Source organism: Methylophilus sp. OH31 (assembly GCF_000576615.1).
Taxonomy (GTDB): domain Bacteria; phylum Pseudomonadota; class Gammaproteobacteria; order Burkholderiales; family Methylophilaceae; genus Methylophilus.
The window spans coordinates 55,335-978,080 of sequence record NZ_BAUS01000002.1 but is presented as its reverse complement, the minus strand read 5'-3'; the positions used below and the strand labels follow the sequence as shown (position 1 = coordinate 978,080).

Sequence of the window (922,746 nt, the reverse complement as noted above, 5' to 3'; positions counted from 1 at the left end):
GATCCACATGCGCTAAATGCCGCGCCAGCAAGTGCGGCAGTGATTGAATAATTGCAGGCTGAGGAGTTTACGATGAACAATTGGCAACAATGGATGGGGAAAATGGACGGACGAGCAATTGCCGCGCCACTCATTATTGTATTGCTGCTGGCCATGATGATCCTGCCGTTACCGGCCATCATGCTCGATGTATTCTTCACCTTTAATATTGCACTGTCTATCCTGGTCTTGATGATAGGCCTGCAAACCACCAAGCCGCTGGACTTTATCGCCTTCCCTACCGTGCTGCTGATGACCACCATGCTGCGCCTGGCGCTCAACGTGGCCTCTACCCGCGTCGTGCTGACTGAAGGCCATGCTGGCCCGGATGCGGCCGGTAAAGTGATTGAAGCGTTTGGCCACTTTTTGATTGGTGGTAACTACGCCGTCGGTATTGTGGTGTTTGTGATCCTGACCATTATTAACTTTACCGTGATCACCAAAGGTGCTGGCCGTATTGCTGAAGTCGGCGCCCGTTTCACCTTGGATGCGATGCCTGGTAAACAAATGGCGATTGACGCTGACCTGAACGCTGGCCTGATTGGCGAAGACGAAGCACGTCGCCGCCGTAAAGAAGTTGGCCAGGAATCAGAATTCTACGGCGCGATGGACGGTGCCAGTAAATATGTGCGTGGTGATGCCATTGCCGGTATTTTGATCATCATCATCAATATTGTTGGCGGCCTGATTGTTGGCATGGTGCAACATGACCTCGCTTTTGATGAAGCGGTTAAAAACTACACCATGCTGGCGATTGGCGATGGCCTGGTGGCACAGATCCCTTCACTGGTGATCTCAATCGCTGCCGGTGTGGTGGTTTCCCGCGTGGCCAACAACGAAGACATCGGCGGCCAACTGATTAGCCAACTGTTTGAAAATCCACGTGTGCTGACCGTGACTGCCGGCATTATCGGCGGCATCGGCCTGATCCCAGGCATGCCACACCTGGCTTTCCTGGGTCTGGGTGGTTTGCTGGGTGGCCTGGCTTATAACGTGAAACAAAAACAGGAAAAAGCCAAACAACAAGCCGTGCTGGAACCACAGCCAGAAGACAAACTGGCGCCAGCCAGCGAAGCCGAAGAAGCAACATGGAACGATGTGCTGCCAGTTGACACCATTGGCCTGGAAGTCGGTTACCGACTGATTCCTCTGGTGGATAAAGGCCAGGGCGGCGAACTGCTCAAGCGTATCAAAGGCATCCGCAAAAAGTTTGCCCAGGAAATTGGCTTTTTGGCGCCAACGGTGCATATCCGCGACAACCTGACCCTGAAACCAAACGCCTATCGCATCACCATGAAAGGTGTAGAAATGGCCAGTGGTGAGTCTAACTTCAGCCAGATGCTGGCGATTGACCCAGGTGCCGTCACCGGCGAGCTTGATGGCGCGAAAACAACCGACCCGGCATTTGGCCTGCCAGCGGTATGGATTGAGCCAGACCGTAAAGAATATGCCCAAAGCCTGGGCTATACCGTGGTCGACGCAGGCACGGTGATTGCCACCCACCTCAACCATATTATTTCACTGAATGCAGGCGAACTGCTGGGCCGTCAGGAAGTACAACAGTTGCTGGACCATATGGGCAAAGACTCCAGCAAGCTGATTGAAGAAATCGTGCCAAAAATGATTACGCTGTCCAGCCTGCAAAAAGTATTGCAAAACCTGCTTAACGAAGGCGTGCATATCCGCGATATGCGCTCCATCCTTGAAACACTGGCTGACCATGCACAATACACCCAGGACACGAATGACCTGACTTCCATGGTGCGTATCAAACTCGGCCGCGCCATTGTGCAGGACCTGTTCCCATACAGTAATGAAATTACCGCCATGACGCTGGATGGCCAACTGGAAAGACTGTTGTTGCAAGCCTTGCAAAACAATCAGTCCAACCAGAGCGTGATTGAGCCTGGCATTGCAGAAAGACTGTCGCAACAAACTGAAGTCGCTGCCAGACAACAAGAGCAAATGGGCCTGACACCCGTTCTGCTGGTCGCTGCCCCGCTACGCCAGGCTTTATCCAGATTTTTAAGAAGAACCGTCCCGCATCTCAGAGTGCTGTCGCATGATGAGCTGCCAGATAACAAATCCATTCGTGTCACCAGTTTAATCGGAGCGCAATAATATGAACATCAGAAGATTTTTTGGCAAAAATGCACGTGAAGCATTGGCGCAAGTCAAACAGGCATTAGGGGACGATGCCATTATTGTCGCGAACCGTAGTGTCAATGGCGGCACCGAAATCATGGCTATGCTGGAAACGGATATTGCATCCAACGCCAGCTCAGCGCCGACCGATATGGGCACGGATCAATCTCGCAGCTTGCTGGACTTTGTGAATGCACAAGGCCAGCCGACTCGCCAGGCAGCGCCGCAAGCGGCGATGCCTGCACCTGGCGTGCAAAATAACACGCCAGTGGCTGAAGAGCCCCCCGCCAATGAAGGTGCCATCATGGATATGCTGAAACAGCATAGCGAACAACAGGAACAGGCTTACCAGGTGGCGACGCAAACACTGGAAGACAAAATGATGGGCATGATGCAGGAAATGCGTCAGATGCGTAGCCATTTTGAAACCCAGATGAGCGCGATGACCTGGCAGCATCACTTGCAACACAGCCCGGCTAAATCCAAAGTGCTGAGCACCCTGCTCTCTGCCAACTTCAGCGCCTCACTGTCACGCCAGATTGCTGAAAAAATGCCACAACACATTGATGTCAACAAAGCACCAATGTGGGCCAAAGAAGTGATTAGCCGTAACCTGCATACACTGGACGACGAGGATGCATTGCTGGACCGTGGCGGCATCTACGCCCTGGTTGGCCCGACAGGTGTGGGTAAAACCACCACCACAGCCAAACTGGCCGCACGTTATGTGATGAAACATGGCACCCAGAACCTGGGCCTGATCACCACCGACAGCTACCGTATCGGTGGTTACGAACAACTGCGTATCTACGGCAAGATCCTGGGCGTAATGGTGCATGCCGTCAAAGACGAAGAAGACCTGAAAATTGCGCTGAATGAACTGAAAAACAAACATATGATCCTGGTAGACACGGTAGGTGTCAGCCAGCGTGATCAAGCCGTGACTGAGCAGCTTTCCATGTTAAGCCGTGCCGATAGCCCAATTCAGAAATTGTTGTGCCTGAATGCCACCTCTACCGGTGACACGCTGACCGATGTGATGCGTAGCTACAAAAAACATGATATCGCTGGTTGTATCGTCACCAAGCTGGACGAAGCCGCAGCGATTGGCAACGTATTGGATGTATTGATCCGCGAACGCATGCGCTTGTTTTACACCACCAGTGGCCAGCGTGTGCCTGAAGATATTGAAGTGGCCGACAAACCAGCACTGATCGAACGCGTGCTGACGCCGCATCAGGCCAGTTTGCCTTACCAGTACCTGGACGAAGAGTTGCCGCTGGTGATTTCCAGCATGATGCAAACGGCTGGCCAGGAGCAGCAACATGTTTAATTACCGCGACCAGGCAGATGGTTTGCGCCGCATTATGGCCAAGACGTCGGCACGGATTATCAGTGTGATCGGCGCCAATGGCCAGGCTGCCACGCCGTGGATGCGCAATCTGGCACTGGGCATGCTCGCCCCTGAGCAACGCTTGCTGTTGATACACGCGAACCGCCAGCCAGCGCTCGCGCACTCATTACAGTCGATTGTGACGCACAACAGTGCACTCAAACGCGCCATTCTCAAACATCCGCAAGGCTATGACCTGACCTGTTTGGCTGAAAATGACCTGTTAACCTCGCCTTTATCTCAAGATTTAAAAGTGCAACTGGACGGTATAGTGAAGCAACTTTCGTACGATTACGATACCGTCATGATAGAAGCACAGCTGGATACACAAGACCACAGCTTGATGATGCCATTGATTGCCGAGCATGAACTGGTGATTCAAATGGACAGATCTGAAGCGGCCATTAAAGCCGCCTATACGACGATCAAGCATATCAGCCAGCAACATGGCCAGATTCCTTTGGGTGTGGTTGTCACAGGGGCCAATCATGATCAGGGTCAACAATACTTTATGCGTTTGAACCAGGTATGCAAACAGTTTCTGGGCGTCACCCTGGACTTTATCGGCGCGATGCCGCTAGAAGAGCCAGCGGGTGCCGCGCAGAAAAAAACAGGCAATGCCAAGACAGAGGTCGCCAAGGCTGGACAGACCGCATTGGCGTTTAAATCAGTGGCACATCGTCTCGAAAAACAACGGATCACCACGCCATCGCTGGCTGTTGCCTAAAGTAAAAAGAGGAAAAACATGTATACCGCTAAAGGCAAGACTCAAAATACAGATCAAATGCTGAAACAGCATAGCGGCTTGGTCAAAAAAATGGCTTATCAGTTAAAAGCCAAGCTGCCCTCCTGTGTCGAGCTCGATGACTTGGTGCAAGCCGGCATGATCGGCCTGATGGATGCGATTCAGCGTTACGAAGATAATCACGGCGCACAATTTGAAACCTATGCGTCACAGCGCGTGCGTGGAGCCATGCTGGATGAGTTACGCGGCGCTGACTGGCTGCCACGCGGCATTCGCAAAAATATGCGCGATATCGAAGTCGCCGTACAGCAACTGGAACAAAAGTTTGGCCGTCCGCCAACTGAGTCCGAGATTGCCAAGCATATGAACTTCACGCTGGATGACTACTATGACGTCTTGAGCGATTGCCAGGGCCACCAGCTGATTTACTACGAAGACTTTCAGGACGACGATGGCGGCGAGCACTTTCTTGACCGTTATGTCGATGATGATACCAGTGACCCTGTCAAATCATTGCTGGAGAGTGATTTCCGCGAGGCATTGATCGACTCGATCGACCACTTGCCCGAGCGCGAAAAAATGCTCATGGGCTTGTATTACGAGCAAGAGCTCAACCTGAAAGAGATCGGCGCCATTATGAGCGTCTCAGAATCACGCGTCTGCCAGTTGCATAGCCAGGCAGTGGCGCGCTTGCGTGCCTCTATGCGCGATAAATCCTGGACCGGAGTGGCCTGATGGATTGGGGCAGTATCGCCGGGCTGGTCATCGCCCTCGCCGGACTGGTAGTTGGTCAAGTCATCGACGGCGGTCACCTTAACTCGCTGATGCAGCCTGCAGCGTTTGTCGTCGTCATTCTCGGCACGACTGGCGCGGTGTTGCTGCAAACCGAATTCAAGCAATTCATCAAAGGCATGCGCATGCTACGCCTGGTGTTTGTGCACCCACAGGACGATAGAAAAAAACTCGCCATTAAAATCAATCAATGGAGCTTGCAGGCACGCAAGGAAAGCGTGTTGTCGCTAGAAAGTTATATCAAGCGCGAGCAAGATCCTTTCGTACGCAAAGGCTTGCAATTGCTGGTTGACGGTACGCCCGCTGACCGTATTCGCGAAGTATGTGCCATTGATATGTACTACTATGAATTACAGGAACGCGAAGCCGTCAAAATCTGGTCGGCTGCTGGCGGTTATGCGCCAACAGTTGGTATTCTGGGAGCTGTACTGGGCCTGATTCACGTCATGGAAAACTTGTCTGACCCGGCCAAGATCGGTAGTGGCATTGCGGTTGCCTTTGTGGCCACCATTTATGGTGTGGCATTGGCTAACCTGGTATTTTTGCCGATTTCAAATAAATTAAAAGGCCATGTCCAGCACGAAATGTCCAGGCGTGAGATGTTGCTCAATGCCTGGGTATCGATTGCCCGCGGGGATAATCCTAAACTGGTCACTGAGCGCCTTGAGTCCTACCTGCACCTGCGGGAGTCCTGATGTACAGACGCCACAAGCTGGACGAGGACGATGAAAGCCACGAACGCTGGCTGATTTCTTACGCCGACTTTATCACCCTGCTATTTGCCTTTTTTGTGGTGATGTACGCGACCTCGACCATCAACCTGAATAAATACCGCGCACTCTCCAGTGCCGTGGTCACTGCGTTTCAAGGCAAACCGGGGCAAACGGATGCACCTGAAGCCCAGACACAAGCCACGTTGCAGAACCAGAGCTCCGTGCTCAAGCCCTTGCCATTAAGCTATTTATATCAAGAGAAAAAGCTGCGCGACCAGGAAAAGGTACGCGCGATCGGCCAGCAAGTGGCGAATGCACTCACGCCATGGATAGAACAGAAACTGATCACGGTGTACCAGTCTGAACTCGGGATTGAGGTTGATATTCAAAGCAACCTGCTGTTTAACAACAATCAGACGAGCTATAGCGCACAAGCACCAGCGATCTTGAATGCACTGAGTGCGCAGCTAAAAAACGAATACCGCACCATACAGGTCGAAGGCCATAGCGATAAACAACTGTTTAGTGGTCAGGCAGATGCAGAAACCAAGCGTTGGGAATTAACGGCAGCACAAGCCGCGCATATCACCGCCAGCCTGGTCGCGCAAGGCATTGCCAGCAAACAACTGACCGCCATCGGCATGGCAGAGACCAAGCCTGTGTCGAGCAGCGACAATGCGCTGGCACAAGCAATGAATACGCGCATGACTATCCGTATTTTAACGGCTGAAAGCAGTGCCCAGCAAACCAGCAATGTGGCTAACAGGCAAGAAATACAGGCTGGTGCAGTGGATGTCACATCACCGTCAACAGAAGCCGCACCTATTTCAGCGCCGGCACCAGAAGCAAGCCAAGAGACAACCAGCGCAGCAACACCATCAGTCCGCTAAACCAGCGCTTCCTGCAACCAGTCGTTAAACTGTTCAATCGGCATCGGCTTACCGAATAAAAAGCCCTGATAGCGGCGGCAGCCGTTATTCAATAGCAACTCCATCTGCTCTTGCGTTTCTACCCCCTCAGCAATCACACTGAGGTACATACTTTGTGCCATGGCAATAATCGTCCGCACAATCGTACGATCATGGCTATCGGTGACAATATCATTCACAAACGAGCGGTCGATTTTGAGTTGATACAGCGGTAACTTTTTCAAATACTGTAGCGACGAATAACCGGTGCCAAAGTCATCCAGTGAAAATTGAATCCCCAGTTGGCTCAGTTCGGCCATGATACGCACGGCGTCATCCACGTTTTCGAGCAAGACGCTTTCTGTGAGCTCCAGGCGCAATGCATTGGGGTTAATCTGGTGGCGCTGAATACAGGCTTTGACCATCGCCACAAAATTGGCCTGGCAAAATTGGCGCGCGCTGATATTGACCGATAAACTCAGCTCGCGGGTATTTAATGAGCGTTGCCAGAGCGCAACTTGGGCGCAAGCCTGGTCTAGCACCCACATGCCGATTTCGATAATCAGGCCGCTGGTTTCAGCCACGGCAATAAATTGCAACGGTGAAATCAAGCCCCGCTGCGGATGCAGCCACCTTAACAAGACTTCTGCACCAAACGGCCGACCGGTATGGTCGACCTGCACCTGGTAATGCAAACGCAACTGTTGCTGGGCGATGGCTTCACGCAGCTCTGTTTCAAGCATGACTTGCGTCGCAATTTCAGTCTGCATGCCTGGCTGATACACACAGGCATGGTTACGTCCGCCCTGCTTGGCTTTATGCATGGCAATATCGGCGGCTTTCACATAATCGGTGTCGTCCGTGCTGATATCGTTAAAGCTGCATAAGCCCATGCTGGCCGTAATCGGCAATTTTTGGCCACTGACTTTAAACGGGCGCTCAAACACCTTTTGCAGTTTACGCTGCATCGATAATAGCTGCTGCAACGCTTTATCTGCGGATGCCGCCAAGCCTGAAAGCAAGACCAGAAACTCGTCGCCGCCCATGCAGGCAGTAAAATGCGGCTCGGCTACTTTTTGTAACCGTTCTGCCACTTGCTGTAACAAGCTATTGCCTGCGGCATGGCCATGCGCTTCATTAATCCATTTAAAGTGATCGAGGTCGATATACACCACGCCCCAATGCGCATCGGTAGCAGGCTGCGCTCGTAATTGCTGCAGCACCTCATAAGCCCTTTTGCGGTTGGGCAAGCCAGTGACAGGCTCCAGGTACGCCAGGCTTTGAATCGACTCTTGTGACAAGTGGCGATCAACCACCAGGCTCATCAGTTTGGTCGCCTGCTCTATCATGGATTGCTCAAGCGCACTTGGCGTTTGTGGCTGGCGATAATAGATGGCAAACGCACCCAGTACCTCACCATCTGCATTTAAGATAGGCTCAGACCAGCCTGCCTGCACGCCTGAGGCCAATGCAGCCTCCCGGTGATTGCCCCAATAAGGGTGCGTCATCACATTTTCGACAATCACCCGCTGCTTGATTGCGATGGCAGTTGCCAGGGAGCCATTACCGGCTTCAAGCTGCAACTGGCGCAAGGTTTGCAACAATGCTTGCGGTAAGGAGGGGGCAATCACGGTTTGTACCAGTTTGCCCAGGTTTTTTGTCAGCACCAGCGCGCAATACACATCGGCGTGCATCGCTTCAATATCACGCACCATTTTCTCTAAAATTCTGACCGCATCCTGTTCTTTTAGGATCAACTCCAGAATAGAAAATTGGAAGCGCTCATAGGCAATCGCGCGTAATTTCTCTTGTTGAAACGCCAAAGCAGACTGCTGTTCATTGGTGATCTCCCGCACCAGCAATAGGCTGCGCGGTTCACCAGTCTCCAGGCTAAAGTAATGGGCACTGCATTCCAGCCAGCGGTTTTGGCTGTCATGGCAGGCAATCTGTATCGTACGCTGAGTAATTTCTGGCGCAGGCTGGGCCAGGATGGATTTAATCGGGTCATGTGTGATCAGTGGCAGGCAAGCCCACAAGTCACACCCCGACTCAAGTGTATGGCAGACCATAACCGAGCGGCAATTGCCGAGAGAATCAGTCTCTGCTGCAATATAAAAACCGGAATAATCGACCAGTGAGCGCCACTGATCAAAGGCGTGACTTACGCCCAAAGAAGCGCCAAGGCCCAAAGAAGCGTTCAAGCGCGCAGAAGCCTCCGAACTGCGTGACGCACTCAAGACCTGACCTGCCAATACCACTGCATTTGGCTCGATATTTACTATAGACATCGCATACTTTCACAACCGCAGTGCAAAATCTAACTGCCGACAACTAGGCACCCTCTGCCCGTCGGTTGTTAAGATGACACACCCCCGAAGAATTTTAGTTGGGAGTCAATCCAGCATTGATTGCTCCCTTTTATATTTACGATGATGTGTCAAAAAGCAAATTGATGTCAAGACAAATTCATGGCTAAGGCCAGACATTAACAACTGTCATCGACGACCGTCACATAGATGTGACAACAGGCGGTCAGAACTTCATTTTCCGGCCCCTTGCGTCACCAGAGGCAACAGCATCAACAAGTAAATCAGGGGCAGTTTGTAGTTACCAAACCCATCCCCCTCCACGTCCTCAAAACGGTAACCGTTGAATAAATCCGCCATACTGCTCCAGTGCTCTGGCCAATGCACGCTGGCAATCGCTACCACGGTCAACACCATCAGGCTGAGGCTAAAAAAACGTGTAAACAGTCCCAGCAGTAGCGCAGCAGCACCGACTAATTCAAAGGTCATGGCAATATTCCAATTGACCTCCGCGGGCAACAAATCAAACGGGAAAGGAAATTGCAAATCTGCAAACCAGTTTTGACCGTGCAGTTTGGCCCACCCTGCTTCACCGAACTCCCAGGCCAAGATCAGGCGCAAGAGCAAACCCGGTAGCCAGTCATTCACCGTGTGGAGCGTTAAAATCAGGGATTGATATTTGAGAACGAAAGAGTGACGAACGAAATGTTGAAACATGGGCGACTGCCTTTCCAGAATTGAAGTTGTATTGCTTAGTCTTCAATCTAGAAAATACCTTACATATTACCGCTAACTTTTTCTATTATTTGAGAAAGGTAGCCAACGAAGTGCTATCAACAGCGCAAATACCAGACTGTAAATCACAGGCTCAGTCACATCTTTTTTCACCAGCCACCAAAAGTGTAGCAACACCAGTACGCCAATCACATACACCAGCTTATGCAAGATTTTCCAGCGTTGCTTGAGTGCTTTTATCGCGCGCTGGTTAGACGTTGCTGCCAGGGGCAAGGTCAGCAACAAAGCAGCAGCCCCCACCAGCACGTAAGGGTGCTTGACGATATCTTTCACAATATCGGCCCAGTCAAACTGGTAATCCAACCAGAGATATGTCGTCACGTGCAGGCAGGCATAAGCAAACATCCATAGCCCCAGCAAGCGACGCACCGCAATCAGCCAGGCTTGTTGCGTGAGATGCCTGAGCGGCGTGATGCTGAGCGAGAGCAGTAAAAACACCAATGCCCAGGTGCCGGTAGAGCGCTCAATAAACTCGACCGGGTTGGCGCCAAGACCATCGGTAACACCCAGGTAAATCAAGCGCGAAACAGGGATAAGTGCACCCAGCCAGATCAGGCACTTAAGGGACTTGATTGCAACCTTTGCTGACCATGCAGAGAACCATTGCGGCATAGTCATGCTAGAAATTTTTCTGTAAATCCATACCGGCATATAACTGCCCTACTTCATCATAGCCATTAAACAACCTGGTTTTAATGCGCCCGGCAAATAAGCCTGCGCCGATGCGCTTTTCGGAAGACTGTGTCCAGCGCGGATGATCCACCTGCGGATTCACATTGGCGTAAAAACCATACTCGCGTGCACTCGCCTTCATCCAGGCGGTATTCGGCATCTGCTCAACAAAACGAATCGTACTAATGGCCTTGGCCCCTTTAAAACCATACTTCCATGGCACCACCAGGCGCACAGGCGCCCCATTCTGGTTAGGCAACACCTTGCCATACAAACCAACCGCCAGAATCGTTAATGGCTGCATGGCTTCATCCATGCGCAAACCCTCGTTGTAAGGCCAATCCAGCACCGGAATACGTGCTCCAGGCATATGGCGTGGATCGTTATAAGAAATAAACTCAATATATTTGGCATTGCCGGTTGGCTGCGCCCAGTCGATAAGCGCTTTGAGCGGCAACCCGACCCACGGAATCACCATAGACCAGCCTTCCACACAGCGCATGCGGTAAATACGCTCCTCCAGCGGTGCCAGTTTCATCAGTTGCTCAATACTGATGGTCTTCGCCTGCTTCACCGCGCCTTCAATCCTGATCGTCCACGGCGTCGGCTTAAACAACACCGCCTCGCGGGCCGGGTCTTCCTTGCCTGTGCCAAACTCGTAATAATTGTTATAGCTGGTCACATCTTCAACGCTGGTCAGCTTCTCTTCTTTGCCATAAGCTGTTTTATGGAAATCCAGCGTTTGTGCCGCGTGCGCCTGCGTAGGTAGTAAAAGACTGGCTGCCGCCACGCCCGCCGCTTTTAATACAGTACGGCGCTGCTCAAACACGGCTTGTGGCGTGATTTCTGAAGGCAAAATACCGCTAGGATTGCGGCGATTGTTGTCCAGTAGCATAAAATTTCCTGTCTGCCTGATTGTGTATGCTTATTTGTCGCATATGACAGGGAAACCTTACAGAGGATTCCAGGGAAAAGGTAAATCTTTTGCAAGTGAGGCGTTAGGACGATAGAACAGGCTTTCAAAAACAAAAAAAGGCGCCCAAGGCGCCTTTTCACTGCGTGCTTAACCGAATTAAGCGCGCTTGCGTTGCACTAAAGAAACAACTGCAAGGCCTGCCAGCAAAAAGCCTAAAGTATCTGGTTCAGGCACGACACTGTTGCTCACACTCGCCTCTGTATTCACACCTAATGCAATAGAACCCAGACCGCCCGGCACTTCATTTTTCACAACCAGTGCCAGCGAATTGAATTCGCCAGAGATCGCAGCAAAGGTATAGCTCAAATATGTCAGGCCGGTACCACTGGTGCTTGTCCATGACCAATCGCCTACATCAACACCATTGACCAGCACATCCCAATCTACTGACGCGCCTTGTGACAGCACATTCTGAGTGACATTCAATTCCAGTTCCAGGCTGGTCGCGCCAAACAGGCCGGATCCGCTAAACGTTTCACTCACTTGATCACCACGTGAAACAGACCAGAAATAGCCGATATCTGTTGCAGACAGAGAGCCGACAGAACTCACCACATTGGAAGTGTAGCTTGGAAAATTAAAGTTGTATGTGGCGGCATGTACCATGTTTGTGCCTGCCAGCATAAATGCAGACAATGCAGCACCTACGATGCTTTTCATAGCGATCGCTTTCATTGAAAATCTCCCCTTATATATACATTAATTAAATTGATGCCGGCGAAATGCTAGTGCATTTTAATGGCAATGTCGAGTGACACTCAGACTAGGTCATCTTTAGTCATTGTTCATGGATCAATATGCAGACATCACGGCGTTGATTGTTGCGCGTAACCTATTTGGTTTTCGCCAGCAACTCATCCAATTCAGCATCTTTCAACTTGGCAACAATCGTCTCAGCTTGTTGTATTAATTGCTGCGCGCCAGCCACATCGCCTTGCGCACGTTTGTTTTCTGCCCGATAAATCGCGGTTTTAGCTTCATAAAATTCGCCACCATTGTCGTGGGCATATTCCATCAGGCGCTGGTAGGTTTTGTCTGCACTCACGTAATCTTTTTTTGCTGAAAACAGCTGACCCAAGGTCAGGCTGGCTTCTGCGTATTGATCAGGGGTACCAGACTTGCGCAGCATCATGACGCCTTTAAGTTGATGCTCAATGGCTTTGTCGCCTTGTTGCAGTTGCTGGTAGGCCATGGCTTCGTGAATGAAACTGTCAGCGCGCTCGTCGTCGTTCATAGCGAGTTTCTCGCCAACTTCAAATGACTTGAGTGATTCAGCGTATTGGCCAATCTCGAAATAAGCTTCGCCAATCAGGTTGTGTGCAATGCGCGCATAGCGGCGCATATTTTGCTGCTCGCTGAATTTGAGGGCTTGCTGGTAGCTTTCGAGCGCGGCGTCATGCACCTTAGCTTCAAGCTGTGCGTTACCAAGCAACATATGGGCAGAAATCAAGTCCAGCCCAGTCGGCTTCAGGCTGATGGCCTGTTTAAAGCTTTGTTGCGCAGCGGCATTTTGGGCCAACCCGGATTGTGCACGGCCTTTACACAGCCAGAACTCTGCCTGGCTGGCGTGTTGCTCGGCGACCTGGATGGCTTGCGCATACTGCTGTTTTTTTACTGCGCTATCGCAAGTTTCCAACGCAGCATCTTTAGCCATTGATTCATTAATAATCAATAAATTAAAAAATACTATTAAAGTTAATTTTGAATTCATATCAAAATAAATCCGATTGGGTGAGTGAGGTTTCTGAGAGTGTTAACGCAGGTGCTTCAATTAAGTCTGTCGGCGTTGCAGAGGGTTGCAACATAGTAAGTAAAGCAGATTCATCCAGCACTGGTATATTCAGTTGCTGCGCTTTTTCCAGCTTACTGCCTGCCTCAGCGCCAGCCACCACATAACTGGTTTTGGCTGAAACGCTACCGCTGACTTTACCACCAACGGCTTCAATCATCGCTTGCGCCTGATCGCGTTTGAGCGTGGGCAAGGTGCCAGTGAGTACAAAGGTTTTTCCGGAAAATGTGGCTGATGTGGTTGTTTTGGCAATATCGGCCCACTGCACGCCAAGTGCCCGCATCGCAGCAATGACTTCACGGTTGTGTGGTTCCTGAAAAAACTGGTAAGCGGCTTCAGCCACAATCGGGCCGACATCGTTGACCTGCATCAGCGCTTCCACATCTGCGGCCATCAAAGCATCAAGATTACCGAAATGCTGTGCCAGATCCTTGGCTGTCGCTTCACCGACATTGCGTATGCCTAGCGCGTAAATAAAACGTGGCAAGGTGGCCTGTTTGCTTTTTTCAATGGCGGCCAGCACATTCTGTGCAGACTTCTCGGCCATGCGCTCCAATTCGCTCAATACGGGCAAGCTCAGGCGGTAAACATCATCCAGGTGATGCACCAGGTCGCGTTCAACCAATTGATCCACCAGTTTTTCACCCAACCCCTCAATATCCATGGCGCGGCGGGAGGCAAAGTGCGTAATCGCCTGCTTGCGCTGCGCCGGGCAAATCAAGCCGCCGGTACAACGTGCCACTGCTTCGTCTTGCGGCCGTACAACGTGTGAGCCGCATTCCGGGCATGTGGATGGCATGATAAACTCACGTGCATCTGCCGGTCGCAATTCAGGCTTGGCAGCCACCACTTCAGGAATGACATCACCTGCCCGCCGCACAATCACGGTGTCGCCAATATGAATATCTTTACGGCGTAACTCGTCCTCATTATGCAAAGTGGCATTAGTCACGGTGACGCCACCGACAAATACAGGCTTCAGGCGCGCCACTGGTGTAATCGCGCCAGTGCGCCCTACTTGCACGGTAATATCTTCCACCACCGTGACAGCCTCTTCGGCGGGAAATTTATGTGCGATTGCCCAGCGTGGTGCACGTGAGACAAAACCGAGTGCATCCTGCAGGCTAAAAGCGTTCACCTTGTAGACCACGCCATCAATATCAAATGGCAGGCTACTGCGTTTGGCGCCAATCTCTGCATAATAGTCACGCAAGCCTTGCGCACCAGTTTTAACGCCGCGTAATTCAGAGACAGGGAAGCGTAAATCGGCCAGGTATTGCATCGCCTCAGCATGCGAATGCAACGTAGGCACGCCTTCACTAGCCCCCAGGCCATAAGCAAAGAAATGCAAGGGGCGCTTGGCGGTAATATTTGAGTCTAACTGGCGCAGGCTGCCTGCTGCGGCATTACGTGGATTGGCAAATAGTTTGCCACCTGCAGCCGCTTGTTGCTGGTTTAGCTTTTCGAAGTCTTTTTTCAGCATGAGCACTTCACCGCGAACCTCAAGCAATGCGGGTGGATGTGCAATATTCAGGCGACTGGGGATGGCACGGATGGTTTTCAGGTTATGTGTCACATTCTCACCGGTATACCCATCGCCACGCGTCGCGCCTTGTACAAACACGCCATGCTCGTAAGTCAGCGTGATCGCCAGGCCATCGAATTTTGGTTCCACTGCGTAGTCTACTTGCGACTGGTCTGCGCCTTCACGTACACGCCGGTCAAATGCCTCTAGCTCTTCGTCACTAAAGGCGTTATTGAGCGACAGCATGGCCTGCCGGTGCTGCACACTGTCGAATGCAGCCAGCGCCAGGCCACCTACACGCTGGCTGGGCGAATCTGCCGTAATCAGTTCGGGATATTGCTGCTCAAGATCAAGCAGCTGGCGGTAAATGCCGTCATACTCATTATCACTGACCAGCGGCGCATCAAGCACATAGTAGTGATAATCGTATTCGGCAATGCGCTGCTTAAGCTGTTGTAAAAGCAGCGCAGCTTCTTGAGCTGGCATATTAAGAGAACAGGCGTTTGGCGTGGCTGCTGCCAGGGGTGATTCCCTGCGCAGCCATGGCATTGGAGATATTTTTCAGTTGCTGGCGGATCTTATCCAGCTGTGCATCGCCGATGGCCTTGCGGTTAACATCAATCATGCTGGCACTTAAACTGCTCGCCATGCTTTCAGCAATATCCACCATATGGTCAAACACACGCAAGCTATTTGGCGTGGTCGGGATATCCAGCTGGAAGGTGACACCAGTCATCACGGCCGTTTTCAGCATATCCGCCGAAAACGGTTTACCTTCATAGTTACGCACAGAGAACTCCAGCTGGCCTTCTGTGTTGAATGACTCAAAGCGGCCATCTACACTCAGTTGCATACCACAAGCCTCGGCCAGGCCACGTAACTTGGTCGCGTGGAACATGCCCTGATTAGCCAGTACATGAAATTCGACTGCTTTATCGACTTCAATACAAAATGCGTCAATAGATTGCGATTGTTGTGACGGCTCGTAACCGCCTTGCCAGTGCACAGTGAGTCCAAGCGCACGCGCCAGGGTTTCCATGGATTTCTGGAATCGTTTAAGGGTTTCTTCATCCACCGGGCCACCACGGTCGGCCAACTGCAAACTACAGGCAACCTGGCTGGCGGGTGTCTGGTCTTGCAGGGCTTTGGCATCCAGGGCCAACACATCCTGCCAGTCACCGGTGGTAGAGCTTTGCGCCCACAACGTTGCATGTTGCGGAAAGGTTCTGACTTCAGCTTGCATGTCTTCTAGCTCTGCCAGCATCACGCCCAACGGTGCATCGATTAGCCCGACCCAATCCATGGATGTGTGTACCGCTGCTGGCAGCACAGACTCTTCAATGTGCGCAGCCATAACTGACTCATCTTCATCATCTACTGAAGGCTCTTCAGGAAAATCTAAAGTAGGCTGTTCAAAGGCTGGTTGCTGAATGTCATCAAAAGATTGCGCGACAGGGGCGCTTGCCTCAGGCTTGGCTGAAATAACCGGTTCGACCTTCACAGGCTCAATCCTGGCAGGCGCTACCTTGGCTGGCGTCACTTTTGAAGACGCAGCGATTGCCGCTTCACCAGGCTGCTTGTTTAAATTTAAGCCATTTTTATCGAAACTTGCCGTTGTCGCTGCATTAATTCTGGCTTTGGCGGATTCACCTACCGTGAAGTCAGGTTCAACTTTGGCCGACTGGCGCACGCGTGGCTCAGACATCCAGCCTTCGACGTCTTCCGAAACCTCACTTTTATCAGTGCTGGCTTTTTTAAGTGGCTCTTTTTTCAAACCATCTGCTTTAGCAGCATCACTGGTTTTCACAGAAGAAGTGTCGCTATCCAGCACATCACCACGGGTATGGCTAAAACGATATTCAACATCTCTGCGATATTTTTTTTCCTGCCACCAGTTAAAAACCACCACTGCCAGAACGATGCTGACTCCAAGCAACACCAATATCATCCACAAATCAGACATGTGACCTTACAATCCTTAATAACGCTTGCATAATAATACAACAAAACTGGCATTAAGCCGCATGCATGCGTATCGCTTCATCGATATCCACATCGACAATTCGCGATACACCAGACTCCTGCATGGTGACCCCAATCAACTGTTGTGACATCTCCATGGTGATTTTGTTATGCGACACAAACAGGAATTGCGTTTTTTCTGACATCACACGCACCAACTGGCAAAAACGCTCAGTATTACTGTCATCCAGCGGCGCATCCACTTCATCCATCAGGCAAAATGGCGCCGGATTTAATCGAAACAAGGCAAACACCAGCGCCATCGCCGTCAGTGCTTTTTCGCCGCCGGAAAGTAGTTGTATCGTCGTGTTTTTTTTGCCTGGCGGCTGCGCAAACACCTGTACACCAGTATCCAGAATCTCGTCACCAAGTAATTCAAGTTTGGCATTGCCGCCATTGAACAAGGTCTGGAACAACTCGCCAAAATTGCGGTTGGCTTCATCGAAGGTCGCACGCAGCTTGCCGCGCGTTTCCCTGTCGATTTTCTGAATGGCCTCTTCCAGCGTTTCACTGGCAGTCAGCAAATCTTTTAACTGGCTATCCAGGTAAGCTTTGCGCTCTTTCTCCACCGACAACTCTTCAATCGCCGCCATATTGACTGGCCCCAACTGCTGTATCTGTTGCTGTAGTTTTTGGGTATTTTGCGCCAAGGCCTGCGCCTGGCTATCCAAGTCCAAGCCTTGCTGAATCAGCACCTCATCCAGACCGGTGTCAGCCAAAGCGGACTGGCATTGCTCCACTTGCAGGCGGCACTCCTGCTGTTTAAGGCGGCGTTGTTCTACGGCATCCCGCAGTGGATGCAATTGCTGCTCGATTTGCAATCGATGCCGCTCTTGCGCCTGTAATGCACTTTCCTGCTCGGCAGACTGGTTTCGCGCTTGCGCAAGTGCCTGTTCACAGGTGTGCTGCTGCGTCAACGCGTGGGCCAGATTGGCCTTGAGCGCCTCCATATTACTAATCGCCAGTGCCTGCTCAGTTTCAAGCAGGCGATGCTGCAAGTGCTGGCTTTCCTGTTCGTTCTGCGTCAATCGCTGTTGTAAATCGCCCACCGCATTTTTAAGCAGTGTTTGCTCAAACACTTGTGACTGATGTGCTTTTTCGGCCTGCTGTACACTATCACGCAAATTAAAATAGGTTTGCTCGGCCTGCTGTTTTTGTGCCTGCGTTTCACGCGCGGTTTGCTCTAGCTCGGCAAATTGTGCTTGATGTTTGGCAATCGTTGCCTGCGCCTGTGCAACTTCCGCATTCAGTCCAGCCTGGCGGCTTTCAGCCTGTGCAATATCTTGTTGCAAGGCGGTCTGGCGGCGCAAGGCATTATCATGCGCCTGTTGCAGGCGTGATACCTGCAGTTGCGCTTCGTGCATGCTGCTCGTTAGCTGCTTAATACGCTGGTGACTTTGCTGTTGTTGCTGGCGCGTTGCCTGCAAACTGGTTTCCAGTAATTGTACTTGCTGCTGCGCAGCTGTGACGTCGTCTTGCGACTGGCTCAAACCTGCCTGCAATGTATCCAATTGCTGCTGACGCTCTAGCACGCCTTGCATTTGATTTTGGCGTCCATGAAAAACGGCACTATATCGCTGGTAAACATCGCCATTTTTGGTCAGCAAGCTTACCCCTGCTGGCAATGTGGCTTGATAATGCGAAAGTTGCTGCACGTCATCCAGCACATAAACCCCAGCCAGCCAGTGCTGCAAGGCCGCAGAGACTTCTGCTTGCTTGATCGTCAATAAACTATACAGACTAGGCAAACCATGCCATTGCTCTGGCAATATTTCAGTCGCGATCGCCGCTTGGGCAACGGCCAAAGCCGCTTGCGGATGCGGCAATTGCGACCAGTCAGGGTGATTTTCCGGTAATACCGCATTTAACTTATGCCCCAGGAACACCTCCAGGGCGGGCTGCCACTGGCTATCAAGCTGTATCGCCTGCCACAAGCGCGGCGCTGATTGCATGCCTGTCTTTTGCAGCCACGGACCTAATTGCTGATCCTGCTTCATACTTTGCTGCAATTTGTGCAGCGACTGAATCTCGGCTTCTAATTGATGCAGCGCGCGTTGGGCCTGTTGCCAGTCATGGCGCGCCTGCTGCAAGGCCTGTTGCTGCGTATTTTCTTCTGTACGCAAATGTACCAATTGCAGCTCGTCATGCTGCAAGGCCGCTTGCTGCTCAGCTAACTGCTGCTGATGCGCGCCCAAGGCCTGCATGTCCGGCAAGGCCCACTGCCCCAGTTCATTCTGCAATTGCTGTAAACGTTGCGCGACTTCAGCCAGGTTACGCTGGATAAAATTCACATTATTTTGTTCCAGCTGCATGTGCTGGCGGCTTTGCTGTACGGCTTGCTGTGCCTGGTTCGCAGCTTGCTGAACCACCTGCAATTGGCTCGCTTGCTCTGGCAAGCCTTGCTGCATACTGTTCAAATCAAACGCATGCTGCGCTACCGAGTTTTCGCTTATGCTCAGTGCACTATTTTTTTCTACCAGCTGCATTTGTAGCTGTTTGTGCTGCTGCGCCCTGTGCTCCATCTGCCGCAATAATTGCTGCTGTTCTTGCAACAAGCGATCCCGCGCCTCTTCAGATTGCTTCACCTGCAGCCCAAGGGTGGAGACCTGCGAATTCGCCTCATAAAATGCGGCTTGTGCGGTATGTAACTGATTGGAAGTTTCCTGATGTTGCTGGCGTAACTGCTCAAGCTGCAGCTCGTGATTGCGCAAGCTGGCCATTTGCGCCTCTAAGGCATTCACGGCTTGTTCAACCGCTTGTGAGGCCGTTTCATGTGCTAATACGGCGTCGCGTTTACGTAGCCACCACCATTGCGCCTCGGCTAATTGATGTGCCTGTTGCAAAGCCTGAAATTTTTGCGTCACTAACGCCTGCGCTTCCAGCTTGATAATTTGCTTGTTCATTTCACGCGAAATATCTTCTACGCGTTCAAGATTTTCACGCGTATCCCGCAAACGCAGCTCAGTCTCACGCCGGCGCTCTTTATATTTGCTGATGCCGGCGGCCTCTTCCAGAAATACACGCAACTCTTCCGGCCTGGCTTCTACAATCCGTGAAATGGTGTTTTGACCGATAATGGCATAAGCACGCCCGCCCAGGCCAGTGCCTAAAAACAAATCAGCGACATCGCGTCGGCGCACTGCAATATTATTGATGTAATAGGTCGAGCCCTTATCGCGCTCAATCACCCGTTTGACGGAGATTTCGGCATATTGGCTCCATTCGCCATTGGCGCCACCCAGGCTATTATCGAAAATCAGTTCAACACTGGCCCGAGAGATCGGCTTTCGATTGGACGAGCCATTAAAAATAACGGCATCCATGGCGTCGGCACGCATTTCCTTGGCAGACGACTCCCCCAGCACCCAGCGCACTGACTCCATGACATTCGATTTGCCACAGCCATTGGGGCCAACCACACCCACACGTTGCCCATGCAGATGTATGGTGGTCGGATCGACAAAAGACTTGAACCCCGCCAGTTTTAAATGAGTCAGACGCAAAGTAAGAAAACCGCTTATAAGAATTTGAATGGTTGCTTAAGCGGTATAATACCCATTTTTATCAAGAAACAATCAACAAACATGAGTGCAATGAACGAACATTTACTCGGTGGCAAGCCAACAGCCCAAGCGGCAAAGACGCTGGAGACTTTTGATAACCCGAATCCTAACCGCGATTTTCATATTCATATGGAAGTGCCGGAATTTACCTGCCTGTGCCCGAAAACCGGTCAGCCTGACTTCGCGGTGATTTACCTGGACTATATTCCTAACAAATTGTGCGTGGAATTAAAGAGCCTCAAACTGTATATGTGGTCATTCCGTGACGAAGGCTGTTTTCATGAAGCCGTTACCAACCAGATTCTGGATGACCTGGTCAGCGCGATCGATCCGAAATTCATGCGCGTGACTGCCAAGTTTTATGTGCGTGGCGGAATTTTCACCAATGTGGTGGCAGAACACCGCGCAGCCGGCTGGCAGCCTCAGCCATATGTAGAGTTATCGCAATTTTCTGCGCAAAGTAATATCCGCGGATAAAAGCTTAAAGCGAAGAAATATCAAGCCCGGCCTGCCGGGCTTTTTATCGCCATGTGATATCACACAAGAATCTAGCATCCCCTTTATACGTTCAGGCGTATCTTCGCAATACGCATAAAAAAGCCCCACATTAAGTGAGGCCTTTTATTTCAGCTGACTACTCAGGACTATTTCTTTCTAGCCACGATCACGCCAATCAGCCCTAAACCCATGGCAATCAAGCTCATGCTTTCGGGTTCTGGTACGGAGAGTGGCTCAGAGGCTGCATAAGCCACCGTTGAAATCAGCAGCCCTGCAAGTAAGGTTATTTTCGATAGCATATTTATTTCCTTCTATTTTTATGAATGCCGAATCCCATCATGGGTGCACGTTAATAGCATTAACGTTCGATAAGCCTTAAATCTTTAATAGTTAGCGTCAAAGATATGTTGAGTATCAGTTTGAGATATAACTTCACTCCAACAAAACAGGATGTGTCATACATGAGCCCATACGGAGAAATCCCGAGGACTTTTTGTATAACATTGCTATTGAGAATAGTATTAAGAAATAAAACAGATTTTTCGCATATGTGCGATACATCAGCACATATGGATTTTCTACATAATTGAATTTACTGCTAGAAATCACTAAGTGATTTTTGGCGTCCCCACGGGGATTCGAACCCCGGTCGCCTCCGTGAAAGGGAGGTGTCCTAGGCCTCTAGACGATGGGGACCTAAGAAATTTAACAACCTGCGCATTATACCAGTTTTTCAAATAATTGAAATATTTATTTTTAAAAAAATTCAATATTTTCAATCACTTGGTGGAGATAAGCGGGATCGAACCGCTGACCTCTTGCATGCCATGCAAGCGCTCTCCCAGCTGAGCTATACCCCCGAATCTCTGGTATTGCAGTTCTTCGTTTTGCAGTGCAATTCAAAGAAGGCGCCATATTAATGATGGCTAGAAGTCTTGTCAACGGCTTTCAACATAAATCTTTAAAAAAACTGCATATCGTTTTGTTTACAGCGCTGACCTGCTGAAAAAATCAGCAAATCAGCCCGCGATGACGAAAACTATTTGAGGTAGGGCTTGATCTTGCTCATGATCTCTTCGCTCTCTGGCCGCGTCATGCTATTAAATGAATACACTTTTTGGCCACCAGGCAGAATGACATATTTATAAAAATTCCATTGCGGTGCCTGCCCGGTTTGCTTGATTAACTGTTGATACAAAGAATTAGCACTACTGCCGGTGACACTGGATTTCTCAACCATGGGGAATTTGACAGAATAAGTCAGCTTACAAAAGTCACCAATTTGCTTGTTATTGCCTGGCTCTTGCCTGAAGTCGTTAGACGGAAAGCCAATGATGACCAGGCCTTTGTCCTTATATTGGTCATATAAAGACTCCAGTGCTTCAAATTGTGGCGTGAAGCCGCACTTGCTGGCCGTGTTCACAATCAGGATGGGTTTGTCCTGGAATTGACAAAAATCGACAGTTTGCCCTTGCAGGGTCTTAAATTGGTGTTGATATATTGGCAGACAGTCAGCCTGCGCCAATGAATAGCCTCCCAAGCCCAACAACATGAATATCACACCTCGCATTGCATCTCTCCTGAAACTTTTGTTTATGTTATGCCTTTACAGACAGTCAGTTAGCTTGATTGTTCTGTATGAATGGCGCATATTTTACTTTTTTTAATAGTTGCCGTTAATAAAATTGTAAGGAACAAAAATGATCATTGGCATAGTCTATGCTAATGCATTATTAAGAACAGTAAGGACTGACATGTTTGAGTAAATTAACGATGTACTGGGAGACCACCATGTTACAAAAAGCAACGCCTACCGACAAATTTAAAAAAATTGATCAAATGCTGGAAGATTTTGCCGGCGATGAAGTCGATGATTTCGAGTCTAGCTATGGCAGCTATGAGAAGAGCCACAAGCACTACTCTGCTGACGAAGATGCTTTAATGAATATTGACGATCTGTATTAACCTGCCCGAAGTATGAATGCAGGCGCTAATGCCTGATGCAATCATCACGCACAGCGTGCACCATTGCTTACTGATATCACGGTGGTTACTGATTATAGTTGCCTGATATAATGCCGGGATGGAAATTACTACACGCTTGGAATTCGATGCCGGTCATCGTATTCCTGATCATAAAAGTCAATGCCGCAACCTGCACGGCCACCGTTACGCCATAGAGATTACCCTCTCGGGCGACATCATTCACGCTGAACACGCTTCAGAAAACGGAATGGTGATGGACTTTGCCGACGTCAAACGCATTGCCCGTGAAACTATCGTTGACCGCTGGGACCATGCCTTCCTCGTCTACCGGGGAGATGCTGCAGTTCTGGACTTTCTCAACAGCCTGCCAAATCACAAAACCATTGTATTCCCGACCATTCCAACGGCCGAGAATATGGCTGCAGAGGCCTTCAGATTGCTCAAAGCGCAATACAGGGACACTTTTGGCAACCATCTGAAACTGATGAAAGTCAGGCTCTACGAAACGCCCAATAGCTGGACTGATGCGTTTGACCAGGTTTAACCAGGTTCAAACGCTCTAGGTTAAATCGAATTAGTCATTCAAAACAGGTTAATCAGTCGCGCCGACGGCCAACTCAGCCATCACCTGATTTAAGGCGATTGACCATTCCGGCAAGGTCACACCAAACGTTTGCTCAAGCTTGGCGGTTGAGAGCCTTGAGTTTGCCGGGCGTTTAGCTGGCGTAGGATATTCGGCTGCCGCAATAGGCTGCACCGCTTGCACCGCTAAAGCTGGCCAGCCGCGTACACTCTCTAATGCGTGATACTGCGCCACGATTTCACTGGCAAAACCAAACCAGGATGTTTCTCCGCTATTCACCAGATGATACACACCCCTTTGTGTATCATCTTCCTGATGCCAACGTGTGACTAATTCTGTCACCGCTTTGGCAATGGCAGTATCTGAAGTCGGTGCGCCGTACTGGTCTGCCACAATGCGCAAGTTTTCGCGCTCTTTGGCTAAGCGAATAATGGTTTTTAGAAAGTTTTTACCATAACTGCCATAAACCCAACTGGTACGTAAAATCAGGTGCGGCAACCCAACTTGGCGAATCGCCTCTTCACCGGCCAGCTTGCTAGCGCCATAGATGCTGATCGCGTTAACGGTATCGCTTTCTACATAAGCAGAGTGCTTTGTGCCGTCATAGACATAATCGGTTGAAAAATGAATCAGCCCAGCGTTGAGCCTGGCGGCTTCTTCCGCCAATACGCCTGGCGCAACCGCATTAATGGCATAAGCCAATTCACGCTCAGACTCCGCTTTATCCACCGCCGTATAGGCCGCCGGGTTAATGATCAAATCTGGTGCAATTTCACGCACGATGCGCCTGATATGATCAGGCTGCGTTAAATCCAGCTGGTGGCGGTCACAGGCCACCACCTGCCACTCATTGGCTAACTCTAAAGCCAATTGTTGCTGTAATGCGTGACCCACTTGACCGCTGACGCCGGTTAACAGAATTTTTTTCATGGACGTCTTCAATACTGGTCAAATGACATCAAATTTAGGTGCATCTGCCCAGGATAAGCCCTGCTGGTCTTTGGCCGACAGGCTAGGCGCCTGAGTCAAGGGCCAGTCTACGCCCACAGTAGCATCATCCCATTTCAGGCAAGCCTCATGCTGCGGCGCATAATAGTCGGTGGTTTTATACAAAAAGTCTGCCGTCTCAGACAACACGACAAAGCCATGTGCAAATCCCGGCGGAATCCACAGCTGACGGTGATTTTCTGCATTCAAATGTGCACCCGTCCATTGGCCAAAGGTCGGCGAGTCACTGCGCATATCCACCGCGACATCAAATACCTCGCCCTGCACCACCCGTACCAGTTTGCCCTGCGGTTGCTGTATCTGGTAATGCAGGCCGCGTAATACGCCTCTACCAGACCGCGAGTGGTTATCTTGTACAAATTGCACATCCAGCCCGGTGCAGTCTTTAAAGGTGTTGGCGTTAAAGCTTTCCAGGAAAAAGCCACGGGCATCGCCAAATACTTTAGGCTCCAGAATCAATACTTCTGGAATGTTTGTTGCCACCACTTGCATTAAAACACCTGCTCTTTGAGAATTTGTTTCAGATACTGCCCATAGCCATTTTTGGCATATTTATCAGCCAATTTATCCAATTGCTCGGCATTGATAAAACCCTGGCGGTAGGCAATTTCTTCCAGGCAGGAGATTTTCAAGCCCTGGCGTTTTTCGATGGTTTGAATAAAGCCACTGGCTTCAAGCAGAGACTCATGCGTGCCGGTATCCAGCCAGGCCATGCCTCGGCCCATCACCTCAACATTGAGCTCGCCCCAGGCCAGGTATTGCTTATTAACGTCGGTAATTTCAAGTTCACCGCGTGGGGAAGGTTTGAGGTTTTTGGCAATCTCAACCACGCGCTGATCGTAAAAATACAAACCCGTCACTGCATAGCGGGATTTAGGCTGTGCCGGTTTTTCTTCCAGGCTAATCGCCGTTCCATCAGCATCAAACTCCACTACGCCGTAACGCTCGGGATCGTTTACCGGATAGGCGAATACAGTCGCGCCCTGCTCGCGCTGACCCGCGGCCATGGCCATTTCACCTAACTCGTGCCCATAAAAAATGTTGTCGCCTAGTACCAGTGCGCTGGTATCGTTGCCGATGAAGGACTCACCAAGGATAAACGCCTGCGCCAGGCCATCTGGAGACGGCTGCACCTGGTATTCAATACGCATGCCCCACTGGCTGCCATCGCCCAACAACTCTTTAAAGCGAGGCGTATCCATGGGCGTGGAAATAATCAGCACCTCGCGTATGCCTGCCAGCATCAATGCCGACAAAGGATAGTAAATCATGGGTTTGTCATACACGGGCAACAGCTGCTTGGAAACCACTTGCGTTACCGGGTACAAGCGTGTGCCGGAGCCACCGGCTAGTACAATGCCTTTTCTTGCCATTATGCGAGCTCCTCTCCACGTTCGTGGTAATTCTTGTTTAACCAGTGCTGATACTCACCGCTGGTGACACGCGCCACCCAGGCATGATGCTCCAAATACCAGCGCACGGTTTTACGGATGCCGGTTTCAAACGTTTCCTCTGGCTTCCAGCCCAGCTCTTGCTCAATCTTGCTGGCATCAATCGCGTAACGCGCATCATGGCCAGGTCTATCCTTAACAAAAGTCATCTGGTCACGGTAACTGCCTTGCGCTTTTGGTCGCTCCTGATCTAGGATGTCGCACAAGGTATGCACCACATCGAGGTTGGTTTTTTCATTCCAGCCACCGATGTTGTAGGTTTCCCCTACCTTGCCTTTGGCCAATACCTCGCGAATCGCACTGCAATGGTCTTCGACATACAACCAGTCGCGAATATTGCTGCCGTTACCATAAATAGGTAATGGTTTACCAGACAAGGCATTGTGTATCACCAGCGGAATCAGTTTTTCCGGAAAGTGATACGGACCATAATTGTTGGAACAGTTGGTGGTCAGCGTCGGCAAGCCATAAGTGTGGTGATAGGCACGCACCAGGTGGTCAGAGGCCGCTTTTGAAGCTGAGTATGGGCTATTCGGCTGATAAGTATTGGTTTCCTTAAACGCCGGATCATTTGGTCCCAGCGAGCCGTAGACTTCGTCAGTGGACACATGCAGGAAGCGGAATTGCTGTTGCTCCTCTTGCGGCAATGCCTGCCAATAAGCGCGCACTTCTTCCAACAAGTTAAAAGTACCCACGACATTGGTTTGAATAAAAGCATCCGGCCCATGGATAGAACGGTCCACATGGCTCTCGGCCGCAAAATTGAGCACCGCACGCGGCCTATGCGTCTCGAGCAACGCTTTAACCGCCACACGATCACCAATATCTGCATGCACAAAAATATGGTGAGGATTTTGACTGATCCCGGCCAGGTTTTCCATGTTGCCGGCATAGGTCAACTTATCCAGATTGATCACGGTTCCCAACTTGTGCCTGACCCAGGCATTGACAAAGTTACTACCAATAAAACCGGCGCCGCCGGTAACCACGATTGTTTCTGTGAGCATAAAAGACCTAAATCCAGAATAGTTTTACCGATTGATACCTACTGCATATTAGCTTATGGCGTCTTATCTCAAATGCCCGATAAGCAGCCATGACATCATGTTAATGCTGTCGCTACCATGAAGCTGCACCGGCCTTGGCAAGGCCGCTGATGTATTGTTGATGCGCGTCCAACTCTTCTGCATCTGCCGTGACCAGCTTTAATGCAGAAAAATCTACTGCCAGATGCGTATGCGTCGTTTGCTCTACCGGGCTGGATAACTCCATCAGCAAGCTTTCCTGGCCACGCGTCATGGCGATATAGACTTCAGCCAGCAACTCCGCATCCAGCAAAGCGCCGTGTAAGGTACGTTGCGAGTTATCAATGCCAAAGTGGCGGCATAAGGCATCCAGATTGTTACGCTGCCCTGGCCGCATTTCCTTGGCCATTTTCAAGGTATCGATAATCCCGCTGACATAGGTCTCCAGCTTGTCCTGGCCGAGCTTAGCGAGTTCCATATTAAGAAAGCCAATATCGAACGGCGCATTATGGATAATTAACTCGGCACCCCGGATAAACTCGACAAACTCTGCGGCAATACTTGCGAACAACGGTTTGTCCTGCAAGAACTCCAGAGAAATACCATGCACCTCTTGCGCGCCTGGATCAACTTCACGTTCTGGATTGATGTAGATGTGGAAGTGGCGCTGAGTCGGCCTGCGGTTAAAGATTTCTACTGCCGCAATTTCAATAATGCGATGGCCCTGGTCCGGATATAAACCTGTGGTTTCCGTATCGAGAAAAATCTGTCTCATGCAATCCCCCTGTTAACCCGCTACAACCGTCAGCACGCCCTGATTGGCCAGTGCATCGGCGCGCTCATTGCCTTCATTACCGGCATGTCCTTTTACCCAGATCCATTCGATCTGGTGGGTGACTGCCAGTGCGTCCAGCATTTGCCACAAGTCAGCATTTTTGACCGGTTTTTTATCTGCTGTTCGCCATTGCTTTTTTTTCCAGCCTGCCAGCCACTCTGTCATACCTTTTTGCACATAGCTGGAGTCTGTATACACCTTCACCTGAGAGGGCTTTTTTAATGCTTGCAGCCCTTGAATCACCGCCATCATTTCCATGCGGTTATTCGTGGTCAGCGCTTCGCCCCCAAACAGTGACTTTTCATGCTCACCTGCTTTGAGCCATACGCCCCAGCCCCCGACGCCAGGATTGCCTTTGCAGGCACCATCAGCGTACATTTCTATCCATTGTTGTGTCGACATCCGCGCATTCTAACTGTTTTTGTGCCTGTTTTTGTATGCTGGACTGGCCTTTTCGCACTTGCAACGCATGGTTGAGCGGGGATTTTTTCCATTCAGGTTTCAGCAAGCGCACATTCAATACCCTTTTTTTGGCAATCAGGAAATAGACGCCGCCGGTCATGCCACAAGTGTGCCGCCCCCAGCGCTCAAGGCAAGATTGCCGCGCCAGCCACAACGGGTCATTCACCGGCAAGGCATGCACCAGGCTACCGCTATGCACCACTTCAAATCCCAGCACGTTGAGCCAATCACGTATACGCCAGGCAGTGAACAAGCGCTGAAATCGTCCAGCCTGCTTAAACTGGCCGACCCGGGCGCGCAGCCCTAACCCACTCAGCGGTGTGATGCCCGTCAGTATCAGCGTGCCTTCAGGTACCAACACGCGGAATACTTCACGTAGCGTCTGTTGCGGGTCGGCACACTGTTCCAGCACATGCGGCATGCACACCAGGTCCACCGACTGTTCGGCAAAAGGCAAAAACTCACTTTCACAAAGCAATGAAGCATTTGGCGCAGCGGTGAGTTGCAAGGAGTGTTTGTAGGGGATGCGGCATTGCTCAAGCAAGTCATGCGTCGGCCAGCCGATCTGCAAGGCATGAAAGCCAAACACATCAGCCACCGTTTGCGCATAGAGCGGAATCTCGTGCTGCGCGATGTAGCTGCCCAAAGCCATGGCTTCAAAAGCCGTTGTACTCAAAGTAACAGGCTGGCTGGATTGCAAGGTAGACTCCCCAAAATGCCAGAGTTAAAACAAAGCGAACAAATAAGCGCTTAAACACGATTGTGCCTTGACAATCATGACCATTTTTTCAATGATGCGGGATGCACGTCACTTCTGCAAGCATAGAGATCACCGCACTCCCCGCTTTTAGCGATAATTATTTATGGCTGATTCACTGTGGTCAACATGCGCTGGTGGTCGACCCTGGTGATGCCGAGGTCGTAGCACAAGCGCTACAGGATCGCCAGTTGCAGCTTGATGGCATCTTGCTGACCCACCACCATGCAGATCATGTTGGCGGGGCCGCAGCGCTACAGCAGCGCTGGCAATGCCCGGTCTATGCACCGGACAGCGACCACCCGGCTTATCAGTCATTGCAGGCCAAGCGCGTCAAACAAGGTGATCACCTCACATTTGCACACTTTGGTAACTTAACTGGCACTGACACATTAACTTGCGATGTGCTGGCCTTGCCAGGACATACCCTGGACCATGTAGCTTACTACCTCAACCACCAGCACCTGTTTAGTGGCGACGTATTGTTTGGCGCAGGCTGTGGCCGTTTGTTTGAAGGTACGCCCTCACAAATGTATGCCTCGCTGCAACACATCGCTGCACTGCCTGCTGACACGCTGATTTATCCGGCGCATGAATATACGGCCCACAATATCGCTTTTGCACAAACAGTGGACCCCGACAATACGGACTTGCAGCAACGTGCGCAAAATACCGCGAATTTACGCGCACAAAACTTGCCCACATTGCCCACCACCTTGGCCCTGGAATTAGCAACCAACCCGTTTCTTCGCTGCGAAGCCTTGTCAAAACAAGCCGCCTTTCAGCACTGGTCGGCCATTGATGTGTTTACCGAACTGCGCGCCCGGCGCAACCACTTCTAATGCAGGTAGCCTGTGCAGACATAAAGACTTGTCTCACTGAAAAATTAACGTAGAATGATGTCCTCCTTAAAGCGCTTGTATGCGTTACGTCAATCACGTGCTGGTTGGCATGGCCACCTGGCCGCCCGGTTTCATCAATGCATGCGCAAGTTTTTTCGTGTATCCGCTTGCGCGACAGTCTCAGGATTAAGTATTACCGTCATGCGTTTTAAAAAATTACTGCTATGTGCCGCCCTTTCAGCCTTTCCATTCATGGCATTGGCTGAATACGTAGAGCCAGCCAGCATGTCGGATGACAACGGCAGTTATGATGAAAGTTATGGCGGCCCAGAATCAGAAAACTATAATTCCAGTTACCAGTTTGAAGACTCGTTAACCCTGCAAGATAGCCTGTGGGATCGCGTACGTGACGGCTTTAACATGCCCGACATAGACTCCACCTACACCAACAAACACGAGCAGTGGTATGCCTCACGCCCGGACTATGTGTCACGCATGCTCGAACGCAGCAAGAAATACCTTTACCATATTGTGGTTGAAGTCGAAAAAAGAGGCATGCCGACTGAAATCGCGCTGCTACCCATGATTGAAAGCGGCTTCAACCCGAAAGCGCTTTCTACCAGCAAAGCCTCGGGTATCTGGCAATTCATCCCCTCTACCGGCAAAGACTTTGGCCTCAAGCAAAACTACTGGAAAGATTCACGTAAAGACGTCACCGCGGCGACGCAGGCTGCGCTTAACTACCTGCAAAAACTCTACACCATGTTTGGCGCCTGGGATCTGGCGCTGGCTGCTTACAATGCTGGTGAAGGCACCGTGGCACGTGCGATTGAACGCAACCGCCAGTTAGGTTTGCCAACCGACTACCAGCATTTGTCTTTGCCTGACGAAACACGTAATTACGTACCAAAATTGCAGGCGATTAAAAACATTATTTTCCGCCCTGAAAACTATGGTTTAACACTTAATGAAATCCCCAACAAACCATATTTCACTACGGTGCAAGCGCCTAATAAAATCGATGCCAAGCTGGCGGCTGAACTGGCAGGGATTTCTCTGGAAGAATTTAACGCGTTGAATCCAAGTTTTACGCGCCCGGTGCTGATTACTGAAAACAGCCATCAAAAGCTATTGTTACCTACCTGGGCTGCCAGCAACTTTACCAACAACCTCAGTGGTTACAATCGGCCATTATCTAACTGGCACAGCTACCAGCCCAAGCGCGGTGAGCGCCTGGGTGCGATTGCCAGCCAGTTTGGTATCAGCATTTATGAATTGAGCGCCACCAATAACCTCAAGCCTAACCGTAACCTGATTGTGCGCAGACCACTGCTGGTCCCTGCCAGTGTGCAATCCGGTCTGACGCGCCCCATTGATGTCGCCGCGATGGCACAATTACCGATTGAGATACCAGTTGAAAGAGAATCTTCAAGCAAATCCGTATCCATCTCGCATAAGGTGAAACAAGGTGATACATTGGCAAAACTGGCGAAACGTTATGGCATCACTAGCAAACAAATCATGCAACAAAACCACCTGAAATCGAAAAATCTGGCCGTTGGCCAGGTATTGCAGTTCGAAAAGCAGGAAGAGACAGCCAGCAACACTAGCCAAACACGCGGATCAAAAACAAGCGGAAAATCTAGTCACAAAAAAACAACGGCCTCTACTAAAACGCGCACGAGCACATCCTCTGCCGCACATAAAAAAACGACCACAACCCATAGTAAAAAAAACACAAGTAAAAAAACTAAATCGACCCACTGACACGGCCCCACACCATGACAAACCAACCATTGTCCGGCATGCATGACATTCGCACCAAGCGGCATGTGTCGACCGGTCAACGATTTGCCGTCGGCGTGTTGTCTAGCTGCTTGATCGCTTGCGGCTCAGATCAACCGGATAAAAACACCCCAGCCCTTAACCAGACCTACCCGGCGCAGCCTGGCGGCACCATGATCAGCGCCATGCCTTCAGACCCGAGCAGTATGATAGGTATGGTTGCGGGTGAGTCTGCCTCTCTGGCGATTGGCGCTTACCTGTTTAACTCAGTGCTCAAGTATGACCAGAACCTGGATCTGACCGGTGAGCTGGCTGAGTCATGGCAAGTGGCCGATGACAAGAAAACCATTACCTTTAGATTGAAACCCGGCTTGCAATGGGCCGATGGCAAACCACTTACTAGCGCGGACATCCTCTTCACCTGGCAACTGATTACCGATGAAAATACGCATAGTCCGTATGCCTCAGACTACCAGCTCGTGACCAAAGCCGAAGCACCGGATACACGCACGTTTATCGTGCATTATTCACAACCGTTTGCGCCAGCACTCGAGAGTTGGGCCAGCTTGCAAGTATTACCCAAACATAAACTGGCCGGACAGGATATCCGCACCACCAGTTTTGCGCAAAAACCTTTGAGCAGCCATTATTACCAGTTAAAAGAATGGCGACATGGTGAATATATCAAGCTGGAAAAAAATCCTAACTCCGTATTGGGCCCGGCCAACATTGACCATTTGATCGAGCGCATTATCCCCGACCCGGCGGCACAGTTTCTGGAGTTGATGGCGGATAATATTGATAGCATGAATATGGACCCAATTACCTATGCGCGCATCATTCCATCGCGCCCTGCCCTGCAAGCCAGACTCAACCAATATAAAGAACTGGGCAACAGCTATACCTATCTTGGCTTTAACCTTAAACGCAAACCCTTTGATGATGCACGCGTACGCAAAGCGATCAACTTCGCCATAGACAAGCAAGAGATTATTGACGGTGTTTACCTGGGCTTAGGCATTACCATTGCCTCCCCTTACAAGCCCGGCACCCGCTGGAGCAATCCACAACTGACGCCCTACCCATTCGACCCAGCGAAAGCAAAACAACTGCTGGCAGAAGCAGGCTACCAAGACAGTGACGGTGACGGCATTGTGGAACGCAACGGCAAAAAATTATCGTTTGAAGTGCTGACTAACCTCGGCAATAAACAGCGCGAAAAAACAGCGGTGATTATCCAGCGCCGTTTAAAAGAAGTGGGCATTGAAACGCATATCCGCACCCTGGAATGGGCCAGCCTGCTGACCAACTTTATTAAACCAGGCGACTTTGACGCGGTCGTCATGGGCTGGGGCTTGGGGTTAGATCCGGATCAATACACCATCTGGCACTCCAGCCAGCAAAAGCCTGGGCAATTCAATTTTATTGGCTACAATAATCCAGCCGTCGATAAATTACTCGAGCAAGGCCGTCTGGAATTTGACCCGGAAAAGCGCATGCAGATTTATCATGATTTTGCCAAGGTGCTTTATGATGATAGCCCATTGGTGTATTTATCTGCAGGCTACGGCCTGACGGCCATCCATAAGCGCATACAAGGTATTATGAGTCCGGTACCACCTGCAGGCGTCAGCTACGACTCACAAAAATGGTATCTCCCTGAGCCACTCAGGCGCACGCAAATACAGGCAGAATAAGCATGTTAGCTTACTTAATCAGGCGCGTATTATGGATGATTCCGATGTTGATCGGCATCAGTCTGATTTCTTTTTTCATCATGCACCTGGCTCCGGGCGATATCACCAGTAGCGAAGCGGCGTTTGATCCCAAATCATCTGAAGAATCGCGCCAAAAACTGCGCGAACTCTATCATTTAGACAAACCCATCATCGTGCAATATGGCTTATGGCTGCAACGCATGGTGCATCTGGACTTTGGCCACTCGTTTGCCAGCCACCAAAAACCAGTGTTTTGGGCCGAGACCGACCAGGAAGGTAATACCACGCCTGGCATGATTCAAGAAGCATTGCCTATCACGCTGCTGATGAATATCGTCGGCTTGTTGTTGACCCTGACACTGGCCGTGCCGCTGGGCGTCATTGCGGCCAAGAAGTATGGGCAGTGGCCAGACCGTAGCATCACGCTATTTAACTTTATTGGTTTCTCTATTCCCGGTTTTTGGCTGTCTTTATTATTGATGTATTGGCTAGGCGTGATTCACCCCTGGTTTCCCATTTCTGGCCTGCATAGCCTCAACTACGCCCAACTCGACGCCTGGCAAAAATGTCAGGACCTGTTTATGCATTTATTTCTGCCCGTGGTGATTCCAGCTATCACAGGCCTCGCCGGTGTCACCATGTTTGTTAAAAACGGCATGCTGGATGTACTGAGCCAGGATTTCGTCACCACCGCGAGGGCAAAAGGCCTCAGTGATCGCACCGTCACTTACCGCCATGCCTTGCGCAACGCGCTATTACCGCTGATTACCCTGATCGGCTTATCCCTGCCCGGCCTGATTGGCGGCTCCGTCATCGCTGAAACCATTTTCGCCATCCCCGGCATGGGTAAATTATTTTACGAAGCCGTCATGATGCGTGATTTTCCCGTTGTCATGGGTATTTTGACCATAGGCTCCGCGCTCACACTGATGGGCAATTTGCTAGCCGACCTCGCTTATGCCTGGGCAGATCCACGCCTGCGCAGAGGCGTCATGCCACAACGCTAAAATAGAGAACGATAAGCAGAGAACATACAATGCAAAGAATCCTGCAAAATCCGTTGGCGCTGACCGGGCTCTGCTTCATCGGCGTCATTCTGCTGCTTGCGCTGCTCGCGCCATTGATCGCGCCCTATGACCCGGATGCGATTCAAGTCAAACAAATCCTGGTTGCGCCTTCAGCCGAACACTGGATGGGCACCGACGGCCTTGGCCGTGATGTTTGGAGCCGCATGCTGTTTGGCGGCCGCGTATCCTTGTTGGTCGGCTTAGTTGCCGTGGGTATTTCAACCGTGATTGGCGTCATTCTCGGCGCCCTGGCTGGTTACTACCGCGGCTGGGTAGACACCGCCATCATGCGCCTGGTCGACATCATGCTCTCCATCCCCAGTTTCTTCCTTATTCTTGCGGTGATCGCCTTTTTAAGTCCTTCGATTACCAACGTCATGATCGTGATTGGCCTCACCTCATGGATGAGCGTCACACGCCTGGTCAGGGCCGAGTTTCTGAGTCTAACCCAGCGCGAATTCGTCACCGCTTCAACCGCCTTGGGCGCGCAAGACTGGCGTGTCATTTTTAAACATTGCCTGCCTAATAGCCTCACGCCTGTTTTAGTCAGTGTGGTGTTAGGCATTGCCAGTGCCGTGTTGCTCGAATCCGGCCTGAGCTTTCTGGGCCTCGGTGTGCAACCGCCACAAGCGTCCTGGGGCAACATTCTCACCGACGGCAAGGAGTATATCCAGTTTGCCTGGTGGCTCTCGCTCTACCCCGGACTTGCCATATTAATTACCGTGTTAGGGTATAATCTGCTCGGCGAAGGTTTGCGTGATGTGTTTGACCCGCGTTCTCACACCCGCTAACCCAATTAACTGAACCAAATTACCAAACAGGAACAAGCATGGCATTTCTTGCTGGAAAAAAAATTCTGATTGCCGGTTTGCTGAGCAACCGTTCAATCGCTTATGGCATTGCTGCCGCAATGAAGCGTGAAGGCGCTGAACTGGCCTTTACCTATCAAGTCGACAAACACGAAAAGCGTGTACGCGACCTGGCTGCTGACTTCGAATCCGACATCGTTTTACCCTGTGACGTTGCTGAAGATGCGCAAATCGACAACCTGTTCGTAGAGTTGGCCAAAGTCTGGGATGGTCTCGATGGTTTGATACACTCTATCGCCTTCGTGCCTAAAGTCGCCCTTGATGGTGACTACCTGGACAATATCAGCCGCGAATACTTCCATATCGCGCACGATATCAGCTCCTACAGCTTCTCCGCCATGGCTAAAGCAGCTTACCCAATGATGCAAGGCCGCAACGGCAGCCTGCTCACACTGAGCTACCTGGGTGCAGAACGCACCATGCCTAACTACAACGTCATGGGCGTGGCTAAAGCCAGCCTGGAAGCCAATGTCCGCTACCTGGCACAAAGCCTCGGCCCACGTGGCATCCGCGTTAACGCAGTGTCTGCAGGCCCGATCAAAACGCTGGCTGCTTCAGGCATCGCCGACTTCGACAAGATGATCGGCTTTAACGAAAAACACGCAGCCCTGCGCCGCAACGTCACGATTGAAGAGGTAGGTAACGTTGCCGCCTTCTTATCCAGCGACCTGGCATCTGGTGTCACTGGTGAAATCACCTACGTCGACGGTGGTATGAACATCACCGCTGCAGGTCAAATCGACTAAGTCGCCAACAAACAAAAAACGCCTGTACTGTAAAAAGTCAGGCGTTTTTTTTACAGCTCAATGCTGAGCACTTGCATGATTTAACAATAATGCAGTAAATTACTTAGAACTTATTCGTCACTATCTAAAACGGTAAGCAAAGACAAGGTGCACTAAAATATAAATAGAATTAAAAGTGGTGCACGAAAAAATAGTAACCATATGATTATTAAAAAATAATTAATAACTTTATGTTTATATACACTATCCCCAATAAAATATTAAGTTCGCTTTTGGTGTCTAATTTACGTTAGAGCCAATATGTCTGAGTACACTGTGATCCGCGATGCGATTCAAGAACTAGGTGCTTCGGTCACCGAAGAACAGATGCAACCTGAGATTTTTGGCAGTGCTTACTGTGTCTTTGAAGGCACAAACCATACATCGTTCCGCTTGGTGTGGGATGGTAAGGAAGGTTATGGCTTTTTGCAGTCGGCAAAGTCTGCTGGTCTTTGGCAAGATGTTGGCCCGCATGTTTCTGGTACATCCAGAAGTAATTCTAAATTTTCCGAGTTACTTTCAATTGCAAAAGGGTTGCTTCATAGCAATGCTTAGCTCTAACCCATCAGTCAAGCGGGACTGGCGAAAAGATGCTTTTATGAAAAGTTTATTAATAACGAGGGTTGATCTACTGGTGTCGCCAGCCCCTTACTTCAAACGTTAGCCGCCATGGGACTACTCGCATTTATCGCCATAAATGTCATTTTAGTTGCAGCAGTCTGCGCAGCACTAAGAAGGCCTGCCTCAATCCTTGAGTTCCTTCGCGAATTCGTGGGTAAACCCCTTGCGTTCATTGTTCCGTTTGGCTTTATTGCTTCCTGCCTCATTGCTGGTTGGGGCATTCTGAGTGGTGGTCGCATGTCATGGCTCATACACACGCCTTGGGGAACCATTCAGTCATGGCAGTTAGCTGGTCTTATCGCTATCGGTTTTGTATTTGGCTTTTTCACATATTCAGTTTACGAAAATGACTTCAAACACAAAGACTAAGCAAATCCTTCAAGCCAGCTCTCACATGGCGTTCACGAAATTCTTTGTGCATGCTGTAACGGCTAACCCATCCATCAAGCGGGACTGGCGAAAACAAGTATCTATGAAAATAATTTTAATAACTTTGGCTGTGCCACCATCCCCGCCAGCCCTTATCTCAAACGTTATGCCGCCATTAAGGAAGCCCTGTGACAACAACAGCATATCGCCACTTTAGGGAAGACCTCATAAGGGCTCGAAATCTCAAGACTCATGCAGACACTCAAATCGAACCGCTGAAAAGCGACCTTTATAGGTCTGCATGGATGCTAGCCGTAGGTGCACTAGATGCATATTTCTGCGATGCATTTGCAGACATTCTTGCCAAAATACTATTGGCCAAGAACTATCAAAGCAACATCAAGCTGAATGACAAAATAAACTCTATATCACTCCCAGTAAGCACCCTTTTGTCCACTCAAAATCAGCGAAGCAACTGGAAGTGGAGAGTTGCCGCAAGAGGCCTTGTTGAAAAAGACAATGTCCTGTCAATAAAGAAAATAAAAGACCTCTTCAATCACATCATGGATGATAGCAACAAGATTCTTAACCAAGATATGGCAGAGGATTGGCTTCTTAATAAAGGTGCAAGACAGCGTATTTTAGGAATAACTGCAGTAAACTACAGAAGACTGAACCAAACTGATAAGAACAAACGGAAAAAGGCCATGGTTGAGAAAATTGGTGAAAGATTTACTCAGATCATTCAAAGACGGCATGATTGCATTCATACATGCGACAGACCGAAAAATTCTCTCCAGCCCCTAGCGGCCATTGATGTTGATAAAGCTATCGAAGATATTGAGTTTTTGGTAACTAATCTTGACCCTCACATAAATAAAAATCTTAGGCGCCACCTTCTTAGTATCGGCTGCTCTCGCACCACAGTCAGGCGAGTTAATGCATAACAAGTCAATCAACCGGACTCGCTAAAGCGAGCCGGTTATTTCCAACGTTAGCTAACAAATGTCACGATTCGATGTGTTGCTTGGCAACGTTGTAATTGGGCATACCGATTTAGATATGGGTGACCCTGTGAAGGGCACAGTTATGGGCACACTTGAGCCAACTACTGAGTACTCATCAAGTCAGGCGATAGAGAGCTCGAAATTGTCAGTCCGTCTATTTGGTAGCGAAGATGAATTCCTTAACGGGATTGTAGCAATAGATGACTACTCCGCCGATATTGGGCCGAATGTAACTGCAATTGAAGTGAGTGTCACTGGTATTTCTAAACAAAACTTTCGGCACTTTTTCCCCACTCACTTCGCCATTTATCAGAAGAAGTATATTGGTTCAGTTACCTAAAGTTAATTTGACAGACGAGCCATACATTTAAAAATGTTAGGTAATCGTGTTATGCGCTATCAAGGCAAAGTCACCTCTTGGAAAGACGAACAAGGTTTTGGCTTTATCACACCGCATGGCGGCAGCAACCAAGTGTTTGTTCATATAACGGCTTTTACGAACCGTTATCGCCGACCGATGAATAATGACATTGTGACTTACACAGTCAAAAAGGCTGCAAATGGAAAACTGCAGGCTGAGCACGTTAAATACATTGATGATCTAGTACCATCCAAAGATGGTACCTTTCTGTTACTTCTTGCCATTGTTTTTCTTGCCTGCATGGCTACCGCGGTTTTTTTGAGCAAACTACAGCCACTTATCTTTTACCTTTATATCGCAGCAAGCATTTTGTCGCTGATCGTCTATCAACGAGATAAATCAGCAGCCAAGCGAAATCTGAGACGCACACCAGAAATTACATTACATATACTGGCATTGATTGGTGGCTGGCCGGGCGCAATCCTGGCACAAAGGTGGTTTCGCCACAAATCGAAAAAGCTTTCTTTCCAACTCTTATTCTGGATGACGATTACTCTTAACTGTGCCGCGCTTGCTTGGTTGCTTTCATCTGGTAGTACAACCGCTTTGAGTTTTCTTGCCAGTTCGCAATAAAAACCTCTCTATACAAAATAAAAAAGGAGGGCAATGCCCTCCTTTCTTTACTTCAGCTCGCTAAATTATTCATTACCTTTTGATAACAATACTTTCGCATTGAACTGAATATCTTTCTTGGCTTTGAGTGAGCCGACATAAGCGTGGGACATTTCATCGCCCAATGCTGCCTGATAGGCTTTAAACGCTCTGTCGGCCACGTCTGGCTGGTCTTTGAGCTTCTGGTTAACCGCAATCACTTTAATCACGGTGTAGCCCTTATTAGCCTCATTAAAACCATAGTAGGCTGGCAAGGTATGTGTATTCACCTTAAACACATTTCTCATCACGCCATCGCTTAAACCTTGTGCATTTCTGCGATCAATTGTCACCGGAGTGATCCAGTCAGTGTCCGCCGCTTTACCTGCTTTAAGGTCTGCCAGCAGTGCCTCACCTTTTTGTTGTGCCAGTTTTCCTGCGGCTTCGGCTTTCAACAGTGCCTCAATGCCACCCTTCACTTCATCAAAACTACGTGGTGCTTCTGGCGCATACTCGACCACGCGTCCGGCGATCAAGTTGTTTGGTGACACTTCAACCGCTTCGGTATTGCGCTTTTCTTTCAACACTTCGTCAGAAAACACCAGGGTCGCAAAACGATCACTCTTGAAGAACTTAGAGATTTCGTCTTTGCTCATCGCCGGGGAAGTTTGTACTTGTACATTAAACTTCTTGGCCACTGGATCCAGGCTACCAGACTGTTCGTACACGGTGTTACCAAAGTCATCTGCCAGTTCAGCATATTTGGCTTGCGCCTTCTGGAACAGCAATTCTGCTTTCAGTTTGAGTTTCACAGAGTCAAAGTCAGAAGACTCACCAGTAATGCCGGTCAGCTTGATAATGTGGTAACCAAACTCGGACTCAACCAGGTCACTGATATCACCGACCTTCATCGAGAACGCGGCATCTTCAAACGGTTTCACCATGGCGCCACGGCCAAAGCTGCCCAAATCGCCGCCTTTACCAGCAGAGCCCGTATCTTGAGAGTTTTCAATCGCCAGTTTTTCAAAGCTCTTCGGGTTGGCTTTGACTTGTTTAAGAATAGTCTCGGCTTTCTCTTTGGCGGCTGCTTTTTCAGCTGGCGTTGCTGTGCTGCTGAAGCCAATCAGGATATGACTGGCTTGACGCTGCTCGTCACCTTGCAATTTAGCCGCATTTTCGTCGTAGAACTGCTTCAGCTCTGCATCCGTCACACTTACCTGCCCCATCAAACCAGCGGCCGTCAGCAAAGCAAATTGCAGCTTCACCTTGGCTGGCGCGATGAACTTGGTTTTATGCTGATTGTAATAGGCTTGCACTTGCTCTGGTGTGACGTTGACCTGATTGACGAAATCAGACACTTTAACGTCAACCACAGTGACTTCACGTTGCTCAAACTCTGACATGAGTGATTGCTCAGCCACTTTTTTCGGCATAAACACCAGGTTAGTCAAACCATCACGCACCTGCTGTACAGCCAGGTCCTTACGTACGCTTTGTTCAAACTTGGCTGGGGTCAGTTTATTTTGCGTCAGCAGCTGATTATAAGTCTCTTCAGAAAACTTACCGTTGCTCTGAAATTCTGGCATCCCTAATACGTGTTGGCTCAATTGCTCATCACTGATCTTGAAGCGATAGTCCTGAACTGCGCCTTCTACCAAACGGCGGGTAATAATGCCATCCAGCACAGATTGCTTGAATGCCGGGCTTTCCAGCATGGCTGGATCAACCTTCTGTCCTTGTGACTGCATGTAGTTACGTGCATTCTCAACGGCGTTAGAGAACTCCTGTAAAGAGATCTTTTGGCCATCTACTTTGGCCACAGCGACTTGACCACCGGCCTGATTTAAATAGGAGTCGATCCCAAACAATGCAAATGGCACCACAATCAGCGCCAGAATGATTTTTGCCATCCATCCTTGTGTATGTTTTCTTAGTGCTTCCAACATTTTATAGTTTCCATTACCTGATTTTTTTGCAACGGTAAACTATACCATAAACCTGCCAATATCGCCGGATTCCAGCCTGGTGTTCATACTTTGACAGCTGCCTTATTGGCAGGTCAGAAATGAGCATATCAGTACGGGATGCTTAGAATGAAGCATTATTAAATGTGCATGCCGAAAGCTCAACAACCATGCATGACGCAATGCAAAAAATATCGATTTAAATATTCAATCTAAATTGAAAGACGAAGCTGAAAGGCGGATATGAATAGCAAAGAGATGTCAGAAATGCAGAAAAGAAAAAAGCCCTGAATAATCAGGGCTTTTTATTTGGCGGAGCGGACGGGACTCGAACCCGCGACCCCCGGCGTGACAGGCCGGTATTCTAACCAACTGAACTACCGCTCCCGGTAATCGTTAAGCTGAAATTATAACATCGTTTTTTATAAAATCAACAACTATTTTTTAATTATTAATCAGTACTTAGCTTCACTAATTAAAGTAACTTCTCAAGTACTGCGTCACTCAAAAAATTAAGAGCGCATACTTCGCACTCTTAATTTTAATTGTTTGGTGGGTGCTAACGGGGTCGAACCGCTGACATTCGCCTTGTAAGGGCGACGCTCTACCAACTGAGCTAAGCACCCGTAACAACCACTTGTGTTGCTACTGCTGGCAGAGCAACTAACGCTGCTCAACCAAAGAATGCTAGTTTACAGCATCTTTAAGGCCTTTACCAGCCCTAAATTTAGGAGATTTTGCAGCTTTGATATTAATTGTTGCGCCGGTACGAGGATTACGGCCAGAACGGGCAGAACGCTCACCTACATAGAATGTACCAAAACCAATCAAGGTTACCAGATCACCTTTTTTCAATGCGCCGGAAATAGCCTCAGTTGTTGCATCCAGAGCACGAGCCGCAGCGGCTTTAGAAATACCAGCAGCACTTGCAATATGATCTATCAATTCTGATTTATTCACGTGTTTCCCCTAATAACTAGTTAAAAAGACAGGTACATCCTGTACCGTCTTTATATCAAGCCGCAAAACGAGCTGTCAAGCGCTAATCCGGCCTTTTGACAATAATTCGCATCAATTTTACTAATGCGTGACAGCTTGCTCCGAATTCGCGTCGCCAGAAGCGACAATCTCAACAGCTGGCGCATCGATTACCAGAGGTTGCGGCGCACTTTCGAGGGCCAAATCCAGCACCTGATCGATCCATTTTACGCAATGAATCTCCAGATCCTTCTTGATATTGGCCGGAATTTCGACCAAATCTTTTTCGTTGGCAGAAGGAATTAGCACTGTTTTAATCCCACCTCTATGGGCTGCCAACAGTTTCTCTTTCAATCCACCAATCGGCAAGACTTCGCCACGTAGCGTAATTTCACCGGTCATCGCGACATCAGCACGTGCTGGAATGCCAGTGAGTACCGATACAATCGCTGTTGTGAGGCCAATACCAGCACTTGGACCATCTTTAGGGGTCGCCCCTTCCGGCAAGTGAATATGGATGTCCTTCTTCTCGTAGAAGTCGGTTGGGATGCCCAAGCCTTCTGAACGGCTACGCACAACGCTCATCGCAGCGGTCACAGACTCTTGCATCACATCACCCAGCTTACCAGTGGTAATGGTTTTGCCTTTACCTGGCAAAGTCACGGCTTCAATGGTCAACAACTCGCCACCGACTGAAGTCCAGGCCAGCCCTGTCACCTGCCCTACCTGATTCTCTTTGGCAGCAACACCAAAGTCGTAGCGTTTTACGCCCAGATATTGCTCAATGTTTTTGCTAGTAATATTGACCTTCTTAACCGTTTTGCTTTTACCTTTAGCCAGCAATTGCTCTTTAACGGCTTTACGGCAAATTTTGGCGATCTCTTGCTCCAGACGGCGCACACCGGCCTCACGCGTGTAATAACGCACGATATCGCGCAACACACTCTCGGCCACAGAAATATCTGTGGTTTTCAGCGCGTGCGCTTTTAATTGCTTAGGCAGCAAGTAGCGTTGAGCGATATTAATCTTTTCGTCTTCGGTGTAACCGGACAGGCGAATGATTTCCATACGATCCAGCAATGGCTCAGGAATATTCATACTGTTAGCCGTTGCCACGAACATGACATCGCTCAGGTCATAGTCCACTTCAACATAGTGATCGGCAAAAGTATGGTTTTGCTCTGGATCCAACACCTCCAGCAACGCTGAGGATGGATCACCACGCATGTCTTGCCCCATCTTGTCGACTTCGTCGAGCAGGAATAAAGGGTTTTTCACGCCAACCTTGGTCATGCTCTGCAGCACTTTACCCGGCATAGAACCAATGTAGGTACGACGGTGGCCTCGAATTTCGGCTTCATCACGCACACCGCCCAATGCCATACGCACAAACTTGCGGTTCACGGCTTTAGCGATGCTCTGCCCAAGCGAGGTTTTACCTACCCCTGGCGGGCCCACCAAACATAAGATGGGGGCTTTGAGCTTGCCTACGCGTTGTTGTACCGCCAGATACTCCACAATCCGCTCTTTGACTTTGTCCAGGCCGTAATGGTCTGCATCCAGAATCTCTTCTGCGGTTTGCAGGTCTTTGCTGATTTTGGTTTTCTTTTTCCAAGGCAGGTTAAGCAAGGTATCAATGTAGTTGCGCACCACGGAAGCTTCAGCTGACATGGGGGACATCAATTTGAGTTTCTTGAACTCGGCAGTGACTTTAGCCAAGGCCTCTTTAGGCATGGCCGCATTTTTGATGCGTTGCTCAAGCTCTTCCATCTCGGCATTTTCGTCTTGCTCGCCCAACTCTTTCTGAATCGCTTTGACTTGCTCATTCAGATAGTACTCACGCTGGCTTTTCTCCATTTGGCGTTTCACACGGCCACGGATGCGTTTTTCTACCTGCAAGATGTCAATTTCAGACTCCATCAGGAACAGCAAGTGCTCCAAACGCTCGATGACGCTGAGCATTTCCAGCACTTTTTGCTTTTCCTCGAGCTTGAGGGTCAAATGTGCAGAAATGGTGTCCGCCAAGCGGCCTGGCTCGTTAATCGTCGCCAATGAGGTCAGAATTTCAGGGGGAATCTTTTTGTTCAGTTTGACGTATTGGTCAAACTGGGTCATGACTGTACGCATCAAGGCTTCAGCCTCTTTGTCGTCCTGGTCGGTTTGCTCAACCTCTACGCCCAATGCCATGAAGCAATCATCGGTTTCCATAAAGTCGGAAACACGCACACGATGCAGACCTTCAACCAACACTTTCACGGTACCGTCAGGCAGCTTCAGCATTTGTAATACGGTTGCCAGCGTCCCGATTTCGTACAGGTCTTCTGCCGTAGGATCGTCTTTGTTGGCCGATTTCTGGGCCACCAGTAAAATCTTTTTATCGCCTTCTGAGGCGCGTTCCAGCGCTTTAACCGACTTGGTGCGGCCAACAAACAGCGGAATCACTAAATGCGGGTAGACAACGACATCGCGCAATGGCAATAACGGGATTAAAGCGTTTTCTTCGGGTATCTCGGAGTCAAGCAAAGTGTGTTCTGTCATAGCGTCTTTCAAAAAGTGTCAAAGGAGCCAGTCCTTTGCATTTAGATGGGAACATTCTTTGAGAATTCAAGAGAGCAGGCATCTAATGTTGTAGATGCTATCTTGCAATAGCCGGGTGGCTATTGCAAGGGGGATTTAGTTTGCGTTTTCAACGCGTTTTTGCGCATCCTGATAAATCAGAATTGGTTCGGAAGTGTGTTCAATCACGCCAGCATCTACAATCACCTTAGCCAGGCCCTTGAGTGATGGCAATTCATACATGAGGTCAAGTAATGAATGTTCCATGATAGAACGCAAACCACGTGCACCGGTTTTACGCTCAAGCGCTTTTTTAGCGATCAAAAGCAGTGCGGAATCTTCAAACTCCAGCTCCACGCCTTCCATCTTGAACAACTTCATATACTGTTTGGTCAATGCATTTTTCGGCTCGACCAAAATCGTCATCAAGGCCGCTTCATCCAGAGACTCCAGCGTTGCCACCACTGGCAAACGACCAATGAACTCAGGAATCAGGCCAAACTTGATCAGATCTTCTGGCTCAACTTCGCGCAGGACTTCGCCAACAGCACGTACATCCTCTTTGCTCTTCACTTCAGCGCCAAAACCAATGCCGCCTTTTTCCGAGCGATGACGAATGACTTTTTCCAGGCCATCAAATGCACCGCCGCAAATGAACAGGATGTTAGTCGTGTCAAGTTGCACAAATTCCTGATTAGGATGTTTGCGGCCACCTTGTGGTGGTACAGAGGCAATCGTGCCTTCGATCAGTTTCAGCAAGGCCTGCTGCACGCCCTCACCTGACACATCACGCGTAATAGATGGGTTGTCAGATTTACGGGAAATCTTGTCAACTTCATCGATATAGACAATACCGCGCTGCGCTTTCTCAACGTCGTAGTCACACTTTTGCAGCAATTTCTGCATGATGTTTTCAACGTCTTCACCCACATAACCAGCTTCAGTCAACGTGGTGGCATCGGCCATGACGAATGGCACATCCAGCAGGCGAGCTAACGTTTGTGCCAGCAAAGTTTTACCTGAGCCCGTTGGCCCGATCAGCAAAATATTGCTTTTTTGCACTTCGATGTCATCTTTACCGGTCTGATTGGCGTCAGACAACGGGTTGTAACCCAGGCGTTTGTAGTGGTTGTATACCGCTACAGCCAGATTCTTTTTCGCCTGTACCTGACCAATAACGTATTGATCCAGAATCAGGCAGATTTCCTGTGGTGTCGGCAGTTTTTTATCTGCGGACTTGATTTCGTTCAGGCTCTGGATTTCTTCGCGGATAATGTCGTTGCACAAATCAACGCATTCATCGCAAATGAATACAGAGGGACCAGCAATCAGTTTTTTGACTTCGTGCTGGCTTTTGCCACAAAACGAGCAATATAAAAGCTTTTCGCTATCAGATTTGTTTGCCATGCTATTCCCCTGCTGGTTGCTCGCTGATTAAACAGCGCTACGTGCGGCAATCACCTGGTCTACCAGACCATAAGCCTTGGCAGCGTCAGCACTCATAAAATTGTCACGATCGGTATCGTTGGCAATGGTTTCAATATTTTGACCCGTATGATGAGCCATGATGCCATTCAATTTGTCTTTGAGGTACAAAATCTCTTTAGCGTGAATCGCGATATCAGACGCCTGGCCCTGGAAACCGCCCAGTGGCTGGTGAATCATCACGCGAGAGTTAGGCAGGCAAAAGCGCTTGCCCTTGGCGCCTGCAGTCAGCAGAAACGCACCCATGCTGGCCGCCTGGCCAATGCACAATGTGCTCACGTCCGGCTTGATAAACTGCATGGTGTCATAAATTGACATACCGGCAGTCACAGAGCCGCCTGGAGAGTTAATGTACAAGGAAATATCCTTGTCTGGATTTTCTGCCTCAAGGAACAACAGCTGCGCCACTACTAGGTTGGCTGTCATATCATTGACAGGACCCACCAGGAAAATGACGCGCTCTTTGAGTAATCTTGAATAGATGTCATACGAACGCTCACCGCGGCCACTTTGCTCAATGACCATTGGGATATAGCCAAGCCCTTGCGGCTCCATTCTTTGTTGCATCATGCCCTCGTTCGCGTTCATATAATTCATGGTTTAAGCACCTGCCATCATCAATTCATCAAATTTAATTTTTTTGTTAGTGACTTTGGCTTTATCCAGCACCCAAGCCACTACATTCTCTTCTGTTGCCAATGCTGCAGGCTCATCCAGACGTTTAACATCTGCATAATACCAGCTGACCAGCTCATCAGGCTTCTCAAAGCTTTGCGCGAAGCTATCAACCATCGCACGTACTTGATCAGCTGACGCTTGCAAGTTATTGGTATTCACCAATTCAGTCAATACCATGCGCAATTTGGCGTTACGTTGCGCCTGTGTTTCAAACACAGAAGGCTCCATTGGTACTTGCGCTGGATCTACACCACGTTGACGCAGATTTTGTGCCGCTACTTGCATCAGGCGGTTGGTTTCAGCAGACACAATCGCTTTTGGCAATTCGAAGCTGGTTTCATCCACCAGGGCCTGGAATACAGACTCTTTGACGCGCGCTTTGATACGCTTGTCAACTTCTTGCTCCAGACTTTGTTTGATTTCAGACTTCATGGTGTCAAGGTTACCGTCTTCCACGCCCAGGTTTTTAGCAAACTCAGCGTCGATTTCAGGATAAACCGGTTGTGACACGGACACGAACTTCACGTCATAAGTCACTGTTTTACCTGCCAATTGTGCAGGATTGTGATCAGCCGGGTAAGTAATGTCGAATGATTTCTCAGTACCCGCTTTACCACCGATCAAGGCATCATCAAACTCTTTGACGCGGCCTGGCTCACCAATCACCAGGTCAATACCACGATCGCCTGTGCTTTCAACCTGTTGACCATCGATAGAAGCCGTCAATGTGATATTAATACGATCCGCTTTTTTAGACGCACGTTTCACAGGCTCGTAACTGACGCGCTGCTTCACCAACACATCCAGTGTTTTTTCTACGTCAGCATCGGACAATTCCAGTGCCGGGCGCTCGATTTTCACTTTGCTCAGATCACCCACGGCTACTTCCGGGAAAATCTCAAAAGTAGCAATGTATTCAAACTCTTCTGCAGCATCTTTAAATGGCAGGTGTTCAATATTCGGGAAGCCAGCAACACGCAGTTTGTTCTGCTCAACAGCATCGCCAAAGCTGGTCTCAACCGCTTTGGAGTAAACCTCGTCACGCACCTGATCACCATAGTGCTGATTAACCAGGCCAATAGGCGCTTTGCCCGGACGGAAACCAGAAAATTTGGCTGTACGAGAAATTTGCTGTAAACGTTGTCTGATTTGCCCTTCCAGCGGAGCTAAAGGGACTTTGATAGTCATGCGACGTTCCAAGTTGCTGACTGTTTCAACAGATACTGCTGCCATGCTGAACTTCCTGTAAAAATCGTTTTAATAACGATGGGTTATGTAAGTAGACGCCTGCTTGTGCGTCTTAATAAATGTTTAAACACAACCTGACCACACTCTAAAGGCTTTTAATGGCGATCAAATTATGAAAAAAGAGCCTAAAAATATAACACAAGTCTCAATTGAAATAAACTTCAAGCCGATGCCTATGCAATAAGCGTATCACTTCGCTTCATCAAATAGAACGAAGCTCGCCAAAAAGCCTGTGTTTGAGTGTTATATGGCGCCAGAAAAACAGACTTCAAGCACCACTTGCCAGCATTATTTTAAAGCAACAATAGCTTCAATTTCCACCAATACATCGCGTGGCAACTTGGCCACTTGCACAGTAGAGCGCGCAGGCGTATGTGTCACAAACGCTTCAGCATAAGTCTGGTTCATCGCAGCAAAATCATCCAGGTTTTTAAGAAACACCGTTGTTTTAACCACTTGCTGCAAGCTGCCGCCTGCGGCTTCAATAATTGCTTGCAGGTTTGCCAACACCTGGCGGGTTTGTGTCACGATGTCACCATCATTCAAACTGCCGTCCGGACGCAATGCAATCTGGCCAGAGGTATAAAGAATATTACCGACGACAACCCCTTGCGCATAAGGGCCAATCGCAGCGGGTGCATTTGGTGTTTGTACAATATTCATATGTCATCTCTTTCTGCTCATTATCCAACGCTAAAAACAATAAAGGCCTCCTGCAACGGAAGCCTGTTATTTCGTTCATGCACCACCCGATTATATAAGGTGGTGCGAAAGGAGAGACTCGAACTCTCACGCCTCGCGGCGCTGGAACCTAAATCCAGTGCGTCTACCAATTCCGCCACTTTCGCATCTTGCCAGCCAACACCGACAATTCGCTATTATAGCCCATTTTTAAGCGATTCCACAAACTTGGGGCGTTCACATTGACAAGCCTGACGTTCAACTGCAAGATGCTGGATTAAAGATCATAAAGAAGTTGTTGATGGGACAGGATATGCATTCAGCCGAAGAAAATATGCTTAGAGCGGAACTTGAGCTTTTAATGCGAGAGCGTGAGATTTTGCTCAAGATTACTGGTGTGGCTGCCGGTTTAATCGCAGAACTCAATACAACCGACTTGCCGATTCGCACAGTCGAAGCAGCGGATTTGCTGGCAACCACCATCAATCAGTTGCCAGAAGAACTGTTGCAAGACGCGCTGGATGCTGTCCACGCGACCATCGTCGAATAAACTCTCGGGTGCTGGTGTGTTTGCACCAGCCCTGCAAACGCCATGCGTCTGCTCGCCTACCTTTCCCCGCTGCTGTTAACGGCGTGCGGTATTGCCTTTCAGGCCAAGCCTATTCCGCAGCAACAGAATATTGATGCCATTCAACAGGCAACACCTGCTGCAGATGGCTTTAAAACCTTTATTGAATCTCAATCGCCAGCCATGCCGTGGCCGATTAATGCATGGGATCTGGATAGCCTGACGCTGTCAGCGCTCTACTTTCACCCTGCCCTCAAAGTCGCCAAATCTGACTACGCCGTGGCCTTGGCAGGGATTACCAGCGCCGGTTTGCGCCCGCAAGTTGGCCTGAATGGCCAGCTATCGCACAGCAATCGTGCCAATGGTGATATTAATCCCTGGTCTTACGGTTTGCAGGTGGATCTGCCGGTGATTACCGCCAACAAGCGGCAGATCAATATCGACATTGCACAATACCAGGCCGACATTGCCAAAATAATGATTTCGGAAACTGCCTGGACTCTGCGGCAGCAACTAAGCCTGGACTTGATTTTGCTGGCTGAACAACAAGCCATGCAAGGCAACTTGAGCAGATTACAGAAAGCCCAGCAGACACTGCTTGCTGCCTACCAGAAGCGGCTGGATTATGGTGTAGCGGGCAAATCGGATGTACTGCCCATCCGCCTGCAACATGACCAATCCGCCTGGCAATTGCAGCAACTGACCTTGCAAATCAGGCAAACCGAGCAAAAGATTCTGCATGATGCCGGCCTGACCGAGCAACATAATCTGCCACTTAATATCGCCCCACTTCAGTTGTCGCAGATATTGAAAGCACGCTTTGCACAGTCGCAGGCCTACGCAGATGCGTCCACCATCCAGAATACCGCCTTAACCAACCGCATGGATATCCAGCGCGGGCTGGCACAATATGCAAAAGCTGAATCACAACTCCGATTGGAAATGGCCAAGCGTTACCCGGACCTGTCACTCAACCCGGGCATGATTTATGAGTATGGCGACAAAATCTGGTCTTTGGGCATAGGCACTATGCTCAACCTGCTCAACAAATCTTCTGACCTGTGGGCACATGCCGAGCAGGTGCGACAGAATGAAGCGGTTCGCTTTTATGCCTTACAACACCAGGTCATCCAGCTTTCCGAGCAGACCTTTATCAAGTATCGCGATGCTGCCAAGCTGTTAGTAACATTAACCCACGAATATGAACAGCAATCCGGTCGCAAAGTACAATTGGAAAAGCAGTGGCATCAAGGCCTGATCGATAAAACAGAATACCTGCAAATAGAAATTCAGTTTTATAGTGCACAGCAGCGCCTGATCACGCAACAGGCCAATGTCATGCGTGCATTGCAGGACATTGAAAATGTGATGCAAAAACCGATTGCGCTATCACAACGTGCAACGGCTTTTGCCAACCAGCAACAAGAGGCGCCAGCAAAATGAATAAAAAAGCACTCTGGATCATCGGGGCCCAGATTATTTTAATTGTCATTCTGATTTGGGCCATCGTGTTTGTTGGCCGCGATGAATATGAGTCGATTCAGGATGACACCGAAGAAGAAATTGAAGGACCGGTGCGCGTCACTGAGCAAAACGGCCTGCAAGTGGTGCAACTCAATCTGGCGACGCAACAAAACAGCGGCATCAGTGTGCAACCATTACAGCCCTATGATTACCACGGCAATATCAAAGTGCTGGGTTCTGTGATGTCAATTCAAACCCTGGTCGACTACAACAGCCAATATCAACTACTTAAATCACAACTGGCGCTGGCTGAAAGTGTGCTTCCCAACCACCAGTTACAATATCAACGCTATAAACATCTGAATGAAGACGACAAGAACGTCTCTGATAAAGCCGTGCAGGAAGCACAGGCATTGGTGATTAACGACCAGACCCAGATCAAAACCGCACAGGCACAGCTGAAAGCACTCACCGACACCATTATTGCGCAATGGGGCCAACCACTGGCCATGCTGGTGACGCAGCACCCGTCACCCGGCCCACTGCATGAGTTGCTAATGCAAAAGAAAGTCTTGGTGCAGGTCAGCTTCCCGCTCAACTTCAAGGCGCCGGAGGGCAACTCCAGCCTGTATATTTCGCCTATCCAAGACGAAATTGCGCCGATTAAAGCCGATTACGTGTCGCAATCCATCCAGACCGATATCAGCAATATTGGTAAAACCTATTTCTATAGTGCGCCAGCAGACTATTTGCGCGTCGGTATGCGTGTCAATGTCGTGCCAGCACAATCTTCTTCTGCCACCATGAAAGGGGTCATTGTGCCTAACCAGGCCATTGCCTGGCATGGCGGCATGGCCTGGATTTACGTTAAAACCAAGCCGGATACCTTTTTGCGCAAACCGGTTGCCTCTGATATTGAGCTGGACAATGGCTGGTTTGATAACAGTATCGCGCCAGGCACTGAAGTGGTGACCCGCGGCGCGCAGCTATTATTGTCAGAAGAATTCAAGTTTCAGATCAAAAATGAAAATGAAGACTAAGCTGAGAATGCGAATAAACCATAGAGGCCTGCAAACATGATGGCGGCACTGGTCAGGTTTGCCATCCGCTTTTACGGCGTGATGATCGGGCTCGCCCTGCTGGTCATTGTCTATGGCGCCTACAGCCTGACACAGAGCGACCTCAACGTATTCCCGGAGTTTGCCCCAACGCAGGTGGTGATTCAAACCGAGTCGCCAGGACTCTCGGCTAGCCTGGTCGAGAAACTGGTCACGCAGCCGATTGAAAATGTCATTTCGGGAGCGATCGGCATTAAAAGCCTGCGCTCGCAGTCGATTCCCGGTCTGTCTATTATTACGGTGATTTTTCAGGATAAATCAGACATTTACCGTAACCGGCAAATCGTCGCCGAACACCTGAATATGCTGGGCAGCCAGTTGCCGCCTGGCATTGTGCCCAATATCACCCCGCTCACCTCCTCGGCCAGCACGGTGATGGGCATCGGCGTCACGTCGGACAAGTTGTCACTGATGCAGCTACGCACGCTGGTGGATTGGCATTTAACACCACACTTAATGGCGATTCCTGGCGTCGCTGATATCAACGTCTACGGCGGCGAAGTGCGCCAGTTCCAGATCAAGATTGATCCGCGCAAACTGATGTTGTATCAGTTGAATGTGCAAGACGTCGTCAATGCGGCCAGCCGTGCCACCGGCGTACGTGGCGCAGGCTATATTCAAAACGACAACCAGCGCATTATCCTCAACAGCCAGGGCCAAACGACAACACCACAGCAATTGGCTAATATCACGCTTCTGCGTAAACTGGGCCGTACCATCCGCATCAGTGATGTGGCAGAGGTCGCCGAAGGGGCTGCCCCTTCTATCAGCGCAGCGGCCATCAATGGCCATCCCGCGGTCTATTTATCAGTACAAGGCCAACTGGGCGCCAATGTCTATGCGTTGACCAAGCTGCTGGAACGCAAACTGGCAGATATCAAGCCCAGCCTGACCGCACAAAAAGTGACCCTGCATGAAGGCTTGTTCCGTCCGGCCAACTTTATTGAAACCGCCATACACAGCTTACGCACGGATATTTTAATCGGCTCGTTCCTGGTGGTGCTGGTGCTGTTTGCATTCCTGTTTAACGTGCGTACTGCAGTCATTTCAGCAACAGCGATTCCATTGTCGTTGCTGACCGCGATTGTGGTGCTGTATCAATACGGCGTTGGGCTGAACATTATGGTATTGGGCGGCCTGGCCATTGCCTTGGGCGAAGTGGTCGACGATGCCATTATTGATACGGAAAATATTTTCCGCCGCTTGCGTGAAAATCGCTTACTGTCGCAACCGCTGCCTGCGGCGCAAGTCGTGTTCCGTGCTTCCATGGAGGTCCGTAGCTCAGTGGTCTATGCCACCATTATCGTGGCACTGGTCTTTTTACCATTGCTGACCTTGTCTGGCGTGGCGGGTAAATTATTTGCCCCTTTGGGCTACGCGTATATTTCAGCCATCCTGGCCTCACTGGTGGTTGCCCTCACCCTCACGCCCGCGCTTTGCTACGCCTTGCTGGCCAACGCACCATTGCAAAATGAAGACTCACCGGTGTTGCGCTGGCTGAAACAGCGCTACGTGAAACTGCTGCACCAGATTGAACATCGTTACCAGTTGATCCTGATGACCAGCTTTGTCTGCATTGCACTGGGCCTGGCGATTCTGCCTTTATTCAGAAGCCAGTTTATCCCGGCGCTGCGCGAAGGCCACTATATCCTGCATATGACGACTGTGCCTGGCACTTCGGAAATACAATCACTCAAGCTGGGCAACCAGGTCACCAAAGTACTGCTGGAGATTCCTGGCGTGAAAAGTGTCGCACAATGGGTAGGCCGCGCGCCCAATGCCGCCGATACGTTTGGCACGCATTACAGTGAGTTTGAAGTCGAAATCGGCACCGTATCCGGCAAAGAGCAGGAACGTATTTTTCACGACATTCGCGAAGAACTTGCCGGTGAAACAGAAGATGACGATGGTGATGGCAAAGTGGAATTGGGCTTTGTCGGTGCCAACTTCGCCATTAATACGTTTTTAACCGAGCGCATTGAAGAAACCATCTCAGGCTATGCGGCAGGCCTGGTGATTAATATTTTCGGCCAGGACCTGGATGCGCTGGACAGGGATGCCCAGAAAGTTGCCAACCTGCTCGGCAGCATACGCGGTGTCCGCGATGTCATGGTGCAATCGCCGCCAGAAACGCCTGAGATTGTGATTCGCCTCAAACAGGAAAAACTGGCACTATGGGGTTTGCAACCCGTGGACGTGCTGGACACGGTCAAGGCCTGTTATGAAGGTGTCCCGGTCAATCATGTGTTTATGGGCAACCGCTCCATCGGCGTCAGCGTACTGCTTAATGATGCCTCGCGCGACGATATTGCAGACATGCGCAATATCCCGATCTTCAACCCTGAAGGCCAAATGCTCAAATTGTCCGATGTCGCCTATGTGGCGCAAGAAGGTGGCCGCTCCAAGATTCTGCACTCGGGTGCCAAACGTATTCAAACCATCACCGCCAATATTGTTGGCCGCGACCAGGGCTTATTGCTCGAAGACATACGCAGTACTTTGCATAAAAAACTGCAATTAAACAGCGGCAACTACCTCGAGTTTTCTGGTGAAGCAGAAGCCAATGCGCAATCGCGGCAAGACTTGATTATTCACTCGCTGGTGGCTGGCGTAGCGATTTTCCTTATGCTGTATATCGCGTTTGGCCGCTTGCGTAACCTGATGCTCACGTTCGCCAACCTGCCGTTTGCGCTGATTGGCGGCGTGGTAGCCACCTTCTTTACCGGTGGCTGGATTTCGGTCGGCACACTGGTGGGTTTTGTAACCCTGTTCGGTATCACGCTGCGCAACTCCATTATGATGGTGTCGCATTTCCAGCATCTGGTAGATGTAGAAGGCTATGAATGGAATCTTGATACCTGCATCCGTGGTGCCTCTGAACGCTTGCCATCAGTATTGATGACGGCATTGGTGACAGCCTTGGGTCTGTTACCGCTGGCGATTGGCAGTGGGGAACCGGGACGGGAAATTGAAGGGCCGATGGCGACGATTATTGTCGGTGGCCTGATTTCTTCCACCATCCTCAACTTGCTGATTTTACCGACCATCATGTTGCATTTTGGCCGTTTCGAGAAAAGTGATGCAACAGTCTCCTGAGGTGGTTAAATAAGCACTTTAAGCGAGCTTGTTACTCGCTTTGCAAGAGGCGGTCTTTTAACAGCTTGGCCATTAAGGCTCCCCCGGCAAATCCCCGCTCAAACAGCGCATACTCGCTTTGGTGCACCACATAAGTCTGGAATTTAGCCTCTGCGAGCAAGCCAGATAAGCCCTGATCAACAATATCCATGGACTGCAACGCTTGCAGCGCTAGAGGCATCTGCCCATCTAGCAATCTGTCATCTGATTTGACCAGCAATACATATTGCGCCTCCAATTGCCAGGCGAGCCATGCAGCCAGGCTATCTGAGGTCACATCCCAACTTTCGGCTAGCACATGCTCATTGGCAAACGTGGTATTTAGCGCCATCTCGCTAGGCAGCCAGACCAGTCCGCGATGCTGCCAGCCGCTTTCTGCAATTTCAAGTGGATTTCTTACCAAGGCAAGCTCAGGTACCATGGCGACCAGGCTGCGCGCCATTTGATCCATGGCATAGATGGCCAGTGCATGCGCTTGCTGATCATCGATATGGCCGTCCGGGTGTACAGCCCGCATACGCTGAAAATCACGCACGGCATCAGCATACAAGCCGCCGCCAGGCACAATAATGACTTTGCCATCGCCCCAACGGACAACCAGTCGCAGCCACTGTACCAGGCTGTCGTAGTGTGTCACGCTCCCCCCTAGCTTGATCACCCACATATCCATGTTCCCGAGTATTATTTTGTCATTTTAAAGTGGGCGGCCAACTTGAAAAATTGCGAGGCTTTATCAAATGTTTCTTGATATTCCCTGGCGCAATCCGAATCAGCCACTACACCACCGCCAGCAAAAAAAGTCATCCTTCCATTACGTATCACAGCAGTTCTTATCGCGATATTTGTATCCATACTACCATCAAAACCAATATAGCCAATACTGCCACAATAAATGCCTCGCCGGTGCGGCTCCAGCTCTTCGATAATCTCCATGGCACGCAACTTGGGGGCGCCAGTAATAGAGCCACCAGGAAAACAACCACGCAATAAATCCAGCGCATGAAACGTTGGTGCCAGCAAGCCGCGCACGATACTCACCAGATGATGCACATTGGTAAACCGCTGCAATTTAAACAAGGCATCGACTTTAACCGACCCTACTTCGCACACCTTGCCAATATCATTGCGCAATAAATCCACAATCATCAGGTTCTCGGCGCGGTCTTTGATGCTATGCGCTAACTCCTCGGCGGCTTGCGCATCGGCACTAGCGTCCTGGTGCCGTGGACGCGTACCTTTAATCGGCCGCGTTTCAACTTTGCGATCAATGACCTGCAAGAACCGCTCCGGCGACATAGACAAAACCGCCAAGGGCTTACCTGCGCCATCTTCAACTTGCAGATAAGCCATAAATGGCGCGCGGCTCAATTGACGGAAATGGTCATAAGCTTCGCAAGCATCTCCTGTCACATCCACGGCAAAACGCTGTGCGAGATTGATCTGATAGCAATCGCCCGCACGGATATAGTCTTTTACTTTTTGGAAGGCGCTGGCATAGGCTGCTTGATCCATATTCGGCTGAATCCCGCCAGTGACCTTAAACGCCGCCTCGTGCTGCTCAATGGATGGTTGTATTAATTGCTGGTGTAATGCCTGCAGCGCTTGGTGATCACTAAAACGAGCGTGCGACACCAGCTTGCTGATGCCCAAGTGGTGATCGACGATAATCGCCCAATCATAGATACCGACCAGTAATTCAGGCAGCGGCATATCCTCAGCAGCCAACGTTGGCAAGGTTTCGATACTGCGCCCCAGATCATAGGCAAAGTAACCCAGTGCACCGCCTGCAAATGGAATATCAGCGATACGTTCAACCGCATGCGGCAACAACCATTGCTGGATAAGCTGGAAAGGATCCTGCTGCGATTTTTCTATGATGGTCTGGTTCGTTTGGGCCTGCTGCGTATGTACTTCAGTATCAGGGTGGCGATGTATGATTTTGGCCACGGGCGCAGCCACCACAATATCAAAACGGGCACCCAGGCTGATCTCTTCATCTACACTCGTTTGCAGCTGGGACTGGCTGGCTTCCACCCGGCCGCTTTCCAGCAGCATCGGCCATGGCAGATGCCTGACTTGCCGCAGCCAGTGCATGCCTTCTGCATAAGGTAAATCAAATTTAATTAATGCCATGCTTGCCATAACCTCGCCACCGCATAGGCTGGAAAACAAACCTCTGCATCTTGTTTTAATTGTAAATTACCTGCGGACATCCATGCCGTGGCTGGCTGATAAACCAGGCCCAGACGATGCGCCAGTGCTGCCACCAGAAAACTGCCCGCCCCCAGCCCTACCATGATCTGCGGTGGCCTTGGCGCCCGTGCCATGGTTGATTGTATGGCCTGTTGCAAGTGATTCAATTGCGCGGCTTTAAACGCAAGGGCCAGCGACTGCCAGACATCGTCCGTTTGATCTTCAACATCATGCCCCACCATCCGTGCCAGGCGGCGCATACTGTCAACCATAGCGCGCCCTTGACCGTCCGCAGTCTCGGCCAGGTCATAACTGGGGGACAACTCGCCAAGCACGCGATAAACGTCCGCAGTCGTGGCAAAATATTCTGCGGCGATATGGCGCGGCTCTGGCTGCGCCTGCCCGGGCGCTAACCAAGTGATTAACGGTCCCAGCGCCATCAGCGGCGTGCGCACGACGCCGGTATAAAATAAACCCAGCTTCGCCATACGCTCCGCGTCAGACCAGCCCACAGGCACGACCTGCCGCTGCTCACACAGCGTGATATCACAAGTCGTGCTACCAATATCCACCACCAACATAGCGGCATCTGTCATGCTGGTCGCCAGGCACTGCGCCGAGGCATGCCAGTTCATCGAGGCGATGTCTGCCTCCTGCCCTGCTACGCTGGCCGTAAAGCCTGCGCCTTGCGCCGCTGAGGCCAGGTAGAACTCGGCGTGTGGCAAATAGCGCTGCACCGTCTCGGCAATCGCTCGTACGCCCTGCAAACGGTTATCAAACAAATCAACTAGCTCACCGGTCATGGTCACCGCATGGTCACAAGCCTCTGCCTCCATTTGCCATTGATGCAACACATATTTGATGGCATCTTCCAGTAACGGCAGGCCTTTCCATAAGGCACAGGCTTGCTGTAATACGCGCACAATCTCACCTTGCCCATCCAGCATCACCGCTTTCACATGCGCACCACCGATATCCCACCCTATGACAGCGCGTTTCATGCGGGCAATACCTCAGTACGGCTTTTTGTCGACAAGGACAAAGTACACGATGCCTGTGCTTGAGCAGTACTCAATTTATTTTCTAAAATAGCATCCAGGATCATGGCGGCAGGATTTTCTGTGAGTAATGGCGATAAGGCGATATAAGGCGTGGTGAGGCGCGGATTCACTTCAACCAGCATCAATTGATCGTCTGGGGTCAAAATCATGTCGGCGCCCCAGTAGCCTAGCAGACCAGGAATCGCACCGTGTATCTGTTCAGCCAATGTCTGCATTGCGGGCAGATAGGCGACAGCTTCGTTCACGCCAGCGCCATCAAAATGGAAACATCCCTGCTGGATATCTATCCGTTGCCGATGCCCGGCAATCACCTGTACACGCTCTTGTGTCGATAACACCGACATGCTCAGCGCCAAGCCTGGCACATAAGGCTGCAGTAAAATCTTAGCGAACAACAAAGGATTTTCAATTGATATTTTTAATTTAAAATCAATAAGTTCATTGATATTTTTAAAGTAATAAGTGAATTCACAACCTGCGCCATCATCGGGTTTCACTACCCAGCCAGTCGTCGTAGCATCGTAATACCAGTTCAGGCTTTCCAAGGCATCGGCTTGCGCTAAAAACACATGCGGCAACACGGTAATCCCCGCCTGCTGGCAAATCTCAGCCATGATCGATTTGGCACTGGTCTGCGCGATCGCGTCGGCACGACAGCCTATCCAGACTTTGCCAGCGGTTTGTACCAATTGCTGCATATGCTGCAAAATGCCTCCTGTTTCAGGCGCAATTACCCAGCAAGCATCTACGTCATCAGATGATAATTGCTGGCGCCAAAGCGCATCAGCATCCTCACCGGGATGTAATGGCAGGCTATTGGCATGGATGGGAGCTGCAACGCGGCTATCGTGGCTAGTGATACAATCAACGCCCAGCACTGACAAGTCTGCCAGCAAGGCATCGCGCATGAGTAAGCCTTCCTGCAACAAGCTGGCAGGCAATGTTTCAGAGGCCAGGCCACCAGCGCTGACATATTCACAGACCCAGATTTTCAAGCGAGATTTATTGTGCATATTATTCCCGTCATCGATTTGATGCATGGCCAGGTAGTGCAAGCCATACAAGGGCAACGCCAGCACTACCGTGCGATCCAATCGCAGTTAACCGATAGCCATGCCCTGCTCGATGTCATCACTGCTATTTTACAAGTTTATGCCTTCGACTGCGTGTATATTGCCGATTTAAATGCAATCACCGGCCAGGGTGACCTGCCCAATCACCTGCCATTGATTAAACAGGTCATGACTGCCTTCCCGAACCTGCAATGGTGGGTGGATGCCGGACTCAATAGCACCGAAGCACTCAAGCCCTGGCTGGACGCTGGTATCCGCCCGATCATTGCCAGTGAAACCTTAACGGATATCGAAACCTATCAAGCCATGCGTGAAATAACGGCGCATAGTATTTTATCGCTGGATTTCTTTGAGGATGGCTTTCATGGCCCTGGTCGCCTGCTGACTGAAACAGGTCTCTGGAGCCAGCCGACCATATTGATGAGCTTACCCAAAGTAGGCGCCAATCAAGGCCCAGAGGTCGAGAAAATCACCGCACTGAAAAACCAGCATCCACAACAGGCCATCTATGCCGCAGGCGGCGTCAGGCACGTCGCAGATATACAGGCACTGGCACAAGCAGGTGCTGATGGCGTATTGATCGCCAGCGCACTGCACCAGAAACAGCTCACCGCCAGCGACCTCGCAATATTCGCGCAATAAAAAAACCGGCCTGATGGCCGGTTTTTTGACAGCAAAGCTTCGTAAGAAACTTATGCCACTGACACTTACTCCAGGTTTGCGTGCAATGCGCGCATGCCTTCTTCTGTCAGGCCTTTAGCGTGGATCAATTCAGAAATGGCGCCTTCCAGGAATACCAGGGTAGACAATTCAAATTGACCGCCCATAGGCATGCCTTTAACCAATGGGAAGCTGTCATCTTGACCGACTTGAACAACCAGATCAGCCACATCAGCCATGGCTGAAGTTTTCTTCATGGAAATAACCACCAGTTTGGCGCCCACTTCTTTGGCTTTTTTCACGAATGGCAACAAGGTTGCTGTACCGCCGGAACCTGAAACCAGGATCAGCAGATCACCTTTTTTGATCGCTGGTGTCACCACTTCGCCGATCATGTAAACGCTGTAGCCAGAGTGTACCAAACGCATTGCAAAGAAGCGTGATACCAGCAGTGAACGACCTGCGCCACCGATAAATGTTGAACCAGCCTCTTCAACCAGTTTCAGCAATTCAGCCGCTTTTGACTTGTCAGTCACGTCCAGAATACGCTTTAAGTTGTCCAGAATAAATTGTTGATGATCCATGTTTTGTCCTGTATTCAAAAAGTTTAATAAAAAACCCGACTCATTGCTGGGTCGGGTTTTTTGTCTCGCTGATCAATAATTACTTATTGATACTTAACTGAATTAAGCGTGAGCGATAGCAGTGATTTCTGCAGCAGCAGCAGCTGGGTCAGCAGCGCCGTAGATAGCAGCACCAGCAACGATGATAGTCGCGCCAGCGTCACGTACTTGACCTGCAGTAGCGGCTTTAACACCACCAGCAACAGAGATCTCAACGCCCAGGTTCAAACCAGCAACAGCAGCCAGGTCAGCAAAAGGAGTTTGGCCAGCAGCTTGTTGGTCCAAACCAGTGTGGATACCGATGATGTGAGCACCAGCAGCAGCAACTTCTTTAGTTTTAGCAACTTTGTCTTCAACGCTGATCAGGTCAACTTGAGCTTTTTTGCCGTATTTGTTAGCAGCTTTGATTACGCCTTTGATTGTACCGATGTCGGATACGCCCAAAACTACGCAGATGTCAGCACCGGCTTTGTAGAATGGCTCAGACTCGTACTCGCCTGCATCCATAGTTTTCAGGTCAACCAGGATCTTGTTGTTTGGGAACTTAGCGCGCAAAGTTTCCAGCAATTTGATACCGTTGTGCTTGATGCATGGTGTACCGATTTCCAGAATGTCAACGTGTGGAGCAACTTTTTCTGCCAAAGCGATAGTTGCGTCGAAATCCAATGAGTCTAATGCCATTTGTGTTAATGCCATGTTTTTCTCCAAAAATTAAAATTTAAATGCTATTACTAGCGTACTACCAATTCAAGCTGGTCGCTCATAGTAAGCTGGCAGCCAAAATAAGTCAATGTTGCAGGCCGATTTATGCCTGACTTAAAAGCCAAACGGGCAGGTCCCTGCCCGTTTGCATTATCGCATGGCGATATTACAGTTTTGCGGCTAATGCAGCTTCCAGTTTATTCTGGTCAGCCACGAAACCACGGATACCTTCAGCCAACTTCTCAGTGGCCATTGGATCTTGATTTAGTTCAAAACGGAACTCTTCTTCTGTCAATTTAGCTGGCAACTCTTTGGTTTTGCCGCCATCTTTCAACACTTGAACCAAAGTACCTTCAGTTGCAGCCAGGTCTTGCAGCAAGTTTGGAGAAACGGTCAAACGGTCACAACCAGCCAAAGCAATCAGCTCGCCAGTGTTACGGAAAGAAGCACCCATCACAACAGTTTTGTAACCGTGCTCTTTGTAGTATTGGTAGATCGCGCGTACAGAAACCACACCTGGGTCTGTTTCTTGTGTGTACTCAGTACCTGGGTTTTTCGCTTTGTACCAGTCAAGGATACGGCCCACGAATGGAGAAATCAGGAATACGCCAGCTTCAGCACAAGCACGTGCCTGGCCAAAACCGAACAACAATGTCAGATTACACTGAACGCCTTCTTTTTCCAGGATCTCGCCGGCTTTAATACCTTCCCAGGTAGAAGCCAGTTTGATCAACACGCGGTCTTTGCTGATGCCAGACTCTTGGTACAGGCTGATCAGTTTACGGCCTTTAGCGACCATCGCGTCGATATTGAAAGACAGACGTGCATCTACTTCTGTAGAAATACGGCCTGGAACCACTTTAGTGATTTCAGCGCCAATCAACACAGCCAGTTTGTCAGCTGCGTTTTCAATTTGTTGCTCTTTAGAACCACCTTGTGCTTTTGCGTAAGCAATGGCAGTGTCAATCAATGGTGCGTATTCTGGGATTTGGCTAGCCTTCAATACCAGAGATGGGTTTGTGGTTGCGTCCACAGGTTTAACACTTTTGATTGCTTCAACGTCACCAGTGTCAGCCACGATGGTTGTGATTGCTTTCAACTGATCTAATAAATTTGCCATGCGATTGCTCCTATAAATTGCAATAATCGTTTACGTATAGTTATACATAGAAACCTTCAACATTATAACTGAATTTATTCGAGTTAGTTAAGCGTCCTTTGCACATTCCAGCGTGTCCACTGCTTGCATCCAGCCGCCAGCCGATGCAGTTTTATTGATTAGAATCAAACAATTGCTGCCGCTTCACCAGGCACTTTTGCCTGTTTCGTCTTTTCAATATGCCCCTTTTCGGGCACAATTCACCTTTTTTGCAAGTGATTAATCAGTTAGGCATATGGGTTCTGTCACCTCTTTAAATAAAGAACAAAACCAGACTCGCTTCGCACAACTCCCTGTTGACTGGTATCTGCATCCGGATGTGTATGCGCTGGAGCAAACGCATTTGTTCTCTCTGCTGCCGCAATATCTGGGGCATGAACGCATGGTTCCCAACCCGGGCGACTATCGCGCCCTGGACTGGATGCACAATGCCACAGCCCTGGTGAATCAACATGGCCAGCCACAACTGATCAGCAATATCTGCCGCCACCGGCAAGCGGTGATGCTCAATGGACAAGGCAACACCCAGCATATTGTCTGCCCGCTGCACCGCTGGACCTATGATTTGAACGGCCAGTTACTGGGCGCCCCGCATTTTGAACAAAACCCGTGCCTGCACCTGGAGAAGCAAGCCCTGACTGCATGGCAAGGCCTGCTGTTTAAAGGCAGTGACACGGCATCCAAACAAAAAGGCCTGGACATCGCCCAGTTGCTCAAGCAACTGGGCTGCAAGCAGGACTTTGACTTTACCGGCTATCACTTTGAGTCAGCCATTGTTGACCATTACGATTTCAACTGGAAGACCTTTATCGAAGTCTATCTGGAAGACTACCATGTTGGCCCGTTCCACCCTGGCCTCAACCAGTTTGTTGACTGCGGCGAATTGAATTGGGAATTTGCTGAGCATTACAGCGTGCAAACCGTCGGTTACAAACCGCTACCGGATTACAGCCTGTCACCAGTGTACAAACAGTGGCAACAAGCCGTTACCGATTACCAGCAAGGCACACCACCCAAGTATGGCGCCATCTGGTTTGTGCTCTACCCATTCCTCATGATCGAATGGTACCCCAACGTCTTGGTCGTTTCGCACATTATCCCGACCGGCACAGAGTCTTGCCAGAATGTGGTCGAGTTTTACTACCCGGAAGACATTGCCCTGTTTGAGCGTGAATATATCAAGGCACAGCAAGCGGCTTATTTTGAAACTGCGGTTGAAGACAAAGAAATTTGTCAGCGCATGCAAGATGGCCGCAAAGGTTTATTTATGCTAGGTAAAGATGAGCGCGGCCCTTACCAGCACCCGATGGAAACCGGCCTGGAACACTTCCACCGCTGGTATCGCAGACAGATGGAAGCACATCTGCCTGAACACTTGCAGCGCTAGGCAAGTTCCTTTTGTTCAAACATCGCTATACTACCTTCCGGCACCCCAAACACTGGCAGCTAGGCAGCTACTGGATGCTGCTGGCAGGTTTGGGCTTTGCCGTGATGGGCGCCTGTGTCAAAGCCGGTGCAGCGCGTTTTACCGCAAGCGAACTGGTATTCTATCGTTCAGCCTTTGGCTTGCTCATGATTGCAGCCATTGTCTGCTGGCATGGCAAACCGTTAAAAACACCATTATTAGCCATGCAAATGCGTCGTGCCCTGGTTGGTTTTACGGCCCTATTGCTGTTTTTCTATGCCATCGCGCACTTACCGCTGGCCACCGCGATCACGCTCAACTACACCTCGCCCATGTTTTTGGCACTGCTGTCACCATGGCTGCTTAAAGCAGAACGTCCACTCAGCCGCCAGCAACGCTGGAGACTGAACCTGTGCGTCATCGGTGGCTTCGCCGGGGTATGCCTGTTGTTGCAGCCCGCATTCAATAGCAACCAATTACTGGCGGGCGGCGTAGGTTTGCTGTCCGGCATAGGTGCCGCTTTCGCTTATGTGCACGTCAAACAACTAGGCATTGAAGGCGAACCCGACTGGCGCACCGTGTTTTACTTTACCCTGGTATGCACCATCGCCAGTGGTGGCTGGATGCTGATTGACCATATGGCAGTACTGCGCTGGCAGGATTTACCGCTACTATGCGGTTTAGGATTATCAGCCACCTTTAGCCAACTGGCCCTGACGCGCGCCTACCGTACTGGCAACACCTTAACCGTTGCCAGCCTGGCGTATAGCACCGTAGTGTTTGCGACCTTGATAGGCGTCATCATTTGGGGTGAGACCCTAAGCACAAACGAGATTGCTGGCATGTTGCTGATTGTGGCGTTTGGCATCTTAAGCTCACGCAGTACAAGATAAACGATTGATCCCAATAAAAAAGCCATTCTTGCAAGAATGGCTTTTTTATTTCATCCGGCTAACTTACGGCTCAAGCAGCCCGCAACGCATGGCAATCAGGGCAATCTCTGCCGAGTTTTGCGCATTGAGCTTTTGCTTGATATTGTACAAATGCGTACCCACCGTGCGCGGGCTCAGGAACAAGGTTTCAGCAATCTCGTTGGTAGATTTGCCGCGTGCCAATGACATAAACACCTCAAACTCACGCTCACTGAGCACATCCACCGGATTTTGCTCACCGGACAATTGCTGAATCGCCATTTGCTGTGCCACGCTGGCCTCGATGTATTTTTTACCCTGGGCTACACTGCGGATGGCTTTAATCAACTCTTCAGCCGCGCTGCGCTTGGTGACATAGCCCATGGCACCGGCATTGAGCACACGTTTAGGATGCACGGAATCTTCATGCGCAGACAACACCAGAATACGGGCATGATTGTCTTTGGCCAGAATGCGTTCTATGGCCTCCATGCCACCAATCCCTGGCATGGTGATATCCATGACCACTACTTGCGGATGGTGCTCGACATAGGCCTTTATCGCAGCTTCGCCGCTTTCAGCCTCCGCAATGACCTTAATTTCCTGGTCTGACTCGAGCAGCATTTTAAAGCCCATCCTGACCACTGCATGGTCATCTACCAGCATTACACTTATCACGCTTGTTTCTCCCCTGATTTATGCTGATTGCATAGGCAATCGAATTTCCAATGTGGTTCCACGCCCAGCCTCTGGTTGCGAAACCACTTTAAACTGTCCATGCAAGGCCTGTACGCGCTCGCGCATACCGAGCAACCCAAAATGTTTGCTCTGATCCACCGCATCCAGTTGCATGCCTACACCGTCATCGCAAATCATCAGGCGCAAGCCTTGCGCATCAGTCAGCATGTGCACATTGATACATTGCGCATGCGCATGTTTGATGGCGTTATTGACGGCCTCTTGCACCATGCGGTAGATATTGATATTGACGTTTTCACCCATGGGCTGAAACTCGCCTGATAAATGCAACTGAATATTCAATTCAGGATGTTGCACCTGGTAACCTGACACCATATCACGCAAGGTTTCCACCAAACCCATATTATCCATGGCTGCCGGACGCAACTGGCGAATAATATTATGCATGCCGTCGTAAATATGGTTGGCGGCAGCCACGATGGTTTGCGCATTGGCCGCAATATCTGGCGCGCTTTCTTTGGTTTTATTCACAATGGCCACGGCAAAGGTCTTAATCGCTGTCACATACTGTCCCAGTTCATCGTGCAACTCACGTGCCAGACTGCGTCGCTCGTCTTCAATGTGCTGCTGAATCAGTTGCGTCAACTGGCGGTTTTGCTCTAATTGACGCTCAGCATCCAGCGACAAGGCCATCTGGTTTAAACTGAGGCCAATTTTGTCAAACTCAGGCACTGAAAAACGCTCCAGTCGCGTGGTCAAATCGCCCTGCTCTATGCGGTTAATGGCATGCAAAATATGTCGGACCGGGCGCAAAGCGTGGCTGAGCAAGCCATACACCAACAAGTTGAGCAAGACAAAAAAACCAACGCCCATCACTATTAACTGCAGAAAGCCTGACCAGGCCTCGCGGATAGAGCCTTCGGCATTAGAGCTAATGGTTAACACGCCATAGCGCACACGCCGTGTCACGGTTTCCACCTTGGGCGCGACCAGTTTGGTAAACCACTCCGGCGGGTTGATTTCAGACTTGAAAGTTGAAGTCGGCGAAATATATAAAGGATTATTGGCGTAATCGTAGAGCTCAATGCGGCTACTGCGCACATAGCCCAGCGAACGCAGGAAATCTTGCAGCACGTAATGAGTGGGACCCAGACTGGGATTCATCGCCGAACTGACAATCACCGTATCCAGCAATTGCACCGTCACCCGCGTGGCGGCCTCTACCCGTTCACGGATGCTGTCTTTGGTATCGCGCACCAACACCACCGCGGCGGCCACCAGAAAGGCCAGCGACAGCATGGTGACTAACAAGTTGAGTCGAAAGCGTAAGCTCATGTTTTAATCGAGAATGAAAACCCAGCGTTATTAAACTGTAATACGGCCATCTATACACAGCGTAAAATCATTAAATTCACGTGTCTATGACTAATCTCTACGATTAATCTTTAATGGTGAGCTGATCCCACTCATTAGGCTTGGCCGGATACGCTAGTGGCAATTGATTCAAACTCTCCAGCAAAATCTGGGAAACCAGTAAATTACGGTTGGTTTTAGAGTCAGCAGGAATCACATACCAGGGCGCATACTTAGTGGACGTCTCTTTCAGCGCCAATTCATAAGCGTCCATATAGCGGTCCCACAAGGCACGCTCATCGAGGTCCTTGGGGTTAAATTTCCAATGCTTGGTTGGATCATCCAGACGCTCTTGCAAACGCTCCTTTTGCTCGTCTTTAGAGATATGCAGAAAGCATTTAATAATGGTAGTGCCAGTTTCACTGAGCATGCGCTCGAAGTCATTAATTTGCTGGTAACGACGTTTGCATTCTACGTCGTCTATCCAGTCATGCACTTTCACAATCAATACATCTTCATAATGGCTGCGATTAAAAATAGTCAATTCACCCTTGGTCGGCACCTGATGATGCACGCGCCACAAATAATCATGCGCCAGCTCATCCGCACTTGGCGCCTTAAAGCTGGCCAGGCGAATACCTAAAGGATCACAGGCGCTAAACACATGCCTGACCGTGCCATCTTTACCACTGGTATCCATGCCCTGCAAAATCAGCAAAACCTTATGCTTGCCTTGCGCATGCAGAATATCCTGCCTGAGGTTAATTTGATGGGTTAACTCGGCCAACAAACTGGCATCACTTGCTTTATCACCGGTGCGGGCAGACCGGTCGTCCGCCTTGAATTGCTTTAAGGAAAATTTTTTCGGATTAACACGGTACTGCTCTAGTGTAGCGGTCATAGACATGATCTGGTAATGGCTTGTTGGCAAGTGTATCGCAGTTAAATTGCAAACACCAAGGTAGCTTAACAAACCGATAAACCGCCGCCCGGAACACCGATATAAAAAAACAGCCCCTGACGAGGCTGTTATTAGGGGAGATTTCCGTTGTTAATGATTAATTGCGGCCAAACAGTAAGCCAAACACACCACCAGACAATACACCTGAGAATGCAGAAACGATTGCCGGGCCCGATGGGCCATTTAACACCTGGCCGAGAGTGGTTGCGACACCACCAATACCGCCCACCGCCGCGATCAGTACATTGCCAGCAGCCACTGTTTCTTCAGGCATGCCAAAAAAACCAATGCCCGCACCAAAACCACCAGACACGGCATCCACTTCGACGACATTTAATTCACACATTGCCATTACATTTCTCCTTAATTGATATTAAAAATAAATTTTTCACGGCGTTAACTCAGATCGGCTAGCCAGCCACCAATGTGTTAACTTTAGTTATTTTATATGTTAATTATATCAACTATTAACATATGTGAGAATTAAATAATATTAAAAAACTAACAGGATGTTGCAGGCAATAAAAAAGCCAGCTTCTGCTGGCTTTTTTACCGATCAATCCTAATTACTTGCTGGAACGCTTACGCTCATGCTCCAACAGGAAGCGTTTACGCAGGCGAATTGTTTTTGGTGTAATCTCGACCAATTCGTCATCATCAATAAATTCCACAGCACTTTCCAGGCTGATGGAGATAGGCGGCACCAAACGCACCGCTTCATCAGTACCGGAGGCGCGCACGTTGGTTAACTGTTTACCCTTGATCGGGTTAACCACCAGGTCATTGTCACGGCTATGGATACCGATAATCATGCCTTCATACAAACGGTCACCCGGGCTGGAGAACATTTTGCCGCGGTCTTGCAGTTTCCATAAAGCATAAGCCACCGCTTCACCCTGCTCGGCTGAAATCAGCACGCCATTACGGCGGCCTGGCATATCGGCTTTCAATGGTGCGTATTCGTCAAAAATATGCGCCATCAAACCGGTACCACGGGTCAGTGTCAAAAACTCGCCCTGGAAACCGATCAGGCCACGCGCTGGAATACGGTATTCCAAACGTGTACGGCCATTACCGTCAGACTCCATATTTGACATTTCACCACGGCGACGACCCAACTCCTCCATCACCGCACCCTGGTTTTCGTCTTCCAGGTCCACAGTCAGGATTTCATATGGCTCACATTTTTCGCCATTGATTTCTCTGAACACCACGCGTGGTTTACCCACGGCAATTTCAAAACCTTCACGACGCATGTTTTCCAGCAAAATAGTCAGGTGTAACTCACCGCGGCCGGATACACGGAATACATCCGTATCTTCAGTATCTTCAACACGCAAAGCCACGTTAACTAGTAACTCTTTAGTCAAACGGTCACGGATCTGACGTGAGGTAATAAATTTACCTTCTGTACCAGCCAATGGTGAAGTGTTCACCATAAAGTCCATGGTCAGGGTTGGCTCATCTACACCCAAGTGTGGCAAACCAACTGGCTTGTCGCGATCACAGATCGTAAAACCGATACCGATTTCTTCAATACCTGAAATGATGACGATGTCACCTGCTTCAGCTTCGTCTACCGGCACGCGCTCCAGGCCTTTAAAACCCAGCACCTGGTTAATACGGCCTTGTGCTACTTGTTCATCTTCGCGCATCACGGCGACGACCTGGCCTGGCTTGATACGGCCATTGGTCACACGGCCAACGCCCAGGCGACCAGTATAAGTAGAATAATCCAAGGCAGAAATTTGTAGTTGCAATGGTGCTTCGCTATCACCTTTAGGTGGCTCAACATGGCTTAAAATGGTGTCAAACAAAGCACGCATATTGTCTGAAGGTTTGCTCATGTCTAAGGTGGCAAAACCATTTAAGGCTGAGGCGTAAACCACCGGAAAATCCAGTTGCTCATCGGTGGCACCCAGGTTGGCGAACAGATCAAACGTATGGTTAATCACCCAATCAGGACGCGCACTTGGACGGTCAACTTTGTTAATCACCACAATTGGCTTCAAACCCAGGGCCAGTGCTTTTTTGGTCACAAAACGCGTTTGTGGCATTGGGCCATCCACGGCATCCACCAACAACAATACGCCATCCACCATGCCTAATACGCGCTCTACCTCGCCACCGAAGTCGGCGTGGCCCGGTGTGTCGACGATATTAATATGTGTGCCTTCGTAGGTTAAAGCAGTGTTTTTGGCCAGAATCGTAATGCCGCGTTCTTTTTCCAGATCGTTGCTATCCATCACACGCTCAGTCACCGCTTGGTGTGAGGCAAAAGTACCTGACTGTTGAAGTAGCTTGTCAACCATGGTTGTTTTACCGTGGTCAACGTGGGCGATAATTGCGATATTTCTAAGGTTGCGTGCCATGTGAACTGCCATCTGTTTGGAAAGGGCGCGATTTTATCACAAATCAACTTAAATATTTGACTTTTAAAATAAAGTGGCTATACTGCGAGCAACTTTAAAACACGGCTGGTACTAGACCCGCCACATTTGTTTTAAATTCATTGCCCTGACCTGTCGATAACTCGCGAAATTTTGAGGTTATCATCTTTAGATGAAGTCTTAATGACACCATCTTCTTTTATCGGTTAGTGGCCATGCCCAAGCGCCGGTAAAAGCATCCAATCTTAAATGTTGCTTTGGCTTAGTTGATATTGCACCACTCGCATTCTTGAGTGCCATGCTGCTTCATTGGCTTTGCTTTATTGCTTTACTTGCGCCCTTTTTAATTGTTGATGAAAGGGACATTCCTTGTCTTTTGCAGATTTAAATCTCGACCCCTCCATTTTGCGCGCATTGACCGACGCAGGCTATGAAAACCCAACACCTATTCAGGCGCAATCTATTCCTGAAGCTTTGCAAGGCCGTGACATCATGGCCTCTGCCCAAACCGGCACTGGTAAAACCGCTGCCTTTACCCTACCAGCATTAAACCTGCTGGCGACACAACACCCTGTTCGCAGCCGCGGTCCACGTATCCTGGTGCTGACACCAACACGTGAGCTGGCAGCACAAGTGAATGATGCTGCACGTAAATACGGCAAGTTCTTACGCGCCCGCTGCATCAGCATCGTTGGTGGCATGCCTTACCCATTGCAAAATAAACTGCTGTCACAGCCACTGGACATTCTGGTTGCAACGCCAGGCCGTTTTATTGATCATCTGGAACGCGGCCGTATTGATTTGAGCCGTTTGCAAATGCTGGTACTGGATGAAGCTGATCGTATGCTGGACATGGGCTTTATGCCTGATGTTGAGCGCATTTGTGAAGCATTGCCTGCCGAGCGCCAAACCTTGCTGTTCTCAGCGACACTGGATGGCATTATGGATATCGGCAAACGTTTCTTGCGCGACCCACTGACAATTCAGGTGGCAGGCCAGAAAGAAAGACACGCCAACATTGAGCAACGTTTGCACTTTGTGGATGACATGAACCACAAAAACAAACTGCTGGAACACTTGCTGATTGCACCAGATGTCAACCAAACCATTATTTTCACCAGCACCAAGCGTCACGCTGACTTGCTGGCTGAAGACCTGTATGCCGCTGGCCACAGCACAGCAGCCCTGCATGGTGACATGACGCAAGGTGCGCGTAACCGCACTTTGACCAAACTGCGCCATGGTGACGTGAAAGTACTGGTTGCAACCGATGTTGCAGCCCGTGGTATCGACGTTCAAGGGATCTCACACGTCATTAACTATGACCTGCCGAAATTTGCAGAAGACTATGTACACCGTATTGGCCGTACCGGCCGCGCCAACAACACTGGCGTAGCGATTTCATTTGCCTCTAACGCTGACCGTCACCTGTTGCGCAAAATTGAGCAATACACTGGCCAAAAGCTGCAAGCTGAAGTGATTGCAGGTTTTGAACCAAAACGTGCTGCGCGTATGGATGATGGTGGTGATGGCAAACGTGGCGGCAGACGCAACGGCAAACCACAGGGCAAAGGCGGTTTCCGCCGTGACGATAGACCAGGTCAGAACAAATCATTTGGTGAACGCGTCGCCCGTGAAGGTAACCGCGAGAACAATCGCGATGCACAGGCCAACAAGCCACGCGCACCACGCACAACCGAGCCAAAACAGGACAAAGAAGTCAACGGTAACAGCAAGCACTATAATAAAGATACCGACTTCCAGTTTGCACGCGCATTGGCTGACGAATTTGGTCAACGCCGTCCACGTCCGGCAGGCAACAACCAGGAGCGTTTTGGCAACCCTAACGGTAGCCGTGGCAATAACAAACCACGTCCGGCAGGCAAGTCATTTGGCGACAATGGTGGTGCCAAACGCCCACGTTCATTTGCCTAAGACTCGCCTATGTCTGAGCAAACCACAGTAGATTTTCGTGCGCTCGGCCTGGCCGAGCCGCTGTTAAAAGCGATTGATGAGTCTGGCTATACCACACCAACGCCGATTCAAGCGCAGGCCATACCGCTGGCTTTACAGCGTATGGACTTGATGGCAGGTGCGCAAACGGGTACCGGCAAAACGGCAGCGTTTTCTTTGCCGATTTTGCATACCCTGCTGCCGCTTTCCAGCAGCAGTACTTCGCCTGCCAAGCACCCTATCCGGGCGCTGGTATTGGCCCCTACGCGTGAATTAGCGATACAGGTCTATGACAACATCAAAACCTACGCCAAACACACGCATTTGCGTAGCCTGGTGGTGTATGGCGGCGTGGATATCAAAACACAAACGCCTATCCTGAAAACAGGCGTGGAAATTTTGGTGGCCACACCTGGCCGCTTGCTGGACCATGTTGAGCAAAAAACCTTGTCTTTGAGCCAGGTGCAGTTTCTGGTGCTGGACGAAGCAGATCGCATGCTGGACATGGGCTTTATGCCTGACTTGAAACGCATTCTGGCATTGCTGCCTAAACAGCGTCAGAACCTGATGTTCTCAGCGACTTTTTCTGATGAAATAAAAAAACTGGCGGATGCCTTTTTGAACAACCCGACCTTGATCGAAGTGGCGCGCAGCAATGCGACCAATGACAATGTCGAGCAAAAAGCGTATCTGGTGAATAGCGACCAGAAACAGCGCTTCCTGGTGCAGCTACTCAAGCAATACGCCAACCAGCAAGTGATTGTATTCACGAAAACCAAGCTCTCGGCCAGCAAGCTGGCGCGTGCGCTGGAACGTGACCAGATTCCATGCAGTGCGATTCATGGCGACAAGTCCCAAAAAGAACGTATTGAAGCCCTGGACGCGTTTAAAGCAGGCACTATTCACGCGCTGGTTGCCACCGATGTGGCGGCACGCGGACTGGATATCAGTGACTTGCCACTGGTGGTTAACTATGAAATCTCGACTGCACCGGAAGACTATGTGCACCGGATTGGTCGTACCGGCCGCGCAGGCGCCAAAGGGATTGCCATCTCGCTGATCGACGAAGATGAAACCAAATACTTCGACGACATCGAGAAGTTGATTAAAAAGCAGATTCCAAAAGAAAAAGCCACGATCAACACCGCTAGCCGACCACGCACGTCAAAAGCCACAAGCGCAGACGAAGGCTGGTTCCAGCAACCTTATCAACCTGCGGCAGCGGCAGCACCAAAAGAAGTGCCAGCCAAGCCCTCTACTGCCAAGCGTAAAGTCGTTGCAGCCCTGCTAGGAGGCTTTGGTTTTAAGGCCACACCGCAGACACGCAATCAGGCCAAGCGCGGCACAGGGAATAAACCGCGGCAGAAAGCCCAGGCTAGCGACATTGCCCAGGCTGAAGTCGTAGAAGCAATCAGCGCCCAGTCGTAAAAAAGCCCCGTTCGCGGGGCTTTTTTATTGTGCAACGAAATGCGCAAGCAATATAACGATGAGGCGATCAAGGCCGCTAGCCTTCGCGATTACGCATAAAGTCTGCCACGCCGTAGAGCTGGTTGGCAATATGCTTCATGAGCGACTCTTCAAACTGCAGCGTATGCATGGCTTTAATCATGCAGTACATCCACTGATCACGCGCCGACTCGTCAATCGGGAATGGCATATGCCGCGCCCGCAAGCGCGGATGGCCATAGCGCTCAATATATAACTGCGGGCCGCCGGTCCAGCCCATTAAAAACATAAACAGCTTCTCTCTGGCCTCGGTTAAATCCGGCTGATGAATGGCGCGTAAACCAGCCGCTTTAGGGTCTGTATCCATGGTGTCGTAAAAGGTCTCGACCAGGTTGCGTATGGTTTCAGCGCCCTTTTCAGCCCCGCCCAGCCATTCAAACAAAGATTGTTTGGCCGCATTAGGCTCTTGTATCTCTAATGCCATGCTATTAGCCTGCGACTTTTGGCGTCACCAGAGCAGCCGCTTGCTTGGCCAATTCACGCGCCGCTTCGGTATTGTCTGCTGTTGCCAGCGCAACCCCCATGCGGCGGCGCACAAATGACTCCGGTTTGCCAAACAGGCGAACTTCACTATTGGGCACAGACATCGCAGCTTCCAGGCCATGATACTCAAGTGCCTGTGCATCTGCACCGCCATAAATCACGGCGCTGGCCCCAGCTTCGCGCTGCGCCACATCTACCGGCAAGCCTAAAATCGCACGTGCATGCAATTCAAATTCATTCAGGCGTTGCGTACACATGGTCACCATCCCCGTGTCATGCGGGCGCGGGCTAACCTCAGAGAACCAGACCTGCTCCCCTTTGACAAACAACTCGACGCCAAACAGGCCTTGTCCGCCCAAAGCATCGGTCACTTTTTTGGCAACGTCTTGTGCATTTTTTAACGCTTGCGGATGCATGGCTTGTGGCTGCCAGCTTTCTACATAATCGCCCTGCTTCTGCACATGACCAATCGGCGCACAGAAGTGTGTTTCAATCTGGCCAGATACATTTTTAGCCCGCACCGTTAACAAGGTGATTTCATAATCAAAGTCAATCTGGCCTTCTACAATCACCACGCCCTGATTCACGCGGCCGCCACTGGCGGCATATTCCCAGGCAGTTTTCACCTCAGACGCTTGCGTAATACGAGACTGGCCTTTGCCTGATGAAGACATGGTGGGTTTGATAAAACACGGATAGCCAATACCGCCGTCAATCGCGGCCTGTAGCTCGGCTTCTGAGCGTGCAAAAGCGTACGGCGACGTTGGCAAACCTAATTCTTCAGCCGCCAGTCGACGGATACCTTCACGGTTCATGGTCAATTGCACCGCACGCACCGTAGGCACCACGGTCACACCCGTCGCTTCGATTTCAGCCAATGCTTGCGTATTCAATGCCTCGATTTCAGGCACAATATAATGTGGCTTTACCTGATTCACCAGGGCTTTTAAAGCCGTGGCATCCGTCATGTCAATGGCGTAAGCATGATGCGCAACCTGGTGTCCCGGTGCATGCGCATAACGATCCACCGCAATGACTTCCACCCCCAAACGCTGCAAGGCAATAATCACCTCTTTACCAAGCTCACCACTGCCTAACAACATGACTTTGGTCGCATTTGCGCTCAACGGGGTACCAATCATTTTCAGCTCCACTGTAAAAGTGCAATGATACCATGGGCGATTTCGCTGGCGCCCGATCAGGATTGATTTATGTCACAAGACAACCACGCGGCAAAGCCCAGGCCAATAACAAAAAACCTCGCTAAAGCGAGGTTTTAAATACAGTAACATGCCATTAACGCGACTTACGTTTCGCTAATAGGCTGATCGCCGCCAAACCGGCAAACAACATGGCGGCATTTTCAGGCTCAGGCACAGTCGTCACATTGACCGCAATCTTGCCGGCATTGTCGCCGAAATTTGAATCCCAGTAATACAACTTTAGTACACCACTCTCAGCCGCAACGCCACTATAACTGGTGCCTAGCGCGATATAAGTACTGCCGATGCGGCCAACCAGCTGGCCGAAATTGGCTGTAAAACCATCCATCGTCACTGGGCCATAGTTAATTCCGATCAACGTACCCACCGCCTCACCGGAATCATCCGTTGCCGTGGCATACAAATTACCATTTAAGCCATCGGCAGTAGAAAATCTTGGCAATGCGCCAGCACTCCACAAATCATCGACACTTACAGAAATATTGAACACATCGCCTGCGTTCAGCGTAATCGTATCCAGGCCACTGCCTACACCTTGAGCAATACTGTTGTCATAAGCATCCACATTGTAAGTGGCTGCATACGCCTGATGACTAACTGTTAATGCGAGCAACAATGCACTACATAATCGACTGACTGACATACCCCGCTCCTCATCAAATATTATAGAAATGTTTAATGACGTTATGCTCAATCCTGAGCGTTGTCAATAGCCCATCAAAACCGGGCCATGACAACTAAGTCATTGAGCAAAAAGGATTCTGCGATGGAGGCGGATGCTTATTTATACTGAGATACCATGCTTGTCCATGCGATAGCGCATGGTCATTCTGGTAATGCCCAACAATCTGGCCGCTTTGGAAACATTGTGGCGTGACTGTTCCAGCGCATTCAACAGCATGGCTTTTTCCGCATCATCCAGCGTGACTTGTGCCTCGCCTTGCGTTGACGAGTTTGTATTGACTGCCGCCATCTGCGGCAGGCCCAAGTCATGCTCTGAAATCATCGCCTGCGTACACATCAACACGGCACGACTGATCTGATGACGCATTTCACGCACATTACCAGGCCAGTGATAGCCTTGTATCGCCATTAATGCCATCGCGCTAAATTCATGATGTGGCAATGCATAGCGCTTCTCGGTCATCTGCCTGAAGTAATTTGCCAGCAGCAACACATCCTGGCCACGGTCACGCAGCGGCGGCATCTGCATGGTGATGACGTTTAAACGGTAATAGAGGTCAGAGCGGAAACGTCCTTCACTGGACATCTGGTACAAATCACGATTGGTGGCCGCAATAATACGCGCCTGTACCGGGCGCTCTTTGGTTGAACCCAGGCGTCGCACCATTCTGCGCTCCAGCACATTCAGCAACTTGGCCTGTAAGCCCAAGGGCAACTCACCGATTTCATCCAGAAACAAGGTGCCATCTTCGGCAGACTCAATCAAGCCCGGACGTGAAGCCACGGCATTGGTAAATGCGCCCTTCTCATGGCCAAACAACTCGCTTTCAATCAGCTCGGCTGGCAATGAAGCACAATCGACATGCACAAACGGTTTGTCATGATTGGCACAACTGGCGTGCAAGTAGCGCGCGACTACATCTTTTCCGGTACCAGTTTCGCCGGTAATCAACACCGTTGGCTGAACAGCGTCACTCAGCGCGCTCAACTGCGCAATACGGGTAATCTGCTGCCGCACGCTTTGCATGGCAGCACTCTCACCAATCAGCTGCACAGACTCATTGACGATAGTATCGCGTTGTCTGGAGTAGTCCAGGCTGGTTTGCAAATCGGTGGTTTTCTCATTCTTTTGAATAATGAGCAGTAATTCTTCAAGGTCGATAGGCTTTTTCAAGTAGTCTATCGCACCCATTTTGATCGCATTGACCGCATCAGTCACATCGCCAAAAGCGGTCATGACGATGGTATTGATATTCTTGGCGACAAAGTCTGATAACAAATCCAGGCCATTGCCATCGGGCAGGCGCATATCCAGCAGCGCCATATCCGGTTCAAACTGTTTCACCAGCAATCTGGCATCATGCAAAGACTCTGCGTGCTCACACTCAAATCCGGCTTTTTGTAAGCGTTTAACCACCGCCTTGGCAAACAGCACTTCGTCTTCTACCAACAAGATTTTTTTCTTGAATGGTAAAAAAACCGATTTATCCGTAGATGATGAAATTTGTGAAAGCACGCTTCGTCCTTAGTTATTATTATTTAGTCACGGTCGTAACTGGCTAATGATGGTTTGGCACCAAATTCATAACGGAAGCCCAGCCAGCCAGCGCGAGGTGCACCGATCATCAGCAATTTAGAAGGTTCTTCATTGCCTGAGAACTGACCGCCCTCAATCCAGTTTTCGCCCAACAAGCCACCTGTCGCATATTCTTTGTCAAAAATATTGATGGCTTTAGCAAAGAACTGCCAGCCACTGTTACCAAAGCGATAACGAGTATCAATGTTGACGATGGTGAAGCCACCCACTTTGCCAGAGTCCTGCACGTGCTCATCATCCCCATCATTGGCGCGATGTTTGTTGTTCTCGTTACCACGTACATACACGTCTGAGTAGGTATTGATGTTGCTGCCTACCGTCCATTGTGACGTCACTTGATATTGCAAACGCAATTTCAAGGCATGCTCAGGCAAGTTAGGCAGTCGATCACCTTTACCCACCTGGATAGCGGTACCATCAGAAGACGAGTTCACTTCATTGGTGATTTCAAAAGGTGTTTGGTAAGTCGCCCGCACAAAGCTGTAGCCAACATTCCATGACAAATCACCTGTCACGCCATTTAAACCGGCATCGAGGCCAACGCGGCGGGTTTTACCAACGTTGTCAAAATAGCCCATGCCATTGGTGGCATTGGTGGCAATAAACTGAATATCGTCGTGGTTCTCAGTGCGGTAGACCGCGGTAGACCAGCGAATATTGTCAGTTAACTGGCCACGGGCACCGACTTCAAAGGTTTTAGCCACCACTTTTTTCAGCGGCGGATCCCCTGCCATCGCATTCGGCAACTTGCATGGTACAGCCGGGTTTGCGCAACCCAACTCCATAGAGGTTGGCGCGCGCATACCTTCGTTATAGCTACCATACATGGTCAACGCTTGTGTTGGCGTAAAGTTCAGGCCAACCGCCGGGTTGAGTCGGTTAAAGCTATGATCGCCAGACAATGTTTCCGGGTCAGTCACATCTGGAATCAGGCGGTCACGGTTTTCAACCTTGATATGGTTGTAGCGGCCAGACATGGTTAAATGCCATTGATCGGTCAAGGACAAAGTATCCGTGACAAATGCACCCCAACTGGTGGTTCTGCCATTCAGTTTCACTGCCGCTTCGTCACTCAACTCACCCAGTGCATCTACACCACGTGAGGCGTTAATCAAGCCATATTCGGTAGACTGCGAAAACTTGATTTTTGAAAAATCATAGCCACCGCCAACAATTAACTGGTTTTTCTTTTCAAACAGTGGTTGGTTAAAGGTCAACTGAGTATTAAAACCATGGCCTCTTTGACGCGTATTACTACGATTCAAAGCCCCTGAACAGTTTTCTTCAGAGTTGTTGCCTGCCTGGCAATCAGCAAGCGCTGTCGCCAGTTCTGCACTATCGATTTCACCATCCGCATTCAGATCCAGAGCTCCTGAGCCGTTAAAATCATCATTGACATCCCCGTTCAGGGTTTTACGGTTGGATTGACGGAAATAAACATTACCCGTCAATTGCACGTCATCATTAAACCAATGACTACCGTTCAAATTCAAGAAATTCATGCTGTTTTTGGTTTGATCTGGACGCGTATTGATGGCGCTACGGCCAAAATCCTGAATCAGCTCTTTTTGAACCAATCCATTACCAATCATATTGTTATCAGCACCGGTGTAGCTCAACTCCAGGCGCGTGGTCTCATTTTGCCAGCCCACCTTGCCAAACAGTTGCTTCACCGTGCTTGGCGAGTAATCACGCCAGCCATCTTCGTCAAAATAATTGCCTGAGATAAAGTAATCAACAGAGTTATCTTCTGACACTCCACCAAATTCGGCAGAGGTATTCTTGCGTCCCCATGAGCCAAAGCTTGACTCAATGGCGCCACCCTTATGGGTACGACCGTTTTTGGTCGTCACAGACAAAGCACCACCCAGTGTGTTCAAACCATATACGGGGTTGGAGCCCGGAATCAAATTCATGTTTGCGATCGCATTCACCGGGATCAAATCCCAGTTGACCACGTCACCAAAAGGCTCGTTAACCCGCACACCATCAACAAACACAGACAACCCTTGTGGCGTTCCTAACAAAGGAGACGCCGTAAAACCACGGAATAACACATCAGGTTGAAACGGGTTGTTCTGTGACTCATTCACGCTCACCCCCACCATATTGTTATTCATAAAATCAGCGATCGTATTGCTGTGCTGATTCACAATTTCCTTACCCTTGGCTGACTGCACGTTCGCAGGTACTTTTTCCAGTGGCAAACCCACGCCAGGCAGCGGTGTCGTCCCCACAATTTCAACCTTCTCCAACTTAACGTCTTCAGCATGCACTGCCATCGCCTGCGCTGCATAGGCAGACACAATCGCGAGCAGCAATGGCTTGATAGTATTTTTATTCATAACGAATGATCCTTTTTCCCGAGAATACTTTTATTGAATAACTTTTTACTTAAAAGTACTTATTAAGAGCAATAACTGTTCCGTTTATGCCCACTGAAAAAAGATCATTTAAATCAATTAAATAGGGGGTTCTTGGTGGATATAAACCATTAAAATGGTTCATTACAACCAATTTTATGGTTTAAATTGGTTTATTACAACCAATTTTAATTTAGCGAGGCTGAAGGAAGATTTCGAGACCGTAAGCATTACGGCCAGGGCGCCAGGCTTCATCGACTGCAATGGCAGCGAGAGCAACCAGCGTTTGTGATGTGCTAGGCTGAGTAGTGGTTACTTGAACCACGGGGTAAAAAGCACGTTGCCAGGGTGGAATCCCCAGCATTTGAAAAATCACTTTTAATTCACGTCTTGGACGTTTAGCATCGCGCTGCAACGCTTCACCGCCCATTCTGGGTGACACCAACAGCGCCAGCCCCTCTGGCAATGGAATCGGCTGGCCATAACGCTTGTTCAGCGTAATGGCTGCAGGAGCAATCCCAAGCCTGGCGAGGGCAATTCCACGCCCTTTGCTGACTTTGAATTGTACCTGCCAGTCGCCCCAGATTTGCGTTTGATGGCCCTGCCAGACGAGCGGCGTTTGCGGCAATGCGGCCGGTTTGGCGACACAATACAGGCGCTGCTGATAATGATGCAGATAAGCGCGATGATCGGCAGCCTGGCCTTGTAAGGGCAAATGTAAATAACGGTGCGGCTTCACTGAGGAAAGCTGCTTCCAGTAATCGTGCAATTGTTCTGTATTCGGCATACGCAGTTGGCGTTGCTGAAACCAGAAGCGCAACAGGTTTTTTGCACGCACGTCGCCCAGCGTGTGCAGATGCGGGATAGCGATCGACTGTCCCAGCCACTCCTCCCGCACATCGCATTGCAGCAAGTCTTGCTGCGCGAGCGTGTCTAGTAAAATTTGGGCATCTGCAAGATGACTGGCACTACGCAGCAAGGCGCTATCCAGTTGCGGGTAGCGCTCACGCAATACAGGCATGGCTTTTTGGCGCATAAAGTTGCGGTCATAGCTAATGTCGGCATTGCTTTCGTCTTCTACACATTTTAGCTGTTGGGCCGTCGCATATTGCAGTAGCTCAGCCTTGGGCACTGTTAACAGCGGCCTGAGCAAATAACGCTCAGCATCCCAATGGCTCATGGCGCTGAGGCCTTTTACCCCCGCACCACGCATCAGCTGCAACAATAAGGTTTCTGCCTGATCTTGCATGTGATGGGCCGTCACAATCGCATCCGCGGCCAATTGCTTGCGTACTCGCTCTAATGCCTGGTAACGCGCGTCGCGTGCAGCGGCCTCAACGCCCAAGCCGCTTTGCAAATCAACATGCACTTTTTCACTATAAAAAGGGATGTTGTTATCAGCACACAGCTGTTCGCACATCAGTAGCCAGCTGTCAGCATGCGGGCTGAGGCCATGGTGTACATGCATGGCAGACAAGGTAAACGATAACGGGGTCGTCAGTTGTGACAAGGTGTGCAGCAGCACAATGGAATCTACACCACCACTAAGCGCAAGCAATAAATGGGGTGGCTGAGAATGCGGGGCAGACTCCCCAGCCAGAAAGGTCTTAATGACATTTTCTAACTGAGATAGTAAAGACATGCTATTTTTCACTGCTGGTTTTAAATTTACCGTAACTCATCAAACGCTGGTAACGCGACTCCAGCAATTGCGGTACTTTTTTAGCTTGTAACGTTTTGAGTTGCTGACCAATGGCCTGGCCAATACGCTCCATCACTTCTTCGTAGTTACGATGGGCGCCGCCCAATGGTTCACTGATAATATTATCGACCAGGCCCAGGGATTTCAGGCGATCTGCAGTGATGCCCAAGGTTTCAGCAGCGTCAGGTGCCCTGCTCGCACTCTTCCACAAAATAGAAGCACAGCCTTCAGGCGAGATGACTGAATAAGTCGAATATTGCAGCATGTTCAAATGATCCACGACGCCCAACGCCAGCGCGCCACCTGAACCGCCCTCGCCGATGACTACGCCGATAATCGGTGTTTTGAGTTCAGCCATCACATACAGGTTACGTGCAATCGCTTCGGATTGGCCCCGCTCTTCGGCACCGATACCAGGATAAGCGCCCGGGGTATCGATAAAGGTAATAATTGGCAGATGGAATTTTTCGGCCAGGCGGAATAAGCGCAAGGCTTTACGATAGCCCTCAGGACGCGGCATACCAAAGTTGCGGTATTGACGCTCTTTGATATCACGGCCTTTTTGGTGGCCCATGACCATGACAGGAATGCCTTTGAAACGGGCAATGCCACCGACAATCGCCGGATCATCAGCAAAGGCACGGTCACCGTGCAGCTCTTGAAAGTCAGTAAACAAGGCGCTGATGTAATCAATAGTGTAAGGACGTTGTGGATGACGCGCCACCTGGGAAATTTGCCAGGCACTCAGGTTTTGGTAAGTATCTTGCAGCAGCTTGGTATTTTTCTTTTGCAGCAAGTCCAACTCTTTGGAAATATCCAGCGAGTCATGTTCATCGTGTGAAACTTGCAAAGCTTCAATACGCTTTTCGAGGGCAGCAATGGGCTGCTCGAAATCGAGATAAGTCAGTTTACTAGGCGTGAGACGTTTTGCACTCATAATGAATTCCAGTGTGAATTCTTAGAAAAAAAGTTTAGGCATTATAAAGGATTTTGACGTTTTCTTTTGACAACCAGCCCTGCAAATTCTGCAACAGGTCGTCATGCAGCACGACTTGCCAGTCATCGCTCAGCATCAGGCTCACTTGCGCCGACTGGTTATGGTAGTCCACCTTGATCGGGCAGCGCTTTTGCTCTTCGCCCGCGTAACGGTAAGGCGTCAGCACATTCATCAACCTTTGCACATCAGAAGTGCCATTGCAATTCAGGGTGAGCATTTGCGCAAAGCGGTTGCGCACGGCCGCCAGGTCATAGAGTTTTCTGGCGCTGACACGAATACCGCCTGAGAACTCATCATTGCTGATGCGGCCTTCCACCACCAGCAATTGGTCATCTTTAATCCATTGTGCGTGTTGCATGAGCAGCTCTGAGCCAACCACCACATCCACCCTACCCACAGCATCATCCAGCGTGACGATCGCCATCTTGCCGCGCTGGGTCATACGCACGCGCACGCCCATCACCACACCCGCCAGTAATTTGGGCTGATCCTGCGGTGCCAGTTCGCTGAGATTGCCTTTAATAAACGGCCCTAATTGTGGTTTATAGCTCAAATACGGGTGGCCACTCAGGTAAAAACCAAGCGCCGTTTTCTCTTCTATCAATGCCTGTTCTGGGCTCCAGGGTGCGATACCAGGCAAAGCGTGACGGGTTTCAACCACGCCGCCAAACAAGCAATCCTGCCCGGCATGCGCCGCACTTTGTTCGGCGACACTAATCGCCGTATCCAGCCCGGCCAGTAACGCGGCCCGATTCTGCTCCAGCTTGTCGAAAGCCCCGGCGCGAATCAGTGATTCAATTACCCGGCGATTGACTTTGCGCAGATCCAAACGCTGGCAAAAATCAAAGATATCCTTGAATGGCCCTTGTGCCTGACGTGAGGCCATGATCAGCTCGATCGCCGCCAAACCAGTGCCTTTAATGGCACCCAGCCCATACAATACTTGCTGCGCACTCAGCGGCTTAAACTGGTAAATACTGGCGTTCACATCCGGCGGCAGCACATCGACATGGTTAGCCCCGCAGTCATCGAAAAACGTATGCACGTTATCGGTGTTGTTCATATCGGCCGACATGGTTGCCGCCAAGAATGCAGCCGGATAATGCGCTTTAAGGTAAGCGGTATGATAAGCAACCAGCGCATAGGCCGCCGCGTGTGACTTGTTAAAGCCATAGCCGGCAAATTTTTCCAGCAAGTCGAACAGATCGTTAGACTGCTGCAGGGTTAAGCCATTTTTCTGCGCGCCTTCGTTGAAAATTTCGCGCTGTTGCACCATTTCTTCAGGTTTTTTCTTACCCATGGCGCGCCGCAGCAAGTCAGCGCCACCCAGGCTATAACCGGCCACCACCTGCGCAATCTGCATCACCTGCTCCTGATACACCGCAATGCCGTAGGTTTCTTTCAGGATAGACTCGGTGGACGCATGCGGATACTCCACACGCTGCGTACCATGTTTACGGCGGCAGAAGTCAGGAATCAGGTCCATAGGACCCGGTCGATACAAAGCTACCAGGGCAATAATATCCTCAAACAAGTCCGGCTTGGCCTGTTTGAGCATGTCTTTCATGCCGCGCGATTCCAGCTGGAATACCGCGGTGGTATTGGCCGTTTTCAGCAAATGGTAACTGCGTTTATCGTCTAGCGGGATGGTCTCGAAACTCAGCGGTGGCAACTCTTCTTGCGCGCGCTGGGCATTGGCATTTTCCAGTGCCATATTGAGAATGGTCAGCGTACGTAAGCCCAAAAAGTCGAACTTAACCAGGCCAACGGCCTCCACATCGTCTTTATCGTATTGACTGACCAGGCTATCACCATTCGGCTGACAATACACCGGTGAAAAATCAGAAATCTTGCCTGGGGCAATCAAGACGCCACCGGCGTGCATACCGATATTACGCACCAAGCCCTCAAGGCGGAGCGCCAAGGAAAGTAATTCTGCGACTTCTTCCTCTTTTTCGCGGCGCTCTTGTAACTGCGGCTCTTTTTCCAGCGCCGATTCCAGCGTAATGCCTAACTCCAGCGGGATCAGCTTAGCGATGCCATCGACGAAGTTAAACGGTAAATCCAGCACGCGGCCCACATCGCGGATCACCGCTTTGGCCGCCATGGTACCGAAGGTGGCGATCTGCGACACCGATGCCAAGCCATATTTATGCTTGACGTAATCGATGACGCGATCTCGTCCTTCCATACAGAAGTCAATATCGAAGTCGGGCATGGAGACCCGCTCAGGGTTGAGAAAACGCTCAAACAGCAAGTTGTATTTGAGCGGATCCAGATCGGTAATCCCCAGGCTGTAAGCAACCAGCGAGCCCGCACCTGAGCCCCGACCCGGCCCAACCGGCACGCCATTATTTTTGGCCCAGTTAATAAAATCAGCCACGATGAGGAAGTAGCCAGGGAAGCCCATCTGCACAATGATGTTGCACTCGAACTGCAAGCGGTCTTCGTATTCCTGGCGCTTGGCTTCGCGCTGCTGTTCATCCGGATATAAATAAGCCAGGCGGTGCTCCAGCCCCAGTTTTGACTGGTCTACCAGGTACGCATCCAGGCTTTCGCCATTCGGCGTCGGAAAGTCTGGCAAATAGTTTTTACCCAGTGTCAGCGCTAGGTTGCAACGCTTGGCAATCTCCACCGAGTTCTGTAACGCCAATGGCATATCGGCAAACAGGGCCTGCATCTCGGCCTGCGTTTTCACATATTGGGTCGCGACAAACTTGCGTGGACGCCGTTTATCGGCCAGCACATAGCCTTCAGCAATACAGGTACGCGCCTCATGCGCCATATAGTCGTCTGCGGTTTGAAATTGCACCGGGTGCGTCGCTACCACCGGCAGATCCAGTTGCTGCGCCACCAGCACGGTTTGCTGTATCAGTTGCTCTTGCGCGTAGCCTTCGGGCGTGCCAGCTTCATGCACGCGCTGCACTTCAAGATAATAACGACCAGCAAATACCTGCGCCCATTGCTGCGCATATTGCAAAGCCACTGCCTGATTGCCTGCCTGCAAGGCGAGTCCAACATCGCCTGCCGCGAAACCTGAAAGCACTAACAAGCCGGCATTTTTCTCCACCAGCCACTCGGCCTTGATTTCTGCGCGTTCGCGATACTGGTTTTCGAGATAAGCACGGGATAGTAATTCGCATAAATGGCGATAGCCTTGCTGATTCTGCACCAGTAATAGCAAGCGCTGCGGTTGATCGCGCTGTACCGTATTTTCAATCCAGACATCGCAACCAAGCACAGGCTTCAAGCCTTTACCACGAGCAGCTTTATAGAATTTGACTGCGCCAAACAGATTGGAGAGATCAGTCAGTGCGATAGCGGGCATCGCATCGTTTTTGGCGGCTTTGACATAGTCGTCAATGCGCACTGTGCCATCCACAATGGAATACTCACTGTGACAGCGCAGATGAATAAATGCTGGTTGAATGGTGGGAATTTCAGACGCTTCCATGGCTTTATTTTAACCGCCAACACACTTTTTTGTACCTATGATGGGTGCAAATAATCTGGTTGACAGCGTTAAAATTCCCACGAAGGAAAGGAGACGACTCTGGCAGCGCAAACAATAAAAAATTTAATTCGCCAGGCATAATGCTCTATGATGTCAGGCGTTTTCGTGAATAGATGACTGATCATGCCTAATGCCACCGCTTTACTGGATGACCCGATACTGGTTGAGGATGACTTGCCCAGACTTGGCCAAACCCTGCCGTTCTTTCAACTGGTGAACCATGCGCTGGAAGATGTTTCATTAGACACCTTTCGTGGCCAGCGTAAAATCCTGCATTTTTTCCCAGGCATAGACACCTCTACCAGCGCCAATAGCGTACGCAGGCTGGACGGCATCGGAGCAAGCCTGGAGAATACCGTCATTCTGCACATCTCGCCTGATTTACCCTTCACCATGACACGTTTCTGCAGCGCAGAAAATCTGTCTGCAGGCATTCATTTATCCACCATGCGTGGCCGTGACATGCTTAAGAACTACGGTGTGCTGATGATGACCAGCAAACTGGCCGGATTACCTGCGCGTGTGCTGATGGTCGCTGACGAAGATGACCGCGTATTGCATGTGGAACTGGTCAAAGAATTAACCAGTGAGCCCGACTACGATGCTGCCCTGGCTGCCCTGCAAAAATGATTCCCTTACTTTTTATGTGGTTGATTGACATTGGCTGACAAGTTAAAGTGCTCGTTTAACACTCATTCATCATGTTTTGGAGAAGATTATGGCAAGCGTAACGCTTAAAGGTAACCCGGTCGCCGTTGGCGGTAAATTTTTGGCTGCAGGCGACGCTGCCCCGGCTTTTCAACTGGCAGATGCCAAACGCAATCTGGTTGGCCTGGATGCCTACGCCGGCAAGCGTAAAGTACTGAACATTTTCCCTAGCATTGATACACCAACTTGCGCGACTTCAGTACGCACATTCAACAAAGAAGCCAGCAGCGTGAACAATACCGTTGTATTGTGTGTATCCGCTGACTTGCCATTTGCACAAAGCCGTTTCTGCGGTGCAGAAGGCCTAGAAAACGTAGTCACCCTGTCCACGTTCCGTGACACTGCAAAATTTGCCACTGACTACGGCGTATTCATCACTGACAGCAGCCTGGCGGGCTTAACTGCACGTGCGGTTGTAGTGCTGGATGAAAACAATCAAGTATTGCATAGCGAACTGGTGGGCGAAATCGCTGACGAGCCAAACTATGCTGCTGCGCTGGCTGTATTGAAATAAGCAATTAGCATGCAATAAAAAAGCCAGCAGATGCTGGCTTTTTTATTTGGCTAAGACGACGCTTAAACGCGCTTGAACAACAGGCTGCCGTTAGTGCCGCCAAAGCCGAAGTTGTTTTTCAGGGCATATTCGATCTGTAGATCACGTGCGGTGTTGGCACAGTAATCCAGATCGCATTCCGGATCCTGATTAAACAAGTTAATAGTAGGCGGTGAAATCTGATTGTAAATAGACAATACAGTAAATACAGACTCCAAACCACCAGCGCCACCCAGCAAGTGACCCGTCATCGACTTGGTGGAGTTCACCACCAGTTTATAGGCGTGGTCACCAAACGTCGCTTTAATCGCGTTGGTTTCGTTGGCATCACCCAACGGCGTCGATGTGCCATGTGCATTCATAAACTGCACCTGATCAGGGTTAACGCCTGCATTTTTCAGAGCGTTTACCATGGATCGACGTGGGCCATCCATATTTGGCGCGGTCATGTGATAGGCATCGGCACTTAAACCATAGCCGGCAAGTTCAGCATAAATTCTGGCACCACGGGCTTTGGCGTGCTCATACTCCTCAAGCACCATCACACCGGCCCCTTCACCAATGACAAAGCCATCACGGTCTTTATCCCAGGGACGACTGGCTGTTGCCGGATCATCATTGCGACTAGACAAGGCGCGCGCAGAGGCAAAGCCACCAACGCTCAGCTCGGTAATCGCTGCTTCAGCGCCACCAGCCACCATCACATCGGCATCGCCGTACTCAATCATGCGTGCTGCTTCACCAATGCTGTGCGTGCCTGTGGTACAGGCCGTCACCACGGCGATATTCGGGCCTTTTAAGCCCAGCATAATCGACAGGTTGCCAGAAATCATATTGATAATGGTGCCTGGAATAAAGAATGGCGAGATCTTGCGTGGGCCACCTTCGTCATAACTGTCGTTGGTGGACTCAATCAAGCCCAAACCACCAATCCCGGAACCGATGGTGACACCGATGCGCTCGGCATTGGCGTCAGTCACCTCCAGGCCAGAATCACGGAAGGCTTCCAGGCCTGCTGCCAGGCCATACTGGATAAAAGTATCCATACGGCGGGCATCTTTGGCCGGAATAAAGTCTTCAGCGTTAAAGCCTTTGACTTCGCCTGCAATTTGCGAAGCGAATGGTGTGGGATCAAATTTGGTGATGCGGGTAATGCCTGATTGACCAGCAACCAGATTGTCCCAAGCGGTTTGGGTACCAATCCCTACTGGAGACACCACGCCCAAGCCAGTTACTACTACTCTGCGTTTCGTCATAATAGAAAATCAGCCCTCTTGCGAGGGCTGATTGAAGAATGAAGTCAATGAATTACTTGAGGTTTGCGTTGACGTAGTCAATCGCTTGCTGCACGGTTGTGATTTTTTCTGCTTCGTCGTCAGGAATTTCGCAATCGAATTCTTCTTCCAAAGCCATCACCAATTCTACGGTGTCCAGAGAATCTGCACCCAGATCATCTACGAAAGATGATGTGTTTTTAACGTCAGCTTCGTTTGCACCCAGTTGTTCACAAACGATTTTCTTTACGCGTTGTTCGATGTCGGACATCTAAAATACCCCTTTGTTGATAAGTGTCGTGTTCAATAAACCGGTATTCTAGCAAAACTTGCCCAGAATACCAAAGAAACTATATATTAAGCGCAGTACATACCACCATTGACATGGATGGTTTCACCAGTAATGTAAGCAGCCGCAGGCGACGCCAGGAAAGCAACCGTGGCGGCGATTTCATCGACCTGGCCCAAACGGCCGACCGCAATGCGCTCCAGCATTTTGGCTTTAATCTCTTCTGGCAGTTCGGCCGTCATGTCGGTTTCAATGAAACCAGGCGCGACACAGTTCACCGTAATGCCACGGCTACCAACCTCTTGCGCCATGGACTTGGTAAAACCGGTCATGCCTGCTTTCGCGGCAGCATAATTCACTTGCCCGGCATTGCCCATATGACCTACCACGCTGGAAATATTGATAATGCGACCCTGGCGCGCCTTCATCATCGGACGCAACACCGCCTGGCTCATACGGAACACGGACTTCAGGTTGGTGTTCAATACAGCATCCCAGTCTTCATCCTTCATGCGCATCAGCAAGGTATCTTTGGTGATGCCAGCATTGTTGACCAGAATAGAAACTTCACCATACTGTTCTGCTATCTGCTTTAAAACCGCTTCGATTTGTTCTGGCTGGGTCACATCCAGCGCCAAACCAACGCCATTCACACCGGCGGCCTGCAGGTGGGCAGTAATCGCCTCTGCCCCGCTGGCCGAAGTCGCCGTACCAATCACGGTTGCGCCCTGCTTACCCAAGGTCTGCGCAATCGCTGCGCCAATGCCACGGCTTGCGCCAGTCACCAATGCTACTTGTTGATTCAACATATCCACTCCTTATTGCGCAACAAATGCTTGCACAGATTCATCATTGACCAGTGCGACACAAACCATATCAGCTACAATGCGCTTGGCTAAACCAGCCAGCACCTTGCCCGGGCCACATTCGGCAGCACTCAACACCTCTTGTGAGGCTAATTGTTGCACGGTCTCTACCCAGCGGACCGGGCTATGCAACTGGCGCACCAGTGCGTCTTTAATTTGCGCGGCATCGCTATATGCCACCACGTCCGCATTGTGCAATACCGGCACCACAGGCGCTTGCACATCTACATTTTGTAAATATTCACGCAGCTTATCCGCCGCAGGCTTCATCAGCCCACAGTGCGATGGCACGCTAACAGGTAACGGCAAAGCACGTTTAGCACCTTTAGCTTTGGCCAACTCCATGCCGCGCTCAACCGCGGCCTTGTCACCGGCAATCACTACCTGGCCTGGCGAGTTAAAATTCACGGCCTGCACCACCTGGCCCTGGGCCGCTTCGGTGCACACGGCACGCACGGTGTCATCATCCAGGCCCAAAATAGCGGCCATGGCGCCCTGACCTTCTGGTACCGCTTGCTGCATGACCTGGGCGCGAAACTTGACCAATGGCAAGGCATCTGCAAATGAAATGGCGCCGGCAGCCACCAACGCGGTATATTCACCCAGGCTGTGGCCAGCCATGGCTGTTGGCAGCTTGCCACCAAGTGCCTGGTACACGCGCCAGCTAGCAACCCCTGCAGTGAGCATGATAGGTTGCGTATTTTCGGTCAGGTTAATTTCGTCATTGGCTTCTGTCGCCATTTTCCAAAAATCGACACCCAGCACAGAAGAAGCCTCATCAAAAGTTTGCTTGACGATGGCATGTGCCTCCAAGCCCTGCATCATGCCAACGGACTGTGAGCCCTGGCCTGGAAAGAAAAAAGCAAATTTAGACATAATGTTTGATCGCGTATTGACTAAAAAATAAGCAGGTCATCACATACATGACGCCTGCACACAGAAATTGCACAGGTTTTTAATACTTGACCAGCGCAGAACCCCAGGTAAATCCACCACCAAACGCCTCCATGAGCAGAATCTGCCCGCGCTGGATGCGGCCATCACGCACGGCAGTGTCCAGCGCCAAGGGAATAGACGCTGCAGAAGTATTACCGTGTCTATCTACCGTGATCACCACTTTTTCCATAGGCAGATCCAGTTTCTTGGCGGTTGCTTGCAGAATGCGAATATTGGCCTGGTGCGGCACCAGCCAGTCAATGTCAGACTTTTGCATATTGTTCGCTGCCAGCGTCTCATCCACAATCTGGTCCAGCGTATTCACCGCCATTTTAAACACAGCATTGCCTTCCATCACCACGGTATCCGGACCACCATCCGTATTACGTGGCACATGCAGGTACGTTTCGTAATTACCGTCGGCATGAATATGTGTAGACAGTACCCCTGGTTGCTCGCTGGCTTGCAGAATCACCGCACCAGCGCCATCGCCCCATAAGATACAGTTGCTACGGTCGGTGTAATCAGTGATGCGGGTAAACGTATCTGCACCGATGACCAGCACGTTGCGGTACTGGCCTGACTTGATAAATTGATGGGCAGTGGTCAGCGCATAGACGAAGCCGCTACAGACCGCCTGCACATCAAATGCAGGACAGCCGCTGACGCCTAATTTGCGTTGCACCATCGTCGCTACGCTGGGGAAGATTTTGTCTGGTGTGGTCGTCGCCACAATAATCAGGTCAATATCCTGCGCCTGAATGCCTGCAGCCTCAATGGCATTGCGTGCCGCATGGGTAGCCAAATCACTGGTGCGCTCATCGGTGACACGATGGCGTTGCTTGATACCGGTCCGGGCAAAAATCCACTCATCGGTGGTATCGACCATCTTTTCCAGATCGGCGTTGGTTAAAATAGTGGGTGGCAGATAGCTGCCAGTGCCTGCGATGCGTGCGTTAATCATCCGTACGATTATGCCTTAATTGGGTCAAATTACCTAGCCGAATGCAGCTCAGGACTGCTCGGAAGTCGTCAGGTGCTCGATCTCAAGCTGTGCCTGAATACGCTTCAAAATACCGCTCTGCGCCTCTTCCATGGCGACATGAATCGCATGGTAAAAACCGACGCTGTCCGCTCCACCATGGCTTTTCACCACAATACCGCGCAAACCTAAAAAGCTGGCGCCATTATAGCGACGCGGATCCAGGCGTTTTTTGAACGCTTTTAATACCGGGAAAGCGCCCAGTGCCATCAACTTGGTCAACCAGTTGCGCTTGAATTCCTGCGTCAGGAACTTGCCCATCATGTGTGCCAAGCCCTCAGTGGTTTTTAATGCCACATTACCGACAAAGCCATCGCAGACCACGACATCGGTCGTGCCTTTGAAAATATCATCGCCTTCAACGTTACCGTAAAAGTTCAAATGGCTACCACGCAGCAACTCCGCCGCCTGCTTGGCCACTTCATTACCCTTGATATCTTCAGAGCCAATATTAAGCAGGCCAACAGTAGGATTGGGTTTATTGCTGATACAGCTCACCACCATCGCTCCCATAATGGCAAACTGGTACAGGTGCTCTGGGGTACAGTCAGCATTGGCACCGAGGTCGAGCATAAACGTACTGCCATTTTCAGAAGGCAAAGTCGAGGCAATGGCCGGACGGTCAATACCAGGCAAGGTTTTAAGCACAAAACGTGCTGTCGCCATGAGGGCGCCGGTATTGCCTGCGCTGACACAGGCTTGCGCCTCGCCGGTTTTGACCATATTGATGGCCACGCGCATGGAAGAATCTTTTTTATTTTTCATCGCGCTTTGTGGCGATTCATCCATCAACACCACTTCGCTGGCATGATGCACACGCAAACGCGGATTAGGCGATACATGCAATGCTTTTAATTCGGCCTCAACCGCATCTTGCAAGCCAACCAGAATAATATTGAGATTAGGATTTTCGTTCAAAATACGCACTGCCGCAGGCACAGTCACATGTGGACCGTGATCTCCCCCCATGGCATCAATGGCAATCACTACTTCTTGTGAATGCACGTGTTGACCAGTTGTCATGTCATTTCCCAAATTTACTTTCCATGCACGGCACCTGTTATTAAAACACAGTGCTCAATTACTCAGATGCAGGCAAGTGCAGGCTTACGCCAGATACACAAACGCCGCGCATTTTAGTGCGCGGCGTGTTTTAAAGCTTGACGCTTTAATGCAGCGATTATTCGCCTTTAGCTGGCATCACTTTACGGCCACGGTAAAAACCGTTAGGGCTCACGTGATGACGCAAATGTACTTCACCAGTCGTTGGCTCAATCGCCAAAGGTGGGTTTGTCAAAAAGTCGTGTGAACGGTGCATACCACGCTTGGACGGTGTCTTTTTGTTTTGCTGAACTGCCATTTATATACTCCAAAATCAAACCGCCACACCTCAGAGAATGAAGTTAAAGGGCAGTTATAAATAAACTTAAAATGCTACCTAATCCGCAATTATAAAATATTCCAGAGACAACTGCAAATAAATCCTGCAAATATCGCTTTTGATTTGCTTTTTTGCGTTTTCAGCGTGCACAAACCAAACGCTCAGCGATCATTTATCCAGCTTTAACTGCTTGAGCGCCGCAAACGGATTAGGTTTTTCACCGGCAGATTGCTGCAAACTGACGCACGCTTCTTCATGCATCACCGCAATGGGCAAAGCCATCAACAACTCATCTTCAACCAATGACTCAATGATCGTTTCATCCCCCTCTTCCAGCCAGTCTACGTGCTCATCTTCAAGCAGCGCTTCCGGCGGCTCATCGCACAATGCAAACTCAAATTGCAAATCAAGCGCTTGCGGCAACGGGGCAAAACAACGCTGGCACACCAACGGTAACGCCGCCTGCACCGCTAAGGACAACATAGGCAAGGCAGTCTCGCTAAAAAAACGCGACGGCAACCCTTGTAATTGATAATGCACGCGCAACGCACCCAATGCAGCGGCATCGGTGACACCCAATGCATGCAAAGCCTCTTGCAAGCGCGGCAAAGATGACAGTGTCAGCTCACCCTCACTGTTTTTTTGCTGCCGGGCCAGCTCCTGAAATCGCGTCATAAGCTAAGAAAACTCTAAATATAAACAAGCATGACACTATAGCAAACTCGGCCGATCTTGACGACCAGCCACGGCCAAAAATGACGTTCTACTTTTTAAGACCTCGGTTTGTTGTTATAATGACGTCGCATCACGCGGCGCTCTTTATCAAGGGCGCACTCATGGTGCCGGTTTGCATAATCGGCCATCCGCTCAGGCGGCCTTGTTAGTGCAAAACCACAACCAAACCAACTCAAAGCGCTTTAAATACAAGCAGTTGCTAACTAAATAAACGGTTGAGTTACTAAAAGACTCTGTCCTTTTTTCTTGCTTTAAGGGTAATGTGTGTTTAAGAAAATTTTAGTCGCGAATCGCGGTGAAATTGCGGTACGTATTGTGCGCGCCTGTTCAGAAATGGGCATCAAGTCGGTGGCCATTTACGCGGATGCCGACCGTCATGCCTTGCATGTCAAGAAAGCTGACGAAGCCTATAATATTGGCTCTGACCCGGTGGCAGGCTACCTGAACGCACACAACATTGTGAACATTGCTGTGGCTGCAGGCTGTGACGCCTTGCATCCTGGCTATGGCTTCCTGTCTGAAAATCCTGAGCTGGCTGAGGTCTGTGCCCGCCGCGGTATTAAGTTTATCGGCCCTGAAGCTGACGTAATTCGCCAGATGGGTGACAAGATTCAGGCACGTAACGCCATGATCAATGCGGGTATTCCCTGCGTGCCAGGTAGTGATGGCAACCTGGAATCTCTAGATGCCGCTGTGCAACTGGCTAAAAAGATTGGCTATCCGGTGATGTTAAAAGCCACCAATGGTGGTGGTGGCCGCGGCATTCGTCGTTGCGATAGCGAAAAAGAATTATTAAGTAATTACGACCGCGTGATTTCCGAAGCCAGCAAAGCCTTTGGCAAACCTGAAGTCTTCCTGGAAAAATGTGTCGTACATCCTCGCCATATTGAAGTACAGATTTTGGCCGATGCGCATGGCAATGTCATCCACTTGTTTGAGCGCGACTGTTCTATCCAGCGCCGTAACCAGAAACTGATTGAAATTGCACCCTCGCCACAACTGTCGCAAGCACAACGCGATTACATTGGTGGTCTGGGCGTCAAGGCCGCGAAAGCAGTCGGTTATGAAAATGCCGGCACGGTCGAGTTCCTGCTCGATTCAGACAACAATTTCTACTTCATGGAAATGAACACCCGCTTGCAGGTGGAGCATACCGTGACTGAAACTATCACTGGTGTCGATATCGTACAGCAACAGATTCGTGTCGCTGCTGGGTTGCCACTGCAGTACAAGCAAAGCGAAATCGCCTTCCGTGGTTTTGCCATGGAATACCGTATCAACGCTGAAGACCCGCAAAAGGATTTTCTGCCCAGCTTTGGCAAGATCACGCGCTACTATGCACCGGGCGGCCCCGGTGTACGTATGGATGCAGCAATTTACAGCGGCTATGTCATTCCGCCCTACTACGACTCCATGTGCGCCAAACTGACAGTTTGGGCTTTGGACTGGGAAGGTGTGATTGAGCGCGGTCGCCGTGCGCTGAACGACATGGTAGTGTATGGCGTCAAAACGACGATCCCTTACTACCAGCAAATCATGCTACACCCAGATTTCCGGGCGGCCGATTTCAATACCAGCTTTGTGGAACAACATCCCGAGCTGACAGAATATGATGTCGGATTACCGAAAGAGTTGATGGCCGCAGCAATTGCTGCCGCGATTGCTGCCCACGAAGGCATTTGATTAACCGTATTGCAGATATTAATTTAGATCGACAAGATTATGAGCAAAATACATGTCACCGAACTCGTTTTAAGAGATGGACACCAATCCCTGATCGCGACGCGCATGCGTACCGAAGATATGCTGCCGATTGCCAGCAAACTGGATGAGATTGGTTTCTGGTCCCTGGAAGCCTGGGGCGGTGCCACCTTTGACGCCTGCGTGCGCTTTCTGAAAGAAGATCCATGGGAGCGCTTGCGCAGTCTGCGTAAAGCATTACCTAATACACCTATCAACATGCTGTTGCGTGGCCAGAACTTGCTGGGCTACCGTCACTACTCTGACGATGTCGTACACGCCTTCGTCAAACAGGCGGCTGACACGGGTGTCGATGTGTTCCGTATTTTTGATGCGATGAACGACATCCGCAACCTGAAAACAGCGATTGAAGCCGTTAAAAACGTTAAAAAACACGCGATTGGCACCCTGTCATTCACTACCAGCCCGGTGCATGACATCAATTACTTCGTAAACATGGCCAAAGAGCTTGAAGGCCTGGGTTGTGACAGTATTGGTGTCAAAGACATGGCAGGTTTGCTAACCCCAACCCTGGCAGGCGATCTGGTCAAAGCATTGAAAGCCGCCGTCAGCGTACCGATTCATATGCATAGCCACGCCACCTCCGGCCTGGCCAGCATGGTGATGCTGAAGAGCGTTGAAAACGGCGTGGATATTATTGATACCTGTAACTCATCCTTCTCTGAAGGTGCCAGCCATCCGACCACTGAGAGCCTGGTCGCCGCATTAAAGGGCACCGAGTACGACACCGGCCTCGATTTGGGCAAACTGCAGGAAATCACCGCTTACTTTAAAGAAGTACGCAAGAAATACTGGCAGTTCGAAAGCGAATTCACTGGCGTAGATACCCGTGTCTTGGTTAACCAGGTGCCAGGCGGCATGATTTCCAACTTGTCTAACCAGTTGAAAGAACAAGGCGCACTCAACCGTATGGATGAAGTGCTGGCTGAGATTCCGCGTGTACGCCAGGATCTTGGTTACCCTCCGTTGGTCACACCGACCTCACAAATCGTGGGTACGCAGGCTGTATTAAACGTATTAACTGGTGGCCGTTACAAGTCCATCACCAACGAAGTGAAAAACTACCTGTTGGGCCAATATGGTAAAGCACCTGCTGCTGTAAATGCAGACGTACGCAAACAAGCGGTTGGCGATGCAGAAGTCATCACTTGCCGTCCGGCAGACTTGCTGCAACCAGAACTGGCAAGACTGCAATCTGAAGCTGAGCGTTTCGCCAACAATGAGCAAGATGTACTGACCTACGCCATGTTCCCGGATATTGGCCAGACCTTCTTGCAAGAACGCAATGCCGGTTCATTGACACCAGAACCGCTACTTAGCAAAGACGCCGTGACTCAGCAAACGGCTGCCGCACGCTACGCGCCTAACGAATTTAACATCACACTGCACGGTGAAACCTACCATATCAAACTAACAGGTAGCGGTCACGCCGGTGAAGAACGCAAGCCTTACTACGTTAAAGTCGATGGCATTTCGGAAGAAGTATTTGTAGAAACGCTGAGCGAGATGGAAGTCAGTGGTGGTGCGAATAATGGCTCTGCTGGCGGCAAGAAAAAAGCATCTGTGGCAGCCAGCGGTCGTCCACGCCCTAGCCACCCAGGTTGCGTCACCACCGCCATGCCAGGCACCATTGTTACCGTCAAAGTCAATGTCGGTGACAAGGTCAACGCAGGTGATGGCGTGCTAGTGATTGAGGCGATGAAAATGGAAAACGAAATCCAGGCCAGCAAATCAGGCACCGTGGTTGCGATCCATGTCGCCAAAGGTGACAGCGTCACCCCGGATGAAACACTGATTGAAATTCAACCGGAATAATCCAGTGCACAAAAATCCCTGAAGCAATTCAGGGATTTTTGCTTTTAGCCATGACAAAATCTATCATTCTCGCCTCTTCTTCTCGTTACCGCCGCGAAGTGCTGCAAAAGCTGCATATCCCGTTTGAGTGCATCTCGCCCGAAATTGACGAAACCCCGCTTGATGGCGAAAGCCCTGAGCACACCTCGTTGCGCCTGGCCGAAGGCAAGGCACGCAAAGTAGCCGAGAGCCAGCCTCATGCGCTGATTATTGGCTGCGATCAGGTGGCAACAGTCGATGGCTTGCAGATAGGCAAACCTGGCAATCACGAGAATGCGGTCAGACAACTGACCATGCTTAGCGGCAAAGAAGTGATTTTTCATAGTGCGCTGTGTTTGTACGATAGTAGCAGCCAGTACATGCAATCGACTAATGTGCCCTACTTTGTTAAATTCAAAGTATTAACGACCCTGCAAATTGAAACCTACTTGCGGCTGGAGCAACCCTACGACTGCGCAGGCAGCGCCAAGTCTGAAGGCATGGGCATCGCGCTGCTAGACTATATGCGTGGTGACGACCCCAATGCGCTGATTGGCCTACCAGTGATCGCACTGGTCAATATGCTGCAACAAGCTGGCGTTGATGTCTTGTCCACCTCTAGGATTTAACCCCGCTACCTCTGGCGCCGAATAAAATCGTGTGTTAACTTTTGAACGGCTGTTGCGTTAAGGCAGTCTCAAGCGTGTACGCTTACATACAAAAAACGAGAGGATATTCATGCGATTCAGCTCCCTGCTGTTATTTTCCCTGGGTAGTGTTTCATTGTGCAGTAGTTCATTAGCACAAGCAGAAGTGACGACGACCAGTCCGCAATCAGACCAAACCAGCGTCGCGGTGACCATCTACAACGAAGACCTGGCGCTAGTAAAAGATAACCGTAAACTCAGTTTGAATAATGGCTTATCTGCCTTGTCATTCCGTGATGTCAGTGCGCAAATCAAACCTGAAACGGCCTTGTTGCGTAGCCTGTTGCCCAATACCAGCCTGCAAGTGCTGGAGCAGAACTTTGACTTTGACCTTCTCACCCCACAAAAACTGCTGGAGAAACACGTAGGCCAGCAAGTCACGATTATCCACACTAACCCAAGCACAGGTGCCGAGACGCAAGAAACCGCAACCGTGTTATCCGCACAAGATGGTGTCGTGCTCAAAATCGGCAACCGCATTGAAACTGGCATCTCTGGCCGCATCGTTTACCCTAACGTGCCAGGCCAACTCAAAGACCGGCCAACCCTGACCACGCAGGTGCAATACAAGGGCGCAGAACAAACCAGCCTCGAATTAAGCTACCTCACTGGCGGCCTGCAATGGAAGGCCGACTACGTGGCCGAGCTAAGCAGCAAAGAAGACGCGATTGATCTCTCCGGCTGGGTCACACTCACCAATACCAGTGGCACGGCTTATCCTAATGCCAAAGTGCAACTGGTGGCAGGTGACGTTAACCGTGTGTGCGAAACCATCCGCCCCAAAACCATGATGATGCGTTCTGAAGCCATGGTGGCTGATGCAGCCATGCCCAGCGAGCAAGGCCTGCTTGAATATCACCTGTATACGCTACCTCGCACGACGACCATAGGCGAGAATCAGACCAAACAAGTCGCCCTGCTTTCTGCCCAGCGTATTCCTGCACGTAAAGAGCTGGTATTAACGGGCGCCGATTACTACTATCAAGGCCAGTACCGCGACGTTGAGAAAAAACAAAAGGTGCAAGTGTTTGTCGAGTTTGAAAATAAGGAAAGCAGCAAGTTAGGCCTGCCTTTACCTAAAGGCACGATGCGGGTGTATAAAAAAGATAATGATGGCACCGCACAATTTGTCGGTGAAGACCAGATCGACCATACGCCGAAAAACGATACCGTACGCCTTAAACTCGGCAACGCGTTTGATGTCACCGCCGACCGCGTGCAAACCGACTTTAAAAACCTGAGCAAACCAAACCAGACGCAACTTTATGAAAGCGCTTATGCCATCACCCTGCATAACGCTAAAAAAGAAGCCGTGACAGTGACGGTGCAAGAGCCGATCAATGGCGACTGGAAAATCCTCAATGAATCACACGCGCATAAGAAAACCAACGCGCATCAAGCCACCTGGCAAGTCAATGTGCCTGCTGAAGGTGATGTGACGCTTAAATATCGTGTACAAGTGAAGTATTAATCTCTCGCCATCCAAGCAGTCTCAGAAAAAGCATTCTTGCAAAAGAATGCTTTTTTTATGCCCTGCATGGGATAATCCGGCTTTTAAAAACCTATCGATCATATTATGGCTGCCGGCACTTTATACTTTATCCCCGTCCCTCTCGCTGAAGGCACCACCCCGCAACAAGTGCTCCCGCCAGAAGTCGTGCAACGCATGCACAGCCTGCGCCACTTTATTGTCGAAAATGAAAAAACTGCGCGCCAGTTCCTAGCCGCCAGCGGCCATCCGGTGCCTATCCGCGAATTAAACCTGTCAGTGCTCACTAAAGATACACCGAGTAAAGACCTGGCTAAATTATTGCAACCCATACAGCAAGGCACTGACGTAGGGTTAATGAGCGAAGCTGGCTGCCCGGGCATTGCTGACCCTGGCGCCGCATTAGCGGCAGTTGCACATCACAAAGGCATACGTGTAGTGCCTTTAATCGGCCCTAGCAGTTTGTTACTGAGCTTGATGGCCAGCGGCCTCAATGGCCAGCGGTTTACGTTTTTAGGCTATTTGCCCAGCGATAAAAACGAGCGTATCAAAACCATCAAAGGCATTGAGTTTGACTCCAGAAAACAACAGGCCACACAGCTGTTTATCGAAACGCCTTACCGCAACCAGCATGTGCTGGAAGACCTGGTTGCCAACCTGCAACCGCTCACGCTGCTATGCGTGGCATGCAATATCACTGCACAAGATGAATTGATTGTGACTAAAACCATCGCCGACTGGAAAAAATCAGCGTTGCCGGATGTGCATAAAAAACCTACCGTATTTTTGCTACTTGCATAATGAATAATTAAGTGCATAAAAAAGCCCCGCATCAAGCGGGGCTTTTCATAGCCAGCGATCAATCAGACTGAGCGACGTCTAACAACAGAGGCCATCAGGCCAAACCCTGCCAGCAACATGCTAAAAGTGTCAGCTTCGGGGACTGGTAGAGTTGGCGTCATGGTTACCCAATAAACGCCCAACCCATTGTTTTGATAAGCCTGAAAAAATGGAAAAGTCACTAATACCTTGCCATAGTTACCTGCATCCGTTTTAACCGCGAATACTGAGTTAGCCGTTAGCAAATTCCCGACATCGCCACCGCTAATCCCTGTAGAAGAATACGTCAACGCCTCAAGATCACTCACCGTCAATGCATTAAAACTCAAACCACCAACACCTACTTGGCCGACATAAGCGAGTTGAGCCGTTGAATAAGGCATCAATACGCGGCTCGTTGACGTAATTTGCTCCCACCACACATCTGCACCAGGACCAGTTGTTAATGACCCTGTATCAAAATCGAATAAATAAGTACCCGGAATCACCGTGACGCCTTCTGAAACAGACGCGGCCTGTGCACTGGTGGCAACACCGCTCGCCATCGCCAAAGCTAATAATGCAGTGGCTATGCCACGCTTGTATGCATGTTTAAACAATCTCATCTCAGCTCTCCAAATTAATATAAAAGTCCACTATTATTAACTTATTTTAACTTAATTTGCAACAGGTTAAATTGAAATATCACCCGCACATCCATATGATTTTCAGGCACGGCCTGATAAAAGCGGGTGATAAATTCACAAATAATGTGGCATCCTTACACGCAATCAATATTAAAGGCCAGAGATGCATCCTCGCATAACTCAACACGCACTCGTATGGGCGGCCCTTTTCTGTCTCCAGAACGGACATGCGGCTGAAGGGTTGATCGAAATAGAAGGTCATGGCTGGCATATTGCCATCACGCCTGAACAGCTGGCCCTGGTTGGCAACAAACAAGACCTCACCACGTTCAAATTAATCCAGGCCATCATCGCGGGCGAAGAGCAGTCTACTTTTCTGGCAAAAACGCTACAAGCCACCTACCCGGAACGTCAGCTATTTTATGATTACGTAACCAACCGGCGCGGCAACCCCGCCAACACCCCTCATATCCTATTTACCCAAAAGCCGTCTTTGCTTGCGCTGGACATACAAGACTCCCCCGCATACATGCTGATAGGCACGCATGAGGCTGATTATCTGGCAGGAGATGAACGCGATAACTGGCTCGCTGGACTCGCGGGCATTGATAGCTATGACGCGGGCACAGGAGACGACATACTGTTGGTGGAAAATCCTGAGTCGCATATTAAAGGCGGTGAAGGCATAGATAGCGTGGTCTTTACCTCACCACAAAGCAATGTCTTGAATCTGGCACAGTCAGACATTGAGATTGCATTTGGCCATCGTGGCAATGATATTTTAATTGGCGGCGGTAGAAGCTCCGTCTACATCAACGCAGGTGCAGGCGATGATATCGTGATCGGCGGAGCCGCAAATGATGTACTGGTCGGAGACGTGGGCAGTGACCTGGTAGATGGTGGCGCCGGCAATGACCTGATATATGGCGGGGAAGGCCAGGACCAGCTACTCGGCGGGACTGGAGATGATATTCTGCTTGGGCAGCAAGGTGACGATAGGCTCAACGGCAGTACAGGTAACGACGTACTGGAAGGTGGCGCTGGCGACGATACGCTGGAGGGTAGCGAAGGAGTGGACATGGCCGCTTTTACCGGCAACCTGGAAGAATACCGCTTACAAAAACTCAACGACGCCAGTTGGCGCATCAGCGACCGGATAAATGCGCGTGACGGGAGCGATATACTGGTCAATATCGAAACGCTGTACTTCAAGAACACCGGCTGGGTGGACCTGACCATCCCTGAGCCTATCCCAGTCGCGGATGCGATCACTTTGCATGACGGTGACTTTCAGATCATGAAACCGTTTGGCAATCCAACCAAGGTCATGGTCATAGATGCGAATCGCCTGACAAATAATGACTTCAGCATGCAACCTGGACGACTGAAAATACAAGCCATTACAGACAAATATGGTAAAGAAATCCGCTTAGACAATCTGGGAGATATTGACGCAGGCAGCATTATGCTCACATCTGACAACAAGATTGTGTTTTCGCCTACCATCGCTAACAACTTTTCCTTTAGCTTCAATTACATACTTAAGGCTGTGAACCCAGAAAAACCAAGAACCATTTACCATCTGCTGTACAAACAATCCCACCGCATGGCTGCAAAAGTCACGCTTTCAATGGACGGCCCTTCCCGCACAGCAGAAACGTCTACGAACTTTACATGCGAACAACATTGCGTACTGCCTGAGGCGTTTAAAAAGCTTCAATTATTAGGAAACCGCCACATCAACGGCAATGGCAATTCACTAGATAATCTCCTGATCGGCAACCCGGCAAATAACATACTGGATGGCGCTGAGGGGGAAGACATCATGATAGGTGGTGCTGGTAACGATACCTACTATGTCGACCATGCACATGATATGGTTAAAGAAAATGCAAACGATGGCAATGATACGGTCTACAGCAATACAGACCAATATCAGCTACCTGAGCACGTTGAAAATCTAATATTGCTGCCAGATGCCACAGATGGCAACGGCAATCAACTGGATAATATTATCTTTGGCAATGCCAGAGATAATACACTCACAGGCGCAGAGGGAAACGATATCCTCGACGGCCAAGAAGGCAACAATACGCTGGTTGGCGGAAGAGGCAACGACCATCTCATCGCCCTCAAAGGCAAAACGCACATCATTTTCACCCGTGGTGATGGACAAGACAGCGTACAGCAAAATAACCAGTCACAACTCACGCTAGCGCTCGGGCAAGATATTCCAGCCAGTGAAGTGGCTCTCGCGCGCAACAAGCAAAATCTGCACATCAAGCTTGCACACAGCAGCGACGAAATCACCCTACTCAACTGGTTTGTCAGCCAGGGAACTCTCACTATTCAGAGCGGGGATGCTAAACAATTACACAACGCACAGGTCGATGACTTTTTTCATACATTCCCAGATGTGGAAAAACAGCAGGCGTCTGCTGAAGAGTCACCCGAAGCATTAGAACGTCAAAAAGAAAAATTACATGCTTTATGGCAAACGCCCAGGTTATCCGCTGAATAACCACACGGCCAATGCATGGCCTCTACCCATAAGGACTATTCCACATCAAATTAAATCCATGTTAAATTTAGCAACCTTTTTAAAGGTTAATTAAACAAAAACATAGGGAGACTAAAATGAAGAAGTTAATAATGGGGATGGCACTGATCGGTGCTATGGTGAGTTATGATGCATCAGCCGTAGAAGTAAACGCAGCCATCACAGGCCAGGATATTGAGTGGAGTCAATTCGGTATCGGTGGCGTTACCAGCGGCACCGCATTTACCTACACAGGCGGCACTGGTAGCGTATATTCAACCGCAGGCACACTGCAAGCTATACAACAGGGCACAGGCTGGAATGGCAACATGCCTGCCAATGAGCCTCTGCTGTGGACAGGGTCCGGCGCAGGCCCAGAAATCTCACTCAACTTCGATAGCGGTATTTTTGGCGCAGGCGCATATATCCAGTCAAACTATTATGGTAGCTTTACCGCCCTGATCCAGGCTTATGACTTCTCCGGCAACATTCTGGAGTCATACACTGAAGATGGCCTCTCAGACAGCAATACCGGCACGGCTATTTACTTAGGCGTTGCGCGTAACAATGCAGATATTTTCAAAATCACTTACACACTGACATCAGCCCCTTTCAACGCGTTGAATGACTTCGCCATTTCCGGCGTCAATGTTGCTCAAACTGGCATCAGCACAGTACCAGAAGCAGACACCTATGCATTAATGATGTTTGGTCTGGCCTTGGTCTCCTTGATCAGCCGTCGTAAACAACACTAATCATTCGCACCCCGCAAAAGGCCAGACACCTGGCCTTTTGCTTTTGCAGTAGCCTGATCGCTACTGCCCGCGCATAAACATCTTGTCCAAATCATTCAGACTCACCTGAAACCAGGTCGGTCTGCCATGATTACACTGCCCGCTGCGCTCTGTCGCTTCCATATCCCGAAGTAAGGCATTCATTTCAGTAATCGTCAGTTGTCTATTTGCACGCACCGCTGCGTGGCAGGCCATCGTACCTAGCACCTCGTTCTGGCGTTCCAACAGCACACGGCTGGCACCATATTCGTTCAGGTCGCGCAATACCGCGCGCGCCAACGCCACGGCATCTGCACCTTGTAGCATGGTCGGTATGGCGCGGATCGCGATCGTGGTTGGTGACAAAGTCGCTAGATCAAACCCCAGCTGTTGCAAAGTATCGCTACCTTGCAGGCTTTGCAGGGTGGCGACCTCGACTTTCTCAGCATAAAAGCTGATCGGAATCAGCAAGGGTTGCGTGGCAATCGCCTGTTCACTAAGCGCATTTTTCAGGCGCTCATACATAATGCGCTCGTGTGCGGCGTGCATATCGACCACCACCATGCCTTGCGTGTTTTGAGCAAGGATATAAATGCCATGCAACTGTCCCAACGCAAAGCCCAGCGGGTATTGTTGTGGCGCTTCGCTTGTTGCTTGAATTAACTCGGCTACGGGCATTTCCTGCAAACCGACAGAAGAATGACTTTCTTCCATATTCCCAGCCGTTGTCGCAGATTTTAAATCACCATAGAGCTGGCCGTAAAACTGCTGAGCCAGCGCAGCGCCATTGCTCACACTTGGTTGGTAATTGCCAGCAAACACCGGACGACTTTGCAAAGGCATTTCAACCTGTTCACGTGGCATGTTAAAAGCCGGCGCATTGCCAGGTCGGAACGGGTTAAACGGCGCTTGCACGGGCTGGCTAGCCTGAATTTCGGCTGAGGTTTTACCCAAGGCTTTATGCAGGCTATGGAAAATAAAACGATGCACGGCTTGCGACTCGCGGAAACGGACTTCGGTTTTGGCCGGGTGTACGTTGACATCCACCAGCGATGGATCGAGCTCTAAAAACAGCACGAACGCAGGATGTTTGTCCCCATGCAGCACATCCTGATAGGCTTGTTTAATGGCGTGGGCGATCAACTTGTCGCGCACAAAACGGCCATTCACAAACACATATTGGCTATCACGGCTGTGACGCTGGTAAGTCGGCGACGCCGTCATGCCCCACAGGCGCAGGCCACCGCTCTCTTCTTCCAGCCAGACGCTTTGCGAGGCAAACTCACTGCCCAGCACGTCGGTGATGCGTTGTTGCGGCGTACTCGCCGCCAGACGCGTCATCGCCTTACCATTATGCTGCAATAAGAAGCCGACATTGGGCCGTGACAAAGCGACACGCGTAAACGCATCTTCGCAATGACCAAACTCGGTGTTTTCAGTTTTCAAAAACTTGCGCCGGGCCGGTGTGTTAAAGTACAAATCATGCACCTCAACGATCGTGCCGGCATCCAATGCGGCTGGGCTCACGGTTTGCCCTTGCGTGCCCTCGGCGGCAATTTGCCAGGCATGACTAGCCGCTTGCTGGCGACTAGTGAGCACGGTACGTGAGATTGAGGCGATACTTGCCAGCGCTTCCCCCCTAAAACCCAAACTACCCACTTGCTCCAGGTCTTCCAGGCTTTGAATTTTGCTGGTGGCATGCCGCGTCAGCGCAAGCTCTAGCTCGTCTTTGGCAATACCATGGCCGTTGTCAGTCACTTTGAGTAACTTCATGCCGCCTTGCTGTAAGGCCACCTGCACTTGCGTGCTGCCTGCGTCAACGCTGTTTTCCAGCAATTCTTTCAGCGCCGAGGCCGGGCGCTCGACCACTTCTCCAGCAGCAATTTGTGAAATGAGTTGGTCAGGCAGTAGTTGGATTTTCATCCTGCCATTTTAAACCGTTTGGTAGAATGACTGCATGTTCGCCAACGAATTTCAGCAATATTTATCCCGCTTTACGCTCGCCCGCCAGTTGGGTCGCCAGCATCACTTTTACGTGGGCCCGACCAATTCCGGCAAAACCTACCAGGCACTTGAGACCTTACGCCAGGCTGCGTCTGGCGTTTACCTGGCGCCATTACGCTTACTGGCGATGGAAGTGCGCGACCGCCTGATGCAGGCTGGCGTACCGTGTAACCTGGTCACTGGCGAAGAACGCGTGATGGTGCCTGGCGCCAAACATACGGCCTCGACCATTGAAATGTTACGGCCAGATATGGCGGTAGAGATCGCTGTGATTGATGAAATCCAGATGCTGATGGATCCGGATCGTGGCAGCGCCTGGACCGCCGCACTGGTTGGCGTGCCTGCTAAACAGGTATTTATCTGTGGCGCCAATAGCGTGACAGAAAGCTGTACGCGTGTGCTGGACGCCTTAAATGAGCCTTATACCCTCACCCACTTGCAACGCATGACACCGTTGTTGATTGAAGACCACAGCATTTGTGGTGCACGCTACCACGCGGCCAAATTACACAAGGCCCTGCAACCCGGCGACGCGATTATCGCCTTTAGCCGCAAAGATGTGCTGACACTCGCAGCACGCATTCGTCAATGCGGCTTAAGCGTCGCCACTATTTACGGCGCGCTATCGCCAGAAGTCCGCCGTGGCGAATCTGCCCGCTTTGCCAATGGAGAAGCACAAATACTGGTGGCAACAGACGCCATTGGCATGGGCCTCAACCTGCCTATCCGTCGCGTGATTTTTGCCAATATCCATAAATTTGACGGCATCGCACCGCGCCCGCTCAACGCCACCGAAATGCGCCAGATTGCGGGTCGTGCAGGCCGTCACGGTCTCTATGACACCGGCTATGTGACAGTACTGGAAGATGACGAGCAATGGCATTTGCAAGCCATGCTGCAAGTCGATGATACGGTGCCGTTATTTGCCCTGCCAATCGCGATGGGGGGTGGCGATATTGAAGCCCTGAGCCAGAGAATCCCGACCTGGCGACTGGCTGAGTGTGTAGAGTATTTGCATAACCAATACGCCAGGCAACACGACCAACAGCACTTGCAATGGCAAGTCACCGCATTGCAATATCAACAAGCCTTGCTCATAGACGAAGTAGCGCCCACACTCAGCATGCGCGACAAATACCGCCTCATGTGCGCGCCGCTGGCGATACAAGTGCCGATTGCAAGGGATTATTTTATGCAATGTGTCACCGCTGTCGCCACGCAACAACCGCGGTCGTTACCCAATATGCCGGATTGGCTGAATGGACAACAGGCACAATACCTGGAGCAGGCCGAACTGATTTGCCAGCATTTGAGTTTGTATAGCTGGTTGTCGTATCAGTATCCGCAGGTTTTCCCGGATAGAGTGTTGATTGATGATGCGAGGAAAAAGCTGAATGCTTATATCAGCAGAGCGTTGCGGGTGCAGGCGGGGTATGGGAAGACGCAGCGGGAAGCGGAGTTAGCGCAGTATCGTTAAATCGCATTGAAACTAAAAACATCTTTTCGCCTTGTCGGCGAGTTACTTTCTGGTGCTTGTCCCCCAGAAAGTAACCAAAGAGGAAGACACCCAGCCATCACGGCCTTGCGGCTCCCTTGCGTTGCTCGACCAAGGACTTTCGTCCGTACCGGACTCCAGGTGGGCGTCCATCGAAACTCGCCCTAGCGGCTTGCACAACCCGCAAGCCACCGCGGAACTCGAACAGCCGATGGCCGAAAGCCCCCACTTCGCCTGCGCTACTCAGCGTGATGGAATGGGATTTATCTCGCCAAACTCACAGCGTAACAATTTGAACCATTCAAAAAACAGATTGGTTTGTTAAGAGCATTAATGGTGGCACTCACTAGGTGTTCGGGGTCCCCATCTGCCGCGCCGAGTAGCGCAGGCAAAATAAGGAGAAAGGGAGCGACTGTTCGAATCCCGCAGTAGCTCACGTTGTGTGTGAGCTACCAGGTTGAGTTTCGTGACCGCTTATTTTGACGAGCAACGCAGGAAACAAGCGGAAGCTGGGGTGCATTTCTTTTGGTTACTTATTCTTTGGGCAAGCAAAGAAAAGTAACTCGCCATAAAGGCGAAAAGAAACCTCACCTAAACGAACAAACCTAAAAATTACCTTTTCAAACAACCCCAAAACTTACTTCTTAGCAAACGAAGGATTCGTCGCCACGTACGACTTCACACCCGATAAAATCGCATTCACCAATTTATCCTGGTAACCATCATCATTCAACCTCGACTCTTCATCCGGGTTACTGATAAACGCCGTTTCCACCAGAATGGACGGAATATCCGGTGATTTCAACACCGCAAATGCTGCTTGTTCCACATACTTCGAATGCAGGGTATTGATTTTGGCAATGCGCCCCAGCACGGCCTTACCCATGCGGATACTGTCGTGAATCGTCGCGGTTTGTGATAAATCGAGCAGCGTACGCGCTAGGTCCATGTCGCGTGTATCCAGCGAGACACCGCCAATCAAGTCCACCGCGTTTTCCTTTTTCGCCAGGTAACGCGCACCAGCACTGGTGGCGCCACGCTCAGATAACGCAAACACCGATGAGCCTTTGGCGGTGCTGTTCACAAACGAGTCGGCGTGGATGGAAATAAACAGGTCAGCTTTGGCGGCACGGGCTTTTTTCACACGGTCCCCCAAGGGCACAAAATAATCGCCATCACGGATTAAAATCGCCTGCATATTATCTTCGGCATCTATCTGCTGCTTGAGTTTGCGCGCAATCGCCAACGTGATGTTTTTTTCATGGCTGCCATTAGCGCCCCTTGCACCAGGATCTTCACCACCATGGCCGGCATCAACAGCAATGGTAATCAGCTTTTGGCCGGGCTTGGCTTGTTTCGGTTTATCAGCAACGACAGGTTTTTCTACTGGCTTTTCACTATTCGCCGTAGCGGCTGGCGCTTCACTCGCAGGCTCTTTGGCTGCCGATGGCGGGGTCGCCGGTTCAGCTGCCTTTTCTTCGCTATTGGCTGGCGGAACTTCTTGTAACTGTTTTGAGGGCGTCAACACGGGTGTCGCGACCGCAGGCTCTGCATTACCAGTTGCTGGCGCAATACTAATGGCCAGGCGTTGTTGCGAGCTGCCTGCATTCATATCAGTCACTAATGGTTTGATGTCGGATTTGATATCAAATACCAGGCGGGTAGTATGTTCAGTAAATGGTGCAATGCGGATTTTGGACAAATAAGGATGCTGCGCATCCAGTTGAAATGGCAAGGCTTTGAGTGTGGGGCTGATCGCCACTGCATCCATATCAATGACGACACGGAACGGGTTATCCAGTGTGAATACGCGGTATTTGACCTGCTGATCTAACAGCAATTCCACCTGCACCTGGCTGCCATGTTGTTGCAGGTTAGCCAGAATCACTTCGGCGGCGTGCGCCACGCCAATAAGAGAACACACGGCTGTGAGCAGCCATAACGTTAAAATCTTGCGCATTACTGGCATAGTCCTTCCAACGCCAGCGCGTGCTGACTAGTGATATGCAGCACGCGGCCGTGCGGCAAAATATCAAATCGAATCTCTATATCGGCTTGTGGCAATACTTGCTCGGCACGCTCAGGCCACTCAACCAGGCAAATACTGTCGGCATTGAAATAATCGCGGAATCCGGCAGCTTCCCACTCCTCGGGGTCCTGAAAGCGGTACAGGTCAAAATGGTAACATGCAGCGATGGCCAGATTGTATGGCTCGACAATGGTATAAGTCGGACTCTTGACCTTGCCGATGTGACCCAGCGCGTGCAAAATGCCGCGCACCAGCGTCGTCTTGCCCGCACCAAGGTCGCCATGCAGGTAAATCACCTGCCCCGGTCTCAATTGCGTTGCCAGCACTTCTGCGGCATGCACAGTCGCTGCTTCGTCTTTTAAAATCTGTGTAGAATACGTTTCTGTCATGTCACATCAATCACATCCCGTCCCCATTCAATTGCCTGATGATCAAGCCGCCGCACAGATGGCAGCGACTATCAAAGGCTGGGCGCGAGAATTGGGGTTTGGCAGCATCGGCATCACCGATACTGACTTATCTGCCGCTGAGCCCGAGTTTTTAAACTGGCTGGACAAACAATACCACGGCGACATGGATTATATGGCAAAACATGGCACCAAGCGAAGCCGTCCGGCAGAATTGGTGCCAGGCACGCTGCGGGTGATCTCGATCAACCTGAATTATTTGCCTGAAAACGCAGCTGACGGCTGGCAGGTGCTGGAGAATCCAGACAAAGCTTATGTTGCCCGCTACGCCATGGGCCGTGATTACCATAAGGTGATGCGGCAAAAATTGCAGCAACTGTGTACGCGCATCACCGAGACTTATGGCAGTTTTGAATACCGTGTGTTTGCTGACAGCGCGCCGGTACTCGAAGTGGCATTGGCCACCAAGGCTGGCGTTGGCTGGCGTGGAAAACATACTTTGTTGCTCAACCGACAACAGGGTTCATGGTTCTTTCTGGGCGAAATTTATACCAACCTGCCCTTGCCCATCGACCCGCCAACAAGCGCGCATTGCGGCAGTTGCTCAGCCTGCATAGAGATCTGCCCTACCCGCGCCATTGTGGCGCCTTATGAGCTGGACGCCAGGCGCTGCATTTCTTACCTCACCATTGAATACCAGGGCAGCATTCCACTGGAACTACGGCCACTGATTGGCAACCGCGTTTATGGCTGTGATGACTGCCAGCTGATTTGCCCATGGAACAAATTTGCCGTGAAGAGCCAGGAAAGTGATTTTGCCGTCAGACATGGGTTGGACAGTAGTGATTTGGTCGATTGCTTTGCCTGGACAGAAAGCGAATTTCAAGCGCGCATGGCGGGTAGCGCCATTTACCGTATCGGCTATACACAATGGCTGCGCAATATCGCTATCGGGCTGGGCAATGCGACGAGTTCTTCAGCCGTCGTTGCCGCCTTAGAGACACGGCAAGACGATAGCAATGCACTTATCAGGGAGCATGTTGCCTGGGCATTGGCACAACACCAGAAAAAAGCGGGTTAAACCGCCAATAGTGTTGTCGCCAGCAATGCAGCACCCAGCATGCCCGCAACGTCGCCCGAGCGCGTAGTATGTATCTGGATTTTACCGCGCAGCACTGGAATCAAGTCGTGTTCCAAGCGTTGCTGAAATGCGGCTGACATCAATGACCAGGCAGCCACCACACCACCACCGATCAGCACACTTTCCACATCGACCACTTTCAGCACGCTGGCCAGCATTTGCGCCAGTTTACTGCCAGCATCAGCATAGACTACCTGGGCATGACTATCGCCTTGATCAGCAGCCACAGCAATCGCCTGGGCAGTCAGTGTCTGGCCAGTGAGGTCAGCATAGGCTTGGCTGATACCTGTGGCAGAAGCATATTGCTCAACGCAGCCCTGATTACCGCAACCACATAAACGCCCCTCTGGCACGACAATAATATGGCCCGCTTCTAACGCATAACCATGATGCCCGGCCCACACTTTGCCATTCACCACCAATCCGGCGCCCACACCTGTACCCAGGCCGATGTAAAGCAGACCCCCCGCTGGTTGGCCTAATTGGCCATACTCGCCATAGGCAGCCGCATTAGCGTCGTTTTCAACGCGGACTTTGATCCCCAGCAAGTCAGTCAGGTCATGGCCAAGATTGACATCCCGTAACCCTGGCAAATTGGGCGATTGCGCCAGTATGCCGGTTTGCGGGTTAATAAACCCGGGAAAACCGATGCCTATGGATTGAATGGCTGGATATTTGTTTAGCAAGGGGCGAATGGCATCTGCCGTCACCTGCAAAATGGTTTGCCAGGCTTGCGCTGGCGGATATTGTTTGCAAATGGCAGAGTAATTGGCCTGGAAGCGTGTCTCTTCAACCAGCACCAGGTCAGAAAATACGCCCAGGCGTAAATTCGTCCCGCCTACATCCAAGCCCAAACGATACACAGCACTTGCTTCAGGCATGCACGCGGTCACTTTCTTCTACTAATTGTCTGAAAGAGTGTAGTTTATCATCGCTTAACTGTGCCCATTGCATGCGCCAGGCCCAATTGCCCTCTATGGTGCCCGGCGTATTCATACGTGACTGGCTGTCTAGTGCCAGAATATCCTGCATGGGCACAATAGCCAGGTTAGCTACACTATTAAATGTGAGTTGTATCAGCGCTGTTGGCATGTCAGGCTGTTCTTGATTTAAATGCTGACTTAAATAGTGATGCAAGTGGTTGCGTACATGTTCTGGCGCAGCCTGATACCAGCCTAACGTGGTGTCGTTATCGTGAGTGCCGGTATAAGCAACACTATTTTCTTCGATATTCTCTGGCAAATAGGGATTATCCTCATCGCCACCAAAAGCAAATTGCAAAATTTTCATACCAGGCAACTCAAACGCATGTCGTAAAGCATCGACTTCGTCAGTAATGATGCCCAGGTCTTCAGCCACCAGGCTAAGTTGTGGAAAGGTCTCGGTAATGGCTTGCAACAACGCATGCCCAGGTGCTTCCTGCCAGGTACCATTGATGGCAGTAGGTTCCAGTGCAGGAATCTCCCAGGCGGCCTGCAAACCGCGAAAATGGTCAATTCGCAATATATCAAACAATTGCGCCTGGGTATCAATACGCCCCAACCACCAGGCAAAGCCATCATCCTGCATCACCTGCCAGTCATAGTGTGGGTTACCCCAGCGCTGGCCGGTTTCAGAGAAGTAATCAGGCGGCACGCCAGCCACCACCGTCATATTGAGTTCGGCATCCAATTTAAACCACTCAGGATGTGCCCAGACATCGACACTGTCGTAGGCGACAAAAATCGGGATATCGCCAAATAATTTAATACCGCGCTGGTTGGCATACAGTTTAAGTTGCGCCCATTGCTGAAAAAACACGTATTGCGTAAATTTAATCAGTGTCAGTTGCTCCTGATGTGCGGCAGTAAAGGCCTGCAGGGCCAGCACATCATGCAATCTGTAAGCCTCCGGCCATTGCTGCCAGCTTTGCTGCGCATGCTGCTCGCGCAAGCTCAAAAATAAGGCAAAGTCTTCCAGCCAGTAATGTTGTGTCTGACAAAACCGGGCAAAACCCGACCAGGTAAGGCCGCGACCGTCCGCTTTAGACGGCGCGCTGCCAGACTGCACACGTAACATGATTTTAGCGATTAACGCGGGTAATGGCAGCTCAGCCTCTTCAGGCTGGCACCAGCCCTCTTGCAGCAACTGCCTGGGACTGATCATGCCGGTATGCCCGGCATGCGCCGACACGCTTTGGTAAGGCGACTGGTCACCGTGTGGCTGGTTGACTGGCAAGGTTTGCCAGATGGCCACGCCCATTTCCACCAGTTTATCGACGAAACGATAGGCATCCGGCCCAAGATTGCCTTCAGGTAATGAAGTGATGTGCAGCAACACACCTGCTTGTCTAGCTTGTGTCATGAGATTGGCATTCAGAAAAAATAAAATCGGTCAGGATTGCCCGCGACGCATGGTGCCGGCATTTTCGGCGTCACCGCCGCCCAGGCTAATGGGCTGAGACAAATGCGCTGGCGGCGTCAGGCCCAGTAACTGATAGAGGTTGCTCAAATTGCGGCGGTATAATTGGTCAAAACTTTGCACGCTTTGCGCATTGTTGTAGTCGCCAAACCACCAGAACCAGTCAGAGCCTTCACACAAGGCCAATTGTTGCTGGCATTTCTGTTTGGCAGTCGCAGATAACTCATGCACATGCTGGTCATATTGCCGTTTGGCTTCACACAGCAAATCCCAGGCACGGTTTTTCGCCGGTTCGCCGATCCAGGTGCTAAAGGTGCCATAAACCCAGCTACCGGCACAAATATCATTCAACAACTTGGGCTCCGGCAGTTGCTTGGCTTGCTGCATGGCCAGCACATCACTAAACGTGGTCATCTGGATATCAGCATGCGTCGCCAGGGCGTGATATAGCTCCTGCAAAAAGTAAAAACCGTTGTATGGGTAATACTCCCAGGCATTTTCGCCATCCAGAATCACACTGACCACCGGCGTTTCATCTTCGCTGTGGGCAAGAATGTGCTCCAGCGACTGCACAAAATCATGTACCGCTTCGCTGGCATATTGCTTGGAGTACTCAAAACCGATTTTGTCAGACAGGTGATCGTCGCGGAAAAAGCAGACGATATCTTGCTGGCCATTGGTGATTTTGTATGGCTGATAGAGGTAATCTTGCGGCTGCTCATGCGGCAGGCCCAATTTGCGCAAACTGTTGGCCAGCACACCCTGCCCGGTCGCGGCCCAAGCGACACCTTGTTCGGCTAATAGCGACAATGCCGCATGCGAAACAGCGCCTTCGGCGGGCCACATGCCAAGCGCCTTTTGGTGAAAGATCTTTTCATGATAGTGCTGGGCGGCCTCTACATGGGCAATGGCCCGTGTATACCCATCAGGATAATTCGCCGAATGTGGCAAAGGCGCTTCTGGCATGGCATCGCGTGTGCTCTTCAAATCGATGAGCAAGGGTAAAATCGGGTGGTAGTAAGGCGTGGTAGACATCTCGATCTGCCCTTTTGCCAACAAAGCCTGGTAGCGCGGCAAAATGCCCTGTAAGGTTTCGCTGATCACACCCAGCAATGCCTGGCGGTCTTTGAGCGTAAACAGCAGACCCTTTTGCATGAGTGCCTGCACGGTTTTGTTTTTGCGCCGCAACCCCTCGCCCGTCCACGCCAGGTGGTACCAGACCAGCAAATCCGCTTTATATTGCGCTGAGAGGTAATGAAACTGCCCGTTTTGCATGATGGGCGCTACCAGTTCGTACAATTTCAGCAGGCGCTGGTAATGCGGAAACGGGCTCAGCATCTTTTCATGATGCGCCTTGAAGCAACTGTCTACAATGAGCTGGCATTCGGCATCGGTAATATTGTCCAGATCCGGGTTCGCCAGCAAGCGCAACAAGGGGTCACGCCATTCACCTGTGCGCGACTGGTCAGCGTAATCCTGTAACTGCTCAACCAGAATCGGCACAAAATTGAAACTCACCCTGGCCGCCGTATTCTGTTCCAGGTGATAGGCCATATCGCTATAGTCTTTGAGTGCGTGCAGGTAGGTCCACGGCAGTACATACTCGCCGGTGACCAGGTCGCGATAGTCAGGTTGATGCATGTGCCAATACAGATTCAACAGCAATTTTTTATCGGACATCCCTCAACCTCTTTTCCATCGTTACCTCATCTCAATTGATATTACTTCACACGGTACAAATCCTGTCCTAGCATGTCTGGCGTTACCAGGACAATGCCTTTTTCAGACACATAAAAACGCTTTCTGTCACGCTCAAGATCCACGCCAATATGCATACCGGCCGGAATCTCGCAACCGCGGTCAATCACGGCATTACGCATGACCACGCCTTCATTGATCTTGACTTTTGGTAGTACGACCGCACCATCCAGATCGGAATAATCAGCGACATGCACGCCTGAAAATAATACCGAGTTAGAGACACATGAGCCGCTGATCAGGCAACCGCCAGACACCAGTGAATCCGTTGCTTTACCAGTACGTCCTTCGTCTTTAAACACAAACTTGGCCGGTGGCAATTGCTCCTGATAAGTCCAGATCGGCCAGTCGCTGTCATACAGGTTCAGCTCCGGAATCACTTTGGTCAGCTCCATATTGGCTTCCCAGTAAGCATCGATCGTACCGACATCGCGCCAGTAATAATTATCGCTTTGCGCCCCCACACAACTATCGACAAAGCGGTGTGCCTGCACTTTATATTTCTTGATGATATAGGGAATAATATCCTGGCCGAAATCGTGGTTGGACTTACGGTCGTAAGCATCCCGGATCAACTGTTCATAGAGAAATTTGGCGTTAAACACATAAATACCCATGCTCGCAAACGCCACCTCAGGGTTATTGGGCGTCGGCTTGGGATGCGCCGGTTTTTCATCAAACGCCACCACCCTGTCGGTACTATCTACCTCCAGCACGCCAAAGCCTTTGGCGTCTTCCAGTGGCACATTAATGCAGGCAATCGTCATATCTGCATTGCTGCGTGCATGCGTGGCCAGCATTTTGCCGTAGTCCATTTTATAAATGTGGTCGCCAGCCAGCACCAGAATGTATTCGCCACCATTTTCGCGCAACAAGTCGATATTTTGGTATACGGCATCTGCCGTACCTTTGTACCACTCTTCGCCTAAGCGCTGCTGTGCCGGGATGATGTTGACGTACTCGTTAAACTCGCCACGCAAGAAGCCCCAGCCACGCTGCACGTGCTGAATCAGGCTCTGCGCCTTGTATTGTGTGGCGACATTAATGCGGCGGATGCCGGAGTTAATGCAATTAGATAGCGGGAAATCGATAATACGGAACTTGCCGCCAAACTGCACTGCCGGCTTCGCTCGCCAATCAGTCAGGTTTTTCAATCGGCTACCACGGCCACCGGCCAAGATAATCGCGACGGTATTTTTTGTCAGGTTACTGATAAAGCGGTCAGAAGGACGTTCTTGCCGCCGGTTGCTTTTACGACGTTCGATAAACTCTGCTGCTTGAGACATGATGCTGTTCCTGTTTTTCTGATCCTGAAAATCAGCCCGAAGTCATGCGCAGCGATGTGCGTTCCGGTAGAGACGACACAACGCTTGGTAACCGCAGGTCCGACACCCACAGTCTGCATGATAATTCGGGTAAAGACAACGATATTTTCAGCGATAAATGACGTAAATCTTAACTTTTTTTGATAGGATTGAGGCTAGTCAAATGGACATTGCTAGCATGACAGTCAAACCTTCAGCCACTCCCCATCCCGACACCTTGCATCTGCAACGTATTTTAGACGCGACACATCACAACCCTTTTGAATACTTGGGTGTACATGCAGATAGCCAGCAAGGCCCATGGCATGTACGTGTTTTTCTGCCGAATGCCGACAAGGTTTGGGTGAAGGCCGATGATGCCTGGCAAGCCATGACACTCAACCATCCGCAAGGCCTGTTTCTTTACAAGTCAAACACAGCTGTCAATACGCCGGTTGCACTCAAAATACAATTGCATAAGCAGGCATCCAGCTATGAAACGTTCGACACCTACAGCTTAGGCAGCACCCTGTCAGCAGACGACTTGCATCTGTTTGCCGAAGGCAAATTATTTGAGGCCTACAACACACTTGGCGCCATCCCCATGACGGTCAATGCTGTGCCTGGCGTCAGGTTCGCCGTATGGGCCCCGAATGCTGAGCGTGTCAGCGTCGTTGGCAGTTTTAACCAGTGGGATGGCCGCGTACATGCCATGCGCGTACTCGGTAGCAGTGGCGTGTGGGAATTATTTATTCCACACTTGACCGAGCACGATTTATATAAATTTGAAATCCGCAATCGCGAACACGGCCATGTCATGGTCAAGGCCGACCCGTATGGCAAGGCCTTTGAAGCCAGGCCAGGCACCGCCAACCGTATCTGCGAGAGCCACTACACCTGGCAAGATGACAGTTGGCAGCAACAACGCCAGCAACGTGACTGGTTACATGCGCCTTTTAACTGCTATGAGGTACATCTGGGCAGCTGGCAGCGCGACCACAATGGCCACTTTTTAAGCTATCGCGCCATGGCAGATGCGCTGATTCCGCATTTAACTGACATGGGTTACACCCACATTGAATTATTGCCCATTGCCGAGCATCCGCTCAATGAGTCGTGGGGCTATCAAGTCACGGGATACTTTGCCCCCACCCAACGCTATGGCAACCCGGATGATTTGAAATATTTTATTGATCGCTGTCACGCGGCTAATATCGGCGTCATCCTTGATTGGGTGCCAGGGCACTTCCCCAAGGATGACTGGGCACTGGCGCGTTTTGATGGCACGGCCCTGTATGAGCATGCCGACCCCAGGCTGGGCGAGCATATGGACTGGGGCACCTATATCTTCAATTATGGCCGCAATGAAGTGCGCTGCTTTTTGCTCAGCAACGCCTACTATTGGCTAAAAGAGTTCCATGTTGACGGCTTCCGCGTGGACGCAGTCGCCTCCATGCTCTATCTCGACTACTCACGCAAAGACGGCGAGTGGTTGCCAAATGCTTATGGCGGCCGCGAAAACCTTGATGTGATTGAATTTCTGAAGCAACTCAACGTCATGGTTGGTGAACGTTTTCCAGGTGTACTCACCATTGCTGAAGAGTCGACTGCCTGGCCGGCAGTATCCCGCCCGGTGTATGCAGGCGGCCTCGGATTCAGCATGAAATGGAATATGGGCTGGATGAACGACATCTTGACCTATATGCAACTGGATCCGGTATACCGCCAATATCATCACAATCGCCTGACTTTTGGGCAGATGTATGCTTACTCCGAGAACTTTGTGCTGCCGTTCTCGCATGATGAAGTGGTGCATGGCAAAAAGTCCTTACTGGAGAAAATGCCAGGGGATGCCTGGCAAAAATTCTCTAATTTACGGCTGTTACAAACCATGCAAATGACCATGCCTGGCAAGAAATTGAACTTTATGGGTAACGAATTTGGTCAAAGTCGCGAGTGGAGCGTCAACCAGAGCCTGGATTGGCATTTGCTCGAAGCATCGACCCCTGACCATGCCTTGCATAGAGGCATACAGGCATTAAACCGCGACCTGAACGCACTTTATCGCCAGCATCCTGCCCTGCATGCGCATGATTTTGACGCGCAAGGCTTTCAGTGGATAGATTGCGAGGATGCTACCCAGTCAATATTGAGCTACATCAGACGCGGCAATGACCATAGTTTTGTTATAATAGTGTTAAATTTCACACCAGTACCGCGCCATCAATATCGTTTGGGCGTACCACAATCGGGTTACTATCAGGAAGTGTTAAACAGTGATGCCGCTTGTTATGGTGGCAGCAATTTTGGTAATGGTCACGGCTGTCAAAGCGACCCCGTTCCATGGATGGAACATCCGGCCTCTATCAGCCTTAACTTGCCGCCGCTGGCTGGTGTCATACTTCAGTTACAATAGCTGGTTAAACTGGCTAAAAATGCAAGCTTGCAGTACAGATTTTGGCAGCGCAGACTGAATGTTTGCGCGCCCTATAAAATTAATTGACTTGAAAACGATAGCAACAACATAACATGGCAAAACTAACCACACACCCGAGCTGGCACGCGCTGAACCAGCATCAAATTGAAATGCGCGATATTCAAATGCGCGACCTGTTCAAACAAAATCCAAAACGCTTTGAAGAGTTCAGCTTAACCGTCGAAGATATCCTGCTCGACTACTCGAAACACCGTATCACCAAAGAAACGCTGGCACAACTATTCCAGTTGGCCCGTGACTCCAATATCGAGCAATGGCGCAGCCGCATGTTCAGCGGTGAAAAAATCAACATTACTGAAAACCGTGCCGTCTTGCACACGGCCCTGCGCAACCGCAGCAACACGCCTGTATTGGTCGATGGCAAAGATGTGATGCCTGACGTCAATGCCGTGCTGGCACAAATGCGCAGCTTCACCGAGCAAGTGCGCGGCGGTCAATGGACAGGTTATACCGGCAAACGTATCACTGACGTGGTGAATATCGGTATTGGCGGCTCCGACCTCGGCCCGGTCATGGCCTGCGATGCATTGAAGCCTTATGCCAGCCCGGACTTGAAAGCACATTTTGTCTCCAACATTGATGGCGCGCACCTGATGCGTGTGCTGGAGAACTGCAATCCTGAGACCACGCTATTTATTGTGGCGTCTAAAACCTTTACTACCCAGGAGACCATGACGAATGCACATTCTGCACGTCGCTGGTTCCTCAATGCAGCCAAACAAGACCAACACGTGGCCAAGCACTTTGTGGCGCTGTCTACCAACGCGACCGCGGTGCAAGCCTTCGGCATCGATACCAACAACATGTTCGCTTTCTGGGACTGGGTTGGCGGTCGCTATTCCCTGTGGTCTGCGATTGGTTTATCCATTGCGCTGTATGTCGGCATGGACAACTTTGAACAGTTACTGGCTGGTGGCCACGCCATGGACCAGCACTTCCAGACTGCACCGCTGGAACAAAACATGCCAGTCATCATGGCCCTGCTAGGTGTCTGGTATAACAACTTTTTCCACGTCGATACACACGCTATCCTGCCTTACGACCAGGGTATGTCACGCTTTGCAGCTTACCTGCAACAGGCAGACATGGAAAGTAATGGCAAATTCATTTGCCGTGATGGCAGCCGTGTCAGCTACAAAACCGGCCCGGTCATCTGGGGCGAAGCAGGTACTAATGGCCAGCACGCGTTTTACCAGTTGATCCACCAAGGTACGCAAATGGTGCCAGCGGACTTTTTGATGCCAGCTAACAGCCATTACAAAATTGGCAGCCCGGATGACCAGCACCACAAGATTTTGCTGGCTAACTTCCTGGCACAAACCCAGGCACTGATGTTGGGCAAAACGCGTGAAGAAGCTCGCGCCGAGTTGGAAAAACAAGGCTTGAGTGGCGAAGCGCTGGAAGATCTGCTGCCTCACAAAATATTCGAAGGTAACCGCCCAACGACGTCCATCGTGTTCAAGCAATTAACGCCTTACACTTTAGGTAAGCTGATCGCGCTGTATGAACACAAAATCTTCGTACAAGGCATCATCTGGGACATTAACAGCTATGACCAGTGGGGCGTGGAATACGGCAAACAAATTGCCAGCCAGATCCTGCCACAGTTGACCACACCGGATGCGGTGACCAGCTTTGACAGTTCAACCAATGGCTTAATCAATTACGCGAAGAAAATATCCTAGTAAATTGATTCAAAAATAAAAAAGGCCTCTTTTAGAGGCCTTTTTTATTGCTTGTTAACAATCAAACCAACTGATTTTTAATCGCATAATGCGTGATATCCGCATTGTGTTTCAGTTGCATTTTTTCCAGCAAGCGCGCGCGATACATGCTGACAGTCTTCACCGACAAGGCCAGCTTATCTGCAATTTCACTCACCGAATTCCCTGAAGCAATCAGGCGCATGACCTGGAACTCGCGGTCAGACAAGGCTTCATGCGGCGCCACGGCATGGTCATTCCCCACCTGCTCCGCCAGGATTTCTGCCACGTTGGGCGTAATGTATTTTTTGCCTTTAGCCAGCGTGTGAATCGCGGTCAGCAATTCCTCAGAAGCCGTATGCTTGCACAAATACCCCGAAGCACCGGAGCGTATCGAACGCACGGCATATTGCTCTTCCATATACATGGACAACATAAGAATATTCAGCGCGGCATTTTCACGTTTAATCAGCTTCAGCGCCTCGATGCCCGTTTTATCCGGCAAAGAGATATCGAGCAACATGACATCAGCCGCGAGCTCACGGACACATTTAATCGCCTGCGCCACATTTTCTGCCTCACCAACGACCTCAATATCGCCACTGGCGATCAATATCTGCTTGATCCCAGAACGTAAAATAGCATGGTCATCCACAATAATGACTTTAATTTTTTGTATATCCACCCTGATCCCTCTAATTCGCTCGCGCGGCTGTCATGTCATGCATGATCTAATTGATTGTAAATCGGATACGTACTTCTGTCACGAAGCAACCGCGACCAATGGCGCGCGTACATGGATGCAGGTACCTGGCCCACTGGCAGAAGCATCGATATGGCATTCACCACCCAATGCCGCCGCCCGCTCCTGCATACCGCGCAGGCCGAACGAATTGGGTTTGATTTTATCCGCAGGTGCAATGCCAATGCCGTTATCAACAATACGCATCAACAGCACACCCTCTTCCAGTGACAACTCGACGAATACCTGATCTGCCTGCGCGTATTTGGCGATATTGGAAAGGGCCTCCTGGCAAATGCGGAACAAGGCCATGGACTGATCGGCATCACATTCCAGGTCATGACAGTTAGTGACAAACTTCGCTGTCACGCCCAGCTGTTTTTTAAACTGGCTGACTTGCCATTCCAGCGCATCCACCAGGCCCAGATCCAGAATATTCGGACGCAAATTGCCAGAGATTCTATGCACGGCATCAAAGGTCTGATTGATAATGGCCTGTAACATGGTGGCCTGCTCCAGGTTCACGGGCAAGCCGCCTTCAATCTGCTGGATAATGGTAGACAGCCCCAGCTTCATCGCCGTCAGGTTACCGCCCAGATCATCATGAATCTCGCGCGCAATACTGACGCGCTCTTGCTCCTTCACCTGGTGAATGTGCGCCGTAAGCGCCTGTAAATCACGTCGGGCCTGTTCAATTTCATGTTTTTCATGTTTGCTCTGGCTAATATTCAGCATAATGCCGTCCCACTGCACGGCACCATGGCCTAAATCCTGCACGGTGGCACGAATATTGACCCACTTCATGTCCTGCCAGTCGGCAATCCAGATTTTGCCTTCCCAATCCAGCCGTTTATGCTGCCTGGCAGACTTTTGCAGGTTATGCCTGAATTGACTGGCTGAATGCTCTTCCATCGCATTAAACAGCGTTTGCGCGTCTTTTAACAACGCCGCTGCAGGGATGCCCAGCAAGGCCTCACAGCCCTCACTCAAGTATGTAAAGACCACTTGCGCATCGGCAGTCATATGCATTTGGAACACCAAGCCGGGGATGCTGGACACAATCGCAGAAAATCTGCGCTCGCTTTCATGCAAAGCATCTTTAACACTATCGGCAGGTGAATTGACGCCAGCAGAGCTGACGGCAGCAGAATGGATGGCAGGAGTGGACACTTGGCACCTCGCTTAAGATGCCGATTAGCATATCATGCCCGCGCCAGGCTGGGTATGTCTGTCATGACTGGCATATCCCGCCAGTCATGAGGTTCGTTAAGAATTTGCTTGCAGGTCGATTTCCGTCATGACGCGATTCTTACCGCGTTTTTTAGCCAGGTACATGGCCTGGTCGGCGCGCGCCAGAATCGAATTAACGTCATCTTCAGTTTTAAATAAGGCCACACCCGCACTAAAGGTAATCAGCAACTTCTGATTATTACCAAGGAAATATTCTTTGGTGAGCGCACGCTGCAAGCGGCTCATCGTCACGACGGCCTCCTCCAGGTTGGTATTCGGCAAGATCACAACAAACTCTTCCCCGCCCATCCTGGTCACGATATCGGTCGGCCTGACGGCGCGCTTGACTACACCCGCCAGATGTTTGAGTGCAGAGTCCCCTGCCGCATGCCCATGCTGGTCATTCAGCATTTTAAAGTTATCAATATCCAGTAAAGCAATGCTCAGCAATTCTCCACTGCGGCGATAGCGGGCAATTTCAGTACTAAACGCCTCATCCATACCGCGGCGGTTGAGCACACCTGTCAGCTGGTCGATACGGACAACCTCACTCAACTGTTGTAATTCTTCCTGCAGTTTCTCCATGCGTTGCTGGGTATCGGTCGCCACCCGTTGCTGGTTCAGCAAATCATCACGCGAACGCATGATATCCGTCTGCATCACAGAAGTATCTCGCATCAAGTGATTAACCAGCTCATTGATTTTAATCAGGTCATCGGTCTGCGAGAGCTCCTGGGCATAATTTTCAATTTTGCCGCTATAGAGTTCACTCGCTTCGCCCATGTATTTCAGCTTGTCAATAAAAGTACTGATCAAGGTTTTAAACGAGTTTCTGGCTTCCACCAGGCTATGTTTTACCAGGCCTTGCTTGTAGACCACCTCTTTCAGGCTTTTTTCTGCCTGCTTAAGCTTGGCTCGATCGAGCGGGCCGCTGATAATTGATTGCACGGCATAGACCTGGCCGCTCAACCAGCTATCCTCCGCCACCAGTTCACCAATATTGGATAACAGCAAATGCAGCAAATCAATAATGTCTCCACGCACATCATCCTCTTTGGCACCAATCACTTCCACGCGCATCAACAAGGCTTTGAGTGATTTGGCCAGCGCCTCCCACTCTTTAACCTTTTTAGCGCGTTCGGTGCTTTCCTGCAATGCGACCGCCTCTGTTTGCAAGTCAGGATAGCCCTCCAGGCGCGGGATCAACCCGAGCTGCAAGGTTTGTTTGAGCAAGGTTTGCAAGATGGTAAATGCACCATGAAACTGCTGCACATCACTCGGCAACCCCTCAGTGCTGGCAGGCTCAACCGCAGCTAAGGGTGCCGCAGTCTCTGTGCCATCCGTTAAAGGAATGCCGTCACCACCTGCATCAGACGGCAGCCAGTGATTCGCCATACCAATCAGTTTGTCAGACAGTGACTCGTCGTTACCAAAGTTGATCAGCACGCGCTCCAGCGTTTCGCGCTTTCTGGCGATATCAACCCCGCTACGCTTGTCGTCCCAGGCTTGCAGCAGTGTGCGTATGGCTTTGGGCCATTTGGTCGAATGACTTAATTGTTGCTGCATGGACTCAGTAAGCAACTCACCCAACCCTTGCCAGTTATCTTGTTTGAGCAGTTTTTCCCAACGGTTGATCCAATTGGTCTGCTCCAGGGAATCATGCGGCAGTTGTTTAAGCGCTTTGCGCAATGCGCCAACGGCATCTTCTTTCACCGGCTTGCCGGCAACCTCAAAATAAATTTGAGTGTAATTGTCCGGGGTCGGCTCTACGCGGCGAACGGCCATTTGCTTAATGGTTTCGCGGGCAATTTCCGACGCGGTCATGGAGGGTCCGTTGGCTGCCATAGTCTTAAGTCACATCCTTGAATCACATCATAAATGAATGAAAAATATGCCTCATTATGCAGTGAAAAATCGGGGCGTTATGCCACTATAAGAAGGTAGATTATTGGTCATTTCCACTGCTTGAAAAAGCAGCGCATGTCATGGTCAATTTAAAAAGAAGCTTATGCCAAATAGTTTTTGCGTTACAATAGCAGCCGCGGGCCTCCCCGCATTGTAAGGTAGCCAACCTGGTCAGGTGCGGAAGCAAGCAGCCACAACTATCAAGCAAGTGCCGGGGGTTGGGCTCGCCCCTTCCCATATTGCCCTTTGATTGACCTACACCAGACACGCATTCATTTAGCGCGCATTAATTTAGTTGGTATCGAGTCAAGCATGAGCAGGCAATTTAAGCTAAAGTACGGGTTTGCCTTATAGCATTTAATCAGTAGAGTGCGCGATGTCTTACCAAGTATTGGCGCGTAAATGGCGCCCAAAATCCTTTAGTAGTCTGGTCGGACAAGACCATGTGGTTCAGGCCTTAAGCAACGCCCTGAGCCAGCAACGTCTGCACCATGCCTATTTATTTACCGGCACGCGAGGTGTCGGTAAAACCACGCTGTCACGTATCCTGGCCAAATCCCTCAACTGTGTGACTGGTATCACGGCCACCCCCTGTGGTGAGTGCGAAGCCTGCCGTGCTATTGATATTGGCCGCTATGTCGACTACGTGGAGATGGATGCGGCGTCTAACCGCGGTATTGCCGACATGGTCAGCCTGCTCGAACAGGCGATTTATGCGCCCTCTTCCGGCCGCTTCAAAGTCTATATGATCGATGAAGTGCATATGCTGACCAAGGAAGCGTTTAATGCCATGCTGAAAACGCTGGAAGAGCCACCTGCCCACGTCAAATTTATCCTGGCGACCACTGATCCGCAAAAAGTACCGGTCACTATCCTATCGCGCTGTTTGCAGTTTAACTTGCGCCAAATGGCCAGCAGCACGATCACCGCACATTTGCAGGATATTCTCGGCCAGGAGCAACTGCCGTTTGAACCACCAGCATTGCAACTGATTGCACGCGCCGCCAATGGCAGTATGCGTGATGCCTTGTCGCTCACCGACCAGGCGATTGCTTATGGTAATCAATCTGTGCGCGAAAGTGATGTACGCAGCATGCTGGGCGCAATTGACCAAAGCTATTTATACGAACTGCTACGCGCGCTGATTGCTAATGATGCGGTAAGTTTGCTTGGCATTGCCCAGCAGATGGAGTCACGCAGCATTGGCTTTGAAAGTGCATTGAATGACCTGGCGGCCTTGCTGCATTTACTCGCTGTGGCGCAATACAGCCCGCAAGCCATCGCCGATGATCACCCGGAACGCCAGACACTGCTAGACCTGGCCTCACAGCTCACTGCGGAAATGCTGCAACTGTATTACCAGATTTGTATTCTGGGCCACCGTGACATTGGCCTGGCACCTGACGCTTATGCCGGCTTTACCATGACCTTGCTGCGGCTGCTGGCGTTTAAAGCAGACGCCATGACACCATCAGCCGCACCCGCCACTGGCGGCAGCGCGCCCACAGAAGGCACGCCTCGTGGCAATGCAGGCGGTGGCGCCCGTGCAGCACTGGCACAAAGCCGCCAGATGAGTGCGGCAAGTGAGCCTACTCAAACAGTTGCACCGCCAGTCACGCCCGCTACACCGAATATGGCAGCGTCTGCGTTAAAAGCAGAAACGTTTACAGCTCCGGTACCCGCTGCAGCGCCAGAAGCTATGACGACGCATGTAGCAGACATGCCTGAGCAAGCGATACCTGATATCGAACAGATTCCACAACAAGCCTTTTCACAACCGGTAGTCACTCAGAGTGACTCAGCCTCACTCGCATGGGATGGCAACTGGCGTGCGCTGGTTGAAAACCACCTGAGCAAGTTGGGGCTGGTGCGTGCACTGGCGCAGAACTGCGAACTGGTGAGCTACGATGCAGACAATATGACCTTGCGTATCGGTGAAGCCCATAAACATCTGGCCAGTGCCAATTACCTGGAAAAACTTAACAGTGCCTTAAGCAGCCATTTTGGCCGCCGCCTGAAGTTGAATATTGTCACTGGGCAAGAAGCGAATACGCCTGCCAGGCAATTAGCCGTTGAGCGTGCCGAATTGCAGGATCAAGCCACAGAAGCCATTATGGCTGACCGCTTTGTGCAAGGCCTGATGCAGGAAATGGGCGCGACTATCGTGCCAAACTCAATAAAACCCTTACATTAACCACAACACTTTAGGAGCAGACAATGATGAAAGGTGGCATGGGCAACATGATGAAGCAGGCCCAGATGATGCAGGCCAATATGCAGAAAGCACAAGCCGAACTCGCAAACACTGAAGTCGAAGGTATCGCCAGTAACGGCATGGTCAAAATCACCATGACCTGTAGTAATGATGTCAAACGCGTGCAAATCGATGACGCCGCGATGGACGACAAAGAAACACTGGAAGACCTGATTCTCATCGCACTCAAAGATGCCAGAACCAAGGCCGAAGCAACCAGCACAGCCAAAATGGGCAACGTGATGCCCGCTGGCTTCAAACTGCCGTTCTAAACGCAGGAAACCCCGCTTGAACAATCCCGCCGTACTTGAACAGCTGATTGGCGCCCTGCGCTGCTTGCCGGGCGTCGGCCCCAAGTCGTCTACGCGCATGGCCTATCACCTGTTGCAGCGGGATAGAGAAGGCGCACAGAAACTGGCGGCCAGTTTGCAGCAAGCCTTGGACAAACTGGCGCATTGCGATTACTGCAACAACTTTAGCGAACATAGTGTATGTAGCCTGTGCCAGGATAGCAGCCGCGACAAGTCCATTTTATGCGTGGTGGAAATGCCTACCGATCTCATGATGCTGGAAAATACGCGCAGCTATCAGGGCCAGTATTTTGTATTAATGGGCAAACTGTCTCCCATGGATGGCATAGGCCCTAAAGATATTCACCTCGACACTCTGCTCAAGCGCGCACAGGACAGCGCGATTCACGAAGTGATCGTCGCTACCAACTTCACCTCCGAGGGCGAAGCCACTGCCCACTACATTGGCCAGATGCTCAAATCACGCGGCATCCGCGTTAGCCGTATCGCGCGCGGCTTGCCGATGGGTGGTGAAATTGAGTATGTCGACAGTGGCACCTTATCCACGGCTTTGCTGGAACGTAAGTCAGTCACTTAAACAACTCACCCAGCCGTTTCCATCCCAAGCAACAGCGCTTCATCTGCACACGGCCTAATACGCGTGCGCTTTCCGCACCAATTTGATGCAGACAATTAGATTGTTTCGTGGCTTTTATGCCCGCTCTTCACGCAAATAAACTCCATCCCCTGTCGTTATAGTAGTGATGCGACCTGTCATAGAACCAGCACAGTATTTGTCTGACTCTGTGAGGTCTAGCCATAAGCAAGCCTGCACCCAACTTCTCACAAGCAAAGTGATTTTTCATGGAACTATTTCTGCATATTTTCGATGCCAACAGTCATGCCAACATGGAAAGCCCGCGCTTTTCAGGGCAGAATCAAACATCGTTGCGTTATCACACTGAAGCTGAACTATTGCAGATATTAGATCAGATGATCGCCGAGGAATCCGCGCATACGCTTAAGGACACCTGGGTGCTGGTTTCTGAGGACAACCAGCCTATCGGCCCGATGCAAGCGTTACAGGCCACCATGCCGTTTAATACCTTTTACGCACGGCACAAATATCCGTGGTTATTGTCTGAGCTTGAGCCGCATGTGCAAATGCATTACCAGCCGATTGTCGACTTTGGCCAAGGCGGCAAAGTATTCGGCTTTGAAGCGTTGTGCCGCCTTAAAACACCAGAAGGCAAGTGGCTCAACGGCATGGAAGCATTTGCATTGGCCGCCGAGGTCAAGCGCACCCACGAGTTAGACCTGGCTTGCCAGCGTCTGGCCCTGATTGGTAAGTCACAATCCATTTCTGCGGAAAAACCCATTTTTATTAATGTGTTGCCACAAACCATTATGAGTCCTGGCTGGCTCGATTTCATCTTACAAATTCTGCTACAGCAAAACATTGATAAACGTGATGTCGTCATAGAAATTGTCGAAAGCGAGAAAACCAACCCTGAGGTACTGGCACGCTACTGCGATGAAATTCGCATGCATGGCCTGCGCATTGCCCTGGACGATATGGGCTCAGGCTTTAACGGGCTGCGTATCCTGGCAGAAGTCCGCGCTGATTTCATTAAAATAGACCGTGCAATTGTGCATGAAGCACAAGGTAGCCGGGTGAGAACCGTGCTGCTGGAAGCGATTATTTCCATGGCTCAACGTTTGGGCTGCACCATTATTGCAGAAGGCCTGGAGCGCGTAGAAGATATTACCTACTGCCAGGATTTAGGCCTGCATTACGCACAAGGGCATTATTTTGCCCATCCGCAAAGCATCCCCAGCGACCAGGTAGCCGCGCTGCCTGCACGTGACGAATCGCATCGCTCGCACGTGCCGGATGACTTTCACATTGGCGAGTTCATTAGTCACGGCCTGACCATTGATGTCAGCAACTCGATTGCCGAAGCCAGAAGCTTATTTAATATCCATATTGATGTCGCTATCGCCGTCGTTCTCGATGGGAAAACGCCCCTTGGCGTATTGCGACGTGGCAAGGTATTCTCCAAAAAAGTCACCGGACTAGGCGCATGCTGCGACCCTCTGCCTAAGGTGATTAATCACCTCATCCCCTCTTCTGTGCTTGCGCGACTGTTTTATCTCGATCGCGCCAATACTGATATATGGATTACGGTGAACGAAGAAGGTGCCTATGTCGGCATTCTGCAACCCATGGAAATCATGGCCCAGTTGATCAGCCGTAAAGCCTCCACCGGCAATCTACACCCGCTGAGCCACCTCACTACCGGGCCGACCTTAAGACAGACCCTGGACAATAGCTTGCGTAACAACCCCAATACGCAGTTAGTGTATATCGACCTGGATCACTTTAAGGCTTACAACGATCGCTACGGTTTCATCCGCGGCGATGCCATGATCCGATTATTGTCTGAAATCATCCGCCAGGAATTTCAAGACAAAACCGGCGTCATGGTCGGCCATATTGGCGGCGATGATTTTGTACTGATTTACGATCACAATGCCCCGACACTCACCGATATCCTGCTGCACATTATTAGCCAGTTCCAGGCCTTAGCGGTTCACCTGTACGATGCCAGTGACCTTGAGCGTGGATTTTTCACGACCGAAGATGGTAAAGACCACCCTGTCGCCAGCGTGTCTATCGCGGTGGTGAATGGCAAACAAGGCTTGCTGGAGAATAGCGTCATGGCTGCCGAGCGAGCGGCCGTGCTGAAGAAAATCGGCAAAGCCAATCTTGGCAGTATCGTGGTGGTAGAAGATACGCCGCCACAAACCATTTTGCCTAAAAAAGAGTTTTACTCTGACTGGCAACAGAGAGCCCTATCCGCCCTGCAATCGCTATTGAAAATCCAACGCTCAACAGGTTCACATGATCTGGATAGCTGCTTTGCTGAATTCCCTTATTTTGAAGTGATATTTGAGCTCGAACCAAATGGCGTGCAACGTTACGCCAACTGGATCAACCCAAATATGTATGGAAAAATCAAGGCAGGTGGTGCTGGCATAGACAGAAGCCAGCAAGCCTACTACCAGAGAGTGGCTGAGTCACATGCGCCTTACATTTCCACCATTTACCTGTCTACGGCGACTGAAGACTTTTGCCTCACCGTCTCATTGCCTATTATCAATGAACAAGGCACGCTGGAAAGCATCCTGGTCGCGGATATTAATATTGCGGCCATGGCTGTGCTGAGTAGCGCACGCAAGTAAGGTGCAGATCATCGATTATAAATACGCGAGCAAATCCTGAGGCTGCTGGATGCAGCCATCGGCACCCCACGCCTGTGGATTGTCAGTGCTTGCCAAATAGCCAAACAAGGCTACCAGCGTCTTCATACCAGCCGCCTGGCCAGCTTGTATATCACGCTCGGCATCACCAATATACAACACGGTTTGCGGATCTATATTCATACGCTCGCAGGCCAGCAGCAGGGTTTGTGGTGAGGGTTTGGGTTGTGGCGCATCATCGCCACTGATCACGGCCCCGGCACGGACATCTAACCCCATGTGGGCCACCATCGGCATGGTAAAACGGCGTGGTTTATTGGTGACGATGCCCCAACGCAAGCCGCGTTGCTCAATCGCCTGCAAGGCCTCGGCCATGCCGTCAAACAATACAGGTTGACGCGTCATCACTTGCGTATACAAGTCCAGATATTCCGTACGCATGGCTTCAAAATGAGCATCGGTAGGCAACAAGCCAAACCCTATTTCCAGCAGCCCACGTGAGCCATGTGATGCATACGGGCGGATGGTCGTCTCTGGCAAAAATGCCAGGCCATGACGCTCCCGTTGCAAATTAAGGGCATAGCCTAAATCGGGGGCGGTATCGACCAGCGTCCCGTCTAAATCAAACAATACAGCTTGCATTTAACGTCCTGTCAGGCTTCTTTAATCGCATGTAGCATGTAATTCACGCTGGTATCCAGCGTCAGCGCATATTGTTTGCTGAACGGGTGGTAAGTCACACCGGTTTGGTGTTGTAACTCCAGCCCGGATTGACGCATCCATGCCGCTAATTCGGAAGGTTTGATAAACTTGCTGTAATCATGTGTGCCTTTTGGCAGCAAATTCAGCACATATTCTGCACCAACCACCGCCATCAAATAGGCCTTGGCATTACGGTTTAAGGTCGAGAAGAAAACATGACCACCTGGTTTCACCAAGGCAGCACAGGCACGCACAACACTGGCAGGGTCCGGTACATGTTCCAGCATTTCCATGCAGGTCACTACATCAAAAGCCTGCGGCTTTTCTTGCGCCAGAATTTCAACTGCGACATTACGATACTCAAGCGCCACACCGGCTTCCAAGGCATGTAATTGCGCCACCTGCAGAGACTTCTCTGCCAGGTCGATACCGGAGACCTGGGCGCCGCGCTGTGCCATAGACTCGCTTAAAATACCACCGCCACAGCCTACATCCAGCACTTGTTTACCTGCGAGGTGCGCGCGACTATCGATATAATCCAGGCGCAACGGATTCAATTGATGCAATGGTTTGAATACCCCTTGCATATCCCACCACTGATGCGCCAACTCTGCAAACTTGTTTACCTCTGCAGCTTCTACATTCGCCATGCTCACTCCTTTTGCTTGATCTTTATTTGCTGCGATTAGCTATGCGCGGATTGCAGCTTGAGTTGCCACTGCAATGCAATAGACCGTAATTCTTCAGTTTCCATGCCTGCAAACTGGCTTTGACCGTCCACGGTGCGCTGATAACGTAATTCACCATCTACCCAGGTGTGGGTAACCTGCTCGCGCCCCGCAACATAAACCAAATGCGAAATGGGATCAAAGCAAGGCAAACTGTTTAAATCGTCCAGCCTTATTGCCACCAGGTCAGCCTGTTTACCGACTGCAATACTACCAATCTTGTCTTGCAAGCCCAAAGCACGTGCACCATGCAGGGTAGCCATTTCCAATGCCTGATAAGCAGGCAAGGCTTCTGCATTCTGATCTGCGACTTTGGCAAGTAATGCCGCCGTGTGCATTTCTTGCCACATATCGACGCGGTTATTACTGGCGGCACCATCCGTGCCCAAACCGACATTGATACCAGCCCTTAATGCAGCGGCGACCGGCGCAATGCCGCTGGCCAGCTTAAGATTTGAACTCGGGCAATGCGCGATATGTGCACCTAATGTCGATAATGATTCGAGCTCTTGTGTTTCAAGATGCACACCATGCGCTAATACAGTGGCCGGGCCAATCACACCCAGTGCTCGCAAACGTTGCAATGGTCTGATGCCATATTGCTCCAGACTGTGCGCGATCTCGGCCTGTGTTTCGTGCAAGTGGGTATGAATACCCAGGTTTAGCTGTTCAGACAGGGTTGAGATTTGCTCAAAGGTCTGGTCACTCACGGTATAAGGGGCATGTGGCGCAAACGAGAAGCTGATATGCGGATCGGTTTTATATTGGTCTCGCACCTCAGTGCCTAGCCGGATGTAATCATTAGCTGTTGCTGCATAATTGGTCGGAAAATCTAATACGGTCAGGCCAATATGGGCACGCATGCCTGCTCGCTTCACCGCCTCAATCGTAGCTTGCGGGAAGAAATACATGTCATTGAAGGTGGTCACACCGCCACTCAACATTTCTGCACTGGCCAGCAAGCTACCATCATGCACAAACGATTTAGATACCCAGTGCTTTTCTGCCGGCCAGATATGCTCATTGAGCCAGGGCATCAGTGCATAATCGTCCGCATATCCCTTTAACAGGTTCATGCTGCTGTGTGCGTGTAGATTAATCAACCCTGGAATCAATACATGCTGGGAGCAGTCAACCACTGGCCAATCAGCAGCCCATGCCGGGATATCAGTCTTGGGCACAATGGCTTTAATTTGCCCGGCCTCCACCAACACGGCATGCTGCTCTAAGAGGGTATGGTTCGCGTCTACGTTCGCATCTATGGGAATCACCCAGCGTGCTTTAATAATAAAGTGTGTATCAACCATTGCAGAATTATAACTGAGCCAGTCATGCAAAAGGCTGACTCAAAACAACAGGCATAAAAAAAGCCACGCTGACGCGTGGCTTTTTACTCAGAAGCTAGTTCTGATTATTGGCAACCAACTTGTTTGGTGCCTTCAGCGCGGATGTCAACGCGGCGGTTTGGTTGCAAGCAAGAAATCAATTTTTTGCTTACTTTTTTGCCATCGCATTGAACTACTGGCTCAGTTTTACCTTTACCTTCAGAAGTGATGATATTGCTATCAACACCTTGAGCGATCAGGTAATCAGCTACTTGCTTAGCACGACGCTCAGACAACTTTTGGTTGTAAGCGTCAGAACCGATACGGTCTGTATGACCTGTTACGATCACAGCAGTAATTTCTGGGTTAGCCTTGATCTTGGCAGCTGTTTCTTCCAGAACTTTACGGCCTTCTTCACGCAGGTTAGCCTTATCGAAACCAAACAGTTTTTCAGCACTTACTGTCACTGTTTCGTTTTGCGGCTTACATACTGGTGCTGGTACCGGAGCTGGTGCTGGTGCCGGCGCTGGTTCAGCGGCTGCCAATGGTGCTGGTGTTGGCTCTGGTGTTGGCTCTGCAACCACTGGTGCTGGTGCGCCAAAGCGGAAGATACCACCCAGGTTAACCAAAGTATTACCAATCGTTTCGGTATCGCTACCTACGCCAGCAATATCAATTTTTGCACGGCTCCATTGATGACGCACATCAGCTTGAATACCAAACTTATCGTTAAACAAGTATTGAGCACCCAAACCTACATTGGCCATCCAGGAATTTTTCTTACCATCAATATCGGCACCAGGAGCAGAGTAATCAACATCATTACGTGCTGCGCCAAGACCTGCCAACAGGAATGGACGGAATTTTTCGCGGCTGAATACATACAATGCATCCAGACCTAAAGCTGTTTGTTTGTATTTACCACTCACACCGGCAAGATCATTATCAGCACGGTTGTAGCCCAAACGACCTTGAATGTCCCAGTGCTCGCTCAGCTCTTTACCGATAGACAGAAAACCGCCACGGCCATTGTCAGCTTCGAGATCATTGTCAGTGTTCATGTAGGTTGCACCTGGAACAACATACCAAGCGCCACGGTACATGTCTTCAGCTTGTGCAACTTGCGATGCAAACACAAATGCAGAAGCAATTGCCAAGCCTAAAAAACTTTTTTTCATTCATCGACTCCTTCGTTATTGGGCTTTTTTGCCACATCTTTGAAAAAACTTACAAATTGAACTATACGCAAAGGTCGCTACAGACGCAACCCTAAGCGCCATCTCAAAGGCGTATTTATTAGGTTTGAGACCAATTATTCAACAAATTTCTGACACTCGTGCAATCAGCTCGTGCACGCGCTCTGTCAATAAGCCTCGCGCTCTTTGTGCACCTTCGCACAAACCACTGCGAAATCCCAGATAATCTGGCGCCAATGTAGACAGCGGCTCGATATGCGCCAGCAATAATCCGCCGGCTATGCCGACGAATAAGCGTGCTGATTTTGCCGCCCGCACAAAATCAGCGAGCGCAGCGATAGGTACGATCTCTAGCAATGCGCATGATTTTTGTGTCGTATCCACCATCACGCCCCAGTACCCTTGTTGCGCCAAAGTCTGTAGTCGCTGTTGCATATTGGCAGCCATCAGGCTGTCAGGATGCATCACAGCAATTAATTTAAGGCCCTGCGCAAGCAAGGCAACAATTGTCGGCTGATAGAGAGATTCAGCCCAGATAGCTTCTGGCAACTTGATCACCTCAACCCCGATTTGCAGGCGGCTTGTAATCATCTGCATAAGGTCGTCAACCGTGCCACCGTAGTCGCCCACCGTTGCGCTGATGACAATATCTGTCGCCGCGGTTTGTTGCCTATGCTGGAGAATCGCTTCAATAATCGCGGTTGAACGATCTATATCCAATGCCGCCAATGCACCATGACTGGTCTCTTTGAGATCGATTAATGGTACTCCGGCAGACAGCACGAGTTGTGCCTCGACAACGGAATTCACACTCACAAGTACTTGCATAGACTGACTCACGCTTGTTGCATGCCGCTTTGTTGCGCCAAGTGGTTGTTAACGCAATCGACCAGCCATTGCCAGGCTTCTTGCTCGCGTGGCCCGGCCGTTTTATCAATGGCGATTTGCAGATACTGCATTTCCTGGCTGATTTTTTCAACCGGCAACATATGCAAACGGCTGACCAGCACGGCCAATTCAATCACCGCTGCCTGTGCGCGGTTAAATCCCATAAATGGTGCGTGCGATGCACTTTCCACTACTTGCATCCACAATTTTGGACGTACATCATCCTCTTCAATCTGCTGCAAACTGAGTACATGATGCGCCAAACAATCTTTGAGCCTGACGCCTTGACCGCTAGCGATCGCCTCGGTAGCAAAGGCGGTTTTCCTGGCAATTGCCGCAGCAAACACGCGTACGTCGTCAGTTAGATTCAGGACAGCAAAGCCGGTCTGCAAGATATTCTGCAAAGTAGTAGACGGTTTAAAAGGCATGATGAGTACTCTGCCCTCATGCCATTGAATACCAAATGGTGCGACATGCACATCACCATCCACCGAACAGCTAGTCACTATCGTTTCATAAATCATGAAAATTATTCCGTGCCCGATGTAGGGCTATCAGGCGTTGTATTGTCATTAGATTTGGTGCGCGCGTTCTCCAAACGTTCCTGGATAGAGGCCTCGCGGTGGGCTACTTTGGCCTTCTTGTTTTGTTGCAGCGAGGCCACGCCCCATTCCAGCAATTCGTCTTGTACATAGCGCTTTTTCAATTGCCAGGCGATTTGCGCGCGCGCCAGTTCAACACCCAGGTAAAACGCGTGCGATGCGTCATCCTGCACATTTAATGTCGGGTAAAAACGGTATGGATCCGTGTCGTGCTGAATGCCATCCCGATTATAAACATGCACACCCTGCTCGCTCACCATAATGCGAAAGCTGGGATCTTTGATCTGGCTCGCCATTGCCATGATTTCTTCAGCACTATAAGGGAACGGCTTGCGATCATGTAAGCCAAGCAAACCATTCGAATAGCCGCGCGGCAGGCGCTTATCCTGGCTGGCACGATACATGACGCGACGCGCCACATCTGCCTCAGCCACCGCTTCGCTGGCATGTGGACTCACTGACGTTGCCAGTACGGCGTTGATATTCAACTCACTGATCATGCCAAACAACAAGGCATTGACGCCAGTAGTATCGGCATCGGTCAGCTCGGTCAGGTTGCCTACGCCCATCATGATGGCAATATCAGGGTATTTTTTGCGCAATTTGTGATAGCGCACAATGGAGTCAGTCAGACCAAAATGAATAGGATCCAGAATCGGGTCAGCAATAAAACGTCGGCCGCGCTTTAAGCAATGCTCAATCGCACGTTGCAAGCTGGCAAAACTGCCAGGTACTGCCGGAATTAAGATCGGCGTGGCCGCGACTTCATCAGCAATCCACAAATTCTTTTCATGCAAACTGAGCAGGTAATCGGCACCCGCCTTCCCCGCCGCCAGTAAGTCCTCATCGCGCATGGAATCTACACTGACCTGAAAACCTTGCGTTTTCAGTGCCTGTACTGCGTCTGTCATATGGGCAAAGGCTTTACCCGGCAGACAGCCCAGGTCGATCACGTCCGCACCCTGTTGCTGAAAATGGCTGGCCTTAGCCACAATTTGCGCAACAGTGAGGTCTGGTGCATCGACAATTTCAGCAAAAATGGTGACGCTATGTTGCGTCAGGTCTGGCGCTTTACCTTGCTGGCCAAAGTATTGTGGCAAATCTTTCAAGTCTTTTGGTCCTCGTTCCACCGGCACGCCCCATTGCGCCTCAAGCAGTGCCAAATCGCCTTGGCATAAGCCAGGCAAAATGACCTTGTCTATATTCTCCACTTTTGCCAGACGTCGTGCAATTAAAGGCGGCGTCATCAAAGCAGCAACAGACACGCCAATTTGTTTGACTTCATACTCGAAAGGAGACTGTTTACTGTCAGCCTGAATGGACTGCAATATTTGGCGCAGACTGTGTTCTGCCAGTTTTCCGGTGAGGAACAGCAGCCGTGTCATGGGTTTACTCTGTGAGCGTATCTAGCACCTGTATGCCATCGTGCAAATGCAGATCATGGCATGCAGCCAATCGCTGCATAATGGCATTTTGCAAAGCAGCCATATCCTCGACCACCGTGGTATCAGCAAACTGCTTTAACTTAGCCACGTTGTCGAGGTCAATCTGGCGCGGGAATACTTTTACGACATGATCGCGCGGCGCTTCAGATTCCAGCTCTGGGGCAGTATCACAAGCAAACAAAATGCTGTGTACACGTGTTTTACCCGCTTGCGCGAACAGGTTGGTCACCAGGCTGTCAGAAAATCCGTAGGCCATTTTGGCGATGGTATTAGAGGTTGCTGGCGAAACCACCAGTGTGTGATACACACCTTCATAAAAGCGTTCGACTGGCACACTGCTGGCCGTTTTGTCCTGATAAACCTTGTGACCCGTGGCTTCCAACGCGGATTGGAACCCGTATTGCTGGATGATTTCAGACGCAGCGCGACTGAGATAGATATCCACGTCCTGCAAGGTTTGCAGGATCGCCAATGATTCACGCAAGTAGTGGCCAGAACCCGTAATTGCCCAGGCCAGTCGTTGTGCACTCATATCAACGGACTCTTATGCTTAAGCAAAAGGATGTTGCAGGACAATAGTTTCGTCACGCTCTGGGCCGGTAGACACAATCGCAATCGGCACACCGCAGACAGCTTCCAGGCGCTTGAGGTAATGCTGTGCATTTTTAGGCAGTGCATCCCAGGTTTTTGCGCCAAAAGTCGTTTCAGTCCAGCCCGGTACAGTTTCGTAGATAGGCTCACAACGCGCGACATCATCAGCACCAACTGGCAGCATGTCAACGATTTTGCCATCCAGTTTGTACCCGGTACAAATATCCAGTGACTCAATGCCATCCAGCACATCCAGCTTGGTAATGCACAAGCCGGTTAAACCGTTGATACGGGCTGAGCGACGCAAAGCGGCGGCATCAAACCAGCCACAACGACGCTTGCGACGTGTCACGGTACCGATTTCCTGGCCTTTGTTAGACATCTGGTGACCAGGCGCGCCTTCGGTATCGATATCCAGCTCGCTCGGAAAAGGGCCGCCACCCACACGGGTGGTGTAGGCTTTGGTAATCCCCAATACATAATGCAACATATTGGCGCCGACACCAGTACCCGCTGAGGCTTGGCCAGCGATACAGTTACTGGAGGTCACATAAGGATACGTACCATGGTCAACGTCGAGCAAGGTGCCCTGCGCACCTTCAAACAACAGGTGTTCGCCGCGCGCATTGGCTTCATACAAAGCCGCTGAAATATCCGCCACCATAGGCTTCAACGCAACTGCGTGTTGCATACTGGCATCATATTGCTGCTGAAAATCAACAGCCGCTGCGCCCAGGTAATTAGTCAATACAAAGTTATGGTAGTCCATGACTTCGCGCAATTTTTCGGCAAAGCGTTCCGGATGGAACAAGTCGTATACACGCAAAGCACGTCTAGCGACTTTGTCTTCATAAGCAGGGCCGATGCCTTTGCCGGTGGTGCCGATCTTTTTCTCGGCGCTACGCTTGGCTTCACGTGCCAAATCCACGGCAACGTGATGTGACAGAATCAATGGGCAGCCAGGGCTGACTTTCAGGCGGTTTTTAACATCCAGGCCGCCTTGCTCCAAGGTAGAAATCTCATGCAGCAAATGCGTAGTATCCAGCACCACGCCATTACCGATATAGCAATTGACGCCATCACGCACAATGCCAGAAGGCACCAGGTTGAGCTTGTACACTTTTTGTGCAGCGCCCTGACCAACGACCAAGGTATGACCGGCGTTATGACCGCCCTGAAAGCGCACCACGCCCTGGGCGTGATCCGTCAACCAGTCTACGATTTTACCTTTACCTTCGTCGCCCCATTGGGTACCAATCACAACGACGTTTTTTGCTTGCTTAAATTGTGTCATGTTCAATCAATATCTTGTAAAAACAAAAAAGGGTGCGCTGTGTTACACAGCCACCACTTGCCAGTGGCCATCTACTTTTTGCAAAGTGCGGTCACAAGCCAATTCAGAATAGTTCACAGGCATATCGGGCAATGCTTCCACCACAATCTGACCCTGAGAACGTAAGGTATCTATCAGTGACAATAATTCGGGTTCTATAGCCGCCGGCGCCAGAATCCCTTTATGCAATGTTGCCGGGCCCAATGCTTGCAATGCGCCACGCAAATCCAGGCTAAATCCGGTTGCCGGACGCGCACGCCCAAATGCCGCGCCTACTTCGTCATAACGCCCGCCCAATGCGATCGGGCCTGCATAGCCTTTGGCGTATGCCGCAAACACCATGCCGCTGTGATAGTGATAACCACGCAGCTCGCTCAAATCAATGGTGACGGTGACATCATCCGTGGTCAGCGTTTTGGCCACGGCTTCCAACTCACGTAAAGCCTGCTCAATCTCTTCAGATTCAGGCAACACATCACGCGCCTGGTCCAGCACCTCAATACCACCGTTCAACTGCGTCAGCGCAATAAAAGCCTGGCGGGATTTTTCAGGCAAACTAATGACTAGCTGTTCTACCAGGGTAATGTCTTTTGCCTGTAAAGCCGCCTGCAAAGCCTGCTCCTGCTGTACACCCAACTGTGCCATATGCGAGAGGCTGGCAAAAACCGCTGCGTGACTCAGGTCTACGAACAAAGTGCGCATGCCTAACAACTGCAAGGCTTTCACCATCAGTCGCTGTACTTCAATATCGCTCTCAATCCCGGCGTGACCATACAGCTCAGCGCCTAATTGCAATGGCTCGCGTGTGCGTGCCAGGCCATCGGGCTTGGTACGTAACACCGTACCGGCATAGCACAGGCGCGAAACGCCTTGATGGTTCAACATATGCGCATCGATGCGCGCGGCTTGTGGGGTGGTATCCGCACGCAAACCCATCAGGCGACCAGTTAACTGGTCAACCACTTTAAAGGTCGCAATGTCCAGATCATGGCCAGTGCCGGTCAATAAAGACTCCACGTATTCCATCATCGGCGGCACCACATATTGGTAACCATGGACGCGGAACAAGTCCAGCAATTGTCGGCGATAAGACTCAAGACGCGCCGCTTCAGCAGGCAATACGTCTTCAATATATTCAGGAAGTAACCAATTATGCATCCCGCCATTATACCCGCAAACCCCTATCTAAAGCACGGCTTTAGCAATGGCGATCTTCAGGTCTTGCGTAGAAAACCAATAAAAAAGCACGCCATCATGCGTGCTTTTTTACTTCAAGCTGGTATTTAACGGTTCAGCCACAAAATAAGCAGGCCGATCGCCGCGGAGGCAAAGCCAACAAAGCGTATCTGGCCATCTTGCAACTGCAATAGCTTTTCAAATGTTTGACGCCATGCGCGGGTAAACAGCAGTGGCATCAAGCCTTCAATCAGCAATACACCACCAATCAGCCACCACCAGTTCATCGACAAGTCAGCTAAGCAGCCACAGGCAAGAAATTACTTCTTGCCACTGCTACGCATATATTTAAAGAAGTCAGAGCTTTGATCGATGACCATCACGTCAGACTTGCTCTTGAAGCTGTTTTTATAAGCTTCCTGGCTGCGGTAAAAAGCATAGAACTCGGGATTTTTACCGAATGCCTGTGCGTAAACTTCAGACGCCTTGGCATCGCCCTCGCCCTTGACCTTTTGCGCATCACGGTAAGCTTCGGCAATAATCACTTCACGCTGTCTGTCGGCATCCGCACGGATTTTTTCAGCCGCCGCGGCACCTTGTGAACGCAACTCGTTGGCCACCGACTTACGCTCGGCTTCCATACGCTGATACACAGACTCACTCACCTCTTTTGGCAAGTCGACGCGGCGCAAACGTACATCCAGAATCTGGATACCCATCTGGCGGCTTTCTTTGTCGGCACGCTGACGCAGAATCTCCATGATTTCGGAACGCTCACCAGATACCACATCATGAATCGTGCGCTTACCAAACTCGGCACGCAAACCATCATTCACCATTTGCGACAGGCGACGCTCAGCTTGGACTTCATCCCCACGCACAGACACATAGTATTTGGATGGGTCAACAATGCGCCACTTCACAAATGAATCCACCAAGACGTTTTTCTTCTCGCTGGTAATAAAGCGGTCTGGCTCTTCCCAGTTCAGGGTCAGAATGCGTTTGTCGTAATAGCGGATATTTTCCACCATAGGCATCTTGAAGTAGAGGCCGGGCTCGCTCTTGACAGACACGATCTCACCCAGACGGAACACCAGTGCATATTCACGCTGGTCAACGGTATAGGCCGAAGAGGTAATGATCACCAGTAGAACAAACACCCCGATTAACAGACTTCCAATATTTCTCATAATGTATATTCCTTCAGGGCAATCTAGCGATATTCACGATCGCGGCTTCTCATCGCATCACGCGAGCGATCCGAGGTGCTTGCGTCGGCTTGTGGTTCTTGCACAGGCTTGTCAGCCGTTGTCGCAGGTGCAGATGCCGCATTATTGCCTGCACCACTCATGGTCATGAGTTTATCCAGCGGCAAATACAGCAGGCTATTGCCACCCTTCTGATCTACCAGCACTTTGCTGGTATTGGCTAATATATGCTCTTGCGCATCCAGATACAGACGCTGGCGTGTCACTTCCGGCGCTTTGTTATATTGCGACAGCACCTGCTCGAATCGGTCAGCATTACCTTTGGCTTCGTTTTCTACACGCAATTTGTAACCTGCCGCCTCTTCGGTCAAACGAGAGGCAGTGCCTCGCGCCTTAGGAATTACGTCATTCGCATAGGCCTGGCCTTCGTTCTTCTGGCGCTCCAGATCCTGCTTGGCTTTCACTGCATCATCAAACGCGGCTTGCACCTGCTCTGGTGGTTGCGCATTCTGCATGGTCACGTTAACCACATTGATGCCGGATTTATACCTGTCCAGCATGTCCTGCATCAGCTTTTTGGCTTTGGCCGCCACATCATCACGGCCTTCATACAGCACAAAGTCCATTTTGCTTTTACCAACGATTTCACGAATCGCGGTTTCTGCTACGCCACGTACGCTTTCTTCAGTCGAACGGTTGCTAAACTGGTAATCCTCAACAGACTTCAGGTTATATTGCACCGCAACTTGCAAGTCGATGATGTTTTCATCATCGGTCAGCATCAAAGACTCTCTGAGCTCTTTGCTGCGGCCAGACTCGCCTTCAAATGAGCGATAGCCCATTTCAATGGTACGCACCTGCTCCAGGTTCACGTTTTCGATGGTTTCAATCGGGAAAGGCAAATGCCAGCGCGGACCAGGCATGGTGGTCTCAACATGCTGGCCGAAACGCAATACCACACCACGCGAACCCTGATCAACAATATAAAAGCCTGAGCCCAGCCAAATAAGCGCGACCAGGCCTAAAATAGGCGCCACTGGCAATGGTTGCGGTGCAGGTGAACTGCCACGTGGGCCACCCTGTCCGCCTTTGTTGCCAAACAAACGATTCAGCTTTTGATTCAAATCCTTGAATACCTCATCCAGGTCAGGCGGGCCTTCGTTATTCTTATTCCAAAAGCCGGGGAATTTTCTCATGCTAGTACTCCGTGTTTTTTTGATCTTTTAAACATAAGCACGCTCTTCAGTGCTCAGTTTTTTCAAATATTGCTGATGTTCCAACAGCGCCTGGCGTAAATCATCAATACCAGTACCCTCTCGTGCCGAGACGCGCACTGTACGGATGTTACCATACTCGTCTCTATCAATTCCTGGCGCCATGCCCATGCGGTCTATCTGGTTCAACACCAGAACCTGTGGGACATTGGCGGCGCCAATCTCGTTCAGCACAATGTTGACCTGCTCAATTTGATTATCGCGGTTAGGGCTGGCGACATCGACAATGTGCAGCAATAAATCTGCTTGTGCCGCTTCTTCCAGCGTCGCACCAAAGGCTTCAATCAGCGTGGTGGGCAAATGCTTGATAAAACCAACCGTGTCTGAAAGCACCACGGGATAGCCATCAGGCAGATGCATTTTGCGTGAAGTGGTATCAAGCGTGGCAAATAGCTGATCTGCCGCATAGACGCCAGAATGCGTTAAACGGTTAAACAAGGTCGATTTACCAGCGTTGGTATAGCCGACCAGAGACACGGTCATCAGGTTGGAGCGTTTGCGTGCACGCCGCTGCATCCCGCGCTGCTGCTTGAGTTTGTCCAGTTTTTCACGCAGTTGCTTGACGCGTACGCGCAGCATACGTCTATCCAGCTCCAACTGTGTTTCACCTGGGCCGCCACGCACACCGATACCACCTTTTTGGCGTTCAAGGTGGGTCCAGCCACGCACCAGCCGTGTAGACAGATGCTCCAGCTGCGCCAACTCTACCTGCAACTTACCCTCGTGCGACTGCGCACGCTGGGCAAAAATATCCAGGATGAGACCGGTGCGATCAACCACGCGTGCTTCGAGCAGTTTTTCGAGGTTGCGCTGCTGCGACGGGCTCAAGTCATGATTAAAGGCAGCCACTTTGCTATCGTGCGCGGCCAACAATGCCTTGAGCTCATCTGCCTTACCAGAGCCGATAAAATATTTGGGATCGGGTGCCTGACGCTTGCCTTCCAGCGTCGCTGAGATATTCAATCCGGCAGTGCCGGCGAGGTGGCGGAGTTCTTGCAAACTTTCTTCGTAGTCAGCATCACCAAAATTGACGCTGACCAGAACGACGGCATCTCCGCCGCTTGGCCTATCAAACATGCATTAAGATTCTTGTGCTGTTTCGTGTGGCGCCAAACTGACTGGACGCGCTGGAACGATGGTTGAAATGGCGTGCTTGTACACCATTTGGGTCACTGTATTTTTTAACAAAATCACATATTGGTCAAAAGAGTCAACCTGACCTTGCAACTTGATACCATTAACCAGATAAATAGACACTTGCACGTGTTCTTTTCTTAAGGCGTTCAGAAAAGGGTCTTGTAACATTTGGCCTTTATTATTCATAGAATTGCTCCTTGTTTGTTTTAATCGTATTGGAGTTTTATTATCTTGAACACCAATCCCTCATAATGACTATGATTGTACTAATTTGTTCCAATTTCAATCCCCGCACCTTATTTTTTTGGAAATAATGCGCGAATACGCTGCAAACAGGCCTCTTTACCCAATATTGACATCACCTGATCAATGCTGGGCGACTGTGCAATCCCGATTAAAGCGACCCGTAATGGCATGGCCAATTTGGGAAATTTAATCTGTTGCTCAGCCACGACCTGATTTAGCGCATCGTGTAAGTTATCGGCAGTCCAGGCAGAATCTTGAGTCTTTTGCAAAAAGCTTTCGATATAGGCAGACGTTTCTTCCTGGATATGTTTGGTCGCATCTGCTTCATTGATCGCAGGCATCTGGTAGAAGAACGCAATTTCTTTTGCCAGTTGATTCAGGTTGTTAGCCCGCTCACGGTATAAATTCAACACCGCCAGCAAGTCTGGCGACTGCGTTTCCGTGATACCCAGCGCAGCCAGGCGCGGCTTCACTTCGTCCGCAATTTGCGCTAGTGGCAAGCTTTTAATGTAATGTGCATTGAGCCAGTTGAGTTTCTCGGTATTAAACTGCGCCGCAGAAGGCGTGATATGGTCCAGATCGAACCACGCACAGAACTGCTCCATGCTGAATACTTCATCATCACCATGTGACCAGCCCAAGCGGGCCAGGTAGTTAAGCACCGCTTCACGCAGATAACCGTCTTCGTGATACTGCATCACACTCACCGCACCATGGCGCTTGGATAATTTCTGGCCGTCATCACCGAGGATCATGGACAAATGCGCATATTGAGGCACTTGCGCGCCCAAAGCCTGCAACATATTGATCTGACGCGGCGTGTTATTGACGTGGTCATCACCACGGATCACCTGCGTCACGCCCATTTCCCAGTCATCGACCACGACACAGAAATTATAAGTGGGCGTGCCGTCAGCACGCGCAATAATCAGGTCATCCAGCTCGGCATTGGCAATCTCGATACGGCCTTTGACCATATCGTCCCATGCAACCACACCAGTGGTCGGATTTTTAAAGCGCACAACAGGCGGTACATCTTTGGGCGCCTCCGGCAAGACCTTACCGGCCTCCGGGCGCCAGCGGCCATCATAGCGCGGCTTTACGCCCTGCTGCATTTGCGTTTCACGCAAGGCATCCAGCTCTTCTTTGCTGCAATAGCAATAATAAGCATGACCCTCATCCAGCATTTTCTGGATGATTTTCTTGTAAGTATCCATGCGCTGCATCTGGTAAAACGGACCTTCGTCATGATCCAGTTGCAACCATGCCATGCCATCCAGAATCGCCTGCACCGCCTCTGGTGTTGAACGCGCGACATCGGTATCTTCAATACGCAAGATAAATTGTCCACCATGGCGCTTGGCATACGCCCATGAAAACAAGGCAGTACGTGCGCCGCCAATATGAAGATATCCGGTAGGGCTAGGTGCAAAACGGGTTTTAACAGCTGGTGACATGATGACTCTCTGAACGCTCAAGCCTGCCATTTTAACATGGCAGCCGCACTCCTGCCTGACTCCTAAGCTTGGTGCAAAACAGCCGCAACCAGATTGAAGCCAGCAGGCAAACGCGATATGATGCAGCCATGACGCAATCCCCTACTTTCAGCAACGATATTCATGTCGGCGAGCTTTATGGCAAACCTGCCGCACTTGGCCAGACCAGTGCGATTTATCATGTGGTCGCCGTGCACAAGCTAGGCATTACCTTGCAAAATATGGATAACCCGTTGAGCCAGTTTGAAACCACGGCCAGCAAATTGCTGCAATCCGGCTATGTGCGTTTAAGCCAAACGCCTTACGTCAACCTGCAACAGGCTGGCAAACGCAAAACAGCGCAACAAAAGCTCAAGCGCTGCCCGTTTACGCTAGATGTATTTGCCGAGCGCGCCGATTGTGAACGACCGGCAGTGATCGCCTAAGCGACATCAACAATAAAAAATGCCGCAATAGCGGCATTTTTTACGACTTGATCCAGCGGATAACATCCTGGCTGCTTAATCCTCTGGCGGCGCACCGATCAAATCATGCCCTTGCGAGTCCACAATCTGCACATCGACAAAATCACCCGGATTCAAGCCATCTGCATCCTGCAGATAAACAATACCATCAATTTCCGGCGCATCACTTTTCGTCCGCGCGATAGCAATGACATTGCCCTCATCATCTTCAGTCAGCTCATCCACCAACACGGTTTGCAGGCTACCGATCTTAGCAGCTACTTTAGCGGCGCTGATACGCTCTTGCACCTCCATAAAGCGGCTTAAACGTTCCTGCTTGATTTCTTCAGCCACCTGATCCGGCAAGGCATTCGCCACTGCACCATCGACGGCAGAATAGGCAAAGCAACCCACACGATCCAGCTGTGCCTCTTCCATAAAGTCGAGCAGCATTTTAAAGTCGTCTTCGGTTTCACCCGGGAAGCCGACGATAAAAGTACTACGGATGGCGATTTCAGGACAGATATCGCGCCAGGCCTTGATACGCGCCAGGTTGTTCTCGCTACTGGCCGGGCGTTTCATGGATTTGAGAATGCGTGGACTGGCGTGTTGCAGCGGAACATCCAGATACGGCAAAATCGCGCCCTCCGCCATCAACGGAATCACATCATCCACATGCGGATAAGGGTAGACATAATGCAAGCGCACCCACACACCCAGCTCGCCCAGTGATTTACTGAGTTCAGTCATATGGGTCCTGACCGGACGGCCGTTCCAGAAGCCTTTACGGAACTTCATATCCACGCCATACGCTGACGTATCTTGTGAAATCACCAGGATTTCTGACACACCGGCGTTGACCAGGCTTTCGGCTTCGTTGAGTACATCACCAATCGGACGGCTGACCAGGTCACCACGCATACTCGGGATAATGCAGAAGCTGCAACGGTGGTTACAGCCTTCTGAAATCTTGAGGTAAGCATAATGCTTAGGCGTCAGGCGGATGCCTTGTGGCGGCACCAGGTCAATATAAGGATCATGTGGCTTGGGCAGATGTGTGTGGACGTGGCCCATGACTTCTTCCAGCGCATGCGGGCCAGTCACCGCCAGCACGCTGGGGTGCGCACCGGTAACGACGTCTTTTTTGGCGCCCAGACAGCCAGTCACAATCACTTTACCGTTCTTGTTGAGTGCCTCACCAATTGCATCCAGTGATTCCTGCACGGCAGAATCAATAAAGCCACAAGTATTGACCACCACCAGGTCAGACTGCTCATAACTATTACTGATTTCATAGCCCTCAGCACGCAGCTGGGTCAAAATGCGCTCGGAGTCAGACCCGGCTTTAGGACAACCTAGGGAGACAAAACCGACTTTAGGCGAACTTTGCATAATGATTCTCTCTTAACCTTCTACCAACCATTTGGTCAGGGCGACCGATGCCACACCCAACACAATTAACAATAACTGACTCAGGGTATCGCGCAACGCCGTGCGTTTATGCAAGCCCGGAATCAAATCGGCCACGGCCACATACAGCATGCTGGCGGCAGCCAAACTGAGGATATATGGCACCCATTGCTGCACCAGGTTTAAGGCCAGATAGGCCAGTAAACCACCTGCCAGGGTTGCCAGGCTGGACCCTATATTAAACAAGAATGCTTTTTTCTTGCTGTAGCCGGAGTGCAGCAAAATCAGGAAATCACCCACCTCTTGTGGAATCTCATGCGCAATAATCGCCAATGCCGTCACCAACCCGACTTGCATATCAACCATAAAGGCCGCACAAATCAGGATACCGTCGACAAAATTATGAAAGGTATCGCCAACCATAATCATCAAGCCACTGCGGCCGCCATCGTGCGCATGACCATGATTATGCCCGACGACCTGCGCTGGCTGAGCCTGTGGCAATTTAAATTTGATCGCACCTTGTGGTTTCTTGCCCGCCAGCTGTTCCGGATGTAACTCAGGGCAATGCGCTTCATCATGCATGGCATGCATTTCACAATGCTCACCATGGCAATGGCGCCATAACACCAGTTTTTCCAGGGTAAAGAACAACAACACGCCAAACAGCATGGTGGCGGTCATGGCTTCTATATTGGGGCTGGTTTCAATCGCATGCGGCAAGATTTCGAGAAACACGGCAGCCAGCAAGGCACCAATGGCGTAACTTACCAACAAAGGCACCCAATGTTTTTTGGCATTGAGCGCAAAGATCGCGGCGACACAGACGCTTAAGACTCCGCCCAGCAAACAAGCCAGCACCATGCCGGTAAAGGGTGAAATGTCAGAAAGTAATGTGGTCAAGGCAATCATGCAGTGTTTATCGCTGGAAGGCGCGCATTATACGTGAGTTATCAAAAAAACAAAGCATAAACAAATAGTTAACCTTTACCAGAACCTAGGTTATAGCAGGCGATCAAGCGCTAAATAAACTGCGCCACGATATAGCCAATGACAATACCGATCAATAAGGCCATGGTCAGTCCGCGATAAGTCAGCACATCACGTGAATAGCCGCGCCGGATCACGACATAAGAAACCAGATAACCCATCGCATTCAGCAACCAGATAAAACCGAAACTCAGCACTTTCACGATAATGGGACCAATCAGTGGCACCAGGCCGATCAAGCCTACCAGCCAGACAAACAGCCCGGACACCAAACCGACCAGCACGGCCACGCCTGCTAATACGCGGGCATCCCAATCCAGATACATGCCCGCAGCGATTAATGTCGTCAGACTAACCACCAGCAAAATATTCGGCCAGACCCGTTGACCACTCAACAAAGGGTCAACACCCGTACTAAAGCTTGCCGGATGGCGCCGAACACGTAATCGTTTGAGCATAATGAAAAAGTCTATAAAGTTGAGATTAAACCAGCAAGGTCCTGCACCTTGGCGCAGTTTTGCCAGTGTGGTTTACGCATGGCGACATCGCCCGCATAGCCCCAGCTCACCAGCGCAAAATCCATCTGGTTGGCATCGGCTGACATGCCGTCTTCCAGACGGTCGCCAATATACAAACAATCGTCTACCGCCAAACCGTTGTCTGCCACCACGCGCCCTATCATCTCAGCTTTGGATTTAAGTGGCGGGTTAAAATAATCCAATGCATACACGCCGGTGAAAAACGCCTGCCAGCCAAGATGCGCCATAATTCTTTCGGTCGGGTAAAAGCGCTTATTGGTCGCAATATATAACTGGTAGCCCTGTGCTTGCAGTTTCTGCAACATGGCTGGCACGCCATCAAACACCACGGACTGCAAGCAACCGGCGGTATCGTAATGTTGCTTGAAAGCCGTCGCCAGTGTGTTTAATAAGGTAGCATCCTCGCTACCTGAAAGCCGCTTCAGTGTTTCCATCAGCGGCGGGCCGATCACATCATGCGTCAACGGTGCTGCCAAAGGCGTATTGGTGGTGCTGAACGCCAGGCCAAAACAATGCAGGATGCTTGGCGCAGAATCAATCAATGTGCCGTCTAAATCAAAAATTAAATGCTGTTTCATAAAATACTGTGAGTGAATCGTAAGAATGACTTTTTTATTATTTAGCCACAGAGGTCGCAGAGAACACAGAGGAAAACCTAAAGACCATCTTTATGGTGGCCTCTCCTAGGCAGCTTCACTAAAAGTGCTTTTCTCTGTGCGCTCTGTGACCTCTGTGGCAAGAAATTTATTCAAGCCAGATAAAGCTACCCATGCGGCCAGTATCCCCATCACGCCTGAAGCTGAAGAAAGTCTCCGGCTCGCTATAGGTGCAGCGTCCGCCACCATATACCTGCGTCACGCCTAATGTTTGCAAACGCTGCCTGGCAATGGTGTATAAATCTCCCAGCCATTTATCGCCTTTGGCCTTAAAAGCAAGCTCGGTTTGAGTATCTTGCGCCATAAACTGCGCCCGCACTTCACCGCCCACTTCAAATGCTTCCGGGCCAATGGCGGGCCCCAGCCAGGCCATGAGTTGATTAGCCGACACCGGCATGGCAGCGATGGTCGCTTCAATCACGCCATCGCACAAACTTCGCCAACCCGCATGGATGGCTGCCACGGCCGTTCCGGCCTGGTCACAGAGCAACACTGGCAGGCAATCTGCGGTCATGGTCACACACACCACCTGTTTACGGCTGGTGAAGCTGGCATCTGCACTTTCCAGGCAGGAGGACAAAGCGGCGTCAATCACCCGCACACCGTGCACCTGGTTCAACCATACCGGTTCGCTGGGCATATAAGCGCTCAATAATTGCCGATTGGCCGCCACATGCTGTGGCTGGTCTTTGACATGATCGCCTAAATTCAAACTGGCATACACGCCCATGCTCACCCCACCATTGCGTGTAGTTTGCAAGGCTTTCACATTGGCAGGCGCGGGCCAGTCAGGCGTGATGAATGCTAAGCCAGTCATTATTCGTCCTCGTCAGCCCAATCCTCACCATCCAATTCGGCGTCATCATCAAAGTCGTCGTCGCCCCAATCTTCGTCATCGTCGCCAACAAACAGGCCGTTTTCATCGACATTAAAATCCGGGGGCGGCAGTTCTTCCACCGGCTTGACCACGCGCATGGCTTCGAGCAACTCACGCATATCGTCGGCCAATTCAATCTGCCATTCCATCGGCTCATTGGTGACCGGGTGGATCAAGCCCAATTTAATAGCGTGCAACGCCTGGCGTTTAAAGTTGCCAATCACCTCGCGCAGTTCTGGCGTCATCATTTTGTGCGGAATAATATTGCCGATGCCATACATCGGATCCCCCACCATGGGCGCTTTCAGATGCTGCAAATGCACGCGGATCTGGTGCGTACGGCCAGTTTCCAGGTTACAGCGCAGATAAGTGTTGGTGCCAAAGCGCTCAAGGATTTCGTAATGCGTGATGGCCGGACGGCCGCGACGGATCACCGCCATTTTGGTACGGTGATGCGGGTGGCGGCCAACCGGCTGGTCGACCTTGCCGTTACGCCACAACTGCCCCCACACAATCGCGCGGTATTCGCGCTTAACAGTACGGGCCTGCAACTGGCGCACCAGGCTGGTTTGCGCTTCCAGCGTTTTGGCCACCACCAGCAAACCGCTGGTATCTTTATCCAGCCGGTGCACAATACCTGCCCGCGGCACTTCTTTGAGTGACGGCCAGTGAAACAGCAAGGCGTTGAGCAGCGTGCTGCTCCAGTTACCGGCAGCCGGATGCACCACCAGCCCGGCTGGCTTGTTTATAATGATCAGGGCATCGTCTTCATAGACAACATTCAAGTCAATATCTTCAGGCTCAAATGCGTTTTCCTGTGCATTTTTAGGTGGCGTGACGACCAGCGTCTCACCGCCCCAGACTTTGGTTTTAGCTGTTGGTGCTTTGCCATCCAGCAAGACCAGCCCTTCTTTGATCCAAGCCTGTAATCGGCTGCGAGAATGATCCGGCAACATTTGCTGCAAAGCCAGATCGAGACGCTGCCCGCCAAGATTGCCAGGAACGACCAGATGTAAGGAGGCGCTTTCTTTCATATTTTCAAACAGCATCAGTTATAATGCCCTGAGTTTCCTTTGATAAAACAACATTAAACAACATGCTTCGCATTTTACCGCTTAACACCCTGTTCACGCGTGCTTTTATTTTGATCACCGCGCTGGCTTTGAGTGCTTGTGCCATTTTCGGCAATCCGAACCCGCCAGATGAGACCAAGGGCTGGGCAGAACAACGCCTCTACGCTGCAGGCCAGGAGAAAATGGCCGACAAAAACTACGACAAAGCCATTGAATATTTCCAGAAACTGGAAGCACGCTATCCGCATGGCGCCTATGCCACGCAAGCGCAGTTGGAAGTGGCTTATGCCTACTATAAAAAATCTGAGCCAGTGCTGTGCTTATCCGCCGTTGATCGTTTTATCAAGCTACATCCTAACCACCCCAACCTCGATTACGCCTATTACCTCAAAGGCCTGGCGACATTTAACGAGCGCGGCATTATGGAGAAATACACCAAGCAGGAAATCAACGACCGCGACCCGAAAACCCTGCGCGTGTCATTTAACGCATTCAAGGAACTGGTTGAGCGTTTTCCGACCAGCCGTTATGCCAAAGACTCGACCCAGCGCATGATTTACCTGGTGAATACCTTGGCCATGCACGAAATGCACGTGGCACGTTACTACATGCAACGCAAAGCCTATGTCGCAGCACTCAACCGCTCCAGATATGTCTTGGAAACCTACCCGAACTCCAGCTCAGTGGAGGACGCCCTGGTGACCATGATTAGCGCCTACGATGCGATGGATATGGCTGACCTGAAAGGTGATACATTGCGTATTTTGAAAACCAATTACCCTGAAAATCCGATGATCACCGGCAAAATTAATGAAGATGAAAAAGTCTGGTGGAAATTCTGGGAAAGTTTGTACTAAACCTGTTGATTTAGTTGCTTATTTAGCACCCCAAAAACGCCAGTCAAGCTGGCGTTTTTTATTACGTCAAACAACACTACTCAACCCCTTTTTGATCACAAGCAAAACCTTCCGCGCGCTCTGCCGCAAAAGCTTCTCTCTCAAACGGATGATCATAGTAAGCATGTCGGCCACGCGATAGCTGCCACAACCCTGCCAGCAAATAAGCTGGAATAAACAATATCCCCCAGCGCTCAGCTTGCTTGACATGCACATGTTCGTGCGTGCGCAACTGATCCAATACGCTAGGCGAACAGCCGATAATCACATGCCCCAAGGCCATGGCAGCGAACCCACCCAGCTGTAACATACACGTTGCCATCCGGCCACCATGCACCTCAACCACGCCATGGCTGATGCGTACCTTCGCCCCCAATAATATCCACAGCAGACCAGCAGCCAGGCCTATCAAGGTCGTTGGTAATGTCCACAGAAAAACAAGCATGCGTATCATCATAGATGCCAATCATACAGAATGCCTGTCACCCGTGCTTGGTTGACAGTCGTATGCTCCATGCATATTATATGAGAATAGTTATCATTACATCAACAAACCCTCATGCCCGCAGCGGATGCTACTCCTCAACAAGCGCTACGCACTTTTTATCATGCGCACCACACTTGGCTGGTCAATTGGTTAAAACGACGTCTTGGCTGCGTTCATCATGCGAATGATCTTGCACATGATACGTTCCTGAAGCTGGTTGCCAAACCATCCACATTGACGCACATTCAGGAGCCACGGGCTTTTCTGAGCACCGTGGCGCATGGGCTGATGGTGGATCAATTTCGCAAAAGCGCATTAGAACAAGCCTATCTGGACGCGATCAGGCATTTACCAGTATCCTTGGCGCCCTCCCCAGAAGAGCATCTTGCCATGCTTGAAATCCTGCTACAGATAGATCTCTTATTCCGTGGACTAAAACCGAATGTGCGCAATGCTTTTTTACTGTCGAAACTGGAAGGACTGACCTATCCTGAAATTGCAATGCGACTCGGTATTTCCTTGCGTACGGTTGAAACTTACATGGCCGAGGCACTACGCCACCTATTAACCGTGCCGCGCGCTTAATACATCCCAAGCAAACTACGCCCCATGCCTACACTCAACGCTCGCCCAATCAGTACATCTGCCAGCATCCCCCCTGACATTATGGATGAATTGATCGCCTGGTCAGTCAAGTTAAATTCAGGTACAGCAAGCGATGTTGACCAACAGCGTTTTCAGGAATGGCGGGCTTTTGATCCCATGCATGAGCACGCCTGGCAAACACTGCATGCCATGGAGCAAAATTTCACAGCTATTCCAACGCAATCCAGGCAGCTTGTCGCGAACACCATTGCGCGTGCTGATGCACAAACTATCACGGCAAGGCAGCGCAAGCCTAAACTCAAAGCGTTGGCGATGACGACGGTCACACTGCTTGCAGCCGCCTTACTGATCAATCAAGTTTCGCCATGGCAACAGCCAATACACTATGCCACCCACATTGGTCAGCGCGCGACGTTCCAACTGGCAGATGGCACGCAACTCATGCTGAATACCAATTCCAGTGTAGATGTGCGATACACCCTGTTGAAACGTGAAATTGTGCTCAACCACGGTGAAGTCTATCTCATCACCGGCCACGATACTGACGCGTTGTTTGGACGTCGCCACTTCTGGGTCAATACGGCGCAGGCAAAATTTGAAGCCATAGGCACCCGCTTTTCGGTATACCAGCAAGCAAACACCACTCAACTGCATGTGGCCGAGGGGATTGTGGCCATGCATGTCGCGCAGCAGCCAGAAGTCAGAGCATACGCCAATGACACCTACCGCATGCAAGGGGCAAGCGCTTTACCAATTAAAGCTGAGACACCGCATTCTGATCCAATGGCTTGGGTAGATGGCGTCATTATCGCTAAACAAATGTGCTTAGAGCACTTGATGACCGAGCTCTCACGTTATCAAGCGCTGCCACTCAGCTATGAAGACAATACCGGCAACCTGGTTGTATCTGGCGTATTTCAGCTCAATCGTAATGACCCGGCCGAACATGCTTTACAAACATTGGGCCACACCTTGCCTATCCACATCACCCGGCAGCACGGGCAATTGCTTATCAGAAAAAAATAATTCCAATAAATCTGCGGGTTTTTGCCCAGTTATTCGGCATAGGGTTATTTCTCTCATTTACACAGAGGTTTAACGCAATGCCCGGGCAATCACATCAACAAAAACCATTTTTCCGCAAACATATTTCAACCGCCTTGCATGCGGCATTGATTGCAAGTGTGAGTGCTGGTTTCACCGTCACCTACTCCAACGCGGCCTATGCCGAAGAAAATCAGGTATTTGACTTCAAATTACCAGCAGGCAAGCTTGAAGATGCTCTCAATGCCTTAGCAAAACAATCAGCAATTACCCTGACCTTTGATGCAAACCAGGTCAAAGGCAAAACGGTGCCTGCCATCAAAAAATTGTTAACGCGCGAGCAAGCCCTGCAACAATTGCTGAAAGATACCGCTTTAGAAGCCAAAGCCACGAATGGCGCCATCATTATTGTGCCAAGGCCAGTCGCTGCACACACCGACACCTTACCCGAAGTCAATGTCAGCGCAAGCCGTTCACGCGCCACTAACACCCTGTCTCAGCCCTTTGCAGGTGGCCAAGTGGCAAAAGCCAGCCGCATGGGTATTCTTGGCAATGTCGATATTTTCGAAACACCGTTTAGCACACAAAGCTACACTGAAGAATTCGTGCTTGACCAACAAGCAAGACGCCTGGCTGATATTATTGCTGCAGATCCTTCTACCCGCAGCGCCATGGCGGAATATGGCGACAGTGAAACCTATCATATTCGCGGGTTCCCTTTATTTACCAACCAGGTGGGCATCAATGGTTTATATGGCATGACCGACCTGCGCCGTATTGCGCCTGACTTTTATGAACGGGTCGATGTATTAAAAGGCCCGGCTTCCATGCTCAATGGCAGCAGCCCATTTGGCGTCACGGGTGGCAATATCAACCTGGTCTCAAAACGCGCTGGCGACACACCGCTTAATCGCTTTACCGCCAGTTATATTTCAGACAGCCAGTTTGGCGGACACCTTGATCTGGGTCGCCGATTTGGTGAAGACAATGCCTGGGGCGTACGCCTGAATGTGCTGGCACGTGATGGCGACACGCCGATCAGCCGCCAATCAGACCGCATGCATATTGGCTCTTTGGCGGTGGATTACCGCGGTGAAAAACTCACCGCCAGCTTCGACCTGGCAAGCCAGGATCGTTTAACCCGTGGCTATTCAGCCAATATTACTTATGACACGGGTTTTGCGTTACCGCGTGCCCCGCAAAATGATAAAAACTTTGTCAACGACTGGGAGTTCTTTAAAGGCGACTCACATTACTGGATGACGAAAGTCGAATACGAATTCACGCCCGCCCTGACTGCTTACATTAACTACGGGCAAGCCAAAGGCAATGAAGAATATTTTTATGCGGGCTCACAAGGACGCCGCATCATCAACAGTGCGGGCGACTTCACCGCACGTGTCGGTGGTTATCGAGGCTGGTATGAGGTTGACACCTACGAGGTAGGTTTGCGTGGTTTTAAGCAACTGGGCAGTGTCAGCAACAATTATGCACTTGTCTACAACGACTTTAACCGTACCGCTGGGGGTGCCGTCGCACATGCCACGGCGCAATACACCGGCAATATCTATCAAAGTCCTAACCTGCCCAAACCTACCGTTAACTTTGGTGTGATTCCACAAAATGGCGACTTGCAATTAAACAGCATTGGGCTCATCAACACCTTCGGTTTTGTGCAAGACAATGTGTTGCTCACCTTGGGTGCACGTCAGCAAACACTTTACAGCGGGATTTTTAAAAGCGGGGTTAAAGTGGACGCTTATGATGAAAGCAAAGTGACCCCCACAAGTGCGCTACTGGTCAAACTCGGCAATTACTCTTTGTATGGCAATTACAGTGAGGGCTTATCTCAAGGCGCCATTGCACCCAGCACAGCGGTCAATCATGACGAACAATTGCCGCCTTTTGTCGCCAAGCAACATGAGATTGGCGTCAAATACAATGCAGGCACCTTTGGTGTCACCGCTGCCGTTTTTCAAATTACACAGCCTAATACATATACCATATCCAACCGTTTGGTCGATGACGGCGAGCAACGCAACCGCGGCCTGGAGCTTTCAACGTTTGGCCAGCCCTTGAGTGGATTACGCCTGCTTGGCGGCGTCACTTTCATTGATGCCGAACAAACAAAGACACAAGACGGTATCAACAACGGCAAAGATGCGATTGGCGTGCCGAAAGTCAATGTGGTGATTAACGGTGAATATGATATTTTTGCCGTGCCTGGTCTCTCGCTGACTGGCCGCATTTCTGGCTTTAGCGAAGCACAGGCAAATGCGGGTAATACACAAAGCATCCCAGGCTGGACTACGTTTGATGCTGGCGCGCGTTATGTCACACATATCTCTGGCAACAAAGTCACCCTGCGTGCCAATGTGATGAACCTGGCTGATAAAAACTACTGGAACTCGGTATCACGCAGCTTTATTACCATGGGCGCCCCACGCACGGCCCTGCTTTCAGCAACAATAGACTTTTAATGCCACACAAAGGCCTGCCGGGCAGGCCTTTGATTATCTGGCCTGGCATTGAATAGGGAGCATGCGGCCAATCTCTACCGTCAAAGCATTGCCTTTGCCACGGATGGTATTCGGCCCATTGCTGTAGATAAATCCAGAGCCACTAGGCTGCTGCGGCAAGCTGATTTCACTTTGTGCACGCATCAGCACCGCGCTGGCAGGTTCGGCCACAAAGCGCACCCGTAAGACTTCGCCATTCTGGCAATCAAACACCACTGCCTCGGAGCTTACTACCGGCACCTTGACAGCACATCCCGCAAGTACCGAGGCAACACATGCACTGCGCAGCAAAATCATCACCAAACTCATACTGGCCTCGGCGCAAACATGATAATAGCCATACCCAACATGGCGACTGCCACCCCCAGCATATCCCAGCCGGAAGGTTTAATGCCATCCACCAGCCACAACCAGATAATCGCGACGCCGATATACACGCCGCCATAAGCGGCATAGACACGGCCAGCCGCCGTTGGGTGCAGCGTCAGCAACCAGGCGAACAATGCCAGGCTGAGTGCAGCGGGTACTAATAGCCAGGCACTTTTACCAGCCCTTAACCACAAATAAGGCAAATAACAGCCAACAATTTCAGCCACAGCGGTCAGTGCAAATAGAAATAGTGTTTTCAGCAAAAGAATTCTTTTCCAGAAGATGAATGGAGCAGCTAAATGACCACGCGGCCTTTATGCACACCCTGCCGCATCGAGTATGCCCTTTGCAACGCGCCTGTATTGCAGCCAGTAAAGTAATACGCCAGCCGCAAGATTAAACACCGCCTGCAATAAGGGCAAAAACAGAAAAATCAGCCCTTCCTGTGCATCAGGATACATGAGCAAGGTCTGGCCATATACCCATGCAACAACCAGCACCTCGAACACGGCAAACCTCAACCATTGTTTCTGGATATCACAGCGGTGAAAGAAATACCTGCCAGCAAACAGAATGACATAAGGCATCACCGTCCACAAAGTGATGAGTAACCCTGCGCGCTGGCTTAAAAAACGTAAACTGCTGGCGGCAATAATCTCGAAGCAAACCGCCAATATGGCGCCAGCCAAGGCCACCAGAGATAGTTTTTGCGTAGGTTTCATCACACGTTCAAGAAATTTGCAGCCATCGGTAGTTGCTAATTTTGCCTGGTGGCAAATCAAATGAGCGCGCACCGGACAGGGTAAATGACGCGCCAAAAGAAACAGAAACAGGGGCATCCAGCACTGCAGTTGGCCGGGTTTTATCCACCACGATAACTTCCACCTCGCTTGGCTCTGACTGGTTACCTGCGTCGTCTTCGACCACCAGGCGGAAGCGATGCCGCCCCGGTGGCAGAGAATTCGTCGCATCTACCGTGACTTCAATGCTAGCCGTGTTGGTTCTGATTTCCTGCCCTGGGATAAACTTTGCCATACCACCCTCCCCTTTGTCGCAAAAGACGTGTGAACTTACCTGCTCACAATGTATGACAGATTGCATGCCCGGGCAAGGGACAGTTTTGCAAGCAGCGGCGCAAGCCGAATTACTCCTGCTCTGAAATCAGCAGTTGATTATGGTCAGTCTTGAGGTAGAAGGTGCCATTCTGGTCAATCTGGATGGCACGTATACGATAGCCGCTCAATACCGGCTCGGCATAGACCAGCGAAGTCCCCTCTTTGCGCACGCGGTACAAGGTGGTATTGCCCATGCCTGCAACAAACAGATCGTTATCCCAGAAGTCATTGCGGCCGGTAGAGGGATATTTCACCAAGGGACCAATACCGATCGAAGGCACAAACGTCATTGCTGGTTTTTCGTAGCCTTCATGGCTATTAAACTTGTTACCATAATAGCCGCTCATGCCATCGCGCTCATAGATCGTGCCATAACTGACAATCGGCCAGCCATAGTTTTTGCCGCGTTTGATCAGGTTAATTTCATCACCGCCACGGGGGCCATGATCAGTGAGCCATAGCTCATTGCTTTCACGGTCAAAATACAAGCCGCCTGAAGGCGAGCGGAAACCGGAAGCATAGACTTCAGCATTCAGGCGCTGCAAATCAATACGCACCACTTTGCCTAAGGAGGTCGTTTTGTCCTGCACACGGTCTGGCTTGGAAAAATCGCCGAGGCTAAGGTATAAAGTACGCTCATTCTCACCCAGCGCCAACTTGCCGCCTACCTGATGGCCTAAAATAGGCTCTTTAATGGCTGGGCGGCTGATATAAATCTCACGGTCAAAGCTGACTTCACTATTCTCGACATCGACCTCAAACTCGCTCACGGCCAGCCGCACACCATTACTTGCCTCATCCCAGGCGGTATAAGCCACATAGAGGGTTTTCCCCACCAGCAAAGAGTCTTTAACGCCAGACAATTCCCGGCAATACACCAGTTGCTTGCTGCTGCTTTCGTCAGCCGAGGTTTCGCCGCCAGGGATAAACTTAGCCAAGGCTTTGCCTGGCTTCACCAACTCCATGCTGTCGTTCTGGCGCACGAAAAACACTTCGCCACACTTGCTGATAAACAAGAATAGTTTTTTATCCAGCCGCTCAAAAGGGCCGGACGGATACTGATCTTCAAAGGGTAGTTTGTATTCCTTGAGGGTTTGCGTGCCAAACACAGAACTGATCCTGGGTGGCTCGGGGGCTTTGTTGGCTTCTTTGTCAGCCTCAGCCGCCTCGCTTCCAGACAGCAACAATCCGGGCACCACATCTTCACCGGCCAACGCCGTGACTGGCAATACACAACTTAGACACAAAGCAATAATGACACTGAATGCCCCAAGGGCAGCGTTCGCGATTGAACATCGCTGATTAGAATAATGCAAAACAAGACTCTCCGTTAGCTAGCTTCTTTTCGAGTCCCCCATCCCAAAAAAGTTTACAAAACCTTATTATTTAGGATTTAATACCAATATAAATCAACAATTTATTTATTTTTATTAATGTAATTTGTAGCTATTATTTTCAACAGCAAGGCCAAAATCATTACGCCCCAGGCAGCCAATGTCAGCTTGATAAACGCCGCAAATGCATCCTGCTGACAAACCGCTTGCAAGAAAGAAAATGCATCCTCACAGCCAAAGGCAACCACCGCAAAAGCGAAGCCAGGCCCCAGATGCAAAATACTTAAACCATAAATCAAACCACGTAACAACTCAGACTCCAAGCACAAAAATTTAAAACGCTTTATCTTTAAAGACAATATGCCTCTGGGCAACAGTGATCTACTGCATGCCTTTAAATATCTGGTAAGTGCCACCCGTGTAATTACCTTGAAATGAACTGGCCCTGACGCCGGCAGCGACTTCCATTTCGAACGGCACACGCTCATAAGAATAAAAATAGCGCCCTTTTTGCACGCAACGATCACAAGGGCTATTGTCGTAACTATACACGTCAACCTGTGCATCGCCGACCCCTTGAATGCGCTGTTGGTGATACCCGGCAAGAATCACTTTCTCAATCACCACGCCAGGCGTGGTGTTAATCTGCCAGGTGACGCCCTCATAAGCCATCAAGCCTAAAATAATCGGCGTCGTCTCATCACTGACATTCACGGTAATCGTGCGCTGATCTCGTCCAGGATTTAACAATGCCTGGCACGTATTCATAATGGAAGGTTCTGATTTAACTGCGGCCTCGTTCATCGCCTGGCACTGCGCCCACCATGGTCGTTTATCCGCGGTTTCCGGCAGCTGCCCCTGGTAAACGCCGATCACATGCAAAGCCGCTTGTGAGGCGGATTTGGGCTTCACAACAGGCGCCTGGATGATCGTGCTAGGCACTGTGCTGCAACAACTAGCTACCAGCAGTGGCAGGCAGGCAACAAACAGATAGGCCATTAATCGACGCTGATTCGTCATTCTTACTCTTTCTGGTCTGCGAAAACAGATCACTCATTCAAAGTGATTGATATCATAAAAAAAGCCCCTGCCGGGGCCACATGGTTTGCAATAGCCAACCCTGTTTATAAATGAATCTCCCAGCTTTGCAATAGCCAGTTTGAGCTATGCCTGTGTGAATGTGTCGCTAACGTTTGATTGCCAGCACCAGCACACCGACAGCCACCAGCGCTAAGCCCAGCCACTCACGTGCATTTAAGCGCTCGCCCAAAAACAGGCAGGCAAACACCGCGACCAGCACCAGGCTCAACTTATCCACCGGCGCGACCTTGGAGGCTTCGCCCAGTTGCAGCGCACGAAAATAGCAAATCCACGAGCCTCCAGTGGCCAAAGCGGATAAGCTGAGAAAAACCAGTGAACGGCCGGGTAGCGTGAATGGATTACTCCATTTACCCGCCAGCCAGACGAACGGGGCCAGCACCAGCGTAATCAGCACCGTGCGAATCAAGGTCGCAAAATCAGAATCTACGCCCTGAATACCAATCTTGGCAAAAATGGCCGTCAGTGCAGCAAAGCAGGCTGACAGCAGCGCCCAGAACAACCATTGACTCACCATAAATGCAACTCCCAAATTTTGTAAGAGACCAGTATAGCAAGTGCGCTCATGGCTGTTAAAGAGATGACGTTTGTTTGCATAGCAATAAAAAAGACCGGCCGTAGCCAGTCTTTTTTAACTAAAACGTGATTAGGCTTTCTCGCTACCGATAAAACGGTAAATGACCGCCCCTAACACTGCGCCTACAATCGGCGCCAGCCAGAATAACCAAAGCTGTGAAATCGCCCAGCCATCAACAAACACGGCCACGCCAGTGCTGCGCGCAGGGTTCACCGAAGTATTGGTAACCGGGATGGAGATCAAATGTATCAAGGTTAAGCACAAGCCAATCGCAATCGGTGCGAAGCCTTGTGGCGCGCGCTTGTCGGTGGCACCCATAATCACCACCAGAAACATCATGGTCATGACCACCTCAGTGACAAACGCCGCCAGCAGGCTGTAGCCGCCAGGAGAATGCGCATCATAGCCATTAGAGGCAAAGCCTGCGGTCACATCGAAGCCCGCCTTGCCGCTGGCGATCACATACAATACGCCACCGGCCACAATCGCGCCCAATACCTGCGAAACAATATACGGCAGCAATTCTTTGGCCTGAAAACGGCCACCCGCCCACAACCCGATAGACACGGCCGGATTCAAGTGACAGCCAGAAATATGCCCAATGGCAAATGCCATGGTCAGCACGGTCAACCCAAACGCCAGCGATACCCCCAGCAAGCCGATCCCTACATCCGGAAAAGCCGCTGCCAACACGGCACTACCACAGCCCCCTATCACCAACCAAAATGTGCCAAAAAACTCTGCGACATATTTTTTCATTGCGCCCTCTCCTTTTTTAAATAGCCGATGGTTTACTCAACATGCCCGTGTGTTGACTCGACACCTGATACCGACTCACAGCATGCTGTGCGCTCAATATAGCAAACTATCGCCCCTGCAGATGCGATCTGTTAAAAAATATTAAATAGCACTATCCCAATATCACATGCCAGGCATCACACCCGCCCAAAATAAAAAAGGCCGGCAACTGCCGACCTTTAAAAATCCCTTAACCATCATATGTTTAATGATCAATCCACATTTTGCCCAATACGCCATAACACGCCGGATGGATCGGCAATACAAAAATCGCGCATGCCCCAGCTTTGCAACTGAATCGGCCATACTTTGACACCATAGGTCTGAATAATGCCGCTCTCTTGTATTTTGTCCCACCAGGCGTCGACATCATGCACCAGCAAATGCATCATAAAATTCTCGGCCAGATTATCCGCACAAAAATCCTGCAACAAAAAGCTCACATGCGCGTAATGAAAATAAGCCACGCCGCCGCCTTCTGATGCCATGGTAAAACCCATGTCTTTATAAAACTGCTTGGAAAGCTCGAAATTCTTGGAGGGAACGAAGGCTTTGATTTCTGTAACGGTGAGATTAGACATGATGAGATTTCCCGGATTTTTTGCTGATTAGCCCGCTAGTTTGAACGAATTCTATTTTAAAAAAATTATGCCACCTCAACAACCCAGGCCGGGTTCCAGACCACTTCCCAGACATGCCCGTCCGGGTCCTGAAAGTAGCCCGCATAGCCGCCCCAGAACGTCTCGTGTGCGGGTTTGATCACTCTGGCACCAGCCGATAATGCTTGCGCCATGACATGATCGACCTCTTGTGCCGAAGCCACATTATGCCCCAGCGTAAACGCAGTCGCGCTGGCAGGCGTCAAAGCCAGCCCGGTATCATGGCTAATGCTCTTGCGTGGCCACAGCGCCAGCTTTAAACCAGAGACAAGCTGAATAAACACCACGGCACCATATTCATACTCCTCGCCAACAATGCCTTCGGTTTTAAAGCCCAGTCCCTCTCGATAAAACCGTAATGACCGCTCAAGATCCTCTACGCCCAGCGTAATCACGCTAATATACGGCTTCATTGCCATGGCCTAGTGCTTGCGCGCATGCTGGCGGCTCACCTGTTGGCAAAATGCAGCGGTTTTCGATGTATCTTCAGGCTCGATATCCGCTTCAAACGCATCCAATTTATTCAGAATCTCTTTTCTGCCACGGTATTTGCGCTTGAGTTTGGCGAGCTTGTCATCCGTCCCTACACAAGACTGGCACACCGCATGATCAATATCGGCTTGCCGTTCTTCATCGTAGCCATATTCTCCGCGCCAATGGTCACAAGCCTCGCGCTGTTCCACAAACAGCGTCACGTCTTTGGGTAATGCACTACCTGCACTTGCTGCACCGCAAAAACATAACAAAGCGAGTGAATAAACGCTCAAAGTCTTAGCCATCAACAGGGTGCTCCGGTGTGTCGAGGATATATTGGTAAAAACCCAAATCCAGCCAGCGGCCAAATTTGAACCCCGCTTGCCTGATCGTACCAGCATGGGTGAAGCCTAGCCGTTCGTGTAGCGCAATACTACCTGCATTTTCTACATCTATGCCGCCCACCATCACATGTACCTGTTGATCTGAGGCCACTGCCATCAACTGCTGCATCAATGCCAGCCCCACGCCTTTGCCGCGATGCGCCGGATGTACATAGACTGAATGCTCTACCGTATATTTATACGCAGGCCAGGCACGGAAGGTGCCATAGCTGGCAAACCCTAGCAGCACACCCTTATGATTCACCGCGCCAATCACCGGAAAACCATGCAAGGCTTTGGCCTCAAACCACGGCAGCATGGCATCGAACACACGAGGTTTGTAATCATACAACGCCGTCGAATGTAGAATCGCATCATTGAAAATATCGAGGATTTGCTGCGCATGCGCCTCATGATTGCAAACAACAAACTGCAAGTGGCTCTCCCAAACAACACCAGCGCATGTGCGCTGGTTATTTTTGAATCACAGGGAGCGTATCACGCCCCCCTTCAATAAAGCTTACGCAGGCGTTGCAAACTTCAAGCCGATAATGCCGGCCACAATGAACGCCAGGCTGACCAGCCGTAAAGGATGTGCCGACTCACCTAGCAGCACAATGCCAAGGATCACTGTGCCAACCGCGCCCACGCCTACCCAAATTGCATAAGCCGTGCCCATAGGCAGCGACTTCATCGCCACCCCGAGTAAACCAAGGCTAATCAACATAGAAAGCACCGTGCCCACCGTCGGCCATACACGCGTAAACCCTTCGGTGTACTTCAGCCCCACTGCCCAGCTAATTTCAAACAATCCTGCAACCACGAGAATGACCCAGTTCATAAACACCTCACAATGACATAGGGCCGTCCCCACTTGAAGAAAAGCAATGAGGTCGTCCCCACGCCATGCGAAGCATATCACCTCAAACAGCATAGGCGAAGTGCACTTATGCGAGCTTGCTGAGCACGCGCGTCAATCTATCCAGATTTTGTTCATTGGCTGGCACGACAATATGCCTTACAGCCTCGGCAGTCTCAACATCCGCAAACGCTTGCGCCCAATTCACCTCAGTGCCATTGGCGACGGCAGTCAGCTTCACAGTCAGTGTAAATAATGGCGCACAAACATGCTCAATCACGATCTGGCTATTCGACTCAAGCGCAGCAAACACGCTCTCATTCGGATAACGCTTACCATCCGGGCCATGCATCACAAACTTCCACTGCCCGCCTGCCTTAAACTCGAATACCTCAAATACATTATTGAACCCTTCCGGTCCCCACCATTGAGCAAGCAACTCTGGAGATGAAAAGGCAGCATAAATAGCCGCTGGGGTGAATGGTAAAACCCTGGAAGTAAAAATGACGCTTTCTTCAACTGGCATATGATCACTCCGAATTTATCAAAACTAGCGAAGCTTAACGTTTGACATAAGGGGTGCGCTTTAGCGCGTCCCACGGGTTAGGTCGCAAATTATTGTGCATTAACAAGCCCAGACCATGCAAGAGTTGCAATGGCACCATTTAGCTGAGCAGGCCAAACTGCTTTGGGTGTTGCTGCACACAAGAGAACGCAAGCCTTACCACGCTCATCAGATTCATCCCCGTACAAAAATAAGCGATCTCCAAAAGCCAACTCAATTTCTGACAAGTCCAAATCGTCTTCTGGATTGGTTATATCTTGCTGAGAGGCTTCAACGTAGTAAGGGTATGCCTCTTCGATATTTTTATGGGCAAATGCTGCCATTTCATTGCTAGAAACCGCCAGTTTATCTTTTATCCCTTTTAATATGTTATTAACAAAATCTGATGGAATCCCTGAAGTCTCGACGGCATGCATTGTTGCGGCCACAGACAGTAGAAACAACTCATTTAAAAAATCAGATCTAGTAATTGTTGCCGTTGAAAAGAGATTTACATCTCTTTGGGTTACAAAAGAGTCGAACGGGAATTCAAACAAACCGCCAATAATGATTTCGCCGATTTGATAGGGAGATGGTTTGATTTCAGGTTCTTGAGAGTTCACGGTAATACCTAATGTATTAATTAAGAGGCGTCGTTAGGCCTCACGCTTGAGTGGTGAGTTATATAACACCAAACCACTGCCTCATTATTTCGATGTCATATTTTAATAGCCAATTGTTGAATTGCTTATATAGTCTTTTTAACATGAATTTGTTGGCTCCTACTACATCCATACCTCTGTCATCGTATGGGTGTAATAGAACCATTAGGTCAATGTTATATATGTATAAATCAAACCAAAAAGATGGCTTGATACCCAATTCGGCACCAAGCTTACCGAACAAAAGTTTTTGTAGCTGTGATTTATTCGTTTTAAAGAAAATATAATTTCTATAATGCTTATCTTCTTCAACCCATTCCTTTAGGGTGTGAGCGTTCCTAGGTATTTCTATTTGTAACTTTTTTAGCTCTTTGAATACACTAAAGTTTGATAGGTAAGAGTTACCAGGGAACGCCAAACAGACTGAAAGTTCTTCAGTACTTTCAAACACGGTTTCAAATATTTTTGTACCTTTATTCAGTGCGGTAGTGAACATGTTCACATAGCTGCCCTCATCCCCCTGTGAAAGCTCAAATCTTAGGCAGTTTTCATTACTATAGAAAACTGCATGTTGAAATGAGTTTTTCCCAAAAGCTTGGAATGCCTGATCTATCATTCTAGTGTTCTCTAACGTTTGAGTGATGGGTTAGGCGGTAACTGTTCGCCGAGGTGAGTGGAAATGATATACACCTCGACACTACTCATAGAGCACTCTTCGTTCGATGCGTCATTATTTGTGATTACTTTAATAGTTTCACCAGACTTTTGGGTGAATGTAACCAGATGAATTTGGCGATAAAGGTCTTTTCCGATTTTCTCGGATGCCAGCCTTACCGTCCTTGTTTTGTCAAAATCCAGCTCATCGTTGGTAGTAATACCAGCATTTTTTAGCTCAACAAATGCCATCGACGTTGGCCAACGCTCAGGGCCAGAACAATCGGGCACCGCAGCCAAAGACTGAGTTGATGGCAATAGAAGCGCAAAGATGGCAATGACTGTTTTCATGACGCCCGACGGCTGAGTTAAGGGGCTGGCGAGGATGGTGGCACAGTCAAAGTTATTAAAATTATGTTCATAGTCGCTTGTTTTCGCCAGTCCCGCTTAATTGATGGGTTAGCCCACATGCTTAAGCATAGAGAGCAAATGGCAGACTCTCTCAGCGGAAAGTGCATGAGTTAGTACTGGGTTGGCAAGTTCGTAAAGAACCTCGCTAACGACAGGCTCGGATAATGCTAAATCATCTCTGCACTCAATGGCGTTGGCCCAAACATCTACATCCGATGCCGTGAGAAGAACCTTCGACGAATAAACTTAAAACTCGCTCTAGGTCTTCTGGTGTTAAGACGGCTAAATACTCTTCACTGTCCCATGCAAATTGGGACATGCGTGCAATTGCCTGTGCAATTGGCAACTCAGCTTCTACAAGAGCTTTGAGAGCCTCTATGCGGTTCATATGCCTAACGTTTGAATTAAGGGGCTTGCTTTAGCAAGTCCCGCTTGATAGAGGGGTTAAGCATTTTCTTAATTAGCCCCATAGATATCCAAATCAAGGAGCACGCCTCTATCACTTAGTGTTTTTAAAGATATTGGAGAAATACTCATTCCTTCCATACCTTCCTTCATAAAAATACCGCAAAACAAATAGATTTTGTATTTTTTATTCAATGACATCCAGATACTCAAGTCCGATGAAAGCTTATCAAGAATTTCTGATATTTGAGCATCAAGATTTTCAGGCTCACGACTTTTGGCATTAATACGCCACTCACCAGAACTAGTAATTCGTATATTACCAGTTTTATTAATTTCAACTTTCTCGCCTTTTGTATGAGAACTATCTGGCTCACAGCCTAAAAGTATTGTTATTTCTGAAGGAACAAGATTATCTCCAGTAACTATTAGAGATGCTTCTGAACGACTGATTTGAGGCATATTGTTATTGCTGCCTAACGTTTGAAGTAAGGGGCCAGCTTTAGCTGGTCCCGCTTGAATGAGGGTTTATGCTTAAATGTTAACGTATACACCATAAACGTAATTGAGGTCTATAGGGTTTTGATTAGGTTCTAAAAACACCAATTTTTCATTCAAAGTTGGGTTTGTTTTTAATAAGTGTTTGTTGGCTTCACGAATTGAAGGTAAATCAAGAAACGCCATAAACTTGAGAACGTCCTGAGTTAGCATTGAAGCTTTGCGTTTTCCATTAATCAATGCATCAATATCAGAAATTATTCCTTGTTTTTGTTGCGCCCCGTATTTATTACCTCCATTTACGGGAATATTGCATTTAACCTCAGCAACAAAAGTTATGGGATAACCAAGCCAGACATCAAAGCCATTTGAATTTGGTTTTGTTTTTAGAATACTTTTTCTAAGTTCATTTGTAGCTGATTCGTTAAGTTCGAATTTTTGTGAAACCCAGTCAGCCAAGCCTAGCGATAGTTTTAATGTAATTGTGTTGTTTATATCTGATAGGACAGTTTTTAAATTCAGTAAGGCTAACAAGCTAAGATTAACTGCATAGTCTTTTTCAGAAAGGTTAAACTCTTTGACAAAGAATTGATTTAAGCGAGCCTGTAGTTCGTGCTCTCTATCATACGGTATAGCAGGCTGAGATTTTTTAGGCATAACGTTTGAAGTAAGGTGCTGGCGACAATGGTGGCTCAGCCTTAGTTATTAATAATTGGTACATTGAAGCTCCTTATCGCCAGTCCCGCTTGACTGATGGGTTAGCCAAGACTTTTGACAACGCAGAGCAAATGATGCGCTCTCTCTGCCGAAAGTGCATGAGTTAATAATGGGTTGGCAAGCTCGTAAAGAACCTTGCTAACGGCAGGTTCAGATAAGGCCAAATCATCTCTGCACTCTAGGGCATTGGCCCAATCCTCAACATCTAATTCGGTGATTGAACCCTCAGAAAATAAAGTTAAAACCCGCCCTAGATTTTCGGGGGTTAAGACCGCTAAATATTCTTCACTGTCCCATGCAAATTGAGACATGCGTGCAATGCCCTGTGCAATTGGCAACTCAGCTTCGACAAGAGCTTTAAGAGCTTCTACGCGGTTCATATGGCTAATGTTTGAGTTAAGGGGCTGGCTTTAGTCAGTCCCGCTTGAATGATGGGTTAGCGTGCATATTTTCTATTAATATTATTATCAATTTCTTTGTATTGCGACTCACTTTGTATATTGAGGGATAGCTCTACATACGGTGATAAACCCTTATAACTACACATTGCCTCGATAAGAGTGTCACTTGATTTTCTCATGAGTGTTGAACTGTTTATGTCTTTAACAGATGTGCCATAAAGCGGAGCTAATAGATTACTTACTATCCTTAAACTCTCAAGGCAACCATTCATTTCAGAGTACTGCCTTGTGCCTCTTACGTAGTAAACAGCATGAGTGCTGTTATTAATTGCAACCTGATAATCAACGAACGGTAATTTGGAGTTTGATGAGTTGGGTGCATTAAAGGTATAGAAACCAAGTTGGCTAGCCATGCTATCAGAGGCGCCAGGAAAAGCTGCTGTGTAAGGAAAGGGCTTACCGATTTGCACTTGCAACATATCAATAGGTTTTGGTGATGGGTTTGATTGTGCTGCATGGCAAATGCAAAGCATCAGTACTCCCAAAATATAAAACACTGAAATTTTATGGATCATATTTACGCTAACGCTTGAATTAAGGGGCACGCTTTAGCCAGTCCCACTTGAATGATGGGTTAGAGCACATTGCTAGTTACCTCGTAACCTAGGCTTCTGGATGCTTGGACAAAGTTTTCTCTAAACAGCGTTGCATTAAAACCGCCAAGCTTCTTCTGTTTTTCAAGTAAGACTGTTGTAGATTCATAAATCAAATTCACTACGTAGCAAATAAGCGCGTCATTCTGTAGGGTTGTGATTTTATGGAAGTCTGGCTTGACGCTGTAATGCCCAACGTTATAGCTATCTGATATGGCAGGAAGACCCATGCGAGAGTAACCAGATACACGCTTCTGAAACCTGAAAGAGTGGAGACTTTTTGCATCGGCTTTGATACGTGATTCCAATAATTCAAGATCAATCCATAAATGCTCCATTAGGCCACCATAATCTCCTTGAAGAAGCCTCCCAAGCTCTTTGAACGGTAAATGTAATGCTTTTGCCACATGCGATGTGGTTTGGTCACAGACATTTGCATGAAATCTTACTTTCATCTGATGCGCTCTAACGTTTGAATTAAGGGGCTGGCTTTAGCAAGTCCGGCTTGATAGATGAGTTAGGATTCATTGCCAATAGCTCCTTCGACGCTTAAGCAGACCTGGATAATCAGTGCCTTCAAATGTCCCTCGCAGTCCATTAGGCGTAATTTGACCTGTGAATGTTGCCACTGGGCAGTGACTTAATGGATCGTTATGTGGCTCAAACTTGACTGTAGTACCATTGATTAATGCACTCACAATAACTGGCTTGCTTGGTGCACCTTCAGCGCATTGCATTATCGCGTAATAGGCAGAATCACTATAGACAATAAAAACTTCAGTGCCTATCACATCGCCTGCCTCACTAATGTAATGCATGTCTGAGAATAACCCAGTGACTTTGGTTTTCGTTGCGCTAAACGCTAAGTTTGATACCAACAATAAAGCCAGAATGATGAAAAACCTGAACATCAAAGCCCTAACGTTTGAATTAACGGGCGCGCTTTAGCGCGTCCCTGTTGAATGATGGGTTAGGTAACTTAAACATTAGATTGCCTCTCATAAATAGCAAAATGAGCTGGAAAGAAATGACGAAACTTTTCTTGAGAAATACCTGTAACACTAACCTCTATCGCTATTACATTTGTGCCAATATCAGTAGAGTAGTCGTCTATAACAACAACTCCATTAAGAAACTCGCCTTCACTCCCAGATAAACGAACTGATAACTTTGAACTTTCCATTGGTTGAGTTGATGAGTACTCAGAAGTTGGCCTGAGGGAACCCAATGCCCTACAATTCACGGGGTCACCCATTTCCAATTCGGTATGTCCAATTACAACATCGCCCAACAACACATCAAATCGAGACATTTGTTACCTAACGTTTGAAGTAAGGGGCCTGCTTTAGTAGGTCCCGCTTGAATGATGGGTTAGCCACTTTTAATTCTTTCTAGCCATTTTTCAGCAAACAATTTTGCATTCTGATGCGGAGCACTTTTTATTGCAGACTCCACAAGTTCAATTGATGCTTCTTTCTTATTTAAATACATTAGTAGCCAACTATACTCTTCATACTTCAGTAGTGGATTAGGTTGGTTTTGATAAAACTCAAGCACTCCCTCTAGGGTCCTAAATTGCTGAAGTATAGCTAAACCGTAATTAGAAACGACATGTTTAACTTCGGTGCATATTTCAAGCAAAGTTGCTTGAGAAGTTTCAAATCCAAGTGACCAAAACCTAGTTGAACCTTTACTCAGGCCTCTTAAACTCACTTCAGCAAGTGGAGGGTAGTTTTGTCCTATCAGTCGACTTGAGAAACTCTCTGAGTGCTGTGGGTATCTGAAAACTAAATAATCATAATGGGTAACTGTAGCAAAAATCTGAAATTCATTCCCCGGTTGGTTTGACCAGCATAAAATAGCTCGACTCAAATCGCCTTCATTTATTTGGCTTCTAAGCCCATCTTTCTTGAAACCTAAAGGCTTTAAAATCTCATAGTGCAGAGATTTAAAAACTTCATCCTTCGTTTTTCCGAAACTTGTAGACATGACTAACGTTTGAATTAAGGGGCACGCTTTAGCGTGTCCCGCTTGAATGATGGGTTAGGGTTAATTATAGTTTTGATGGACATATTTTAGATGGCTGTTTTGAATTTGCTCTTTAGTGTAAACGCTAGCTTCTTTTTCAATTGATGCCAATTTTGTTAATAGACGAGAAATGTCGCGTTCTGATAACTCAGTTTGATTTGGGAATAATGTTTCTGGAGAAAAGTTGAAGTCTAACCAACTCCCATCGTCATCAAATTCGACATGAGCTCCAGATTTTAAAACTACTAGCTCACCGTCTCTATCGTTCCAAACTACGCTAACTTGATAATAGTATCCATCAACGTCAAATGTAACAGAGTACGGAAAAATTTCACCATCGTCAGTAATAAGTGTTTTGTCGTAAGCCAAGCAAAAGCCCTAACGTTTGAAGTAAGGGGCTGGCGACATCAGTGGCTGAGCCCTTGTTATTGATAAACATTTCATAAAAACTCCTTTTCGCCAGTCCCGCTTGACGGATGGGTTATGCATGGTGCTTACGAATGCTTGCAAAAGAATTATTCACAAGCTTACATAGAAAATAAACGCCTGCAAACAGCAAAAACCCAATGCTAAAAAATAGAACAATAGACCACGGGTAGTACATGACGTGAAGCATTAGGAATGTGGACAAGAGCCCAAGAGTTAGCAGCCCACCAACTAAGCCAGAAAATATAGCTTGTTTAGCATATGATTGCAGCTTAGGGTGCAGCATACAAGCCAATGAAATTAACAAAGTTGCCATGGCAAGTGCCGTTACTGAGTAAAAGATTATGTTGCCATCCATGGCACCCAGCGAAGGGAATATTTCCGTGGTGACTTTGATGGGTTGATCGATATTCACAAGTGCCTAACGTTTGAATTAAGGGGCGCCGTTAGGCGTCCCGCTTGAATGACTGGTTAGGCATAATCTTCAAAGTAAATTTTTTTATATCTGTCATAGCGACGAATCTTCTTTTTTTTGTTTAAAATTTGGGGTATGTCTTGCTCATTTATATTGTATTTGTAGTGTAAATAATCATCAGTTGCTATGGCAGTAATGGCTAAATCACCTCCATGCATTTGTTCTTCTGAGTGGTGTTGCCATTCGTACACTTTCTTGCATTTTGTGCATATCACCAAAGTCCATTCGTTCCAATCTTCATTGAGTGGATTTGAGCGTTGTCCAATAATTGTCATGTCATCAATGTTACAAAGATGTTCGAACATTATTATGCCTAACGTTTGAGATAAGGGGCTGGCGACGATGGTGGCACAGCCGATGTTATTAAAATTGTATTCATCGAAGAAAGTTTTCGCCCGTCCCGCTTGATTGATGGGTTAGGCGCTGAAGGCTACGAAGAGCCTTGCTACATGCACCCCAAGCCGAGTAAAACGCTTTTTCATCTTTAGCGAATATGTCTGAGAGGCTGCCAGGGCCAGTGTATTTGGTGTTGCTATACGAGTGAATAGCCTCTGCAGTTTTTCCCGTTTCTAGGTTTGTGACAATTATTTCAAACCGCTCAGCCCAACTAAATAATTCCTCAGCCCGCAATACACCCACAAATGCTCGCGTAGCTGTCAGAGCATCCGTAATTTCGGGACTGTTTTGGCTTTTCATTGTTGTGCCTAACGTTGGACATAAGGGGCGCGCTTTAGCGCGTCCCGCTTGATGGATGGGTTAGCAGATTTAAGCATAAGCAGCCCGTAAATTATTGTTTTGGGATAGGCAGCCAAATAAAACTTCTAATGCGGCTCGAACCAGTGCCTCATCACGCCCAGGTGGAGAATGTGGCGAGTGTTTACCGCCATGAAATAAGTTATGTCGAACTCTCTGAGCTGCATCCAGTACTGTTGCTATTGGCGTGGCCCCTCTTAGTGGGACGGGCTGCCAGTTGTGAGCTGATGTTTGGACTTCGGGCGGCTCGCGGTTCAAAAAATCCATAGCTTGAGCGAGCGCTGAGTTTGGAACGGGTTGAAGAATAGCGGCAGCAGCGAATGAATCCCAGTCAGGCGCAGCACGACCGTAGCGATTTACATAAAGAAAGCCTGACACTTTTAGCGCATACTCGAAGCGAGAAAATACTGCGAAGAATTCACAAGCCAATTCTCTAGGCATTTGCAGTGAATCAAACGGTAAAGGTGTGTGCATTTCCTACCTGCTAACGTAAATTAGACCCCAAAAACGACAATAATAATTTATTTAGTCTAGGGGCTATAAAATTTACATATTTATTTATAATAATAAAATCAATGAGGAGTATATTTATATTACACCTTAGTTTAGGAGTTGCGCTATGGATAACACACCTGAGGTAAAACCGGCACCTAAGTTATTTCCTTTAATCGTCGAGCGTTTGCGGGTGGAGCATTACAGCCAGCGCACTGAGGCGTCCTATATAGCTTGGATTAAACGCTATATCCTGTTCCATGACAAGCGGCATCCCCGTGACATGGGTGCCATGGAAGTGGCCGCATTTTTGAGTTATTTGGCGACCGATAAGCAGGTGGCAGCCAGCACGCAAAGCCAGGCGAAAAGCGCCCTGCTGTTTTTGTATGACGAGGTGCTGGGGCAAACATTGCCAACGCTTGAAAATGTCACCAAAGTGGCGGCAAAAAAGCAATTGCCGGTGGTGCTAAGCACACAAGAAGTGCAGGCGATACTTTCGCGGCTGGATGGCAATATGTGGTTATTGGTGAGTTTGCTCTACGGCAGTGGTTTGCGGGTGATGGAGTGCTTGCGCTTACGGATTACGGATATTGATTTTGCCAAGCTGGAAATTTTTGTACGCGATGCGCAAGGCCACAAAAACCGCATCACACTATTGCCCGCCAGTTTGGTGAACCCTTTAAAAGCGCACCTACAGTCTATCGAGGCGTTGCATATAGCCGATTTAGCCAAAGGCTTTGGTGAGGTGTGGATGCCAGCAAGCCTGGCAAAAAAATATCCGAATGCGGGCAAGGATTGGGTGTGGCAGTATGTGTTTCCATCAAGCAGGTTGTCGGTCGAGCAACAGTCCGGCGTGGTATATCGCCATCACGCCGATGAAAAACCGATACAGCGTGCGGTGAAAAAAGCGGCTGCGCATGCTGGCATTAAGAAGGAGGTGTCGCCCAACACCTTGCGCCATAGTTTTGCGACGCATTTGCTGGAGGGCGGCTATGATATTCGCACAGTGCAAGCGCTACTTGGACACGCAGATGTCTCAACTACCATGATTTACACGCATGTAATTAACAAGGGCGGACGGGCCGTGAGTAGCCCGCTAGATGTGACTTAAAACCAGATGTGATTTAAAACCAGTATTTGGGGTAGCTTCCCTCACGCGTGAGGTTGTTATATACCAGCGCGACAACGGTGATCACAATGGCACCAAACAGGGTGGGAAACCACAAAAACTGCCAGCTCATGACACCCTGGCTGGCAATCAACCAGACGATGACTGGATTGGAGCCTGCGGGAGGATGTACGGTCCGTGTGAACATCATGGCCGCAATCGCAAGGCCTACCGCAATCCCTAGCGCCCACCAATCGACCCCGAATTGCGACACCACCAGCAGACCGATCAACGAACTTAAAAAGTGGCCACCAATCACATTGCGTGGCTGGGCAAACGGTGCATCCGGGTAAGCAAACAAAATGACGCATGACGCGCCAAATGAACCCAGCACCAGCAACTGATCTAGGCGCGCACTCATCAGCGCGGCAATACTGATGGCAATCATGCCACCCAACCCAGCCATGAGGATGGCTTTGCCAGTGAACTTTGGCGGTAATGCCGCGTGCTCACCGGCAAGTTTATCTAACAGTTTCATGTCTCTCTCCCTGAGATATTGTAGTGGACCATTCGTCCGCAATGTTGCCAGAAAGAGAGCCTGCCCGGCAAGGATAGGTTAAGCCGCCGATGAATACTGGTTAAGTCCGATCAGTTGCGCAAACTGACTTGCAGGCATAGGCTTGCCAAACAACTCGCCCTGCCCCTCTTCACAGCGTTTGGAGCGTAGATATTCATATTGCGGCTGGGTTTCTATGCCTTCTGCAATGGCTTGCAAATCGAAAGCATGCGCAATGTCCAGCGTCGCGCTGACCACGGAATCGTCTTTCTTTTGCTCCAGCATACCTTGCACAAAGCTGCGGTCAATTTTAATACGTGTGAGTGGATAGGTTTTGAGCTGACTGAGCGATGCGTATCCGGTGCCAAAATCATCAAACGCAATGCCAACGCCATAGGCTTTCAGCCTGTGCAGAATATTCAGCACCACCTCATCGCCATCGAGCGCAATATTTTCTGTGACTTCCAACTCCAGGGCAGAAGGCGGCAGGCCATGCCTCGCCAGCGTGGAGACCACCTCGGCATATAAATCCCCCGCCTGGAACTGCGCGCCAAACAGGTTGACGCCGATACGCAAATCAGCGCCTGTATGCCTGCGCCAATAAGCCACTTGCGCACAGGCCTCATCCAGCACCCAGGCACCGACGGTGGCAGCCAGCGTGCCATTTTCGAGGGCAGGTAAAAATGAAATCGGGGCCAGAATGCCGCGTTTGGGATGGCGCCAGCGTATCAGTGCCTCAGCCCCGGTCACAGTGCCAGTGGTCAGGTTAACCTGCGGCTGGTAATAGAGCAGGAATTCGCCTTCATTGACTGCGCGGTACAACTCCATGGCATACAGGCGCCTGGCGACAGCCTCCAGGCGCAATACCGGGCTGAACACACAGGCGCGCCCACGCCCCATGGCTTTTGCTTTAAACAGGGCCAAATCAGCATCGCTAACCAGTTCCAGTGTTTCGTGGGCATGCATAGGCGCCAGCGCCACACCGCAGCTTGCAATGACGCGTACTTCATCTTCACGTATCACCATCGGCTGGGCAATTAAATTAATGGCCTGCTCCGCGAGCGCCAACGCGTACTCAGGGCTGGCTACATCAAGCAGCACAATGGCAAACTCGTCGCCACCTATGCGTGCCACCACGCCTGCTGCACCCACCATCTGGCTCAGGCGGTGAGCCATTTCCCTAAGAATACTATCCCCACAGGCGTGCCCCAGAGTGTCATTGATATCTTTAAAGCTATCAAAATCAATCATGAGTACCGCAATCGGGATATTGGCAATAATCGCGTCTTCGACGACTCGATAATATCTGGCGCGGTTAGCCAACCCAGTGAGCGGATCCAGCGTATTTTGCTGATCAGTCACAGGCGCTGTCAGTCGCTGGGCCGTAATGTCTTTCAGAATCACCTCAAAACGCATTTCACCTTCGGCTTTCCAGCCGAACAGCGAGAAGCCGAGTTGAAACTCGCTGCCGCCTTTACGTAAACCGCGCGCTTCAAAAGACATATCAAGGTCATCAAGAGATCCGGCAGCCACGGCGCGCGCGACCATGTCACGGAAAGTCGCGCGGTCACGCTCGACCAGAAGCATCTCAACCGGCTGGCCGATACCTTCTGCCAGACTGTAGCCATGAGATTGCGCTGCAGCCGTGTTCCAGGCGGTGATTTGGCCGTGGTCATTAAACCAGACCACGGGTGTAGAAGAATGCCCGGCATAAGAGGCAAAGTCGGGTCGGGAGCGATTGGTATGGGTTTCGATGCGCTTAAGCTCCAGACGGTCAGAAACCATCTGTGCCAGTTCTTGTAAGCGGCGTTGATCATCAGGAGAAAAATCAAAATGCGGCTGGTTATCCACCACACACAAAGCACCTAAGGCCAAGCCATCGGGTGAAAGCAAGCGGACACCGGCATAAAAGCGTAATTGCGCCTCGCCAGTGACCAGCGGATTATCATGGAAGCGCTCATCCTGCCTGGCATCAGGCACCACCATTACTTCCATCTGATTGATAGCGTGCGCACAAAAAGACACGTCGCGACGCATATCAACTTCACCGACACCGGTGACCGCGGCAAAAAAGACATGGTCACTGCCTATCATATTGACAGCAGCCACTGGCATATCAAACATGCGGGCGGCGATCTGGACCACGGGGTCCAGGCTTTTCACTAAACCTTCACTATTCAAACCATGGTCATACAAGGCTTGCAACCTTGATTGCTCATTGGCCAGTATTGCAGGGCACTTCATCACAATCTCCTTATTTGAGAGCTTTTGACTGATGTCTTGGCGGTTTAATTTAGCATAAATATAATTATTTTAAATGATGCCCTACAAAAAAAGCCGCAGCGGATGCCTCAGCGTGATGTTAGTCGTGATGCTTTTGCACATCCCCAATGTGGCTCTGGCCGCGCAATCTGGCCAGTTTGACTTGCTTCTGGCGCTCACGCAGCGACTCTTTTTTGTCTGCGGATAACTTATCAAAACAATAAGGGCAAGAGATACCTGCTTCATATTGTTCGCTTTGCATTTCTTCCTGGGTGAGCGGCATGCGGCAAGCATAGCATTGGTCATGGTCGCCCACTTCCAAGCCATGTTTGACGGCCACGCGCTGGTCAAACACAAAACAATCCCCTTCCCACAGACTTTGCTCTTGAGGAATGGTTTCCAGGTATTTGAGGATGCCACCTTGCAGGTGATACACCTCTTCAAAGCCCTGCTGCTTCATGAAAGAAGACGCTTTTTCACAGCGGATGCCGCCGGTGCAGAACATGGCCACTTTTTTGTGTTTGTTTTTATCCAGGTTATCGGCCACATATTGTGGAAACTCGCGGAAGGTCGTTGTCTTCGGATCGATGGCGCCCTTGAAGGTACCGATATGCACTTCGTAATCATTGCGCGTATCCAGCACAATCACGTCCGGGTCGGAAATAATGGCGTTCCAGTCTTCAGGCTTTACATACGTGCCCACCACGTCATTCGGGTCTACGCCCTGCACACCCATGGTGACGATTTCTTTCTTCAGTTTGACCTTCATGCGGTAAAACGGATGACTGTCCGCCCATGACTCTTTATGCTCCAAATCCACCAACCGTGGATCCTGGCGTAAATGCGCCAGAATGGCGCGGATATCCTCAGGCGCGCCGGCAATGGTGCCGTTAATGCCTTCATTTGCCAGCAGTAAGGTGCCTTTGATATGCAGCTTCTGGCAAGCCTCTAAAATCGGTTGTTGCAGGTCTTTGTAATCATCCAGGGTGACGAATTTGTAGAGGGCGGCAGTGAGAAATTGGCTCATGTGAGAATACGGTTCATTGCAAAAACGCGATTTTACCACTGTAACTCTATGATGCAAAAAGAAAAACGGGCGCAAGGCCCGTTCATCAATCATCGCAAAAGCAGTCTCTTAAGGCTGGATCACCAGAATTTCAGCTTTGCCCAGGCCGCCCATATCGCCCATCCAGCGCTGCACGCGTTGGCTGCTGACCTGTGCAAAGCGGCTATCCAGTCGCTTGAAAGACTTATACAAGATATTGAGGAAAGGCAGTGTGTGAAAACCACAGTCTATCCAGGTCGCTTGCGCGGCCGGTGTGTTCGCCAATAACAAGGTACCACGCTTCATGCCATAACCCAGGTATGCGCCCGTTGTACCAAGCACACCCAGCGTGCCAGCCATCATGTCAGAAGCACAATAATCACCGGCGTTACCTTCAATCAGCAACATGCCACGACGCATACGGTCGCCTGCGCGGGCGCCGGCGTTACCTTTGCAAATCAACACGCCGTTTTGCAGTTGCGAACCTAAAAAATCTCCGGCATCCCCTGTCACGTTAATTTGTCCGCTGGTCATGCCAAAGCCAATATATTGATGGGCAGAAGTGGTGTTTTTAAATGTCACGGCTGGCGCTTCTGAAACCGTATCTACATTGACTTCAAACACATCAGCCACGCTTAAGTTTGCAGCCAGTTTCATGGCTGCAATCTCAGCCACGGTTTTGCCTTGTAAGGCTTGTGGCAATAAAGTGTGGCAATCGACACTGCGAGAGACAGCTTTCGCCGTTAAAGTGATGTGACTCATGCGGTGACCTCCCCGCTTAAAATTGGCCGCAGTTTAAAGTGATGTTGACCTAATTTGCCGCCGTAATTACCGGCAGAAACACGAAAAATGCCGTTCTCCTTGCCCAAGCGACAGGCCGCTTCAATACCTGCTTTCATGGAAAGCGCAATATCTTCAAACGTCAGGCCGTTGACCACAATTTCCATCACGCTTTCGACGCGCGGATCGAGCTCGCTTTTCACGACGCCTTTGAGCGTCGGGCAGAATGCATCATTGGTACTGGCGAACATTTTCGGGTATTTACTACCCACCTTGGAGCCAGAGCGCACCACGCCGCCCGGGAAAGGCATAATCACGTTAGGCAGTTTACGCATGGCATCGATCGCTGCTTCGCAGGCAGTGAGCACCTGTGCCTGGCTGGCACCTAACACCAGGAAGTTGCCGCCGCCAATGGCACGCACCATACCGGTGGTTTCTTCTGTTAAAAATTCACCATCCATGACCGGGATACGCCAGTAGCGCTTGAGTTTGCCCGAAGCATCCGGGATTTGTTTGGACACCTGGTGGCCATCGCCAAAAAAGCGTAAATGCTTACCCAGGCTGATCATGTCTTCAGACTCTATACCGGCAAACGCAGCCGCTGTCGGGCAAGTCAAAATACATTGTCCCATGCGCGTTTCCAGTTGCTGCATCAGCACTTTGCTGCCCATGGCGAACATCAGCACGCTAAGGCCTGGACGGCCATCCGGCGTTTCATCTGCAGTCAATTCACGCTCGATGCCCGCCTCTACGCCGCAGCCAATCACGCTGGTGGCAAAACCAGTCATGGCATTGGCGGCGTTATACGCCCAGCGCAGATTTTGCGCGGTAATCAGGATACGCGTACCGCGCATATTGAATGCTTCGGCAAAGGTATCGTCAATCTCTACTCCGTTAATAACCATCATGACCCCTGCGTATGGTTAATGACATGGTTGCGGCCATCTTCCGCAATCTGGTCATTGGAAATTTTAAAATTATTCATTTGCATGGTGTGGTAGCGGTCAAAATACTGCTTGATGTCTTTTTCAACGCCCACATCAAACGAAGGCTTGGCGGTATGCGTTGCGCCCCACACTACTTTCACCACCTTGCCCTCTTTTACCACCAGTTCTCCGTCTTTAAACACCAGGTCAGGTTTGGCAAACATGGCTTCTTTATCGGCCTGATCGGTATACACCGTAATATCTGCCGCTGCGCCTATGCCCAGATGACCGCGGTCTTGCAGGCCAATCAATTTGGCTGGTGCTGAACGTGTCATGGTAGCGATTTCATACAAACTGTATTCGCGATCCAATGATTTCAGATTACTCATGGCCTGCGCATCCAGATTGAGCTTATCAAAAGCATCATTACGGAAGGTTTTATCCATGAGCAAACGGATCAGGTGCGGATAGCTGGTAAACGGTGCGCCATTCGGGTGATCGGTAGTCAGGAACACGCGCCAAGGATCATCGACACTCAAGAACACTTCGAGGCCAATCGCCCATTGCAAGGCATTGACGTAGTTTTCATCGCGGTATTTAAATGGCACGACACCACAGCCAGCATCGCACTCAATGTCCATAATCACCGACTTTTTCGGATTGGCAACTTTGGCGTTTAAATGCTGCATCATATTGTCACCAGAGGCGGTGACTGTTTGCCCGAACAGGATCTGGCCGACATCGGCAGTAATGTGTTTGTTACTGTTGATCGCTTCCGCAATATTGGCCGCAGCAGAAGAAAACTTTTTGTCACCCTCGGTGCCGTAGCTGTGAAACTGGATATGCGTCAAATGCATGGGCAAGCCATCGCTGGCCCCCATGGTATCCAGCGTAGTCTGGAAGTTACCGGCCACGCCCAGGTTGTTACAGTGCACATGCAAGGGCTTGGCAATGCCAATCTCGTTCACGGCGCGGCTCAAGGCCTGCAAGATACGGCGCGGCGTAATGTGGTAATAGCTATGTTGCTGGTCTAAATCCTGGCGACGCTCATTAAACTTGAAAGCAGAAATACCGCCGGGGTTGACCACTTTAATACCGATGGTTTGCGTCGCGTGCAAGGTCCACGCCACGTAGTCATTAATGGTTTTCTGGTCGGCGTTCTGGCTCAGCAGGCGCAACAGGTAATCATCGTTACCCAGCATGGCGTAACCGCCTTTATCGATCATGGGCGTATCACCCATCTCCATATGCGCCTGACGTGCATTCACCGCCAGAATTGCCGGTTCAAACGCCGCGGTGTAGCCCATCTCGATATAGCGCATACCGGTATCAGTGGTATTCGGCGTCGCGTGGTGGCTACAGTTGGCACCACAAATATGTGCTTCAGGTTCGTCCAGTTTGCGCATGGCCTGATATTCCGGCAGCAGCATACGTGCGATATTGACCTTACCGCCGCCAATATGGCTATGCATATCAATGGCACCGGCCATGACGATTTTGCCATTGAGGTCGTGTACCTGGCCGATTTTTTCACTGTCGGCCGGTTTGGCGATAATACGGCCATCGCGGATATAAATATCCTGTACCACGCCATCTTTGTGGTGGGCAGGATCAATCACTTTGGCATTTTTGAGTAGCGTAATCATGCCAAATCTCCTTTTAATTGGGCTTCTATCAGGGCCACTACTTGCGACAAAGTTGGCAAGTCAGAAGGCTTGGCTGCGGTCAGTGGCAAAGTCACCGAACCGTCGACACGAAATTGTTGGCCGTTACAATCCAGGCCTGGCGTCGCCACCGGGATAAACACGGCAGGTGTCCTGTCAAATGTGCTGTCAGGCGCGCCCAGTACAATCACTGGGGCTGTGCCTGCAGGCGGCATGGCATTGGGGCTGTAGCTATTCACCCACACAACGGCATCATGACTTTCCCATTCCGGCGCATCAATAATGACGCCGTTGAGCCAGGTATGCACATAATTCACACTGGTGTCACCATCACTACCGCCCATGGATAAGCCCATGGCACGGCTCTTCTGGTTTAGCGCAACCACAGTTTCAGTCATATTTTCAATCGTGAGTTCAGCGTGCGCGTAATGCAGGTCTTTGGATACCCATACCAGCGTCGCATATTTGGCGGTTTTCAAAGTGTCCGCCAGTGATTTCAAACTGCTCACCGCCACACCGGCGACGGTTTCAGCCGTCACGGGCTTACCCATCACCAGCGCGCGCAAAGTAGCGACGACTTCTGGCAAAGACTCAGAAGCACAGGCAATCACCTCAGGGGCACGCCCATCTGGCGCAACGCCAGGCTTGGTATTCAGCTTATCGCCACCCAGGTAAATAATCTTGCGTGCAGCGGGTTCGGTAAACATGGCTTCATCCACCCACACCACGCGTTCAAAGAATCGGGTGTTATGGCTAACGACATCCGTGCCTATCATCAGAATCACATCAGCGCGGTTGCGTACTTCTGTCAGCGTCGTCGTCTGCCAGCCGCGATGTTGCAACACCTTCATATTGCGCAAAGTGCTGCTGGCGTTGATATGCGTCATGGCCGCACCGGTCGCATGAGACAGGCTGACCAGTGCGCGTGCCCCATGGACATCAGTACTGCTGCCCGCCACCAGTGGTGCGCTTGCCTGCTTGAGCAAAGCCGCTGCCGACTTCACTGCTTCCGTCAGTGACGCAGCACGGCCACCCACCGCTGGCGCTGCACCTGCGCTCACCCGCGCATAGAATTTTGCTGCCTTACCACACGAAAACTGCTGTCTGGCAATGGCATCCCCCGAAATATCGTCACATAGCAAGCCACAGGCCGGGCATGCATGCATACTGTCTTGTTGATTTGTCATGGCTTATAGGTCTCTCGTTTTGATCGTCCATCTCAATGGCGAATATGCACGTGATCGTTAGAAACCATCACATCATAAAACAACTCGCTTAGCACATCATAAAACAACTCACTGGGATAGATAAAAAAAATAAAGCAATGAATGCCTGCTATTTAAAGCAATAAACGGATACAAGTCATCACTTAGGTGTGTGAATACGACTTAGGTGCATGAATGCGGTTTATCAATCACGTTAAAAATAGTAGAATAGTCGTTTGTTTTTCTTGTTAATTAATTATTTGGAGTTCTCATGGCTTTAGAGCGCACACTCAGCATTATCAAACCAGACGCAGTTGCAAAAAACGTGATTGGTCAAATCTACACCCGTTTTGAAAACGCCGGTTTGAAAATCGTGGCTGCTAAATTCGCACAATTGACACAAGCAGAAGCTGAAGGCTTTTACGCTGTGCACAAAGAGCGTCCTTTCTTCAACGACCTGGTGAAATTCATGATTTCCGGTCCAGTGATGATCCAAGCGCTGGAAGGCGAAAACGCAGTATTGAAACACCGCGAACTGATGGGTGCAACTAACCCTAAAGATGCAGCGCCAGGCACTATCCGTGCTGACTTCGCTGAAAGCATTGATGCTAACGCTGTGCACGGTTCCGATTCGCTGGAAAATGCAGCCATCGAAATCAAATACTTCTTCGGATAATCAATTAATCTTCGTCATGATACGGCGTTGCTTGCAAAAAATGATTTCCTTGCATACTCACATGTATGCGGCGTCATCATTTTTTACGCGCGCCTTGTCTCATTTAGAAGCTTAATTGATTTTAGTATAAGAAATGAACCCGGTTAACTTACTCAACTTTAACCAACCGCAACTCGCCGAGTACTTTGCAAGCCTCGGCGAGAAGCCTTTTCGCGCCAAGCAATTGATGCGCTGGATGCATCATTTCGGGATTCTTGATCTCGAACAGATGACCGATATTGCCAAAACCCTGCGCGAAAAACTGCGCCAGGAAACCGAATTCAAACTGCCGGATATCCAGCTGGAGCAAGTGTCTGATGATGGCACGCGCAAATGGCTGGTCGGCACCAACAACCTTAAAGACGGCACCAGCAATAGTGTAGAAACCGTTTTTATCCCAGAAGATGACCGTGGCACGCTGTGTATTTCCAGCCAGGTGGGCTGTGCATTGGAATGCACATTCTGCAGCACGGGTCGCCAGGGGTTTAACCGCAACCTCAATGTGTCCGAAATCATCGGCCAGTTGTGGATTGCCAATCATGCCTTGCGCCAGGCGCCAGGCTACGATTTGCTGCCACCCGGCGAGCGCATCATTTCCAACGTGGTGATGATGGGCATGGGTGAGCCGTTGGCCAACTATGACAACGTGGTCACCGCCATGCAGATCATGCTGGATGACAGCGCCTATGGCCTTAGCCGCCGTCGCGTGACACTCTCGACCAGCGGCATGGTGCCAGCGATGGATCGCTTGAAAGAAGACTGCCCGGTCGCTTTGGCTGTTTCCCTGCATGCGCCTAACGACGCCTTGCGCGACGAGATTGTGCCCATCAATAAGAAATATCCGATCAAAGACCTGATGGCTGCCTGTGAGCGTTACCTGGTCAAAGCACCACGTGACTTTGTGACGTTTGAATATGTGATGCTGGATGGCGTGAATGACACGCTGGAACATGCCAAGCAATTGATTAATATTGTGCGCAATGTGCCGTGCAAATTTAACCTGATTCCTTTTAACCCGTTTCCTAACAGCGGTTACGGCACGTCCAAACCGATGCAGGTGCGCGCGTTTCGTGATATGTTAATGCAGGCAGGGTTTGTCGTGACTGTGCGCAAAACACGCGGCGATGATATTGATGCTGCCTGCGGACAACTTGCTGGCAAGGTGCTGGACAAAACCCGACGTACAGAAAAAACCATTGCGATTCATCCGGAACAGTAAGCCATGAAAACAACCTTCTTCACGCCATCCGCGGTCATGCTTACCCTGGCCTCTGCGCTGTGGCTGACAGGTTGTGCGCAAAACCCATCGTCGAATAGCAATAACTCACCGTATGAACAGCAACCCATCGGCCGCGAAACCGGCGATGTGGAATCTGCACGCGTGCACACAGAATTAGGCGCAGAATATTTTCGCCTCAGACGTTATGAAGTCGCCCTGGAAGAGTTCAACACGGCCGTTGAGCGTAGCCCCAACTATGCACTTGCTTACAATGGCCTGGGCCTGGTATACGCCGCCCTTGGCGAACAAGGCCGCGCTGAAGAAGCGTTTAAACGCGCGATCCAGCTACAACCGGCAAACTCCGAATCGCATAATAACTATGGTCGTTTTTTGTGCGACCAGGGCAAATATGACGCCTCACAAAAAGAATTTATGCAGGCGGTGAAAAACCCGCTGTATAAAACACCACAAATTGCGCTTTACAATGCGGGCGTCTGTGCCTTGCGTGCACAACAGAAAACCCAGGCAGAGAACTATTTCTTTCACGCCTTGCAAGTCGATCCATTGGCGCACGCCAGTGCCTATCAACTGGCCAATCTGCAATTTTCACGTGGCGAACCAGCACTGGCGTTGAATACCTTGCAAAATAGTGTAAACGTTGCCCCCACACCAGAGTCATTATTTTTGGCAGTACGCATTTGCCGGGCATTGCAAATGCCGGATGATGCCAGCTACTACAGCGTTCAATTGCATAAATTGTTCCCCAATGCCAACGAAACCAAACAATTGCTGAAAATGGAGTAAATGCACGTGACGTCAGAAGACAAAACCAACGTCAATCCTGTACCGGCAGAGGCAACAGACAAGCCTAAACGCGGTCGTAAACGCAAGGCAGAGACCGACCAGGTATCTGGCCAGGCCTACCAGGTGGCCATGGAGAGTCAGCAGGGACAAGCCAGTGATGAATTTATCCAGACGACAACCTCTGCCGAACACACGCCGGCATCTGATGCCCCTGAAGAATATGGTGCTGCGATGGCATTAGAGAGCGCCCCACAACCAGCAAGTGCCACCCTGGCCTATGGTTCAGGTTGCGGCAACGTGCTGAAAGCGGCGCGTGAAGCACAAGGCCTGAGCATACATGAGGTATGCAGCCAACTGAGACTGGGCATCAAACAGATTCAGGCGATTGAGCAGGATGACTTTGAGAAATTGCCACAGCCAAGCATTGTGCGTGGTTTTATTCGCAATTATGCGCGCTTGCTCAATATCGACGTCAACCCAATTCTTGAAGCCTATCAGCGCATCGTGCCCAACAAAGCACCGTTGCCACTCAGCGTACGCTCTAATGCCAGCCGATCAGTGATCGATAAGCCGGTACCTGTGTTTCGCCCGCAACGGCTGTTAACATTCCTGATCTTCCTGATTCTGGCAGGCATTGCGGCCTATTTTTATATCAACCATATCAAGCCTCAAGCCTTGAAAGATGCCGCTTTAGCACTTGATGTAGATGAAATCGGTGAAACCACCGGCCAGGAAATTGCCATCCCGGCACCTGAAGCTGCGCCCGCGCCAGCCACAACAACAGTTGCTCCAGTCACAGAAAATGTAGATGCCAGCACGACAACGACTGTCGACAACGCAGTGCCGGCAGCAACAGTGACTGGCAATGACGCAACAAGCAATGCAGCCAATACACTGTCTGCGAATAACGCGATTGCCAATAACACCATTGTGAGCACGCCTACGCCAGCCACCACGCAGGCCGCAGAAAGTACCACCCTGCAAGCCAGCGAGCCGCAAAAAGCCAGCCTGGTGTTTAAAGTCAATGAAGACTCCTGGGTTCGTATTGAGGATATGCAAGGCAAGAAAGTATTTAGCGAAGTAATGCCTGCGGGTTCTGAGCGTCAGGTCACAACCGAAAAACCGGTCAATATCACAGTTGGTCATGCCAGTGGCACCCAGCTGACGATTGATAACCAGCCTTATGATTTAACGCAGGCTACCCGTGGCCGCGTTGCACGCATTCAATTGAAATAACCATGATATCCCGTAGAAACAGCCTTCAGGTCATGGTTGGACACGTTGCGGTTGGCGGTGGCCTGCAAGGCTCGTCCACCGCATCCGTGGTGGTGCAAAGCATGACCAACACTGACACGGCAGATGCCGCAGGCACGATCGCCCAGGTTTATGAACTATGGCAAGCCGGGTCAGAAGTAGTCCGTATTACCGTCAACAGCGCCGAAGCGGCAGCACAGGTCGCAACCATTCGTAAGGGCCTGGATGCACTTGGCTGCAATGTGCCGCTGGTAGGTGACTTTCACTTTAACGGCCACAAACTGTTGCAAGCCTATCCGGACTGCGCCGAAGCACTGGCAAAATACCGCATCAATCCAGGCAATGTCGGCAAAGGCAGCAAGCGTGACGAACAGTTTGCCGCCATGATTGAAGCCGCCATCCACTATAAAAAAGCAGTGCGTATTGGTGTGAACTGGGGCAGTCTGGACCAGGCCAAAATGGCGCAGATGATGGATGATAATGGCAAAGCCGCCAATCCCTTATCTGCCGACGCATTGATGCGTGAAGCACTGATTCAATCTGCACTGGAAAGCGCGCAACAAGCGGTCGATCTAGGCTTAAGCCCGAATCAAATCATTATTTCTTGCAAAGTGAGCAATGTACAAGACCTGGTGCTGGTATACCAGGAACTGGGCAAACGTTGTGATTACCCTTTGCATTTAGGCCTGACTGAAGCGGGCATGGGCTCTAAAGGCATTGTTGCATCTACCGCAGCGTTAGCCATTTTGTTACAGCAAGGCATAGGCGACACCATACGCGTGTCATTAACGCCTGAACCGACCGAATCCCGTACCAAAGAGGTGGTGGTTGCGCAGGAAATTCTGCAAACTATGGGCATACGCTCATTTACACCATTGGTCACGGCCTGCCCTGGCTGCGGCCGCACCACCAGTACTTATTTCCAGGAGCTGGCATTACAAATCCAGACCTGGTTACGTAATCAGATGCCGGTCTGGCGCGCCCAATACCCTGGGGTGGAAACCCTGAATGTGGCCGTCATGGGCTGCGTGGTCAACGGCCCTGGTGAATCCAAGCTGGCCAATATTGGCATCAGCTTACCTGGCACGGGCGAAGTCCCTGTCGCGCCAGTATTTGTCGATGGTGAAAAAACAGTCACCCTCAAAGGTGACCATATCGCCGAAGAGTTTCAACAAATTGTGGACGAATACGTCCGCACACATTACGCCGATGGTGGCAAGCTGCGCGCTGCCAAATCCAGCATCATTCCCATCGTCGCACTCTAGAATAATCGCACTTTAGTATCTCATGACACAAAAATTTCAATCGATTAAAGGCTTTTACGACATTCTGCCGGAGGCCACGCCGCTCTGGTTCAAACTGGAAGATACCGCACGCCGTATCCTGGGCCAGTATGGTTACAACAATATCCGCATGCCGCTGGTCGAACCCACCGAGCTGTTTGTGCGCAGCGTTGGTGAGCACACCGATATTGTTGAAAAAGAAATGTATGCCTGGGAAGACAAACTCAACGGCGACAAACTGACCCTGCGTCCGGAAGGCACTGCAGGCTGTGTACGCGCGGTGGTAGAACACAACCTCACCTACAATGGCCCACAGCGCCTGTGGTATATGGGCCCGATGTTCCGTCATGAAAACGTGCAAAAAGGCCGCCAGCGCCAATTTCACCAGATTGGTGTTGAAGCATTTGGCTTTGAAGGCCCGGATGTCGATGCCGAGCAAATTGTATTGTTAGCACGGCTATGGCAAGCACTAGGGATTGCCGACGTTGAATTACAGTTAAATAGTATCGGTGATGCGGATGAGCGCGCGCAATATCGCCAGACCCTGATTGCTTATTTTGAGCAGCACGCAGACCTGCTGGATGAAGATGCCAAGCGCCGCCTGCAAAGCAACCCTTTGCGTATCCTGGATACCAAGAATCCACGCATGCAAGCCATGTGCGAAGCAGCGCCTAAATTGATGGATTGCCTGGGTGACACCTCCAAACTGCACTTTGCACGTCTGTGCGCCCTGCTCGACCAGGCAGGCATTGCTTATACCATTAATCATAGACTGGTGCGCGGGCTCGATTACTACAACCGCACCGTGTTCGAATGGGTCACCACCAAACTGGGCGCCCAGGGCACCATTGCCGGTGGTGGCCGCTACGATACTCTGGTAGAACGCATCGGCGGTAGCGCAACGCCTGCCTGTGGTTTTGGCATCGGCCTGGAGCGTGTTTTCCTGCTCATGCAAGAATACGGCGTCACTGCAAGTAACCAGGCAGATATCTATCTGGTCAATGTCGGTGCACTGGCCGAGCAGAAAGCCTTTACCGTCGCCGAAAGTCTGCGTAGCATGGGCTTGAACGTGCTACTGCACGCCGGTGGTGGCAGCTTCAAATCGCAGATGAAAAAAGCGGATCGCAGTGGTGCCAGATTTGCGGCCATTTTAGGCGATGACGAAGCGGCAGCCAATGAGCTCAGCCTGAAACCCATGCTGGGACAAGGCGAACAAGCACGTGTGAGTCTTGATCAGGTATTGAACATCGTACAATCCAGTTAATTGTTTCATGCCATAGGAGGCCGGATGTCAGAGCAAAAACACTTTTTTAATGCCATGACGGCATTAGGCCTGCTTCTGGCAGTGGGCATGGCGTCCGCAGCATTTATTCTTGGCGTGCAGGCAAAACATGCCGTCTCCAGCCAGCAATCCATCACCGTCAAAGGCCTGGCAGAAAAACCAGTCAAAGCCGACCGCGCGCAATGGACGATTAATATCGGCGTGGTCGCCCCTACGCAGGCAGAAACGCTGCAAGCAATTGATCGTGAGCGTGCCGTACTGGCAAACTTTTTAGACCTGCAAGGCCTGGATTCCAGTATGCGTACCGTGGATGTACAAACGCTGGGGCCGCATTACGAAGAAGAATATGTACATGACAGCCCGCGCCAGGTACAACGTGGCTTTGAGGGCTACCAAAGTGTGCATATCAGTACCAAAGACCTCAAAAAAATCGCGGCCGCCAACCAGGCTATTTTAAGTTTGCGTGCAGACAATCACCCAGTGACTTCACAACCGCCAGAATTCCTGGTCAGCAATCTGGAAACCGTCAAAATGTCACTGATTGCCGATGCAACCAAAAATGCACGCACGCGGGCGACCGAGTTTGTTAAACAAGATGGCGTCAAGGTAGGCGTCATGAAGTCTGCCAGCCAGGGCGCGTTTTATATTTTGCCTGCCACCGGCGGTGAAGACAGCGACAACAGCTATGGTGGCATTTACGATAAATCTACTGTAGATAAAATTGCGCGCGTGGTCGTGACTGTGGTCTATAACATCGAATGACAGAAATCCTGCGCATCCATCAACTCAGTATCAGCCCAGCGCAATCACCTGAGCGCAAGCTGGTCAACCAGGTATCACTGACCCTGGCACGTGGCAAAACCACCTGCATCGTCGGTGAGTCTGGTAGCGGTAAAAGCCTGACTGCACTCAGTGTCATGAAATTACTTTCACCGCAATTGCGCATGCAAGGGCAAGTGTTTTTTCAGGGCCAGGATATCAGCCAGCTCAATGAAACCGCCATGCAGCACCTGCGCGGCAGACAAATGGGCATGATTTTCCAGGAGCCGATGACTTCGCTGAATCCGGTGCTGACCATTGGTTTTCAAATCGGCGAACCGTTGCAAACACACTTGGGCCTCAAAGGTCAGGCGCTCAAACAAAAAGTAGCCGCATTGCTGGAGCAAGTTGGTATAGATCCCACACGGGCAGACAGCTATCCGGATGAGCTTTCCGGCGGCCAGCGCCAACGGGTGATGATTGCCATGAGCATTGCCTGCGAACCTGTATTACTGATTGCGGATGAACCCACCACAGCCCTGGATGTCACAGTACAGGCGCAAGTATTACGCTTGCTGGACGATTTGAAAAACCGCCTGCAGATGGCCATGTTATTCATCACACATGATTTCGGTGTGGTCGCCGATATTGCTGACGAAGTCATCGTCATGTTCAGGGGTGAGATTGTCGAATTCGGCAGCGTGACGCAAGTGCTGCAATCGCCACAACACCCTTATACACGCGCCCTGCTTGCCTGCGTACCAGATGCCGAAGGCAAAAAAGTGTTGCAGCCCATGACCTATGACTGGCTGACGCCAGCCTGATGGAACCACCATGACTGATATTTTGCTGCAAGTACGCCATCTGCATAAAACCTATCGCCAGCGCACCGGCACCTTGGGCCTTCACGCGCATACCATACACGCATTGGACGATGTCAGCCTGCAACTCAAACAAGGCTCTACTCTGGCAGTGGTTGGTGAATCCGGCAGTGGCAAATCTACTCTGGCACGCGGCATCTTGCGTTTATTACCGTTGGATAGCGGTGAAGTCATTTTCGACGGTCAGGACTTCCTGGCCCTGGATAAATCGGCATTACGCACCGCGCGCCGCCATATTCAAATGGTGTTTCAGGACCCGTTTGCTTCACTCAACCCCAGAATGCGGGTCGGCGAAATTATTGCAGAAGGCCTGGTCATCCATGGCATCGGCAATACACAGCAACAACAGGACAGCGTCCTGCAGATGCTGGAAAAAGTCGGCTTGCAAGCTGAGGATGCACACAAATATCCGCATCAGTTCTCTGGCGGCCAACGCCAGCGTATCGGCATTGCCCGCGCCCTGATACTGCAACCAAAATTATTGATTTGTGACGAACCGGTATCCGCACTGGATGTGTCGGTACAAGCGCAGATATTGCTACTGCTCAAGCAATTACAGCAGGAAATGGGGCTCAGTTATTTGTTTATCACCCATGATTTACGCGTGGTCAGGCATATTGCAGACGACGTACTGGTGATGCAAAAAGGCAAAGTAATTGAGCAAGGAAGCGTAGAAACCATTTATAATGCTCCCCAGCAAAAATATACACAACAGTTACTTAGCGCGATTCCCGGCCATGGGTTACGCGCTGTGACAGCTTAATCTCACCTTCATTCAATAAGAACACGCAGGAACATTGCAATGGCATACGATTTGGAAGAACAGGAACAACTGGACGAGTTTAGAGCCTGGTGGAACAAACATGGAAAACTGGCCACTCGCCTGGTGATTGCCGCCGCAGTGGCATATGGTGGCTGGCAAGGCTACCAATCCTGGATGAACAGCAAGGCTACCGCTGCATCAACCGCTTACCAAACCCTGGTCAGCACATCGCTGCTGGATGTTGACAGCAAAAAAGCCGAGCAAATCAGTAAAGATGCGCAAGCCATTGAAGCAGACTACAGCATGACACCATACGCTGGCCGTGCTGCGCTGTTTGCTGCCCGTGCATTGCATGAAGCCAAACAGTCAGACGCTGCAGAAAAGCAACTGCGCTGGGCTTTAGCCGAAGCTAAAGAGCCAGCCATCAAACAGATGGCCGCGGTTGAAATTGCCGGTTTGCAAATTGAACGTAACGCGCTGGATGACGCCCAAAAAACCTTGTCCGCAATTGACGACAAAGGTTTTGATGGCATCAAAAACGCCTTGCTTGGTGATATTTACATTGCTAACAAGCAAGAGAAAGAAGCCAAAGACGCTTACAACAAAGCTCTGCAAGGCTTGGACCCAGAAGGCAAACTGTTTTACCTGACCCAGCAAAAGCTGGATGCCTTGGGATAATTGCCAATGAGGTCTCTCTTGCCTGCTCTGCGCAACCAGCCGCACTCACTTAAACATGCCACGCTCGCCGCCTTGTTTTTACTTGGTAGCGGGCTGTCTGCATGCACGGCATTCAATGATGTTAAAACCAATATCAGTGAAAGTATTTTTGGCGCAGAACCAGCCAATCCGCCCGTCGAGCTGGAAGAGATCAAGTCCTCTTATGAAACACGCATTCAGTGGTCAGTGGATGTAGGTTCCCCCGGGCGCTTCACTTATACGCCAGTGCTGGCAGACAACCTGCTTTACACCGTCAACGCTGAAGGCAGCGTAATGCAATTGTCGGCTGAAACCGGCAAAACAATCTGGGAAACCGAACTTGGCGAACCCATTAGCAGTGGCGCAGGGCTGGGTGGTGGGCTGGTATTGGTCGGCACCAGCAAGGGACACTTATTTGCTTTAAACGTCAATGGTAAAAAGCTTTGGAGTGCCGTACTCAGTAGCGAAGTACAAGGCCAACCCCGTTATTACGATGGTACGGTCATTGTGCGCACCAGCGACCACCATATTTACGGCATTGACGCCGCAGATGGTCGTCGCAAGTGGTCTTATGAGCGCGCCACCCCGTCACTGTCACTCAAGACACAAGCGGGCATTGTGGTTGATAGCGGCGCTGTGTACGCAGGTTTTCCCGGTGGCAAACTGGTCGCCATTCGCGCTGACAATGGCAAACTGGTATGGGAAGCGACCGTTGCCCAACCTAAAGGCGTGACAGAAATTGAACGTATTGCCGACATCACCAGCCTGCCATTTGTCGATGGACCATTAGTCTATGTGGTCGCCTACCAGGGCAAAGTGGCCGCCGTTGACCGCCAGCGTGGCCAGGTGGTGTGGAACCGTGACATTTCCAGCTATGTCGGCCTGACCGCAGAAAATAACAAAATCTACCTAAGCCATACCATGGGTTCAGTCTATTCACTGGACAGCACCAATGGTAAAACCTTCTGGCGCCAGGGCAACCTGGGCTACCGCCATTTGACAGTGCCGCTGCCTTTGAGCAATGTGGTCGCTGTCGGCGATCTCGAAGGTTATATCCACTTACTCAGCCAGGATGATGGCAGTTTTGTTGGCCGACTACAATTGGGTTCCAAACCCCTGATGTCGCTGATTGCAGGCAGCAATGCCAATCAGTTCTTTGCGCAGTCGCGTGACGGCCACCTTTACGCAGTCACATACAAATAATGCTACCTACCATCGTACTTGTTGGCCGGCCTAACGTCGGCAAATCCACCTTATTTAATCGTTTAACCAGATCGCGTGATGCGCTGGTTGCCGATTTACCTGGCCTGACACGTGATCGTCACTATGGCCGCGGCCTGGGTGCCAGCCAACCTTACCTGGTAATTGATACCGGCGGCTTTGAGCCAACCGCAGACACCGGCATTCTGAAGGAAATGGCCAAGCAAACCCTGCTGGCGATCGACGAAGCCGATGTCATTATCTTTTTGGTGGATGCGCGCGCTGGCCTGACGCCACAGGAATTCACCATTGCGCAAACCTTGCGCAAAGCGCAGCGCCCTATCCTGCTTGCCGTCAACAAAACCGAAGGCATGCGCAAAGCCATCGTCAGTGCAGACTTTCATGAACTGGGTATGGGTGATCCTTTATCCATTTCATCTGCCCACGGCGAGGGTGTGCGCGACCTGATCGAACTGGCACTGGAAACCATCAGCGAAAAAGAGCCCGAAGCTGCTGAGCCAGTCAATCATGACACGCCTAGAATTGCGATTGTTGGCCGCCCTAACGTCGGCAAATCCACACTGGTCAATGCCCTGTTAGGTGAGGATCGCGTGATTGCGTTTGACCAGCCGGGCACCACACGCGATTCCATCGAAATCGCGCTCGAGAAGAATGGCAAGCAATACACCATTATTGATACTGCCGGTGTACGCAAACGCGGCAAAGTGTTTGAGGCTGTTGAAAAATTCTCTGTCATTAAAACCATGCAGGCAATTGAAGACGCCAATGTGGCTATTCTGGTGGTGGATGCCAAGGATGGCATTACCGAACAAGATGCACACGTGGCCGCTTATATTGTTGATGCCGGACGCGCACTAGTAGTTGCCATTAACAAATGGGATGGCCTGCAAGATGATGAGCGCGAGTGGATCAAGCGCGAAATTGACCGGAAATTACAGTTCCTCGACTTTGCCAAGTTTCACTATATTTCAGCGCTACGCAAAAAAGGCCTCAATGAGTTGCTGGCTTCAGTAGACGTGGCCTTTAAGGCCGCTATGATCGATCTGGCCACGCCGCAGTTAACGCGTGTATTAGGCGAAGCAACAACGCAACATCAACCGCCAATTAGCCGCGGCATTCGCCCCAAGTTACGTTATGCGCACCAGGGCGGCTCAAACCCACCTATCGTGGTGATACATGGTAACCATATTGATGGCATTAAAGCCAGTTATACGCGCTATCTTGAAGGTATTTTCCGCAAGGCTTTCCAATTAGTGGGAACCCCTTTACGCGTGCAATACAACCAGGGTGAAAACCCGTTTGACAAAGAAGAAGAGCGCAAAAAAGGTGAAGGCCTGGTGACCATGCGTCGTCGCAAAAACGAGATGCGCGCCAAGCTGAAACAGCGTAACGAGCAAAATAAAACTAAAAAATAATACTGATGTGGTGAGCAGTCGCCCTGCTCACTCATCTTGGCATCAGTTTAATATCGGCAATTTAATTTCATAAGTCTGCCAATGCGTGTGTTCAGCCAGCTTGTCATAACAGGCTCTTGCACGCAGATTATTTTCTGCGGTCATCCAGCGAATCACTGACCATTTATTTTCCCGTCCAATCTGGGCAACTGCCTGAATCAATTGCTGCGCAACACCTTGCCCTCTGGCTTCCGGCACGACAAACAAATCATCCACATAAGCGCCCAGTGACGCCGCTAATGGCCGCGCAAATACGCGGTAATGCAAAAAACCTAATACCTGCCCCTCAACATTCTCCGCGACCAGCGCATAAATCACGGGTGGAGATTGTTGCAGCCATTGCCAGACCTGGTCGCGCATGGCGGAGGTTTGTCTGACTGCATAAAACTCCGCATAAGCGGCATATAACAGGCACCAGCTTTCATAGTCTTCTAACGCGATTGGTCTAACTGTCACGAGTGGTTGTTTAAGCATCTCTATTTTCGCCTGGTAATATGTTAAAGATATGGGCAATAAAAAAGGGACCACGAGGTCCCTTTTAAATATATGGCTCAGGTTATCGCAGTGTCGGTAACAGGTTCTTCGCACTCACGCCCAGCTCCTGCGCCATACTGGCACCCAGCTTCTTGGCAAAACGGTCCACCACGGTTTCCTGATAAGTGAAATCAACAATATCAGACTCTTTAATCACCTCACGCGCGACATACTCAGCACTGCCCTGCGCATCTGCCAGGCCCAATTTGATACTTTCTTCGCCGTTCCAGAACAAACCACTAAAGGTTTCTTCATTTTCTTTCAGGCGACTGCCACGACCTTCACGCACCACCGTAATAAATTGTTGGTGAATCTGATCCAGCATGCTTTGTGCAAAAGCCTGTTGCTTAGGATTCACAGGCGAAAACGGATCCAGCATGCCTTTATTAGAACCGGCCGTCATCAGGCGGCGCTCAACGCCGACTTTTTTCATGACTTCGGTAAACCCATAGCCATCCATCAGCACGCCGATAGATCCGACGATACTGGCTTTATCGACAAAAATTTTGTCAGCGGCGACGGCAATGTAGTAACCACCAGATGCACAAATGTCTTCCACCACCGCATACACCGGAATTTCCGGGTGTAATTTACGCTGACGGTGAATTTCGTCATTAATAATGCCGGCCTGTACTGGGCTGCCGCCCGGACTATTGATACGCAAAATAATGCCTTTGGTGCCTTTGTTATCATAGGCATCATTCAGGCTGCTGATCACCGCATCAGCATTAACCTGGCCACCTGCCTCGATCACGCCGGAAAGGTCAATCAAGGCTGTATGCGCAGTAGAGGCATTTTTGTTTTGGCCAACCCAGCCCAGAAACGTCATGAGCAGGAAAAACAGGTAGATAAAGGTCAGTGATTTGAACAATACCGACCAGCGTCTGGCAGATTTTTGCTCTTGCAGCCCGGCCAGCGCAATTTTTTCCACCGTACGAATGGCCCAGTCCGGCGATTGATTCGCTTGTTTCGGGTCAGATGACTGCTGATTTTCTTCTTGCATAACTCAACTTTCGTCAATAAATTTTAGCTATTCTAACAACTTTTAGCGGTTTGCCAGGATTCTATTTTTAATCGCGAAACAACCCACTAGAATTGATCCACGTGCACTTTAATGACACCCGCTTCTTCTGTCACCGGGATGGCAGATAAACGCTTGCCCTGGCAAGGGCCCACCACACAGTGCCCGGTTTGTGGCGCATACATCGCGCCATGCGTGGCACAAATAATCCATTCCTGCGTCATATTAAAAAACTTGCCATGTTCCCAGTCTAGTTCGACCGGCACATGGGCACAGCGATTGACATAGGCATAGGCCTTGCCTTCAAAACGCACCAGAAAACCGGTCGCATGCGGCCCTAACATGGGCATGGCAAACCGCAGGCCATCGCCTTTTTCCTGCAAGGTATCGCTGTTAAACGTTAAAGCAGTCTCACTCATGCTTGTTCCAGCAACCAGGCGCTTAATGTTGCCACATCGTGAAACAGGTAATCTGGCGAATACTGCTGTAAATGGCTGGCTGTTTGCGAGCCATAACTGACTGCCGCTGTGATGACGCCAGCATTTTTACCCATTTGCATATCATATTGCGAGTCGCCTATCATCAGCGTCCGCTCAGGCATCACCACCAGATCGTCCATGAGCTCATCCAGCATTTGAGGATGTGGCTTTGAAAAGCATTCATCGACGGTTTTGGTCGCATTAAAAAATTTGGATAGCCCTGACTGCTGCAATGCGGTGTTTAATCCACGCCGCCCTTTACCGGTCGCCACCGCTTGCTTGCAACCTTTACGGTCTAAGGTGGCAATCGTGTCTGCAATACCAGCAAACAATAAAATATTGTTTTCGTTGGCGTAATAAAGACGCTGGTAGTTGTTTGCTAACGCCTGCGCCTGGAACTCGGGGATATCGCCATACAGCACCTCGATCGACTCCCGTAAACCGAGGCCAATGATGCTACGGGCGCGCTCTTCGCTCAGTGCGGGCAACCCGGCCTCATCAGCCGCTTTGATCAATGCCTGCGTAATCATGCCAGTCGAGTCGGCAATGGTGCCGTCCCAATCCCAAACCACTAAATCAAACTGTTTCACTGAATTACTTTCCTAATATACTTTACGGGCAACGCTGACCACGTTGTCACACATCACTAACAGTTACTTTACTGACTTAAGTTGACGTTGTTGTTGCAGAAAATGTTCCAGTTCTGCTGGCAATGGTGCGACCAGGTGCAGAGGCTCGCCGGTTAACGGATGGGCAATACGTGTTTCACTGGAATGCAAAAACATCCTTTTTAAGCCCTGCTTGCTTAACAGCTTGTTCAAGGCAAAATCACCATATTTGTCATCGCCCAAAATCGGGAATCCCAAATGCGATAATTGCACGCGCAACTGATGGGTGCGGCCAGTGATTAACTTGGCTTGCAAAAAGCTGCATTGCCCCAGCACCTCCTGCAAATAAAACCAGGTTTCAGAGGTCTGTGTTTCTACCTCAAACTTGCCTTTTGCAGCATGGCGTTTGGCGACCAGGCCACTTGCTTTGAGTGATTTTCGGCCGCCGGGTTCTGCATTGAGCAAGGGCTCATCAACCACCTGCACGCGACGTTCGCCACTTTCCGTCACGTATTTTTGCAAATCCAGCGTGACTTTCTTTTTGGCCTCTTGCCATTGCCCCTGTACCAAGATCAGGTAACGTTTATCCATGTGGTGATGACGCATGGCTTCATGCAGTGCAATCAACGCCGAGCGTTTTTTTGCAATCATCAATACGCCTGAGGTTTCACGGTCCAGCCTGTGCACCAGTTCCAGGAACTTGGCTTGTGGCCGCTCCAAACGCAATTGCTCAATTACGCCCAGGCTGATGCCGCTACCACCATGTACGGCCATGCCAGACGGTTTATTCAGCGCCAGCATGGCATCATCTTCATAAATCACTTGCTCAGCCAGTTTAGCTTTAATCGCAGGCGCATCCGGTTTTGCAGCGGCTTCGGCCGTGCGGATAGGCGGCACCCTGACTTCATCACCCAGTTGCAAACGATGTTCGGCGTCGACACGTTTTTTATTCACGCGCACTTCACCACTACGCAAAATCCGATAGATATGACTCTTGGGCACACCTTTGAGCACTTTGGCTAAAAAGTTATCCACGCGCTGTGTTTCCGAGGCTTCATCCACCAGCAAGTAAGTGACACGATCACTGGCGGGTCCAGCCTCAGAACCAAGGCTGGAAGCCGTTTCCGCAGGCGGTAATGACGAGGGTCGAAATTGTGAGCTCATAGTTGCAGGTCGTGCTTTGCTTTATCAGGACTTATAGATATACTGTCGAGATTCTGAATCATCGCTCTTTCAGGCGATAGCGGTCATATATACATGCAGGCTATCGTCATCACTGACATTCAATCCCAGCGTTTTCAGGGCCCAGATTTTAAAAGCCAGGTTTTCCTGGCTAGTCAGCGCATTCAGAATCAAAAAAATTTTGGTGAATACCGCTCGCCATCAAGTAGCGATAATTAATTAGAAATGATTTAACGCGAAGCTCACGCAGAATAAACAAAGAAATGAGCTCGGCGTTTGCCAAACCCGAATTTTAACGAAATTACCCTCTGTTTAGGGTTTTATTTTTGCAGTCAATCGCGGTGGATAATACAGGTGACAACCTACCTGCCACGCACTCACTGCACCCTTGCAGAAACCGAGTATCCAGCGGGCAGTCACACACTGCGCTTTGACACTCAAACGTGTGCATATTGATGCCTGTCATGCTGTGCTGAGACCCAGACACTAGCATCGCTAAAGCCATTGCACACACCTCCTCGTTAAGTTCTGGTGGTTAATTCATAACCACGGCCCGCCCTGCGCTCATGTCTATTCTGTGGCTTCGATTAGGAGCCTTACATGAAAAGAATGTTGTTTAACGCAACGCAATCAGAAGAATTGCGCGTTGCGATTGTTGATGGACAAAAACTCATCGACCTCGATATTGAACACGCTGGCAAAGAACAGCGCAAAAGCAATATCTACAAAGGCGTAATCACACGCATTGAACCCTCACTGGAAGCCGCATTTGTCGACTATGGTACCGACAGACACGGCTTTTTGCCTTTTAAGGAAATCGCCCGCAGTTACTTTCAGGACAAGCCTGAAGGTCGCGCCCGCATTCAGGATGTGATTAAAGAAGGTCAGGAAGTCATTGTCCAGGTTGACAAAGACGAACGCGGCAGCAAAGGCGCGGCACTGACCACCTTTATCTCACTGGCTGGCCGTTACCTGGTACTGATGCCAAACAATCCACGCGGAGGCGGTGTTTCCCGTCGCGTGGAAGGCGAAGAGCGCAACGAATTGCGCGACACCATGGCACAACTGGACGTGCCTAACGGTATGAGCATTATTGCGCGTACCGCCGGCATTGGCCGTAACGCCGAAGAACTGCAATGGGACTTGAACTACTTGTCACAATTATGGCAAGCGATTGAAGATGCTTCTAATTTCCAGCCTGGCGCCTACCTGATTTACCAGGAAAGCAGCCTGGTGATTCGTGCCATTCGCGATTACTTCAGCGCGGATATTGGTGAGATCCTGATCGACACTGCTGACGTGCATGAGCAAGCCTTGCAGTTTATGAATCACGTCATGCCGGGTAACGTCACCCGTGTCAAATTGTACCAGGACGAAATTCCGCTGTTCTCCCGCTTCCAGATCGAACATCAGATCGAATCTGCATTTGCGCGTGAAGTGCGTCTGCCTTCCGGTGGCGCCATTGTGATTGACCATACCGAAGCCCTGGTGTCTATCGACGTCAACTCCGGTCGCTCCATCAAAGGGGCCGATATTGAACAAACGGCGTTCAATACCAACCTGGAAGCCGCTGAAGAAGTCGCGCGTCAAATGCGCTTGCGCGACCTGGGTGGCCTGGTGGTGATCGACTTTATCGATATGGAAAACCAGCGCAACCAGCGTGACGTGGAGAACGCCTTGCGTGATGCCCTGCATCATGACCGTGCACGTGTCCAAATGGGCAAAATCTCTCGCTTTGGCCTGCTCGAAATGTCTCGCCAGCGCTTGCGCCCAAGCCTGGGTGAAACCAACCACATGACCTGCCCACGTTGTAACGGCACTGGTCATATCCGCGGCATTGAATCGACGGCATTGCACATTCTGCGTATCACGCAAGAAGAAGCGATGAAAGACAACAGCGCCATTATTCAAGTGCAGTTGCCAGTGGAAGCCGCAACTTTCCTGCTGAATGAAAAACGCGCTGACATCCACAAAATCGAGCAACGCACTGGCGTTGAAGTGGTGTTGATTCCAAACATCCACCTGGAAACCCCTAACTACAACATCCTGCGCATTCGCCTGGACGATGTGAATGAAGACACCATGCAGGCCAGCTACAAAATGGTAGACCTGCCTAGCGAGTCCGATTACCAGCACAGCCTGCAACAAGCCGCTGCGCCAGCCAAGGCTGAAGCCGTGGTCAAAGGCATTACGCCCGCCACTGCCGCACCGATTGTTGAAGAGAAACCTGCTGCGGCCCCTGTGACCGAGCAGAAAAAATCATTCTTTGGCGTGATTAAATCCTGGTTGGGCCTGGAAGAAAAAGAAGCGGTGCAAGAAGTTGCAAAACCAGCACGCGAAACCAAAGAGCCTGGTCGTGACCGTAACAAGAATCGCAACCGCCAGCGTGATCGTCAGCGCGAACGCCAACAAGACCGTACCGATCGCCCAACAGGTGAGCGTCAACCTAAGGAACAACAGGAAAACGCGTCTAACAAGCCTCGTCAGGAACGTCAGCAACAGGAAAGACCGGCCCAGAAAGAAAGACAGGACCGTCAACAGCAACCGTCCCAGGAAGTGAAAGCAGATGCCAATCAACCGGCATTAACTTCACCAACTGGCGAAAACAAACAGGAGCGTGGTGAACGCGGCAATCGTCGTAACCGTCATGGCCGCCGTGATCGCCGTCAACGTGAAGATGCGCCAAACCAGGCAAATGCTGAAGCGGCAGTCAACACCACAGCCACTGAGGCAGTTGCACCAAGCAATGCAGCACCGGTGGTGGTCGCGGAAACTGCAGCGCCAGTAGCTAAAACAGAAGCCAAACAGGCCGCCGCTGAACCAGTGGTAAAAGCAGAAGTTGTAACAGCCAGCACTGAAACGGTTGATACACCAAACACGGCTAAAACGGATGCGCCTCAAGCTGATGAAGCTGCCGCAGAAAAAACGCCACGCAGTCGTTCACGTGGCGGGAAAACCAGCAAAGCACGCGGCAAACGCGCGCCAGAAGGTAGTGATGCGCCAGCGATCGAGCTGGTTGAAACTGCCGCAGCGGCCACTGTAGAGACTGAAGCAACGGCAGAGACCGCACAGAAAAAACCTGCGCGCAAACGCAAAGCCACCACCAAGGCAACTGCTGCAAGCACCAATGAAGGTGCCACAGATGCAGGCATTCAATTGGTAGAAACCAAGTCTGAGCCTGTCTCAGCTTCAGCAGAAACCGCAGCCAAAGCGAAAAAACCACGTAACGCTGCCAAGTGGAAGAAAGATGAAAAAGCGTCCGAAGAACCAAGCCTGGTGATGGTTGAAACCCAGAAGTAACCAGTCCCTGGACTAGTCGCCATAAAAAAGAGGGCCATCAGGCCCTCTTTTTTTACACCATCGATGGGCTTATGCTGCTTGCCAGCGCATGACGCACCAATAGCCGATAATCGTCAGCAATACAGACACCACAACATGCGTGAAGATATGCAACCCAACCCACACATAAGCTTGTTTTTGCAGTAACACAAATGCTTGTGCCGAGAATGTAGAAAAAGTAGTTAAGCCACCTAAAAAACCCATTGCAATAAACAAGCGCCACTCATGGCTTAATTGTGGCATGGTCTGAAAAAGCGCTAACGCAATGCCCATTAAAAAACCACCGATGGCATTTGCCATCAAGGTACCCAAGGGAATCATCCCTATCGAATTGAGCCAGATAGAGAGCCCCCAACGCGCCCATGCACCCAATGCCGAACCTAATCCGACCATCAACCAAGATTTCATTTTATTACCCTTCTAAAACGTTAGCAGGCAATGTATCATAAGTTTTAAAGCATTCAGCTCCCACCGCCTGTTGATTTAAAGAGATTCCCTTGCGTTTACTATTTGTTACCTCAGAAATTTTCCCATTAATCAAAACAGGCGGTTTGGCAGATGTCAGTGGTGCACTCCCAGCAGCCTTGGCCACTACGGGCCTGGATGTTCAAATTTTGCTGCCCGCCTACCGCGGCATCCTGGCACAGTGTGATGCGCCGCGCTTACTTGGTTCACTACAGGCATTTCACGATATACGCTGCGAGCTCTACCAAACCACCCTGCCCGGTACTGACATCCCGCTGCTATTAATTGACTACCCGGCGCTGTATGACCGTGAAGGCGGCCCTTACCACCACCCGCAACATGGCGAGTGGCAAGACAACCCCTTGCGTTTTGGTTTGTTATCAAAGGTGGCCGCCATGCTGTCCGTCCCCAATATGCTACAGCCATGGCTACCAGACCTGGTGCATTGCAACGACTGGCAAAGCGGACTGACGCCCTACTACTTGCAGCAACTGGCCAGCCCGGCCAAATCGTTGTTCAGCATTCATAATCTGGCGTTTCAAGGTAATTTTCATGCTGACTGGCGGCATAGACTCATGCTCGCCGAGCAAGACTTTCAGCCCGCAGGTTATGAGTTTTATGGCCATCTGTCATTTATGAAAGCCGGGCTATATTACGCAGATGCGCTTGCCACCGTGAGCCCAACCTACGCCAAAGAAATCCAAACCGAGCAGTTTGGCTTTGGTTTCCAGGGTTTGTTGCAGCACCGAACCAACGATTTAACCGGCATACTGAATGGGATAGATACCCAAGTGTGGGATCCGGCAAGCGACCCTTATTTACCGGCGCATTACACCAGCAGCGCCTTGGCCAATAAAAAACAGGTTAAACAGGCCTTGCAAGCAGAGCTAGGATTACACCAGGACGCCACTGGCCCATTACTTGGTGTCGTCAGCCGACTCACGCACCAGAAGGGTCTGGATATGCTGGCCGACATCGCGCACGAGCTGCTGGCCAGCGGCTGTCAGCTAGCAGTGCTTGGTAGCGGCGAGCCCGCGCTGGAGCAGCAATATCTGGCATTGATGCGACAATATCCCGGGCAAGTGGTAGTCACCATCGGCTACAACGAACCGCTGTCACATCGCATCATGGCCGGGACAGATATTTTTGTCATGCCTTCGCGCTTTGAACCTTGTGGATTGAACCAGATGTATGGCTTGCGTTACGGCACGATTCCGCTGGTCGCCAATACGGGCGGCCTGGCAGATTCTGTGCACGGCGGCGCCCTCATGGAAGATGGCTCATTGCCTGAAACGATGACAGGATTGGTAATGCCGGAAAATAATCCATCGACACTTTTGGTCACATTAAGGCAAGCCGTACATCTTTATGCCAATTCTGGTCAGTGGCGACAACTGCAAAAACAGGCAATGCAACAGGATGTTAGCTGGGAAACAAGCGCAAAACACTACTTTGAGCTATACGAAAAGTTACGAGATGACTTGTTAGATATTTAAAAACAATTACTTACAGATATTGACGAAAAAGTGAGGAAAAGTTGGCACAGAAGCTGCTAATTACTAATCAAGCTTCTCCAAAGCTAACTTCTCCTCCCTCAAGACGCCAATTTGGCGTCTTTTTTTTCGCGGTGACTTTTTTGGGAAATGCAGACTTCTTGAACCGTTACTCAGCCTTGGCTGGCGGAGTCATATTCAAAAAGTGTTCACGGTAATACTTCAGTTCATCAATGGACTCATAGATATCAGCCAATGCTTCATGACGGCTGGCCTTTTTAAACCCGGCATAGATATCCGGGCGCCAGCGACGGGATAATTCTTTAAACACACTCACATCCAGATTGCGGTAGTGAAAGAACGCCTCCAGACGCGGCATATAACGCGCCATAAAACGCCTGTCCTGACAGATAGAGTTACCGCACATCGGCGATTTGCCTGCTGGCACATGCTCTTTTAAAAATGCCAGCATGGCATCGGTTGCGGCCTCTTCATCCAAAGTGGAAGCTTTGACCTTATCGATCAAGCCACTGCGGCCGTGTGTGCCTTTGTTCCAGGCATCCATGCCATCCAGTACGGCATCCGATTGATGGACGACCAGCACCGGAGATTCTGCAATCACATTCAGTTGCGCATCGGTGACGACGGCGGCCAGTTCGAGAATGCGGTCTGTGTCAGGCAGCAAACCACTCATTTCCATATCCAGCCAGATTAAATTGTCCTGATTACTTGCCAATTGTGTGCCTCTCGTCATGATTTCCATTAAAATGAAACATTATATTCAGTTCAGTGAACAAGGTGGATATAAATCCATCAAAATAGCCATCTGATATCACTTACAACTCACCCATTGCTATGTCCGCACTCTTTACTCAAATTTTTGTCGCTGTGATTGTCGTTAGCCTTGCTATCCGTGTCTGGCTGGGGCTGCGTCATATCCGCCACATTCAGCAGCATCGTCAACAAGTGCCCGCAGCATTCAACCAAACCATCAGCCTCGAGGCCCATCAACGCGCAGCTGATTACACCACGGCCAAGGTCAAATTACGTTTGAACGAAACAGTGGTGGAATCTGTTATTTTACTGGCCCTGACACTGGGCGGCGTGTTGCAGATGCTCGACCAGGCCTGGCAACAATGGTTGCCAGCGCACGAGATCATTCGCGGCGCATTGGTCATTTGCTCCGCCATGTTAATTTCTGGCGCAGCGACTCTGCCATTCGATTACATCCAGACCTTTAACGTAGATGAAAAATTCGGCTTTAATAAAATGTCACGCAGCATGTTTTTTGGTGACTTGATAAAACATACCATTGTTGGCCTGCTGCTTGGTGGCCCTATCCTCTTTATTGCGCTATGGCTCATGCAAGGGGCTGGCGACTGGTGGTGGCTCTATCTGTGGCTGATCTGGAGCGCATTTAACCTGTTTATGCTGGCAGTGTACCCGATCTGGATTGCGCCCTTGTTTAACAAGTTTACGCCCATGCAAGATCAATCCCTGAAAGCACGCATTGAAGCCTTATTGCAAAAATGCGGTTTTGCCAGCCAGGGCTTGTTTGTGATGGACGGCTCTACACGTTCAGGTCATGGCAATGCCTACTTCACTGGCTTTGGCAAAAACAAGCGCGTGGTGTTTTTTGATACCTTGCTGGAAAAACTCAGCGCCGACGAAATCGAAGCCGTGCTGGCACATGAATTGGGCCACTTCAAGCATCAACATGTGATTAAACGCATCATCATGATGTTTGGCCTGAGTCTGCTAGGCCTGGCGCTGCTGGGTTACCTGATCAAGCAAGAGTGGTTCTTTACCGGCCTGGGCGTGGCTGAAGCCAGTAACCATATGGCATTGCTGCTGTTTGTACTGGTTTCGCCTGTGTTTATGTTCATTTTGCGCCCGGTGTTAGCCGCTTATTCGCGCACCAACGAGTTTGAGGCCGACCACTATGCGGCACAACAATCCAGGCCACAATTCTTGATTGATGCACTGGTCAAACTGTATCGCGACAATGCGTCTACGCTGACACCTGATCCATTGCATTCTGCGTTTTACGACTCGCACCCACCTGCCAGCCTGCGCATTGCCAAACTGCAAACTTACGCATGAAACACATCCTGCTGATCAGCCTGCTCCCGGCGCTTGCCAGTTTCAACGCAAGCGCTGCGGATAGCCCGCTGCAAGCAGGTAAAAAACTGGTAGACGCACATTGTATCAGTTGCCACGCCAGCAGTTATGGCGGAGATGGCAGTGGTATTTACACACGCGATTACCGTAAAGTGCGCTCCCTGAATGGCCTAAAAGCCCAAGTCACCAACTGTAATACCATGCTTAACCTGAAATGGTTTGATGATGAAGAGCAGCAAGTGGTACAGTACTTAAATCACTCCTACTATCATTTCTAGCATGTCTCAAGAAGGTCTCATTGTCGCTGCCTATGGCAAGCGCTATAACGTTGAATTGCCAGATGGCCGCATTCTCAGTTGCGTCACCCGCGGCAAAAAAGTCGATAACGCGGCAGGCGACAGGGTCACAGTGACCTTAACGGCTGATAAGGAAGGCGTGATCGAAAAAACCGCAGAACGCAATACCCTGCTCTATCGCAGCAATGCATTCAAAAGCAAAATCCTGGCGGCTAACGTCACGCAAATCCTGATTGTATTGGCCACCCAGCCCAGCTTCTATGAAGACCTGTTGAATCGTTGCCTGGTCGCGGCTGAGGCCGCGGGCATACGCGCGGTGATTATCCTCAACAAATGTGATTTACCTAATCCGCAAGCCATGCAAAAGCTGACGCAATATGCGGCGCTGGGTTATCACACCTTGCAACTCAATGCCAAAGAGTCTGTAGACAGCTTAAAACCTTTACTGAGCGGCCACACCAGTGTGCTGGTTGGCCAGTCTGGCATGGGCAAGTCAACCATCATTAACAGCCTGTTACCTGAGGCACGTAGTAAAACGCAGGAAATCAGTGCCACCCTCGATAGCGGTAAACATACCACCACGGCGACGCATTTGTATCATCTGGATAGTGAAAGTGCCATTATTGACTCGCCCGGATTACAGGAGTTTGGCCTCTACCATATTGATGAAGCTGACCTGGAGTATGCATTTGTCGAATTCCGGCCGTTGATTGGCCATTGTAAATTCAATAATTGTACGCACACCCATGAGCCGGAGTGCGTCATTTTACAAGCACTGGCGTCTGGCAACATCGCGCCTGAACGTTTGCAGATTTTCCAGCAAATCCGCGCTGAAAACACCGTACAAATCTACGGCTAAACGCCACACCGTCACTTTCTATCATCCTGAGCACAAATAAAAAAACACCCTGCCGAAGCAGGGTGTTTTTTCGCCACACGTATTGCTACGTGTGAGCTTACTGTCGCATTACAGTGAGAAAACGTTCAGTGCACCGCCGCCAGGCGCAGCGTTGTACTTAGTCAACTCTTTGTAACCACCAGCAGCACCCAGTGCATCGGTGTCAGTGGTCATACCCAAGTTCATCGCAACGCCAGCCCAACCACCGATACCAGACAAGATACCGACGTATTGCTTACCTTTGTTGCCATAGGTGAAGGCGTTACCAATCGCACCAGAACCAACCTGGAATTTCCACAGTTCTTTACCTGTTTGTGCGTCAACCGCTTTGAACCAGCGATCCAAGGTACCGTAGAACACGATGTTAGAAGCTGTCGTCAAGGCACCACTCCAGGCAGAGAACTTCTCTTTGTTGTACCAGACTTTTTTGTTGGTCATTGGGTCATAAGCAGCAAAACCGCCCATCACACCGTCTGGACCTGCAAACATGGTCAATGTCGCACCAACCCATGGTTGACCAGCAACGTATTTGGACTCAACTGGCTCGTATGTCATACATACGTGGTTCAGTGGAGAATACATCAAACCTGTTTTTGGAGAATAAGCAGCAGGCTGTTGGTCTTTAGTACCCAAAGCCGCTGGGCAAATGCCTTTAGCGTTGTAGTCCTGGTGCGTAGAAGCTGCAGCCAGTTTGTCAGGCACACCTGTTTTCAGGTCAACGTTATTGGCCCAGTTAACAAATGGATGTACTTTTTCAGCAGCGATCAATGAACCAGTGTTTGCGTTCCATGTGTATGCAAAACCGTTACGGTCATGGTGCCATGCGTAAGTTTTACCAGCCTTATCGAACAGGATCACTTCGTTTACGCCATCATAGTCCCACTCATCGTGTGGCGTCATTTGCATCGCCCATTTAGCGACACCAGTGTCCAGATCACGTGCAGTCACGGTCATAGACCATTTGTTGTCACCTGGACGTACGTCTGGGTTCCAAACAGATGGGTTACCTGCACCGTAGTAAACCAGGTTTGTACGTGCATCATATGGCCACCAGCCCCATACGGAACCGCCACCATGTTGCCAGCCGTCTTTGATCGCTTGTGGTTTCAACCAGGTACGTGTACCCAGCTCTTTTTCGCCACCTTTGATTTGGTCAGCAGACAGGCGTTTGAAAGAACCACCCTCTTTGTTACCACCGTTCACGTCTTGGTAAACGGACAGAGCGTTGTACAAAGGATTGTCTTTGTTGGTGTTTGCGTCATGCAATGTTTCAGCATCCGGGCCAGTTGAGTAGGCTTTCCATGCCAGAGAACCGTCTTTCAGGTTGTATGCCGCGATAAAGCAACGTACGCCGAACTCAGCACCTGAACAACCGGTCAATACTTTGTCTTTGATCACGTGTGGCGCGTTAGTGTTAGTTGCACCCACTTTTGGATCAGTGTTTTTCACTTCCCATACTTTTTTACCATCTTTGGCATCCAAAGCAACCAGCAAGCCATCGTTCTGTTGCAGGTAGATCTTACCATCACCGAAACCCAGGCCACGGGTCACGTTGTCACAGCACAGCACCGCTTGAACGCTTGGGTCTTGTTTCGGGAAATAGGACCAAACGATTTTTTGATTGTCGTTCAGATCCAAAGCATAGACGTTATTAGGGAAAGCTGTCACGATATACATCATGTTGCCCACAACCACTGGTGAACCTTCGTGACCACGGTTTACACCGGTCGCAAATGTCCAGGCCATTTTCAGGTTTTTGATGTTGCCTTTGTTGATTTGTGCCAGTGCGCTATAACCCTGGTTATTGTGCTGACCACGTGGATGTGCCCAGTTATTTGAGTCTTTCATTGCAGCTTCCTGGTCAGCAGCAGCATAAGCCATTGCTGGCAAAGCAAGCGCGACGCTGGCTGCAATACCAAAAGCAGTTTTAATTTTCATCATAGTTATATCTCCGGAAGAAAAATCCCAAAAGGATCCATCACAAATTGCAATTAAAAATTGCGCTGTGCTTAAGTTTGCCACTGGCACTAGGATTTCCAGAGCTGTAAATTATCCCGTCAGGGATAGATGTCACTTGATTAAGCGCTTGTAACTGTAATATAAATAGCCCCCCGAAACAGCCAGCCAGTTTTGGGTTTTATTCATGGGCCAGATAAGGAATTTTTCCGAAAACTTTATAGAATTGCTTTTTTTTTGTATCATTTTGCAATCGAAGGCCATGTCCTAGTGTGCCCTTCAGGTAATGGTGTCGCCCAATGTGAATGGCGGCGCCTGCTTACTTGATTATGAAGGTAGACACTGACTGTGCTGAGACCCTGGCATTACTCGCTGGTATTGGACAAAGCTTCCCCGCATTCCATCCACCAGCAACTCATAGAACATTTCCGCGCCATGATAGAAGGCGGTGCCTGGCTAGGCGGCAGCGCCCTGCCCAGCTCACGCGACATCGCGCAACGTTTGGGCATCAACCGGAAAACGGTTTCGCGGGTGTATGAAGAGCTTTCTGCACAAGGACTGATTTACACCCAGCCCAAGCGCGGTACTTTTGTCTCACAGACGCCACGTTCTGAAACACCTGGCCCACTGCGTCCGCGCGCATTGATACATACGCGACCAGAACTCGACAGTGCCTCCAGCAGTATTTATCAACTAATCCAGAAGACCACGGTGCACCATATTCGCCGGGTGGCCTTGCACATGCACAAATTACGGCCGCACGACTATGACGTGACTGGCCTATTCAATCTCAAACATATGTTGGCCAACCTGCTCGCACACGAAAGACGCTACCTGGTTTCACCTGACCATATCACCTGTGGCACCTGGCCTGTATTGCAGGCAGCACTGATGCATCACCTGAGCCTGGCAGACGGATGCCTGTTATTAGACCATCGCGCAAGCATAGAACTGGAAAGAAGCCTGGTAAAACATGGCATACAGGTACTGCGCCTGCCTGACATCGCAGACGGCCAGGCACACGGTTTTATAGAGCAAGTTGAGAAATATTGCATCAACTATCCAGTGTCCGCATTATGGTGCGACACATCGACATTGTTCGAGGCGCAGACAATAGAAGGTGCACAGGCACTGGTTGCACAAAAACTGGCCGATTATCGCTTGCTGCTGATTGATGATCAGCGTTCACATTTGCCGTTTGTGCAACAAAACCAACCACTATCCAGCAGATACGCCAAAAGCATATTGCTTGGCAGCTTGTATGGCGAGTGTTGCGACATGTTTAACTTATGCTACCTGGCCAGTAACCTTGGTTTTTCAAGCGATTTTATTAACGAACTCAATGTGCAGCAACAGCAATCATCCCTACTCAATATGCTGGCGCAAAGCGAACTGATCAAACGCGGAGAATATAAAAAGCTGCTGACGACCATTCATCGCTTTTTGCAACAAACTTAGGCTGACGGCAAAGAGATTACCGGCTCACAGCATTCAAACAACAACCAATCTGGCTGATATCAACCACCAAAAACTCAGGAAAAACTCCTATTTACACAAAAAATAGGCTTTCCAATCATTCAGTTAAATTTTGTTCGCGGCGTGGCACGCTAAATGCTAAACAGTGACTGGGAGTGAGCTATCACTAGGACCGATACCAGCAGACTGCATATCAGCTGGTATCGGGGTAGACACTCCCTCACTTGCATATTGATCTCATGCAAAAAAGGCACCGCAATTGCGGTGCCTTTTCATTGGCAACAAGCAGAGGAATCAGAGATTACTCTTGGCCGATTTGGTACACTTCGTAGCTGGTTTCCACGATTTTACCGGTGGTTGCATCTACTTCTACTTTAACTTCTTCGTTGTCAGCTTCCAGGATGTCAAATTCGTAAGAGGCTTTGCCGTCTGGCTCTAACTCATACTCAACTTCAACCACTTTACCTGGATGTGCCGCCAATGCTGTCGCTTTGGCATCTGCTTCAGAAACTTTGGCCAAAGCCTTGAATCTTTCGTCATCTGCAGTGACTTCTTCTTCTACTTCAGTGATTTTGCCAGTTTTCGCATTGCACTCGATGTCCCAGGCCTTACCATCGTTGGATTGCACGTCAAACTCGTACACCAACTGCTTGCGCTCAGACTTGGCTTCAAGCTTAACGATTTTACCGTCGTGCTTGGACAATGCGGCTTTCACGCACTTACCCAGGCTGTCGTAAGCTTTTGGTTTAATGGTTTCGTGGTCGGCGAATGCTTGACCGGATAACACACCGCATAACGCGGCTGCCAGTAATGACGCTTTCATTTGCATAATGATCTCCTTGTTTAAAGTCATGAATGAAAAACGCGAAAAACGCGCTAGGGACGCATGCTTCGTGAATTCATAACGCGAAAAGGATATCAAAAACGCAGTAAGCTTTTGAAAATATTACACCTTGTTAACAAAATGGCTACAAACAGCCATTTAACAATCAGCCAGCAGGCTGGACTACACCGCGACTGGCGCCTTGATGGCCGGATACGGGTCGTAATTTTCCAAGCTGAAATCTTCAAACTTGAAGGCGAAAAGATCTTTCACCTCAGGGTTAATGCGCACGTTTGGCAAGGCGCGCGGTGTGCGCGACAATTGCTCTTTGACCTGCTCCATATGGTTGCTGTAAATATGTGCATCGCCCAGGGTATGCACAAAATCGCCCAGTTGCAAGTTACACACCTGCGCCACCATCATGGTCAACAAGGCATAAGACGCAATATTGAATGGCACGCCCAAAAAGATGTCCGCACTGCGTTGATACAACTGGCAGCTCAACTTGCCATCAGCGACATAGAACTGGAAGAAGGCGTGGCACGGTGGCAACTTCATGCGCTCAACGTCTGCCACGTTCCAGGCTGAAACGATTAAACGGCGCGAATCAGGTGTGTTCTTAATCTGGTTAACCACTTGTGTGATCTGGTCGATGTGTGTGCCGTCCGGCTTGGGCCAGTTGCGCCATTGGTAGCCATATACCGGCCCCAGGTTGCCTTGTTCGTCTGCCCATTCATCCCAGATTTTAACGCCATGCTCTTTGAGATAGGCAATATTGGTACTACCCTGCAAAAACCATAACAACTCGTGAATAATCGACTTTAAATGGACTTTTTTCGTCGTCAGTAACGGGAAGCCTTCAGCCAGATTAAAACGCATCTGGTAACCAAAAACCGAAGTGGTGCCAGTGCCCGTACGATCCGTCTTCACATGACCATGCGCAAGTACGTGGTTCAATAAATCATGATACTGCTGCATAGACCGGCTCCCGCTAAGCGTTAAGTATTGGCGATGATAAAAGCTTTAATGGCGTCTACACTGACATCCATTACCGTTGAGGTTTGTGGCAAGTCTTCCAAGCCCGCCAGGCTGGCAGGACGCTCAGGTACTTCGCCCAAAGCCTCAACAATGGCATCTTCAAACTTGGCCGGCAACGCGGTTTCCAGTACCAGCATGGGCACATCTGTTTTGCGATGCTCCAGCGCTACTTTCAGGCCATCCGCCGTGTGGGTATCAATCGTCACGCCATACTTTTCCTTGGTCGCGCGTATGGTTTGCATGCGACTGACGTGATTGCTATGGCCAGACACAAAACCAAAACCAGCCACCTTAGCAAAATAACCTTGCGCATTTAAATCAAAATTGCCGCCAGCATCCACCGCAGACCATAACTCGCGCACTTTATCACCATCCTGGCCGACCAAATCATAGACAAAACGCTCGAAGTTAGAGGCTTTGCTAATATCCATGGACGGGCTGGAAGTATGGTAAGTATTGGCTGAGCCACGCGGTGCATAGACACCCGTATTAAAGAACTCGTCCAGCACATCATTTTCGTTGGTGGCCACCACTAACTGGTCAATTGGCAGCCCCATCATGCGCGCAATATGTCCGGCGCAGATATTGCCAAAGTTGCCGCTAGGCACGGTAAAGCTGACTTTTTGGCTGTTGCTACTGGTCACAGCCAGATAGCCTTTGAAGTAGTACACAATCTGCGCCGCAATACGGCCCCAGTTGATAGAGTTCACGGCACCGATTTTATATTGCGCCTTGAACGCGTGGTCATTGGACACGGCTTTCACCATATCCTGCGCATCATCGAACACGCCCTTCACAGCAATATTGAAAATATTGTCGTCTTGCAGGCTGAACATCTGCGCGGTCTGGAAACGGCTCATTTTCTGGTATGGCGACAACATAAAGACGCGCACGCCTTGTTTGCCACGCATGGCGTATTCAGCGGCGGAGCCAGTATCACCTGAAGTCGCGCCCAGGATATTGGTGGTCTGGCCGGTTTTAGCCAACACGTATTCAAACAGGTTACCCAGCAACTGCATGGCCATGTCTTTAAACGCCAATGTTGGGCCGTTGGACAGGCTTAACAGGTAGAGATTATCTTCCAGCTTGAGCGTTGGAGTGATGTCTTCAGCGTTTTGACCAGCACGTGCGTATTGATAGACTTCGGCACGATAGGTTTTATCAATGATCGCCTTCAGGTCTGTATGCGGAATATCACTGTTATCCACCAGGCGTGACAGGATGGCAAAGGCCAGTTCACGGTAATTCATGCCACGCATGGCGTTCAGATCAGCATCACTGAACTGCGGATATTGCTCGGGCAGGTACAAACCACCATCCGGCGCCAGGCCACCCAGCAAAATTTCACTAAATGTTAAAGCAGGCGATTGCCCACGGGTACTGATATATTTCATTACATTTAACCTATGGCATAAAACATGGCATCAAAAATGTCAGTTAGCGTGACAGTGCTTCCATGCGGATTTTCGTCACACCGGCTGCGATGGCAGACAGCGCCTCAATATTGGCAATCGCTGCATCCATGATTTTCTCTTGCGTGGTGTGCGTCAGAATCACGATATCAGCCTCTGACTCGCCCTCGGCAGGTTCTTTTTGCAGCATGGCATCAATCGAGATTTGCAAATCCGCCAGCACCTTGGTGATATCTGCCATCACGCCTGGTTTGTCAGAAGCACGCAAGCGCAGGTAGTAGGCCGAATGCACTTCGGCAATCGGCAAAATCGGTAACACTTGCTGCTGGTCTAACTGATAGCCCAAATAAGCCACACGCTGTTCAGCCTTGGTGCCTTGCAAACGCGCAATATCCACCAGGTCGGCCACCACTGCGCTGGCAGTCGGCTCAGCACCAGCACCGGCACCGTAATACAACGTTGGGCCAACCGCATCACCTTTAACCACGACAGCGTTCATGGCGCCATCCACGTTAGCAATCAGGCGCTTTTCAGGAATCAGCGTCGGATGCACGCGCAGTTCAACACCGGCTTCAGCTTTTTTGCTGATGCCCAGCAACTTCACGCGGTAACCCAACTCCTGCGCATATTGAATATCTTTAATGGTCAGCTTGGTAATACCTTCGGTATACGCATGCTCAAATTGCATCGGCATGCCAAAGGCAATGCTGGCCATGATCGTCAGCTTGTGCGCGGCATCAATGCCTTCCACGTCAAAGGTCGGGTCGGCTTCGGCATAACCCAAACGTTGCGCTTCTTTCAGCACATCGGCAAAGGCCAGGCCTTTGTCACGCATTTCAGTCAGGATAAAGTTGGTGGTACCGTTGATAATACCTGCCACCCACTCTACCTTGTTGGCGCTCAGGCCTTCACGTAGCGCTTTGATGATAGGAATACCACCTGCCACCGCTGCTTCAAAGGCGACGATCACGCCTTTATCAGCCGCGGCTTTAAAAATCTCGTTGCCGTGCACGGCTAGCAAGGCCTTGTTGGCGGTCACCACGTGCTTGCCATTGGCAATCGCGGTCAACACCAGCTCTTTAGCCACGGTGTAGCCGCCGATCAACTCGACAACGACATCGATTTCCGGGTTATTCACCACCGCGAAGGCATCGTCAGTCACGGCCACCTGGCCGCCAGTCACTTGCTTTGCCAGCTCAATATTGCGGTCAGCTACTTGCACAATACGGATATTGCCACCAAGACGGCGTGCGATATCTGCCTGGTTACGCGTGATCACGGTATACGTACCGCCACCCACTGTGCCTATGCCCAACAACCCTACTTTTAATTCTTTCATACTCATACTCACCATTAATGGCTTGCGCGCACGCTTACCTTATTTTGAATGTTTCTTTATTTTGCATGCTTCTTGCGATAGCTATCCAGATAGCGGCCTATGCGCGTCATGGCTTCAGTCAAGTCGTCTACATTGGGTAAGAAAACCACCCTGAAATGATCAGGTGTTTTCCAGTTAAAACCGGTACCCTGCACCAGCAATACTTTCTCTTCCAACAACAGATCGAGAATAAACTGTTGATCGTCCTCAATCGGATACATCTCTGGATCGAGCTTGGGGAACAGGTACATGGCCGCCGCCGGTTTGACACAGGTCACACCCGGCATGGCGGTCAACATGTCATAGGCCAAATCACGCTGCTTACACAAGCGGCCGCTAGGTGCCACCAGGTCGTTAATACTCTGGTAACCACCAAGCGCAGTTTGAATGGCTAACTGCCCGGGCACATTGGCACACAAACGCATGGAGGCCAACATGTTTAAGCCTTCGATATAATCTTTGGCATCTTTTTTATCGCCGGAGATAATCATCCAGCCTGAGCGGTAGCCACAGGCGCGATAGTTTTTAGACAAACCGTTAAAGGTCACAAACAGCACATCATCGGCCAGTGAGGCGATAGAAGTATGTGTGTTGCCGTCGTACAGCACCTTGTCGTAAATTTCGTCAGCAAAAATCACCAGACCATGATGACGCGCGATCTCGATAATGCCTTCCAGTGTTTCCTTGGGGTATAAGGCACCGGTCGGGTTATTCGGATTGATAATCACGATGCCCTTGGTGTTGGCCGTGATCTTGTTTTCAATATCAGCCAAGTCAGGCAACCAGCCGGATTGCTCATCACAGACATAATGCCGCGCCGTGCCGCCCGCCAGGTTCACCGCTGCCGTCCACAAAGGGTAATCCGGCATAGGCACCAAAATCTGGTCACCATTATTGAGCAGGCCCTGCATGGCCATCACAATCAGTTCGGATACGCCGTTACCGATGATGATGTCGTCTATGGTCACGCCCGCAATATTTTTTTGCTGGGTGTAATGCATGATGGCTTTGCGCGCCGCGAACAACCCTTTGGAATCCGTATAGCCTGAGGCGTGATCCATATTGTGGATCACGTCCTGAACGATTTCTTCCGGCGCATTAAAGCCGAATGGCATCGGGTTACCGATGTTCAGCTTGATAATGCGCTGTCCGTCTTCTTCCATCTGGCGCGCGCGTTGCAATACCGGGCCGCGGATGTCGTAACAGACATTACTGAGTTTGCTGGATTTATTGACTGGCTTCATCGCTGGTTAACAAACACATCTGGCGTGTGTTAAGCTCTTAAAGTAAAACTTTCATTCTACCTGCAAACCCTTGCTACATCAATGAACCTTAGACCTTTGCCAAGCTCTGAATCGGTAGATTTAAACGGAATTTTCATCATGGGCAATTTGCAGGCGCGTCACGATTACAGCTTATGAAACTACACCTACATACCAGCGAACAGCAATATCAAATTAATGGCGTCGATAGCGACGCGGTGATCATTAATCGCCAGCGCTATACGCAACCGGTGATTGTCAGCGAACAGGCCTTAAGTACAGACTGGTTTCAGGGGGCATGGCAAACACTGGATGCAGCGCAATTAGCTGCGATACTGGATTTTAGTCCGGAAGTGGTATTGCTTGGTACGGGCGATAAACAGCGTTTTATTCATCCCCGGCATACGCAAGCGTTTCTGTCAGCAAACATCGCCGTGGAATGCATGACCACGGCTGCGGCCTGCCGCACCTTCAATATCCTGACCGCAGAAGGCCGCAAAGTGGTTGCGGCCCTGCTGCTGGAATCCCACCTGGCAGAATCCGTATAAACGCCTGACTACTGCGGCTTGAGCGTCACCTGTAAACCATCAGGCGTCACTTGCAAATCAGTTGGCTGATATTGGCGCCCCGCGTAGCTTAAATCCTCGGGCTTGACTTCATATAACACCAACTGGTTCAGCCATTTGCCACTCAGACTTTGCGCCAATTGCTGCACCAGGCCATTCCACTCGCTATTGGCGCCATCCAGCTTGAAGGAATCCACGGCAGGCTGGTCAAGCACAACCGCATTGCGTGCCTGGTCAAACTTGACCAAACCCGACACACCCAGTTTGCCGGTGGTGGCACTGGATAACAAATCACTTTGCACACTGGCATCCATCAAGGTATGAATTCTGCCCGATGCAGGATCCAGTGAAACCAGCGCGTTAGACAATTGGACATGAAACACCTTCATCACGGTAAGTGGCTTTGCCAGCTTGTGATTGAGTTTTTGCTGTAACTGGGCGGTATTCATTTTCACTGTACGATCGCCCATACTCACACAGTGAGTAAGCAATAACCCTAGCAAAACTACCGTACAGAAGCCTTTTAAAAGACGCATTTGTAAGCCTTATTTAACACTTGCAACATTCGACAAAAATTGACAATCATGCAGACTGCATACGATAAGATCGCGTGCAATGAAAAAAATTTCACGCATCCAATCTGGTTTTACGCTGATCGAAATGATCGTCGTCATGCTGATTCTATCAGCGCTAGCGGTGACTGCCTATGCACGCATCTCGCAGATTGATACACAAGCCAGGCTGGCAGCCTTGCAATCGTTCAAAGCCACTGTGCTGTCGGTCGCGACGATGGCCAAGGGTGTATGCATGTCAGACCCGCAATGTGACGGCAATCAGACTACACCGTCGGCCGTCATCGAAGGCAATACGATCTATTTTAGTCACGGCTACCCGGTCGGCTGGCTGGGCAATGAAGATGGCGCTGGCAGCTTGTCTCAACTGGTGGATGCTGGCAAATTCTCGGTGCAAGCAGCGCTGTCTGATACCAATCGCGCCACCTACATCCTGCAAGGCGCCAGGGATAGCGACCACTGCAAACTGGAATACATTATTTCCACAGGGTCAGCCAACACGGCCGGTCTAAGTGTCTCCATAGACAGCACTGGCTGTTAACGAACCAAGCCTACAAAAAGAAAGGCAGCGTGTTTTATCAACACACTGCCTGTTCAATGCTTGTTGAGACTTTACAGATTTTTGGTCGATAAAGTCAGTGTGGCATTGGTGCCGCCAAAACCAAAACTGTTGGACAATGCAGTTTGAATCCGCGCAGAAGCAATCGGGCTACGCACGATATTCAAGCCTTCTGCTGCCGGATCCAGCGTTTCAATATTGGCAGATGCCGCAATAAAACCGTGTTGCATCATGAGCAAGGTATAAATGGCCTCATTCACGCCAGCTGCGCCCAAAGCGTGGCCGGATAAGGATTTTGTTGAGGCAATCGCTGTCTTGCTGTTATCACCAAACACCGCACGAATCGCTTCCAGCTCCTTGGTGTCGCCCACCGGCGTGCTGGTGCCATGCGTATTGATGTAATCAATCTCTTCAGGATTAATGCCCTGCAATGCCTGTTGCATGCAGCGCACAGCGCCTTCACCACTTGGTGCGACCATATCGTAACCGTCTGAGGTTGCACCATAGCCAATCACTTCGGCATAGATCTGTGCGCCACGTGCTTTGGCGTGCTCATACTCTTCCAGTATGACAATACCGCCGCCGCCAGAAATCACAAAACCATCACGATCGGCATCGTAGGTACGCGACGCTTTTTCAGGCGTTTCGTTATATTTGCTCGACAATGCACCCATGGCATCAAACAGATAGCTCATGGTCCAGTGTTCTTCTTCACCACCGCCAGCAAACACGATATCCTGCTTACCCAGCTGAATTTGCTCAACACCCGCGCCAATACAGTGCGCACTGGTTGAACAGGCAGAACTGATGCCGTAATTCACACCCTTGATTTTAGCGCCCGTCGCCAGGCAAGCGGCAATTCCGCTGCTCATGGTTTTAGTCACCATATAAGGGCCAACACGACGAATGCCTTTTTCTGCCAGTGTATTGGTGCCGTCCAGCATACTTTCAGTAGACGTACCACCTGCACCGACGATCAGGCCGGTACGCACATTTGAAACCAGCTCTTCCGGCAGGTTTGCATCAACAATCGCTTCCTGCATCGCCAGCCAGGCGTAAGCATGACCCTTGGCCATAAAACGCAACAGCTTGCGATCAATCAAGGCTTCAACATCCAGATTTTTGATCGAGCCTGCCACATGCGAACGCAAACCGCGCTCGGCATATTCAGGTTGATAAGTAATACCGGAACGGCCTGCTTTGAGGCTATCCAGTACTTCCTGTTTGTTATTACCAAGACTTGATACGATACCAAATCCTGTAATCACTACGCGACGCATTGCGCCTCCCATTCACTTCAAAAACTGTAAAGACGACTAGAAATTGTCCGTGCTGGTAAATAAACCGACACGCAAATCACTGGCATTATAAATCTCACGGCCATCCACTTCCATACGTGCATCGGCAATTCCCATCACCAGCTTGCGCATGATCACACGTTTTAAATCAATGTGGTAGCGCACCAGCTTGGCTGATGGCAATACCTGGCCGGTAAACTTCACTTCACCAGAACCCAGGGCACGGCCGCGGCCAGGACCACCTTTCCAGCCCAGGAAGAAGCCAACCAGTTGCCACATGGCATCCAGGCCCAAACAGCCAGGCATCACCGGGTCACCGGTAAAATGGCATTCAAAAAACCACAAATCAGGACGAATATCGAGCTCTGCAATAATTTCGCCCTGGCCGTATTTCCCACCCTCGTCAGAAATCTTTACGATACGGTCAAACATCAGCATTGGTGGTAATGGCAATTGTGCGTTACCTTCGCCGAACATTTCGCCGCGGCCGCACGCCAACAAATCCTCTTTGCTGAAACTACTTTTTCTAGTCATGTATTTTTAGATTTTTAGTATAAAACAATATTTTCGCCGGAAATTGCGTTTAGTGAAAGCTTTTTGTCATCCAATAACTATACCGACCTGTATACTTTTTAGAAGAATATAGGTAGTATTCACTAAATTGTTACTGAATTTTACAACTTGATAATGACCAGCCTATCAGGCTTTCAAGGATAATTTCGCATCATCAAGCCGTTTTCAATTACAAATTAGTTACAATTCAGCGCAATCTATACATTCAACCTTATCAGGAAATCAGGCATGCAAGATCAACAACTAAACGATTGGCGTACCCATGCGCTCACATTAGAGTCGGAAGTTAACAAAGTCGTCGTCGGTCAGGAAAATCCAGTACGCCTGATCACCACTGCCGTGTTTGCACGCGGCCATGTGTTACTTGAAGGCGATGTCGGCGTGGGTAAAACCACTTTGCTGCGCGCCTTTACGCGCGGCATTGGCGGCGGTTACCAGCGGATTGAAGGTACGATTGATCTGATGCCGAATGACCTGGTGTATCACACCTACCTCGGTGAAGATGGCAAACCGCACGTGAGCCCGGGCCCGTTGCTGATGTCTGGCCAGGATTTATCGATTTTCTTTTTTAACGAAATCAACCGTGCTCGCCCGCAGGTGCACTCGCTGATGCTGCGCGTGATGGCAGAGCGCACGTTGACTGCCTTTAATAAAGAGCACTACTTCCCGCACATGCTGGTATTTGCTGACCGTAACCAGGTGGAGCGTGAAGAAACCTTTGATATCCCGTCTGCAGCGCGTGACCGTTTCATGATGGAAATTCCGATTGTGGTGCCGCCTGCGCATGACATTATGGAATCATTGATTTTTGATACGCGCTTTCATGATGTGGATCAGTTGATTTCCAACGTGCCCGCCGATGTCCTCAAATTTGACCAGTTGAACAGTTTTGCCAAGGTCATCCAGGAAAATATCCAGGCCAGCCCTGCCCTGCGTAAATATGCGCTGGACTTGTGGCTGGCGACTAAAGACCCGGTGGCTTACGGCGTCAAAGTATCCAATGTCGATATGAAACGCCTGGTACTAAGTGGCGCCAGCCCGCGCGGCATGGGTATGTTGCTGCGCGCAGCCCGCGTCAACGCCTGGCTCAATAATCGCCAGGCCGTGGTGCCAGAAGACATTCACGCCGTGTTCCACGAAACAATCGCACACCGCCTGGTATTTAGCCCGGTCTACGAAATGCGTCGTACCGAAATCGCACGCGAATTGCTGACTGGCATTACCAATGCCGTCGCAGCGCCTTAAGTTTTTGTTGCTGGAACGTTATGGAAACCATTAAGGAATTCAGCTACCACATTGGCTGGCGTTCCCGCTCGCGTCGTCCAGGCCGCCATAAAAGCAATCAGCGCGGCATGGGCATGGAGTTTCGTGGTCACACCACGTTGCTGTCATACCCTGACCCGCGCCGGATCGATATTCGCCAGACCATCCGGGACCCGATGGAACAGGTCTATGTGCGTATTTTCAACCAGAAAAGTGCCACGCCGGTGTTTGTGATGTGCGATATGTCAGGCTCCATGCAATATGGTACACCGCACACAAAGCTGGTCACCGCCGCCCATATTACGCGTTCGGTGGCACAATCCGCCAGCCGTAATACTGATCCGGTTGGATTTATCGGCTTTGATGATGATGTACATGACGAATGGCTGAGCACGCTCTCACTGCGTCCTCATACCATGTTCGACCTGGCGGACCGTCTGGAAAACCACCTGCCGAATGAAGTCGGTGCCGGTGCCTTGCTGGAAAGCGTGCGCCTGCTGCCACGCGAACGAGCATTGATCTTCCTGGTATCTGACTTTCATATGCCACTGGAGCAATTGGAAGAGGCGCTATTGCTGATGCTGCGCCATCATATTGTGCCTGTCATTCTGTGGAACAGCACTGAATACAAACAGTTGCCAGAATTTGGTATTACCAGCATCAACGACCCGGAAACCGGCGAACGACGCACCTTATTTCTGCGCGCCTCCTATCGTGAACGCATCCTGGAAGCATTTGCTGCGAGACGCCGGGCGATTGAAGATATTTTTATGAGATTTGATATGCAGCCATTTTTTGTGGAAGACACGTTTGATGCAGACCTGCTCACCGATTACTTCCACCAATATGTGCCTGCCTAAGGAAAGCGACCGATGAAAGCGCGCAACCATTTATTGTCATTATTTCTCGCATCGACCTTGTTCTGCATTGCCTTGAGCAGCGCAGCCGATGTAGTTCTGCCTTCGGTAGACAGCAAGTTTGTCAGCGTCAAGGAAATCAATCCCAGCCGTGATGCCGGTTATGTGGTGGGCGACAAACTGCAACGCACCATGATACTCAGCGTGAAACAACCTTATGCGTTGATTAAGGAATCGTTGCCGATTGTCGGTTACGAACACAGATACCGCGGCCAGGTATCGGGCATTGAGTTAACCGCGATTGACGTCAAAGAGCAGCATGAAAGCAAGCAATCCGTGTATACCATTCACCTTGAATACCAGGTGTTTAAAAGCGGCCGCGTCGCCAAACCCGCCATTTTAAGAGGCGAGATTGTCAAACTGCGTCAGCAAGGCAGCAAAGACATCAAACAATTCCGCATGCCGTCGTTTAACTTCCGCACCTCACCGCTTTCGGTGTATGGCGAAGTGAACCTCAAAAATGAAATGAGCCCCTATGTCGCACCGCTCAAACTGCACGCAGACAAAGAGCAATTAGCCCTGAAAATCGCCGCAGGCGTGTTGGCGGCCAGCCTATTGGCTTTGCTATATATATTGGGTGCACGCACCTGGTTGCCCTATATGGGAGGTGCTTTTGCCAAGGCTTACCGCAAAATCGGCAAGCTGCCTGAAGATGCACAAGGTTTACAGCAGGCCATTTCAACTGTGCATGAAGCCTTGCATCAAGTGGCAGGCCATAGCGTGTTTGGTAATGGCGTTGAGCGACTGCTGCAAGAAAAACCTGCTTTCGCCGTCGCTAAACCAGAGATCGAACGCTTTTTTGCTTTGTCGCGCCAGGTGTTTTTCGATGCCAAAACGCCGCTGGACTTAGGCATGCCGCCCAAACAATGGCTGAAAAAATTCTGTCGCCACATGCGTGACTGCGAGCGCGGCTTACGCCCAGAGGTGCAAACATAATGGCATTCACACATCCTTGGCTGTTATGGGCGCTGCCATTGGCGTTGTTGCCGCTATTGCTGGAGCGTGCACACAGCAAGCATTATTCATGGATAGGTTTGCTACCACCGGATCCGCTGTCCAGCATGATCGGTTTTTTGCTCAAAGTGCTTGCCGTGCTCAGCATCGTCTTTATCATTTTGGGCCTGGCCGGACCGCATAGCCTGGAACAGCAAATCGAGCGTACCGGCATCGGTGCGCAGATCGGCCTGGTACTGGACCGCAGCGCCAGTATGGACGACCCGTTTGCGGGCGACAAAGATGGCCATGTCGGCGAAACCAAGTCTGTGGCCGCGGCGCGTATCATGACCCAGTTTTTACAACACCGTAACAACGACATGATGGGGCTGATTACATTCAGCAACTCAGCCATGTACGTGTTGCCATTGACCGAAAACAAAGAGGCCATGCTATCGGCCATTCAGGCCACGGCGGGCAACTCCCTGTTTCAAACCAATATTGGTGGCGGCCTAACCAGCGCGGTTGAATTATTTAAAGATGTGCCGGACTCCGGTTCACGCGTCATCATCCTGATTTCGGATGGTGCTGGCCGTGTCAGCGATATGGTGCAGCAAAAACTGCGTGATTGGCTACAACGCTACAACATCGGCCTGTACTGGATTGTGTTGCGCCAGCCTGGCGGCGTCACCATCTTTGACCCCAAATACGCCGAAAGCAGCTACGCCGGCCCTATGCCGAGTGAAGTGTTGCTGTATCAGTTCTTTCAAACCTTGCGCACCCCGTTTAGTGCTTATGAAGCGGCGGATCCAAAATCACTCGAAGCGGCGATTGCCGACATTAACAGCAAAGAAAAAAAACCGATTCAATACCTGGAAAAGATCCCTGGCCATGATTACACCAATGTGTGTTACTGGATTGCATTTGTCATGATTGCCTTCCTGCTGGCTGTTAAATATCTGGAGATACACACATGGCGCTCAGCGTAAATAAACTGGTAACCGGTCTGCTGGTCGTGGCAGTCGCATCTCTCGCCACTATGGCTTATAGCTGGCAACGCATACAGCAGGTAGAAGCCTTTAATGAAGCAGTGACATCCGCCAAAAGCCCACAAACCGACCAACAAAGTTTTGAGGCAAAATTTGCCGTCGCCTATTGGCTGGGCAAAAACGAGCGCTACAAAGAGTCTACCTTGCTGTTTACCAAGCTGATAGACCAGGCCAATGCCAGCCAGCGCGCGGCCATTTTGCACAATGTAGGCAATATGTTCTTTTTGCGCGCAATCCAGCTGACGGGCGGTAACGACAACAGCACGCGTGACGAACTCGAATACCTGCTGTCGCAAGCGGCTACCTCTTACAAAACGGCCCTCAAGGCAGATAACAGCAATTGGGGGACGCGCCGTAACTTTGATCGCGTACTGGGCCTGCTACCTGAAAAACCAACACCGGGCGTCGGCGAATCAGACAACCCGGGGCTGATCATGGGCAATATCCCTAACGGCTTGCCATAACAAGTTGTGTGTAACGCGTGAATCATTTGACTGAATATTATTGACTGGCACTCCATGAAGATCTGGCTAAGACACTTTATCAAGCACCGTGACACCGCCCTGCTCGGACTGGCCCTGCTATGCTTGCTGGGCGCCATCCTGCGGCCCAGTATCCCGTTCAAGCATAATATCTACGCTTACTTTTTGATCGCAGATATTTCGCAAAGCATGAATGCTGAAGACATGACACTCAACGGCAAAAAGGTCACGCGCATGGCCTATATGCAGAATATGATGCATGAAGTCGTCGCCTCCCTGCCCTGTGGCACCAAGGTCAGTATCGGCATGTTCGCCGGCAACTCGGTAGCAGCCATGTACTCACCGATTGAGGTATGCAGTAACTTTGCCGCCATTCAGGATACGATTGCACACCTGGACTGGCGTATGGCCTGGTCGGGCAATAGCCGCGTACGCGAGAGCCTGTTTGTGACGGCCAAAGTGGTGCGCGCCATGCCTGAGCCTGCACAAGTGCTGTATTTTACTGACGGTGAAGAAGCGCCCAAATTGCACGCGTTTAACACCAAAAACCTGGAAGAGTTTCAGGGCGGTGATGAGTGGTTGTTTGTCGGCATTGGCTCAGAAGAAGGCGTGGCCATCCCCAAACTCAGCCCTGAGAATCAGGTGATTGGTTACTGGTCTAACGAGAGCTTTGCCATGCAGCCCGGCATTGCCCAGATTTCAGAAAGCACCTTGGGTGTGCGCGATGACAATATTGCCTATGGGGATAACGACAGGTTCATTTCGAAATTGTCGACAGAATACCTGGAAAGCCTGACCAAAGAGATTGGGGCAAAATATATCAAAGGCGACAGCACATACAACGTGCTACAAGCCATGAAGGCGCAGAAACCTGCCCGTCACGATATTGCCCCGCTACCGCTCAGTTGGCTGTTTGCCATACTGGCAGGGCTATGTATATTGGGCACCTATGCCAGTCGCCACCCATGGCGTCAAATCAAACAGAACCTGCATCTATATCGTAACCAGATCCGCTCAAAATTCTCGGTACGCGCGGAATCTGTGGCGCACGACAATCACTTTCAATAAACACCTTCAATCAATAAGGCGCTTACTCGCGTATCCCCCACTTTAACCAGACACGCAAGGCCTGCAAAGCTTGCGTGTCTGCCTGATCAGGCAGGATTAACAAGCGTTTAGGCCTAAACCAGCGCGTCATCAGCGCTGAAGGTGTTTTAACCAAGGTAAGCTCGTCCTCTTGTGGCACTAAGGCCGTGAGATGTAAAACGATACAAGCCGGATGTACCACCGAGTCAGGCAACACGGCAAACGACCAGGTATGGCCGCGCTTATCAGTTAAAGTCATCTGCCCAAACACATCTACCCTTAATGACTGCACGCTCCATGGCCAACGCGTGGCGGGTAATTGTGTCCATTGCCAAACACATACCAATATATAGGCCAATACAGCCAGCGCAGCCCATAGCAATGGCAGGCTATAGACAAGGCTAAACACCACCAGCATTGAAAAAAGCCATCCCCACCCCCATAAAGATTTAGAGGGTCTGAGACGCAGACCGATTTCACTTGATAGAATAGCTTTTTTCATCGCAATCATACGGGCAGCCCATACAAGCTTGTCCTGCCCCGGAAGGAACCCCTTTTATGTCCAGCCCAGCAAACGCCTGGCAATCTTTTTTGACCTCACAAGGCGCACAATTCAATGCCCTGGGCGAAGCCGCATTCACAGACACCGGCGCCAGTGCACAATTGTTTGACCTTTCCAGCCATGGTCTGATTGCCATCAGTGGCGCAGACAGCCAGACCTTTTTGCAAGGACAAGTGACTAACGATATTAAACTGCTAGCCCAAGGCGCGCAATTCAATGGTTACTGCACGCCTAAAGGCCGTTTACTGGCACTGTTCTTCAGTTTCACGATAGATGACGTCATTTACCTGCAATGCCCGCGTGACTTGATCCCTGATTTGGTCAAACGCTTGCGCATGTACGTGCTGCGTAGCAAAGTACTGGTGGAAGACGCCAGTGAGCGACTCGTGTCTTTAGGACTGGCCAGTGACACACTGGCGGCAACCATTGAAGCGTTACCTGTCACGCCATACCAACAAGCGCAGACGCTTCACGGCACCCTGATACGTCTGGCCGATGCAGGCGCGCAACAACGTGCTTTATTAGTCGTTGCTAGCGAGCAGGCACAAACCAGTTGGCAATCACTGTCTGCCACCTTCACACCAGTCAGTACTGTGCAGTGGGAAGCCCTGGAAATCCAGGCAGGTATTCCACAAGTGTATGCAGCAACCAAAGAGCAATTTGTGCCGCAAATGGTGAATCTGGATGCGCTCAATGGCATCAACTTTAAAAAAGGCTGCTATACCGGCCAGGAAATCGTAGCGCGCACGCACTATCTGGGCAAGGTCAAACGTCGCACGCTACTGGCACAACTCACTGGCGGGCAAGTGCCACACGCTGGTGATGTATTACATGATGCCCAGCAGCAGGAAGCCGGGCAACTGGTACGCGTAGCACCAACGGCCAACAATGGCTGGTGGGTATTGGCCGAATGCCGACTGGAAGCCAAAGAAGCTGGTGCCATCAACTGGCAAGGCCAGACGCTAGACTTTAAAGCATTACCTTATGTCCTGCCGTAACAAGTTTCAGCAATAAAAAAGGCGCCCTAGGCGCCTTTTTTATTAGTCAGGTTTTACATCGGTATCTACTGGCTTCACATCCAGCGGTTTAGCCTCTAGCTGCTTTTCCGCCGTTGGCTTCGCTTCCAGTGGTGAGCTTGGTTTGTTCGTCACGGACTGCTTATTCTGGATCACCTGGAAAAATACTTCATCCTGTTTCACCAGCCCCAGCTCACTACGCGCACGCTCCTCAATCGCTGATTGACCTTGCTTCAGGTCGCGTACTTCTTCACGTAAAGTGTCGTTACGCTGCCGGTAATATTCATTACGCTTTTCATGTGCCTCAATCTGCTGCGAATACTGCCAGACACGCAACCAGCTGCCTTTGCCCAGCCACAATGGATATTGCAGCAGGGCAATCAGGACCACCAATACGACCGTCAGTTTACGCACATTGACCTATCAGTGACCTGACTTCACCCAGCTTACTTGAACAACTGGTAGAACGCAGACAAACCTGCGTAGCTAGTGGCGTCGCCCAACTCTTCTTCAATACGCAGCAACTGGTTGTACTTGGCCACGCGCTCTGAGCGGCACAGGGAGCCAGTTTTGATCTGCAACGCATTGGTCGCCACAGAGATATCAGCAATAGTGGTATCTTCAGTTTCACCGGAGCGGTGTGAAACCACTGCCGTGTAGTTGGCACGTTTAGCCATCTCGATAGTCTGGAAAGTCTCGGTCAAAGTACCAATCTGGTTCACTTTAATCAGCACAGAGTTGGCCACGCCTTTCTGGATGCCTTCACGCAAGATTTTCGGATTGGTGACGAACAGGTCATCACCCACCAATTGCGTGGTTTTACCCAGACGTTGTGTCAACAGATCCCAGCCATCCCAGTCAAACTCGTCCATACCATCTTCAATGGTGATGATAGGATATTTGCCTGCCAAGGTCGCCAGGTAGTCGCAGAATTGTGCAGAAGTTAGTGCAGCACCTTCTGACTCCAGATGATATTTACCATCTTTGTAAAACTCGGTACTGGCGCAATCCAGGCCCAAGTAGATGTCTTTACCTGGCTCGTAACCTGCTGCCTCGATTGATTCCATGATCAATTGCAAGGCAGATTCGTTGGATGGCAGGTTAGGCGCAAAACCACCTTCATCACCCACAGTCGTTGCCAGGCCTTTGGCATGCAAGGTTTTCTTCAAGGCATGGAATACCTCGGCACCTGCACGCAAGGCTTCACGGAACGTTGGCAAACCGGCTGGCACAATCATGAACTCCTGGATATCTACGGAGTTATCAGCGTGCGCACCACCGTTGATGATATTCATCATCGGTGTCGGCAATTGCATGAATGCAGAGCCACCCAGGTAGCGATACAAAGGCAAACCGCTTTCTTCAGCCGCTGCACGGGCGCAGGCCATAGACACGCCCAAAATAGCATTCGCGCCCAAGCGGTCTTTATTGTCAGTACCGTCCAGCTCGATCAGGGTCTTATCGATAAAGCTTTGCTCTTCAGCGTCCAGGCCGATAATCGCTTCGGTAATTTCTGTGTTGACGTTTTCAATCGCATTTAACACGCCCTTACCCAGGTAACGGCTCTTGTCGCCATCACGCAGCTCTACGGCTTCTTTGGCACCGGTAGAAGCGCCTGAAGGCACTGCAGCACGGCCAATCACACCACTTTCCAGCAATACATCGACTTCAACGGTCGGGTTACCGCGTGAATCCATAATTTCGCGGGCGATAATATCTACAATAGCGCTCATGATTTATCCTTATCTTAAGATGTCAAAAAATTATAGGGTTTGTTCTGCGAAACCGGCTTTTTTCACCAGTTTGTCGAGGTCGACCAGCAGATGCAGCAAATCTTCCATTTTGCCTAATGGCCAGGCATTCGGGCCGTCTGACAAGGCTTTGCTTGGGTCTGGATGCGTTTCCATAAACACACCGGCAATGCCGCTGGCAACCGCTGCACGCGCCAACACTGGCACGAACTCACGCTGACCGCCACTCTTGTCGCCCTGCCCACCAGGTTGCTGCACTGAGTGGGTAGCATCAAATACCACCGGGCAATGGGTTTCACGCATAATGGCCAGGCCACGCATATCAGAAACCAGCGTGTTATAGCCGAAAGAAGCCCCGCGCTCGCACACCATAATGTTGTCGATGCCACCGTTAGCCTCTTTGGCCTTATTGACCACTTGTTTCATATCGCCCGGGGCCAGGAATTGGCCTTTTTTGATATTGACCGGTTTGCCGGACTGGGCACAGGCCACAATAAAGTCGGTCTGGCGACACAGGAAAGCTGGTGTTTGCAATACATCAACCACCGCTGCCACATGTGGCACTTGCTCTTCAGTATGTACGTCGGTCAGGATAGGCACACCGATTTGCGCACGCACCTCGTCCAGAATTCTCAAACCTTCGTCCATGCCAAAACCACGGAAAGTTTTGGTCGAGCTACGGTTGGCTTTGTCATAAGAGGACTTATAAATAAACGGCACGCCAATACGCGCAGCCATTTCTTTTAACTGGCCAGCGGTATCAATCGCCATTTGTTTGGATTCGATGACACAAGGACCCGCGATCAAAAACAGCGGATGCTCCAGGCCAACGTCAAAACCACATAATTTCATCAGTATTCCTTACTTTTTGGACGCTTTTTGCGCCAATGCCGCTTGCACGTAAGCCTTAAACAACGGGTGGCCGCTACGAGGGTTAGAGGTGAATTCCGGGTGGAACTGGCAAGCCACAAACCATGGATGTTCTGTTTGCGGCAATTCAATCATTTCGCACAACTCTTCGCGTGGTGTACGCGCAGAAATCACCAAACCTGCAGCTTTCAACTGATCCACGTAATGGTTGTTGACTTCATAACGGTGGCGATGACGCTCATTCACTTCATTGCCATAAATGCTGGCTGCCAGCGTGTTTGGCACAATAGGACAGCTCTGTGCGCCCAAACGCATGGTGCCGCCGAGGTCAGAGTGCTCGTCACGCTTCTCGATCTTGCCGGAAGCGTCTTGCCATTCATCGATCAAGCCAATCAGTTTGTGCTCAGTTTTCGGGTTGAACTCGGTACTGTTAGCATCTTTCAAGCCAGCGACATTACGTGCATATTCAATCACCGCCAGTTGCATGCCCAGGCAAATGCCCAGGTAAGGCACTTTGCTTTCACGTGCATAGCGAATCGCAGCAATCTTGCCTTCGGTCCCGCGCACGCCAAAGCCACCAGGAATCAGAATCGCATCCATGCCATTCAAGCCATTGGTGCCATTCTTTTCAATATCTTCACTATCAATATAATGAATTTTGACTTTGGACTCGGTATGGATACCGGCATGGATCAGGGCTTCAGTCAGTGACTTATAAGACTCGGTCAGGTCAACATATTTACCAACAAAGGCAATATCGACGATCTCTTTTGGATTGGCCTGCGCGTGGGTAATTTTTTGCCAGGCAGACAAATCAGCCGCTTTGGCCAGAATATTCAGTTTATGGCAGACGATTTCGTCCATCATCTGCTCATGCAGCAAGCCTGGAATCTTATAAATAGAATCGCTATCGATAGCGCTAATCACAGCCTCAAAAGGCACGTTGGTGAACAAGGCAATCTTGCGCTTTTCATCTTCCGGGATTTCACGCTCGGCACGACACAACAGGATGTCTGGCTGGATACCAATCTCGCGCAACTCTTTGACTGAGTGCTGTGTCGGCTTGGTTTTTAATTCGCCTGCAGTCGGAATCCATGGCAACAGGGTCAGGTGCACATAACAGGCGTTATTTCGGCCTTCTTCAAAGCCCATCTGGCGGATGGCTTCCAAAAACGGTAAAGATTCAATATCGCCTACCGTGCCACCGACTTCAACAATCGCTACATCTGCGCCTTCGGCACCACGTTTGACGTGTGCCTTGATTTCATCGGTAATGTGCGGAATCACCTGCACGGTTTTGCCCAGATATTCACCGCGACGCTCTTTTTTAATCACAGTTTCGTAAATCTGGCCCGTCGTAAAGTTATTACGCTTGGACATCTTGCTACTGATAAAGCGCTCGTAATGGCCAAGGTCAAGGTCGGTTTCGGCGCCATCGTCGGTGACAAACACTTCACCATGCTGGAACGGTGACATGGTGCCGGGGTCGACGTTAATATAGGGGTCGAGTTTCAACATGGTGACTTTAATGCCACGGGACTCGAGAATCGCGCCAAGACTGGCGGCTGCGATACCTTTTCCAAGAGAAGAAACAACACCGCCGGTTACGAATACATATTTGGTCATGGATAAGGTACTTAGAGATTGTTACAGACGGGAGAACATTTTACCGTAAAGCCCCTTCGCCGACAATGAACACGAGGGATAAAATCTTGCGTGGACTCGCCAATCTGACATCACAAGCATACAATTCATCCATGCCCGACCCTCTACTCAACACGCCAGCACAATGGCAACACTTACTCCCCCAGCCGGATGCCCGTAGCCACAAATACAATCGCGGCTACGTCCTGATTCAAGGCGGTTATCCAATCACGGGTGCCGCCAGGCTATCCGCACTGGCTGCGGCACGCACAGGCGCAGGTATGACCACAATTGCCGTGCCCGACAGCGCCTTGCCTATATATGCCAGCCAATGCCTTAGCATTATGGTGAAACCCTACACCCAGCCAGATGAACTCTACGCGCTGATTGCAGACCAGCGCGTCAGCGCCTGCCTGATTGGCCCCGGTGCTGGCGTAAGCGAACAAACACTGGCAACAACCCTCAACATGCTGGCCAGTGGCAAACCGGTAGTGATAGATGCAGATGCTATTAGCGGCCTCAATGGCCAGGTTGATCTACTCAAAAATAACATCCAATCTACTTGCGTCCTGACTCCGCATGATGGTGAATTCGCGCGGCTATTTGGCCAACGGCCAGATGAATCACTACCCACCCGCCTCAAACAAGCACACGAAGCCGCCCGACTCAGCCAGGCCATCGTGCTCCTCAAAGGCGCCCACACGATCATTGCCAACCCGGATGGCAGACTAATCGTCAATGACAACGCCCCAGCCACCCTGGCCACCGCTGGCGCAGGGGATGTGCTGGCAGGCATGATCACGAGCCTATTGGCGCAAAGCATGCCCGCCTTTGAAGCCTGTGCCGCTGCCAGCTGGCTACATGGCGCAGCGGCCAACCTGTTTGGTGTAGGCTTAATTGCGGATGATCTGCCGGATCTGATTCCAGCCGCACTACGCAGTGCCATGGCCACGCCTGCAGCCAATTAGTTTTTAATTTTGCCAACAAAAAACCTCACCGCAGTGAGGTTTGTTAGATTGCCGTCACGCCGGGTGATTAAACCAGCTGGCGACGGCGCAGCACGGCACCCATCAAGCCCAGGCCCACCAGTATCAGGCCACTACTTTCAGGCTCGGGCACGGTAGTCACATGATATTTCATCGCAGATGCAAAATTTGCAGCAACTACCGTATCTATGTCGGTACCATCCCTAATAGTCGCCTGCCCGACCAGGCTGTTGTCCCGCCCCGCGTTTGTCGCAAAGCCAAAAGCACCGATCTGCCAGCGCTGAGGTGCTGCACGGGTATTGGTCAACTGTTGATTGACAGTATCAAAGTTAAAAATGAAGTCGACCCGTGACTGCAAATCAGACAGCACATAACCGAAAAGCGGCGTCGCAGGATCCGCTTTGGCAAACACATCATACTGAAAACTGAGTAACTCAGTCTTATCCACCATGGTACCGGCGGTAGTCGCATCGTAGCTAAAGTTACCTGCCAGGTTAAACAAGGTCGAACCAGTGTAGTTAAAGTTGACGGTCATCACTGCAGCCTGCGCACCGAGGCTGGCCAGGCTGAGGCTCAAGCTCAAGCCTAGAAAAAGCGTTTTGATTGTTTGATTGATAGCCACGTGAGCGTTCCTCTCATGCAAGTTTTTTATTTGAATTAATCGTTACCGTGATAACGATTTGCGAATTATAGTGGAAGATATTTAAAGGGCAATGACCCTAAAGCACTATCGCAAAAACCCTATCGCAGCGCACAAACGCAACGCATTTACCAGCAATTCTGAAGCACACTCACAGTAATAAAAAAGCGCCATCACATCAGATGCAATGGCGCTCTCTTTTACAGCTTAAATTTAGAATGGACGTGGTGTCGCAATGCCCAATGCTTCGTTCAAGCCCAGTGCCAGGTTAGTACCGGCAACGGCAATGATGTAACCAGCGCCAGTCAGGATAGTAGCGATACCGCCTACCAGACCCAAGGATGTTGGATACTCAGGAATAATGGAAAAACCACCAGAAACCACTTCAACTTCAGTCATTGTTAATTCACGCATAACTTCTTCCTTATTTAAATTGTTAATGAAAATAGTTGGGCCTTAAAACAAGTGAATCTCCTCCACTCAAAGCGGCACCAACCAATTTAGATTAACACAATTTAATTACATTAAAACAACTTTTATTAATAAAAATTAACATTTAAGTTTGCAAGTGAAAAATTCCATTCATTGAAAATGGATGGAGAGCAAATACAAAAAAGTTGAAAACGCACGCATCAGCACGAACGGACAAGTGCAGGGAAAAGTCCGTAGAGAATAAAATGAAAACGCACCATGAATGATGGTGCGAATAACAGGGACTGACCTGGGTTTAACGACTGCGTTGCTTGTTTTTTAACAGCTGATTCTGCTCACGCTTCCAGTCACGTTCTTTTTCAGTATCGCGCTTGTCGTGCTGTTTTTTACCCTTGGCCAGGCCAATCTGGATCTTGATGCGGCCACGTGTAAAGTGCATGTCCAGCGGCACAATGGTGTAACCGGCGCGCTCAACTTTACCAATCAGCTTGTCAATTTCTTCGCGGTGCAACAACAATTTACGTGTACGGATAGCATCAGGACGGATATGGGTGGAGGCAGCACCCAGCGGCGTCACATGGCAGCCAATCAGATATAATTCGCCGCGCATGACCACCACGTAAGCCTCTTTGAGGTTGGTACGGTTATCGCGTATAGCTTTGACTTCCCAGCCTTCAAGCACAAGGCCGGCTTCGTATTTTTCTTCGATAAAGTAATCAAAAAACGCTTTTTTGTTTTGCGCGATGCTCATAACGCTGGTGTGCAGACTTAAATCACTTAAAATAGCATTTTAACTCAAAACCCAATTCCGTTCTGGAACCATCGCTGAAATGGCTTAACTCAATGGCGCAAGTAGAAAAAACCGTTTTAGTCATGCACTCTTGTGCCGCCATGTTTCAATTGGTCGATGCGGTGGAGGATTATCCGCAATTTTTGCCCTGGTGTGGCGGCAGTGAACTCATAGAGCGCACAGAGCTGGTGACGCAAGCGACGATTCATATTCGCTACCATGGCATTCAGCAACACTTCACTACGCGCAACCACAAACAAGCGCCGCATCATATGGATATCACCCTGGTCGATGGCCCGTTCAAGCACCTCACCGGCCACTGGCACTTTATCGCCCTGCGGGAAGATGCCTGCAAAATTGAATTCAAACTGGAATATGTGTTTGCCAACAGCCTAGTCGAACGCATTATCGCGCCGGTGTTTAGCCACATTGCCAATACCTTTGTGGATAGCTTTGTCAAACAGGCCGACAAACTGCATTTGAAATAGCGCGAATGCCAAACACGCAAGCCGAGATGATGACTGTGGAAGTTGCCTACGCCCTACCGCAGGCGCAAACGATTATTGCATTGACGGTGAGCCCGGGCACGACTGCACTGGAAGCCGTTATCCAATCAGGCATTGCACAGCAATACCCTGATATTTCGCTGGATCACTTAGTGCTGGGGATTTTTGGCAAGAAGACAGAACACGGGACGATACTGAAAGCCATGGACCGGGTAGAAATTTACCGGCCATTGCTGGCCAACCCTAAAGAAGCGCGCAGACAACGCGCAGCTGCCAAAAATGGGAAGTAAAAACGCCAGCCTTGAATAAAAGCGAACGCTTTTGGTTACTCAACTGGACAATTTTCGTCAATTTCCTGCTGCGCCCTGGCCTGGCCTTCTCTGATTTGATCATCCGTCAGATACTCTTTCTGGCCATTTTCATTGACATTTTGCATGCGGCCGCCAACGGCATAGTTACGGTAGTTAGACCTTGCGGCAGCACAGTTCTGTGCCTTCAAGCGCTCTTGCATGGCTTTAAGCGCCTCAGCTTCGGCTGACTGCCCATTACCGGCAGCCTCACGGTTATCAAGTGATCTTTTGCTGTTGGACGCGCCTTCTTCGCGCTGATAAGCATCCGAGCGCGTCAGCGGAATATCATTAGGCACCGTGGCGGCCTTGATTTTTTGCGTACTATTGGCCCCTGCCTGTGGTGGCACATCAGAATAATTCATCACGCCTTTTTCATCGCGCCATTTATAGATTTCAGCGCTGGCCTGCCAGCTGCACAGCAGACATCCTGCCAAAATCAGTTTCAACATCATCTTCATCACTCACGCCCTGCTCTTAATTAAAAAACATCCATGCACAAACCATGCCAAACACTACCAGCATCCCGGCAAAAAATGCAAAACGCTTTGTCAAGGCAAAACGAAATCGGTATAATTATATTTTGGAGATAAGGAATTCACATGCGTTTGTTGCAACAAGCCCTGACCTTTGATGACGTTTTACTCGTTCCAGCCCATTCGAATGTCATGCCTCGCGAGGTCAACCTCAGTACCAAGCTGACCAAAAGCATCACTTTAAATATCCCGCTGTTATCTGCTGCGATGGATACAGTTACCGAAGCACGCATGGCAATTGCGCTGGCACAACTGGGCGGCATGGGCATCATTCACAAAAACATGACGATTGAGATGCAGGCTTCCCGTGTCTCCCGCGTAAAACGTTTCGAATCCGGGGTCGTCATTGACCCGGTGACCATCCACCCCGCCATGAGCGTGCGTGAAGTGATGGACATTACCAAACAACAAAAAATCTCCGGCCTGCCAGTCTTGCAAGATGGCAAAGTCGTCGGCATTGTCACCAACCGTGACCTGCGCTTTGAAACCAACCTGGACCAAGCCGTCAGCAATGTCATGACACCGCAAGACCGTTTGGTCACCGTACCAGAAGGTGCCAGCCGTGAAGAAATCATGGGCCTGCTGCACAAGCACCGCCTGGAGCGCCTGTTGGTCGTCGGCCAAAACTACGAACTCAAAGGCCTGATCACCGTCAAGGATATTCAAAAATCGCACGATCACCCATTAGCTTGTAAAGATGAAAAAGGCCGTTTGCGCGTCGCCGCAGCGGTGGGCGTGGGCGAAGGCACTGACGAGCGTATTGATGCGTTGGTTGAAGCTGGCGTAGACGCCATTGTCGTCGACACCGCACATGGACACTCGCAAGGCGTGCTGGACCGCGTGCAATGGGCGAAAACCAAATATCCAAAACTACAAGTCATTGGTGGCAACATTGCCACCGCTGAAGCCGCGCTGGCTTTGGTGGACCACGGTGCCGACTGCGTGAAAGTCGGTATTGGCCCAGGCTCTATCTGTACCACCCGTATCGTCGCTGGTGTCGGTGTGCCGCAAATTACGGCTATCAGCAACGTGGCCAAAGCGTTGGAAAAATCCGGCGTACCATTTATTGCTGACGGCGGCATTCGTTTCTCTGGTGATATTTCAAAAGCCATCGCAGCCGGCGCATACAGCGTCATGCTGGGTGGCATGTTTGCCGGGACCGAAGAAGCACCGGGCGAAGTCGAACTGTTCCAGGGCCGCTCGTACAAGTCTTACCGCGGCATGGGTTCTATCGGCGCCATGCAAAAAGGCTCTTCTGACCGTTACTTCCAGGACAACACGGCGAACGCTGACAAACTGGTACCAGAAGGCATTGAAGGTCGTGTACCTTACAAAGGTAGTGTATTCGCCGTCGTGCATCAGTTGATGGGCGGCTTGCGTGCCTCCATGGGCTATGTCGGTTGTGCCACCATTGAAGACATGCGCAATAAAGCTGAGTTTGTACAAATCACCAGCGCCGGCATGCGTGAATCGCATGTGCACGATGTACAAATTACTAAAGAAGCCCCTAACTATCGCGTAGATTAAGTCTCACTGACCATTATTAAACCAAGCCACAGAGGACACAGAGGACACAGAGATTTTTCTCTCAACCTTCTGTGTCCTCTGTGCACTCTGTGGCTAAAAAAATGTCTCACTCAAAAATCCTTATTTTAGATTTCGGTTCACAAGTCACCCAACTGATCGCCCGTCGCGTGCGTGAAGCGCATGTATATTGTGAAATCCACCCTTGTGATGTGTCTGGAGAATTCGTCAAAAGCTTTGGTGCCGATGGCATTATCCTCAGCGGCAGCCACGCCAGCGTCTATGAAGAAGAAACCGACAAGGCACCGCAGGCTGTATTTGAACTGGGCGTACCAGTGATGGGCATTTGCTACGGCATGCAAACCATGGCGCAACAACTGGGTGGCAAGGTAGAAGCAGGCACCAAGCGTGAGTTTGGCTATGCGCAGGTGCGCGCACGCGGCCACTCTGCCCTGTTCCGAGACATCCAGGATGCCACCAACGCAGAAGGCCATGGCCTGATTGACGTCTGGATGAGTCACGGTGACAAAGTCACCGAGCTGCCAGCAGGCTTTAAAGTCATCGCCAGCAACGACACGACGCCGATTGCTGCCATGGCCGATGAAGACCGCCGTTTCTACGCCGTGCAATTCCACCCTGAAGTCACACACACCAAACAAGGCCAGGCCATGCTGGAGCGCTTTGTACTGGATATCTGTGCGGCGAAGCCAGACTGGATCATGGGTGACTACATCAGCGAAGCAGTGGCAAAAATCAAGGCCCAGGTTGGTGACGAAGAAGTCATTTTAGGCTTGTCCGGCGGCGTTGACTCCTCCGTCGCAGCCGCCTTGATTCATCGCGCGATTGGCGACCAGTTGACCTGCGTGTTTGTAGACCACGGCCTGTTACGCCTGAATGAAGGCGATATGGTGATGGAAATGTTCGCTGGCCGCCTGCATGCCAATGTGATCCGCGTGGACGCTACTGAGCAATTTATGGGCAAACTGGCTGGCGTCAGTGACCCGGAAGCCAAACGTAAAATCATCGGTGCCGAGTTTGTGGAAGTATTTAAAGCTGAAGCGGCCAAGCTGAAAGCCAGCGGCGCTGGCCACAAAGGCGCGACTTTCCTGGCGCAAGGCACGATTTACCCGGATGTGATTGAATCCGGTGGCGCCAAATCGAAAAAAGCGGTGACCATCAAGAGCCACCACAACGTCGGCGGCTTGCCTGAACAATTAGGCCTGAAACTGCTGGAGCCATTGCGCGACCTGTTCAAGGACGAAGTACGCGAGCTCGGCGTTGCACTCGGCTTACCGCGCGACATGGTCTATCGCCACCCGTTCCCAGGCCCAGGCCTGGGTGTACGTATTTTAGGTGAAGTGAAAAGCGAATTTGCCTTATTGCTGCAACGCGCAGATGCTATCTTTATTGAAGAGCTACGCAACACCGTAGACGCTGCCACAGGTAAAACCTGGTACGACCTCACCAGCCAGGCATTTACCGTGTTCTTGCCGGTGAAGTCAGTCGGCGTGATGGGCGATGGCCGCACCTATGACTATGTGGTCGCGTTGCGCGCCGTCGTCACCAGCGACTTTATGACCGCGCACTGGGCAGAGTTGCCGTATAGCTTACTGGGCAAAGTCTCCAACCGCATCATTAACGAAGTGCGCGGCATTAACCGCGTGGTGTACGACATTTCCGGCAAACCGCCTGCCACCATCGAGTGGGAATAACCTTCATTCACTAACCAATCTCAGACCGATTAGAGCACAATACGATGAGCACACAATCCATTATCCTCACTGGCGACCGCCCGACTGGCCCGTTACACCTGGGGCATTTTGTTGGTAGCTTGCGCAACCGCGTCAAATATCAGCATGAATACAAGCAATATGTGATGCTGGCCGACGCACAGGCGCTGACCGACAATATGGATGATATTGATAAAGTGCACCGCAATGTGGTGGAAGTGGCGCTGGATTACCTGGCTGTTGGCATTGATCCTAAACTGTCGACCATTTTTATCCAGTCACAAGTGCCTGAACTGACTGAACTGGCGTTTTATTACCTCAACTTAGTCACAGTGGCGCGTCTGGAGCGCAACCCGACTGTGAAAGAGGAAATTCGCCTGCGTGATTTTGAACGTGATATTCCGGCGGGTTTCCTCACCTACCCTGTCAGCCAGGCCGCTGATATCACGGCGTTTAAAGCCACGCTGGTGCCAGTGGGTGAAGACCAGATTCCGATGATTGAGCAAACCAACGAAATCGTGCGCCGCTTTAACCGTACCTATAAGAATGCCAGCACCAAACAAGAGATTCTGGTTGAAACCAAAGCGCTGGTGCCAGAGCTTGGCCGCCTGCCAGGCATTGATGGCAAGGCCAAAATGAGCAAATCACTGGGTAACGTGATTAACTTGGGTGCGACGGCTGACGAAGTGACTAAGGCAGTGAAGCGCGTTTACACCGATCCGCTGCACTTGAAAATTGAAGACCCGGGCCATGTTGAAGGCAATATCGCTTTCACCTACCTGGATGCGTTTGATACTGACAAAGCCGCCGTCGCTGAGCTCAAAGCACACTATACACGTGGCGGCCTGGCAGACAGCATCGTTAAAAAACGCCTCGAAGCCGTGTTGCAGGAAATGCTGGAACCGATTCGCAGCCGTCGCGCCGAACTGGCAAATGACAAGGGCTACATTTTGCAATTGCTGCGTGAAGGCACCGAACAGGCACGCGAAGTCGCGGCAAACACCATGAGTGAAGTGCGGGCTGCGCTGGGGCTGACGTACTTCTAAGCGTTGTAACTTTCAGGTGATACAACACACAGCATGAGTCGCGGTTTTGTTAAAGAAGATGATCTGGAGCTGGCCGGGACTGACTTACCGGAACGCCCACTGAGCCCGCATGCGAACTATGTGACGCCAGAGGGTTTGCAACAATTACAGCAAACCGTCAAAACGCTGGAAACTGCTCGCAGCCAGTACGTTGCGCGCAAAGAAGACCCAAGCGCGCAGCAAAAGCTGGCTGAAATTGACCGCGACCTGCGTTACTTTGTCGCCAGGCTGGACTCTGCACAATTGGTGGATCCGGCACAGCAGCCGCAGCACACCGTATTATTTGGTGCCAAAGTGCAGGTAGAAGACGAAACCGGTGAACAATCCGTTTTCCAGATCGTCGGTGAAGATGAAGCAGATATTGCGCAGCAAAAAGTCAGCTATGTGTCACCAGTGGCGAAAGCCCTGCTCGGCCGCAAAGCCGGCGACAGCACGGTCTGGCAGCGCCCGGCTGGCCCTTTGCAGCTGGATATTTTAACTATTGAGTATTGATTAACACACAACATGAACGTATCACAAGCCATACAGGAACGCCGCTCGATCAAAGCTTACGACCCTGCCCATCGCATGACAGAAGCAGAAATCCAGCAATTGTTCTCGCTGGCCATGCTGTCGCCGACCGCTTTCAATATTCAGCACTGGCGGTTTGTGGCGGTGACTGACCCGGTATTACGTCATCAAATCCGCGCCGTGAGCTGGAACCAGGCACAAGTGACCGATGCCTCATTGCTGGTTGTCCTGACGGCAGACCTCAAAGCCTGGGCAAAAGACCCGGCGCGCTATTGGGTGAATGCACCGCAACCAGTAAGCGACTATCTGGTGAAGGCGATTCATGACTATTACACTGATCACACGCAGGCTGAGCGTGATGAAGGCATGCGCTCGGGTGGCATGGCCGCCATGACGCTGATGCTGGCCGCCAAGGAAATGGGCTATGACACCTGCCCGATGGATGGTTTCGACTTTGACGCCGTGGCCAAGCTGATCAACCTGCCTGCCGACCATGTGCCAGTGATGTTTGTGGTAGTGGGCAAAGCGCTGGAAGAAGCCAAACCACGCGGTGGTCAGCTACCTATGGATGAAGTTGTCATCTACAACACATTTTAACTAGCAGGCATGTTGCGACCTGTTCGCCATGCATTTTTAAAGCATTTATTTATCCGTACTCAGTTGCGGCAAAACTTTTGAAGGTTGTTCATGTTAATTGCTAACAATATCACCATGCAGTTTGGCTCCAAGCCGCTGTTTGAAAATGTCTCTGTCAAATTTGGCGACGGTAACCGTTATGGCCTGATTGGCGCCAACGGCTGCGGTAAATCCACCTTTATGAAAATTTTGGCTGGTGTACTCGAGCCTACCAGCGGCAACGTCAGTCTGGACCCTAACGAACGCATGGCGTTCTTGAAACAGGACCAGTTTGCCTACGAAGACCAGCGCGTGCTGGACGTAGTGATGATGGGCCACGAACAAATGTGGAAGGCCATGCAGGAGCGTGACGCCATTTATGCCAACCTCGAAGCCACGGAAGACGACTATATGCGCGCGGCTGAGCTCGAAGGCGTATTTGCCGAGTATGACGGCTACACCGCCGAAGCGCGTGCGGGCGAATTGCTATTAGGCGTAGGCATTCCACTGGAGCAACATACCGGCCCGATGAGCGCAGTCGCACCTGGCTGGAAGCTGCGTGTATTGCTGGTACAAGCGCTGTTTGCCAACCCGGACGTATTACTGCTGGATGAACCCACCAACAACCTGGATATCAACACCATCCGCTGGCTGGAAGACGTGGTCAACAATCGTGACTGCACCATGGTCATCATTTCGCATGACCGCCACTTCTTAAACCAGGTATGTACGCATACTTGTGATATGGACTACGGCAAGATTACCTCTTACCCTGGCAACTACGATGATTACATGGAAGCCAGCATTGCTGCGCGTAACCAGCAAGCCAAAGACAACGCCAAAGCCAAACAGCAAATTGCCGATTTGCAGGACTTTGTGCGCCGCTTCTCTGCCAACGCCTCTAAGGCCAAGCAGGCCACCAGCCGTGCCAAGCAGATTGATAAAATCAAGGTGGAAGAATTCAAGCCTTCCAGCCGCCAATATCCGTTTATCCGCTTTGAATTTGACGATAGGGAAAAACTGCACCGCAATGCCGTGGAACTCAAAAAACTCAGCCATGGCTTTGATAAGACCTTATTCAACGATATAGAACTGATGTTTGAAGCCGGTGAAAAAGTCGCCATCATTGGTGAAAACGGTATCGGTAAAACCACGTTCCTGCGCTGTTTGGCCGGTGATCTTGCGCCTAAACATGGCGAAGTCAAATGGGCAGAAAAAGCCAAGCTTGGCTATTTTGCGCAAGACCATGAATACGAGTTCGAAAAAGGCGAAGATCTATTTGAATGGATGACCGCACAACGTCAGCAAGGCGATGACGACAATACCGTACGTAGCATGCTCGGCCGTTTGCTGTTCCCGACCGAGGCGACCAGAAAGTCAGTCAAAGTGCTCTCTGGTGGTGAAAAAGGCCGTATGCTCTACGGCAAACTGATGCTGGCAAAAACCAATGTGTTACTCATGGATGAGCCAACCAACCACATGGACATGGAATCGATTGAAGCGCTGAACACTGCGCTGGATAAATACAAAGGCACCCTATTCTTTGTCAGCCATGACCGTGAATTCGTCAGCTCGATTGCCACCCGTATTATCGAAATCAAAGCCAATGGCATTGTCGACTTTACTGGCAACTATGAGGATTACCTCGCCAGCCAGGGCATCGAATAAGCAGATACACTCTGTTACATAGCCAGTTTCATCAGACAAACACCCGATACATTCGGGTGTTTTAATGTCAACATTGCAATTTCGCAATAATGATTAAAGGATACATCATGAAACTGAAAAAACTGGCATTCGCAGGTCTTCTGGTTTTGGTGTGCGGCACCGCCTTTGCCGAACCCGGCCATGGTTGCGACAAAGGTAAATTTGACAAAACCAACTGGCAGGAACACCGCCTGGAGCATTTTGAAAAGCACCAGGAAAAATTGCATACCATTTTGCAACTGACCAGTGTCCAGGAAAACGCCTGGAAAAACTATCAGGCGCAAATCAAGCCACAAGACAAAGCTGAGCATCCAGATGTGGCTGAGTTAAGCAAACTCAATACGCTGCAACGTCTGGATAAAATGGAAGCCTGGGACAAAGAGCGTGATACGCGTCAGGCTGAACGTGCTAAAGCAGTGCGTACTTTTTATGCGCAATTGAACGATGCCCAGAAGAAAGCATTTGATGAAAATGCCTTTCCTCAACATGAAGGACCACATCACGGTGGTCCACGTCATGAAAAATAAAACCATCCTGATTTAATGTGCAAAACCGGCCACAATGGCCGGTTTTTGTGCTCCAATATTCAATCTTGTAAGCCCGAGACTTTGTTTATGACTGACGGCCATCCCGACACACATGTACTGGTAGTAGATGACGATGATGCGATTCGTGATTTGCTGTGTGATTTTCTGCAAGACAATCAACTGATCACCCATCAGGCAGCCAATCACGCACAAATGTGGCAAGCGCTAGAGCGGCAACTACCAGACGTGATTATCCTCGATATCAATATGCCGCAACGCAGCGGGATCGAGCTGTGTCGTGAGTTGCGTGAATCGCCCAAATACCGCTTGCTACCTATTATTATGCTCACCGCGCGCACCAGTTCGCTGGATACGATTATGGGCCTGGAAACCGGTGCTGACGATTATGTGGCAAAACCGTTTGAGCCGCTGGAGCTGTTATCGCGTATCCGCAGTGTCATCCGCCGTTCGCGCATGCATGCAGAAAACCCTGGCAAGGCGCATCACGAAGAACCTGCTGACAGCGGTATTTTGCGCTTTATTGGCTTTAATGAATGGACGCTGGATATCCAGAACCGGACCTTGATCGACCAAAGCAACACCAGCATTCCACTGTCCAATGCCGAATTCAAGTTCTTGCGTTTTATGCTGCTGCACGCCAACCGCACCTTGAGTCGCGATCAGTTGATGGAGGAAATGCATGGCCGAGAAGCAGGTCCATTTGACAGGTCAATAGACTTACAAATCAGTAGATTAAGACAGAAACTTGAAGTGGATACTAAGAGTCCATCCATGATCAAAACGCTACGTAATGAAGGCTATCTGCTCACCGCAGACGTCCGTTATCTTAAATAAAAGAGTACCTGACTATAAAGAGCACTAGAGTGATGATAAAGAAATTGCTGGGCACCATGTCGGTCCGTATCTTCCTGATTACCGTCATTGGTATTCTGCTCACCGCGACGGTAGTGAGCATGCTGGGGCAACGCGACTCACGCGAAAATGAAACGCGCCTGCGCGACCAGTTCGCATTTGACCGCATTGAAAGCATGATCCGCATCCTCGAAGCGACCGTGCCCGAAAAACGCTCCGAGATTCAGGACGTGTTTAAACGTATGGGCAGCCATGTCACATTGGGCGTAGAACCACCGCAAAATGCGCCGCTGTTGCCTGCAGAATTAGCCAACCTCAACAACTTGCTGGTGCCTGAAGTGGCAGACTTTATCAGCCTGTCCAAGGCCAGCCATTGCGCGCCGCGCCGCCCTCCGCCACCACCGCCCGGCTTTGGTGCACCACCGCCGCATCCTCATGGTCAATGCCTGGCGGTGTACACGCACCTTGAAGACAATACATCTGTGTTGATCGAACTGCATTACGGCGGTCATCGCCCACCGGCCGGGCCACCACATGAACGCAACCCGCTCACCATTGTGCTGGCATTCTTTGGCTTGATTAGCATTATCTGGGCCGTCGCCTCCGTTGCCACCCAGCCATTGCGCAAGCTGGCAAATGCCGCCTTACAACTGGCACACAATATCGAGCACGCACCTTTGCCTGAAAACGAAGGCTCCACCGAGGTGCGTCATGCTGCCAAAGCCTTTAACGAAATGCAGCGCAGCATCCTCAAGCATATTCAGGAGCGTGGCTTTATTCTGGGTGCGATTGCGCACGACCTGCAAACCCCCCTCACGCGTTTGCGTTTACGCCTGGAAAAAGTCAAAGACCAGGAGTTGAAACAAGGCTTGATCAAAGACCTCACCGCCACCCAGGCCATGGTGCGCGAAGGCCTGGACTTTGCCCGCCTGTGCGGTGAAAACATCCATAAAAGCAAAGTCGACCTGACCGCGCTGGCAACCGCCGTATGCGATGACTTTGAAGATGCTGGCCATGCCATCGCCAGCAGCCTGCCCACACAGTCCATTACCACCCTCGGCTCGGCACATTTGTTAACACGTTGCCTGACCAACTTGCTGAATAACGCAATTGCCTATGCGCAAACTCCTGCGCTGTCACTGCACGCAGAAGACAAACAGGTCATTTTCGTGATCTCTGACGACGGCCCCGGCATCCCGCCCCAAGAACTGAGCAATGTACTGGAACCATTCCGCAGATTGGAAGATTCACGCTCACGGCAAACAGGCGGCACCGGCCTCGGCCTCGCCATCGCCCGCATGATTGTTGAAAAACATGGTGGCAAACTATCCATTAGCAACAAACCATTACCCGCTTCTGGCCTGGTGATCCAGATCGCATTACCACTGCAATAATCTACCAATCATGGCTATGAGATTTTTATTGAACAGCACGCGCGCCACAGTGTAGACTAATCGCCCAGCAACCTTTTGGAGTGCCAAAAGGTTGCAAAACATCCCGGAGAAGTGGCAGAGCTGGTTGAATGTACCTGACTCGAAATCAGGCATACGTGAAAGCGTATCGAGGGTTCGAATCCCTCCTTCTCCGCCAACAAGCCTTAGAGCCTTATAGAATAAACACCCCTATCTAAATCAATGACTTAAAGAGTAATTTACCGCAGTGTGTGTTACACCGAACATATGAAAGAACCTATGTGTGCACATCTTGCTAAACGCGGCTCAGCCTACTATTACAGACGAAAAACTCCTGTCGAACTTGTCCACCTCTTCGGCAAAGAAGCCATGAAATCTTTGGGTACAAAAGAACGCAAATTAGCGGAAACTTTAGTGCGTCAGATTGCAACAGAATATGACATGCTTTTGCTGCTGCTTCCGCAAACCTTGTGCTTGAGCCTGACCCACTTCACAGGAAGATACACAGACCACGTCAAGAGCAAAAGAATCCATTGGTAAAGGCCTTTACCATTAATGACTCAGAAATATACGCTTATTTAAGGTCAAACATAATTGATACAATAAGTTAAGTTTACTGAGTCTAGTTAGCCAAATACTGAGCAATGCAGGGCCTTTATCGCACTATTCGGTTCTTGATGGTTAGTTCGATAATGCTGCTTATACTTAAATAATCTGCACAACCCTAGTTACTACTTCAGCACTAGCTGACGCATATCAAGGTAAAGTTGTTGGTACACCAAGGATATACAAATGACACAGAACACCGCAAAAAGTCCAAGTCGGGAAGAACTAGATTCTTTTAATATTCATCAAGCAGATAACAGGAATCGAGCTACACAGCTGGTTAACTACGCATTCATTTTAGCTGGAGGTACGTTCACAACCTCGGTGACCGTATTTGCAACTAAACCCAAAGCGGAGATTACTCCAGCAATGGCGGGTTATCTACATCATGGTTGGTACTACTTATTTACAGCCACAATGTGCTTTTTCTTTATGATAATGTTAATTATTCTAAGAGACTACTTCATGGCAGAGGTTTCATGGAGACCAAGGCTTGACGGAAAAGAACCGTATCTCACCGAAAAGACATACAAAACAATCTACATACTTTTTGAGTTAGGTATTCTAGGTTGTGGCATTTGGGGGACTATCAACCTATGCAGAGGTTTAAATCAAACAATGTTCGCAGCGATGGCACTAATAGGCTGATTAAGCTTGCAGAGGGGCTGTGGCCTTCAGTCAATCCAAATAGGTTTGCTACCCTGTTGCATGTACAAGACCCATCAACATGACGCCTGCCTTCTGGTAGTATATGTCCTTTTATAAATCTGCTTAAACACCCATAAACCAGCGCGTATTGTCTGCTAAGGGCTATGACTAGATGCTGGAAAAGGAACTGCAAGGCTTGCACCAAAGTACACAGCTTTATCAAATGGGCTGTTCTTCAAGGACAAGTAAACAACATTAGCGTAGCGCCTTTGCTTACGCAAGCTTGCAATAGCATTAGATGCATGAAAGCTTACCGCTTCTTGTAGCTCCGTCATCCTGATAGCAAACTAAAGGGTAAGTTGATTGCTAGTCAAGTCACAAATACACTGCATATACTGTGCAATTAAAGAATCTAGATTTATTTAAAAGAAGGCTGAATGAATTTACATAAGCAAAACAACCGACCAATTGGCATCGATCTATTTGCTGGAGCTGGTGGGTTATCACTTGGTTTTGAGCAAGCAGGATTTGATATTGCAGCTGCCGTCGAGATCGATCCAGTTCACTGTGCAGTACATGAATATAACTTTCCAAACACAACAGTCATTTGCTCTAGTGTCACCGAACTGACTGGAGATGTGATTCGCCATAGGGCTGGACTTAGAGATAAAGACATCGACTGCGTTTTCGGTGGAGCGCCATGCCAAGGCTTTTCAATGATAGGTAAGCGAGTACTGGAAGACCCTCGTAATCAGTTGGTTTTTCACTATGTCCGCCTAGTTCAAGAGCTAAATCCAAAGTATTGTGTCTTTGAAAATGTAAAAGGTCTGACTTTAGGAAAGCACAAACAGCTATTAGACGAGCTGATTGAGGCTCTTGGTCAAATTGGCTACAATGTTTTACGACCCTATAAAGTCTTAAATGCTGCGGACTATGGCATTCCTCAAGATCGCCGTCGTTTGTTCTTGCTAGCAGCTCGAAATGGAGAAGCACTGCCGGAGTACCCTAATCCACTTGGTAAAGTAAGCGTAATGGAGGCAATTGGTGATCTACCCGATGCGGATGAATTTGATGAGCTACTAAGCTCTGACTCTGTAGAAGTAGAATTCAATACTGAGAGTCGCTACGCTCGCATACTTCGCGGCTTTGATTTTGATGCAGAAGATGTAAGTTACCCACGTGACTTCGACCAAAATGTGCTAACAGCAAGCATGCGAACAGAACACACTGCGCTTTCACAAAAACGTTTTCTCGAAACTGAGCATGGTAAATCAGAGCCTGTTAGCAGATTCCACAAACTAAACCCTCACGGAGTTTGCAACACGCTAAGAGCTGGTACAGACAGTGCAAGAGGTGCATTTACCTCACCGCGCCCGATACATCCTTTTAAGCCAAGAGTCATTACTGTCAGAGAGGCTGCACGGCTTCACTCCTACCCCGACTGGTTCCGCTTCCATGTAACCAAGTGGCATGGTTTTAGACAGATCGGCAACAGCGTCCCACCCTTGCTGGGCAGAGCAGTAGCAAGGCAAATAGTTAAAGCTCTAAAGCTTAAGCTCAAGAAACCTTTGGCTACCTTAGTGCTTGGCTCAGGGGGCGAGGAGCTTCTTAGCTTGAACATGAGTACAGCGGCAAATTACTTTAGTGTTTCAGCATCTGTTATTGGCCAAAGAACTCGAAAAACCCGCGTTAAAAAAGATGAATGGGAGACTGCTAGTGTCTAAGCCAAAAACGATAAATCGATATGATGCAATTATCGAGAGTATATTTAATAGTCACCACTCTAGAAGGCTAGAGTCATTTGAATTTACACGCTTAGAATTTGAAGAAACCGCAACTAAATTAGGTATCGTACTTCCCAAGAACATTGGGGATGTCTTGTACTCCTTTCGCTATAGGAATAACTTGCCGAAAGGAATTACAAAAACTGCGACCAAAGGTAAGGAGTGGATTATAGAAGGTGCTGGCCGCGCTAAGTATCGTTTCAGGCTTGCTTCTGCTAATCCAATCACCCCTAGTCCAAGCCTAGTAACGATAAAGATACCTGATGCTACTCCAGAAATTATAACGGCTTACGCCCAGTCCGACGAGCAAGCGCTTCTTGCAAAGGTTCGTTATAACCGCTTAATCGACATTTTTCTTGGTGTTACCACCTACTCCCTCCAGAACCATCTGAGAACAACAGTAAAGTCAATCGGACAGATTGAGATTGATGAAATTTACGTTGGTGTCGATAAATACGGAAGGCAATTTGTTATTCCGGTGCAGGCTAAGGGCGGTAGTGATAGGCATGGAGTTGTACAGACCCAACAAGACATCTCGTGCTGTGCCGAGAAATTTCCTACACTTATCTGTCGAGCTGTATCGGCTCAGTTCATGCAAGGCAACAAGATTGCACTGTTTGAAATGACCGTAGAGGACGGGGATATAAAGGTAGTTGAAGAGCGTCACTATCAGCTAGTGGCTGCTTCCGAAATATCTGCAACCGAATTAGTTAGCTACAATGTTCGCGGAGGTTAATACCTCGTTCAGCCTACAAACCAGACAGATGCTTACCCAAAGTGACACTGAGTCTAAAGAACGGTAGCGTACTTATCTGTTACACTTTGCCATTACAGGTGTTATACCCACAAACATATAAGTTATTTGGTATAGAACGAGTAAGAGTCCCTCCTTCTCCGCCAACAAGCCTTAACCCTATGAAATTATCAGCATCGATCACCGCTTTATTCTCCCTGTTATTCATCGTTCTATGCGCTCAAAGTGCTGAAGAGTTTGGTGCTGAGCAAAGAGTCAAGAACCCAGTTAAGATTCCCTCCTCCCTCATTACTCAGCTAAGCAAAAAAATCGCTACAGACGGCATAAACGCTTGCCAAGAGGTTAAGCTCAATGACTTATTTGAAGCGCAGTTAGTGAGCTTGAGCAAATCCACAAAGGCGTATTTGGTGAAACCTGCGCATGCCTGTTTATGTAGTGCGCATGACTGCCCTATGTGGCTATTTAAAATGAACAAAACGACGGCAAAGCTGATATGGGATACGCCAGCAACCAGTTTGTTAGAGATCATGGATAAGAAGTTGAATGGCTATAGCAAACTAAGAGAAGTGAGTGCGCTTGATGGTCAAGGGCATGAAACCATCTGGGCATGGAATACCTCTAGTTATACAGAAATTTATCACGATGTATGGGTGTTGGATGCCGACAAGAAGTGTCGCTTGGGAGAAGAAACGACACAACTCATGGATGGAAAAATGGTACAACATACAAAAACCTGTATTCAAGATTAACCTATCCCAGCCCCCCCTCTGCCGCCAGCGTTCTGGCTTTAGTTTTCACAAGCAGGCCTAAACATGATAGATTTTTAAAAAATATAAAAATCTATCATGTCCATGCAAGCAGTCTCTCCTGTTCCACGCGGTCTCAATCAACGCATTCTTTTTCTATTAGCCATCACCATTAGCAAATCGGCAATTGCAGAAGAGGATGTGTACGAGATCGAATTACCCGATGTTGAAGTCACTGCCGTCAAAAGAAATGCCTCGACGCATCACACGCCATTAATGGCGGAGGTGATTGCAGACGACAGCTTGCAAAACGCACATGTGAGCCAGATCTCTCAGCTGAACACTTTGCTGCCCAACTTTTCCATACAGCAATATGGCGTCTATAAAAGTGCGTATATTCGCGGCGTAGGTGGTGGTGGCAGAAATGCCGGTTTTGATGCACGTACTGCGATATATGTGGATGGCGTGAATGTTGGCCCCACGATGTCGCTGGAAAGCCTGTTGTTTGATGTTGATGCAGTGGAGATTGCCAAAGGCCCCCAGGGGTATACACATGGCAATCAATCCGATACCGGGGCGATCCGCATCACAACACAAGAAGCCACGGCCACACCCCAGGCACAGATCAAGTTTGGGCTTGGTCATCTCGATTATCGCGAAACCACAGCGGTCATGAATATGCCTCTCGCAGAGCATATCAACAGCCGTATCGCGATCAGAAAAGAAACGCGTGACGGCTATGTCGAGAATGACCATACCAGTCAATCGCTGAAAGATCAGGACAATACATCCGCCCGGGCCCAGTTGCAGATACAAACCAGTGAGCAGCATCGTTTGAAGTTGTATGCAGACTATGCAGACCTCAACAACCAGAACTTTCTGGCCCAGCCACTCACCGGTATGTTTGGTCAACCAGCGCAAAGTGGCAATTCATTCTCACGCGTGTTTGTAAATACGCAGCCCGTTTCACACACCTTGGCGCAAGGATTCAGCATCCAGAGTGAACGGCAGTTGGCCAATCTCGCGCAACTGGAGGTAATCGTGGCGGCCAGGGACCACAGACATGACCGGCAAACGGATAATGACTATAGCAGCAATGATGTATTGGCAACCTACTACAAGGACCGCCAGCAGTTGACCAGCCAGGAGTTTCGTTACAGCTCGGATACGCAGGCGGCGCTACACTACGTAGCTGGCCTGTATTTCTCGCAGGAAGATCAATCAAATGACAGGCGTGCGGTTTTTGGCAACGATATGGCAACGCTGGTGAAACGGCCATCAGCCACTGTATTCACCCCATTTGGTGCCACTTTTGGCGTGACGGCAGGTGCTGTGGTGCCTCTGCAGGCCAAGGTAAACACACAGACCCAGGCTTTATATGCCAATGCCAGTTACGATCTGGACCCTTTTACGCTGCACATAGGTGGCCGCTATCAGTGGGAGCAAAAGCAGCTGGATTTCAGCCTGGATGGTTCACAGAGTGGCGCTTTTCGTATCGGCACCTTGAACCAGCAAAAGCAGGCCATGGCTAACCACTTTTTTTCTCCACTGCTGGCGGTGAGCTTTCACCCCAACCAAAGAAATACCCTGTTAGCCAAATTTGCACGGACTTATAAAAATGGGGGCTGGAATGTAGATTTTCTGAATCGGGCACAAGTGCAGGATGGCTATGCGTTCGCACCGGAGTCTGTGGATAGCCTGGAGCTGGGCTGGCATTACCAGCACAGGGCGTTTGATTTCAACACGGCACTGTTTGTGAATCATTACGACAACTACCAGGTGTTCCAGTTTTCCCGGCTAGGCGCAAACACGCAAGTATTGCAGTTGCGCAATGCCGCCAGCGTGAGAACGCAAGGGCTGGAGTTCAGCGCGCTAGTCCCGATTGGCCTGGCATGGCATATCAACTCAACACTGGCTTATCTGGATGCCAGCTACCTGCGTTTTCCCAGCGGTGGTGCCAATGGCACCGATGCCTCTGGCCAGACGCTGCCTGACGCGCCACGCTGGAGTATGGCCAACACGCTAAATTATGGTTTTTACTCAGGCATGCTAAAAGGCAAACTCGAAGCCAGCCTGCAACACTATTATCAATCAGCCACTTATAGCGGTATCAGTAATGAGCCAGAAACCAGCCAGCTTGCCAGGAGGAATTTGCTCAACAGTTGCCTCAACTACACCACGGATAAACAGCACTGGCTGTGGAGCGTATGGGTAAGAAACCTGACCAACCAGCAATTTGCCGTGGCCAAGGGAAAAGACTTTTTAGGCAATCAGATCGCGATTTATAACGAACCCCGGCTATGGGGTGTCAGTGGCGAATATCGATTTTGAGAATGAAGTGCCTGAATAACGCAAGCACTGGCATGTCAACACTAGGCTTGCAACGCGCGGATTTCTGGCAGATTTCGCCACCAGCTATACACATCCATGCCACAGCCAAACACATAGCGGTTAGGCACGGTGAGTCCGACAATATCGGCCTGCAGTGGTTTTTGCAGGCCGTTATCTTTTTCGGTGAGTACTGCAGTCAGCACGCGGCTGGCGCCCGCTTGCTGGCAATACACCACCACCGCAGCCAGCGTAATACCTTCATCCAGAATATCATCCAGTACCACCACGGTTTGCCCGGCCAGATCCAGTTCTGGCTGTTTGCTCCAGACGATTTCTTGCCCGGCAGTGCCGTGATAGCGGTTGGCTTGCAGGTAATCCAGCCGGGCTGGCAATGGCAAACGACTCATTAACTGGCCCGCCAGATACAAGCCGCCACGCATCACACACAGCAAGATCGCAGGCTGGCCAGATAACTGATCACGCAACTGCTCAGCCATGCGATCAATGGCAAGGCCGACTTCTGCCGCTGTAAACACGACATCTGAATGGGCGATCCAGAAATCTGGCGACTGCGCTTGTGCCGCGAGCATGCCTGATTAGATTGCCAGTGATTTCAAATAGCTTCTGAAGCTATCGGCGATTTCAGGATGCTTTAAACCCAGCTCAACGTTAGCCTGCATAAAGCCCAGTTTGCTACCGCAATCATAGCGTTTGCCTTTGTAGCGATAAGCCATCACTTTCTCGTATTCCATCAAGGCAGAAATACCGTCCGTGAGTTGAATTTCGCCGCCTTTGCCAGGTTTGACATGCTCCAGGCAATCAAAAATACGTGGGCTCAACACATAACGGCCAACCACTGCCAGGTTAGAAGGCGCTTCTTCTGGTTTAGGTTTCTCCACCATGCCTTTTACTTCGAGCAAATCATCTGTTTTAGCAATCGCATCAACCACGCCATAGCTGCTGGTTTCTTCCGGCGCCACGGTTTCAATGCCCAGTACTGAGCATTGTTGCTCGGCATAGACATCTACCATTTGCTTGGTGATAGAGACATCACCCACCAGCAAATCATCTGCCAGCAACACGGCAAATGGCTCGTTACCCACGACCGGCTTAGCACACAATACCGCATGGCCAAGACCCAGTGCTTGTGATTGACGGATAAACACGCAACTCACACCTTTTGGCAAAATGCTGTGCACGATATCGAGTAGTTTTTGTTTGCCGGCGGCTTCCAGTTCGGCTTCCAGTTCATAGGCCTTATCAAAATGGTCGGCAATCGAACGCTTGTTACGGCCCGTGATAAAAATCAGCTCAGTCGCACCAGCGGCGATGGCTTCTTCGGCCGCATACTGAATCAGCGGTTTATCAACAACAGGCAGCATTTCTTTTGGGCTGGCCTTAGTCGCCGGCAAGAAGCGGGTGCCTAACCCCGCCACCGGAAAAACGGCTTTTGTAATTTTTTTCATGGTCGTATCCTAAACAAAATAATTATAAAAATAATCAACAATCAATCTTAATTTAACGGCTTAATACAGATTTTAATTTTAACCAAAGAACGACGCCAGCCAGTATCGCGGTGATCGCATTGGCAATGATCACAGGCCAATCCTGCCTCAATATGCCGTAGATCAGCCATAACAATACGCCGGTCGTAAATATCGTATACATTGGCAGTGATATTCCGCTTAAATCTCTGGTACGCCATGATTTAATCACCTGCGGCACAAATGCTATCGTAGTGCACACAGCGGCAATCGAACCAATACACAGATTTAACGCGGTCATTTCAAATCTTCTACTTCGGCACCAAACGCCTGTAACTTAAGCTTCTTCAACTGGTCACGATATTGGGCCGCTTTTTCAAACTCCAGGTTCTTGGCCGCATCATGCATGGCTTTTTCAACCCGCTTAAGCTCTTTAGTCAAGGTTTTCTCGCTCATGTTTTCATAGCTGGCCTGCTCTTGGGCGGCTTTGCGTTCACGTTGTGCTTCGTCTTTATCGTAAACGCCGTCAATAATATCCTTGATGCGCTTGGTCACACCCCTAGGCGTGATGCCATGTTCGGCGTTAAACGCCAGTTGGATTTTGCGTCTGCGATCGGCTTCGTCCATCGCCAGTTTCATGCTGCGGGTAATTTTGTTGCCGTAAAAAATCACCGTACCATTGAGGTTACGCGCTGCACGGCCCGCGGTTTGAATCAATGAGCGTTCAGAACGCAAGAAGCCTTCTTTATCAGCATCCAGTACGGCGACCAGCGACACTTCAGGAATATCCAGGCCTTCGCGCAGCAGGTTAATGCCCACCAGCACATCAAACTCGCCCAGGCGCAAGTCACGGATAATTTCGACGCGTTCTACCGTATCAATATCACTGTGCAAGTAGCGTACTTTGACGCCATGCTCGCTGAGGTAATCGGTCAAATCTTCAGACATGCGCTTGGTCAACGTCGTCGCCAGCACGCGCTCGCCCACAGCCACGCGTAGTTTAATTTCACCTAGCAAATCATCGACCTGCGTATCGGCCGGTTTCACCGTGATTTCAGGGTCAACCAGGCCAGTCGGGCGCGCAATCATTTCCACCACTTGCTGCTGGTGATTTTTTTCATAATCCGCCGGGGTCGCCGACACAAAGACGCACTGGCGCATAATGCGCTCAAACTCTTCAAACTTGAGTGGCCGGTTATCCATAGCCGACGGCAGGCGCCAGCCATAATCCACCAGGTTAGATTTACGCGAACGGTCGCCCAGATACATGCCGCCGACCTGCGGCACGGTGACGTGGCTTTCATCAATAATCATCAATGCCTGCTCAGGCAGATAATCAATCAATGTTGGCGGTGGATCGCCCGGATTGCGCCGTGTTAAATGGCGACTATAGTTTTCAATGCCTTTGCAAAAGCCAATTTCATTCAGCATTTCGAGGTCAAACCGCGTACGCTGTTCAATACGCTGCGCTTCAACCAGTTTGTTTTCGCTGAGAAAAAAGCTCACGCGCTGGCGTAACTCTTCTTTAATCGTATCCATCGCCCGCACCGTGGCTTCACGCGCGGTCACATAATGGCTGGATGGAAAAATACGGAAGTTATGGATTTTGTTAAATACCTGCCCGGTGAGCGGATCAAACAACTGGATACTATCAATCTCATCATCAAACAGACTGATGCGTACCGCTGTTTCACTGTTTTCAGCCGGGAACACATCGATAATATCGCCGCGCACGCGAAAACAGCCGCGGCTAAAATCAAAGTCGTTACGGTCATACTGCATATTGATCAGTTGCGTCACGATGTCTTTTTGCGCAACCTTTTTACCCTGATGGATATGCAGCACCATGCCATGGTACTCACCGGGATCACCAATACCGTAAATGGCCGACACAGTCGCCACAATGATCGTATCTTCACGCTCCAGAATGGCTTTGGTCGCCGACAAGCGCATTTGCTCAATATGCTCGTTAATGCTGGAATCTTTTTCGATAAACAAATCGCGCGAAGGCACGTAGGCTTCTGGCTGGTAATAGTCGTAATAGCTGACGAAATACTCCACAGCATTATTCGGAAAAAATTCCCTGAATTCGCTATAGAGTTGTGCGGCCAGTGTCTTGTTCGGCGCCATGACAATGGCCGGTTTGCCAGTGCGGGCAATCACATTGGCCATGGTATAGGTTTTACCAGAGCCAGTCACACCGAGCAAGGTCTGAAATTTCAGGCCATCATCAATGCCTTGCGTCAGCTTTTCAATCGCCTGTGGCTGATCGCCAGCAGGTGGAAACGGCTGGTGCAATTCGTATTTACTGCCAGGGAAAGTAACGATCACAAGAACAATCTGGAGACAAGAATGGTATAAATCATATTTTAACTGTTTTTGCGGCCACAGGCGCAGGATTTACAATTTTCGGAGATGCCTTTCGCCCGAACTTTTATCGCAAGAATCAGTCACTTCAAACACATCAAAACAGGCACCAGGGGGATTCCGTGAAACACTTGTTTTTAGCATGCCTATTGCTCGGCACATCCGTTGCCAATGCTTACAACCAGCAAGCATTGATGGAGGCCTATTTTGGTGTCGTCATGATCCGCGGCTACAACCTGGATGGTGGCATGGCCTATGGTTCCGGCGTGGTGGTTGCTGATAACAGCGTCGTCACCAACTGCCATGTACTACGCGCCACCAAACAGCCTTGGATTTCACGCGGCGAAGACAGTTACCCGATCACCAGCGTACGCGCCGATGCCTGGCACGACCTCTGCCTGGTCACCACCCACAATATGCCCTTCAAGCCCGTCCTTCGCGGCAATAGCCACGACCTGGTACGCGGCCAGGAAATCACCGCCATCGGCCACTCCAATGGCGTACCGGCACCCATCACCTCTGTGGGTGAAATTCAGGGCCTCTACCCCACGCAACCTGGCAATATGATACGCAGCAGTGCCAAGTTTTTAATGGGCGCCAGCGGTAGCGGCCTGTTTGACATGGAAGGCAGGCTGGTCGGCATTAACACTTTCAAAACCGCAGGCAATGGCGGCAGCATCCACTTTGCACTGCCGGTTGAATGGCTGGATACACTGGAGAAAATGCCCGCCACCACCGAATTCCCGGTGCATGGCAAAGCCCTGTGGGAAGAAGACGAAGACAAAAAGCCTTTTTATATGCGCGCAGCAGTACCTGAGTCCCGGCAAGACTGGGCAGCCCTGCAAAAAGTGAGCAGCTTATGGACACAGCAAGAGCCCACCAGCGCAGATGCCTGGTTTAGCCTGGGCTTGGCGAACCTCTCGTTAAAGCAATTCGCATTGGCCGCCAGTGCGTTTGATCAAGCCGTCCGCCTGGATAAACAATTTGTCGAAGCCTGGTTCAGACGTGGAGAAGTCGCACAACAACTCGGCGACCAGCAAACCGTGCACCAGATCGAGACCCAATTGCAGCAAATTGATCCCTTATTGGTTTCCGTCTACCAGGCTTATCTCGGCTGCGAACAACATTGCCAGAAATAACGGCTTGATTTTTTTAGAAAAACCGCTTGCACCAGCTTCCACAGCCGTGGTTTTTTGCGTAAAATATTGCGTTTTTCAATTTTTTGCAGGTCGCACCCGGCGGCCTGTTTGAGCATAGTCGACCCAACAAGGAAGCAATCTTGAGCCAAGCTGCCGCCAACGTGCTGTCTGCACGCGTGTTATCCATTAAAGAATCTCCAACTTTGGCCATTACGGCCAAAGCTGCCAAATATAAATCCGAAGGTCGCCCGATTATTGGCTTGGCCGCCGGTGAACCAGACTTTGATACGCCGCAGCATATTAAAGATGCAGCCAAAGCAGCGATTGATGCCGGTTACACCAAATACACGCCGGTCAGCGGCATTCCAGCGCTGAAAAAAGCCATCGTGAATAAATTCAAAAATGAAAACGGTTTTGACTACGCCTTAAACGAAGTCATCGTCGGTGTTGGCGGCAAGCAAACCATTTTCAACCTGTGCCTGGCCGTATTAAACCCGCACGATGAAGTGATTATTCCAGCGCCTTACTGGGTCAGCTACGCCGACATCGCCATGGTGGCCGAGGCCAAGCCAGTGATTCTCGAATGCGGTATCGAACAAGGTTTTAAGCTGCTGCCAGCACAACTGGAAGCAGCCATTAACGCCAAAACCAAACTGGTGATGTTCAACTCCCCTTCCAACCCAACCGGCGCGGTCTACACGCTGGACGAGTTAAAAGCATTGGGTGAAGTGTTGCTGAAGCATCCACATGTATTAATCGCCACCGATGATATGTATGAACACGTCAACCTGACGGGCGACAAATTCCATAACATCCTCAATGCAGCGCCAGGCCTTAAAGACCGCTGCATCGTATTGAATGGCGTATCCAAAGCCTACTCCATGACCGGCTGGCGTATTGGTTACGCCGCAGGCCCGGCTTATATCATCAAAGCCATGGAAATCCTGCAAAGCCAATCCACCAGCAACCCAACCTCGATTTCACAATATGCTGCCGAAGCAGCCTTGAGTGGTTCACAAGACTGTATCAAGCCGATGGTGGCCGCGTTCCGCGAGCGTCACAAATATGTGGTTGACCGTTTCAACGCCATGCCAGGCCTGAGCTGTTTAATGGCAGGCGGCGCATTCTATGCTTTCCCGGATGCACGCCAGGCCATCGCAAGCCTGCACCAGGCTGGCAAAATCAAAGACGCGTCAGATATGGCGTTGGCTGAATACTTGCTGGAAGAACACAATGTGGCCGTGGTACCAGGCTCTGCCTTTGGTGCCGAAGGCTACTTCCGTATCTCGTTCGCCACCAGTATGGAAAACCTGCAAGAAGCACTGGATCGCATTGAAAAAGCGCTCAACTAAATAGCATTCGCCTGAAAAGAAAAAAGCGCCCAAGGGCGCTTTTTTCTTTTCTGCATTCAAGGTTAATCTTTGATGAAGTCCTTGAGCAAGCTCTGCTGCAAAGCCACCTCACTCGGCAAACCGGTGCTTGCCATCAAATCCACCGCACCAGCACCTAAAGTAGACGACTGGCTGGCTGCATGATCCTGAATCAGATCATCAATATGAAGAGCGGCGGTCACTTCATCAGGCAATACTGTCGCTGCAAATGCAGAAAATGTGTTTTCTACAGGCAACTCCGCCAGTAAACCAGCGATATCCAGCACGTCCTCGCCAGACTGCACTGAAGCCAGCACATGCTGCAACAACCACGGGTGTATCGCGTCATCACTCGCATCTGCAACGTATTGAGCGGTAAGTTGCGTTGTCATGGTAATGGTTTGCTGCCCATTAAACTGAATCAGCTCACCCGTCATTGCCTCCAGTGCCAATGTTGCACCTGAAGCTGTCACTACCTGATCGCCTTCACGCAACAAATCGCCAGCAACCAGCGCGCGATGCTGCCCACGGGCATCAATCACTTCTGCCACGCCATCCACACTCGCAATTTTACCAACCATGGTTCGCATCGTATTCTCCTGACACATATTATAAGTCAGCACCCTGACAAACCCGCCGCTGTCAAGGATCAGCGGCGCGAATATTACAAAAATTTGCCTAAAAATAGCCACAGATCATGCATTTTGTTTGGGCCATTCCCTCACCACAAAAAATATAAAATATTTCGCAAAAAGTAGTTGACCAAGGGGCGAGGCCTCAGTAATATAGCGCCTTCAAACGACGTACCGATTCCTCAATAGCTCAGTCGGTAGAGCGCCGGACTGTTAATCCGTAGGTCCCTGGTTCGAGCCCAGGTTGAGGAGCCAAATAAAAAAGGCCTTGCAGAAATGCAAGGCCTTTTGCTTTATTCGCCGTACTGAATAATGGTTTTCTAAAAAGACCACCTTTACCCTAGCTTCACGCAACCTACTCCGCGTGAATAAAAGCCATCTGCCGATCCAAACACTGCTGCACTCTTTTCATCAGCACATCACTGCCGCCTAACCTTTCAACAATAGGCAATAACTGTTGACGCGTTTTATCTTCAATATCGTCAATGATTGCTTTGGCAATATTTTCGTTAATACCGAAATGTGAAGCCGCACGTATGGCCAAGCTGAGCTTGGAAAGATTGTTGCCGGGGAAAATAGCCAGCGCTTGGTAATGCACGTTCGTCAGTTGCATGACGACGTCAAACGCGGGAGAAAGCTGATACTGATTACCTTTGACATGCAACATGCCATGGTTTTTCACGTGATCATCGGTATTGTCGATGATAAGGTTGAAGACCATTCTGCGATAGAGCTGATTCAAATCGCACTCGGGTTGGTCTGAAATCTTTCTGATCACTTGCGCAAATTCAATATAACTGCCGCCATTTGAGTTGTAGGGGACATTAAGTAACGCAGATGCCGAGAGGTAATGTATGCGTGTCTCGTCATCGACATTACCAACCCGGTCAAAACGCTGCACTAACAAGGCATGCCCGCGATGTATCCGCTCCAGTTTGTACGGCGACACGTCAATACCGCATAAGGCGGCCAATTCCAGTATCGCAGCTTCGAGCAACTCGACATCGTGGTCATCGCTGCTTGCCGGGAATTTTGCGATCCATCGTTTATTGTCGTGGATGAAATCCGCTTTGGGCCTGGCGCCACCGAGGCTGCCGCCTTTATTGAGCAGTCGACGCAGGTGTAACGGTATCTCCATGGCAACTTCTAACCGCTTTACCGCCTCCGACATCTCATTGAGGGAAAACAACTCACTGTCAGCGGCTTGAAGCTGAATCGGCAAGCTTTCAGCGAAGGTCATTGCGCCAACACGGTTGGCATTTGTTAATAGCAGCACATCAATATCGTCGAGTGTGCGGCCCTGCTGAGATTCCAGCACTTTGCGCCCCCAGGCATCCGGCAACGCGTCACACAAAGTCAAAGGTAACGCGCCGCCGTCACGCACGCGACGCTCGGCCACGCTGACGACTTCATTTTTAAGCGGTAGATGTAGCGGATTTAGTGCAAAGGCATCAGGCGCCGCCAAAAATCCGGTGCCATAAGCTAATTGGCTGGACTCAATCACGCCTCTGCGCGCAAGTTTCAAAATCGCCGCGGGCCTGACATCGGTATCGAACCTGGCAGCCAGGCCTATATAAATGGTACGATTAGAAATCACGCTCGTCCTCTGAAATGAATGCGGCATCGGTTACGCCAGGTTTTTTTCTGGCGCGAATAGACGCACTAGCACTCACGGAGACAGGCGCAACAGCCTCCAGATTGTCCAATTGGCCAAACAGCCACAGTGCATTGGCAATAATGCCCACACTCGCGCTAGGCTTGCCAGCCTCAATCGCCCGGTAAGTATTCTGTGAACAGAGCAAGCGGGTTGACATCTCCTTCACTGTCCAGCCCAAAGCCACGCGGTTGGCACGCAGGCGCAAGCCTAGCGTTTCTAATGCCTTTAGCACATCCGGGTTAGCACTCGCTAGTGAATTTGTTTTTTTAGACATCAATAAATTAATATTTAATAGACTTAAAGTTCATTATATTGCGTTTTCATACGAAATCAATTCATTTTTAAGCAGCGTGATTAGGCCGCATTTTGCATCATTCACAGGAATAGCCAGCTCGCCCGTAAAACTTATTGCCAGCAATACGAGTCAACGCTGATAATATTCCTCGGCGAGTTAATATTTCCTGGCGAGTAATTTCCACGCAAGTGAGCGCAAGCACGTGACGTCACGCCTATGCGAATATTGCCAGTGTTGTAAAAGGATAAGCATGTCTGATTTGGCATTGACCTTGGCAAGAATCCAGTTCGGGTTCACCATTTCTTTTCATATCGTGTTTCCGGCGATTACCATCGGTCTGGCCAGTTATCTGGCCGTGCTGGAGGCGAGCTGGTTAAAAACCAAAAATACCGTCTACCTCGACTTATATCACTTCTGGGTCAAGTTATTTTCACTCTGTTTTGGCATGGGTGTGGTCTCTGGCCTGGTCATGGCCTATCAATTCGGCACCAACTGGTCTGGTTTCTCCAGCGTTGCGGGCAGCGTCACCGGACCACTGCTGGCTTATGAGGTGCTAACGGCCTTTTTTCTTGAGGCTGGATTTTTGGGCGTGATGTTGTTTGGCTGGAACAAGGTCGGGCCAACGCTGCACTTTGCGGCCACCGTCATGGTGGCGATCGGCACACTGGTGTCGGCGACCTGGATATTGGCATCGAATAGCTGGATGCACACACCGCAGGGCTTTGAACTGATTGACGGCAAAGTGATTCCGGTAGACTGGTTCAAGATTATATTTAACCCGTCGTTTCCATACCGCTTAGTCCATATGGTGATAGGCGCTTATCTGGCGACTGCGCTATTTGTGGTCGCATCGGGGGCATGGCAGTTGCTGCAAGGAAAAGACAATGCCAGCGTACGCAAAATGCTGTCTATGGGGCTGTGGTTGATATTGCTGCTGGCGCCTTTGCAAGTGGTGGTGGGCGATATGCATGGCCTGAATACCTTGAAACACCAGCCGGCAAAAATTGCGGCGATTGAGGCCCACTGGGAGAATAAAGGCGACAAAGCGACCCCATTGGTACTGATCGCCTGGCCGGACATGGCGCAAGAAAAGAATCACTTTGCTTTAGAGATCCCCGTGCTGGGCAGTTTGATTTTGCGCCACTCCTTCACTGAGCAGATTCCAGCACTGAAAGACTTCCCGCCACAAGACCGCCCCAATGCCACTATTATTTTCTGGACCTTCCGCATCATGGTTGGTTTGGGCATGCTGATGATGTTGCTAGCGGCCACCTCATTGTGGTTACGTTACAAAAAACAGTTATACCAACATAAGCCTTTCCTCACATTTGCCACCGCCATGGGCCCTGCCGGGGTGATTGCCATTCTGGCGGGCTGGTTTACCACAGAAATCGGGCGCCAGCCGTGGGTGGTGTATGGTGTGTTACGCACCGCGGATGCCGTGACACCGCATACCGCCAGCGAAGTTGGCCTCACGTTGGCTTTGTTTGTCATTATCTACCTGGCTGTATTTGGCATGGGCACGCTGTATGTCTTGCGGCTGGTAAAAATCGGGCCAAAAACGGATGAAGCGCTGCAAGGTGATGCCATCTCGGTGAACCCGGGCGACGTGGATGCATTTGCACTGGCACCCGAGTTTCATCCGGATGCCAAGTCACCGGCTAACACCAAAGATCAATAAAGGGGCGACGCAATGGACTTATCACTGGTGTGGGCCATCATTATCCTGTTCGGCATCATGATGTATATCATCATGGATGGCTTTGATCTCGGCATAGGCATACTCTACCTGTTCTTTAAAGAAAAAGAGGACCGAGACCTGATGATGAATACGGTCGCCCCGGTATGGGACGGTAACGAAACCTGGCTGGTATTAGGTGGTGCTGGCTTGCTGGCGGCATTCCCTCTCGCTTATTCGGTGATTTTAAGCGCCCTCTCCCTGCCCTTGCTGTTTATGCTGATGGCCTTAATTTTTCGCGGTGTGGCGTTTGAATTCCGCTTCAGGGCACATGATGCAGAACGCCACTTTTGGGACAAAGCCTTTTTGTGCGGCTCTATTGCCGCCACTTTTTTTCAGGGCGTGACGCTAGGCGCCTATCTGCAAGGCATTAAAATGGTAAACCAAGCCTACGCAGGCGGGCCACTGGACTGGATTTCACCGTTCTCGCTCTTTACCGGGCTAGGTTTATTAGTCACCTATGCCTTACTAGGCAGCACCTGGCTGATTTTCAAAACCACAAGCGAACTGCAAACCACCTGTTACAAGCTGTCACAAGGTATTTCTATGGCATTGCTAGTGATTATTGCAGTCATCAGCCTGTGGACACCATGGATGGACAGCCGCATCGCCGAGCGCTGGTTCAGCTTGCCCAACCTGCTGTGGTTATCGCCTGTACCCTTGCTGGTGATATTTTTCTTTTACAAATTGCAACGCGCACTCAAGGCCAAAGCCGAAACCAGCCCGTTTCTTTATACGCTGGGCCTGGTATTACTCGGCTATGCTGGCCTGGGTATCAGCATCTGGCCTAATATCATCCCGCCGGAAATGAGCATACATGCTGCTGCGGCCCCTCCACAAAGCCAACAATTTGCCCTGATAGGCGCCGTGATTATTATTCCGATTATTCTGATTTATACCGCCTGGGGCTATTACGTGTTTCGCGGTAAAGTGAATAAGGGCGAGGCTTACCATTAATGACCCACAAGCAAACAAACATCCTGAAACGCCTGGGCTGGTTTTTCCTGATCTGGCTAGCCAGTATTGCAGCCCTGGCGATCGTCAGCATACTCATCAAGGGACTGATGGCGGCGGCAGGCTTTCATCACTAAGCCATGATGGATCTGGCATAGCGCAACACCTCCGCTGGAATTTTTCTTGCGCGTTCAAATCCAACCCGTTTACCATGCTTATGAAAAGCCCACCCAAACAGTCAGGTCAATCCATTCTTTATCCATCCGCATGACGACCCAGCAAAATACAAAATGGCGAAGATTGCGGGCCTGTCGTGCTTGCGACATGGTCAGTGCGATCCCGGTGCTGCGCCCAGGTGAACACGCCAGTTGCCCGCGCTGCGGGCATGTATTGGCCAGGCGCCATTTGCATCCTGTTCAACGCAGCATTGCGCTGGCCATCAGCGCATTGCTGACCTTGCTGATTGCGGTCGCTTTCCCGTTTATCAGTATGGATACCAATGGCCTGGATACGCAGATTGAATTGCCTCAGACGGCGGTGACGCTGGTCGATGTGCATCAACCACTGGTGGCACTCATCGTCAGCTGTACGGCGTTCGTATTGCCCGCTTTATACCTGATCGGTGTGATCCTGATGCAGGCCAATGTCTTACGCCGGGTGCCGCGTGCCTATAGCGATGTGATTGCACGCCTGTTCTCACGTCTGCACCCCTGGATGATGGCCGATGTATTCATGGTTGCAGCGCTGGTGAGCCTGGTGAAACTCACCGAAATTGGCGAGGTGCAGTTGGGCGCTTCGTTCTGGGCCTATTGCGTGTTTGCCCTGCTGCTGCTCATGACCACGCGCTCGGTGGATATCGACTGGTTATGGTACAGGTTAGCCGGTGAGCCGCCACCAGATACCAGCATCCGCTGCGGCATCAATGCAGCAGATCAACATGCCACGGGCTGCGCCACCTGCGGCCTGGTCAACACCATTTCGGCCGCTGCGGCCAGCCATGAATGTGGCCGTTGCGGTAGCACCTTGCATATGCGTAAACCCAACAGCCTGGAATTTACCTGGGCCTTGTTAATCACCGCAGCCGTGCTTTATATTCCGGCCAATGCTTACCCGATGATGATTACCACCTCATTGGGTCAAACACACGCCTCTACCATTATTGGCGGCATGCTCGAGTTATGGCAGCATGGCTCAGAGCCCATTGCGGTGGTCATTTTTGTCGCTAGCGTACTGGTGCCTATTATCAAGATGCTGATACTGGTGGTGCTTTCATTGCTGGCAAAATACCCTGGCCCGTTAACGGCACAGCAAAAAACCAGGCTGTATCGGCTCACAGAGTTGATTGGCCGCTGGTCCATGGTCGACGTGTTTGTCGTCGCCATCATGGTCGCGCTGATACAATCGGGCAACCTGATGTCAGTATTGCCCGGCCCGGCAGCGCTGGCATTCTGTGCGGTGGTGATTACCACCATGCTGGCCGCCATGGCCTTTGACCCGCGCCTGCTATGGGATACCCAAGGAAACACGCATGACAGAGAATAACCAAGACAACAACCAATTGCTGGCCAAAGTCAGCAAGCAAGCCCGGCTGTCGCCGATCTGGATCGTGCCTATTGTCGCCCTGCTGATTGGGCTGTGGCTGATTTATGACAACTACACCAAAGCGGGCAAGCAAATCACCCTCTCCCTCACCAACGCCGAAGGCATAGAGGCCGGTAAAACCAAAATCAAGGTGCATAGCGTAGATATCGGCCTGGTGGAACAAGTCACCCTGTCTGAAGACCTGACGCATATTGAAGTGCTGGCGCGCATCACCCCAAAAGCGCAACCCATGCTGGTGCAGGATACACAATTGTGGGTGGTCAAACCACGTATCGGGCTGGAAGGCATCAGCGGCCTGAATACGGTGATTTCCGGCGCCTATATTCAATTACAACCAGGCAAAAGCCTGGAAGAATCGGACCAGTTCACCGTGCTGGACCAAGCGCCCATCTCACTCAATGGCGCCCAAGGCGTGCATGTGAACCTCATCGGTAAAGTCGGTAATTCTTTGCGTGTGGGGGATCCGGTCAGCTACCAGGGCCTACGCGTGGGCAGGGTCGTCAGCGCCGTATTCGACCCCAAGCAACGCCAGATGCAGCATGAGTTATTTGTTGAGCACCCTTATGACGTACTGGTCACTGAGAACACGCGTTTTTGGACGACCGTAGGCATTGATGTCAAACTGGACTCAGAAGGATTCAAGGCCAATATTCCCACCGTCGAATCCCTGATCGCAGGCGGCGTCAGCTTTGGCCATGTCGATGACAGGCCGATGGGGCAACCGGTGCGCTCCGAAGCTACCTTTGAATTGTTTGCCAATGAAGATGCCGCACGCCAGCAAACCTACGACCAATACCTGGAATATGTGCTACTGGTGGATGATACCGTACGTGGCTTGTCCAAAGGCGCGCCCGTGGAATTCCGTGGTTTGCGCGTGGGTACGGTGATCAATGTGCCATGGAAATTCAACTCGCCGGAACGCAAAAAAGATTTCCGTTACGCCATCCCGGTATTGATTCATTTGGAACCCGGCCGCCTGGCAGATAATGGCAAGGCTGATCTGGAAGAGTGGAAAAGCCGCATTGCGCAGATGCTGCAACGCGGCCTGCACGCGACGCTTAAATCCGGCAACCTGATCACAGGCTCCGTGTTTGTCGACCTGAATATGGACCAGCATGCGCACAAAACCTATCAACGCGAGCGTTTTGAAGGTTTACCAGTGATGCCGACCACCGCGACTAACCTGGCGCAGATTGAACAGAAACTGTCTGACCTGCTGGATAAACTCAATGGTTTGAAAGTGGAGCCTGTGTTGTCCGGCCTGGATAAAAACCTGCAGCAGTCAGAAAAAACCATGCAGGAAATCCGCGCCTTGAGCCAGCAAGTGAATCAGTTACTCAGCCAGCCTGATCTGCAACAGATGCCTGCCAATATTAACCAGACCATGCAAGAGTTACGTACCACATTAAAAGGCCTGTCACCCGAGTCGCCAGCTTATCAGGAGCTGACAACGACCTTGCAACGCCTGGATAAAGCCTTGCGCGATATCCAGCCATTGGCGCGCACCTTGAATGAGCAACCCAATGCCATCCTGTTTGACCGCAAGCCTGGCAATGACCCAATACCGATGGCACCGGCCAACCAGTAAGGAACCTGACGCATGATGATCGAGAAAAAACAATTAAGGGTTGGGCTGGCTTTATTGCTGGGGCTCAGCCTGACCGGCTGCTTCAAATCGAATCCGCCAGTCAAAACTGAGCGTTACAGCCTACCGGAAGTGACCACACCGCAACCTGCCACGACGCAGACACGCACACTGGTCTTAAACCGTATCCAGTTGGCGGATTACCTGGATACAGACCGCATCGTCATCCAGACCGACGACATCACCATGCAACCAGCGCGTGACCATCTTTGGGTAGACAATCTGGCGCAGGAGTTGCGGCGCGGCCTGCGCGCACGCCTGGCCAGTCGGCTCAACAATACAATCGTCGTCGACCCGCAGCCTGGATTACCTGCTGCCAACACCCTGCAGCTGACCATAGAACAGTTTCACGGCCAGATGCGTGGTTATGCCGTGCTGAGTGGTCAATGGCAACTGATTGGCGCGAACCATGTGGCAGGCGCCAGCCAGTCATTCAAGTTCAGCACACCTTTGGCTGAAAATGGCTACCCCGCGCTGGTGCGAGCCTTGGGCCAGAATCTTGACTTGCTCAGTGACCAAATTGCCAGCCAATTACAAACTTTGCCATAACGGCCACATTTTTAATGCCAATAAGTAGTGACCGCGTCGCCAATTTGCTATGATGAAATTTCTTTTCATAAAATAACAAGTCAGGAGCAAGCGATGGGATTATTTTCTTTTATTAAAGAAGCAGGTGAAAAACTGTTTGGTGCCGGAGAAGCCAAAGCCGCGCAAGAAACAGCAAGCAAAGCCCCGACCCCGGTCAATGTAGACGCTGCAAACGCGGCGGCAGCCAAGGCCATTCAAACCTATATCGCTAAAAACAACTTACCAACGACTGGTTATGACGTGAAGTTTGATGGCGCCAGCGGTACCGTGATCGTGCAAGGCAATATCGACACGCAAGAGAATAAGGAAAAAATTCTGCTGTGCTGTGGCAATGTGGCTGGCGTTGAAGCAGTACAAGATCAGTTGCACGTCCCTAGCCCTGAGCCTGAAGCAAAGTTTTATACCGTAGTCAAAGGCGACACCTTGTCTAAAGTAGCCAAAGAAATGTACGGTAATGCCAATAGCTATATGAAGATTTTTGAGGCAAACCGCCCCATGCTGAGCCATCCTGACAAAATCTACCCAGGCCAGGTACTGCGCATTCCGGAATAAGCGTTACACACAATAATAGCCAACCACTCATCTTACAAAGGACACGACTATGTCATCATTCATTCGTTTATTACTGATCGCTACCTTGAGCAGCACCTTGCTGGTCGCTTGTGGTGAAAAAGAGCCACAGATTGAACAAGCGGTCGAATCTGCACAAGAGCATGCTGAAGCTGCTGCCAGCGAAGCCAAAGATGCTGCCGCTGATGCAGTGCAGGCGGCAAAAGAAGCCGCAGCAACCGCTGAGCAACAGGCAGCAGAAACCGCCGACGCCGCTAAAGCCGCGGTTGAAAACAAATAATTGTTTTCTTAACACAAAAACCCGCATTTATGCGGGTTTTTTATCGGCTATTTTCTACACTTTATTAGTAATTCTTTGCCTTCTTTAATGCGTTAGCCTAAGCGTTCCACGGAATGTTTCATGTAAACTGCGTCGAGATTCGACATTTTCACTGGATAATTAGGCTTGCAACGTTTCTTCTTCTGGATGCTGATCTCGTTATGGGTTGCCCTGATGCCACCGGCCTCAGCGACCCCGACTTTGCTCGGCACCACCTGCATGAACAGCAAGGGTGTGGTGATTGCCAGCATCCCGTTGCAAGGCGGCAAATTCGTCTGCCAGAGCGTGCTCAAAATCTCGCATGCAGACCAGTATGTGATCGACTTCAAAAACACATCGACCATTGCGCATTTTCAGCACGAAATCACAGATAGCAAGCAGCAAACCAGCATTATCAAAGGCGGCTTAAGCAGCCAGGAAAATGATCCCTTGCTACTGAGGCACGGCCGTATTATCCACCTGGAGCCTGGCACTTATCGATTGGCCACCTGGTTGCAATCGCCCTACTACCTGGCGCAACCTGAGATTTTCGTCTCCGAGCTAAGCACCTACCAGCAACAAACCAACCGCACTACAGCTGCCAGCTTGCTGTTACTAGGTGTCTTGTTCGGCATCTTCACCTATTACGCTGCCATTGGCATGACGCCCGGGCACACCACCGAGCGCATGTATGCATTGTTTATTTTGGGCAACCTGATTTTCCAGAGCGCTGCGCTAGGGGTATTTAAACAACTCTTTGCATGGCACTGGTTTTACCTGACCAGCTTACCCATCCTGCTCTCCAATCTGGCCTATATCAGCTTTGTCTGTCACTTGCTGGGCATCAACCCGTTACATCATGCCAAGCTCTATTACTTGTCTATGGTGGCACGCACGGTCCTGGTGGCATTGCTGGTGTTTGCCATGATCTTCCCCAACTGGATGCTGGAAATGGACAGGTTTGGCGTCGCCGTTTTCCTCATGTTTGGCCTGGCCTGCGGCATCCGCCTCAGCCTGCAAAAAAATCGTATCGCCCAGCTTTACCTGTTTGCAATCTCGGTGTTTGGTATCCTGGGGGGCTTATCTATCACGGCTGAGCGCTTGACCTCTAATGCCTGGACCATCGAGCAATTCGGTTTGATCGCGGTGGCGGTAGAGGCCATCTTGCTTTCGCTGCTGGTTGCCTATCAAATGAACCGCCTGCATAAAGAAAAAGAGCATATGCTGGTCGAACTGCAAAGCACGCGTTCCATTGCCATGACAGACCGGCTGACCGGCGTGCCTAACCGTCATGCGCTCGAAAATCAAATGGTGCAGTTCCCCGAGCATGGTTGCCTGATGTTTCTTGATATGGACAACCTGAAATACGTGAACGACCATTTTGGTCATGACGCAGGCGATCACCTGTTAAAAAGCTTCAGTCAGATTCTGTCTAAAAAACTGGATACCAGCGGCCAACTTTACCGGCTGGGTGGGGATGAATTTGCCATTCTGTGTCATGAAGATGATGTGGAGTGGTGCCAGCACCAGCTTGAATACACGCACTTGCAGATGGAAAAAGAAGGCTCAGTCAGCACAGGTGCCAGTGTAGGCATCGTCTTTGCGCATGAAGCCAGCGAGACAGAAGAACTCATGCGCATTGCCGATAAACGCATGTATGCCAACAAGCGCAGCCGTAAAAATCGCAAAGAAATGATGCAAGTGCTTGCCAATTAATGGCTGGCAGACCGCTCCCTCTCCTCAGCACCGCAGTACCAAGCTAATTTGCAAGCAAGCATGTCACTATTGGCATAAATGCATTACACTGCCAATAATCATACATACAAGAATGTATTTTTACTGTATGTTATGTATGACAGATAGAACCATCTGACGCAGGCAGCTGTCATGTGAAAAAAACCAAGAGAACATCATGCCGTTACTGACTACCTTGCTTATCCTCATTGTCACTGCCCGCCTGCTAGGCCAAGTATTCAGCCGCTTAAACCAACCCGCCATTATTGGTGAAATGCTGGCAGGAGTGATTCTGGGCCCCAGCATTTTCAACCTGATCTCTCCCACACCAGCACTATCTGGCATTTCAGAGTTCGCGGTATTCCTGATTGTGCTCTCTGCCGGCTTGGAGATGAACTTCAAGGAAGTGATCGACTCCATGCGTGGCAAAGGTGTGGTCATCGCGCTACTGGGCTTTCTGTTACCGCTTACCGGCGGCATCTTGGTCGGCGTCGGTTTTGGCCTGGATGTCAGCCGCACCATTTTCCTCGGTTTGTGCGTCTCGATTACCGCGCTGCCTGTCACCATCAGCATTCTGCAAAGCTTCAAATTACTAGATTCAAACATTGCGCGCTATTCAGTCGCGACGGCCATTTTTAACGATATCGCTGCCCTGCTGGTGTTGGGGGTGATTCTTAACCTGCCAGAACAAAAATCCTACCAGGCCGTGGGTGGCGCTATTTTTCACGCCAGCTGGAAACTGATTCTGCTCATTGTATTGATCGTCAGTGTCAGCCTCATCATCAAAAAAGTCATTGAAAAAGGCATCAGCATAGACCAGTGGTCAGAAAAACTGGTCGAGTTGATTGGCAACGAAGCCCTGTTCGGCCTGCTACTGCTGCTGGTACTTATTTTTGGCTCAGTCAGCGCGGCACTCGGCTTTCATTTCGTGATTGGCGCATTTTTTGGCGCTTTGCTCATAGACCGCAAGTTTTTCTTGCCCTCACGTTACAAAGAACTCGAGCTGACATTAAGCTCGATTACTGGTGGCTTTCTGGCGCCGGTATTTTTCGCCTACCTCGGCTTGGAATTCAAAGTCCAAGTCATCGACTCCTTCTGGTTTGTTGCCGTCGTACTCGTCGTGTCTATCTTGACCAAAATCCTCGCCGGCTGGGTGGGCGGACGGCTTATTGGCCTATCCAAAAGTGACTCCCTGGGCATAGGCTTTATCCTCAATGGTCGCGGCGTGATGGAACTGGTCATTGCCAGCATTGCCTACGACCGCGGTTTTATTGGCCAGGACCTGTTCTCGGTACTGGTGCTGATGGGGGTAGTCACCACCATGATCACGCCACTGATGTTCCGCAAATGGGTGATGCCGCAACTGGAAAAGCAGGCCCGCTAATTTAAGGACTATTGACATCAATTGACAAAAGAGGAACACTGGTTAGCAAACAAACCATTCTCTAAAAGACTGGACACTCCTTTGAGCGCATACCCGACTATTTCAGCGTCATCGGTTGTACCCCCTCCCTGCCTGGATAGCGGCCTGCTGTCTATTGAAGAACAAAACCAGTTGCTTACCTTGCAACGCACCATCCTCGAATCCGTCGCGCGCGGGGCCGATCACATGGAAGTGATCAACCAGATCTGCCGCCTGGCAGAAAACCTGCTCACCAACGCCTTCAGTTCTGTCATGCTGATGGACGACAACAATGAGCTGCTCAATGTCTATGCAGCGCCCAGCCTGACACCCGTACAAATCCAGAAAATCAACGGTTTGCGGCCCAGCCCTGGGGGCGGCTCTTGCGGCAATGTCATCTATCAGCAAAAAGTACAATATGTCAGCAATACCTTTACCGACGAGCGCTGGCAAGATATCCGCCACCTCGCGTATGAGTTTGACGTCAGATCCTGCTGGTCGATCCCGATTTTTTCTGCCGAAAACAGGGTGATTGGCACCTTTGCCCTCTCCAGCTTTGAGCACCGCGAGCCCAGCCAGTTTCACCGCATGCTGCTTGAAATCGGCTCGGCCATTATCGGCATTGCGCTCAACCGCAATAAATACCAGGAAAGCCTGCGCCAGTTTGAAAAAGTGTTCGAAGGCAGCGAACAAGGCATTATGGTGACCGATGTGCACCATGTGATTTTGTCTGTGAATCCGGCATTCACCAGGATGCAAGGCTTTACCATCGACGACATTAAAGGCAAAACGCCTAAAGTCCTCTCCTCTGGCCTGCACGATGCAGGCTTTTATCGCAACCTGTGGGAAAGTGTCACCAACTTTGGTCATTGGCGCGGCGAAATCTGGAACCGGCGCAAAAACGGCGAAGTGTTCCCCGAATGGCTGTCTATTACTGAAGTCAAAAATACCGTCGGCGAAGTCACACACTATGTTGGCACCTTCAGCGATCTCAGTGACCTCAAGTCGGCGCAAAAAGAGATTCAGTACCTCTCCTCGCACGACGCCCTCACTGGCCTGCCGGATATTACATTGTTTAGAGACCGGCTGGAAAACGCGGTCTCTATTGCCGCAGCAGCTAACAGCAAAATCGGCCTGCTTGCGCTCAACCTGGATAACTTCAAGTTCCTCAATGACTCATTGGGCTATGCCTCGGGCGACAAACTGCTGCGGCTATTTGCCGAGCGTCTCAAAGCCTGTTTGCGTGAAACAGACAGCATCTGCCGCCATGGCGGGGATGAGTTCATTATCCTGCTCAACAATATGCACGATGATGAATCCATCAGCTATATCGTCGATACCCTGCTCAACGAAATCTCGTCGCCGTTCGCGTTTGCCGGTAACAATATTTCCACCTCCTGCTCAGTCGGCGTCGCCGTTTACCCCACCGATGGCAACGACTTTGAAAAACTGTTTGGCCGCGCGCGCAAAGCCATGTCGCAAGCCAAAGAAGAAGGCCGTAACACGGCCCGTTTCTTTACCGAAAAGCTCAACAACGATAGCCTGCACTATTTGAATATCGCCTATGGCCTGCGCGAAGCTCTGGCGCATCACCAGTTTGAACTACATTACCAGCCGCAAATCAACCTTAGCAGTGCGCAAGTGATCGGCGCCGAAGCACTTATACGCTGGCATCATCCGCAAAATGGCCTACAACCCCCGGCGCAATTTATCGCCATTGCCGAGCAAACCGGCCTCATTGTCGATATCGGCGAATGGGTGATAGAAGAAGCCTGCCGCCAGGCGATGGAATGGCAAAAAAATGACCTGCCGCCACTCAGGATTGCCGTCAACGTCTCGGCGGTGCAATTCCGTCGCGGCAATTTGGACAAGGTGATTATTAAAGCGCTCGAAAAAACCGGCCTCGAGCCGCGTCTGCTGGAACTAGAGCTTACCGAATCCATCCTGCTCGAAGACATAGACCACCTGCTCGCCCAGCTCGACACCCTCAAACAGCTAGGCGTCAAACTCGCCATCGACGACTTCGGCACAGGCTACTCCAGCCTCGCCTACCTCAAAAAATTTAATATCGATCGCCTCAAAATTGACCAATCCTTTGTGCGCGACATCAACACTGACCCCAACGACGCCGCCATCGTCCGCGCCATTGTGCAAATGGCACATACCTTGAATCTGGATGTGATTGCCGAGGGTGTTGAAGACGAAGCCATGCTCAAGCATTTACGTGAATCCGGCTGCGATGAAGTACAAGGCTATTTATTTTCGAAGCCGCTGCCTGCGGCAGATTTCGCAAAGCTTATCCAACATGACTAGAAAAAATCCTCTTCACGCTGGTGCCTTACAGCCACAATGGTGATTGTTTGGTTGTCCTCAATCTCAAACAAAGCGACATAGCCATAAGCGCCAAAATGAATGACAAGCTCTCTTAAAAATGGATTGTCACCTAAGGCTTTGCGACAGGTATAGGGGAAAAACTTGACTGCCTCAATGGCCTGATGAATGGCTTTTAACGCTTGTCTGGCAGCCTGCCGGTCTTTATTTAATAAAAAAGCATACAAGCGCTTTAAATCTTCACGCGCCTCTTTAGTAAAGCGTATGCGGTACATCAAGGTTTTGCCGTATCCAGCATCGCCTGCAACTCATCCAGCACACTCTCCGCACTGTAATATTCCTGATTTTGCCTGGCGATAGCTGCAGACTCTAAGCCACGTGCAATAAATGCCTGCTGGTGCTGCCTGCGCGTGATATTCGCCTTAAGCGCCTCCTCCATGAAACTTGAGAGCGTTTCTCCTTCAGCCAATACGCCCTCCACTGCATCACGTAATTGCGGCTCTACCCGTAAAGCCGGAATGGTCGCAGTTTTCATCGAGCACCTCACATGTAATTCATTTGTAATACAATCTTAATGAAACCCGCTAATGATTGCAACGCTTATCTAAAAGCCACGGCTATCAGGTATGCGAACAAAACCAATAGTCACGACCCATTAGCCAGAAAATGCTTTGCGATAACTTGCCGGTGAGAATCGTGCGGTAAGCAAGGTGATGAAGAAGACTGCCACAAACACGCCTATCCATGCCCATGACAAGTGCGTAAATTCGCGCTTCACCCAACCCGCCAGGAACGGCATTAAACTGGCGATCATATAACCACCACCCTGCACAAAAGCCGCCAGGTCGCCAGAGAACCTCGGATCATCCACATGATCCATCGCCAAAATCAGTGACAACGGGAATAACGCCCCGACCCCCAAACCTAACAACACCATGGCCGCGAATGCCATGCTGATAGGTGCCACAATCATCACCGCCAGCCCGGCCAGGGTGCAACCCAAGGCGGTAAAGAGTAATGGGCGGCGATCATGATACTTACCCACCACGCCTGACACAATCATTCCCGCCAGCACTTCGGTCAATGTCAAACCCGCCAGTAAATCTCCTGCCAATTGGCGGCTTTGGCCAAGCTCGACATAGAACGGCGGCAACCAGGCAAGAATCAGCGTATATACGCCTGTGCCAATGCCGAAAAACAGCATCAGCGCCCAGGCTCTGCGATAGCGCCAAAACTGGATGGGCGCTTGTTGCGTTTGAATCACTGCTGGTTGTTGACGTTGCGCAGAGGCAGTGATCCAGATAATCAATGCCAGCAATGCGGGCAAGGCCCACCAGGCCAATGTCTGCTGCCAACCCAGTGTTTCATTCAGCCGGGCGGCACTCGCGGCGGCCACAGCAGCGCCGCCCATAATGCCGGTGGTATACAAACCCATCATGCGGCCAGTGGCTGCCCCAAAGTGGCATTTGATCAGGCCGGGCAATAATGCCTGCACCAGCGCAACCCCTACGCCAACCACCGCAGCGCTGGCTAACATCGCCAACGCGGAATCCCAATAACCGCGGGCGGCACAAGCCAGCATAATCAATACCACCCCCAAGGTAACACCGTTCACCTCACCCAGTTTTTGACGTAAAGACTGCGACAACAAGGCCCCCAAGCCCATCAAAAATACAGGCAACGTGGTCAGCAAACCCGCCCCTGTCGCATCCAGGCCAGTGCTATGTTGAATTAAATCCAGCAACGGGCCAAGTGCCGCCATCGCCGGGCGTAAATTGACGGCGACTAACAGAATTGCAACCATCAACCACCAGCGCCCTGCTTTCATCACACACGTCTCCCACAGTAGGTTAATATCACATATATCTTGAGTTCAAGATATATTCAGACTACGGTTAATTTATCTTGAAGTCAAGATAAATACAGGAGCAGAAATGAGCAAAAAAGAAGATGCTGTCGACCACATCATGAACCAATGGCGACGCGAACGCCCTGACCTAGACCCAAGCCCCATGGGCTTGATTGGCCGCCTCGCGCGCTGCGAAATGTTGCTGAGACGCAAGCTCGACCAAACCTTTGAGCGCTTTGGCATGACCAGTTGGGAGTTTGATGTGCTAGCAACGCTCAGGCGCGCGGGCCACCCTTACAGCCTGGCGCCTACTGCCCTTTACTCATCCTTGATGGTCACCTCAGGCACCATGACGCATAGGCTACAACGGCTTGAAAAAGTCGGGCTGGTAGAGCGCGTGAAAAGTAATGAAGACCTGCGCAGCATGCTTGTGCAGCTTACAGAAGTTGGGCTAACTCTGATCAATCAAGCTGTGGAAGCGCATATTGCCAATGAACAAGCCATACTCGATTTATTACCTGCTGAATCGCGCAAACAATTAGATAAACACTTGGTGACGCTGCTATCAGTACTCGACGTGGAGATTAATAGGCCCACAACCTCATCAATAAAACAAGAAAGTTGAAAAGATTGACGCGCTCACAATTTTGCATATACTATTTGTATATGCAAAAGGAGCCTATGCCATGCCTAGTTTATCCAAAACCTCACCTAATAAAGAAGTAAAGCTGTTTCGTAACAACCGCAGCCAGGCTGTGCGCATTCCGGTTGAGTTTGAGCTACCGGGTGATCGCGTTCTGATTCACCGTGAAGGCAACAAGCTGATTATTGAACCGGTACTGCGACCCACCAACCTCGCCGAACTGCTGGCCGAATGGCGTAAAGAGCCTCCACTAGCGCCAGAAGATCAACTCCCAACTATTGACGATATGCATACCAAGCCAGAGGACATATTTTGAGTGGCTACCTGCTGGACACCAACATCATCAGTGACTTGATCCGTAACCCCTCAGGAGCAGCCGCCCGTCATATTGAGCAAATCGACACCAAGGCTATATTTACCAGCATCATCGTCGCCGCAGAGTTGCGCTATGGTTGTGCAAAAAAACAATCCCCCAAACTCACACAAAAAGTCGAGAACCTGCTTGCAACCATCCCGGTGCTACCGCTAGAAATCCCAGCGGATGCCGAGTATGGAAGCATCCGAGCCGAACTGGAAGCCGCAGGTCAATCGATAGGCATGAATGATTTACTTATCGCCGCACAGGCTCATACTTTGAACCTGACGCTGGTATCGGATAATTTGCGAGAATTTAGTCGTATTCGCGGCCTTAAAGTTGAAAATTGGCTGGAACGATAAAAGGTTTTATTTTACTCTGACCCTAATTATTTGATGGCCGAGACGCTGACTAAAATAAAACCGTTAGCGCAGAAGGCAGCTTAGAAGATTTTAATTTTTACTCTGACCCCAAAACATCTATGCAAATAGTACCTGCATCAATACTTCTTCAAATTTCGAAAGACTTTGTTGATCATCGGTCTAGACGAGAAGAAAGCTGGTATTGGTATTCCGAAGGAGATTACGGAGGAGCAATCCCGTTTGCTGTTCAAAGTTTGTATCGTGGGCAAAATAAACGCTACGTGCCGATGTTGCCTTCTATCTCTAGGGGAATGAGCTCTCAAGATACAGGGGAATTATGGAAATATGCTATTTCTGATCAAGCTAAAATTGTACTTAGACTTGCTCAGTCGTGGTGGTTCTCCCGAGAGCTTGATCATCACCCAATTACATCCCATGCTGCTAATCAAAAACTAGAACTTGATCGAATTGCACTTGCACAGCACTATGGCATACCAACTGGATATCTTGATCTTACAGATGACTTCAATGTAAGCGCATTTTTCGCTACTTGCTACGAAACTAAGAGTGGCTGGCAACCAGTCACCTCAGGAACGGGAATCATCTATCGAGTACACCCCTTAGAAATTAGTAATTACTTTCCATTAGGCCCTCAGGCTTTACCAAGGCCAACAGAACAATGTGCTTGGGTTACTGAGCTTCCGTTGTGCCATGCTTTTGATGGTTGGCCCGATGTCAAAATGATGCAGTTTAATCATGAAAGACATATCGGCGAATACTTTCTTGAGATGTTTTCTGGAGGAGAGAGATTGTTTCCACCTGACCCACTAGCTGACGTTGCTTTGGAAATCCTTGCATGCCGAGAGATTCCTGCCGATCTTATCGAAAAAGCATTGGAGTCGTTCTCAAATGACCCTCATGGAATTCGGATCAGACATTTAAAAGCAATACGTAAAGAACTGGCGAAGATAACGACATTAAATAACTACAGAAGATTATTAACAGATGAGAAGGTATCTTTACTTCTTGCCGATATTGAATGGCGCAAAAAAATGCTGCAAGACGTCAAAGCCAGAGCTCGCGCCATTCGTCGAGTACCAATCTAATAGAAGACAATAATTTCCCAATCCCTTGCGATTTGCTCCTGCACCTCCATATAAGTCGAAACACTTAGCAATCCCAACATTCATCCGCGTTAAAATACCGCCACACTCGTTTTATTAGAATTTATATGGATAAACGTATTCCCGTCACGCTGCTCACTGGTTTTTTGGGCAGCGGTAAAACTACCCTGCTTAACAAACTGCTGCATAACCCCGCGATGAAAGACACCGCCGTGATTATTAATGAGCTCGGCGAAGCAGGGTTGGACCAGATTTTTGCCAATAGCCAAATTTCTCAAACCATTGAGAGCGAGCATATTGCCGATAACACGGTGTTGTTGAGTTCTGGCTGTTTGTGCTGCTCACTTAAAAACGAGCTGGCCGATACCATGCGCGATTTGTTTTTTAAGCGCAGTTTGCAGGCGGTGCCGGAATTTAACCGCCTGGTGATTGAGACCACCGGCATGGCCGACCCTGGCCCGATTTTAGCCAACCTGATGAATGAGCCGGTGATTGAGTCGGTGTATCGCCTGGATGCGGTGGTAGTGACGATTGATGCGGCTTACGGCTTACATCAGATTGCAGAGCAGAAAGAAGCACTTAAGCAAGCTGCCGTCGCAGATGTATTGCTGATTACCAAGTCTGACACGGCGACGCCTGAGCAGATCGGCGCGTTGCAAGCCAAGTTGAGCGAGATTAACCCAAATGCAACGCAGCAGTTTGTGTTGCATGGTGAAATTGACCCAATGCAGATTATTGACGTCGGGTTGTTTGACTTCGCCAGCAAGCAGGCGAATCCGCAACGCTGGTTACGCGCACCCGCCAGCGGTTTTAGCGCGGGCAAGAAAGGCACCTTACCCAAAGCGCCTGCGCATGATGATGTGAACACATTTACCGTCTACTTGCCCAAGCCAATGACGTGGTCTGACTTTAAAGGCGTGATTCTGAAACTGTGCCAGACGCACGGTGAAAAGTTGCTGCGTTTAAAAGGCATTTTGCACGTAGAAGATGCACCTGCACCCTTGGCGATACACGCGGTGCATTTTACGCCCTACCCACCCACGCTGCTTGAGGGTTGGGACGAAGAAGAGCCGATTAGCCGCATTGTGATTATTGGTAAGGGTATTGATGAGCAGGCTGTGCGCGATATGCTCACTCAGTTCTAAAGTAAGCCTCTTAGCAGGAGAATTACGGCGTATAAAGATTACGTAGTAACAGTTATATTAGAAATGGAGTAAATATGGGACGTTATTTAGAAAAGATTTTAGAAGGCTGGATTTTCCAAAGCCGCTGGTTAATGGCGCCGATGTATCTGGGCCTGGTGGGTGGCTTGTTTATTTTGCTGGTGAAATTTGGCCAGGAGTTCTTTCATATCGCCGTACACTTGGCTAGCTTCTCCGAACAGGAAACCGTGCTTTCCCTGCTGGCATTAGTAGATATCACCCTGGTGGGCAACTTGCTGATTATGGTGATTTTCAGCGGTTACGAAAACTTTGTGTCGCGCATTGATACTGCGGATAGCGAAGACCGCCCGGAGTGGATGGGTAAAGTGGATTACTCTGGCCTGAAGCTGAAGTTGATCGGCTCTATCGTCGCCATTTCTGCCATCGACTTGCTGAAAGCCTTTGTGCACCAGAGCTCAGGCACGGCCAGTTTCACCACCGAACAAATGGCATGGCTGGTCGGCATCCACCTGACATTTATCATCACCGGCGTGTTGTTTGCCTGGATGGATAGAATTGCCGGACATGGCAGTAGCGACCATTAATGCTATTTTTTATCGCAGAACCCGCCACTGGCGGGTTTTTTATTGCCTATTGCATTGGTTGATTACAACCAACTTCGCAATAAAAGGTAAATCTCGGCTGCTTATTCAAGAAATGGCCCTAAAACACTGTTTTCTTTCATCAATTATATTGGCGACAATCTTGGTTTAATGCAGGAAGATAATTGTCACGATACCTATTTAATTGTTGCAGTACCCGGAGAAAAAAACCATGCGCCTGGCCATACTGAATAAACTGAAGAGCACCTCATCGACCGAGCAACGACAGCCAACGAGTGACCTACGTGGGCAAATTGACGCCATTAGCAAAGTCATGGGGGTGATTGAGTTTGACCTCAAAGGCAATATTATTGCCGTCAACGATAATTTTGCTGCCGCCACTGGCTACAGCAAACAAGAGATCATTGGCCAGCATCACAGTATGTTTGTCACCGCGGCGGATAAAAGTAGCCAGGAATACAAACAGTTCTGGGACAATTTAGGCCGTGGCGAACCGCATGAAGGCCAATATAAGCGCCTGGGTAAAGGCGGCAAAGAAGTCTGGTTACAAGCCAGCTATAACCCGATTTTTGATGCCGAAGGCAAGCCATTTAAAGTCGTCAAATATGCAACTGACATCACGGCTGACAAACGCAGAAATGCCAACTTCTCCGGGCAAATTGACGCCATTAGCAAAGTCATGGGCGTGATTGAATTCGACCTCACAGGCAAGATCACCGCCGTCAATGATAACTTTGCCGCTGTCACCGGTTATAGCACACAGGAAATCATTGGCCAGCACCATAGTATATTTATCGAAGCCGCCGACAAAAACAGCCAGTCATACAAGCTGTTTTGGGAAAAACTGGGCAGCGGTAAAGCCGACGAAGGCCAATATAAACGCATAGGCAAAGGCGGCAAGGAAATCTGGCTGCAAGCCAGCTATAACCCGATTTTTGATGCCGAAGGCAAGCCATTCAAAGTGGTGAAATATGCGACTGACATTACTGCCGAGAAACGCCGGAATGCGGACTTTGCCGGGCAAATCAGCGCCATTAGCAAAGTCATGGGCGTGATTGAATTTGACCTCACGGGCAAGATCACTGACGTGAATGATAACTTTGCCGCTGTGACTGGTTACAGCAAACAGGAAATCATTGGCCAGCATCACCAGATGTTTGTTGAAGCGGCTTTTAGAAACAGTCCTGAATACACGAAATTCTGGAACAAGCTCGGCCGTGGTGAAGCGGATGAAGGCCAATATAAACGTGTAGGCAAAGGCAGCAAAGAAATCTGGCTGCAAGCCAGTTATAACCCGATTTTTGATGCCGAAGGCAAGCCATTCAAAGTGGTCAAATATGCGACCGATATCACCGCCGAAAAACTGAGAAATGCAGACTTTGCCGGGCAGATCAGTGCCATTAGCAAAGTCATGGGCGTCATTGAGTTTGACCTCACAGGCAAAATCACTGCCGTGAACGATAACTTTGCCGCTGTCACCGGCTACAGCAAACAAGACATCATTGGTCAGCATCATCAGATGTTTGTTGAATCCGCTTATAAAAGCAGCCCGGAATATAAACAGTTTTGGGATAAGCTGGGCCGCGGCGAAGCCGACGATGGCCAATATAAACGCGTAGGTAAAGGCGGCAGGGAAATCTGGCTGCAAGCCAGTTATAACCCGATTTTTAATGACGAAGGCAAACCATTCAAAGTGGTGAAATATGCCACCGACATTAGTGCCAAAGTGGCTGAAGCCCAGGCCATGTCACAAGCGGTACACGAAACCGCCGAAGTAGTCGCAGCGACCAAGGCACATGACCTGACCCAACGCATTGCGACCGCGAATAAGCAAGGCGAAATCAAGCTGCTGTGTGAAGGCGTCAACGAGATTGTCGACACCATGAGCAACATCTTGTCGACCATCAAGGCCGCTGGCGAAACCATTAACTCGGCGGCATCAGAAATCTCGCTCGGTAATAATGATTTGTCACAGCGCACCGAAGAGCAAGCCAGCTCGCTGGAAGAAACCGCCTCCAGCATGGAGGAAATTGCCACCAATGTGAAAAATAATGCCGAGAACGCCAAACTGGCGCATGGCATGACAGACCAGGCCAACGACATTGCCACCAAAGGCGGCGAAGTGTTTGGCAAAGTGGTGGCCACCATGACCGAAATCACGGAAAGCTCCTCACGCATTGAAGAGATTATTTCGGTGATTGACGGCATTGCCTTCCAGACTAATATTCTGGCGCTGAATGCCGCCGTAGAAGCTGCCCGCGCGGGTGAGCAAGGCCGTGGCTTTGCCGTGGTTGCCAGCGAGGTGCGCAATCTGGCACAGCGCTCTGCCAGCGCAGCAAAGGAAATCAAGGTATTGATTAATGACTCGGCCGAAAAAGTCGCCAACGGTTCACAGTACGTAGAACAGGCAAGTGGCACGATGGAAGAACTTGTCAGCGTCATCAGCAAGTTTTCACAGCTGATCGGCGAAATTACCGTCGCCTCAGTTGAACAAAGCAGTGGTATCGAGCAGATTAACCTGGCGGTGTCGCAAATGGATGAAGTCACCCAGCAAAATGCGGCACTGGTGGAAGAAGCGGCTGCCGCGGCCATGTCTCTAGTGACACAGGCTGAGAAGCTGCAAGACACCGTCAACCAATACCAGTTACTGGAGACTGACACTATCAGCCGGGCACCGCAACAGCGCGTCAGCCTGGGCAGAACTGGCACGGATAATTACTAAACGCAGCCTGTTAATAAAAAACCCGCCAACTGGCGGGTTTTCTTTTGATGCTTAAACGCACGCCATTGGCATGCGTATTTATATTTGCACGCGGCTACCCAATTCAATCACGCTATTGGCCGGGATATTAAAATACTCGACTGCGCTGCTGGCATTGCGTGACATCACGGAAAACAGTTGGTCACGCCAGCGTGGCATGGCACCACCCACGTCTGGCACGATAATATCGCGGCTCAGGAAGTAGGAGTTGGTAAACGGATCCAGTGTTTGCCCATCCAAATCCAATTGCAACAAGGCTTGCGGAATATCGGCATGCTGCATAAAACCATAACGCAATTGCACTTGCCAGAAACCATCGGCCAGGCGCTTGGTGGTGATGCGCTCAGCGGTATTCATAAACGGCACGTCTTCAAACGACACATTCACAAACAAATTACGCTGATGCAGCACCTGGTTATGCTTGAGGTTATGCATCAAAGCCTGTGGTACTGTGTCGAGGTTAGACACCATATACACCGCTGTTCTCTGCACCTGCGGCAGTGTGCTACTGGCGAGGGTGGCGAGTAATGGCTCCAGTTTAGGGTCCGTCTCAGCCATGCTATTCAGCAGTGTATAGCGGCCTTTTTTCCAGGTGGTCATCAGCACAATCAACAGTATGCTCAACGCAATCGGAAACCAGCCCCCCTGCAAAAACTTCATGGAGGCTGAGCTAAACAATACGGCATCCACCACGCCCAAGGCGCCGGTCAATAACCAGACCAACCAGGCCGGATACTGCCAGCGATGACGCATAACAACAAACAGCAAAATAGTAGTAATGAACATGGTGCCGGTGACAGCGATACCATAGGCAGACGCCAGCGCCGAGGAGCTTTGGAACGCCAGACAGACGATGATGACGGCCAGCAACAATGCCCAGTTCACTGCGGGAATATAAATCTGCCCGGATTCACTGGCAGAGGTATGGATAATGCGCATCCGTGGTAAAAAGCCTAATTGAATCGCCTGGCGGGTCATGGAAAATGCGCCGGAAATTACCGCTTGCGAAGCAATAATGGTCGCCAGTGTGGCCAGAATCACGGCAGGAATCAGCAAGGGTTGCGGAAACGATAAATAGAACGGATTGCTGACCGCATCAGGATGTTGCAGCAGCAACGCGCCCTGCCCCAGGTAATTTAACGCCAGACAGGGGAACACCAGCCCCAGCCAGGCCAGCTGTATCGCGCGGCGGCCAAAGTGGCCCATATCGGCATACAGCGCCTCGGCCCCGGTCACCGCCAGCAATATCGCGCCGATAGCAATAAACACACCGGCACCACGCGCTTGCAAGAACTGCCAGGCGTATTGCGGATGCAGTGCCTGCAACACTTGCGGTGCTTGTGCAATTTGCCACACACCTATCGCCGCCAGCGCCAGAAACCAGACGATCACAATCGGGCCAAAAAATCGGCCAACCGCATGTGTGCCATGCCGCTGAAACCAGAACAGACCGATAAGTATGCCTATCGTAATCGGCAGAATCTGCGCGGCCAGCACAGGAGAAGCCACTTGCAGGCCTTCGACCGCAGACAATACGGAAATGGCTGGCGTGAGCACGCTGTCACCATAAAACAAGGCAGCACCGAGCACGCCCAGTAATAGCAAACCACCGGTGCGCTTATCTTGCGGCCGCAGACTGGACACCGCCAGTGACAGCAAGGCCATCACACCGCCCTCGCCTTTGTTGTGTGCGCGTAACACCAGCAGCACATATTTAAAGGTCACCACAAACATCAGCAACCAGAAAATAGACGAGATCGCGCCCAGAATATTGGCCTGGGTGAGCGGCACGCCAGTGCTCTCGCTAAAAATGACTTGTACGGTATAGAGCGGGCTGGTGCCAATATCGCCGTAGACGACGCCTATTGCCCCCAGCGCCAGCGCAGCCAAACTGCTTTTTTGTATGGAAAGATTGTCCATCACATCCCCTTGTGGTTGATTGATGGGAGCAGTGTGAGGCTAACGGTATATCAATCGCATAAACAAGAACGACTGACTCAAGCGAGTCGATAGCCGATGCCGAGCTCAGTCAGAACGGTTTGCGGTGCAGAGGGATGGTCTTCGAGTTTGGCGCGTAAACGGCCAATATGGATACGCAGGTAATGCGTGTCATCGATATAATCCGGCCCCCACACCTGCGCCAATAGCTGGCTGTGGGTAAAGATGGTGCCGGGTTTGCTGGCCAGTAACATCAGCAAGGCATGCTCTATGGGGCTCAAATGCAACTGCTCGCCATGTTTGGTCACCAGGCCGCTGGCACGGTTAATCACTAATGACTGATGTTGATAAACGTGGTCACGCATCTGCATGATGGCTGTGCGCCGCAGTGCCACCTGTATCCTCGCCAGCAACTCCTGTAAGCCAAATGGCTTCATCAGGTAATCATCTGCGCCCAGGTTCAGGCAGTGCACTTTATCCAGTTCATCCTGGCGGGCAGACAGTACCAGGATCGGCACATCCGAATAAGCACGCAGCTGCGGAATAAACTGCTCGCCCTGCCCATCCGGCAAACCCAGGTCGAGAATGACCATGGCAAAGCCGCTGGCCTCACGCGCTTGCGCGAGATCTCGCGCATGTTGCACGCGATAGCCGTGCGCAGACAATGCAGGTAACAGAAACTGGTACACACCCGGGTCGTCTTCCACCAATAATAACGTTGCCTGCTGGCTCATGTGTCGGCCTTGATTAAGTCAGCCGCGTATACAAACGGGAACAACAGGCGCACCTCCGTGCGATGGTCAGCACTAGTGCCCAACTGTACTTGCCCGCCATGCAGTTGCATCACGGTATCTACAATCGATAAACCCAGCCCAAAGCCACGCACACCGGCCATCGCTGGTGTGTGCGCATCAAAAGCGGAGATCACAAAACCTGGTGGGAAACCTGGCCCCAGATTGAGTACTGACAAAACCAGCGACGAGGATTCTATGTACATGGCGATTTCAATGGTGCTACCAGCCTCTCGCCATTGCAAGGCGTTATCGATCAGGTTGGCCAGCGCATGCGCCACCAATACCGCATCTGCTTTAAACAGTATTTCTTGCTGCGAATCGGCCTCAGGCAATGTCACTTGCAACAACACCGCAGGCGTGCGTTGCAAATAGCGCTGCACGACGTGCTGAATAATTTCCTGAGGCGATGCCCAGTCCAGGTGCAAGCTGCTGCTACCTGCGTCCAGTTTCACCAGTGTCAGGATGTTCTCAGTAGCCTGGGTCAAATAGCTGGCTTCAGCTTGTATGCTATGCAATAACTGCGCAGACTGCACTGGCGCCAATACAATCTGGCGATCCGTCAACACATTAACGGCACCGAGAATGGCGGTCAGTGGTGTGCGCATATCATGCGACAAGGCGGTCAGTAGCGTCTTTTTGAAATTGGCCTCACTGGCATCGCGCGCAGCTTGTGCCAGGGCCATTTGTTGGCGTAACTTCATCGTCGCTTGCGCGCATTGGTGGGTCAGCAAACGTAAAAAATGCAGGTCAGGCGCTGCATGGCTTGCCACCACCAGCACTTCGCGTTGCGGAACGCCAAACGGCAACAGGCAGACGCCCAGATTTGGCCAGTCTGCGGTGCCCGCACCAATCGCGCGCTGGTAATCCAGCGCCCATTGCACACTTGAGGCTTCAAGGGTCGCCACCGGTGCACCCGCCAAATATGTTAATGCACCAGCATCAGACACTTGAACCACACCGACTTGCCAACCAAACACTTCTTGCACATGCTGGCAGGCGGCTTGCAACAAACCCTCAACACTGGACTGCATGGCCAACAACTCGGCCAATGACTGGAAAAACCGCGACTGCAAGGCCGCCTGTTGCGCCTGTTGCCTTTGCTGCTTGAGTTGCTGCATGGCGCGACTCACCATCAGCGCCAGCGCCGCAAATACTGACAACATCAGCCAGGATTGCAGGCTGGCAATACCAAAGGTGTAACGGGGCTCGATAAAAAGGTAATTGATCAGCAGTACGGCGATGATCGCCGTCAGCAAAGCATGAAAAAAGTGCAGAAAATAAGCCGCCCACAGCACGCACAACAGATACAGCAGCGTGATGACGGCCACCCCCAGTGCGGAGAAATAATACAAGCCTATGCCTGAGACCAGCACCAACCCTGTAACCAAGGCGGCATAGCTTTGCCAGTGTGACGGTTTCGATAAAACAGGATGATCGAAGTTGCCTGGCATGATCACTGAAAATGACTAGCGCCCGTAAATATCCAGGTTTTTATAATTGGGCCCGAAGAATTCCTTCATCATAAAATCTTCGAGGAAAGCATTGTCCGCTGGCCTTGCCGACAATGAGATCGTGCGCCCCAGGCGGTTGGATATCCAGTCGAAATCACCATTGTAGTGCTCACGGATAATCGCAATCATGCGCCGCATCATGACCAGCCGGATATCTTCACCATTGCGCGCCTCGACTTCGTAATACTGTGTATTGGCCGAGGTGTAATCGTTGACCCAGCCTTTAAAGCTGAAGGTCGCGTTATACGGGTCCATGCGCCGGATCTGGAATAAACCATTGGTGCCGAACTTGAGGTTATTCATGATGTTTTTGGTACGGCGCTCATCCTCTGAGGGCCCACGCTCGGCAGCCGCAGCGGCATCATTGATCTGTTTGGCGGCCATTTCATCTGAATTACGGTCCGACTGCCTGCGTTTGATCATACTCGAGAAGTCCTCCACCGGCGGCGGCACAGGCGGTGTTGGCTCAGGCCGGTTCTGCGGCTTGGGCTCAGGCAATTTGAACGGGCTATCTGGCCGTTGTGATTGAATGACTTTTTTCGGTAATTTTGGCTCAGCCTTGGGCTGTGGTTTCGTTTTGGGCTGCGGCTGAGGCGGTGGCTCCGGTGGCATTTCTGGCGGCGGCGACACTTTAGGTGTTTTAGGCGCAGGCACCCCAAGATCCAGCACAATATTCAAGGGCTCTTGTGCAGGCTCTTCGAGTGGGTTGAGCAAGTCGAGTAAAAATCCCCAGAACAAAATCGCGTGAAATACCAGCGACAGTAATACGGCCCACATCAGGCGTGCCGGGATACGCAACACGCGATCGCGTTGTTTCGGCTTTAGCCAGTTTGGCGTACTAAAGGGTTCAAAAGGAGAAGGCTGCATCAACTGAATGAATTAAAAATAGCGGACGTCACGCATCACGATTGTATTTCGAGCCAGAGTTTTTCAAGACGTTTGATTGAGACAGGATAAGGTGTCCTTAATTCCTGCGCAAATAATGATACACGTAACTCTTGCAACTGCCACGTAAAGTCTTGTAACTGGCTTGTTACAGGCAAATGCGCCTTGCGCAATTGCTCGACCTTTTGCTGCCAGCGCTGCTCTAGTTGTGCCAGTGCCTGCGCATGGCGGCCATCGCGTTCGATACTGGTAGGATATTTATCAATACGCATTTTAATCGCCTTGAGGTAGCGCGGCAGATGCGGCAATTGTTCCCACGGCGTCTGGCTGAAAAAGCCATGGTAAAGCATGCCTTGCAACTGCTGCTCGCACTCACGTTTAATTTTTTGCGTGACTGGCGTCATTTTTTGCAGTAGCGCCGCCAATACCTGGTATTCATTGGCGATCAACTGCGCTTGCCGGGTGAGCGCCTCTGTCACGGCTGGCAGGCGCGTGCGTGCACGTGCTTTCAACTGCATAAATGCGACATTGGTACGCGGCAATTCATCCTCGGCAATAAAGGCACGGTCGGCAATCGCTTGCAGCATATCTTCGCGTAACTGGTCCGGGTTCATGATGGCGCGTAACAACAAGGCATACTGGTTAAAGCCCGGCAGGCCTTTTTCCAATTGCTTGATTTGCTCTTTCAGCTCAAAACGCATCAGGCGACAAACGCCTTTGCGGTGCGAAACCGCTGCCGCTTCCGGTGTATCAAATAGCTTGATGGCGACGCTATCGCTATTGTCTTCAAGACCCGGATAACCCGTCAATTGGCGGCCATCTTTGCTAAAGGTGAGCGTTTGCGGCAAATCGCCGAAATCCCATTGTTTGAGGCCAGACTTTTCAATGCCTGGTGAACCGGTTCTGAACGTCAACTGTGCTGCCGAACCCAGTTGTTTTTTAAGCAGATGCCAGTCACGGCCCATACCCAGTTCACGGCCTTTTTCATCCACCACGCTGAAATTCATCAGGTGATGTGCGTCCAGGCCAGCCAGGTCAAACTCCTCTGGCTTCAATTTGAGCCCAACCTTGTGCTGGATAAACTCTGCCAGGGCCGGTAATAAAGGCGCAGTGGCAGTCTTGGCTTCGAGAAAACCGGTCACAAAATCCGGCACTGGCACACAGACGCGACGCAGGGTCTTGGGCAAGGCTTTAATCAGCGCGGTGACCTTGTCACGCACCATGCCTGGCACCAGCCATTCTGTCACTGTGGCGTCCAGCTGGTTTAGCAAGGCCAGGGGGATCGTCGCTGTCACGCCATCCAGCACATGCCCAGGCTCAAAACGGTATTTGAGCGGTACTGTTTCACCGTCTATCACCATCTGCTCCGGGAACTGCACCTCGGTAATCGCACTGGCACCATGGCGCATGAGGGACTCACGCGTCAGGTGCAGCACTTTGGGATTCACTTTCTCCGCATCCTGACGCCATTTTTCAAACGCGGCACCGTTATAAATGCGGTAAGGCTCTTGATGACCAGGCTCCGTAATCTGTGGCACAACCTTGTCGTAGAACACAAACAACTGATACTCATCGACCAGTACATCCTGGCGGCGCGCCTTGTGCTCCAGCGCTTCAACTTCTGCGATTAAGCGGCGATTAGCCTCAAAAAATGGCGCTCGCGTATCGAATTCCATATTTGCTAGGGCTTCACGGATAAAAATCTCACGTGACTCCGCCGGGTTAATTGGCCCGTAATGCACACGCCGCTTGGGCACAATGGTCAGGCCATATAAGCTTACGCGCTCCCAGGCCACCACTTGCGCGGTTTTTCTATCCCAGCGCGGGTCGGTATAGTCACTTTGCGTCAGGTCGCGGCTGCCACCCTCATTGGCAATCGGCTCTATCCAGTCCGGATCAATTTTTGCGACAACGCGCGCATACAGCTTGGTGGTGTCTACCAGTTCAGCAGCAATCACCCATTTCGGCCGATTTTTCTTCAGCGCCGAGCCCGGCGCAATGGTAAAGCGGATACCGCGCGCGCCGGCATAGGTCTCGCTGTCACCATCCTTAAAGCCAATATTCCCCAGCAAACCGGATAGCAATGCGCGATGTACCTGCTCATAACTGGCTTCCTTATCGCTGCGCTTGAAGTCCATCTCCTCCACCATCTCCAGCAGTTGCTGATGCAACTCACGCCACTCTTTCAAGCGCAAGAAAGACAGGAAGTTTTGGTGACACTGGTTAAGCAAGTCGCGATTGGACTTTTTAGTCTTTAATGCCTGCTCATACCAGTCCCACAACTTGAGATAGCTCATAAAATCGGAATCATCCGCTTTGAACTTGGCATGTGCGCTATCTGCCGCTTCGCGCTTGTCCATGGGGCGCTCGCGTGGATCCTGCATGCTCAAGACACTGGCAATAATCAGGATTTCGCGCAAACAGCTTTCTTTTTTCGCGGCCAGAATCATACGTGCCACACGCGGGTCCAGTGGCAAGCGCGCCATCTGGCGGCCCAGCTCGGTGATTTCTCGACGCTCGGTGACCGCACCCAGCTCTTGCAACAACTGATAACCATCGCTGATCAGCCGTGATGAAGGCGCTTCAATAAACGGGAACTCGGCGACATCGCCCAGGCGCAAATCAGCCATACGCAAAATCACGCTGGCCAGTGAACTACGCAAGATTTCAGGATCAGTAAAGGCCGGACGCTGGTTAAAATCCTCTTCGGAATACAAACGCACACAGATACCGTTAGACACGCGGCCGCAACGCCCTGCCCGCTGCTTGGCAGCCGCCTGCGAGATTTTCTCAATCTGTAATTGTTCAACCTTCGCCCGTGGGCTGTAGCGGTTAACGCGCGCCAGGCCGGCATCGATCACATATTTAATGCCAGGCACCGTCAATGAAGTCTCTGCAACGTTGGTCGCTAGCACAATGCGGCGCTGGCCGCCCGGGCGGAAGATTTTTTGCTGATCTTCAATGCTCAGTCGCGCAAACAGCGGCAGTATCTCTATCGATTTGAGTTTGGGCGAACGTCCCTGGTATTTACGCAAATGATCTGCCGTATCGCGAATTTCACGCTCACCAGGCAAAAACACCAGAATATCGCCATCGCCCAAACGCAGCAAATCCTCAGCCGTATCGAGGATGGCATCCTCCATCACCTCCTCTTCGTCATCCTCTTCCAGCCAGCGCGTCTCGGTGCGTGGCGGCTTGCGTTTGATGCCCATCAAGTCCTGCGCAAAACGGTCAATATCATCCAGACCATCATCCACCGGTACCTCAACCGCCACCATGGTGGTTTTATTACCCAGCGGGCGGTAACGAATCTCAACCGGATAAGTACGGCCACTGACCTCAATCACGGGTGCGCCGTTAAAGTGATTGGAGAAGCGATTAGCATCAATCGTCGCTGACGTGACAATGATTTTTAAATCTGGCCGTTTAGGCAATAACTGTTTGAGGTAGCCCAACAGGAAATCAATATTCAGGCTGCGCTCGTGCGCCTCATCGATAATGATGGTGTCATAACCGTTAAGGAATTTATCGCTCTGCGTCTCCGCCAGCAAAATCCCGTCGGTCATTAATTTGACATAACTGCGCTCCGACAATTTGTCATTAAAACGCACCTTGTAACCCACCACCTCACCCAGCGGGCTCTGCAGCTCCTGCGCAATCCGCGAGGCCACCGAACGCGCCGCAATTCGGCGCGGCTGAGTGTGGCCAATCAGGCCGGAAACACCGCGCCCCAGCTCCAGGCAAATCTTGGGCAACTGCGTGGTTTTACCAGAACCCGTTTCACCACAGACAATCACCACCTGATGCTTGGCAATCGCCGCTGCGATCTCGTCTTTTTTACCACTAACGGGTAACTCTTCGGGATATTGCGGCTTGGGTAATGCGGCTAATCTGGCTTGCAAACGCTGCTGGGATGCTTGGACTTTATGGGCAATATCAACCAGCGCTTTATCAACCGGCTTATTTTGTTTCAAGGCATCGCGTAACTGCTGCAAACGACGTTTAAGCGGAAAGCGATCTGCCAGCATGCACTGGGCAAGTTGTTTTTCGAGCTGGGCGATGAGTTGTACAGGAGAGGCGGCAGTCATAGGGAGGAGATTTTAACATGGCAGGCGAAATGACATGCATTCTCGCAGCTTACATATAGCTTAAGTTTGTCTTGCTTGATACGTTGTTTTTCGCCTTGTTGGCGAGTCACTTTCTGGTGCTTGTCCCCCAGAAAGTAACCAAAGAGGAAGACACCCAGCCATCACGGCCTAAAGGCTCCCTTGCGTTGCTCGGCAAAGTGGGCGTCCATCGAAACTCGCCCTAGCGGCTTGCACACCCCGCAAGCCGCCGCGGAACTCGAACAGCCGATGGCCGAAAGCCCCCACTTCGTCTGCGCTACTCAGCGTGATGGAATGGGATCTATCTCACCAAACTCACATTGCGTAAATGCGGACGGTTCAAAAACAGATTCTTTTTTCTTCAATTCACTAATGGTTGCAGTCGCATGGTGTTCGGGGCCCCCATCTGCCGCGCCGAGCAACGCAGGGTTGGCGGGAGTCTTCGGCCATCGGCTGTCTGAGCTCCGCAACAAGCCACGTTCTGTGTGGCTTGTCAGGGCGAGTTTCGATGGACGCCCGGCAAACCGAGTAGCGCAAGGAAGAAGCGGAAGTTGGGGTGTCTTGTTCTTTGCCTTCTTTCTTATGGACAAGCATAAGAAAGAATGGTCGCCGAGAGGCGAAATAGATCGATCATAGAATAGTCTTCGCTTTGAGCAAGCAAAGAAAAGTAACTCGCTGAAAAAGCGAAAAGCAATCTCTCACATCCTAGTCGACGCTGAGAAAACAAAAGAATTACTTTCTTACACACTCCTCTACCCCTGTATTTCCTCCCTTGAACCCAGGCTCAAAATAAAACTTCCTGAAGCTCAGCTGTCCTTTGGCATTTGTCTTAAACTCGGCAATGCCAGTGCCATAATCATGCGTCTTGCCACCATATTCGCCATTCTCTGCTGGTAAGGCAAAGTGCATGGCAGCGTGCATACCATGCGCCGCTGCGTGGCCTTTATAAACGCCATAATCCGGCACTTCAAGCTGGAAGTCATAACTGGCATCGGCGCCTTTGCTATGTTCCGGGCGTAATTTCATGGTCACTGTACCCGTGTACTTTCCTTCATGCGCATCATCGCCCGTGCAGGCGTAAACGCCGCTTAAATCAAGCGCGTAGGCATTTGCTGCCATCCAGCAGCTTAATAATCCTGCGAACCACTTCATATGATTTCCTTTCACTATTCAGGCGAACGTATGCGTAAAAAACTGGCAAACTTGGGTTTACCTGTTTTGGTCACATCACGGTAAGTATAAGTGACCTGGCAGCCGATGGGCGGTGGATGCGCACGCTCCGCGTCGCTAAATCCGGTGCCCAGTTTAAATTGGATACCTGCCGGGGTCTCCACTAACAGCGCGCCCATTTTACCTTGGTATTTGCCTTTGCCGGGCACATGGGCGATCACTTTGGCTTCTGCATCAAGTTGTGGCTTGAGTTTGAGCAAGACATGGCTACGGCCTGTGAGATATGGTGCATCGGCGCGGTGCAGCATCAGGCCTTCGCCACGCTGAGCCACAATGTGATCCAGCGTTCTTTTAAGCACTTTCCTGTCTTTAACACGGAATTGCGGCAGACTTTTGAGATAAGGGCTATGCGCTTGCCGGGCAATTTTCACAATTGTCTGCGCTCTGTGGGCGAAGTCACCGCTGGCGTCTGGCAACTCAAACACATAATAGGCGACTTGCCGCCAGGCAGTATCATTCGGTTGCGTTTGTCTGACAGTGGATGAAAGCGTCTCGAATTGACCACGGCCTATCCATAATTCGCCATCCAGTGGCCGTGGCGGAAAGTCTTGAGTAAACCAGGCTGGCGCATGAATAGGATGACCCTGGCGGCTGGTGAATTGCTGGCCATCCCAGATGGCACGGATACCATCCAGTTTTTCGCTGACCAGATACTCTTGCACCTGGATATCGTCATGGTAAATCTGCGCCAGCAAAATGGCAGGCGCTTGGGCGTAGCTGTGCGCAACCCATAAGGACAAGAAAACAAACAGTAAATATCGCATTGGCCTCAGCATGACGCCTCCAACTGTTAAATTAAATTAACAATTGAAAGTTACAGTGCGCAGGCAATAAAAGCAATATTTAGAGGAGTTGGCACCACAGTTTGTCGTGATGCATGACGTCCATCCATAAAGCGACCACGCTGAGGGCGATGAGCAATACGCCACTCAGGCGCATCCCCGTCGACTCTTTAAACCAGCCGGGTATGGATTGCTGGCCGGCGCGCCATAGGACAGGTGCCAGTGCCAGCACGGTGGCTGAGCCACAGGCAAAGGCCATCATCACCAATGCCCCCTGTAACCATTGCGATTGCAATGAGGCCAGCATCACCGCTGAATAGAGCAAACCACACGGCAACAAAGCCCAGACCATACCCGTGAGCAAATAGCCGAATTTGGCATGTTCGGTGCGCTGCTTAATCCAGGCCCAGACTTGCTGTGCCCGCTGCACGGCCCATTGTGGTTGTTGACCGGTGACCACTAATAACACGCCCCAGGCAAAAATCAGCGTATGAGAGAACGTCCACAATGGCTGGAACACATGGCTCTGGTTGGACAACCAGGCCAGGCCGCGCAGGGTTTCTGCCGCAATTGCGCCCAAGATGCCATAACCCAGCATGCGCCCGAGGTAAAAACTCCAGGGAATGGTCTTGATGACACGTAGCGGAATCGAACGAAATTGACTGCTGGTTTGAGGGGATGACTGCATGGCGCCGCAAGCTGCACCACACATGGCAATGCAATGCGGGCCGCCTGCCAGCCCCATGACAAAAGCGGTCAGGAGTAAGCTGGCTAACATGCCGAGAGTTTAAAGGATTTTGGAGAACCTTGCACGATTGGCATCGTGCTGCAAATAACGGTCAAACACCATGGCAATAGCACGCACAAAGTACCAGCCCATTTCAGTCACTTTCAAGCCATCGTCCTCCAGCATCACCAACCCTTGCTTTTCTTTATCTGCAAGTTGTTGAATCTCTGACTTAAAGTAATCCCTGAAATTCACCATATAAGAGAGCTCTATTGACTCATAGCTAAGCTCACCATGGCACATGATGGCCATAATCACCGCGCGGCGGATCAGGTCATCACGGCTAAGCGCTAGCCCACGCACAATCGGCAACTGACCCTGGTCCAGAAAGTCGTAATACTCTTCCAGCGTTTTGGCATTCTGGCTATAGGTCGCGCCCATTTTGCCAATGGCAGACACGCCCAGCGCCAGAATATCCTGGTCAGCCATGGTACTGTAACCCTGAAAGTTGCGATGCAACCTGCCCTGCTGCTTGGCAATCGCCAGTGCATCCTCAGGCAAAGCAAAATGGTCCATGCCGATATACACATATCCCGCCTGCATCAATTGCTGAATCGCCTCTGACAGCATCTGGATTTTGTCTACGGCATTGGGTAACTCATCTTGCAGGATACGGCGCTGCGGTTTGAAGCGGGACGGCAAATGCGCATAGCCATACAGGGCAATACGATCTGGGCGCAATGTGGTAATTTTAGCGATTGTTTCGCGGAAGGTTGCCGGGGTTTGCTTGGGCAAGCCATAAATCAGGTCGGCATTGATAGACTGGTAACCCATCTCCCGCGCTTGTTGCATCAGCGTTTCCACTTGCGTATAAGACTGCACTCGATGCACCGCTTGCTGCACATCGGCATCAAAGTCTTGCACACCAAAACTCAGGCGGTTAAAGCCCAGGTCGCGTAAATGCTGCAAGCGTTGCTGGTTCACCGTGCGTGGATCAATCTCAATCGAGTATTCACCCTCTTGGTTAAACACAAAGGCTTTTTTCAGCATCTCCACCAGGCGGGTTAGCTCGTCATCACTGAGAAAGGTTGGTGTGCCGCCGCCTAAATGCAGCTGGTTCACGGCCTGCGCTTGCGAAAACTTGTCCAGATGCAGATTGAGTTCGCGTTGCAGATAGTTGAGGTAAATAGCGCTCTGCTCATAACGCTTGGTGACGATTTTGTTGCAGGCACAATAAAAACACAGCGACGCGCAAAACGGGATATGTACATACACCGACAACGGTTGTGTCCAGTTGCTGATATTGCGCTGCTCTGCGGCCTTGACATAGGCCGCCGCATCAAACGCCTCGACAAAGCGGTCAGCAGTGGGGTAAGAGGTATACCGCGGCCCCGAAACATCATAGCGCTCGATGTGCTCTTGAGTAATCGTCAACGGTTGTTTCATGGTATCTAGCAAATGCTTTCCTGTCTGCACAAGTGAGACATCTCGTCCCGGGAGTCATTGACGGCTACTTTGCCATAAAGCAAACCATGACTTCTTGATGCATATCAAATAGTCCGGTCAGCTACGCGTGCATAATGCAACGCACTATAATAGGGAAGAGTAAAAGCATCATGTTAAATGCCATTGCAGCACATGAAGTCGCCACGGATGAAATCACCACCCATGAAATCAAGGCGCAGGAGGCGTATAATCAGTCGCAAGATCAACGACTGCCAAGGACATCTCCCATGCAAGCCGAATCCAGTTTCAAGGTGGCCTGCTCTAACTGCAACCTGCGTGAGCTGTGTCTGCCCATAGGTTTAAGCACGGACGAGATGAGCCAGTTGGATGGCATGGTTGCCACCAGAAAGAAAGTCAAACAAGGGGGGCACCTGTTTAGCAGCGGCGATCCGTTCACCACCTTGTATGCGATTCGTACCGGTTTCTTTAAAACCTGTGTGGTATCTGAAGATGGCCGCGAACAAGTCACCGGTTTTCAAATGGCGGGTGAAATCATGGGCCTGGATGGCATCGTCAGTGACAAGCACAATTGCAATGCCATCGCTCTGGAAGATGCCGAAGTCTGCGTGATGCCATTTCACCACGTCGAAGACCTGTCACGTCAAATCCCCATGCTGCAACGCCATGTGCACAAAATCATGAGCCGCGAGATTGTGCGCGAAAATGGCGTCATGATGTTGCTGGCCAATATGCGAGCCGAAGAACGCCTGGCGGCTTTTCTGCTCAATTTGCTGCAACGTTTGCACGCACGCGGTTACTCAAAAAGTGAATTGATTTTACGCATGACCCGCGAAGAAATCGGCAGCTACCTGGGCATGAAGCTGGAAACCGTGAGTCGCACCTTCTCTAAATTTAGCGACGAAGGCATTATTGAAGTGAAACAAAAGAATATCCGCATTCTTGATCACGACAAACTGAAGACCATCTTTAACGCCAGCACTTGCTAGTCCAAGCCCACCGTTAACGCTTATCACGGCGGCGTACAAATGCAGACCTCTGCCCTCTTTGAGGCCTTAAGCGAATTTGCGGCCACTCGCGCATGGCGCTATATTTACCCGGTGTGGTCACGCCGGGCGCAAGGCATTTCCATCGGCATCAACCTGCACCCCAATCATTGCTGTAACTGGCACTGTGTGTACTGCCAGGTGCCCGGTTTACAACGCGGCCCTTCGCCCGTCATTGATAGCCAGCTTCTGCAACAAGAGCTGGCAGACTGCCTGGGCTGGGTCACGCACCATATCCACGACAGCATTTACAGCCTGCATGACTGCGTACAGGATATCGCCTTTGCGGGTGACGGTGAACCAACAACTTCGCCGCAGTTTGCAGACATCCTCGACATGGTTGCCCACCTGATGCAGCAACGCAAACCACATGACCGCCCGGCTTGCCTGCGGCTCATCACCAATGGCAGCCAGTTGCAGCACGCGCATATACAGCATGCACTCAAACGCTTACACGAGATGGGCGGAGAGGTATGGTTCAAACTGGATGCAGGTAATGATGGCGAGATGCTGGCTGTCAACGATACGCATTTGCCTCTGGCCTTGCATTTGCAGCGCCTGCAAACCTGCTGCACGCTTTGCCCAACCTGGGTGCAAACTGCCATTTTCAGTAGAACACTGCACGGGGAGACCGTGACCACGCCAACGCTGCCAGGCTATATGGAAGCTTTATTGCCATTGAAACAGCGCATCAGCGGCATCTTGCTATACGGCATTGCCAGACCCAGCCAGCAAGACCTACGAGGCTGCATTCAGGCCACTTCAGAGAAAATATTAGAGAAATATGCCAGCACATTGCGCACGCATGGATTTCGCGTGCGCATGTTCGTCTAGGCGGTAACGTTAAGCGGCTATTCTTCAGCTGGTTTAAGGCCGGTTTGTGCATGGTTGCGCGCCTGAATGGCAGGCGCCATGGCTTCGTCCTGCACATCATGGCCTTGCGCATCCAGCGTTTTATTGATTTCTATGCCCTTGCGGTAATAGTCATCAATGGCCGGATCCGGATGCGTAATGGCCAGGTACAAGGTGATAAAAGACGCCACCACGACCAGGGACGGACCGCCAATAATCAGCCAGACATACGCATTCTGGTACCATTTTTGTGTTTCAACCATCGGTATTCCTTTATCTATGCTGTTTTATGCCACCCTGCGCGACGCCATGCCTTAACCGCTAATTACTGGGGACAATAAAGACAGATTTTTCCTTAATTGTTTCTTTGGCTTCAATGTCAGTCAACTCAAAGAAAATCTTGTGTGATCCGGCACGCGTTTCAGCTTCAGGCACCTGTATCTCGACTATGACATTGCGCTTTTCAAAAGGTTTGAGTGCTTTGAGCTGCTGACTGTTATTGTCTGAAAAATGGACGGCGAGCGCGGGTAAACCTGTGACTTGCAAATCATAATCGCGCACAGATTCGGTTTCATTTTCCAGCTTGAGATTGTAAACATTCTCAATATTGCCATCGTTGGTGTAACGCGCCATCACCGAGCGATCACGCAACACATCCAGCCGGAAATCGGGTTTAAAGTAGATACCGACCCCCATACCGACCACCATGATCACCAAAATGGTCGAATAAATCAGCACGCGTGGCCTGAGCAAACGCGCAAGCATCTGCTGACGGGTCCAGCGATTTTCCATGCCATTTTGCGTCGTATATTTAATCAGGCCTTTGGCATAGCCCATCTTATCCATCACATCGTCACAGGCATCAATACAGGCACCACAGCCGATGCACTCGTATTGCAAGCCGTCACGGATATCGATGCCGGTCGGGCATACTTGTACGCAAATACTGCAATCAATGCAACTGCCTAATCCATTGGCATTCTCACCCGCTTTTTTAGAGCGTGAACCACGTGGCTCACCACGTGCTTCATCGTAAGTCACCGTCATGGTGTCGCCGTCAAACATGGCGCTCTGGAAGCGTGCATACGGGCACATGTATTTACAGACCTGCTCACGCATGTAACCTGCGTTACCATAGGTCGCAAAGCCATAAAAACATACCCAGAATGTTTCCCAGCCACCGGCTTGGAATTGCAACAAGCTAGGGACCAGTTCACGCATGGGCGTAAAGTAGCCGACAAACGTCACACCGGTCCACAAACCAAATCCGATCCAGGCCAACTGTTTCAGGGATTTGCGTGTAACTTTGTTCAGGTTCCACTTGCTGTCATCAAGACGCATGCGAGCGATACGGTCACCTTCTATTTTCTGCTCCATCCACATATAGATTTCGGTATATACCGTCTGCGGACAGGTGTAACCACACCACAAGCGCCCGGCAATCGCCGTAAACAGGAACAGGGAAAGTGCAGAGACAATCAACAGGAATGCGAGGTAAATCAGGTCCTGCGGATGGAAGATCAGGCCAAACACATAAAACCGCATGCCTTCCAGGTCAAACAGCATGGCCTGTCGACCATCCCATTGCAACCACGGCACACCGTAGAAGAACAGCTGCGTTGCCCACACCATCACCCATCGCCAGTTATTAAATAAACCGGAGACATGGCGGGCATAAATCTTATCTTCGGACTTATAAAGTGACAAAACCACCTCCTGTTCACGGATGGTGGTTTTGTTCACAGCGCTTTGTTTAGTATCGCTCATGTATTTATCTGCATTCGCTTACTTGTTGGAGAGGCCCCAAACATAAGCGGTCAGCAAATGAATTTGCTCCGGGCTGAATTTCTCTTGCCAGGCTGGCATCTGGTTGGTTTTACCTTCGTGAATACGCTTGATAATCGCGGCTTCACCCTGGCCATGCAACCAAGTGTTGTCTGACAGGTTAGGTGCACCAATCATCTGGTTACCTTTGCCTTCAGGGCCGTGGCAAGCTGCACACACGACAAATTTGTCTTTACCGGCATTGGCACGACCAGAGTCATGAATACTGCCAGACAGACTTAATACGTAGTTAGCCACGTTTTTCACGTCTTCTTCATTACCGACAGCGGCTGCCATCGGCGGCATCATGCCGATACGACCACCCGTAATGGTTTCTTTAATACGCTCTGGGCTACCGCCATACAACCAGTCAGTATCCGTCAGGTTAGGGAAACCGCGGCTACCCTTGGCATCTGAACCATGGCAAGCAGCACAGTTGTTGAGGAAAATACGCTTGCCAATATCACGGGCTTCCGGGATTTTGGCCACTTCTTCAACCGGCATTGCCGCGTATTTGGCATACAGCGGTGCAATTTTTTCGTTGTTTTTGGCCACTTCAACTTCGTACTGCTTAACGCCTGTCCAGCCGAATTTACCATTGTAAGTACCCAAGCCAGGGAACAGGTACAAATAAGTCAGGCCAAAAATAACGGTAATGATAAACAAGCCCACCCACCACATTGGCAGCGGATTGTTCATTTCTTTAATGCCGTCCCACTCGTGACCATTGGTGTTGTCACTATCCAGAGGCACTTTGACGCGGCTTGCGAAAATCAGCAAACCGACACAAAAAGCGATCCCACCCAAGGTAATGGTCGAAATCCAGATCGGCCAAAATCCATTTACAAAATCATTCATGATGTTTTCCTTAACATGTCCGCACAAATATTAGTCTTGATCGAACGGCAGGTTCTGCGCGTCCTTGAATTGTGCGGAGTGACGATTGCGCCATGCCCAAACCAGGATTGCGATAAACAGGACAAAACTCAGTACTGTAAACAATATGCGTAACAGGTTGATGATATCCATGGCGCGTCTCCTTATTTCAGGTGTGTACCCAGTACTTGCAGGTATGAAACCAGTGCATCCATCTCGGTTTTACCCTTGATATCTGCGCCAGCAGCCTTGATCTGCTCATCGGTGTAAGGCACGCCCACTTTACGCAGCGCAACCATATGGTCACCAATCGTTTCATCGTTCACCAGGTTTTCATTCAACCATGGGTACGCTGGCATGATGGATTCCGGTACAACGTCACGCGGCTGATTCAAGTGCACACGATGCCAGTCGTCACTGTATTTGCCACCGACACGGTGCAAGTCAGGACCGGTACGCTTGCTGCCCCACTGGAACGGGTGGTCATACACGTATTCGCCCGCTACAGAGTAGTGGCCATAACGCAATGTTTCAGCATGGAACGGACGGATCATCTGTGAGTGGCAGTTGTAGCAACCTTCACGCAGGTAAATGTCACGACCAGCCAATTGCAGCGCAGTGTATGGCTCCAACCCACGGATAGGTTCAGTCAGGGATTTTTGGAAAAACAAAGGCACGATTTCAACCAAACCACCAAAGGAGATTGTAATGAAGGTCAGTACGATCAACAGGAAGTTATTGGTTTCAATCTTTTCGTGCAGATTGCCACTATTATTTTGATGCGTTGCCATAGTGAGCTCCTTAAGTGTGTGCAACAACAGCTGGTACTTCTACCGTTGCTGGTTTGCCATTAGTTGCTGTTTTATATGTGTTCCACAACATGATCACCAAACCGCTCATATACAGGAAACCACCCAATGCACGTGTGAAATAGTATGGGAACTTGGCTTTCACACTCTCAACGAAGGTATAAGCCAATGTACCGTCAGCGTTCATTGCACGCCACATCAAGCCTTCCATCACGCCAGAGATCCACAACGCAGCGATATATAACACCACGCCAATGGTTGCCATCCAGAAATGCACTTCAATCGCTTTCACGCTGTACATAGTCTTCTGACCGAACAAACGTGGAATCAGGAAGTACAGGGAACCGATAGAAATAAAACCAACCCAGCCCAGAGCACCAGAGTGCACGTGACCTACGGTCCAGTCAGTGTAGTGAGACAAAGCGTTCACAGTCTTGATCGCCATCATCGGGCCTTCAAAGGTACTCATACCGTAGAAAGACAGGGAAACGATCAGGAAGCGCAAGATAGGGTCAGTGCGCAGTTTGTGCCAGGCGCCGGACAAGGTCATGATACCGTTGATCATACCGCCCCAGCTTGGTGCAAACAGAATTAAAGACAACACCATACCCAAGGACTGTGTCCAGTCAGGCAAAGCGGTGTAATGCAAGTGGTGAGGACCCGCCCACATGTAAGTGAAAATCAGTGCCCAGAAGTGCACGATAGACAAGCTGTAAGAGTACACAGGACGCTCAGCTTGTTTAGGCACAAAGTAGTACATCATGCCGAGGAAACCCGCTGTCAGGAAGAAACCTACCGCGTTGTGACCATACCACCACTGCACCATCGCATCTTGCACGCCTGCATAAGCAGAGTAAGACTTGAACCAGCCAGCAGGAATTGCAGCACTCTCAACGATGTGCAACAAGGCCACCGCCAGAATAAAGGCACCGTAGAACCAGTTAGCCACGTAGATATGCTTGACCTTACGGATACCGATAGTACCGAAGAACACAACCGCGTAAGAAATCCATACGATCGCAATCAGGATGTCAATTGGCCACTCCAGTTCGCCGTACTCTTTACCCTGGGTATAACCCAATGGCAAGGAGATGGCTGCGGCGACAATGACAGCTTGCCAGCCCCAGAAAGTAAAACTGGCCAGTTTGTCGCTAAACAAACGGGTCTGGCAGGTACGTTGCACGACATAGTATGAGGTAGCAAATAAAGCACAGCCACCAAATGCGAAAATCACTGCATTGGTATGCAGTGGTCGTAAACGGCCAAAAGAGGTATACGGCAAGCCCAGGTTAAGCTCTGGCCACACCAGCTGAGACGCGATAATCACGCCCATCAATGTACCAACAACACCCCAGACCACTGCCATGATGGCAAACTGGCGGACCACGGTATCGTTATAGGTCGCAGCCTTCACGGTTGCATTTTGCATGGATTTCTCCCAATGATTAAAACAAACACCCAACACTAAAAAAATTCTAAAAAATTTAGTTGTTCAACCTGATCATCTCAGACTCGTCACACATCTGATTTGACACATATCAATCCTGTTCAAAAATTCTTAATCCTGCTCAAGAATTCGGGAACCTTCTTCTTCCAGGTCTTCAAACTGCCCGGTCTGGATTGCCCACCAGAGGCCACCCAGAATGACAAACACCAGCAACACTGCCAGTGGGATCAATAAAAATGCAATTTCCATAACGCTATGCCTGACCTTTCTGCCAGCCCGACTTATTCCAGTCGGTCAAACGTAATGCATTCAGCAATACCAAGAGCGAACTGGCCGCCATCCCCAACCCGGCTAACCAGGCAGGCAATAAGCCCATAATCGCCAATGGCACACCAGCTGCGTTATACAACGCAGCCCACAACAAATTCTGTTTTACGATGAGAATGGTTTTTTGACAATGCGAAATGAGCGAAACCAGCACACCGATATCATTACCCAACACCACCATATCGGCCTGTGCCTGCGTCAAAGGGACGCCGGAACCCATTGCAATAGAAGTATGCGCTGCTGCAATGACAGGGCCGTCATTCAAACCATCACCAACCATTAATACTTTCCGCCCCTGTTGTTGCAACAACTTTACATGCTGCAGCTTATCTGCTGCTTTTTGTAACCCGAATGCGCGTTGGATTCCCAGTTGCGCTGCGAGGTTTTTAACGGGCGCTATTCTATCACCAGATAACAGTTGAATATCAAGCCCATTTGCAATTAATTGTGAAATCGCTGCCTTGGCATGTGGTTTTACCTGCTCGGACAACGTCAGTCGCATCAGCGTGATTTCGCCTGTGGTGACATACACCTGGCGCAACGCTTCGCCCTCCGACTCATCCCTTACACCACAAAATTCTGCATTGCCTAGTTTCACCGGCAGTAATGCGCCGTTTGGTGCATGAAATGTAGCAGACATGCCGCCACCGACAATCTCTTGCCAATCCTGCATAGGCAGCTGATCTTGCGCATCATGCTGCAAGGCAAAGCCATGCAAGGCCTGCGCCACCGGATGCAAGGAATCCCGGCTCATACTGGCAATCACATCAAGCAGCCATTGCGAATCCCAATCGGCGTGACTGTCTGCCAATGTCACTTGCTGCACATTCTCAGTCAGGGTGCCGGTTTTATCAAACACAACGGTGTCCACTTCACTGATTGCCTGTATCGCTTGCAAACGGCGGATCAGCACACCGCCTTTGGCAAAAGTACCAGCACTGGCCAGCATGGCCGCGGGCGTTGCCAGGGATAATGCACATGGACAAGTCACGACAAGTACAGCCACGGCCGACATAATGGCCTTGGCAGGATCGGTGTTCCACCAGTAAAAAACGGCATAAATGGCCGCTAATAATACGGCCCACAAGAATGGTTGCGCGACTTTATCTGCCAGCAAGGCAATGCCGGGTTTTTCAGTGGAGGCCGACGCCATGAGGTTGACCAGCGCATGGTATTGCGTGCCCTCGCCTACCTGCTCCACCTGCATTTCAATGGCAGACGTTAAATTGCCGGAGCCAGCGATGACCTTTGCGCCAGCGGGTTTCATCACTGGCTCGGATTCACCCGTCAACATGGACTCATCAGCACTTGTGCTGCCACCCAAGATCAGGCCATCGGCCGCAAACACTTCGCCGGGACGCACATAAAGCACATCGCCGACATTAATATTAGTCGCGGCGATTTGCACCCACTCACCGGCGGCATTTTTCTTAAGCACCGCATGCGGCAAGCGGCGCATCATGCTTTCCAGGGCACCAGCCGTGCGGTTGCGCAACTTAACATCCAGCCAGCGACCAATCAGCAGAAAGCTGACAAACATGGTCAGCGAGTCATAGTAAACCACGTCACCCCACCAGCCGCCTGGCGCAAACGTGGCCAGTGTGCTCATCACAAACGCTGCCAGAATACCCAGCGACACAGGCACATCCATACCCAACTGGCGTTGCTTGATGCTTGCCCAGGCCTGGGACAAAAACGGTGTAGCTGAAAACAGCATGACCGGCAGGGTCAGCACCCAGGAGGCCCACTTCATGAGCTGCACCATATCTGGCGCCATATCATTGCTATCAGACCAATAAGTCGGATAGGCATACATCATGACCTGCATCATGCAGAACACGGCCACGACCAGGCGCCATAACATCTTGCGTTGCTGGACAGTACGATCCGAAATCGCGCTGTATTCGTTAAGGGGTAATGCCGGGTAACCAATCTCGTTTAAATTGGCAAACCAGAGAGAAGGGGAAGTTTGTTTCGCATCCCAGACCACGCGGACACGTTTGGAAGCGGCGCTGGCTTGTACGGCAAGCACGCCGCGCTGTTGTTTGACGGTTTGTTCAATACGTCCGCTGCAAGCGGCGCAGTGCATATTATCGACCCATACATGAGAGGTCCATACCTCAGCAGAGGATGCATCGCGCTGACTAAATCGCTCCCACTCAGACTGGATATCCAGCCCTTGCCAGGGATTCGCACTGCTTGCTGCTAAAGGTTTTGCCATTGGGTGATGGACCGTCCGTCAACAATATATAACTTTATATTATATGATTGAATATAATATAAATCAATGTGTTAGCCGTTTTGTGAAAAGCGCCACGCTCTTTCAAGGTGCCACACTTTGCTCAAATATGATTAGAACAGCCAACTGCCGGTGAAGCTTTGATATAGCACAATAAACGACACGCAAAAAGAAGAGAAGTGCCAGCACAAACTTGCGCCAGCACCACTCATTTTTATATTCGCCTTACTTCACGCGCATGCCTGCTTGCGCCCCACTGTCTGGCGACAGAATATAAGGACCGCCACCCTCATCACTGGCCGCCAGCACCATGCCTTCGCTCATGCCAAACTTCATCTTGCGCGGCGCCAGGTTAGCCACCATGACAGTTAAACGTCCTACCAGCGTGGCCGGGTCATAGGCAGACTTAATACCGGCAAATACCTGACGCGGTTTTTCTTCGCCGATATCCAGCAACAGTTTGAGTAGCTTTTCAGCACCTTCCACATGTTCGGCACTGACAATGTGCGCAATACGCAGATCGACCTTGGTAAAATCTTCAATCGAAATATACGCGCCCTCTTCTACCGCTGGCGTATCCGCTTTCGCCTCACTCTTGGCCGATATTTTCGCAGCCGTTTCTGTGTTAGCCGGCGTAGACGCCGCTTGCAAGCTATCTTTATTGGCTTCCACCATGGCTTCGATCTGCTTGCCTTCCAGGCGCGTCACCATATGATTATAAGGTTGTATCGTTTGCGCGCCCAAGCCCTGGCCAACATCGGACCACTGCAATGGCTGCACATTCAGGAACGCTTCCACGGCCACGGCAATATTGGGCAACACCGGTTTCAGGTAAATCGTCAGCAAACGGAACATCTCCAATGCATTGCTGCAAATAGTATGCAACTCAGCCGCTTTACTGTCATCTTTGGCAACCACCCAGGGCGCAGCTTCGGCTACATAAGCATTGGCAGCATCCGTCAGCTTCATGATCTCACGCAACGCGCGCGCGAAGTCACGGGCGGCATATGCCTCGGCAATTGCAGGGGCCGCAGCGCGCATCTCATCAATCACCGCATGCTGGGCATCAATCAGCTTGTTATCAAACTTTTTAGCCACGAAACCGGCCGTGCGACTGGCAATATTAATGTATTTACCGACCAGATCACTGTTCACACGGGCGACAAAGTCCTCCAGGTTGAGATCAATGTCTTCCATACTGCCATTCAATTTGGCCGCATAGTAATAACGCAGGTATTCCGGATTCTTCACATGTTCCAGATAGCTACGTGCAGTGATAAACGTGCCACGCGACTTGGACATTTTCTCGCCATTCACGGTCAAAAAGCCATGCGCGAATACTTGCGTTGGCGTACGGTGACCAGAATATTCCAGTGTCGCAGGCCAGAATAAGGCATGGAAATACAGGATATCCTTGCCGATAAAATGATACAACTCTGTCGTCGAATCCTTTTTCCAGTATTCATCAAAGTCTATGTCCGCTTTGGCACACAAGTTCTTAAAGCTGGCCATATAACCAATCGGCGCATCCAGCCAGACATAGAAATATTTGCCTGGCGCATCCGGAATTTCGAAACCGAAATAAGGCGCATCGCGCGAAATATCCCAATCAGAGAGTTTATTCTCGCCTGCCTCGCCCACCCATTCACTCATTTTATTGGCAGCTTCGGCTTGCAAGGTACCAGAGCGCGTCCAGTCACGCAAAAAGTCTGCGCACTCGCTCAGTTTAAAAAAGTAATGCTCGGTCTCTTTACGCACCGGCGTCGCGCCAGACACGGCCGAGAATGGGTTAATCAACTCCGTCGGGCTATAAGTCGTGCCACAGACTTCGCAGTTATCGCCATACTGGTCTTTGGCATGGCATTTCGGGCACTCGCCTTTGATAAAGCGGTCCGGCAAGAACATGTTTTTGACCGGGTCAAAATATTGCTCTATGGTTTTGGTCGCAATTTTGCCGTTTGCCTTGAGCGCACGGTAAATATTGCCGGACAACTGGCGATTTTCTTCCGAGTTAGTCGAGTAATAGTTATCGAACTGCACCAAAAATTCGGCAAAATCCTGACTGTGCTCGGCATGCACTTTCTCAATCAGCGCTTCCGGCGTGATGCCTTCTTTTTCTGCACGCAGCATGATAGGCGTACCGTGGGTGTCGTCCGCGCAGACATAGTGCACAGTATGGCCCTGCATTTTCTGAAAACGCACCCAGATATCGGTTTGAATATACTCAACCAGATGCCCCAAATGAATGCTGCCGTTGGCATATGGCAAGGCGGACGTCACCAGAAGTTTGCGTGTCATGAAAACAAGACCAAGATAAAAACGATCATTTTAGCAAACCATCCACAGTTGAGCGATGGCAAAGGCAGATATTCTTGATCAAGCCAAATTTCTTCCACATGGTTTGGCTAATTCAGGTTTGGCTAGTTTAAGCCAACCTGGCTGATTACAACCAACCGGATTATTTCCATTTACCCAAATCAGTTATTAAAAAAGCTGACTAAACAAACAGTTATCAATCACCATATAAAGCACAGGCGTGGGAACAATCCTTGCGTATGGTTTGCCATTTAACATTACCTCACAACGCACACGGCATGTTTTGGCATGGTATCAACCTACATTGGGCGTATACGACGCTGCTACCAGGCATACGTCGCAAAACCGTTTGTCCACATCAAGCAAAAGATATTTTGCACGATGGCTTTTTACGCTTTGCGCTGACCACCAGCCCGCATCGCAACGAGGAGCCACATGCCTACCTGCGAACCATTGTGCAAAACCTGCTACTGGAGCAATACCGCAAAGACAGCTACTTTGCCGACTACCAGCAACAGGCAGACCTTGAAGAACCTGCCTCAGTGTCAACTGAGCACCTGGCAGACATCAAACAAAGGCTGGCACTAGTCACACAAATCATCCAGGACTTACCGCCGCGCTGCCGTCAGGTGTTTATCATGTACCGCATTGAGGGGCATGCACAAAAAGACATCGCCGAGCAGATGCAGATCAGCCTGAATATGGTTGAGCGTCACCTGATCCGCGCCTTGCTGGATCTCCGCGCCGCACGCGAAAAGTTTCTCAAATAAGCGCATGAGCACGCACAACAAAATTTCAGAAACGGCCGCACGCTGGTTTATCCGCATGCAAGAGGCCTCGCCTGACGCCCCCGAGCGCAGCCAGTTTGAAGCCTGGCTCATGCAAAGCCCATTACATCAGCAGGAATACCTGAGCATCAGCCATGCCTGGCAAGGCATAGACTCAGTGAGTGAATTGCAAAGTTTGGCACAAGCTAAACAAACAGATGTATTTCTCAAACAAAACGAGCGCAAGAAAACCAGGCAAAAACTGGCGGGGACCGTGGCTGGCGTGGTGGCTGCCATCTGCATTGGCTGGGCAGGCTTTCATCAATATCAGGTTTGGCAAAACACCCCCATGCTGCAATTAGCATCAACAACCGCGCGCGCGCAACTTATGACGCAAACATTAGATGACGGCAGCCGCGTGACGCTCAATGCTAATTCGCATATTGAAATCAAGTTTTACCGCCATCAGCGTCATATTGACCTGCTGCAGGGAGAAGCCGTATTTGAAGTGCAACAAGACCCTGACAGGCCTTTTGTGGTTGAAACCAATCGCCTCAAGGTCACCGTACTGGGCACTCGCTTTGCTATCAACAAACTCCAACAGCTTGAACGCATCAGCGTTGATCACGGCAAAGTAGAAGTCATCAGCAAAACCGGTGGTACAAAGATCATCCTGCACAACAACCAAGTCGCAGAACTAACCGCGGCAGGCTTACAACCACGCACCAACGTCACGGCACAAGACTACTTCAAGTTCATCAGCAGCACCTTGGTCTTCAACCAGGCTGAGCTCGCAGAAATCGCCGAAACCCTCTCGCGCTATCGGCCGACACCTGTCACAACGGACGGCTTATCCAAAGAAAAGATCAGCGCAGTCGTCGCCATTAAAGACAGTAACAACTTTATCTCTACCCTACCGCGTATCGCCAATATCCATATCAAGCAAACAACAACAGGCACCTTGCTTGAAACCGACCAACCCTCAAAATAACGCCTACCCTAATTCATTACATTTTTTTGCAAACAACACATCAGGGTTTCAACTCCCCATGCATTAAGGCAATAACAAGCCATAAAAATAACGGGGAAGTCAGATGCATGCACCAAAAAAGTTGATCCTAAGCGCAGCGATTGCAGCCTGCTTTGCCAACCAAGCAGGATTGATGCCTCTTGTACAGGCCGCTGAGTTAAACACAACACTACCTCAGCCAGAGGAAGAGATCCTCTTCACACGTACGATCTCCATTGAGCTACCCAGCCAACCACTCGCTACTTCTTTAAAATCAATTAGTTCAAAACTAGGGATTAACATCACCTTTAACGATGCTCTCGTCAGTGGTAAAAATGCCCCTGCAATTCGCGGCACCATGCTCACCAGAGAGCTTTTCAAAAAGCTACTCGCCAGCGCGGGTCTTGAGGCCAAGCTCAACCAGTCTACGCTTTATATTCAACCCGCAACCAAAACATCCAAAGAATTAAGAGATGAAAAAACCAGCCTTGAGCTGGATAAAGTTGAGGTGCGTGCCAAGAAGTTTTATGAAGTAGGGCCGATGCCTGGCTTGGCACTGACTAAAGAGGAAATTCCTGGCAACGTGCAATCACTCTCTGCCAAAGATATTAAAGAGGCGCACACCTTAACGATCACCGACTTAATGAATCAGAAACTGCAGTCAGTCACTGTCAATGATTATCAAAGCAACCCATTTCAGATGGACTTGCAGTATCGTGGCTTTACAGCTTCGCCCCAACTGGGTACGGCACAAGGTATCTCAGTATTTCTTGATGGCATCCGTGTGAACGAGCCTTTTGGTGATGTAGTGAACTGGGACATGATTCCGATGAATGCGCTCTCCAGTCTCGAAATCATTCCGGGCTCCAACCCTATTTATGGATTGGGCACATTGGGTGGCTCATTAACGATGCGCACCAAAAGTGGTTTTGATGGCAAAACACTAGATGCTGAAGTGCTGACTGGTTCGTTTGGTCGCAAACAGTTGCAAATATCGGCAGGCGATAACAACGGTGTAGTGGCTGGCTTCTTATCGGGGAACTTCTTTCTGGAAGATGGCTGGCGGGATAACTCACCGAGTAAGGTCAATCAAATCTTCGGTAAAGCTGAATGGCAAAGTGAACGAGCCAGGGTGAGTTTTTCAGGTTTGTATGCAGGTAACAAGTTAACCGGTAACGGTTTGTTGCCACAGCAAATGGTCGATCAAAACCCCAAGCAGGTTTACACCTCACCTGATGAGAGCAAAAACAACCTATTTCAATTCCAGCTATCAGGTATCTGGGATGTGACAGATACCTTCAACATCACTGCGCAGGTATATAACCGTAACAGCAAGCGCAAGTCACACATGTCAGATGTGAATGAGAACTTTGGGGGGACGAGTGGGAGACCGAATAGTGCAACAGAAAATGATCCTAGTCGCCAGTTACTTTATGGCTTGCCAGATATCAACCGTGACGGACTGCCCGATTATAACAACTATGCCTATAACGTCGCGGCAGATGCATCAGGAAGAGCGTTGGATGTAAATGGGATTGCCGATGGCGACCCTGGTTTTGATGTAAATAACTTAGCTTATGGGGCGAATTTTAATACGCAAGCTAACGCCAATCAGGCACAAGTGACTGCTGCAGATGGTTCTGGTAATACAGTCTGGAACTGGACATTTGATCCAAGAAGAAATAATGACGATATAAATCAACCTTCAACGATCCCGAACGCATTCAATGCTCCAGTTACTTCAGATTATGAGGGTAGGGTTCGCTTTGGTTTTGAGAATTATGGAAAAATTCTGGCGGGTATTAATAACAATTACGGACTGTCGACAGATACTCTTCATCCTGGTACAGGAAACAAACTTTATTTTTATGACATTCCAACTGGGCAAGGCCTTACAGGCACATTAAGCGGTTATACAGACACTAGTGGTTTCTATCATGACTATTGGGAGTTGGTTACCCCAATTAATGAAGCGACTATTTCCAACTCTTCTGGCAGTGTTGGCGGGTTATCTCAACAGTCAACTCGAGGGCCGTTGGTACTAGACGCTAATGGCAATGCGATTTTTAGAGACGGTAGGTATGCAAGTGGTCCTTTTGCTACAACTGGTTATATAAATGGTACTCCAACTGCAATATTCACTGATACGGAGGTCGATCAATTAGGAAAAGGAGCGTCATTACAATTTAACTGGAACCTTGATAAACATAAGTTCATGATTGGTAGCTCTATTGATAAAGCTGATACCACCTATGAAAGTAAGCAATATCTGGGAATGCTTGATGCGAATCGACGAGCCTATGTTGCGCCTGAGCTTTTAGGTTGGGAGTATTACGCAAATAGTCCTGAGCGTGGATATGGTTTAAATGACTTTAAAGGAAATAGTCTAACAAAAAGCATTTACTTTAGTGAAACATGGTCGCCTACAAAGGCGCTAAATTTTACGTTTTCTGCTCGCTATAACCGTAGTTATGTCGATAATCAGCTCGCAGTAGCGAGATTGTCTTCATTCACTGATGTGAACTCAATACTGAATTATATAAACCTAATCACATTATGTACCGACAACAATAATGACGGCACGATAGAGGCGTCAGAATGCCCCAATGGCCTTGGTGCCATTATTCCCTTTGACCCTAGCACTTTTCCACTTGACGCTAATGGGCAAAATATTGCCACCTTGCGTCCTCCCGAAAAAGAAAAATTTAAATACCGTTCGTTCAATCCCTCGCTTGGTGTGACTTGGCAAGCTACAGAAGATTTGAACCTCTATGCCAATCTGGGACGTGGGGCCAGGACTCCGACAGTCATTGAATTAGGTTGTGCCTATGACCCAACACCGGTTTTCCAAGGTAATGATGCCAATGGAAATCCGTTGTATCGACCAAGATCTACAAGTGAGCAGCGTGTATGTAATTTGCCAGGTGCACTATCAGGAGACCCTTATTTAAAACAAGTACGCTCGACCAGCTATGAAATCGGTGGGCGTGGTCAACTGACGGACAGTATTCAATGGAACGCAGCGTTGTATCAAACCGATCTGACCGATGATATCTATTTTGTAGCAATTAATGCTACCAGTAGTTATTTTCAGAATGTGGGAGACACTCGCAGACGAGGTCTTGAAATGGGACTTAAAGGGACATGGGGCAAAGCAGGCTGGGGTGTTAACTATGCACTAACAGACGCTACCTTCCAGTCCAAGTTCAAGCTTGCTAGTCCTAGTAACAGTAGTGCAGGGAATGTCTACGATATTGTGACCCAGACAGGCGAGGGTAACTATCAGCAGATTACAGTAACCCCAGGAGATCGTATGCCTGGGGTTGCGTTGCATAACCTCAACGCAAATTTTACCTATGATATTACCAATGCCTGGCGTGTTGGCTTAAATGTAGTCGCACATTCCGATGCATTTATTCGCGGTAATGAAAACAATAAACATAGAGCGGGTCCCGCTTCTCCTATTACAGGTCCGTTTTGTAATGGTGGTACCACCACTTGTACCGTACAGCGTGCCGAATTTGGTGAAGGTAAAACTGATGGCTATGCCGTCGTTAATTTCAATACAACCTACAGGCTTAGTCCCGAATGGACATTGGGTTTACGTATTAACAATCTGTTAGACAAACAATATGCCAGTGCTGGGCGACTAGGTCTAAACGCATTTTCACCTTCTATTCGTGGTGTGATTGGAGAGAGCGGATTCAACTACAACAGTGCTGATTGGCAAGGAACGAGCTTTCTTGGAACGGGGGCACCAAGGTCGGCTTTTGTGACTTTGAGCTATGAGTTTCAGCCTAAAAAGCTGGATGGGTTGATAGAGTAGCCCTTCTCTAAACAACTGAAGCAATTCAAGCACCTGGATTGTAATAAAAGCTGATTGCAATCAAATTTTTAATGTAATCAGACACTTTTCCAATACCATCTCTCACCCATTACAACAAAATCAAACACTTATCAGACCAAGGGGTCAGACTCCTTTGAAAGTACCAATTTTGTTGCCCCTGGCGCCCCGCGCGGTGTCTGGCTCAGCCTGAACCATCACTTCGTCCCCGACTAGAAAAATGCCTCGCTAAGCGAGGCATTTTGACGCAATCGTTTGCTAAAAAGTTAACTTTTAGGCATCAGCACGGCACTCACTGTATGAATCACACCGTTATCGGCATTAATTTCATCGCCAACCACTTTCACATTATTCACTTTGACGCCATCGGTGACGGATAGCTGCAAATCAGCGCCCTCCAATGACTTCACCTTACCCGCGCTCACGTCCGCCTGGGTGATTTTGCCAGGGTAAACATGATAGGAAAGTACTTTCTTGAGCGCCTCGCTATTGGCCATGAGTGCATTCAGCTTGGCTTTGGGCAACTTGGCAAACGCAGCATCATTGGGCGCGAACAAGGTAATCGGGCCGCTGCCATTGAGTGCGCCTTCAAGGCCGGCCACTTTAACCGCTTTGGCAAAGGTCTGAAAGCTACCATCTTGCTGCACTGTTTGTAGCAAGGAATCAGCACTAGCCGCACCAGAGAAACTGATGGCTAACAGCGTGAATGCGAGAATTTTTTTCATATGATGTCTCCTGATAAATGTAAAAACTAAATGTCCGGTTTAAAACCACGACTACCGACCTGCTTACACTATCTGCTCAGGCTTACGCCTAGCTTACCCAAGCGCGCCCGCAGCTTACAGCCAACTTACCAATCGCATGATGGATACCGGCCAGCGACAAATCCCCCGCAGACAACATGACGAAGAGGGTCTGTTGGAGTAGAATTCCTGATTCATTTAGTCAGGCATTTCTGCAGGAACCTCAAGCATGGCCATTAGCGAATTAATCATTCAAAGCACCTTAAAACTGTGCATAGACCCCAATACCGGCAAAGACTTCGTCAGCACGAAGTCGATCAAGAACATTCAGATCAATGGCAACGATGTCAGCCTGGATGTGGTGCTGGGCTATCCGGCAAAGAGCCAGCTGGAGCTGATTCGCCAGCAAGTGACTGACGCACTGAAAAGCATTGATGGCATCGGAAAAGTCGCTATCAATGTGGGCAGCCGCATCGTGGCGCATGGCGTACAACGTGGCGTCAATTTATTACCGAACGTAAAAAATGTGATTGCCGTGGCCTCGGGCAAAGGTGGCGTCGGCAAATCCACTACCTCAGTGAACCTGGCGCTGGCGCTAGCCGCCGAAGGGGCTACTGTGGGCCTGCTGGATGCCGACATTTACGGCCCTAGCCAGCCTCAGATGCTGGGCATTTCCGGCCGCCCGGACAGTGCCGACGGCAAAAGCATAGAACCCATGCGTGCGCATGGCATCCAGGCCATGAGCATAGGCTTTCTGGTCGACACCGATACACCTATGGTATGGCGCGGCCCGATGGTCACCGGTGCGTTAGAGCAATTATTACGCGACACACGCTGGCAAGACCTGGACTACCTGGTGATTGACCTGCCACCGGGCACTGGCGATATCCAGCTGACTCTGGCACAAAAAATCCCGGTAACCGGCGCCATTATCGTCACCACCCCGCAAGACATTGCCCTGCTTGATGCGCGCAAAGGCTTGAAAATGTTTGAGAAAGTCGGCATCCCGATTTTAGGCATCGTCGAAAATATGAGCACGCATATCTGCTCCAACTGCGGCCACGAAGAACATATCTTTGGCACGGGCGGCGGCGCCCTGATGGCCAGCGATTACAATATAGACTTATTGGGCAGCCTGCCGCTGGATATTAACATCCGCATGCAGGCCGATGGTGGCCAGCCCACTGTCGTCGCCTCCCCTGACAGCACCGTTGCGCAAAGCTATAAAGAGATCGCGCGCAAAGCCGCGAGTAAAATCGCCATCGCCAGCCTCGACCACAGCGCAAAATTCCCTAATATTGTTATTCAAAAAACCTGATCGCCTATTAAGCCTAACCACCGAAGGACGTTGCGTATGACAACCCGCAAGCACCATATTGCAGAAGGCCTGATGGGCGCGCAGTACGAGGCCATGGATGAACATATGCAACGTGTCGCCCGGCATATGACCGAGCGCCATCCGGTTTCGCGCAACCTGGCCGTGCATCACACCCACGAAACGCCCAGTCGTGGCCAACGTGCGGCTGATGCCATGGCGCGCTTTGGCGGCTCCTGGTCATTTATTTTCATTTTTGTGCTGATTCTAGTGAGCTGGGTGATTCTGAATTCCGTCATTCTGCTGCACTATGACCGCGCATTCGACCCCTATCCCTATATTCTACTCAACCTGTTTTTATCCATGTTGGCGTCTATTCAGGCACCCATTATCCTGATGTCGCAAAACCGGCAGTCAGAAGTTGACAGACGCCAGGCTGAGCACGACTACGAAGTGAATTTAAAAGCAGAATTAGAGATTTTGCTGCTCCATGAAAAACTGGACGGCCTGCGTGAACAACAGTGGCAGGAACTGATTCAGTTGCAACAACAGCAAATCAGCTTGCTTGAAAAGTTACTGGTCGAGAAGAACGAAAAGTAATCTTGGCCACGAAAAATATAGCGTACATAAAAAAGGCCACAAAGATTTGTCTCTATGGCCTTTGTTTTCTGTGGTGATCAGGCTTTAATTAAGCGTCACACCAAAGCAATACACATCCACGCCATTTGGTGACTGGATCAATGTGGCCGGAATAGCCACACCATTACGCCAGTTATCGACAGCCTCCTGCTTACCTGCGCCCGTCACCAGGAACATGACTTCATGCGTATTATTCAGGCGGTCCTGGCTAATCGTAATGCGGTCTGCCGGTGGCTTGGGAGAGTTGAATACCGGCACGGCATCGGCGGTGTTATTCACCACCTGGCCCGGGAACAGGCTGGCAGTATGACCATCTTCACCCAGGCCTAAAATCACCAGGTCAAACGTACGCACACCTTTAAGCGTTTCCGCATACGCCTTGGCGCCTTCAATATTGCCCAATTCAGCCGGAATATCATGAATCTGGCTCTCGGGAATCACCACATGACTTAACCAGGCATCACGCGCCATCTTGCTGTTACGCTCGACATGATCGGCTGGCAGGCAGCGGTCATCATTATGATACACATGCCAGTTGGCCCAGTCGGCATTTGCCTTGGCTAATAATTGATAAACGGCTTTGGGGGTGCTGCCACCCGCCAGTACAACCAGAAAACTACCGTGTTTGGCGATGGCTGCATCCGCTGCTGCCAGCACTCTATTGAGTGCTGCCTGGTTAATTTCTTCCTGAGATTGAAACGAGTGCCAACGAGTTTGAGAATTCAAAGACATAGAAAACCTGTAAAAAAACAATACAAAAAAGCGTGCGCAGCCTTTTAGTGCGTGACTGCATTTGCTATAATTATATCTGACTCGACATGATAATTCTGCAAAATTATCCGAAGCACTGATCGAGTTCATGCCATCCAAAAGATGGGTGTCTCTTAAAACTATCCTCACACCATAGGAAAATCCGAATGAAATTAGCAATGATTGGCTTGGGCAAAATGGGCGGCAACATGGCTGCACGCTTGCTGCGTCACAAAATTAACGTGGTTGGTTTTGACTTCAATACCGAATTCGTTAACAGACTCGTAAAAGAAGAAGGTCTGGAAGCAGCAACCTCAGTCGCTGATGCAGTCAGCAAACTCGAAGGCCAAAAAATTGTCTGGTTGATGTTACCAGCTGGTGAAATCACCGAAAATCAAATCAAAGATTTGATCCCTCTGCTGAACAAAGGCGACATCATCGTCGACGGCGGCAACTCAAACTACAAACACAGTCAGCGCCGTGGCGCAATGTTAGCTGAACATGGTATCGGCTTTATTGACTGTGGTACTTCCGGTGGCGTTTGGGGCCTGGACAACGGTTACTGCCTGATGTACGGCGGCGACAAGCAATACGCAGACGTATTGGCACCTTATGCACAAGCACTGACACACGCTGACCGCGGTTGGGCGCACGTGGGTCCAGTAGGTTCCGGTCACTTCACCAAAATGATCCATAACGGTATCGAATACGGCATGATGCAAGCATTTGCCGAAGGTTTGGACCTGATCAAAGGTAAAGAAGACTTCAACCTGGATCTGGCACAAATCACTGAATTGTGGCGCCATGGTTCCGTGGTACGTAGCTGGTTGCTGGACCTGACAGCCGAAGCATTGAAAGGTGATCAGACACTGGAAGGCATCGCTCCTTATGTTGCTGACTCCGGCGAAGGTCGTTGGACAGTAGTTGAAGCCGTTGAGCAAGGCGTTGCAGCACCAGTGCTGACAGTCGCATTGCAAGCGCGCTTCCGCAGCCAGGATGCAGATGGTTATAGCTACAAGCTGTTGTCCCTGATGCGTAATGCATTTGGCGGTCACGCAGTAAAATCATCTAAGTAATCAATATGAGCCTCTCGTGACGAGAGGCTTTTTGCTTATTATTTAGAGCGACTGTGAGTACTCATAGAGTGAGAACTTACGGTAGCAAATATATGGGAAAGGCTTGCCCTTTCCCGTTTACATTTTTATCTTAAGGTTAGAAATGACGAATAAAATTGATCCATGCACACTGGTGCTGTTTGGCGCTAGTGGCAACCTGGCCCGCGTAAAACTTTATCCTGGCCTGTTCAGACTGGACTCATTGGGCCGCTTGCCAGCAGACCTGAAAATTGTAGGCGTTGGCCGCCAAGTGGTTGACCTGGAAGCCTGGCGTGCAGACATCAAAAGCATGCTGGATGCCAAATTTAAAAAAGGGTATGACCAGGCTGTGTTTGAGCGCTTTATCGCGCGTAACTTCTACCACGCCAACCCACCGACTGACCCGGATGCATTTAGCAAACTGAAAGCCACCCTCAGCGACGAAAGCGTTTTCCCGCAAAACCTGGCTTACTTCCTGTCCGTGCGTCCAGTTGACTTCGCCCCAGTGGTGGAATCATTGGCCAATGTTGGCCTGACACAAGAAGACAAATACTGGCGCCGTGTGGTGATCGAGAAACCATTTGGTACCGATCTGCCATCTGCGAAAGAGCTGCAGGCTGCAATCACCAAGCACCTGAAAGAAAGCCAGATCTACCGTATCGACCACTACCTGGGTAAATCAGCACTGCAAAACATTTTGCTGCAACGCTTTACCAATACCGTGTTAGAGCCAATCTGGAACAACCAGTACATTGACCACGTACAAATCACCAACACCGAAATGCTGGGTGTCGGCGACCGTACGCAGTTCTACGATAGCACTGGCGCATTGCGCGACATGTTGCAAAGCCACATTCTGCAAACATTGGCACTGACTGCTATGGAACAGCCGAAAGACCTGTCCCCTGAAGGCGTGCGCGATGCAAAAATCAAACTGCTGGAAGAAATTCGCCCGATCCCGGTGAGCGAACTGGAAAAACATGCCTTCCGCGCACAATATGCTGCTGGTGAGATCAACGGTGAAAAAGTGCCTGGTTACCTGGAAGAATTGGGCAACAATGACAGCGTAGTTGAAACCTATGCCGCGCTGAAATTGTTTATCGACAATCCACGCTGGAAAGGTGTGCCGTTCTACATCCGCACCGCCAAGCGCCTGCACGAAGCCGATACCCGTATTTCTATCCGCTTCAAAAAAGCACCGCTGCAGATCAATGACCAGGATCAAAACTGGCTCATCATTGGTATACAGCCGCGCGAGTGTATTAAGCTGGAAGTCCAATCCAAGATTCCAGGCCTGGATGTACAAACCCGTACCATTCAGCTGGATGCGGCCAACCGTTGGGATAGCGACGACTCCGTAGATGCATACGAAGCCCTGCTGCTGAACCTGATGCAAGGTGACAACTCCAACTACCTGCACATTTCTGAAGCCGAAGCGCAATGGCGCCTGGTGGATCCAGTGGTCAAAGCCTGGGCTGAAGACAAGAAGCCGGTACACCAGTACCCAGCTGGCAGCCGTGACCCTGAAGCCTCAAAAGTTATTTTTGAAGCTGAAGACCAGTTCTGGCGTTACAGCATTGAATTAGGCGGCGACAAATAATAGCTGGCGGCTGCAAATGCCGCTGGTGAAATAAATCGCCAAAAATTCATAAAAAGTTTGCGAAACTGACGACATTTGTTGTTATTATTTGCACTCATTAAAAGCGGAGTTTAAACTCCGCTTTTTTCTCTTTATTGCAAGCAATCTTGCACAGATAAGCAACGCTAAGACTGGATAAGGCAATGAGCATTAAGTCGGACAAATGGATACGCAGAATGGCTGAACAACACGGCATGATTGAGCCGTTTTCACCAACGCTGGTGCGTGAAACCAATGGCGAAAAAATCGTGTCTTACGGTACGTCCTCTTACGGTTACGATATCCGCTGTGCTGACGAATTCCGCGTGTTTACCAATATCAACAGCACCATTGTTGACCCTAAACAGTTCGACCCGCAATCTTTCGTTGAAGTCTCAGGCAAAGGCTATTGCGTGATTCCGCCCAACTCGTTTGCATTGGCGCGTACGGTTGAATATTTCCGTATTCCGCGCTCTGTGCTGACCATCTGTTTAGGTAAATCCACCTACGCACGCTGCGGCATCATCGTCAACGTCACGCCGTTTGAGCCAGAGTGGGAAGGTTATGTCACACTGGAGTTCAGTAACACAACGCCCTTGCCTGCCAAGATTTACGCCGGCGAAGGCTGTGCCCAAGTACTGTTTTTTGAATCTGATGAAGTTTGCGAAACCAGCTATAAAGACCGCGGTGGCAAATACCAGGGCCAGGTTGGCGTGACTTTGCCAAAAATATAGCCTCACCCAGAATTGAAAAACGACCCATTTCACCACAAAGGCACCGAGTAAAAGCATGGCTTTCTCAGTGCCTTTGCACTTTGAGTTACACGTTTCAGTGACAAGTTAAGGATTCATTGAATGAAATTTAGATTTCCCGTCGTCATTATTGACGAAGACTTCCGCTCCGAGAACTCTTCTGGCCTCGGCATCCGCGTATTAGCCAAAGCCATCGAGGATGAAGGCGTTGAAGTGCTGGGCGTGACCAGTTATGGTGACCTGACGTCGTTCGCACAACAGCAAAGCCGCGCCTCTGCGTTTATCTTATCTATTGACGATGAAGAAATCGTCGAGGAAAAGCCGGAAGCCATTGAGCAATTGCGCAACTTTGTGGCCGAAATCCGCTACCGCAATGAAGAAATCCCAATTTTCCTGCACGGTGAAACGCGTACTAGCCGCCATATCCCGAATGATGTGCTGCGCGAATTACACGGCTTCATTCACATGAACGAAGACACGCCAGAATTTGTCGCGCGCCTGATTATCCGTGAAGCGAAAGCTTACCTGGATAGCCTGCCACCGCCGTTCTTTAAAGCACTGACCCACTACGCAGCTGACGGCTCCTACTCCTGGCACTGCCCTGGCCACTCTGGCGGCGTCGCTTTCCTGAAATCGCCAGTGGGCCAAATGTTCCACCAGTTTTTTGGCGAGAATATGTTACGTGCAGACGTCTGTAACGCGGTCGACGAATTAGGCCAGCTGCTAGACCATACCGGCCCGGTCGCTGCCTCTGAGCGCAACGCAGCCCGTATTTACAACTGCGACCACTTATATTTTGTCACCAACGGCACCTCGACGTCCAACAAAATTGTCTGGAACTCCACAGTGGCGCCCGGAGACATCGTCGTCGTCGACCGTAACTGCCACAAGTCCGTGTTGCACTCGATCATCATGACCGGTGCGATTCCTGTTTTCCTGATGCCGACACGCAACCACTTCGGCATTATCGGACCAATCCCGAAGAGCGAATTTGCCTGGGAAAACATCCAGAAGAAAATTGAACGCAACCCGTTTGCCAGCGACAAAAATGCCAAGCCACGTGTCTTGACCATCACGCAGTCCACTTATGACGGCGTGCTGTACAACGTCGAAGAAATCAAGGAAATGCTGGATGGCAAAATTGACACCCTGCACTTTGACGAAGCCTGGTTGCCACACGCCACCTTCCATGACTTCTACGGCGATTATCACGCCATTGGCGCGGATCGTCCGCGTTGTAAAGAATCCATGGTGTTCTCTACCCAGTCCACGCATAAACTGCTGGCCGGTTTGAGCCAGGCCTCACAGATTCTGGTGCAGGACGCGCAGGACAATCACCTGGATAGAGACCTGTTTAACGAAGCCTACCTGATGCACACCTCCACCAGCCCGCAATACTCGATTATTGCCAGCTGCGATGTGGCAGCCGCCATGATGGAAGCCCCCGGCGGCACCGCCTTGGTGGAAGAGTCACTCAAAGAAGCGCTGGACTTCCGCCGCGCCATGCGCAAAGTGGATGAAGAATGGGGCACCGACTGGTGGTTTAAAGTCTGGGGTCCTACTGACTTGTCCGAAGATGGCCTGGAAGAGCGTGATGCGTGGATGCTCAAAGCCAACGAACGCTGGCACGGCTTCGGCAACCTGGCCGAAGGCTTTAACATGCTGGACCCGATCAAAGCCACCATCATCACCCCAGGGCTGGATGTGGATGGTGAATTTTCTGAGGAATTCGGCATACCCGCCGCCATTGTGACCAAGTATTTGGCTGAACACGGCGTGATTGTTGAAAAAACCGGCCTCTATTCGTTCTTTATCATGTTCACCATCGGCATTACCAAAGGCCGCTGGAACACCATGGTCGCGGCTTTACAGCAGTTTAAAGATGACTACGACAAGAACCAGCCCTTATGGAAAGTACTGCCGGAGTTCGTGCAGAAACACCCACGCTATGAACGCATTGGCCTGAAAGATTTGTCTACACAAATCCATGAAGTGTACAAAGCCAATGACGTGGCGCGCCTGACCACTGAAATGTACCTGTCAGACATGGTACCGGCCATGAAGCCAACCGATGCCTTCTCAAAAATGGCGCACCGCAAGATTGAACGTGTTGCGATTGATGAGTTGGAAGGTCGCGTGACTGCGGTATTGTTAACGCCCTACCCGCCGGGCATCCCATTGCTGATTCCTGGCGAACGCTTTAACAAGGTGATTGTGAATTACCTCAAGTTTGCGCGTGAATTTAACGAGAAATTCCCGGGCTTTGAGACCGATAACCATGGTTTGGTGAAACAAATCGTGGATGGTAAAGCAGTGTATTACGTGGATTGTGTGAAGCAAGAGGATTAGTTTCTAGTAATGTTGCATGAGGGAAACGCCAAAGCGTTTCCCTTTTTTGTTTTTAAGGCCATTGCGATTGCATGCATTCTTGCTTTTCGCCTCTAGGCGAGTCACTTTCTGGTGCTTGTCCCCCAGAAAGTAACCAAAGAGGAAGACACCCAGCCATCACGGCCTAAAGGCTCCCTTGCGTTGCTCGGCAAAGTGGGCGTCCATCGAAACTCGCCCTAGCGGCTTGCACACCCCGCAAGCCACCGCGGAACTCGAACAGCCGATGGCCGATATCCCCCACTTAGTCTCCGCTACTCAGCGTGATGGAATGGGATTTATCTCGCCAAACACACAGAGTAACAATTTAAACGATTCAAAAAACAGATTGGTTTGTTAAGGGCAATAATGGTGGCGCTCATTAGGTGTTCGGGGCCCCATCTGCCGCGCCGAGCAACGCAGGCTTGGCGGGAGTTTTCGGCCATCGGCTGTCCGAGTTCCGTAACAAGCCACGTCTTGTGTGGCTTGTCAGGGCGAGTTTCGATGGACGCCCGGCAATTCGAGTAGCGCAGGATACAAGCGGAAGTTGGGGTGCACTTTCTTTTGGTTACTTGTTCTTTGTGCAAGCAAAGAAAAGTAACTCGCCGAAAAGGCGAAAAGCAATCCCCCAACCTTACGATGAAAGAATGACCTTCCTAAGACTATCTCTATCTGGTCAAATCATCTCAATCAGCGGCGCTGATAAACCATATCACTATAATGCAAGCCATTCACCGAGGTATGCCCCTCCTCGCTCACCAACGCCCAATCATGCATCTCCATCTCAGGAAAAAACGCATCGCCGCCTACATGCGCATATACGCGCGTAATGTATAGCCGCGTGACATAAGGCAAACCTTGGACGTACATCTCTGCCCCGCCAATCAAAAATGGCTCATCATCGCCTGCGCACGCCGCCAACGCTTCCGGCAATGAGTGAACCACTTTCGCGCCTTCAACCACATATTCAGTATCGCGCGTCACAATCACGGTGGTGCGTCCCGGCAGCAGTCGTCCCAACGATTCGTAAGTCTTGCGGCCCATAATAATATGATGCCCCATCGTGAGTTGCTTGAAGCGTTTGAGGTCTTCGGGCAAATGCCAGGGCAATTGGTTATTGTGACCAATTACCCGGTTGTCGGCATGGGCGACGATGAGGGAGAGTGCTTGCATAAAAACCTCTTAAAATGCGGATAACCGTTTGAGGTCATCAATAATGGCTTGGCTGTGTCCATCCGGATTGACGTTGCTATAGGTCTGCGCAACCATGCCTTGCGGATCGATAATAAAGGTCATGCGTTTGGCGGCCTGCAATATGCCCAGGTTAAACAACGCGCCATAAGCATCTGCCACCTGGCCATTGGTGTCAGCCAGCAAGGGAAACGATAAACGGTGTTTTTGTGCAAACTCGGCATGGCTGGCAACAGTGTCTACGCTCACGCCAACGACTTCCGCCCCCATGGCATGGATTTGCTGGATATCATCACGAAAATGGCAGGCTTCGCGCGTGCAGCCTGGCGTATCATCTCTGGGATAAAAGTACAGAATCAACCACTTGCCTTGCCAGTCAGCCAGCCGGCGCGTATTACCTTGCGCATCCGGCAACTTGAAATCCGGCGCTTTCATGCCGACACTGACGCGGTTTGAGGGCTGCTGATACTGGCGATAACCCCAGATGGCCAACCATAATATCAGTCCGTACATGATCAGTTTGATGAGCATTGCTTGATTTCCCCTTTAGACGTAAATGACTTAAAAGTGAGCCTGATGACCGTTTGGCCGTTGACGCTTTAAGCCGCTTATTGTACCTTAATCCGCCATCTGTCATTTTAAGGTCATACGCAAACGTTTGAAGTGTTGCAGTCTCTCCCATGAATAATGAAGCCATTGCAAAACTGCTCAAACTAATTGCTGACGACCCGCTGCGCTGGGACGCATACCAGAAACTGGCTGGCCTGATGTTAAAGAATCAGGAGTTTCATGCCGCTGAGCAGTATTTACTGCAAGCGATTAGCCTGCAGCCCAAAATACTAGAGTTGCATGTGCAACTGGCCAATCTGCATATGCGCACGCAGCAATTTAAAGCGGCGCATGAATGTTATAAACAAGCGATCGCCCTGGATGCCAAACAGGCACAACTGTATTCTCTGGACGCCCGTGCACTGAAAAATATGGGGCGCACGCAAGAAGCGATTTTACGCCTGCGTACTGCAACCAAGTTAGATCCGCAACAATCACAGGCATTCAGCGAATGTGTAGACTTGATGCTGCAAGCACAACAACTGGAACCAGCAGCCAATATGCTCAGGCAAGCGGTAGCCGCGCATCCTGAACACGCACACTTTCACTATCGCCTGGGTGTGTTATGCCAGCAGTTGCATGCGACTGACGAAGCCCTGCAATGTATGCAGCAGGCGATCAATATCCAGCCGGACTTTGCTGAGGCCTATCATCAGCGCGCCCTGATGCTGCAACTCCAGGGTAAAACACAAGCCGCGCTGGATAGCTTTAATGATGCGATTACCCACCAGCCGAATTTGCCGGTGCCGTATAACAACCGTGGCGTGGTGCTTTGCCAGCTCGGCCAATATCCAGCGGCCATCGCCGATTTCAGGCAAGCGATGCAATTGAATCCAGGCTATGCCTCTGCTTACTGCAACCTGGGGCTGGCCTTATATGAAAATGGCGATGCGGACGAAGCTTATACCTGCCTCGAAACCGCTTTGCAGCATGCGCCTCAACACGCACAGGCACGCTATTACCTGAGTATGCTCAAACTGGCCAGGGGCGAATATGAGACTGGCTGGCCCATGCATGCTTCGCGCTTTGAGGTACTCCCTGACAAGCAGCGACCGAACACAGACTTGTTATGGCGTGAAACCGGCTCACTGGTGGGCAAAACCATCCTTATCCAGGCTGAAATGACACTGAGCGACACCTTGCAATACTGTCGCTATATCCCGCTAATCAAGGCCTTCAAGCCTAACCAGATGATTATCGCGGTGCCCGAGGCCTTATTTGATCTGTTAAATGAGTTTTGGGCACAGGATGCCGGCATTCTGGTGATTCGCCAGGATGGCCGTCCTTTACCGCATTTTGATGTGTATTGCCCGATGCTCAGCCTGCCAGCGGTCTTTAAAACTCTGATCGACACGGTGCCTGCCAACCTGCCCTATCTCGCCATTCACGAGCGGCATAGCCAACCGTGGCAACAATTGCTGGGGCCGACCAGACGTTTGCGTATCGGCCTCAACTGGTGTGGCGATGCGGATAATAAATATGACAAGCTACGCAGCATTCCGCTCTACCTGATGGCGCCATTACTGCAAATGGAAGTCGAATGGCACAGCATGCAAAAAGAGTTCCGGCGTGAAGACCACATCATGCTCAAGCGTTTTCCGATGCTGGAATGCCATCACCCGGCACTGACTGATTTTACACAGACGGCCGGGCTAATCATGCAAATGGATCTAGTCATTACGGTGGATACAGCGGTCGCGCATCTGGCAGCGGCACTGGGCAAACCGGTGTGGTTATTGTTGCCACACCAGGCGCATTTCCGCTGGCTGCAACAGCGTGAAGATAGCCCCTGGTATCCGGGCATGCGGCTATTCAGGCAAAATGCTACAGAGCCGTGGGAACATGTGATTGACCAGGTGCATCAGGCGATTACCGACCTGCTGGCAAAACGCACAGCAGACGCCTGATCAAGCGCGGGGAATGCTAGTAGTGCAACAGCGCTGGAAATATTAGTGCGGCACGCCCACAATATGCATTACCCGCTCAACATCCACATGTAGTAACTGGGCGATATCTTTGTAGTCATCTGGCAGGGCCGCATTGGCCCAACCATCGGCAGAATGCCTGGCCAGGTTGACAGCCAGTTGCACATTGCGCACCCTGGGCAGATGCGCGCGCTGCTCATCCATTAAATCGTTTAACAACGATGGCAGGTTAAATGCCTGCACCAGTTCCGCCTGCAACTCCAGGATACGGAAACCAAGTACTTCTTGCTGCACGACACGACTGCGCAAGGCTTTATCAGCGGCCTGGCGCTTGCTGATTTCACCCATGGCTTCTGGATTAAAACACCACATCAGCATTTCGGCAAAGTCGTACAATGAGGCCGCCACACGCAACTCTTCTGCGTGCAAATCCATCAAATGTGAGGCAAATTCGGCCGCAAAATAACCGGCACGGTGTGCACGTATCATGAGTTTAAGCAAATCCACCAAGGCAGGCACATGCTGGTTCAATACATCTTCGACATGCGGCACAGCAGGAATCTCGGCAAAAAAGGTGCTGGTACCCATCATGATAATTGCCTGCTCCACCTGTACCAGGTCTTGTAACTGGTGGCGGCTGCGGTGATTGTTGGCATAGGTCAGCACTTTAAACATCATCAGTGGGTCATTAATCACCACGCGTGTAATGTCACGTGCACCCGTGTCGTCCCCTCGCTCTTGCAGCGCAGTCAGCTCCCTGGCGGTTTGCCGCAATACCGGGATATCTGCCTGCTTTAAAAAAGCGACCCAGCCATTCACGGTCCGGTGTTGCCTTGCTTCGGTGAGTGTCACCATCTGTTCGCTCCAGCTTGATTCATGCGCCCGAGTATAAAACATTGCCGCCGCATGCGATGTTGTGATCAATCGCACAAATCAGCGCCTGTTTGTTTTTAGGGTATATCCGTTTGAATGCAATCATTAAGTTTAACGCCACAAAAGGCGTGTTTCTTTAGTCGTGACTGATAAATGCCTATGTTAGAATGACATTTTAGTTATTGATTCCCAAGCCGGATCCTGAAAAATCCGGTTTTGTAAGGTCATCAGCATATGGCAATCATTCTGCACACCCCCGAAGAAATCGAAAAAATGCGCATCGCCGGTCGACTGGCCTCCGAGGTGCTTGACTACATTACGCCCTTTGTTGTGGCTGGCGTGACGACCAACAAGCTGGACCAGTTGTGTCACGATTATATCGTCAACGTGCAACAGGCGATTCCTGCCCCGCTCAACTATGCGCCGGATGGTCATACGCCCTATCCCAAATCAATCTGCACCTCCATTAACCAGCAGATTTGCCATGGTGTGCCCAGCGAAAAAGAGCTAAAACAAGGTGATATCGTCAACCTCGACATTACCGTTATCAAAGACGGTTACCACGGCGACACCTCACGCATGTTTATGGTGGGTGGCGTGACGCCACAAGCCAAACGCTTGTGCGAACTGACCTATCAGGCCATGTGGCGCGGCATTGAGAAAGTAAAACCCGGCAACACGCTGGGTGATATCGGCTACGCCATTCAATCGTTTGCCGAAAAAAATGGTTACAGCATCGTGCGCGAATTCTGCGGTCATGGCATTGGTAAAAAATTCCATTGTGAGCCGCAAGTACTGCACTACGGCAAACCTGGGGCTGGCCTGACACTCAAACCTGGCATGATTTTCACCATAGAACCCATGATTAATGCCGGTCGTCGTGACATCAAATTCATGTCAGATGGCTGGACGGTGGTCACCAAAGACCGTAGTCTGTCAGCACAATGGGAGCACACCGTACTGGTCACCGAAGATGGCTTTGAAATCATGACCGTGTCTGCCGGTACGCCACCGCGCCCAGCCCTGTAAACACCTGACGATGGTGACCATTGCTACATGACAGTGATTAGCAAGGAACAGCTCAAACACTGGCGCGAGTCGCTCCAACTGGCGCGCCAGCAGATTGCCGATGCCTACCAGGCCAATCCGCAAGCAAAAACCTTACTGCAACAACATAGCCGTGTGCTGGACCAACTGCTGCGAGATCTCTGGCGCAGTTATGCTTTACCGGCCAGTGCCAGCCTGATTGCCGTTGGCGGTTATGGCCGTGGCGACATGTTTCCCCAATCCGATATTGACCTGCTGATCCTGATGCCGGAAAACAGCGACAGCCAGCTACAAACCGCTGTCGAATCGCTGATTGGCACCTTATGGGATATTGGCCTGAATATAGGCCACAGTGTGCGTACCTTGCAAGAATGCCTGGACGAAGCCAAGCTGGACGTGACCATCATGACCAACCTGCTGGAAGCACGCTGGCTGACCGGTCACCGCCAAACTTTCAGCGGCCTGATGCAGTCATTGCACACGCAATTGGACCAAGCGCGGTTCTTTGCCGAAAAACTGCGTGAACAACAAATTCGCCACGCCAAGTTTCACGATACAGCTTACAACCTCGAACCCAATATCAAGGAAAGTCCGGGCGGACTGCGTGACCTGCATATGATTTTGTGGGTCGCACAAAGCCAGGGGCTGGGCAATGACTGGAACGATCTGGTGCATGCTGGCCTGCTCAACCGCAGCCAGGCCAGCCAGCTCAAGCGACACGAGCGCTTGCTGCAAAACCTGCGCATCCGCTTACATCTACTGGCCAAACGCCGCGAAGACCGCCTGGTATTTGATTTTCAAAATACTCTGGCCGAGCAAATGGGCTATAAAACCACGGCACAAAAACGCGCCAGTGAACAACTGATGCAAGGCTTTTACCGCAGCGCCAGGGCGATCATGATTGAGAATGAAGTGCTGCTCAAACGCATGCACGCGCGCGTGAGCCCGCCCACCGAAGCGCCCAGCGTGATAGACCAGGATTTCACATTGTCACAAGGCCTGTTGAACGCACAAATGCCAGACTTGTTCCAGCGCAAGCCTGAAGCCATCTTGCGCTGTTTTCAGCTATTACAGCAACACCCGGCCATCACCGGCTTTAGCGCCACACTGGTAAGAGCCTTGCAGGATGCGCAACCACTGATCGACCGCAGCTTCCGGCAGAATGCTGCACATAAAGCCTTATTCCTGCAGATACTGCAAAGCCGTGAAGGTGTACACCGCAGCCTGCGCCGTATGAACCGTTACGGCATCCTTGGCCGCTATATCCCGGTATTTGGCCGCGTCATTGCGCAAATGCAGCATGACTTGTTTCATGTCTACACCGTTGATGAACATACGCTCAATGTTTTGCGTAATTTGCGCCGCTTTGCCAAGCCAGACCTGCGCCATGAGTTTCCGCTATGCAGCCAGCTGTTTAATGAATTCAGCCAGCCGCATTTGCTGTATTTAGCCGCGATTTTTCATGATATTGCCAAAGGCCGTGGCGGCGATCACTCACAATTGGGCACCATTGATGCCGGACGCTTCTGCCAAAAGCTGGGGCTACCCAAAGCCGATACCGAATTGGTGGCCTGGCTGGTCGAAGCGCATTTAAAACTATCGAGTACGGCGCAGAAAAGTGATTTGTCCGACCCGGATGTGATTGAAGCGTTTGCGCAGATGGTCGGCTCAGAATATCGCCTGACTGCCTTGTATTTACTCACGGTGGCCGATATCCGCGGCACCAGCCCGAACGTGTGGAATGCCTGGAAAGCCAAGTTACTGGAAAGCCTGTTTTTGCAAACACGCCGCGTATTGCAGCAATCACTCAATACCGAAGCGCAACTGAGTTTGCGCAAGCAGGAAGTGCTACAAAAACTCAGTAGTTTCAACCTGAAAGAAGCTTCAGTACAACCGTTGTGGCAAGCCTTTGGCAGCGGCTATTTCAGCCGCTTTGAGAGTGACGAAATCGCCTGGCAAAGCCGCTTGCTGATCCCGCACCTGCGTGCTGAAAAACCGATTGTGCGGGCCCGGCTCAGCCCTAAAGGTGACGGTATACAAGTCATGATTTACAGTCGCGACCAGAAAGAGATTTTTGCTCGTATCTGCCATTTTTTTGACAGCATGCAATACAACATTGTGCAGGCCAAGATTTACACCACGGCGCATGGCTACGCGCTGGATAACTTTATCGTGCTGGAACCAGACACGCGCCAGATCAGTTATAACGGACTGCTCAAGCACATTGAACAAGGCCTCAACGACCAGCTGCTCAGTGCCCAGGCCATGCCCGACCCGATACGCGGACGTGTCAGCCGCCAGGTCAAACACATGCCCATCCCGACACAGGTCAATCTGCGCCCGGTAGAGGCGCATCCGGCGTCAGGCCAGATGGCATTTCAACAACTGGATGTTATTGCTAACGACAGACCAGGCTTGCTGGCGAGCATGGCGCTGGTGTTTCTCAACCATGGCATCGAACTACACAATGCAAAAATCAACACCTTGGGCAACCGTGTAGAAGATAGTTTCCTGATTTCTGCCTGCCATGGCCAAACCATAGACGACGCACAAACTGCCGCCCTGACACAGGCGCTGAGTGAGCTCTAAGCAAACAAGCTACTCAAAATGATAATGTTTGCGTAGCGGTTTTTTTACTTCCCACACGCAATCCAGGCCACTGGCAAACGTCACCAGATCCCCTGCCGCAAAACTCACGGGTGCACCATTGGCTGGCGTCACCGTCACTTCGCCTTCGAGAATATAGGCAATTTCAGTGCTGCTGTATTGCCAGGTAAAGGTCGACACTTCTTTCGACCAGGTTGGCCATTGCTTCACCCCCAAAGCAGCCAGGGTCATGGCACTCGGTTTTTCTACTTTGATCTGACTCATAGCGGCTCCTTTGCCATGGGATAAACATGCAGACGATGCTTGGGAAAAATACATGGCACTGCAGCTTCTTGCTGGCAACATCATGCCAGCTCTTATTTTTGCGGATTATGCGTCACAGTTCAATCTTTTTAACACATGTCTGACCTCTGATTTAAATCAGTGAAAGCGACTATTTCTTATCAAATCTTTTCACTTCTCCTATCTTAATCCACATTGATTATGCGATTTCTAAAGCACATAATGTGATTAACATACGTAAAGAAATTCCTGTTTCTTGCCGAAAAAGAATAAAGACGTGTGTCATGCCATACAAAAATGACTACGAACAGTATTGGGGGTAGTTATGATCAATCAGGTATCCGGGGCCTTGCCCCAATATTCCATCCTGGACGATATTGATGTGCCCGAAAAGGTACTGCAGAGCTGGCAAATCACCACAGACTTGCTCGCTTATATTGCCCATATTCCTGCAGCACTGATCATGCGCGCGCATGCGCACGAGATAGAAGTGTTTGTATCCAGCCATAGCGAAGGTAATGTTTATCATCAGGGTGAGCATGCCAGTTTAAATACAGGCCTCTATTGTGAAAATGTGATCAGTACCCACCAGGCACTGCTGATCCAGAATGCGCTGACTAGCCCGGGCTGGGAGCAAAATCCAGATGTCGCCCTGGGCATGATTTCTTATTATGGCTTACCGCTTAACTGGCCGAATGGCGAGGTGTTTGGCACCATTTGCATTCTGGACACCAAGGAAAACCATTATGACCAGGTGGTGAAAGAGCTGATTGGCCAGTTCCGCGACAGCATCCAGCTCAGCCTCTACCATATTTACCACTCCAGCCTGGCCACCGAACAAAGAGATCAGGCCAGGGAAGCCCTGCGGGATAGCGAGGCCTTATTCCGGGCGGTGTTTGAACACGCTGCGATTGGCATTGCACAAGTGGATTTATCTGGCCGCTTTTTGCAAATCAACCGCGAATTTTGCCGCATCATCGGTTACAGCCAGGACGACATCCTGTTGCAACACATGACTTACCAGCAAATTACGCTGCCTGATGACCTGATCAAGGAAGCGGAAACCATCGCGCATTTGTTAAACGGCGACATTGACCAATATATTGTAGAGAAACGCTACCTGCATAAAATGGGGCAAGTGGTGTGGGTGAATTTGTCAGTGCATTTATTACGCGATGATCAACAGCAACCTCTGTATTACATCAGCGCGGTGCAAGACATCAGCGAAAGAAAACTGGCAGAAGAAGAGCTGAAGCTGGCGGGCCTGGTCTATAACAACAGCAGTGAGGCGATGGCCATCACAGATGCCTATGGCGCGGTTTTGGCGATCAACCCCGCATTTACTAAAATGACGGGCTATGCGCTGGAGGAAATCAAGGGGCAATCCATCACCCTCTTGCGCTCTGATCAGCACGATGCCCCTTTTTATGCCGCGCAAAGCCAGGCCATTCAGGCCTGTGGGCAATGGCAAGGTGAAGTCTGGAGCAAACGTAAGAATGGCGCTATTTTCCCTACCTGGCTAACGATCAACACCTCTTATCAGGCTGACGGCGCAGTACATAGACGCGTCGGCCTGTTTTCTGATATTTCTGCCATCAAAGATGCAGAGGCGTTAATACTCAAGCAGGCCAATTTTGACCAGCTAACCAAGCTGCCTAACCGGCAACTATTTCAGGACAGACTGGAACAAACCCTCAAACTGACGCAACGGGAACACCAGAAATGCGCCCTGCTGTTTATCGACCTCGACCGCTTTAAAGAGATCAATGATACGCACGGCCACAATGTCGGCGATACCCTGCTGATTGAAGCGGCTGCCCGCATCGTTGCTTGTGTGCGCAAATCCGATACCGTCGCCCGCCTCGGTGGCGATGAATTCACCGTGATTCTGAGTGATACCCACGACAATATGATGATTGCGCATATTGCACAAAACATTATCAACCACTTGTCAGAGCCATTTATCACAGTGAAAAAAGAGGCTTTTATCTCGGCGAGTGTCGGCATTGCTATTTACCCTGAAGATGCCTCCGATGCGCAACAACTGCTCAAAATCGCAGACCAGGCCATGTATGTGGCCAAGAATGCCGGACGTGGCTGCTATCGCTTTTTCACCAAGCTGATGCAGCAGGAGTCAGATTTCCGCATTCGCCTGTCTACCGACTTGCGCCAGGCATTGTCACGCAAACAGTTTTCTGTACACTACCAGCCCATCATTGAGCTCTCCAGCGGCCGCATTAATAAAGCAGAAGCTTTGCTACGCTGGAAACATCCGGAACTGGGGTATATCAGCCCGGATATTTTTATCCCCATTTGCGAACACTACGGCACTATCCATGAAATTGGTAACTGGGTATTTATAGAAGCCGTCAAACAGGGTGCCAGATTTAAACAACTGCTGGGGCGCGACTTTGAAATTGCCGTCAATAAATCGCCGGTGCAATTCAAAGCGAATGAAGAAATGATGCATAACTGGATTAGTCTGCTGGATCATATTCATTTCCCGACCAAGTGCGTCGTGATTGAAATTACCGAAGGCGTGCTGATGGACCTGGTCGGCAACATTGAAGAGAAGCTGATGGGATTTCACAATGCCGGCATTCATATCGCCATTGATGACTTTGGCACCGGTTACTCCTCTTTGTCCTACCTGAAAAAATTCAACGTCGACTATTTGAAGATTGATCGTTCATTCACAGCCAACCTGGCGCCAGACTCCAGCGAACTGGCGATTTGTGAAGCCATTATTGAGATGGCGCATAGACTCAAAATTAAAGTCATTGCGGAAGGCATAGAAACGGAAGCGCAATTGCATTTGCTCGAAGAGATACATTGCGATTTTGGCCAGGGCTATTTATTTGCCAAACCAATGCCAGCGGATGCATTCGAGAAGTTACTGATTGATTTAGGCTAAGGATCTCATCTGCCTGACTTGTCACGGCGTCTACCTACAAGAGGTAGACGCATCGCGATGATCAGATGATTTAAACCGTCTGATGATTTAAAATGACTCGCTTAAATGTTTACCTATCCCCTACTCACTCCCGCCGAACAAGCCAGTTTGCCTACACTGGTTGCCGAGCCTGATCCCATCCAAGCCAAGTTTGAGGATAGCACGCATCAGCTGTTTTATTGCCAAACGACGGATGGCGAAATGGTGCTGAAAGTGTGTCATGAAGCGACCATTAGAAGCTCTCACTTCTGGCTAGGTGCAAACCATTTATTTGCAGCCAACTTCCCTGACAGCCTGGGCGATATCCATCTAACGCATCATTTTTTGCAGAAAAACGGTGCACTGACAGTGCCTGGTTTTGTCGCCGCCAATGCTCAACGATTTGTGCTTACCCGTTTTTTAGCCGGCAAGGATTTAGATGCTGAACTTATTGCTGATGCTTGGGTAATACAGTTAGCCGAGCATATTGTAAAACTGCATCAATGCACTTACACCAGCTGGGGCCAGCTGCATGCGCCACAGTTGCCTGCCATTGAATGGTCCGGCCGCTTGCACCAAACAATTACTTTTCTGGCCAAACAACAAGGCACGTTGATTGATAAAACGTTATTGGCTGAAGTATTAACCAACGCAGAAAATATCCGCGAAACCGAATTCGTGCCGATGATGCTGGATTTACGTTGGGATCAATTCCGTTCAGGCACCAATGATTTGGCTTTGATTGATCTGGATGCATTTTTCATCGCACCGCGTGCGCTGGATCTAGTGCTGCTTGAATATGTATTAACACCCACGCAATTGGCTTTATTCAAACAGCACTATATTCAAACACACAACTGGCCCGAGCATGGAGCATACAAACCCTGCTATCAGTTGCTGTTGTTTTTGATGAATATATTAGGTGAGACTGATTTGGCAAAATGGATGCAGCAAATATAAACGCTGCATTCCGCTCACCGTCATGATGAGTTGTTTAAGCCTTTTGTTGCCGGTAAAGCTTCACCCAGCTGATAAAGCCGACAATCGCCAGAATCGTATTCAACACAAATAAAACGGCTGTGGCGTAATAACCTGTTTGCACATACAAGAGCGTGGCAGCGCCATCAATCACCGCCCAATATAGCCAGTTTTCCAATACTTTCCTGGCGATCAGCCAGGTGTTCATCACAGAAAAAACCGTCGTATAAGCATCTAACATCGGACTCTGCGATTGTCCGTTTTTTTGCAAATAGGCACTGACCAAAGCACTGACCACAACACCTACTGCAATAAAACCAACATGCCAAAGCCATGGCCAACGGCTGATCTGTAATGTATCAGTTTTAGCACCGTGTTTATGCCATGCCCAAAAGCCATAAATCGCCATGCCAATATAGTAAAAATTCAGCAGCGCTTGCATGGGAAGCTGACCTTCCCAAAACAGCATGGTGTATACCAGCGTGCTGAAGAAGGCAAACAGCCAACACCATTGTGACTCTTTTGCCGCCAGCAAAATATAGGCCACGCCCATCAAGGCCGCGGCGATTTCCCAATTGGACATTTGTTGAAATGCAGTCAGGATGGGCTGGAAATTATCTTGGTTCATGATCGATAAACACGCAAGAGATTAATGAGACGGTCTTATACATCAACCACATCGGCCCTGTCTGTACCAATAAACTTCATCACAAATACACTGTGCGGCAGCGCATTGAACACTGCTTCCATCTCTGCATCCAGGCAATCCATCACGTCACGGTATTCACCAAATACTTGGGTCGCCAGGCTATTGCGCTTCACCACAAGATTTTTATTCGCTTCGAGCTTGTTAATAAACTCCAAAATAGGTTCTACATAACCTTCGGTTAAGGGATACAAACTAATATCGACTGAAATACGCATATAAACTCCAAAATCCTTAAACTAAAAGAGGGCAATCACTGCCCTCGTAATTTAATAATCGTAACTCACAGTAACCCCAGCTACGCGAGGCTCGGCATACTGCACATATTTTTCTTGCGTATAGCCATTTGCTGGATTGTTACCAAAGAAAAAGCCACGTGTTGCATAATCTTTATCCAGTAAATTCCTAGCCCAAACATTCATTTTCCAATGCTTATTGTATTTAAATTCAGCACTGGCATTGACTAAAGCATACCCACTGGATCTTGCATTGTTGCTATCAGAGAAATAGAAACCATCTTTTCCTTCTACATTAGTGCGAATTGTCCAATCGTTGCTCGGGTACATTTCAGCACCTACACTAAAGGTATAATTCGGCGCCTGAGCAACGTCCCTACCGTCATAATTGACAGCCTGGCCAGTCAGATTATTGACAAAGCGACGCTTATCAAAAGTAGCATCTAATAACCCAAGCGAAGCAAGCAAACGTATTTGATCCGTTACAAACCAATCAAGCCCAAATTCTGCGCCTTTATGAGTTGCGCTAGAGGCATTATCGACATAATCAACAAATTGTTGGAGACTGTACTCATATGAGTTTTTTACTTGAGCGTTGCGTCTATCTGTGTAAAAAACTGCAACTGTAGTATTCAGGCGACTATCAAACCAACTGGATTTAATGCCAGCTTCAAGTGTCACATTATATTCAGCATCAAAAATGCGCTGATTTAAGGTTAGCCTGCCATCGTTATTCACACCACCGGACTTATAACCTCTCGACAAAGACGTATAAAGCAATTGATTCTTATTAAGTTGATAATTTAAACCTAACTTACCACCAAAGAGCGTTTCGTTTTTATTCAGGCGTAAAGCATTTGTATCATCATATCTAGCCTTGAAGTACTCAATTCGGCCGCCTGTAATCAAGGTAAGACGATCTGTTAAATGGGTATCCAATTGACCATACAAAGCACTATTTTGGGTGTCATAATCTCCTCTTCTTCTTGTCGCACCAAAAACACCGAAATCTGAGTTCTGCTTAAAAGCTTCGTCTTGATCTATGAAAAATAAACCGATGGTCCAGTCGGTCGTATCACTAAAAATACGTCCAGCCTTGTCAGAGAGCACACGCAAGTCTAATGAGTAGTTTTCGCGTTTGCGATCAAAACGCTCAAATCCAATATACGGTCCTAACAAAGGATCAAATTGCCCATCAAATCCCCAATCCGCATCATAGCTATAGACGATATCACTTTTAAGATAAGTCGCCTCACTTTGCACTATCACTGCATCAGACGCCTGCCAATTCGTTTTGATTGCGAAGGCATTGGTCAGTTGTTTATCTTTACCAGGATGATCAGCCAAACTATTCCGGCTATTATCCAAAGTAAATCCGTCATATCCATTATTAATATCCAAATGGATATAGCTTAAATCAATCGTTAAATCCTCAGTTGCAAGCAATTTCAACTTTCCGCGAAAGGTGAGCTCATCCTGATTTTGTGTATTGTCACGATTCAAATAATCGTTATCAACGTAACCATCTGATTTATGGGAATAGATAGAAGCACGCCCTAATAACTTGTCTTCAACAATCGTCCCGCCTACTGCTGCACCAAAATTGCGAGTGTTGTATTCAGCAAAACCAGTTTCAGCATGCATTTGGAAATCTTTGGTAGGCTCTTTACTACGCATATTAATCGTACCAGCTAAGCCATTAGTGCCAAACTTTGTGCCTTGTGGCCCACGTAAAATTTCAACGGTATCAATATCGAACAGGGTTGCTGCACCACCTGTCCGACTAAAATCGATGCCATCAATCACCAAACCTACCGATGGATTTAACGGTGCACTGTATTGACTACGTTGACCCATGCCACGTATTTGGAAAAACTGCCCACGAGAAGCACCACTGGTGAAATTCACGTTAGGTGCAATATTTAACACCTCTTCCAGATGTTGAGCTCCGCGCGCCTCAATCGTCTCATTATCGATCTCAGTCAAGCTAACTGCAGTGGATTGAGCTTTTTTTGGACGAAAATCCGCGCTGACCACAACTTCCGAGAGTTCAACAGCTTTATTGTCATCTTCTACGCCCAACGCAGGCATAGCCAGTAACAGCCCGATGAGGGGTAATGGTTTTGTAATCGGTTTCAAGGTAATCCTTTCTATCAAGATACATAAAAAGGACAGGGGGAGAGTGACAATGACGTGAGTAGGTTTGTTGATGAAACAACAAACCAAAAACATTTGCGTTGTAGAGGCTCTGCCTGTCCCTACGCCAGCATTATCTGGGTCAGGTTCATTGGGTTTCTCACTTGCGCGAGATCTCAGGCGGTAGCCACCCCAAGGCGTTTTGATTTTTCAATCAGGGTGAGATTGTATTTTAATATCAACAACTTGGCTAGAGAGCGATGTTGAATGACGTTTGGATTTAAAGCACAATTTGCAAAGTTTAATGATTACAGCTTTAAATCTCAGTGTTCTAAAAACAAAAAACCCTGCAATGCAGGGTTTTTTATTGAATACTGGCTACAACAAATCAATTAGAAATGTTTGTAGTGTTTTTTCAATTGTTTAACCACTTCCCACTGGGATTTCAGGCCTTTTGGAAACTCAACATAGTCACCAGCCTTGATCGTTACAGTGTCGCCACCTTGTGGAGTCACTTTGAATTCGCCTTCTAATACGTAAGCTTTTTCAGTCGCTGTGAAATCCAAAGGGAATTTAGATGGTGCGCAATCCCATGTGTTCCAGCTTTTTACGCCCAGTTCTTTCAGCTTCTCTTCTGATGGGTTATGGTCGATGATGATTTGAGTCATGACGATTCCTTAAATTGAGTAATTAAAACCTGCAAATAGAAATGCCGCAAAAACTGCGGCATGACATGTCTGGCGGAAGAGGTGAGATTCGAACTCACGGAGGGCGTGAACCCTCGACAGTTTTCAAGACTGTAGCATTAAACCGCTCTGCCACTCTTCCGGAAAGTCGGCATTATAGCAAACAATCAGTCATCTGGAAGCGTTATTCCAGGAAAAAGTACATCATTAAAGCCAAATTTTGTCAGATCACGGATACGCATGGGGTAAAGTATGCCAAACAAGTGGTCACACTCATGCTGGACGACACGCGCATGAAAGCCGCTCACGGTACGGTCAATCACGTTGCCTTGCGGATCAAAGCCGCGATAATGCAGATGCTGGTAACGTGGTACCACACCGCGCATGCCGGGGACAGACAGGCAGCCTTCCCAGCCCTCTTCTTCAGTTTGGTCGACCGGGGTCAATTCAGGATTAATCAGAATAGTGAACGGGACTTCTTCCGCATCCGGATAACGCGGATTCGCGCCGACGCCAAACATCACCACCTGCAAGCTGATGCCAATTTGTGGTGCGGCGATGCCTGCCCCATTCATCTGCGCCATGGTGTCGTGCATGTCCTGAATCAGCGCATGCAACTCAGGCGTATCAAACTGGGTGACTTTATCTGCGACGCGATATAACAGTGGCTCGCCCATACGCAATACCGGTTTCACCGCCATCGTTGTCTCCTCCCCTACGCTATCGAACAGTCGTTATCAGCCAAATAATGCGCAATCACTGTGCGTACTTTATCCATGGTTTGCTGCAACAACGGCATCACTTGCTCAAACTGGATAGACTGCGCACTATCACCACGGCCAGCGGCAAAGTTTGCCACCGGACAAATGGCAGCATAAGCCAAGCCAAGTTCGCGCGCCAATACTGCCTCTGGCATACCGGTCATGCCAACAATGGTGGCACCATCGTGCTCGTAGCGGTTGATCTCAGCTGCCGTTTCCAGGCGCGGGCCTTGTACGCACGCATAGACACCGCCATCCACCACGCTGTAGCCAACGTCTGTCGCTGCTTGCAGGCAGCGCTCGCGCATGGCCTGTGAATACGGCTGGGTAAAGTCGATATGGCGCACAGGCAGCTCAATGCCATCGTGATAAGTGTTACTGCGGCCGTAGGTATAATCCAGAATCTGGTTCGGCAACACAATATCACCCGGGATCAGGTTGCGGGCGATGCCACCGACGGTAGCGACCGCCAGCAAGTTGCGCACGCCGACAGAATGCAGCGCCCAGATATTCGCCCGGTAATTCACCGCATGCGGTGGAATGGTATGACCGCCACCATGACGCGCCAGAAACACCACTTCTTTGCCATTTATCTCGCCAAACACCAATGGCTGTGAAGGTTCGCCATACGGTGTACGTACGATCAAGCGTTTCGAAATATTTAAATTATCCAGCGCGGTCAATCCGGTACCGCCAATAATGCCTAACATCCTGTCATCCCCAACTTTGATTTCTCTTTAGACTTGTTCATCTGCAAGGCGTAAGCGTATCACGGATTTATGGCATACTTAAGCCATGCAAGCCTTTTCCAAGCCAGCCGAGCCATCTCCCAGCCTGACGCTGGCGCAAACGCACTATGAAAACTTCCCGGTTGCCTCCCTGCTGTTACCCGCCCATTTGCGTCATGCAGTCACGGTGATTTACCAGTTCGCGCGTGAAGCGGATGATATTGCTGATGAAGGCGATGCGACTGAAGCGTCACGGCTGCAAGCATTGCAAGCGTATGAAGACGAGTTATTGCTGATCCAGGCCTATATCAAGCCAGCTAAGCCCTTATTTATCGCCTTGCAGCAAGTGGTTAACACCCACAAACTGGACGTGCAATGTTTGCTAGACCTGATAGATGCTTTTAAACAGGACGTGGTTAAAACCCGCTATGCCAATGTTGATGAGGTGCTGGACTACTGCCGCCGCTCGGCCAACCCGGTAGGCCGCTTGATGTTGCAACTATATGGCAGCGATACGCCGCAACACCGGCTGTGGTCTGACCAGATTTGCAGCGCCTTGCAACTGATTAATTTTTATCAGGACATCGCACCAGATCTGCAAAAACACGGTGCGGTTGGGCGCATTTACCTGAGTCTGGACGAGATGCAGGCCGCAGGCATCAGTGAGCAGGATTTACGTCAACAGCGTGTGGATGCGCCCTGGCAAGCTTTTTTCATGCACAATGTGATGCGCGCAGAAACCATGCTGCTAGCCGGTAAATCACTAGGTCGCGCCTTGCCAGGCCGCATCGGTTTTGAGTTGCGCATGATGATTGCAGGTGGCGAACGTATCCTACATAAATTAAAATCCTGCCGTGGCGATATCTATCATCATCGCCCGACCCTGAAAGCCTATGACTGGCCACTGATTTTGCTGAAAGCCCTGTTTAAACAATGACACCGCAACAATATTGCCAACAAAAAACCCGTGAAAGTGGCTCCAGTTTCACGCTGAGTTTTATGTTCTTACCTAAAGACAGGCGCGAGGCCATGACCGCGCTGTATGCGTTCTGTCGCGAAGTGGATGATGTGGTGGATGAATGCACCGATTACCAGATCGCGCAAACAAAACTCGCCTGGTGGAAACAGGAAATCCATAGACTGTTTCATGAAACCCCGCAGCACCCGGTCACCCAGGCCTTAAAACCGGTGGTCAATACTTTTCATTTGCAAGAAGCGCATTTCGTTGAAATCATCGACGGCATGCAAATGGACACACAATACAACCGCTACGCCGACTTTGAGCAACTGGCCTTGTATTGCTACCGGGTTGCCAGCGTGGTCGGGCTGCTTTCTGCACAAATTTTTGGCTACAAAGACCAGGCGACGCTGGAATATGCGCATGACCTTGGCATGGCGTTTCAACTGACCAATATCATTCGCGATGTCGGTGAAGACGCCCGACGCGGCCGTATTTATATTCCTCTCGATGAACTGGAACGTGCGGGTGTGACTGAAGATCAGTTACTCAACAGTCAAGCTTCGCCACAAACACAGGCGTTGCTGCTTAAGCAAATTGAACGCGCGGAAATGTTCTATGACAAAGCGCTGAGCCAACTCCCCAAGGCTGATACCAAACCGCAATTGCCGGGACTCATGATGGCCGCTATTTACCGCGCGCTGTTGCAGGAAATTAAACCTGAGCCCAACCTGGTGCTGACGCATAAAGTGGTGCTGCCTCCCTTCAGAAAGCTCAAACTGGCGCTGGGCGCATGGTTTAACTATCGCAAAGCATGATCGCTACCGCGTCTACTCACCGTAAAATTGCGATCATCGGTGCCGGGCTGGCTGGCGTGTCTGCAGCGCTCAGGCTGTTGCAACATGGCCACCAAGTGTGCGTGTTTGAAGCCGCACCACAAGCAGGCGGCCGGGCACGTGGTGTCCCCCATGACGCCACCACCTTGGATAACGGCCAACACCTGTGTATAGGCGCATATCGCGCTACGCTGACCTTGCTGCAAGAGGCCCACATAGAGGCAGAACAAGTGTTTATGCGCCTGCCACTGGCCCTGCATATGCACAATGGTGCCCAACGCATGTCATTGGTCACACCCACGTGGCTACCCGCACCACTTCATTTGTTGTGGGGTTTGCTGACCGCACAAGGCCTGGACTGGCATAGCAAGTGGCGCGCGATCTGCTGGATGCAGCAACTCAAGCAACAGGCATTTGCACTGCCTCATGATTGCACCGTTGCCGCCTTGTTGACTGAAGGTCAGCAAACATCTATCGCGATTAGCACTTTGTGGGAACCTCTCTGTTTGGCGGCGCTGAATACACCGATTACCCTGGCCAGCGCCCAAACTTTTCTCAATGTACTACGCGATAGCTTCCAACACCGCCGTCAGGACAGCGACTTGCTGGTGGTGAAAAGCGATTTATCCACTGCATTGATACAACCATTGCTACAGCGGATTAAAACATTAGGTGGTGATGTCAGGCTACGCACCCCTGTCACCGCGATACAGTCCAAGGAAGACAGCTGTGAAGTATCGACAGCGACAGGCACAGAAACATTCGACAATGTGATTATTGCAGCAGGCCCGCATCAACTCAAAACCATCGTCGGTGAACTGCCATCCAGCCCGGCATTCGACTATCAGCCAATTACCACGGTTTACCTGCAATACGGCGCCGAGACGCGCTTGCCTTACCCCATCATGGGTTTATGCCATGGCCTGGCACAATGGGTATTTGACCGCGGACAATGTTGCGATCAGCCAGGATTACTCGCTGTAGTCATCAGCGCGCATCCCCCACTCATCACCGATAAAGCCGCCTTGGTGAAGCAATGTATTGATGAAATCAACCAGGCGCTATCTGCCTATCAGATGTCACTGCCTACGCAACCTCAGTGGTCGCAAATCATCACCGAAAAGCGCGCCACTTTTAGCTGTACACCAGACTTGCCACGCCCGGCGACACGCACCTCTAATTCGCAAATATTTCTGGCCGGTGACTATATCGCCGGGCCCTACCCTGCTACCATTGAGGGCGCGGTCACCAGCGGCTTCACGGCCGCGCAGGCGATCATAAGCGGCGTATAACCGTTAACCTGCCGAATCTTTGCACACGACCGCGAGGTGATTATTCGCTGGCCGGTAAATACCATCCCCACTATCAGGAAAACTCTCTTTAAAAGACAATTGTTTGTCCACCTCATAACCCTGTGAACACAGTGCACCCGCCTTGGACTGGCACTGCTCCCATGTCGTATTGAACTCGCTACACGTCAATGTATAGCCCATCTTGCCTTGTTGCGTCGTATATTGGTGAGGAGTCACGCTGGCACATGCAGAGACGATCAGTGGTAAAAGAAAAATGATTTTTTTCATTATTTTTGCTCCTGATGCATTTTTTATTAAGTGTCATCTTATTGTCACACCCATGTGATAATTGACACCCAGTTTGGGCAAGCACTTGTTGCGAATAGTTGCATGAAGTTTTTGTGACTAAATGGCCGCGCAGTGGCGCAAAACATGGATAGCTTTCCCCTGTATCGAAGTCGCTACAAATTGCTACAAAACCCCACCCGTTTGTAACTGACAATCCCGCCCCCGTTTTTTATACTGCATGCATCGTTCATCGCAGAAAGGCAATCACCGTGAAATACGCCACCGTGATGACCACAGGTTTGCTCGTCAATATATCGATTTTTGCATCAGCTACGCCATCTACAGAAAGCTATGCTGAATTGATGGATAACAAACAACGCATTATTAAACAACTGGCTAAGCAGGTGGAATGTGTCAGATTAGCCAGTGATGACCAGGCGCTACGCGCATGCCAGGCGACATTAACGCGTGTAGAAGTAAGTGTGATGGATAAAACGGCGAAGAATGCCCAAAAGTTAAAAACTGACAATCCGAAACAAACTGAGTTTTTTTAATGATTTAGCCTAAATACAGGCTCACAACCGCTTCCCTGTGGCTGTCCTCCCTCTTCTGGGCAGCCTCACTCTCTGGCAACGATTGCATTCCCGGCAGTCGTTGCCATTTTTTTATGCGCGCAGCACGTCTATCGCTTGCTCTAACCGGTCCACCGCATCAATATGCAAACCGGCCACACCGCCTTTGGGGGCATTGGCTTTGGGGATAATCGCATGTGTGAAGCCCAGTTTGGCCGCTTCTTTCAAGCGCTCCTGGCCGCGCTGTACTGGCCGCACTTCTCCAGCCAAACCAACCTCACCAAATACAATCAGCTTATTGGCCAGTGGTTTGTTTTTCAATGACGACACAATAGCCAGCAACACGGCCAAATCAACCGCAGGCTCACTGATTTTGACGCCGCCGACAGCGTTGATAAATACATCCTGGTCGAAACAGGCCACACCTGCGTGCCTATGTAATACCGCCAGCAGCATAGCCAGGCGGTTTTGCTCAAGGCCGACACACAGGCGTTTGGGATTAGGTGCATGTGCGGTATCTACCAGCGCCTGAATTTCAACCAGCAAAGGACGCGTGCCTTCTTGGGTAACGGTAATGCAGGAGCCAGGCACTGGCGACTCATGATGCGATAAAAACAGGGCCGAAGGATTGCTGACCTCGCGTAAACCTTTTTCAGTCATGGCAAATACGCCCAACTCATTCACGGCGCCGAACCGGTTTTTAAAGGCGCGGATCAAGCGGAAACTTGAATTCTGGTCACCTTCGAAGTAAAGCACGCTATCGACGATATGCTCCAGCACGCGCGGCCCAGCGAGAGAACCTTCCTTGGTGACATGGCCCACCAGGATCATGCTGATGCCCAGTTGCTTGGCAATGCGCGTGAGTTGCGCACTGCATTCACGCACTTGTGCCACAGACCCCGGGGCCGACTGCAAGGCCTCAGAATACACGGTTTGAATTGAATCGATCACGACTACATCTGGCTTGTGCTGTTGCAGCACCTGGCTGATTTTTTCCAGGTTGATCTCGGCCAGCACATCTACCTGGCTAGCATCCAGCCCTAGGCGTTGTGCACGCATGGCAATCTGCTGCGCAGACTCTTCACCGCTGATATAAAAAGACTTCAGGCTTTGCGACACCTTGCATACAGTTTGCAGCAACAGCGTCGATTTACCAATCCCGGGGTCGCCACCAATCAGCACCACACCGCCTGCCACCAAACCGCCGCCCAATACACGATCAAATTCGGCGATACCTGTCGCCTGCCGCGATACATCCTGCGCTTCGACCTCAGCCAGTTTCTGCAACTGTGCGGTGGGCGCCAGGCTGGCAAAACGGCTTTGCGTCGCCGTTTCGGGCACTGTTTCTACCAGCGTATTCCAGGCATTGCAGCTCGGGCATTGCCCTTGCCATTTAGGCTCAGACGCACCACATTCGGTGCAGGTATATTGTGTTTTTGCTTTAGCCATGAATTTTAAAAGGCACCCTGGCCGTGACGGCACATAACAATTCGTAGCCTATGGTACCGCTGGCATGCGCAACCGCATCTACCGGCACTTGCTCGCCCCACAGCTCGACCGTACTGCCGATGGCAGCCTGTGGAATATCGGTAATATCGGCTGCCAGCATATCCATGGAGACCCGCCCCAATGTGCGGGTTAAATGACCGGCTACGGCAATGGGCGTGCCCGTAGGCGCATGCCGTGGATAACCGTCCGCATAACCACAAGCCACAATGCCCACGCGCGTAGGTTTGTCTGCGGTAAACAGGCTGCCATACCCCACGCTCTCACCCGCGGCAATTTCCTGTACGGCAATCAAGCCTGACTGCAATGTCATTACCGGTTTCAAGCCAAGGCTGCTGGCTGATTTTTCAGCCACAGGCGTCGCGCCATATAGCATGATGCCAGGGCGCACCCAGTCGGCATGCGTATGTGACTGCTGCACAATCGCAGCAGAATTGGCCAGCGAGCGTGCATAGGAGGCTGGCATCACCTGCGCCACAACTTGCATGGCAGCACCCGTGCCATCGGCCACATCTGCGTTGGCGAAATGGGTCATCAATATCAGTTCACGCACATTCACTGAACTGGCCAACTGCTGTAATGCGTGACCGTACTCATGCGGCTGAAAGCCCAAACGGTGCATACCACTATCCAGCTTCAGGTAAACCCGCAGCGGAATATTGGGGGCACTCTCCAGCACCCACGCCAACTGGGCTTGATGGGAGACCACCGTATCCAGATGATAGCGGTCAACCAGTGCCATTTCGTCAGCCGAGAATACGCCTTCCAGCAATAGAATCGGGTGCTGGTAACCAGCATCGCGCAAGGCAATCGCCTCACTGATGTTGAGTACGGCAAAGGCATCTGTTTCCTTCAGTCCACGCGCGGCATTGAGCAGGCCGTGGCCATAGGCATTGGCCTTGACGACGGAAATGACTTTGGATTGCGGCGCATAGCGCCGGACTTGCGCCAGGTTATGCGCCAGCGCAGCTTCTGAAATATGAGCAATAATAGGACGCATATATAATGCCAGCCAGATTAATACTCGTCAGGCATATACGCGGCGTTGGCGTAATCCATAAAGCGTGTATGCGCGCCCATAAAGGTCAGGCGCACGCGGCCAATCGGGCCGTTACGCTGTTTGGCGATAATGATTTCGGCCGTGCCTTTTTCAGCACTGTCCGGGTTGTAGTACTCATCCCGGTACACGAACATGATCAAGTCGGCATCCTGTTCAATCGCGCCAGATTCGCGCAAGTCACTCATCACCGGACGCTTGTCCGGACGCTGGTCCACACTGCGGTTTAACTGCGAAATCGCAATTAATGGCACGTTTAATTCTTTAGCCAAGGCTTTAAGCGAGCGCGAGATTTCTGAAATTTCTGTCGCCCGGTTTTCACCCTGGCGGCCAGCTGGTGAACTCATCAACTGCAAATAGTCGATGACGATCAGGCCTAGCTCACCAGTCTGCCTATGCAAACGACGCGCACGGGCGCGCACGTCAAAGCTGCTTAAACCAGCACCTTCATCGATATAAATCGGCGCTTCGTTGAGTTTGCCCAGGGCTGTGGTCAGTTTTTCCCAGTCCTCGTCTTCGAGGTTACCGTTACGCATCTTATGCTGGTCCAGGCGACCGATCGAACCAATCATACGTGTGGTCAGCTGCGTGGCGCCCATCTCCATGGAGAAAATGGCCACGGCTTTATTGGTCTCCAGCGCCACGTTTTCGGCAATGTTAATCGCAAACGCCGTTTTACCCATGGACGGACGACCGGCAATAATCACCATATCCCCGCCTTGCAGGCCAGAGGTCATGGAATCAAGGTCGCTAAAGCCGGTCGGGATACCCGTCACATCAGAATGATTTTCACGTGAATACAGGTAGTCAATACGGTCTGCCACTTGCGGCAACAACACTTGCATGCCCAAAAAGCCCTGGCTCTTGCGGTTACCACCTTCAGCAATCTGGAAAATCTTGGCTTCGGCTTCGTCCAGCAATTGCTGTGCATTACGGCCATTCGGCAGATAAGCGCTTTCGGCAATATCGGTGCCGACAGTGACCAGTTGGCGCATGACAAAACGTTCATGCACGATTTCCGCATAGCGGCGAATATTGGCCGCGGTCGGCGTATTTTGTGCCAGCGCGCCCAGATAAGCGACACCACCCACGGTAGTCAATTCATTGCTGTTTTCCAGCGACTCAGCCACCGTCACAATATCAGCAGGCTGGTTGCGCTCAATCAAGCGCGCAATATGCTCATAAATCAGCTTGTGGTCGTGCTGATAGAAGTCCTGCGGGGCCAGGATATCGGCGATCTTGTCCAGCGCTTCATTGTCGAGCAACAGCCCGCCCAAGACCGATTGCTCAGCTTCGATGGAATGTGGAGGGAGTTTTAAGAATTCGAGTTGTTCATCAGCCATCTGGTGATTATACCGAAAAGCAGTCTGGCTTTTTGAGCTTTCAGGACAGATGAAAGATTAAAATACTTTAGCCACAGAGATCTCAGAGGACGCAGAGAAAAATCTCATACACTATACTTGTAAGTTATCGAGTAACTTTATACAGCACGAGCCACAAACGCTGTGGGCTCTGTGGCTAAAAAGAAAAAAGGCTACCGAAGTAGCCTTTTCTTGTACTGCATGCAGAGGCTTGATTAAGCTTCTGGCGTCACTGTCACAGTGATGTCTACAACCACGTCGTGGTGCAGCGCAACACTCACAGCGAAGTCACCGATGTTCTTCAGTGGGCCGTTTGGCAGGCGCACGTCAGATTTTTTCACTTCGTGACCTTGTGCTTGCAAGCCTTCAGCGATGTCCATGTTAGTCACGGAACCGAACAAACGACCATCAACACCCGCTTTTTGAGTCACGGTCAGGCTGAAACCAGCCAGTTTTTCGCCACGTGCTTGCGCAACGGCCAACAAGTCGGCTTGTTGCTTTTCCAACTCAGCGCGCTGTGCTGCAAAAACAGCTTTGTTTGCTTCTGTTGCACGTTTAGCTTTACCTTGTGGAATCAGGAAGTTACGGCCGTAACCGTCTTTCACTTTAACCACGTCACCCAATGAGCCCAGGTTTGCTACTTTTTCCAATAAAATTACTTGCATGTTGTTCTCCTAAGCCGCCAATTAACCTGGGTGTTTGTCTGTGTAAGGCATCAGCGCCAGGAAACGTGCGCGTTTAACCGCGGTTGTCAGTTGACGTTGGTATTTAGCCTTGGTACCAGTCATACGGGCTGGGATGATTTTGAAGTTTTCAGAAACGAAATCTTTCAACAGATCTACGTCTTTGTAATCAACTTCTTTGATGCCTTCTGCGCTAAAACGGCAGTAACGGCGACGTTTGTACATATCTCTTGCCATTTGAAACTCCTTAAATTCTTTAATACTGTATTCGCTGTAATTCTTGTATATGCAGTACCACTTGCGTGCTTTTTGCACTGCGCTGTGCCAAAAACCCTTTGACTTTGATGTGATCGCCGCTTTGCAATGACAGATTGGCTTTTTCACCAATCAGCACCGCAGGTAATAGACACTGCACTTTCCGATTCAGGCCAGCTTCGCTTTGCTCTGAATCATGTTGCAATTGCAATCGCAACAAGGGTAAGCCTGCCGGTGTGTAACGCAACGCTTCAATAGATTGAATGGTTGCCGCAATCACCAGCGTATTCACAACACTTAAGCAGCAGCCTCGGTGGTAGCAGCAGGTGCGTCACCAACGATGGTTTTGGATTTTTCCTCTTTCATCATTGGGCTTGGTGCTGTGACTGCTGTTTTCGTCGCGATTGTCAGGTGACGTAATACAGCATCGTTAAATTTGAATCCGTGTTCCATTTCTTCCAGTACTTCTTGGCTCACTTCGATGTTCATCAACACGTAGTGGGCTTTGTGTACTTTTTGAATTGGATAGGCAAGTTGACGACGGCCCCAGTCTTCCAAACGGTGGATGTTGCCGCCATTGCCAGTGATTTGAGCGCGGTAACGCTCGATCATTGCTGGCACTTGTTCACTCTGGTCAGGGTGAACAATAAACACGATTTCATAGTGTCGCATGAGATTTCCTTGTGGTTATTAGCCACCTTCAGAACCAATCAACGTTTGCTGGGAGCATACATTGCTTGCGATCAAAGTGTGGCAAGGTTGCAAAGCACGCGATTATAAACCGGATTTCATGCTGCAATCAAGGACTTATTACTTTTTGGGCGGATTCTCTAACGTCTTGTCTTCTTTTGGCAGGTAATAAGGGTCAGACACATAGCCCGGCCCTTTCATAATAATGATCACGATCAGGCCGATGGTCATGGCGCCAATAAAAAACCAGAAGGTAAACAGCAAACCAAGAAACATGGCCGTACGTTCAACGTCCCGTGTCAGCAAGTCGCCATGTTGCCACCAGGCATGCACTAAGGGTGTCGCAAACACCAGAGTGCCCAGCAGCCACCATTTAGGCAGTTTTTTCAACAACTGCCACTCTTTATGACTGGGATAACGCACACCATTTGGAAGTTTATTTAATCTACCCATGTGTTTCCGCTCCAACCCACGCATCCATACGATTATTTACCTTTGCATTTTAACGCAAGTATGACCCTGTTTTAAAAGGAAAAATTCAAGATCTGACAGCAATTGATTTATATCAAGCATATTTTCCGTCATCCACAGAGACTATCATATTAAAGAAGCTGCAAATTACGCCGTAAAACCCTTGAGACCATAAAGACACAGCGGGCAAAGTTCGCCCTGCGCAAGAATAACTTGAGGTAACTGCATGCTGGTACAAAAAAAACAAACCCATTGGGAAGGCATCCTGCAGGCCATACAGAACTCGTATGCGATCAAACGCCATATTGAATTCTTTAACTGGCTGAAACAAGACATTCATCCGCTGATGCGGCACGATGTATTGTTGGCGGCATGGGGTGACTTTAGCAGTGGCGAACTACATTTTGATGTGTCGTCTTCCTTGCCGGAAGCGTCCACACAACGTTTGCTCGAAGACTCTGCCATTGTGAATTACCTGATGTGCAATCTCTATAAGCGCTGGGTAGAAAATGACGACAAGTGGTATGTCATTAATCGCTTTGACGCCAGCGGCATTCATGCGCAATCCCCTAACCCGTTTACACAGCAACTGCTTAAGATGCACTCTTTAATGGTGTACGGTGTACGCGATACGCGGGGTAAAGCCGATTGCATCTATGTCTTTTTCGATCGCACCAAAGAGTTTACTGTGCCAGACCAGATGCTGGGCATGATCATGCCACACCTGGATGCCGCTATCCGCCGTGTTGGCCATCTGGCACCCGTGGTTAAAGATGAAGACTTGCTCGATAACATGGCGCAAGGCGGACTGTCTGACCGCGAGCAGGAAATCTTGCATTGGGTACGCAGTGGTAAAACCAATTTCGAAATCGGCATGATCCTGAATATCAGCGCCAATACGGTCAAAAACCACCTCAAACGTATCTTTCAGAAACTGGATGTGTCTTGCCGGGCACAGGCTGTGGCGAAAACAGGCATGCCTGCTGGTGCACGCCGCCCTAGCTAGGGAAAATCTTAAAGCTAAGCGTTATTCAACCTCGCCCGGTAAAGCGCTGGATATCCCGCATCTGTCGCTTGGTCGGACGCCCCAGGCCACGGTCACGCTCGGCAAATTGATCAGCGCCCGTTTCCTGCGCCTGCCGACGCACACGCTGGCTTTCATCTGTTTCGCGGTAGAGCAGCGCAGCCTCTGGCGCGCCACGGCGCACATTGCTTAATGCCAGCACCTCAACTTCGATCTGCATATCCTTATTTTTGATGCTGACGCGCATGCCTGGCTTCATTTCCCGCGCATTCTTGGCGCGGTCACCATCAATACGCACCTTGCCGCCATCGACCGCTTCTGCGGCCAGACTGCGGGTTTTAAAAAAACGGGCAGCCCACAACCATTTATCCAAACGACAACCATCGTCTTTTTCTGGTGGCGCTTCCTGTTTACGGTGATGCGTACGTGGCATAAAACTTAGAGATTAAGATGATTGTCTTGATGTTGCTGGAAATAAGCCATGCGTGCCTGATTACGTTCCAGGGTATGACGGTAACTGGCCAATGCGCTTTGCGCACGTGCCATCAGGCTGTCACCCGCATAGGTGCCATCCGCCTCTTGCGTGCCTGCTTCACACTCGGTGAGGTGCGCAATCCCTTCCAGCACATGGTCGATAGCAATAATTTTAAACATGCCATTATTGACCGCGGTCACCACGCTTTCATCCAGTATCAGGTGGCGCTGGTTGCGTTTGGGGATAATCACCCCCTGCTCGCCATTCAAGCCCAGCGCTTCACAGACGCGGAAATAACCCTCAATTTTTTCGTTGATGCCACCAATCGGCATCACTTCACCAAACTGATTCAACGCGCCGGTGACGGCCATGCCTTGTTTGATTGGCAAGCCAGTCAACGCAGACAGCAAGGCAAACAGCTCGGCACAGGACGCTGAATCGCCTTCGACACCGTTATACTCCTGCTCAAATACCAGCGAAGCACTCAAGCTTAACGGCGCCAGCGCCCAAAAACTGGCACTGAGCCAGTTTTGCAAAATATAAATGCCTTTGTCATGCGTGGGGCCACTCATATTCACTTCGCGGTCAATGTTGATCACCCCACTGCGGCCTGGGTAACAACGGGCAGTAATACGGATAGGCGAACCAAAACTGGCATCCCCCAGCTCGATATGGGTCAAACCATTGACCTGGCCAACCACGTTGCCATGGACCTGAATCAGCAACTCGTTATCAATAATCGAGTCACGAATCTGCGCCTCAAAGAACTGCTGGCGGAGCAAGCGTGCGGACAGCGCTTGTTTCACATGCGCATCGGTAATCAGGCGTGCATTGTCGGCAACCGCCGCACTTTCGTGCATCAACTGGTCCAGATGCGCAAAGTGCGTACTGATACGGCCTTGGTCTTCTTCCAGCCTATGCATAAACTGCAGCAACACATTCACTGCCGCACCGCTAAAATGAGACAGCGCTTGCTGCTGGCATTTGCGTGCAATATAGCCGGCGATCCAGGCATAGTTATCCAGCGTCGCCGTGACGCGATCTTCGAACTCAACTTTAATGGGGAAAAAATCAAAGAAATCCGGTTGCGCTTCCAGACAATCGTAATAATCTTCGCGGCTGGCAATCATGACAATCTTCACATGTACCGGCAGCGCAGCGTGGCGGTTACCACCGGCGCCTTGCTGGGCGTGATTGGCCCAATCTTCAATCTGCACTTCACGATTACGCATCAGGCGATACAACTTCTCCAGCAAGGCGCTGCCGTTGCCTTCATCCTGCATCAAATCACGCAAATGCAGCAGCAACATCCCGCCATCGGCCTGATGCAAGCTACCGGCACGCAAGCGTAAAAACTCCGGCCATTGCGCCGCCTCACCCACGGCAGTTTCCAGCATGCCAAACAAGGCTGCAAACCCAGGGTCTTTTTCCTCAACTACCGGTTGCTTCACCCCTGATGTCAGGTTAGCGCGCTGGTCCACCAGCAAATTGACGCGAAAACGTGACAAGAAACTATCGTTGATAATACTGTCCGAGCCATTGTCGCCATCATTCCCTACTTGCTGCCAGGCTTGCAAATAGGCCAGCACTTCCGGTTTGATGATATTAAAGAATGACGACAATTTGGCACTGCTTAACTGTGAGCGCAAACCATCCACACGCTCTTCCAGCCAGGTTTCGGCTTTAGACAGATTGACCTGGCCGCTGGCATCAAGCCATTGCTGCATTTCAGCAATCAGCCCTTTGATAAAAGACTCCATGACCGTGCGCAACTGTGCACCCAGCCCAGCGGGCAATTTGATATAGTTCACGCAAGCCTGCTGGCTAAAGTCATACAGCGCCACCAGGTCCGTCAGCGAACTATCAATGCCAGTGACTGCGGATGCCTTCATCGCCGCCATGGTTAGCCCGGCCCGGCCAGAGCCTGGGGTGCCCAGCACCAGCACATTGCTGCCAGCCTGCTGCAATGACAAACCCATCATCAATGTTTTTTGTGCTTCGGGCTGCAGTTTCCAGCCGTAATCGTTGAGACCCAAATCCGCAGCGTCCAGTAGCTCTTCGGTAGATTCAAACGACATGGGTGACAGTTTGTAAGAAACAGTCATTTCATTGGGACTAAGTACTTGCATCATTTAGGCAGTTTCCACTGTTGTTTTGCTTGTTCATCAGATGCACGGGCTTCTACCCAGTGCTGACCAAAATCACCGACTTCTTTTTTCCAGAAAGGCGCTTCGGTCTTTAAATAATCCATCATAAAAGCACAGGCCTCAAACGCCGCTTGCCGATGCAAGCTGGTCGCCGCCACCAGTACAATCTGCGCCTGCGCCGTGAGCGAACCGACGCGATGTATCAAGCGGATGCCGAGCAATGGCCAGCGCTGCGTGGCCTGTTGCGCAATCTGCTGCAAGGCTTTTTCGGTCATGCCCGGATAATGCTCAATCACCATTTCGCTCACTTGACCGTCAGTGGACACATCGCGCACCAAGCCGACAAAATTAACCAGCGCCCCCGCTTGCGGCGTGGCCGCTCTCAATTGTTGCAACTCGGCGCCGACATCAAAATCGCCAGGCTGCACAGACACTTTGAGATACATGGCTTCGCTCAACCTATCCTCCGGTCACCGGCGGGAAAAACGCCACCTCATCGCCCTCATCAAACGTCGCCATGTCATCAACCAGTTCATGGTTAATCGCAGCGCGTACCACACCACTGCCATCAAACAGCTTCTGCCAAGTCGCACCACGGCCAGATAACCATGACTTAAGCGCGATGATGGTCTCCACCTCTTCTGGCAACACGACATCCTCAGATGAGTAATTCACAACCTCTTTGATGCGGGCGAAATATAAAATGGTGATCTTCATGGGTTGTTCTTTCCGGCCTCGTCTAATTCATCCAGCATGTCCAGCGGCTCCAGGCCGGCGGTCTGCGCCAATTCTACTTTTTCAATCTGGGCAAAGCGCCTGGATATTTTCTGGCTGCTGATATGTACGTCCTGCGCGTTTTCATGCGCCTGGCGGATATTATCGGCCAGTTTCTTCATGCGGGTATCGAAACGGTCAAAATCTTTACTCAGTTTGCCCAGTTCGTCTTTAATAATATGCACTTGCTTGCGCATCTCAACGTCTTTAAGCACAGCGCGGGCAGTATTGAGCACAGCCATCAAGGTCGTCGGCGACACCAGCCATACGCGCTTTTGCATGGCGTAATCCACCACATCGCCATGGTAGGCATGAATCTCGGCAAACACCGCTTCGGCGGGAATAAACATCACGGCACCATCTGAGGTTTCGTTGGCGATGATGTATTTGCTGCTGATATCGTCGATGTGTTTCTTGATATCGGCCTTAAACAATTTGGAAGCCTGTGCCTGCACCAGTTCGCCCAGGCTGCTGTCTATCATGCGGTGATAGTTTTCCAGCGGAAACTTGCTATCTACCGCCACCGTGCCGGTCGGCTCAGGCAGGAACAAGGCACAATCGACGCGCGCACCATTGCTCAAAGTATGCTGCATGGCAAAACTGTTGACGGGTAACACATTGCGCACCAGGCCTTCCAGTTGCACCTCACCATAGGCGCCACGACTGCGTTTGTCGCCTAGCAACTCCTGCAAGCTGACCATATTGACACTAAGGCCATCGATTTTCTTTTGCGCCTCATCAATGGTGGCCAGGCGCTCCATCACGCTAACAAAAGTCTCGTTGGTCTTTTTAAAGCCCTCTTCCAGGCGAATAGACACCTTGCCACTCATTTCTTCCAGGCGGCCATCGACCACTTTGGTCAGCGCTTCAATGCTTTGGGTCAGGCTTTGAGTGGTGGTTTGCAAAGCAGTTTTCAACAGGTTTTGTTGCAACATGCCCTGTTCGGACAAGCCGTTACGCAAACTCAAGCTGAGTTGCTCACTGCTCTGGCTTAAATGGTCGCGCTGCGCCACTTGCAGGGCTTGCATCGCTTCACGCGTCGCCGTCAGCTCTTGCGACAATTGTGCGCGCAAACGGTCTTGCTGATCCGCATTCAGGCTTTGTAAACGGTCGGCCAATTGATTCAGTGACTGATGCATCTCGCTCATCATCAAGCGATGTTTTTCTTCAAGCTGTTGGGAAAGTAATTGCGCCAGTGCCTGTTGTGCGGCGTGTTGCTGTGTGCGCCACTGCCAGACCAGCATGGCAATCACCAGCAGCAAGAGGAATAACTGAATAATTTGTAGCGTCATGGCGGCATTATAGCCGATGACCGTGTACGCCACATCGGCTCGCAGCAAATTCGGCTGCGAGGATGCGGGTGTATTGAAACAACGATTAAGCTAAAGCATTAATGTTCATGCGCATGTAAACCAGGCGCGCCGTGCGCTTTGGCCAGCCATTGCATTTCCGAAGGATTGTGCTCCATATCGCCCAGGTCGGCATAATCCACATGCTGGTAATTGCTAAGTGCCGTCAGTGAGGTGCCAGGCGCGATTTCTACGGCCTGCTCAGACTTGGCAGCTGGTTGCAACGATTGCAACTGGATGCTCACCGTGTGCTGCGGGTAGGTATAAGCGACTTTATAAGGTAATTTTAATGCCGGAATCCACCATACTTCGCTGCGGATACCATCGCCTAAAGTACCCACATATTTCTCTATCGGGTAGCCATATTGCGTGGCAGACGCTGCGTCTACTTTCTGCAAGCTGGCCAGTTCGCTATCTGTCACCAACTGTGATTTCAGTTGCCAGAACTGTTCATCGGTTTTGATGGACAACAGTTTTAAATCCACATCGGCATAATCAATGGCGCGACGCTCATCGTGCATCAAATACACATAATTCATTTGCCCGGCCGGTTTTTTCAGCCACAGGCTGCTGTGATGCGCCGGTTCACCGTTTTGATACAGATTGCGTATCTCCACCTGATTCGTTTCACGCATCAGCCACCATTGCACATGTTTGGCCTCTTCTGCCTTGCACGGCAAAGCGCACTGCACCGTTTCATAACGCGCATTCACCACGTCATCTGCCATTGCGCCAGCACTCATCAACATCAATGCCAGGCATCCAGCTGATTTTTTAAATATCATTTTATTCCATTCCGACTAAAGGGATCAGGGCAGCCTGAAGCTGCCCTGCAATCACTCGCTATGCACCAGCATACCGCAACTTAGAAGCCAAAAGCATCTTTCATCACTTGGTAGATATAGCTTTGCTCTTGAACACCGTGTACCAGGTAGGCTTTAGGGCCAATGGCGTAAATTGCTACCTCTTCACCGGCGTGGGTTTCTGAGCTCAGTGGTACCAGTGCTTCCTGATGGAAATCAGGATCTTCAGTGTCCACACCAGACATATCTACGACACGACCTGCAGCGATAGACTCGTTATACACAGCATCGCCTGGAGAGTTAACGTGGTAACCTGGGCCGTTGGCGAAACTCACAGTGGTGTAAGGCTTGCCATCTGCTGCCAGTGTTGGTGTGGTTTTGCCTGGCTCAACCACTTTACCCAAAATCGGGTTGCCGCGTTTTGGATAACCGCCAATGGTCAAAGTGTGGCTATGGTCAGCCGTCACAATGATCAGGGTGTCGTTCAGATTCACCTTGGACGCTGCTTCACGCACTGCATCAGACAATGCCACCGCATCCTTGAACGTACGATAGGCGTTACCGGCATGCGAAGCATGGTCGATACGACCGCCTTCTACCATCAGGAAATAACCGTTCTGGTTTTTCTTCAGGATATCGATCGCTTTACCCGTCATGTCAGCCAGTGATGGTTCGCCAGCGATGTCATTCGGGCGGTCTTGCTCATATTCCATATGGGATGGATTGAACAGGCCCAGCACTTTGTTCGTGGTCACTGGATTCAAAGCATTAAATGCAGTCTGGTTTTCGATATACACACCACCAAACTTGCTCACGTATTCTTGTGTCAGGTTACGGCCATCAGTACGGCGGCCTTTGGTGCCTTCGATATCGGTAATGCTGTTAGGCAGGAAGTAGCTACGGCCACCACCAAATACTACGTCAATGCCATCACCAATTTTGCCGTTGCCAAAGTTATCAATCAGTTGCGCAGCGATGTCTTTCACACCATTGCTGGCAGCGGCGGCAGACAGGTTCGCATTCGCTTCCCAGTCGCGGTTAGAGATATGCGCGTAAGTAGCTGCTGGTGTGGCGTGTGTGATACGTGCAGTTGAAACCACGCCAGTGGATTTGCCTGCCTGCTCGGCTTGCTCCAGCAATGTCGTCACTTTGTTAGCGTTCAATACTGTTGGGCTAGGCTCATTACGCGCCACAGACTGGTTAAGTGACAAAATGCCATCGTTGGTTTTTACACCAGAAATCATGGCCGTCATGGTTGGTGCAGAGTCAGCCGTTTGCTGGTTAGTAGAATATGTTTTAGACAAGGCAACATATGGGAACTCTTCAAAAGACAATTTGTGACGTTCGCCGTCAATGCCTTTCAGTTGACCTTCAAAAATACGCGCACCAGTCACGGTAGAGATACCCATACCGTCACCCACGAACAAAATCACGTTTTTCGCTTTTTTGGCATTTGGTACCAGCTTCTTGCTGTCATTCAGGCTGGCAGCACCATCGTTCAGCCAGAACTGGGCATCTTCAGCCATCGCCGCGTTAGAAAGAAGTTGTGAGCCCAGCAGCATGGCGACCATGGCCGTGCGTTTCAAGTTAAACAGTTGCATGTTGATTCCTTTATCAGCTTTTAATATTGTAAGTTATGAATAACGACGACGCATCACCGCCGCAATCATGCCAAGACCAGCCAGCATCAAGGCATTTGTATCCGCCTCAGGCACAGATGAAACAGCTTGCAGACTGACGTTATCAACACCCAGTTGCAATGAACTCTGGTTGGCTACGGTGGCAAAGCGCAACACATAGCTGCCACCAGCAGCCAGGCTGGAAGACAAGTCAAACTGGTAGTTGATATAGTTATTGACTGCCAGGCTGCCGTTAGCACCGCCCACATACAGGGTTTGCAAGATATCTGCGCTATCGGTCGAGAACGGGTCACTGCCAGCCTTCAGCAAGTCCACACGCACATGCTGGTTAGGATGATCGGTCGCATCCACGCTGTAATCCAGGCCAGCGGCATCAATCTCAGTCGTCGCATTCTGGTTATTGACAAACATCTGGAACGACAAGGTTGCCTGGCTCACGGCAGCCGTAGTAAAGGATTGGTACAACACATTGCCAGCCAGGCCGTAGTTATCCAGCAAGCCATAGTAACTGCCCTGATAAGCGCCTACAGTAGCATTGCCTGTCACTTCTGACACATTGCCTGATTGTGACAATACGCTGCCGAAAAAGCCTTGCTCGGCCATCTGCCAGCCGGAAATGTCGTAGCTATCTACGCCCTGCACTTCGAAACCACCATTTTGAATCAATTCGGCAGCTTGTGCCTGAGACAGCATGGCTGTGCCCAGCAAACCTGCCATTAGCCAAGGTTTAAGTTTCATTCTGAATTCCTCTCTTAAGTACGCTTACGATGTCGCTCACTGTTTTTAAACACAGGGCCTGCGCACTGTGTCGCTTTGAGCATTCTTGAGAAACTGTATGTCAGAAAGTTTTCACTGGCATGAAGCTTATATGACGGGCCTGACTACGCCGATTGAGAGTGACCGGAAATAAAAAAGAAAAAACCCCGCATTGGCGGGGCTATAAAGAGACTTTAAACTTGAAAAACACAACACAATGACATAAAGGCATCCTGGATGCTGACAATCAATCAAACAAACATCTAAAACAAATTCAGATTTAAGTAGATGATGATCGCTGCGTCTTTGTGATGTTGCTAGAATACTGACGACGACTCATGGTCACAATGACCCGTTCGGGTCATCTGACATAAAGATCAAGCGAAACACAAGCAAAGAATAACAAGGGAGCGATATGTTAAAACTCAAATTGATGCTGGGCTTCTGGCTGGCCAGCCTGACCCGCAAGTTAAAAAATAACTTTTACCTGTATCTGGCCCTGTTATTCAGTGTGGTGATTCTGCTCGATGCGGCTGTATTTCACGTCGGCCAGAATATGCGCGATAAAGCGTTTGACCTCATGGTCAAAAACCGTATCCTCAAACCGGCAGCTGATCAGAGCATTGTCATTATTGATATCAATGAAGCCAGCCTGGACGCCATGGCCAAGGAATATGGCCGCTGGCCGTGGCCGCGCCAGGTGATCGGCGAACTGGTGGAAAATATCCAGCAGCAACGACCGAAAGCCATCGTCTTTGATATTGTGTTTTCAGATGCCGACGTCTACAACCCGGACAGTGACAGCTACTTTAATGATGTGATTAGCGAATGCCAGCACTGCTTCTTTCCATTGCTGCGCCTGGACGCCAGCCAGGATAGCCAGAGCCAGCTGAAGTATGCGCAAATTCCTGGGCTGGTCGCAGCAACCGATGCGGACAAACAAGCCACGTTTGCCGCAATTCCACCTTATTTCAAAGGTGCCTGGAAGCCAGGTCGCCTGGGCACGCATAATGTGTACCCGGATAACGATGGCGTGGTGCGCCAATACCGCATGCGCCACCAGGATAGAGGCTGGACCTTACCCGCGCTGCCACTGGTGGTTGCCAATGCCCAAGGGGAGATCAGCCATAATACGCCGGACGAAATGCTGCTTAACTGGCGTGGCAAACCGTTCACTTATGCCTACGTAAGCTTTAGCGACGTTTACCGCGACCTCACCAGTGCACAACCCAAGCGAGGCAAGGATGAGTTCAAGGACAAGACTGTCATCATCGGCTCCACCGCCCCCGCCCTGTTTGATATCAAACCCACCGCCATGGACAAGCAGTTTCCAGGCGTTGAAATCCTCGCCACGGCGCTGGATAACAGCCTGCACCAGGATTACCTCAAGGTCTGGCGCGGCAAGCTGCCTTATATCCTGCTGAGCTTTTTACTGGTGTGGCTGACCACGCTGGCGTTTTACTTCAAGATTGACCGCGACCGCTTTAACGGCGTGTTTACCGGTAGCCAGATTGGTTTGCTGGTGTTGTCTTACCTGGCCATCAACCTGTTTCATACCTATTTGGACCTGGCCGCGCCTATCTTCTGGGCCGTGGCTTATTTCGGTGTCGCCAAAATCTATGCGCTGGCCACCGACCGTGCACTGCAACGCTGGCTAGCATTTGGCCTGACCTCCAGTAGCAACGAGCTGGAAGTGCTGTTGATGCCGATTGCCATCGAAAGCCAGGAAACACTGGGCGATGCGGCTATGAAACGCATTCGTCGCGAAATCGAGCAAGCCTGCCGGGCACCGACGCAGATCGATATTCTCACCGGCACGCAAAGCGGCATCTGGGGCCTGTTTGGCGATATGGTGATGGTCAGCTGGCAATATGCGCCGGAAGCAACTTACCGCGAAGCGGCACAACAAGATGCGCAGCAACTATCGGCACAATTACAAGCATTAATTAATCAACTGAGTCTACCTGGCCAGCCCGTCGTGCGTTATGGGTCGCATCAGGGCAAGATTGCCAACAACGCATCACAACTGGCCGCACAGTGGCGCATCTTGTTTGCACAAGCCATGATACAGCTGGAGATGGCCGCTTTAAGTCATTCGGACTTATCTAGCGATCAAAGCACTACACATAACAACAATCAGGAGAACAAGGCATGATCAAAAAAAGCTTATTCTGGCTACTGACGGCATTCGCATGCAGTCAGGCAGTCGCAGCGGAGACCGGGGTCGCCCTCAAAGCGGACCAGTTACGGGCGGATACCTTTAGCGACGCCAAGGTCGTCGGCAGCGTTAATAAAAACGATGCTGTCGAAATCCTCAATAAAAAAGGCGCCTGGCTACAAATTAAAGCCGTCGGCAAAACCGGCTGGGTACGATTGCTCACGGTTAAACGCAACAGCGCGGGTGGCAACAATGTCGCAGGCGTGGTCGGCGTGGCTACCGGCCGCAGTGGCACCGGAAAAGTCGTATCGACCACCGGTATTCGCGGCCTGAGTGCCGAAGATCTGAAAACGGCATCATTCAACGAAGTAGAAACCAAGAAGCTGGAAAGCTACACGGTGAACGCAGAAGACGCCAAGCAATTTGCCAGCAACGGCGGCCTCAGCAGCCATCAATATCCATACTTTACGGGAGGCGCACAATGAACAAGACCTTAACACAAGCGATGGCGCTTGCATTATGTAGCAGCCTGGCATGGGGCACCGCGTCTGCGCTTGACCTTAAAGGCGTACTCAAAGACGCCGTCAATGAGCAACTAGGCACCACCAACAAAACTGAAGCAGCCGCCACGACCACGTCACAAAGCACTCCGTCAGCGCAGGACAAGCTGGCCAATATCAACTGGAAAAATCCTAGCCGCGAAGACGAAATTGCGGTTGGCCGCAATGTCACCGGCACCATTCTCGGTGCTGCGCCCCTGGTCAATGACGCACAGTTACAGCAATATGTGAACAAAGTGGGCCGCTGGGTGGCCAGCCAGTCCGAGCGCGCAGACTTGCCCTGGCATTTTGGCGTCATTGAAAGCACAGATGTCAACGCGTTTGCCGCGCCAGGCGGCTATGTGCTGATTACCAAAGGCTTGTATCAACGCTTAAGCAGTGAAGCGCAACTGGCCGGTGTCCTGGGGCATGAGATCGCCCATGTGGTGCAAAAACACCACCTGAAAGTGATGCAGAAACAGGCCTTGCTGGATGCGGGCACCTCATTCTTAAAAGAGAAAATCAGCAAAAACAAACTGACCCAGCGCGCAGTCTCCACCGGCGCAGAAATCAGCGCCCGCAACCTGGATAAAAGTGCCGAATTTGAAGCGGACAGCATGGGCACAGTACTGGCTGCACGCGCTGGCTACGAAGCCTATGGCCTGGCGGAGGTGCTGCAGGACATGGAAACCATCAATAACAATGATGGCAGTGTCGCCCTGTTGTTCCAGACCCACCCACACCCGGACGACCGGCTGGCGCAACTAAGCCTGGTCAGCGGCGACCAGATGGACAACATCAGTGGTGGCAAGACGCTGGAAAACCGCTTGTATAAGCTGAAATAAACACGGCTGCAAACGCATAAGGCTCGCCACGGCGAGCCTTATTTTTTGATCAATCACAGCTGATTTTTATACCCAGTCCCGCGCCCTGCACTCACTCTTGATATAGGCATAATACACAGGGGCCGCCACGATGCCGGGCAAGCCAAAGGTCGCCTCCATCAGCAACATGGCCAGCAGTAACTCCCAGGCATAAGCGCGAATCTGGCCACCGACAATACGCGCATTCAGGAAGTATTCCAGCTTGTGGATCACAATTAAAAACGCCAGCGAGCCCATGGCCACCATAAATGAATGACTGGTGCTGACAATCACAATCACGGTATTGGAAATCAGGTTACCGATCACGGGCAACAAGCCAACCAGAAAAGTAATGGCAATCATGGTTTTGGTAAACGGCAAATGTACGCCACACAGCGGCAAAATCACTGCGAGGTAAATCCCGGTTAGCGTCGCATTCACGGCAGAAATTTTCACCTGTGCAAATACAATATTCTTGAATGCCTGCGCAAACAAGGTGATGCGCTGCAACAGGCTTTGCGCAAACGGTTTATGGTTGACCTTGGTTTGTACGTCATGCAAGGCGATCATCGCACCGATAACCATGCCGATCAGGATATGTGCCAAATGATGCCCGGCTTCCTTGCCCAGCAGTTGCCAGTCGGCTGAATGCGCGCGTAACCAATCAATGACCGTTTGTTGCAGCGTAATGGCATCATCGGGCAGGCGTTCATTCAACCATGGCGGCAACACCTTGCGTGAGTCTTCAATAATTTTGGCCAGTTGGTCAAACAGCACCGCCAGGCCACCAGCATCACTGCGAATCAAGGTGACGATGCCCATGCCCAATGCGACCAGCAAGCCAATCACCAGCGTGGCAATCAGCACCACAGCCAGCCATTTAGCGTATTTTCCCGGCAATTTTCGTGCAATTAACGGCGAAATGACGTGAATTAACTCAAACACTAACAGACCAACGAGCAATGCTGGCAGCAACTGCACTTGCAATACCAGCCACATCAACACCGCCATCAAGATGTAGGTCGCAATATCAAATCGTTGGGTTTGGGTCACTACAGGCTCCGGTTGATGAGGTTCAGGTAGAAATAAGATTGGTTAAAATTTGGCTTGTATTTGCCTGGCAGCATCCAGCGGTAATTTAAGCAAAAAATGGACGGCTTCATCAAACTTCTTGTCCAGAATTTCGCCATGGCACTTTTGCACTTCACGCGTCAACTCATCCACACGCTTGTAGCTGGTCGATATCTTGAGCTGCACCATTTCCACAAAAGGCATGCTGCCTGCCTGGTCCATCGCCTGTTTGGCAGTGCCGCCATAAGCACGCACCAGACCACCAGTGCCCAGGTTAATACCGCCATAATAGCGCACGACCGCCACACAGCAATTGACATAATTCTGGCCATCCAGCATTTGCATGATGGGCTTACCCGCAGTGCCAGCAGGCTCACCTGCATCAGAAAAGCGCGCCACGATGCCTTCTGCCGTTTTCATCCTGAACGCATACGCCAGGTGCCCGGCCGTTTGATGGTCACTGGCAAACTGGCGCAAAAACAAAGCAAGCTCGCGCTCATCTTCACAACGCTTGGCGCGGGCAATAAAACGGGATTTATTAATGGTGTGATCGGCCTGGCCGAGCTGGCTAAAGGTTTGCATGACAAGTACTTCAGGAAAGTCCCACTATTCTACCATTGGCATCCACGCTGATGCGCGCACTGGCGGGCTGTTTAGGTAAACCCGGCATGGTCATGATGTCACCACAAATCGCCACCACAAAACCAGCACCGCGCGACAAACGCAACTCGCGCACATGCAGGACATGATGTTGCGGCACATTGCGCAGCTTAGCATCGCAGGACAAGGAATACTGTGTTTTAGCGATACACACAGGCAGCCCCTGGCTGGCATCCTTGATCTGTTCCAATTGCTGCTGGGCCAACGCACTGTAAGTGACGCCACTGGCACCATACATTTTCTGCGCAACAGTGGTCAGCTTTTCCGCTAGCGATAGATCATCGGCATACAGCAAGTGTGGCGTGGCAGCCTGTTGCACTTGTGCAGCCACCGCATGCGCCAGATCCAGCGCGCCTGCGCCGCCTTGCGCCCAATGCCGACACACATGCAGACTGGCACCCAGCGCCTCAACGGCAGCTTGGACCAAAGCGACTTCTGCTGCGGTATCGGCCGTAAAATGATTCAGAGCCACCAGTACCGGCAACCCAAAGTGCTGGCGCAAATTGCTAATGTGCTTTTCCAGATTGGCAACACCAATAGCCAACGCCGACAAGTTTTCGGTATTCAAATCAGCGACTTCCACACCGCCGTTATATTTCAAGGCGCGCACGGTGGCCACAATCACTGCCACATCCGGCCGCAAGCCAGATTGACGACATTTAATATCCATGAATTTTTCTGCGCCCAGGTCAGCGCCAAAACCAGCCTCGGTCACCACGTAATCGGCCAGGCGTAAAGCGGTTTGCGTCGCTACCAGTGAGTTACAACCATGCGCAATATTGGCAAACGGGCCACCATGCAACAATGCAGGCGAACCTTCCAGCGTTTGCACCAGGTTAGGCTGAAAAGCATCTTTGAGTAAAGCCGCCATCGCGCCTTCAGCCTGCAAATCACTGGCCAGAATTGGGGTTCCTTGCTGATTTAACCCCACTTGAACCTTCCCCAGCCTGCGTGTTAAATCCGACAGGTCGGTCGCCAGGCAGAAAATAGCCATCACTTCACTGGCGACCGTAATATCAAAGCCGGTATGCACGGCATTTTCCAGCGTGATTCGGCGCAAGGCGCGGTCGTTCATGTCCATGCAACGGCGCCAAGTCACCTGATCGAAACCCAATGCATTGCCATGGTAAATATGATTATCAATCAGCGCTGCCAGCAGATTATTGGCGGCACTGATGGCGTGAAAGTCGCCGGTAAAATGCAGGTTGATATTCTCCATCGGCACCACCTGCGCATACCCGCCGCCGGTCGCCCCACCCTTCATCCCAAACACCGGTCCTAGCGAAGGCTCACGCAAGCAAGCAAGCGCGTGATAACCGGCCTGATTCAAGGCATCGGTGAGGCCAACAGTCGTGGTGGTTTTACCCTCTCCGGCAGGCGTCGGATTGATCGCCGTCACCAGGATCAGCTTGGCTTTGGCTGGCTGGGCATGCAGCCGGTTCACCGTGGCTTGCGTCAGTTTGGCCATATGCTGACCATATGCATGCAAATCGTCCGCCGACAATCCCAACTTGCCAGCCACCGCCACAATCGGTTCCAGCGTCGCGGCCTGGGCGATGTCGATATCACTTAACATGCAGGATTCCTGACTTCATTCACTTATCAAAGCTGATAATCAACACCATGGTTAACGCTTGGTCTTGCTACCCCCAAGAATCGAGCCCAACACGCCGCGGATAATGGCGCGGCCCAATTGAGAGCCGATCGCGCGCGCAGCTGATTTGGCAGCAGATTCCAGCACCGAATCCGAGCGGCTGGTTTTGCCACCTAAAATGCCACCGAGGTCAAAACCAGAGCCCTCTTCTTCTTTTTGCGTTTGTGCCTGCGTGGCTGATGCCGCCTGATCTGCACGTTGTTTGAGAATTTCGTAAGCCGATTCGCGGTCGACCAGCTTATCGTATACGCCAGCGACCAGCGATTGCGCCATCACCTGCTTGCGCTCCGCGTCCGTGGCCGGGCCGACACGGCTTTCTGGTGGACAGACAAACACCCGCTCAACCGGGGTCGGCGCGCCTTTTTCATCAAGGAAAGAAACCAGCGCCTCGCCCACCCCCAACTCGGTAATCGCAGTTGCCACGTTTAATTTGGGATTAGCGCGGAAGGTTTGCGCCGCTACTTGCACGGCTTTCTGGTCGCGCGGCGTAAACGCACGCAGCGCGTGCTGCACGCGGTTACCTAATTGGCCCAACACGACATCTGGAATATCCAGCGGGTTTTGCGACACAAAATACACGCCAACCCCTTTGGAACGCACCAGGCGCACCACTTGCTCAATCTTTTGCATCAGGATGGCGGGCGCGTCGTTAAATAACAGGTGCGCCTCATCAAAGAAAAACACCAGTTTGGGCTTTTCCATGTCGCCGACTTCAGGCAATTTTTCAAACAGTTCGGACAGTATCCACAGCAACAGCGTCGCATAGACACGAGGCGAATTCAGCAATTTATCCGCTGCCAGGATATTGATAAACCCTAATCCTTTGGCATCGGTTTGCATCATATCTTCCAGATTCAAGGCCGGCTCACCAAACAGGACATCACCGCCCTCGGTTTCCAGTTGCAGCAAGGCACGCTGGATGGCGCCGACGCTGGCCGTGGAAATATTGCCGTATTGCGTCTGGTAAGTGGCCGAATTTTCAGCACAATGCTGCGCCATCGCACGCAGGTCTTTCATATCAAGCAACAGCATGCCATTGTCATCGGCGATCTTGAAAATCGCATTCAATACACCGCCCTGCACATCATTCAGGTTGAGCATGCGCGCTAATAGCAACGGCCCCATTTCACTTAAGGTGGTGCGTACCGGATGGCCTTTTTCACCGAACATATCCCAGAACATTGCCGGATAGGCTTTATTGGTATAGTCAGTCAGCCCCAATTGCTGCACGCGCGCTTCGACCTTGGCATTGCCACCGCCGACCTGGCTCATGCCAGACAAGTCGCCTTTGACATCTGCCATGAACACCGGCACACCGATGCGTGAAAACTGCTCAGCCAGGCTTTGCAAGGTCACTGTTTTACCAGTACCGGTTGCACCGGCAATCAGGCCATGACGGTTAGCCATTTTTGGCAGCATGACGCTGTCGACGTCATTATTTTTTGCGATGAGCATAGGTTGCACCATGGAATGTACTCTTAACAATGAAAGTTAAGTTGAGTATAGGGGATGGCTCTAAAAAGGGGAAGATTGTTGTTTTGCCGGAAGCGCGAAATGGTTTAAAAAAACCTTTAGCCACAGAGGACACAGAGACCACAGAGGGAGCAACATCAGTCCGCTATATTCTGATGTGCTGTGGCGTACACTCATAGCTTTTCTCTGTGCGCTCTGTGTCCTCTGTGGCTAAAGAATGTCTTGATAATAAATACTAAAAATCTCCACGACGGGCTTTTTCCATCAGTTCGATCAAGGCATCTTCAAGCTGCTGCGCCGAGGCTTGTGCGCGGGCAGTCGGCTGTTTGATATTTTTCAAATCATGCGTGGGCCGGTCCAGGCCAAGATATAGTTGGCGTTTGCCGCTGGCGTCCGCTTTTTCGTAAATAGCCAGGCGGCAAGGTGCAAACACCAGAAACTCAGGATGATCGAGAATAATCTCTGTGCCCATACTTAAATTACAAAAAGTGCGTACTTCTTTCACGCCTTGCGGATCCTGGCCACGAAGCTTCATATGCTCACCAATCGGGAAATTGGCCGGATTGACGAAATTCATGCCTTCCGAAATGGATTTCAGGCTATCGATTAAATCCTGATAAGTCACACCGGCCTTGACCGGCACTTCATAAATCGCGTTATCCAGGTCTACATCCGGCATGCCATGGCCAATGACACGCACATGCGCCGGTGCGGCACAGGCTGGCAAGCTCATGATCAAACCCAGGCAACACAATACCTTCAATATGGATAAACGCATGACCAACCCCTTAATGTCTCACACAGATAAAGGCATTACAGCATGTCACCATGCACATCGGTGTGACTGCGATCACAGGTCTTGATGAAATGCACGTTGCACGGTGCGCTTGTCATATTGCGGCGACAACATGGTAATGAAATTCAGCATGTAATCACGCAGAAAAGCATCACGGCGCACCCCCAGATAAGTCGTGCTATTCGGGAACAGATGGCTGCAATCCAGGCTCTTGAGTGGCGCGTCACGCGTTTCTTCATATGCCATATTGGCGATCAGGCCAATGCCCAAGCCCAGGTTGACGTACGTTTTAATCACGTCGGCATCAATCGCGGTAAATACTACATTCGGCTGCAAGCCAGCGTCGTGAAACACCTTAGACACCAACGTGCCGCCCGTGAAGGCAAAGTCATAGGTAATTAAAGGATAATCGGCCAGGTCTTTTAGCGTCAGCACCGCTTTAGCCAGCAGAGGATGCTGTGGCGGCACTACCAGGCAACGGTTCCACTCATAGCAGGACAAGCAGGACAAACGCTCGTCATTACTAATATTTTCTGTCGCAATGCCTACATCAGCCTCACCGGAAGCAACCAGCTCGGTCACTTGCGCTGGGTTACCCTGGTGGATGGTCAATTTCACATTGGGATATTGTGCAATAAACTGCTTGACCGCAGACGGCAAGCGGTAGCGCGCTTGCGTGTGGGTGGTGGCAATCGTCAGTTCGCCGCTATCTTCACGGCTATATTCATCGCCGACCCGCTTGATATTTTGCATATCCAGCATGACACGCGCTGACAACTCAACGATTTTACGGCCTGGCTCGGTGACACCGATCAGACGTTTGCCATTGCGCTGAAAAATCTGCAAGCCCAGCTCTTCTTCTAACAGCTGAATCTGCTTGCTGACACCAGGCTGTGAGGTGTGCAATACTTCAGATGCCGCAGAAATGTTTAATTGCTGCCGCACAACTTCATGCACATAGCGCAACTGGTGGAATTTCATCACCCGACCTCATATAACCAAATGCTATATCATAGAACATCTGATTATTAAATCAATCATTAAAAACTTGATACTATTCCGCGGTTTATAGTTTTACAAGATACTCCTCATGGAATTCGGATACATACTGGCAGGTTTTGTGGTTGGCTTTTTGGTTGGACTCACCGGTGTAGGTGGCGGCTCGTTAATGACGCCTATCCTGCTATTGATTTACAACATCAAACCGGCTGTGGCCGTGGGCACAGATTTACTTTACGCCTCCATCACCAAGTCCGTTGGCATTTTTGCCCATGGCAAACTTGGCAACATTGACTGGGTAATCGTAAAACGTCTGGCCATGGGCAGCGTCCCCGCCTCCATGCTGACCTTATGGGCGCTGCATAGTATGGATCTGCAATCAGGCAATGTCGTGTCTACCATCAAATTCTGGCTAGGCGTGGCCCTGATTGTGACGTCAGTCGCCGTGCTATTGCGCAACAAGCTGATGTCTCTGGTCGCAAAAGAGGAGTGGATTCCAGCACGCTACGTGCCAGGTGCGACCGTCGTACTGGGCACGGTGCTAGGCGCACTGGTCACGCTGACTTCGGTGGGTGCTGGCGCGCTGGGTGTCACCGCGCTGATTCTGCTTTATCCTAAAGAAAAAATCACCACCATTGTCGGGAGTGATATTGCGCATGCCGTGCCGCTGACTCTGGTCGCAGGCCTCGGTCATGCCTCTTTGGGCACCATAGACTATCACTTGCTGGGCACTTTGCTGATAGGCTCCATTCCTGGCATCTATCTCGGCAGCCACTTGAGTTCACGCGTGGCAGAGCACTGGGTACGGATTGCGCTGGCTATGATATTGATTTTTGTAGGCTTTAAGCTGATTTTCCATTAAAATATTGCCTCTTCGCTTTTTGCGAACAAAGTGACTCAAGCATGTACAAATACGACCCTATAGATCAACAAATTGTCAACGAACGCGTCGCCCAATACCGCGACCAAACGCGCCGCTATCTGGCTGGCGAGTTAACGGATGAAGAATATCGCCCGCTGCGCTTGCAAAACGGCCTGTATATTCAGCGCCATGCGCCCATGTTGCGTATCGCCGTGCCTTACGGCCTGATATCCAGCAAGCAATTGCGCAAGCTTGGTGATATTACCAAGCAGTACGACCGTGGCTACGGCCACTTCAGTACGCGTCAGAACCTGCAATTAAACTGGCCTAAACTGGAAGACACGCCAGACATTCTGGCCGAGTTGGCAACAGTTGAAATGCACGCCATTCAAACCTCTGGCAACTGCATCCGCAACATCACCACTGACCAGTTTGCCGGCATTGCACCAGATGAAATTATTGATCCACGTGCGATTGCCGAGATCATGCGCCAATGGAGTACGTTCCACCCTGAATTCGCCCTGCTGCCACGCAAATTTAAAATTGCGGTGTCAGGCACAGAAAAAGACCGCGCGATTGTGCAAGCGCACGATATCGGCCTGGAATTCTACAAAGACGATCAAGGCCAGATGGCGATTAAAGTCTGGGTAGGCGGCGGCTTGGGCCGTACACCAATTCTGGGCACCGTGATTCGCGAGCATCTGGAATGGCAGCACGTGCTGTCCTACTGCGAAGCCGTGATTCGTGTCTATAACATTCATGGCCGTCGCGACAACGCGTATAAAGCGCGTATCAAGATTTTGGTCAAAGCCCTGGGCATTGAAGAATTCAAGCGCCAGGTAGAAGAAGAGTGGGCGCACTTTAAAGATGGCCCATTGACCATCACGCAAAACGAACTGGATCGCGTTGCCAAGTATTTTGAACCAATGCCATACAAGGACTTGCCTGCGCACGATGCTTCTTTCGACGCGGCAGTGGCCAGCAACCCGGCCTTTGCGGCCTGGGTAAAGCGTTGCGTACAACCGCACCGCGTGCCTGGTTACCGTGCTGTCACGCTGTCGCTTAAACCACACGGCAAAGCGCCTGGTGATATCACCAGCGAGCAAATGCATGTGGTCGCAGACCTGGCAGATGCCTACAGCTTTGGCGAATTGCGTTCCTCGCACGAGCAAAATTTGATTCTGGCCGATGTGCAATTGTCTGACCTGTTTGCTGTATGGCAAAAAGCCCATGCAGCCGGTTTGGCAACGCCTAACATTGGTTTGTTGACCGATATTATCTGCTGCCCGGGCGGCGACTTCTGCAGCCTGGCCAACGCCAAGTCGATCCCGATTGCCGAAGCGATTCAAATGCAATTCGACAACCTGGATTACCTGCATGAAATCGGTGACCTTGAACTCAATATTTCAGGCTGCATGAACGCTTGCGGCCACCATCACGTCGGCCATATCGGTATTCTGGGCGTCGATAAGGATGGTTCCGAGTGGTATCAGGTCACCGTCGGCGGTAAACAAGGTAATGACGCCAGCATCGGCAGCGTGATTGGCCCTTCATTCTCGGCAGAAGAAATGCCAGGTGTGGTACAGCGCCTGATTGAGGTCTATGTACGCGAGCGCCAGGACGAAGAGCGTTTTATTGATACCGTACGTCGTCTGGGCGTCGCGCCATTCAAAGCCCATGTCTACGCTGAAAAGGAAACTGCATAATGAGTCAACTGATTCAATTGGCCGCCAATGGCCAAGCCAGCATCGTAGCCGATACCTGGACCCGCGTGGTGCCGCCTGCAGCCGGTGAAGAGTCTGTGCGTAAACAGGCCGGTAAAGTGGTGCTGTTTAAACTGACAGGCGAACAAACCTACACTGCCGAGCAAATTGCCAACACCGAAATCCCTGCCACCGGCAAGATTCTGGTACCACTGACCATCTGGCAGGCACGCAAAGCAGAGTTGCAATCGCGCCTGGCAACTGGCGAACTGGGCATTATCCTGGCGACCAATGAAACCGCCGAAGCTTTGCAGGCAGAATTTGCCGACCTCAACAGCCTGCCTCTGATTGCAGTGTTTGTAGAGCGTTTTGCAGATGGCCGTATTTTCACCCTGGGCAACTGGCTGCGTACCCGCTTCGGCTTTAAAAACGAACTGCGCGCGATTGGTGACGTATTGCGTGACCAATTGTTTTTCCACAAACGCGCCGGTTTCAACAGCTTCCTGATTCGTGCCGACCGCTCAGCGGAAGATGCGCTGGCCAGCCTGAACGACTTCAGCCAGCCCTACCAGGGCGGTGTGGCAGATGTGCCGGTATGGCGCAGGATCAGCCGCGCATGAGTTTCGGCGTCAGCATGCTCAAACCGGCCGCCAACAACCCGGCCATCCGTCCACAGCTGACAGATGCGCTGATTGCCAGCGTCCACACCAAGCGTGCGCAAGCATTGGCTTTGCTGCAATCTGCAGCGGCCGAATTTCCTGCGATCACCTTTGCCAACAGCTATGGTGCTGAAGACATGGTCTTGACGGATCTGATCAGCAAGGAAAACCTGTCCATTGAGATATTTTCACTGGACACCGGCCGCCTGCCTGCTGAAACCTATACGCTGATGGGCGAGGTTGAGCAAACTTACGTGATCAAACCGCTGGTGTTTTTCCCCAAACACGAAGCCGTGGAAAATTATGTGCGTACGCAAGGCATCAACGCCTTCTACGAAAGCATAGACCTGCGTAAAGCTTGCTGCCATATGCGCAAAGTGGAGCCATTACAACGTGCGCTGGCAAATAAGCAAGCTTGGATTACCGGCATGCGCGCCGAACAAGCCGCAACCCGTGCCAGCTTGCCAGTACGCGAGTTCGATGCAGGCAACAAACTGGAAAAATTCAACCCGCTAAGTGACTGGACCGAAAAAGAAGTCTGGGCCTACATTCGCTTGTTTGAGGTGCCCTACAACGCCCTGCATGAGCAGTTCTATCCCAGCATCGGTTGTGCGCCGTGTACGCGCGCCGTGGCCATGGGCGAAGATATCCGCGCTGGCCGCTGGTGGTGGGAAAATCCCGACAGCAAAGAGTGCGGATTGCACGTAAAGAAATAGTGATCTGTCGATAAATGCGGATGAACGCTGATCAAAAGAACAATATTTCTTTTTAGTCTCAGGCCATTTAATGCTCCAAGAATGACCAAGGCCTAATCAGCATCACTCTGTGTTTATCGACGGTTTAAAAATTTGATTGGTTTTTTAAAGATGACAATGAAACAACCTTTATCTCATCTCGACTGGCTGGAAGCAGAAGCCATTCATATTCTGCGTGAAGTCGCAGGCCAGTGCGCCAACCCGGTATTACTGTTTTCCGGCGGTAAAGATTCACTGTGCATTTTGCGTCTGGCTGAAAAAGCATTCCGCCCTGGCCGCTTTCCGTTTCCGTTGTTGCATATCGATACCGGCCACAACTACCAGGAAGTGGTTAACTTCCGTGACCAGCGCGCCGCGGAATTAGGCGAACGCCTGATCGTGCGCTCCGTGGAAGACTCCATGAAACGCGGTACCGTGGTACTGAAATCACAAGATGAGCCACGTAATAAACACCAATCGGTGACCTTGCTGGAAGCGATTGAAGAGTTCGGTTTTGACTGCTGCATTGGCGGCGCCCGTCGGGATGAAGAAAAAGCCCGTGCCAAAGAACGTATCATGAGTTTCCGTGATGAATTCGGCCAATGGGATCCGAAAAACCAGCGTCCGGAACTGTGGAACCTGTATAACGCTCGCGTGCACAAGGGTGAAAACATCCGCGCCTTCCCGATCTCTAACTGGACCGAGATGGACGTTTGGCAGTATATCGAGCGTGAAAAACTGGAATTACCTAGCATTTACTTTGCTCACCAGCGCGATATCGTCATGCGTCATGGCGCCATTTTCCCGGTGAACGTACCTTTATCAAATGGCGAATTGATCAACCAGCCTAAAACGGGTGAAGAAGTGATTAATATGCAGGTACGCTTCCGCACTGTGGGTGACATTACCTGCACCGCCCCTGTGATTTCAGATGCGGTTGACGTCAGCAAAATTGTGCTGGAAACAGCCACGACCACCATCACTGAGCGCGGGGCAACCCGCCTGGACGACCAAACGTCCGATGCATCGATGGAGCAGCGCAAGAAAGAAGGTTATTTCTAATATGACAACACAACACAACGACTCTTTGCTGCGCTTTATGACTTGCGGCAGCGTGGATGATGGCAAGAGCACCCTGATTGGTCGCCTGCTCTACGATACCAAAACCATTCTGGCCGATACGCTAAACAATATCGAGCGCACCTCGCAAAAGCGTGGCATGGAAGCGGTAGACCTGTCACTGCTGACTGATGGCCTGCAAGCCGAGCGTGAGCAAGGCATCACCATCGACGTTGCTTATCGCTATTTCAGTACCGGCACGCGTAAATACATCATTGCCGATGCGCCTGGTCATGAACAATATACACGCAACATGGTGACTGCGGCGTCTACGGCTAATCTGGCGATTATCCTGATTGATGCGCGTAAAGGCGTGCTGACGCAAACGCGTCGCCACAGCTACCTGGCGCACCTGGTGGGTATTCCACATATCGTCGTAGCCGTGAACAAAATGGACCTGGTGAATTACGACCAGGCCGTCTATGAAAAAATCAAGGCAGACTACATTGCTTTTGCCACCGAAATTGGCCTGGCACAGGCGCGCGATATCAAGTTCATGCCGATGTCTGCCCTCAATGGCGACATGCTGGTAGACCGTTTGGACAATATGAACTGGTACCAGGGTGAGACTTTGATCGACATTCTGGAAGCGGCGCCAGCGGCACATAGCGAACAGAACGAAGCCTTCCGTTTTCCGGTGCAGTTTGTCTGCCGTCCGCATGATTCTGCCAATCCTGAACTACATGACTTCCGTGGTTTTATGGGCCGCGTCGAATCTGGCGCGATTACCGTCGGTGATGCCGTGACTGTGTTGCCAAACGGTTACCAATCAAAAGTAAAAGCCATTCAACTGGGTAACGAGCAACTGCAAAGTGCACAAACTGAGCAAAGCATCACCCTGTTGCTGGAAGACGAAATTGACACCTCACGCGGCGACATGATCGTTAAAACCAGCGAAACCACAGAAGCCGTCAAACAAATTGAAGCACATGTGTGCTGGCTGTCTGAGACACCGCTGTCCCCTGCCCGTACTTACATCGTGCGTCATACCACACGCGAATCTAAGGCCAAAATTGGCAGTATTCAATATAAGGTGGATGTGAACACTTTGGAGCAACAAACTGCGACAGACCTCAAAATGAATGATATCGCCCGTGTCAGCTTTAAACTGGCACAGCCACTCATGGTCGACAGCTACGACAAAAACCGCGCCACGGGTGCCTTTATTATTATTGACGAAAGCAGCAACAACACCGTTGGCGCTGGCATGATTGTCTAATCCACCACTGTCTAATCACCACCAGGGTGAGGAAAGACAAGCCAACACATCGTCAAGTTGGCCAAATTGCAATAAAATATCGTTTTGGCTGAAATAGCCGGCAAAGGATTTAAAACATGACTTATGTAGTAACCGAAAATTGTATTCAGTGCAAATATACCGACTGCGTAGATGTTTGCCCGGTAGATTGCTTTGTTGAAGGCCCGAACTTCCTGGCGATTAACCCGGATGAGTGCATTGACTGCACCCTGTGCGTCGCTGAGTGCCCGGCAGAAGCCATTTTCTCTGAAGATGATGTGCCTGCAGACCAGCAGCACTTTATTGAACTCAATGCGCGCCTCTCTACCGTTTGGCCAACAATAACGGCACGTAAAGAGCCGCTGCCAGATGCAGATGCCATGAATGGTAAAGCAGGCAAAACAGCACAGTTGATTGAATAAGCCGTTAGCATTCAAGCCAAACACGTAAAAGCCGCTCATTGAGCGGCTTTTTGTTTGATTGCCTGGCCCCAAAAAACGAGATGGCCAGACAATTACCGTCAATGAGGGAGAGTTACCTTAAGCAGAAACCAATGGCCGTTGGCTGGAATTGATGCCCGCCCCCCGTGTAATATGCGGTACCACTGGCGTAGCCAATCAGGGCGCGATCCGAACTGGTCAACTGCACGACGTAACCACACTTGGTCATGCCGGTGGTTTCTAAACGCCAGGTGCCAGACTCATTGCTTGATGTGAGCGCAACGGGTGTTTTAGTTAACACGCCTCCCGGATTACCAAGAATCGCAATCGAAACGCCGCCCAGAAAATCGTCTGCCGCGCTATAACTGCCGGTAATGGCATCACCGACTTTAATATCAGAACATGGCCCTTGATCCATGGTAATAGTGGCGGTCGGCGCGGTGTTATCCACCCGCACCTTAACCGTATTTGAGACATAAGAGACCGTCGGATTAAAAGCATCCATGACTTCTACCTGTAACCAGCGGTAAGGGCTGGCATCGCCTGCCGTGTGCAAAACGCCCAGAATATCCAGGTTGACAAAGGTTTGTAGCGGCGCAATCAAATCTTCCTGATATTCAATATAGCCATCTGCCAGCGGTGCTTGCGTGACGGGTGCCGGGAAGGTCCACGTACCGCCACTTAACTGCTCCAATGCCAGTTTGAATGCGTTAGCAACCGGTTTAAAGGTGACACCATCGGTGCTGTAGTTCAAGCGATACTTGAGTTTTGTTACCCCACTGCTGGCATCTGGCGCATTGCCAATATGGCCACTGATCCAGAGGCTGTTGCCAAACGGTGTATCGCTGAACGCGGCGTTGGTCAATGTCCCCGTCGTCGGATGGATGTCGGCAACACTTTGTCCGCAAATGGCCGTGATCACCGGTGCTGGCTTTCCGCTCTGATCAGCGATGCCGGGCGTTAACATCACTGTGGTATTTTCAGCATTTCCCCACACAGGTTTATAGTCAGGCGTATTGGCGGGTGGCGGTGAACTCCAGGAAAGGATCGCGCGCATTTTGGCGTAAACGGGCCCCTGCTTGCAGGGTTGCTTATATTTGCTCAAATCGACAGGTAAAAACACCGCATAGTTAAAGCCATCTTTAGGCAAGCTATTGATATCATGCACTTGCACAGAGGTGAGGCCCATGTCTTGCCAGCCCGCGCCAAAGTCGAGGTAAAAACGCACATACTCTTGGCTGCCCTTGGTGCACAAGCTGCCTGAATAACCCAGTGACTTCTTGATTTTCAAAATGCCAACCAAATGGTCCAGCGTTGCTTTGGGTTGCAGGCCGATACAATTCAGCTCTTCAAAGTCGATATTGCCATCGGTATTGGCAATGCTCTCTACGACGTTAGACCAGTCAAACTTCAGCGGACCAAACGAGTGTTTTACCTGCGCCTGCAAAGCACTGAGTTGAGCAGGCTGCGCCATCAATGTTTGCACTAAAGGATAAGCCAACCGATGTGGGGCTAACTGCGCCTCTTGATAGCTTTGCTCCAGGGCAACATAATTAACAGGCAACACGGCAGTGGGAATTTTCAGATCCAGATCGATCAATTCACTCACGTCTTTCAAGATTGCACTATCAATCACATCTTTAAGCAGCAGGCTTTGTACTGGCTGGGCCAGGATATGTGCATTCACCACATTGCCCCACACTGGTGTGTAATGTGGGGTATTGGCAGGCGGCGCAACCCCCCAGGACAAAATGGCGCGTGCCAAGAGCTGATTTGCTTTTTTGCATGAATAGCGCTTGATATCCACCGGCATCTCTACCGCATACTCCAAGCGACCTTCATGCTTCACATCATGGACATTTAAGCTGGTCAGGCCCTGATCAACCCAGGTGGACCCATCGTCAAATGATAAATAAAACCTGACATATTCTTGTGAGCCTGCCGAACACAAACTGCCTGAGTAACCACTGTCCTGGTTGATATAAACAATGGCTTTGAGTAGGTTAAATTGCGGCTGCAATCCCAGACAACCCAGATTCTCATAGTGGGTATTGCCTTGTATTTTTTGCACCGCTTTGGGAAAGCCAGCGCCCGGCAAATGACCAAAGTAATTAGCATTGCCTACAATCAGGGTTTGAAAATGACTCCGCAATTTGCTTAGTTCAGCGGAAACGACTTGGCGTTTAAATGGTTGATTTTGCATGGTGCTTCATCCTCAGTCAGGTTATGATTGAATACATTTGAAGCATTCAAATTACGCAACTGAACGAAAGAAGACCATACTGCAATTGCATACATTTTCTAAGAAAATAGATGCAATTGATATGATTTAATGCTTTTTTGACGATACTTCCAGCCAACCATTTTCCTCAGCAGTTTTAAGTGCTGCATAGCGTGAGTTGACGTTCATCAGTGCCATGGCGCGCTGAAACTCGGTGCGCACGGTGGCCGGTGACTTGTTTAAATGGACGGCCAACACCTTGGATTCTGTGGTTTTAAATTTCTGGCAGGCTTTCATTAAATCAGATAGCGCCGGTGTCAATGGATTATCATACATAATCAGGCTCTCTCAATCAGGTTAAAGTAATATATCCACACTCAAAATATGATGCTGATAAATACAATAACATAATATTATTAACTTTTATTAACATTTAAAAGTCAATCGGCATAAAGAGCGTGCTCGTACAACGCGCGCGATCATCGCCAGAGAAATTTAAACACTGGATTACCGACGAGAATACGCCAGAACAAGCGCGTGAATCAGTTGATGCAGGAACCTGGGCAAAACCGCCCAAGTTACGCTAGGAGTTTTTTAACCGGACCGTAGCTACGCCTATGTTCCGGCGTGATGCCATATTGCGCCAAACGCGCCAAATGCAAGGCCGTGGGATAGCCCTTATGCTGTGCAAAACCGTATTGTGGATACTGGGCATCAAGCACCAGCAAGGAAGCATCCCTGGCCGTTTTAGCGAGGATAGAGGCTGCAGAAATTTCAGCGACTTTACTATCGCCTTTGACAATTGCTTCACAAGGTAACTCAAATTTCGGGCTGCGATTACCGTCGACCTGGATGAGTGTTGCATGCACCCCGAACTGCGCCACCATCGCCTGATAAGCACGCTGCATGGCCAGCAGGCTGGCTTGCAGGATATTGATCTCATCGATCTCCTGCGCACTGACGCTGGCAATGCCCCAGGCCAGTGCATGCGCCTTAATCTCAACGGCCAACGCATCACGCTTGGCTTCAGACAGTTTTTTTGAGTCTGCCAGGCCAGCAATCGGCCGTTCAGGGTTGAGGATCACCGCAGCCGCGTACACCGCACCAGCCAATGGCCCTCTGCCCGCTTCATCAATGCCACACAATCGTTGCATCAGCATCAAGCCTGTAAGAACTGTTTGACGACAGCCGCGGCTTTCTGCGCGCTGTTTTGTTTGAGCTGTGCATGAATATGGCGATATTTTTCCTGCAACACAGCGAGACCGGTTTTATCTGCCAGTAAATTGTAGAGTGTCTGTGCGACACCTTCTGGCGTCGCTTCTTTTTGCAACAACTCAGGCACAATAAATTCGCCAGCCAAAATATTGGGCAGGCCAACATAAGGCTGCAAGCGCATACGTTTAAGCAACTGCCAGCTCATATTAGACATTTTGTAGGTGATCACCATAGGCTTTTTCAGCAAAGCCGCCTCCAGCGTGGCCGTGCCTGAGGCCACCAACACGGCATCTGCCGCGGTCATCGCATCATGCGCATGGCCAAACATAATTTGCAGGTCTATGGCAGTATCAGGTTTTTGCGTTAATAGCTGGTGCCAGGCACTGGTAAAAATGTCACGCGTTTCGCGCGTCACCAGCGGCACCAGAAACTGGACCTGCTGCCCGTTCTCACGCATCAAGCGATCAAACACAATGGCGGTTTCCAGCAATAACTCGGCATGAAAATTCACCTCAGACTGGCGACTGCCTGGCAACATGGCAATCACCACGTGATTTTTCTTCAATTTGAGCTTTTCCCTGGCCTGGCCAACATCCGGCTCCATAGGCAAAGCATCCGCCAGCGGATGACCGATATAGGTTACCGGCACACCGACCTGCTGATACAGCGCAGGCTCAAATGGGAACAGCGCCAGCATGTGTGACACAGCGCGTTTGATTTTATGGATGCGGTTTTGCCGCCAGGCCCAGATCGAAGGGCTGACGTAATGGATGGTCGCGATGCCCTTGGCTTTGAGCTTACGCTCTAACCAGAAATTGAAGTCCGGCGCATCAATGCCAATAAACACATCCGGCCGTTCTTTCAGGATATGCTTGTACAACTGCTTGCGCAGCTTTAACAAACCCCACAGATGCCTGAGCACCTCGAGATAACCACGTACTGACAGGCGTTCTATCGGAAATAATGATTTGGCGCCCAGGCCCATCATTTTAGGACCAGCAATGCCAAAAATCTCAACGTCAGGATGCAGTGATTTCAGCTCCTGAATGAGGTGATAGCCCAGCAAGTCTCCGGAGGCCTCTCCCGCCACCATTGCAATCTTAGCCATAGTTTCTTTGAATTAACGTACAATGCCGCGCGTTGTTTGCGCGAGAAATCGAGTCATGAGGCCGATTTCAGGGCAGGATTTTTCCATCTCGGCCAACGCAATCTTGGCCTCTTCAAACGATAGCCCCTGACGGTATAGCACCTTATAGGCGCGTTTGATTTGCTGAATGCTCTCAGCACTGAAGCCACGACGTTTGAGGCCTTCTGCATTGATACCATGCGGCGCGGCATCATAACCAGCGGCAGTCACGTAAGGCGGAATGTCTTTAAACACCACAGAACCGACCGCAGTAATAATATGTTCGCCGATCTGGCAGAACTGGTGAATCAGCGTGAAGCCACCCAATATCGCGTGATCGTAAATGGTCACGTGCCCGGCCAGCGATGAGTTATTAGCCAAAATAGTATGGTTACCGACGATACAATCATGGGCGATGTGCACATAGGCCATAATCCAGTTATGGCTGCCAACTTTGGTGGTGCCTTTGTCCTGAACCGTGCCACGGTTAAAGGTACAAAACTCACGGATGGTGTTATGGTCACCAATTTCCAGCAAGGTTGGCTCGTCTTTGAATTTCTTATCCTGAGGCTTCGCGCCCAGTGAAGAAAACTGGAAAATTTCATTATGTTTGCCGATGGTGGTGGGCCCTTCAATCACCACATGCCCGGCAATCTTGGTGCCTGCATCAATGCGGACACCCGCACCAATCGTGGTATAGGGACCCACCTCTACTGAGCTATCCAGCTCAGCTTTAGGGTCAATCAATGCGGTAGGATGAATCAGGCTTTGCATGTTTACGTGTATGGCCCGCCTTTAAGGGCAGGCGCATCTATGGTTATTTTTCAATGGCTTTCAGGATACACATCATATTGGCTTCAGCGACCACTTCGTCACCAACTTTGGCAACGGCGCTATATTTCCAAATACCTTTTAAGATACGATCAATTTTGACGTTCAAAATAATCTGATCTCCAGGGGAAACCGGTTTTTTAAAGCGAGCACTATCAATACCAGCAAAATAGTACACAGAATCACTGGTAGGCTTGGTGCCCATTGTTTTAAAAGAGAGTAAAGCAGCGGCTTGTGCCATGGCTTCAACAATCAACACGCCTGGCATCACTGGGTGATATGGGAAATGGCCAGGGAAATATGGTTCGTTGACCGAAACGTTTTTAACAGCAGTAATCTCTTTACCCAGTTCCATTGACAATACACGGTCAACCAGCACAAATGGATAGCGGTGCGGCAGGTGTTCCAAAATCTCATGAATATCCATGCTATTCATTGTGTTTTCAGCCATAAATTCTCTCAATCTTCCGAATGTTTTTGTATGTTGCTTATTGCTTGCTCAAGCTGCTTGAGCTTGAGGTTGTGTTGTTCCAAATGGCGGATGTTTGCGGCCGTCCGCAGCCAGTCTTCGTGCTTCTGAAATGGCATCAGCGCCGTATAAGTGCCGGCCTGCTGTATCGAGCGCATAATCATGGAGCCGGGTGAGATGGTCACACCATCAACGATGTGCAAGTGACCCAGTATCATGGCCGCCCCGCCAATTTTGCAATGTGCGCCGATCACGGCACTACCCGCAATACCAACGCAGCCCGCAATCACAGTATGCGCGCCAATACGAACATTATGGGCGACCTGTATCAAATTGTCCAACTTCACACCGTCTTCGATCACCGTATCATCCAGTGCACCACGATCTACCGTCGTATTGGCACCGATATCGACATGATCGCCGATGACCACGCGGCCAATTTGCGGTATTTTAACCCATTGGCCCTGCTCTTCCGCATAGCCAAAACCATCATTACCAATGACGCAGCCGGAAAATAAATGGCAATGGCTGCCGATAACCGTGCCATGCTTGACGACAACACGCGGCTCGAGCACGGTATGTGCACCAATGGTGACATCATCTTCAATCACACACCCGGCGCCAATACGCACATCACGCCCTAATTTCACGCGATCGCCGATGCTCGTCATGGCATCTACCGTCAACTCTGACGGCAAATGGGTATCAAAACCAATTGCGGCGCTGGCATGCACATGATTCACATACTGCCGCGGCGGATTCATCAATGCGGACAGCTTGGCAAAGTATGCATATGGATTATCAGTGAGGATACATGGCAACATCGTCAAGTGACGATGCTCTGGCCGCAGGATCACCGCCGCTGCTTGCGTGGCTTGCAATGATTGTGTGTATTTGGTGTCATTAAAAAACGCAATGGCAGCAGACTGCGCTTGCGCCAGAGAGGCCAGGCGAGACACCTTTAACGTTGCATTCGCATGCGTGCCGATATCAACCTGTCCACCCAGAGACGCAACAATCTCTTGTAATGTAAAGTGTTGCGCCATAGTGAAGTACTACCCTTGAGAATAACTTGAGAACGATGATCGCTGGTTATTTTTTACCCAGCAATTTAAGGACTTTATCTGTAATATCGATACGTTTGCTGGCATACGCCACGCCGCTGTAAGCGACCAGGTCATAGCCTTCGCTTTCGGAAACCGTTTGCACCGCCTTGTTAATACGCTCCTGCAATAAAGCCAGCTCTTCATTCTTGCGCAGGTTGATATCCTCACGCAATTCACGCTGCTTGCTCTGAAATTCAAGACGCAGGTTATTTAACTGTCGCTCTTTTTGACGACGGTCAGACTCAACGATATTGGCCCGGTCATGATCCAGTTGAGATTCCAGGTCACGAATTTGCTTTTGCAACTTGTCCAGCTCCAGTGAGCGCGGGCTAAACTCTTTTTCCAGCTTTTTGCCAGTTTCAGCCGTTTGCGGTGCTTCCTGTAACAGCTTGTCTACCTGCACATAGCCTACCTTGAAATCAGCAGCCATCGCCTGGCCGCAGCACAGCAAGAGGCCCAGCAACCCTACCAGAATCCTTCTCATGCGATCACTCCCTTCCGAGCCTGCCTTGTCACAACCTGATGCTGTTCAAACATTAGAATTGCTGACCAAACTGGAATTGCAACAATTGTGTATCATCGCCACTCTTATCGTTCAACGGTTTGGCCAGCACCAGTTTCAATGGACCGAATGGAGACACCCAGGTCACGCCCACACCGGTCGAGAATCTCAAGTATTCAGAATTAATTGAATCATCTTTACCATAGACACCACCGCCATCGACAAATGCACTCAGCCTGAACTGGTTGGATTGCGACACAAATGGCACCGGCATAAACAACTCAACGTTACCAACGAAACGCTTGGTACCACCCACGGCAAAGTCTGAACCTGTGCTTGGGTTGATTTGGCGCGGCCCCAAGGAGGAGTTCAGGAAGCCACGTACGCTGTTCACACCGCCGGCATAGAAGTTCTTGAAGAACGGATAGTTCTTGCCGCCATAACTGTCAGCATAACCAGCTTCACCGTTCAGCATCAGCGTGAAGTCTTTACCTAAGTCTTTGTACCAGCTATGTTGATAGCTGACTTTGTAATATTGCAAATCCAACCCTGGAATAGATACATCCCCGGACAGACGTTGCAGCACACCACGACGCGGGAAGAGAATGTTGTCACGCGAGTCATACGTCCAACCTGCGTTAAACACAATGGAGTTACTGCTACAACCATTGTTATTGCCACAGAAGTTCAGGTATTGAATCGGGCTGCTGCTGGACAACTCAACATCGGTAAAGTCCAGCGTTAAGCCAGCACTGATAAAGTCCATTTCGGACATTGGCATACCAAAACGTACACCAACCCCGTAAGACTGGCTGTTATAAGTACCAACGTTCAAGGTACTGGAGTTTCTGCGGCTGGTATCGACGTCACGGCGATAGATATCGAAGCCACGGCTGATACCATCTGGCGTGTAATAAGGGTCAGTATAAGACAGTGAATAAACCGTATTGTAGCTGCTGGTATTCACTTGCAAGGCCACGCGATTACCAGTGCCCAGGAAGTTAGGCTGGTTAATGTTAAAACCAAGCACCACACCATCACTACTCGATAAACCTGCACCAAACTGCACGCTACCAGTGGCTTTTTCGGCCACGGTCACATTCATGTCCACCTGATCATTGATGCCTGGAACGCCCGGCGTTTCCAGCTCAACCGTATCAAAGAAGTTCAAGCGCTGAATACGCTCTTTAGAACGTTTGATCTTATCGCCAGCATACCAGGCCGACTCCAATTGACGCATTTCGCGGCGGACCACGGCATCTCGTGTACGCGTATTACCTTGCACGTTAATCCGCCGGACATAGACTTTACGGCCTGGGTCAACGAAGAAAGTAAATGCAACCGTATGCTCCAGCTTGTTGATTTCAGGCACTGCGTTCACGTTAGCAAAGGCGTAACCCTCTTCACCCAGCTTGTCATTCATGTTCTTGCTGGCATCTGTCACCTTCTGGCGGCTAAATACTTCGCCATCCTGGATATTGATCAGCTTGCGCAAGTCCTCTTCCGGCAGCAGCATATCGCCAGCCAGTTTGGTCTTGCTGATATTGTATTTTTCGCCTTCTGTGAGGTTGATATTGATATACACATCACGTTTATCAGGCGAGATTGACACTTGTGTCGAATCAATCGAAAACTCCAGGTAGCCCTGATTCATATAAAACGAGCGTAAAGCTTCCAGGTCAGCCGTCAGTTTTTGCTTGGAATACTGGTCATCTTTATTCCACCAGCTCATCCAGTTTGGCGTGGTCAGCAAAAAGTTGGCGCGCAAATCTTCTGTTTTAAACAAATGGTTACCGACAATATTGATGTCACGGATCTTGGCAGCCGGACCTTCGGTAATTTCAAAGCGAATCGCCACACGGTTACGCTCTAACGGACTTGCCGTTGCTTTTACTTCCGCGCTGTATTTACCTTGTGACAGGTATTGGCGCTTGATTTCCTGCTCGGCTCTGTCAAGTTGGGATTTATCGAAAATCTGGCCTTCTGCGATACCAATTTGCTTCAGGCCGTCCTTGATTTTGTCTGTCTGAAAGGATTTATTACCACTAAAGTCAATTTGCGTGACAGAAGGACGTTCCTGCACGGTCACGACCAGCACATCGCCTTCATTTTCGATACGCACATCTTTAAAAAAACCAGTCGCATACAGGGATTTAATCGCCTGCGCGGCTTTTTCGTCACTCATGACATCACCTACCTGCATGGGTAGATAATTAAATACGGTCCCGGGTTCGGTGCGCTGCAGGCCTTCGACACGGATATCGGTAATCACAAAAGGCTCTGCGGCATACGCGCTGACGTGCATCACCCCCGCCAATAAACACAACCACAATTTGGAACTGGATTTTATTCTCATTAACTATGCTTTCAACCTATCAGGTAACGATTGATGTCATTAAAAAATGCAATCACCATCAATGCCCCTAAAATACCTAAACCCAGACGCTGCCCAATCGCCAACACCTTGTCAGGTAATGGTTCTCCTCGTATCAATTCCGCCATATGATACAACAAATGACCGCCATCCAATACTGGAATCGGTAGCAGATTCATGACGGCAATACTGATACTCAGTAAAGCAATAAATCCTATATAGGGCTTGAGCCCCATCCCGGCCGACTCGCCCGCGGCATCGGCGATGCTCACCGGCCCGCTAATGGCTTTGAGTGACGCCTGACCAGTGACCATTTTGCCTAGCATTTTCAAGGTAAATGCGATGGTTTCCTGCATTTTATCCAGTGCGCGTATGGCTGCTTGTGAGGCACTGTACTGGCGAATCACCTGATAAGGCGTCAAATCAACGGCATCCATATTGACGGCAGCCCCCAAGCGGCCGATTTTTTGCCCGCCTTGCTGTATAGCCTCGGGTAATAACTTCACCTGCAACAGGCTATCCCCACGCTGATACTCGACCTTCAACGGCTGCGCCGGGCTGGCGCGTACCAGTTTTACAAATTGTTGCCAGTCTGCAATCGGTTTCTGATTGACTTTGAGGATACGATCGCCCGCTTGCAAGCCACTTTGCTCGGCAACTGAGTCTGCCATAATGTCGCCAATCACCGCTGGCACCACTGGCATTAATACTGCTAGCCCGGCTTTTTGCATCACGTCACCATCCGGCTCGCCAGCAAGCTGGTTCAGCGGCAATACCTGCTGATGCACTTCACCTTGTGGCGTTCTAGTGACTACCGCCACCGGCTTATGCACCATCCAGCTTTCAAGCAACTGCCATTGTGCCTCCTGCCAGGTAGCAACAGACTTACCATCCAGCGCGACGATGAGGTCACCTTGGCGCAATTTGGCAACTGCCGCTAATGAGCCCTGCTCTACCGGGCCAATATAGGGTTTGAGTCCAATTTCCCCCTGAGCAATCAAGCCCCAATAGCAGACAAATGCCAGCAAAAGGTTGGCTAACGGGCCAGCAAATACGATCCACATTTTCGCAGCGATCGACTGCTTGTCAAACGCTTGCGACCAGTCAGTGCCAGGCACATGTTCCACATCCGTCTCGCGACTATCCAGCATTTTGACGTAGCCGCCCAGTGGAATCCACGACAATACCCACTCGGTGGCTTGCGCATGTGCCTGATATTTGAAGATAGGCTTGCCAAAGCCAATAGAAAATTTAAGCACTCGCACGCCACAGCTGCGTGCCGCCAGGTAATGGCCAAATTCATGAATGGTGACCAACACACCAATGGCAACGATAAACGCCCAGATGGAGGTCATACGCTGACAACCTTGCGCACCGGGGCAGTAGTCATATTGGCAATGGCTTGGGTCACAAACGCTCTGGCTTCTGCATCAATCGCCAGCAATTGCTCAATCGATTGCACCTGCTCAGCAGGTAATTGCTGCAAAGTCATTTCCAGCAAACGTGGAATGTCCAGATATTCAATCTGCTCACGCAAGAAGGCAGCCACCGCCACTTCGTTGGCCGCGTTGAGGATAGCGGGCGCCGTGCCGCCTGCGGCCAATGCGTCATAGGCTAATCGCAGACATGGAAAACGCTGGGTATCAGGCGCCTCAAACTCCAGCTTGGCCACTTCTATCAAACTCAGCGGTTTCACACCGGAGGCAATGCGCTCAGGATATGCCAGACCATAGGCAATCGGCGTACGCATATCAGGGTTACCCAATTGCGCCAGAATGCTGCCATCGACATAAGACACCATGGAGTGAATCACACTTTGCGGATGCACCACGACTTCGATCTGCTCGGGACGCGCATCAAACAGCCAGTGCGCCTCAATCACTTCCAGCCCCTTGTTCATGAGCGTAGATGAATCTACGGTGATTTTTGCCCCCATCACCCAATTCGGATGCTTGAGTGCCAAGGCAGGTGTCACTTCCTGCAACTGTGCCTGCGTGTAGCCACGGAAAGGGCCACCGGATGCCGTAAGGATAATCTGGTTAACGCCGACATCACGCAAGTCGCTGTAAGCTTGTCTTGGCATGACCTGAAAGATGGCATTATGCTCGCTATCAATCGGCAACAAGGTAGCTTGCCCTTGTTTGACGGCATCCATAAACAATTGGCCAGCCATCACCAGGGTTTCTTTATTCGCCAGCAAAATCTTTTTGCCCGCTTTCGCCGCGGCCAGTGCAGGCAACAAGCCTGCGGCACCGACAATCGCCGCCATCACAATGCCCACCTCGGCATGTGCAGCCACTGCAGTCAGGCCTTCCACCCCGGCCAACACTTCTATGTTGAGCTGCTCGGCCTGCACGCGTTGCTGTAACAAACGGGCGGCTTCGGCATCCTGCATCACGGCATAACGCGGCTGATATTGCGCACATTGCTGCAACATGGCCTCCACATTACTGTGGGCCGTAAGCGCAAACACGCCATAGCGGCCAGGATGTTGTGAAATCACATCCAGTGTCTGCTGACCGATGGTGCCGGTGCTGCCGAGTATGGTGACGTATTGCAAAATAACCTCTTAAAACGAATAAGACTGTTGCCAGTAATGAAACCAGAACAGCAGGCACATGCCAATAGGCAATGCCGGAATCACACCATCAACACGATCAAGCAAGCCCCCATGTCCGGGCAAGAATTGGCCACTATCCTTAAGATTGGCGCGACGTTTAAAAAAGGATTCAAACAGGTCGCCATAAATACCGGCGATGGTCACCACCCACAATCCTGGTAACACCCACCAGGTTGCAACGGCACCGGTGATTTTCAAGCCAGCGGCATAAGCAGCCACAGCCAGCAATGCACCAGCCACGCCCTCCCAGGTCTTGCCGGGGCTGATGGCAGGGGCCAGTTTATGTCGCCCAAACTGCTTACCTGCAAAATAAGCCGCACTGTCTGCGAGCCAGATGGTGGAAATAATCACCAGCAACACATAGGGATTCACTTCCTTGGCAGTGACCAAGGCCATCCACAATGACATCATCAAGCCCCAGCCCAACAACAGGTTGAGCGCTTTGTGTTTAAAAAAGTCATTAAAAAACAGCGCAACAGGCACGACCAATAGCCAAAACACACTGGCCGCAGCAAACACTTGTAACGCGCGATAAAAAAACCAGTGAAAACCAAATTGGTGTAATAAATATAGCAACCCTACGCCAGTCACAGCAGACACAACCAGGAAAACACGCGTTTGTGCCACACTGAGTTGCAAGAAGCCCGCCCATTCACGCAAGCAGACCAGCGTCAGCGCCAGCATCACCGCAGCCCAACCCATCAGCGGCAAGCAAAACAGCGCTGGCAAAAACAAGCCCAGCAATACAATTGCGGTAATGATTCTGGTTTTTAACATAGTTTATTAAGAGATACCGCTATCGGAAGTCAGCTGCTCACTGGTGCGGCCAAAACGTCTTTCGCGTTGATGGTACGAAGTCAATGCAGCCTCAAATGCCGCATCGTCAAAGTCCGGCCACAAGGTAGGGGTAAAATACAGCTCGGTATAAGCCAGTTGCCACAGCAGAAAGTTACTAATGCGAGTTTCGCCGCCGGTACGGATAAACAAATCCGGTTCTGGGGCATAAGGCATGGATAAATAAGGCGCCAGGTCTGCTTCGCTGATGGCAGTCACATTGCCCTTGTCAGCCAGCAACTGATTCACCGCATGCACCACATCCCAACGGCCGCCGTAGTTGACGGCAATCGTCAGTGTCAGACCGGTATTACTGGCCGTTTGCTGCTCAGCCTCCAGCATTTTTTGCTGCAGGGCCTGATTAAACGGGCTGCGGTCGCCAATCAGCTTTAAAATCACATTGGCCTCATGCAACTTCCTGACTTCCCTATCCAGCGCCTCCAGAAACAGGCTCATCAAAAAAGTCACTTCATCCGGCGGTCGGCGCCAGTTTTCACTGCTGAAAGCAAACAGGGTCAGGTATTTGATATCAAGACGGACACAGGCTTTCACCAGCGCACGTACAGATTCCAGGCCACGCTGATGACCAGCCACGCGGGGTAAAAAACGCTTTTTTGCCCAACGTCCATTGCCATCCATAATCACCGCAACATGTTGCGGCACTTCCTGAATAGGCGGAACTTGCTTGGTAGAACTGGAAAATAAACCCAAATCGATCCCTGATTCCCTGATCGCGGTTAAACCGCCATCAAATCTGTTTCTTTTTGCTGCAAAATTTTGTCGACTTCGGCCACGGCCTTGTCGGTCATTTTCTGAACTTCGTCTTGTGCACGACGCTCATCATCTTCAGAAATCGCTTTATCCTTGATCAATTTTTTCAAGGCATCGTTCGCATCGCGACGTACGTTACGGATCGCCACCTTGGCCCCCTCACCTTCGGAGCGCACAATTTTGGTCAAATCACGGCGGCGCTCTTCAGTCAGCATCGGCATAGGCACGCGGATCAAATCGCCATTGGTGGCTGGGTTCAAACCCAGGTCACAGTCACGGATTGCTTTCTCAACCTTGGCAATCATGTTTTTTTCGTAAGGCTGCACGTTCAGTGTACGCGCATCGCCCAGATTGATGTTGGCCACCTGGCTAACGGTCACCATAGAGCCGTAATATTCCACCATCACGTGATCCAGCAAACCGGTATGGGCACGGCCTGTACGGATTTTCGCCAGATCGGTTTTCAACGCTTCCAGCGATCTATGCATTTTCTGCTCAGCAGATTTCTTAATTTCTTCAACCATCGTTACTCTCCAATCTTCATGCCAGGCTTAAGCCATGACACGCGTTCCTTCATTTTCGCCCAGAATCACGCGTTTCAATGCACCTTCTTTAAAGATGCTGAACACCGCAATCGGCATTTTCTGGTCACGGCACAGCGTAAATGCCGTGGCATCCATGACTTTTAAGTTCTTGTTGATCGCCTCATCATAAGAGACGATATCATAGCGTGTCGCCGTCGGGTCTTTTTTCGGGTCCGCCGTGTAAATACCGTCGACCTTGGTCGCTTTCAATACGATTTCCGCATCAATTTCTACGCCGCGCAAGGCTGCCGCAGTATCGGTAGTAAAAAACGGGTTACCGGTGCCGGCACCAAAAATCACCACTTTACCCTCTTCCAGGTAACGAATCGCTTTGCCGCGGATATAAGGCTCAGCCACGGCTTCAATATTCAGCGCACTTTGTACGCGCGCAGCCACACCAGCGTGCTTCATGGCATCTTGCAAAGCCATGGCGTTCATCACCGTGGCCAGCATGCCCATGTAATCGGCAGTTGCCCTGTCCATGCCTTCAGCTGCGGGGGCCACACCACGGAAAATATTGCCGCCACCGATGACGATGCCTACTTGCACGCCCATGCTGACGACTTCTTTGACTTGCGCCACGATGGCCGTCACTGTTTCGCGATTAATGCCATAGGCATCATCACCCATCAGCGCCTCACCAGACAACTTGAGCAATATGCGCTTGAAAGCAGGTTGTGCCATGATAATTTTCCCAAACTCAAAATGTGCTTATTTAATCACAAAACGCGCTTTCTTTGGCGTCTTGCGCCCGTTTTGGGCATAAAAAAAGTGGAATCCTCGGATTCCACTTTTTGGGATACCGCTTTAAAAAGTCAATTAGACTTTAGCAGCAGCAGCCACTTCAGCAGCGTAATCAACCACTGCTTTTTCAATGCCTTCACCTACCACGTACATGCTGAACGAAGCCACGCTTGCACCTTTGGATTTCAGCAATTGCTCGATGCTCAGTTTGTCATCCTTAACAAAAGCCTGGCTCAACAAAGTCACTTCTTTCAGGAACTTCTGCACAGTACCTTCAGCGATTTTTTCCAGCATAGCTTCTGGCTTGCCTGCTTCTTTGGCTTTTTCAATCGCAACACGGCGCTCAGCGTCGATCAGCGCAGCATCCACACCAGTGGCATCCAGTGATTTTGGTTTAGCTGCAGCAATGTGCATGGCGATATCTTTACCCAATGCTTCATCGCCACCAACCAGGTCCAGCAACACACCGATTTTGCTACCGTGTACATAGCTAAACAACTGGCCTTGTGCTGGTGTACGTACAAAACGACGTGGCGTAATGTTTTCGCCGATTTTACCTACCAGTTGCGCGCGCACAGCTTCAGCGGTTTCGCCACGCAGTGGCAATGCACCCACCGCTTCAATATCAGCCGGGTTATTTTCATTCACAGTTTGTGCCAGATCGCCTACAAATTTGAGGAATTCTTCGTTCTTGGCACAGAAGTCAGTTTCGGAGTTCACTTCAATCAGTGTACCCAGTTTGCCGTCAGCAGAAATGCTGATGCCGACAGTACCTTCAGCCGCAACGCGACCAGCGGCTTTGCTGGCTTTGTTACCAAAACGCACACGCAGAATTTCTTCTGCACGGGTCATGTCGCCTTCAGCTTCAGTCAACGCTTTTTTACAGTCCATCATTGGGGCATCGGTGCGCTCACGTAAGTCTTTCACCATGCTTGCAGTAATTTCAGCCATTTATTGCTCCTTTTATTCAACGACTCTGTTATTCAACGACGCGCTTGTTTACGCACAAGGCCGTCGCAGTCAATATTCTTTTCAGTGTATCAAGGCTGTGTGACAGACAGATTGCGACATCACACACTCAACACCAATAAACTCAGCACAATAGAAAAAGGGGCGATGCGCCCCCTTTTCAAGCCATCCGAAATTACTCGGCAACAGCCTCAGCTGCTGGTGCAGTTTCTTCCTGAGCAGCTTTTACGATTTCAGAAATCGCGTTTGCGCGACCTTCCAATACCGCATCTGCCATGCCACGAGCATACAAACGAATCGCACGTGAGGAGTCATCGTTACCAGGGATCACGTAAGTGATGCCGTCTGGAGAGTTGTTAGTATCCACGATACCGATCACTGGAATACCCAGTTTGCGTGCTTCAGTAATCGCGCCGCTTTCATGACCAACGTCGATCACGAAAATCGCATCTGGCAAGCCACCCATTTCCTGGATACCGCCGATAGAACGCTCCAGTTTTTCGATTTCGCGCTTGATACCCAAAGCTTCTTTTTTACCGAACTTGTCGATGCTGCCGTCTTGGATCATGGCTTCAAAGTCGTTCAGACGCTTGATAGACTGTTTTACTGTTTTGAAGTTAGTCAGCATACCGCCCAACCAGCGGTGGTTGACGTAAGCACAACCAGCGCGTTGCGCTTCTTCTTTGACGATGTCACGGGCTTGACGCTTGGTGCCCACGAACAGAATACGACCCTTGTTTGCTGCCAGTGTACGCACGTATTTTTGTGCTTCTTCAAACAGTGGCAGTGTTTTTTCCAGGTTTACGATATGAATTTTGTTACGATCACCGAAGATGAACTCAGCCATTTTCGGGTTCCAGTAACGAGTTTGGTGGCCAAAGTGAACACCGGCCTCCAGCATTTGACGCATAGTCACAGACATGATTTTAGTCTTTCCATTCAAAGGGTTATTCATTAACATGCAATCAAAAACACCCGATTAAAGGCACCCAATGTGATTGCATGCAAGTTAATTGACATGAAAGTCAATCCAAAATTATAGCGCTTAAATCAATTGCTTTCAAGCACTTAACTGTTTTATCAGCATCGCTGGCGTCCCCGTCAGGACTCGAACCTGAAACTAGCCCTTAGGAGGGGCTGGTGATATCCTGTTTCACCACGAGGACCGCGGCGCTATTTTAAACGCAAGCGACCAAATCGCCTACCCTGAAAACAACAAAATCAGACTTGCCGACGCAGCAGGCTTGTGAGTAACATGCGGTTTTCAGTCTCTTTAAGCTGCCGACAATGCACAGTTCAGTCATCAACCGTTATGCCGCCGCCATCCGTGATGCCATTCTGGCCCACGAAGCCGATATTGAATGCCTGGACCGCGAGATTGGCGATGGCGACCATTACATCAATATGAAGCGTGGCTGTGAAGCGATTGCTGGCCTGGCAGATGAACTCAACACCCTAAGCGCCGCTGATGCGCTGAACAAGATCGGCATGAAGTTACTCAGCACCATTGGTGGCGCCTCCGGTCCCTTATTTGCCAGCTTTTTTATGAGCATGAGCAAATCACTTAAAACCAGTGACACCATCACCACATTACAAATCGCACTGGCGTTTGAGGCAGGCGTGCAGGCGATTATGCAACGCGGCAAGGCACAAGCCGGTGAAAAAACCATGCTGGATGTCTTGATCCCGGTGGCCACCGCATTCAAGCAGCTAGCAGAACAAGGTCAATCCAGCAAAGACATCGCCGCAGCATTGAAGCCCATCGCCAGCGACGGCCTGGAATCTACCCGCAATATGCTGGCGACGAAAGGCCGTGCTTCAGGCTTGGGCGAGCGCGCCATCGGCCACCTGGATGCTGGCGCAAAAAGCTGCCAGGTGATGATAGATACCATCTGTGACCTTGTGCTATCGAAACAATAAAACAAGGTCACTACAAGAAAACCACGCCCAGCCGGGCATTACGCCATACGCTCACCAAAGAACAGGGGCATTGATATGAAAAAATTCGTCAACAATGTTGATCATATGCTGATTGAAAGCCTGACTGGCTTTGCCACTGCGCATAGCGATCTGGTCGAAGTGCAATTCGACCCCACTTTCGTCAGCCGCAAACACAAATCACATAACAAAGTTGCCATCATTTCTGGTGGCGGCGCTGGCCACGAACCACTACATGCAGGCTATGTGGGCAAAGGCATGCTAGATGCGGCCTGCCCCGGCCAGGTATTCACCTCCCCGACACCTGACCAGATGCTGGCAGCCGCAGAAGCTGTGCATGCCGACAAAGGCGTGCTGTTTATAGTGAAAAACTATGCCGGTGATGTGATGAATTTTGAAATGGCGACTGAAATGCTGCCGTTTGAACATGCAACGGTGCTCACTTCAGATGATTGCGCCGTCGTCAACAGCACGTATACCACTGGCCGCCGCGGTGTGGCAGGCACAGTGATTATCGAAAAATGTGTCGGCAGCCTGGCAGAAACCGGCGCTGACCTCGCCAGTTGCAAGGCGCTGGGCGATAAAATCAACCTGCATACCTCCAGCATAGGCGCAGCGCTCACCAGTTGTACTGTGCCTGCCGCCGGTCGACCAACATTCAACATCAGCGACAGCGAAATCGAAATGGGTGTCGGCATCCATGGCGAACCCGGCCGTCGCCGCGAAGCCATGCGTGCAGCGGATGCCATTGTCGCCAACATGGTAATGCCATCGTGCACGACTTCGAAGCCAAACAATTACCGACCCAAGGCGAGATTTTACTGCTGGTCAATGGCCTCGGCGCCACGCCACTCATGGAGTTATACCTGATTTACAACACGGCGGCTAAATTGCTCACAGAGAAAGGATTCAGCATTGCCCGCAGCCTGGTCGGTAACTACATTACCGCCATCGACATGGCAGGCGCTTCACTCACTGTTTGCCTGCTGGATAACGAGATCAAACAACACTGGGATAGCCCGGTACACACGGCCGGTTTACGCTGGGGCTGCTAAAAGCATCTACCCTCTCTCTCCGAACCGGCCTGCCAGGGCCGGTCTGCCAAACTCGGCCTACCGCAAGTGCAGTATTTTCATTTTCGGGCCGTCACTGTCAACCATCCACGCTTATGCCCGTTTTCAACAAAATCAGCATAATTGCAGTAATCTGCAACACGCGACGTCATTAGGGCTATTTAGTCATTGCGTCTCCGTGAACGCAGGAGTATGTTGATTCTCAGGGCTGCGAAACAATCCTTGCCACAGGCGGATTGATATAAAACAAAACAACATAAATATAAGATTTGAGCGTGTATGTCTGCAACAACCATCTGCTATTCCTCCTGAATTCACATTCAGCACGATTTCCACTGTCTCCAGAAATATAGCTTTCCCGGAATGATTATGCGTTTCCCGAACTACAAACAATCGTTAACCATGGATGTGATGTTGCAGATGGCCGTCAGGGTCAGCATCGTCATTATTGTCGTCAGCGCACTCACCTACTGGCATATTTATAAAACACTGGTCAGCTCAACCATAGACGGCCTGGAGCATTACATTCAGGAGCGCGGGCAACGCGAGAGCGGGATTTTCCAGCTGGCGGAGTCGAATCACCAGATTTTCAGGGCGACTTACCTGGCGCACTGGCAGCAGGATTTTTTCTATAACGATGCGTTCTTTTGGCACGTATTTGAGAGAAGGCCAGACCAGACCATACACTTGCAGAAAAAAGCCTATGATGGTTATTTCAACCATTCCGGCCTGATCAGCAAAGATGTCACCGCCTATATTGGCGCCAACGCCCCGATTGAAAACAATGCCTTTAGAAAGAAACTGCTGCTAGCCTACACCATGGTCGATCACTTTGGCGTGGCCTGGACACGGCAGTTTGCCAACCTCTATGTTTCCATGCCGGAGAACGTCAACATTGTGTATTGGCCAGGCGTGAGATGGGCGGATAACACCACCAGCAAATTGAATGTGCTGAGTGAAGAATGGGTCTATATCACCACGCGGCAAAACAACCCTGAGCGCAAAAGCGTATGGACCGGGCTTTACTACGACCCGACTGCGCTGGAGTGGATGGTGTCACTGGAAACGCCAATTGATATTACGCCGACCAGCACACTGAATGTTGGCCATGACATTTTGCTGAATGCATTGTTCGACCGGGTATTTAACGACCATTTGTCAGGCACTTATAATTTTATCTTCAGGGAAGACGGCCGCCTGATTGCGCATCCGGCCAAAACCAAAGAAATGAACCGTACGCGCGGCATGTTGATGATTTCACAGCTGAAAGACACACAACTGCATCACTACTTTCAAACGCTGCAATCCAATATCAAGAACAAACAAAAGGATTACTTTATTGTCGAGTCGGATGACGAATTTCTCGCCGTGACAAAAATCAATGGCCCGGGCTGGTGGTTTGTCACCGTATATCCAAAATCCCTGCTCTCCTCCCCTTCACTCAAGGCAGCCAGATTCATCCTGATTGTCAGCCTGTTTGCACTGGTAATTGAACTCATCATGCTGTATCTAGTGATGATGAAGAAAGTGGTTGGTCCACTGGAAACCTTTATGGACGCGTCTAGCGCCATTGAAGGGCAACGTTACGAAAAAATCACCAGCAATGTGCTGCCTTTGCCTGACCATCTGGATAATGAAATTGGCAAACTGGCCAAATTGTTTAAAAGCATGTCTGGCAGTTTGCAGCACTTCCGCAGCGACATGCAGCGCCTGACCCACTCCTTAGAGGATCAGGTCAAGGTGAGGACACGTGAGTTACAACGGGCAAAAGACAAAGCCGAAAAAGAAGCCACCATCGATAGCCTGACGCAAATCCCCAACCGCCACTCCTTTTACAATCGGGCAAAAGCGATGGTGCAACAGGCAGATCATGCTGGCGAGCCGCTGTGTTTCCTGATGCTGGATATCGATTTCTTCAAAATCATCAATGATACGTACGGCCACCCACAAGGCGATCAGGTGCTGGTCGCTTGCGCGCGCACCATAGAAAACACCATCCGTGAAAAAGACCTGCTGGGCAGATTGGGCGGCGAAGAGTTCGCCGTGGTATTACCCAACACCAGCCTGGAAGAAGCGCGCGTGATTGCCGAGCGCATACGTGTCAGGATTGCCGAATTGTCGTTTTATACCACACAACGTACGCAAAGCTTCCACACCACAATCAGCATTGGTATTTCGTGTGCAGCAGAGACGATTTATGCCTACGAATTGCTGTATAAACATGCCGACCTGGCGCTTTATGAAGCCAAGCAGTCCGGCCGCAACCTGGTGATTACTTATAGCGGAAACGCAACAACACAAGAGGATGTGGCAGACAGTTAGCGCACCAGCCAACGCAACGTTCAATCGTCAGCGAACAGCGCCTGCCACAATTGCACCACAGCCGCCCGCTCTGGCTGCAACTGGTCAACGGCCACCGCGGCATCCAAGCCTTGCAATTTGGCATGGTGTATCAAGGTGCGATATTCACGATAAGCATCAGCGACTTTTTCAGCCAGCGCGCTTGATTCAATCAAGCCCAGCTTGGCACAGCGCTGCAATAAGGCAATATTGCCAATATTGTCAGTCAGCTCAGGATAATGCACTGCCTGTGCCAGCACCAGATATTGCACCATAAACTCAACATCAATAATACCGCCGGCCCCTTGCTTGACGTCAAAGCGATCAGCTTTGGGTTTATGCGCCTCGCGCATTTTTTCGCGCATGTGTGCAATCTCTTGTTTGAGCGCAGCAGTGTCGCGCGGCTGGCACATAATCTGACGGCGAACCTGCTCAAAGGTTTCACCAATCGCCGTTTCACCTGCCACAAAACGTGCGCGGGTAATGGCCTGATGCTCCCACACCCAGGCTTTATGTTGCTGGTATTCAGCAAAGGCCTGCACCGTACTCACCAGCAAGCCGCTATTGCCATCTGGCCGTAATTGCAAATCAGTTTCATATAACAGGCCGGCATTGGTCAAGGTGTTAAACCAGGTGTTCAGGCGCTGGGCAAAGCGTGCATAAATTTCCTGCGCCCTGTCGGCCTCATCTTCAAACAGGAAAATAATATCCAGGTCAGACAAATAACCCAACTCTTTGCCGCCCAGCTTGCCGTAGCCAATCACCGCAAACTTCGGTATTTCAAGATGCTTAAACGGCAGATTTTGCCAAACCGTCTGCACACTGACCTGCAGAATCACATCAGCCAGCGCGCTCAAATCGTCTGAAATCGCCTCCAACGGCAAGGCAGTCATCAAATCCTGGGCGGCAATTTTAAGCACATTGGCATGCTTGAAATGCCGCATGGCATCCATTTGTGCTTCTACATCCCCTGCCAATTGCTGCATATGCCGTGTCAGTTCAATTTTCAACTGCGCGGCATCCAGCCGCTTAAACAGTGTTTGCTTATTCAGCAACTCGTCCAGCAAAATCGGGTGGGCGGAGACATACTGCGCAATCCACGGGCTGGCGGCGCAGAGTTTAACAATCAAAGCCAGCGCATCCGGAAACTCGGCCAGCAAGGCCAAATAGCTGGCGCGGCGGCAGATGCTCTCCAGCAAATCCAGCGTCCGTATCAAGGCGGTATCTGGTGTGGTGCTTTGCTGCAGACTGGCCTCACGCAACAGCAAGGGCATGAGTTGATCCAGACGGCGGCGGCTCTGCTCCGGCAACTGCTGGATCCGTTGGCTATTACGCGTTTGTTGCAGCAAATGCACAATATCATCGGCCCGGGTGTAACCGTGCTGGACCAGCCATTGCCCGGCTTCGTTGCCGCTCACGGTGCCTTGCCACAGTGCGGTTTCCTGCTGCAAGTCATTGCTTTGCTCGTCTTTAAACGTATCGTCAAAAAAACGCTGTACGCGGTCGCGGTGAATATTCAGCTCAGTGATGAAACTGGCCCAATCCGGCTGCTTGAGCATGTGTAATAAATAGCCGCGATAGGTGTCCGAATCTGGTAAGTCCTGTGTTTGCTGATCATCGATATACATCAGCCGATGTTCCAGGTTGCGCAGGTAAATATAACTTTCCTTTAACGCAGAGACGTCGTCAGCAGGCAGCATGCCACGCGTTGCCAGGCAATCGAGCACCGCCAATGTCGGCTTGATTTGCAAATCCGGGACTTGCCCGCCACGGATCAATTGGAATACTTGCGCAATAAACTCCACCTCGCGGATACCGCCACGTCCCAGCTTAATATTGTCCGACAAACGGCGCTGCACCACATCACGCTGAATCTGCACTTTCAGATCACGCATGGAGGCATAGGCGTTGAAATCCAGGTATTTACGAAACACAAACGGCTTCATCACCTTGGTCAGCGCTGCGTCAGGCCCGCACACGGCACGGCCTTTAATCCAGGCATAACGTTCCCACTCGCGGCCATAATTCTGGTAATAATCTTCCAGCGCATCCAGATTGCACACCAGCGCGCCCTCTGAGCCAAATGGCCGCAAACGCATATCGACGCGAAACACAAAACCATCTGCCGTGACATCATCCAGCGCAGCAATGACCTTTTTGCCTAATCTGGTAAAAAAGTCCTGGTTGCTGACCGACTTTGCACCATCCGTATCACCTTCCTGCTCGTAGGCAAAAATCAGGTCTATGTCAGACGACACATTCAGTTCGCGACCACCCAGCTTGCCCATGCCGACCACAATCATGCGTTGTGCCTGCCCCTGGGCATCGCGCGGGTTGCCATAGGTTTCTGCCAAACGGGCGTGATAAAAATCCACCGCGGCAGTAATGGCTGATTCAGCCAGGGCACTGGTGATTTCTGCCACTTCGGCAAAGTCTGCCAGGCCATTCAGGTCACGCACGATCATATGCGCCATTAAGCGCTGCCGATTCAGTCTGATTTGTTGCAAAAAAACAGATTCTTCAATATCTTTTTCATATAAAAACAAAGTGTTAACATCTTCAGTCTTATATGTCTTATATAAGTTATCTAACAAATCAGTTATAAAATCTGTATGTTTCGTAACGAATCTGGCAAAAAATGGGCTGCAGGCTGCTGCATGTAGCAAATAGGCGGCCTCTGTAGACGCGACCTGCTTTTCTGTTAGAATTTGGGCAAGCTGTTGCATGAGTTTTTGCTCTTGTAATGAGTTGTGTGCTCGGAGAGTTTGTCAATCAGAACCAGAATAATAATACCTGAGGTTCGCTCACACTTTCATTTTTTGACATTGATTTTTGGGGGTCGCTATGTCTATCGAATCAGTACTTCATGAACACCGCGTATTTGCGCCAGGCAAGGCGTTTGCCAGCCAGGCAGCGGTGGGCAGCATGGAGGAATACCAGCGCCTGCATGCAGAAGCATTGCAGGATTACGAAGGATTTTGGGCCAAACTGGCACGCGAGTTATTGATTTGGCACAAGCCATTCAACAAAACGCTGAACCAGGACAATGCGCCATTTTATAAATGGTTTGAAGATGGCGAGCTGAACGTCTCCGCCAACTGCCTGGACAAGCACCTGCAAACCATCCCGAATAAAACCGCCATTATTTTTGAAGCAGATAACGGCGATGTAAAAAATATCACTTATAAAGAGTTGTATCACCAGGTTTGCCAGTTCGCCAACGGCTTGAAGTCGCTCAATCTGGTCAAAGGTGACCGCGTCATTATCTATCTGCCGATGGGCATTGAAGCCATCGTCGCCATGCAGGCCTGTGCACGTCTGGGTATTATCCACTCCGTCGTGTTTGGCGGCTTTTCGGCCAAGAGCCTGAACGAACGTATTATCGATGCCGGCGCAGTCGCCGTCATCACCTCTGACGGCCAATACCGTGGCGGCAAAACCTTGCCACTGAAACAAGCGGTAGATGAAGGCATTGCCATGGGTGGCTGTGACAGCATCCGCCATATGGTGGTATTCAAGAAAACCGGCCAGGACGTGGCCTGGGATAATAAATGTACCTGGTGGCACGACCTGATTGCCGACAAGGCCGACACCTGTGAACCCGTAATGGTCGATGCCGAACATCCCTTATTCCTGCTCTATACCTCAGGCTCTACTGGCAAACCCAAAGGCGTACAACATAGTTCAGCAGGTTATTTGCTGCATGCCATGAACACCATGCGCTGGACATTTGATATCAAGCCGGATGATATTTACTGGTGTACGGCCGATGTGGGCTGGATTACCGGCCACAGTTATGTGACCTACGGCCCACTGGCCATGGGCGCAACACAAATTGTGTTTGAAGGTATTCCGACTTTCCCTAACGCTGGCCGTTTCTGGGAAATGATCCAGCGCCACAAAGTCAGCGTGTTTTACACCGCGCCGACAGCGATCCGTTCATTGATTAAAGCCGGTGAAACTGACTTCACTACCCACCCCAACCATTTCGACTTATCCAGCCTGCGCCTGCTGGGCACCGTGGGTGAACCGATCAACCCGGAAGCCTGGATGTGGTACTACGAAAAGGTCGGCGGCAACCGTTGCCCGATTGTCGACACTTTCTGGCAAACCGAAACTGGCGGCCATGTGATTACACCATTACCTGGCGCCACACCACTGGTGCCAGGTTCCTGTACCCTGCCCTTCCCCGGCATTGATATTGATGTCGTGGATGAAACCGGCAAAGACATTCCCTGGGGCAGCGGCGGCCTGTTGGTGATTAAAAAACCCTGGCCATCCATGATACGCACCATTTATAACGACCCTGAGCGTTATAAAACCAGCTACTTTCCGGCTGAGCTGGGTGGCAATCTTTACCTGGCGGGCGATGGCGCGGTACGTGATGTCAACACCGGCAACTTCACCATCATGGGCCGCATTGACGATGTGTTGAACGTGTCTGGTCATCGATTAGGCACCATGGAAATTGAATCAGCCTTGGTCGCCAATCATTTAGTGGCTGAATCTGCCGTGGTGGGTAAACCGCACCCGATCAAAGGTGAGTCTGTAGTGGCCTATGTCGTGCTCAAAGGCAAGCGCCCGGAAGGTGAAGAAGCCAAAAAAATCGTCGCTGAACTGCGCGAATGGGTAGGTAAGGAAATTGGCCCGATTGCCAAACCCGACGAAATCCGCTTTGGCGATAACCTGCCCAAAACCCGCTCGGGCAAAATCATGCGCCGCTTGCTGCGTAGCCTGGCTAAAGGCGAGGAAATCACTTCCGACATTTCCACCTTGGACAATCCCGCCATTCTGGAACAATTGAAACAGCCAATCAATTAAGACTGGACTGAATGTGGAAGGCCTGATTATCCTGATTGTGTTCGCGGCAGTAGCCATCTTCCTGATGCGAAAATAATCCGGCCAGGTGCATGATGCGGCCCAATGTAAAATCTGGGTTAAAATAGCGCTTTTTCCCAAAGCGCTATTTTTTCATGTCCAGTTTGCAGCAAGAAGTTGAACGCCGCCGTACCTTTGCCATCATTTCGCACCCGGATGCGGGTAAAACCACGCTCACCGAAAAACTGCTGTGGTTTGGTGGTGCGATTCAGGTCGCCGGTGAAGTGCGTGGCCGTAAAGCGGCGCGTCATGCCACCTCAGACTGGATGGAACTGGAAAAGCAACGCGGCATTTCCGTCACCTCCTCTGTGATGCAGTTTCCGTATCGCGAACATATGGTCAACCTGCTGGACACACCAGGCCACGATGACTTCTCGGAGGACACCTATCGTACCCTGACCGCCGTAGACTCGGCGGTGATGGTGATCGACTCTGTAAACGGCGTCGAAGCGCAAACCATTAAATTGCTTAATGTCTGCCGCATGCGCGACACGCCAATTATTACTTTCATCAACAAGCTGGACCGCGAAAGCCGCGCGCCTATTGAGTTGCTGGATGAAATCGAAACGACATTGGGCATGGAATGCGCGCCCATGACCTGGCCGATCGGCATGGGTAAAACCTTCCGTGGCGTGTATAGCCTGGTCAATGACTCCATTTTATTCTTTGATCCGCGCGCTGAAAAAGGCACTTCAGAGACCATTCAAGGTCTGGATAATCCAAGACTGGATGAATTGATTGGCTACCAGGCGCAAGAGCTGCGCGTAGATATTGAGCTGGTACGTGGCGCTTCTAACGAATTTAATAAAGAACGTTATTTAAGCGGTAAACAAACGCCGGTATTTTTTGGCTCAGCCGTGAATAACTTCGGCGTGCAATCGCTGCTGGATGCGGTAGTCGACTTATCACCTCCACCACAAGCCCGCAAAACAGCCACCCGTGCTGTGGCGGCTAACGAAGAAAAATTCGCTGGCTTTGTGTTTAAAATCCAGGCCAATATGGATCCCAAACACCGTGACCGAATTGCATTCTTACGTGTGTGCTCGGGCCGTTTCGAGCGTGGCATGAAGATCAAGCAGGTCGCCTCCGGCAAGATGCTCAACGTCAATAACGCCATTACCTTTATGGCGCAAGACCGTACCATTATGGATGAAGCCTACTCCGGCGACATTATCGGCATCCCCAACCACGGGACGATTAAATTGGGCGATACGTTTACTGAAAACGAAGCACTCAAATTCATTGGTATCCCGTCGTTTGCGCCAGAGTTTTTCCGTCGCGCGCGCATTAAAAACCCGATGAAGATGAAGCAGCTGCAAATCGGCCTCAAACAGTTATCCGAAGAAGGCGCGGCGCAGCTATTCCGCCCCTTATTGTCGAACGACCTCATTTTGGGCGCAGTGGGTATGTTGCAGTTTGACGTGGTGGCACACCGCCTGGAACATGAGTATGGCGTCGACATGGTGTTTGAGCCCTACGACTGTTACACCGCACGCTGGCTCAAAGGCTCTGATGCCGACCTGAAAGCGATTGCGGATAAATACGGCTTTAACGTCGGCCTCGATAGTGCCGATGATTACGTTTACCTGGCCCCTAACCGCGTTAACCTGCAAATGGCACAAGAACGTTATCCTGATATCCAGTTTATGGAAACACGGGAAATCGCCTAAGCGCGGGCAATTAAGCTATCAGGTAGTCAGACCATGTCCACTTTAGTGCCGTCCGGCGTGCTCAAGGCATTGTCTCTCAAGCAACCATTTGCATGGCTGATTGCCAACGGCTATTTACTGGTGGACGACCGCAGCTGGGGCACGCAATATCGTGGTCCCATCCTCATTCATGCAAGTAAAGGCCTGTATGAGGAATATTATCAGTATATTAAATGCCACACTGACGTTCCCATCCCAGACCGAGACAAACTGGAATATGGCGGCGTCGTTGGCATTGCCAAACTGGTTTTGTGCAGCAAGCCTGGTGAGTTACCTGCTGGCATTAGTCGCGAACAGCGCGCGCATTTTGGCGGCGTACATCAGGAATATTATGGTTTTCTATTTGAGCAGGCCACGCCATTACCGTTGATGCCCTGCGCTGGGAAGCTGGGTATTTTTGAGCTTGATATCGATAAGCTGTTGGCAGCACCGCCGGCGGCCCAGTCCGAATTATTTTAATCTGTGACCAGAGCGATCACTCAGGCAACAACCTAGTGATAAATAGCGTGTTTTTTGAGAGTTGGAGTCATATGCAAAATCCTTGCCCATGCTATAGCGGCCAGCCTTATTCCGCTTGTTGCCAGCCTTTACATGAAGGGCAAGCAGCGCCGGATGCAGAGCGATTAATGCGTTCGCGCTACACTGCTTATGTGATGAAACTGCCAGACTATATTTTAGCGACCTGGCACCCTGACAGCAGGCCAGAAACATTGACCTTGGATGACCTGAATGGCATTAAATGGATGAAGTTACAGGTGAAAACACATCACCAGTCAGATGCCACACATGCCGAAGTTGAATTTAGCGCAACGTATCAGAGTGGGAACCAGAAAAAAACGCAACTTACCGAGCATAGCCGGTTTGTAAAAGAGAATGATCGCTGGTTATATATCGGCGAGAACCAGAAGCCGCCTGTAGATTAACCTCGTCATCCAGTCCATAAAGGACAATCAGACTGGCAAATGAAGTCGAAATCGGGAGAGTGCTCGATTCACTGAGCCAATCCAGGATGGCAAGATGAAGCGCATGCGGATAGATGCGCTGATCGCCATCCTGATCCAGCGCTAGCAAAAGTTGCTTGATCTCATATTGACTAAGGCCGACTAATGCTCGCTCCAGCGTATTCTGATCCAGATAACCATATTGATGCTTATCCAAGCGTAAAAAGATATTCTGGGTAAACTGTGCGCTCACCTTGCAAATAATACTCGCCATAAATTTCGCTCTCCTGCACTCATCATGTGATGTCAGGTTTATTCTAGGCGTATCAATATCTCAACGGTGTATCGCTGTGTAACGCTTTGTATCACAACAAGTAATAAAAAACCCGCCTGCCGATCAACAAACAGACGGGTTTAATATTCACACAAAAATTACATGCCCTGCTTCAGGCTCTCCATAATAAATGGATCCAGATCACCATCCAGCACCCCTTGCGTATTGCCAATCTCAACATTGGTACGCAAATCCTTAATACGGCCCTGGTCCAATACGTAGCTGCGGATCTGGTGCCCCCAGCCAATATCGGTTTTGGCATCTTCCAGCGCCTGCTTCTCTTCGTTACGTTTGTTCAGTTCCAGGTTATACAACGCGCCTTTCAACATATTCATCGCTTCCTCGCGGTTGCGATGTTGCGAGCGGTCATTCTGGCATTGCACCACTACGTTGGTCGGCAAGTGGGTAATCCGCACCGCAGAATCGGTTTTATTAATATGTTGACCACCGGCACCACTGGCGCGGTAGGTATCAATGCGTAAATCGGCCGGGTTGATTTCAATTTCAATCGAATCATCGACTTCAGGGAAAATCTGCACACTGGCAAAACTGGTATGGCGTTTGGAGTTGGCATCGAACGGTGACTTGCGTACCAGCCTATGCACACCACTTTCAGTGCGTAGCGTGCCAAATGCATAATCGCCACTGACTTTGATAGAAGCGCCTTTAATCCCGGCGATATCACCTTCAGATTCTTCCAGGACCTCTACCGTAAAGCCCTTGCGCTCGACATAACGCAGATACATGCGCAGCAACATGCCCGCCCAGTCTTGCGCCTCAGTGCCACCACTGCCAGACTGAAACTCAATAAAGCAATTATTAGCGTCCATGGGCTGCGAGAACATGCGTTTAAACTCCATCTCGGCGATGGTTTTTTCGACTTTTTTTACGTCATCACTGACGCTGAGCAGCGTATCGTCATCGCTTTCTTCGCGTGCCATGTCGAACAGCTCCTGGCTATCCGTCAGCGATTGTGCGACGGCATCCAGCGTGGTAACCACGGTTTCCAGCATGCGTTTTTCCTTGCCGAGCTTTTGCGCTTTTTCAGCATCGTCCCAGACTTTGGGATCCTCCAGCAGGCCGTTCACTTCGGCTAAACGTTGCTCTTTGTTTTCGTAGTCAAAGATACCCCCGAAGGGCATGGTGACGTTGGGTCAAATCGCTCAACGCATTGGCGATGGCATTTAGTTGTTCTGCTTCCATGTGATTGATTTTAAATTGTGTAAAAACCACTATTATACCGCAGCTAAAACGCTGATTCAGCGCCAAAACATGCCTTGTATTCCATTTCAGATACAGATTTTTGTCACAAACATTGTCACAAAATAGTAAAATCCCTGTCACAAAACTTTGAAACCACCAGGGAGTACCCAATGGCGAATGCCACTTTTGGCCGCATCATGGCTGCAATCAGCCCCAGAAACGATAACTATTTTGTACTGTTTAACCGTCTGGCCGATTGTGCGGTGCGTGGTTCCAAAGTGCTGGCCCTGATGGCTGCGGAAGTCGATCAGGCAAGTTTCCAGAAACATTTCTCTGATATTCGCGATATTGAATCCGAGGCAGATGAGTACACCAAGGAAATCCTGCTGTCCTTGCATAAAACCTTTATCACCCCGTTTGACCGCCGCGAAATTCGTGAGCTGGCCATGGCGCTGGATGACATCATCGACTATATGGAAGCCATTCCGCAAAGCGTGGAAATTTACGGCCATAGCAAATTCACCCCAGAGATGGTCGCCCTGGCGCAAATCCTGTTGCGCGCCGCTGAAAAAGTCCAGGATGCTGTACACATGTTGTCTGACATGAAAAATGCCGAGCGCATTTTGCGTACCTGTGAAGAGATCAGCAAGATTGAAGGCGAAGCCGACCATATCATGCGCTCCGGCATGCACAGGCTGTTTGAAGAAGACCATGACGCACGCACCTTAATCCGCTCAAAACAATTATATGACCTGTTTGAAGAAGCCGTAGACAGCTGTGAAGACGTGGCTGACGTCATCCATGGCGTTGTGCTTGAACGCATCTAACACCGTCACCAGGAACTCAACATGGATCATGTGATTTTAGTCATGGCGGTGCTAGTCTTCGTCGCCCTGATTTTTGACTTTATGAACGGTTTTCACGATGCGGCCAACTCGATTGCGCTCATGGTGTCCACCCGTTTATTGACTCCGCAGGCGGCAGTGATCTGGGCCGCTTTTTTCAACTTTGTCGCGTTTATGTTTTTTGGCCTGCACGTGGCCGATACGGTGGGCAAAGGCATTATTGACCCGAACATCGTCAATAACACCGTCATTTTTGGTGCGCTGTTTGGCGCCATTGCCTGGAATGTGATCACCTGGTGGTTTGGCATTCCCTCTTCTTCATCTCACGCACTGATTGGCGGCCTGATTGGCGCAGGCATGGCACACTCTGGGACCAAAGGCGTGATTATCGGCAGCAAGCTGATCAGCACCGGCATTGCCATTATCCTGTCGCCACTGTTCGGCATGATACTCGCGCTACTGTTATCGATTGGCATTATGTGGGTGTTTCAAAAGTCGTCACCTTACAAAATCGAAAGCCGGTTTAACAAACTGCAATTTATTTCATCTTCATTGTTCAGCCTGGGCCACGGCGCTAATGACGCGCAGAAAACCATGGGCATCATCACCGTATTACTGTTTGCCAATGGCTATTTGCACGGTGACTTTCACGTCCCGTTCTGGGTCGTTATTGCCTGTCAGCTGGCGATGGGCCTGGGAACGCTGTTTGGTGGCTGGCGCATTGTGCGTACGATGGGCATGGGCATCACCAAGATCCGCCCGACCGGTGGCTTCGCTGCCCAAACTTCAGGCTCGATTGCCTTATTCCTGGCGACAAGTTTAGGCATTCCGGTCTCTACCACCCATACCATTACCGGTGCGATCGTCGGCGTCGGCTTATCACGGCGCATGACGGCTGTACGCTGGGGCCTGGCGTCACGCATTGTCTGGGCGTGGGTGCTCACGATCCCCTGTGCCGCGATCATGGCGGCGATTGCCTATCATATTGGTGAAAGCTTGCTGTAAGGAAAATCAGTGATAAAAAGGGGCGCAGACTGCGCCTTTTTTATTTTTTGTCACATTTCTGTCATATTAAGTTTTTATGATTTCGTGCATCACAACAGACAACACCAAACACAGGAGTGTATAGATGAAAACCCGTTTGTTCCGCAATACTTTAATGGCCGGTCTGATCGTTCAGGCATTTAGCTTCACGCACTCAGCAACGGCTGCGGACAAAATCATCAAGATTGATGGTTCCAGTACGGTTTACCCGATTACCGAAGCCGTCGCTGAAGAATTCCAACGCGCCAAAGGCGTGAAGGTCACTGTCGGCGAATCTGGCACTGGCGGCGGCTTTAAGAAGTTCTGCCGTGGCGAAACTGATATTTCAGATGCGTCCCGCCCTATTTCACAAAAAGAAATTGATGCGTGTAAAGAAGGTGGCGTACAGTTTATTGAACTGCCTATCGCTTACGATGCATTGACCGTGGTCGTGAACGGTAAAAACGACTGGGTGAAACAAATCACCGTCGCAGAACTGAAAAAAATCTGGGAGCCAGGCTCCAAAGTGAAAAGCTGGAAAGAAGTGAATGCTACTTACCCAGATAAAGCCATTAACCTGTATGGCCCAGGCACTGCCTCTGGTACCTTTGATTACTTTACAGAAGCAATCAATGGCAAAGCCAAAGCCAGCCGCACAGACTACACACCGTCTGAAGATGACAATGTATTGGTACAAGGCGTTGCTGGTAATGCAGGCGGCATGGCCTACTTCGGCCTGGCTTACTACCTGGAAAACACGGACAAGCTGAAAGCGGTACCTGTGGTGGCTAAAGAAGGTGGTAAACCAGTACTGCCATCCGAAGCAACTGTGATGGATGGTACATACCAGCCATTATCCCGCCCGCTGTTTATTTATGTGAACGCCACCTCAGCAGCCTTCAGACCAGAAGTGAAAGCCTTCGTTAACTACTACCTGGAAAACGCACCAGTACTGGTAAAGGAAGTGAAGTATGTACCGCTGCCTAAAGAAGATTACAGTGCAGTGAAAGAACACTTCAAGGCGATGAAACCAGGGACTGGCTTCAACGGCACCTCTGAAGTTGGCATCAAGATTACTGACTTGTTATCCCGCATCAAGTAATCATAAAAAAGGGGCTGCAACGCCCCTTTTTTAGTGATGACTCGGCCTGAACCGCGGATTATCCGCTAAAATTCTTCCCTGGCAGATCAATACTCTTGATCATTAGTAAAAGATCAACACACTATGGCGACCCAAGCAATGCAAGCTCCCGTGCAACTGACCATCAGCCCCAGACTGGCGAAAAATATCCGCCGCAATGTCAAAGAGCGGATTATTGAACTGATCCTGATGATGGCAGCCCTGGTCGCTGTCGCCACCACATTTGCGATTGTCGGCGTGTTGCTATACGAATCGCTGAGTTTTTTCAAAACCGTGTCCGTCATCGAGTTTTTTACCGATACGCAATGGACGCCCTTATTTGAAGATGCGCACTACGGCATTATGCCGCTGGTATCCGGCACCCTGACCACCTCGGCCATTGCACTGGCTGTTGCCGTACCGATTGGTACCATTTCAGCGATTTTCCTGTCTGAATTTGCTTCACACAAGACGCGCGAAATCATCAAGCCTATCCTGGAACTATTAGTCGGCGTGCCTACCGTCGTATTTGGCTATTTCGCGCTGTTTTTTGTGACCCCTTTACTGCAAAGCATCTACCCTGACCTGCCGAGCTTCAACATGCTGGGTGCCGGTATTGTGATGGGCATCATGATTATTCCGTACATTGCTTCCATGTCTGAAGATGCCATGCGCGCCGTGCCGATGAGCATGCGTGAAGGCTCTTATGCCATGGGTGCGACGCGCTTCCAGACGGCGATTAAAGTAGTCACCCCTGCAGCGATTTCCGGCATTGTGGCTGCTTATATCCTGGCCATCTCACGTGCAGTGGGCGAAACCATGGTAGTCGCGATTGCCGCTGGCCAGCAACCTAACCTGACCTTTAACCCGCTGGATAGTGCAGCGACCATTACCGCTTATATCGTACAGGTGGCCATGGGTGACTTGCCACATGGCAGTATCGGTTATCAAAGTATTTTTGCAGCAGGCCTGGTATTGATGGCAATGACTCTGTCATTCAACATTTTTGGCCACTGGGTACGCAAAAAATACCGCGAAAGCTACTAATAAACTGTCTCATTGCTGACATATAACCACCATACACTGCCAGTAGCCAGACTACTGGCCAATGCGGAAATAAAAAATCATGGAACATAAAGCTTCTGTCCTCGAAAATCTGGCCGACGTCCGCGCCATGATTAAACGCCACAAGCGCAATGACACACTGTTTGCCACCCTGGGCCTGATTTGCCTGATGCTGGGTTTAATGACACTGATGTTGCTGTTCTGGCAACTGATTGCCGATGGGCATCCAAAATTTAACCTGGATTTTTTGAGCGAATTCCCTTCGCGCCGTGCTGGCCGCGCCGGTCTACTTTCAGCTTGGGTTGGCTCGTTACTGGTGATGTCTGTCACGTTTCTGACCGCCGTACCCATTGGTGTCGCTGCTGGCTTATACCTGGAAGAATACGCACCAAAAAACTGGTTTACCGACCTGATTGAAATCAACGTATCTAACCTGGCAGGCGTACCTTCCATCATTTACGGCTTGCTGGCACTGGGCTTGTTTGTCTACATGCTGGACTTCGGCCAAAGCATTCTGACCGCCGGCCTGACCTTGGGCCTGCTCATTCTGCCGATTGTCATTGTCTCGACCCGTGAGGCCATCCGCGCTATTCCGGTGTCTATCCGCGAAGCCGCTTACGGCGTCGGTGCGACCAAATGGCAAGTCGTTTACGATCACGTATTCAAATACTCTTACGGCGGCATCCTGACCGGCATCATTATCGGCATGGCGCGCGCCCTGGGTGAAACTGCGCCGATTATTACCATTGGTGCACTGACGTTTATCGCCTTCTTGCCACCAAGCCCGATCACGACTGAACCCCCATTCCTTAATTTTGAATGGTTGTCTTCAGGCTTTACCGTGATGCCGATTCAAATGTTTAACTGGCTGTCGCGCCCTGACCATGCATTTCATGTCAATGCGGCTGCCACCGGTGCACTGATTATCGTTGTCACGCTGTTAATGAACGGTGCAGCTATCTGGTTGCGCTACAAAATTCGTAAAAATATTAAATGGTAATGCCACATAAGATTTAGGAAACTCCATGGCCACTGTCACAACTGCAATAAAAGCCGAAGCACGCGATTTAAACTTTTTTTATAGCAACGGCGCCCGCGCACTCAAAGGCATTTCCATGCCTTTGTATGAAAATAAAATCACGGCGCTGATTGGCCCATCCGGTTGCGGAAAATCTACCTTCCTGCGCTGTTTTAACCGTATGCACGATTTATATCCTGGCAATAAATACCAGGGCGAGATTGTGATGCACCCGGACAACACGAATGTGCTGGATTCAGGTGTAGACCCAATTGAAGTGCGCATGCGTATCAGCATGGTGTTCCAGAAGCCTAACCCGTTTCCGAAATCCATCTACGAAAACGTGGCTTACGGCCTGCGCGTGCGTGGTGAAAACAACAAGCGCATCATGGACGACAAAGTAGAAGAGGCGCTCAAAGGCGCGGCTTTATGGAACGAGGTCAAAGACCGTTTGCACGACCTGGCATTCAACCTGTCCGGCGGCCAGCAACAACGTTTGTGTATCGCCCGTGCATTGGCCACTGACCCGGAAATCATGCTGTTTGACGAACCCACTTCAGCACTGGACCCGATTGCGACCGCTAACATTGAAGAACTGATGGTAGAACTGCGCAGCAAGCTGACTATTTTGGTAGTGACGCACAATATGCAACAGGCGGCACGCGTGTCCGACTACACCGCGTATATGTACCTGGGTGAGTTGATCGAGTATGACGATACCGACAAAATCTTCACTAACCCTGGCCGTAAAGAAACCGAAGACTACATTACCGGCAAGTTTGGTTAATTTAAACGTTTGGTTAATTTAAAAGCTCGAATAAAAAAACGCCACACTATGTGGCGTTTTTTATTGCTATGCAGCCATACTTACTGACGGCGGATGCCTGCTTCCAGTACAAAAAACTGTGGGCTCAATGCGGCTAAAGGCGCTTTGAGCTTTTCCACTTCTGCCGCCGGTGCGTGCACCTCCAGGCGAATCAACTTGGCCAGTTTGAGCGCTTCCCCCAGTGGCTCAGCCACGTTGTCCAGATGCGCCAGAATGCCCTCTGCGCTGGCATAGCCTTCGCGGCAATGCGCAATATTGCCACTGAATGAAAATGCATAGTGCATACAGTCGGCTTCGTTACGGGTTTTGTCTAAAAACTGGGCGCCTAGCGCCTTAAATGCGGCCAGGTTCTCGGCAGGCACTTCAAAATAAGGAACCAGCGTGCAGCAGGTGTCTGGGGTAAACATGGTTGATTTCTCCTGATAGGTTACGCTTGCATCAATACAAGTCTGTCCATATCTTGGCTGGCAGGCGGTTGACCGTCAAGCCTCCCCGCACAAAATCAGGATTTTAATGAGACCGCTATGCTTAGGCAGCGGCAGACGCGGCCAATGGCATGTGCGTCAGCATCAGGCGCTCATAGCACTCAAGCAGTTTGTTCGCTTGTGCATCGCTGGACCATACTTGCTCCACATAACGTTTGCCTTGCTTACCAACGCGCTCACGCAATTGATGGTCTATGAGCAAGGTTTGTACTTGCTCGGCAAAGTGCAACTCATCATCTTTCGCAATCAAGGCACCCTGCTCCTGGCGTAAAATGGACGCGGTGCCCAATTCGGCAATCGCCACCACAGGAGTAGACTGCGCCATGGCTTCCAGCAATACCAAGCCTTGTGTTTCGCTCTTGGAAGCAAACACAAAAATATCTGCCGCCTGATAGGCTGCGTTCAGGCCAACGGCGCGATTCAGGTAACCGAGGAACATCACGTGCGACTGTAGCCCATTATCACGCGCCATTTTCTTCAACATGGCCTCGGCCGGGCCTTCACCGGTAATTACCAGCAACACCTCAGGGTGATCCTGAATCACCAGTGACAACATCTCAAGCAGAAACTGTATGTTCTTTTCATAAGCCACACGGCCAACAAACATCAATAAAGGTCGTTGTGCCGGAATGCCGTATTTTTCCCTGAACGCGGCACCATCACCGGGAATAAAACGCGAAGCATCCAAACCAGTCGGAATGACCATGATAGGCGTGGTGACACCGTATTGCTGTAAGACCTCCCGCATCTGCGCCGAAGGAGATACCACGGTATCGACCTGCTGGCATTGCTTGCGTGACACCGATTGTGCGATACGCACCGCCCATTGGCGTGGCACCCACGGCAAATAATGATGCATATAGTCTTCAAAAAAGGTATGGTAGGTTTCCACTACTGGCACTTGCAGTCTTTTGCCAATCTTGAGCCCGGCATAATGTGCAATAAAAGGCGTATGGATATGTACCAGATCATAATCGCCTGGATGCAGGCTGTTGATGTAAGTCACCAAGGCCGACCATTTCATTAAATAGTCTTCCGGATCGAACACGATTTTGCGGGCGTCTATGCGGGTAATCCAGGCCTCGTCTGCCGACAGTGGCTGGCCCGGCTGGACAGGATACTGCGGTGCAATCAGATGGACGACATGACCCTGCTCGCGCAAGCTCTCGGCAAAGGTACGGATGCTGGTAGACACCCCATTCACGCGCGGGAAGTACACATCTGAAATCATCAATATTTTCATGCAGGATTCCGAGTTAACAAATCTCACATAGCTTAACAAGAGCTCATGATGCTTTTATGACAAAAACTGCTTTCATATCAACGTCATACAGATTTCATCTAACTGTCATTTAGCAGGCGCAAAGTGCGCGCATGTCACTCCGCACCCTGACCATTATTTTGCTACTGTTACTGGCCCTGCCAAGTGAAGCACATGCCTGGGGCTTGTATTCGCATGTTGCCTATACACACCAGTGGCTGCAGGCCTTGCCGCTGTTGCCACTGCCCTGGCTGGGCGTCATGCGGCGCTACCCGACGCTGGTGATGGCTGGCGCCTGCCTGCCCGACCTGGCCGTGGTATCTCGCACGTTTAACCATAGCCATGGCTGGGGCATCGGCCAACAACTACTGCATACCAAAAACGATAGGCAACTGGCACTGGGCATCGGCTACAACCTGCACCTGCTGACAGACGTGGTTGCCCACCAGCACTTTGTACCGACCTTTGAGGCTAAATGGCAGCACCACAGCCTGCTTACGCATGCTGCTGCCGAGTGGGCCATGGATGCCTACCTGCATGTGCCAGACCTGCCTACCCCTGGCAAACTGTTGCGTATACACCGCAAGACCATTGTAGACACGCTGACACAATCATTGCAATGTGAAGCCGACACGGTGAATAAAGCAGTCTCCCGCCTGGCCAGTGCAGACCAGGCTTTGCGCCTGTCGCGCATTCCACAATACCTGCTGCACCGTTACTGCAGGCTGGATAACGAGTTTGAACACAAATTGGGTTACTACCGTGACCAGGTCACACTGGCGTTGCAGGACCTGCCGCAACTGCTTAACGGCCACTTTCCATCACTGCACGCCGAGCATATCAACCTGGGCATGGAGCAACTCGATGACTGGCGCCGTAAATGCCTGCAAGATGCCCGTCTGCGCCCTACGCGCGCCATTAGTGCCTTTGAGCACTATCAGCATCAATGGTCTAACCAGCCAGATTGTTAGCGAAATCGCCGCTGGACTTGAATCTATTGGCATTGGCGCCATCTAAAGACTAGCTCGCCTTCGACGCTCCTCTGGATTCATACGCATGCCGCCACTCCGCTTTCTGATCGTCACCACCACGCTGGTGGGTCTTTTACACTATTACATTGGTTCGCGCCTGTTAGGGCAACTCCCATGGCCGTCACTCGTCGTGTGGCTGGGTTGGGCGGGTTTAACCACCTCTGCGTTATTACAACCCGTGGCATTTCTGGCGCGTGGTTTCAGCAACCAGTCCTTGCGTGATGGCGTAAGCTGGGTGGCAATGACCGTGATGGGACTATTCTCGTCCCTGCTGGTATTCACGGTCTTGCGTGATGTATTACTGCTGGTGATGGCAGGCTTGCATGCATTACATGTGGTGCAAATTGATTTCACTGCCCTGGAAAAACAGTCAGCCTTACTGGCAGTCACGGCAGCCTTTGCCATTAGCATTATTGGCTTCTTTAATGCGCGCAAACTGGCGCGCGTGGTCAATGTCACTGTGCCACTACGCGATTTGCCAGCGAGCTTGCAGGGATTCCGTATTGTGCAGATCAGCGATATTCATGTTGGCCCAACCATCAAGCAAGGCTATCTTTCCCGCATTGTGCAACAGGTGAACTCCTTAGAAGCAGACCTGATTGCGATCACCGGCGACCTGGTCGATGGCCGCGTGCATGAGCTGGCTGAACATACACGCCCATTGGCAACGCTTGAAGCACGTCATGGCAGTTTTTTTGTGACCGGTAACCATGAGTATTACTCAGGCGCACTGGCCTGGATTAATGAACTGGAACGCCTCGGTGTACGTGTGTTACTCAATGAACACGTAAAACTGTCGCATGAAGGCGCCACCCTGGTATTGGCTGGCGTGACTGACTATACGGCAGGCAGTTTCTATGACGATCACCACAGTGATCCGCAAGCCGCCATTGCCGGTGCACCCGCAGATGCGCCCAAGATATTACTGGCGCACCAGCCACGCAGTGCAGAAGCCGCCGAGGCGGCGGGCTTTGATTTGCAACTCTCTGGCCATACCCACGGCGGACAATTCTGGCCATGGAAATACTTTGTACCGCTACAACAACCTTATGTGGCAGGCCTGCACCGCCTGCAAGACCTGTGGATTTACGTCAGCCGTGGCACCGGCTATTGGGGCCCGCCTAACCGCTTTGGCTCACCGTCGGAAATCACCTGCTTAACGTTGGTAGCTGCTAACGATTAGACTAATACCTTAAGTGGCCGCTGCCTGGCGCCGGAAGCGCAAATCAGGCAGATAAGTGGCTAATATCAACAATAGGGCCAGTAGCAGATAAATAGCGCGCAACGGGTAGTCTGTCACAAAGCTGGCGGTGGCTGGCTTACCTGCCAATGTACGGTAAAAAGCCTCGTTATCGGTACCTTTCAAATAACTGCCCTTAAACTCATCGGCCAGCGACTTCAGATAATCTTCTTCCAGTTGCGATAGCATGCGGTCATACTCGGCATAGGCCACTGGCGGATCCGGTTCATCCTGGCTCGGGTCAGCATACGTCACACCCACCGCCCCGGCGTTGTTATTGTCACTCACTGGCCAATCCCCTACCCGTTTATTGGCCGAGTTATAGCGTGGAATCGCCACTTTTTGCGGGCCGCCAACGCCAATAAAAGTAAAAAACTCACCAATCTGCACGCCACTCAAGTCCTGCTTAATCGTCACATTCACACGCGGCGCTTCATCGCCATCGGTAAAAAATAGCATTTGGGCTGGCTGATTGAGCGCATCATACACATGCGTCGCCGCATGCACGGCAAAACTGAGACGACTATTGCCCTTCCAGGCCATGCGCCATTCCAGGTGGTCTATGCCGTCACTGATCACATCCAGGTTCTTGCACACTTCTAACGGCGTTTGCAGCATGGCAATATTGTCCGAGGCAAAAATGCCCAAACTGAAATAAGTGCCACAGGGTGACTTATGTACCAGTTGCTTCATCAAGTGCTGGCTATAGGCCAGGCGGCTCACGGCCTGTTGCTTCAGCGTTTCGTCCTCGGCATTCATGCTTTGAGAAATATCGGCAATCAGCAAATAATGTTGTACCTGTTGTCGCAGCTGAATTTCAGGTTTAACCAGCGCCAACAGCACTAACAGCAGGGCCAACCCATATAACACCGGCTCATAATGTTGTTTTAACCAGGCAAAGTACTTCATTATGGCAATCCTATCGGCAGGTTACTCAGTTCCATATGCGATTGCTCTTTGCTCGCACCCTGCATACCGCGCGCCATCACCGAGTGCAGCAAGGCCAGGTTGAACTTGGCCGCTTTGTCAGCTGGCTGCAAGCGTAATGATTGCTCATAGGCAATTTTGGCCTGGGTGAAGGCGTAACGTGCTTCATCCTGAAAGGTGCCATCTTCATTCACCGTGCGCACCAGGCCGGACAAAAACAGGTTATTGCCGATATTAAAATGGATATGCGGCAACTCACTGGCAGGCGGTGACAACTCCAGCGCCTGACCATAGGTTTGTACAGCGTGTTTGTAGTCACCATGCAAACCTTGATCATACGCGGCAGTGAATTTCTGCAAGGCGGGTGAACCGCCCTGCTTGATCACAACACCGCTTTGAATCTGCTGGTTAAGCGCGCGCAATTGATGCAATTGCCAGCCAAAATACAACACGCCTAACAGGCCAAGCGTGGTTAAGCCAGCCCATAACCAATTGGCATTTTTTCGATAGATAGTCATTAATACACCTTTATCTGTTTAATCAACACCAGGCCCAGGCCCAGAATGAACGCGATAATCATCAAGTCCTTGGCATAATCATGGCCAGGAATAATGACTTCGTACTGAATCACATTTTTTTCTTTGGCATCAATTTCGCGCAATGCAGATTCCAGTGCCGTCGCGTTATCCGCCTCAAATGCTTTGTATTTCACATTCAATGACTGGAAAAAACGGTCCAGTGCAATCGCTTCCGGCAGATGGTCATCATCGTAAGTATTTTGGGTAAAAATACTGATGTCATCCGGTTCGCGCAGCACAATCCAGTACAAATTGAGTTTTTTACCGACCAATTGCTTGCGGATCTGGTATTTCACACGCGGACTCAATTTACCTGCGCCATCCGACAACAGCACAATCGCACGTGAACCGGTGCTGGCAATATTTTCAAACAGGGTCACGGCGTTGGTAATGCCCGCCCCAATATTGGTCTGGTTAAGCGCAGGCCCGGTCGCGGCCTGAATCGCGGCATGAATACCTTCGCGGTTGGTGGTGATTTTCATGCCATACAACGCGGAGTTGGTAAAACCGACCACGCCCATCATATCGTCCGGCCGTGAATCAATAAACGCCGTAATCAGGCGCCTGGCCGCAGCCGACTTGATTTCTGCCGCATGGCCGCCGGTGGCCTGCCCGGCAAACGGGTGATCCATACTCACGCTGCGGTCTATCACAAACACACTTTGCGCGCCCTTGCCGATTTTTTGCTCCTGATGGCTATCGCCTTGCGGCCCGGCCAAGGCCAGCACCAGGCATAGCAATAACAGGCTGGTGGCCGCCTTTACCAACAGATTGATGCGGTCAGAAAACGCGTCTGCTGGCACCATCTCCAGCCAGGAATAAGTTTGCGCATGACGACTTTTGAGCAAAAAAGGCACGGCCGCTACTGGCAACAGCAGCAAAAACCACGGGTGTAAACAATGCATCACACCCTCCGTTCACAATCGCGTAACTGACGCGTCAGCGTTTTGCATTGCTGCAGGTATTCGGCCGCAGCAGGCAATTGCCCGCCATACAGTACCGCATTCGCTTGTGTAAAAAACGCCTGTATCTGCGCTTCCAGCGATTGGAATACCGGTTGTTGCTGTACAAATGCACTCACCTGGCTGCCCAGCATTTGCTGACCATAATGCTGGTTAAACGCATGCTGCAGAATCAGTGCTGCCTGCTTTTGTCCTTCCGCCGTTGCAGGCAAACGTTTCAAACGGTGATAAGCCTTGGCAAAGTGCCCATTCATCATTGGCAACCAGGTCCAATCGGCATTACGGTAAAGCAATACCAAGCCGCCAACCACCACCAGCAAAACACTGACACGCAACCAGCACTGTATGGCTTGCGTATCCAGCACACTGGCGCGATATTGGGCAATCACGGTTGGTTTGGCCGGTTGCAAACGGTCAGGCAATTGTGCCATCAGCCAAAAACGCCAGGCGGGTAACTCTGCCGCGGCACCGCTGTTAAAGCTAATGCGTTCAGCCGGTAGCTGTAATTGAGTAGGTTTACCGCTACTGGCAAATACCTGGTAATCAAATACCAGCGTGTATATTTTTTTGTCCGCCTGTGACTCACTGCTGACTTGCAACTGGCGCAACTCGATGCCATTGCGCTGCAAGCCTTTCAGCGGCAAGCTGCTGTCGTTGAGCTGGTCTTGCGCAGCGACTGCGAGTTGTATGCGACGTTGCAACACATCGCCCAGCTGTATGCCCGCATATTGTGCCGGGTTATGCACACTGACGACTTTCACTGCTGGCAATGATTTAGCGGGGGCTACGGTGTCGGCCCAAGCTGGTGTTGCCATCAGGCAAGTCGCCAGCCATCCTAATAAAATCTGTTTCATCACGATACTTTCTGTTTCAGCATGGTTTTTTCTCACTTCGGTTTTGCTTCACGCCGGTACCTTCTGTTTCACTCTGGTACCTTCTCTTTAACCATGGCACGCTAATGAATAAGTTGTTCAAAATAATCCGACAACAAGCTGGCCTCAAATTGTCCGGTGACATAGAGCGGACGAATATCAAAACGTGCGAACAGTTGATCCAGCGCCTGTTTGCGCTGCTCAAACTGCTCGGCAAACTGGGCACGAATCGCCTGGCGGAAAAAAATGGTTTTTTGCAGCCCGGTTTCCGGGTCTTGTAAATTGCCAAAGCCAAAGCGTGGCAAGCGCTCATATTCTTGCGGGTCCCATAACACCACCGGAATCACCTGGTGGCTGGACATGCCATTGAGGCCACGCTCAATCAGGGCCAACGGCAAGTGGAAATCTGAAATCCAGAAGACCAAGCCTTTTTGCTGGCCCAGCCAGCCGGTCGCTTCCACAATGCCCTGGCCATCCTTGCGCGTATTATGAAACCCGGCCAGTTGGTCTATGGTGGCAAATGACTGGTGTGCATGATGACCGGGGGCCAGGCTTAGTTGCGGAATCACTGTCTGGTCATAGCTCACCATGCCAAATAAATCGCTGTTTTCATGGGCTGAGCAGGCGATCGAAGCGGCAACGGCTTGCACCGTCGCCAGCTTGCTCACCTGGCCCTGAAACTGCATCGAGCTAGACATATCGCAGATCGCATACAAGGGCGTCGACGCTTCCTGCTTGAATACCCGCACCTGCACCTGCTCGTAGGGGTCACGCAAGGTTTGCCGTAAATCCAGCCGCCTGGCATCCGGGTAATCAACCAGGGAGACGTGCTTGCTGAACTCGTCACCAGGCCCACGCTGTATGCCTAAATGCTCACCAGCATGCACACTGGCAGAGCGCCATGGCACCTGGTAAAAAAACGGCTGCGCGTTGGCCGGAATCATGCTGCTTTGGCCCGTGCTGGCACGCTGACATTGGCCAGAATCTGGTTGGTGAGTTCACGTGAAAGCTGGGTACGGCGGCTCTCAAACATCGGGTTCAATACCAGGCGGTGGGCGATAATCTCGTGGAATACAGCATGAATATCTTCCGGGTACAGGCTGTCGCGTTGCATCAGCCAGGCGTGTACACGCGCAGCTTTCAGCAACATGCCCATACCGCGCGGGCTGGCACCGGTATGAATCAAACGATTCACATCCACGCTATCGAGCTGAATGCCAAATGCCGCCGGAGACTGCGTCGCTTGCCACAAGTCCAGTGCATAATCTTCCAGCACATCACTGGCGCGAATATGGCTTTGCAGCACATCAGAAAACGCATTCAGCTGGTCATAGGCCAACACCCCGCCTTGCACTTGCTGGGTCAGGCGTTCGGCATGCTGGAACTTGACGTCAAACATCAGTGCCTTGCGCAAATCGCGGTCTTCCGGAATCTCAATCGGGATTTCCATCATAAAACGGTCACGCGCCGCAGAAGGAATTTCAAAGGTTTCGTTCTTTTCAACCTGGTTGCGGTCAGCGAACACCAGCATGTGCGGCAAGCGGTATTCTTTTTTGAACGCATGCACATGGCGCTCGGCCATCACACGCAACATCAAGGCATGCACTTGCGGCCGTGCGCGGTTGATTTCGTTAAAGAAAAATACCGATAACTGTTCACCTGCACGCAACAAAGGGCCTTCCTCTACTTTTGGGCGGCCATCTTCCCCTAAAAAGGTGTGGTAAATCAGGTCATTTGGCATTAAATCCACCGTGCCCTCAATACGCTCATAAGCACCACCCAAACCACGTGCAATCGATTGCAGCAAGGTGGTTTTACCCACGCCAACACCGCCTTCCAGCAGCACGTGGCCACGGGCAAAGATGGCAATATTAATGGCGCGGATGGCTTTATCCTGGCCAACAACGACTTTTTTCACTTCATTTTCAAGCGTCAGCGCATGATCGCGCCATTCCGCCAATTGTGTTGCAATAGAGACAGATGTCATGATGATCCCTTGTTTACAAATTCAGCCAGCGCTATGATGGCAAAGTAGCCTCTGGAATAGAGTGTGTTGACAACCAGTTGCATTTTGCGTGTGACCGCGATAATATGCAGACAGGTCTGTTCACTTCTTTTCTAGTCTACTGCAGCCATCGAAAAAAAAGCAAGCGGATTTTTAGGGGTTATGGTGAATTTACTAACAATAGGGAATCAGACCAGGCAGCGATACGGGCGCACTTGCAAAGCCTATGCAACGCATGGGTTATGGGCACTCGGATTAAAGCAATGGGGCAGGCATGCGCCGTTTTACAGGCTACGTGATGCACTGACGCGCTGGAACCGGCAACGCCTGGCACAAGGTGGTGCAACCAATATACTGAATGTGCAGGATATTGCCACGATCCGCCAGATGATAGACCAGGCACAGCAGCAATCGGTGGCGAGCTTGTCGCCTACCCTGCTCGACCAATGGTTTTTCCTGGCAGTGGGGGCGATACAGGTGCAATCACAGACAGGCAGCCCGCAGGCCTGGCATTTATTTGACCAGTCTGTGCATAGCCAGTTAGCGCAGCCAGCGTTTCAGCGCTCGCTGTCGTTTGGCTTGTTAGTGAGTGCATGTGTGGTTTGGATGGCATTCGCGCCACTCAAGCAAAAACAGCTAGAACCAGCGATGTCACCGTTGGAAACGGCCACCGATCAGTCACATGGCGGCACGGTAGATCCAGTGACACTGAGCTTGCTTAACCTGGCTTATCAGAAAATGCAAAATGGCAGTTGCCAACTGCCACAGGCAGCGATGCTGCCAGAAGTGCAACGCCAGGCTTTCATCTTGTTTGTGACTGAGGGCAAAGTGGATGTTGATCAGGTAGAACACTTGCGGCAAGCGCTTGGATATGTCAGTTGCCTGTATCCGCAAGAATTGATGCGGCCACAGGGGCGCGATCGTTTACCAAGAGAATAAGCGTAAAAGCACAAGCGAAAGATCGGGAACCCTGAAAATCGGGATAAAAGGATAAGTGATGAACATGCGAGAGAAAATACTGAATATAGCCAGCAGCCTGTTTGACAGCAGAGGGATACAAGCTTCTGGCGTCGATACCATCATACTGGAAGCAGGCGTGGCCAAAGCCACGTTGTATAAACACTTCCCCAGCAAGAACCAGCTGATTACCGCCTACTTGCGTGACAAGTCCGACAGGTTTTATAGCTGGCTGAATACGCAACTGTCCTCTAAAAAGGCTGAGTCCTTAGAGTTGCTGTTATTGCTGTGCGAACTGATGGAGCAATGGATCAGCCAGCCGGAATTCCGTGGCCTGCCCTTTCATATTGCCGCGGTTGAATTTCCGGAAGCAGAGCACCCAATTAACCAGTACTCAGTAGTACTGTCTGCCGAATTACAAGGTTATTTGTGCAAAATTGCCCGCCATGCCGGTGCCAAAGACCCTGAGGCACTTGGCCAGCAACTGACCATCCTGTTTGAAGGTGCAGCGCTGGTTGAGCGCCTGGCGCCTAATAGTGGTGCGGCATCGCGTGCCAAACTCGCCGCCATGACACTGGTTCGTAACGCGGTTTAATCTCCACGGCTGCTATCTGCAAACAGATGGCAGCCAACTCACTTTACTTGCCCCGTCGTGTACCCTTGTGCGACTAACTGCGTGGCCATCGCAGCCACGTTAAACAGCTCTGCCTGTGTTGCACCACCCACAGCCTGTACCACCATCCCTTGATGCACCGTCATCACCAGCTTGGCCAATATCACCGGGTCTGTCGTCGCCAATAAGTCCTGTTCGCTGACCGCGCGCGTGAAACGCTGCGCCAGTTGTTGCTCAAGTGTCTGGCGATACCCGCCTAATAATGCCTTGATTTCAGCCGATTCCGCACTGCACGCCAACGCACCTTGCGTCACCAGGCAGCCGACAGGATGCGACTGATCAGCGAGCATCTGTGCCGCCTGCGATAGCATTAACTGCACCACGGCTAACGCTGTCGGCTGCGCCAACGACGCAGCCAGAAAACTTGCAGGCCCTTGCACATAACGCTCAAGTGCTTTTTTAAATAAAGCCTCTTTGCTGCCATAAGCGGCGTAGATACTGGCCTTATTCATGCCCATCACCGCCATCAATGTGCTCATAGAAGTCCCTTCATAGCCATGTTGCCAAAAGGCATGCATGGCATTCTGCAAGGCGGTCTCGTAATCAAAGGCCACTGGCCTACCGCGTTTTTTCGCAAGTGTTTCTACAGTCATGATCATTCACCTGTGTGTATTTTTAATTATTATACCACTTGGTAAAAAATATATTGACAACTTTATCATGCGTGATTATTATTTATTTACCGATTGGTATTTAATATTTAACGCATCACTGACAAGGAGTTAAAACATGAGCACTTCACAACAACGTATTGCATTGATTACAGGCGGCAACCGCGGTATCGGCTTTGAAACTGCCAAAAAACTGGGAGAACAAGGGATTAAAGTCATCATCGGCGCCAGAGATCCCCACAAAGGTGAACAAGCCGTGGCTGAACTGAAAGCGCTGGGCGCAGATGCTGAATATGTGCACTATGACGCAACGCAGGCTAACGCATCACAAGCGGTCGCCACCGCGCTGGAGTCACGTTTCGGCAAACTGGATATTCTGGTCAATAACGCAGGCATTCTTAAAGAGGAGCTCATCGGCCAAAACAATACCCTGAGCGTGGATCAAGACACCTTGAAAACAACATTTGAAGCCAACTTCTTTGCTGTCGTGGCGCTAACCCAGGCATTATTGCCTTTGCTGCAACGCTCCCCTGCCGCGCGCATTGTTAACTTATCCAGCATTTTGGGCTCACAAACCTTGCACAGCACGCCCAATTCACCGATCGAAGTCGCCAAAGGCTTAGCTTATAACGCCTCTAAATCTGCATTGAATATGTTTACCATCCATCTGGCACACGCGTTAAAAGACAGTCATATCAAGGTGAACTCTGCGCATCCTGGCTGGGTGAAAACTGATCTGGGCGGCCCTAATGCACCGATGGAAATCAGCGATAGCTGGAAAACCTCGGTCAGACTGGCTACGCTGGATGAACAAGGCCCGACTGGCGGTTATTTCCACGAAGATCAGCCTTTGCCATGGTAAACGGCAGCAACAAGCGCGTGGCGTTGAAACGCAAACTGCTGTTTGCACTATTGATGTCACTGGTGACAGTGAATATTGTCAGCTTATCTATCTTGCTGATTAATCATGTGCCGACGGCAGTGTTTTTTGAGAAATGGCTCACTAGTATTAGCGTCGCCTGGCCGATTGTGTTTATCAGCATCCTGCTCATTGCACCGTGGTTATTGCGGCTGACGGAATGGATAGTGCAAGAGACCCCGTCACAGACATGATACCGGGCATGGGCAATAGTGCCCTGCCCTTTAAGGCGTTTCAATGTAACAGGTATTGTGACCGTTAGGCCTTGCAAAGCGAGTTGCAAGCCATTGGTCAGAGTGAGCCTAGAGGGCTCAGAGATTAGAACGGCTTGCGTGGCTCTAAGTGACGGAAAATAATACGGCCTTTGTCCATGTCATAAGGTGACATTTCGATGGTGATTTTATCACCGGCCAGAATGCGAATTTTGTGTTTGCGCATTTTACCGCCTGTATAAGCGATCAACTCATGTCCATTGTCCAGCTTGACGCGGTAACGCGCGTCCGGCAGGATCTCAGTCACTGCACCTTGCATTTCGATTAACTCTTCTTTTGCCATTAAGCATCCTTTTAACAATAAAAAAGCCCGGGGACTCCGGGCTTTTTCCGGTGAGTCACTTGAGTAACTCAGCGGACAGGCTTTGAATTATTCAATGATTTGAATATTTGCAGCTTGTTTGCCTTTAGGGCCAGTTGCCACTTCAAAGCTTACGCGTTGGTTTTCTTTCAAAGTTTTGAAACCAGCAGATTGAATTGCAGAGAAATGTGCAAACAAATCTTCGCCGCCGTTGTCCGGAGTGATGAAGCCAAAACCTTTTGAATCGTTAAACCACTTAACAGAACCTGTTACCATAATAAATCCTTGGATAAAAAATAAAAAAACGGGTAAATACCCATAAAAACGAGGATCAAGATGGCGAGAAGTAACGATAGAACCAAAAGATAGAACCGGAGAACAACAACACTACTTGAACTTCGTGAGGGTGTACTATGCACGCAATATTGAATATTAGCAACAAGTATTTTACAAAAAATAAGCAATCCAAGTGATCCGTTGCTGATAAGCGACAAAAACTGCGCCAAACAGCCATAGAACACTGTATTTACCATGCATCCGGCATCTCTTTGACCAGATAATCCATAAAGGCCCGCACTTTATTGGTCATGGCGTGCTGATCACGGTAACAGGCATAAAATGACAAAGGCATGCTGGCAGATTGCACAGCTTCATGCGGTGCAGCAGCAGATTGAAACAATGCGACTAAAGTACCTCGCCGAATGTCCTCATTTGCCACAAAAGCCGCCAGGCGCGCGATACCAGCGCCTTCAACAGCCAGGCGATGTAGAGAGTCGATATCGTTACAAATAATGCTAGGATTGATTTCAGGTTCGTAGTGCATGCCATTGCGATCGAATACCCAGCTCAGCAGCCGCCCATCAACCGGCACTCGAAACATCAGGCAATCGTGCTGGAATAGCGCATCTGGACTGCTCGGTGTGCCTTTTCTTTGCAGATAGTCTGGCGAGGCACAAAATAATACAGGCACACTGGCAATCTTGCGTGCAACCAGGCCTGGTTCCAGCTGCTGGTTGAAGCGTATGCTGATATCAATATCCTCTGTGACATGATCCAGGCTATGGTCAGACAGCACTAACTCAATCGAGACTTTAGGAAAATGCCGGGTAAAGGCCGGAATGAGCGGCATCAGTACATGCCGGCCAAAGGCCACAGATGAACCTATCTTTAAGCGGCCTTGTGGTTGGCCATGAAACTCAGTGATCACAGCTTGCGCCCTGCTGAGTGCGGCGATGATAGGCTGTACTTCGGCATAGTAAAGTTCACCACTTTCCGTCATCGACAGCTTGCGTGTAGTGCGTGTCAGCAAGCGCGCGCCCAATGATTTTTCCAGCCGCTGGATATTCTGGCTGGCTGCGGCAGCCGTGATGCCTTGTAAGCGCGCGCCAGCGGCAATACTGCCTGCCTGTACGGCTTTCACAAAACTCTCGACGCTTCTTAAAGTATCCATTTACTATCGACTCAATAAATTTATTCGATAGTTTATCTTTATATTGATTCAATATCCAAGCGTCTACACAATCGTGAACAGTGTCGATATAGTGCAAAAACACCTATGGAGCACATAATGAACCTAAGCAAAAACACTTTCCGCAAGATTCCCAAAAAATTCACGCCTTATGTGTTTGCATTCTTCATGGCGGGCATCATGGCCTTTTTAATGTGCATGGTGATCGTTGCCGCGAATAGTGGCATACAGACCGGTTATCTATGGCGTGTGGTGCACGCCTATGCGCTGGCGATGCCGATAGCATTCTTTTGCGTATTAATTGTCAGGCCTGTTGTGATGCACCTGGTTGCCCGATTAGTAGAGGCACATTAATTCGCAAGCCAGTTAAACAAAGGAATCGATCCAGAAAATAAAAACGGATGCCATGGCATCCGTTTTTCATTCATGCGCAAAACTTTAAAACACCAGCGAATACAAGGCGACCAGCAAATACCCTATGCCAGCCCCAGCCAGCACATCACTCGGATAATGCAGGCCTAACACCACACGCGAGATACCAACCAACACGACAAACGGATAAACTATCGGGAACAATTGCGGATAATGCTGTACTGCCACCATACCAAAAGCCACCGCATGTAAGGTATGCCCGGACGGAAAACTGAAATAATCCAGCGGCGTGCCGCTTAACAACACATCTTGACGCACCTGAAATGGCCTTGGCCGGCTAGTGCGATGTTTGAGCCATTTATAGACCAAGGTGCCGGTGAGACCTGCGGTAAGCATATGCAAGCAGGCATAATAACCGTCCTGACCTTGCGTGATAGCAATCACCAGCATGAGCAAATACCAGAACATGCCATCGCCCATACGTGAAATGGCGCGGAACGAGTTGCGGATAAGACGGTACTGTCCGGTATGGCTGACTTTGACACACAACCGGCTGTCTACCGACTGCACCCATCCCAGGGTTTGTTGTAGTTTCAGCATCTCAAGTCCTTTCCGGGGCTCACCCCGACTATGCTTCTTGGGTAAGCATAGTCTGACTATGATGCTTGAAACTATCGTGAAGAATTGATGAAATTAATGTGACGTGCGATTACTTCCACAGCACGCGGTAGATAAATCCCGGGAAGGACAGCACCAGGAATACACATAAAGTAATGCTGTAAAACTCCCAGCCTTGTGGCCACACCTGGCCCATGACAAAGCGTTCGACCAGGTAGGCAATCGCCAGCGTGATGAAGTAAGCAGGCAGCAACACAGCAAAGCGCTGCCACAATTGGCTAATCGTCCCGACCAGGCCCAGCCATTTATCTGAGACCCAGCCTAGATTGGCCATAAACAACATCAGTAATAAGAAAATAAGTTTTGTGGCCATGATTATTGCAGACTGATTAACAAACTATGGCCACAGACACCCAGCAGTACTTCCGGAAACAGACCCAAGCCGAGTAAAGCCAGTGAATGCACACTGAGGATAAAACGCATATCAAGCGGTGCGTTCAGTGGCGTATGGTCTTCAGGTGCATCAAAGTACATTTTGCGCACAATGTTGAGGTAATAGAACGCGCCGATAGTGGCCATCAACACGGCCAGCACCACTTGCCAGGTAAACCCAGCCTGCCAGGCCGCTTGCAGCACAGTAAACTTGGCGTAGAAACCAATAGTAGGTGGAATACCCGCCATGCTGAACATAATGATCAGCATGAGGAAAGCAAACCAGGGATGACGCTGGTTCAAGCCTTTGAGGTCATTGATTTCTTCTGCTTCAAAGCCTTGGCGGCTCAAGAGCAAGATAATACCGAAACCCGCGATAGACATCAGCACATAAGCGCTGATGTAGAAAAAGCTAGAAGCAAAGCCATTGGCATTCGCACTCATCATGCCGAACATGATGAAACCCACATGCGAGATTGTGGAATACGCCAGCATGCGTTTGAGGTTGGTTTGTACAATGGCGCTAAAGTTACCAATGATGATAGACAGTACCGCCATCAATACCAGCATGTCCTGCCAGTCTAATGCCAGTGGGTGCAAGCCTTGTACCAGCAAGCGCACCGTCATGGCATAGGCCGCCAGTTTAGGCACCGAGCCAATCAGCAAGGTCATTGGCGTTGGTGAGCCTTGATAGACATCTGGCACCCACATCTGGAATGGCACCGCACCAAATTTAAAGGCTAGCCCTGCCACCACAAACACCAGCCCCAGGATCAGCACCGGGCTTTTTGGTTGCTGCGCAATACTATTCGCGATGTCACTGACGTCCAGACTGCCAGTCATGCCATATAGCATGCTCATCCCATACAGCAGCATGCCGGAAGCCAGCGCACCCAATACAAAATACTTCATGGCTGCTTCTGACGCTCTAGGATTATCGCGGTCAAACGCCACCAGCGAATACAGGCACAGTGACAGTAGCTCCAGGCCAATGTAAATGGTCAGCATGTTATGGCCGGAGACCATAATCATCATACCTAGCAAGCCAAACAGGACCATGGCATAAAACTCGCCACGATACAGGTTGCGGTCTTGCAGGTATTTACGCGTATACACCAGGATCAACGAAGTGCCGAGATACATCATCAACTTGATCACGTCGGACAAAGTATCGTCGATAAACATGTGCGAAAAGGCAAAGCCAACCGCAGGCGTATGGGTTTTAAAAGTAAAAAACGCTGCAGCTAACAGGGTGAACTGGCTCAGGCCATAAATCATGAAACGATTTTGTGGCAGGATGAATAAATCCAGCAACAAAATAAACATGGCCATGCCCATGACAACCAGTTCCGGCAACAGGGCGAGCAAATCGAATTGCATATTATCCATTTTCTAAAATCCTGCCTTAATAGCCTGTGACGGGCAATTTGGAAATCGCCATGTGTTTCAGGAACTCTGTACTGGTGGCCTGCATCACCTCAGTGATCGGCTGCGGATAGACACCAAAACCAATCACCAGCAACGCCAAAGTACCTAAAATCAGGAATTCACGTTTATTCAAGTCGCTTAGTTCAGCAACATGATGATTTGTCACGTTGCCAAAAAACACGCGCTTGGTCATCCACAAAGTATAAGCCGCGCCAAAGATCAGCGTGGTCGCCGCCAAAAAACCAACCCAGAAGTTAAACTTGACCGCTGCCAGAATCACCATAAATTCGCCGACGAAGCCCGAAGTGCCTGGCAAGCCACTGTTTGCCATGGCAAACAGCACAGCAAATGCAGCAAATACCGGCATTTTATTCACCACGCCACCATAGGCCGAAATTTCGCGGCTATGCACGCGGTCATACAACACGCCTACGCTGAGGAACATGGCGGAAGAAATAAAACCATGCGAGATCATCTGCACCACTGCGCCCTCAAGCCCTAACTGGCTGAACATAAAAAAGCCCAGTGTGACAAAGCCCATGTGTGAGATTGATGAATAGGCAATCAGCTTCTTCATGTCTTTTTGTACCAGGGCGACCAGCGCAATATAGACCACTGCGATCAGTGACAGCACAATCATGGCGGTACTGAAATAATGCGCAGCATCCGGTGCAATCGGCATGGCAAACCGCAGGAAGCTATAGCCACCAAGTTTAAGCGCAATCGCCGCCAGTACCACAGAACCACCGGTCGGTGCTTCAACGTGCGCATCCGGCAACCAGGTATGTACCGGCCACATCGGGATTTTGACGGCAAACGCCATAAAGAAGGCAATGAAGATATAAATCTGTGCCTGCATGCTCAATGGCAACAGGTAGTAGTCGGCCAGCTCAAAACTACCGGTTTGGTGGTAGAGGTAGATAAAAGCCACCAGCATCAGCAATGAGCCGAGCAAGGTATACAGGAAAAACTTAATCGTTGCGTACACACGATTTGGCCCGCCCCAGATACCAATGACCAGGAACATCGGGATCAACATCGCTTCCCAAAACACGTAGTACAAAATAGCATCGAGTGATGTAAACACGCCTATCATGATGCCGCTCATGATGAGGAAAGCCGCCATATACTGGGCAATATGCTTGGTAATCACCTCCCAGCCAGCCAGCACCACAATCACCGTCGTAAAACTGGTCAGCAACACCAGTGGCATGGAGAAGCCATCAATACCCAGGTGGTAATGCATATTAAATGCAGGCACCCAGGGTAATAACTCTTCAAACTGGAAGAAGCCATCCTGCACATCAAACAAGGTGTACAGTGGCAGCGTCACCAGAAAGCTGACCAGGCTACCAGCCAATGCCAGCCATCGTGTCAGGGTAGCCTTATGGTCACCCCCCAGCAGCAATACCAGCACGCCGGAGAGCACCGGTAGCCAGATGGCCAGACTTAACCAGGAAATACTTGTGAGGTCGGCTTGCATCATTAGTTTATTTTGATAAAGAAAGTCATGAGAAGGAATACGCCGATAATCATGGCAAAGGCGTAGTGATAGATTAAACCGGACTGCAGGTTACGCATTTTGGCTGCAATTTTGCCCATGGTATTGGCGGTACCATTGACCATGGCGCCATCAATCAGCGTGATGTCGCCATATTTCCACAACAGGCTACCCAGGTAGCGCGAACCACCGGCAAAGAACTTCTCGTTAAAGCTGTCAAAGCCGTATTTGTTTTCCAGGATATTGTAGATCACGATAAAACGCGCTTTGATGGCTGCAGGGATATCCGGACGCTTCATATAGAAGAACCATGACAACAATACGCCAGAGGCCGCCAGGAAAAATGGCAAACTGGTAAACCCGTGAATCGCCATGCCCGCCGGGCTATGCATCAATTCATGGTAGTGATGCGCCAGATGCGCCATGGCCGGATGTGCTTCAGGATTGACAAAAATGACGTTTTTGAAGAAATCACCATACAACATAGGTTCTAAGGCGATATAACCAATCACCAACGATGGAATCGCCAGCAATACCAATGGCAGGGTCACCACCCAGCCTGGTTCATGCGGGTCGTCATTCGGGCCCAGGCCATGATGATGCTCTTCTTCATCGTGTGCGTGGTCATCATCGTGATGCGCGTCGTCATGGTGTGCATTTGCATGTCCATCGCTATGTGCTGCATGTGCATGGTCATCATGCTTGGCATGGCGCCATTTTTCTTCACCGTGAAATACCAGGAAATACAGACGGAAGGAATAAAAAGCCGTCACAAACACGCCGACAATCACGGCAAAGTAAGCAAAGCCACTGCCTGGGATATGCGACAGCTCCACCGCTTCGATAATGCTGTCCTTGGAGTAGAAACCAGCGAAGAATGGCGTGCCGATCAAGGCCAGTGAGCCGATCAATGAGGTAATCCAGGTAATCGGCAGGTATTTTTTCAGGTTACCCATATTGCGGATATCCTGATCGTGGTGCATGCCCATAATCACTGAACCGGCACCGAGGAATAACAGCGCTTTAAAAAAGGCATGTGTCATCAGGTGGAAAATGGCAACAGAATAAGCAGACGCGCCCAATGCAACCGTCATATATCCCAGCTGCGACAAGGTGGAGTAAGCGACCACACGTTTGATATCGTTCTGGATAATGCCAAGGAAACCCATAAACAAGGCGGTAATCGCACCGATCACCATCACCGTCGACAAGGCAGTCGTCGACAACTCATACAGTGGTGACATACGCGCCACCATAAAAATACCGGCAGTCACCATGGTCGCCGCATGAATCAACGCAGAAATTGGTGTTGGACCTTCCATGGAGTCTGGCAACCACACATGCAGCGGCACTTGTGCTGATTTACCCATCGCGCCAACAAACAGTAACAGGCAAGTGACTGTCATTAACGACCAGTTGCAGCTACCCAGCAAATTCACCTGGGTATTCGCCAATTCTGGTGCGTGCTGGAACACCGTGGCGTAATCCAGGCTGCCAAAGTAGTACAGCACCATGCCGATACCCAGCAAAAAGCCAAAGTCCCCTACTCTGTTGACCAGGAACGCTTTAAGGTTGGCGTAAATCGCCGTTGGGCGCGTAAACCAGAAACCAATCAGCAAGTAAGATACCAGGCCTACCGCTTCCCAGCCAAAGAACAACTGCATAAAGTTGTTGCTCATGACCAGCATCAGCATGGAGAAAGTAAACAGTGAGATATAGCTGAAGAAGCGGCTATAGCCTGGATCTTCCGCCATATAACCAATGGTATAGATATGCACCATGAGTGAGACAAATGTCACAACTACCATCATCATAGCGCTCAGGTTGTCGATGAGGAAGCCGACTTCAAAATGCACGTCACCAGAATCGAGCCAGGTATAAATCGCTTCATTCAAGGTAAAGCCATTTAAGGTCTGGTTAAAAATATAGGCAGACAGAACGAACGCAGCACCTACACCAGCAATGGTCAGTACATGACCGGCCCAGCGCGGCAGGAAGTTGCGAAAAATGCCGACGACAGCGGCTGCCAATAATGGCAACACTGGGATCAACATCAGGATTTGTTTGATAGTCATTATGCTTAACCTTTTAACTGATCCAGATCGTCGACGTTGATGGTGCGCAAGTTACGGAACAACACCACCAGAATCGCCAGGCCAATGGCAGACTCTGCGGCGGCCACGGTCAGGATAAAGAACACAAATACCTGGCCAGCGATATCGTTCAGGTAGTGTGAAAAGGCGATAAAGTTCAGATTGACGGCCAACAGCATCAACTCGATGGCCATCAGCAAAATAATCACGTTTTTGCGGTTGAGGAAAATACCAATCACACTGATCGCAAACATCAGCGCCCCCAGAATCAGGTAATGAGACAAACCGACCATGATTACTTTTTCTCCTCTGCCGCGGGTGCTTCTTCTACTTCGGCAGGCATAGACACAATGCGAATACGATCGCTGCGCTTCACTTTTACCTGGTCTGCCGGGTTCATGGATTTATTGTCTTTACGTTCACGCAAGGTCAGTACAATGGCCGCGATCATCGCTACCAGCAACACCACGGCAGCCAGCTCAAACGGCAACAGATAGTCGGTATACAGCACTTTACCCAAGGCCGCGGTATTGCTGTAATTGGCTGGCAGTTCAACCGCCTCGCTAGGATGCAGGTTCTTCTCTGCCAGCACCATGGTCATCTCGACCACCATGAGCACGCCGATCAGGCCCGCCATGGGCAGATACTCCCAGAAACCCTCACGCAATTTGTCGAGGTTGATATCCAGCATCATCACCACAAACAGGAACAGCACCATCACCGCCCCGACGTAGACCAAAATCAGTGCAATCGCCAAAAACTCAGCTTCAAGCAACAGCCAGATACCCGCGGCAGTAAAAAAGGCCAATACCAGGAACAGTGCTGCATGTACCGGGTTACGCGTGGTGATCACGCGGATGCCGGAAAACAGCAGAATGGCTGACAGTACGTAAAAAACAATATCGGTAAATAACATGATTATCCTGTCTCGCCTATCGATAGACCTTGTCCTGGGCGCGGTCTTCTGCAATTTGCGCCTCATACTTGTCGCCGACTTCCAGCAACATTTGTTTGGTGTAGATCAGGTCACCACGCTGCTCGCCGTGGTAATCAAAAATACGGGTTTCCACAATGCTGTCTACCGGGCAGGATTCTTCACAAAAACCGCAGAAAATACACTTGGTCAGGTCGATATCGTAACGCGTGGTACGGCGGGTGCCGTCATCACGCTGATCTGACTCAATCGTGATAGCCATTGCCGGGCAAACAGCTTCACACAATTTGCAGGCAATGCATCGCTCTTCGCCGTTCGGGTAGCGGCGCAAGGCATGCAAGCCACGGAAACGGTTAGATTGTGGCGTCCGTTCTTCCGGATACTGAATCGTGATTTTCTTGGCAAAGAAATAGCGTCCGGTCAGGGCCATGCCTTTCAGCATTTCCACCAACATCAAACTGCCTAATGTATTTTTAATCGAATTCAACATGGTAAGGTTTCCAAAATCCCTGTTTGTGCATCGCCCGGTTTAGTGGAACAAATAAGCCCACTGCGTCTGCATCATCGCCCCAACCACAACAATCCAGACCAGTGTGATGGGAATAAATACTTTCCAGCCCAAACGCATGATCTGGTCATAGCGATAGCGCGGAAAGGTGGCGCGGAACCATAAAAACAGGAACAGCAGGAAAGCAACTTTCGCCAGCAACCACAAAATGCTATCTGGCAGGAAAGGGACCGGCGACAACCAGCCACCAAGGAACATCAGCGCAGCCAGCATGGAAACCAGCATCATGTTGGCGTATTCAGCCAGGAAGAAGACGGCAAACGCCATGCCGGAATACTCGACGTGGAAACCAGCCACAATCTCGGATTCACCTTCGGCCACGTCAAATGGTGCGCGGTTGGTTTCGGCCACGGCACTAATGAAATACACGACAAACAGTGGGAACAACGGCAGGAAATACCAGTGCCAGAAACCGCCCTCCTGGCCCATCACGATATTACCCAGGTTCAAAGAGTTGGCACACATGAGTACGCCCACCAGGGTAAAGCCCATGGCGATTTCGTAAGACACGATCTGTGCTGCTGAACGCAACGCACCCAAAAAAGCATACTTGGAGTTAGATGCCCAACCGGCAATGATCACGCCATACACCGCGACCGAGGTCATAGCCAGAATATACAACAAACCAGCATCCACATTCGCCAGCACCAGGGTCGCATCAAATGGAATCACAGCCCAGGCAGCAAACGCTGGCGCAATCGCTAATACCGGCCCGATAAAGAACAATGCCTTGTTAGAAGCCGTAGGCAGGATGATTTCTTTAAACAACAACTTCAGACCATCAGCCAACGGTTGCAGCAGGCCAAAATAACCCACACGGTTAGGGCCAATGCGCACTTGCATATAGCCGATGACCTTACGCTCAGCCAAGGTCAGGTAAGCCACACCGATCATCAGCGGCAGCACAATGGCCACGATTTTAATCAGCGTCCACACCACTAGTTGCACGTCTGCCCAGTAGGACCCAAATAATTCAGCAAAGAATTGCATGTTATGCCATCTCGGTCAGTTGTTTTTCGTAAATCGCCACTTGATCGGCCGACGCTTTTTCAATGGTGATATCGCCCATCAGGTCACCCAGGCCAGCCGTCAACGGATGCGCCGCGGCAACACGCACGCAGCCTTTGGCCACATGGTTATCCACACGTACTTTAAGTACGGCGCTGCCTTTATCCTGACGCGCAACCACAATATCGCCATCCTGCAAGCCCAAGTCGGCCAATTGCTCGGCACGCATGCGCGCCATGGGGCGAATGTTGTATTTGGTTTTTTGCAACGGGGCTGAACGACGCACAATCGGGTCAAACTCGTATTGCGGCACTTCGCCAATGCGTTGCAAACCCTCCTTTTTGATATTGACCTGAATTTCTACCAACTCTTTCAAGTTGTTGTTCAGACTACGCCATACCACTGCAGACGGTTTTTCACCATTAAAGATGGCGTTTTTCACGTCTTCTGAACTATTGAAATCAAAGCCCGGCAGCCCTAATGTATTGGCCAGTACACGCAGTACTTTCCAGCCTGGACGCGCTTCGCCCAGTGGCCGGGTCACCGCCTGGAAGCTTTGTACACGGCCTTCCATACTCATAAATGTGCCTGAGGTTTCAGTAAATGGCGCAATTGGCAACAGGATATCTGCGTTATCAAGTGCAGCAGACTTATACGCAGTCAATGCAATCACACACTCCGCTTTAGCCATGGCATCGCTGGCCAGGGCCGCATGCTGACAATCCAGCTCAGGTTCGATATTCAGCAGCAGATAAGCCTTGCGTGGCACCTCAATCATGGCGCGCGCATGCATGCCCGTGGCTGAAGGCATCACGCCCATCAGGTGCATACCGGTACTGTTGGCAGCTGGCGGCAAAATACCACCTTTAGCGCCGGTGATACCACCGATAGCTTCGGCCATACTATACATTTCGGTAAAACGCGGATCGCTCAAAGCCATATTGCCGAGGAAAATACCGACTTTAGGCGCAATCAGGATCAGCTCTTCGCTGATACCGGCCAGGCATTCGGCAATTTGCTGTGTATTCGGTCTTACCTGGATTTCCTCCAGCAGTTTATTCAGGGTTGGCGGCAAGCACAGTGACAGTTTTTGCAAGCCTGACATGGCTTTTAACACTTGACCCAGCACATTCACCATATCGTTAGGACGCACAATCACCTTGTGTGCAATATCCATCAATGGGTCATTATCCAGTGGGCTAACGATACATAACTCAGCGCCGTTAGCGACCGCCTTGCGAATACGCTGTGCCAGCAATGGATGCTCATTGCGCAGATTGGAACCGATCAGCAGGATACGGTCCAGCTCTTCGATTTCCTGAATATTGCAGCCCATCCAAGGTGTACCGGTACGTTTACCATCCAGGCGGAAATCGGTCTGACGCAGACGGTAATCGACGTTACCGCTACCCAGGCCTTCGGCCAGTTGCTTGATCAGGTAACCCTCTTCCATAGTGCTATTTGGTGAAACCAGCACACCCAGTGCCTCACCACCATACTCCTTGGTGATATCTTTGAGTTGCCCTGCGGCAAACTCCAGTGCGGTTTTCCAGTCAGTTTCCTGCCACTGGCCGTTGTGCTTGATCATCGGCACTTTGAGGCGGTCAGGGCTATTGAGGCCTTCGTAAGAGAAACGGTCGCGGTCAGATAACCAGCACTCGTTAATCGACTCTTTTTCACGCGGCAATACACGCATGACTTTATTGTCTTTAACATGCACTTCAATATGCGAGCCCAGGCCATCATGCGGCGCAATAGAAGGCCTGCGTACTAGCTCCCAGCTACGGGCAGAGTAGCGGAACGGCTTGCTGGTCAACGCACCAACCGGGCACAAATCAATAATATTACCGCTCAGTTCGGAGTTGACGGATTGATCGACATAGGCAGTAATTTCAGCGTGCTCGCCACGATTGACCAGGCCCAGCTCCTGCATGCCGCCGACTTCCTTGAGGAAGCGTACGCAGCGTGTACACTGGATACAACGCGTCATATCGGTACTGACTAGAGGGCCGATATTTTTATTGAAAACCACACGCTTTTCTTCGGTATAACGAGAGCCGGAGGCGCCGTAAGCCACGGCAATATCCTGTAAATCACACTCACCGCCCTGATCGCAAATCGGGCAATCCAGCGGGTGGTTAATCAACAAAAACTCCATCACGCTTTGCTGGGCTTCTACCGCAGATTTACTACGGGTATAGATCTTCATGCCATCAGCCACTGGCGTCGCACAGGCAGGCAAAGGCTTGTTGAACTTTTCTACCTGCACCAGACACATACGACAGTTGGCGGCCACCGACAGCTTTTTGTGGTAACAAAAACGCGGGATCGCGATACCTACCGCGTCCGCAGCATCAATAATGGTGCTGCCGTGTTCGACTTCTAGTGGTTTGCCGTCAATTTCGATGTTTAGCATGTGATTACCGTTAAGCTTGATAGCGTTTATTTACCATCGACCATGGACTTGCCATGCTGGATGTAATATTCAAATTCAGGGCGGAAATGTTTGATAAAGCTCAACACGGGTGTCGCTGCAGCATCGCCCAACGCACAAATGGTACGGCCGGAAATGTTGTTGCTTAAATCCGTCAGCAGATCGAGATCTTCCATTTTGCCTTTGCCGTCGACGATGCGCTCAATAATGCGATAGACCCAGCCGGTGCCTTCGCGGCACGGCGTACATTGACCACAGCTTTCTTCATAAAAGAAGTAGCTCAGGCGTTTAAGCGTTTTCACCATACACGTGGTTTCGTCCATGACGATCATGGAACCCGCACCCAGGCTGGACCCCGCCTTGCTCAGACCATCATAATCCATAGTGGCATTTTCAATGGCGCTGGCAGGCATGACGGCGGTAGATGGGCCACCTGGAATCACGGCCTTTAACTGACGGCCTTTCCAGATACCACCCGCCATATCGAGCAAGTCTTTAAAAGGCGTGCCCATTTTGATTTCATAGTTGCCAGGTTTTTCAACATGACCAGATACCGAAAATAATTTGCTACCACCAGAGTTAGGCACACCCAGGTCAGAAAATGCCTGGCCACCATGCTGCATAATCCAGGGGATAGACGCGTAGCTTTCGGTGTTATTGACGTTGGTTGGTTTGCCAAACACGCCATAACTGGCCGGGAATGGCGGTTTAAAGCGTGGCTGGCCTTTTTTGCCTTCGATCGACTCAATCAGTGCCGTTTCTTCACCGCAGATATAAGCGCCATAGCCATGCACCGCATATAGATCAAAGCTAAACTCGGAACCAAACAGGTTTTCACCCAGATAACCGGCCTCACGCGCCTCTGCCAGCGCCGCTTCAAAAATCTCGTAGTCTTGCCAGATTTCACCGTGAATGTAGTTATAACCGACGCGTGCACCCAGGGTATAGGCGGCAATGGCCATGCCTTCAATCAGTTGGTGCGGGTTATAGCGAATAATGTCGCGGTCTTTAAACGTACCCGGCTCGCCTTCATCGGTGTTACACACCAGGTACTTAGTTCCATCGTAATAACGTGGCATAAAGCTCCACTTGAGGCCGGTTGGGAAACCAGCACCACCGCGGCCACGTAAGTTGGACACTTTGACCTGGCTGATAATGTCAGGCGCTTTTACTTTCTCTGCCACCAGGCGTTTGAGCTGCGCATAGCCGCCCAATTTTTCATAGGTCGCCAGTGAAGAAGGATTATCTTCTGTCAGCGTTCGCAGGGTGACCAGGGTCTGCCCGGCCAAATCCGTCTTGACCACAGGTTTACTATTCAATGTCGCGTTTGAAGTTTTTGCCATGTTCAGCGCCCTAGCCCTTATTTAACTCGTTAATGAGGGCATCCACTTTTTCAGTGGTCAAAAATTCGTGCATATCGCTGTTATTCACATGCAATAACGGCGCACCGCCACAACAGCCCATGCACTCGCCTTCTTTCAGGCAGAACTTGCCATCAGGCGTCACTTCGTTAAACCCAACACCGAGCTTGTGTTGCAAATGCTCCACAATCTCGTCCGAGCCACGCAGCATGCAAGAGATATTGGTACAGATCGTAATCTTGTGCTGACCCACCGGCGCCAGATCGTACATATTGTAGAAAGTCGCGACTTCCAGCGCAGCGATTTCCGGGATACGCAAATACTTGGCAACCTCGGAAATACTTTCCTTGGATAACCAGCCACGTTCCATTTGGACAATCCTCAAGGCCGACATCACTGCCGCCTGACGCCTGTCTTTTGGATATTTCGACAGTTCGTATTCAATCTTTTCAATTGATTCTGCACTGAGCATGCTTGACCCTTACTATCTTTCCGATCCGTGCTATCACGTCGTTCCGGTTATCTGTCAATTTCACCGAACACAATATCTTGTGTACCAATAATTGCGACCAAGTCAGCAATCATATGACCTCGCGTCATCTCATCCAGCGCGGCCAGATGCGGAAAGCCTGGCGCCCGAATTTTCAAACGATAAGGCTTATTGGCGCCATCAGACACCATATAAATCCCAAACTCACCTTTAGGATGCTCTACCGCCGCATACGCCTCACCTGCAGGCACATGGAAGCCTTCGGTAAACAACTTGAAGTGGTGAATCAAATCTTCCATATTGGTTTTCATGCCTTCGCGGTTAGGCGGTGCAATCTTGTTGTCATCCGTGATGACCGCGCCCGGATTTTTGCGCAACCAGTCGATACACTGTTTGATGATGCGGTTAGATTGGCGCATCTCTTCCACGCGCACCAGGTAACGGTCATAACAATCGCCATTCACACCAATAGGGATATCGAAATCCATTTTGTCGTAGACTTCATACGGCTGCTTTTTGCGCAAATCCCAAGCAATACCAGAGCCGCGCAACATGGCGCCAGTTAAACCCAACGCCAGCGCACGCTCTGGCGTCACCACGCCGATGCCCACGGTACGCTGCTTCCAGATACGGTTATCAGTCAACAGGGTTTCATACTCATCGACATAAGTAGGAAAACGGTTGGTAAAGTCTTCGATGAAGTCCAGCATGGAACCCTGGCGGTTCTCATTGAGTTTTTTGATTTCATCGGCACTACGGAATTTGGTCGTTTCGTGCTGCGGCATTTTTTCCGGCAGGTCACGATAAACACCGCCTGGACGGTAATAAGCCGCATGCATACGCGCGCCAGATACCGCCTCATAGACGTCGAACAAGTCTTCACGCTCGCGGAATGCATACAAAAACACCGTCATGGCGCCGACGTCCAGCGCATGCGCGCCCAACCACAGCAGGTGATTGAGGATACGCGTGATTTCATCAAACATGACACGGATATATTGCGCACGCACCGGTACATCAATACCCAGCATTTTTTCAATCGCCATCACATAAGCATGCTCATTCGCCATCATGGACACATAGTCCAAACGGTCCATGTAAGGCACACTTTGCAGATAAGTGCGGTTTTCAGCCAGTTTTTCCGTGCCGCGATGCAGCAAGCCAATATGCGGGTCAGCGCGTTGAATCACTTCACCGTCAAGCTCCAGCACCAGACGCAATACCCCGTGTGCCGCAGGGTGCTGCGGACCGAAGTTCATCGTATAGTTTTTAATTTCAGCCATGGTGCGCACCTTCGTCACGAATCACACGCGGCACATTGTTACGCTGCTCTATAGACACTGGCTGATAAATCACGCGCTGTTGCACCGGGTCATAACGCATTTCAACATTACCAATCATAGGGAAATCTTTGCGGAAAGGATGACCAACAAACCCGTAATCCGTCAGCAAGCGACGTAAATCAGGGTGGTTCTCAAACATAATGCCGTAGAGGTCAAACGCTTCGCGCTCAAACCAGTTGGCTACCGGCCAGATATCCACCAAGGTCGGAAATACCGGAAAATCATCATCGGCAGCAAAGGCACGGATACGCACACGCTGATTCAAGCTCACAGAAAGCAAATGCAGCACCACGGCGTAGCGCTGACCTTCCCAACGGCCATCACCGTAATCAGAATAATCTACGCCACATAAGTCAATCAGCTGTTCAAATTTAAGCTCAGCATGTGTTTTCAATCGTTCAGTCACAGCCAGCAGGTGTTTCACATGGACTTCCACTGTGATCTCACCCAGCTTTTGCTCCAGCCTGACCACACCATCACCCAAGGCCAACTTGAGCTGCGCGGACAAATGTTCGAGTTTTGCGGACATAGTTTAATTTCTTGGGCTTAAGTATTCTGGATAATCGATCAACATCAGGTTCGGGCGATGGTATTGGTGCGTCTGATTTTCTTTTGCAGCTGGATAATGCCGTATAACAAGGCTTCAGCTGTAGGCGGGCAACCAGGCACATAAACATCCACGGGCACGATGCGGTCACAGCCACGTACCACCGCATAAGAATAATGATAATAGCCACCGCCGTTGGCACAGCTCCCCATGGAGATTACCCAGCGCGGCTCAGCCATCTGATCATAAACCTTGCGCAAGGCCGGTGCCATTTTGTTCACCAGCGTACCGGCGACAATCATCACGTCAGACTGGCGCGGACTCGGACGGAACACAATGCCAAAGCGGTCCAGATCGTAACGCGAAGCACCGGCATGCATCATTTCCACTGCACAACAGGCCAGACCAAACGTCATCGGCCATAAAGAGCCCGTGCGAGTATAGTTAATCACCGTGTCTAGCGTGGTAGTGACAAACCCTTTTTCCAATACGCCTTCAATGCTCATTTTGCATTAATCCCATTCAAGGGCGCCCTTCATCCATTCAAAGATGAAGCCGACCACCAATACAAACAAAAAGACCATCATTGCCCAGAAGCCGGCAGACCCAATTTCCTGAATCACCACCGCCCACGGGAAAAGAAATGCAATTTCGAGATCAAACAGAATAAACAGAATGGCGACCAGATAATAACGTACATCGAACTTCATACGCGCATCTTCAAACGCTTCAAAGCCGCACTCATAAGGGGAGTTTTTTTCCGCATCAGGTTTGTGCGGAGAGAGAATTTTACCTGCAATCAACGGCCCCAAGCCTACGCCCAGGCCGACCAGGATAAACATCAGAATTGGGAAATAGTTTTCTAACACTGATTTGCCTTAATCGATCATGTTAACAAGTGATTTCAATGCATCATACCCAACAGCACATTGAAATACTCCCAAATAACCAATTCCCATCCAGCCACGTCGCAAAACAACATGGGACTGGTGCCGTCGGCGAGACTCGAACTCGCACGACTTTCGTCACTACCCCCTCAAGATAGCGTGTCTACCAATTCCACCACGACGGCTAAGTATTAATTAGGAATATCTTTGGGTGTATTTTCAACCGGCTTAACTGCTTCCGCAGCCTCACCTTTGGCCGGAGCCTGTTGTGTCAACGCAGATTTAACCACGCTGCCAGAACTTGCTTTATGACTGGACATAAATGCCAGCGTCAAGCTAGTTGCAAAAAACACTGTAATAAAAATCGATGTCAGCTTGCTGAGCAAGTTAGAAGAGCCGGACACCCCGAACAAACTGCCGGAGGCACCACTTCCAAAGGCGGCACCCATATCGGCGCCCTTGCCATGCTGTAATAAGACCAAGCCAATCACGGCAGCCGCTGCCAGCACATGAATGACGAGAATGACATTTTCCATATTTCTTTAATCCATAATTAAATAACGATTAAGCTTTTGGCATCTTCGCTATCTAGATGACGCTATTTTCAGGAACGGCCTGACATATTTTTATAAATTGCTCAACATCTAGAGAGCAACGGCCAACCAGCGCGCCATCTATTTCCTTCTGATTTAATAATTGTACCGCATTTTGCGGGTTTACGCTGCCCCCGTAGAGGATTTTTAAGCTATCCGCCGCGGTTTTATCTGCGGCTGCAACGGTGTCACGAATAAACTGGTGCATGGCCACAGCTTGCTCAGCAGAGGCCGCCAGGCCGGTGCCGATAGCCCAGATCGGCTCATAAGACACGATAGTGTGCGCAAACGCCTCACCGCCAAACAACCGGATAATGGTTTCAAGCTGCTTACCAACCACACGCTCCATCACGCCAGCTTCACGCTCCAGCAAAGTTTCACCAACACACAAGATCGGGATTAAGCCATGGCGCTTGGCCATCATGAATTTTTCGGCAATATTTTCATCCGACTCGCAATAGGCAGTACTACGCTCGGAGTGGCCGATAATGACATGGTGTGCACCAAAGTCACGCAGCATTTCCGCGCTCACTTCGCCGGTATAAGCACCCTCTTCATACTTGGCAATATTTTGCGCCCCCCAGGCGACGGAGGTGCCGGCCAGCACAGATTGCACTTGTGCCAGATAAGGGTAAGGCACGCACACCACCACATCGGTTTGCGGTAAGCATTGCAAGCCTTGCAGATAGCCATCAAGCAGCGCCTGGTTGCGGACCAGGCTGCCATGCATTTTCCAATTGGCAACAACAAGTTTGCGTGGGGATAAAGGGGTGATATCAGAGCGGGACATGCAGAAATTAACTCACAATGTGCGGAGCGTTAGCTCGGTTGAATTCGCGTTGCGCGAATTTTACGCCCGCATACAGTGAGCGGCAAGCACAACAGGGCATATTCAACGAATCAGCAGCATTCGTGCAACATACCCTTTGCGAATCCATTAAGCCGTTAAAAACGGATAGTCAGTATAACCATGCTCGGTACCACCATAAAAAGTCGCTGAGTCTGCTGTATTGAGAGACGCATTGCTAGCAAAACGCGCCACCAGGTCGGGGTTGGCAATAAACGGCACCCCGTAAGCCACCGCATCGGCATGACCGCTGGCAATCGCCGCATCACCGCGTGCCTTGTCATAACTCAGGTTAGCGATATAGCCCTGATTAAACAGCTGACGGAATGTCGCAAAGTCAAACGGCTCAGACTCGCCACCACCATGAATGCCACCTTCCACCGCATGCAGGTAAGCCAGGTTGAATGGATTCAATGCCTGCGCAACATAATTGAACGTCTGCTGCGGCTGACTATCTCGCATGTCATTGAATGGATTCACCGGAGACAAACGCACACCGACTTTATCGGCGCCTATGGTATTGACCACGGCCTGCACCACCTCAAGTAAAAAGCGCGTACGGTTTTCAAGGGAGCCGCCATATTGATCCTGGCGCTGATTGCTACCATCACGCAAAAACTGGTCTAGCAGATAGCCATTCGCCGCATGCACTTCCACGCCATCAAACCCTGCTGCAATGGCACAACGTGTGGCGTGCACATAATCCTGCACAATGCCAGCCAACTCAGCAACATCCAACGCCCGTGGCGTTACGTAATCTTGCAAACCCTGATAAGTAAACGCCTGACCGGCAGGCTTCAAGGCCGAAGGCGCGACAGGTGTAGCCTGATTAGGCAACAGACTCGGATGCGAAATACGACCCACATGCCACAACTGAATCACAATTTTGCCGCCCTTGGCATGCACGGCATCGGTGACCTTCTTCCAGCCCGCGACTTGTGCGTCCGTATAAATGCCTGGCAACGCCGGATAACCATGCGCCATTGGCGAGATCGGTGTAGCCTCAGTAATAATCAGGCCTGCCGTTGCGCGCTGCTCGTAATAGGTGACGTTCATTGCCTGTGGCACACCGCCCTCGCCCGCACGATTGCGCGTCAGTGGCGCCATGACGACGCGGTTTTGCAAGGCAATATTGCCCAACTTGACTGGGGAAAACAAATCCAATGCCATTTACCTGCTCCTTTAAAGGTGAGTAGTCGCGCAGGCACTTCGCCTGCGCAGCCACTTGCTTAATTACGCTTACTTGGCTTTCACGCCTTCAATCAGCAAGGTGATTTCAATATCATCCCCCACAGGCGCGTTCGCACCTGCTGCCCAGCCAAAACCATAATCTGAAGCCTTGATAGTCAAATGACCTTCAAAACCCGCACGTTGGCCGCCCCATGGGTCTGAACCATAACCCAATACTTTGACCGGAATATCCACCACTTTGGTCACGCCATGGATGGTCAATTTGCCTTGCATCACCGCCTGCGTCTGGCTGCTGGCGGTAAACTTGGTGCTTTCAAACAGAATTTGCGTGTACTTGCCCACATCCAGGTATTTGTCCGCCTTGATATGCTCGTCACGCTTGCCGAAACCGGTATTCACACTGCTGACATTAATCGCCGCACGCACAGTAGCCGTGTTCAGGTTGGCAGGATCCAGCGTCACCACGCCGGTCACATCGTTAAAAGTACCCGTAGTTTTTGACACCACATGGCGAATACTGAAGTTAGCAAAGCTATGGGTAGCATCGATGTTGTAGGTGTCGGTCGCCGCCCACACCTGTGAAGCTGTTAACAAACCCAGCGCAAGAATGATTTTTTTCACTTATAGTCTCCTTCGTTTTTAGTTAATCGCTGCGTTATGCAGATTTTGAAAATCGCTTGGTCGTCGTTGCCACACGCTCACCCAAGTGCTCAGCCGTCAGCAAATCACTCTGAATCGGTGCCAAATCCGGGCCTTGATCGGAGTTGGCCTGCGCCATGGCGCCCAAAAAGCTACCCAAACGATTTAAGTCGTTGACCGAACCATTGCTGTGATTGTTCCCAGGCAGCAAACCCAAACTGACCCAAATCATGCCATGCTGGGCTGCAAAGACTGACAATTGCGCTAAGGTGTTTAACTTATCACCACTCTGGCTGGCCGAAGTGGTGAAACCTGCGGCAATTTTGTCTTGCCAGTCACGCGTAAACCAGGCTTTAGAACTGGCATCCATAAAGGCTTTAAATTGCGCAGAAGCAGAGCCCATATAGGTTGGGCTACCAAAAATAATCGCATCGCTGGCCTTGAGCAAATCCCATTGCTGCTGCGCCTCATCCACCGTCAGCAGATTCACCGTCACGCCCGCCACTTTTTGTGCGCCACGCGCCACTGCTTTAGCCTGCTCGGCCGTGTGCCCATAACCACTATGATAAACAATTGAAACCTGAGTCATTTTTTTGCTCCTTATCAATAATTCAAAATCAATAATTCAAACGATTATTCGCCAACTTGCGGCAAATCAAACCACAACACTTCACTCTCATTGACAGCGCGCATACTCAACTCACTCGCCGCATCCACCGTCAACGCATCACCCGCTTGCAGGCGCTGGCCATCTATCTCCACTTCGCCACGGGCAATATGCAGATAAGCAGAGCGGCCTGCCATGACATGTACAGGCAAAGCCGCATCGGCACTTAACACCGTGGCATACAATGACACATCCTGATGTACTTTTAATGACCCTGCCTGCGCCCCCGGCGAAGCAATCAGCGCCCAGCGGTTTTGCTTTTCCGCCAAAGGGATGGTTTTGTCTTCATAGCCGGGCGTCAGCCCCAAAGTGTCAGGCGTAATCCATATCTGCAACAAATGGGCAGTGGTTTGCGCGGAAGCATTCATTTCACTGTGGCGCACACCGGTGCCTGCCGTCATGCGCTGCACATCACCGGCGCGTATCACTTCACTATGGCCCATGCTATCGGTATGCCGCAGTTCACCTGCCAGCATATAGGTGATGATTTCCATGTCCTGATGGCCATGCATACCAAAACCGGTCGTTGGCGCAACTTTGTCATCATTGATCACGCGCAACACCGAATATCCCATATGCTCAGGATCGTAATAACTGGCGAATGAAAAGCTGTGAAAGCTTTCCAGCCAGCCATGGTTAGCGTAACCACGTGTATTGGAAGGGCGAACATGTAACATTTATTCACTCCATTTGAAAGATTAACTGTATGATAAAAAAACACTTAATCTTTTGATAGCAAAACATTTTGCATCTCTTGTTCAGTTTTTTTGATTAACCTCACATGACAATCAAACTCAGTCTCGAAGCCCTGGAGGTCATTGATGCCATCGACCGCAAAGGCAGCTTTGCCGCCGCAGCCGAATCCCTTTATCGCGTGCCTTCTGCACTAACCTACACCATTCGCAGGCTGGAAGAAGATCTGGGGCTGGAATTATTTGACCGTAGCGGTCATCGCGCCACACTCACACAAGCAGGCCTCGAACTGCTGAAAGAAGGCCGCTACCTGCTGGACGCGGCACACACACTGGAACGACGCGTGCAGCGTATTGCTACGGGCGTAGAAACCGATATCTCCATTGCAATCAGCGACCTGTTCGATTTCAAGCCCATCCTGCATATCCTGCAAGACTTTTACCAGCAAGGATTCGGCACCCGTATCAAGTTACTGCGTGAAGTCTACGGCGGTAGCTGGGACGCATTACAATCTGGCCGGGCTGATATTTCAATCGGCGCGCCCGGTGATGCGCCACCCGGTGGGGTATTCTCCACCCATTTGCTCGGCCAACTGGAATTTGTATTTGCCGTGGCGCCGCACCACCCCTTGGCAGCGCTGCCAGAACCATTGAGCGCCAGCGATATTGTGCAACATCGCGTGGTAGCCGCGGCCGACAGCTCACGCAACCTGCCACCACGCACCTCAGGCATTCTCTCCGGCCAGGACATTCTGACGGTACCGGATATGCACACCAAATTGCAGGCACAAATTTCCGGCATTGCCATTGGCTACCTGCCAAAATCCCTGGCCCAGGCCGCCGCAGAAAACGGGCAACTCATAATTAAACAGGTATCTGAGCCCAAGCCGGTTGGCCCCACATTTATTGCCTGGCGCCAGCAACGTCCATCTGAAATGGGCAAAGCCATGCAGTGGCTGCTAAAACAATGTTCGCAACTGCCATTGGAGCAATTGCTGAGCAAATGATTTATCATCATCTATGTATGATGAAATGGACGCAATATGTCACAAGAACAACTGCCTGAAGAATTCGAACCGCTTAACCGTATTGCCATTAAAGCCATGCTTTGGCTCAATGGCCTGGCGCATATCATTATTGGATTGGCGCTGGCGACTTCAGTCATCATGTTCACCTGGCTGTTTTTTCTCGACGTCAAAGAAGCCGCCTACGCCCACAACCTGGTACATGGTTTTTTGCGCGCGCTAGGCACGCTGATGTTGCTATGGTCGATCTCGGCCCTGATTTCTGCTGAAATCCGCTATCTGCGCGGCCACAAACTGCTGGTAGAAACTTTTATTGAAGTCGTACTGGTCATGTTTTTGCGCAAACTGATCGTGCTACCGGTACAAGACGCGACACCCACCTATGAAGAAATCGGCATCTGGCTGGCAGGTGCTTTTATTATGGGGCTGGTGTACATCCTGATTCGTCTGGCCGATAAAAGCAGCAGCAGGTAACCAGCACATGCAAGATGAAGACTTTATGCGCCAGGCCATGACGCTGGCAGCCGAAGCTGCTACTCTGGGGGAGGTCCCGGTCGGTGCCGTCGTTGTCAAAGATGGCATCATCATTGGCAAAGGCCGTAACGCACCGATCAGCCTCAACGACCCGACTGCACATGCCGAAATCCAGGCCATGCGCGAGGCCGCCCAACACCTGGGCAATTACCGCCTGGTAGACTGCACACTCTACGTCACACTGGAGCCCTGTGCCATGTGCAGCGGCGCCATCCAGCATGCCCGTATCGCACGGTTAGTGTATGGCGCCAGCGATCCTAAAACCGGCTGCTGCGGCAGTGTGGTGAATCTCATGGCTGAACAGAAACTGAATCACCATTGCCAAGTCAGCAGCGACATACTGGCCGCAGAATGTGGCGCGCTGTTGAGTGATTTTTTCAGGCAACGCAGACTGGAAAAATCAAAAGTTTGATTCATTACCGAACACAGCATCTTTAAAAACAACAAACCCGCCATTGGCGGGTTTGTTTTCACTACTTAATTAAACGCAATTAAGCAGATTTACGACGGCGAACAACAGCGCCCATCAACCCCAACCCAGCCATGAACATAGCATAGGTTTCAGCTTCTGGCACTTGAGTCACCGCAAAACCACTCAACCACATATCTTGGCGAATACGACCACCTTCATTTGTAGAGGCACCTTGCACGATATGCACTGCGTTGCTTACCCACTCATAAGAATAGTTATTGGCACTAAAGCTGATCAAATACAAACCACTGTTAGGGTTGTCTTCACCAATACTTACGTCTGTACGAATAGCCACTTTGTCAGCGTCATAATATGCGCCTGTCGCGGCAGTTGTTGCATTGTATGATGCAATATAGTCAGAACGTGAAGGATCACGCAAACGATAACCATCAGCAGGTGCAGCGCCATAAACATCTGAAGCATATACCCAAGCTGCAGACAATGTACCTGTATAGTCAGCAAAACCGCTACGTACGATAGAGTTGATCTCTGTAATACCGTTTGTGTTGTTATCTAACTGGAAATAGCTACCAATGATGTAGGAGTTAGTAGCACTATCAAGCCATACAGAATCAATGAAAGAGCCAACAACTGCACTATTCACTGGTGAGTAAACAGTAGAAGTTTGTGTTGCTTGCAATGTCCAGGTTGATGGCAGATCAACACCCAGGTAAAACGCATCAGTACCTGTATTATTAGTGCTGCCAGGTGTACGTGCACCGGTATTCACAAGATCAACAAAACCACCAGCATAGGCGCTAGAGCTTGCTGCCAGCGTAAATGCTGCAATAGCAAAAGATTGTTTCAACATAGTTGCTTTCATAGTATTATTTCCTCACAAATTGTCATTAATTAGATGGCGGGGTAGCTTGTGCTCCCCGCTCTTTTTTTCATGGCATATTGTTTTAATAAGCCAATTATTTTGATTTACGGCGACGGGCCGCAACGCCAACTACACCAAGTCCGGCCATCATCAAGGCATAGGCGTCGGCTTCTGGCACTGGAGTAGCAATAAAGCCAGTAAGGAAGCCACCAACAACAGCTTGCCCCTCTTCACCTGCCTGATAGTATCCAATTGCATTTGCGCCAAGACCATAATTAACTGCATCTGTTTTCACCAGATACAAACCAGACCAAGGATTACCTTCGGAAACACTGATATCAGCCTTTTGACGCACGATGCCATCAACATAGCTCACTGATGAGTTATAAGTAATATCGCTTGTTTGGCCTGCTTGATACATACGCAAATCATAGTCACTTAAAAAAGTCCATGATGTAGAAACATTACCGCCTGCACCTTGGCGATACAGGTAATTCACCTCTTGATCGTTGTCTACCAAGTTCAAATAGCGAGTACCAAACACCAGCTTGCCATCCAGACTATCGCGATAAACATAATCAAACACAGTCGCTTGAGGAATACCGGGCAACAGCGTGACATTTTCAGTGATTTTATAATCCACCAGCGTCAATGTACCAAAGGTTGAATTCGCACCAGTAAATGCTCTGTAATTCAACGTACTCGCGATGGTGCCGTTATCTGAGCCATATTCATATCCAGCCAGATAAGTGGTTGAAGCCAGGTTTTCAATATAAAATTTGTCAGCATTCAGGCTATTGGCACCGTTGATCAAGCCACCATTAGCCAATGTCAAATTAGTGCCATTACCACTGGTCAACGTCACAAACTGACCCGCATTTGCAGCATTGACGCCAAGAGCCATTAAGGTGGCAAGCATTGCTATTTTTAACTTCATCCATCTTCTCCTAAAAATTAAGCTTTCGAATTGTTGTCACGAGCAACCTTCATGACGGAGCGCTCGCGCTTAACTGCTCCCAAACTCTGGATATTTTTTTACACCAAAAACGGCTTATAACAGTTCATTCACTCTCTGCAAAAGATATGCCACTTGATCTACCGCTCATAAAAATCATAGGTAAACTCTTGTCAACTCACCAAAAAAAACCCATAACCAATTGTTTTTTATTGGAAAAATTTGGCTGATGTCGAAAGAAATATCATTAACAACGACATAAATATGCGAGTAGCTGCAAGTCAGATATATCAACTTAGAACTGACATGGCTTAAATGAACCACCCTTGGCTGTTCTTAACCACCAAAAGAAAAAAGCCGACATCATTAGATATCAGCTTTTACGATACATTTGACGACACTAGTCTTTTAGAGCCTTGTTTTTCCAGTCCCAATCAAGAGAGACGCCAATCCATATGGCCCTGGGAGCGCCTGGACCAATAAAGGTTGTATTGTTCCATGAGCTTGAATTGGTTTGAAAGTTGCCACTGGCGCTAAATGGATTCCGACCAAGTGCACCCGCAGTAGAATATTCACGATCGAATATATTATCGAACTTTAAATAGGCATTGACGCCGGGTCTGAATTTATAATTTGCTCTCAGATTAAATACGGCATACCCGGCAGTGGAGCCATCGCCTATGTAATCATAACGCTCCCCAGGCAAAGCGTCGCGTGGCTGATGCCTATTGTTTTCATTACCGCGCACATAAGCTGAGGAATGCATCACCATAGATAACGTAGCATCAAACTTATCAGTAAAACGATGATTCCAGTTCGCTTGAATAATGTGATTGGGCATGCCGGGTATCTCATCCCCCGAGCGCACATCAACAAATGCCTGTGCGGCATTTCCTGCGGAAGTTTGGCCGTTAGTACTATTGGCATCGTTAATGATGCGCGCTGAAGACTCAAATGTTGCGGCCATCAAGGTGTAATTGAGACTAAACTTATCCTGGTCAAAATTCCCTTTAAACCCCATTTCCAAGCCTTCGCGCAGAGTTCGCCCAAAGTTGTTAAAAACACCGCGGTTTTTTCGTCCCAAAGGTACAAATAAAATATCGTCAGTGATTTCTGTTCTGAAATACCCGATATTCCAGTCCCAGCCCCCATTTTCACCGCGCAAGCCGGTCTCATAAGCCGTTGAGCGAATTTGCTTTAAATACGGATCAGATGATAAAGAAGTTGGAATTGAGCAGCCGAATTGATAGTTGGTACTCCCCGGCGCATTACTTTTAGTCGGATCGTTTGCACACCCGAGTTCGATTACTGTTGGGGTTCGCGCTCCCCGGCTCACGTTTGCATAGGTAGAAAGATTATCTTTAACCTCCCAGGTAACACCCAGTGAAGGATTAAAGCTGCGGTAATCATAATCACCTTCACTACATATAAAACGGCCCCTACTCGGACTAACATCGCCAGGAACCAAGCACTTTTGCCTGACTGGCCTAAGATCATTCGTCGTAAAGTTATAAAACTCTTTCCCAGAGTCTGACACCAAGGTATTTTTAACATTTGCCCAATTCATACGAGCCCCCATACTGATATGTACATTATCAGTCGGTGACCAAGTATCAAAAATAAATGCACTCTCAGTCTTGCTAGTTCCCTTGAGCTTATTTCTGACAATCGTCATGTACGCGGGAAAATATCCAAAGTCACCAAAAACAGGGTCAGTCACAACTGACACTGAATGGTCGGCATCATTTATTTCGCCAAGCTGCTGTGACTGCAAGAAATCCACCTTGTTCGTATCGAGGGATACGCCTGCAACAATTTGATGTTTCTCAAGGTCAAAAGCAGCCTGAAGTGTAAAACCATCACTAGCCTGATTAAGATTTGAATAGTTAAAAAGCCCATTAATCTTACCGGCATCAACAACGCCGTCACCATCAACATCATCCCCCCAAGCTGAAACCAACTGCCTGTAAGCGTCATAAACATCAGCACTGACCGCCGTCTGATTCATTTTCCTCTTATAAGCCATGCCAGATAAAGTTAATGTATCATTCACATACCAGCTACCACTAAAGTTGTAATGCTCTAGCGAGTTTTTCACCGCATCGGGTGATGTAAATACCTGCTCCCGATCCTGCGCAGCCATCTCAAATGGCAACATGCCATTCCCAACTAATGCGGTATCAACATTCAATGCAGTTAGATTAAATTCAGCCTTATCAAACCTCAAAGTCGCCTTGTTAAACAATTGGCGCACATTACTAGGTGAGTTATCCCTCCAACCATCCTCTTTAAAATGGTTGTAAGCAGTAAAAAAGCCAAACTGCCCGTTGTTCACCCCGTTTGACAACTGGAATTGATCTCTCCCCCAAGCGCCGGTTAGATATTGAGAGCGGAAATAATTGTCTGAGAATCCATCTTTTGTTCGAATCGCGAGCGCTCCCCCAATAGTATTCAAGCCAAATAATGGATTAGAGCCAGGAATTAAATTCAGACTTGAAATGGCATTCATGGGAATAAGATCCCAGTTCACAACCTCACCGAATGCCTCGTTAATCCGCACCCCATCCAGATAGACAGAAATACCCTGTGGTGTTCCTATGGCAGGCGATGCCGTAAACCCACGGAAATTCAAATCTTGCTGAAATGGATTACCCGCATAATCATTCGTTGTCACAGACTGGAGATTACCATTCATAAACTCCGTTATATTGAGGGCTTTAGTCTCTTCAATTTCTTTGGATGTAGCGCTTTGAATATTTGTAGTTGCTGTCGCCTTATCAATTGGCACGCCTGGCAACGGTGTAATAATCTTCAAGCGCTTGGCCTTAACCTCAATTTCGTCTAACTGAATTGTCTTATTCGAATCCGTTGTGTTTTTATTGTTATTAGATGGTTTCTCACCACTGTCATCAGCTGCCATTGAGACACAAGAATACGCGGCAAGAAACAGCACCGACTTTATTTTTTTATTTAACATACTTCCCCTCCGCAGGGGAAGATTGCAAAAATCAAACCATCTCAACCAAGATAATTAGATCAACATAATCAGACAGTTACGATTTAATTAATCTTTACAACCACTTTTAACGGTTGCTGGCAGCCGCTTTGGCTGCAATAAACCATACAGAGCAAACCATTTGCTACGCAATAAACATCGCGCAAATAAAAAAGCCCGCGTTAAGCGGGCTTTTGTTTCATAACAACCAGTTTATTGCTTAAGTAGATTTTCTGCGGCGCACAATAGAACCCATAATGCCCAAACCAGCGAGCATCATGGCAGCCGTTTCGGCTTCTGGCACTGAGGCGACTGAGACATTCAATAGCAATGCCCCCATGTTGTCACCACCACCATTTTTAAATACGACCGAGGCTAATGAGTTAGAAGCAAAGTTCACAGTACGTGTATAAACAGTAACTGGCGCATCAGAAGTCAGGTTAAAGGTTTCGTTATAGCTACCAAAACTGACGTCTACTGTATTTGACTCACCACGTGTACTGCCGGACAAGACGAACTCCAGTGTATACGTCCCGGCAGCCACATTCAGGGCTTTGGAGCTAAAGTCACCGGCGTCACTTGTACTGCCGTCCAAATCGATATATAAGCCGTTACCAGGGTAGAAATCAAAATAGCCATTACCAATTACATCGACTGTGCCGTTGGTCACGGTCCAGTTACCAGCAAAATCAGTCACATTTAAACCAGCGGTATAACTATCAAAATTATCTGAAAAAATCACTGCGGACTGAGCAGGTGCTGATAATGCGCCACACACAGCAACCGCACACAAAGTTTTTGTTACTACTGACATACATCCCCCTTCTCAACCGTTGTAAAAATTAGAACGACAACTGTATGCCTGATATGTATTTAATGCAATACCCCAAATGGGCTAATAAAAAACCCGCCAATTGGCGGGTTTTTTATTTGAATCTTAATCTATGCTTAATCGCGGTTGCCCAGTAAAGCAAGCAGGATGTTCAACAAGTTAACAAACAGGTTGTAGATATCCAGATACAGATTCAGGGTTGCCATCACATAGTTGGTTTGACCACCACGTACGATCTGGTTGACGTCATACAAAATGTAGCCTGAGAAAATGAGTACGGATACACCAGAAATGGCCAGTGACAAAGCAGGAATCTGGAAGAACATATTAGCCAAACCAGCCACAATCGCCAGGATCAGGCCGATCATGAGGAACTTGCCCATGCCGCTGAAATCACGCGCAGGTGAAGAACCGATGGCAGCCAGACTCAGGAAAGTAATCCCTGTACCGGCAGCAGCCAGACCAACGATCTCGGCACCGTTACGCAGATGCAGTGCAAATTGCAGAATCGGGCCTAACATCACGCCGAAAACAAAGGTCATGGCCAACAACAACCAGACGCCTACACCACTATTCTGGTTCACAGCGATCAGCTTGAACATGCCGAACATCACGGCCATAAAGCCAATGGCAAACATGAACGGATGTGCGGCCATCCAGCCAAAATTCATTTGCATGCCGACATAAGCACCAATCACCGTCGGCACCATGCTCAAGCCGAGCAAAGCATATGTATTACGCAGCACGCGATTTTGCGCCGCGGATACATTACTCTCACGACCTAAAACTTGCATATCTGACATAGTGTTTTTTCCTCTCAATAAAACTTTTTTAAAACTTACTTAGGATTAAGATAATGGCAAACGCACAAAGTTTCAAGTTTTAATCATGACATTTGTGTGAAGCTCTCGGTTAACTACAGCTTCCAGATCGCGTAACAAACCAATGCAATCAAAATGATACGTGTGATTTGATACACATTTTTATTCCACTTTTTAAAACGACGGCGATATTGCCCAACGACCCAGGCATAGTGGAACAAACGGTTAATCACGCCAGTTTGGTCTCCTGCTTCGTTCGGTGAACTAGCGGCAGTGACAATGGTATTCGCCAGGAAACGATTGATTGCCTGTGCCCAGCCATAGCGCATGGGGCGCTCAATATCGCAGAACAGAATCACACGCGTTTCGTCGGTCTTGTTATACGCTTCATGGATATAGGTTTCGTCAAACATCACCGCCTGGCCATCGCGCCAGCTATAGTCTTCACCATCGACACGGATAAAACACTGGTCATTATTAGGCGTCGCCAAGCCCAAATGAAAACGCAAGGAGCCCGCGTACGGGTCACGGTGCGGGCGCAGATGCGCACCTGGCGGCAACTCGGCAAACATGGCCGCTTTCACACTGGGAATACTTTGCAACAAAGCCACTGTTTTCGGGCAATAAATGCTGGCAGAAGGATGATGTGCGTCATACCATTTAAGGTAGAAACGCTTCCAGCCGGTTTTAAAAAATGAGTTAAAACCCGCGTCGTTATTGGTTTGTGCCGCCGCAATGCGCTCTTGTTCACGCACGTGCAAAGCTTCTTCACGAATTTCCTGCCAACGGTCGGTGATTAACTTCAACTCAGGGAACTCATTCACCGACAAATAAGGCGTGGTCGGTGCTTTTGAGAACAGGTATAAAAACACATTAAACGGTGACACGATGCCTGAGTGGTCAAACACCTGGCGGTAAAAACGATGCCGCACTTTACCGCGAAAGTGAACATAACTGACTGAGGATAAGAATATCCCGAGAATAATCCATTTCATAATCGATACCGTTGCTTACACAGTTATTAGATTGCTATCAATAATAGACTAGCTTAGCGCATCACCGTTGATTCAGGCAAACAAATCAGACTCTTTTTGACCGACCATGGCCACCCTTTTTATTGCATCCACATAATAAGCAGATTCACGCAAACCAACCATGTCCTGCGGATGGTGCCCGCCATGCATGCGCGCCAGGCGCGCAATACTTTGTGCCGAGATTTTCCAGTCCAGGTTTGCCAGTAATTCATCTGCCAAATCAGGGCGGTTACATAGCAAGACCATATCGCAACCCGCACTCAACGCCGCCAAGGTGCGCGCTGTCACATCGCCAGCGACGGTCGCACCTTCCATGCTCAAATCATCACTGAAAATCACGCCATTAAAGCCCAGGCGTTCACGCAATACCTTCTGTAACCAGCGCGGTGAAAATCCGGCAGGTTTTTCGTCTACTTTAGGGTAAATCACATGCGCAGGCATCACTGCGTGCAAGCCTTCGTCTATCATGCGTACAAAGGGCTGCATGTCGTTTTGCGCAATCTGGTCAAACTCGCGCTCATCGACCGGGATGCTCACATGCGAATCGGCCACCACAAAGCCATGACCGGGAAAATGCTTGCCCACTGCAGCCATACCGGCTTTTTTCAAGCCTTGCATCAAACTGAACGCCAACTCGTTGATCGCTTGCGGGTCGCGGTGAAACGCACGGTCACCGATGACCAGGCTGTCACCATAATCCATGTCCAGCACCGGCGTAAAACTGAAATCCACACCATGCGCACGCAACTCGGCGCCCAGCACATAGCCGGCCTCCACCGCCAGCTCTTTGGCCTTACGTGGATTTTTGTCCCAGATATGGCCAAATTCACGCATGGGCGGAATCTTGCTAAAGCCTTCCCTGAAACGCTGTACCCGGCCGCCTTCATGATCAACTGCAATTAACAACGGCGGCTGACGCACGGCATGGATGCTTGCCGTCAGCGCCCTGAGTTGCTCGCAACTCTCAAAGTTACGCGCAAACAAAATCACCCCGCCTACCAGCGGATGTTGCAAACGGCGGATGTCATCAGCAGTGAGCTCTTTGCCAACCACATCCAGCATGACGGGACCTAAAGACATAACATATTCCTATTGTTCAAATTTCAAGCACATTTTAATCGATAAAGACTGGTGATTTCTTTGGCACGTGCCTCATACAAAGGGTCAGACTGATCACTGGCCTTGGCATGTTTAGGCGCGATATCCAGCTTTTCAACAACCTGTAAACCCGCCTCATTGATCCACGCTGCCAATGCCTCAGGCTGACGCAAGCCAATATGCTCGGCTAAATCCGACATCACCAGCCATGCTTCACCATCGGCGGTTAAATGCGTTTTCAAACCACTTAAAAACCCTTTAAGCATACGGCTATCCGGGTCATACACCGCATGCTCAATCGGCGCATTGGCTTTCGCAGGTAGCCAGGGTGGGTTACAGACAATCAGGTCGGCTTGCCCTTCCGGGAACAAGTCTGCTGGCAGGACCTGAATATTGGTTTGCATATTCAAGCGTTGCACATTCTCTGCAGCACACGCTAATGCGCGTGGATTATTGTCTGTGGCAAGCACCTGTTTCACGCCCCGTGCCACCAAAATGGCGGCAATTACCCCGGTACCAGTACCGATATCCCAGGCCACTTGCGGGCTGTTAAGAGGAGCCTGATCTATGAGATCAAGATACTCACCACGCACAGGGGAATACACCCCGTAATAAGCGTGGATACTGGCATTGAGCGCATGAATCTGCACGCCTTTTTTACGCCATTCATGCGCGCCCACCATGCCCAGCAGCTCACGTAATGAAAGCACCAGCCTTGCGGGCAGTTTGTCGGTTTTTTCGTCCACAATCAACGCGCCTTGCACCGCAGCCTTCACATCAGGGGCGCGAGGCAAATCGCAAACCCCGTACTTGAGTTCAATCAATACTTTATTCGTGATATTGGCACGGCCAATCTGGCGCGCGCGATGCTGGTGAAAAGCTTCGAGCATGGTCGCTGCCGGTTTAACCGGTTTGCGGTCTACGCGGCGCGTAATGGCCTGTAACAGTTGTTTGGCATTTTGAAAGTCACCGCGATAAAGCAATGCAGTGCCCTCACAAGCCAGGCGGTACGCCTCATCCGCTTTGGTGGTATCGTCCGCGATCACCACCGCTTTCGGCGGCGGGTTCCCTGCTTCAGATTGCCAGTCAGCGGCTTGCGTCTTTTTTTGTTCGTACCAGTTAATCAGGTTCAATGGGGTTCCGATAATGAGAAGTTATTAAATGTGGCCAGTTTAAAGCTTAAACGGGCTAAAGTCGGTGTGGGTATCGTAATAATCTTCATTTTCTGCACGTTTGAGAAATGCGACTATTTTGTAGGTGACTGGCGTAAAAGCAACTTCTACCAATACTTTGGCCGTGAATTGTGCCAGCACGATTTGCGGCATCATGGCATCGGGGAATTCGCCAGAACCATAAAACGCCAGCGGGAAAAACAGGATGGTGTCGACTGCTTCGCCAAAAATGGTCGAGCCTATGGTGCGGCTCCATAACCAGCGGCCCTGGGTCAGGATTTTCATTTTGGCCAACACAAACGAGTTGACGAACTCGCCAGCCACAAACGATACCAGCGAGGCAATGGCAATGCGGGCCGTGGAGCCGAACACCGATTGATAGGCCGCCTGGTCGTGCCATTCTGGCGCCGGTGGCAAGGCTACGATCACCCATGCCATTAGGCTGGCAAAGGCCAGGCAGATAAACCCGGTCCAGATTACGCGGCGCGAGGCGGCATAACCGTATACTTCGGTCAGGATGTCACCAAAAATAAAGCTGATTGGGAAAAACATAATGCCGGCGCCAAACGTCAGCGCCCCCAGTAAGGGCACATGAACCTCGGTAATTTTGCCAGGGCCGATGAGATTGGAGCAGACCAACACCACGGCAAACGCCGCCATGATCAGGTCATAGTAACGATACTGTTTTCTCATGAATGACCTTTTCCAATCATCTAGCCCTCGCTGCGCACATCCAGTTTGTCACGCAATACATCGCCGCCCAGGTTAATGGCCAGGATCAGGCTCATCATGCACACGCCGACAGTGAGCACATAGTGTGGTGCCACCAGCATAAAACGCACAGCATCGCGCAACATGGCTCCCCAGGAGGCATTGGGCGCCTGTACTCCCAAACCAAGAAACGACAATGACGCCTCGGCAATCATGACACTGGCCATACTGTAAGCTGCTTCTACCAGCAAGATCGATATCAGTAGCGGAAAAATATGCAATAACATCACCCGCAAGCTGCTGGCACCTAAAGACTCCGCCGCCAACACATGCAAGCGCTGGCGCAATGCCAGTGACTGGCCACGAGACAACCTGGCGTAAGTCACCCAGCCGGTCAGGCACAGCGCAAGAATCAGGTTATTAATTCCCGCGCCCAGTACCGCCGCAAACGCAATCGCAAGCAACATCCCGGGAAACGCGAGGAAAATATTAGTGACTTGCATCAGTACGGCATCCAGCCTGCCGCCTTTATACCCGGCCACCAGGCCGATGCTCAGGCCAACCGTCATCGTCACGGCAGTGACAACCACGGTGACCAGAAAAGAAACCTCTACCCCGCGAATCACGCGCGCCAGAATATCGCGCCCCAAATCGTCTGTGCCTAGCCAATGTTGCAGACTCGGCCATTGCAGAATGGCGTTAAGGTCAATCTGGTTGGGATTCAAACCAATCGCATGCCCCAGCAGCACGGCAAGTAGCCAAAAGCTCAAAGTCAGCAACGAAAAGGCTTTCATGCTGCGCCTCGCGTGCGCGGGTCCAGCCAGCGATAAACCACATCCGTCACCTGATTGATCAGCACATAACTAAACGCCACCACCAGCACACAGGCCTGGGTCACCGGGTAATCGCGTTTTTCAATGCTGTCTACCAGCAAGCGGCCGATACCGTTCCAGCTAAAAATGGTTTCGGTAATCACCGCGCCGGCCAATAAGCTACCCATTTGCAAACCGACAATGGTGACCAATGGCAACAAGGCTGCACGCAAAGCGTGTTTCAATAATACTTGTCGCTCACTCAAACCTTTGGCACGGGCAGTGCGGATGTAGTCCTCATTCAATACTTCCAGCAGGCTGGTACGGGTCATGCGCGTCAAAATGGCGCTTAAGCCCAGCCCCAACGTCATTGCTGGCAACACGATGCTGGTAGCGTTCGCCATGCCACTCACAGGCAACCAGCCTAGCCAGACCGCAAATACCAGCATCAACACCGGTCCCAGCCAGAACGCAGGCATCGCCGCCAGGCGGATACTCAACATGGTGATCATCACATCTTGCCAATGCCCGGCCTTGAGCGCAGACCAGATGCCTAATGGAATACCGATAGACAGCCCTATTGCTAATGCAACCACAGCCAGTAATAACGTGGCCGGGTAGGCCTGCCATAACAGTTGCGAGATCGGGGTTTGTGTGTGGATAGAGGTACCAAAATCCCCTTGCAGCAGATGCATCACATACTGGCCGAACTGCACCAGCACAGGCTGATCCAGCCCCAGTTGCGCTTTGAGTGCGGTGCGGTCAGCAGCACTGGCAGACTCACCCAGCATGACATCCACCGGGTCGCCCGGCACCAGATGCAGCAAGGCGAAGGTCAGGCATAGCACCCCGAAGACCACGGGCAATAGTGTGGCAAAGCGCTTAATCATCCGCCTCACAAATGTTAACGGTGGTACCGACGGGCACCAGCTCGAACAATTCGATCAGGTCCGCATTGCGCATGCGTACGCAGCCATGTGAACCGGGCACACCCAGCACAGTCGCCTCCGGCGTGCCGTGGATATAGATATAGCGTTGCATGGTATCGACATTACCCAAGCGGTTTTTGCCCGGCTCAGTGCCACTCAACCAAAGAATGCGGGTTAAAATCCAGTCGCGGTCAGGAAATTGCTCTTTTAGTGCCGGAGTAAATATTTCCCCGGTCGGGCGGCGCCGAACAAACACGGTATTTTCAGCTGCCCCGCTACCGATTTTGGCGCGGATAATGTGCACACCCAATGGCGTACAGCCACTGTTTTTAATACAGCCGACACCATTGGCCGCCGTAGAGACGTCATAGCGCGTCACTTGTCCGCCATTGTCGTCAAACACCGTCAGTGTTTGCGCCGGGATAGAAATTTCAATATGCATAACCATTATTCTAAGCGATTTGCCCGTGATAGACGGAGATTTGATGCAACACGGTCTCTGGCAATAAAAATTCCATTAAAATCCGATTCACTCGCTTAGTTATTTTATTCATCGCTAGACTCAGGGCAATCGCATGGCACATCACGAATTACACTTTTTACAACGCAGCGGCTGGCTGCGCGCGGCTGTGCTGGGCGCCAACGATGGCATTATTTCTACCGCCAGCCTGCTGATGGGCGTAGCTGCGGCTGGTGCCACGTACCAAGCCTTGCTCATGACCGGTGTCGCCGGGCTGGTGGCAGGTGCGCTTTCCATGGCTGCAGGCGAATATGTATCAGTGAGTTCACAAACGGATATCGAACAGGCAGACCTAGCCCGTGAAGCCGAAGAGTTAAAGGAAAACCCGGAAAGCGAATTGCGTGAGCTGACTGGTATTTATATCCAGCGCGGCTTATCTCCCGAACTGGCTAAACAAGTGGCACAAGCGCTATCAACACATGACTCACTGGCCGCGCATGCGCGTGATGAGCTGGGCCTGCACGACATCAACCAAGCGCAGCCATTACAAGCCGCGCTGGCCTCGGCGCTGGCCTTTGCCAGCGGTGCCATCTTGCCACTGATCACCGCCTGGCTGGCACCGCATACACAAGCACAAACCTGGTTAACGGTGAGCACTTTGCCGTTTTTAGCCTTGCTGGGGATTGTCGCTGCGCGCACCGGTGGCGCCAGCATCGTGAAAAGTGTCAGTCGTGTCGTGATTTGGGGCGCACTCGCCATGGCAGCCACGGCGCTGATCGGTCACTGGTTTGGCGTCAATCCGTGATCCGTCACCCCAATAAGCACTAGTCTTTAGCCGCTTTAAAAACCACGTGTGCCAGACCGTCCAGATTGCCGTCTGGCATGGGCTGGTAAGCCGCAATGGTATTACGGTAGGCGACAAACTGCCCTTCATACCATAGCGGGATCACTGGCAATTGACTATGAATGCGCTGCGTCACCGCTGGCCAATCCTCTTTTTCCAACAATTGATCCAGCACGCCATCCTGATAGCGGCCACGGTTGAAGCCCTGTGGCGGCAAGCTATTAGAAGCAAATACCTGACTGTAAATCTCCGGTGTTTTAATGCCAACCCAGGTCAGGCCATACAGCTGAAAATTACCTTTTTGCACATCGGCAAAAAAAGTGCCCCAATCCAGGCTCTTGATTTGCAGGTCTATGCCCGCCTCCTGCATTTGCGCCTGCAAAATCGTCGCTAGCCGCACACGCTGAGGATCGGTGCTGGTTTTATAAGTCAGCGTCAGTGGCAACTTAATGCCTGCAGATTGCAATAATTGCCTGGCCAGTGCCGGTTGATAAGGGTAAGGCTGCAAAGCCAGATTACCGGCATAATGCTCGGGCGGCAAGATGGCACTGGCCTGGCGGCTATGGCTGACCATGACTTTATCAATAATCGCCTGGGTATCAATCGCGTAGGCAATCGCGCGCCTGACGCGTGCATCGCGCAGAAAATCGGCCTGTACATTCAACCCTAGATAAGAATAATTGGCACCTACCCCAGTTTTCACCGTGACATTAGGCTGTTTTTGCAGATACTTAACCAGCTCTGGCGGCAAATCTCCCTGAATCAAATCAGCTTCACCGCGTTTGAGTTTAAGTACCCGCACATTGGGGTCTTTCACTTCGTCAAAACGCACGTTGAGGCCATCACTTAAGCGCTGCAACTGCAATGCTGACTGCCACTGATCCAGTTTAAACGGCCCGCTACCCACAGGCGCATGGCCAAAGTCGTGCCCGGTCGCAATCAGGCGGGCTGGCAAAATACCAACCATCAAGCGCGCAGCAAAGTGAGGGTCTGGGCGGCTGAGTTCAAAATCGATGGTGTTGGCGTCCAGCGTTGTAATCTGCTGGATATGCTTGAATTCCGCTGTGTGCGGCGAATCCTTGAGTTGTAGCAGGCTGTCGTAGGTCGCTTTCACATCCGCAGCCGTCAGCAACTGGCCATCGTGGAAGGTGGCAGATTGAGATAACTGGAAGCGGTAATGCGTCGCATCGCGCATTTGCCAGGTCGCCAGCCCAGGCACTTCGCGCGAGCGGCTGTCAAATTCCACCAGGCGCTGGTAAATCAGGCGATTAACGCGTTCAGAAGCGGCATCCGTCGCATAACGTGGATCCAGATTCACCGGGGCCTGCGCCACAGCAAACACCAGCGAACGGGGCTCGTTTGACGGCTGGCAACCACTCAACGCCCACGCTAACAACACCCCCGGCAATAACCGGCCTAACATCCTGCCCATCGCCTTAAATCTTCTCAAAAATCGCGATAGATTCAACATGCGCCGTATGCGGGAACATATTCATCACGCCAGCGGCTTGCAGGCGATAGCCTTTAGACTGCGTCAGAATCGCCGCATCGCGCGCCAGCGTCGCCGGGTTGCAAGACACGTAGACAATACGCGATGGCGCATGGCCAGCGTTGGTGTCCTCCGCATCCGGCAGTGACTTGATCAACTCAATCGCACCATCACGCGGCGGATCCACCAGCCACTTATCAAAGGCACCCAGCGACTGCAATGACTCCGGTGTCATATCGAACAAATCAGATTCAGCAAACTCAACATTGCTGACGCCATTGAGCTGTGCATTTTCCACCGCGCGTTTGACCAAGGCTTGCGATCCTTCCACACCATAGACACTGGCGCCGCTGCGTGCAATCGGTAGCGTAAAATTGCCCAGACCACAGAAAAAGTCAGCAATGCGTTCACCAGCTTGTGGCTGCAATAATTGCAGCGCACGACGAATCATGACGCGGTTAATGGCCGGGTTGACCTGGGTAAACTCAATCGGACTAAACGGATATTGCAGGTTAAATTCAGGCAAGCTGTAATGCAGCATATCACCATGCGTGAACAATGGCTTGACAGTGTCCGGACCCTTGGTTTGCGTCCACACTTGGGCGCCGTGCGTTTCTTCAAAGGTTTGCAGCAAGGCGATATCGGCCTCGGTCAGCGCTTCCATAATGCGGAACACCAATACAGTCGCATCTTCACCAACCGCCAACTCAATCTGCGGTACTGCCTGCTTGATAGACAGCTGGCCGATCAAGGCTTTCAACGGTACGATCAGGTCAGACACTGGTTGCGTCAGCACTTCACAGCTATCCATAAAAGTCACATAGCTGGTGCCTTTTTCATTAAAGCCAACCAGCACGCCGCCCTTTTTCTCCACATAACGCACACGCAAGCGAGCCTTGTGACGATAATGCCATGGCGTGCCCTGAATCGGCGGCAGCACTTTCTCGGCACGCACACGGCCGATATGCCATAAATCAGCTTCCAGCATGCGCTGCTTGGCCGCCACCTGCGCGGAAAACTCCAGATGCTGCATGGCGCAACCACCACAGGTGCCAAAATAGGCACAGCCTGGTGTCACACGCTGGCTGGACTGTTTCAGCACCTCTACCGTCGTCGCCAACTCATAGGTCGCCTTGACATGATGCGAGACAAACTTCACCTCTTCAAATGGCAATGCGCCTTCAATAAAAATGACCTTGCCATCGACATGGGTGACACCGCGACCTTCCTGGTCCAGGGATTCAATGGTGGCAATGCGGGGAGTCTGCGCTGCCCTGGCGGCAGACGACAGGTTGGAGGATCTTTGACGGTTGTTTCTCATAACCTGTTATTTTACCTGAATTGGGCATACAATCATCCAGCAAACCAATCAAAATAAGGAGTCTGTGATGCTTAAACAATGGCGCTTAACCACGACACTGGTGGTAGCACTTTTTTCATCGTCTTTCTGCTTCGCTGACGAAGTGGCTATTCAGCAAGAGGCCCACGGCGTGGACTATGTCACTGGTGGCATAGGCTCAGAAGAAGTCGACGCCATGGAGTCCTTTAAAAAGCAATTCAATCTGTATTTCCTGTTTTCCGAAGGCAAAGTCGGCCGCGTGATTGATGACATCAACATCAGCATCGTCGACAGCAAAAATCAGACCGTATTTGCGCTAGAGCACGCTGCACCCAGGCTGTTGTTAAACCTGCCCAGTGGCAAATACCAGGCCATTGCCAGTTACCTTGGCAGCGAGCAACGTTATCGCTTTACGCATGACGCCAAAAAGCACCAACGCGTGATCCTGAACTGGAAAAACAAGATTGATGAAGATACTGTAGAACCCACAGTAGAAGATGCTGCAGCACCAGAAGTGCCTGCCACTGAGACACCTTAAAAACCTTAACCGCCGATAAACGCCGTCAAGGGTTTATCTGCGGTAATATTTAAGATGTTAAATATCGCCAAACCCGGCGTTTAACCTCAAGCCCAGGCAGCCATAAACTGTTGCCAGTGCTCACCGCCATAACCGGATAAGGTCTCGCGTACCAACTGGATTTCTGCGGCATAGTTGGCCTCATTCAAGTGACCGCGCATTTTGAGAAAGCGCAAATAAACAAGGTGCGTGTTGGCGACGTCGGTTTCGCAATAATCACGGATCGCTTTCACTTCACCATTCAGGTAAGCCTGCCACACCTTACTGCCATCCATGCCCAGCTTGCCTGGGAAGCCGCATAACTGCGCCATTTGGTCCAGCGGTGCGTTAGCGCGCCCACTATACATAGCCAGTACATCCATTAAATCCAGATGACGCATGTGATAGCGACTGATGTAGTTATTCCACTTAAAGTCTTTGTCGTCTTCACCCAGATCCCAATAGCGCGGCGCGGCAATGCCATGCACCATGGCGCGATAATGCAGCACGGGCAAGTCAAAACCACCGCCATTCCAGCTCACCAGGTTAGGTGTGTACTTTTCAATGCCGTCGAAAAAGCGCTGGATAATTTCGGCTTCGGTCGACTGCTCATCGCCAAGGGTCCATACGCGGAACTGACTGCCTTCGCGCAAGGCGCAAGATATTGCACAAACGCGCTGCAAATGGTGCGGCAAAAAATCAGTGCCATTCTGCTGGCGGCGTTGGTGAAAAGCGATATTAGCCACGTCAGTATCACTTAAACTGGCAGGCAGGTCATGTAACTGACGAATCCCGTCCACATCCGGAATGGTTTCAATATCAAACACCAAACTTAGCATGACTATACTCGTGAAAAAATTGCTTTTTAAAATAACACAGCGCCCAGGCTTACACCAGAAAACCTTATTTTCACGCGTCGTTTGTACAAAAAATGAGGCAATTGTATCAATTGATACAATCCACGGCCATTTGTATCAATTGATACATTTAAATAACTGATTTATAAAGACTTTTTGTGTTTTTTCAAGCAATCAAAAAACCATGTTCCGCTTTAATCTGGCCATGTTCAGTTAACACGATGTATTGCCAGGGAGCAATCACATCAGCCCTGAACCTTTAACACTTACGGATTAAAATTTACGGAGCTCTCATCATGACATCTATCAGTTCACTAGGCAGTAACAGCAGTATTCAATCTTTATCGCAGGTCAGTCAGCGTAGCGGCATGCAACCGCCACCACCGCCACCCGACGGCGAAGGTCAAGGCAAGGATGGTGGCGGCTTGCTGGGTGCCATTGATTCTGCACTGAAAAGCGCAGGCATTGAAGGTGGCCTGGAATCCATTTTTGGACAGTCTAGCACCAGCAGCACAAGTACGAGCACCAGCGCAGACAGTACGGACACGTCTACCAGCAGCGATAGCACCACCGATGCCGCCAGTGCGCTGAATAGCTTTTTACAAAACCTGATCAGTGCCTTGCAGTCCCAGGGCACAACGAACACTAGCAGCACAGACAGTAGTGACAGCGACACTGAGACCAGTGCAACGCAAGGCATGCCACCACCGCCACCTTATGGCGGCCATGGCATGGAGGCCAAATTGCAAAGCCTGATTTCTGCTTTGGGGAATAGTGATTCAACGGATAGCACAACATCTGATACCAGTGCTGATAGCAGCACTAGCAGCGACCTGCAAAGCAGCTTTCAATCACTCGTGAGTGCGCTAGGTGGCAGCAGCGATAGCGCCAGCCTGAGCGGGTTCTTGCAAGCATTGTCTACCGGCATGCAACACCGCGGCCCGACTGGCAATGTGGTCAGCACCACTGCTTAAGGCACATTGACGCCTCGACTAGCAGCTGCCACATGCTTGTGGTCGCTGCTAGCGCCATTCATATGGGTCAGGCAAACTCCAGTTGCAGGATATCGGTTTCAGAGTCCTCGTCCAACCACTCGGCAGGTGCTTTATGCAAGCGAACCGGGGCTTTCATCTCTTCACCATCAAACGTCAGAATGGCGTAGCTGACTTCATGCGGCGCTTCGATCGGCGTGAACTTGGCAAAACCAAAATCAGCATTACGCATCACTTGCCAGGCGCCTGATGGTTCAGCATATTCTGCTTTGGAAAAGTAATGTGCAATTTGCCTGTCAGTCGCGGCTTTGAGGGCGCAGTCATTTTCGCGCGACATCACAGACCAGCGATAATCCAGACCATCGGCAATCGGCTGCAATTGCATCAGATACCAATGCACGTTTTCACGTGCCAGCTGTATCAAGGATCGTACACGACCAGTATGGTGATTCAGGATGTAGTAAATCCCCAAATCCTGCTGGTGAATACTTTCACCCAAGCGAGGGAGAACGAAAAGATTAGTTGCCACAACGGACTCCTTTCATCGGAACATGCACTTAGATTGTATGCAATGACCATGCCTGAAACTGAAAGCCGATACTTTTACTACGCTGTTTATCGAATTGCCATGACCGACAATTGCAGTGCGTCGCACAGATCACTTCAGGGCCCGACGCACCCCACATCAGCCAAGCTGTTGTTTTGCCAGTCTATTTACGCACCCACTGTCCATCACGTTGCACAAACCAGCCAGCTTGCGCTTTATCAATCCAGCGCTGGCCAAATGTACGTTGTATCTCGCCTTCCCATTCAGGGTGACCATTTGCGGCAGCCATGCCCTGATATAACCTGGCGCGGTCAGTGTTTTCATCCTTGACCAGTGCAGCTAACGCACTACGTTGGGACAATGGCACCAAACCGGCCTCTTTTACCGCGACAAAGCCGTCTGCGGTTAAACCCACAGCCCCAGACTGGTAGTGCGGCAGCAACTGCAAATGGCGGCTTTGCATACTGGCTTTGACTGCAGCAACCGCCGGGGTATTCACATCAAGATCCGCCGCTGCATATACCGGCAACGCCTCAAAAAGCATCGCCAGGCAGCTCAAAAACACACCAACCTTCAAGGTGTGATAACCCTGGTGCAGAAATAGTTGCAACAGACGTGAACAATTATGTAGCAATCTCATCATGGAGCTGACTCCGGATTCACGGTCGGCGTTACCGGTGTTGCAGACGGGGTCACCGGGGTGGTAGTCGGCGCAGAATGCTGGCTCGATGCCGGGGATTGTCCGGCAGGCACCTGCCAGATTTCGTCTATGACTTTGTCCGCTGCTTTTTCTGCAGCGGCGGCCGGAAAGTAGATATTAATGGTGACACAAGCGCTCAAGCCCGTGGCCGATAGTACCAATAGCCAGGTACGCATCCAGTCCTGTTTTATTAAAGTCAGGTTCAATCTGCTTCCTTTCTGACAACCGTTTTGTGCTTCATCATATATTCAAGTTTAATCAATAATGATTTTACTATTGCTATCCGTCACGCGCTGCATGCGCCCCAATACGTCTTTCCAGCTGACATATTGCGTATAGCCATTGACGTTGACCGAGGGCGCCCCTTTGCCTTTGACGATCACAAAACCATCTGGCAGTGGTTCGACGCCGCCCATTTTGCAAATATCGCCGCGCAACTGGCAACTCAGGCCAATTTTTTCATAACCGAACTCTTTAAAAAAGCGCAAGAAGGTGCGTTGCAAGGCCGCCGCCGTGCCCTCACCGCCCAAGGCGGTAATATTCTCTACCGCACGCTGCGAGATTTTCTTCTCGAACGGGCCGTCGGCAGTGCGCACAAAAGCATCCATAGAAACCGGTTTCCAGTTTTGCAGGCGTAAATCCTTAATATCGCCTTCCAGCTTGCCACTGATAGAGCCAAAGTTAAATGTGCGCGTAATTTCACCCAGGTCAATCTCACGCATGGTGAAATTGGCGTGTAACTTGGGCACCGCGCCCAAAGGGTCATCAATATCCAGATCAGACATGCCCACCATGCCATTAAACAGTTTGAATTGCATATCGCCCACCATACGCAATTCGTGGTTAGCGTACGTTACCAGTGGAATCGTGCCTGCGATCTGGCCGCGCATCCTCGGCCAACCCAGCGCCTGGCTGAAGCTAGACATGCTGATCGGCTGCAAGTCCATCTTGACATGCCAGACCATGCTTTGGTTAATCCAGGCAGCGGAAATATCCTGAAAATCCAGTCCGCCATCCAGGATTGGCAACTGCAAACGTGGCGCCGTAATCGAAAAACGGTCCACCTCAGCCTGCCAGCGAGTTTCACCCAAAGGGATTTTTAGAATATGGCCGGACTGGTAACCCATGGCAATCTGCCTGGGATGATCATAATCCCAGGGAATATCGGCATTAAAGTGGCTAAAGCCGAACTTACCAGCCTGATCCTCGACACTGGCGTCAGTGATATTCAGGTGAAACTTGAGCGGCTGCAGGCCTTTGGCCTCAAACGACCAGTCTGCCTTGCCGGATACATGCAAGTGGCCAAACGCTGAGTGCGGAATCAGTGGCTGGATAAACGCCTGGTAAACGCCATTAAAATCTACCTCTTTGGCATCGACCTTTAAAAACTCAAATTCTTTGCTGATCAGGTTGATGCGGCTTTGGCTATGCAAGGTGCCCACGCCCTGCAACTCCAGGGTCGCCTGCTCTATATCAGCATAAGGTTGGCGGTAAAAACCACGAATCTCAAACCGCTTATTGCCCTCGGCGAAATAAAACGGTTGCCAGAACAACTCGCCCTGCTGCCATTGAAACACGCCCTGCCAGCGCCAGCCACCGGCTTGTTCGTGCGCAGACAGATTGACCTTGCCAGTGAGTTTGTCTCCTGCATGCAAACCCGATGCATCACTAAACCTGGCCTCGCGCACCGCTAGCTCCAGGTCTACGCCCCTGGCTGCAGGGCCGCTTTTATTCGCGTCTTTCCAGGTTGGCGTCACCAGCACATTGAACGGCACATGAGAACGCACATCATGGTATAAGCCGTCTTCGCAGCGCCAGGGTTGTGTGGCTGCCTGCGCGGGGACCTGGCAATTCAGGTGAAACGTACCCCATACTTCATCCTGCAAGGCCTTAACCTCTGCATAAAAAGACAATACAGGCTGGCGAGTTTGTGGCCGCAAATCAAGAAATATCTTAGGCTGGCGTACCTGGTAAGGTTGCATTTGCAACTGGTCAGAGGTCACCAGCAAGGTCGGCCGCGTGCCCATATCCAGGCGAATATTGGGGTTATCCAGGCGGGCATTGCCGAGTTGCAAACGATCAGCATGCACTTGTACCTGCTGCTGGGCCTGCAGATTGAGGACGGCATGCGGTTTATCGAGCTGAAACAGATCGCTGGAAATACTGTCTGCGCTCAGACTGATCTCGGTCATGGCACAGAGTGGCAGAGACCACGCCAGTAGCATCAGCCCCCAGATGCGCATCAGTCTGGAAACACCCCGGTAGATAAATAACGGTCACCGCGGTCACAAACGATACTCACAATCACGGCATTGTTGACTTCTTTCGACAATTGCAGCGCACTGTATAAAGCGCCACCACTGGAAATACCGGCAAAAATACCTTCTTTGTTGGCCAGTTTACGCGTGGTGTCTTCCGCATGTTTCTGGCTGACATAACGTAGTTCATCAATGCGCTTGGCATCAAAAATAGATGGCATGTACTCTTCTGGCCATTTGCGGATACCAGGAATTTGCGCGCCGTCTTCAGGTTGCACGCCAATGATCTGGATGTCCGGGTTTTGTTCCTTGAGATAGCGCGAAGTGCCCATGATGGTGCCTGTGGTGCCCATGCTGGACACAAAATGCGTCACTTTGCCTGCCGTATCGCGCCAGATTTCCGGCCCGGTGCCTTCGTAGTGAGCCAAAGGATTATCCGTGTTGCCAAACTGGTCGAGCACGATGCCTTCACCTTCGGCTTGCAGCTTCAATGCGACATCACGCGCCAGTTCCATACTGCCGTCCTTAGGCGTCAGCACCAGCTCTGCGCCATAGGCTTTCATGCTTTGACGGCGTTCAATCGACTGATTCTCGGGCATCACCAATACCATTTTATAGCCACGCATGGCAGCGACCATAGCCAGCGCAATACCGGTATTGCCGCTCGTCGCCTCGACCAGGGTATCGCCAGGCTTGATCTGGCCGCGTGCTTCTGCACGCAGAATCATGCTGTAAGCAGGCCTGTCCTTGACCGAACCGGCCGGGTTATTCCCTTCCAGCTTGAGCAAAATGGTGTTGCTCGGATTAGGGTTCATGCGTTGCAAAGCGACCAGCGGCGTATTGCCGACAAAGTCATCCAAAGTTTTGTATGGTTTCATAACAGACCGATGTTTGTTGTTTTCCAGACGGAACGGGGCCTGGCGCCCAAAATATTCTGAATTGAATCGATTAAAAGTAATACACGCAGATGCTTAATATATGTAAAATTCCAGTGTCGTTCCTGATTTAGCTGGTGAAGTACTAATTTTACATAAACTGCCTGCATCACAAAAACAATAATTACCAAGGAAACTGGATGTTAAAGAAGTGGATTAGCCAAGCGCTTGCCGTCATGTTGCGTCCGATCAAGTTTTTTCCAGAACTGAGCGAAGCCGATAACGTCCGCTATAAAGTCGTTTTCTTGAATAATGTGTTTGCGTTCTCCGGCATTGTATCGCTGTCCATGGGGATTATCCGCTGGAACCTGCAACCCTTCATCGGCCGTGTCGACCTGGTCTCCGCCTTTCTTGCCTTTGGTTTATTGTGGGTGCTTTATCGCTACCAGAAAAATATTGAGTTAATTGCCAGCACGGCCTTATGGCTTTGCTTTATGCAGTTTTTAACCGTCTTTTTCATGGGCATGGGCACCACCACCCGCAGTGCATTACTGTTACTCATATTGGCCGCGGCGTTTTACCTCAAAGGCCGCGTGGCTGGTTACTATATGCTGGCATTATTGCTGATATTGGTGATCAGCAACCATGTCATAGGCATTTTTCCCTCGGAATATAGCAATCTCGACATCCTCAGCCTGTGCCTTTACCTGCTGGCCCAGTTCTTTATCATTCGCAACTACGAATGCCTGCGTGAATCGCAAACCAGCCATTTAAAAGCACTCAATACCGACCTCGAAGCCTTGGTCAAACAACGCACCGAGCAATTAGCTGCGGCGAATACGGCGTTGGAAATTGAAAAGGAAAACCTGAAAACGCTTTCCAGCACCGACCATTTAACCGGCCTTAGCAACCGTCATCACTTTGAAACTGTATTTGCTGAACATACGCCCGCAATCACGCGCAGAAAAATCTCTGACGCGCTTATTTTGATAGACATCGACCATTTCAAAAAGATCAATGATACCCACGGCCATGTATTGGGTGATGTTGTCCTTAAATCGGTGGCCAGTTGTATTAAAAAACACAGCCGCATCTCGGATATCACCGTGCGCTGGGGCGGGGATGAACTGATTATTTATGCGCCGCGCACAACGCTTAAACAGGCCACACAACTGGCAGAAAAAGTGCGGCATCAAATCAATGCCATTCACATGGCGGGGGTAGGCAACATTACCATCAGCGCCGGGGTCGCTGTGCTGCATCCAGGCGATAACTTGTCGCAATTATTACAACGTGCAGACCAGGCGCTATATGAAGCCAAACAAGCCGGTCGTAACAGTGTCTATGCTGCCGCGCTAGACTAAGTCACTACATTTAGGTACCTTCCCACCACTTTTGTCGTTTTCGTGTCGCTCATCATGCTGAAATGCTCTACTGTTGTATTTGCCGTCGCCTGCCTGCAATCCCTGTTATTCACCTCCATGGCCCATGCTGAACAATGGCAAACCGTCCCAGGCCGGGAAAAGTTCCTCACAGTGGCAATCGACCTTGACTCACTACAAGTGGGCCAACATGAAGACATGGTGTTTTTCAAACTCCGCGCCGATGATCATAACGACACGATTGCGACCAGGTATGTGCAAGCCTCTTGCAGCGAATTCTCGCTGGAAGTAGAACGTGAAACCGTGTTTCACAACGCCACCCAAACCTCAGAAAGCATGGACTGGAAAAACAATCACGCCCTCAAAAGCAGTCCAGAGTTTGCCCAGGCACGGTTGTCTTTCTGGGGCGTGACGCAAGCCTACGGGCAAGCCATCTCACTGGCCTGTCGCCGCGTAGGCAACCGGGCGCCTGAACGATTACAGATTCTGCAAGCTGAGAGCTGCGCGCCAAGTAACCCTTTACGCAAGGTCGCCTGTGCCAGCCACGCCAGTTGGCGCGCCAATTACAAGCTGTATTTTTCGCGCTCGCATGACGTCATCCATAACTGTGGCATCGCAGAAGATCGCATGACCAAGCAAGCCGCCTGGCTACTGAAAAGCGTGATGCGTTGCCAAAACGAAAGCTGTGGCAACGAGATTCTCGAAGACTGGATCCACAAACGCGGACAAGACATTGCCAATGTCATTCATATGCAAAAAGCAGACTATGCCTGGCAAGCCACGTCACAAGCGGCCCCACTCTGCCAATCGCTTAACCTGGCCGACCAGGCGATTGCCAGTATGCAAACCGAGGAGATTTATGCCAAAGCCAAATATTTAGGTTGCCTGAAGCGAGAAACGGCCAAGCTACGCGCCGCCAACACGCCGCCTGAAACGCTATCACAACAAGCCGAGCAATTATGTGATGCGCCATTTAAAGAGTGGCACGAGGCGATTTCCAAGCAGTCGGCAATGCTAGACCGACGCACCCAACCCTGAGCACTTTATCATGGCATATACTCTGGACAACCGATTAGTGATAGGCGTCGCATCGAGTGCGATGTTTGATTTATCAGACTCAGACGCAGTCTTTAAAAGGGATGGAGAGGCCCTTTATCGTAAATTTCAGGAAAAGAACCTCAACAACCCATTACCTAAAGGCATTGCATTCTCTTTTATCAAACGCCTGTTGTCTTTAAATGACCTCAGCCCCGCACAAGACGATCCACTGGTGGAGGTCATATTGCTCTCAAGAAATGACCCAGACACAGGTCTTAGAGTCATGAAGTCTATCGAGCATTACAACATAGGCATGACCAGAGCCATTTTCATGCAAGGAAAAGCGCCGTACGAATTTATTCCCGCACTGAACATCTCCCTTTTTTTGTCGGGAAACAAAGACGATGTTGACTCTGCCATTCGCCTTAACATGCCTGCTGGCCATGTCATGAACTCGGCAGTGATTGATGACGAAGAAGATGCTGGATTACGGATTGCTTTCGACTTTGATGGCGTGTTGGTTGACGACGAGTCTGAGACAGTGTTTCAAGCGAGAAGAGATGTGAAGGAATTTAAAGCGCATGAAGCCACAAATGTCATGCAGCCCCACAATCCAGGACCACTGCAACAGCTACTTGTGCGTGTCTCATCCATTCAGTCTGCCGAGGAAGAGAAAAAGAAAGTGGACCCCTCGTACATCAATCGCCTCAGAGTTTCAATCGTTACCGCTCGCGATGCGCCGGCGCATGAACGTGCCATGAATACACTGAAAAGTTGGGGGGTGATGGCGAATGATGCATTTTTCTTGGGCGGTATCGAAAAAAGTAAAGTCCTTGCTGTATTACGTCCCCATATTTTCTTTGATGATCAATCTGGACATCTAAAAACAGCGTCTGAGGTGGTTCCTTCAGTCCATATCCCTTTTGGGGTAACGAATCAGAAAACTAAGGATACTGACTAAACACCTCGCTACTTCAGTGCGCTACCCGATGATTTAACCCGACGATTTAACGGCGTACGCGAAACAGAAACACGGCATATGCGCCGAACAACACAAAGCTGATCAAGCCTAGTTGTGGCAAGGTCAGGCCAAACAATGTCCAGTCTATCGCGGCACAATCACCAGTGCCTCTAAACACCAGCGTCAGGGCTTTTTTGAGCGGGAAGTTTTCAAACATGTAGTCAAAGCCGACACCACAGTCAGCGATAATTTCGTCTTTATGCGCTTGCAGCCACCAGTGACGAATAGCAACACCAGCCCCACCGAGTGCGGTCAACACCTCAAGCAGCGCAAATCCAGCATGCAGCCATGACTTGGGAGAAATAAATGCATGCAGCAAAAACAATATGCCTAGGCCCATAAACACCATGCGCTGCGAAATACACAATGGGCAGGGCTCCAACTGGTTTTGCACCTGTATAAACAAGGCCAGTGCCACAATGCCGAAACCAGCCAGAAAACCGAGCACATAGCCACCACGACCTTTAAACCACTGACACATTGCAAACTCCTGCGCGTTGAATAAAACTTAAATTGTAATAGATAACGCGCTTATGATGCTGGCAGTGTGCACATCGTTCCCTCTTTTTAAAAGTGCAACGTGTTTTATCAGAAATCAGGAGGCCGCCTGTGCACTTTCAAGCTGATGCATAGCCGATTTCTGTTTGACTTCGTGATGTTTCTTTTTGTAATAGCGGGCAATGCGTTTCACATAATCCCGTGTTTCGGGATACGGCGGAATACCCTGATGCCGCTGCACTGCGTTTTCACCGGCGTTGTAAGCGGCTGCGACCAGCTCGACATCGCCTTTAAAATAAGTGATCAGCCAGCGCAAATAAGATAATCCACCCTTGATGTTTTGCTCGGGATCATAGGCATCTTTCACATGAAACCTGGCTTGCGTATCTGGCAATAACTGCATCAGGCCCTGCGCCTTTTTACGCGAAGTGGCTTTCGGGTTAAAGCCCGACTCTACAGCGATCACCGCCATGGCAAAATCAACATCCACGCCATAGCTTGGCGCATGCTTTTTCACCAGTTGATAAATCGGGCCGCGCTTGCGAAACAACACTTCCGCCGCAGAATTACCTTGTTTCAGCATACAGGCAGGCAATACAGCCAACTCAGCATTACCGGCCTCGTTATCCAGCCACTCCCTGGCATCACGGTGCCCCTGTATCGCCGCCAGACTGAAAAAGCGCGCAGCAACATCATGATTCGCTGTCACGCCTTTACCCGTGCTGTAAAACCAGCCCATGGCAAATAGCGCATCGGGGTCACGCGACTCCGCTGCCAGCGCACAATAATGCGCATGTGCTTGCTCATAACTGCTCAGGCCAAGGGCATTTTTGGTACCCGCTGCCAAGCTCACCTGCAACTTAATAAATTGTTTATAGGCTTCATTTTTGATGGCAGACTGCTCACGGCTATAAACAGGCGCAGGCTCGCTACTGACTGGGGAATTCGACGTTTCTGCCGATGGCTGAATTTCACTCACAGGCTGCGTTTCAGGCGAGAGCTGCGCTTCACTTGATAATTGTTCAGCCTGCTCCTCGGCCTTGGACGCCTGCGGTAAAAGTGCCGCGCACACAAACGCTACGCACATGGTCGTCCATAAGCTTGCGCGGTGCATAGCAGTGTGAGGTATATTCAATTGCATTCGGATAAAAATATCTCCAGGCCTTATTTATTTAATGACTCGTTTATTGGCATAAAGTGCCAAGTCTTGCGTTAAAACGGCGCAAAAACCGTGCGAAAGACATAGCCAAACAGCAATCTGCTGTTGGATAATGCGGGGCTATGACCAACTTGTTATCGACGCCTTTTAAACAAATCTTGAATGTCAGCGACCTGACGCGACTGACGAAAGAGCTGCTGGAAACCAGCTTTCCGCTATTCTGGATCAGCGGCGAAATCTCCAATTTCACGCGCGCGGCCAGTGGCCACTGGTATTTCTCGCTGAAGGATGATCGCGCCCAGGTGCGCTGCGTGATGTTTAAAGGCCGTAATAGCCTGGTGGGCAGCATGCCGCGCGAAGGTGACCTGATAGAGGCGCGCGCAACAGTCACCCTGTATGAAGCGCGCGGCGACTTTCAACTGACAATTGAGTTTATGCAGCCAGCAGGCATGGGCAGGCTGTATGAAGCGTTTGAGCAATTGAAACAACGCTTGCAAGCCGAAGGCCTGTTTGACCTGTCGCGCAAAAAAGCCATTCCGTCTAACCCGCAACGCATAGGCGTGGTGACTTCACCCGACGCAGCAGCCTTGCGTGATGTGCTCACGGCCATCCGCAGGCGTTACCCTGGCATGGGGGTAATCATTTACCCGACACCGGTACAGGGCAAAGGCTCGGCAGAGCTGATTGCACAAGCGATTCAATTAGCCGACCAGCGCCAGGAAGTCGATACTTTATTGGTTTGCCGCGGTGGCGGCAGCATTGAAGATTTATGGTCATTTAACGAAGAGATCGTGGCGCGGGCGCTGGCGGCCTGCCGCTTGCCCACCATCAGCGGCGTAGGCCATGAAACTGACTTTACCATTGCCGACTTTGTGGCAGACCTGCGCGCAGCCACACCGACAGCCGCTGCCGAACTGGCTTGCCCGGATCAATCACAATTACGCCAGCAAGTAGCGCAATCACAACAACGCCTGATGCGTGCCATGCAATCATTGATGCGCCAGCAATCACAAACACTAGACTATTTGTCGCGACGCCTGATTTCGCCTGCACAGCAACTGCAGCAGCAGAAACAATCATTGCAACAATGGCAACATCGCTTAAAACTGGGCATGCAACAATATTTGCAAGCACGTCAGCGCAGGCTGGAATATTTGGCCACCAGCTTGCAACAACTGAACCCGCATCAGGTGCTGGCACGTGGCTACGCCATTGTGCAAAAGCAGGATGGCATCGCCGTGACAGACACCAGCCAGCTCACGATAGGCGAACGCCTGCAATTAACACTGCATCATGGTCAGGCAAAAGTCATGGTTGAAAAAAGTGGTGACTGAAAAAACAAGGCTGCTAACCAGCAGGCTTTTCATGCAATCGTCCACAAAGACACCCACTGACAAATTAAAGGCACTTACTGATAGATTATTTGTGTCAAAGTCATTGGTGAAGTTTTAGAATTAACCGATAATCATTGCTTGTCTTCAGCTGTTCACACAATGGACCATACAAAAAATCAGCAAACGGCGCTCCACACCATGGCACTCGCCGCGCTAGGCGTCGTTTTCGGGGATATTGGCACCAGCCCCCTTTACACCATGAAAGAAGTCTTTGCAGTTGGCCACCACCCACTGTTATTGACACAAGATAATGTATACGGCATCTTGTCATTGATCACCTGGGCACTCTTGCTGATCGTTTCTTTCAAGTATGTTGCGTTTATTATGCGGGCAGATAACCGCGGCGAAGGCGGCATCATGGCCTTGCTGTCACTGGCCAGCCGTTATGCCGGTGGCGAGCCTGAGCAGCGAAAGCGCATCATGATGCTGGGCATTGTCGGTGCCTGCATGTTTTACGCGGATGGCATGATTACCCCAGCCATCTCGGTACTATCTGCCGTTGAAGGGCTGGAAGTCGCCGCACCACAGTTGGATAACTGGATTGTGCCAATTACACTATGCGTGCTGTTTGTACTGTTTTGGGCACAAAGCAAAGGCACCGCCGTCGTCGGTGCTTTTTTTGGCCCGGTGATGCTGACCTGGTTTGCAGTACTAGGCATCCTTGGCGTCATCAATATCAACCACCATCCAGAAATCCTCAAAGCCCTGAGCCCCGCCTACGCTTTCCTGTTTTTTTATACCCAACCGAAAATTGCCTTTATTGCGCTAGGCGCAGTGGTACTGGCCGTGACAGGTGCCGAAGCACTGTACGCTGACATGGGTCACTTTGGCCGCAAGCCCATTCGGCTGGCCTGGTTCCTGTTTGTGCTACCTGCCCTGATCTGTAACTACTTTGGGCAAGGTGCACTGATTCTGGCAGAACCAGAGTCGATCCAGAACCCGTTTTATCATTTAGCACCTGACTGGGCATTGTTCCCGCTGATCATCCTGGCCACATTGGCGACAGTGATTGCCTCACAGGCCGTGATTACCGGGGCGTTTTCAGTCTCACGCCAGGCGTTGCAACTCGGCTTTATTCCACGCATGCACGTCGCACATACCTCAGAAAAAACTGAGGGCCAGGTGTATATGCCGCGCGTTAACTGGGGCCTGATGGTGGCCGTGATGGGCCTGGTGATTATTTTTGGCAGTTCTGGCGATTTGGCCGCCGCTTACGGCATTGCAGTGACAGGTGACATGGTGATCACCACCTTGCTGGCGGCCGTGGTTTTCCACCACCTGTGGGGCTGGAGCAAACTGAAAACAGCCTGCCTGATTACGCTGTTCCTGGTCATTGACTTGTCCTTCTTTGCCGCCAATATTCTCAAGATTCCGGATGGTGGCTGGGTGCCATTACTGATTGGCCTGATTATTTTCACCCTGATGCGCACCTGGAAAACTGGCCGTAGACTGCTGTATGGCATCCTCAAATCAGAGTCTATGGAACTGATTCCCTTTATTCAGGCCATTGGTGCGCACCCACCAGCACGCGTTAATGGCGCGGGGGTATTCATGACGCCCAACCCGGACGGCGTACCGCATGCCTTGCTGCATAACCTCAAGCATAACAAGGTGCTGCATGAAACCATGGTCATCCTGACGGTGCGCTTTGAAGATTACCCTTACACCAGCCAGGAAGAACGCGTTGCCGTCGAAGCGTTACCGTACGGCTTTTATCGTGTCACCCTACGCTACGGCTATATGGACGAACCTGACTTACCTAGAGACCTGGTACTCACCGAGCCATTAGGATTGACGCTGGATACCATGGACACCTCGTTCTTTGTCGGTAAGGAAAGTCTGATTGCCTCAGACAAACCTGGTATGGCGTTCTGGCGCAAAAAGATTTTTATTGGTTTGTTCCGCACCGCGGAAACCATCACCAACCAATTCAAATTACCGCCCAACCGCGTGGTTGAACTGGGCTCACAAGTTAAAATCTAAATTAAAAAGATTGCAAACTAAAGTTAATCATCCAGGCGTAAAATACGCTTTTAGCTTGCTAAGTGATGTTGTGACCGATTGGTGTCAACGGATCATGCAAGCCATACGATAAAGCATGATTGCAACGAGTGAGGGAACATATGTTTAACTTAAAAACCATTTCAGTCGCCGTGATGTGTGCATTGCTCACCGCGTGCGCCAGCACCACCAACAACAGCGTCTCTGGCGTGCAACGCAGCCAGTTATTGCTATTGCCCTCTGCCACCGTAGACAAAATGTCTGCGCAGTCCTACACCCAAACGCTGCAAGAGGCGCAAAAGAAAAGTACGCTGAATGCAGATAAACCATTATTGAATCGCGTGACGACGATTTCTCACCGCCTGATTGCCCAGGTCGGCGTATTCAGGCCGGATGCTGCCAAGTGGAAATGGGAAGTCAATGTCGAAAAGAATGACCAGCTCAATGCCTATTGCATGCCAGGTGGCAAAATCATGGTGTTTTCCGGCCTGGCCGAGAAGCTGAATGCCACTGACGATGAACTGGCCGCAGTGATTGGCCACGAAATTGCACACGCATTACGCGAGCATGGCCGTGAACGCATGTCCCAAGCGTATGTACAACAATTTGGCCTGCAGGCACTCGCCTCCTTTGTCGGCGGTACGGCGGGCAGCATGGCCGCGCAGGGCGCAGGTATGGGCAGCCAGTTGCTATTCTCATTGCCTAACGGCCGCGAACAGGAACGTGAAGCTGACCGCATGGGGCTGGAGCTGGCTGCACGCGCCGGTTACAACCCGGAAGCAGCGGTGAGCTTATGGAAAAAAATGATGGCGGCCAACAAAGAGGCGCCGCCTGAATTCCTCAGCACCCACCCTTCCAGCGAAAACCGCATCAAAGACCTGCAAGCGTTAGCGCCTAAAGTCATGCCGCTCTATCTCGCTGCCAAAAATAAATAAATTCTTGCTGGCAGGGGCTGCCTGACATCTGCGGCCCCTGACCCGTCAAAATTAGGTTAAAATTTCGGGTTTACTGTTATTCAACCGAACTATTTAATCGAACAAGAGAACATCATGGATCCACGTCAAAGCATTATTGAAGCGGCTTTTGAAGACCGCGCCAACATCAACCCGGCCAATGCACCAGCCGATATCAAAGCCACCGTGGCTTCTGTGCTGGATGACCTGGATGCAGGCAAATTGCGTGTAGCGACCCGCATTGGCGATACCCAGCAATGGGAAACCCATCAGTGGATCAAAAAAGCCGTTTTATTGTCTTTCCGCCTGAAAGACAACTATCTGATGGATGACGGCGTGACACGCTACTTTGACAAAGTAGATCCAAAGTTTGCCAACTACAGTGAAGAAGACTTCAAGGCAGGCGGTTTCCGCGTGGTGCCTAATGCCATCGTGCGTAAAGGCTCATTTATCGCCAAGAATGCAGTATTGATGCCTTCTTACGTCAACATCGGTGCTTATGTTGGCGAGGGCACCATGGTCGACACCTGGGCGACTGTCGGTTCCTGCGCGCAAATTGGTAAAAACGTACACTTGTCCGGCGGCGTTGGCATTGGTGGCGTACTGGAACCAGTACAAGCGGGCCCAACCATTATTGGTGATAACTGCTTTGTCGGTGCCCGTTCAGAAGTGGTTGAAGGTGTGGTGGTTGAAGATAACTGCGTGATCTCCATGGGCGTATATATTGGTCAATCAACCAAAATTTATGACCGCGAAACTGGTGAAATCCACTTTGGCCGCGTACCAGCAGGTTCAGTGGTCGTGTCTGGCAACCTGCCATCCAGCGATGGCAAATATAGCTTGTACTGCGCAGTCATCGTGAAAAAAGTCGATGCCAAAACCTTGGGTAAAGTAGGTATCAACGAATTATTGCGCGGCGTTTAAGGCTTAAACGCCAGGCGTATTGGGAATCACGCCTTAAAACGATTCCGTCCCTCAAGTTATGCAGAGGACGGGTCGATATTAAGAGTGATTCTCACCTGACGATATTCGATATAGGGTTGTCGATCATCGTTTTATGTTATTCGGAGTGTTAAAGGACGGAGAGTCAGCAGGCAAGAAACAAAACGCAGTAGAGTCACACCACTAACAATCACAATGACCGTGCAACTTTTATGATCCCAACTCACATGCTTATTTTGCTGCTCTTCACATCCAGTGTCATTGGATGTTTTTTTGCATTTAAGCTCGTGGACAATCTGCGTATCGCCGCAGCAAAAGATCATGATGCCTTGCTCAAAAAATACGCTGCACTCACCGCTGCTGGCATTTTCCTGCTGCATGCCGGTTACCAACTCGCAGCAGATAACTTTCCCAAAATCACTCAACATCCGGTCGATTTCATTGGCAGCCTGCTGTGCGCTTACCTGCTGTCACTGTCTTTACTCAAAACCGTTAACAAAAAGAAATTGCCGCTGCGCGATTTGCTGTATGCCTCCTTGGCGGCGGGCGTCAGCGGCTATTTACTATCTTACTTCTTTCAGATCAGTGCGGGTGCCATCAATATCCGCATTGACACCTGGACCGCATTATTCGCGCTATTTCTCGCCTGCCTGACCTCGGCACTGGCGATTGTGACCATCCTCTGGCTGAAAGGCTACGAAGGTAAAGCGCTGCATCGCCTGAAATGGATGTTTTCGGTCGAAATTGCGCTGGGCTTCCTCGCCTCTCACACTGCCATTAACCTGAGCATTGTGCATAACAATATGCTGCTCAGCCAGCCGACTGACCAGACAGGCAACTACCTCATGCTGTTGCTGGTGCTGGTGCCGGTATTGCTGTTTATTACTTCGTTTATCCTGGTGATTTTCTATGAGCGCAATGTCGATATTACGCAAAGCAAACTCACATTCCGCAATACGCAGACTGTGAACAAAAAGTTTCTGGCCTACGACCCGCTCACACACCTGCCTAACCGCGATGCCTTGAACCAGCATCTGATCATCAGCGCCAAACGCTGTGACCGCAATGGTGAGTCGCTGGCATTAGCCTATATCGACCTCGACCATTTCAAACCGGTCAACGACCAGTTTGGCCACCACATCGGCGACCTCTTGCTGATTGAAGTTTCCAAACGCATCAGCAATGCCATCCGCAATTGCGACTATGTGGCACGCGCCGGCGGCGATGAGTTTATTGCCGTGCTCAGCGAAATCGAAAATCATCAAAGTGTGGTCACCGTGACGCAACGCATCGTTGATGCCTTGCGTGAGATTTTCATTATCGAAGACCACGTCATCGAAATCTCCTGCTCCATTGGCGTCTCCATGTACCCGCAGGATGGCAACCTGCAAAAACTCAAATTAAATGCTGACGCAGCGATGTATAAAGCCAAGGAAAACGGCAAAAACCAGTACCGTTTCTTTGATGCTGAAATTGAGCAAGCATCAGACGAAATGCAGCAAACGCGCGTGGAGCTCAAACAAGCCATTACGCACCAAGAGTTCAGGTTGCTATTTCAACCAAAAGTCGATGCCCTGACGCGTATCGTGCATGGTGCAGAAGCCCTCTTGCGCTGGCAACACCCCACACGCGGCCTGCTCTCGCCTAACAATTTTATCGAAGCGGCTGAGCGCTTTGGCATGATTGAAGAAATCAATGCCTGGGTGATTTCGCAAGCCTGCAGCACCATCAAACAGGCACGTGAACGTGGCATAGACTTGAGTATTTCGGTCAATATGTCCAACCAGCAATTCCGCAATAAACAACTCAGCTCACTCATACAGTCGATTCTTGAGCAACATGAAGTCGAAGCACGCAACCTGATCCTGGAAGTCTCAGAAACCAATGCCATCCATCACCAGGCGCAATTCCAGGAAACTTTGCGCCACTTTAAGCAGCAAGGCCTCAAAATCTCGCTGGATGACTTTGGCCTGCACCCTTTCAGCCTCACGCATCTGCAAGACCTCGAAATCAGCGAAGTCAAACTCGACCGCACCCTGACCAAAGGGGTAGCAGCCTCAAATACGGCACTGCTAATTGTAGAAGCCATTGTTAAACTGGCGCACGCGCTGGATTTGAATGTGGTGGCAGAAGGCGTGGAAGACGAAGACCAGCGCAAAGCCCTGGTCAGCATCGGTTGTGACCAAATGCAAGGCTTCCTGTTCTCCAAGCCAGTTGAGCAAAAATTCCTGTTTGACGTCTTCAGTGAACTACAGTTGAAGTCGACCACGCAAAGCCTGTTTTAAAGCAAGCGCTGTTGCAACAATAAATTGCAACGCCCGCACTTCTGGCTGGTAAAATAAGCTTTTTACCTGATTATCCGCCATGAAACTATACGGCATCCCTAATTGCAATACCGTCAAAAAAGCCCGCGACTGGCTGGAGCAACATGCCGTTGCTTATGAATTCCATGACTTTAAAAAACTCGGGCTGGACAATGCCACCGCGCAATCCTGGCTGCAACAGCAACCATGGGAAAAACTGGTCAACCGTAGCGGCATGACCTGGCGCAACCTGACTGAAGCCGAGAAAAATGCGGTTGTGGATGCTGCTTCTGCGCAGGTTTTAATGCAAGAAAAAACCTCGGTGATCAAGCGCCCTATCGTCGTTAACAACGACAAAATCATCGCCCTCGGCTTTAATGAAGCCGATTATGCCCAACTGTTTGCCAAAGAATAAGCCTATGTCAAAAACACTGGACCTTGCCATTGACCTCCTGAAACGCCGTTCGCTGACGCCGGAAGATGCGGACTGCCAGGAAACCATGATTGCCCGTCTGGAACCGCTGGGATTCAAGATTGAGCGTATGCGTTTTGGCCAGGTAGATAACTTTTATGCGCGCCGTGGCACTACTGGCCCATTGATCGTATTCGCCGGTCATACCGACGTCGTACCAACCGGCCCGCTGGATCAATGGCACACGCCACCGTTCGAACCAACCATTAAAGACGGCATGCTGTATGCCCGTGGTGCAGCTGATATGAAAACATCTCTGGCAGCCTTTATTACCAGCATTGAAGAGTTTGTAGCAGCACACCCAGACCACCCAGGCTCGATTGGCCTGCTGATTACGTCAGATGAAGAAGGCATTGCCATTGAAGGTACGGTGAAGGTCGTTGAAGCGCTGCAAGCGCGTGGTGAAAGCTTTGACTACTGCATCGTCGGCGAGCCGACCAGCAACAAAGTGGTCGGTGACATGATTAAGAATGGCCGCCGTGGCTCATTGTCTGGCAAACTTACAGTCAAAGGTATCCAGGGCCATATTGCCTATCCGCACCTGGTCAAAAACCCGATTCATTTGGCCGCGCCAGCAATCAAAGACATGGTGGAAACCGTGTGGGACAACGGTAACGAATACTTCCCGCCCACCTCATGGCAAATCTCCAATATGAATGGCGGCACCGGTGCAACGAATGTCGTGCCAGGCGAGGTCGAAATCCTGTTTAACTTCCGCTATTGCCCCGAGGTCGATGGCCATGGCAGTTCTGAACAAAGCCTGCGTTCGCGTGTGCATGCCATTTTGGATAGCCACGGCTTTGATTACGCGCTGGAATGGGAGCACAACCAATCCTACATCACACCACGCGGCCAGCTGGTAGCAGCCATCAGCCAGGCCATTACACAAAGCTATGGCGTCACACCTGAACTATCCACCACAGGCGGCACCTCTGATGGCCGCTTTATTGCCGATATTTGCAAAGAAGTGATCGAATTCGGTCCGCTCAACGCAACCATTCATAAGCTGAACGAATGCGTGGCGGTGGCAGATATTGAACCACTGAAAGAAACCTACAAGCGCACCATGGAACTGTTACTACTAAAATAATATGACAAGCAATTTACACACTATCCGCGACTGGCTGCGTTATGCCGTCAGCCGTTTTGAAAACTCTGATATTTTTTATGGCCATGGCACCGACAACAGCTACGATGAAGCTGTCTGGCTGGTCATGAGTGCGCTGCATTTGCCGCATGATACGCTGGATAATTTTCTCGATGCGCGTTTAACCACAGAAGAGAGCCAGCACTTGGCAAGCTTGATCGAAAAACGCGTCACCGAGCATACGCCAACGGCCTACCTGGTGAATGAAGCCTGGTTGCGCGGCTATAAATTCTACGTCGACGAGCGCGTGATTGTGCCACGCTCATTTATTGCAGAATTGCTGGAAGATGGCCTGCAACCTTGGGTAGAGTTTCCGGAAATGGTGGAATCGGCAGCTGACATTTGCACGGGCTCCGGCTGCCTGGGTGTATTGCTGGCAGAGACCTTCCCTAACGCGCATATTGATGTGGTAGATATTTCGCCAGATGCGATAGATGTCAGCAATATCAATATCAAGCGCTATGGACTCGAGCATCAGGTGCAAGCAGTGCAATCCGATATGTTTACCGCGCTCAAAGGCCGTAAATATGATGTCATCATCAGTAACCCACCTTATGTTGACGCGCCCAGCATGGCAGAATTACCTGCCGAATATCGTCAGGAGCCGCAGCTGGCACTGGGCAGCGGCATTGCCGGGCTGGATCACACGCACACCTTGCTAACGCAAGCAGCTGAATATTTGAATGATGGCGGCGTACTCGTGGTAGAGATTGGTCACAATCGGGACGCTTTGCACGACGCTTATCCGGACTTGCCATTCACCTGGCTGGATACCAGTGCAGGTGACCAGTTTGTGTTTATGCTGACGAAAGAGGACCTGGTCGAAGCAGGTTTGCACAGCGAATAAACAGAGTTGCCTCTGTTAACCACAAAAAAAGCACTTCAAAAGAAGTGCTTTTTTTATAGCTCGAAACCGCCTAACCACGTCCGCGATCACTGCGTTTCTTCGCGCCCGTATTCAGGCGCGCATTCTGGCGTGATGCCTGTAGCAGATCTGACTCCTGACGAATGCGGCGGTTAGCCGTAGGCGCGCGTGCCGGGCGCTGCTCAGGCGTGGCAGGTGCATTCGCGGTTTCCAGCAAGCTGCGGCGCTGTTTACGCACTTTGGGCACAAACACGCGTGTAGCACGGTCTTTTTCGTGTGGACTCAATTGCTTGAGCGGTTTACGTGGCACAGGTAACCCTGCCCATTCCAGCAAAGCGACTACCTGTTTTTGCTCCAGTTTAAGCATGGTGCCACGTTTGAGGCGTGGCGGCAGTGCCACCGGGCCAAAACGTACACGCATCAAGCGGCTGACCGGCAAGTGATAGGCCTCGAATAAACGACGCACCTCGCGGTTACGGCCTTCTTTAATCACCACCTGATACCACTTATTGGCGCCTTCGCCACCACTGGCATAAATACTCTCAAAGTTGGCTGGGCCATCTTCAAGCTCAATGCCTTGTGTCAGTTGAGCCATCTGATCCTGGTTAAGTTCGCCCAGAATACGCACTGCATACTCCCGCTCCACTTCGTAGCGTGGGTGCATGAAACGGTTTGCCAGCTCGCCAGAGTTGGTAAATATCAGCAAACCACTGGTGTTCATATCCAGGCGGCCAATGGCAATCCACTTGCCCTGTTTGATGCGCGGCAATTTATCGAATACGGTTGCACGGCCTTCGGGGTCATCCTGGCTCACCAGTTCGCCTTCCGGCTTGTGGTAAAGCAATACCTGCGGCAGTTCAGCCTCAAACGGTAAATGCAGAATGCGGCTATCCAGACGGACGATGTCATGCTCATCCACCACCGCACCGACTTGCGCCACCTGGCCATTAATCGTGATACGGCCACTTTCAATCAGTGTTTCCATATCGCGGCGTGAGCCAAAGCCCGCCAGTGCCAGTAACTTGTGTAAACGTTGGCCGGAACGCGATGCAGATGGCACCTCATCGCCAACCGTCTCTACCGGGGCGGCTGATGGCGCTTTAGGGGGACGTGTCGCAGAAGTGGCTTTAGGGGATTTAAATGGGCGAGCCATGCTTAACCTCTTGAATGAAGGCTGTATTTTACCGTATTTAGGGCATTCACTCTAAGGCTAAATGCAATTAGCAGCCAGAGGCCGCACCAGCGACCACTTTAAGCGGTCACGGCGTGTACGACTTGCAACTGCAAATTGCGCGCACCATTAAACTCGTTCACCTGCAAGGCATAGGCAATCTCTACCTGCTCGGGCAAAAACTCGGCATGCTGAAAATAAATCGCATCGAACTGCTGATGCTGTTTTTGCAGGCGTAATTTCAAGTGTTTCTCGCCCAGCACCTTTTGCTGCAGCACCTGAAAAGTGTCGTAGAACACGGGTTGCGGAAAACCCTGGCCCCACACTTGATCCGCGATCGCTTCTGCGGTTTGCATGGTCATCTCTTGCGCAGCCAATGCACCGTCTGTTTCCAGCACTTCCTGCAAAATTTCAGCATCGATCAGGCTTTGCACCACATGCTCAAATGTTTGCTGAAACCGGGCAAAATCATCGGCACGTATGCTGAGGCCTGCAGCCATCGCATGACCACCAAACTTGATAATCAGGTCAGGCTGCTGCTTGGTGACCAGATCCAGTGCATCACGCAAATGCAGACCAGCGATGGAGCGGCCAGAACCCTTGATCAAGCCATCACCCGCATCAGCAAACGCAATCACCGGCCGATGGAACCGCTCTTTAATGCGCGAAGCAAGAATGCCGATAACCCCCTGATGCCAATCCGGCTGGAACACGCTAATCGTATATTGATCACCACGAAAATCCTGCGTCAAATCTGCCATCGCATCCCATTGCATCTCGGCTTCAATCTGCTTGCGCTCGGCATTCAACACGTGCAATTGCTGCGCATATTGCATCGCCTCCTGCGGTGTTTCTGCCAGCAGACAACGAATGCCGATGGTCATGTCATCCAGCCTGCCTGCGGCATTGAGGCGTGGCCCGACATAAAAACCCAGATCCTGTGCATTCACTTGCGAAGCATCACGCCCGGCCAATTTTAAAATGGAAAGGATGCCGGGGCTAGCCTGGCCTTGCCGGATACGTTTGAGCCCTTGCCTGACCAGAATGCGGTTATTGGCATCCAGTTTCACCAGATCGGCCACCGTGCCTAAGGCCACCAGGTCGAGCAGACTGCCCAGATGGACGCCATCATCGCTTAATTGACCACGTTGCTTGAGCTCAGCGCGCAAAGCAATCAGCACATAAAACATCACCCCTACCCCGGCCAGGTGTTTACTCGGGAAATCACAGCCGCGCTGGTTAGGGTTAACGATACAATCTGCGGCTGGCGTTTGCTCGGCGGGCAAATGGTGATCGGTAATCAGCACCTGCAAACCAAGTGCTTTCGCCGCAGCCACGCCATCGATGCTGGCAATGCCGTTATCCACCGTGAGAATCACATCTGGCTGCTGTTTAACCGCCAAGGCAACAATTTCAGGCGTGAGGCCATATCCATATTCAAAGCGGTTAGGCACCAGAAAGTCGACCTCGGCCCCCATCATCCGCAACCCACGCATGGCGACACTGGTGGCTGTGGCACCATCGGCATCATAATCGCCAATGATCAAAATACGTTTTTTCTGCGCAATGGCATCTGCCAATTGTTTCGCCATGTCTGCCGCGCCCGTCAAGGCGTCCGGCTTGAGCAAATGCGGCATTTCCTGCAAAGACCAATCCTCAGCAGTGACCGACCTTGCGGCCAGGAGCCTGGCTAACAAGGGGGACAAACCTTGCGTTTGCAGGGCTGCAAAGGTGGTGTCGGAATAAGCGCGTTGCTGAATTTTCATCTTGTGTTCATCATGGGTCATTAACAACTATCCGCTAGTGGCTTCTCATCAGCGTTGCTTCAAGTTGTTGCAATAAGGTTTCGAGGTCAGGTGATTTTCGCCAAAACTGCCAGCGTAATTGTTTTTTATAATGCACTTCAACGCTGCGCTCGGCAAACGGCAACACCAGTTTCAATGCTGAAATACGACCAGCTTGTAAGGCGTTTGATAAAGCGGGCCAATCACACGTTTGCCATGTGTCTGCAACCCATAGCGCTTGCTGCATGTGTTCATCAGCCAGCATCCCGGCCATGGATAATGGCCGAATGGCCGGCAATGTGCTGGCTTGCAGCCCATCGAATACGTCACCCTGCCCCGCAACCGCATCCCACTCATGTTGCCAGGCTGGGATATCGCCGACGCTGGCAAACCATAAACTGTTTAATTCAGTTGGCCAGTCAGCAGCCTCAGCAGAATGCGCTGCCTGATGCAGCAGCATTTGTATTTCATTGGTCCATTGCCTGATCACCGCCGCATCCGGCCCTTGTGGTTGCCATTGAAAAGCCTGCTGATACAAACAATCCTGCGGCCATTTGCACTGTGCCTGCATGTCGCGCACAGGCTGCACCCGCCAGAATCTGCGACTGCTATCCTGCTGCACCACAAAATCATCAGCAAAGTGTGTTTGCAAACGCTCAGTCAATGCGGCGTAGACGGCTTCTGCCAAAGGCACCACCGCCTGCAAACTAAATGTATCCCGCCGCATCCCTAAATGCACTGGCAGCAAGCAAAATGCCGGGCGAGCTGGCCACACCTGCCGGGCAGACAGCACGGCCGACACAGGCATATCAGACGGACCATCTTCACGCACGGCGAGTACATCGAACAATGCGCGCAGTGGCGGCAGCGGGCTGACTTTCCATTGTGCTTTTAGCAACATCGGGCATTGCGCAATCACGGATTGAATCATCTCAACCGGCTGGGCAGCGGCATCAGACAGGTAATCTGTGATATAAATTTGCTGTATCATGCGAAAACAAATACACTAGGTTGATGATAAAAAAACTTAACAATTTGACGCATTTAAGCTACAAGCCAAGAAAATTGTTACTGCTATAATCATTGCGACTTATACACGAAATCTGGGGGGATGTCATGAATCGAAATCTATGGCAATGCTGCCAGCCTGTGTATATGCCTGCTGATTCAATTTAAACAGACTCCCTGGAATCCATGCCTTTCTTCCAAAACTTAAGTATCCAGTCCAGATTACTGTTATTCGTCATCGGACCGGTATTCGCGTTATCCTGTATTTTATTGTTGTTTGATTTCAAGGAACAACTGCAACGGGAAGAAGACAAGCTGAGCCAGCATGCCCTGACCACCGCAAAATTTCTGTCTGCGGTGATACATAATCAAACTGAATTGCATAGCAAAGACTATATCGGCCGGTTGCTCAAAGCCAGCCAACTTAACCGGGAACCCTATTTATCCCTGATTATTTCCGATGCGGATAATCACGCCATCGCCAATCTTGGTACCTCTTTCAACATTAGCGAAACCTTGCCGCAACAAGACACCATCGTCATGCAACAAAACACGCATGACATCACCATGGTGAAAGTATTTTCAACCGAATCCACACACCGCTTGCTGGGATATGTGTTTGTCGCCATCGACAAAGGCTCGCTGATTGAAGATCACCGCCAGGCGTTTATCAAAAATGTCGGCTACATCACCTTGGCACTTATATTATGCTCCATCCTCGTCAGCTGGGTGAGCCGCTCAATCAGCCAGCCGATTCGAGACATGACCTCGGCTCTCAAACGCTTTGTCATCGGTAGCCAACAAGTCAGCCAGGGCAAAAATACTCTGCCGGAAATCCAGTCGCTGCAAAGTACGATTAATCAAATATCAAGAGATATGCAGCATGTCGAAGCCGATATGCGTCACCGCATTCAAGACGCGCAAGCGCAGCTGCGCTACCAGGCGCGCCACGATGCCTTAACCGGCCTGGTCAATCGGCAGGAGCTGGAAAGACGGCTGCAACAAGCGTTGCAGGACGTCAAACAACACCGCGCCAATCATGTATTCTGTTACATGGATCTTGACCAGTTCCGCGTCATCAATGACACTTGCGGCCACTTGGCCGGGGATGAAATGCTGCGCCAGATCAGCATGATTCTCAGCCAGCGCATACGTGCAGAAGACACGTTTGCACGCCTGGGCGGCGACGAATTCGGCCTGTTACTCAGTTACTGCCAGGTCGAAAAAGCCATCGAAATTGCGGCACAACTGCGGCAAATGGTTGAAACTTTCCGCTTTATGCATGAAGGCCGCTTGTTCCAAACCGGCATCAGTATCGGCATTGTCGAAATCACCACCGCTTTAAAAGATGTGGGTGAAATCACCCGCCATGCCGACGCAGCCTGCTACGTAGCTAAAGATAATGGCCGCAACCAGATCCACCTGTTCCATCCTGAAGACGACGTTTTACTCAAACGCCACGTTGAAATGGAATGGGTATTGCGCATTAATGAAGCCATTGAGCACAATGATTTTGTGCTTTACTGCCAGGGCATTTTCCCGCTGCAACAAAAAGAATTGCCGCCTTTTTATGAGATTTTGATCCGTAAACGCGACGAACATGGCGGTATCATCCCTCCGGCTGAATTCCTGCCATCGGCAGAGCGCTACCACCTGATGACCAAGATTGACCGCTGGGTCATCCAGCATGCTTTTATGGCGCTACAACCGCTGTTTAAAATGCAATCCAGCGTCAACCCTTTCATTGTCAGCATCAACCTGTCCGGCATGTCCTTAGGTGACGCTCAACTGCTGCCTTACATCCAGAGTTGTTTCGAAACTTACGATATATCGCCTGGCCATGTCTGCTTTGAAGTCACTGAAACCTCAGCCATCATCAACATCGACAATACGATCAAGCTGATTAAAGAACTGCAAAAGATGGGCACACGTTTTATGCTGGATGATTTCGGAAGCGGCATGTCGTCATTCAGCTACTTGAAACACCTGCCAGTCGACTTTCTTAAAATGGATGGCGCTTACGTCAAAGACATCACCAGCAACCAGGTCGATCTTGCCATGGCCAAAGCCATCCAAAGTGTGGCGCAATCGATGGAAATCCAGACCATTGCCGAATACGTCGAAGACGAAGCCACGCTGGACTGCCTGAAAGACATGGGCGTCGCTTATGCCCAGGGTTTCTATTTAAACCGCCCGATGCCCCTCAGCGAAGCATTGGCACGCCATATTGGCACCATCAGCACTCAACAACAAATCGCTGCCGCAATCGCACCAGATATGACTATTTAAGCAGAATTGTAGCGACCAGTGACCGTGATGTTGCTGGTCATAGGCTGACGTCAGTTTTATTTAGTAATTCAAGATCAATGTAGATGCGGGCCAAGAGTACCAGAGCGCCCTGAAACAGATTTTTCTGCGGATACGTATAACAAAGAAATGTTTGATTGGTCGGAACGGTGTGATTCGAACACACGACCCCTTGCACCCCATGCAAGTGCGCTACCAGGCTGCGCTACGCCCCGACGTTGGACTCGAACAGGAACCTGCTCGAAAAAGAAGGCTGCATTATAAAACAAAACCGCATATTCGCTAAGCAGAATATGCGGTTTTATCAGCGCGCGAGCCAGTTCAGGCTGGGGCTTTTAACAGTTGAAGTACTTGTTGAATTTGATCCCTGAGAGCGGCAACATCGACCACCGGCAGTTTGGTATCCTCGGCAATCAATGACGAAGTATTCGTGGTTGCTGCACTGGAGACCTCAGCGACAGACCGAGATTTGTCCATTTTTTCATCTACGCCATCCAGTCGATTGCGTGCACCGCTGATGGTGAAACCTTGCTCGTAGAGTAGTTCACGGATTTTACGGATCAGCAATACCTCATGATGCTGGTAGTAACGACGGTTACCGCGGCGTTTAACCGGTTTGAGCTGGGTAAACTCCTGCTCCCAGTAACGCAAGACATGCGGCTTGACCCCACACAACTCGCTGACTTCACCGATAGTGAAATAGCGTTTGGCAGGGATAGGCGGCAAGGTGACTTTTTGCGTTTCTACCATGTTTTGGAGTCAGATCAGGCTTGTGCTTGTAATGGTTGTTCTGCGTAGTGTTCTTCTACGCGTAATTTTAATTTTTGACTGGCGTGAAAAGTCACCACGCGACGTGCAGAAATTGGAATTTCTTCACCAGTTTTCGGGTTACGGCCAGGACGCTCGGATTTGGTACGCAACTCGAAGTTACCAAAACCAGACAGCTTAACGCTATCGCCTTGCTCCAGCGCATTGCGAACTTCTTCAAAAAACGCTTCCACCATGTCTTTGGCTTCACGCTTGTTCAGCCCGACTTGTTCAAACAACAAATCGGCCAAGTCAGCTTTTGTGAGTGTCATTAACGATCCCCTGAACCTTCTTATTATGCGAGATGCTTGTGTTGTATCAACTGTTATCCTTGGTACTATCTAATGATGATCCCAATGATATTATCTTAGTGACGCAGCAAATTTGGATGACCAGTTGTTGAGGATTTTTGCCACGATGGTATCCACTTCCTCATCGACCATTGTCTTGCAAGTATCTTGCATAAGTACAAGAAATGCAAGGCTTTTTTTGTTTTCGGGCACACCTTTACCATGATAAACGTCGAACAATTTCACCTGTTTTAGCTGAGAAATGTTCTCATTCATCACCGCATCAATCATCGCTTGAGCTGATACAGATTGCTCAACGACCATCGCTAAATCTCGACGAACCGGCAGGAACTTGCTGACCTCACTATAGGCAGGCACCTGGGTTGCCAATGCAGCATCGGCATCCAACTCAAACAGGTAACAGGCACTGGTTAATCCATATTGCTGCTGCCATTGCGGATGCAATTTACCCAGCCAGCCCACTGCTTTATCGCCCAGGTAAATACGGGCAGACTGGCCCGGGTGCAGAGCAGGATGCTGTTCAACCACAAAGCGCACAGGCTGTGCAAACAATGCCTCGACATGGGCTTTGGCATCATAAAAATCAAACGTTCTGGCTTCGGCCGCCCACTGCTCTGGTTGCTGGCTGCCATAGACCAGGCCGGATAAAGTCAGCGTTTCGGCAAACCCTTGCGTGCCCTTTTCATAACGTGCACCGAGCTCAAACAACATGGCACGTGTTTGCTGGCGTTTGAGGTTGTAATCCAGCGCATCCAACAAACCACCCCACAAGCCGGAGCGCATGACGCTCAGGTTGCTGGCAATCGGATTTTTAAGCGCGATGGGCTGGGCATTACCGTATAAATCACTCTCCCAGTTGGCATCGACAAAGCTATAAGTCACCACTTCTTGATAACCTTGATTCACCATCACGTCGCGCAGCCAGTGTTTGCTGCGTGTCGCTTCTGGTGCCACCAGCATGCCTTGCGGAGCAACCGGAGTCAGTGCAGGAATATGCTCGTAACCATGCAGGCGGGCGACCTCTTCAATCAAGTCTTCTTCACGCGCAATATCAAAACGGAAGCTAGGTGCGCTCACCTGAAATACGCCATTAGCCTCAGTGTAGGCAAAGCCTAATTGCGTTAACAATTGGCCTACTTGCACCAGGCTCACATCGATGCCCAGCACGGATAACAAATAAGCATGGCGTAAAGTCACCTGCTTGCGTGCTGGCAATTGTGCGGTGACCGCAGTCACGGCACCAGCCTGACCACCACAAATCTCCAGCACCAATGCTGTCGCACGCTCCAGCGCATTTAAGGTATTACCAAAATCTACACCGCGCTCAAAACGGTAAGACGAATCTGTGCTTAAACCCAAACGGCGTGCTTTGCCCGCCATGACATCAGGCGTAAAGAAAGCGCTTTCGAGGAAAATTGCTTGTGTGGCATCAGTCACCGAGCTTGCTTTGCCGCCCATGACGCCTGCCAGCGCGACCGGGCCATTGCCATCGGCAATCACCAGATCATCTGCCTTCAAAGTCACTTCTGTGTCATTTAGCAAGGCCAGCTTTTCACCAGCCTTGGCAAAACGGACTTCGACCTCGCCCTGCAACAGCGCATGGTCAAACGCATGCATAGGCTGGCCGAGTTCAAGTAATACATAATTGGTAATATCCACCAAGGCACTGATACTGCGGATGCCGCTGCGCTCCAAACGGCGCACCATCCAATCGGGCGTCTTGGCTTGGGCATTCACACCGTCAATCACGCGGCCATAATAAGCCGGGCAAGCGTCTGCTGCATTCAACGTAACAGTTTTGGCAAGATGGCTGCTGACAGCTGCCGCGTCAATCACAGGCACGGTTATTGGTGCGCCAGTCATGGCAACCACATCGCGGGCAATGCCCAAAATGCTTAAACAATCAGCGCGGTTAGGCGTCAGTTTCAGCGTATATGTACTGTCATTCAATGCCAGATATTCACGGATATCCTGGCCAACAGGCGCATCGGCTGGCAGCTCCAAAATACCATTGGCTTCTGTCGCAATACCCAGCTCTTTGGCAGAGCACATCATGCCGAAAGACTCTACGCCACGCACTTTGGCTTGTTTGATCTGAATCCCTGGCAGCTCGGCGCCCACCAACGCACAAGGCGCTTTCAGGCCTGCGCGTGCATTCGCTGCGCCACAGACAATCTGCAGAATCTCTTCGCCGACTTTCACTTTGCACACTTGCAAGCGGTCTGCATCCGGGTGTTTGGCAGCCTCCAGAATCTCCGCCACCACCACATGACTAAACGCAGGGGCGACCGGGGTTAACTCTTCAACTTCCAGACCAGCCATGGTCAATGCGTGACCAAGTTGCGCGGTATCCAGTGATGGATTCACCATGGAACGTAACCATTGTTCGGAGAACTGCATATGTGTCTAACCCTGTATTAATTCGGTGTGTAAAGTGCGTGGAGGCTGGATTATTTAATAAACTGCTGTAAAAAGCGCAAATCGTTATTAAAGAAATGGCGCAAATCATTGACGCCGTAGCGCAACATGGCCAAGCGCTCTACGCCCAGGCCAAAGGCAAAGCCTCGGTATTTTTCGCTATCGATATTCACGTGTTTGAGCACCTCAGGGTGCACCATGCCGCAACCACCAATTTCCAGCCAGCCGCCATTCCAGCTCATATCCATTTCGGCTGAAGGCTCGGTAAACGGGAAGAAAGATGGGCGGAAACGCACAGTTAAATCATCGCGTTCAAAGAATTTTTGCAGAAAATCCTGCACCACGCCCTTGAGGTTGGCAAAGCTGATTTGTTCATCCACCCACAATCCTTCCACCTGGTGGAACATCGGTGAATGCGTCGCATCAGAGTCGACGCGGTAAACACGGCCAGGTGCAATAATTTTCAGCGGTGGCGTATTGTTTTCCATGTAATGCACTTGCACCGGCGACGTATGCGTACGCAAGACGTGCTCCATGCTGTCATTACCGCTATCAATGTAAAAAGTATCATGCATGGCACGTGCCGGATGGTTATCCGGAATATTCAGCGCCGTGAAATTATAAAAATCGGTTTCAATTTCAGGGCCATCAGCCACACTGAAACCAATCGAGTGAAACAATTCTTCTACACGACGTAAGGTCAATGTCACCGGATGCAAACCACCGGTCGATTGCGCGCGCGCAGGCAAAGTCACATCTATAGTCTCGCTCGCCAGCTGTTTGGCCTGTGCAGCGGCCAGGATACTGTCACGGCGGTCATTCAAGGCTTGCTCAACGGCTTGTTTAACCACATTAATCGCTGCACCAGCTGCTGGACGCTCTTCAGCAGTCAATTTACCCAGCCCTTTCAAGGCTTCGGTCAGCGCGCCAGATTTTCCCAGGTATTTGGCCTTGGCGTTTTCCAGTGCAGGAACATCATGACAAGCCGCAAAGTCTTGTGCGGCTTCTGCGATTAAGTGATTGAGATCAGCCATCGTGCGTATTCTTTAAGTTTTGAGTCACATTAAAATAAAAAAAGAGGCCGCAGCCTCTTTTTTTGGTAGGTCTGATTAGGCGCTTAAACCTGTTTTAGCCAATTCTACGAATTTAGCAAAAGCAGCTTTATCGAACACGGCCAGATCAGCCAGTACTTTACGGTCAACTTCAACCGCAGATTTTTTCAGACCGTTCATGAAACGGCTGTATGTCAAACCAGCTTCACGGGCTGCCGCGTTGATACGGGCAATCCACAATGCGCGGAATTGACGTTTTTTCTGACGACGGTCACGGTATGCGTATTGACCGGCTTTCATTACCGCCTGTTTGGCAACACGGTAGACGTTCTTACGACGACCACGGTAACCTTTAGCAGCATTTAAAACTTTTTTATGTCTTGCGCGTGCGACGACACCACGTTTTACTCTAGGCATGTCGGTCTCCTTATTGTGTTGGCATCATTGCGCGGACGCGTTTCACGTCAGTCGCAGAAATAATGGAAGTACCGCGCAGCTTACGCTTTTGCTTGGTGGTTTTCTTGGTCAGAATATGGCGCAAGTGAGAGTGTGTACGCTTCACTTTACCGTTACCCAAGAACTTGAAGCGCTTTTTGGCGCTGCTCTTTGTTTTCATCTTTGGCATTTTTTTCTCCTTAGAGGTTGAATAGAGAGTAACTGGGCAGCCAATTTAGCCGTATTACTCCAAAAAACTGTTGTACTACTTAAAACCTTATTCTTCGCTTGGTGCTGCTTTTTCAGCTTTTTTGGCCACAGGCACAGCTTTCTTCGCTGGCGCCAACACCATCACCATCTGGCGGCCTTCCATTTTAGGATACTGCTCCACCAATGCGTGCTCTGTCAGATCAGCTTCCAAGCGTTTCAATAACGCCAGGCCGAATTCCTGATGCGTAATTTCGCGACCACGGAAACGCAAGGTAATTTTTGCTTTATCGCCATCACCCAAAAAGCGGATGATATTGCGTAATTTAATATTGTAATCGCCGTCATCAGTGCCAGGTCTAAACTTGACCTCTTTAATCTGCACCTGTTTTTGTTTCAGTTTTTGCTCGTGCATACGCTTGCTCTCAGCGTATTTGAATTTGCCGTAATCCATCAAACGGCACACTGGTGGTGCGGCATTTGGTGCAATTTCAACAATATCAATATCAGCTTCTTCCGCTTTGGCAAAAGCCTCTTTGAGACTCATCACACCTAACGGTTCGCCATCCACACCAACCAAACGCACTTGTGGCGCAGTGATGTCGCCATTGATGCGTGTATCTTTATCTTGAGCTATAACAATCCCCTAACAATAAACAAAGCCGCACGAATACCCGAAATTAGACCCGGTTTTGGATGTCTTTTTGCAGGAGCGCTACAAACGCCTCTACAGACATCACACCCAGATCTTCACCTTTTCTGGTACGTACGGCCACATGACCATTTTGCATTTCCTTGTCGCCGACCACAATGAGGTATGGCAACTTTTGCAAGCTGTGTTCGCGTATTTTATAGGTAATCTTCTCATTTCTCAAGTCAAAATCGCATCGAATGCCATTTTTCTTCAATTTTTCAACCACTTGGCGTACATAATCAGCCTGGTTATCTGAAATATTAAGCACCATGACTTGCACTGGCGACAACCAGACCGGCATCGCACCGGCAAAGTTTTCGATCAAAATACCTAAAAAGCGCTCCATAGAGCCCACAATGGCGCGGTGCAGCATAATCGGCCGCTGACGCGTATTGTCTTCAGCCACATACTCCGCGCCCAGGCGCTCAGGGAGGTTAGGATCAAGCTGGATAGTACCGCATTGCCACATGCGGCCCAGAGAGTCTTTGAGGGTAAACTCAATTTTCGGGCCGTAAAATGCGCCCTCACCTGGCTGATATTCAAACTCAAGACCATTGGCTTTAATCGCGTTAGCCAAGGCAGTTTCTGCCATATCCCAGGCTTCTTCTGTGCCCACGCGCTTTTCCGGGCGGGTAGACAATTTGACGATCACATCATCAAAACCAAAGTCTTTGTAGACTTCATACAGCATCTTGATAAAGTCTGCTACTTCAGCCTCGACTTGTGACTCCATACAGAAAATATGCGCATCATCCTGGGTAAAGCCGCGTACGCGCATCAAGCCATGCAAGGAGCCAGATGGCTCATTACGATGACAGGAACCGAACTCTGCCAGACGTAATGGTAAATCACGGTAGCTGTGCAAACTGCTGTTGAAAATCTGGATATGGCCAGGGCAGTTCATCGGTTTCACCGCATAATCGCGGCTTTCCGACTGCGTGACAAACATATTGTCGCGGTAGTTTTGCCAGTGGCCGGATTTTTCCCACAGGGTTTTGTCCAGCACCGTTGGCGTACGCACTTCCTGGTAATCGTACTCTTTAAATTTGGCGCGCATGTACTGCTCGACCTCTTGCCAGATCACCCAGCCACGCGGATGCCAGAACACCATCCCTGGTGCATCATCCTGCATATGGTAGAAATCGAGCTGTTTGCCCAGTTTGCGGTGGTCGCGCTTTTCAGCCTCTTCCAGCATATGCAGATAAGCTTCCAGCTCATCCTTGTTGCGCCAGGCGGTGCCATAGACGCGTTGCAGCATTTCGTTATTGCTGTCACCGCGCCAGTAGGCACCGGCCAGCTTCATTAATTTAAACGCCTTGAGCTTGCCGGTATTCGGCACGTGCGGGCCACGGCACAAGTCAGTGAAGTTGCCTTCAGAATACAAAGACACGTCCTCATTGCTTGGAATGTTGGCAATGATCTCGGCCTTATAATGCTCGTTAATGCTTTTGAAGTAAGCCACAGCTTCATCACGTGGCAATACCTTGCGCTCGACTTTTTCGTCTTTCTTCGCCAGCTCAGCCATTTTCTTTTCAATGGCTGCCAGATCGTCCGGCGTAAACGGGCGCTTGTAGCTAAAGTCATAGTAAAAGCCATTATCGATGACCGGACCGATGGTCACCTGCGCATCCGGGAACAGCTCTTTCACCGCATAAGCCAGCAAGTGGGCGGTCGAGTGACGAATCACTTCCAGGCCTTCATCGTTCTTATCGGTAATGATGGCGAGGTCTACATCCTGCTCAATCAGATGACTGGTATCGACCAGTTTAGCTTCCTGACCTGTGTACGTGACCTTACCCGCCAGTGCGGCTTTCGCCAGACCAGCGCCAATATTCATCGCGACATCGGCCACGGTCACCGGCTGTTCAAAACTTCTGGATGACCCATCAGGCAAGCGGATTACAGGCATGACTCCCTCTCTTTAAACATTAAACAACCAAACAAAACAAGCACATGGCACCTGTTTTTGGTCAAACCTCGATTATCTCACAGCGCACGAAAATTCCGCAATCAGAAACCGAGTGCAGCCACATTTAAGGCATTGATACAAAGCGATACACGCCGATACAAAACCTGCATTCAGGCGCGGCATACCCAGTCGTTAAAACAGTTGACAGGCAGACGCGCCTGCCGAAACCAATGTAAAGGCGAAACACCAAGGGAGAACCACTATGACCAGCATCAGTTTAAGCAGTGTGAGTAGTCAAATCACCAACAACATCTTTAGCAAACTAGATACCTCTAACCAGGGCACGATTGATGCCACCTCTTTAAGCAAAGCACTGAGCGAATCTTCTGACGATGAGGTCAGCGATCTCGTCAGCAGCATAGATACGGACGGCGACAGTAAAATCAGCAAAAGCGAGCTGACAAAAGGAATCGAAAACCTGTTCAGCCAGTTGCAGAGCGCCAGCAACCAGGCTGGCGGCGCTCCAGGTGGGCCACCCCCACCGGGCGGCGCAGGTGGCCCACCGCCGCCTCGCGGCGGAGACGAGGAAGATAGCGGCCTCACACAGGACCAGATGCAAGAAATGGCTTCCTCTACTGACGACAGCAAACTGTCAGAGTTGCTGAACAATGTCGCCAGTAATTTTGAGGCCGCTGATACGAATGGCGATGGCAAGGTAACCCAGCAAGAAGCGATGGAGTATCAACAAAGCCAGAACAGCGATAGCAGCAATCCATCCAGCACCAGCACACAACAAAGCAATACCCTGGAGCAAGTGGCCAAGTTGATTAAAACCTACGGGCTGGATCAGGACACATCCAGCAGCTATTTGACCACCTCCGCTTAAGTCCACACCAGCCTAACAGATGAGAAAAACAAAAAGCCACCAGAGATTCTGGTGGCTTTTTTAAATTTTTCCATGTTTTATTTGGTAGTCGCGAATGGACTCGAACCATCGACCCCCACCATGTCAAGGTGGTGCTCTAACCAGCTGAGCTACGCGACTATTGTATTGCGCAGCAGTTGCTGCGAATCAATAAGGTTGCGCATTCTATCCGAAAGCCATCGGTTAGGCAATGGTATCGCGCTTATAATATGCGCATGACAAGCACTGCAGCCTTACCGCCTTTACTCTCCGATCGCATAGTAGACGTTATCATCGACACACTGTCCGAACAGCAGTATTGCGTGATTGATCAGTTTTTACCGGCGGATCTGGTTGAAGCACTGCGTACCATCGCACTTGATCAACAACAGCAAGGGCAGATGCACCAGGCCGGCACCAGCCAGTCAGCGGTTAGCAACCCCAAGTTGCGCGGCGACCAGATTGCCTGGCTGGAACCCGGCGATCCGCATCCAGCCATCCAAGACTACCTGGCACGCCTGACTGAAGTGCAACAAGCCGTCAACCGGCAATTGATGATGGGGCTGGACAGTTTTGAAACGCACTTTGCCATTTACCCGGCAGGCTCCTCCGGTTATGTCACGCATATAGACCAGTTTCGCCAACACCGCGCGCAGGCAGCGCCTGGCGCAAGAACGCTGACCTCGATTATTTATTTAAATGATGACTGGCCAGAAGAAGCTGGCGGCGCGTTGCGATTGTATCTGGACGAGCACACACAAACACCCGGGCAAGATGCCAGACACATTGATATATTGCCGACAGCGGGCAGGCTAGTGTTGTTTCTATCCGCCAGGTTCTGGCATGAAGTGTTACCCGCCACCTTGCCACGCGTCAGCGTCACCGGCTGGTTTAAAACCCGCTAGTATTTAAATCTAAATACGCAGTTACTGGGCCGACTGCACTTGCGCCGTCAAACGGCTAAACATATCTGCCCCGGCATAACCATCTTGCGGCAACCCTTTACTAGCCTGGTAGCGCCGGATGGCCGCTTGCGTTTTTGCCCCCGGAAAGCCATCTGGCGACCCGCAATCAAAGCCTCTGGCATTCAGTGCCTCCTGCAAAGACCACATCTGCTGGTAACTGAGTGCAGGGGGTTCCGGCGGCATCATCAGCGTGTAGGTGTCCTGACGCAATTGCTGGCTCAGTAAACTGACACTGAGCGCATAATTAATGGAGCGGTTCCACTGCATGATCACATCAAAATTCGGGAACACCATATACGCCGGACCATCATAGCCTTGTGGCAACAAAATAGCGGCCTGCGGCAAGCCCAGCGCGCTATCAGGCACACCAGCAACCCCCGCTTTCACCCAATCACTGACCGACTTATTCAGCTGCCATTGCGCCTGGCTGTAGTCAAATCCGGCAGGCAAGGCCACCTGAATGCTAATCGGCTTGCCTGGCTGCCAACCTGCTTGTGACAGATAGTTGGCCGCCGAACTGAACACGTCAGGATAAGAATTCCAGATATCTATTTTGCCGTCAGCATCTGCATCCACACCATACTTGAGCAAGGTAGATGGCATAAACTGCATATGCCCGGTTGCGCCTGCCCAGGAGCCCACCACAGGGCTGTCATAACGCTGCTCGCGCTCGACCACGCGCATCAGGTTCAATAATTCACGTTTAAAAAACTCGGCCCGTCGCCCTTCATAGGAAAGTGTGGCCAAGGCAGAAGCCAGCGGGATATCGCCCATAAAACCACCAAAATTGGTTTCCAGCCCCCAAAAAGCCACCAGCACCTCGCGCGGCACTTGATACAACTCTTCGACCACATAAAGCACACCTTGGTAGTCCTGCGCCATCTGCTTGCCTTTAGCCACCACCCGTGGGTTAATGCGGCGGTTTACATAGGCTGAAAAACTGGTGACAAACTCTGGCTGCTTGCGGTCCAGCTCAATCAAACGTGGCAAGAAAGTCACCTGACTGAGTGTCGCATCCACCGCTGCTGGCGCCACATGTAACGCCAGCGCCTCCTGGCGCATGGCTGTCACCCACAACTTAAAGCCATCATCATCCTCAGCACTGCTCAAATCGCTGGTGATAGCGAGCCCCGCCACCAATAACCCGCTCCATACAGCTTGCCACTTCCCGGTTGTTTTTACGTTCTTCATAGACACTAATTCAGGCTGGATAAAATGGATGCATAGCCTGCCTGATAATCGGCAAATTGTGGCTTGAATCCTGTGTGTTGCAAGAAACGGTTACGGATGCGTTTACCAGACTGCGGCTGCAATGGCGGCGTTGACGGTGCTGGCACTTGCTGCTGCGCGGCCAGCCACTGCAACACCTCATGCTGCATGGCGGGGACACCGTCAGTCAAAATACAGTGTTCTGGTAACACCACACCATCCATGACTTGCTGATACAAATGCACCACCGCCGCGGCCACATCCAGCTCATGCATACGATTTGTCCAATGCACCTGCGTGGGCCAGCGCACGCTGTTTTGCAGTAAACGTAACAAGTAAAGTCGCTGCGGACCATAAATTCCCGATACCCGCAGCGCTGTATGACCACACGGCAACTGTGCCATTAGCTGCTCGGCTTCCAGCATGACGCGCCCACCTTCATCTGCAGGCAGGGCTAGCGTCTCGTCATCAATCCACTCCCCTTGATCCTCGCCATAAATGCCGGTGCTGGAAATAAAGAAGACGTGTTTCAATGCAGTCACTGCCACGCTTGCCAGCACCTGACGCAGACCTTGCACATAAGTTTGCTGATAGCTTTGCCCTTCTACAGGCGCCAGGCAATACAGCAGGATTTCCGGCTGCAAAGTAGATAATACGGACAAGCTTTCTTCGGCAATCACATCCAGGTATATCGCCTGCGCCCCGGCAGGGACCGGCAGCTGGGAGCGCCTGACGATGGTCAGTGCATGCCCCTGGGCCAGGCTTGCCTCTGCGATCAAGGTTCCCAAACCACCACAACCAATTTGCAATATGCGCATGCTCACCCTAACTCTTCATCTCTGGAAGCGGGTGTTTACGCAAATAGCGCTCGGCCAGCAACATGGCCGACATGGTTTTGCTATCGGTGATCTCGCCGGCTTCTATCGCCTGCATCACACGCTCAAACGGCCAGACAAACACATCCATCGCCTCATCAATATCCCTGGCGTGCTCACCGAGTAACAAGCCGGTGGCCAGATAGATATGAATCACTTCATTGGAATAGCCGATACAAGGATGTTGTACACCCAATTTGACCCAGGTTTGTGCAGTGTAGCCAGTTTCTTCCAGCAATTCGCGCTGGCCGGTGCTCAATACCGGCTCGTCGGGGTCAATTTTGCCTGCTGGCAACTCAATAAATACCTGCTTGAGTGGATAGCGAAACTGTCGTTCCAGCACTACGTCGCCTGTGTGCGTCAATGCGACCACAACTACCGCGCCAGGATGTATTACATACTCACGACCACTAATCACGCCGTTAGGTAAACGTGCTTGGTCATAACGCACGGTCAGCATTTTACCCTGCGCCATAATTTCGCTGGACACCGTAGTCTCAATCAAATGGGTTTCGATTAAATGCTGATCCTGATTGAATCCTTTTTCTTCTGCCATCACTCACTTCTACCGCTTAAACTGCATCTTTAAATGTGTTGCAATCATTCACCTTGCCAGATTGCAACCCTTGCTTAAACCAATGGACACGCTGCTCAGAACTGCCATGCGTGAAACTGTCAGGCACCACATAGCCCTGCGCCTGTTTTTGCAGTGCATCATCGCCAATGGCCGTGGCGGCGCGCAAGGCCTCTTCAATATCACCGGTTTCCAGAATACGGAACTGCTGGTCAGCATGATGCGCCCAGACGCCTGCGTAACAGTCCGCCTGCAATTCCAGCCGCACAGAATAGGCATTGGAGGCAGCCTCAGAACGTGCCTGTTGCCTGGCTTGCTGTACCTTTTCCGAAGTGCCCAGCAAATTTTGCACATGATGCCCGACCTCATGCGCAATCACATAGGCCTGGGCAAAATCTCCTGGTGCTTTAAAGCGCTCTTGCAGCTCCTGGTAAAAACTCAAATCAATATACACCTTCTGGTCTGCCGGGCAATAAAACGGCCCCATCGCCGCCTGCCCTTGTCCGCAAGCTGTTTGTGTCGCACCGCTAAAAATTTCCAGATTGGGTGCAGTGTATTGCTGGCCGGCCGCTGAAAACGTGCTTTGCCACACCTGCTCGGTACTCCAAAGCACGCGGGAGACAAACTTGACCTTGGGGTCATTGCTATCCGCAGGCACCGCTTGTGACTCGGCTGCCGGTTGCGCTTGCTGCGCAATATTCAACACCAGGCTGGGGTCCACGCCAAAATACATGGCCACCAGCGCAATCGCAATGGTGCCGATGCCGATACTGCGGCCACCGACCATTCCACGGCCACGACTGTCTTCGACATGCTGGCTTTCTTCTAAATCATCCAGGCGCACAAGAATCCCCCGACCATTACTATTGAAAAATGTTGATGGAATGTGATTACTTTAGCATGCAGCACTGATAAAATCACACCATGTTTACTGGGATTATTCAAACCGTCGGCCGGATTGCCGAAGTGGTTCCGCATGGTGAAGATTGCGCATTACGCATTGAAGCCGCGGAACTGGGAATGCAAGATGTGCAACTGGGAGATAGCATTGCCGTTAATGGCGTATGTCTCACCGTGACTGAATTCGACGCGCACGCTTTTCAGGTCATGGTGTCAAAAGTCACGCTGGACGTGACTACCGGACTGGGCCAACCAGGCCCGGTCAACCTGGAAAAAGCCTTGCGCCTGGCTGACCGCCTGGGCGGCCACCTGGTCACCGGCCATGTCGATGGCATAGGCACCATTACCGCCTTGCAAGAGGTTGGTGAATGCTGGCTGCTCAAGATACGCGCCCCGCATGCCATCAGCAAATACGTCGCGAAGAAAGGCTCTTTGTGTGTGAACGGCATCAGCCTGACCGTGAACGAAATCAGCCAGGACGAGGTCAGTATTAACCTGATCCCGCACACCATGCAACACACCATCATGCAATACGCCAAGGCCGGAGACCCGGTCAACCTCGAAATCGATTTAATTGCACGCTATGTTGAGCGTATGCAAGCCTGGGAGCAAGAATAATGTCGGCGCAGATTAGCCCTATTGAAGCCATCATTGCCGATATCCGTGCCGGAAAAATGGTCATCCTGGTCGATGACGAACACCGTGAAAATGAAGGTGATTTTGTCATTGCTGCTGAGTTCGTCACCGCAGAGCATATCAATTTCATGGCCAAATTTGGCCGCGGCCTGATTTGCCTGACCCTGACCGAGCAACGTTGCCGCCAGCTGGATTTACCGCCCATGGTACAAAAAAATGGCACCCGCCTCGGCACCAATTTCACGGTATCCATTGAAGCAGCCGAAGGCGTGACTACCGGTATTTCTGCGGCTGATCGCGCCACAACGATACGCGCAGCGATTGCCAAACAAGCCAACGCCAGCAGCCTGGTCAGTCCTGGCCATATTTTCCCGCTCTCAGCGATGAATGGCGGCGTGCTGGTTCGTGCCGGACACACGGAAGCAGGCTGCGATCTGGCACAACTGGCCGGCTGCGAACCTGCCAGCGTCATTTGCGAAATATTGAAAGATGACGGCGAAATGGCACGCTTGCCAGACCTGATGCAGGTGGCGGCTGAGCATGATATTAAAATTGGCACCATTGCCGACCTGATCCATTACCGCGCCTCACACGAGACCCTGATTGAGCGCAGCGCCGAGCGCAATATCGAGACCGTGTTTGGCCCAATGCGCCTGATCGCCTACCGCGACAATATCGCGCAGGAAACACATCTGGCGCTGGTCAAAGGCGATCCGCAGACCAGCGAAGAAGCGCTGGTAAGGGTGCACGAACCTTTGTCCATGATAGACCTGCTGGATAGCAGCCACCAGGCGCATAGCTGGAACCTGTTACACGCTATGCGTATTATCAGCACCGCGCCTTGCGGCGTGATTGTGCTGATCAACCGCGATGAAGACGGGCTGGGACTGACCGACCGCATTTTGCGCGCGGACCAAAAGCTGGTGGTGAACCAGGAATTACGCAATTACGGCACCGGCTCACAAATCCTGCTCGACCTTGGGGTGAAGAAAATGCGCCTGATGGCCGCCCCGCGCAAAATGCCAAGCATGGATGGCTTTGGCCTGGAGATTACCGGCTATTTGAGCGCGGAAGAAGCTAGCCCTGTATGAGTGAACAGTTATCGTTAGACAGCAATGACATGCGCCTGAACCTCACCGGCCAGATTTTGATTGCCATGCCAGCCATGGAAGACCCCTACTTCAGCAAAAGCGTGATTCTGGTGTGTAACCATGACCAGGATGGCGCCATGGGCATGATACTCAACCACCCTTTGCAGCTAAATGTAGGCGACCTGTTTGAGCAACTGGATATGGAATGCCATGCCAACTACCAGCAAGAACGGCAAGTGCATTTTGGCGGCCCGGTGCAAGTGGAACGCGGCTTTGTGCTGCATACGCCAGCCACTGAATTCAACACCACCATGGAGTTATCAGAAGGCCTGGCCATGACTTCCTCCAAAGATATCCTGGAAGCGGCGGCGCGTGATGAAGCACCGCCAGACATGTTTATCGCCCTCGGTTATACCGGCTGGTCCGCAGGTCAGCTGGAGGAAGAAATTCAGGCCAATGCCTGGCTGACGTTGCCGCTCGAGGACAACCAGCAGCTCCATAAGCTGATTTTCAAACTGCCCAATGATGACAAACTCTCCTGGGCCATGCAGCAATTAGGCGTAGACTTTGCCACTCTGTCCGAGGTCGCTGGCCATGCCTGATGCGGTCAAGCACGGCAAACAGCCTCTCAATCAAAGCCATTTACCGATTACCCAACGCCGTTACCCGGATGTCAGTGGCACGGTGCTTGCCTTTGATTTTGGTGAAAAACGCATAGGCGTGGCCGTTGGCGACACCCTGCTCAAGCTGGCACACGCACTGCTCACCATAGAAGCAGAAGAAAATGCCGCCAAATTTGCGCACATTGATGCGCTGCTGCAAGAATGGCGTCCTGTCTTGCTGGTCGTTGGTTTGCCGATGTCTATGGATGGCGAAGCCCATGCCATGACCGCGCTGGCGCAAAAGTTCGCCCAGCGCCTTGAAGGCCGCTTCAACCTGCCGGTCGTGATGGTAGACGAGCGCCTGTCTTCTGCTGAAGCAGCACAGTCGCTGTATGAAGCGGGTGTCAGAGGCCGTGCACAAAAGCCGCTGCTGGACCAGGTTGCCGCACAAACTATATTACAATCCTATTTTGATGCTTATCATGGACGTGCATAGCACACCCCCCTCATGACATTACCTGACCCCGAACAACTACTAGAGCATTTATACCAGCAACTCAAGCCACGCATACAGGAAAATACTGCCCTGGTCGGTATTTACACCGGCGGCGTCTGGCTCATGGAAAGGCTGCTCAAGCGCCTGCAAACTGAGCTAGGGCATGACATCCTGTTTGGCAAACTGGATGCAGCCATGTATAGAGACGATTATGCACAACGTGGTTTGAAAACATCCGCGCACCCGGCTTATATCCCGTTCGATATCAATGGCAAGCATATCATCCTGATCGACGATATTTTTTATACCGGCCGTACCACGCGTGCGGTCATGAATGAACTGTTTGACTATGGCCGTCCGGCCTCGGTACAACTGGCTGCCCTCATCAACCGTGGCGGCGCACAGTTACCAATCCGGCCAGACATGGTCGGTGCCGACCTGCCTTTACAGGCGCATCAATCGTTTGACCTGGCCATGAACACGCTGGGGCGCTTAAGCCTCAGCATTTCTGAAGCGGCCTCGCCTGCCAAGCCTGGAGCTGACGACCATGCATAACCCGCAACTCAACGCGCAAGGACAACTACAGCATCTGCTGAGTATCGAAGGATTACCCAAACGCATTTTGACCGACATTCTGGATACGGCCGAAAACTTTGTCGGCGTGGCCGAGCGTGAAGTCAAAAAAGTGCCGCTGTTGCGTGGCAAAACCGTTTGCAATATTTTCTTTGAGAACAGTACGCGCACGCGCACCACGTTTGAAATTGCTGCCAAACGCCTGTCGGCCGATGTACTCAACCTCAATGTCAGCACCTCGTCGCAATCCAAAGGCGAGACGATTTTAGATACGGTAAACAACCTGATTGCCATGCACGCCGATATGTTTGTCGTGCGTCACCAGCAAAGCGGCGCCGCGCACTTTATTGCGCAGCATGTGCCACCGCATATCAGCGTCATTAATGCGGGTGATGGCCGTCATGCGCACCCGACACAAGGCTTGCTGGATGTCTTTACTATCCGCAAATACAAACCGGAAATGCACAACCTGCGCGTGGCGATTGTCGGCGATGTGCTGCATTCACGCGTCGCCCGCAGTGAGATTCATGCCTTGACGACACTGGGCGTACCCGAAATACGTGTCATCGCACCACGCACCTTACTGCCAACAGACGTGGAAAAACTCGGCGTGCAGGTATTCCACAATATGGAACAAGGCCTGAAAGATGTCGATGTGGTCATGATGCTACGCCTGCAAAACGAGCGTATGTCTGGCGCCTTGCTACCCAGTTCGCAAGAGTTTTTCCAGACCTTTGGCCTGACGCCAGAGCGACTGGCGCTGGCCAGGCCGGATGCGATTGTGATGCACCCTGGCCCGATGAACCGTGGTGTAGAAATTGATTCGGCAGTCGCAGATGGCAAACAGTCAGTGATTCTGCCGCAAGTGACTTATGGTATCGCAGTCCGCATGGCGGTGATGGCAATTCTGGGAGGGGGCAACGCCGCATGAACATCGTAATTAAACAAGGCCGCCTGATGGATGCCAACCAGCAACTGGACCAGGTCAAAGACCTGTATATCAGTGCAGGGAAAATCGTCGCCATCGGTGAGGCACCGGCAAACTTCAAGGCAGACCAAACGCTGGATGCCAGCGGCAAATGGGTGTTACCTGGCCTGGTCGACTTATGCGCCCGTCTGCGCGAGCCCGGCAGTGAATATAAAGCCACGCTACTGAGCGAGTTACGCGCAGCCATGGCCGGTGGCGTCACCAGCCTGGCTTGCCCGCCAGACACCGACCCGGTGCTGGATGAACCCGGCCTGGTCGAAATGCTCAAACACAGGGCCAAATCACAGGCACTGGCGCATGTCTATCCGCTAGGCGCCGTCACGCGCCAGTTGCAAGGCCAGTTACTCACAGAAATGTACGCCCTGACTGCGGCAGGTTGCGTAGGCTTTTCGCAGGCAGACACCACCATTGTCGATACGCAAGTACTGTGGCGCGCCTTTGAATATGCGGCTTCTTTTGGTTACACCCTGTTTATGCGTGCCGAGGACCCTTACCTGGCCAAAAATGGTGTCGCGCATGATGGCGAGGTCGCTTCGAGACTAGGCCTGAAAGGCATTCCTTCTGCGGCAGAAAGCATCGCTTTGCAAACCATGCTGCGTATTGCGCAAGCCACCGGCGTCAAGCTGCATATCGCCCGCGTCTCTACCGCAGAGTCCGTGGAACTGATTCGCCAGGCCAAACAATCGGGTATGCAGGTAACGGCAGATGTGAGTATTCAGCATCTGCACCTGACCGACATGGATATCGGCTTCTTTGACAGCATGGTGCATTTAAAACCACCCGTGCGTACCCAGCGCGATCGCGACGCGCTGCGCGCAGGCTTGCTGGATGGCACGCTGGATGCCATTTGCTCCGACCACACGCCGGTGGACGATGACGCCAAGGCGCTGCCGTTTGCCGAATCACATCCGGGCGCCTCTGCGCTCGAACTGTTGCTGCCACTGACCTTAAAATGGGCGGCACAAGCCAAGCTATCTCCCACACAAGCGCTGGCCAAAATCACGCAAGCACCAGCTAATATCCTTGGCGTTAATGCAGGTGATTTGCAGGTAGGGGCAACGGCAGATGTCGTGATTTATGACCCGGAAATGGAGTGGCGTGTTGACGGCCGTGCCCTGCTGAGCCAAGGCAAGAATACGCCGTTTGTGCATCATGCAGTCACCGGCAAAGTGACCACCACCTTCACGCAGGGCAACCTGGTGTTCCAGCAAGAAACCTTGCAAACTACTGTGTAAACCAGCGTGTAAGCCTCAACAAAAACGCCTGCAATGTATGACCACATCGCAGGCGTTTTTATGTACAGCGTTTTGAAACCGGGCGTGGGCTGACTACAAGATATCCAGGTCAGAAATCTTGCCGCGCTCCTGATTCTCAGGGTTCGCCATCTTGCTGTTAAGCTTAAACTTGAGGCGCAAATCATTGACCGAATCGGCATTGCGCAAGGCATCGTCATAACTGATCTGGCCCGACTCAAATAAATCAAACAAGGCCTGGTCAAAGGTTTGCATGCCCAGTTCGCGTGATTTGGCCATGATCTCTTTAATCGCGTGCACATCACCTTTGTAGATCAAGTCAGAAATCAACGGTGAATGTAACAACACTTCCACCGCAGCCACGCGCCCACTGCCATCAATTTTGGGAATCAATCGCTGCGAAGCGACACAGCGCAAGTTAAGCGACAAGTCCATCAATAACTGTTGCCGGCGCTCTTCAGGGAAAAAGTTAATAATCCGGTCCAGCGCCTGGTTGGTACTGTTGGCATGCAAAGTGGCCAGGCACAAATGGCCGGTCTCCGAGAAAGCAATCGCGTAATCCATGGTTTCACGGTCACGGATCTCGCCGATCATAATCACATCCGGCGCCTGGCGCAGCGTGTTTTTAAGCGCCGCATGCCAGCTTTCAGTATCCACACCAACTTCACGCTGGGTGACAATACAATTGCGATGGCCGTGAATAAACTCAACCGGGTCTTCAATGGTAATAATATGGCCGTAGCTACTTTCGTTTCTATGCCCCAGCATGGCTGCCATTGAGGTTGACTTACCAGAGCCGGTGCCGCCGACAAAAATGATCAGACCACGCTTGGCCATCACCACGTCTTTAAGAATCTGCGGTAACTTTAATTCATCAAATTTGGGGATATTGGTATTGATCACCCGGAACACCAGTCCGACCGCACTGCGCTGAATAAACGCATTGACGCGGAAACGGCCGACGGACGGCATACTGATAGCAAAGTTACATTCCAGCGTCTGCTGAAACTCCAGCGACTGCTTATCGTTCATCACCGCGCGACCGATCTCGGCGGTTTGCTGGGTGTTCAGGGTTTGTGAGGACACCGGCGTCAGCTTGCCGTCTATCTTCATGGCAGGCGGAAAGCCCGCCGTGATAAACAAGTCCGAAGCCTTGCGCGTGACCATCAGTTTCAGCAGGTCAGTGACGAACTTCTCCGTATGGGCGTGATCGCCCGTCGTTTGCGTGCTGTCCATATTGTTAGCCGATGATAGCGTCACGGTTCGCGGCCTTGGTGCGCGCTTCAGCAGCACTGATGACATTGCGTTTTACCAGGTCTTGCAGGTTCTGGTCCAGGGTTTGCATGCCCAGGCTCTGGCCGGTCTGGATCGCAGAATACATTTGGGCAATCTTGTTTTCACGAATCAGGTTACGAATGGCCGGGGTGCCCATCATGATTTCATGCGCAGCTACGCGGCCTTGCTCATCCTTGGTTTTACACAGGGTTTGTGAAATCACGGCACGCAACGATTCAGACAACATGGAACGCACCATTTCCTTCTCCGCCGCCGGGAACACATCGACCACCCGGTCTATGGTTTTTGCCGCAGAACTGGTGTGCAAGGTACCAAATACCAGGTGACCGGTTTCGGCCGCAGTCAACGCCAGGCGGATGGTTTCCAGGTCGCGCATCTCACCCACCAGGATCACATCCGGGTCTTCACGCAACGCAGAGCGCAGCGCATTCTCAAACGATTGCGTATGCGGCCCGACTTCGCGCTGGTTGATCAACGACTTTTTCGAGGTGTGCACAAATTCAATCGGGTCTTCCACCGTCAGCACATGCGACATCTGCGATTCGTTGATGTAATCAATCATCGCCGCCAGTGTGGTGGACTTACCGGAACCGGTTGGTCCGGTCACCAGCACAATGCCGCGTGGCGTATCGGCAATGTCCTTGAATACTTTGGGGGCATTCAGCTCATCCAGCGTCAGCACCTTGCTCGGAATGGTACGAAACACCGCGCCGGCGCCACGTTGCTGGTTAAAGGCGTTAACCCGGAAACGCGCCAGGTCAGGAATCTCAAACGAGAAGTCACATTCCAGCGTTTCTTCGTAGATTTTGCGCTGGCTGTCGTTCATGATGTCATACAGCATGCGGTGTACTTCGGCATGATCCATGGCGGGCAAATTGATCTTGCGCACATCGCCATGCACACGAATCATCGGTGGCAGGCCGGAGGACAAATGTAAGTCCGACGCTTTATTTTTAACTGAAAATGCCAATAAATCTGAAATATCCACAATCGACTCCAGTGATTATTTATATAATGTTGCTTTAGTTTTGTATTCTTAGTTCTTCAACACTTGTTTAGCTGCCATGACTGCCCTCTCTGACAATCTTGCCTGTATCCGCCAACAGATCGCAGACGCACAGACACGCTTTCAGGCTACGCAACCTGTCACGCTATGCGCAGTGAGCAAAGCGCAACCGGCAGCGGCGATTCGCGCCGCCTATGACGCTGGTCAAACCGTATTTGGCGAAAACTATCTGCAAGAAGCCCTGCAAAAGCAGGCTGAGCTTGAAGACTGTGCTATAGCATGGCACTTTATCGGGCCAATTCAAAGCAATAAAACACAGCCAATTGCCCGTCATTTCGACTGGGTACACTCGGTAGATCGCCTTAAAATTGCACAACGCCTGTCTGATGCACGCCCGTCAACGCTGGCTCCACTCAATATTTGCCTGCAAGTGAACATTAGCGAAGAGGCAAGCAAAAGTGGTGCCAGTGGCCAGGAGTTATTGGAACTCGCCTTAAATATCAAACAGTTGCCACGCTTGCAGCTACGCGGCTTGATGGCAATTCCGGCACCTTGCAGTGACATTGAGCAACAGCGTGACCAATTTCGGCAGGTGCGCGCCTTGTTTGAGCACCTGAACAGCCATGGCCTGCAACTGGACTCATTATCCATCGGCATGAGTGGCGACTTTGCGGCGGCCATTGCCGAAGGCGCCACACTGGTACGCATAGGCACCGCCATTTTTGGTGCGCGCATCCCCTCTTTACCCACAGATTCAGTGATAAAAGGAACCTGATCACCATGCAATCACTTTCAGCCACACGCATTGCCTTTATCGGCGGCGGCAATATGGCACAAGCCTTGATGATAGGCCTGCAACAACGTGCATTTAATATGCAGAACATTACCGTGATTGACCCGGACACGGCCAAACACCTGCACTTGCAGACCAGCCTGGGCATCCACACCAGTGCCAGTCTGACGGCAGAACCACTGGCGGCAGATATCATTGTGCTAGCCGTCAAACCGCAACAATTACAAAGCGTGGCGCTGGCGCTGGCGCCCTTGCTGCAATCACAGTTAGTGGTGTCGGTCGCTGCGGGCATACGCACGGCGGATCTGAGTCGCTGGTTAAATGGCTATCAAACCATGGTGCGCACCATGCCGAACACCCCGGCGCAGATTCAGGCCGGGATTACCGGTGCTTACGCTTTGCCTGCAGTCTCGGCCACGCAACGCACATTGGCCGATGCAGTACTGCAAGCCGCAGGCGAAGTGATTTGGCTGGAAGATGAAGTACAGCTGGATGCCGTCACCGCCATTTCTGGCAGCGGTCCGGCTTATGTCTTTTTGATGATAGAAGCATTAACTGCGGCAGGCGTTGCATTAGGCCTCAGCGAAGCACAATCACGCCAACTGAGCCTGGCGACGTTTAAAGGCGCCAGCCTGCTGGCCGCTGGCAGCACCACGCCGATTGCTACCTTGCGTGAACAGGTCACCTCCAAGGGCGGCACGACCGAGCAAGGGCTGCTCAGCATGCGCCAGCATGATATTCATGGCATGATGCAACATGCAGTTGCGCAAGCCGCACGCCGCGCCAAAGAACTGGGTGATCAACTGGGAGCACAAGCATGATGTTGCAAAACATGACGACTTTTTTACTCAATGCCGCCTTCGGCATGCTGACGTTTTTACTGGTACTGCGTTTTTTAATGCAATGGACACGTACTTCGTTCCAGAATCCGTTGGGTCAAATGACCATGGCACTGACCGACTTTATGGTCAAACCCGCACGTAAATTGATTCGCCCGATCAAGCAGTGGGATTTATCGACATTGCTGCTGGCCTTATTGATGCAGATTATTTTGTTTGCCCTGTTGGCCTTGCTGACTGGCGCACCTGCCTCACCGTTGTTCTGGGTATGGCAAGCAGTGTTTGGCGTGCTGGGGCAAATGGTAGATGTGTTTTTCTATGCGATCTTACTGATGGCGATTTTAAGCTGGGTCAACCCTTACAGCCCGATTTACGGTGTCTTGAACCAACTGTCAGCGCCCATTCTGGAGCCATTACGCCGTATTTTGCCACCGATTCAGGGCTTTGACTTTTCTGCACTGGTCGCGCTGATTTTATTGCAAATGATCAGCCATATTGTGCTGCCAGGCCTGGCCGTGAGTATTCTTTAAGGCAAGCAATCACATAAAAAAGGACGACAAGTTGTCGTCCTTTTTTATTTATATCCACACAATATCAAACTCTTCCCGCCCGTACTGCGTATCCGGATGCAGTGACAGCGGCTTTTTAATAAAGTCAGACAAACTGGCCAGGCTCTGCGACTCTTCATCGCCCAGCATATTAATCACTTCAGGGGATGCCAGAATCTTGAATTCTTTGGCGCTTTTAAACTGCTTGGACTCACGCAATACTTCGCGCATGATTTCATAGCAAATGGTTTGCGCAGTTTTGAGTTCGCCACGACCCTGACAGACCTGGCAAGATTCACACAACAAATGCGCCAGGCTCTCGCGTGTGCGCTTGCGCGTCAACTCAACCAGGCCCAGTGCAGAGAAGCCGTTGACATTGATACGCGCCCTATCCAGCGTCACCGCCTTGCGCAACTCCTCCAGCACCGACTCACGCTGCGCATCTTCATCCATATCAATAAAATCGATGATGATAATGCCGCCCAGGTTACGCAAACGCAGCTGCCGCGCAATGGTTTGCGCCGCTTCAAGGTTGGTTTTAAAAATGGTATCAGACAGGTTTTTGCCGCTGACAAAACTGCCGGTGTTGACGTCCACCGTGGTCAGCGCCTCGGTCTGGTCAAAAATCAGGTAGCCGCCGGACTTAAGCTCCACCTTGCGCGACAAGGCTTTTTCAATCTCGCTTTCAATGTCATAAAACTCAAACAGCGAACGCTCGCCCTTGTAGTGCATAAGCGGCTTGACTGCATGTGAGACATACAACTCGGCAAACTCTTTCAGACGCTCAAACATCTCGCGCGAATCAACGCGGATACTGGTCGTTTCAGTACACACCACATCGCGCAAAATGCGGCGCGGCAAACTCAGGTCATAAAAAATCAGCGAACGCTCACCGACCTTTTTGCTTTCGGCCTGGATTTTTTGCCAGACTTTGCGCAGGTACTCAATATCCGCCAGTAACTCTTCATCGGTCGCATTCTCAGACATGGTGCGGATAATGTAACCGCCTTCACGCTCTTCCGGCAACAAGCCTAGCAGGCGATTGCGTAAAAACTCGCGCTCTTCTTCAATATCAATGCGCTGGGAGACACCAATGTGCTTCTGGTATGGCAAATAGACCAGAAAGCGACCAGCAATACTGATTTCCGTCGTCAATCGCGCACCTTTGGTACCGATCGCCTCTTTAATCACCTGCACAATAATCGACTGGCCTTCATGCAAGACTTCCTGAATCGGCCTGGCGGTTTTAACCGTGCCATCTTCTGAATGGCACTCCATGATATCCGCCGCATGCAGAAAAGCCGCACGCTGCAAACCGATTTCGACAAACGCTGACTGCATGCCCGGCAATACGCGCACCACGGTGCCGCGATAGATATTGCCGACGATGCCAAGTGATGAAGCTCGCTCAATATGCAGCTCCTGGACAATGCCCTGCTCCAGAATCGCCACGCGCGTCTCTTGCGGCGTGACGTTAATCAGTACTTCTTGCGCCAATGACATATTGCTTTACCCGATCCCGATTCATTATCTTTTATACAAAGTTTACCATGCGTGCAGCAACTGCGCCGTTTCATGCAGCGGTAAACCCATCACGCCGCTATAACTGCCATCAATGCGCTTGATCCACGCCCCGGCGCGCCCCTGTATGCCATAGGCACCTGCCTTATCCATTGGCTCGCCCGAGGCGATATAGTCCTGCAACACCACTTGTGGCACCTGCATCATCTCAACCTCTGTGGTATTGAGTAAACAACGTACCTGACCGGCCTGATAAACTGCCACTGCCGTATGCACCACATGAAGGCTGCCACTTAAACGCGAAAGCATGGCCATGGCCTCACCCGCATCTGCCGGTTTGCCTAAAATATCCTGCCCCAAAGCCACGGTCGTATCCGCCGCCAGAATCGACAAACCACGCTGACCATGCACCGCAGCCACAGCAAGAGCCTTTTCTTGCGCCAGGCGTAACACATATTGTGCGGGATCTTCGCCCGGCAAGCTGGATTCGTCGATATCCGCAGGCACAATTTCGCATTGCACGCCTAACTGCGCCAGCAATTCCACACGGCGTGGGCTGCGTGACGCCAGGATGATCTTTTGTTGATGCATGTAGATTCCAGAAACTTAACAAACAAGCCGCACAAGGTAACACAAACACAGTCTATTTTGCGCTAAAGGCAGTCCCAATTGCGACCCAACTTGTACTAACAGGCGCCTGTCTCATTGTGTACAATAACCGCTCGTTTGTCTTTTCTCACCAAGCCACCCGCATGAACTCACTTGAACACTTGCTGCAGCGTGCCGAACAACTCATCACGCGCCTGGAAACCCTGCTACCCGCACCGCCCGCCGAGATCAACTGGCAGGCCATCGCCTGGCGTTGGGTCAAACATGGCGTGCAGGGCCAGCTACAAGCCGTGGACCACCCCCATGCAGTATTGCTGCAAGACATACAATTTATTGACCGACAAAAAACTGAAGTGGTACGTAACACCCGGCAGTTTTTGCAAGGCTTGCCCGCCAACCACGTCTTACTCACCGGTGCCCGCGGCACAGGTAAGTCATCATTAGTCAAAGCTCTGCTCAATAGCTATGCCGCCGAAGGCCTGCGCCTGATCGAAGTTGAAAAGCAGGATCTCAATGACCTGCCACAGATTGCACAACTGATTCGCCAGCGGCCGGAAAAGTTTATTATCTTCTGTGACGACCTCACGTTTGAAGCCAACGACACCGGCTATAAAGCGCTCAAAGTGATCCTCGATGGCTCGATTGAGGATGCATCGCCTAACCTGCTGGTATATGCCACCTCCAACCGCAAAAACCTGATGCCGGAATATATGGCGGACAACCAGCCGATTGTAGACAAAGGTGAAATCCGCCAAAACGACACCATAGACGAAAAAACCTCACTGGCCGAGCGCTTTGGCCTGTGGCTCTCGTTCTACAGCTTTGACCAGGACGAATACCTGAGCATTGCCGAGCACTGGCTGCAAACGTTCGGCATCTCCATGGATGACGCCGCCCGCCACGCCGCCCTGCAGTTTTACCACACCCGTGGCGCCCGCAGCGGCCGTGTCGCCTACCAGTTTGCCAAAGACTACGCAGGCAAGCTGCAACTGGGCGCATAAAACACTGCGCTTAGAGGCATTCATCTTTAAACCAATTGCACTTATCCGTATTGAAACGCAGCTAGAAATAATATGACCAAACTCGTTCAAGTCGCCGTTGCCATCCTGATCAAACCCAATGGCGAATACCTGCTCGCCAGCCGCCCCAATGGCAAAGGCTGGGCGGGCTGGTGGGAGTTTCCCGGCGGCAAGATTGAATCCGGCGAAACGCCAGAACACGCATTGATTCGTGAATCCCAGGAAGAACTCGGCATCACCCCCACGCAAATACAGCCGTGGATCAAACGCCGCTACGACTACCCGGCCACCCATGATGCCGAAGCCAAAACCGTGCTCCTGCACTTCTTTTTTGTGCATGCATGGCAAGGTGAGTTACAAGCACGCGAAGGCCAGCAATTCGCCTGGCAACATCCGCAAAAGCTCAACGTCACCCCGGTGCTACCCGCCAATGCGCCAATTATGCAAGCCCTCAGCCTGCCACCGGTTTACGCCATCAGCAATGTGCAAGAGATGGGCGAACCCGCCTTCTTGCAAGCACTCAAACAGCAACTCGACCAAGGCCTGCAACTACTGCAAATCCGCGAGTCGCAACTTGATAGCGCAGCACTGGCGCAATTAAGCGCACAGGTATTACAGCTATGCGCGCCCTACGACTGCCGCTGCCTGCTCAACGGCAGCCCAGAGCAAGCCCAACAACTCGGCTACCAGGGCGTGCATTTAAATAGCAAGCGCCTGCTGGCACAAACACAAAAGCCGGATAACTTGCTAGTCGGCGCCTCTTGCCACAACTCTGAACAACTGCAACAAGCGCAAGCCCTGCAATTAGACTTCGCCCTGCTATCGCCTGTGCTACCGACAAAAAGCCACCCTGAAGCAACTGGATTAGGCTGGGAGAAGTTTGGTGAAATGCTCAATGGGCTGGAAATTACAGTCTATGGGTTGGGCGGTATGCGCTTAGAACATCTGTCAAAAGCACAAGCCTGTGGTGCGCGTGGTATCGCGATGCAGAGGGCGTTGTGGTAAATATCAGCACCAGATAATCGCTGCTAGGTCCAAACCTTTCCACTTCTCTGCTAAAGTAATTTAGGCAGATGAGTTGACGCATTGATATTTGTATTTTAGGATGCACCAAACTTAATTAAAGTTAAAAATATTTAAATAAAGATCGCATCCATTCAACTAAGAAACATCTATGACGGAAAGCAATACGTCATTTAGGATGCCCACTTCACGCGAGGGGTAAAGGCATGCACTTATTAAAACAGGTGATTAATGAGACCCTTTGACAACGTTGCTGTTGGCGAAGTCTTTGAAGCCTATCCGGCCAATATGCGCATCAAGCTTTTGGCACTTCGTGAGCTTATATTTGAAACAGCTGGCTCAATTCAAGGTGTTGGCAAGCTTGAGGAGACTCTAAAATGGGGAGAGCCTGCCTACGTCACATCACAGAGTAAAAGCGGCAGCACTGTTCGCATTGATTGGAAAAAATCAAATCCATCACGGTACGCTATGTACTTTAACTGCAAAACAACGCTCATTGACACTTTCAGAACAGTTTTTCCATCCGAGTTTAAATTCGAAGGCAACCGAGCTATAGTATTTGATGAGTCAGATGTTGTTTCAACTGAAGCTTTAGCTTTTTGTGTAGCGGCAGCTTTAACTTATCATAGTAAAAGGCCCCTAACCCACCATTCAAGTGGAACGCCTAACGGCGCCCCTTAATTCCAACGTTATGCCTATCACAAGAAATCATGAATAATATCGCCGTCCGCCAAGCTGTTCTATCCGACATAGATGCACTTGCACCACTTTTTGATAGCTACCGCCAGTTTTATGGTCGTGCCAGTAACGTTGCCGCTGCAACCAATTTCTTATTGGCACGCTTTAATCACGGAGAGTCAGTAATTTTTATTGCGTATAAAGACACTACGCCAGTAGGTTTTGCTCAGCTTTACCCCAGCTTTTCTTCTGTTTCGCTTGCCCGGACGTTCATACTTAACGACCTTTTTGTGAGTGAGCACGCACGTAGAAATGGTGTCGCTTCACAGTTAGTGCAGGCGGCCACCGAGTTTGCAGGCTTGTTAGGTGCCGTTCGCGTTTCTTTATCAACTACTATCACAAACGAAACCGCTCAAGCCCTTTATCTTTCTGCTGGTTGGGTGCGTGATGAACAATATTTTGTCTATCATTTCAGCATTTAGGCATAACCAATCCATCACACAGAACGGGCTAAAGCGCGCCCAATATGTCAAACGCTAGGCTTAAGGCTTAAGATTTATGAATGTTTCCGAACTACCATTTAACAAGCTCATTGGGTTGGAGTTAGCCCCCAAAGATAGTGACTTTCAAACAAGCCTGCCTGAAAATACCCAATACACCAATCATCTAGGTACCGTCCACGCCAGTGCTATGCTTGCAGTCGCTGAGGCGGCCTCAGGCGCTTTTCTAGCTAAGCACTTTTCTAGTTATTCAGGGTTTGTGCCTGTTGTTAGACGTCTTGAGGCGAAATTTCGTAAACCAGCGGTTGGTCAAATATCGGCAAGATGTGTCTTCACTCCAGAAATACTAGACACTTGGAAAGGCGAGCTGACAAGTCGCGGACGGCTATCCATAGCTATTCCAGTTGAGGTTGTTGATGCCGCTGGGATTATCGTTATGTCTGCCACCGTTGAATGGTTTATTTCGAGTGCAGCTTAGCCCACTATTCAACGAGTACGGGCTAAAGCCTTATGGGATGATCCTAGATTACTTGAGATTCAAGCAAAAACAGCAGATGAGCCGCGATATCTGATCATTGCTCTGATTAACGGCAAACACTGGTCTGCTTTAATCACTGACAGAGGCGCAAAGATCCGACTTATTTCCGTTCGTCGCTTACGCACCGAGGAGGTCGCATTATATGAAAGCTAAAGACTTTGAACAGCAATTTGACGAGGGTGTTGATATCACGGCTGCGTTGGATTTATCAAACGCAAAGCGCGTTTTACAAACACAAAAACGGGTTAATGTCGATTTTCCCACCTGGATGGTTGAATCTTTTGACCGTGAGGTTGGCAAAAGACAATCGATCATGAAGGTGTGGCTTGCCGAACGCCTTGAGAAAGTTGCTCTAGCCCATCCATCAAGCGAAACGAAACGCTAAAGCTTAACCCCCTCATGTCAAACGTTATCTACTGCCTACATGTCCGGCGAATATCATATGAGCTATACAATCCTTACCGATAAAAACATTTCCGCAACTGAGTATTCGTCTCTCATGGAATCCATCGGCTGGGGTTCAGATTACTCAGAAGAATTAGTCCAGCGCTCATTAGCGGCATATCCTTTCATCGCGCATGCTCGCTCAGAGAGCGGTGTTTTGTGGGGGTACGTCAGCGCGTTCAGTGACCGTGCATTTTCTACGATGCTTGGCGAATTAGTGGTGCATCCAATGGCGCAAAGAAAAGGTATCGGTCATGCTTTACTATCTGCCGTCGAAAATGAGTTCACGGGTATTCCTGTCTATGTTAAACCACTCGGCGAAGCCAAGCATTTCTTTCTGGCTTGCGGCTATCGCGCGCCCATCATCGAAATGCAAGTCTTGTTCAAGCGAAATGGTGCCGCAAGCTAAGCCATCGCTGGGCCGTACCTTACGCATAAAACCGCTAAATTTAAACGTTAAAGTCATATGCTACACAATGGAACTTATACATGCGTCTTGCCTGATCATCCACAGATCGACATCAAAGTGAATCTTGTGCGAGAAAGCAAACTTGATATATATATTTATGTTGACGAAGTATTTACCGATGCGGCAGTCCGCCACTTTTTGAGTCTAGGAAACAACACAGTGAGAATAGACGACATTTACGGTGCTGGCCCTGGTAGCCGCTGGCATAGAAAAGGACTGGGGGCACTAGCTGTCAACACTGCGATTCAATTTCTCAAAACACTTTATGCGCCTGCAACAACACTTCATGGCCATGTCTACGATGCAAAAGACTTGAATTTCCCCGAAAATGAACGACCCAAACTTCAAGCAGACCGTAAGGCATTTTGGCGCACATTCGGCTACGAAATAACGGCGCCCAACGCACAAGGAGATGAATATCTTTGTGGAACAGTTGGCAACCTAATAGCGATGGATAAAGGTAAAGTACTAGGCATTCACCCGCGAGTGCTCAACATAGCGCAAATGCATTTTACTGGTAAGTAGGCTATGCATTGACGTCCAGTCAACTGCCACTCTTGGCTAAAACAATACAGTGAATTCATGCGTCATTAGCTCTTCAAAAAACACCAGCTTGCAACACTCACACAACCAGCTATATACTAATGCAATATACATTTATTCAATGGAGACTTTGCATGAGTATCAGCACTGTTTTTATCAACAATAGAACTCAGGCAGTTCGGATTCCGGCAGATGTGCGCTTACCTGAAAACGTTAAGCAGGTGACGGTGCGGGCAATTGGCAAAGAGCGGATTATTGCCCCGCTGGAGTCAAGCTGGGATAGTTTTTTCATCAATCCATTACATGCAACTGATGATTTTATGCCTGAACGCGCAACACAAACGCAACCCGAGCGCGAGGCGCTGGAGTGATTCAATACCTGCTTGATACCAATATTGTGATTTATGTGATCAAGCATAGACCGATTGAAGTGCTTGAAACCTTCAATCAACATGCCAATAGAATGGCGATTTCAAGCATCACGTTGGCTGAGTTGTTTCATGGCGCAGAAAAAAGTAGCAAACCATCGCACAACTATGCCGTGATTGAGGATTTTGCCAGTCGGCTGGAGATATTCGCTTACGCAACTAAAGCAGCACATCACTATGGCAGTATCCGCAGTGAGCTAGAGAAACGCGGGCAACCCATAGGCGTGAATGACTTACATATCGCGGCACATGCACGTAGCGAGGGGCTGGTATTAGTCACCAACAATCTGAAAGAATTCGAACGTGTGCCGGGATTATTACTTGAGAACTGGGTCAATCGCTGATTGAAGCGCTTTTTATCACATATGAATACACAACAACCCAATAACCCTTTGCATGGCGTAACGCTTGAGCATGTCGTTGAGCAACTGGTCGAGCATTACGGCTGGGACAAACTCGCACAGAGAGTGAATATCAACTGCTTTAAGAGTGATCCTTCTGTGAAGTCTAGCTTGAAATTTTTGCGGAGGACGCCATGGGCGCGGGCCGAAGTAGAAAGCTTATATCTCGCGACTTTTGCTAAAAATCACGGCTGATATTGATTGGGGTTTCACCCCCACATGAATCGCTTTTAAATCAGGGCGCAGCTTTTACCGGCATGGTGATGAACTGATCTGTAATGTTGCCTTTTTTGTCTTTGAAGCACAGTCTGAATTTGACTTGCTCGCCTGCTTTAAACGATGTGGGCAGTTCAAACAGCATTAAATGCAAGCCGCCCGGTGCCAGTTTAACTGGTTTGCCAGCAGGCACTGGCAGCTCTTCCATACTACGCATCTTCATCACACCGTTTTGCATGGTCATGCTGTGCATTTCTACCGTGCCAGCACGCTCTGTTTCTGCATACACAAGGGTGACATCCTGCGCGCTGGATAATGTGACGTAGGCGGCGCCTACGGATTGGCCTGGATTGGAAGCACGCACCCAGGCATCGCTCAGTTTCACCTCTGCGTGCGCATTGCCTAGCCAGCCGATCAGGCAAACGCTGGTGACGAGGCGGGATAAGAGGGCTGTTTTTTGCATATTCAAGAATCCTGGCAGCCAGTTATTCTGGCTCGTATAAATCTGGCGGGGTGCTATCAGGAATACGAAACTTCTCCGTGGCCCAATCGCCGAGGTCGACCAGTTTGCAACGCTCACTGCAGAATGGGCGGTATGGATTAGCGGTGGAGTACTCTGAAGTTTCGCCGCAAGACGGACAAGCCACCTTGCGGGACTTAACGGCGGGCTGTGTCAATTGTGTCCAGCCCCGGTAAAGTTACAGACGATCATCTTAAACGGGATGTCCTGCTCACAACCTTTGGGGCGTTGCACGAAATCAAGTTTTTGAAAGCGGATATTGATCGCGTATTTATTGGCGCTGACTTCAGGGAAGCATTCGTCGTGGTCTATCTCGATGCGTAATAATTGCGCCGGCTTATGACCGGACAATTGCTGCTGGTAAGCGCCATGATGCGCCACCAGTGACAATACCTGGCCGCTGCCGCGCAATAATTGCAGAATCAGTCGAATCGACTCATACATAGGCATCAGTTTGGTCAGCCAGTTGTCGAAATCGTCCTTACGACGCTCTGCGCCTAGGTACAGCCAATGACGGTAAGACGGCAAATCAAACTCACACACGCCGCCAGGAATACTGGTGCGTTGCTTGACGCTCATTAACCAGTCATTTTCACGCAACGACTGGCCGAGTTTTTGATGGTCAGAACGCAAAGCAGTGGCACAACGATCCAAGCTGGACAACGTGCTCGCCAGTGCATTGCGATCGATATTAGGATTGGTTTGCAGAAAGGATAACTGGACTTTGTGTCTGTCCAACTCTTGTAGCAGATCGACTTTCAAATCCCCGCGATCAATCAAATCCAGGATTTGCAGCATGGAAATCAGCGCGACATGATGACTGATCTCATGCCCAATCTCAATGTGGTGCAACATCTTGACGAACAGATCTTCTAGGCGGAGATAAGTTCTGATGCGCTCGTTAAATGGAAACTCGTAGCTCGACACGGCAGCCTTTTCTGTCAGCTGATACTTGAAAAGTATGCAATAAAAGCCTGATTATGAAACCCTTTTCACTCACTGGCAAGTCTTAGAGAAATTTTTATGAAACTCTAGCACTTTTTCCTGCAATTTAACCAGTGTTTGATCGTTTTCGATCACCGAATCTGCAATGGCTAAACGCTCATCCCGGCTGCTTTGCGCAGAGATCATGGCCTGTGCCATGCCTTCTGATAGTTGGCTGCGCTGTATCACGCGCGCAAGTTGCATCTGCTCATCGCAATCGACGACCAGCACGTGATCAATCATGCGCCAGTCATCACGGCTTTCCACCAGCAACGGAATCGCCAGCACCACGTAAGCATCGGCATATTGTGCTATCTGCCGGATAGCCTCCAAACGAATGGCCGGATGCATGATTTGATTGAGTTGATCCAGCGCATCTGGCTCGGCAAAGACCAATTCGCGTAATTTTGCCCTATCCAGCTGGCCATCAGCATTAAACATGGCATCGCCAAATTGCGCGCGTACCGCCTGCATGGCCGGGCTACCAGGCGCGCTCATGTCACGGGCGATATGGTCTAAATCGACTACGGGCACGCCTAATGCCATAAACGCGTTGCATACTTCGGTTTTACCACTACCTATGCCGCCAGTCACGGCCACGACTTTGCTCATGATGGTGCTCGTTACGGTATCAGGTAATAGGAAGCCAGCGCTTGTCCGTAAAACAAGGCAGCAATACCACCCAGGGCTAAAAATGGGCCAAACGGGATCGCGGTTTGGCGTGTTTTGCCTTTCAGCAAGATCAGGCCGATGCCAATCACACTGCCCACCACTGAGCTCAGCAAAATAACGGCGGGTAATAATTGCCAGCCAAACCAGGCACCAATGGCGGCCAGGAGTTTAAAGTCACCATAGCCCATGCCTTCTTTGCCAGTGACCAGTTTAAATAGCCAGTAGACTGACCACAACACCAGATACCCTGCCATCGCGCCGACGACGGCTGAAGTCAGGTCGGTAAAGCCGTATTTGATATTAAGCAACAAGCCCAGCCACAACAAAGGCAGCGTAATGTCATCGGGTAGCAGCTGGGTGTCAAAGTCGATAAACGTCAATGCGACCAGCGCGAACACGAACACCAGGGCAAATACGGTCAACATGCTGTAGCCATACTGTATAGCCACCCCCAGTGACAGCAAACCGGTTAATAACTCGACCAATGGATAACGCACAGAGATCGACGCCTGACAGCCGCGGCAGCGTCCACGCAAAAACAGGTAACTGATGACAGGAATATTTTCGATGGCGGTAATCCGGTGTCCGCAATGCGGGCAAGCCGAGCGCGGGGTCACAAGGTTATATTTGGGCTGCTCCGGCGCAGTTTGCCCTTGTAAATCCAGGCAACTGGCATGCCATTCACGCTCCATCATTTTCGGTAAACGATGGATCACCACATTGAGGAAACTCCCCACCAGCAAGCCAATCAGCAGGCACACTGCCTGTAAAAAATGGGGTTGCGTCTGCATTAAACTTAAAACGGGTTCAAGGATTTCTGACATGATACCGATAACATAGTTAAGGTTGCTGCATGATCGCATCGTTAATGCAAGTAAGCAAGGCTAAAAGACGGCAAAACCTGTTTAAAAGCCGCTTTCCCTGCCTTGAAAACCACTTGCCTGGCACCATTTATGTGTAAGATGGATACTACAGTGCAACCGACCAGGTCTGTATCTGTGTTTAAGTGACATCCGTTATCAAGTGAAGGAAGTTGCCTATGTCTGATCAAATCAAATTTACGCCACCGACCGAAGCAGGCCTCAATCAGGTCGAGTTAAATCAAGTCGAGCATCCTGCCTGGGATGAGCCCGTCATTTGCCGGGTAGAAGTTGACTTGCCAGGCTGGCTGACAAAACTGACCGGACAATCACACTGGGAAGTCTACAGTGAAGAGGAAGAGGAAAACTGCATCAGCTTTGGCATGCGCTCACTACAAACACGCGGCTTGCATAAAGCGGCCGAGCTGATTGCTGAAAAGGATATGCAGGCAGAAGTGACGTTGTACCACAACGGCTACGCAGTGGTCGACGTCAATGGACAGTCATTGTTTGATGGCGCGCTCACCAACGCCACCAATGATTGTGCACGACTGAGCTACTACCATATCAGTGGCGAGCCGATCGCATTGAATTAATAAGCTAAACAGTCAGCCTGCTCACAGGCTGGCTGTAAGGTTATTGCTGACGACTGACAGAGAAGTTAGCCAAATCCAGCAAGACCTGCTTGGCTTCTGTTGGCACGAATACGGATAAGGCCTCACAGGCCAGCCTGGCTTCTTTTTGCGCGACGGCGCGCACGTAATCAAATGCTTTCACCGCATGCAAAATTTCCAGCACAGCGCCTAACTGAGACACCTGCCCTTCCAGCAAGGCCTGCTTCACAAGATCGGCTTGCGCTGCTGGTGCTTGTTGAATCGCATACAACATCGGCAGCGTCACTTTGCCTTCTGCCAGATCATTGCCCAAGGTTTTGCCTATTTTTTCGCTGTCGCCGGTTAAGTCCAGCACATCATCAATCAGCTGAAACGCAGTGCCCAAATGCATGCCATAGGTGGCCAAACCCTCTTCCTGCTCAACGTTGGCCTGGCACTGCACAGCGCCCAAACGTGTCGCTGCTTCAAACAGCTTGGCGGTCTTAAAGTGGATCACCTGTAAATAATCCTGCTCACTGACGCCAATATTGCGCACATTAAGCAACTGCAACACTTCGCCTTCAGAAATCACATTGGTCGCATCGGCCAAGATCTCCATCACGCGCATGTTTTGCAACTTCACCATCATCTGGAAGGCGCGTGAATACAAAAAATCACCCACCAATACACTGGCCGGGTTGCCATACACATGATTGGCTGTCGACTTACCACGACGCAGCTCAGACGCATCTACCACGTCATCATGCAACAAGGTCGCGGTATGAATAAATTCGATGATGGCGGCTAATGAATGGTGCGCCGGCGTCACCGCGCCAGCCAAATCGCCGGACATTAATACCAGTGCCGGACGCAAGCGCTTGCCACCACTGTGGATGATGTATTCCGAAATTTGATTAATCAGCGGAACTTGAGATGACAAAGACTGGCGAATAACGGCATCCACCTGCTGCATATCGCCTGCAATCCGCGCCAAACAAGCATTTAGAGACACTGAAACACCAATGAAAAAACAAAGTTAAAGCATACCATACCTGCCCCGCCTCTCGCTACGCTCAAGGCGGCAGAATATACATACAGACAGCATTGATCATGCAGCAAGTCCGGCGAATAAGCAGCAAATACATGATGGATGACAGAAAAGAAAAAAGCCTTGCTTCCGAAGAAACAAGGCTTTTTATTTTTGGCGCGCCCGGAGCGATTCGAACGCCCGACCCTTTGGTTCGTAGCCAAATACTCTATCCAACTGAGCTACGGGCGCCAAGGTTTGCTGCTATGCAACAAAAACAGCATTATAACACTATTTTAAGCTTTGTGGCGGTGCAGATTCACATCCAACAACCAATCTACCAAAAACAACACCCGCGCGGAGCAAGGTTTTTGGCGGTGAGCGAGGGATTCGAACCCTCGATACAGGTTTAAGCCCATATGCTTCCTTAGCAGGGAAGTGCCTTCGACCTCTCGGCCAGCTCACCTTATTAAAACAATCAAGTCCTAATAAAACCAACACAGCTTACGCTGTTCTCTTTGCAGTATTGCTACTGCATCGAAGGGCGCCATACTACGTGAAAACCCTTCAGAAATCAACGTCAAAAACAAGAATGTTTTATTTCTTTACATAAAGGAAACGTGAAATCAGCGAGCGAGCGGGATGAAGTGCAAGGCGCACGGAACGCAGAAACCGGAATGTACTGTAGTACATGAGGATTTTGAGTACCGCGTAACGCAGCAATTCGCCCGCGCAGCCGCTTATTCCGCGTTTCTATTAAGCGTTTTCTAAACCGAACGCTTTATGCAGCACGCGTACCGCCAGCTCCATATATTTCTCCTCGATCACCACGGCGATTTTAATTTCGCTGGTAGAAATCATCTGGATATTAATGCCCTCTTCGGCCAGTGTGCGGAACATCTGGCTGGCAATACCCACATGTGAGCGCATGCCCACGCCGACCACAGACACCTTGGCGATCTTGTCATCGCCACTGATTTCACGTGCCTGGATATGACCTTGCACCTTGTCACGTAACAAGGCCAGCGTCTTATTCATTTCATTCTTATGCACAGTAAAGGTAAAGTCAGTCGTGCCATCAGCGCCGACGTTCTGGATAATCATGTCGACATCGATATTGGCATCTGCCACCGGGCCCAGGATTTGATAAGCGATGCCTGGTTTATCAGGCACGCCAGTCACGGTAATTTTCGCCTCATCGCGGTTAAAAGCGATGCCGGAGATAATTGGTTCTTCCATGTTTTCCTCATTTTCTTCGAATGTGATCAGTGTGCCGTCGCCTTCTTCTTCAAAGCTGGACAACACACGCAATTTGACTTTGTATTTACCGGCGAACTCCACAGAACGAATCTGCAGCACTTTAGAGCCTTGAGACGCCAGTTCCAGCATCTCTTCAAAAGTGATTTTTTCCAGGCGGCGCGCTTCAGGCACCACGCGAGGATCGGTGGTATACACGCCATCCACATCGGTATAAATCTGGCATTCATCGGCTTTTAAAGCAGCAGCCAAGGCCACACCAGTGGTATCAGATCCACCGCGACCCAGCGTGGTGATATTGCCATTGGCATCTACGCCCTGAAAACCTGCCACCACACAGACATAGCCGTCATCGAGGTCTTTTTTCAGGTTGTGCTGATCGATGTCCAGAATGCGCGCTTTGTTATACGCATCATCCGTCAGAATTTTGACCTGGGTGCCGGTATAGCTTTTTGCCTTGATACCAAGCTCCATCAGCGCCAGGGCAGTCATGCCTATGGTCACTTGCTCACCGGTGGACACCATGACGTCCAACTCACGTGGATCCGGATCCGGCATGATTTCCTTGGCCAAGGAGATCAAACGGTTGGTTTCACCGGACATGGCAGACACCACGACCACCACTTGATGCCCCATGGCTTTATAGCGCGCAACACGACGCGCCACATGACGGATACGCTCGGGATTGGCGACTGAGGTGCCACCATATTTTTGTACGATTAATGCCATTATTTCGCTCTGTTAATCAATTGAATTAATTTAGTTTTGCTTCTGCCCAAGCCTTCACGCTTGCCAGTGCCTGCGGCAAATTGGCTGGCTCGGTACCACCAGCCATCGCCATATCCGGCTTGCCACCGCCCTTGCCACCGACCTGGCCTGCCACATGATTCACCAGCTCACCTGCTTTCACCTTGGCCGTTAAATCAGCAGTTACGCCTGCTGCCAGGCTGACTTTACCGTCAGCGACACTGGACAAGACAATGACGGCAGATTTGAGTTTATCCTTGAGCTTGTCCATGGTTTCGCGTAAAGCATTGGCATCAGCACCTTCCAGCGTTGCCGCCAGCAGTTTGACGCCATTGATATCCACGGCTTGCGCCGCCAGGTCATCGCCCTGCGAGGATGCCAATTTGGATTTCAAGCGTGCCAGTTCCTTTTCCAGCGACTTGACGTTATCCATCACTTGGGCGATCTTGGCAGGCAGCTCATGCGCTGGCGCTTTCAACTCACCAGCCACCTGATTAATCAGGGCTTGTTGCGTTTGCACCAGCTTCAATGCGCCCTCGCCTGTGGTCGCTTCCACGCGACGCACGCCAGCAGCCACACCACTCTCAGCGGTGATTTTAAACAAACCGATATCGCCGGTACGGCTGACATGGGTGCCACCACATAATTCACGGGAAGTACCGATATCCAGCACGCGTACTTCGTCACCATATTTTTCACCAAACAGCATCATGGCACCGGTTTGCTGCGCAGACTCAATGTCCATCACACGTGCTTGCGTGGCTGCGTTGGCAAGAATTTCCGCATTCACCAAGGTTTCCACTTTGGCAATCTCTGCATCCGTCATCGGCGCATTATGCACAAAGTCAAAACGGGTTTTTTCGGTATCCACCAGACTGCCTTTTTGCTGTACGTGTTCACCCAGCACTTCACGCAAGGCTTTGTGCATCAAATGCGTGGCAGAGTGGTTACGCATGGTGTTGGCACGCGCTTGCAAATTGACCTTGGCAGCTAACGTATCACCGACTGACAAGCTGCCGGTTTTAAGTACGCCATGGTGACCAAATACCGCCGCCTGGATTTTTTGCGTATCTTCTACGGCAAAAATACCGTTAGCTGACTTGAGTTCACCGCTATCGCCAATCTGGCCACCAGACTCAGCGTAAAAAGGCGTGTCATCTAGCACCACCACACCCATGTCGCCCTCGTTTAAGGTGTTGACCGGGCTACCATCTTTATACAACGCTAATACGTTGGCCTGCGTCTCCAGCTTGTCGTAACCGTGGAAAGTTGTTGCCGCGCCATCATATTCAAGATTCAGCGCCATTTTAAATTTACCGGCCGCGCGTGCCTGTTCCTTTTGACGCGCCATGGCGGCATCAAAACCAGCCGTATCCACGATCACACCTCGCTCGCGGCAGATATCTGCGGTCAAATCCAGCGGAAAGCCGAAGGTATCATGCAACTTAAACGCCAGATCGCCATTGAAAATAGCAGGTTTGGTGGCTAATTCTGCTTCCAGAATCTGCATGCCGTTTTCAATGGTTTCAAAGAAACGGTCTTCTTCCTGCTTGAGAATATCGGTGATGCGTGCCTGGTTGCTCACAAGCTCAGGATAAGCCTCACCCATTTCAGCCACCAGATCCGCGACCAGCTTGTGGAAGAACGCGGCTCTACAGCCAAGTTTGTAACCATGACGAATCGCGCGGCGGATAATCCGGCGCAGCACATAACCACGGCCTTCATTGCCGGCAATCACACCATCGGCAATCAGGAAGGAGCAGGCACGGATATGGTCAGCCAGCACTTTGAGTGACGGGCTATCCAGGTCAACGGTATGGGTTTCGCGCGCAGCTGCTTTAATCAGCGCCTGAAACAAGTCGATTTCGTAGTTGGCATGCACACCCTGCAACACGGCAGAAATACGCTCCAGGCCCATACCGGTATCGACCGATGGCTTGGGCAAGGGATGCATCACACCTGCTTCATCGCGGTTAAACTGCATGAAGACGTTGTTCCAGATTTCGATGAAACGGTCGCCGTCTTCATCAGGTGAACCTGGAGGACCTCCTGGAATATGCGCACCGTGGTCATAGAAAATCTCGGTACAGGGGCCGCAAGGCCCAGTATCGCCCATCATCCAGAAATTGTCAGACGCGTAACGCGCGCCCTTGTTGTCGCCAATACGGACAATTTTATCCGCAGGCACGCCGACTTCTTTATTCCAGATATCGTAAGCTTCGTCATCTTCCGCATAGACAGTGACCATCAGGCGCTCTTTGGGCAAAGCGTACACCTCGGTCAACAACTCCCAGGCAAACTTGATCGCATCACGCTTGAAGTAGTCACCAAAGCTGAAGTTACCCAGCATCTCAAAAAAGGTGTGGTGGCGAGCGGTATAACCGACGTTTTCGAGGTCGTTATGTTTACCGCCTGCGCGTACGCATTTCTGGGCTGACGCCGCGCGGGTATAAGCGCGTTTGTCAAAGCCGAGAAACACATCCTTAAACTGGTTCATACCCGCATTGGTGAACAGCAGGGTCGGGTCACCATGCGGCACCAGCGAGCTGGAAGTCACCACCTGGTGGCCTTTGGAAGCAAAGAAATCCAGGAAAGCCTGGCGGATTTGCTTGCTGGAAGGGTTACTTCCGTAACTAACTGTAGTCTTCTGGACTGTCATCTTCTGCGTGTCTATTCAAAATATGTTTAATCACTTGAAACGTAAAACCGCGGCTTTGTAAAAAACGGGCTTGTTTCGCCCATTCTTCACGCGTCGTCGCGGCCGCTTTAAACTTTTTGCGCCAGACTTCCCTGGCGCGTGCTACTTCATTCTCTTGCAAACCGGCAACGGCTTCGGCAATCAAGGCGTCATCCACCCCTTTTTCGCGTAACTCGTTAGCCACCCGTGCCGCACCAAACTTGGCCTGGCGCGCATGCACCATTTGCTCGGTGTAGCGTGCATCACTTAACCAGCCACGCGCTTGAAAGTCTGCGATCAAGGCAGGTATATCATCGGCTTCATCGGCGTAAGCCTTAAGCTTTTGCGCCAGCTCGGCCGCAGAATACTCCCGCTTGCTTAATAGCTCCAGCGCACGCTGGCGTAAGGATTTTTCTAACGGCTTTTTTGCTGGGGGTGGTGGCAACGGAATTAATCGTCCTCGCCTCTGGCTGAAGGCATGCTATCGGCCAGCACATTCGAGTTGTCGCGAATCTTGGCTTCGATCTCTGCCGCAATGGCTGGATTTTCACGCAGGAACTCTTTGGCGTTTTCTTTACCCTGGCCGATTTTTTCACCGTTGTAGCTATACCAGGCACCGGCTTTTTCCACCAGTTTGAGGTTGGTGCCGAGTTCAATCACTTCGCCTAGGCGTGAAATGCCTTCGCCGTACATGATGTCAAATTCGGCCTGCTTAAATGGCGGCGCGACTTTGTTTTTAATCACTTTGACGCGGGTTTCAGAACCAATGACTTCATCGCCCTTTTTAATCGCGCCGGTACGGCGGATATCCAAACGTACAGAAGAATAGAATTTCAGTGCGTTACCGCCTGTGGTCGTTTCCGGGTTGCCAAACATGACGCCAATTTTCATACGGATCTGGTTAATAAAAATCACCAGCGTATTGGTACGCTTGATATTGCCGGTCAACTTGCGCAGTGCTTGCGACATCAAGCGTGCTTGCAAGCCCATATGGCTGTCACCCATTTCGCCTTCAATTTCAGCACGCGGTGTCAGCGCCGCAACCGAGTCAACCACCACGATATCGACAGAACCAGAACGCACCAGCATGTCGGCGATTTCCAGTGCTTGCTCACCGGTATCCGGCTGGGAAATCAGCAACTCAGGCACATTCACGCCCAGCTTGGCCGCGTATTGCGGATCCAACGCATGCTCGGCATCGATAAATGCGGCCACCCCGCCAAGCTTTTGCATTTCTGCAATAGCTGACAAAGTCAGCGTGGTTTTACCTGAAGACTCAGGGCCATAAATCTCCACAATCCGGCCACGCGGCAAACCGCCTACGCCCAGCGCGATGTCCAGGCCCAGCGAGCCGGTGGAGACGACTTGCAAGTCCTCACCGATATCGCCGTCGCCCATGCGCATAATGGAGCCTTTGCCGAACTGTTTTTCAATTTGAGAGAGTGCGGCGGCGAGCGCTTTGCTTTTGTTGTCATCCATGCTGATTGCTTTCTTTGACCAATAAAAATGCGTTGTTTACACAAACGCTATATACTTCAAACAATAACTTCTAATTATTTCATAAATCGACCATCAGTGAAATGGCGAAGCCATGAATTAGGCGAGTGAATGCCAACTGCGAACGCTCACCGGCGACTGTCAGTGAATAACGACAAGGTCGCCGATTTGAACGCAGTGGCTGTCAACCGTTAGATGACAGGTGCGTTAAAGCTTCAGGGAGCATTAATTTGTTTTCCGTGTGAGGAGAATTTATGAAAATCGTAAAATATATTTTGACATTCACGCTGGGCAGCCTGGCTGCCTTTAGCGCACAAGCACAGGACAACTGGTCTGTCGGTGTGGTGGTCGGCAATCCGTATCCACCTGCTTACTACGCACCACCTCCGGTATATTATGCGCCACCACCAGTGGTCGTTTACCGCCATCCGCAAAGTAACTTCTATGGCGTGCCAGCAGTGGCTTATCCGCAACCAGCGCCTGGCTTTATCCAGTTTTCGTATGGAAACGGTGGCTATGGCGGTTACAACTACGGCCCGAGAAACTTTTACGGTGGTGGCTGGAATGGCGGCGGCGGACATGGCCATGGTCACGGCCACCATCATCACCGCTAGTTCTGATTACAACGCATTAGCTATCTTAAGCAAGCCAGCCAGCAAATAGCTGGCGGCCTGCTCACGCACTTGCGTTCTATCGCCTTCAAAATGACGGGTTTCTATCACCGTAGTATTGCCGCTGTCACCATCACCGCGAGATGCCCAGGCAAAGCACACAGTGCCGACTGGCTTGTGCAGTGACCCGCCACCTGGACCAGCAATGCCGGTGATGGCAGCACTCAGATGCGCCTGACTATATTGCAATACCCCCAACGCCATTGCTTCGGCCACTGGCTCGCTGACTGCACCAAACTCGGCAATCAATGCAGCAGGAACACCCAGCATTTCAGTTTTTGCCGCATTGCTGTAGGTGACGAAACCACGGTCAAACCAGCCGGAACTACCGGCGATGGCAGTTACCGCTTGCGCCACCATACCGCCAGTGCAAGACTCGGCGAGCGCCAGTTGCCAGTGTTTTGCTTGCAGCGCCTGCCCCAGGCTAGTGCTTAACTCAAGCAGCATATTCATGACAAAAATCCTTGCGCGACTTGCAATAGTAATATGGCCATGATTGCGGCCAAGACATCATCCAGCATTACCCCAAAGCCGCCTTTTACGCGCTGATCGACCCAGCCAATCGGAAAAGGCTTCCAGATATCAAACAAACGAAAGCTGGCAAACGCAGCTAGGCCCCAGCCCAAGGTGAAGGGCACCGCGATCAACACCGCGGCCATCGCCACGACTTCATCCCACACAATGGCACCATGGTCACTGACACCTAGTGCGCGCCCTGTCACTTCACAACACCAGACGCCGAGCAAGAACAACACGCCTAAACTTAAGCACTGCTGTGCGAGTGGCAAATTCATCAATAGCCAATACAGTGGAAAGCCCAATAATGTGCCGACGGTACCGGGCGCTTTGGGCGACAAGCCTGTGCCCAGGCCAAAACTCAGGCAATGTAAAGGATGTGAAAACAGCAAGCGCCAACTTGGCGGCTGCGGTGGCTGACGGTCATTAGCCAAAATGCGCATACCCTTTCTGCGATAAGTCGATGCGGGCCTCACCGTTAAACACCTGTAAACCTGCATGCGCAGTCACTTTCCCAATACGGCTCAAGGGCAACCCCAGTTGCGTTGAAAGTGCCTGCAAGGCATCCCTGTGCTGCGGCGCAGCAGTAAAACATAATTCATAATCATCGCCACCGGCCAACACTGCCTGTTGCAACACAGTGTCTGTCACTGACGACAGCGGCAACAATGGCTTGGGCATCGCCGCCCAATCCAGCTCAGCGCCAACGGCAGACGCCTCTAGTATGTGCGCCAGATCTGCCAGCAAGCCATCTGAAATATCCAGTGCGGAGGTCGCCATGCCACGCAATGCCAGCCCTAACGCCACGCGCGGTTGCGGGTGGTGCATGGCCGTGGCCAGCGCAGCGAGTTCTTCGGCATGCACATCCAGCTTGCCTAAGCGATGCTGCAGCCATAAAGCAGCCTGCCCCAATACGCCACTGACCCAGATATCATCGCCCGCTTGCGCGCCATTGCGCTGCAATGCCTGGCCTTGCGGCACTTCACCCATGATATTAATCGCGACATTCAATGGTCCGCGCGTGGTGTCACCGCCAATCAGTGACACGCCAAAAGCATCAGCACAGGCAAACAGCCCGTCACTAAACCTTTGCAACCAGGACCCATCAACCTCTGGCAAGGCAATCGACAAGGTGGCCCATTTTGGCTCGGCGCCCATGGCGGCCATATCACTGACATTCACCGCCATCGATTTCCAGCCGATGACAAACGGGTCAATATCGGCAAAAAAATGTGTGCCTGCCACTGACATATCTGCCGAAACCGCCAACTGATAGCCAGATCGCACGCGAATCAGGGCCGCATCATCGCCCACGCCCAGATCAGCTTGTGCTGGCCGGGTAAAATATTTGGCGATGAGCGCAAACTCAGCCACGACGACCCTGCCACCAGCGCAACCACACCGTGGCGATGCCCCAAGCCAGCAAAATACCAACGACATCCGCCAGCCAGTCATAGACGCTGGGCTGCCTGGTGGTAGTGAGTATGCCTTGCAATACTTCCATCAGCGCACCAAATGCGGTCAGCCCGAACAAAGTCGTTTTAGGAAAACGTTGAAATGCCAACAAGCCCCAGAAAGTGACACCACCAAAGGCAATCACATGCTGAATTTTGTCTTTGTAAATTGAGCCATCGTTTGTTGGCGCCATTTCCATCAGCAACAAATAGGTCAGCAAAGCAAAACAACTTATAAAAATCAGCCGGGAAATGGTGTGGTAACGCATGCAATCTCTTTAATTACTGAAGAATTGAGTTTATTTACGAATGGCAGATTTAGGACGAAAAGATTTGACGATGGTTTCGTCAGTTTCCAGATAAGGCATCGGTTTGTCGCTGGTCGCCAGCAAGTCCAGGCAATACGGCACTGCCGCAAAAATACCCGGCACCAGCGTATTGCCTTCGTTATCTTTAAGGCCTTCCAGCGTTTCCTGTATCGATTTGGGCTGTCCCGGCAAGTTAATCACCAGGCATTGCTTGCGGATCACCGCCACCTGGCGCGACAAAAGCGCCGTTGGCACAAAACGCAGGCTGATTTGCCGCATTTGCTCACCGAAGCCTGGCATGTCACGGTCGGCAATCGCCAATGTCGCCTCCGGCGTTACATCCCTGAGCGCAGGGCCGGTGCCGCCCGTGGTCAGCACCAGGTGGCAACCTTCTTCGTCCACCAGTTGCTTGAGAGTCTGGGAAATGGTCGCTTGATCATCGGCAATCAGGCGGCTGGATACTGTATATGGAGAAACCAGGGCTTGTGCCAGCCAGGCGGTAAGCGCCGGGATGCCCTTGTCTTCATATACGCCTTGCGAGGCACGATCACTGATAGAAACTAATCCAATGCGCGCGAATTGTTCTTGCATAACCTGGTCTATGTCAATGGTGACTGTGTTAATGTACCAATACATCATAACATTACAACCTGCCATTCGATCATGGAGAATTCGATGAACCCCCTGTGCAAGCCTGGACAGTCCGTTATGCCCGCCCCTTCCTTATCAAGCAAGTGGTCCTTATATATTAAGCATGCTGCCATGCTGGTAGCCCTGGCCTTCAGCCCTGCCACCTGGGCAGAAGACAACCCTTACAGCAACCATTACCAGGCACAAAATCAGGGTGATTTACACTCGTTGCAAGCGAACCCAGAACCGCAGCTATTCAGTGGTACGCGCCGCGATGAAGACAATATCAAGATGCTGGAAAACGGTTACGACCTGATGGGATTCAGTAGCTTTGAAGCGGGCGAAGTCGATGCGGAACAGGCACGCAACCATGGCCGCGCTATCCAGGCCGACAGCATCCTGGTTTATATGAAAAAGGCTGGCGGCGCTTCGCCGTCATCCAGAATGGAAGTCATCAAAGAAGCGGTTAAAAAAGGGCAATCACTGACCGAAAAAGATGTGGCGGCAACCGCCAGCAGCTATCGCTATTACGCCACCTACTGGGCAAAACTGCCACCTCCGCTGCTGGGTATCCATGTGATTAAACTGGTGCCTAAACAGGCGACGCAAGGTGAGGATGTGCCGACTAACACTGCCAGCAGTGAGGGCGTACGCGTGATCGCAGTGATTCATGGCTCTGCAGCTGAAAAAGGCGGTGTGGTGCGTGGCGATCAATTACTGAGCCTCAACAACGAAAAAGTGGATGATGCGGCCCAACTGTCCAACCTGGTGAGAAAATACCGTGGCAAAGCCGTCAAATTGCAATTAGAGCGCCAAGGAGAGCCACTGGCGACTGATGTACAGTTATAACGGCCACGACTTTAGTAGCCCCCGAGCGATTGCCACCCTACTCCTCATGTAAGCGGCAATCCCTTTGTTAAAAATAGAATTACAGAAAGTGTTGTGCATGTTTCAACCTACCTTCGAGCACCAGGCAGCCCGTGAAGCTGCCGGTGACCTGGACGATATCCAATTCTTGCGGGCGCTGTTCGACGATATCCGCCCCAAGGTGTCCACCGACATCGAGAGCGCCAGCAAGGCGTTACAGGCTTTGTGCTTTCTGCTGCAGCAACATCCACAGTATGCCTTGTCATTGCGTAACAGCCTGCTCAGGTTACTGGACGAAAAAAGTGTGATTTCGCTCTATTCCGACCATGGCATCCAGTCTGATCTTGGTTTTTTCACCGAAATCTACCGCCGCCTCTGGCACAAGCTACTGCCCGATGTGCCAGACCCCAAATACCTGAAAGATGTGTTTGGGCAGATATTTCACAAAAACAGTGATGTCGACTGGGTTATTGGCATGCCGGACACCGTCTGGCGCGACTTCATGCAGACACTGGACATCAGCCAGGGTAACGCGCAGCAACAGCAAAACTGTATCCAGGAGGTCAAAGATGCACTACAGGTGCTGTCGTATCGCTTATCCGCTTCCGGACTGGACCCCGAGCTGATTTTGCAACATGAAGACCTGGAGTCGAATGGCTCGCCGTTTATTACGCAAAACATCGAAATTCAACAGTTTCTGGCACTGCCGGCGATTCAGGCAGAAGACATCCAGCATTTGTACAGCGTGCTCAAACGCTGCGAGCAGCTGACGTATGAAATCCGCAAATCGAATGCCAAAACCGGGACCAGCATTTCGCTCACGGCGCTGATGCAACGCATATTGCAGCAAATTCAACGCATGCAGTTATTGCTGGATATTTTGCATGGCCTGATCCTGAAGCATGATGTCAGCCACGCCATCACACGTTTGCTCAAACAACTGGTAGATGCCGAATGCAAGAAAAACAACCTGTCTGAATACTGGCGCCAAAATACAGAGTTACTGGCCTTGCGCGTGACTGAAAACGCCAGCCACACCGGCGAGCATTACATCGCGCAACACCGCAATGAATACTTCAAACTGATGGGCTCAGCCATGGGCGCGGGCATTATCATCGCCATCATGGGCATGATTAAAATCATGATTGCCAGCTACCACCTGCCGCCGCTGACAGAAGCGATCCTGTTCAGTCTCAATTACGGCCTGGGTTTTGTCATTATCCATTTGCTGCACTTTACCGTCGCCACCAAACAACCGGCGATGACGGCGGCAACCATCGCCTCCACCATAGATGACCATGGCCACGATAGCAAAAACATCCATAACCTGGTGAATATTGTCGCGCAAACCACCAGCAGCCAGACTATTGCCATCCTGGGTAATGTGGTGGTGGTGATTCCGATGGCGATCCTGATTGACTGGCTGATCATGCAAGCCACCGGCCATCATTTTATTGGCGCCGAAAAAGCGCATGCCTTACTGGATAGTAATAACCCGCTGATCAGCCTGACAGTCATGTATGCCGCGGTAGCGGGTGTCTGCCTGTTTTTATCCGGGCTGATCGCTGGCTACCACGACAATTTAGCCGCTTACAACCGGATTCCGGAGCGTTTAGGCCATTTGCACTGGCTGCAAAATCTTCTAGGCAAAGATCGCCTGTGGCGCATTACCGAATATATCCGCCACAACCTGGGGGCGCTGGCGGGTAACTTCTACTTTGGCTGTTTGCTGGGTTTTGCGTCCGGCTTGGGCGTCATGTTGGGCTTGCCGCTGGACATCCGCCACGTCACTTTTGTGGCGGCATTTGCCGGCTACGCTTTGCCAGCCCTGGACTTTCAGGTCAGCCACTACATTATTGCAACCACGATACTCGGCATTGCATTAGTCGGCACCACCAACCTGATCACCAGCTTCGGCCTGGCGATTTATGTGGCGATGAAATCGAGGAAAGTACGTTACCGTCACTGGAAGGCTTTTTGGCTGGAGCTGTTGACGGCGCTGTATCGTCAGCCTGGCAAGTTTTTACTACCGCCCAAAAAACCGGAATAAGCTTGAATCAGCAGGCTGTTTTTTACAGCCTGCTTATAAAACATGACGCACAGTCGCTTATTCGCCCGCCAATACAGCTTCTTTTGCAATCAAGAAATGAAATACGCCATTATCCTTGTTCAAGGACAATAATTTGACCGGGTGATTATTGATCAAATTACGAATATTCTGCTCACTGCCAGCGGCGGTGGTTTTTACCAGCATGACCTGCCCTGGTAACAAGTGATCCAGCGCATCCTTCGTTTTCAACATGGGCAGCGGACTTTCCAGACCGGTTAAATCAAGTTCCAGATCAATATGGCTGTGCATGTTGCCTCCCCTCTTTCATGTCATTAGCAAGTCGTTGACACAGAGTCGCCACTCGCTAATTCAATCTTGTTTTATGATTAATCGTCCAAAGACTCGTCTTCTGGCATCTCTGCATCAAACGCATCATCTTCGGCACCACTTTTACCCTCCATCACTTCGCGAATCACTTTAAACAGTTCGCGGCTACTTTTGGGTGGCTTGCCTGCGGCGTGCTCTTTTTGTGCATTGCGAATCAGGGTACGCATTTGCTGCACATTGGTTTGCGGAAACTCAGCAATAAACAACTCGATCACTTTGACATCCTCAAGCAAGCGCATACGCCAGCGCTCCATGTGATGAAAGCGGGCATTTTCTTCCTTGTGTTTGCCGTCCCATTTTTGCAGTTGCTCGACGATAGGCGCCAAATCAGTGTCACGCATCAAACGGCCGATATACTGCATCTGGCGACGAATGGCGCCATTCGCGGTAATGCGCTTGGCTTCGGCAATGGCATCCAGCAAGGATTCCTCTAATTGAAGTTTCTTCAATCTATCCTTAGGTAGCGCAACCAATTGACGGCCTATTTCCTGCGCAGCATCCGCCTCTGCTTTCAATCTGGTTTTACTGGGTTGGGAATCATCAAAGGTTTCAGATGTCATGGTAAAAGCAATCTCTGCCAAATCGGGTATGATAACAGTTTTAACTGCCAAGCAAGAAACAAGCGCGTACAGCATGCAATCGGATCAACTTCAACAAATCGCCCAAGACATTATTCAACTGACACGTAAAGCAGGTGCCAGCAGTGCCGAAGCAGAGGTCAGTTTTGGCACCGGCCAGAATGTGTCCGTCAGGCAAGGCGAGACTGAAAACATTGAATACAACCGCGACAAAGGCTGTTCAGTCACGGTGTATTTTGGCCAGAGAAAAGGCTATGCCAGCACCTCTGACTTGAGTCCTCAGGCCTTGAAAGACACGGTTGAAGCCGCCTGTAATATTGCAAAATATACCGCGCAGGACCCGTTCTGCGGCTTGGCCGATGCCGATTTGATGGCGACAGAATTTCCAGATTTATCCTTGCACCACCCGTGGCAGATTGACGTCGACGCCGCACTGGCATTGGCCAAGCGTTGTGAGGCCGCCGCCCTCGCCGTAGATACACGTATTAGCAACAGCGAAGGTGCCAGTATTTATAGCCAGAGCGGTGCATTTGCTTATGCTAATAGCCATGGTTTTATTGGCGGCTATCCAAGCTCACGCCATAGCATCAGTTGCTCGGTGATTGCCGAAGCAGATGGCCTGATGCAACGTGATTACTGGTATAGCAGCGCGCGCGATGCGCACGACCTGGCCACACCGGAGCAAGTCGGCCAGACGGCGGGCTCGCGCACTGTCAAGCGCCTGGGTGCTCGCCCGATCAAAACCGGCCAATACCCGGTCTTATTTGAGGCGCCATTGGCAAGCGGCCTGATCGGCACCTTGATTAGTGCGATCTCTGGCGGCAACTTATACCGAAAATCCTCTTTCTTGCTCGACAGCCTGGGCCAGCCCATTGCCAGCGCATTGCTGCAGATTGATGAAAACCCGTTTGTACTCAAAGGTGCTGGCAGCAGCGCCTTTGATAGCGAAGGCGTGGCTTGCCGCCCACGCACACTGGTTGAGAACGGTGTGTTACAAGGATATTTACTGGGGAGCTATTCTGCCCGCAAGCTGGGCATGCAGTCGACAGGCAATGCTGGTGGCGCGCACAACATTATGGTGCGTTCAACAGGCCATAACCTTGAGCAACTGTTGCATACCATGGGCACCGGCTTGCTGGTGACAGAGCTATTAGGGCACGGTATGAATATGGTGACAGGTGACTATTCCCGAGGAGCTGCTGGCTATTGGATAGAGAACGGGCAGATTGTGCACCCGGTAGAAGAAATCACCATTGCGGGCAATATGAAAGACATGTTGAAAAGCATTGTTGCGATTGGTAACGATACCATTCCGAACAGCTCAAGACTGACCGGATCGATACTGATTGAGCGGATGACCATCGCCTCTGCGGAATAAATACCGCGGTCACAGCGACAGCAAATAAAAAAGGCTTTGCACAACGCAAAGCCTTTTTTGTATCACCGAAGATGTCGGCTACTATTGCTCGGGCACTGCAGCATCCAGGGTCAACAATGTTTCATCAACACCCGCAACCATGGCTGCAGTTGCAGCTTCGTTTTCAACCACGGGTTCTTGTTCTGCAGCAGCTTGATCTGCTTGAGACTGATCCAGCATCGGCGGCAATGCCTCAGGCGCGATTTCCGTGGATTCGCTTAACTCGATGACCATTTCAGCAGCGGTCGCCTCAGAAACGACAGACTCAGAGGCATCCACTGCTTGCGCTGGCTGCGCTACCGGTGCACCTTCAGTGACTGCATTCTCAGTCGCAGTGCCTTCGATTGGCGCGGCAGATTGCAACAATACGGCATCCGTGGTGGCTGGTGTTTGTTCCGAATGGTTTGGCGTATCTTCATCTGCAGGCTCGAACTCATCTTCCAGCAACTCTTTAGGTACCAGGCCATCCTGGATCAGGCTGGCACGGCGTTGCAGGTAAGCATCACGCATAAATGCATAGGGATCAATCGACGCGTTATCCACCAAATCGGTCGCATCCAGCAATTGCGTGCGTTTATCCAGCAACTGTATCGCACGTACCTGGTTGTGGGCACGGATCTGGCCAGTATTATGCAAATAGGTAATCGGGTCGGAAGTCACGGTATCAATGAACAAACCGCTGGCATCACGCACGGTGCTCGGCCCAACAATCGGCAGCACCAGATACGCGCCGGAACCAACGCCCCAGTAACCCAGGGTTTGACCAAAGTCTTCCTGGTGTTTTGGCACATTGTCCATGCTGGCCACATCAATAAAACCGGCAATACCAAAGGTAGAGTTGATGACAAAGCGGCCAGCATCGGTAAAGGCCTGGGCAAACTTCAGTTGCAACAGGTCATTCACGACGGTGGTCAAGGTGCCGAGGTTGCTAAAGAAGTTGCTGATGCCAGTACGCACAGGCGTAGGCGCAACGGCTTTGTAGGCTTTGGCAACGGGTTTCATGGCATAACGGTCAGCCACATCGTTAAATTTGTAAATTCCCCGGTTGATGCCTTCCAGTGGGTCTTTATTGGTTGTGGCGCAACCAGAGACACTCACCAGAACTGCAGTCAGTACAATCGCTCTTAATGTTTTCATATTTGTCATTATGTTTAGAAGCTTTTCAAGCGCATTTAAATTGTTGTATCCCCAACACAGCTTGCAGTGCGTACTTCGCAAATGTGTGTCATCTCAGTTAACGGAAATCTCTTCTAAAAGTTGAAGGGATCATTGTTAAAAAGTCGGTTAAATTAACCAGCAGGCGTGATGCAGACCTCACCTTAGCACGAAGTAAAACGATCTTATTCTACATCAAATGTCATCTTTGCTTCACATTATTTTTGTATAAGCGCAAGGCCTCTTCGCGCTGTTGCGCATGATCCACCACAGCCACCGGGTAGTCGAGCACTAAGCCTTTGTCAAACAAGCCTTTTTTACGAAATTTCTCTGCCCATGGCGCATGAATTTGCTGGTCATCAAGACCGGCAAGCTCCGGCACATATTTACGGATAAATTTGCCTTGCGGATCAAACTTTTCTGACTGCGATTGCGGGTTAAAAATCCTGAAATAAGGTTGCGCGTCACAACCGGTCGAGGCTGCCCATTGCCAGCCACCATTATTGGCTGCAAAGTCAAAATCGATTAACTTTTGCTCAAAATAACGCTCACCCCAACGCCAGTCTATGAGCAGATCCTTGACCAGGAAACTGGCGACGACCATGCGCAAACGGTTATGCATGTAACCGGTCTGGTTTAACTGGCGCATGGCCGCATCCACAATTGGGAAACCGGTACGCCCTTCGCACCACGCAGCAAACCAGTCAGCGTCATTGGTAAAAGGCAGCGCCTCATACTCCGGCTTATAAGAACGACCTTGTTGCAAGTCTGGCCGGTGAAACAGAATCTGGAAATAAAAATCACGCCAGATCAACTCACTCAACCAGATCGCCGCCCCCTCATTACCCGCCAGGGATAATTGCCAGGCCGCATGCGCCAGTTGGCGGATGGAAATTGTGCCGAAACGCAAATGCACCGACAGATAAGACACGCCTTTGACCGCCGGGTAATTACGCGCATCATGATACTGGTCGATACGATGCAGAAAATCCTCGAATAACTGCTGCGCACCAGCCATACCGGTTGGCAAGCGCAATGCGGCAAGATTGGTGCGCTCAAACCCCAGCGATGCCAGCGTCGGCATGGGCGCTGGCGCCACGGGCGCAAGATGACTGATATATTTTTTGACCGGGTAAGCTTTTAAATAAAAGGCATTCAACTTGGCCAGATGGGCATTTTTATACGGCGTGAATACCCCATATGGCTTGCCGGTTTGTGTCATCACCTCATCTTGTTCAAACAGCACCTGATCTTTGAATAAATGCAGGGTTTGACCAGCCTCAAGCAGCGCCTGCGCTACTACTTCATCGCGGGCAATCGCGACCGGCTCATAATCTTTGTTGGCATAGACTGCTGTGACATTGAGTGCGCGCGCCAGCGCCGGGATTTCTACTTGTGCCCGGCCATGACGCACGATCAGGTCACTGCCGTGCGCTTGTAAAGACTGCTTGAGTTCGCGTACGCTTTCCCAGATAAATTCAACCCGGCGATCTTGTTTATCCGTTAATGCATGCAAAATATCCGTATCAAAAACAAAAGCGACAATCACTTGCGTATGCCGCTTCAAGGCGTGATACAGCGCGGCATGATCATCATCGCGCAGGTCGCGACGCAACCAGACCAATGCTTTAGACATCGTTACTCTCGGTGATAGGGATGACCACTTAGAACCGTGTGGGCGCGATAAAGTTGCTCAGCCAGCATCACACGCACCATGCCATGCGGCATGGTCAATTTAGACAAGCTGAACAGCCATTGCGCCTGCGTTTTGAGTTGTGCATGTAAACCATCAGCACCGCCCACCACTAAGGACACATCACGCCCCATTTCTTGCCAGCTTTTGAGCTTTTCTGCCAGTTGCAAGGTAGTGACGGCCTGGCCACGCTCATCCAGCGCCACCAGATAATCTTTACCGGCCACTTCCAGGATACGCTTGGCTTCGGCCTCCTGCACCACTTCACTATTTTTACCGGCCGCACGTTTATCAGGTTTGATTTCGATGATGCGTGTTTCAAGTTCACGTGGCATGCGCTTCAAGTATTCGGCGCAGGCAGTTTCAACCCAGTCGGGCATTTTATGGCCGACCGAGATGATATTGAGTTTCATATCTGGAGGAGTGTCGTGCTTTTAGGCAGCAGAAGCCGCGCGACGCGTCTGTGACTCGGTCCACAGTTGTTCAATGTTGTAATAAGCGCGGGTGGTTGGCACCATGACATGCACCACGATATCGCCTAAATCGACCAAGACCCACTCGCCTTCTTTTTCGCCCTCTACGCCGCGCGCTTCCAGGCCTTTTTCTTTCAGCTTTTCACGCACATTATCGGCGATTGCCTTGCATTGGCGGGTAGAGTTACCACTGGCGACAATCATGTAGCTGGTCACCGCCGTCATACGGCGCACGTCCATCACGGTGATGTCAAAGGCTTTAATATCTTCCAGCGCGTCGACGACGGCCAGTTTCATCTCTTCAAGAGACAGGGTATCAATGTTTGGTTGCATAGGTGTATTCAAAATCAGGCGGCTTGCGCAGGAATATGGTTTTTTTGCTCGACAATGCGGTTTTGCGCATCGACGTAAACCAGTTGCGGATGGTAGTGAGTCAATTCGGCTTCGGTATACTGGGAATAGCTGGCAATAATAATCAAATCGTCAGGATCCGCTTTGTGCGCCGCAGCACCATTGACCGAAATCACGCCAGAGTGACGCTCGGCACGAATGGCATAAGTTGTGAAACGCTCACCATTGTTGATGTTGTAAATCTGGATTTGCTCATATTCATGAATATTGGCGGCCTCCAGCAAGGCTTCATCAATCGCACAGCTGCCTTCATAGTGCAGCTCGCTATGCGTCACACGCACTCGATGCAGCTTTGATTTCAACATGGTTCTTTGCATTGCGTCCCTTAGCTCGAACTTCCACTCGCGCGGAAAAGGTCGTAATTATAAAGTTATCAATAGCTTAGCGCAAAATAAATTTATCAAAAAACGTATGTAATTGCATCAGGCGCTGACTTCGCAGTTATCGATGAGCCGCGTCTTGCCCAACCTGGCTGCGGCCAGTATCACCCATTCACGGGTCTGCGCATCCGGCAAGGTCAGTGACTGTTGACGCCGGATCTCTACATAATCTACCTGCCAGCCCTGCTGGCTTAACGCTAAACGGGCTTGCGTTTGCAAAGCCGCATAGTCACGCTGGTCAGTCAGCAAGGCTTGTTTCATGACTTGCAACTGCTGATTTAACTGCGCGGCCTGTGTTTTTTCTGCTGCGGTCAAATAGCCATTTCTTGAGCTCATGGCCAGGCCGGAAGCCTCACGCGCGGTTTCTCCGGCAATGATTTCAATCTCAAAATTGAGTTGCCGTACCAATGCGCGGATCACCATTAGCTGCTGGTAGTCTTTTTTGCCAAACACCGCCACTTGCGGTTGCACCATATGAAACAGCTTGGCGACCACGGTCGCCACACCGGCAAAATGGCCAGGGCGGCTGGCGCCACATAGATCATCGGCCAAAGGTGGCGGTTGAATCACCATCTGCTGGTGCAAATCCTGACCATCAAAGTCAGGGTACATTTCCTCTACCGCTGGTGCAAACACCACATCAGCGCCCACGGCTTGCAGTTTGTCACAGTCAGACTGCAAAGTGCGTGGATAACTGCCGAAATCCTCATTGGCACCAAATTGCAGCGGGTTTACAAAAATACTGACCACCACAATCTCTGCATGCTTTTTCGCCAGCGTCACCAACTGGCAATGCCCCGCATGTAAATTACCCATGGTTGGCACAAACCCCACGCGCTGGTCGCGGCGACTGGCCAGAAATGCGCGCAACTCGCGCAAGCTGTGAAACAACTGCATGTAGACTCTTTTTAATCCATCAAAAATCAGAATGATTCAATATATCACACAGCACCCTATTCAACCGTGACAGGTAAAAGATCAGCGCCCCGGCAATTGACAACCTGGCAAGTCCGCGCCTATAGTCATCATTTGCAACTATCTACAATTATTAACATCAGGAGTAAGTGAATGAGTGTGATGACCGAGTTTAAACAATTTGCGCTGAAGGGCAACGTCATGGACCTGGCGGTCGGTGTCATCATTGGTGGTGCCTTCGGCAAGATCGTTGATTCCATGGTGAACGACATTATCATGCCGGTCATCGGCAGAATCTTTGGCGGTTTTGATTTTAGCAACCTGTATGTGCCACTCAACGGCCAATCGGCTGACCTGGCCCTGGCAGAAGCCAAAAAACTGGGCGCGGTACTGGCTTACGGTAATTTCATCACCATTGTGCTCAACTTCGTTATTCTGGCATTTATTATTTTCCAGATGGTTAAATTCATGAACAGCCTGAAACAGGCCGAACCAGCACCTGCGCCAGCAGCGACACCGGAAGATATCGTCTTGTTACGTGAAATTCGTGACAGCCTGAAAAAATAATTTTCTGGCGATAGTGATATGACAAAGGGCGCTGTGGCGCCCTTTGCTTTTTAACTACCCACAAAAATCAAAGATTACAAATCGGCGGGATTCGGTTGTACTTCATACGTCTGACCAGCATTGGCATCAGACCCATCATTATTCAGAAACACGACCACACTGACCTGGTCATCAATCAGATCCAGCTCTGTGGTTGGGTAATAAGCCCCCGCGGCATCTTTATTGATATTGTGATAATGCCAGATAGAAGCCACCACGCGCCCGCTATCTTTTAACTTCACATCTTCCGCGCGCGCTGGCTCGCCCAATAATGCAATTAACTGCGCGCGATTCAACTTGCCCACCGCATCCACAAAGCCCTGCTCGTCCTCAGGCAACTTGCCAGCCGCCGCACCTGCCAGCACCGCGCCGCTTAAAGACAATAATGCAACAGCCAATACCCCGTTTAACCAAGTTTGTGCTCTCATCATGACTCTCCTTTATACTCAGAAACTCAGGCAATTAAAACAGCAATAGGTTCATACAAGAGGCACTACACAGACTCGATAGGATACGCCTCTTCCGGCAACTGTTCGACCAGTAACACATGTACACGGCGACTGTCGGCATGTACCACGGTGACACTGAGATTATCAATACGGATATGCTCGCCTCGCTTGGGCAAATGACCGAAGTGATTCACCACCAGGCCACCCACGGTAGAAAACTCTTCGTCGCTAAACTCGGTGCCTATGGCTTCATTAAATTCAGGAATCTCGGTCAAGGCTTTGACGCGATAAATGCCCGGCTCCTGCTGAATGATATTGCCTTCGCCTTCATCATCATCGTATTCGTCCTCGATGTCGCCGACAATTTGCTCCAGCACATCTTCAATCGTCACCATCCCGGCTACGCCACCATACTCATCAACCACAATGGCAATATGATTACGGTTACTGCGGAACTCTTTTAACAACACATTCAGGCGCTTGGACTCGGGAATAAACACCGCCGGACGCAGCATATCGCGCAGCTCGAATGTCTCGTTGGCGTAATAGCGCAACAAGTCCTTGGCCAGCAAAATGCCGATCACATCGTTTTTATTATCTTCAATGACAGGGAAGCGGGAGTGCGCCGTTTCAATGACAAACGGCAGAAAGCTTTCTGGCGGCTGGGCAATATCAATGACGTCCATTTGCGAACGCGGGATCATGATATCCCTGACCTGCATTTCACTGACTTGCAGGACACCTTCAATCATGGCCAGCGAATCGCTGTCCATCAGGTGATTTTCATAAGCCCCATGCAGCAACTCGACCAGTTGCTCGCGGTCTTCTGGCTCGCGCAGAAGAAAATGGCTTAATCGTTCTAAAAGTGAGGGTTTGTGAGACAACTTATCCGGCTCTGAAGCCATAGTTACTGCTGAAAACAGCATCCTGTATAACGCGTTAACTTAAGCATACATGAAAACGGATGGCAATGTCACCTTCATGACATGGGTTTCCTGACTTATTCGAGGCTATCCCTGGCCCTGTGTGACACGCAAAGATTTGTCACTTTCCGGTGTCAACAAACGATATAAAAGATTTAATTTCTGCTAAATTAACACCTATGTTGAATCGCCTGCCCCCTTCCTTACGTCCCCTGGTGCAATCACTGACTTTCAAGGTGCTTGCCGGGCTTATTGTCTTCTACTTTGCATTTGCCTGGCTGGCCATCAATCCGCTGGCAAAATGGCTATTACCATGGGTAGCCGAACACCAATTGGCCAGTAAAGCCAGTGTAGAAAAAGTCACGTTTGACCCGCTGCGCCTCACCACGACCATCGAGAAGCTGGCGCTGACCGAAACAAACGGTGCGCCACTGGCATCGTTTGACAAACTGGTGGTCGATCTTGAAGCCAGCGGCCTGTTCAACTGGGCCTGGAAACTCAAGCAAATTACGCTGACAGCGCCGCGCGTCGATGTGCATATCTCCAAACAGGGCCGCCTCAACTGGGCTGACCTCATTGCAAAACTCAACGAGGATCCAACGCCGCCAAATAAAGACTTGCCGCGTGTCATCATTGAAAATATCGCGATCAGCCAGGGCAATATCGATTACCAGGATGCGCAACACGCCACGCCGCTACAAGCCTCACTCAAGCCACTGGATTTTGAACTCGAAGGCTTTTCCACGCTACCTAAAGACCGTGGTGACTACCTGATTGCCGCCAAACTGCCGTACCAAGGCGCGACCATCAAGTGGAAAGGCAATTTTGGCGTCAATCCACTGGCATCACAAGGCTCACTGGCGATCGAAGGTTTGCAAATCGCCAAAGTCATGCAATGGATAAACACGGCCAAGTTGCCGCTGCAAGTCACGGCAGGTACGTTTACCAGCCAGTTTAACTATGACTTTTCTTTACCGAATCAACAACCGAAACTGTTGGTCAGCGATGCAAAACTGCGCGTGAACGATTTGGCAGGCGCATTGGCGCAAGGTGATCAACTCGCTTTTTCGCAGTTGGAAGTCAAAGCCAAACATCTGACGCTAGATCAACAAAAACGGTTATTGGTCACGACACAAGACATCAACATTCAACTTGATCAACTCAAACTGCATAAACCACAGGCAGACGTTTCAATTGCCAAAAGCAGCCTGGCTTTGCCCAAGCTGGTCTTCGAGCATGACAAGCAGGCGCAACTCACATTTGACAACCTGAACCTGCATATTGAGCAAACTCAGTTACAACAAGCACAAAAAACATTATTTACATTGCCAGAACTGGCGATCGAAAATGTCAGCCTCAATCTGGCAGAACGCCGGGCCAATGTGGCACACATTTTATTAAACAAAGGGCAATTATCGGCGACGCAAACGGCTGCCGGACTTGATTGGCAACTCGCCTTTGCCGAACCTGCAACAGCCACGCCCTCGCCTGCTGAGACCCCTGCGGTGCCAGATGAAAAGGTCAATGAAAAGGCCGGCGCCCCCTTCCAATTTGCGATAGACGACATCGCCCTGACGCACTGGCAGCTCGCTTATACCGACCAGCAATTTGCCAAGCCCTTGCAAGCCACGGTTGGCGACCTCAATCTACAGCTGGCGGTAGATAATACGTCAGGCTTGGCGCTAAAAAATGTGCAACTGGAAGCAACACAACTCAGCGTCCAATCAGATAAAAAACCCGCCGCACAATTAGCCAGGTTTGCGCTGAATAATGCGCAACTGGCGCTGGACCAGCAAAAAGTTGATATTGCCGCGATTCAATTACAAGGACTTAAAACAACGGTCATCAGGCAAGCGGATCAACGCCTGAACTGGCAAGCCATGCTGGCACCTGCCCCAGGCAGCTACACGGTGACTGCCAAAACAAGCACACAGGCAGCGGCGCCCGCGAAACCATGGTCTTACGCCGTGAAGCGGCTGGCCTTGCAACAGGCAGACATTCATATTGAAGATCAATCGACACCGACACCTGTGGTGCTGGATGTGGTGGATGCCAGCGTGGAAGCTAGCGACCTGAGCCAGAATATGGCACGCTTGCTGCCGGTGAAAGCTGGATTCAAGGTCAAACAAGGCGGTCAGTTCAACCTGCAAGGCAAACTGGCTGCAGCCCCTTTTAAAACCGAGTTGCAATGCACACTTACTGACCTGGCACTGAAACCCTTTGCCCCTTATATCCAGCAAGCTGCCTTACTGCAACTGGAAAACGGTTCTGCCAGCCTGCAGGGTAAACTGCAACAAACCAGCAGCGGGGCAACCAAGTTTGACGGCGGCTTTAGTGTCAACCAGCTGTCCATCCTGGAGGAGGCGAGCCAGCAACCATTTTTACGCTGGGAGAAACTGCAAGGGGACGGCTTGGCGCTATCACTGGCACCCAACAAACTGCAATTAAGCACGCTGACATTGAGCAAGCCGCAAAGTAAATTTATCATTTACCCTGACCGCAGCCTGAATATCACCAAGGTCATGCGCACGGCTACGCCAGACCAGACAGCGGCAACCGCATCGACCACAACGAAGGCGGCGCCAGCCCCCGTGAGTCAAACCACCGCAACGGCAACGCCTGCCAGCACTAGCAGCGACTTCCCGGTTGCAATTGATACGGTACGTATCAATAACGCCGAACTGGAATTTGCTGACTTATCGCTGCCACAACCGTTTGGCACGCACATCCACACCCTGGGCGGCGTCATCAACGGCATTTCCAGCAACCCGTCATCGACTGCACAAGTCGAACTGGATGGCAAGGTAGATGATTACGGTGCAGCACGCATCCGTGGCTCGTTGCAACCGTTTAAAACCACAGAATTTACCGATATCAAACTGGCATTCACCAACCTGGAGATGAATCGCCTCACGCCCTATTCCGGTAAGTTTGCCGGGCGCAAAATTGAATCCGGCAAGCTGTCTGTAGACTTGGGCTATAAAATCAAACAGCGTGTACTGGCGGGTGAAAACAAGTTTGTCATCAACAAACTCACCCTGGGTGAAAGAGTTGATAGCAAAGATGCGCCTAACCTGCCCCTGGACCTGGCGATTGCCATTTTGGAAGACAGTGACGGGGTGATTGACCTGGACTTGCCTGTGAGTGGCAGCCTGGACGACCCCAAGTTCAGCATAGGCGGGATTGTCTGGAAAGCCTTCACCAATGTGCTAACCAAAATCGTGACCGCGCCTTTCAGCGCGCTGGGCAAACTGTTTGGCGGCGGTGAAAAGCTGGAAGCGATTGTGTTTGACCCTGGCAATACCACGGTTGCGCCACCGGAACTGGAGAAATTGCACACGGTAAGCAACGCGCTCGCCAAACGCCAGCAATTAGCGCTGGGCATTGTACCTGGCTACGATGTAGCCGCAGATACACGCGCCATTCAGGAAGCCAGCTTGCGCAAACAAGTGGCAGCAGAAGCCGGTGTGCGCCTGGAGCCTGGGCAGGCAGCGGGGCCAATTGACTTAAATAATCCCAAGGTGCAATCGGCCATACAAACATTGCATGACCGCCTGAACAATAAGGGCTTACTCAAGCGGCTGGCCGCCAAACTGGAAAAAGCGCCCGAAGGTTTTTACGCGCAAGCACAGGAAGCACTGACCACCAGCATCCAGGTCACCGACGCTGACTTGCAAGCCCTGGCCAAGGCACGCGCCGACGCCATCCAGAAAGCGTTACTGGCTGCGGGCGTTGGTGCCGAACGGGTTTCGATCACTACCCCAACAACCGTGAAGGCAGACCGCGATCACGTGCCAAGCAAGCTGACGCTGGACGCTATCAAACACTAGCTGCAAATAGCATGAAGCCGCTGGTTCAGCGGCTTCATCAATACCTCACCAGCGCAGCTACATGACCAGCATGGTCAATAACTGCTGAAAAAACTTGAGCACCGGCGACAATAAAACACCCAGAATGCCGGTGAATAATAAGGCGATAAGAATCAGCATGCCATAACGCTCTATTTGTGCAAACTTGATCGCGGCTTGCATGGGTAACAGGCTGACAGCAATGCGGCCGCCATCCAACGGTGGCAGCGGAAACAAGTTCAGCACCAGCAAGACCAGGTTAATCTGGATGCCTGCCAGGCTCATCTGTGCTAAAAAAGCCTGGGCGGACTCCGGGAATAATGCAATCCGCGCCAGTATCAATCCCCACACAATGGCCATGGCAAAGTTAGACGCCGGACCCGCCAGTGCCACCCACAACATATCCTGCTTGGGGCGACGCAATTGACCAAAGTTGACAGGCACGGGTTTGGCCCAGCCGAACAGCACGCCCCCCAGGATAATGCTGAGCGCAGGCAGTAAAATCGTGCCAATCGGGTCTATATGCTTGAAAGGGTTGAGGGTAATCCTGCCCATGCGCTCGGCGGTCAGGTCACCAAAAAACTTGGCAGCATAGCCATGCGCCGCCTCATGTACCGTGATCGCAAACAGGATGGGCAAAGCGTAAGCGGCAATTTTCTGTACAACAGTGAGTTCCATGTAACACTTCCAGCTAAAGTCAACACTCTGTCACAGCGTCTAAGAATAAATATCGGGCCAAATCAAGTGCCACTCAAGGCCAAGGCGCAACGCCCGCGCGCACCAGCTCGGGCGGGTCTTGCGTCAAATCGACCACCGTCGTGGCGCCCACATGCGCAATATCACTGTCGATCACCGCGTCAATCTGATGTTCCAGGGCTTCACGGATTTCCCAGCCAACAGACATAGGCGCTTCATCGCCAGGCAACTGCAAGGTCATGCTGAGCAAGGGCGAATCCAGCGACTCCAGCAAGGCTTGCGTGACCACATGCTTAGGCACGCGCAAGCCAATGGTGCTGCGCTTGGGATGCTGCAATCGGCGCGGCACTTCGCGGCTGGCCTCTAGCAAAAAGGTATAAGCGCCAGGTGTCATCGCCTTAAGCAAGCGGAACTGGCTGTTATTCACTTTGGCATAAGTGCCAATCTCAGCCAGGTCACGGCAAATCAGGGTAAACGGATGCTCATCATCAACGCCACGCAAGCGGCGGATGCGGGTTTGTGCCTCTTTAAACTCCATCAGGCAGACCAGGGCATAACTGGAGTCAGTAGGACAGGCCAGCACCCCACCCTGCTTTAACCACTGCGCAGCTTGCTGGATTAACCTGGTTTGCGGGTTCTCCGCATGAATCACAAAATACTGTGCCATGATTGGGAGATACGCTAACTCGCTACTGCTTGCAGTTGACTGGCTTCGGGCCAGTCCTGCCACACAGGCACGCAACCGGCGGGCAATGCGGGCAAACGCCCCATATCCATATAAGACATGCCCGGGCCGTGGTAATCAGAGCCTTGCGAAGCTTTTAGATCAAAACGATGCGCCAGCTTGGCAAATTGCTCATACTGCGGCGGTTGATGGCTACCAGTGACCACTTCAATCGCTGCACCACCCAGATTTCTGAATTCATTTAATAGCAGATGCATATTCACAAACCCCAAGTCATAACGACCCGGGTGTGCCAGCACCGCCACCCCGCCACTGTCACGAATCAGCTGCATGGCTTCTTCCAGGCTCATCCATTCATGGTTGACATAGCCTGGCTTGCCTTTGACCATATATTTTTTAAACACTGATTTGATGTTTTTGGCATGGCCACGTTTCACCATAAACTGTGCAAAATGACTGCGCGTCATCACGCTGTTGCCCGAGAGTTCGCGCGCGCCTTCATATGCATCTGCGATACCTGCCTTGGCCAACCCTGCGGCAATTTGCCTGGCGCGGGCATCACGTCCTTCGCGCACTTTAGCAAAGGCAGCTAACAATTCTGGATGTTGCGGATCGACACGCAGACCGACAATATGCAAGGTACGATTTTTCCAGGTGACGGAAATCTCAACGCCATCAATAAAAGAGATACCTAATTGCTCGGCCGCGGCGCGTGCCCGTGCCAACCCGCCCACTTCATCGTGATCGGTGAGTGCGAGCACCCGCACCCCCCTGCTCGCCGCATGCGCAACCAGGTCTTCAGGCGAAAGCAGCCCGTCTGACAGGGTGGAGTGGCAATGTAAATCAATGGGAACAGACATGATGGATATGGGGCGCCGTTTGAATAAAAGGATGACAACAAAGCGACTAACTTTACATTTTGACAGAAATCATAGCAAAATAGTGCCCTCACAGATAGCAGGAATTCAGTCACCTGAAGCCAGTCATGCAAGTCATTACCGATTTACTCCCCGTTATTCTCTTTTTTATTGCCTATAAAAAAGCGGGCATTTTTACTGCAACCGCCGTCGCCATGATCAGCACCCTGGTCCTGATGCTGATACTCTGGATCAAACGCGGCAAGATAGACAAGATGCTGGTGATTAACGGCGCGGTGATTACCGTGCTCGGCGGCATCACCTTATTGCTGCATGATAAAACCTATATTATGTGGAAACCCACTGCAATTTACTGGATCGGTGCACTGGTATTGCTCTTCAGCCGCTACGCGCTCAAACGCAACCTGATCGAAAATATGCTGGGCAAAATGATGGCACCGCCGCTGGCGATCTGGGACCGACTCAACCTGTGCTGGATTGCTTTTTTAGTAGGCATGGGCATACTCAACCTCTATGTGGCTTTTCATTTCAGCGAAGATGACTGGGTCAATTTCAAACTGTTTGGTGCCACCAGCCTGATGTTTATCTTTATTATTGTGCAAGTGTTTGCGTTAAAAGAACATTGGATTGAACAAAACACCCCGTCTGCCTGACTAAGAGAAAACCACCATGCTTTACATGATTTACGCCCAAGACACTGCTAACAGTTTGCCGCTGCGGCTGGAACATCGCCCGCCACATCTGGCACGCTTGCAACAGCTACAGAATGAAGGGCGCTTGCTACTCGCCGGGCCATTGCCAGCCATTGATAGCGTGGACCCTGGCGCAGCCGGGTTTAGCGGCAGCCTGATTGTGGCAGAATTCGATTCTTTACAGGCAGCCACCAACTGGGCCAATGACGACCCTTTCGTGCATGCAGGCGTCTATGGCAAGGTAGAAGTCAAACCTTTTAGAAAGACGCTGCCATAACATGTTAAAAGCAGAAATCGAGCAACGTTTGCAGCCGCTGGCACCCACACTTCTTGAGATACAGGATGACAGTGAACTGCATCGCGGACATGCAGGGAACACGGGCGGCGGGCATTTCACGCTCACGGTAAAAAGCTCGCTATTTTCAGGAAAATCACAGATAATGCGGCATCGCATGGTCTATCAATGCTTACAAGATTTAATGCCTCATCGCATACACGCGCTCAGTATTCAGGCCCTATCGACTGATGAGTCATTTAGTTGAAACATTTCTGTTTTTTAATATCGCACCAACTCAAATCGTTATATAAGGATATTGCATGAAATTTTTGAAAGTAATGTTGGCGATTGCTTGCTTAAGCGCACTGCCACATGTATACGCGGCCGATGCCGATGCGGTTGCCACAGTCAATGGCAAACCAATTAAAAAAACCTGGGTAGACTTTATTTTACGTGATGCTGAAGCACGTACCGGCCAGAAAGCCAATGACGGCATGAAAGCCGCCGTGGTCAACGAGTTGGTGGGTTCAGAACTGGCTTACCAGGAAGCACAAAAAGCTGGCATCGACAAACTGCCTGACTTTATCGCAAGCGAAGAACTGGCACGTCGTAAATTGCTGGTCAACGCATTCCTGGCTGATTTCATCAAGAAAAACCCAGTCACGGATGCCGAGAAAAAAGAAGGCTACGAACAGTATAAAAAAGAGCTGGGCGACAAAGAATATAATGCGCGCCATATTCTGGTAAAAACTGAAGCAGAAGCTAAAGCCATTATTGCCGACCTGAAAAAAGGCACTGACTTTGCGAAAATTGCTAAAGAGAAATCACAAGATCCGGGCTCTAAAGACAAAGGTGGCGATCTGGGCTGGTTCTCACCTGCTGGAATGGTAAGACCATTTGCCGAAGCACTGGTTGGTTTGAAAAAAGGCGAAACAACGCCTGAGCCAGTACAGTCACAATTCGGCTGGCATGTGATCAAGCTGGTGGATACACGCGCACTGCAAGCACCGCCTTATGAAAAAGTGCAAGAAGGCATTGAGCGTACTTTGCAGCAGCGTAAACTGGAAAAATACATGCTGGGCCTGAAAGACAAAGCAAAAATTGATGTCAGCGGCATCGAGAAGAAGTAATCAAAACCGCTTGTAACAAATCAATAAAAAAGCCAGTTTAGACTGGCTTTTTTATTTGCCGCGCATCGCCTCTGCATGAGGCTATCACCCGCCAGACCCGCACAGAAACATTCCTTTGCCCGTCAATCTGAGATAAAATCAAGAATTATTCTCATTTGTAATATGCACATGCATCTTGACGCCCTCAAACCCGGCCAGTCAGCCATGATTGATCGCATCCATGCTGAACAGGCCTTATCACAACGCCTGAGCGCTTTGGGTTTCCGGTCTGGCAAACAGCTGGAAGTCATCCGCCAGGCCGCGTTCAATGGCCCATTGCATATACGCATCGGCTCGACAGACGTCATTATCCGCCTGCAGGATGCCAAAGCTATCCATGTGCACCTTCTCTCCAACCAGACAGAATCCATCACTGCATGAAACGTGTTGCCCTGCTCGGAATGCCCAACACGGGCAAATCCACCCTGTTCAATCGCTTAAGCGGCGCGTCCGCCCGGGTCGGCAACTGGCCAGGGATTACCGTGGATTTAATGAGTGCCAAAATACTGCTGGGCGGCCATATTGCTGAACTGGTAGATTTGCCCGGCCTGTATGATTTGCATGGTTTCTCAGATGATGAGCACGTCGTGCGTCATTTTCTCAGCCACCACCCGGTTGACCTGGTGCTGATTATTTTAAACAGTGCCCAGATTGACCGCCAATTATCGCTCGCCTTGCAAATTCGCGCCCTCGGCTTACCTGCGGTATTGCTGCTGAACATGGAAGATGAAGCCAAACGCGCAGGCATTACGATTGATGCACAAGCGATGAGCAAACAACTGGGCATACCAGTACGCACCATTAGCGCCAAATATGGCCAGGGCTGCCCTGAGGCATTGCAACTGGCGGCACAAACCATCCTGCAGCAACCTAACCTGGTGACACCGGAAACCATTGCGGGCAAGTTGGAGATGGACAATGTCATCGAGCAGGAAATGCACCAGATTATTGACCTCACTGTGCATTTTCCGCTGCAACTCAATCACTCGCTGACCGATCGCCTGGACAAAGTACTGTTACACCCATGGCTGGGCTTGCCACTCTTCCTGCTTTCAGTGTTCCTGCTGTTTCAGTTTATTTTTACCGTCGGCGCCCCGTTACAAGAGGGCATGGCATGGCTGTTTGACAGCTTGCGCAGCACGGCGTTAGAACCACTGCTGGCCAGTTTGCCCACCTGGTTAAATGGCTTGCTACTGGACGGCCTGTATACAGGTTTTAGCACGGTAGCCGCATTTGTGCCGATTATTGTTCTGTTCTTTTTAGTCATGAGCATGGTCGAAGATAGCGGTTATTTATCACGCGCAGCCTTTCTCATGGATACCCTGATGGCAAAAATGGGCCTCGATGGCCGTGGCTTTGTCATGATGCTGATGGGCTTTGGCTGCAACGTCCCCGCCTTGATGGGCACGCGCGTCATGCGTAGCCGCCCCATGCGCTTGCTGACCATGCTGACCATCCCACTGTCCTTGTGCTCGGCCAGATTACAGGTATTCCTGTTTATCATTGCCATCCTGTTCCCGCCCTCACAAGCCGCGCTGGTACTCTTTTCGCTCTACCTGGTCAGTTTCGCCACGATTTTCATCACTGCCATCCTGTTCAAAGGCAAATTTGCCAGCCGTGAACCGTTTGTACTCGAACTGCCGCCGTATCGCTTTCCTACCCCGCAACAAATCTGGATGCGTGGCTGGCAAGAGGTGAAACACTTTCTGTCACGTGCAACCAAATTTATCGTCATTGGCGTGGTCATGGTTTGGCTGCTCACACACCTGCCAACCACTGCCGTGCCGGCCAGTGCCGAGACCTGGGCGGGTAGCATAGGCCGTTTCTTTGCGCCAGTGCTGGACCCGATTGGCATTGACACCCATCTGGCAATTGCCTTGATCTTTGGCTTTGTCGCCAAGGAAATCGTCGTCGGTTCGCTAGCCGTCATTTACGGCTTGCAAGGCGATGCACTCAGCCAGCAGATCGCAGCCAATATCGACTGGGTACAAGGCATGAGTTTTATGCTGTTCACGCTGATTTATACGCCCTGCCTATCTACTATTGCTACCCTTAAATCCGAAAGCAAAAGCAGTGGCTTTATGTGGCTATCACTCACCTGGTCATTAGCACTGGCGTGGGTTGTGAGCTTTGCGTTCTACCAAAGTGCCCGCGCGCTGGGTTACTAGCGCCTACCATTCTCAATCGGCCACCTGTGCGTGGCCGATTTTATTTGGGATTCGATTAGCCCTGCGAGACGACGCGCTTTCTGTTAAAATGACGGTTTGAATTTTCATTGAAAAATCCAACCGTCACATGTCCAGTCAAGCGCATTTTTTTAGTCTGCGCGGCAGCGCCGCCCTCTCGCAATTCCGTCTCGATAAACTGTATAGCGCCCTCAACATCAGCGCACCGAATATCGCCCATATTTATACCGAATTTGTGCATTTCGCCTTTAGCGAAACGGCATTGAGTGCCACTGAACAAGACACCTTGCGTCAGATTCTGACTTACGGCCCGCACACGGATATCGAATCACCGACTGGCGAATTGCTGTTGGTGACACCACGCATAGGCACCATTTCACCATGGGCCTCACGTGCCACTGATATTGCCCATAACTGCGGCCTCAGCAGCCTGCTGCGCCTGGAGCGCGGCATTGCCTACTATGTGACAACAAAAAATGGTCAGCCACTCACGGAGACCGAAAAACAGGCCTTGCGCACAGCAATTCAGGACCGCATGACAGAAACGGTGATCTACCGCCTGGCTGATGCCGAAAAACTGTATCACCACGCCGATCCTAAACCGCTATCCAGCGTGGACATCCTGGCCGGTGGCAAGGCCGCGCTCGAAACTGCCAACAGTGACATGGGGCTGGCGTTATCGCCGGACGAAGTCGACTACCTGCTGGAAAATTACACAAAAATGGGGCGCAACCCGACCGATGTCGAGCTGATGATGTTTGCCCAGGCCAACTCCGAGCATTGCCGCCACAAGATTTTCAATGCCGACTGGGTGATTGATGGCGTACAGCAGGAATTGTCGCTGTTCAACATGATCCGCAATACGCACAAACTGCACCCTGGCCACACCGTTGTAGCCTATTCGGATAACTCGTCGATTGTGCAAGGCCAGAAAACCAAGCGTTTTTACCCTTCTGCCGACCAGAGCTACCAGTTTGTAGAAGACAATATGCACTACCTGATGAAGGTAGAAACGCATAATCACCCGACCGCGATTTCACCGTTTGCCGGTGCCGCAACAGGTGCAGGCGGCGAGATCCGTGACGAAGGCGCCACCGGTATTGGCTCGAAACCCAAAGCAGGCCTGGCAGGCTTCTCGGTGTCTAACCTAAACCTGCCTGACTTCAAACAACCCTGGGAAACCAACTACGGCAAACCTGGCCGTATCGCCAGCCCGCTGCAAATCATGATAGATGGCCCACTCGGTGGCGCTGCTTATAACAACGAATTTGGCCGTCCCAACATTGCCGGTTATTTCCGTACCTTTGAGCTGGAAACAAGCACCACAGACGGGCAATCAGAAGTGCGTGGCTATCACAAGCCCATCATGCTGGCCGGTGGTGTCGGTAATATTTCTGACAGCCATAGTTTTAAAAACAGCATCCCTCCTGGCTCAGCCCTGATTCAACTGGGTGGCCCGGCCATGCTGATTGGCCTCGGCGGCGGCGCAGCCTCCAGCATGGATACCGGTGCCAACACCGAAAACCTGGACTTTGACTCGGTGCAACGTGGTAACCCTGAGCTGCAACGCCGTGCGCAAGAAGTGATCGACCGTTGCTGGCAAATGGGCGATAAAAACCCGATTTTGAGCATTCACGACGTCGGCGCTGGTGGTATTTCTAACGCCTTCCCAGAGCTGGTAAACGACGCCAAAGTCGGTGCAGTGTTCCAACTGCGTGACGTACACAACGAAGAACCTGGCATGAGCCCGCGCGAATTGTGGAGCAATGAAGCGCAAGAGCGCTACGTACTCGCCGTCACACAAGACCAGTTGCCATTATTTGAAGCAATTTGTGAACGCGAGCGCTGTCCGTTCGCGGTAGTGGGGGTGACCACGGAAGAGCGCCACTTAACCGTGGAAGACACGCACTTTGCCAACAAGCCTGTCGATATGGAGCTTTCTGTATTGCTGGGTAAACCGCCAAAAATGTTACGTGACGTCAAGTCCGTGCAGAAGTCACTGCCTGCCTTTGATACCAGCAACATAGACTTGAACGATGCCGTGGCACGCGTACTGCGTTTACCAGGCGTGGCCGATAAAACCTTCCTGATCACCATCGGTGACCGCAGTGTCACCGGCCTGATCGCGCGCGACCAGATGGTTGGCCCATGGCAAGTACCGGTCAGCAACGTGGCCGTGACTTGCGCCGGTTTTGAAACCAATATTGGCGAAGCATTTGCCATTGGCGAAAAAGCGCCCCTGGCGCTGATTGACGCCCCGGCTTCCGGCCGCATGGCGATTGGTGAGGCCATTACCAACATTGCTGCCGCCTCGATTAGCGAGATCGGCAACCTCAAACTGTCCGCCAACTGGATGGCGCCTGCTGGCCACACCGGTGAAGATGCCGCCTTGTATGCCACCGTGAAAACTGTCGGCATGGAGCTGTGCCCGGCACTGGGCATCAGCATTCCGGTCGGTAAAGACTCCATGAGTATGAAAACCGTGTGGCAAGACAATGGCGAAAACAAAGCCGTTACCGCCCCCATCTCGCTGGTGATTTCTGCGTTTGCCAATACGCCAGACGTACGCAAAACACTGACGCCACAACTGCGTACCGACTTAGGCGACAGCGAACTGATTCTGATCGACCTCGGCAACGGCCGCAACCGCATGGGTGGTTCGGCCCTGGCGCAAGTCTACAAGCAACTGGGCAATACCGTGCCGGATGTCGATCAACCAGCGCAATTGAAAGCGTTTTTTGCCGCTATCCAGCAATTGAACAGTGACGGCAAATTGCTGGCCTACCATGACCGCTCTGACGGCGGCCTATATGTGACGCTGGTAGAAATGGCCTTTGCTGGCCATTGTGGCCTTAATATCGATTTGTCCAGCCTCAATGGTGACACAATCAGCACCCTGTTTAACGAAGAGCTGGGCGCCGTGGTACAAGTGCGTGCAGCGGATGCTGCCGCGATTGCAGCGCAACTGCAACAAGCGCTGGGCGCCTGTGTACACCGTATTGGCCAGGTCGACGCGGGGCATGACATTGCCATCAGCCAAGGCAACACACAATACAAAGCTTCGCGGATTGAGTTACACCGTATGTGGTCTGAAACCACTTACCGCATGCAAAGCCTGCGTGATAACCCGACCTGTGCGCAGCAGGAATACGACCGCATTCTCAATGCTGACGACGCTGGTTTGCATGCCAAGCTGACGTTTGACCTCAACGACAATATCGCTGCGCCGTATATCAACACCGGTAAACGCCCGAATATGGCGATTCTGCGTGAGCAAGGCGTCAACGGCCAGACCGAAATGGCCGCGGCGTTTGACCGCGCAGGTTTTAACAGTGTTGACGTGCATATGAGCGACGTCATTAGCGGCCGTGTGTCCCTGAAAGACTTTGCTGGCCTGGTCGCTTGTGGTGGCTTCTCTTACGGTGACGTGCTGGGTGCGGGTGAAGGCTGGGCCAAGTCCATCTTGTTCAACAGCCGCGCACGCGATGAATTCAGCGCCTTCTTTAACCGTACCGATACCTTTGCACTGGGCGTGTGTAACGGTTGCCAGATGATGAGCAACCTGCACAGCATTATTCCTGGTGCAGAGCACTGGCCGCATTTCGTGCGCAACAAGTCCGAACAATTTGAAGCACGCGTGGCGCTAGTCGAAATTCTATCCTCGCCATCCATCTTCTTTGATGGCATGGCCGGTAGCCGCATGCCGATCGCTGTGGCACATGGTGAAGGTTTTACGGAATTTACTGATGCCAGCGCTGTCACAAGTGTGCTACAACAGCAACTGGCAACTGTGCGCTATGTTGACCATGCTGCGCAAGCGACCGAGGTCTACCCGTTTAACCCGAATGGTTCGCCACAGGGCTTGACCGGTTTCACTACGCAAGACGGCCGTTTCAGCATCATGATGCCGCATCCTGAACGTGTATTCAGGGCTGTACAACACTCCTGGCGTCCTGATGGATGGCAAGAGGACGGCCCGTGGATGCGCATGTTCAGGAATGCACGCAAGTTTGTGGGTTAAGCGAAACCGACTCACGTGGTTTCGCCATTAAAATAAAGTGGTTATTTTTAAAAATGAAAATCAGGTGTTTGGAGAGATTATGAAATCAGTTAAGTTTTTAGTGGCCTTGTTCTCACTGTCATTTGCCTTACAGGCATTTGCCTTGTCAGATGAGGAGTATATGGAGTTTACCGAGGCGCTCACCGGTGGTAACGTGAAAGTGGTCAAAAAGTTTGTTGAAGCTGACCCGACCTTGGTAAAACAGAAATTCTTTGCCTGGGAGCCACTGCAAATGGCGGCATCAAAAGGCAAGCTGGACGTGGTGAAATACCTGGTGTCCAAAGGCGCTGACCTGAACTATGTACACCCGGCCAGCCATAATACGGCGTTCCATATGTCCGCATTTATTGGCGATACTGCTACCATGAAATACCTGGCTTCTGCGGGTGCGGATGTGAACATCAAACTCAAAGGCGATGTATCCCTGGTGCGTTATTTCAAAGAAGAAAATGACCAGAAAATGGTCGACCTGCTGACTGAACTTGGCACCAAAAACGATGGCTGTCAGGAAGAAAAATGCTTTTAATCGCTGGCAACTCGCAACGATATTAAACAAAAACGGTCATGAGATTCATGGCCGTTTTTGTTTTAAGGCAATTGTTTTGAGGCTGTGTAACCATAGTCACTCACGCCTCGGCATCCATTTAGAATAATGTGATACATCAATATCACTCACAATCAATCCTGGGGGAAGCATGAAGCAGATATACGCGCGTATTCTATGGGCTTGCATTGCAATATGGTCGCTATCGACGCATGCAGAAGACTCGTCGGCCATTCATACCCTGGCGGCCTCTTGCGCTGCCTGCCACGGACCCAATGGCAATAGCCTGGGCGGCACACCTACGCTTGCAGCCCTCAATCAAGCCTATTTTGTGCAGCGCATGCAAGGCTTTAAAGATGGCTCGGTGACTTCTACCGTCATGCATCATCACGCCAAAGGGTTAACTACAGAAGAAATAACCGCACTGGCCAGCTATTTCGCACAACAGCCCAGACAAACAGCGCATGCCTTGCCACATCAATCATTCCTGGGGGCACAATAATGCAGCCGGATTCTATATTGACCACCACCCTCACCTCTCGCAGGCAATTTGTGCGCTCAGTGATTTATGGCGGACTCGCCTTTTATGGCCTGCCCGCTTTTGCCCGCGCCAGCAAGCCGCCACTGGGCCATGTAGTGATAGTCGGCGCTGGTTTTGCAGGCCTCACCGCCGCCAAATACCTACGCGCCTGGAGCATGGGCAACCTCAAAGTCACCATCATTGAGCCCAACCCGCAATTTATCTCCTGCCCGCAAAGTAATCTGGTACTGGGTGGCAGCCGCACGCTGGATCAATTAAGTTTTGCTTATGACTTATCACGCAAACAACATGGGCTGCACTGGATACAAGACAGTGTCACGTCGGTTGATCTTGTGAATAAACAAGTGCAACTCGCGCGTGGCCATCTCAGCTACGACCGCCTGATACTTGCTCCCGGTGTTGACTTTAATTACAGCAAGATTCCTGGCATGTCAGCCCCGGTCGCCGATATTCCACATGCATGGAAAGCGGGCAAACAAACGCTGCAACTACGGCAGCAATTGGAGAGCATGCCTGATGGCGGCATATTCGTGATGACCATTCCAACCGGCGCTTACCGCTGCCCGCCCGGCCCTTATGAACGGGCCTGCCAGGTCGCGCATTATTTCAAACAGCACAAACCGCGCAGCAAAGTGATTATCCTGGATGCCAATGCCGACATCACCTCCAAAAAAGGCTTGTTTTTGCAAAGCTTCAATGGTGCCTACCAGGGCATCATTGAATACCATAACAATAGCGAAATCCTGCAACTGGATGCCGCCAGCAAAACCATTAAAACCGACTTTGAAACGGTGAAAGCAGACGTGCTGAATGTGATTCCGCCGCAATTGGCAGGCAAAGTCGCGCAAGTGGCGGGCCTGAATAATGTCGATGGCCGCTGGTGCGAAGTTGACTTTGTGACGTATGCATCGAGCCTGCAAGCTGATGTACATATCATCGGCGACAGTATTTCGGCAGGGTTGCCGAAGTCAGCCCATATGGCGACCTCGCAGGCGAAAGTCTGTGCGGCAGCCATCATAGACCTGCAAACTGGCAAAGCCCCTAACCCGCTGCCTGTGTTCGCAAACACTTGCTACAGTTTTGTCGACAACCAGCAAGCCATGCACGTGGCCAATGTCTATCGTTATGACCCAGCCAAGAAATCCATGGTATCAGCCGAAGGTGGTGGCGTTTCGGCCAAAGCTAGCGTGCAGGAAGGCGAATACGCACAAGCCTGGGCAGAAAACATCTGGGCCGACACATTGACATGACGGCAGCACACGCCCAAACCTCTTCCCCCAATAAAGTTTCGCGCTTGCTGTTGATCGCATTGACAGGGTTGTGCACGGCAATTGGTTTGCACTATGCCATGGCACAAACGCCAGAGGTCGATGCTGCTTTATCGACGCTGGAAGTCCCCGCCGGGCTCAAGATAGAGCGATTTAGTGATGTCAGCACCTTGGGCGCACCACGCATGCTGGCGCTGGACACACAGGGACGGCTATTGGTCAGCTTGTCTGATACTGGCCGTATCGTGCGTTTAAACGCACAAGGGGAAGCAGAAGTCATTGCCCAAGGCCTCAATGCGCCACACGGCATCACCTTGCTAGGAGAGGACTTGCTGGTGGCTGAACAGACCGGCGTGGTCAAACTGCCGAAACAAGGCGATGGCTGGGGCGCCCCGCAACCGTTTATCCGCAACTTGCCTAGCGGTGGCCATAGCCTGAAAACACTCAAAATCTCGCCGGACGGCTATCTGTTTATCAATGTCGGCTCCAGTTGCAATGTCTGTGTCGAAGATAATCCGATGCGCGCAACAATACTAAGATATACGGCAGATGGCCGTCCTGCTGGCGCGCTGCTGACGGTCGGTCGTCATGCACAAAGTGCAATCTGGGCCCGTGGCCTGCGTAATAGCCAAGGTTTTGCCTGGCAACCACAAAGCGGAGAGATGTTTGCCACCAACAATGGCGCCGATAATCGCAGTGGACAGAAAAATGGCCATATCGATGACGACTTGCCACCAGAACACCTGAACAAGATTGAAGCAGGCCAGCACTATGGCTGGCCGTATTGCTGGAGCGACCCCGCGCAGCCCGGGCAACTGATGCAAGACCCCAACTTTGTTGGCGAAACAGGTGCTTGCCAACAGGCGCAAGCGCCCGTACTAACACTCCCCGCACACAGTACGCCCATAGGCATCACTTTTTTGCATCAAAGCCGGCTAGCAGGCGACATCCAACAGGATGCGATTGTGGCCTTGCATGGTTCCTGGAACCGCAAACAACCCAGCGGCTACGCCTTGCTGCGTGTACAATTCAGGAACCAACAGCCCGTGGCAAGCGTCCCATTCATTAGTGGCTGGCTGCAAGGCAAACGAGCCTGGGGACGACCAGTAGACGTGATCGTCGGTGCCGATGGCTGGCTATATGTGTCAGATGACCTGACCGGCTGGATTTACCGTATTCGCAACCTGTAGCCACCGCTGCAAGGATATTTTCAGGAGCAATATATGAAACGCATTTTGTTGTCTATCAGTAGCGCACTCTGCCTGGGCTGGATCAGCCTTAGCCAGGCGGGTACGCAACCGGCTTTGGTCATTCAGGTACCAGAGTCTTTTTACCAGCATCCAGTACGCCTGTTGAATCCCTACCTCAACTATTGGCATAACCGTGCCGAAGCAGCTGAAGCTGTCGGCTTGAGCAGCTTTCAGGCGCAAAACTTTACCACCTCCAGTTGTGAGGCCGAAGCCAAAGGCCAGGCCCTGGTGGTGATTGAACCCAATATGTTCTATAACCCGCAAACGGGTGTGTTTTACAGCGAAATCACTGCCAAGGTGTATAACCAGCCTGCCGCAGACAGTGCTCTGGGAAAACCGCTGCTGACAGTCAAGGGTGAAGGCCAATCACGTGGCTGGCTGACTTACAATGTGGAGCACTCGACACATAAGTCTTACCAGCAAGCGTTTGACCAGGTGATTCAGCAATTGCAGCAGAATCCTGCTTTCCAGCAATCCTTGGCACAAGCACCGGTACAAACCTACGAGGCTTTGTGCAATAGTATTAATACCTTATCCCAACCTAAAGCCTTTTTCTAGGAGTGTTTATGTTGTTTTTCCAGCCTCGCCGTGTCTTGACCTCTAGCGCCATCTCAAGCTTAGTCGCTGCCTGCTTACTGACGATCACCAGCCACAGTCACGCGCACGGCTTAGCGCCTGTGAATGGATTACTGACGCCGGAATCTGTTGTGCAAGCCGCCGACGGCAAAATCTACGTCTCTGAAATCAATGGCTTTGGCCAGGATGGTGATGGACAGATTCGCGTCATCGACCATGGCAAAACCTCGGTCTTGGTACAAGGCCTGGATGACCCTAAAGGGCTGGTGCTGATCGGCAATGATTTATATATTGCCGACAAAACGCGTGTATTGCGTGTCGCACTGAACCAGCCAACCGCCAGCGCTGAGGTGTTTCTGGCAGCGACTGACTTTCCTAAAGTGCCGCAATTTCTCAACGACTTGAGCGCAGATGCCAATGGCAACCTGTATATCAGTGACAGTGGTGATATTCTGGGCAGCGGCAAAGGCGGCATTATTTATAAAGTCACACCTCAACGTCAGCTGAGTTTGCTGCTAGACGGCACGATCGATGCACGTATTTTAGCCCCGAATGGTTTGCTGGCCGATGCCAAAGGTGAGCATCTGCTACTGGTCGACTTCACTTCTGGCGTGCTTTACAACTACAACCTGTTGAGCAAAAAACTGGATGAAGTGGCCAGCGGCCTGGGTGGCGGCGATGGCATTGTCAAACAGGCAAATGGCACGATTTATGTCAGTGACTGGAAGTCAGGCAAAGTATTCCGCGTTGACCAGCAACATAAAGTCACCCTGATCAAAGAAGGTTACCAATCTGCCGCAGATATTGCGCTAACACAAGATGACCACCATCTGCTGGTACCGGACATGAAGGCAGGCAAGCTGGATATCATAGATTTACGTTAGACCTTGACTTAGTGGGCTTGCACCAGAACCTGGCGCAAGCCCAAATCCACATATTCCAAATCACACATAAAAAAAACCACGCTTGCGCGTGGTTAAAGTGAGAGGATACACACGAAACCGCTGATTGCTTCAACGCACTGCAGGGAATTCAGTACGCTTAGGCAACTTCGCAGTTACTTGGTTTGCGCAGTTTTTTTGTCAACCTCCTTTTGGGAGTTGACCGCTGGCTGCGCAACAGCGTGTCTGGCTACTTTCAAATGTTTCTGCATTTCAACCTGATCATGTGGCGAGGGGTTGGTCCCGGCCATGGCATAGGCTGAAAGAATGAATCCCGACATGACTAACAGGGTCTTGATCATGATCGCTCCTTAATCGCTGCTGCTCATTTAATATTCTGTGTTTAATGGCATCGTGGCTCGTACTGCGTTGTCCACCCTTGCACAATACGCTGCTCTCCTTACAGCTAACTTACGCCTGGCTTGCAGCAAACTTACAAACGAAAAACCCGCCAGCATTGAGGTACACTGGGCATATTCAGACCAGCGGATATCAGCAATGCGTTTATTAATTGTGGAAGATGATTTAGTGATTGCGAATGGACTGGTGCGTGCCCTCAGCCAGTCACAATACGCGGTTGATCACGTCACCGATGGCAAACAAGCCTTACGCGCCATTCAGGATGACGTATACGACATGGTGATTCTGGACCTTGGATTACCCACGATGGATGGCATGCAGTTGTTATCCCACCTGCGCCAGCAGGCTAACGCGATTGCGGTGCTGATTTTGACCGCACGTGAGGATGTGGCCACGCGTGTGCAGGCGCTGGACCTGGGCGCTGATGACTTCCTGACCAAGCCGTTTCACCTCGAAGAACTTGAAGCACGCGTACGTGCACTGATACGCCGTAGTAAACTGGGCAACAACCTGCCATTACAGTGTGGCAACCTAAAGCTCGATGTCGCGAATAAACTGGCCAGTATTAATGACCAACTGATTACCCTATCGGCACGGGAACTCAACCTGCTGGAAACATTGATGATGCGTATGGGTAAAATCATTGCCAAAGAGCAAATCATGGAGTCTTTGTGCAATTGGGACGAAACCCTGGGTGACAATGCCATTGAGGTGTATATTCACCGCCTGCGCAAGAAAATTGAACCCAGCGGCGCCCACATCCGCACTGTACGTGGTTTGGGCTACATGCTGGAAGCCGAACACTTAAGCCTTTAATAACACACTGAATACATGGGACCACGTTCACTCAAAAACCAGCTGCGTTTGTGGCTACTGTTGCCCATGCTGCTGGTACTCGGGGTGTCTGCCGCCCTCTCTTACTCACGCGCCTTGCACTATGCGACACAAGCTTATGACCAGTCGTTGTTGCGTACCGTGCTTGCCTTGGCTGATGAAGTCATTATCGACGCCAACAACGAAGTCAAAATTGAAATTCCCGAAGTCGCCAGCCACCTACTCAGTTACAACGAAGGTGACCGCATTTATATCCGCATTATCGGGCCGCGCGGCAAACTGGTGTTCGGTGAAGCCAATCTGCCACTCCCCACCAAACCGCCAGCGGGCAACCAGCAGATTTATTACAACAGCCTCTACAAAGGCGAAGCCATTCGCGCCGTGACCTTTGGCTTGCCCGAAAGCAAAGCGATCAATGCGCGCAATATCCTGATCACTATGGCAGAAACCACCGGCAAACGCGATGCCATGGTGGCAGAAATGGTGGAAGAAATGCTGCTACCGCAAGTGCTGATGATGCTGTTGGCTGCGATTGTGATTGAACTGGGCATCCACTTTGCGCTAAAACCCATGCAAGACCTCAGGGAATCTTTACATCAGCGCTCCCACCGCGACCTTAGCCCGCTGGATACCAGTTCCTCGCCATTGGAACTGCATCCCCTATTGCATGCCATGAACGCGCTACTATCGCGGGTAAAAGCGGGTTTGCAGCAACAACAGCAATTTATTGCCGATGCCTCGCATCAATTACGTACGCCGATTGCAGGCTTGCAAACACAAGCGGAACTGGCACTCAGAAGCCACCCACCAGAAGCCGTGCAGGAACCATTGAACTACATGCTACGCAGCACAACGCGTTTATCACACCTGATTCAACGTCTGCTGAGCATGGCCAGAACCGATGCCGCCAGTAGTCAGCTGATCTTTCAGCCAGTGTCACTGACCAGTATTATTTATGAGGAGTGCGCGCGCTGGATAGGCCCGGCTGCGGATAAACAACTGGAACTGGAGGTGCTGATTGAAACGCAGCAGGACAAGGTGCTGGGAGACGCCTTGATGCTCTCGGAAATGCTCAATAATTTGCTCGAGAACGCCATCCAGTACACGCCAGAACAAGGCCTGCTTGCGATCCGCTTATGGCAAAGTGAGCAGTCTCTGATGTTACAAGTGTCTGATAGCGGCGTCGGCATTCCTGCCGACCAGACCGCCTTGATTTTTGAGCGCTTCCACCGCCTAGACCCCAATCAGGGCAACGGTTGCGGGCTTGGATTGGCCATCGTCGCCGAAATTGCAGAACACCACAATGCCAGCATCACCGTCTCGGCCGGGCTGCCTCACCCAATCACGCATCACATCGGCAGCCAATTCACGGTAAAATTCCAATGCTATGACATCCTGCCTGAGAACCCTCGCCCTGCAAGCACTGACCCTCAGTGATCCGCAACAAAAATGCCAGCAAGTGACTTTGCTTTGGGAAACCAATCTCGACTACAACGCCCATCTCACGCTGACCGCGCCAGTACAATCCATTCCAGGCCGGCCGGAAAAGCCTCATCTGGTGCCGCCCAAGCAAGTACAGCGTCGCGCCATGAATACGGCTGAAGGCCGTGCGGCGCTGATACATGCATTAGCGCATATTGAATTCAATGCCATTAACCTGGCGCTGGATGCCGTGTGGCGCTTTGCCAACATGCCGGAAGACTATTACCGTGACTGGCTGCAAGTCGCCAAAGAAGAGGCTTACCACTTCTCGCTGCTACGCGCGCATCTGCAAACACTGGGCTTTGACTATGGTGACTTTGATGGTCACAACAGCCTGTGGGAGATGGTCGAAAAAACGCAATCCGATGTACTGGCGCGCATGGCGCTGGTGCCGCGTACCATGGAAGCGCGCGGCCTGGATGCCACGCCCCCGCTCAAACAGAAACTGTCGCAAGCAGGTGACCATGCCGCCGCCGCGATTCTGGATATTATCCTGCGTGACGAAATCGGCCATGTGGCCATTGGCAACCGCTGGTTTCAATATTTATGTGACCAACGCGGATTAGATATCGTCGCCACGTTTGAAACCTTGCGCCAACAATATCAAGCGCCCAAGCTGCGGCCACCGTTTAACATGGAAGCGCGTAAGCAGGCGGGTTTTAGCGAGATTGAACTGGCCTACTTAAATGCAGAGACCCACTAAATGTTTTTTATGAAGGCTTGCGTGGCGGTAGATGACGGAAAGTAATGCGCCCTTTACCCATATCATAGGGTGACATTTCAATGGTGATTTTGTCGCCAGCCAGAATACGTATTTTATGTTTGCGCATTTTGCCGCCAGTGTAAGCAATCAGCTGATGGCCGTTATCCAGCGTCACGCGATAGCGCGCATCTGGCAATATTTCCGTCACTGCGCCCTGCATTTCAATCAACTCTTCTTTAGCCATGAGGTATCCTTAAAATAAAAAACAAAAAAGCCCGTACAAACGGGCTTTATCCGGGGGTGAATTCACCCAAACGCACGTGCTTAAGCAATCACTTGAATGGCTGACGCTTGTTTACCCTTAGGGCCTGTTGTTTCTTCATAAGAAACACGCTGATTTTCTGCCAGGCTTTTAAAACCAGCAGATTGAATCGCTGAGAAATGCGCAAATAAGTCATCGCCACCTTGGTCTGGCGTAATAAAACCAAACCCTTTTGCATCGTTAAACCACTTCACAATACCTGTTGCCATAATAATTCCTTAAAAAATGAATGGGTTTCCCCTATTAAAGGCGAGGGTCAAGTAGCGGGATTAACGATAGAACCGAAAGATAACACCAGAGAAAACAACAATGCTTGAACTTCGCGTGGGCACACTATGCACGTTAATCGCCACAATAGCAAACTATTTTTTAAGAAAAGTATAAATAAATCAATTATTTATTTAAAAAACACCAACCCAGCAGACTGCCGCTCATTGATCGATGAGCGCAGCAACTAGATGGTCAACAGATTGGCGACGCCATCCAGGCCCACCACATTCAGTGCATACATGGCTTGCTGCTGCACCACCGGTTTGGCGTGATAAGCCACACCGACCGCAGCCACGGACATCATGGTCAGGTCGTTGGCGCCATCACCAATGGCGATGGTTTGCGTGGCATCCAGGCCGAGTGCTTCGCGCAGATTCAATAACTCATCGGCCTTGCGCTGGGCATCTACAATGTCGCCCAGCACCTGGCCGGTCAATTTGCCATCGACAATTTCCAGCGTATTGGAGACGGCATAATCCAGCCCTAGCGTATCTTTGACATAATTGGCGAAAAATGTGAATCCGCCAGACACCACCATGGTTTTAATGCCATGTTGCTTGCAGGTATTAATCCACTCTTGCGCGCCTGGATTAAAGGTTAAGCGCTCCTCAATCACGCGTTGTAGCGCTGTCTCTGGCAAGCCTTTGAGCAAGGCCACACGCTTGCGCAAACTGGCAGCAAAATCCAGCTCACCGCGCATGGCAGCCTCGGTGATCTCGGCCACTTGCGGCTTGAGGTTCATCATGTCGGCAATTTCATCAATACACTCAATGGCAATCAGGGTCGAGTCCATGTCCATGACGCACAGACCTATTTCTGGCAGGCGGTGGGCATCCTGCACAATGGCGCAATCAATCTGCTGGCTGGTACAAAATGCCTTCACATCGAGGTATTCCCCCTCGGCGACCGGCAGGTAATACGCATGTTGCGCCACTTGCATAAACTGCGTATGCCCACCGACCAAGCCATGAATATGAGACAAATGTGCCATGCTGATGGCAGGACCTTGAACCACTAAACGCATGATAAAAATCACTAATTAAACAAAAGCGCGATTATACCAGTTGCCTACATAAACGCTGAGAACAGGCTGTTTTTAAGGAGTATTTCTGTTTTTGGAATGCCACAAGCGATGGTATGCTTGCAAGCAAATTAAAAAACCCCGGGAAACGTATGAAACAAGACTCACAAACATTGCCATGGCTGAACCTGCCCAACCTGCCATTGCCACTTAAAGCGCTGTTTATCGGTTACCTGCTGGTCATTGGCGTTGGCTTGTGCATGGCTGGTTTGCAAATCATGCTCACACACGGTATGGCTGATGGCAAATTCGGCTTATCCGTCAACGATATTGTCTACAGCTATTATGGCGACCGCAGCGGTACCAAACTGGCCAGCAAGTTAAATGGCTCCATGTCTGACAAAGCACCGCTGGAAGTGCGCCAGGACATCATCAAATGGGCACAGCAAGGTGCACCGGAAGACCAGTGGGAATCACATTACAAGCAAATCTTTGCCCAGCACTGTATTGTCTGCCACAGCAACATTCCCGGCATTCCCAACTTCACCAAGTATGAAGAAGTGAAATCACGTGCTGAAGTGAATGAAGGCGCCACGATTAGCGGCCTGACCCGTGTCTCACATATCCACCTGTTTGGCATCAGTTTTATTTTCTTTTTTATCGGCCTGATTTTCAGCTTTGCGGTTAACGTGCCTAAAACCGCCAAAATCGTCGCCATCGCCTTCCCGTTTGCGTTCCTGATTGTTGACGTCATGTCCTGGTGGCTGACCAAGCTGTCACCGCATTTTGCCTGGCTGACCATTATCGGTGGTGTTGGCTATAGCCTGGCTTCCAGCTATATGTGGGTAGTCAGCATGTATCAGATGCTGGTGCTGTCACGTAATGGAAAAGTGTATGGCAATGCCTGGGCGCAGGATTTGAACCAGTAACAATCTGGACTAGTGGCGCGATTGAATCGCGTGCCAGCCCACCGCAACAAAAAAGCCGTTTAACGCTGAGCGTTAAACGGCTTTTTTACATACAAGGAGATAAATCAATCAGATCAGTTTGCGACGGCGAATCACAGCCCCCATGACACCCAGGCCTAATATGATCATGCTGTAAGTGTTAGCTTCAGGCACAGGTGTGGTCACCGTATTGATCGTAGAGGTCAAAGCATAGCTACCGCCACCAGTCACGTTAAAACGCAAGCTGTAATCACCAGCTGCCAGGTTGGTGAAATTAAAACTGTAAACATCACCGGCAGACGCAGTGAAATCAGCAAGTGGTTTCAGCAGCGTTCCTGTGCCAGGCGTGTTTAAATACAAGCCAAATACTGCACCAGCATTATTGCTTTCCTGTAATTTTTTACTGAGATCCAAGCTACCAAAAAAATCAAAAATAGTACTTTGGCTAGGAAGATTAATAATGGTCGTTTTATCGAGCGAGGCGCCGTTCACATCGACACCAGAAACATTCAATACCAGCGCATTCGCGTGCATTGATACAGCCATTGCCGAAACTAATAGTAGTTTTTTCAACATGATCACTCTCCAATAATTTTTTATGTATAAAATATTACTACGATAACTATATTGAAAGCGATGACGAATGCCAATAGTCAATATGGGCTAACGCTTTAACGCAGGCATTTTTTGCAAAGTCTTACATACCTGACACCAGCAACGATATACGTATAAAATCGCATACCCGCATCACGGTTTTTTTGCCTGTGGTCTAGCCTTGAGCGCCCATTTGCGCGAAAATAGGCGCTTAATCATAAAAAGCGCTCACGCTCATGAATCTGCACGAATACCAGGCCAAACAATTACTGCAAAAGTATGGTTTGGCAACCCCGGCCGGTCTGGTCGTCCAATCCGAAGAAGCTGCTGCCGCTGCCACCAAAGAATTAGGTGGTGAAGCCTGGGTCGTCAAGGCACAAGTGCATGCGGGCGGGCGTGGCAAGGCGGGTGGCGTCAAAGTCGTGAAATCCGCGCTTGAAGCACAAACAGTTGCCGGTAGTTTGCTTGGCAAGCATCTGGTGACCTACCAGAATGCCCCTGATGGCCAGCCGGTGCATCAGGTGCTGGTTGAACAGACGTTGCCAATTGCACGCGAGCTGTACTTGTCCATGCTGGTTGACCGCACGCTGGAACGCGTGGTCATGGTCGCCTCCAGTGCAGGCGGTATGGATATCGAAGAAATTGCTGCCACGCAGCCGGAAAAAATCCTGCAGGAAGTCTGCGACCCCCTCAATGGCCTGGTGGATTACCAGGCGCGCAACCTGGCATTTAGCCTGGGTTTAAGTGGTGACCAGATTGGTGCGTTTACCAAACTGGCCAAAGGCTTGTACAAACTGTTTAAAGACAATGACCTGGCACTGCTGGAAATCAATCCGCTGATTGTCACCGCAGATGGCAAATTGGTCGCGCTCGACTGCAAAATGACCGTCGATGACAACGCACTGTATCGCCAAAAACCTTTTGCCGAAATCCGCGACTGGTCACAGGACGACACCAAAGAGGCCGAAGCCCACCACAGTGGTCTCAACTATATTGCCCTGAATGGCAATATTGGCTGTATGGTCAACGGTGCTGGCCTGGCCATGGCGACCATGGACCTGATCAAGCTGCACGGCGGCATGCCTGCCAACTTTCTGGATGTGGGCGGTGGCGCCACGGCAGAGACTGTGACTAAAGCCTTTAAAATTATTCTGGCAGATAGCAATGTTAAGGCCATCCTGGTCAACATTTTTGGCGGCATCATGCGTTGCGACATTATCGCGACCGGTATCATCACAGCCGTGCGCGAAGTCGGCATGACGATTCCTGTCGTGGTTCGCCTCGAAGGTACCAATGTTGAACTGGGCAAGCAAATGCTGCGCGACAGTGGCTTGAATATTATTTCTGCGGAGGGCCTGACGGATGCGGCCCAGCACGCGGTCAAAGCAGTAAGTAAAGGTGTGTAGTCATGGCGATTCTAGTCGATAAAAATACCAAAGTACTGTGCCAGGGCTTCACCGGTAAACAAGGCACCTTTCACTCTGAACAAGCATTGGCCTATGGCACAAAAATGGTGGGTGGTGTGACGCCAGGCAAAGGCGGCCAACAACATCTGGACCTGCCTGTATTCAACACCATGCGCGAAGCGGTGAAAGCAACCCAGGCCAATGCCAGCGTCATTTATGTGCCGCCACCATTTGCGGCTGACTCGATTCTGGAAGCGGCAGATGCTGGCATTGAGCTCATTGTATGCATCACAGAAGGCATCCCTGTACTGGACATGCTGAATGTGAAAGCCGCTTTGCGTGCCAACGGCACCAGGCTGATTGGCCCCAACTGCCCGGGCATCATCACGCCTGGCGAATGTAAAATTGGCATTATGCCGGGCAGCATTCATCAACGCGGTAAAGTTGGCGTGGTATCCCGCTCTGGCACCCTGACCTATGAAGCCGTGCATCAAACGACGGCGCTGGGTTTGGGTCAAACCACCTGTGTCGGCATTGGTGGCGACCCGATCAAAGGCCTGAACTTTATTGAGTGCCTGGAACTCTTTCAGCAAGACCCTGAAACTGAAGCCATTATTATGGTCGGCGAAATTGGTGGTAGTGATGAAGAGGCTGCGGCTGACTTTATCAAGCATCACGTCACCAAACCAGTGGCCGCTTATATCGCAGGCCTGACTGCACCAAAAGGCAAGCGTATGGGCCATGCCGGTGCCATTATTTCGGGCGGCTCAGGTAAAGCGGAAGATAAAATCTCCGCCCTGGAATCCGCTGGCTGCGTGGTGGCGGCCTCCCCTGCTGGCCTGGGTGAAGCAGTACTCGAAGCCATCAAACGCGCGACAACATAAACAAAGGAAACGGCATGAAGCATCGTCCTCAGACAACCCATCGGCTTGGCGCTCTTTGCATGAGCGCCAGCCTGTTGCTGGGGCTATGCTTGCCGCTGCCTGCACAGGCCGCCAAAAAAGCGCCCGTCGATGAAACCAGCATAGAACCAAGCGCCAATATTTCCTACCTGTTGATCGCGTCGTCCAAAGGCGACCTTGCCACGGTCAAGGCACTGCTTAAAAGTGGTGCCAACCCCAATGTGACTGACAGTGAAAAAATCACGCCCATCATGTATGCCGCCCGCAAAAACCAGGCTGAAGTCATACGCGAACTGCTGGCTCATGGCGCCGACATCAATGCCAAAGATCAAGGCGGTTGGACCGCACTAATGTTTGCGGCGAAAAAGAATAATATTGACGCGGTGAAAGCATTGCTGGAAAAAGGCGCGGATGTCAAAGTACGCGATCCGGCCGGCTGGAGCGCGCTCGGCCTGGCGGCCACCTCGGGTTATAGCGAAGTCGTGGGCCTCATTATTGAACGTGGCTTTGATGCCAATGTACGTTCTTCAGATGGTAAAACCGTACTCATGTATGCCGCAAAAAGTGGCGATGTGCCTACCATCACCTCGATTTTAAGCCACGGTGCAGATGCAAACCTCAAAGACAAACTCGGCACCACCGCTTTAATGATCACTGCCAGGGAAGGCTTTACCCCTGCTGCCATTTACCTGCTGGAGCATGGCGCCAAAGTGGATGAAGAGGACGAGCACGAATGGACGGCATTGACCTGGGCGGTCACTAAAAATCAAACCGAAGTCGCCAAAGCACTACTGGAGCATAAAGCGGATGTTGACCACAAAGACAGTGAAGGCACCCCCTTGCTGCATTTGGCAGTGAGCAACAATTCACCTGACATGGCGCGCCTGTTATTGGAACATGAGGCCAATGTCAAAACCCGCGACCAATATGGCCTCACCGCTTATGTCTACGCGCTGAAAGGCCAGAATCCTGCCATGGTAGAGCTGATTAAAGCGGCTGGTGGCAAGTACTGACCACTCAAGTACTCAATAAATAGGGCATCATGAAACTCGCAATTGCTCAAATGAACTGCATGGTTGGTGCCATGCAGCAAAATGCAGAACGTATCCTGGCGCTCGCTAATCAGGCCCATGAGGCAGGTGCAAGACTGTTGCTGACACCGGAGCTGGCACTCTGCGGTTACCCGCCCGAAGACCTGCTGTTCAGACAAGACTTTTATGCCGCCAACCAGCGCGCCCTGCAATGGTTAGAGCAACAGTTGCCCGCCGATATGGCGGTGATTATCGGTCATCCGCATATGGTCGCAGGCAAGCGTTATAACGCGGCCTCGGTGATTCACTCTGGCAGAATCCAAGCCACTTACCACAAACACAACCTGCCTAACTATAGCGTCTTTGATGAAGAACGTTATTTTGAAGCGGGCGATCTGCCCGTCGTATTTGAATGGCATGGTGTGCGTTACGGTATTTTAATCTGTGCCGATAGCTGGGAACCAGCACCGGCGCTGCAAGCCTTGCAAGCGGATGCGCAAGTGCTGTTGACCATCAATGCCTCTCCTTACCACCTGCACAAACAGCAAACCCGTTACCAGGTACTGCGTGACCGTATCAAGGAAACCGGCCTGGCGATGGTTTATGCCAATATGGTTGGCGGCCAGGATGAACTGGTGTTTGACGGTGCCTCGTTCAGCATGAATAGTCAGGGCGCCTTAGTGCAAGAGCTGCCGATGTTTGAAGAACACCTGGGTTACCTCACGCTGCAACAGACACAACCCATGGCCACGGACATCGCCGAGCCACTATCCACGGAAGCTACCGTATACAAAGCCTTGGTGCTGGGCTTGCAGGATTACGTCAACAAAAACAAGTTCCCGAGCGTCGTGCTGGGACTGTCCGGCGGTATAGACTCTGCGCTGACGCTGGCGATTGCCGTCGATGCGCTGGGCAAAGAACGCGTCAAAGCCGTGATGATGCCATCAGAATTTACCGCCGGGATCAGCGTCGAAGATGCTGCTGAAATGGCGCACCTGGTAGACGTCGATTACAGCGTATTACCCATCAAGCCGCTGTTTGAAGGCTTTTGTGCCACCTTGGCTGATGAATTCGCGGGCAAAGCATTTGACACCACTGAAGAAAATTTGCAGGCACGCATACGCGGCATGTTACTCATGGCGCTCAGCAACAAATTTGGCAGCCTGGTGCTCACCACCGGCAACAAGTCTGAAACGGCCGTTGGCTATAGCACACTGTATGGCGATATGGCTGGCGGCTTTGCCCTGATTAAAGATGTGCCAAAAACACTGGTATATCGGCTGGCCACTTATCGTAATCAGTTAGGCCCGGTGATTCCAGAGCGCATTATCACGCGCGCGCCAAGTGCAGAACTGCGCGCCAACCAGACCGACCAGGACAGTTTGCCAGCCTATGAGGTACTGGATGCCATTATGGAAGCCTACGTTGAAAAAGATCTCAGCGTAGAGGCCATTATCAGCCTGGGCTACACACAGGCTGACGTACAGCGTGTCACGCGCCTGATAGACCGCAACGAATACAAGCGCAGGCAAGCCGCTGTGGGCGTGCGCATCACCGAGCGTGGCTTTGGCAAAGACCGCCGCTACCCAATTACCTGCAATCTGGCTTTTTAATTCGAAATCACTGTGACATTTGAATAAAAAGCACTGCTTGCGTAGAATACTAGACAAAGATTTATCCACGGAGCGCGTATGAAAAAAGTAGAAGCCGTCATTAAACCCTTTAAACTGGATGAAGTACGTGAAGCCTTGTCTGCCATTGGCGTCAATGGTTTGACCGTCACAGAAGTCAAAGGGTTTGGTCGTCAAAAAGGCCACACCGAGCTTTATCGCGGTGCAGAGTATGTGGTGGATTTCCTGCCAAAAATCAAAATTGAAGTCATTTTAGCCACTGACATGGTAGATGGCGCGATCGAAGCAATTATCAAAGCTGCACACACCGGCAAAATTGGCGATGGCAAGATTTTTGTTACTTCTGTCGAACAGGTCATCCGCATCAGAACCGGCGAAACTGGCGAAGCTGCTATTTAATTCAATCAATATATCGTGTGACGCAGCGCAATGCGTCACACAGTGACGTGGCATGGCGCCTGGTATGTCTTACACCCTGATTAAAACCGTACTGTTACTCTCGGCAGCCAACCTGTTTATGTTGTTTGCCTGGTATGGCCATTTGCGCGACCTGCACCAAAAGCCACTGTGGATTGCCATTATTGCCAGCTGGAGCATTGCCCTGATTGAGTATTGCTTTCAGGTGCCCGCCAACCGCATTGGCTTTACCCAGCTCAACCTGGCACAGCTCAAGATCCTGCAAGAGGTGATTACACTGGTCATCTTTGTCCCCTTTGCCGTGATGTATATGCAGCAACCACTTAAATGGGACTATCTGTGGGCAGGCCTGTGCATGATGGGCGCGGTCTACTTTATCTTCAGAACCTGACGCTCGATAGCGCCATCCCCAAGACCCCAGCCATGTGCTGACCCTAACGGGCTATTTCCCTGCTGACGCCAGGTTGTCATAATCCGTCTCAGCAACATTTTAAAAATATCAATCGGGGAAAAATTATGTTTAAGAATCTGTTAGTCGCAGCATCACTGTTGGCCAGCACCTCTGCTTTTGCCACCACTACAACATTCAGCGGTAATGATCACCCAGGTACCAGCTTATCCCACACTGTAAAAATCAACATTTCTTACCTGGACGGCAGCTTTGATCTGACCGGCGTGTTGGACCCAAGCCTGAGATTGCTGCACGAAAACAACTCCGGTTTGTATCAAGGCCTGACAATCATCAGTGATGCAGACGATACATTTACTTATGCGCCTATCCTGACACCATTGGTAGACCTGGACTTGACCAGATACACATTCAGCGTGTCTAACCTGGCTGCAGGCAACTATACACTGCAGTTCAACCTGATTGCCGGTGGCCACTACGAAGGTAGCTACACCATCAATCCAATCACTGTACCAGTGCCAGAACCAGAAACTTACGGCATGATGTTCGCCGGTTTGGCTTTGATGGGTGCGATTGCTGTACGCCGCCAAAGAAAAAACTAATAATGCGCGCTTAAAAAGCGCCAATAAAAAAGCCTGCTGATGCAGGCTTTTTTATTTTGGTCGGCTGGCAATCAAGCATGCGACGCAGCAAATACTTCCCTAACCAAGTCTAAATCATCTTGCGTATCGACTCCGCTCGCAGGAGCATGATCCGTGACCGTCACTGCAATCTGGTAACCGTGATACAACACGCGTAATTGCTCCAGGCTTTCAATTTTCTCCAGTGTAGTCACTGGCAGGCTGGCATATTGTTTTAAGAAGCCCACACGATAGGCATAGATACCAATATGGCGATAGGCAGCAGGACTTTGCCTGTATTCCGCATCACGCGGAAACGGGATTGCAGCACGGCTAAAATACAAAGCTTGTTGTTTTGCATTTAACACCACTTTGACCACGTTTGCGTTATCGAAAACTTCTGCCTCATGGATAGGATGGCAGGCGGTGGACATCACGGCTTGCGGGTCATTCGCCAGGGTTTGTGCGACCTCATTAATCAATAGCGGATCTATCAGTGGCTCATCGCCCTGCACATTAACCACGATCACATCGTCCGGCCAAGCCATTTTTGCGACCACTTCAGCAATACGATCGGTGCCGGACACATGATCCTCGCGCGTCATGACAGCATTGAAGCCATGCTGCTGAGCAGACTGCATAATGTCTAGATGATCTGTCGCAATCACGACTTCATTCGCCAGGCTTTTTGCCGCCTGCGCAGCGACCCGGATTACCATCGGCTTGCCAGCAATATCCAGTAAGGGTTTACCCGGTAAACGGGTGCTGGCAAAACGGGCAGGAACAACCACCTTAAACATCGTTATTCGCTATACTCGTGCTCATCCAGGCGGCGAGCTTCGTCTTCAAGCATGACCGGGATACCATCACGCACCGGATAGGCCAGGCGTGCATTTTTTGAGACCAGCTCCTGCTTTTGCTTGTCGTAAACCAACGGCCCTTTGGTCACTGGACAGACCAGGATTTCCAGTAATTTAGAATTCATTTTTGACTTCCTTTGCATGCTTGTGTTTCAACAGGCCAATGACAGACTCTGCCAGTGATTGATCATGGCCGACAGGACTTAGTTCAGCCGACATGGGCAGAAACCAGGCATTTTCCAAGCCCAGATGCTGACATTTTACGGCATCTTTCTCTGTCATCAGTATGGTTTTTCCGCGCAACGCTATAAAGTCGGCCTGGCTATAGGCATAATGATCTGCCAGCGGACGTTGTTCGCAGTCCAGGCCCATGGGCGCCAGCAGGTCAAAAAAGCGCTGCGGATGCCCGATACCAGCCATCGCCACCAAGGTCTGCTCAGCGGACTGCCCACGCAGTCGCTCAGTGCTGGTCTCGCTGGAAAAATCAGCAACCGACGTCCAGGTACCCATGCGCAAGCCCAACTGGTAAGTGTTCACAGGCTCGGGCGTGGCAGGCAATTGCCCGGTTTCGACCACCAGGTTGACCGAGCGTAAACGACGCAATGATTCACGCAAAGGGCCGGCAGGCAATAATCGGCCATTGCCTATGCCCAATGGCCGTTGTACCACCGCAATTTCAATATCACGCTGCAACGCATAATGCTGCAAGCCATCATCGCAGATCAATACATTCACCTCGGGATGTGCCTTGAGTAATGCCAGGCCACCAGCGGCGCGTTTAGGGTCCACCCACACCGGACAGCCCGTACGGCGGGCAATCAATACCGGCTCATCGCCGCACAGTGCTGGCTCGCTTTCGGGCCTCACCTCACCTCTATGCTGACCACCGTAACCGCGACTCAAGATACCTGGCACATAGCCGGCATCACGTAATTGCTGTGCCAGGTAAATCACCAACGGCGTTTTACCAACACCGCCAACAGAGATGTTACCAACAATGATGACCGGTACCGGCAAAGCCTGGCTTGAAAATAAGCCGATGTGGTAGCCATAACGCCTGCCCGCTGCCAACAAGGCAAATAACCACGATAACGGCAACAGCAGGCATTGCGCCCAGCCGTTTATTTGCCATTGCCGCTCAAACCAGGTGCGCAACATTAGTCGTCTTGAAACTGCTTGTGATAAAGCCTGCTGTAATAGCCGTTTTGTGCCAGCAAGGTTTGGTGTGAGCCGGTTTCAATAATGTCGCCATGATCCATGACAAAGATTCTGTCGGCGTTCTCCACCGTACTCAATCGATGCGCAATCACAATCGTCGTGCGGTCACGCATCAGGCGGTCCAGCGCCATTTGCACATGCAGTTCTGACTCACTATCCAATGCAGAAGTCGCTTCATCCAGCAGCAATACCGGTGCGTTCTTTAAAATAGCCCGTGCAATCGCCAAACGCTGACGCTGGCCGCCGGAGAGACGTACGCCACGATCACCAATCTCGCTTTGCAGGCCTTGCGGCATTTGCTGGATAAACTCCCAGGCATTGGCCGCTTTTGCCGCATCTATGACTTCCTGCTCGCTGGCATCGCGCAAGGCACCATAGGCAATATTATTAAAGATGCTGTCGTTAAATAACACAATATCCTGGCTAACCAGCGAAAACTGCGCGCGCAAATTGTCGAGCTGGTAATCTCGCACATCGTGACCATCCAGCGACACGCAACCCTGTTGCGACTCATAAAAGCGCGGCAGTAAATTCACCAGTGTGGTTTTGCCGCTGCCTGAACGCCCAACCAGCGCGACTTTTTCACCCGCTGCAATCTCAAAACTCAAGGCAGACAAGGCATCTTTTTTGGCTTGCGGGTAACGCACTGTGACTTGATCAAAACGCAATGCGCCTTGAGCGCGGGCCACCTGATAGCGACCTTGATCGACTTCGTTATCAATATCCAGCACATCAAATACACTTTGTGCCGCCGCCAGGCCTATCTGCAAATCTTCATTGGCGGCGGTGATGTGTTTGATTGGTGCAATCAGCATCATTAACGCACCGACAAAGGCAGCAAATTCGCCGACGGTAAACTGCGCCAGTGCATAAAAAACCACCAGGCCCAAGGCCACGGCAGACAAAATCTCAATGACAAAACTATTAAGGCCGGAAATTCTGGCAGTACGTAATTCCAGTTGGCGGTTACGGCTCACCACTTCACCAAAGCGGTCATTCTCGAACGCCTGTGCCCCAAAAATCTTGACGATACGCTGTGCAGCAATCGCTTCTTCTGCCGTTTTGGTAATCTCGCCAACGGCCTGTTGTACTTTTTTAGCATTGGCCCGTAACTTGGGCGTGGTGCGCGCCAGATACAAACCCATCAATGGGGCGACCAAGGCAAAAATGAGCGTCAGGCGCCAGTCTAAATACAACATGTAACCGATCAGGCCGATCACGGTCAACACATCGCGCAATACATTCAGCGCAGAGCGTGTGACCACCGTAGACAAGCGCTCAATATCGTAGGTCATTTTAGACACCAGCAAGCCATTAGAGTTGGCATCAAAAAAACTCACCGGCAACATCAGCAATTTGGCAAAAATTTGCTTGCGCAGTACTTCCACCACGCGCCTGGCCACCGTGCGCAGACTGTACACAGAAAAGAATCCGGCCACGGCCCTGATCGCCATCAGGCCAAACAGCATTAAAGGCAGCACATAAGCATCATGATCGACAGACTTGGCAAAGCCTTCATCGGTGACTTTTTTAATCAAGGCCAGGAATAGCGTATTACTGGAAGCAAGAATGCCGGTAGACACCATGGATAATGCAAAATGCATCTTGTAGTGCCAGGCATAGGCAAACAAGCGCTTATAGAGCAAGACAGGATTAGTAACGATGACTGATTCAGAAGCGGACTTACGCGCCATGCGATTTTCTCGGGCAGACTAAAAACAAACAGCCCGCCATGATTGACGGGCTTGTTGAGGGATCACAACCATGTGTGCCCAGTAATACATTAGCGGGAATTCACCTGCGTCGCAAACGTAATATGCGTGTAATTGGCCATACGCGAAGCTTCCATAATATTCACCACGGACTGATGCGTGGCTTTGGCATCGGCATTGATAATAATGGTGGGCTCTTTACCTGTTGGCCCTTCGGAGCCCACTTGCGTCAGCACCGCAGCCAGGTCAGAGACGACTGCACCATTGGCTTCTTTGCCATTCACCAGGTAGCGGCCATTCGCATCCACCTCTACCGTAATGGTCAATGGTTTTTCCTGCGGCGCACTGGCATCGGCAGTTGGCAAGTTAATTTGCAGTTCGCTGGTGCGAGAGAACGTCGCACTCACCATCAAAAAGATGATAATCACCAGTAGTACGTCGATCAGTGGAATAAAGTTGATTTCCAACTCTTCGTTGCGGACACCACGTTTGAAATTCATGAAATTGCCTTTGTTTTCAATATGCGGTGAAGCCGCCGAGCGCAGCAATCACCTTATCCACGATGATCCTAGCCACGGTCACCATGGATGATTTCTACCAGTTTAATCGCTTGCTGCTCCATATCGACCAGAAAGCCATCAATCTTGCCGCGGAAATAACGGTAGGCAATCATGGAAGGCACCGCCACCACGATACCAGCTGCCGTGTTGTACAGCGCCACAGAAATACCGCGCGCAAACTGCGCCACGTCATGGCCACTGTTGGTAAACGAACCGAACAATTCCACCATACCGATCACCGTACCCAGCAAACCGAGCAAAGGCGCCACAGTCGCAATGGTACCCAGTGTTGGCAGGTATTGTTCCAGTTTGTGCGCCACCGCACGGCCGGTTTCTTCAATCGCCTCTTTAGTCACTTCACGTGAGTTATTCATATTGGCCAAAGCACTGGCAAACACTTTACCCAACAAGGAGTGTGCTTCCAGGCGACTCAGCGTTTCACGCGTCACACCACCCTGCTTGAGCCAGTTTTGTACTTCTGGCAATAATTGCTCAGGGGTGACGACCGAGGCTCTTAATGCCCAGAATCGCTCGACGATAATAGCCAAGGCAATCACGGAGGCAATAATCAGAGGCCAGATGGGCCAGCCGGCCGCTAAAATAATTTCCCACACAGCAAACACTCCAGTTGTTTTTAAACTTTCGCTACTTTAGCGTTAACCAGGCCAGAGGGCAAGTTTTGTCCGGTATCTACCCCGTTACAATGCGCCTGCTACAACTTGATCAGTAGTCTCCCAATAATGCGGCTCGACTGCGCGCCAGCGAATGACTTGTGGTCGTTGGCCGTGCGTAAAATCCAGCACAATGGCGCCATCATGGTCTGAGCGCAGTGTTTGGCTGCCCAATGCCTGATACCTGGCCATCACTTCAGGCTTGGGATGGCCAAAACGGTTGCGGTATCCAACGGTGGCAATCGCTATCTCGGGCTGTACCTGCCGGATAAAGGCAGGGCTGGAAGATGTTTTACTGCCATGATGCGGCATGGTCATGACATTGGAACGCAGCGCCTCAGGCGAAGACTCAAGCAAGACATGCTCGGCATATTGCTCAATATCGCCCGTCAATAACACACTGCCATGCGCTGAAACCACCTGAATCACACAGCTTTTGTCATTGTCTTTCACCTCGGGGGCCAATGACGGCGTCGGGTAAAGCACATTAAAAGAGACTTGGTCCCATTGCCATTGCTGACCAGCATGACACGCGATGCGTGGGATAGCACTTGCCGGGATGCCGCTCGCAGAGTGAATCTGCTGCAACTGCGTAAAGAAACTAGCATCAGATGTCAGCGAGCTCACTATTTGCTTAGCCGCGATGCCCGACAACACAGAGGCCATGCCACCGACATGATCATTATCATCATGTGAGACTACCGCCAGATCCAGCTGCCTGAGGCCTAAATGGCGGAGATAAGGCAAGACGATGCGCTGACCAGCGTCACTTTGTGCGTTATAAACAGGCCCGGCATCGTACAGCATGGCATGTTGTGCCGTTTGTACCAGCACACTCAGGCCTTGGCCGACATCCAGCACGGTGACACGCATCTGACCGGGCTGCAAGCTTGAAGAAACCGGCAAACAGAGCGGCAACCACAACAGCAAACCGGCCCAGCGCAAGGGCCAGCCGCGCGGCATCAGCCAAACCAATGTACCCAGCATCGCCAGCAGCCATGCCCACATGGGGGGCGTCGCTAAATAAGCCACAGCCCAGGGCAATTGATGCAGCCACACTAATGCGTGCGCACAAACCTGCCACAATCCGGCCGCCCACTGCAGCAAGAAATCGAATGGCAACACCGCCCCGGCAATCGCCAACGGCACCACGCCCAAACTCACCAGCGGGATTGCCAACCCGTTTGCCAGCGGTGAGACCAGAGACAGTTGATTGAATAGCATGACCAGCACCGGCACAAATGCCAGTGTAATGATCCATTGCGTGTGTATTGCTGCCCGCCACCAGCACGCCGGGCGCAAACGCCCACCCATGGCAAACGCCAGTATTGCCACCGCACTAAAAGACAGCCAAAACCCCGGCGCCATGACCGCCCAAGGATCCAGTAATAGCACCACCCACATGGCAACGCAAAGTATCCATGAAAAGGGCAATCTATGTTTGAGGCTCAGCATCGCCAACACCGTGAGCAGCATATACAGCGTGCGCTGGGTCGGAATAGAGAAACCGGCCAGTGCAGAATAGGCGACTGCCACCAGTGCACCGCCTGCACTCGCGGCTAATGTAGAGGGTAGGCGCAGGGCCCACCGTGGCCGTAAACGCCATAGCCAGCCAGTGCATAAATAGCCTAAGGACGCCAGCATCGTAATATGTAGGCCTGAGATCGAGACCAGGTGATTAATGCCGGTATCGACAAATAACTGCCAGTCCGCGCGTGCAATCTGGCTATCATCACCGATCACCAGCGCACGCACCACTGCACTGGCTGGCGTGGTGCCCAAAATCCGTTCGATACGGTCGCCGACACGGGCGCGCCAGCGTGCAATCAATGCGGCAGGCTGCCAGACCAGCGCTTGCAATCTATGCATAGGCGCTTTGGTGATAATCGAACCGCTAGCCCCGATTTGGTTAGCCAGGCACCAGGCGGCATAATCAAATCCATGCGGATTACGCGTGGCGTGTGGCCGTTTAAGCCGGACGCTGAATTGCCAGCGCTCACCCGCTTGCAAACGCGGCATGACGGCGACCGATTTTGCAGCGTCACCGCGATAAGACTGCTCATATAAATTGAGGCGCACTTTTGCCGGTGGCGGGCAGGAGGGATTAAAACTACGCACTATCGCCACATCTACATGTTGGCCGCGTGCATCACGCTCAGGCACGCTGACAATAATGCCCTGCATGGTGATCACCTGCTGCTCGCAAGCAACAGGTAAAGCCGATTGCAATCGCCACCAGGCACGTGCCTGCGCATAGGCAAATGCCAGTGCGGCAATCAGTAGAACCAGCCACAAGCTGCGCAGTAATGTTTGAACGGGAAAAGAAAAAGGAACGCCTGGAACACGAGCCGGTATCCGGCCGAATCGGATTAGACTCAGCGTGATTAGCACAACCAACCACCCGGCCCAGACTGTCAGCGACCACAGCTGGGGCTGTTGCTGAAATAGCCAAACTCCAAACAGTAATCCGACTGTGGCGCCTGGCAGCATACGGTCGCGCTAACTGGCAGTCACATCCTGTGGCGAAGATGCCATGGCTTGCAGTGTGCCATCCTGCAAACGATACTGCCGGTGCATGCGCGCCGCCAGTGCCAAGTCATGCGTGACGACCACCAGTGCAGTGCCTTGTTGCGACTGTATTTGCAGCAACAACTCAAACACCTGCTCTGCCGTTTGGCGATCCAGGTTGCCGGTCGGCTCATCAGCCAGGATACAACGCGGCTGCGTCACCAGGGCACGTGCCAGTGCTGCACGTTGGCGCTCTCCACCGGAGAGCTCACCAGGCGTATGTTCCAGCCGGTGTGACAACCCAACCAGCGACAAGTAATGTGCTGCCTGTGCCAACGCGTCTGCTCTTGGCATGCGGCGAATCAACAATGGCATCGCCACATTTTCCAGCGCGCTAAACTCGGGCAGCAAATGGTGAAACTGGTAGACAAATCCCAGATACTGGTTACGCATGGCGCTCTTGTCACGTTCGGATAAACTGATCAGCGGTTTGCCCAGCCACTGTACGTCGCCTTGCGTAGGCGCATCCAGTCCGCCCAGCAAATGCAGCAAGGTGCTTTTACCGCTGCCCGAAGCACCGACAATCGCCACATGGTCGCCCGCCGCCAATTGCAGATTGACGCCGGTCAACACCGAGGTATCCAGGCCTTGATAGGTTTTCGCCAGGCCCTGGCATTGCAATATTAACTCACTCATAACGCAAGGCCTCCGCCGGATTCATGCTGGCCGCCCGCGCACTTGGGTACAAGGTGGCGACCAGGCTGAGCAAAATAGACAAACCGACAATTGCCGTCACATCTGACCACATCAGTTTGGAAGGTAAATCACTGATGTAATACACATCTTTGGACAAGAACTGTACATTAAATGTGCGCTCTATCCATGGCACCACGGTTTCAATATTCAACGCCAGTATCACGCCCAGCACCGCACCAGACACCGTGCCTATGATGCCTATCATCGCGCCCTGCACCACAAACATCTTGCGGATGGCTTGCGGCGTAGCACCCATGGTGCGCAAAATCGCAATATCCGCACGTTTATCCGTCACTGCCATCACCAGCGTAGACACAATATTGAACGCTGCCACCGCCACAATCAGCGCCAAGATAATAAACATCACGCGCTTCTCGAGCTGAATTGCTTTAAAGAAATTGGCGTGCTGTTGCGTCCAGTCTGTCACATAGTAGTTAGGCCCCAGCGCCTGAACCAGCTCACGGCTGACACGGTCGGCCATAAACAAATCGTCCAGTTTCAAGCGCAGGCCAGACACCTGGTCACCCAGGCGGTACAATTTGGCGGCATCATCGAGGTGGATCAATGCCAACCCGGCGTCATACTCATACATACCCACCTGGAAAATCCCGGCCACAGTGAACTGCTTGATGCGTGGCACTAGCCCGGCAGGCGTCACCTGCCCTTGCGGTGCCATCAGCACCACTTTTTCACCGACACGCACGCCGAGGGCCATGGCGAGATCTGAACCAAGGACGATATTGAATTGCCCGGCCTGTAAATCTTTTAACTGGCCAATTTTCATCTGGCTGGAAAGCTCTGACACACTGGCTTCCTGCGCAGGCAATACCCCGCGAATAAGCACGCCCTGCACCGCCTGGTCATAGGTCAGCATGCCTTGCGCCATGATATAAGGCGCGACGCCTTCAATCGGGCTGGCGACGGACTTGGGCGGAATGGACCGAATCTGTTGCTGCAAACTTTGCCAACCCGCCAGGCCGGCCTCAAAACCACGCACTTCTATATGCGAGGCAACCCCCAGAATGCGTTTGCGCAATTCATCCTGAAAGCCATTCATGACGGACAACACGACAATCAGCGCCATCACGCCCAGCGCAATACCCACCATGCTGGTCAGCGAAATGAATGAAATGAAATGGTTGTTACGCTTGGCACGCGTATAGCGCCAGCCTATCCAGTATTCATAAGGTAAACGTTGCAGCAGCGATTGGCCCAACGCATAAAGTGTGTTCTTCATGCCCGAATCTTAACAGCTTTCAATGGCGCAGCGGAACCCACTCAAGCGTAAAGTCACGCTTAAAAACAGGTTTTCTGACCATGCATGTCAGTCTCCTCTGACCTCAAGTTAGTCCAGGCGCCGACTGAATCCATGCCGTTTTATCTTTAACATGCAACACAGGTTAATGACCTGAACACCATTCTTAAATTGAGGAGATTCGACATGAATAAAGATATTTTCGAAGGCAACTGGAAACAACTCAAAGGTAAAGTCCAGGAACAATGGGGCAAATTAACCAATGACGACCTGGATGTGATTGAAGGCAAGCGCGATCAAGTCGCCGGTAAAATCCAGGAACGTTACGGCATCACCAAAGACGAAGCCGAAAAGCAAATCAAAACCTGGGAAAGCAAGCATAAGCACTAGGCTTATGTGAAAAAAGGACAAGCCAGGCTTGTCCTTTTTTACTGCCTACAAAGCAATCAACCGGTGTTGCGCAAACTGGTGGCAATACCGTTAATAGTGAGCGGAATCGCCCACTTCAGCTTTTCATCCGTTTCACCATTGCGGTAGCGCTGAATCATTTCTACCTGCAAATGATTCATAGGATCAAGGTAGGGCAAACGGTCACGGATAGATTTTGCAATCACCGGCTGACTGGCCAGGCGTTGCGTGGTGCCCAGTAACAGATTGACGGCATCCGTAGTCAGCTTGTGCTCCTGCGCAATCCGGCTGAAAATCTCTTCGCGCAGATCGCGGTCTTCGAGCAAATGAGCATAATGGCGCGCCACAATCAGGTCAGTTTTAGCCAGCACCATATCCACATTCTGAATCAAGGTATTAAACAATGGCCAATGTGTTTGCATCTCATGCAGCATGACCAGCCGCGCTTCTTTTAAAGCAGGATCCTGCTGCAAAAAATGATGGATGGCGCTGCCCAGGCCGTACCAGCCGGGCAAGAGCAAGCGGCATTGCCCCCAGGAGAATCCCCATGGAATCGCACGTAAATCCTCGATGCGACGCGTCGATTTACGCGCCGCCGGTCGACTGCCTAAATTGAGTTCGGCAATTTCGTTAATCGGTGTGGTATTAAAAAAGTATTCGGCAAAACCAGGCGTTTCATAAACCAGGCTACGATAGCTGGTCATGGCGGTGGCAGACAGTGTTTCCATCACGCCTTCGAAAGCGCGTCGCTTGCCGGATTCCAGTTGGTCAGCCGGGAATAATGTCGCATCCAGCGTGGCGGCAATCAGGGTTTCCAGATGCTGCCGCCCAACCACCGGATCCGCATAACGTGTGGAAATAATCTCGCCCTGCTCGGTCAGGCGAATCTGGCCATCCACTGTGCCTTTGGGTTGCGCCATGATGGCCTGGTAAGTAGGGCCACCACCGCGCCCCACCGTACCACCACGGCCATGGAACAGGCGCAACTTGACGTTGGCCTGGTTGAACAGCTCCACCAGTGAGATTTCTGCTTTATATAGCTCCCAGTTGGAGGTTAAAAAGCCGCCGTCCTTATTGCTATCAGAATACCCGAGCATCACTTCCTGCTCACTGCCCTGGTAACGAATCACATGACGGATGCCAAGCAGGCTCAGCCATTTGCCCATGATCATGGGCGCATCGCGCAAGTCAGCAATGGTTTCAAACAAGGGCACGATATTCAAATCGACCTGGATATTGGCGGAACCCCACACACCGCGCAGCAAACCGGCTTCACGTTGCAGCAAAGCCACTTCCAGCAGGTCAGACAGCGTTTCAGTATGCGAAATAATATATTGACGCACGGCATACTCGCCAAAGCGCTCACGCATTTCACGCACTGCCACCAGGACACCGATTTCTTTATGCACCAGCTCAGAATATTGCTGAAAAGGCGAAAACAGCAAGCGTGGCTGCTTGAGCTCCTCCAGCAAAATGCCGATTTTTTCATCCTCATTAAAGCCCGCATAGTCAAAGTCATGGCCGGCTTTTTGCAATAATTCTGTAATCACCGCCTCATGTACGTCTGAAGACTGGCGGATATCGACCGTCGCCAGATGAAAGCCAAAAGTGCCAATCGCCTTAATCAGCTTGCCCAGCCGCGGGTAGATCAGGGCTTCGCCATGATGGTTGCGCAATGAGTCGGCGATGGTTTGCAAAGGCGCCAGCAAGGCCTCTGGCGTATCGTAAGGGTCAGCCGCCATGTCTTCAGGCAACACCCAGCCACCTTGCGGCAGCAGCGTATTGGCCGTGGCCAGCAAACCATCATGAATACCATTCAGCGCCAGGCGATAAGGTTCATCCAGCCGGTGTTGTGATTGGTCGCGCGACGCCTTTGTCATTTGCAGCACGGCCTCGTCCACGCCGACCACCCGGGTTGACACAGCCAGTTCGCGTTTTAAGGCCGCCAGCTCCTGCAAATAAAACCTGAATAAAGTGGTGGCCTGTAAGCGCACACTTTCGCGCAACGTCGTCCCGTTCACAAATGGATTGCCATCCCGGTCACCGCCTATCCAGCTGCCCATACGCAAAAAACCGGGTAATGCCACATTGGGCAGCAAGTCAGACAAGTCGCGTTCAATGTCTTGCAGAATCTCGGGGATGACATGCAAAAACGTACTTTCGTAGTAAGTCAGTGCATTTTCGATTTCATTGAGCACGCTGAGTTTGGAGTAACGCATCATGCGGGTTTGCCATAATGCTGACACCGCGCCCTGCAATAGCAGGCTATTACGGGTGCGCTGGCGTTCGGACACCATAGACGCACGATCGGCCAGCAGTTCGGCAATCAGGCGCTCAATATCCAGCACGCTTTTGCGCTGTACTTCGGTGGGGTGCGCGGTGAGTACGGGCGAAATCAGCGCGTCCTGCAACAGGTGTTTAATCGTATCTGCCGGGATCCCGGCTGCCTTGATTTGCAACAAGGTATATGAAAGCATGCCGGGCGCAGGCGTATTCTGCTGGCAATGCCCTAATTGCTGGCCGTATAAATCTTCAGCCAGGTTCACCAGGTGCTTGAAATAGGCCAATGCCCGTACCACACGCACGGTATGCTCCAAACTCAGGCCGGCCAATAACTGCTCCAGGTCTAGCGAAGCTTGCTGGTCATGGGTCTGGTGAAAGCGCAGGGCCGCTTGCCGAATCGCCGCAATTTTCTGCGCGACCTCGTCACCTTCAACCTCCAGAATCGCTTTATCGAGCAACTCACCCAGTAATTGAATATTGTCGGTCAATTGGGTGTCTGCCGACATCATGGCGGCTGACATCGTTGCGCTGGCCGCAAGTTTTTTTATCATGGTGCCTCTCCTCTAGCTCAGTGCTAGCTCCTTGCTAGACTAGCAACAAGCAGGCCATATTCAAGGTATCTTTTTTCACTTAAAAATCATGGTGTTAAATAATTAGAATAGCGCACACGCACCGACATCAGGCAAGAGAGTGCACTGATTTGGCTCTATAACAAGGCAGTGCAAAAAGTATTGTGGTGAACAAGATTGAGATCAATACGCACCATGCACAATGATTTACTTGCGAGTAAATTGTTTTCAGAAGCAATTACTGTTAAAAAGGAAATACGGCAGAAGTGAGCGAGCGAGATGAAGTGCAAGGCGCACGGCACGCAGAAACCGGAATTTACATATAGTACATGAGGATTTCGAGTACCGCGCAACGCCGCAATCCGCTCGCGCAGCCACTTATTCCGTGTTTCCTAAGGCATAATAAACACATGGCGCTTATCAACCTCGATCATTGGATACAGCAAATACTGACTGTCTGGCAGTCGCTGTCTGCGCTGGGTCTGTGGCAGCAAGATGCCTTCTTGCTGTTGGTGTGTTTGCTCGCCTGCCTGTTGCTATTTATCACCGGCACCGTGATTGGCCTGTTTGTGCAGTCGCTATGGGGGATTTTTATTTCCAGCCGCCGCCCTGCTGACGAAGATCATAAGTAAGCAATCAATTATTGCGCAGCAGCAGTGCTCAGCCATTGTTGAATGGCCACCAGCTCTGCGGCCACATCCGGGCCGTAATCTTCATATTGGTGACCACCGGTTCTGGCATACCAGTACTTGCTATTCCAGGTATCGCCTTCAATCTTATGCAGCACGGCGTGAATCCAGTTCGCCGTGGTGTCGCTATAGTCCTGCGCGATATTGTGGGCCGCATCCCAGTTGCCAGCTTGCGCCTGCGTCACAGCCTCTAATAACTGTGCCTGGTTAGACATTAACGGGGTACTCAATCGTCCCCTTCTGGATGAATTCGATTTTATAGCCGTCCGGGTCTTCGATAAACGCAATGACAATCGTGCCGTGCTTCATCGGCCCCGCTTCGCGCACCACTTTGCCACCTTTGGTTTTGACCAGTTCACAGGCTTTGTAAGCATCGTCGACCTCAATCGCCATATGGCCATACGCGCCGCCCATATCATAGGTTGTTTTGCCATAGTTGTAAGTCAGCTCCAGCACGGTGTTATCGTACTCATTGCCATAACCGACAAACGCCAATGTAAATTCGCCATCCGGGTAATCCTGAGTGCGGATCAGCTTCATACCCAGCACCGCGGTATAAAAATCAATCGAACGTTGCAAATCGCCTACGCGCAACATGGTATGTAATACTCGCATTATTGACTCCTTGAGATCCGTGTAACTTCGTTTTAATGTTGGTTTTAATTATTTTCGTTTTAATGATTGAGTGCAGTAATCCGCACATATTTTTCCATCAGCTGTTCCTGTGTTTCAGGTCGATCAGGGTCTAGCGGAATACAACTGATAGGGCATACCTGCTGACATTGTGGCTTATCGTAATGCCCAACACATTCCGTGCACAAATCAGGGTTGATTTCATAGATTTCCGCGCCTTGCGAAATGGCCTCATTCGGGCACACTGGCTCGCAAACATCGCAGTTAATACATTCATCGGTAATAAATAACGCCATGACTCTTTAAAATAAGGGATTTTCTATCGGTATAGCGTTAAGCTCTAGGGGGAAGCCGTAGCCAGTTTTTGCTTGATCGCAGTTTCGACGCCTGGCGACACAAACTGGTTCACATCCCCCCCCAGTCGCGCGACTTCACGCACCAGGCTGGAGGAAATAAACATAAATTCTTCGGCGGGTGTCATAAACAGCGTTTCCAGTTTGGGATACAGCTTGCGGTTCATGCCCGCCAGCTGAAACTCGTATTCAAAATCACTGGCCGCACGCAAACCACGAATCACCATCTGTCCGCCTTGCGCCTGCACAAACTGCATCAGCAGGCCATCAAAGCCCACCACGCGAATGTTGCTGCCATTAAACACAGACTCGGCCAACGCCACGCGCTCTTGCAGGCTGAACAAGGTCTGCTTGCTGGTACTGCCGGCCACCGCCACAATCACCTCATCAAACAGATTGGCGGCCCTGCGCACAATATCTTCATGCCCCAATGTAATCGGATCAAACGTTCCCGGATACACTGCCACTCTGACTTTACTCATTCACCTTTACCCCGAATATTTTTTTAAGGTGTTCCCGACCTATGCGTTTACGGGCTGCAGCAGATGATAAAACACCTGCCCCGCCTTGCCGGACTTGATCACTTGCCAGCCCGAGTCGGATTTTAACGCATATTCCGCCTCCACATACAGCAAACCATCGTCGGCCAGGTGGCTGGCCAACTGTGGCAACAACTTATCCAGCCACTGTTTATGGTAGGGTGGATCGCAGAAAACCACATCATAGCGCTGTTTGTTTTGCGCCAAAAACTGCAAGGCATCCATTTGCCGGATCTCGGCCTGCGTCGCGCCCAGCAAGCGCTGGTTTTGCAGCAATGCCTGAAATGGCGCTTTGGCCAGTTCCAGCATGGTCACCTGCCTGGCATTACGCGATAGCGCTTCAAAGCCCAGGGCGCCCGTGCCCGCAAACAAATCCAGGCAGGCTTTGCCTGTCATCTCCTGCCCTAGCCAGTTAAACAAAGTCTGGCGCACGCGGTCAGACGTCGGGCGCAAGCCTTCTGCATCCGGAAACTTGAGTATGCGGCTACGCCAAACGCCGGCATTCAGGCGAACTTGATTCATGAATATTGTTCTATTCGTTAGCAACGACAAAGCATGATTATAAAGGCGTTCTTACTAGCAGCCACATTTACATGATCATCCATGCAAATGGATCGTGCTATGATTCATGGCAATTAACAAAGGAAAACAGCATGGAATTCTTATTTGGGTTTGGCATATTAGGCAGCCTGATTGCACTGGCACTAGGATTATTTTGGGTATGGATGCTGGTCGATTGCCTGGCCAATCAAAGCGAAGACAAACTGGTCTGGTTTCTGGTGATTTTCTTCCTCAACCTGCTGGGTGCATTTCTATACTACCTGCTGGCACGCAAAAAGCGGCTGGTTTAAAGAATATTAAGCACCATAAAAAAAGCCGACCATCTGGTCGGCTTTTTCACTATTCGGCCCCGACAATCACGGTGGCAAAACTTTCCGGATGAACACGTCGCTTAAATGCATCATTCACTTGCTGTACCGTCACCTTGGCCACATGATCATTAAAATTATCCAGGTAGTCCAATGGCAGCTGGTAAAAACCAATCATATTCAGGTACTCCAGAATCTTGCTGTTGCTGTCTATGCGCAGCGGAAAGCCGCCGATCAGGTTATCCTTGGCCGCAGCCAGTTCTTTTTCTGTCACGCCTTTATCCACAAACTGCTGCACCGTCTCTTTCACCAGCTTGAGTGCTTCATCAGCCTGTTCCTTCTTGGTTTGCAGGCCGATCTGGAACGGGCCTAACTGGCTCATCGGCATAAAATAACTATACACACTGTAGGCCAGGCCGCGCTTCTCACGCACTTCTTCAGTCAGGCGCGAAACAAAACCGCCGCCACCCAGAATATAGTTACCCACATACAAAGGGAAAAAGTCCGCGTCACCCCGTTTATTCCCAGGCTGCCCCAGCAGAATATGCGCCTGCACCGCCGGATGCGGCAATTTTTTCACGCTAGCCGAGACAGGCGCTGTCACTGGCGGCACCGGCGCTACCGCAGCACTTTGCGGCAAACCAGCACTCAGCCGTGCGGCAATCTGCCTGGCTTGCTCGGTGGTCAAATCTCCCATCATGGCAATCACCGCCGACTTGGCCGTGTAATAGGTTTGGTAAAACTGGCGTAACTGCGCCACCGTCAGCGACTGCACAGTGGAAATTTCACCGTTTTGATCCAGGCTGTAAGGATGCATGCCATACACGGATTGCATAAACGCTTTTTGTGCGATGCTATCAGGCTCGGTTTCGGCCTCCTGCAAGGCCGCGACGATACGCGCCTGCTCGCGCGCAAGCACTGCTGGCGGAAAATCCGGCTGATGCAATACCAGCGCAAACGCATCCAGCGCCGCCTGCTGTTCGCTGGTCAATGTGCGCAACTTGAAGCTGGCACGGTCAGCATCAAAACTGCCACCCAGCACGGCGCCAATATCGGCAAAACGGTTGGTGAGTGCCTCCTCCTCAAGCCCGCCCGCAACCAACGCCATCAAATGGTGCGTTACCGCCGCCGTACCGCCAGTTTCAGGCTTATCATAGGCACTGCCAGCACGAAAATTAATGCTGACATCCATCATTGGCAGTGAGTGATTTTCAACAAAGTAAACTTCACTGCCTTCCGCGGTTGTCCAATGCTGAATGTTCAGGGCGGCCAGGACATTGGCGGCATACCCTTGCAACACCAGCGCCAATAGGGCCACTTTCAAAAAACCAATTACGTTCATGCTGTTCCTTGATTCGCCTGTGATGCAGGCGCATTAAATAAAACCAGTAAAAAATAAAATCAAATTAGTGCTGATGCGGACGACCAGCTGGTTTCTGATCGGTGGTCATCGGTTGCGGATCCAGGCTGACCAGGGTTAGTTGATCCGGCAATAAATACTTTTTAGCCACCGCCTGCACTTGTTCCGAGGTCACCGCCTGCACCCTGGCGGCATTGCTCTGCAACAATGACAGCGGATAGCGCATGGTTTCCAGTTGCCCGATTTGCATGGACTGATAGAACACAGAATCACGTTTATAGACATCCGCCGCAATCACTGCGGCCTTCACGCGATGCAATTCAGCGGCCGTCACACCATTATTCTTAAGCTCATCAATTTGCGCCCAAATGGCCTTGATCAAGGCTTCCTGCGAGATGCCATCACTCGGTGAAGCCGCAACTTCAAATGTCGACGTCTGGCCACGATTGGTACTGTCATAGGCGGTATCAATTTCCAGGGCAATGGCCTGCTCGCGCACCAGCTTCTGGTTGAGGCGCGAGGCACCGTTGCCACTCAAAATGCTGGACAACACTTCCAGCGCATAAGGCTCCCAGTCTTGCTCGCTATACGCCTCGCCATTTTTGAGCGCTGGCGCATGAAAGCCCATCACAAAATACGGCAGTTTGGCCGGGGCTTTGACTATGGCGCGACGCTCGCCCAATTGCACAGGCTCCACTTGTGGTTTGCGCGCGGGCAAGGTTTTTGCAAGCAGTTTGCCAAAGTTTTTTTCAGCCAGCGCAAACACCTCTTGCGCCTTCACATCACCCACCACGACGATCGTCGCATTATTTGGTGCATACCAGGTGCGGTACCACTCACGCGCATCTGCGGCGGTCATGTTCTCAAGGTCATTCATAAAGCCAACCACCGGGCGCCCATAAGGATGCGCTCTATACACAGAGGCTTCAAACTGTTCGTTCACGCGTGACTGCGGCTTATCTTCAGTGCGCCAGCGTCGCTCCTCTTTAACCACTTCAATCTCTTTGGCAAACTCTGCGTCAGTAATTTGCAAATTGGCCATGCGGTCAGCTTCGAGCTGAAACGATAATGGCAGTCGGGACTTTTCCAGTTGCTGGAAATAACAGGTGTAGTCTTTGCTGGTAAATGCATTTTCCTTGCCGCCTGCCGCAGCTACCTGGCGTGAAAACTGCCCGGCAGGGACTTTTTTGGTGCCCTTGAACATCATATGCTCCAGCACATGCGCCACGCCGGTTTTGCCATTCACCTCATCCAGCGAACCTGCGCGATACCACACTTGCGACACCACCACCGGCGCCCTGTGATCTTCCTGCACAATGACCTTCAAGCCGTTTTTGAGGGTGGTTTGCACAATCTCGGCATGGCCCGGTAACGCATAACTGCTGATCAGCACAGCCAGCAAACAGGGACGCGCTAAATGCCGCGCTAATTTGAGTGGGGTTTTCATGTTGTCCAGATTCAAAATGGAAGGAGAATAAAAAGGATTCAAAAAGTCTTGTTTGTGACCAGCCAGCGCCTGGGTTAGTTCTAGCGCTGCTTAAACAATCACTGCCTGAACAACCATCGCCTGCGCCTAATCGTGGCAGGAAACGCCGATTCAGCTTAAAATGACGATATTACCGAGTTTTCAGCCGCCATGTTCAATCCATTTGCTAAAAAAACCGAGCCCGTCACGCCCCCTGAAACAGAAGCCACTAGCCTGAGCTGGACGCAGCGCTTAAAAAACGGCCTGGCTAAAACACGCCAGCAGTTGGGCGGGCAACTGAGTGCCCTGTTTGGCGGCGGCAAGATTGATGAAGAGATTTACGAGGAGCTGGAAACCATCCTGCTCACTTCTGACGTCGGTGTCAGCGCCACCCAGCACTTGCTGGAACAACTGCGCAACCGGGTCAAAAAACAGGACTTGCAAGACACCATTGCGTTAAAACAGGCGCTTAAAGACACCTTACTTGATCTATTATCACCGCTGGAGTCGCCTCTGGAAGTGCGTGGCCACCAGCCATATGTGATGATGATGGTCGGCGTTAACGGCGCTGGTAAAACCACCACCATCGGCAAACTGGCCAAATACCTGCAAGCGCAAGGCCATAGCGTGCTGATTGCGGCAGGCGATACCTTCCGTGCCGCGGCGCGTGAGCAATTGCAAGTGTGGGGCGAGCGCAACGATGTGCATGTGGTTGCGTCTGAAAGTGGTGACCCGGCTGCTGTGATTTACGATGCGGTTAATTCAGCGATCGCTAAAAAAATCGACGTGGTGATTGCTGACACGGCCGGCCGCCTGCCGACGCAATTACACCTGATGGACGAAATCAAGAAAGTGCAACGCGTCATCGACAAGGCATTGCCTGGCGCACCGCACGAAATTTTGCTGGTGCTGGATGCCAACACCGGCCAGAACGCCGTCAACCAGCTCAAAGCGTTCAACGAGGCGCTGGGCGTCACTGGCCTGGCCTTGACTAAACTGGACGGCACCGCCAAAGGCGGCGTGATTGCCGCCATTGCCCACCTCAGCCAGCAATCTGCCAGCAAGATCCCGGTACGTTTTATTGGCGTGGGTGAAAGTATTGATGACTTACGCCCATTTAGCGCCAATGACTTTATTGATGCCTTGATTGATGACTAGCCATGACAGTGTTTAAACTATGATTGTTTTTAATAATGTCAGCATGCGCTATCCCAATAGCGCACACTTGTTCCGCCAGGTCAGCTTTAGCATAGACAAAGGCGATTTTGTGCTGGTCACCGGCCACTCAGGTGCCGGCAAAAGTACCTTACTCAAACTCATGGCGGGCATAGAATTACCTTCCAGCGGCCATATTCTGATTAACCAGCAGGACATCAGCCAGTTACATCCGAATGCCGTGCCTTACCTGCGCCGTCGTTTTGGCCTGGTGTTCCAGGACCACAAATTGCTGTATGACCGCAACAGTTTTGACAATGTCGCCCTGCCGCTGAGCATACAGGGCATTACCGGTGAAGAAGCCGCGCGCCGCGTGCGTGCTGCGCTGGATAAAGTCGGCTTGCTGAATAAGGAAAAAGCCATGCCGATTACACTTTCCGGCGGTGAGCAACAACGGCTGGCCATTGCGCGCGCCGTCGTCAGCCGCCCTTCGATTGTCATTGCCGACGAACCTACAGGCGGACTGGATCAAGCCGCCTCACTGGAAATCATGCAATTACTCAAAGCCTTTAACGATGTCGGCGTGACCGTGGTGATTGCCATGCATGACGTGAGCCAGGTCAGCTCCATTGCCTATCGCACCTTGCATATCGACCAGCAAACCATCAGCGCCATGCCTGCGCAAACGGCAATGTTATGAGTGCCCCATTAACGAGAATAAGCGCATGAAAAACTGGCTCAATCAACACGCGCTGGCCATAGACCTGGTCCTGCAGCGTTTAAAAAGTCACTGGCTGAACACGCTCACCATCTGCATGGTGATCGGCATTACCGCCACCCTGCCCGGCCTGCTATTTGTCGGCCTGGATAACCTGCAAGATATGTCACGCTCGATTAAACAGGATGCGCAAATCAGCGCCTTCCTCAAACCCTCGGTCAACGCCAACCTGATCCAGCGCCTGATTAATGACGTAGAAGCATTGCCGCAAGTCAAAGAAGTACGTTATGTGCCCAAAGAAGATGCCATCAAGCAGCTGGGTGCGCAGTTTTTGCAAAAAGACCTGCTGGTGGACTTGCCACAAAACCCGTTGCCAGACGCCCTGTTTATCACATTAACCGACACGCAGCCCACGTCGGTCAAACCGGTGCAGGACTTACTGCAGAAACGCGGAGAGATCGAGGAACTGGTGATTGACAGCGTGTGGATTGAGCGCCTGCACTCCATGCTGGTGCTGGGCAAACGCATCGCTATCATTTTTGCCAGCCTGCTCGGCATTGCCATGATCACCGTCATCAGCAACACCGTGCGCATGCAAGTGCTCACGCACGAAGCCGAAATCGAAGTTAGCCGCTTGATTGGCGCTACGCATAGTTTTATCCGTCGTCCGTTTTTATATATGGGTGGCGCTTATGGACTGGGCGGCGGCCTGATTGCCATCGCGCTATTGTTCATGATTGTGTGGAACCTGAGACAACCGGTGCAACTGCTGGCGAACAATTACCAAAGCAATTTTCAGTTAGTGTTTCACCTGTTTAATGTGGGCGGACTGATGCTGCTCACCACCATTGCGATTGGCTGGATTGCTGCTTTTATTGCGCTGACGCAGAAGCGCTGAACGGTCTTCTTTCGTCTATAGGTGATTGTGACTTTTCTTTGTTTGCTCAAAGGGAAGGTTGTTTGATGAACTATCTATTTCGCCTTTTCGGCGACCCTTCTTTCTTATGCTTGTCCATAAGAAAGAAGGCAAAGAACAAGACACCCCAGCTTCCGCTTGACTCCTGTGCTACTCGGATTGTCGGGCGTCCATCGAAACTCGCCCTGACAAGCCACACAAGACGTGGCTTGTTGCGGAGCTCGGACAGCCGATGGCCGAAGACTCCCGCCAACCCTGCGTTGCTCGGCGCGGCAGATGGGGACCCCGAACACCAACTGAGCGCAACGGCTGGTGATTTAAATAAAAGAATCTGGTTTTTGAACCGTTCAGATTTCGACAATGTGAGTTTGGAGAGATAAATCCCATCCCATCACGCTGAGTAGCGGAGACAAAACAAGGAAGAAGGGAGCGACTGTTTGAGCTCCGCGGCAGCTTGCGTAGTGTGCAAGCTGCTAGGGCGAGTTTCGTGACCGCTTGTTTTGTTGAGCAACGCAAGGAAGCCGCAGGCCGTGATGGCTGGGTGTCTTCTTCTTTGGTTACTTTCTGGGGGACAAGCACCAGAAAGTGACTCGCCTAGAGGCGAAAGAAACCTTACATCACTGCGCCAACATTAAAGCCAAAGAGTACCTGTATTCACACGCAAAAAATAAAAAAGGCGTTACCCCTCAGCATATTCGCCGGAGCAACGCCTTTTCCAATCACTGCGAAACGTAATTCGGTCCGCTACCGCCCTCCGGTGGCACCCAATTAATATTTTGTGTTGGGTCTTTAATATCGCAGGTTTTACAATGAATGCAGTTCTGCGCATTGATCTGCAAGGCTTTTTCACCGGCCTGCTCAACAAATTCATATACCCCAGCCGGGCAATAGCGCTGCTCTGGCCCAGCGTAACGCGGCAAGTTCACACGTACCGGCATATCGGCCACGCCCAGTTTCAAATGGCAGGGTTGATGATCATCATGCGCAATATTGCACAAACTGACCGAACTGAGTTTATCAAACGTCAGCACGCCATCGGGTTTAGCATAAACTGGCTGGCGGCTTTGTGACGCCTCAGCCAGCGTGGCGTGGTCTGCGTAATTGTGTTTGAGTGTCCACGGCAAACTGATATTCCAGCTCGCCAGCCACATCTCAGCACCACCCAACACGGTGCCTGCCCAAGTGCCCCAACGGGACAAATACGGTTTCACATTGCGCACCGCATACAACTCTTGCCAGACCCAGGACGCACGCAGCTTTTGCACATAACTGGTCAATACTTCCGGGCTGCCCTGAGCAACAGCTTCAAACACAGCTTCCGCCGCCAGCATGCCGGATTTCATGGCGTAATGCGTGCCCTTGATTTTGGGCACATTAACCAGGCCAGCACTGCAGCCCAGCAAAGCACCTCCCGGGAAGGCCATTTCTGGTAACGACTGCACACCGCCTTCAGAAATAGCCCGTGCGCCGTAGCTCAAACGCTTGCCATCTTGTAACAAGGCCTTGAGTTTTGGATGTGTTTTATAGGTCTGGAACACATCAAACGGTGACAAATAAGGATTGCGGTAATCCAGATGCACCACGTAACCGACGGAGACCAGGTTTTCACCATGGTGATAAATAAAACCACCGCCACCGGTGTTGGCATCCAGCGGCCAGCCCAAGGTGTGCTCAATCAGGCCTTTCTGGTGCAACTCGGGCTTCACGCGCCAGACTTCCTTGAAGCCGATGCCATATTTGGCCGGGCTGGAGGCGGCACGCAAGCCGTAACGCGCTTCCAGCTGCTTGGTCAATGAACCACGTGTACCTTCAGCCACCAGCGTATATTTGGCGAGAATTTCGATACCTGGCGTGTAATTCGCCGTTGGCTCGCCTTGTTTGTCCAGGCCCATATCGCCAGTAATCACGCCTATCATGCGGCCATGCTCGTCATAGCTGGGCGATTGCGCAGAAAAACCGGTATAAATTTCCACACCCAGCGATTCTGCCTGCCCAGCCAGCCAGCGGCAGACTTCGCCCAGGCTGATAATGTAATTACCATGATTACCCATGAGCGGCGGCAAGGCCCACTCAGGCATGTCCCAGGCTTTTTCTTCACCCAGCACGACAAAGGTGTCTTTATTCACGGGCGTATTCAACGGCGCACCTAAGGCCTGCCAGTCTGGAAACAGCTCCTGCAAGGCTTTCGGATCCAGCACAGCGCCCGAGAAAATATGGCTACCGACTTCGGCGCCTTTTTCCAGCACACACACGCCGAGCTCCTGGCCCTGCGCCTGTGCCAATTGTTTGAGTCGAATGGCTGCGGACAAGCCGGCCGGGCCTGCCCCGACAATCAGCACATCGTATTCCATGACATCTCTTTCCATCTCTGCTCCTTCTGTCAGGCAATGGCCGGGATATCGATCAGGTCGCTACGCGTCGCCCCTTGGGTGAACGCCTGGCAAAATGCCAAAAACTGACGGATGCCACCGGTCTGATATTTTTGCCTGTGCCATAAAAAATAAAAATTGCGGTGAAACTGCAAACTGTGGTTTTCAATCGGCACCAGGCTACCGCGCCTGAACGCGTCCTTAAGTGCCAGCCTTGAAATACAGCCAATGCCGAGCCCGGACTCCACCGCGCGCTTGATCGCTTCGGTGTGCTCCAGCTCCAGCGTAATATTGAGCCGTGAATAATCCTGCTTGAAGGCACGGTCAAACGTCTCGCGTGTGCCCGAACCTCTTTCACGCACGATCCACGGTTGCAACAATAAATCTGACTTGTGGATGGTTTTTCCTGTTTGCGCAACCTGCGCCAGTGGATGCGTGGGCGCTGCAAAAATCACCAATTCGTCGGCAATCCAGGGTGCAACGGCAATATCCGGGTGATTACACTCGCCCTCTATCATACCCAAATCCAGTGTATGATTTGCAATCTGCTCGACGATAGTACGTGTGTTTTGGACCTGCAACTGGATGTGGCTTTGCGGATATTGCTGCAAAAATTTAGCTACCAGTAAGGTGACCAGGTAATTTCCCACGGTCAGCGTTGCGCCGATTTTGAGATGGCCATAGCCTTGCTGTCCCTGCAACATACGCTCAATTTCGCGCGCCCTGTCCAACAACTCGACCGCTTTGGGCATCAGTTGCTGACCGGCCTCATTGATACGCAAAGACTTGCCGACACGGTCAAACAACTGGATATCAAATTGTTTTTCCAGCTCGATCAGGGCAGTGCTGGCGGCAGATTGCGACAAGGCAAGCTGATCACAGGCGCGCGACACACTGCCAGCGCGACTGATCGCAACAAAAATTTCCAGCTGTCTGAGTGTGTACTTCATTGAAGGATAAAGGATTGCACGACATTTGCGCCGCGTCAAAATCAATCTAAAAAATAGATATATATTATTATAATAATCAATTTAATAAATATTACAAGCTGGCTTAAAATGCTCGGTTACGAGTAAAACCCCAACAAAGGCAAACGTTTTATGAAAGCACTGGTAGCGATCAAACGGGTCGTTGATTATAACATTCAAGTCCGCGTCAAAGCGGATGGCTCAAATGTGGATATTGATGGCGTCAAAATGGGCGTCAATCCGTTTGATGAGAACGCGATTGAAGAGGCGATCCGCCTCAAGGAAAAAGGCATTGTGACTGAAATCGTTGCCGTCACCATCGGTGCCGCAGTCAATCAGGATATCCTGCGCCATGCATTGGCCATGGGCGCTGACCGCGCCACGCTGGTTGAAACCACAGACAGCCTGCAACCACTGGCAGTCGCCAAAGTATTGAAAGCGGTAGTCGAACGCGAGCAGCCGTCGCTGATCCTGCTGGGCAAGCAAGCGATTGATGATGATGCAGGCCAAACCGGCCAAATGCTGGCAGCCTTATTGAAACTGCCACAAGCCACTTACGCGTCACAAATCACCATTGCCGATAATCAGGCAACGGTAGTCAGGGAGATTGATGGCGGTACGCAAACATTGAGCGTAACCCTGCCAGCCTTGATTACAGCAGACTTACGTTTGAACGACCCACGCTACGTCAAACTGCCTAACCTGATGATGGCCAGAAAAAAACCGATTGAAACCATTGCACTGGATTCCCTCACTCTTGCACTCACCAACAGCGTGCAACAACTGAAAGTGGCCGCACCACCTGAACGCCCTGCCGGCATCATGGTGAAGGACGTGAATGAATTATTGAGCAAATTGCGTACGCATGAGGGGATCATTGCATGAGAACACTGATTATTGCCGAACATGACGGCCAGCATTTGAATGAGCAGGTCGCGCGTGCCGTGACGGCTGCCCAACAATGGCAACAACCGGTTGACGTGCTGATTGCCGCCGCACAGCCAGATGGATTGGCTGCACAAGCCGCTGCCTTGCAAGGCGTGAGCAGCGTATTGGTCGCCAGCGACGCAGCCTTGCAACACCCTACCGCAGAACACCTGACTGACATTATTGTGCCACTGGCCGCCAACTACACCGTGGTGCTGGCTGCGCACAGCGCATTCAGCAAGAACGTGTTGCCACGTGTGGCTGCGCTGCTGGATGTCAACATGCTGTCCGACGTACTGGAAATCGTCAATACCAATACCTATGTGCGTGGCATTTACGCAGGCAACGTGCTGGCGACCGTGCAAAGCAGCGATGCCATTCAAGTGCTAACCGTGCGCGGCAGCAAATTTGCCGCGGCAGCGGCTGGTGCGACTGCCGAAGTCAAATCTATTAATACGCCAGCAGCCCCACAAGGCAGCCGTTGGGTATCAGAAGCCTTTAATAAATCAGAGCGCCCCGCACTGACAGCCGCCAAAGTCGTGGTTTCCGGCGGCCGTGCATTGGGCAGTGCTGATGCATTTGCACAAGTCATTGCACCATTAGCAGACAAACTGCATGCCGCCATTGGCGCCAGCCGTGCCGCGGTGGATGCCGGTTATGCACCGAATGACCTGCAAGTCGGCCAAACCGGTGTCGTGGTGGCGCCTGAGCTGTATATCGCCGTCGGCATTTCCGGTGCCATCCAGCATGCTTATGGCATGAAAGACAGCAAAGTGGTGGTTGCCATTAACCAGGATCCGGAAGCACAAATCTTCAAGATCGCAGATTACGGCCTGGTGGCTGACTTGTTTGAAGTCGTACCACAACTGACAGCTGCGCTATAATAGAATCCTTAGAATAAACCCTTTTAAATTCAATCCCTTTGCCTAGTCGCGAGTAAAAGAAAAGACATGAGTAATAAAAAATATTCCACCGAAACGATTTTGAGCGTTCATCACTGGAACGACACCTTATTCAGCTTTAAGGCCACTCGCGACCCAGGTCTGCGTTTTGAAAATGGCCAGTTTGTGATGATTGGTATGGAAGTTGACGGTCTGCCTTTGACCCGCGCTTACAGTATCGCCAGCCCAAACTATGAAGAGCATCTGGAGTTTTTCAGCATTAAAGTGCCTAACGGCCCGCTGACCTCACGCCTGCAACACTTGAAAGTGGGCGACCCATTACTGGTCAGCCGCAAGCCGACCGGCACCTTGGTCACGCATGACTTGAAACCAGGTAAAAACCTGTACTTCTTCTCGACTGGTACCGGCCTGGCACCCTTCATGAGCCTGATCCAGGACATCGAAGTGTATGACCGTTTTGAAAAAGTCATCCTGATTCACGGCGTACGTTACGTCAACGAATTGGCCTACGAAGAGTTCATCACTAAAGATTTACCGAATAATGAATTCTTTGGTGAAGAAGTGCGCAACAAACTGATTTACTACCCCACCGTGACGCGTGAGCCGTTCAGAAACCAGGGCCGCCTGACTGACCTGGTGGAAAGTGGCAAACTGTTTGAAGACATTGGCTTGCCGCCACTGAACCCGGAAACGGATCGCGCCATGATTTGCGGTAGCCCAGCCATGTTGGTGGATACCGCAGCAATGCTGGACAAACGCGGCTTCAAAGTTTCACCACGTATTGGTGAGCTTGGCGACTACGTGATTGAGAAGGCTTTTGTAGAGAAGTAAAATTCTTCACCTGGCTGTTATCCCCCTGATAACAGCCAGCAGATCGTCGATTACTATTCGCGCTTCGCGTCCTTCATCCCCAGCGCAGCAATCATCGCCAGCGCAAACACCACCGATAACAGTAAAAAGCCTTGTGCATAGGCCTCAAAAATACCTGGCGTCACCATGCCTAACACGCGTTCGCGCCACTCCATAAATACCGCCATCATGGTCACACCGACCACGCCACCCAACTGCCTGGCATAACTGACAACCACCGAAGACTGTCCCAACTGGTGCGGCTCCATTTCATGTAAAGTCGCCAGGTTGAGCGCAGGTAAAATCAGGCCCAGGCCGATGCGGCCAACCACCGTTGCGGCCACAATATCCCAATACTGCACCTGCCTGGCCACCAGCGCAAACACCAGGAATGACGCACCAAATACCATCAGCCCTGCCAGCGTGATGCGTCTGGGTGAAAAGCGGTCAGCCATGCGCCCGGCAAATGGAATCGTCAACACCAGCGCCAAGCCGGAAGGCAGCAATAACAATCCTGCATCCGTCGCCGAATAAGCCATCGCATTTTGTAAAAACACCGGAATCAGGTAAGTCGACGCATACAAGCCAAAACCATAAGCAAATGCCACGAGCGTGCCGCGGCTGAAGGTGGGCCGGTTAAATAAATGCAGCTGGATAATGGCGTGTGGCAACTGATGTGCATGGCGCAGGTAACAGATCATGGACACCACAGTCAGTGTCGCCTGCCCCCAGGTCCAGGCCGACGCCAGCCCGCTATGGTGCAAACTGGAGACAAATTCCACCAGGCCGATGGTGGCGGCCGACAGCCAGCCCAGACCCGGCCAGTCAAATGGTTTGATGGGATTCTTGCGCGGCGCGGGTAGCCAGCGCCAGGCGCATAATAATGCAATGAGCGCAAACGGTACGCCAAGCAGAAAAATGGCATGCCAGCCAAACTGGTCGAGTAACCAGCCACTGATAGACGGTGCAACTGCTGGCGTAAACGCAATCCCCACAATCAGGATGCCAGAGGCGCGCCCCTGGATATTAGGCGGAAACAAGCGCATCAGCGCCATGACCCCCAGTGGCTGTAACACACCAGCGGCCAGGCCTTGCAACAAGCGCGCAATCACGACCTGTACAAATGAATGCGCATAAAAACCACCGACGCTGGCGGCAATCAGTAGCCACAACGTAGTGATGAATACGCGACGCAACCCGAAACGTTCCAGCCACCAGGCTGCTGGTAGCATGCCTATGGTCATGGCCGCCAGAAATGCCGTCATCGCCCACTGCACATGGTCTTGCCCCAGGTGGAAGGTATGCGTCAACGCAGGCACAGCCACATTGAAGCTCGACGTACACAGGACGCCTGCAATCGTGCCAACGCCGATAATCAGCAGCACCATCCATTTATACCGCTCACCATAGCGCTGCGACAGCGCCTCAAACGAAAGAACTTGTGTATTAGCGTACATGATGACTCACGATTTATTGATGGATGATTGTGATCTGACCTCACGCGGACCATAGCATGCATTTTTTGCAGAGTCACCTGCTGAGACCCTGCAAAAAAAGCAGGGTTCGCTTGCCTTTGAAGCGATCACGCCCTCATCTTCTGCTGGAAATAAGTTGTAACCATATGATTTATTTGAATAACGTTCAAACCCACTTATGCCTTGCAGGTTGGCATTCTTATTGCAAAAAAAGCTTATTTAAACTGGGAGCCATTGTGAAACGTTTGATCATGTATACCTGCCTGGCCTTGCTGACCCGTGCCGCGTTTGCCGACGAAGCTCTGGATAACGAATTGGCCGGCCTGCAACATGCCTGGGCAAAAGCCACCTACCACACCAGCAAAGACCAGCAAGAAGCCTCTTTTAAAACCCTGAGTGAACAGGCACACCAGCTGACGGCGAAAAACCCTGAGGCCAATGAGGCGCAGATATGGGAAGCCATCGTACTCAGTGGCTACGCCAAAAGCATGGGGCCACTACATCCGGTCAATGCCCTGAAAGCCGCTGAGCAGGCACGCGACTTGTTGCTCGCCAGCATTAAAACCAATCCACAGGCACTCAATGGCTCAGCTTACACCACATTGGGTTCATTGTACTTTCGCGTACCCGGCTGGCCGATTGGCTTTGGTGACAAGAAAAAAGGCCATGAATACTTGGAAAAGGCTCTGCAACTGAATCCGACAGGCATAGACAGCAATTACTTTTATGCGGACTACCTGCGCGCGCAGGGTGATTACAACCAGGCCGTGACGTATTACCAGAAAGCCTTGCAAGCACCCGCCCGCACTGGCCGTGAAGATGCGGATGCTGGCCGCAAGCAGGATATCGAAGAAGGCCTGAAACTGGCACAGAGCAAACTTAAATAAGATTTATCAATATCCATTGGAGCAATCATAATGCGTAAACACGCCCTCTTATTTTTAATCAGCAGCCTGACCTTGGCAACACCATTGTGGGCCAGTGCAGAAGGCTTTTATGCCGGGGCGAACCTGGGGATAGGCATGCCAAACTTAAAAACACCCAACGGTGTCGACAAAGATAGTCAAGCTGTCGCCGGGCTTGTAGCAGGCTACAAATTCAACCCTTATTTTGCTGTAGAAGGCCAATATACTGGTATTGGCAAGGTCACTGACAATGCGCATGGCAGCGTCAAGGCCGATGCCCTCAGCCTGACCGCAGTAGGCACATTGCCACTGAACGATGCTTTTGATGTCTATGGAAAATTAGGGGTTGCTGCCACCAGCAGCAAAGTATCGAGCTTAAGTGCTTATGACGATGCAACCCACATGGGGGCCACGTATGGCCTGGGCGCAGAGTACCATTTCGACAAGGCTATTGCCATGCGTGTGGGCTGGGATCACTACCAAGCGGAAGTGGACGTCAACGGCGGCGGCAGCAAATCTTTTAATTCCAACGTCACCAGTGTCGGCTTTATCTACAACTTTTAACGCTAAAACTGGCTAAAGCACCCGGCCTTTAGCCAGCGATTAGAACTTGATTTTGGATGCTACCAGTGACGCAGCAGCGGTCCTGGTTTCAACCCCCAGTTTCTGGAAGACATGTTCAAGGTGCTTATTGATCGTGCGTGGACTGGTGCCCAGTATCTCACCAACGTCTTTATTAGTCTTGCCCTTGACGGTCCAGTACAACACCTCTGACTCACGCTTGGTGAGCTGAAACAACTTACCCAGTGATTCAATCTGCGCTTCGTCCGAATGCTCGCGTAACACCACCACCCATTGCTCTTCACTGGTATTGGCCACGGTCAGGCTCAGACGTGCATTGCCCTGATTGACACTAAGCGTTTGCATGGACTGCCCGCTGGAGAATTGCTGTATACAGCTTTCCAGCCACTGATAAATCATGGGCGGCAAGGTTTGCACAGCACTGTAAGCCTCTTTGGCTGCCCACTCGGCAAAATACTGTTCCAGGTATTGTTTGGCCAGCGGCGTTTGCCATACCAGGCGTTTGTCACTCGGCAGAATGGCAATCGTTGCCTGGCCAAAAGCATCCAGCGCTGAAGTAGCCTGATGCATTTTGGTGGCATTCTGCACATGTGCCTTGAGCCGCGCCAACACCTCTGCCGGGCGTACTGGCTTGGTGACGTAGTCCACACCACCGGCATCGAATGCCATGGTGACATGTTCGATCTCGGTCAGGCCGGTCATGAAAATCACCGGGATATGCTGGGTTTCTGCCGCAGCCTTAATGCGACGACAAGTAGCAAAACCATCCAGGCCAGGCATCATCGCATCCATTAAGATCACATGCGGCTGCATCAGATGCGCCACTTGCAACGCCATCTCACCGGAGTTGGCGACATAGACCTGGTAGCCGGACTCATCCAGTGCGTCATGCAGATAGGCCAGGTTTTCTGGCACATCATCCACAATTAACACGGTATGGCTATGGCTGGTCATTTTTGGTGTACTCCTCAATCAAGCGTTGCAGTTTAGCAAAATCAAAGCGCTCCATGGCCTGTTGCAGGTCATGAATAAATGTTTGATGTTGCGAATGTTCTCTATTCAGGGTGGCTAATACTTCGCGCACACCCTTGACGTAACCCATACGGGCGAACTGGGCCATATTTTCCAGCAAGATCGCTGGTACAGGGTCAACATCACTCGCAGGCACCACAGGTTTCAGGGCAAGCGCCGACTGGGATGCCGCGCTATCGACATAACGCCAGGTCAGGCCGAGCTGATTGCCTATCCAGTCCAGCACCTCGTCCAGGTTAACCGGTTTGACAAAAAAGTCTTGTGCCGGAATCTTGGCCTGGTTATCCAGGCTGCGGTCATAGGCATTGGCGGAGATAATCGCAATCGGCAGTTTGGATTGATGCACCTGGCGGATGATATAAGCCGCCTCCCAGCCATCCATCACCGGCATGGCCAAGTCCATCAGGATCAAGTCTGCATGCACCATCTGGTACTGGTTCACACAAGCCTGGCCGTTACCTGCTTCATGCACAATAAAACCCAGCGGCTGCAAGGCATCGCGCAATAACTCACGATCGACCTCTTCATTATCCACTACCAGCACGGTCTTGATCGGCCCTTCGTAACCAATACGCTGCCGCACGGCCTTTTTCGATAAATGTGCTGTTTCACGAATCTGCGGCAAAAATAGCCGAATTTCAAACCGCGTGCCACGTCCCAGCACACTATCAAACTGCATTTCGCCGCCCATTAGCTGCGTCAGCAGTTTGCTGATGGTCAGGCCCAAACCGGTGCCACCGATCCCAACCACATCGGCTGCACTGCCGCGCTCAAACGGCTCAAAAATCTTCTCCACCTCATTCGGCGCAATGCCAGGGCCGGTATCCTCAATATCGATCTGTGCAATCTCCCGCGCGTAGCTCACACGGAAAGTCACACTACCCTTGGTGGTGAACTTGACCGCATTGCCCAGGATATTAACCAGTATCTGCATGAGCCGCTTATGGTCGGCCCGCACGTACTCCGGCAAATTGCCAGACTGCTCGAAATAAAATGCCAGGCCTTTGTTTTGTGCCTGGATTTCAAACATGCTGACCATCTGGCTGATAAATTCCGGGAAATGCAGCGGCTTGACATCAAACGTCATTTTGCCGCTTTCAATCCGCGCGATATCCAGCGTGCTTTCAATCAATGACAGCAAGTGTTCGCCGCCACGGCTAATGGTTTTAATCGCCTGCTTGCGGTGGTCGGGGATGCTGTCGTCATTGGTCAGCAGTTGCGCATAGCCCAGAATACTGTTGAGCGGCGTACGCAATTCGTGACTGATGCCGGTAATGTAGCGGCTCTTGGCCTGGTTCGCCTCTTCGGCCAAACGGCGTGCTTTTTGCAACTGCGTATCAGTTTTCTTGTGCGACTCGATCTCTTCCAGCAACAAGCCGGTTTGCCGGTTAGATTCTTCCTGTGCCACCCGTCGGCTGGCCGAAGTCAGCACCAGCCACCAGGCCACAATGCCACCCAAAAACAGCAAGGCGACAAATACCTTTAAATAGCCAGAACGGAAATGCTGCATCAGCCCAGGATACTCCCGGCCAACAGTCAGGGCATCATGCAGGTAAATCAGGCCAATGGTGGCGCCAAACAAAATCATGGCGATCAGCATGAGCAATAAGAAATGCGCCACCCCGCCATTTAAATGCGGCCACAAACGTGGTGGTAAAAACTTCTTGTTGAGCGCCTCCCACTGCGCGCTGAGCCTGGCTTGGGGTTTGCAAGCATCATGGCAACGCGCATCCAGACAACAGCACAAAGAACAAATAGCGCCGCCATAAGCCGGGCAATGCGCCATATCACTCACCTCATATTCGCGCTCACAAATCACACATTGTTTGGTGGTCGAGGGTTGCAAATAGGTTGGACGTTGCCTGGCCAGGTAGTATTTACCTTTGGTATACCAGGCAATCAGCGGTGACATTAACAACGCAGTCACCAGCGAAATAAAGGTAGAGAATGACTGTGCCAGCACACCCATGATGCCGGTATACGCTGCGATCGACACCGCCGAGGCAATAAACATGGCCCCGACACCCACCGGGTTAATATCGTATAAATACGCACGCCTGAACTCAATACCTTTAGGACTTAAACCCAAGGGCTTATTGATCACCAGGTCGGCCACCACGGCGGCGATCCAGGCGATGGCGATATTGGCATACAGGCCCAAGATTTCTTCCAGCGCCTGAAATACATTGAGCTCCATCAGCACAATGGCAATCATGACGTTAAACGCCACCCACACAATACGGCCAGGGTGGCTATGCGTGAGGCGGGCAAAAAAGTTGGACCAGGCCAGTGAACCGGCATAGGCATTGGTCATATTGACCTTGATTTGCGACACACAGACAAACAGCGCCGTCACCGCCAACGCTACCTGGTGGTTACTGAATACGTGCTCAAAACCGACCCAGTACATATGCGTAGGGTTCACCGCCGAGCTCAATGGCATATCGCGGTTATACACCAGGTAAGCGAGCAAGGCGCCTGCCAGCATTTTGAGCATGCCCAGAATGACCCAGCCCGGCCCGGCCATCAGCACGCCCAGATTCCAGCGCCAGTAATTCTCCTTGTTGCGCACTGGCATAAAACGCAAGAAGTCGACCTGCTCACCGATTTGTGGAATCAGCGCCACACCCACCGCCGTCGCGGTGCCGAACATGACCCAGTTAAAGTGGCCACCATCTGTAGACACGCCGGCAAAGCTACTGAGCCTATGCAACACATCTGGATCCATCTGCAAAATGGCAAAAAACGGCAAAAACATGAGCGCAATCCAGAGCGGTTGCGTAATCATCTGGATACGGCTGATCAAGGTCACGCCGTGCGTCACCAGCGGAATCACAATCAGCGCACTGACCAGGTAGCCGAGATAGAGCGGCAAATGAAAATACAGCTCCAGCGCATAGCCCATAATCGCCGCTTCGAGCGAAAACAGGATAAACGTGAACGAAGCGTAAATAAACGAGGAAATAGTCGAGCCGATATAGCCAAAACCGGCGCCTCGTGTCAGCAAATCCATATCCAGGCCATATTTGGCGGCGTAGTAGCTGATCGGCAAGCCGGTCAAAAAAATAATCAGGCCAACGGCCAGAATCGCCCACAAGGCATTGGGGAAGCCATAATTAATGGTAATGGTGCCGCCAATCGCCTCCAACACCAGGAAAGAAATCGCCCCCAGCGCCGTATTCGAGACACGCAAGATCGACCATTTACGGAAAGCCCGTGGGGTATAGCGCAGCGCGTAATCTTCTATGGTTTCGTTAGCGACCCAATTGTTATAGTCGCGACGAATCTTGACGATACGCTGTATCGGCTCGGCATGCGGTGCCTGTGATAGCTCGGAAGGGTTAGACAATCAACAATCCTTAAAAAGACGGGACCGTAAGAGGAAATAAGCGCCCCAGCGTATGCTAGAGCGTGAGATGAAATCAATCACTACGTTAATTGACGTAGCATAACTAAAGCATGCCACAAATAAAAAATGCGGATAACAAACTTATCCGCATTTTACGTTTGCTGTCTCGCCACAGCCTGTTATTTTAAGCCCAGAGCAAGCTGGCTCCCAAATAGGCACCTAAGACCAGCATGATTCCGCCCAACCCTCTGGACACCGAACTTGCCCACGACTGTGGCTGACGCCCCAATCCCCAGCCAACCCCATGCAACAGCGCAGTCGCCACCATCATACCGGCCAACGCAGCCCAGTGATTGCCTAACTCCACACCGTGTAAATAACCATGTGCAGCCGCAATCACCGCGACGCCAGCAAGCTGGATGCTACGCGATAGCTTGATCTCTGCCAGCAACAAAGCACCCATCACCAACACACTCAACGCCACCAGCAACTCAGCCATGGAGACAGATAACCAGGTCATCGCTGTGAGCGCAGCCACCGCCATCGCCAGCACAAATAACACTGGCAATTGCCAGCCTTGCCCTTGTGGCCGACGCGCGGCCCACACGCCAAGTGACAGCATCACCAGCAAATGATCCCAACCGGTAAGCGGATGCAGGAAACCCGCCGCAAACCCAGTCGTCAGGCCATGCCCCGGATGCGCCCAAGCCACGCCAGATACCAGGCTAGCTGCGACACCCCAAACAATACTTTTTTTCATTCAATCTTCTCCAACAGAATTAAGTTAGCCATGTATGATGGATTCATAGAGGCAGCGATGTCGCTATAACATCAGGCCCTGCTTTTCTATAAACTTCACAATCTCCTCCAGGCCCCGCCCACTTTTCAGGTTGCTGAACACAAATGGCTTCTCGCCACGCATACGTTTGGCATCCTGGTCCATGACTTCCAGCGAGGCGCCCACCATAGGTGCCAGGTCGATCTTATTGATCACTAGCAAATCTGACTTGGTAATACCAGGGCCGCCTTTACGTGGAATTTTCTCACCTGCAGCCACGTCGATCACATAAATAGTCAGGTCAGACAACTCCGGGCTGAAGGTCGCCGCCAGGTTATCGCCACCACTTTCGACAAACACGATATCCAGCGTTTTAAAGCGCTTGCTAAGCTGATCGACGGCTTCGAGATTCATAGAGGCATCTTCACGAATCGCCGTATGTGGGCAACCGCCAGTTTCGACACCGATGATACGTTCTGGCACCAGAGCTTCATTACGCGTTAAAAATTCGGCGTCTTCCTTGGTGTAAATATCGTTGGTGACGACAGCGATGTTATATGCCTCGCGCAAGCGCTGGCACAGCGCCAGGGTCAGAGCGGTTTTACCGGAACCGACCGGGCCGCCAATGCCTACGCGCAAAGGCTCTTTGTAGTCGGTAACGGCGGGCGTGGGCGTGTCAAATTGGGTATGTATTTTCATGATCTAAATAACCTGCTGTATTGTGTTTCATGTTGACAGCCAGCGATGCTGAGCAGCGGGTTGAAATTGCTCATTTCATCCTCTGGCAGTTGCATCGCAGCCTGTATTACTTGCGGCAATTGCTCACCCAAGGCGAGCAGAATGGTCTGGCCAGCGACCTGCCCTAATGGCACGGCTTTCATGGCAGCGCTGGCCTGGTTTTCCAGCCAGCCCCAGGCGTAACCGTGTAACATCTGCTCAGGCGCAATCTGCCAGTGCTGGGCAATGGCCGCGTAAAGCGTCGGAAAAGCAGGTGACTCCAGCGTATTCACCTGCGCAACCAGTTCGGCAGACATCGGCTTTAAATCATTCAACAGCCGCCGCAACGAATATCCCATTTGCCGCGTCTCCGCCCAACCTTCAGCGGTATCGCGCCCGGCCTGGTAAAAACTGTCCCAGGCTTGCACTTGCTGCATGTTGCCTGCCTGCCAGGCTTGATATAAACGGTATAACACTGGCAACTCAAAGCGCGCATGATAGACCTGCAAACTGTCGCCTATCCAGCCTTGGGCCGAAGCAACATCTTTCACCTCGCCAGACTCAATGGCCCATTCCAACCCTTGCGAATAGCCATAAGCCCCCACCGGCAGCAGCGGACTCGCCAGTTGTAGCAACCGACTCAATGCCAGTGCACTAGCCATGCGCATGACCATCCTGCCGCGGGCGCAACGAATGCAAGGCATCCTCACCATGCCGGTGACCGCCACCATAAGCGCCTGCTTCCGGTTCAAACGGGGCCTGCACCTCGCTCACCTGCATACCTAAACCCAGCAACATATCCCTGAGCACATAATCCTGCTCCAGGCGCAGCCAGCCATCGCCAATCTGCAAGGGCACATGGCGATTGCCTAAATGATAGGCGGCTCGCATTAAATCTCTTGGGGTAGGCGCAATCACGTTATAGACAGGCTCTTGGGCAGCCACAATCTGCACCACCAGACTGCCATCCTCTGATTGAATCAAATCGCCACCGCGTAAAATAATGCCGCGACTAAGAAACAGGGCGGCTTCACGACCAGACACCAGCGCCACACGCAGACGACTTTTCTGGCGTTGATCAAAAGGTAACTCTAATTGATCGTCTATATGGCCGCTGACAGTCATACGTTCAGTTAAATGAATCATGATTAAAACAGGAAATAACGTTGCGCCATTGGTAGCACTTCCGCCGGTTCACACACCAGCGGCATGCCATCAGCCAGCACTTCATAGGTTTCAGGGTCGACCTCGATTTTGGGCATCCAGGTGTTATGTATCATGTCTGACTTTTTCACATCGCGTGTGCCTTTCACCACGACAAGCGGCTTTTGCAGGCCTAATGCGTGCACTTCAGGATTATCCAGCCCGGCTTGCGAAATAAAGGTCACTGCCGTTTTCAAACCACCACCATAAGCGCCAAACATGGGGCGGTAATGCACCGGTTGCGGTGTCGGGATAGACGCATTTGGGTCGCCCATCGCCGCTGCGGCAATCATGCCACCTTTGATAATGGTAAATGGTTTCACGCCAAAGAATGCGGGTTTCCAGACGACTAAATCGGCCAGTTTACCAACTTCCACGGAACCCACTACATGCGAAATACCATGTGTTAGCGCCGGGTTAATGGTGTATTTGGCGATATAGCGCTTGATACGGAAATTATCGTTGCCAGGACTATCCTCAGCCAACGGGCCACGCTGTATCTTCATTTTATGTGCGGTCTGCCAGGTGCGGATAATCACCTCGCCGACGCGACCCATGGCCTGTGAGTCAGATGACATCATGGAAAACGCACCGAGATCATGGAAGATATCTTCAGCCGCAATCGTTTCGCGGCGGATACGGCTTTCGGCAAAGGCAATATCCTCGGCAATGGCTGGATCCAGGTGATGGCAGACCATCAGCATATCCAGATGCTCGTCAATCGTATTGACGGTGAATGGCCGCGTCGGATTGGTCGAAGACGGCAACACATTCGGATGGCTGGCCGCTTTGATAATATCCGGCGCATGGCCGCCACCCGCGCCTTCGGTATGGAAGGTATGAATGGTGCGACCTTTAAAGGCACCTATGGTGGTTTCCACAAAACCGGATTCATTGAGCGTATCGCTATGAATCGCCACCTGGATATCCATCTCGTCGGCCACACTCAGGCAGTTATCAATCGCTGCGGGCGTTGTGCCCCAATCTTCATGCAATTTAAGGCCAATCACGCCTGCGCGCACCTGCTCACGCAGCGGCTCAGGCAAACTGGCATTGCCCTTGCCAAGAAAGCCTAAATTCATAGGGAACGCATCCGCAGATTGCAACATACGGTGGATATGCCATGGCCCCGGCGTACAGGTGGTCGCAAATGTGCCAGTGGCTGGCCCAGTACCGCCACCTATCATGGTGGTCACGCCAGACATCAAGGCTTCTTCAATCTGCTGCGGACAAATAAAGTGGATATGCGTATCAATGCCGCCGGCGGTGATAATCATGCCTTCACCGGCAATCACCTCAGTACCTGCACCAATGGCAATGGTGACGCCGGGCTGGATATCCGGGTTACCGGCTTTGCCAATGGCAGAAATATAACCGCCCTTGATACCGATATCGGCTTTAACAATGCCCCAATGGTCAATAATCAAGGCATTGGTAATCACGGTATCCGCTACTTCCGCCGCCAGGCCCTGGCCTTGGCCCATGCCATCACGAATGACCTTGCCGCCACCAAACTTGACCTCTTCACCATAAATGGTGAAGTCTTTTTCCACCTCTACCCACAGTTCGGTATCCGCCAGACGCACTTTGTCGCCCACAGTCGGACCAAACATTTCGGCATAGGCACGTTTATCCATCTTAATGGTCATTGCTTACTCCCATCCTTGAGGCTCCCCATCACCCGTGCAGCAAAGCCATATACTTTTCGATCACCAGCCAGTTGCACCAATTGCACGGTACGCGTCTGACCAGGCTCAAACCTCACCGCCGTGCCTGCAGCAATATTTAACCGGCAGCCATAAGCCAGCGCACGGTCAAACGCCAAGGCATCATTGGTCTCATAAAAATGGTAATGCGAACCAACCTGGATCGGCCGGTCACCTTTATTCGCCACATCCAGTGTCACGGTTTCGCGCCCTGTATTTAATTCGATGTCGCCTGCTGCGACCTGCATTTCGCCGGGAATCATGTGCTTTCCTATTGAATTTCTAGAGCGTTAGTGAATGATCAACATGGATGAAGTGCAAGGCGCACGCAACGCAGAAACCGCAATGTACATGGAGTACATGAGGATTTCGAGTAGCGCGCAACGCCGCAATTCGCCATGTTCATCATTCACACCTATGGAATCGGGTGATGGACAGTGACTAGCTTGGTCCCATCCGGAAAAGTAGCCTCCACCTGTATATCCGGAATCATTTCCGGCACGCCTTCCATCACGTCATCACGCGTCAGCAAGGTGGTGCCAAAACTCATCAGCTCAGCCACGGTATTGCCATCGCGCGCACCTTCCATAATGGCTGCCGTGATATAGGCGATCGCTTCGGGATAATTGAGTTTTAAGCCACGCGCCTTGCGCCGCTCTGCCAAAAGTGCGGCGGTAAATATCAGTAACTTGTCTTTTTCTCGGGGAGTAAGTTCCATCGCTGCGTCTCTTTAATCGTTATTGTTCTAAGTGTTCCAAATGCGCGGCCTGATCGCTGCGCGGCCGTAATACCAGGGTCGCAGCAGCTGCCAGCATTGTTCGAAGTATTGTCTGGCCTGCTGTGAGGCCTGCCCGACGTAGCGGATCGCCAGCACCTCCGGCAAGGCAGTGATGCCGGTCTTGGCATCGGCTGGCACGAGTTCCCGGCACGCCTGCACCACTTCAGCAGGCACAGCCCCCGCACAGACTAAAAAAGTACCAAATACCACCGAGCCACCCAAACCAATACGACTGCTCGTCAGCACATCAGCTGCACGCATATGCGCACGTTCGTTCCAGATTAGCCTGCCATCGCGGCGTATCTGTTGCTTTAACTGGTAAACGCCGGTTTGCCAGGCCTCTTGCTGCGCCTGACGGCCCAGGCAGGCAATATCCCAGGCAGCAAATCTGGCATCGGCAGCCAGGTCTATCTCGGCACCGAAGCGCACTTCAGCCGCGTCGAACAAGATATTTTCTTGCGGCAACCACTCCAGCCCACTGCCAGCGGCCAGGGTAAACTTTAAATCCTGCGAAGCCAGTGTGCCATTGGCTTTATACCATTTACCGGCACCCGGTGTCGTCAACAAGGCTTGCGCACCCTCACCCACATTGACCTGTAACTGTAAGGCGTCACCGCCCGCTACGCCACCAGGCGGGTGCACAATCACCGCATGGCAAATGGCGTCGCCCTCGGGATGCAATGATTTTTGCACGACCAGCGGCCCGTTATGCAGGCGATGTGCCAGGTAAGATCGTTGCTCGCGCAAGGCGAAACCTAATTCGAGTCGCGCCTGCCAGCGCTTGTGTTGAAACTTGCTCAGGGAAGGCAAAGGCGTTGCCGAGTTAATATCATCCATACCGACGCATCATGCCACAGGCAAATCAAGAGTGTTTATTTTTTTATATTTGCCACAGAGGACACAGAGAGCACAGAGATTTCAACTGCTGCGTTAGGTTTTTCTCTGTGAACTCTGTGTCCTCCGGGGCTAAAAAACATGTCTAAACAGACAAATAACTTTTCACCTTGGCCGCATCGACATTATCACGCGTATCTTCGTGAATAAAACGGCCTTTATCAATCACGATAATACGGTCAGCGACCTCCATGGTGAAACTCAATACCTGCTCAGAGACAATGATGGTGATCTCACGCATTTTGCGGATTTCATTCAACACTTTAGCAATGTCTTTAATAATCGACGGTTGAATACCCTCGGTCGGTTCATCCAGCAATAATACTTTAGGATTGGTCACCAGCGCACGGGCGATGGCCAGTTGCTGTTGCTGGCCGCCAGACAAGTTACCGCCCTTGCGTTTGCGCATTTCATGCAAAACAGGAAACAGGGCAAAAATATCCTCCGGAATTTCGCCAGAGGAAGACTTCTCCAGCCCCGTTTCGATATTTTCCTGCACGGTCATATTCGGGAAAATCCAGCGCCCTTGTGGCACGTAGGCCAGGCCTTTCATGACACGGTCATGCGTGGCAGCACCTTGCAGGTCAACGCCGTCAACCGTCGCCTTGGTCGCTTTGCTTGGCAAAATGCCCATCAGCGATTTAAACAAGGTGGTTTTACCCATGCCGTTGCGACCCATAATCGCCAGGGTTTCGTTTTTGTTGGCTTTGAAGTTCAGGCCATGAATCACCTGACTTTGGCCATAACTCACCTGCAAATTCTCAATTTCAAACATGCTGTGCTCCTTTAATGGTCACTTTAATTAAAGAATTAATGACCCAGGTAAACTTCAATGACTTTTTCGTCAGCCTGCACCTTTTCCATCGGCCCTTCAGCCAGAATCTTGCCTTGGTGCAATACAGTGACTTTGTGCGCGATTTTTTTCACAAACTCCATGTCATGCTCAATCACAATCACCGAACGGTTCTGACAGATGCGGTTGAGCAAATCAGCCGTCTGGTCACGCTCTTTCGCACTCATGCCCGCCACCGGTTCGTCCAGCATCAGCAGCTCAGGCTCTTGCATTAGCAACATACCGATTTCCAGCCATTGTTTCTGGCCGTGGCTAAGCAAGGCAGATTCCATATCGAGAAACTCGGTCAACATAATGTCTTCTGCAACTTTACGCACACGGTCTTCAACCTCTTTGGTGCGTTTGAAGGTCAGGCTACCAAACACGCCACGGCCCTTGGGATAAGACACTTCCAGGTTCTGGTACACCGACAGGTTTTCGTAAATCGACGGGTTCTGGAATTTGCGGCCAACGCCGGAGCGTACGATTTCATGCTCTGACAGCTTGGTCAGCTCGGTATTATTAAACTTGATCGAACCAGAGGTCGATTTGGTTTTACCGCAGATCAGGTCCAGCACGGTTGTCTTGCCAGCACCATTCGGGCCCACCAGCACACGCAGCTCATTTTTGTCGATATACATGGTGAGGCTATCCACCGCTTTAAAGCCATCGAAGGAGACGGTTAAATCTTCTACAGCCAAGACGAAGTCTGTATTACTCATGCTTCTGCTCCTCTCAATTTGTTACTCTCGATTGCAGGGCTTACGTCTGCTTTCTTGCGTGTCACTTTTTTGCTGGCCACACTGGTAGATTCAGTGGCCAGGGATGTTTCAGTGGCTGTGTCGGTAAGGACTGCTTGCGCTTCTACCTCAGAAGTACTTACCTCAGGCTTTTTTACAGGCTGCGCTTTATCTTTAAACCAGCCGTATTTAGTTGCATATTTATCCCAGATACCCGCCAGACCGCTCGGGAAGAACATCACCACGGCGATAAACAAGCCGCCCATCAGGTATAACCACATTTCAGGGTAATTCTCGGAAAATACGGTTTTACCGTAGTTCACCAGTAAGGTGCCGTAGACCGCACCGATCAGTGACGCACGACCACCAACGGCACAGAAAATCACCATTTCAATCGAAGGCACGATCCCGACGAAAGAAGGTGACATAAAGCCGACTTGCAGGGTAAACATGGCTCCGCCCACCGCAGACATCATCGCAGCCAGGCAGAAGATAAAGATTTTGAAATTGGAGACGTCGTAGCCGGAGAATCGTACGCGCTCTTCTTTATCACGCATGGCCAGCAACAACATGCCGAACTTGCTGCTCATGATGTATTTGGACAGGAAAATCGCACCGAACAACAACAGGCCATTCGCAAAGTACAGGATATATTTGGCAGAATCAGTACGGATATCCCAGCCCAGCATGGTGCGCAAGTCAGTCATGCCGTTGACACCACCGGTATAGCCTTGCTGGCCGACAATCAGGATACTCAGGATCAAGGCAACCGCCTGGGTGATGATGGAGAAATACACCCCGCCCACACGGCGTTTGAACATGGCGTAACCAATGATGTAGGCGAATAATGCCGGAATAGTCAGTACGGCAAAGATAGTAAACGGCAAGCTCTTGAACGGCTCCCAGAACCATGGCAAGGCCGTGAGCTGGTTCCAGTCCATAAAGTCAGGGATGCCTGGCGTAGACTGGATTTTGGTACTCAGCGGATCAGAAGCCTCCAGCTTCAGGAACATCGCCATGGCGTAACCACCGAGGCCGAAGAAAATGCCCTGGCCTAAACTCAGGATACCGCCGTGCCCCCACAACATGACCAGGCCCACCGCAACAAACGCGTAAGTCAGGTATTTACCGATTAGATTGAGGCGGAAAATATCTACGCCCAGTGGCAATACAACGAAGATGATGGCAGCCAGCACAGCCAGGCCGATCACCCCCTCCTTACCACCCAGTACAGGACTGGCTTTCATTTTTTCCCATAATGTCATCAAGATTTCTCCTCTGTTGATGCGTTGATTCTATTGCGGCAGGTAGAAACAATTAATACGTTCATTTACTTATGGCAACGCGTGAAAAACCTGTTCACACGTTGCCATCACCCTGCTATTTACGCAGTTTGGAGGCAAACAAGCCCTCTGGTTTCATCATCAAGATAGTGACAATGACGAGCAAGGTAGACACTTTGCCCATAGAGCTGGTCATAAAGAATTGCAGGACAGATTGCGCCTGGGCGATACCGAAGGCCGAAGCAATCGTACCGACAATGCTGGCTGCACCACCAAACACCACCACCATAAAGCTGTCGACGATGTATAAGGTACCTGTGGTCGGGCCGGTAGAAGCAATGGTGGTAAAGGCCGCACCGGCGATCCCGGCAATGCCGCAACCCAGGGCAAAGGTCACACGATCCACTTTGGCGGTGTTAATCCCCACTGCGCCCGCCATGGTGCGGTTTTGCACCGTGGCACGCACGCGCAGGCCCCAGCGAGACTTGAACATGAACATATAGACGCCAAAGGTCACTAGCGCAGCCAGCACCATCACAAATACGCCGTTAATGGGAATATCAATATCTGGTGTCGGCTGGAAAGAACCCAGCATCCATTCTGGCAGTTCGGCGCTCACTTCTTTGGCACCAAATGAAGAGCGGAAAATTTGCTGCATGACCAGGCTCAAACCCCAGGTGGCCAGCAAGGTATCCAGCGGCCGCTTGTAGAGATGCCGGATCATAATGAATTCAATAAAGTAACCAACCGCGAAGGCCAGTACAAAGGCAATCGCAATCGCAAACACGAAGTAATAATTCGTGAAGCCATACGTCGCAGCCACTTTGGAAATCAGCACCGTGGTATAGGCACCTATCGTCATAAACTCACCGTGGGCCATGTTAATCACACCCATCTGCCCGAAAATAATCGCGAGACCCAGAGCCATCAGTAGCAACACTGTAAACATGCTCAGACCCGAAAAGCCCTGCATCACCACAATATTGCCTATCTCAGCCATTGAATAACCAAACATATCGGTCTCCTTTAAATGCTACTTCTCTAAAATATTGTTTGCTACTTGCGCCAAACGGTAGCCGGATATTCTCCGGCTACCGCTCAAGCTTTTAAGCCACTACCGGTTTATTGGTAGCCTTTTGGAAATGGATCTGGTTTGATGTAGTCAGAGGTGTAAACCACTTTGGCCTGGCCATCCTTACCCCATTGACCAATACGCAGCTTGGTCGTCAGGTGATGGTTAGCCTCAACAGTCACAGGACCTTCAGGTGCATCTTTGAACTCGTAGCCAGGCAATGCCGCTTGTACTTTATCGACATCAAAGCTACCTGCGCGCTCAACTGCCGCTTTGTACAACCATGGGCCCAGGTAAGCCGCTTGTGTTACGTCACCGATCACAGCATCTTTACCCCAGCGTTTTTTGAATGCTTCAACAAATTTCTTGTTTGAATCATTGTCTTGGGACTGGAAGTACTTCATCGCTGAGTAGAAACCAGCCAGGTTTTCACCGCCAATACCCAACACTTCATCTTCAGTCACGGAGATAGTCAACATGGTTTGCTTGCTGGAGTTCAAACCAGCCGCGTTCAACTGTTTGAACCAAGCCACGTTACTGCCGCCCACCACCGCTGCGTAAATCACGTCAGGTTTTTTCAGTTTGATTTTGTTGATCACAGAACCAAATTGTGTGTCGCCCAGCGCGATGTACTCTTCACCTACCACTTTGCCGCCCAGATGTTGCTCGATGTGTTTACGGGCAATTTTCATCGAGGTACGTGGCCAGATGTAGTCAGAACCAATCAGGTAGAAGGTTTTGGCTTTTTTCTCTTTAGCAATCCAGTCCAGACCTGCCAGAATTTGTTGTGTGGCTTCCTGGCCGGTGTAGAACACGTTTTTGGATTGTTCCAGGCCTTCATAGAAGGTTGGGTAGAACAGCAAGCCGTTGTCTTTCTCAAACACTGGCAAAGCGGCTTTACGTGAAGCCGATGTCCAGCAACCCATCACAGAAGCCACTTTGTCTTTTTCCAGCAACTTCTTCGCTTTTTCAGCGAATGTTGGCCAGTCAGAGGCACCGTCTTCCTGCACGATTTCAATCTTGCGACCCAGAATGCCGCCCATGGCGTTAATCTGCTCGATGGCCAGCTTTTCAGCCTGGATAGACCCTGTTTCACTAATCGCCATGGTACCGGTGGCGGAATGCAGAATACCTACTTTTACCGTCGTGTCAGTCACTGCCAGGCCGGTGGTGTTTACTTTTGCCGTTGGAAAATCTGCAGCAAAAGCATGACCGCTGATGAGGCCTGCGGCCATCATAGCTCCCAGCAATGCGCCTTTCATAAAACCTCGTCTGTTTAAGGTACTCATTACATCTTCTCCTTTATGGATAAATCAATTAAGTTAATTGCTATTTCTGCTTACATACATGTGAATACTGGCGAGTGTCCGATCGGACTAATGTCCGATCATCCACGGTCTTGCTGTTTTCTTGGTTTGCATTTGCATCGCAGGTTTGCCGTTATCCGGATTCACCTTGGTGGTGGTCTTACAGGTATGTGACCCGGTACAACCACAACTGGAGCGGCGACCGCTGCGAGGCTCATGCGCAGATTTCTCGTTACGTTCATATGCGGAGCGTTGCTGCTTGCCCAGAATGGCCAGTTTGGGCACAGAAAGAATGCGCGGACTTTCGGCACCGCAACACTCACACTCTGCTGGCAAACTGGATTCACTCATTTTGCGTAGCGCGGTAAACACGCCACAACTGTCACACTCATATTCGTAAAGAGGCATCTGTACCCTTTCTTTGCCGGTTTGCCTGATGCAAACCTGGCCTGATGAAAACGTTTTCTTGTTCAGTACGGGCTTACGTACTCGGCGCCACGTTAATACCAGGTGGCACTTCAATCTTCGGTCCATCGGCATTTGGCCGGATATCAAACTCGAAGATTTCGGTCGGGATCCACAAGGTGGCGCAAGCGTTAGGAATATCGACGATGCCGCTGATATGCCCTTCTACCGGTGCCGTGCCGAGAATCGCTACTGCCTGCTCGCCGCTGTAACCAAATTTCTTCAGGTACTCGATCGCGTTTAGGCAAGCCTGACGATAAGCAACATGTACATCCAGGTAATGCTGCTTGCCCGCTTCATCCACTGAAATACCTTCAAAAATCACGTAATCACGGTAAGTCGGTGTGATCGGGCTAGGCTGGAAAATCGGGTTTTTGATCGCATATTTCTTCACACCGTCTTTGATCAGGCTGACTTTGATATCCAGGTAACCGGCCATCTCAATCGCACCACAGAACGTGATTTCACCATCGCCTTGTGAGAAGTGCAGGTCACCCATGGAGAGACCGCCATCCTTCACATAGACCGGGAAGAATATTTTCGAGCCTTTGGTCAGGTTCTTGATGTCGCAGTTACCACCGTGGTCACGTGGTGGCACGGTACGTGCACCCTCCGCCGCCGCCTTTGTGGCAGCTTCACCAGACAAACGGCCCATGACGGCAGATTTAGGCTCAGGTGGCAGTGCCAGTGCCGGCACGCGGTCCGGATCCGTTGCAATCAGCGCAGCTTCACGCTCATTCCATGTCTCCAGCAATTCACGTGATGGCAGGCAGCCAATCAAACCCGGGTGCATGATGCCGGCATAGCGTACCTTAGGCACATGGCGGGAAGTGGTGTATACGCCGTGGAAATCCCAGATCGACTTGCTGGCTTTAGGGAAATGGTCAGTCAGGAAACCACCGCCATTCTCCTTGGCAAACAGGCCGTTAAAACCCCATTGCTGGTCGTCAAAGGTACCTACATCCAGAATTTCTACTACCATCAGGTCACCCGGTTCAGCGCCTTCGACACCGATTGGGCCGCTCAGGTAATGCACCTGAGTCAGGTCCACATCACGGATATCATCAGCGCTGTCATTGTTGCCAATCTGGCCACCGGTCCAGTCCATACACTCGACGCGGAACTCATCGCCAGGTTTAACCATGGCAATCATCGGCAGATCTGGATGCCAACGGTTATGAATCTGACCGTCCTGCTCCCAGGGCTTTTTATCCAAATCCAGCTTCACTATTGTTTTCATGTCACTCATCTCCTAATAAGAAAAGTTAGGTGAGAAAGGGTTATCCGTCTTGATTAGAATTGCATCTGCAAAGCGACTTTGAAGTCGTTGGTGTCAGATGTGGTTGAGGTATCTGTTTTGCCATAAGACGCTGTAATCATGGCGTTGTAAGGTGCGATCACATAGCTGGTACCGATCTCTACACGCTTGGTATCTGCGCCAGTACGGATGTTGGATGTACCGGTTGTCACACCATCCGCGTCAAACTTTTGATAGCGGACAAAAGGTTTGAATTTGCCCCAGCCGATTTCGTCCTGGAACAAATAGGCAACCGCAGCTGAGTAAGCTTTACCTTGTTCACCCAGAATGGCATTGTCGGTGTCGTAGTAGTAATAGGCAGCTTCAGCTGAGAATGTGCCCGGACCGACATCTTTCTTCTCTAACAAGAAGTCAACGCTGTAGGAGCTGTAGTCACCAATGGCGCCTAAGCCACTAACCACGCCGTCTTTTTTAACACGCCCGGCCACACCAACAGACAAAATGTCTTTGGCACCAAAGTAGCTACCTGTGCCGTAATAGCCTGGCTCTGCATCCCAGAAGTTATATTGCACACGACCGGCATACATCAATTTATCTTTGCTGCCTGCGGTTTCTGATTGCGCACCCACACCGCTCAAGCGGAAAATGTTGTCGCCTTCAAAAGCACCGAAGGACACTGCCAGATGGTCTTCGAGGAAGCTGGTGACCACTGCCACACCTTCATCACGGCCAATCACACCACCGTTGAAGCCATAACGTGAAGCGATGCCGCTCCAGTAGCCGCCACCCATGGAGTAGTAAGGACCCGCCATGTTGGCGCGATCACTTGGTGACAGGAAACGACCCGCCCAAATCGCCACTTCTGGTGTTAACTGGAACTGTACGTTGGCATCAATTACTTGAATGGTGTCACTGCTACCACCACCTGGTGCCGCAATGTTTTTCTCTGTGTTCAACATGCCTTTGATGTATTTGTTGAACGAACCAGATAAATAAATACGGGCACTGTCTAAAGAAAAATCGTTAGAACGGTCTTTACCGTTAGCTGCACCGTCTTCTACTGAAGAATAACCGCCGATAAAACCAAAGCCAGCACTGATATACTTGTCTTCACCAAAAGTAATCGTGGCACCCGCGTTTGCCATTTGTGCACCCAGGCCGCAAGCCATTGCTACTGCTGTATGCAAGGCACATTTTTTCAAGTTCATCATTTAAAACTCCCTTTCTCGTTAAATTCAAACAATCACAGTTGATCAAAACTTGCGCTCAGCTTAACGAGAGGGGGGTGTAGGACAAATACGTCAATTTGCGTAGTGATAGTGACTGGGAAACACAGCTAGACTGCACATAACAAATTGATAACGGGACAAGCAATGCGTCTTTTAACTTACCTTCTTTTAACTGCTTTATTGGCGGGATGCGGCGAAGTATCTTATAAGCGAGGCGGCTCGCAACAAGACATAGACCGCGCGCACCAGGCTTGCCGCGGCAGCGGTGACCAGCTTGCTGCCTGCCTGGCCGAACACGGCTGGCAGAAACCGCAAGTGGATGCGCTGGACCCGCTATTTGCCACCATAGAAGTGACGGATAACAAGCAGGCCAGCCAGGCCAAACCCAGTCCGTTTATAGAGTTATCGGCGGATACCCCGCAAAAACCTGCGGCCGCAGCTGTTGCAAAAACACCACAAGCAGCACCGCCAGTGCAGAGTAGCAAACCAGCAGTAAACAATACGACAGCGGTTGAAGAAGCGCCAAAAAGTGTGGCGAGTCACTCGACTGCCAATGATGGGCCGGATGTCACCTATCCCATCAACTCGTGGTGGAAGATGGGGGCTTTCCCCAATCAGCTGAAACAGGATCAGCTATCTTGTGAGAAAAAACTGGGACCGGACTATTTGCCGGATTACAAAACACAAACCTACAAACGGGCGTTTGTCGTGTGTATGCATGACCTGGGGTGGATGGCCATTCGCAACCTGAAATAAGCCGCCACCAACACATGTTCATCTATCGTTTTTTACTGTTACCGTCGTCAGCAGATTCTGACATGACTATCAGAATCATGAGACTGTCATCAAATTATCCAGTTTTCTAGAATGCGCATACGCGTGAAATTTCATGCGTAAGTATCAGGCAACAATGCCTTATTTAGAGGGATGAACGATGATGAAAAAATTAGCGATGGGTGCAGTATTAATGGCTAGCGCAGTCACGGCCTTCGCAGAGGTTGGCGTGGCAGTGAGCGTAGGTCAACCAGGATTTTATGGGCAGATTGTGCTGGGGAATGCCTATCCGGCGCCACAACTCGTCTATGCCCAACCAGTGATTATTCAGCCGCCGCCAGTGGCCGTCGTGCAACAGCCCATGTATTTGCGCGTGCCGCCTGGCCAGATAAAAAAATGGGGCCGTTATTGTGGTAATTATGGCGCCTGTGGCCGCCAGGTCTACTTTGTGCAGGACAGTTGGTACCAGAACGTGTATGCGCCTCGCTATAACGCCTATGGCGGGCCTGGCGGCAGACATGATGACCATGATCACGGTAACTGGCATGACGATGATCGTGGACACGGGCATGGGAATGGACGCGGCAATGGTCGCGGCCGTGGACGTGACTAAATAATACATGTCTGTCTGCACGCAGGCAGGTCGCACGACTAGCAAGCGGATTCTTTGAAATTGTAAGGCGCCCGTCAGCTATTGCTGTTATGGTATGAAATCCAGAGCTGCGCCGGTTCAAAGGCTGGCGCAGCTCTGCCAGATTTAAACGTCACAACTGATTGAAAAGCAATTGCTTGTTAACCACATGTTTAAAAAGCATGTAGCACAGGCAATTGCCCCTTGTTCAGCACGTTGTTTAACCAAGGAACAAGGACTTTGCAGCATCTTTTATTGAAACAATCATTGACCACGACAGTCAGCGATATTTCATGCCCGCCTTATGAATATCCGCCCGTATTCCCCAATCCCTTTCCTGCCCCGCCGCTGAAATTATCGTTTTAAGTTTAGACGCAGATTGGTCAAAGTTTACTCGACGCCGCAAAAATTCAGCGAATCATAGAGTTAGGCGCGTTACCAAGAAGCAATCCACTGTGTTATCCACAGTAATTGTGGAATGGAAAAACGGATTACTTTAAATGCTCGGCTAAATAATCCACAAACGAAGCCAGTTTAGGCGTCGTCTGCCGCTCTTTGGGATAAACCGCATTCACAGGCCGAGAGGGTGGCGTAAATGCTTTGAGCACTTCTACAAGTTGCCCTGTGTGTATATCGTTTTCCAACAGCACTTTTGGCATCATGATAATGCCGATGCCCTTTAATGCCGCCTCCCTTAATGCCTGCCCATTATTGGAGTCAAATCTAGAGTGACTGAAACTCTGGTTAGTCAGGGCTTTTTCAACCACCTTCCAGCCGCTTTGACTGCGCCAATTGGTAAAACCCAAACATTGATGATTTTTCAGATCTTCTGGTTTTGTTGGCGTACCATGCCTGCTAAGATAGGCGGGAGAGGCACATATCGACAGCTCAAACGTAGACAGTCTACGGGCGATGAGTGACGAATCTGACAGTTCGCCAATCCTGATGGCCACATCGAAGTGCTCATCAATAATGTCTACAAACCGGTCTGAAAGGGATAACTCCACACTGACATCCGGAAACTGATTTAAATAATCACACACAATGGGCGTCAGGGTAATAGACCCAAACCAGAGTGAAGCGGTGACTTTCAGTAACCCTTTGGGTTTACCGCTTAAAATGGCCGTACCGGCTTCTGCATCCTCGACTTTCTTCAGAATCTCCTTACAGCTTTCGTAATAGGCTTTTCCAACTTCCGTCACTTGCAGCCTGCGCGTGGTGCGCTTGATGAGCGTCGCATCCAGCCTCTTTTCAATGGCGTTAATGTGTTTGGTCACCATGCCAGGAGACATTCGAAACACATTCGCTGCGGCTGTAAAACTGCCTAACTCCACCACTGATGTATACACCTGCATGCTGGTGAATCTGTCCATTCATCACTCTCAGTAAATAATATTTTTAATATTATGCTATTTATCAAAGTGATTGTAATCATCAGAATAGCGTTCATGCAGTAAAGCGCGCCTATTAAAAAGCGCTTCTATGCCCTGTTGATAGGCGAACATTGAATGTCATTATTGAAGAGGAGATTTCACATGAAAGTATTTTTAGGCATTGGTTCCGGCCCAGGCATGGGCATTGCAACGGCAGAGCGCTTCGCCAAAGAGGGGTTTAAAATCATTCTGGCGAGTCGTAACGCCGAAAACACTGGCAAATTAGTTGCCGAATTGAATAGCAAAGGTTACCAGGCCGAGGCCAAGGTGGTAGATGCATCTGATGCAAACCAGGTAGCCGCACTGATTGCCGCCGTTAAAAATCAGGAAGGTAACATTGATGTGCTGCACTACAACGCGGCAAATCTTCGCCAGGCCACAATCGCCAGTCAAGCCAACGACACGTTTAACAGTGATCTGGCCGTTAATATTGGCGGTGCCTTATCGGCGATTAAAGCAGTGGTACCGTTAATGACTGAGGCCAAGTCAGGCTCTATTCTGCTCACAGGTGGTGGCTTTGCGCTGTATCCAAGCCCAGACTATCTCTCGCTGAGTATTGGCAAAGCTGGCATTCGCGCGTTGACTTTGGGACTGTTTGAAAACCTGAAAGAACAGAATATTCATATTGCCACTGTCACCGTGGCCACCTTTGTGAACCCAGGCTCAAAAGAGTCTCATGACGTCGCCGAACAATTCTGGACATTGCATGCTCAACCTGCTGGTCAGTGGACCGCAGAAGCAATGTATCCAGCCAGCTAATTGTAGGTAAGCTCAATCTTGAGGTGGAGGAGCACCCCTCCCTTCATGATGCACGGCAAGCTAGTGCAGGCCTGATGGTCAGTGAGGCAGCAATATATCAAACAATGTGAGGGGAGATCATTTTATGCGTCCTCTTTCTGATCCATGAGCCCAGATAAACGCTTATTACATAGTGAGTTTGTATCTACTTTGCTGAGCAGGAATTAAGGTCCAGACCTTTTACGAAGGAAACTGGACTGCACAAAAATTATTTTCACACTCGGAATTCAATCGGAACAGTAGCCCATCCATCAATAGGCGTATTGCCACGCCTGGCTGGTGCAAACATCCATGTCTTCACAACCTCTTGAGCCGCTTCATCAAGAGTTTTTCGTCCACTTGACTGTTTGACCTCAACTGAACCGGCCTTACCATTGGCAAGCACACGAACGCGTAAAATTACCTTGCCTCCCCAACCTTGACGCTGTGCAAATAAAGGATATTCAGGTGGTGGATTATTTAGATATCCTGCATAGCCAGTAGCCTCCGTCACAGGCTCTTCCTTAGGTGCCGGTGGTGGTGCCACGGGCCCTGCTGCCACAGGCTCGGACGGTCTTGTTGGTGCTGCTGCCACAGGTTCTGGCGTATGCTGGGCTGTGGTATTTTCCTGCACGGTAATATCATCAGGGCGAATATCTTGCTGCGCAAGCTGAGTCTTTAGCGCAGGGGTTGGTTTCGCTGGTTGAGGCTTACGCTCCACGTTGCGAGGTGGAGGAGGCAGTAGCGGCTCTATTTTTTGTTCTGGCACCACAGGCCGAACAAACTCGATCAAAACTTCTTTTTTCTTGGAAATCACAACCAGATCATGCTTCGCATACAAATAAGTAGCAAATCCAACAATATGTGTTCCAATCACAAGCACAACGATACTGACATTGCGGAGGCTGATCCACCTACTTGGTCTATCAAATGGTTGATGAGCATGCTTGTGAAAAAAATCAAATTGCTCGCCACTGCCGGTAATTGCCTTTGAATCTGCAGACTTTACTATATTCAAGTTCTCTTCAATATTATGTAGAGGCTCAGATACTGGATAATTAGTAAGATTAGACATGGTCATTTTATCTTTTCAATGAAAACGCTTACTTTGATACAAGCTAAATACAATCTGTTAGCACATCACCACAAGGTCGCTTGAGGCTGATGCGGAATACATCGTTGAGCAGCAGCGCTCAACATCTATGTCAACAAGCATCTTCAACATGCTTGATACTACAAAAATTGAATTTCCTACTGACAGATTCAGGCAGCAAGGAATCGCTCGGACTAACAAAGCAGAACTCACAATACTTCGTTGCTTTATTTAGAAATCCGATTCCTTGCTGTTTGAATAATGACTAGTAATTCGTTAAGTAATCATCATTCCTGAAAAAAGAATGCATAGGATGAAAATGTCACGCGGTTTTAGCGCCCAATCTCAGTATTCTCCGAATTGGTATATCCAAAGGTAGCAAGAAGAGCGGAAGCAAATGCGCGATTGTCACAACGACAAAAAACGGAATCAATGTTGGCAGAACGAACAGTGGGAACAAAAGAACTGGTCCCAAGAACATGGAGATATATAAAAACTGCTCCGCGATCCCCCCCGCCCCCATCACATCTCCATGGGTAGACATTTTGGGGATACTGGTAAATATCCATGCAACAACGAAACTTCCGAAGAATCCCTGCGCTATTTTTGCCACGATAGCCACTGATGGACTTGTCCCAGGGAGAAATACAACGAACTCTAACGCAAGGCCGATTAAAGCACTCGACACCACAACCCAAGGACCCAGCCGTTTTATATTCAAGATAAATCCAGCAAAAATCCCAGCCAATACACTAGAGAGAATGCCCACAGTAGAGATGACACCAATCGTTGTGGGAGCAACATGCAGCTTTGTAATGAAATATACCGGAACAATCGCAACCAGCCCTAACGCTAAGGTTAATGGGGCACCTACCGCAGCAGCCAATCTGATCAATGAAGGATCGGAATAAATGTCAAAAACTTTGGACAACGGCTTTCGCTCTGTTTTATGAACTAGGTTACCGCCTGGAAGTAATGGCGTCAGCAATACAAGTCCGAACAAGATGTACGCATGGCCAGAAAAAACGACTCTCCAATCTACTCCCACATAAGGTGAGACGGAAAAGATAGCGATTGCTCCACCTAATGGAGATGCAACTGACCAGAACGCAAGCGCCGAGGTTCTGCGTTTGCCATCAGTCGTATGAAGAATCAACGCCAAAGCAGCCAATACAACGAGGATATAGCCCAACCCCTCAAGAACCCTTAAGATTAAAAGGCCTTGAAAAGTCGTGGCCAGGCTATCCAGATAACTGAATGCCCCAGCTACGACCAACCCCAGAACAATTGATCTGCGCTCACCGATATGTGCAATTGCCCAATTCACGATAGGAGAAGCTAAAGCAGCAACCAATGCTACTGCCGAAACTACCCAACTTGCATGGGCAGGAGTCACTGAAAAAGCATGTGCAATATCACCAACCAAGACAATGGTTTTGCCGTGACAAGCAGCAATGATGACTGCAAAAGCGAGTGTTAAAGCGATAGATGGCCAACTTCCAGCACGCATTTTTATTTCCTTTTTGAATAATTTTCTGATTAATTAAGCGCGGCATTTACCACTTGCAGCTCGCTGAACTCTTCATAACCTCTGAGCCCACCTTCATAGCCAAGCCCGCTCCATTTGAACCCACCTTTTGGTGCCCCTGGATGAATATCGCCATGTTGATTCACCCAAGCCAGCCCAACGTCTAATTGGCGCACAACAGCAAGCCCACGTTGCGCATCCGCAGTCCACACAGAAGCGCCAAGGCCAAACGGGCTTGCATTAGCCTGCCGGATGGCATCTTTTTCATCAGAGAAGGGAATGATAGGGAGAACAGGACCGAACTGCTCTTCATCAACCAAGGCAACCCCTTCACCAACACCCGTGACGATGGTTGGAGGATAGAAGTAGCCAGGACCGGCGAGAGCGGCCCCACCAGTATGAATTTTTGCACCATGCTTTAACGCATCGGCTACAAAATATTTCACTTTCTCGAATTGGATAGCATTGGTAATAGGTCCAAGTTCGACATCTTTTTCAAACCCATTTCCTACCCTTGCAGCTTTGGCTCGCTCAATCAATGCTTCCAGCAATTGCGGGAAGATCCGCTCATGCACATACACACGCTTGATAGCAAAACAAATTTGCCCACTGTTCCAGAATGCTCCCCAGAAGATCTTTTCGGCGATCGCTTTAGGATCAGCATCATCAAGCACAATTGCTGCATCATTACCACCAAGCTCAAGCGTCAGCCGCTTAACATCTGATGCTGCACCTGCATAGAGCTTTTTACCGGTAGCCACACTACCTGTAAATGTGATCTTCTTTACCAGGTGATGCTGGCTTAACTGTGCCCCCACCTCACCATCTCCGGAGATGATATTCAGCACACCAGCAGGGAATATTCCATTCAGGACTTCGCCCAACAGTAATGTTGATAGCGGGGTAAACTCTGATGGTTTGATCACCACGGTGTTTCCCGCTTTGAGTGCTGGTGCAACCTTCAGAATGAGCAGGATGATTGGCACATTCCAGGGTGTGATCGCTGCCACTACGCCCAATGCTCTACGCTCAATAGCTACAAATTTCTCGCTATCAGAACGTAGTGGTAAAAGTGGTGGTAGATCGAAATTCGCATAGTGTTCTAAAGTAGCAGCGGCCCCGGCAACTTCACCAATCGCGAAGTGAATTGGCCGTCCTTGCTCAAGCGTGATGAGCTTTGCAATATCCTCACTGCGTTTCCGAATCGCCTCAGCCGCCAGTTTAAGCGCGACGCTTCGTGAGCTCTCGTCTTTGGTCCAGCTAGGGAATGCTTTATGTGCAGCTTGAATAGCGGCATCTACCTGAGCGCTGCTGGCATATGGCGCCTGAGCAACAATCTCTTCTGTTGCAGGGTTAATCACATCGAAATAGCGATCAGAAGAAATAAGATCACCATCGATGTACAACGAATATTTAGACATATATGTCTCCTTAATTTCCACTGAGGATGGAATCAGCTATTTTTTCGGCAACCATGAGTGTCGGCAGGTTGGTATTGGCAGTTGGCACGACCGGCATGATTGACGCGTCAGCGATTCGAAGACCCGATAAGCCGTACACTTTCCCATGGGGATCAACCACCGCTAGTGGATCATCTTCAGAACCGATTTTTGCCGTGCCACTTGGATGCCATACCCCGCCAATATTGACGCGAATGTAACGCTCCAATGCAGCGCTGTCATTCAGAAGCTCGGATAACAAAGGCCCTCCAGACTGGGGGGCGGCAAAGCGTGATAACGTCAAAGACAGTTCATACTTGGCCAAGGATGGGTGCTTGAATAATTGATCAATCACTCGCAATCCTGCTTTGACTCTTTCAAGGTCACGCTCATCAGAAAGAAGATTAAAGTCGACTTCAGGATAAGTCCTGGCGTCGTTACCCTTCAGCTTTAAATGCCCGATCGAATCGGGTTTGTTAACCCAAAAGACTGCAGATGCAAGTCCAGAGTTAGCATCAGCGCCGATATGCAGAAAAAGATCAGATGGCGTATTTGGGTCAACCCCCGATGAGAGCCGGATTCCTAATTGATGGCGACCAGTAGAGAACTCGTTTCTTGCGGCAGCTTTGGCTTTATCAGATAACTCAGCAACGACTCCGATAGAAGAGTGTTCCCAAAGGTTTTGTCCAACGCCATCTCGATCCGCAACAACCTCGATACCAAGTTTACTCAGGTCTTCAGCCGGCCCTATCCCAGCCCTTAAAAGAAATGCCGGTGACTGCAATGCCCCGGCAGCCAGAATCACTTCAGAGGCAAAAACCTTTTCTACCTTGCCGCCATGATCCACCGTTACACCTTTGACTGTCCCTGCATCCAATATCAGGTCTAGTGCATGAGAGTCGGTCCATAGTGTCAGATTCCTGCGTGCTCTCACGTCCTGACTAAGGTATCCACGCGCAGCAGAGAATCGTTCATCACCTTTCAAGGTGAATGCAGGAGGGAAATAACCGTCCTCAAAATTTGCATTCTGATCATGAATATTTTTGAGACCGATACTTTGTAAAGCCTCTGTCACAGATAGCGTGAAGTCGGTCCAATGATCGGGATCTACACGGTCAATCGGGATAGGACCATCGTCGCCATGTAGCTCATGAGATCCATAGGTTTTATCGGTTTCTGCTTTCTTAAAATAAGGCAATACACCATCCCAGTTCCACCCTTCAGCCCCAAGCGCCTCCCACTCATCATAATCACGCGGCAAGCCACGATTAGAAACGACCATATTGACACTAGAGCCACCACCCAGAATCCGGCCTTGTTCGATAAACTGTAATTCACGATCAATATCAGGATGCAAAGCGGTTCGATATACATTCAGCCCAGGCCAAAAGAATCGCTCTCCAGCAAGCCTTGGTAACCAAGGCTGTAACCCATTATTTATCTCAGGCGGAATGCCATCTTCAGGCGTATCAATACCGGCCTCTATCAATAGCACCTTGGTTAATGGATCTTTTGATAGTCTATTAGCTAACACACTGCCAGCTGTGCCACCACCAACGATCACATAATCATATGTTTGTACTGTCATCATCACTTTCCTTGTCAGGCCTGCCAGTCAGGAAAAGACGCTCCCAACTGACAGGTATCAACTACGTCAAATCCCCAAGATCATCAGAGATTTCACTAACTGTGTTTTCTATTCTTTTAGAATTCCAACGTCAGATTAGCGAACACACTTCGTGGTTGAAGTCTGTTATAGGTAGGTGCGGCAAAGAATGCGCTTGATGTATTAGCAGAAACAGTGCCTGCATACAGCCCTGAAAGTGCCTCTTTATCAAACAGATTATTCACGTTCAGGCTAATGGTACTTTTCTTGACGATCTTGCTGCCGAGATCAAACTTGTAACCAAGATTAAGATCAACAACTGTGTAACCGCTCAACTTTTCTGTATTCGCCAGATCGCCATAAAAGCTACCGGTGTAGCGCGCTAGCAAATTGCTATATAAGCGACCATCGTCATATCCGACCCCAAGGGATAAAAGATTCTTAGGCGTGTTGAATAGCTGATTGCCTTTGGTATTTTCTTCCAGACCTCCAGCAGCATAGTTGTCTTCCTGCTCTGCTTTTACGTATGTCCAGGAACCACGATAGTTAAAGTTGTGTGGCAACTTACCACTCAAAGCCAACTCAAGGCCTTTTGTCGTCACGGCACCGGCATTGATATAGGACGTAGTTCCCAACGACGTGTATGAAACCTGACGATTCTTAAATTGGTCGTAGAACAGTGCAGCACTCACTAATACATCAGGCGTACTGTAGCGCCAGCCGATTTCCTGATTGAAGGTAGTTTCAGCTTTCTGATCACCACCCGTGTTGTTACCATAGATAGAAGCAACAGCCGGTACACGAATATTGGTGGTCGCGTTGTAGTAAATCTGATTATTTTGATCATACTGATAATCAAGGCTGAAACTCGGGAGGAGCTTATAGTAATCAGCCGATCGCTTGAAAGCTGACCCACTTAACACACCTGCGATGTTCTCACCTTCATATTCGGTATGCTGCCACGCAAGCGCACCTTTCGCATTCCATTGCGAAGCAAAGTTCCAAGAGTCCTGTACCCAGAGTTTTTGGGTTGTCATCCTGCTTCTCTGATCGGTGAAAAAGATCTCTTTACCATTCACATCTCGAATGATTTTGCTTCCATCAATAGCAACAGGCTTACCATCACTTCTTAAGGGAATCGCCGCCATTTGGTTAGTTGCATGGGTGTAATCAAACCAGGCACCAACCTGCAATACATTCGTATCAGTCAGATCAAAGTCGATCTTTTGAGATGAACCTACGCGATATTGCGTTGGGAATACACCGCCAGCAAATGGCCTGATATCAAGAAGATCGCCGTCCCCGTTCACATCAGCATTCAGCACAGACTCGGGAATCGCTGATGCGAACACTGTTGCCGTACCGTCTGTTACTCGAACGAAGTATGGGTCGACATGAAGATGCGCATTGTCGGTCAGGTTGAATAAACCATTAAGGCCGTAGGTCTGAATTTTGAAGTCAGCTCGCTGTAGTTTCGCACTATTAGATGTTGCTGCAGAAATATCAGCAACGCCATTCGTTCCACCATAGGTGGAGTTAATGGCACTTGAATAATTCGCGTCGTACGGCTGAGACTTATATTGAGCAAGGGTTGGGTGAGAATAACTGTTACTTCTCATACTAAATATGGAAAAGATAGCATTGATGCTATTGTTATTTCCCCATTCGTATTGCAAGTTGCCCTCGAAGCGGTTCGATTCGACTGCGCCTGTGCCACTAGTCCATAAGTCAGCCGTTGTTCTGGAGGCCGATACCCAAGCAGAGAATCCATTTTTTTCGCCGAGATTCGCTCGGACAAATGAACGACGAGTATTATTACTACCGAAACCTTGCTTGACCAATAAGCCTGCATCTTTGGTAGGTTTGACAGTTTGAATCTCTATACTGCCGCCACTCGCCGTAAGTGTAGGTGCATTAATCGACTGCCCACCGTATATGACGCTAATGGATTCGTAATTCTCCGGATCTCCGAAGAAATCGCTGTGAGGGGTCAGGTATAGTGGATCATTCAAAGGAATACCATTTCTGGTTACACCAATTTGATCTTGAGAAAACCCTCTAATAGATAAATTACCTTCACTGATCCCTGATGTATCCCCACCACTAAAATGGATGCCGGGCAAATACTTCAACGCGCCTGTGACCGCTGAATCCAGGCCGACAAACTTCTCAAGCTGGGACTTACTTAAAGTTGCTCTAGATTCTGCGATGGTTTCTTTAGGTGTATCACCGACAAGTGGCTGAGTCTTGCCTTGAACAACGACTGCACCCAAATCTGCAGACCCCTCACTGTTACCCTGAGCGTCTTCCGCCAGAGCAACTCCCGCCCCAGAGAGAAACATGGCACCGTAGACTGCCAGCGTGAGCTTTTTGATGGCAGGCTTCTTAATAATGTTGTGAGACATTCCTTCTTCACCCTTAAAATTAATGAAAAAATCGAAACTAATGTTTTATTAATTTCTGTGGGCTTCAAATGGCAACATACATGCCTAACCATCCGTTAGCGTTAGTTTCTATTTCATTAATAAAAGAACATCGAAAAAATTAGAGGTTGCTCAAAAACTATTTGGTAATTTTCGAGGATATCTGCATCAGCTTATGGCGTTTTAAAAGGTTATATACTGAAGACAACGCTACTTTCCGGCCTAAATGCTCTTCTAAAGCCGTCTTAACATCAGATACCCTGATAGCCTCTCCATGCTTGGCGGCTTGGAAATATGGATGCAAAAACCTACTTTCCTGCGCCAAGGTCATATTTTCGCGGCGTCGCCCACCCAATACAGAAGCACTCCTACCAAGCACCAGATTACCTTTCAGGAAATTCTGACGAAGTTTATAGACCCAATTGACTGATATTCCTAATAAGGAGGAGGCTTCACTTGCTGTCATTCCATGAACGCAAGTCAACAAAAAGGCTTGTGCTTGCCTCAGTTGAGATAAGTCTTTTGTTTTACGGATGATTTGTACAGCCCGTAAAAGACTCTCCTCCGACTTGTCTGAAATTCTTATCAGTTCTCGTGTTGGTTTCATACTCATGAATTGGAAAAATCACCGAAAATTGCTTCTGCCAGTCCGACAAAAATGTTTGATAGCGAACAGTAAAAGTTGCGTATCAAACATCGTGTACTTTTTTATGCATGCGTACGGCCAGAAGCGATAAATAAATATCAATCATCATTAGTGACTGCAAATTATGTACCACATAACGATACAACATACCAATATACGGTTAAATTTTAGAGGTGGCATAGCGTTGTATATAGGCGGATAATTCACAGTATTGTTTTCTTAAAAATCATAGAAATGAATAGTGAATCCGCTAATGGCATCCAGGTAATCAACCGCGCCTCAACCATTCTTCGAGTACTGGCAAAAAATCCGGCCGGACTTAGTCTTGGGAAAATTTCAGAGTTGGTTGATCTGCCGCGTTCAACAGTCCAACGAATTGTCAAAGCGTTAGAGCATGAAGGTCTGGTTGCCATGATGGATGGCGGCAGAGGATTCAAATTGGGTATGACTTTTGGCCAACTCATTCATGAGACGCAAATTGATATCATCTCTGTGATGCGGCCTCAACTGGAGCAACTATCGAAAAAGGTCAACGAGACCGTTGTCTTATCTTCCTTTTCATCTCAACAGACCAATGTAATTGACCGAATTGTCGCTGAAAGGGAGTTACGCGTAGTTGCCGCACTGGGAGCGGTACATACACTTTATACGGCAGTAGATGGCAAGCTTCTTCTTGCAAGCCTATCTGACAAAGAAGTGGTTCAAAGAATTGGGAAAAAATACCCCAAACACACGGAACATACGAAGGACTTGCAAAGCCTTCTTGAAGACTTGAAACAAACCAGGGAGACAGGATTTGCGATTGACCGCAATGAATACATTATAGGCATCAGCGCAATAGGTATCGCACTAGAAACCTTTATGGGAAATTACGTCATTGCAATCGTTACTCCAAGTTGTCGTTTTGACACTGATCTGGAAAACTTCAAAACGGAGCTACTTGCAGTGAAAGATAGAGTATTGCTAGGGCTTGGGCGCACTTTATAAATAAAATATGGCCACGCTTTGCGCGTCCAATCATGCACCAGATCTATCTCTATCAATGATAGCTAACGTGGATGTCGACCTAATACATGAAACGCAAAGTCGACAAACTACCAGAGAAAGAAATGTACAACATCCTATGAGTCTAAATTAAATGATACATACTCAGGCACTTCGAAATTTTTATCTAATCCAGGAAATAAAAAATTCAGAACTTTCGGATTTTTAGATACACCATTGCCTCCAATTAACTTCCACTCACCACCTGAAATCTTTCTCACGGCCAAAGTAAATCCATTGACCTGAAGTTTCAGACCGGGCTTCTCCAGAATTGAGACTTCTCTGATAGTACAAATTAAATATTGTTTTGATTTTGCCGCAGTGTCTGGGATGTTATTTGTGTAAGAGATGAGTTTTAACTTTTGTGCATCCATATCTTTAAACGTATTTTCTAACCGCTCAATATATTTTTCTTGCCCTCCCATGATGGCTAGAATCGGACCAAAAGTAGTTTCTGTAATTACCTTTGGTTCCCTAGTAGCTAATGCTTGGTTAACTTTATCGAAAAGTGCGGCAATTTCGACTTTGTCCTTTTCTGAAAGGGTGTCTGCTGCTACAGGCATTAGAAATTGAATTGCTACAATTAGAGAAATTAATATTTTCTTCATAGATGGCTTTACAGTTTTTTTGATTTTTACGTAACTCAGCAGAATCTGTGCCAGCTTAAATTTAAAGCCATCCTTAAAAAGGCGGAGCCATGGATGCTTACTGCCCAACATTTCCATGCAAAAAAGAACACATTAACTGCTTGCAATTCAACATCCAGCAATCAAAGCATTTAAGTCTTTCAAATCAGAAACATCTTCACGGAACAAAGCGCTCACATGCCTTTCAGTTTTCGGCGCACCCGAAGATAAAGGTTTTGATTAAACTGGCTTAAATATTGCCTTTACAGGCCAATAAGCTAAGTGATTATTCTTAATTGAGATGAAAAAGTAGTTTATGGCACCGATTGCGATATTTATGGCTAATCCGACACTCATCCTACAAATACCTGTACACAAACAAGTCCAATCGCGTTGAACTTTTAAATGGGCTAGCACTCTCAAGCTTTGAGTGCTAAAATCATTTTAAACATCTTCTTTCAATAAGGAGTTTATTATCAACGCGTTAACTTTACCTGTCGTTTCCTCGGCTGACAGCCTGGATAAATATCTGCGTACTATCAAGCAGTTTCCAGTGCTGACGGCTGAAGAAGAATACAGCTATGCGACTGAGTTGAAACAAAGTGGTGACCTGGAGGCTGCGCGTGCACTGATCGTGTCGCATCTGCGCCTGGTCGCGAGCATTGCCCGTGGTTATAGCGGTTATGGTTTGCCACAGTCTGACCTGATTCAGGAAGGCAATATTGGCTTGATGAAAGCGGTGAAACGCTTTGACCCAGACCGTGGCGTGCGCCTGGTCTCGTTTGCCATGCACTGGATTAAAGCCGAGATCCATGAATACATCGTGCGTAACTGGCGCTTGGTGAAAACCGCGACCACCAAAGCACAGCGCAAACTGTTTTTTAATTTGCGCAGCATGAAGCAAGGCTTTGAAACGCTGAGCCCGGATGACGTACACCGTATCGCCACCGAGCTGAATGTGAAGCCAGAAGAAGTGACCGAGATGGAATACCGTCTGAACGGTCAGGAGATTTCACTGGATGCGCAGTTGGATGACGACGGCGAAGAAGTGTATAGCCCGATCGCGTTCCTCGAAGATGAAGGCCCTGAGCCATCGACCTTGCTGGAAAACCTGCAAAACGAGCATCTGCAAACCGAAGGCTTGAGCATGGCTTTGCAACAACTGGATGAGCGTAGCCGCCGTGTGCTGCAAGCACGCTGGTTGACCGAAGGCAGCGCCTCCACGCTGCATGAGCTGGCTGCAGAGTTTAATGTGTCAGCAGAACGTATCCGCCAGATTGAGCAGAAGGCGATGCAAAAAATCAAAACCTATATGCTGGAAAGCAAATAACAAAACGGGAGCAAATGCTCCCGTTTTTGTTTTCATGGCAGTTATTTTTAGGCTGCTTGCACAATCACTTCTTCGTGCGCCAGCGCAAACATGGCTTTGCCATTGAGTTGATCTAGCTCAGCCAGTTGCTGGCGGATCGACAACTCCACCTGCTCTAAATCGGCAATACGCTCTTCCAGGGTATCGGTTGCCTGGTAAATGCGCTTAATGCTTTCCACACGGCGCTTGAGTTGCACATGGTGTTCGCGCATCTGGCTTTCCATCGGCGCGATGACGGCTTTTAGCCAGCTCTCGGTATCGCGGTTCGCTGCCTCATATTCCAGAATCACATGGCTGGCCAGCGTTTCGAAAAACTTGCTGGTTAGCGTCAGTTTTTCGTGTGCGATCATATTGAAGGTGGTGTTGAACTGGTCACGGTAAATGGCTTCCAGTTTATTGAGCGCTTTTAAATAGCGTGAGGTAGAAAATGGGGGGGGCGCTTTTTGCAGCAAACCGTGCTCTTTGGAAAACTTCTCATACATGGCTTCCATCATTTTCTTGATTTCATGCACATGCACATCGGCATCCATCATGCGGCGCTTGAGGTCACTGAAAAAGTCATCCATGGCTTGCCGCATGGTTTTGGTAAACGCTGCTTTCATCATGGTATCGCGGGTTTCACGCACCTTGTTTTTAAGCGCAGGCATGCCTAGATGATGGAATACCTGGTTGGACTGCGCCGAAAACACGCTACGCAAGGCTTGATAACGCTGTAAACCGACTTCAAAATTGACCTTGTCTTGCTTGACCTTGCGCATCATCTGCGCAATCACGTCCTCATTCTTGCCCTGCAAACAACGCAACTCATCGGCTTGATCCAGCACACTTTGCAAACGCGTTTCCAGCGTGATGCGCGTCTGATGCACCATGTCTTCAATTTCGCCCTGTATGCTTTCGCGCACAATCTCCTGCTTGGCCGGGATCAGCTCATCAGACAGGTTTCTTTCCAGTTGCAGCAAACGGCTTTTGAGCAGCAACTGCTGGTCGCCCTTCACTTTAGCCAACAGGCCTTTTTGCGCGGAGGTCGGTAAAATCTGGTCGCGCGGCAAACCTAATAATTCAGCCGTGTTTTGTAACTGGCGATAAAGCTCTGTTTCTACTTCATCATCGGTTTTCAGTGGATCCCACAAACCATCAATCTTGTTAAGTACGGCTATACGACCTTTTTGCTTCCAGCGTGCGCCACTGATATAACGACGCCAGACTTCCATCTCGGACTTGGTGACACCGGTATCGGCACCTAAAATAAACAACACCGCATGTGCATTCGGCAACATGCTCATGGTCAACTCAGGCTCTGCACCAATTGCGTTTAAACCTGGGGTGTCCAGAATCACTAAGCCTTGCTTGAGTAAGGGATGTGGAAAATTAATCACCGCGTAACGCCAGCAGGGAATTTCCAGCAGGCCATCGTTACCAATCAACATGGCATCATCTGGCTGGTCCGGGTGATATAAGCCCAGGGACTGTGCTTCATCAACAGTGACGCGGCGGGTACGGCTGACCTCTTTAAAGGCTTCGACCATGCTTTCGCGTGAGTGCGCATCAAATTCGACCGCAGACCAGGCTTGTGGCATACGGCGGTATTCGCTGATGGAAATCTGGTGGGTGCTGGTTTCAATCGGCAGCAATGACAAACTGACCGGCTTGCCGGTGTCATAACGCAATTCGGTTGGACACATGGTGGTCCGCCCTGCGCCAGATGGCAGCAAACGGTGACCGTAGCCGGAAAAGAAGATCGCATTAATAAGCTCGGATTTGCCACGCGAAAATTCGGCGACAAATGCCACGTTTAACTTGTCCTCACGCAAACGGTTTAGTTGCTGCTGTATCCGCTCTTCTATTTGCACATCGCTGAGCTGTTTATCGGCCAACCAGCGCCGATAATCCCCCAAAACATCAGCAATCGATTGACGCCATCGCGTGTACAAATCAAATTGTTGTGCCAGTCTGTTATTTTCCATAGGACCTGCTTAAGAATTGTTAGGTAACCTATTCATGATGGTTTGTTTTTTTAGTAATCTATCATGAAATAATAAAAGTTCAAATAAATCATGTAGGTATAGCCATTAATTCACAAATAAAATGAATTATCAACCATAAGATACAACAATTACTACCCATGCGCGGCTACCATGCATCTGCTATCATGCGCATAATTAAAGTTAACGACCTCATCCACCACTTTCTTCAATCTTATGAGCGGTCTACATCCAGATTGTCCGACCCCGACCCTGATACAGCTGCATCAGGCCTCACACCTGCTTGAAATACACTTCGATAACCATACCGAGTGCATGCTGTCTTGCGAGTTTTTGCGCGTGTATTCACCCTCGGCCGAAGTGCGCGGACATGGTGCCGGACAGGAAGTACTGCAACTGGACAAAGAAAACGTCAATATTAACGATATTGAACCGGTTGGCAGATACGCCATCAAACTGATATTTGACGATGGTCATGATACTGGCCTGTATTCATGGGATTATCTGTACTATCTGGCGCAACATTATGAAAGCCTGTGGCAAGACTATGTGACTAAACTGTCTATGGCTGGCCATACCCGCAAGGAACCGACACATGCAGCAAAACACTGATCAGGAAAAAACCACTCACTTTGGCTTTGATACCGTTGCCGAAACCGACAAGCAGAAAAAAGTTGGTGAGGTGTTTCATTCTGTCGCGCAAAAATACGACATCATGAACGACGTCATGTCCGCAGGCATGCACCGCTTATGGAAGCGCTTTGCGATTGACGTCAGCGGTGTAGGCCAAGGCGACAAGGTGCTGGATATTGCCGGTGGCAGCGGTGATTTGTCACGCCTGTTTGCCAAGAAAGTTGGCACGCAATCCGCTGTCAATCCTGGCACGGTGATTCTGACTGACATCAATGCCTCTATGCTGGGCGTGGGCCGTGACCGCATGATAGATGCCGGGCTGAGTATCCCGGCGGCACAATGTAATGCAGAGATTTTGCCCTTTGCTGACGAAACCTTTAATTGTGTCATCGTCGCCTTTGGCTTGCGCAACATGACGCACAAAGACGTTGCCTTGCGTGAAATGCAGCGCGTGCTCAAGCCGGGTGGCCGCTTGCTGGTACTCGAATTCTCTAAAGTCTGGCAACCGCTGGAAAAACTGTACGACACCTATTCATTTAAACTGCTGCCCAAATTTGGCAAATGGATCGCCAACGACGAGCCCAGCTACCGTTACCTGGCAGAGAGCATACGCATGCACCCAGACCAGGAAACCCTGAAGCAAATGATGCACGAGGCAGGATTTGGCAAAGTGGATTATTACAACCTGACAGCTGGTGTGGTGGCCTTACACAAAGGCATCAAGATCTAAGCCCATGTTTAAACCCCTGATTCAATTCGTGTTGCAGCATCTGATGCAGCAAAATAGCTGGACAGCGCCGCTGCTACAGCCTTATGCCCACAAAAATCTGCGTTTAGACTTTAAAGTCGCCCAGGCCATACTCACCATTCTAAATAATGGCGAACTGGCGGTGGCCGGAGACACGGCAGAAGCAGATGCCACCATCCATTTACCACCCAGCCTGGCCATGCGCTTGTTACGACAGGACCCGCTTGCACATAGCCTGATTAAAATTGAAGGCGACGCCGCACTCGGCATGGCCGTCGGCAAGATACTCTCCGCGGTGCGCTGGGATATAGAAGATGATCTGAGCAAAGTCGTTGGTGATATTGCCGCTTACCAGGTCGTGCAAATCGGACAGGAAAAGTTGCAGCGCTGGCAAAACCAGGCCAAAAACCTGGGCGAGATGCTGGTGGAATACTGGCAAGAAGAGCAACCCATCATCGCCAAGAAAACCCGCATCGCGCAATTTAACCAGTCGGTGGATCAGTTACGCGAAGACACCGACCGATTACAGCAACGCGTCGACAAACTCCTCGCAGCAGTTTCAGAAAGCCAGTAACACATGCATTGGTTACGTTTTTTTCATATTATCGGCGTGCTGATCTGGTATCGCCTGGATATTTTTTTCGTCCGCGATGAGCAACCTGGCTGGATGCATCGCCTGTTGAATGTCTTTTTCTTCTGGCGTCATGCCCCTGAACAACGCGCCGTACGCTTACGCCTCGCGCTAGAGAAGCTGGGGCCAATTTTCGTCAAATTCGGCCAAATGCTGTCAACGCGCCGCGATCTACTACCAACTGACGTTGCCGATGAACTCACCAAGCTGCAAGATCAGGTGCCGCCATTTGCTTATGCGCAGGTCGAGGCCATTATTCAAGAAGCCTTTGCTGCACCACTGAGCACGGTGTACGCAGAGTTCAATATCACCCCTGTTGCCAGCGCTTCAGTGGCGCAAGTGCACTTTGCCAAACTGCATAGCGGCGAGCAAGTGGCAGTGAAGGTATTACGTCCAGGCATTGCCGCCACCATCCATCGCGACATCGCCTTGTTACGCACACTGGCCTGGTGGGTAAAACAATGCTCGCGCGAAGGCCGCCGCCTGAAACCGGACGAAATGGTCAACGAGTTTGCGCGCCATACCGAGCACGAATTAGACCTGACCCTGGAAGCGGCGCAATGCGCGCAGCTAGGTCGCAACTTCAGCGATCGCCGCCTGTTGGTGCCCACCGTTTACTGGGACTATTCGCACAAACACGTCATGACCATGCAGCGCATGTTCGGCACGCCGGTCAGGGATACCGAATCTTTGCGCGCCTACGGCATAGACCTGACGCAACTGGCCCACGAAGGCGTCGAGATTTTTTTCACCCAGGTATTTCGTGATGGCTTTTTCCATGCCGACATGCACCCTGGCAATATTCAGGTTGTGACCGAGGGGCCGGACAAAGGCAAATTTATCGCGCTCGATTTTGGCATCATGGGCAGTCTGTCACCGACTGACCAATACTACCTGGCGCGTAATTTCCTGGCGTTCTTTAACCGCGATTACCGCGATGTGGCCGTGGCGCATATTGAATCCGGCTGGGTGCCTGCGGATACTAATGTTGAAGCGCTGGAAACCGCCGTGCGCGCGATCTGCGAACCGATTTTTGAAAAACCGCTGAAAGATATTTCATTTGGCCGCACCCTGCTCAGCCTGTTCCAGATGTCACGCCGCTTTGGCGTCAATATCCAGCCGCAGCTGATCATGCTGCAAAAGACCTTGTTGAACATTGAGGGCCTGGGCCGCGAGCTCGACCCGAATATTGATTTATGGCATAGCGCCAAACCTTTCCTCAAACGCTGGATGAGCGAGCAAATCGGCTGGCGCAGCCTGCTTAAATCCGCCAAACGTGAACTGCCTTATATTCTCACCCACGCAGCAGAAATGCCGCGTCTGTTTGAGCAATACCTGCGCAACCAGACCGAGCTTGGCAAGCAGCAAAGCCGTATCGATGCCCTGCTCACCTCGCAGCACCAACAGGCCACCTGGCAGAAATGGGCCACAACCGCTATCGTCGTGCTGGTGTTACTGCAATTTGCAAGTTTGTTCCTGCTGTTTAACCACTAAAGGAGATCGACCATGCGACTGATCAAGCAACTGCTGGTGACCACGCTGCTCATGTTGCCCTATGCACTACATGCAGCAGACTTGGGCGGCCTGTGGCAAACCACCGACGACAAAACTGGCAAACCCAGATCACTGGTGCGCATTGTTGAAAACGCAGGTGAATATAACGCGATTGTCGAAAAAGGCCTGCTTGCCACCGACACCGGCGATGCCGTGTGCGACAAATGCACGGACGAGCGCAAAGGCCAGAAAATTGTCGGCATGACTATTGCCAAACATTTAAAGAAAAGTGCCAATAGCAATGTCTATGATAGCGGCGAGATTCTCGACCCGGAAAATGGCAAAACCTACAAATGCAAAATGACACTAGGCGCAAACGGCAATGAGCTTGAGGTGCGAGGATTTATCGGCTTCTCGCTGCTTGGGCGCTCGCAAACCTGGAAGCGGGTCGAGTAATTGTGCAGAATTGTAAAAAGGCCTGATTTTCAGGCCTTTTTAGCTTTCGCAACCATCACAAAACCATGTTTAGGCATGGTTTTGTTTTAAAATCAGCCTTTTGCAATTACCTCAAAGGGAAACAAGCTGTGCTGATCTGGTTTGTCGTGGCGTATTTACTGGTTTCAATCGGCATCGGCCTGATTGCCGCCAGAAATGTGCACAGCACCAAAGATTATGCCGTGGCAGGCCGTCACCTGCCGCTGCCTGTGGTCATGGCAACCGTGTTTGCCACCTGGTTTGGGGCCGAGGCCGTGTTCGGCGTCTCCGCCACCTTTGTGCGTGAAGGCCTGACCGGCGTTGCCGCCGACCCATTCGGCTCCAGCATGTGTCTGATTATTGCCGGCATTTTCTTCTCCAGCCGCCTGTACAAACTCAACATCCTGACGTTGGGTGACTTCTATCGCATGCGCTATAACCGCTCGGTTGAGGTGCTGACCACCATTGCCATCGTCATCTCTTACATGGGCTGGGTCGCCGCGCAAATCAAGGCACTGGGCCTGATTTTCAACCTGATCAGCCATGGCGCCATTTCAGAACACACCGGCATGATCGTCGGCACCGCCATCGTGCTTACCTATACCACGCTGGGCGGCATGCTCTCGGTGGCAATTCTCGACTTTGTGCAAATGATCGTCGTCATCGGTGGCCTGCTTTATATCGCCAATATCGTCTCTGGCCAAACCGGCGGCGTCGCACCGGTGATAGAGCACGCGCGCAATGCAGGCAAACTGCATTTCTTTCCGCAATCTACAAACTGGAGCGTATGGCTGACCTTCCTCGGCGGCTGGCTGACCATGATGCTGGGGTCGATTCCACAGCAAGACGTATTCCAGCGTATCACATCGGCCAAAACAGCAAAGATCGCCTTGTGGGGCTCATTGCTGGGCGCGAGTATCTATTTCTGCTTTACCTTTGTGCCCATGTTTATCGCTTATGCCGCGACGCTGATAGACCCGGCGGTATTTGGCACCCTGGTTGAAACCGACTCACAGCGCGTGCTGCCCACGCTGGTGCTTACGCACACGCCGCTGATCGCACAAGCGATTTTCTTTGGCGCTGTGCTGTCAGCCATCATGAGTTGTTCCTCAGCGACCCTGCTGGCCCCTTCTGTCACCTTTGCTGAAAACGTGGTGAAAGGCTTTATGCCGCACATGAACGACCATGCATTTTTGCGCGTGATGCGACTGTGCCTGGTAGGCTTTGCCGCCATGGTATTGTTTTATGCGCTTAACTCAGAGCTGTCGATCTTTGGTATGGTAGAAAGCGCGTATAAGGTCACGCTGGCAGGTGCGTTTGTACCGCTGTTCTTCGGCGCCTTCTGGAAACGCGCAAGCAGCCAGGGCGCACTCGCGGCGATAATCTTCGGTATCGGCAGCTGGGTATTGATCGAGATCCTGGTAGGCGAAGCCAGCCTGGTACCGGCGCAACTGGTGGGGCTGCTCATCAGTGCTGTGGCAATGATCATCGGCTCATTGCTACCACAAAAGATTGGCGGTACGCCGCACAGCCCTTCCGGCTATTTACACGAGCACGCGGCAAGCAGTCACCCGCATTAAACCTCGTCAATGCGGGAATACGGCTTTAAAACAGTGACTATTCAAATAAACAAAGTCGCCTTATATTGATGATAATGCTTTTTTGAGCATGATCCGCCTTTAGATAATTGAACATTTATGGCCGTTAACAAGCGTTACTACACCCTACTCCTCAGCGCCATTGTGCTCATTGGCTTTGTGGCTACCAGCCTGATTGGTTACTTTGTCGCCAAAGACTCGCTGACTGACCGCTTGCAGCAGGAAATGCTGCCGCTCACCAGCGACAATATCTACTCTGAAATCCAGCGCGACTTGTTACAGCCGCTCTTGATTTCCTCACTGATGGCCAATGATGTCTTTGTATTCGACTGGATCAATAATGGCGAGCAAGACGCCAATAGAATGACCAGTTACCTGGCGCAAATCCAGAAAAAATATAACACCATCACCGCCTTTTTTGTGTCTGAAAGCTCAGGCAATTACTACCATCCGTCTGGCGTTTTAAAACGCGTATCGCCAGCAAATCCTGAGGATCACTGGTATTTTGATGCCAGAAACTCACGCAACCCTTACGTCATCAATATTGACCGCGATACTGCAGACAAAAAACGCCTGAGTATTTTTGTGAATTACCGCATTGAAGATAAATCCGGCAAGTTTATTGGCGTGATTGGTGTGGGCTTATCGCTGCAAACCGTTGTTGAGCTGATTGAAAACTACCAGAAACGCTATGGCCGCGAAATCTACTTTGTGAATCGCCAGGGCGAGGTCATGCTGCAAAGCAGCCAATACCGTTCTGAGCTGCATTTGCAAAACAAGTCAGGGCTGGATAAAGCGTTTCTGCAAGTGCTGACCTCGCCTAGCTCTTCGCTGTCGTTTAAAACCAGTAGCGGCAACATGCTTTACCTCAATAGTCGCCTGGTGCCTGAATTTGACTGGTATTTAATCGTCGAGCAGGTCAACGATCCAAGCTCAGAACGCATCGAAACCGCCTTCCTCATCAACCTGGCCGTGGCCGTCGTGATCAGCATGATCGTACTGGCACTGGCGCATTTTGCCGTGCGTGGCTACCACGACAAGTTGGAGATGATGGCTACCCAGGACAAATTGACCGGTGTCACCAGCCGCCAGGTATTCGAGTTCTACTTCAAGCAAGCCGTCGCACGTGGCAAACGCCGCGACGAGTCATTGTCCCTGGTGCTGTTGGATATCGACCTGTTCAAACTGGTGAATGATACTTATGGCCACGAAGCCGGAGACAGAGTGCTCACGCGTGTGGCGCAGTTGATCAAGTCGCACGTTCGCGAAGAAGATGTGGTTTGTCGATGGGGCGGGGAAGAATTTTTGATTCTGCTTTCCGGCTGCAATATGCAACACGCCCGGGACATTACCGAACTCATACGCTCGGCAGTCGCCGGACTGCAATTCCACTTTAGCAATAAAGTGGTGCAAATCACAGTCAGTGCCGGTATCGCCGAAATGCAGACCGATGAAATACTGGGCCAGGTGGTGGAGCGCGCAGACCATCACCTGTATGCCGCCAAGCGTGCCGGGCGTAACTGCATCAAGCCAGACATCGACGACGACGAAACGGCATAACGCAGACGTTGCTGTGATACTTATTTTTTACGTATGCTGCCAGCCGCACGTGGCTGGCAGTGCTCACAATAAAACGTAGAACGCTGACCCAGGCGGATATTCAGGATCGGCCTGGTACACACGCGGCAAGGCTCACCAGTGCGGCCATACACGGTATACGTCTGTTGAAAATAACCAGGGTTACCATCGGCGCCAAAGAAGTCCCGCAAACTGCTGCCGCCAGCCTCTAACGCTGCCTGCAAGGTGGATTTGATCTCGTCTACCAGTAATGCACATTGCGCCAGTGTTAAGGCCTTGGCAGGTGTTTCAGGGTGTATGCGCGCCCTGAATAAAGACTCACTGGCATAAATATTCCCCACGCCCACCACCAGGTGCGCATCCATGATGGTCGTTTTTATCGGTGCGCTGCGTGTGCGTATATGTTGATATAAATAGTCAGCGTTAAAACCAGCCTCTAAGGGCTCGGGGCCCAGGCTGCTGAGCAGCGCATGCTGCAATGGGTGCTTATCCAGCCACAATACGGCTCCGAACCGGCGTGGATCGCGCAGGCGGATCACGCGGCCATCTTCAAAGCGGATATCAAAGTGATCATGCTTTTCGGCAGGGAAATCGCGCTCCAGCAAACACAGGCGACCAGACATGCCAAGATGCAGCAACAACACGCCTTCTGCTTCAGTGGTGCCGATCTCGGCCAAGATATATTTGGCACGGCGCGTGAGTTTAAGCACACGGCGGCCTTGCAAATGTTGCGGCAAATCGGCCGGAATCGGCCAGCGCAAGCCATGATGGCGGATAGTCACTTGCGCGATCTGCGCCCCTTCTACAGGCAGCAACCCGCGCCGCGTGACCTCAACCTCGGGTAATTCAGGCATACCGGTTATTTGCTCTTAGGTGCCTGGATATTCACCGGCGGGTTCACCATGGTAAAACCGGTGTCATTGCTGAAGTGATAAATAATCCCTTCATCCGGACGTGCCAACAGGTACTCTGGCGACTCCTGCAGCTTGTCGAAATGGACTTTCTTGCCATTGCGCAACAGCACCTCAAAAGAAGGATAGGCCTGCTTACGGTCTGGCGTGTAAAACTCAACCGAGGTTGCTTGCGCCTGCACCCAGCTGAAATCCATCCACTCATTCAACTCATTCTGTGTGGGCTTGGCTTTGGCATCGTTGGCCAGCCATTTACCTTCGCCAGACATCTGCACTTTAAGCGCATTTTCTTCCCACTGCTCCAGATGCGCGAGATCGAAGCCAGCCAGTTGTTTACGCTCAACCGGGGACAAGGGTGTTTTATCCACCATTTCTATCGGCTGCGTAGACGCTGCTTCGCTATACTGCCCGGGCAACAAATACACTTGTCCCGCATACCCGACGTACTGTTCTTCTGAAACAGGATTGTAAGTGCCAAACGTGAACACTTGCTCACCCTTGGCACCAGCTAGCGTCAACTTCAATACCGGCTGATCCAGCCCGTATTTAGCTGCATCTTGCAATGGCAGCCTGGTCGCCGTGGTTGCAGCAATAATAGACATCACGCGCTGCACAGAGGATTGGTCTGCACGTGCCGCATACGGCTTGCGCATCATCCAGTAACCATCCTGCTTTTCAAAAATGGTCGGGGCCTTGGCCGGAAACTCCGCTTTCACGATATCGAAATCAGCCATTTTAAGGCTGGAAACTTCAAACCTGGCTGATGTTGCCTGTTCTTGCGGTTTTAAATGCAGGAACACGGCTATGCCGACCACCACAGCCAATAACAACAGATTCAATATCCATCTTTTTTTCATGACACCACTCCCACAACCAGACCGTTAGACATTAAGCCTTGCGGCGTTTCCACCACAGGAACAGGCCTGCAACAAACAAACCGACTGGAATCAGGTACTGGAAAGCATGGAATACGATCCAGGCCACCAGGCGGCCTTGATCGTTTGCTGGAATCGTGACGTTAATATCTTTCAGTGGCATCGGCTGTATCGTAATCAGGCGATCATCACCCGCCAGCCAGTTGATGATATTAATGCCCAAATCCAGGTTGCCGCCGTTAGTAATAAAGGTATTGGCCAGGAAGTTGGCATTACCGATCACCACCACGCGCTGGCCTTTTTTACCGTATTCGCGCTCCAAAGCCACGCCGACGTTAATCGGGCCTGCTTTGTCTTTACCCTGGTCAAAACTGACCTTAAGGTTTTGCGCACCCGCCGGAATCTTGTCAGATTCCAGCCAGCCATTCGGCGCCACGTCGATCAGGCGGCCCACTTTCCAACCCAGGTCATCTGACGCCTGGCCATCGATCTGATGTGCCTCAGGGAACACGGTACGCAGCATAAAGTTACGTGTAATGGCATGGTCGCCATACAGGCTGGCAAACGCCATTTTCGGATCGGCGCCGTATTGTTCAGCCGCACGGTCAACCACGATACCGGCAGACACTTTAATGCCCAGGTACTCGGCCACTTCTTGTAAACCATGCAGGTTATCGTCATCCAGTAGCCATAGCACATTGCCGCCTGCTTCAATATAGGCCTTGATCTTTTTCGCTTCGACGGCGCTGATATCGACTTGCGGTGCTGCAATCACCAACATGGCACCATTGGCAGGTACCGCCTGGGCAATGGTCAGGTCAGGGTTGGCAAATTTAAAGCCTTTGCTTTCCAGCTGTTTGCCGAACTCACCCAAGTCATGGTTTTTCAGGCCTTGCAGCAAACGCTCGCCATGGCCATCCAGATACATAACTGGCTGGTTATTGGTACGAGACAAACGCACCAGCAAGTTGGTCATTTCCTGCTCGGCAAACGGCGGCGTGATGTGCTCGGAACGCTTGTTGTACTCTACAATCGTCTCGCCATCGACCTTCACACCGGCTTCTTGTGCCAGTTTTGGCTCTTCGGACGGATTGATGAACTTGATAAATACGTTTTTCTTTTCACGCTGGTAGCGGGCGACAAAATCCAGCATGCCTTTACGGAAAGTATCGCCATTATTGGCGTCATCGTTGGTGGCAAACACTGTGATATTGACGTCACCATCCATCTGCTTGAGCACATTAACGCTGCCCTGGGTCAGGATATTGCGGTTGGCCTGGGTAATATCCTTGGCCCAGCGGTATTGGCTGGACAAATACCCCAGCATGACCACCAAGGCCAAAAACACCAGCACAAACATCCAGTTTTGCGCCAACAACTGCCATCTAAATTTACGGTTAATTTTCATAATGCATTCAGCTCAAAAACAATGTCGCGACTAACCGCGTAAACGATCCGCATCCAGACGACGAATCGTCAGGGTAATAAAAGTGAGGATAAACAAGCCGAAGTAGGCCAGGTCCGCCGTATCCATCAAGCCACCGGCAAACGACTGAAAATGGCGCATGAGCGAAAACTTGAGCATGGTGCTGGTCGGGTCACCAGCAAAAAAACGGTCCAGGATCATCAGCACAAACAAGGCAATAAAACTGAGGATACCGGCAATAATCGGCTGCGCGGTCAGGCTGGAGAAATACAGGCCCAGCGCGGCAAAACTGGAAACCAGCAGCAGCAAACCCAGCGAGTTGGCAAAAATATAGCCGAAATCAATGTCTGCCCAAATGTTCAGCGTAAACAGCATGGCGGCAATATAGACCACCAATATGCTCAAAAACACCACCAGGCCCAGAAACTTGCCAACCACGATCTCGCTGATAGACAACGGTGCGCTGAACAAAAACGGCATGGTCTGACTGCGACGCTCTTCTGAAATCAAGCGCATCGAGAGCAAAGGCACGGCAAACAGCATGATAAAAGACGCCAGGCCATAGACGGTTTGGCCGACAAACTGTGTCACGCCAATACGCTCGGCCGGGCGGATGGAGCCGGACATGACTTCAAAGTAATTATTCACTCCATTGAGGTAATAGGTACCGAAGGAGAAGGTCAGCAGTGCCAGAATAATCCACCCCATTGGTGAGGCGAACATACTCTTGAGTTCTTTTCTTGCAATATTCAACATACTTAAATCTTTCCGTCTACACTCAATCTGCTGGCTTAAGCCGCTTTGGCCTCATCCGTACCTGCTGCCTCGTGGTAAGTCAGCTGTACAAACACGTCTTCCAGGCTGGTCTGATCAGGGGCGATATGATACAAGCCCCAGCCGTTTTGTACGGCGGCCTGCACGATGGCTTCATGCGGTTGTGTGCCTTCATGAAAACGAATGCGCCACAGCCCATCCGCCGACTCCACCTCAGCCACACCGGCAATCGCTGCCAGTTGCGCCGCTTCTGGTGCATTGCGCAAACCAACCAGCAACTTGTTACCGATGCGCTGCTGTTTCAGCACATCAATACCGCCGTTAAACACCAGCTTACCTTTATCGATAATCTGCACGTGGTCACACACCATTTCCACTTCCGGCAAAATATGCGTAGAGACAATCACGCTATGCGCCTGGCCGATCTCTTTGATCAAGGCACGGATATCACGGATCTGGATCGGATCCAGGCCGACCGTCGGTTCATCCAGAATCACCACCATCGGGTTATGAATAATGGCCTGGGCAATCCCCACGCGCTGCTGGTAACCGTTAGACAGGTTTTCAATCAGGCGTTTGCTCATATGGGTGAGGCCGCAGCGCTCTTTGGCATGCTCAACCGCTTTTTTAATATGCTTGCTGGAGACATTATGCAAACGTGCAGCAATGGTCAGATACTCATCTACCGTAAATTCTTTATATAAAGGACGCATTTCCGGCAAGTAGCCGATCAGGGCTTTGGCTTCTTTCGGATGCTCCATCATATCGATGCCACAGATTTTGACGCTACCGGCACTGGGCGCCAGATTACCGGTCAACATTTTCATGGTGGTCGACTTACCAGCACCGTTAGGCCCCAAAAAGCCTAATACCTGCCCCTGTTGCAGACTAAACGTTACGTCACTGACCGCTGCGCGGCCACCATACAAACGGGTCAATTCGATTGCTTCAACTGTCAAATTTGCCATGATTCTTTCACACACCTACCGACTAAAGACAACTGCATTGCGCCAACAGTACCACTGCCGACCAGCAAATCCCTAGACAAAGATTTCATCAAAAAGTTATAGTGCCAATACTACTGTTGTAGCATGCGGTTTTAGCCCGAGCCAAACCGTCAATTACAATTCAGTTACAAATCGCACATTATGGATGAACTTGCAGCAACTGTCACGGACTAAACAACAATTCAGCATCACACAACGACCGCTTAAATCGCCGCCATGACACTGTTCATCAACAGACCAACCAAACAGGAATTCAGTATGCCTCAAACCAGCCGTTTCACGCTTAAACCCACTGCAAAGCGCCGCACAGCCCTGGCGCTTTGCCTGGCATTGCTGACAACCCCGGCCTGGTCAGCCAGCAGTTCCCCTACGATCACCACACCCACGGCAGAATTTGTCTACAAATACCTGCTGGGCGAAGTCGCGGCTCAGCGTGGCGAATTTGTGTTGGCAGGCCAGCTGTTCCTCGACTTAGCCAAACAGACACGCGACCCATTGCTGGCTGAACGCGCGACCCAGGCCGCCACGATTGCGCGCACGCCGCAACTGGCCTTGCCTTCGGCCGAACTATGGTCAGAGCTGGCCCCGGACTCGATTCCTGCCGCACAAACGGCGAGCCAGTTATTCATTGCCAACGGCAACCTGAAAAAAGCCATTCCGCAAATCCAGAAAGTACTCGCCAACGACAATATCCGCCCGAATGCCTTCATGGAATTGAACAGCCTGATGATGCGCGTCACGGACAAAACCAGTGTGCTGGAAGCGATTCAGCAGCTGGCCAAGCCTTACCCAAAACTGCCTGAAGCCCATTTTGCGGTTTCACAAGCCGCTTATTTTGCCCACAACGAAAGCCTGATGGTTGCCGAACTCAAAGAAGCGTCCAAACTGCGCCCGGGCTGGGAGCCGCCAGCGCAAATCCGCGGCCAGATGCTGAGTGAGCAAGACCCGCAAAAAGGTATTGCATTTTATCGTGATTTTTTAAGCACCTTCCCGGAAGCTGACCAAATCCGCCTGGCGCTAGCGCGTGCCTTACTGGTACAGAAAAACACCACCGATGCCAAGGTAGAGTTCACCAAATTGCTCGAGCGTCATAAAAACAATCCGGAAATGAATGTCATCGTTGGCCTGCTGGCGCTGGATGCCAAAGAGTACAGTTTTGCTGACCGCTACCTGGAGCACGGCCTTGAGGTTGGTTTTAAAGAGCCCAACAAAGTGTATTTCAACCTGGGCCGCTCGGCTGCCGAGCAAAAAGATGATGCACGCGCACTGCAGTGGTTTGACAAAATCGGCGAAGGCGAGCAGTTTCTGACAGGTCGCCTGGCATCAGCCGGCATTATCGCGCGCCGGGACGGCATTGATGCAGCAATTACCATGCTGGACAATGTCGATGGTTTAACACCGGAACAACAAGCATTAGTGGTACAAAATGAAGCTTTGATGCTTAACCAGGCCAAACGCACCGACGAAGCCTACACCCTGCTGGAAAAGGCGGTGCAAAGCTTCCCCGAGAGCCCGGAACTACTGTACGACTACGCCTTAAATGCGGAACGCAAAGGCAAATTTGACATCATGGAAGAGACTTTATCCAAGGTCATTAAAATGAAGCCAGACATGGCTGCCGCCTACAATGCGCTGGGCTATTCTTATGCGGATCGCAATATCAAGCTGATGGAAGCCAAGAGCCTGATTGAAACTGCCACCAAGCTGTCTCCAGAAGACCACTACATTATGGACAGCCTGGGCTGGGTGTATTACCGCCTCGGCGACCTGGGCCATGCCACTGAGGAGTTACGTCGCGCATACACCATTCAGCAAGACCCTGAAATTGCTGCCCACCTGGCTGAAGTATTATGGAAGCAAGGCCAACGTGACGAAGCGCAGAAAATTCTGGATCAGGCACTCTCCGCCAATCCTGACAACGAAGTGTTGGTCGCCACTGCGCAAAAACTGAAATCTGCCCTGTAATGCTGGTCACACTACCCACGCTGGTGCGCTGGAAGTCGCGCACAGGCCGCCGAGTCATGGCTGGCCTGCTGAGCGTGGCGCTGGCCGGTTGCTCCACCTTGCCAGCGCCGCCGATCCAGACCACGGCAAGCACCGCCACCCAGCAACGCATACAGCGCTTGCAAGCCAGGCAGCCATTTGCGCTAGAAGCCAAGTTGGCGGTGCAATATGCGGGCAAAGGCTATACCGCCCGCCTGGAATGGCAGCATGATGCGCAAGAAGATACCATGCGCATTTTCAGCCCCTTGGGCCAGCAAGTCGCCCTGATTCACCGCACACCACAAACGGTTACACTGACCGACCAAAGTGGCAAACAACACACCGCGGCCGATGTCGCCAGCCTGACCGAGCGACTGCTTGGCTGGCGCCTGCCGCTCGCCGGGCTAAGCCAATGGATTTTAGGCGCGCCTCACCGTGACAGCCCGTTTCAGGCCAATTATCTTGAAAATGGCGCCCCGGCCAGCCTGACGCAAGATCAATGGCAAATCACCTATGATGATTACCAGCAAACAGCCCTCAATGGCGCACTGGAACAACTCCCTTACACCACGCGCCTGCAACAGCAGGATGTACGCCTGAAACTGGTGATTCAGCACTGGTAAGCAGTCACTCACACACGCATCACCCGACCTTGCGCTGATTAAAGATTCAGCGCAAGGCGTCGATAATGGCACTATGAGCTGTTATCTTCTCACCCCCACTTATTACCGACTTTGGCTGGCATTTAGCTTATGGCTAGTGCTGGGCCTCATGCCTGGCCACGGCCATGCATCACAGTGGTTATCGATCAAGAAAACCGATGACAACCAGCTCATGATAGACAAGCAATCTCTGCTGGAAGAAAAACCTTATATCAAAGCCTGGGTCAAGGTCGATTACCGCAATCCGCAGAAAAATGTGGAATCGGTAGACCGTGTCTACAACCATGCCAAGGCCCTATGGTATTTTGATTGCGACAAACGCAAAGCGGCGACCATCCAGGTCTTTCAATACGATGACGAAGAGCTGGTCTATTCTGCAGGCACCACCTCAAAACAGGCAGACTTTATTGAGCCGCTGCCGGAGTCCGAAGTAGAAGTCGCACAACAATATGTGTGCAAATGGCAATCCAAGGAAAAACAGCGTATAGAAGCCGCCGCCAGGCGCGCCGCCAACCCGGTGGTGCCTGCCGTTGCCAATAGCAAAGACAAACCTGTCGCGCCTGATAGTGTTGCCGAGCCTGCCGCTGCGCCACCAGCCCCCAAACCCGAAGACAAAGCTACTGAAGCAAAACCGGCAGATGCCAAGCCTGCGGCCAAACCTGCCGATGACAAAGCGACAACCGCCAAGCAAGCCGCCACCGGTAAAACAGACAAAGGCGCTGATAGCAATAAAGACAAGGAAAAGGCAGCTAAAACGGACAAGGCCAATGATAAGTCCTGGGCCTATAGCGGTCCACGCGGGCCTGAAAAATGGGGCAGCCTGAATCCGGACTATGCGGTGTGCAATGCCGGTAGCCAGCAATCGCCGATTAACGTCGACAATACGATCACAGCCGCCCTTAAACCGATTAAGCGCTTGCAGAAGTTTCCGCTCAAAAATATTGTCCTCAAGGACCACAGCCTGATCCTGGATGCGGGCACCGGCAATATGATGGTGCTGGACCAAAAGCCATACCAGCTGAAATATATCAGTGTGCATGTACCTAGCGAACATCAGATCAAACAGAAATCATATGCCGCAGAGTTGCAGATGGTGCATGAAGATAAAGCCGGACATCGCGTGATTATCGCGGTCATGCTGGAAGAAGGCAGCACACACACCGGGCTGGAAAAGCTGTTAGGCAGCTTGCCTAAAGAAAAAGAACAAAGCAAACCGTTGGCAATACGTGTCACACCTGCCGACCTGATGCCGACCAAACCTGCGTATTATCGCTACAGTGGCTCGCTGACGGCGCCGCCATGTACCGAAGGCGTGCAGTGGGTGATCATGAAAGAAGCTATCAAAGTGTCTAAATTCCAGCTAGGCAGTTTGCAGCAAGCCATCGGCGAGCCCAACCAGCGTCCGGTGCAGGATGGTCAAGGCCGCATGATCCTGGAATAAGCACGCCAGAACGCTGCAGGCATGCTTTACAATAACGGGTATGGAACTGCTGACCTACCCCGCTCCCTGTAAAATCAATCTGTTTCTGCATATTACCGGCCGCCGTGCTGACGGCTACCATGCGCTGCAAAGCGTCTTTTTGCTGCTGGATCACGGTGATGAGCTGCGCATACGCGTACGCCAGGATGGGCAAATTGTGCACATGAACCCGCTACCCGGCGTGCCGCCAGAAAAAGATTTAACCATACGCGCCGCGCGTGCCTTGCAGCAAGCCAGCCAATGCACACTGGGCGCAGACATCGAATGTATCAAGCGCACGCCCATGGGCGGCGGCCTCGGCGGCGGCAGTTCGGATGCTGCCACGGTACTCATGGCACTGAATCAGCAATGGCAACTAGGCTATTCAAGGCAACAGCTGATGGCGATTGGGCTCACATTAGGGGCGGATGTGCCCGTATTTATCTTTGGCCAAACGGCCTGGGCAGAAGGCGTGGGGGAACAATTATCAGCCGTTGCCCTGCCAGCTGACATGCTGGAAAAATACTACGTGGTGATCACACCACAGGTAGAGGTGCCAACCGCAAAAATATTTGCGCATCAAGCATTGACAAGAGACTCGAAACCATTGAGAATGGCGGACTTTTCAAACGGCGCTAATTCCAGCGCGTTCTGGCAGCAAGCCAAAAACGATATGGAAGCGGTTGTTTGTGCGTTATATCCCGACGTTGAAAATACGTTGCTCTGGTTAAAACAATACGGCGATGCCCGTATGAGTGGCTCAGGCGCTTCGGTATTCGTCGCGGTGGATAGTGAAAAAAAAGCGCACGAATTGATTGAAAATAGACCAAAAAACACTTCCGGTTTTTGGTCAAAAGGGTTAAAATACCATCCGCTTTTTGCCTCGGTCGCCGATGACGGCCAGGTAACAAAAAGCGTGTGATTAAGACAAGTTATTGGGGAGTCGCCAAGCTGGTTAAGGCACCGGATTTTGATTCCGGCATGCGAAGGTTCGAATCCTTCCTCCTCAGCCAAACATAAGCGTGTAGATTTAACGATTTACACGCTTAAATTTTTTGTAGATTCCGGACCTGTGGCTGGAATCAGGTTCCAAGACATCGTCATCGCTTAAAAAAGGGTACAACGTTGAGTAACGCCAACATGATGGTATTTACCGGCAATGCCAATCCGGTACTGGCACAAGAAGTTGCCACGCATTTGGGTATTGAATTAGGGCGTGCCGATGTTGGCCGATTTTCAGACGGTGAAATCATGTTGGAGCTGCTGGAGAATGTCCGCGGCCGTGACGTGTTTGTATTGCAGTCTACCAGCTACCCGACCAATGACAGCCTGATGGAAGTCATGGTCATGGTCGATGCGCTGCGCCGCTCTTCTGCTGGCCGCATTACCGCAGCCATCCCTTACCTGGGTTATTCGCGCCAGGACAGACGTCCGCGCTCAGCCCGTGTAGCGATCACAGCGAAAGTGGTCGCCAATATGCTGACCAGCGTCGGTGTGAACCGCTTGTTGACCATGGACTTGCACTCAGACCAGATCCAGGGCTTTTTTGATATCCCGGTCGACAATATTTATGCGACCCCGATTTTGCTGGAAGACCTGGCCAAGCAAGGTCACGAAAATCTGGTAGTCGTTTCACCAGACGTTGGTGGTGTGGTGCGTGCGCGTGCAGCCGCCAAACAATTGAATGCCGACCTGGCCATTATCGACAAACGCCGCCCGAAAGCGAACGTTGCCAAGGTCATGAATATTATCGGTGAAGTTGAAGGCCGCACCTGCGTCATCATGGATGACATGGTGGATACAGCGAACACCTTGTGTGAAGCCGCTGCCGCCCTGAAAGACCGTGGCGCGACCAAAGTGGTTGCTTATGCCACCCACCCGGTATTGTCCGGTGGTGCCGGTGAGCGCATTACGGCTTCCGCACTGGATGAGTTAGTGGTCACCAACACCATTGCATTAAATGCTGGCGCACAGGCCTGCAGCAAAATCCGCCAGTTGAGCGCGGCTACCTTGCTGGCAGAGACCATCAAGCGTATCAGCCAGGAAGAATCCGTTTCTTCCTTATTTATGGACTAAAAGTACATAAATACAATGTAGAGCATGGATTAAGTTTTACACCACCTGCTGGTCGCGGCAGGTGGATTTTAGTGCAGTACCGCCATTCGTGGCGTTTTTAGGAGCCTCAAAATGAGTATCGAAATTAAAGCAGTCAAACGTGACGTTCAAGGTACGGGTGCGAGCCGCCGCCTGCGTCGCGCTGGCAGCGTGCCTGGTGTTGTTTACGGTGGCGATCAAGCCGCTGTATCTATCGAGTTGAACCACAAAGAACTGTTCATGGAATTCCGCCATGAAGCGTTTCACGCATCTATCCTGAGCCTGGTGCTGGATGGCAAAGCTGAAAGCGTTTTACTGCGTGACTATCAACTGCACCCAGTGCGCAACACGATTCAGCACATCGATTTCCAGCGCGTATCCGCGACTGAGAAAATCCACGTGAAAGTGCCTTTCCACTTCATCAATGAAGATGTGGCCCCTGGCGTTAAAACTGGTGGTGGTAACATCTCCCACATCCAGACCGAAGCTGACGTAAGCTGCCTGGCGAAAGATTTGCCAGAGTTTATCGAAGTAGATCTGGCCAAACTGGAAGCTGGTCACTCTATCCACTTGTCCGAAATCAAACTGCCAAAAGGCATTGAGTTCGTTCAACTGGCACACGGTGATGACGCTGCAGTGGTTTCAATTGCTAAACCACGTGGTGGTAGCGAAGAAGCTGCTGAAGAAACACCAGCAGCCTAAGCAGGCCTGGCGGTTATCCGCTACAATAAACGCGCACAATCCTGTGCGCGTTTTTTTTGGTGTGCGTTTTTGTACGCCAATCTGAGCCAGATCGTAAATACGCAAATATGAGTGGAATAAAACTAATCGTTGGCCTGGGCAATCCGGGTGAAAAATACACCATGACCCGTCACAATGCCGGGTTTTGGCTGGTGGATTTACTGGCAGAGCAATCCGGTAGCCGCCTAGCGGCTGAGGCCAAACTGTTTGGCATCGCTGGCAAATGGCAACCTCACAGCGATAAATGGCTACTCAAACCCAGCACCTTTATGAATGCCAGCGGCAAGTCGGTGGCTGCCATTGCCAATTACTACAAAATCCAGCCCGCAGAAGTGCTGGTGGTACATGACGAACTGGACCTGCCGCCAGGACAAGCCAAACTGAAATTTGGCGGTGGCCACGGCGGCCATAACGGCCTGCGCGACATTCACGCGGCGCTGGGCACGCCTGATTACTGGCGTTTGCGCATCGGCATCGGCCATCCTGGCAATAAGGCTGAAGTGGTGAATTTTGTCTTGAAAGCGGCGGGCAAAGACGAACAGCAAGCCATTGATGACAGCATCATCAAAGCCACCACCGTCAGTGACCTGCTGGCACAAGGCCAATTTGAAAAAGCCATGCTGCAACTGCACAGCAAATAACCATTAACGTGAAATAATCGCCGGATGCTGGTGCCACTCATGGTGCCAGCTCACAAAGGCCTCGGGGCGTAGCGGTGGCGAGAAGTAATAGCCCTGGCCGAAATCGCAGCCCATCTCCTGCAAGATGCGTAATTGGCGCTGATTCTCAATGCCTTCTGCAATCACCTGCATGCCCAGGCTATGCGCCATCACAATAATCGCGCGGCACAGCGCTTCGTCCTCACCTGAGGTGCCCAGCTCGCGCACAAATGAACGGTCAATCTTTACGTAATCGATCGGGAATTTTTTCAGGTAAGACAAGGCTGAATAACCGGTACCAAAATCGTCCAGCGCCACTTGCACGCCCGCCCGCTGATATTGCGCTAAGCGCTCACTGACATGCGAACTGGCATCCAGCAACAAGCGCTCGGTGATTTCAACCACCACCATATTGCCTTCATGATGGTTTTTTGCCATTTCAAACAGCCAGTCCTCATTCTTTCTATGCTCGGTGGCAAATTGCACCGGCGATTTATTCACCGCTACCTGAAACATCGGATGCAGCGACTGGCGCCACTGACGACACTGCGCAATCGCCGTTTTAAACACCCATTCGCCAATCGGCACAATCAGTAAATTGTCCTCGGCAATGCAGACAAACTCCATCGGCGGAATCAGGCCTTTGACCGGATGCTGCCAGCGCAACAAAGCTTCCGCCTTCACCACCATATTGGTCTGTAAATCCACTACCGGCTGATATTCGAGGAAAAACTCGTCATTGCTGATCGCCTGGCGCAAATCCTGCGACAAACGCATACGGTGCTCGGCACTTTGCTGCATACGCGGCGTGAAATAGGTAAAGCAGTTACCACTTTTTTGCTTGGACGCATACATCGCCTGGTCCACGCGCTTCATCAGGTCTTCTTTATTGCCAGCATCATCAGGAAAGATCGCAATGCCAAGGCTGGCAGAGACATAAGCATGCGTATCATCCAGCTGAAAAGGCTGCGACAAGGCTTCCAGTATACGTTGCGCCAATGCTTCCACATGGCTGGCATGGGCATCGCTCAGCATCAGCACAAACTCATCGCCTCCCAGCCGCGCAACCAGGTCTTTGTTGCCCACGCAGCCTGTCAGGCGTTTACCTGCCTGCAACAATAACTTGTCACCCTGGTCATGGCCCTGGCTATCATTCACCTCTTTAAACCGATCCAGGTCTAAAAAGATAATCGCCAGTTTCTGGTTATTATTTTTAATGCCATGTAGTGCCTGATCCAGCCGGTCAAAAAACAGGCGGCGGTTAGGCAAGCCGGTCAGCGTATCGACGTTAGCATACTGCCAGACCACTTCTTCTGACTGCTTGATCTTCGAAATATCCGCCAGCGTGCCCAATATCCGTGTCGGCTTGCCCTGCTCGTCCTGCATCAGCACCATACCGCGGTCAAACACCCACTTCCAGCTGCCATCCTTGCATAACATGCGATACTCAATCGCATATTGCTCACGCTCACCATCCAGCACCTGCTGATGCAAATCCATCGCCACCGGCGCATCATCCGGGTGTATGCGCTGGTTCCAGGTGGCCGGTTTATGGTCCAGTTCATTCGCGGCAAAGCCCAGAATTTTCTTCCAATGATCAGAAAACACCACTTTGGATTCGAGCACATTCCAATCCCACACGCCATCCCCGGTGCTTTCCATGGCAAACTTCCAGCGCTGCTCGCTGCTGTTCAGTGCCAGGCTGTATTTTTCCAAGGCGTTACGCGTGCGATTACGTACCACGGCGAATTGCACCAGCCCAGCCAATAACAGGCTGATCACCACGCCTAATACACCCATATCGTTAGCATCACGGTAATCAGTCGCCGCTTCAAAGGCAGGCGTAGAACGTGCCTGCAAACGCCAGACCTGGCCACTCACATTCAAAGTATAGGCGACCGTAAACTCGGCCTCGCTGTCATGCACGTGCGCATCCTCAGAGCCACTGTGATACAAAGGCACTTGCCCTTCTTCACGCCCCTGGTCAAACACATCAAAATGCACCAGCCGCTGCTCCATCGGGTGCAAGGCCTCCGCCAACAGGGCAGCCACATCAAAACGTAAAAACACCCAGCCATTTAACCAATGGCGGCGATCGCCTGTTTGCAGGCCCTCATGCTGACGGTACACCGGCGCATGGAAAATATAATTTTTATAAGGCTGCACGCTGGTATTGGCGGCGTAATGCCCAGACAACACCAAACGGTCACCGTCGCCCGCTTCCAGCAAATCCGCGCGTAATTGCGCATCCAGAAAAGTGTTTTTCAGCAGGGTGTCACGGTTGGCATCGTTACGCGGCTCCACATACAACACAGGCGCAATCTCGTCATCACCTTTGATGAAATCCAATTGCTTGAGCAATTGTGGCAACGGCATATCCAGGTCTTTAAATGTTTCCGGATGATGCAGGTGGATATATTTGATAAAGCCCAGTGCGTTCAGGCTGTTGTATTCGGTACTTTTGAGGTAGTCATCAACATAGAGTCTAAACTCTTCGGCTGAGACAAATTGCGAAGATATATACAGCTGCTCCACACCCTTAAGAATTTGCCGGTAAGCATTGAGCCGTTGTTGAATCGCCTCAGACGCAGACAGCGTAGCCTGCTTGAACTTGACCGCCTGCAAGGCCTCAGCATGATGGCGCTCGCTCATCCACAGCAAAAAGGTGGTCTGCAATGCGCATAACAGGACTGCCGCCGCAATCCATCGTGACGATAAAACTTGTTGTAATGATGCCATATTGAAACGAAACATTTCACATCCTTGTCAGGAAGGCGCATGACGCATACGATTATGCCCCCGCAGTCATGCATTTGTTTATTTATAATAAAACTTAAATCTTGTATGCAACTTGCGTCAAATCAAGATTGATTCTGGCTCTATCTCCATACTAACGGTAAAATATTGGTTTTATTCAATCTTTGCCGCAAATTAATGGTGCGGCAATATTCACGCTAAGGTTCATCCACTATGAAATGCGGTATTGTCGGCCTGCCTAATGTAGGCAAATCCACCTTGTTTAACGCCATCACCAAAGCAGGCATCGCGGCAGAAAACTATCCTTTCTGTACCATCGAGCCTAACGTCGGCATCGTCGAGGTGCCAGATCCGCGCCTGCAACCGCTCATCGACATCGTCAAGCCGCAAAAGGTACAACCTGCGATTGTCGAGTTTGTCGACATTGCCGGTCTGGTGGCGGGCGCCTCCAAAGGTGAAGGCCTGGGTAACAAGTTCCTGGCCAATATCCGCGAAACTGATGCCATTGCCCACGTCGTGCGCTGTTTTGAAGACGGCAACGTCATTCACGTGTCCGGCAAGGTAGATCCATTAGCCGACATCGAAGTGATTAACACCGAGCTGGCACTGGCCGACATGGAAACCGTAGAAAAAACCATGCAGCGCGAAGGCAAAAAAGCCAAAAGTGGTGACAAAGATGCCATCGCCCTGATCAAAGTGTTAGAAAAAGTCGTGCCTTGCCTCAACGACGCCAAAGCCGTGCGTACACTGGGCCTGGATGCCGATGAACTCAACTTGCTCAAACCATTGTGCCTGATCACCGTGAAACCAGTGATGTACATCACCAACGTGATTGAAGGCGGTTTTGAAAACAACCCGCACCTGGACAAAGTGCTGGCATTAGCCAAAACTGAAAACGCGCCTGTGGTTACCATCTGCGCCAAAATCGAAGGTGAAATCTCCGAGCTGGACGAAGAAGACAAACTGCTGTTCCTGGAAGAACTGGGCCAGGAAGAGCCAGGCCTTAACCGCGTCATCCGTGCCGCTTACGATTTGCTCGGCCTGCAAACCTACTTCACCGCCGGTGTACAAGAAGTGCGCGCCTGGACGGTTAAAAAAGGCGCGACTGCCCCACAAGCTGCCGGTGTCATCCACACCGACTTCGAACGTGGCTTTATCCGTGCCGAAGTGATTGCTTACAACGACTACGTGCAATTTAAAGGCGAAAAAGGCTCACAAGAAGCTGGCAAAATGCGCCTGGAAGGCAAAGAGTACATCGTGCAAGACGGCGATGTGATGCATTTCCGTTTCAACGTTTAAAGCAAGCCCGCGCCAACATGCACTAAACAAGAAAATTGGCGTGGATTTACTTTGACAATCCAGCGCAAAATCAATAGAATTGCGCCTTCAGTTTTAATGGTGATGTAGCTCAGCTGGTTAGAGCACAGGATTCATAATCCTGGGGTCGAGGGTTCAAGTCCCTCTTTCACCACCAAAATACTAAATAAGCCATTGATTGAATAGATCAATGGCTTATTTTTTTGCCTAAGTTCCACGAGGTAGTACACAATGGTGAGGCCTGTCGCCTGCTCACTTCCGTCATAAAGTCGGCAATTGCATTTCAACTCATTCTTTAAGTAAGTCCATGTCGAATCACTCAGTTCCCCAGATCCAACTCTCAAAAGCCAGGCAAAACCTCATTATTTTTGCCCTCTCCATCGGGGCATTTGCAATCGGGCTGAGCGAATTCTCAAGCATGGGTTTGCTGCTTGAGATTAGCCGTGGATTAGGTGTGTCGGAATCTCAGGTTGGCGTTTCTATCAGCATTTATGCTTTAGGCGTGGTGGTGGGCGCACCCTTGCTGGCTATCTTTGGCGCAGGCCTCAAAAGAAAAAACTTACTGCTTGCACTCGCATTTATGTATGCTCTCGCCAACATTGCCAGCGCGCTTGCCCCCACTTACGGCACCATGTTGATCGCGAGATTTATTTCAGGCCTGCCACATGGCGCCTATTTCGGAATCGCCTCGTTAGTCGCAGCGTCTATCAGCCCGCCTTCGCAAAAAGGCATGGCCGTCACCAAGGTCATGCTTGGCCTGGCAGTCGCAATACTGGTGGGCAACCCGCTTGCGGTTTGGTTAGGCCAACAATTCACATGGCGATTAGCTTTTGCCTTAGTCGGCGTGCTGGCATTCATTACATTGTTGATGGTAAACAAGTCGTTACCTTTAGATCATCAAGAGAAACAATCCAGCCCGATGGAAGAGCTGGCAGCATTTAATCGGCTACAGATTTGGCTAGTGCTTCTGATAGGCGTATTCGGCTTTACCGGCATGTTTACTGTCTTTAGCTACATGGCACCGGTGCTGGTTAATGTCACCAAGGTTTCTGAGTCATATATGCCCTGGCTGGTTGTCGCCTTTGGCATAGGCTCTATCATCGGCATGTTGTCAGGTGGCAAAATTGCAGATGCCATGAAATTCAAAGGTGCATGCCTGCTTATCGTGTGGTCTATATTTGTGTTGGCCATGATTCCATTCATTTCAGGCTCACTGCCTGGAATTATCATCGCAGCAGTCGCAGTTGGCACCATGATGGCACTGCCAGTCACACTACAAACGCATTTGATGGAAATTGCTGGCGATGCACAAGTATTATCTGCCGCCGCAATTCAAGCCGCGTTAAATACCGCGAATGCTTTAGGCCCCTGGTTGGGAGGGATGGCGATTGACCATGGATTAGGTTACAACGTATTTGGTACGATTGGTGCGGCTACTTCAGTGATTGGGTTATTGATCTGGATGATCTCTTTCAAATTGGCTCAAGCAAAAATGCATCAAAATAAGTAGTTAACTTCAGCAATTATTCCTGCTTTGATACAGCAAATGTAAAATGAATAAAATTTCGCCTCCAGTATTTAAGCCTATCTTTCACAATCAAACACCCAGCGGCTTTCAAAGATTAAAACCGTTTCCATTTATAGACTTCAAACTAGCCAATTGATTTAGGTCTACATAAAACTAGCTTATAGTGTGATACACAATTAAAACTAGCTCGTGAGGCGCCTCATATGTCAGCACCAAAAGTCTTTGTAAGTCACGCATCAGAAGATAAAAATCGATTTGTACTTCAGTTCGCAGAGAAACTTAGAGCGAATGGAGTCGATGCTTGGCTTGATAAATGGGAAATGTTGCCAGGAGATAGTTTAGTAAACAAAATTTTTGATGATGGATTAGCTCAAGCTTCAACTGTATTGATTGTTTTGTCTAAAAACAGTGTAAGTAAACCATGGGTTACAGAAGAGCTAAACACAGCCGTTGTAAAGCGCATAAATTCAAAAATCAAACTGATTCCTATTGTGATAGATGACTGTCAGATTCCTGAATGCTTAACATCAATACTTTGGGAAAGGATTTCAAACTTAGAGTCTTACGATGAGAGTTTTAATCGAGTCATTGCTGCGATAACCGGGCAAACTACTAAACCTCCGCTCGGAAATCTGCCTAGTTATACAACTTCACCCATTAAAGAAATAAGCGGATTAGCCAGAGTTGATAATCTGTTACTAAAAATAGCATCTCAAATATCTTTAGACCAAGGGCACGATCTGATTGATGCTCACCAGTTGCAAAATATAGAAGAGCTGAATGGTTTAGGTGAGCAAGAACTCGATGATTCCATAGCAATTTTAGAGCAAAAAAGCTTAGTTAAAGCTATACGCCACATGGGCGGAGGACTTCCCCATTTCAGAGTTACTACATATGGGTTTCAACAATTTGGACAGGCTTATATTGATAATTACGTAGAAAGACTTAACCGTATAGCATTAACTATTATCAATCAAAACTTACAAGACAATCATTCAATCGCTACTCAATTAAGTGAAAATACTTTCTTTGTTGATCACTGTTTATTGGTTCTTGAGTTGAATCAGTACCTCAAATTAGCAAGAGCAATAGGAGGTCATATTTTCATAGTTAATGTACATGCTTCTTTGAGGCGCGCTTTTATGTAGCCAATATAAAACTATCCTACATAATAGGATTTTAAAAGTAGATTTGTATAAGAGCCCTAGACTGTCCAATTGATAGATATCTAACCATCTGAAATATAGACTAAGTTATAAATTTAGAGCATATTAATTCTTCATTCAAAAGAATAAGAATCATGAAATATATACTTCCTAATAATCATGGCTTGTCTCAACAGACTGTTGATCTACTCGTATTCAAAGAAAATGAATCCCCAGCATTAAGTAATGTGCAGCATTCGGCATTAGGAGCTGGAGTTGGAAGAGGGGAAAGTCTATTAGTCGTCTCCCCTACTTCAACAGGGAAAACTCAAATCGCGCTATGGGCAATAGCGAAAAGCCTAGAGGAAGGCTGCAATACTGTTTACTTAGTAACTCATCGAGCGTTAGCTAAACAAAAATTCGATGACTTTAGAACGCTTCTTTTACCAAGTTACTTGAGCAATGACCCATCGAGTCTTGTTTTAGCTACCGGCGATTATGTTGTAGATTCCGACGGAGAGCTTCCAAAAGAACCATTACGCTCACCGCTTATCGTGGCTACCTATGAAAAATACTTAGCAATGTTATCTGCCTCGGGTGTACCTAACGATATGCGGAGGACAGTAATAGTATGCGATGAGATTCAACTATTAGGTGATGAACACAGAGGACAAAGCGTAGAAATTCTACTGACTTTACTTCGAAATGCAGGATGGAAACAGTTTGTTGGACTCTCTGCTGTTTTACAGAACAATGATGCTGTAAACCTTGCCGATTGGTTAGGCATAAAACTAGTTATAGAAACTTCCAGAGAAAAACATCTGCGCTACGAGTGCTGGCATCAAAACGGAGTCGTGGCAGTATCTTCACAGTCCCCTGAAGTATTTGAAGAGCTAGAGAACAGCCTCGACAAAAAGACTGATGTAATCTCAGCATTAAAAATGCTGATTAAAGATAAAAACCCACCATTACCTATTATTGTTTTTTGCATGCGTAAACAGGATACATATGATTTAGCCACTGCTTTTATCAAAAATACATTACCCAATACAGAACCACAATTATCACTGGTTTTTGAAGCTTTGCCCGAAACTTCAGCTAATACATTTTTAGCTAAAACAATAGAAGCAAGAGTTGCATCTCATAACGCAGATCTTACTGATGAAGAAAGAGGAATTGTTGAACAACATCTTTTAGAGAATAAATTGGACATAGTGTTCGCAACTACCACCTTGGCAGCTGGAGTGAACTTCCCTTTAGGCGCTGCTATTTTCGCTGACTGGAAGCGTTGGGATGCAGATTTGAGAGCTCGAATACCAATCGAGGGGGGAGACTTTCACAACATGGCAGGCCGCGTAGGAAGAATGGGCTTTGCGCATGAGCATGGTAGAGTTATTTTCTTTGCCGCATCCGATAATGAATTAAGAGCTTCTAACACCTACTTGCAGCTAGGTGATATGTCCCCTTTAGTACCACGCGTAAATCATAAAAAATTCAATCAACTTGCATTGCAACTTGTGTCATCAGGACTATGCTCAACACGAGATCAGCTTGAGGATTTGGTTTGCAATACATTTAGCGCATTACGAGAGCAAGACAACAACTTAACATCATTTGCTAAATGGCCCAACAAACTCGAGTTAGCCGTAAACGGATTAATATATGAAGGATTCTTGATTGAGTCTCAAGCAGGTAAGCTTGTTGCAACACCGGTAGGTAAGTCTGTTGGGCATAGTGGCCTTTTGCCTGAAACTTGCACCTTCTTATTGAATTATCTTGCAAGGAAATCCGATGTGCTGGCAAGCTGCCTGCCCAGCAACGAGTCCCAAGGTGACATTGCTAAACTTTCCTTTCTATTATTCTCGGCTTGCTTATGTAGTCCCGAATTTCGAGTTCAAGGAAACACAAAGCCAACAAGATTCTTACCTTTCCCACTCGAGGAGCCTACGCTTTTCAATCCATCTCAATATGCACAAGATTTAGCAGAACCTATTTGGCAATCAGATGTAATGCCTATCAACGCGGCGATGATTTGCAGAGAGTGGATGGATGGTGCCGAGGTAAGAAAACTAGAAAGTTACTGCAAATCTTTAAGTGCAGGCATGCTATTTGAGATGTTTCGGAATTTGGGTTGGATATTACAGGGATTGTCATCAATCATTACCGCAGCTTCAGATAAAAGAGTCGACTTCTCGCTTAGACCTAGAGTTTTACAAGACAGTACATTTAACTTTGATTCACTTGCAAAACTACCAAGGGTCATCAAAAGATTGAGCTTTCGTGTAGCAGAAGGTTTACCAGACGACGTTCTATGGATGATGGCATTGAATGTTCCAGGGTCTCAATTCAAGTTGAGCAGATCAGATGTTCTTTCGCTTAAATCTGCAAATTTCAATACACCAGAAAAAGTAATGCTAGGCAATGCCGCTGCTGATGCTATAAGAAATGAAACATTCAAGAATGCAAAACCCTCCCCACAGGCAAAAAGTAATTGGTTACGCGACGCCTGCAGAGGATGGAAAACGGTGCATCGTCAGAAGGCTTCAGAAAGACATAAACGACGCGCCTCGAAGTGTTCAAGACCAGAGCTGGTAGATAGATACTACTCAGCAAAAGGGGTTGAATTCGAGAGGGTTTTCGAAGAAATACTCTCTTTCTTGGGCATCAAGTTCGAGCGACTAGATGATAAAACTAAAACTGGTGCTCCGGATTATTTACTACTATTACAAGACTCTTCACCATTGGTAATAGAAATTAAAACAAAAGAAAATGATGGCCTCGTTGATTACAATAAGGCAGTAGAAGTATTGGCAGCCTCAGAAATACATGGATATAAAAATGCGTTTTGTATTACTTTATGTCACCCTGGGGTTGACCCAAGTGTACCCATGGTCATAGTTGATTGCGGAAGACTGTCCGTGGTGGAAAGCCATGATTTGAGTGAAGCCCTAATGAGAATTTGCGAAAACTCATTAACTCAGTCACAACTCTGGCAATGGTTAGCAACACCGGGGCAAGCTCTTGCCGCAGACCTTCCATTCAGAGAGTACAATTAAATTATATTTATGTAACAAAAGTTCTAACTAATTAATTGAATTTCGTTGATAAGAGCTTTTTTACCTCCAGATAAAAAACGGTTTCCAGAAATGGAAGCCGTTTTCTTTAAGCTTTAATATCTTATTTAATTACTCCGCATCCTTTTTAGACTTAAAGCGACTAAATAAACCACAACGTACTTTCTCTTGTTCATCTGCTGTCATGGCTTCACTACCGCAATGCCTATGGTGATGCCCATGACGACCTCTGAATCCGCCAAAAAGAATTCTGCTTAGAATCAATAGCCCAACTGCGTAGCAGTAATCAATCACATGAATGCCATCGGCTAATGCAACCACTCACTGCAATAAATAAACAAAGCCCTCTATGCAGAGGGCTTTGTTTTGCTACGAAAAAACTAAATCTGCGCCTGGCCGCCATCGACAAAGAATTCAATGCCGTTGATAAAGCTTGCATCAGGTGATGATAAAAACGCCACTGCCTTCGCTACTTCATCGGGATCACCCACTCTGCCCATAGGCACTTGAGAACCTAAATAATCCAGCAGGCCTTGTTGTTGCACTGGGTCGTTACCTGCCAGCTCTACCAAACCTGGTGTTTTGATCGGGCCAGGGCTGACGACATTGACACGGATGCCGCGGTCTTTGAGGTCTAAAATCCAGCTGCGGGCGAGGTTGCGAATGGCCGCTTTGGATGCGCTGTAAATACTAAATGCAGCGGTGCCTTTGACGCTGGTGGTTGAGCCAGTTAATACAATAGAAGCGCCATCTTTAAGCAAAGGTAATGCTTTTTGCACGGTGAAAATCACGCCTTTGACATTCCTGCCAAAAATATCTTCGTAGTGATCTTCGGTAATGGCGCCCAACGGCAACATATTACCGCCACCCGCGTTGGCATAGATCACGTCAATCTGGGAGTGATCTTGCTGCACGGCGTCATAGAGGCGGTCAATATCCGCCAGTTTAGACATATCGGCCTGAACGCCTTTCACCTTACCGCCTATGGTTTTGATCGCAGCCTCTAACTCGGCTTGTCTACGGCCTGTGATATACACATGCGCGCCCTGGTTGGAAAAATGTTTGGCTGTTGCGAGGCCGATACCGCTAGTACCACCAGTAACGACGACGACTTTGTTTTGAAATGTTGCTGACATGATGTTTCTCCTTAAGTCATTAAATGAACGTACTGCATGGATGAAATATTGCCAGTGAGCCAATAAATGCACTAGACTGCTTTTGTGAGTTTAATTGTTCCAAAAATGAGCCAATATGCGTGATATCAATGATTACATCCTGTTTGCGGAGGTGGTGAGTGGCGGCAGTTTTGCGGCTGCCAGCAGACGCGTGCGCATTCCAAAATCCACTATCAGCAGAAGAATTGGCCTGTTAGAAGAAAGGCTTGGCGTTCGCTTGATCGAAAGATCGACCAGGCGATTCCGCGTGACTGAGATCGGGCAATCGTTTTATGAGCGTTGCAAAGTCATTATGCTGGATGTGGAACAGGCGGACTCCATCGTCTCTGAATCGCTCAGTGAACCCAAAGGCTTAGTAAGATGCAGTTGCCCGCTAGGCTTGTACGAAACGCTGGCGCCAATTTTTTCTTCATTCCTTTTGGCTTACCCGCAAGCCAGATTGCAATTGGTGGCCGGGGACAATCCGGTGAACCTGATCGAGGATAGAATCGATGTCGCCATCAGGGTGCGCACGGTATTGGATACCGATGGCTCTTTGGTGATGAGAACACTTGGGCATTCCGAGCGCATTTTGGTCGCTTCACCTGCGTTTGCGAGCAGGATGGATCAATCCAGTTTGGATAATTTATCCGCCTTGCCAACCATCGCGACTTCAGACCAGAACCATGCCATCGAATGGCAATTCCATCATGCGTCATTAGGCACAAAATCTATCTGGCATGAACCCATATTGAGTTGTGTGGATTTTTCAACCGTGAGAGAAGCCGCCATTACTGGCATTGGGGTGGCGTTATTGCCTGACCATACGTGCAGCCAAGCGTTAAAAAGCGGAAGATTGGTCCGGATTTTCCCTGAGTGGAAAACGACCTTGGGTATTCTGCACATCGTATTCACTACACGGCGCGGGTTGCCGCCAGTGGTGCGTGCATTTATTGACCACCTGGCGAGTCAAGTGAAGCAAACAGGCTGCACCATCAATTAGCTGTACTAACTCACATCTGATCGACAGTGACCGAATTTTTAGGGTATCTGTCAGATTAGATTCAGCTCACAATAGTGCACCTTGCGGTCGGCCCAAGTCAAAGCACAGCGTTAGTTATGTTTTTGAGCAGTTTTTTTAATAATATCGACACATCCGCACCATGTGTCGATAAAAGTTAAAAATATCGACACAAAATATTGACGTGTCGATAGCATCGACATACACTCAATATGTGTCGATAAAACTCACAATTGCAAACATAAAGGCATGCGTATGAACGTACAAGCATGGCAGCCAGACCAGCCTTATTTATCTTTACCCTCCCTGCCACCTCAAGTAGATATTGAGACTAAGGCGATATTAAAGCAGTGTATTACTGCACGTGCAGCTTTGGCTGAGCTCAAACAGGCTGCCGAGTTAATCCCTAATCAAGCCGTGCTGATTAATACCTTGCCACTGCTTGAAGCAGGGGCGAGTTCTGAAATTGAGAATATTGTCACGACGACTGATAAGCTTTTTCAACACTTGCGTAATGAGGCTCAAGCCGACCCTGCCACGAAAGAGGCTTTGCGTTATAGCCGCGCATTATTTGAGGGATTTCGGGCACTGAATCAGCATCCATTAAATACACGAACGATTGAAGAAATTTGTACGCAGATTAAAGGTGTGCAAATGAATGTGCGCAAAGTCTCTGGCACGGCACTCAGCAGCCATAAAACAGGCGAAGTGATTTATACGCCGCCAGTGGGTGAAGATGTGTTGCGGACCATGCTCGCTAATTGGGAGCAGTTTTTACATAACCAGGTAGATATTGACCCTTTGATTCGTATGGCGGTCTCGCATTATCAGTTTGAGGCTATTCACCCATTTACCGACGGCAACGGTAGAACAGGCCGCATTGTAAATAGTTTGTTTTTGATTCAGGAAGGCCTGCTGACATTGCCAATTTTGTATTTAAGCCGCTACATTATTCAACATAAATCCGAATATTACAGGCTATTACTACAAGTCACGCGTGAGCAAGATTGGGAGGCTTGGATTCTGTATATCCTGAAAGGGATTGAGGAAACCGCCATTTGGACAACGGCTAAAATTGCAGCGTTGAAGGCGCTCAATGAGCACACGGTAGCGTTTGTGCGACAGAAACTGCCTAAAATTTATAGCCACGAATTAGTGAGTTTAATTTTTGAGCTGCCTTACTGCCGAATTAGCAGCCTGGTGGATGCAGGGATTGCGAAACGGCAATCGGCCTCTGTGTATTTAAAGCAATTAGTAGACATTGGGGTGTTGATTGAAGCGCCCATGACAAAAGAAAAATTGTTTATTCATCCCAAGCTGATGCAGTTACTTACTAAAGACAGTAACGAGTTTAAGCACTATTTATAAATGCAGCCGCCCCCCTGCGAATAAAACCCAGCCTGCAAGGCTGCGGGCTGGGATGGCTGACAGTTTATTTAGAAAAATCTGCTGTCACTATTCAGCGTCTTTTTTAGATCTAAAGCGACTGAACAATCCACAACGTACTTTCTCTTGTTCATCTGCTGTCATGGCTTCACTACCGCAATGTCTATGATGATGCCCATGGCGACCTCTGAATCCACCAAAAAGAATTCTGCTTAGAATCAACAGCCCGACTGCGTGGCAGTAATCAATCGCGTGAATGCCATCGGCCAATGAAACGACCACGTGGTTCCATAACAGCATGACCACATAAGATAAGGCCGCGATGCAGACTACAGCTAACGCCGCGAATGCAGCACATTTACTTTTACAATTTCTCATTCATCTCTCCAATAATTCGGTTATTAATACGATTAGTCACTGGCATGCAGTTGCTCTCTGAGGAAAGTCACTGCATACCGTTTTCTTGCTAATAAGGTGTTGATGCCAATACCTGTTTCTGCGGCAATTTGCTTAAAGCTTTTGCCATCTAACTCATGTGCGATAAACACTTGCCGTTGTTCAACTGGTAATTGATTCAGCGTCGCAATCACGTGTTCAACCAGCATTTTTCTTTCGTAAATTGACGCCGGGGTTTCGGTTTCAATGGAAAGTATTGATTCCAGCCAGAGTGCATCGTCATCTTCGTCATGCTCTAGCGTGACTTCCTGCTTTTGCTTTCTAAAGCGATCAATAATGCGGTTTCTTGCAACACGGTATAACCAGGCGCCGACTTGCTCCAGCGGTTCTGGCAGGCGGTAAGCCGAGACAAACTCATAGAATACATCCTGCAAAATATCATCCGCGTCACCAGCATTCGGTACGCTTTTGCGGATGAAATTGCGCAGCCTGGCTTTTTCTTTATTGAAGGTTTCTGTGATGACAGAATCTTGCTGTGCCATGTTGAGGTTATTTGCTAAATGTATATCCATGCTGTGAAGACGTTTCACAACTGGAAATATTGTATGAACCCTGAAATATTTTTAAATAAAGTTTGAGCCGCATGGTTATTGCCACTCCGTTGGCGTGGTGCCTAGCCGTTTTGCAAACACGCGGCTGAATGCGGCTGAGCTTTGGTAACCGACTTGTGTGGCGATGCTTTTGAGTGGCTTGCCTTGCCGGATCAAGTTTTGTGCAATCGAGAGCCGCCAGTCGGTGAGGTAATCTAATGGCGTGGTGCCTACCGTGGCTTTAAAGTTGGCGGCAAACCTGGCGCGTGACATGCCAGAGACATCCGCCAGGGTTTCCAGTGTCCAAGGATGGGAAGGATTTTCGTGCATAGCCTTGACTGCTTGTGCCAAGCGCGGCTCTGCCAGTGCGGCAAAAATGCTTTGCTGAAGCTGACCATGTTGAATCACATGCCGCAAAATCTGGATCAGGAAATATTCTGCTAGCCTATCCAACGCTGCTTGCCTGCCTAAGTCTTGCGCAAATGCTTCATGAAACAATAACTGCAAGGTGGGTGCAATCTGCTGCATGTCACTTAAGGGCACAATCACAAATTCTGGTAATGCTGTCGCCAGCGGGCTGCGCACTTTGGCACCAAGATCAATCATGGCGCATACCAGTTCACATGGCTCACCTGCCACAGGTGTGAGCACGTGTATGGTGGGCTTGGGGAAGAACACTACGCTGGGCTGATCTATGCGGGCGAGCGGCTTGCCCCTGAACATCAGGTCCAGCTGTCCGGCGCGCAGCAAATGAATATGGCCCACCTGACCCGTCCCATCAAAATTGGCAATCTCACACAGTTCGCCGGTAAAAAACACCTGGGCCGAGAGCGAGATTTGGTTCAATAGTGGTAACAATGGATCCAAACGATACTCCTGATCAACATAACGAGACCTTTGATAATCATGAGTATTGCATGATATCTCCAACGCACAAAGCGTCTTAATTAACCAGACAAGGAGATTCATCATGGCACGTATTCAAACTATCAACCGCGAAACTGCTAGCGCAGAAGTCAATACAACACTGGATGCAGTCAAAGCCAAACTGGGCAAAGTGCCTAACTTAATTGCCACCTTGGCGCAGGCGCCCGTGGCTTTAAATGCTTACCTGAGTTTGAGTGAAGGGGTGACCAAAGGCCGCTTAAGCGCTAAACAAAGAGAATCACTGGCGTTGGCGATTGGTCAGGCCAATAGCTGCCAGTATTGCTTGTCGGCACATAGCCTGATTGCCAGAGGCGCAGGTCTTAATACTGAAGCGATTCAGGCGGCACGCAAGGCTGAGGCCACAGATGCCGTGACAGAGGGTTTGTTAAAACTGGCAGTGAAAATTGTGCAACAGCGCGGCATACTTTCTGACCAGGACTTTACCGAAGCGCATTTAGCAGGTGTGGATGATGGCCTGATTCTGGAGGTGATCGCTCATGTCGCTTTAAACACCTTGACCAACTACACCAATCATATCGCCCAGACGGAGATTGATTTTCCAGTAGTGACTGTATAAATAGACGAGATCAGGCCACTAAAGTGTGGCCTGATTATTTCTGTGTATATTCGAATTAAGCCAGAAAGTTTTCTACCGCTTGTATAAATAATTGCGGCTGTTCGGCATGCACCCAATGGTCGGTTGGCAAGGTGACAAATTCAGCCTGAGGGAAATGCTGTTGCAGTTGGGTGATGTCACTGTCTTGCACGTAATCACTGCGTTCACCGCGAATAAATAAACTCGGCTGGTCAAAATGTACTGCAAGCGCTGCAATGAGTTTTGCGTAATTGGCTTTAAGCGCTGGCAGGTTAATCCGCCACTGCAACTCATCCTCATTTTTGACCAGATTCGTGAGTAAAAACTGCCGTACCCTCACATTAGTGATCGAATCCTTTAAGGCGTTATCCACCTCATTACGTGATGCCATTTGTCTAAGATCGACTGCCAGCATGTGATCCATCAACTGCGTGTATCTGTCAGGATAAGCGCGCATGGCCATATCCACTACAATGAGTTTGCTCACTTTTTCAGGATACTGCGTGGCAAATTGCATGGCGACCTTGCCACCGAGGGAGTGGCCAAGTAAATGCACTTGCTCTAAACCGAGGGCATTGAATGTTTCGAGTAAATCATTGGCCATTTCAGGATAGGTTTGCGAATCACTGTGCGGCGAACGGCCGTGATTGCGTAAATCGACGCTGATGACCTGGTAATGCTGTGCAAAATGTTTGGCGATGCTGCCCCAATTGTCTGCCGAACCGAATAGCCCGTGTAATAAAACCAGTGGTTGGCCCTGGCCTAGCGTTTGAGTATGTAATTGCATGCTTAACGATGAAGTAGTTTGAATTTAGCGCTATGGTATCTCAAAGTGCTCCATCGTAAATATCGATCAACGCCCAATCGACTTTTGCAAGCCCTTCAGATAAGATAACTTTTTTTAACAATCATATTTAATATGTTCACTTCCTCCCTGTCGACAGCCTTAATCACCATGGCGATTTGCCTGGCGCCTTTCTCGGTTATTTTAATGATTGTGATTTACTCAAAAAAACGATCCTCGGCCAGAAGAAAAAATCCAATCACCCAGTACCTGCTACGAAGTGCAGGGGAGTCAGTGAAGGCGCAATTATCTGATGTAGATAGCGAACTAGCGATGTATCTTATGATGCCGCCGACGATTTCATTATTTATTTACGCGTATTATTCAAACCTCCCTTCGGTTAAACATCCTTTGATACTAGGTGCCATCAGTGGCATCATTCTCTTCGGCTATATCCTGTTCAAATTAATCAAGCTGATCAAACTACGTGAAAAATTGCGACTGGGCTACGATGCTGAGCTGGCGGTAGGCCAAGAGCTCAATACGCTGATGCGGCATGGTTATCACGTTTTTCACGATGTCACGCTGAAAAATACAATCAGCAGCTTTAATATTGACCATGTGGTGGTTGGTAAAACCGGCGTATATGCGATTGAAACTAAAGGGCGATCAAAGCCGCTGTTCAAAAATGGCGGCCATCAACATAGAGTTAATTTCGACGGAAAACGACTGCGTTTTCCCGGCTGGAGCGAAGAGAAGCCCGCTGAACAGGCAACACGCCAAGCGCAATCTTTGCAACAGTGGTTAAGTCATGCCGTTGGTGAGGCTGTGACCGTAAAGGCCGTGATCGCCCTGCCTGGTTGGTACGTGACGCATACTCAACGCTCAGAAATTGCCGTCATCAATGGCAAGAACCCCGAGCGCTACTTTAATGCGCAACGACCAGAAAACACATCTGAAAAATTCATACACCAAATTGCACACCAACTGGAAAACATTTGTCGTGATATTGAGCCCATTGCGCTGACCAAACCAAAATCATAAACACACTCAACACCAAGTGATCGTCAGTAGACTCCTACGCCAGGATCAGAATGCACTGTATTCCTAACTTTTCGTGATGCCTGAATAATGAAACCTCCATAATTTAACTCAACAAGGAATCATCATGAAAAACACATTCAAATCTCTGTTATTAGTAAGTGCTTTGACATTGCCTATGGCTGGTTTTGCGGCGGATGGTGACTCGATTGGCACCAAGGTTGAAGACTCTGTGATCACCGCCAAAGTGAAAACAGCGTTTGCCAAAGACAAAGCGGTGAGTGCAACAGACATTAAAGTAGAAACCGACAGCAATGGCCTGGTGCAATTGTCTGGTGTGGTGAAATCGAAAGCCGAAGCCGATAAAGCGGTGCTGTTGGCTAAAAATGTGAAAGGCGTGACTGCCGTGAAAGACGATATTGTGGTTGCGCAATAAATGTGATGCACATGACCTTGCCCATAGGAATCAGCGCGATTCCTATGGGCAGCTTACGTTCTACTCCCCTCTCATCTTCAAGCCAGCCTCCCTCTCCCCTGCTACGCTAAACAGCCTATAATGGCTTGAACTCTGTTGTCATCACGTGTGCCACATTCGGGGACATCAATCATGGCTGTTTATAAAACGCCCGGCGTTTATATTGAAGAAGTGAGCAAGCTCCCGCCCAGTATTCCAACCCTGGAAACGGCGATCCCGGCATTGATAGGCTATACCGAAAAAGCAGATAGACAAGGTGTGTCGCTGTCATTCGTCGCCACAAAAATCTACTCCTTACTGGATTATGAAAACCTGTTTGGTGGCGCAGCCAGGTCGGCGGTGACGCTGTGGCTGGATGCGCAAGACCAAGTAATTGACGCTACCGTAGATCAACCGTTTTATCTCTATGACAGCGTGCGGCTGTTTTTTGCCAATGGTGGTGGCCAGTGCGTGATCGTCTCCGTCGGCAATTACAACGACCAGGTTTCAGCAGCCACATTGGCAGCTGGTTTAAGCGCCATAGAAAAAGACCCGCTGCCAACGCTGATCGCCATGCCGGAGGTTACCTTGTGTCGCGAGACACATACGCTGGAGGCAGCCGCGCTGGCGCAATGTGCACAGGTACAAAACCGGTTTGCGCTATTTGATTTACGTTTGCAACATAACCCGGCTGACCTCGCCACCGAAGCCGCGCGTTTCAGGCAAAGCCTGGGCATCGACCATTTAAAATATGGTGCAGCCTATGGTCCGTGGCTGGTGACCAGCCTGGCAAGAACAACCGACTTTAACCAACTGTTGTTTAAACGTAAAAGCGATGGCAGTGAGGTGAGCGCAGAAAGCCTGACCCAGGACCAGGGCATGCAGGCACTGATGGCGCAAATACGTGCTGCCGGGTTAGTTAAGGCGACGCCTGAATCCCAGGCGCAATTAGCGTCGCTCAACCAAAAGCTATACGCACAATATATGCTCGCCAAACAATGGATAGATGCTGCGAATATCGCTTTAAATACCTTACCGTCTACGGGTGCCGTCGCGGGCGTATATGCCGCGGTCGATCAGAAGCATGGCGTCTGGAAGGCGCCCGCCAATGTGTCACTTAACGAGGTGATACGGCCAGTGCTTAACCTCACCAGCACACAGCAACAGGATTACAACGTGGATGTGGATGCTGGCAAATCCATCAATATCATCCGCAAATTTACGGGCAAAGGCACGCAGATATGGGGAGCGAGAACACTGGCTGGCAACGACAATGAATGGCGTTATATTCCTGTGCGGCGATTGTTTAGCTGGGTCGAGGTATCTGTCAGCCAAGGGTTGCAGCAGATGGTATTTGAGCCTAACGATGCCAATACTTGGGTGCGTGCGCAAGCCATGATAGAAAACTTTTTAATCTTGTTGTGGCGACAAGGGGCGTTACAAGGTAATAAACCGGAACAGGCATTTTTTGTGAATATCGGCCTGGGCAAAACCATGACAGCAAATGATATTGCGCAAGGCTTGATGCGGGTTGAAATTGGCATGGCTGCAGTAAGGCCTGCCGAATTTGTGATATTGAAACTTACCGTGAAGCTAGCTGGTTGAATAGATGAATGGGCTGGATGGTAAAACCGTCACCTATCACCACCGACCCATCCACCTATCCATGTAGCGCATCTGCATTTATGCGAACTCAGCAGCGCCCACCTTCAGGCATGCTTCTGCGCAACGGCGACAGGCCTGCGCGCACGCACGGCAATGGTCAGAGGCATGTTGCTCGCATTGATCGGCACAGGCGGTACAAATTTCCGCACAGTCCTGGCAAACCAGTGCAACAAAGTCGCTGCGGCGCGCAATAAATGAAGCCGTCAGGCGACAGAAATCCGCGCAGTCCATATCCAGTTCAATACAGGTTCGCAACATGGGGTTGGCCTCAGTTTCACAGGCGATGGCACAGCTTTCGCAGGTATCTGCACATTTCTTGCACAGTTCCATACATAACTTCAGGTCTTTTTCAGTCATGGTTTTCTCCAGCTTAGTAGCATTTTAAGAACACTTAGAACTTAGTCACCCTGCCCTGCCAGACTTAAACACAACTTAAGCCATACAGGGGAATCGACTGATGTGGGCCATTACTGTTTCACGCCCGTGCCGCCGTCTTGGGGCTTTTCATGAAAACGTTTGCTTTTTTCAACGTTGCCCGGCTTGGACTGTTTATTACCACTGCCCTGCCGACCCTGCGTATCGCTGTTACCAGTGGTAGCCGCATTATTATTGTCAGGCTGTGGCTCCAGATAGTCGCCGTTTTGATGCGTATCAGGCACCTGATTTTTTTGCTGCTGTGCGGGCGGCGCATTATCTTGTGGTGCCGCAAAAGCAACCGTCATTGAACATAAAAACGTACTGGCTAATAGTATTGAAAGTAATTTTTTCATCATCGCATCCTCATAAAGTTTTAAAGTCACCTGCCAGATGTGGCAGGCTTAGACTCATGCTAATGATGTGGTTAACAGCTGTATGTCAGTGTCTTTACAAAAAACCTGTAGGATAAATTATGAAGCGGCCTCTTCATTGCCAGTCAGGCTGCCATGGCTACGTATCCAGGCAATGACTTTCAGCAACTCGTCGGGGGTAATACCGTTGTTTGGGTCTGAGGGATCCATCAAGCCCTTGCCTTTAGCACCCATCCCACCGTTGGTGCCATTCCAGACCGTCTCAAACATGCCTTTATTCGTGGCATCTTTGGCGTAGTTATAATTCGGTCCGGTCAGCGCTGGCCCGACCTGTCCACCGGCATCCGGACCATGGCATTGCGTACAGGAATAAAGCTGGAAGGTTTTTTTACCCTGGGCAATCGCATCTTCCTTGCCCACATAGGGGTTTTTACCGGTGGCTAAAAATTCTTTGGCGGCAGGGGTATCGAACAGCTCGGCCTTGATTTCGAGCGGAGAACCATCCTGTGTTTTAACGAACTTAATGGCCTCACCACTAGCAGACGCTCCAGCAGTAGATTCCCCGGCGGCGCCAGTAGTCGATGCCTGTTTATCACAGGCGGAGAGTCCAGCAACTAATACCAACAGGCCTAAGCCAAGCTTGTGATTCATGTCGTTCTCCTAATGATTGTGTTATTCACGCGATTGATGACGCAACCCATTATGAATAAAAGGAAAATGTGCGCCCATGTAACAAAGGCGGAATTTGCTGTAGGAGAATTCGGACGTCGCGCCCGGAAATAGTCGGCGTAAAAAAGCCTGGCATACACCAGGCTTAATTCGACCAAGAAAGTGGTCAATTAACCATTAATGATTTCACCACCATTCGGGTGTATCACCTGCCCGGTCATATATGACGATGCCTGGCTGGCCAAGAACACATAGGCGGGCGCAATTTCACTCGGTTGTGCAGGTCGCTTTAAAGGCACCTGGCTACCAAACTCGCTGACTTTCTTTTCATCAAAACTGGCGGGAATCAACGGCGTCCACACCGGCCCCGGTGCCACCGCATTGACGTAAATATCCTTATGCACCAGTTGTCGCGATAATGAGCGTGTAAATGACACCACGGCGCCTTTGGTGGCCGAATAATCCAGCAACTCGGGGCTACCCCGGTAAGCCGTCACCGACGCGGTATTGATAATATGGCTTTTTTTCGGCAGATGCGGCAAGGCTGCCTTCACCATATAAAACATGGAGAAAATATTGGTCCTGAACGTATGCTCCAACTGCCGTTGGCTGATTTCCACAATACTGGTCTGCGGAAACTGCTGGGCGGCATTATTGATGACAATATCCAATTGGCCAAACTGCAGCAGCGTGTCGTGCACAACTTGCTCACAGAACCGCTCGTCTGACACGTCACCTGGAATCAACAAGCATTGGCTACCATAGGCTTCCACCAGTTGCTGGGTCTTTGCCGCATCTTCATGTTCATCTAGATAAACAATCACAAGATCGGCACCTTCTGCGGCAAAATGCACCGCCACGGCGCGGCCAATCCCGCTATCACCACCGGTAATAATGGCCACTTTACCTTTGAGCTTATCGCTGCCGGCGTATTCCTCTTCAATATATTGGGGCTGTGGATGCATATCCGCTTCCAGGCCTGGTTGCACATATTGATGCTGCGGCGGATTGATTTTATCTTCAACAACTTCCATGACGTTCTCCTTGGTCATGGCCAGATGTAGCGCTGGCGACATTATTTTTTTAAATGATTGTCTGTCGCCGGGGTGGCAGGCTCCCGCGGATCTTGCCGCGGCTGCTGACTGTTCTGGCGCCGTTGATTCTGGTTAGGCAAACCTTCAGCAGGCACCTCTGGCGGTACAATCACGCCGCGTTCATGTGGCATCTTCGGTGGCACATTGACGCTGTCAGAATCGATATTGCAGGACGGTTTATTTGAAATGGCGGCATCTTCGCAAGGCGGTACGGCATTGTTCACTGGCGGCGCAGACCAAGCATTTCCCGACCACACACTGCAACACAATGAGCCAGCCAATAACATCCAGGCAAGTGTCTTTTGCATACTGTCTTCTCCTTAAAATATAAGAAAGATACAACTGCATCATGCATTGTATGGCCGCAAATACCGCGTCGCCGTCGGCAGTCAACTGATTCGGCTGTAGGAGTTGCCACGGGTGAAAACCCTCTGTGTCAGACTGGTCTGACAACACAATCAGCCCCTGCCCGATACTTGGTCATCGGCTTCATTTTTACACTGCTTGCAGATGGTATTCATCTGCCAGGGCCGCGCATTGGCATCAGCAAACCATATGTATGCTGATGCCAGCCCATATTAAAAATAAGCTTTTTGAGTAGGAGTACGCCATGAGTAGTTATCCCGTTAATGCTTTAGCCATGCCATTGTCACTGGAGCAATCAACCGCGAGTGGCGACATTACCGAAAGTGGAGACATCATCCATGCGCGCTACATTCTGAACCGTTTGTTTCAGGACTACCCAGTGGCCTTTGCCGTGCGCTTGTGGAACGGCAGTATGCTGACGATCGGCGACGGCGCACCAGCGTTTACCTTTTGCCTGGAACAGGCATCGGTATTACGTGACATGGTATGGTTTAGCAACCCTAAACGCCTGGTGGAGGCCTATTGCTCAGGTGAAGTACAGATTCAGGGGGACTTTCATGCCGCCATGCAGTTGCGTGAACATTTCGAATCTCTATCTTTGCCGCTGCATGAAAAACTAGGCCTGGTCTTCCGGGCACTGACCCTGGCCAATAACCAACAGGTGCTACCCGAACACACTGCCCACACACCTCACTCCCCGACACAATCTCAATCCGCAAGCGTTCCCTCCTCACATGGCATTGCACTCAGTTACGATGTGCCTGAGGACTTTTATCAGCGCTGGCTGGGTGAACAGATGCTGCACTCGTGTGCTTATTTCGCAAGCCCAACACACACCCTGGCGCAAGCGCAGCAAACACAGTTAACACTGATCTGCCAGAAACTGCATTTGCAACATGGTGACACGCTACTGGATATTGCTTGCGGCTGGGGCACACTGGCCTGCTGGGCGGCCAAGCATTACGGGGTATTTGTACACGGCATCACACATAACCCAACGCAATATGCGTATGCACTCAAACAAGTGCAACAACAAGGCCTGACGCATCTGGTCAAGATAGAGCTGGCGGACTATCGCACACTGCCTGCGCTGGGCAGTTACGACAAAGCAGCTTGCATCAGCATTGCCGACCATCTAGGCGCAGCGCATTATCCGGACTTCCTAGCCAAGGTACACGCAGCACTCAAACCCGGCGGGTTATTTTTGAGCCATGTGATCACGGCGGAAAATCCGGCTGGCCAGCAAGACGCCTCCACCGCCTTTATCAACCGTCAGCTATACCCGGCAGGCGAGTTAACCTCTTTCGCCCATCTGTTACAACATATGGATAGCGCCAGGTTTGATGTATTTAATGTAGAGGGCTTGCGTCGACACTATGTGATGACCTTGCGCCAGTGGCTGGCAAACCTGGAGGCGCAACATGCGTCGATTGCTGCCAGCATGGGGGAGCGTACTTACCGTATTTGGCGTCTGGCTATGACTGCTAGCGCCATCCAGTTCGAACAGGGCGTGACCGGCATGCACCAGATGCTGGCGACACGTAGATAATCTTAACCAACCAGGAAATAGCCAGATGCCCAACATACTCACAACCTCCCCTCAGCGACGCCTACTCACTGCCGCGGTTTGTATGCTGGCATTCAGCAGTTATTCGCAACCATCAAAACTACTGCAATCGCCAGGAATGCGCACCGTCTCTAACGCATCTATCAGCCAGTCAGGCTGGTTTCCAACCACGCAGGCGGCAGAAACCATGCGCGTACCAGAAGGCAAAAAGTCGATCTCAACGCCAGGCACGAATGTGGTTGCTTTTGCCAATGACTTGCATCACCCGCGCTGGCTGTATGCTTTGCCCAATGGCGACATTCTGGTGGCAGAGAGTTATCCCCAGCCTAAAAATACAGCGTTTAGCCTGAAAAACTGGATCGCCAGAAAATGGATGCATGAAGCAGAGGAGCTGGCAGGTAGCCAACACCAGATTACCCTGCTGCGTGACAATGATGGCGATGGCATCGCTGACGAACGCCATGTGTTTATCAAGGATATCGCTGCCCCGCTGGGCGTGGCGCTGGTGGGCGACACATTTTATGTCGCCAATGCCGAGGCCCTGCTCCTGTTCCCCTACCAGGCAGGGCAAACCCAGATGACACAAACATCCGATCCTGAAACGGCTGATCAAACGATATTGATGCGACCGGCAGCGCAGGAAAAACTGGCGAAAACACCAATGGATGTGCTGACTGACATCCAGCAGGAGGATGGCACCGCACAAGGACGTCCTGCCAATGTGTTACTCGATAAAAGAGGCTACCTGCTGGTGGCAGATGACGTCGGCAATGTGATCTGGCACGTGAAAGGCAATCGCAAAATCGCACAAAAATAGCCTTATTAGGCTTGAAATGGATAACAAGCCATGAAAAATATATTGTTAATCTACGGCCATGCGCTGAGCCATTGCGCATTAAAGGCACTGGTCAATGACGACCATAACGTGCACCTGGCCGATGAGGCTGGCAGTGTGCATGACGCTATGTTGAAAATCCGCGAGCATACCTACGATGTCATCATTTTGGATGTGTCCGCAGCGGAAACCAATGGCCTGGAAGTATTCTGCGACCTCAAGCAAGCTTTTCCTGACCTGCCTGTCCTCATTATCAACGGCAGTGAACGGGTCGAGCGCATGATCCATTTTATCCGGCTGGGTTGCGCTGGCTACTTGTCTTACACGACAGACAGCGCGCAAGTGATTCCGGCTATCAATGCCATCGCCAGCGGACAAGTCTATGTTTCGCCTCAGCATCAGCAAATGGCTGCCAACAGCGAGCCCATGCTGCATGAACGTTTGTCACTGCGTGAGCTGCAGGTATTTTTCAAATTGATTAAAGGCCAGGCCGTGAATTCAATCGCGATGGAACTGGAAATTGCGCCAGGCTCTGTCAGTGTGTTTCGATCGAAGATCCTCAAAAAAATGCACGTGCTCAATAATGCTGCACTGATTTACTACGCACTCAAATACCATCTGGCCCCCGTGGTGGGGGCTACCAGCAAGTCAGCCAGGGAGGTGGCCTGATTACAGTTTCTTAATGGCAAACTGCAATTGCTCAATGGCTTCCCATGAAATCAGCGAGCCGATCAAAATCACCGCAAATCCTAGCCCAGCGGTACACACAATCGCCATGCTGAGTGTGACCAGCGCCCCGCGTTCGCGGATCCCAAAAATATAGCGCACACCTCGATACACCAGTAGCACCGATGCCAATACGGCTACTCCATGCACAACCACATTAAAACTTAAACTGGGCACAATATAAAACAGTGAGGTCAGCCATAGCGGCGTGGTGGCAATCGTCATAATGAGCAAGGAATCACGAAAGTTGGGCTTGATATTGACCATCTCGGCCAGGTTTTGCGTAATCCAGGCCATCACCAACAACACGCCCAATTGCAAGAACAACAACTCGGCACTCACCATCAGCAAACGGTTACCAGGCAGGTTATCAAAGAACAATTTGGGGTAATTATGATATAGCCGTAGATACATCATCACGCAGGGAATCAACGACAACGGCAAGACATAGAACAGCATGAGTTGCGATACGCTAGGCTTTTCGGCCAGCAGAGATTTTGCCTCACCTCGCTTCGGTGACACGTAATTAAATAAATGGATAGGATTCATGCGGTGCTCCTTGAAACGAAAGAGAGTGAATATCTATCTATTAAAAAACAGGCCATCACACTGCGCCACAAGGCCTAGGCTGATTTGGCTGTAGGAAGATGCAATGCCATTGGATCCAACGATGGATAAAGTAATTCCTACAGATATTTGCGGATTCATCCGATGCTGCCGACATACAGCCACGAGCATACTAAAGTTTCTGAATACATTTACTTCCACACATTTAATAGACAATTTGGAGACTTACCATGGCAGACAATGACGATGTGATTTCTACCTTGAATGATTTGATCGAAGTATCGAAAGATGGCGAAGAAGGTTTTCGCTCTTCGGCAGAGCATGTGGATGAACCGCAACTTAAAACATTCTTTTTGCGTCGGTCACAAGAGGTGGCTGCCAGCGTACAGGAGTTACAAGAGCTGGTGCGCTCACTGGGTGGCGAGCCTGCATCATCCACTAGCTTGGGTGGTGCCTTGCACAGACGCTGGATTGCCATTAAAACGGCGCTGACCAGTAACGATACCGTGGCCGTTTTAAACGAAACCGAGCGTGGCGAAGATGTCGCCTTGGCTGCTTATCGCAAAGCGGCTGAAAAAGACTTGCCGACACATATCCGCTTTGTGGTGGTACGCCAGCTTGAAGGTGCCAAGCGTAATCATGACCAAGTAAAACAACTGCGCGATGCCGCACGTGCAGAAGCCGCCGCACATTAGTCATACCGGCACCACTCAACGGCTTTATTAGCCATCCCGAAGCCTCGTCTGACTGACGGGGCTTCGTTTACGCGTTTTGATCACGCATATCACGTGCCTGAATAATCAGAGGAGATCCAAGTGAACCATCGTTCTGACAAATGGGATCAGTTAACCAATGAATGGGCAGAATCCCTTAAAAAAGCAAAAGTCCGGCAGGCGATTATTGACGACAAGATGCATTCTTTTTTGCGGGGGAATGGTTGCCTGCCAACGGCAGAGGAGTTAAAAATCGTTGAAGAACTATGGCGTCAACATGTAGAGGCCAGAAACAGAACAAACCAGTTTATCCAGGTGGTGCTGCAAAATTACACGACAACGGATGCGACTCAATAGGGATGCCCCTATCTGAAACCTCAGCCGCACCATGCCCGAAAACTAATCTGCTTCCCAGTCATTGGTGATCTGCGCTAGTGTACGGTTGATTTTCACAATACCACCTTCAGTAGACACCACCCAACTCACAGGGATGTAGTGGTGAACGCCAGCTTCATCCTTTTTGAGTTTGATGACATCGTCACTTTCGAGATGGTCGACTACAGCAAAGTGTTCCGCCTGTGCGGTAGTGACAGGCATATCGGCTTTAATTTCTTTAGCATCAATCATGGCGCTTCCTATCCCGCTCACGCGGCAAACAATGAAACTTCAGTCTGCCGTGTTGCAATGGCACTGGCTAGCGCACGCTGACTGAGTTTGCTGTAGGAATCAGAAGATGGCCTGCGCCAATAAAGACTGCTCTAGATTATCTGACAGTAAACTCAGCTGGCGCCTACACCATTTTGAAGCGAACTGCTTATGATGAACCCTGGTGCGAGAGGGTAGTGCTCGTGTGTAAACGACAGTCAAAAAGGCATGGAATGGCAATATTTTACCTAAGCGTATGGCAAGGCGTTCCCCAGCAAAGCGATCTGATCTGGGAAGCCGATGTGCTGGCGCAAAACATAGAGGATGGTTATAGAATAGGCAAAACGCGTTTTGCGGTGGAGCATCCAAACAAGGACTTGAAGCGTTACACAATGGTGGCGACGGGTGACAGCGTTGAAAAGTCGATTAGTGTCTAAACTTTTAACCTCAATGCATAACATTGAATGCAACAGCCAGAAACAATAAACCCGACCTAGTGTCGGGTTTATTGATATGCAAGTTAACGCTTGAATTACTTGTTCATCACGTACATTGTCACTTCAAAGCCAAAACGCATTTCAGTAGCAGCTGGTTTAGTCCACATGATAGTCTCCTTGGTTAAGTTGTTACATCTCGTTAGACACAACTATACGCAGACCAGCCATGAAATGCTTGCGCAGCATCCCTAAAAGCACCTCATGATTTTACTTAGTGGAGGCTTCATTCACTGCCCCCTGCCTTAACACCACGCTTAGCCATAACCAGCCTGCCACCCCGGAAAGCAGCGAGCCTGTAAGTATGGCCATTTTGGAGAGATTGATCGCATCCGCCATCTCGCTAAAGGCCAGGTTGGTAATAAAAATCGACATGGTAAAGCCGATACCGCCCAGCATGCCTGCGCCAATCACATGCGATAAACGCAAAGGCGGATGTAGTTTGCAAACACCCGTCACAATAGCCGCTACCACGGCCAGCGTAATCCCGACCGGTTTGCCAATCAGCAAACCGAGAATAATCCCCAGACTGTTGCTATGTGAAAATACGGCACTCATGCTATTTGCCGCCACCTGCACACCGGTGTTGGCAAAGGCAAAAACAGGCAGGATCAAGAAAGCCACCGGCAGGTGTAAAGCATGCTCCAATTGATGCGATGGCGAATGCTCATCATCCGGATTGCGATTGAAGGGAATGGCAAATGCCAATGCGATGCCTGCCAGCGTGGCATGCACACCAGACTTGAGTGTCAGCCACCACATGAATGCCCCGCCCAGTACATAGGGAATCATGCCGAGCACTCGCCAGCGGTTGAGCGCAAACAGCAAAGCCAGCACAGCCAATGCGGCCAGCAGGTGCGGCCATGAAATAGAGGCGGTGTAAAACACGGCGATCATGATAGCGGCGCCCAAATCATCAATCACGGCAAACGCAACCAGAAACACCTTGAGCGGTGCAGGCACGCGCTTGCCCAATATTGACAACACACCTAGTGCAAAGGCGATATCCGTCGCCATCGGGATGCCGACACCTGCCTGGTAGGCAGTGCCGTGGTTGAATTGCCAGAAAATGAAGGCTGGCACAATCATGCCACCCATCGCCGCAATGGTTGGCAGCAAGGCATTGTTGACGCTGGATAGCTCACCCACATACAACTCGCGTTTGAGCTCCAGCCCGATCAGCAAAAAGAAGATTGCCATCAGGCCATCATTGACCCACTCTTCAAGGCTTAAACCCAACCATTGGTGATGCCAGAAATGATGGTAGTGCTCAGCCAGCACGCTGTTGGCAATGACCAGCGCCAGCACTGTGACCAGCAATAGCAGGATGCTGCTGGCCTGCTCAGAAGCCAGGAAGCGTTGGAAAGTGGCGGTTAACGGACGCATATTGATAGCGCTAATGAATTACTCAATTAATTATTCACCAATGGCAAAGCCGATGCCAAACATGGTTTGCGCCTGATTATAATCCAGTAGCGAGACACCGTAACCACTGGCCAGCATGGCGTAAAAACGCACGCTCTCACTTTTGAGCGGCTTGTACTGCACATCAAACTTCACATAGCCTTTGTTATCGCTGCGCATATTGTTACGCAAGGTGACACTGGCAGCCGTGGTATTGGCCTCGTTATCCCAGCGCAAAATCGCATCGCCATAACCCATATATTTGCTGATATCCGGGTTATCGTTATCCGATTTGCTTTCAGGAATACGCCACCACGGGCGAACCAGCAAACTATAGCGCTCATTGAGCTGCCAGCCGCCCTGCAAATAGACGCGGTTCCAACTGCGTGATAGCGGTTGCGAGCGGCCATTGGACTCATGCATCAGGCCCACATTGAGCATATTGGGCATGGCATTGAGCCAACTGTTTTCTTCTGCTGGTTTGTTCAAGCCTAGCGATAAAATCAACTCAGGTGAATAATTGTGATCCCGCATGGGGCGCGACTGCTCTTCGTTATACACCTGCCAGAATGACTGCTGGGTATAAGCCCCCCACAAACGCGCACTTTGCACCCACTGGTTTTTAGGCAACCAGTCTGACAGGTTCATTAACTGCGTTTTCAGGCTAATCTGGAAATGCAGGTCATTGTGCCCCAGGCCACGGTCTTGCGTATTAGGACGTGATGGCGAGGTCGGGACATCATTGGGATTATTCGAGTACGCGGTCACCAGGTAATTGAGCTGATGGGTTTCCAGATCGGTAAAGTGCAGTTCATCCTGGCTGTTTAAATGCCATTTGCGTGCGAGGTAACCCGTCTCGGCCCCCACACTTTTCACTAGCTCCTGTTGGCTAGGGGCCAATATTGGGGGTACCACACGTGTCGGCGTATATTGCTCGGCGACTTTATCAAAACAAATCAGGCGACGGCTGGCATCCGCGGCAAACTCGGTTTGGCAGGTGCGCAAGGCATTTTGCATCTCCTGCATGTCCGCGGCCTGTGCCTGACCACTCAATACGACGGCAAAAAGAATGAAGCTGCGCAGAAAAAGAGTGCGCAGGGTGTGAAGCATGAACATACGGATTCCCTTCAGCGGGCGCCTGCGTTAAGGCGCCGGATTCATCATGATCAGATGCTGTTGCTCGATTGCGTTTAATACCTCATCACTAAGCTTTACTTGATAAGCCGCGACGTTTTCCTGCAACTGGTTCATGCTGGTGGCACCGATGATGGTGCTACCGACAAACCAGCGGTGATAGACAAAACTCAGTGCCAATTGCGTTGGTGTGAGGCCATGTGCACGCGCCAGCTCGGCATAGGCCTTGGACGCCGCCGGCACGCCCGGTTTTTTATAACGCTGTGCATAACCCAAAAACAAGGTGGCACGACCAGGGGTGGCGGGATCGTCGACATATTTTCCGGTCAAATGGCCAAATGCCAGCGGAGAATAGGCAGCCAGGCTAACACGTTCGCGGTACAGCACCTCGGCCATGCCAAACTCCATGCCACGGTTCATCAGGTTATAGCAGTTTTGCAACACGGCAATCCGCGGCAAGCCTTGTTCGCGGGCAAGTCGCAAAAACTCCATCACACCCCACGGTTGCTCATTACTCAAGCCGATCGCACGTACCTTGCCTTCCCTGATCAACTCGTCCAACACTTCGAGCTGGGTTTGAATCGGCACCCAGTTGAGAGGTTGGCCGCTGGCATCGCGTTCGGCACGGGGGTCAAACTGGTATTGGCCAAACATGGGCACATTGCGTTCTGGCCAGTGCAGATACAATACATCGAGGTAGTCAGTTTGCAAACGTGTCAGGCTGTCATGCACCGCCTGGCGGATATTCGCCCTATCCATGCCGCTCGGGCCGCCGCGTATCCACTGCATGCCACGCCTGGGACCCGCCACTTTGCTGGCCAGCACAAAGCGGTCGCGCGCCTGCTTTTTAATCCAGTGGCCGAGGATGGTCTCCGTCTGCGTCACGGTTTCTGCCCGTGGCGGCACCGGATACATCTCAGCCGTGTCGATAAAATTAATACCTTGTGAGAGGGCAAAATCCAGCTGGTTGTCGGCGTCTTGCTGGGTGTTCTGGTCGCCAAAGGTCATGGTGCCCAGCGCGATTTTGGAGACGCGAATACCGCTGTCCCCGAGTGTTGTGTGATCCATTAATGTAATACCTGTTTTTCTGTGGGTACCTGCATTACGATACTGGAAACCGCTTCTGGTTCCTTATCCTGATGTGCGGGCAATGTCCAGCCTGCGTCCTGGCTGGCGACCATCAACATACGGCTGATGGCCAGTACCAGTTGGTGGTTTAAACTCATATTGACGTTCATGCCGTTGGCGCATACCAACTGCATATGGTTCAACTGGTCGTTAATCGACACGAAGCGTGTGTCAACGACCAATAACTCCTGCTCACTCACGGCCGATGGGCGTTGCTGGTAAGCCGTGGAAAAATCCAGGTCTTCCAGCTGGTGTACAGCATCAGCCTCTTCTTCAAACTGGCGCGTGGCTTCAGTCGGCGATTGTGCCGCAGGCAAAGTTGAAGCATTTCCCAGCGCCAATGCGGATACGGGCAAATGCGCTTCACGGTTAAGCACTTTAAACATTTGCCGCGCGATACGATAAGTCAGCCATACGCGGATTTCCTGTGCCTGGCTGACAGCCGCTTTCATCAGCAAGCGGTCTTGTTGCTGATCATAAGCAAGATTGATCTGTTGGATGGATTGCTGTTGCATGAGATTAGTAGCTTTGCAAAGGGTCATCACTAGCATACCGCAGTTGCTCACCTGCTGCCTAACACAATCCTCAGCTGACGGTGAATGTGGTGGTTAAAGATACACTCCGATACAAAACCGCCACGCCCTGCGCGGATAAATTTACGTATGCTTTGGTCATAGAAATATAAGTAAACATGCCTGTCACAGGAGGCGATATGTCCAAACAAAAACTGACGCATTTAAAAATACCTATGCACTTAAAAGCAATGGCACTCACTGGCCTGATGGCCGCACTGATGCTCGCCAGCAGCGCTGCTCAGGCACACCCACCAGGCCGCGGCGGCTGGCACGGTGGAGGTTGGCATGGCGGTGGTGGCGTCGGCTTTTATTTCGGTGCCCCTTATCCTTATTTTCCATATGCATATTCGCCTTACGCCTATCCGTACCCATATGCTTATAGCCCACCACCAGTCATTGTGACCCAACCGCAACCACAGGTCTATATCGAACAAGGTAGCGGTGCCACCAGTGCGCCTGCCCCGGCACAAAGCGCGCCGCCTGCGGCCACTGCCGGCAACAACGGCCAGGCTTACTGGTATTACTGCGAGCAATCTGACAGCTATTATCCTTACGTCAAAGAGTGTCCGGCAGGCTGGAAACAAGTGACGCCTTCGCCACCAACCAAATAGGCCTAAGCATATGAAAACAACACATCTGCTAATCATGGTCTCGGCACTGAGCTTGTCAGCCTGCGCTACCAACCCCACCGGCCCAAGCAATATGGCTTTGCCGGGCACGGGCAAAGACTTTAATGTTTTCAAGGCAGATGACCTATCCTGCCGTGACTTTGCCTTAACGCAAATTGGCGGCAAAACGGTGAACCAGCAATATAACGCCAGCCTGGCCACTACTACCGCAGTCGGCACCGTCGTAGGCGCAGCCCTTGGTGCTGCGGCAGGTGGTGGTGAAGGGGCAGCCATCGGCGCAGGTATGGGTGCCTTATCCGGCGGCGCCATCGGCACTAATACGGCGGCAGTCAGCGGCATGAATGCGCAGGATAAATACGACAACGCTTACTTCCAATGCATGTATGCGGCCGGACACCGTATTCCGGTACCGGCCAGCATGGCGCGAACCTACTCGCAAGGTGGCAATGCCTCTAGTACCGCATCCTCGCCTGCTGCATCCGGTTATTACCCACCGCCTCCGCCGCCAAACCGCCCTCGCTAGGCAAATCGACAGGCAGCAGTAGAAAGCGGCCTGTTGCTATCACCCTGGCCGATTAAATTAACATGCCGCCAGAAGCCTCAATACGCTGTGCATTCACCCAGCGATTGTTCTCCGACAACAGGCTCGCAATCATCGGGCCGATATCATCTGCCACCCCTACGCGGCCCAACGCAGTTTGCGAAGCAATATAGGCGTTGACCTCTTTGTTATCGCGCACCAGACCCTGGCCGAAATCCGTTTCAATCGCACCTGGCGCTACCGTATTGACCGCAATCTGGCGTGCACCCAGCTCTTTGGCCATATAACGCGTCAATACCTCAATGCCCCCCTTCATCGCCGCATAAGCGCTGTAGCCAGGCAAACTGAACCGCGCCAGGCCGCTGGAAATATTCACAATACGGCCACCATCACGTAATACGGGCAGTAAGGTTTGCGTTAAAAAGAAGGTGGATTTCAGATGGATATTCACCATATCGTCAAACATCTGCTCCGTGGTTTCAGCAAATGGCGCATGGATGCCCGTCCCTGCATTATTCACCAGGTAATCAAACTGCGTAGCTTGCCACTGTGTTTGCAGGGCCTGCTTCAATTGCGCAGAAAATGCAGAAAATGTTTTCACCTGTGCCACATCCAGCTGTAAAGCCACCGCCTTGCGCCCTAACGCTGCGATTTCATCCACCACCGCTTGTGCAGCGGCCTGCTTGCTTTGGTAGGTCAATACCACGTCTATGCCCTGCTTTGCCATTGCCAGCGCTGTGTTCTTACCCAAACCACGGCTGCCACCTGTAATTAATGCAATCTTGTTTGTCATATGCGTACTCCTGTGTTGATGAAAGATAGACGCAGTTTATTGATAATCATAAATACGATAAATAAGCATTAAGTGATTATACTGTTCATAATTAATGAACAATTGAAAGCAAATTGCCATGCTGGATAGCACCGAAAGCCTGAAGCGTTTTATGCGCGTTGCCGAACTCGGCAGCTTTACCAAAGCGGCAGATAGTCTGGGACTGCCCAAAGCCAGCATCTCACTGGCGGTGCAGCAACTGGAAAGTAAACTGCAAACGCAGCTGTTCCACCGCACCACACGCAAAGTGCAACTGACGCCGGACGGCCACTTGTTTTATGAAAAAAGCAAAGATGTCTTGAGTGAGATCGAAGAATTAGAAACTTTGTTCATCAGCGATGATAGCCAAATCTCAGGTGTCGTCAGGGTCAACCTGTCACAACCGATGGCGCGGCACCTGCTTATTCCGGCCCTGCCTGCATTCTTGCGGCGCTACCCCAACCTCAACATAGAAGTCAGCAGCGAAGACCGCAAAGTGGATTTAGTCAGCGAAGGTTACGACTGCGTAGTGAGAACCGGTGAGGTCGAAGAGTCCGGCATGATGATGCGCAAAATAGGCGAAATGCAGCAAAGCAATTTCGTCAGCCCTGGCTACCTCGCCCAATATGGCACGCCCAAAAGCATAGACGATTTACAGCAGTATTATTTGATTCACTACCAAACCAGCAGCAACAAACGGTTTGATGCGTTTGAATATCAGCTAGATGGCGAATTACATCGTATCAAAATGCCCAGCCGTATCTGCGTCAACAATACCGACGCCTACCGCGCCGCCTGCGTGGCCGGACTCGGCATCATGCAAGCGCCTAAGTTAGGCGCCATGGAAATGCTTAATAGTGGCCTGTTAGTCGAAATCCTACCAGCCTGGACCGCACCCAGCATGGCCGTTTCCATGCTGTTCCCGCATCGTCGCAATTTGTCTAAGCGCGTGCGGATTTTCATGGATTGGCTGAGTGACGTCATTCAAAACGAGCTATAAGCAAACCACTGCTACATCTGATATTAAAAATCATAGCGCACATTAAGCCATGCCGCACGCGGGGCACCCGGGGCAAGAAAGGTAGACGCCAACCAATCGTTACTATTGTAATTAAACCCACCTGGGCCAATGGCACCATTAATACTGGGGGAGAATGGATTAACTCCCAAACGTCCTGCTGTGTAATATTCACGGTCAAAAAGATTATTAATCAATAAGGTAGCGGTTAGTTGGTTTGTGAGTTTATAACTCGAACTGAAATTAAAGACAGCATAACCTGGCACCATCCCCGCGAAACGATAATTCGGCCTTGTCGCCAGACCCGCTCCACAACTACTGTTGCCGTAAGAAATCCCATCAATCACAGTAGGCACTCCGCCTTGGGCAGCTGAACACCCATATACCTCACTAGGCATACCAGCACGATGCTTATTGTTCTCATTGCCTCGTACATAGCTTTCTGAGTGCAAAACCGCAGTTAACCCCACAGTCCATTGCGGGGTTAGATCATAGGTGACCGTTGCATTCAGGTTATGCAATGGAATACCCGGAATACGATTACCCGGAGTCACTGCAATATTCTGATAGCCATTGCTGACGAAGGTACCAGCACCGTTATAACTTTGAATCACATTGCCCGCGCTGCTGTTATTAGGGCTCGCCATTTGAAAGCGATCCTGAAATGTTGCATCGGTTAAAGCGTAGTTTAGTTTAAAACCGGTTTTACCCCATTTTCCTTGCAAGCCCATTTCAAGCCCCCTTCTGCGAGTATCTCCAATATTTTGAAAAAAACTGCGCTCAGGCCTGAATGACACAAAATAAATATCGTCTGTTAAATCAGTCTGATAAATACTCGCATTCCACTGGATATCACTCGTGAGAAAACCACGTGCGCCGACTTCTATGGTTTCTGACCTGACTTGTTTTAAATAAGGATCTCCTGACAACGTAGTCGGCAAACTGCAGAATCTGTTCTCGACCAAAGACCGTGGGCCAAAAGCCGGATTACCTTGCGAATCGACGCCGACTCGCACAGGAGTGTCATCATATGCACAACCCAACTCAATAACAGTTGGCGTTCTGGCCCCCTTGCTCCAGTTGGCATAAATATTCAAATTCTCATCTGCCTGCCAAGTCGCCCCGAGCGAGGGATTAAAAGAATAATAGCTAAATTTCTCGGTCTCCCCTGGCCCAATGGCACCTGCCTGCTGGGCTAATTCAAATGAAAATGGGCGATAACCAGTTCCACACTCTTCTGTTTCATACTCAATCGCCCCATTACCATTTAAATCCCTACATACCACTAATGGATCATAAAAGTTCTTGAATTGTGATGCCCCGGCCAAGCCGAGAATATTACTAATTGCCAGCTCGTTTTTAACTTTCGTTTGATTGTAGCGGCCAGAGGCAGTAAAAGCCCATTGTTTTCTCGGCGTCCAGGTTTCGCTAAAATAGAGACTTTTCGTCGTACTGGTACCTGCAAAATCATTTAGGCCCAGCTTTTGTGTTGAAGCAGCGAATTCATAGCCCACTTTGCTCGGGTCCAAAATAACATTACGCCTGTCTCCAAATACACCAAGTAATTGACCACTGCTGTAATCAGCATTCGCAGAGTCCATAGACATACCAACCATCAATTTGTGCTTCTCGGTATTCCAGTTTAATTGGAGTGACCCACCATCGGTGAGTTGATTAATTTCAGTCTCCGTTACCAGGGCGACCGGCGTGCCCTCTATATACCCTTTTTTACAATCAGGGAAGATTTGTATAATTTGCGCTTCACAATCCGCGCCATCTCGCATGTACGGAATTCCCGTCACGGGGTCTCTTACGAGCAGCCCCATAGGAGAACCAAGCCCTCGACTCACGCCTGAAAACGCAGCTAAAATAAAGTCTCCTTTTGCATCACGATTTTTATCAAGCACAATAAATGATCCAGTACCAATAAAACCATTACTGTCCTTAAATGTGGCATTCCAGTCAGAGTAGCTAAACGCTAAGCCCTGATTACGCAACTTTAACTCCAACGCCTGTTGTGCAAGTGACCCTGGAATAGCATTTGCAATAGCCAACGCCGCCTGATAATAGTCGCTGTTAAAGTCTGGCTGAGCGGATAACGGTAGAGAATTGAATGCCCAGTTTGGCGTTGTAGTCGTAGATCCATCCGGGTTTGTGACGGCAATGGTTGATTGCGAAACATTAGGATTGGTAAATACAAATGCGGTATTTGGATTGGACCCTATCGCAGGACGACTGGCGTCATAGGCTGGGTTATCAGTGACAGGGGAGTCAAAGATAGGATTACCATCCTGATCAGTACCTATTTGAGTGAGAGGCCCAAAAAGGTATTGTGGATCACCATCCGCATCGGCTGGTAACTGGACGAGGTTTCCAAACCCATCGAAGGCATCGACCGTTGCTATGTTATTGATATATGTTTGAGACAGATCCAGATCTGCCAGACCATCATTATTTAAATCCTGTGCAAAGTAGCCAGGCTTTTCACCGGCGGCTGGCCTACGCGTCGCACTGCCGCCGAAGTCTTGGTTCACATCACCAGTACTGGAAAAACGACGACTTTTTCGGTGATAGACCTGAGCGGTAATGTTAAAAGTGTCTGACACATCCCATAGGGCATTTAATTGAAACTGCTGGAGCCGGTTACTGGTTTCATCAGGACTAGTAAAAATGCTAGAGCGATCTTGCTCAACCATTTCTGATGGCAATAAACCGTTACCGGTAAGCTTATTACTGGCATAGAGTATATTCAGCCCCAGTTGCAATGACTCACCACGCCACTCCAACTTGCTAAACACCTGATTTACTTTACTTGGAGAGTTATCACGCCAACCATCCTCTTTAAAGATATTGGCAGCCACAAATCCTGCGACTACGCCATTATTGCCGCCCACAGACCCTTGAAATTGATTGCGCTTAAAAGAGCCTCCCAAATACTCAAGTGACCCTTCTTTCGAGTCAAAACCACTTTTAGTCTTCATACTGAGCGCACCACCTAAAGTACCCAACCCAAATAGTGGATTAGACCCAGGAAAAATATCCAGACTACCTAATGCATTGAGCGGAAGCATGTCCCAATTAACAACATCGCCAAAAGGCTCATTGACTCGGACACCATCCAGAAAAACTGAAAGCCCTTGCGCAGTACCTAATTGCGGGGAGGCGGTAAAACCTCGATAAGTGACATCCATCTGGAATGGATTACCCTGGTAATCATTGACATTGACCGACTGCAATTTAGTATTCAATAAATCAGCAATACTTACGGCATGCGCATCCCTAATCTCTTTTGCTGTCAGTGACTGGACGTTGCCAGGGATCTCCTCTTTCGTTAGCGCTAAACCTCGCATGGGGCCGACCTCATACATACGCTGCGCCCTCACTTGCACAGCATCCAGTTCCAAGCTGTCTGACCTTACTGGCATAAGTCGTTTTTCTATCGTCAAATGTTGCTGAATTATTTTACCTTCTAAACCTGACCCTTCCAGCAATCGTTTAATCGCCTCTTTGCGTGTCATGCGGCCTTTGACGGCAGGGGATTTCTTATCGACAATAAGGGCACTATCGACTGTGAGTGAAAGATTGCTTTGGATAGCAAACTGGCGCAGCGCAGCCGCGAGTGGCTGGGCTGGCATATCCATATTCAAGGGGATGGCAAAACTCTCTTCTTGCTCCCCGGGTAGGGCAGTGTTGAGCTCTGCATAAAGTGCGGTAGGCGTACTCAGGCCAATCAATGCGGCCAGGGCGGCTGTTTTAATCGTTATGGTGTGCATGGTGCATCCGTCGGTTACAGGTCTTGTTAAAGGGGTAACCGACGAAGGGGAGAAATGCCTGATATGCGGCAGCTAAAAAGAAATGTAAAGAATTACCTGTTTGGCTCGATCACTAATGCATCATCTGTGCGTTTGAGCATTACCGGCACCGATTGTGGCAGGGTTTGGATAAAGCTTTCAACCTCAGCGACTTTAAGGACAGCATTCACCTTAGGCGTTTGGTTACCGAAAAAGACGGCTTTGACGGTAGGGTTACGGTAGCGCGACAAGGTATCGGCGACTTCGAACATATCAGCACGGTCAAACACGATGCGGCCACTGATAAAACTGAAACTGTCGTCAGCATTGCGATTGACCTTATGCGGCGAGGCCATTTGCTCAATCTCGGCCACTTCGCCATTGTGTAGAATCAATGCAGGTTCGCGGCCATCCGCGCGCGCGACTTGTACGCGGCCGTGGTCGACACTGATGCGGACTTTGTTGCTAAGCTGGTTAACGGCAAATCGGGTGCCAAGCACCGTGACTTTGGCTTGCTGCGTTTCAACCACAAATGGACGTTTCGGATCTTTGGTGACTTCAAAAATCGCTTCGCCACGCGTCAGTTTGACCAGGCGCTGATGACGGTAAAACACGATTTCCATCGCACTGTTGGCATTGGCAGTCACCACCGAGCCATCGTCCAATGTACGTTTGACCATTTGCGCCACAGCCGTGGTCTGCACCTCGCTGGATAAAGGTGATGCCTGCCATTGCTGGTATTGGCTGCGTCCTAAAAAGCCCAGCCCCAGGCAAAGCAACATCACGGCCAGGCCAGAGCCCAGTTTGGTAACTTTTTTACGGCGGGTATTTTGTTCGAAATACTGTGTCTGCAAGAGTGCATTAGAAAGCGCTTGCAATCGCTCGGTAGAACTAAAGTCGTCCATGGTGGACTCGATCATTTGATAGGCGGCACTGTGCCTGCGATCTGACAGCAACCACACTTCAAACATGGTGCGCTCAGGCGCATCCGGCGCAGCTTCACGCATACGCATATACCAGCGTGCAGCGGTTTGCCTGATCATCTCCTCGTGCTTGCGATGTATCATGCTTGCATCATCAGTTCACGCGCACTGCTCAAATCCACAATCGCGCGCATGACATGGCGCTCGACCATGTTTTTGCTAATGCCGAGCGCGGCAGCAATCTCGGTTTGCGTATGCCCTTCCACGCGATACATCCAGAATACCTGACGGCAACGCGGCGGTAACTGCTCTAATATCTGCTGAATCATTTGCAGCCGCTGTTTGATGTCACTGAGCTGTTCGACAGATAAGGTTGGCGCATCCAGCCATTCACGATTAAGCCCAACTTCAGCCTCAAGGGAGACGAAACGCTGCGCGTGGTGATAACTATCCACAATCAGGTTTTTGGCGATGCTGCGCATATAGGCATGCGGCTCTGTGCCTTTATTGACGCTACCAGAGACGGTATAACGGATCAGTGCATCATGCAGGATATCTTTGGCCATGTGCGGGCAAGCGACTTTAAAGCGGATGTAGCCGAGCAGGTCGGTATACGCCCACTGCAGATTAATGCCACACCAAACCATCGCTTTATCCATGCCTTGTCATTTGCAAATTGTATGCCACACCACTGAGCCCGCATTTACTTGTCTTGCAGCCAGTTCACCGTAAAAATTGGCAGTTTTCAGCCACCAGCCTGGTTGAAAACAACCAGTTGATATACACAAAAAAATCCCCTGCGCTTGCCGGAGGAAAGTTGGCAAACTGCAGGGGTTAGGAGAACAGGTGCAACCATTTTGGGAAAGTGAGGGATTTACTTTCTGATCACACCTGACTACAAGAAATCAATGACGATTACTCCAGTTTAAATGCCACCGGAATGGTGATTCTGAACGTCTTTTTTTTCAGGCTATCTTTCACGCCCAGCTGTGCAATCGCTTTTTTCACCATGCGCATAGCCTCTTCATCCAATGGCACATGCTTGCTGCTATCCGCCAGTGACACATTGACCAACTCGCCACGCACAAACTGGGCGACCACCGTGGCCTCACCTTCTAGATGGCGGCGAATAGCGATGGCGGGATATTGTTTGCTTTTACTGACCAGCGCGCGTAATTGTTCGCCATAATCGCCCCAGGCATCAGAGTCACTAGCGCTCAACTCGTCGGACTCGGTGTTAGCCTGCGTGCTCGGCGCAGACGCGCTGGGTTTTGCATCTTTTGCAGCAGAGTCATTCGCCGCATGCTGGGCGCTTTCTGCACTCACACTGGGGGCCGCAGGCGCTGGGCTCACAGCTGCAGGTTCCACTTTCGTCGGCGCCGCTTGCTCTGGCACACGATAATCGGCCTCATGATTGCTCGGGGCAGCCAATATCTGTTTAGGCGTTTCTACCGGCGTTTGCGGTTTCCCCACTGGCGTTGGCGTCGCTTTGGGCGGTTCAACCGGCGTGGCCGTTTCCGTCACTTGCTGCACACGCGGTGGCAAAGCTTTGATTGAGAAAAACTCAATTTCCAATTTTTCCGGCATCTCAGGCAACTGAATCCGGCTTAAGCTGGGATACACCGCCACCACCAGCACATGCAAGCCCAGCGATACAATCACTGCGCGCCATAACTGCGAATAATTCGGCTGCTCTGGATAAATCAGGCTGCTCATGCCTATTTCCCGGCCTCGGGCGACATCACAAAACTAAACTTGCTGATGCCCGCACGCTGAATGGCCGCCAACACTTTGGCCACCACGCCATATTGCGCATGTTCATCAGCATAAATCTCCACCGCCGGATCATGGCTTTTTTTGAGCACACCCAACTCTGTCGTCAACACCTCCAGCGCCAGTCGCTGTTGGTCGAGAAACACATCTCCTGCATCGGTGACACTGATATGTGCTGTTTTGGGCACCGTGATGGCTACCTCGGCACTGGCCTGCGGTAACTTGACCTTCACCGCATTCATGAGCAAAGGTGCGGTGACAATAAATACCGTGAGCAATACCAGCATCACATCCACCAGCGGCGTCACATTGATTTCACTCACCAGTTCTTCGTTTTCACTGTCCCCTAAAATCGCCATGTTATTACCCCTCCGCGCCTGACTGCGTCAGCAAAGATTGAAAGCGGCTAGCGACTTGTTCCATATCGGCTCTATGCACTTTTTGCTTGCGCATAAAGTAGTTGTACGCCAACACCGCAGGCACCGCAGTCGCAATACCAATTGCCGTCGCAATCAACGCCTCGCCTATCGGCCCTGCCACTACATCCAGCCCGGCAGAACCGGTCGCCGTGATGGTACGCAACGCATTCATAATGCCCCACACCGTGCCAAACAAGCCGATAAACGGCGCGGTAGAGCCTATGCTGGCCAGCACCGCCACACCGCCATCCATGCGCTTTTGTTCCAGGTAGGCCTGTTGTTTGAGCGAGAGTAAAATAACCTCCTGACGCTCGTTTCTGCGCAACACTGAGTTCGCCATCACCTCGTTCATCGCACGCATGCCCGCATCACACAAACGCGCAAAGCTGCTATTACTGTTAGCAATAATCTTGGGCAATTCGTAAATAGTTTTTACTTGTTGCCACTCGGATAGAAAATTGTTCGATGCACTACGGGACTTGTACCAGGCCCAGCTTTTAATGATGATGATGGACCACACCAGCACAGACAGCACGCCCAGTAAGTACAACACGAGATCAACAATATCAGGCACCAAATCCACAGCGAGCTCCATTATCAAAATACATACGAGAAAATAATCTGGATGCTTGTTGCGCTCACAATATTAAAAACGCAAACCAGGAAAAACCCCCGCCAATATCGGGAATTTCTCACATTTACATCCCTTCATATGTTTAATCGCTGGGCGAGGCAAAAGCCTGATGTCATTAACACAACTTTACATTAAGGATAGTCAGGGCAACGATGTACACCGTGCTTTACACACCACCAGTATTCACCGCCACGGTTTGCGGCAAATAAACGAAGTACCATTCACCGTAATAACGCTTGTCATTCAAATGTTGTAATTCACCACGATAGCCTTTGGTTTTAAATGGCGCTTTATCAGACAAGCTGTAAATCCCCATGATGCCGCCACTGGGGGCCATGACGAGACCCCAGCCTTCGCGTTGCGTGATGGGGTCAAGATAGGCTTTGCGCAGATGACGGCGCGCAGTCGGGAAACGGGTATCTTCTTGCAGTACTTCCAGCGTTGGCGGAAACGTTTTCACCACACCTGGCGTCTGGTTGTAATAGCGGCCGATGGCATCGCGATAGGCTAAGCCCACCTTGAGCAGCTCTTGTTCTCTCTCGCGCAACACCTGGGTTTGCCAGCGCATGCTGGCTTGCACCATGACCAAGCCACTGAGCATAATCAGCATAAACATGCCAATCAGCACAAAGCCAGTGGCGGATAACCTACCAGAACGCATAGGGCGTACCATCTGCGGCCACCAGCGCAGAACCGCTATGCACATCAAAAACACTGCCCTGCTCGTCAATATTGGGCGGCAAGGTAATCACCCAGGTATCCATACGTTCGGTGATCGGGTCAGGCGGGATCGCTTTCAGGTATTGGCGCTCAACCAGTTCATCCAGCGTATCTGGGTAGCGGTTTTTGTCGCTGTAAAACTTATCAATCGCATCGCGCATGGTCAACAGGTCATGGCGCAAGGTGGTTTCTTTAGAACGCTGCAACATATGCATAAACTTGGGCGAAACGATGGTCAGTAACATCGCAAGTATCGCCAGCACCACCAGCATTTCAATCAAGGTAAATCCGCGCTTCATGCTTTTACCACTCACTGTAAGGTTGCTGGTTAATGCCCATGGCAGGCGAACGTGAAGACACGTCATACACGTCCTGCGCCATCTCATCGAGCCCACCGTCATAGGCACGGATACGCCAGGTGCCCGCGTTGCTTTGTTCGGTATCCGCCGCAAACGGGTCACGCGGGATGCGCCTTAAAAAAAACAGTTTTTTCTTTTTGGGATCCTGCGCATTCTCTACCCCGGTCACCAGGATGGCCAGATTGGCCGGATATCCACTGCCATCGGCCACTTTCTTGATCAGGCCCTGATCTACCGCATCCTTGTAGGCATCCAGTGCATCGCGGATTTGCCACAAGGCGCGCTTGAGTTCACGTTCTTTTTCGCGCTTGCTATTGAGCTGCAGCACCGGACTGGCCGAAGTCACCAGTAACGCCAGCAAAGCCAGCGTCACCAATAGCTCAACCAGGGTGAATCCATAATGTTTGCGAGAAGAAAGAAATAACATCAACTGACTGGCCTCAAGGCTGTACGGCGCCGGTGTCACTGCTATTCATCATCTGGCTGGCAAAACCGCTGTCGTTACGCACATTGCCGCTCTGCGTCGATTGTGGTGTCACCGCTGGCGCGGATGGTGTCGGTTCCATCGCCTGCACCGCGCGCGCACCGCCAGTCCCCACCGGATTTGCTGTAGCGGCAATGCCGGAAGGAATCAGGCTATAGACCGAACTGGCCGGGCTCAGGTTATGCATGATGCGCGGTGTAATCAGCAATACAATTTCATTTTTACGCTTGTCTTCATTATTACTGCTGAAAAATTTGCCAATCAGCGGCAAATTACCGAGGCCGGGTACTTTGCGCCGCGTTTTCTGCTCGTCGTCACGGAATAATCCGGCCAGAATCTGCGTTTCGTTATTGCGCAACTGCAAGGTGGTATTCGCATTGCGGCTGCCGATGGTATACGCCAGCACCCCAGAACTGGTCGTGACCTGGTCGGTGATATTACTCACCTCCATGCCGACTTTGATACTGACCTGGTCTTGCATCTGGATCACCGGCTCGACGTCAAGCTTGATGCCGACTTCAATATAATTCACATTCTGGCTGACAAAACCCTGCGCACTGGCGACGCTGGTCAGCACCGGAATTTTATCGCCGACATGAATCTTGGCGCGGTCACGATTCTTGACCCGGATTTTGGGGCTGGCCAGCAAATTGGTGTCGGTATCCTGATGCAGCAGGTTGAGCACAATGGCGGGATCATTGATCGAAAACACGCCGAGACCGCCATTAAAATTGCGCAACTCGGTCAGCGTCAGTTTGCCTGCTTGCGGTTGCGTACCGCTGCTGCTACCGGCTGCGTTGCCCTGCACGCCGACGCCAATCTGAGTTGGATACTGGATACCGAGGTTTTCCAGGTTACGGCGGTTGATTTCCATCACCTCAACTTCGAGCATCACCTCGGGTTCATTGAGGTCTTGTGAGGCAATCAGCTTCTCTGCGACTTTAATGCGGTCCATGGTATCGCGCATCACCAGCGTATTGAGCTTTTCATCAATATAGACATCACTGGCACGTAACACGGTTTTCATCATATTGAGCGCACGTTTGGCGTCCATATGCGTCAGGTAAAAGCTGCGCACAAACAGTTCTTCATACTGTGCAGCCCGTGCTTGCGGATAAATCAGCAATGTATTGCTGTTGAGTACTTTTTTGCCTAACTGATGGCTGGTGAGGATCACTTCCAGCACTTGTTCAATCGGCGTATCGCGCAGCAACACATTCACGCGTATACCTTCGTTGAGCTCCTGGTCAAAAGAAAAATTCAAATCTCCGGCCTTGCCTAGATATTCGAAAGCATTTTTAATCGGCGTATTTTTAAGCTCCAGCGTGACTTTCTTTTTCAACGAAGACTGCAAGGGCCTCACCACACTGGTCCGTTCGTTTTTCTTTTGCTCCAGCTGCTCAAACAATTGCCGCGCTCCGGCATGCGCGGGCTGCTCGGCCAGGATACTGCGCAAGCCAAACTCGGCGCCTGCCAAATCCTCAGTTGTAATTGCCGCTTTCACCTGCTCAAGCTGTGCCGCATGCTGGCGTGCCAGTTGTACTTTTTGCATGCCGTCACTGGCAGCACGGTTGCTGGGTGCAAGCTGTAACACTTGCTGATAAACCTCAATCGCCGCATCATATTGTTGGGTGAGCAATAAACTATCCGCTTGCTGCAATTGCTTTTGCAGTTTCTTTTCCTGCAACAGGGTCAGCCAGTTTTTATATTGCGGTTGGCGCGGATGCTCGTCCACCAGCGGCTGTAACAGCTGGATGGCTTCGTCATCCTGGCCACGCGCCGCATAGATTCTGGCCTGCTCCAGCGTGGCATCACCGTTTTGCTGTGCGGGTAATAGGTTGCTGCAACTGGCTAATAACAGCGGACAACCCAACAACCAGGCCCAATGACTATACGTTTGATTCACTTGCTTGTTCAAAATACCACCCCGTTATCCAGCCTGATTTCAAAGCGCTCGGCCGCATGTTGCAGCACGATTTTTTGTTGGTCGAGCAGGCTCACCTGCCACCCATCGGCAAAATGGTCGCCTGCATGTACGACGTATTGTTGCTGGCCATCGGTTAAAAACACGGTCCAGCGCCCGTCTTCCTGCAACCGACCGGCATAGGTATAAGGATTCACCGCCTCAGGCGCCACAGGCACCGCGGTGTCGGCTGCCGACATTTCCAACGCGGCAAACAGGTTAATCGCGCTATCATCGGCGCCTGCACTCATGGTTGCAGGCGCTGAGACGCTTTGCGGTGAGGCCGTGTGAGGCAAAGGCAAGGCCTGCGCCAAGCTCACTCGACGCTGAGGGGCTTGTTTCACAGCGGCAACCGGTGGCTGCTCGGCTTGCTCTACCCACCAGCATGCCAACAAGGTGCAAGCCAGTGCCACCCATACTATTCCACGCCGCATCATGTTTGGCCTCGCTTACGCGTGTACAAACTAAACTCCACATAGGCCTCGAGGTCTGGCTGCAACACATCACTGCGCTGCAATTTAAACTGGCTTAAGGCCAGGCTAGGATAGGCCTGTAACACCTGCTGCAAAAAATGCCGCACCTGCAAATAATCCCCTTTGAGTGGCAACTTGATGCGCTGTATCTGCAAACTCGAATGCTCAACAGCTAAAGACTGAAATTCTGCGCGCTCAAACAACATGCCCATGGCATCTGCTGTCGCCAGTATCTCAGCACTGATACGGTCAGCTTCGTCTTCACTGGGCCAGCTTTGCAGCACATTCACGACGTGAGGCCTGGCCTCAGTGACAGGCAATGTCCGCTTGGTGGATGCAGGTAATTGTTGCAATACATGTTGTAAGGTATGACCGCGCCACCAGGCATGCGCCACCAGGCCAGACAGTAAAATAGTGACTAACAGCATGACTGCCAGCCAGCGATGTGCCCGCAGCGTTTGCTGGCAGACAAAGCACACACGTTGCATAAAGTGACTTAGAACTGCCATCCGGCCTCCACATGCAAGGTCGTCATGCGCAAACCGTTCACCTCGGTCGCTTCGCTGGCCTTAAGCTTCACATCCACCAAAGCAGGCTGTTTTTTCAGCCGCTCTACCAACGCCCAGCCTTGCTGGCGCTGTTGTGCCAGCACCGTCATGCGTATCTGCTTACGCTTGGCATCCGGGGAGAGTTGCAGCCAGTACAAGTGGGCTTGCTGGGCATGTTCAAGATCACTCAACAAAGCTAACCACGGCGTGACTATCTGTGACTGCGCCTCGGCCATGTCAGCCGCCAAGGCCTGATTCACGACGGGCTGTTTATTGACGGCCTGCTGACTGGCAGTCAAGGCTAATTGGCGCGTTTGCCATTGCTGCTGCAGGGCGATATTTTCCTCGGTAAGCTGATGATAAACAGCGGCCAGCCATACCAGGCTAGTGAGTAATATCAGGCCAATCACCGTGGCCGCAGGCCCAGGCAAGCGATCGGGCGCATGATTTAAGCGCACGTGCATTAAGCCATCCGCCTTTCGGCTACCTGTCGAGAAAGCTTATCCAAGCCATGGGAAGGCTGCACATCCACCACCTGAAACGGCTGCATGGACTGTGGCGTAGCGCCGCTAGACTCTGCCTGTGACAAAAAGATTGGCAAAGCGGCCCGCTCGGGATGTATGACCTGCTCGCGCGACAATAACTGCATCAAGGTCAATCGCCATTGCGCATCAACAGGTAGCTGGCGAATCTGTAGCCAGTCTCCATGCATCAGGCATGCCACCGTTAAGTGGCTGGACTCGCGACAGACAACCCAACCATTGGCCGAAAAACCTTGCTGGCGCATGGTATGTAAAGCCTGGTTGGCTGCCAGCGCCCACGCGGGAGTGATGATGCCTGGCGGCAATCGATGCTTGGCCAGCGCCGCCTGTAACTTTTCCAGTAGTACGGCAGGCAGTGCATTCAGCAAGGTATGCTGGTCATAGCCCCCTGGCTGCGCCCGAATTCGCCAATCTTGCCCATCGCTGGTAAAGGCCTGCTGCAAGCCGTGGAGGTAATAAGCCGCTTTATCCGCCTGGCTGCGTACCTCAGCCTGCCACGGCAATACCAGCCAGCGCGCATACTGGTTGGAAAGCACCACGACCACATGCCAACGCTGGCCCGCTAAGGGTGCCAAGACGTCATGCAAGGCCTGCCACAAAGCCTCTGGCGGCAATATATCCTGCGTGCTGCCCGGCAAAGTATGACGTTGATGGCTGATCATCTGCGGATGTCTACCCGGCAACCACGCGCGTTGAAACTGGAATACCTCTAGCGCATCACAAGTAATGACCAGCCGCAATTCCGGCGCTGTCAGTGCCTGCCACCAGCGACGGCTGTCGGCCACGCGGCAATCTACACCGGGATCAGGAGAGCGCTGTAACACGGTTAATCTCCTGCAAAGTCGTTTCGCCCGTAGCCACCAGCGCCAACCCGGCGTCGCGCATGGCACGTGTACCGGTTGTGGCGGCTAATGCCTTAATCTGGCTGATAGGTGCTTTAGAGACAATGAGTTCACGCATGCGGTCGTCAAACAACAACAGTTCGGCGATACCTTTGCGGCCCTTGTAACCGCTACCGTGGCACTGACCACAGCCTTGGCCTTTTTTAAACTGGTAGTGTTGGGTCGTTTCCACACTCAGACCGGACTTCACTAGCAATGCGGAGTCTGGCATATCATCCACTTTGCAGAACGGGCAGATGACGCGTACCAGCCGCTGCGCCAGGATCACGTTGACTGCCGACACAAAACTATAAGCGTCGACGCCCATATTGGTGAAACGGCCGATCACGTCAAATACGTTATTGGCGTGCACGGTGGTGAGCACCAAATGCCCGGTCAGCGCGGACTGCACGGCAATTTGTGCAGTTTCGCCATCGCGGATTTCGCCCACCATAATTTTGTCGGGGTCATGGCGCAAAATGGAGCGCAAGCCGCGCGCAAAGGTCAGGCCTTTTTTCTCATTGACAGGGATCTGCAGCACGCCAGGCAGTTGATATTCGACCGGATCTTCAATGGTAATAATTTTGTCCTGACCCTGGTTGATCTCGGAAATCATGCCGTACAAGGTTGTGGTTTTTCCGCTACCGGTGGGCCCGGTCACCAGCAACATGCCATAAGGCGCTTCGGCCTGCGCCCGAATTTGCGCCAATAAAGCGGGCGCGAATCCCAGCACTTCGAGGCTGATACCTTGTGCTTCACTCAACGCTTTACGATCCAGCACGCGTAGCACGGCATCCTCACCCACCACGCTGGGCATGATAGAGACACGCAAGTCTATTTCTCGGCCCAAAGCATGTACTTTGCAGCGGCCATCTTGCGGAATACGTCGCTCGGCAATATCCAGTTCAGACATGACCTTGATACGCGACACGGCCTGCTCGGCCTGCATGACGCCACTGAGGCCACCTGCCTCTGTCAGCACGCCATCGATGCGGTATTTGACACGCAAGCCTTGCAGGGTAGATTCAAGGTGAATATCACTGGCCCCGGCCTTGAGGGCATCGTATAAGGTCGAGCGTACAAAACGCACCACCGGGCTGCTGTCTTCGCTGATGGATTTCAGCGACAACTCTTCTACCGGCGTTTCTTCTTCGCTACCGATGCTGTCACTGGCATGCACCTGATCCATCGCGCGCATTTGCGTTTCATGAAATTGCAGGCAAGCGGCGATATCGTTACGATGCGCCAGGCACCACTGTACCGGCACGCGCACCATGCTCTGCAAGCGTAATTGCAGTGGCTCGTCAAACGGGTCGGCCAGCACTAGGTATAACGATTGATCTGGATACAGCGACTGGTCGGATTTTTGCATCAATACCGCATGCAAAGTGCTGGCATCATTAAAGCGCAACAGGTCAAACATGGGCTGCATGGCGTGCAAGTCCAGTGCGGTCAGCGTCGGGTAATGCATGCATTGCCCCAATGCCAGCACAAACACATCTGGCGTCAGGCCAGACAGCTCCTCCAGCACCTCCATGAGTGGGCGGCCGGTTTGCTGGGACAACTGGCGTGCCTGCGGCAATAACCCGGCATCTAAGGGGGGGACATGCCCAGTCAGTGGTAAATCCTGCATATTCATGCGATGGCATTCCTCATTCTATGGCGCCCGCCAGTTCAAAAATCGGCATATACATCAACACCACCACCAAACCTACAATCAAGCCGATCAGCACCATCAGTGCGGGCTCCAATAACTTGCTCAGCCACTCCACGCGTCGTGCCGTTTCTTCGTCGTAAAATACGCCTATACGCCCCAGCATCTCATCGAGTTGCCCACTACGCTCGCCCACGCGTAGCATGCGGTTGGCAATGGAGGTCGTCAGGCCATGCGACTCCATGGCACCTGACAAGGCCTTGCCTTCACGTACTTCAGTAATCACGCGTTGCAAGGCCAGTTGCAACTCTTGCGGCAACAAAGATTGCACCATGCCCAGTGCCGTCAGCAAGGGAATTCCTCCCTGTAACAGCATCCCCAGCGTGCGGTAAAAACGCGCCAGCTGGTAAATACGCAAAGCCTCGCCCAAGCTGGGGATTTGCCACACGCGTTGCATCAGCCAGGCCTTGCTGACCGGGCGCGAAAACACCAGCCACAGCGATGCCGCCATAGCCAGGGTTGCCAGTAGCACCCACTCGCCATGCCCTTGCAATAATTGCCCCCAGCGCAACAGCATCTGGCTGGCCCAGGGCAAATTGTCGCCCCCACTTTCATAAATCGTGCTGAAGCGTGGCACCACATAACCGAGCAAAAACAGCACCACCAGGCCACCGACGACAATCAGCAATACCGGGTAGATTGAGGCTGCAATAATTTTCTTGCGGATCGCCTCTACCTGCGTCTGATAAGCCACATGCCGCCGCAACGCCTGCACCATATCGCCCGTACGTTCACTGGCCCGAATCAGCGCGATATATAACTGGCTGAATACCGAAGGCTGCAAGGCCAGTGCCTGTGACAAGGACAAGCCTTCAAACAGGCTGGTGCGTAATTGGGTTAACACGGCACGTGCATGGTCTTGTTGCTCCTTCTCGGCCAGGCCCTCAATGGCTTCAATCAGGCTCAGTCCGGATTCAAGCAGTGTCAGCAACTCCTGGCTAAACAGGCTGAGATTAAAGGTGTGCGTTTTGAGCGGCCATTGCGGCCAGCCTGATACCCGCGCAGACCGTACCTGCAACACACCATAGCCTTGTGCCTGCGCCTGTAGCAGCGCGGCCTGGCGATCCGTGGCATCCAGCGATAACCAACTCACCTGCGCCCCCTGCAACACTTTTAACTCAAACTTCATGATGGCTGACGTTTAAGCGCTACCAGTTACCGACATCGCTATCAGCATCCTGGCCACCAGCGGCGCCATCACTGCCTAGCGTCCACACATCGTAATCACCATGCTCGCCGGGGTAACGGTACAGATACTGCCTGCCCCACGGGTCGGCGGGTACACCTTTGGCCAGGTATGGGCCTTGCCACTTGGTCTCACCATCCGGCTGGCGATTGAGTGCCGCCAGGCCTTGCTCAGTCGCAGGATAATGTCCGGTATCCAGCCGATAGGTATCCAGCGCGCGCGATAATGCCTCAATTTGTGCCTTGGCCGTTTTGGTTTCTGATTTACCAATCTGGGCAAAATACTTGGGGCCGACATAGCCCGCCAACAGACCGATAATGACCATCACTACCAACAGTTCCAACAAGGTAAACCCACGTTGCTTGCTATACACACCCACTGATTTCATATGCATTTCCACCTTTAAACGATGCCTATTTTTTCGCAACAAACAGCTGGCTGACGCGGTTAAGTGCCTCCAACGTCAATACACCACTACTAAACTGCAAATTGACCCAGTCACTGATCAGGCTGTAATAAGCTTTGGTCAGAGATAACTGGTTGGTAAACAGCTTTTGCTGGGCATCCAGCACTTCGTGGTTGGTTTTGAATCCGGCCAGGAAGCCTTTTTGTGTACCATCCAAGGCAATGCTGGCCGACTGCACGGCTTGTTGGTAGGCACTAATCGATTGCTGCTGCGCCTGCAGGCTCTGGTAATACTTGCGCACATTAAACTCGATCTCACGCGACTTGGCCGTCATGCTTTCTTCACTGGCGGTCAACCGGCTGGCGCTCTGGCGCACATTGGCATTGACATAGCCGCCCGCAAACAAGGGCACATTCATCTGCAAGGCAATAGTGGTGGTATCAAAACGTGAGCCCAGTGTATTGTTACTGTCGTTCTGGCTATATGAGCGCACACCAACCAGATCCAGCGTCGGATAATGCCCGGCCTGTTTCTTTTCAATGTCTTTTTTTGCCACTTCCACATTTTGATAAGCGGCTGCCAATTCCGGATGATGTTGCCGCGCCAATGCCAGCCAGTTGTCCAAAGACTGCGTCGTGGGATTCAAGCCGCCCAGGCCATCTACCATCAATGCCGCTGACAAGCCCTGTGGCGCCCCTGTTAGAATCTGCAAGCTCTGCTGGCTGGAAAGCAAATCATTACTGGCCTGAATATGCTCAACCTTGGCCACATCCAGGTTAGACTGCGCCTCACTCACCTCGACGACTGTGCCGCTGCCACGCGCATAGCGCTGATCAGCCTGACGCAGTTGCTGACCCACCGCATCCAGCTTGCGTTGCTGCACACTGACCCGGTCTTGTGCATACAAGGTTTCCAGATAGACGGAAACCAATTTGAGAATCAGCTTGGCATTTTCCTGCTCCAGCAATGACTCCTGCGCACTGACATAAGACTTGGCACCGCCATAAATCGCCATGGTCTCGCGGTTAAACAAGGGCTGTTTGACCGAAAGACTGTAATTCTCCAGCGAATAATCGAGTTCCGTATTAACCGCCCCCAGCGTGGTTTGCGTGGTGCGGTCGGTATTACCGCGGCCTTTACTCAAGCCTAATTGCACCTTGGGATAAAACAGGGCGCGTGCCTTGGTGAGCTCCTCACGTTCGGCTTCGGTGTTAGCCAATGCCGCACGGTAATCGGCGTTATTTGTCACTGCCAGTTGATACAAGCCGTTCAGGTCCTCTTGCGCCTGTATTTGTTGTGCCTGTATAAACGTAAGTACGCAACACAAGCCAGACAAAACAATCGCCAGTGGCTGCCAATAGAAGAGACCAACACGCATTATTCTTCCTTCATGGATGCAGCCAAGCGTTTGCTGAGTGGATGCATCAGATAATTCCACAACGTACGCTCACCGGTTTTAATCACCACCTGCACCGGCATACCGGGTTGTAACTGACGACCTTGCAAGGCGTGCATGCCTTTGTCTGTCAGCATCACACGTGCCAGGTAATAGCTTTGGCTGCCTTCCACCGTCGCCGCCGGTTTACTCAACAAATCTTTAGAGACCGACTTCAACTGCCCTTCTGCCAGTAGTTGCGGACTATTGGCAAAAGTAGAGAATCGGATATCAGCGGCCTGCCCCACATGGATCTTGTCGATCAAATGCGGCGGAATCTGTGCATCCACAATCAATGCCTCGCCGGAAGGCACAATATCCATCAACTTCTGCCCGGGCTGAATCACCGCGCCAACCGTGTGTACCTGCAACCCCACCACCTGACCGGCGGCGGGTGAGCGAATCTCGGTGCGCCCCAATTCCTGGCGTAGCGCCAGCACTTTCTGCGCATCGGCTTCCACCTGCAATTTCACCTGCGCCATGTCAGCATCAATCTCTTTTTGCTCGGTCTGGTTGCGCTGATTAATCTGCTGCTGCAACTCAAGAATGGCGCGCTGGGCGCGCGTGATATTGGCCTGGGTATTGGCGCGGTCGCCATACAATGCGGCCACGCGCTGCTCAAGATCATTTTGCTGGTTGCGCGGCGCGTAACCTTCTGCGGCCAAGGCGCGTACGCCTTGCAATTGATCCTCAAGCAACCGAAGCTGCGCTTCATGGCTGGATAACACGCCACGGTAGCCTTCAATCAAAGCCTGGTAGCCCGCGATTGATTCCTTTTTACCGGCGATATCCGCCGCCAGTGCCGAGGTTCGGGCGAACAATAACTGACTCTGGTTACGCATCTGTTGTTGTATCAACGGATCTTGCTGCTCCCGCGTCAAGTCCGGGTGAAAATCAATCACCGGGCGGTGGCTTTGCTCCGCGCGCAAACGATCCTCTTGCGCACGCAACCCGGCATAACGCTGCCAGACTTCTTCATAACGCGCCTTGCTGGCCTGTGCATCAAGCTTGAACAGCACATCGCCCGCGTGTACCTCCTGCCCTTCATGCACCTGCAAGGCACTGACCATGCCGCCGGTTAAATGCTGCACGACCTTGTGATTGCTTTCTACACTGATGACGCCTTCGGTAGGGACGCCCTCATCCAGCGGTGCAAACACCGCCCACAGCACAAACCCCACCAGCCCGCACAACAGAATGGCAGCGCCTTTACGCGTCTGGCTAACACTTTGTGCATAAGACTCGATGGCGTGCACATTGTCAGAAATAACAGGATTCATGGTCACGCAAGCTCCGTCGCCATACTGCTGGCAGCAGCATGCAATTGATTTAAATAGACAATCCCCGCATCGCGTGGCCCATGGTGTAACACTTCGCCGCGTTTAAGCACCAGCAAGTCGTCAGTAATTTTGAGCACACCAGAGCGATGCGAGATCACCACAATGGTGGTATTCAGGGTTTTTAAGGCTTGCAACAACTGCATCAGCCTGGCTTCGCCAAACTCGTCCAGACTGGCATTCGGCTCATCCAGCACCAGTAAGGCAGGCTCTTTGTAAATGGCACGCGCCAGCCCCAGCAATTGACGTTGCCCGCCAGACAAAGGCAAACCCTGCTCATCCAGCCGGGTATCATAGCCTTGTGGCAAACGCAGAATCGCCTCATGCAAACCCACGCGCTGGCAAGCCTGCAAAATATGCTGGCTCTCCAGCTCACCAAATCTGGCGACATTTTCAGCGATCGTGCCTTCAAGCAAAGACACCTGTTGTGGCAAATAGCCAACACTGGTCATCAACGCACGCGCGTTGTCTGCGGTAATAGTGGATTGATTGATTTGATAGTGACCTGCCGTGGGCGATACGACCCCGACCAGCAAACGTGCCAGCGTACTTTTGCCTGCACCTGAGGGGCCCATCACACACAGCAGGCGCCCTGGCTGTATGGTCAGGCTGACATCGTGCAACAGGCGGCGCGAGGCCACAGTGACACCCACTGCCTGCAACGCCAGTTGATAGGGGCGGATCAAATTCATCGTATACACGACAGGTTCACCCGGCTGCGCTGGTACGATGACATCGCTCAGCAAACCATGCAAATCAGCCGCCGCCGACCTGGCCTGTAACCATTGGCGCCAGCTATGCACCATGACATCAAACGGATGCAAGGCACGCGCAATCAGCACATTGGACGCCACCATGGAGCCGACACTGATTTCACCGCGGATGGTCAGCCAGGCCGCCATGGCCAGCATCAGTGACTGCAAGGTATAGCGCACCCATTTATTGACAAACTGGCTACGATCACTGGCTTTTAACCAGGCGGCTTCTGCCAGCGATTGCTGCGCCAGCAATGCCTGCCAATGCTGGCGCAAGGTTTGCAACATACCCAACACATAGCTGGTGTGTAAATGCTGGATTTTTTGCTGCAAAAAATACTCAGTGCTTTGTTTTGCCTCCAGTGCCGCCTGCGCTGGCGGTGTTGTCATGCGCTGATTCCACAAGGCTGCCGCGCACTGCACCAGGCAAAATGCCATTGCGGTCGCTCCCAACACCGGGTGCAAGGCAAACAACACCACAATGTAGATCACACTCCAGGGAATATCCAGCAGGGCGAACAAACCTTGCCCGGTCATAAACTGGCGAATGGCAGTTAATTGCTGCAATGACTCGGCAGGTGGCGGGCGCTGTGTGGCACGTGGATCAAACACGGCCGAAAACACTTGCTTGCCGTAGGTGAGGTCGAACTGCACGCCGGTTTTAATCGCATACAAACTGCGCAACCAGTCCGCACCTGCCATCAGCAATAACAAGCCGGCGGTTAATATCGTCATCGCCACCAGCGTCAAGGTATTGCGGCTGAGCATGACGCGATCATATAACTGCAACATATACAAAGTAGGTACCAGCATCAGCACATTGGTCAGCAAGCTGAGCCAAACCATCTGCACAAACGCGCCACTGAACGGTTGCATAAAAGACCATAGCGGCATCTGCCAACCAGGTCTCCAGGCGGGGGTGTCAGTAAAATTACGGGGGAAGATCATGACTGTGCCACCTTTCCAGACTCTGCTTGCCTAGGCTCTGTTTTTCTAATGTCTGCTTGCCCGGGCTCTGCTTGAAAACTTGCCAGCACTTCAGCCGGTTTGCCATAACGAATCATTTGCCCCTGGCACATCACCAGCATGGTGTCAGCGATGCTCAAAATATGCTGTAAATGGCTGATGATGATAAAGGTTGTACCTTGCTGCTTCAGGCGCGCAATGGCGTGCTGCAACGTGCGCTCGGTAGTAGTATCCAGATTGGCATTCGGCTCATCCAGCACCACGATGCGTGGCTTGCCATAAAAAGCACGCGCCAGGCCGACTAATTGGCGCTCACCACCAGACAGCGCCATGCCGGATTGACCAATGACCGTATTTAAGCCATCAGGTAATTGATGTACCCACTCGTACATACCCAGCAGGGTCAGCACTTCAGTCAGCGCTTCGCGGTCAGGCGTCTGGAAACGGCAAATATTGTCGACAATGGGACCATCAAACACATCCACCTCTTGCGACAGGTAACCCAAGTACGGCCCCAGTTGCGTTTTGTCCCAGCGATGCACATCCACACCATCAAACCGCACACGGCCTGCACTAGGGGCCAACAGGCCGACCAGCAATTTGGCTAAAGTGGTTTTTCCTGAGGCCGACGCACCTGCCACAATCAGCACTTGCCCAGCAGTTAATTTAAATTGCACCTGACGGATAAATACTTCAGCCGAGGACTTGCCCGTTTGCGGCATGGCATAGCTGAGCTGCTCTACCGTTACCTCGCCCGTAGGGGGTGGCAAAACCAGCCCGTCCGTGGCGGTAGTTGCCCCAGATAGCAAGCTGTCAATACGACGATAAGCGGTCCAGGCCTGCTCATAGGTTTTCCAGTGCCCGACACATTGCACCAGCGGCGTGAGCACGCGTGCGGCTAAAATAGACGCCACTATCATCATGGCACCGCCATTGAATAACTCGCCGGCAATAAACAGATAGCAGGCCAGGCCCAGAATCAAACTGGTCTGCAAGGTTTGCAGCCAGCGTGAAGCGGCAGCACTTTTGCCTGCCAGCTCTGAGGCCTGCGCCTGCTGCCACAAAAAACCATGCTGATGCTGTAACCAGCGTTGCTCAATCGGCGCCAGCATATGCATGGCATGCATCACATCACCATGACGGCTGATGCTGGCAAAATAGCGCTGGGATTCGATGGCGTGCTGGTTCGCTTGTTGCATCAACGGCGCTACGCGCGACTGGTTGTGCACGGTCAATACCAGTTGTATCGCCAGTCCGAACAAGGTGAGAACGCCCAGTGCCGGATGAATCCAGAACACGGCGGCGAGAAAAATCAAACAAAAAGGTGCATCAATCAAGCCAAGCAAGGCTGAGGAATGCAAAGCATTTTTGAGTGTAGAAAAATCGGAAAATACTTGTTGCGCAGGAAACGTCTGCACGGCTAATTTAGCGGCAAAGACACGCTCAAACACGCGCTCCTGCAATAATTGCTCAAAGCGTTTGGCCCCGGCCTGCAACAAGTGACGTCGTTGCCATTCCAGTGCTTCCATCACCAGGTAAGCAAACGCCGCCAGCAGTGTCAACATCAATAATGTCGACACATTGCGACTATTAATGACGCGGTCATATACCTCCAGCATATACCAGGAGGGCACCAAAATCAGCAGATGGGTCACCACCCCAAACAGCCAGACTTTGCGCCAGATGGGCCAAAGTTCGGACAAGGCTTGCTTGATGGATTCAGCTTGCGACGACATGTTCACGATAAAGAATTCAGTTTACAAATATGGCGAACGGGGTTAGCCGCCCGCCAATATCGTGATTAGACGATCACAAAGTCAGAGGTTGACAATGTAGTCACGCCAGTCAGCACTGCAATGTCTACCTTCGCACCGCTACCATTACCATCCGCGTCATAGCTGAGGGTTTTGGTGGTGGTGTTGTAAACCAGGTAGTCATTAGAATCCTGTGCTGTACCCGTGCTGTTTACACGCAGCATGCTGGCGTTGAAACCAGCCAGTTGGCTGTACTGGTCCAAATGCAACTCCAGCTTGTCAGTGCCACGTGTAAAGTCAGTGATGGTATCCACACCAGTCAGGTTAAATGCCGTATTGGTATAAGTTTGCACCGTGGTAGAAGAGCCAGTCACGACTTCTTCATACACCTTGCCAAATACAAACGTATCCTTACCGCCACCACCGGTCAGCGTATCGTTACCGCCATTGCCAACAAACACATCAGCCTTGCTGGTACCGATAAAGGTTTGCTGGTTAGCATTGCCTTCAAAACGCAAGCCATTGGTAGTTACGCCAGAAGCATCGACCACGACATTATTGATCGTGCCGCCGTTGTTACCCAGGGTGTTAGAAAGATCAGCCACAGTGCCATTGGCTTTAAAGTAGTAGTGGTCATTCAACAGCTGCAATGCGGTATTTTCCACATTTAAGCGGCCTACTGTACCACCCACTTGTACAACTTCCATAGACTTGAAGTTATCGTTGTTGAGTACCACTGTACCGTTGGCTTTGGTGTTAGCACCGATACCAGTCGTAATGCGCAATGTATCCACGCCATCACCACCGATAATCACATCATGCTTGGCACCTGTCGCAATCCACTCTTTGTTACCATCGTCAGCCTTGGAAGTCGTGCCTTGCACACCACTACCAAATCCACCAATCACAAAAATGTCATTGCCTTCGCCACCATCCAGATAGTCAGCACCACCATGGCCAATCAGCAAGTCATTACCACCGTTGCCGTAAACAGTGTCATCACCCAGACGCATGGTCGCGTAATCCACGCCATCACTACCATAAACGATCTCGTGCGCATCACTACCTTCGTTTGCACCATCGATGCGAGTGAAGCTACCAGCTTCACCTTCAGATGCGTCGTAAATCACATCAACGTTGTGGTAAAGATGCGCAACTGAGTAATCATCCACCTCAAATACGGCAGCTTCATAAGTCACTGGCGTTGCGCCAACGATAGTTGCGGCTGGTTCGAAAGTGTTTTCTTCAAACTCGAGCTCTAAGGTGACGGTTTCGACCGGACCGCCAGCAACACCGTAAATGTGGGTGCCTGGATTCAATTCACCCGTACTCAGTGACTCACCATTTTCTTCGATTTGCTCAGCTTCCAAAGTGATACTTACACCACTAGCAAGCTCGATACGCTCAATGCCTGAGAAAAGGATATCCTCAAACTCACCAGATTTTGTGAATTCCAGAGTATCCACCGCATTGTAACCAGCAATCGTTGTAGCAAAAGTGCTAATCGCTGAGGAGCCAGGACGAGTGACAATATTCAAACGAACATCAGTTTCCGCCTGCTCAGACATCTCCTGATCTTCCATTTCAACAATGTTGCCGGTGGTCGTATCAATGGCAACCAAACCAGCATCTTCATCTGTTTCATCGGCTTCAGACAGTTCAATATAACGTGCTTCATTACCTGCATTATCAAGGCCTGAAACGCCACCCTCAATAATCAGGCCTTCGGCTTCTTCCTCATCACCAATACGGAAGGTATCGTTACCTTCGCCACCAATCATTGCATCGTAAGAAGTTGCCAAGAATAGATTACCAACAACGGTTTCATCTCCGGCAGAACTGTCATCGCCTTGCAAGTAGTCGTTACCTTCCCCACCACTTAAGACATCATCACCATCACCGCCATAGATAACATCGTCACCGGCACCACCAAACAAAGCATCGTCACCGTCACCGCCATAAATGCTATCACCGCCATCACCACCATCGGCGTAGTTGTTGCCACTACCTACATCAATGGTGTCATCACCGGCACCACCAACAATTGCATCATCTCCATCGCCGCCCAGCAAGATGTCATCACCATCACCACCGAAGATAATGTCATCACCATCGCCACCATCAACAAAATCATTACCTGCTTGAGCAATAATGATGTCGTTACCACCATCGCCCGCAATGAAGTTATCCAGCCCATTACCAATGATCAAGTCTGGATTCGGTGTACCGGTATAGTCAGTCTCTGTACCGTTAAAAATCTTAACTGCCATAATAAAACTCCTCAAACTTAGGTCTGGAGTAGCAGCATTTGCTACCCCAGATAATTAATTAAAAAGTGCTCAGATTATTAAGGTACAGTTGATCCTGGAGGCGCATAGCCATCGACGCTAATTTCCTGCATGGTGGTATTTTCCTGCCCTGTTTGACGCAAGCGAATCGCACCTGTTTTCACCCAGCCAGAAACAGCTGTTGAGTCGCATGGCGCTTCTACATATGTCATCGCAGAGACGATATTGGAGCCACCATCATCATCTACATAAGCAACGTCTATCGTGAAATCGATCCAATTGCTATTCACAACAGCATCCTGAGTGGCTGCAGTTGTTGAGGCAATCACTGTTGGGCCAATGCCTGTGACTTCACCAGTGTAGGCAGTGTTAACACTATTAGCCGTTGGCAAATCCAAGTAGTTGGTACCTAGCAGTAACTTATTAGCCGCAGTATCGTACTTATAGGCACGATGTTGTACTGAGGTAAATGTGCGGCCAATACGGTAGACGGGTGATGCATTAGTGGCTTGTATGTAATAACCAGCATTGACAGATGCACTACCAAACCCACCACGTGCAATATCATTGACTTCAAAATACTGAGTACCAGTTGTACCAGCATCCCAATCAACATTCAGGGCCGTAAATCTTGCACCAAAAATGCAGGAGGTTTGCGCGGTATTGCGCCATACGCGATCTGACACATTGCCAACTGTTACACCACCAATCACTGCATTTCTAGTGGTTGATGCAATTAATGTATAGCCCGAAACCGGTGAGGTTGCTTCGTTTGCTGGAAAGGTAGCGCAAGTGTTATTTGCGCCTGTGGTTGGTTGTGTTGGCGTACTGGAGCCAAAATTACCCGTTGTATTGCATAAGGTATAAGCAGTACCGCTAAAACCTGCGGCGGGAATAACCACCAGACCGGTTGCCATGGCAGGCATAGACAGGCCAAATGCACCCATTACAGCAAGACTAATCATTACATTTTTCATAATCGCTCCTTAGAGACACTATGCAGACACTTTGGTAGCCCGCATCACCAATTCCCACATCCTTCTAGCCCCTCGTCAGTTCTAAGCAGGCTGTGGAAAATTTCTAGTACAAATACCTTATAAATACTCCCAAGAAAGAAACAGTCATCAGGGCAAAACCGCCCCTGGAGGGGCATAACCATCGATAGAAATTTCTACCAGACTTTCCCCCTCCTGACCGGTCTGCCTGAGTCTAATCGCCCCCGATTTAACCCAGCCACTCACATTAGACGAGTCACATGCAGCCTCTACATACACCATAGACGAAACGAGGCTGGAACCCGAACCTTCATTGTCCGAGTACACTGACTCCAACGTAAAATCTACCCAGTTAGCATTCACTGCCGCAGATTGCTTTGCAGCTGTAGTGGAGGCTGGCCAAACACTTGTAGTCTCGCCATTGATTGAAAGTGTTAATGCGCCGCCAATAGTAGGCAAGGCTAAATAATTTGCGCCAGGCAAACTATTTATTGGACTTCCGAGACCATAGGCACGATGCTGAACAGAAGTAAATGTGCGTCCAATACGATATACAGGCAAAGCGCTACTCGCTTGAACAAAGTAACCGGCATTAACAGATGCACTACCAAATCCACCACGCGCAATATCATTCACTTCAAAATATTGAGTGCCTGCTGTGCCAGCGTCCGAGTCCGCATTCAACGCAGTAAATCTGGCCCCAAAAATGCAGGAAGTTTGCGCAGTATTTCGCCAAACTCGGTCTGAGAGCGTACCAACGGTTATGCCACCAATCACCGCATTGCGATTAATTGATGCAATTAATGTATAACCAGCGACTGGAGAAATAGCTTCATTTACAGGAAATACCGCGCAGGTATTATTTGTAGTGGTTGTAGGGGTGGCTGAAACACTAGATCCAAAATTGCCTGTGGTATTACATAAGGTATAGGCTGATTCACTAAATCCAGTAGCTGGAATCACGATCAGCCCAGTTGCAAAAGCAGATGTTGTATTGAACGCATATAAACCCGCAACGGCCATCGCCAAAATCATTCTTTTCATGTTCTACTCCTTGTAAAAAGGTACAATGAGCAGGCATTTGTGGCTGCCCGCATCCCGAATTTCCGTCATTTCTAGTCCCTCGTAAGTTCTAAGCAAATAGCGGAAATTTAATTAAGGCATGTCACAAATGCCCTTTTAGATACTTCCCAGAAGTTAAATACATTCACGCAAACTTTCATTAGGATTTTTTCCTGTCATGCATTAATCAGGCTGAAAGTGCCAGTTCAAGCTAAACCATATTCCGCGCGGTGCGCTTGGTGCAATGTAGTTTGTACTCCGCCAATCGGCCGAATTATGGTTATAACCATCAGGCCCAATATTGCCTAGCACACTAGGTGAGAAAGGGTTTCTACCTAACCGACCAGCAGTGAAATACTCTTTATCAAACAAGTTGGTGACCAGCACAGTGGCTGTCCACTCTTTATTGAAGCGATAACTACTTTGCAAGTTAAAGGTCGCATAGCCTGGTGCCTTACCAGGGTTAGTGGTAGGCGCTAATGTGCGGGTATAAACTTCGGCTTTGGTCGTACCAGTACCACTACCATCATCTACCTGACGAATCGCGGTATACGTACGAGAAACGCCCACCTGATGCTCGTTATTCTCGTTGCCACGCATAAAACTGTCAGAGTGCGCGACCATGGTCAGCCCGACATTCCAATTATTCGTCAGGTCGTAACTCAGCGTCCCATTCAGGTTATGTAGTGAAACTCCTGGCATATGATCGCCTGGTTTGACATTAATGACTCCTTCACCTAGCGTACTGATAGTTCTGGAGCTACTGTTATCCGCACTAAACATCAGGAAATCATTCTGAAACGTGGCATCGGTGAGGCCGTAGTTAAGGCCAAAATGCAATCTATCAACATTCCCTTTGAGGCCTGCTTCAATCCCTCGGCGACGTGTTTTGCCTATGGTGTCGAAGAATCCACGCCCGTTACCAATAGCCACGAAATAGATATCATCTTTGAGGTCTGTTTGATACGCATTAAGGTTCCATTGCATGTTTTCGCCCCATGACCCTCTCGCCCCGACTTCATAACTGGTTGCTTTAATTTGTGGCAGATATGGGTCACCTGAAAGCGTGGTAGGTAAGGTACATTGGCGATTCTCGGCAATACTTTTAGGTATTTCATAAACATTGCCATTGCCATCTGTTTGAAAAACGCCTGATGGCCTGTGATCCAAAGCGCAACCAAGCTCAATCACGCTAGGTACTCGCGTGCCCTGGGCCACGTTGGCATAAAGATTGAGATCCGGCCTCGCTTGCCAGCTGGCGCCTAGTTGCGGATTAAACGAGTTGAACCGAAACTTTTCTGTCTCAGCACTATCCAGTGCATTCACGATTCTTGGAGTGGTGTATTGTGTGGAAACGCCGGTACAAGCCGGGTCAGTACAAATATTATAGAGATCAGGATAACCAATCACATCGCCAATTTCATAGGCTCCTATACCACGACGCGCAGCAATCTTGTTTTTTGTTTGTGTATCGTTATAGCGGCCTGACATACTAAAGTGCCAGTTATCGACCGGACTCCAGGTTTCACTAAAGTAAATACTCTTAGTCGTTTGTGTGCCTGAAAAATCATTATTGCTAACCCATTGATCCGCCCCAGCATACATAGGGTGGATATCATCTGGTGCCAGATAGGCGTTACGACTTGCATCTAGCAACCCAAGACGCTGTTTATTGGCATAGGTGGCATCTGCTGCATCAATAGAAGCCCCCACCATGACTTTATGATGATCAAGATGCCAGTTAAATTGTACTGATGCACCATTGGTGACCTGGTCTATCTGGTTATCTGTAAATAATGCGGTTGGCGTGTAGTATTTCTTACCTGTATCAGGGTCGACTTCGTACACTACCCCGCCTGTTCCACTCCCAGCGCCATCTACAGTAGCAAGCGTGTTGGAGTTGGGAGCCAAATATGAAAATGCGCCATCTTTAGTAGCCACATCCTTATTTTGAGTTTCAGCACAATTAACTCCATTTTGAGGGGCGGTCAAAATCAGCCAATTTTTATAATTTACGCCGCTTACCGTAGAGTAGTAGAAGTTGTCTAAATTAAAATAAACGGTCTGACCAGCTACCGTTGGGAAAGCCTGCGCACGAAAATCGAAGAGTTGATAAGAGACTTCCCCTCCCTCAGTTGTACCGCTAAACTCAGGGGAACTACCTGAAGCCAGATAAGTTTCTGAGCCTCTGTTATACACAAGACTCTCCCAGGTGTTTCTAAAAAACGTATATTGATCTTTTAAAACATTCGCATAATACTCAGGCAATTCGGCATTAAATACTGCATCTGAATAATTTGTTAATGTGTTGCCGGTTGAGTCAGTGCTTAAGTCTGCAAATCCACCAAGAGCATCTAAAATGAATGCATTACTGAAAGAGTCATAGGTACCAGAGCCCGGGCTATCTTCTGCAATTGAAACGACTACGTAATCTGGCACACCATACTTATTATTCGCGCTACTGTTAAACAAACAAGTATATTGCTCTGTAGCCGAAGGAATGCGGCGCGCTAAGGCATCATCTTCAATCCCCATAAACACATCAGCCCCCACCTGATGACGACGGCTATTCCGGCGATAAACCTGACCAGTGATACTGAAAGTCTCGGTCGCTTGAAATGCACCAGAAAGCTGAAATTGCGCGAGATTATTCGTCGTTTTATCAGGACCGGTAAAAATACTCGTTGGGTCTTGAGCATACATTTCACTCGGCAATAATCCATTACCCGTCAATTTCGTTTGGACTAATAGCGTACTCAGGCTTAAATCTAGCTTATCGCCTCTATAGCTCGCTTTAGCAAAACCCTGATTAACCCTGCTGGGCGAGTTCTGCCGCCAGCCATCCTCCAGAAAGAAGTTGCCCGCACCAAATAAAGCAATCTCACCGTTATTCCAGCCGCCTTCAAGCTGTAATTGTTTACGCCCAAACGAGCCTGTCAAAATATCAACATCTGCACCTGCATTATTAAAACCATCCTTGGTTTTAAGTGAGAATGCACCACCCAGAGTGTTCAAGCCAAAAATAGGATTTGAGCCGGGAAAAACGTCTACGCTAGCCAGAGCATTCATCGGCAGCATGTCCCAATTCACCACATCGCCAAATGGCTCGTTGACGCGAATACCATCAATAAATACGCTCAGACCTTGCGGCGTACCGATTTGTGGCCCTGCCGTAAAACCGCGGTATTGCACGTCCATTTGGAATGGATTGCCCTGGTAGTCATTGACTGTGACTGATTGCAATTTGCGGTTCATCAAGTCAGTGATACTAAGCGCATGCGCTTCTTTAATCTCTTTGGCAGAAATACTTTGTACGTTGCCGGGAATCTCTTCTTTAGTTAAACCCAAGCCCGGCAATGGGCCGACTTCATAAAAACGTTTGGCACGCACTTCCACCTTGTCGAGTTGCAGGTCTTTTTTGTCCTGTTTCGGTGGCTTTTGAATAAAAATATTGTTGCCCTCGACCTTAGGCTCGAGGCCGCTCTCGCCTAGCACGCGTTGCAGCGCTTCTTTGCGTGTCATGCGGCCGCGCACTTCAGGTGCAGTTTTGCCGGAAACCACATCGTTTGGGAATGAGATATTCATACCTGTGGCTTTGCCCAGGTCGTGCAATGAGTTTGCCAGCGGTTGCGCTGGAATATCGACATTAACGGGCACACTAAAGCTTTCCTCCTGCTGTTTGGGCAACTGAGTATTTAATGCTTCGGCCCACACTGGTTGTGATGCCATCACGCTCAATGCGGCTAGTGCAGTGTGTATCCCTCTTCTATTTATTTTCTTATATGTACTCACAGATTCTTCTCCTGTCCTATGACTCATCTGTGAGCGGGTCAAAAACCTGATGCTGTTAACTTAACTTTACATTTAAAGATTGGAGTCTTTGAATAAAAGGAAAATGTAGCGGTTGAAACCAAGAGAAAAGGCGCCAAAAAAGCGCCTTTGATGGATGAAATTAATGCTGGGAATGAAGCAGTGTGTACTGCGGCGTGTCTTGCAGTTTGACCGGGTGGATATTGGGCAGGCCGCGCAAGAACTGGTCTATATCCTGAATATTGATATCAGCCGAAATATTGCGCACTTGCTTACCTTGCGACTGCACCGGCTTCTGGCGGTAGCGCGAAACGGTATAGGCAATTTCGCTGGTATCGGCACGGTCAAATAATAAGCGCCCTGGACTTCACCCGCTTTAAAAGACGCATTAGGAGTTTCTCCTGATGTAAAGTTAATCCGGTACAAAATGCCAATTCAAGCTGAACCAGACTCCTCTCGGAGCACCTGGCGCAATAAAGTTTGTACTTAACCAATCCCCTGAATTATGGTTGTAGCCATCCGGACCTATTGCGCCATTAATACTTGGAGAAAATGGATTCCGGCCTAAACGACCTGCAGTGAAATACTCTTGATCAAAAATATTGTTGACGATCATGCTGGCAGTCCACTCTTTGCTGAGCTTATAAGAGGTTTGCAGGTTAAACACCGCATAGGCCGGTGCTTTACCTGGGTTATTTGTTGGAGGTAAAAGAATTGTGTTGTTACCTACTATGCGTTGACGTGGCACACCTGGCCGATGTTCGTTATTTTCATTGCCACGAAGGTAGCTGTCTGAATGTGCAACCATACTCAAGCTTACCTTCCATTTATCAGTTACATCGTAGCTGACATTGGCATTGATATTGTTTAGTGACGTTCCTGGCATGCGATTACCTTTTTTCACCCGTATCACACCAGGCCCATACATCGGATCAAAAGTGGCACTGCTATTGTCCAGGCTATACATCAGAAAATTATTCTCGAAGGTTGCCTCTGTTAACGCATAATTCAACGCAAAGCCCCACTTATCTTTTTTGCCAGAAAGGCCTGCCTCAATACCCCGGCGTCGCGTATCGCCTATACTGTCAAAAAAGCCTTGTGAATTTCCCACAGCTACAAAGTAGATATCGTTCTTCAGATCGGTTTGATAAGCCCCCAAATTCCACTGCATGCTCTCGCCAATAGTTCCACGCATACCAATGTCATACGTGGTCGCTTTTATTTGAGGTAAATAAGGGTCGCCAGATAACGTAGTAGGTAAAGTACATTGACGATTCTCTTCAAGGCTTTTGGGCAATTTATAATTAACCGTATTGCCACTACTATCAACATAGCTGTAAGTATTACTTCCGGGGGTTTTATCTAGTGCACAACCAAGCTCTACAACACTTGGGGTACGAGTGCCTTTGGCAACATTGGCATAGACATTAAGATTATCTTGAGCCTGCCAAGAGACTCCCAGAGAGGGATTAAACGAATAGTAGGTAAACTTTTCCGTTTCTGCGGGATCAAGAACAGTATTGAGATTCAATGGTCGATAATTCAGAGGAATCCCAGCACAATCAGCGAGTTCAATTGTGCCATTGCCATTGGTATCACTACATACATTGAATTTATCTGGCTCGGCAATCAAATCACCGACACTGTAAGAGGACTGACCGCTTCTAGCAGCAATTACATTTTTTGCACGAGTCATGTTGTAACGGCCAGAAGCATTAAAATGCAAAGCTTCTATTGGCGTCCATGTTTCACTAAAATAGACACTCTTGGTGATATTCGTCCCTTCGAAGTTGTTATTCGCAAGTGGAACAAAAGCAGCACCAAATTGTGGATGTGCCTGCTCTGGGTCCAGGTAAGCCTTTCGACTAGCATCAAAAAAACCTAACATCTGCTCATTAGTATATTCAGCATTTGCAGCATCAATTGACGCCCCCACCATTAGCTTATGATGTTCAAGATTCCAATTAAGCTGGACGGACATACCATCTGTGACTTGCTTGATCTGGTTTTTAGTGATTAAGGCTGTCGGCGTGCCTTCAATATACCCAGGTTGATTCAAGCCTACACCATCAACTAAAACCGGATTACCGGTAACAGGGTCAGTTATTTCAAAGCTGGCACCCTGAGTTTGTGCACAATTGGATTCGTTAAGAGTCGAAAGCAGCATCACATAATTCTTTGTTATGGTGTTTCCGTCACGAGTAAAAAAATAATCCGAAAAACTTGGAACGATGCCTCCCACCCCTGTAGGCACTCCACCAAATGGTGCAGTAAAGTCAGAGAAATAAGAGGGCTCATCAAAGTATGCAGGATCAGTTTCGCCAACGTTAGGCGGTGCATCTCCAGCATCACTGTTATTGTTATAAGTAATGTACTCTCTGAAGTTTTTAAATTGGTTGTAGGTAAACCTATATGAAGCCAAGAACTCATCTGGTAATGGCTTGCTGTTGACTAGATTAGAATAGTTACTTACATCTAACGTGCCATTGGCGAAATCCTGGAAGAATTGAGTTGAAAATAAATCGACACCATTAGCAGGATCATAATTTTCAACAGGAATAATAACGTAATCAGGTAATCCGTACTGATTAGTGCTTGGGAAGAGACAAGTGTACTGATCTGCACTGGTTGGTCGCCGCTTGGCAACTAGCTCATCACTGTAATCAGTCATTACATCAGAGCCTTTTTGCTTTCTGTCACTATTCCTGCGATACACTTGACCAGTAATCGTGAATGTATCGCTCACAAAATAACTACCCGACAGCTGAAACTGCTGTAGTTGATTTTTTGTTTTGTCAGGCGAAGTAAAAACTGCATTCCGGTCCCGGTTATATTCCTCGCTTGGGATTAAACCGTTACCAGTCAGATTTGTTTCCACCAACAAGGTACTCAAATTAAGATCTAACTTATCACCTCGATAACTCGCTTTACCAAACAACTGATTCACTTTACTCGGTGAATTCTCACGCCAACCATCTTCAAGAAAAATGTTGCCTGCGGCAAATAAACCCACGGTGCCATTATTCCAACCAGCCTCAGCCTGAAGTTGTTTTCGACCATAGGAGCCAGTAAGAACATCTGCATCAATCCCCGCATTATTAAAACCATCCTTGGTTTTAAGTGAGAATGCTCCACCCAAAGTATTTAAGCCAAAAATTGGGTTAGAGCCCGGGAATACATCGACACTTGCCAACGCATTCATCGGCAGCATGTCCCAATTCACCACATCGCCGAATGGTTCATTGACGCGAATACCGTCAATAAACACACTCAAACCTTGCGGGGTACCAATTTGAGGACCTGCAGTAAAGCCACGGTATTGCACGTCCATTTGAAACGGATTGCCCTGGTAATCATTAACTGTCACAGATTGCAGTTTGCGATTCATCAAATCCGTAATGCTTAATGAATGCGCTTCTTTAATCTCTTTGGCAGAAATACTTTGTACATTGCCTGGGATTTCCTCCTTGGTTAAACCCAAGCCAGGCAAAGGGCCGACTTCATAAAAGCGCTTAGCGCGGACTTCTACGGCGTCTAGATTAAGTGCTTGCGGGCTTTTCTCTGGCTCGGGCTTGATAACAGCGGAGTCTCCACTGATATTGAGTTGTAATCCACTGCCTTGAAGTATCTTTTTTAAAGCCTCTTGCGGGGATAGAAAACCCTTCACCGCCGGGGCAGTTTTATTTTTGGTGAGCTCACTATCGAAAGAGATGCTCAAGCCTGTTTGATTGGCTAATTGCCTGATGGATTGATTTAAGGGCTGTGCAGGTAAATTGATTTGCACCGGGAAACCACCTGTTTCGCTGGTGGTGGGCACATTGGTATTGAGTTCAGCAGCGTACAACTGGTGCAAAACTGCTGAGTTACTAGTGAGTGTTGATAGCACAGCCCATGCTAAAAGGCTGTGTTTATGTATGATCCTCTGTACCATTGCCATCCCTGAATTCGTCTTATTACCGCAATGACGTTTTTAGCGGGCAATATTGTGATGTCGATTTTTAAATTTATTTATTTAGCAGGTGTTTTCGCCTTTATCAGGGTGGCCTGCGCGGTTGGTACAATACGCACTGGGGCCAGCTCAGGCATTTGATGAATAAAGGTCTCAATCGAGGTTGTCTTCAGCATCGAAGAGATATGTACGCTGTTAGATACCGGTTGTTCTGCGACTAAAGGCAACTTGCGGTATCTGGAAAGCGTCTCGGCGATTTCATCCAGATCAGCTTCTTCAAATATCACCATGCCTTTTTCGAACGCAAAGGCATCAGACGCCTGGTGATGTGAGCGTGTTGGTTTTGTATTGTCATGTTTCACTTCGGCCACTTCGCCATCATGTAATATCAATGCATTTGGCTGGGTCGTACTGTCCACACTCTGAGGCTCAACCTTGACGGTGCCATGATCTACGCTGACACGGACCAGTTTATGCAAGCGGTTGACTGCAAAGCGGGTACCCAGCACCGTGATTTTGGCCTTGCCGCTGTCAATGATGAATGGACGGCTTTCATCGCGAGTGACTTCAAAGATGGCCTCCCCGCGCTTGAGCGTCACCATGCGCCGGTCACGGTAGTAGGTGACTTCAATATCTGTACCGGTATTCATGGTCATCAAGGTGCCGTCTTCCAGACGTTGCGCCTTCACTTGCCCGACCTCAACCTGTGCGGCCATTTGCATGACAGGTTGAGCACGCCAGGTTTGGAAACCCAGTAAACCACCCAGGCCTATCGCCACTGCAGCCACGGCACCCGCAACATAATTTTTGATTTTTTTGGATTGCGCGGCCTGTTGAAAGAAAGCATCCTGGTCGGCAATATCCGCCAGTTTTTCAAGCGCATGCGGTGAGTCAAAAGACGCCCACACGTTTGCAACATCCGCATATGCTTGCTGATGTGCCACACTGGCCATTAACCACTGCTCGAATTTGGATCGTAAAGGGTCATCGGCTTCGACATCTTTAATGCGGATAAACCAGCTAATCGCGACTTCACGCAATTTGTCCGTGTGGTTACGCGACATCATGACAGGACTTGATCTTGCAGTCGGGTTAAATCCAGCATGGCGCGGGTGATATGTCGTGACACCATATTCACACTAATAGATAGCTGATCTGCAATCTCTTTGAGGGAGCGCTGGTCTACCCGATATAACCAGAACGCCTCACGGCACTTGGGTGGGAGGCGATTAATGACGCGTTGCAAGGCTTCAAGCCGTTGTTTGAGCGAAGTGAGCTCCTCAGGCGAGGGCGCGACTTTAGTGGGGTCTTCTAAAAAAGCCGCCAGATCAAACTCTTCAGTGGAAAATGCGACCAGCCTTTTATTGAACTTGCGGTCTTCGTGTGCCAGGTTATGTGCGATGACCCGCAGATAAGCATGAGGTTTTTCCAGATTGATGGTGGAAGGTGAAATTGCAAACTTTAACAAGGCGTCATGCAGGATATCGTAAGCCTTGTGGCGACAACGGATGTCGTTATAGATTGCAGGCAATAACTCGCAATACGCCCATCTTAAGTTGATGCCATGCCATTCAATTGAGGAATTCATCGCTTATGTTTCCGAATGCTTTTAAAGTGCAAGCAAGTGCCATTTCTATCGTATCAGTGCTCCTGACCATACTGAAAACCAACACTAGGTCATGCACTAATGCAAACTATTAAGCAGTGTGTACTGCGGCGCGTCTTGCAGTTTGACCGGGGCGATATTGGGCAGGCCGCGCAAGAACTGGTCTATATCCTGAATATTGATATCAGCCGAAATATTGCGCACTTGCTTACCTTGCGACTGCACCGGCTTCTGGCGGTAACGAGAAACGGTGTAGGCAATTTCGCTAGTATCGGCACGGTCAAACACCAGCCGCCCTTTGAGAAAAGCAAAGGCATCAGAAGCCGGGCGGTTGACCAACACCATGGCGCGGTTAGGATACACTTCAGCCACTTGGCCATTGGTAATTTCACGCGAAATCAGTGCCTGGTTTTCAGCTTGCATCGCATCCCCCTCAAACCTGGGTTCGACTTTGACATGGCCGTGATCAACACTCACACGCACTAGCTGCTCCAGCCGGTTGACGGCAAAGCGCGTCCCTAATACCGTCACTCTTGCAGTGTCTGTTTCCACCACAAATGGGCGATCAGGGTCTTTGGTCACTTCAAAAATCGCTTCGCCTTCTTTGAGCAGTACATGGCGCTGGTGGCGGTAATAGGTCACTTCCATATCACTTCTGGCGCTCAAGGTGACTTTGGTGCCGTCATCCAGTGTTTTAGTGACAATTTGCCCCACCGGGTTTTGTGCGGCTAGCTGCATGACGGGCTTGGCTTGCCAGACCTGGTATTGCTGATGCGAGAAAAAGCCAGCAATACAAATAAAACAGACGACCATCAGCTGTGCCAAACGCTGTTGTTTGGCTTTGCGGCGGGCTTCATTGGCCAGAAACGCTTGCTGCTCAGCGGCATCTGCCAGGCTAGACAAGCTCTCAGCTGAGTCAAGCTGACGCATGGCATGGGCGAAGCTGTTGTATTCGGCAGCGTGACTCGGGTCGTCTGCCAGCCATTGCTCAAACGCTTGATGCTCGGCAGCGCGTTGATTGTTCGCATGCTCACGCATACGCAAGTACCAGCGCGCAGCCATTTCACTTAGTGTGAGCGACTTGGCTGTGGATGATTTGGACGTGAGCGGTTTAGACATAAGCGGCAGGCTTAATGGATCGCCTGTTGAAATGCCCGGATATCCAGCATGGCACGGATCAGGTGTTTTTCAACCATATTGGTACTGATATTGAGCTGCACGGCAATTTCGCGTTGCTTCATCTCATCCACATGATAGAGCCAGAATACCTGGCGGCATTTTTCTGGCAACAAGTCGACCACACGCTGCAAGTGATGCAGCTTTTGCCGGGTTTCATACAACTGCTCGGGCGTGCATTCCAGAATCAGCGCGGCTTCGTCAATCTGGTCTTCGTCGACAAACCGCGTCCTGTGGCGAAACTCGTCTACCAGCAAATGGTTGACGATGCCATTCAAGTAAGCTTGCGGTGATTCTTCACGCGCCGGATGGCTGGACACAGCAAAGAAAACCAGTGCATCGTGCAAGATATCCTTGGCACGCTGCACACATGCCGTGCGACGACCAATACGACGCAAGACGTCGGTGTAAGCCCACTTTAAATCGATGCCGCACCAAGCTAGTGTTTCGCTCATATTCCACCACCCTACTTTGAATAGCTTGATTGTTGCAAAACACATGCCATCACCAAGAGATTCAATAAGAGATTGATTCTCAATTAAAAAATGTCAATGCATTTAAAAACTGGCAAATTCCTCCGGTTCATTTCAACCATTTTTATAAAAAATGGCTGCAATAAACCATTTAAATATATTGAAATAAAAGTAAAATCACTGCCGGACTCGGGCTGCGCAAAAATACCGCCGACAAAACGGCTGCCAGTGTTTGCTGCCAGACCAAATCCACAATTGGAAAGCTTATTGCGCTGTGTTTACCAGATCAAAACGGGTTGCGCATGCTTAATATTGGATCACTAAAAGACAATAATTAGTCTAAAAAATCAATGTCATTTTTTAAAACGACCAGCCATGAAGTATTGCGAGCGCGCTATAACAGCCTGCTTGAAGATGTGCCTGTCGCGCTTTTCACCGCGATTAGCGCCCTCAGCATACAAATGATCGTTTTAAATAACCAGGTGCATTGGTCGCTGTCAATCGCGACGCCCCTGATCAGGATGCTGATTGTTTGCAGCCTGCTGCTGTACTGGTTCTGGCACCGCGACGAACGACCTTCTATCGACAAAATACGTAAACGACTGGAGATCGCTTCCATCGTTTTTATTCTGGCTGGATTCTTTACCTTCTGGCGTAGCATTTACCTCTACCCGCTCACCGACACCTTCGGGCACTACTTCCTGATCTTCCACAATACGCTTTACGGTTTTTGCTTCGCGTTTATTTTAAGCAAGCTGGGCCCGGCCGCTTACGCCTACAACCTGCTGATGATTTCGTCAGCCATCGCCTGTATTTATCGTGGCGACTTCGAACATGCGCATTTGATGACTTTGCTGATCATGGTGTTTGAAGTGGGCATGTTAATCACCATGCGTGGCAGCACCACCATGTTCGATAAATGGGTAAACGCCACGTTTGAAACACACACATTATTAAAAGAAAATCAGCGCCTGGCCAATCAGGACGTACTGACGCAGTTGCCCAATCGACGGCAGTTTTTTGTGCAAGTAGAGCAACAACTGGCACTGGCCAGGCAAACGCAAGACTGTTTTGCGGTGGGGATTCTGGACCTTGATAACTTCAAACCGGTCAATGATGTGCACGGCCACCATATCGGCGACCTGGTGTTGATTGAGGTCGGCAAACGGCTGGCGCAGGTCAGGCCCGGCCAGGTGCAGTTTTACCGACTGGGTGGCGATGAGTTCGCTTTTCACCTGGTCACCGACGATAAACACGCGTCACTCAAGCAAATCGCTCATGAGATTAACCAGGCAATTTCACAGCCTATCAGCATTGATGGCCTGCTCATTATCGTTAAAGCCTCCATGGGTGCCTGCATTATTTGCGACGACTATATCTCGGCACAAACCCTGTACGAGCATGCCGATTTTGCCTTGTATCACGTCAAACGCACGGGCCGCGGCAATCTGGAAATCTACTCAGCGACGCTGGAACAAGAGCGTATGCATTTGAACCGCATAGACCAGGCCTTACGCACGGCAGATATCCATGCCGAGCTCTATCCGGTATTTCAACCGATTATTGATATTGATGCGGACGAGGTATGTGCGTTTGAAAGTCTGGCCCGCTGGCAAAGCCCCACCATAGGCGCAGTTTCACCGGCCATGTTTATCCCGGTGGCAGAAAGCCTGGGCATGATTGCCGACATCACAAAACTGATGTTCAGCCGCTCAATGGCAGAAATGACGACCTGGCCAGAAACAATGCGGCTGTCATTCAATCTATCGGCTTACGACGTCACCAACCAGGCCGTGATTAAAGAGCTGATCCGCATGATGCACACCAGCCAGATCACCCCCGACCGTTTTGTATTTGAAATCACCGAAACCGCCTTGTTACAAGACTTTGAAACAGCGCGGGAAAATATCGGCCTGCTGCGCAAGGCGGGCGCCAAAGTGGCGCTGGATGATTTTGGCACCGGCTACTCCAGCTTAAGTCATGTACAGCACCTGCCGCTGGACAAACTGAAAATTGACCGTAGCTTTGTCAAGGATATTGAAACCAATACCACCAGCCAAACCATCGTGCGCTCAATTCTTACGCTGTGCCAGGGCATGCATATGGAATGCGTGGCCGAAGGCGCAGAAACAGAAAGCCAGGTGCGCTTTTTACAAGCCATGGGCTGCCAGTTGATTCAGGGCTATTACTTCGCCAAACCCATGCCCAAAGAGCAGTTACAAGCCTATCTGGCCGACGCTAAACGCATCCCAAGCACTTGACCGGCAACCAGCACTTCTACGGGCATTCAATGCCTACCACCTTACGCCTGCTCAACTCATATGGCTCTTAAAAGTTGATAAGAATTACCTGTTTGACAAAAACTATATTAATATCAATTCGTTAATCGCCACATCCACCCATCGCATGCATCGTTGCGATGTCATGTACCACATGCCTGAAAGCGCTTTGCATTAAGCGCCTGCAATACTCAATCGAACGAAACAGGGTTCTATCCATCAGTATTGAAATAGATCACAAAGGAGGTTGCGCAATGCGTACAAGCACGCTTTTAATCCTGGATGATGATACTCAGGATGCCAATATCATTGCCAGCGAAGCTCAAAGCCTGGGATTTGAAGTCAGGATATTGGCCGACGCCTCGCTGTTTATTGATGCATTTTTAGCCTGGAAACCCACACATCTGGCGATTGATATCGTCATGCCCAGCATCAATGGCATCGAGATATTAAAAACCCTGGCCCAGCTGGATTGCCAATCAGCCATTATTTTAAGTAGCGGCATTGGGACAGACACGCTGCCTGCCGCGCAACTTGCGGCGATTGAGCACAACCTGAATATCCGCGGCATTCTCTACCAGCCATTCCACCAGCACATATTGAGAAACCTGCTGACAGACCAGGTATCGGTCGACCTGCATGCGCATACCAGCAGCGATATGAGCGCCCAATCATTTATTGTCGATGCTGCGACCATTGATGACGCCATCCGCAACGACCAATTCACCTTGTTTTATCAGCCACAAATTGAATTGCTCAGCGGTAAAGTGATTGGCTTTGAAGGTTTGTTGCGCTGGAAACACCCGACCCTGGGAATCAAGCTACCCGAATTGTTTATTCCAGTGGCTGAAAAAACCGGGCAAATTGACCAGCTGACGCAGATTGTGATTGAAACAGGATTCAATTTTATTCGATCACTCAGCAAAACGCTGTCATTTTCACTCAACATCTCGGCAAAAAGCATTAAAAACCACTTACTCACCAATGCATTGGTCAACGCCAGCCAATCTTTGGAGGTAGCACCGGAAAGAATCATTCTGGAACTCACAGAAACCGCCACCATGCACGACCCGGAAGAAGCGCAGCAAATCCTCTCTCAACTCAGGACCGAAGGTTTTAAGCTGAGCATTGATGATTTCGGCACCGGTTACTCCTCGATGGCGCAATTGGCCAAACTGCCATTTACCGAGCTCAAGATTGATAAATCCTTTGTCACCACCATGGAAACCTCGTCAAAATCGAGAAAGGTAGTCGCCTCCACCCTCAAACTGGCAGAAAGTCTGGGGCTGGAAACCATTGCCGAAGGTGTAGAAAATACGTTGGCCGCCATTGGTTTGCGCGAGCTTGGCTGCCGCTACGCCCAAGGTTACTACTTTGCCAGGCCGATGGACCAGGCGACTGCCAATACCTGGTTAACACAGTGGAATAATCAGTTTTAGGCTTGGGGGGAAAAGCATCCTCCAGCTCGCCCAACAGTCTTCAGTCAGCAGCCTCTTTTGCAAGCAGGGCCTGTTTACGCACCACGCCCCAGCGATAGCCAGACAGCGAGCCGTCCTGGCGAATGACACGATGACAAGGAATCGCCACAGCCAGCGTATTCGCGGCGCAAGCACTGGCCACCGCCCGTACCGCTTTTGGCATACCGATACGCTCAGCAAGCATGCTATAGGTCACCGTCTCCCCACTGGGAATCTCGCGTAAAGCCTGCCAGACACGCCGCTGAAACAGCGTTCCCTGAATATCCAGCGGCAAATTCAACCCGAGTTTGGGTGACTCGATAAAAGCCAGTACGCTGGCAATCATAGCCTCAAAATCCGCATCGCCACCTATCAAGACTGCAGCAGGAAACCTATCTTGCAACGCATTTAACAACAACCCGGCGTCATCGCCCATAGAGATTGCACACACGCCTTTGGCACTCCTGGCCACCAGCACCGCGCCCAGGGAACACTGCGCCAAAGCGAAATGGATTGGTACCTGCTTGCCACCTTGCACATATTGCGTAGGCTGCATGCCCAGTGCCTGGCTAGAGGCTTCATAAAAACGGCTGCTTGACCCATAGCCTGCTTCGTAAATCGCATCGGTCACCTTCATGTTGGCATCAAGCTGCTGGCGCAATCGTTGCACCTTGTGTGCTGCAACATAGGCCTTGGGCGTCAAGCCAGTGACGGCTTTAAACATGCGATGAAAGTGGAACCGGCTTAAACCGGCATGCTCAGCTAATTGCGTTAAACTGGGACTGGTCTCGGCCGCGTCTATCAAGCGACAGGCCACCGCTACTTTTTCGGCATAAATATCTGCCAGCGCAGCCTGGTTCGGCTTGCAGCGTTTGCATGGCCTGAACCCGGCAGCCTCAGCGGCAGCGATGGTGGCGTGAAATGCCACATTTTCCGGACGTGCCTGCCTGGCGCCGCAAGATGGGCGACAATAGACACCAGTGGTTTTAACCGAATAAAAGAAGCTGCCATCTGCCTGTGCGTCGCGTGCCACGACCTGCTGCCAACGTGGGTCACTCAGGGTTTGCTGTGCTTGTATGCTGCTTGAAATTGCCATGCTTGCCGTCTCCACTCGAGACCTCAACGATATACCATCATGCAGCACTAAACACTCCGGCGCTTGCGGTTGAATTTGATTGCATCAAGATCAACACTCACGACAGGCTATTCACTGCCCCGCATGTTATCTGGGCCCGGCTTCTCCGCAGCCAGCATGTCCCGCGCAAGTGCGCCAACATCGCGCACGGCCTGCTCAATCGCCAATGTCCATAAATGGCTAAAATTAAGACGGATATAGTGGGTAAGCTCTTTCTTACGCGAGAAAATCGTCCCCGGTGCCACAGTGATGCCATTGTTGATCGCGGCACGATACAACTCCAGGGCATCCAGTGCTGGTGGTAATTTCACCCAGATGACATAACCGCCTTTGGGCACAGACAACTGCGTGCCCGCTGGAAAGCTCTGCTCTATCACATTGCGGATAAGTACATATTGAGAGCGCAGTGTATGGCGTAACTGCCTGAGGTGCTGCTCAAAGCTGTCGCGCTGCATAAACTTGGCAATCGCGATCTGCGGTGCCGATGTCAGTGACAGACTATTGAGGAACATCAGGCGCTCCACTTCCTGCCGATAACGGCCAGCCGCCGTCCAACCCACGCGATAACCTGGCGCCAGCGATTTGGAAAATGACGAACAATGCAACACCATGCCCGCGCGATCAAAGGCTTTGGCGGGCAAAGGGGGCTCGTCACTGAAGTACAACTCGCCATACACATCATCTTCAATCAACGGAATATTCTGCTCCGCCAGAAATGCGACTAAAGCCTGTTTTTTCTCGTCAGGCATCACAAATCCCAGCGGATTCTGGAAATTGGTGGTGAGGATTACCGCCGAAAGACGCACATTGTCGGCCACGGCACGCAAGGCATCCAGATCGATACCAGATGCTGCATCGGTACGGATTTCGGCCACTTTCATGCCCAGCCGCTCGACGGTATGCGCCAGCGCATAATAGCCTGGCGATTCCAGCGCAATCGTGTCGCCCGCCTTGGCCACGGCCTGCAGGCATAAGGTAATGGCTTCAGTGGCACCATGCGTGATCACGATGTCGTCCGGCGATACATCCATACCATTAGCCAGGTAACGGCGGGCAATCTGCTGGCGCAACATCTCGTTGCCAGGCGGCAAATCGCTGAGCACACCCCATTCCCCCTCGTCATCAGTGAGGGCTTTTTCATATTGGTGGATACGTTTGAGTGGAAATAACTGCGGATCCGGGAACGGAGAGCCCAAAGGTACGGTACCGAATTCGCGAATAGATTTAAGCGTAGTGAGCACCAGCTTGCTGGCATCTACCTCAGATAAATTGAGATCTTTCGCCAATGGCGACGCCTGTTTTTGCTGCAAGCGCTTGCGCGGCGTGACGTAGTAACCTGATTGTGGATGGCTGCTGATAATGCCATCCTGCTCCAGTTGCAAATAGGCACGCAACACCGTGCTAATGCTGAGCCCGTACTTCTGACTGGCTTGCCGCACCGAGAACACCTTGTCTCCTGGCCGCAGTACGCCTTCATCGATCATTGCGCGTATGCGGGCGGCAAACGAGACATAAAGCTTCATGGTAGCCAAGCGGAGAAAGGAGTTGTGATGCTTGCCATTATACGTCAGGCCTGTAGCAGACGGCTGAGCGGCAGTATTAAGATTCAGGCAGCCTGCAACGCAAGGGAAATTTCTTCGCCGCTGGTGGTCAAGCTAGCCACCAGGCGGTCTTTTTGCGTCAATACATTCACCAGCGCCTGCTCGCTTAATGCGGTCATCAGGCGTTGCAAGGTGCTCATGCGAATATCCAGGCGCTTGCAAATCACGGCCAGTGAAACTTGTGTGCGGCCTTGCGCATGTTCCGCATGCAACAACTCCAGAATACTCAACATCAGCACGGTGCTTCTGTCCAGCGGAATGCAATCGGAAAGTACATCGTCCGGCGCCGATACGTGATCCACATCATGCTCAAGCAGCATTGGCGACCTCAGGTGCAGTGGTTTTTTCGATAATCACCGGAATAGACTTGGAGGTTGGTGTCCGTGAATCATCGGCCACACTTTCCAGCGGTACCAGGTTATTGGTTTCCGGGTAATAACCGCTCAGGCAACCTTGCGGAATATCGTATGACACCACCAGGAACTTGTCTGCCCGACGGGTGATACCATCCTGCCACACGCTGATCAGGTTAATCCAGTCGCCCGCCTGCAAGCCCATGCGTGCAATATCTGTCGGGTTCATAAAGATCACGCGGCGTTGACCAAATACGCCACGGTAGCGGTCATCCATGCCATAAATTGTGGTGTTGTACTGGTCATGCGAACGCGTAGTCATCAGAACAAACAATTGGTCGCCATATTGCTCACGGGCCTGATGGATAGGTGAATGACGTGGAATCGCCTGCAAGGTGAACTCCGCTTTACCAGAAGGCGTGTTCCAGAGTCGTTCGCTGGAAGGCACCGGCATACGGAAACCGCCCGGGTGCTTGATGCGCTCGTTGTAATTTTTAAACGCCACCGGCATGGTCTGCTCGATCACATCACGGATTTTGCTGTAATCCTTGATATATTCCAGCCACGGTGTCTTGCTGCGCTTAAGCGTAGCATGGGCCAGACGCGCCACGATGGCTGGCTCGGACAGCAACTGCGGTGAAGCGGGCTTGTTCATGCCGTAAGAGATATGCACCATGCTCATGGAGTCTTCTACCGTCACACCCTGTGCGCCAGTTTCCTGCGTGTCGATCTCGGTGCGGCCCAGGCATGGCAAGATCAGTGCTTCCTTGCCATGCACCAGATGGCTACGGTTAAGTTTCGTCGTCACATGCGCGGTCAAATCGCAGTTGCGCATGCCTTCCCAGGTGCGGTCAGTATCTGGCGTCGCAATCGAGAAATTACCGCCCAGGCCAAAGAATACTTTACCTTTACCTTCTATCATGGCGTGAATTGCGCCTACGGCATCATAGCCTGGCGTTTTCGGCACCTTGATATCAAATACGCGCTCCAGGCTTTCGAGAAACTCCACTGGCATCTTTTCATAAATGCCCACAGTGCGGTTGCCCTGTACATTGCTATGGCCGCGCACTGGGCACAGGCCTGCGCCCTCTTTGCCGATATTGCCGCGCAATAACATCAGATTGACCAGTGTTTTAATCGTGGCGACGCCATGCTTGTGCTGGGTAATGCCCATGCCCCAGGTAGCAATCACGCGATCACCTGTGGCGTAAATCCGTGCGATTTCCTCAATCTGCGCCAAGGGCACGCCGGACTCTTCCACAATCACATCCCAACTCTCCTCGCGTGCATCTGCGGCAATCGCTTCAAAATTATTGGTATGCTGCTGGATAAATTCCAGGTCGACTACGCGCTCGGCACCATGCTTGATCGCCTCGTCATCCCACTGGATCACGAACTTGATCATGCCTTTAATCAGTGCCAGGTCGCCGCCCAGTTTAGGCTGGATAAACAAATCACTGATTTTGCTGCCTTTGAAAGACAGCATATCAAACGGACTTTGTGGGTCAGCAAAACGCTCCAGGCCACGCTCTTTCAGCGGGTTAATCGCCACAATACGTGCGCCACGCTTGGCGGCTTCGCGCAGCTCACCCAGCATGCGCGGATGGTTGGTGGCCGGATTCTGGCCAAAAATCAGAATGGTGTCGGTATGCTCAAAATCATGTAAAGTCACCGACCCCTTGCCGATCCCCACGGTTGGCGGCAACGCCATGCTGGTAGATTCGTGGCAAAGATTGGAGCAATCGGGGAAGTTATTGGTGCCGAACTCACGCACAAACAACTGATACAAAAACGCTGCTTCATTGGCGGCACGGCCAGAGGTATAAAAAATCGCCTCATTCGGGTCGGCAAGCGCATTCAAATGTGAGGCAATCAACGCAAACGCATCATCCCAGGAAGTTTCTTCGTACTTGTCTGTGCTGGCGTTATACCGCATCGGGTGCGTCAAACGACCTTCGTTTTCTAGCTCAAAATCGCCCCAGCCCATCAGCTCGGTCACCGTGTGTTTGGCAAAAAACGCTGGCGGCGTACGCTTATTGGTCGCCTCTGCCGCGACGGCTTTCACCCCATTTTCGCAAAACTCAAAAGTAGACGTGTGCTCTTTGTCTGGCCAGGCGCAACCCGGGCAATCAAAACCATCCGGCTGGTTTTGGGCCAGCAAAGTCATGATGCCTTTCACAGGAATCTTTTGCAGCGCCAGTTGCGCAGCGACTTGCTTTAACGCCCCCCAACCGGCGGCTGGGTGGTGATAGGGCTTAATGGAGGCTTTTGGTTGCGACATAGTCTCTAACGGTGAACTGGCACACATGAACCATTGCCAGTGTATGAATGCGGAATGACGTTGATTGCCATCCTAAGGCAAGCAACACCAGGAAACCAGATACAGAAACGCGTAATTTTTAGGGTACAGTTGCACACCAAAAAAGCACCGATGCCAGTATTGATGCGGATTGTTTCATCGCATTTTATTTACAGAGCATGTGCGTTAAAGACCTTCGTCTTAATTTCGTCAACTCTATAAAGTACTTTAGGCATTCCCATAAAAAAATTACGCGTTTGCACTTGAAATCAAAAAACTCTATCCCCAATTAGCAATCAAGGTACGTGAGTGCTAAAATGCGTACCGCATTGATTAAAAATTCGTTTTAATTTCACCCTTATAACACTTTAAGAAAACTCCAAGGAGACATTCATGAGTATTCGTCCATTGCATGATCGAGTGATCGTTAAACGCGCCGCTGAAGAGCGCACAACCGCTTCTGGCATTGTGATTCCAGACAGCGCTACCGAAAAACCAGACCAAGGTGTGGTGCAGGCAGTAGGCAATGGTAAAAAAGACGACAACGGCAAAGCAATTCCTTTGGACGTGAAAGTCGGCGACAAAGTGTTGTTCGGCAAATACTCTGGCCAGACTGTTAAAGTCGACGGCGAAGAGCTGCTGGTGATGCGTGAAGAAGACATCATGGCGATTGTTGAGTAATTGACTCACAACCACCCTTATCTAATATTGAATTAGGAGAATTTAAATGGCAGCTAAAGACGTAAGATTTGGTGATGACGTTCGCCAAAAAATGGTAAATGGTGTCAACGTATTGGCTAACGCAGTACGCGTGACCCTGGGCCCTAAAGGCCGTAACGTGGTGTTGGAGCGTTCTTTCGGCGCACCTACCATCACTAAAGATGGTGTGTCTGTGGCTAAAGAAATCGAATTGAAAGACAAATTCGAAAACATGGGCGCGCAAATGGTAAAAGAAGTTGCTTCTAAAACCAATGACATCGCCGGTGACGGTACAACAACTGCAACTGTATTGGCACAAGCCATTATCCGTGAAGGCATGAAATCTGTTGCCGCCGGCATGAACCCAATGGACCTGAAACGCGGCATCGACAAAGCGGTTGAAGCAGCCGTTGCAGATCTGGCAGCACAATCCAAACCATGTACAACCAGCAAAGAAATCGCACAAGTAGGTGCTATTTCTGCTAACTCCGACACCTCCGTTGGCCAGATCATTGCTGACGCGATGGACAAAGTAGGTAAAGAAGGCGTGATCACTGTTGAAGATGGTTCCGGCCTGACCAACGAGCTGGATGTGGTTGAAGGTATGCAGTTTGACCGTGGTTACCTGTCTCCATACTTCATCAACAATCCAGAGCGCCAAATCGCGTTGCTGGACAATCCTTTTGTGTTATTGCACGACAAAAAAGTATCCAACATCCGCGACCTGCTGCCAACATTGGAGCAAGTAGCGAAAGCGGGCCGTCCATTGTTAATCATCGCTGAAGATGTTGATGGCGAAGCATTGGCAACCCTGGTGGTGAACAACATCCGCGGCATCCTGAAAACGACCGCTGTGAAAGCGCCTGGTTTCGGTGACCGTCGTAAAGCCATGCTGGAAGACATTGCTGTGTTGACCGGTGGTACCGTGATTTCTGAAGAAGTGGGCCTGAAACTGGAAGCCGTACAACTGCATGACCTGGGCCAGGCAAAACGCATCGAAGTGGGTAAAGAAAACACCATCATTATCGACGGCGCAGGTAACGAAGAAGCCATCAAAGCCCGTATCGGCCAAATCAAAACACAAATCGAAGAAGCGTCTAGCGACTACGACCGTGAAAAACTGCAAGAGCGCGTAGCCAAACTGGCTGGCGGTGTGGCTGTGATCAAGGTTGGTGCAACGACTGAAATCGAAATGAAAGAGAAAAAAGCCCGCGTTGAAGATGCATTGCACGCAACCCGCGCTGCCGTTGAAGAAGGCATTGTGGCTGGCGGTGGTGTTGCACTGATCCGTGCCCGTGACGCGATTGCTAAAGTGAAAGGTGACAACCTGGATCAAGATGCTGGTATCAAAATCGTTCTGCGTGCAGTTGAAGAGCCACTGCGCCAAATCACTCAAAACGCTGGCGTTGAACCATCTGTAGTCGTAAACAACGTAGCTGCTGGTAAAGGCAACTACGGTTACAACGCGGCTAACGAAACCTATGGCGACATGGTTGAAATGGGCGTACTGGATCCAACCAAAGTGACACGTTCTGCACTGCAAAATGCGGCTTCAGTGGCTGGCTTGATGCTGACGACTGACTGCATGGTTGCTGAGCTGCCTAAAGAAGATGCGCCATCTGCACCGGATATGGGCGGGATGGGTGGCATGGGCGGCATGATGTAGCCTTTGGTTTGATTACATCATTTGCCGACCATCAAACCCAATGGCGCGGCATGATGTAATTTCAGCGTCGCTAAAGCGGTGATTGCTGCGTTGCATATCCTTGTCGTACTTATTGTACTGCCTGCGGATACGCGCCTTGCACTCATCGCTTTAACTTGCTGAAATGCCCTAAGCAGCATTAAAACAAAACCCGCAAAAGCGGGTTTTGTTTTATCAACAACTCTCCGTCATAATGATGGATTAAATCACTGTTTCACACACGCATCCACGCGTGCTATTTAAATAACGAAAGAACACATCATGGCAACTCAATTAGACTCACTCACCCAGCGCTTAAGCTACATCGTCGGTGAAAACCTGGCGCATCAACTTAAAAATGATGGCCTAGAACTAGACGCAGAAGTGGTCGCACTTGCGGTGAAAGATGTCATGTCCGGTCAGGCGTCTCGCTTATCTGATGACGAAAAAAGAAGCGCAGTCGAGCAAGTACAACAAGAGAGCCAGGCAAGGCAAATGGCTGCGCATGCTAAAAACAAGGCTGAGGGCGAAGCTTATCTGGCAGACAACGCAAAAAAAGAAGGCGTCACAACAACGGCCAGTGGTCTGCAATATAAATCATTGGTGACTGGTAGTGGCGCAAAACCAACCACCAGCGACCGCGTCAAAGTGCATTACAGAGGCACGCTGATCGACGGCACGGTGTTTGATAGTTCTTATGACCGTGGTGAACCGATTGTTTTCCCGGTGACTGGCGTGATCGCAGGCTGGGTAGAAGGCTTGCAATTGATGAATGTAGGCAGCAAGTTTGAGCTGACGATTCCATCCAACCTCGCCTATGGCGCAAATGGCAGCGGCCCGGTGATTGGTCCGGATGCGACCTTGGTATTTGAAGTTGAGTTGCTGGGCATTGAATAATCTCCAAGCGTGCACAACAAAAAACCCGCTGCGGCGGGTTTTTGTCTTCTGAATACCGCAATCTAGATATGGCTTAATGGGGGCTTAAACACATAAAACAGGTTCGGCTCACTGACGATATAAATATTACCCTCGTCGTCAATCGAAACGCCTTCCGCTTGTGGCACACTGTGATGCAAGCCATGAAAGCCTTTCCAGAGTGCAAGTGAGCCCATGGTTTGTCCAGATTCGTTAAATTGTTTCAGCAACTTGGATTCATCACTTAGCAAAAAAAGATGCCCGGATTTTTCATGATAGGTCACAGAAGACAAATCCCGTAGTGCCCACTTCAACGCGCCATCAAACTGCTTCAGCCGTTCGACTTCAATCGTATTTTGTTTTTTGTGCTCGGGATCATACAAGCCGCTCACTGAGATGACATATTTGGGATCACGCTCTTTCACCACAATCAGCCTATGGTGGTCACTGTCCCAGGAAACCCCTTCAAAATTCTTGTTGCCTCGCTCATGCATGCCGAACCGCAGCAAACTGGCATCGTTAATTGAAATCTCACGCGTTTCCGGCTTAATCTGTAGTAGCCATAACTTATTTTCCCGCTCGTCAGCAACGACATAATAGTCCTGCTCAACATGAGCAATCCCTTCCAGGTCATCGGTGCCATGGACTTTAATCTCGCGCAGTGGGACGCCATCACGACTCAATTCAACAATCATGCTCATATCATTGAGCACGGTAAACAACGTGCCGGTTTCGTGATTAAAGGTCAATCCAGAAGTGTTTTGGTAATGGGCCAGCGGTTTGGCCTCAATGGCGACTTGGTAATTGGCCAAATCCAGTCCATGGTGATCCGGGCTATGCCACTGGTGCCATACATGCCAGGCAAGGGCTTCTGCTTTCAGCATATACAGCATGGATAGCAACCCGGCCAACACACTGAACATCACACCGCTTCTGACTAACCACCTCTTTTGAGACTGCACGCTTTTTCAACCTGACGATTTAATACCTTAAGGCTGACTCGATTACTTGCGCCAAGTTCCAGCGTTTGTGTAATGAAGGGTTAAAGCAGCCAGAAAATGGCTGCAGGATAAGATTTAGACAGACTCTTGACGCTGACCACGGCCCAGCAAGGCGCTCACCGCTTCTTGTGCGGTTTTCTGGTTGGTCAGTAATTGATTCACTTCAAAGGTAATCGGCATTTCAACGCCTATCGTCTCAGCACGACGCATCACTTCGCGCGCAGTATTCACGCCTTCAGCCACATGCCCTAAACCAGCCAGTATGCTTTCCAGCGATTTGCCGGAAGCGAGCTGCAAGCCGACTTCACGGTTACGCGAATATTGCCCGGTACAGGTCAAAATCAGGTCGCCAGCGCCTGCTAACCCCATAAACGTTTCCGCTTTGGCACCCAAGGCCATGCCAAAACGGGTAATTTCAGCCAGGCCGCGCGTAATCATGGCGGCACGTGCATTGTTACCAAAGCCCATGCCATCCGAAATCCCTGCGGCGATCGCCATCACGTTTTTGACCGCCCCACCGACAGAAGCACCCACCACATCTACGCTGTCATACACACGCAAGCAACCGCCGTGAATAAGCTGTGCAGCCTGTTGTGCCAGCGCCCGATGATTCGCTGCCAGTGTAATGGCCGTAGGCAATCCACGGACCAATTCAGCGGCAAAGCTGGGGCCGCTTAACACGCCCCAGGGATACTCTGCACCCAGCTCCTCTTGTGCCACTTCAAACGGTAATTTCGCCGTTTGCGGCTCCAGGCCTTTATTGGCCCAGATCAGGGGCTGCGTGATACCCAGCGCCTTGAGTTGCTGAAGAATAGGCCTGAATCCGGCCGTAGGCACCACAGATAAAATCAGGTCAGATCCGTCCACAGCCGCAGCCAGGTCATCTTCAACCGTGAGTTTCTCAGGAAAAGGAAAGTCGCCCAGATAGAGCGGATTAGCACGCGCCTTGCGCATACCGGAGACATGCCCGCTATTGCGCGCCCACAGCACGACGTCATGCTGTAACGCGATATGCATGGCGAGCGCTGTGCCCCAGGCACCAGCACCAAGAACGGCGACCTTACTCATTTGGCTTTATCCAGATAAAAGACAAAAGTAAGTCACAGGTAACTTACTTTTTAAGATAAAAATTAGTTAGGTGCGCCAGCGGCCTGGGCTGCTTGCTGCTGCTGTTGCAGGTAAAGCGCTTCGAAGTTGATCGGGTTCAACAACACAGGCATAAAGCCAGCGCGTGTCACCATGTCAGAAATCGCTTCACGGGCATATGGGAACAGAATGTTCGGGCAAGCCACGGCCAGGATAGGCTCCATGTTTTCTTGTGGCACGTTACGAATCGCGAAAATACCAGACTGAGTCACTTCTACCAAAAAGGCTGTTTTGTCTTCGATTTTAGCCGTCACGGTCACTTTGATAGAGACATTGAAAATGCCTTCTTCGACTTGCTGTGCATTATTGCCCAGCTCTACATTGATTTGCGGCGTAGCACGCTCAGTGAAAATTGCAGGCGCATTTGGCACTTCAATCGACGCATCGTGTACATACAGCTTTTCAATGCTGAAAATCGGTGCTGCGTTTTGTTCTGTTTGGTTCTGTGAATCCTGAGCCATGAATTATCCTTAATAATTATCAATACACAAAGCCGCTATTCTAACCGGACATCCCCGGCCTGACTATGTGTTTTTTGTGACAAAAAACAATGCAGTTTAGGCGGCCAGCAATGGGTCCAGGCCGCCTTGTACATCAAGCGCATGCAGGTCATCAAAGCCGCCCACGTGCTGCTCACCGATAAAAATCTGCGGCACCGTACGACGACCGGTTTTTTCCATCATTTCAGCCCTTAATTCCGGCTGCAAATCGACGCGGATTTTTTCAATCTCGGTCACGCCCTTGTTCTTCAACAAGCGTTCCGCATTGATGCAATAAGGGCATACTGCAGAGGTATACATCACGACTTTAGCCATACAATTCCTTTTAAAAATATGCCTGCTTGCAATGCCGCTTATTTGCTGCTCGGCATTTTGGCTTCTATCCAGGCCTGCATGCCACCCTTGAGCACATTCAAGGTCGTAAACTGTTGCGCTTTGAGTAATTTGGCAGCAGTATTGGCGCGCCTGCCTCGCTCACAGACCACCAGCACAGGTTTATCGCGAAATTTTTCCAACTCTTTGAGGCGCGCAGACAATTGCGATAACGGCACATTACGCGCCCCTTGCAAATGGCCCTGGGCAAACTCGTCAGGCTCACGTACATCCAGCACCAGCGCAGATTGTCGGTTCATCAGTATCACGGCCTCAGTCACCGATAGCGAAGTGATGCCAGCCACAGAGCGGCTCAACATTGGCAATAGCAAGGCCAGGCCGGAACCGACTGCCAGACCGATCAACAATACATTTTGTTTTAAAAACTCCACTTGTACACTCGCCCTCTTAGCTTAATGATTAGCAGCACGACTGAATAAAAGCACCGGCCCCTTCGGGTATGCGTCGCCTGCGGTTGCGATTATAATAGACGAATTCATCAATTCGACGTTCCGTCACCACTTTAAAGACTGTTAGCCATGTCAATCAAACCTGTCATTTTGCTTATCCTCGATGGTTTTGGTCACAGCGAGACCACTGAATTCAATGCCGTGTTACAAGCCAACACCCCGAACCTGGACAGATTAAAGGCCACTTACCCGCACGGGCTGATCAATGCCTCCGAGCATTACGTCGGCTTGCCAGATGGCCAGATGGGCAACTCTGAGGTCGGCCACTTAAATATTGGGGCGGGACGTATCGTCTTTCAAGACTTTGAACGCATTAATAACAGCATCAGCAGCGGTGAGTTTTTCAAATTGCCTGCCCTGGTGAATGCCATGCAGGCACTCAAAGCGAATGACAAAGCCTTGCACATTCTCGGCTTGCTGTCTGACGGTGGTGTACATAGCTATCAGCCACACATTCATGCCATGCTCGACATGGCCAAGCAACAAGGCCTGAGCAAGGTCTATGTGCATGCCTTCCTTGATGGCCGCGACACGCCGCCAAAGAGTGCGCAACCCTATCTGCAAGCACTGGAAGATCACCTTCACACACTGGGCGTGGGCAAAGTCGCCACCGTTGGCGGCCGTTTTTATGGCATGGACAGGGACAAGCGCTGGGAGCGCGTATCAGTGGCTTATGAGCTGCTGGTTAATGGTACTTCTGACTATATCGCGCCTGACAGCCTGACGGCTTTGAAGCAAGCATACGCACGTGAAGAAAGCGATGAGTTCGTCAAGTGCACGGCGATACGCGCAGTGGATGCAGCGCCCGTCCGCATGGAAGATGGTGACTGTCTGGTGTTTATGAACTTCAGGAGTGACCGTGCCCGCCAGCTGACAGATGCTCTGCTCAACTCACAATTTAGCGGTTTTGAACGTAGCCGTGTGCCGCGCTTCAGCCACTATTTTACGCTGACACAATATGACAAAAACCAAACCTTGGCCGAGCCAGTATTTGCACCGTTTACGGTGCCTAATACCTTTGGCGAATATGTGTCCGACCTTGGGCTGAAACAGCTGCGTATTGCCGAGACTGAAAAATATCCGCATGTGACGTTTTTCTTTAACGGCGGCGAAGAAACCGTGTTTGCAGGGGAAGACCGTATTTTGGTGCCCTCGCCTAAAGTCGCGACTTATGACCTGCAACCGGAAATGAGCGCTTATGAGCTCACCGACAAACTGGTCGCAGCCATTGAATCCCATCAATACCAGGCAGTCATTTGTAACTATGCCAACGGCGATATGGTCGGCCATACCGGCAACCTGCAAGCGGCAATTAAAGCGGTAGAAACACTGGACACCTGTGTTGGACGCGTGGTCGCTGCGGCACAAAAAATGGGCGCAGAAGTCATTATTACCGCCGATCACGGTAATGCCGAAAGCATGTTTGATCACGCCAGCGACCAGGCACACACCCAGCACACCACCAACCTGGTGCCGTTTATTTACATTGGCCGTGCCGGGCAGATTACCCCGGGAGGGGCGCTGTCTGATATTGCACCGACCTTGTTGTCATTAATGGGGGTACCGCAACCGGCCGAAATGACAGGTAAAAACCTGATCACCCTCAATGCAGCGGCCTAAACTGGCCCGCTTGGTGCATGCCTGATTTCAGCGTGATTGCTTACCCACAGCCCAAACGACTGTGGGCAGCCCTGGCTGCTTGCCTTGCCTTGTGTGCAAGTGGCTTACCCATGCCTGCGCACGCAGCGGCCAATGACAAAACCGAAACCACCAAGGGCGACCTGGAGCAAGTCAAAGAGAAAATCCAGCAGTTAGCCAATGCACTCAAAGCTTCACGCGTGGCCAAGCAGGATGCGCATGAGGCTTTAAAAGCCTCAGAAACCGCCATCAGCAGCTCACGTAAAAAGCTGCGCGAAATTCAGGATGCGCAACAGGACAATCGCGGTAAGTTGCAAGACCTGCAAAAGCAATTGTCATTACTGCAGCGCCAGGTCAATCAGCAGCGGCACGCACTGAGCGAACAGCTTAATCAGCAATACCGCCATGGCAATAACAGTCCGCTGCAAATGTTATTACAGCAACAAGACCCGGCTAACACCACGCGCAACCTGAAATACCTGGGCTACCTGACGGCGGCCCACCAGCAGCAAATCCAGTCATTGCAAGACAACCAGGAAGCGATAGACCGCGTACGCTCAGCCACCACAGAGCAACTGCACGAAACCGAGCGCCTGGCGAATCAATACAGTGAAACGACGCAAAAACTGGAAGGTGAAAAATCACGCCGGACCGAAGCCTTAAACGAGCTTTCAAAACAAATTGAAACGCAAGAACAGCAAATGGTGCGTCTGAAAAAAGACGAAGAAGCCTTGTCACAATTGTTCCAGCGCCTGTTGGCCGAAGCGAAAAAGCGCGAGCAGGAAGCGCTGGCCAAAGCTAAACGTGAAAAAGAAGCGGCCGCGAAAAAAGCCGCTGAACTGGCACGCAGCAAGAAAAAATCTGGCGGACGCACCTTTGAACGCGCCCCACAGACCAATGTCGATGACAGCGACAGCAGCACACCAAACAACACTGTCGTTGCTAAAAATGAAACCTTACCCGAATACAACGCCAATAAAGAAAACTTCTCGCAATTGCGCGGTCGCTTGCGCTTGCCGGTACGTGGCGATGTCATTAACCGTTTCGGCACCGCACGCGCAGACACGGGCGTCAGCTGGAAAGGCATTTTCATCCGCGCCAAAGAAGGCGGCGAGGTCAAATCCGTGGCGGGCGGCCAAGTAGTGTTTGCCGACTGGATGCGCGGCTTTGGCAACCTGATCGTGATCGATCACGGCAACGGCTATATGAGTTTGTATGGCAATAATGAGGCTTTGTATAAGTCTTCCGGACAAAGCGTCAAATCCGGCGACACCATTGCCGCCGTCGGCAACAGCGGCGGCAATGCCGAAAACGGCGTCTACTACGAACTGCGCCGCAACAGTATTCCTTTTGACCCCCTGCAATGGAGTACTGTGCGCTAGCACCCTCCCCCGTAAATCAGCGCCCATGTAAATAACCACCTGAGGTAAGAGGTGGTTTATTTTTGTCCATAGGCTATCTCCAGCTAAATACCCAACTCAAAATGATAAATTAATTTAAATTTAATTATTATTTATTAACATATTCATATACCATCAAATGTCCGGAAAACATCCGGAAGGCGATGGGCGCACCAGCGCTCATGACCCTAGCAATCAACTTAACCTCGTTCGTTTATACAAACAGTCGTTTAGGAGAATAGCCATGGAAGTGAATATTGGAGTCATTAATCCGTATGCCGCCGCAGAAGTGATTGCGCAAAAGAAAATCAACTGGGAGCAAGTCGCCGAACCTGAAGTCATGCTGGCGGAGATTTTAGGCGTCAGCGCAGAAAAAATCTTTGACCTGCGTAACCCCATCCTCAGGCCAGATGCTGAACTTTCCGCCGACGGTAGTCTGAAGGTGCTATCTGAAGCACAAACTGCTGACAGGATTAACCGTTTCTATCAAACCCAAAGTCCTGTTGCCACCAGATCTATCGGTGCACAACGTTTGCGCCTGGGCACCATCAGAAAATCGGTGGTGCTATCTGAGATCATGATTAATACCGCCGTGTTACGCACGGCCATTGCCAGTACGCCATGGACACCTCCAGACAAAGACTGGGTAGATATGGGCGACTACTTTGAAGATGTGGCCGAGCTCAACGACCCAATACAAGGCGTGTTGGGCGACTGCTATTTCATTGCCGCCATGGCGTCGGTCGCCTGGGCCAGACCATATGCCATCGTCAATATGACCCGCCCTTCAGCCTGGGGCAATGAGGAACAGCCGATACACAAGGTCAATTTTTATAAAAACGGGGCCGGGGAGGCACAAGCCGTGGAAGTGACAGAGTTGGTGCCAGTCAGCAAGCCTGCGCACAACTGGGTCTACGCGCGCTCACTGGATGCAGGCGAAACCTGGCCAGCTGTGATGGAAAAAGCCTACGCAAAATGGCGAACCAGTAATAGTACAGACTTTCCCAACTATCCGGCCATCGCCGGCGGCGACCCGGTGAATGCCTGTGCCGAAATCATCAGCGGTGAAAAAACGTATATCAGTCATAGTGGCAAAACCGGCGATGATTTGTGGACATTTGTCCGTAGCCATTCGCTTAGCAGACGTACTGTTAACCCGATGGTGGCTTGGACTTATGGCTCCTCCCCCGCCGGGACCAATTACAGTACAGCCAAAGTGGTCGGCAATCATGCGTATTCAATTCTGGGCTGGCAATATGTTGGCGGTGAAAAATACATCGTCTTGCGTAATCCGTGGGGCACGCATCATGCCGTGCTGGATACGCTGTCAGGCAACTGGTCTGCCTACCAGATATCGTTCTCGGCCAGTATCCCCCTCAATAGCAACGGTGTGTTTGCCATGAAGGCGAGTACCTTCCAGCAATATTTTGCCGGCTCAGGTGTCGTGGTATAAATAATGAAGCATGCCTTTACCAGCCACGTGCAACCAGCGTGGCTGGTAAAGGTCATCATCGCCAGACCATCATTTTGCGAATCGTAACCATCCTGTTACTGCTAACACTGCCATTGCTGCTGGGTAGCGAAAGGAAGCCGTCAATGACACCGCAAATCACACGCTTGATTTACCACTATCAGGGCGCATCCGTGCCACCACCTTACCATCGCAGCTTCGCGCTGACGGTTGATGCCGAAAGGATCCATCTGGTTATCACCAGCTATGACGAGACACTAGCCGACGTAGAGCAGGTAGCTCCAGCAGACATCATGCTGCAACTGGCACAATGGATTCAAGACTACCACCTGGTGGCCATGCCACGGCAGGCCATCCGCCCAGCGCTATCTGCAGATACCGGCGCAGGCATCCATTCATTGATGCTCTATGCCGGGCAGCAAAAAATCATGGATGCCAGTACGGCTAAACACGCTGACAGCACAACTGCAATATTGACCGGGGATGTGGAGTCCTTCGCCAGGCAACTCACGCAATGCGTCGACCACTATGAAACCTATATGCACACGCCGTGATATGGCTGCCTAGCGCGCATCCTCGGGGATCACCGGCAATGGCATGTTACGTCTGGCTTCAGCATAAATTTTATCCAGTTCCTCTTGCGACATGGTGATACCAGGGACGCGCTCATCTGCGCTAGGCTCATAGCCGCCAGCCGAGTGGGTTTCGGCTGCATTGGTATTTGCTGACTGCTTCACAGCCTGCTCGGTTGTTGAAGCCTCATGCTCACAACCCACCAGGCAAACAGCACACAAAAAAGATAAGACAACGATAGAACAATATTTCATCACAACATTTCTAACACAATAAAAACGAATTACTCACCCATCACATGCATCAACACGCGACGGCGGGCGGGCAAATGACGGTGCTCAAACAGGAAAATACCTTGCCACTGGCCAAGGGCAACCCGACCCTGCAACACCGGGATGGACAGGCTGGTTTGCGTAAGCGCCGTACGCACATGCGCAGGCATATCATCCGGGCCTTCCACGGTATGTATAAACAAATCATCGCCATCAGGCACTAGTCGATTAAAAAACGCTTCCAAATCAACCAGTACATCACGGTCATAATTTTCATTGATCAATAGGCTGGCAGAAGTGTGTTGAATATAGAGCGTGAGCAATCCGCTCCCGATGCCGGACTGCTGTACCCATTGCAAGACTTGCGGCGTGATATCGTACAAACGCCGCCCTTGCGCATCGATAGAAAGTGTTTCGTGATGCTGTCGCATAGCGGATTCCCGGAACAAAGAACTAAAATTGCATTATACCGGGTTCAGGTCACGGGCCAGTATTACCAGTAGCGCCAGCCACCGCCCCAATAAGGTCGGTAACCCCAAGGGCCACCGTAGAAGCCTGGGCCGCCATAAAACCAGGGGTCCATGCTACGCAACCTGGCCATGTCACGCTCGCGCTTCAGTTTTGCCTCAGACTCCACTCGCGCTTTTTCGCGCTTGTTAATTTCGTCAGCAATAGCATTCTGTTCAGCCAGCGCGTTGGCCTGCTGCATGTAATTGAGTACGCCTTTGGAGATGCCTTTTTGGTGCCAGTCCAGCACATCAGACGGCGTCAGTGAATAGCGTGACTGCGATTGTTTGATCGCCTCAATAATCTCGGCATCGGTTTTGCCTTGCTTGCTCATAGCCACAATCTGCTCCAGGGTCAACGTGGATTGGGCAGGTGGCACCAGCGCAGCAAGCTGCTCAGGCGAAATGCGGTCAATTTGCAAAGGCTGTGGTGGCTGCGAAGCGCAGCCAGCCAGCACGCCCAGCAAAAAAGTCGCAGAGATTAAACGCAAAGATTGTGAATAACGCATAGTGCTTCCATTCTACACCCGATAAAAGTAAAGGGTCACACCCGGTATGACCCTTTTATTGCAATCAAGGTTCAGTCACCTCATTCGCTGCTTAGCCTTTGCGAAACTGCATCTTCCCGGCCTGGAAATCGACGCGAATCGTATCTTTGGCGGCAAACTGCCCAGCCAGAATTTCACGCGCCAGCGGATTCTCGATTTCACTCTGAATAGCCCGTTTTAACGGCCGCGCGCCATACACCGGATCAAAGCCGGCGTTGGCAATTTCAGCCAAGGCGGCATCACTGATCTCCAGCTGCATATCCATCGCGGCCACCCGTTTGGCCAGCAATTGCAACTGGATACTGGCAATCGATTTCACATGTGTTTCGCCCAGGGAATGGAACACCACGACCTCATCGATACGGTTGATGAACTCAGGACGGAAATGCGTTTTAACTTCGCCCATCACGGCCAGTTTCACCACTTGGTAATCCTGGTCGGCCATGCTTTGTATCATCTGGCTGCCCAGGTTGGAGGTCATGATAATTACCGTGTTTTTAAAGTCCACCGTGCGCCCCTGGCCATCGGTCAGACGGCCATCATCCAGCACTTGTAGCAACACATTAAACACATCCGGGTGTGCTTTTTCTACTTCGTCCAGCAACACCACAGAGTAAGGCTTGCGACGGACGGCTTCGGTCAGCGTACCACCTTCTTCGTAACCGACGTAGCCAGGCGGCGCGCCAATCAGGCGGGAGACTGAATGCTTCTCCATAAACTCACTCATATCAATACGCACCAAGTGATCCGGGCTATCAAACAGAAAGTTAGCCAGCGCTTTACACAGCTCGGTTTTACCCACGCCGGTCGGCCCCAAAAACAAGAAGCTGCCATATGGGCGATTAGGATCACTCAGGCCGCTACGCGAACGCCGAATCGCGTCTGACACCAGGCGCACCGCTTCATCCTGGCCAACCACGCGCTCATGTAGACGGCTCTCCATATTGAGCAACTTTTCACGCTCACCGGTCATCATTTTGCTCACAGGAATGCCCGTCGCGCGGCTGACCACTTCGGCAATCTCATCTGCACCGACTTCGGTGCGCAGCATTTTATGTTTGACTGCACCATTGGCCTCTGCCGTTGAAGCATGCTTTAACTGCGCTTCCAATTGGGGCAATTTGCCATACTGCAACTCAGACACCTTTTGCCAATCGCCCTTGCGCTTGGCGGCTTCCATGTCCAGCTTGATCTTTTCGATCGCCTCTTTAACGCCAGCAGAGCCTTGCACGGCGGCCTTTTCTGCTTTCCACACCTCTTCCAGGTCAGCGTACTCTTTTTCCAGCTTGCTGATTTCGTCTTCAATCAGGCCAAAGCGTTTCTGGCTGGCTTCATCTTTTTCGCGACGCACCGCTTCACGCTCGATTTTGAGCTGAATCAGGCGGCGATCGAGCTTATCCATCACCTCAGGCTTGGAGTCAATCTCCATCTTGATGCGTGAAGCCGCCTCGTCAATCAGGTCAATGGCTTTATCCGGCAAAAAACGGTCAGTAATATAGCGGTTGGATAACTCAGCAGCAGCCACAATGGCCGGGTCAGTGATCTCTACGCCATGGTGCAGCTCGTATTTTTCCTGCAAGCCGCGCAAAATGGCAATCGTCGCCTCAACACTCGGTTCATCGACCAATACCTTCTGGAAGCGACGCTCCAGCGCAGCATCTTTTTCGATGTATTTGCGGTACTCATCCAGCGTGGTCGCCCCCACACAGTGCAGCTCACCGCGCGCCAGCGCCGGTTTCAGCATATTGCCCGCATCCATCGCACCCTCGGACTTACCCGCGCCGACCATGGTGTGAATTTCATCAATAAAGACAATGGTCTGGCCTTCGTCTTGCGCCAATTCTTTGAGCACAGACTTTAAACGCTCTTCAAATTCACCGCGGTATTTGGCTCCGGCCAGCAAGGCGGCCATATCCAGGCTCAGTACTTTTTTGTTTTTGAGCGAATCTGGCACTTCGCCATTCACAATCCGTTGTGCCAGGCCTTCGACGATGGCCGTTTTACCGACACCAGGCTCGCCGATCAGCACCGGGTTATTTTTGGTGCGGCGTTGCAATACCTGGATCGCGCGGCGAATTTCATCGTCACGGCCAATCACCGGATCGAGCTTGCCGGCACGCGCACGCTCGGTCAGGTCCAGAGTGTATTTTTTCAATGCTTCACGCTGGCCTTCAGCTTCCTGGCTGTTAACTGAGTCATTTCCGCGCACCGCCTTAATCGCCTGTTCCAGAGCAACCTTATTCACGCCATGCTGTTTGAGCAATTTGCCGATGTGACCTTTGTCATCGGCCAGCGCCAGCAAAAACATCTCGCTGGCAATATAGCTATCGCCACTCTTTTGGGCCAGTTTGTCGGTGACATTTAACAGGTTGTTAAGGTCACGCGAAACCGCCACATCGCCGCTGTTTTCACTAATTTTTGGCAAGGCGTCAATTGCTTGTTGCAAGCCGGATTTCAGTGCACTGACTTGCGCACCCGCGCGTGACAATAAGGCTGCAACACCGCTATCGTCCTGGTTGAGCATCGCCAGCAACAAATGTGGCGCTTCAATAGTAGGGTGGTCGGCACCCACAGCCATGCTCTGGGCATCGGCCAGTGCCTGTTGGAATTTGGTGGTGAGTTTATCAAAACGCATGCAAACCCTTTCATCATTTAAAGTCATGCCGCAGCGCGCGGCTGGATAACCCTATAATGCGGCGGGTTTTTGCGTTTTCAATAGATGCAGATCAAATTGGCGCGACTTTAGTCAGTGGTTTAATGCGTAAACGGCAGCAGTTGCAAGCCCTTATCGGCGCTGTTCACTGCCAGCGTTGCTTGCCCTTGCAGATAAAGCCATTGTGGATAATCGAGCTTGCTGCTATGTACGATCACGACCTGCGCGCCCCAGGTTCTACCGCCATCTGATGACGCCATCGCCATAATATCAGCGCCATTATGATCATGTTCTTGCCAGGCTAGCCAAACCTGATCGCCGACGCTCAATAATGCCGGATGACCTGCATTCCTTTTCGTGTCACCAAAGCGGCGCGGCGGCGAAGTCACCCAGGCTTGGCCATCCATACGCGCAATACGCAAACCAGGTTTGTCACCCGCCCCATCAAAATAAGCCAGGTGATAGCCAAACCCTTCCCCCACCGCCAGGGCCGCGCCATGATGCGGGCAACCTTCTATTTTCCAATGTCCATAACTGGCACGCACCAGCACCGGCTTGCCCACAGGGCCAATTTCGGCCATGGCATGATCGCGCTCGTTCCCTTCAAACACGTGCCGCCACAATACGGCCACAGTACCATCCGGCTTGCTGGTCATGGCAATGCGGCAACAGTCACAACTATTATCGGCCAATTTCTGCTCCGGGCTGAAACTTTTGCCTTGATCGCGCGAAACCGCATAATAAATCGCCGCGCCGTCATAGGCTTTACCTGCGGCTTTGGCTGCCAGCATATCCCGCTTATCCAGCCAGGCAACCGTAATCGTGCCATCTGCCGCCACTTGCAAAGCATCATAACGATGGGTGATTTGTTCACGGTGCTGATGCACGATATAAGGTGTTTCAAAGCTTTTGCCGCCATCCAGTGATCGTGCAAACCAGATATTGCCCGCATGGTTCTTTTTCAGTGCCTCGGTCCAGCTGACATAGACGGCGCCATTGGCATCTGCTGCAATATTTGGCCGCGCTTCTGCGTCTGCCGCAATCTGCATCGGCGCAGGATTAACAGCGACTTCGGTGCTAAAATGCTTGCCGGTATCGTCACTGGCCGACACCCAGACCTGCCCCTGTCTGACCTGCGCCAGCAACACACGCCCGGTATGGTCTACCGCAACACTGACGGCCAATTGACTTGCGGATGGTTCGTGATGGGTCTCATGTGCTTGAACCACCTCTACTGATAGAAAAAAAGCCAGCCCCCACACCAGATTTACCCACTGTTTGACCATCAATCGCCAACCCATCGTTTAATCAGAAGCACTTCTAAATTTACCTTAATTATCAACAGTTAATGTCGCTAAAGTTTACTTGCATTCGCGCCGATAACTCACTTATCCGCACTACAACGCACACCGGACCGAAACAGATTTAACTATGTCATTACCAACCGTTTTTGATCATCATAGCACAGCATGGTTGCAGCCCCTGGCCGTCACCATGCCGGATACGCCTATGCTGGCCATCAATCGCCGTGCCCAGTGTCTCGCCATCAGCACCGCAGCAAAAAACCTGCTGGGCGAACTCGCCGACGAGTTGCCCAAAGAGATTCGCCAAATGCTGGTTGAGGCCATACGCGAAGGCAAAACTGAATTAAGTATCAGCACGCAGATTCATGGCGCGAAACGCGATTTCAAATGCCGCGTCTTCTATCCACAATCAGGCCGCCACGCCATTGGCCTGATGCTGGAGGAAGAAGAACGCACGCTGGTCGATCAATTGCTGCACATGCAATCAATTGTGCACTCACTGATTGAGATGAGTCCCGACCTGATTTGCATTAAAGATAACGACAATCGCTGGATGATGGCCAACCAGCACATGCTGAACACCTTTCAGATCGATAGTTTTGACTATCAGTTCTTAAACAATTTGCAAATTGCGGATACCTTGCATCCGGTGTTCCGCAATAGCTTCGAGCATCACGAAAAATCTGACCAGCAGGTCTGGAAATCCCGCCAGGCTTACCACAACGAAGAGCTGGTGCATTTGCCACAGGGCGGTTACAAAACGCTGGAAGTGAATAAAGTCGCCTACCACGACCAGAAAGACCAACCCAGTCATCTGATTACCGTCGCGCGTGATGTCAGCGAACAGAAATTCATTCAAACGCAGTTGCTTAACCGCAGCGCGGTATTGGACACGCTGATTTCCTGCGACTGGATGTTGCACTCGGCCGAGCGCTGGCAAAGCGTGGCGGAAAATGTCTTGCAGCAATGCTGCCTGTCTTTCCGTTTTAGTCGTGCCGTATTGCTGCAACACGAAACCATTGCCAGCCGCAAGAAAACCGACATTCGCTCTAAAGCATTGTTTCACTGGGCAATGAACGGCTTTCATACAACCTACGAGCATTGGGAAAAGATTTCTTTCCTGTCGCCAGAACTGCAACGCTGGTATAGCCTGCTGTCCAAAGGCCAGCCAGTGATGTGTGACGCCCTCACACTGCCAGCGTCAGAACGTGCCTTGCTTAAATCGCATGACACCGTCAACCTGGTGATTGTGCCACTGATGATTGATGATGAGTGGTGGGGATCGATGGTGATTGAGCGCTGTTTCGATGCCGAAAATACCAGCTCACAAGAGCTGGGCTCATTGATGGCGATTGGCCGTACCTTGAGTGTGGCGATTGACCGCGAACAAACCGGCAAACATCTCAAGCTGGCCAAAATTGCCTTCGACAGCACTACCGAAGGCATCATGATTGTGAACCCGGCGGGCGAGCTGGTCGGTATTAACCAGGGCTATACCCTGATCACCGGTTTTGAAGAAGCTGAAGTGCTGGGCACCAAGCCGCAGATTTTCAGGCAGCGTCCGCGTGGCCTGTTTGGTGCGCTCAAACGCCATGGAAAATGGTCAGGCGAAATTGAAAATATGCGCAAGAACGGCGACACTTATACCGAGTGGATGACCATTACCGCCGTGCGGAACCATGCTAATGCCATCACCAATTATGTGGGCGTGTTTGCAGACATCAGTGAAATGAAGCGCTCGCAAACGCAGCTAAATTCACTGGTCAACCATGATCCGCTAACCGGCTTGCCTAACCGCAGGCTGATTAACCACTTGTTTACGCATGCCATTCAGCGTGCCAACCGCAATGAACAACAGGCAGCCGTACTGTTTATTGACCTGGACCGCTTTAAAAACATCAACGACAGCCTGGGCCATTACTCCGGCGACCAGTTGCTGTTAGGCGTCACCGAGCGCCTGCGCGCCACCTTGCGTGAGTCCGACATTGTGGGCCGCCTGGGGGGTGACGAATTTATTATCCTGCTGGAAAACCTGCATGGCAAAGGCGATGCCGCGCAAAAAGCGCATGATATCCTGGATGCACTCAGACGCGAATTCATGATTGACCATCATGAAATTTTTGTTGGCGCCAGCATCGGTATTTCCATGTATCCACACGATGGTAACGATGTAGAAAGCCTGATTAAAGCGGCTGATCTGGCGATGTACCAGGTGAAAAATAACGGGAAAAACCACGTCTCGTTTTATGACGTGGCCCTCAGCCGCGATGCCGTAGAGCACTTCCAGTTGGAAACCGAGTTACGCCAGGCGCTGACCAAAAACCAGCTCAAGATGTTCTATCAGGCACAGATTGATTTAAATACCGGCATGATTATTGGCGCCGAGGCCTTGATACGCTGGATACATCCGGTGCAGGGCATTATTTCACCAGCGAAATTTATCCCGCTGGCAGAAGAAACCGGCTTGATTTTAAGCATAGGCGAATGGGCATTGGCACAAGCCGTGCGCCAAGCGCACGCCTGGCACAAGAAACATCCTGAGTTCAAGAAAATTGCCATCAATGTCTCTGGCGTGCAAATCATGAAGAGCAAGTTTGCCGACACCGTGTATGGCATCCTGATGGAAAGCGAGTGCGACCCTTCTATTATTGAGCTGGAAATCACCGAAAGCACGCTGATGCAGCATACCCAGCATGTGGTCGACACCTTTAACCAGTTAAAACTGCTGGGGGTCAGCATTGCCATTGACGACTTTGGCACCGGCTACTCCTCGCTATCGCACCTGAAACGCTTGCCGCTGGACCAGATCAAGATTGACCGCAGTTTTGTCAAAGACCTGCCAGATGATAAAGACGATGCCGCCATTACCAGCGCGATCTACGCGATGGCGACACAGTTAGGATTCACCGTTGTTGCCGAAGGGGTCGAAACCGAAGAACAGGAAAAGTTTTTACAGCGACTGGGCTGCCAGACAGCACAGGGCTATCTGTATGCTTATCCGGTGAACTCGGACGACTTTTTACAGTTACTAGTGTTAAATAATCAAAGAAAAATAAAACGCCATGCCTAATCACGCCTCAGATACCTACTATATCGACATAGACCAGCTTCAGATCGGTCTCTACATCCACCTCGACCTGGGCTGGATGGATCATCCATTTTCGGTGAGCAACTTCAAGATCACGGATGAATCACAGATTGAGACCATCAAGTCCTTGGGATTGAAGCAGCTACGTTATGACCCCAGACGCAGCTCCAGCATGCCACTGAGGATCGCCCCTCAGCAGAATGTGGTTGAGTTTCCGCTGAAAAAAGCCGCCTCACCCAAAGTGGAAATCATTGATGCCGCACCGGAGTTGAGCGCCGCGCAGAAGAAACAACTGGCGCTGAGGCAGGCAATTGCGGAAAGCGAACAGAAGTTCATGAAAACCAGCACTGAAGTGAGAAACATTCAGAAGCTATCGACTGAACATCCCGAGCAGGCCTATGGCATGGCCTCCAGGCTGGTAGAAGACCTGGTCACCAGCACCCTGACCGAGAGCGACATTGCGATTCATGCCATGAATGGCCACCGCGTCAGTGATCAGCACTTCCAGCATGAATTGAACACGCTGGTGGTGGCGATGTTGCTGGCTAAAAACCTGGATATCACTGATGAAGATGTCGTGATTTTAGGCATGTCGGCCATTCTGCACGATATTGGTAAACGCCAGATCAGTGACAAAATCCTGCTGAAAAAAGACCCGCTGAGTGTACGCGAAACAGCTATTTACCAAACACACGTGTTGCTGGGCATGAATATGCTGCGCGACGTCGCCGTCCCTAAAAAGATACTGACACTGATTTCACAACACCATGAGTTTGCGGATGGCACAGGCTACCCAAAAGGCCTGCATTGCGACCAGATTGATCCGTTATCGCATATCCTCATCATTGCCAATATGTACGACAACCTGTGCAATCCGTCCAACCCGGCATTCACCAAAACGCCTTACGAAGCCTTGAGTGTGATGTTTGCGCAACAACGACACCAGTTTGACCAAACCATCCTGCGACGCTTTATCAAATGCCTGGGCATTTACCCGCCTGGCAGCGTGGTTCGCCTGTCAGACCAGAAACTGGCTACGGTGCTGTCGACCAACCCGCAACAACCTTTGCGCCCGTTTATTCAAATGCTGAGTGACGACCGCGAAGAAGAAGGCGAAATTATCGACCTGCGGGAAGCGCTGGATATCAATATTATCCAGTGCCTGAAACCAGAACAGCTACCTACTATCCTGCAAAACAGGTTGCGTTTAAAACAGCGTACCAGCTACTTCCTGGACAAGATTTACGCCACGTCTTAAAGCGCTACGCCCTGGAAGAGATGCCCGCTGGGCATCCGCTTCCAGTCGCATAGCGACCTGTTAGCTGCGTTTTCTGGCAAACAGGTAAGCGCCTAGCAAGCCGGTCAGGCTCACAGCCAATGCCGCAAAGATCGCCAGCAAGTCGCGCACATCTTTATTCACCGACTGAAAACTCCATTTATGCAGATAAGCAAAAATAAAGCCTTCCATGCCATCTGTGTCATCTATATTGGCCGCCAGCGCTCCTGTGGCAGGCTCCAGGTAGAGTCGCGCGTGATGTGCCTGTGTGGTTTGTACTTTTAACACGGGCAGGCGTTTAAAAATAAACCCATATTCATTGGCAAAGGTGGTGATCCACTGCACTGATGCAATCGCTGGTAATGTGTTTTCCGCCATGATGGTCAGCCATGCCGATGCATATGCCTCGGGCGTCAGCGCCGTCACCTCATGCGGCCCGGTCAGCCATAACGCAGGCGCAGCCGGGGCATGTGACATGGCTGCATGATGTTGGTCATGCTGGTGTTGACCTTGTTGTTGGTGATGCTGATGCATGGCCGCCACCTGCGCAGAAGGCAAACCTTGCGTGCCAGAAGACACGGGAATGATTTGCCAGAACAGCGTTGAGCCGCGGCCATAAATATCCAGTTTCAATACCGGGCCGGTTGCCAGCTGTGACCAGGCAGTTTCACTGAGCGCGACGCTGTCACTGGCAAACACCGTGCGCAATATTGGCCGGCGCTGTTGAATATCAGACATCCACAAATGAAATAAACCTGTACTGGCGAGCAACAGAATCACCAGAGACACCCATAAGCCGAACTCACGGTGCCACCATTGCAAGCCCCAGCGTTTTAAACGATAAGGTGCCGTTTTGCGTTGCTTGATGTAAAGAATAATACCCGTCACCGCCGATGCCAGAATTAAAGCCAGCACCAGGGTCGCCACGGCCAGTTGCAGCGTAGAGCAGGCCTGCAAAAATGACCAGTTATGGCCAAACTGAAACACTTTGGTCAAGAATGCACGCCGGTCGTCCACCAGCGTCGCCAGCCTGGATTGCTCGGTATCCACATAGGCGCGCAAACCTGCAGCGTCCGCGTAGGCAACCTTCCATACCGGCAGTAAACGATTGACCGGATGGTAATCTGGCTCAAATTCGGTCACGGCCTGCACCGCACGGATGGATTGCGCCTGCAGCCCGCTGTAGTAATTAGCCAGGCTCTTTGCCGCGGCCTGCTCGGCGCCGACACGCTCTGCACCACTGGTCACAGAAAAGTATCGAGGATCCGCATTTGGCAAGGCAATACGGTAATAGCCCTGCCCCGCTAACGAAACCAGGCTAATGTGCTGAAATTGCGTGATCGCCTGTTGCTGTAAAATCGCGGGCAACGGCACTGCCTGACGGATATCCACCGCTTGCAACGGCGGCATAAATTGGCGGGGCGCCGGTTGCAAGCGGCTCATCATCGGATGCGAAGCCCCAGATAGGCCCCACAACACCATACCGATACAGGCGATCACCCCTATCCATTGATGCCAAAACAACCAGCGTTTTTTAACAACGGATGACTTAATGGCCATGCGTATCCCCATGCATATCATGCGCTGTCGATGACACAGGCTTACCCTTGCTAAACTTCACCACACCTTTAAAACTGTCTATCCGTTGACGCTGATCGTCCGTCAGGTCCTGCTCGTGGCTTTGCAGTAAGGCCGCGAGTGCCTGGGCATCGGTCGCAGACATCCCGGCCGCTTCCAACTGTCTGGGGGCGGTCAATTCTGCCCCGCCACAAAGCAAGGTGTGCCAATGCTGATGGGCAGGATGATATTTCAACAACGCGCGCCCGCCTTTATCGCCTTGAATCCAGTAAGCAATCGCCATACCTTGATGAATCACGATCACCGGCAATGCCAGCGGCAGATTCGGCTTATCCCAGGTTTCATGCATTTCTGTAGCCACAGACTGCACATCTTCAGCCGCAGAAGCATGTGCATGTAATAACGCCGCTGGCCACCACAACGCCAACGAACACACCGTTAACTTGATCCAATTTCTCACAACACACTCCAAACAACAGGGAGCACCGCCCCCGGTAATAATGGTTAATAAGTCCAGGTCACGCCAAGGTAAGCTGTGCGGCCATCGCCAGGATAAAACAATGCATCCGTTCCATTCCACCGACCTGAAATACCGGTCGTTGCTGCGTATTTTTGGTTAGAAAGATTACGACCTTCAATAAACCACGACCAGTGTTGGTTAATTTTTTGCCCAGCTTTCATGCCCCACAGAAAGTAACTATCAGCATAAAGCGTTTCTGCAAAGTCTACGTTATATCTCTGCGGAGACCACTCTATGGTCGGGCCGATATAAAAGCTTTCAAGAAAGTCACTGCCACGATAAACCAACTCTGCTCTCAATAATGAGCGTTGAATGCCTGGCAACCGATTATTACCGAATAACGCGTCGCCATCGAGTTTGAAGTTGTTAATCAGCAAGCTGGAGCGCCATTGCAAATCATACGGTAAACGCCCCGTCAGACCGAACTCAAGGCCCTTGTGTATGGTTCTATCTGCATTAATAGTAGATGGACTTGCTACAGTGCCTAATGCAAGCAACTCGTCCTGCAAACGCGCGTAATAGAGCGCAACATCCCAATCGACATATTCACCATTCCCTCTGGAACCAATTTCGTAAGTGGTCCCTCGCTGCGCTTTCAGGGTGCCCGCCACCGCCACATTCAACTCACCAAAGCTTGGTGGCTCAAAACTACGGGAAGCATTCGCAAACAACTGAACATTCGGTTGCAACTGGTATAACACGCCCAGTTTTGGGCTAGTCTGGTGGTAGTCTGCTTTAAAACTCTGGTCACCCGTAGAGGTAATCATCTGGTCTTTGGAGTCACGTTTTGAACGCGTATATTGCAATCCGGCAATCACCGTCCACTGTGCATCCAGGCTCAACCTGTCTTCTGCGTATACCTCAAAGTTGCTCGCTTTTTGGTCGTAATCATTTATTTTTGCACCGCGGTGTGCATTCACATTACGGAAGTTCTTCGCATCAGTGTGCCCATAAGTCGGTGTCATGCCTGCAATAAACTCGTTTTTGAGACCAAACAGCTCTCCCTCCTTGATCCAGCGTGCTGATAAACCATAATCATCAGACTGCTGATCAATCACGCCCAAGGTGTCGTTACCAAAGACGAATAGGTCGATAATTGGATGGAACAAACTCTTTCTGGAATAAAAAGCACCTAACTCCAGCTTGCTTTGATCAAACAGAATCGTGGTTTTGTTTGCTACTCGAGTGACGTTAATGTCGCGCTCATTGATCCCTTGTCCCGCCAGCGGCCCGCCGGTGACGGTGGATAGCTTAGGGTCTGTTTTCAATTGTGACTTTGTTAATGCGCTAGGTAATTGTGAGTCGTTGTTGGTGTAGCCAAAATAAAAACGGGTTTCAACCTTTTCACTGATCTTGATGCCCACATTCCCGGTTAACCGATCCGCACTTTGTTGTGCATTATCACGGAAACTGCTAGTGCCATACTTGCTGGCGGTAACAAAATAATCAACATCATCTTTGACGCCACCGGTACTCACACCAAGCCGATAGTATCCATAACTCCCTCCCTCTGAGCGCACTTCTAATGCAGGTGCGTTGTAACCAGTTCTGGAAATAAAGTTGATACTGCCGCCTAGATTGCTTGAGCCGTATTGCAAAGCATTGGCACCGCGATAAACTTCAATGTAGTCGGTTGCCATCGGGTCAATGGCCGGAAAATCAAAGCCGCCATCAGCCAGATTGGTTGGCATGCCATCTTGCATCAGCTTTAAGCCTCGACCATGAAAAGTGCGCTGCACGCCGGAGCCGCGAATCGACAAGCGGGTTTCTTCGGCACCAAAACGTGATTGCGCCAAGACGCCGGTCGCCATGCCCAGCGTATCCTGCATATTACTGGTACGGCCTTCGCGCACGGTTTCCATATTGACCACTGTGGTGCCGCCTGCGGTTTTTGACAGGTTTTCTTTTGCCGTTTCTATATCCGGCTGTGTCAGTGACGCTTTGTTTTTCTTTGCCACCACTTTGACTTCATCCAGATGCACCGTGCCCTCATGCTCGGCCTGTGCCAGATAAGGCACAGCGGCCAAGATAGCCAGGCAGATTTTTGTTTTGTTCATATTGTATTCCCTTATTTTTCTACACAATGTGCACTGCCTGCAATCAGGCAAGCAGTGCTACCGCCCTAAAGATCAAGCTGCAAACACTTGCCTGACAGCACTTTCTGGCTGCCAGCGGATCAAGGCGCTGATGTCGCAAGCAAAATAAGTGCATAGCTTGCCCAAATGCTCGGTGCATGCGTTGTAGGTAGGGTTCTTGACCATGCGGTGCAAAGTCATGCGGCTGATGCCGGTGGACTCGGCAATTTCTTTGAGGGTGATGTGGCGTTTCCACTCCACCTGCTTGGCAAATATCATTGCCTGTAGGTTGATAATAATCATGAGATGACTCCATTCATGCCTGGGGCACAGGCAGACGCTAAACCCGTCAAATAATTGACGGAACTAGATTGCGCGTGGAGTCAGAGGCGGCGCGCGACTGGTGTGCGCAGTGGGGTAAAAATTGGAAACAACCGGGGCGCGATACTCGCTGAGGGCGATATTGGCCTGGGCTTGCTGGAACAGGATATAGGCCGGGCTGGGTGATGGCACGACCACATCATCCATTGCCATATGACAGAATGGGCAATGATTGAGGTGATGGCTAAGGGACACCGGCTTTTGAGACGGCTGGTAGTCGATCAGCGTGGCGCGTAACTTGCCTTGCGTAGTGAGCACCTGAATTACCAACTTGCCGCCCTGCGAAGAACACACTTCCTGTACAAAGGTTTTGCCACTCTGCATGGGAAAAGCCAAACTCAAGCTGGGGACGAGCGCTGCCAGCATGATTGCCATCAAGGCCATGCGTGCCATCCACTGTTGAAATCTGCGCGTTACCATGCCGCTATTCTAACGGGAATCCTTTAGAATAAACAACTATTCCCATTGATACAGGACAAACCATGGCCGGATCCAGCCTGCTGGCATTACTTGATGACATCACCACCATGCTCGACGACGTGTCGGTGATGAGCCAGTTAGCGGCAAAAAAAACGGCCGGCGTGCTGGGTGATGACCTGGCACTGAATGCGCAGCAAGTCACCGGTATTGCGGCAAACCGTGAGTTACCTGTGGTATGGGCCGTGGCCCGCGGCTCGTTTATTAACAAGCTGATCCTGGTGCCTGCGGCTTTACTGATCAGCGCCTTTTTACCCTGGCTGATTACGCCCTTACTCATGCTCGGCGGTGCCTTTTTGTGTTTTGAAGGCTTTGAAAAAGTCTGGCACAAACTGCGTCACAACACCAAAGAAGACGCACATGCACAAGCCTTACATGTGGCCATGCAGCAACCGCAGACTGACCTGGTGGCGCTGGAGCAAGAAAAAATCAAAGGCGCAGTGCGCACTGACTTTATCCTGTCGGCCGAAATTATCGTCATTGCCTTAGGCGTGGTGGCCGATGCTGCGCTGACGCAACGCATCCTGGTGCTGTCTCTGATTGCGGTGGTCATGACCATAGGCGTCTATGGCCTGGTGGCCCTGATCGTCAAAATGGATGATATCGGTTTATGGCTGATGCAACGCCCAGGGACACACCTGCCGTCGCAAGCGACGCGTAAACTCGGCTGGGGCATGGTGCAAATCGTGCCGCATTTAATGCGCTTACTCAGCGTGCTGGGCACGGCGGCCATGTTCCTGGTGGGCGGCGGCATCATCGTGCATGGCATACACCCACTACACGCGCTGGTTGAGCAGTTTTCACAATGGTCATGGCTGATGAACGCCGCCGTTGGCGTACTTGCTGGCGCACTGTGTGTTGGATTAATACATATCGTGAAATTAATTATCGGCAGGGACTAGTTTTTTTCTAACCCCTTGTTAGAATTGACAAAAAACAAGGGGGCTGCATGACACTTTCGCGTAAAGTTATTGTTGTTGCTGTATCCGTTTTACTGACCTGCTTGCTGGCCTCCTTCAACGCGACGCCTAAAACAGCGCTATGGCTGGACAACGTCCACTGGATGTCGACCATCAGTGCCTGCCTCATGCTTGCCCTCCTGGGTTATTTCCGCGCCAACCCCGCACATCGCGCCTGTAAACGCTGGTTTGTCATTGGTGCCATCGCCTACTTTATCGGCGGCGTATTATGGATATTTCAAGTCCTGACGCATAAAACCGCCTTCCCGGCACAATCGGATATTTTTTACCCATTATTGGGCCCCTGCCTCATCATTGGCTTTATCACCGCCCTGCGCAGCCAGCTCTCGCGCTCAAAAACCTGGGCATTCACCATCGACGCCGCTTCATTCAGCATTGCCATCCTCGGCTATGTGCTGATTTCTTATTTACCACAGTCGGCAGATGTCAGCCTGCTACAACTGGCAGTGCTCACCGCCTACCCGGCCAGCATGCTCAGCGCCGCTCTGGTTTCGCTGCTACTCATTCCTTATTTAAGACCGGCTTGGATGATGCCCTGGCTGCTACTCAGTGCCGGGCTCGCCCTGCTAGGCATATGCTGGATGCAATGGAACCTGAATGCACTCAATCACAGCCCGCAAACCAGCCTCTGGATTAACTATGGCTTCTCCGTCGCCGACCTGCTGATCGGCAGCGGGCTTTACGGCTGGCAAGTGCGCATCGCCAAAAAAACCGCATTCCATCGCCAATGCCGCCGCTTGCGCAGCTGGATTCCGGTGATTGCCGTGGTATTCAGTATCAGCACCCTGCTGCTGATCTGGTGGCAAAGCGGCCCGCACCCGTATGCTTACCATATTGCGATCGGCTCGGTGACATCGATACTGATTTTCTCCGCCGTCAGGCAAAGCATTTTATTGCGCGAAAGTGAGAAACTGCTGCGCGCCGAAAAACGCCTGGCCGAAAAAGAGATGGAGTACCTGCAACTATCGCGCAGTGACCCGCTCACGCGCCTGCCCAACCGGCTGGCCATGCTCAACCTGCTCGAACATGCCATCATTAACGCCGCTAACGACAGCGGCATGGTGGCCCTGCTGATGGTTGATTTAAAGCACTTTCAAAGTATTAATGACAGCTTTGGCCACCGCACCGGCGACCTGTTTCTGCTCGAAGTTGCCCAGCGCCTGCAATACATCACCAATGACTGCGGTGAACTCGGTCGTGTGCATGGTGACAAATTTGCGCTAATCGTCACGCGCCACAAAACCGACGCCGAGCTCGTGCACCTGGCGCACAACTTATGCAAAATCGTGCACAAACCCGTATTGGCAGAAGGCCATGAATTAATTCTCGACGCCTGCATTGGTATCAGTATTTATCCGCGCGATGCCAACAATGCAGACCAGCTTGCGCGTAATGCCAATACCGCTCTTGCCCACGCTAAACGCTCAACCCAGCACCTGTTTTTGTTTTATTGCAAAGAACAAACCAAACTGGCGCAAAACCGTTTCCGGCTGGATGTGCAACTACGCAAAGCGATTAAAAAACAGGAGTTCTTTTTACAGTTTCAGCCTATCTTCAACCTGAACCAACAGGCGCAACCGCGCATCGCTAATATTGAAGCCCTGATCCGCTGGCGAAACAACAAAGGCGATATCATTTCCCCGGCCGAGTTTATCCCTTATGCCGAGCAATCCGGGCTGATTTTGCATATTGGTGAATGGGTCATCAGCGAGGCTTTTCGTCATTTATCCGTATTGATGCAGCAAAGCGGTCAAACCGTCGGCTTATCCATCAATATTTCACCACGCCAGTTCCGCGACCACAGCCTGCCCTTGCGCATTGGCCAACTCCTGCAACAATATGCCATTCCACCTGCGCTCATTACTCTGGAAATCACCGAAAGTGCCGTCTTTGAACACGAGGAACAGGCCTTGGAAATCCTTAAGCAACTCAAAGAACTCGGCGTGCGTGTGTCACTGGATGATTTTGGCGTCGGCAACTCATCGCTGTTTAAACTCAAGCACTTGCCGATTGATGAACTGAAGATAGACCGTGCGTTTATGGTCGATGTGCCAGACAGCACTGCTGACAGTGAGATTGTCAGCACCATTGTGAAAACAGCAGGCATCCTGGGAATTTCGGTGGTGGTTGAAGGCATAGAAACCCAGGCCCAACTCGACTTTTTACGAGACACCGGCTGCGACTGCATTCAGGGATTTTTGCTGGGCAGACCGATGCCTATAGAGGACATACACAAACTATTGACCGCCAGCCAGCCAGGCGGCGGGTTGATGTCTAAAACAGAACTGTTAATGACACGCTAACTTCGCTGCCTACCGTCACAGCCAGCTGCTTACGTACATCTGCCTTTAAAAACAGTGCATAACGCTTACCTTCAAACGCCGGAAATATGGAGGTTTGCCACTGCTGGTCACCCATACTCACCTCCACTTTCACCGCACCCCAGCCACGGCGCTTGGTCTGGTGATATTGACTCAGCGTGTGAATTTCATCTGACATGGCCGTCGGTAAGCTGACATAGTGCCAGGTACTTTTACTGCCTAACCACTGTTTGATGATATCGCTAAAGGTATATTGCAGCCCATCCATCATGGCCTCGCTTCTAGCTACAACGATGTGTTCGGCTGTTTAAAACTATCCAGCATCAACAGGCCCACCCCGACGCAGATAGCGCTATCGGCGACATTAAAAGCCGGCCAGGCCCATTGCTGATAATAGAACAACAGAAAATCGACGACATAGCCCAGCGTTAAACGGTCATACAAATTACCCAAGGCACCACCCAATACCAGCGCCAAGCCAAAGCAAAACAGCTTTTTCTGCGGATGCTTGGCCAACAAATACACCATCACTGCAGAGGCCAGCGTAGAAACCGCGGTAAAAAAGCCATGCTGCCAGCCACCAGCATTGGCCAGAAAGCTGAAGGCCGCGCCAGTGTTGTGGTAACGCACCAGGTCAAAAAAACCGGTCACTGGCATATGCTCACCATACACAAAGGCCTGCTGAACCAGGTGTTTGGTGTAAAGATCAAGTGCAATCACGATGACACTCAACACCAGCCAGGGCAAGGCAGAACGTAATTTAGGCATATTTGCGTACTTCACCACTGCCAAACAGGTTGCTTACGCAACGGCCACAAATGGTCGGATGCGCCGCATCACTACCGACATCGGCACGGTAATGCCAGCAGCGGTCACATTTCTGGTGTGTACTAGGTTTGACCAGGATTTTCTGCGCAGTTGCATCGGCCACTTTATAAGTAATCGCGCTGGAGGTGATCATGACAAACCGCAAATCATCTTGCAGACTGCTCAATGCGTCGAATGCTTCAGGGGCGACATGAAACTCCAGCTCCGCTTGCAATGAAGAGCCGACTTTGCCCTCACCACGCAACACCTCGATTTCTTTGGCGGCTTGCGCGCGCAAGGCAATCACGGTTTGCCAATGTTGCAGTTGGCTGTCGCTCAAACCACACTCCGGCAAGCCATACCAGTCCTCTTCAAACACAGTCGCTACGCTATCCAGACCAAGTGTCTGCCAGATTTCATCGGCCGTGAAACTCAAAATCGGCGCCATCAGGCGCATCATGGCATGTGTGATGTGATGCAAGGCGCTTTGTGCCGCACGGCGTGCATGTGAAGCTTCACCGCTGGTATACAGGCGATCTTTGAGGATATCGAGGTAGAAACCACCTAAATCTTCAGAGCAGAAACCAACGAACTTTTGCACCGCCAAGTGGAATTCGTATTTATCGTAATCAGCCAGGATACCGTTTTGCAATTGCTGCGTCAGGTGCAGCGCATAGCGGTCAATTTCCAGCCATTGATCGACGGGCAGCAGGTCTTTGCTGGCATCAAAATCAGCCAGGTTTGAGAGCAGGAAACGCAAGGTATTACGGATACGACGATAGCCATCGGCCACCCGTTTCAGGATTTCGTCACTGATGGTCAGCTCGCCGGAATAATCGGTCGAAGCCACCCACAGACGCAGAATATCCGCGCCATAGGTATCCATCACCTTTTGTGGCGCGACGACGTTACCTTTGGATTTACTCATTTTATGGCCCGCGCCATCGACCACAAAACCATGCGTCAGCAAGGCTTTGTATGGCGCGTTGCCGTCAATCGCGCAACCGGTCAATAAACTGGACTGGAACCAGCCACGGTGCTGATCCGAGCCTTCGAGGTACAAGTCAGCCACTGGCTGGTGCTCAGCCTCACGCAGTTTGGCGGTAGCAGACAAAGTAGGATGCTGCTCCGAGCGCACCACGGCATAGTGTGTCGCACCAGAGTCAAACCAGACGTCCAGCGTGTCAGTCACTTTTTTATACTGCTCGGCATTCGCCGGTGCGTGTTGTGCCAGGAAAGCAGCACCGTCTAAGCTAAACCAGGCTTCGATGCCCTGTTGCTCCACTTGTTTGCACACGGTTTCCAGCAATTGCGCAGTGTCAGGGTGTGGCTCACCGGTTTCTTTATGCACAAAAAACGGCATCGGCACGCCCCAGTTACGCTGACGTGACACGCACCAGTCCGGGCGGTTCTTGATCATGGCTTCCAGGCGTGCACGGCCCCAGCTCGGGAAGAACTGCGTCGCGTCGACTGCTGTATTTGCATGCTCACGCAAGGCTTTGCCATCTGGGCCGACAGCGTTCATGCCGATAAACCACTGGTGCGTCGCCAATTGCATAAGCGGCGTTTTATGACGCCAGCAATGCGGGAAGCTGTGGTTCAAACGCGCAGAGGCCAACAACACGCCATTTTCCTGCAACTTGGCCAGGATGATCTTGTTAGCATCCTGGCGACTCAGGCCGCGGATTTCTACAAATTCAACCAACTCGCTACTAAAGAATTTGCCATCACCACCAATGAGTACGCGCGGTTTTTCATTAGGGAAATTGGCGCGCATCACCAGCCAGTCATCGTTACCGTGCGCGGCAGCGGTATGCACCAGGCCGGTACCGGCATCGGTAGTCACGTGGTCGCCAGTGATCACAGGCACCTGGCGGTGATCGAACGGATGTTGCAACAACAAGCCGCGCAAAGCGTCGCCCTTGCAACTGGCGATGACAGAAGTATTTTCTTCGGTATATCTGGCCAAGGTTTTTTCTGCCAACTCACGCACCAGGATCAGCAAGCCTTTGCTGGTTTGAATCAGGTCATAATCAAGCTCGGCATTCACGCTTACCGCCTGGTTAGCAGGTAGCGTCCATGGAGTCGTGGTCCAAATCACGGCATAAGCATCACCATTCACGGCCGTAGCAAATGCTTTGCTCAATGCAGCGTTATCCACCACCTTGAAACCGACATCAATCGCAGGCGAATTGACATCTTCGTATTCCACCTCGGCTTCAGCCAGGGCAGAGCCGCAGTCTACACACCAGTGCACCGGCTTGGAGCCTTGATACAGATATCCATTCTGGTAGATATCACCCAGGGCGCGCATGATATCGGCCTCGGTGTTAAATGCCATGGTCAGGTAAGGATGATCCCAGTCACCCAATACGCCCAGGCGGATAAAGTCTTTTTTCTGCTTCTCCACCTGCTCGGCGGCATAGGCGCGGCACAGTTCGCGGAACTTGGCCGGGGCGATATTCTTGCCGTGGTTTTTCTCTACCACCAGCTCAATCGGCAGGCCGTGGCAATCCCAGCCCGGCACATAAGGCGCGTCAAAACCACCCATGGTTTTGGCCTTGATAATGATGTCCTTGAGGATTTTATTGACTGCGTGACCAATGTGAATATCACCGTTGGCGTACGGCGGGCCATCATGCAGAATAAAGGCTGGCGCGCCTTTACGTTTGGCACGGACGCGCTCATACACCCTGCGCTCTTGCCAGCTTTTTAACCAGGCGGGTTCGCGCTTGGACAAATCACCGCGCATGGGAAAACTGGTTTCAGGTAAATTCAGTTTATATTTTGAATCTTTGGTTTGGTCAGTCATTTAAATATCCAAAAAATCAGCCACAGATTGATGGCTGATCGATGTTCAGCGCTTATCCGTGGCTAAAATATTGTTTTGCCTGCAAGGCATCCAGCGCAATTTGCGCCTTCAATGCATCCAGCCCGGCAAACTTTTGTTCGTCGCGCAGTTTATGAAAAAACTGCACATGCACATGCTGATCGTAAAGATCACCATTAAAATCAAACACATGCACTTCAAGCTTGAGTTTGGGGATGCCTTCCAGGGTCGGCCGGTTACCCAAATTGGCAACCGCCGGTAAATTGTTCAATTTTACCGCATAAACCCCGGTCAGTGCAGGCCGTTCGTGGCGCATATGTACATTGGCTGTCGGGCAACCCAACTGGCGCCCGAGCTTGGCTCCATGCACCACCTTGCCACTAATGCTGTATGGGCGATCAAGCAAAGTATGCGCCTTGACCAATTCGCCTGCCGCCAGCGCATTACGCACCAGGGTGCTGGAAACGCGTTCGCCATGCAATTGCACTTCAGGCAGCGGAATCACGTTGAAGCCATGTTCAATCAGCGTTTGTACCGTGCCTGCGCGCTTGGCACCAAAGCAGAAATCTTCGCCGACCATGACCACATTGGCATTCAGTTGCTGACGCAACACCTGCATGAACGTGGCCGGGCTTTGTGCTGCAAATGCCTGATTGAAGCGCTGCACATACACATGCTGCACGCCGCATTCGGCAAAATACTCCAGTTTTTCGCGCATCGACGCCAAACGGGCAGGCGCCTTTTGTGGCATGAAGAACTCACGCGGATGCGGTTCAAAAGTCATCACTGCGGGTGTGATTTTGTAGGTGTGTGCATAAGCGACCAGTTGGCGCAACAAAGCCTGGTGCCCCAAATGCATGCCATCAAAATTACCGATGGCAATCGCTTGCGGCGAGGACGCAGCTGGAATATGGCGAAATATCTGCATTACCTAGTCATCCGTTTCATTTAGCCACCCGTTTCATAAAGTCTCTTGGCCTGAAACCGAGCAAGCCGAGTGCGGCGAAGTACACACTCATGCCCAGCACCACGATACCCGCCAGATGCGACATACGCGTTAATGTCGCCATGGCCAGCCAATCGCCGGACCAGGTCGCCGCCGCATGTAACACCAGCGCCATCACCGTCACCGCAATCAGCAGTTTAAGCAGGAATAATAGCCAGCCAGGCTGCGGCTGATAAGCACCCGTTTTCTGCAAAGTAACCCATAGCAAGGTCGCATTGAGGCAAGCACCAAGGCCAACAGACAGCGCCAATCCGGCATGCTGCAAAGGCGTCAACTGCAAGAAAGCCACGTTCATGATTTGCGTCACAACCAAGGTAAAGATGGCGATCTTAACCGGCGTTTTCACGTTCTGGCGCGCATAAAACCCCGGTGCAAGCACCTTGACCATAATCAGGCCCAACAGGCTGAGGCTATAGGCAATGAGTGCGCGCTCGGTTTGCAGCACGTCGATAGCGGTGAATTTACCGTAATAAAACAGGCTAGCAACCAAAGGCTTGGAAAGTACGGCCATCGCCACTGCCGCCGGAATGGCCAGCATAAAGGTCAGGCGTAAGCCCCAGTCCAGCAACAATGAAAACTCGGCGCTGGATTTATCGACGTGCGCCTTGGATAAACTCGGCAGCAAGATCGTGCCTAATGCCACGCCGAGTACGCCGGTCGGGAACTCCATCAGGCGATCAGCGTAATATAACCAGGACACGCTACCGGTTGGCATAAATGAAGCAAAAATATTATTCAGCACGATGGAAATCTGCGCCACAGACACACCAAAAATAGCCGGCCCCATCAACTTGAGAATGCGGCGCACACCTTCGTCTTCAAAGTTAAGTGCATAGCGCGGCAACATGCCTATCTCTTGCAGGTAAGGCAACTGATACAGCAACTGGATAATACCGCCCACAAACACCGCCCAAGCCAGCACGTAGACGGAGTTGTGGAAATGCGGCGCAATAAAAATCGCCGCCGTGATAAAGCTCAAATTGAGCCAGACCGGCGTAAAGGCAGGCACCTGGAACTTGCTAAAGGCATTGAGCACCCCGCCTGCCATCGATACCAGTGAAATAAACAGGATATAAGGAAAGGTGATGCGCAACAGCTCAGTGGTCAGCGCAAACTTGGCCGGGTCATGCACAAAGCCCGGCGAGGTCAGGCGCACAATCAGCGGTGCCGCCAACATGCCGACAATAGTAATCGCCACCAGAAACAGGCCAAGCAAACTGGCCACATGGTTAATCAAGGCCTTGGTCGCTTCTGGCGTACGCTGCTTGCGATACTCGGAAAGGATAGGCACAAAGGCCTGGCTAAACGCGCCTTCGCCAGAAATGCGGCGTAACAGGTTAGGGATTTTAAACGCCACAAAAAAAGCATCGGTGGCCATGCCAGCGCCAAAAATACGGGCGATCAGCGTGTCACGTACAAAGCCGAGCAGGCGCGAAATAAACGTCATGCCACCCACAGTGGCCAGAGCTTTGAGCAAATTCATAAATGATGGAAAATACGCGCCTTAGTCTATTTTTGGCAGCTTATCGCTAGCAGCGGACTACCGGCAGATTGAAAAGTTGGCCGATTTTACCATGCAGCAACAATCAATCGACTAAATGCGTTTTTAATCTTGCAAAAACAAAGCAAAAACAGTATGATGCACGGTTTCGTATCACACCCCTTTTGAAAGTTACAGGATAAAACGAATATGGCAAATACCGCACAAGCTCGCAAACGCGCGCGCCAATCCGTCAAAGTAAACGCGCACAATGCTGCGTTGCGTTCTACTTTGCGTACTGCGATCAAAAAAGTAATCAAAGCGATTCAAACTGGTGATAAAGCTGCTGCAGTCGCTTCTTACCAAGAAAACGTAAGCGTGATCGACCGCATCGCTGACAAAAAAATCATCCACAAAAACAAAGCTGCTCGTCATAAGAGCCGTTTGACTGCTGCGATCAAAGCATTGTCCGGTGACACACCTGCGACTTTGGCTTCTGTGAAAAAAGCAGCTGCACCTAAAGCCGAAGCGGCACCAGCTAAAAAAGCTGCCAAGCCTCGCGCGAAAAAAGCTGCTGAATAATTTCAGTAGGGGTGCATACTAAAAGAGCCGGACGGATGTCCGGCTTTTTTATTACCTAACATCCGCCACGCAGCAAAAACCAGACACAAAAAAGCCCGGACATGCCGGGCTTTTTTAACAGTGTGAGTTACTCACCAATATGCAATTCACTGCGCGCCACTTTAGCGGCATTGAGCACAGCTTGCGCATCCTCACCAATCACGGTGAAATGCCCCATTTTGCGGGCCTTGCGCGGCTCATGCTTGCCGTACAAGTGCATCTTGAGGTTGCCATGCGCAAAGGCTTTATCCCACGCAGGCTCAACCTGCTTGCCGCTATACAGCCAGCTATCCCCCAGAATATTCACCATGACTGCATTGCTGTGCAAATGCGGGCTGCCCAATGCCTGGCCGGTAATCACACGCACCTGCTGTTCAAACTGGTTGGTCACACAAGCATCCAGCGTGTAATGACCAGAGTTATGCGGACGCGGTGCAATTTCATTGACCAGCAACTGGTTGCCGACCACAAAAAACTCCACGCCCAATACACCAACATAATTCAGGCTATTGGCCAGTTTTTTCGCCAATTCTTGCGCATTGGCTTTAATCACTTCGGAGCAGCGCGCCGGAGCAATGCTGATATCAAGAATACCGTTCAAATGGCTATTTTCAGCAGTGGGGAATGCAGCAATATTGCCATGCACATCGCGCGCCAGCACCACGGACACTTCCAGGTCCAGCGGTAACATTTTTTCCAGCACGCAGGTTTCCTGCTTAAAACCCTGGAAAGCGGCTACGGCTTGTTCGCGGTTGGCGACACGTGCCTGACCTTTGCCATCGTAACCAAAGCGCGCTACCTTAAGCACCGCCGGATACATATCACCATCTTGCGGCAAATCGCTTTCAGCCGTCACCGGCACAAACGGACCTATCGGCAAGCCAGAATCTTTAAAGAAGGTTTTCTCTTTGATACGGTGCTGCGCAATCGCTACGGCATCTGCGCTTGGATGAACGATGGTTGATTTTGCCAAGGTCGCCAGCGTTTCAGCGGGCACATTTTCAAATTCAGTCGAAATCGCCTGGCAGGTGTCAGCCATGGTTTTCAAAGCCGCTGCATCGTCGTATGCCGCACACAAATGCACATCAGCAATCATGCCTGCCGGGCTATTTTTGTCCGGGTCCAGCACCGTGACTTTGTAGCCCATTTCATGCGCAGCAATGACAAAGAAACGACCTAGCTGGCCGCCGCCCAACATCCCCAACATGGCAGAAGGTTGAATCACGGATGATGTCATGGTTGTTCGCTCAACACCATTGCATGGACTTTTTCGGCTTGTTTTTTGCGGAAAGTCGCCAACCTCTCAGCCAAACCAGCATCCTGGTTCGCTAGCACGGCCACGGCAAACAACCCGGCATTGGCAGCCCCTGCGTCACCAATCGCAAACGTAGCCACCGGAATCCCTTTAGGCATTTGTACGATAGACAGCAATGAATCTTGCCCTTGCAGATGTTTGGAAGGCACAGGCACGCCCAATACCGGCAAGGTGGTTTTCGCCGCCACCATGCCTGGCAAGTGCGCAGCACCACCAGCACCGGCGATAATCACCTGAAAACCATTACTTGCAGCTGACTCGGCAAACTGGAACATCAGATCTGGTGTGCGATGCGCAGATACGACGCGCGCTTCATAAGCCACCCCAAAATCTGCCAGCATTTGCGCGGCATTTTTCATCACTGGCCAGTCACTGTCCGACCCCATAATAATGGCTACCAAAGGTTTACTCATCACGCTGCCTTGTCACTCTCTTCGTCTTGTTGGCAATTAAACCAATACCAGATTATCTCTGTGTATCAACTCTTTTTCTTCCACATAACCCAGCACACTTTCAATCTCGTTACTGGGTTTACGCTTAATTCTGCGCACTTCATTGGCATTGTAATTGACAATGCCACGCGCCCACTCTTTCCCTTGTGCATCGACACAGGCAACCACATCGCCACGCTCAAACTGGCCCAATACATCCACCACACCAATCGGCAGCAAACTCTTGCCATCTTTGCTCAGCACATTGACAGCACCATCATCCAGCACCAACTTTCCGCCCACGCGCAAATGATCGGCCAACCATTGTTTCTTGGCCAGCGTTTTCATTTTGCCCGCTTTTAAATGCGTACCGATAGCTTCACCCTGGCTTAAACGCATCAGCACCTGCGGCTCACGGCCAGACGCAATCACGGTGTGCGCACCACTACTGGCCGCGCGCTTGGCCGCCAGAATTTTGGTCAGCATGCCACCCGTGCCCACCGCACTACCAGCACCGCCAGCCATGCTTTCCAGCGCCGGGTTACCAGCAGTTTCAAAATTGATAAATACCGCAGCAGGGTCTTTGCGCGGATCCGCCGAATACAGGCCTTGCTGGTCAGTGAGGATAATCAGCGCATCGGCTTCGATCAGGTTTGCTACCAGCGCACCCAAGGTATCGTTATCCCCAAAGCGGATCTCTTCGGTCACCACCGTGTCATTTTCGTTGATGATAGGAATCACGTTTAAATCGAGCAGCGTACGCAGCGTCGTCCGCGCATTCAAGTAGCGCTTACGGTCTGCCAGGTCTTCATGCGTCAGCAGCAATTGCGCAGTGTGCAAGCCGTGCTGCGAGAAGCACTGCTCATACATCTGCACCAGGCCCATCTGGCCAACGGCGGCAGCGGCTTGCAATTCATTCACTTCTACCGGGCGCTTTTTCCAACCGAGGCGCTGCATGCCTTCGGCGACTGCACCACTGGAAACCAGCACCACTTGCTTGCCCTGCTTGACCAGCGCACTGATTTGCTCTGCCCAGGCGGCAATGGCAGTTTTATCCAAGCCCTGGCCATTATTGGTGACCAGGCTGGAACCCACCTTCACAATCAGGGTTTTACTGTCTTGTATGAGAGAGACACTCATAAAACTTATTCTGCCGCGGGCTGAGGTTGCGCTTCTTCTAATTCGCGTTGTGCACGCGCTTGTTCAATATGGTCCATGATAGCGTAAGTCAGCGTCTGGCAACCGATACCACTAATCGCAGAAATCGGGAATACCGGGCCCTTCCAGCCATAGGCTTTCACAAAATCAGCCACTTTCTGTGCGCTGTCTTCCAACATATCAATCTTGTTCAATACCAGCCAGCGCGGTTTATCGAAAAGTTCCTGGTCGTATTTTTTCAGTTCATTCACGATGGCTTTGGCCTCCTGTACCGGATCAACCGCATCATCAAACGGCGCCAGGTCAACCAAATGCAGCAGCAAAGAGGTACGCTGCAAATGGCGCAAGAACTGATGGCCCAGGCCAGCACCTTCAGCGGCGCCCTCGATCAAACCAGGCACATCAGCAATCACGAAGCTACGATTGCTGTCGACACGCACCACCCCCAGGTTGGGATGCAGCGTGGTAAACGGATAATCGGCCACCTTTGGTTTAGCCGCAGACACTGAGCGGATAAAGGTAGATTTACCGGCGTTAGGCATGCCGAGCAAGCCGACGTCCGCCAAAACTTTCAACTCCAGATACAGCTCGAACGCCTCACCTGGATCACCCTTGGTACATTGACGCGGGGAACGGTTGGTACTGGTTTTAAAATGGATATTACCCAGGCCGCCATTGCCACCTTTGGCCATCATCACTTTTTGGCCATCCGCACTCAAGTCCACCATCATCTGTCCGGTGGCTTTGTCACTAATAGTGGTGCCGACGGGCACGCGCAGGATCATGTCATCGCCACCTTTACCGTAGCAATCGGAACCGCTGCCGTTTTCACCGCGCTCGGCTTTAAAGGTACGCGTATAGCGGTAATCCACCAGCGTATTGATATTACGATCGGCCACCACGAAAATAGAGCCGCCGCGACCACCATCACCACCGTTGGGGCCGCCCATAGGCTCATACTTTTCGCGGCGGAACGTGGCAACGCCGTTACCACCGTCACCGGCGTAAACTTTGATAGTAGCTTCGTCAATAAACTTCATGATTCAATTTGCCTTTTAAGCGCATGGCTGCGTCATGGTGAACAAGGCTGCATGCAATCTGCGAACTATAAAGTAAAAAGCCCCGTCAAGCGACAGGGCTTTTTACATAATACTTTGATTAAACCGCTTCGATGCTCACGGTATGACGCTTCAAGGCGCCTTTGATTGCAAATTTAACTTTGCCTTCTACCAGTGCATACAGCGTGTGGTCTTTACCCATGCCAACGTTTTCGCCAGCGTGCATTCTAGTACCACGTTGGCGAACGATGATGCTGCCAGCGTTAACTACTGTTTCACCGAAAGCTTTCACGCCCAGGCGCTTGGCTTGTGAGTCGCGGCCGTTACGTGAACTACCGCCTGCTTTTTTGTGTGCCATGTTTGATTCCTTATTCTAGCAATCTGCTCTACTCAAGCAGAACGTGCTTATTTTGCTGAAATAGTGTCGATTTGAATTTCTGTATAGCTCTGACGATGACCTTGAGTCTTGCGATAGTGCTTACGACGACGCATTTTGAAAATCATCACCTTGTCACCGCGACCGTGTGATACCACAGTGGCGTTCACTTTCGCACCAGCTACCAAAGGTGCACCAACTGTAGTTGTTTCACCATCAGCAATCAACAACACTTTGTCGATTACAACAGTAGAACCAACGTCACCAACCAATTTTTCTACTTTTAATTTGTCACCAGCGGCTACTTTGTACTGTTTGCCACCTGTTTTAATCACTGCGTACATAATGATGCCTTAAACGTCGCCTTTTAAAGAACCCGCAATTATACGCAATTTATTGCAGAATGCAAATATATTTGCGCATGTTTTTCACGGCTGTCCAGTCCACTGGATTGACGGCCAGATTTGCCGTCCAACTCACTATTTTACAGCGTTTCGCCAGGGCCGGATACTGCCATTGGTGTAATAACGATACACTGCAAACACGCACTCCAGTAATTCGGCAGAGAGTTGGGTATCCTCGCCCGTCGCCGTGCGTAGCGAAGCCACGCGGTAAATTGGCTGCATTTCAATATTATTCAATGAGCTCAGCGGTTGAAAATGCACACAGACCAGCGGATGATCCTGCTGCAACAAGTGCACGTTAAACATATCTGCGACCTTTAGCTGCAGCGCCTGCCCGTCGTGCATGGTTAATGCATAGTGTTTTTTATTCTGTTGCGCCACGCTTTTCACTGCCGACATCAGCAATTCAGAGATATGCATGCCTAGCCTTTTTCACAAAAGATAGCAGCTTATCGCGGCCAGGCATTGCCGAACAGCGGCAGTTTAGATTAAATTAACCATATCAGATTATGTGCTTAGCGGCAGCAAGGCTAGTTGTGAAGAAATACGAAATCATTGCCGAAGAAATCGCCAGCGCGATTCAGCAAAGCCTGCTCAAGCGCGGCGACAAACTGCCCTCTATCCGCCAGATCCAAACCAGCAAACAGGTCAATGCATCTACCGTATTCCAGGCTTACTATCTACTGGAAGCTCGCGGTCTGATTGTGACGCGGCCGCGCTCCGGCTATTACGTCGCCGGGCCGCTGCGTAGCGAACGCCTGTTACCGCACACCGCCAGCGACGAAGGCACGCCTACCACATTGCAAGTCAGCGACCTGGTGTTCAACCTGCTGGAGCGCATCAAAGACCCGCAGCAAATTCCGTTTGGCTCAGCCTTTCCCAGTCCGCTGCTATTCCCACTGTCAAAACTGGCCGACCATATGGCCAGCACCGTGCGCCGTATGCAGCCGCAAGATACGGTCAGTGACATTGGTCAGGGCGATATCGCCCTCCGGCGCCAGATTGCATTGCGCTACCAACTGGATGGCAAACCCACCGACCTTAGTGACATTGTGATTACCAATGGCGCACTGGAAGCACTCAACCTCTGCCTGGCCGCCGTGACACAGCCTGGCGATAGCGTGATTATCGAGTCGCCCAGCTTTTATGCGGCTTTACAGGCAATTGAGCGCATGGGTTTGCGCGCAATTGAAGTGCCCAGCCACCCCGAGCAAGGCATAGACCTGGCGGCATTGGAACGCGCCATTATTCAGCACCAACCCCAAGCCTGCTGGTTGATGACCAACTTTCAGAACCCGACCGGCAGCCTGATGCCGGAGCAAAAAAAGCAGGCCTTGGTCGAGTTGATCACGCGCTATCAATTGCCCATGATAGAAGATGATGTGTACCGCGAATTATATTTTGGCAAACAGCGTCCGCTACCTGCCAACACCTGGGACAAAGAAGGCTGGGTGATGCATTGCAGCTCTTTTTCAAAAGCGCTGGCACCGGGCTACCGGGTCGGCTGGGTATCCGCCGGGCGCTTTGCCGAAAAAATCACCCGTTTAAAAATATCTACCACTCTGGCCACCTCGATTCCGGCACAACTGGCATTAGCGAGTTACCTGGCCAAAGGCGGCTATGACAAACACTTGCGCCAGCTGCGGCACCAACTCATGTTACAGCAATTACAATTCTCGCAAGCCATCCACCAGCACCTGCCGCCACAAGTACGTTTTACCTTGCCGCAAGGCGGCTATTTCTTATGGCTACAGTTGCCCGATCAACGCAATAGTTTGCAGCTGTTTCAACAAGCAATTGCCGAGAATATCAGTCTCGCTCCCGGCCATATGTTTTCGTCACAACAGCAATACGCCAGCTATATCCGGCTCAATTACGGGCATACCGTTAATCACGTGCATTTGCAGGCCATTGAACGCCTGGGGCAACTGATCAAGCATGCATGAACATCGCGCATCTGATATGGTTTTTTAACAAAAAACTGAATCTGTTTTAAATTAGTCTTCTCTTTTACACTGCACTCGTCTTATTAATACCGAGTGCTTGTATGACATCTTCACGCAGCAAACCTGTGATCCCGATTGTGGCAGCCCCTGTCGCCGGGCAAACCATTTCGCTTTACCAGAAAACACCCAAGGTGTATCCACGCTCAGTCAGCGGCTATTTTAAAAATTGGCGCTGGCTGATGATCTGGCTGACACAATTAGTGTTTTACGGCATGCCCTGGCTGCAATACGGCGGCCGCCAGGCACTGTTGCTGGATATCGACACCCATCGCTTCTACCTGTTTGGCCTGGTGATTTTTCCGCAGGATTTGTTTTACCTTGCACTGTTACTGATCATTAGCGCCCTGGGCCTGTTTTTATTTACTGCAGTGGCAGGCCGTCTCTGGTGCGGGTTCTCCTGTCCGCAATCGGTGTATACCGAGATCTTTTTGTGGATGGAGCGCACGATAGAAGGTGACCGCATGGCCAGGCAAAAACTGGACAGCCAGCCTTGGGGCGCGCACAAAATCGGCATCAAAGTGAGCAAGCACTCCGCCTGGCTGGCTTTTTCATTGGTCACCGGCTTTACCTTTGTCGGTTACTTCACGCCGATACGCGAATTATGCAGCGACATGCTGCAATGGCAAATGGGCGGTTGGTCCTGCTTCTGGCTAGGCTTTTACGGACTGGCCACCTATGGCAACGCCGGTTTTCTGCGCGAACAAGTATGCAAACATATGTGCCCCTATGCGCGCTTTCAAAGTGCGATGTTTGATAATCACACCTTGATTGTGGCCTATGACAGCGCACGTGGCGAACCGCGTGGTGGCCGCAGTAAAAACCAGGATTACCAGGCAGACGGCCTGGGCTCATGCATAGACTGCAATATCTGCGTGCAAGTGTGTCCGGTCGGCATCGATATCCGCAATGGTTTGCAATATGAGTGCATCAGCTGCGGCTTGTGTATTGATGCCTGCAATGACGTCATGGACAAAATGCAGTACCCACGCGACTTAATCCGCTTTTCCGCGGCTGGCCTCAGCGGGCAACACAAACTGCGGCAACATCTGCTGCGGCCACGCGTGCTGATCTATAGCGGATTATTTGTATTGATGACCGCCTGGTTAGGCTATGGGCTGTTGCATAAACCCGATTTCAAGGTCGACATCATGCGTGACCGCAATATCATGTACCGCGAAACCGGCCATGGCATTGAAAACCCTTACCAGTTGCACCTCACCAATGCCACCGAGCACAATCAGCGCTACCAGGTGCGTGCCCGCGGCATAGACGGCTTGCGTGTGGAAAGTGAGCAGATACTCACAGCCGCTTCTACTGAGGAAATATTAGTGCCTTTAAGCTTGTCTGTGCCTGCGAGCGATTTGCAGGGCAGCCATCGCATCCAGATTGAGGTCACGGCGCTCTCGAATGATGGAAAAGCAAATGGCGAGCAAGTATCCACCAATAGCACATTTTACCTGCCTTGATCGCACCCTACCCCTTACCCGTGTACCCGGTTGGTGAACGCTTTCCTAACCAGCCAGATCCAGTACACGGGTCTTTTTCTGTGACAGCATTTTCAACAGTAATTTGTAGCTATCGAGGTCAAACTTGAGCGCTGTTGTTTGTGCGCGCAACGCTTGCAAACTATAGTCATCCACCGCCACGCCTACATACACCCAGTGCTCAAACACGTGAATCTGGCGTAAATCATTTTCGAGGTTATATTCTTCAATACCGATCTTGCCGCGATACGGCCAGGCTTTGAGCTTATGTGCCATCAGTGCTTGCTGCACACGCAAGGCATGCATCTCGGCAGATTCCTGCCCGCAACAGACGCCTTTACAGCGTTTAAGTTGATAAGCAAAACACGGCCCGTCACGCCCGGTTTCCAGCCCTAGCGTTTTGGCACACAAGTGACTCAGGTCAGCAATCTTGCGTAAGGTCTCAACGGCTTGCCGCTTGCTCCTAAACGTACCGAACAAATGTGCCATTTGGCTAGGGTCAATCTCATCCTCATTCACCAGCCTGACTATCGGTTGTGCACCAGCCACTAACTGCCAGCTGCACAACTGGCGCTCGCGCCGCAATTGCCGGTTATAAATCGGCATGCGCTCTTTCACCAGCCGTGACTCCAGCAACAAGGCACTAAATTCGCCTGCGGCGGGTATCCATTCAAAGCGTTTCATTTCCTGTGTCATGCGCATCTCTTTGCTGGAGGCATGATCACTACTGAAGTGCGATAGCACGCGTGCGCGCACATTGACACTTTTACCTATATATAAAGGCAAGTCGTTCTCGCCATAAAACAGGTAAACACCTGGCGCCTCAGGCAACTCGCCGACCAGGCTGGCATCGATATGTGGCGGCAAGGTCGGTGCGGCCATTAACTTCAGCGCAGCGGCCTGCACCACCTCTGCGCCGAGGTCACGCCTGGCATCATTCAACATAATCAATATCGCCTCGACATCACCCATGGCGCGGTGACGTGCCAGGCCAGTGATCTGGTGACGGGCGACAATGGCATCTATACCGTGACTATAATGCTGCGGGTATAACAGGCGAGAGAGTTTGACCGTACACAGCACTTGTTGCCGCAAAGTAATATTCAGGCGTTTGAATTCCGATTTTAAAAAGCCATGGTCAAAACGCACATTATGCGCAGCCAGCACCGAGCCTTCCAAAAACGCTAATAATTTATCCGCCACTTCGGCAAACAGTGGGGCATCGGCCACCATGGCGTCGTTAATGCCAGTCAATGATTGAATAAACGGCGGGATAGGCTGTTGCGGATTGACCAAGGTTTGCCAGCGCAAAGTTTCAACACCGTTGTCAAAGCGGACCAGCGCAATCTCGGTGATACGGTCACGTAAAGGGGTCGCCCCGGTGGTTTCGAGGTCAAGAAAAGTCACGGAAGGCAACATAACGCGGAAGGCTTTCTACTGCACATCAATTGGGCTGGGATATCCATCCATTTTAACGCACTTTAATCTATTCGCCGCCATCCTCAAACACAGCCATTCCCCGCATCATATCAGGGTCTTTCACCTCAAAATGGCTATGAATACCCAGATTTACGCTGTGAGGTCTCATATCTTATACAAAACCAGTGTTTCTCCTACAAAACAGCTATAGACACTCACCCCGATTGATGCTGTAATGATTAATGATTCCTATTAATGACAATATAATTTTTAAAGCTCATGCCTAACCTCTATTTGGAAAACCAATTGTGCTTTTCGCTCTACTCGGCAACCCATGCCTTGCTGCGCTCTTACAAGCCCGATCTGGACAAACTCAACCTGACTTATCCGCAATATCTGGTATTGGTCGCCCTCTGGCAATACAAACAATTGTCGATTAAACAAATCGCCGAAAAACTGATGCTGGAACCAGCCACCATCACGCCAGTGGTCAAACGCCTGGAAGTGAAAAAACTGACTAAACGCACCCGCCAGAAAGATGATGAGCGGGTGGTGATTGTCAGCCTGACCGAAGAAGGCCAGGCCTTGCGCAGCAAGCTGTCAGATGTACAAAAACGTGTGGCCTGTGATACCGGGCTCAACAACAGTGCGTTTGATACCCTGAATCAAACGTTGAATACCCTGACCAAAAATGTAACGGCTAAAATCCCTGACTAGCCGTTAGGTCATTACAAGCTACTCTCGCAGCAGTCACAAGCAGTCTCAGCCAGACAAAAGAAATGTAGCGTATTAGCGCTTGTACATTTCTTTTGTCATTAGCATCCGCTTAAACACATTTAAAACAAATGTGTGAACAGCCAGTACAAACTGCCTGACAGCACCATCGCCATAGGCAAGGTCAGTACCCAGGCCATCAGCAGGTTACGGATGGTAGACATTTGCAGGCCTGATTTGTTTGCGGCCATCGTCCCCGCCACGCCTGAGGACAACACATGGGTGGTCGATACCGGCAGGCCGTACATATCCGCGGCGCCTATCATGGTCATGGCGACCAGCTCGGCCGATGCACCCTGGCCGTAAGTGAGGTGCGTTTTACCAATCTTCTCACCCACCGTGACCACAATACGTTTCCAGCCCACCATGGTGCCCAGGCCCAGGGCAATCGCAACCGCCACTTTTACCCACAGCGGAATAAATTTGGTTGCGCCATCAATTTCCTTTTTGAACGCAGTCACATTGGCTTTGGTATCAGCGTCAAATTTAACGCTTTCATCCTTGTCCAGAAAACGAATGGCCTCAGAAACCAGGTACATATCGTTACGCACGTTACCTACCTGCTCGGCAGGCACTTCAGCAAACGTACCATGCGATTTCACCTGCTCACCTATGCTGCCAGTCATGGCGGCCAAGGCAGGCACAACCTCAGGTGTAACAGTCTTTGTGCGCACATACTCAGTGAGCACATGGCGCGCAGTTTCGCTGCTGGCAGGCGGCGTTAAACTGGTGCTGTGCGCCAAGGATTGCTGAGTGACTTGTGCCACGGCAACAAACTGCGTCATTTGATCCACCGGCATGGCGCGGTTCAAAGCGTAGGCCATAGGCACTGTCCCCACCAGAATCAACATAATGAGGCCCATGCCTTTTTGGCCATCATTGGAGCCATGCGCAAACGAGACGCCGGTACAGGTCAAAATCAACAAGCCGCGTATCCACAGTGGCGGTGGTTTATTGCCTTTAGGTTCTTGATACAGCTCTTTGCTTTTGACAAATGCTTTCAGGGCAAGCAACAATAAAGCCGCAAAGAAGAAGCCGATTAACGGTGAAAGCAACAAGGAATAACCGATTTTAGTCGCCTGCGCCCAATCGACACCACTGGTGCCATCACGGCCATGCATCAACGCGTTGGCAACCCCCACGCCGATAATAGAACCAATCAAGGTATGCGATGAGGAAGCCGGCAGGCCCAACAACCAGGTGCCTAAATTCCACATAATGGCGGCGATTAACAAGGCAAACACCATGGCAAACCCGGCGCCCGAACCCACTTGCAAAATCAGCTCGACGGGCAACAGGGAAATAATGCCGAAAGCCACGGCACCGCTAGATACCAACACGCCCAGAAAGTTAAAGGTGCCCGACCAGATCACCGCAAAGTTAGCAGGCAATGAATGGGTATAAATGACGGTGGCCACCGCATTCGCCGTATCGTGAAAACCATTCACAAACTCAAAGCCGAGCGCAATCACCAGCGCCACACCGAGCAAAATAAATGGCACCCAGGTAGTTGTCTGCGCGCCGGTATCCGTCACATCGTGCATCAGGCTAAAGCCGGTATACACCAGACCAATCAGCAATAAGCCAACAAATACCGCAATGGTCAGCGCACCAGATTTCTTATCGAGATTAGGTTTAGAGGAAGACGCAGTATGTAACAGCGTCGAATGACTAGCCGCTGAAGTATCCATCAATATTCTCCGGATGTTCTATTAAGAACTCAGAGTATTGTTTTGAAATATGTCACATTGATGACAAAAAGACGTGGCAAGCGCGCAATAGTCATCAAATTGTCATGCTGCAACTCTAAATTAGAGTTCTGCACCCCCATACTGGAATCCTCCATGACCACAGAAAAATCTGCTGAAATTGAATCTGTTGATGAACGTTTGTCGATGGATGAACGCTTCAACAATGAAATGCTGGATAGTTTTGATGAAGAACTGGAAATGGAGCTGGACGACGAACGACGTATGGACCAGATTCTGGCCGAATTTGCGGGAGCGACTCATATCGATGGCCTGCAATCAGCGCGCAGTCAATCCACCCTGTCGGATCGACAAACCTACTTTAAAGAGCTGTTTCGGCTACAAGGTGAGCTGGTCAAATTGCAAGACTGGGTCGTGCGTAACAAACTGAAAGTGGTGGTGCTATTTGAAGGTCGCGATGCTGCCGGTAAGGGCGGCGTCATTAAACGTGTCACGCAGCGCCTGAACCCGCGCGTTTGCCGTGTGGCTGCACTGCCTGCCCCCAGTGAACGTGAGCGCTCACAGTGGTATTTTCAGCGCTATATTTCGCACCTGCCGGCAGGCGGCGAAATTGTGTTGTTTGACCGCAGCTGGTATAACCGTGCCGGGGTCGAAAAAGTCATGGGCTTTTGTAACGACGACGAATATGACGAGTTTTTCCGCTCAGTGCCAGAGTTTGAAAAGATGCTGGTACGTTCCGGCATTATTTTAATTAAATACTGGTTCTCGATCACCGACGACGAACAGCATTTGCGCTTTATGACCCGTATTCACGATCCGCTCAAGCAATGGAAACTAAGCCCGATGGATCTGGAATCCCGCCGCCTGTGGGAGCAATACACCAAAGCCAAGGAAGTCATGCTGGAACGTACACATATCCCCGAAGCACCGTGGTGGGTCATAGAGGCCGTCGATAAAAAGAAGGCGCGCCTTAACTGCATCAGCCACCTGTTGAGCCAGATTAACTACGGAGAAGTGGCCCACGCACCTGTCGTACTCCCCAAGCGCGTCTACAACGCGGACTACATCCGAGAACCTGTCCCCAAAGAAATGTTCGTACCCGCCAAATATTGAAACTGAAAACAGGCTGTGATGCGAGCATCACAGCCTGTGTAGTTTACGCTTTAGGCCAGTATTTTAATCCGGCATATTCAATTGCCGCATAAATGCCTGAAAAGAGCCTTTGGTCGCATGCAGGGCCTGCAACTTGCTCACAGACTCATCCAAAGCATCACTCATCACTTCCAGCGCGTCTTCATCCAGCCGCAAGCTCATGGCGCCGATCTCAAGCTCTATCGTGCGATGTGTTTCACAATAATGCACACGGAAACCAGCCTGGCCGGACAACAGAATTTTCTTACACATACTTTCCTCACTCATACTCAAGCCCTAAACACGGTTGTTTTTATATTGCCAGTGGCGCTTCAGCCTGCTCATGCTCATTGACCAGCAGGGTCCACTGCACACACATGCGGCGCGACACACTGCAAATCAGGTCTGAATCCGCATACTCGGGCGCAGTCAGTGTTTCGGCCAGGCGCAAGGCCTGCTTGGCCAGATCATAGGTTGGTTTCTTGATATACAAGGTGGCAATATAGAGCAATGACGCCATCACCGATTCAGCATCGGGCAAGCTGGGGTCATAACGCATCGCGTGGATATTCATTGTATTCATGGCAATCTCTCTTTCAAACACTCATCTCGATTTCAGTCTGCATCACAATACGGGCCGCCGCCTTGCGTAGCATTTCGTTAATCACGATAAAGCTGTCGGCCTCAAATTTGAGTGTGGTCCCGCCGACTTCCAGCTCCACCGTGTCTGAGGACTGGTGATAAAGCACTTTGCAGGCGGTTTTTCCAGCCAGCATGGTTTTTCCAACCACCGTATGACGTTTCATCATGACTCTCCTTGGCTAAACTGTTTTCAAATGATAATAATTATCATTTACAGTGTCAAGGGAAATAATGCATCAATGAAAAGACTTTAAAGAAATATGTGTGACCACAGCGATTGTGAGGCGCCACACTGTTGCCTGTGTCATGAATGCAAAAACCCTGCAAAAGCAGGGTTTTTGAGATCAGCCTAATAAAGACTTAGGCGCGCGTTTTTCTGCGCACAACAATCAATCCCGCCAGACCACATAACAGCATGGCATAGGAGGATGGCTCAGGCACTTGTGCCACCAATGTGGTGATTGGTGTTTGCGACATCTGCACCACACCTGCACTCAAAAAAGTCAGCCCGGTAACAAATGCGGTCGTATTCGCCGGATCCAGCATGACCGCAGCATCAATACCAGCCACCGTGAAACCTGTCAGTGGCGTCGCAAAATTAAACACGGTGCCACCAGTTACGGTGCCTAACAGGCCACCTGGTGTCAGATTACCTAAAGCATAAATTGCGTAACCATCTGTGTCAGCTGCCAGAAGCGGTAACAATACAGACGTAAACTGATTACCGCCTGTGACTTCGTAGTCATAGCCAACAGCCACCAGCGGGTCAATAAACACACGTTGATTCAATTGCACATTAAACTCGAATTGATACGCGCCATCGACCACCACCGGTAAAAAAGCATTTTCGGCCGTTTGTCCTGGCAAGGCGCCGTTATTAAACGAGAATCGCCATAAACCAGGCGTCGCCGTAGAAACATTACTCAAATTGACCAGGTTCAGCACCTCGTTAGAACGAGAGCCAGGCAGGGTTTCGTAATTGATATTATCACCGGCATCATAGCCAGCTTGCGCAGGTGTGCCGCCCAAACCATTGACGCCGCCACTGGCATCGCCTGTCGTCCACTCCAGTCGGTCATAGCGAAACTCGGCACTGAAACTACCATTAGAAGTGCCTGGTGTTTTTTGCAGCACTAATTGAAAGTTATTCTGTTTATCGTTTTGCGCTGGATAGTAACCGACGTTATGCCAAGTCACCACGACGGTCTCTGCGCTGGGCGAGGCCACATACACACTATTACTGCCGAAAGCAGATGGTGTTTGCCCAACACGCGTATCTACATCTGCCCAGTAAGGGGCGATCATGGGCTGCGTCGCCACCGGGAAAGCTTCTGGTGTAAATGTAGACAAATCGCTCAAAAAGCTGATATTGCCGTTATTGTTAATAAAAAAACGATTGAATTCCTGGCCAAAGAAATTAATACCAAACGGCAAATTTAACGCGTTGCTTGAATCATCATCATTGGCTAACATGGCCAGCTCACCAAAACCGGCATCGCCGCCAAACCCGCTCAACAACTCAATCGCGTGCAGATTCGCGGACAAACCAGCCAGCATCACGGCCAGGCTGATTTTCTTCATTCCGGATAAAACGACTCCCTTGCTATACATTGTGTAACTCCTCACTTTGATTTATTAAGATGTATTCGTGAGTTATTTTAACAATTTTTATATTTTATTAACATTAAAATATTGTGATGCGTATGCGAAAAAACACCATCGTCAGCAATGCCGCGGCCCACCGTGTGCGGTCAGAAATTGGGGAATAAGCAACCGAAGTGAATTAATAAGACAGCAGGAAAGTCGTGGCGTCATCACTGCTCATGGGTTTACTCAGCAGATAGCCTTGCATCTCGTCACAGCCTTGTGCTTGCAAGAAAGCTTTCTGCTCCGGGGTTTCCACCCCTTCGGCAATGGTTTTCATGCCCAGGCTGCGCGCCAGTTGAATAATCGCGATGACAATGGCCTTGTCTTCATCATCGGTGGTGATATCGCGGACAAACGTCTGGTCTACCTTGAGTTTGTAGACTTTAAACTTTTTCAGGTAACTGAGTGAAGAATACCCGGTGCCAAAATCGTCAATCGACAAACGTACGCCCAAGCCACTGAGCGCATCCATCATAGCCACCGCCCCTTCCGGGTTCTCCAGTGCCACGCCTTCAGTCAACTCCAGTTCAAGGCAGTGCGGTGACACCTGATAACGCTCGAGAATACTCTTCACCAGGGCAGGCAATTTCGGATCCCTGAACTGGATACTGGACAAGTTAACCGATACCGAAATATCTTGGATGCCCGCCAGTTGCCAGGTGTGAATTTGCTGCGTGGCCTGCTCCAGCACCCAGCTGCCGATGGAAATAATCAGGCCGCTAGATTCCGCCAGCGGAATAAATTCGGCGGGTGAAATAAAACCTAATTGCGGATGCTTCCAGCGCAGCAAGGCCTCTACGCCGACCAGGCGACCGGAGTCGAGTGCGACCTGTGGCTGGTAATACACCGCCAGCTGTCCCAGCGCAATGGCCTGGCGCAAGGCATTCACCAGTTGCAGGTTACGCGCCGTCTGCACTTGCATATGGTTACTAAAGAAGCGGTAACTATTACGACTCTCTTTTTTGGTGCGGTACATGGCGACATCGGCATTGCGTTGCAGGCTTTCCATATCCAGGCCGTCATCCGGGTAGATAGCAATGCCGACCGACGCGGTAATGGTCAGCTCGTACTGGTCGATCAAAAATGGCTGCTCAACAGCCTTTAGCAGGCGCTCTACCACCTCTTTGGCAATGGTGTGATCCGCCTCTGCCAGTAAAAACACGAATTCATCGCCACCCAGGCGGCAAATCGTATCCTGCGGCCGCACCAGGCTTTGAAAGCGATGCGTCAATGCAATCAGCAGGTTATCGCCGTAGCGATGGCCCAAACTATCATTCACATCTTTAAAGTGATCAAGATCGAGGAACATCAACGCAAACTGTCCATCCTGGTCCCAGGCTTTTTCAATTTCAACAATCACACGTTCATTCAGCAGGTGACGGTTAGGCAGGCCAGTTAAAGAATCATAATTGGCAAGGAACCGTATGCGCTCCTCTGCCTCTTTACGGGTAGTGATATCGCGAATAAATGCGCTGTAATAATGCTCATGGTCGCGCTTGATTTCCACAATCGTCAGTTCAATGGGAAACTCGCTGCCATCCCGGCGCAAAGCAGTAATTTCAATCAGCTTACCTAACAATCGCGAGTGACCCGATTGCTGCAAACGTTGCATGCCTTGATGATGCGCCTCACGATACGCAGGCGGCACAATCACATCTTCCAGCATGCGCCCAAGCACCTCCGCCCGCGTATACCCAAACATATGCGCGGCAGCCCGGTTCCACTCTACAATTGAGCCTTGCAGGTCGATATTCACAATGGCATCCAGCGCGTTTTCCAGCACCAGTTGCGCGCGCTGCTCGCTCATCAGCAAATTGGTTTGGAACAGGCTGTTCTGCGCTTGCACCTCAAAGCGGCCCAGGGCGAAATCAATGTTCGCGACCATATCCTGCAGTAAACGCTGGATATCTGGTTCAAATGCATGCTCGTGCTCTGCATACAATGATAAACAGCCGATGACTTTGCCTTCAGCATGCAGCGGCAAAAAGGCAGCAGCTTTCCAGGCAAACTCGGTGGCCTTGTCATGCCACACCGCGCTGATAGGATTGGTTTGGAAATCATGTACCCAGTACGGGTGGTCTGACAGCATGCTTAAACCGCACGGCCCTCTGCCGCTTGCGGCGGCCGGGTCTGCTGAAATCAATACTTCGTCCAGATAGTTAATGCCAGAACCAAAGGCACTGGCGACCACAATCTGCTTACTGTCTCTATCCAGCTCACCAATCCAGGCCATATTGGCATGGCCCAGATTCACGATAATCCGGCAAATCTGTTCAAACAGGCTATGCTTGTCCTGGCTCTGCACAATGGCCTGGTTACATTGGCTCAAGGCCAGGTAGAGCTGATTCAGTTGTTGATGATGTTGCTTGACTGAGGCACCGTCGCTGTCCAGTTGCGCCAGTTGTGTACGCAGTTGTTGCCAGCCACTCTCAACGCTGGCAGATGCGGTCGGAGAAAACACCACCGGGGTAAACGTGTCACTGGCATAAACATCTGCCAGCACCCGGTTAAAGGTTTGCAGGTCTGCGGCTTGCGTGCCCAGTGCGGTGCGTTGTTGATGCCAAATGAGTACGGTTAACACCCCCCATAAGACGACCCCCAGGGCGAGTATCAAAACAATCAGGCGATGCGTGGTTACAGGCAGGCTGGCCTGCGTGAACGTGAGGCAAATTAATAGCGCAAACAAGACCATCAGCCACAAACGTCTGATTAGCTTGCCCCGCCCTGCAGATATGAATTGTTGTGCAGACATGGATGTTTAGCCTAAGCCCCCGTCCACTACTGTAAGGGATGCGATTAAAATCAAATCCCCAAATACCTGTATAAATGCCCGGCAAATTACCTGATACCGGCATCCAGCAGGTTACCTTCCCCTCACCCAAGCCATTGCACCCAAGCTATTTTTCACTATAAGACGCACTGGCGGCGTCCTTGATCACATCATAATGGGCAAAAAACGCATCCACGGCGGCCGGATCGAAGCGGATACTGGATTCACTGCGAATATAGTCCAGCACTTTATCTTCCTGCCAGGCCGGCTTGTACACCCTGGGGTGCATCAAGGCATCCCACACATCAACAATCGAAAAAATTCGCGCAGCAAATGGAATTTGCTCACCTTGTAAACCGAGCGGATATCCCTGGCCATCCCAGCGCTCATGATGACCATAGGGAATATCCATACAGTTGCGCAGAAAATCAATATTTGCCAGCAAGTCGCGCGCAATCTGCGGATGCGTGCGCATCAGCTGCATTTCTTCCTCATCCAACTGGCCGGGCTTGATTAACACCGCATCGGGAATGCCGATTTTGCCTATATCGTGCAAAATGGCGCTGCGCTCAATCAGCTTCAGGGAGGCTTCGTCAGTCACGCCCATTTTGCTGGCCAGCGCCACCGTCATGGCCGCGACGCGATAAGTGTGGTCTTTGGTTTCCTTGTGTCGTAAATCGAGCACTTGCACCCAGCCACGAATGGTCTGGTCATAACTGTGAATCAGTTTTTGCTGGTCTTGTGCAGCATCTGCGAGCGCACGCTTCACCAGAAACAACAACAACACGGCCGTGACCAGAATAAACAGCCAGCCTTTGATATCCTGTACCGTGGTCAGGTCACGCGGGTCCGTAAACAGCTGCGCAACGACCTTGTCGGAAAAGAATATCCAGGCGGCGCCCACCAATACATACACCATCACAATCTTATACTGCGGCCGCATGATTACTCTCGCATGACAATCATCAAAGTATGAATTCTTATCGCAAAAGCTAATTTATGCAATTGAAAATCGACACACGATTTTCAATCCTGGCAGAGTTGGGCACCTCTGTGCCTCACCCCGCATTTAACCCGCGGCAGCTTAAACCGCCCAGGATATTTGCCCGCAACCCAGTAACTTTGCCTGATACATGGCCTTGTCGGCTGCAGACAGCAGCTGGTCTATGGTCTGACCGTCTTTGCACACGGTTAAGCCTATCGACGTTCCCAGACGGCAAACAACGCCCTGAATCTGGAAATCCCGTTCAAACACCATCAGGCATTTTTGACCGACCATTTCCACCGAGGACCTTCCCTGTTCAGGCAAATCAGACAGCACGATCACAAACTCATCACCCCCCACGCGCGCCAGCGTATCGCTACCGCGGATCACCTTGCTCAGGCGCTGCGCCACTTCGATCAAGGCCAGGTCGCCCGCCTCGTGCCCCCACTGGTCGTTCACGGCTTTAAAACCATCCAGGTCCAGGTACAAGATCGCTGTACCGGTTTTCTTCACCCGCCCCAGTTCTATCGCCTGCTGCAAGCGCAATGACAACAATTTTCGGTTAGGCAAACCGGTGAGCGTATCATGGTGCGCCACATGATTAAGCTCTTGATTCTGCGCAGAAATCTTGTGATAAGCATCCTTTAAAGAACCAATTAAATCCTCGTTCTCAAAGCCGATGCGTGTGGCTTGCCGCAATGACTGGTTAAAACGGTAGGCGATGCCTATCATCAACAAGTAAAAAATCACGCTAAACACGGCCATGATAAAACTCGACAAGTTTTCACTAAACGAGAACACCAGCACCGTCGGCAACATTGCCGGTAAACTAAAGGCAAAAAAAGCCGGGATACAGGACGCCATGGTGACCACGCCACCCATCACCATCGCCTGAATGGCCGTGATGACGATAATCACCGTCATGGGCGGCGCGTCTTTCACCAGAAAGCCCAGCGCGCCCCATGCCAGCCCGGAGAGCGCCAGGGTCAGGCAATATCTATACGCCAAAGAATAATTGAAGCCATGCTTGGCCAGCATCTGGTGACAACGTTTCAGGCAAAATACGCGAAAAACAATCACCGCATAGACCACGCCGCACCAAAGCAGGAACAGATCACTTTTTTCAGAGCCGAGTTGCGAAAACGCAATCAACAGACCACCGAACGCACTCCCGATTAAAGGAATGCGTGCTCCCGATAACAGCCTGTGAAATAACGCCTCGTCAATCCGAGTCTGCAAACTCATTAACTGATGACCTCTTCTTTTTATTCTTACAGACAGCTTTATATACGCTGTTTTAACTCATGCTAATGCAAGCCCTTAAAAATAACCAGTTAAATCAAAGGGGTTTTCAATTCATTACAATCAAAATGTGGCGTTTGATGCGCATAATAGTCGCTCTTAAAGCTGCCTTGACCAGCGCGCACAAACAAAAACGGCCTGCATCAATGCAAGCCGTTTGTTGATAACACTTAAGAGTTAAGCGTGATTACGCACGACGCTTACGCATGCTGCTGGCAACGCCCAACCCTACCAGCAACAATGCCCATGAAGCAGGCTCAGGCACAGGCGTAGTGACGACTGAATTCAGATACCAGGCACTGTCACCTTGCGCCTTGGTCAATCCTTGCACGTGCAGTGCATAGTCATCAATGCTCACATTAGACGCAAATGTTGCCGTCCAGGTGACTGACTCGTTTGCCAACAGTCTGTCGTTAGCGCCTTGACCAAGCACAAACCTGAAATCCCAATCGCCACCAGGACCGCCGCCATTGCTGGCTGCCAGATTGGTCACGCCGCCGGAAATACTACTCACAGCAATTGTGTTTGCCTTCACATCTGGCGAGACCTTGACGGCAATTGAGCCAATAAAGGCTTTATTGGTAAACAAGGCATTCAGGTCGTAGGCGGTTAAGGTAAAAGTGTACACATTGCCTGTGCCGCTGACTGAAAGCGATGCAAAGTCAGTCGCCGGCTGGTAACTGCCAGACAACAAGGTGCCGTAACTTTCAACTGCCGCTTGTGAGGACACTGACACCAGCATCGTCATCGCAAGCACTAAGGTTTTAAAAAAGTGCATTTACATATCCTTTTAAATTAGATTATCGCAATAATATTTTTGCGAATCATCTATTATTACAGCGTTCATTCTAGCAAAAACAAAACCGCCGCCAATAGCCCACACCGACCATTTTCAAGGATTAACATGTGTGACAAAACAGTAACTTAGCATCACGCTGATGCCAATAAAAACGGCTGGCATCTCTGCCAGCCGTTTACACTTGCTGCAAGCCCTGCTGACTGATCTGCTATCGATTTAAGGCTGGCTCGAATCGATGTTTACGCTTGCACCCTTGCGCTTCTGGCGCGCCAGAAACTGGTCAAGCTGTGATGCAAAGGTATGACGGTCAGAAGACTGCATTGCACTTGGGCCTTGTGTCTCTACGCCACTGGCACGTAACGACTCCATAAAGTCGCGCATTGCCAGCCGCTCTTTGATATTTTCAGTCGAATAAAACTCACCGCGCGGATTCAGCGCATGGCCGCCTTTGTCTATGACTTGCGCGGCCAAGGGAATATCAGCAGTAATCACTAAATCCCCCGCCACCAGCGCAGCAACAATGGCATTATCTGCCACATCAAAGCCTTTATCGACCTGCATCGCACGCAAATACGGCGATGGTGGCACCCGCAGCAATTTGTTGGCGACAAAGGTAGTGGTGATATGAGAACGCGTTGCCGCCCGGAACAGGATTTCTTTAATCACGACCGGGCAAGCATCTGCATCCACCCAAATATGCATTAGCGCGCTTTCGGCGGTGTTTTATTAGCCGTATTCGCACCTGGCTTGGGCGTAAACAACGCGCCTTGCGGCTTGTTGCCGCCCTGGCGAGGTTGCGCCTGATGACCGTTGCGTTGGCCAGGATTGGCATGCCCGGACTTGTGCGGATTCGGCTTGCCTGACCCAGGCTTATTGGCGCCGGCCTGCGCTTGCGGCTGGCTTTGTCCTTGGCGGGGTTGTGACGGCTTCTGAGCCTGACCCTGTTTTTGTGGCTGTCCTTGTTTCTGAGACTGCCCTTGGCGTTGACGGCCTTGATTCTGCCCACGTGGTGGGCGGTCAGGCTCTTCGCTGTTTTTCTCAGGCGCGACAAAGCCTTCTACCGGCACCCGCGGGATATCGCGCTTAATCAGCTTTTCAATATCCTTGAGCATGCCAAATTCTTCACGGTCTACCAGTGAAATAGCCGCGCCGCTGGCACCGGCACGGCCAGTACGGCCAATCCGGTGCACATAGTCTTCAGGTACATTCGGCAATTCAAAATTCACCACTTGCGGCAATTGGTCAATATCCAGCCCGCGCGCAGCAATATCCGTCGCCACCAGCGCCGTGATGGTGCCCGCTTTAAACTGTGCCAGCGCTGCTGTACGCGCATTCTGGCTTTTATTGCCATGAATCGCCATCGCCGGGATACCATCTTTCACCAGCTTTTCTGCCAGTCGGTTGGCGCCATGCTTGGTACGCGTAAAAATCAGCACTTGTTGCCATTGATGATGCTTGATCAAATAGCTGACCATTTCGCGCTTGTGCGCCTGCGGCACCATGTGCACGCTCTGCTCAATCAGCGCATTGGATGCATTGCGGCGTGCCACTTCCACCAGGTCTGGCGTATTAAGCAAACTATCCGCCAGGCGTTTGATGTCATCAGAAAAAGTGGCCGAGAACAGCAGGTTCTGGCGTTTTTTAGGCAGCATGGCCAATACTTTTTTAATGTCGTGGATAAAGCCCATGTCCAGCATACGGTCGGCTTCGTCCAGCACCAGGATTTCAATGGCAGATAAATCGAGCGCTTTTTGCTGCACCAGGTCGAGTAAACGGCCAGGCGTCGCCACCAGGATATCCAGTGGTTTGCTCAAACGGTTGATTTGCGGATTGATGCTGACGCCGCCAAACACTACCATGCTTTTAAGCGGCAAATATTTGCCATAAGTGGTGACAGACTCGCCGATCTGCGCCGCCAACTCACGTGTCGGTGACAAGATCAAACAACGTGGCTTGCCCTTTGCCGCCTGCACCAATGGTGCTTCAGACAAACGGTGCAGAATCGGCAAGGTAAATCCGGCGGTTTTGCCGGTACCAGTTTGCGCACCAGCGAGCAAATCGCCACCACGCAGCACATAAGGAATCGCCTGTGCCTGAATCGGCGTTGGTGAGGTATAGCCGGCATCGGCAATCGCGCGCAACACAGGCGCGCATAAATTTAAATCAGCAAACGTGATGTTTGCAGGGGTATTTTCTTGTGACAAAGTAATTCAACTTATAGAAATTGCATGGCATCACCATGCAATAAATTAATTAGGCGCTGGTCTGTTGCCTGCGGCAACACCAATCTGGACTAACGAGGTAACAACTTGAGGTATTTCAGAACCGCTGCGTTGATTGGTAGTGCGCAGGGTGTGACTATTATACGCGTGATTCGACCATTTCTAATCTATTGAATATATTTGGATTTTCACGCCTATTTGCCACCATTCACCCGGCGGCTACTTTAGCCCGTGCCGCATGTATTTTTCTATAACTATCGATCAGGCGCTGGTGCCTGTCCAGACCTTCCAGTTGCATACTGGTTGGCGTCAGGCCATAAAAGCGCACGCTACCATCGACTGAACCGATCACCGCATCCATGCGTATATCACCAAACATGCGGCGGAAGTTGGTTTCGTAATCGGCAAGTTCCAGTTCGTCATCCAGCAATACTTCCAGCACCACATTCAAGGCCTGGTAAAACAATCCGCGCGCCAGTGAGTTGTCGTTATATTGCAAAAAGGCACCCACCAGGTCATGGGCTTCTTCAAACTGCTGCAAAGCGAGCTGAATCAGCAGCTTCAACTCCATCACTGTAAGTTGACCCCAGTCAGTGTTCTCATCAAACTCAATGCCAATCAGGGTAGCAATGTCGCCATAATCATCCAGCTCATTGTTTTCCAGGCGTTCCAGCAAGGCTTCCAGGCGGTCATCGTCCAGGGTGTGCAGGTTGAGGATATCTTCGCGAAATAGCAGCGCTTTGTTAGTGTTATCCCAGACCAGATCTTCTACCGGATACACTTCAGAATACCCCGGCACAAGGATGCGGCAAGCGGTCGCACCCAATTGGTCATAGACGGCCACGTAAGCTTCTTTGCCCATCTCGGCCAGCATGCCAAACATGGTCGCGGCTTCTTCGGTATTAGCGTTTTCGCCGTGGCCGGAAAAATCCCACTCCACAAACTCGTAATCTGATTTGGCACTGAAAAAGCGCCATGACACTACGCCGCTGGAGTCAATAAAATGTTCAACAAAGTTATTCGGCTCAGTCACGGCTTCGCTGGCAAACGTCGGCTGCGGCAAATCATTCAGGCCTTCAAAACTGCGGCCTTGCAGCAATTCGGTCAGGCTGCGTTCCAGCGCCACTTCCAAGGTTGGATGCGCGCCAAACGAAGCGAACACACCACCAGTACGCGGATTCATTAAAGTCACGCACATGACCGGGTATTGCCCGCCCAAAGAAGCGTCTTTCACCAGCACCGGAAAGCCCTGCTCTTCCAGCCCTTGAATGCCTGCCACCACGCCAGGATATTTCGCCAGCACTTCTTGCGGCACATCCGGCAAGGCAATTTCGCCCTCAATGATTTCGCGCTTGACTGCACGCTCAAAAATCTCGGATAAACATTGCACCTGCGCCTCCACCAGCGTATTGCCGGCACTCATGCCGTTGCTGACAAACAGATTTTCCACCAGGTTAGTTGGGAAATACACCGTTTCGCCATCCGACTGGCGCACAAAAGGCAATGAACAGATACCGCGCTCAGCATTGCCGGAATTGGTATCTATCAGGTGCGAGCCGCGCAGCTCGCCATCCGGGTTGTAAATCTCCAGGCAGTAGTCATCAAGAATTTCCTTAGGCAACGCATCCTTGCGGCCAGGCTTAAACCAGCGTTCGTTCGGGTAATGCACAAATGGAGCATTGGCAATCTCTTCACCCCAGTACGAGCCAGCATAAAAGTGGTTGTTACTCAGCCGCTCAATATACTCGCCCAAAGCCGACGCCAGCGCGCTCTCCTTGGTCGATCCTTTGCCATTCGTAAAACACATCGGTGAATGCGCATCGCGGATATGCAACGACCATACATTGGGAATAATATTGCGCCACGACGCAATCTCAATTTTGATGCCCAGGCTCGCCAGCAAACCAGACATATTGGCGATGGTTTGCTCCAACGGTAAATCTTTGCCGGTGATATAAGTCTGTGACTCTGTGCCCGGATTAACGGTGAGCAAAGCCTGCGCATCAGCATCCAGGTTCGCGACCTCTTCAATGATGAAATCGGGGCCAGCCTGCACCACCTTCTTCACCGTGCAGCGGTCTATCGAACGCAAAATACCGACACGGTCTTTTTCAGAAATATCGGTCGGCAACTCAATCTGGATTTTGAAAATCTGCTTGTAGCGGTCTTCGGGATCAACGATATTATTGTGCGACAGGCGGATATTGTCGGTAGGGATATTGCGTGTGCTGCAATACAACTTCACAAAATAAGCTGCACACAACGCAGAAGAAGCCAGAAAGTAATCGAACGGACCAGGGGCCGAGCCATCGCCTTTATAGCGGATAGGCTGGTCAGCAATCACCGTGAAGTCATCGAACTTGGCCTCAAGACGTAGCTTATCGAGAAAGTTGACTTTGACTTCCATGGCGAAACTCCAAATGCTGCAAAAAAGATAAGGGCGCTATTATCCCTCACAATGACTAAGCCACCTAAGGATAAATGGCAAGCTGCTGATTAAATGCGCTTTTTAGCAGGCATAGGCTGAAACGTCCACGCCACAAACCGGCTTTGTTTCTGGCCCTGCGCCATCTCCACCGTTTTCACCGTCACCGCCTGCGCCTTCTTCAGTTCACGGTAGACCAACGGCAAATTGCTGGCTTTAGAAACCAGCGTGGTGAACCACAGGCACTGCTTGGAGAATTGCTTGCTCTCGCTAATCATGGTGCTTAAAAATGCCGCCTCACCACCCTCACACACCAACTCATTCGATTGCCCGCCAAAATTCAGTGCCTGCGGAGGCCGCTTGCCTAACCCGCGCCATTTGCGCTGCGTCCCCGCCAAGGCCTCAGCGGCTGACGCATGAAAAGGCGGGTTACATAAAGTGAGCGTAAATTGCTCGCCCGGCAAAATCACTCCCTTGAAGATTGATACAGGGTTAGGCTGCTGACGCAAAGTAATCTGTTGCTGCAAACCATTAGCCTCAATGATGTGCTGCGCATTACGCAAGGCTTTGGCATCAATATCCACGCCGAGACATTCCCAATGATAAGCATGCGCCGCAATCAGCGGATAAACCAGATTGGCACCTGTGCCGATATCCAACAGGCGGACTTGTTCAGGGTTTAAATCTGGATGGCTTTCTGCCAATAAATCCGCCAGATAATGCACATAATCCGCCCGCCCAGGGATAGGCGGACATAAGTAATGCTTTGGAATATCCCACGCAGCGACGCCGTAATACTGCTTAAGCAAAGCCTGATTAAGCGCCTTCACCGCTTGCGGGTTGGCAAAATCGATCGACGCATCGCCGTAAGCATTTGGCCGCACAAAGCTGGCCAGAGGTGGATGTGCTTGCACCAGCACAGCAAAATCATAACCCGCGCGATGCAGGTTACGCGGATGCAAGGTAGAGGCGGTGTGGTCAGGCTTCATGAAGTCAGAGCAGAAAGAATGTGGGATAGCGTAGCAGACCAGGCATTATTTCACACCAGGTTATAAAACGGATGCCTAGTTGTTATACTTGTTTGAACTGTTAGCCAAGAATGTTCTGGACTCAATATCGATTGGGCAGCCAACGCCGAAAGCGACTAACCATGAAAACAACATCATCCTTAATGCTTATCCTGTTTATTGTTTTAAGCATCACTATGACTGCCTGCACCAATAAAGCCTGGTACGAAGGCGTGAAAGAAGGCGCAAAAAACAACTGCCGCAGCCAGCCCCCAGGCGAAGTTGAATCATGCTTAGAGCGGCTGAATACCAAAACATATGAAGAATATGAAAAAGAGCGCTCGGGCCAGAAATAATCATAAATCGCTGTAGATTAGATACACAGTTACTTCAACAGACTATCAGCCAGGTACATATGCATTTATTAAAACGCTTACTCATCGTATGGATTAGCATTTTTTCAGTATCTGCCTTTGCAGACATGGCAATCGAACCAACGCAACACGTCATTGACGCATGGTATGAAGAGAAAATGGCCGAAGAGACCGTGAACTCTACTGCAGACATGCGCAATATTACCAATCAAGCGCGGATGAAGTGGGATGCAGAGATGAACATTGTGTATAAACGCTTGATGAAAAAATTGAACCCCTCTCAGCAAGCCACGCTGCGCAAAGCCCAACAACAATGGCTTAAATACAGAGATGCTGAAGGCAAGGTGATCAGTGAGATTGTTGTATCACAACAAGGCACGATTCATCAGTTGTCCGGCACCAACCTAGGCATGCAGTTAGTGCGGGCACGGGCCTTGAATTTAATCGCATACGAACAAGAGTTTGAAAAGTAACTCGGCGCATTTACTTTTTCTGCTACAGATCACACAACACTGAGCTTTAAACTTTAAATCGCCAGACACCAGAGATATGATGATGGAAGCATCAACAAAAAAGCCGACCATAAAGTCGGCTTCTTAACTGGGTGATTCAAATTACTGGCGATTACGGCGTACCGAAAGTCCGGTCAAGAACAAACCAGCCAACAACATACCGTAAGCTTCAGGCTCAGGGACAGGTGCAGCCACAGCAGGAGCTACAGATAAATTATCCAGCGTTGGATAAGGTAGCCCGGTAATAGAAACCGTTTTGAAAGCTGCAGTGGAGATTGCACCAAAAAATGAATAGGTCGTACTACCAAGCAGCGTGAAAGTGTCACCATTGCCCAGCTTTACCGTAAAGGTTTCCGCATCACCATAAAACTGCCCAAAATTAAAGCCGACAGCGTTAGTGTAGGAGGCCAAAGTAATGGTCAAAGTGTTGGTTGGGATGCCCGATTGCCACTCAAGATAATTTGATTTGTGATAAGCCGCATCGTAATCTAAGTTTTTATTGACACCGTACAATTGACCATCATTATCAAGCGTATAAGTAATACCACCCAGTGTTGTACTAGTGCCATAAAAGACATTATTAGTACCACCGCCAGTAAAGTCATACTCGTTGTAAGTTTCAGTCGTAATAATCCCAGCAACATCATCAGACCAACTTGAGAAGTCTGCGTACTCAGTTGTGGCGGCAAAGGCAGAGTGTGCTGCAAAAGATAGCAAGCCCGCAATAAATACTGATTTCATGCTCATAGTAGCCTTGTAAACATTAAAGAATTTTTTAGTTTTCGCAGATTATCACCACGACCTTATCTCATCAATAGTAATTATGGGCTATCCAGACATATATGACGACTCTTGCGACCGACTCTATGCTCGCTTTCCTGCTTAAGATACGACTTTGTAAAGTCTTGCGAAAAGAAATTGTTTACACGTCAACTTCCAAATTATCAATCCGACTTCCTCGCCAAGCCAACATAACGGCCAACGATTATCACCTGGATCACCGCCTGTATCAGCCCGCCGTTTATTGCCTGCCTGTGGCTCAAGACGTACGACTATGGGTAGAACTTGGGGATGCGGGCGGGTGAGTTTCGGGGATGCCTTGAGAGTGGTCAACTATAAAACAGCCGAAATAACAGAATGCTGAAAAACTGAAACCTAAATAGCTGCGATTAGGTAGTGGCTAAATGCGAGATACTCTCTATCAATTGACTAGATTGCTCAATTATGAAATCACGTAGTTCTTTTTCTTCATTAGGAATAAAAGATAGTTGAGTTTGGATATGTTCTTGCAATTGGCGAATAACCATACTAATAAAATACTCTATAGACTTTTCAACTGTATATCCATTCATTAACTGTATCAAATTAGAGCGTGCAATTTGATCATTCACGCTATCAGGAGGGAAGGTTTTTGAATCAGATATCCGTCCAAAAACTCCAGCTGGCAAAGTGACTCTCAAGAACATCAGGACTACACGGACACTTTTAAAACAAATTTGTGCAACCGATATATCTTTATGCTGAGGAAATGGCGTATCCACGTTCCCGACAAACAAACCCATCAATAAAGTTTGAGTTTCAGGGTCAAACGAGGGAACAATCAAATCAGCAGACTCTACATTCAAGTCATAACATGCAGCCTCTAGATTATCGAATCTAATTATTGTTACTGGAAAAAAACCGCTATTCGTTTTAATTGCATTAGTCAGTGCTGAACTAGTCCAACTATCTTCATCCACAAACTCTAATGTTCGCTTGAGCATCGAATATGTTTGGCTTTGATTTGATGGATGAATCGAATATCTATGCTGGCGAATTACCTTGTTATTCGGCGGGAGTCCGACTTGAAGCCCCGAGTAAAGTCTTATATAAACATCACCTGTTTTCTTTTCGGTAAAAGACAAAATCTGTCTTTGCTTCCCTTTAACTTCGACCGCAACTTTACTTTTCATCACATTAGGCATCAATAACAGATATTTTTATGTGGCCTCGAATCTTACCCTATCGCCCAACTATTGGAATAAAAATCAATACCATCTCAAGATTAGAGCGTGGCACTAGCAGGTAGCAACTTCCGCCTGGACAATTCCAACCTCATACTCCAAGCCAATATAATGGCCGAATCTACTGATCAGCCAGCCGCTGTTTGCATACCTACGGCTTAAGACCGACGAATATGAGGTGGATTGAGTGATGAAGAAAAATAGCCACCACATATTGAGAAAATAAAGGTAAAGGCCACGGTCAACAACCCTTGTATTTGTTGATCTAACAAGCAAACCCATACATCTTGCAATTGGATAAGTCCATTGATTTAATCTGTCTTAATTGTTGTAATTGTATTCACTCGATTGTAATCATTAGTTCTTTTCTTAGCTTGTAAATTAACTTACATTTCACATTCCTACAAGATTAATTCTAGACACTGCAAATACCTTAGGCTTCGTGTCTTCTTATTAAGAACTAGTTTACGGAGTATTAACAATCATGGGCGAGGCGCGCAGAAAAGGACCATTTGAAAATCGCAAAAGAAGTGCTATCAAAAGAAACAAGGAAAAGTTACTCAGTCAAATAGGTCAAAGAACTGAGAGACTTCCTATGTTTTTTGGCCCCACTATTTTAACTACTGATGAAAATGGGTTTCCTGATATTGGTTCAAGTATTCATAACACTTCAATCAAACAAAAGGCATATTTTGATAAGCGTGACATGGAATCAGATCATATCAATCACTTTAAGAACATCGTCAGCAGTGAATTACCAGATTACGATTTTCGCATTTTAGGTCCTGAAAATAATGATCCCCCAGACTTCTGGATTGAACGAAATGGTAAGACAATTGGTATTGAACTAACTATGTTTATCTTCCAAGATCTACGACAAGAGGTGAAATTCTTTGATGACATTCAAAACAAAATTCTTGATAGATACTTAAATGGTGATATAGCTGATATTCAAGGCATTGAAGTTGAATTGTGGTTCGGAGATTATGATAAAAATCGACCTCGCAACCTAAAACCGGAAGAGTTTGAGGAGTTGATTTCTAATCTAAATAATTTGGCCTCGAAGCCTTTTGGAGAACCTGGGCCATTATTTGATGATGTTGTTAATGGTGAAATTTTGAAAGCAACACCACCACCTTACCCCATTCAAGAACAAGGCACCATTGGAAATGGTTTTATTGGCTGGCGAGTTACTAATGTAGGATATATTCCTATTAAGACGGATCTTGGAAGAATAACTGGCTTTGAAATTTCCCATTCATTGAAATCTTACAGAAAGGCCGATTATTTCAAACGACTTCAAGCAACTATTGATGCTAAAGATAAAGAAAAAAATAAGGATCACGAACTGCTGATTTCGGTTGGAATGAAGGATATGGATGGTTGGATAACATCCGCTGAATCAATGCACCTTCCTATGCTTATGGATGAGTGGAGAACAATCCAGAAAACACCTAAATTTCTCAGCAAGATTTATTTAGATTGTTGGAGAACAAGAACAGTGACAGTGCTTTATGAAAGACAACATATGTGAGAATAAAGTCGAATTGCTGAAAAACTGACTTCCGCGTCCCCGTTCGGCATTGAGAAAAGAAAAACGGCTCACATTTCTGCGAGCCGTCTTTTGTATTTTGGTAGGGTGTGCGGGGATCGAACCCACGACAAACGGATTAAAAGTCCGCTGCTCTACCAGCTGAGCTAACACCCCATCTGTTTCTTGTCTGCCGCTTGTTTTGCGTCAAATTTGAAAGAACGCGATTATGGGGGATGAATTAAATTTGGTCAATGCTGTTTTCGCTTTTTTTGTATAAAAAGTTTATTTTTTCATTCATCCCGTTTTTTCGCTTTACATTCCGGGGAATTTACCCCCCATCATGCTGCCCATCCCGCGCATCATTTTTGCCATGCCGCCTTTGCTGAACATTTTCATCATCTTTTGAGTTTCTTCAAACTGGTTGAGCAGGCGGTTCACTTCTTGCACTTGCACGCCGCTACCGGCCGCAATGCGTTTCTTACGCGTAGCTTTGATCAACTCGGGTTTTCGGCGCTCTTCTGGCGTCATGCTATTAATAATGCCTTCAAGGCGGCGCAGCGATTTATCTACGTCGTCGGTATTGATCTTTTGTGCCATGCCGGAAATTTGCGAGGGCATTTTGTCCATGAGTGAAGCCATGCCGCCCATTTTTTGCATTTGCATCATTTGCGCTTTAAAGTCTTCGAGGTCGAACTTGGCGCCAGACTTAATCTTGTCGGCGACTTTTTGCGCTTCGGCCATGTCGACCTTTTTATGCGCTTCTTCAATCAGGCTTAATACATCGCCCATGCCGAGAATACGGCCAGCCATGCGGTCGGGATGGAAAGGCTCCAGACCATCGACTTTTTCGCTGACACCGATAAACTTGATTGGCTTGCCAGTGACGTGGCGTACGGAGAGTGCAGCACCACCGCGCGCATCACCGTCCAGCTTGGTGACAATCACACCAGTGAGTGGCAAGGTCTCGCCAAAGGCTTTGGCGGTGTTGACGGCATCCTGGCCCTGCATGGCGTCAACTACGAACAGGGTTTCAGTCGGCTTGAGGTAAGCATGCAGGTCCTTGATTTCGGCCATCATGGCTTCATCAATCGCCAAACGGCCCGCCGTATCAAAGATCACTACATCGTAGTAACTCTTTCTGGCCTGATCCATGACCTGCGCAGCAATATCGAGCGGCTTTTGCTGTGGGTTGCTGTCAAAGCAGTCTATCTCCAGCTGTTTGGCCAAGGCTTGCAACTGCGTGATCGCCGCTGGACGATAGACGTCGGCACTGGCCAGCAATACTTTTTTCTTTTGTTCTTTCAGCAGTTTGGCCAGTTTGCCGGAGGTGGTGGTTTTACCAGCCCCTTGCAAACCTGCCATTAAAATCACTACCGGTGGCACCGCTGCCAGATTGAGGCCTTCGTTGGCTTGTCCCATGAGCGCGGTCAGCTCCTGGTTGACCACCTCAATCACCGCCTGGCCCGGAGTCAGGCTTTGCAAGACATCGCGGCCATTGGCACGCTCTTTGACGCGGGTAATGAAGTCTTTCACTACCGGCAACGCTACATCAGCTTCAAGCAAGGCCATGCGTACTTCGCGCATAGCATCGGCAATATTTTCTTCGGTCAAACGTGCTTGGCCGCGCAGGTTTTTAATCACGCCCTGCAAGCGGCCGGTCAGGTTTTCCAGCATGGAATGCCTTTCTTTCACAACAAGTGAATATTCGATGACCTGAATTTTACCTCATGCCAGCCCAACCCTAAAATAAACTAATGCTAAACATCGCGCGCACCACTGTTACCGCGCTGGTCGAATGCAGCGACTTTTGCCATAATGCCAGGCATGACTCAACACCTGCTTCCTTACCTGATTGTCGCGTTTGTCTATATGGCGGTGGCGCTGGATTACTGGCGTATTGCCACACAGGGCAAACCAGTCGATGAAAAAGCCTTTCCATTTCAGCTACACAGCGCGATGGTGGCGCTGGGCCTGGCCATGCATGGCGGGCTGCTGTACCGCGACATTTTTGCCATTGGCTCGCTGAACCTTGGCGTTTACTACGCGCTCTCTGCCATTCTATGGCTGACCGTGCTGATTTACTGGCTGGCAGATTTAAAACACTCACTGCGTAGCCTGCAAGCCTTTGTGTTGCCCCCTGCCGCCCTGTTTGTGCTGATGCCCGGCTTTGCAGTAAAAGACTATTATGTGGATACGCATGGGTTCACCCTGTTTAACCTGCATATCCTGATTGCTATCGTGGCCTATAGCCTGTTTACCTTTGCCGCCTTGCATGCCTGCCTCATGCGCATGGCCGAGCGTGCCCTGCACCAGAAAAACAGCTGGCTGGCCTTGCCTGACTTTCCGCCACTGATGGTGCTGGATGCCCTGCTATTTAAAGTATTGCATGTTGGCTTTGTGCTGCTGACCATCACGCTGATTAGCGGCATGCTGTTTAGTGAAGAGATTTTTGGCAAACCCTTGCAGTTTAATCACAAAACTATTTTCTCCATTGCCTCGTGGCTGATTTATGCCTGGCTATTGTTTGGCCGCTTTAAATACGGATGGCGCGGCAAAGTGGCGACACGCTGGACACTGCTGGGCTTTGCTTTATTACTGCTGGCCTATATCGGCAGCCGCTTTGTGCTGCACGTGGTGCTGGGTCGTTAACAGCACCCGTCGAATTAGCCTGCTTTCCCTTTTCTGTCCGGCACAATCACAGACAACACATTGCGCTATGTTTATGTGATTGATAGGTGTGGCCCTTTATTCTGCTGGCACCTGTTGTTTGGATGCTCAGCATGAAGCCCTCTTTCTTATCGATTACGCCTTTATTTTTTCTAGCGTTGACGGCTCAGGCAGACGACGTACAAACCCCTGCCAGCCATAGCCCGGTACAGCTTAGTGCCTACCTTGAAAGCTACCTGATCCACGACTTTAACGACCCGGCCAATAACAGGCGGCCGGGATTCGTCTACAGCCACAATGTCACCGACAGCCCCAGCATCAACCTGGCCATGCTGAAAGCCGCACTGACGACTGAACGCGTACGCGGCAATCTGGCACTGGGCAGCGGCACCTATATGCGCGCCAACTATGCCGCCGAGCCGCATGGCTTGCGCAATATTTATGAAGCTAACCTTGGCCTTAAACTTTCCAGTGAGCACGATCTATGGCTGGATATCGGCGTCATGCCATCGCATATTGGTTTTGAGAGTGTAATCGGCATGGATAACTGGACGCTGACGCGCAGCCTGATGGCAGATAACTCGCCCTATTTTGAAACAGGCGCGAAACTGAGCTACACCACAGAAGATGGCAAGTGGCTGGTCAGTGGCCTGTTGCTCACCGGTTGGCAGCGCATACACCGCCCTGATGGCAACACGACGCCAGCCATCGGCCACCAGCTCACCTATAAGCCCAGCGATAAACTCACCATTAACAGCAGCTCATTTATCGGCAACGACAAATCAGACGCACAGCGCCAGATGCGCTATTTTCATGATTTTTATGTGCAATGGCAGCTGAATGAGCAATGGGGATTGATCACAGCATTGGATATCGGTGCCGAACAGGCTGCGCCCGGCAGTGATCGTTACAACGTCTGGGTCAGCCCGAATATGGTGTTGCGCTATACCTACTCAGACCGGCTGCAATTTGCGGCGCGGCTGGAACACTACAGGGACAAGCATGGCGTGATTATCAGCACAGGCACCAGCAACGGTTTTCAGACCACCGGCTATTCAGTGAATATGGATTACCGCCTGAACCCGCGCATGGTGTGGCGCAACGAATTACGCCAGTTCAATAGCCGCGACGCCATCTTTGATAAAAATGGCTCACGGCTGGTGGACAATAACTTGATGGCAGTGACCGCATTAACCATCAGCTTTTAGAAAAATTAACGCAGGCTGATCAATGGCCAACCGTGCTCGCCGGCATACGCAGTCAATGTCGGGTCAGCATCCACGGCGACTGGATTGGTCACCAGTTTCATCAATGGCAGGTCGTTATGTGAATCGCTATAAAAATAACTGGTTTCAAAATCTGCCAGGGTTTGGCCGCGCACCGCCAGCCAGTCATTAAGACGCGTTACCTTGCCTTGCTGGAAGCTGGGCGTGCCACTGACGCCACCAGTAAATTGGCCGTCAACCATTTCCGGGTCGGTGCCTATCAGGTTCTCAATGCCATAGGCAGTGGCAATCGGCTTGGTGACGAAGCTATTGGTGGCCGTAATCACCATGCACAAATCGCCATTGGCTTTATGCTGATTGACCAGGTCTTGCGCTTTCTGCGTCATCATTGGGCGAATTACGGTGCCCATGTACTTTGTGTGCAATTCGTCCAGAAACGCTTTGGGATGCTGCGACAGCGGTTGCAACTGGAACTTGAGGAAAGCATAAATATCCAGGTTACCGTTTTTATAGTCTTCGTAAAACTGCTCGTTGCGCGCCTTGTGTTGCTCGGCATCCAGCAGGCCTTCGCTGATCAGGAATACGCTCCAGTTATAGTCACTATCCCCCGCCAGCAGGGTATTGTCCAAATCAAATAACGCCAGGTTTTGCTTCATACAATCAGTTTCTTTAGATAATTAAACAATGATGATTAAACGATTTGTTCGTCGGGCACCGCTTCTTTGGTCGCAGTTAGCACCAGAAACACGCCGACCAGAATCACGGCCAGCGCAATATACTCCATCAGGTGAATCTGCTCATCGGCAAACCAGACGCCGACCACAAAGGCCACAATCGGATTAACAAAGGTATTGCTGCTGGCGACCATAGGCCTCACATGATGCAGCAACCAGTGATAAGCAGAAAACGCCACCATGGAGCCAAGCACGATCAGGAAAGCAATCGCTGCCCATGACCGTGGCGTGACTTGTGCCGGCCATTGCTCGCCAAATACCAGGCTAAATAGCAAGGCAATCAGGCCGCCGCACAACATCTGGCTGGCCGCGCCCATCAGGCCTTGCGGCATGGCCATATGCTTGCTCCATACCGAGCCCAGCGACCACGAAGCGGCAGCAAACATCAACAGGCCAGCACTGAGCCAATCCCCTTGCAGGCTACCACGCGTATTCAGCAATAAAATACCGCCCAGGCCAATGCCAATCCCCAACCACTCGCGGCGGCTGATTTTGTGTCCCCACGCGCTAGAGAAAATCGCCATCCAGATTGGTGCAGTGGCAATGGCCAAGGCGGCAACACTGGATGAGACATGCAATTGCACATGTGACACCGTACCATTACCCAGCACCGGTAATAGCAGCCCCACCCAGGCCGCACCACGCCATTGTATGCGCGTGGGCGCCGCATGGCCAAAACCACGCAAGATGATATAAAGCAAAGACCCGGCAATCGTAAAGCGTATGCCCACCATCGCAAACGGTGGAAAGCTCTCAATCGCATACTTGATTGCGAGATAAGTAGAACCCCAGATAAAGTAGGTACAGGTCAGCGCAATGATCACCAGCAACCAATGATTTCTCTGCGTCATTGTGACTTGCCCAACCTTTCATCCACGAATATTAAATACAAAAAGAAAACGCTTGCCACCCATCAGCAGCAAGCGTTAACTCAGAGCCTGCTTACACCTGCGGGTTCAATTTTTCTGCTTTGGCATACAGCTTGTTCAAGCCGTTCAAATAGGCTTTGGCTGAAGCGACCACAATATCGGTATCCGCGCCCTGACCATTAACGATGCGGCCACCTTTGGACAAACGCACCGTCACCTCGCCCTGTGCATCCGTGCCGCTGGTGATGTTATTCACCGAATACAGCAACAGCTCAGAGTCACTTTGCGCCACATTTTCAATCGCTTTAAAGGTCGCATCTACCGGGCCACCGCCATCGGCTTCTGTGCGCTGCTCTACCCCATCGACACTCAACGTCAGGATCGCATGTGGAATCTCGCCAGTTTGCGACGCCACTTGCAGGTAAGACAATTTGAACATCTCGCGCGTATCTTGCACCACCTCGTCACTCACCAGCGCATGCAAGTCTTCATCAAAGATTTCAGACTTCTTATCCGCCAGCTCTTTAAAACGCGCAAAAGCAGCGTTCAAGGCATCTTCACTTTCCAGTTCAATGCCCAGCTCTTTCAAACGGGTACGGAAAGCATTGCGGCCAGACAATTTGCCCAGCGTGAGTTTATTGGCGCCCCAACCCACGTCTTCGGCACGCATAATTTCATACGTTTCACGGTGCTTGAGCACGCCATCCTGATGAATGCCGGACTCATGCGCAAACGCATTGGCACCGACAATGGCCTTGTTCGGCTGCACCGGGTAGCCAGTAATGGTAGACACCAGCTTGGAAGACGGCACAATTTGCGTGGTATCAATACGCGTACTCAGGTTGAAAATATCGCTGCGGGTTTTAATCGCCATGACAATTTCTTCCAGGCTGGCATTACCCGCGCGCTCACCCAGGCCATTGATGGTGCACTCGACCTGACGTGCGCCATTCATTACCGCTGATAGCGAGTTGGCCACTGCCATACCCAAGTCGTTATGGCAGTGCGTAGACCACACGACTTTGTCGGCGCCCTTAACGCGCTTGAGCAAAATGGCAAAACGCTCGCCCCACACTTCCGGGATGCTATAACCCACGGTATCCGGCACATTGATGGTTTTGGCACCAGCCTCAATCACTGCTTCAAACACACGTACCAGAAAATCGATCTCGGAACGCACGGCATCTTCGGCTGAAAACTCTACGTCTTCGGTATATTCGCGTGCCCATTTCACCGCTTGCACCGCGCGCTCGACTACCTGGTCTTCGCTCATGCGCAGCTTGTTTTCCATATGAATCTTGCTGGTGGCAATAAAGGTATGGATACGGCCCTTAGCCGCATGCTTGATGGCCTCACCAGCACGGCGCACGTCATTTTCACTGGCACGCGCCAATGAACACACCGTAGAGTTTTTGATGACTTTGGCGATTTCTGAAATCGCATCAAAATCGCCTGGACTGGCTGCAGCAAAACCGGCTTCGATCACATCTACGCCCAGCTTTTCCAACTGGCGCGCAATGCGGATTTTTTCTTCTTTGGTCATCGCCGCGCCCGGGCTTTGCTCGCCATCACGCAACGTGGTATCAAAAATAATAATGTGTTCCATGAGTTTTCCTAAACCTAACAAGCGAATTTTACTCGCTTGTCCTACAAATGACCATCATACTGCGAGGCATAACCGCCTGGCGACTCGTCCATAAAAAAACGCGCCAGAAACAGCGCGTTTTTATCAACCTAACAATCACTTAAGCAGCGTTCTTTGCTTCCAACCGTTCACGCGCCCACATGTAATATCCAGACAACGCGTACACAAACACCACGCTAAATAACACTTCTGGCGGACTGTATGAAATCAGCACAAAGGCCAGCACCACCGCCAGAATAGCGACAAACGGTACGGAGTGTCTGAGGTTAATATCTTTACCGCTATAAAACTTGAGGTCAGACACCATGGAACCAGCAGCAAATACGGTCAGGAACCAGGCGATCCACTTCACTTGCAAGGCGCCAAAGAAAATTTCACGGCCATCGATATTGTATTCATAAGACACCCAGACAAATCCGGCAATGAGCGCTGCCGCAGCTGGACTAGGCAAACCCTGAAAGTAGCGCTTGTCCTGAAACGGGTCGTCCAGCTTGGTATTAAAGCGTGCCAGACGCAAGGCAGCACAGGCACAGTAGATAAATGCGGCAATCCAGCCCAGTTTGTTCATGGGCTGCAAGGCCCACACATACATAATCAGCGCAGGCGCCACGCCAAACGACACCATATCGGCCAGGCTGTCATACTCAGCCCCAAACGCACTCTGCGTGTTCGTCATGCGCGCAACACGACCATCCAGGCCATCCATCACCATGGCAATAAAAATCGCAATCGCTGACTGCTCAAAATGCAGGTTCATCGCCTGCACAATGGCGTAAAAACCACCAAACAGTGAGGCAGACGTAAACAAGTTAGGCAGCAGGTAAATGCCACGCTGGCGCAGACTGGTGTGCTGCTCGCGACGTGACAGGCGGTTTTGTGGGTCAACCATAAAGGACTTTTTCAGAATTGCGGAATAGCAGCATTGTTGCGGGCAATCACAAAAAATGCAAGCGCATCCGGCGATTGCAGGCGCCCGCGCGGCGTCAGAAGCTGGTCACACAGCTGTGGTAAAATAGGCGTTTATTTCAGCCAGTTATTGCCCTTTCATGCAGTTTTCCTTACACAATACCGACGGTCTTGCCAGACGCGGCACCGTTAGCCTGCCACATGGCGAGGTACAAACCCCGGCATTTATGCCAGTCGGCACATACGGCACGGTTAAAGCCATGTCGCCGCAAGAACTCAACGAGATTCAGGCACACATTGTGCTCGGTAACACTTTTCACTTATGGCTACGTCCGGGCCTGGAAGTCATTGCCGCGCATGAAGGACTGCACAAGTTCATGGGCTGGGATAAGCCACTCCTGACGGACTCTGGTGGTTTTCAGGTGTGGAGCCTGGGTGACTTGCGTAAAATCAGCGAAGCAGGCGTTAAATTCAAATCCCCTATTAATGGTGATAGCTGTTTCCTCACCCCTGAAGAATCCATGCGCATCCAGCGCGTGCTCAACAGTGACATCGTCATGATTTTTGACGAATGTACACCCTACCCGGCCAGCCATGACCAGGCACGCAAATCGATGGAACTCAGCCAGCGCTGGGCGCAACGCAGCCGTGATGCTTTTAATGTCTACCAAACGCAAACCATAGCACACACCCTCACCATGCTCGGCGGCCCTGAAGAAGTGGCGCAATTACGTTCAGACAATACACCTACCAACGGCAATGCTTTGTTTGGCATTATCCAGGGCGGCATGTACGAAGACCTGCGTGATATTTCGCGGCAAGGCCTGGAAGCCATCGGTTTTGACGGCTACGCCATCGGCGGCCTGTCGGTTGGTGAACCTAAAGAAGATATGCTGCGTATCCTGGCGCACACCGCGCCGCAAATGCCCAAAGACAAACCACGCTATTTAATGGGCGTTGGTACACCGGAAGATCTGGTTGATGCTGTCAGCTACGGCATTGATATGTTTGACTGCGTGATGCCTACGCGCAACGCGCGCAATGGCTGGTTGTTCACACAATATGGCGATGTCAAAATCAAGAATGCCAGTTATAAAACAGATACGCGTCCGCTGGATGCCGACTGTGAATGCTATACCTGCCAGAACTTCAGCCGCGCTTATCTGCACCATTTATACCGCATAGGTGAGATTCTGGGCGCGCGATTAAATACCATTCATAATCTGCATTATTACCAAATGTTAATGCAAGGCATGCGGGCAGCAATTGAAGAGAATCGTTTTGAGGCTTTCAAGGCTGAGTTTGCTCGGAAGCGAGCGGAGAAGCGTTAAGCTCTTCGCGGTCCATGCCTGTGAATCCAGCCTTGATCAAATATTGAGTCAACAGCTGTTTGTGACTTTAGCGTTAGTGGATTAATTTAGTGTTTTCTTTCGCCTCTCTCGGCGAGTCACTTTCTGATGCTTGCCCCTCAGAAAGTAACCAAAGAGGAGGGCACCCAGCCATCACGGCCTGCGGCTTCCTTGCGTTGCTCAACAAAATAAGCCGGTCACGAAACTCAACCTGGCAGCTCACAAACCCCGTGAGCTGCTGCGGGATTCGGACAGTCGCTCCCTTCTTCCTTATTTTGTCTCCGCTACTCAGCGTGATGGGATGGGATTTATCTCGCCAAATTCGCATTGCATAAATGCGGACGGTTCAAAAATCAGATTCTTTTGTTAACCCTGCTAAACGATGGCGCTCGCGGGTGTTCGGGGTCCCCATCTGCCGCGCCGAGCAACGCAGGGTTGACGGGAGTCTTCGGCCATCGGCTGTCCGAGTTCCGCAACAAGCCACGTTCTGTGTGGCTTGTCAGGGCGAGTTTCGATGGACGCCCGGCAAGCCGAGTAGCACAGGAAATAAGCGGAAGCTGGGGGGTCTTGTTCTTTGCCTTCTTTCTTATGGACAAGCATAAGAAAGAATGGTCGCCGAGAGGCGAAACGGATCGCGCATCAAACAACACAAGCAACCTTTTATTAAGATGCCCTTCGCTTTAGGCAAGCAAAGAAAAGTCACTCGCCGAAAAGGCGAAAAGCAACCGTCAAACCAAAGAACAACCTTTTATTGCAATCACTCCACCTCAGCATCAACACACGATAAAAAAGCCAGCACGCAAACAGGTGCTGGCTTTTAAACGTTGACTGACATCACTAACCAAATTGCAAATCAGGCTTTTTTGCGCAGACGCAACCAAAGCGGCACCAGACCAACCGCAAACAAGGCCATTGGTTCAGGTTCAGGCACCATGGTCGCCGTACGGAAAATCACTTCACCTAAACCAGGCTGTGGACCACCATCAGTGGTCAGGATTTCCATGTGTACGTAACGGGTAGAAACGTCACCGAAAGTAAATGCCTGACCAGGGTCTGCCGCCGTGTAATTCGAACCTACCGCAGTAAAGCCACCCAGTAAACCGCTATTGCCATTGCTAAAGTCATTGTCATTATCGGCATATAAATTAAATTGCAATACCGAGCCAGTATTGGCGGTCGCCCATAACCCGATGGCATCGATATTGTACAAAGCCCCCAGGTCATAACTAAAGCTGCCAAAAGGGCCTACACTGAAACCTGAATTCAACGCGGACAGGCCATCGTGCGTCGTACCGGCGACAAAGCTGTCAAAGTCTGTCACACCTGCAATATAGCCTGCAGATAAGCCCGACTGGTTGATCTGATTCACCAGTGCATACGAGCCACCAAAATCAGATGTTGACGCACTCACTGTCGCTGGCTGCACAATCACCCCTGCTTGCGCCAATTGACAAGACATCGCCAAAGAAACTGCTGCCAAACACTTTATATAATGTTGCATACGCTCCTCCAATTTTAAAAAATAGTCGTGAACTGCTTTTATCGCCAATGACAATGGCGACCAATCATTAAAATACTTTTACAATTCACAGTCAAGCGTTATTGCGCAGTCATACAGATCGCTGATGACAGATTAACAAGGCTCTATGATAGAATCATGCGTTATTTTCAGTATGACTTAGGAATAGATATGTTTATCAGCAACGCCTACGCAGCTGGCGCCCCAGCCACCGACATCATGAGCTTTTTGCCTATGGTGGTGATTTTTGTATTGTTTTACTTTATGTTGATCCGTCCGCAGATCAAACAGGCAAAACAGCATAAATCCATGCTGGAAACCCTGAAGGCTGGTGATGAAGTGGCGACCACCGGTGGTATCGTTGGCAAAGTGACTAAAGTGAGCGAAAACTTTGTCAGCATTGAAATTGCTGCCAATACAGTGGTCAATGTGCAAAAACACACGGTGCAAACCCTGTTGCCAGCGGGCACATTGAAGTCCATTTAACCCACACAAGACGCGCTTGTCTTTCATTCTGAACTAGAGTTTGTTATGAACCGTTATCCGATATGGAAATTCGTGCTGATCGGCACAGTGTTTATCATTGGCCTGCTGTACACGATCCCCAACTTTTTTGGTGAATCGCCAGCGGTGCAAATCAGCCCGGCCAAAACCTCACTCAAAGTAGATGAGAGCCTGCTACAGAGAGTGGAAGACACGCTGAAACTGGCCAACATCCCGTTTGACGGTTTGTTTATGGATGCCAGCGGCGTGAAGGTGCGCTTTGCCAATACGGATACGCAATTGCTGGCTAAAGACAAACTGGTTGGCAACCTGGGTAAAGACTACACCGTGGCGCTGAACCTGGTACCACAAACACCAAACTGGCTGCAAAGCATAGGTGCCAAGCCGATGTATTTGGGCCTGGACTTGCGTGGTGGTGTGCACTTTCTGCTGCAAGTGGACATGAAAGCGGCGCTGGATAAAGCTGCAGAAAGTACGGTTGGCGACTTCCGCATGTCTTTGCGCAAGGAAAAAATCAATTACTACGGCATTGAGCGTCAAGGCCAGGTGGTGGTGATTAAATTTGAATCAGAAGCGGAAGCAACCAAAGCACGCAATCTGTTAGCCAAAGACTTTTCTGACCTGACCTACAAAATTGCAGGCAGCGATAAAGACTTTAGCGTCACGGCCAGCATGAGCGCGGTAGCACAAAAACGCATCCAGGAATTTGCGCTCAAGCAAAACTTGCAAACCCTGCATAACCGGATTAACGAATTGGGCGTGGCTGAGCCTATCGTGCAACAACAAGGCGTGGACCGTATTGTGGTGCAATTGCCAGGTGTTCAGGACACGGCCAAAGCCAAAGAGATTCTGGGCCGTACGGCAACGCTGGAAATCCGCATGGTGGATGAAGAAAAATCCGACATGGCAACGCTACAAAAGGCACAAGCTGGCCAGGTGCCATTTGGTGACGAATTGTTTTCTGACCGTGAAGGCCGCCCGGTACTGGTGAAAAAAAGCGTGGTGCTGACTGGTGACCGTATTACCGATGCAGGCCCTGGCGTGAACGGCCAGAATGGTTCTTCCGTGGTCAACGTGACCCTGGATGGCCGTGGTGCAGGCATCTTTAAAAACGTGACCCGTGAAAACGTCGGCAAACGCATGGCGATTCTGCTGATTGAAAAAGGCAGCACCGAAGTGGTCACCGCACCGGTGATTAACGAGGAAATTGGCGGCGGTCGCGTACAGATTTCCGGCATGGCGAATGCCCAGGAAGCCACCGATATTTCATTACTGCTGCGTGCGGGTGCACTGGCGGCACCGATGGAAATCATCGAAGAACGTACCGTTGGCCCAAGCATGGGTGAAGAAAACATCAAACGCGGCGTGCATTCTACGTTGTGGGGCTTTGCTGCGATTGCCGTGATGATGATTGTTTACTACATGGTCTTTGGTGGTGTTTCTGTCATGGCACTGGGCGTCAACCTGTTGTTGCTGGTGGCAATTCTCTCCATGCTGCAAGCGACACTGACCTTGCCAGGCCTGGCAGCGATTGCGCTGGCACTGGGCATGGCCATTGATGCCAACGTGCTGATTAACGAACGTATCCGTGAAGAGCTGCGCAACGGCAACACGCCACAAGCCAGTATCCACGCGGGTTACGACCGCGCATTCGATACCATTCTGGACTCCAACGTCACTACACTGATTGCGGGTTTGGCCTTATTTATGTTTGGTACCGGCCCAATCAAAGGCTTTGCCGTGGTACACGTGCTGGGCATTATGACTTCCATGTTTAGCGCCGTGCTGGTCTCCCGTGCACTGGTCAATTTGTTGTACGGCTACCGCCGCAAGATCGAGCATCTGCCGATTGGTTAATCGCCATCGCATCGCCGCTGACAACGCATAAAAGAGAATAGATTATGGAATTATTCAGAATTAAAAAAGATATCCCGTTCATGAGTTACGGGCGTCTGACCACCTCGATTTCGCTGATTACCTTTATATTGGCGATCTTTTTCCTGCTGCATCGCGGCCTGAATTATGGCGTCGACTTTACTGGCGGCACGGTCATGGAGGTGCACTACCCGGCCGCGGCCAATATTGAGCAGATCCGCCAGGTGATGGATGGTGTTGGCCTGAAAGATGTCACAGTACAAAACTTTGGCTCTAGCCAGGATGTACTGATCCGCCTACCGGTGAAAAAAGAGCTGTCGATTGCGCAATTGTCCGAGAAAATCTCCAGCGCATTAAAAGCGGCAGATGCAGGGGCAGAAATTCGCCGTGTTGAATCAGTAGGCTCACAAGTTGGTGAAGAGCTGTATGAAAACGGCGCACTGGCCTTGCTGCTGGTGTGTGCGGGTATCATGGGCTACTTGGCATTGCGCTTTGAATGGCGCTTTGCGGTGGCCGCGATTATCGCCAATATGCATGACGTCATTATTATCCTCGGCTTCTTTGCCTTCTTCCAATGGGAGTTCAACCTCACGGTACTGGCGGCGATTCTCGCGGTATTGGGTTACTCCGTGAATGAATCCGTGGTGGTGTTTGACCGCGTGCGTGAGAACTTCAAAAAGATGCGTAAAGCAAGCGCTGTGCAGGTCATCGACAATGCGATTACACGCACCATGTCACGCACCATCATCACCCACATGATGACGCAGACCATGGTCTGCTCCATGCTGTTCTTTGGTGGCGAAACCTTGCACAACTTCTCACTGGCACTGACCATCGGCATTTTGTTTGGTATTTACTCGTCAGTACTGGTCGCCTGCCCGATTGCTATGTGGCTGGGCGTGAGCCGCGCCAACCTGATTGGCGACACCGAGAAAAAACCGAAAGAAGATGAGGCAGCCGTTGCGCCTTAAGTGATTGCCTTTTAAGTGGCATCGATAAACTGTCACGATGCTTGATTTTTAGCCACTGGTGGGTACACTAGTGGCTTCTTGTTTTTAACTCCACTCTTTTGGACAACATCCCATTAAGCTGGCAGATTGGTCTGCTCTTGCTACTGCTGTCACTGACAGCCTTTTTCTCCATCGCCGAAACCAGCCTGATGTCGCTCAACCGTTACCGGATGCGGCACCTCGCCAAAGAAGGTCATCGCGGTGCCAAACTGGCCAGCCGCCTCATTGCACAAACCGATAAAACACTGGGCGCCATTCTATTAGGCAATACCTTTTGTATCGTTGGCTCCTCCACCTTGGAAGTCGTGATTTCAGAGCGCCTGTTTGGCGAAGGCGATTACGTCCTGATGTTTGGCTCGTTGGCCATCACCTTTGCCATCCTCGTCTTCAGTGAAATATCGCCTAAAGTCATCGCCGCCGCCCATGCCGAAAAACTTGGTTTTGCCAGCAGCTATTTACTGTACCCCATTCTCTGGCTGTTCACGCCTGTGGTCTGGTTTGTCAACTTATTCGTCAAAGCCTTCCTTAAATTGCTGGGTGTACGTGTCAATTTTGACGAGCAGGCGCAATCAGTCACCACCGAGGAGTTACGCAGCATTGTCAGCGATGCCGGGCAATATATTCCTTCGCAAAGCCGCACCATTCTGCTGAACCTGCTAGACCTCGAAGACATTATTGTTGACGACGCGATGACCGCGCATACCATGGTTGAATTTATTGACCTCGACCATACGATAGACCAGATTATGGAACAACTGGCGCGCAGCCATCACTCGCGCCTGCCGGTGAGGCAAGGTGACCACGAAGATATCGTCGGCATTTTGCATGTGCGCAAGGTGCTGCCTCTGCTGCGTGATTTTCACATCGGCAAAGCACCAACCAAAGCACTGCTACAGGCGGCCATGAGCCTGCCTTACTATATTCCGTCCGGCACTCCGCTTTACACGCAATTGCAACAGTTTCAGAAGCGACATGAACGCATTGCGCTGGTCGTCGATGAATACGGTGAATTCAAGGGTTTGCTGACACTGGAAGATATTCTGGAAGAAGTGGTGGGGGAATTCACCACCCAGTCACCCGAGCATGCCAGCCATTTCCATCAACATGAAGACGGCAGCTGGCTGGTCGATGGCGGCAGCCTGCTGCGAGATCTCAACCGCAAATTGAAACTCTCCCTGCCTACCGACGGTCCACGCACATTGAATGGTTTAATTCTTGAGCACTTTGAAGGCATTCCGGAACCCGACACCAGCTTTAAAATCGGTGAACATAAGCTGGAAATCCTCGACGTACAGGACCGTATCGTCAAGCGCGTCAAAATTTATCTTTAAAAAGCCGGACTTCTCCTGCATCAGGCCCTTGAATTTTTCAATACAAGGCGCAAAATAGGTTCTAAGACAGGTATACAAAACTATGGTACGACCCAAGCGTGAAGGTGATCTGGCTCTTGAATCCCAGGTTGCCAAACCCAAGCCTCCAGAGTTATATAAGGTGTTGTTGCTCAACGACGACTACACCCCCATGGAGTTTGTCGTCGCCGTCATTGAACGTTTTTTTAACAAGTCTCGTGAACAAGCGACACAAATCATGCTCCAAGTACATACAGAGGGCATGGGCGTATGTGGCGTTTACCCACAGGATATTGCAGAAACCAAAATGCATCAGGTCTTGGAATCTGCCCGCGAAGCACAACACCCTTTGCAATGTGTGATTGAAGCCGCTTGAAACGCGACAGCCAGATGCCAAAGATGCGAGATTGGAACGGTTCCAATCGGATGGCTCACGGTGATGTCCAGTCGTAGCATCCTGAGAATATCGGGCAAATACACTGACATACTTGCGGTTCAAGTCAGATTGCACAGTGGTAGCATGGTAATGAGGTGATTCTGGCGAGCTTGACTCATATAAAAGTGAGCAAAAAGCAGCGACGACACATTGAATTTTTTGGAAAAAAGCACGATAACAATAAACAGACAGGTTTTACCGGTATTGCATGAAGTTACGTCTGTGAATGAGGCGTTTTTTGTAGTGTAGTGTATTAAGGAAAGTCATCATGATTGCTCAAGAACTTGAAGTTAGCCTGCACATGGCGTTTATGGACGCGCGACAAAAGCGTCACGAATTAATTACGGTTGAGCATCTGTTACTGGCTATGTTGGACAACCCAACCGCCGCAGAAGTCCTGCGCGCTTGCGGTGCCAAATTTGACACACTGCGCAGTGAACTGAGTCAATATATCGAAGAACACACCCCGACAGTGGCCGGCACTGAAGAAGTTGACACCCAACCTACCCTGGGCTTTCAACGTGTGATTCAGCGTGCCATGCTGCACGTACAATCCTCAGGCAAAAAAGAAGTCACCGGCGCCAATGTGCTGGTCGCGATCTATGGTGAAAAAGATTCCCATGCCGTATTTTTCCTGCATCAGCAAGGCGTCACCCGCCTGGATGTGGTTAACTTCATTTCTCATGGCGTGGCTAAAATCCAGGAAAATGAACCCAAGGCATCCAGCACTGAGCAGGAAACTGAAGGCGAAAGCGTCAGCACCGGCGCACTGGAAAGCTTTACCCTCAACCTGAACGCGCAAGTGATTGCCGGCAAAATCGACCCATTGATTGGTCGCAGCCAGGAACTGGAACGTGTGATCCAGACCTTGTGCCGTCGTCGTAAAAACAATCCTTTGCTGGTAGGCGAAGCCGGTGTGGGCAAAACCGCCATTGCAGAAGGCCTGGCGTCGCGTATCGTCAGCAATGACATTCCGGAAGTGCTGGAAAATGCCACGGTTTACTCACTGGATATGGGCGCCCTGCTAGCTGGCACTAAATACCGTGGTGACTTTGAACAACGCCTGAAAGCCGTGATGAAACAGCTGGCCGAGAAGCCTGATGCAATTCTGTTTATTGACGAAATCCATACACTCATTGGCGCGGGTTCCGCTAGTGGCGGCACGCTGGATGCCAGCAACCTGCTGAAACCGGCGTTATCCAATGGCTCACTCAAATGCATAGGCGCGACGACTTATCAGGAATATCGTGGCATCTTTGAAAAAGACCATGCCTTGTCACGCCGCTTCCAGAAGATCGACGTACAAGAACCTAGCGTGGCCGAAACCATTGAGATTCTCAAAGGCCTGAAAACCAAATTTGAAGAGCACCATAGCGTGAAATACAGCGCCAGTGCTTTAACAGTAGCAGCTGAGCTGTCAGCCAAGTACATCAACGACCGCCATTTGCCAGATAAGGCAATTGACGTGATTGATGAAGCCGGTGCTGCGCAGCGTATTCTGCCAAAGAGCAAACAGAAGAAAATTATTGGCAATAAAGAGATTGAAGAAATCATTGCCAAAATTGCGCGTATTCCGCCCAAAAACATTTCCAGCGATGACCGCAATGCGCTGAAAACACTGGAGCGCGACCTGAAAGCAGTCGTATTCGGCCAGGACAAAGCGATTGAAGTGCTGTCTTCTGCCGTCAAAATGGCGCGTAGCGGCCTGGGTAACAGTAGCAAACCGATTGGTAGCTTCCTGTTTGCGGGCCCGACCGGGGTGGGTAAAACCGAGGTGGCCAAGCAATTGGCTTATGTGCTCGGCATTGAATTACTGCGTTTTGACATGTCGGAATATATGGAACGTCACGCAGTATCGCGCCTGATTGGTGCGCCTCCGGGCTATGTTGGCTTTGACCAGGGTGGCCTGTTGACCGAAGCCGTGACCAAGCAACCTTATTGCGTGCTGTTGCTGGACGAAATTGAGAAAGCGCATCCGGATATTTTCAATATCCTGCTGCAAGTGATGGATCATGGCACCTTGACTGATAATAATGGCCGCAAAGCAGATTTCCGCAATGTGACGATTATCATGACCACCAATGCGGGTGCGGAAAATCTGTCTAAATCGAGCATAGGCTTTACCAACAGCAAAGACAGTACCGATGAAGCGGCTGACCTCAAGCGTTTCTTCAGCCCTGAATTCCGTAACCGCCTGGATGCGACGGTATCATTCAGCGCACTGAATCAGGATGTCATTCTGCGTGTGGTTGACAAGTTCCTGATGCAGCTGGAAGATCAATTGCATGAGAAGAAAGTGGATGTCACCTTTAGTGACGAGCTCAAGGCCTACCTGGGTAAAAAAGGCTTCGACCCGTTGATGGGTGCACGCCCAATGGCAAGACTGATCCAGGATACGATACGCAAGGCACTAGCGGATGAGCTGCTGTTCGGTCGCCTGAACGACGGTGGTCTTGTCCATATCGACATTGATGACAACGATCAGATTAAACTGATTTTTAAAGAAGAAACCATTTCGGCCTAGTCTGGCTGGAACTTTGACACCACGGTGACATCTACTATAATGTCACCGTGGCTCTCCCGCACCAGTTTGGTGCAAAAAATCCCCAACGCGCTACCAGATCTGCCTACTTAGGTCACGGATGACATAAAATCAATACGTTAGGTGTTTCATATTGCTGGTATAGTTATTGCTGTAAATGTATTGCCTGACAGATATGATTTTGTAATGCAAAAGATATTTTATTTTCTACATGTGTTGTGTTTGCTGTTTGCTTTGCAGACAACGGCTGCCGAACCGGCGGTCACGACTTCGCTATTAGAAACCGGCATCTCGGCGGCAAGCCTCTCCAATGCCATTGATGACAGTTTATCTGCCGACTTTGGCCAAGGCAGTTGTTGCGTCGACATGCTGGAAATCGCCGAAGTAGATGTCGACAAAATCCTGCTACCTGGGTTTAGCTACCCGCTGCATAAAACCACCTACCTCGCCCCTGAGCATCATCTATCCTCCTATCACCTGCAACTCGGCTTCTGGCTTGACCGGCCGCCTCAACTCGCTTAACAACTTTCCCAACCTTTTAGCTTTATTGGCTGAAAGCGTCATTTTAATTATTAGTTAAGGTGGCTGTGACATTATGATATGAACAGTCACCTGAAAAAGGATCGTTATGTTAAGTTCGACCCGCTGGCGGAAAGCATGCAGGCTATTGTGGCTATATTGCTGCATTACCCCCGTTGCATTTGCAGAAACCACTTTTGACCTGAAAACCCTGCTGGATAAAGCCGTGGCCGAAAACCCGATGATGGCTGTCAGCAAAGCACAAATTGAAGCGGCTGCGGCAGGCATCACCGTAGCAAGATCTTTCTATAACCCGGACCTGGAAGTGATGGCAGGACCAGCCAGATACCGTGGTGTGCCAACGCCAGGTGCCAGCGAAAGAAACTATGGCGTCACCATTTCGCAACCGCTGGACTTTCCCGGCACACGTAGCTCACGCCGTGAACTGGCTGAACAGCAACTGACTTACGCTGAAAAAGGTATCCAGACCACGAGCTTTGATCTGCGCAACCTGATCAAACAGGCCTATCTGACGGTGCTCTTGCGCCAACAGATTCTGCACATGCTGGGTGCGAACCTCAGCATCTTGCAGGAAATCCAGACCAAGATCAAACGCAAGGTAGATGTGGGTGAGGCCGCAAGATATGAGCTGATCAAGGCGGATACTGAGGTGCTGGCAGCAGAACGTGATTATGCCAGTGCACAAACCCGTATTGATGAAGCCAAAGCGATTTTGCGCGGCATGATAGGCAATATGCCAGACACGTTCGAAGTCAAATCTGAACTACCCACGATCTCAACCCTGCCCAGCATCATCGACTTACGCAAGTCTGCCGAAAACAACCCTTACCTGCAACAGCTGATCACGGCAAAAGACAGTGCGGAAGCCAAACTCAAACTGGAGCAATCCTTACGCTTTCCTGGCCTCACCTTGAAATCTGACTTTACCCAAGATCCTGACCTCAACACGTTCAGGGTCGGTGTCGTGGTGCCATTACCTGTCTGGAACCGCCGTGACGGCCAGATTGCACAAGCCGCCGCAGGGATTGAGGAGGCAGATGCCAATATCAAGTTGCAACACCAGTTGCTGCGTAAAGAGATTGATAGCGCCTACCAACGTACAGTGATCGCCAGCAACCAGCTCAAAGTATTTGAAAATGGCTTGCTGCAACAATCAGAAGCGACCCTCAGTCGCGCAGAAGCCGCTTATAAATTCGGAGAACGCGGCATCCTGGAATACCTGGATGCGCAACGCGTCAATCGTGATGTCAAACGTGACTATCTGATTGCCAAATTCGATTATTTTTTCAGTGTATTGCAAATCGAACGCTTCATCGGTTCGGATTTGGTTCAACCTTAAGGGGATGGTCATGTCTCGTGTTTTATTTTCAACTTTGCTAGCTGCCGCGCTGGCTGTCATGTCTACCGCGTGCACAGAAAAAGCTGCCCCGGCCCCAGAAACCAAAGAGGTCGTGGACCCAAGCCTGGTCATGCTGACCAAAGAGCTGGCTGCTAACGTCAGCATCGGCCCGGTCGCCGAACTCGATTTTGTCGATACCTTGCGCATTCCTGGTCGCATCCAGGTCGATGAACAATATGAATCCAGAGCTGGCGCATCTATCACCGGCCGTATCAGCACGCTAGATGTCAATCTGGGCGATGAAGTGAAAGCGGGCCAGCGACTGGCTGTGATTAAGAGTACAGAGCTGGCGCAATATCAATTAAGCTACATCAAAGCCAGCCAGCAGATGCAATTGCAAACCAAAGCGGTCGACCGCGCCAAACAATTGCTGGAAGCGGATGTGATCAGCCTGGCGGAATTGCAGCGCCGTGAAGGTGAACTCAACGCCGCCAATGCCGAATTGAATGCCGCCCGTGACCAGTTACTGGTACTCGGCATGCCGCCTGCCAGCATTTCCCAGCTGGGTTTGCATAACAGTGGCATGTCAACCAGCCAGGTGAACTCTAAAATCACCGGCACGGTGATTGCACGTAAAGCCAGGCTGGGCCAGGTCGTGGCGCCGGCAGAAGAACTGTTTGTGATTGCTGACTTGTCGCATGTATGGGCAGTGGCAGAAATCCCGGAGCAACAAATTGCGCACATTAGAGAAGGTCAGTCGCTAGATATTGAAGTACCGGCACTGGATGATGCTGAACTGACGGGCACGCTGGCATTTGTAGGCGATATCGTGAATCCGGCCACGCGTACCGTGATGGCGCGCGCCAATATCAGCAATGAAAAAATGCTGTTAAAGCCGGATATGCTGATCACCATTTTGCTGGAAGCCAAACCGGAGAAAGTCATTGCGATTCCGTCCACCGCTGTGGTGCGTGAAAACAATGCCGACCATGTGTTTGTACAAACCCTAAAATCCACCCAGTATAAATTGCTGCCAGTCACCCTGGGCCGGACTTATCAAGGCAACAGAGAAGTACTGCAGGGCTTGCAACCAGGCGATCAAATCGTGCTCGATGGCGCGTTTCATGTCAACAATGAACGCAAGCGCAAAGAAATGGAGTAAAGCATGATTGAATCCCTAATTCGAGGCGCGCTTAAGCAGCGCCTGATTGTGCTGGTCCTGGCTGTCGGATTTATCCTTGCTGGCCTGTTTGCAGTTAAAAAACTGTCTGTCGATGCTTTCCCGGATGTGACTAACGTCCAGGTCATGATTGCCACACAGGCCACCGGCAAGTCGCCGGAAGAAGTCGAACGCTTCATCACCGTACCGCTGGAAATCGCCATGACCGGTTTGCCCGGCCTGACCGAAATGCGCTCGGTGAATAAAAATGCCTTATCCCTGATCACGCTGGTATTTACCGACAGCACCGACGTCTACTTTGCCCGGCAACTGGTGATGGAACGGCTGATGGAAGTGATGGAGCGCATGCCGCAAGGCGTGACACCTATCCTTGGACCTGTGTCTACTGGTCTGGGCGAGGTCTATCAATTCACGCTGGATAAACCGGATGACGGTAAAAAGGCATTGACGCAAGCTGATCTGACAGAGCGTAGAGCGATTCAGGACTGGGTGGTACGCCCATTGCTACGCGGCATCCCAGGCGTGGCTGAAATCAACTCGCAAGGCGGCTACGTCAAGCAGTACCAGGTGCTGGTCAACCCGGACCGCATGACGCATTTTTCGATCAAACTCAAAGATGTGTATGAAGCACTGGCGCGTAATAACGCCAACAGCGGCGGCGGCATTTTGCCGCATTATGCCGAACAGTACCTGATTCGTGGTGTCGGCCTGGTGCAAAACCTGGACGATATCCGTAACATGGTGCTAAAAGAAGAAAATGGCACGCCGGTCTATATCCGCGACGTCGCAGAAGTCACTATCGGCCATGAAGTACGTGTGGGTGTGGTGCTCAAAAACGGCGATACGGAATCTGTCGGTGGCATTGTCATTATGATGCGTGGCGGCAACGCCAAAGAAGTAGTGAGCCGTATCAAAGCCCGTGTGGAAGAAATCAACAGCAAAGGCATGTTGCCACATGGCCTGCAGATTGTGCCCTACTATGATCGCAGCGAGTTGGTTGATGCGGCCTTGCACACCGTCACCAAAGTGCTGATTGAAGGCATTATCCTGGTGATTGTGATCCTGTTCCTGTTCCTAGGGGATGTGCGTTCCAGCCTGATTGTGGTCGGCACTTTGATCCTGACGCCTTTAATCACCTTTATGGTCATGAACCACTACGGCATTTCTGCCAACCTCATGTCATTGGGTGGCCTGGCCATCGCCATTGGCCTGATGGTCGATGGCTCTGTCGTGGTGGTGGAGAATACCTTTCACCATTTGGGACATCGCAAAGATGAAAGCAGAATCCGCGTCGCCCTGGAAGCGGCGACGGAAGTGGCTACACCGGTATTGTTTGGCGTCGGCATCATTATCCTGGTGTTCTTGCCCCTGATGACACTGGAAGGCATGGAAGGCAAAATGTTTGCGCCTTTGGCCTACACCATTGCCATTGCGCTGTTTGTGTCGCTGGTCTTGTCGCTGACCCTGACGCCTGCGCTGTGCTCCTATATGCTCAAAGGCGGCAGTGGCGACGATACCAAGCTGATACAAGCCATTAAACGACCATATTTATCAGCACTGAACTGGGTGCTCGATAATGAGAAGAAAACCATCCTGGCCTCGGCCCTGGTCTTTGTTGGCACGATTGCGCTGTTTCCATTTTTGGGCACCTCATTTATCCCGGAAATGAAAGAAGGCTCTATCGTCCCCGGCATTAACCGCGTGCCTAATATCTCTCTGGAAGAATCCATGAAAATGGAGAGCAAGGCGATGAAGCTGATCATGGAGCAAGTGCCTGGTATCAAATCGGCCATCTCCGGACTGGGTCGCGGTGAAAGCCCGGCCGATGCGCAGGCACAAAACGAATCTACGCCGATTATTAGCCTCAAGCCGCGTGATCAGTGGCCCGAGGGATGGACCCAGGATGATATCGCTGAAAAAATGCGTCAAGTACTGGAGAAGTATATTCCGGGTGTACAAATCATCATGGCACAACCAATCTCTGACCGTGTCGATGAACTGCTGACCGGTGTGCGTGCGGATGTAGCGGTGAAGATTTTTGGTGAAGACCTGGATGCACTCAAGCAAAAAGCGGATGAGATCGCCAAAATTGCCGGCTCGGTGACAGGCGCCACTGAAATCAAGGTAGAGAAAGTCTCAGGCCAGCAATACCTGAATATCACGATTGACCGCCAGGCGATTGCCCGTCATGGTATCAATGCATCTGATGTCCATGATGTGATTGAAACCGCCATAGGCGGCAAAATTGCGACTGAGATTTTTGAAGGCCAGCGCCGTTTCTCAGCGGCGGTGCGTTATCCGGAATCCTTCCGCAATAATGAAGAAGCTATCCGCAACATTATGCTGACTTCGCCCAATGGCTCACGTGTCGCGCTGGAAGATCTGGCCGATATCGAGATCAAGGATGGCCCGGCGCAAATCAGCCGCGAACTGGCGAAACGCCGTATCGTGATTGGCGTCAATGTCAAAGACCGCGACCTCGGTGGCTTTGTGGCTGAGTTGCAACAGGTGCTGGGGCAAAAACTGCAGTTGCCCGATGGCTATTATCTGGAGTACGGTGGCCAGTTCCAGAACATGGAACGCGCCATGGGCCATTTAATGATCATTATCCCGGTGACCATTGCGGCCATTTTCTTCCTGCTGTTCCTGTTGTTCCAGTCTTTGCGGTTTGCCACCATGATTATTCTGGTGCTACCCTTTGCCTCAATTGGTGGTGTGATTGCCTTGTTTGTCACGGGGGAGTACTTGTCAGTTCCTGCATCGGTAGGCTTTATTGCCTTATGGGGCATCGCCGTGCTCAACGCGGTGGTACTGGTATCGTATATACGCACCCTGCGTGAAGAAGGCCTGAGTCAGCTTGAAGCCATCCGCAAAGGCTGTGCCCAGCGCTTCAGGCCGGTGATGATGACCGCCACTGTGGCCATGCTGGGGCTGGTGCCGTTCCTGTTTGCGACAGGCCCTGGCGCCGAGGTACAGCGGCCGTTGGCGATTGTGGTGATTGGGGGCTTGATTACCTCTACCCTGCTCACCCTGATTGTGGTGCCCACCCTCTATCGTAAGTTTGAAGAAAGCAAAATAGAGGCATAATGCTGCCCCAGTGAGTCTATGCTCTAAAGGATATTTTTATGAAAGAAATCAAAGCAGTCATACAACCGGCGAGATTGGCAAAGATACGCTCTGCACTGCGCAATATCAAAGGCTTTCCCGGCATGTCGGTCAACAAGATGGAGGGTTGCGGCCCACATTTGCAAAAACCGAGTGTGGGGGTGCGTGAAGAGTTGACCGATTACAGCCCGAAAGTCTATATATATATGGTAGTGCCAGATGAACTGGTGGAAGGCGTTTTGCAGACCATCGTTGAAGTCGCCCATACCGGCAATGTCGGCGATGGCATCGTCTGGGTGACGCCGGTTGAACGCATGATCCGCTTGTCAGAACAGATCATGGTGCTGGATTAGCAACATAGATCAACTATAAATCACGCCAGCCCAGCCCATCGTGCTGATGGGCAATTTGTACCCAGTCACTGGCGCAGTTTAGTACTGCACTCAACGCCTGCTTAGCCAAAGCAGGCGTATTATTTTTCTCGCTCAGGTGTGCAGCCACCAGATGTTTGAGCTTACTGTTATCCAGCTGACCAAGTAATTGCGCACTGGATTGATTATCCAGATGCCCCAGCCAGCCGCCCACGCGTTTTTTCAGTGAGTGCGCATAAGGGCCGGTTCGCAGCATGTCCAGGTCATGATTGCATTCAAGCAACAAACCATCACAGCCTTGCAGCATCATCACAATATGTGGCGTGACGCTGCCGACATCCGTCAACACGCCGAATTTGCGGGCCCCATCACCAAACACAAATTGCGCCGGTTCGCGCGCATCGTGCGGCACCGGATAAGGTAACACTTCGATCTCTTGTAAAGCAAACGCCGTATGGGCATCAATGATATTGATCGTGACCGCTTGTGTCGGCAGGTAGCGCTGGCACATGCTGTAAGTGCCATGCGTCAACCAGACAGGAATCTGGTAACGTGCTGCCAATTTGAACGCCCCGCGCGCGTGGTCGTCATGCTCGTGTGTGACCAGGATACCCGAGAGTTGTTCGGGTTGCAGATCCAGGCGCGCCAAGCGCTGCACAGTCTCTTTCACGCTAAAACCACAGTCAAGCAAAAGCCGGGTTTCCCCGGCTTCTACCACAGTGGCATTGCCTGCGCTGCCACTGCCTAAAGATGCAAATCGCACACCTGGCCTCGGTTATTTCAGTTGCTCATACAGCAGGGAAATAATACGGTTAGCCGTGGTCGACGTATTGCGCTTGTTATCCACCGTCAACACATACACATCGGTAGTGTCATCTGCATTTTCCAGTACCTGAATACGATACTGCTTGCTCGACTTGTCACCGTCTGAAGTGCCTTTCCAGAACTTGGTTTTATCGCCAGGTTTGACTTCAACCGGTGCAGCCGATTTTTCGTCTTCATCACTGCCCCAGAACTTCAGACGCTCCAGCAAGCCTTTTTTCTGCTTGATAGGATCTTCTGCATCGGTATCGGCATAACGCACATAGAAAATACCTTCGGAACGGTTTTTATCTTCTGTGACAAAACCAATACGATCCAGCGCCAACCCCACACGACGCCAGGCGCGGTCGAATGGCTCATTGAGTTTCAAAGTCACGCTCTGGTCAGGCTCTTTAATCACGTCAGCGCGCTTGTCTGAAGCCACTTGTGTCATGACCTGATCGGCTTTCTGCTCATCCAGGCCCAGTTTCACCATCATGCGGCGCAATAATTCAGCATCGAGGTCAGCATCAAACTCCTGTCCGGCATTGTTTTTATTGTCTGCCGCATTGGCGCGATAACCAGTGTCGATTTTACCCAACTGCGTTGTCACATAGTTCTTACCATCATCCGGCGCACCGGCTACGGTACGATGCGTCATATAAATCTCAGTGGTCCCGTCTTTTTCACCACGCTCCAGCCGGGTACGGAATTTACGTCTGTCGGCAAAGCCGGAGAGTTTATCCAGCCAGGCATCAAACTTCTCGCCATAGCCACGATTATCTTCTTTCGGCTTGATAGCATCCGACCGCAACCACTCGGTTTCAATCACACCAAGCTCCGGATTTTCCACTTTGACCGCAAAGCCTTGATCCAACCAGAAATCACGCACCACCGGCCAGATTTTTTCAGCCGGGGCATTCACCACCAGCCAGCGTTGTTGTCCGGCCTTAACCATGCGCACGTTTTTCATATCGGCCAGCACTGGCTGCGGGCCGTTTTGCTCTTGTGCATCCTGGTTTTGGCTATAGGCAGAATAGCTGGTGCTGCCAGGCACGTTATAAGTGCTGCTGGTGCGCACGGCGGTCAGGTCAGGGGGAACTTCCAGTGGTTTGGAACGGCCTGCACCTTTGTAATCAGAGCTGTTATCGATAAACGGGATAGAGTCGCACGCAGCCAGTACTGTCACCAGGCTGACCAGCACGGCCCGTTGTAACCAAACATGATTCATGTATTTCACTTATTTCACCCTAAATTTAGTCTTCGCTCAATCAAGCGGCAATATCAGCCTGCTTCATGGCACTGCGTAATACTTCATGATATTGGCTGGATAAATTCACCAGCGGCAAACGAATGCCGGTGGCAATCAAGCCCATTTGCTGCAATACCCATTTCACCGGAATCGGGTTCGCCTCTACAAACAATTTCTGATGCAGGGCGAACAATTTGGCATTCGCCGCCTTGGCAGCAGCAATGTTGCCATTCAAGGCATGCACGCACATCTCGTGCATCAATTGCGGTGCTACATTGGCAGTCACCGAAATCACGCCTTTGCCGCCCAGTAACATCAACGCCAGCGATGTCGCATCATCACCGCTATACACGGCAAAGTCGGCGGGCACACGCAACAGTAAGTCCGTACCGCGCTCAATGCCGCCGGTCGCATCTTTAATGCCGACAATATTAGGCACTTGCGCCAAACGCACCACCGTATCATTGCTTAAATCACAGCCGGTACGGCCTGGCACATTGTATAAAATTTGTGGAATGTTAACCGCTTCGGCGACCGCTTTAAAATGCTGGTACAAGCCCTCTTGTGAAGGCTTGTTATAGTAAGGCGCAACCAGCAGGCAAGCATCCGCACCCAGGCTTTTTGCTTTCGCTGTCAGCTCAATCGCTTCAGCCGTCGAGTTGGCCCCTGTGCCTGCAATCACATGCACACGTTTAGCCACATACTCAACCGTGGTTTTAATCAGTAAGCAATGTTCGTCAACATTGACAGTAGGGGATTCGCCGGTAGTACCGACGATGACAATGCCATCTGTACCGGCGTCGATATGAAAATCGATCAGCTTTTTGAGCGCGTCCAGATCCAAACGACCATCTTCAAACATCGGGGTCACGATTGCGACCAAACTGCCCGTAAACATACCTAGCGCCATTCAATAATAAAGCGAATATTTTAACTGATTATGCGCCTGAACGCCAAAGAACCCGCTGAGCCACCAGACAAGGCCTGCCAAGCCATCGTCAAACATGGTTTCAGTTATAATGTCAGCCTTTGCAACAGGGATTAAATAGCGTTCTTGCCAAGGTAACATGCAGACAACGAGCCGACTCAAGCAGCACACATTGATTGCGCAGATTGACGCTCTGCTGCCGCAAACACAATGCCGCCAGTGTGGTTATGACGGCTGCAAACCGTATGCGGCGGCAATTGCCAATGGCGAGGCCAATATCAACCAGTGTCCGCCAGGCGGTGAGCCAGGTGTTCGGGCATTGGCCAACTTACTGCAGCGCCCTTACCTGCCGTTAAATCCCGCCCATGGCATGACCAAAGCCAAAGCAGTGGCGGTGATTGATGAAGATACTTGCATAGGCTGCACACTGTGTATCGCCGCCTGCCCGGTCGATGCTATTCTTGGTGCCGCCAAATTCATGCATACCGTGATCAGCCAGGAATGTACCGGCTGTGAATTATGCCTGCCACCCTGCCCGGTCGATTGCATCAGTATACAAACTGTGGCTGGCCGTGCATTGGCGATGAATACAGAGGAATCCGACCTGGCAAGACGCCGTCACGAACAGCGACTCAAGCGACAGGCATTTGAAACACACAACAAAGCCAAAACCTATCATCAACGCCCCGCTGCATACGCTGGCACCGCGCAAACGGATACGGCAGACATCAGCGCAGCGGCTCCTTCAGCAGACACCCTCAAACAAGCTGCCCTTGCCGCCGCGATGGCGCGTGTAAAAGCACAAAAAGCAGGTTAACCCTTGCTGTCATCAACGAAATATTTGTTATGAATGCCCAAAAAAGACTGGCGATTTTCGAGAGACTGGCACAAGCCATCCCCAACCCGACCACCGAACTGGAACACGGCTCGACCTTTGAATTATTGATTGCGGTCATCTTGTCGGCGCAAGCCACTGACAAAGGCGTGAACATCGCCACGCGCAAACTATTCAAAGTCGCCAACACACCACAAGCCATTCTGGATCTCGGCCTGGAAGGGTTGGAAAGCTATATTAAAACCATAGGTCTTTATCATGCCAAAGCCAATAATGTGCTCAAATGCTGCGAGCAACTGCTCACTTTGCATGGCGGCGAAGTGCCCGATACCCGCGCAGCGCTAGAAGCACTGGCTGGGGTAGGCCGAAAAACCGCCAATGTCATCCTCAACACGGCATTTGGCCAACCCACCATTGCCGTCGACACGCATTTGTTCCGCGTCGGCAACCGTACCAAACTGGCCCCTGGCAAAAACGTGCTTGAGGTAGAGCAGCGCTTTTTGAGCACGACGCCAAAACAGTTTTTACAAGACGCCCATCACCTGCTGATTTTGCACGGGCGCTATACTTGCACGGCACGCAACCCCAAATGCGGTGAATGCTGCATTGCTGATTTATGTGAATTCCAAGACAAGCAAATACACCCGGTGAAACCACCGGCAGAGAGTTAATCATGGCCTTATTTAATCCCAGCCGCGATGAAGTGCGCCAGTTTTTCTTTGATGCCTGGGCCAAGTTCAAACAGCAAAACATATTGACCGACCTCGAAAAAATGGCGGTGGGTATTATGCATCTGCATCCCGAATACCACGCGATTCTGGACCATCCCGAGCAATATCTGGAACAAGCTTATTACCCGGAAATGGGTGAAACCAACCCGTTCTTACATATGAGTCTGCACTTGTCCATCCAGGAGCAAATCAGCATCAACCAGCCCATCGGCATTACACAAGCCTACGGCAAACTGTGTACAAAGTTCCAGCAAGAACATGAGGCGCAGCATGCCCTGCTCGAATGCCTGGCCGAAACCATCTGGCTGGCACAACGCAACCAGACTGGGCTGGATGCTGCGCATTATTTAAGCCTGATCGAGCAACGCGCCGGCATTGCTCCGTCTGCCTGAATTATGCTTCAATAGCCGTCATGAAATCCAATCCGCACGACTGGCTTAACGAACATGGCAATTATTTGTATCGCTTTGCGCTAACGCGGCTACGCGATCCGCATCAGGCAGAAGACGTTGTGCAGGAGACCTTGCTGGCTGCGATCAAAAATCCCAACTATGCAGCGCAATCCAGCCCACGCACCTGGCTCACGGGCATCCTGAAACACAAAATCATTGACTGTATGCGCAAGCAGGTACGCGAAATCCCGGCCTCGGAACTCCTGACCGAAGAAGATGCCAATATGGATGAGTTTTTTGACGAAACCGGCCATTGGGCAGAAAAACCGCAAGCCTGGGATGTGCCACATGACGCCTTGCAGCAAAAACAGTTTTTGCAGGTATTACAGCAATGTATGGCGCGTTTACCGCAAAAGCTGGCCGCCATTTTCACCATGCGTGATGTGGATGAAATGGAAAACGAAGAAATTTGTAAGGCATTGAATATCACCGCGACCAATGCATGGGTAATGTTATACCGTGCCCGTATGGGACTGCGGAAATGTCTTGAAATGCACTGGTAACACGTAATGTGAAACGGACAAAGAGATGCTGAATTGCAAACAAACCAGCGTGCTGGTATCGCAATCACTTGACCGCCCGCTCACCTGGCGTGAGCGCTGGGCGGTCAGGTTGCACCTGGCTATCTGTATCTATTGCCGACGTTTTACGCAACAGCTTAAATGGATTCGCAACGCCATGCAGGTTTGGCAGCAGCAAGTAACGAATGACAGCGAAATTGCGTTGTCACAGGCAGCACGGGAACGCATTACGCAACAATTGGACAAATTTTACTGATGTCCACTTTTAAACCCTGTTTGAAAAAGGAAGCAACATGACGACACATAAAATGGCTGTGATTACTGGTGCAGTAGCGTTATCCCTTGCAGCAGCCGCTGCCCATGCAGGCAGCAATCCGTTTGAATTGAAAACACTGGGCCAAGGCTATCAGGTAGCAGATGCGACTGACAGCAAAGCCAAAGAAGGTAAATGTAGCAGCGGAAAATGTGGGGCAAACAAGCAGAAAGCGAAAGAAGGCAGCTGTTCAGCCGAAAAAATGAAGGAGGGCTCTTGCCATCATGACAAAGCCAAAGAAGGTTCTTGCTCAGCAGACAAAATGAAACAAGGCAGTTGCTCAGCTGAAAAAATGAAAGAAGGCGCCTGCCACGCCAGCAAATAATCGTCGGCAACCATATTCATGGCACAGCTATCGGACATTCGCGGTGCGGGCCTGGGACTAAAGCGTGAGCTGCTGCCCCAGCTGATGCAGCAATATGGTCAGCCATTGCTTGCACAGTTGCAGTTTCTGGAAATCGCCCCCGAAAACTGGATCCAGGCCGGTGGTAAATATGCTGCCGAACTGGACTGGTTGGCCCAGCATTACCCGATAGCCTGTCATGGCTTATGTTTATCGTTGGGCGGGCCTGATCCACTCAATGTCAGCTTTCTTAAGCAGGTCAAACAGTTTCTGGCTGATTTTGAGATTCCCCTCTATACCGAACATTTAAGCTATTGCAGCGATACTGCCAATGGCTATATTTACGATTTACTGCCCATCCCGTTTACCGCAGAGGCGGTTAAATATGTGGCGCAACGTATCCGTCAAACCCAAGACATTCTGGAGCGCCGCATTGCAGTGGAGAATGCCTCATTCTATGTAGCAGCCCCCATCTCCGAGATGGATGAAATCAGCTTTATCAATGCTGTACTGTCCGAAGCCGACTGCGATTTGCATCTGGATATTAATAATGTCTATGTGAATAGTGTCAATTTTGGCTTTGACCCCTATACCTTCCTGGAGCAGATTCCGGCCGAGCGTATTGTGTATGGCCATATGGCAGGGCATTTGCAAGTCGAACCAGACTTACTGGTGGATACGCATGGCGAAGCGATTATCGACCCGGTGTGGCAGCTTTTAACATATGCCTATAACAAGCTGGCTGTGTTCCCGACCTTGCTGGAGCGTGATAGTCATATTCCCCCGCTGCCTGCCCTGATGCAGGAAGTCGACCGCATCGCAATCCTGCAACAACAAGCACAACCCGCCCGCACACAGACGTTGCATAAGGTAGCCTGATGCCTGCATTTCAAGCATACCAAGCGGCATTTACCGCCCACCTGCGGCACCCTGCCCTGCATGCCAAACCTGCAGGGGTCAGTGATAAGCGCATGCGTGTCTACCGTGAAATCGTGTTCAACAACTTTGAGGCCAGTGTCAGCGCCTGTTTTCCGGTGCTACGTGACATTCTGGGACAGCGCCGCTTTAGCAAACTGGTGCGGCAGTGTTTCTTTTCACAGCAATTTAACAGTCCGCTGTTCAAGGATATTCCCGGCAGTTTTGTCGCTTTTCTGCACGCAGAAATACCAGCGGACTTGCCCGCCTACACCGCGCAACTGGCGCACTACGAATGGATAGAGCTGCTACTTGGCCAGCAAGTGGATGCCGCGCCGGCTGATTCAGCTGTCGAACACTTTACGCAAGGGCATGCACTGTTGCATCGCGTTGTGCAGCTGTGTGGCGTGCACCAATTGTTGCATTACGATTATGCGGTACACCTGCTCTCAAAAAAACAGAATACGGTTGAGACAATACCTACGTTTTTACTGGTGTATCGTACGCCCGAGTTTAAAGTCTGTTTTATCCAGCTCAATGCGATCACCTACCAACTATTGCAACAGTTGCAAACACAAACGGCCACCTCACATCACCATCTGCTGCAATTAGCGCAAACAATCCCGCATTTTTCCTCCGAGGCTGTCATCGAATTCGGCTTAGAAACGTTACTCTCTCTTCATCAGCAACAAGCTATCACAACCGATAGCCTGCGATCGAAATAGTCACAAAAATAAGACAGACCGGTCTGCCAAACCGGGCTAGCGTTTGTGGCTAAAAACGACTTTTTTGTCTAAAACCACCGATAGAAACGGGAATTTTTATCGCGATAAACATAGCGAAGCCATGTTATCTGGTGGAAACTGGTAAAATGAACATAAATATTTACATTAAATTAATCATGCAAAAATCACTCGCCAAAGAAGCTTTAAAACAATTTCGAATTATTTTCGGTACCGTCAGACAACATTTTAGAGAAATTGAAGCTTCGTGCGGCATCTCAGGTTCACAGCTTTGGCTCTTGCATGAAATCGCTACTCATCCAGAATTAGGGGTCTCGCGCCTGGCAGAAAACCTTGCCATTCATCAATCCACCTGTAGCTTACTGGTAGAAAAACTGGTCAAAAGACAATTGGTCGAAAAACAGCGTCTGAGCCAGGATCAACGCAAAGTCGGGCTGATTGTGACCGAAGCGGGCCACGCTGTGCTGTCCAAAGCACCCAAACCGGTCGATGGTATTTTGCCGCAAGTACTGGCCACGCTGGACACCGATTCTTTACAAAGCCTGAACGCCTCGCTCAAAATGGTGATCGGTAAACTGGACGCACAATCGAATACCTTGGGTGATCAGCCACTCGCAGATCTATAGCAACACCCGAATATAAAAAAGCCGGCGATTGCCGGCTTTTTACTTTGTTACTTGAGGCGAGTCACTATTCACCAAATACCGCAGCTTCACGCGCATTAGCCAGTTTGATCACTTCCGCTTTACCCGCGCGATCAAGATCCCACCACTGGCGGATTTCGTCTATGGTTCTAAAACAGCCCTGGCAAAAACCGTTACTGTCATCAATGCTGCATACCCCGACACACGGGGATGGAATTTCCTGATCTGACATATTGAATCCCTTTCGCTGCCTAGTTCAATACAATGTTAGTTCAATGCAATGGTTAGCTTAATGCGCCATGGCAGTTTTTAAAACGCTTGCCTGATCCGCATGGGCAAGGATCATTACGGCCAACACGCACGCCTTCTGGCAAGCCCTGTGCTGGCTGTGCTGCATCCCCGCTATTGGTTAATGCAGAGTCATAATCTGTGTGCTGATATTGCAAGTTGCCCACATCCGCTGCACGCATGGCCTCTTCGGCACGGCGCTCTTCCTCTTCCAGTTCTTCGCGAGAACGCACCTGTACCTGCATGGTGATTTTGGTCACTTCGCTCTTGACGGTATTCAGCAAAGACTCAAACAACTCAAACGCTTCACGCTTGTATTCCTGCTTGGGATTCTTCTGCGCATAGGAGCGCAAATGGATACCCTGACGCAGATGATCCAACGCTGCCAGATGTTCACGCCAGTGGTTATCCAGGCTTTGCAACATGACTGCACGTTCAAAATTGCGCATATTGTCATTGCCAGCCAGGGCCTCTTTTGAGCCATAGCTTTCGTTAGCCGCATCCAGAATGCGCTCACGCAAAGTTTCTTCATGCAAGTCAGGGTTGTTTTCCAACCACTCAGCGACCGGCAAGCTGATGCTCAATTCGTCCTGTAATGCTTGTTCCAGCGCAGGCACTTCCCACTGCTCTTCCACGCTGCCTGGTGGCACATGGGTATTAAACAGGCTGTTAATCACATCCTCACGCATGGCACGTATGGTTTGGCCCACATCGACCGACTCCAGCAATTCATTACGTTGCTCGTAAATCACCTTGCGCTGGTCGTTAGACACATCATCGTATTCAAGCAACTGTTTACGGATATCGAAGTTACGGCCTTCGACCTTGCGCTGGGCGTTTTCAATCGCACGCGTCACCATGGCATGCTCAATCGCTTCGCCTTCCGGCATATTGAGGCGGGTCATGATCGCCGCCACACGTTCACCAGAGAAAATGCGCAGCAATTGGTCTTCTAAAGACAAGTAAAAACGGCTGGAGCCTGGGTCACCCTGACGTCCAGAACGACCGCGTAACTGGTTGTCGACGCGGCGTGACTCATGGCGCTCAGTACCAATAATATGCAAGCCGCCTGCAGCCAGCACGGCATCGTGGCGCTGTTGCCACTCGGCTTTCAGCTGGGCGATTTTGCTTTCTTTGTCAGCATCGCTCAAATTGGCATCATTGCGAATCGCATGAATCTCACCTTCTGAGTTACCGCCCAACACAATGTCGGTACCACGACCGGCCATATTGGTCGCAATCGTGATCATGCCTGGACGACCTGCTTCGGCAACAATCGTCGCTTCACGCTCATGTTGCTTGGCGTTTAACACCTGGTGTTCCAGCTTGGCTTGCGTGAGCAATTGCGAAATCAGCTCAGAGTTTTCAATCGAAGTCGTACCAACCAACACTGGCTGGCCTTTGGCCTGGCATTGTTTGATATCTTCAATCACCGCTTTGTATTTTTCCATGCCGGTGCGATACACCTTATCCATCGCATCCAAACGCTGCACCGGTCTGTGCGTAGGAATCACCACGGTTTCCAGTGCGTAGATCTGGTTAAACTCATACGCTTCGGTATCCGCCGTACCGGTCATGCCGCTCAGTTTCTGGTACATGCGGAAGTAGTTCTGGAACGTGATGGATGCCAGTGTCTGGTTTTCTTTCTGGATCGCCACGCCTTCTTTGGCTTCCACGGCCTGATGCAAACCATCGGACCAGCGACGGCCCGGCATCATACGGCCAGAAAACTCATCCACAATCACGATTTCATTATTGCGCACCACGTAGTGCTGGTCGCGGTGGTAAAGATTTTGCGCACGCAGGGACGCATACAAATGATGCACCAGCGTAATATTGGCTGGCTCATACAAGCTGGAACCTGCGGTCAGCAAACCTGTTTGCTCCAGCAATTGTTCCGCGTGCTCATGGCCCGCTTCACTCATAGTCACGCTTTGCGCTTTTTCATCGACCCAGAAATCGCCTTCGCCGTCTTCCACTTGCTGGCGAACCAGTTGTTTGGCGACTTCGTTGATGGCGCCGTATAAATCAACGCTGTGCTCGGCCTGGCCAGAAATAATCAGTGGCGTACGTGCTTCATCAATCAGGATGGAGTCGACTTCATCCACCAGCGCATAGTGCAAAGGTCGCTGTACGCGCTCTTCTTTACTGAACACCATGTTGTCACGCAGATAATCAAAACCGAATTCGTTATTGGTGCCGTAGGTGATGTCAGAAGCATAAGCTTGCTGTTTGGCATCGTGTGGCATTTGTGACAGATTGATGCCGACGCTTAAGCCCAAAAAGTTGTAAAGCTGCCCCATCCACTCCGCGTCACGTTTGGCCAGGTAATCGTTGACCGTCACCACATGCACGCCTTTGCCAGTCAAGGCATTCAGGTACGTTGGCAGTGTCGCTACCAGGGTTTTACCCTCACCGGTGCGCATTTCGGCGATCTTGCCCGCATTCAGCACCATACCGCCAATCAGCTGTACGTCAAAGTGGCGCATGCCCAACGCACGCTTGCTGCCTTCGCGCACCACGGCAAATGCCTCTGGCAACAATTTTTCCAGAGACTCGCCATTGCTATACCGCTGTTTAAACTCTTCGGTTTTTGCACGTAGCTGCTCGTCGCTCAAGGCTTGAGTCTCTGGCTCTAATGCATTGATTTGTTTGACGGTTTGCTGATACTGCTTGACCAGTCGATCATTACGACTGCCAAAAACTTTTTTAAACAACGAGGCTAACATGAGTCACACCGATTTCCGCATGTGCGGCGTTAAATTGAAATAGACCGAGATTGTATAAGATATAGAGGGGAATTGTCTCAATTATTGCACGTCGGCAAACATTCCCTTACGCATTGACTACTCCAGCGGCTTGCTTCAGGAATGGCTTCTGAGATATTCACGTGGATCCAGCGGGTTGCCGTTAAGACGAATTTCATAATGCAAATGCGGACCGGTTGAACGCCCCGTACTGCCAATCAAGGCAATTTTCTGCCCCTTCATCACGCGCTCACCGGATTTCACCAGCAATCTGGAATTGTGCGCATAGCGGGTTTCCAGGCCTGATCCATGATCAATTTTAAGCAGGTTGCCGTAATCCGGCGTTTGCACAGCCGTGGTCACAATGCCATCCGCCGCCGCATACACTGGCATGCCAACAGAAGCGGGGAAATCCAGCCCTTCATGAAAGGCACGATGCCCATTTAAAGGATCAATCCGCCAGCCGTAGCTGGATGAACTGTAAGCCGCAGCGACCGGGCTACTGTTAGGCAACATTTCGCGCAGCACACTCTTCTGCAACAATTTCGCTTCAATCTTGCCCTGATACTCATCCCTGAAATCCAGGTCCGCCGACATCTGCTCAATCGTGGCTTTCAAGTCCTCTTCGCTTAACGGCGAGTCCTTGACCAGCGGCCCGCCCTGGCCCAATGATTCACTGACCGGTGGTTCAGTCGCGGGCACTTCATTCACCGGCGTTCTTTCATTGATTGGCTCTGCGGTCGATTTAACCCCCGCCAATTTTGACAAACGCTGGTTCTGCGCATCCAGGCGCAAAATGCGCGCCTGCAACTCGCCAATTTGCTTGGCATAGGCATCAAGGTGATTCTGGGTAGACAACATGGCGCCACGCAAATGCGGTGGCAACATGGCTTTCACGCCCTGCGACTTGATCACTTGCTGCGGCGTAATAAACAATAAGATTAATACGACAGGCACCAGGATCAGCGCCAGGAGCAAGCCAAGACTTTCAAACACACCCAGTGTTTTTGGCTTGGCCATTTTTTCTGAAACAATAATGATATTAATCATGCTAAGAACTCTCGCTATTCACCGGCTAGCAATGATGACCCAACGGGTGACTCAACGCTTTCTGGCCTGGTGGTGTACAATATTCACGCATTCTGTGGACAATCCGCCATGTTCAAAATCAATCAGATTTTCAAGCATCATCACGATCTCAAGCCGCTGTTACAAGAAGCGGATGATAGGCAGCAATTACAGCAATGCTGGTCAGCAGTTGCCCCGGAATTCTCCAGGTTTTCGCATGTACTGGCGCTACATGATGGTGCACTGACGATTGCCGTACAATCAGGCGCAGCGGCCAGCAGAATCAAGTTAATGGAAACCCAACTCCTGCAAAAAATCCGGGATTTCTGTCAAAATTCCAGGAAAATCAAAGGCTTAAACCTTAACGCAATTAAGGTCAAAGTGCAAGTAAAATCTCGCCCGCAAAGCAAGCATAAACGCATCAAAGCCCCTTCAAATCGCGCTTTAAACACACTCGAAGCTTATGCTAACGAGGCCAATAATCCGGCGCTGGAAGCTGCTTTACGCCACTTTATTGACCAGCAACGTGACGACTGAGTGATGCTTTTTCCGCCCTCAAAATAGCCCTGAAAACGCGCTTGTAGACGCACTTTAATAGTGCAATAATGGCTCAACCTGTTACATTTTATTTACAAATTAAGTAGCAGGGTTTTAAGCAGTCATTACGTTTAACGCAGTTTCATCAGGAACAGGAGAAGTCATGTCAGTCGCATTAATGTTAGCGCTCGGTGCTGCAGTGTTGGCGGTGCTCTATGGCGTAGTAATGAGTCAATGGATTTCAGGGTTACCCGCAGGCAATGCCCGCATGCAGGAAATTGCCGGGGCTATTCAACAGGGCGCAGCCGCCTATTTGTCCCGACAATATAAAGCCATCGCACTGGTCGGCATCATACTGGCTATCTTGATCGGCTTATTTTTAAGCCTGCAAACCGCTATCGGTTTTTTAGTCGGTGCGATCTTATCAGGCGCTTGCGGCTTTATTGGCATGAATGTGTCGGTCAAAGCCAATGTGCGCACAGCCCAGGCAGCCACCCAAGGCATAGGTGCAGCCCTGGATGTGGCCTTTAAAGGCGGTGCGATTACTGGCATGCTGGTGGTCGGCTTGGGCCTGCTGGGCGTCGCTGGCTTTTACAGCTACCTGGGTGCAGAACAGGCGACTGACCTCAACCCACTCATCGGCCTGGCTTTTGGCTCTTCGTTAATCTCCATCTTTGCACGACTGGGTGGCGGCATTTTCACCAAAGGTGCAGATGTCGGCGCTGACCTGGTGGGCAAGGTCGAGGCCGGCATCCCGGAAGATGACCCGCGCAACCCGGCCGTGATTGCCGATAACGTCGGTGACAATGTCGGCGACTGTGCTGGTATGGCCGCCGACCTGTTTGAAACCTATGCCGTGACGCTGATCGCTACCATGGTGCTCGGCGGGCTGATGGCCGCAGAAGCAGGGGCTAATGGTGTGATTTACCCCTTGCTGCTAGGTGCGGTCTCCATCGTTGCCTCCATTATTGGCTGCTTCTTCGTCAAAGCCTCACCCGGCATGAAAAACGTCATGCCTGCGCTGTACAAAGGCCTGGCCGTCGCTGGCTTGCTGTCACTTATCGCGTTTTACTTTGTCACGCAATATGTGTTTCCGCAAGGCTACACCCATGGCGAAGTGACCGTCTCCAGCCAGGCATTATTTGGCGCGTGCGCGGTAGGTTTAGTCTTAACTGCTGCCCTGGTATGGATCACCGAATACTATACCGGCACCGATTACGCGCCAGTGAAACACGTGGCACAAGCCTCAACCACCGGCCACGCCACCAACATTATTGCAGGCATAGGCGTGTCCATGAAGTCGACTGCCCTGCCGGTCATTTCGGTCTGTATCGCTATCTATGTGGCATTTCACCTGGCCGGCCTTTATGGCGTAGCCATTGCTGCCATGGCTATGTTGAGCATGGCAGGCATTGTGGTCGCGCTGGATGCATATGGCCCGATTACCGATAACGCTGGCGGCATCGCCGAGATGGCTGAGTTACCGAGTAGCGTGCGTGATGTCACCGACCCACTGGATGCTGTGGGCAACACCACCAAAGCAGTGACCAAAGGCTATGCCATTGGCTCAGCTGGGCTGGCTTCATTGGTGCTGTTTGCCGACTACACACACAAACTGGAAAGCGCAGGCATTACCGCCAGTTTTGACTTAAGCGACCCGAAAGTCATTATTGGCCTATTTCTTGGCGGCCTGATTCCCTTCCTGTTTGCCGCCATGGCGATGGAAGCCGTTGGTCGCGCCGCAGGTAGCGTGGTTGAAGAAGTGCGCCGCCAGTTCCGCGAAATCAAAGGCATTATGGAGGGTACGGCCAAACCGGAATATGGCAAAGCAGTCGATATGCTGACCAGTGCGGCGATCAAAGAAATGATGCTGCCTTCATTGCTCCCCGTCGCCGCACCCATCCTAGTGGGATTATTTCTGGGCCCGGTCGCGCTAGGTGGCTTGCTTATGGGTACGATTGTCACCGGCCTGTTTGTCGCGATTTCGATGTGTACTGGCGGTGGCGCCTGGGACAACGCCAAGAAGTATATTGAGGACGGCCATCACGGCGGCAAAGGCTCTGATGCCCATAAGGCTGCCGTCACAGGTGACACCGTCGGCGACCCTTACAAGGACACTGCTGGTCCGGCAGTCAACCCATTAATCAAGATTATCAATATCGTGGCACTGTTGATTGTCCCACTGCTTCATTAACAGAAGCTATGCTTCAGCAAATAAAAAAGTCGGCCTAGGCCGACTTTTTTGACGCAGCGCTCACATTAAAACGCTGGCTTCACTTCTGCTTCGTTGTAACGTACCACGCCATCATTAATTTCCTGATGTGCATCTTCAATGCCGACCCAACCCTCAATCTTCACCCATTTACCTTTGTCCAGGTCTTTATAGTGCTCAAAGAAGTGGGCAATCATGTCCAAACGCCAAGGCGAAACATCGCTCAATGTTTTCTGGTAAGCATACAGGCCGCATACTTTTTCAATCGGCACGGCTAGCACTTTGGCATCACCACCGGCTTCGTCGGTCATTTTCAACATGCCTAAAGCACGGCAACGTACAACGACGCCTGGCAATAATGGCACTGGCGTAATCACCAGCACATCCACCGGGTCTCCATCATCGCCCAGCGTGTGTGGAATATAGCCGTAGTTACATGGATATTGCATGGATGTACCCATGAAACGATCCACAAACAGCGCACCACTTTCTTTATCTACTTCGTATTTAACCGGGTCGCCGTTAGCCGGAATTTCGATAATGACGTTAAAGTCGTGGGGCAAATCCTTGCCGCTTGGCACCAAATTCAAAGACATCTTCTCAAACCCATTTCAACAAAAAAGCGCCATTATAGGCGAATAATATGAACATTTGCTGTCAAACAGCACTATTTTTGATCCGGCACAAGCGGCACAGAATCGCGACACGCCTGCCGCACCGCGACTGGCGTCAACTTGAGTGCCAAGTAAAGCAATAATGGAATAATCACTAACTCATCCAACTGGCCGATCACCGGAATAAAGTCCGGAATCAGGTCAAACGGTAACACCAGATAAGCCAACGCCAGCCATAACAAGCCTTTGGCCAACGTGGGCGTCTGCGGATGCGCATGCAGTGCGCGGTAAAACGCAACCTCCTGCTTGAACCGGCTGGCGAGTGTCGCCAATTGTGCGCGAAAGCCCATAGTTGCAGTGAATAATGGTGGCAGTAATTAATAGTTGCCGTGATTAATCGACCAGCAAGGTACGCCCGGTCAATTTGGCAAACGCTTCCATATATTTTTCAGAAGTACGTTGCGCCACATCGGCTGGCAATTCAGGGCCCGGCGCGACTTTGTCCCAGCCGCACCCCTCCAGCCAGTCACGCACATACTGTTTGTCATAACTGGGCGGATTGCTACCAATCTGGTATTGGTCCGCTGGCCAGAAACGGGAAGAATCCGGCGTTAAGGCTTCATCCATCACATGCAACACACCATGCGCGTCGACGCCGAATTCAAATTTGGTGTCAGCAATGATAATACCCTTGGTGCGCGCATATTCCGCCGCACGTGTGTACAAGGCAATGGCGGCTTTTTCCACCTGCGCCGTCAGGTCTTTGCCTATCAGCGCTTCCACCTGGGCGACACTGATGTTTTCATCGTGCTCGCCAACGGCGGCCTTGCTTGAAGGCGTGAATAACGGTTTAGGTAATTGTTGCGCCAATTGCAGACCAGCCGGTAAAGGAATGTCGCAGACAGTGCCTTTGGCTTTATACTCTTTCCAGCCACTACCGACCAGGTAGCCACGCACAATCGCCTCCAGCGGCAAGGCTTTGAGTTTCTTCACCACCACGGCACGACCTTTGACCTGCTCGACTTCATCCGGCGCGACCACAGACTCAGGCGCAATGCCAGTCAAATGGTTAGGCACCACATCCTGCAATTGCTCAAACCAGAAATTAGCCATTTGCGTCAGCATGGCCCCTTTGTGCGCAATGCCGGTGGGCAAAATCACATCAAAAGCGCTTAAACGATCGGTACTCACCAGCAACATGGTGTGGGCGTCGATATCGTAAATATCACGCACCTTGCCCTGGTGCAGTTTTTTCAGGCTTTTGATGGAGGTTTCGAGCAAAGGCGCACGCATAATGTCTATCACACAAGTAAAAATAGCATTATAAATGCGCGACGCCGTTGCAGGCGAGTAAATTGTCTATCAGCGCCAAACTGCCCAATTCCACACGCAGGATCAAGCGGCCTCTGCCACCTCTTCTTCCGCCGCTGGCAAATCTGTCATCGACAATTTTGCATAGCTCACGTAGCGGGTTAAACGTAACAAGTTGCAGGTATAGCCATATTCATTGTCATACCAGCCGATCAATTTGACGAAGGTCGGATCCAGCATGATGCCAGCCCCCGCATCGAACACACTGGCGGCCGGGAAACCGCGGAAATCGCTGGAAACCACGGGCTCTTCGGTATAGCCAAGCACGCCCTTCAAATCACGCTCAGAGGCATATTTCATTACGGCGCAAATGTCTTCGTAAGTGGTTTTTTGTTGCAACTCCACGGTCAAATCAACCACAGACACATCGGCCGATGGAATCCGCATGGACATGCCAGTGAGTTTTTTATTGAGTGCCGGAATCACTTTACCCACCGCTTTGGCAGCCCCGGTACTTGAAGGAATAATGTTTTCAAATACGCCGCGTCCGCCGCGCCAGTCTTTGTTGGAGGTACCATCCACCGTTTTCTGGGTAGCCGTCGCCGCATGAATGGTCGTCATCAAACCACGCTTAACGCCAAAATGGTCATGCAGCACTTTGACGATAGGCGCCAGGCCATTGGTGGTGCAAGACGCCGCCGAGACGATATCTTCACCATGATAATGATAGTGATTGACGCCGTAGACATACATGGGCGTATCGTCTTTGCCGGGTGCAGATTGCACCACAATGCGCGCGCCACCCGCAATATGCGCCGCGCAGGTTTCCTGAGTCAGGAAAACGCCAGTGCATTCGATCACCACATCGACCGCTTCTGCTCCCCAGTCGATATCTGCCGGTTTGGTATGCGCGGTGAGGCGTATTTTCTTGCCATTAATGACCAGAAAGTCGCCCTCTAAATGTGCATCCTGTGCCAGCCTGCCGTGCACGGAGTCATATTTGAGCATATATAACATATGGTCGGGCTCTTCGATACCGTTAATGGCCACGACCTCCATATCCTTGAACTCTGCCTGATTTAATGCGGCGCGCAATACCATACGACCAATGCGGCCAAAGCCGTTAATCCCCACCCTAATGCCCATTTTTGACTCCTTCGTCTCTGGATAGGAAAAAAACAAGCAATTTTGATGCTAATTTTCACCAATTAGCATTAGACAGGCGCGAAAGCCTTGAATAGAATAGAGTTGAATCTTTTGAATGTTGCAAGCAACTGGCCATCGGATATTTTGTGAACATCGCAGAACAATTACTGAGTGGTATCCTGGACACATTACCGCTGCAAATTGCAGTGATTGATGAGACCAGCAGCATTATTTACGTCAATCAGGCCTGGCGGAAATTCGGGCTACTTTACGGCCTGGACCTGGAAACAGACTGGTTTGGTATCGCTTACCTCGACCTCTGTCGGGCCAATGAAGACACCAATCAGCCACTGTTAGTGGATGGTATTGAGCGCGTACTCAGCGGCTCAATCGAGCACTTCACGACTGACTATTTGTGTCACACGCCGACCCAGGAACCTACCTGGTTGACACTCAACCTGCAACCCATGCAAACCACGCTGGCGGACGGCAAGTTATTTTTACTGTCACTGACCAACATCACCCACCACAAACAGACTGAAGATCGCATCTCGGCGCTCACTTTAACCGACCCGCTTACAGGCCTGGCCAATCGCCGCCGCCTGGAGCAATTCATGCGTGACGAATGGTCGCGCGCTATCCGCCATCAATCCAGCCTCAGCGTGATGATGGTCGATGCCGACCACTTCAAACAACTCAATGACAGCATGGGACATGGCGCCGGGGATGATTGCCTGCGCCAATTGGCGGGCATATTAAAACGTTACAGTAACCGCCCGGGGGACTTGGCTGCGCGTTACGGCGGGGAAGAGTTTGTCTTGGTACTGGGGCAAACCACACAGCAGGAAGCCGCTAAAATTGCCGAGCGCATCCGGCAGAAAGTCATGGCGCTGGATATCCGCTTCGCCGGTCATCGCCTGATGACCGTGAGCATCGGCGTTGCCTCACTGGGCCTTCAGCAATCGCAGTCACACAAAGAGCAACATGCGCGCAACCAGTGGCTCAACTTCAGTGAAGACGGCAACTTGCTGATTGAACAGGCCGACAAGGCTTTATATGTGGCCAAAAAACAGGGCCGCAACCGCGTTGAAGTCTACGATAAACACCATAGACTGACGGTCCCGCTCTCCGTTTAAGCAACAACGTAGCGCGCAGACCATCACCAGGCTTAAAGATTAAGCTGCGCGTTCTTCGAGGATAGCCACCGCTGGCAATGTTTTGCCTTCCAGAAACTCCAGAAATGCGCCACCAGCCGTAGAAATATAAGACACTTTGTCATAAATATCATACTTCTGGATCGCAGCAATGGTGTCGCCGCCGCCAGCCAAGGTGAAAGCTTTAGTTTCTGCAATCGCCTTGGCAATCGTTTTGGTGCCCTCACCAAACTGGTCAAACTCAAACACACCCACCGGGCCGTTCCAAACCACGGTACCCGCTTTCATGATGATGTCGACCAACTCGGCCGCAGATTGCGCGCCAATATCAAAAATCATTTCGTCGGCAGCCACGTCGGTTGCTGGCTTTTTCACAGCGGGTTCATTGGCATCAAATTGCTTGCCCACCACCACATCCTTGGCAATCGGCACACAGGCGCCGCGCGCTTCCATTTTGCCCATCAGGCATTTCGCGGTTTCAATGAGGTCATTCTCGCATAACGATTTGCCCACTTCCTGACCAGAGGCTTTAAGAAAGGTATTGGCAATACCGCCACCAACCACCAACTGGTCTACCTTGTCGGACAAGCTTTCAAGCACGGTCAACTTGGTCGACACTTTGGAGCCGCCAACGATCGCCACCAGTGGACGTGCAGGCGCCAGCAAGGCTTTGCTCAGCGCATCCAGCTCTTGTGTCAGTAAAATACCGGCACAAGCCACTGGCGCAAACTTGGCGATACCATGCGTAGAAGCTTCGGCACGGTGCGCAGTGCCAAAGGCATCCATCACAAACACATCGCACAACGCGGCATATTTCTTGGCCAGTTCATCATTGTTTTTCTTTTCACCCACATTGAAGCGACAGTTTTCCAGCAAAATCAGCTGGCCATCTTGCGTGGTCAGGCTGTCTTCAGGCGCATTTGGCGCCAGCCAGTTTTTGACCAGACGCACCGGCTGCCCCAACAACTTACTCATCACATCGGCTACCGGCTGCAATGAATTCTCTTCACTGTACACGCCCTCTTCCGGGCGACCCAAATGGGAAGTCACCATCACTTTGGCGCCTGCTTTTAAGGCAAACTCAATGGTGGGCATGCTGGCTACAATCCTGGCATCACTGGTCACCACGCCGTCTTTCACCGGCACATTGAGGTCGGCACGGATAAACACACGCTTGCCACGCAAGTCGAGGTCGGTCATTTTGATGAATTTCATGAAGGTCTCCCTTGAGCGGTCGCCGCCGCTTGAATATAAACTGGTAAGGATAAAAATATCAGTGACAAAAGCAAACGGGGCATAAAGCCCCGTGCATGATTAAGCAATGTGTTGAACCAGGCGCAGCAGGTTACAGGTGTAACCGTATTCGTTGTCGTACCAGCCAACGACTTTGACAAAAGTCGGGTCCAGCATAATACCGGCATCGGCATCAAACACGCTGGCGGCTGCACTGCTGCGGAAGTCACTGGAAACCACTTTTTCGTTGGTAAATTCCAGTACCCCTTTTAACTCACCGTCGGCCGCTTTTTGCATGGCCGCGCAAATCGCTTCATAGGTTGTTTCGTTATTCAGTTCTACGGTCAAATCCACCACAGATACATCGGCTGAAGGGACGCGCATGGCCATACCGGTCAGCTTTTTGTTGAGTGAAGGAATCACTTTACCTACAGCCTTGGCAGCACCCGTGCTGGAAGGAATAATGTTTTCAAACACGCTGCGGCCACCGCGCCAGTCTTTTTTGGAGGTGCCATCTACCGTCAGTTGTGAGGCTGTCGCGGCATGAATAGTGGTCATCAAGCCACGTTTGATACCAAAAGTGTCATGCAATACTTTTGCCAACGGCGCCAGGCCATTGGTGGTACAAGAAGCGGCAGAAATAATCGCCTGGCCTGCATATTCGTTATGGTTTACGCCAAACACAAACATAGGCGTGTCATCTTTACCTGGCGCTGATTGCACCACTTTTTTCGCACCGCCACTAATGTGCGGATGGCAGTTGTCCTGTGTCAGGAACGCGCCGGTAGATTCGATGATGATATCTGCACCACCAATACGCCAGTCAATCTTGCTAGGGTCACGTTCTGCGGTCAAATGAATGCGTTTGCCATTTACCACCAGTGCACCATTATCAGTTTCTACCTTGGCATTAAAACGGCCATGGACCGAGTCATACTTGAGCAAATACATCATGTATTCAACATCATATGAACTATTAATTGCCACGACTTCGATATTGCTGAACTCTGGTTGCTCAATCGCTGCACGCAACGCCATACGGCCAATTCGCCCAAACCCGTTAATGCCTACCTTGACTGCCATATGCTCCCCAACATTGCTTAGAACTAAAACTCAGTATTTTAACCTAAACCACCTATACTGGACAGATTGTAAGTATTTGATTTGATACACGACAAAGCATAAAAATCATTCAAACACGGCTTCATGCCTGCATGAAGCATCCAACTGATAGAAAGAGGACCTGATGCAAGACACCATTATTCTCGCTGGCGGCTGTTTTTGGGGCATGCAGGACCTGTTCCGACGCCTGCCCGGCGTCATTTCCACACGCGTTGGCTATACCGGCGGCGAAATTCCCCATGCCACCTACCGCAATCATGGCAACCATGCAGAGGCCATAGAGGTGGAGTTTGATGCGTCACAGATCAGCCTGCGGCAGTTACTGGTATTCTTTTTCCAGATTCACGACCCGACCACCTTGAACCGCCAGGGCAATGATTTGGGGCCGTCTTACCGCTCGGCCATTTATTATGCCAATGCGGCACAAAAAGCCGAGGCAGAACAACTGATTGCCGACATGAATGCCACGCAGATCTGGCCCGGGAAAGTCGTCACAGAGGTCACGCCTGCCAGCGATTTTTGGCTGGCCGAGCCTGAACACCAGGATTATTTAGTGAAATATCCCACCGGCTATACCTGCCATGGTTTGCGGCCGGAGTGGATTTTGCCACAAGACCGCGCAGCGGCCGTGTGGCTATAGATTATTCAGGCGTGACGGTGGGTGGCAACTTGTTTGCCGCGGCAGGTTTGCGTGGCTTGCCACCGGGGCGGCGGCCAGAATGATGCAAAAAAGTCGCCAGCTCGTTAAGTGCTAATTGATAAACCTCGCGCTTGAACTCAATCACATCTTCAAGTGGCACCCAGTATTCACTCCAGCGCCAGGCATCAAACTCGGGGTGCTCAGTCGCACGTAACGAAACATCGGAGTCGCGGCCGGTCAGGCGTAATAAAAACCAGATTTGTTTTTGACCTTTATAACTGCCGCGCCACTCGCGCTTTATCCAGCTAGTTGGTACTTCATAGCGCAGCCAGTCACGGGTACGGCCCAGAATTTTGACGTGCTCAGGCTTGAGGCCTACCTCTTCCATCAGCTCACGATACATCGCTTGTTCCGGCGTTTCACCATATTTGATGCCGCCTTGCGGAAACTGCCACGCATGCTCTCTGATACGCTTGCCCCAAAACACCTGGTTATGTGCATTGCAAAGCACAATTCCAACGTTCGGACGGTATCCATCACGATCTAACATAAAAAACTGCCTTCAATATTTCCTGCAATTTTTTCACACTTTGCCCTTTAATGAAAGGACAACCATCATGCGCCTGCCATAAAACCATGCCTGCTTTACGCAAAAAAAAAGCTCACAGGCTGTGAGCTTTTTTACTTCAATCCTGAAATACTCAGGATTTCATACGACGCGCAGCCAAACCACCCACAACCAACAGGCCAGCAAACATCATGGCAGACTTATCTGCTTCTGGTACTGGAATCACAGTCATGTTGACGAAAGTGTAATCAGACTGGTTATCACAGTTTTTACAATGAGAGTTCGGATATCCTTTTGCAGCCGTGAAAACGATGCTGTCTACTGAACGGAAACCAAACGGGTTGTTCAATTGCCAGGCACCTGTACCGCCATCTACTGCACCGCTACCGATGGACACCACACTACCTTCGCCAGTCCAGGCCGCAGTGTGTACGCCAGTGGCTGTCAAATAATAAACACCTGTGCCACCGTCAGCAAAACTGACCAGCATTTTTGCCACTTCTTTTACATCGTTATACTCAGGACCATCAAACAGTAATGCCAGGTTGATGGAAGACACGATGACTTCTTTAGAAAATGTACCGGTCAATGTTTCACCGATATCGATTTCACCAGCAGTTCTACCGCCAGCAATACCAACACCAGTAATACCTGCTTGCGATTTCTTCTGGAACGCGCTGCTACCGGCAAAAGTCGCAGTGGTACCATCCGCAAATGTCGTCAGGTAGCTAGATTGCCCGTTCACGAAATTGGAACCTACCACGGTGCCCGTAGTCAAGGCAGAGGCAGATTGCGCGGTTGCCATTAGCGACACCGACAGCAGCAACTTAAGGCCAGCATAAAATATTTTTTTCATTGTGACTTCCTTATAGATTAAACAATTTGGGATTAAAAAATTCTTTGCTATTTTAAGTCAGCGGACTGAATGTATAAAATAGTCCGTTAGGGTCAAAGGCGAATATTTTGTTTCTTTTCATACATTTACAAATAAAACGCCAAATTCCCACAGTGCATTTATGATCATATAATTAATACGTCTGTCAACCCGATACACTCACAACCGTTTTATCTTTATGCACTTGCCAATGACACACACCTCTCACGCACCCAAACAACATCGGCTGCACCAACGGTGCACTAGCCTGCTCTTGCTATTCGTGTGGAGCGCACTCAGTCACGCAGGTAATTTAGCCTACATTACCAACCAGGGCAGTGACACGGTATCGGTAGTCGACACGCAAAAAAAACAGGTCATACAGACGATAGATGTTGGTAAAGCGCCAGTGGGTGTAGCGATTGCGGCAAAACAGCAACGCGTTTACATCAGCAATGCCAATAGCCAAAGCGTCTCCGTCATCAACAGCCATACCCAGCAAAAGGTGCAAGACATCCCGGTGCCAGTACAAGCCGTTGGCATCACACTCAGCCGAGATGAACGCACCTTATATGTAGCCGACTGGGGTGGCGAACAGGTGATTGCCATGGACACCGCGCATCCCGAAAAACAAAAGGCCTTCAAGGCGGGCAAAACACCGTCGGGCATGCTGGTCAGCGCAGACAATAAAAAATTGTTTATTGCCAACCGCGATAGCAACGACATTACCGTTGTCGACACCAATACGCTGAAAACGCTGGCGCAAATCCCGGTCGGCTTGCACCCGTTCGCGTTAACGCTCAGTCCTGATGGCCGCACACTGTTCGTCGTCAATGTGGTCAGCAACACACTCACCTTACTGAATGTGGATACCTATCAATCAAGCACAGTGAAAACCGGGCAACACCCTTATGGCGTGGCCATTAGCCCGGACAGTCGCTGGGCCTATGTCAGCAACAATCATGCAGAAAGCGTTTCGGTGATTGATTTAAACACAGGCAAAACCGTGAAAACGGTTACCGTCGGCGAGTTCCCTGAAGGGATTGAGTATGACAAAGCGACCAATCAAATCGTCGTTGCCAATTGGGGATCAGACACCGTTTCAATGATTGACGCTCAGACAAATACCGTCACCCACACCATTGCCAGCCCCAAACTATGCCGGTCATTTGGGCAATTTATACTCCAGGCCAAATAAAATTTGTTTTTTTCACAGGATGACCCATGAATTAGTCGCAAAGAAGCTTTTTTTTAGGTAAAGTCACGGGTTGTTTTTGAAACTCCAAGACTGCCTACTTTTATCAAGTACCGCTTACTTTTAGTTTTGAAAGTCTGTAAATATCAGGAGAAATGTAATGAAAAAAATTCTAGGCATTATTGCTGTTTCTTTATTGCCGCTGATCCCTCTGACTGCTGGCGCACACGGTGCGGCTGCGTTACGTTTTGAAAAAACCGTCACCATCAAAGCAGCACCGGCAAAAGTCTGGGCATTGCTCAAAGACTTCGGCAATGTACAAGCTTGGCACGCAGGCGTTGAATCAACCACTGTAGAGCAGAAAAAAGATGAAAACGGTGATGACGCCACTTATCGCACCGTTAAACTGAAAAACGGCGGCGTGATGTACGAAAAACTGCGCTCTGCCGACGACGCTGGCATGCGCTTGAAGTATGAATACGTGATTGAAAAAAGCACCTTGCAAGTGTCTAACTTTTACCCAAGCATCACTGTGACCGGCAGCGGCAACGAAGCAGTGGTAACGGTTAAAGGCAGCTACACACGTGCTGACTCTTCAAACATCCCAAAACCTGAACAAAATGACGACGCTGCAACCAAAGCAGTCAACGATTATTTTGATGCTGGTCTGGAAAGCCTGAAAAAGGTTGCCGAATCGGGAAAGTAATTAGCCAGGGTTCTGGTAAGCGCACGCAAGGCAACAGTAAACCCTGGTGGAAGTTCTGGTAAGTCTTACGTTGTAAACAACAGTTTTTGCAAATGCAGTGTTTGGTCAAAAGCTAAACACTGACACCAAATAAAGGGATTGTGTACCACACAATCCCTTTTTTGCATCTGAAGCATGCACTTTCTCCCCCTGACCAAAAACATCACCTGCATTGCCAAAGATTGACGATAGCTGTCACTTTACGTCATCCCCACTTTTGCCAACCTAGCCAAAAAATCTTGAATTCAAATCGAAGAAATAAAGCATAAAAACCATTTAATTCATATTTTTCAACAAGTTAACAACAGAAATTAGGAGCTGGCACAGCTGTTGCTTTAGGGTTTAGCGAACACTGTTGGAAAAGCAGTGAATGAAACAGAAGATGTTCACTTTAAACTTGACTCAAAAGGAAAACATAATGAAAAAACACGTACAACAAGGTTTTACCCTGATTGAATTAATGATCGTTGTGGCCATTATCGGTATTTTGGCTTCTGTAGCGATTCCGGCTTATCAGGAATACACCCGCGATGCCGCAAACAATGCTTGTATGGCTGAAGCGAGTGCCTATGCCAAGAAGTCTTTTGCAGATATCCAACTGAGCAAAACCCTAAGTGGCCCACCTACTGCTGGCGCATGTAACGGCACAATCTCAACTGCGGTAGGGATGACCTCAGCGACTTTAGCACCTATCACAGCCACACCAAAATCACCGGGCACTGGCAGTGTTTCCTGCGATCTGGCTAATGGTGCCACATGTACTCACACGCCATAATATCTTAACGTGCAAATGCACAAAGCCCTGCAAATGCAGGGCTTTTTTATTTCCGTTGGCAACTCAAGTGCTTATATACTTAGAGCATTATTAAAGACAAGTACTCTTCACAAAACCATGTTAACCACCATCACTGTTAATCAATCAAATCTATCCTCAGCGACCATCATCTGGTTGCACGGCCTAGGCGCCGACGGCCATGACTTTGAGCCTGTCGTGCAAATGCTCAATCTGCCACATATCAAATTTATCCTGCCGCATGCGCCTTATCGCCCTGTTACGCTAAACAACGGTTACGAGATGCGTGCCTGGTATGACATCTTTGGACTACAGTCAGAGAGCACGCAAGACGAAGCTGGCATCAATCAGATGCAGGTGACAATCAACGCCATGATTAAAGCCGAGATTGCACGCGGCATTCCTGCACAGCGTATTTTGCTGGCAGGCTTCTCGCAAGGTGGCGCAATGGCTTTGCACACGGCAACACGTTTCAATCAACCCTTGGCTGGCGTATTGGCGCTGTCTACCTATTTACCCTTAAAGAACCAGCCTAAAGAAAAACAGCACCTAGCCAACAAGCCGTTGCCGATCTGGATGGCACATGGACGACAAGACAGTGTCATTACACTGGCGACCGCGCAATCATCCCGGCAAACGCTAGAAGCTGCGGGTTATGCGGTGGAATGGCGCGAATACGACATGCCGCACAGTGTATGTGAAGAAGAAATCAACGATATCCGCCAATTCCTGCTGCGCGTTTTACCTGCCTGATCTATCCTTCGTACACATGAGAATAATCCCGCAAGCTTGGGGAGTTTTGTTAAAATAGCTGGCGTTTTCACAGGCTAATTTTCATGAGTGCTTCCAAAAAGTCACCGTCTACGGTGAATGATCAACAAACTTTTGCTGAGCGACTGGCGGCATTGGAGTCCATCGTTAAGAGTATGGAGTCTGGCGAACTGCCACTGGAAGCCGCATTAACGGCTTACACTGAGGGCATGCAATTATTGCAAGTGTGTCAGGAATCACTGCAGCAAGCCGAACAAACCGTGATGATCTTGAACCAGCAGCAACAGCTGACTCCTTTTGAGGCCAATTAACGCGCCTGCTTTCTTTTGTCTTTAGTCATGACTCAGCCTCCATTTGTTTTTGATCATTGGGCCAGCGCACATCAGCAACGCGTTGAAGAGGTATTATCACGCACGCTGCCAAGTGAGGGCACGTTGCCTGGCCACCTGCATGAGGCCATGCGTTATGCGGTGCTGGGCGGTGGCAAGCGTGTGCGCGCCTTGTTAAGTTATGCCGCAGCAGAACTGGCAGGGGCAAGCCCTATCGCAGCGGATGCGTCAGCAGCGGCAGTCGAACTGATCCACGCCTTTTCACTGGTGCATGATGATATGCCGTGCATGGACGATGACGACCTGCGCCGTGGCAAGCCTAGTTGCCACAAACAATATGACGATGCGACCGCCTTGCTGGTGGGCGATGCGTTACAAAGCCAAGCCTTTGAATGCCTGGCCAGCACCAGTGCGCCGCAAGCTTTAAAACAAGTGCAGGTATTGGCAACAGCAACTGGCTCACGCGGCATGTGTGGCGGCCAGAGCATAGACTTGCAGAGCACAGGCAAATTGCTGTCACGTGAGGCATTGCAAACAATGCACCAGTACAAAACGGGCGCCCTGATTGAAGCGGCGGCGTTATTGGGCGCTTATGCGGCGGATCACACGCATCAGCAACTCATCACGACCTTAGAGCAATATAGTCAGCATATGGGGCTGGCATTCCAGGTGGTCGATGATATTCTCGACGCCACCGCAGATACACAGACACTGGGCAAAACCGCAGGCAAAGATGCCTTGCAGGAGAAGTCGACCTACGTCAGCTTGCTGGGTTTGGAAGAAGCGAAAGCACTGGTAAACACCTTATACGCGCAAACATTGCAGTTACTGGCGAGCTTCGGCCCGCAGGCAGATCCGCTACGCGGCATTGCCAAATTTATTTGTGAGCGCCCATTTTAATCATGACTTCGCTGCTGTCCCGCATTGACTCCCCTACCGACCTCCGCACGCTGGAGCGCTCGCAGCTCAAAGTGCTGGCCGCAGAATTACGCGCATTCCTGATTCAAAGCGTGTCACAAACGGGCGGCCATCTGGCCTCTAACCTCGGTGTGGTTGAGCTCACCATCGCATTACATTACATCTACAACACGCCTGATGATCGCCTGGTGTGGGATGTTGGCCACCAAACCTACCCGCACAAAATTTTAACTGGCCGTCGCGAAGCCATGGCTAATTTGCGCAAAGCGGGCGGCATTGCTGGCTTTCCCAAACGTGATGAGAGTGAGTATGACACGTTTGGCACCGGCCATTCCAGCACCTCAATTTCAGCTGCATTAGGCATGGCTGTAGCAGCGAAAGCGCAAGGCTCTAATCGCCGCAGCGTCGCGATCATTGGCGATGGCGCCATGACTGCTGGCATGGCATTTGAAGCGTTAAACAATGCTGGCGATATGGATACCAACATTTTGGTGATCCTCAATGATAACGACATGAGCATCTCCAACAACGTCGGCGCGCTTAACAATTACCTTGCTCGCTTAATGTCCGGCAAGCTTTATGACAGCGTGCGCCGCAGCGGCAAAAAAGTGCTGGACATCATGCCGCCGGTGAAGGAATTCGCGCGCCGCGCCGAAGAACATGCCAAAGGCATGGTGACGCCAGGCACGCTATTTGAAGAATTCGGCTTCAACTATATTGGCCCGATTGACGGCCACGATATCGACACCCTGATCGATACGCTGGGTAATATCCGCCAGCTGCAAGGCCCGCAATTTTTGCATGTCGTGACACAAAAAGGCAAAGGCTACAGCCCGGCCGAAGCGAATCCGAACAAATACCATGGCGTGAGCAAGTTTGACCCGCAGAACGGGCATAGCCTAAGCCATAGTGAGCGACCAAGTTATACGCAAATATTCGGCGACTGGCTGGTCGACATGGCCGCAGCAGACGATAAACTGGTCGGCATCACGCCTGCCATGTGTGATGGTTCCGGCCTCAACCGCTTTGCTGAAGCGTATCCACAACGCTATTTTGATGTAGGCATTGCCGAGCAGCATGCCCTGACATTTGCTGCGGGCATGGCTTGTGACGGCCTGAAGCCAGTGGTGGCGATTTACTCGACCTTTTTGCAACGCGCGTATGACCAATTGATTCATGATATCGCTTTGCAAGATCTTGACGTATTACTGGCGATTGACCGTGCAGGACTGGTCGGCGCCGATGGGCCGACACATGCCGGCAGCTTTGATTTAAGCTTTTTGCGTTGTATCCCCAATATCGTCATCATGGCGCCTAGCGATGAAAACGAGTGCCGCCAAATGCTGACGACAGGCTACCAGTATCCGGGCACTGCCGCCGTGCGTTACCCACGCGGCAGTGGCATAGGCGCGAGTATTTCGCCAGCCTTAGAATCACTGCCTATCGGCAAAGCACACTTGGTGCGCCACGGTAAAAAAGTCGCCATCCTAGCCTTTGGCAGCATGCTGCAACCAGCGCTACAAGCGGCAGAAGCCTTTGATGCCAGCGTAGTCAATATGCGTTTTATCAAACCACTCGATGAAGCCATGGTGCTGGAAATGGCGCGCACGCACGATTACCTGCTCACCGTGGAAGAAAATGCCGTGATGGGTGGCGCTGGCGCGGCCGTGATGGAATGTTTGCAAGCGCATGGCCTAGCCAAACCGATACGCTGCCTCGGCTTGCCAGACCAATTCATCGAGCATGGCAGCCACGAAACTATGCTGGCCGAATGTGGTCTAGACAACAACGGTATCAAGTCTGCTATTGAGAAATTAATTTCCGAGTAGTAAACTCAACTATTAATTAACTGGCGGGAATGCCCGCGATGGAACCCTGATGAATCAACCCGTGATCCCCACAACGATCGAAGATGTACAGAATACGCCAGACGTGCGTAGACTGGATATCAACAAAGTCGGTATCAAATCTATTCGCCACCCGGTGATTGTCAAAGACAAATCTGGTGGTGAGCAACATACTGTGGCCCTGTTTGATATGTATGTGCATTTGCCACATAACTTCAAAGGCACGCATATGTCTCGCTTTGTCGAGATCTTGAACATGAATGAGCACGCCATTTCGATCGACTCATTCGAAACCATTTTGCGTCAAATGGTAGAACGACTGGAAGCTGAATCCGGTTATGTGGAAATGCGTTTCCCTTATTTCATCAACAAAGCCGCGCCGGTTTCCGGCGTCAAAAGCTTGCTGGATTATGATGTGACCTTTATTGGTGAGATCAAACAAGGTAATTTTGAAATCACCGTCAAAGTCATGGTGCCAGTCACCAGCCTGTGTCCATGCAGTAAAAAAATCTCCGACTATGGTGCACACAATCAGCGCTCGCATGTCACAGTGACGGCCCTCTTGAATGACTTTATGTGGCTGGAAGACCTGGTGACACTGATTGAAGACCAGGCCTCTTGCCAACTGTATGGTTTGCTCAAACGCCCGGATGAAAAGTTTGTGACCGAGCGTGCTTATGACAATCCAAAATTCGTCGAAGATATGGTGCGCGACGTCGCGGCACAGCTTAATGATGAAAAACGCATTGTGAAATACGTGGTCGAATCAGAGAACTTTGAATCTATCCACAACCACAGCGCGTACGCTCTGATTGAGCGCGATAAACGCGTCAACTAATCGTCGCAGTAGACATAAAAACAGCCCGCATGCGGGCTGTTTTACTTTGATCAGCTTGTCGTGACATCAATGACTAAACATGCCTTTACGGGCATAGGGTTGCGATAGATGTAAGCCGGCCGCCACAATAATCGCACCGAGTAGCGGAAACAACGCCGCCAGGGTGAAGGTCACTTGCCCGCCTAAGTACTGCAAGGCAAAGCCGCCCAGCAAGCCGCCCAAGGCACCACCGATGCCATACGCCACACTGTTATAAATGGCTTGCCCTTTGGCTTGGTGGCGGCCATTAAAATATTGCGTCACGACTTCTACTGATGCCGCATGGAAGCTGCCAAAAGTAAAGGCATGCATGGTTTGCGCCAGCAACAATAACCATAAGTTATCCGGTACCAGGCCCATCATGGTGAAACGCACCACACCGATGAGCAAGCTGGCCAGCAAAATGGTTTTGAGTTTAAAGCGTGTCATGATCCAAGGCATCTTGATAAAAATGCCAATTTCGCAAATCACGCCCAGTCCCCATAACCAGCCTATCATGCCTTTGCTGTAGCCATGCTCAGCCAGGTAGATAGAGTAAAAATTGTACATCAGGCCATGCGCTGTCACCATCATGGCGCAACCCACCAGCAACGAAATCACGGCAGGCTGCTTCAATATTTGCCACACGGAGAAATCGTCATGCGCATGCGGCGGCACATGCGCTTCAGGCAGCTTCCACGTCAGTCCAAACAAGGTGCATTGCACCAGTAAAATAAACCAGAGCAGGCTGCCAATACCAAACCAGTCAGTCAGATATCCCAACAGCACCGAGGCAAAAATAAAGCCCCACGAGCCCCACAAGCGGATTTTGCTGTAATGGCCGTTGGTGCTGGCCAAATGCGCCAGTACCAGTGACTCAGATAATGGCAAGGTCGAGCTGGTAAATAAACTGAGGGCGATCATCACCACAAACATGGTGGTGAAATCATGTGCCCAGAAAATGGCGATAAATCCGAGCAAGCCAAGAAAGGCAGTGGTGCGTATCCAGCGCACACGCTGCCGTGTGTGATCCGCTAGCCAGCCCCACAAATTAGGCGCCACAATACGGCTCAGCTGGAACAAGGACATCAGAATGCCAATATCGGCCGGGGAAAAGGATTCTGCGGTCAGGTACAAGCCCCAGTAAGGGACAAACGCACCGACAAAGAAGTAATAGATAAAATAGAAACGCGAGAGATTAAAGTGTAAGGCGTGACTCATAACATACTCGCGCGTTGGTAAATATCGCCCAAGACTGTGCCTGGGCGTTGAAAGACATTACAGCGTCGGCACCTTGAAATGCACGTCTGCATTCTGGCCACGGTTGCGCAAGGCATGATCCATCAACACCAGCGCCAGCATTGCCTCTACGATAGGCGTCGCACGGATGCCGACACATGGGTCGTGGCGACCAGTAGTTTGCATCATCACCGCCTCACCTGCCTGGTTGATAGAATGCCTTTGTTGCGGGATGCTGGACGTTGGCTTGAACGCGACATTGACGACAATATCCTGGCCACTGGAGATGCCCCCCAAAATGCCTCCGGCATGATTGGTAGCAAAGCCTTGCGGCGTCAGTTCATCGCTATGCACGCTACCACGCTGGGCAATTGAAGCAAAACCAGCACCAATTTCTACGCCTTTCACAGCGTTAATGCCCATCATGGCGTGCGCAATATCGGCATCCAGGCGGTCAAATACAGGCTCGCCCAAGCCGACCGGCACTTTCTCGGCCACCACGGTAATCTGCGCACCCACTGAGTCGCGCTCGCTGCGGATCTGGTCCATATAGGCTTCCAGTTGCGGCAAGATCTCGACATTGGGTGAAAAGAAGGCATTGCCTTCTTGCGCCAGTGCATCCCAGCTCACAAACGGAATCTTGATTTCGCCAATCTGGCTTAAATAGCCACGAATCTCTACCCCGTATTGTTGCTTGAGCCATTTTTTGGCAATCGCACCCGCCGCCACGCGCACGGCAGTTTCACGCGCACTGGAGCGACCACCACCACGGTAATCGCGAATGCCGTATTTTTGCGTGTAGGTATAATCCGCATGGCCGGGGCGGAAGGTATCCATGATCTTGCTGTAATCTTGCGAACGCTGGTCAGTGTTGCGGATCAACAAGCCAATTGGCGTGCCCGTGGTTTTGCCTTCAAACACCCCAGACAAAATTTCCACTTCGTCAGCTTCTGCGCGCTGGGTCACATGGCGCGACGTCCCCGGTTTGCGGCGGTCGAGGTCCACTTGCAAATCTGCCGCACTCAGCTCCAGCCCAGGCGGGCAACCATCGACAATGCCGCCAATGCCAGGGCCATGTGACTCGCCAAACGAGGTCAAGGTAAACAAGGTGCCGATGGTATTGCCAGACATGCGATTTTCCCACTGAATAATTTTCTTTATTTTAGCATAGACTGGCCAGCCACCTGTTCGCGGGTTGATTTCCAGCCGGTGAACGCTTATGCTGGAACGGCATTTTTACCTGGGATGACAATGGCAAAACGTAAACATACGCACCGTAAGCACAGACTGCTGGGCGCCGATAACCCGGCACTCATCGAGAACCCTGCAGGTCCGCCCCTACCTGCTGCCTGTATCCACAAAATTTGCTACAACGCGCAAGATATCCTGTCAGCCCAACTCACCATGCAGGAGATCGTCAATTGGCAGCCTCCCGCCGGGCATGTCGCCTGGATCAATGTGCATGGCGTACTTGATATTCCCTTGTTACAAGCCGTTGCCCGCCGTTTCAAATTGCACCCGCTGGTACTGGATGATATTTTAAATACCGAGCAACGGCCTAAACTCGACACCTACCCGGACTACCTGTTTCTCGAAACACGCCTGTTTTACTACGATACAGAAAACCTCAGTGTCAGCTCAGAACAAATCAGCATGGCTTTGGGACGTGAGTGGCTGCTTACTTTCCAGGAAAGGCCTTCTGGCAGCTTTGAGCCAGTGCGCGAACGCTTACGCCAGGGCCAGGCCTTACTGCGCCAGAGCGGCCCTGACTATTTATGCTACGCCCTGCTGGATAGCCTGATGGAACGTTATTTCCAGGTGCTGGAAGCCATTAATGAAGATGCCGAACAACTTGAAAACCAATTACTGGATCGCCCCAGCCCGGAAGATTTGCAGAATATCCACCGCCTCAAACATGTGACCATACAACTGCGGCGCGCGGTGTGGCCGCTGCGTGAAGTACTCAATAGCCTGATTCGTAATGAACACGGATTCTTCAGTCCGCAAACGGTACCTTATTTGCGTGACCTGTATGACCATACCGTGCACTTTACAGAATCACTGGAAGCGATTCGCGACACCTTAAGTGGCCTGATGGATATATACATGACCAGTCTGAGCCAGCGGGTGAATCTGGAGGTGCGTGCGCTGACCGTCGTCGCCATGCTGTTTATGCCGGCCACCCTGATTGCGGGAATTTTTGGCATGAACTTTAACGAAATGCCGTGGTTAAAAGACCCCGATGGCTTTTGGTGGGCAATATTGATGATGTTACTGATTGCGGTAGCGATGTTGCTGGTGTTCTGGCGACGGCAATGGCTGAGTAGCCGCCGGGATTCTTAGTCGCTTAAGCGGCCAGCAGCTCAGGGCGTGGCAATTGTTTGATCACATCCTGCAACTCGTAATACAGGGCCATGTAATCTTGCGCGGCAGCACTATCGGCATCATACTCAAACACGTGTTGCCCCATGCGCGCACTCTCGGCCAATGCAGCATGCTCATGTATCTTGCTGATCAGCACCTCGCTGCCAAACAGGCGGCGCATTTCCTGCTCCACCTCAGTGGTCATCGCCTTGCGTTTATCGGCACGCGTGAGTAAATAGCGGCGCTGTATTTTCCGTTTTAATACTGGTTGCAAGGCATTCAGCGCCTTATCCATTTTGACGGCAGAATTGATTGACAGATAGTCGGTGGACACCGGTACCAGCACCAGATCACTGGCAAACACGGCACTCAGTGAAATCACCCCCACACACGGGCAACAATCCATAAAGACCTCCAGCGCCGGTTGTGCGTCTTCGAGAACGCGCAAGCCTTGGCACAGCCTGCCTAATGTCGCCGGGCCACGACCAAACTGTGAATCGACCTTCATTAATTCAGAGTTGGCCGGAATCAATTGCAGGCCATTACGTAAAGGCTGGCACAAAGTATCCAGCGGTGTCGCATCCTGATAAAACCTGAACAAGTGCTGCTGCAGATCAAGGCCGGTATGCTTGTACATCTCGGTGAGCCTGGCTTGCGGGTCCATATCCAGCAAGGCGACCTGACGCTTTTTACGATAACTGGCTGCGGCTAGATTAAGTGCAGTGGTGGTCGCACCCACTCCTGCTTTCTGATTAAAAATAGCAATTTTCAACATGATCAAGTTTGCTCGGCACGGTGTTAAACATCAAAATGTTGCAAGCGATGCATGTCATCATAAACGATGTTGACAGCAGAGACCACCCCGCTCGCGGCGAGCTTGTGCATGGAGAATGTGCAGGTAGAAAAAAAGAAACCCGCTAATGCGGGTTAAAAGGGGGTTTGGATCAGGAGGAAATCAATGCTAGTCGTTGAAGATCAACTAAACCAGCCATCAAACAAAACATTTTGTGTTTCGTTTAAAGATGAGTCCAGTATAGGGAGGAGTTATTGCAGTAATTTGACCAAGCTGTAACTGAATTGTAAAAGGCAAAATTCAATTGTTATTAAATTGTAACTTTAATAAAAACAACAACTTGCAGACACCGTTTAACGCAAAACGGTAAAAAAATGAGTGGCCGATAGTTTAGCAGGGTTTTACCCGCCAGACTATCGGCCACCATATGACAAATTGATTAACTGAAAAAGTCGCGCGCTTTATCTACCCAGCTTTTATTCTTGGGGCTGTGTTTGCCCGCATCAGCCTGGGTGCTGCTTTCAAATTCACGCAACAGGTCTTTCTGTTTTTCTGTCAGACGCACCGGGGTTTCAACCACTACATGTACCATCAGGTCACCATGCTCACTGGAGCGCAATGGCTTGATACCTTTGCCGCGTAAACGGAACACGCTACCGGTTTGTGTTTCAACCGGGATTTTCATCTTGGCTGCGCCATCCAGCGTCGGCACTTCAATTTCACCACCCAACGCTGCGGTGCTAAAACTGATCGGCATTTCGCAATGCAGGTTTGCGCCTTCGCGCTGGAAAATCGGATGTTCCTTGAGATGCACAACAACGTACAAGTCACCGGTTGGTCCACCATTGACACCCGCCTCGCCTTCGCCACTGAGGCGGATACGATCGCCTTCATCGACACCGGCCGGGATTTTAACGTTCAAGGTTTTATTTTGTTTCACACGGCCGCCACCATGGCAGGTCGGGCAAGGCTCTTTCACCATCTTGCCGGTGCCATGGCATTTAGGGCAAGTTTGCTGCACAGAGAAGAAACCCTGCTGCATGCGCACCTGGCCATGACCATTACACGTGGTACACGTGACAGGCGAGGTGCCTGGACGCGCACCCGAGCCATGACAGGTTTCGCAGCTGGTTTGCACCGGGATACGAATCTTGGTTTCGGTGCCTTTGGCGGCATCTTCGAGTGAAATTTCCAGGTTGTAACGCAAGTCAGCGCCACGATACACGTTAGAACGCTGATTACGCGCACCGCCGAAAATATCACCAAAAATATCGCCGAATGCGTCACTGAAATTGCCGGAGTTAAAGCCGCCAAAACCACCACCCATACTAGGGTCAACCCCGGCGTGGCCATACTGGTCATAGGCGGCACGCTTCTGGTCGTCGCTCAGAATCTCATAAGCTTCTTTGGCTTCTTTAAAGCTTTCTTCGGCTTTCGGGTTATCCGGGTTACGGTCAGGGTGAAACTTCATGGCCAGCTTCTTAAAGGCTTTTTTAATTTCCTCTTCGCTGGCGTCACGGTTTACACCTAACACTTCGTAATAATCTTTTTTTGCGGCTGCCATAGTTTTTCCGTTTAATGCGCTTGCGCCATAAAGACAAACACACCCGCGATCAGCGTAGTGTGTTTGCCGGCATCATTGAAAAAAGGGCGAGCACCTAAATACTCGCCTCTTTCAAGCTTAGTCTTTCTTCACTTCTTCAAACTCGGCATCCACCACATCGCCTTCAACCGTTTTTTCGCCTTCCGCTTGCTGTGCGCTCTCGGTGTTAGCCTGTGCCTGTTGTTCAGCGTAGACTTTCTCACCCAGTTTTTGCGAAGCTTCCATCAAGGCGTTGGTTTTGGCTTCGATCACTTCTTTATCATCGCCATCCTTGGCTACCGCTTCCAGCTCTTTAATCGCGTCCTCGATCTTGGCTTTTTCATCGGCTTCAATCTTGTCGCCATGTTCAGCCAGCGATTTTTTCACGCTGTGCAATACACTGTCAGCCTGGTTACGGGCATCGACCAGTTCACGCAGTTTTTTGTCTTCATCAGCATATTTAGCGGCATCTTCTTCCATGCGCTGAATTTCTTCTTCGGACAATCCAGAGTTGGCCTTGATAGTGATCTTGTTCTCTTTGCCAGTCGCTTTGTCTTTGGCAGACACATGCAGAATACCGTTGGCATCGATGTCAAACGTCACTTCAATTTGCGGCATGCCGCGTGGTGACGGTGGAATGTCACTCAGGTTAAACTGACCGAGGCTCTTATTGCCGGACGCCATTTCGCGCTCACCTTGCAGCACATGAATGGTCACTGCATTCTGGTTGTCTTCAGCAGTTGAAAACACTTGTGACGCCTTGGTAGGAATCGTGGTGTTTTTCTTGATCAGCTTGGTCATCACGCTGCCCAGCGTTTCAATCCCCAGTGACAATGGAGACACGTCCAGCAACAACACGTCTTTAACGTCACCTTTCAATACGCCACCCTGAATCGCAGCACCGACAGCCACGGCTTCGTCCGGGTTCACATCTTTACGTGGTTCCTTGCCAAAAATCTCTTTCACTTTTTCTTGCACTTTTGGCATACGGCTTTGACCGCCAACCAAAATCACATCAGAAATGTCAGAAGGAGACACGCCCGCATCTTTCAATGCCGTTTTGCACGGTGCAATGGTGCGCTCGATCAACTCTTCAACCAGGGACTCCAGTTTGGCACGGGTAATTTTCACCACCAAGTGCTTAGGGCCGCTGGCATCTGCCGTGATGTAAGGCAGGTTGACTTCGGTTTGCTGTGCGCCGGACAATTCGATCTTGGCTTTTTCAGCCGCTTCTTTCAAACGCTGTTTGGCCAGCAAGTCGTTGCGCAAGTCCAAACCGTTTTCTTTTTTGAATTCGTCGGCCAAAAAGTCGATGATGCGGTTATCGAAGTCTTCACCACCCAAGAAGGTGTCACCGTTGGTGGACAACACTTCAAACTGGTGTTCGCCGTCGATTTCAGTAATTTCGATAATCGAAATATCAAATGTACCGCCACCCAGATCGTAGACAGCAATCTTGCGGTCGCCTTCCTGTTTGTCCATACCGAACGCCAAAGCTGCTGCGGTTGGCTCGTTGATGATACGTTTCACATCCAGGCCAGCAATACGGCCTGCATCCTTGGTCGCCTGACGCTGGCTGTCGTTAAAGTAAGCCGGTACGGTAATCACGGCTTCAGTTACTTCTTCGCCCAGGTAGTCTTCGGCGGTTTTTTTCATTTTGCGCAAGACTTCAGCGGAGATTTGCGGTGGCGCCTGTTTGTTGCCACGCACTTCTACCCACGCGTCACCGTTGTCAGCTTTGGCAATGGTGTAAGGCATCAGGTCGATGTCTTTTTGCACTTCTTTTTCGTCAAAACGACGGCCGATCAAACGCTTGACCGCAAACAGGGTATTTTTAGGGTTAGTCACCGCCTGGCGTTTTGCCGGGGCGCCGACCAAGATCTCGCCATCTTCCTGATAAGCAATGATAGAAGGCGTCGTACGTGCACCTTCCGCATTCTCAATCACGCGTGGCTTGCCACCTTCCATTACAGCAACGCAGGAGTTGGTTGTCCCCAAGTCGATACCAATAATTTTTGCCATATTCTATGTTCCTTAAATTCGTTAATCTTTAATCTGCTGATGCAGTGAACATTGGGATGCTGTGAAAGATTTCAAGCCCCTGTTCATTAAATGGTTTTAGGCTTATTTGGCCTGAATCACGGTCACCAATGCCGGGCGCAGCACACGCTCATTCAGGCTGTAGCCTTTTTGCAACACGCTCAACACGGTATTCGGCTCGCCTTCGGCAGGCACCATGCTGATGGCCTGATGCTTGTTCGGGTCAAACTTTTCGCCCAGCGGGTTAATTTCAGCAATATTGAATTTCTCGAACACGCTGAGCAGTTGCTTGGCTGTCAGCTCGACGCCGTTTTTATAACTGGCCACTTCTTCGCTTTCAACCGCCAAGGCTGCATCCAGGCTATCTTTCACTGCCAGCAGTTCACCACTGAATTTTTCCAGCGCAAACTTGCGTGCCTTATCAATATCATCCGCCGCACGGCGACGAATATTTTCACCTTCGGCTTTGACATACAGCACTTGCGCTTTGGCTTCTTCCAACGCGGCTTCCAGGGCCACAATGCGTGCTTCGTGTGCATCAGCCGCGCTGGCCTGCACCTCTTCATGCACGGCGGATTCGTTTGCGGGCACCTCGGAAGGTGTATTTGGTTCTTGCATGGGGCTCCCCTTCTTATTCAACACTATTCACTGTGAGAGATGTCAATGGAAACATTTTCTCTCAATATCTTTCCAAGGTTGGGGATGCCCCTACTGATTTCAAGGGTAAAGCGTGAATTTGTGTGTGATTTTTTAAATGTGACCAGGAATCTAGCGCACCATGGCCGAGACTTCAGCAATCACCGTTGCCACAGCAGGCAGTTGCCCTTTGCCACCCAAATTGACGGCAGCTGCCACACGCCCACCAGCCACGCCGGTAAACGCAGGCTCGGTATCGGTATAAATAGCAACGATGGGGATATCCAGCGCCGCAGCCAGGTGTGATAAACCGGTATCCACCCCCACAGCGAAGCGCACTTGCGGCATCTGGCTGGCGAGCTGTTGCAGGCTGAGCTTAGGCAGCACCAGCGCTTGCGGTACTTGGGCTTGCGAGACCAGCGCCGCAATTCTTTCTGCACGCGCTTTTTCGCTATCACTGGCCCAAGGCAACCACATATGCAAACCTTGCCTGGCATAGTGCTGTCCCAAAGCCACCCAGTGCTCTTCAGGCCATAACTTACTATCGCGGCTAGTCGCATGCAGCGCCAGAAAAGCCTCGGCTGGCGCGTGCTGACCCAGGCCTGCCAGCCCATAAGCAGGCTTATTTTGCGGCACGGCATAGCCGAGCGCCAGCGCTGCCAGCGTGCGCATACGCACGACAGCATGCTGGCGATAACTAATGGCATACCGATGCTGGTAAAACCGGCTGGCCAAGGGCTCGCGAATGGAGTACTTGTCGTAACCATGGCGCGGCCCACGGGCCCAAGTCGCCATCACGGCGCTTTTCACCAACCCCTGTAAATCCAGCACCAGATCATAAGGCTGAGCAGCGACGGCCTGCTTCACAGCTGCAATTTCACGCCAGGTCTGGCGACGCCACCACTGTTTGCGCCAGCGACGCACGGCGACGGTAAACACTTGCGCTACACGTGGATGCAGGCGCGGAATATCGGCAAAACTGGCTTCTACCAGCCAGTCAATATGCGCATCAGGAAAGTGTTGCAGGATATCCTCAACAACAGGCAGGGCATGGATCACGTCGCCCATAGAGGTGGTTTTGACAATCAGGATGCGTTTCATGGCCGCTATTTTCGCATACAATGCCATCGCATGAAGTTTGCGTTTCTCATATTCAAATACTTTCCTTACGGCGGTGTGCAGCGCGATATGTTGCGCATTGCCAGAGACTGCGTCGCCCTCGGCCATGAGGTCACCATCTTCACCGGTGAATGGCGTGGTGACTTGCCACCAGGCATTGATGTCCACTTGTTAAAAGCCCGTGGCTGGCTGAATCATCACCGCCATCAGTCATTGATCCGGCAAATGCAGCAAGCCGTGGCGCAAGGGCATTTTGACCGCGTGGTCGGTTTTAACCGCATGCCGGGGCTGGATGTGTATTTTGCGGCAGACCCCTGCTACGCCAAACGCATGCACCATGAGCCCTGGTATAAAAAGCTTTCTGGTCGCTATCGCTTCTTTTCTGCAATGGAACAAGCTGTGTTTGACACAGCGTCTGCCACACATATCCTGCTGCTTAACCAGCATGATCAAACCGTCTTTCACCACTGGTATGGTACAGATCACGCCCGCTTCCACCTAATGCCACCCAACATTCCGTTACAGCGGTTTACCAGCTTGCCAGCACAGGATTATCGCGCCTATGTACGCACGACGTTTAACCTGCCAGCAGACGCCATGGTGTTACTCACGGTTGGCTCAGCCTTTGTGCGTAAAGGCGTAGACCGCGCCATAGATGCATTGAGTAGCCTGCCTGAGCCCCTGAAACAGCGCTGCTGGTTACTCGCAGTGGGTGAATTTGAGTCCAGCAGCAATATGCGGGCCTATGCCGAACAACGTGGCGTGGCTGACCGTTGCATAGAAGCCGGTGGCCGCCCGGATATCCCCGCACTGATGCTGGGTTGCGACCTGCTGGTGCATGCAGCACGTTCGGAACTGGCCGGGATCGTGTTGATTGAAGCGATGACGGCAGGCCTGCCATTACTGGTGACCGAAGTCTGTGGTTATGCCAGCTATATCAAGGCAGCACAGGCGGGCAAGGTATTAGCTTCACCATTCAGCCAAGACAGCATGAACCACGCCATGCAAGAGATGCTGGAAAACCTGACGACACAGCCCTGGGCAGCCAATGCCAAAGCCTTCGTGCAGCAAATGGCGGCCACACAAGTCAGCTACCCTGAAGCCAGGGTGATTGCAGCCACACCGCCTGGCGGCTCACGCGCTTAGGGCGTCGCAGGCTTACCCGGCATAAACGGCACATTGCGTAACTTGTCTGCGGCCGCTTTGCTGGCTTCACTGCGTTGCAAGGCATAGGCTTTAGCCTGCTCTAACAACGCCGCAGACGGCAAATTAGGATCTTCCGGTAACGCTGATAGCTTTTCAAAGCTTTCTTCATAAGGCGTGGCGACCTGTGCGTCAATCTGCGCCGCCATGTCATCAAAGCTGACACTGCCCTCACGGCCTTCCAGTATGATCTGCCGCCATTTCTGCTGCGCTTTCTGGTCCACTTGATTGAGCTTTTGCACCTGCTTTTGTATCGCGACTTCTTGTTGCCAGCGATATTTGGGCGTAGGCAAATGGGTCACCAAGACAAACAGCGCTACCACCCATGATACGGCCGCCAACCATTGCGTCAGTGTTAATTGTTTACTGGGAACGATGGTGACCGGTAGCAAAAGCGTTGCCATCACCATGCCAGTGACAAAACCACCAATATGAGCCGAATTATCAATGCCGGGAATAATATAGCCCATGCCTATGGTCAGGGCCGAAAACAGCAATGCCCCCCAAAACAGCCAGCGGAATTCCTGTACCTGCATCTGCTGCCGGCCAAACCAGACATAGACCAGCAAAGCGCCATAAATACCAAAAATAGCACCGGAAGCACCGCCAGACACCGCATCGTTGCCTTGTATGGCCAAAGACAACAGGTTGCCGCCGACGCCACTGATAAGATAAATCAGCAGGAAACGCAGGGCGCCAAACATGCGCTCGACCAGTTTGCCGCCATCCCACAAAGCCAGCATATTCATGCCCAAGTGCAAGGCGCCAAAGTGCAAAAACATGGCACTGGCCAACCGCCACCATTGACCATCCGCCGTGGCCGGGGCAAAGTTAGCCCCCCAGGTCAGTTGTACGGTATTCGGAGAATGCCAGAAGCCAGCGCCGCCAAACAGCATAACGACGAACACCAGCACATTCAGAATAATCAGCAATCGCGTCATCGGCGGGACTGGTGCGCGTAACTCAATACGGGTGAGCAGTGACTGATCCATTTAGTGAAGTGACTCCTGAAAAGGGACTTCTAACAAAGGTGGTTGTTGCAACCCCTCTATCAGGGTTTGCAGGTTCTGCTGTGGTAGTGACATCTGCGGATCTATGCTGTTCGCTACCCAGCCACAGAAATCAATATTTCGTTGCTTGAGCACCTGCGCTGTCAGTAAGGCATGGTTGATACAGCCCAGCCGCATGCCCACCACCAGCAATGCCGGTAGATTCAGTGCCTGAATTAAATCGGCAATGGTTTGGCTGGCATTAAGCGGCACCAATAAACCACCCGCGCCTTCAACAATCACCACATCTGCCATAGTGGCCAGTTGTGTATAGGCCGTTTGAATGACGTTAAAATCGATCTCAACCCCCGCCTGGGCGGCAGCGATATGTGGGGCAATGGCTGGCTCGAAACAATAGGGATTAATCAACTCAGGCGGCGCGCTGACATTGGATGCCGCCGTTAATTGCAATACATCGTCATTTTGCCAGCGGCCATCTCGCCACTCGCAACCGGAAGCCACCGGTTTCATGCCGATCACAGTGAAGCCTTGCGCCACCAGTTGCTGCATCAAGCGCACGGTGACTGTCGTTTTACCTACACTGGTATCGGTGCCGGTGACAAAAAAATGGCGTGGCAAGGTGCGCATGCTTAATCCGGATGCGCCGTTTTACGCGGCATAAACTGTACCGTGCTGGTGCCCGGCTCCGTGTAAGGCTGGCTGCCAGTCCAGGCGTGGACAAATACCACTTCATAAGTGGCAGGCAATTTACCGTCGCGGCGAAATCCTTCATAGCCCTGCCGCAATTGCTGTAAAAATCCTTTTCCGCTCAAACCTTTGGCACGCCCGGCCGTGGCATTATGGGCACCGATGGCCTTGAGGTCACGCATCAAGGATTCCACCGTATCGTAGGTCAAGGTGTAATGCATCACATCCAGTACCGGCGCGCTGAAACCGGCGCGTGTGAGCGCGTCGCCGATATCATGCATATCAATAAACCGGCTGACGTGAGTATGGTCAGCACCTGAGGCGGCACGTAACTCTTTGAGCGTATCCGGCCCCAGCGTGGCGAACATCAGCAGGCCGTTCGGGCGCAATACACGGCGCCACTCTTGCAACGCGGCATCCAGATCATTACACCATTGCACCGCCAGGTTGGACCACACCATATCCACACTGGCGTTAGCCAAGGGCAGCGATTCAATATCAGCACAGACGAAACGTGGCTTGGCCCGCCAGAATTGATACCAGGGAAATAATGTGCGGCTACGCGCCAGCATGCCTTCGGCAATATCCAGCGCAATGCCCTGTGCTTTTTTAAACTGCCCGAGCAAGGCATGCAAGCCATGGCCGGTGCCACACCCAGCATCCAGGATGACTTCAGGCTCGAGTTTGACCACGTCCAGGCGGCTCAGCATTTCTTCGCGCACCTGGCGCTGCAAAATGGCGGCTGCATCATACTGTTTGGCGGCACGGTGAAACGACTGCCGCATGCGCGACTTGTCGATCTGATAAACGTCCTGCATTTAGCTACTCACTGGGGGTGATGTCAGGTCGTCAGCCATAAATGCTTCTACAGACTCGCAGAAAGCATCCGCATGTGACAAAAACGGCGCATGCGCGGCCCCGGCAATCACACGTAACTGGGCGCGCTGCAGATGCATGGCCAGCCAGTGCGCAGCTGAGAGGGGCGCCAAAGTATCACGGTCACCATGGATCAGTAAGGTCGGCTGGAACAAACGGCCAACCTCTTCACGCAAATCAGTTTGCAGCAAAATATCCAGCGCCTGGTTCAGGTTGTCTTGCGTCGGCGTGGGCTTGGCCGCAAAGGCCGTGCGTAATTGGCGCACAGTGCTGCGCGCATCTTTGGCATGCATGCATTGCAAGGTCAGGAAGTTCAGCAAGGTGGCATTAAAATCCTGCTCGAAGCGCTCATTGAACTGTTCAAAATGTCTGGCCGCGATCCCGTTTGGCCAATCAGGTTTACTGACAAAACAAGGGTTGGTCCCCACCAGAATGAGTTTTTCAACACGGTCCGGCTGGTTAAGTGCAATCTGCTGGGCCACCAGGCCACCCAGTGACCAGCCCAGGATGGTAGACACGCCCGGAATCTCTTCGGCCACCGCTTCAGCCAGGCTGTGCAAATGGTAGGGATAAACAGGACGACTTTGGCCCATGCCGGGCAGGTCAACCAGGAACAAACGGTAGTTGGCAGACAAGCGCTTGACCACGCGCTCCCAGACCGCGCTATTCATGCCCCAGCCATGTAACAAAACCAATGGCTTGCCCTGGCCCATGATTTCGATAAAACAACTCATGCCTGCGTCCCGGCCGGAATCTCACGCTCTGCGGCATGCAATGCAGCAATCAGTGCCCGTACATTTGCCTCACTATGCGCAGCCGACAGCGAAATGCGTAAACGCGAGGTATGCGCAGGCACGGTTGGTGGACGAATGGCAGGCACCAGAATACCGCGCGCCTGTAAATATTGACTCAGTGCCAGCGCCTCGTGGGTATCGCCTACCACCAGTGGCTGAATCGCCGTCTCCGACGGCAGCAGGTGCCAGCGTGAGAGTGACAGCTCACTTTTGAGCAAGGCAATCATGTCAAACAATTGCTTTCTACGCGCATCGCCGTGTTCAATCTCTTTGACCGAAGCCAGTAGTGCGGCTGACAGCGGCGGCGGTGCCGGGGTGGTATAGATATAGCTATTAGCGTACTGAATCAGGTAATCAATGACAATTTTTTCACCGGCGACAAACGCACCAGCGACGCCAGCGGCCTTGCCCAGCGTGCCCATCATGATTAATCGTGGTGACTGCAACCCTAAATGCTTGAGCGAACCGCGGCCTTGCGGGCCCAGTACGCCGAAACCATGTGCATCATCTACATAGAGATAGGCATCGTAGCGCTCACAGAGTGCCAGGTATGCAGCCAGTGGCGCAATATCACCATCCATGCTGAACACCGCATCGGCCGTCACCAGTTTGTGGCGTGCCGTGCTGGCTTGCAGTAGTTTTTCCAGCGCAGCCACATCGTTGTGCGCAAAGCGGTGATGCGTGGCACGTGATAAAAACGCGCCGTCATTGAGGCAAGCATGGTTAAGCTTATCGGAAAACACCGCATCGTCACGCCCCATCAAGGCACTGACAACACCGATATTGGCCATATAGCCAGTCGAGAACAACAAGGCGGCCGGTTGACCGACAAACGCCGCCAGTGCCTGTTCCAACTGGTCATGGTAACGGTGATGGCCGGTAATCAGGTTGGAAGCCCCGCTGCCCACACCCGCCTCTGCCGCGGCGGCTTGTAGCGCAGTCACCAGTGCAGCATCATTGGCCAGGCCCAGGTAATCATTGCTGCAAAACGACAGAAATGGCTGGCCATTGGCGGTAATATGCTCGGCCTGCGGCGAATCCAGCAAACGGCGCTGACGCATCAGGCCCAGTGTTTGCCGCTTATCGAGATCGGCGCGTAAAGACTCCAGCAAATCGCTCATTAGATCTTCTTCAGGCCAAGTTTGCTGAATAAAGCGTTATCCGACTCCACTTCCGGGTTACCTGTCGTGAGTAATTTTTCACCGTAGAAAATACTGTTGGCACCGGCGTGGAAGCACAAAGCCTGTACCGCTTCGCCCATGCTTTGGCGGCCTGCTGACAAGCGCACAAAACTGGTTGGCATGGTGATACGCGCAATCGCGATGGTACGTACAAATTCCAGCGGATCCAATGGATCTGTACCATGTAATGGCGTGCCTTCTACCTGTGTCAGCAAGTTAATCGGTACGCTCTCTGGCGGTTGCTCCATATTGGCCAATTGTGCGACCAGGCCTGCACGTTGCGCACGGCTTTCGCCCATGCCGATGATGCCGCCACTACAAACATTGATATTCATGCTGCGTACGCGATCCAGCGTATCCAGGCGGTCCTGGTAAGTGCGGGTGGTAATCACATCACCATAAAACTCTGGCGCCGTATCCAGGTTGTGGTTGTAGTAATCCAGCCCGGCCTCTTTCAGCTGCTCGGCCTGGCCGTCTTTAAGCATGCCCAGCGTGGCGCAGGTTTGCAGGCCCATCGCCTTCACTTCAGAAATCATTTTTAACACCGGATCCAGGTCACGCTGTTTGGGGCCACGCCAGGCGGCACCCATGCAGAAACGACTGGCACCGCTGTCTTTAGCAGCTTTGGCGGCCGCCAGCACGTCGTCCAGCTTCATCAATGGCTCATTTTCCACCTCGGTATGGTACCGCGCGGCTTGCGGGCAATAGCCGCAATCCTCAGAGCAACCACCGGTTTTAATCGATAGCAAAGTACTCACTTGCACCGCATTCGGGTCAAAGTGTTCTCTGTGTACCGTCTGGGCTCTGTGCAGCAAGTCATTGAATGGCAATTCAAACAGTGCCATGATGTCTTCTACGCGCCAGCGCTCAACCGTCGGGTGGCACGCAGCCGAAGGTTTCAAGCCATCAAGGTTAATGATAGAGGTTTGTATTTCGCTGCCACAAGCGGCAGCAGAGGTTTGTTGTTCCATAAATACCACGCAATGAAATTGTATGAATAATCCGGGCGAATTATATGTTGTTTAAAATATGACGTGAAAAAATTTTACAATAGATTAAAATTTAATCACACCCAACTTTACCAGCAACTACAGCAATGGCTGGGTTCAAGCTTGCCCTGTGTACTGTGTGATGCACCAGTCACCGCAGATAGCGCTCGCAAGTCAGCACTTTGCAGTCACTGCTTTGACTTGCTGCCCTGGTATACCTCGCCACGCTGTCCGCAATGCGCACTCCCCACCTCATCAGGCGCACTGTGCGGCATCTGTCTGCAACATGCGCCAGCCTTTGATCATACACTGACGCCATTCCGGTACGCCTATCCGCTGAATCGCCTGCTGCATCAATTCAAATACCATCAACAATTGTCTTTGGGCAATGTGCTGGCAAACAGCCTGTTCACACAAGTGTCGATTTTCGCAGAGACCGCACGACCACAGGTGGTGATGGCCATGCCCATGCACATCAACCGCGTTAAACAGCGCGGATTTAATCATGCGCTGGAATTAGCCAAACAGGTGCATCATCACTGTGGCATCGTTTTAGATCTTGAAGGCTGTGTACGTGTGATTGATACGCCGACACAAGCAGGCATGGATATGAAAACCAGAATACGTAATTTGCGCGGCGCGTTTGCCACGCACCGCTCTTGGCAAGGCCAGCATGTGATGATTGTGGATGATGTGATGACCACGGGCGCCAGCATGCACGCGGTGGCCAAAGTATTAAAGCAGGCCGGGGCAACGCAGGTGACGGCGCTGGTGCTGGCCCGCACCTTGAAAAATGAAGCGTGACGGATGCTACTCGCTACGCACGACTGCAACGCCACCCAGCTGGCGGATACGCTGCCCGACAAACTCTGACAAACGATCACTTAACGGCAGGTTATAAGCTTGTTGCAACTGCTGCAAGGCCTGTGCAGGCTGGGCCGCCGCTTGCAAAGAAATCGCATAAGCCACAATCCACTGTGCATGCCCGGGCCGCAACACGTTGGCGCGATCAAAGTGCGGTAAAGCGGCGACATGTTGCCCGGTTTGCTGATAGGCCATGGCCAGCATCCATTGCGACTCTGCATCCTGTATCAACAGATTGGCGACGGGTTTCAGCGTTTGCAATACAGCTTCAGGCTGGGCATGCGATAGTTGCCATTTGGCCAGTGATTTGGATAAGCCGATTTGCCCCGGAAACTGCTTGATCCCGGCTTGCAGTACAGCTACAGCTTCCGGCTCCTGCCTGGACTCAAACAAATAAGCTGCCAGCAACTGTCGCGCATCCTCTGACTGTGGATAGGTCGTTAACGCCTGGCGCAAAATGACCAATGCTTCATTCAAACGCCCTTTTTGCTCTTGGTCGACGGCGCGCTGAATCAGCAAATTCACCTCTTGCTCAGGGCGTATCTGCTTGTTCACCACACCACGAGGGCCAGACTCGTCCTCACTATTTTTAGCGATTTTGACGGCATTGCCTGGCTCAATGGCAGTCACCACAGGGTTAGCTGCCACAGCTTCAGCAGGGTTAATCGTAAACTCACCCTCCACTTGCGGCGGTATGGTTTTAGCGCTGACCGGCTTAGTCACCACCGGCTTAAGGGATGGTTGTGCAATGTCTTTCACTGGCGCTTGCCACGCGCTAAATAATGCTTTGGTGAACTGCGGATGCGACCAGGCTGGACTGTCGGCAGTGGCAGGCGTGGCCGCTTCCGCCGTGCTGATCTCGGCCCCGGCGGCTGGCACCACAGGGATTGCTACCGTTGACGGCACTGGCTGTAAGGCCACTGGCTTCGGATAAAAGCGTGCCACCAGCATTGGCCAATTGACCAGCAATACGCCGATCAGCGTTAAGAGCAACAGCCCCCATACCAGTTTACCGATCCAGGCCGTTGCAACTGACCCTGAATGGGATAACACTGGCTTAACCTGTCCAGCCCAGGCATTGCCCGCGCTGGCATCAAGCGTTGCCCCGCCTTGACGGGCCTCAACATTTTGCAATACCTGATTAATTAAGCTCAAGTGCTTCCCCAATAATTAACTAACGACCCAGGCCAGCCATGGCCGTATGCAATGTCACCCACCATTTAAAACCGTGCCCTAACCAGCGATGCTGCGCCTTGACGCTGGCCTGGGTATCCATAATGGCAGCTCTGACATCTTCTGCGGACACACCTTGCTGACCACGCCCAAATGCCGACAGCAAAGATTTATGCGCCAGGATATTCAGCAGCCTGGGAATACCATTGGCATAACGGTAGAGCAAACGCAGGCTGGCAGGCGTAAACACCATGCCACCCTGATACCCCGCAATATGCATGCGATGATTCAGGTAAAACCCCAATTCTGACCACTGCAGGCCTTTGAGATGATACTCAAAGCCAATACGCTGACGTAACTGGCGAATGGAGGGATGATTAATGCGCTCTTCCAACTCGGGCTGGCCAAAAATCACCACTTGTATCAATTTGCGCTTCTCGGTTTCGAGGTTGCTCAGCAGGCGCAAGGCTTCCAGTGTTTCCAGCGGCATGGCTTGTACTTCATCCAGGCACACCACCACGTGGCGGCCTTCATCAGCAAACGTGAGTAGCTTGCGGTTAAGCGCATCAATCATGTCGTGATGGGTAAAATCAGGCTTGAACGCCACGCCAAACTCAGTCGCCAACGTCATCAGCAAGGCATGTGGATCAAGGTAAGGGTTGGGGATAAATGCCACCTTGCAACTGGGCGCCAACGCCTTGAGCAGGCGGCGGCACAACAAGGTTTTACCGGTACCCACTTCACCGGTAATTTTGACAAAGCCTTCGCCGGACTGAATCGCAATCAATAGCGTATTCAGCGCCTCTTGCAGGCTACGCGTTGCATAATAAAAACTGGTATCCGGGGTGATGGTAAACGGATATTCCTTCAACCCAAAATGCTGCAGGTACATGCCCGCTCCTAAAAACTGGTATCACTCTTCAGTTTATCAACTCGGTCCTGACTATCAAGCATATCTTGCGCCCAGCTTTCGCCACTACGCACCACGGTAGATTTCAGCAAAATAACCAGTTCAGTTTTGGTGCTGGCGAGATCTTTCTGACGGAATAAGTTACCCAGGAACTTCACATCCCCCAGGCCAGGCACTTTGGTACGGGTATTGTCGACAGTTTCAGACATCAGGCCACCAATGGCAATCACGCTGCCATCTCTGGTACGCACAATGCTGTCTGTTTCGTTAATGTTAGACGACGCCGTTGGGATGGTATAAGTGCCGCCGTTGGCACTGGACAATGTCACAGTCCGGTTCACTTGCGTCACATCACTGATAAACGGATGCACGTGCAGAATAATATTGTCATCCCTATCAATCTGCGGTGTCACATCCAGTGAAATACCAGAGAAGTATGGTTGCAGCTGAATATCTGGTGTCACAATCGCGCCACCTGTTGTTGTTGTCACATTGGTTTTCACGTTAGTGACATAAAAAGCGTCATTACCCACCTTGAGCACGGCTTTCTGGTTATTAATGGTCGCAATACGCGGACTGGAAAGCACTTCTACATTCCCTTGTGTTTCGAGGAAGTTCAGTAAAGCCGAAAAGCCTTTGCCCTGCACCGCCAGCGCGAACATTGAGCCGCCAAGAGAAGTGACAGCGTTATTACTTAATGCACCGGGCTCAGTCGTCGTCACGGTGCCATTGGTTAAATCACCAGTTTCACTCAATGAGGCATTGCCATTGATGTTACCAAAGGTCACATCGCGGCCACGGGTATGTCTGGCGGCTGCCCAGTTAATCCCTTGTTGAGAGTTTCTGTTTAACTGCACCTTGATGATTTTGGCTTCCAGAATCACCTGGCGGTCTACGGTCACCTGCATCAGGCTCAAAAACTTCTCAACCTGGCGGATTTCTTTAGGCATAGCTTTCACCATGATCAGGCCAGACTGCGCATTAATCACGACTTTACGGCCGTTTTCTTCACCAATCAGGCTGCTCAGAGAACCGGCAACTTCGTCCCAGAAGTCATTATTGGTACGCATACTCACATCGGAGGCATACACTTGCAGATTAGACGCGCCAGAACTCCCACTGCCCGCTGCGGTGCCAGTACCCGTACCGCTACCTGTCCCTGATCCGGTCATGGCTGCCGCCTGACCAGCTACGCCTGCCGCACCACCGGCACCAGAGCCACTGGCAGTACCAGAGGTCACGCGCGTCGCGGAAGTGCCTCTACGCGCACCCGTAATGTAATTCACCTGGAACACACGTGTCTGCAAGGTTTGCGGCTCAACAAAAATCTGCTTGCCACTCATTTTGTATTCATAGCCATACAAATCACGCAAGGCATTGAGGGCTTCAAACAAGGTCACATCGCGCAAGTTGATTGAAATCTCACCTTTGAGTTCAGGACTCAATGCAATGCTGTAAGGGCTGCCAGAGACAATGCCCATCAATACCTGAGCGGCAGGTGCTTTGTTCACTACCAGGTCAAACCTGGGCTCAACACGCTTGGCTAATGCCTTGGGCGGCTCAATCTTGAGAGGTTCGAACAATTCATCTGTGACCTCTTTCGGCGGTGGCGCCACCTGCGCTTGAGCCTTGGCCGCTGATGTCGCCAATTCGTTCTGAATTTTAGGGTTTATCGATGTATTGGGGGGCGCAAACGGATTGCTGGTACATCCAGCCAACCCGGCACCTATCATCATCAAACCCAAGGTATTCACAAATGTTTTCATAGCAGTCTCTCTATTGATGTTCCCTTGCTTATCCCGTTAAGCGGGACCTGCAAGTGTTTGTCACTTTATTTCTCAATCTTTATTCTTTTAATCTTTTTGGCCGTTTTTTTGATGCCTGCCGGTGGCTGCACTGGTTCCATAAAACTGGACAAGCCCATCCTGAGGACTTTCTTCTCACCCAGCTTGCTGATAAACACAGCTTGCTGATTTTTTACCGATGACAATTTAAAGCCCTCGTAACTACTACCCACTTGTACCATCTGGCCATTCACCACAGCAAAACCATTTTTACCGTTGTCTTGCAAGGCAGTGAGCTCCCATGGTCGCTCTATCTGCGCCTGTGTATTCGGCAAATACGCCATGACTGAAGCTGGTGGTTTGGTTGGATCAACCATGCCATCAGCGGCAGCAACACTTGCCTGCACCAGACTCATCATTAAAACTATTGTCATCAACAAGCGCATGCTAAATCCCCAACCATGCATTTTCACCACTCAGGGTATACACCTGAACCGTCAATTCGCTGTCTGGATACTGAGCCTTGAGCTCAGCACTTTCCCAGGCCAGCTTTTGCCCAATGGCTTTTAAAGATTGTGCATAAGCCATCAATGCAAAATACTTACCTTTCAGGCGCACTTTCACGGCATGCTGATACACATGCGGCACATTCTTCCACACTTCTTCAGCATTGGCTGGTGCCGCACCACCTGACGCAGTGTCGGCTTGTGTCTGTAATTGTTTTCTCTGCTTCTCGATAAAGTCGACCACAGGCAGTGACTGCATTTCCACCACTTGCACATCGGCATGCTGTTGCAATATTTTTTTCAGCAATGCCACCATGTCTTGTGGCGGCACCATATAAGAAGACACCTTGACCAGATCAGCAGACTGACTGTTAATGTGCTGCGTGGCCTCATTAATATCATGTTGCAAGGCATTCGTGGCTGGCGGCGGCGCGGCCTGCGTGGCTATCGTCGTCATTTGCTCAGTCAAGTTCGTTGTATCGTTCTGGATCTTAATCACTTCCTGCTGCGTACTCGCCAGTTGCACACGCTGTGGCTCCAGCAAAAACGTATCCATCAGGCCAACCACGGCAAACAAGCCGGCGCCAAAAATCATCCAGCGCTCCCGTTGGGAAAGCGCCAGCCATTTGTTACTCACTGTCTGAAATTGCTCAAATCGCATCGGTCATTTCCCTGGCGTCGGCTGAGCTTGGGTGGTTTGACGCACAAAGTCATCCCAACTCACGCTGTTCTCGCGTTTTGCCTGGCTTTGCAAATCGCGTCCTTTTACTTCGAAGGCATATACCTGCAGCTTAGCTTCTTCCTCATGCGCGGCTTGGCTCGCGGTTGCTGGCGGCGCTACCGATGCCGGGGCGGCATTACTAGCCGCATCAGGTGCGCCTTTACCAGCAGGCATTGATTCAGGCACCGCAGCAGGGGGCGGTGCGGCAACAGCAGGCGCCGTTGCTGGCGATTGCGGCCGCTGTAACTCCACTTGCTTGAACTGGATGCCGGAGAATTGCGTGCCTTCAAAAATGCGTTGTGCAGACAGCAAATCCAGATACTGCGGAATAGCTTCAGACTGCAATACCTGCCCGGTCAGTGAAATATGCTGAGTACCAGGCTCAATCCTGAAGCCAGTCAACCATAACCCTGCTTGTTGCTGTGCGGTAAAGGCACGCATGTAATCAACCAGGTGATTTGATGCATCAGAGATGGATTGCTGGAAAATCGCCAGAATCTGCGACTGCATATCAAAGCGGCCTTTGAGGGTTTTTAACTCGACTTCAAGTTTGCTGTTATCAATTGGCGTCACGCGCTGCGCAAACTGATCCACCTTCTTCTGCATGGTTTCATATTGCGTCACGGCTTGATTGCGCTGCGTTTGCAAGGCAGCATTTTCTGCTTCAAGGCCGGTAGACAGGTAAAACATCACGCCAGCTGCCAGCACATAAGTGACGATGACAAAAGGTAAATTGAACCAGTCTTTGGATTTAACCAGCCCACCTTCAAACAGGTTAATCTGCTGACTCATGCCGCCGTCTCCTGACGCAAGGCAGCGCCTAAAGCGGGCAACAGCATGGCTTGTTTTTCCAGGCTGGAGAAGTCCTGGTCGGCAGGCAACTCGACAATATCTTCCAGATTAAAGACATTCACCGGCACATAAAGACTGGAACTCAAGCCGCTGACCAGGTAGTCGCGATTCGCCACGGGTGCGACCACCAGGCGATTCAGGCTCAGGTAAGGGAACTGACGGTCGAAACTGTCCAGCGAACGCTGTAACTCAAGCACCAGTTTGTCAAAATTACTTTTAAACAGCTCGCCGCGGTCATTCAGAAAATCACGATCGAGCTCAATCAGGCGCGCATGATATAACTCGCCTTTGGCCGTAAACGTCAGCAAACATCCGCGTGGCAAAATGCTGAGCGTCACCAGCGCACGGTCTTCGTGTTCGAGCAGATGGGCAATATTGCGCTGTACCAGCGCATGCACATCGACTGACTTCACGTTAAAACCCGCCTCTGATAGTTGATTACCCACCGCAGAAACGATGGCTTTTTTAGCACAAATTGCCAACATCAATGGCTGGCGATTTGCGTAAGAAGGGTCTACCGGCACATCAATGCCATCGACGACCGCTTGCTCGACCGAATAGTCCAGCAAGCCTTTCAATTTCCAGCGCAACGCAGGCTTCACTTCGTTGTCCGGCATATTCGGTTTATCAATCTGCACAATATTGTATTGGTCAACATTGAGCACTAGGTTGCACGGCAAGGTCTTGAGGTCATTTTTGGTCACAAAGTGACGCAATGTGGAGGTCGCATGCAGTGGTACCTGCTCAACAGCGGCAAATGACACCACCGGCTTGGCCCCTTCGGATGGCGGCGTCAAGGCGACAGTGCTGACATGCATATCGGTGTAGCTGATACCCACTTGCTGCTTGTTCTTTTGTCGTTTAAACCATTCCATAGAGGTAAGTCTGACTTTCTAAATATTTTTTTATTTAAAATCAAAGTATAACAACCACAACTTCAAGCTTTATCGGAGATTAGTATACACAAAAAATCCCCCAGGTGAAGCCATCACCCACTGCGCCAAATAACTGATATTTCATACGTTGCCTGAATACCACTTTGTTAACGCTTGATAGTTCATTTTAACAATAGCAACTTTAGTGCCTGAGCCTATGGTTTAAAGCCATGATAAAAAGAACAAAACCACCTGATTCGGTGGTTTTGTGATCGCTAGAAGTTTTCTCGCATGTAGATAATGGGCGCCTTGTAGATGCCGAAGGTGGCACGGCCAAGTGGATCGGCACCAAACCAGTTGCGCATCCCTGCCGTCCCAGAGATCGCATTTGATTGTGTCGTGCCGGGGCCCACACAGGTTTGATCACCGCCTGCCCCCTCAAAATTCAAGTCCAGATCCACACTGCCGGTATTGGGCGTATTGCCAGTCACGCCCGGCGCACTTAACCGCAAATACATTATCCCTTTGATCATGGTGGTGTTTCCACTCAACACCGTTTCACAGGCGTTCAAATTACCTCTGTAGCTAGCGGTAGGCATCGCTATGGTCTTGATATCAAAAGTGGTACAACTATCTTCGGTACTACGCCTGTAGCCGGTACCTCCCCAGAACTGTGCTTCAAGCGGCACTGTGAGCGGCAGCAACTCCGACCCATGTACTGGAGTGATGACAAGACGCCCATACCGAAACGGCACACTACTAGCGATAGCAAATGGAGACGTAGTGGTCGTAACACCATCTGAATCTTGTATTTGTGTGCGCACCGTCACTATTTGTTCGTTAATCGGTGCATTTGCGCGAGGCACATAAAACTTGGCGGTCATCGGGGCGACGCCAGCCGCCCAACTGCCTGTCAGAGAGTTACTTGCCGTGCTGCGGGTTAATGCAACAGTAGTTAGTGCAGGGTTGGTCGTAAAGTTAAAGTTACCCCAGGTTGAAGGGTCAAATTTGGCATAACTACCCACATAGTTTTGAGTCGTTGCACCAAGCCCATTTTTAGCCGTAATAGTGAATTGAGTATCCAAGGCTGCTTGACTAGTGGTGTCTTGACCGTAATAGGCAAACGTTCCACAGGCTTTTGTAACGGTGCCTGTACTAATGTCGAACCTTTGAGGAATAAACCGTCCGAAGTAACCGCTAGTGCTACCTATGGTGCATCCATAAAATTTTACAGTTCCACTACCTCCAGTATTATCAGCTGTTGCAGTATCACAATCCCCATTTGCCCTATCTACTGCAGTAAACGTATCATCATAAACGCCGCTTGTAGCCGCAGCCGGAAACTGGAGTAGGCCAACTTCGCTATACGTAAAATTGTCTGCTGTGCTGACACCACTAATGGCAGCAGGTAAAGTGCCTGTTATTGTTTGAGCATTAACACCTACACCAACGGTATAACTGATCACCCCCGCCGCAGGTGCCCCAGAATGGGCAACCGGCACAGCTTTTGGGGTACCGGTATAATTGCTTTCCCCAGTCACGGCCTTTAAATTAAAAGTGCTAGTACCTGCGACAAGAACCGGCGTAGCCGTTGGCCCCGGAGAAGCAGGCGTTGCGTTTGAAGAGGTCACAGTGAATGACTGTGGGCGCACCGAGAAATTATCTGTAGAGCATCCTACTTTACCTACACTAGTATCAGTGACCCGACACCTCAAACTCGGGTAGGAGTTAAGCACATCGGTATCACTAAATGATACGGTTTGCTTACCAGGGTTAGTCGAAGAAGAGGAAAATGAAATCTTTTTAGTAGCCACCACAGTCGCCCCGCAGCCACTGCCAGTGTCATTGACTAGCTCAACTGTCACCCCGTTTGCAGCAGATACATAGGCGGTCGCCTGAACACCGCTGGTCAGCAATGCGTACACATCCAGATCGAACGCCTTGCGAGTCAGCTTGGTATAAATAGGATTGCGTTTGTTGGTCACCGCTGACAAATTATTATAGGTCAGCCCACTTTCCATGCACTCAAACGAACTCAAACATGGCGTGTTTGTGACAACAAAGCTGCAACTTTGTGAACTAGTTGCCGTGTTCCAGCATTTCACGCCATTCAGCGGTGCTTTGGTCAAGTTATTAACACCTAAAGTGTAAGTAGTCGCCGTACTGCTCTGATAGGTAAATGTATCTATAGTATTCGCAGAACCTAAATTAAACGACCGATCTGGCGTTTTGGTCAAACTGGATGAGCTAGCAGGCAATAGGTCGCCTGACAAAGCCCCCGAACTCAACATTTGATCATCCGGACAAGGCACTGTAGAGGATAAACAGGCTAGGACTTTAATCTCAAAAGGGCAAAGCGAGCTGCTACCAGCGTGACGAATTTCCAGATGATCGTAGTTAGGGACTGCGGTAGAACCTACAACAAAATCATAACTGAACGTATACGTGCCTGGTAATGTAAAATCATACTCGACCGCCATGCCGGTATCTTTGTATGTTTTACTCACAGTATCACTCAGCGAATTAGTGGTCGTGATGTCGCAATCAGTACTGCTATTTGTTCCCCAAAAGTCGTAAAAACCGACGCAATAATGGCTAAACTTCAGCCCATCCCGCTCTCGAAAGGTTTCAACAACATCCAGGTTAGCAGGCAATCCTGTACTTGTCGGGCAGCCACTACTGGTCTGAGGATAAGTACCAACCACCTGCTTATTATTGGTATCTACGTAGCGGACACCACACCCGTAATCATTTCCACCTAAATACGTATCTACAACATGATAATAACGAACTGGGTTAGATGCACTCACAGGATACAATGCTGGGATAGTCAACGTGACGTTTGCCGTCACAAAATCATATGGATAAATATAGCTCCAGACAATGGTCACGGTTGGCCCCTGAGTGAGCGAGTTATATGGCACCGTAAATTGTGAAGTAGCTCTTTGCGCCACGCCTGCGGTAGCCGTAGCAGGCGTTGGGCCAGTCATCGGAACAGTTGTATAAGCACTTGGAGAAGAGGAGGAGGCCGCAAAATGATTCGGCCCATAAATAGTTTTATTGCCTCGAATGTATACACCATTATCCAAGCGGCTGGTTGAGGTGTTAACCTGTGGATTAGCAGCATTGTTATTAAACATGCTTATATTAAAAGTGCGATCTGGGGTATAAGTCGACTGATAAACTTGACCACCTTTATTTTTCACTACCTGAAGCTGGGTGGAATCATCGATGATAATGTGCAGGCCATCAGATGTTGACACGCCACCGGCACTGTTGAGATGAACAAACGCGGCATTAACACTGGTATAAAAAATCACTCCCGCAGCAAGCAGAAGCGTCTTTAATATCAATTTAGTTAAATTACACACGAAATAAGTATCCTAGATTAATTACATTCCTCTACAGGCGGGCCGCTATATAAGCATCGACCGAGAGTCACTGTAATTCTTCGTTCTATGTAGTCTTGTGCACCCACGACCCCCAGCGAAGCCGTTGAGGTAATGGTATACATGCCAACATTCTGCGTGTTGCCTTTGTCCTGAAGCACACTGCGGTCGCAGGTCAATAACACATTAAAGTTATTAATCGTCAAAGTGGACGGCGAAGCGAAACAAGCTTTCATATCGGTTGAGCCCGGCGATAATACCTGAAAAGCCCCCCACTCTACGCCCGCCCTTGCCGCCAAATACGCATTTGCGCCTTGCACATCTTGTATCGTGCCCAGATTGGCCAGCAGCGACAAACGCATGGCATAACCCACCAGGCCAGCCAAAGTCACCAGTAAAAATATTGCCACAGGCAACATAAAACCCTTTGCGCGATAAGCAATGCTTTTCATGGCGAATTCACCACATTAATCAAGTTAACCAATCTTGCCACGCCACCGTTTTTTGCGAGCGTCAATTGCGCAGTGACGACACTGGAATGCTGCATGACGCCAGGCGTATAGGTAAAACTACATTCGGTCACATCGTCAGCGACAATATTAGCTGTCAGCCCATTAAAATTGGTCACACGCCCGGAAGCGATAGGAATATTTGAATACATCACCAAACGGCGATTAGGAAGATCGCAGGCATAAATGACAGCACCGTTCACTACATAAAAACGGCTACCCGGTGAAGCAAACGGAAAAAGTGCACCTGTGAATGTGACTGAGTTTGCATTAGCACTTACTGGCCGAATATTGTTGCCCTCATACACATCAGCCCCAGCAATGCCCATGTTATAAATAACCAGCCGGTCCCCGGCATCTACATTCACCATCGGCCCGAGTACATCCAGCGTAAGACTGCCTGCATCGAAGTCTTCTTGCTGATAGCGGCCACCTGCCTTAATTGGCACAAACTGAACATAACTCCCTGTGTCATTCGGCACCCACACACTATTAGGCAGGGCATTGCGGATATCGCGTGACATACGGCGCAAGGAAATATCAGCACGGTCGGCAAGCTCGTAATAAGCCTCAGAATTTACATAAGCCAAGATTGAATTGCGGATAAAACTGACTGAAATGCCACCCAAAATAGCCATCACGACGATGACAATCACCAGCTCCACCAAGGTGAAGCCAGACATAGAAAGACTAGAATGCTTACATGCGCGGCGCATAACGAACCTTAAAGCCAGTGAGGCGGATTGTTGTGCTGGCAGGGCCATTCACCGTCACTACAATTTTTAATACCGCATCGGCAGGAAGGCCTGCAAAAGCACCCGCCCCACCCGCCTGTGTAATGGCAACAGCCGCTGAATAAGCGTTTAAGTCTGCCAATGCAGTAGAGTCGCCAATGCGACAGATGCCGGTACAACCACCGCCAGGCATGGTAAAACCACCATAGTCAGCGACATTATCAAAAGGGTTTGCTGCACCGTAGCGACTCTCGGTCGCCGGGCTTGGGCCATTTAAGTTGGCTTGCGAATTCACCGAGCAGTCAGCCGAACTGTTGGCGGTGGATGCATTGGGATCATCAGGGTCGCAAAAGGTGAAGGGCATTTGCTGGATTTCTTGCATGAGTGATTCAGCAATCGCAATGGCTTGCTTGCGCGCGAGTGGATCAGCGGAGTGCCCACTCATAAAAGCGAGTGCACCAATCACACCAGCAATGGCAGTTGTCACAATCACAATAAACACGACCATTTCTACCAGCGAAAAACCGTAATGGTTTTTTTTGCTGGGTGGTATGTATTTATTATTTTTGTGATTATCTTGTTTGCCCATATGCGTCACCGGGTCAATGACCAGATGGTTTGTTTAGTGGATGTAACCTGTATTTGCTTCGACATTAACTATCAACGACTGGGCATTATTTTTTCTATTTGTGACAGTGTAGCTCGCCGCCTGATTTGGCACAGCACGCCCAAGCCCATCAAACCCTAAGCCCGCATTCGATGAACCGACATTCACATTCTTAGAGCTTGTAAAAACATAAGCGGCCGCTGTCTCAGGGCTAATTACCGATTGATTACATGCTGCGTCAAAACAAAGCCTGACAACATCTGGCACAGCGTCGGTATGAATAACAAACACCGGCTTGCGCTGGGCAATCGCCGTTTTTTGCGCATAGCGAAGCGTAGATGAAAGTAAACCCGCGTCACCGCGGGTTTCGAAGATATCACCATTTGCGAATCTGGGGGCGGCTACTACTGCTAAAATCGCAGTTAAAACAATCACCACCACCAACTCAACTAGCGTAAATCCGTTTGAATATACCTTCGCTGTCACAACAACTAGCAGTTTGCAACAGTAATATTAGCCTCATTAACCGTACCAGTCGTCGAGTCATATGTAAACGAACATGCTGCAGTATCTCTCAGGCTAAACACGGTTGAATTGGCAACACTGGCATGATCCAGATTAACCCCTGAAACGCTTTGTAACGCTGCTTCAATACCACCGGTAGCATTTGTTGGCCAACCGCTCCCATTGACGGCAACGTTACCTCCATCAACAGGCACGTTACCGGCAGCAGTCATCCCACTCGCTATCCACGCAGCATGTACCAATGTAGCTGCTGTACGAACAGATGCTGCCACACCTCTTGCTGTTGCTAAGTTTGCACGTTCCGTCACATTCACAAATCTTGGCAATGCTGTCGCAGCAAGAATACCAAGTACCGCGATCACTACAACCAATTCAACCAATGTAAAACCAGCTTGTTTTTTCATTACTCAGACTCCTAATCAAAAATCCCTACCGTTATCATCACAGTGGCAGGTTATAACTGCGTTAACTTATCGCTAGCAAAAGGCATGCCAGACAATTTTGGTCCACACTAAACGATGCCTGCGACCACCTCTACAACGACCTAATACTAAAGGTATTGCTAATTGCCTTTAAAATATGCACAAACAATTAACCACCTTTAAACATCACCGAACTCATATCCCATATTGGCAAAAATACACCCAGTGCTAATATCAATACCAGTATGCCCAAGAATATAATCAATATAGGTTCGATTTGCGCGCCTAATGTTTTAACGTCATATTCGACGTCAGCTTGATACATATCGGCAATTTCTTGCATTAAATCATCCAGCGAACCAGACTCTTCACCCACTGCAATCATCTGCAGCACCAGTGGATTAAATACCCCCGTTTGCGTGGCAGTTCTAAGAATGGTTTCACCGCGCTCAATGCCAGCAGACATGCTTAGAATTTTAGCGCCAAGATACTCATTCTCAACCGTCTGTGAGACCAAGCGTAAAGCCGAAAGAATCGGCAAACCACTACGCGTCGACAAAGCAAAACTGCGTGCAAACCTGGCCATGGTGCCTTTGAAAATAATCTTGCCTGCAATAGGAATGCGCATCTTGTAACGATCCCATTGAGACCGCCCAACTTCTGTACTCGTGTACGATTTGAACATCCAGACCGCCCCTGCAATCATGCCTATCAGCACAAACCAGTAGTTACGCATGAAGCTGGAAAACGCGATCAATATTTTTGTGATGAAGGGCAAATCCGCATGCATGCTGGCAAATACTTTTTCAAACTGCGGAATCACCATGACGTTAATAACGACGATGGCAATCGCCATCGCGATGAGCACAAAGGTGGGATATTGCAAAGCAGACTTGATTTGGCCGCGCATAAAGCGCTCAAACTCAATGTGCTGCGCCAATCGCAGAAAGATATTGTCCAGGTTACCCGTGGTTTCACCAACACGGATCATGCTGATATAAAAGCCATCAAACACCTTAGGGTGCTCAGTCATGGCGACTGACAATTCACGGCCTGAGTCCAGGCTGACACGAAGCTGACCGACTACTTGCGCCAGTGTGGCATTACCAACCGAGCTTTGAATGCCGGCCAAGGCACGCATAATCGGGATACCAGCCTTGAGTAAGGTATACATCTGCTTGCTGAACAGCATGACATCGAGGCTGGTGACTTTTTCTTCAAACAAATTAAAGGCAACTGCACCAGCCGCTTTTTGCTTGATTTCAATCGGGGTGATTTTGGAAAGTATGAGTGCTGCACCCAACGCGTCAAGGTCGGCCGCTTCTTGTACGCCGCTGACCATCATGCCATCGTCGGTACGTCCTTTATATTCAAATATCGGCATAGGCGGCGCTCTTTAAAAAGGATTACTCTTCAAATTGATTATCGACACGCATGATTTCATCAAGCGTAGTCTTACCATCTATCGCCAGTTGCAGTGACTGATCGCGCAAGGTTCTGCCTTTGAGTCGTTCGCGCGCTTTTTTGATGAAGACATTGGTATCCGGCATGTTGGCGGCCATCGCCAACTCATCGGTCATTTCCAAAAATTCGTATAAACCAACCCGCCCCAAATAGCCGGTACGGTTACAGTGCTGGCAGCCTTTGCCATGACGGAAATTAGTAACTACATCCGGTTGCTGTATGACCTGATTTAACCAGACTGACTCTGACTCACTCGGGGTGTGCTCGACGGCGCAATGCGGGCAAATGAGTCGCACCAGCCGCTGCGCCAACACGCCTAACAGCGACATGGCGACCATAAAGCGCGGTACGCCCATATCGATCAAACGCACAGGGGCGGTGGAGGCATCGTTGGTATGCAATGTTGATAGCACCAAATGGCCGGTCATAGAGGCACGCAAACCGGTTTGGGCAGTTTCCTCGTCACGCATCTCACCCACCAGCACAATGTCCGGGTCCTGACGCAGAATAGCGCGCAATAACTTGGGAAAGTCCAGCTCAATCTTTTCGTTGACCTGGGTTTGAATAATGCCCGGCAAACGATATTCCACCGGGTCTTCTACGGTAATTACCTTGGTCTCTGGTGTATTCAACTCACTCAGCGCAGAATACAGGGTGGTGGTTTTACCACTACCGGTCGGACCAGTGACCAACACCATACCGCTTGGACGGCCAATCATTTTACGGAAACGCGCCAGTAAATCCGGCGGCATACCTAATTTATCTAATTGGAAATGCCCGGTATTCTGGATCAGCAAACGCATCACCACGGTTTCGCCATACTGGGTAGGCATGGTAGAAATACGCATATCCACCGCGCGACCTTTTACGGTAAAACCAAAGCGGCCATCTTGCGGCAAGCGTTTCTCTGAGATATCCAGGCCTGCCATGATTTTGAGGCGCATCACCAGCGCAGTAGCGATCTTATTATCCGACTGCGTCTGAAAGTGCATCACACCATCAATACGAAAACGGATCAGCAGTTTATTTTCTTGCGGCTCAATATGTACGTCAGACGCGCGTACCTGTACGGCATCTTCAAAAATAGTCTGCAACAGCTTAACAACAGGCGCGTCATCTATGCCCAGATCAACGCCCATCAGGCTGGCAAGATCAACATTGCTGGCGGCGAGGTCTTCTTGCAGCTCCAACGCCAGTGAAGAGATTTGCTCGGTCTGGCGATAAGAGCGGTCAATGGTCTGCATAAGCAGACTTTCCTGCACGACGACAATATCAATGTCGCGTTTGAGCAGCCTGACCAACTCGTCATACGCATACACATCCGATGGATCAACCATCGCAATCAGGAAACTATTTGGACGTTCTTCGAGCAGGATGGCGCGGAAACGGCGCGACTGAACTTCAGGGAGTTTTTGAACCTGCTTCACGTCCAGTTCGTACTGGCCCAGGTCCAAAAATGGGATATTCAACTGAGAAGCGACAGCCTCGGCAATTTGCCGCTCATTGGCGTAGCCTTTTTCAGCAATCACGCGCCCCAGGCGACGACCCGACTTGCGCTGTTCTTCCAGCGCCTGATCGAGCTGAGCTTGGGTCATGAAATTCTGTCTGACCAGAATTTCACCTAATCTAATTTTCTCGGGACGAGCCATGGCGTTGTAATTATTTATCTATATAGACTTTTCTTCGTCTATCATATCACCAACATTCTACCCTTACGTTTGTAAACAAGCTGCAAAAAATGTTTCATATCGTCCTTTTCGAACCCGAAATTCCACCCAATACGGGAAATATCATACGCTTATGTGCCAATGCCGGCGCAAAACTGCACCTGGTCAAGCCCTTAGGCTTTGAACTCTCGGATAAACACCTTAAACGCGCAGGCCTGGATTACCACGAATACGCCGAACTCACCGTCTACGAGAACTGGGCAGAATGCCAACAGCGCCTGCAAGGCAAGCGCATGTTTGCACTCACCACCAAAGGCAGTACAAGACACACTGATTTACAGTTTAAAGATGAAGATGTGTTTGTCTTTGGACCAGAATCGCGCGGCTTGCCAGAAGACATCCGCGCACAATTTGCGCCAGAACATCGCGTCAGGCTACCGATGCTGCCGCACAGCCGCAGCCTCAACTTGTCGAATTCAGCCGCCATTTTGCTGTATGAAGCCTGGCGTCAAACCGGGTTCCCCGGGGGCGTGTGAAAGTAATAGGCAAAAAAAGCCCCGATTAAGGGGTAAATCGGGGCAACAGGCCTCATCGTAAAGGCTTCCGCTCAGGGAGGAAAGAAGCGGAAAGATGATTCATCATCATCGTGCTGATATGAGTCTTCTGCGTTTTGAAAAGTTCCGATAATTTATCACCATAAATCTAATTGAGTGCGGATGGGCATGGGAACTTGATTGAAACCGTAGGGATAAGTAACTCTGTAGACTTCACGCGCTGACGGATTGATGTAGTACTTTTTCGCCTCTAGGCGAGTCACTTTCTGATGCTTGCCCCTCAGAAAGTAACCAAAGAGGAGGGCACCCAGCCATCACGGCCTGACGGCTCCCTTGCGTTGCTCAACAAAATAAGCGGTCACGAAACTCATCCTAGCGGGCTGCACACTACGCAGCCCACCGCGGGATTCGGACAGTCGCTCCCTTCTTCCTTATTTTGTCTCCGCTACTCAGCGTGATGGGATGGGATTTATCTCGCCAAATTCGCATTGCATAAATGCGGACGGTTCAAAAATCAGATTCTTTTGTTAACCCTGCTAAACGATGGCGCTCGCGGGTGTTCGGGGTCCCCATCTGCCGCGCCGAGCAACGCAGGGTTGGCGGGAGTCTTCGGCCATCGGCTGTCCGAGTTCCGCAACAAGCCACGTTCTGTGTGGCTTGTCAGGGTGACAACTAACGAAGTGTTGCGGCGTAGGCTAACATTGCGTAGCAATGTTAAACGTAGTGGCCGTAGCCAATTTCGATGGACGCCCGGCAAACCGAGTAGCGCAAGGAAGAAGCGGAAGCTGGGGTGTCTTGTTCTTTGCCTTCTTTCTTATGGACAAGCATAAGAAAGAAGGTCGCCTAGAGGCGAAACAGATCGCTCATTAAATAACCAAGCAACTTACTACTAATATACTCTTCGCTTTTTCAAGCAAAGAAAAGTAACTCGCCAAAAAAGCGAAAAGAAACCCCTAAACCAATAGAACAATCTTTTCTTACAATCCCACACCCAGCAAACGCCTTAGCGACACAGCATCCGACCAAACAATCCATCAAATTCCCCTGCACATCATGCGATAATAATCACATGCAATCTGAAACCAATCTCCTCCAGGGTCTCAACGATAAACAACTGCAAGCGGTCACCCTGCCGCATCTTTCTGCGCTCATTCTGGCAGGTGCTGGCAGCGGTAAAACACGGGTGCTGACGACGCGCATCGCCTGGTTGATCCAAACTGGCCAAACCTCGCCCATGGGCCTGATGGCCGTGACCTTTACCAACAAAGCGGCCAAAGAAATGCTGACGCGTTTGACCAGCATGTTGCCAATCAACACACGCGGCATGTGGGCAGGCACTTTTCACGGTTTATGTAACCGCATGTTGCGTGCACACTACCGCGAAGCCAGATTGCCAAGCACCTTCCAGATTCTGGATACCGCAGATCAGCTGTCTGCCATTAAGCGCGTGATGAAAGCCATGAATGTGGATGATGAGAAATATCCACCCAAGCAAGTGATGGGTTATATCAACAGCTGCAAAGAGGAAGGCTTACGCGCCGAAGCGGTAGACGCTTATGACGGCCACAGCCAGAAATTGCGTGAGATTTATGCGGCCTATGACCAGCAATGCAACCGTGACGGCGTGGCCGACTTTGCTGAGCTATTGCTGCGCTGCTACGAGTTGCTGGAGCGCGAGCCACATATCCGCGCGCATTATCAGCAGCGTTTTCAATATATTTTGGTGGACGAGTTTCAGGATACCAACCGCCTGCAATACTTATGGTTAAAGCTGCTAGGTGGCGCGCATAACAGCATTTTTGCCGTGGGCGACGACGACCAGAGTATTTATGCTTTCCGTGGCGCGCGCGTCGGTAATATGAACGACTTTCAGCGCGACTTTAATGTGCAGAATATCGTCAAGCTGGAAGAAAACTACCGTTCGCACAGCAATATCCTCGATGCGGCGAATGCCATCATCACCAATAACCGCAACCGCCTTGGTAAGAACTTGTGGACGTCTGCGGGCAAGGGCGAGCCGATTCGCATTTATGAGGCTTATAACGATACCGACGAAGCGCAGTTTATTGTCGATGAAGTAAACATGCTGCAAAAAGAAGGTGTGCCGCTGGGCGACATGGCCCTGCTCTACCGCAGCAATGCGCAGTCACGCATTCTTGAGCACACTTTGTTTTCAGCCAATATTCCTTATCGTGTTTATGGCGGCCTGCGCTTTTTCGAGCGCGCCGAAATCAAGCATGCACTGGCTTATTTGCGCCTGATTGCCAATGCCAACGACGATACCGCCTTATTGCGCATCGTCAATTTTCCACCACGCGGCATAGGCGCACGCGGCCTGGAGCAACTGCAGGAAGCGGCCCGCCAGAACGAATGCAGCTTATGGCAAGCAGCGACTAATAAAGTCGGCGAGGGCAAACTGGGCAGCAAGGGGCTGGATGGCTTTGTTGCGCTGATTCGCCAGATGGTCGATCAGGGTTACGGTATCACCTTGGGTGAAATGGCAGAAATGGTCATCAACTTGAGTGGCCTGATGGCGCACTACCAGAATGACAAAGAAGGTGAAGACCGCATCGAAAACTTGCAGGAACTGGTCACTGCCGCCGTGGCATTTAGTAATCAGGCCCTGGGCAATCACCATAATATGGATGAAGATGCCGACCAGCTGACGCAGTTTCTAAACCATGCCAGCCTGGAAGCCGGTGACCATCAGGCTGATGTCGGGCATGAAGCCTTGCAGCTGATGACGGTACACGCGGCAAAAGGCCTGGAGTTTCACAGCGTATTTATCGGCGGTGTAGAGGAAGGCTTGTTCCCGCATGAGCAGGCTGCTTACGAAAATGGCGGCCTGGAAGAAGAGCGCCGCCTGATGTATGTGGCCGTCACCCGCGCGCGCCAACGCCTTTATCTCACGTATGCCCAAAGCCGTATGCTGCATGGGCAAGTGCGTTACGGTATTGCCTCACGCTTTATCGATGAAATCCCTGTCGACCTGACCAAGCGCTTGAATAGCAAACCAGTCGCCAAACCTTATGCCGCAGGTGGGCAATACAATGCGCAGCCAGTGCAGGCAAGCAGCAGCGCACAATCCAGCTACCCGTTTAAGATTGGCCAGAGCGTGCGTCATGGCAAATTTGGTGAAGGCGTGGTGGTGAGCTATGAAGGCAACGCCAATGACTTGGCGATTAAAGTGAATTTTGGCAGTGCCGGCTTGAAAACGCTGATGCTGGAATACGCTAGGCTGGAAAAGGTTTAAGCAGCGACTTGTCTCAAGCCACCATGCCGCTCTTCATTGGCATGGTGGCTGATCCTGGACATATCATCATTGTCACAAATATTTCATCCACCATTTGCACAACTTAATCAAGAAGCAGTTAAAACCGTCGATACTGCTTGCATGATATATGCCCCTCCCCAGCTAGAGGTTGAAGCCATTCTGGCGCAGAGAAATCTGCTACCGCTGTTTCAACCTATCGTTGATATTAAACACGCCCGTGTATTTGCACATGAAGCGCTGATCCGGGGCCCGGTGGAATCCAGATTACATTCGCCGATTGCGCTGTTTAATGCAGCCAGTTTATGTGGCCTGAATATCGAGATGGAATACGCGGCGCGTGAGGTCATCTTTAATGAATACAGCCGCACCGATAGGTCTCACCCCTTGTTTGTAAATTTCAGCCCGGACTGCCTGCTATTAAACGAGGGGCATTTGTCTTTTGGCCTGACGCAGCTTGAAAAGTGTGGCCTCAAACCTGGCGATATCGTGATTGAAATCACCGAGAGTTCTACCATTCGCGATTATGCCGAGCTCCGGGATGCGATCCTGCGCTTTAAAGCCTTAGGGTTCAAAATCGCACTGGACGACCTCGGTGAAGGCACGTCCAGTTTGCGGTTGTGGTCTGAGCTGTCACCGGAATATGTCAAGATCGACAAGCATTTTATTGCCAATATACACAATGACCCGATGAAACTGGAGTTTGTGCGCGGCATCCAGAAAATCGCGGTTGAATCGAATACGCTGACCATTGCCGAAGGCATTGAAACCAAAGAAGAACTGGCGGTGATCAAAGACTTGAAAATAGACTTTGCCCAAGGCTACCTGTTTGGACGGCCGTTCCCCAAGTTTCAATATGCCCTCACTGAAGAGGTGCATAACCTGCTGAATAAAAACATTGTTCGCCTGTTTGCTGACCAGCAAAGCCATGCCTCAAAGCAGGCCACCGTGGTCGGCTTAACCAGTTACCAAACTGCCGCCATGCCAGACATGACCAATGAAGAGGTATACAACTGGTTTAACAGTGACACCACGCTCAACTCGATTCCGGTAATTAATCAGCAGGGAATACCGTTAGGGTTGATCAGCCGCTACGACACCATAGACCGCTTTGCACGCCGCTACCAAAAAGAACTCCATGGCAAAAAGTCTTGTACGACCTTTATGGATACCCAGTGCCTGATGGTACAAAAAGACATGACCATTCTGGCCTTGAGTGAGCTGATTCTGGCGGCAGATCCCAAATATCTGCTCAATGGATTCATTATTGTCGATGGCGAGCGCTATGTGGGCATGGGTAGCGGGCATGCCTTGCTACGCGAAGTCACCAATATGCAAATTCACGCCGCGCGTTACGCCAACCCCCTCACTTTGCTACCGGGCAATGTGCCCATCAATGCCCATATTGATAAATTGCTGGAGCGGCGTATCCCGTTTGTGGCCTGTTATTGTGATTTAGACCACTTCAAACCATTTAACGATGCCTATGGCTATCGCCGTGGCGATGAGGTCATTCAGTTTGTCGGCCGCTTATTGAGTAGCATGGTCAACAATGAACATGACTTTGTCGGCCATATTGGCGGCGATGACTTTGTGCTGATTTTTCAAAGCGAAGAGTGGGAAGCCGTTTGTCATGACATCCTGGAGACCATTGCCAAAGTGATGCCGGACTTTTATGACTTGAAAGACGTACAACTTGGCGGCATTCGCATAGAAGACCGTTTGGGTAACGAGCATTTTTACCCGTTTGGTAGTTTGTCCATCGGCGCTGTGCGGGCTTGCTCCGATTCATTTGCCAGCCATCACGAAGTGGCTGGCGCCATGAGCAATGCTAAAAAACAGGCCAAAAAGACCATAGGCAACAGCCTGTTTACTGAGCGGCGCAAGCTATCCGCAAGCGCTTAACCTATATGGTCAGGCTTCGACTGGTGGCGCAGCCCTGAACACATCCTTGTAGCTGATATACTGGAAAGCAAACATCAGGGCATTAATCACCAGCAAGGCTGCAAACACCAACAGTGGCATCAATAGTTGCGCCAGCATCGGAATTAACGCACCCAGAATGCCGATCACCAGCCCCAACCCCAGCATCACCACCAGCATGCCAACGGTCATCACCAGCCAGGAAACACTCATCGGCACCGTGTATTGCAACATTCCGGCAATGCTGGATTTAATCGCCTTAAGCAAGGGGTAGCCATTCAGGGCAATCAGCATCGGTGAGAACCAGGTGGCAATAAACAAAGGTAACAGCAGTAGCAATACCTTGACGATAAAAGACAGCGTGTTCTCTAAAAACAGCGTCATTTGTGATTCTGTCATGCCCGCTTTGGTCGGCGCATGCGAAATCAGGGAAGCGAGGTCGCTACTGAGTAAATAGGTCGCCAGCACAGCGTACACCAGGCAGCTGGCACCCAACAGCACCAACGGTTTGAAGTGCAACTGCAATTGCTGCCAGACGGCTGGCGGTGACATGCTGCCCTGCAAATCTACCTGTCGATACAACAGCACGATCAAGGCCATACACACTGGCCAGATCACCACCGAAACCAAGCCCAAAAACCCGAGTAAAGGCAATGAGGGCAACACCATGAAAATCACGATATAGGCCAGCGAACACAACATCCAGACATGCGGCTGTGTGCGGAACAAGGCCAGGCTTTCTTTCACCCAGCGTACACCGCGCTGGCTTCCGGTTTCTGTCATACGTCTCCCTTTTTTATCTTTTCCAGGCAACACAGAATAAGTGGCTGCGCGGACACATTGCTGCGTTGCACTTTATCGCTCGCTCACTTACTCCGCGTTTCCTTAAGTCAACACTTTACGATTCAGCAGTACCCGCTCAAAATGCGCCGGGTCTTTGGCATGCGTGAGCTCGCCCGCGACCGGGTAATAAAAATCATACAGGCGCGATAACCAGAAACGCAAGGCGGCCCGGCGCAACAAGGCTGGCCAGTGGATTTTTTCGGCCACGGTGAATGGACGCTCGGACTGGTAAGCATTCATAAATGCCGCCAGTTTTTCATCCACAAAATTTCCGGCGGCATCGACACACCACTCGTTCGCAGC

890 protein-coding genes, 17 tRNA genes, 1 other RNA gene, 2 pseudogenes and 1 riboswitch (2 of these 911 running past the window's edge) are annotated in these 922,746 nt (G+C 50.7%); of the genes and pseudogenes, 359 read left to right on the top strand and 551 right to left on the bottom strand.

All coding sequences use genetic code 11. From position 1 onward, the window contains the following. The 7 genes in view from flhB to OH31_RS06510 are tightly spaced (at most 21 nt apart) and all read left to right on the top strand, a layout consistent with a single transcriptional unit that may run on beyond the window. Positions 1-51, top strand: the end of a protein-coding gene (gene flhB, locus OH31_RS06540; RefSeq protein WP_019882293.1) for a flagellar biosynthesis protein FlhB. The gene continues 1,122 nt to the left of window position 1, outside the view; only the last 51 of its 1,173 coding nucleotides appear in the window; the start codon falls outside the window, past its left edge; its stop codon occupies positions 49-51. 21 nt (positions 52-72) lie between these two features. Continuing rightward, on the top strand, positions 73-2,160 hold the full coding sequence (flhA, locus tag OH31_RS06535; protein ID WP_024930095.1) for a flagellar biosynthesis protein FlhA: 2,088 nt from the start codon (positions 73-75) through the stop codon (positions 2,158-2,160). Between the two features lies 1 nt (position 2,161). After that, on the top strand, positions 2,162-3,517 hold the full coding sequence (gene flhF / locus OH31_RS06530) for a flagellar biosynthesis protein FlhF (RefSeq protein WP_024930094.1): 1,356 nt from the start codon (positions 2,162-2,164) through the stop codon (positions 3,515-3,517). Beyond that, positions 3,510-4,304 (top strand): hypothetical protein, encoded by a 795-nt coding sequence (locus tag OH31_RS06525; RefSeq protein ID WP_024930093.1) that lies wholly within the window; start codon positions 3,510-3,512, stop codon positions 4,302-4,304. The genes flhF and OH31_RS06525 overlap by 8 nt, the downstream gene beginning before the upstream one ends. Positions 4,305-4,322: 18 nt before the next feature. Further along, on the top strand, positions 4,323-5,057 hold the full coding sequence (locus OH31_RS06520; RefSeq protein WP_019882288.1) for an RNA polymerase sigma factor FliA: 735 nt from the start codon (positions 4,323-4,325) through the stop codon (positions 5,055-5,057). Further along, positions 5,057-5,809: a flagellar motor protein gene (locus OH31_RS06515; RefSeq protein ID WP_019882287.1), complete on the top strand. Its 753-nt coding sequence runs from the start codon at positions 5,057-5,059 to the stop codon at positions 5,807-5,809. The genes OH31_RS06520 and OH31_RS06515 overlap by 1 nt, the downstream gene beginning before the upstream one ends. Continuing rightward, positions 5,809-6,717, top strand: a complete 909-nt coding sequence (locus OH31_RS06510; RefSeq protein WP_024930092.1) for a flagellar motor protein MotB — start codon at positions 5,809-5,811, stop codon at positions 6,715-6,717. Before OH31_RS06515 ends, OH31_RS06510 begins: the two co-directional genes overlap by 1 nt. Here the strand turns inward: OH31_RS06510 and OH31_RS06505 are convergent. The 9 genes from OH31_RS06505 to smc all read right to left on the bottom strand — a co-directional run bounded on the left by OH31_RS06505 (position 6,714) and on the right by smc (position 20,323). Further along, entirely contained in the window at positions 6,714-9,023 is a 2,310-nt protein-coding gene (locus OH31_RS06505) for a bifunctional diguanylate cyclase/phosphodiesterase (protein WP_024930091.1), read from the bottom strand. The genes OH31_RS06510 and OH31_RS06505 overlap by 4 nt on opposite strands. Before the next feature lie 252 nt (positions 9,024-9,275). Continuing rightward, positions 9,276-9,758: a DoxX family protein gene (locus OH31_RS14385; protein ID WP_036298763.1), complete on the bottom strand. Its 483-nt coding sequence runs from the start codon at positions 9,756-9,758 to the stop codon at positions 9,276-9,278. A gap of 72 nt (positions 9,759-9,830) precedes the next feature. Further along, positions 9,831-10,454, bottom strand: a complete 624-nt coding sequence (locus OH31_RS06495) for a protein-methionine-sulfoxide reductase heme-binding subunit MsrQ (RefSeq protein ID WP_024930090.1) — start codon at positions 10,452-10,454, stop codon at positions 9,831-9,833. 1 nt (position 10,455) lies between these two features. Continuing rightward, complete coding sequence (gene msrP, locus OH31_RS06490) at positions 10,456-11,403, bottom strand: protein-methionine-sulfoxide reductase catalytic subunit MsrP (RefSeq protein ID WP_024930089.1); 948 nt, start codon at positions 11,401-11,403, stop codon at positions 10,456-10,458. A gap of 177 nt (positions 11,404-11,580) precedes the next feature. Further along, positions 11,581-12,144 carry a PEP-CTERM sorting domain-containing protein gene (locus OH31_RS06485; RefSeq protein ID WP_235273291.1) on the bottom strand — a complete coding sequence of 188 codons (564 nt, stop codon included), beginning with the start codon at positions 12,142-12,144 and terminating at the stop codon, positions 11,581-11,583. A gap of 172 nt (positions 12,145-12,316) precedes the next feature. After that, entirely contained in the window at positions 12,317-13,138 is an 822-nt protein-coding gene (locus tag OH31_RS06480) for a hypothetical protein (RefSeq protein WP_024930087.1), read from the bottom strand. 58 nt (positions 13,139-13,196) lie between these two features. Next, positions 13,197-15,284, bottom strand: a complete 2,088-nt coding sequence (ligA, locus tag OH31_RS06475) for an NAD-dependent DNA ligase LigA (protein WP_024930086.1) — start codon at positions 15,282-15,284, stop codon at positions 13,197-13,199. A 1-nt stretch (position 15,285) separates the two neighbouring features. Further along, entirely contained in the window at positions 15,286-16,761 is a 1,476-nt protein-coding gene (locus OH31_RS06470; RefSeq protein ID WP_024930085.1) for a cell division protein ZipA C-terminal FtsZ-binding domain-containing protein, read from the bottom strand. A 52-nt stretch (positions 16,762-16,813) separates the two neighbouring features. Next, positions 16,814-20,323, bottom strand: coding sequence for a chromosome segregation protein SMC (gene smc, locus OH31_RS06465; protein ID WP_024930084.1), 3,510 nt, complete (start codon positions 20,321-20,323; stop codon positions 16,814-16,816). 90 nt (positions 20,324-20,413) lie between these two features. On the opposite strand from smc, the gene queF reads away from it, so the two are divergent. Then, positions 20,414-20,860: a preQ(1) synthase gene (gene queF, locus OH31_RS06460; protein WP_019882272.1), complete on the top strand. Its 447-nt coding sequence runs from the start codon at positions 20,414-20,416 to the stop codon at positions 20,858-20,860. A gap of 167 nt (positions 20,861-21,027) precedes the next feature. On the opposite strand, the gene OH31_RS14735 is transcribed toward queF, so the two are convergent. From OH31_RS14735 to OH31_RS06440, 4 genes are all read right to left on the bottom strand, one after another. Beyond that, positions 21,028-21,180, bottom strand: a complete 153-nt coding sequence (locus OH31_RS14735; protein ID WP_081755130.1) for a PEP-CTERM sorting domain-containing protein — start codon at positions 21,178-21,180, stop codon at positions 21,028-21,030. Positions 21,181-21,501: 321 nt separating this feature from the next. Then, positions 21,502-21,577, bottom strand: a tRNA-Glu gene (locus OH31_RS06450). 88 nt (positions 21,578-21,665) lie between these two features. Further along, positions 21,666-21,741 (bottom strand) — tRNA-Ala (locus tag OH31_RS06445). A gap of 179 nt (positions 21,742-21,920) precedes the next feature. Then, positions 21,921-22,451, bottom strand: a complete 531-nt coding sequence (locus OH31_RS06440) for a glutathione peroxidase (RefSeq protein WP_024930083.1) — start codon at positions 22,449-22,451, stop codon at positions 21,921-21,923. Between the two features lie 221 nt (positions 22,452-22,672). On the opposite strand from OH31_RS06440, the gene OH31_RS06435 reads away from it, so the two are divergent. Both OH31_RS06435 and queD read left to right on the top strand, forming a co-directional pair. Beyond that, a complete protein-coding gene (locus OH31_RS06435; protein WP_228519760.1) occupies positions 22,673-22,846 on the top strand; it encodes a hypothetical protein in 174 nt (57 codons plus the stop codon). Between the two features lie 118 nt (positions 22,847-22,964). Further along, the gene (gene queD, locus OH31_RS06430) at positions 22,965-23,411 is read left to right on the top strand and encodes a 6-carboxytetrahydropterin synthase QueD (RefSeq protein ID WP_024930082.1); all 447 of its coding nucleotides are present in this window, start codon (positions 22,965-22,967) and stop codon (positions 23,409-23,411) included. A gap of 48 nt (positions 23,412-23,459) precedes the next feature. Here queD and rfbD read toward each other — a convergent pair whose 3' ends face one another. From rfbD to OH31_RS14380, 7 genes are all read right to left on the bottom strand, one after another. After that, a complete protein-coding gene (gene rfbD / locus OH31_RS06425) occupies positions 23,460-24,380 on the bottom strand; it encodes a dTDP-4-dehydrorhamnose reductase (RefSeq protein ID WP_024930081.1) in 921 nt (306 codons plus the stop codon). An 18-nt stretch (positions 24,381-24,398) separates the two neighbouring features. Further along, on the bottom strand, positions 24,399-24,950 hold the full coding sequence (gene rfbC, locus OH31_RS06420) for a dTDP-4-dehydrorhamnose 3,5-epimerase (protein WP_024930080.1): 552 nt from the start codon (positions 24,948-24,950) through the stop codon (positions 24,399-24,401). Continuing rightward, the gene (rfbA, locus tag OH31_RS06415) at positions 24,950-25,831 is read right to left on the bottom strand and encodes a glucose-1-phosphate thymidylyltransferase RfbA (protein WP_024930079.1); all 882 of its coding nucleotides are present in this window, start codon (positions 25,829-25,831) and stop codon (positions 24,950-24,952) included. The genes rfbC and rfbA overlap by 1 nt, the downstream gene beginning before the upstream one ends. Beyond that, positions 25,831-26,916, bottom strand: coding sequence for a dTDP-glucose 4,6-dehydratase (rfbB, locus tag OH31_RS06410; protein ID WP_024930078.1), 1,086 nt, complete (start codon positions 26,914-26,916; stop codon positions 25,831-25,833). The genes rfbA and rfbB overlap by 1 nt, the downstream gene beginning before the upstream one ends. Before the next feature lie 112 nt (positions 26,917-27,028). Further along, a complete protein-coding gene (gene dnaQ, locus OH31_RS06405) occupies positions 27,029-27,709 on the bottom strand; it encodes a DNA polymerase III subunit epsilon (protein ID WP_024930077.1) in 681 nt (226 codons plus the stop codon). Between the two features lie 12 nt (positions 27,710-27,721). Then, positions 27,722-28,147: a ribonuclease HI gene (gene rnhA, locus OH31_RS06400; RefSeq protein WP_036298702.1), complete on the bottom strand. Its 426-nt coding sequence runs from the start codon at positions 28,145-28,147 to the stop codon at positions 27,722-27,724. After that, positions 28,137-28,931, bottom strand: a complete 795-nt coding sequence (locus OH31_RS14380) for a class I SAM-dependent methyltransferase (RefSeq protein ID WP_036298699.1) — start codon at positions 28,929-28,931, stop codon at positions 28,137-28,139. Before OH31_RS14380 ends, rnhA begins: the two co-directional genes overlap by 11 nt. A 101-nt stretch (positions 28,932-29,032) precedes the next feature. Here OH31_RS14380 and gloB point away from each other — a divergent pair, with 101 nt between their 5' ends. From gloB to OH31_RS06330, 11 genes are all read left to right on the top strand, one after another. Further along, positions 29,033-29,830, top strand: coding sequence for a hydroxyacylglutathione hydrolase (gene gloB / locus OH31_RS06385; protein ID WP_024930073.1), 798 nt, complete (start codon positions 29,033-29,035; stop codon positions 29,828-29,830). A 201-nt stretch (positions 29,831-30,031) separates the two neighbouring features. After that, positions 30,032-31,597 (top strand): transglycosylase SLT domain-containing protein, encoded by a 1,566-nt coding sequence (locus OH31_RS06380; protein ID WP_024930072.1) that lies wholly within the window; start codon positions 30,032-30,034, stop codon positions 31,595-31,597. Positions 31,598-31,635: 38 nt separating this feature from the next. Further along, positions 31,636-33,312 carry a peptide-binding protein gene (locus OH31_RS06375; protein ID WP_024930071.1) on the top strand — a complete coding sequence of 559 codons (1,677 nt, stop codon included), beginning with the start codon at positions 31,636-31,638 and terminating at the stop codon, positions 33,310-33,312. Positions 33,313-33,314: 2 nt separating this feature from the next. Beyond that, a complete protein-coding gene (locus OH31_RS06370; protein ID WP_024930070.1) occupies positions 33,315-34,340 on the top strand; it encodes an ABC transporter permease in 1,026 nt (341 codons plus the stop codon). Positions 34,341-34,369: 29 nt separating this feature from the next. After that, entirely contained in the window at positions 34,370-35,191 is an 822-nt protein-coding gene (locus OH31_RS06365) for an ABC transporter permease (protein WP_019882255.1), read from the top strand. Between the two features lie 38 nt (positions 35,192-35,229). Next, positions 35,230-36,015, top strand: coding sequence for an enoyl-ACP reductase (locus tag OH31_RS06360; protein WP_024930069.1), 786 nt, complete (start codon positions 35,230-35,232; stop codon positions 36,013-36,015). A gap of 300 nt (positions 36,016-36,315) precedes the next feature. Continuing rightward, the gene (locus OH31_RS06355) at positions 36,316-36,609 is read left to right on the top strand and encodes a hypothetical protein (RefSeq protein WP_024930068.1); all 294 of its coding nucleotides are present in this window, start codon (positions 36,316-36,318) and stop codon (positions 36,607-36,609) included. Between the two features lie 114 nt (positions 36,610-36,723). Further along, complete coding sequence (locus OH31_RS06350; protein ID WP_024930067.1) at positions 36,724-37,044, top strand: hypothetical protein; 321 nt, start codon at positions 36,724-36,726, stop codon at positions 37,042-37,044. Positions 37,045-37,232: 188 nt separating this feature from the next. Next, complete coding sequence (locus OH31_RS06340) at positions 37,233-37,991, top strand: HEPN domain-containing protein (RefSeq protein WP_148296196.1); 759 nt, start codon at positions 37,233-37,235, stop codon at positions 37,989-37,991. Positions 37,992-38,049: 58 nt separating this feature from the next. Next, positions 38,050-38,391 (top strand): hypothetical protein, encoded by a 342-nt coding sequence (locus OH31_RS06335; RefSeq protein WP_024930064.1) that lies wholly within the window; start codon positions 38,050-38,052, stop codon positions 38,389-38,391. A 33-nt stretch (positions 38,392-38,424) separates the two neighbouring features. Next, on the top strand, positions 38,425-39,045 hold the full coding sequence (locus tag OH31_RS06330; RefSeq protein WP_036298694.1) for a cold shock and DUF1294 domain-containing protein: 621 nt from the start codon (positions 38,425-38,427) through the stop codon (positions 39,043-39,045). Between the two features lie 65 nt (positions 39,046-39,110). On the opposite strand, the gene OH31_RS06325 is transcribed toward OH31_RS06330, so the two are convergent. From OH31_RS06325 to OH31_RS06280, 10 genes are all read right to left on the bottom strand, one after another. Further along, positions 39,111-41,009, bottom strand: coding sequence for a SurA N-terminal domain-containing protein (locus OH31_RS06325; protein ID WP_024930062.1), 1,899 nt, complete (start codon positions 41,007-41,009; stop codon positions 39,111-39,113). A 328-nt stretch (positions 41,010-41,337) separates the two neighbouring features. Next, a tRNA-Asp gene (locus tag OH31_RS06320) sits at positions 41,338-41,414 on the bottom strand. Between the two features lie 163 nt (positions 41,415-41,577). Next, positions 41,578-41,653 (bottom strand) — tRNA-Val (locus tag OH31_RS06315). Between the two features lie 61 nt (positions 41,654-41,714). After that, positions 41,715-41,987: an HU family DNA-binding protein gene (locus tag OH31_RS06310; protein ID WP_019882242.1), complete on the bottom strand. Its 273-nt coding sequence runs from the start codon at positions 41,985-41,987 to the stop codon at positions 41,715-41,717. Positions 41,988-42,107: 120 nt separating this feature from the next. Further along, positions 42,108-44,543 carry an endopeptidase La gene (lon, locus tag OH31_RS06305; protein WP_024930061.1) on the bottom strand — a complete coding sequence of 812 codons (2,436 nt, stop codon included), beginning with the start codon at positions 44,541-44,543 and terminating at the stop codon, positions 42,108-42,110. A gap of 135 nt (positions 44,544-44,678) precedes the next feature. After that, positions 44,679-45,968, bottom strand: a complete 1,290-nt coding sequence (gene clpX, locus OH31_RS06300) for an ATP-dependent Clp protease ATP-binding subunit ClpX (protein WP_019882240.1) — start codon at positions 45,966-45,968, stop codon at positions 44,679-44,681. Positions 45,969-45,995: 27 nt separating this feature from the next. Further along, the gene (gene clpP, locus OH31_RS06295; RefSeq protein WP_019882239.1) at positions 45,996-46,643 is read right to left on the bottom strand and encodes an ATP-dependent Clp endopeptidase proteolytic subunit ClpP; all 648 of its coding nucleotides are present in this window, start codon (positions 46,641-46,643) and stop codon (positions 45,996-45,998) included. A gap of 3 nt (positions 46,644-46,646) precedes the next feature. Further along, positions 46,647-47,957 carry a trigger factor gene (gene tig / locus OH31_RS06290; RefSeq protein ID WP_024930060.1) on the bottom strand — a complete coding sequence of 437 codons (1,311 nt, stop codon included), beginning with the start codon at positions 47,955-47,957 and terminating at the stop codon, positions 46,647-46,649. 303 nt (positions 47,958-48,260) lie between these two features. Further along, positions 48,261-48,635, bottom strand: coding sequence for a RidA family protein (locus OH31_RS06285; protein ID WP_024930059.1), 375 nt, complete (start codon positions 48,633-48,635; stop codon positions 48,261-48,263). Between the two features lie 100 nt (positions 48,636-48,735). Next, positions 48,736-48,820, bottom strand: a tRNA-Leu gene (locus OH31_RS06280). A 146-nt stretch (positions 48,821-48,966) separates the two neighbouring features. On the opposite strand from OH31_RS06280, the gene OH31_RS06275 reads away from it, so the two are divergent. From OH31_RS06275 to OH31_RS06260, 4 genes are read left to right on the top strand one after another with little or no spacing between them, the layout of a single operon-like run. After that, entirely contained in the window at positions 48,967-49,203 is a 237-nt protein-coding gene (locus tag OH31_RS06275; protein ID WP_189524813.1) for a hypothetical protein, read from the top strand. Between the two features lie 42 nt (positions 49,204-49,245). Further along, on the top strand, positions 49,246-50,664 hold the full coding sequence (locus OH31_RS06270) for a TolC family protein (protein WP_024930057.1): 1,419 nt from the start codon (positions 49,246-49,248) through the stop codon (positions 50,662-50,664). Then, on the top strand, positions 50,661-51,725 hold the full coding sequence (locus tag OH31_RS06265; protein WP_024930056.1) for an efflux RND transporter periplasmic adaptor subunit: 1,065 nt from the start codon (positions 50,661-50,663) through the stop codon (positions 51,723-51,725). Before OH31_RS06270 ends, OH31_RS06265 begins: the two co-directional genes overlap by 4 nt. Positions 51,726-51,761: 36 nt before the next feature. After that, entirely contained in the window at positions 51,762-54,899 is a 3,138-nt protein-coding gene (locus OH31_RS06260) for an efflux RND transporter permease subunit (protein ID WP_024930055.1), read from the top strand. Positions 54,900-54,930: 31 nt separating this feature from the next. Here OH31_RS06260 and OH31_RS06255 read toward each other — a convergent pair whose 3' ends face one another. Genes OH31_RS06255 through OH31_RS06240 form a run of 4 tightly spaced genes read right to left on the bottom strand, consistent with a single transcriptional unit; the run spans position 54,931 to position 59,205 of the window. After that, on the bottom strand, positions 54,931-55,602 hold the full coding sequence (locus OH31_RS06255) for a hypothetical protein (RefSeq protein ID WP_024930054.1): 672 nt from the start codon (positions 55,600-55,602) through the stop codon (positions 54,931-54,933). A 17-nt stretch (positions 55,603-55,619) separates the two neighbouring features. After that, a complete protein-coding gene (gene pabB, locus OH31_RS06250; RefSeq protein ID WP_024930053.1) occupies positions 55,620-57,071 on the bottom strand; it encodes an aminodeoxychorismate synthase component I in 1,452 nt (483 codons plus the stop codon). Then, positions 57,062-58,132 carry a hydantoinase/oxoprolinase family protein gene (locus OH31_RS06245; protein WP_024930052.1) on the bottom strand — a complete coding sequence of 357 codons (1,071 nt, stop codon included), beginning with the start codon at positions 58,130-58,132 and terminating at the stop codon, positions 57,062-57,064. Before OH31_RS06245 ends, pabB begins: the two co-directional genes overlap by 10 nt. Next, positions 58,129-59,205: an ATP-grasp domain-containing protein gene (locus tag OH31_RS06240; protein ID WP_024930051.1), complete on the bottom strand. Its 1,077-nt coding sequence runs from the start codon at positions 59,203-59,205 to the stop codon at positions 58,129-58,131. The genes OH31_RS06245 and OH31_RS06240 overlap by 4 nt, the downstream gene beginning before the upstream one ends. Here OH31_RS06240 and OH31_RS06235 point away from each other — a divergent pair. Continuing rightward, positions 59,200-59,907 carry a HisA/HisF-related TIM barrel protein gene (locus OH31_RS06235; RefSeq protein WP_024930050.1) on the top strand — a complete coding sequence of 236 codons (708 nt, stop codon included), beginning with the start codon at positions 59,200-59,202 and terminating at the stop codon, positions 59,905-59,907. The genes OH31_RS06240 and OH31_RS06235 overlap by 6 nt on opposite strands. Before the next feature lie 65 nt (positions 59,908-59,972). Here OH31_RS06235 and hxlB read toward each other — a convergent pair whose 3' ends face one another. The 3 genes from hxlB to tal all read right to left on the bottom strand — a co-directional run bounded on the left by hxlB (position 59,973) and on the right by tal (position 62,370). Beyond that, a complete protein-coding gene (gene hxlB, locus OH31_RS06230; RefSeq protein ID WP_019882223.1) occupies positions 59,973-60,509 on the bottom strand; it encodes a 6-phospho-3-hexuloisomerase in 537 nt (178 codons plus the stop codon). Between the two features lie 102 nt (positions 60,510-60,611). After that, the gene (gene hxlA, locus OH31_RS06225; RefSeq protein WP_019882222.1) at positions 60,612-61,244 is read right to left on the bottom strand and encodes a 3-hexulose-6-phosphate synthase; all 633 of its coding nucleotides are present in this window, start codon (positions 61,242-61,244) and stop codon (positions 60,612-60,614) included. Positions 61,245-61,416: 172 nt separating this feature from the next. Next, positions 61,417-62,370, bottom strand: a complete 954-nt coding sequence (gene tal, locus OH31_RS06220) for a transaldolase (protein WP_019882221.1) — start codon at positions 62,368-62,370, stop codon at positions 61,417-61,419. A 274-nt stretch (positions 62,371-62,644) separates the two neighbouring features. On the opposite strand from tal, the gene OH31_RS06215 reads away from it, so the two are divergent. Next, positions 62,645-63,796: an aromatic ring-hydroxylating dioxygenase subunit alpha gene (locus OH31_RS06215; protein ID WP_024930049.1), complete on the top strand. Its 1,152-nt coding sequence runs from the start codon at positions 62,645-62,647 to the stop codon at positions 63,794-63,796. A gap of 11 nt (positions 63,797-63,807) precedes the next feature. After that, positions 63,808-64,707: a DMT family transporter gene (locus OH31_RS06210; RefSeq protein ID WP_036298693.1), complete on the top strand. Its 900-nt coding sequence runs from the start codon at positions 63,808-63,810 to the stop codon at positions 64,705-64,707. 63 nt (positions 64,708-64,770) lie between these two features. On the opposite strand, the gene OH31_RS06205 is transcribed toward OH31_RS06210, so the two are convergent. From OH31_RS06205 to typA, 5 genes are all read right to left on the bottom strand, one after another. Next, on the bottom strand, positions 64,771-65,391 hold the full coding sequence (locus OH31_RS06205) for a response regulator transcription factor (protein ID WP_024930047.1): 621 nt from the start codon (positions 65,389-65,391) through the stop codon (positions 64,771-64,773). Between the two features lie 30 nt (positions 65,392-65,421). Continuing rightward, entirely contained in the window at positions 65,422-66,723 is a 1,302-nt protein-coding gene (locus OH31_RS06200; RefSeq protein ID WP_036298691.1) for an ATP-binding protein, read from the bottom strand. A 139-nt stretch (positions 66,724-66,862) separates the two neighbouring features. Continuing rightward, positions 66,863-67,678 carry a polyphosphate kinase 2 family protein gene (locus OH31_RS06195; RefSeq protein ID WP_024930045.1) on the bottom strand — a complete coding sequence of 272 codons (816 nt, stop codon included), beginning with the start codon at positions 67,676-67,678 and terminating at the stop codon, positions 66,863-66,865. 157 nt (positions 67,679-67,835) lie between these two features. Next, positions 67,836-68,090 carry a hypothetical protein gene (locus OH31_RS06190; protein ID WP_024930044.1) on the bottom strand — a complete coding sequence of 85 codons (255 nt, stop codon included), beginning with the start codon at positions 68,088-68,090 and terminating at the stop codon, positions 67,836-67,838. 214 nt (positions 68,091-68,304) lie between these two features. Beyond that, a complete protein-coding gene (typA, locus tag OH31_RS06185) occupies positions 68,305-70,110 on the bottom strand; it encodes a translational GTPase TypA (RefSeq protein ID WP_019882214.1) in 1,806 nt (601 codons plus the stop codon). 387 nt (positions 70,111-70,497) lie between these two features. Between typA and OH31_RS06180 the strand changes: the two genes are divergently transcribed. Further along, a complete protein-coding gene (locus OH31_RS06180) occupies positions 70,498-72,063 on the top strand; it encodes a DEAD/DEAH box helicase (protein WP_019882213.1) in 1,566 nt (521 codons plus the stop codon). A gap of 9 nt (positions 72,064-72,072) precedes the next feature. Further along, positions 72,073-73,509 (top strand): DEAD/DEAH box helicase, encoded by a 1,437-nt coding sequence (locus tag OH31_RS06175; protein WP_024930043.1) that lies wholly within the window; start codon positions 72,073-72,075, stop codon positions 73,507-73,509. A 76-nt stretch (positions 73,510-73,585) separates the two neighbouring features. Here OH31_RS06175 and OH31_RS06170 read toward each other — a convergent pair whose 3' ends face one another. The 8 genes from OH31_RS06170 to dnaE all read right to left on the bottom strand — a co-directional run bounded on the left by OH31_RS06170 (position 73,586) and on the right by dnaE (position 86,090). Then, entirely contained in the window at positions 73,586-74,011 is a 426-nt protein-coding gene (locus OH31_RS06170; RefSeq protein ID WP_019882211.1) for a group II truncated hemoglobin, read from the bottom strand. 4 nt (positions 74,012-74,015) lie between these two features. Next, the gene (purT, locus tag OH31_RS06165; RefSeq protein ID WP_024930042.1) at positions 74,016-75,212 is read right to left on the bottom strand and encodes a formate-dependent phosphoribosylglycinamide formyltransferase; all 1,197 of its coding nucleotides are present in this window, start codon (positions 75,210-75,212) and stop codon (positions 74,016-74,018) included. A 154-nt stretch (positions 75,213-75,366) separates the two neighbouring features. After that, positions 75,367-75,936, bottom strand: a complete 570-nt coding sequence (locus OH31_RS06160) for a PEP-CTERM sorting domain-containing protein (protein ID WP_232411379.1) — start codon at positions 75,934-75,936, stop codon at positions 75,367-75,369. Between the two features lie 141 nt (positions 75,937-76,077). After that, a complete protein-coding gene (locus OH31_RS06155) occupies positions 76,078-77,493 on the bottom strand; it encodes a sigma-54 dependent transcriptional regulator (RefSeq protein WP_019882208.1) in 1,416 nt (471 codons plus the stop codon). Positions 77,494-77,516: 23 nt separating this feature from the next. Continuing rightward, positions 77,517-79,919: a TonB-dependent receptor gene (locus OH31_RS06150; protein ID WP_024930041.1), complete on the bottom strand. Its 2,403-nt coding sequence runs from the start codon at positions 79,917-79,919 to the stop codon at positions 77,517-77,519. Between the two features lie 211 nt (positions 79,920-80,130). Next, positions 80,131-81,579 carry a tRNA lysidine(34) synthetase TilS gene (gene tilS, locus OH31_RS06145; RefSeq protein WP_024930040.1) on the bottom strand — a complete coding sequence of 483 codons (1,449 nt, stop codon included), beginning with the start codon at positions 81,577-81,579 and terminating at the stop codon, positions 80,131-80,133. A 1-nt stretch (position 81,580) separates the two neighbouring features. Further along, positions 81,581-82,576 (bottom strand): acetyl-CoA carboxylase carboxyltransferase subunit alpha, encoded by a 996-nt coding sequence (locus OH31_RS06140; RefSeq protein ID WP_024930039.1) that lies wholly within the window; start codon positions 82,574-82,576, stop codon positions 81,581-81,583. 34 nt (positions 82,577-82,610) lie between these two features. Continuing rightward, entirely contained in the window at positions 82,611-86,090 is a 3,480-nt protein-coding gene (gene dnaE, locus OH31_RS06135; RefSeq protein WP_024930038.1) for a DNA polymerase III subunit alpha, read from the bottom strand. 183 nt (positions 86,091-86,273) lie between these two features. Here dnaE and tpx (OH31_RS06130) point away from each other — a divergent pair, with 183 nt between their 5' ends. Together tpx (OH31_RS06130) and tpx (OH31_RS06125) are read left to right on the top strand one after the other, a co-directional pair. Continuing rightward, the gene (gene tpx, locus OH31_RS06130; RefSeq protein ID WP_024930037.1) at positions 86,274-86,780 is read left to right on the top strand and encodes a thiol peroxidase; all 507 of its coding nucleotides are present in this window, start codon (positions 86,274-86,276) and stop codon (positions 86,778-86,780) included. Between the two features lie 88 nt (positions 86,781-86,868). Then, entirely contained in the window at positions 86,869-87,372 is a 504-nt protein-coding gene (tpx, locus tag OH31_RS06125) for a thiol peroxidase (protein WP_019882198.1), read from the top strand. 62 nt (positions 87,373-87,434) lie between these two features. Here the strand turns inward: tpx (OH31_RS06125) and fabF are convergent, their stop codons facing one another. The 8 genes from fabF to OH31_RS06085 all read right to left on the bottom strand — a co-directional run bounded on the left by fabF (position 87,435) and on the right by OH31_RS06085 (position 93,874). Beyond that, the gene (gene fabF, locus OH31_RS06120) at positions 87,435-88,667 is read right to left on the bottom strand and encodes a beta-ketoacyl-ACP synthase II (protein WP_019882197.1); all 1,233 of its coding nucleotides are present in this window, start codon (positions 88,665-88,667) and stop codon (positions 87,435-87,437) included. Positions 88,668-88,719: 52 nt separating this feature from the next. Continuing rightward, on the bottom strand, positions 88,720-88,956 hold the full coding sequence (acpP, locus tag OH31_RS06115) for an acyl carrier protein (RefSeq protein ID WP_019882196.1): 237 nt from the start codon (positions 88,954-88,956) through the stop codon (positions 88,720-88,722). Between the two features lie 86 nt (positions 88,957-89,042). After that, the gene (gene fabG / locus OH31_RS06110) at positions 89,043-89,783 is read right to left on the bottom strand and encodes a 3-oxoacyl-ACP reductase FabG (RefSeq protein WP_019882195.1); all 741 of its coding nucleotides are present in this window, start codon (positions 89,781-89,783) and stop codon (positions 89,043-89,045) included. 9 nt (positions 89,784-89,792) lie between these two features. Further along, positions 89,793-90,716 (bottom strand): ACP S-malonyltransferase, encoded by a 924-nt coding sequence (fabD, locus tag OH31_RS06105; RefSeq protein WP_024930036.1) that lies wholly within the window; start codon positions 90,714-90,716, stop codon positions 89,793-89,795. A 79-nt stretch (positions 90,717-90,795) separates the two neighbouring features. After that, positions 90,796-91,740: a beta-ketoacyl-ACP synthase III gene (locus OH31_RS06100; protein ID WP_024930035.1), complete on the bottom strand. Its 945-nt coding sequence runs from the start codon at positions 91,738-91,740 to the stop codon at positions 90,796-90,798. 48 nt (positions 91,741-91,788) lie between these two features. Continuing rightward, the gene (plsX, locus tag OH31_RS06095; RefSeq protein WP_019882192.1) at positions 91,789-92,841 is read right to left on the bottom strand and encodes a phosphate acyltransferase PlsX; all 1,053 of its coding nucleotides are present in this window, start codon (positions 92,839-92,841) and stop codon (positions 91,789-91,791) included. Positions 92,842-92,998: 157 nt separating this feature from the next. Continuing rightward, a complete protein-coding gene (rpmF, locus tag OH31_RS06090; protein WP_018985326.1) occupies positions 92,999-93,178 on the bottom strand; it encodes a 50S ribosomal protein L32 in 180 nt (59 codons plus the stop codon). Positions 93,179-93,367: 189 nt separating this feature from the next. Then, complete coding sequence (locus OH31_RS06085) at positions 93,368-93,874, bottom strand: DUF177 domain-containing protein (RefSeq protein ID WP_024930034.1); 507 nt, start codon at positions 93,872-93,874, stop codon at positions 93,368-93,370. A gap of 324 nt (positions 93,875-94,198) precedes the next feature. Between OH31_RS06085 and OH31_RS06080 the strand changes: the two genes are divergently transcribed. The 5 genes from OH31_RS06080 (at position 94,199) to OH31_RS06060 (ending at position 100,525) form a co-directional block, all read left to right on the top strand. Beyond that, positions 94,199-95,617, top strand: coding sequence for an acetyl-CoA carboxylase biotin carboxylase subunit (locus OH31_RS06080; RefSeq protein WP_019882190.1), 1,419 nt, complete (start codon positions 94,199-94,201; stop codon positions 95,615-95,617). A 39-nt stretch (positions 95,618-95,656) separates the two neighbouring features. Continuing rightward, positions 95,657-97,510 (top strand): sodium-extruding oxaloacetate decarboxylase subunit alpha, encoded by a 1,854-nt coding sequence (gene oadA / locus OH31_RS06075; protein ID WP_024930033.1) that lies wholly within the window; start codon positions 95,657-95,659, stop codon positions 97,508-97,510. Positions 97,511-97,560: 50 nt separating this feature from the next. Further along, positions 97,561-98,157, top strand: coding sequence for a Maf family nucleotide pyrophosphatase (locus OH31_RS06070; protein ID WP_024930032.1), 597 nt, complete (start codon positions 97,561-97,563; stop codon positions 98,155-98,157). A 109-nt stretch (positions 98,158-98,266) separates the two neighbouring features. Next, a complete protein-coding gene (locus OH31_RS06065) occupies positions 98,267-99,706 on the top strand; it encodes a DUF4139 domain-containing protein (RefSeq protein ID WP_024930031.1) in 1,440 nt (479 codons plus the stop codon). A 105-nt stretch (positions 99,707-99,811) separates the two neighbouring features. Further along, positions 99,812-100,525, top strand: a complete 714-nt coding sequence (locus tag OH31_RS06060; protein ID WP_019882186.1) for an SAM-dependent methyltransferase — start codon at positions 99,812-99,814, stop codon at positions 100,523-100,525. Positions 100,526-100,587: 62 nt separating this feature from the next. On the opposite strand, the gene OH31_RS06055 is transcribed toward OH31_RS06060, so the two are convergent. Then, the gene (locus OH31_RS06055; protein ID WP_024930030.1) at positions 100,588-101,169 is read right to left on the bottom strand and encodes a PEP-CTERM domain protein; all 582 of its coding nucleotides are present in this window, start codon (positions 101,167-101,169) and stop codon (positions 100,588-100,590) included. 262 nt (positions 101,170-101,431) lie between these two features. Here OH31_RS06055 and OH31_RS06050 point away from each other — a divergent pair, with 262 nt between their 5' ends. Together OH31_RS06050 and OH31_RS06045 are read left to right on the top strand one after the other, a co-directional pair. After that, positions 101,432-103,711: a calcium-binding protein gene (locus tag OH31_RS06050; RefSeq protein ID WP_242402215.1), complete on the top strand. Its 2,280-nt coding sequence runs from the start codon at positions 101,432-101,434 to the stop codon at positions 103,709-103,711. 116 nt (positions 103,712-103,827) lie between these two features. After that, positions 103,828-104,484, top strand: a complete 657-nt coding sequence (locus OH31_RS06045) for a PEP-CTERM sorting domain-containing protein (RefSeq protein ID WP_148296195.1) — start codon at positions 103,828-103,830, stop codon at positions 104,482-104,484. Between the two features lie 60 nt (positions 104,485-104,544). On the opposite strand, the gene mutL is transcribed toward OH31_RS06045, so the two are convergent. Continuing rightward, positions 104,545-106,425 carry a DNA mismatch repair endonuclease MutL gene (mutL, locus tag OH31_RS06040; RefSeq protein WP_024930028.1) on the bottom strand — a complete coding sequence of 627 codons (1,881 nt, stop codon included), beginning with the start codon at positions 106,423-106,425 and terminating at the stop codon, positions 104,545-104,547. A gap of 34 nt (positions 106,426-106,459) precedes the next feature. Here mutL and OH31_RS06035 point away from each other — a divergent pair, with 34 nt between their 5' ends. Continuing rightward, positions 106,460-107,983 carry a helicase-related protein gene (locus OH31_RS06035; protein WP_024930027.1) on the top strand — a complete coding sequence of 508 codons (1,524 nt, stop codon included), beginning with the start codon at positions 106,460-106,462 and terminating at the stop codon, positions 107,981-107,983. A 655-nt stretch (positions 107,984-108,638) separates the two neighbouring features. On the opposite strand, the gene OH31_RS06030 is transcribed toward OH31_RS06035, so the two are convergent. Beyond that, entirely contained in the window at positions 108,639-109,961 is a 1,323-nt protein-coding gene (locus OH31_RS06030) for an N-acetylmuramoyl-L-alanine amidase (protein ID WP_024930026.1), read from the bottom strand. After that, positions 109,961-110,419: a tRNA (adenosine(37)-N6)-threonylcarbamoyltransferase complex ATPase subunit type 1 TsaE gene (tsaE, locus tag OH31_RS06025; RefSeq protein WP_024930025.1), complete on the bottom strand. Its 459-nt coding sequence runs from the start codon at positions 110,417-110,419 to the stop codon at positions 109,961-109,963. The genes OH31_RS06030 and tsaE overlap by 1 nt, the downstream gene beginning before the upstream one ends. Between tsaE and queG the strand changes: the two genes are divergently transcribed. Next, complete coding sequence (gene queG, locus OH31_RS06020) at positions 110,418-111,518, top strand: tRNA epoxyqueuosine(34) reductase QueG (protein ID WP_024930024.1); 1,101 nt, start codon at positions 110,418-110,420, stop codon at positions 111,516-111,518. The genes tsaE and queG overlap by 2 nt on opposite strands. On the opposite strand, the gene OH31_RS06015 is transcribed toward queG, so the two are convergent. From OH31_RS06015 to glgC, 4 genes are read right to left on the bottom strand one after another with little or no spacing between them, the layout of a single operon-like run. Beyond that, positions 111,515-112,459, bottom strand: coding sequence for an ROK family protein (locus OH31_RS06015; RefSeq protein ID WP_024930023.1), 945 nt, complete (start codon positions 112,457-112,459; stop codon positions 111,515-111,517). The two genes, queG and OH31_RS06015, sit on opposite strands and share 4 nt — an antisense overlap. Next, positions 112,452-113,921, bottom strand: a complete 1,470-nt coding sequence (gene malQ / locus OH31_RS14375) for a 4-alpha-glucanotransferase (protein WP_036298682.1) — start codon at positions 113,919-113,921, stop codon at positions 112,452-112,454. Before malQ ends, OH31_RS06015 begins: the two co-directional genes overlap by 8 nt. 30 nt (positions 113,922-113,951) lie before the next feature. Beyond that, the gene (locus tag OH31_RS06005) at positions 113,952-115,658 is read right to left on the bottom strand and encodes a glycoside hydrolase family 57 protein (protein ID WP_024930022.1); all 1,707 of its coding nucleotides are present in this window, start codon (positions 115,656-115,658) and stop codon (positions 113,952-113,954) included. Positions 115,659-115,699: 41 nt separating this feature from the next. Continuing rightward, complete coding sequence (gene glgC, locus OH31_RS06000; RefSeq protein ID WP_019882173.1) at positions 115,700-117,022, bottom strand: glucose-1-phosphate adenylyltransferase; 1,323 nt, start codon at positions 117,020-117,022, stop codon at positions 115,700-115,702. Positions 117,023-117,239: 217 nt separating this feature from the next. Here glgC and glgB point away from each other — a divergent pair, with 217 nt between their 5' ends. Next, positions 117,240-119,456 carry a 1,4-alpha-glucan branching protein GlgB gene (glgB, locus tag OH31_RS05995; protein WP_201768561.1) on the top strand — a complete coding sequence of 739 codons (2,217 nt, stop codon included), beginning with the start codon at positions 117,240-117,242 and terminating at the stop codon, positions 119,454-119,456. A 113-nt stretch (positions 119,457-119,569) separates the two neighbouring features. Beyond that, positions 119,570-121,222: a glucose-6-phosphate isomerase gene (gene pgi, locus OH31_RS05990; RefSeq protein ID WP_024930020.1), complete on the top strand. Its 1,653-nt coding sequence runs from the start codon at positions 119,570-119,572 to the stop codon at positions 121,220-121,222. Positions 121,223-121,283: 61 nt separating this feature from the next. Here pgi and OH31_RS05985 read toward each other — a convergent pair whose 3' ends face one another. From OH31_RS05985 to OH31_RS05975, 3 genes are all read right to left on the bottom strand, one after another. Continuing rightward, positions 121,284-121,925: a response regulator transcription factor gene (locus OH31_RS05985; protein WP_024930019.1), complete on the bottom strand. Its 642-nt coding sequence runs from the start codon at positions 121,923-121,925 to the stop codon at positions 121,284-121,286. A gap of 78 nt (positions 121,926-122,003) precedes the next feature. Then, positions 122,004-123,152 carry a sensor histidine kinase gene (locus OH31_RS05980; RefSeq protein WP_024930018.1) on the bottom strand — a complete coding sequence of 383 codons (1,149 nt, stop codon included), beginning with the start codon at positions 123,150-123,152 and terminating at the stop codon, positions 122,004-122,006. Positions 123,153-123,248: 96 nt separating this feature from the next. Continuing rightward, positions 123,249-125,057, bottom strand: coding sequence for a GGDEF domain-containing protein (locus OH31_RS05975; protein WP_242402214.1), 1,809 nt, complete (start codon positions 125,055-125,057; stop codon positions 123,249-123,251). Between the two features lie 195 nt (positions 125,058-125,252). Here OH31_RS05975 and ffs point away from each other — a divergent pair. The 5 genes from ffs (at position 125,253) to OH31_RS05955 (ending at position 130,907) form a co-directional block, all read left to right on the top strand. Continuing rightward, positions 125,253-125,349, top strand: an RNA gene (gene ffs, locus OH31_RS14730) — signal recognition particle sRNA small type. Between the two features lie 144 nt (positions 125,350-125,493). Next, a complete protein-coding gene (dnaX, locus tag OH31_RS05970) occupies positions 125,494-127,311 on the top strand; it encodes a DNA polymerase III subunit gamma/tau (protein ID WP_024930016.1) in 1,818 nt (605 codons plus the stop codon). Between the two features lie 23 nt (positions 127,312-127,334). Continuing rightward, positions 127,335-127,643 (top strand): YbaB/EbfC family nucleoid-associated protein, encoded by a 309-nt coding sequence (locus OH31_RS05965; protein WP_019882166.1) that lies wholly within the window; start codon positions 127,335-127,337, stop codon positions 127,641-127,643. 16 nt (positions 127,644-127,659) lie between these two features. After that, positions 127,660-128,259, top strand: a complete 600-nt coding sequence (recR, locus tag OH31_RS05960) for a recombination mediator RecR (RefSeq protein WP_019882165.1) — start codon at positions 127,660-127,662, stop codon at positions 128,257-128,259. A 266-nt stretch (positions 128,260-128,525) separates the two neighbouring features. Then, positions 128,526-130,907, top strand: a complete 2,382-nt coding sequence (locus tag OH31_RS05955; protein WP_024930015.1) for an EAL domain-containing protein — start codon at positions 128,526-128,528, stop codon at positions 130,905-130,907. Between the two features lie 15 nt (positions 130,908-130,922). On the opposite strand, the gene OH31_RS05950 is transcribed toward OH31_RS05955, so the two are convergent. From OH31_RS05950 to gltX, 16 genes are all read right to left on the bottom strand, one after another. Next, positions 130,923-131,567 carry an HAD family hydrolase gene (locus tag OH31_RS05950; protein WP_024930014.1) on the bottom strand — a complete coding sequence of 215 codons (645 nt, stop codon included), beginning with the start codon at positions 131,565-131,567 and terminating at the stop codon, positions 130,923-130,925. A gap of 11 nt (positions 131,568-131,578) precedes the next feature. Then, positions 131,579-132,277: a bifunctional 2-polyprenyl-6-hydroxyphenol methylase/3-demethylubiquinol 3-O-methyltransferase UbiG gene (ubiG, locus tag OH31_RS05945; protein WP_024930013.1), complete on the bottom strand. Its 699-nt coding sequence runs from the start codon at positions 132,275-132,277 to the stop codon at positions 131,579-131,581. Between the two features lie 35 nt (positions 132,278-132,312). After that, positions 132,313-133,662: a TRZ/ATZ family hydrolase gene (locus OH31_RS05940; RefSeq protein ID WP_024930012.1), complete on the bottom strand. Its 1,350-nt coding sequence runs from the start codon at positions 133,660-133,662 to the stop codon at positions 132,313-132,315. 104 nt (positions 133,663-133,766) lie between these two features. After that, positions 133,767-134,858, bottom strand: coding sequence for an OmpA family protein (locus OH31_RS05935; protein WP_019882160.1), 1,092 nt, complete (start codon positions 134,856-134,858; stop codon positions 133,767-133,769). Between the two features lie 138 nt (positions 134,859-134,996). Continuing rightward, positions 134,997-135,704 carry a (5-formylfuran-3-yl)methyl phosphate synthase gene (locus OH31_RS05930; protein WP_024930011.1) on the bottom strand — a complete coding sequence of 236 codons (708 nt, stop codon included), beginning with the start codon at positions 135,702-135,704 and terminating at the stop codon, positions 134,997-134,999. 8 nt (positions 135,705-135,712) lie between these two features. Next, on the bottom strand, positions 135,713-136,288 hold the full coding sequence (locus tag OH31_RS05925) for a DUF447 domain-containing protein (protein WP_019882158.1): 576 nt from the start codon (positions 136,286-136,288) through the stop codon (positions 135,713-135,715). Between the two features lie 5 nt (positions 136,289-136,293). Continuing rightward, the gene (locus OH31_RS05920) at positions 136,294-137,751 is read right to left on the bottom strand and encodes a DUF6513 domain-containing protein (RefSeq protein WP_024930010.1); all 1,458 of its coding nucleotides are present in this window, start codon (positions 137,749-137,751) and stop codon (positions 136,294-136,296) included. Positions 137,752-137,755: 4 nt separating this feature from the next. Further along, positions 137,756-138,343 carry a flavoprotein gene (locus tag OH31_RS05915; RefSeq protein ID WP_019882156.1) on the bottom strand — a complete coding sequence of 196 codons (588 nt, stop codon included), beginning with the start codon at positions 138,341-138,343 and terminating at the stop codon, positions 137,756-137,758. A gap of 18 nt (positions 138,344-138,361) precedes the next feature. Beyond that, positions 138,362-139,696 (bottom strand): adenylosuccinate synthase, encoded by a 1,335-nt coding sequence (locus OH31_RS05910; RefSeq protein ID WP_024930009.1) that lies wholly within the window; start codon positions 139,694-139,696, stop codon positions 138,362-138,364. A gap of 42 nt (positions 139,697-139,738) precedes the next feature. Further along, positions 139,739-140,893, bottom strand: a complete 1,155-nt coding sequence (locus OH31_RS05905) for an ATP phosphoribosyltransferase regulatory subunit (RefSeq protein ID WP_024930008.1) — start codon at positions 140,891-140,893, stop codon at positions 139,739-139,741. A 125-nt stretch (positions 140,894-141,018) separates the two neighbouring features. Next, positions 141,019-141,198, bottom strand: coding sequence for a DUF2065 domain-containing protein (locus OH31_RS05895; protein WP_024930007.1), 180 nt, complete (start codon positions 141,196-141,198; stop codon positions 141,019-141,021). Between the two features lie 33 nt (positions 141,199-141,231). Then, positions 141,232-142,101, bottom strand: coding sequence for a protease modulator HflC (hflC, locus tag OH31_RS05890; RefSeq protein ID WP_019882151.1), 870 nt, complete (start codon positions 142,099-142,101; stop codon positions 141,232-141,234). Positions 142,102-142,124: 23 nt separating this feature from the next. Then, positions 142,125-143,315: an FtsH protease activity modulator HflK gene (gene hflK / locus OH31_RS05885; protein ID WP_019882150.1), complete on the bottom strand. Its 1,191-nt coding sequence runs from the start codon at positions 143,313-143,315 to the stop codon at positions 142,125-142,127. 27 nt (positions 143,316-143,342) lie between these two features. Then, complete coding sequence (hflX, locus tag OH31_RS05880) at positions 143,343-144,470, bottom strand: GTPase HflX (RefSeq protein ID WP_019882149.1); 1,128 nt, start codon at positions 144,468-144,470, stop codon at positions 143,343-143,345. Positions 144,471-144,473: 3 nt separating this feature from the next. Next, the gene (gene hfq / locus OH31_RS05875) at positions 144,474-144,716 is read right to left on the bottom strand and encodes an RNA chaperone Hfq (protein ID WP_019882148.1); all 243 of its coding nucleotides are present in this window, start codon (positions 144,714-144,716) and stop codon (positions 144,474-144,476) included. Between the two features lie 110 nt (positions 144,717-144,826). Next, a complete protein-coding gene (gltX, locus tag OH31_RS05870) occupies positions 144,827-146,233 on the bottom strand; it encodes a glutamate--tRNA ligase (RefSeq protein WP_024930006.1) in 1,407 nt (468 codons plus the stop codon). A gap of 128 nt (positions 146,234-146,361) precedes the next feature. Here gltX and OH31_RS05865 point away from each other — a divergent pair, with 128 nt between their 5' ends. Next, positions 146,362-146,697 carry a hypothetical protein gene (locus OH31_RS05865; protein ID WP_201768560.1) on the top strand — a complete coding sequence of 112 codons (336 nt, stop codon included), beginning with the start codon at positions 146,362-146,364 and terminating at the stop codon, positions 146,695-146,697. Between the two features lie 75 nt (positions 146,698-146,772). Here OH31_RS05865 and rimO read toward each other — a convergent pair whose 3' ends face one another. The 6 genes from rimO to rluD form a co-directional block, all read right to left on the bottom strand. Then, the gene (rimO, locus tag OH31_RS05860; RefSeq protein ID WP_024930004.1) at positions 146,773-148,107 is read right to left on the bottom strand and encodes a 30S ribosomal protein S12 methylthiotransferase RimO; all 1,335 of its coding nucleotides are present in this window, start codon (positions 148,105-148,107) and stop codon (positions 146,773-146,775) included. Positions 148,108-148,119: 12 nt separating this feature from the next. After that, positions 148,120-149,037, bottom strand: a complete 918-nt coding sequence (locus tag OH31_RS05855) for a ZIP family metal transporter (RefSeq protein ID WP_024930003.1) — start codon at positions 149,035-149,037, stop codon at positions 148,120-148,122. Between the two features lie 110 nt (positions 149,038-149,147). Continuing rightward, complete coding sequence (locus OH31_RS05850; protein WP_024930002.1) at positions 149,148-149,573, bottom strand: hypothetical protein; 426 nt, start codon at positions 149,571-149,573, stop codon at positions 149,148-149,150. An 11-nt stretch (positions 149,574-149,584) separates the two neighbouring features. Further along, positions 149,585-150,232 (bottom strand): HAD family hydrolase, encoded by a 648-nt coding sequence (locus OH31_RS05845; protein WP_024930001.1) that lies wholly within the window; start codon positions 150,230-150,232, stop codon positions 149,585-149,587. Between the two features lie 166 nt (positions 150,233-150,398). After that, positions 150,399-151,127 carry a peptidoglycan editing factor PgeF gene (gene pgeF / locus OH31_RS05840; protein WP_024930000.1) on the bottom strand — a complete coding sequence of 243 codons (729 nt, stop codon included), beginning with the start codon at positions 151,125-151,127 and terminating at the stop codon, positions 150,399-150,401. Beyond that, positions 151,127-152,236 (bottom strand): 23S rRNA pseudouridine(1911/1915/1917) synthase RluD, encoded by a 1,110-nt coding sequence (rluD, locus tag OH31_RS05835; RefSeq protein WP_024929999.1) that lies wholly within the window; start codon positions 152,234-152,236, stop codon positions 151,127-151,129. The genes pgeF and rluD overlap by 1 nt, the downstream gene beginning before the upstream one ends. Positions 152,237-152,283: 47 nt before the next feature. Here rluD and OH31_RS05830 point away from each other — a divergent pair, with 47 nt between their 5' ends. Further along, positions 152,284-153,117: an outer membrane protein assembly factor BamD gene (locus OH31_RS05830; protein WP_024929998.1), complete on the top strand. Its 834-nt coding sequence runs from the start codon at positions 152,284-152,286 to the stop codon at positions 153,115-153,117. 76 nt (positions 153,118-153,193) lie between these two features. Here the strand turns inward: OH31_RS05830 and OH31_RS05825 are convergent, their stop codons facing one another. Next, entirely contained in the window at positions 153,194-153,601 is a 408-nt protein-coding gene (locus OH31_RS05825; RefSeq protein ID WP_242402213.1) for a hypothetical protein, read from the bottom strand. Between the two features lie 114 nt (positions 153,602-153,715). Between OH31_RS05825 and OH31_RS05815 the strand changes: the two genes are divergently transcribed. The 3 genes from OH31_RS05815 (at position 153,716) to OH31_RS05805 (ending at position 157,773) form a co-directional block, all read left to right on the top strand. After that, the gene (locus OH31_RS05815; RefSeq protein WP_024929996.1) at positions 153,716-154,228 is read left to right on the top strand and encodes a sigma-70 family RNA polymerase sigma factor; all 513 of its coding nucleotides are present in this window, start codon (positions 153,716-153,718) and stop codon (positions 154,226-154,228) included. A gap of 24 nt (positions 154,229-154,252) precedes the next feature. Continuing rightward, the gene (locus tag OH31_RS05810) at positions 154,253-155,275 is read left to right on the top strand and encodes a FecR domain-containing protein (protein WP_242402212.1); all 1,023 of its coding nucleotides are present in this window, start codon (positions 154,253-154,255) and stop codon (positions 155,273-155,275) included. A gap of 77 nt (positions 155,276-155,352) precedes the next feature. Then, complete coding sequence (locus OH31_RS05805; protein WP_024929994.1) at positions 155,353-157,773, top strand: TonB-dependent receptor; 2,421 nt, start codon at positions 155,353-155,355, stop codon at positions 157,771-157,773. 33 nt (positions 157,774-157,806) lie between these two features. On the opposite strand, the gene OH31_RS05800 is transcribed toward OH31_RS05805, so the two are convergent. From OH31_RS05800 to OH31_RS14990, 29 genes are all read right to left on the bottom strand, one after another. Beyond that, positions 157,807-158,109, bottom strand: coding sequence for an MliC family protein (locus tag OH31_RS05800; RefSeq protein ID WP_024929993.1), 303 nt, complete (start codon positions 158,107-158,109; stop codon positions 157,807-157,809). 8 nt (positions 158,110-158,117) lie between these two features. Further along, on the bottom strand, positions 158,118-158,450 hold the full coding sequence (locus OH31_RS05795) for a YnfA family protein (RefSeq protein WP_198289784.1): 333 nt from the start codon (positions 158,448-158,450) through the stop codon (positions 158,118-158,120). A gap of 45 nt (positions 158,451-158,495) precedes the next feature. Beyond that, on the bottom strand, positions 158,496-158,903 hold the full coding sequence (locus tag OH31_RS05790; protein WP_024929992.1) for a hypothetical protein: 408 nt from the start codon (positions 158,901-158,903) through the stop codon (positions 158,496-158,498). A gap of 7 nt (positions 158,904-158,910) precedes the next feature. After that, complete coding sequence (locus tag OH31_RS05785; RefSeq protein ID WP_024929991.1) at positions 158,911-159,216, bottom strand: hypothetical protein; 306 nt, start codon at positions 159,214-159,216, stop codon at positions 158,911-158,913. 109 nt (positions 159,217-159,325) lie between these two features. Continuing rightward, entirely contained in the window at positions 159,326-160,525 is a 1,200-nt protein-coding gene (locus tag OH31_RS05780) for a PQQ-dependent sugar dehydrogenase (protein WP_024929990.1), read from the bottom strand. 188 nt (positions 160,526-160,713) lie between these two features. Then, a complete protein-coding gene (locus tag OH31_RS05775; protein WP_242402210.1) occupies positions 160,714-160,941 on the bottom strand; it encodes a hypothetical protein in 228 nt (75 codons plus the stop codon). A gap of 70 nt (positions 160,942-161,011) precedes the next feature. Beyond that, positions 161,012-161,650, bottom strand: coding sequence for a hypothetical protein (locus OH31_RS05770; RefSeq protein ID WP_242402209.1), 639 nt, complete (start codon positions 161,648-161,650; stop codon positions 161,012-161,014). A 166-nt stretch (positions 161,651-161,816) separates the two neighbouring features. Further along, on the bottom strand, positions 161,817-162,245 hold the full coding sequence (locus OH31_RS05765; protein ID WP_024929987.1) for an EamA family transporter: 429 nt from the start codon (positions 162,243-162,245) through the stop codon (positions 161,817-161,819). A 129-nt stretch (positions 162,246-162,374) separates the two neighbouring features. Beyond that, positions 162,375-163,064: an aquaporin Z gene (gene aqpZ, locus OH31_RS05760; RefSeq protein ID WP_024929986.1), complete on the bottom strand. Its 690-nt coding sequence runs from the start codon at positions 163,062-163,064 to the stop codon at positions 162,375-162,377. Between the two features lie 251 nt (positions 163,065-163,315). Beyond that, a complete protein-coding gene (locus OH31_RS05755; RefSeq protein ID WP_019882121.1) occupies positions 163,316-163,684 on the bottom strand; it encodes a VOC family protein in 369 nt (122 codons plus the stop codon). A 65-nt stretch (positions 163,685-163,749) separates the two neighbouring features. After that, positions 163,750-164,175, bottom strand: a complete 426-nt coding sequence (locus tag OH31_RS05750; RefSeq protein WP_024929985.1) for a VOC family protein — start codon at positions 164,173-164,175, stop codon at positions 163,750-163,752. A 9-nt stretch (positions 164,176-164,184) separates the two neighbouring features. After that, positions 164,185-164,541 carry a hypothetical protein gene (locus tag OH31_RS05745; protein WP_024929984.1) on the bottom strand — a complete coding sequence of 119 codons (357 nt, stop codon included), beginning with the start codon at positions 164,539-164,541 and terminating at the stop codon, positions 164,185-164,187. Then, a complete protein-coding gene (locus OH31_RS05740; protein WP_024929983.1) occupies positions 164,534-165,055 on the bottom strand; it encodes a GNAT family N-acetyltransferase in 522 nt (173 codons plus the stop codon). Before OH31_RS05740 ends, OH31_RS05745 begins: the two co-directional genes overlap by 8 nt. Before the next feature lie 84 nt (positions 165,056-165,139). Then, positions 165,140-165,460: a quaternary ammonium compound efflux SMR transporter SugE gene (gene sugE / locus OH31_RS05735; RefSeq protein ID WP_024929982.1), complete on the bottom strand. Its 321-nt coding sequence runs from the start codon at positions 165,458-165,460 to the stop codon at positions 165,140-165,142. Positions 165,461-165,566: 106 nt separating this feature from the next. Then, positions 165,567-166,004, bottom strand: coding sequence for an SRPBCC domain-containing protein (locus OH31_RS14725; RefSeq protein WP_081755128.1), 438 nt, complete (start codon positions 166,002-166,004; stop codon positions 165,567-165,569). An 89-nt stretch (positions 166,005-166,093) separates the two neighbouring features. Further along, entirely contained in the window at positions 166,094-166,645 is a 552-nt protein-coding gene (locus OH31_RS05725) for a hypothetical protein (protein ID WP_148296194.1), read from the bottom strand. Positions 166,646-166,703: 58 nt separating this feature from the next. Beyond that, positions 166,704-167,300 carry a DUF3885 domain-containing protein gene (locus tag OH31_RS05720; RefSeq protein WP_024929979.1) on the bottom strand — a complete coding sequence of 199 codons (597 nt, stop codon included), beginning with the start codon at positions 167,298-167,300 and terminating at the stop codon, positions 166,704-166,706. Positions 167,301-167,311: 11 nt separating this feature from the next. Then, the gene (locus OH31_RS05715; RefSeq protein ID WP_024929978.1) at positions 167,312-167,689 is read right to left on the bottom strand and encodes a hypothetical protein; all 378 of its coding nucleotides are present in this window, start codon (positions 167,687-167,689) and stop codon (positions 167,312-167,314) included. 516 nt (positions 167,690-168,205) lie between these two features. Then, positions 168,206-168,616 carry a DUF4279 domain-containing protein gene (locus OH31_RS05710; protein ID WP_024929977.1) on the bottom strand — a complete coding sequence of 137 codons (411 nt, stop codon included), beginning with the start codon at positions 168,614-168,616 and terminating at the stop codon, positions 168,206-168,208. 72 nt (positions 168,617-168,688) lie between these two features. After that, entirely contained in the window at positions 168,689-169,309 is a 621-nt protein-coding gene (locus OH31_RS05705; protein ID WP_024929976.1) for a hypothetical protein, read from the bottom strand. A gap of 101 nt (positions 169,310-169,410) precedes the next feature. Next, positions 169,411-169,749, bottom strand: a complete 339-nt coding sequence (locus OH31_RS05700; protein ID WP_024929975.1) for a hypothetical protein — start codon at positions 169,747-169,749, stop codon at positions 169,411-169,413. 56 nt (positions 169,750-169,805) lie between these two features. Further along, entirely contained in the window at positions 169,806-170,345 is a 540-nt protein-coding gene (locus tag OH31_RS05695; protein ID WP_148296193.1) for a hypothetical protein, read from the bottom strand. A 59-nt stretch (positions 170,346-170,404) separates the two neighbouring features. Beyond that, complete coding sequence (locus OH31_RS05685; protein ID WP_024929973.1) at positions 170,405-170,878, bottom strand: hypothetical protein; 474 nt, start codon at positions 170,876-170,878, stop codon at positions 170,405-170,407. A gap of 524 nt (positions 170,879-171,402) precedes the next feature. Beyond that, positions 171,403-171,735 carry a hypothetical protein gene (locus tag OH31_RS15000; RefSeq protein WP_148296192.1) on the bottom strand — a complete coding sequence of 111 codons (333 nt, stop codon included), beginning with the start codon at positions 171,733-171,735 and terminating at the stop codon, positions 171,403-171,405. A 59-nt stretch (positions 171,736-171,794) separates the two neighbouring features. Further along, on the bottom strand, positions 171,795-172,412 hold the full coding sequence (locus OH31_RS05675; RefSeq protein WP_024929971.1) for a hypothetical protein: 618 nt from the start codon (positions 172,410-172,412) through the stop codon (positions 171,795-171,797). 60 nt (positions 172,413-172,472) lie between these two features. Beyond that, the gene (locus tag OH31_RS14995; protein WP_024929970.1) at positions 172,473-172,820 is read right to left on the bottom strand and encodes a hypothetical protein; all 348 of its coding nucleotides are present in this window, start codon (positions 172,818-172,820) and stop codon (positions 172,473-172,475) included. Positions 172,821-172,932: 112 nt separating this feature from the next. Beyond that, on the bottom strand, positions 172,933-173,292 hold the full coding sequence (locus tag OH31_RS05665; protein WP_024929969.1) for a hypothetical protein: 360 nt from the start codon (positions 173,290-173,292) through the stop codon (positions 172,933-172,935). Positions 173,293-173,348: 56 nt separating this feature from the next. Then, positions 173,349-173,657, bottom strand: coding sequence for a hypothetical protein (locus OH31_RS05660; protein ID WP_024929968.1), 309 nt, complete (start codon positions 173,655-173,657; stop codon positions 173,349-173,351). Positions 173,658-174,117: 460 nt separating this feature from the next. Beyond that, positions 174,118-174,579: a hypothetical protein gene (locus OH31_RS14990; protein ID WP_148296191.1), complete on the bottom strand. Its 462-nt coding sequence runs from the start codon at positions 174,577-174,579 to the stop codon at positions 174,118-174,120. Between the two features lie 145 nt (positions 174,580-174,724). Here OH31_RS14990 and OH31_RS05650 point away from each other — a divergent pair, with 145 nt between their 5' ends. After that, positions 174,725-175,708, top strand: a complete 984-nt coding sequence (locus OH31_RS05650) for an integron integrase (RefSeq protein ID WP_024929966.1) — start codon at positions 174,725-174,727, stop codon at positions 175,706-175,708. A 13-nt stretch (positions 175,709-175,721) separates the two neighbouring features. Here the strand turns inward: OH31_RS05650 and OH31_RS05645 are convergent, their stop codons facing one another. The 7 genes from OH31_RS05645 to OH31_RS05615 all read right to left on the bottom strand — a co-directional run bounded on the left by OH31_RS05645 (position 175,722) and on the right by OH31_RS05615 (position 184,125). Further along, the gene (locus OH31_RS05645; protein ID WP_024929965.1) at positions 175,722-176,243 is read right to left on the bottom strand and encodes an HPP family protein; all 522 of its coding nucleotides are present in this window, start codon (positions 176,241-176,243) and stop codon (positions 175,722-175,724) included. A gap of 78 nt (positions 176,244-176,321) precedes the next feature. Next, positions 176,322-178,505: a bifunctional diguanylate cyclase/phosphodiesterase gene (locus OH31_RS05640; RefSeq protein ID WP_024929964.1), complete on the bottom strand. Its 2,184-nt coding sequence runs from the start codon at positions 178,503-178,505 to the stop codon at positions 176,322-176,324. Between the two features lie 118 nt (positions 178,506-178,623). Beyond that, on the bottom strand, positions 178,624-179,550 hold the full coding sequence (locus OH31_RS05635; protein WP_019882106.1) for a rhodanese-related sulfurtransferase: 927 nt from the start codon (positions 179,548-179,550) through the stop codon (positions 178,624-178,626). A gap of 108 nt (positions 179,551-179,658) precedes the next feature. After that, on the bottom strand, positions 179,659-180,330 hold the full coding sequence (locus OH31_RS05630; RefSeq protein ID WP_024929963.1) for a formylmethanofuran dehydrogenase: 672 nt from the start codon (positions 180,328-180,330) through the stop codon (positions 179,659-179,661). Next, a complete protein-coding gene (gene fhcD, locus OH31_RS05625; RefSeq protein WP_024929962.1) occupies positions 180,327-181,253 on the bottom strand; it encodes a formylmethanofuran--tetrahydromethanopterin N-formyltransferase in 927 nt (308 codons plus the stop codon). The genes OH31_RS05630 and fhcD overlap by 4 nt, the downstream gene beginning before the upstream one ends. Then, positions 181,253-182,920, bottom strand: a complete 1,668-nt coding sequence (locus OH31_RS05620) for a formylmethanofuran dehydrogenase subunit A (RefSeq protein WP_019882101.1) — start codon at positions 182,918-182,920, stop codon at positions 181,253-181,255. The genes fhcD and OH31_RS05620 overlap by 1 nt, the downstream gene beginning before the upstream one ends. Continuing rightward, positions 182,917-184,125 (bottom strand): formylmethanofuran dehydrogenase, encoded by a 1,209-nt coding sequence (locus OH31_RS05615; RefSeq protein ID WP_024929961.1) that lies wholly within the window; start codon positions 184,123-184,125, stop codon positions 182,917-182,919. The genes OH31_RS05620 and OH31_RS05615 overlap by 4 nt, the downstream gene beginning before the upstream one ends. Positions 184,126-184,414: 289 nt before the next feature. On the opposite strand from OH31_RS05615, the gene ndk reads away from it, so the two are divergent. The 12 genes from ndk to der all read left to right on the top strand — a co-directional run bounded on the left by ndk (position 184,415) and on the right by der (position 196,435). Further along, a complete protein-coding gene (gene ndk / locus OH31_RS05610; RefSeq protein ID WP_019882099.1) occupies positions 184,415-184,819 on the top strand; it encodes a nucleoside-diphosphate kinase in 405 nt (134 codons plus the stop codon). 133 nt (positions 184,820-184,952) lie between these two features. Beyond that, positions 184,953-186,077, top strand: a complete 1,125-nt coding sequence (gene rlmN / locus OH31_RS05605) for a 23S rRNA (adenine(2503)-C(2))-methyltransferase RlmN (RefSeq protein ID WP_024929960.1) — start codon at positions 184,953-184,955, stop codon at positions 186,075-186,077. 3 nt (positions 186,078-186,080) lie between these two features. Beyond that, the gene (gene pilW / locus OH31_RS05600; protein ID WP_024929959.1) at positions 186,081-186,881 is read left to right on the top strand and encodes a type IV pilus biogenesis/stability protein PilW; all 801 of its coding nucleotides are present in this window, start codon (positions 186,081-186,083) and stop codon (positions 186,879-186,881) included. Next, positions 186,882-188,117 (top strand): RodZ domain-containing protein, encoded by a 1,236-nt coding sequence (locus OH31_RS05595; RefSeq protein WP_024929958.1) that lies wholly within the window; start codon positions 186,882-186,884, stop codon positions 188,115-188,117. A 2-nt stretch (positions 188,118-188,119) separates the two neighbouring features. Beyond that, entirely contained in the window at positions 188,120-189,400 is a 1,281-nt protein-coding gene (gene ispG / locus OH31_RS05590; protein WP_029512353.1) for a flavodoxin-dependent (E)-4-hydroxy-3-methylbut-2-enyl-diphosphate synthase, read from the top strand. Between the two features lie 22 nt (positions 189,401-189,422). Next, complete coding sequence (gene hisS, locus OH31_RS05585; protein WP_024929956.1) at positions 189,423-190,682, top strand: histidine--tRNA ligase; 1,260 nt, start codon at positions 189,423-189,425, stop codon at positions 190,680-190,682. 24 nt (positions 190,683-190,706) lie between these two features. Beyond that, positions 190,707-191,462 carry an SIMPL domain-containing protein gene (locus tag OH31_RS05580; protein WP_024929955.1) on the top strand — a complete coding sequence of 252 codons (756 nt, stop codon included), beginning with the start codon at positions 190,707-190,709 and terminating at the stop codon, positions 191,460-191,462. Further along, the gene (locus OH31_RS14720) at positions 191,459-192,283 is read left to right on the top strand and encodes an ABC transporter ATP-binding protein (protein ID WP_081755127.1); all 825 of its coding nucleotides are present in this window, start codon (positions 191,459-191,461) and stop codon (positions 192,281-192,283) included. The genes OH31_RS05580 and OH31_RS14720 overlap by 4 nt, the downstream gene beginning before the upstream one ends. Positions 192,284-192,293: 10 nt before the next feature. Next, positions 192,294-193,103 carry an ATP-binding cassette domain-containing protein gene (locus OH31_RS14715; protein WP_024929954.1) on the top strand — a complete coding sequence of 270 codons (810 nt, stop codon included), beginning with the start codon at positions 192,294-192,296 and terminating at the stop codon, positions 193,101-193,103. A 39-nt stretch (positions 193,104-193,142) separates the two neighbouring features. Beyond that, on the top strand, positions 193,143-193,781 hold the full coding sequence (locus tag OH31_RS05565; protein WP_024929953.1) for a tetratricopeptide repeat protein: 639 nt from the start codon (positions 193,143-193,145) through the stop codon (positions 193,779-193,781). Between the two features lie 6 nt (positions 193,782-193,787). Further along, positions 193,788-195,002 carry an outer membrane protein assembly factor BamB gene (bamB, locus tag OH31_RS05560; protein WP_024929952.1) on the top strand — a complete coding sequence of 405 codons (1,215 nt, stop codon included), beginning with the start codon at positions 193,788-193,790 and terminating at the stop codon, positions 195,000-195,002. Then, positions 195,002-196,435 (top strand): ribosome biogenesis GTPase Der, encoded by a 1,434-nt coding sequence (gene der, locus OH31_RS05555; protein WP_019882087.1) that lies wholly within the window; start codon positions 195,002-195,004, stop codon positions 196,433-196,435. The genes bamB and der overlap by 1 nt, the downstream gene beginning before the upstream one ends. Before the next feature lie 42 nt (positions 196,436-196,477). Here the strand turns inward: der and OH31_RS05550 are convergent, their stop codons facing one another. The 5 genes from OH31_RS05550 to OH31_RS05530 form a co-directional block, all read right to left on the bottom strand. After that, positions 196,478-196,930 (bottom strand): GNAT family N-acetyltransferase, encoded by a 453-nt coding sequence (locus OH31_RS05550; RefSeq protein WP_242402208.1) that lies wholly within the window; start codon positions 196,928-196,930, stop codon positions 196,478-196,480. A 100-nt stretch (positions 196,931-197,030) separates the two neighbouring features. Further along, a complete protein-coding gene (locus tag OH31_RS05545) occupies positions 197,031-198,011 on the bottom strand; it encodes a S49 family peptidase (RefSeq protein ID WP_024929950.1) in 981 nt (326 codons plus the stop codon). An 86-nt stretch (positions 198,012-198,097) separates the two neighbouring features. Next, complete coding sequence (locus OH31_RS05540) at positions 198,098-198,448, bottom strand: Rieske 2Fe-2S domain-containing protein (RefSeq protein WP_024929949.1); 351 nt, start codon at positions 198,446-198,448, stop codon at positions 198,098-198,100. Further along, positions 198,445-199,098, bottom strand: coding sequence for an HAD family hydrolase (locus OH31_RS05535; protein ID WP_024929948.1), 654 nt, complete (start codon positions 199,096-199,098; stop codon positions 198,445-198,447). Before OH31_RS05535 ends, OH31_RS05540 begins: the two co-directional genes overlap by 4 nt. 63 nt (positions 199,099-199,161) lie before the next feature. Then, positions 199,162-200,280, bottom strand: a complete 1,119-nt coding sequence (locus tag OH31_RS05530) for a pseudouridine synthase (protein ID WP_024929947.1) — start codon at positions 200,278-200,280, stop codon at positions 199,162-199,164. Between the two features lie 618 nt (positions 200,281-200,898). Between OH31_RS05530 and OH31_RS05520 the strand changes: the two genes are divergently transcribed. Continuing rightward, the gene (locus OH31_RS05520) at positions 200,899-203,598 is read left to right on the top strand and encodes an Rne/Rng family ribonuclease (RefSeq protein WP_024929946.1); all 2,700 of its coding nucleotides are present in this window, start codon (positions 200,899-200,901) and stop codon (positions 203,596-203,598) included. 69 nt (positions 203,599-203,667) lie between these two features. Here OH31_RS05520 and crcB read toward each other — a convergent pair whose 3' ends face one another. Continuing rightward, positions 203,668-204,045 carry a fluoride efflux transporter CrcB gene (gene crcB, locus OH31_RS05515; RefSeq protein ID WP_024929945.1) on the bottom strand — a complete coding sequence of 126 codons (378 nt, stop codon included), beginning with the start codon at positions 204,043-204,045 and terminating at the stop codon, positions 203,668-203,670. An 89-nt stretch (positions 204,046-204,134) separates the two neighbouring features. Here crcB and glgA point away from each other — a divergent pair, with 89 nt between their 5' ends. Then, complete coding sequence (glgA, locus tag OH31_RS05510; protein ID WP_024929944.1) at positions 204,135-205,598, top strand: glycogen synthase GlgA; 1,464 nt, start codon at positions 204,135-204,137, stop codon at positions 205,596-205,598. 166 nt (positions 205,599-205,764) lie between these two features. On the opposite strand, the gene orn is transcribed toward glgA, so the two are convergent. Then, a complete protein-coding gene (gene orn / locus OH31_RS05505; RefSeq protein ID WP_019882075.1) occupies positions 205,765-206,349 on the bottom strand; it encodes an oligoribonuclease in 585 nt (194 codons plus the stop codon). Positions 206,350-206,450: 101 nt separating this feature from the next. Between orn and OH31_RS05500 the strand changes: the two genes are divergently transcribed. The 3 genes from OH31_RS05500 to rsgA are packed head-to-tail and all read left to right on the top strand — an operon-like array spanning position 206,451 to position 208,871. After that, positions 206,451-207,698, top strand: coding sequence for a M48 family metallopeptidase (locus OH31_RS05500; protein ID WP_024929943.1), 1,248 nt, complete (start codon positions 206,451-206,453; stop codon positions 207,696-207,698). Then, complete coding sequence (locus tag OH31_RS05495) at positions 207,695-207,994, top strand: cytochrome c (RefSeq protein WP_019882073.1); 300 nt, start codon at positions 207,695-207,697, stop codon at positions 207,992-207,994. The genes OH31_RS05500 and OH31_RS05495 overlap by 4 nt, the downstream gene beginning before the upstream one ends. 1 nt (position 207,995) lies before the next feature. Then, entirely contained in the window at positions 207,996-208,871 is an 876-nt protein-coding gene (gene rsgA, locus OH31_RS05490) for a ribosome small subunit-dependent GTPase A (RefSeq protein ID WP_024929942.1), read from the top strand. 108 nt (positions 208,872-208,979) lie between these two features. On the opposite strand, the gene OH31_RS05485 is transcribed toward rsgA, so the two are convergent. Continuing rightward, positions 208,980-210,851, bottom strand: a complete 1,872-nt coding sequence (locus OH31_RS05485; protein WP_036298673.1) for a PQQ-binding-like beta-propeller repeat protein — start codon at positions 210,849-210,851, stop codon at positions 208,980-208,982. 363 nt (positions 210,852-211,214) lie between these two features. Here OH31_RS05485 and OH31_RS05480 point away from each other — a divergent pair, with 363 nt between their 5' ends. Further along, a complete protein-coding gene (locus OH31_RS05480) occupies positions 211,215-212,324 on the top strand; it encodes a GntR family transcriptional regulator (RefSeq protein ID WP_242402207.1) in 1,110 nt (369 codons plus the stop codon). 319 nt (positions 212,325-212,643) lie between these two features. Here OH31_RS05480 and OH31_RS05475 read toward each other — a convergent pair whose 3' ends face one another. The 5 genes from OH31_RS05475 to OH31_RS05455 form a co-directional block, all read right to left on the bottom strand. Continuing rightward, positions 212,644-213,171, bottom strand: a complete 528-nt coding sequence (locus OH31_RS05475; protein ID WP_024929939.1) for a PepSY domain-containing protein — start codon at positions 213,169-213,171, stop codon at positions 212,644-212,646. A 177-nt stretch (positions 213,172-213,348) separates the two neighbouring features. Further along, a complete protein-coding gene (locus OH31_RS05470; RefSeq protein WP_024929938.1) occupies positions 213,349-214,143 on the bottom strand; it encodes a thymidylate synthase in 795 nt (264 codons plus the stop codon). Between the two features lie 20 nt (positions 214,144-214,163). Next, the gene (gene thrC, locus OH31_RS05465) at positions 214,164-215,597 is read right to left on the bottom strand and encodes a threonine synthase (protein WP_024929937.1); all 1,434 of its coding nucleotides are present in this window, start codon (positions 215,595-215,597) and stop codon (positions 214,164-214,166) included. 43 nt (positions 215,598-215,640) lie between these two features. After that, positions 215,641-216,954, bottom strand: a complete 1,314-nt coding sequence (locus OH31_RS05460) for a homoserine dehydrogenase (protein ID WP_024929936.1) — start codon at positions 216,952-216,954, stop codon at positions 215,641-215,643. Between the two features lie 56 nt (positions 216,955-217,010). Beyond that, complete coding sequence (locus tag OH31_RS05455; RefSeq protein ID WP_024929935.1) at positions 217,011-218,237, bottom strand: pyridoxal phosphate-dependent aminotransferase; 1,227 nt, start codon at positions 218,235-218,237, stop codon at positions 217,011-217,013. A gap of 173 nt (positions 218,238-218,410) precedes the next feature. Here OH31_RS05455 and OH31_RS05450 point away from each other — a divergent pair, with 173 nt between their 5' ends. Further along, the gene (locus tag OH31_RS05450) at positions 218,411-218,803 is read left to right on the top strand and encodes an Mth938-like domain-containing protein (protein ID WP_024929934.1); all 393 of its coding nucleotides are present in this window, start codon (positions 218,411-218,413) and stop codon (positions 218,801-218,803) included. Positions 218,804-218,811: 8 nt separating this feature from the next. Here OH31_RS05450 and OH31_RS05445 read toward each other — a convergent pair whose 3' ends face one another. Continuing rightward, positions 218,812-219,357 (bottom strand): DUF1439 domain-containing protein, encoded by a 546-nt coding sequence (locus OH31_RS05445; protein ID WP_242402206.1) that lies wholly within the window; start codon positions 219,355-219,357, stop codon positions 218,812-218,814. Positions 219,358-219,436: 79 nt separating this feature from the next. On the opposite strand from OH31_RS05445, the gene OH31_RS05440 reads away from it, so the two are divergent. Continuing rightward, entirely contained in the window at positions 219,437-219,934 is a 498-nt protein-coding gene (locus OH31_RS05440) for a type II secretion system protein (RefSeq protein ID WP_024929932.1), read from the top strand. A 71-nt stretch (positions 219,935-220,005) separates the two neighbouring features. Here the strand turns inward: OH31_RS05440 and fabB are convergent, their stop codons facing one another. Further along, positions 220,006-221,232, bottom strand: coding sequence for a beta-ketoacyl-ACP synthase I (gene fabB / locus OH31_RS05435; RefSeq protein WP_024929931.1), 1,227 nt, complete (start codon positions 221,230-221,232; stop codon positions 220,006-220,008). Between the two features lie 36 nt (positions 221,233-221,268). Continuing rightward, a complete protein-coding gene (fabA, locus tag OH31_RS05430; protein WP_024929930.1) occupies positions 221,269-221,784 on the bottom strand; it encodes a 3-hydroxyacyl-[acyl-carrier-protein] dehydratase FabA in 516 nt (171 codons plus the stop codon). A 267-nt stretch (positions 221,785-222,051) separates the two neighbouring features. Here fabA and OH31_RS05425 point away from each other — a divergent pair, with 267 nt between their 5' ends. From OH31_RS05425 to OH31_RS05400, 6 genes are read left to right on the top strand one after another with little or no spacing between them, the layout of a single operon-like run. Next, positions 222,052-223,068, top strand: coding sequence for a MoxR family ATPase (locus tag OH31_RS05425; protein ID WP_019882057.1), 1,017 nt, complete (start codon positions 222,052-222,054; stop codon positions 223,066-223,068). A 20-nt stretch (positions 223,069-223,088) separates the two neighbouring features. Beyond that, entirely contained in the window at positions 223,089-223,946 is an 858-nt protein-coding gene (locus tag OH31_RS05420) for a DUF58 domain-containing protein (protein ID WP_019882056.1), read from the top strand. 12 nt (positions 223,947-223,958) lie between these two features. Next, positions 223,959-224,939, top strand: a complete 981-nt coding sequence (locus tag OH31_RS05415; RefSeq protein ID WP_024929929.1) for a hypothetical protein — start codon at positions 223,959-223,961, stop codon at positions 224,937-224,939. Further along, on the top strand, positions 224,939-225,925 hold the full coding sequence (locus OH31_RS05410) for a VWA domain-containing protein (protein WP_019882053.1): 987 nt from the start codon (positions 224,939-224,941) through the stop codon (positions 225,923-225,925). The genes OH31_RS05415 and OH31_RS05410 overlap by 1 nt, the downstream gene beginning before the upstream one ends. Continuing rightward, the gene (locus OH31_RS05405) at positions 225,910-226,449 is read left to right on the top strand and encodes a hypothetical protein (protein WP_024929928.1); all 540 of its coding nucleotides are present in this window, start codon (positions 225,910-225,912) and stop codon (positions 226,447-226,449) included. Before OH31_RS05410 ends, OH31_RS05405 begins: the two co-directional genes overlap by 16 nt. Before the next feature lie 54 nt (positions 226,450-226,503). After that, on the top strand, positions 226,504-227,535 hold the full coding sequence (locus OH31_RS05400) for a VWA domain-containing protein (RefSeq protein WP_024929927.1): 1,032 nt from the start codon (positions 226,504-226,506) through the stop codon (positions 227,533-227,535). A 22-nt stretch (positions 227,536-227,557) separates the two neighbouring features. Here the strand turns inward: OH31_RS05400 and OH31_RS05395 are convergent, their stop codons facing one another. Further along, the gene (locus OH31_RS05395) at positions 227,558-227,971 is read right to left on the bottom strand and encodes a hypothetical protein (RefSeq protein ID WP_024929926.1); all 414 of its coding nucleotides are present in this window, start codon (positions 227,969-227,971) and stop codon (positions 227,558-227,560) included. Between the two features lie 140 nt (positions 227,972-228,111). Here OH31_RS05395 and OH31_RS05390 point away from each other — a divergent pair, with 140 nt between their 5' ends. Continuing rightward, positions 228,112-229,113 (top strand): folate-binding protein YgfZ, encoded by a 1,002-nt coding sequence (locus tag OH31_RS05390; RefSeq protein ID WP_024929925.1) that lies wholly within the window; start codon positions 228,112-228,114, stop codon positions 229,111-229,113. A gap of 42 nt (positions 229,114-229,155) precedes the next feature. On the opposite strand, the gene ftsB is transcribed toward OH31_RS05390, so the two are convergent. From ftsB to OH31_RS05370, 4 genes are read right to left on the bottom strand one after another with little or no spacing between them, the layout of a single operon-like run. Further along, complete coding sequence (gene ftsB / locus OH31_RS05385; RefSeq protein WP_024929924.1) at positions 229,156-229,545, bottom strand: cell division protein FtsB; 390 nt, start codon at positions 229,543-229,545, stop codon at positions 229,156-229,158. A 32-nt stretch (positions 229,546-229,577) separates the two neighbouring features. After that, positions 229,578-230,864 carry a phosphopyruvate hydratase gene (gene eno / locus OH31_RS05380; protein ID WP_024929923.1) on the bottom strand — a complete coding sequence of 429 codons (1,287 nt, stop codon included), beginning with the start codon at positions 230,862-230,864 and terminating at the stop codon, positions 229,578-229,580. A gap of 30 nt (positions 230,865-230,894) precedes the next feature. Further along, a complete protein-coding gene (gene kdsA, locus OH31_RS05375; protein WP_024929922.1) occupies positions 230,895-231,734 on the bottom strand; it encodes a 3-deoxy-8-phosphooctulonate synthase in 840 nt (279 codons plus the stop codon). A 9-nt stretch (positions 231,735-231,743) separates the two neighbouring features. Beyond that, positions 231,744-233,378, bottom strand: coding sequence for a CTP synthase (locus tag OH31_RS05370; protein ID WP_024929921.1), 1,635 nt, complete (start codon positions 233,376-233,378; stop codon positions 231,744-231,746). 131 nt (positions 233,379-233,509) lie between these two features. Between OH31_RS05370 and OH31_RS05365 the strand changes: the two genes are divergently transcribed. Continuing rightward, positions 233,510-234,364, top strand: coding sequence for an NAD(P)H-hydrate dehydratase (locus OH31_RS05365; protein WP_024929920.1), 855 nt, complete (start codon positions 233,510-233,512; stop codon positions 234,362-234,364). A 67-nt stretch (positions 234,365-234,431) separates the two neighbouring features. Here OH31_RS05365 and OH31_RS05360 read toward each other — a convergent pair whose 3' ends face one another. The 3 genes from OH31_RS05360 to smpB form a co-directional block, all read right to left on the bottom strand. Continuing rightward, positions 234,432-235,004, bottom strand: coding sequence for a PEP-CTERM sorting domain-containing protein (locus tag OH31_RS05360; protein WP_024929919.1), 573 nt, complete (start codon positions 235,002-235,004; stop codon positions 234,432-234,434). A gap of 231 nt (positions 235,005-235,235) precedes the next feature. Continuing rightward, on the bottom strand, positions 235,236-235,436 hold the full coding sequence (locus OH31_RS05355; RefSeq protein WP_019882038.1) for a hypothetical protein: 201 nt from the start codon (positions 235,434-235,436) through the stop codon (positions 235,236-235,238). A 313-nt stretch (positions 235,437-235,749) separates the two neighbouring features. Then, entirely contained in the window at positions 235,750-236,205 is a 456-nt protein-coding gene (gene smpB / locus OH31_RS05350; RefSeq protein ID WP_019882037.1) for an SsrA-binding protein SmpB, read from the bottom strand. Between the two features lie 92 nt (positions 236,206-236,297). On the opposite strand from smpB, the gene OH31_RS05345 reads away from it, so the two are divergent. Next, positions 236,298-236,732: a type II toxin-antitoxin system RatA family toxin gene (locus tag OH31_RS05345; RefSeq protein ID WP_019882036.1), complete on the top strand. Its 435-nt coding sequence runs from the start codon at positions 236,298-236,300 to the stop codon at positions 236,730-236,732. Between the two features lie 5 nt (positions 236,733-236,737). Next, entirely contained in the window at positions 236,738-237,040 is a 303-nt protein-coding gene (locus OH31_RS05340; RefSeq protein WP_024929918.1) for an RnfH family protein, read from the top strand. Positions 237,041-237,075: 35 nt separating this feature from the next. Here OH31_RS05340 and OH31_RS05335 read toward each other — a convergent pair whose 3' ends face one another. Beyond that, a complete protein-coding gene (locus OH31_RS05335) occupies positions 237,076-237,558 on the bottom strand; it encodes a DUF4124 domain-containing protein (protein ID WP_024929917.1) in 483 nt (160 codons plus the stop codon). A gap of 141 nt (positions 237,559-237,699) precedes the next feature. Here OH31_RS05335 and guaB point away from each other — a divergent pair, with 141 nt between their 5' ends. From guaB to OH31_RS05275, 12 genes are all read left to right on the top strand, one after another. Next, positions 237,700-239,160 (top strand): IMP dehydrogenase, encoded by a 1,461-nt coding sequence (gene guaB / locus OH31_RS05330; RefSeq protein WP_019882033.1) that lies wholly within the window; start codon positions 237,700-237,702, stop codon positions 239,158-239,160. 101 nt (positions 239,161-239,261) lie between these two features. Then, positions 239,262-240,869, top strand: coding sequence for a glutamine-hydrolyzing GMP synthase (guaA, locus tag OH31_RS05325; RefSeq protein WP_024929916.1), 1,608 nt, complete (start codon positions 239,262-239,264; stop codon positions 240,867-240,869). 44 nt (positions 240,870-240,913) lie between these two features. Further along, positions 240,914-241,933 (top strand): tryptophan--tRNA ligase, encoded by a 1,020-nt coding sequence (gene trpS, locus OH31_RS05320; RefSeq protein ID WP_024929915.1) that lies wholly within the window; start codon positions 240,914-240,916, stop codon positions 241,931-241,933. A gap of 33 nt (positions 241,934-241,966) precedes the next feature. Next, on the top strand, positions 241,967-242,464 hold the full coding sequence (locus tag OH31_RS05315; RefSeq protein WP_024929914.1) for a GreA/GreB family elongation factor: 498 nt from the start codon (positions 241,967-241,969) through the stop codon (positions 242,462-242,464). Positions 242,465-242,476: 12 nt separating this feature from the next. Continuing rightward, complete coding sequence (locus OH31_RS05310) at positions 242,477-243,079, top strand: nitroreductase family protein (protein WP_024929913.1); 603 nt, start codon at positions 242,477-242,479, stop codon at positions 243,077-243,079. A gap of 90 nt (positions 243,080-243,169) precedes the next feature. Further along, positions 243,170-244,765: an ABC-F family ATPase gene (locus OH31_RS05305; protein WP_019882028.1), complete on the top strand. Its 1,596-nt coding sequence runs from the start codon at positions 243,170-243,172 to the stop codon at positions 244,763-244,765. A gap of 107 nt (positions 244,766-244,872) precedes the next feature. Then, positions 244,873-245,331 (top strand): Spy/CpxP family protein refolding chaperone, encoded by a 459-nt coding sequence (locus OH31_RS05300; RefSeq protein ID WP_019882027.1) that lies wholly within the window; start codon positions 244,873-244,875, stop codon positions 245,329-245,331. An 87-nt stretch (positions 245,332-245,418) separates the two neighbouring features. After that, the gene (locus tag OH31_RS05295) at positions 245,419-246,186 is read left to right on the top strand and encodes a response regulator (protein WP_024929912.1); all 768 of its coding nucleotides are present in this window, start codon (positions 245,419-245,421) and stop codon (positions 246,184-246,186) included. Between the two features lie 32 nt (positions 246,187-246,218). Next, positions 246,219-247,598 carry an ATP-binding protein gene (locus OH31_RS05290; protein ID WP_024929911.1) on the top strand — a complete coding sequence of 460 codons (1,380 nt, stop codon included), beginning with the start codon at positions 246,219-246,221 and terminating at the stop codon, positions 247,596-247,598. A gap of 105 nt (positions 247,599-247,703) precedes the next feature. Next, a tRNA-Ser gene (locus tag OH31_RS05285) sits at positions 247,704-247,794 on the top strand. 89 nt (positions 247,795-247,883) lie between these two features. Next, positions 247,884-248,156, top strand: a complete 273-nt coding sequence (locus OH31_RS05280; protein WP_024929910.1) for a DUF6538 domain-containing protein — start codon at positions 247,884-247,886, stop codon at positions 248,154-248,156. Positions 248,157-248,408: 252 nt separating this feature from the next. After that, positions 248,409-248,870, top strand: coding sequence for a hypothetical protein (locus OH31_RS05275; protein WP_024929909.1), 462 nt, complete (start codon positions 248,409-248,411; stop codon positions 248,868-248,870). Positions 248,871-249,025: 155 nt separating this feature from the next. Here the strand turns inward: OH31_RS05275 and OH31_RS15365 are convergent, their stop codons facing one another. Further along, positions 249,026-249,205, bottom strand: coding sequence for a hypothetical protein (locus tag OH31_RS15365; protein ID WP_370576183.1), 180 nt, complete (start codon positions 249,203-249,205; stop codon positions 249,026-249,028). Between the two features lie 102 nt (positions 249,206-249,307). Here OH31_RS15365 and OH31_RS05270 point away from each other — a divergent pair, with 102 nt between their 5' ends. The 4 genes from OH31_RS05270 to OH31_RS05255 all read left to right on the top strand — a co-directional run bounded on the left by OH31_RS05270 (position 249,308) and on the right by OH31_RS05255 (position 254,485). After that, complete coding sequence (locus tag OH31_RS05270; RefSeq protein WP_024929908.1) at positions 249,308-250,594, top strand: DNA cytosine methyltransferase; 1,287 nt, start codon at positions 249,308-249,310, stop codon at positions 250,592-250,594. After that, a complete protein-coding gene (locus OH31_RS05265; RefSeq protein WP_024929907.1) occupies positions 250,587-251,390 on the top strand; it encodes a hypothetical protein in 804 nt (267 codons plus the stop codon). Before OH31_RS05270 ends, OH31_RS05265 begins: the two co-directional genes overlap by 8 nt. Positions 251,391-251,569: 179 nt before the next feature. Continuing rightward, the gene (locus OH31_RS05260; RefSeq protein ID WP_024929906.1) at positions 251,570-252,157 is read left to right on the top strand and encodes a hypothetical protein; all 588 of its coding nucleotides are present in this window, start codon (positions 251,570-251,572) and stop codon (positions 252,155-252,157) included. A 96-nt stretch (positions 252,158-252,253) separates the two neighbouring features. Beyond that, the gene (locus OH31_RS05255; RefSeq protein WP_024929905.1) at positions 252,254-254,485 is read left to right on the top strand and encodes a TonB-dependent receptor; all 2,232 of its coding nucleotides are present in this window, start codon (positions 252,254-252,256) and stop codon (positions 254,483-254,485) included. A 41-nt stretch (positions 254,486-254,526) separates the two neighbouring features. Here OH31_RS05255 and OH31_RS05250 read toward each other — a convergent pair whose 3' ends face one another. The 4 genes from OH31_RS05250 to uvrB are packed head-to-tail and all read right to left on the bottom strand — an operon-like array spanning position 254,527 to position 258,300. Further along, positions 254,527-255,075, bottom strand: a complete 549-nt coding sequence (locus tag OH31_RS05250) for a hypoxanthine-guanine phosphoribosyltransferase (RefSeq protein WP_024929904.1) — start codon at positions 255,073-255,075, stop codon at positions 254,527-254,529. Positions 255,076-255,081: 6 nt separating this feature from the next. Further along, the gene (gene galU, locus OH31_RS05245; RefSeq protein ID WP_019882014.1) at positions 255,082-255,951 is read right to left on the bottom strand and encodes a UTP--glucose-1-phosphate uridylyltransferase GalU; all 870 of its coding nucleotides are present in this window, start codon (positions 255,949-255,951) and stop codon (positions 255,082-255,084) included. A 52-nt stretch (positions 255,952-256,003) separates the two neighbouring features. After that, positions 256,004-256,270 carry a SemiSWEET transporter gene (locus OH31_RS05240; protein ID WP_024929903.1) on the bottom strand — a complete coding sequence of 89 codons (267 nt, stop codon included), beginning with the start codon at positions 256,268-256,270 and terminating at the stop codon, positions 256,004-256,006. Beyond that, entirely contained in the window at positions 256,267-258,300 is a 2,034-nt protein-coding gene (gene uvrB, locus OH31_RS05235; protein ID WP_024929902.1) for an excinuclease ABC subunit UvrB, read from the bottom strand. Before uvrB ends, OH31_RS05240 begins: the two co-directional genes overlap by 4 nt. A gap of 158 nt (positions 258,301-258,458) precedes the next feature. Here uvrB and OH31_RS05230 point away from each other — a divergent pair, with 158 nt between their 5' ends. Both OH31_RS05230 and OH31_RS05225 read left to right on the top strand, forming a co-directional pair. Beyond that, positions 258,459-259,475 carry a trypsin-like peptidase domain-containing protein gene (locus tag OH31_RS05230; protein ID WP_024929901.1) on the top strand — a complete coding sequence of 339 codons (1,017 nt, stop codon included), beginning with the start codon at positions 258,459-258,461 and terminating at the stop codon, positions 259,473-259,475. Positions 259,476-259,615: 140 nt separating this feature from the next. Further along, on the top strand, positions 259,616-260,827 hold the full coding sequence (locus OH31_RS05225) for a pyridoxal phosphate-dependent aminotransferase (RefSeq protein WP_024929900.1): 1,212 nt from the start codon (positions 259,616-259,618) through the stop codon (positions 260,825-260,827). A 62-nt stretch (positions 260,828-260,889) separates the two neighbouring features. On the opposite strand, the gene OH31_RS05220 is transcribed toward OH31_RS05225, so the two are convergent. Beyond that, a complete protein-coding gene (locus OH31_RS05220; protein ID WP_242402205.1) occupies positions 260,890-261,435 on the bottom strand; it encodes a hypothetical protein in 546 nt (181 codons plus the stop codon). A gap of 221 nt (positions 261,436-261,656) precedes the next feature. Here OH31_RS05220 and OH31_RS05215 point away from each other — a divergent pair. Then, positions 261,657-261,732, top strand: a tRNA-Asn gene (locus OH31_RS05215). Positions 261,733-261,832: 100 nt separating this feature from the next. Here OH31_RS05215 and OH31_RS05210 read toward each other — a convergent pair. Together OH31_RS05210 and OH31_RS05205 are read right to left on the bottom strand one after the other, a co-directional pair. Then, positions 261,833-263,074 carry a type II toxin-antitoxin system HipA family toxin gene (locus OH31_RS05210; RefSeq protein WP_024929898.1) on the bottom strand — a complete coding sequence of 414 codons (1,242 nt, stop codon included), beginning with the start codon at positions 263,072-263,074 and terminating at the stop codon, positions 261,833-261,835. After that, complete coding sequence (locus OH31_RS05205; RefSeq protein ID WP_024929897.1) at positions 263,064-263,408, bottom strand: helix-turn-helix domain-containing protein; 345 nt, start codon at positions 263,406-263,408, stop codon at positions 263,064-263,066. Before OH31_RS05205 ends, OH31_RS05210 begins: the two co-directional genes overlap by 11 nt. Positions 263,409-263,679: 271 nt before the next feature. Between OH31_RS05205 and OH31_RS05200 the strand changes: the two genes are divergently transcribed. The 11 genes from OH31_RS05200 (at position 263,680) to OH31_RS05150 (ending at position 276,273) form a co-directional block, all read left to right on the top strand. After that, positions 263,680-265,110, top strand: a complete 1,431-nt coding sequence (locus tag OH31_RS05200) for a cytochrome ubiquinol oxidase subunit I (RefSeq protein WP_024929896.1) — start codon at positions 263,680-263,682, stop codon at positions 265,108-265,110. Between the two features lie 12 nt (positions 265,111-265,122). Further along, positions 265,123-266,124 carry a cytochrome d ubiquinol oxidase subunit II gene (cydB, locus tag OH31_RS05195; RefSeq protein WP_019882002.1) on the top strand — a complete coding sequence of 334 codons (1,002 nt, stop codon included), beginning with the start codon at positions 265,123-265,125 and terminating at the stop codon, positions 266,122-266,124. Further along, positions 266,124-266,258 carry a DUF2474 domain-containing protein gene (locus OH31_RS14710; protein WP_081755126.1) on the top strand — a complete coding sequence of 45 codons (135 nt, stop codon included), beginning with the start codon at positions 266,124-266,126 and terminating at the stop codon, positions 266,256-266,258. Before cydB ends, OH31_RS14710 begins: the two co-directional genes overlap by 1 nt. A 130-nt stretch (positions 266,259-266,388) precedes the next feature. Further along, positions 266,389-267,663: a paraquat-inducible protein A gene (locus OH31_RS05185; protein WP_081755125.1), complete on the top strand. Its 1,275-nt coding sequence runs from the start codon at positions 266,389-266,391 to the stop codon at positions 267,661-267,663. Continuing rightward, positions 267,650-269,311: an intermembrane transport protein PqiB gene (gene pqiB, locus OH31_RS05180; RefSeq protein ID WP_024929894.1), complete on the top strand. Its 1,662-nt coding sequence runs from the start codon at positions 267,650-267,652 to the stop codon at positions 269,309-269,311. Before OH31_RS05185 ends, pqiB begins: the two co-directional genes overlap by 14 nt. A gap of 12 nt (positions 269,312-269,323) precedes the next feature. Further along, positions 269,324-269,917, top strand: a complete 594-nt coding sequence (locus OH31_RS05175) for a membrane integrity-associated transporter subunit PqiC (protein ID WP_024929893.1) — start codon at positions 269,324-269,326, stop codon at positions 269,915-269,917. 93 nt (positions 269,918-270,010) lie between these two features. Continuing rightward, positions 270,011-270,508, top strand: a complete 498-nt coding sequence (gene lysM, locus OH31_RS05170) for a peptidoglycan-binding protein LysM (protein WP_024929892.1) — start codon at positions 270,011-270,013, stop codon at positions 270,506-270,508. A 49-nt stretch (positions 270,509-270,557) separates the two neighbouring features. Continuing rightward, positions 270,558-270,806, top strand: coding sequence for a hypothetical protein (locus tag OH31_RS05165; RefSeq protein WP_019881995.1), 249 nt, complete (start codon positions 270,558-270,560; stop codon positions 270,804-270,806). A 165-nt stretch (positions 270,807-270,971) separates the two neighbouring features. Then, complete coding sequence (locus tag OH31_RS05160) at positions 270,972-272,540, top strand: diguanylate cyclase (protein ID WP_242402204.1); 1,569 nt, start codon at positions 270,972-270,974, stop codon at positions 272,538-272,540. A 196-nt stretch (positions 272,541-272,736) separates the two neighbouring features. Next, positions 272,737-273,942 carry a cation:proton antiporter gene (locus OH31_RS05155; RefSeq protein WP_024929890.1) on the top strand — a complete coding sequence of 402 codons (1,206 nt, stop codon included), beginning with the start codon at positions 272,737-272,739 and terminating at the stop codon, positions 273,940-273,942. Positions 273,943-274,023: 81 nt separating this feature from the next. Continuing rightward, entirely contained in the window at positions 274,024-276,273 is a 2,250-nt protein-coding gene (locus tag OH31_RS05150) for an EAL domain-containing protein (RefSeq protein WP_242402203.1), read from the top strand. Here the strand turns inward: OH31_RS05150 and OH31_RS05145 are convergent. The 3 genes from OH31_RS05145 to OH31_RS05135 all read right to left on the bottom strand — a co-directional run bounded on the left by OH31_RS05145 (position 276,270) and on the right by OH31_RS05135 (position 278,119). Then, positions 276,270-276,566 (bottom strand): type II toxin-antitoxin system RelE/ParE family toxin, encoded by a 297-nt coding sequence (locus tag OH31_RS05145; protein ID WP_242402202.1) that lies wholly within the window; start codon positions 276,564-276,566, stop codon positions 276,270-276,272. The two genes, OH31_RS05150 and OH31_RS05145, sit on opposite strands and share 4 nt — an antisense overlap. After that, positions 276,566-276,826 (bottom strand): YlcI/YnfO family protein, encoded by a 261-nt coding sequence (locus OH31_RS05140; RefSeq protein WP_024929887.1) that lies wholly within the window; start codon positions 276,824-276,826, stop codon positions 276,566-276,568. Before OH31_RS05140 ends, OH31_RS05145 begins: the two co-directional genes overlap by 1 nt. A 120-nt stretch (positions 276,827-276,946) precedes the next feature. Next, complete coding sequence (locus OH31_RS05135; RefSeq protein ID WP_024929886.1) at positions 276,947-278,119, bottom strand: MFS transporter; 1,173 nt, start codon at positions 278,117-278,119, stop codon at positions 276,947-276,949. 106 nt (positions 278,120-278,225) lie between these two features. Between OH31_RS05135 and OH31_RS05130 the strand changes: the two genes are divergently transcribed. From OH31_RS05130 to OH31_RS05100, 7 genes are all read left to right on the top strand, one after another. Then, complete coding sequence (locus OH31_RS05130; protein WP_024929885.1) at positions 278,226-278,765, top strand: MarR family winged helix-turn-helix transcriptional regulator; 540 nt, start codon at positions 278,226-278,228, stop codon at positions 278,763-278,765. Positions 278,766-278,826: 61 nt separating this feature from the next. Continuing rightward, entirely contained in the window at positions 278,827-279,099 is a 273-nt protein-coding gene (locus OH31_RS05125) for an AbrB/MazE/SpoVT family DNA-binding domain-containing protein (protein WP_024929884.1), read from the top strand. Beyond that, positions 279,096-279,500 (top strand): type II toxin-antitoxin system VapC family toxin, encoded by a 405-nt coding sequence (locus OH31_RS05120; protein ID WP_024929883.1) that lies wholly within the window; start codon positions 279,096-279,098, stop codon positions 279,498-279,500. The genes OH31_RS05125 and OH31_RS05120 overlap by 4 nt, the downstream gene beginning before the upstream one ends. Positions 279,501-279,619: 119 nt before the next feature. Next, positions 279,620-280,606 (top strand): FRG domain-containing protein, encoded by a 987-nt coding sequence (locus tag OH31_RS05115; RefSeq protein WP_024929882.1) that lies wholly within the window; start codon positions 279,620-279,622, stop codon positions 280,604-280,606. A 125-nt stretch (positions 280,607-280,731) separates the two neighbouring features. Beyond that, positions 280,732-281,769 (top strand): GTP-binding protein, encoded by a 1,038-nt coding sequence (locus OH31_RS05110; RefSeq protein WP_024929881.1) that lies wholly within the window; start codon positions 280,732-280,734, stop codon positions 281,767-281,769. Between the two features lie 74 nt (positions 281,770-281,843). Next, the gene (locus OH31_RS05105) at positions 281,844-282,371 is read left to right on the top strand and encodes a TIGR00645 family protein (RefSeq protein WP_024929880.1); all 528 of its coding nucleotides are present in this window, start codon (positions 281,844-281,846) and stop codon (positions 282,369-282,371) included. Between the two features lie 229 nt (positions 282,372-282,600). Beyond that, positions 282,601-285,111: a methyl-accepting chemotaxis protein gene (locus tag OH31_RS05100; RefSeq protein ID WP_024929879.1), complete on the top strand. Its 2,511-nt coding sequence runs from the start codon at positions 282,601-282,603 to the stop codon at positions 285,109-285,111. 78 nt (positions 285,112-285,189) lie between these two features. Here the strand turns inward: OH31_RS05100 and OH31_RS05095 are convergent, their stop codons facing one another. The 9 genes from OH31_RS05095 to hemN all read right to left on the bottom strand — a co-directional run bounded on the left by OH31_RS05095 (position 285,190) and on the right by hemN (position 298,569). After that, complete coding sequence (locus OH31_RS05095; protein ID WP_024929878.1) at positions 285,190-287,070, bottom strand: potassium transporter Kup; 1,881 nt, start codon at positions 287,068-287,070, stop codon at positions 285,190-285,192. Positions 287,071-287,147: 77 nt separating this feature from the next. Continuing rightward, a complete protein-coding gene (locus tag OH31_RS05090; RefSeq protein WP_024929877.1) occupies positions 287,148-287,822 on the bottom strand; it encodes a winged helix-turn-helix domain-containing protein in 675 nt (224 codons plus the stop codon). Continuing rightward, the gene (locus OH31_RS05085; protein WP_024929876.1) at positions 287,819-289,333 is read right to left on the bottom strand and encodes a DUF4118 domain-containing protein; all 1,515 of its coding nucleotides are present in this window, start codon (positions 289,331-289,333) and stop codon (positions 287,819-287,821) included. Before OH31_RS05085 ends, OH31_RS05090 begins: the two co-directional genes overlap by 4 nt. Positions 289,334-289,348: 15 nt before the next feature. After that, positions 289,349-290,260, bottom strand: coding sequence for a hypothetical protein (locus OH31_RS05080; protein ID WP_024929875.1), 912 nt, complete (start codon positions 290,258-290,260; stop codon positions 289,349-289,351). Positions 290,261-290,295: 35 nt separating this feature from the next. Then, positions 290,296-294,306: an ATP-dependent RNA helicase HrpA gene (gene hrpA / locus OH31_RS05075; RefSeq protein WP_024929874.1), complete on the bottom strand. Its 4,011-nt coding sequence runs from the start codon at positions 294,304-294,306 to the stop codon at positions 290,296-290,298. Between the two features lie 810 nt (positions 294,307-295,116). Continuing rightward, complete coding sequence (locus OH31_RS05070) at positions 295,117-295,536, bottom strand: hypothetical protein (RefSeq protein ID WP_024929873.1); 420 nt, start codon at positions 295,534-295,536, stop codon at positions 295,117-295,119. Between the two features lie 14 nt (positions 295,537-295,550). After that, positions 295,551-296,390, bottom strand: coding sequence for a DNA ligase (locus tag OH31_RS05065; protein ID WP_024929872.1), 840 nt, complete (start codon positions 296,388-296,390; stop codon positions 295,551-295,553). A gap of 67 nt (positions 296,391-296,457) precedes the next feature. Continuing rightward, the gene (locus OH31_RS05060) at positions 296,458-297,174 is read right to left on the bottom strand and encodes a sulfite exporter TauE/SafE family protein (RefSeq protein WP_024929871.1); all 717 of its coding nucleotides are present in this window, start codon (positions 297,172-297,174) and stop codon (positions 296,458-296,460) included. Positions 297,175-297,183: 9 nt separating this feature from the next. Next, positions 297,184-298,569: an oxygen-independent coproporphyrinogen III oxidase gene (gene hemN, locus OH31_RS05055; protein WP_024929870.1), complete on the bottom strand. Its 1,386-nt coding sequence runs from the start codon at positions 298,567-298,569 to the stop codon at positions 297,184-297,186. Positions 298,570-298,739: 170 nt separating this feature from the next. Between hemN and fnr the strand changes: the two genes are divergently transcribed. Further along, positions 298,740-299,576: a fumarate/nitrate reduction transcriptional regulator Fnr gene (gene fnr, locus OH31_RS05050; RefSeq protein ID WP_024929869.1), complete on the top strand. Its 837-nt coding sequence runs from the start codon at positions 298,740-298,742 to the stop codon at positions 299,574-299,576. Between the two features lie 39 nt (positions 299,577-299,615). Further along, positions 299,616-300,467: a hypothetical protein gene (locus OH31_RS05045; protein ID WP_024929868.1), complete on the top strand. Its 852-nt coding sequence runs from the start codon at positions 299,616-299,618 to the stop codon at positions 300,465-300,467. A 17-nt stretch (positions 300,468-300,484) separates the two neighbouring features. On the opposite strand, the gene OH31_RS05040 is transcribed toward OH31_RS05045, so the two are convergent. From OH31_RS05040 to metG, 9 genes are all read right to left on the bottom strand, one after another. Then, positions 300,485-300,748: a FixH family protein gene (locus tag OH31_RS05040; RefSeq protein WP_019881971.1), complete on the bottom strand. Its 264-nt coding sequence runs from the start codon at positions 300,746-300,748 to the stop codon at positions 300,485-300,487. Positions 300,749-300,806: 58 nt separating this feature from the next. Next, the gene (gene ccoG / locus OH31_RS05035; protein WP_024929867.1) at positions 300,807-302,252 is read right to left on the bottom strand and encodes a cytochrome c oxidase accessory protein CcoG; all 1,446 of its coding nucleotides are present in this window, start codon (positions 302,250-302,252) and stop codon (positions 300,807-300,809) included. A gap of 18 nt (positions 302,253-302,270) precedes the next feature. Beyond that, positions 302,271-303,167 carry a cytochrome-c oxidase, cbb3-type subunit III gene (gene ccoP, locus OH31_RS05030; protein WP_024929866.1) on the bottom strand — a complete coding sequence of 299 codons (897 nt, stop codon included), beginning with the start codon at positions 303,165-303,167 and terminating at the stop codon, positions 302,271-302,273. A gap of 30 nt (positions 303,168-303,197) precedes the next feature. Continuing rightward, positions 303,198-303,338: a cbb3-type cytochrome c oxidase subunit 3 gene (locus OH31_RS05025; RefSeq protein ID WP_019881968.1), complete on the bottom strand. Its 141-nt coding sequence runs from the start codon at positions 303,336-303,338 to the stop codon at positions 303,198-303,200. Between the two features lie 11 nt (positions 303,339-303,349). After that, positions 303,350-303,976 (bottom strand): cytochrome-c oxidase, cbb3-type subunit II, encoded by a 627-nt coding sequence (gene ccoO / locus OH31_RS05020; RefSeq protein WP_019881967.1) that lies wholly within the window; start codon positions 303,974-303,976, stop codon positions 303,350-303,352. A gap of 10 nt (positions 303,977-303,986) precedes the next feature. Continuing rightward, positions 303,987-305,423, bottom strand: a complete 1,437-nt coding sequence (gene ccoN / locus OH31_RS05015) for a cytochrome-c oxidase, cbb3-type subunit I (RefSeq protein WP_024929865.1) — start codon at positions 305,421-305,423, stop codon at positions 303,987-303,989. A 129-nt stretch (positions 305,424-305,552) separates the two neighbouring features. Further along, complete coding sequence (gene ccoS / locus OH31_RS05010; protein WP_019881964.1) at positions 305,553-305,690, bottom strand: cbb3-type cytochrome oxidase assembly protein CcoS; 138 nt, start codon at positions 305,688-305,690, stop codon at positions 305,553-305,555. 4 nt (positions 305,691-305,694) lie between these two features. Next, positions 305,695-307,989, bottom strand: a complete 2,295-nt coding sequence (locus tag OH31_RS05005; RefSeq protein WP_024929864.1) for a cation-translocating P-type ATPase — start codon at positions 307,987-307,989, stop codon at positions 305,695-305,697. 243 nt (positions 307,990-308,232) lie between these two features. After that, on the bottom strand, positions 308,233-310,305 hold the full coding sequence (gene metG, locus OH31_RS05000) for a methionine--tRNA ligase (protein ID WP_024929863.1): 2,073 nt from the start codon (positions 310,303-310,305) through the stop codon (positions 308,233-308,235). Positions 310,306-310,601: 296 nt separating this feature from the next. Between metG and OH31_RS04995 the strand changes: the two genes are divergently transcribed. The 3 genes from OH31_RS04995 (at position 310,602) to OH31_RS04985 (ending at position 315,925) form a co-directional block, all read left to right on the top strand. Further along, positions 310,602-311,093, top strand: a complete 492-nt coding sequence (locus OH31_RS04995) for an RNA polymerase sigma factor (protein WP_024929862.1) — start codon at positions 310,602-310,604, stop codon at positions 311,091-311,093. 4 nt (positions 311,094-311,097) lie between these two features. Further along, positions 311,098-312,081: a FecR domain-containing protein gene (locus tag OH31_RS04990; RefSeq protein ID WP_019881960.1), complete on the top strand. Its 984-nt coding sequence runs from the start codon at positions 311,098-311,100 to the stop codon at positions 312,079-312,081. A gap of 103 nt (positions 312,082-312,184) precedes the next feature. Next, the gene (locus tag OH31_RS04985; RefSeq protein ID WP_024929861.1) at positions 312,185-315,925 is read left to right on the top strand and encodes a TonB-dependent receptor domain-containing protein; all 3,741 of its coding nucleotides are present in this window, start codon (positions 312,185-312,187) and stop codon (positions 315,923-315,925) included. A 284-nt stretch (positions 315,926-316,209) separates the two neighbouring features. Here OH31_RS04985 and OH31_RS04980 read toward each other — a convergent pair whose 3' ends face one another. Continuing rightward, entirely contained in the window at positions 316,210-316,668 is a 459-nt protein-coding gene (locus OH31_RS04980) for a fasciclin domain-containing protein (protein WP_024929860.1), read from the bottom strand. Between the two features lie 247 nt (positions 316,669-316,915). On the opposite strand from OH31_RS04980, the gene apbC reads away from it, so the two are divergent. Beyond that, positions 316,916-318,004 (top strand): iron-sulfur cluster carrier protein ApbC, encoded by a 1,089-nt coding sequence (gene apbC, locus OH31_RS04975; RefSeq protein WP_024929859.1) that lies wholly within the window; start codon positions 316,916-316,918, stop codon positions 318,002-318,004. A 36-nt stretch (positions 318,005-318,040) separates the two neighbouring features. Further along, complete coding sequence (locus OH31_RS04970; protein WP_024929858.1) at positions 318,041-318,601, top strand: DUF1003 domain-containing protein; 561 nt, start codon at positions 318,041-318,043, stop codon at positions 318,599-318,601. 84 nt (positions 318,602-318,685) lie between these two features. Here OH31_RS04970 and pgl read toward each other — a convergent pair whose 3' ends face one another. Then, the gene (gene pgl, locus OH31_RS04965; protein ID WP_024929857.1) at positions 318,686-319,372 is read right to left on the bottom strand and encodes a 6-phosphogluconolactonase; all 687 of its coding nucleotides are present in this window, start codon (positions 319,370-319,372) and stop codon (positions 318,686-318,688) included. Between the two features lie 185 nt (positions 319,373-319,557). Between pgl and gnd the strand changes: the two genes are divergently transcribed. The 4 genes from gnd (at position 319,558) to OH31_RS04940 (ending at position 325,203) form a co-directional block, all read left to right on the top strand. Further along, a complete protein-coding gene (gene gnd / locus OH31_RS04960; protein ID WP_019881951.1) occupies positions 319,558-320,466 on the top strand; it encodes a phosphogluconate dehydrogenase (NAD(+)-dependent, decarboxylating) in 909 nt (302 codons plus the stop codon). Between the two features lie 142 nt (positions 320,467-320,608). Continuing rightward, complete coding sequence (zwf, locus tag OH31_RS04955; RefSeq protein ID WP_019881950.1) at positions 320,609-322,084, top strand: glucose-6-phosphate dehydrogenase; 1,476 nt, start codon at positions 320,609-320,611, stop codon at positions 322,082-322,084. Positions 322,085-322,266: 182 nt separating this feature from the next. Then, positions 322,267-322,836 (top strand): dCTP deaminase, encoded by a 570-nt coding sequence (gene dcd, locus OH31_RS04945; protein WP_019881948.1) that lies wholly within the window; start codon positions 322,267-322,269, stop codon positions 322,834-322,836. Between the two features lie 120 nt (positions 322,837-322,956). After that, positions 322,957-325,203, top strand: coding sequence for an arginine/lysine/ornithine decarboxylase (locus OH31_RS04940; RefSeq protein WP_019881947.1), 2,247 nt, complete (start codon positions 322,957-322,959; stop codon positions 325,201-325,203). 705 nt (positions 325,204-325,908) lie between these two features. Here the strand turns inward: OH31_RS04940 and OH31_RS04935 are convergent. Next, positions 325,909-326,391: a dihydrofolate reductase gene (locus OH31_RS04935; RefSeq protein WP_024929856.1), complete on the bottom strand. Its 483-nt coding sequence runs from the start codon at positions 326,389-326,391 to the stop codon at positions 325,909-325,911. A 9-nt stretch (positions 326,392-326,400) separates the two neighbouring features. Continuing rightward, positions 326,401-326,940 (bottom strand): peroxiredoxin, encoded by a 540-nt coding sequence (locus OH31_RS04930; RefSeq protein ID WP_024929855.1) that lies wholly within the window; start codon positions 326,938-326,940, stop codon positions 326,401-326,403. Positions 326,941-327,089: 149 nt separating this feature from the next. Here OH31_RS04930 and OH31_RS04925 point away from each other — a divergent pair, with 149 nt between their 5' ends. Beyond that, positions 327,090-328,925: a tetratricopeptide repeat protein gene (locus OH31_RS04925; RefSeq protein WP_024929854.1), complete on the top strand. Its 1,836-nt coding sequence runs from the start codon at positions 327,090-327,092 to the stop codon at positions 328,923-328,925. Between the two features lie 42 nt (positions 328,926-328,967). Here the strand turns inward: OH31_RS04925 and OH31_RS04920 are convergent, their stop codons facing one another. After that, positions 328,968-329,798 (bottom strand): HDOD domain-containing protein, encoded by an 831-nt coding sequence (locus OH31_RS04920; protein WP_024929853.1) that lies wholly within the window; start codon positions 329,796-329,798, stop codon positions 328,968-328,970. 252 nt (positions 329,799-330,050) lie between these two features. Between OH31_RS04920 and map the strand changes: the two genes are divergently transcribed. Both map and OH31_RS04910 read left to right on the top strand, forming a co-directional pair. Further along, positions 330,051-330,845, top strand: a complete 795-nt coding sequence (gene map, locus OH31_RS04915) for a type I methionyl aminopeptidase (protein WP_024929852.1) — start codon at positions 330,051-330,053, stop codon at positions 330,843-330,845. 27 nt (positions 330,846-330,872) lie between these two features. Next, a complete protein-coding gene (locus OH31_RS04910) occupies positions 330,873-333,452 on the top strand; it encodes a [protein-PII] uridylyltransferase (RefSeq protein WP_024929851.1) in 2,580 nt (859 codons plus the stop codon). A 9-nt stretch (positions 333,453-333,461) separates the two neighbouring features. Here the strand turns inward: OH31_RS04910 and OH31_RS04905 are convergent, their stop codons facing one another. Beyond that, positions 333,462-333,734 (bottom strand): cupin domain-containing protein, encoded by a 273-nt coding sequence (locus OH31_RS04905; RefSeq protein ID WP_024929850.1) that lies wholly within the window; start codon positions 333,732-333,734, stop codon positions 333,462-333,464. 343 nt (positions 333,735-334,077) lie between these two features. Here OH31_RS04905 and OH31_RS04900 point away from each other — a divergent pair, with 343 nt between their 5' ends. Then, on the top strand, positions 334,078-336,666 hold the full coding sequence (locus OH31_RS04900) for a bifunctional diguanylate cyclase/phosphodiesterase (protein ID WP_024929849.1): 2,589 nt from the start codon (positions 334,078-334,080) through the stop codon (positions 336,664-336,666). Positions 336,667-336,771: 105 nt separating this feature from the next. Further along, positions 336,772-337,644, top strand: a complete 873-nt coding sequence (locus OH31_RS04895; RefSeq protein ID WP_024929848.1) for a hypothetical protein — start codon at positions 336,772-336,774, stop codon at positions 337,642-337,644. Between the two features lie 34 nt (positions 337,645-337,678). On the opposite strand, the gene pnuC is transcribed toward OH31_RS04895, so the two are convergent. The 7 genes from pnuC to OH31_RS04855 all read right to left on the bottom strand — a co-directional run bounded on the left by pnuC (position 337,679) and on the right by OH31_RS04855 (position 342,897). Then, entirely contained in the window at positions 337,679-338,290 is a 612-nt protein-coding gene (gene pnuC / locus OH31_RS04890; RefSeq protein ID WP_024929847.1) for a nicotinamide riboside transporter PnuC, read from the bottom strand. A 35-nt stretch (positions 338,291-338,325) separates the two neighbouring features. Further along, entirely contained in the window at positions 338,326-338,586 is a 261-nt protein-coding gene (locus OH31_RS04885; RefSeq protein ID WP_024929846.1) for a YkoF family thiamine/hydroxymethylpyrimidine-binding protein, read from the bottom strand. 51 nt (positions 338,587-338,637) lie between these two features. Continuing rightward, positions 338,638-340,743: a TonB-dependent receptor gene (locus OH31_RS04880; protein ID WP_024929845.1), complete on the bottom strand. Its 2,106-nt coding sequence runs from the start codon at positions 340,741-340,743 to the stop codon at positions 338,638-338,640. A 98-nt stretch (positions 340,744-340,841) separates the two neighbouring features. Then, positions 340,842-340,945, bottom strand: a riboswitch (TPP riboswitch). A 187-nt stretch (positions 340,946-341,132) separates the two neighbouring features. After that, positions 341,133-341,408 (bottom strand): cupin domain-containing protein, encoded by a 276-nt coding sequence (locus OH31_RS04870; protein ID WP_019881932.1) that lies wholly within the window; start codon positions 341,406-341,408, stop codon positions 341,133-341,135. A gap of 70 nt (positions 341,409-341,478) precedes the next feature. Next, positions 341,479-341,568: transfer RNA gene (locus tag OH31_RS04865), tRNA-Ser, on the bottom strand. A 25-nt stretch (positions 341,569-341,593) separates the two neighbouring features. Then, entirely contained in the window at positions 341,594-342,127 is a 534-nt protein-coding gene (gene def / locus OH31_RS04860; protein WP_024929844.1) for a peptide deformylase, read from the bottom strand. A gap of 14 nt (positions 342,128-342,141) precedes the next feature. Continuing rightward, positions 342,142-342,897 carry an S-methyl-5'-thioinosine phosphorylase gene (locus OH31_RS04855; RefSeq protein WP_024929843.1) on the bottom strand — a complete coding sequence of 252 codons (756 nt, stop codon included), beginning with the start codon at positions 342,895-342,897 and terminating at the stop codon, positions 342,142-342,144. An 85-nt stretch (positions 342,898-342,982) separates the two neighbouring features. Here OH31_RS04855 and hpnC point away from each other — a divergent pair, with 85 nt between their 5' ends. The 3 genes from hpnC to hpnE are packed head-to-tail and all read left to right on the top strand — an operon-like array spanning position 342,983 to position 346,001. Continuing rightward, the gene (gene hpnC / locus OH31_RS04850; RefSeq protein WP_036298665.1) at positions 342,983-343,852 is read left to right on the top strand and encodes a squalene synthase HpnC; all 870 of its coding nucleotides are present in this window, start codon (positions 342,983-342,985) and stop codon (positions 343,850-343,852) included. Beyond that, positions 343,849-344,691: a presqualene diphosphate synthase HpnD gene (hpnD, locus tag OH31_RS04845; RefSeq protein ID WP_024929841.1), complete on the top strand. Its 843-nt coding sequence runs from the start codon at positions 343,849-343,851 to the stop codon at positions 344,689-344,691. Before hpnC ends, hpnD begins: the two co-directional genes overlap by 4 nt. Further along, the gene (gene hpnE / locus OH31_RS04840; protein WP_024929840.1) at positions 344,688-346,001 is read left to right on the top strand and encodes a hydroxysqualene dehydroxylase HpnE; all 1,314 of its coding nucleotides are present in this window, start codon (positions 344,688-344,690) and stop codon (positions 345,999-346,001) included. The genes hpnD and hpnE overlap by 4 nt, the downstream gene beginning before the upstream one ends. A gap of 3 nt (positions 346,002-346,004) precedes the next feature. Here hpnE and OH31_RS04835 read toward each other — a convergent pair whose 3' ends face one another. Next, positions 346,005-346,289: a hypothetical protein gene (locus OH31_RS04835; protein WP_019881925.1), complete on the bottom strand. Its 285-nt coding sequence runs from the start codon at positions 346,287-346,289 to the stop codon at positions 346,005-346,007. A gap of 269 nt (positions 346,290-346,558) precedes the next feature. On the opposite strand from OH31_RS04835, the gene OH31_RS04830 reads away from it, so the two are divergent. Beyond that, complete coding sequence (locus OH31_RS04830) at positions 346,559-346,843, top strand: hypothetical protein (protein WP_024929839.1); 285 nt, start codon at positions 346,559-346,561, stop codon at positions 346,841-346,843. A gap of 111 nt (positions 346,844-346,954) precedes the next feature. Here OH31_RS04830 and radA read toward each other — a convergent pair whose 3' ends face one another. The 8 genes from radA to OH31_RS04790 form a co-directional block, all read right to left on the bottom strand. Further along, positions 346,955-348,310 carry a DNA repair protein RadA gene (radA, locus tag OH31_RS04825; RefSeq protein ID WP_024929838.1) on the bottom strand — a complete coding sequence of 452 codons (1,356 nt, stop codon included), beginning with the start codon at positions 348,308-348,310 and terminating at the stop codon, positions 346,955-346,957. Next, on the bottom strand, positions 348,303-349,367 hold the full coding sequence (alr, locus tag OH31_RS04820) for an alanine racemase (protein ID WP_024929837.1): 1,065 nt from the start codon (positions 349,365-349,367) through the stop codon (positions 348,303-348,305). Before alr ends, radA begins: the two co-directional genes overlap by 8 nt. Positions 349,368-349,384: 17 nt before the next feature. Beyond that, positions 349,385-350,767 carry a replicative DNA helicase gene (gene dnaB, locus OH31_RS04815; protein WP_019881921.1) on the bottom strand — a complete coding sequence of 461 codons (1,383 nt, stop codon included), beginning with the start codon at positions 350,765-350,767 and terminating at the stop codon, positions 349,385-349,387. 233 nt (positions 350,768-351,000) lie between these two features. Continuing rightward, positions 351,001-351,450 carry a 50S ribosomal protein L9 gene (gene rplI, locus OH31_RS04810; RefSeq protein WP_019881920.1) on the bottom strand — a complete coding sequence of 150 codons (450 nt, stop codon included), beginning with the start codon at positions 351,448-351,450 and terminating at the stop codon, positions 351,001-351,003. A 21-nt stretch (positions 351,451-351,471) separates the two neighbouring features. Further along, the gene (gene rpsR / locus OH31_RS04805) at positions 351,472-351,705 is read right to left on the bottom strand and encodes a 30S ribosomal protein S18 (protein WP_024929836.1); all 234 of its coding nucleotides are present in this window, start codon (positions 351,703-351,705) and stop codon (positions 351,472-351,474) included. A 19-nt stretch (positions 351,706-351,724) separates the two neighbouring features. Next, on the bottom strand, positions 351,725-352,015 hold the full coding sequence (gene priB / locus OH31_RS04800) for a primosomal replication protein N (RefSeq protein ID WP_024929835.1): 291 nt from the start codon (positions 352,013-352,015) through the stop codon (positions 351,725-351,727). Between the two features lie 5 nt (positions 352,016-352,020). Then, positions 352,021-352,395, bottom strand: coding sequence for a 30S ribosomal protein S6 (gene rpsF / locus OH31_RS04795; RefSeq protein WP_019881918.1), 375 nt, complete (start codon positions 352,393-352,395; stop codon positions 352,021-352,023). Between the two features lie 138 nt (positions 352,396-352,533). Beyond that, positions 352,534-352,866 (bottom strand): hypothetical protein, encoded by a 333-nt coding sequence (locus tag OH31_RS04790; RefSeq protein WP_024929834.1) that lies wholly within the window; start codon positions 352,864-352,866, stop codon positions 352,534-352,536. Positions 352,867-353,110: 244 nt separating this feature from the next. Between OH31_RS04790 and epsA the strand changes: the two genes are divergently transcribed. After that, on the top strand, positions 353,111-353,890 hold the full coding sequence (epsA, locus tag OH31_RS04785) for an XrtB/PEP-CTERM-associated transcriptional regulator EpsA (protein WP_019881915.1): 780 nt from the start codon (positions 353,111-353,113) through the stop codon (positions 353,888-353,890). A 25-nt stretch (positions 353,891-353,915) separates the two neighbouring features. Here epsA and OH31_RS04780 read toward each other — a convergent pair whose 3' ends face one another. From OH31_RS04780 to OH31_RS04745, 8 genes are all read right to left on the bottom strand, one after another. Further along, positions 353,916-354,341: an RNA-binding S4 domain-containing protein gene (locus tag OH31_RS04780; RefSeq protein ID WP_024929833.1), complete on the bottom strand. Its 426-nt coding sequence runs from the start codon at positions 354,339-354,341 to the stop codon at positions 353,916-353,918. A 5-nt stretch (positions 354,342-354,346) separates the two neighbouring features. Further along, the gene (locus OH31_RS04775) at positions 354,347-356,515 is read right to left on the bottom strand and encodes a Lon protease family protein (protein WP_024929832.1); all 2,169 of its coding nucleotides are present in this window, start codon (positions 356,513-356,515) and stop codon (positions 354,347-354,349) included. After that, on the bottom strand, positions 356,512-356,976 hold the full coding sequence (locus OH31_RS04770) for a molybdenum cofactor biosynthesis protein MoaE (RefSeq protein ID WP_024929831.1): 465 nt from the start codon (positions 356,974-356,976) through the stop codon (positions 356,512-356,514). Before OH31_RS04770 ends, OH31_RS04775 begins: the two co-directional genes overlap by 4 nt. Before the next feature lie 13 nt (positions 356,977-356,989). Then, positions 356,990-357,247, bottom strand: coding sequence for a molybdopterin converting factor subunit 1 (gene moaD, locus OH31_RS04765; RefSeq protein ID WP_019881910.1), 258 nt, complete (start codon positions 357,245-357,247; stop codon positions 356,990-356,992). After that, positions 357,244-358,596: a DNA recombination protein RmuC gene (locus OH31_RS04760; protein ID WP_024929830.1), complete on the bottom strand. Its 1,353-nt coding sequence runs from the start codon at positions 358,594-358,596 to the stop codon at positions 357,244-357,246. The genes moaD and OH31_RS04760 overlap by 4 nt, the downstream gene beginning before the upstream one ends. A 98-nt stretch (positions 358,597-358,694) precedes the next feature. Beyond that, positions 358,695-359,438 (bottom strand): hypothetical protein, encoded by a 744-nt coding sequence (locus OH31_RS04755; protein WP_024929829.1) that lies wholly within the window; start codon positions 359,436-359,438, stop codon positions 358,695-358,697. A gap of 80 nt (positions 359,439-359,518) precedes the next feature. Continuing rightward, positions 359,519-361,057, bottom strand: a complete 1,539-nt coding sequence (locus OH31_RS04750; RefSeq protein ID WP_019881907.1) for an alkaline phosphatase — start codon at positions 361,055-361,057, stop codon at positions 359,519-359,521. A 33-nt stretch (positions 361,058-361,090) separates the two neighbouring features. Continuing rightward, positions 361,091-361,834: a PEP-CTERM sorting domain-containing protein gene (locus OH31_RS04745; protein WP_242402201.1), complete on the bottom strand. Its 744-nt coding sequence runs from the start codon at positions 361,832-361,834 to the stop codon at positions 361,091-361,093. A gap of 433 nt (positions 361,835-362,267) precedes the next feature. On the opposite strand from OH31_RS04745, the gene OH31_RS04740 reads away from it, so the two are divergent. The 3 genes from OH31_RS04740 to OH31_RS04730 are packed head-to-tail and all read left to right on the top strand — an operon-like array spanning position 362,268 to position 365,394. Next, a complete protein-coding gene (locus OH31_RS04740) occupies positions 362,268-364,007 on the top strand; it encodes a CHASE2 domain-containing protein (RefSeq protein WP_024929827.1) in 1,740 nt (579 codons plus the stop codon). Then, on the top strand, positions 364,004-364,495 hold the full coding sequence (locus tag OH31_RS04735) for an SH3 domain-containing protein (protein WP_024929826.1): 492 nt from the start codon (positions 364,004-364,006) through the stop codon (positions 364,493-364,495). Before OH31_RS04740 ends, OH31_RS04735 begins: the two co-directional genes overlap by 4 nt. Then, entirely contained in the window at positions 364,492-365,394 is a 903-nt protein-coding gene (locus OH31_RS04730; protein WP_024929825.1) for a M48 family metalloprotease, read from the top strand. Before OH31_RS04735 ends, OH31_RS04730 begins: the two co-directional genes overlap by 4 nt. 66 nt (positions 365,395-365,460) lie before the next feature. On the opposite strand, the gene OH31_RS04725 is transcribed toward OH31_RS04730, so the two are convergent. From OH31_RS04725 to OH31_RS04700, 6 genes are all read right to left on the bottom strand, one after another. Further along, positions 365,461-366,465 (bottom strand): AI-2E family transporter, encoded by a 1,005-nt coding sequence (locus OH31_RS04725; RefSeq protein WP_024929824.1) that lies wholly within the window; start codon positions 366,463-366,465, stop codon positions 365,461-365,463. Between the two features lie 42 nt (positions 366,466-366,507). Next, on the bottom strand, positions 366,508-367,065 hold the full coding sequence (locus OH31_RS04720) for a YigZ family protein (RefSeq protein WP_024929823.1): 558 nt from the start codon (positions 367,063-367,065) through the stop codon (positions 366,508-366,510). Positions 367,066-367,075: 10 nt separating this feature from the next. Next, positions 367,076-368,719: a formate--tetrahydrofolate ligase gene (locus OH31_RS04715; RefSeq protein WP_024929822.1), complete on the bottom strand. Its 1,644-nt coding sequence runs from the start codon at positions 368,717-368,719 to the stop codon at positions 367,076-367,078. Between the two features lie 51 nt (positions 368,720-368,770). Beyond that, the gene (locus OH31_RS04710) at positions 368,771-370,264 is read right to left on the bottom strand and encodes a helicase HerA-like C-terminal domain-containing protein (protein ID WP_024929821.1); all 1,494 of its coding nucleotides are present in this window, start codon (positions 370,262-370,264) and stop codon (positions 368,771-368,773) included. 241 nt (positions 370,265-370,505) lie between these two features. Then, positions 370,506-371,003 (bottom strand): DUF302 domain-containing protein, encoded by a 498-nt coding sequence (locus OH31_RS04705; RefSeq protein WP_235273404.1) that lies wholly within the window; start codon positions 371,001-371,003, stop codon positions 370,506-370,508. Between the two features lie 117 nt (positions 371,004-371,120). Next, positions 371,121-372,047, bottom strand: a complete 927-nt coding sequence (locus OH31_RS04700; protein ID WP_019881895.1) for a CysB family HTH-type transcriptional regulator — start codon at positions 372,045-372,047, stop codon at positions 371,121-371,123. Between the two features lie 109 nt (positions 372,048-372,156). Between OH31_RS04700 and OH31_RS04695 the strand changes: the two genes are divergently transcribed. The 7 genes from OH31_RS04695 (at position 372,157) to fdxA (ending at position 378,801) form a co-directional block, all read left to right on the top strand. Continuing rightward, entirely contained in the window at positions 372,157-372,927 is a 771-nt protein-coding gene (locus tag OH31_RS04695) for a sulfite exporter TauE/SafE family protein (RefSeq protein ID WP_024929819.1), read from the top strand. Positions 372,928-372,968: 41 nt separating this feature from the next. Further along, positions 372,969-374,633 carry a nitrite/sulfite reductase gene (locus OH31_RS04690; RefSeq protein ID WP_024929818.1) on the top strand — a complete coding sequence of 555 codons (1,665 nt, stop codon included), beginning with the start codon at positions 372,969-372,971 and terminating at the stop codon, positions 374,631-374,633. Further along, entirely contained in the window at positions 374,633-375,250 is a 618-nt protein-coding gene (locus OH31_RS04685) for a DUF934 domain-containing protein (protein WP_024929817.1), read from the top strand. Before OH31_RS04690 ends, OH31_RS04685 begins: the two co-directional genes overlap by 1 nt. After that, positions 375,247-376,005, top strand: a complete 759-nt coding sequence (locus OH31_RS04680; RefSeq protein ID WP_024929816.1) for a phosphoadenylyl-sulfate reductase — start codon at positions 375,247-375,249, stop codon at positions 376,003-376,005. Before OH31_RS04685 ends, OH31_RS04680 begins: the two co-directional genes overlap by 4 nt. A 156-nt stretch (positions 376,006-376,161) precedes the next feature. Further along, positions 376,162-377,085 (top strand): sulfate adenylyltransferase subunit CysD, encoded by a 924-nt coding sequence (cysD, locus tag OH31_RS04675; protein WP_036298656.1) that lies wholly within the window; start codon positions 376,162-376,164, stop codon positions 377,083-377,085. A gap of 1 nt (position 377,086) precedes the next feature. After that, positions 377,087-378,361, top strand: a complete 1,275-nt coding sequence (cysN, locus tag OH31_RS04670) for a sulfate adenylyltransferase subunit CysN (protein ID WP_036298655.1) — start codon at positions 377,087-377,089, stop codon at positions 378,359-378,361. Between the two features lie 116 nt (positions 378,362-378,477). Continuing rightward, positions 378,478-378,801 carry a ferredoxin FdxA gene (fdxA, locus tag OH31_RS04665; protein WP_019881888.1) on the top strand — a complete coding sequence of 108 codons (324 nt, stop codon included), beginning with the start codon at positions 378,478-378,480 and terminating at the stop codon, positions 378,799-378,801. A gap of 112 nt (positions 378,802-378,913) precedes the next feature. Here fdxA and OH31_RS04660 read toward each other — a convergent pair whose 3' ends face one another. The 18 genes from OH31_RS04660 to OH31_RS04575 form a co-directional block, all read right to left on the bottom strand. Further along, positions 378,914-381,022: a hypothetical protein gene (locus OH31_RS04660; RefSeq protein ID WP_024929813.1), complete on the bottom strand. Its 2,109-nt coding sequence runs from the start codon at positions 381,020-381,022 to the stop codon at positions 378,914-378,916. Positions 381,023-381,148: 126 nt separating this feature from the next. Continuing rightward, a complete protein-coding gene (locus OH31_RS04655) occupies positions 381,149-381,376 on the bottom strand; it encodes a response regulator transcription factor (protein ID WP_019881886.1) in 228 nt (75 codons plus the stop codon). Positions 381,377-381,618: 242 nt separating this feature from the next. After that, positions 381,619-382,200, bottom strand: coding sequence for a ribonuclease HII (gene rnhB / locus OH31_RS04650; protein ID WP_024929812.1), 582 nt, complete (start codon positions 382,198-382,200; stop codon positions 381,619-381,621). Beyond that, complete coding sequence (gene lpxB / locus OH31_RS04645) at positions 382,200-383,363, bottom strand: lipid-A-disaccharide synthase (protein WP_019881884.1); 1,164 nt, start codon at positions 383,361-383,363, stop codon at positions 382,200-382,202. Before lpxB ends, rnhB begins: the two co-directional genes overlap by 1 nt. 12 nt (positions 383,364-383,375) lie before the next feature. Further along, positions 383,376-384,155 carry an acyl-ACP--UDP-N-acetylglucosamine O-acyltransferase gene (gene lpxA / locus OH31_RS04640; RefSeq protein ID WP_019881882.1) on the bottom strand — a complete coding sequence of 260 codons (780 nt, stop codon included), beginning with the start codon at positions 384,153-384,155 and terminating at the stop codon, positions 383,376-383,378. A 43-nt stretch (positions 384,156-384,198) separates the two neighbouring features. Continuing rightward, a complete protein-coding gene (gene fabZ, locus OH31_RS04635; RefSeq protein ID WP_019881880.1) occupies positions 384,199-384,663 on the bottom strand; it encodes a 3-hydroxyacyl-ACP dehydratase FabZ in 465 nt (154 codons plus the stop codon). Between the two features lie 8 nt (positions 384,664-384,671). Further along, the gene (gene lpxD, locus OH31_RS04630; protein ID WP_024929811.1) at positions 384,672-385,727 is read right to left on the bottom strand and encodes a UDP-3-O-(3-hydroxymyristoyl)glucosamine N-acyltransferase; all 1,056 of its coding nucleotides are present in this window, start codon (positions 385,725-385,727) and stop codon (positions 384,672-384,674) included. A gap of 46 nt (positions 385,728-385,773) precedes the next feature. Further along, complete coding sequence (locus OH31_RS04625; RefSeq protein WP_024929810.1) at positions 385,774-386,271, bottom strand: OmpH family outer membrane protein; 498 nt, start codon at positions 386,269-386,271, stop codon at positions 385,774-385,776. Between the two features lie 52 nt (positions 386,272-386,323). Beyond that, positions 386,324-388,594, bottom strand: a complete 2,271-nt coding sequence (gene bamA, locus OH31_RS04620; protein WP_024929809.1) for an outer membrane protein assembly factor BamA — start codon at positions 388,592-388,594, stop codon at positions 386,324-386,326. A 62-nt stretch (positions 388,595-388,656) separates the two neighbouring features. Beyond that, positions 388,657-390,018 carry an RIP metalloprotease RseP gene (rseP, locus tag OH31_RS04615; protein WP_024929808.1) on the bottom strand — a complete coding sequence of 454 codons (1,362 nt, stop codon included), beginning with the start codon at positions 390,016-390,018 and terminating at the stop codon, positions 388,657-388,659. After that, on the bottom strand, positions 390,015-391,223 hold the full coding sequence (gene ispC, locus OH31_RS04610) for a 1-deoxy-D-xylulose-5-phosphate reductoisomerase (protein WP_024929807.1): 1,209 nt from the start codon (positions 391,221-391,223) through the stop codon (positions 390,015-390,017). The genes rseP and ispC overlap by 4 nt, the downstream gene beginning before the upstream one ends. A gap of 9 nt (positions 391,224-391,232) precedes the next feature. Further along, on the bottom strand, positions 391,233-392,060 hold the full coding sequence (locus tag OH31_RS04605; protein ID WP_024929806.1) for a phosphatidate cytidylyltransferase: 828 nt from the start codon (positions 392,058-392,060) through the stop codon (positions 391,233-391,235). A gap of 6 nt (positions 392,061-392,066) precedes the next feature. Beyond that, entirely contained in the window at positions 392,067-392,828 is a 762-nt protein-coding gene (locus tag OH31_RS04600) for an isoprenyl transferase (RefSeq protein WP_024929805.1), read from the bottom strand. A gap of 26 nt (positions 392,829-392,854) precedes the next feature. Then, positions 392,855-393,412, bottom strand: a complete 558-nt coding sequence (gene frr, locus OH31_RS04595; protein ID WP_019881872.1) for a ribosome recycling factor — start codon at positions 393,410-393,412, stop codon at positions 392,855-392,857. Positions 393,413-393,439: 27 nt separating this feature from the next. Beyond that, positions 393,440-394,156, bottom strand: a complete 717-nt coding sequence (gene pyrH, locus OH31_RS04590; protein WP_019881871.1) for a UMP kinase — start codon at positions 394,154-394,156, stop codon at positions 393,440-393,442. 135 nt (positions 394,157-394,291) lie between these two features. Continuing rightward, positions 394,292-395,167 (bottom strand): translation elongation factor Ts, encoded by an 876-nt coding sequence (gene tsf / locus OH31_RS04585; RefSeq protein ID WP_024929804.1) that lies wholly within the window; start codon positions 395,165-395,167, stop codon positions 394,292-394,294. A 193-nt stretch (positions 395,168-395,360) separates the two neighbouring features. Then, positions 395,361-396,107: a 30S ribosomal protein S2 gene (rpsB, locus tag OH31_RS04580; RefSeq protein WP_019881869.1), complete on the bottom strand. Its 747-nt coding sequence runs from the start codon at positions 396,105-396,107 to the stop codon at positions 395,361-395,363. Between the two features lie 168 nt (positions 396,108-396,275). Next, positions 396,276-396,351, bottom strand: a tRNA-Arg gene (locus tag OH31_RS04575). A gap of 121 nt (positions 396,352-396,472) precedes the next feature. Between OH31_RS04575 and dhaL the strand changes: the two genes are divergently transcribed. From dhaL to OH31_RS04560, 3 genes and pseudogenes are all read left to right on the top strand, one after another. Beyond that, positions 396,473-397,105 carry a dihydroxyacetone kinase subunit DhaL gene (gene dhaL / locus OH31_RS04570; RefSeq protein ID WP_024929802.1) on the top strand — a complete coding sequence of 211 codons (633 nt, stop codon included), beginning with the start codon at positions 396,473-396,475 and terminating at the stop codon, positions 397,103-397,105. Between the two features lie 75 nt (positions 397,106-397,180). Beyond that, a pseudogene (gene dhaK, locus OH31_RS14365) lies at positions 397,181-398,178 on the top strand (dihydroxyacetone kinase subunit DhaK). A 387-nt stretch (positions 398,179-398,565) separates the two neighbouring features. After that, positions 398,566-400,518, top strand: coding sequence for a GGDEF domain-containing protein (locus OH31_RS04560; protein ID WP_242402200.1), 1,953 nt, complete (start codon positions 398,566-398,568; stop codon positions 400,516-400,518). 20 nt (positions 400,519-400,538) lie between these two features. Here OH31_RS04560 and glnE read toward each other — a convergent pair. Continuing rightward, positions 400,539-403,271, bottom strand: a pseudogene (gene glnE, locus OH31_RS04555) (bifunctional [glutamate--ammonia ligase]-adenylyl-L-tyrosine phosphorylase/[glutamate--ammonia-ligase] adenylyltransferase); the annotation flags it as partial. Between the two features lie 109 nt (positions 403,272-403,380). On the opposite strand from glnE, the gene acs reads away from it, so the two are divergent. From acs to OH31_RS04535, 4 genes are all read left to right on the top strand, one after another. Then, positions 403,381-405,357, top strand: a complete 1,977-nt coding sequence (acs, locus tag OH31_RS04550) for an acetate--CoA ligase (protein ID WP_024929799.1) — start codon at positions 403,381-403,383, stop codon at positions 405,355-405,357. Positions 405,358-405,509: 152 nt separating this feature from the next. Beyond that, entirely contained in the window at positions 405,510-407,084 is a 1,575-nt protein-coding gene (locus OH31_RS04545; protein ID WP_024929798.1) for a peptide chain release factor 3, read from the top strand. Between the two features lie 33 nt (positions 407,085-407,117). Further along, positions 407,118-407,582 carry a hypothetical protein gene (locus tag OH31_RS04540; RefSeq protein WP_024929797.1) on the top strand — a complete coding sequence of 155 codons (465 nt, stop codon included), beginning with the start codon at positions 407,118-407,120 and terminating at the stop codon, positions 407,580-407,582. Between the two features lie 71 nt (positions 407,583-407,653). Further along, positions 407,654-408,046, top strand: coding sequence for a YchJ family protein (locus tag OH31_RS04535; RefSeq protein ID WP_024929796.1), 393 nt, complete (start codon positions 407,654-407,656; stop codon positions 408,044-408,046). Here the strand turns inward: OH31_RS04535 and OH31_RS14985 are convergent. Both OH31_RS14985 and prfB read right to left on the bottom strand, forming a co-directional pair. After that, a complete protein-coding gene (locus OH31_RS14985; protein WP_148296189.1) occupies positions 407,967-408,338 on the bottom strand; it encodes a hypothetical protein in 372 nt (123 codons plus the stop codon). The two genes, OH31_RS04535 and OH31_RS14985, sit on opposite strands and share 80 nt — an antisense overlap. Before the next feature lie 158 nt (positions 408,339-408,496). Beyond that, positions 408,497-409,601 (bottom strand): peptide chain release factor 2 gene (gene prfB / locus OH31_RS14360; protein ID WP_148296188.1). Its coding sequence is split into 2 segments (ribosomal slippage): positions 408,497-409,519 and positions 409,521-409,601, totalling 1,104 coding nucleotides; the frame shifts between segments, so codons are not numbered across the junction. A gap of 170 nt (positions 409,602-409,771) precedes the next feature. On the opposite strand from prfB, the gene OH31_RS04520 reads away from it, so the two are divergent. From OH31_RS04520 to pstB, 6 genes are all read left to right on the top strand, one after another. After that, positions 409,772-410,428 carry a DUF47 domain-containing protein gene (locus tag OH31_RS04520; RefSeq protein WP_019881855.1) on the top strand — a complete coding sequence of 219 codons (657 nt, stop codon included), beginning with the start codon at positions 409,772-409,774 and terminating at the stop codon, positions 410,426-410,428. A 21-nt stretch (positions 410,429-410,449) separates the two neighbouring features. Then, positions 410,450-411,451, top strand: coding sequence for an inorganic phosphate transporter (locus OH31_RS04515; protein WP_019881854.1), 1,002 nt, complete (start codon positions 410,450-410,452; stop codon positions 411,449-411,451). Positions 411,452-411,575: 124 nt separating this feature from the next. Then, positions 411,576-412,571: a PstS family phosphate ABC transporter substrate-binding protein gene (locus OH31_RS04510; RefSeq protein ID WP_024929795.1), complete on the top strand. Its 996-nt coding sequence runs from the start codon at positions 411,576-411,578 to the stop codon at positions 412,569-412,571. A 138-nt stretch (positions 412,572-412,709) separates the two neighbouring features. Then, positions 412,710-413,636, top strand: a complete 927-nt coding sequence (pstC, locus tag OH31_RS04505; RefSeq protein WP_019881852.1) for a phosphate ABC transporter permease subunit PstC — start codon at positions 412,710-412,712, stop codon at positions 413,634-413,636. Positions 413,637-413,715: 79 nt separating this feature from the next. Continuing rightward, complete coding sequence (gene pstA, locus OH31_RS04500; protein WP_024929794.1) at positions 413,716-414,654, top strand: phosphate ABC transporter permease PstA; 939 nt, start codon at positions 413,716-413,718, stop codon at positions 414,652-414,654. 25 nt (positions 414,655-414,679) lie between these two features. Further along, positions 414,680-415,459, top strand: coding sequence for a phosphate ABC transporter ATP-binding protein PstB (pstB, locus tag OH31_RS04495; RefSeq protein WP_019881850.1), 780 nt, complete (start codon positions 414,680-414,682; stop codon positions 415,457-415,459). Between the two features lie 80 nt (positions 415,460-415,539). Here the strand turns inward: pstB and OH31_RS04490 are convergent, their stop codons facing one another. Together OH31_RS04490 and OH31_RS04485 are read right to left on the bottom strand one after the other, a co-directional pair. Beyond that, entirely contained in the window at positions 415,540-415,905 is a 366-nt protein-coding gene (locus OH31_RS04490) for a putative quinol monooxygenase (RefSeq protein WP_024929793.1), read from the bottom strand. Positions 415,906-416,026: 121 nt separating this feature from the next. After that, positions 416,027-417,226 (bottom strand): glycosyltransferase, encoded by a 1,200-nt coding sequence (locus OH31_RS04485; protein ID WP_024929792.1) that lies wholly within the window; start codon positions 417,224-417,226, stop codon positions 416,027-416,029. Between the two features lie 131 nt (positions 417,227-417,357). Between OH31_RS04485 and OH31_RS04480 the strand changes: the two genes are divergently transcribed. Continuing rightward, entirely contained in the window at positions 417,358-418,215 is an 858-nt protein-coding gene (locus OH31_RS04480; RefSeq protein WP_024929791.1) for a zinc dependent phospholipase C family protein, read from the top strand. Between the two features lie 85 nt (positions 418,216-418,300). Further along, positions 418,301-419,458, top strand: a complete 1,158-nt coding sequence (locus OH31_RS04475) for a metallophosphoesterase (protein WP_024929790.1) — start codon at positions 418,301-418,303, stop codon at positions 419,456-419,458. A 9-nt stretch (positions 419,459-419,467) separates the two neighbouring features. Here the strand turns inward: OH31_RS04475 and OH31_RS04470 are convergent, their stop codons facing one another. The 6 genes from OH31_RS04470 to OH31_RS04445 all read right to left on the bottom strand — a co-directional run bounded on the left by OH31_RS04470 (position 419,468) and on the right by OH31_RS04445 (position 424,841). Continuing rightward, on the bottom strand, positions 419,468-420,424 hold the full coding sequence (locus OH31_RS04470) for a vWA domain-containing protein (protein WP_036298649.1): 957 nt from the start codon (positions 420,422-420,424) through the stop codon (positions 419,468-419,470). Further along, the gene (locus OH31_RS04465) at positions 420,424-420,960 is read right to left on the bottom strand and encodes a hypothetical protein (protein ID WP_024929788.1); all 537 of its coding nucleotides are present in this window, start codon (positions 420,958-420,960) and stop codon (positions 420,424-420,426) included. The genes OH31_RS04470 and OH31_RS04465 overlap by 1 nt, the downstream gene beginning before the upstream one ends. Next, the gene (locus tag OH31_RS04460; protein WP_019881842.1) at positions 420,960-421,925 is read right to left on the bottom strand and encodes a VWA domain-containing protein; all 966 of its coding nucleotides are present in this window, start codon (positions 421,923-421,925) and stop codon (positions 420,960-420,962) included. Before OH31_RS04460 ends, OH31_RS04465 begins: the two co-directional genes overlap by 1 nt. Then, positions 421,925-422,836, bottom strand: coding sequence for a hypothetical protein (locus OH31_RS04455; RefSeq protein WP_242402199.1), 912 nt, complete (start codon positions 422,834-422,836; stop codon positions 421,925-421,927). The genes OH31_RS04460 and OH31_RS04455 overlap by 1 nt, the downstream gene beginning before the upstream one ends. A 101-nt stretch (positions 422,837-422,937) precedes the next feature. Then, a complete protein-coding gene (locus OH31_RS04450; protein ID WP_024929786.1) occupies positions 422,938-423,798 on the bottom strand; it encodes a DUF58 domain-containing protein in 861 nt (286 codons plus the stop codon). After that, positions 423,795-424,841, bottom strand: coding sequence for a MoxR family ATPase (locus tag OH31_RS04445; protein ID WP_024929785.1), 1,047 nt, complete (start codon positions 424,839-424,841; stop codon positions 423,795-423,797). Before OH31_RS04445 ends, OH31_RS04450 begins: the two co-directional genes overlap by 4 nt. 180 nt (positions 424,842-425,021) lie before the next feature. On the opposite strand from OH31_RS04445, the gene OH31_RS04440 reads away from it, so the two are divergent. Both OH31_RS04440 and OH31_RS04435 read left to right on the top strand, forming a co-directional pair. Further along, positions 425,022-425,798: a hypothetical protein gene (locus tag OH31_RS04440; protein ID WP_024929784.1), complete on the top strand. Its 777-nt coding sequence runs from the start codon at positions 425,022-425,024 to the stop codon at positions 425,796-425,798. 58 nt (positions 425,799-425,856) lie between these two features. After that, positions 425,857-426,411 carry a TetR/AcrR family transcriptional regulator gene (locus tag OH31_RS04435; RefSeq protein ID WP_019881836.1) on the top strand — a complete coding sequence of 185 codons (555 nt, stop codon included), beginning with the start codon at positions 425,857-425,859 and terminating at the stop codon, positions 426,409-426,411. Positions 426,412-426,449: 38 nt separating this feature from the next. On the opposite strand, the gene OH31_RS04430 is transcribed toward OH31_RS04435, so the two are convergent. Beyond that, positions 426,450-427,082, bottom strand: a complete 633-nt coding sequence (locus tag OH31_RS04430) for a TetR/AcrR family transcriptional regulator (protein WP_019881835.1) — start codon at positions 427,080-427,082, stop codon at positions 426,450-426,452. A 136-nt stretch (positions 427,083-427,218) separates the two neighbouring features. Here OH31_RS04430 and OH31_RS04425 point away from each other — a divergent pair, with 136 nt between their 5' ends. Together OH31_RS04425 and OH31_RS04420 are read left to right on the top strand one after the other, a co-directional pair. Beyond that, positions 427,219-427,962, top strand: coding sequence for an SDR family oxidoreductase (locus tag OH31_RS04425; protein WP_024929783.1), 744 nt, complete (start codon positions 427,219-427,221; stop codon positions 427,960-427,962). Further along, positions 427,956-428,213: a DUF2798 domain-containing protein gene (locus OH31_RS04420; protein ID WP_024929782.1), complete on the top strand. Its 258-nt coding sequence runs from the start codon at positions 427,956-427,958 to the stop codon at positions 428,211-428,213. The genes OH31_RS04425 and OH31_RS04420 overlap by 7 nt, the downstream gene beginning before the upstream one ends. 124 nt (positions 428,214-428,337) lie before the next feature. On the opposite strand, the gene infA (OH31_RS04415) is transcribed toward OH31_RS04420, so the two are convergent. The 3 genes from infA (OH31_RS04415) to OH31_RS04400 form a co-directional block, all read right to left on the bottom strand. Then, positions 428,338-428,574, bottom strand: coding sequence for a translation initiation factor IF-1 (gene infA / locus OH31_RS04415; protein ID WP_018985695.1), 237 nt, complete (start codon positions 428,572-428,574; stop codon positions 428,338-428,340). An 87-nt stretch (positions 428,575-428,661) separates the two neighbouring features. After that, a complete protein-coding gene (locus tag OH31_RS04410) occupies positions 428,662-428,868 on the bottom strand; it encodes a cold-shock protein (RefSeq protein WP_018985697.1) in 207 nt (68 codons plus the stop codon). A gap of 250 nt (positions 428,869-429,118) precedes the next feature. Then, complete coding sequence (locus OH31_RS04400) at positions 429,119-430,042, bottom strand: LysR family transcriptional regulator (RefSeq protein WP_024929781.1); 924 nt, start codon at positions 430,040-430,042, stop codon at positions 429,119-429,121. A gap of 117 nt (positions 430,043-430,159) precedes the next feature. Here OH31_RS04400 and OH31_RS04395 point away from each other — a divergent pair, with 117 nt between their 5' ends. Continuing rightward, a complete protein-coding gene (locus tag OH31_RS04395) occupies positions 430,160-430,414 on the top strand; it encodes a DUF2798 domain-containing protein (RefSeq protein WP_024929780.1) in 255 nt (84 codons plus the stop codon). Positions 430,415-430,498: 84 nt separating this feature from the next. Here OH31_RS04395 and OH31_RS04390 read toward each other — a convergent pair whose 3' ends face one another. The 23 genes from OH31_RS04390 to OH31_RS04280 form a co-directional block, all read right to left on the bottom strand. Continuing rightward, entirely contained in the window at positions 430,499-431,032 is a 534-nt protein-coding gene (locus tag OH31_RS04390; protein ID WP_019881829.1) for a phosphatase PAP2 family protein, read from the bottom strand. A 109-nt stretch (positions 431,033-431,141) separates the two neighbouring features. Continuing rightward, positions 431,142-431,423: a DUF2818 family protein gene (locus OH31_RS04385; RefSeq protein ID WP_024929779.1), complete on the bottom strand. Its 282-nt coding sequence runs from the start codon at positions 431,421-431,423 to the stop codon at positions 431,142-431,144. Between the two features lie 2 nt (positions 431,424-431,425). After that, on the bottom strand, positions 431,426-432,871 hold the full coding sequence (gene nuoN, locus OH31_RS04380) for an NADH-quinone oxidoreductase subunit NuoN (RefSeq protein WP_024929778.1): 1,446 nt from the start codon (positions 432,869-432,871) through the stop codon (positions 431,426-431,428). Positions 432,872-432,887: 16 nt separating this feature from the next. Further along, a complete protein-coding gene (locus OH31_RS04375) occupies positions 432,888-434,396 on the bottom strand; it encodes an NADH-quinone oxidoreductase subunit M (RefSeq protein ID WP_019881825.1) in 1,509 nt (502 codons plus the stop codon). Beyond that, positions 434,396-436,486, bottom strand: a complete 2,091-nt coding sequence (gene nuoL / locus OH31_RS04370) for an NADH-quinone oxidoreductase subunit L (protein ID WP_024929777.1) — start codon at positions 436,484-436,486, stop codon at positions 434,396-434,398. The genes OH31_RS04375 and nuoL overlap by 1 nt, the downstream gene beginning before the upstream one ends. Positions 436,487-436,491: 5 nt before the next feature. Next, positions 436,492-436,797 (bottom strand): NADH-quinone oxidoreductase subunit NuoK, encoded by a 306-nt coding sequence (gene nuoK / locus OH31_RS04365; protein ID WP_019881823.1) that lies wholly within the window; start codon positions 436,795-436,797, stop codon positions 436,492-436,494. A gap of 2 nt (positions 436,798-436,799) precedes the next feature. After that, the gene (locus OH31_RS04360; RefSeq protein WP_024929776.1) at positions 436,800-437,420 is read right to left on the bottom strand and encodes an NADH-quinone oxidoreductase subunit J; all 621 of its coding nucleotides are present in this window, start codon (positions 437,418-437,420) and stop codon (positions 436,800-436,802) included. A gap of 16 nt (positions 437,421-437,436) precedes the next feature. Further along, complete coding sequence (gene nuoI, locus OH31_RS04355) at positions 437,437-437,928, bottom strand: NADH-quinone oxidoreductase subunit NuoI (protein ID WP_019881820.1); 492 nt, start codon at positions 437,926-437,928, stop codon at positions 437,437-437,439. A gap of 39 nt (positions 437,929-437,967) precedes the next feature. After that, positions 437,968-438,996 (bottom strand): NADH-quinone oxidoreductase subunit NuoH, encoded by a 1,029-nt coding sequence (nuoH, locus tag OH31_RS04350; RefSeq protein WP_024929775.1) that lies wholly within the window; start codon positions 438,994-438,996, stop codon positions 437,968-437,970. A 1-nt stretch (position 438,997) separates the two neighbouring features. Continuing rightward, complete coding sequence (gene nuoG, locus OH31_RS04345) at positions 438,998-441,430, bottom strand: NADH-quinone oxidoreductase subunit NuoG (protein ID WP_024929774.1); 2,433 nt, start codon at positions 441,428-441,430, stop codon at positions 438,998-439,000. A 26-nt stretch (positions 441,431-441,456) separates the two neighbouring features. Next, positions 441,457-442,791 carry an NADH-quinone oxidoreductase subunit NuoF gene (gene nuoF / locus OH31_RS04340; RefSeq protein WP_024929773.1) on the bottom strand — a complete coding sequence of 445 codons (1,335 nt, stop codon included), beginning with the start codon at positions 442,789-442,791 and terminating at the stop codon, positions 441,457-441,459. 10 nt (positions 442,792-442,801) lie between these two features. Further along, the gene (gene nuoE, locus OH31_RS04335) at positions 442,802-443,281 is read right to left on the bottom strand and encodes an NADH-quinone oxidoreductase subunit NuoE (protein ID WP_024929772.1); all 480 of its coding nucleotides are present in this window, start codon (positions 443,279-443,281) and stop codon (positions 442,802-442,804) included. 47 nt (positions 443,282-443,328) lie between these two features. Then, complete coding sequence (locus OH31_RS04330) at positions 443,329-444,582, bottom strand: NADH-quinone oxidoreductase subunit D (protein ID WP_024929771.1); 1,254 nt, start codon at positions 444,580-444,582, stop codon at positions 443,329-443,331. Continuing rightward, a complete protein-coding gene (locus OH31_RS04325) occupies positions 444,575-445,171 on the bottom strand; it encodes an NADH-quinone oxidoreductase subunit C (RefSeq protein WP_019881813.1) in 597 nt (198 codons plus the stop codon). Before OH31_RS04325 ends, OH31_RS04330 begins: the two co-directional genes overlap by 8 nt. Positions 445,172-445,215: 44 nt before the next feature. Next, complete coding sequence (locus OH31_RS04320) at positions 445,216-445,695, bottom strand: NADH-quinone oxidoreductase subunit B family protein (RefSeq protein ID WP_019881812.1); 480 nt, start codon at positions 445,693-445,695, stop codon at positions 445,216-445,218. 6 nt (positions 445,696-445,701) lie between these two features. Continuing rightward, positions 445,702-446,031, bottom strand: a complete 330-nt coding sequence (locus OH31_RS04315; protein ID WP_019881811.1) for an NADH-quinone oxidoreductase subunit A — start codon at positions 446,029-446,031, stop codon at positions 445,702-445,704. A gap of 145 nt (positions 446,032-446,176) precedes the next feature. After that, positions 446,177-446,261 (bottom strand) — tRNA-Leu (locus OH31_RS04310). A 6-nt stretch (positions 446,262-446,267) separates the two neighbouring features. After that, complete coding sequence (secG, locus tag OH31_RS04305; protein WP_019881810.1) at positions 446,268-446,612, bottom strand: preprotein translocase subunit SecG; 345 nt, start codon at positions 446,610-446,612, stop codon at positions 446,268-446,270. A 52-nt stretch (positions 446,613-446,664) separates the two neighbouring features. Continuing rightward, on the bottom strand, positions 446,665-447,459 hold the full coding sequence (gene tpiA, locus OH31_RS04300; protein ID WP_051502154.1) for a triose-phosphate isomerase: 795 nt from the start codon (positions 447,457-447,459) through the stop codon (positions 446,665-446,667). A 147-nt stretch (positions 447,460-447,606) separates the two neighbouring features. Next, positions 447,607-448,686: an alkene reductase gene (locus tag OH31_RS04295; protein WP_024929768.1), complete on the bottom strand. Its 1,080-nt coding sequence runs from the start codon at positions 448,684-448,686 to the stop codon at positions 447,607-447,609. A gap of 69 nt (positions 448,687-448,755) precedes the next feature. Continuing rightward, complete coding sequence (locus OH31_RS04290) at positions 448,756-449,328, bottom strand: YceI family protein (RefSeq protein WP_019881806.1); 573 nt, start codon at positions 449,326-449,328, stop codon at positions 448,756-448,758. 34 nt (positions 449,329-449,362) lie between these two features. Next, positions 449,363-449,935: a flavodoxin family protein gene (locus OH31_RS04285; RefSeq protein WP_024929767.1), complete on the bottom strand. Its 573-nt coding sequence runs from the start codon at positions 449,933-449,935 to the stop codon at positions 449,363-449,365. Positions 449,936-449,979: 44 nt separating this feature from the next. After that, on the bottom strand, positions 449,980-450,690 hold the full coding sequence (locus OH31_RS04280) for a pirin family protein (protein ID WP_024929766.1): 711 nt from the start codon (positions 450,688-450,690) through the stop codon (positions 449,980-449,982). A 104-nt stretch (positions 450,691-450,794) separates the two neighbouring features. Here OH31_RS04280 and OH31_RS04275 point away from each other — a divergent pair, with 104 nt between their 5' ends. The 3 genes from OH31_RS04275 to tadA are packed head-to-tail and all read left to right on the top strand — an operon-like array spanning position 450,795 to position 452,676. Beyond that, complete coding sequence (locus tag OH31_RS04275) at positions 450,795-451,712, top strand: LysR family transcriptional regulator (RefSeq protein ID WP_024929765.1); 918 nt, start codon at positions 450,795-450,797, stop codon at positions 451,710-451,712. 36 nt (positions 451,713-451,748) lie between these two features. Beyond that, complete coding sequence (locus tag OH31_RS04270; RefSeq protein ID WP_019881802.1) at positions 451,749-452,204, top strand: phosphate-starvation-inducible PsiE family protein; 456 nt, start codon at positions 451,749-451,751, stop codon at positions 452,202-452,204. 7 nt (positions 452,205-452,211) lie between these two features. Then, positions 452,212-452,676, top strand: coding sequence for a tRNA adenosine(34) deaminase TadA (gene tadA, locus OH31_RS04265; protein WP_024929764.1), 465 nt, complete (start codon positions 452,212-452,214; stop codon positions 452,674-452,676). Positions 452,677-452,755: 79 nt separating this feature from the next. On the opposite strand, the gene OH31_RS04260 is transcribed toward tadA, so the two are convergent. From OH31_RS04260 to OH31_RS04205, 12 genes are all read right to left on the bottom strand, one after another. Further along, entirely contained in the window at positions 452,756-453,559 is an 804-nt protein-coding gene (locus OH31_RS04260; protein WP_242402198.1) for a PEP-CTERM sorting domain-containing protein, read from the bottom strand. 94 nt (positions 453,560-453,653) lie between these two features. Continuing rightward, positions 453,654-454,496: a PEP-CTERM sorting domain-containing protein gene (locus OH31_RS04255; RefSeq protein ID WP_019881799.1), complete on the bottom strand. Its 843-nt coding sequence runs from the start codon at positions 454,494-454,496 to the stop codon at positions 453,654-453,656. A gap of 418 nt (positions 454,497-454,914) precedes the next feature. Continuing rightward, on the bottom strand, positions 454,915-457,491 hold the full coding sequence (locus OH31_RS04250; protein ID WP_024929762.1) for a TonB-dependent receptor: 2,577 nt from the start codon (positions 457,489-457,491) through the stop codon (positions 454,915-454,917). 238 nt (positions 457,492-457,729) lie between these two features. Beyond that, positions 457,730-458,323: a PEP-CTERM sorting domain-containing protein gene (locus OH31_RS04245; RefSeq protein WP_024929761.1), complete on the bottom strand. Its 594-nt coding sequence runs from the start codon at positions 458,321-458,323 to the stop codon at positions 457,730-457,732. 134 nt (positions 458,324-458,457) lie between these two features. Further along, a complete protein-coding gene (locus OH31_RS04240) occupies positions 458,458-459,144 on the bottom strand; it encodes a Bax inhibitor-1 family protein (RefSeq protein WP_019881796.1) in 687 nt (228 codons plus the stop codon). Between the two features lie 113 nt (positions 459,145-459,257). Continuing rightward, complete coding sequence (gene lpxO / locus OH31_RS04235) at positions 459,258-460,157, bottom strand: lipid A hydroxylase LpxO (RefSeq protein ID WP_036298644.1); 900 nt, start codon at positions 460,155-460,157, stop codon at positions 459,258-459,260. Between the two features lie 72 nt (positions 460,158-460,229). Continuing rightward, positions 460,230-461,276 (bottom strand): beta-N-acetylhexosaminidase, encoded by a 1,047-nt coding sequence (gene nagZ, locus OH31_RS04230; RefSeq protein ID WP_024929759.1) that lies wholly within the window; start codon positions 461,274-461,276, stop codon positions 460,230-460,232. Positions 461,277-461,299: 23 nt separating this feature from the next. Then, on the bottom strand, positions 461,300-462,427 hold the full coding sequence (locus OH31_RS04225; protein WP_036298640.1) for a class I SAM-dependent methyltransferase: 1,128 nt from the start codon (positions 462,425-462,427) through the stop codon (positions 461,300-461,302). A gap of 39 nt (positions 462,428-462,466) precedes the next feature. Further along, positions 462,467-463,159 carry a queuosine precursor transporter gene (locus OH31_RS04220; RefSeq protein ID WP_024929757.1) on the bottom strand — a complete coding sequence of 231 codons (693 nt, stop codon included), beginning with the start codon at positions 463,157-463,159 and terminating at the stop codon, positions 462,467-462,469. Positions 463,160-463,179: 20 nt separating this feature from the next. After that, positions 463,180-463,971 (bottom strand): ABC transporter permease, encoded by a 792-nt coding sequence (locus OH31_RS04215; RefSeq protein ID WP_024929756.1) that lies wholly within the window; start codon positions 463,969-463,971, stop codon positions 463,180-463,182. Further along, positions 463,968-464,879: a nickel ABC transporter permease gene (gene nikB / locus OH31_RS04210; protein WP_024929755.1), complete on the bottom strand. Its 912-nt coding sequence runs from the start codon at positions 464,877-464,879 to the stop codon at positions 463,968-463,970. Before nikB ends, OH31_RS04215 begins: the two co-directional genes overlap by 4 nt. Continuing rightward, the gene (locus OH31_RS04205; protein ID WP_024929754.1) at positions 464,872-465,360 is read right to left on the bottom strand and encodes a L,D-transpeptidase; all 489 of its coding nucleotides are present in this window, start codon (positions 465,358-465,360) and stop codon (positions 464,872-464,874) included. Before OH31_RS04205 ends, nikB begins: the two co-directional genes overlap by 8 nt. A gap of 133 nt (positions 465,361-465,493) precedes the next feature. Between OH31_RS04205 and OH31_RS04200 the strand changes: the two genes are divergently transcribed. Beyond that, positions 465,494-466,183: a VIT family protein gene (locus OH31_RS04200; RefSeq protein ID WP_024929753.1), complete on the top strand. Its 690-nt coding sequence runs from the start codon at positions 465,494-465,496 to the stop codon at positions 466,181-466,183. Between the two features lie 19 nt (positions 466,184-466,202). Here OH31_RS04200 and OH31_RS04195 read toward each other — a convergent pair whose 3' ends face one another. Both OH31_RS04195 and rlmD read right to left on the bottom strand, forming a co-directional pair. Next, entirely contained in the window at positions 466,203-467,645 is a 1,443-nt protein-coding gene (locus tag OH31_RS04195) for an ABC transporter substrate-binding protein (protein ID WP_024929752.1), read from the bottom strand. Positions 467,646-467,658: 13 nt separating this feature from the next. Further along, positions 467,659-469,032, bottom strand: a complete 1,374-nt coding sequence (gene rlmD / locus OH31_RS04190; protein ID WP_024929751.1) for a 23S rRNA (uracil(1939)-C(5))-methyltransferase RlmD — start codon at positions 469,030-469,032, stop codon at positions 467,659-467,661. Positions 469,033-469,099: 67 nt separating this feature from the next. Between rlmD and OH31_RS04185 the strand changes: the two genes are divergently transcribed. Then, positions 469,100-469,588, top strand: coding sequence for a hypothetical protein (locus OH31_RS04185; protein ID WP_024929750.1), 489 nt, complete (start codon positions 469,100-469,102; stop codon positions 469,586-469,588). Positions 469,589-469,674: 86 nt separating this feature from the next. Here OH31_RS04185 and OH31_RS04180 read toward each other — a convergent pair whose 3' ends face one another. Beyond that, positions 469,675-470,445 carry a 3'-5' exonuclease gene (locus OH31_RS04180; RefSeq protein ID WP_024929749.1) on the bottom strand — a complete coding sequence of 257 codons (771 nt, stop codon included), beginning with the start codon at positions 470,443-470,445 and terminating at the stop codon, positions 469,675-469,677. Positions 470,446-470,759: 314 nt separating this feature from the next. On the opposite strand from OH31_RS04180, the gene OH31_RS04175 reads away from it, so the two are divergent. Continuing rightward, positions 470,760-471,437: a hypothetical protein gene (locus OH31_RS04175; RefSeq protein WP_024929748.1), complete on the top strand. Its 678-nt coding sequence runs from the start codon at positions 470,760-470,762 to the stop codon at positions 471,435-471,437. Positions 471,438-471,504: 67 nt separating this feature from the next. Here the strand turns inward: OH31_RS04175 and OH31_RS04170 are convergent, their stop codons facing one another. From OH31_RS04170 to cysM, 5 genes are all read right to left on the bottom strand, one after another. After that, entirely contained in the window at positions 471,505-471,984 is a 480-nt protein-coding gene (locus tag OH31_RS04170; protein WP_024929747.1) for a hypothetical protein, read from the bottom strand. A 181-nt stretch (positions 471,985-472,165) separates the two neighbouring features. Next, positions 472,166-472,645 carry a YdbL family protein gene (locus tag OH31_RS04165; RefSeq protein ID WP_081755122.1) on the bottom strand — a complete coding sequence of 160 codons (480 nt, stop codon included), beginning with the start codon at positions 472,643-472,645 and terminating at the stop codon, positions 472,166-472,168. Beyond that, entirely contained in the window at positions 472,642-472,908 is a 267-nt protein-coding gene (locus OH31_RS04160; protein ID WP_024929745.1) for a hypothetical protein, read from the bottom strand. Before OH31_RS04160 ends, OH31_RS04165 begins: the two co-directional genes overlap by 4 nt. Positions 472,909-472,956: 48 nt before the next feature. Continuing rightward, positions 472,957-474,945, bottom strand: coding sequence for a hypothetical protein (locus OH31_RS04155; RefSeq protein ID WP_024929744.1), 1,989 nt, complete (start codon positions 474,943-474,945; stop codon positions 472,957-472,959). Then, on the bottom strand, positions 474,945-475,838 hold the full coding sequence (gene cysM, locus OH31_RS04150) for a cysteine synthase CysM (RefSeq protein ID WP_024929743.1): 894 nt from the start codon (positions 475,836-475,838) through the stop codon (positions 474,945-474,947). The genes OH31_RS04155 and cysM overlap by 1 nt, the downstream gene beginning before the upstream one ends. Positions 475,839-476,035: 197 nt before the next feature. Between cysM and OH31_RS04145 the strand changes: the two genes are divergently transcribed. Genes OH31_RS04145 through OH31_RS04135 form a run of 3 tightly spaced genes read left to right on the top strand, consistent with a single transcriptional unit; the run spans position 476,036 to position 479,216 of the window. Next, a complete protein-coding gene (locus OH31_RS04145) occupies positions 476,036-477,199 on the top strand; it encodes a GGDEF domain-containing protein (RefSeq protein ID WP_024929742.1) in 1,164 nt (387 codons plus the stop codon). A gap of 54 nt (positions 477,200-477,253) precedes the next feature. Next, on the top strand, positions 477,254-478,255 hold the full coding sequence (locus OH31_RS04140; RefSeq protein WP_242402197.1) for a hypothetical protein: 1,002 nt from the start codon (positions 477,254-477,256) through the stop codon (positions 478,253-478,255). Positions 478,256-478,265: 10 nt separating this feature from the next. Continuing rightward, the gene (locus OH31_RS04135; RefSeq protein ID WP_024929740.1) at positions 478,266-479,216 is read left to right on the top strand and encodes a 5'-nucleotidase; all 951 of its coding nucleotides are present in this window, start codon (positions 478,266-478,268) and stop codon (positions 479,214-479,216) included. A 46-nt stretch (positions 479,217-479,262) separates the two neighbouring features. Here the strand turns inward: OH31_RS04135 and OH31_RS04130 are convergent, their stop codons facing one another. Both OH31_RS04130 and OH31_RS04125 read right to left on the bottom strand, forming a co-directional pair. Continuing rightward, positions 479,263-479,757, bottom strand: coding sequence for a disulfide bond formation protein B (locus OH31_RS04130; RefSeq protein ID WP_024929739.1), 495 nt, complete (start codon positions 479,755-479,757; stop codon positions 479,263-479,265). A 114-nt stretch (positions 479,758-479,871) separates the two neighbouring features. After that, entirely contained in the window at positions 479,872-480,861 is a 990-nt protein-coding gene (locus tag OH31_RS04125) for a lytic transglycosylase domain-containing protein (protein ID WP_242402196.1), read from the bottom strand. A gap of 194 nt (positions 480,862-481,055) precedes the next feature. On the opposite strand from OH31_RS04125, the gene xseA reads away from it, so the two are divergent. From xseA to prmB, 8 genes are all read left to right on the top strand, one after another. Beyond that, complete coding sequence (gene xseA, locus OH31_RS04120; protein ID WP_024929737.1) at positions 481,056-482,267, top strand: exodeoxyribonuclease VII large subunit; 1,212 nt, start codon at positions 481,056-481,058, stop codon at positions 482,265-482,267. Between the two features lie 159 nt (positions 482,268-482,426). Continuing rightward, positions 482,427-484,310, top strand: coding sequence for a potassium transporter Kup (locus OH31_RS04115; protein WP_024929736.1), 1,884 nt, complete (start codon positions 482,427-482,429; stop codon positions 484,308-484,310). A 140-nt stretch (positions 484,311-484,450) separates the two neighbouring features. Further along, entirely contained in the window at positions 484,451-485,263 is an 813-nt protein-coding gene (locus tag OH31_RS04110) for a M48 family metallopeptidase (RefSeq protein ID WP_019881767.1), read from the top strand. 114 nt (positions 485,264-485,377) lie between these two features. After that, positions 485,378-486,205 (top strand): 2,3,4,5-tetrahydropyridine-2,6-dicarboxylate N-succinyltransferase, encoded by an 828-nt coding sequence (gene dapD, locus OH31_RS04105; RefSeq protein WP_024929735.1) that lies wholly within the window; start codon positions 485,378-485,380, stop codon positions 486,203-486,205. Positions 486,206-486,510: 305 nt separating this feature from the next. Then, the gene (locus OH31_RS04100) at positions 486,511-488,508 is read left to right on the top strand and encodes a bifunctional diguanylate cyclase/phosphodiesterase (protein WP_242402195.1); all 1,998 of its coding nucleotides are present in this window, start codon (positions 486,511-486,513) and stop codon (positions 488,506-488,508) included. Positions 488,509-488,587: 79 nt separating this feature from the next. Further along, positions 488,588-488,941 (top strand): ArsC family reductase, encoded by a 354-nt coding sequence (locus OH31_RS04095; protein ID WP_024929733.1) that lies wholly within the window; start codon positions 488,588-488,590, stop codon positions 488,939-488,941. A 4-nt stretch (positions 488,942-488,945) separates the two neighbouring features. Further along, positions 488,946-490,088, top strand: coding sequence for a succinyl-diaminopimelate desuccinylase (gene dapE / locus OH31_RS04090; RefSeq protein WP_024929732.1), 1,143 nt, complete (start codon positions 488,946-488,948; stop codon positions 490,086-490,088). Between the two features lies 1 nt (position 490,089). Further along, a complete protein-coding gene (prmB, locus tag OH31_RS04085; RefSeq protein ID WP_024929731.1) occupies positions 490,090-490,992 on the top strand; it encodes a 50S ribosomal protein L3 N(5)-glutamine methyltransferase in 903 nt (300 codons plus the stop codon). A gap of 70 nt (positions 490,993-491,062) precedes the next feature. On the opposite strand, the gene rluB is transcribed toward prmB, so the two are convergent. The 3 genes from rluB to OH31_RS04070 form a co-directional block, all read right to left on the bottom strand. Further along, on the bottom strand, positions 491,063-492,163 hold the full coding sequence (gene rluB, locus OH31_RS04080) for a 23S rRNA pseudouridine(2605) synthase RluB (protein ID WP_024929730.1): 1,101 nt from the start codon (positions 492,161-492,163) through the stop codon (positions 491,063-491,065). A 98-nt stretch (positions 492,164-492,261) separates the two neighbouring features. Further along, positions 492,262-493,947 carry a single-stranded-DNA-specific exonuclease RecJ gene (recJ, locus tag OH31_RS04075; protein ID WP_024929729.1) on the bottom strand — a complete coding sequence of 562 codons (1,686 nt, stop codon included), beginning with the start codon at positions 493,945-493,947 and terminating at the stop codon, positions 492,262-492,264. 34 nt (positions 493,948-493,981) lie between these two features. Next, positions 493,982-494,956 carry a hypothetical protein gene (locus tag OH31_RS04070; protein WP_024929728.1) on the bottom strand — a complete coding sequence of 325 codons (975 nt, stop codon included), beginning with the start codon at positions 494,954-494,956 and terminating at the stop codon, positions 493,982-493,984. Between the two features lie 203 nt (positions 494,957-495,159). Here OH31_RS04070 and OH31_RS04065 point away from each other — a divergent pair, with 203 nt between their 5' ends. Beyond that, the gene (locus tag OH31_RS04065) at positions 495,160-497,262 is read left to right on the top strand and encodes a bifunctional diguanylate cyclase/phosphodiesterase (RefSeq protein ID WP_024929727.1); all 2,103 of its coding nucleotides are present in this window, start codon (positions 495,160-495,162) and stop codon (positions 497,260-497,262) included. A 156-nt stretch (positions 497,263-497,418) separates the two neighbouring features. Here the strand turns inward: OH31_RS04065 and OH31_RS04060 are convergent. The 9 genes from OH31_RS04060 to thrS form a co-directional block, all read right to left on the bottom strand. After that, positions 497,419-497,495: transfer RNA gene (locus OH31_RS04060), tRNA-Pro, on the bottom strand. A gap of 106 nt (positions 497,496-497,601) precedes the next feature. Beyond that, on the bottom strand, positions 497,602-498,030 hold the full coding sequence (locus OH31_RS04055) for a MerR family transcriptional regulator (protein WP_024929726.1): 429 nt from the start codon (positions 498,028-498,030) through the stop codon (positions 497,602-497,604). A gap of 14 nt (positions 498,031-498,044) precedes the next feature. Next, entirely contained in the window at positions 498,045-498,359 is a 315-nt protein-coding gene (locus OH31_RS04050; RefSeq protein ID WP_018985782.1) for an integration host factor subunit alpha, read from the bottom strand. A gap of 90 nt (positions 498,360-498,449) precedes the next feature. Beyond that, the gene (pheT, locus tag OH31_RS04045; RefSeq protein WP_024929725.1) at positions 498,450-500,798 is read right to left on the bottom strand and encodes a phenylalanine--tRNA ligase subunit beta; all 2,349 of its coding nucleotides are present in this window, start codon (positions 500,796-500,798) and stop codon (positions 498,450-498,452) included. Positions 500,799-500,848: 50 nt separating this feature from the next. Further along, on the bottom strand, positions 500,849-501,850 hold the full coding sequence (pheS, locus tag OH31_RS04040; RefSeq protein WP_024929724.1) for a phenylalanine--tRNA ligase subunit alpha: 1,002 nt from the start codon (positions 501,848-501,850) through the stop codon (positions 500,849-500,851). 75 nt (positions 501,851-501,925) lie between these two features. Then, complete coding sequence (rplT, locus tag OH31_RS04035; protein WP_019881751.1) at positions 501,926-502,285, bottom strand: 50S ribosomal protein L20; 360 nt, start codon at positions 502,283-502,285, stop codon at positions 501,926-501,928. Between the two features lie 10 nt (positions 502,286-502,295). Next, positions 502,296-502,493, bottom strand: coding sequence for a 50S ribosomal protein L35 (rpmI, locus tag OH31_RS04030; RefSeq protein WP_019881750.1), 198 nt, complete (start codon positions 502,491-502,493; stop codon positions 502,296-502,298). 87 nt (positions 502,494-502,580) lie between these two features. Further along, on the bottom strand, positions 502,581-503,147 hold the full coding sequence (gene infC / locus OH31_RS04025) for a translation initiation factor IF-3 (protein ID WP_198289779.1): 567 nt from the start codon (positions 503,145-503,147) through the stop codon (positions 502,581-502,583). Positions 503,148-503,190: 43 nt separating this feature from the next. Then, a complete protein-coding gene (gene thrS / locus OH31_RS04020) occupies positions 503,191-505,113 on the bottom strand; it encodes a threonine--tRNA ligase (protein ID WP_024929723.1) in 1,923 nt (640 codons plus the stop codon). Positions 505,114-505,375: 262 nt separating this feature from the next. On the opposite strand from thrS, the gene OH31_RS04015 reads away from it, so the two are divergent. Next, complete coding sequence (locus OH31_RS04015; RefSeq protein WP_024929722.1) at positions 505,376-505,999, top strand: EF-hand domain-containing protein; 624 nt, start codon at positions 505,376-505,378, stop codon at positions 505,997-505,999. An 82-nt stretch (positions 506,000-506,081) separates the two neighbouring features. On the opposite strand, the gene OH31_RS04010 is transcribed toward OH31_RS04015, so the two are convergent. Next, positions 506,082-506,158, bottom strand: a tRNA-Val gene (locus OH31_RS04010). Between the two features lie 95 nt (positions 506,159-506,253). Here OH31_RS04010 and OH31_RS04005 point away from each other — a divergent pair. After that, the gene (locus OH31_RS04005) at positions 506,254-506,922 is read left to right on the top strand and encodes a 2OG-Fe(II) oxygenase (protein ID WP_242402194.1); all 669 of its coding nucleotides are present in this window, start codon (positions 506,254-506,256) and stop codon (positions 506,920-506,922) included. A gap of 21 nt (positions 506,923-506,943) precedes the next feature. On the opposite strand, the gene OH31_RS04000 is transcribed toward OH31_RS04005, so the two are convergent. Genes OH31_RS04000 through OH31_RS03985 form a run of 4 tightly spaced genes read right to left on the bottom strand, consistent with a single transcriptional unit; the run spans position 506,944 to position 510,484 of the window. Then, positions 506,944-508,173, bottom strand: a complete 1,230-nt coding sequence (locus OH31_RS04000; RefSeq protein ID WP_242402193.1) for a lytic murein transglycosylase — start codon at positions 508,171-508,173, stop codon at positions 506,944-506,946. A gap of 5 nt (positions 508,174-508,178) precedes the next feature. Next, a complete protein-coding gene (locus tag OH31_RS03995; protein ID WP_024929719.1) occupies positions 508,179-509,009 on the bottom strand; it encodes a hypothetical protein in 831 nt (276 codons plus the stop codon). Positions 509,010-509,016: 7 nt separating this feature from the next. Further along, entirely contained in the window at positions 509,017-509,622 is a 606-nt protein-coding gene (locus tag OH31_RS03990; RefSeq protein ID WP_024929718.1) for an NUDIX domain-containing protein, read from the bottom strand. A 16-nt stretch (positions 509,623-509,638) separates the two neighbouring features. After that, positions 509,639-510,484, bottom strand: coding sequence for a neutral zinc metallopeptidase (locus tag OH31_RS03985; protein ID WP_024929717.1), 846 nt, complete (start codon positions 510,482-510,484; stop codon positions 509,639-509,641). An 80-nt stretch (positions 510,485-510,564) separates the two neighbouring features. Here OH31_RS03985 and OH31_RS03980 point away from each other — a divergent pair, with 80 nt between their 5' ends. The 7 genes from OH31_RS03980 to OH31_RS03950 are packed head-to-tail and all read left to right on the top strand — an operon-like array spanning position 510,565 to position 516,161. Then, the gene (locus tag OH31_RS03980) at positions 510,565-511,158 is read left to right on the top strand and encodes a riboflavin synthase (protein ID WP_024929716.1); all 594 of its coding nucleotides are present in this window, start codon (positions 510,565-510,567) and stop codon (positions 511,156-511,158) included. Then, positions 511,158-512,267, top strand: a complete 1,110-nt coding sequence (gene ribBA, locus OH31_RS03975) for a bifunctional 3,4-dihydroxy-2-butanone-4-phosphate synthase/GTP cyclohydrolase II (protein WP_019881739.1) — start codon at positions 511,158-511,160, stop codon at positions 512,265-512,267. Before OH31_RS03980 ends, ribBA begins: the two co-directional genes overlap by 1 nt. Next, a complete protein-coding gene (locus OH31_RS03970; RefSeq protein WP_019881738.1) occupies positions 512,264-512,869 on the top strand; it encodes a YqgE/AlgH family protein in 606 nt (201 codons plus the stop codon). The genes ribBA and OH31_RS03970 overlap by 4 nt, the downstream gene beginning before the upstream one ends. Next, positions 512,862-513,365 carry a Holliday junction resolvase RuvX gene (ruvX, locus tag OH31_RS03965; protein ID WP_019881737.1) on the top strand — a complete coding sequence of 168 codons (504 nt, stop codon included), beginning with the start codon at positions 512,862-512,864 and terminating at the stop codon, positions 513,363-513,365. Before OH31_RS03970 ends, ruvX begins: the two co-directional genes overlap by 8 nt. Positions 513,366-513,377: 12 nt before the next feature. Next, positions 513,378-513,920: a bifunctional pyr operon transcriptional regulator/uracil phosphoribosyltransferase PyrR gene (pyrR, locus tag OH31_RS03960; RefSeq protein WP_024929715.1), complete on the top strand. Its 543-nt coding sequence runs from the start codon at positions 513,378-513,380 to the stop codon at positions 513,918-513,920. After that, positions 513,913-514,869: an aspartate carbamoyltransferase catalytic subunit gene (locus OH31_RS03955; protein ID WP_019881735.1), complete on the top strand. Its 957-nt coding sequence runs from the start codon at positions 513,913-513,915 to the stop codon at positions 514,867-514,869. Before pyrR ends, OH31_RS03955 begins: the two co-directional genes overlap by 8 nt. Next, positions 514,866-516,161 (top strand): dihydroorotase, encoded by a 1,296-nt coding sequence (locus tag OH31_RS03950; RefSeq protein ID WP_024929714.1) that lies wholly within the window; start codon positions 514,866-514,868, stop codon positions 516,159-516,161. The genes OH31_RS03955 and OH31_RS03950 overlap by 4 nt, the downstream gene beginning before the upstream one ends. A 93-nt stretch (positions 516,162-516,254) precedes the next feature. Here OH31_RS03950 and OH31_RS03945 read toward each other — a convergent pair whose 3' ends face one another. Both OH31_RS03945 and OH31_RS03940 read right to left on the bottom strand, forming a co-directional pair. Next, positions 516,255-517,415 carry a PilT/PilU family type 4a pilus ATPase gene (locus tag OH31_RS03945; RefSeq protein WP_024929713.1) on the bottom strand — a complete coding sequence of 387 codons (1,161 nt, stop codon included), beginning with the start codon at positions 517,413-517,415 and terminating at the stop codon, positions 516,255-516,257. Between the two features lie 4 nt (positions 517,416-517,419). After that, positions 517,420-518,463 carry a type IV pilus twitching motility protein PilT gene (locus OH31_RS03940; protein ID WP_019881732.1) on the bottom strand — a complete coding sequence of 348 codons (1,044 nt, stop codon included), beginning with the start codon at positions 518,461-518,463 and terminating at the stop codon, positions 517,420-517,422. Between the two features lie 76 nt (positions 518,464-518,539). On the opposite strand from OH31_RS03940, the gene OH31_RS03935 reads away from it, so the two are divergent. From OH31_RS03935 to OH31_RS03925, 3 genes are read left to right on the top strand one after another with little or no spacing between them, the layout of a single operon-like run. Beyond that, positions 518,540-519,256 (top strand): YggS family pyridoxal phosphate-dependent enzyme, encoded by a 717-nt coding sequence (locus OH31_RS03935; protein ID WP_024929712.1) that lies wholly within the window; start codon positions 518,540-518,542, stop codon positions 519,254-519,256. Positions 519,257-519,261: 5 nt separating this feature from the next. After that, positions 519,262-520,095, top strand: a complete 834-nt coding sequence (gene proC / locus OH31_RS03930; protein ID WP_024929711.1) for a pyrroline-5-carboxylate reductase — start codon at positions 519,262-519,264, stop codon at positions 520,093-520,095. Beyond that, the gene (locus tag OH31_RS03925) at positions 520,095-520,643 is read left to right on the top strand and encodes a YggT family protein (protein WP_019881729.1); all 549 of its coding nucleotides are present in this window, start codon (positions 520,095-520,097) and stop codon (positions 520,641-520,643) included. The genes proC and OH31_RS03925 overlap by 1 nt, the downstream gene beginning before the upstream one ends. Positions 520,644-520,691: 48 nt before the next feature. Here OH31_RS03925 and rng read toward each other — a convergent pair whose 3' ends face one another. Beyond that, positions 520,692-522,158: a ribonuclease G gene (rng, locus tag OH31_RS03920; RefSeq protein ID WP_024929710.1), complete on the bottom strand. Its 1,467-nt coding sequence runs from the start codon at positions 522,156-522,158 to the stop codon at positions 520,692-520,694. A gap of 48 nt (positions 522,159-522,206) precedes the next feature. After that, the gene (locus tag OH31_RS03915; RefSeq protein WP_201768559.1) at positions 522,207-522,773 is read right to left on the bottom strand and encodes a nucleoside triphosphate pyrophosphatase; all 567 of its coding nucleotides are present in this window, start codon (positions 522,771-522,773) and stop codon (positions 522,207-522,209) included. A gap of 161 nt (positions 522,774-522,934) precedes the next feature. On the opposite strand from OH31_RS03915, the gene OH31_RS03910 reads away from it, so the two are divergent. From OH31_RS03910 to OH31_RS03860, 12 genes are all read left to right on the top strand, one after another. After that, positions 522,935-523,792, top strand: a complete 858-nt coding sequence (locus tag OH31_RS03910) for an ATP-binding protein (protein ID WP_024929708.1) — start codon at positions 522,935-522,937, stop codon at positions 523,790-523,792. A gap of 72 nt (positions 523,793-523,864) precedes the next feature. Beyond that, positions 523,865-524,815 carry a Nudix family hydrolase gene (locus OH31_RS03905; protein WP_024929707.1) on the top strand — a complete coding sequence of 317 codons (951 nt, stop codon included), beginning with the start codon at positions 523,865-523,867 and terminating at the stop codon, positions 524,813-524,815. A gap of 249 nt (positions 524,816-525,064) precedes the next feature. Next, the gene (locus OH31_RS03900; RefSeq protein WP_024929706.1) at positions 525,065-525,514 is read left to right on the top strand and encodes a DUF1801 domain-containing protein; all 450 of its coding nucleotides are present in this window, start codon (positions 525,065-525,067) and stop codon (positions 525,512-525,514) included. Positions 525,515-525,543: 29 nt separating this feature from the next. After that, the gene (locus OH31_RS14355) at positions 525,544-525,993 is read left to right on the top strand and encodes a GNAT family N-acetyltransferase (RefSeq protein ID WP_036298627.1); all 450 of its coding nucleotides are present in this window, start codon (positions 525,544-525,546) and stop codon (positions 525,991-525,993) included. Between the two features lie 76 nt (positions 525,994-526,069). Further along, on the top strand, positions 526,070-526,489 hold the full coding sequence (locus tag OH31_RS03890) for a DUF4442 domain-containing protein (RefSeq protein ID WP_024929705.1): 420 nt from the start codon (positions 526,070-526,072) through the stop codon (positions 526,487-526,489). 6 nt (positions 526,490-526,495) lie between these two features. Beyond that, positions 526,496-526,702, top strand: coding sequence for a BrnT family toxin (locus tag OH31_RS14920; RefSeq protein WP_088178112.1), 207 nt, complete (start codon positions 526,496-526,498; stop codon positions 526,700-526,702). Continuing rightward, on the top strand, positions 526,692-526,934 hold the full coding sequence (brnA, locus tag OH31_RS03885; protein WP_024929704.1) for a type II toxin-antitoxin system BrnA family antitoxin: 243 nt from the start codon (positions 526,692-526,694) through the stop codon (positions 526,932-526,934). The genes OH31_RS14920 and brnA overlap by 11 nt, the downstream gene beginning before the upstream one ends. 57 nt (positions 526,935-526,991) lie before the next feature. Continuing rightward, entirely contained in the window at positions 526,992-527,402 is a 411-nt protein-coding gene (locus OH31_RS03880) for a GNAT family N-acetyltransferase (RefSeq protein ID WP_158497424.1), read from the top strand. 87 nt (positions 527,403-527,489) lie between these two features. Further along, positions 527,490-527,987 (top strand): hypothetical protein, encoded by a 498-nt coding sequence (locus OH31_RS03875; protein WP_024929702.1) that lies wholly within the window; start codon positions 527,490-527,492, stop codon positions 527,985-527,987. Positions 527,988-528,139: 152 nt separating this feature from the next. Next, positions 528,140-528,376, top strand: coding sequence for a type II toxin-antitoxin system VapB family antitoxin (gene vapB, locus OH31_RS03870; RefSeq protein WP_024929701.1), 237 nt, complete (start codon positions 528,140-528,142; stop codon positions 528,374-528,376). Continuing rightward, positions 528,373-528,777, top strand: a complete 405-nt coding sequence (locus OH31_RS03865; RefSeq protein ID WP_024929700.1) for a type II toxin-antitoxin system VapC family toxin — start codon at positions 528,373-528,375, stop codon at positions 528,775-528,777. The genes vapB and OH31_RS03865 overlap by 4 nt, the downstream gene beginning before the upstream one ends. Positions 528,778-528,798: 21 nt before the next feature. Further along, on the top strand, positions 528,799-529,029 hold the full coding sequence (locus tag OH31_RS03860) for a VF530 family DNA-binding protein (protein ID WP_024929699.1): 231 nt from the start codon (positions 528,799-528,801) through the stop codon (positions 529,027-529,029). 40 nt (positions 529,030-529,069) lie between these two features. Here the strand turns inward: OH31_RS03860 and OH31_RS03855 are convergent, their stop codons facing one another. The 5 genes from OH31_RS03855 to OH31_RS03840 form a co-directional block, all read right to left on the bottom strand. Continuing rightward, on the bottom strand, positions 529,070-529,513 hold the full coding sequence (locus tag OH31_RS03855) for a copper chaperone PCu(A)C (RefSeq protein WP_024929698.1): 444 nt from the start codon (positions 529,511-529,513) through the stop codon (positions 529,070-529,072). A gap of 22 nt (positions 529,514-529,535) precedes the next feature. Beyond that, positions 529,536-529,727 carry a DNA gyrase inhibitor YacG gene (locus tag OH31_RS14695; RefSeq protein WP_081755119.1) on the bottom strand — a complete coding sequence of 64 codons (192 nt, stop codon included), beginning with the start codon at positions 529,725-529,727 and terminating at the stop codon, positions 529,536-529,538. Continuing rightward, positions 529,724-530,497 carry a cell division protein ZapD gene (gene zapD, locus OH31_RS03850; protein ID WP_024929697.1) on the bottom strand — a complete coding sequence of 258 codons (774 nt, stop codon included), beginning with the start codon at positions 530,495-530,497 and terminating at the stop codon, positions 529,724-529,726. Before zapD ends, OH31_RS14695 begins: the two co-directional genes overlap by 4 nt. Positions 530,498-530,566: 69 nt before the next feature. Continuing rightward, positions 530,567-531,166: a dephospho-CoA kinase gene (coaE, locus tag OH31_RS03845; RefSeq protein ID WP_024929696.1), complete on the bottom strand. Its 600-nt coding sequence runs from the start codon at positions 531,164-531,166 to the stop codon at positions 530,567-530,569. An 11-nt stretch (positions 531,167-531,177) separates the two neighbouring features. Next, positions 531,178-532,017 (bottom strand): A24 family peptidase, encoded by an 840-nt coding sequence (locus OH31_RS03840; protein ID WP_081755118.1) that lies wholly within the window; start codon positions 532,015-532,017, stop codon positions 531,178-531,180. A 248-nt stretch (positions 532,018-532,265) separates the two neighbouring features. On the opposite strand from OH31_RS03840, the gene OH31_RS03835 reads away from it, so the two are divergent. Continuing rightward, positions 532,266-532,682, top strand: coding sequence for a hypothetical protein (locus OH31_RS03835; RefSeq protein WP_019881717.1), 417 nt, complete (start codon positions 532,266-532,268; stop codon positions 532,680-532,682). Between the two features lie 40 nt (positions 532,683-532,722). Here the strand turns inward: OH31_RS03835 and OH31_RS03830 are convergent, their stop codons facing one another. From OH31_RS03830 to recA, 7 genes are all read right to left on the bottom strand, one after another. Next, positions 532,723-533,652, bottom strand: coding sequence for a polyprenyl synthetase family protein (locus OH31_RS03830; RefSeq protein WP_024929694.1), 930 nt, complete (start codon positions 533,650-533,652; stop codon positions 532,723-532,725). 229 nt (positions 533,653-533,881) lie between these two features. Beyond that, a tRNA-Arg gene (locus OH31_RS03825) sits at positions 533,882-533,958 on the bottom strand. Between the two features lie 120 nt (positions 533,959-534,078). Then, positions 534,079-534,172: transfer RNA gene (locus OH31_RS03820), tRNA-Ser, on the bottom strand. Between the two features lie 290 nt (positions 534,173-534,462). After that, positions 534,463-535,692 (bottom strand): aspartate kinase, encoded by a 1,230-nt coding sequence (locus OH31_RS03815; protein WP_019881715.1) that lies wholly within the window; start codon positions 535,690-535,692, stop codon positions 534,463-534,465. Positions 535,693-535,717: 25 nt separating this feature from the next. Then, the gene (alaS, locus tag OH31_RS03810) at positions 535,718-538,369 is read right to left on the bottom strand and encodes an alanine--tRNA ligase (RefSeq protein WP_024929693.1); all 2,652 of its coding nucleotides are present in this window, start codon (positions 538,367-538,369) and stop codon (positions 535,718-535,720) included. After that, positions 538,344-538,832: a recombination regulator RecX gene (gene recX, locus OH31_RS03805; protein ID WP_024929692.1), complete on the bottom strand. Its 489-nt coding sequence runs from the start codon at positions 538,830-538,832 to the stop codon at positions 538,344-538,346. Before recX ends, alaS begins: the two co-directional genes overlap by 26 nt. A gap of 5 nt (positions 538,833-538,837) precedes the next feature. Then, on the bottom strand, positions 538,838-539,866 hold the full coding sequence (gene recA, locus OH31_RS03800) for a recombinase RecA (RefSeq protein ID WP_019881712.1): 1,029 nt from the start codon (positions 539,864-539,866) through the stop codon (positions 538,838-538,840). A gap of 272 nt (positions 539,867-540,138) precedes the next feature. Here recA and OH31_RS03795 point away from each other — a divergent pair, with 272 nt between their 5' ends. Next, the gene (locus tag OH31_RS03795; protein WP_024929691.1) at positions 540,139-540,498 is read left to right on the top strand and encodes a hypothetical protein; all 360 of its coding nucleotides are present in this window, start codon (positions 540,139-540,141) and stop codon (positions 540,496-540,498) included. Between the two features lie 6 nt (positions 540,499-540,504). Here the strand turns inward: OH31_RS03795 and OH31_RS03790 are convergent, their stop codons facing one another. From OH31_RS03790 to mog, 5 genes are read right to left on the bottom strand one after another with little or no spacing between them, the layout of a single operon-like run. Further along, the gene (locus tag OH31_RS03790) at positions 540,505-541,008 is read right to left on the bottom strand and encodes a CinA family protein (RefSeq protein WP_024929690.1); all 504 of its coding nucleotides are present in this window, start codon (positions 541,006-541,008) and stop codon (positions 540,505-540,507) included. Beyond that, complete coding sequence (locus tag OH31_RS03785; protein WP_024929689.1) at positions 541,005-541,514, bottom strand: phosphatidylglycerophosphatase A; 510 nt, start codon at positions 541,512-541,514, stop codon at positions 541,005-541,007. Before OH31_RS03785 ends, OH31_RS03790 begins: the two co-directional genes overlap by 4 nt. Beyond that, complete coding sequence (thiL, locus tag OH31_RS03780; protein WP_024929688.1) at positions 541,498-542,445, bottom strand: thiamine-phosphate kinase; 948 nt, start codon at positions 542,443-542,445, stop codon at positions 541,498-541,500. The genes OH31_RS03785 and thiL overlap by 17 nt, the downstream gene beginning before the upstream one ends. Beyond that, positions 542,438-542,794 (bottom strand): hypothetical protein, encoded by a 357-nt coding sequence (locus OH31_RS03775; protein ID WP_019881707.1) that lies wholly within the window; start codon positions 542,792-542,794, stop codon positions 542,438-542,440. The genes thiL and OH31_RS03775 overlap by 8 nt, the downstream gene beginning before the upstream one ends. A 30-nt stretch (positions 542,795-542,824) precedes the next feature. Further along, on the bottom strand, positions 542,825-543,424 hold the full coding sequence (mog, locus tag OH31_RS03770) for a molybdopterin adenylyltransferase (protein WP_024929687.1): 600 nt from the start codon (positions 543,422-543,424) through the stop codon (positions 542,825-542,827). Between the two features lie 171 nt (positions 543,425-543,595). Between mog and OH31_RS03760 the strand changes: the two genes are divergently transcribed. Together OH31_RS03760 and OH31_RS03755 are read left to right on the top strand one after the other, a co-directional pair. After that, on the top strand, positions 543,596-544,312 hold the full coding sequence (locus OH31_RS03760; RefSeq protein WP_024929686.1) for a PDZ domain-containing protein: 717 nt from the start codon (positions 543,596-543,598) through the stop codon (positions 544,310-544,312). Positions 544,313-544,409: 97 nt separating this feature from the next. Beyond that, the gene (locus OH31_RS03755) at positions 544,410-546,380 is read left to right on the top strand and encodes a site-specific recombinase (RefSeq protein WP_024929685.1); all 1,971 of its coding nucleotides are present in this window, start codon (positions 544,410-544,412) and stop codon (positions 546,378-546,380) included. A 57-nt stretch (positions 546,381-546,437) separates the two neighbouring features. Here OH31_RS03755 and OH31_RS03750 read toward each other — a convergent pair whose 3' ends face one another. After that, the gene (locus tag OH31_RS03750; RefSeq protein ID WP_019881702.1) at positions 546,438-546,689 is read right to left on the bottom strand and encodes a sulfurtransferase TusA family protein; all 252 of its coding nucleotides are present in this window, start codon (positions 546,687-546,689) and stop codon (positions 546,438-546,440) included. A gap of 77 nt (positions 546,690-546,766) precedes the next feature. Next, positions 546,767-547,327 (bottom strand): ribosome biogenesis factor YjgA, encoded by a 561-nt coding sequence (gene yjgA / locus OH31_RS03745; protein ID WP_019881701.1) that lies wholly within the window; start codon positions 547,325-547,327, stop codon positions 546,767-546,769. Positions 547,328-547,400: 73 nt separating this feature from the next. Here yjgA and pmbA point away from each other — a divergent pair, with 73 nt between their 5' ends. After that, positions 547,401-548,723 (top strand): metalloprotease PmbA, encoded by a 1,323-nt coding sequence (gene pmbA, locus OH31_RS03740; protein WP_024929684.1) that lies wholly within the window; start codon positions 547,401-547,403, stop codon positions 548,721-548,723. Between the two features lie 81 nt (positions 548,724-548,804). Here the strand turns inward: pmbA and OH31_RS03735 are convergent, their stop codons facing one another. The 6 genes from OH31_RS03735 to panC all read right to left on the bottom strand — a co-directional run bounded on the left by OH31_RS03735 (position 548,805) and on the right by panC (position 553,771). Beyond that, positions 548,805-549,899: a VacJ family lipoprotein gene (locus OH31_RS03735; protein ID WP_024929683.1), complete on the bottom strand. Its 1,095-nt coding sequence runs from the start codon at positions 549,897-549,899 to the stop codon at positions 548,805-548,807. A 220-nt stretch (positions 549,900-550,119) separates the two neighbouring features. Beyond that, a complete protein-coding gene (locus OH31_RS03730; RefSeq protein ID WP_024929682.1) occupies positions 550,120-551,553 on the bottom strand; it encodes a deoxyribodipyrimidine photo-lyase in 1,434 nt (477 codons plus the stop codon). Between the two features lie 2 nt (positions 551,554-551,555). After that, the gene (gene rlmH / locus OH31_RS03725) at positions 551,556-552,023 is read right to left on the bottom strand and encodes a 23S rRNA (pseudouridine(1915)-N(3))-methyltransferase RlmH (protein WP_024929681.1); all 468 of its coding nucleotides are present in this window, start codon (positions 552,021-552,023) and stop codon (positions 551,556-551,558) included. 21 nt (positions 552,024-552,044) lie between these two features. Next, complete coding sequence (rsfS, locus tag OH31_RS03720) at positions 552,045-552,416, bottom strand: ribosome silencing factor (protein WP_024929680.1); 372 nt, start codon at positions 552,414-552,416, stop codon at positions 552,045-552,047. A 14-nt stretch (positions 552,417-552,430) separates the two neighbouring features. After that, positions 552,431-552,811: an aspartate 1-decarboxylase gene (panD, locus tag OH31_RS03715; protein ID WP_024929679.1), complete on the bottom strand. Its 381-nt coding sequence runs from the start codon at positions 552,809-552,811 to the stop codon at positions 552,431-552,433. A gap of 105 nt (positions 552,812-552,916) precedes the next feature. Next, positions 552,917-553,771: a pantoate--beta-alanine ligase gene (gene panC, locus OH31_RS03710; protein ID WP_024929678.1), complete on the bottom strand. Its 855-nt coding sequence runs from the start codon at positions 553,769-553,771 to the stop codon at positions 552,917-552,919. Between the two features lie 171 nt (positions 553,772-553,942). Here panC and mscL point away from each other — a divergent pair, with 171 nt between their 5' ends. Continuing rightward, a complete protein-coding gene (gene mscL, locus OH31_RS03705) occupies positions 553,943-554,356 on the top strand; it encodes a large conductance mechanosensitive channel protein MscL (protein ID WP_019881693.1) in 414 nt (137 codons plus the stop codon). Between the two features lie 74 nt (positions 554,357-554,430). Here the strand turns inward: mscL and OH31_RS03700 are convergent, their stop codons facing one another. Together OH31_RS03700 and OH31_RS03695 are read right to left on the bottom strand one after the other, a co-directional pair. Then, a complete protein-coding gene (locus OH31_RS03700) occupies positions 554,431-554,823 on the bottom strand; it encodes a hypothetical protein (RefSeq protein WP_019881692.1) in 393 nt (130 codons plus the stop codon). A 65-nt stretch (positions 554,824-554,888) separates the two neighbouring features. After that, entirely contained in the window at positions 554,889-555,749 is an 861-nt protein-coding gene (locus tag OH31_RS03695; RefSeq protein WP_019881691.1) for an HlyC/CorC family transporter, read from the bottom strand. 197 nt (positions 555,750-555,946) lie between these two features. On the opposite strand from OH31_RS03695, the gene OH31_RS03690 reads away from it, so the two are divergent. Then, the gene (locus OH31_RS03690) at positions 555,947-559,597 is read left to right on the top strand and encodes a DUF748 domain-containing protein (protein ID WP_024929677.1); all 3,651 of its coding nucleotides are present in this window, start codon (positions 555,947-555,949) and stop codon (positions 559,595-559,597) included. A 57-nt stretch (positions 559,598-559,654) separates the two neighbouring features. Here OH31_RS03690 and OH31_RS03685 read toward each other — a convergent pair whose 3' ends face one another. From OH31_RS03685 to OH31_RS03675, 3 genes are all read right to left on the bottom strand, one after another. Beyond that, positions 559,655-560,293 (bottom strand): site-2 protease family protein, encoded by a 639-nt coding sequence (locus OH31_RS03685; protein ID WP_024929676.1) that lies wholly within the window; start codon positions 560,291-560,293, stop codon positions 559,655-559,657. Between the two features lie 73 nt (positions 560,294-560,366). Then, complete coding sequence (locus OH31_RS03680) at positions 560,367-560,978, bottom strand: L-threonylcarbamoyladenylate synthase (protein WP_024929675.1); 612 nt, start codon at positions 560,976-560,978, stop codon at positions 560,367-560,369. A 14-nt stretch (positions 560,979-560,992) separates the two neighbouring features. Beyond that, positions 560,993-561,856 (bottom strand): 3',5'-nucleoside bisphosphate phosphatase, encoded by an 864-nt coding sequence (locus OH31_RS03675; RefSeq protein WP_024929674.1) that lies wholly within the window; start codon positions 561,854-561,856, stop codon positions 560,993-560,995. 125 nt (positions 561,857-561,981) lie between these two features. Here OH31_RS03675 and OH31_RS03670 point away from each other — a divergent pair, with 125 nt between their 5' ends. The 13 genes from OH31_RS03670 (at position 561,982) to OH31_RS03615 (ending at position 575,321) form a co-directional block, all read left to right on the top strand. Continuing rightward, complete coding sequence (locus tag OH31_RS03670) at positions 561,982-562,527, top strand: septation protein A (RefSeq protein WP_024929673.1); 546 nt, start codon at positions 561,982-561,984, stop codon at positions 562,525-562,527. 16 nt (positions 562,528-562,543) lie between these two features. Beyond that, on the top strand, positions 562,544-562,843 hold the full coding sequence (locus OH31_RS03665; protein WP_019881685.1) for a YciI family protein: 300 nt from the start codon (positions 562,544-562,546) through the stop codon (positions 562,841-562,843). 1 nt (position 562,844) lies between these two features. After that, a complete protein-coding gene (locus OH31_RS14350) occupies positions 562,845-563,108 on the top strand; it encodes a BolA family transcriptional regulator (protein ID WP_033425676.1) in 264 nt (87 codons plus the stop codon). 55 nt (positions 563,109-563,163) lie between these two features. Further along, positions 563,164-563,973: a peptidylprolyl isomerase gene (locus tag OH31_RS03660; RefSeq protein ID WP_019881684.1), complete on the top strand. Its 810-nt coding sequence runs from the start codon at positions 563,164-563,166 to the stop codon at positions 563,971-563,973. Between the two features lie 162 nt (positions 563,974-564,135). Then, positions 564,136-564,393, top strand: coding sequence for a FeoA family protein (locus OH31_RS03655; RefSeq protein ID WP_024929672.1), 258 nt, complete (start codon positions 564,136-564,138; stop codon positions 564,391-564,393). Next, positions 564,390-566,180, top strand: coding sequence for a ferrous iron transport protein B (gene feoB / locus OH31_RS03650; protein WP_024929671.1), 1,791 nt, complete (start codon positions 564,390-564,392; stop codon positions 566,178-566,180). The genes OH31_RS03655 and feoB overlap by 4 nt, the downstream gene beginning before the upstream one ends. 127 nt (positions 566,181-566,307) lie before the next feature. Then, positions 566,308-570,219, top strand: coding sequence for a phosphoribosylformylglycinamidine synthase (gene purL, locus OH31_RS03645; protein WP_024929670.1), 3,912 nt, complete (start codon positions 566,308-566,310; stop codon positions 570,217-570,219). A 79-nt stretch (positions 570,220-570,298) separates the two neighbouring features. Next, positions 570,299-570,784, top strand: coding sequence for an ankyrin repeat domain-containing protein (locus OH31_RS03640; protein WP_024929669.1), 486 nt, complete (start codon positions 570,299-570,301; stop codon positions 570,782-570,784). Positions 570,785-570,953: 169 nt separating this feature from the next. Next, positions 570,954-571,304: a c-type cytochrome gene (locus OH31_RS03635; RefSeq protein ID WP_024929668.1), complete on the top strand. Its 351-nt coding sequence runs from the start codon at positions 570,954-570,956 to the stop codon at positions 571,302-571,304. Next, positions 571,304-572,593 (top strand): NAD(P)/FAD-dependent oxidoreductase, encoded by a 1,290-nt coding sequence (locus OH31_RS03630; RefSeq protein WP_024929667.1) that lies wholly within the window; start codon positions 571,304-571,306, stop codon positions 572,591-572,593. The genes OH31_RS03635 and OH31_RS03630 overlap by 1 nt, the downstream gene beginning before the upstream one ends. Next, positions 572,590-573,801, top strand: coding sequence for a sorbosone dehydrogenase family protein (locus OH31_RS03625; protein ID WP_024929666.1), 1,212 nt, complete (start codon positions 572,590-572,592; stop codon positions 573,799-573,801). The genes OH31_RS03630 and OH31_RS03625 overlap by 4 nt, the downstream gene beginning before the upstream one ends. Positions 573,802-573,834: 33 nt before the next feature. Beyond that, positions 573,835-574,419 (top strand): hypothetical protein, encoded by a 585-nt coding sequence (locus OH31_RS03620; protein WP_019881676.1) that lies wholly within the window; start codon positions 573,835-573,837, stop codon positions 574,417-574,419. Between the two features lie 8 nt (positions 574,420-574,427). Continuing rightward, positions 574,428-575,321: an SMP-30/gluconolactonase/LRE family protein gene (locus tag OH31_RS03615; protein WP_024929665.1), complete on the top strand. Its 894-nt coding sequence runs from the start codon at positions 574,428-574,430 to the stop codon at positions 575,319-575,321. 173 nt (positions 575,322-575,494) lie between these two features. On the opposite strand, the gene OH31_RS03610 is transcribed toward OH31_RS03615, so the two are convergent. Beyond that, a complete protein-coding gene (locus tag OH31_RS03610; protein ID WP_024929664.1) occupies positions 575,495-575,680 on the bottom strand; it encodes a hypothetical protein in 186 nt (61 codons plus the stop codon). 196 nt (positions 575,681-575,876) lie between these two features. Here OH31_RS03610 and OH31_RS03605 point away from each other — a divergent pair, with 196 nt between their 5' ends. Genes OH31_RS03605 through OH31_RS03595 form a run of 3 tightly spaced genes read left to right on the top strand, consistent with a single transcriptional unit; the run spans position 575,877 to position 578,757 of the window. Continuing rightward, on the top strand, positions 575,877-576,554 hold the full coding sequence (locus OH31_RS03605) for a response regulator transcription factor (RefSeq protein ID WP_019881673.1): 678 nt from the start codon (positions 575,877-575,879) through the stop codon (positions 576,552-576,554). 15 nt (positions 576,555-576,569) lie between these two features. Then, positions 576,570-578,009 (top strand): sensor histidine kinase, encoded by a 1,440-nt coding sequence (locus tag OH31_RS03600; protein WP_024929663.1) that lies wholly within the window; start codon positions 576,570-576,572, stop codon positions 578,007-578,009. Beyond that, entirely contained in the window at positions 577,960-578,757 is a 798-nt protein-coding gene (locus OH31_RS03595; RefSeq protein WP_024929662.1) for a ferritin-like domain-containing protein, read from the top strand. Before OH31_RS03600 ends, OH31_RS03595 begins: the two co-directional genes overlap by 50 nt. A 7-nt stretch (positions 578,758-578,764) precedes the next feature. On the opposite strand, the gene infA (OH31_RS03590) is transcribed toward OH31_RS03595, so the two are convergent. From infA (OH31_RS03590) to serB, 3 genes are all read right to left on the bottom strand, one after another. Next, positions 578,765-579,001 carry a translation initiation factor IF-1 gene (infA, locus tag OH31_RS03590; protein WP_019881670.1) on the bottom strand — a complete coding sequence of 79 codons (237 nt, stop codon included), beginning with the start codon at positions 578,999-579,001 and terminating at the stop codon, positions 578,765-578,767. An 80-nt stretch (positions 579,002-579,081) separates the two neighbouring features. Further along, positions 579,082-579,288, bottom strand: coding sequence for a cold-shock protein (locus OH31_RS03585; protein WP_019881669.1), 207 nt, complete (start codon positions 579,286-579,288; stop codon positions 579,082-579,084). Between the two features lie 245 nt (positions 579,289-579,533). After that, positions 579,534-580,373 carry a phosphoserine phosphatase SerB gene (gene serB, locus OH31_RS03575; protein WP_024929661.1) on the bottom strand — a complete coding sequence of 280 codons (840 nt, stop codon included), beginning with the start codon at positions 580,371-580,373 and terminating at the stop codon, positions 579,534-579,536. 149 nt (positions 580,374-580,522) lie between these two features. On the opposite strand from serB, the gene OH31_RS03570 reads away from it, so the two are divergent. Then, positions 580,523-581,299, top strand: coding sequence for an elongation factor-1 alpha (locus tag OH31_RS03570; protein WP_235272887.1), 777 nt, complete (start codon positions 580,523-580,525; stop codon positions 581,297-581,299). A gap of 108 nt (positions 581,300-581,407) precedes the next feature. Here OH31_RS03570 and OH31_RS03565 read toward each other — a convergent pair whose 3' ends face one another. Next, on the bottom strand, positions 581,408-581,893 hold the full coding sequence (locus OH31_RS03565; RefSeq protein WP_242402192.1) for a PEP-CTERM sorting domain-containing protein: 486 nt from the start codon (positions 581,891-581,893) through the stop codon (positions 581,408-581,410). Positions 581,894-582,147: 254 nt separating this feature from the next. Here OH31_RS03565 and sucC point away from each other — a divergent pair, with 254 nt between their 5' ends. The 7 genes from sucC (at position 582,148) to OH31_RS03530 (ending at position 588,309) form a co-directional block, all read left to right on the top strand. Then, positions 582,148-583,317: an ADP-forming succinate--CoA ligase subunit beta gene (gene sucC / locus OH31_RS03560; protein ID WP_024929658.1), complete on the top strand. Its 1,170-nt coding sequence runs from the start codon at positions 582,148-582,150 to the stop codon at positions 583,315-583,317. Between the two features lie 2 nt (positions 583,318-583,319). Next, complete coding sequence (gene sucD / locus OH31_RS03555) at positions 583,320-584,201, top strand: succinate--CoA ligase subunit alpha (protein ID WP_024929657.1); 882 nt, start codon at positions 583,320-583,322, stop codon at positions 584,199-584,201. Between the two features lie 59 nt (positions 584,202-584,260). Next, a complete protein-coding gene (locus OH31_RS03550; RefSeq protein WP_024929656.1) occupies positions 584,261-585,232 on the top strand; it encodes an ankyrin repeat domain-containing protein in 972 nt (323 codons plus the stop codon). Between the two features lie 29 nt (positions 585,233-585,261). Further along, positions 585,262-586,863: an NAD+ synthase gene (locus OH31_RS03545; RefSeq protein ID WP_024929655.1), complete on the top strand. Its 1,602-nt coding sequence runs from the start codon at positions 585,262-585,264 to the stop codon at positions 586,861-586,863. Positions 586,864-586,941: 78 nt separating this feature from the next. Further along, entirely contained in the window at positions 586,942-587,280 is a 339-nt protein-coding gene (locus OH31_RS03540) for a P-II family nitrogen regulator (RefSeq protein WP_019881661.1), read from the top strand. A gap of 64 nt (positions 587,281-587,344) precedes the next feature. Next, positions 587,345-587,689: a DMT family protein gene (locus OH31_RS03535; RefSeq protein WP_024929654.1), complete on the top strand. Its 345-nt coding sequence runs from the start codon at positions 587,345-587,347 to the stop codon at positions 587,687-587,689. Positions 587,690-587,814: 125 nt separating this feature from the next. Continuing rightward, entirely contained in the window at positions 587,815-588,309 is a 495-nt protein-coding gene (locus OH31_RS03530) for an FxDxF family PEP-CTERM protein (RefSeq protein WP_019881659.1), read from the top strand. Between the two features lie 71 nt (positions 588,310-588,380). Here the strand turns inward: OH31_RS03530 and kdsB are convergent, their stop codons facing one another. From kdsB to OH31_RS03485, 9 genes are all read right to left on the bottom strand, one after another. Continuing rightward, positions 588,381-589,127, bottom strand: a complete 747-nt coding sequence (gene kdsB / locus OH31_RS03525; RefSeq protein WP_024929653.1) for a 3-deoxy-manno-octulosonate cytidylyltransferase — start codon at positions 589,125-589,127, stop codon at positions 588,381-588,383. Between the two features lie 2 nt (positions 589,128-589,129). Beyond that, positions 589,130-589,312, bottom strand: coding sequence for a Trm112 family protein (locus OH31_RS03520; RefSeq protein ID WP_019881657.1), 183 nt, complete (start codon positions 589,310-589,312; stop codon positions 589,130-589,132). After that, complete coding sequence (gene lpxK / locus OH31_RS03515) at positions 589,302-590,345, bottom strand: tetraacyldisaccharide 4'-kinase (RefSeq protein ID WP_024929652.1); 1,044 nt, start codon at positions 590,343-590,345, stop codon at positions 589,302-589,304. The genes OH31_RS03520 and lpxK overlap by 11 nt, the downstream gene beginning before the upstream one ends. Continuing rightward, positions 590,345-592,099 (bottom strand): lipid A export permease/ATP-binding protein MsbA, encoded by a 1,755-nt coding sequence (gene msbA / locus OH31_RS03510; protein ID WP_024929651.1) that lies wholly within the window; start codon positions 592,097-592,099, stop codon positions 590,345-590,347. The genes lpxK and msbA overlap by 1 nt, the downstream gene beginning before the upstream one ends. Before the next feature lie 89 nt (positions 592,100-592,188). After that, a complete protein-coding gene (locus OH31_RS03505; RefSeq protein ID WP_024929650.1) occupies positions 592,189-592,617 on the bottom strand; it encodes a biopolymer transporter ExbD in 429 nt (142 codons plus the stop codon). A gap of 68 nt (positions 592,618-592,685) precedes the next feature. Beyond that, the gene (locus OH31_RS03500; RefSeq protein ID WP_024929649.1) at positions 592,686-593,291 is read right to left on the bottom strand and encodes a MotA/TolQ/ExbB proton channel family protein; all 606 of its coding nucleotides are present in this window, start codon (positions 593,289-593,291) and stop codon (positions 592,686-592,688) included. An 84-nt stretch (positions 593,292-593,375) separates the two neighbouring features. Continuing rightward, on the bottom strand, positions 593,376-595,838 hold the full coding sequence (locus tag OH31_RS03495) for a DNA internalization-related competence protein ComEC/Rec2 (RefSeq protein WP_024929648.1): 2,463 nt from the start codon (positions 595,836-595,838) through the stop codon (positions 593,376-593,378). Positions 595,839-595,847: 9 nt separating this feature from the next. After that, on the bottom strand, positions 595,848-596,552 hold the full coding sequence (lolD, locus tag OH31_RS03490; RefSeq protein ID WP_024929647.1) for a lipoprotein-releasing ABC transporter ATP-binding protein LolD: 705 nt from the start codon (positions 596,550-596,552) through the stop codon (positions 595,848-595,850). Further along, positions 596,545-597,849 (bottom strand): lipoprotein-releasing ABC transporter permease subunit, encoded by a 1,305-nt coding sequence (locus OH31_RS03485; RefSeq protein ID WP_024929646.1) that lies wholly within the window; start codon positions 597,847-597,849, stop codon positions 596,545-596,547. The genes lolD and OH31_RS03485 overlap by 8 nt, the downstream gene beginning before the upstream one ends. 204 nt (positions 597,850-598,053) lie before the next feature. On the opposite strand from OH31_RS03485, the gene OH31_RS03480 reads away from it, so the two are divergent. Continuing rightward, entirely contained in the window at positions 598,054-598,257 is a 204-nt protein-coding gene (locus tag OH31_RS03480) for a CsbD family protein (RefSeq protein ID WP_019881649.1), read from the top strand. Positions 598,258-598,313: 56 nt separating this feature from the next. Here the strand turns inward: OH31_RS03480 and ppc are convergent, their stop codons facing one another. Then, complete coding sequence (gene ppc / locus OH31_RS03475; RefSeq protein ID WP_024929645.1) at positions 598,314-601,109, bottom strand: phosphoenolpyruvate carboxylase; 2,796 nt, start codon at positions 601,107-601,109, stop codon at positions 598,314-598,316. Between the two features lie 428 nt (positions 601,110-601,537). On the opposite strand from ppc, the gene OH31_RS03470 reads away from it, so the two are divergent. Beyond that, positions 601,538-601,759 carry a hypothetical protein gene (locus OH31_RS03470; protein ID WP_019881647.1) on the top strand — a complete coding sequence of 74 codons (222 nt, stop codon included), beginning with the start codon at positions 601,538-601,540 and terminating at the stop codon, positions 601,757-601,759. Between the two features lie 8 nt (positions 601,760-601,767). On the opposite strand, the gene OH31_RS03465 is transcribed toward OH31_RS03470, so the two are convergent. Genes OH31_RS03465 through rsmD form a run of 5 tightly spaced genes read right to left on the bottom strand, consistent with a single transcriptional unit; the run spans position 601,768 to position 603,863 of the window. Beyond that, on the bottom strand, positions 601,768-602,031 hold the full coding sequence (locus tag OH31_RS03465) for a hypothetical protein (RefSeq protein WP_024929644.1): 264 nt from the start codon (positions 602,029-602,031) through the stop codon (positions 601,768-601,770). Then, on the bottom strand, positions 602,024-602,431 hold the full coding sequence (gene gloA, locus OH31_RS03460) for a lactoylglutathione lyase (protein ID WP_024929643.1): 408 nt from the start codon (positions 602,429-602,431) through the stop codon (positions 602,024-602,026). Before gloA ends, OH31_RS03465 begins: the two co-directional genes overlap by 8 nt. Positions 602,432-602,490: 59 nt before the next feature. Next, complete coding sequence (locus OH31_RS03455; RefSeq protein ID WP_019881644.1) at positions 602,491-602,745, bottom strand: YfhL family 4Fe-4S dicluster ferredoxin; 255 nt, start codon at positions 602,743-602,745, stop codon at positions 602,491-602,493. A 44-nt stretch (positions 602,746-602,789) separates the two neighbouring features. Then, the gene (gene coaD, locus OH31_RS03450; RefSeq protein WP_024929642.1) at positions 602,790-603,284 is read right to left on the bottom strand and encodes a pantetheine-phosphate adenylyltransferase; all 495 of its coding nucleotides are present in this window, start codon (positions 603,282-603,284) and stop codon (positions 602,790-602,792) included. A 39-nt stretch (positions 603,285-603,323) separates the two neighbouring features. Continuing rightward, on the bottom strand, positions 603,324-603,863 hold the full coding sequence (rsmD, locus tag OH31_RS03445; RefSeq protein WP_024929641.1) for a 16S rRNA (guanine(966)-N(2))-methyltransferase RsmD: 540 nt from the start codon (positions 603,861-603,863) through the stop codon (positions 603,324-603,326). 131 nt (positions 603,864-603,994) lie between these two features. Between rsmD and OH31_RS03440 the strand changes: the two genes are divergently transcribed. After that, entirely contained in the window at positions 603,995-604,192 is a 198-nt protein-coding gene (locus tag OH31_RS03440) for a PLDc N-terminal domain-containing protein (protein WP_024929640.1), read from the top strand. 49 nt (positions 604,193-604,241) lie between these two features. Here the strand turns inward: OH31_RS03440 and OH31_RS03435 are convergent, their stop codons facing one another. Further along, positions 604,242-605,552: a pitrilysin family protein gene (locus OH31_RS03435; protein WP_024929639.1), complete on the bottom strand. Its 1,311-nt coding sequence runs from the start codon at positions 605,550-605,552 to the stop codon at positions 604,242-604,244. A gap of 64 nt (positions 605,553-605,616) precedes the next feature. After that, positions 605,617-607,017, bottom strand: a complete 1,401-nt coding sequence (locus OH31_RS03430) for a pitrilysin family protein (protein ID WP_024929638.1) — start codon at positions 607,015-607,017, stop codon at positions 605,617-605,619. Positions 607,018-607,206: 189 nt separating this feature from the next. Here OH31_RS03430 and ftsY point away from each other — a divergent pair, with 189 nt between their 5' ends. From ftsY to ftsX, 3 genes are read left to right on the top strand one after another with little or no spacing between them, the layout of a single operon-like run. Further along, positions 607,207-608,193 carry a signal recognition particle-docking protein FtsY gene (ftsY, locus tag OH31_RS03425; RefSeq protein ID WP_024929637.1) on the top strand — a complete coding sequence of 329 codons (987 nt, stop codon included), beginning with the start codon at positions 607,207-607,209 and terminating at the stop codon, positions 608,191-608,193. A gap of 19 nt (positions 608,194-608,212) precedes the next feature. Beyond that, positions 608,213-608,890, top strand: coding sequence for a cell division ATP-binding protein FtsE (ftsE, locus tag OH31_RS03420; protein ID WP_024929636.1), 678 nt, complete (start codon positions 608,213-608,215; stop codon positions 608,888-608,890). 25 nt (positions 608,891-608,915) lie between these two features. Next, positions 608,916-609,806, top strand: a complete 891-nt coding sequence (gene ftsX / locus OH31_RS03415; protein ID WP_024929635.1) for a permease-like cell division protein FtsX — start codon at positions 608,916-608,918, stop codon at positions 609,804-609,806. Between the two features lie 737 nt (positions 609,807-610,543). Here ftsX and OH31_RS03410 read toward each other — a convergent pair. Together OH31_RS03410 and OH31_RS03405 are read right to left on the bottom strand one after the other, a co-directional pair. Then, positions 610,544-612,190, bottom strand: a complete 1,647-nt coding sequence (locus OH31_RS03410; protein WP_024929634.1) for an electron transfer flavoprotein-ubiquinone oxidoreductase — start codon at positions 612,188-612,190, stop codon at positions 610,544-610,546. A gap of 14 nt (positions 612,191-612,204) precedes the next feature. Beyond that, positions 612,205-613,143 carry a LysR family transcriptional regulator gene (locus OH31_RS03405; RefSeq protein ID WP_024929633.1) on the bottom strand — a complete coding sequence of 313 codons (939 nt, stop codon included), beginning with the start codon at positions 613,141-613,143 and terminating at the stop codon, positions 612,205-612,207. A gap of 150 nt (positions 613,144-613,293) precedes the next feature. Here OH31_RS03405 and OH31_RS03400 point away from each other — a divergent pair, with 150 nt between their 5' ends. The 3 genes from OH31_RS03400 to OH31_RS03390 all read left to right on the top strand — a co-directional run bounded on the left by OH31_RS03400 (position 613,294) and on the right by OH31_RS03390 (position 615,821). Next, entirely contained in the window at positions 613,294-614,046 is a 753-nt protein-coding gene (locus tag OH31_RS03400) for an electron transfer flavoprotein subunit beta/FixA family protein (protein WP_024929632.1), read from the top strand. Continuing rightward, positions 614,043-614,972 carry an electron transfer flavoprotein subunit alpha/FixB family protein gene (locus OH31_RS03395; protein WP_024929631.1) on the top strand — a complete coding sequence of 310 codons (930 nt, stop codon included), beginning with the start codon at positions 614,043-614,045 and terminating at the stop codon, positions 614,970-614,972. Before OH31_RS03400 ends, OH31_RS03395 begins: the two co-directional genes overlap by 4 nt. 66 nt (positions 614,973-615,038) lie before the next feature. Next, positions 615,039-615,821, top strand: coding sequence for a ferredoxin--NADP reductase (locus tag OH31_RS03390; protein ID WP_019881630.1), 783 nt, complete (start codon positions 615,039-615,041; stop codon positions 615,819-615,821). A gap of 53 nt (positions 615,822-615,874) precedes the next feature. On the opposite strand, the gene OH31_RS03385 is transcribed toward OH31_RS03390, so the two are convergent. Beyond that, positions 615,875-617,296, bottom strand: a complete 1,422-nt coding sequence (locus tag OH31_RS03385) for a DHA2 family efflux MFS transporter permease subunit (RefSeq protein WP_024929630.1) — start codon at positions 617,294-617,296, stop codon at positions 615,875-615,877. A 254-nt stretch (positions 617,297-617,550) separates the two neighbouring features. On the opposite strand from OH31_RS03385, the gene OH31_RS03380 reads away from it, so the two are divergent. Together OH31_RS03380 and OH31_RS03375 are read left to right on the top strand one after the other, a co-directional pair. Further along, positions 617,551-618,201 carry a tetratricopeptide repeat protein gene (locus OH31_RS03380; RefSeq protein ID WP_024929629.1) on the top strand — a complete coding sequence of 217 codons (651 nt, stop codon included), beginning with the start codon at positions 617,551-617,553 and terminating at the stop codon, positions 618,199-618,201. Positions 618,202-618,231: 30 nt separating this feature from the next. Continuing rightward, complete coding sequence (locus OH31_RS03375; protein WP_242402191.1) at positions 618,232-618,783, top strand: outer membrane protein; 552 nt, start codon at positions 618,232-618,234, stop codon at positions 618,781-618,783. 39 nt (positions 618,784-618,822) lie between these two features. On the opposite strand, the gene OH31_RS03370 is transcribed toward OH31_RS03375, so the two are convergent. The 18 genes from OH31_RS03370 to OH31_RS03285 all read right to left on the bottom strand — a co-directional run bounded on the left by OH31_RS03370 (position 618,823) and on the right by OH31_RS03285 (position 637,426). Then, positions 618,823-619,755, bottom strand: coding sequence for a response regulator transcription factor (locus tag OH31_RS03370; protein ID WP_024929627.1), 933 nt, complete (start codon positions 619,753-619,755; stop codon positions 618,823-618,825). Next, complete coding sequence (locus tag OH31_RS03365) at positions 619,742-623,182, bottom strand: ATP-binding protein (RefSeq protein ID WP_019881625.1); 3,441 nt, start codon at positions 623,180-623,182, stop codon at positions 619,742-619,744. The genes OH31_RS03370 and OH31_RS03365 overlap by 14 nt, the downstream gene beginning before the upstream one ends. Before the next feature lie 184 nt (positions 623,183-623,366). Continuing rightward, positions 623,367-623,942 carry a HupE/UreJ family protein gene (locus OH31_RS03360; protein ID WP_024929626.1) on the bottom strand — a complete coding sequence of 192 codons (576 nt, stop codon included), beginning with the start codon at positions 623,940-623,942 and terminating at the stop codon, positions 623,367-623,369. 63 nt (positions 623,943-624,005) lie between these two features. Continuing rightward, complete coding sequence (gene ureG, locus OH31_RS03355) at positions 624,006-624,659, bottom strand: urease accessory protein UreG (protein WP_024929625.1); 654 nt, start codon at positions 624,657-624,659, stop codon at positions 624,006-624,008. Then, complete coding sequence (locus OH31_RS03350) at positions 624,656-625,339, bottom strand: urease accessory protein UreF (RefSeq protein ID WP_024929624.1); 684 nt, start codon at positions 625,337-625,339, stop codon at positions 624,656-624,658. The genes ureG and OH31_RS03350 overlap by 4 nt, the downstream gene beginning before the upstream one ends. Next, positions 625,332-625,823: an urease accessory protein UreE gene (gene ureE, locus OH31_RS03345; RefSeq protein ID WP_024929623.1), complete on the bottom strand. Its 492-nt coding sequence runs from the start codon at positions 625,821-625,823 to the stop codon at positions 625,332-625,334. Before ureE ends, OH31_RS03350 begins: the two co-directional genes overlap by 8 nt. 2 nt (positions 625,824-625,825) lie before the next feature. Then, complete coding sequence (gene ureC, locus OH31_RS03340) at positions 625,826-627,529, bottom strand: urease subunit alpha (RefSeq protein ID WP_024929622.1); 1,704 nt, start codon at positions 627,527-627,529, stop codon at positions 625,826-625,828. Further along, positions 627,526-627,849 carry an urease subunit beta gene (locus OH31_RS03335; RefSeq protein WP_024929621.1) on the bottom strand — a complete coding sequence of 108 codons (324 nt, stop codon included), beginning with the start codon at positions 627,847-627,849 and terminating at the stop codon, positions 627,526-627,528. Before OH31_RS03335 ends, ureC begins: the two co-directional genes overlap by 4 nt. A 152-nt stretch (positions 627,850-628,001) precedes the next feature. Then, positions 628,002-628,304: an urease subunit gamma gene (ureA, locus tag OH31_RS03330; protein ID WP_019881618.1), complete on the bottom strand. Its 303-nt coding sequence runs from the start codon at positions 628,302-628,304 to the stop codon at positions 628,002-628,004. Between the two features lie 27 nt (positions 628,305-628,331). After that, on the bottom strand, positions 628,332-629,201 hold the full coding sequence (locus OH31_RS03325; protein WP_024929620.1) for an urease accessory protein UreD: 870 nt from the start codon (positions 629,199-629,201) through the stop codon (positions 628,332-628,334). A 142-nt stretch (positions 629,202-629,343) separates the two neighbouring features. Next, positions 629,344-630,033, bottom strand: coding sequence for an urea ABC transporter ATP-binding subunit UrtE (gene urtE, locus OH31_RS03320; protein ID WP_024929619.1), 690 nt, complete (start codon positions 630,031-630,033; stop codon positions 629,344-629,346). A 35-nt stretch (positions 630,034-630,068) separates the two neighbouring features. Then, positions 630,069-630,812, bottom strand: coding sequence for an urea ABC transporter ATP-binding protein UrtD (gene urtD / locus OH31_RS03315; protein WP_019881615.1), 744 nt, complete (start codon positions 630,810-630,812; stop codon positions 630,069-630,071). After that, the gene (gene urtC / locus OH31_RS03310; protein ID WP_024929618.1) at positions 630,809-632,095 is read right to left on the bottom strand and encodes an urea ABC transporter permease subunit UrtC; all 1,287 of its coding nucleotides are present in this window, start codon (positions 632,093-632,095) and stop codon (positions 630,809-630,811) included. Before urtC ends, urtD begins: the two co-directional genes overlap by 4 nt. A gap of 115 nt (positions 632,096-632,210) precedes the next feature. Beyond that, positions 632,211-633,128 carry an urea ABC transporter permease subunit UrtB gene (gene urtB / locus OH31_RS03305; protein WP_019881613.1) on the bottom strand — a complete coding sequence of 306 codons (918 nt, stop codon included), beginning with the start codon at positions 633,126-633,128 and terminating at the stop codon, positions 632,211-632,213. A 107-nt stretch (positions 633,129-633,235) separates the two neighbouring features. Next, entirely contained in the window at positions 633,236-634,474 is a 1,239-nt protein-coding gene (gene urtA, locus OH31_RS03300; RefSeq protein WP_024929617.1) for an urea ABC transporter substrate-binding protein, read from the bottom strand. An 87-nt stretch (positions 634,475-634,561) separates the two neighbouring features. Further along, on the bottom strand, positions 634,562-634,900 hold the full coding sequence (locus tag OH31_RS03295; RefSeq protein ID WP_019881611.1) for an FmdB family zinc ribbon protein: 339 nt from the start codon (positions 634,898-634,900) through the stop codon (positions 634,562-634,564). A 73-nt stretch (positions 634,901-634,973) separates the two neighbouring features. Beyond that, positions 634,974-636,197: a formamidase gene (gene fmdA, locus OH31_RS03290; RefSeq protein ID WP_019881610.1), complete on the bottom strand. Its 1,224-nt coding sequence runs from the start codon at positions 636,195-636,197 to the stop codon at positions 634,974-634,976. 53 nt (positions 636,198-636,250) lie between these two features. Next, the gene (locus tag OH31_RS03285) at positions 636,251-637,426 is read right to left on the bottom strand and encodes a hypothetical protein (protein WP_024929616.1); all 1,176 of its coding nucleotides are present in this window, start codon (positions 637,424-637,426) and stop codon (positions 636,251-636,253) included. A 162-nt stretch (positions 637,427-637,588) separates the two neighbouring features. Here OH31_RS03285 and OH31_RS03280 point away from each other — a divergent pair, with 162 nt between their 5' ends. Together OH31_RS03280 and OH31_RS03275 are read left to right on the top strand one after the other, a co-directional pair. Next, positions 637,589-638,200: a hypothetical protein gene (locus OH31_RS03280; protein WP_242402190.1), complete on the top strand. Its 612-nt coding sequence runs from the start codon at positions 637,589-637,591 to the stop codon at positions 638,198-638,200. A gap of 181 nt (positions 638,201-638,381) precedes the next feature. Then, positions 638,382-638,831, top strand: coding sequence for a hypothetical protein (locus OH31_RS03275; RefSeq protein WP_024929614.1), 450 nt, complete (start codon positions 638,382-638,384; stop codon positions 638,829-638,831). 509 nt (positions 638,832-639,340) lie between these two features. On the opposite strand, the gene OH31_RS03270 is transcribed toward OH31_RS03275, so the two are convergent. Continuing rightward, on the bottom strand, positions 639,341-640,222 hold the full coding sequence (locus OH31_RS03270) for a LysR family transcriptional regulator (protein ID WP_024929613.1): 882 nt from the start codon (positions 640,220-640,222) through the stop codon (positions 639,341-639,343). A gap of 162 nt (positions 640,223-640,384) precedes the next feature. Here OH31_RS03270 and OH31_RS03260 point away from each other — a divergent pair, with 162 nt between their 5' ends. Next, positions 640,385-641,041, top strand: a complete 657-nt coding sequence (locus OH31_RS03260) for an SDR family oxidoreductase (protein WP_024929612.1) — start codon at positions 640,385-640,387, stop codon at positions 641,039-641,041. A gap of 253 nt (positions 641,042-641,294) precedes the next feature. On the opposite strand, the gene OH31_RS03255 is transcribed toward OH31_RS03260, so the two are convergent. From OH31_RS03255 to OH31_RS03230, 6 genes are all read right to left on the bottom strand, one after another. After that, entirely contained in the window at positions 641,295-642,134 is an 840-nt protein-coding gene (locus OH31_RS03255; protein WP_024929611.1) for a TonB family protein, read from the bottom strand. A gap of 340 nt (positions 642,135-642,474) precedes the next feature. After that, complete coding sequence (locus tag OH31_RS03250) at positions 642,475-643,662, bottom strand: MFS transporter (RefSeq protein WP_024929610.1); 1,188 nt, start codon at positions 643,660-643,662, stop codon at positions 642,475-642,477. Between the two features lie 29 nt (positions 643,663-643,691). Next, complete coding sequence (locus OH31_RS03245) at positions 643,692-645,101, bottom strand: aldehyde dehydrogenase family protein (protein ID WP_024929609.1); 1,410 nt, start codon at positions 645,099-645,101, stop codon at positions 643,692-643,694. Between the two features lie 10 nt (positions 645,102-645,111). Continuing rightward, positions 645,112-646,710 carry a GMC family oxidoreductase gene (locus tag OH31_RS03240; RefSeq protein WP_305079932.1) on the bottom strand — a complete coding sequence of 533 codons (1,599 nt, stop codon included), beginning with the start codon at positions 646,708-646,710 and terminating at the stop codon, positions 645,112-645,114. 113 nt (positions 646,711-646,823) lie between these two features. Next, entirely contained in the window at positions 646,824-649,130 is a 2,307-nt protein-coding gene (locus OH31_RS03235; protein WP_024929607.1) for a TonB-dependent receptor, read from the bottom strand. Positions 649,131-649,287: 157 nt separating this feature from the next. After that, positions 649,288-649,761, bottom strand: a complete 474-nt coding sequence (locus OH31_RS03230) for a helix-turn-helix domain-containing protein (RefSeq protein WP_024929606.1) — start codon at positions 649,759-649,761, stop codon at positions 649,288-649,290. A 267-nt stretch (positions 649,762-650,028) separates the two neighbouring features. On the opposite strand from OH31_RS03230, the gene OH31_RS03220 reads away from it, so the two are divergent. Continuing rightward, a complete protein-coding gene (locus OH31_RS03220) occupies positions 650,029-650,781 on the top strand; it encodes an IclR family transcriptional regulator (RefSeq protein WP_019881598.1) in 753 nt (250 codons plus the stop codon). 134 nt (positions 650,782-650,915) lie between these two features. Here the strand turns inward: OH31_RS03220 and OH31_RS03215 are convergent, their stop codons facing one another. After that, positions 650,916-651,563, bottom strand: coding sequence for a hypothetical protein (locus OH31_RS03215; protein ID WP_024929605.1), 648 nt, complete (start codon positions 651,561-651,563; stop codon positions 650,916-650,918). A gap of 373 nt (positions 651,564-651,936) precedes the next feature. Here OH31_RS03215 and rpoH point away from each other — a divergent pair, with 373 nt between their 5' ends. After that, entirely contained in the window at positions 651,937-652,794 is an 858-nt protein-coding gene (gene rpoH / locus OH31_RS03210) for an RNA polymerase sigma factor RpoH (protein ID WP_024929604.1), read from the top strand. A gap of 47 nt (positions 652,795-652,841) precedes the next feature. Here rpoH and OH31_RS03205 read toward each other — a convergent pair whose 3' ends face one another. After that, positions 652,842-654,797 (bottom strand): dynamin family protein, encoded by a 1,956-nt coding sequence (locus OH31_RS03205; protein ID WP_019881594.1) that lies wholly within the window; start codon positions 654,795-654,797, stop codon positions 652,842-652,844. 234 nt (positions 654,798-655,031) lie between these two features. Here OH31_RS03205 and OH31_RS03200 point away from each other — a divergent pair, with 234 nt between their 5' ends. From OH31_RS03200 to OH31_RS03170, 7 genes are all read left to right on the top strand, one after another. Further along, positions 655,032-655,427 (top strand): gamma-butyrobetaine hydroxylase-like domain-containing protein, encoded by a 396-nt coding sequence (locus tag OH31_RS03200; protein WP_024929603.1) that lies wholly within the window; start codon positions 655,032-655,034, stop codon positions 655,425-655,427. Further along, entirely contained in the window at positions 655,411-656,178 is a 768-nt protein-coding gene (ubiE, locus tag OH31_RS03195; protein ID WP_024929602.1) for a bifunctional demethylmenaquinone methyltransferase/2-methoxy-6-polyprenyl-1,4-benzoquinol methylase UbiE, read from the top strand. The genes OH31_RS03200 and ubiE overlap by 17 nt, the downstream gene beginning before the upstream one ends. A gap of 4 nt (positions 656,179-656,182) precedes the next feature. After that, entirely contained in the window at positions 656,183-656,770 is a 588-nt protein-coding gene (locus OH31_RS03190; RefSeq protein WP_024929601.1) for an SCP2 domain-containing protein, read from the top strand. Between the two features lie 3 nt (positions 656,771-656,773). Then, entirely contained in the window at positions 656,774-658,321 is a 1,548-nt protein-coding gene (ubiB, locus tag OH31_RS03185) for a ubiquinone biosynthesis regulatory protein kinase UbiB (protein WP_024929600.1), read from the top strand. A gap of 12 nt (positions 658,322-658,333) precedes the next feature. After that, positions 658,334-658,777 (top strand): DUF2147 domain-containing protein, encoded by a 444-nt coding sequence (locus OH31_RS03180; protein WP_024929599.1) that lies wholly within the window; start codon positions 658,334-658,336, stop codon positions 658,775-658,777. Positions 658,778-658,905: 128 nt separating this feature from the next. Then, a complete protein-coding gene (locus OH31_RS03175) occupies positions 658,906-660,375 on the top strand; it encodes a sodium:solute symporter family protein (RefSeq protein ID WP_024929598.1) in 1,470 nt (489 codons plus the stop codon). A gap of 117 nt (positions 660,376-660,492) precedes the next feature. Next, complete coding sequence (locus OH31_RS03170) at positions 660,493-661,953, top strand: sensor domain-containing diguanylate cyclase (protein ID WP_019881587.1); 1,461 nt, start codon at positions 660,493-660,495, stop codon at positions 661,951-661,953. Between the two features lie 20 nt (positions 661,954-661,973). On the opposite strand, the gene mutM is transcribed toward OH31_RS03170, so the two are convergent. Genes mutM through OH31_RS03145 form a run of 5 tightly spaced genes read right to left on the bottom strand, consistent with a single transcriptional unit; the run spans position 661,974 to position 666,925 of the window. Next, positions 661,974-662,825, bottom strand: a complete 852-nt coding sequence (mutM, locus tag OH31_RS03165) for a bifunctional DNA-formamidopyrimidine glycosylase/DNA-(apurinic or apyrimidinic site) lyase (RefSeq protein ID WP_024929597.1) — start codon at positions 662,823-662,825, stop codon at positions 661,974-661,976. A 5-nt stretch (positions 662,826-662,830) separates the two neighbouring features. Continuing rightward, the gene (locus tag OH31_RS03160; RefSeq protein WP_024929596.1) at positions 662,831-663,739 is read right to left on the bottom strand and encodes a DUF4340 domain-containing protein; all 909 of its coding nucleotides are present in this window, start codon (positions 663,737-663,739) and stop codon (positions 662,831-662,833) included. A 31-nt stretch (positions 663,740-663,770) separates the two neighbouring features. Next, positions 663,771-665,165 (bottom strand): GldG family protein, encoded by a 1,395-nt coding sequence (locus OH31_RS03155; RefSeq protein WP_024929595.1) that lies wholly within the window; start codon positions 665,163-665,165, stop codon positions 663,771-663,773. Positions 665,166-665,195: 30 nt separating this feature from the next. Then, entirely contained in the window at positions 665,196-665,939 is a 744-nt protein-coding gene (locus OH31_RS03150) for an ABC transporter permease (RefSeq protein ID WP_024929594.1), read from the bottom strand. Positions 665,940-665,974: 35 nt separating this feature from the next. Then, entirely contained in the window at positions 665,975-666,925 is a 951-nt protein-coding gene (locus OH31_RS03145; RefSeq protein WP_024929593.1) for an ATP-binding cassette domain-containing protein, read from the bottom strand. A gap of 297 nt (positions 666,926-667,222) precedes the next feature. Between OH31_RS03145 and OH31_RS03140 the strand changes: the two genes are divergently transcribed. The 8 genes from OH31_RS03140 to pth all read left to right on the top strand — a co-directional run bounded on the left by OH31_RS03140 (position 667,223) and on the right by pth (position 674,544). Beyond that, a complete protein-coding gene (locus tag OH31_RS03140) occupies positions 667,223-668,929 on the top strand; it encodes a tetratricopeptide repeat protein (RefSeq protein ID WP_242402189.1) in 1,707 nt (568 codons plus the stop codon). Then, positions 668,929-669,570, top strand: coding sequence for a lipoprotein insertase outer membrane protein LolB (gene lolB, locus OH31_RS03135; RefSeq protein ID WP_024929591.1), 642 nt, complete (start codon positions 668,929-668,931; stop codon positions 669,568-669,570). Before OH31_RS03140 ends, lolB begins: the two co-directional genes overlap by 1 nt. 73 nt (positions 669,571-669,643) lie before the next feature. Continuing rightward, the gene (locus tag OH31_RS03130) at positions 669,644-671,050 is read left to right on the top strand and encodes a carbonic anhydrase (RefSeq protein WP_242402188.1); all 1,407 of its coding nucleotides are present in this window, start codon (positions 669,644-669,646) and stop codon (positions 671,048-671,050) included. Positions 671,051-671,090: 40 nt separating this feature from the next. Continuing rightward, the gene (gene ispE / locus OH31_RS03125) at positions 671,091-671,990 is read left to right on the top strand and encodes a 4-(cytidine 5'-diphospho)-2-C-methyl-D-erythritol kinase (RefSeq protein WP_024929589.1); all 900 of its coding nucleotides are present in this window, start codon (positions 671,091-671,093) and stop codon (positions 671,988-671,990) included. A gap of 14 nt (positions 671,991-672,004) precedes the next feature. Further along, a tRNA-Gln gene (locus OH31_RS03120) sits at positions 672,005-672,081 on the top strand. 127 nt (positions 672,082-672,208) lie between these two features. Beyond that, positions 672,209-673,144, top strand: coding sequence for a ribose-phosphate pyrophosphokinase (locus OH31_RS03115; RefSeq protein WP_019881577.1), 936 nt, complete (start codon positions 672,209-672,211; stop codon positions 673,142-673,144). Positions 673,145-673,255: 111 nt separating this feature from the next. Further along, entirely contained in the window at positions 673,256-673,864 is a 609-nt protein-coding gene (locus tag OH31_RS03110; RefSeq protein ID WP_019881576.1) for a 50S ribosomal protein L25/general stress protein Ctc, read from the top strand. A gap of 107 nt (positions 673,865-673,971) precedes the next feature. Next, on the top strand, positions 673,972-674,544 hold the full coding sequence (gene pth, locus OH31_RS03105; protein ID WP_024929587.1) for an aminoacyl-tRNA hydrolase: 573 nt from the start codon (positions 673,972-673,974) through the stop codon (positions 674,542-674,544). Between the two features lie 3 nt (positions 674,545-674,547). Here the strand turns inward: pth and OH31_RS03100 are convergent, their stop codons facing one another. After that, entirely contained in the window at positions 674,548-677,316 is a 2,769-nt protein-coding gene (locus OH31_RS03100; protein WP_024929586.1) for an EAL domain-containing protein, read from the bottom strand. A 216-nt stretch (positions 677,317-677,532) separates the two neighbouring features. Here OH31_RS03100 and ychF point away from each other — a divergent pair, with 216 nt between their 5' ends. From ychF to OH31_RS15185, 5 genes are all read left to right on the top strand, one after another. Next, positions 677,533-678,618, top strand: coding sequence for a redox-regulated ATPase YchF (gene ychF, locus OH31_RS03095; RefSeq protein WP_024929585.1), 1,086 nt, complete (start codon positions 677,533-677,535; stop codon positions 678,616-678,618). A gap of 98 nt (positions 678,619-678,716) precedes the next feature. Continuing rightward, positions 678,717-678,793: transfer RNA gene (locus OH31_RS03090), tRNA-Met, on the top strand. Positions 678,794-678,943: 150 nt separating this feature from the next. Then, positions 678,944-680,146 (top strand): MFS transporter, encoded by a 1,203-nt coding sequence (locus OH31_RS03085; protein WP_024929584.1) that lies wholly within the window; start codon positions 678,944-678,946, stop codon positions 680,144-680,146. Positions 680,147-680,367: 221 nt separating this feature from the next. Next, entirely contained in the window at positions 680,368-681,312 is a 945-nt protein-coding gene (locus OH31_RS03080) for a toll/interleukin-1 receptor domain-containing protein (protein WP_024929583.1), read from the top strand. A gap of 152 nt (positions 681,313-681,464) precedes the next feature. Beyond that, positions 681,465-684,365 (top strand): DEAD/DEAH box helicase, encoded by a 2,901-nt coding sequence (locus OH31_RS15185; RefSeq protein WP_024929582.1) that lies wholly within the window; start codon positions 681,465-681,467, stop codon positions 684,363-684,365. A gap of 398 nt (positions 684,366-684,763) precedes the next feature. Here OH31_RS15185 and OH31_RS03070 read toward each other — a convergent pair whose 3' ends face one another. Further along, a complete protein-coding gene (locus OH31_RS03070; protein ID WP_024929581.1) occupies positions 684,764-685,519 on the bottom strand; it encodes an SDR family NAD(P)-dependent oxidoreductase in 756 nt (251 codons plus the stop codon). Positions 685,520-685,634: 115 nt separating this feature from the next. Here OH31_RS03070 and OH31_RS03065 point away from each other — a divergent pair, with 115 nt between their 5' ends. Both OH31_RS03065 and fic read left to right on the top strand, forming a co-directional pair. Continuing rightward, a complete protein-coding gene (locus OH31_RS03065; protein WP_024929580.1) occupies positions 685,635-686,540 on the top strand; it encodes a LysR family transcriptional regulator in 906 nt (301 codons plus the stop codon). Between the two features lie 273 nt (positions 686,541-686,813). After that, positions 686,814-687,926, top strand: coding sequence for a protein adenylyltransferase Fic (gene fic, locus OH31_RS03060; RefSeq protein WP_088178109.1), 1,113 nt, complete (start codon positions 686,814-686,816; stop codon positions 687,924-687,926). 87 nt (positions 687,927-688,013) lie between these two features. Here fic and OH31_RS14675 read toward each other — a convergent pair whose 3' ends face one another. The 3 genes from OH31_RS14675 to OH31_RS03050 form a co-directional block, all read right to left on the bottom strand. Beyond that, on the bottom strand, positions 688,014-688,322 hold the full coding sequence (locus OH31_RS14675) for a hypothetical protein (protein WP_081755114.1): 309 nt from the start codon (positions 688,320-688,322) through the stop codon (positions 688,014-688,016). A 32-nt stretch (positions 688,323-688,354) separates the two neighbouring features. Further along, positions 688,355-688,882 carry an RNA polymerase sigma factor gene (locus OH31_RS03055; RefSeq protein WP_242402187.1) on the bottom strand — a complete coding sequence of 176 codons (528 nt, stop codon included), beginning with the start codon at positions 688,880-688,882 and terminating at the stop codon, positions 688,355-688,357. Positions 688,883-688,987: 105 nt separating this feature from the next. After that, a complete protein-coding gene (locus OH31_RS03050; protein WP_024929577.1) occupies positions 688,988-689,797 on the bottom strand; it encodes an AraC family transcriptional regulator in 810 nt (269 codons plus the stop codon). 103 nt (positions 689,798-689,900) lie between these two features. On the opposite strand from OH31_RS03050, the gene OH31_RS03045 reads away from it, so the two are divergent. Next, positions 689,901-690,434: a carboxymuconolactone decarboxylase family protein gene (locus tag OH31_RS03045; protein ID WP_024929576.1), complete on the top strand. Its 534-nt coding sequence runs from the start codon at positions 689,901-689,903 to the stop codon at positions 690,432-690,434. Positions 690,435-690,489: 55 nt separating this feature from the next. Here the strand turns inward: OH31_RS03045 and OH31_RS03040 are convergent, their stop codons facing one another. Next, entirely contained in the window at positions 690,490-691,239 is a 750-nt protein-coding gene (locus tag OH31_RS03040) for an alpha/beta fold hydrolase (protein ID WP_024929575.1), read from the bottom strand. A 132-nt stretch (positions 691,240-691,371) separates the two neighbouring features. On the opposite strand from OH31_RS03040, the gene OH31_RS03035 reads away from it, so the two are divergent. From OH31_RS03035 to OH31_RS03025, 3 genes are all read left to right on the top strand, one after another. Next, a complete protein-coding gene (locus OH31_RS03035; protein WP_242402186.1) occupies positions 691,372-692,280 on the top strand; it encodes a nuclease-related domain-containing protein in 909 nt (302 codons plus the stop codon). 124 nt (positions 692,281-692,404) lie between these two features. Next, entirely contained in the window at positions 692,405-692,713 is a 309-nt protein-coding gene (locus OH31_RS03030; RefSeq protein WP_019881558.1) for a BON domain-containing protein, read from the top strand. A 171-nt stretch (positions 692,714-692,884) separates the two neighbouring features. Continuing rightward, the gene (locus OH31_RS03025) at positions 692,885-694,336 is read left to right on the top strand and encodes a phage tail sheath C-terminal domain-containing protein (RefSeq protein ID WP_024929573.1); all 1,452 of its coding nucleotides are present in this window, start codon (positions 692,885-692,887) and stop codon (positions 694,334-694,336) included. Between the two features lie 78 nt (positions 694,337-694,414). Here the strand turns inward: OH31_RS03025 and OH31_RS03020 are convergent, their stop codons facing one another. From OH31_RS03020 to OH31_RS03000, 5 genes are all read right to left on the bottom strand, one after another. Next, positions 694,415-694,753 carry a four-helix bundle copper-binding protein gene (locus OH31_RS03020; protein ID WP_024929572.1) on the bottom strand — a complete coding sequence of 113 codons (339 nt, stop codon included), beginning with the start codon at positions 694,751-694,753 and terminating at the stop codon, positions 694,415-694,417. Between the two features lie 110 nt (positions 694,754-694,863). Beyond that, a complete protein-coding gene (locus OH31_RS03015; RefSeq protein ID WP_242402185.1) occupies positions 694,864-695,169 on the bottom strand; it encodes a hypothetical protein in 306 nt (101 codons plus the stop codon). 114 nt (positions 695,170-695,283) lie between these two features. Then, the gene (locus OH31_RS03010; RefSeq protein ID WP_024929570.1) at positions 695,284-695,835 is read right to left on the bottom strand and encodes a c-type cytochrome; all 552 of its coding nucleotides are present in this window, start codon (positions 695,833-695,835) and stop codon (positions 695,284-695,286) included. Positions 695,836-696,023: 188 nt separating this feature from the next. After that, on the bottom strand, positions 696,024-696,887 hold the full coding sequence (locus OH31_RS03005; protein ID WP_024929569.1) for an SDR family oxidoreductase: 864 nt from the start codon (positions 696,885-696,887) through the stop codon (positions 696,024-696,026). Between the two features lie 41 nt (positions 696,888-696,928). Next, positions 696,929-697,255: a hypothetical protein gene (locus OH31_RS03000; protein WP_024929568.1), complete on the bottom strand. Its 327-nt coding sequence runs from the start codon at positions 697,253-697,255 to the stop codon at positions 696,929-696,931. A gap of 302 nt (positions 697,256-697,557) precedes the next feature. Here OH31_RS03000 and OH31_RS02995 point away from each other — a divergent pair, with 302 nt between their 5' ends. From OH31_RS02995 to OH31_RS02985, 3 genes are all read left to right on the top strand, one after another. Next, positions 697,558-698,862 (top strand): cyclopropane-fatty-acyl-phospholipid synthase family protein, encoded by a 1,305-nt coding sequence (locus OH31_RS02995; RefSeq protein ID WP_024929567.1) that lies wholly within the window; start codon positions 697,558-697,560, stop codon positions 698,860-698,862. Between the two features lie 82 nt (positions 698,863-698,944). Then, entirely contained in the window at positions 698,945-699,697 is a 753-nt protein-coding gene (locus tag OH31_RS02990; protein ID WP_024929566.1) for a hypothetical protein, read from the top strand. A gap of 30 nt (positions 699,698-699,727) precedes the next feature. After that, a complete protein-coding gene (locus OH31_RS02985) occupies positions 699,728-700,384 on the top strand; it encodes a response regulator transcription factor (protein ID WP_024929565.1) in 657 nt (218 codons plus the stop codon). Here the strand turns inward: OH31_RS02985 and OH31_RS02980 are convergent, their stop codons facing one another. After that, a complete protein-coding gene (locus tag OH31_RS02980) occupies positions 700,385-700,990 on the bottom strand; it encodes a YIP1 family protein (protein WP_024929564.1) in 606 nt (201 codons plus the stop codon). A 248-nt stretch (positions 700,991-701,238) separates the two neighbouring features. Between OH31_RS02980 and OH31_RS02975 the strand changes: the two genes are divergently transcribed. Further along, positions 701,239-701,703 carry a PA2169 family four-helix-bundle protein gene (locus OH31_RS02975; RefSeq protein WP_019881545.1) on the top strand — a complete coding sequence of 155 codons (465 nt, stop codon included), beginning with the start codon at positions 701,239-701,241 and terminating at the stop codon, positions 701,701-701,703. A gap of 120 nt (positions 701,704-701,823) precedes the next feature. Then, positions 701,824-702,078, top strand: coding sequence for a hypothetical protein (locus OH31_RS02970; RefSeq protein WP_019881544.1), 255 nt, complete (start codon positions 701,824-701,826; stop codon positions 702,076-702,078). 42 nt (positions 702,079-702,120) lie between these two features. Here the strand turns inward: OH31_RS02970 and OH31_RS02965 are convergent, their stop codons facing one another. After that, positions 702,121-702,348 carry a DUF2171 domain-containing protein gene (locus tag OH31_RS02965; protein WP_019881543.1) on the bottom strand — a complete coding sequence of 76 codons (228 nt, stop codon included), beginning with the start codon at positions 702,346-702,348 and terminating at the stop codon, positions 702,121-702,123. A 251-nt stretch (positions 702,349-702,599) separates the two neighbouring features. Here OH31_RS02965 and OH31_RS02960 point away from each other — a divergent pair, with 251 nt between their 5' ends. Further along, entirely contained in the window at positions 702,600-702,803 is a 204-nt protein-coding gene (locus OH31_RS02960; RefSeq protein ID WP_024929563.1) for a hypothetical protein, read from the top strand. 95 nt (positions 702,804-702,898) lie between these two features. Here the strand turns inward: OH31_RS02960 and pqqA are convergent, their stop codons facing one another. From pqqA to OH31_RS02940, 5 genes are all read right to left on the bottom strand, one after another. Further along, positions 702,899-702,970: a pyrroloquinoline quinone precursor peptide PqqA gene (pqqA, locus tag OH31_RS14670; protein ID WP_081624291.1), complete on the bottom strand. Its 72-nt coding sequence runs from the start codon at positions 702,968-702,970 to the stop codon at positions 702,899-702,901. Between the two features lie 100 nt (positions 702,971-703,070). Further along, positions 703,071-704,246, bottom strand: a complete 1,176-nt coding sequence (nhaA, locus tag OH31_RS02955; protein WP_024929562.1) for a Na+/H+ antiporter NhaA — start codon at positions 704,244-704,246, stop codon at positions 703,071-703,073. 30 nt (positions 704,247-704,276) lie between these two features. After that, positions 704,277-705,374, bottom strand: coding sequence for a phospholipase A (locus OH31_RS02950; protein ID WP_242402184.1), 1,098 nt, complete (start codon positions 705,372-705,374; stop codon positions 704,277-704,279). Positions 705,375-705,407: 33 nt separating this feature from the next. Next, entirely contained in the window at positions 705,408-706,466 is a 1,059-nt protein-coding gene (locus OH31_RS02945; RefSeq protein WP_024929560.1) for an aldo/keto reductase, read from the bottom strand. Next, positions 706,466-707,041 (bottom strand): hypothetical protein, encoded by a 576-nt coding sequence (locus OH31_RS02940; RefSeq protein WP_024929559.1) that lies wholly within the window; start codon positions 707,039-707,041, stop codon positions 706,466-706,468. The genes OH31_RS02945 and OH31_RS02940 overlap by 1 nt, the downstream gene beginning before the upstream one ends. Before the next feature lie 197 nt (positions 707,042-707,238). Here OH31_RS02940 and OH31_RS02935 point away from each other — a divergent pair, with 197 nt between their 5' ends. After that, a complete protein-coding gene (locus OH31_RS02935; protein WP_036298597.1) occupies positions 707,239-707,712 on the top strand; it encodes a hypothetical protein in 474 nt (157 codons plus the stop codon). Positions 707,713-707,722: 10 nt separating this feature from the next. After that, entirely contained in the window at positions 707,723-708,253 is a 531-nt protein-coding gene (locus tag OH31_RS02930) for a YMGG-like glycine zipper-containing protein (RefSeq protein ID WP_242402183.1), read from the top strand. A gap of 52 nt (positions 708,254-708,305) precedes the next feature. Here the strand turns inward: OH31_RS02930 and OH31_RS02925 are convergent, their stop codons facing one another. Continuing rightward, the gene (locus OH31_RS02925; protein ID WP_024929556.1) at positions 708,306-709,064 is read right to left on the bottom strand and encodes an SDR family NAD(P)-dependent oxidoreductase; all 759 of its coding nucleotides are present in this window, start codon (positions 709,062-709,064) and stop codon (positions 708,306-708,308) included. 118 nt (positions 709,065-709,182) lie between these two features. Here OH31_RS02925 and OH31_RS02920 point away from each other — a divergent pair, with 118 nt between their 5' ends. Next, positions 709,183-710,082 carry a LysR family transcriptional regulator gene (locus tag OH31_RS02920; protein WP_036298594.1) on the top strand — a complete coding sequence of 300 codons (900 nt, stop codon included), beginning with the start codon at positions 709,183-709,185 and terminating at the stop codon, positions 710,080-710,082. 23 nt (positions 710,083-710,105) lie between these two features. Here the strand turns inward: OH31_RS02920 and OH31_RS02915 are convergent, their stop codons facing one another. The 25 genes from OH31_RS02915 to OH31_RS02795 all read right to left on the bottom strand — a co-directional run bounded on the left by OH31_RS02915 (position 710,106) and on the right by OH31_RS02795 (position 741,237). Further along, a complete protein-coding gene (locus OH31_RS02915) occupies positions 710,106-713,873 on the bottom strand; it encodes a TonB-dependent receptor domain-containing protein (RefSeq protein WP_024929554.1) in 3,768 nt (1,255 codons plus the stop codon). Positions 713,874-713,965: 92 nt separating this feature from the next. After that, positions 713,966-714,958: a FecR domain-containing protein gene (locus OH31_RS02910; RefSeq protein WP_024929553.1), complete on the bottom strand. Its 993-nt coding sequence runs from the start codon at positions 714,956-714,958 to the stop codon at positions 713,966-713,968. Beyond that, entirely contained in the window at positions 714,955-715,473 is a 519-nt protein-coding gene (locus OH31_RS02905; RefSeq protein WP_019881532.1) for an RNA polymerase sigma factor, read from the bottom strand. The genes OH31_RS02910 and OH31_RS02905 overlap by 4 nt, the downstream gene beginning before the upstream one ends. A gap of 256 nt (positions 715,474-715,729) precedes the next feature. Further along, positions 715,730-716,530 (bottom strand): energy transducer TonB, encoded by an 801-nt coding sequence (locus tag OH31_RS02900; protein ID WP_024929552.1) that lies wholly within the window; start codon positions 716,528-716,530, stop codon positions 715,730-715,732. A 2-nt stretch (positions 716,531-716,532) separates the two neighbouring features. After that, entirely contained in the window at positions 716,533-716,946 is a 414-nt protein-coding gene (locus OH31_RS02895; protein WP_024929551.1) for a biopolymer transporter ExbD, read from the bottom strand. Positions 716,947-716,950: 4 nt separating this feature from the next. Then, on the bottom strand, positions 716,951-717,589 hold the full coding sequence (locus OH31_RS02890) for a MotA/TolQ/ExbB proton channel family protein (RefSeq protein WP_024929550.1): 639 nt from the start codon (positions 717,587-717,589) through the stop codon (positions 716,951-716,953). A gap of 217 nt (positions 717,590-717,806) precedes the next feature. After that, positions 717,807-718,301, bottom strand: a complete 495-nt coding sequence (locus tag OH31_RS02885) for a type II secretion system protein (RefSeq protein WP_024929549.1) — start codon at positions 718,299-718,301, stop codon at positions 717,807-717,809. Continuing rightward, positions 718,288-718,674 carry a type II secretion system protein gene (locus tag OH31_RS02880; protein ID WP_024929548.1) on the bottom strand — a complete coding sequence of 129 codons (387 nt, stop codon included), beginning with the start codon at positions 718,672-718,674 and terminating at the stop codon, positions 718,288-718,290. The genes OH31_RS02885 and OH31_RS02880 overlap by 14 nt, the downstream gene beginning before the upstream one ends. After that, positions 718,664-719,146, bottom strand: coding sequence for a prepilin-type N-terminal cleavage/methylation domain-containing protein (locus OH31_RS02875; protein WP_024929547.1), 483 nt, complete (start codon positions 719,144-719,146; stop codon positions 718,664-718,666). The genes OH31_RS02880 and OH31_RS02875 overlap by 11 nt, the downstream gene beginning before the upstream one ends. Before the next feature lie 13 nt (positions 719,147-719,159). Beyond that, on the bottom strand, positions 719,160-721,121 hold the full coding sequence (locus OH31_RS02870) for a tetratricopeptide repeat protein (protein ID WP_024929546.1): 1,962 nt from the start codon (positions 721,119-721,121) through the stop codon (positions 719,160-719,162). Then, positions 721,118-721,603, bottom strand: coding sequence for a hypothetical protein (locus OH31_RS02865; RefSeq protein WP_024929545.1), 486 nt, complete (start codon positions 721,601-721,603; stop codon positions 721,118-721,120). The genes OH31_RS02870 and OH31_RS02865 overlap by 4 nt, the downstream gene beginning before the upstream one ends. Next, complete coding sequence (locus OH31_RS02860; RefSeq protein WP_242402182.1) at positions 721,600-722,148, bottom strand: hypothetical protein; 549 nt, start codon at positions 722,146-722,148, stop codon at positions 721,600-721,602. The genes OH31_RS02865 and OH31_RS02860 overlap by 4 nt, the downstream gene beginning before the upstream one ends. Beyond that, positions 722,136-722,651 (bottom strand): hypothetical protein, encoded by a 516-nt coding sequence (locus OH31_RS02855; protein WP_024929543.1) that lies wholly within the window; start codon positions 722,649-722,651, stop codon positions 722,136-722,138. The genes OH31_RS02860 and OH31_RS02855 overlap by 13 nt, the downstream gene beginning before the upstream one ends. Continuing rightward, positions 722,651-723,553, bottom strand: coding sequence for a hypothetical protein (locus tag OH31_RS02850; RefSeq protein ID WP_024929542.1), 903 nt, complete (start codon positions 723,551-723,553; stop codon positions 722,651-722,653). Before OH31_RS02850 ends, OH31_RS02855 begins: the two co-directional genes overlap by 1 nt. Then, complete coding sequence (locus OH31_RS02845; RefSeq protein ID WP_024929541.1) at positions 723,534-725,249, bottom strand: GspE/PulE family protein; 1,716 nt, start codon at positions 725,247-725,249, stop codon at positions 723,534-723,536. The genes OH31_RS02850 and OH31_RS02845 overlap by 20 nt, the downstream gene beginning before the upstream one ends. Positions 725,250-725,262: 13 nt before the next feature. Next, positions 725,263-726,453: a type II secretion system F family protein gene (locus tag OH31_RS02840; RefSeq protein WP_024929540.1), complete on the bottom strand. Its 1,191-nt coding sequence runs from the start codon at positions 726,451-726,453 to the stop codon at positions 725,263-725,265. A gap of 19 nt (positions 726,454-726,472) precedes the next feature. Continuing rightward, entirely contained in the window at positions 726,473-726,898 is a 426-nt protein-coding gene (gspG, locus tag OH31_RS02835; RefSeq protein ID WP_019881516.1) for a type II secretion system major pseudopilin GspG, read from the bottom strand. Positions 726,899-726,923: 25 nt separating this feature from the next. Continuing rightward, positions 726,924-728,294: a TolC family outer membrane protein gene (locus tag OH31_RS02830; RefSeq protein WP_024929539.1), complete on the bottom strand. Its 1,371-nt coding sequence runs from the start codon at positions 728,292-728,294 to the stop codon at positions 726,924-726,926. Next, positions 728,294-729,631, bottom strand: coding sequence for an HlyD family type I secretion periplasmic adaptor subunit (locus tag OH31_RS02825; protein WP_024929538.1), 1,338 nt, complete (start codon positions 729,629-729,631; stop codon positions 728,294-728,296). The genes OH31_RS02830 and OH31_RS02825 overlap by 1 nt, the downstream gene beginning before the upstream one ends. A 2-nt stretch (positions 729,632-729,633) precedes the next feature. Continuing rightward, positions 729,634-731,391 (bottom strand): type I secretion system permease/ATPase, encoded by a 1,758-nt coding sequence (locus OH31_RS02820; RefSeq protein ID WP_242402181.1) that lies wholly within the window; start codon positions 731,389-731,391, stop codon positions 729,634-729,636. Continuing rightward, entirely contained in the window at positions 731,388-733,145 is a 1,758-nt protein-coding gene (locus OH31_RS02815; RefSeq protein ID WP_024929536.1) for a type I secretion system permease/ATPase, read from the bottom strand. The genes OH31_RS02820 and OH31_RS02815 overlap by 4 nt, the downstream gene beginning before the upstream one ends. A 65-nt stretch (positions 733,146-733,210) precedes the next feature. Next, positions 733,211-735,433, bottom strand: coding sequence for a calcium-binding protein (locus OH31_RS02810; RefSeq protein ID WP_024929535.1), 2,223 nt, complete (start codon positions 735,431-735,433; stop codon positions 733,211-733,213). Between the two features lie 77 nt (positions 735,434-735,510). Next, the gene (locus OH31_RS15250; protein WP_024929534.1) at positions 735,511-736,428 is read right to left on the bottom strand and encodes a hypothetical protein; all 918 of its coding nucleotides are present in this window, start codon (positions 736,426-736,428) and stop codon (positions 735,511-735,513) included. 147 nt (positions 736,429-736,575) lie between these two features. Next, a complete protein-coding gene (locus tag OH31_RS14665; RefSeq protein ID WP_024929533.1) occupies positions 736,576-737,490 on the bottom strand; it encodes a hypothetical protein in 915 nt (304 codons plus the stop codon). Between the two features lie 201 nt (positions 737,491-737,691). Further along, the gene (locus OH31_RS02795) at positions 737,692-741,237 is read right to left on the bottom strand and encodes a TonB-dependent receptor domain-containing protein (protein WP_201768563.1); all 3,546 of its coding nucleotides are present in this window, start codon (positions 741,235-741,237) and stop codon (positions 737,692-737,694) included. 226 nt (positions 741,238-741,463) lie between these two features. On the opposite strand from OH31_RS02795, the gene OH31_RS15180 reads away from it, so the two are divergent. After that, on the top strand, positions 741,464-741,670 hold the full coding sequence (locus tag OH31_RS15180) for a hypothetical protein (protein WP_201768558.1): 207 nt from the start codon (positions 741,464-741,466) through the stop codon (positions 741,668-741,670). Between the two features lie 60 nt (positions 741,671-741,730). On the opposite strand, the gene OH31_RS02785 is transcribed toward OH31_RS15180, so the two are convergent. The 5 genes from OH31_RS02785 to OH31_RS02765 all read right to left on the bottom strand — a co-directional run bounded on the left by OH31_RS02785 (position 741,731) and on the right by OH31_RS02765 (position 748,504). Continuing rightward, the gene (locus OH31_RS02785; protein ID WP_024929530.1) at positions 741,731-745,255 is read right to left on the bottom strand and encodes a TonB-dependent receptor domain-containing protein; all 3,525 of its coding nucleotides are present in this window, start codon (positions 745,253-745,255) and stop codon (positions 741,731-741,733) included. Between the two features lie 71 nt (positions 745,256-745,326). After that, the gene (locus tag OH31_RS02780; RefSeq protein WP_081755113.1) at positions 745,327-746,334 is read right to left on the bottom strand and encodes a FecR domain-containing protein; all 1,008 of its coding nucleotides are present in this window, start codon (positions 746,332-746,334) and stop codon (positions 745,327-745,329) included. Then, positions 746,331-746,855, bottom strand: a complete 525-nt coding sequence (locus OH31_RS02775) for an RNA polymerase sigma factor (protein ID WP_024929528.1) — start codon at positions 746,853-746,855, stop codon at positions 746,331-746,333. The genes OH31_RS02780 and OH31_RS02775 overlap by 4 nt, the downstream gene beginning before the upstream one ends. 96 nt (positions 746,856-746,951) lie before the next feature. Continuing rightward, positions 746,952-747,992 carry a FecR domain-containing protein gene (locus tag OH31_RS02770; protein WP_242402180.1) on the bottom strand — a complete coding sequence of 347 codons (1,041 nt, stop codon included), beginning with the start codon at positions 747,990-747,992 and terminating at the stop codon, positions 746,952-746,954. Between the two features lie 11 nt (positions 747,993-748,003). Then, the gene (locus OH31_RS02765) at positions 748,004-748,504 is read right to left on the bottom strand and encodes an RNA polymerase sigma factor (RefSeq protein ID WP_019881504.1); all 501 of its coding nucleotides are present in this window, start codon (positions 748,502-748,504) and stop codon (positions 748,004-748,006) included. A 368-nt stretch (positions 748,505-748,872) separates the two neighbouring features. Between OH31_RS02765 and OH31_RS02755 the strand changes: the two genes are divergently transcribed. Beyond that, positions 748,873-750,783: a bifunctional diguanylate cyclase/phosphodiesterase gene (locus OH31_RS02755; protein ID WP_024929525.1), complete on the top strand. Its 1,911-nt coding sequence runs from the start codon at positions 748,873-748,875 to the stop codon at positions 750,781-750,783. Between the two features lie 272 nt (positions 750,784-751,055). Further along, the gene (locus OH31_RS02750; protein WP_019881501.1) at positions 751,056-752,240 is read left to right on the top strand and encodes an EAL domain-containing protein; all 1,185 of its coding nucleotides are present in this window, start codon (positions 751,056-751,058) and stop codon (positions 752,238-752,240) included. A gap of 40 nt (positions 752,241-752,280) precedes the next feature. Here the strand turns inward: OH31_RS02750 and ada are convergent, their stop codons facing one another. The 4 genes from ada to OH31_RS02730 form a co-directional block, all read right to left on the bottom strand. Next, positions 752,281-753,354: a bifunctional DNA-binding transcriptional regulator/O6-methylguanine-DNA methyltransferase Ada gene (gene ada / locus OH31_RS02745; RefSeq protein ID WP_024929524.1), complete on the bottom strand. Its 1,074-nt coding sequence runs from the start codon at positions 753,352-753,354 to the stop codon at positions 752,281-752,283. Between the two features lie 107 nt (positions 753,355-753,461). Next, complete coding sequence (locus OH31_RS02740; protein WP_024929523.1) at positions 753,462-754,916, bottom strand: PLP-dependent aminotransferase family protein; 1,455 nt, start codon at positions 754,914-754,916, stop codon at positions 753,462-753,464. An 83-nt stretch (positions 754,917-754,999) separates the two neighbouring features. Beyond that, positions 755,000-755,296: a hypothetical protein gene (locus tag OH31_RS02735; RefSeq protein WP_242402179.1), complete on the bottom strand. Its 297-nt coding sequence runs from the start codon at positions 755,294-755,296 to the stop codon at positions 755,000-755,002. A gap of 7 nt (positions 755,297-755,303) precedes the next feature. Beyond that, positions 755,304-757,628 carry an FdhF/YdeP family oxidoreductase gene (locus tag OH31_RS02730; protein WP_024929521.1) on the bottom strand — a complete coding sequence of 775 codons (2,325 nt, stop codon included), beginning with the start codon at positions 757,626-757,628 and terminating at the stop codon, positions 755,304-755,306. A gap of 411 nt (positions 757,629-758,039) precedes the next feature. Between OH31_RS02730 and groES the strand changes: the two genes are divergently transcribed. From groES to OH31_RS02715, 3 genes are all read left to right on the top strand, one after another. Beyond that, positions 758,040-758,327, top strand: coding sequence for a co-chaperone GroES (groES, locus tag OH31_RS02725; RefSeq protein ID WP_019881496.1), 288 nt, complete (start codon positions 758,040-758,042; stop codon positions 758,325-758,327). Between the two features lie 46 nt (positions 758,328-758,373). Next, positions 758,374-760,011 (top strand): chaperonin GroEL, encoded by a 1,638-nt coding sequence (groL, locus tag OH31_RS02720; protein ID WP_024929520.1) that lies wholly within the window; start codon positions 758,374-758,376, stop codon positions 760,009-760,011. 300 nt (positions 760,012-760,311) lie between these two features. After that, positions 760,312-760,926 (top strand): FKBP-type peptidyl-prolyl cis-trans isomerase, encoded by a 615-nt coding sequence (locus tag OH31_RS02715; protein ID WP_024929519.1) that lies wholly within the window; start codon positions 760,312-760,314, stop codon positions 760,924-760,926. Between the two features lie 62 nt (positions 760,927-760,988). Here OH31_RS02715 and OH31_RS02710 read toward each other — a convergent pair whose 3' ends face one another. The 5 genes from OH31_RS02710 to OH31_RS02690 all read right to left on the bottom strand — a co-directional run bounded on the left by OH31_RS02710 (position 760,989) and on the right by OH31_RS02690 (position 764,355). Further along, on the bottom strand, positions 760,989-761,867 hold the full coding sequence (locus OH31_RS02710; protein ID WP_242402178.1) for an SdiA-regulated domain-containing protein: 879 nt from the start codon (positions 761,865-761,867) through the stop codon (positions 760,989-760,991). A gap of 153 nt (positions 761,868-762,020) precedes the next feature. Beyond that, positions 762,021-763,013 carry an NAD(P)H-dependent glycerol-3-phosphate dehydrogenase gene (locus tag OH31_RS02705; RefSeq protein ID WP_024929517.1) on the bottom strand — a complete coding sequence of 331 codons (993 nt, stop codon included), beginning with the start codon at positions 763,011-763,013 and terminating at the stop codon, positions 762,021-762,023. Positions 763,014-763,075: 62 nt separating this feature from the next. Then, complete coding sequence (gene secB / locus OH31_RS02700) at positions 763,076-763,552, bottom strand: protein-export chaperone SecB (RefSeq protein ID WP_024929516.1); 477 nt, start codon at positions 763,550-763,552, stop codon at positions 763,076-763,078. Between the two features lie 96 nt (positions 763,553-763,648). Beyond that, a complete protein-coding gene (gene grxC, locus OH31_RS02695) occupies positions 763,649-763,906 on the bottom strand; it encodes a glutaredoxin 3 (protein WP_019881487.1) in 258 nt (85 codons plus the stop codon). Between the two features lie 38 nt (positions 763,907-763,944). After that, positions 763,945-764,355 carry a rhodanese-like domain-containing protein gene (locus OH31_RS02690; RefSeq protein WP_024929515.1) on the bottom strand — a complete coding sequence of 137 codons (411 nt, stop codon included), beginning with the start codon at positions 764,353-764,355 and terminating at the stop codon, positions 763,945-763,947. Between the two features lie 147 nt (positions 764,356-764,502). Here OH31_RS02690 and gpmI point away from each other — a divergent pair, with 147 nt between their 5' ends. The 4 genes from gpmI to OH31_RS02670 all read left to right on the top strand — a co-directional run bounded on the left by gpmI (position 764,503) and on the right by OH31_RS02670 (position 769,496). Further along, positions 764,503-766,053, top strand: a complete 1,551-nt coding sequence (gene gpmI / locus OH31_RS02685) for a 2,3-bisphosphoglycerate-independent phosphoglycerate mutase (RefSeq protein WP_024929514.1) — start codon at positions 764,503-764,505, stop codon at positions 766,051-766,053. 17 nt (positions 766,054-766,070) lie between these two features. Continuing rightward, positions 766,071-767,453: a murein hydrolase activator EnvC gene (locus tag OH31_RS02680; RefSeq protein ID WP_024929513.1), complete on the top strand. Its 1,383-nt coding sequence runs from the start codon at positions 766,071-766,073 to the stop codon at positions 767,451-767,453. Between the two features lie 262 nt (positions 767,454-767,715). Further along, the gene (locus OH31_RS02675; protein WP_024929512.1) at positions 767,716-768,924 is read left to right on the top strand and encodes a C2 family cysteine protease; all 1,209 of its coding nucleotides are present in this window, start codon (positions 767,716-767,718) and stop codon (positions 768,922-768,924) included. Between the two features lie 143 nt (positions 768,925-769,067). After that, the gene (locus OH31_RS02670; protein ID WP_024929511.1) at positions 769,068-769,496 is read left to right on the top strand and encodes a hypothetical protein; all 429 of its coding nucleotides are present in this window, start codon (positions 769,068-769,070) and stop codon (positions 769,494-769,496) included. A 9-nt stretch (positions 769,497-769,505) separates the two neighbouring features. Here OH31_RS02670 and OH31_RS02665 read toward each other — a convergent pair whose 3' ends face one another. The 5 genes from OH31_RS02665 to OH31_RS02645 all read right to left on the bottom strand — a co-directional run bounded on the left by OH31_RS02665 (position 769,506) and on the right by OH31_RS02645 (position 774,780). After that, positions 769,506-769,769: a hypothetical protein gene (locus OH31_RS02665; RefSeq protein WP_024929510.1), complete on the bottom strand. Its 264-nt coding sequence runs from the start codon at positions 769,767-769,769 to the stop codon at positions 769,506-769,508. Positions 769,770-769,798: 29 nt separating this feature from the next. Then, positions 769,799-770,218, bottom strand: coding sequence for a secondary thiamine-phosphate synthase enzyme YjbQ (locus OH31_RS02660; protein WP_019881477.1), 420 nt, complete (start codon positions 770,216-770,218; stop codon positions 769,799-769,801). A 62-nt stretch (positions 770,219-770,280) separates the two neighbouring features. Then, the gene (locus tag OH31_RS02655) at positions 770,281-770,802 is read right to left on the bottom strand and encodes a hypothetical protein (protein ID WP_019881476.1); all 522 of its coding nucleotides are present in this window, start codon (positions 770,800-770,802) and stop codon (positions 770,281-770,283) included. Between the two features lie 91 nt (positions 770,803-770,893). Beyond that, on the bottom strand, positions 770,894-773,476 hold the full coding sequence (clpB, locus tag OH31_RS02650; RefSeq protein ID WP_024929509.1) for an ATP-dependent chaperone ClpB: 2,583 nt from the start codon (positions 773,474-773,476) through the stop codon (positions 770,894-770,896). A gap of 119 nt (positions 773,477-773,595) precedes the next feature. Beyond that, on the bottom strand, positions 773,596-774,780 hold the full coding sequence (locus OH31_RS02645) for a sialidase family protein (RefSeq protein WP_024929508.1): 1,185 nt from the start codon (positions 774,778-774,780) through the stop codon (positions 773,596-773,598). A gap of 145 nt (positions 774,781-774,925) precedes the next feature. Between OH31_RS02645 and OH31_RS02640 the strand changes: the two genes are divergently transcribed. Together OH31_RS02640 and OH31_RS02635 are read left to right on the top strand one after the other, a co-directional pair. Then, positions 774,926-777,868 (top strand): EAL domain-containing protein, encoded by a 2,943-nt coding sequence (locus OH31_RS02640; RefSeq protein WP_024929507.1) that lies wholly within the window; start codon positions 774,926-774,928, stop codon positions 777,866-777,868. Further along, a complete protein-coding gene (locus OH31_RS02635; RefSeq protein ID WP_024929506.1) occupies positions 777,861-779,144 on the top strand; it encodes an HD-GYP domain-containing protein in 1,284 nt (427 codons plus the stop codon). Before OH31_RS02640 ends, OH31_RS02635 begins: the two co-directional genes overlap by 8 nt. A gap of 60 nt (positions 779,145-779,204) precedes the next feature. Here the strand turns inward: OH31_RS02635 and OH31_RS02630 are convergent, their stop codons facing one another. The 5 genes from OH31_RS02630 to OH31_RS02610 form a co-directional block, all read right to left on the bottom strand. Then, positions 779,205-780,722 (bottom strand): PepSY domain-containing protein, encoded by a 1,518-nt coding sequence (locus OH31_RS02630; RefSeq protein ID WP_024929505.1) that lies wholly within the window; start codon positions 780,720-780,722, stop codon positions 779,205-779,207. Then, positions 780,712-781,200 carry a copper uptake system-associated protein gene (locus OH31_RS14565; RefSeq protein WP_148296187.1) on the bottom strand — a complete coding sequence of 163 codons (489 nt, stop codon included), beginning with the start codon at positions 781,198-781,200 and terminating at the stop codon, positions 780,712-780,714. Before OH31_RS14565 ends, OH31_RS02630 begins: the two co-directional genes overlap by 11 nt. Before the next feature lie 44 nt (positions 781,201-781,244). Next, positions 781,245-783,317, bottom strand: a complete 2,073-nt coding sequence (locus OH31_RS02620; protein ID WP_024929503.1) for a TonB-dependent receptor — start codon at positions 783,315-783,317, stop codon at positions 781,245-781,247. A 72-nt stretch (positions 783,318-783,389) separates the two neighbouring features. After that, the gene (locus tag OH31_RS02615) at positions 783,390-783,638 is read right to left on the bottom strand and encodes a helix-turn-helix transcriptional regulator (protein WP_019881469.1); all 249 of its coding nucleotides are present in this window, start codon (positions 783,636-783,638) and stop codon (positions 783,390-783,392) included. A 63-nt stretch (positions 783,639-783,701) separates the two neighbouring features. Continuing rightward, the gene (locus OH31_RS02610) at positions 783,702-784,136 is read right to left on the bottom strand and encodes a DUF2946 family protein (protein WP_242402176.1); all 435 of its coding nucleotides are present in this window, start codon (positions 784,134-784,136) and stop codon (positions 783,702-783,704) included. 62 nt (positions 784,137-784,198) lie between these two features. Between OH31_RS02610 and OH31_RS02605 the strand changes: the two genes are divergently transcribed. Both OH31_RS02605 and OH31_RS02600 read left to right on the top strand, forming a co-directional pair. Beyond that, complete coding sequence (locus tag OH31_RS02605; protein ID WP_024929501.1) at positions 784,199-785,095, top strand: DUF808 domain-containing protein; 897 nt, start codon at positions 784,199-784,201, stop codon at positions 785,093-785,095. Between the two features lie 47 nt (positions 785,096-785,142). Further along, a complete protein-coding gene (locus OH31_RS02600; protein WP_242402175.1) occupies positions 785,143-787,476 on the top strand; it encodes a bifunctional diguanylate cyclase/phosphodiesterase in 2,334 nt (777 codons plus the stop codon). Here OH31_RS02600 and OH31_RS02595 read toward each other — a convergent pair. Genes OH31_RS02595 through murJ form a run of 5 tightly spaced genes read right to left on the bottom strand, consistent with a single transcriptional unit; the run spans position 787,448 to position 793,620 of the window. Next, positions 787,448-787,765: a DUF1905 domain-containing protein gene (locus OH31_RS02595; protein ID WP_024929499.1), complete on the bottom strand. Its 318-nt coding sequence runs from the start codon at positions 787,763-787,765 to the stop codon at positions 787,448-787,450. The two genes, OH31_RS02600 and OH31_RS02595, sit on opposite strands and share 29 nt — an antisense overlap. A gap of 14 nt (positions 787,766-787,779) precedes the next feature. After that, entirely contained in the window at positions 787,780-788,262 is a 483-nt protein-coding gene (gene lspA / locus OH31_RS02590) for a signal peptidase II (protein ID WP_024929498.1), read from the bottom strand. Next, complete coding sequence (ileS, locus tag OH31_RS02585) at positions 788,255-791,113, bottom strand: isoleucine--tRNA ligase (RefSeq protein ID WP_024929497.1); 2,859 nt, start codon at positions 791,111-791,113, stop codon at positions 788,255-788,257. The genes lspA and ileS overlap by 8 nt, the downstream gene beginning before the upstream one ends. Before the next feature lie 52 nt (positions 791,114-791,165). Beyond that, positions 791,166-792,059: a bifunctional riboflavin kinase/FAD synthetase gene (locus OH31_RS02580; protein WP_024929496.1), complete on the bottom strand. Its 894-nt coding sequence runs from the start codon at positions 792,057-792,059 to the stop codon at positions 791,166-791,168. A 16-nt stretch (positions 792,060-792,075) separates the two neighbouring features. Then, positions 792,076-793,620: a murein biosynthesis integral membrane protein MurJ gene (gene murJ, locus OH31_RS02575; protein WP_024929495.1), complete on the bottom strand. Its 1,545-nt coding sequence runs from the start codon at positions 793,618-793,620 to the stop codon at positions 792,076-792,078. A gap of 207 nt (positions 793,621-793,827) precedes the next feature. Here murJ and rpsT point away from each other — a divergent pair, with 207 nt between their 5' ends. Further along, positions 793,828-794,199, top strand: a complete 372-nt coding sequence (gene rpsT, locus OH31_RS14330; RefSeq protein ID WP_019881458.1) for a 30S ribosomal protein S20 — start codon at positions 793,828-793,830, stop codon at positions 794,197-794,199. Between the two features lie 127 nt (positions 794,200-794,326). Here rpsT and OH31_RS02565 read toward each other — a convergent pair whose 3' ends face one another. The 7 genes from OH31_RS02565 to OH31_RS02535 all read right to left on the bottom strand — a co-directional run bounded on the left by OH31_RS02565 (position 794,327) and on the right by OH31_RS02535 (position 799,400). Then, a complete protein-coding gene (locus OH31_RS02565; RefSeq protein ID WP_024929494.1) occupies positions 794,327-795,475 on the bottom strand; it encodes a 5-(carboxyamino)imidazole ribonucleotide synthase in 1,149 nt (382 codons plus the stop codon). Then, positions 795,472-795,966, bottom strand: a complete 495-nt coding sequence (gene purE, locus OH31_RS02560; RefSeq protein WP_024929493.1) for a 5-(carboxyamino)imidazole ribonucleotide mutase — start codon at positions 795,964-795,966, stop codon at positions 795,472-795,474. Before purE ends, OH31_RS02565 begins: the two co-directional genes overlap by 4 nt. 36 nt (positions 795,967-796,002) lie before the next feature. Beyond that, entirely contained in the window at positions 796,003-797,124 is a 1,122-nt protein-coding gene (gene proB, locus OH31_RS02555; RefSeq protein WP_024929492.1) for a glutamate 5-kinase, read from the bottom strand. Positions 797,125-797,129: 5 nt separating this feature from the next. Then, positions 797,130-798,182, bottom strand: a complete 1,053-nt coding sequence (gene cgtA, locus OH31_RS02550; RefSeq protein WP_019881454.1) for an Obg family GTPase CgtA — start codon at positions 798,180-798,182, stop codon at positions 797,130-797,132. Positions 798,183-798,300: 118 nt separating this feature from the next. After that, positions 798,301-798,558 (bottom strand): 50S ribosomal protein L27, encoded by a 258-nt coding sequence (rpmA, locus tag OH31_RS02545; protein ID WP_019881453.1) that lies wholly within the window; start codon positions 798,556-798,558, stop codon positions 798,301-798,303. Positions 798,559-798,605: 47 nt separating this feature from the next. After that, positions 798,606-798,920, bottom strand: coding sequence for a 50S ribosomal protein L21 (gene rplU, locus OH31_RS02540; RefSeq protein WP_024929491.1), 315 nt, complete (start codon positions 798,918-798,920; stop codon positions 798,606-798,608). A 135-nt stretch (positions 798,921-799,055) separates the two neighbouring features. Beyond that, positions 799,056-799,400 carry a hypothetical protein gene (locus OH31_RS02535; protein ID WP_024929490.1) on the bottom strand — a complete coding sequence of 115 codons (345 nt, stop codon included), beginning with the start codon at positions 799,398-799,400 and terminating at the stop codon, positions 799,056-799,058. Positions 799,401-799,516: 116 nt separating this feature from the next. Between OH31_RS02535 and OH31_RS02530 the strand changes: the two genes are divergently transcribed. Together OH31_RS02530 and ccoG (OH31_RS02525) are read left to right on the top strand one after the other, a co-directional pair. Next, positions 799,517-800,926 (top strand): PLP-dependent aminotransferase family protein, encoded by a 1,410-nt coding sequence (locus OH31_RS02530; protein ID WP_024929489.1) that lies wholly within the window; start codon positions 799,517-799,519, stop codon positions 800,924-800,926. 101 nt (positions 800,927-801,027) lie between these two features. Beyond that, positions 801,028-802,452 carry a cytochrome c oxidase accessory protein CcoG gene (gene ccoG / locus OH31_RS02525; RefSeq protein ID WP_024929488.1) on the top strand — a complete coding sequence of 475 codons (1,425 nt, stop codon included), beginning with the start codon at positions 801,028-801,030 and terminating at the stop codon, positions 802,450-802,452. A gap of 45 nt (positions 802,453-802,497) precedes the next feature. On the opposite strand, the gene OH31_RS02520 is transcribed toward ccoG (OH31_RS02525), so the two are convergent. Then, positions 802,498-803,889 (bottom strand): 3'-5' exonuclease family protein, encoded by a 1,392-nt coding sequence (locus OH31_RS02520; protein ID WP_024929487.1) that lies wholly within the window; start codon positions 803,887-803,889, stop codon positions 802,498-802,500. 306 nt (positions 803,890-804,195) lie between these two features. Between OH31_RS02520 and OH31_RS02515 the strand changes: the two genes are divergently transcribed. Continuing rightward, positions 804,196-804,606: a MarR family winged helix-turn-helix transcriptional regulator gene (locus OH31_RS02515; RefSeq protein ID WP_232411281.1), complete on the top strand. Its 411-nt coding sequence runs from the start codon at positions 804,196-804,198 to the stop codon at positions 804,604-804,606. Positions 804,607-804,725: 119 nt separating this feature from the next. Here OH31_RS02515 and OH31_RS02510 read toward each other — a convergent pair whose 3' ends face one another. Then, positions 804,726-806,354 (bottom strand): inorganic phosphate transporter, encoded by a 1,629-nt coding sequence (locus OH31_RS02510; RefSeq protein WP_024929486.1) that lies wholly within the window; start codon positions 806,352-806,354, stop codon positions 804,726-804,728. 153 nt (positions 806,355-806,507) lie between these two features. Here OH31_RS02510 and ppk2 point away from each other — a divergent pair, with 153 nt between their 5' ends. Then, positions 806,508-807,485 carry a polyphosphate kinase 2 gene (ppk2, locus tag OH31_RS02500; RefSeq protein WP_024929485.1) on the top strand — a complete coding sequence of 326 codons (978 nt, stop codon included), beginning with the start codon at positions 806,508-806,510 and terminating at the stop codon, positions 807,483-807,485. 63 nt (positions 807,486-807,548) lie between these two features. On the opposite strand, the gene OH31_RS02495 is transcribed toward ppk2, so the two are convergent. From OH31_RS02495 to rlmF, 12 genes are all read right to left on the bottom strand, one after another. Then, positions 807,549-807,776: a hypothetical protein gene (locus tag OH31_RS02495; protein ID WP_228519697.1), complete on the bottom strand. Its 228-nt coding sequence runs from the start codon at positions 807,774-807,776 to the stop codon at positions 807,549-807,551. Positions 807,777-807,816: 40 nt separating this feature from the next. Further along, positions 807,817-808,086: a hypothetical protein gene (locus tag OH31_RS02490; protein WP_051502152.1), complete on the bottom strand. Its 270-nt coding sequence runs from the start codon at positions 808,084-808,086 to the stop codon at positions 807,817-807,819. A gap of 13 nt (positions 808,087-808,099) precedes the next feature. Further along, on the bottom strand, positions 808,100-808,312 hold the full coding sequence (locus OH31_RS02485; RefSeq protein WP_232410995.1) for a hypothetical protein: 213 nt from the start codon (positions 808,310-808,312) through the stop codon (positions 808,100-808,102). 193 nt (positions 808,313-808,505) lie between these two features. Then, the gene (locus tag OH31_RS02480; RefSeq protein WP_024929483.1) at positions 808,506-809,726 is read right to left on the bottom strand and encodes a nidogen-like domain-containing protein; all 1,221 of its coding nucleotides are present in this window, start codon (positions 809,724-809,726) and stop codon (positions 808,506-808,508) included. A 202-nt stretch (positions 809,727-809,928) separates the two neighbouring features. Continuing rightward, on the bottom strand, positions 809,929-812,544 hold the full coding sequence (locus OH31_RS02475; RefSeq protein WP_024929482.1) for a bifunctional diguanylate cyclase/phosphodiesterase: 2,616 nt from the start codon (positions 812,542-812,544) through the stop codon (positions 809,929-809,931). Positions 812,545-812,689: 145 nt separating this feature from the next. Beyond that, a complete protein-coding gene (locus tag OH31_RS02470) occupies positions 812,690-813,505 on the bottom strand; it encodes an HD-GYP domain-containing protein (RefSeq protein WP_024929481.1) in 816 nt (271 codons plus the stop codon). Positions 813,506-813,646: 141 nt separating this feature from the next. Further along, positions 813,647-814,792: a GGDEF domain-containing protein gene (locus tag OH31_RS02465; protein WP_024929480.1), complete on the bottom strand. Its 1,146-nt coding sequence runs from the start codon at positions 814,790-814,792 to the stop codon at positions 813,647-813,649. 244 nt (positions 814,793-815,036) lie between these two features. Further along, positions 815,037-815,627, bottom strand: coding sequence for a PEP-CTERM sorting domain-containing protein (locus tag OH31_RS02455; protein ID WP_024929479.1), 591 nt, complete (start codon positions 815,625-815,627; stop codon positions 815,037-815,039). Between the two features lie 237 nt (positions 815,628-815,864). Next, positions 815,865-816,350, bottom strand: a complete 486-nt coding sequence (locus OH31_RS02445) for a YaiI/YqxD family protein (RefSeq protein WP_024929478.1) — start codon at positions 816,348-816,350, stop codon at positions 815,865-815,867. Further along, positions 816,350-817,852 carry a DEAD/DEAH box helicase gene (locus tag OH31_RS02440; RefSeq protein WP_024929477.1) on the bottom strand — a complete coding sequence of 501 codons (1,503 nt, stop codon included), beginning with the start codon at positions 817,850-817,852 and terminating at the stop codon, positions 816,350-816,352. The genes OH31_RS02445 and OH31_RS02440 overlap by 1 nt, the downstream gene beginning before the upstream one ends. Positions 817,853-818,078: 226 nt before the next feature. Then, positions 818,079-820,277, bottom strand: a complete 2,199-nt coding sequence (locus tag OH31_RS02435) for an OsmC domain/YcaO domain-containing protein (RefSeq protein ID WP_024929476.1) — start codon at positions 820,275-820,277, stop codon at positions 818,079-818,081. Between the two features lie 89 nt (positions 820,278-820,366). Beyond that, positions 820,367-821,284 carry a 23S rRNA (adenine(1618)-N(6))-methyltransferase RlmF gene (gene rlmF, locus OH31_RS02430; protein ID WP_024929475.1) on the bottom strand — a complete coding sequence of 306 codons (918 nt, stop codon included), beginning with the start codon at positions 821,282-821,284 and terminating at the stop codon, positions 820,367-820,369. 161 nt (positions 821,285-821,445) lie between these two features. Here rlmF and OH31_RS14325 point away from each other — a divergent pair, with 161 nt between their 5' ends. Together OH31_RS14325 and OH31_RS02420 are read left to right on the top strand one after the other, a co-directional pair. Then, positions 821,446-821,658 (top strand): hypothetical protein, encoded by a 213-nt coding sequence (locus tag OH31_RS14325; protein WP_148296186.1) that lies wholly within the window; start codon positions 821,446-821,448, stop codon positions 821,656-821,658. A 59-nt stretch (positions 821,659-821,717) separates the two neighbouring features. Continuing rightward, positions 821,718-822,149, top strand: coding sequence for a lysozyme inhibitor LprI family protein (locus OH31_RS02420; RefSeq protein ID WP_024929474.1), 432 nt, complete (start codon positions 821,718-821,720; stop codon positions 822,147-822,149). 141 nt (positions 822,150-822,290) lie between these two features. On the opposite strand, the gene OH31_RS02415 is transcribed toward OH31_RS02420, so the two are convergent. Further along, positions 822,291-822,929: a PEP-CTERM sorting domain-containing protein gene (locus OH31_RS02415; RefSeq protein WP_024929473.1), complete on the bottom strand. Its 639-nt coding sequence runs from the start codon at positions 822,927-822,929 to the stop codon at positions 822,291-822,293. Between the two features lie 428 nt (positions 822,930-823,357). After that, positions 823,358-824,140, bottom strand: a complete 783-nt coding sequence (locus OH31_RS02410) for a hypothetical protein (RefSeq protein WP_024929472.1) — start codon at positions 824,138-824,140, stop codon at positions 823,358-823,360. A gap of 535 nt (positions 824,141-824,675) precedes the next feature. Between OH31_RS02410 and OH31_RS02405 the strand changes: the two genes are divergently transcribed. Then, on the top strand, positions 824,676-825,725 hold the full coding sequence (locus OH31_RS02405; protein WP_024929471.1) for a hypothetical protein: 1,050 nt from the start codon (positions 824,676-824,678) through the stop codon (positions 825,723-825,725). A gap of 98 nt (positions 825,726-825,823) precedes the next feature. Here the strand turns inward: OH31_RS02405 and OH31_RS02400 are convergent. Together OH31_RS02400 and ffh are read right to left on the bottom strand one after the other, a co-directional pair. Continuing rightward, positions 825,824-825,899, bottom strand: a tRNA-Lys gene (locus OH31_RS02400). A 138-nt stretch (positions 825,900-826,037) separates the two neighbouring features. Further along, complete coding sequence (gene ffh / locus OH31_RS02395) at positions 826,038-827,399, bottom strand: signal recognition particle protein (RefSeq protein WP_019881406.1); 1,362 nt, start codon at positions 827,397-827,399, stop codon at positions 826,038-826,040. Between the two features lie 141 nt (positions 827,400-827,540). On the opposite strand from ffh, the gene OH31_RS02390 reads away from it, so the two are divergent. Both OH31_RS02390 and OH31_RS02385 read left to right on the top strand, forming a co-directional pair. Beyond that, the gene (locus OH31_RS02390) at positions 827,541-828,374 is read left to right on the top strand and encodes an inner membrane protein YpjD (RefSeq protein WP_019881405.1); all 834 of its coding nucleotides are present in this window, start codon (positions 827,541-827,543) and stop codon (positions 828,372-828,374) included. Positions 828,375-828,505: 131 nt separating this feature from the next. Further along, a complete protein-coding gene (locus OH31_RS02385; protein ID WP_024929469.1) occupies positions 828,506-829,600 on the top strand; it encodes a porin in 1,095 nt (364 codons plus the stop codon). A gap of 5 nt (positions 829,601-829,605) precedes the next feature. Here OH31_RS02385 and OH31_RS02380 read toward each other — a convergent pair whose 3' ends face one another. The 4 genes from OH31_RS02380 to pssA all read right to left on the bottom strand — a co-directional run bounded on the left by OH31_RS02380 (position 829,606) and on the right by pssA (position 833,755). After that, the gene (locus OH31_RS02380; protein ID WP_024929468.1) at positions 829,606-830,274 is read right to left on the bottom strand and encodes an HAD family phosphatase; all 669 of its coding nucleotides are present in this window, start codon (positions 830,272-830,274) and stop codon (positions 829,606-829,608) included. A gap of 35 nt (positions 830,275-830,309) precedes the next feature. Continuing rightward, positions 830,310-831,203, bottom strand: coding sequence for a drug/metabolite exporter YedA (gene yedA, locus OH31_RS02375; protein ID WP_024929467.1), 894 nt, complete (start codon positions 831,201-831,203; stop codon positions 830,310-830,312). Positions 831,204-831,294: 91 nt separating this feature from the next. Continuing rightward, on the bottom strand, positions 831,295-832,827 hold the full coding sequence (locus tag OH31_RS02370; protein ID WP_024929466.1) for a 2-isopropylmalate synthase: 1,533 nt from the start codon (positions 832,825-832,827) through the stop codon (positions 831,295-831,297). Positions 832,828-832,966: 139 nt separating this feature from the next. Then, the gene (gene pssA, locus OH31_RS02365; protein WP_019881400.1) at positions 832,967-833,755 is read right to left on the bottom strand and encodes a CDP-diacylglycerol--serine O-phosphatidyltransferase; all 789 of its coding nucleotides are present in this window, start codon (positions 833,753-833,755) and stop codon (positions 832,967-832,969) included. 157 nt (positions 833,756-833,912) lie between these two features. Between pssA and OH31_RS02360 the strand changes: the two genes are divergently transcribed. Then, positions 833,913-835,103, top strand: coding sequence for a tRNA guanosine transglycosylase (locus OH31_RS02360; RefSeq protein WP_024929465.1), 1,191 nt, complete (start codon positions 833,913-833,915; stop codon positions 835,101-835,103). 871 nt (positions 835,104-835,974) lie between these two features. Here OH31_RS02360 and OH31_RS02350 read toward each other — a convergent pair. Then, positions 835,975-836,580: a hypothetical protein gene (locus OH31_RS02350; protein ID WP_242402174.1), complete on the bottom strand. Its 606-nt coding sequence runs from the start codon at positions 836,578-836,580 to the stop codon at positions 835,975-835,977. A gap of 231 nt (positions 836,581-836,811) precedes the next feature. On the opposite strand from OH31_RS02350, the gene yajC reads away from it, so the two are divergent. The 11 genes from yajC (at position 836,812) to OH31_RS02295 (ending at position 850,873) form a co-directional block, all read left to right on the top strand. Next, the gene (gene yajC, locus OH31_RS02345; protein ID WP_019881396.1) at positions 836,812-837,126 is read left to right on the top strand and encodes a preprotein translocase subunit YajC; all 315 of its coding nucleotides are present in this window, start codon (positions 836,812-836,814) and stop codon (positions 837,124-837,126) included. A 45-nt stretch (positions 837,127-837,171) separates the two neighbouring features. After that, positions 837,172-839,001, top strand: coding sequence for a protein translocase subunit SecD (gene secD / locus OH31_RS02340; protein ID WP_019881395.1), 1,830 nt, complete (start codon positions 837,172-837,174; stop codon positions 838,999-839,001). Positions 839,002-839,045: 44 nt separating this feature from the next. Continuing rightward, on the top strand, positions 839,046-839,990 hold the full coding sequence (gene secF, locus OH31_RS02335) for a protein translocase subunit SecF (RefSeq protein ID WP_019881394.1): 945 nt from the start codon (positions 839,046-839,048) through the stop codon (positions 839,988-839,990). A 98-nt stretch (positions 839,991-840,088) separates the two neighbouring features. After that, positions 840,089-841,360, top strand: a complete 1,272-nt coding sequence (locus OH31_RS02330; RefSeq protein ID WP_019881393.1) for an HlyC/CorC family transporter — start codon at positions 840,089-840,091, stop codon at positions 841,358-841,360. A gap of 82 nt (positions 841,361-841,442) precedes the next feature. Next, positions 841,443-841,754 (top strand): ATP-dependent Clp protease adapter ClpS, encoded by a 312-nt coding sequence (gene clpS / locus OH31_RS02325; RefSeq protein WP_019881392.1) that lies wholly within the window; start codon positions 841,443-841,445, stop codon positions 841,752-841,754. A gap of 328 nt (positions 841,755-842,082) precedes the next feature. Further along, positions 842,083-844,338, top strand: coding sequence for an ATP-dependent Clp protease ATP-binding subunit ClpA (gene clpA, locus OH31_RS02320; RefSeq protein ID WP_019881390.1), 2,256 nt, complete (start codon positions 842,083-842,085; stop codon positions 844,336-844,338). A 204-nt stretch (positions 844,339-844,542) separates the two neighbouring features. After that, a complete protein-coding gene (locus OH31_RS02315; RefSeq protein WP_024929462.1) occupies positions 844,543-844,878 on the top strand; it encodes a hypothetical protein in 336 nt (111 codons plus the stop codon). A 106-nt stretch (positions 844,879-844,984) separates the two neighbouring features. Further along, positions 844,985-846,235, top strand: a complete 1,251-nt coding sequence (locus tag OH31_RS02310) for a TolC family protein (protein WP_235272930.1) — start codon at positions 844,985-844,987, stop codon at positions 846,233-846,235. A 10-nt stretch (positions 846,236-846,245) separates the two neighbouring features. After that, a complete protein-coding gene (locus tag OH31_RS02305; protein WP_024929460.1) occupies positions 846,246-847,397 on the top strand; it encodes an efflux RND transporter periplasmic adaptor subunit in 1,152 nt (383 codons plus the stop codon). 3 nt (positions 847,398-847,400) lie between these two features. Then, entirely contained in the window at positions 847,401-850,502 is a 3,102-nt protein-coding gene (locus tag OH31_RS02300) for an efflux RND transporter permease subunit (protein WP_019881386.1), read from the top strand. Positions 850,503-850,540: 38 nt separating this feature from the next. Beyond that, positions 850,541-850,873, top strand: coding sequence for a P-II family nitrogen regulator (locus OH31_RS02295; RefSeq protein WP_019881385.1), 333 nt, complete (start codon positions 850,541-850,543; stop codon positions 850,871-850,873). Positions 850,874-850,886: 13 nt separating this feature from the next. Here the strand turns inward: OH31_RS02295 and OH31_RS02290 are convergent, their stop codons facing one another. From OH31_RS02290 to dapA, 3 genes are read right to left on the bottom strand one after another with little or no spacing between them, the layout of a single operon-like run. After that, positions 850,887-851,654 (bottom strand): MBL fold metallo-hydrolase, encoded by a 768-nt coding sequence (locus OH31_RS02290; protein WP_024929459.1) that lies wholly within the window; start codon positions 851,652-851,654, stop codon positions 850,887-850,889. A gap of 12 nt (positions 851,655-851,666) precedes the next feature. After that, on the bottom strand, positions 851,667-852,923 hold the full coding sequence (bamC, locus tag OH31_RS02285) for an outer membrane protein assembly factor BamC (RefSeq protein WP_024929458.1): 1,257 nt from the start codon (positions 852,921-852,923) through the stop codon (positions 851,667-851,669). A gap of 40 nt (positions 852,924-852,963) precedes the next feature. After that, the gene (gene dapA, locus OH31_RS02280) at positions 852,964-853,842 is read right to left on the bottom strand and encodes a 4-hydroxy-tetrahydrodipicolinate synthase (protein WP_024929457.1); all 879 of its coding nucleotides are present in this window, start codon (positions 853,840-853,842) and stop codon (positions 852,964-852,966) included. Positions 853,843-854,011: 169 nt separating this feature from the next. Between dapA and OH31_RS02270 the strand changes: the two genes are divergently transcribed. From OH31_RS02270 to OH31_RS02230, 9 genes are all read left to right on the top strand, one after another. Further along, positions 854,012-854,689 carry an RnfABCDGE type electron transport complex subunit B gene (locus OH31_RS02270; RefSeq protein ID WP_024929456.1) on the top strand — a complete coding sequence of 226 codons (678 nt, stop codon included), beginning with the start codon at positions 854,012-854,014 and terminating at the stop codon, positions 854,687-854,689. 29 nt (positions 854,690-854,718) lie between these two features. Beyond that, entirely contained in the window at positions 854,719-855,378 is a 660-nt protein-coding gene (nth, locus tag OH31_RS02265) for an endonuclease III (protein ID WP_024929455.1), read from the top strand. A gap of 2 nt (positions 855,379-855,380) precedes the next feature. Beyond that, positions 855,381-855,830, top strand: coding sequence for a DUF1841 family protein (locus OH31_RS02260; RefSeq protein WP_024929454.1), 450 nt, complete (start codon positions 855,381-855,383; stop codon positions 855,828-855,830). 20 nt (positions 855,831-855,850) lie between these two features. Continuing rightward, positions 855,851-856,393: a sigma-70 family RNA polymerase sigma factor gene (locus OH31_RS02255; RefSeq protein WP_019881374.1), complete on the top strand. Its 543-nt coding sequence runs from the start codon at positions 855,851-855,853 to the stop codon at positions 856,391-856,393. Between the two features lie 25 nt (positions 856,394-856,418). Further along, positions 856,419-856,667: a zf-HC2 domain-containing protein gene (locus tag OH31_RS02250; RefSeq protein WP_024929453.1), complete on the top strand. Its 249-nt coding sequence runs from the start codon at positions 856,419-856,421 to the stop codon at positions 856,665-856,667. Positions 856,668-856,704: 37 nt separating this feature from the next. Next, positions 856,705-857,049, top strand: coding sequence for a hypothetical protein (locus OH31_RS02245; protein WP_024929452.1), 345 nt, complete (start codon positions 856,705-856,707; stop codon positions 857,047-857,049). Positions 857,050-857,067: 18 nt separating this feature from the next. Next, positions 857,068-857,946, top strand: coding sequence for a DUF692 domain-containing protein (locus OH31_RS02240; RefSeq protein ID WP_024929451.1), 879 nt, complete (start codon positions 857,068-857,070; stop codon positions 857,944-857,946). Continuing rightward, positions 857,946-858,707: a DUF2063 domain-containing protein gene (locus OH31_RS02235; protein WP_024929450.1), complete on the top strand. Its 762-nt coding sequence runs from the start codon at positions 857,946-857,948 to the stop codon at positions 858,705-858,707. Before OH31_RS02240 ends, OH31_RS02235 begins: the two co-directional genes overlap by 1 nt. A gap of 176 nt (positions 858,708-858,883) precedes the next feature. Beyond that, entirely contained in the window at positions 858,884-859,351 is a 468-nt protein-coding gene (locus OH31_RS02230; RefSeq protein ID WP_242402173.1) for a MarR family winged helix-turn-helix transcriptional regulator, read from the top strand. A gap of 64 nt (positions 859,352-859,415) precedes the next feature. Here the strand turns inward: OH31_RS02230 and OH31_RS02225 are convergent, their stop codons facing one another. The 3 genes from OH31_RS02225 to OH31_RS02215 form a co-directional block, all read right to left on the bottom strand. Then, the gene (locus OH31_RS02225; protein ID WP_019881368.1) at positions 859,416-859,601 is read right to left on the bottom strand and encodes a DUF1289 domain-containing protein; all 186 of its coding nucleotides are present in this window, start codon (positions 859,599-859,601) and stop codon (positions 859,416-859,418) included. A gap of 52 nt (positions 859,602-859,653) precedes the next feature. After that, complete coding sequence (secA, locus tag OH31_RS02220) at positions 859,654-862,386, bottom strand: preprotein translocase subunit SecA (RefSeq protein WP_024929448.1); 2,733 nt, start codon at positions 862,384-862,386, stop codon at positions 859,654-859,656. A gap of 135 nt (positions 862,387-862,521) precedes the next feature. Further along, complete coding sequence (locus tag OH31_RS02215; RefSeq protein ID WP_019881365.1) at positions 862,522-863,454, bottom strand: M23 family metallopeptidase; 933 nt, start codon at positions 863,452-863,454, stop codon at positions 862,522-862,524. Between the two features lie 108 nt (positions 863,455-863,562). On the opposite strand from OH31_RS02215, the gene OH31_RS02210 reads away from it, so the two are divergent. Then, positions 863,563-864,009: a DUF721 domain-containing protein gene (locus OH31_RS02210; RefSeq protein WP_024929446.1), complete on the top strand. Its 447-nt coding sequence runs from the start codon at positions 863,563-863,565 to the stop codon at positions 864,007-864,009. Positions 864,010-864,172: 163 nt separating this feature from the next. After that, on the top strand, positions 864,173-866,203 hold the full coding sequence (locus OH31_RS02205; protein ID WP_024929445.1) for a sodium-translocating pyrophosphatase: 2,031 nt from the start codon (positions 864,173-864,175) through the stop codon (positions 866,201-866,203). Positions 866,204-866,268: 65 nt separating this feature from the next. On the opposite strand, the gene ppa is transcribed toward OH31_RS02205, so the two are convergent. From ppa to gap (OH31_RS02185), 4 genes are all read right to left on the bottom strand, one after another. Then, entirely contained in the window at positions 866,269-866,817 is a 549-nt protein-coding gene (gene ppa / locus OH31_RS02200) for an inorganic diphosphatase (protein WP_019881361.1), read from the bottom strand. A gap of 71 nt (positions 866,818-866,888) precedes the next feature. Beyond that, on the bottom strand, positions 866,889-867,185 hold the full coding sequence (locus OH31_RS02195) for a YkvA family protein (RefSeq protein ID WP_024929444.1): 297 nt from the start codon (positions 867,183-867,185) through the stop codon (positions 866,889-866,891). A 43-nt stretch (positions 867,186-867,228) separates the two neighbouring features. Further along, positions 867,229-868,128, bottom strand: a complete 900-nt coding sequence (locus OH31_RS02190) for a phosphoribosylaminoimidazolesuccinocarboxamide synthase (protein ID WP_024929443.1) — start codon at positions 868,126-868,128, stop codon at positions 867,229-867,231. 102 nt (positions 868,129-868,230) lie between these two features. Continuing rightward, positions 868,231-869,292, bottom strand: coding sequence for a type I glyceraldehyde-3-phosphate dehydrogenase (gene gap, locus OH31_RS02185; RefSeq protein ID WP_019881358.1), 1,062 nt, complete (start codon positions 869,290-869,292; stop codon positions 868,231-868,233). 146 nt (positions 869,293-869,438) lie between these two features. Here gap (OH31_RS02185) and OH31_RS02180 point away from each other — a divergent pair, with 146 nt between their 5' ends. Continuing rightward, on the top strand, positions 869,439-870,428 hold the full coding sequence (locus tag OH31_RS02180; protein ID WP_024929442.1) for a sensor domain-containing diguanylate cyclase: 990 nt from the start codon (positions 869,439-869,441) through the stop codon (positions 870,426-870,428). Between the two features lie 39 nt (positions 870,429-870,467). On the opposite strand, the gene OH31_RS02175 is transcribed toward OH31_RS02180, so the two are convergent. Together OH31_RS02175 and gap (OH31_RS02170) are read right to left on the bottom strand one after the other, a co-directional pair. Then, a complete protein-coding gene (locus OH31_RS02175; RefSeq protein ID WP_019881356.1) occupies positions 870,468-871,661 on the bottom strand; it encodes a phosphoglycerate kinase in 1,194 nt (397 codons plus the stop codon). A 99-nt stretch (positions 871,662-871,760) separates the two neighbouring features. Further along, positions 871,761-872,762: a type I glyceraldehyde-3-phosphate dehydrogenase gene (gap, locus tag OH31_RS02170; protein ID WP_024929441.1), complete on the bottom strand. Its 1,002-nt coding sequence runs from the start codon at positions 872,760-872,762 to the stop codon at positions 871,761-871,763. 163 nt (positions 872,763-872,925) lie between these two features. On the opposite strand from gap (OH31_RS02170), the gene msrA reads away from it, so the two are divergent. After that, positions 872,926-873,441, top strand: coding sequence for a peptide-methionine (S)-S-oxide reductase MsrA (msrA, locus tag OH31_RS02165; RefSeq protein ID WP_024929440.1), 516 nt, complete (start codon positions 872,926-872,928; stop codon positions 873,439-873,441). A gap of 1 nt (position 873,442) precedes the next feature. Here the strand turns inward: msrA and OH31_RS02160 are convergent, their stop codons facing one another. Beyond that, a complete protein-coding gene (locus OH31_RS02160) occupies positions 873,443-873,991 on the bottom strand; it encodes an RNA pyrophosphohydrolase (RefSeq protein WP_024929439.1) in 549 nt (182 codons plus the stop codon). Between the two features lie 151 nt (positions 873,992-874,142). Further along, positions 874,143-874,865: a hypothetical protein gene (locus OH31_RS02155; protein ID WP_024929438.1), complete on the bottom strand. Its 723-nt coding sequence runs from the start codon at positions 874,863-874,865 to the stop codon at positions 874,143-874,145. 229 nt (positions 874,866-875,094) lie between these two features. On the opposite strand from OH31_RS02155, the gene OH31_RS02150 reads away from it, so the two are divergent. From OH31_RS02150 to folE2, 8 genes are all read left to right on the top strand, one after another. After that, positions 875,095-876,081, top strand: a complete 987-nt coding sequence (locus tag OH31_RS02150) for a beta-propeller fold lactonase family protein (RefSeq protein ID WP_024929437.1) — start codon at positions 875,095-875,097, stop codon at positions 876,079-876,081. 157 nt (positions 876,082-876,238) lie between these two features. Beyond that, the gene (locus tag OH31_RS02145) at positions 876,239-876,784 is read left to right on the top strand and encodes an SRPBCC family protein (protein ID WP_024929436.1); all 546 of its coding nucleotides are present in this window, start codon (positions 876,239-876,241) and stop codon (positions 876,782-876,784) included. A gap of 457 nt (positions 876,785-877,241) precedes the next feature. Next, entirely contained in the window at positions 877,242-877,598 is a 357-nt protein-coding gene (locus OH31_RS15345) for a prepilin-type N-terminal cleavage/methylation domain-containing protein (protein ID WP_024929435.1), read from the top strand. A 117-nt stretch (positions 877,599-877,715) separates the two neighbouring features. Next, positions 877,716-878,369: an alpha/beta hydrolase gene (locus tag OH31_RS02135; protein ID WP_024929434.1), complete on the top strand. Its 654-nt coding sequence runs from the start codon at positions 877,716-877,718 to the stop codon at positions 878,367-878,369. A gap of 83 nt (positions 878,370-878,452) precedes the next feature. Next, positions 878,453-878,698, top strand: coding sequence for an exodeoxyribonuclease VII small subunit (xseB, locus tag OH31_RS02130; protein ID WP_024929433.1), 246 nt, complete (start codon positions 878,453-878,455; stop codon positions 878,696-878,698). A 27-nt stretch (positions 878,699-878,725) separates the two neighbouring features. Then, positions 878,726-879,616 (top strand): polyprenyl synthetase family protein, encoded by an 891-nt coding sequence (locus tag OH31_RS02125; protein WP_024929432.1) that lies wholly within the window; start codon positions 878,726-878,728, stop codon positions 879,614-879,616. Positions 879,617-879,618: 2 nt separating this feature from the next. Continuing rightward, entirely contained in the window at positions 879,619-881,463 is a 1,845-nt protein-coding gene (gene dxs / locus OH31_RS02120) for a 1-deoxy-D-xylulose-5-phosphate synthase (RefSeq protein WP_024929431.1), read from the top strand. Between the two features lie 49 nt (positions 881,464-881,512). Next, positions 881,513-882,319, top strand: coding sequence for a GTP cyclohydrolase FolE2 (gene folE2 / locus OH31_RS02115; RefSeq protein ID WP_019881342.1), 807 nt, complete (start codon positions 881,513-881,515; stop codon positions 882,317-882,319). A 66-nt stretch (positions 882,320-882,385) separates the two neighbouring features. Here folE2 and OH31_RS02110 read toward each other — a convergent pair whose 3' ends face one another. Further along, positions 882,386-883,558 carry an MFS transporter gene (locus tag OH31_RS02110; protein WP_024929430.1) on the bottom strand — a complete coding sequence of 391 codons (1,173 nt, stop codon included), beginning with the start codon at positions 883,556-883,558 and terminating at the stop codon, positions 882,386-882,388. Between the two features lie 57 nt (positions 883,559-883,615). Then, entirely contained in the window at positions 883,616-884,707 is a 1,092-nt protein-coding gene (gene aroC / locus OH31_RS02105) for a chorismate synthase (protein ID WP_024929429.1), read from the bottom strand. 120 nt (positions 884,708-884,827) lie between these two features. Here aroC and corA point away from each other — a divergent pair, with 120 nt between their 5' ends. After that, complete coding sequence (gene corA, locus OH31_RS02100) at positions 884,828-885,919, top strand: magnesium/cobalt transporter CorA (protein ID WP_024929428.1); 1,092 nt, start codon at positions 884,828-884,830, stop codon at positions 885,917-885,919. A gap of 4 nt (positions 885,920-885,923) precedes the next feature. Here corA and OH31_RS02095 read toward each other — a convergent pair whose 3' ends face one another. The 5 genes from OH31_RS02095 to waaC all read right to left on the bottom strand — a co-directional run bounded on the left by OH31_RS02095 (position 885,924) and on the right by waaC (position 892,119). Then, positions 885,924-886,715, bottom strand: coding sequence for a ParA family protein (locus OH31_RS02095; RefSeq protein ID WP_024929427.1), 792 nt, complete (start codon positions 886,713-886,715; stop codon positions 885,924-885,926). A 457-nt stretch (positions 886,716-887,172) separates the two neighbouring features. After that, positions 887,173-888,297: a molecular chaperone DnaJ gene (gene dnaJ, locus OH31_RS02090; protein WP_024929426.1), complete on the bottom strand. Its 1,125-nt coding sequence runs from the start codon at positions 888,295-888,297 to the stop codon at positions 887,173-887,175. A gap of 117 nt (positions 888,298-888,414) precedes the next feature. After that, complete coding sequence (gene dnaK / locus OH31_RS02080; RefSeq protein WP_019881334.1) at positions 888,415-890,337, bottom strand: molecular chaperone DnaK; 1,923 nt, start codon at positions 890,335-890,337, stop codon at positions 888,415-888,417. Positions 890,338-890,439: 102 nt separating this feature from the next. Further along, positions 890,440-890,973 carry a nucleotide exchange factor GrpE gene (gene grpE, locus OH31_RS02075; protein WP_024929425.1) on the bottom strand — a complete coding sequence of 178 codons (534 nt, stop codon included), beginning with the start codon at positions 890,971-890,973 and terminating at the stop codon, positions 890,440-890,442. Positions 890,974-891,123: 150 nt separating this feature from the next. Next, positions 891,124-892,119 carry a lipopolysaccharide heptosyltransferase I gene (gene waaC, locus OH31_RS02070; protein ID WP_036298573.1) on the bottom strand — a complete coding sequence of 332 codons (996 nt, stop codon included), beginning with the start codon at positions 892,117-892,119 and terminating at the stop codon, positions 891,124-891,126. 3 nt (positions 892,120-892,122) lie between these two features. Between waaC and OH31_RS02065 the strand changes: the two genes are divergently transcribed. Further along, entirely contained in the window at positions 892,123-893,256 is a 1,134-nt protein-coding gene (locus OH31_RS02065) for a glycosyltransferase family 4 protein (RefSeq protein WP_024929423.1), read from the top strand. On the opposite strand, the gene OH31_RS02060 is transcribed toward OH31_RS02065, so the two are convergent. The 6 genes from OH31_RS02060 to bioB are packed head-to-tail and all read right to left on the bottom strand — an operon-like array spanning position 893,253 to position 898,832. After that, positions 893,253-894,305 carry a rhomboid family intramembrane serine protease gene (locus OH31_RS02060; protein ID WP_024929422.1) on the bottom strand — a complete coding sequence of 351 codons (1,053 nt, stop codon included), beginning with the start codon at positions 894,303-894,305 and terminating at the stop codon, positions 893,253-893,255. The two genes, OH31_RS02065 and OH31_RS02060, sit on opposite strands and share 4 nt — an antisense overlap. Beyond that, positions 894,306-894,950, bottom strand: coding sequence for a dethiobiotin synthase (gene bioD, locus OH31_RS02055; RefSeq protein ID WP_036298570.1), 645 nt, complete (start codon positions 894,948-894,950; stop codon positions 894,306-894,308). Positions 894,951-894,952: 2 nt separating this feature from the next. Further along, positions 894,953-895,828 (bottom strand): malonyl-ACP O-methyltransferase BioC, encoded by an 876-nt coding sequence (bioC, locus tag OH31_RS02050; protein ID WP_024929420.1) that lies wholly within the window; start codon positions 895,826-895,828, stop codon positions 894,953-894,955. Next, positions 895,829-896,620 carry a pimeloyl-ACP methyl ester esterase BioH gene (gene bioH, locus OH31_RS02045; protein ID WP_024929419.1) on the bottom strand — a complete coding sequence of 264 codons (792 nt, stop codon included), beginning with the start codon at positions 896,618-896,620 and terminating at the stop codon, positions 895,829-895,831. Beyond that, positions 896,617-897,801 (bottom strand): 8-amino-7-oxononanoate synthase, encoded by a 1,185-nt coding sequence (gene bioF, locus OH31_RS02040; RefSeq protein ID WP_024929418.1) that lies wholly within the window; start codon positions 897,799-897,801, stop codon positions 896,617-896,619. The genes bioH and bioF overlap by 4 nt, the downstream gene beginning before the upstream one ends. Next, a complete protein-coding gene (bioB, locus tag OH31_RS02035; protein WP_024929417.1) occupies positions 897,801-898,832 on the bottom strand; it encodes a biotin synthase BioB in 1,032 nt (343 codons plus the stop codon). Before bioB ends, bioF begins: the two co-directional genes overlap by 1 nt. 63 nt (positions 898,833-898,895) lie before the next feature. On the opposite strand from bioB, the gene OH31_RS02030 reads away from it, so the two are divergent. After that, entirely contained in the window at positions 898,896-899,654 is a 759-nt protein-coding gene (locus OH31_RS02030; protein ID WP_024929416.1) for a ComF family protein, read from the top strand. A 6-nt stretch (positions 899,655-899,660) separates the two neighbouring features. Here OH31_RS02030 and OH31_RS02025 read toward each other — a convergent pair whose 3' ends face one another. The 15 genes from OH31_RS02025 to OH31_RS01955 all read right to left on the bottom strand — a co-directional run bounded on the left by OH31_RS02025 (position 899,661) and on the right by OH31_RS01955 (position 915,780). Further along, positions 899,661-900,869 carry a M48 family metallopeptidase gene (locus OH31_RS02025; RefSeq protein ID WP_024929415.1) on the bottom strand — a complete coding sequence of 403 codons (1,209 nt, stop codon included), beginning with the start codon at positions 900,867-900,869 and terminating at the stop codon, positions 899,661-899,663. Between the two features lie 19 nt (positions 900,870-900,888). Then, a complete protein-coding gene (locus OH31_RS02020) occupies positions 900,889-901,779 on the bottom strand; it encodes an ExeA family protein (RefSeq protein WP_019881319.1) in 891 nt (296 codons plus the stop codon). A gap of 8 nt (positions 901,780-901,787) precedes the next feature. After that, complete coding sequence (gene mshL, locus OH31_RS02015) at positions 901,788-903,563, bottom strand: pilus (MSHA type) biogenesis protein MshL (protein WP_024929414.1); 1,776 nt, start codon at positions 903,561-903,563, stop codon at positions 901,788-901,790. A 65-nt stretch (positions 903,564-903,628) separates the two neighbouring features. Beyond that, positions 903,629-904,015, bottom strand: a complete 387-nt coding sequence (locus OH31_RS02010) for a hypothetical protein (RefSeq protein ID WP_242402172.1) — start codon at positions 904,013-904,015, stop codon at positions 903,629-903,631. A 13-nt stretch (positions 904,016-904,028) separates the two neighbouring features. Next, positions 904,029-904,748, bottom strand: coding sequence for a type II secretion system protein GspM (gspM, locus tag OH31_RS02005; RefSeq protein WP_024929412.1), 720 nt, complete (start codon positions 904,746-904,748; stop codon positions 904,029-904,031). A gap of 3 nt (positions 904,749-904,751) precedes the next feature. After that, positions 904,752-905,600: a hypothetical protein gene (locus OH31_RS02000; protein WP_024929411.1), complete on the bottom strand. Its 849-nt coding sequence runs from the start codon at positions 905,598-905,600 to the stop codon at positions 904,752-904,754. Then, entirely contained in the window at positions 905,597-906,535 is a 939-nt protein-coding gene (locus OH31_RS01995; protein WP_019881312.1) for a hypothetical protein, read from the bottom strand. Before OH31_RS01995 ends, OH31_RS02000 begins: the two co-directional genes overlap by 4 nt. Positions 906,536-906,810: 275 nt before the next feature. Next, positions 906,811-909,906 carry a DUF6701 domain-containing protein gene (locus OH31_RS15240; protein ID WP_242402171.1) on the bottom strand — a complete coding sequence of 1,032 codons (3,096 nt, stop codon included), beginning with the start codon at positions 909,904-909,906 and terminating at the stop codon, positions 906,811-906,813. Between the two features lie 17 nt (positions 909,907-909,923). Then, positions 909,924-910,376, bottom strand: a complete 453-nt coding sequence (locus OH31_RS01985) for a hypothetical protein (RefSeq protein ID WP_024929409.1) — start codon at positions 910,374-910,376, stop codon at positions 909,924-909,926. After that, positions 910,373-911,116 (bottom strand): prepilin-type N-terminal cleavage/methylation domain-containing protein, encoded by a 744-nt coding sequence (locus tag OH31_RS01980; protein WP_024929408.1) that lies wholly within the window; start codon positions 911,114-911,116, stop codon positions 910,373-910,375. The genes OH31_RS01985 and OH31_RS01980 overlap by 4 nt, the downstream gene beginning before the upstream one ends. 16 nt (positions 911,117-911,132) lie before the next feature. Continuing rightward, positions 911,133-911,756 (bottom strand): hypothetical protein, encoded by a 624-nt coding sequence (locus OH31_RS14315; RefSeq protein WP_036298566.1) that lies wholly within the window; start codon positions 911,754-911,756, stop codon positions 911,133-911,135. A gap of 33 nt (positions 911,757-911,789) precedes the next feature. Beyond that, the gene (locus tag OH31_RS01970) at positions 911,790-912,260 is read right to left on the bottom strand and encodes a prepilin-type N-terminal cleavage/methylation domain-containing protein (protein ID WP_024929406.1); all 471 of its coding nucleotides are present in this window, start codon (positions 912,258-912,260) and stop codon (positions 911,790-911,792) included. Positions 912,261-912,265: 5 nt separating this feature from the next. After that, a complete protein-coding gene (locus OH31_RS15340) occupies positions 912,266-912,703 on the bottom strand; it encodes a type II secretion system protein (RefSeq protein ID WP_024929405.1) in 438 nt (145 codons plus the stop codon). Between the two features lie 187 nt (positions 912,704-912,890). Beyond that, entirely contained in the window at positions 912,891-914,105 is a 1,215-nt protein-coding gene (locus OH31_RS01960; protein ID WP_024929404.1) for a type II secretion system F family protein, read from the bottom strand. Positions 914,106-914,127: 22 nt separating this feature from the next. Then, on the bottom strand, positions 914,128-915,780 hold the full coding sequence (locus OH31_RS01955) for a GspE/PulE family protein (RefSeq protein WP_036298563.1): 1,653 nt from the start codon (positions 915,778-915,780) through the stop codon (positions 914,128-914,130). A gap of 143 nt (positions 915,781-915,923) precedes the next feature. Here OH31_RS01955 and trmL point away from each other — a divergent pair, with 143 nt between their 5' ends. From trmL to OH31_RS01935, 3 genes are all read left to right on the top strand, one after another. After that, positions 915,924-916,388: a tRNA (uridine(34)/cytosine(34)/5-carboxymethylaminomethyluridine(34)-2'-O)-methyltransferase TrmL gene (gene trmL / locus OH31_RS01950; RefSeq protein WP_024929402.1), complete on the top strand. Its 465-nt coding sequence runs from the start codon at positions 915,924-915,926 to the stop codon at positions 916,386-916,388. Positions 916,389-917,475: 1,087 nt separating this feature from the next. After that, positions 917,476-919,659, top strand: coding sequence for a UvrD-helicase domain-containing protein (locus tag OH31_RS01940; protein ID WP_024929401.1), 2,184 nt, complete (start codon positions 917,476-917,478; stop codon positions 919,657-919,659). A 69-nt stretch (positions 919,660-919,728) separates the two neighbouring features. Beyond that, positions 919,729-921,582 (top strand): GGDEF domain-containing protein, encoded by a 1,854-nt coding sequence (locus tag OH31_RS01935; RefSeq protein WP_242402170.1) that lies wholly within the window; start codon positions 919,729-919,731, stop codon positions 921,580-921,582. Between the two features lie 9 nt (positions 921,583-921,591). On the opposite strand, the gene OH31_RS01930 is transcribed toward OH31_RS01935, so the two are convergent. Both OH31_RS01930 and OH31_RS01925 read right to left on the bottom strand, forming a co-directional pair. Beyond that, positions 921,592-922,383: a BPSS1780 family membrane protein gene (locus tag OH31_RS01930; protein ID WP_024929399.1), complete on the bottom strand. Its 792-nt coding sequence runs from the start codon at positions 922,381-922,383 to the stop codon at positions 921,592-921,594. A gap of 102 nt (positions 922,384-922,485) precedes the next feature. Then, positions 922,486-922,746, bottom strand: partial view of a homoserine kinase gene (locus OH31_RS01925; protein WP_019881297.1) — the 3' portion only. 666 nt of this gene lie beyond the right edge of the window; only the last 261 of its 927 coding nucleotides appear in the window; the start codon falls outside the window, past its right edge; it ends in the stop codon at positions 922,486-922,488.

Coding starts and splice junctions, on each gene's coding strand:
- kdsA (WP_024929922.1), bottom strand. CDS start 231,734: ATGAAATTATGTGGTTTTGACGTTGGCCTGGAGCATCCGCTGTTTTTG.
- fhcD (WP_024929962.1), bottom strand. CDS start 181,253: ATGGTTATTAACGGAGTAGAGATTGACGATACCTTTGCCGAAGCATTC.
- lpxK (WP_024929652.1), bottom strand. CDS start 590,345: ATGTTGCGCACCTGGTTTGAGCGGCAATGGCAAATAAACGGCTGGGCG.
- OH31_RS15340 (WP_024929405.1), bottom strand. CDS start 912,703: ATGAAAAAACAAGCTGGTTTTACATTGGTTGAATTGGTTGTAGTGATC.
- OH31_RS02480 (WP_024929483.1), bottom strand. CDS start 809,726: ATGAAGAAAATCAGCCTGGCCGTGATGCTGGCTGGTTTGTCCGCGAAT.
- OH31_RS04155 (WP_024929744.1), bottom strand. CDS start 474,945: ATGCGCATCTGGGGGCTGATGCTACTGGCGTGGTCTCTGCCACTCTGT.
- OH31_RS02230 (WP_242402173.1), top strand. CDS start 858,884: ATGCAAAAATCACTCGCCAAAGAAGCTTTAAAACAATTTCGAATTATT.
- OH31_RS15000 (WP_148296192.1), bottom strand. CDS start 171,735: ATGTCTCGATTTGATGTGTTGTTGGGCGATGTTGTAATTGGACATACC.
- OH31_RS03955 (WP_019881735.1), top strand. CDS start 513,913: ATGCATAACCCGCAACTCAACGCGCAAGGACAACTACAGCATCTGCTG.
- sucC (WP_024929658.1), top strand. CDS start 582,148: ATGAATCTGCACGAATACCAGGCCAAACAATTACTGCAAAAGTATGGT.
- ureG (WP_024929625.1), bottom strand. CDS start 624,659: ATGAAAATACATACCCAATTTGACACGCCCACGCCCGCCGTTACCGAC.
- OH31_RS04330 (WP_024929771.1), bottom strand. CDS start 444,582: ATGGCTGAAATTAAAAACTATACGATGAACTTCGGTCCGCAGCACCCT.
- fabZ (WP_019881880.1), bottom strand. CDS start 384,663: ATGGCTGAAAACACAATGAATAGCATGGATATTCATGAGATTTTGGAA.
- urtB (WP_019881613.1), bottom strand. CDS start 633,128: ATGTTTGGTTATTCAATGGCTGAGATAGGCAATATTGTGGTGATGCAG.
- OH31_RS05355 (WP_019882038.1), bottom strand. CDS start 235,436: ATGCGTGAATTAACAATGACTGAAGTTGAAGTGGTTTCTGGTGGTTTT.
- murJ (WP_024929495.1), bottom strand. CDS start 793,620: ATGAATTTGCTCAAAGCTCTGGCCACTGTGGGTGGCATGACGTTTATT.
- acs (WP_024929799.1), top strand. CDS start 403,381: ATGTCTATCGAATCAGTACTTCATGAACACCGCGTATTTGCGCCAGGC.
- dapD (WP_024929735.1), top strand. CDS start 485,378: ATGGATCCACGTCAAAGCATTATTGAAGCGGCTTTTGAAGACCGCGCC.
- OH31_RS02930 (WP_242402183.1), top strand. CDS start 707,723: ATGAAAACAACACATCTGCTAATCATGGTCTCGGCACTGAGCTTGTCA.
- rpmF (WP_018985326.1), bottom strand. CDS start 93,178: ATGGCAGTTCAGCAAAACAAAAAGACACCGTCCAAGCGTGGTATGCAC.
- OH31_RS04005 (WP_242402194.1), top strand. CDS start 506,254: ATGACAAGCACTGCAGCCTTACCGCCTTTACTCTCCGATCGCATAGTA.
- OH31_RS05300 (WP_019882027.1), top strand. CDS start 244,873: ATGAAACTGAAAAAACTGGCATTCGCAGGTCTTCTGGTTTTGGTGTGC.
- OH31_RS06435 (WP_228519760.1), top strand. CDS start 22,673: ATGTTACAAAAAGCAACGCCTACCGACAAATTTAAAAAAATTGATCAA.
- OH31_RS03755 (WP_024929685.1), top strand. CDS start 544,410: ATGTTTCAACCTACCTTCGAGCACCAGGCAGCCCGTGAAGCTGCCGGT.
- OH31_RS04240 (WP_019881796.1), bottom strand. CDS start 459,144: ATGTCAGATATGCAAGTTTTAGGTCGTGAGAGTAATGTATCCGCGGCG.
- corA (WP_024929428.1), top strand. CDS start 884,828: ATGGCAAAACGTAAACATACGCACCGTAAGCACAGACTGCTGGGCGCC.
- fnr (WP_024929869.1), top strand. CDS start 298,740: ATGTTAAATGCCATTGCAGCACATGAAGTCGCCACGGATGAAATCACC.
- hisS (WP_024929956.1), top strand. CDS start 189,423: ATGACACAAAAATTTCAATCGATTAAAGGCTTTTACGACATTCTGCCG.
- nuoG (WP_024929774.1), bottom strand. CDS start 441,430: ATGCTAAACATCGAAATTGACGGCAAACCACTAGAAGTCGAACACGGC.
- OH31_RS15180 (WP_201768558.1), top strand. CDS start 741,464: ATGCTGGGAATGAAGCAGTGTGTACTGCGGCGTGTCTTGCAGTTTGAC.
- OH31_RS05080 (WP_024929875.1), bottom strand. CDS start 290,260: ATGCAGCCTTCTCCTTTTGAACCCTTTAGTACGCCAAACTGGCTAAAG.
- OH31_RS02435 (WP_024929476.1), bottom strand. CDS start 820,277: ATGGAAGTCAAAGTCAACTTTCTCGATAAGCTACGTCTTGAGGCCAAG.
- OH31_RS04695 (WP_024929819.1), top strand. CDS start 372,157: ATGGAATTCGGATACATACTGGCAGGTTTTGTGGTTGGCTTTTTGGTT.
- OH31_RS04315 (WP_019881811.1), bottom strand. CDS start 446,031: ATGTTTATCCTGGTCGGCCTGGGCGTAGGCTTGGGGCCGTTGATTGCA.
- clpX (WP_019882240.1), bottom strand. CDS start 45,968: ATGGCAAACAAATCTGATAGCGAAAAGCTTTTATATTGCTCGTTTTGT.
- OH31_RS03835 (WP_019881717.1), top strand. CDS start 532,266: ATGTCTGATCAAATCAAATTTACGCCACCGACCGAAGCAGGCCTCAAT.
- OH31_RS02065 (WP_024929423.1), top strand. CDS start 892,123: ATGAAGTTTGCGTTTCTCATATTCAAATACTTTCCTTACGGCGGTGTG.
- OH31_RS04375 (WP_019881825.1), bottom strand. CDS start 434,396: ATGATGCAAGCCGACCTCACAAGTATTTCCTGGTTAAGTCTGGCCATC.
- OH31_RS03200 (WP_024929603.1), top strand. CDS start 655,032: ATGAGCGGTCTACATCCAGATTGTCCGACCCCGACCCTGATACAGCTG.
- nhaA (WP_024929562.1), bottom strand. CDS start 704,246: ATGCGTCCGTTAACCGCCACTTTCCAACGCTTCCTGGCTTCTGAGCAG.
- OH31_RS03375 (WP_242402191.1), top strand. CDS start 618,232: ATGCGTAAACACGCCCTCTTATTTTTAATCAGCAGCCTGACCTTGGCA.
- OH31_RS03485 (WP_024929646.1), bottom strand. CDS start 597,849: ATGAAGAACACACTTTATGCGTTGGGCCAATCGCTGCTGCAACGTTTA.
- OH31_RS02995 (WP_024929567.1), top strand. CDS start 697,558: ATGAGTAGTTATCCCGTTAATGCTTTAGCCATGCCATTGTCACTGGAG.
- sugE (WP_024929982.1), bottom strand. CDS start 165,460: ATGAACTGGGTCATTCTCGTGGTTGCAGGATTGTTTGAAATTAGCTGG.
- OH31_RS04425 (WP_024929783.1), top strand. CDS start 427,219: ATGAGCACTTCACAACAACGTATTGCATTGATTACAGGCGGCAACCGC.
- OH31_RS06270 (WP_024930057.1), top strand. CDS start 49,246: ATGCGTCTGCTCGCCTACCTTTCCCCGCTGCTGTTAACGGCGTGCGGT.
- OH31_RS02305 (WP_024929460.1), top strand. CDS start 846,246: ATGTCTCGTGTTTTATTTTCAACTTTGCTAGCTGCCGCGCTGGCTGTC.
- OH31_RS03605 (WP_019881673.1), top strand. CDS start 575,877: ATGCGTTTATTAATTGTGGAAGATGATTTAGTGATTGCGAATGGACTG.
- OH31_RS04390 (WP_019881829.1), bottom strand. CDS start 431,032: ATGCTGAAACTACAACAAACCCTGGGATGGGTGCAGTCGGTAGACAGC.
- folE2 (WP_019881342.1), top strand. CDS start 881,513: ATGAATCAACCCGTGATCCCCACAACGATCGAAGATGTACAGAATACG.
- OH31_RS05750 (WP_024929985.1), bottom strand. CDS start 164,175: ATGAAGCCGTATATTAGCGTGATTACGCTGGGCGTAGAGGATCTTGAG.
- infA (WP_018985695.1), bottom strand. CDS start 428,574: ATGGCAAAAGAAGAGTTAATCGAAATGCAAGGTGCAGTGACTGAGATC.
- OH31_RS03680 (WP_024929675.1), bottom strand. CDS start 560,978: ATGGCACAGTATTTTGTGATTCATGCGGAGAACCCGCAAACCAGGTTA.
- OH31_RS03335 (WP_024929621.1), bottom strand. CDS start 627,849: ATGATTCCCGGCGAAATGCAGGTCGCAGCAGGCGACATCGAATTAAAT.
- trmL (WP_024929402.1), top strand. CDS start 915,924: ATGTTTCATATCGTCCTTTTCGAACCCGAAATTCCACCCAATACGGGA.
- OH31_RS05335 (WP_024929917.1), bottom strand. CDS start 237,558: ATGAAGATGATGTTGAAACTGATTTTGGCAGGATGTCTGCTGTGCAGC.
- OH31_RS03085 (WP_024929584.1), top strand. CDS start 678,944: ATGTCGAATCACTCAGTTCCCCAGATCCAACTCTCAAAAGCCAGGCAA.
- dnaB (WP_019881921.1), bottom strand. CDS start 350,767: ATGGCTGATGAACAACTCGAATTCTTAAAACTCCCTCCACATTCCATC.
- OH31_RS03155 (WP_024929595.1), bottom strand. CDS start 665,165: ATGAAAATTAACCGTAAATTTAGATGGCAGTTGTTGGCGCAAAACTGG.
- OH31_RS05770 (WP_242402209.1), bottom strand. CDS start 161,650: ATGACGAATCAGCGTCGATTAATGGCCTATCTGTTTGTTGCCTGCCTG.
- OH31_RS02705 (WP_024929517.1), bottom strand. CDS start 763,013: ATGAGTAAGGTCGCCGTTCTTGGTGCTGGTGCCTGGGGCACAGCGCTC.
- OH31_RS06275 (WP_189524813.1), top strand. CDS start 48,967: ATGCATTCAGCCGAAGAAAATATGCTTAGAGCGGAACTTGAGCTTTTA.
- ispG (WP_029512353.1), top strand. CDS start 188,120: ATGATATCCCGTAGAAACAGCCTTCAGGTCATGGTTGGACACGTTGCG.
- ffh (WP_019881406.1), bottom strand. CDS start 827,399: ATGCTGGAAAACCTGACCGGCCGCTTGCAGGGCGTGATTAAAAACCTG.
- OH31_RS04130 (WP_024929739.1), bottom strand. CDS start 479,757: ATGTGTCAGTGGTTTAAAGGTCGTGGTGGCTATGTGCTCGGTTTTCTG.
- OH31_RS04745 (WP_242402201.1), bottom strand. CDS start 361,834: ATGAAACTTAAACCTTGGCTAATGGCAGGTTTGCTGGGCACAGCCATG.
- cysD (WP_036298656.1), top strand. CDS start 376,162: ATGAAACAACCTTTATCTCATCTCGACTGGCTGGAAGCAGAAGCCATT.
- glgC (WP_019882173.1), bottom strand. CDS start 117,022: ATGTCTCAAGCAGCAGAGTTTATCGAACGTCGTAAAAGCAACCGGCGG.
- OH31_RS03665 (WP_019881685.1), top strand. CDS start 562,544: ATGCTTTACATGATTTACGCCCAAGACACTGCTAACAGTTTGCCGCTG.
- OH31_RS03530 (WP_019881659.1), top strand. CDS start 587,815: ATGTTTAAGAATCTGTTAGTCGCAGCATCACTGTTGGCCAGCACCTCT.
- OH31_RS04545 (WP_024929798.1), top strand. CDS start 405,510: ATGTCCAGTTTGCAGCAAGAAGTTGAACGCCGCCGTACCTTTGCCATC.
- msbA (WP_024929651.1), bottom strand. CDS start 592,099: ATGGCGCGTAAGTCCGCTTCTGAATCAGTCATCGTTACTAATCCTGTC.
- OH31_RS03775 (WP_019881707.1), bottom strand. CDS start 542,794: ATGCGTTACCACACCATTTCCCGGCTGATTTTTATAAGTTGTTTTGCT.
- OH31_RS02910 (WP_024929553.1), bottom strand. CDS start 714,958: ATGATACATCGCAAGCACGAGGAGATGATCAGGCAAACCGCTGCACGC.
- tadA (WP_024929764.1), top strand. CDS start 452,212: ATGCAAGATGAAGACTTTATGCGCCAGGCCATGACGCTGGCAGCCGAA.
- OH31_RS02475 (WP_024929482.1), bottom strand. CDS start 812,544: ATGTCTGCACAACAATTCATATCTGCAGGGCGGGGCAAGCTAATCAGA.
- OH31_RS03030 (WP_019881558.1), top strand. CDS start 692,405: ATGAAAAACACATTCAAATCTCTGTTATTAGTAAGTGCTTTGACATTG.
- OH31_RS15345 (WP_024929435.1), top strand. CDS start 877,242: ATGAAAAAACACGTACAACAAGGTTTTACCCTGATTGAATTAATGATC.
- OH31_RS04935 (WP_024929856.1), bottom strand. CDS start 326,391: ATGCAAGCACTCTCCCTCATCGTCGCCCATGCCGACAACCGGGTAATT.
- OH31_RS04195 (WP_024929752.1), bottom strand. CDS start 467,645: ATGTTAGGCCGGTTATTGCCGGGGGTGTTGTTAGCGTGGGCGTTGAGT.
- OH31_RS05260 (WP_024929906.1), top strand. CDS start 251,570: ATGAAATTATCAGCATCGATCACCGCTTTATTCTCCCTGTTATTCATC.
- OH31_RS04930 (WP_024929855.1), bottom strand. CDS start 326,940: ATGCTCATCAAACTGATCATGTACGGACTGATATTATGGTTGGCCATC.
- OH31_RS03400 (WP_024929632.1), top strand. CDS start 613,294: ATGAAAGCACTGGTAGCGATCAAACGGGTCGTTGATTATAACATTCAA.
- OH31_RS03695 (WP_019881691.1), bottom strand. CDS start 555,749: ATGGCTTCAGAGCCGGATAAGTTGTCTCACAAACCCTCACTTTTAGAA.
- pyrR (WP_024929715.1), top strand. CDS start 513,378: ATGACATTACCTGACCCCGAACAACTACTAGAGCATTTATACCAGCAA.
- trpS (WP_024929915.1), top strand. CDS start 240,914: ATGAGCACACAATCCATTATCCTCACTGGCGACCGCCCGACTGGCCCG.
- grxC (WP_019881487.1), bottom strand. CDS start 763,906: ATGGCTAAAGTCGTGATGTATACCTCTGCAGTATGCCCTTATTGCATC.
- OH31_RS04280 (WP_024929766.1), bottom strand. CDS start 450,690: ATGTTACATGTTCGCCCTTCCAATACACGTGGTTACGCTAACCATGGC.
- OH31_RS04900 (WP_024929849.1), top strand. CDS start 334,078: ATGATCAATCAGGTATCCGGGGCCTTGCCCCAATATTCCATCCTGGAC.
- OH31_RS04215 (WP_024929756.1), bottom strand. CDS start 463,971: ATGAAAGCCTTTTCGTTGCTGACTTTGAGCTTTTGGCTACTTGCCGTG.
- OH31_RS04485 (WP_024929792.1), bottom strand. CDS start 417,226: ATGAAAATATTGATGATTTCAGATGTGTACTTCCCGCGCGTGAATGGG.
- OH31_RS02965 (WP_019881543.1), bottom strand. CDS start 702,348: ATGATTGATGCTAAAGAAATTAAAGCCGATATGCCTGTCACTACCGCA.
- OH31_RS06480 (WP_024930087.1), bottom strand. CDS start 13,138: ATGGCTAAAGATGCTGCGTTGGAAACTTGCGATAGCGCAGTAAAAAAA.
- OH31_RS02210 (WP_024929446.1), top strand. CDS start 863,563: ATGTTCAAAATCAATCAGATTTTCAAGCATCATCACGATCTCAAGCCG.
- pstA (WP_024929794.1), top strand. CDS start 413,716: ATGGAACATAAAGCTTCTGTCCTCGAAAATCTGGCCGACGTCCGCGCC.
- OH31_RS04995 (WP_024929862.1), top strand. CDS start 310,602: ATGTTTTGGCATGGTATCAACCTACATTGGGCGTATACGACGCTGCTA.
- pqiB (WP_024929894.1), top strand. CDS start 267,650: ATGACAGAGAATAACCAAGACAACAACCAATTGCTGGCCAAAGTCAGC.
- OH31_RS04200 (WP_024929753.1), top strand. CDS start 465,494: ATGGCACATCACGAATTACACTTTTTACAACGCAGCGGCTGGCTGCGC.
- typA (WP_019882214.1), bottom strand. CDS start 70,110: ATGGCACGCAACCTTAGAAATATCGCAATTATCGCCCACGTTGACCAC.
- OH31_RS06150 (WP_024930041.1), bottom strand. CDS start 79,919: ATGAATAAAAATACTATCAAGCCATTGCTGCTCGCGATTGTGTCTGCC.
- OH31_RS04180 (WP_024929749.1), bottom strand. CDS start 470,445: ATGCTAAGTTTGGTGTTTGATATTGAAACCATTCCGGATGTGGACGGG.
- groL (WP_024929520.1), top strand. CDS start 758,374: ATGGCAGCTAAAGACGTAAGATTTGGTGATGACGTTCGCCAAAAAATG.
- hfq (WP_019882148.1), bottom strand. CDS start 144,716: ATGAATAATAAAGGCCAAATGTTACAAGACCCTTTTCTGAACGCCTTA.
- secG (WP_019881810.1), bottom strand. CDS start 446,612: ATGGAAAATGTCATTCTCGTCATTCATGTGCTGGCAGCGGCTGCCGTG.
- OH31_RS03495 (WP_024929648.1), bottom strand. CDS start 595,838: ATGCTGCCAGGCGCCACAGTCGGATTACTGTTTGGAGTTTGGCTATTT.
- OH31_RS05090 (WP_024929877.1), bottom strand. CDS start 287,822: ATGAGCCAGCAGGCAACGTTATTATTGGTGGAAGACGACCCGGGTGTG.
- OH31_RS14725 (WP_081755128.1), bottom strand. CDS start 166,004: ATGCCAGTTGAAGAAAGCGTCATTTTTACTTCCAGGGTTTTACCATTC.
- dhaL (WP_024929802.1), top strand. CDS start 396,473: ATGCACAGTTCAGTCATCAACCGTTATGCCGCCGCCATCCGTGATGCC.
- coaD (WP_024929642.1), bottom strand. CDS start 603,284: ATGAGTAAAGTCAGAGTGGCAGTGTATCCGGGAACGTTTGATCCGATT.
- OH31_RS02350 (WP_242402174.1), bottom strand. CDS start 836,580: ATGTCTTGTCAATTGGCGCAAGCAGGGGTGATTGTGCAGCCAGCGACA.
- ccoN (WP_024929865.1), bottom strand. CDS start 305,423: ATGCAAAATGCAACCGTGAAGGCTGCGACCTATAACGATACCGTGGTC.
- OH31_RS03040 (WP_024929575.1), bottom strand. CDS start 691,239: ATGCAATTACATACTCAAACGCTAGGCCAGGGCCAACCACTGGTTTTA.
- OH31_RS06355 (WP_024930068.1), top strand. CDS start 36,316: ATGTCTGAGTACACTGTGATCCGCGATGCGATTCAAGAACTAGGTGCT.
- OH31_RS03025 (WP_024929573.1), top strand. CDS start 692,885: ATGGCTGTTTATAAAACGCCCGGCGTTTATATTGAAGAAGTGAGCAAG.
- OH31_RS02635 (WP_024929506.1), top strand. CDS start 777,861: ATGCCTAATCACGCCTCAGATACCTACTATATCGACATAGACCAGCTT.
- OH31_RS03535 (WP_024929654.1), top strand. CDS start 587,345: ATGTCTTACACCCTGATTAAAACCGTACTGTTACTCTCGGCAGCCAAC.
- OH31_RS06380 (WP_024930072.1), top strand. CDS start 30,032: ATGCGTTTTAAAAAATTACTGCTATGTGCCGCCCTTTCAGCCTTTCCA.
- dnaJ (WP_024929426.1), bottom strand. CDS start 888,297: ATGGCAGCCGCAAAAAAAGATTATTACGAAGTGTTAGGTGTAAACCGT.
- OH31_RS03020 (WP_024929572.1), bottom strand. CDS start 694,753: ATGACTGAAAAAGACCTGAAGTTATGTATGGAACTGTGCAAGAAATGT.
- OH31_RS05950 (WP_024930014.1), bottom strand. CDS start 131,567: ATGCAAGCTGTATTGTTTGATTTAGACGGGACGCTGGTCGATACCGCC.
- OH31_RS02845 (WP_024929541.1), bottom strand. CDS start 725,249: ATGAATATGCAGGATTTACCACTGACTGGGCATGTCCCCCCCTTAGAT.
- OH31_RS05520 (WP_024929946.1), top strand. CDS start 200,899: ATGAAAAGAATGTTGTTTAACGCAACGCAATCAGAAGAATTGCGCGTT.
- OH31_RS03790 (WP_024929690.1), bottom strand. CDS start 541,008: ATGAATATGCTGCTTGAGTTAAGCACTAGCCTGGGGCAGGCGCTGCAA.
- OH31_RS02455 (WP_024929479.1), bottom strand. CDS start 815,627: ATGCACTTTTTTAAAACCTTAGTGCTTGCGATGACGATGCTGGTGTCA.
- OH31_RS03990 (WP_024929718.1), bottom strand. CDS start 509,622: ATGGCAGAAGAAAAAGGATTCAATCAGGATCAGCATTTAATCGAAACC.
- ureA (WP_019881618.1), bottom strand. CDS start 628,304: ATGGAACTTACTCCCCGAGAAAAAGACAAGTTACTGATATTTACCGCC.
- OH31_RS03150 (WP_024929594.1), bottom strand. CDS start 665,939: ATGTTGAATATTGCAAGAAAAGAACTCAAGAGTATGTTCGCCTCACCA.
- OH31_RS04295 (WP_024929768.1), bottom strand. CDS start 448,686: ATGGCATTGGATTTGTTTTCCCCAGTCAAGTTGGGCAATATTGCCTTG.
- OH31_RS03410 (WP_024929634.1), bottom strand. CDS start 612,190: ATGGAAAGAGATGTCATGGAATACGATGTGCTGATTGTCGGGGCAGGC.
- msrP (WP_024930089.1), bottom strand. CDS start 11,403: ATGCTACTGGACAACAATCGCCGCAATCCTAGCGGTATTTTGCCTTCA.
- OH31_RS04680 (WP_024929816.1), top strand. CDS start 375,247: ATGAGTTTCGGCGTCAGCATGCTCAAACCGGCCGCCAACAACCCGGCC.
- OH31_RS02730 (WP_024929521.1), bottom strand. CDS start 757,628: ATGTCGCAACCAAAAGCCTCCATTAAGCCCTATCACCACCCAGCCGCC.
- OH31_RS03620 (WP_019881676.1), top strand. CDS start 573,835: ATGAAACGCATTTTGTTGTCTATCAGTAGCGCACTCTGCCTGGGCTGG.
- OH31_RS05155 (WP_024929890.1), top strand. CDS start 272,737: ATGCCGTTACTGACTACCTTGCTTATCCTCATTGTCACTGCCCGCCTG.
- OH31_RS05925 (WP_019882158.1), bottom strand. CDS start 136,288: ATGATTTATGAAACGATAGTGACTAGCTGTTCGGTGGATGGTGATGTG.
- OH31_RS02390 (WP_019881405.1), top strand. CDS start 827,541: ATGCCAGGCATGACTCAACACCTGCTTCCTTACCTGATTGTCGCGTTT.
- ligA (WP_024930086.1), bottom strand. CDS start 15,284: ATGCCAGCTCAAGAAGCTGCGCTGCTTTTACAACAGCTTAAGCAGCGC.
- OH31_RS04905 (WP_024929850.1), bottom strand. CDS start 333,734: ATGAGTCAGATCAAAGTAGAAAAACCGAGTGCCATGACCCTGGCTGCT.
- nuoF (WP_024929773.1), bottom strand. CDS start 442,791: ATGGCAAAAACTTCAAACGCGACATTGAATAGTAAACCTGTGGTCAAG.
- lolB (WP_024929591.1), top strand. CDS start 668,929: ATGCTGGTCACACTACCCACGCTGGTGCGCTGGAAGTCGCGCACAGGC.
- OH31_RS04535 (WP_024929796.1), top strand. CDS start 407,654: ATGCAAAATCCTTGCCCATGCTATAGCGGCCAGCCTTATTCCGCTTGT.
- queF (WP_019882272.1), top strand. CDS start 20,414: ATGAACGAACATTTACTCGGTGGCAAGCCAACAGCCCAAGCGGCAAAG.
- OH31_RS04835 (WP_019881925.1), bottom strand. CDS start 346,289: ATGAAAAAAATCATTTTTCTTTTACCACTGATCGTCTCTGCATGTGCC.
- OH31_RS02235 (WP_024929450.1), top strand. CDS start 857,946: ATGCCTGCATTTCAAGCATACCAAGCGGCATTTACCGCCCACCTGCGG.
- OH31_RS02260 (WP_024929454.1), top strand. CDS start 855,381: ATGGCCTTATTTAATCCCAGCCGCGATGAAGTGCGCCAGTTTTTCTTT.
- OH31_RS04185 (WP_024929750.1), top strand. CDS start 469,100: ATGCTTAAACAATGGCGCTTAACCACGACACTGGTGGTAGCACTTTTT.
- dapA (WP_024929457.1), bottom strand. CDS start 853,842: ATGTTTACGGGCAGTTTGGTCGCAATCGTGACCCCGATGTTTGAAGAT.
- OH31_RS03660 (WP_019881684.1), top strand. CDS start 563,164: ATGAAATTTTTGAAAGTAATGTTGGCGATTGCTTGCTTAAGCGCACTG.
- pheS (WP_024929724.1), bottom strand. CDS start 501,850: ATGGCTGATCTCAATCACTTAATCGCAGAAGCCGCACAAGACTTTGCG.
- secF (WP_019881394.1), top strand. CDS start 839,046: ATGGAATTATTCAGAATTAAAAAAGATATCCCGTTCATGAGTTACGGG.
- OH31_RS02785 (WP_024929530.1), bottom strand. CDS start 745,255: ATGGCAATGGTACAGAGGATCATACATAAACACAGCCTTTTAGCATGG.
- OH31_RS05595 (WP_024929958.1), top strand. CDS start 186,882: ATGCACGTGACGTCAGAAGACAAAACCAACGTCAATCCTGTACCGGCA.
- OH31_RS04735 (WP_024929826.1), top strand. CDS start 364,004: ATGATCAAAAAAAGCTTATTCTGGCTACTGACGGCATTCGCATGCAGT.
- thrS (WP_024929723.1), bottom strand. CDS start 505,113: ATGCCTGTAATCCGCTTGCCTGATGGGTCATCCAGAAGTTTTGAACAG.
- OH31_RS04980 (WP_024929860.1), bottom strand. CDS start 316,668: ATGAAAAAAATTCTCGCATTCACGCTGTTAGCCATCAGTTTCTCTGGT.
- mshL (WP_024929414.1), bottom strand. CDS start 903,563: ATGAAAACATTTGTGAATACCTTGGGTTTGATGATGATAGGTGCCGGG.
- lysM (WP_024929892.1), top strand. CDS start 270,011: ATGGGATTATTTTCTTTTATTAAAGAAGCAGGTGAAAAACTGTTTGGT.
- OH31_RS03430 (WP_024929638.1), bottom strand. CDS start 607,017: ATGAAAACCCCACTCAAATTAGCGCGGCATTTAGCGCGTCCCTGTTTG.
- OH31_RS06100 (WP_024930035.1), bottom strand. CDS start 91,740: ATGATTAACGCACGCATCGCAGGCACTGGCAGCTATCTGCCACCCACT.
- OH31_RS02465 (WP_024929480.1), bottom strand. CDS start 814,792: ATGAGTTTGCAGACTCGGATTGACGAGGCGTTATTTCACAGGCTGTTA.
- OH31_RS03385 (WP_024929630.1), bottom strand. CDS start 617,296: ATGTACGCTAATACACAAGTTCTTTCGTTTGAGGCGCTGTCGCAGCGC.
- OH31_RS06140 (WP_024930039.1), bottom strand. CDS start 82,576: ATGAGTGCAAAACGTCTCACGCCTAGTAAACTGACTTATCTCGATTTC.
- OH31_RS14985 (WP_148296189.1), bottom strand. CDS start 408,338: ATGGCGAGTATTATTTGCAAGGTGAGCGCACAGTTTACCCAGAATATC.
- OH31_RS05905 (WP_024930008.1), bottom strand. CDS start 140,893: ATGCATAATTGGTTACTTCCTGAATATATTGAAGACGTATTGCCTGCT.
- OH31_RS03670 (WP_024929673.1), top strand. CDS start 561,982: ATGCAAGTCATTACCGATTTACTCCCCGTTATTCTCTTTTTTATTGCC.
- OH31_RS05470 (WP_024929938.1), bottom strand. CDS start 214,143: ATGCAGCAGTATCATGATTTATTGAACCACGTACTTGCGCATGGTCAT.
- OH31_RS05280 (WP_024929910.1), top strand. CDS start 247,884: ATGAAAGAACCTATGTGTGCACATCTTGCTAAACGCGGCTCAGCCTAC.
- rsfS (WP_024929680.1), bottom strand. CDS start 552,416: ATGCAACCAAACATTGATACCCTGTCTCTTGAAGAGATGAAACTGGCC.
- OH31_RS02195 (WP_024929444.1), bottom strand. CDS start 867,185: ATGGGCTTTCGCGCACAATTGGCGACACTCGCCAGCCGGTTCAAGCAG.
- tsaE (WP_024930025.1), bottom strand. CDS start 110,419: ATGACAGAAACGTATTCTACACAGATTTTAAAAGACGAAGCAGCGACT.
- OH31_RS03220 (WP_019881598.1), top strand. CDS start 650,029: ATGAATAGTGAATCCGCTAATGGCATCCAGGTAATCAACCGCGCCTCA.
- OH31_RS04445 (WP_024929785.1), bottom strand. CDS start 424,841: ATGACATCTGTCTCTATTGCAACACAATTGGCGGAATGGCGCGATCAT.
- fic (WP_088178109.1), top strand. CDS start 686,814: ATGAACGTACAAGCATGGCAGCCAGACCAGCCTTATTTATCTTTACCC.
- OH31_RS04700 (WP_019881895.1), bottom strand. CDS start 372,047: ATGAAATTCCACCAGTTGCGCTATGTGCATGAAGTTGTGCGGCAGCAA.
- waaC (WP_036298573.1), bottom strand. CDS start 892,119: ATGGCATTGTATGCGAAAATAGCGGCCATGAAACGCATCCTGATTGTC.
- OH31_RS03405 (WP_024929633.1), bottom strand. CDS start 613,143: ATGAAGTACACACTCAGACAGCTGGAAATTTTTGTTGCGATCAGTCGC.
- OH31_RS03585 (WP_019881669.1), bottom strand. CDS start 579,288: ATGGCAACAGGTATTGTGAAGTGGTTTAACGATGCAAAAGGGTTTGGT.
- rseP (WP_024929808.1), bottom strand. CDS start 390,018: ATGACCTCCATCTGGGCGTTTATCGTTGCCATTGGTGTGTTGGTCACC.
- OH31_RS06370 (WP_024930070.1), top strand. CDS start 33,315: ATGTTAGCTTACTTAATCAGGCGCGTATTATGGATGATTCCGATGTTG.
- OH31_RS05545 (WP_024929950.1), bottom strand. CDS start 198,011: ATGCAAGAAGAAAATCAGCAGTCATCTGACCCGAAACAAGCGAATCAA.
- OH31_RS04250 (WP_024929762.1), bottom strand. CDS start 457,491: ATGTTAAATAAAAAAATAAAGTCGGTGCTGTTTCTTGCCGCGTATTCT.
- OH31_RS04400 (WP_024929781.1), bottom strand. CDS start 430,042: ATGGATACTTTAAGAAGCGTCGAGAGTTTTGTGAAAGCCGTACAGGCA.
- OH31_RS06260 (WP_024930055.1), top strand. CDS start 51,762: ATGATGGCGGCACTGGTCAGGTTTGCCATCCGCTTTTACGGCGTGATG.
- OH31_RS05475 (WP_024929939.1), bottom strand. CDS start 213,171: ATGCAAATGAAAGCGTCATTACTGGCAGCCGCGTTATGCGGTGTGTTA.
- nikB (WP_024929755.1), bottom strand. CDS start 464,879: ATGATTAAGCGCTTTGCCACACTATTGCCCGTGGTCTTCGGGGTGCTA.
- ribBA (WP_019881739.1), top strand. CDS start 511,158: ATGTCGGCGCAGATTAGCCCTATTGAAGCCATCATTGCCGATATCCGT.
- OH31_RS06350 (WP_024930067.1), top strand. CDS start 36,724: ATGGGACTACTCGCATTTATCGCCATAAATGTCATTTTAGTTGCAGCA.
- OH31_RS06205 (WP_024930047.1), bottom strand. CDS start 65,391: ATGCTGGTAGATGACCATGCAGTGGTCAGGATGGGCTTTAAAATGCTG.
- ubiG (WP_024930013.1), bottom strand. CDS start 132,277: ATGGCGAATGTAGAAGCTGCAGAGGTAAACAAGTTTGCAGAGTTGGCG.
- OH31_RS05660 (WP_024929968.1), bottom strand. CDS start 173,657: ATGTTCGAACATCTTTGTAACATTGATGACATGACAATTATTGGACAA.
- rimO (WP_024930004.1), bottom strand. CDS start 148,107: ATGCAAAGTTCGCCTAAAGTCGGTTTTGTCTCCCTAGGTTGTCCTAAA.
- OH31_RS03950 (WP_024929714.1), top strand. CDS start 514,866: ATGAACATCGTAATTAAACAAGGCCGCCTGATGGATGCCAACCAGCAA.
- OH31_RS04475 (WP_024929790.1), top strand. CDS start 418,301: ATGCCGCCACTCCGCTTTCTGATCGTCACCACCACGCTGGTGGGTCTT.
- nth (WP_024929455.1), top strand. CDS start 854,719: ATGAATGCCCAAAAAAGACTGGCGATTTTCGAGAGACTGGCACAAGCC.
- OH31_RS05270 (WP_024929908.1), top strand. CDS start 249,308: ATGAATTTACATAAGCAAAACAACCGACCAATTGGCATCGATCTATTT.
- OH31_RS02445 (WP_024929478.1), bottom strand. CDS start 816,350: ATGCATATTTGGGTGGATGCAGATGCTTGCCCGGTCGTGATTAAAGAA.
- OH31_RS05040 (WP_019881971.1), bottom strand. CDS start 300,748: ATGGTTGAAACACAAAAATGGTACCAGAATGCGTATGTCTGGCTGATT.
- OH31_RS02095 (WP_024929427.1), bottom strand. CDS start 886,715: ATGTTGAAAATTGCTATTTTTAATCAGAAAGCAGGAGTGGGTGCGACC.
- infA (WP_019881670.1), bottom strand. CDS start 579,001: ATGGCTAAAGAAGAGTTGATTGAAATGCAGGGCGCAGTGACGGAAATA.
- OH31_RS02905 (WP_019881532.1), bottom strand. CDS start 715,473: ATGGATAAAGCGATGGTTTGGTGTGGCATTAATCTGCAGTGGGCGTAT.
- OH31_RS04095 (WP_024929733.1), top strand. CDS start 488,588: ATGAAACTATACGGCATCCCTAATTGCAATACCGTCAAAAAAGCCCGC.
- OH31_RS06245 (WP_024930052.1), bottom strand. CDS start 58,132: ATGAAACGCGCTGTCATAGGGTGGGATATCGGTGGTGCGCATGTGAAA.
- OH31_RS02750 (WP_019881501.1), top strand. CDS start 751,056: ATGCGTACAAGCACGCTTTTAATCCTGGATGATGATACTCAGGATGCC.
- OH31_RS03190 (WP_024929601.1), top strand. CDS start 656,183: ATGTTTAAACCCCTGATTCAATTCGTGTTGCAGCATCTGATGCAGCAA.
- recJ (WP_024929729.1), bottom strand. CDS start 493,947: ATGAAAATTCAGCAACGCGCTTATTCCGACACCACCTTTGCAGCCCTG.
- OH31_RS05205 (WP_024929897.1), bottom strand. CDS start 263,408: ATGTCTAAAAAAACAAATTCACTAGCGAGTGCTAACCCGGATGTGCTA.
- OH31_RS05455 (WP_024929935.1), bottom strand. CDS start 218,237: ATGAAGCCAGTCAATAAATCCAGCAAACTCAGTAATGTCTGTTACGAC.
- OH31_RS04205 (WP_024929754.1), bottom strand. CDS start 465,360: ATGCATATTGAAATTTCTATCCCGGCGCAAACACTGACGGTGTTTGAC.
- OH31_RS05185 (WP_081755125.1), top strand. CDS start 266,389: ATGACGACCCAGCAAAATACAAAATGGCGAAGATTGCGGGCCTGTCGT.
- OH31_RS02710 (WP_242402178.1), bottom strand. CDS start 761,867: ATGTTCAGTGTGTTGGCCGGGTTGCTATCCATGCTGTATATGCTGAAA.
- OH31_RS06015 (WP_024930023.1), bottom strand. CDS start 112,459: ATGCCTGAAGCAAGTGCTGTGTATCGTTTGGGCTTGGATGTAGGCGGG.
- sucD (WP_024929657.1), top strand. CDS start 583,320: ATGGCGATTCTAGTCGATAAAAATACCAAAGTACTGTGCCAGGGCTTC.
- OH31_RS02520 (WP_024929487.1), bottom strand. CDS start 803,889: ATGTTGCCTTCCGTGACTTTTCTTGACCTCGAAACCACCGGGGCGACC.
- OH31_RS02385 (WP_024929469.1), top strand. CDS start 828,506: ATGAAGCCCTCTTTCTTATCGATTACGCCTTTATTTTTTCTAGCGTTG.
- OH31_RS04895 (WP_024929848.1), top strand. CDS start 336,772: ATGTTTACCTATCCCCTACTCACTCCCGCCGAACAAGCCAGTTTGCCT.
- OH31_RS02990 (WP_024929566.1), top strand. CDS start 698,945: ATGCTGGCATTCAGCAGTTATTCGCAACCATCAAAACTACTGCAATCG.
- fabG (WP_019882195.1), bottom strand. CDS start 89,783: ATGTTGAATCAACAAGTAGCATTGGTGACTGGCGCAAGCCGTGGCATT.
- OH31_RS04000 (WP_242402193.1), bottom strand. CDS start 508,173: ATGAAGAACGTAAAAACAACCGGGAAGTGGCAAGCTGTATGGAGCGGG.
- OH31_RS04710 (WP_024929821.1), bottom strand. CDS start 370,264: ATGGTGCAACCTATGCTCATCGCAAAAAATAATGACGTCGACAGCGTC.
- OH31_RS04125 (WP_242402196.1), bottom strand. CDS start 480,861: ATGTGCGTAGCGTTTGTGTGCGCGGCACTTTTACCGCAGGCGTCCAAG.
- OH31_RS04755 (WP_024929829.1), bottom strand. CDS start 359,438: ATGATATTTAAAAAATCAGCTGGATGCCTGGCATTGATGTTGATGAGT.
- OH31_RS02415 (WP_024929473.1), bottom strand. CDS start 822,929: ATGAAATCAGTATTTATTGCGGGCTTGCTATCTTTTGCAGCACACTCT.
- rplU (WP_024929491.1), bottom strand. CDS start 798,920: ATGTACGCAGTGATTAAAACAGGTGGCAAACAGTACAAAGTAGCCGCT.
- OH31_RS03760 (WP_024929686.1), top strand. CDS start 543,596: ATGCTGGTAGCCCTGGCCTTCAGCCCTGCCACCTGGGCAGAAGACAAC.
- queD (WP_024930082.1), top strand. CDS start 22,965: ATGGAAATTACTACACGCTTGGAATTCGATGCCGGTCATCGTATTCCT.
- gap (WP_024929441.1), bottom strand. CDS start 872,762: ATGGCAGTCAAGGTAGGCATTAACGGGTTTGGGCGAATTGGCCGTATG.
- pyrH (WP_019881871.1), bottom strand. CDS start 394,156: ATGGCACAACCTGCTTTCAAGCGCATATTGCTCAAGTTGTCTGGTGAG.
- tpx (WP_024930037.1), top strand. CDS start 86,274: ATGCCTAATGCCACCGCTTTACTGGATGACCCGATACTGGTTGAGGAT.
- OH31_RS03370 (WP_024929627.1), bottom strand. CDS start 619,755: ATGACCAGCCATAGCCATACCGTGTTAATTGTGGATGATGTGCCAGAA.
- OH31_RS02660 (WP_019881477.1), bottom strand. CDS start 770,218: ATGCGACAGCATCACGAAACACTTTCTATCGATGCGCAAGGGCGGCGT.
- OH31_RS03935 (WP_024929712.1), top strand. CDS start 518,540: ATGACTGCCCTCTCTGACAATCTTGCCTGTATCCGCCAACAGATCGCA.
- OH31_RS05445 (WP_242402206.1), bottom strand. CDS start 219,357: ATGCGTCTTTTAAAAGGCTTCTGTACGGTAGTTTTGCTAGGGTTATTG.
- tig (WP_024930060.1), bottom strand. CDS start 47,957: ATGGCAGCAGTATCTGTTGAAACAGTCAGCAACTTGGAACGTCGCATG.
- OH31_RS02380 (WP_024929468.1), bottom strand. CDS start 830,274: ATGAAGCAAAACCTGGCGTTATTTGATTTGGACAATACCCTGCTGGCG.
- OH31_RS02370 (WP_024929466.1), bottom strand. CDS start 832,827: ATGGAACACATTATTATTTTTGATACCACGTTGCGTGATGGCGAGCAA.
- OH31_RS05390 (WP_024929925.1), top strand. CDS start 228,112: ATGTCCAGCCCAGCAAACGCCTGGCAATCTTTTTTGACCTCACAAGGC.
- OH31_RS02795 (WP_201768563.1), bottom strand. CDS start 741,237: ATGGCATCACAACCAGTGTGGGCCGAAGCATTAAATACTCAGTTGCCC.
- secB (WP_024929516.1), bottom strand. CDS start 763,552: ATGGCTCAGGATTCACAGAACCAAACAGAACAAAACGCAGCACCGATT.
- OH31_RS05785 (WP_024929991.1), bottom strand. CDS start 159,216: ATGGCAAAGTTTATCCCAGGGCAGGAAATCAGAACCAACACGGCTAGC.
- OH31_RS03360 (WP_024929626.1), bottom strand. CDS start 623,942: ATGAAAAAAAGTATTGTTTGGGGTGTCGCAGCTAGCCTGGTATCTGGC.
- OH31_RS02470 (WP_024929481.1), bottom strand. CDS start 813,505: ATGCGGCCGCAGTATAAGATTGTGATGGTGTATGTATTGGTGGGCGCC.
- OH31_RS04790 (WP_024929834.1), bottom strand. CDS start 352,866: ATGGGTAGATTAAATAAACTTCCAAATGGTGTGCGTTATCCCAGTCAT.
- OH31_RS06520 (WP_019882288.1), top strand. CDS start 4,323: ATGTATACCGCTAAAGGCAAGACTCAAAATACAGATCAAATGCTGAAA.
- nuoL (WP_024929777.1), bottom strand. CDS start 436,486: ATGACTATCAAACAAATCCTGATGTTGATCCCAGTGTTGCCATTATTG.
- dcd (WP_019881948.1), top strand. CDS start 322,267: ATGAGCATTAAGTCGGACAAATGGATACGCAGAATGGCTGAACAACAC.
- OH31_RS02825 (WP_024929538.1), bottom strand. CDS start 729,631: ATGAATCCTGTTATTTCTGACAATGTGCACGCCATCGAGTCTTATGCA.
- hrpA (WP_024929874.1), bottom strand. CDS start 294,306: ATGCTGGCAGATCGCTTTCCGCTTAAACGTCGTTTGCAGCAGTTACGC.
- OH31_RS02310 (WP_235272930.1), top strand. CDS start 844,985: ATGTTAAGTTCGACCCGCTGGCGGAAAGCATGCAGGCTATTGTGGCTA.
- OH31_RS05460 (WP_024929936.1), bottom strand. CDS start 216,954: ATGAAAGAATTAAAAGTAGGGTTGTTGGGCATAGGCACAGTGGGTGGC.
- OH31_RS05645 (WP_024929965.1), bottom strand. CDS start 176,243: ATGAAACTGTTAGATAAACTTGCCGGTGAGCACGCGGCATTACCGCCA.
- OH31_RS06515 (WP_019882287.1), top strand. CDS start 5,057: ATGGATTGGGGCAGTATCGCCGGGCTGGTCATCGCCCTCGCCGGACTG.
- OH31_RS02155 (WP_024929438.1), bottom strand. CDS start 874,865: ATGAAAAAAATATTTTATGCTGGCCTTAAGTTGCTGCTGTCGGTGTCG.
- OH31_RS14385 (WP_036298763.1), bottom strand. CDS start 9,758: ATGTTTCAACATTTCGTTCGTCACTCTTTCGTTCTCAAATATCAATCC.
- OH31_RS02670 (WP_024929511.1), top strand. CDS start 769,068: ATGACACCGCAAATCACACGCTTGATTTACCACTATCAGGGCGCATCC.
- secD (WP_019881395.1), top strand. CDS start 837,172: ATGAACCGTTATCCGATATGGAAATTCGTGCTGATCGGCACAGTGTTT.
- tpiA (WP_051502154.1), bottom strand. CDS start 447,459: ATGTCCCGCTCTGATATCACCCCTTTATCCCCACGCAAACTTGTTGTT.
- brnA (WP_024929704.1), top strand. CDS start 526,692: ATGAAAGCTAAAGACTTTGAACAGCAATTTGACGAGGGTGTTGATATC.
- gap (WP_019881358.1), bottom strand. CDS start 869,292: ATGGGCATTAGGGTGGGGATTAACGGCTTTGGCCGCATTGGTCGTATG.
- OH31_RS03065 (WP_024929580.1), top strand. CDS start 685,635: ATGCGTGATATCAATGATTACATCCTGTTTGCGGAGGTGGTGAGTGGC.
- OH31_RS04740 (WP_024929827.1), top strand. CDS start 362,268: ATGTTAAAACTCAAATTGATGCTGGGCTTCTGGCTGGCCAGCCTGACC.
- OH31_RS05825 (WP_242402213.1), bottom strand. CDS start 153,601: ATGCTTGTTTTTCTGTGGACATTACCAACGACCTTGATAGGCCTGGCT.
- OH31_RS05845 (WP_024930001.1), bottom strand. CDS start 150,232: ATGAAACAGCATTTAATTTTTGATTTAGACGGCACATTGATTGATTCT.
- OH31_RS04760 (WP_024929830.1), bottom strand. CDS start 358,596: ATGACGCTACAAATTATTCAGTTATTCCTCTTGCTGCTGGTGATTGCC.
- lpxO (WP_036298644.1), bottom strand. CDS start 460,157: ATGAAATGGATTATTCTCGGGATATTCTTATCCTCAGTCAGTTATGTT.
- rluB (WP_024929730.1), bottom strand. CDS start 492,163: ATGGCTCGCCCATTTAAATCCCCTAAAGCCACTTCTGCGACACGTCCC.
- eno (WP_024929923.1), bottom strand. CDS start 230,864: ATGAGCGCTATTGTAGATATTATCGCCCGCGAAATTATGGATTCACGC.
- ccoG (WP_024929488.1), top strand. CDS start 801,028: ATGACATCTTCACGCAGCAAACCTGTGATCCCGATTGTGGCAGCCCCT.
- OH31_RS03325 (WP_024929620.1), bottom strand. CDS start 629,201: ATGGATGATATTAACTCGGCAACGCCTTTGCCTTCCCTGAGCAAGTTT.
- OH31_RS05915 (WP_019882156.1), bottom strand. CDS start 138,343: ATGAGTGCACAACGACTGGCCTGGGCAATTACGGGTTCTGGCCACTAC.
- OH31_RS03045 (WP_024929576.1), top strand. CDS start 689,901: ATGGCACGTATTCAAACTATCAACCGCGAAACTGCTAGCGCAGAAGTC.
- OH31_RS05650 (WP_024929966.1), top strand. CDS start 174,725: ATGGATAACACACCTGAGGTAAAACCGGCACCTAAGTTATTTCCTTTA.
- OH31_RS05405 (WP_024929928.1), top strand. CDS start 225,910: ATGGCGCTCAGCGTAAATAAACTGGTAACCGGTCTGCTGGTCGTGGCA.
- nuoE (WP_024929772.1), bottom strand. CDS start 443,281: ATGCTCAGTGCAGAATCAATTGAAAAGATTGAATACGAACTGTCGAAA.
- kdsB (WP_024929653.1), bottom strand. CDS start 589,127: ATGTTTAAGGTGGTTGTTCCTGCCCGTTTTGCCAGCACCCGTTTACCG.
- flhA (WP_024930095.1), top strand. CDS start 73: ATGAACAATTGGCAACAATGGATGGGGAAAATGGACGGACGAGCAATT.
- fabB (WP_024929931.1), bottom strand. CDS start 221,232: ATGCGTCGCGTAGTGATTACAGGATTTGGTATCGTATCAAGTCTTGGT.
- smpB (WP_019882037.1), bottom strand. CDS start 236,205: ATGAGCATCGCGCAAAACAAAAAAGCGTTTTTTGATTACTTTATCGAA.
- ccoO (WP_019881967.1), bottom strand. CDS start 303,976: ATGGCAACGCATCAAAATAATAGTGGCAATCTGCACGAAAAGATTGAA.
- hflX (WP_019882149.1), bottom strand. CDS start 144,470: ATGTTTGATAGGCCAAGCGGCGGAGATGCCGTCGTTCTGGTCAGCGTC.
- panC (WP_024929678.1), bottom strand. CDS start 553,771: ATGCAGTTGTTTCACAGCTTGCGCGAGTTGCGCGCATTTCTGGCCAGT.
- OH31_RS02240 (WP_024929451.1), top strand. CDS start 857,068: ATGGCACAGCTATCGGACATTCGCGGTGCGGGCCTGGGACTAAAGCGT.
- OH31_RS05530 (WP_024929947.1), bottom strand. CDS start 200,280: ATGAGCTCACAATTTCGACCCTCGTCATTACCGCCTGCGGAAACGGCT.
- OH31_RS05255 (WP_024929905.1), top strand. CDS start 252,254: ATGTCCATGCAAGCAGTCTCTCCTGTTCCACGCGGTCTCAATCAACGC.
- OH31_RS03615 (WP_024929665.1), top strand. CDS start 574,428: ATGTTGTTTTTCCAGCCTCGCCGTGTCTTGACCTCTAGCGCCATCTCA.
- rpmA (WP_019881453.1), bottom strand. CDS start 798,558: ATGGCACACAAAAAAGCAGGCGGTAGTTCACGTAACGGCCGCGACTCA.
- OH31_RS02940 (WP_024929559.1), bottom strand. CDS start 707,041: ATGCAACAGCAATCCATCCAACAGATCAATCTTGCTTATGATCAGCAA.
- ureE (WP_024929623.1), bottom strand. CDS start 625,823: ATGATTCATTTAACTGAACGTATGACTGTCAGCGGCCATATAGACGAT.
- OH31_RS14990 (WP_148296191.1), bottom strand. CDS start 174,579: ATGCACACACCTTTACCGTTTGATTCACTGCAAATGCCTAGAGAATTG.
- pssA (WP_019881400.1), bottom strand. CDS start 833,755: ATGGTTGACCCACAAAACCGCCTGTCACGTCGCGAGCAGCACACCAGT.
- OH31_RS05450 (WP_024929934.1), top strand. CDS start 218,411: ATGAAACTACACCTACATACCAGCGAACAGCAATATCAAATTAATGGC.
- fabA (WP_024929930.1), bottom strand. CDS start 221,784: ATGACTAGAAAAAGTAGTTTCAGCAAAGAGGATTTGTTGGCGTGCGGC.
- OH31_RS03880 (WP_158497424.1), top strand. CDS start 526,992: ATGAGCTATACAATCCTTACCGATAAAAACATTTCCGCAACTGAGTAT.
- ftsX (WP_024929635.1), top strand. CDS start 608,916: ATGAAAAACTGGCTCAATCAACACGCGCTGGCCATAGACCTGGTCCTG.
- clpA (WP_019881390.1), top strand. CDS start 842,083: ATGATTGCTCAAGAACTTGAAGTTAGCCTGCACATGGCGTTTATGGAC.
- pilW (WP_024929959.1), top strand. CDS start 186,081: ATGAAAACAACCTTCTTCACGCCATCCGCGGTCATGCTTACCCTGGCC.
- OH31_RS04455 (WP_242402199.1), bottom strand. CDS start 422,836: ATGAAACAGATTTTATTAGGATGGCTGGCGACTTGCCTGATGGCAACA.
- OH31_RS06265 (WP_024930056.1), top strand. CDS start 50,661: ATGAATAAAAAAGCACTCTGGATCATCGGGGCCCAGATTATTTTAATT.
- zwf (WP_019881950.1), top strand. CDS start 320,609: ATGACGAATAAAATTGATCCATGCACACTGGTGCTGTTTGGCGCTAGT.
- OH31_RS05125 (WP_024929884.1), top strand. CDS start 278,827: ATGCCTAGTTTATCCAAAACCTCACCTAATAAAGAAGTAAAGCTGTTT.
- OH31_RS05060 (WP_024929871.1), bottom strand. CDS start 297,174: ATGTTAGCCAGCTTACTCCTGACCGCTTTTGTCATGGGGCTGGCAGGC.
- der (WP_019882087.1), top strand. CDS start 195,002: ATGCTACCTACCATCGTACTTGTTGGCCGGCCTAACGTCGGCAAATCC.
- OH31_RS02255 (WP_019881374.1), top strand. CDS start 855,851: ATGAAATCCAATCCGCACGACTGGCTTAACGAACATGGCAATTATTTG.
- OH31_RS03685 (WP_024929676.1), bottom strand. CDS start 560,293: ATGGAACTCACTGTTGTACAGAAAATTGCCGCTTACGCTTTGCCCATC.
- secA (WP_024929448.1), bottom strand. CDS start 862,386: ATGTTAGCCTCGTTGTTTAAAAAAGTTTTTGGCAGTCGTAATGATCGA.
- proB (WP_024929492.1), bottom strand. CDS start 797,124: ATGAGTGTCTCTCTCATACAAGACAGTAAAACCCTGATTGTGAAGGTG.
- yjgA (WP_019881701.1), bottom strand. CDS start 547,327: ATGACATCTGAAACCTTTGATGATTCCCAACCCAGTAAAACCAGATTG.
- recA (WP_019881712.1), bottom strand. CDS start 539,866: ATGGATGACAACAAAAGCAAAGCGCTCGCCGCCGCACTCTCTCAAATT.
- OH31_RS03215 (WP_024929605.1), bottom strand. CDS start 651,563: ATGGAAATGTTGGGCAGTAAGCATCCATGGCTCCGCCTTTTTAAGGAT.
- OH31_RS03995 (WP_024929719.1), bottom strand. CDS start 509,009: ATGCGCATATTGCAAATTGGTTGTGGTGGTTTGGGAACCTTGATCGCA.
- orn (WP_019882075.1), bottom strand. CDS start 206,349: ATGACGAGAGGCACACAATTGGCAAGTAATCAGGACAATTTAATCTGG.
- OH31_RS02485 (WP_232410995.1), bottom strand. CDS start 808,312: ATGATGAAACGTCATACGGTGGTTGGAAAAACCATGCTGGCTGGAAAA.
- OH31_RS06495 (WP_024930090.1), bottom strand. CDS start 10,454: ATGACTATGCCGCAATGGTTCTCTGCATGGTCAGCAAAGGTTGCAATC.
- OH31_RS06505 (WP_024930091.1), bottom strand. CDS start 9,023: ATGTCTATAGTAAATATCGAGCCAAATGCAGTGGTATTGGCAGGTCAG.
- OH31_RS05065 (WP_024929872.1), bottom strand. CDS start 296,390: ATGCTGAGGCCAATGCGATATTTACTGTTTGTTTTCTTGTCCTTATGG.
- OH31_RS01955 (WP_036298563.1), bottom strand. CDS start 915,780: ATGACCCAAGCTCAGCTCGATCAGGCGCTGGAAGAACAGCGCAAGTCG.
- OH31_RS05420 (WP_019882056.1), top strand. CDS start 223,089: ATGGAAACCATTAAGGAATTCAGCTACCACATTGGCTGGCGTTCCCGC.
- OH31_RS06360 (WP_024930069.1), top strand. CDS start 35,230: ATGGCATTTCTTGCTGGAAAAAAAATTCTGATTGCCGGTTTGCTGAGC.
- queG (WP_024930024.1), top strand. CDS start 110,418: ATGTCACATCAATCACATCCCGTCCCCATTCAATTGCCTGATGATCAA.
- OH31_RS03080 (WP_024929583.1), top strand. CDS start 680,368: ATGTCAGCACCAAAAGTCTTTGTAAGTCACGCATCAGAAGATAAAAAT.
- urtD (WP_019881615.1), bottom strand. CDS start 630,812: ATGAGTAATACAGACTTCGTCTTGGCTGTAGAAGATTTAACCGTCTCC.
- OH31_RS14675 (WP_081755114.1), bottom strand. CDS start 688,322: ATGAGAAATTGTAAAAGTAAATGTGCTGCATTCGCGGCGTTAGCTGTA.
- OH31_RS03945 (WP_024929713.1), bottom strand. CDS start 517,415: ATGGACAGCACGCAAACGACGGGCGATCACGCCCATACGGAGAAGTTC.
- OH31_RS02300 (WP_019881386.1), top strand. CDS start 847,401: ATGATTGAATCCCTAATTCGAGGCGCGCTTAAGCAGCGCCTGATTGTG.
- OH31_RS02125 (WP_024929432.1), top strand. CDS start 878,726: ATGACTCAGCCTCCATTTGTTTTTGATCATTGGGCCAGCGCACATCAG.
- OH31_RS05710 (WP_024929977.1), bottom strand. CDS start 168,616: ATGCCTCAAATCAGTCGTTCAGAAGCATCTCTAATAGTTACTGGAGAT.
- pmbA (WP_024929684.1), top strand. CDS start 547,401: ATGCAATCGGATCAACTTCAACAAATCGCCCAAGACATTATTCAACTG.
- OH31_RS03595 (WP_024929662.1), top strand. CDS start 577,960: ATGACATCCTGCCTGAGAACCCTCGCCCTGCAAGCACTGACCCTCAGT.
- OH31_RS03295 (WP_019881611.1), bottom strand. CDS start 634,900: ATGCCTCTTTACGAATATGAGTGTGACAGTTGTGGCGTGTTTACCGCG.
- ppa (WP_019881361.1), bottom strand. CDS start 866,817: ATGTCTTTGAATTTGGTGCCAAGCGGCAAGGATTTGCCCCACGACTTT.
- OH31_RS02960 (WP_024929563.1), top strand. CDS start 702,600: ATGGCAATATTTTACCTAAGCGTATGGCAAGGCGTTCCCCAGCAAAGC.
- dnaK (WP_019881334.1), bottom strand. CDS start 890,337: ATGGCAAAAATTATTGGTATCGACTTGGGGACAACCAACTCCTGCGTT.
- OH31_RS06055 (WP_024930030.1), bottom strand. CDS start 101,169: ATGAGATTGTTTAAACATGCATACAAGCGTGGCATAGCCACTGCATTA.
- OH31_RS02840 (WP_024929540.1), bottom strand. CDS start 726,453: ATGAAGTTTGAGTTAAAAGTGTTGCAGGGGGCGCAGGTGAGTTGGTTA.
- OH31_RS03750 (WP_019881702.1), bottom strand. CDS start 546,689: ATGCACAGCCATATTGATCTGGAACTTGATTTAACCGGTCTGGAAAGT.
- OH31_RS02000 (WP_024929411.1), bottom strand. CDS start 905,600: ATGAGTCAGCAGATTAACCTGTTTGAAGGTGGGCTGGTTAAATCCAAA.
- OH31_RS03285 (WP_024929616.1), bottom strand. CDS start 637,426: ATGATGAACTTGAAAAAATGTGCCTTGCATACAGCAGTAGCAATGGCT.
- OH31_RS02135 (WP_024929434.1), top strand. CDS start 877,716: ATGTTAACCACCATCACTGTTAATCAATCAAATCTATCCTCAGCGACC.
- OH31_RS03505 (WP_024929650.1), bottom strand. CDS start 592,617: ATGAATTTCAAACGTGGTGTCCGCAACGAAGAGTTGGAAATCAACTTT.
- hpnC (WP_036298665.1), top strand. CDS start 342,983: ATGCAAGCCTTTTCCAAGCCAGCCGAGCCATCTCCCAGCCTGACGCTG.
- bamB (WP_024929952.1), top strand. CDS start 193,788: ATGAGGTCTCTCTTGCCTGCTCTGCGCAACCAGCCGCACTCACTTAAA.
- OH31_RS02250 (WP_024929453.1), top strand. CDS start 856,419: ATGCTGAATTGCAAACAAACCAGCGTGCTGGTATCGCAATCACTTGAC.
- OH31_RS02655 (WP_019881476.1), bottom strand. CDS start 770,802: ATGCGTTATTCACAATCTTTGCGTTTAATCTCTGCGACTTTTTTGCTG.
- rlmD (WP_024929751.1), bottom strand. CDS start 469,032: ATGAGAAACAACCGTCAAAGATCCTCCAACCTGTCGTCTGCCGCCAGG.
- OH31_RS03465 (WP_024929644.1), bottom strand. CDS start 602,031: ATGTCTAACCAGGCACAGTTATTAGAGGCTGTGACGCAGGCGCAAGCT.
- moaD (WP_019881910.1), bottom strand. CDS start 357,247: ATGAAGATCACCATTTTATATTTCGCCCGCATCAAAGAGGTTGTGAAT.
- OH31_RS05100 (WP_024929879.1), top strand. CDS start 282,601: ATGCGCCTGGCCATACTGAATAAACTGAAGAGCACCTCATCGACCGAG.
- OH31_RS02775 (WP_024929528.1), bottom strand. CDS start 746,855: ATGAATTCCTCAATTGAATGGCATGGCATCAACTTAAGATGGGCGTAT.
- pth (WP_024929587.1), top strand. CDS start 673,972: ATGAGTGGAATAAAACTAATCGTTGGCCTGGGCAATCCGGGTGAAAAA.
- bioD (WP_036298570.1), bottom strand. CDS start 894,950: ATGCGCACCTTGCCACGCCATTTTTTTGTCACCGGCACCGATACCAGT.
- OH31_RS04165 (WP_081755122.1), bottom strand. CDS start 472,645: ATGATGAGATTGCTACATAATTGTTCACGTCTGTTGCAACTATTTCTG.
- OH31_RS04140 (WP_242402197.1), top strand. CDS start 477,254: ATGCTGAAATGCTCTACTGTTGTATTTGCCGTCGCCTGCCTGCAATCC.
- gspM (WP_024929412.1), bottom strand. CDS start 904,748: ATGCGATTTGAGCAATTTCAGACAGTGAGTAACAAATGGCTGGCGCTT.
- OH31_RS03610 (WP_024929664.1), bottom strand. CDS start 575,680: ATGATCAAGACCCTGTTAGTCATGTCGGGATTCATTCTTTCAGCCTAT.
- OH31_RS05240 (WP_024929903.1), bottom strand. CDS start 256,270: ATGACCGCGTTAAATCTGTGTATTGGTTCGATTGCCGCTGTGTGCACT.
- OH31_RS02925 (WP_024929556.1), bottom strand. CDS start 709,064: ATGACAAACAAGATTGCATTAATTACAGGTGGCAGCCGTGGTTTGGGT.
- OH31_RS02715 (WP_024929519.1), top strand. CDS start 760,312: ATGGCAACTCAATTAGACTCACTCACCCAGCGCTTAAGCTACATCGTC.
- OH31_RS03055 (WP_242402187.1), bottom strand. CDS start 688,882: ATGGCACAGCAAGATTCTGTCATCACAGAAACCTTCAATAAAGAAAAA.
- OH31_RS04625 (WP_024929810.1), bottom strand. CDS start 386,271: ATGAGAAGGATTCTGGTAGGGTTGCTGGGCCTCTTGCTGTGCTGCGGC.
- rpsF (WP_019881918.1), bottom strand. CDS start 352,395: ATGCGACACTATGAAATCGTGTTTATTGTTCACCCTGACCAGAGTGAA.
- OH31_RS02360 (WP_024929465.1), top strand. CDS start 833,913: ATGCAGTTTTCCTTACACAATACCGACGGTCTTGCCAGACGCGGCACC.
- OH31_RS04985 (WP_024929861.1), top strand. CDS start 312,185: ATGCATGCACCAAAAAAGTTGATCCTAAGCGCAGCGATTGCAGCCTGC.
- OH31_RS04660 (WP_024929813.1), bottom strand. CDS start 381,022: ATGCAAAATCAACCATTTAAACGCCAAGTCGTTTCCGCTGAACTAAGC.
- panD (WP_024929679.1), bottom strand. CDS start 552,811: ATGCAAAGAACCATGTTGAAATCAAAGCTGCATCGAGTGCGTGTGACG.
- OH31_RS02510 (WP_024929486.1), bottom strand. CDS start 806,354: ATGGATACTTCAGCGGCTAGTCATTCGACGCTGTTACATACTGCGTCT.
- OH31_RS04270 (WP_019881802.1), top strand. CDS start 451,749: ATGTCACAAGAACAACTGCCTGAAGAATTCGAACCGCTTAACCGTATT.
- OH31_RS05635 (WP_019882106.1), bottom strand. CDS start 179,550: ATGAGCCAATTTCTCACTGCCGCCCTCTACAAATTCGTCACCCTGGAT.
- OH31_RS03000 (WP_024929568.1), bottom strand. CDS start 697,255: ATGCAAAAGACACTTGCCTGGATGTTATTGGCTGGCTCATTGTGTTGC.
- OH31_RS02060 (WP_024929422.1), bottom strand. CDS start 894,305: ATGGATCAGTCACTGCTCACCCGTATTGAGTTACGCGCACCAGTCCCG.
- OH31_RS02225 (WP_019881368.1), bottom strand. CDS start 859,601: ATGTCAGATCAGGAAATTCCATCCCCGTGTGTCGGGGTATGCAGCATT.
- galU (WP_019882014.1), bottom strand. CDS start 255,951: ATGAAAAAAATTACAAAAGCCGTTTTTCCGGTGGCGGGGTTAGGCACC.
- OH31_RS06325 (WP_024930062.1), bottom strand. CDS start 41,009: ATGTTGGAAGCACTAAGAAAACATACACAAGGATGGATGGCAAAAATC.
- OH31_RS02820 (WP_242402181.1), bottom strand. CDS start 731,391: ATGATCTTCCCCCGTAATTTTACTGACACCCCCGCCTGGAGACCTGGT.
- OH31_RS02190 (WP_024929443.1), bottom strand. CDS start 868,128: ATGCGTGCGCCTTTGCTCGAAACCTCCATCAAAAGCCTGAAAAAACTG.
- OH31_RS04750 (WP_019881907.1), bottom strand. CDS start 361,057: ATGCAACTGTTTAACTTGAAACGCACGGCCATGGTCGCCATGCTGCTG.
- clpS (WP_019881392.1), top strand. CDS start 841,443: ATGGTACGACCCAAGCGTGAAGGTGATCTGGCTCTTGAATCCCAGGTT.
- OH31_RS03925 (WP_019881729.1), top strand. CDS start 520,095: ATGTTGCAAAACATGACGACTTTTTTACTCAATGCCGCCTTCGGCATG.
- OH31_RS05005 (WP_024929864.1), bottom strand. CDS start 307,989: ATGGCAAAACCTTTAGCAGCAAGCAGTGCGAATCCCTGGCAAGGGCTG.
- OH31_RS05310 (WP_024929913.1), top strand. CDS start 242,477: ATGAACGTATCACAAGCCATACAGGAACGCCGCTCGATCAAAGCTTAC.
- OH31_RS01995 (WP_019881312.1), bottom strand. CDS start 906,535: ATGGAATGGTTTAAACGACAAAAGAACAAGCAGCAAGTGGGTATCAGC.
- OH31_RS01960 (WP_024929404.1), bottom strand. CDS start 914,105: ATGCCGATATTTGAATATAAAGGACGTACCGACGATGGCATGATGGTC.
- OH31_RS06240 (WP_024930051.1), bottom strand. CDS start 59,205: ATGCACAATAAATCTCGCTTGAAAATCTGGGTCTGTGAATATGTCAGC.
- OH31_RS03010 (WP_024929570.1), bottom strand. CDS start 695,835: ATGAATCACAAGCTTGGCTTAGGCCTGTTGGTATTAGTTGCTGGACTC.
- OH31_RS05755 (WP_019882121.1), bottom strand. CDS start 163,684: ATGTCTAATCTCACCGTTACAGAAATCAAAGCCTTCGTTCCCTCCAAG.
- OH31_RS03540 (WP_019881661.1), top strand. CDS start 586,942: ATGAAAAAAGTAGAAGCCGTCATTAAACCCTTTAAACTGGATGAAGTA.
- OH31_RS02665 (WP_024929510.1), bottom strand. CDS start 769,769: ATGAAATATTGTTCTATCGTTGTCTTATCTTTTTTGTGTGCTGTTTGC.
- OH31_RS03205 (WP_019881594.1), bottom strand. CDS start 654,797: ATGGAAAATAACAGACTGGCACAACAATTTGATTTGTACACGCGATGG.
- OH31_RS04065 (WP_024929727.1), top strand. CDS start 495,160: ATGCCTTTCTTCCAAAACTTAAGTATCCAGTCCAGATTACTGTTATTC.
- OH31_RS05940 (WP_024930012.1), bottom strand. CDS start 133,662: ATGGTTGATACACACTTTATTATTAAAGCACGCTGGGTGATTCCCATA.
- lon (WP_024930061.1), bottom strand. CDS start 44,543: ATGACAGAACACACTTTGCTTGACTCCGAGATACCCGAAGAAAACGCT.
- OH31_RS03690 (WP_024929677.1), top strand. CDS start 555,947: ATGTTGAATCGCCTGCCCCCTTCCTTACGTCCCCTGGTGCAATCACTG.
- OH31_RS04430 (WP_019881835.1), bottom strand. CDS start 427,082: ATGACTGTAGAAACACTTGCGAAAAAACGCGGTAGGCCAGTGGCCTTT.
- OH31_RS03070 (WP_024929581.1), bottom strand. CDS start 685,519: ATGTCAGCAACATTTCAAAACAAAGTCGTCGTCGTTACTGGTGGTACT.
- OH31_RS05290 (WP_024929911.1), top strand. CDS start 246,219: ATGATAAAGAAATTGCTGGGCACCATGTCGGTCCGTATCTTCCTGATT.
- ndk (WP_019882099.1), top strand. CDS start 184,415: ATGGCTTTAGAGCGCACACTCAGCATTATCAAACCAGACGCAGTTGCA.
- rnhB (WP_024929812.1), bottom strand. CDS start 382,200: ATGCTGATGCAACGATTGTGTGGCATTGATGAAGCGGGCAGAGGGCCA.
- OH31_RS02865 (WP_024929545.1), bottom strand. CDS start 721,603: ATGATGCGGCGTGGAATAGTATGGGTGGCACTGGCTTGCACCTTGTTG.
- hflC (WP_019882151.1), bottom strand. CDS start 142,101: ATGAGAAATATTGGAAGTCTGTTAATCGGGGTGTTTGTTCTACTGGTG.
- hemN (WP_024929870.1), bottom strand. CDS start 298,569: ATGAAACAACCGTTGACGATTACTCAAGAGCACATCGAGCGCTATGAT.
- OH31_RS03160 (WP_024929596.1), bottom strand. CDS start 663,739: ATGAAAAAAAGATGGATATTGAATCTGTTGTTATTGGCTGTGGTGGTC.
- dapE (WP_024929732.1), top strand. CDS start 488,946: ATGTCAAAAACACTGGACCTTGCCATTGACCTCCTGAAACGCCGTTCG.
- OH31_RS06335 (WP_024930064.1), top strand. CDS start 38,050: ATGTCACGATTCGATGTGTTGCTTGGCAACGTTGTAATTGGGCATACC.
- gnd (WP_019881951.1), top strand. CDS start 319,558: ATGAAATTAGCAATGATTGGCTTGGGCAAAATGGGCGGCAACATGGCT.
- OH31_RS04410 (WP_018985697.1), bottom strand. CDS start 428,868: ATGGTAACAGGTTCTGTTAAGTGGTTTAACGATTCAAAAGGTTTTGGC.
- OH31_RS04145 (WP_024929742.1), top strand. CDS start 476,036: ATGTTAAAGAAGTGGATTAGCCAAGCGCTTGCCGTCATGTTGCGTCCG.
- proC (WP_024929711.1), top strand. CDS start 519,262: ATGCAATCACTTTCAGCCACACGCATTGCCTTTATCGGCGGCGGCAAT.
- OH31_RS03245 (WP_024929609.1), bottom strand. CDS start 645,101: ATGTCTAAATATTCGTTGTACATCGATGGTGATCTTATTTCTTCTGAT.
- OH31_RS04285 (WP_024929767.1), bottom strand. CDS start 449,935: ATGACTCAGGTTTCAATTGTTTATCATAGTGGTTATGGGCACACGGCC.
- OH31_RS02945 (WP_024929560.1), bottom strand. CDS start 706,466: ATGGATCACACAACACTCGGGGACAGCGGTATTCGCGTCTCCAAAATC.
- OH31_RS04515 (WP_019881854.1), top strand. CDS start 410,450: ATGGATCATGTGATTTTAGTCATGGCGGTGCTAGTCTTCGTCGCCCTG.
- rluD (WP_024929999.1), bottom strand. CDS start 152,236: ATGCTGTTTGAAAATATGAAAGAAAGCGCCTCCTTACATCTGGTCGTT.
- OH31_RS02645 (WP_024929508.1), bottom strand. CDS start 774,780: ATGGTCAAACAGTGGGTAAATCTGGTGTGGGGGCTGGCTTTTTTTCTA.
- OH31_RS01940 (WP_024929401.1), top strand. CDS start 917,476: ATGCAATCTGAAACCAATCTCCTCCAGGGTCTCAACGATAAACAACTG.
- coaE (WP_024929696.1), bottom strand. CDS start 531,166: ATGAGCAAAGTCGTGGCCGTGACTGGCGGCATAGGTAGTGGTAAAACC.
- OH31_RS03915 (WP_201768559.1), bottom strand. CDS start 522,773: ATGCATCAACAAAAGATCATCCTGGCGTCACGCAGCCCACGCCGTGTG.
- OH31_RS06160 (WP_232411379.1), bottom strand. CDS start 75,936: ATGTCAGTCAGTCGATTATGTAGTGCATTGTTGCTCGCATTAACAGTT.
- OH31_RS05305 (WP_019882028.1), top strand. CDS start 243,170: ATGTTAATTGCTAACAATATCACCATGCAGTTTGGCTCCAAGCCGCTG.
- OH31_RS05130 (WP_024929885.1), top strand. CDS start 278,226: ATGAGCAAAAAAGAAGATGCTGTCGACCACATCATGAACCAATGGCGA.
- OH31_RS02215 (WP_019881365.1), bottom strand. CDS start 863,454: ATGATTAATATCATTATTGTTTCAGAAAAAATGGCCAAGCCAAAAACA.
- OH31_RS03350 (WP_024929624.1), bottom strand. CDS start 625,339: ATGGCTAGTGCACTGGCATTGAGTCGGTTGCTACAACTGGCGAGTCCG.
- OH31_RS04395 (WP_024929780.1), top strand. CDS start 430,160: ATGAACCTAAGCAAAAACACTTTCCGCAAGATTCCCAAAAAATTCACG.
- OH31_RS04055 (WP_024929726.1), bottom strand. CDS start 498,030: ATGGTAGAAACGCAAAAAGTCACCTTGCCGCCTATCCCTGCCAAACGC.
- OH31_RS04940 (WP_019881947.1), top strand. CDS start 322,957: ATGAAATTTAGATTTCCCGTCGTCATTATTGACGAAGACTTCCGCTCC.
- OH31_RS05955 (WP_024930015.1), top strand. CDS start 128,526: ATGGAACTATTTCTGCATATTTTCGATGCCAACAGTCATGCCAACATG.
- OH31_RS05540 (WP_024929949.1), bottom strand. CDS start 198,448: ATGAGTGAGACTGCTTTAACGTTTAACAGCGATACCTTGCAGGAAAAA.
- OH31_RS03015 (WP_242402185.1), bottom strand. CDS start 695,169: ATGATGAAAAAATTACTTTCAATACTATTAGCCAGTACGTTTTTATGT.
- OH31_RS04470 (WP_036298649.1), bottom strand. CDS start 420,424: ATGAAGTACTTTGCCTGGTTAAAACAACATTATGAGCCGGTGTTATAT.
- OH31_RS04420 (WP_024929782.1), top strand. CDS start 427,956: ATGGTAAACGGCAGCAACAAGCGCGTGGCGTTGAAACGCAAACTGCTG.
- OH31_RS04925 (WP_024929854.1), top strand. CDS start 327,090: ATGAATAATGAAGCCATTGCAAAACTGCTCAAACTAATTGCTGACGAC.
- bioF (WP_024929418.1), bottom strand. CDS start 897,801: ATGAGCGATTTGCTGGAGTCTTTACGCGCCGATCTCGATAAGCGGCAA.
- yedA (WP_024929467.1), bottom strand. CDS start 831,203: ATGACGCAGAGAAATCATTGGTTGCTGGTGATCATTGCGCTGACCTGT.
- OH31_RS05315 (WP_024929914.1), top strand. CDS start 241,967: ATGAGTCGCGGTTTTGTTAAAGAAGATGATCTGGAGCTGGCCGGGACT.
- rsmD (WP_024929641.1), bottom strand. CDS start 603,863: ATGAATCAAGTTCGCCTGAATGCCGGCGTTTGGCGTAGCCGCATACTC.
- OH31_RS03395 (WP_024929631.1), top strand. CDS start 614,043: ATGAGAACACTGATTATTGCCGAACATGACGGCCAGCATTTGAATGAG.
- OH31_RS02600 (WP_242402175.1), top strand. CDS start 785,143: ATGACACTTTCGCGTAAAGTTATTGTTGTTGCTGTATCCGTTTTACTG.
- OH31_RS05615 (WP_024929961.1), bottom strand. CDS start 184,125: ATGACAAATCAACAAGACAGTATGCATGCATGCCCGGCCTGTGGCTTG.
- OH31_RS03275 (WP_024929614.1), top strand. CDS start 638,382: ATGAAAAAATTAGCGATGGGTGCAGTATTAATGGCTAGCGCAGTCACG.
- OH31_RS04220 (WP_024929757.1), bottom strand. CDS start 463,159: ATGAGAAAACAGTATCGTTACTATGACCTGATCATGGCGGCGTTTGCC.
- OH31_RS02935 (WP_036298597.1), top strand. CDS start 707,239: ATGTCCAAACAAAAACTGACGCATTTAAAAATACCTATGCACTTAAAA.
- OH31_RS03145 (WP_024929593.1), bottom strand. CDS start 666,925: ATGGCAAATTTGACAGTTGAAGCAATCGAATTGACCCGTTTGTATGGT.
- OH31_RS03905 (WP_024929707.1), top strand. CDS start 523,865: ATGACCAAACTCGTTCAAGTCGCCGTTGCCATCCTGATCAAACCCAAT.
- OH31_RS03455 (WP_019881644.1), bottom strand. CDS start 602,745: ATGGCGTTATTTATTACCGATGAATGTATTAACTGCGATGTTTGCGAG.
- OH31_RS05965 (WP_019882166.1), top strand. CDS start 127,335: ATGATGAAAGGTGGCATGGGCAACATGATGAAGCAGGCCCAGATGATG.
- OH31_RS02110 (WP_024929430.1), bottom strand. CDS start 883,558: ATGAGTCACGCCTTACACTTTAATCTCTCGCGTTTCTATTTTATCTAT.
- OH31_RS06440 (WP_024930083.1), bottom strand. CDS start 22,451: ATGCGAGGTGTGATATTCATGTTGTTGGGCTTGGGAGGCTATTCATTG.
- OH31_RS02150 (WP_024929437.1), top strand. CDS start 875,095: ATGACACACACCTCTCACGCACCCAAACAACATCGGCTGCACCAACGG.
- OH31_RS06285 (WP_024930059.1), bottom strand. CDS start 48,635: ATGAATATTGTACAAACACCAAATGCACCCGCTGCGATTGGCCCTTAT.
- OH31_RS03630 (WP_024929667.1), top strand. CDS start 571,304: ATGCAGCCGGATTCTATATTGACCACCACCCTCACCTCTCGCAGGCAA.
- xseB (WP_024929433.1), top strand. CDS start 878,453: ATGAGTGCTTCCAAAAAGTCACCGTCTACGGTGAATGATCAACAAACT.
- OH31_RS14325 (WP_148296186.1), top strand. CDS start 821,446: ATGAAAACAACATCATCCTTAATGCTTATCCTGTTTATTGTTTTAAGC.
- rnhA (WP_036298702.1), bottom strand. CDS start 28,147: ATGTACGCTGATGGTGCCTGCAAAGGCAATCCTGGCGTCGGGGGCTGG.
- OH31_RS02860 (WP_242402182.1), bottom strand. CDS start 722,148: ATGGCAGTTCTAAGTCACTTTATGCAACGTGTGTGCTTTGTCTGCCAG.
- ccoP (WP_024929866.1), bottom strand. CDS start 303,167: ATGAATGATTTTGTAAATGGATTTTGGCCGATCTGGATTTCGACCATT.
- hflK (WP_019882150.1), bottom strand. CDS start 143,315: ATGAGAAAATTCCCCGGCTTTTGGAATAAGAATAACGAAGGCCCGCCT.
- OH31_RS04720 (WP_024929823.1), bottom strand. CDS start 367,065: ATGCAAACCTTTAGCCAGCTCGGCCAGGCCGATCACACCATTAATAAA.
- gpmI (WP_024929514.1), top strand. CDS start 764,503: ATGTCAATCAAACCTGTCATTTTGCTTATCCTCGATGGTTTTGGTCAC.
- ccoG (WP_024929867.1), bottom strand. CDS start 302,252: ATGAGCGATACTAAACAAAGCGCTGTGAACAAAACCACCATCCGTGAA.
- OH31_RS05115 (WP_024929882.1), top strand. CDS start 279,620: ATGCAAATAGTACCTGCATCAATACTTCTTCAAATTTCGAAAGACTTT.
- pheT (WP_024929725.1), bottom strand. CDS start 500,798: ATGCAGTTCTCCGAACAATGGTTACGTTCCATGGTGAATCCATCACTG.
- OH31_RS02680 (WP_024929513.1), top strand. CDS start 766,071: ATGCCTGATTTCAGCGTGATTGCTTACCCACAGCCCAAACGACTGTGG.
- OH31_RS05800 (WP_024929993.1), bottom strand. CDS start 158,109: ATGATTTTGCTGCGCAGTGCATGTGTTGCCTCGGTACTTGCGGGATGT.
- rplI (WP_019881920.1), bottom strand. CDS start 351,450: ATGCAAGTAATTTTATTGGAAAAAGTAGCAAACCTGGGCTCATTGGGT.
- OH31_RS06510 (WP_024930092.1), top strand. CDS start 5,809: ATGTACAGACGCCACAAGCTGGACGAGGACGATGAAAGCCACGAACGC.
- OH31_RS03730 (WP_024929682.1), bottom strand. CDS start 551,553: ATGTCTAAAGCATTGGTCTGGTTGCGTCGCGACCTGCGCGATGATGAT.
- ada (WP_024929524.1), bottom strand. CDS start 753,354: ATGGCAATTTCAAGCAGCATACAAGCACAGCAAACCCTGAGTGACCCA.
- OH31_RS05105 (WP_024929880.1), top strand. CDS start 281,844: ATGGGACGTTATTTAGAAAAGATTTTAGAAGGCTGGATTTTCCAAAGC.
- aroC (WP_024929429.1), bottom strand. CDS start 884,707: ATGTCTGGCAATACCATCGGCACCTTGTTTACCTTGACCTCGTTTGGC.
- hpnE (WP_024929840.1), top strand. CDS start 344,688: ATGATCGCTACCGCGTCTACTCACCGTAAAATTGCGATCATCGGTGCC.
- OH31_RS02885 (WP_024929549.1), bottom strand. CDS start 718,301: ATGCGTTCTGGTAGGTTATCCGCCACTGGCTTTGTGCTGATTGGCATG.
- hxlA (WP_019882222.1), bottom strand. CDS start 61,244: ATGGCATTAACACAAATGGCATTAGACTCATTGGATTTCGACGCAACT.
- bioC (WP_024929420.1), bottom strand. CDS start 895,828: ATGCAGGACGTTTATCAGATCGACAAGTCGCGCATGCGGCAGTCGTTT.
- OH31_RS02765 (WP_019881504.1), bottom strand. CDS start 748,504: ATGAGCGAAACACTAGCTTGGTGCGGCATCGATTTAAAGTGGGCTTAC.
- OH31_RS03005 (WP_024929569.1), bottom strand. CDS start 696,887: ATGGAAGTTGTTGAAGATAAAATCAATCCGCCGCAGCATCAATATGTG.
- OH31_RS05805 (WP_024929994.1), top strand. CDS start 155,353: ATGCCCGGGCAATCACATCAACAAAAACCATTTTTCCGCAAACATATT.
- OH31_RS02640 (WP_024929507.1), top strand. CDS start 774,926: ATGTCATTACCAACCGTTTTTGATCATCATAGCACAGCATGGTTGCAG.
- radA (WP_024929838.1), bottom strand. CDS start 348,310: ATGGCTAAAGCAAAAACACAATATACCTGCACCGAATGTGGTGCGTCT.
- OH31_RS15365 (WP_370576183.1), bottom strand. CDS start 249,205: ATGACGGAGCTACAAGAAGCGGTAAGCTTTCATGCATCTAATGCTATT.
- ileS (WP_024929497.1), bottom strand. CDS start 791,113: ATGACTGACCAAACCAAAGATTCAAAATATAAACTGAATTTACCTGAA.
- OH31_RS14315 (WP_036298566.1), bottom strand. CDS start 911,756: ATGGGCAAACAAGATAATCACAAAAATAATAAATACATACCACCCAGC.
- OH31_RS05165 (WP_019881995.1), top strand. CDS start 270,558: ATGTCATCATTCATTCGTTTATTACTGATCGCTACCTTGAGCAGCACC.
- OH31_RS05640 (WP_024929964.1), bottom strand. CDS start 178,505: ATGAAGTGCCCTGCAATACTGGCCAATGAGCAATCAAGGTTGCAAGCC.
- OH31_RS05675 (WP_024929971.1), bottom strand. CDS start 172,412: ATGTCTACAAGTTTCGGAAAAACGAAGGATGAAGTTTTTAAATCTCTG.
- OH31_RS06365 (WP_019882255.1), top strand. CDS start 34,370: ATGCAAAGAATCCTGCAAAATCCGTTGGCGCTGACCGGGCTCTGCTTC.
- OH31_RS03390 (WP_019881630.1), top strand. CDS start 615,039: ATGAGTAATAAAAAATATTCCACCGAAACGATTTTGAGCGTTCATCAC.
- OH31_RS05815 (WP_024929996.1), top strand. CDS start 153,716: ATGCCCGCAGCGGATGCTACTCCTCAACAAGCGCTACGCACTTTTTAT.
- OH31_RS05440 (WP_024929932.1), top strand. CDS start 219,437: ATGAAAAAAATTTCACGCATCCAATCTGGTTTTACGCTGATCGAAATG.
- serB (WP_024929661.1), bottom strand. CDS start 580,373: ATGCGTTTAGTGGTTCAAGGTCCTGCCATCAGCATGGCACATTTGTCT.
- ureC (WP_024929622.1), bottom strand. CDS start 627,529: ATGACCATTAAGATGGATAAACGTGCCTATGCCGAAATGTTTGGTCCG.
- OH31_RS05025 (WP_019881968.1), bottom strand. CDS start 303,338: ATGGATATCATCAACCTGTTACGCATATTGTTTACAGTACTGAGTTTT.
- OH31_RS02420 (WP_024929474.1), top strand. CDS start 821,718: ATGCATTTATTAAAACGCTTACTCATCGTATGGATTAGCATTTTTTCA.
- OH31_RS04560 (WP_242402200.1), top strand. CDS start 398,566: ATGCGTTTCCCGAACTACAAACAATCGTTAACCATGGATGTGATGTTG.
- OH31_RS06525 (WP_024930093.1), top strand. CDS start 3,510: ATGTTTAATTACCGCGACCAGGCAGATGGTTTGCGCCGCATTATGGCC.
- OH31_RS02630 (WP_024929505.1), bottom strand. CDS start 780,722: ATGGCCATTAAGTCATCCGTTGTTAAAAAACGCTGGTTGTTTTGGCAT.
- OH31_RS05975 (WP_242402214.1), bottom strand. CDS start 125,057: ATGGCAGCCAACGGACCCTCCATGACCGCGTCGGAAATTGCCCGCGAA.
- rfbD (WP_024930081.1), bottom strand. CDS start 24,380: ATGAAAAAAATTCTGTTAACCGGCGTCAGCGGTCAAGTGGGTCACGCA.
- OH31_RS04705 (WP_235273404.1), bottom strand. CDS start 371,003: ATGAGCTTGCCAGCCTGTGCCGCACCGGCGCATGTGCGTGTCATTGGC.
- fabD (WP_024930036.1), bottom strand. CDS start 90,716: ATGTCTAAATTTGCTTTTTTCTTTCCAGGCCAGGGCTCACAGTCCGTT.
- OH31_RS03635 (WP_024929668.1), top strand. CDS start 570,954: ATGAAGCAGATATACGCGCGTATTCTATGGGCTTGCATTGCAATATGG.
- OH31_RS04260 (WP_242402198.1), bottom strand. CDS start 453,559: ATGAAAGCAACTATGTTGAAACAATCTTTTGCTATTGCAGCATTTACG.
- OH31_RS05045 (WP_024929868.1), top strand. CDS start 299,616: ATGCAGACCTCTGCCCTCTTTGAGGCCTTAAGCGAATTTGCGGCCACT.
- rlmF (WP_024929475.1), bottom strand. CDS start 821,284: ATGAAGCCTGACCACACCGCCTCTACCTTGCATCCGCGTAACCTGCAT.
- feoB (WP_024929671.1), top strand. CDS start 564,390: ATGAAACGTGTTGCCCTGCTCGGAATGCCCAACACGGGCAAATCCACC.
- aqpZ (WP_024929986.1), bottom strand. CDS start 163,064: ATGAAAAAATATGTCGCAGAGTTTTTTGGCACATTTTGGTTGGTGATA.
- OH31_RS02780 (WP_081755113.1), bottom strand. CDS start 746,334: ATGATGTCGCGTAACCACACGGACAAATTGCGTGAAGTCGCGATTAGC.
- OH31_RS06255 (WP_024930054.1), bottom strand. CDS start 55,602: ATGTGGGTGATCAAGCTAGGGGGGAGCGTGACACACTACGACAGCCTG.
- OH31_RS05485 (WP_036298673.1), bottom strand. CDS start 210,851: ATGATGAAAATTAAAACTGCTTTTGGTATTGCAGCCAGCGTCGCGCTT.
- glgB (WP_201768561.1), top strand. CDS start 117,240: ATGACAGTCAAACCTTCAGCCACTCCCCATCCCGACACCTTGCATCTG.
- OH31_RS02605 (WP_024929501.1), top strand. CDS start 784,199: ATGGCCGGATCCAGCCTGCTGGCATTACTTGATGACATCACCACCATG.
- dnaE (WP_024930038.1), bottom strand. CDS start 86,090: ATGGAAGCGTCTGAAATTCCCACCATTCAACCAGCATTTATTCATCTG.
- OH31_RS04435 (WP_019881836.1), top strand. CDS start 425,857: ATGAACATGCGAGAGAAAATACTGAATATAGCCAGCAGCCTGTTTGAC.
- OH31_RS04910 (WP_024929851.1), top strand. CDS start 330,873: ATGACAGTGATTAGCAAGGAACAGCTCAAACACTGGCGCGAGTCGCTC.
- OH31_RS03280 (WP_242402190.1), top strand. CDS start 637,589: ATGCGTCTTTTAACTTACCTTCTTTTAACTGCTTTATTGGCGGGATGC.
- tal (WP_019882221.1), bottom strand. CDS start 62,370: ATGGCAAATTTATTAGATCAGTTGAAAGCAATCACAACCATCGTGGCT.
- map (WP_024929852.1), top strand. CDS start 330,051: ATGGCAATCATTCTGCACACCCCCGAAGAAATCGAAAAAATGCGCATC.
- OH31_RS03520 (WP_019881657.1), bottom strand. CDS start 589,312: ATGAATTCTAAATTACTGGAAATCCTGGTCTGTCCAGTGACCAAAGGG.
- OH31_RS06470 (WP_024930085.1), bottom strand. CDS start 16,761: ATGTCTGATTTGTGGATGATATTGGTGTTGCTTGGAGTCAGCATCGTT.
- urtA (WP_024929617.1), bottom strand. CDS start 634,474: ATGAGTACCTTAAACAGACGAGGTTTTATGAAAGGCGCATTGCTGGGA.
- fdxA (WP_019881888.1), top strand. CDS start 378,478: ATGACTTATGTAGTAACCGAAAATTGTATTCAGTGCAAATATACCGAC.
- bioH (WP_024929419.1), bottom strand. CDS start 896,620: ATGAGTTGTTTTATCGAAATCATGGGCCAGGGCAAGCCATTGGTTTTG.
- OH31_RS03230 (WP_024929606.1), bottom strand. CDS start 649,761: ATGAGTATGAAACCAACACGAGAACTGATAAGAATTTCAGACAAGTCG.
- OH31_RS05250 (WP_024929904.1), bottom strand. CDS start 255,075: ATGCTCGCGGCACAAGCGCAGTCGCCAGATTTCTGGATCGCCCATTCA.
- OH31_RS04465 (WP_024929788.1), bottom strand. CDS start 420,960: ATGACTATCTATCGAAAAAATGCCAATTGGTTATGGGCTGGCTTAACC.
- ppk2 (WP_024929485.1), top strand. CDS start 806,508: ATGACCACAGAAAAATCTGCTGAAATTGAATCTGTTGATGAACGTTTG.
- OH31_RS03700 (WP_019881692.1), bottom strand. CDS start 554,823: ATGAGAGCACAAACTTGGTTAAACGGGGTATTGGCTGTTGCATTATTG.
- OH31_RS03860 (WP_024929699.1), top strand. CDS start 528,799: ATGAATACACAACAACCCAATAACCCTTTGCATGGCGTAACGCTTGAG.
- malQ (WP_036298682.1), bottom strand. CDS start 113,921: ATGACACAAGCTAGACAAGCAGGTGTGTTGCTGCACATCACTTCATTA.
- rfbA (WP_024930079.1), bottom strand. CDS start 25,831: ATGGCAAGAAAAGGCATTGTACTAGCCGGTGGCTCCGGCACACGCTTG.
- OH31_RS02675 (WP_024929512.1), top strand. CDS start 767,716: ATGGAAGTGAATATTGGAGTCATTAATCCGTATGCCGCCGCAGAAGTG.
- OH31_RS04730 (WP_024929825.1), top strand. CDS start 364,492: ATGAACAAGACCTTAACACAAGCGATGGCGCTTGCATTATGTAGCAGC.
- OH31_RS02405 (WP_024929471.1), top strand. CDS start 824,676: ATGGGCGAGGCGCGCAGAAAAGGACCATTTGAAAATCGCAAAAGAAGT.
- OH31_RS02270 (WP_024929456.1), top strand. CDS start 854,012: ATGCAGACAACGAGCCGACTCAAGCAGCACACATTGATTGCGCAGATT.
- OH31_RS04490 (WP_024929793.1), bottom strand. CDS start 415,905: ATGTTTACCCCAGACACCTGCTGCACGCTGGTTCCTTATTTTGAAGTG.
- OH31_RS05295 (WP_024929912.1), top strand. CDS start 245,419: ATGACTGACGGCCATCCCGACACACATGTACTGGTAGTAGATGACGAT.
- OH31_RS04175 (WP_024929748.1), top strand. CDS start 470,760: ATGACATCTATCAGTTCACTAGGCAGTAACAGCAGTATTCAATCTTTA.
- OH31_RS03100 (WP_024929586.1), bottom strand. CDS start 677,316: ATGTTTCGTTTCAATATGGCATCATTACAACAAGTTTTATCGTCACGA.
- OH31_RS03480 (WP_019881649.1), top strand. CDS start 598,054: ATGAATAAAGATATTTTCGAAGGCAACTGGAAACAACTCAAAGGTAAA.
- OH31_RS05365 (WP_024929920.1), top strand. CDS start 233,510: ATGCCCGACCCTCTACTCAACACGCCAGCACAATGGCAACACTTACTC.
- rfbB (WP_024930078.1), bottom strand. CDS start 26,916: ATGCTCACAGAAACAATCGTGGTTACCGGCGGCGCCGGTTTTATTGGT.
- msrA (WP_024929440.1), top strand. CDS start 872,926: ATGCAAGACACCATTATTCTCGCTGGCGGCTGTTTTTGGGGCATGCAG.
- OH31_RS03815 (WP_019881715.1), bottom strand. CDS start 535,692: ATGGCATTAATCGTACAAAAATATGGTGGCACCTCAGTCGCCAATCCC.
- OH31_RS04255 (WP_019881799.1), bottom strand. CDS start 454,496: ATGAAGTTAAAAATAGCAATGCTTGCCACCTTAATGGCTCTTGGCGTC.
- OH31_RS02770 (WP_242402180.1), bottom strand. CDS start 747,992: ATGTCTAAACCGCTCACGTCCAAATCATCCACAGCCAAGTCGCTCACA.
- OH31_RS04480 (WP_024929791.1), top strand. CDS start 417,358: ATGTCACTCCGCACCCTGACCATTATTTTGCTACTGTTACTGGCCCTG.
- OH31_RS03890 (WP_024929705.1), top strand. CDS start 526,070: ATGAATGTTTCCGAACTACCATTTAACAAGCTCATTGGGTTGGAGTTA.
- groES (WP_019881496.1), top strand. CDS start 758,040: ATGAGTATTCGTCCATTGCATGATCGAGTGATCGTTAAACGCGCCGCT.
- OH31_RS04870 (WP_019881932.1), bottom strand. CDS start 341,408: ATGACTCAAATCATCATCGACCATAACCCATCAGAAGAGAAGCTGAAA.
- OH31_RS03140 (WP_242402189.1), top strand. CDS start 667,223: ATGCCTCAAACCAGCCGTTTCACGCTTAAACCCACTGCAAAGCGCCGC.
- OH31_RS03640 (WP_024929669.1), top strand. CDS start 570,299: ATGAAATCAGTTAAGTTTTTAGTGGCCTTGTTCTCACTGTCATTTGCC.
- nuoI (WP_019881820.1), bottom strand. CDS start 437,928: ATGTTGAATTCGATTAAAAATACATTAGGCAGTTTGATGTTGGTGGAA.
- nuoK (WP_019881823.1), bottom strand. CDS start 436,797: ATGGTCGGTTTGTCTCATTACCTGATTCTGGGGGCGCTGATGTTTGCG.
- OH31_RS04275 (WP_024929765.1), top strand. CDS start 450,795: ATGACAATCAAACTCAGTCTCGAAGCCCTGGAGGTCATTGATGCCATC.
- OH31_RS04135 (WP_024929740.1), top strand. CDS start 478,266: ATGGCATATACTCTGGACAACCGATTAGTGATAGGCGTCGCATCGAGT.
- OH31_RS05410 (WP_019882053.1), top strand. CDS start 224,939: ATGGCATTCACACATCCTTGGCTGTTATGGGCGCTGCCATTGGCGTTG.
- crcB (WP_024929945.1), bottom strand. CDS start 204,045: ATGAAATCTTGGTTGATGGTCGGATTAGGTTCGGCATTGGGTGCATGG.
- OH31_RS03115 (WP_019881577.1), top strand. CDS start 672,209: ATGATGGTATTTACCGGCAATGCCAATCCGGTACTGGCACAAGAAGTT.
- dnaX (WP_024930016.1), top strand. CDS start 125,494: ATGTCTTACCAAGTATTGGCGCGTAAATGGCGCCCAAAATCCTTTAGT.
- dxs (WP_024929431.1), top strand. CDS start 879,619: ATGACTTCGCTGCTGTCCCGCATTGACTCCCCTACCGACCTCCGCACG.
- lpxA (WP_019881882.1), bottom strand. CDS start 384,155: ATGCAAAGCCTGATTCATCCTACCGCATTGATTGACCCTAAAGCTGAG.
- purE (WP_024929493.1), bottom strand. CDS start 795,966: ATGAGTAAACCTTTGGTAGCCATTATTATGGGGTCGGACAGTGACTGG.
- OH31_RS01985 (WP_024929409.1), bottom strand. CDS start 910,376: ATGAAAAGCATTGCTTATCGCGCAAAGGGTTTTATGTTGCCTGTGGCA.
- OH31_RS04775 (WP_024929832.1), bottom strand. CDS start 356,515: ATGATGCAAGTACTTAGTCCCAATGAAATGACTGTTTCTTACAAACTG.
- rpsB (WP_019881869.1), bottom strand. CDS start 396,107: ATGTCTGTGACTATGCGTCAAATGCTGGAGGCCGGTGTTCACTTTGGC.
- bamC (WP_024929458.1), bottom strand. CDS start 852,923: ATGAATCATGTTTGGTTACAACGGGCCGTGCTGGTCAGCCTGGTGACA.
- OH31_RS05495 (WP_019882073.1), top strand. CDS start 207,695: ATGAAACACATCCTGCTGATCAGCCTGCTCCCGGCGCTTGCCAGTTTC.
- OH31_RS05810 (WP_242402212.1), top strand. CDS start 154,253: ATGCCTACACTCAACGCTCGCCCAATCAGTACATCTGCCAGCATCCCC.
- OH31_RS05695 (WP_148296193.1), bottom strand. CDS start 170,345: ATGATCCATAAAATTTCAGTGTTTTATATTTTGGGAGTACTGATGCTT.
- flhF (WP_024930094.1), top strand. CDS start 2,162: ATGAACATCAGAAGATTTTTTGGCAAAAATGCACGTGAAGCATTGGCG.
- OH31_RS02915 (WP_024929554.1), bottom strand. CDS start 713,873: ATGCACACCATAACGATTAAAACAGCCGCCCTGGCCGCATTGATTGGC.
- OH31_RS06035 (WP_024930027.1), top strand. CDS start 106,460: ATGTTCGCCAACGAATTTCAGCAATATTTATCCCGCTTTACGCTCGCC.
- OH31_RS04440 (WP_024929784.1), top strand. CDS start 425,022: ATGGTGAATTTACTAACAATAGGGAATCAGACCAGGCAGCGATACGGG.
- OH31_RS03785 (WP_024929689.1), bottom strand. CDS start 541,514: ATGCGCATTTTGGCTAATGACCGTCAGCCACCGCAGCCGCCAAGTTGG.
- OH31_RS02900 (WP_024929552.1), bottom strand. CDS start 716,530: ATGAGCAGCCTGATTTATCCAGAGCAGCCGAATTATTCGCAGTTATGG.
- OH31_RS15250 (WP_024929534.1), bottom strand. CDS start 736,428: ATGAAAAATGTAATGATTAGTCTTGCTGTAATGGGTGCATTTGGCCTG.
- OH31_RS04715 (WP_024929822.1), bottom strand. CDS start 368,719: ATGTTAAGTGATATCGACATCGCCCAGGCCGCGACGCTGGAACCGATT.
- nuoH (WP_024929775.1), bottom strand. CDS start 438,996: ATGCAATTCTTTGCTGAATTATTTGGGTCCTACTGGGCAGACGTGCAA.
- OH31_RS05175 (WP_024929893.1), top strand. CDS start 269,324: ATGATGATCGAGAAAAAACAATTAAGGGTTGGGCTGGCTTTATTGCTG.
- OH31_RS06060 (WP_019882186.1), top strand. CDS start 99,812: ATGGCTGCCGGCACTTTATACTTTATCCCCGTCCCTCTCGCTGAAGGC.
- clpP (WP_019882239.1), bottom strand. CDS start 46,643: ATGAATTATATGAACGCGAACGAGGGCATGATGCAACAAAGAATGGAG.
- ubiE (WP_024929602.1), top strand. CDS start 655,411: ATGCAGCAAAACACTGATCAGGAAAAAACCACTCACTTTGGCTTTGAT.
- OH31_RS02830 (WP_024929539.1), bottom strand. CDS start 728,294: ATGCGTGTTGGTCTCTTCTATTGGCAGCCACTGGCGATTGTTTTGTCT.
- OH31_RS02895 (WP_024929551.1), bottom strand. CDS start 716,946: ATGGCGATTTTAGGGGACAGTGAAAACGAAGAACTGGTGAGTGAAATC.
- OH31_RS02410 (WP_024929472.1), bottom strand. CDS start 824,140: ATGAAAAGTAAAGTTGCGGTCGAAGTTAAAGGGAAGCAAAGACAGATT.
- OH31_RS05865 (WP_201768560.1), top strand. CDS start 146,362: ATGACGCAATCCCCTACTTTCAGCAACGATATTCATGTCGGCGAGCTT.
- OH31_RS02020 (WP_019881319.1), bottom strand. CDS start 901,779: ATGTACCTGCAGCATTTTGGGTTGAAGGAATATCCGTTTACCATCACC.
- ftsY (WP_024929637.1), top strand. CDS start 607,207: ATGTTCAATCCATTTGCTAAAAAAACCGAGCCCGTCACGCCCCCTGAA.
- OH31_RS02205 (WP_024929445.1), top strand. CDS start 864,173: ATGTCAGTCGCATTAATGTTAGCGCTCGGTGCTGCAGTGTTGGCGGTG.
- OH31_RS02535 (WP_024929490.1), bottom strand. CDS start 799,400: ATGCATATCTCTGAATTGCTGATGTCGGCAGTGAAAAGCGTGGCGCAA.
- acpP (WP_019882196.1), bottom strand. CDS start 88,956: ATGTCCGACATCGAACAACGCGTAAAGAAAATCGTTTGTGAACAACTG.
- OH31_RS05415 (WP_024929929.1), top strand. CDS start 223,959: ATGAAAGCGCGCAACCATTTATTGTCATTATTTCTCGCATCGACCTTG.
- OH31_RS03550 (WP_024929656.1), top strand. CDS start 584,261: ATGAGCGCCAGCCTGTTGCTGGGGCTATGCTTGCCGCTGCCTGCACAG.
- OH31_RS04510 (WP_024929795.1), top strand. CDS start 411,576: ATGAAAACCCGTTTGTTCCGCAATACTTTAATGGCCGGTCTGATCGTT.
- lspA (WP_024929498.1), bottom strand. CDS start 788,262: ATGCCTAAATTACGTTCTGCCTTGCCCTGGCTGGTGTTGAGTGTCATC.
- OH31_RS02595 (WP_024929499.1), bottom strand. CDS start 787,765: ATGATGGATGGGCTGCAATATACCTTTAGCGATATCATCAAACAGTGG.
- OH31_RS02145 (WP_024929436.1), top strand. CDS start 876,239: ATGAAAAAAATTCTAGGCATTATTGCTGTTTCTTTATTGCCGCTGATC.
- bioB (WP_024929417.1), bottom strand. CDS start 898,832: ATGGAACAACAAACCTCTGCTGCCGCTTGTGGCAGCGAAATACAAACC.
- gloA (WP_024929643.1), bottom strand. CDS start 602,431: ATGCGAGTATTACATACCATGTTGCGCGTAGGCGATTTGCAACGTTCG.
- OH31_RS04690 (WP_024929818.1), top strand. CDS start 372,969: ATGTACAAATACGACCCTATAGATCAACAAATTGTCAACGAACGCGTC.
- ftsE (WP_024929636.1), top strand. CDS start 608,213: ATGATTGTTTTTAATAATGTCAGCATGCGCTATCCCAATAGCGCACAC.
- grpE (WP_024929425.1), bottom strand. CDS start 890,973: ATGCAAGAACCAAATACACCTTCCGAGGTGCCCGCAAACGAATCCGCC.
- OH31_RS05620 (WP_019882101.1), bottom strand. CDS start 182,920: ATGATTACGCTACTCAAAAATGCCAAAGTGATTGATCCTGCCCACCAC.
- OH31_RS05370 (WP_024929921.1), bottom strand. CDS start 233,378: ATGACCAAATATGTATTCGTAACCGGCGGTGTTGTTTCTTCTCTTGGA.
- OH31_RS04780 (WP_024929833.1), bottom strand. CDS start 354,341: ATGCCACGTACGCATCACCGTAAACAGGAAGCGCCACCAGAAAAAGAC.
- OH31_RS02975 (WP_019881545.1), top strand. CDS start 701,239: ATGGCAGACAATGACGATGTGATTTCTACCTTGAATGATTTGATCGAA.
- OH31_RS04920 (WP_024929853.1), bottom strand. CDS start 329,798: ATGGTGACACTCACCGAAGCAAGGCAACACCGGACCGTGAATGGCTGG.
- OH31_RS02315 (WP_024929462.1), top strand. CDS start 844,543: ATGCAAAAGATATTTTATTTTCTACATGTGTTGTGTTTGCTGTTTGCT.
- gspG (WP_019881516.1), bottom strand. CDS start 726,898: ATGAAATCAGTGGGTGTGTATAGCAAGCAACGTGGGTTTACCTTGTTG.
- OH31_RS04990 (WP_019881960.1), top strand. CDS start 311,098: ATGAGCACGCACAACAAAATTTCAGAAACGGCCGCACGCTGGTTTATC.
- dnaQ (WP_024930077.1), bottom strand. CDS start 27,709: ATGAGACAGATTTTTCTCGATACGGAAACCACAGGTTTATATCCGGAC.
- OH31_RS03910 (WP_024929708.1), top strand. CDS start 522,935: ATGAACTCACTTGAACACTTGCTGCAGCGTGCCGAACAACTCATCACG.
- OH31_RS06375 (WP_024930071.1), top strand. CDS start 31,636: ATGCATGACATTCGCACCAAGCGGCATGTGTCGACCGGTCAACGATTT.
- OH31_RS03795 (WP_024929691.1), top strand. CDS start 540,139: ATGAAAATCGTAAAATATATTTTGACATTCACGCTGGGCAGCCTGGCT.
- OH31_RS02855 (WP_024929543.1), bottom strand. CDS start 722,651: ATGCACGTGCGCTTAAATCATGCGCCCGATCGCTTGCCTGGGCCTGCG.
- OH31_RS05705 (WP_024929976.1), bottom strand. CDS start 169,309: ATGCCTAAAAAATCTCAGCCTGCTATACCGTATGATAGAGAGCACGAA.
- OH31_RS03130 (WP_242402188.1), top strand. CDS start 669,644: ATGAGCTGTTATCTTCTCACCCCCACTTATTACCGACTTTGGCTGGCA.
- OH31_RS06190 (WP_024930044.1), bottom strand. CDS start 68,090: ATGGCAATGTGTGAATTAAATGTCGTCGAAGTGGATGCCGTGTCTGGT.
- OH31_RS01930 (WP_024929399.1), bottom strand. CDS start 922,383: ATGACAGAAACCGGAAGCCAGCGCGGTGTACGCTGGGTGAAAGAAAGC.
- OH31_RS05395 (WP_024929926.1), bottom strand. CDS start 227,971: ATGCTGGTGGTGTTTAGCCTTGTCTATAGCCTGCCATTGCTATGGGCT.
- OH31_RS05685 (WP_024929973.1), bottom strand. CDS start 170,878: ATGAAAGTAAGATTTCATGCAAATGTCTGTGACCAAACCACATCGCAT.
- OH31_RS06485 (WP_235273291.1), bottom strand. CDS start 12,144: ATGAAAAGCATCGTAGGTGCTGCATTGTCTGCATTTATGCTGGCAGGC.
- OH31_RS03970 (WP_019881738.1), top strand. CDS start 512,264: ATGAGTGAACAGTTATCGTTAGACAGCAATGACATGCGCCTGAACCTC.
- rlmN (WP_024929960.1), top strand. CDS start 184,953: ATGAACCCGGTTAACTTACTCAACTTTAACCAACCGCAACTCGCCGAG.
- clpB (WP_024929509.1), bottom strand. CDS start 773,476: ATGCGTTTTGATAAACTCACCACCAAATTCCAACAGGCACTGGCCGAT.
- OH31_RS04070 (WP_024929728.1), bottom strand. CDS start 494,956: ATGATACAGCAAATTTATATCACAGATTACCTGTCTGATGCCGCTGCC.
- OH31_RS03235 (WP_024929607.1), bottom strand. CDS start 649,130: ATGTCTCACAACATTATTAAGAAGCCTGCCATCAAAAAGCTCACGCTG.
- def (WP_024929844.1), bottom strand. CDS start 342,127: ATGGCGGTGAAACCGGTATTGCGTATGGGCGAGCCACTGTTATATCGC.
- OH31_RS05400 (WP_024929927.1), top strand. CDS start 226,504: ATGAAGATCTGGCTAAGACACTTTATCAAGCACCGTGACACCGCCCTG.
- rsgA (WP_024929942.1), top strand. CDS start 207,996: ATGTCTCAAGAAGGTCTCATTGTCGCTGCCTATGGCAAGCGCTATAAC.
- OH31_RS03035 (WP_242402186.1), top strand. CDS start 691,372: ATGTTCACTTCCTCCCTGTCGACAGCCTTAATCACCATGGCGATTTGC.
- OH31_RS06200 (WP_036298691.1), bottom strand. CDS start 66,723: ATGCTGTCGCTGGCCTTTCTGGTGGCCGCCGCGGTGGTGTTGGTGCGC.
- OH31_RS04970 (WP_024929858.1), top strand. CDS start 318,041: ATGACAACCCGCAAGCACCATATTGCAGAAGGCCTGATGGGCGCGCAG.
- OH31_RS04360 (WP_024929776.1), bottom strand. CDS start 437,420: ATGTTATTTACCGATATTGTTTTTTACGTACTGTCAGCCATTCTGCTG.
- cgtA (WP_019881454.1), bottom strand. CDS start 798,182: ATGAAGTTTATTGACGAAGCTACTATCAAAGTTTACGCCGGTGACGGT.
- guaA (WP_024929916.1), top strand. CDS start 239,262: ATGTCTCACTCAAAAATCCTTATTTTAGATTTCGGTTCACAAGTCACC.
- ppc (WP_024929645.1), bottom strand. CDS start 601,109: ATGATAAAAAAACTTGCGGCCAGCGCAACGATGTCAGCCGCCATGATG.
- OH31_RS05580 (WP_024929955.1), top strand. CDS start 190,707: ATGTCAGAGCAAAAACACTTTTTTAATGCCATGACGGCATTAGGCCTG.
- bamA (WP_024929809.1), bottom strand. CDS start 388,594: ATGCACGTCAGCGCGTATGCCGCAGAGCCTTTTGTGATTACCGATATC.
- OH31_RS04450 (WP_024929786.1), bottom strand. CDS start 423,798: ATGATTCCGGCCAACGCGCAGCCGTTTTTTTACCAGGTGCCATGGCGC.
- rpsT (WP_019881458.1), top strand. CDS start 793,828: ATGGCAAATACCGCACAAGCTCGCAAACGCGCGCGCCAATCCGTCAAA.
- guaB (WP_019882033.1), top strand. CDS start 237,700: ATGCGTTTGTTGCAACAAGCCCTGACCTTTGATGACGTTTTACTCGTT.
- OH31_RS05425 (WP_019882057.1), top strand. CDS start 222,052: ATGCAAGATCAACAACTAAACGATTGGCGTACCCATGCGCTCACATTA.
- OH31_RS04245 (WP_024929761.1), bottom strand. CDS start 458,323: ATGTCAGTAGTAACAAAAACTTTGTGTGCGGTTGCTGTGTGTGGCGCA.
- rpsR (WP_024929836.1), bottom strand. CDS start 351,705: ATGGCAAGAGATATGTACAAACGTCGCCGTTACTGCCGTTTTAGCGCA.
- xseA (WP_024929737.1), top strand. CDS start 481,056: ATGACCAACTTGTTATCGACGCCTTTTAAACAAATCTTGAATGTCAGC.
- OH31_RS05855 (WP_024930003.1), bottom strand. CDS start 149,037: ATGATTGCCTTGACCACATTACTTTCTGACATTTCACCCTTTACCGGC.
- OH31_RS04015 (WP_024929722.1), top strand. CDS start 505,376: ATGACCAGCATCAGTTTAAGCAGTGTGAGTAGTCAAATCACCAACAAC.
- epsA (WP_019881915.1), top strand. CDS start 353,111: ATGCTGGTACAAAAAAAACAAACCCATTGGGAAGGCATCCTGCAGGCC.
- frr (WP_019881872.1), bottom strand. CDS start 393,412: ATGGTTGAAGAAATTAAGAAATCTGCTGAGCAGAAAATGCATAGATCG.
- OH31_RS02580 (WP_024929496.1), bottom strand. CDS start 792,059: ATGCAGATATTTCGCCATATTCCAGCTGCGTCCTCGCCGCAAGCGATT.
- ubiB (WP_024929600.1), top strand. CDS start 656,774: ATGCATTGGTTACGTTTTTTTCATATTATCGGCGTGCTGATCTGGTAT.
- OH31_RS03270 (WP_024929613.1), bottom strand. CDS start 640,222: ATGGACAGATTCACCAGCATGCAGGTGTATACATCAGTGGTGGAGTTA.
- OH31_RS05070 (WP_024929873.1), bottom strand. CDS start 295,536: ATGAAGTGGTTCGCAGGATTATTAAGCTGCTGGATGGCAGCAAATGCC.
- lolD (WP_024929647.1), bottom strand. CDS start 596,552: ATGAGTGAGTTAATATTGCAATGCCAGGGCCTGGCGAAAACCTATCAA.
- OH31_RS06030 (WP_024930026.1), bottom strand. CDS start 109,961: ATGCGCAAGATTTTAACGTTATGGCTGCTCACAGCCGTGTGTTCTCTT.
- apbC (WP_024929859.1), top strand. CDS start 316,916: ATGGCCATTAGCGAATTAATCATTCAAAGCACCTTAAAACTGTGCATA.
- OH31_RS02010 (WP_242402172.1), bottom strand. CDS start 904,015: ATGACAATAGTTTTAATGATGAGTCTGGTGCAGGCAAGTGTTGCTGCC.
- OH31_RS02160 (WP_024929439.1), bottom strand. CDS start 873,991: ATGTTAGATCGTGATGGATACCGTCCGAACGTTGGAATTGTGCTTTGC.
- OH31_RS04520 (WP_019881855.1), top strand. CDS start 409,772: ATGGCGAATGCCACTTTTGGCCGCATCATGGCTGCAATCAGCCCCAGA.
- OH31_RS05910 (WP_024930009.1), bottom strand. CDS start 139,696: ATGACACAATTTAAGCAAGCAAAAAACGTCGTTGTGATTGGTACCCAA.
- OH31_RS03625 (WP_024929666.1), top strand. CDS start 572,590: ATGACGGCAGCACACGCCCAAACCTCTTCCCCCAATAAAGTTTCGCGC.
- OH31_RS05930 (WP_024930011.1), bottom strand. CDS start 135,704: ATGCAAGTACTTGTGAGTGTGAATTCCGTTGTCGAGGCACAACTCGTG.
- OH31_RS05085 (WP_024929876.1), bottom strand. CDS start 289,333: ATGCCAGGCAACTTCGATCATCCTGTTTTATCGAAACCGTCACACTGG.
- OH31_RS06215 (WP_024930049.1), top strand. CDS start 62,645: ATGGGTTCTGTCACCTCTTTAAATAAAGAACAAAACCAGACTCGCTTC.
- OH31_RS04540 (WP_024929797.1), top strand. CDS start 407,118: ATGTCCACTTTAGTGCCGTCCGGCGTGCTCAAGGCATTGTCTCTCAAG.
- mog (WP_024929687.1), bottom strand. CDS start 543,424: ATGCAAGAACAATTCGCGCGCATTGGATTAGTTTCTATCAGTGATCGT.
- OH31_RS02245 (WP_024929452.1), top strand. CDS start 856,705: ATGACGACACATAAAATGGCTGTGATTACTGGTGCAGTAGCGTTATCC.
- OH31_RS14715 (WP_024929954.1), top strand. CDS start 192,294: ATGACTGATATTTTGCTGCAAGTACGCCATCTGCATAAAACCTATCGC.
- OH31_RS02490 (WP_051502152.1), bottom strand. CDS start 808,086: ATGAATACAATGAATATCCACGCGATGCGTTATGACCCCAGCTTGCCC.
- OH31_RS03675 (WP_024929674.1), bottom strand. CDS start 561,856: ATGTCTGTTCCCATTGATTTACATTGCCACTCCACCCTGTCAGACGGG.
- OH31_RS14665 (WP_024929533.1), bottom strand. CDS start 737,490: ATGAAAAGAATGATTTTGGCGATGGCCGTTGCGGGTTTATATGCGTTC.
- OH31_RS02920 (WP_036298594.1), top strand. CDS start 709,183: ATGCTGGATAGCACCGAAAGCCTGAAGCGTTTTATGCGCGTTGCCGAA.
- OH31_RS03260 (WP_024929612.1), top strand. CDS start 640,385: ATGAAAGTATTTTTAGGCATTGGTTCCGGCCCAGGCATGGGCATTGCA.
- OH31_RS03250 (WP_024929610.1), bottom strand. CDS start 643,662: ATGCGTGCTGGAAGTTGGCCATCTATCGCTTTAACACTCGCTTTTGCA.
- OH31_RS03570 (WP_235272887.1), top strand. CDS start 580,523: ATGAAACAAGACTCACAAACATTGCCATGGCTGAACCTGCCCAACCTG.
- OH31_RS05745 (WP_024929984.1), bottom strand. CDS start 164,541: ATGGCTAAGACTTTGAGCGTTTATTCACTCGCTTTGTTATGTTTTTGC.
- pabB (WP_024930053.1), bottom strand. CDS start 57,071: ATGGCATTAATTAAATTTGATTTACCTTATGCAGAAGGCATGCACTGG.
- OH31_RS02495 (WP_228519697.1), bottom strand. CDS start 807,776: ATGTGTAAGAAAATTCTGTTGTCCGGCCAGGCTGGTTTCCGTGTGCAT.
- OH31_RS03855 (WP_024929698.1), bottom strand. CDS start 529,513: ATGCAAAAAACAGCCCTCTTATCCCGCCTCGTCACCAGCGTTTGCCTG.
- OH31_RS15185 (WP_024929582.1), top strand. CDS start 681,465: ATGAAATATATACTTCCTAATAATCATGGCTTGTCTCAACAGACTGTT.
- OH31_RS03735 (WP_024929683.1), bottom strand. CDS start 549,899: ATGAAAACATTAAGAGCGATTGTACTGACTGCAGTTCTGGTGAGTGTC.
- pstB (WP_019881850.1), top strand. CDS start 414,680: ATGGCCACTGTCACAACTGCAATAAAAGCCGAAGCACGCGATTTAAAC.
- OH31_RS05135 (WP_024929886.1), bottom strand. CDS start 278,119: ATGAAAGCAGGGCGCTGGTGGTTGATGGTTGCAATTCTGTTAGTCGCC.
- vapB (WP_024929701.1), top strand. CDS start 528,140: ATGAGTATCAGCACTGTTTTTATCAACAATAGAACTCAGGCAGTTCGG.
- hpnD (WP_024929841.1), top strand. CDS start 343,849: ATGACACCGCAACAATATTGCCAACAAAAAACCCGTGAAAGTGGCTCC.
- prmB (WP_024929731.1), top strand. CDS start 490,090: ATGACAAGCAATTTACACACTATCCGCGACTGGCTGCGTTATGCCGTC.
- gloB (WP_024930073.1), top strand. CDS start 29,033: ATGCACGTCACTTCTGCAAGCATAGAGATCACCGCACTCCCCGCTTTT.
- rfbC (WP_024930080.1), bottom strand. CDS start 24,950: ATGCAAGTGGTGGCAACAAACATTCCAGAAGTATTGATTCTGGAGCCT.
- OH31_RS04885 (WP_024929846.1), bottom strand. CDS start 338,586: ATGCGTATTTCAGTCGATATTAGTTTGTATCCCTTAACCGAAGGTTAT.
- ccoS (WP_019881964.1), bottom strand. CDS start 305,690: ATGGAAATTGCATTTTTATTGATCCCACTGGCAGTGTTGCTGGTGTTT.
- pgl (WP_024929857.1), bottom strand. CDS start 319,372: ATGTCTTTGAATTCTCAAACTCGTTGGCACTCGTTTCAATCTCAGGAA.
- fmdA (WP_019881610.1), bottom strand. CDS start 636,197: ATGAAAACAATAGTGAAGCTGGATTTGGATAAAAAGCCCTGGGAGCAG.
- OH31_RS02950 (WP_242402184.1), bottom strand. CDS start 705,374: ATGCTTCACACCCTGCGCACTCTTTTTCTGCGCAGCTTCATTCTTTTT.
- OH31_RS05345 (WP_019882036.1), top strand. CDS start 236,298: ATGGCGCAAGTAGAAAAAACCGTTTTAGTCATGCACTCTTGTGCCGCC.
- OH31_RS03440 (WP_024929640.1), top strand. CDS start 603,995: ATGGAATTCTTATTTGGGTTTGGCATATTAGGCAGCCTGATTGCACTG.
- alaS (WP_024929693.1), bottom strand. CDS start 538,369: ATGACAGTCCAGAAGACTACAGTTAGTTACGGAAGTAACCCTTCCAGC.
- OH31_RS02565 (WP_024929494.1), bottom strand. CDS start 795,475: ATGACATCATCCGTGATTCAACCTTCTGCCATGTTGGGGATGTTGGGC.
- OH31_RS02620 (WP_024929503.1), bottom strand. CDS start 783,317: ATGAACAAAACAAAAATCTGCCTGGCTATCTTGGCCGCTGTGCCTTAT.
- OH31_RS03830 (WP_024929694.1), bottom strand. CDS start 533,652: ATGCAGCAGGTGGATGCCGTTATTCGCCAGTCTTTGTCATCTCAAGTT.
- OH31_RS03110 (WP_019881576.1), top strand. CDS start 673,256: ATGAGTATCGAAATTAAAGCAGTCAAACGTGACGTTCAAGGTACGGGT.
- OH31_RS05765 (WP_024929987.1), bottom strand. CDS start 162,245: ATGGTGAGTCAATGGTTGTTCTGGGCGCTGCTGTCAGCCTGCTTTGCT.
- OH31_RS05895 (WP_024930007.1), bottom strand. CDS start 141,198: ATGAACTGGTGGTGGCTGATTGGTGGTGTATTGCTGATTGAAGGCTTG.
- OH31_RS03470 (WP_019881647.1), top strand. CDS start 601,538: ATGGCGCTTATCAACCTCGATCATTGGATACAGCAAATACTGACTGTC.
- OH31_RS06070 (WP_024930032.1), top strand. CDS start 97,561: ATGACAAAATCTATCATTCTCGCCTCTTCTTCTCGTTACCGCCGCGAA.
- OH31_RS01980 (WP_024929408.1), bottom strand. CDS start 911,116: ATGTCTGGCTTCACCTTGGTGGAGCTGGTGATTGTCATCGTCGTGATG.
- OH31_RS06170 (WP_019882211.1), bottom strand. CDS start 74,011: ATGGCATTAGAGATACAAGAGCCTAATGCGGCCAAACAATCTTTGTTT.
- OH31_RS05790 (WP_024929992.1), bottom strand. CDS start 158,903: ATGAAACCTACGCAAAAACTATCTCTGGTGGCCTTGGCTGGCGCCATA.
- OH31_RS14710 (WP_081755126.1), top strand. CDS start 266,124: ATGACCCACAAGCAAACAAACATCCTGAAACGCCTGGGCTGGTTTTTC.
- tilS (WP_024930040.1), bottom strand. CDS start 81,579: ATGTCTTTACTATCTCAGTTAGAAAATGTCATTAAGACCTTTCTGGCT.
- OH31_RS05920 (WP_024930010.1), bottom strand. CDS start 137,751: ATGACACGGCTGCTGTTCCTCACCGGAAAACTGGCAGAACACAGTCTG.
- tpx (WP_019882198.1), top strand. CDS start 86,869: ATGGCAAGCGTAACGCTTAAAGGTAACCCGGTCGCCGTTGGCGGTAAA.
- OH31_RS06195 (WP_024930045.1), bottom strand. CDS start 67,678: ATGACCGCTACACTAGAGCAGTACCGTGTTAATCCGAAAAAATTTTCC.
- OH31_RS14720 (WP_081755127.1), top strand. CDS start 191,459: ATGACAGAAATCCTGCGCATCCATCAACTCAGTATCAGCCCAGCGCAA.
- OH31_RS03170 (WP_019881587.1), top strand. CDS start 660,493: ATGGCCGTTAACAAGCGTTACTACACCCTACTCCTCAGCGCCATTGTG.
- OH31_RS05700 (WP_024929975.1), bottom strand. CDS start 169,749: ATGAACCGCGTAGAAGCTCTTAAAGCTCTTGTCGAAGCTGAGTTGCCA.
- OH31_RS05850 (WP_024930002.1), bottom strand. CDS start 149,573: ATGCTCAAACGATTACGTGTTCGGCGCCATCCGGCAAGCTTTAGTACG.
- yajC (WP_019881396.1), top strand. CDS start 836,812: ATGTTTATCAGCAACGCCTACGCAGCTGGCGCCCCAGCCACCGACATC.
- OH31_RS02295 (WP_019881385.1), top strand. CDS start 850,541: ATGAAAGAAATCAAAGCAGTCATACAACCGGCGAGATTGGCAAAGATA.
- OH31_RS04320 (WP_019881812.1), bottom strand. CDS start 445,695: ATGAGCATTGAAGGCGTATTGGAAAAAGGGTTTGTCACTACCACGCTA.
- OH31_RS05340 (WP_024929918.1), top strand. CDS start 236,738: ATGCCAAACACGCAAGCCGAGATGATGACTGTGGAAGTTGCCTACGCC.
- OH31_RS03655 (WP_024929672.1), top strand. CDS start 564,136: ATGCACATGCATCTTGACGCCCTCAAACCCGGCCAGTCAGCCATGATT.
- pstC (WP_019881852.1), top strand. CDS start 412,710: ATGCAAGCTCCCGTGCAACTGACCATCAGCCCCAGACTGGCGAAAAAT.
- OH31_RS03435 (WP_024929639.1), bottom strand. CDS start 605,552: ATGAACGTAATTGGTTTTTTGAAAGTGGCCCTATTGGCGCTGGTGTTG.
- OH31_RS02175 (WP_019881356.1), bottom strand. CDS start 871,661: ATGAAATTCATCAAAATGACCGACCTCGACTTGCGTGGCAAGCGTGTG.
- OH31_RS04655 (WP_019881886.1), bottom strand. CDS start 381,376: ATGTATGATAATCCATTGACACCGGCGCTATCTGATTTAATGAAAGCC.
- mutM (WP_024929597.1), bottom strand. CDS start 662,825: ATGCCTGAATTACCCGAGGTTGAGGTCACGCGGCGCGGGTTGCTGCCT.
- OH31_RS03240 (WP_305079932.1), bottom strand. CDS start 646,710: ATGATGACAGTACAAACATATGATTATGTGATCGTTGGTGGTGGCACA.
- cydB (WP_019882002.1), top strand. CDS start 265,123: ATGGACTTATCACTGGTGTGGGCCATCATTATCCTGTTCGGCATCATG.
- rplT (WP_019881751.1), bottom strand. CDS start 502,285: ATGCCTAGAGTAAAACGTGGTGTCGTCGCACGCGCAAGACATAAAAAA.
- OH31_RS06005 (WP_024930022.1), bottom strand. CDS start 115,658: ATGTCCGATAAAAAATTGCTGTTGAATCTGTATTGGCACATGCATCAA.
- OH31_RS04325 (WP_019881813.1), bottom strand. CDS start 445,171: ATGTCCGCAAAACTCGAACATTTGTCCGCGCAGCTCAAGTTGGCCTTG.
- pgeF (WP_024930000.1), bottom strand. CDS start 151,127: ATGACTGGCTTAGCATTCATCACGCCTGACTGGCCCGCGCCTGCCAAT.
- OH31_RS06175 (WP_024930043.1), top strand. CDS start 72,073: ATGTCTGAGCAAACCACAGTAGATTTTCGTGCGCTCGGCCTGGCCGAG.
- OH31_RS03180 (WP_024929599.1), top strand. CDS start 658,334: ATGCGACTGATCAAGCAACTGCTGGTGACCACGCTGCTCATGTTGCCC.
- lpxD (WP_024929811.1), bottom strand. CDS start 385,727: ATGGCGCAACACTTTACATTACAAGAGATTGTTGCGTCTCTGGGTGGA.
- OH31_RS05110 (WP_024929881.1), top strand. CDS start 280,732: ATGGATAAACGTATTCCCGTCACGCTGCTCACTGGTTTTTTGGGCAGC.
- OH31_RS03980 (WP_024929716.1), top strand. CDS start 510,565: ATGTTTACTGGGATTATTCAAACCGTCGGCCGGATTGCCGAAGTGGTT.
- mscL (WP_019881693.1), top strand. CDS start 553,943: ATGAGTGTGATGACCGAGTTTAAACAATTTGCGCTGAAGGGCAACGTC.
- OH31_RS05935 (WP_019882160.1), bottom strand. CDS start 134,858: ATGAAAAAAAGTTTTTTAGGCTTGGCAATTGCTTCTGCATTTGTGTTT.
- OH31_RS03600 (WP_024929663.1), top strand. CDS start 576,570: ATGGGACCACGTTCACTCAAAAACCAGCTGCGTTTGTGGCTACTGTTG.
- OH31_RS05095 (WP_024929878.1), bottom strand. CDS start 287,070: ATGGACAATCTTTCCATACAAAAAAGCAGTTTGGCTGCGCTGGCGCTG.
- OH31_RS04605 (WP_024929806.1), bottom strand. CDS start 392,060: ATGTTAAAAACCAGAATCATTACCGCAATTGTATTGCTGGGCTTGTTT.
- ychF (WP_024929585.1), top strand. CDS start 677,533: ATGAAATGCGGTATTGTCGGCCTGCCTAATGTAGGCAAATCCACCTTG.
- OH31_RS04050 (WP_018985782.1), bottom strand. CDS start 498,359: ATGACACTCACAAAAGCTGACTTGGCCGATTTGTTGTTTGAACAAGTC.
- urtE (WP_024929619.1), bottom strand. CDS start 630,033: ATGTTTGAAATTGAGAATTTGCAGGTGAGTTATGGCCAAAGTCAGGTG.
- OH31_RS02815 (WP_024929536.1), bottom strand. CDS start 733,145: ATGTCGTCGCAAGCTGAATCCATCAAGCAAGCCTTGTCCGAACTTTGG.
- OH31_RS05140 (WP_024929887.1), bottom strand. CDS start 276,826: ATGAAAACTGCGACCATTCCGGCTTTACGGGTAGAGCCGCAATTACGT.
- purL (WP_024929670.1), top strand. CDS start 566,308: ATGTCCAGTCAAGCGCATTTTTTTAGTCTGCGCGGCAGCGCCGCCCTC.
- OH31_RS05830 (WP_024929998.1), top strand. CDS start 152,284: ATGCTTCGCATTTTACCGCTTAACACCCTGTTCACGCGTGCTTTTATT.
- OH31_RS06065 (WP_024930031.1), top strand. CDS start 98,267: ATGCGATTCAGCTCCCTGCTGTTATTTTCCCTGGGTAGTGTTTCATTG.
- urtC (WP_024929618.1), bottom strand. CDS start 632,095: ATGACATTATGGGAAAAAATGAAAGCCAGTCCTGTACTGGGTGGTAAG.
- nagZ (WP_024929759.1), bottom strand. CDS start 461,276: ATGTCTTTAGGTCCCGTCATGCTGGATGTGGTTGGCAAAGAGCTCACT.
- metG (WP_024929863.1), bottom strand. CDS start 310,305: ATGACACGCAAACTTCTGGTGACGTCCGCCTTGCCATATGCCAACGGC.
- thrC (WP_024929937.1), bottom strand. CDS start 215,597: ATGAAATATATCAGTACCCGTGGGCAATCGCCTGCTTTAACATTTAGT.
- OH31_RS05630 (WP_024929963.1), bottom strand. CDS start 180,330: ATGAGTCACATCACTTTAACGGCGAAAGCTGTCTCTCGCAGTGTCGAT.
- OH31_RS06085 (WP_024930034.1), bottom strand. CDS start 93,874: ATGACGCGATTTCAGGAGCTGGCCCGGCAGCAAAAAAACAGTGAGGGT.
- OH31_RS04115 (WP_024929736.1), top strand. CDS start 482,427: ATGGACCATACAAAAAATCAGCAAACGGCGCTCCACACCATGGCACTC.
- tsf (WP_024929804.1), bottom strand. CDS start 395,167: ATGGCTGAAATTACTGCAAGCATGGTGAAAGACTTACGTGAGCGCACC.
- oadA (WP_024930033.1), top strand. CDS start 95,657: ATGAGCAAAATACATGTCACCGAACTCGTTTTAAGAGATGGACACCAA.
- OH31_RS04770 (WP_024929831.1), bottom strand. CDS start 356,976: ATGTATCTCAAAGTGTCTGTGCAGCCTGGCGATTTTGATGTCGGCGCC.
- OH31_RS04385 (WP_024929779.1), bottom strand. CDS start 431,423: ATGGCCACAAAACTTATTTTCTTATTACTGATGTTGTTTATGGCCAAT.
- OH31_RS02610 (WP_242402176.1), bottom strand. CDS start 784,136: ATGGTAACGCGCAGATTTCAACAGTGGATGGCACGCATGGCCTTGATG.
- OH31_RS14735 (WP_081755130.1), bottom strand. CDS start 21,180: ATGCTATCGAAAATAACCTTACTTGCAGGGCTGCTGATTTCAACGGTG.
- lpxB (WP_019881884.1), bottom strand. CDS start 383,363: ATGGCTAAGATTGCAATGGTGGCGGGAGAGGCCTCCGGAGACTTGCTG.
- cysM (WP_024929743.1), bottom strand. CDS start 475,838: ATGAAACCATACAAAACTTTGGATGACTTTGTCGGCAATACGCCGCTG.
- OH31_RS14350 (WP_033425676.1), top strand. CDS start 562,845: ATGTTAAAAGCAGAAATCGAGCAACGTTTGCAGCCGCTGGCACCCACA.
- OH31_RS03565 (WP_242402192.1), bottom strand. CDS start 581,893: ATGTTGAAAAAACTACTATTAGTTTCGGCAATGGCTGTATCAATGCAC.
- hxlB (WP_019882223.1), bottom strand. CDS start 60,509: ATGGATCATCAACAATTTATTCTGGACAACTTAAAGCGTATTCTGGAC.
- purT (WP_024930042.1), bottom strand. CDS start 75,212: ATGATTGGTACCCCGTTGAGCGCAAATGCGACCAAAGTCATGTTGTTA.
- OH31_RS04110 (WP_019881767.1), top strand. CDS start 484,451: ATGTTTAACTTAAAAACCATTTCAGTCGCCGTGATGTGTGCATTGCTC.
- OH31_RS06330 (WP_036298694.1), top strand. CDS start 38,425: ATGTTAGGTAATCGTGTTATGCGCTATCAAGGCAAAGTCACCTCTTGG.
- pnuC (WP_024929847.1), bottom strand. CDS start 338,290: ATGAACCAAGATAATTTCCAGCCCATCCTGACTGCATTTCAACAAATG.
- OH31_RS06045 (WP_148296195.1), top strand. CDS start 103,828: ATGAAGAAGTTAATAATGGGGATGGCACTGATCGGTGCTATGGTGAGT.
- OH31_RS02985 (WP_024929565.1), top strand. CDS start 699,728: ATGAAAAATATATTGTTAATCTACGGCCATGCGCTGAGCCATTGCGCA.
- alr (WP_024929837.1), bottom strand. CDS start 349,367: ATGCGTCCTATTATTGCTCATATTTCAGAAGCTGCGCTGGCGCATAAC.
- OH31_RS02755 (WP_024929525.1), top strand. CDS start 748,873: ATGTCATTTTTTAAAACGACCAGCCATGAAGTATTGCGAGCGCGCTAT.
- OH31_RS02980 (WP_024929564.1), bottom strand. CDS start 700,990: ATGAATCCTATCCATTTATTTAATTACGTGTCACCGAAGCGAGGTGAG.
- OH31_RS05275 (WP_024929909.1), top strand. CDS start 248,409: ATGACACAGAACACCGCAAAAAGTCCAAGTCGGGAAGAACTAGATTCT.
- OH31_RS03900 (WP_024929706.1), top strand. CDS start 525,065: ATGAGACCCTTTGACAACGTTGCTGTTGGCGAAGTCTTTGAAGCCTAT.
- ispE (WP_024929589.1), top strand. CDS start 671,091: ATGGAACTGCTGACCTACCCCGCTCCCTGTAAAATCAATCTGTTTCTG.
- rpmI (WP_019881750.1), bottom strand. CDS start 502,493: ATGCCAAAGATGAAAACAAAGAGCAGCGCCAAAAAGCGCTTCAAGTTC.
- OH31_RS05220 (WP_242402205.1), bottom strand. CDS start 261,435: ATGCGAACCATGGTTGGTAAAATTGCGAGTGTGGATGGCGTGGCAGAA.
- ruvX (WP_019881737.1), top strand. CDS start 512,862: ATGCCTGATGCGGTCAAGCACGGCAAACAGCCTCTCAATCAAAGCCAT.
- OH31_RS04855 (WP_024929843.1), bottom strand. CDS start 342,897: ATGTTAGGCATTATTGGCGGTACCGGATTGACCGCGCTGGATAATTTA.
- OH31_RS04685 (WP_024929817.1), top strand. CDS start 374,633: ATGAGTCAACTGATTCAATTGGCCGCCAATGGCCAAGCCAGCATCGTA.
- OH31_RS04460 (WP_019881842.1), bottom strand. CDS start 421,925: ATGCATTGTTTACACCCGTGGTTTTTGCTGCTGTTGCCAGTAGCGGCC.
- fabF (WP_019882197.1), bottom strand. CDS start 88,667: ATGACGAAACGCAGAGTAGTAGTAACTGGCTTGGGCGTGGTGTCTCCA.
- gltX (WP_024930006.1), bottom strand. CDS start 146,233: ATGTCACCAGCTGTTAAAACCCGTTTTGCACCTAGCCCTACCGGATAT.
- OH31_RS03545 (WP_024929655.1), top strand. CDS start 585,262: ATGAAACTCGCAATTGCTCAAATGAACTGCATGGTTGGTGCCATGCAG.
- OH31_RS05500 (WP_024929943.1), top strand. CDS start 206,451: ATGTCCGCACTCTTTACTCAAATTTTTGTCGCTGTGATTGTCGTTAGC.
- OH31_RS03255 (WP_024929611.1), bottom strand. CDS start 642,134: ATGTCTAATCTTACTAATTATCCAGTATCTGAGCCTCTACATAATATT.
- OH31_RS05200 (WP_024929896.1), top strand. CDS start 263,680: ATGTCTGATTTGGCATTGACCTTGGCAAGAATCCAGTTCGGGTTCACC.
- OH31_RS02810 (WP_024929535.1), bottom strand. CDS start 735,433: ATGGCAGTTAAGATTTTTAACGGTACAGAGACTGACTATACCGGTACA.
- pgi (WP_024930020.1), top strand. CDS start 119,570: ATGGCAAAACTAACCACACACCCGAGCTGGCACGCGCTGAACCAGCAT.
- nuoN (WP_024929778.1), bottom strand. CDS start 432,871: ATGGATAATATGCAATTCGATTTGCTCGCCCTGTTGCCGGAACTGGTT.
- OH31_RS05565 (WP_024929953.1), top strand. CDS start 193,143: ATGGCATACGATTTGGAAGAACAGGAACAACTGGACGAGTTTAGAGCC.
- OH31_RS02615 (WP_019881469.1), bottom strand. CDS start 783,638: ATGATTATTATCAACCTACAGGCAATGATATTTGCCAAGCAGGTGGAG.
- OH31_RS05715 (WP_024929978.1), bottom strand. CDS start 167,689: ATGAAAACAGTCATTGCCATCTTTGCGCTTCTATTGCCATCAACTCAG.
- OH31_RS02875 (WP_024929547.1), bottom strand. CDS start 719,146: ATGTTATTTCTTTCTTCTCGCAAACATTATGGATTCACCCTGGTTGAG.
- OH31_RS14355 (WP_036298627.1), top strand. CDS start 525,544: ATGAATAATATCGCCGTCCGCCAAGCTGTTCTATCCGACATAGATGCA.
- OH31_RS05720 (WP_024929979.1), bottom strand. CDS start 167,300: ATGATAGATCAGGCATTCCAAGCTTTTGGGAAAAACTCATTTCAACAT.
- OH31_RS03840 (WP_081755118.1), bottom strand. CDS start 532,017: ATGCAGACGCAACCCCATTTTTTACAGGCAGTGTGCCTGCTGATTGGC.
- OH31_RS02740 (WP_024929523.1), bottom strand. CDS start 754,916: ATGAAGCTTTATGTCTCGTTTGCCGCCCGCATACGCGCAATGATCGAT.
- cysN (WP_036298655.1), top strand. CDS start 377,087: ATGACAACACAACACAACGACTCTTTGCTGCGCTTTATGACTTGCGGC.
- plsX (WP_019882192.1), bottom strand. CDS start 92,841: ATGACAACTGGTCAACACGTGCATTCACAAGAAGTAGTGATTGCCATT.
- mutL (WP_024930028.1), bottom strand. CDS start 106,425: ATGAAAATCCAACTACTGCCTGACCAACTCATTTCACAAATTGCTGCT.
- OH31_RS05145 (WP_242402202.1), bottom strand. CDS start 276,566: ATGTACCGCATACGCTTTACTAAAGAGGCGCGTGAAGATTTAAAGCGC.
- rlmH (WP_024929681.1), bottom strand. CDS start 552,023: ATGAAACTCAATATCATCTCGGTCGGCCATAAAATGCCCGACTGGGTT.